Here is an 896,361-nt window from a genome sequence, read left to right on the forward strand (position 1 = left end):
ACGAACTGCCGTCGACGGCGGTAAAGCCGCCGTACTCCTTGCGGAGGTCGTCCACTTCGAGTATCGCCATTCGTTACTCGAGCGTCGAAGAGCCGTCAGTAAAGTGTAGCGGCTAGTGACGGTCACCGTCAGTAGCAGATACTGGATCGGTTATGTCGTTCGGGTGGCCTCTCGAGACGCTCGCTCAGTACCGGCGACGGAGCTTGCCACATCGCCCCGGTCGAACTCACCGATGTTTTCCGAACAGCTCTCCGAAACACGTCGCCCCTTCGAGCCGATCCTACCAAACCTCCATACCCGATGAAACCGTATTCTCGAGACAGATGACCCAACTCCGGACTGCACACACCCCGGACGGTCGCCGCCTCGAGGCCTCGCACGTCCTCGAAGCCCCCGCAGCGGACGCCTGGGAACTGCTCGTCGACACCGCCCGATGGCCCGAGTGGTCACCGCTCGTCAACGGCGTCGAGTCGACCGACCGGCGGGTTCGTTCGGGGACCACCGGTCGCGTACGGGTCTCGGGCGTCTGGGTCCCGTTTCGGATCACCGACTGCTCGGATCGGCGATGGAACTGGCGGATGTCGGGAGTGCCGATCGCGGCCCACCGGGTCGACGACCTCGGCGAGAGTCGGTGTCGGATCGTCTTCGAACTCCCGCTGCACGCCGTCGGCTCCGTCCCGATCTGTCTGCGCGCGCTCGAGCGACTCGAAGCGCTGCTCGTCGAGTAGGACGCGTCTCGGTCGTCGTTGTATTTCGGTGTCCGATTCGGTAGGCCTCTATGCGAGTACAACGACTGTTCAAGTTCGCGCGTGGTAGTTCACGTTAGGCCCCACATCACACCGAGAAAGATACCGAGAACCATACCAAATGTAATACCTATCGTAATATCACCCAGTGCGAGTCCAAGAGCGGCTCCTAGTAGCGGTCCGAACGCAATCCCCAGAGCCATCTTATTCAAATCTATCTGGTCGTCTTCTTCGTCAGACACGTGCTGTCTTTGGACTTCCGGTGAAATAAACCCAGAGATCTAATGGCATGTGAGTTCCTTACACTTGCCGCAAGGATTCAGATCGCTTCGAAGCGAGGGCGATTCGCTCCCGCTATCCGGCATCCATTACGGCGGTCGCTCGAGCCCGAACCGGTTGTCGGTCCGCGCGTACAGACTCCCCGCCAGCCGACCGACCGCGTCGACGTCGTTCACGTCGATTTTCCCGTCGGTGGTCACCGACTCGTCCAGGTGGACGTATCGGACGTCCCCCAGCACGAGCGTCGAGCCGCCAACGTCGAGATGATCCCGGAGGGTACACTCGAACGCGATCTTCGCGTCGGCGACTCGAGAAACGTCGACCACGGTCGAGGCGGCCCGGTCGATGTCCGCGTGATCGAACTCGCTCTCGCCCGCCGGCAAACTCGCGCTGGTCTCGTTCATCGCTTTCTCGAGACCGTCGGTGACGATATTGACGACGAACTCGCCCGATTCGCGGGCGTTTCGCGGGGTATCCTTGAGTCCCTCGGCGCCGTCGACGGGCGCGAACAGCAGGACGGGCGGCTCGACCGAGGCGACGGTGAAGAAGCTGTACGGCGCGAGGTTGTCGACGCCGTCGTCGCTGCGGGTGCTCACCCACGCGATAGGGCGTGGGACGACCGCACTCGAGAGCACGCGATAGAGCGATCCCGAGTGCGTTTTAGGGTCGATTTCGAGGCGAGCGTCGCGGTCGTTCGGTTCGGTCCCGCCGTCGATAGCGTCCGGGTCGGTCTCGTCTGTCGGAGGTGAGTCTGTCATGTGTGTGGGCGCGCGTTCGGTCCGTACCGAGGCCACTAACGCCGTGTTAGCTGGTTCGGACCCGAACTGCTAAAACGGTTCGTACCGTAGCCAGCGTAGATTCAGACGATGGCTTCCCAACAGCCCCAATCCCGCGACGAGCAGTCCGCCCCCCAGGACGATCAGCCCAACGCCTGCCCCGTCATCGAATCCCTCGAGCAGATCGGCTCCCAGTGGCGACTGGCTGTCCTCCACGAACTCCTCGAGGGCGAACAGCGGTTCAACGAACTCAAGCGCTCGACCGACGCGAACGCGCGCACCCTCTCGCGCGTGCTCGACGACCTCGGCGAAATGGGCTTTGTCGAACGCCGGATCGAGGAGGACGCCCCTATTGCAACGTACTACAGTCTCACAGACAAGGGCAGGTCCCTCGAGCCGGTCTTCGACGAGATCGAGTGCTGGGCCGGGAGCTGGCTCGAAGACTGCGACGTCTGAGCCCACCCCTCGTTTCTCTTTTTCTCTTTCTCTCGCGCGATAACTGAGGACGGCCAACCGTTCTCGAGCCAGCACATACTTGACCGCTGAACGCTTCTCTGTCGTATGTCCGATCGTCGCCCAACTGATCGAGGAAGCGGGACGCTTTCTCGGCGCACCTTCGTCGCTGGCGGCCTTCTCGTTGGCCTCGGTGGTGCGATGATCGTGGGCGATTCGTATGCGTTCTCCCGAACTCGAGCGGGCCGTGTGACCAGCGTCTCGACGGCGAACGACGAGGCGGCACTGCTCGGTGTCACTCGGGTTTCGAGCGTCGAAGCCGGGAGCAGTGACCAGCCACTCGCGACGGTGACCAACAATACGGCGACTGCGTTGACGGTCTCGGTAGCACTCGTCGACCCGTCTCAGGGAGCCGTTTCCCCGTCGACACACTCCCTCGCGAGTGGTGTCTCGAACACGGTCTCGGTATCAGTAGCGGAGGGGAGTGCGACCGGGACGAACGCACTTCCCTTCGAGATTACTGCAACCGATAACGACGGGATTTCGATCGCCCTGACTCGGGCAGTCGATGTCGATTCGGGGCCGGCGCTGGTTCGATCGATCAGCGACCGATCACGGAACAACAACGCCGAGTATCGGATCACCTATCAGGTCAGCGGCGTCAGCGATTTCGACAGTATCAGCGTCACGTTCGAAAATCTCGACCTCGGCTGGGTCGATACCGTTACCGAATCACGGACCGCGACTGAGGGAGTAATCGAGTACAATCAGGGTGGGGCCGGAAACAGCGAGTATCGGATTACGTTCGACGTGTACGATTCGACCGGGTCGGTCGTGCTCACAGAGACCGTTACGGACGTCGCCGACGGTAGCGAACCGCCGGGGAATCAACAGCCGACCGATCCGGACGGGCCACGACTCGAGTCGTTCACCGTCTCCGACGAGACCCTGAACAACAACACCGACTATACGGTCGCATACGAGGTATCCGGGCCGGACCGGTTCGAGGAGGTTCGCGTGACGTTTACGAACACCGAACCGAACAAGGGATGGGCGACGAGAGAGGAATCGACCGATGCGTTCCCGACGGGATCGGTCGCGTACAGACAGGGTGGGACGGAAGGTGACACGTACGAGATCACCGTCGATATCGTGAATACGAACGGGATCGCCGTCGACTCGGGGACGGTGACACACGTGGCAGGGACGGATGGAACCGTCTCGTTCCCGGAGTGAGTCCATTTTTGATCCGGCTATCGATTGTGGCCCCGTACTCTCCCTAAAGGATGCACGAACGTGCACATAGAAACCCCTTTACTACCCGACTTCCATCACCGACATGAATGAGTCTTGCCGATTCGGACCGCGAACTCGTCGTCGAAGAGTTGGAGCGAGAGCCGACTCCAGCGGAGGCGGCGCTGTTCGAGAACCTCTGGAGCGAACACTGCGCGTACCGCTCCTCGAGACCGCTGCTCTCGGCCTTCGACAGCGAGGGCGAGCAGGTCGTCATCGGGCCGGGTGACGACGCGGCGGTCGTCGCGCTGCCCGGAAGCGAGGACGGCGGCGACGAGGAGGGGTCGACCTACATCACGATGGGGATCGAGAGCCACAACCACCCGTCCTACGTCGACCCGTTCGACGGGGCCGCCACGGGCGTCGGCGGCATCGTTCGGGACACGCTCTCGATGGGAGCCTACCCGATCGCGCTGGCGGACTCGCTGTACTTCGGCGAGTTCGACGACGAGCACTCGAAGTACCTCTTCGAGGGTGTCGTCGAGGGGATCAGCCACTACGGAAACTGCATCGGCGTGCCGACGGTCGCCGGCAGCGTCGACTTCCACCCCGACTACGAGGGCAACCCCCTCGTGAACGTCGCCTGCGTCGGCCTGACGAACGCGGAGCGACTCGTCACGGCCGTCGCCCAGCAGCCAGGAAACAAACTCGTCCTCGTCGGCAACGGCACCGGACGCGACGGGCTGGGCGGCGCGAGCTTCGCCAGCGAAGACCTCGCGGAGGATGCCGAAACCGAGGATCGACCGGCCGTCCAGGTCGGCGACCCCTACGCCGAAAAGCTGCTCATCGAGGCCAACGAGCAACTCGTCGACGAGGGCCTGATCGAGTCCGCCCGCGACCTCGGCGCCGCCGGCCTCGGCGGTGCCTCGAGCGAACTCGTCGCCAAGGGCGGTCTCGGCGCCCACATCGAACTCGAGCGCGTCCACCAGCGCGAGCCGAACATGAACGCCTTGGAGATCCTGCTCGCCGAATCCCAGGAACGGATGTGTTACGAGGTCGAACCCGGCAACGTCGACCGCGTCGCGGAAATCGCCGAGCGATTCGATCTCGGCTGTTCGGTCATCGGCGAAGTCACCGAGCAGAACTACACCTGCACGTTCGAGGGAGAGACCGTCGTCGACGTCGACGCCTACTTCCTCGGCGAGGGCGCCCCGATGAACGACCTCGAGAGCGAGGAGCCGGCCCAACCCGAGACCAACCTCCCCGAGGTTGACCTCGAGGACGCTTTCGAGACGATCGTCTCGAGTCCGAACACCGCCTCGAAGCGGTGGGTCTACCGGCAGTACGACCACGAGGTCGGCGTCCGTACGAGCGTCGGGCCGGGCGACGACGCGGCGATTATCGCCGTTCGTGAAGCCGAGCAAGGACTCGCCATTTCGTCGGGTGCCGCCCCGGGCTGGACGAGTACCGCCCCCTTCGAAGGGGCCCGTGCCGTCGCCCTCGAGAACGCGACGAACATCGCCGCCAAGGGTGCCACCCCGCTGGCCGCCGTCGACTGCCTCAACGGCGGTAACCCCGAAAAGCCGGACGTCTACGGCGGCTTCAGGGGAATCGTCGACGGTCTCGCGGACATGTGCGAAGCACTGTCCGCGCCGGTCGTCGGCGGCAACGTCTCACTGTACAACGATTCCGTTACCGGGCCGATCCCGCCGACGCCGACGCTCGCGATGGTCGGCACCAAGGCGGGGTACGACGCCCCGCCGCTGTCGGTCGCGCCTGACTCTGACAGTACGCTCTTGCTCGTTGGCGATCTCGGCCTCGAGAGCGGTGAGGCCCGTCTCGGCGGCTCCGAGTACCTCGCTCGTCACGGCGGCAGCGACGTATTCCCCAAACTCCCCGCCGATCCCGCGGCCGTCGTCGAGACGCTCGCCGACGTGGCGACCGACGACGCGACGCTCGCGGTCCACGACGTCAGCCACGGCGGTCTCGCCGTCTCGCTGGCCGAGATGGTCACCGAGGACGCGGGACTCGAAGTCTCGCTCCCGGTCGCAGACGACGCGGACGACGAGGCGGTCGCTGCAGCCCTCTTCCACGAACAGCCCGGTCGCGCGTTGATCCAGACCGACGCTCCCGAGGCCGTCAGCGCGGCGTTCGACGGCGTCGCACCGGTCGTCGAACTCGGCTCGGCGACCGGCGACGGCACGCTCGCGCTTACCGTCGGCAATCGAACGATCGCAACGGATGCAGGCGAGATTCGAGAGCATCGAGCGACGATCGAGCGGGAACTCGAGTAGTCGACAGCTTCTCGGACGATCATCCATCGAATCGGCAATTATCTGGCGCCCGATATCTTGATATACCCGTGGTACGATTCCTCCAACGAACTGAGAGCCCGGAGGACACTGTTCGATGGCCACTACCACCCCGTCCGTCCTGATCGTCGAAGACGAACCGGACCTCGCGGATCTCTACGCCGCCTGGCTCGGGGAATCGTGCGACATCGAGACGGCCTACGACGGCGAGACGGCACTGAACGCCATCGACGACGGTATCGACATCGTCCTGCTCGATCGACGCATGCCCGGGCTCTCCGGGGATCGTATTCTCACGACCATTCGCGACCGCGGTCTCGACTGTCGGGTCGCGATGGTGACGGCCGTGGAACCGGACTTCGACATCATCGGCATGGGGTTCGACGACTACCTCGTCAAGCCGGTCTCGAAGGACGAGCTGGCCCGAATCGTCGAACAGTTACAGCTCCGATCGAGTTACGACGAACAGCTCCAGGAGTTCTTCGCGCTCGCCTCGAAGAAAGCCCTGCTCGACGCCGAGAAAACCGATGCCGAACTGAAGTCGAGCCAGGAGTACGCCCGACTGCAAGACCGGATCGCGGTGCTTCGGGTCGAGGTCGACGAGACGATGTCTGAACTGCTCGCGCAGGACGGCTACCGACAGCTCTGTCGGGACCTCACCCGGGACTCGATTCTACGGGAATCGAACTGACTCGTTAGCTGGAACCCGTTGACTCGCGCTCGAGCGTCGTCACGTCGCGGACCTCGAGTCGCGTGCCGCCGTTGGTTCCGTTGTCGACCGTCAACGACCAGTCGTGGGCTTCGGCGATCGCTCTGACGAGGGCCAGTCCCAGTCCGTCGATGTTCGTCTCGACGCCGGCACTCGCGTCGCCGTCGTCGGTCGTGATGTCGAGCACCCGGTCGTGAGCGGTCGGCGGAATTTCGGTCGCGTCGTCCAACAGGAAAAAGCCCCGCGAGCGATCGCTCGTGCCGAAGCCGACGAGCCCGACCTGAATCGTCACCTCGCCGTCGGCGCGGGCCGCGGCATCGTCGAACACCGTCTCGAGAAGGTGGACGAACCGATCGGCGTCGGCTCTGAGCGTCGCCGATTGCTCGACCACGACGCGTTCGCTGTCCAGTCGCGATCGCTCGAGGGCGTCCTCGATCGCCGACTCGAGGTCGATCCGGCTCCGGGGGCCGACGGCCGACGCGTTCCGGGCGAACTCACGGATATCGTCGACGAGCCGTTCGGTACGGTCCAGCGTCGCTTCGACCGAGTCCTCCGCGAGCGGGAACTCCCAGTTGTCGGGCGTCTCCCCGCGAGCGGCCGACATCTCGCCGCCCTCTGCCTCGAGCGCGTCCGCGAGCGACGACAGCTGCGCTTTCAGATCGCTCGAGAGGACGTCGGCGACGGATTCGAGTCGCTCGGTCTGGCGCTCGAGTTCGGCGGTCCGTTCCCGGAGCACCTGCTCGCGGTCGGCCCGGTCGAGCGCCGCCCGGGTGTTCTCGACCAGCGTCGAGATGAGGTCGACGTCGGTCTCGTCGAACTGGTGGGCGTCGAACGAGCCGGTCATGAGGACGCCGTGGGTGCCGATCGGAGCGATAATCTCCGACCGAATCGGCGTCTCGGGGTTGTAGACGTCGTCGACCGTCGCGAGGTCGTCGAACCGTTCGACGTCACCCGACTCGAACGTATCCCAGACGAGGCCTTCGCCGGGGTAGAATCGCGGGAGGCCGCCGAACTCGTCGTGTGCGCCGGCGGTTCCGGCGACCGGCTCGAGGTAGCCCTGTTCTTCCTCGAGCAGCCAGACCCCGCTGATCGGGAGATCGAGCAGGTCGCTGCCGGCGTGGACGGCGATCGCACAGATCTCTTCGGGATCGTCGGACTCGAGCAGCCAGCGAGTGATCTCGTGGAGCGACGTGACGACGCGCTCGTACTCGCGCTGGTCAGTTACGTCGCGGACGACGGCGGCGACGGTCGCGAGGTCGTCCTCGATCGGGACGAACCGGAACTCGCCGATTCGGTCGGTACCGCTGGCGTCGGTGAACGGTAACTCGAGCCGTCGCTCGGCGGCGTTGCCGACGTCGACGTCGGTGATCGCTCGCCCGATCTCGACGGCGTGCTCGTCGGAAATCCCGGCCCGGCTGGTGAGCACTTCGACGTGCTCGCCGACGAACTCTCGTCGGTCGGCGTCGAGTACGTCCTCGAGCGCGCCGTTGACGGTGACGATCTCCCGGTTTCGGTCGAGCGTGATCACGGCGTCCTGGACGGCTTCGACGACCGCCGCGTGCTGGGCGAGCGTCGTCTCCTGTGATTTTCGCTCGGTGACGTCGCGCATGTACACCGAGAGACCGCTTTCGGAGGGGTAGGCGCGGGCTTCGAACCAAGTCTCGAGATGGGCGTGGTACACCTCGAAGGAGACGGAGACCTGTTCATCCATGGCGCGGTGGAACCGGTCGGGGAACTGAGTTTCGACGGTCTGTGGGAACTCGTCCCACATGACGCGACCGATCAGCTCCGCTCGAGAGCGCTTCAGCAGGGTCTCTGCGCGCTCGTTGAGGTAGGTAAACCGGAAGTCCGGATCGAGCGCGAAGAAGGCGTCGGTGACCCGGTCGGCGATCGGGACGGATCGCAGCGTCACGGGTTCTCACCTCGCTCGTCACTCGCCGACGACGTCTCGAGTGGATCCTCCCGGAGCCGACTGACTCGCACTGTCGCTGTGTTCATCGAGAGATAGCTACGACGTACTTTGCAGGGCGGCTATTTCAGTGTCGTGGCTGATCGACCGACGAGGCCGGCCGTCGCCGCCTACAGCGCGGTCGTCGTCCCCCGCTCTCGATCGACGGCGCGGTCGAAGACGAACTCGGCCGCCGCAGCGTCGAGCACCGCCGTCCCGACGCTCTCGAGGACGACGATCTCGTCGGCGGACTCGCGGCCGTGAGTACCGGCAAGCACGTCGCCCAGCGAACACAACTCGAGGTCGTCGTGTCCTCGAAGATCGCCCGTCTCGGCGGCCTCGCTCGGGACGTCGGCGACCACGCGGGCCGCGCGCTCGATCGTCGTCTCGTCCAGTTCGCGCATCTCGGGCGTGTACGCGCCGACGGCGATCACGAGGGCGCCCGCCGCGAGCGCCTCCCCCGGAAACACCGGCTCGGTGCTCGTCGTCGTCGTGACGACGACCGACGCATCCTCGACTGCGTCCCGCGAACTCGAGACCGGCGTCGTCTCGACGCCGAGTTCGGACTCCAGCTCCTGTGCGCAGTCGATCCGGGAGTCGCTCGGCGAGTAGACTCGAATCGACTCGAGTCGGTCGACGCCGACGGCGGCGGCGATGGCTCGGGTCTGCCAGCGGGCCTGTGTCCCCGCGCCGATCACCGCCAGCTCTATCGGGCCCTCAGCCGCGAGTTCGCGAGCGGCGAGGCCGCCGATGCAGCCCGTCCGCGCGTTGGTGATTCGGTTGCCCGCGAGGTAGCCGACCGGCTGGCCGGTCTCGGCGTTCGTGAGCGAAATCTGGGCCGTGACGGTCGGCAGTCCGCGTTCGGGGTTGTCCTCGACGACGGTGACGAGCTTCGTCGCCGCGTAGTCGGCGCCGTGGACGTACGCCGGCATACAGAGTCCGGTCCCAGTTGGCTCGGAGGGTGCGTCGAGATCGAGCCCCGTTCCGATCGGGTAGTGTGGCCGCTCAGGTCGTTCGACGGCCCCTGTCCGTTGCTTCTCGAAGGCGTCCGCGACGACGGGCAACAGCGCCTCGAGGTCGAGCACCGACGCGATATCCTCGTGGGAGAGCACGCGAACCATACGCGAAACTCGTCGCAGGCCCACTTCAGTGGTGCCGTTGTTCGGGCCGCAGGAGCGGTCCCCGGTAGCCCCTCGGCGGAGCGCGTTTGTAGTTGGTCGTGGTACCATCCCGTATGAGAACCGTCATCGCCGGTGGAGGAATCGTCGGGTGTGCGGTCGCGGCGCGACTCGGCGAAACCGACCACGACGTTACGCTCCTCGAGCGTTCGCAAATCGGCAGCGAGACGACGGCGGCCTCGGCGGGCATCCTGATGGAGACCGTGATCGACCCGACGCCGTTCGACCTACGATTCCGGGCGCGCGCCCGGTCGGTCTACGACGGACTGTTCGATCGCGGCCCGCTCGAATCGACGCGAATCGGCGTCTGCTATCTCGCCGAAACGGACCAGTTCGCGGAGCGACTCGAGGAATCCGCGGCGACGCTCGACGAACACAACGTCGACGCGTCGTACCTGGGGGCGGACGAACTGTCCCGACTCGGCGTCGAGCCCGACGGATTCGTCGGCGGACTGCACACGCCGAACGACCGACTCTGCGATCCGGTCGCCGTCGCGAACTGGTTCGCCGACTGCGCCCGACGGATGGGTGTCGACGTTCGGACGGGAGCAACCGTCACCGACGTGCAGACGCGCGAGGGAGCCGTCTCGAGCGTCGAAACCGAAACGGGCAGTTTCGACGCCGACTACGTTATCAACGCGACCGGTCCGTGGGCCCCGGAGCTGAACGAGATGGTCGACGTGTCGCTCCCGCTCAGGCAGACGCTCGGACCGATGGCGGCCCTCGAGACCGACCACCCGCTCGAGAGTCCGGTGACGATTCTCGAGTCCAAACGCTACGTTCGCCCGACGGGCGGCGACGACGGACCGGGAGCGTGGGTCGGCGAGTACCGGACGGCGTACGCCGACGGTCAGCGGCACGATCCGGACGACTGTGCCGTCCCGGACGGATACGCGGACTCCGCCTCGGAACTCGCAGCCGTCGTTCCCGGACTCGAGGGCGCGACGGTCGTCGACGAGTGGCTCGGCTGTCGAACCGTCACGCCGGACGGGAGACCCATCGTCGGCGAGACGAACGTCGACGGGTTCGTCGTCGCCTGCGGACTGACTGGGCAGGGGATCACGCTCGCCCCGGCCGTCGCGGACGTGGTTCACGACGTACTCGAGGGAGATCCCGAGGACGAATATCTGGACCACCTCTCGCCGGATCGGTTCTGAGTGTCAGTCCGCTCCGTTCGAACGAATCTTTATCCCGGGAAATGTCGTTCGATACCGTATGACAGTCGTCGTGATCGGCGGGGGAATCGTCGGACTCTCGAGTGCGTACGAACTCGCCGCTCGCGGCGTCGACGTCGTCGTCTGTGAGCAGGGGTCGATTGGATCGGGGAGCACCGAGCGATCCGCGGGCGGCATCCGCGCGCAGTTCTCGACGCCGGTCAACGTCGACCTCTCGCTCGAGAGCATGCGCGTCTGGAACGCCTTCGAGGAACGGTTCGGGACCGACATCGACTACCGGCGGCCGGGATACCTCTTTCTCGCCCGAAGCGAGGAGACCGCGGCGGGGTTCGACGAGGCCGTCGCCATGCAGAACGACCGCGGCGTTCCGAGCGAACTTCTCACGCCCGACGAGGCGAGCGAGCACTGCCCGGGAATCGACTCCGAACAGTTCGTCGCGGCGACGTACTCCCCGGCGGACGGTTTCGCGGACCCGCACCTCGCCCTGCAGGGGTACGCGCGAGCGGCGGCCGACGCGGGGGTCGACGTCCGAACGAAGACACCCGTCGTGGACGTAATCCGGGAGGAGTCCAGCGCTCGAGACGACGAGGAATCGCGGCGGGTGGTCGGCGTCGAGACGTCCGAGGGCCGACTCGAGGCCGACTACGTCGTCAACGCCGCGGGCCCGTGGGCCGGCGAGGTCGCGGCGATGGCCGACGTGTCGCTCCCCATCACCCCGAAGCGCCGCCAGATCGCCGTCGTCCAACCCGAAACTCCCGTACCCGAGTCCGATCCGCTGACGATCGACCTCGAGAGCGGATCGTACTTTCGACCCGAGCGGGACGGCGACGCGCTGGTCGGCGGGCACTTTTCGGCGGTCGATCCGGCCAGTGACCCGGACCTGTACACCCGATCGATGGACTTCGAGTGGAGTATCGACGCCCTCGAGACCGTCTCGGAGTGGACGACCTACTTCGGCCCCGAGTCGGCGGTCAAACGCGGTTGGGCGGGGCTGTACGCCGTGACGCCGGATGACAGCGCCATCGTCGAGGAGACGGTTCCGGGGTTCGTCACCGCGGCGGGGTTCTCGGGCCACGGCTTCCAGCACGCGCCCGCGACGGGAACACTCGTCGCCGAACTCGTCGCAGACGGCGAGGCGTCGCTGGTCGATATCGAGGCGCTCTCGAGCGACCGATTCGACCGGAGCGTCGAGCGGACGGAGCGAAACGTCGTCTGAGAATCGAAACGCCGGCCCGCGGCCTCCCACGACGGGCCGATCGACGACGAGACGCGGTCACGGCTCGGCCGTCAGGAACGCCGAGAGGTGTTCACAGAGCGACCGCCGCGCACCCGGCGATAGGAAGTGCGACTCGCCGCGCAATCGGACGATCACCTCGAGGGTATCGATGGTCTCCTTGGCTCGCGGAACGACAACATCCGGCGGGAAGAAAACGTCCTCCTCGGCGACGGCGAGCAGCGTCGGCGCGTCGAAGCCCTCGAGCTCGGCCGCGGTCGCGGTCTTCGGAAGGCTCCGTTCCAACCGAACCTCTTCGAACACCGTCCCGATGAGCTCGAGCACCGTCTCGTCCACCGCCGACGTCGGGTCCGTGAACATCGGCTGGACGGCGCGCTCGAGGCGCGCGCGACTCGGCGCGAGCCGGTAGTACACCATCGGGAGGATTATCTCTCTGAGCAGTCGCCAGATCGATCCGGTCCCGAGACCGGCGGGGACCAGGAGTCCGGCGCGTTCGATCCGTTCCGGGGCGTACGCCGCCGTGCGAAGCAGGATTCCGGCGCCGTAGGATCCGCCGATCATCGGCGCGCGTTCGACGCCGAGCCCGTCGAGCACGTCCGTTACCCACGCGCCGTAGCTCTCGTCGCGCGGCGAGAGCCGCGTCTGTGCGCTGTAGCCGGGGTGGCCGACCGTATCCGGCGCGTAGAGCCGAAACTCGTCGGCGAGCGGAAGCACCCACTCCAGGCTCACGGGGTTCACGACGTTGCCGCCGTGGAAGACGACGAGCGGCGGTGCGTCGTCCGGACCTGTGACGAGCACGTGCGTCTCTCCGAATCGAGTATCGACCCACTCGCGGTCGAACTGGGTCTCGAGATTCGAGAGCAAGTGATCGTAGAAGCCTTTGATTCGTCGCTCCCCTCGCGCCGATCGATAGATCCCTTCGGGAGCCATAGTTCGGATAGCCTCCCCAACGGCATACGTGTACGTTTTGCAGCCGTTCGTCAGTACCGATCGCCGTGATAGGTCTCGGTCTCGGGGAAGAGCGTCGAGAGCGTCTCGAGGGCAGCTGAATCCGTCGCCTCGAGTCGCCCCGCTTGCTCGAGCGCCCGTGCGGATCGAAACCCGACGACGAGTTGCGAGAGCGCGCCGATATCGAGGCGAACGTCCGTATCGTCGGCGGTGACCGAGTCACACTCGCCCCGGCCGTTCGCGACCTCGAGTCGGAACGCGCGGTCGTTCCAGTCGGTCAGCGGGTCCTCGACGGCGACCGTCAGATCCGCCTCGCAGTCGGGATAGGAGAGTTCGGACAGCGTCTCCTCGACGTCGACGATCCGGACCATCGGTCCGTCCGTGACTTCGGTGTCGATCTCGTCGGGGTCGCAAGCGATGTCGCGAATTGGAACCTCCGCGGGCACCCGGAGTCGAACGCGCTGGACCTGCGAATCGTGGTCGTGGCAAAACGAGAGGAGGGCCAGCAGGGCGTCGTGATCGGTGGCGACGAGTTCGGAGACCGACAGCGTCCGGTCGCCCATGTCGCCGTCGATCGTGTAGACGAGGTATCCTACCACCCGGCCGTCGCGCTCGGCGGCGTAGACGAACGGATCGCGGTCGTGGCCGCCGAAGACGCGATGCCGCCACCAGGTCTCGTCGCGCTCGAGGGCGAGGCCGTAGCGCTCGCGGTGGGTCTCGTAGGCCGACTCGAGTCGATCGTAGTCGTCGGCCTCGAGTCGGCGGAAGACCGTGCTATCGGCGTCGGCACCGTCGGTCGCATCCGTCGCGAACGAGAGGACCGACGGCTCGCACTCGTGGGTCACGACCCGATTGCTGGTGTCCCAGCCGTACTGTCGGTAGAATCGATACTGGAACGGCCACAGCACCGAAAAGCGAACGTCGTGCTCGCGGTACTCCGCGAGCGAGCGGGCGAGCAACTGCCGGACGTGGCCCCGTCGGCGGTACTCCGGCGGCGTCGCGACCGACGCGAGCCCGGCCGTTCGGTGGGTGTCGCCGCGCACGCGGGCCTCGAGCCAGTAGTGTCGACAGACACACCGCGGATTCGCGTCGTCGGCCGCCGTCGTGGCGTAGAGGCCGCGACGGGAGCCGAGCGTGTCTCGCGGCTCCTCGTGTTCGCCGGGATCGTACGCTGGCACCCCCAACTCCGGTCGAAAGGCGTAGCTCCGGTACTCGTGAAATACGTCCCGCTCGTCCGGGATGGGGCGGTAGTCGGCCATGAGACGGAGAGTGTGGGCGACCGGGAAAACTGTTGATATCGCGGGCCGTTCGCGGGGCTGCCTCGAGAACGGCGTCGCGTTCGAACTGGTACAAAGACTAAACAGACACGTCCACTATCATTTCGCATGGTCGACAGAAATACGGTTCGTAAGGGATACGACGAACTGATGGGGGCGTACGATACGGAACGTGCGGAAGAGGACCGCGGAAACGCGATCCTCGACGAATTCCTCGATTCGATCGCGACTCCGGCACGAATCCTCGATGTCGGCTGCGGTCCGGGCATCCCAGTCCTTCGGAAATTGTGCACGGAAGCGACCGCCCTCGGAGTCGATCTCTCCCGCGAGCAACTCGATTTGGCCGCGACGAACGTTCCCGAAGCGGCGCACGTACAGGGGGAGATGACGAGACTGCCCTTCCGTGACGACGCGTGCGATGCCGTTACCGCCTTTCACTCGCTGATTCACGTGCCACTCGAGGACCACGGGACGGCTATCGACGAGTTCGCACGCGTCTTGCGTCCCGGCGGCCGCGTGCTCCTCTCCGAAGGCTCAGAAGAGTGGTGCGGGACGAATCCGGACTGGCTCGAGTGCGGCGTCGAAATGCAGTGGAACGTTGCCGGCGTGGACGCCACGCGGGACCAACTGCGGGACGCCGGGTTTACGATCACTGACGAGTGGGGCACCGCCGGTACGTTCGCCGACAACGACGAGCGCTGGCTATTCGTCGCCGCCACGCTCGAGGCGTAACCGGTCGACTGCGCCACCGCGTCGCCGCTCGTTCGGCCGAGACGAGACGACGATCGACCGCGAGTCGGACCGATTCGCAGGCTGTCCTCGGCGAACGCTTCGACAGGTAGTCCACCGAAATTCGAGTACCGAACGAGGCGAGAACCGTAACGTTCTGCAACGAGAACAGGTCCGGAGAACGAAACGACGTCGTTCCAAAGACGTATGACTCCCGTCACCAGACCAGTGGCAAGCGCGACGACACCTGACGGCGGACCACCGACGTCGTCTCCGTCCCCTGCGCGGACAGCGCACACACGACCTGCTACCCATGGATTCACTCTCCCGACTCTGGAAACGGTACGTTGCTCGCAACCCCGACCCGGACGCGTACCGCGTCTACGCATCGTTCCCGTCTCGGCCGTCCGACGACCCACCGCTCGGCGCGCTCCGCGATCGGATCGACGACCTCGAGTACGCCTTCGAGGGGCGACTCGACGTCACCGTCACGAGGAAACGAATGGTTGTTACGACGGATACGGTCGCGATCGAGCAGTTCGACCGGACCGCGTTCGAACAGTTCGTCGCGGGGATCGAGAACCTGTACGGCGATGTCTACGACGTCGTCCACTACACGAAATCCCGGCGGTCTACTCGCGGACTCGAAAAATCGCACGTTCTCGTCCCGGTCAAACCCCTCTTCTCGAAACCGGACGAGTCGACGGGGCTGGATCGGGTGGTTTCGGGGGACCAGTCCGGCTGAGCTGTCGTCAGTCGTCGTCGGTAGGACTCGCGCCGGTGCCTGACCCACGTTGCTGATCGGATTCCGAAAGCGACGGCGTGCGGCTCGCCCAGTCCCCGATGTTCTCCGAGACGTACTCGCGGCCACCGAGGCCGAACGAGACGCCGACCCCGATCGCGACGGCGGCGGCGAGTCCCCACGCGAGCGCTCGAGCGAACACGTAGAGAATCCCGACGTCGATTCCCATCGTGTCGAGACCGATCACGATCGCGGTGAAGTACAGGAAGATTCTGACGCCGCTGGCGAACAGTTTCGTGGCTCCCGAGCCCGTCGCTGCCTGGGTTCGTTCGATGACGTCGCCGATGAAATCGGCAACGACGAACCCGACGACGATGACGGCGATCCCGGCGATGAGCAGCGGCAGGTACGTAACCGCGGTGGCGACCCACGCCGACAGTTCCGGAATCGCGAGCACGTTCGACGCTGCGAGGATCGCGATGGCGTAGACGAACCACTTCGCGAGCGTCCCGAACGCGTTCGAAACCGCGCTCTCGGTTCCGCCGAGCATCCGTCCGAGCGGGGTCTCGAGAACCATTCGGTCGAGTTCGATTCCGTCGGCAATCCGCATGACGACGCCGGCCACGACGCGGCCAATGATCCATCCGATGAGGAGGATCAGGAGCGCACCGATCAATCGTGGCACGAATGCCACCATACTGGCGACGGTGTCTTGAAGGAATTCTGGCAGCTGTATCTGCTGCAGCGGCAGTTGTTGTACCATCGTCTCAGCGGACGCTCTGGACGCGCTTTGTAATGGAGCTGATACAAAACAGTCATAAAACTAACTTTTCTGTGGCGGGGTTGCCAGCTTCGAGGAACTGTTCGTTACCGCGACTTGCAGGGGAACGAACCGTAGCGCACGAGGCACGGCTCACGCCGCGCTCGAGTTCTCGTGTGACGCATATCTCCGACCCGCCCCTCCGCTGTCGTCGATAACAGGAAGTTGCCACCCGAACCGGTCTCGTGGTCTCTGACAATTCTGTTGTAACTCGTTCGACACCAATACGACGGCTGAAAACCTCTCTTCTGATTGCCAGTCCCTGCTCACTGACAGAGTCACAAAAATCGCGCGTACTCACGGCTGTGAACCCGATTTGCCGCCCTCGACCGCGGAACGTGGTGTCACTCACTCCGACTGCCAGTGAGTTCTCGATTTCGGCGACAACGGGGCCATAGAACCAGCGAAACAGCCGAACTGGCGAATATCGACTCGGTGCAGTGTCGGCGCCGGAGGTAATCCACTGTTACACGACGACCAGTATACGAGGGCGTCGAAGAGGGGTGAAAACTGGATGCTCTGCCACCGTAACACGTGTCGCGTTCCGACTGGGCGGCCGTTTCCGACGGTTACACGGTCGGAATCGAAAACTCAATACAGTGCCACTCAGGCGTGGTCGCCGACGAACGCTTCGATCCTCGCGAGGGCCTTCCGGAGGTCCTCGAGCCCCGTCGCGTACGAGATCCGCAGATGGCCCTCGCCGCCCTCGCCGAAGACGTCGCCGGGGACGACCGCGACGCCCTCCTCACGCAGAACTCCTTCGGCGAACTCCTCGGCGGTGAACCCCTCGGGCACCTCGGGGAAGCAGTAGAACGCCCCCTTGGCCTCGAAGACGTCCATTCCGATCTCGCGGAACCGCGAGAGGACGAACTGCCGACGACGGTCGTACTGGTTTACCATCTCCCGCACGTCGTTGTCGCAGGACTCGAGCGCCTCGAGGGCCGCATGTTGGGCCGTCGTCGGCGCCGAGAGCATCGTGTACTGGTGGATCTTGTTCATCGCGCCGATGGCCTCGGCGGGACCCAGCGCGTAGCCGAGTCGAAGCCCCGTCATCGCGTGGGCCTTCGAGAAACCGTTGAAGACGATGGTGCGTTCGCGCATGCCCTCGAGGCTCGCGATGGAGGTGTGCTCGTTTCCATCATACGTTAACTCGGCGTAGATCTCGTCCGAGAGAACCATCAGATCGTGCTCCCGGGCGAAGTCGGCGATCGGCTCGAGATCCGCTTCGGTCATGATCGCCCCCGTCGGGTTGTTGGGATAACAGAGGACGAGCATGTCGGCCTCGTCGGCACCGGCGTCCTCGAGTGCATCGACGGTGAGTCGGAAATCGTCTTCCTGTTTCGTCGGCACCGAGAGCACCTCGCCGCCGGCAAAGATGACGCCGGGTTCGTAGGAGATGTACGACGGCTGGGCGATGGCGACCGTGTCGCCGGGATCGACGAACGCTCTGAAGGCGAGATCGACCGCCTCGCTCGCGCCCGCGGTGACGATGATCTCCTCGTCCGGGCCGTAGCCGAGCTCGAACCGGTCGGCGACGTAGTCCGCGATGGCCTCGCGGAGTTCGCGTTTGCCACGGTTGGCCGTGTAGGACGTCTTCCCCTGTTCTAAGGACGCAATCGCGGCGTCTCGGGCTGCCCACGGCGTCGCGAAGTCCGGTTCGCCGACACCCAGCGAGATGACGTCGTCGCGCTCCTCGGCAATCTCGAAAAACCGCCGGATACCCGATGGCGGCACCGTCTGGACGCGATCGGCAAGTTCGAACGTCATGGTCAGGGTGAGAACGAGAGCCGTTCGTCGTCTTCGCCGTCGCCGAGTTCGATCCCGTTCTCCTTGTAGGAGGTCATCACGTAGTGGGTGACCGTCTGGGTGATCTCGGGGACGGGCGCGACCTTCTCGCTAATAAACTGCGAGACCTCGCGGATGGAATCGCCCTCGACTTCCATGTCGAAGTCGTAGTCGCCGCTGACCAGTCTGAGTGCGGTGACCTGCGGGAACCGTGCGAGGCGTTCTGCGATGTCGCCGTAACCCGTCTCGCGGTCGAGGTGGACGTTCAACTCGACTTCGGCACGGACGCGTTCGTCTTCCAGTTTGTCCCAGTCGACGACCGCCTGATAGCCACGGACGACGCCTGCTGCCTCGAGTTCCTCGATCGCCGCCTCGACTTCCTGCTCGTCGAGACCGGTCATTCGCGCGATATCGTCGGTCGAGTATCGGGCGTTCTCACGAAGCAACTCGAGCACCTCGCGTTCGCTCATACAAACGCGAAGCGCGAGCGCGAGTAAAGGTCTACCGTTGTTCGGTCGGCAACACGTCGCGTGCGGGTCCGCCCCGGCACCTAATGGAGCGACGATTCACAGCGGGGACAGATGCGTGACTGTATCGGGACGCTCCGCTGGCAATCCGGGCAGGTGATGTCCTCCTCCAGTTGAAATGGGTATGCTCGACTCATACGCTGTCTTCTGTTACGAATTTACCGGGTGGTAGTATAAAGTGCGTCGACAGACGACTGCACTGTCACGACCGGCGTTCAGTCCAGAATTTCGTAACAGCCGGCCGACGGACGTGAGGAGTTCGTGCGCGGATCGCGGACCGATCGGTTACGGATAGCTGTGGATCGATCGACCGCGACGACCACAGGCAGAGGTCGATCCGCAGGCGACCGCTGCGGGCCGAGTCGCCGATGCTACCGGTAGTTCTTGAACAGCAGCGCCCGAACGTCGTCTTTCGTCTGAACGTCCTCCGTCGTTCCGTCCGGCAGTTCGACGCTGTAGCGGTAGTCCGCGGAACTCGATTCCGACCACTTGTCGTCGTGGGTCTCGAGTAGGCTCATCATCTCGTCTAACATGTCGTCGTCGTCGGCCGACCCATCACCGCCGCTGTCGTCGCCGTCCGCGTCGGCCGTCGACTCGCCCGCTTCGGCAGTGTCCCCGCTTGAGTCGACATCGTCGTCGACCCCGCCGTCCTCGCTGTCGGCGTCGTCAGCATCCGCGTCGGACTCCGAATCGTCGTCTTCGTCGACCGAGTCGTCCTCGATGTAGGAGACCTCCTCGAGATCCTCCGGGGTCGACTCGCCGTCGATCGCGGCGCCGACGGAGGCGGCGACGTCATCGGTCGCCGAGGAGTCGAGGTCCGCGTCGAGTTCGATCTCGAGTGCGGTCTCGCCGTCGAGGTTGTCGATCAGGTACTGAACGGCGTCGCGTTCGCGGACGAAGCCGTACTTGCCGACAACCTGTTCGGAGATCTCTTCGCGGAGCTGTTGGATGACTGCGTACTGTTCGTCAGTGACCTCGAGCGTCTTCATACCACATCGATGTTGCGGGGGGTACAAATAGGTGGGTCGTGCTTTGCGTCTCACTTTGGGATCGGAATCTTCCTCGCGGTGCCGTGTGGTCACTTTGTGTGCGTACTGATCGCCTCCTTACGGAACGGCTCTACGAATAATAGCACAATTTAATACAGACATTGTATCTATTCTATGACCATGGTGTCTACACAATTTCAAGAAGATATTGGAAAGCCAGAGGGATTGATTGCTCTCGTGATCGCAGTATTAGGAGCCATTTTGGCCGTTAGACTTCCCGGAATTTCCGTAATTCTATCTGTTCTGATACTGCTCGTCAACCTGTGGTTGCTGTATCTTGTTTACAGACTGTTGATAGCAGTAGAGGAGATCGCATATCATTCCTAATCGTTCGATGTATCCTCTGTACTGAACAGGGCGGAATCAGCATTCACTCGTCCGAGCGATACGACGAACACGACGCTTAAGGGATTTCGTCCGGAACCGCCGGTATGGTACTGAAAGAGTCCGACACCGAACTGGACGCGGGCGACCCCGCCCCCGACTTTGAACTCGAGGGCGCGGACGGCGAGACGTACACGCTCGACTCGTTCGCGGACAACGAGGCGCTCTTGCTCGTCTTCACGTGCAACCACTGTCCGTACGCGAAGGCGAAGTTCGACCTGCTGAACGAGTTGGCCGCCGAGTACGACGACGTCGCGGTCGTCGGCATCAACCCTAACGACGCCGAGGAGTACCCCGACGACTCGCTCGAGGCGATGCGCGACTACATCCAGGACGGACGAATTCAGTACGACGCCTACCTGCGCGACGAGAGTCAGGCGGTCGCGAGGGAGTACGGCGCGGTCTGTACGCCGGATCCGTTCCTGTTCGCCTGGTCCGAGGCCGACGAGGCGTTCCAGTTGGTCTACCAGGGTCGTCTCGACGACGCGCTGAACCCCGACGACGAGCCCACGCGGTTCCACGTCCGCGAGGCCATCGACTCGGTGCTCGAGGGCGAGTCGGTGGACCTCGAGTGGCAGCCCTCCCAGGGCTGTTCGATCAAGTGGGTCGACGGGTGAGGAGTCCGTCTCCGCGCTAGAGTGTGGGTTCAGTACAGGTGGCACACTTATCGAAGTAGTCGCCAATCGCTTCGGTTGCTGTCAAAACCAGTGTGCTGAATACAGGGCGCGAATGTGGCACGAGTCAAGGGCCGACTATCGAGGAACAGTGATAACTCAGTACAGAACAAGCTGGTACCACGAGAACAATCCAATAGTATCGAACAGTATTCTATAATTACAACATTGAGTATAAACACCATAGGAGACCGCAGTTTGCAGACTAAGCCATTTCTCAAGTCAAATGTCATAAGTATGAAAACGAACAGTGAAGACGAGACGTAGATCGGTCTGCTTGAATGGAACCAGTTTAGGCGGGTGAAGTGCTTGCCTGCGCTTGGCGCGTAACCCAGAACCAAATGACCGATGTATGAATTGCCAGCAGGCCGATTATCCCTCCCTCAAGTTCCGAGAATCCTATCGAAGGTCCCAATAGATACCCTAATCCAAATCCGATTGGGGCAAAAATCACACCAATAAGTAGTATTTGTACTGCGTAGCTTTGGGACTTCAGTCTTTGTATGATACTTTCAGCCATGTTCTATTCCAATATTGTCTACCTAACATTAGTATTTCACCAGTATAGGTCTGCTGGAGGTTACTGATCCATCCGTACGATTATCTTTCGGGTGGTTCAGGTTTCATGAAGTGAAATAAAGCTAACTACCGTGCTGAACTCATGCTCTGTATTCAGCACGCCGTTTCTGGCAGCTATCGGAAAAGTAGACAGTTACTCCGGTAACGCCTTCACCTGTACTGAACGTTGACCTTCCACGTTGATCGCTCCCCAGTCCGTCCCACATTCGCGCTGTGTATCTCGCACGACTCGCTGGACCTCTCTGCTATATAACAAACACTCTGAACTTCAGTTCACCCACAAAGCGAGCGGAGTCGAGATGAATTCCACCCCTCGAGCCCACCCCCTGCGATGGTTGCGTCTGCCGGCTTTTCGCTGAAATGGACAGGTACGCTATCGATACTGTCGAATGAGTTGGTTCGTTTCGAACGCTCCGCTGCAGTCGTCCTCACTCCGACCGGACCCGATCCCGTGGCTCCAGGAGACGTATCTCGCCCCGCTCGAGATGCAACTCCTTGCGACAATCCTCCTCGCGGTCGTCGTGCTCCTCGGCTTCGGCGCGACGTCCCGATTTCAGGACGTCGCCCGCCGTCGGTCCGGCACCCAGATCGCCGAGGCCAGTTCCGTCCTCCTTCTCGGTGCCATCGTCGTCGTCGGCGTCTACGCGTTCAGCGTGATCTGGCACGTCACGTTCGTCCTCGAGTACACGCTTCGGACGATGGCGATCGATCGGTGGTTCGCCGCCCAGCAGCTGGTGACCGGCGCGATCATCCTGACTGCCTACCTCGCGATCCGGTTCGTCAACCGGTCGATCGACAAGCTCTCCCAGACGAGAGCGATCACGAGACACCAGAGTGAGGTCGCCTACCACGTCTCGGACGTCGCGATCGTCGCCCTCGCCGCCGCGATGATCCTGACGCTGTGGGGGATCGACCTGACGAACATCTTCATCGGCGCGGGAGCGATCACCGCGATCGTCGCGCTGACGGCTCGCGAGACGCTGACCGCGATGCTCGCCGGTTTCATCCTGCTGTTCTCGCGGCCGTTTCACGTCGGCGACTGGATCGAAATCAACGAGACGACCGGCATCGTCACCGACGTCACCATCTTCACCACCAAGATACAGACGTTCGACGACAAACACGTGCTGGTCCCCAACGACGAGGTGACGAACAGCCAGCTGACGAACTACTCCCAGAACGATCAGCTTCGCATCGCGGTCGACGTCGGCATCGATTACGACGACGATCCCGAACACGCCCGCTCGGTCATCGTCGACGCCGTCGAAGACCTCGAGTCGATCAAGAACGCCCCGAACCCGCAGGTGGTCGGCAAACGATTCGACGATTCGGCGATCGTCCTCGAGTGTCGCGCCTGGATCGCCGATCCGACGATGCGCCGGAAACACGACGCACAGACGGACGTGATGGACGCGATCGTGGCCGCGTTCGACCGGGAAGGGATCGAGATCCCCTACCCCCAGCGGATGCACGGGGCTCGAAACGACGGCTTCCGAATCGAAGAGCGTCGAGTACGAAAGGGTGCAGTGTCGTCGCTCGAGGATTGAAGCCCAGAGCGGGCGGATGAACGATCCCCGTCGAGTGATCAGCCCGCCGGACGGTCACTCGACGACGAGGTCGGCGTACTGCGAGCCGGAGTGGAGGCTGCAGACGTACGCCGCCATCTCGGACGACGCCGTGAAATCGAGCGAGGCGCTGTCGCCCTCGGCAGCGACCTCGTCGGTCGCCAACTCGTCGACGACGTCGCCGCCGTCGTCCCAGATCTGGAGGTCGTGTGCCATGTTGTCGGCGTTGACCCACTCAATTGTGTAGTCCTCGCCTTCCTCGAGGACGAGCGTCGGGTTCTCGACGCCGTCGATCGCGCTGGGTTCGACGCCTTCCCAGTGGGAGTTGTAGCCGTCGACGACGATATCGGTCCCGGGGTCGATTTCGTACGTGTCATCGCCGTTGTCGTCGCCGTTGTCATCGTCACCACCGAGACAGCCAGCGGCGACGGCCGCGATGGTCGTTGCCCCTGCAGCTTTCAGCACCGTTCGTCGGGTGTGTTCGGTCATGATAGTCGTCATCGAACAGTTGCGTTCGGTTCCCATTGAAGAACACACCTAATTCCCACGTAGTGGGAGGTCTGTCGACTATGTTCGGCCACAATTCGATATTCTCCGACAATTGGCGGTGAAAATAGAACTCGGCCGGAATCGATCGTCCGCTAGCGAACGCTGCGACGATACTGGACCGGCCAGCGAGACGCTGCGTCGTCCGTGAGCGCCCCGGCAGCGCGCAGCCCGAAGTACGGATCGCGGAGGAACTCCCGCCCGACGAGGACGAGGTCGGCCCGTCCGTTGCGAATCACGGCGTCGGCCTGCTCGGGTTCGGTGATTCCGCCGACGGCACCGGCAGCGATATCCGCTCCCTCGCTGACCGCCTGGGCCAGGGGCACCTGAAAGTTCGGTCCGCCGGGCACGTCCTGTTCGGGGTGGAGGCCGCCGGAACTGACGTCGATCAGATCGACGCCGCGGTCGGCGAGGTCGTCGGCCAGCCGGACGGACTGGGCGATATCCCACGACTCGCGGTCCTCGAGCCAGTCGGTGCCGGAGATGCGGACGAACACCGGTTTCTCATCCGGCCAGACGTCTCGGACGGCGTCGACGACCTCCCGGACGATTCGGGATCGGTTCTCGAAACTGCCGCCGTACTCGTCCTCGCGACGGTTCGTCACTGGTGAGAGGAACTCGTGAAGCAGGTAGCCGTGAGCCGCGTGGACTTCGGCGATGTCGAAGCCGGCGGCGAGCGATCGCTCGGCCGCGGCGCGGTAGGCCTCGACCACACCCCGAATGTCGTCCTGCGTCGCCTTCGTCATCGCCGGTCGATCGCCGTCGAACGGCGGGTAGGCGTCGGGCGACGGCGAGAGTACCTCCCAGCCGCCGTCCTCGGGCGCGATTGGGGTGTTGCCGTCCCACGGACGTTTCTTACTGGCCTTGTGGCCCGCGTGGGCGAGTTGGATCGCCGGCACCCCACCCTGGTCGCGGATGAACTGCGTGGTGGGCTCGAGCTCGCTCGCGTGCTCGTCGCTCCAGATCCCCAGATCGTGGGGCGTGATCCGTCCTCGTGGGCTCACTGCGGTGGCTTCGGTCATGACGATCCCGGCACCACCGACGGCGCGACTCCCGAGGTGGACGCGGTGCCACTCGGTCGGCAGTCCGTCGGGCTCACAGGAGTACTGGCACATCGGCGAGACGGCGAGCCGGTTGGGTATCTCGAGGTCGCGAATCGATAGCGGATCGAAGAGATCGGGCATCGCTCGAGTGTTACCATAGGCGAGGGAAAACCACGGTGAACGAGGGTGGCCTTGCCGGCTCGAGCACAGTCGTTCGGGTTGACTTATTAAATTCGAGCCCACAGCACCGCTATGTCACCGACACCGCTGCTGGATCGGTTCGACGCGACCCACCCCGTCGTCGGCATGGTTCACCTCCCGGCGCTGCCGGGCGCACCCGCTTCCGATGGCGACCGAGCCGCAATATCTGACCGCGCGCTCGAGGACGCCCGCCGACTCGAGGCCGGCGGCGTCGACGGCCTCATCGTCGAGAACTTCGGCGACGCGCCGTTCTATCCTGACGACGTTCCGAAACACGTCGTCGCGGAAATGACTGCCCTCGTGACCGAACTGACGACCGCCGTCGACGTCCCGGTCGGCGTCAACGTCCTCAGAAACGACGCCGACGCCGCGCTCTCGATCGCCGCGGCGGCGAACGCAGAGTTCGTCCGCATCAACGTCCACGTCGGGGCCGCGGCGACCGATCAGGGCGTCCTCGAGGGGCAGGCTCACGAAATCCTGCGGCTCCGGAGTCGAATCAATGCCGACGTCGCCATCCTCGCGGACGTCCACGTCAAGCACGCGACGCCCGTCGGCGAGACGGCTCTCGAACAGGCCACACTCGAGACGGCCGAGCGCGGGCGGGCCGACGGTGTCGTCGTCTCGGGAACCGGAACCGGCTCGAAAACGGCGCTCGAGGACGTCGAACGCGTCTCGAGCGTACTGCGAGAAACCGGTACCGACGGTGCCACCCCGATCTTCGTCGGCAGCGGCGTGACGAGCGAGACGATCGGCGAGACGCTCGAGGCGGGTGCCGACGGCGTTATCGTCGGCACGGCGACGAAGGAGGGTGGCGAGACGACGAACCCGGTCTCCCTCGAGCGGGTCGAGACCGTCGTCGCGGCGGCGCGGGATTCGAGTCAGTCGTAGTCCCGACGAACTATTCCCAGTTGTACAGCGCGTCTCGGAAGATGTCCGCAGCGTCGTCCTTCGTCACGGGCCGCGGATTACAGCGCAGCAGGCGCTGCTGGGTCTCGACGGTCTGGGTCGCCAGCCAGTCGATGTCTTCCTCGGTGACTCCGGCGAGTTCTTCGAGGCCGCTCGGGATCACGTTCAGATCCTGCTGGAGGCGAACGAACTCCTTTCGGGCCTGATCGGCGGCCTCGCGGGTTCCCATCCCGTCGGTGTCGGCCCCGAGCATATTCGCGACCTCGACGAACCGTTCGGGGTCGCTGGCGACGTTGTAGCCGAGCGTACTCGCCGGCGTCAAGACGGCGATGGTCTCGCCGTGGTAGGTGTGATAGCGGTTGCCGACGGGGTAGGCCATCGCGTGAGCGAGACTCGCCCCGGCCGTCAGTCCCGCGATCGCGCCGAACAAGGCCCCCTTGAGCATCGCCGCGCGGGCCTCGAGGTTGTCCCCGTTGTGGACCGCCGTCCGGACGTTTCCCGAGAGCAGTTCGATCGCCTTCTCCGAGAACATCTCGGTGAGTTCGGTTCGGCCGGCGTAAACGGGCCGAGACTCCGGGTTCGAGGCCCGGAGGAGCCCGTCGAAGGGGTGAGTCGTGTAGCCCTCGATGGCGTGGCCCAGCGCGTCCATCGCCGACTTGGCGGTGATCTCGGGCGGCAGCGTCGTCGTGAACGTCGGGTCGAGCACGGCCGCGTCGGCCCGAATGTGGTTGCTCGAGATCCCCTCCTTGATCTCCTTCTCCTCGACGGAGAGGATGGCAACGGGCGAAATTTCGGCCCCCGTCCCCGCCGTCGTCGGCATGAGCACGAGCGGCGGTCCCGAGTCGGTCAACGCCTCGCCTTCGCCCGTCGGTTCGGCGATGTAGTCGAGCACCTGCCCGCCGTTCGCGATCACCGCGCGGGTCGTCTTCGCCACGTCGATACAGCTTCCGCCGCCGAAGCCGACGTAGAAGTCGTAGCCGTCCTCGCCCTCGTTCTCGCGAACGAACTCGATGCAGCCGTCGACGTTCTCGATCGTCGGCTCGCGTTCCGCGCCGTCCCAGACCGTCACGTCGTAGCCCGCGTCCTCGAGGTGGTCCGTCACCCGACCGACGTGGCCGATGTCGACCAGTTCCTCGTCGGTGACGACGAGCCCGTGCGGATCGTCGTCGGCGCTGACGCCGAGGTCCGCAAGCTGGAACGCCAGCTCCTCGACGGCGTCGCGGCCGCACCGAATCTGGGGCATCTGCAGGTGCCAGACCGTCTCCGGCTGGAGTTCGTGTTCGGGCGCGGAGACGGAGCGTTCGTAGCTCATCTCACTGCCCCCAGCCGTCTCGGATCTCCTCGAACTGGTCACTGTCGTGGCCGTAGACGATCTGGGCGTCGTGGCGGCGCTCGAGTTCCTTGATTCGCTGGAGACTCTCGAACCACTCCGTCTTCCCCCAGAGAAGCAACGCGCCCAGCGGAATCTCGTCCTCGAAGTTCTCCGCTCGGTAGAGTTGGTCGCCGGTGATAACGACGGTTCCGTCGCCATCGAGGTGCATCACGGTCCCAGTCAGGCCCGGCGTGTGGCCGGGGAATCGGACGAACTCGATGTCTTCGAAGTGTTCCTCCCGGTCCTGGTGGAGCACCTGCCAGTTCAGATCGTGGTCGAAGTCGTCCAGGATGTACGCGCCGCTTCCCTTGTCGGTCTTCGCGCTGTAGTAGGCGTACTTGAGCTCCTTCTCGTGGACGAAAATCGGCACGTCGGTGCCGTCGAAGAACTCCAGACCGCCGGCGTGATCGAGGTGGAGGTGGGACTGGAACACGTAGTCGATGTCGTCGATGCTGTAGCCCGCCTTCTCGAGGTCGTCGTCGAGCCGGTGTTCGTCGGCGTCGTACGGATAGAACGCCTGCAACAGCCCCTCCGGCCAGTGGCCCTCGAGCGCCTCGTGGTGGTTGCCGGTGTCCCAGAGGATCGTTCCCTCCGGGTGATCGATGACGAGGCTCCAGACCGGGATCTCGTCGTAGTCCACGTCCGGGTTCGGTTCGTCGTGCGTGCCGAGGGTGTGGCCCTCGAGCATGTAGTTCTGGTCGCACTCGAGTCCCCCGCGATAGAGGACGTCGACTGTCGCGTTTACCATTGTATTGACACCTCGAGTCCCTACACCGGTTTCGATCAAAAGAGTTTGTCCGTCATTCACACACAGTCACAGCGGCGCGAACGTTCGAATTCCGATCGAGGAACGCCGCGGCGATCACTGCATCAACAGGAGCGGGCCGATTAGCACTCCCATCAGGTGCACGCGTCGCGCCCGAAACCGAATCGGGACCATCCCGACGGCGGCAGCGACGACGAAGACGAAAATCCCGACGAGACCCGTAAAGAGATACGAGAGGACACAGAGGAGGCCGAGGACGGCCACCGAAATCTTCCAGTACGCCATCGTCCCGACGATTTCGAGATAGGCGTCCCCGACGACGATGACGAGGACGAACCCGAACAGGCCGGCGAGGACGACGCCCGCGAGCAGGATCGGTAACTCGAGCGGCGCGTTCACGTTCTCGAAGGCGACCATCACGCCGGTTCGGGGCTGGCCGATGGCGACCAGCGCGAAGAGCGCGAAAATTGTATTCGCCGTGTCCACCCCGCTGGTCGCGACGATATAGCCTCGATCACCGGACTGTCCGGGAACGAGGACGAGAACCGCGACGGCGGCGATCGCGGCCGAGATACCCGGAATGTACCCCACCACGGCACCCGCGAGCGCGCCGGCGAGCGCCGTCGCGCCGACGAGCCAGCGGGGCATCGCGATCGGTTCGTCGTACTGCGGCGGCACGCCACCGCCGCGAATCGCGTCGATCAACACCGGCGCGCCGAAGAGGCCCGCAAAGAGCGGCGCGAGCATCCCGCCGGCCTCGAGGGGCGCGTCCGGCGAGAGATCAAGTGTGAGCACGCCCAGCGCGGCCGCGAGGAGAAAGGAGACGAAGCCACCGACGCGAGCGCGCCAGGTGTACTCCGAGGCGACAAGGGCGACGACGACCATTGCCAGCAGCAGTCCCAAATTGTCCCGAATCGTCGGATAAGCGGCCGTCACGCCCCACGTGATCGGCAAAGCCAACGGAACCGCTAACAGGACGGCGAGGATACTTCCGAGCGCGGAGAGCCGAATCGCTTCGTAGCCGCGGCCCTCGAGCACCATCCGGTGGCCCGGCAGCGCGGTCACGGCCATCTCGGCGTCGGGCACCCCGAGCGCCATCGCGGGGACGGCGTTGAGGAAGGTGTGGACGACGCCCGCGGCGAGCATCGCACAGCCGACGAACAGCGGCTCGCCGGGGATCGACGGCGCAAATCCCGCGAGCAAGAGTGCGAAGTTATTGGCGTGTAAGCCAGGAATCAGTCCGCTCACACTCCCGAGGGCCGCACCGCCGAGAATCCAGGCCAACAGATGAACCGTCGTAGCGGGGTTCGCGACGAACTCGACTCCGGGCGTGGCCATCGCTCGACCTGGCCGCCCGATCGGATTTAAACTTCAGTGAGCACGCACGTAGACCGGTCACTCCGCCCGTGGTGACCAGAGTCCCTGTTCTCGATCGAGCGCGGTGACCACGACCACGTGAGGGAGCGTCAGGATCGCGATCGTGACGAGATACAGCGCCACAATATCGGGCACCGTAGCGGGCGTTCGCGGAACCAGCAGCGCGACCCCCCCGAGGACGACGATCGCGCCGCCGGTCAGCGGGGCCGCGTCCCGCGCGAATCGGCGGCTTGCCTCACCCAGCGCACCTCGCGACAGCGCCGACGCAGCGCGGTCGTCGACGAGCATCGTCCGGAGGATGTGTCGGAGGCTATGCCAGAAGCAGAAGTAGAGGCCGATCGCGAGAACCGGCGGCACGAGGGCGAACAGGGCGACGAGGCCGAGCGTTTCGCCGGCGTCGATCAGCCACGGCCCCGTCGGCCCCGATCGGACGAGTCCGCGACCGAGCGTGGCGACGACGAGGACCCCGAATCCGATGCCGACGGCGAGGCGGACGCTCGGCTGGAACGCCGGCTCGAGGGCCGCTGCGGCGGCAGGGTCGAACAGCCCGACGAGTGTCCCCGCGACGAAGGCGTACTGCTCTGGAAACGCGACCAGCGGCACGAGCATCGGGAGACCACCACGGACAAAGAGAGTAAGCACGCGGGAACCTGCCCCCTCGAAGTAGTCCACGCCGGTTAGCTCGACGAGGGCGTAGACGTCTCCCTGGCCCCAGTGGAACAGCGTGACGAGGATGAAGAGGACGAACGCGGCCGCCGGAGCGAGCACCCAGAGTACGGCGTAGGCTGTGCTGATGGCGAAATAGAGCACTCCGATCGCTACGAGCGATCGGCGCGTAACCGCCTCCTCCCGGGCCCGCGGAAGCACGAGGTGATCGACCGCCCCGTGTGGGAGTCCCAGCACGAGAACGCTTACGAGAAGCGGAAGGTACTGCAGCGAGAGCGGGACCGACTCGGCGATCAGGACGATCGCAAGCCCGACGAGGATCGTCGTTGTGCCGGCCGCGAGACTCACGACGCTGGCCCAGCGTCGGGCACGATCCCACGTCTCAGCGCTGGCTCCCCGATCGATCGAAGTCGTGTTATCCGGCATCGCTTCGGTCTACGAGCCGGCTCCGGGCATTCTGGACCACCGGATGGCCCTCGAGTCGCTCGAGCGTCCACAGATACAGGATCAGCCCTTGCACGAGGAACACGTTCGTGACGAGAAAAAAGAGCGCTTCCTCGATCGGAAGCCCCAGTAGCGTCAGACCGATGGTGTGCGTGTCGGAGATGACCCAGACGCCGAGTCCGATTGCGATCCGATCGACGATCCAGAGGTACAGTGTCGGGGCGGCGACGGCGATCAGTATCGTTCGCCGAACAGTCCACAGCGCCGTACTCCCGAACGCCCACTGGATCCCGAGAATTGGGCCTGCCCAGAGCAAAATTGCGCCGAGATAGAACGTTGACGTCGTCCCGAGTAGGAGCCACCCGAGCCCGCCAAGCGCCACTCCCGCGAGCGCACCGACGAGACGGTGATTCCACGGGATCCACAGTTCCTGATCGGGTGTTTGGAACACGTGAAACAGCCAGAGCGCGGTCAGAATCGGCTGCAACACGAAAAAGAGGTACTCTTCGATCGGCGCGTGCCAGATTGTCGCCACGACAGTTCCCTCACCGTACCACCAGACCCCTTCTGCGATCAACAGGTTGTCCCAGGGCGTCGTGTAGGCGACGGCGAGGACGATCATAATCGCGAGTCCGCTGGCTGTTCGGCGATCCCACCAAAAATCGTCTCGTCGTCGGCCGAGCCAGGCGAGTACGAGTATCGGCGGGAAGACGAACAGCGCGTGAACGGCGAGGTAGGAGAGATCAACGCTCATGGCGAATAGCGATGGCCGGCAGTCATGCGGGTGCCACTCCGATCGGCGGTGGGTAGACCACCGGCGCGTCGGCACAGTTGATCGCAATCTCCCGTCGTTTCAGGCGGCCGACGACTCACGATCACACCTACGGGATGACGCCTAAACAACAGGATGCCAAACTAGGCAGGGTGGTTGCACCTAAACCGACCGGTGCCCTCGACGACAGCTGTAGCCGTTCTCTCTCGCGTAAACCTGTATTAATTTATACTGTTTTAAACGACATTCAGTATCGCCCTGATTACCCTTACTGGTATGGATTCACGGTTATTTGTTAGCCGCTCGTCCTATTTCTTGTACAATGGCTGAAACTATCGCATCAGAGATGGTAACGTTCGGACAGCTTGGCGTCCCACTCGAGATGACCCAGACGGAAGTCTACGAAGTGGTACAGGAGAATACGCTCCTGAACGCCTCGTTCTGGGCCAACATCGCTCTCGCGGGGGTGGCGATCCTCCTGTTCGTCTACATGGGACGTAACGTTGAGGATCCCCGGGCACAGCTCATCTGGGTTGCAACGCTGATGGTACCGCTGGTCTCGATCGCCAGCTACACTGGACTGGCCTCCGGACTGACCATAAGTTTCCTCGAGATGCCGAGTGGCCACGCCCTGGCGGGTGAAGAAGTCCTTACGATGTGGGGCCGGTATCTCACGTGGACGCTGTCGACCCCGATGATTCTGCTTGCACTCGGACTGCTTGCAGGAACGAATCTAACGAAGCTGTTCACGATTATCACCGCCGACATCGCGATGTGTGTGACGGGTCTCGCGGCCGCGCTGACCACGTCCTCCTACGGCCTGCGATGGTTCTGGTACTTCATCAGCTGCACGTTCTTCCTCGTCGTGCTCTACGTCCTGCTAGTCGAGTGGCCAAAGGACGCGGAAGCTGCTGACACCGCCGAGATCTTCAACCTGCTCAAGATCCTGACGGTCGTCCTCTGGTTCGGCTACCCGATCTTCTGGGCGCTCGGCGCGGAAGGGCTCGCCGTCCTCGACGTCGCGATCACGTCCTGGGCCTACAGCTTCCTCGACATCGGTGCGAAGTACGTCTTCGCCTTCCTGCTCCTGCGATGGGTCGCTGCGAACGAGCACGTGATCGCCAACCAACCGGCGATCATCGGCACTGGAAGCCCGCGCGATCCGGGAACCGGGACGCCTGCAGACGACTGACCATCTGAACGACGGCGGCCACCGCTGGGTCGCCCTGCGATACCGTCCTTGCGGATCTACCTATTTCAGCCGGGTAGAGAGCATGTCCCACGGTACCAATACAAAAGAGCTATGAGTGGAACCGGCATTGGGCCGCCCGAACGGTATGGACGACAAGTACACCGATCTCGTTCTCGAGGGACGGGAGTACGAGCTTCTGCGAGCGCGACGCGGACTGCTGAGTCGGTGGTCGATTCCACAGAAGGTCCGCGGCTGTAGCTACCTTCTGTTTGCGGCCTCGGCGATGCTCCCGCTGATGTACTTCCTTCCGGCGACAGTCAGGGAGGCGTACGTTGGCCTCGACCCGGCGAGTTCGCGGGTCGGGTTTACGATCCTGACGCTGCTCAGCGTCGGCTGTCTGCTCGTTGCGAGCTTCGGTCTCGTCGCGGTCGCGGTCTACAGGGACCGGCTCGACGAAATCTCCGAAGACCAGGCCTGGTCGCTCGTCGGCCTCGAGGGCATGTTCTCGGGCATCGGCTTTATTACGGGCTCACTTGGCGTCGCCGCGACGCTCCTCCTGTCGGGGGTCGGCCACGCGGGCGTCGATATGATCGATACCCTCGTCGCGACCGGCATCCATCCCTATCGTCCGGGCCCCGATATCGCTCTCACGGTGGTTACGGCCAGCGGGATCGCTTTCTGCTGTGCAATTACCGTCTTCGTGATGGGAAGCGTCGCAGAGTCCCTCGAGTAACAGTCGGTTCGAAGTCGAGTTCGCCAACCAGCAGCCGTCGATCGTCGACCCACCATCCGCTCTCCGTCCCTCTCGTCTGTACTGGCTGGGGCGAACGCCGCCGCCGAGTTGGGATACCGACTCGGTCGACTGCACCGCGGTGATGGTCCAGACTCGCGAGGGCCGAGAGGACGGCGTCCTCAAGCGACTGGTTATGGATCACCTGTTCGGCTAGGCGGTGCTACTGTTAGGCCGTCGCCGGTCTCACGTCTCTCAAACAGAGTCCGCTATCGGCTACGCGAGCGAGCGAACGCCTTCCGGCGCGACGATCTCCATCGGCAGGTCGTGGCGATCGATCGGGGGATCACGCGGCAACGAAACCGTCTCGCCGCGGGCCGTCACGGCAAGGACGAACGCGTCGAGCAGATCGTCCCGATTCGACGCGCGGAACCGCCGGGCGTACGTTGGCTGGTCGTCGATGTACTCGCGCTCGAACGACTCGAGGTCGCCGACTTCGTCGCGCTCGTCTCCGAGTGCGTCCTCGAGCAACTCGCGTCGACGCTCGAGACCCTCCTCGGTCGTCTTCCCCGGGAGTCCCGACTCGCCGGCGAGCGCGGCGAAACACACCTCGGGATGGGACTCACGGACGACGTCTCGAGCCGCCTCGATCTCGCGAAGGAAGCTGTCGACCTCCCGAATCGCTGGACAGATGTGGTACGCTTGGGTCGAGATTCGATTTCCGGTCGCGTCCTCGTGTACGTCGCCCGCTGTCTCGTAGCGATCCTCGTAAACGGCGTCGCGAACCGGCGTGTAGAAGACGCTGCTCCGGCTCTCGCCGAGCACCGCTCGAGCCTCCTCGTCGCACTGACGGCGGCCGTCGGTAAGCCCGATCGGCACGTCGACGAGAATCGTCTCCGCCTCGCGGTTATCTCGCCAGGCGTTCAGGATCGACGGGTAGAACGCGGCCGTGACCGACCGCTCGCGCTCGTCAGCGTCGTGATCAATGATCACCGCGATCCAGCCCTTTCCGCCCCAGTCGAGGCCGACGTAGCTGCTCATGGCAGTGACTCGAACAGTCCTCACGTAATGCTTCCGAAAGCCGAACGGCTCGGTCCTACGACGGACAGCAGTAGCTCTTGGATGGCAGCGCCGAAAGAAATCGGGATTGCGTGAGTCGTCGCGTCGCGACTTAGCCGAAGAGTTCGCCGAGGCCCTCGCCACCGGCGTCGTCGTCCTCGTCCTCGTCGTCGTCCGTCGTGTCCGGGACGTCGCTGGTCTCTTCGACCTCTTCGTCGTCGCCATCGTCGCCTGCGGCCGCGCCGGCCGCGGCGCCGCCTGCGGCGGCTCCGGCAGCGGGTGCGACGGCAGCCTCGGAGACTGCCTCGTCGATGTCGACGTCCTCGAGTGCGGCGACGAGCGCCTTGACTCGGGATTCTTCGACGTCGACGCCGGCAGCGTCGAGTACGTTCGTCAGGTTGTCTTCGTTGAGCTCTTCGTCCGCTTCGTTCAGGATGAGTGCAGCGTAAACGTATTCCATTGTTGTATCCTCCAGTTGTGATTAGCCGAACATTGCGCCGAGTCCTTCGCCGCCGCCAGCGTCATCGTCGTCATCGTCGTCTTCGTCGTCGGCGGCGTCGGCCTCAGCATCAGTGTCTTCGTCTGCCGATTCGTCGTCGGTCTCAGCGTCCGCTGCCGGTTCGGCGGCGGGCGCTTCGACACCCTGCAGCTCCTCGGGCAGGGCCTCCTCGTCGTCGATCTGAGCCGCGAGCGCACGCAGCTGTGCGTCGGCTTTGGAGACGAGGTCGGGCATCAGGTCTTCGTCCTCGATCGCGGCGTGCAAGCCGAGGCTCTTGGCCTCGCCCGTCGCCTTCGAGATGAGCGTCGGCGCGGTTGCCGCGGTCGGGTAGCTCGCGTTGATCGAGAGGTTGCGAGCGCGAGCGGCGGCCGTCGCCACGTCGCTCTCGTAGGCCTCGACGTCGATGTCGAGGTCCTCGGGGTCGAACAGCACGCCGTCGGCGATGACGGCGCGAAGGTCGAGACCGACCTCCTTGGGCTCGATCCCGAGTTCGTTGAGGACGTTCGAGAGGTCCGCGGAGACTTCCTCGCCGGCCTCGAGGACCGTCGAGTCCTCCATGACCTGAATCGAACCGTCCTCGATGCGCGCGTTCGCGCCGATGCTCTGCAGTTCGCCGACGAACGGCCCCGGATCGACACCCGTGTCACCCTCGGGGATGACGATGTCGTTCGGGGCAACCTCGCCCTCGTTGATGGGCGCGGGCGTCTTCGACGCCTCGAGCTCCTTGTAGAGCGAGAAGGGGTTCTCGTTCGTACCGACGAGACCGACCTGTCCCTCGATGTGAGAGACGAGTTCGTCGAGTCCGGCGTCTTCTAACGCGTGGACCTGCAGCGTGTTGCGGCTGACGCGCAACTCGGCGGTGCCGTACAGATCGCGACGCATGTCCTGGAGCTGTTTGCTCGGAATGCCGGTGATACCGACGATGCCGACGCTCTCGTAGCTCTCGATGAGCTCGGCGAGTTCGTCGACCTCCTCTTTCTTCCACTGCGGAAGGTTCTCGGTCTTGCGTTCAGCCTGTGCGCTCATGTTAGACTACCTCCTGAGACGGTCCCATCGTCGTCTTTACGTAGACGCCATCGATGTTCTGTGGACCTTTCTCGAGGTCGGCGTGCAGGCGTCGCAGGATGACGTCGATGTTGTCGGCGATATCTTCGGCATCCATGTCCTCGGCGCCGACGAGCGTGTGGAACGTTCGTCGGTCCCGGGAGCGAAGCTGCACGGTGTTCTTGAGTCTGTTGACGGTCTCGACGACGTCGTCGTCGGGGCCGAGCGGGTCCGGCATCTTCCCTCGGGGACCGAGAATGGTACCCAGGTGCCGGGCGATATCTTGCATCATCGCCTCTTCGGCGATGAAGAAGTCCGTCTCGTCCGCCATATCTTTGGCTTCGTCGTCGTCCAGATCGGCCACGTCGCTCTCCGAGAGAACCTCGTCCGCTGCCTCTTCGGCACGGACGGCGGTTTCCCCCTCGGCGATAACGACGATACGGGTTTCCTGGCCGGTTCCGGACGGCAGGACGATAGACTCGTCAACTCGATTCGACGGTTCGTTTAGGTCGAGATCGCGCAGATTGATTGCGAGGTCGACCGTCTCGGTAAAGTTCCGATCGGGTGCATCCTCGAGTGCGCGCGCGACTGCTGTTTCTATATCCGAATCTGCCATCGTTCACCTCCGTAGTACGCAGGAGTGCTCCTACGGGTCAGTGAAACAGGCAATGCCTGTCTCCCTTGAACGAAATGCCATGGCAAACTTAAACCCGTCGAACTGGCTTCCGCACAGCCTCCCACGACCGTTGAACCGGGCCACCCCTCGAGTTATTTTCGCGAGTGACACCTATTACCATTGATCGAAAACGTTATTGGAGATGAGAGTATATCGTTCGTACATGGGGCCAGTAGATTTATATGGTGTCGTTGGGGCGGTACTTGAGTCAATCGGCCATTTCGCCACGACCGATATTGGACTCGAAACGTATCAGGCGCTGAGCGCACTGGAGCGTGCGGGGGTTCACTTCGGTGTAACGCTCATCGTCGCGATGGTCGTCCTCGGATTGCTCCAGAACTTCGGCCCGCAGACGGTGACGAAGTGCCGTCGAAGCCCGGTGATCTCGATCTGTATCGGCATCCCGAGTCTCCTGGTTATCAGCGCCGTCGTGAGCGCGGGCTATCTGATCATCGGAACGAGCCTCGGAACCTTCTTCGGTATCATCTTTGTCGCCGTCGGGCTGACGATTATCCCCATACTGACGATCGCCGGCTTCGTCGCGATCGGCCAGTCCATTGCTGCCCGATTCGGTCGCGACCAGCTGTGGATCGGCGTCGTCGTCGCGAGCCTGCTCAGCGGCCTCGTCGGCCTTTCCGTGCTCGCGACCGTCGTCGCAGTCCTGTTCGCCGGCTCGCTCGGCACCGGTAGCGCCATCCGCGTCATGCGAGGCGCCGGCGGCTCGACCCACCCCAGCGAGCGAACCGTCCCGCCTGCGAACAAAATCTAAGCTCCCGCCTCGGTTAGGCACACGATACTCGAGCGATTCGGCACAAAGCGTTTTTCGACGCAGATCCAGATCGAGCGTATGGCACCCAGCAGCCGATCTTCTCTCGAGTCAGTTTCGACACCCCACTGGGTAGCCATCGCGCTGGCGCTCGTGACCGCCGTCATCCACCTGATACTCGGGGTCGACTTTCTCCCCCACTGGATGGGCGTCGCCTTCCTCGTCGCGACCGTCGGCTTCGCACTCGGTATCGCGCTCGTCCTGCTCGACTACCGGCGGCGACTCGTCTACCTCCTCGGAATCCCTTTTACCGCCGGGCAGGTGATCCTCTGGTACGCGGCCAATCAGCCGGCCGGACTCGGTGATCTCACGGTCGCCGGTGTCGTCGACAAAGTCGCACAGCTACTCCTGATCGTCGTCCTGGTGGTGCTCTACCGCCGTGAGTAACCCATGACCGACGACTCGACGCTGGCCGTTCGGCGACGAACGCTCCCGCAGTGGGGTCGTCTCACCGCCGGCAACGTGGCGACCATCGCCCTCGCGCTCGTCGTACTCGGGATCGGATGGACCGCCGGCCCGTCCGCCGGCTTTCTGGCCGCCGTCGGGCTGGTGGCGGTCCTCGAGTCGGCGCTCTTCCTCGCCGTCGTCGGCGAGCGCGGACGCCACCCCGTCACGCTCGCGACGTGGGTAACGGTGGCTCGCGGCGCGGCCGTCGCGGTGCTCGCCGGCTTCGCCGTTGCGGGACCGCCGGCCGGAACGGGAATCATCTCGTGGGTGCCGGCCGCGCTGTTCGCCGTCGCGGCGGCGCTGGATGCGATCGACGGGGTGCTCGCGCGGGCGACCGACAGCGTCACCGATCTCGGGGCGCGACTGGACATCGAGATCGACGCGCTCATCGTACTCGTGGGGACGATCGTCGCCGTCGTCGACGGCGCACTCCCGTCTGTTTTCCTCGCCGTCGGCGCTGCGCGGTACCTGTTCGTCGCCGGCCGGTGGTGGCGAACTCACCGCGCCCGTCCCGTTTCCGCGCTCCCGCCGAATCGATTCCGTCGGCTCCTCGGGGCGCTCGCAATGGTCGCGATCTGGCTCGCGCTGGTTCCGGTTCTCGCCGAGACGGTTACGCGCGCGTTCGCGGTCGCCGTGGCAGTCCCGTTCCTGGCGAACTTCTGTTGGGACTGGCTCGCCGTGTCCGACCGCATCGAGCCGTAACTGCTCGAGACGGACGTCGAAACGCCCACCTACAGCAGTCGGTCGGCCGGGCCGGGCGGTCCGTATCGGTCGTACGGACTCCATACCCCACGTCGTCAGTACAAACGACCAAGTGGCGGCCCGTGGAAGTCGCGCCAGCGTGACCGACCCCGACACACCCCGCGTGCAGCCGGAGGCCGACTCGAGGGCGCGATCTCTCTACTTCACGGGCCCGAGAGCCGTCGATGTCAGGTCCCATCCCCTCCCCGAGCCCGGTCCCGACGAAGTCCGCGTTCGGACCATCGCGTCGGCGATCAGTGCCGGTACGGAGGGGCTGCTCTACCGTGGTGAGGCCCCGACTGAGCTGCCGGCCGACGAGGAACTCGAGGCGTTTGACGGCGACCTCTCCTTTCCCCTCCAGTACGGCTACGCCGCGGTCGGCGAAGTCACCGCCGTCGGCGCGGACGTCGACGATGCGTGGATCGGCCGACCCGTCTTCGCGTACAACGCTCACGAAAGCCGGTTTCTCGCCGACCCCGAGACGCTCCTTCCGGTCCCAGACGGCGTCTCGCCGCGGGAAGCGACGCTCTTCGCGAACCTCGAGACGGCCGTCACCTTCCTACTCGACGGCGCTCCGCTGCTGGGTGAGCGCGTCGCCGTCTTCGGACAGGGAACCGTCGGCCTGTTGACGACGGCCCTGCTCGCTCGCACGCCCCTCGAGGCACTCGTTGTGTTCGAACCCACCGAGCAGCGCCGGCGGTGTGCCGAACGCTTCGGCGCGGATCGTGCGCTCGATCCGGCAGAGGGCGAGTTCCCCGACGTATTTCGGGAGATCGCCGGCGATCGAGCGGACCTCACTTACGAGCTCTCGGGCGATCCCGACGCGCTGGACGACGCCATCGCGACGACGGGCTTCGACGGGCGCGTGCTCGTCGGCTCGTGGTACGGCACGAAGCCCGCCACGCTGGATCTCGGCGGCCGCTTTCACCGCGACCGCATCGAGATCCGAAGCTCCCAGGTGAGCACGCTCGATCCGCGACTCTCCGGTCGCTGGTCCCGCGAGCGACGCCACGACCTCACCTGGGAGTGGCTAAAGCGACTCGAGGTCTCCGAACTACTCACGCACGACGTGCCGCTCGAGAACGCCGAGGAGGCGTACGAACTGCTCGAGGAGCGTCCCGGCGAGGCGATTCAGGTGCTGTTGACGTACGTGTAGCCGAACTCGAGGCTCCTGCCACCCAAGTCGTTACTACGTTGGGCCGACTACACGTCATATGGCTATCATCGCCGAGATTTCGATTCAGGGCGACGAGTTTCTGCTGGGACAGATCATCGCCGAGTATCCGGGTCTGTCGGTCGAAATCGAGCGCGTCGTCCCGGCCGACAAGCGAGTGATGCCGTACATTTGGGGGTACGGAACCGACCTAAAGGAGTTCGAAGCCGCGATGAACGAGAGCTCGAACGTCAGATCGATCACCGTACTCGACGAGTACGACGACCGGGCACTGTACAAGATCGAGTGGGAGGATCCGGCCGAGCAGCTGATCGCTGGGATCACCGAGACCGACGCGACGATTCTCGAGGCCCACAGCGACGACGAGTGGCTGTTCCGGATCCGATTCGAAGATCACTCCGGGCTCGCCCAGTTCAACGAGTACTGCCGAACGCACGACATCAGCTACCAACTCACTCGCGTCTCCTCGATGGCAGACGCGAACGCGACCGAGACGGACTTCGGTCTCACCGACGCACAGTACGAAGCGCTCTCGCTCGCCGTCGAACGCGGCTACTTCAAAGTCCCTCGAGACGTCGAGTACGACGAGCTCGCCGCAGAGCTGGACGTCTCGGTGCAGGCGCTCTCCGAGCGAATCCGCCGCGGAGCGGACAAAGTGCTCCACGATGCGTTGACCCAACCCGGCTCGCGAAACACGCAAAACTGACAGTCAGGAACCCCTGAGTACTACATAAAGGGCATGAGCAGCCATGAGTTCATGCTTTGGTAGTCATACTCTAGTCTCTGATATGGTCGAACAACTTCGTCTCGAACAGGTTGAAACGCCCGAGTTTCTCGACACGTTCTATACAGTGTTGTCGAACGCGATCAGACGGAACGCCCTCCAGTATCTGCTGACCAACCCGCGTCCGGTGTTAGTAGATCGATTAGCCCTCGAGCTCGCGGCGCTGGAACAGGGAGTGTCCCCCGAACACGTGACGAGCGAACAGCAACACGACCTCCAGATGCTTCTCACGCACGTCCACCTTCCCGCGCTCTCCGATGCGGGCGTCGTCGAGTGGGATCGAGAGTATGGACAAGTCACGCTGACGCCGCTGCTGGACCAGCTTTCGGTGACGGACTCATCGCTAAACGGGCTTCCCGAACTGTCGGTTTCGGCCCGATCGGAAACGAGTCACTAAGAGTTGCTGTTCACTGGCTGCAACGCACGGCGGGACATTTAGCCCCTCGACGACGTATCGTGGGCTATGTATTCGGTCTCCGTCTCCCGGTCCATTATCGCCCAACACTACCTGACAGTGCCCGAACCGGGTCCCGAAGGCGACCGTCACTCCCACCAGTTTACGATCGAGGCGACACTCCGCGGTCCGGAACTGAACGAGTACGAGTACCTCGTCGACATCGACGACCTCGTCGACGCGATGGACGCGTTGACCGCGTTCTACGGCGACCGCACGCTCAACGATCTCCCCGCGTTCGAGGGGGCGAACCCGAGTGCGGAACGATTCGCCCGCGTCTTCGGCGATCGGTTGCTCGAGCGACTCGAGACCGACGGCATCTCCGAACTCCGGATCGAGATCCAAGAAGACGACGTCGCTCGCGTGGCCCACGAGCGTTCGCTCTGACCATGCAGATCGGACTGGTCGTCGAAGGGGATCTCGAGCAAACGTCGGGCGGCTACCGCTACGATCGGAAACTCGTCTCGTTTCTCGAGACGCAAGGCGACGAGGTCGACGTAATCTCGCTCCCGGCGCGGTCGGACGACAACCGGGGACTCGAGACGGTTTCCGCCCCCTCCAATCCCTCCAATACCGACCGATCGATTCGCGACCGACTGGACCGCCCGTACGACGTCCTCCTGCAGGACGAACTCTGTCACCCGACGCTGGCCGAGCACAACCCGCGACTCGAGCAACCCGGCGCGATCGTTTCGCTCGTCCACCTCCTTCGGACGCCCGACCCGGCAGTGGACGACTCTCGCGTACGCGAACGCGAAAAACGGTACCTCGAGTCCGTCGACGCCGCGGTCTGTACCAGTTCGTACACCCGCGATCGGACGACCGACCTCGCCGAGGGCGATCTCCCGACGCTCGTCGCGCCCCCGGCGGGGCGTCACGAGGGGGCTGCACTGTCAGCCGATGCCGTCCGCGAGCGCGCACGAACCGACTCGCTTCGAATCGCGTTCGTCGGGAACGTCGTCCCGCGAAAGAACGTCACGACGCTGCTCGAGGCGCTGGCACGGATCGACGGGAGAAAACACGACTGGCGAGCGACCGTCGTCGGCTCCCTCGAGACCGATCCGGCGTACGCCCGCGCGGTCCGCAAGCGAGCGCGCTCGTTCGGCCTCGACGACCGGGTGACGTTCACCGGGAGCGTCGAGACGACCGTCCTCGAGTCGATCCTCGAGCGCTCGCACGTCCTCGCGGTGCCGGCTCGCTACGAGGGGTTCGGGATGGTCTACCTCGAGGCGATGGAGTACGGCGTCGTCCCGATCGCCAGCAGCGTCGGCGGCGCGAGCGAGTTCGTCGCGGACGGCCGAAACGGGTTCGTCGTCGATCCGACCGATCCGGACCGACTCGCGGATCGACTCGGCGCGCTCGCGGCCGAGCGTGACCGACTCGCGGCGCTTGGCACCGGAGCGCTCGAGACCGCCACAGCCCATCCCACGTGGGCCAAAACGCTGGAATCGGTTCGGACGTTTCTCCGGCAGTGTTGCGAGCGGGGGACGACCGGGGGTGACCCGACGTGACGAATTCGATGCAGCGGTACCTCGAGGCAAAACGATCCGTCGACGACCGCGCGCTGAATCGGCGCGTCCTCGAGCGGTTCACGGCGGAGCTCTCCGCGCGGCCGGAAACGAAACCGGTGCGGATCGTCGAACTCGGCTGCGGCGTCGGCACCATGATCGCCCGCTTGGTCGAGTGGAATTGCCTGCCAGCGCGGGTCTCCTACCGGGCCGTCGATCGGGACGCAGCGAGTATTCAGCGCGCGCGCGAATCGGTTCCCGCGCGGCTCCAGGCGGCCGGCTATACGGTCGACCCCCTCGAGTCGGGGGCCGACGGGACGGTCGAAGGCGGCGTTCCAAAGTCGACCACGCTCGTCGCTCGGCCCGACGAGACGAGCGACGGCGGAGGCACGCGACTCGAGATCACCCTCGAGGTCGCCGACGCGTTCGAACTCGAGGACGACGCCGACGCCGTCATCGCGGCGGCGCTGCTCGACATTGTCGACCTCGAGGACGCGACATCCGAGATTGCCGACCTCCTCGCGGGTGACGGGCTGTGTTACGCGCCGATCACGTACGACGGGGGGACGACGTACGCGCCGCGAGATCGGTTGGACGACCGAATCGAAGCGCAGTATCACCACCACATGGACGAGGTTCGGGACGACGGGAGCAGTCGGGCCGGGAGCGAACTCCTCGCGGTGCTCCCCCAACAGGGGTGGAACGTCCTCGCCGCTGGCGGCTCGGACTGGATCGTCCGACCGAGAGGGGGCGAGTATCCCGACGACGAGGCCGCGGTCGTCGCTCAGGTTCTCGAGACGATGGCCGACGCTCTTGAGGAGGTGCCGTCACCCGAACTCGGCGCCGACGCTCGTCGGCGATGGTTCGCTCGTCGGTGGCGCGAACTCGAGGCCGGCGACCTCGTCTACGTCGCGCACAATCTCGACGTGCTGGCGCGCGTTCCGTAACAGTCTCTCGACGGCCCGGCGGCTCTCGAACGCTGGGTTCGAAAAAGGGGTCTCGTCCGGCGTCGACGTTCGAACCGATTATGCGTCGGCTTCTGCAGCAAGAACGTCGTCGTACTCGCCGCCGTCGACCTTCTGCTTGAACTCTCGAGCGTCGTCGCCCTCGATGGTGACGCCCATCGAGGCGCAGGTGCCGACGACTTCCTTCGCGGCGTTGATCGTGTCGTAGGCGAGCAGGTCGGGGTGTTTCTGCTCGGCGATCTTCTTGACCTGTTCGACCGAGAGATCGGCGACGAAGTCCTTCTGGGGTTCGCCGCTCCCGGTGTCGAATCCGGCTTCGTCCTTGACGAGCGCCGCCGTCGGTGGGACACCGACGTCGATCTCGAACGAGCCGTCGTCGTCGTAATCGACGGTGACGGGCACTTCCGTGCCGTCGAACGCTGCCGTCTGGTCGTTGATCTGCTGTACGACTGCCTGCACGTCGACGGGGGTCGGTCCGAGCTCGGGACCGAGCGGTGGGCCAGGGTTGGCCTGGCCACCCGGAACGAGCACTTCGATGGTTCCAGCCATACCCATGGAAACCCGTGCGCGAGTTTTAAGGGTTGCTAATTCGCCCAATCAGGGCCTGTCACTGACTACCGTGCGTTCGTTGGTAGCCGTGACGGTTGCGCTACGCCCCGGTGGCGTCACCGTCGCTCCGCTACTCGACGGCTTCTGCCCGCCACGACGCGAACGAGTCGAGGACGTGACTCTCATCGAAGCGCTCGATGCAGGGGACGTCGTAGGGATGGATCTCCTCGAGTCGGTCGACGAGGTCGTCGGAGGCGTCGTCGGTGGTCTTCGCGAGCAGGACCACCTCGTCGTCGCGGTGAATCTCGCCCTCCCAGCGGTAGGTCGACGTCGTCGACAACTGGTTGACGCAGGCCGCGAGTCGCTCTTCGACCAGCCGTTCGGCGATCTCGTCGGCGTCGGACGGCGGCGCGGTGATGTAGACGGTCGGCATGGCTCGAGGCTACGGCAGACAGCGCAAAAAGCGCCGCGCACGTCGCTCGAGCGCGGCGCGAGAGAGGACCGTCACCAATCGAGGCGACGACTGGTACCGAACCGGTTGGTTAGCTTCTGTTCTCGACGACTGGTACCGAACCGGTTGGTTAGCTTCTGTTCTCGACGACTGGTACCGAACCGGTTGGTTAGCTTCTGTTCTCGACGACTGGATTGAACGTCCCGTTGATATCCCACTCGTGGAGACAGTGGGGGTTTCCGACTTGCTTTTCGCCGTCCTCGCGGACGAGTTGCCAGGCGTCGACGTCCGTATCCCAGTGTTCTGCTCGACCGCACCGTTCGCATACGCGGGCCGTTGGCGTCCGTACGTGTAGGCTCATTACCGCACTGTGAGAACCACACACACATAATCTTGTTCCCCGCCGGCAAGTGCTGCCGTCCGGCGATTGTGACTGTCTTTACGTCTAACAGATCGGTCTCTCGAGCGAACAGTCGACCACGAAACGGCGAAAAAACGGTGCGACGCAGAAAACGGCGCGACGCGGGGGCGATCAGTAGACGGCGTCTTTGATCTCCGCGCGCAGTTCGTCGAACTGCTCGAGGTAGGCGCGTCGGTCGGCCCGCAGATCGGCGACCGCCTCGTCGTAGTCGTCGACGTGGTCGGGAACGTAGTAGTCCTCGATCTCGAGGCCGGGAACGCTGTCGGGGATCGTCAGCCCGGTCCGATCGTCGTCGGTCCACTCGATCGTCCCGCGTGCGGTCTCAGTGAGAATCGTCACGGATTCTTCGACGCCGACGTCCGCGGACTTCGCGCCGAGATAGCCCGTGTTGATCACGTAACACTCGGCCTCGAGTTCGTCGATCAGGTCCCGGAAGATGTTCCCCTCCTCGCCCTCAGGGCCCATGATGAACGGGTTCGTGCCGACGACGCGGATCGACTCGCCCGCGCGGGAGGGATCGCCCGCGCTGGTCTCGATCGACTCCCCGAGCATGAAGGCGACGGCGGCCTGCTCGTCGGTGAGCTTTGCGACCGGCGGCATCAGTGGATTCCGAGTGATGAAGAAGACCTGATCCATCCGATCGAGGTCGATGTCTTCGGCCGCGCTCTCGAGGTGCTCGCGTTGGACGATCGCTCGGGAGTTCGCGGTGTAGCGGTCCTCGTCGAAGTGGACGGTGCCGTCGTCGTCGACGGCGACGTTCTCGAGGATCGCGTCCTCGTCCGTCGCGGCCTCGTAGAGTTCGGGCTGTTCGTCCTCGTCGAGACCGATGGTCTTGATGAACAGCCCCTCGCCCTCGCTGCCGGGGACGGAGCCGTCGGGGAGGATGCCACAGACGTCGTCCTGGAGCATGGCGGCGTCCTCGTCGTCCTCGAGCCAGCAGCCGTGGGAGGTCAGGGTCGACTTGCCGGTCGCCGAGAGACCCATGAACACCTGGCCGACGGTCTGCAGTTCGCCATCGTCGTCGCGAACGCGGACGCGCTTGCTGCCCGCGTGGAGCCCGAGTCCGCCCTGTTCTTTGATGCGGTACATGAATAGGCGGAGAAACGACTTCTTGGCTTCGCCGGTGTAGTCGCTGCCGAGCACGACCGTCACGTTCTCGTCGGGGAGTACGCGGATCGCCGTCTGGTCGTAGTCGGGATCCTGTACCGTGTAGAGATCGGGTTCGCGACCGTCGGTCGGCTCGAACAGGTTCGCCCACGCGAGGGCGATGCGGGCGTGTTCGACGGGAACGAAGAGGCGACAACAGTACGTCGCTTCGGCGTGGCGACCCATGAGGCGATCGACACAGAGCATCTCGCGGTCGCCGGCGATGTCGATCGCGTCGCCGATCAAGTCGCGATCGTCGTCGTCGAACTCGTGGTCGACGGTGTTTTTCGTCCGATCTGAACTCCGCGATCGATACTCGCTGACGTACGAGGGGGAACCGAATTCGGTCGTCGTCTCGTCGTCGGCCGCGAGTTCACGAAGCTCCTCGAGCGTTGGGTTGTACCGGACGTTCGACGCGGTCGTCGGATCGGGAAGCTGTCGGGCCAGCGGACGTGACTCCGCCCCGGTTTCGGACATATACGTAACCCACCAACAGCACGATGTATAAACATGGAGGATTTTGACCGGTGTGTGTCACATCCTACCCACCGATTACCTGTCGTATGGCTGTTCATACCCGCCAGCGGGCCGTTCGTAACCGGTTCGTTATACGGACAGTATTGTTTGGAATTGGACAGGTGTGAGAATATACTCGAGTCAGAAATAATTCTAATCGGCCGGCAACGGTTCGAGAGAGTCGGCCCGAACTCGCGGTTGGCGTCGCCGAGAACTTCCGACCGGCCGTGCGACACTGATGTCCGTTCGATACCGTCAGTCGGTACGCGCAGCGTCACCCGTGATCGGCGACTGGTACCGATCGTATAGGTCGACCCGAGAAGGAAGCGGTTACTCCGAGACAATGACCGTCCCGATCATGCCACCGTGGACGTGTGGTTCGCAGATGTAGCCGTACTCGCCGGGCACCTCGAAGGTGTGCTCGTACGTCTCTCGGATTTCGATCTTGCCACCCTCCTCTTCGTGCCAGGCGTCGACCGCGGTCTGTTGGTCCTCGTAGCCGCCGCTCGCGAAGTACTCGGCGTCATCCGGGATGCTGTTGTCGAGGGCGGTCACGGTGTGGCGGGCGTCGCTGGTGTTCTTCCAGACGACGGTCTCTCCGACGGTCGCCTCGTACTCCTCCGGAACGAACTCGTTTCTGGTCATTCCGATATCGCAGTCGTCGCCGCCACAGAGTTCGTCGTCGCCGAAGGCGCTCAGAACCGTCGAACAGCCCGCCAGACTGACGGAGACTGAAGAGCCGACGAGGGCGAGGTACGCGCGCCTGTTCATACGAACGCTTGGGATAGTTGTGATATAACCGCCCCGGTTCATTCTTCGAAAATGGGACCGACCGAACGGCCCGTCTCCGTCCTCGATGTCGACGACCACCGCCCGTCCTCATCCGTGTCGAAACGAAAACACGTAAGGTGGCTGCCCATCGATTCGGCGAGTATGCTTCCCCGGTTCGTCGGACGGCTCGGCGTCGCCGACGCGGTAACGATCGCCAACGCCGCCCTGGGGTTCGTCGCCATCGTCATCGCGTTCGTCGACATCGCACTCGCCGCCCGACTCATTCTGCTCGCAGCGATCGCGGACGGACTGGACGGCATCCTCGCGCGTCGCTACGGCGGCACCGACGCCGGCCCCTATCTGGACTCGTTAGCCGACGTCGCATCCTTCGCCGTCGCCCCCGCCGTCCTCGCGTTCGTCGTCGTCACCGACGGCCTCGAGATCGGCTTCGACGCGGTTACGGGCGAACTGCTTCTCGTCACGGCGATCTGTGCGCTGTTCGTCGCGGCAGCCGTCACCCGACTCGGGATGTACACGGCCTACGACATCTCCGGTAGCTACACCGAAGGCGTCCAGACGACGCTTGCGGCAACGGTTCTCGGCGCCGCCATCCTCGCCGGCGAGAGCGAGCCGTGGCTCGTCCTCGCAGTCACGGGCGCGTTCTGTTACCTGATGGTCTCTCGGATCCAGTACCCCGATCTGCTCGCCCGCGACGCCGCCATTATGGGCGTCGTCCACGTGCTCGCCATCCTCGTCCCCGACGTCGCCGGCCGAACGTTCCCCTACGCCCTGTTGACACTCGGCATCGCCTACATGCTGCTCAGCCCGTGGTTCTACTGGGGCGACCGGGAACGCCGCGCGGAGCCCGAACTGCATGGAAACGCTTAGGGCCCTCGTGGGACGACTGTAACGCATGTACACTGCCGCGCGTCGGCGTTATCTCCCGGTCCAACTCCAGGTGGTACCATGAGCGATGACGAGGCAGCCGAGAACGGAGCGGGCGCCGAGGAGGAATCGGTCGACGAGGAGCCGGAACCGATCGATCTCGAGGCCATCCGCGAAGCCCTCGTAGCCTTCGAGGACGACGTCGAATCGCTCGAGGGAGACCTCGAGGCCGCAGAGACGGAGGACGACCTCGACGTCGTCGAGGCCGATCTCGAGTCGTTCCGAAGCGAGCTCGAGGAGATCGAGATTCCGGACCCACCCGAAACCGAAGACGACGAGGATGAGGACGAAGACGAGGAAGAAGAGATCACGCCCGAAGAGGAACTCCAGGAGCGCTACGACGAGATCGAGGACGACCTTTCGGACCTCGAAGACGACCTCGAGGACCAGCGCGGTCCCTACGGCGAGGACGTCGTCGGCGAGATCGACGGCGCCAGCGGGACGATCACGGGCACCCGCTGGACGGAGGAGGGCAACGCCGAACTGATCGAGGCCGTCGACGACTTCCTCGACGACCTCAACGACCTGCTCGGCACCTCGGTCACGCTGGTCAATCAGGGCGAGACCGTCCCCGAACAGCTCGACGCGACGCTCGACAAAGCCGCAGCGGCCGTCGAGCAGGCCGCCCTCGACGCGGACGACGACGCCGAGACGATCGCGGGTCTGCTCGAGGCGACCGGCGACCTCGAGGAAGACGTCGACGACGCGACCGAGTGGACCGACCTCGAGATCCGCGAACAACTGCGACGGGAGGGGTTCTACGACGTGCTCGACCACGTCAAGGACTTCCCGCCGGAGTGGCACGCGATCAAAGTGCACGAGAAACAGGGCAACGTGGACATGATCCTGCTAGCCCTGGAGACCTTCGACTCGGACTTCATGGAGGAACACTGCATGGAGGCCCTCGAACGAATGGGGCCCGAGGAGGCCATCGACCCCATGCTCCAGAAGGCCAATCGCCGAGACACCGCAGCGATGCGGATCCTCGGGACCATCGGCGTCGCCAGCGACGACGTGGTCGAAACCTTGCTCGACTACGTCGACTCCAACCCGAACCTCCAGAAGCCCTCGTTCAGGGCGCTGGGCGAACTCGGCGCCGAGGAGGCGGTACAGCCGATCGCCAACCAGCTCGTCGAGGAGAATCCCGACGTTCGGAGCTGGGCCGCACGCGCCCTCGGCCTGATCGGCGACACGCGGGCCATCGACCCCCTCGCCGACGTCCTCGCGGATGACGAGGAAGACCGCGTCCGCGCCAGCGCCGCGTGGGCACTGAATCAGATCGGCACCGCCGAGGCACTCGAGATCGTCGCCGACTACGGCGACGATCGGGCCTATCTCGTCCAGGCCGAAGCCGAGAGGGCGAGCCTCGAGCCGGCGACCTGAGCAGTCACGGCCGACACCACCCGTTTTTCGTCCGACAGTTTATATACGAACGGGCGGCCAGATCGCCCGATGGATCGTCGTCGAGCGATGGTCGTCGCCCTCGTCGGAGTCGCTCTCGTTCTAGGGGGATTGAGTGGCGGGTTTTCGACGTCCGACGCGTCGACGACCGACGGCTCGGCGACGAACGGTGGCGATTTCGCCCCATCCTGCCCCGCTGGCGTCGTGGGTTCGACCGGCTCGACTGACTCGAACGTCACCGCTGCCGAGCCCGACGCCACCGACGGCAGCACGCCCCGAATCGTCGAACTCTATCCGAACCCGACGACCTACGGGAACGTCGGTGAGTACCTGGTCCTCGAGACGCCGCCCGACACCCGACTCGAGAACTTGACGCTCACCGACGGGCACACAACTGCCAAACTCCCGAACGAGACCGTCTCGGGACGCGTTGCGGTGAGCCTCGACCCGGAGGTCACCGCCGAGTTGACCGACACCGACGATCCGGTACTCGAACTCGAGGGCCACCTTCGACTCGCCGCGGCCGGCGACGACCTCGAACTGCGAAACGGCTCGACGACGGTCGATTCGGTCTCCTACGACCGAGCGCCGACGGCCGAGCGCTGGTACCGAAGCGAGGACGAATCGGAGACGGAGCGGGCGACCGCGTCACACCCCGCTGACGGCGACTGGCACCCGCGAGGCGCCACCTGCCTGCCGGTATCGAGTGCCGACATCGACGAGGCAACGGCGTTCGTCCTCCCCGACGAGACGGACCTCCCGCTCGAGACGATCCGCGAAGCTGACGACCGACTACTGCTCGCCGGCTACACCCTCACCTCGCAGAGTATCGCCGACGAACTCGTCGACGCGGCCGCTCGCGGGGTCGACGTCGCGGTCCTCCTCGAGTCCGGACCCGTCGGCGGAACGCCGGAAGCCACCGAACCCGCCCTCGAGACGCTCGAGGATGGTGACGTCGACGTTCGTGCGATCGGTGGGGAGGGCTCACGGTACCGGTACCACCATCCGAAGTACGCCGTCGCCGACGACCAGGTACTGGTCACCACCGAGAACTGGAAGCCGTCGGGGATCGGGGGTGACTCGAGTCGCGGCTGGGGCGTCCGCCTCGCGGACGACTCGCTCGCGGCCGACCTCGCGGCGGTGTTCCGGGCCGATCACGAGGGGTGGGACACCGTCTCCGGTAGCGAGTTCCGGGCGAACGCCTCGTTCGTCGACGACGAGAGCCGCGGGACGCCCTCGCACACGTTTCCGAGCGAGCACCAACCGGAGACGGTCCCGATCGATGGCGCCGAACTGCTCGTCGCACCGGACAACGCGGAGGGGCGACTGCTCGAGTTGCTGGGCGAGGCCGACGACGAGATCCTCGTCAAACAGGCCGCCGTCGCCGACGACGTTTCCATCCTCGAGGAAACGCTCGAGGCGGCCCGTAGCGGCGTCGACGTCGAGATCCTGCTCGACTCGAGCTGGTATCACGAAGACGAGAACGAGGCATTGGCACGGGAGTTGGAGGCGACGGCCACGGAGGAGTCGCTGTCGCTCGAGGTTCGGCTGCTCGAGGAGACGGATCGGTTCGAGAAGATCCACGCCAAAGGCGTCGTGATCGACCGAGAGATCGCCGTCGTCGGGAGCGCGAACTGGAACGAGAACGCCTTCGAGAACAACCGGGAGGTCCTGCTCGCGCTGCACGGCGAGGAGATCGCGAGGTACTATGCGGACGTGTTCGCGGACGACTGGGAGGGAGACGGCGGTCTCTGGGCGCTGCCGTTCGGACTCAGCGTGACTGTCGTCGTGGCGCTCGCGCTCGCGGCGCTGGTCGGACATCGATACGTTCGGTTCGGGAAACCGGAGTAAATCGGTGAGAGTCGCGCTCGCCGCGCGTTCGTCCGAACTGAGCTCCCGTTCGTGACAAAGAGGTTATCCGTTAGTACGACGGTTGTACTACCGGTATGAACAACCGATTCGGATCGCAAGACAGCATCACGAATCGCCTCTTCTGGTCGGGGCACGCCAACCCGGGGAGCGTCTGGACGTTCGTCGGTGCGTACCTGCTGCTCGTGCTGTCTCTCTATCGTCGAAACCGGCCGCTACTGGTTGGAACGCTCCTGTTCGTCGCGGTGAATCCGCTCGTATTTCCGTCACCGGAAACCGACGACGCGTGGGCGACTCGCGTCGTACTCGGCGAGCAAGTATGGCTCGAGCGAGGGCTTCGTCCGTCGAGCCACCTCCGGTTTACGCTCGTCTGCGTGCCGGTGTTCCTGTTCACGCTTCGATCGGCCGCAAAACGCTACCCTCTTAGGACGGGACTCGGGGCGATAGCTTCGGTCGTGCTTATGCTCCTCTTTTTCGATCGAATGGCCCGACTGTACGAAGCGACACTGCCGGAATAAGACGTCCACGACCGGTCATTCACAGCGTCGTTCGAGGGAAACGACGTGATTTAGTCCGCACAGCCGTCGGGACCGACCTCGAGGTGCTCACAGAAATCCCGCTCGGGATCGAAGCAGTCCGGACACTCGCTGGGTCGGTCGATAATGGTATCCAGGCGCTCGGCGACGGTGTCGTCGATGACGCTCTCTAAGGCGCGGGCCTCGTCGCGAAACTCCTCGACCTCGAGGACGTTTGCGAGGAATCGCTCGATGATACAGTAGGTCTGGAGCGAGTCGTGGGCGCGTTCGATACCCTCGCTGGTCAGGCTCGCTCCCTTGTACTTCTCGTGTTCGACGAGCCCTCGTTCCTCGAGCTTACCGATCATCTCGTTGACGCTGGCCGGACTGATTTCGAGCATGTCCGCCAGCGTGCCGGTCGATGCGGGGCCGTCCTCGATCCGTTGGGCGAGATAGATCGCCTTGAGGTATTGGTCTGCCGTGTTCATCGGATTCCTCCGTCAGTGCTGTCCGCGTGGTCGGTGACGCTCGCGGCGGGCCGGAGCGTCCCGATCATGCTCTGTGCTCCATAATCTCGGCCACTTCTTCGACTCCCTCCTTTTCCTCCTCCCGGATCTCGTACAGCGTCTCGAGCAGTCGGTCGCGATCGATGGCGAACTCGGCGTCGGAGGCTTCGACCGCGTCGATCAGATCGTCGTAGAACTTGTAGGCCGTCTCCTCGTTTGCGAGCTGATCGTAGAGCACCCCGTCGGTGTCCTCCGGCGGCCCGTACTGGGCGTCGACTAATGCATTTATTTCCTCGTACGCCACGGTTTCGGCCTCGAGATCGTCGATTAACGCCTCGAGCCGCTCGCGATGGTCGGCCGACTCCTCGGCGGCTTCCTCGAGCAACTCGCGGATCTCCTCGTCGATCGCCGTCCGTTCGGCTGGCGGGAGCGAGTCGAGGTGGTGGGCGGCGCGCGACTCGACGACCTCCTCTAAGACGACCCCGATCTGTAGTAATCGGGTGAGCTGGTGGTCGCTCGAGACACGCTGTCCCAGACTCATATCACGTTGTCCGGGCCGCTGATACTTAACCGTCCCTACTCGTGGGCTGTTCGCTCGCCGGTGAAGTACGGACGCTGTCGACGACCCTCGGTCTCGACGCTCGAGTCGATGCTACCGCCTCGAGAGCGAGCCACGCACGACGAGAGGCTTTTTGTCACTACTGGAGCACCGTCGGCACGAAATGATCGGTAACGTCGTCGGACTCGCCCTTCTCGTCGCGTTCGGATACACGATCGTTCGGTGGTATTGGAACGGCGACGATCACCTCAACAGCGAGTGGTTCGGCTAGCCGGTTCAGCCGCGATACCGCCAGACACGCGTCCCCTCGCCGCCCTCGACCGCCTCGACCTGTTTGAGCCCCTCCTTGATACACTCCCACCAGCTATCGGCCGTCTCGTAGCCGGCCGGACACTCCGCGTAGAGCGCGTCGACGAAATCCGAGCGCCGCGCTCGGTTCTCGTCCCGCAGATAGGCGAGTGCACGACCGACGGCGTGGCGTCGTTTCTCGAGGATCTCCGCCGAGCGGCCCGGAATCGACAGCGCGTCGAGGTCGGCAATATCTTCACCCGGGCGAACGCCCGCGCCGGCCAATCGGGTCGAGGAGGTGTACTCGAGGCCGGTCTGGACGTCCCGATTCAGCCGCTTTCGCGTGGTCGCGACCGCGCGCCGGGAGAGTTCGTCGAGCCGTTCGGATTCGACGTTACCGAGCATTCCGGCGTCCTCGTGGACCGGGTCCTCCGGAATCCGTGCGATTCGCTCGGGCGACAACCCGCCGGATTTCTCGGTCGTTGACGCGGTCGTCGGCTCCGACTCCGCGTTCGAACCCGAACTCGAGGCTCCATGGTCCGTCGACCGAGGCTGCTGAGCCTCTCGTTCGGGACTCGAGTGGTCGTCGTCCGAACGGACCGTCGAGTCGGGACCTTGCCGAACCGTGCGCGGCGAGCCGCGAACCTCGATCGGCGACTCGCCCTCCGGTGCGTCGCGACGAGGGTGCCGGCCGCGTGTTTTCGCTCTGTCGGCGGTGTCGTCGGTTACGTCGCCATCGTGAGCCGATTCGCCTCCGGTCCTGCTCGATGTGTCGTTCGTTTCCGCCGCGTTATCTACCGGCGCCGAGTCGTCGATCGATTGGGTGCCATCCCCGTCGCGGTCGACGCGAGCGGCGATCGTCGCGACTCGCTCCTCGAGTCTCGCCAGTCGTTGGCCGTGATCGGCCAGCAATCGATCCTGCGTGGTATCGAGATCGTATCCGTCGGCGTCGATCGAGCCGCGGTGTTCGATGATCCACCGGACGTACGCTTGCCGACTCTCGAAGCCGAACAGTTCCCGTTCGGCCTCGAGGGCGGCGACAGTGTCGTCCTCGAGTTCGACGGAGAGGGCCTGCATCGAGCGGGTGTTTTTCGTTCGAGTATAAAAAGGATCGTCAGACGTGGTGACGGCCTCGCGGCTGTATTCAACGGGGACAGTACCGACTCGAGTGGTGACTCACGGTCGAGTACCTGGTGGCGAAACCGAAACGAAAACCAAAATCGAACGTCGCTAGTCGCGCTGACGTAGTCGCGCGCCGATCAGTTCCACCAGATCGTCGCGCAGTTCGTCGACGTCGACTTCCTCGAGGACGGGAACGAAGAACCCTTCCACGAGCATGTTGCGTGCGGCACGCGGGTCGACACCGCGGGAGGTCATGTAGAACAGGTCCTCCGCGTCGATCTGGCCGACCGTCGCCGAGTGGCTGGCCTCGGTGTCGTGGTTGTTGATGATCAGCTTCGGGGAGGCGTCGGCCTCGCTCTCGTCGGAGAGCATCAGCGTGTTCTCGCGCTGGTAGGAGCTGGTGTCCCAGGCGTCGCGGCCGACGTCCTGGACGCCCTCGTAGACCGAGCGGGCGACGTCGTCGGTGACGCCACGAGTGACGAGGTCGGCCGTCGTGTGCTCGGCGCGGTGCCAGACTTTGACGTCGAGGTCGAAGTGCTGGTCGTTGTGTCCGTAGAAGGCACCGACGATCTGCGTCTCCGAGGAATCGCCCTCGAGCAGCGTCGAGACCTCCGTCTTGGTCAGCTGCGTCCCGATGTTGCCCTCGATCCAATCGATCGTGGCGTAGGTATCGGTGACGCCGCGTTTGAGCGTGAAGTTGTAGGCCTCCTCCGAGAGGTTCTGGAGGCTGCCGTACTGGACGTAGCTGTTCTCGCCGGCGGCGACCTCGACGATGCCGCTGTAGTACTGCTCCTCGGCCTCCTCGCCGGTGGACTGGCGCTCGAGGATCGTGACCGAGGACGACTCCTCGGTGACGACGAGCGTGTAGTTGAACAGCGAGCGGGAGTTCTGCTCGGTCCGGATGGTGACATCCTCGGCGTCGACGCCCTCGGGGACGTAGACGACCGTTCCAGTGCTAAACAGCGCCGTCGAGAGCGCCGTTAGGTAGTTCTCCTGGGGATCGACGATGGAGCCGAAGTGCTCTTTCAGGAGATCGTCGTGTTCCTGCACCGCGTCGGCCCACGAGAGCACGTCGACCTCGTCGGGGCCGACCTGATCCTTGTTCTCGGCCGCGTTCAGCGGGTCCACGAGCGACTCGAAGTCGAGTTCGTGGAGGTTCGTCCAGTCCCGACCCGGCGTCCGGATGACGTCGGGCATGTCGAGGGCCTCGAGGGCCTCAAGGGCGTCGAGACGGGTCTCTGTGAGCCAGTCGGGCTCGTTGAGCCCGTCGCTGATCTCGCGTACCTGTTCCTCCGTCAGATTAGCGTGTACCTGCGTTCCTGCGCTCATATTATCCGAGGCTCCCCTCCATCTCGAGTTCGATGAGACGGTTGAGTTCGACCGCGTACTCGATCGGCAGTTCCTCCGTGATCGGCTCGATGAAGCCGGCGACGATCATCTTCTTGGCGTCGTCGTCGTCCAGTCCGCGGGACTGGAGGTAGAAGATGTCCTCGTCGCCGATCTTGCCGACGGTCGCCTCGTGAGCGACATCGACCTTCGACTCCTCGATCTCCATGTACGGCATGGTGTCCGAGGTCGACTCGTTGTCGAACATCAGCGCGTCACACTCGACGGCGGTGCTCGAGTTCTCGGCGCCGTCGGCGATGTGGACGAGTCCACGGTAGTTGGTGCGGCCGCCGTCCTTGGAGATCGATTTCGACTCGATGGTCGAACTGGTGTCTGGCGCGTTGTGGTAGACCTTCGCGCCGGTGTCGATGTCCTGGCCCTCGCCCGCGAAGGCGATGGTGATGTGGGTGTCCGTCGAGCCGCGACCCTTGAGGATCGTACACGGGTAGAGCATGGTCGCTTTCGATCCCATGCTGCCCGAGACCCACTCCATCGTGCCGTTTTCCTCACAGATGGCGCGTTTGGTGTTCAGGTTGAACGTGTTCTTCGACCAGTTCTGGACGGTCGAGTACTGAACGTGAGCGTCTTCGCCGACGAAGACCTCGACGCCGCCGGAGTGGAGATTGTGGGTGCCGTACTTCGGTGCGGAACAGCCCTCGATGTAGTGGACCTCGGAGCCTTCCTCGGCGATGATGAGCGTGTGCTCGAACTGGCCCATCCCTTCCGAGTTCATCCGGAAGTAGGCCTGAACCGGCATCTCGACCGTCACGTCCTCGGGGACGTAGACGAAGGAGCCGCCGGACCAGACGGCGCCGTGGAGCGCCGCGAACTTGTTGTCGCTCGGCGGGACGCAGGTCGTCATGAAGTGCTCTTTGACGAGCTCTGGGTGGTCCTTGACGGCCTTGTCCATGTTGCAGAAGATGACGCCCTTCTCCTCCCACTGCTCCTGCATGTTCTGGTAGACGACCTCGGACTCGTACTGCGCGCCGACGCCGGAGAGGGCGTTCTTCTCGGCTTCCGGGATGCCAAGCTTGTCGAACGTGTCCTTGATCTCCTCGGGCAGCTCCGTCCAGTCGTCGACGCCTTCGCGCTTGTCGACGTCCGGGCGGATGTACGGAACGATCTCTTCGATATCGAGTTCGGAGAGATCCGGCATGCCGGGCCAGTCGGTCGGCATCGGCATGTTCTGGTACTGCTTGAGCGCGCGCAGGCGTCGCTCGAGCATCCAGTCGGGCTCGTCCTTGTCCTCGGAGATCATGCGGATGACCTCTTCGGTTAGGCCTTTGCCGGATCTAACTGCGGAGTTCTCCTCTTTTTTGAACTCGAACCGGGCTTCAGTGTCTGTCTCTTTTAGGTGGTCTTGATCGGAACTCATGATGTGTTGTGTTTATGGTTACGGCTGTAGCGTTATTACCGTTGTTCTAGCCGAATTCGGTTACGCCGTGCCGTAGACCTCGTCGCGGACCCAGTCGTACCCCTTGTCCTCGAGCTGCTCGGCGAGCTCCGGACCGCCGCTTTTGGCGATCTGGCCGTCGAGCATCACGTGGACGTGATCTGGTTCGACGTAGTCGAGGATGCGCTGGTAGTGGGTAATCTGGAGGACGCCGGTGCCCTCCTCGTCGCGCAGCGCGTTGATACCGTTCGAAACGTCCTGCAGGCGGTCGATGTCGAGCCCGGAGTCGATCTCGTCGAGGACGGCGATCGACGGCTCGAGGATGGCTGCCTGCAGGACCTCGTTCTGTTTCTTCTCTCCGCCGGAGAAGCCGGCGTTGAGGTAGCGCTGGGCGAACTTCTCGTCCATGTCCAGTGCTTCCATCTTCTCCTGGAGGATCTGCTGGAACTCGGCGACGCCGACGTCACCTTCGTCGACGTTGCCCTCCATCGGCGAGGTCTCGAAGCCTGCCTCCTCCTCTTCTTCTTCCTCGGCGTCATCGTCCTCGAAGAGCTCTTCTCGCTCTTCGATTTTCGCGTTGAGCGCCGTGCGAAGGAAGTTCGTCATCGTGACGCCGTCGATCTCGGCCGGATACTGGAAGCCGAGGAAGACGCCGAGCGCGGCCCGCTCGTTTGGCTCGAGGTCGAGCAGGTTCCAGGTTCGCTGGTCCTCGTCGATCTCGATCTCGTCGCCGAACTCGCCCTCCTCGAGATGGAGGAGGACCTCGCCTTCGGTGACCTCGTACTCCGGGTGGCCGGCGATGACCTTGGCGGTCGTCGACTTCCCGGAGCCGTTCGGCCCCATTAGGGCGTGAATCTCGCCCGACTTGACCTCGAGGTCGACGCCCTCGAGAATCTTCTCGTCGCCCTCAGCCACTTCCGCGTGCAGGTTGCGTAGTTCGAGACGTGCCATAGTACTCTGTCGTCTGAAGGGTGGGTCGTCTGACTGATAACGGTTTCGTATCCAATTGGATACGATCTCTCATCGCCAAAATAATTTTCTGAAAGGGAAACAACGGCGGGATCGATCCGAAGGAGCCGCAAGCGGAGAAGAGGGCGCTCTCGGGGCAGCCCAGGCTGTGTTTCGAGTCACGTACGCCTTCACCGACCGAACTCCTTAGACGATCTTAAACCGATTTAGATACTACATGAAGCTGTCTAGCCCTTTCTGCTCTTGGCCCGATTTTACTTCGTTCCACGAGACGCCCAGCGCCTCGAGGATGCGCTCGATCGGGCCCTGTAACGTCTTCTCGAGCATCTTGTCGTAGTCGACCTCGAACTCGTCGGGGATCTGATCGTCGTACTCGAAGCAGATCACGTCGGGGTCGCGCTTGAACGCGCCGTAGAGGGGGTCCGTCTGGGGGTTGAACCCTTCCTCGCTCTCCATGCGTCGGAAGAAGGCGGGGTCGACTCGGTCGAGGTAGAGCCGCTTGGGTTTGCTGCCGCGCTGGAAGTTGGTTCCCAACAGGAGGTTCGCGTACTTCGCGCCTCGAACCTGTGCCGTGTCGGTGTCGTAATTATCTAACCGCTTGCCGATGCCGCCGGGGATGGCGATCTCCTCGAGTGAGATATTCCCCGTCTGTACGTCTTCGATGATGCCGTTGACGTACTCCTTCGTGCCCTCGATGTCGCCGTCTCTGACGATCATCTCGATAACCTTGTGCTGAACTTCCTTCGTGATCGGTGCGATGTCCGAGCGCTGGTACTCGAAGCCAACGATGTCGATGGTGTCGACGTCTTTCCCCTCCTTCCAGGTGATGTGGCCCGCGTAGCGTTTCTTCTTGCCCGCCTGGAAAAAGCGCCGGTAGAGTTTTTCGAACTCGATCTGGAAGCGGTGGAATTCGGCATTGAGTTCGTCGCGCGCGAAGTCGTCGTACCGATCGTTGATGTACTCCTCGATCTCGAAGGACTGCTCGAGGGCGTCTTCTTTCGGGATATCAGGTCCGAGTTCGAGCATGACGCTGTCGGTGTCACCGTAGGCAACCGTATAATCAATCTCGTTTGCGGCGGTTTCCGTGAATTCGATTACTTCTCGGCCAGTTGCAGTAATCGCAGACGCTGCCTCTTTGTCGTAGAGTCGGAACTGCTCCCAGCCCGAGACGCCGTACAATGACTGGCCGACGAACTGGAACTTTCCGTTTCGTCCTGCAAGCAGCGTGTGATTGTCTTCGACGGTGACACAGTAGACGCCATCGTCGGCAGTACTTCGAGACGAACTCCGATGCATCCGAAGCGTGTTCTTCGACTCTTCAGTGACATAAATTCGCCACGAGCCGCTATCTCGGTTATAGTTCGCCGTGAGACCGAGATGTGCACAGAGACGGAGGACATCGTCTCGAAGCCGGTCGCTCGAGGTGGAGTAGCGCCACGAGTTTACCTGCCGATCGCCGTCTCCGTCGATGAGAACCTCGAGGAATCGTCGCTTCTGCCGGCGGCTACAGTCGAAGACGAAATCAGGGATTCGTTTCTCGAAGCTATCGTCGCCACAGATCGACGTTAGAAACTCCCCAAGCAACTTCGACGTGACAGTATAGGACCGATCGTCGACGTAGTAATCGAATCCCATACCGTCGAGCAGTTCACCGATCGTCGCGTGGTGATCGACGCCGCCGTCAGCGATCGGCAGTTTATCCTGGGCTAGTTTCACCGTTGTCGCTGATCCACGGAAGTTCTCGCCGAACTGCTTGTTTTCGGACGTGTAGACGTTCCCTTCAGTCACGAACCACGCGAGCACGTCGAGGAAGTCGTCCCCGTCGTAGGTCCGGGGGATCCATTTTCGGCCGGATTCGCGGTGGATGAAGCTCAGTTCGCAGACGTCCTCGATGTACTCGCGGTGTTCGTCGAACTCCTCGGCGGTGAAGACGTAGCCAACTTTGCCGACATCCGCCTTCGGGACTCGACGTGGTGTCCACCCTAACTCTGCGGTGAACGTCCGGCCGTGAACGGACGGTCGAACCCAAACTTCGTATTCGCCGTCAATCAGTTCCGTTAGGTCGACGCTCTGCAGTTCGTCACCGTCTGGCCCCTCCCAGTCGTGAGGGAGTTCGTAGTTCGTCGCTCGGTCGAGGTTTCCAGCCTCGACGAATCCGTATTCGTCTTCGGTAATGCCGTTCGTCTCGTTCTTCCGGACGAGCATCCGGTGATTCGGGGTGACGCTGAAATCGATCTTGTCCGTCTCGATGTCAATCAGCTCGTCGTCGTAGTCGGGATAGGCATGTGTCTCAACGACGGGTTTAACCTCCATTTCCTCCGTTTCCGGGTCGAGCGAGTATACATCGTCACCGATCTCGAGGTCCGTGATATCCCGGACGCCGTCGGGCGTCAGCACCTCCGTATCCGGCGTAAAGCAGTTCATGATGACCTTCACCGCGCCCTGCTGGCGGTCGTACTGCTCGTACTCGAGGCTCCCGGGTTCGTACTCGTTTCGCAGGGATTTCTTCTCCTCGCGCTCGGCGAGCAGTTCCGTGATCATCTCGCGCATGACGCCGTCGGGCTCCTTCCGGAAGTGAATCGGCTCCGGTTTGGTTGGCGCGACGTAGGTCTCCCCGTCGTAGGTCTCGGGATCGACCTTGGTCTCCGGCGACGCGTTCACCGTCGTCATGCACATCGGGTACAGCGACTTCAGGTCGAGCACGGTCACGTTCTCCTTGACGCCCGTGATCGGATCGAAGACGGCCCCGCCCTCGTACTCCTCGCCGGCCTCCTGCTGGCCCTTCGAGGGCAGCGAGAAGCGGCCGTGGGCCTCGTGGAGGACGTACATGTCCACCGCGTCGCCCGGCGTGGGGGCGTCCTCTAACTTACAGCCGACGAACGAGCGCACCTCGTCCCAGAAGGTGATGATCTCCTGTTGCCGGTCGAGTTCCACACAGAGTTCGACGTCACGGAGGTTGTACTCGAGCAGTTTCGTGGGATCGACCTCCCAGAGGTCGCCGATGTCGCCGGTATATCGCTCCTTTCCGACCCCTAACTCGGACTCGCCGACCGCATCCAGGCGGTAGGAATCGAGTTCGGAAAAGACCATCCGCTGGTAGCCGTAGAGCAGGTCGAAGACGACGCGACCCTTGATATCGGGACCGCCCCAGTTGCTGCGCCAGACTTCGTCGACTCGCGAGAGTCGGTCGATCGAGAGGTCGTAGTCGTGGTGGGAGCCGGCGAGTTCCTCGAGTCGGTCGAGGAAGTACGGCGCGTCGAAGTCCTCGAAGTTCCAGCCCGTGAGGACGTCGGGATCCGTTTCTCGGATGTAGTCGACGAACGCCTCGAGCATCGCTTCCTCCTCCTCGAATGCCCGCACTTCGTGGTCGATCTCGCCCTCGATCGGTTCGTACTCCTCGATTTCGGTCGGGATTTCGCCGTCGCCGACGGGAGCCTCGTAGAGCCACATGATGTACTCGTCGCGGTAGGAGTCGTGGCTGGTGAGACAGACGATCGGTTCCTCGCCGTCTTCGGGAAAGCCCGCGCGGTCGTTGACCTCGATGTCGAAGGTGTTGACGCGCGGGTCGGCGTCGACGTCGACCGCCTCGAGTTCGTCGTGGGGGACGATCAGCGAGTCGTCGTCGGCGCGCCGTTCCGGCACCCGAACGCCGCTGCGAATGTCCTTGTCGATCAGGAGCCGATTCGGAAAGAGGATGTCGGCCTCGAAGTGCTGAAACTCGTCGCGGACCTGCCCGACGTCGCGGGGCGTCTGGCCGAAGATTTTCGTCAGCTTCTCGCCGCGGATACTCTCGTAGGGCTCGCCGTTCTCGCCGACCTCGCGACTGCCGGTCAGCCGGTCGTACTGCTCCTCGGGCGGTCGCTCGAGGCTGTCCGTCGGTGCGTAGAAGTACGGCCGGAAGCCGACGACCTGGACGTGCTCGAGTTCGCCGTCGGCCGTTCGGCCGAAGACGTGCACGATCGGTCGCTCCTCGTCGCCGTAGCCGGCGATTGTGTAGTCGACCTGCATAACGGCGAGTTCGAGTTCGCCGTCGGCTTCGGGAACCGCCTCCTCGACGACGTCGATCACGTCGGCAGCGCTCGAGCCGCCGTTGCCGGCGATGGCTTTCGCTTCCTCCGCCGGTCGCTCGGCGGACTCGTCGGAGAATGCCTCGAGTCCAGTTTGGCCCGCCTCAGTCATGGTATCGGGGTTGGAAGCGGTCGAATAAAAACCCCCATACTTCGGTTGGTCGTCACGCTCGCCACGATCCGGTGGGTTCCCTCCGAGTTTTGCAGGGGCAACAAGACATATAATGTGGTAACACATACCATAGCATCAGGTGATGGAAGTGTCCACCGAAGTGAACGACGATACGACGGATCGAAGCGAGCCGCGTAGTGAACCCGAGGGCACCGCGACAGTCGAGTCCTACGAGACGGAGGACGGTGTCGTCTTCTACGACGCCGAGAACCCGCTCGCGTGGGTGGAGACCTCCCAGACGCTCACGCTTACCGAACTCGCCTGATCGATCTATCGACTGTACTGAACGCCGCCGAACGCGAACCGCCCCGAACGCGAACGTTTTTTGGCTTACTCGCCGACGATTCGACTGTGGGACTCGACCGGAGCGAACACGAACCCGACGAGTACGACCCCGAGGAGGAGTTCAGGGACCCGGAGAGCGACTCCCTGACGATTCCACAGGTCCCGACCGAGAACGCGGGGTCGGATTTACGATCCGATCTGAAATCGGAGTTCGAGGAGGACGCGATCCCGGACCCCGAGTTTTCGCCTGCGGAAACCGACGTCGACGGAGAGACGCTCAAGAACTTCTGGGCGCTTGTACTCGTCATCAACGCTGCCGTACTGGCGTACGCGCTCGGAGTGCTATTTCTGGTCTTCGAAGGGGCTACCACGTACGCCAGTTACCTGTTCGCCGCCGGACTCGTCCTCACCGGGTTCGGTATTCAGCGATATCGAACCTTTCGGCGCGACGTCGAGTCCGACTCGAGCACAACCGATCCAGCGGGCGACTCGGCCGAGGAATCGTCGAGGGACGACAGGACCGACGAGACGACGGCGAACAGTAGCGGAACGGACCCTACTGCGGCTTCCGACGATGATCAGACGGACGGCGACGGAGACCGGAAATAGTTGATCGCAGGCGAAACTACTTCAGGAGGAGTCACCCAACAACAGTCATCGGCCGATCACGACCGATCATGAAAACCGTCCAAGACGACACCGGCAAACGATATCTGCTTCTCAAACGGTCCGACCACGCGAGCCTCGTCCGCGACCCACAGAACGGCAACGAGTGTTACGTCCAGAACGACCGCCTCGAGGATCTCGAGAGCGAATCCGCACTCGAGACGGCCACAGGTTGCGTGAGCGATCCCGTCAAGACGCTCCTGACGAACGTCCATGACGAGGCGACGCTCGGACTGCTCGTCGAACTCGAGGAGCGCGGTCCGCTCGGCGTCCGCACCCTCCTCGACGCCTACGACTTCTGCGAGAGCGACCTCCACGGCCGGCTCACCGTGCTGACGGCGGCCGGGCTGCTCGAGGAGACCGAGGTCGCCGGCGAGCGCGGCTATCGGCTCACGGAGACGTGTCGTCGCGCACTCGAGGTGATCCGCGTCGACGAGGGCGACGAACAGACCGCCACAGCGGAGACGTCCGACGTCTCGGAGAGTGAACTGAACGAAAGCCAATCCTGACGCGTCCTACCACCCACGCCTCGCTTAGCGAAGACCAACTCTCGAGCAGCTCACTCTCAGTCGGAGGCGAGCAGTTCGATCTCCGGCGGCTCCCCGTGCTCGAGGCGCGAGCGGTTTGACGTCGCATCTTTCTCGACGCTGACCAGCGAATCGGCCGCGCCGACGAGCTCCTCGTCGTGGCTGACGACCACGATCTGTTCGACGCCCAAGTCGCGCATGGATTCGACCAGCGAGACGAGTTGCGTGACGTGGCCCGAGTCGAGGAAGACCGTCGGCTCGTCCAGAATCAACGGCGGCATCGGCGCCGCGCCCTCGACACCCTCGGCGAGTAACCGATAGATCGCACAGCGCAGGCTGAGGTTGAATAGCGCGCGTTCGCCGCCCGATAGCTGTTCGGGCTCGAGCGCTTCGCCGTCTTTCTGGTAGACGGTCAGCCGGTACTCGCCGTCCAGATCGATCGCCGCGTAGGAGTCGTTCTGGTAGACCAGATCGAACGTCTCGTTGAGCAACCGCTCGAGGGTCTCGACGTTGCGCTGGCGCAGCTCCGACCGCAGGTCGGCGTAGGTCGCCTGCAGCGTCTCGGCCTCGTCGTACAGCGACTCGAGGCGCTCGCAGCGCTCCTCGAGTCCAGCCAGTTCCTCGCGTCGTTCCTCGAGTTCCTCGAGTTCGCGTTCGACGGCCCCGATGGCGTTCTGGAGGTTCGTCCGCTTTTCCGCCAGTTCCTCGAGTTTCGCGTCGACCTTCTCGATGTAGTTCTCAGCGTTCTGCTTATCTTCGCGGGCGGTCGCGACCCGGTCCTCGTCGAACTCGGACTCGAGGTCGCGCTTGCGCTCGCGTTTGCTCGAGAGCGTCTCGCGGCGCTCGTCGTTCATCGTCTGCCAGTCCTGACGCCGTTCGCGGCGGTTCTCGACATCGGTCGCGAACTCTGCGCGCTCGGCGTCGATCTCGGCGACGCGGCGCAGCGACTCGAGGCTCCCCTTGATCTCGCCGCGCTCGGTGTTGATCGCACCGAGTTCGGATCGAACGTCGTCGACCTCGCTCTCGAGTTCGTCTGCTTTCGCGCGGTTCTCCTCCGCGTCGTCCTCGTAGCCCTCGGCATCCTCGCGCAGTCGATCGCGCTGCTCGCGTCGGTCCGCGAGGGTCTCGCGCTTTTCGGCGACCAGCGTCTCGATGTTGTCGCGGTTCTCCTCGAGACGGTCGACCTGCCGTTCGGCCTCGCGAAGTTCCTCGGTGCGCTCGATCCGCTCGTCGAGGTCGTCGCGGTCGTCTTCGAGATCGGCGAGTCGCCCCTCGAGATCGGCGAGCTCCTCCCGCTTCTCGTCGAGCACGTCGACGTGCGGCGAGTCCTCGACTGGCTGACCACACTCGGGACACTTGCCCTCCTCGAGCAGCCGTTCGCCCTCCTCGATCGCGTTCTCGACGGTTCGGATGTCTGCCGTGACGTCGCCGATTTCGTTCGTCAGTTCTTGGCGGTCGGTCTCGAGAGAGTCGATCCGGTCGGCCGCGTCGCCGAACTCGATCGGTGCGCTGTCGAACTGTTCGCGCGCGCTCTCGATCTGTTCCTCGAGGTCGTCCAGATCCGCTTCGCGGTCCTCGATCGCTTCCTCGTCGCTCTCGAGCGTCGCTTCCAGTTCGTCGGCCTCCTCGCGTGCGGCTTCGGCTTGTGACTCGAGGTCCGCTGCCTCCTCTCGAAGCCGTTCGATCTCCCCGTTGGTCTCCGTGATCGAAACCCGAACGTCCTCGAGGTCGTCCCGGAGTTCCTCGTCGCGAGCCTCGAGATCCGCGATGCGCCCGTCGACCGCGTCCGCTCGGTCGCCGCCCTCGGACGCGGTGTCGAGGTCGACGTCGGCGAGTAGGTCCTCGCGCTCCGCTGCGAGTTCCTCGCGTCGCTCCTCGAGGTCCCGAATCTCCGCTTTCGCCTCTTCGCGCTCGCGTTCGGTCTCCTCGATCTTCGATCGGAGGTCGTCGATATCGGTCTCGAGCGTCTCGATCTCCTCGCGCGTCTCCTCGTGGCGCTCGAGGACGTCCTCGGCGGTCTCGAGCGTTTTTCGGGCCTGCTCGCGCTGGTCTTCGAAGCGGTCGATCTCTTCGGCGACGTCGGCCTGATTGGACTCGAGGTTATTGAGACGCTCGTGGAGGTCTTTTCCTTCCAGCTGCTCGATCTGTTTCTCCTTGTCCTCGAGAACGCCCCGTTGCACGTCGAGCACCGTCTTGACGCCCAGCCGGGCGTCGCTGGCCCGTTCGCGGTAGTCCTCGAGCGCCCCCAGTTGGAGGAGGTCGTCGATCATGTCCTGGCGGTCGCTCGGCGAGGCGTGGATGAGTTTGTTGACCTCCCCCTGGCGGACGTACGCGCAGTTGACGAACGCCTCGGCGTCCATCCGCAGGAGTTCGGTGATCTCCCGGCGAACGTCGCGTGCGCCTTCGATCGTTTCGTCGGGCATCTCGAGGACGCATTTCGTCGTCGTCGCGCGGTCACCTCTGAGCTTGAGGTGGCGCTCGATGTGGTACTCGCGGCCGTCGTGGGTGAAGTGGAGTTCCACTTCGGCTTCCTCCTCGCCGGTCGTGATCACGTCGTCGAGCGTTCGGTCGTCCAGCGCCTTCGACCCGTAGAGGGCGAAGAAGACGGCCTCGAGCAGCGTCGACTTGCCGCTGCCGTTGACGCCGTGGACGACGGTGACGCCGTGCTCGAGACCGAGATCGGCCTCGCCGTAACACTTGAAGTTCAGCAGGCGGACGCGATCGACTTTCACGCGAAATCACCCAGCGAGGCGTCGGCATCGGCTGGACTATCGGTCTCGGAGTCGGCGTCCGACTCCGGGTTCTCCGCGGACGGTTCGTCGGTGTCTGTCTTCGGGTTCTCCGCGGATGGTTCGTCGGTATCCGTCTCCAAGCCGTTCGACGGCGGTTCGTGTTCGGAATTCGCCTCGGTCGTGTCCGCAGTCGGCTCGCCGCCGTCGGTGTCGGCGGTCGCCGCGTCGATCACTGCTTCGACCGCGCTCTCCTCGAGGTCATCGCTCTCCTCGACGGTATCGATCTCGGTCGCGGCCGGTTCTTCGGCCTCCGGACCGCCCTCGAGTTGGTCCGCGACCGTCGTCACGTCCGCGTCGTCGGGACTGCGTTCGGGTGCGGGGTCGAACGCCGAGGTGTCGTCCTCGAGCAAATCCCGAACGCGTCGTTCGACGGTCTCGCGGACGTTCGCGTCCACGAGGTCGTCGTCGCGGACCGTCTGGTCGATGTTTCGGGCCGCATCGCTCAGGCCGAGTTCGCGGACGCGTTCGCGAACTGCGGCGTCGGGGTCGGCGAAACTCACCGAGACCTCCTCGTCCTCATCGGGCAGTTCCCGGCGGTCGTTTACGCGAGCGACGAGCGCGCCGCGGTCGATGGCGCCCCCTTCGATCGTCGCCGGCGTGATCGGTTTTCCGTCGCCCTCGACCGTGACGACGACCACCGCGTCCTCAAGGTCGTACTCTCGAACCCGTTCCTGGATTCGGTCGACGCCCTCGCCGGCCTCGAGGTCGACGTCGACGAAGACGAACTCGCGGGTGTCGGTGAGGCCGCGGCGACTGATCCCGACGGCGTCGTCCTCGAAATCGACGAGGTTGTAGCCTCGGTTCTCGCGCTCGCTAGCGCTCGCGCGTTCCGTCGAACCGCAGTAGGTGACCCAGGTATCGAGTACTTCTGCTGTGTCCGGCTTGTGGTTGTCCCCGAGGAGGACAGCGTCGAAGTCGACCGTCGATTCCTCGAGTAATCGGTCGGTGTCCCAGTCGGCGTGAGCAAACGGTTCGAACAGGCCGTGGCTCACGAGGGTCGCGTGTTCGGCCTCGTCGGGGACGGGGGCAAAATCGTACTCGAGGTCGTCGCGTCTCGAGCGCGGGACGAAATCCAGGCCGTAGACGGCCACGTCGTCGATCAGCTCGGGTTCGGCTCCGAGTCGCGTCGCCAGTCCGAGATCGGCGAAGAGATCGAGCCACTGGGCGTCGCGTTTGGACTCGTGGTTGCCGACGACGGCGAGAAAGGGGATGTCGGCGTCGGCGAGCGTGCGGAGGATTTCGACGGTGCCCTGGAGGTCGATCAGTCCCGGTCGCCGGTCGTGAAAGAGGTCGCCGGCGTGGATCACCGCGTCGACGTCGTCCGCGACCGCATCGTCGACGACGGAGCGGAAGGCCTCGAGAAAGTCCTGTCGTCGCTCGGGCGCGTTGTACTGCTGGTAGCCGATGTGGGTGTCGCCCGTGTGGATAACCCGCGTCATTGTCGCCTCGTTGGCAGGCCCGCCCTAAAGGGGTTCCGCGACCGAAGTGAAAGTGAAACGAAGTTTGTGTAGCGAGGAGAGTATCGCGGCAGCGAGAAAAGAGCTCCATAACAGTCGGTTGGCATTACTTCGTGCAGTGGCGCGCGCCGAGTCGCGGCGAGTGGTAACGAGGCGCGACTCGACACTGTGCGAGGACGCCGTGAACGAAGTGAACGACGGCTTGAAAGACGCAAAGCGTCTTCCTGTGGATAAGCGAGCGACCAAAGGGAGCGAGTGAATCGGTTGGGGAGGACGTGGCAATCCTCGTTGCCAGTGTAAGAGCAGTATATGTCCCGTTTCCATACGTAATCGAGAACACGGAAAAACACAGATGAGCGTCCTGCTACCGTGGACACTATGATTTCCACGTCCTCCCCAACCGATTCGCTCAGTCGCGGTGCTCCTTCACTCATCCCTCGCACGGTGGTATCGTCCGCCCTCACTACCGTTCGGACGGACGACAGCGCGCGCCACCGCCTGACGCTAACTCGGCACTGCTACCCTCACCGTCTAAAAGCGGGTGTCGATAGACGGTAGCGACGACCGATAGTGGCGACCGCTCAGAGCGACGAACGGGAGAAAACGGTGGAGAAGATCGAATTGCTGGAGCGGCGGTCGTCCGAGTATCCGGTCAGGCTTCGATATCGAGACTGTACAGCCGTTTGCGCGCGTCCGAAAACGAAAAGCGCGAGTCGATCACGTGCTCGTCGTCGAGGCGGTTCAGCGCGTAGCGCACCGTCCGCGAGGGCAGCAGGGTCTCATCGGCAATCTGCTGTTGGGTCATCGTTTCGTTGTACTCGAGCACCTTCGCGACGAGTTTGGCGCTCGGTGGAAGCTCTTTGACGTCGTCCCACGTTCCCCGCGTTTCGGTCTCGTGTCGCAGCGACTCTGAAGCACTCATCAGTACACCGTAGCCGATACAGCGTGATAATATTTTCTGTTTCGAAAAATGCTCTCTAGTAATACGTCTGACGGGGGTGCACCGACCCGAAGTCTCTTATGAACCAACACCCAAAGGACGGGTGATGAGCGACACCGTGGACGACGTCGACCTCCCATACGACGAGGACGAGGCGTCCCAACAGGAGAAGATCCAGGCACTCGAGGACCGACTCGAGATCCTCGAGGCGCAAAACGAGGAGATGCGGGACAAGCTCCTCGACGCCAACGCCGAGAACAACAAGTACCAGCAGAAACTCGAGCGGCTGACCCACGAGAACAAGAAGCTCAAGCAGTCCCCGCTGTTCGTCGCCACCGTCCAGGAGATCACGGACGAAGGCGTCATCATCAAACAGCACGGGAACAACCAGGAGGCCCTCACCGAGGTCACCGACGAGATGCGCGACGACATCGACCCCGACGCCCGCGTCGCGGTCAACAACTCCCTTTCTATCGTCAAGACGCTCTCCAACGAAACTGACGTGCGCGCTCGCGTGATGGAAGTCACCGAGAGCCCCGAAGTCAGCTACGAGGACATCGGCGGCCTCGAAGAACAGATGCAGGAAGTTCGCGAGACCGTCGAGATGCCACTCGAGAAGCCCGACGCGTTCAAAGACGTCGGCATCGATCCGCCGAGCGGCGTCCTGCTCTACGGCCCGCCGGGGACCGGCAAGACGATGCTCGCCAAAGCGGTCGCCAACCAGACCGACGCCACCTTCATCAAGATGGCCGGCTCGGAGCTGGTCCACAAGTTCATCGGCGAGGGTGCCAAACTCGTCCGCGACCTGTTCAAGGTCGCCCGCGAGCACGAACCCGCCGTCATTTTCATCGACGAGATCGACGCCATCGCGGCCAAGCGAACCGAATCGAAGACCTCCGGCGACGCCGAGGTCCAGCGGACGATGATGCAACTGCTCTCCGAGATGGACGGCTTCGAGGACCGCGGCGAGATCCGCATTATCGCCGCCACGAACCGGTTCGACATGCTCGACCGCGCCATCCTCCGGCCCGGCCGATTCGACCGCCTCATCGAGGTGCCAAAGCCGAACGAGGAGGGTCGCGAGATCATCTTCCAGATCCACACCCGCGGCATGAACGTCGCCGACGATGTCGACTTCGCCGAGTTAGCCCTCGAAGCCGAGGAGGCCTCCGGAGCCGACGTCAAGGCCATCTGTACGGAAGCCGGGATGTTCGCCATCCGCGACGACCGGACCGAGATCCGTATGGAAGACTTCCGCAACGCCTGGGACAAGGTCCAGGCGGACTCCGAGACCAACGACGAAGTCTCGAAGACCTTCGCCTGAACGAGCCGGTTTCTCCTCCTGTTTCGCACAGCAGATCGCACCAGCGTCGGCTCAGCATCAGCCCAGCGTCAGCGCTCGACGCTCGAGACTGCGACAAAAATACCGGAAGTGCCAACTCAGCCTGTCGACGCTGTCGGATCAGGCCGGCGAGACGTACGAGACGAGCCCGTTCGAAGCCGATCGTCACCAGTGGCGACTCTGGCCCGCTACAGGGCCGCGAAGATCAGCCACGGGACGATGAACAGGGCGACGGTCAACACCGCGAGGATCAGTAGATAACCGATACCGGTTCCGACCGCGGTGAGCCACGCCGGATGCTCGAACTCGTTGAGATCGACTGCCATACTGCTACCGTCCGGTGAGACGAGTATAAACGTACCGAAAATTGGGACCGATCGCCGACTCCAGCGCGACGACGGCACTGACGACAGTTACCGCCATAGCCGGCACCGCGACGGCTACCGCCACGCCTCGAGCGAGGCGGCGTCTCGCTCGACCATCGAGAGCCACGTCTCGTCCCGCGCGATGTCGGCGATGACGAGGTGTGACTGTCCGTCGATCTCGTCGACTGCAGCGACGACGTCGCCGTCGTCTTCCAGCTGACTCCCGACTGCTTCGGCCTCGAGTGTCATAGTTCCTGATTGAACTCGAGTATGCATGAACGTTTTGGTATAGGCCCGAACAGTGGTTGAAGAATTCGGAAAAACCGATGGAATACCGTACAAACAAATCGAACGGACGAATCAATTGGAAGATGGGAACTAGCGATGGGGCGACCCTGCACGACGAACCGAGCCAAGTCCGTTTCGAGCCACGCCGACTCGAAAACGTGTTCCGGACCGTTTTTACCGGGTGACTGGCTAGGAGCAGTCAATGACGACGATCGTCGTGGTGGACAATCACGGACAGTTCACCCACCTCGAGCGCCGGGCGCTTCGCGACCTCGGCGTCGACACGGACCTGATCGACAACGAAACACCTCCCGAAGAGGTCGACGCGGACGGCATCGTCCTCTCCGGCGGTCCAGACATGGACCGAATCGGCCGATCCGCCGACTACCTCGAAGGCGACGTCCCCGTCCTCGGCATCTGTCTCGGTATGCAGCTGATCGCCGAGGAACTCGGCGGCCGCGTCGGCAGCGGCGAGTACGGCGGCTACGCCGACGTCACCGTCGATATCGTCGACGATGAGGACCCGCTGACCGGCTCGCTCCACCCCGAGACCCGCGTCTGGGCGAGCCACGCCGACGAGGTGAAGGAACTCCCGGAGGGGTTCGACCTCACCGCAAAAAGCGACGTCTGCGGCGTCGAGGCCATGAGCGACACCGACCGCGACCTCTACGGCGTCCAGTGGCACCCCGAGGTCGCCCACACCGAGGAGGGCGACGAAATCTTCGAGAACTTCCTCGAGATCTGCGAACAGTAGCGGGGCTCGAGACGGGAGTGATCGTCGACCCGGTTGGAATCTCCGCGGTGCGTTGTAACCGTCCGAACTAACCCACTGAATTTTCTGGTTCACGAGTTTCTTAACCGGACCCGTTCCATCTTCGATCATGGTCGAAGCGCAGGAAGAAACGACGGGACCGACCGACGTCTACCGGCAGTTCTTCTCGCTCGAGCGCGACGTGCTGGTCCTCTCGCTCGCAATGTTCGCGTTCAGTCTGGGCTTCCAGATGACCAATCGGTTCCTCCCGGACTATCTCGTCTTCCTCGGTGCGACGGGCCTCGTCGTCGGCCTCTACGCCACGCTCGGCAACGTGATCGGGGCCGTCTTCCCCTACTACGGCGGCGTCGTTTCCGATCGCTTCGGTTCTCGACTCTCGCTGACTCTTTTCGGACTGCTCTCGACGGTCGGCTTCGGTATCTGGCTGGCCGGCGCGTTCGTCCCGGCGATCGATCTCGGTGTGATCGTGCTCGAGCCCTGGATCTGGGTGTTCGTCGGCCTGCTCTTCGCCCAGGGCTGGAAGTCGTTCGGCGTCGGGGCGACGTACGCCATCGTCAAGCAAAGCGTCCCGCCGGACCGCCTGGCGCGCGGTTTTGCCAGCACGGAGACGTTCCGTCGGTCGGCGTTTCTGCTCGCGCCGCTGATCGTCGCGGTGCTCGTCGCCGACAGCCTCATGCCGGGTTTTCTGTTCGTGCTCGCGATTGCAGTCGCATTCGGCGCGCTCGGAACGCTCGCCCAGCACTTCCTCTACGAAGCCGAAGATACCATCGGCAAGGAGTTCGAGGGGTTCGGCCAGATCTTCTCTGATCTGCGCGCGATGCCGGAACCGCTCAAACCGCTGCTGGTCGCCGACACGTTCGTCCGCTTCGCCAACGGGATGGTCTACGTCTTCTTTATCCTCGTCATCACCCAGCTCATGGGGATCGGGCTCTCGCTCTCGCTCCCCGTCGTCGGCTCGATCTCGCTCTCGCCGGCGGCCTTCTTCGGCGTCCTGCTCGCTGTGGAGATGTTCGTCGCGCTGGTCACGATGGCACCCACGGCGAAGGTCGCCGAGTACACCGGGCTCAAGCCGGTCGTCGGACTCGGCTTTCTCGTCTACGCGATCTTCCCCGTCCTGCTAATCTTCGCGCCGGAGAACGTGACGGTGCTCGTCCTCCTGTTCGCGTTCTCCGGGCTTCGATTCGCCGGCCTCCCGGCACACAAGGCCCTCGTCGTCGGACCAGCGGAGCAGGACGCAGGCGGCCGTGTCACAGGCTCGTACTACTTCCTGCGGAACCTGATCGTCATCCCGAGTGGCGCGCTCGGTGGGCTCCTCTGGGAGTTCGCCAGCCCCGAACTCTCCTTCGTCGTCGCCTCGGCGATCGGGATGGTCGGCGTGGGCTACTTCGCCGTGTTCGGCCAGGAGTTCGAAGCCTACGCCTGAGGTCGGCGTGAGAGTCCAACTCGCCTGTTCGGTGAGCCGGTGTTTTTCGACGGATTCGCACTCTGCGAACTCGAGCCGTGCCGATACGAGACGGACGAGGGCTGGTGTCGCTCAGGACTGCGGTCGTCATCGCTACCGCGACTGACGGAGACGAAGAGCTATTTCTCCTCTCGACTCCGTTCGACGGTCTCTTCTAGCTCGTCGACGCGCTGCTCGAGTTCCGCGATCCGCCGAGACCGATTCGCTAACCGGCCTCCGAAGGCCGCTCCAGCGGTCAGTCCGAGGATGACTCCGAAAAACGCGCCGCCGGGTCCGAACACCGATCCGATCGCTATACCGAGTATCCCACCGAGAATGCCGACGTACGCAAACGTCATCTCTCCCATTTTTCTCTCACCCTCTCCAGTTCAATTCACTTCCTGTACAAAGGTATATAATACTTTCGTCACGCTGTTACGAACCAGCGGTGACACGAGGGCCGTCGTCCAACTCCCGGTTCGGAAACGAGTTTCACTTTCTCGTTCTCGAGACGAGTATTCGTTTGGAGATATCGGTAACACCGATGTAAGCTGGTATCGCTCGTGTCGCCAAGCGTATATGTAGTTCGCAGACGAATCAGGTAACGTGATGAAACCAGCTTCGAGCAGCGTTTCGAGCACGCCCGTATCGGCGACGACCACCCGGAAACTCACGACGGAGGTGAACTGAGATGACCGCGAGCGTCCTCGTCACCGGCGCGACCGGCAATCAGGGCGGGAGCGTCGTCGAACACCTTCTCGAGTCGAGCACCGAGTTCGACGTCTACGGACTCACGCGCGATGCGTCGGGCGACCGCGCACAGGAACTGTCCGAGCAGGGCGTCTCGATGGTCGAAGGGGACCTGAACGACAAAGATTCCCTCGCACCCCACGTCGCCGAAGTCGACGCGGTCTTCGCCGTCACCAACTTCTGGACGGAGGGCTACGAGCAGCAGGTCCAGCAGGGCAAGAACATCGCGGAGGTCGCAAGCGAGGAAGGCGTCGACCAGTTCGTCTTTAGCGGCGTCGGCAGCCACGAGAAGGATACCGGCGTGCCCCACTTCGACTCGGCCGAGGAGATCGACCAGCACGCACAGGAACTCGACCTCCCGCTGACCGTCCTCCAGCCCGTGTTCTTCTTCCAGAACTTCGAGGCGTTCGCCGAGGACGTTGTCGAAGACGGCCAGATCGCGCTGCCCCTCGAGGAGGGCGTCTCCCTCCAGATGATCGACGTCGACGACGTGGGCCACGCCGCCGCAGTCGCGTTCGAGAACCCCGACGAGTTCGTCGGCGAGCACGTCGAACTCGCGGGCGACGAGTTGACCCTCGCCGAGACGGCCGACGTGCTAAGCGAGGTCACCGGCCAGGACGTCGAGCCCGTCCACGTCCCCATCGAGGACGCCTACGAGAGCTTCGGCGAGGAGTTCACCGTCATGTGCGAGTGGTTCAACGAGGTCGGCTACAGCGCCGATATCCCCGCGCTCGAGGAGCAGTTCGGCTTCGAGTTCACGGACCTCGAGTCCTATCTCCGTGCGAACGGCTGGGAGGACAAGGAGGGGATGGCCTCGGTTCCCGGCTGGGTCAAGGCGATGCAGTAGGCGAGACGAATCCGTTGCCTTGGCTCGGTTCCGCTCGTCCGTTTCCGTTCCGGGCATCGTTTCCGGAAGGAATATTTTAACTGATCGGCTTATGAGTAGGACCAATGACGAATTGGTGCCGCCGGGGTGTTCTCTGTGGGACAACCGGTTTCCTCGCGAGCGTCGCGGGTTGTCAGGATCTGAACGCCGTCGATACCGAATCCGTGGATCGGGAGCCGAATTGCGACATCGATTGCAGCGAACACGACCCTGAGACGTACGCGGTTCGCGGTTCGGTACGCCCCGTCGAGATCGAGGATGCCGATCGGAGGGCGTACTGGGCCAGCGGTCCGAGTATCATTTCGTTTCTCCCCCGGCGGATGCTCGTCTGGAGCGAGTCGTCCGTCGACGAACTCGCGTTCGCGGACGGCAACGGCGCCGACGACGCGGAGTCGTTCCTTCGGGGGACGAACTACGACGAGTCGTCGGCCGTACTCCTGCAGTTCGAAACGGCGGCCTGTAACCGCGTCGAACTCGTCGCCGTTGAGTGGACCAGCGTCGGTATCACCGTCGAACTCTGTATCCAACTGTACGGCCACGACGTCGAGTGCGAGGTCGACCGCGAGGAGTGGGTTACGTTGCTCGCGCGGATCCCGGATACGTTGAATCCGACCGATATCGACGAGTTCGAGGTGACTGTCGATGACTGTCGAGAGAGTCGGGACAACGATTCGGACGCGAACGACGGCGAATCGGACGGCACCGAGACGGACGACGACGCGACGAGTGCCGGAAACGAGACATCTACCGGCGGTGACGACCGATGAGTCGGAGTAGCGATCCACTCGAGCGATCGGCTTCGACGAGGCGCGGTCTCCTCGCAGCGATCGGGTGTCTTCCGCTGGCTGGCTGTACCGAACTCTGGTCCCGGTCGTCGCCCTCGATCGACGGTGACCGGCTCGCGGCAATCGTTGACGACACCGACGTGCCGACTGTCGACCACGAGTACCCGCTTCCGGTATCGGACGACCACGTCGAAGCGAGCGTCCAGCAGGTCGGCGAACTGATCGAGTCGATCCCACAGCCTATCGACGCTGAGACGATTCCGAACGAAGCGGTTCGCGAGCGGATCGAACGGCGGCGAGAACGTGCCTCCGAGGACCTCGAGGCCGCTCCCGACGAACCGACGAGCCGCGACCTCCTCGAGCGGCTTCGAAACGCACACGGGAGCGGCGCGGAGGCTGCGGGTATCTGGGAGGCGATCGACGACGAGCAAACGCGAGACGACGTCTCCGAGTCGGTTGCCGATCTGCGGACAGCGCGACTGGAGTTCGATCAGGAGTGGGAGTATCACGTCGGCGACGATCCGCTCGAGGCGGTCTTTACCTACGCCGTCGTTAGTCGGCTGACCGACGAGTCGCTCGAGGAATTGCTAGCGGTCAACGATGTCGACGAGCCGGTCGAGTCACTGGCCGTCGGCGAGATGGCCGCTCATCGTGAGGAGGGACGGGTGGCCCTCGAGGACGCGATGCACGTGTACTCGAGGTACGTCGATTCGCTCGAGGAAACCGACACTACGGTCGTCGCCGGGGCTGCCGAGACGCTCGAAGCGGAACTGTCCGGCGAGTGGTGGATGCTGCAACCGGAGTACGACGCGCACGAACTCGTCGACCGTGATATCGACCCGGATTCGACGTCGGCGTCCGTCCTGTCCCTCGTGCACTATGATTTGCACGGCGAGAGACGGGGAGCACCCTCGATCGATTTCGAACCGGCGCGGTACGTCCGGTACGCCCACGGCGCACTCCTCGCCCTCGGCGGCTTCGAGCAGGTTCGATCTCGGATCGACGGGGGCGATTCGATCGAGATCGACGACGCCGACGACGTGGACGCCTACCGTACCGAGGCAATCGACGGGATCAAATCGCTGCTCGAGGGGGACTCGCGGCCGCTCGAGCGACAGACCGCGTTCGATCTGACAGCACGGTTCGATCAACCCGATCGGTCACTACGATCGGCTGCAGGCGAATCGATCGATTCCGAGTCGGTGATCTATCCGGTGGCTCAGTACTGCTGGATCGCTGGGATGGCCGAGGTGACACCCGAAGTAGTCGATACCGTTCACGAAGCGCTCGAGGCGTAACGCCACGTCGACACCCCAGTGCTACTCGCACCCGATCATCGCTTCGGCCTGACCTCGCAATCGTTTTCCGCGCGTTCGTCGACCGAAATCGACCGCCAGTATATTGACCGTCGCCGCAAATGCGATAGACGATGACAACCGACACAGTCGGCCGGTTCGAACGCGAACTCGAGGATCTCGAGGTCGGCCTCGAGCGCGTACCAGCCGCCGACGCGAGCGAGCGGATCGCATCGGTGATCGAGGCACCCGCGGTCGGAACGCCGCTCCCGTTCGATGGCGTCTCGCAGCCGGATTCAGTGACGACGGAACCGACCAACGGCGACGTCGCGAGTGCACGGACTGGTGTCACTCCCGCGACGTTCGCGATCGCCGAGTACGGGAGCCTCGCCATCGAGTCGCGGCCCGCGGGCGACGAACCGATCAGCGTCTACCCGGACCGACACGTCGCCGTCGTCGCCGCGAGCGACGTCCTCCCGGATCTCGAGGCCGGATTCGATCGGCTCGAGGCCCAGTTCGCCGAGCGCAACAGCGTCGTCTTCGCGACTGGCCGGAGCGCGACGGCGGACATGGGCGACCTCGTCCACGGCGTACACGGTCCGGGCGAGGTCCGCGTTATCGTTCTGGAGGATCGGTGAGCACGATGGCGGAGCGAATCCAGCCACCCGAGACGCGGACCGAGACGGCCGCGCGGCTTCGACACCTCCTCGAGACCGAAGGCGAGGCAGTTCACGCACACGTGAGCGTCTCGAACCTCCGTCGCGAACAGGCCTACGAGGCGACTGACGACATCGAGGCCCTGCGATCGGAAGCGCGGTCGATCAAGGAAGCGGCCATCGACCGGCTCCCGGAGTTGATCGAAACGGTCCGCGACGCGGTCGAAGAAAACGGCGGAACCGTCTACGTGGCCGACGACGCCGCGGACGCGAATCGGTACATCTCCGAAGTGGTCGACGGGAAGGCACCGGTGGACGCCAATCCCTCGGTCGTCAAATCCAAATCGATGACCACCGAGGAGATCGATCTCAACGACGCCTTGGAGCGCGAGGACATCGACGTCTACGAAACCGATCTCGGCGAGTGGGTGCTACAGGTGGCCGACGACACGCCCTCCCACATCGTCGGGCCGGCGATGCATCTCACTCGACAGGAGATCGCCGACCTGTTCAACGAGCGCTTCGAGCCCGACGAGCCGTTCGAGACGGCCGAAGAGCTCACCCGGTTCGCTCGGGACCACCTCGGCGAGCGTATCCGCGAGGCCGACGTGGGGATCACGGGCGCGAACTTTATTGCCGCCGAGAGCGGGACGATGACGCTCATCACGAACGAGGGCAACGCCCGGAAGTGCGCCGTCACGCCGGACACGCACGTCGCGGTCGCCGGCGTGGAGAAGCTGATTCCGACGGCTCGCGATCTCGAGCCGTTCGTCGACATTATCGCCAAGAGCGCGACCGGCCAGCCCATCTCCCAGTACGTGACGATGCTGACGCCGCCGACCGACTCGCCCACGCTAGACTTCGACGAGCCCGACGAACCGCTCGCGAGCGCCGATGCCGACGGCGAGTCGGCCGACTCGAGCGACACGAGCGACACCGACCGCGAATTCCACCTCGTTCTGCTCGACAACGGACGCCTAGACATGCGCGAGGATGAACAGCTCCGGGAGACGCTGTACTGCATTCGGTGTGGGGCCTGCTCGAACTCGTGTGCGAACTTCCAGGCCGTCGGCGGCCACGGCTTCGGCGGCGAGACCTACTCCGGCGGGATCGCGACCGGCTGGGAGGCCGGCGTCCACGACCAAGAGTCCGCGGCCGAGTTCAACGACCTCTGTACCGGCTGTACGCGCTGCGTCGACGCCTGTCCGGTGAAGATCGACATCCCGTGGATCAACACCGTCGTCAGGGATCGAGTCAATCGCGACACCGAGCCCGAGGCGTACGACTTCCTCGTCGACGGACTGACGCCGGACGCAGAGTCGAACGGGCTCGATCTCGGAAAGCGATTCTTCGGTAACGTCGGGACGGCCGCCAAACTCGGCTCGGCGACGGCCCCCGTCTCGAACTGGCTCGCGGAGACGGGTCCTGTCCGCGCGCTGCTCGAGCGAACCATCGGCATCGATCGGCGTCGCGATCTGCCGACCTTCCAGCGGGAATCCCTCGTCGACTGGTTCGAGAAGCGAGGCGGCGCGGACGCCTCGAGACGGCGAGCGGAACGGGCCACAGCCCGCACCAACGGAGCCGATATCGACCGCGAGGTCGTTCTCTATCCCGACGTCTACACGAACTACGTCGACACCGACCGCGGGAAGGCCGCCGTCAGGACGCTCGAGACTCTCGGTATCCCTGTCAGCGTGCCTGATCTTCCCGAGAGCGGGCGCGCACCGCTGTCACAGGGGATGGTCGCGACGGCGGACCGACAGGCCAGCCGCCTCTACGGCGCCGTCGCCGAGGACCTCGACGCCGGCCGCGATATCGTCGTCGTCGAACCCTCCGATCTGGCGGCGTTCCAGCGGGAGTACGAGCGACTCCTTCCCGAACGGTCGTTCGAGCGGCTTCGGGACAACAGCTACGAGATCTGCGAGTACGTCTACGGATTGGTCGAGAACGGCGCCGACGCGGAGCTCCTGTCACCCGGGAGCGACGCGAGAGACGATCACGCGGACGACGACCGCGGCGAACCGATCGCCTATCACTCCCACTGCCAGCAGCGCACGCTCGGCCTCGAGGCCCCGACGACGGCCCTGCTCGAGCGCTGTGGCTACGCGCCCCAGACCTCGAGCGTCGAGTGCTGCGGGATGGCCGGCTCCTTTGGCTACAAACAGGAGTATTACGAGGTGAGTATGAACGTCGGCGACCGGCTGGCACGGGAGTTCGAGGTGGCGGAGACGGTCGTCGCCTCGGGAACGTCATGCGGCGATCAACTCGAGACTTTACTCGAGCGGTCGGTTCCGCATCCGATCGAGATTCTGGCACCGGGCCCCCGAGACGGCGGCCGCTGAAACCGGCGTCTCGCGCTGCTGTCCGCGCACAACCCGCGTAATGAGTGCCCGTCGCTATGACCGCTCCCTCTCGAGTTCTTCAGCCCGACGTCGGAACCGCTCGAGCACCGACGGTCGACCGCGGCACTCGAGTCGCACCTCCTCGCCCTCGTAGTCGACCGTCTCCACGGACGTCCGATCGTACGCCCGCGAGACGAGCGCCATCGCCTCGTCGCAGTTGGGCAGTCGTATCGTCGCGGATTGCTCGGGGAGCCGATCCCGAATCGCCGTCCGAAGCGCCTCGAAGTTCGTCCCCTCGAGCACGCTCACCGGAATCGGCTCCGCCGTCGATTGGGGCAGCGATTCCGAGGCGATCTCGAGCCGGCACGCTCGCTCGCTCCTCGAGAGCTGATCGGTCTTGTTCAAAGCAGGGACGATCCGTTCGTTCGGGACGTCCTGTGCGGCGAGCACGTCGCACGATGCCTCGAGCCGTCGGCGAAATCGCGCGGGCGGATCGCTCGCATCGGCGACGAGGACGACGACGTCCGCCGTCGCGGCCTCCGAAAGCGTCGAACTGAACGACTCGACGAGGTCGTGTGGGAGGTCGTCGACGAAGCCGACCGTATCCGTCGCGAGCACGGGTCGGCCGTCGATCGTCGCCCGCCGCGTCGTCGTCTCGAGCGTCTTGAACAGCCGATCTTCGACCGCTGCAGTGGCGTTCTTCCTCGAGCCGTCCGGGTTCGAATTGTCGTCGACCTGCGCTTTCTCGAGCGAGAGGTCGTCGGCGAGCCGATGCAACAGCGTCGATTTCCCGGCGTTCGTGTAGCCGGCGATCGTGACGAGATCGAACCCCTCCTCGCGGCGGCGCTCGCGGAACTGTTCGGCCGGGTTCGGGAGGGAAGCGAGTTTGCCTTCGAGGCGGTCGATCCGGTCGCGAACGTCGTAGACGGGCGATCCCTTCTCGGTTTGTTTGTTCAGTGCGCCCTCGTCGGCGGACTCGATGATTCGTGGCAGGTCGTACCGAAGCCGTGCCAGTTCGACCTGCAGTTGGGCGCGTCGCGTGCCGGCCTGGACCTCGAATATCTCGAGCACGAGCCGGTATCTGTCGACGACGACCGTTTCGTCGGGCAACAGCGACTCGAGGGCGTGGTGCTGACTCGGCGTGAGTTCGCCGTCGACGACGACGCGGCGGGCGTCGTGGTCGACGACGGCTTCGGCGAGATCGTCGACTTTGCCGCGCCCGAGGTACGTGCCGGAATCCGCCGGGCCGGTCTGGGTTAGTTCGGCGACGACCTCGTCGCCGGCTGCGCGGACGAGTGCTCGTATCTCGCGGGTCTCGACGGGGGTGGTTGTCGATCGGTTCGCGACGACTGTACGACGGCCTGTACTGTGAGTTCGTGACATAGTTGTTGCGTTGGGTTCATGAGTGGTTGCGGTCGGTGCCGAGCCCCGGCGCTACGAACTGTAGACGGGGCTATCGAAGCGAATACGAACCGGCTGCTCACGCGCGTCGTGACTCGTCGACTCCGTCGACGGCCCGTCGGTTGAGCGGAATCCGGCTCAGTGGAAAGAACGGGTCTCCATCGGCCTACCTCGAACGTCCATCTTCGGCTACAAATCAGTTGTGGGTGACGTCCCAGGGAGCGCAATCCGGCTGGTCGACGGCCTCGCGCTCGGCGTTATCACTCTAACTCCGTGACGACTCCGTAAAAACTGCAGTCGCGAGCGTTACTCGCCGAACAGTTCGTCGACCGCGTTGCGAGCGGTGAGCGCCGCGTCGTCCGCGACCTGCTCGGCGTCGGGTCCGTCCTCGGTCTCGGGTGCGTTCAGATAGACGTCGACCTCGAGGACGCCCTCCTCGAAGCTGACGGTGACGTCGAGATCACGCACCGCGGACTGCTTGTACTGCGAGAAGACGTAGCCTTCCGCAGCGTCGGAGGCCGTCTGGACGACCTCCTCGTCAGTCGGCTCGCCGGTCGACATTTATGCGCCGCCTGCGCCCGGACCGCCTGGGCCTGCTGGGCCGCCCATGCCGCCGCCCGCGCCGCCGAGGAGCTCCTCGAGTTCGTCCTGAAGGCTCTCGAACTGCTCTTGGACTCGGTCTTCCTGCTTCTCGAGGGTCTCGAGGCGGATCTCGAGGGAGTCGACCTTGTCCTGGAGGTCTTCCTCGGCCGCGTCGTACTCGGTCTCGACGAGCAGCTCGCCGACCTTTCGGTACATGCCGGTCTCCTCGTCGATGTTCTCGAGTTCGTCGAGGGCGTTCTCGGCCTCGGAGAGGCTCGATTCGGCCTCCTGTTTCTGCATGGCGACGGTCTGGGCCGTCTCCTGAAGGTCCTGCAGTTGTTCGATTTTCTCCTGTGCTTCCGGTGGGAGATTGCCTTGCATATCTCGACCGTCGCCCTCCGCACTGATAAAGCCAAGCTTTGACGTCGGCGAGCGGATCCGGCGACGAGACGCCCCGGTCCCGTCGACGGCAGCCCGTACGTCTATCTAAGCGGCCGGTGTGGAGTGGACGATGCGACGACGCGAGCTCCTCGCTACCGGCGGCTGTCTGCTCGCGGCGGGATCAGCCGGCTGTCTCGAGACTCTCCGCCGGGAGGACGCCTGGCGGGAACTCGTCGTCGACCCGCCGGAAGGCATCTACGTCCCCCCGCACGCGGACGGGATGGTGACCTACGGGACGACGACGGCGGATGGCCGAGACATTTCGCTGCTGGCCAGCCGGCCGCACTCGTTCTGGACGGTCGCCGGCGCCGAGCGAAGCCGGGCCGACGTCCGGTCGCGACACGACCTCCACCTCATGGTCGACGTCAGAGACGTCGAGACGGGGACTATCGTCCCCGCGCCGGTAACGGCGAAAGTTCGACGGGCCGAGTCGAACGGCGGGGGAGACGACCGGATCGACGAGCGAAGCCTCTGGCCGATGCTCTCCCAGCGGATGGGACCGCACTACGGAGACAACGTTCCGCTTGAGAGCGAAGGCACCTACGCGGCGACGATCGAGGTCGGGCCGACGAGTGCCGACGCGATCGGTCCCCGTCTCGACGCACTCGAGGAGCCGACGTCCGTCGACGTCGAGTTCGAGTACGACGCGACCGAAATCGACGGACTCGAGCTCCGACTGATCGACGCGGACGAGGGCCGTGGCGAGCCGGGCGCGCTCGAGCCGATGGCGGACCACGCTGGTCACGACCACGACGAGCACAATGGTTACGACCACGACAACGAGCACAACCACGAACGTGGCCACGACGCGACCCTCGAATCCGCGTTCGACGGCCAGGCCGCGACTCGACTCGGGTCGAAAACGAGCAACGGTATCGGGTACACCACCGCACTCGTCGCGGCGGACGAGCAAGACGGAGCGGAGCGTCCCGTGCTCGCCGTGACGGCGCGGACGACACACAACCAGTATCCGCTTCCGTTCGCGTCCCTCGCCGCAGCGGTCCTTCGGGACGGCGAGCGACTCGCCGGCGGGTCGCTCCGGGAGACGGTCGGCTCGCGGATCGGCCACCAGTACCGAACGCCAGTGGATCCATCCGCGCTCGAGGAAGGCGACGAACTCGCGATCGGTCTCGAGACGCCGCCGCAGCTGGCACGCCACGAGGGGTACGAAACCGCGTTCCTCGAGACGGAGAGGGTGACGATAGCACTCAAATAACGACGGCGCAGTCAGGTCTCCGCAGGGGTGTCGGCGGCACGCAAAATCACCAGTCCGAGCGCGAGCATGAGCACGCTCACGACGAGCCAGGGTGGATTCCACGCCTCGGTGCCGTGGACGACGTTGTGCAGGTCGAACACGTAGTGGCTGACGACGCCGTCGATAACGTTGAAGACGCCCATCCCGACGACGACCGAGCCGACGAGGGACAGCGTCGAAAATCGGCGATCGGTCCCGTTGACGACTCGCCAGAGCAGTCCGAATCCGACGACCATGATCGAGAGCATAGCCAACAGGAACAGTCCGTCGAACATCACGTTCGTTCGCAGTCCGTCGAGGCTGTAGGGATCGTAGAACCCCGAAAAGAGGTGGTGCGCCTGGAGCGTCAGGTGGAAGATCACGACGTCGACGACGGCGCCGAATCCGAACCCGATCGTGCCGCCCGAGAGCAGGAGTCGACGTCGCGTCCGATCAGCCGTCGCCATACCCGCAGGTTGACGCCGAGGCTCAAAAGTCGAAAGCCGGCGACTGCTACGGCTCGAGCGCCGCGTCGCCGAGTTCGGCCGTCCGTTCGGCCACGTCGATCAGCGAGAACCAGGTGTTGAGCGCGGCTCGCAGGGCGATCACGTCCGCGGCGACGACGTCGACTCGAACGGTCGAACCGTCGCGGTCGATCTTCGTTCGCGAGCGGTCGTCGTCGATCTCACCGATCTCGCGGGCGACGCTCTCGGCGACGAGCGTCGCTCGAGTCGGCGACTCGTAGTCGAACTCGAGAGACGCATCGTGAGAAGACACGCGCGGTCGTTAGTTGACGCCGACTTCCTTGACGTCGCGGCTGCGCTCTTTCAGGAGCACGCGGTGGCCGCAGTACGGACAGCGGACGCCACCGTACTCGTCGATCTGGACGTCGCGTTTACAGCGGGAGCACTTGTAACTCATACAGGGTGAAGGGGATTATTCGCTGTCTTCGGCGAGTGCAGCGCGGATCGAGCGCTTGACGGTTCGGCCGGCAGGGGTCTCGGGGCGGTAGGCACCGCCGGTGAAAACCTCGCCGGTCTCCTCGTTCTTCCAGATACCGGTGCCGACGCGCTTGACGTCGTCGCCGTCGACCTGGGCGCTGTTCATGTCGTCTTCGATCTCGCTAACGCGGCGTCGGGCGACGCGACCGTAGCGCGCGCCGAAGCGGCCTGCACTCCCGACATCTCCTTTATCAGACATGGTGGTAGCTATCGTCAGCGGATTCTTAAACCTGTTGAGTTACGCCGATCCGTTCTCCGCCTGTTCGGCGACCGGACCGGTGAGCAGCTCCCGAAAGACCAGCGCGAGCGCCGCGAGGTAGCCGACGGGGGCTAACGGTGCGGCGAGCAGCCCCGTTCCGACACCCGTCACCGCGATGGCCGTACGGAGCGCGAGCCCACTCATGGCGAGCAGCGGAATCGCCGCTAGGACGGCGTCGGGTCGTTCGAACATGGCTAATTATATCTCATTACACCCGGTCGGAAAAGGGCCTGACAACCAGCAGCCAGTGTCACTTCCACGAGACCGTGACAGTTTTTGCGCGACGGGAATCGATGGAACGCCTATTGGAACTCCGCGTTGGACAGCACGTCGTTCAGATCCTCGCGAATCCGTTCGCCCATCTCCCGGTCTCGAGCCGTCGTCACGACACGGTTTTCCTGAACGCTCGAGCCGTCGCGAAGGAGCATGCGGACGTTGCCGCCGTCGTCGGCGCGGGTGACTTTCGCCCGCAGCCCCGACTGGGATCCTTTCCCGCCGGCGTCGATGGGTCCCGGGATGACCTTCTTGACGTGGGGGTGGTCCGCGACGGTGTGGATCGCCCGCATGCCCGTGCGCCCGCCGATGAGCGTCGTGTGACTGCCTCCGATCTTGTCGGCCGGCGGCGTCTCGACGACATCGAGTGCGGGTTCACCGCGACGCTCGATGACCGCCCGGACGGGGTCGTCGTCCGCGACGCGGTAGAACGGGTGGTGGATATCCTCGCGGACGGCCTGAATCACCGCCCGTTCGCCGCCGGCGTACACCTCCTCGGGGCGCTTGCGGCGGATTTCGTCGCCGATCAGCCCCGCAAAATTTCGTAGCTCGACGACCTCGTTCTCGCCCTCCTCGGGCGTCGTCGTAATCGTCGTCTCACCCAGTACCGGATCGGCAGGTTCGCTCGCCGTCTCCGTGTTCTCGTCGCCGTCGTCTGCAAGCATCGTCAGTGTCGTCCGTTCGCGCCCCGCCTCGAGAACGATCGCCGCGGTGTTTCGCTCCCGGCAGACCAGACAGAAATCGCCGGGTTTCTCGAGCGGCGAGGCGCAGTGACGACACTCCATAGCCGTGGTTCGAGGGACGCGTGTAAAATGGCCGTGTTTTCGATCGCGTCGCTCGGGACTGCCGGGCGCTACAGCAGTCGCTCGAGAATCGTCCGAACCTCCGGCGTCTCCACGACGTCGAAGGGAACCCGCATCGGGGAGACGGAGACCTTCCCCTCGAGTACAGCGTGGCGGTCGGTGTCCTCGGGGTCGGGAATGTCGCGGTTGGCCATCTGTTGCCAGAGCCGGTTGGTCAACTGGAAGCCGCCGTCCTCGACGGTGGCATCCATCTCGTAGACCTCGGTCGGCCGGGTGAGCGCGAAGCCGTCGGACGCCACGTCGGGCCGCGGAACGTTGACGTTCAGGTAGTCCACGCGGTCGAACAGCCCCGTCCCGGGCGCGCCGCTCGCAAGTTTCGCCGCGATCTCGCCCGCGCGCTCGAAGTCGGCGGGCTCGAGGTCGCGTTCGATGCCCAGCGTGTCCATCGAGATGGCAATCGAGGGCGTCCCGAGGAAGGCGGACTCCATCGCGGCGCTGACGGTGCCCGAGCGCGAGAAGACGTAGGTTCCGAGGTTCGCCCCCTCGTTACAGCCCGAGACGACGATATCCGGTTCGGGCTCGAGCGCGTTGACGCCGACGATGGCGCAGTCACAGGGCGTCCCGCGGACGGCGTAGCCGAGTTCGTGGTCGGCGTGTGGCACCGGCGAGGTGAACAGCCCGTCGGCCATGCTCGTCGTCAGTTCGGGATCGTCGGCGTCCGTCGCCGTCCGTCCGTAGGACAGCGATCGGCCGACGGCGCTCTGGTTGCGGTCGGGTGCGACGACGGTGACCGAGCCGACCTCAGTGAGCGCGTCGTACAGCGCTCGGATGCCCGGCGCGTCGATCCCGTCGTCGTTCGTCAGGAGAATTTCCGGTCGGTCGTCCTCGTCCATACCCTGACTTCGGATTCGGGCTGGATACGAGTACCTATTCGGCGCGCTCCGCCGCAGTGGCGTCAGCTCGAGGTCCCCAGCGTCGTCTCAGCTCGCAGTCCCCGACGCAGTATCAGCTCGAGGTCCCCATCGCGTCCGCCAGCTTCGTCCCGCAGGATCGGCAGTATCGCGAGCCTTCGGTGACGACCGCGTCACACTCCGGACAGGGCATCTTGTCTCCATCACCCACTTCCCGATCCACCCGAGTCTCGAGATCCTCGCCGCAGGAACGGCAGTACGCCGCGTCGACCGAGACGTCCGCCCCGCAGGCCGGACAACCCGTCGTCTCCTCCCAGAGAACCTGTCGCCTCGAGTTCGAGACGTAATTGTACGCCCCCCAGAGGACGTTACCGATCCCCATCGTCCACCAGACGGTCAGTATCGCGACGAGGATGTGTGAGCCGACTGAGCCGAACTCCCGATCGACCATCACGACGCGGTCGCGGTCCTCGTCCTCGATCTTCCAGCCCTGGGCGACGAGATCGTCGATCTGGCGTTGCAGCCGAGTGCTTCTCATGCTAGATGGGAGGACTCGAGCGGACAAAAGCCTATCAGCGCGGACGACACAGCGCAAAAGCGGTGTGTCGTTCCTCGTCTGAGACCGACAGACGACCAATGGGTCCGTTTATTTGGCTACAGCGGATCGTCAGTATCCGTGATAGAAACGATACAATCCGTACTAGCCGGGCTACTGGTCGCACAGATGGATCCGGGAATCGACATCGAAATCGGCGCGACTGACGGCCTCCTCGGCGGCGCCGTTAGCGCCTTCCTGACGACGCTGATCGTCGGTGCGATCATGGTCGCGGTCGCGCCCGCGTTCACCGAACGCATGATGGCCGATACGCTCGAGAATCCCGTCGGCTCGTTCGTCTACGGCATTCTCTCCATCGTGGGAATCGTTCTGCTGGCGTTTCTCCTGTTCATCACGATCATCGGAGTCCTCGTTGCCATCCCGCTACTGCTCGTCGCGTATCTGCTGTGGGCGATCGGAACGGTCGTCGGCTACCTCGCCATCGCCGACCGGCTGGTCGGACACGAGGACGGCTGGCTCAAGCCGTTACTCGTTGCGGCCGGGTTTAACGGCGCGCTCGCGCTCACCGGAATCGGCGGTCTCGTCTCGCTCTGTGTCGGCGCCGCCGGTTTCGGCGCGGTGCTCCGCGATGTTCTCGACTGAGTCGCTATCTCCGCAACTCAGCGCCCGACTCAGGCTCGAGTCCACCACGGCAGGTACTCCAGACACCGATCCAGCAGCGACGGCGACTCGTGGCGGACTCGAAGCGTGGTTCCCTCGGTCTCGTAGGTCAGTTCGGTCGCGGGAAGCCGTTCGCCATCGGGTAACTCGACGTACTGGTCGCCCGCCGGAACCGTCCCGCCGCTGCTCGCGCCGAACAGCGTCCGCGGCCGACCCGTCGGTGCCGAGACCGGACCGTCGTACTCGAGGATATACACCAGAACCCCGTCGTCGGTCGTCTTCTCCCAGTCGATCAACTCGGTGTGCTCGTCCGTTCCGATCATGTGTCTCTCGGTCCCTCTCGGCAATCCGTGTGTGGCCCACGGTGGCTCATAGCGCGGTTCTGCACTTCCGGGAAACTATTCTCGGTATCGACATGAATCTGCTGCTCGGTATGCGCTGGAGAGCTCCGACGGCCGTCGATCTCAGCCGAGATCCACGGGATCGACCTTCAGATACTCCCGAAGGACGACCGTTGCGTACGACCCCTTCGGCAGCGCAAAGGAGAGCATGAGCGGGTCGGTGTCGACTTCGAGGTCCGTTCGAACCAACATCGCTCGTCGGGTGCCAGTCGAATGGAACTCGCCGGGGAGGTCGAAGTCGCCGGGCTCGAGGTCGAGGTCGTCGAGCACCGCTCGCTCGATCTCGCCCTGCTCGCCGTCGGCGAGTTCGGTATCGGTTCCGACGAGCGGCGCGGTGACGAACGCCCGGCCGCGCTCGCAGTGGCGCGTCACGGACCGCACCCGTCGTTCGTCGACCCGCTGGAGGCGGTCGGTGTCGGGCAACTCGAGCCCCTCCGGCGCGTCGGTGTCCGCGAAGCAGACCACGTCGCCCTCGACGGGTTCGTCGAACGGCAGCCCGCGCTCGAGGCGCTCGGAGAGCATCAGGTTGAACGCGTACGACTGAGCGGCGTGGACGAACAGCCGCTGGAGATTCGAGGGGACGCGCTCGAGTGCGGCCCTGAAGTCCTCGGGACCCGGCTCGCCGTCGCAGTCGACGACCCCGTGGAGCATCGAGCGCTCGTAGCGCAAGCGATTGGGGAACCGCTCGAGGGCCTCCTGCCAGTCGCGGGTCTCCTGGACGAACGCGCGAGCCTCTTGTGTCCCCTCCGGCTCTTCGTCCGTCGGGTTCCCGAGGTAGGCCATCACGGCCCCCTCCCAGCTTCCGCGGGCGATCTCGAGGCCCACTTTGTGCGTAACCGGTCGTCGGCTGCCGAAGCGCTGCTGGCCGAAGAAGTTGGGGACCCCGATCGACACTCCCGCAGCGTCGGGGGACTCGAGCCCGCCGAATGCGTGCAGTTCGTCCGTTATCTCGCTCGCGTTCTCGGGTCGGTCGGGCTCGCTGACGACGAGTTCGAACGCGTTGCCCGCGAGGTCGCCGAACTCGAGGTTGCGCCCTGCCCGTCCGACGACCTCCACCTCCGCACCGTCGACATCTGGCAGGTCCTCGGGATCGGCGCCGTACACCGAAAACAGCTGCGTCGTCACCGCGTACTTGTCCTTCGTGCCGGCCCAGTTGACCCGCTCTCGAGACATCTCGAGTGCGTTAGAGAGCCGCGAGGCGAAGTCGTTCGTGTCCCAGCCCGACAGCGTCACTCGAAAGACGAGGTGAGGGTAGGCGTCCGTGGGCGCGTCGACCGGTTCGGTCGCGAAACGCTCGAGTTCCCGAACCCGAAAGTGGTCGTCGTCCTCGCGGAGGTGGCCGCCGACGCCGTCGGCGTCGCTGACGTAGTGGTCCATCCCGACGGCCTGCTCTGTGGGGTGTGCCGGACGCATGCTGATTGGCGACGCTTCGGCGGCCGGAGGTAAATCGGTTCGTTCTCGAGGTGACGACTCGGATCGACGCCGACAGGTGAGCGTATGCAGGCTGTTTCGGTTTGTCCGCCGAGTCTGAACAGTAACCCATGACGTTCCAGCTGCCGACCACGTGTCCGATCTGTCAGGAGACGCTGGCTCCCGACCGCAGTCTCGACGATCATCTCGTCGGGAGTCACACGCACCGCGAGGTCGTGAGCCACTTCGTTTCGGAGTACGACCTCACCGGCGAGCCGTCCGTCGCTGACTGACCAGTCTCTCGACTCTCGTTCGCGACGCCTCGGCCGCCGCGTCCGTTCGCTCGACTTTCACTCTCGAAACCGAACTCGTTTTCGACAGATCGATCGAACGGAGCGTATGGACCCAAAAGACGTCCGACAGGCGCTCGCGCTGACGGTCGGACTCGCCGTCGGCATCGGTCTCGTTTCGCTCGTGTCGGGTGGCGGTCTCAGACCGGGGTTCGTAGTCGGCACGCTGCTCGTTTTCCCCGTCGTGCTCGCGCTTTCGGCTATCGACGGCCCGCTCGAGGCGCGGACGGCTCGCGTGGGTGCCGTCGTGCTGTCGGCAGGACTGCTCGGGACGGTGTGGTGGCTGTACTGATCGCCATGGCCTCGGCGTTCGCGATCAGGCGTCGCTGCTGAGATCCGCATCGACGCGGACCTCCGAGTCCGTGATCGTCTCGATGTTGTCGCTCGGAATCTCGAGGTCGTCATCGCCGGCACCGCCGCGGCCGAGGCTCTGAATCCACGCGTTCGTGAGCGTCGGTTCGGGGTCGACGTAGGCGACCTGTTCGATCGGATCGACTTCGGTGACGATCCCGATCTGTTCGCCTCTGACGTCCATCAAAAACTTTCCTTCGTCTTCGGTCGAGAGGACAGACATTGTAACTGTCTCCTCGGAGACACAGATTATATGGTTTCTGTTCTGTCGAGAAGAAATCACGATCGGTACTCCGTCCTAACGGTGGCGAGCGAAGGAGACGAACGAGAACCGCCCACGGTTCGTGGGCGATCGGCTCAGTACAGCGACGAGTCGGCGATCAGCCGTCGAACTGTTCCTCGTGGAGCACTTCGCGCTCGCGGAAGACGATCATAACGAACCGAGGCTCGTCCTCGAGTTCGACCGTTCGGCTATCTCCCTCCTCGACGGTGCCGTCGTCGTCCCACACCACCGGATCGGTTCGAGCAGGCTGAGCATACAGTTGCACGTCGGCGGCCGCGAGTTCGTCGCCGCCCTCGTGGGTGACGGTCAGAACTTTATCCTCGTCGAAGGCGACATCGAAGGCAGCGTCGGGTGCGATAACATGGTCGCTCACCTCGACCGGGTCGTCCGGTACGGTCCACTCGACGATGAGTTCGGTCCCCGTCTCGAACGTACCGAGATCGATCTCGTCGCCGCCCTCGAGTTCGTCGTACTCGTCGGCCGGCTGCACGTCGGTCGCGTCGCCGTCCGCGAGAACGCGGAACGCGTCGGCGCTGCGGGCGACCTCGTCTCGGTAGACGGCCACGATGTCCCCCTCCCGAGACTCGAAGGAGAAGGCGAACCGAGGCTTCGGCGTGAACTGGAAGGCGTGGCGGCGGTAGCTCCCGTCGTCACTGCTGAGGACGATACTGATCCGCTCGTCGACTTCGACGTCCTCCAGCACGACCGCGTCGCCCGTCGTCAGCGCGTCGTACTCCTCGGCGAACAGCGGCTGTGGTTCGCTGGTGGTGGTGGCCCCCGAACTCGGGGCGTAGCGCTGGACCCCCAGCCCCTCTGGATCCGCCTGCTGCTCGCCGGTGTAGGCCAGTTCCACCTCGGCCGTGTCGGCATCGTACGCCGCCTCGAAGCTGTCCGCGGCGGTCACCGTCCGACCGAGCGTATACTCCCGGTCGACGTCCGCAGTGGTCCACGACAGGTCGACCTCCACGAACGGTTCGGCCTCGACCGTCAGTTCGTCGCCCGGCTCGAACCGATCGTACTCGTCGGCCGGCTGGACGGCCGTCGAGTCGCCACCGACGCGCAGCTCGAGGTCGTCGGCGTCGACGGCTTCGCCATCGTCGTGGGACACCGTCAACTCGCCGCTGTCGCCGTCGTATTCCATGTCGACCCGCACGTCCGGGCGCACGACCAGGTCGCCGATCTCCATCGGCTCGTCCGGCTCGGTCCACTCGACGGTGAGCGTCGTGCCGATGTCGTAGTCGCCGAGTTCGACGTCGTCGCCCTGATCGAGGGTGTCCGTGAGGTCTTCGAACTGCGTCTCGGCCTCCTGGTCGTCGACCAGCAGCCGGAACGCCCCGGCGTCGCGCTCGTGCTCGTCGTGGTACTGCGCGACGACGCCTCGCTCCCGATAGCGGTGAAGGAAGATTCGCGGCGGACGCACCCGGTAGCTGACCAACTGCGTCGGCGACTGACGAGGTTCGTTCGGTACGTCGAGTTCCAGCGTGACGCGGTCGTCGACGCCGACGCCATCGACGGTGATCGCGTCGCCCGCGGTCAGCGTGTCGTACTCGTCGGCGAAGCCGTCGAGCGTCTCGACGTCGACGCCGGAGTACGACTGGAGAGTCAGCTTCGACGGGTCGGCCTCCCGTTCGCCGACGTACTCGAGGGCCAGTCGCTCGTCGTCGAACTCGTGGTCGACTTCGAACGAGTCCCGTCCGACGAGGTAACTGGCGTACGTGTAGAAGGCGTTCGCGTCCTCGTCGAACCAGCGGAGGGTGACCGTGGCGAGCGGGTCGGTGGCGACGGTCAGCTCGTCGCCCTCTTCGAAGACGTCGAACGCGTCGGCCGGTCCGTCGTCGGAAAGTTCACCGTCGTGCCACAGTTCGAGATCGTCGGTATCGATCGCTTCACCGCCGCGATGGCGAAAGCTCACGACGCCCTCGTCGTGATCGACCTCGGCGACGATCTGTGCATCGGGTGCCGCCTCGCGGTCGCGTTCCGGCGGCGCCTCGGCGACCACCGTCGCGCGAACGAGGTCGTCCTCGCGGTCGATATCTATCTCGACGACGATGCCGGTCTCGAGTTCGGTGACGATCTCCTCGACCGCCTCGTCGTCGAGGTCGGCATCTGCGGCCGGGAACAGGACGTAGCGGTTCTCGACGGCTCCCTCGATCAGATTCGGATCGGCGGCGAAGCCCGCCGCGAACGCGTCGAGGGTCTCCGAACCGATGCCGGTGAAGCCCATCTGTTCGACGCTCGGTGCGAAGTAGACGAGCGACTTGTCGGCGAGCAGTTCGAACGCCGTCGCTGCGTTCTCGCGGCCCGCGAGGAACGATTCGGCGTCGCCGGCGGCGACGTCGACGGTTGCGTTCCGCAGCGTCGCAGCTTCCTCGCCGTGAGCGACCGCCGCGCGGTCGTCGGCAGTTGCGTAGGCGCGATTGCTGGCTTCCGCGAGGCGCCAGTCGTCCTCCTCGTCGGTCACCTCGCCCGGGGTCGGCTGGTCGAAGGAGCCGGCCGCGACACCGAGCCGTCCGTAGGGATCCATGCTGTGACCCGCGGCGACGTGGGAGACGTCGCCGACCTCGAGGTCGTCGAACGATCGAAGCACGTCTCGTACCTCGTAGCCGTACTCGTCCTCGTCGTCGACGTCTGTAACATCGGCGAGGATCACCATCCGGAAGTCGGTGTCCGCGGCCGACTCCGACGGGACCAGCGCGAGTGCGCTCGAAGCCCCGTCGGGGACGTCGATGTCGAGACGCTCGAGCTGTTGTGCGTACGATCCGCCTGTCATGCAGGCGAAGCCGACTGCCGTGACGGCGCTCCCGGCGAGGAAGCCCCGTCTGGAGGGACGTTTCACGGTTAGAAGATCTAAGCAATCCTGTATATATTTTTCTATGACATTCGAGGTCAGAAATAGCGGACGTGAAGCGTCCCGCAGACCGTCAATCACCATTGGCGATCGGTAGCGGGACGGTCCCATGGCTCCACGGCGGGGAAGCAATCATCGCAGCGGAGAACGATCGGCCTCGAGCGATTCGGAGACTGATTCCACCGCTGCCCAGCTCCCGCTGCTCAGTGCTCGTCGCTCAGAACAGCGACAGCTCGCCGGTCACGGCATCGACCCGGTCGTCCGCCGCCGGACCGACGGCCAGCGTGGTGACGGTGCCGGGCTCGAGTTGGGTGTGGCCCGCATCCCGAACGACCGCGTTCGGAATCCCCTCGCTGTCAGCGATCGCCGAGAGCTCGTGCAGTTGGCGTTCGCTCTCGCCCTTGAGGACGACTTTCTTCTGGCCACCCTGTTTCCACTGGCTCCGGAGCTGATCGTCCGCCTTCTCGTAGGCCGACAGCGACGCGTGAGCGACCTGTGCGGCGAGCTTTCCCTGTCCCATGCCGATGTCCGTGCGGGCGACGATGGCCTGTTTCATGGCTCTACTGTGTGTGTCGACCCCTATAGCCGCAGCGAAACCAGCAGCGCGGATCCGAACGGTTTTGGTGAACTAGTTTATGCGTTGAAATATGGCGACGACACCGCTCGTCGATCCCGACGGGTACTTCACCCGCGTGGACGCCGGCTCCCTCCCGCGTGCAATCGGCCTCGTGCTCGTCTACTGGGTCGGCTCGCTCGCCGTTGGACTCCTCTGGCGAGCCACGGCTGAGATCGACGTCGAGCCCGTGACGCTACTGTATCTGCTCCAGACCCTCGAGGCCACGCTCCTCTACTGGGTCGTCCCGACAGTGCTGCTGTACGGGCTCGGCTACGCACTCGGCGCCAGACTCGAGCCGGCCGACACCTTGGCGCTCGCGGCGTGGGGGCTCGTCCCCATGCTGGCCGGAGAGGCGGTTTCGAACCTGCTTCTCTATGCGCTTTCGGCGCTCGAAATCGATCCGACTATCGCTCCGCTCGAACCCGAGGTCTTGGTGTTCGTCCCGCTCACACTACTCGCCTGCGGCTGGGCCGCCGTCATCTGGCGAGGCGGACTCCAGTCTGGGTTCGGCCTCGAGCGCTCGACTGCGACGTCGACGGCGCTGCTCACGGCCGGGATCTGTGCGGGGCTGTTGCTGCTTCCAGTGGCGCTCACGTAACGTCGATCAGCACCGGAGTACCGTCTCTTAGACAACAGACTGCTGTGTTCGTCGACCGTCAGTAAACGATCTCGTCGTCGAGACCGAGCGCCCGTTCCGTTCGCCTCGCCTCTGGCCCCGCTTCGACGAGCGTCGGCTCGGTAGCTGGCTCCAAAAACCGGTCTGGATCGGGGTCGACGCGTTCGACCACCGTCGAGAAGACCGACCCACGTCGACCCTCCGCCGAGACGATTCCGCCGTAGTTCCGTTCCTCGAGGGGCGTCTCGTCCGGATCGGGAAACTCCTCACGGATCATCGCTGCGGCCTCTCTGACGTAGTCCGCCGCCTGTCGCTGTGAGTACTGGCTCTCCTCGTAGTAGGTCTCGACGTACTCGTCGGCTAGCCCCTCGGAAGCGTGTTCTGGGGACTCGTAGTGAATCGATTTCGGCGTGGTGTGTCCGCTGGCGAACCGAATATTCACCGTAAAGCAGTCTGGGTAGCGCACGAGCAGCGGGGTGTACACCATGTCGGTCACGGTGGTTCGCTGTTGGATTCGCCAGACGCCTTCGACGAAGTACGCGACGATCTCGGCGATTCGGTCGTCCCGCTCGCCCCGGGAGTACGCCATCGCGACCTCCTCGTAGTCGTCGCCCGCGATCTGCCGCAGTCGGCGCTCGAAGCTCTCCGCGGCGTGATCGAGCTCCGCCTCGTAAGCGGTGAGCAGCGGAACGTCCGGATCCGCGAGAAGATCGGCCTTTCGCTCTTTGGCCGCCGCGATCGTCATCATGTTCTCGTGAAACACCCGCTCGGCGTCCATGTCGGGAAGCGGTATCCTCACCGCTCGCTGGTGCAACAGCCGCGTATCGCCGTTGAACCGCTCTTGTTGCCCCGCCATAGAACGAGCCTTCGGGATCCGTCCTCCTAACAGATTCGGCCCGAACGCAAGAGAGTCCTGTTTTCCATCATATTGTACCATCGTCGGATCAGGTGCGCTGTCCCGTCGGACGGAACGATCCGAAGGCGATCGTTCGCCCGTTCGAGACCGCTGCTCGCCGACTCCGCTCCGACAGTATTAGGACCCCGTGTTCGCTCCTACTCGATATGATCCTCTCCGACGCGGACATCCTGCAGCGCTTGGAGGACGGCGACCTCGTCGTCGATCCCATAGACGACCTCGACCTCCAAATTCAGCCGGCGAGCGTCGACCTCCGACTCGGCAAGGAATTCCTCGAGTTCCAGCGGACGAACATCCCCTGCATTCACCCGAACTCCGAACAGGAAGTCGACGAGTACGTCACCGAGACCGTCGTCGAGGACGGCGACGACTTCATCCTCCATCCCGGGGACTTCGTACTGGGGACCACTTACGAGCGCGTCGAGATCCCCGCGGACCTCATCGCCCACGTCGAGGGCCGGTCCTCGCTGGGTCGGCTCGCCGTCGTGGTGCACGCGACGGCGGGGCTGTGTGATCCCGGCTATCGCGGCCAGATCACGCTCGAACTCTCGAATCTCGGAACGGCCCCCGTCGCGCTGACCCCCGGCATGCGGATCTCGCAACTGACGTTTACGGAACTGAAGACCGAAGCCGAACGGCCCTACGGCAGCGACCGCGGCTCGAAGTATCAGGATCAGGACGGCCCGCAGGCCTCCCGAATTCAGAGCGACGACGAGTTCGGCGGAGACCAACTCGAGCGCAAGTAATCGTTGCGAACGGTTTTTCGGTCTCAGCGGCAGCGACCTCGTTCGTCCCTCGTGCGGTTTCGAGTCCCAATTTGCGATGGCCCACGGGTTCTCTCTCCGCTCGCTTTTCGAGGCGTGAACGCTGCGAGCGCCTCGTACCGCGCACCCCGACTCAACGCACGCGACCGCAGGCATATCGTCCGAGACAACCGACACAAACGCCGCGTTCGAGACCCACAAGTTATTTCGACGGCGGCCGTAGCCGCCGGTAATGCAATTCGTCGAAGAAATCGTCGTCGATGAGTTTCTCCCGACGGTTCGGTCGCTCCTGGCCGGGGCACTCCGGGACCGCGGGCTCACTCAGAGCGAGGTCGCCGACGTCCTCGGGATCAGCCAGAGCGCCGTCTCGAAGTACGCCCACGGCGACGTCGCGACCAACGACCGAATCGCCGACGACAAGCGCGTCGAGGCCCTCGTCGACGAACTCGCCGACGGATTGGCAGCAGGTGACACCACCCCGGTACAGGCGCTGATCGAAATCGAGGTGCTCGTCCGGGAACTAGAGACCGGCGGCGACCTGCTGGCACAGCTCCACGAGGACACCGTCCCCGAACTCGCCGATCACGGCTCGAGTTTTCGCATCCACGACCCCGAGAGCGATCTGCGAACGAGCGAGCGCGTGCTCTCCTCGCTCCGCCGGGGGCTGCGCATCCTCGAGAACGCCAGCGGCTTCGCGACGCTGATCCCAGCCGTCGGCTCGAATCTGGTCGCCTGCATCCCTGACGCGGAAGATGTCGACGACGTCGCGGGCGTGCCGGGCCGCATCTTCGACGTCAAGGGGAAGGCGACGGTACCGTCCGACCCCGAGTTCGGCGTCTCCGAACACGTCGCCTCGGTGTTGCTCGCCGCTCGCGATCACGGCGCGGACGTTTCGGCGGCGGTCAACATCAAATACGATCCGACGCTGCTCGCCGAGTTGACCGAGACCGGTCACATCACTGCCGAGTTCGACGAGGGAAGCGACGTCGCCTCGAGCGTCGGGGCGGCGATCGAGGACGAACCCGAGGCGACGGTGCTCTACCAGACCGGCGCGATGGGGATCGAACCACTGATCTACGTCCTCGGATCGGACGCGGAATCGGTCGCCGACACGGTCCGGTCGCTGATCTGAGATGGCGGATCTCCGATCGAAACTCCCTCGGATGAAGCCGGAAACGGCACAGGAGTTCTACGGCCGCTGGGCGCGCCTCTACGACGTCATCGCGCGGCGAACGCCCGGCATCCCGGCGCTGCGCCGGCGGGCGGCCGCCGCCTGTCGACTCGAGCCCGGCGACACCGTCGTCGAGATGGGCTGTGGAACGGGCGCGAACCTGCCGTACCTGCGAGCCCGGGTCGGTCCCGAGGGGACCGTCGTCGGGATCGATTTCACGGGGCCGGTACTCGAGCGCGCTCGAGACCTGACGGCCGAGTACGACAACGTCCACGTCGTTCGTGCCGACGCGACACAGCCACCGCTCGACGTCGAAGGCGTCGACGCCCTCCTCGCGACGTTCGTCGTCGGCATGCTCGAGGATCCCGCGGGCGCGGTCGACGACTGGTGTGATCTCGTCGGTCCCGACGGGCACGTCGTCCTCGCGAACGCGGCCCGGAGCGACGAGTGGTACGCACCGCCGGTCAACGCGGTCTTCAAGGCGATCGTCGTCCTCTCGACGCCGCCGACGACGAAACTACGGTACGAGAACGAGCCGGATCTCCGACTCGACGCGAAGATCGATGCCGCACACAGGCGATTGCGGGAGCGCTCGGCCGCCGTCGCCGACGAGACGCACGTCTTCGGCGTCGTGCGGTTGACCGGCGGACGACTCGAGTGACGGCGTCCGAACCGGTCGAGGCCGACGGTCCCGAGACGATCGGCGGCTGAGAGCCGGCGAACGAACCCGGTATCGAGGCCTACGCCGGCGCTTCGAGACCCTCGAACGCCTCGATCGGCTCCCGAATCTCGTCGGGGAGCGGAGACGGCCGCCTCGAGTCGGGATCGATGTGGACCAACGTCGTTTCGGCCGTCGCGGCCACGTCGTCGTCGACACGAATCTCGTACTCCATAGTACAACTCGAGTCACCCAGTCGGGCGACCCGAAGCGAGACGACGGGATCGTCGCCCATGACGACCGGCCGTCGGTAGTCGATCTCGAGGTTCGCGATGACGAAGGAGATGTTTTCAGCGGCGATGCCGACGACCTCCTCGAGATAGTCGGTGCGTGCGATCTCGAGGTAGCTCGCGTAGACGGCGTGGTTGACGTGATTCAACGGATCGAGATCGCGATACCGGACGGGGACCGAAACGGTAAACGAGTTGTTCATTGCGTGTTCGTAGCCGACTGAGACAAAAGAGGGCTGTGGTTCTGTCAATCGGTCTGCCGTCGTGCGGAATAGGTGTGACTGGCGGCCAGTGCTGCTCCTCACTCGTACAGTCGCGCGTGGGCCGTACAAAACTGCGGATCGCGCAACTGGGCGTCGATTAGTTCCTCGTGGTAGTGGGCGTTGGAGAGTCGACACGGCTCCTGCTCGCAGAACGATTCGCCCGTCTCGAGATAGTGGTACGCCTGCAGGACGTAGCCACAGAGCGCGTCGGTCGTCCGGGGGTCGTCCTCGATCAGGAACTCGCCCTCGACCTGATTCTCGAGCACCTCTCGCGGCGGGGTATCCCCCGACAGGAGCGCGTGACGTTGCTGTTCCTTGTAGTACGCGTCGGGCTTCGCGGGGGCCTCGTAGAGTCCAGGCACCGAGACCAGCGCGGGCTGTCCGAGGACGTTCACGCGCTTGTGCCAGCGGCCGTCGTGGTCGCCCCAGGTACCGATCGCTCGATCCAGAATCGGCACGTGGAGCGTCTCGAGGCCGCGTTCGTCGGCCGGTAGTGCGCTGTTGAGCGCCCGCTGAACCTGCAGGCCGTCGTAGAGCACGCCGCCCTCGCGCTCGGGGTTCTCGAGGGCGCGTTCCTCGTAGCGGACGATCCCTAACATCGTGTTGCCGGTGTCGCGCTCGTAAGGGGAACTGACCCGTGCCTCGGCGAACCGTTCGGCGAGGGTTTCGGTTCGATGGACGTCGAGAAACCGGTCGCGAACCGTCACAGCGGCGTCGATTCGAGCCTCGAGCCAGTCGCCGATCTCGCCCACGTCTGCGACCGTCGAAGGGGCGCGATAGAGGATGACGTTATCGACCATATATGATCTAGTTGTACCACCCCGTGAAACGTTTGCGGTCGCGGATCGATCGGTCGTGTGCCGACCTCGAAACCGACAGCCTAGGGATCCAGAAACGCCGGTCCGTCGACGTCCTCGTTCTGCGCTTCGCGCCACGAGTAGGCTGGCTTCCAGTCCAGTTCCCGACGCGCTTTCGCCGTCGAGAACGCCGACTGTTCGCCCTCGAGGTCGCAGTCGTCGGGCAGACCACCGAAGGCGGCCTCGATGGCGTCCGCGGTCGGCCGGCCGAGGCCGTTATCGGGCGCAGCAGCCAGATACGGCTCGTGGCCGTCGATATCGGTCTCGAGCGCGGCGTCGACGATCGAGACCACGTCACGGATATCGACGTACGACCAGAAACAGCCGCTCCGATCGGCCGTCTCGGGATCGAACAGCGTCCACTCGTCGATCGCATAATAGTCGCCGGGGTACTGGATCCACGTCGGCCGGATCGAGGCGGCCGAAATCCCGTACTTCCGGACCGTCTTCGCGGCGAGTTCCTCGCCGACGAGTTTCGACGCGCCGTAGCCGTCTTCGGGCCGCTGTGGGTGGGTCTCGTCGATCGGCAGATAGTCCGGCAGGAACGGCTGCTGGGCGAAGGGCATTCCGTAGAGGCTCTCGCTCGAGGCCCAGATCACGTCCGCGTCGGCCCGCCCCGCGGCCTCGAAGACGTGGTAGGCGCTCGAGACGTTCGTCAGGAACGTCTCGGTGCCGGTCGTGATTCCCATGCGCGGAATCCCCGCGAAGTGGATCACCGCGTCCGGTTCGGGGTCGAGGATCGCCTCCAGTGCCTGACCCTGTTCGGTGAGGTCCGCCTCGAGGAAGGTCGCGTTCTCGCGCTCGCGCGGCGGGCGCTCGAGGTCGATTCCGACCACCTCGTGGCCGGCGTCCGCGAAGTGATCGACGATCCAGCTCCCCGCAGCGCCGGTCGCGCCGGTGACGACGAGTTTCATGGTCGAACGCTGCTCGCGGGTCGCGAAAACCGTGTGGGTTTCCGTTCGTCGCGAACGAATCAGCGCTCGACGGCCGCTGTAATTGGGTGACGATGCCGGGCTCCCCTCGTCGCTCTCGACCGAACGTCACACGTCAACAGTTATGTTTGTCGCCTCCGACCACCCGGTCGTGTCGACTCTGATGCACGAATTCCCGGCGCTCGTCTCGACCAGCACGCTGACGACGGTCCTCGTACTCGTCGCGTTCGGCGTGCTCTCTCTGGCCTACATCGTCATCAGCTTCGAGCGACTTCACGCGCTCCACGCGACCGACGAATCGTCGGCGACGGTCTCGGACGTCAACTGCCCGTCGTGCGGAGCCCGAACGGCCGACGACGGCGTCTGTGACTACTGCGAGGCGCCGCTCACCGACGAGTCCGCGGATTCGGACGACGACTGGGCGGACGAGACCGGTTGGTCGTGACGCGAGCGAAAAACGGGGAGGCCGGGTTCAGTCGTCGGCGGGCGCGGCGCGGCTGGTGAGTTGGACGGGTTCGGCGTCGACCTCGAGTTCGTCGAGTGCTACCTGGGCGGCGCGCTTGCCGGAGACGAGCATGGCACCGAAGGTCGGACCCATCCGCGGCAGGCCGTAGGTCGTCGCGGTGGCCATCCCGGTTGCGATGAGACCTTCGTGGACGAGTCCGGTGTGTTCGACGACGGCGTCCTCGGACTTGCCGACCCACATCGAGTCGTGGCCGGGCGAGTCGTGGCCGGGTGCGCCGTAGCTGTCGTCGCCGGTCTGGTCCATCCCCGTCGCGTTGGCCTCGGCGTCGGCGATGCCGGGGGCATCTAAGACGCCGCGCTCGTCGAGTTTCTTGATCGCCATCGCGTCGTGGCCCGTCGCGTCGATGACGAGGTCGGCCTCAACCGCGATGGGGTCGACGCAGGTAATCTCGCGGGGCAGCGCGTGGACCGGCGTCCAGTTCATGACGATACCGGACACCTTGTGATCCTCGCGGATGACGATGTCCGTGAACTCGGTCATGTTCTGCATCTTCGCGCCGGCGTCGCAGGCGGCCTTGATGAGCCCGGAACAGGCCTCGGGCCCGTTGGCGACGTACAGCCCTTCGCTGTCCTGGGACTGTTTGTAGGAGACGTCGAGTTCGTCGAGCACCTGCTGGGCGGGGTCCCGAACGGTGACCTTGTTCATCAGGAAGCCGCCGAGCCAGAAGCCGCCGCCGAGGTAGTTGTTCTTCTCGACGACCATCACCTTCACGCCGCGTTCTGCGAGTTCCTTCGCGGCCGTCAGCCCCGACGGGCCGCCGCCAACGATGATCACGTCCGAATCCGAGAAGTCCATGAACTCCTCGGTCCACTCCTGTCCGATTGCGCGCGTTACGTCGGCTTCGCCGACCTGACTGAACTGTTCGAATTCGCTCATACAACTAGGTGGTAACAGTTGGTGGTGAAAAGTCTGTCGGGACTCCCCGGTCGAGAACGAAACTCTCAGCGGTTGAACCGTTCGGATACACGATTTTTCGTGATGGACGGGATCGGTACGGAGACGGGGAACGATATCACCGATTCGACCCGATCCACCCGATATCGGGGCTCCAGAACGCTGAAGCCGCGCCGCCACATACGCAGTAGCGATGGACCGTCGTGCGTTTCTCGCGTGTGCCGCTCTCGTGCCGCTGTCGGGCTGTCTCGAGTTTCTCGAGGACAGCGGCGAGGATATTACCGAGCCCGGCGACGTCGAGATCGTCTGGCACGACCTCGTTCGCGACAATCCGGGGACCGACGATGAGCGGGTAGTCGTCTGGGGAGCAGTCAGGAACGTCGGCGACCGAACGCTCTCGTACCTCGAGGTTCGGGCCACGTTTTTCGACGAGGAGGGAGAGGAACTCGAGACCGTCATCGAGAACGTCGATGCCGACGTCTCCTCGGGCGAGGAGTGGCCGTTCGAGATCGAGTTTCCCAGATTCGGCGAGGACGCAGCGGCAGTCACGACGTACGAACTCGAGCCGGCAACGGGGGTCTGATGGTACCGCGCATGGAGTGGCTGCATCGAACGCGCTCGCTTGAGAAGCGCTCGAGTGAACCGTCGGGAGCCGAGGCCGCAACGACCGGACGGAGGGGAGCCGTGCCATGACCGACGGTGACTCGGGTTCCGACCGCGATTCCGATCCCGGCCGCGACGACGGTGTCGATTCCGATCGGGATTCGGACGCCGGACTCGGTCTCGGCCCGGACGCCGATGCCGAGACCGAGAGCGACCCGAACTCGGATCGCGACGAGGGGATCTCGACGCTCGCGAAACAGGGCAGCATCACGTTCGTCGGCAACCTCATCAACGGCGCGCTTGGCTTCGCGATCGTCATGCTGATGACCCGGTTCGTCAGCCCCTCTGTCTACGGACTGTTCGTGCTGGCGACGTCGGTCATCCTGTTCATGCAGGTGTTCGCGAACCTCGGTCTGCCGCTGGCGATCGACTACTTCGTGCCGCAGTATTTAGACGACGGCGAGCACGGGAAGGCCAAGGGCGTGATCGTGCAGGTGACTGCGACCGTGCTGATCACGTCCTCGCTGGTCGCCTTCGCCCTCGCCGTCAGCGCCACGTACATCGCCGAACTCTTCCAGGAGCCGGCGATGGGGATCGGGCTCCTCCTGCTCTCGGTGACGATCCCGATGCTCGCCATCTACAACGTGCTGTTGACCTCCTACTACAGCATCAAGAAGCTCCAGTACCGCGTCATCATGCGCGATATCGTGCGGCCGATCGTCCGCTTCGTCGTCACCGCGGGGCTCTTGCTCGTCGGCTACGGGCTGCTCGGCCTCATCGCCGGCTACGTCGTCGGCCTCTTCGTCGCGATCACGATCGGCGCGGCCGTCTTCGTCTACAAGGCCTGGGGCCTCCTGACGGCCGAGATCGAACTCGTCGCGCCGGCGCCGCTCGTCAAGTACTCCGTCCCGCTGGCGATGACCAGCGTCGTCTTCGTCCTGATGGGCCACGTCGACTACTTCGTCCTCGGCTTCTTCCTCGATGCCGACGACGTCGGCATCTACCGCGTCGGCTACATGCTCGGCTCGGGACTGATGATCATCTTCAACTCGCTGTCGCCCGTCTTCAAGCCGCTGATCGCCGAGACGCGGGACGACATCGATCTGGTCGAGGAGCGGTTTCGGATCATGGCCCGCTGGATCGCTGCAATTACGCTCCCCGTCGCCATCTTCCTCTCGCTCGGCGCGAGTTCGTACCTCGCCGTACTGTACACGCCCCAGTACGCCGAAGCGAACACCATCGTCGCGCTGCTCGCCGCTGCGTTCCTCTTCAACGTCACCTTCGGCGGTCCCGACGGCTCGCTGCTGCAGGGCCTGGGTTACTCGCGGGTCGTCTTTGGCAACACCCTCGTCCTGTTCGGGACGAACTTCCTCGTCTCGTTTACGCTCGTGCCCTTCATCGGGATCGAAGGGGCGGCGATCGGGTCGGCGGCCGCGCTCTTTCTCGTGGGCTGTCTGACCCTCGTCGAGATCTATTACTTCGACGGCATCCACCCCTTTACCCGGGACTTTGCCAAAGTCGTCGGCGCCGGCGTGCCCGCGGCCATTGCCGGCGCGCCGATCGTCTACTTCCTCGAGTCGGACACGATCATCGCCGGCCTGCTCCCCATCGTGGTCGTCGGCACCTACCTGCTCACGCTGATCGCAACGGACGCCTTCACCGACGCGGACGCCCAGATGGCCGCCGAGTTCAGTCCGACGCTCAGAAAGTGGCTGCCGAGCCGGTAGTCGGCCCTCGAGCGTCGAACACCCGTCTCAGGGCGTCAGCATTACCTTGATGCAGTCGTCGTCCTTGTCGTTGAACGTCTCGTAGAGCGCCGGCCCGTCCTCGAGCGACGCCTGATGGGTTACGACGAACGAGGGATCGATCTCGCCCGCCTCGATCTTCTCCATGAGCGGATCGAGGTAGCGCTGGACGTGGGTCTGGCCGGTCTTCACCGTCAGCGCCTTGTTCATCAGCGAGCCGAACGGGATCCCGTCGACGTCCCCGGTGTAGACGCCGGGGATCGAGAGCGTGCCCCCCTTCCGACAGGCCTTGATCGCCTCGCGGAGGACGTACGGCCGGTCGTCCTCGAGGCCGACGCCCTGTTTCAACCGATCCGAGACGCTTCCGACACCCGTGCCGTGAGCCTCCGTTCCGACGGCGTCGATACACCGATCCGGACCGCGACCCCCGGTCATCGCCATCAGCCGGTCGTAGACGTCCTCGTGTTCGAAGTTGATGGCCTCCGCGTCGCCGTGGCTGCTCGCCATGTCCAGCCGTTCCGACACGCGGTCGATCGCGACCACCTGGTTCGCGCCGAACATCCACGCGCTCTGGATGGCGAACTGGCCGACCGGGCCACAGCCCCAGACGGCGACGGTGTCGCCGTCCTCGATTTCCGCGTTCTCGGCGGCCATATACCCCGTCGGGAAGATATCCGAGAGGAACAACACCTGCTCGTCGGGGAGGTCGGAGTCGACCGTGATCGGGCTGACGTCGGCGTGGGGGACTCGCAGGTACTCCGCCTGCCCGCCGGCGTAGCCGCCGAGCATGTGCGAGAAGCCGAACAGGCCGGCCGGCGAGTGGCCCATCTCCTTGCGGATGAGCTCCGCGTTCGGGTTCGTGTTATCACACAGCGAGTACATGTCCTCCCCGCAGAACCAGCACGAACCGCAGCTGATCGTAAAGGGGACCACGACGCGGTCGCCGACCTCGAGCGTCTCGACCTCGTCGCCGACCTCGACGACCGTCCCCATCGGCTCGTGGCCGAGCACGTCGCCCTCCCGCATTCCGGGCATGATCCCGTTGTAGAGGTGGAGGTCGGAGCCGCAGATGGCGGTGGCCGTGATCTCGATTATCGCGTCCGTCGGATTGGCGATCTCGGGTCGGGGTACCTCGTCGATACGGACGTCCTGCTCGCCGTGCCAAGTGAGGGCTCTCATCGGTTCCGCCTCCGTTCGACGATTCGGATTTCGGTCCCCACCGGCCAATTTCGAACGGTACCCTCTCGCAGAGTGGCGTTGAGACTCCGACCTACGGAGTGCAGCGACGATCGTACTTCGAGTGTGTCCGTCATTGTGTAACCGTTGCAACGGACAGCCAAGCGCCGAGTAAAGCTGTCACCTGCCTCTGCAACGAGCGAGCCCGACTCGCGACGACCGTCCGATTGCCCTACGAGGCATCCCCGCTCGAGGACCGATCCCGAGCCCCGTCCATCCCATCGGCCGGCTCCTGATCCTCGCCGATGACGCCCTCCGTCCACGTCCCGAGTCGGAACCAGCCGACGGCGACGACGAACGAGGCGACCATCCCGAACGAGTAGGCCCACCAGATCCCCTCGATTCCCCACTCGAGGCCGCCGATCTCGAGGCCGACTATCGGCACCGTCGCCGTCCAGGCGAACGCGAGCACGAGCGCGACGGGGACCCGGAAAATCCACCGCGAGAGAAAGGAGAGCACCATCGCTTCACGGGTGTTGCCGGCGCCGCGAAACGCGCCCTGAATGACCATGACGCCCGCAAAGAGGGCCCAGAAGGGAGCCATGATCCGCAGGAAGACGACGCCCTCGGCGATCACGTCGGGATCGGCGACGAAAATCCGCATGGCCTGGGCGGGAAAGGCGATAAGCACGGTTGCGATGGCCGCGATCAGGACCATCGTCCCCGCGGTCGCCGTTCGCGCGACGGCTGCGGCTCTGTCGGGCGTTTTGGCACCGAGATTCTGGCCGACGCCGGTCGCCGTCGCGTTCCCCACCGCGCCCGAGACGGCCCACGTCACCGACATCAGCCGGACGCCGATCCCGTAGGCCGCCGTCGGGTTCGCCCCGAACCGGGCGACGAAGCCGGCCATCGCGACCGAGGCGAAACTGCGCGCCCAGCCGTCGATCGTCGAGGGGTAGCCGATGTCGACCAACTGCTTCAGGATGGCGACGTTGGGGGTAAGGTCCTCGAGTCGCAGCCGAACGCCGTACCGTCCGTCGAGCAGGATGTAGATCCCGGCGACGGTGGCGAACGCGCGAGCGATGAACGTCGCGACGGCGGCCCCGCGGGTCCCCATCTCCGGGAACGGTCCCCAGCCGAGGATGAAGAAGGGGTCGAGCACGACGTTGATCCCGGCGGAGATGAAGACCAACCACATCGCCGTCTTCGTGTCGCCGGCGCCCTGCAACGAGGATCGGAACGCGAAGAAGAGAAACGTCAGCGGTAAGGCGAGGAAGATCACTTCGATGTAGGCGAGCGCCTCGACGAACACCTGATCGCGGGCGCCGATCAGGGTCAACAAAGGTCGTCGGAAGTAGAGCCCGACGGCTGCGAGGACGCTCGAGACGGCCAGCGTGAGCAGGGTCGTCTGCCCGACCACCTTGTCGGCCATCCGGTCGTCGTCGGCGCCGACGTACTGGGAGACCAAGGCGATGGTTGCCGCGGTGATTCCCATCGCCGTCGAGACGAACATCCACGAGAGGGGAAACATGAGCGAGACGGCGGCGACGGACTCGCTGCTGACGCGGCCGACCCAGAACATGTCCGCGAGGTTGTAGAACGTCTGGAGGAGGTTCCCTAATACCAGGGGCCACGCGAGGTGCAACAGCTTCGGGGGAATCGCCCCCGTCGTCATATCGACGCGCTTGCGTTGTGAATCTGCCACGATCCCGTTTCGTTCGTCCCTCTCCCGGGTCCGTCAAAAGGGCTCGGCTCTCGGGGTGGGTTGCCGGCTCTGCCGGACACCGCGAACGTCCACGCTGTTCGTCTCCGGCGAATCGATCGGACTCGTCACCGCTTTCTTTTCGCCGTGGATCTTCAGCGTTCTCGTCCCGCTTACGGTGTATCGTGACTCGTCACGGCGGTCCCGCAACCGGAACGAACGGTGTACGTTGGTGGGAGACAGTACTCGAGACCGAGTCATTAATTCCTTTACCTTTTAGAGAGGGTTAATTCACAGACTTAAGTGCACGAAACACAGTTCCGGAACGTCCACATATACTAATAAAAACTTTCGAATCCTCCGTGGTAGGCACACCGGGGAACGATTGCTCAGCAATCGATTTCACACCGGAGGAGTCGTTCAAAACGTCATTTTAGTCTCACTCTCGACTGGAATATTACCCATCTATCGATAGCATTAGTGCCAACACGTCACAATTCAATACATTTATACTCGAGGGTATGGCATTCGTTCTCGTCGATGTTTGAGAAACAATTACAACAAACATACTCAGAATCGAGTCGGCGGCAGTTCCTCGGCGGCGTGACGGCGGCGATAGCCGCCGCAGCCTACACGCGGTCGGTGCCACAGGAGGTCGCGGCACAGGTGACGAACGGTGACGACGCTGGGACCCAGCAGGTCAGTTCGCCGGACGGGTCGATTTCGGTGACGGTGGACGTCTCGGACGGGACACCGAGCTACGACGTCGCGTTCGACGGGACGACCTACATCGAGTCGTCGACGGTCGGGTTCGACTTTCGGAACCAGCCGACGTTCGGAGCCGCGGCGGACGGCACTACGGGGAGCGAACTCGAGGTCACCGGAAGCGAACGAAGCTCCGAGACGGAGCAGTGGGATCCCGTCTGGGGCGCGTACGACAGCGTTTCGGCCGAGTACAATGCCCTCGTCCTCGGGCTCGAGGAGACGGACGAACCGGGCCGATCCGCTAATCTCGAACTTCGCGTGTTCGACGACGGACTGGGCTTTCGGATCGTCCTCGGCGACAGTTTCGCGAGCAACAGCGACAGAGCCGTCCTCACGTCCGAGAACACCGGGTTCGAGTTCGGTGGCGACTACACGTCGTGGTGGATCCCGAACGAAGTCACCAACCCGCGATTCGAACAGGAGTACGTCGAGACACCGCTCAGCGAGATTCCGGGGGGCTCGAGGGAGACCAGACCGACGGACACGCCGGTTCGGAACGGCGCGCACACGCCGTTGACGGTGCGTGCGGACGATGGCGACGCCTATCTGAGTATTCACGAGTCGGATCTGGAGGATTACGCGTCGGCGACCCTCGCCCCGCAGGACGACGAGGGCGGCACGGCGTTTACTACTGAACTGACGCCGCTGCCCGACGGGACGAAGGCGTCGCTCGAACTCCCGAACGCGACGCCGTGGCGGACGATTCAGATCGGCCGAGAGCCGGGCGACCTGATCGAGTCGCAGCTGATCCCGCTGTTGAGCTCCGAACTGAAGGAGTCGGCCCTCCCGACCGTCGACGGCGAACCCGACACGAACTGGATCGAGCCGCGGAAGTATATCGGCATCTGGTGGACGATGATCGCCGGCTCCGCGCACTGGGAGTACCGGCCCGACGATTCCTTCGACAGCCCAGAGGAGGCGGCGGGCTACATCCACGGGGCCCGAACCGAGCGCATGAAGCGGTACATGACGTTCGCCGACCGGAACGGCATCGACAGCGTGCTCGTGGAGGGCTGGAACCAGGGCTGGGATACCTACCCCGGCGACGGGACCGGACTCGAGTTCGGCGTCGACGACTCCTATCCGGACTTCGACGTACGCGAGGTCACCGACTTCGGACGGGACCTCGAGAACGACGTGGAGATGACGATGCACAACGAGACCGCCGGAGCGCTGCCGAACTACGAGGAGCAGATCCTCGAGGACGACATCTTCCAGCAGTACGAGGACGTCGGCATCCACTCCATCAAGAACGGCTACGTCTCCGATCCGGGGCTCGGAATCAACGGCGACGGCTCCGACGCGACGCACAACCAGCACAACCAGCTCGCGGTCAACCACCACCGGCTGGTCATCGAGGCCGCCGCGGGGAACCGACAGCTCCTCGAGATCCACGAGGGGATCAAACCGACCGGTGAGATCCGGACCTACCCCAACGTCGCGAACCGCGAGGTCGTCACCGCCCAGGAGTTCGACGGCTTCGACCAACTGAGTTCGAACGTCGGCCAGGAACACCACGTGACGATTCCGTTCACGCGCAATCTGGCCGGCCCAGTAAGCTACCAGCCCGGCATCTTCGACATCACGTTCACCGACGACCGTGGCGACCGGATCCAGACGACCCGAGCGAAACAGCTCGCGATGTACCCGAACTACCTGAGCGGGCTGCAGATGGCCGCCGACCGCCTCGAGGCTTACGTCGACGAGACGCTCGCGGTTGGCGAGTGCGTACAGGCCGCCTCCGGCGACATCGACGGCTTCGTCACGCTCGACGAGTGGCGCAACGCCTTCGGGACGAACTACGTCGCCGTCGATCCCAATCGGGTGCCGTCGGGATCGTCAGTCTCGTTCACCGTGACGGACGCCGATGCGGGCACGTACGACCTACACCTCCGCTACGCGGCCGCTCCCGAGGACAACGCGCCTCGAGTGATCGACGCCGGCGAGCCGCAGGCGAGCCTGCGGGTCAACGAGTCGACGACGACGATCAATCCCGAATTCACCGACTACTGGGATCAGTGGGAGGTATACACGACGACGGTCGACCTCGAGGACGGCGACAACGAGATTGCGATCGAACTCCAGTACAACGATTCCGGCGAGGAATTCGAGGGCGACGTCGGCGGCTTCAACCTCAACTCTGTCGGAATCAGCGAGGTCGACGCGCGGTCCCCGGTACCGGCCGAGTACGAGGGCTACACGCCCGACAACGAGAACTTCGACGCGAAACCCGAATTCGAGTTCATCGAGAACGTGCCGGCAGCCGGCTGGGACGAGACGACCGTCGTCGATTCGGCGATCGGCGACTACATCGTCACCGCGCGACAAGCGGGCGAGGAGTGGTACGTCGGTGCGATGACCGACGAGGGCGGGCGGGCGATCGACGTTCCGCTCGCGTTCCTCGCGCCGGGCGAGTCGGGTAACGCTGGTCGGGGCAACGGCCCTAAGGGACCCAAATACGTCGCCGAAATCTACAGCGACGGACTCGGCGGCGGCTACGAATCCGACCCCGAAACCGTCAGCATCGACGAGGCCATCGTCGACCCCAGTACGACGCTGCTCGCCTCGATGGCCCGCAGCGGCGGGACAGCAATCCGACTTCGGCCGGCGCGAGGCCGGGAACGCAGCGAACTGCCGACCTACGAGCGCCCGACGCAGGACCTCGAGTACAGCATCGACGAGGAGGCGGGACTCGGCACGCCGTTCATTTCGGCGACCGGGTCGAACGACGGCGCGTTCGTCGGCGGAACGACCGTCGCCATCGAGGTCGACGGCGACCGCGTGACGGTCGACAACGTCCGACTCTCGCCGAACGCGACCGACGAGCGGTTCGAATTCGGCTACACGATCACGTCGGTCGGCACGTACGATGTCGTCCTGCGCGATCCGGCGGACGGCACCGTCCTGGCTTCGGAAACGGTAACCGTTGCGCCCGGCGATCTCGTCGCCGAGTTCGACGACCCGCAGGGTGACGACCACGGCCCCGGCGAGTACACGTACCCAACCGACGGCGCGTTCCGGGACGGCGCGTTCGACCTGCGAACGTTCAGCGTCTACGAGACGGCGAGCGAGTACCTGTTCGCCTTCGAGGTCGAGAGCCTCTACGACGCCTTCGGCGGCGAGTTCTCGCCCCACTACTTTGCGGTCTACCTCCGCGATCCGTCCCTCGAGGGGGGCCGGACGACGGAAATCGGCGATCTGGCGATCACCGCCGGCTTCGAGTCCGAGTGGCACTACCGGCTCGACGCGAGCGGCTTCGGGTCGGGCCTGATCGACGCCGACGAAACCGACCTCGGCTCGCCGGAGACGCTCGTCGATCTCGACAGCGACACGGTGATCCTCTCGGTCGCGAAGGACGACCTGGACGTCGACATCGACGACACCGAGGTCGCTCCGGTGGTCGGTTCCGAGGACTTCGGCGCGTTCCGTCCCGTCGAGGTCGACGCGACCGGCTTCACGTTCGGCGGCGCACGCGAGGGGGCGGTCGAGAACGCCCCGCGGATCATCGACCTCCTGACGCCGGCGGGTGTCGAACAGTCCGACGCGCTCGCCTACGACGAGGAGACGCTCGCGACGATTCCGTTTACGCCGTTGTGAAACGCTGAACCGCAGGCGAGTCTCAGTCGAACGACGGCTCGCCGATCTACGCGACGGACTCGCCGTTCCACCCGACGGTCACAGTGCAGCGACACACCTCACGCACGCGCGACCGCTCGAGCGCACGTACACTCGCCCAGCGCACGCACACCCGCGCTGTCGGCGGGTTTTCGGCGAAAGCGTTATCAGATCCTCAGTCGTACCGGCCGACAATGCAGACCACTCGCCCGCACAGGCTGGCACCGACCGCTCGCGGAGGTGAGCCGTCGTGGAACTGATCATCACGGAGAAGGACAACGCCGCGCGACGGATCGCCGACATCCTGAGCGGTGGCACGTACGACTCGAGCCGCGAGAAGGGCGTCAACGTCTACGAGTGGGGCGGCAAGCGCTGCGTGGGCCTCTCGGGCCACGTCGTCGGCGTCGACTTCCCGTCGGAGTACTCGGACTGGCGGGACGTCGAACCGGTCGAACTCATCGACGCCTCGGTCGAGAAGACGGCCACGAAGGAGAACATCGTCGCGACGCTGCGGATCCTCTCGCGGAAGGCGACCCGCGTGACGATCGCGACGGACTACGACCGCGAAGGCGAGTTGATCGGCAAGGAGGCCTACGATATCGTCCGCGACGTCGACGAAGAGGTCCCGATCCGACGCGTTCGGTTCTCCTCGATCACCGAAAACGAGGTCCAGAGCGCGTTCGACGAACCCGACGACCTCGACTTCGACCTCGCAGCAGCCGGCGAGGCCCGCCAGATCATCGACCTCATCTGGGGGGCCGCGCTGACGCGATTCCTCTCGCTGTCGGCGGGCCAACTCGGAAACGACTTCATCTCCGTCGGCCGCGTGCAGTCGCCGACGCTCAAGCTGATCGTCGACCGCGAGCGCGAGATCGAAGCGTTCGATCCCGAGACGTACTGGGAGCTGTTCGCCGATCTCCAGAAGCGCGAGGGTGAAACGACACCGTTCGACGCGCAGTACTTCTACCGCGACGAGGACGACAACGAGGCCGAACGCGTCTGGGAGGAGGCGGCCGCAAGCGAAGTCTACGAGGTCCTCGCCGAGCGAGACAGCGTGACGGTCGTCGACGTCAACCGCCGAACGCGGACCGACACGCCACCGACGCCGTTCAATACGACCCAGTTCATCCGGGCGGCGAGCGCGATCGGCTACTCGGCGAAACGGGCGATGTCGATCGCCGAGGACCTCTACACGGCGGGGTACATCACCTACCCGCGGACCGACAACACCGTCTACCCCGACGATCTCGATCCCGAGGAACTGCTCGACGACTTCGTCGGCCACCCCACGCTGGGCGAGTCGGCCGAGAGCCTCCTCGAGGCCGACGAAATCGTCCCCACCGAGGGCGACGAGGAGACGACCGACCACCCCCCGATCCATCCGACGGGCGAGATCCCCTCCCGGGGCGGCGACGTGAGCGACGACGAGTGGGAGGTGTACGAACTCGTCGTGCGCCGGTTCTACGCGACGGTCGCCGAGGCGGCTATCTGGGAGCATCTCAAGGTCGTGACCGAGGTCGACGACTACCGACTCAAGTCCAACGGCAAGCGCCTCGTCGAAGCGGGCTACCACGACGTCTATCCCTACTTCAACTCCAGCGAGAACTTCGTCCCCGGCGTCGACGAGGGGGAGGTACTCGACCTCTCGGCGGTCGAACTCGAGGAAAAAGAGACCCAACCACCCCGCCGGTACGGCCAGTCGCGACTCATCGAGACGATGGAAGACCTGGGGATCGGGACGAAGTCGACCCGCCACAACACCCTCGAGAAGCTCTACGACCGGGGCTACATCGAGAGCGATCCGCCGCGACCGACGCGGCTCGCGATGGCCGTCGTCGACGCGGCCGAAGACTACGCCGACCGGGTCGTCAGCGAGGAGATGACCGCGCAACTGGAGCGAGACATGGACGCCATCGCCTCCGGCGAGGCGACGCTCGAGGACGTCACCGACGAGTCTCGCGAGATGCTCGAGGATATTTTCGCGAGTCTCGCCGAGTCGCGCGAGGAGATCGGCGACCAGCTTCGGAAGTCGCTCAAGGACGACAAGCGGCTGGGTCCGTGTCCCGAGTGCGGCGAGGATCTGCTGGTCCGGCGCAGTCGCCACGGCTCGTACTTCGTCGGCTGCGACGGCTATCCCGACTGCGAGAACACGCTCCCGCTGCCGTCGACCGGCAAGCCGCTGATCATGGAAGGCGAGTGCGAGGACCACGGCCTGAACGAGGTCAAGATGCTCGCCGGCCGCCAGACGTTCGTTCACGGCTGCCCGCTCTGTAAGGCCGAGGACGCCGGCGAGGGGCCGGTTTTGGGCGTCTGCCCGGACTGCGGAGACGAACACGACGGCGAATTAGCAATAAAAACGCTTCAGAGCGGCTCGAGACTCGTCGGCTGTACGCGCTATCCGGACTGCGAGTACTCGCTGCCATTGCCCCGGCGCGGCGATATCGAAGTCACCGACGAGTACTGCGAGGAACACGAACTCCCCGAACTCGTCGTCCACAGCGGCGACGAGCCCTGGGAACTCGGCTGTCCGATCTGTAACTACCAGGAGTTCCAGGCCCGCGAGAGCGAGACCGGCTCGGATCTCGAGGCCCTCGAGGGCGTCGGCGCGAAGACGGTCGAGAAACTGGCCAACGCGGGGATCGAGAGTCTCGACGATCTGACGGATGCCGATCCCGACAGCATCGCTGCGGACGTCGACGGCGTCAGCGCCGAACGCGTCCGGTCCTGGCAGGCCAAGGCCTGAGCCGCTCGCGACGAACTCGTTTTCGAGAGGCTAACCGACGGATTCCGTCCTGTAGGACGCTCCCAGCAGCGCTATCGCCGGTGTAGCGTCCCGTTGGAAACCAGTCACTCAGAGATAGAATTAACTTGGTGTGTCCGTATGCACAACTATCTACGCGACGACGTGTGGCTCGCTTACGCGCGTCGCGACACGGGTTGGATACATGACAGGGAACGACACGACGCCGACCGATCTCCAATTGGACGACCAGGGCGACGGAATCGAAGTGACCGTCGGAATCACGCAACTCGAGGCGTTTCTGACGGCCGACGATCCCGAGGTCAGGGAGTACGCCGCAAAGACGCTGGCGAACGAGGCTACGGAGCGACCGGACGACGTTCGCTCGGCCGTCGAGACGTTAACCGATCGCCTCGAGGACGACCCCGCGATCAGATCCCACGCGGCCGCGGCGCTGTCGGCCCTCAGTGCAACCCACCCCGCGGCGATCCGGGACTCGGTGCCGGCACTGACCGATCGACTCGAGGGCTCGACGGCGATCCGAGCGGACGCGGCCGACGCGCTCGCCGCCGTCGCGGCCGACGAGCCGCGGATCGTCACCGACTCGACCGATGCACTCGGCGCCTACGTGACCGACGAGAACGAACGCGTTCGCGTTCGAGCGACGGACGCCCTCGCCGCGATCGCCGACGCCGACCCCGAAACGGCCGCGGCGGTCGTCGACGACGTAGCCGAGGCGACCGACGACGAGACACCTGCCGTCCGCGAGAACGCGACGGCGATCCTCGCCGCGGTCGCAACGGACAGTCCCGGTGACGTCCTCGAGACGATTACGCCGCTCGTCGACCGTCTGGACGACGACGAACCAATCAGAGCGAACGCGGCGCGTGCGCTCCGAGCGATCGCCCTCGAGGCGCCGGTCGCGGTCGCAACCGAGGTCGATCCGCTCGCCGACAGACTCGCCGACCCGCGAGTGGGGATCCGAACCGACGCCGCGATCGCCATCGCCGCCGTCGCCGCGGAGCGCCCCGGCGCAGTGGGCGACGCCGTCGAACCGCTCGCGAACAGGCTCGACGACGTCTCCGAAGTTCGTAGCGAGAGCGTTCGAGCGCTCCGTGACGTCGCGGAGAACGATCCCGCTGCCGCCGTTCCGGCCGTCCAGGAACTCGTCGAACGGCTCGAGGACACCCGGGAGGACGTCCGAACTGACGCGGCCGGAGCGCTGTCGGCCGTCGCGTCGAAGCGACCCGCCGCGGTCACCGACGCCGTCACGCCGCTGGCCGACCGGCTCGAGGAGGGGACGTCGGAGATCCGAACGCACGGCGTCGCGGCTATCGCGGCCGTCGCGGAAGCTCGTCCCACCGCCGTCGAACCCGTGGTAACCGACGTTGCCGGCGTGCTCGACGACGAAGACGAGCTCGTCCGTCTCGACGCTGCTCGCGCCATCGCCGCCGTCTCCGAAGCCGCGCCCGATGCGGTCCGGCCGGTTGTCCCCGACCTCGCCGATCGACTCGACGATCGGCACGAACCGGTTCGCCACCGCGCGGCCGACGCCCTGAGCCCCATCGCGCTCGAGGCTGGCGAGGCACAGCGGGCCTCGGACCGTGCGAACGGGTCCTCGACCCGCGAGGCCGACGACGACCCCGACATCCCCGCGCTCGTCGATCGACTCGAGGACGGCGACGAGTGGGTCCGAGGCTACGCGGCCCGCGCGCTCGCAGAAGTGGCCAGCGCGCAGGTGGCCGACGCCCACCCGGCGATCCGGTCGCTGCGCCGGCGGCTCGAGGACGACGCGGCGCCGGTTCGCCGGGCCGCAACGCGCGATCTCGTCACCGTCGCGGCCGAGGAGCCGGACGACGTTCGCGTTGCCGTGGCCGCACTCGGCGACCGATTGAGCGACGACGACGCGACAGTCAGGAACAACGCGGCGATCGCGCTCGGTAAACTCGCGGAGCGCTATCCGGCCGACGTCCGCGAGGCCGACGTGCTGGTGTCGCTGTTCGGCGCGCTCGACGACGACGACCGAACGATCGCGGCGACCGTCCGTAACGTGCTCGCGACCATCGTTTCCGACGGGACGGACGACTATCGGCCGTCGGTCGTACTCGCGATCGAGGCGACGACCGCCGAGGAGGAACGGGTTCGCGTAGCCGCCTGCGAAGCGCTCGCGACCCTCGGTCCGGACACCGGCGAGGAGACCGCGGCCGTGATCGACGCGCTCGGCGAGTTGCTGGTCGATCCGACGCCAGCCGTTCGCACCGCGGCGCTGTCCGCGCTCGAGACGACGCTCTCGGCTGACGTCGACACCGAGCCGACGCCGACCGACGCCGTCCTCGAGGTTCTCGCGGCGGGCGACGAGCGCTCGGCCGCCGTCGCCGACGCACTGGCGGACGTTGCCCGAAGCGAGCCGGAACTCGTCGGCGACGACGCCACGCCACTGCTGGAGCGATTCGACGCGGCCGAGGGCCGCGAGCGACGGGCGCTCCTCTCAGTGCTGACGACGGTCGTCGAGGCCGGCGACGGCAACCCCGTGACGGGACTCCTGCTCGACCGACTCGAGAGCGACGGGGACCGACGCGCGATCGCCGGGGAGATCGCGCGACTGGCGGCGACGACGCCCGATGATGTCGTCGCCGAACGAGATCGATTGCAGGGTCTGCTCGCAGCCAGTGCGGCGGAAGACGACTCGAGTGGCTCGTCCCGGACCGGCCACGACGAGGCGATTCGCGGCTACGCCGCGCTCGCGCTCGGCACGCTCGCGGTCACGGACCACGACGACGGCGAGACGCTGGGATCGGCGCTCGAGCACGTCGACGATCGCCTGCTCGACGCCGCCTCGCTCGCGACCGGCGGCGAGACGCCGACCCACACCGACGGCATCAACAAGCAGCTCTCCGGGATGGGGCGGCGACTGGACGGCGATCCCTGGGCGGCCGGGCTCGCGCTGCTTGCACTCTCCGCTCTGGCCGACGAGTCCGACAGTCTCCGGCCGACCGGCGTCGCGAAGATCGCCGGCGGACTCGAGGCCGAGAGCCCGGTCGTCCGGGTCACCGCCGGACGCGTCCTCGAGACGATGGCGACCGACGATCCCGCGGGATTCGAGGAGGCGTTCCCGTCGTTGGTCGACGCGCTCTCCGACCCCGACGGCGACGTCCGAGCAACCGCGGCAGCCGCACTCGCCGCGTGCGCCGAAGCCGACGCCGGACCCGAACTCGAGGATGCCGGTACGGACCACCTCACACACCTTCGTCGGTCGCTCGCCGATCCCGATGGCCGCGTTCGTGCGCATGCAGTTCGGACGCTCGCGGCGCTCGAGGACACCGACTCGCTGCCCGCGATCGACGCGCTCGGCGACGATCCCGTGCCGAGCGTTTCGGAGGCGGCGTCGAACGCGACGACGCGTCTCGAGAGCGTACGGGAACGTGACACGGACACTGACGCGGACGACGAGATCGGCGAGTCCGACTGGCCGATGGTCCGCGGGGGGCCGATGCGTCCCGGCTACGTCGCCGGCGAGGCGCTCGACCGTCGAGCGAGCGAACGGTGGCACGTCGACTGCGAGGCCGACATCGACATCGAGAGCGCACCGGCACTCGTCGGCGAGACGGTCGTCGTCGGACGCGACGACGGCAGCGTGAGCGCGCTGGCGATCGAAGACGGCCACGAACACTGGCGGTTCGAGGCCGGCGGTCCGATCAGATCCGAGCCGGCGGTCGTCGACGGGACCGTGTACGTCGGCAGCGACGACGGCGCCGTCTACGCGCTCGACGCCGAAACCGGCGAGCGAGCCTGGCGCTACCAGACCGACGGTCGCGTCCGGACCGCACCGATCGCCGTCGACGGGACCGTGTACGTCGGCAGCGACGAACTCCACGCGATCGACGCCGAAACCGGCCAGCCCGTCTGGACCGTCGACCTCGAGGCCGAGACCGAAACCGACCGCGGAGTGATCGTGGGGCCAACGGTTGCGGACGAGACGGTGTACGTCGCCGCGGGCGATCGACTGTTCGCGGTCGCGGCCGCCGACGGGAGCCTCCGCTGGGAGACCGACCTCGAGGCACCCGTCGACACCCCACCGGCGGTCGCCGACGGGCGGGTGTACGTGGCCTGCGGCGAGACGCTGGTGGCGCTCTCGAGTACCGACGGCTCACCCGAGTGTCGGTTCGACACCGGCGGTCGGATCGAGACGTCGCCCGCCGTCGCCGAGGGAACGGCCTACGTCGCCAGTTCGGACGCCAGCGTCTACGCCGTCGACGCGGCGACGGGAACCGAACGCTGGCGTGTTCCCGTCGGGCGGGTCACGACCGGTCTCGCCGTGATCGACGGCGCCGTCTATCTGGGCACGGAGGACGAGAGCCTCGCCGCGCTAGGGACCGCGGACGGCACGCGACTGTGGCACCACCAGTCTGCGGGTTCCGTCTCGTCGCTCGCCGTCGCAAGCGGTCGGCTCTGCGTCGTCGGCGAGACCGGAATCACGACGATCGGGGACTCGAACGCGTCGCTGACGGACTCGATCTCCGGGCTGTTCACGCGCCTCGGCGGGGACCGATAGGACCGCTCACGGGGTCGGGAGGGGAACTGAACGATCAAGTAGCGCTCGCCCGTTTGGACGCCCATGAGCGACGAGCGCGAGCGGTGGAACGAGAAGTACAATCGCGTCGAATGGAGCCTGCCCGATACCCCCATCCCCGAACTCGAGCGACGGCTCGCGACCCTGCCGGACGGGCGCGCACTCGACGTGGCGACCGGCACCGGGCGGAACGCACGGTTTCTCGCCGCCAACGGCTACGACGTCGACGCCGTCGACATCTCCGACGTGGCGCTCGAGGACGCACGGGCACGCGCCGAGGAACGCGATCTCGAGGTGAACTGGATCAGAGCGGATCTGGCCGACATCGATCTGGAGGTCGACGCCTACGACGTGATCACGGTGAGTTTCTTCGCGGCGCTCGAGCACCTGCCCGCACTCAAGGAGGCGCTGGCACCCGACGGCGTGCTCGTCTACGAACACCACCTGCGCTCGAGCGACGCGGTCGAAGTCGGGCCCTCGAGCGAGCGGTTTCAGTACCGATCGAACGACCTCCTCCGGGCGTGTCTCGACCTGACGATCCTCTCCTACGAGGAGCGACGACGGCCAGTTTCGGGCGGTATCGCCGCGGTCGCGACGCTCGTGGCTCGGAACTCCAGTGGTGGCACTCAGTCGTACCCGAAGCTTCCGGCGCGCGACTAGTCCTGAGACTCGTCCGCTGCCTCTTCGCCGTCATTCGGTGGTTCCTCGTCGCCGTCTTCCGCCCCATCGTCCGTCGATTCGTCGTCCATCCCCTCGTTACCGTCGCCGTTCGTCCCCTCGTTATCGTCGTCCGTCGATTCGTCGCCCGCCGCCGACGCCTGTGCCTCGAGTGCGGTCTCGACGCCGGAGACGATATTCGACGCCGTCGTGCCGCCCTCGTTGCGCCAGTGGACTTCACCGTCGCCGTCGATGGCGACTAGTGTCGGGAAACTCCGAACGTCGTAGTAGTCGTTGAGCACGCCGCGTTCGTCGATACCGATCGTCCAGTTGCCGTCGTGTTCGTCCCACCAATCGGCTAACTCCGCCGGCGAGTTCGACGGGCCCGAGGAGTCGTCGAAAAGGGACACGACCTCGACGTTGGTCTCGGCCGCCTCGAGTTCGGCCCTCGCCTCGTCGATCGCGGGCAACAGCCCACGGCTGGTCGGGCAGTCCGTCCGGGTGAAGTTGATCAGCATGACCTGCCCTGCCCGCGGAATCGTGACGGTTCCCGCCTCGCTGCCGGGTGCGTCGAGGGTCTGGATCTCGAACGGCGGCGAGTCGTCGGTCGTTTCGGTCTCGCTTTCGTCGGCAGCGTCGTCGTCCCCGTCGTCGAGACAGCCCGCGCAGGCGATCGAAACGGCCCCCGCTCCGACGATCACGAACTCTCGCCGTCTCATCGCGACCACCGTTTACCGTCAGGTTCCGATTTCGTCGTGCGCTCGAATCGGGCAGCGAACTCGAGCCCGCTCCGGCGCCCGCGGTGTCCCACCATAGTTCGTTCTCGAACGCTGGTACCAAAGAATCGACGGTCCAGACCGACTCACCGAGCTGTGACGGTCCCCGTGTAGCGGTGTTCGGGTGGTGCCTGCTTCGAGCGCCGATTCTCACACGAAATCCAGAGTTTCTCTCAGTCGGATACGGTACCGAAACAACTATGCATATTTTCGCCTAGTAGATGGTTATACAATGACCAACTGCTCGAGTCGAGTGCTCCTCCGGGTCCTCGACGAGCGCGGGGCGGTCGAAACGACGTCGCTTGCGGACGCACTCGACGTCCATCCGGTGACGGTAAGCAAGGAGTGTCACGAACTGCAGTCCGACGGTCACATTCGCCAAATTTCGGGCGGCGTGTACACGATTACGGACACCGGCGAGCGACACCTCGAGACGCTTTCTGAATAGCGACAGTTCGGCCCGGCGATCAGGACTCCGGCCGCTGTCGCCGCTCTCGTTCGATCGTCGTCACGTAGATTCCCGCGAGGACGACCAGCCCGCCGACCACGGTCACCGCGTCGGGAACCTCCGAGAGCAACACCAGCGCGAGCAGCGTCGCCCCGACGGGTTCGCCGAGCCAGGCGACGCTCACCACGACCGACTCGAGGTGCTTCAACACCCAGTTGATGACGGTGTGTCCGAAGACGCCGGGACCGACGGCCATGCCGAGAAAGAGCAGCCACTCCCGCGGTGGATACGCGAGGAAGTCGTGGCCCTGCGCGCCGACGAGCAGACACAGCGTGAGCGCACAGGCGGTGTAGACGACGGTGACGTAGGGGAACAGCGAGACGCGCTGGCGGATCGACCGCCCGGCGAGCACGTAGCCCGCGACGGTGACCGCCCCGAGCAGCGCGAGGGAGTTTCCGTAGAGCGTCGCGTCGGAGACCGGCGCCTGCCCGGCGTCGCCGAACGACATGACGGCCGCGCCGACGATGGCGACGGTGATTCCCAGGACGGTCTCACGGCTGACTCGCTCCCCGAGAACGAGTGCTGCCCCCAGCGCGACGAAGATGGGCTGGCTCTGGACGATGGTCACGCTCGCCGCGACGCTCGTGTGGTTCAAACTCTCGAACCACGCCGCGAAGTGGATCGCGAGGGCGACCCCCGCGAGGATCGCGAAACCGAGGTCGCGACTCGAGAGCCGACCGAACTCCTCGCGGTAGCGAAGCAGGGCCACCGGGGCGATCAGCGCCGTCGTAAACAGCACCCGGTAGAAGGCCGCGACCGAACTCGGGGCCGTACTCCAGCGCACCAGGATGGCGCTGGTGCTCGCCGCGAACACCGCGAATGCCAGCGCGACGACCGGCGTCACCTCGAGATCGGAACTGCGCACAGTCCGAGACACTCGGAGGAATCTCAAACCCCTTCCGAAACGGGGCGGTTCGAGGCTTCCGACCGACCTCGAGCCACCCGCGTTTCGAGCGTGAGACGGTGGGACCGGATCGCCGCTGCTATAGGTCGGACTCTGGGAGTTTTCGTATGGACGAGCGGACAGTCGGCACCGCGTGCGTACTCGCATCTGCCGTCGGGTTCGGGGCCACCGGGATCTTCGGCACGCTCGCGAGCGATATCGGTCTCTCGATCCCGACCGTCCTCGTGTTCCGGTTTGCCATCGCGGCCGTCGTCCTCTGGCTGCTGCTCGCGGTTCGGGGCCGGCTCCGTCCCCTCTCCGGGCGAACGTTCGTCTACGCGATCGTCCTCGGCGTCGCCGGCTTCGGCGCGATGAGCGGTTTCTACTTCTGGGGGCTCGAGTATCTGACCGCAGGATTGGTCGCCATCGTCCTCTATACGTATCCCGCGATCATCGTCGTCGTGACGATAGCCACGAACCCGAACCGCGTCAGCCGCTCGCTCGTCGCGGCGCTCTGTCTCTCGCTCGGCGGCGTCGCGCTCATCGTCGGCGCGGATCCGACCGGCGCCGATCCGCGAGGCGTCCTCATCGTTTTCGCCGGTGCCGTGAGCTACGCCGGCTACGTGATCGGGAGCGAGCGCGTCCTCGAGTCGGTCGATCCGGAACTGCTGACGGCACATGTCCTGCCCGCGGCCGGCATCGCCTTCCTCGCGATCGGTCTCGCGATGGACGCGTTCACAGTGCCGGCAGCGACTGAGACGGCGGCCTGGGGCGTACTGGCCGGGCTGTCGATACTCTCGACTGCGGTACCGATTCTCCTGCTGTACGCCGGCCTGCCGCGGCTCGGCGCGAGCAGAGCGGGCATCGTCAGCACCGCCGAACCGGCCGTCGCCGTCGTTCTGGGCGCGGTGATACTCAGCGAGTCGGTAACGGTTGCAACGGTGCTCGGCGGCGGACTCGTCGTCGTCGGCGTCCTCCTGATTCACCGTCGAACGTGAGTGCAGAACAGATTTTGGTGGGTCGTCGTACGAACGGATCGAGCCCCTACAGTCGGCTCGCCCGGTAGATCATCGCGACGTCTCGATCGACGTCCTCGAGACCGATGACGTCGTCTTCCGTCAACTCCTCTGCGTCCCACTCCTCGACGAACTCGAGGGCGTCGGCTTCGTCGCCGAACGCGCGCGGGTTGATCGTCATCGGATCGTCGACCGCGTCCTCGTCGGTGATGAGGACGTAGTACGCCTCGGTCGCGTCGACGAGATCGCGCGTCTCGTAGTCCATCGTCCAGGCGTTTTCGATCGGCGAGTCGGACGCCGTCGCGGCGACGTATGCAAAGAGGCAGCCGGTCGTGTCGAAGATCGCTCCCGTCCCGTCCTCGTGGGCGAGTTGCGCGTTCCACCGGGAGTAGTTCGTCGGGGGCATCCCGCAGACCGGACAGTCCTGATCGCCCGTGAAGTCGACGGGGTCGTCACCCGGGTGCTCCATGTTGGGTTCGAACGTCCGCTCGTCGTCGCCGTTCTCGTCCCCAGTGTCGTCGGACTCGTCGTCGCCGCTACAGCCCGCAATCCCCGCAACCGCACCCGTTCCGAGGAGTCCGAGCAGCCGTCGGCGTTCGAGGAGGCGCCCGTCGCGTTCAGTCATACGTGTGGCTATCGGCCGAATCACCAAAACGCACGTGGTTCAGTTGCCGAACCGGCCGCCGCTCGGGGGAGGCGGTGTGGTCGGTCACTCGAGGCGCGCTTTCGTCAGCCGATGGCGCGTTCGAAACATCCCTTCGAAACCGACCTGCGAGAACGGCGTGACCGCACCGACGAGTCGGCCGATGGTGGGTTCCCCGCTGTACGGCAGTTCGTACTCGACGCGGTCCCGCAGAATCGTCTCCTCGCCGTCGGCGAAGAACGTGTGGGTGTGGAGCCAGTGATCGAACGGCCCACCGATCATCTCGTCGCGGAAGTAGGCGACGCCGTCCTCGCGCTCGCGCTCCGTAATCAGGGAGGTGACGTACTGGCGGGGACCGATGCCGAAGGGGCGCATCGACAGCGAAATCTCGGTCCCAGCCTCGAGAACGGCGGGGTCCGAGTCGCCGTCCGGTCCGATCATCGACTCGACGCGCAACCCCATCCAGTCGGGTGTGAGCGCCTCGAGCCCCTCGATTCGGGAGTGAAACTGCCAGACGTCCTCGAGCGGCGCGTCGATCGTACTCTGGCGTTCGTAGGTCGGCATAGCCGTACCCACGGCGGCCGGCGTGAAAACGAAACTGCCGAACAGTGTCTCGGCCGGACGCTCCGGACTACTTCAGCCGCTCCTGCAGGAACGACGGGTGCGCCGCGGTAACGCCGTCGATCTCGAGAATTCTTTCGGAGATGATCTCGCCCAGCGCGTCGCCGTCCGCGGCGCGAACCTCGGCCATCAGCATGTGATCCCCGCTGGAACTGTAGAGGGCTTCGATCTGCGCGAGATCCTTGAGAGCGTTCGTCGCCTCGACGTAGCGTTCGCTCGCGACGTCGATCCCCACCATGGCGATGGTCTTGCTCGAGAGCTTCTTTGGGTCGATGTCGGCCGAGTAGCCGACGATTACGCCCTCCTCCTCGAGCTTGTTGATGTACTTTCGAACCGTCGGCTTCGAGACGTCCGCGCGGTCGGCGATCTCGGCGTAGGACGCCTGAGCATCCTCTTCGAGAACGTCGAGGATGCGATCCTCCGTCGCCTGTGTGCTCATGAGATACTGTTTTGCTCGGACGGAAAAATATCTTTTGTATCCGAAAACGACCGGAATTCCGGGGACGACGCCGCTATCGGTCGGGTCAACCGCCGGTATTCGGACACGGAGTGAACCGACAACCTCGCCGAAGCTCGTCGCGTCATCCACCGGGACGGGACCGAGGGACTTATTCGCGTACTGACCCGAGTTTCGGCGGAACACATGGTCGACCCGAGCCTCATCAGCGGGACCGTCTGGCTGCTCTGTGGGATCGCGATCCTGTATCTCGGCTACCTCATCGCGATTCGCGGACGGGCGGACCTGCACGCGAACTACGACGAGTCGGTCGATCCGGCGTACGTCTCTCGGTGGGCCGGCGGGACCGCCCTGCTCATGGGCGCGCTCGTCGTCGCTTACGGGATCCGCGAGATACGCTACGGGTTCCAGCCCACCGCACTCGGCGGGCTACTCGTCGCCCTGCTCGTCCTGAGCTACCTCACGAAACTGTTCGCACGCGGGTTCGGCTACCGTGGCTGAGGGCACTCGTCGCGCGTCGACCCCACCCGGCGATGACCGGTGACATAATATGCCACGGGTGTCAACTTGCCGAACATGTCCCCCAGCGATGCCACTCATCAATCCGCCCTCCTCCTGGTGGTCGTCGCACTCGCCTGCCTGAGCGCCGGCTGTGTGGCCCTTCCCGACGAGGGCGTCTCGCAGGACCACCTCGAGGATCGATTCGCGGAGACGGAGCCGCCCGAGTCGGCCGCTGCGACGGTCGAAATCACCGAGACGGTCGACGGTGAAGTGACCACGCACACCGAAACCGTCTGGCTGCGTGCCGACGGCGCGAGTCGGATCGAGACGACCGAAGACGGCGCCGAAATGGTCATCGTCAACGACGGCAGTGAGCGCTACTTCCACGACCGCGAGGCGGATTCGGTGCGGAGTTACGAGATTGATTCGACCGCGACATCCTACCTCGAGGGGCTCTACGAACAGCCCGAACGGTACGTCGAGAGCTACGACGTAACCGAGATCGAGGAGACGACGGTCGACGGCCACGAGGTCTACCGCGTCGAGTTCGATCCGCCGGCGAACGAGACGATCGACCGCTCGATCAGCGTTCAGCTCGGCCCCGACGAGTACGTGTTGCCCCTCGAGACGAGCGAGGTGGATACCGCCGAGCGAAGCGCCGACCGGGTCGAACTCTGGCTCGATCGGGAGAGCATGTTCCCGGTCAAACACGCCATCGCCGGCGACGGGATCGAACTGGAGACGACGTATCGGTCCCTCTCGCTCGACGAGCCGCTCGAGGAGGGGCTGTTCGACCCGCCCGAAGCCGACGACGGAAGCGACGCCGAGGAGTTCGTGCTGCCGACGATTACTCACCACGAGTCGGTCGCCGAGGCCGACGCGGCGGCGCCGTTCTCGGTCGCCGAACCCGAGGCCGACGCGCTTCCCGACGGCGTCGAACTCGAGGAAATCAGTCAGTACGTGTTCCACGACGAGGACCGAACGCAGGTGACGCTGAGCTACCGGAACGGGGACGGCGATTCGATCGCGGTCACCACGAGCGACGGCCAGCGACAGTTCGCGACCGGTGGCGATCCGGTCGCCGTGGGGAACGCGACGGGAACGCTCGCCCACACCGACGAGGGAACCGAACTCCAGTGGTCGTGTGACGGCCTGTACTACTCGGTGTTCGCCGGCAGCGGGTACGAAAGCGAGACTGCCGTCTCGATTGGCGAGTCAGCGAAGCCGGTGTGTTAACGACCAGCGTCGGTGACCGTCGAAAACGAGACGGTTCGGACTGATTCACCGGCAGCGGTCGCTCGTCGAGGCTATTACGGTAAAAATCGAATCACGTCTCGAGCGGCGTCGAAACGCTGCGTCGACGGTTACTTGTGGCGGTCGAGCAGGTCGTAGCTGCGCTCCCACTCGCTGTCCTCGTCGAAGTAGCGCTCGGCGAGGGGCTGGTCGGGCATCTCGCCGACGGCCGACTTCTCCTGCTGGTAGGACGGCCGATCGTCGTCGATGTAGTATCGACCCGTCAGGACGGTCCCCTCTTTGAGGACGTCCTCGGTCTCGTACATCATCTCGGCGGCTTCGCGCCGGTCGTGGACGTCGAAGTCGTAGTCGTCGGACTCCTGGACGTCGATGTAGGGGACGTACTGGCGAGCGTCCTTGTTCCACGTCGGACACTGCGTCAGGAAGTCGACGTGGGCGAAGCCGTCGTGTTCGATGGCCTCCGCGATGATCTCCTTGGCCTGGTTCGGGTTGACCGCGGCCGTGCGAGCGACGTAGCTCGCGCCGGCGTTCAGCGACATCGACAGCGGACGCAGCGGCGTCTTCGCGCTCCCGGATGGCTGGGTCTTGGACTTGTGGCCCTTCGGACTCGTCGGCGAGGTCTGGCCCTTCGTCAGGCCGAAGATCTCGTTGTTGAAGACGATGTAGGTGATGTCGTGGTTCTCCCGGGCCGTGTGGATCCAGTGGTTGCCGCCGATCCCGTAGCCGTCGCCGTCACCGCCCGCGGCGATGACCTCGAGTTCGGGGTTGGCGAGCTTCGCGGCCCGAGCGACGGGCAGCGAGCGGCCGTGGATCGTGTGGAAGCCGTAGGTGTCGAGGTAGCTGTTCAGCTTGCCGGAACAGCCGATCCCGGTGACCGTCAGCACCTCTTCGGGCGTCCTGCCGACTTCGGGCAGGGCCTGTTTGAGCGACTTCAGGACGCCGAAGTCGCCACAGCCAGGACACCAGGTCGGCTGCGGTTCGACACCGGGCGTGAACTCGTCCCGGTCGATCTCTCGTTCCTCTCCGATGGCGTTGAATGCACTCATGATTAGTCACCTGCAGCGGGTTCGATTCGTACCTGTGCGGTCGGCTCGCGGTCCTCCTCGGCGAGGTTGACCTCGTAGCCTTCGACGACTTCCGCCGGTTCGAACGGGTTCCCGTTGTACTTGAGGAGACTGGTCATCTTCTCGCCGAAGAGACCCAGTTCCTTCTGGATCAGGCCGCGGAACTGTGCGGTAGCGTTCATCTCGACGACCATCGCCTCGTCGACGCTCTCGAGGAATTCGGTCATCTCCGCCTCGGGGAACGGCATCATGTCCGAGACGGTGACTCCTTTGACGGAGTGGCCGTCCTCGTTGAGCCGTTCGACGGCTTCGGCGACGGCACCGTGGCTCGATCCCCACGTGATGATGCCGTAGTCGGCGTCGTCGTCGCCGTAGTAGGTCTGGTTCGAGGGATGTTCCTCGTCGAGTTCGTCGCGAATGGTGTCGAGCTTCTCGATCCGGCGAGTCATCTGCGCGACTCGGTTGTCCGGGTCTTCCTCGATGTGTCCGACGGGGCTGTGTTCGTTCCCGGTCGCGAGGTAGCGGCCGCCCTTCTGGCCGGGCAGCGACCGCGGGACAACGTTGTTCTCGGCGTCCTCGTAGTTGAAGCGCTTGAACTTGCCGCTCGCGTCGTGAGCGGCCTCCTTGAGTTCTTCTTCGGTGAGCGTCGAGCCCAGGTCGGGCGCGGGCTCTCGGTCGAAGAACTCGACGTCGACGTTCTTGTTCTCGCCGGAGAGCTTCTGATCGTAGATGACGATCACCGGAAGCTGGTAGTCCCAGGCGATCTCGAAGGCGAGTCGGGTCTGTTCGTACGCCTCCTCGATGGTCCCCGGTGCGAAGACGACCCGCGAGGAGTCGCCCTGACTCGTATAGAGGACGAACTCGAGGTCGCCCTGCTCGGGTTTCGTCGGCAGGCCGGTCGACGGACCGGCGCGCATCGATTCGACGAGGACGAGCGGCGTCTCGGTCATTTCGGCGAGTCCGAGCGGTTCGCTCATCAGCGCGAAGCCACCGCCGGAGGAGCCAGACATGGCCTTCGCGCCGGCGTGGCTCGCACCGAGTGCGAGCGCCGCGGCGGCGATCTCGTCTTCGACCTGCTCGGAGATCCCTCCCATGTCGGGGAAGTTCTGGCTGAGGATGGTGAACACGTCCGTCCACGGCGTCATCGGGTAGCCAGCGATGAACCGACAGCCGGCGTCGATCGCGCCGTAGGCGATCGCGTTCGAACCCGACAGCAGCGCCTGCTCGGTGTCGTGTGAGCCCGTGGGCGCTCGAAGGTCGTGCTCGAACTCGTACTCCTCGTTGGTCATGTCGTAGGCCTCGTGGAGAATCTCGAGGTTCGCCTCGAGGATGTCCCCGCCCATGGCGTCGGACATCAGATCCTCGATGTGCTCGAGGTCCATGTCGAGCAGGGCCGCGGTGACACCGACACCGGCGGTGTTACGCATGACTTCGCGCCCGTGCTCTTTGGCGAGGCCGCGGAGGTCCATCGGGAAGACGTGCCAGTCGTTCTCCTCGGCGCGCTCCTCGAGGTTGATCTCCTCGACGTCCTCCTCGCTGACCAATCCCTCGTCGTAGACGATGATGCCGCCCTCACGCAACTCGTCTAAGTTCTCGGATAGGGGTTTGATCTCCTCGTTGCCGTAGTAGGCCTCTTCCTGCGGGTTGCGGGCGAAGGAGTCGCCCAGCGAGAGCAGGAAGTTGTAGCCGTCGCCCCGTGACTGTACCTCGTGGGCTGCGGCCCGGATTTCGACGTACGTGTGGCCGCCGCGAATCCGCGACGGATAGTGCCGATGGGTGAATACGTCGAGCCCCGAGCGCATCAGCGCTTTTGCGAAGTTCTGACTCGTCGAGTCGATCCCGTCTCCGGAACCGCCTGCAACTCGCCAGATAAGTTCGTCGTCGCTCATAGTAGATCAGTGGCCGGTATGGCCAACCGTACCCCGATTTTGATCTACGTAACCTAAAGCCTTTGCTATAGATTATCATGCATCTATCGTGAAGAATGAACAACCACACAATATACGCGATTATTGACCGTGAACGTTCGGTGTACTAGTGAATTTATCTATTGTTTGTGAACGATCGAACGACCGATTGCAGCGTCGGTGACGCCATACTTGCGCGAGCGGAAATGGTTATATACGGTTTCGCGGCGACGGTCTCGAATACGCACAGTCGTCGTCTCCGGTGTCGGACGACCTGACGTCGTCCGAAACGCGAGAGCGGTGGGTTCTGGCTTCCTCGAGCGAGAACTGAGCCGACTACCGCCTCGAGGGTGGCACTCGAGACCGTCGAGCCTCGAGTTTGGCACCAAAAAACCCGGAAACGTGAGAACGGTCGTTACCGGTTGTTCGGGTTGCTCGGGTGGTACTCGGTATCGTACTCGCCGGGCTGGTCGTCGACGCGGTCGGGGTTGAGTCGACCCGACAGCAGCATGAAGTCGACCAGCGTCAGCGCGAGCATGGCCTCGACGACGGGAACGCCACGTGGTGGGAGAACGGGATCGTGGCGACCGATGACCTTCTCCTCTTTGAGTTCACCCGTCTCCCAGTCGGCCGTCTGTTGGCTCTTCGGGATCGAGGTCGGCGCGTGGAGGGTAACCTCGCCGTAGATCGGCTCGCCGGACGAGATACCGCCCTGAATGCCGCCGTGGTCGTTCTCGACGGGTGTCGGGTTGCCCTCGTCATCAAATTCCCAGTCATCGTTTCGATCCTTCCCGGTCCACTCTGCGGCCTCGGTTCCGAGCCCGAACTCGAACGCCGAGGTTGCCGGAATCGCCATCATCGCCTGCCCGAGACGCGCGGAGAGCGAGTCGAACCGCGGCGCGCCGAGGCCGACCGGGACGCCCTGCGCCTCGAAGTAGATGCTGCCGCCGATAGAGTCGCCTTCTTCCTGGTAATCCGCGATCAGGTCCTGCATCTCGTCGGCGGTTTCGGGATGGGCACAACGGACGTCGTTCTCCTCGCTGTGCTCGAGCATCTCCTCGAAGCTGACCGCCGGGGCTTCGATGTCGCCGATCTGGTTTACGTGGGCCTTCAGTTCGATACCTTCGCGAGCGAGCAGCTTCTTCGCGATGGCGCCGGCGGCGACCCAGTTGACCGTCTCTCGCGCGGACGAGCGACCGCCGCCGCCCCAGTTTCGCGTGCCGAACTTCGCCGAGTAGGTGAAATCGCCGTGGCTCGGTCGCGGCGCGGTGATGAAGGGTTCGTACTTGCCCGAGCGGGCGTCCTTGTTCTGGATGACCATCCCGATCGGCGTGCCGGTGGTGTAGCCGTCCTGTACGCCCGATTTGATCGAAACTGCGTCGGGTTCGCCGCGGCTGGTCGTGATCATCGACTGGCCGGGTTTGCGTCGGTCGAGGTCGCCTTGAATGTCGTCTTCGGAAAGCTCGAGACCTGCGGGACAGCCCGAGACGGTACAGCCCATCGCCTCCCCGTGGCTCTCGCCGAACGTGGTCACCTGAAAGAGGCGACCGAAGCGGTTGCCGTTCATTACGCTCCTCTCGGGGACGGGGACACTTAGCGGTACGTGATTCCGCAACAGTCCGAAGTCGGGATGGGCTTCGGACGCAACGACCCCAAATCGGGGCTGCACATCCATCCCCAATGCTCTTCGTCTCGAACGATATCTGCTATAACATACCATGCAACGCCGTTCGTTGCTCGCCGGCGTCGCCGCCTCGAGCGTTGCGGTCGCGGGCTGTCTCTCGCTCGCCGAGTCGGCAGCCGCCCAGGACGGCTCCGATCCCGAGCCGCCGGCGGAGCCCGACGATCCGATCGCTCGAGCGACGATCGGCTCCCGGAGCGACGACGAGCCACCGCATCGCGTCCGACTCTGGAACCTCGACGGGGATCGGCGAGCCGTCTCCCTCGAGATCGAGTCGGCCGACGGTACCACCTCCTTCGACGGCAGCTACGATCTCGACTCCGAGGCCCACGTCGTCGTCTTCCTCCACGGGCGCGAGGACTACGAAATCACCGTCGGTATCGACGACGAGGAACCGAGCACGACCGATATCGAGGACTCGTCGTTCGACGATCCCTGTCCCGGGACCGAGCTATTCGTGCTCGAGGACGGGGAGTTCGAGACGACGACGGAGGAGGACGCCGATCACTGTTGAGGCGGTCGGCGACTCGAGCGATCAGGGCAGTTCGAACTCGATCGCCGCTCCCTGACGCGACCACCTTTTATCTCGGGTGCTCCGCTCACTACGTTCACGAGCACCCTCGCAAAATCTGGACCAAAAAGCCCAGAACAATCGTCTCAGGGGAGTTCGAACTCGATCGCCGCTCCCTGACCGAAGCCGACACACTCGGTCGCGATACCGCGCTCGACGCCCTCGCGGTTCATCTCGTGGACGAGCGTGACGGGCAGGCGCGCGCCGGAACAGCCCAGCGGGTGACCGATGGCGATGGCGCCGCCGTTGACGTTCAGCTGGTCGTCCGGAATCCCCAGTTCTCGCTGGGAGTACAGCGTCTGGCTCGCGAAGGCCTCGTTGATCTCGACGAGCCCGTAGTCGTCGATCTCGCGACCGGCGCGCTCGAGCAGCCCCTCGGTCGCCGGAACGGGTCCGACGCCCATCTCGGTCGGGTCGACGCCGGCGACGTAGCTGGTGCCGACTTCGGCGAGGACCTCGAGATCGTTCTCGTCGGCGAACTCCCGGCTGGTCAGCAGGACGCCGGCCGCGCCGTCGGCGATCTGGGAGGCGTTGCCGGGCGTGACGGTGCCGTCTTCCTTGAAGACGGTCGGCAACTCGGCGAGTTTCTCGGGGGTCGTGCCGGGACGCAGCCCCTCGTCCTCATCGTGGACTCCGTCCTCGGTCTCGAGCGGGACGATTTCGTCGTCGAACGTGCCTTCCTCGGTCGCCTCGACGGCACGCTGTTGGCTGCGCGCGCCGTACTCGTCCTGCTCCTCACGGGAGACGCCGTACTTCTCGGCGACCTTCTCCGCGGTCATCCCCATCATGAGGTTGGCCATTCCGTACTCCTCGTCGAGTTTCGGGTGCATGCTCCCGCTCTCGGCCGATCCCATCTTCACGCGGCTCATGCTCTCGACGCCGCCCGCGAACACCGCCTGTTGTCGGCCCGCGGCGATCGAATCCGCGGCGCTGATGATCGCTTGCGCGGACGAGGCACACTGTCGGTCGATGGTGGTCGCCGGAACCCCCTCGCCGAGGTCGGAGAAAAGGGCGATCTGTCGGGCGATGTTCGCTCGCTGTTCGTCGCGCTGCTGGGCACAGCCCCACATCAGGTCGTCGATATCGTCGCCGGAGAGGCCTGTCTCCGCGAGCATCTCGTTGACCAGCGGGATGGACATATCCTCGCTACGGAATTCGGACAGCGCGCCGTCTTCTCTTCCCTGTGCCGTTCGGACTGCACTAACGATTACCGGCGTGGTGTCTGCCATGGTTTATCACCATCTTTGTACGCACATATAGCTAGGTACATCGGTAAAATCTCCGACGGTATGCTATCCACCGTAAACGTCACGCGGTGGTTTGCTTATCTTCGTTACTCGGATCGCTCGAGCGCGACGCCGAGGTCCTCGAGCATCGCGAAGAAGCCGGGGAACGAGACGTCGACGTGGTCGGCTCCCTCGACGGTCGTCTCGCCGTCGGCGACCAGTCCCGCGAGCGCGAGCGACATGATGATCCGGTGGTCGCGACGGCCGGAGACCGTCGCCCCCACGAGGTCGGAGTCGTTGCCGTGAACCGTCAGCGAGTCGCGCTCCTCGGTCGTCTCGACGCCCATCTTCCCCAACTCCTCGGCCATCGCGCTCACGCGATCGGTCTCCTTGAACCGGACGTGCTCGGCGTTCGTGATGTGGGTGTCGCCCTCGGCGACGGCCCCGAGCGTCGCGATCGTCGGCAGCAGGTCCGGCGTGTCCTCGACGTCGACCTCGATGCCCGAGAGCGGGGCGCTCGAGACGTCGATCGTTCCCGCCTCGCGATCCCACTCGACGTCTGCTCCCATTCGGTCGACGACGTCGACGATGGCGGTGTCGCCCTGCGCGCTCGGGTTCGCTCCCTCGATGCGCACCGCTCCGCCGTCCGCGCCGGCGATGGCACCCGCCGCGAGCGGGTACGAGATCGACGAGAAGTCGCCCGGGACGGCGTACTCGCCGCCGACGGGTCGGTAGGACTGGCCGCCGTCGACCGCGAAGCCGTCCTCGGTCTGGCGCGCGTCGACTCCGAAGTCGGCAAGCACCTCGAGCGTGATGTCGACGTACGGCGCGGACTTGAGGTCGGTCTCGAGGACGACGTCGATCCCCTCGTCGGTGACCGCGCCGGCCATCAGGAGCGCGGTGATGTACTGCGAGGAGACGTCGCCCGGAATGGAGACCGTACGACCCGACAGCGGGCCGGTGACGACCAGCGGGGCCTGCCCGTTTCCGCGCGTGCTGAACGCCTCGGTTCCGAGGTCCTCGAGCGCCTCGAGCAGCGGACCCTGGGGTCGCGTGCGCAGCGATTCGTCTCCGGTGAGCACCGAGGTGCCGTCCGCGAGCGCGGCCGCGGCGGTCACGAGACGCATCGTCGTGCCGCTGTTGTCGCAGTCGATGACGTCGGCGGGGACGTCGGGTCGGCCGTTGAAACCGTCGATCTCGAGGGTCCCGTCCTCGCGTCGCTGCACGTCGCCGCCGAACAGGTCGACGGCGCGGGCGGTCGCTTGCGTGTCCGCGCTCCAGAGCGCGTCGCGAACCGTCGCGCGGTCTCCGTAGCCCGCGGCGAGAATCGCCCGATGGGTGTAGCTCTTCGACGGCGGTGCCCGCGCCGAGCCCTCGACCCTCGAGGGCGTGATACTGACGTTCATGGTCGGTCTGTGGAGTGGCCGCCGTATACCGATACCGATCCGCGAAGTCGAACGTCGGCCGTCACGAGGTGAACCGTCGATGCCGACCCCTGCGCACCCTGAATCGGTGGGAGGCTCAGTCTCCGGATCGACGTTCGCGCTCCCGCTCGAGCCGTTGACAGCCGAGGACTAGCGAATCGGGAATGTCGGTCGCCTCCGCCTGTAAGGCGTCGAAAACGACGGCAACCTCGTCGAATCGGGAACCGCGGGAGGCGACGAACGGCTCGAGCTCCCACTCGATAAACCCCATGTCCGCCAGCATCGGGAGGTGTCGGTGGAACAGTTCCTGCCGGAGGTCGTCCGGGTTCGGGGGGACGTTCGGGTTCACCGCGCTCTCCGGCAGCGGGACGGATTGATCGGTTGGACTGTCGAGCAGGGAGACAATGAGTTGCCGACGTGGCTCGGCCGAGGCGGCCCTAAAAACGGCGTCCCAGCCGTGAATGACGCGCTTTCCGTTCTCGAAACGTACTCCGGTCATACTCGTTCATTCGGGCGATAGGGCATAAATAATGGTGATGGTTAGGGATCGTTTACGTTCAGTTTTCGAATTCAAAACGGCCGCTTCGGACGGTTCAGTACGCCGGTCTCGAGTCGGGCCGGCGTCTCACGGACAGCCGATCGACGCCGCGATCTCGCGGATCGGCTCGTCGACCGTCAGACTCGAGACCTCGTAGTTCAGGTCGTCACACTCCCAGAAGATGCTCTGAATCCGGCCGTCGCGGTAGTAGGCCGTTCGACCGTCGATTTCGATCTCTTCGAGGACGTTCGAATTGAACCGTCTGACCTCCCGAACGACCACGAACAGTTCCCGAGCGACCGCGTTCGGATCATTGTACCACAGCGTCGTGGTCGTTCCGAATCGCTCGGCCTTCTCGACGACGGTCACCCGGTCCAGTCTGTACGCGTTCGGGACGTCGGGATTCGGCAGATCGTACGGGACGGCGTCCGCCGCTTCCGTTCGCGACTCGAAGACGCCGTCCGGTTCGGGACCGTCGGTGACGACTCGTGCATCCCTTGGCGGCTGAAACGTGAACGTCTCCGAGTCGGTTCCGTCGTCGATCGAGAGCCCCTCGTACGTGACCGAGACGCTGTACCGCGTCTCGCCGTCCTCTTCGACCGCGTTCCGCTCCCCGATCGGATACCGATACTCGTCGTCGATCCAGATCGTCCGAGCGACATCGAGTCCCTCGAGATCGGCCGCCGACAGCGGAACGACGTACGTCGTATCTCCGACGACGAGGTCGATCGAGCGACCGACGTCGTCGACCGGCGGACGGGTTTCGACGACGTGTGCCTCGCGTCCGTCGACGGTCGTCGTCCCGTCGTACCCCAGTCGGTACTCCTCGAGGAGGGTCTCGAGGACGCGTCTCGTCCCGTCGGTGTCGACCTTGTACGGATGGTGCTGCAGGTCGACGATTTCGGTCTCCGGATTGTACTCCCACGTCCGTTCCCGGTTCGTCACCGTAACGGAGCCGGCCGGCGCGTTCGGATCGGTCGACTCGACCACCTCGATCCGCTGTTTAGCAGGTGGCGCTCGCACGACGTCCTCGGTTCGTTCGACGGCCCCGTCGGGGGTCTCGACTGACATCGTTCGACGCGCCGTGAGATCGGTCATTCCGCGCCGCGTCGCGATCGCATCCTCGACGAGTTCCACGGCGAACGCCTCGCCAGTGGGTTCGTCCGTCTCGCTACCGGGATAACTAACGCAGCCGGCCAACGTGAGCGTGGCACCCGCCGCCAGAACCCGTCGACGGTTCATATACGGGTGGATGACTGTCGTCAAATCATAAGTCTGTGGATCCGACCCAGTCGCGATCGCTCGGTATCGACCGCGATCCGCGATATTATGTGCTCCCCGGCCACACTCCGACGTATGGAACTCGAGGTCGACCTCGCCCCCCTCCGGGAATCGCTCGAGGCGAACGGCGCTGACGGCTATATGATCGACGACGACGCGTCGGACTCCGACCACCGGTACGTCTCCGGCTTCACCGCGCCGGATCCGTACCAGACGCTCGTCACGCCCGAGGGCGTTCACCTGCTCGTCTCGGGGCTCGAGTACGGCCGCGCGAGCAAGGAAGCCAGCGCCGATTCGGTGACGCGTCGAGCCGACTACGACTACCAGCAACTCGTCGACGAACACGGCTCCTACGAGGCCAAGAGCCGACTGCTCGAGGCGTTTCTGGACGATCACGACGTCGACTCGCTGGCCGTGCCCCGGAACTTCCCGACCGGAACCGCGGACGGGTTGCGAGCGCGCGGCCTCGAGGTCACGGTCGAACCAGAGGGGATCGTCGAGGAGATCCGAGCGACGAAACACGAGTGGGAACTCGCACAGATCGACGCGACCCAGAACGCCAACGAGGCCGCGATGGCGACCGCCGAGGAGTTGCTCGCGAGCGCGGATATCGCCGACGACGGCACGCTCGTCCGCGACGGCGAGGCGCTCACGAGCGAACGGGTCAAAACGGAGATCGAGATCACCCTGCTTCGCCACGGCTGCGGTCTCGACGACACGATCGTCGCCTGCGGGGCCGACGGCGCGGACCCGCACAACCGCGGTAGCGGTCCCCTCGCGGCCGACGAACTGATCGTGATCGACATCTTCCCGCGGGACAAGGAGACGGGCTACTTCGCGGACATGACCCGCACCTTCGCTCGCGGCGACCCGGGCGAGGAGGCTCGGCGGCGGTACGACATTACCGAGGAAGCCTACGAGGCCGCCCTCGAGGCCGTCGAGGCCGGCGTCACGGGGGCCGACGTCCACGGCGTCGCCTGCGACGTCATCGAGGACGCCGGCTACGAGACCCTCCGCAGCGATCCGAGCACCGACACCGGCTTCATCCACAGCACGGGCCACGGCGTCGGGCTGGACATCCACGAACAGCCCAGCGTCTCGCCGTCCGGCGGCGAACTCGAGGCCGGCCACGTGATCTCGATCGAACCCGGCATCTACGATCCCGAGGTGGGTGGGGTACGAATCGAGGATCTGGTGGTCGTCACCGAGGACGGGTACGAGAACCTGACCGACTATCGCGTGGGACTCGAGCCGAAAAACGAGTGAAAGTCCGGCGGGTTGAGCCGAGCCGTGAGTGACGAACCGGTCGATCGAGCGTCACTCGGCCGCCGACTTGGGCGACGATTCCGCCCGCGGTTCGACCTCGAGCTCTTCCAGCTCTTCTAAGTCGCCCTCCGCCGTCGCTTGCTCGATCTTCGCGATCTCCTCCGCGTAGTGGAGGAAGGTGTCGACCGAAGCGATGACGACGCGGGCTTCGATCGTCAGGAGCTCGATCCCGACGACGGAGACGCGCGCCCAGACGTCGATGACGACGCCCTTGTCGAGGATGCGGTCAAGCACTTCGGCGAGACTCGAGGAGTCCGGTCGTCGTTGTGGTGATGCCATTGTGACCTCCATCTGAGCGTGCGCCTCGAGTTCGTTTCATCACACGGGCTGCATCGGCAAGCAAATATCCGGAACGTACTGCTGCAAAAGGAACGCGAGGATTCGGAACAACTGCCTACCGATCGGTGACGCACCTCGTGGCACCGATCTCGGCGAGCGAACGGTTCGGATCGATGTTCCGCCGTCGAATACCCGCTCTGTCTTCAGCACGACTCTCCCGATTCAGAGGCGTTCTCCGACCTCGAGTCCATCGCGGACGACGACGTGATATTACACCGTACACATGCCTATCGATACGGCGTTCGCGACGCCCGACTCGAGCCGATCGTATCGAACGGCTACCTTTTAAATATTGACAGGAAAAACGAAAATCAGACCGAGACGATGATCGACCTCGCAACGACGATCGCGATCAACGCCCTCGCGATCGGTGTCCTGTTTGCCGTCCACGAGATCGGACACTACCTCGCAGGGCTGTCGATCGGGATTCCGCGCGACCGACTGCGACTCGGTTTGCTGTCGATCCCGCCGCACGTCGCGCTCGTCGACGGCGATGGAACGCCCGTGAGCCCGTCGACGTTCGACCGCTATCTCGACCACCTCACAGCTCACACGACCGACGTACACCAGCAGTATCGGTTCGTCGCCGGCGGGCACGTCCTCGAGTGGCTGGTCGTCGTCGCGATGACGATCGTTGCACTCGGAAGCGGTACTGACCCCTTTACAACGGCTGCGTCGCTGCTCGTCTACTGGTCGCTCGTGATAACCGGGCTCTACCTCATCGTCGACGCCGTCGGAACGATCGCCCGCGGCTACCCACACGGTGATGCCTCCGGACAGTGGGCGCTGGCGCCGCTTCTCACGGTTGCGTTCTACCTCGGCTTCTTCGGGACGTACCTCTGGCTCGCACGCGGTCTCGGACTGTTGTAGGAGCGCTGTCGACTCGAGCCGCGATTCTACTCGCCGATCTGGACACGTTCGCCGACCTCGAGCCCACTCCGTAACGCGGCGTGTAACCGGCCCTCGCCGGCGACCCAGTCGCCGAGACAGTACAAGCCCGACTCCTCGGCGCGTCGAAGGGGGTCGCGGTCGACGCCATCCTCCGGCAGCGCGTAGCGCCAGCCCTGGTGGTCCGTCCAATCGGGCTCGAGCAGACGCTCGTCCTCGACGACGGCCGCAGTCAGCTCGGCGAGCGCCTCGAGATTCGCCGCCGGCTCTTCGTCGTACCGATCGGCGGACCACTCGGGACTCGCCTGCACGATCAGCAGCGACTCGCCCTCGGGGACGTGGCCGGATTTGCACTCCTCCCGTGAGATCCAGCCGATTTCGTGTTCCTTGTCCGTGTTGACTAGCGCGTAGTACGGCCGTTCGAGTTCGAACGGGTAATGAAAGACGCCGGTCCAGATCGTTCGATACGAAACGCCGTCGATAGCGTCGGCGAGTTCGTCGCGGATTTCGTCGTCCCACGCCGCCGTCCGCAGCAACTCGGCCGTCTGCGGCGCGGGCGGGTTCAGGAGAATTGCGTCGAACGGCCCCCAACGCTTTCCGTCCACATCCTCGAGCCGCCAGACGTCGCTTCCATCGTCTTCACCGTCCTGACGCAGCGTCTCCACGCGCGTCTCGCGGTGAACCGTCGCGTCGGTCCGCGAGAAGAGTCGCTTCGCGAGCTGGGTCAGCCCCGTCTCGTAGGTCCACTTGTGCTCGTCCGCGTCCCGACCCTCCGATACCTCGCCCGCGCCGTCGAAGGTCCAGACGGGATCAGTAACGTCGACCAGTCCGTCGGTGTCGAGCGTCTCCGTGAGCAACTCGACGACGCGCTCGTCGTCCGATTTGACGTAGTTCGCGCCGTAGTCGTAGATCACGTCGTCCCGGCGGCGGGTCGCCGCGCGCCCGCAGAGGCCGCGGGACTTCTCGAGGACCGTAATCTCGGAATCGCTGAGTTCGTCCTCGAGGGCGTACGCCGCGGCTGCGGCTGCCGCACCGGCACCGACGATACCGATCGTGGTCATACCGGTACTCCGGGCGCCTCGGGTATGTATTGCGGGCCTACAGCGACCCCGAACTCGCGACCACTTGCCGAGCGTCCGCAGTTACAGTTCGTAGGCCATCATCACCTCATCGACGCACTCGCCGTCGATTTCGTAGTGATCCCGCCGAATTGCCTCGGTGTCCCAGCCGTGGACGGTGAGGAACTCGAGCGCGCGCTCGTTGGTGATCGGCACGCTGTTGTACACCTTCCGGAAGCCGTTGGCTTCGGCCCACTCGACGCCGCGGGCGAGCAGTTTGGTACCGATGCCGTGACCCCGGTACTCCTCGCGGACGCCGACCGTCTGTTGGGCCGTGCCCTGGGCGTGCTCGATCTGGGGCAGATCGAGGTGCGTCCAGCCGACGACGTCGCCGTCGACCGTCGCGACGAAGAACATCCGAGAGCTGACGCTGTTGTGGCGACTGACGGCGTCCTCGTAGAGCAGTTCCTCCGCGATGGTCTCCGCGACGACGTACGTCTCCGCGGCGGTCACGTCCCGAATCGTGTCGATGAGCCCGTCGAAATCGGCCTGCCTGCCGGGGCGGACGAGGAACGTGCAGTCGTCGGTCTCGTACTCCGTGACCGCGCCGAACTCGAGGGCAATCTCGAGCGTTCCGTCCTCCTCTTGGAGATAGCCGTCCGATTTCAGTCCCTCGAGGTGTTCCCGAAACTCCTCGGAGGGGAGCGACACGACGTCCAGTAGCTTGTGTCGCTTGACGGTCCCGTTTCGTTCGACGTACTCGTAGAGCCGTTTGCGTGCGTCCGAGGAAAACGCCGGTCGCTCCATCGCTCCCATAGGGTCGGTACGACGACCTTGGATTTAGAGCTTGGGTAGTGTTGACACACTGCCGACGACTCACTGACTCGACGCTCGAGCCGATCTCACGTCGGTATCAACCCGGTGATCGGGCCGACTCCTCGCCAGTCCCGAACCGAGGTCGGGCCCACTGCCGCGTCGAACCGATGACCGACCCGCTGTGCGGACAGTCACTCGAGCGAATCGATCGAACGGCTTTTGCGATGCCGGGCGGTAGGAGCGAGCGATGGACGTACTGATCGTCGGCGCGGGCGCGATGGGGACGTGGTTCGGCCGCGCCACGGACGCCACCGTGACGTTCGCCGACGTGGACGCCGACGCCGCGGCCGCCGCAGCCGAACGGGTGGGAGGTGACGCCGAGACGACGGCGCTCGAGGGACCGGACAGCTACGACGTCGTCTGTCTCGCGGTGCCGATGACCCACGTCGTCGACGCGATCGCCGACCACGCCCACCGAGCGGAGCGGGCGATCCTCGACGTCTCGGGCGTGATGGGGCCGCCGCTCGAGACGATGGCCGAACACGCACCGGAACTCGAGCGAGCGAGTCTGCACCCGCTGTTCGCGCCCGAACGGGCTCCCGGTTCGATCGCGGTCGTTCGCGACGAGTCCGGGCCGACGATCGAGGGGCTCCTCGAGACCCTCGACGCGGGCGGCAACGATCTCATCGAGACGACGGCGACGGAACACGACGACGCGATGGAGACGGTCCAGGCGACGACCCACGCTGCCGTCCTCTCCTTCGCTCTCGCCGCCGACTCGGTGCCGGACGGGTTCGAGACGCCGATATACGAGGGGCTGCGAACGCTGACCGAACAGTTCACCGAGGGAACCCCGCGGGTCTACGCGGATATCCAGCAGACGTTCGACGGCGCCGACGCCGTCGCCGACGCGGCCGCGACCGTCGCCGACGCCGACGCCGAGGAACTCGAGTCGCTGTACCGCGAGGCCGCCAGCCAGTGGCAGCCCGATCCTCCCGCCGATGAGGCGGCGGCTCGGAGCGAGACGACCGACGACGCGACCAACGAGACACCCAAATGACCGACCAACGCGAGGCCGTCCGCTCGAACGCCAAGTATCTTCGCAACGTCAGACCGATCGATCCCGAAGAAATCTGTGACTACATCGACGGGAGTCCCCACCCGGCCGTCGTTCGCCAACTCCTCCGAGAGGAAGCCCCTGATCTCGGACTGCTCGAGAGCGACGACGGCACCTTCGTTCCCGTCGACGACGAGCCGGTTCGACCGAACCGGGGTCCCGTCGAGCGGTTTCCCGCCTCCTACGAACGCCGACTCGAGGATTTCCTGGTCGATCGCTACGGCGTCGACTGGCACGAGGACGCCACCGGCGACCTCCTGCGATCGACGGTTCGACGGTTCAAAGCCCGCTACCTCGAGCGCCAGCACGTCGAGTACGACGACGACGTCGCGGCGGGCTACGCGATCTACCACTTGCCGGGCTACTACGCCGCGGTGCAGTACGCGCTCGACGATCTCGCCGAAAGCGGGCTGTTGGGTCGCAATCTCCGCGTGCTCGACATCGGCGCGGGCGTCGGCGGCCCCGCACTGGGGCTGTGTGACTACCTCCCCGACGACGCCTTGGTCGAGTACCACGCGATCGAGCCCAGCGCAGCCGCGGACGTCCTCGAGGAACTGCTCGAAGAGACCGGGCGGAACGTTCACTCGACGATTCACCGGACGACGGTGGAAGCGTTCGATCCGAACGTCATCGCGAACGGCGCCGACGGCGAAACCGGCGGTGCCGACGACGGCCTAGACGACAACGCGAGCAGTGCCGACGGAACCGCCAGCGGCTTCGATCCGACGGCGCCCGACGACGGGTTCGACCTCGTGATCGCCGCGAACGTGCTGAGCGAACTCGAAGAGCCCGTCGCCGTCGCGCGCTCTGCACTCGAGTTGCTCGCCCCCGACGGGACGCTGCTCGCGATGTCCCCCGCGGACAAGAACACGAGCATCCAGTTACGCGAGATCGAGCGGGAACTCGAGGACGAGCGCCTGTGGACGCCCGAAGAGATGGGGGTCGGCGGGAGCGAGTCCGATGGGGATGTCGACGACGGCGACAACATCGACGGGAGCGACGACACAGCGGATCGCGACGACGCCGGCCGGCACGGACGGGTCACCGTCTACGGCCCCACCGTTCGGCTCTGGTCGGGCGCGCGGCCGACGGACCGCGGCTGGTCGTTCGACGCCAGACCCGATCTCGAGGTCCCCTCCTTCCAGCGAAAGTTCGACGAGGCGACGCCCGAACACGACGAGGAGCACGCACCGGGCGAGTTCGTCAACGTCGACGTCCAGTTCTCCTACTCGCTGTTGCGCCTCGACGGGCAGCGACGGATGAACGTCTCGCTCGAGGCCAGCGACTGGGCGCGCATGACCGACATGGACCGACATGTGACGAATCGGATCGATCTCGTCGCGGCGAAACTCAGTCGCTCGCTGAGCGGCGGCAGTGACGGCGACGGCGGATACGGTAACGATTCGGGCCGTTCGAATCCGCTGTTCAAGATCAGCGACGGGAGCGAGTCGATCGACCACTACGCCGTCCTCACCGGTGAAACCTCGCTCAATCGGCCGTTACTCGAGGCCGACTACGGCGAGATCTGCTCGTTCGAACAGATCCTCGCGCTCTGGAACGACGACGAAGGGGCGTACAACCTGGTCGTCGACGAGGAGACGATCGTGGATCGCATCGGCTGAGGTCGGTTCGCACCGCTTTTTGGTCCACGAATCACCTCGACTCGACGAGTAGTGCGCTCCCGATCCGCCGAAGCGGTGGGCTTTTCGCGCCGGCCTCCGACCCGACAGCTATGAGCGATCCCCTCGAGATCCTGTTGACCAACGACGACGGGATCCAGAGTACCGGTATCAGGGCGCTACACGACGCCCTCGCCGAACACGCCAACGTGACCGTCGTCGCTCCGGCAACTGACCAGAGCGCCTGCGGCCGCTCGATGTCACACGAAGTCGACGTCGAAGAGCGCGACCTCGGATACGCCGTCTACGGCACCCCCGCCGACTGCGTCGTCGCCGGGCTGGCCGAACTCGGTCCTGATCCGGATATCGTCGTCGCGGGCTGTAACAAGGGCGCGAATCTGGGCGAGTACGTCCTCGGTCGTTCGGGGACGATCAGCGCCGCAGTCGAGGCCGCGTTCTTCGACGTCCCCGCCATCGCGACGTCGATGTACGTCCCAGTCTCGGACACGCCGCTGTCCGAGATCGAGCTCGGTCCCGAGGAGTACGCCGAAGCGACCCGCGTGACGTCGTACCTGGTCGACAACGCACTCGAGGCCGGCGTCTTCGACCACGCCGCCTACCTCAACGTGAACGTCCCGGTCGCCAACGGCGATCCTGCACCGATCGAGATCACCAAGCCCTCGAAACGCTACGAAATGGACGCCGAACGCGACGGCACGCGCGTCCACATGCGAGACCGCATCTGGGAGCGGATGGATCCCGAGACGCTTCCCGACCCCGACGGAACGGACCGGCGAGCCGTCGTCGAGGGACGAATCAGCGTCTCACCGCTCACCGCGCCGCACTCGACGAACCACCACGAGGCGCTCAGCGCGCTCGCGGAGGCCTATCTCGAGACCGGAAACCTACCGGAGTAATAATTTATTGGATCATAGTCACAATCGGGACTGATACGCCAGCGGCGAGAATGCACTGGCTACCGAACTGATTTGTATCGGGATGGTGAATCGTCTCCTATGACGAGCGTCGAGATCGAATACTGCGTCCCCTGTGGGTTCCTCGGACGAGCCGAGAACCTCCAGCATGCGCTTCTGTCGACTTTCGGCGAGCAACTCGAGGCGGTGACGCTTGCGACGGGCGCGAACGGGGTCTTCGCCGTCCGTGTCGACGACGAACTCGTTTTCGAGAAGCACGAGGAGACGTACGACGTCGACGAGATCGTTCGTCGGGTGCGTGATCGCCTATGAGCACTGTGCACACACACCAAGTGTGTCGAGTCGTTGAAGTGATAACCGACTTGCGGGTCGCAAGGCCGTCGCTATTCGGCGACGGCGGTATTACGATAGTCATACCGTAACGAGCAGCGACAGGGATAGGTAACAAATGAAACAACAATACACTAACGATGCGCGTTGGAGCGGCGTTCGGTACCGAAACGGGTGATCGACAATGGTATTCAATACACTCTGGACCCGCCTCTCGTCGCTCTGGTCGACCGATGCGACCGACGAGACGGCGAACGGCGACGCGACGACAGACGAATCGGACGAGACGGACGACGAAACACTGAGTTACGCCGAGGAGATCGAGTACGGCGTCGACGAACGGGACCTCCCCGACGAGGACAAGATTCTCAGACTGCTCGTCAAGCGCGGCGGTCGCGTCGATCGGTCGACGGTTCGCAACGAGACCGGCTGGTCGGACGAGCACCTCGAGGAAGTCATCAGCAGCATGGAAGACGACGGCCAGGTCAGCGCGATCACCGTCGGCCGCAAGCGCGTCATCTGTCGGCGAGGGTTCGAACCGAAAGGCTATCGCTCGCATCTCAACGAGTAGCGGCCACCGTCGACGGAGTTCCGACCGGCGTTTCGACGGGATGGCGGCGACTGTCTATCGGTTATACCCTGGTGGCGATCGCTTCTATTTTTGATCCCGTTCTCGTCCGAACCACGGGTTATGCTGGACTAGCCAGTGTTCACTGTCGGGATGAACGCTGCTTCAGCGCGAGCGAGACGGAACAAGTTCGAAAACCGAGATACGGACCGTCTCGACGTCGACTGACGCGACGATATCACCGATACGGGAACGCATCTATGGCGTATTCAGGCCGAATTCATTTCCATCGAACTGACCTACGTAGAGGTATGTTAGAACTCGCACTGTTGTTCTTCGTGATCGCGATCATCGCCGGCGCACTCGGCGCGGGCGGCGTCGCAGGCATGTCCATGTCCATCGCAAAGTGGCTCGTACTGATCTTCCTCGTGCTCGCGATCATCTCGCTGCTGCTGTGAGCGAGACGGGGAGCAATCGAGGCGGAATAGAATAGCGTCCACCGCGGGCGCCCTCGCGGCGGTTCTCCTCGCGACGGCGGTCACTCCGTAGCGAATACGCCGGAAGCGCCGGCCCTTTGCGACGGACGCTCGAGACAAACGTTAGCACGTGCTTTGTGGGTGCTCTCGTCACACCGAACGTTGGCCGTGAGTCCCAGAACGTCTGCCGGTGATCGAGACGCGTGCCGAACGGTGTCAAGGACGTAAACGGTATCAGTGCGTTCCGATCGACAACGAACGCCCGCAGTTACGCAGTTGAGACTCACGGCCAACGTTCGGTGTCCTCATCGGGCATCGAATCGAGACTCTCGGTCGTGGTATGGGTTCGATTTCCGCGTTACCTGTAGGCGCAGGTCGACGACCGTTCTAATAGCAGGTCATCCCGACAGAGGATGCCGTCGACGAACAGCCGGCCATCGCTCGTCACCGTCACCTCGTGGTCGGCGATCTCGAACCGGAACGTCCACGTGCCGGTATCGTGGTTGGCTAACTCCGTCAGGACCATCGGATTGATGTACTCGTAGAGGGTGTACTCGACCTCCTCTAGCTCGAGTCGGTCGGCTTCGGCCAACGCCTCGACGACGTCGACGATAATCGCATCCGGCTGTGAGTCCGTCGGTCTGTCTCGCTTCGAATCGTAGTTGATCATCGGTTGGTCTGGATCTGCGTTCGCGTCGCGTTCGTCGGTCCGGCTACGCTCCCCGCACGATCCCACGTCTGCGTCGGTCGGCTCCCGTGTCGGCCGCGACCGGGACCGTACGTCGAGCGCACATCTCCGAATCCGAACGAATCGGTGGCGGTCTCGACCCGTATTTCTCGCCACCGCTGTCCCCGTCGTGTGCCGGTGTGATAGGTTACACTCCCCGAATCCCGGTGCACCGCCCGCACACGACCCCCAAACTGGTCGATCATCGCTACGGATTGGGCGTCGAGGGGACCGCTATTAAATAGGATGTCACTAAATCTAACAGAAACGGATCGTTCGCTCGAGTACGGCGATATTGACCGATCCGGTGGCTCGAAACATTATATCAGGGAGCGTATCGTGACCCCGCTAACGAACGTCGTGTACTGCGATACGTCTTCGAACGGATACTGAGACAGCCGACCGTTTTTCGATGGAAGCCAGTATTTTCACCGATCGCTGATTATAACCCAAACGTGGCAAAGATGTTGTACTGACAAGTATACTATTTGATTCGGCGTCTTCGAACTTCCAGTGGTGGTATCGAACATATCGGATTAGACAACAGTCCTGGTAAGGATTTCTCTTTTTCACCTGACGGTTTTTCGAGTAGAAAGTTTCATTCCAGCGATTCACCTCTTCATATCGTGGGGATGGCGCACAAAGACGACGTCACGCGGGTTCTCGCCGCGTGTGAGGACTGTGGTTCGGTTTACGCCGCACGAGAGTGGCCCGATGGGACCATTCGACTCATCGGACAGCAAGACTGTTCGTGTGGCGCGAGTACGTTCGTCGCGGTCGACGACGAGGGAGGGGAAACAGGCTCCGGAGCGAGTGCCGAGTAGCGTCGACTCGAGTATCGATCTCGATACCGGCTCTCCGTCCGGTCGTCTCTCGAGCGACAGCGACGCGACCGCTTCAGCCACTGTACATCGATACTGTGATCTCGGGTTCGCAGTCGCCGAGTGACCTGGGCCGACGAAGGACGGGAGACTTAGTGGTTCGGTCCCTACGTGCTCCCAACATGCGTCTCAACACCGACTCGAGGTGGTCCCGATGATCCTCGACGATTCCGAGCGTCCCGCCGCGGAGTACGAGTCCTTAGCCGACGCGCTCGAGGACCTGCGCGAGGAAGTGGCCGACGAACCGATCAAGGAGTCGCGACTCGAGGGGCTGTTCGACGAGGCGACGACGACCAATCCCAACATCTGGAACACCGTCACGGCGTTCATCGACGTCGAAGACGGCGAGGCGATCGTCACCGAGACGTCGAAACTCGCACAGGGGAGCTGGGCACCCGAGATCGTCGACGACTGTGACGCGATGGTGACCATGGATATCAGCTACGGACAGATGCCCGACGAGTTCAAATACACTGTGCTGAAGAAGTTGGAGGAAAAGATCGAGGCTGCGAGAGAAGCGGCTGAGCGGGCTCGAGAACAAGAGTAGTCGCGATGAGCAGTGATGGGGGGCAAACCTTCACATAGCTGACGTGGGGGACTGACGTGCGAGAGAAGTCGATTGACGCTCTCTCGTGGTCAGTCAGTTTTGCTTGGCCACTGCGACTCCCGCGTTCGTCCCGTCCTGCTGCTGCCTCGATGGTGGTATCCTCGAGCACCCAGTCGGGAGCGCTCGAGGAGATCGCGACCGTCTTGAGTCGGCGGTCGTCGTCGCTGCACAGGTGTGTCTCGCGTTCCTCGCGGAAGCTATCGACTACGGCTTTCGATCCGAACGACGCCTGAAAATAAAGGCGCAACCTGTGAGAAGTAGGTCAGACACCACCAGACTCGAGGACGTGACGGCCGATGAGATTCGCGAGCATATGCTTCGGTTCATCGTGAAACGAGATCTGGATCGTCACCGTACTATCTACGACGAGTTGGCTGGCGAGTAGTGCTGTGAGACAGCCGCCTCGTATTCACATCGTAGCGGGAGAATTCGTCGAAAAGGCTTAGATTCTGCATACACTCTGCATACATATGGGCACGTCAATCCGTGTCTCCGAAGAGACGAAAGCAAAACTCGATCGTCTCAAGCAGGACGACGAGAGTTTCGACGAGTTGCTCGAGCGATTAGCGGACGACGAAGAGCCAATTGCAATCGGGTCGTGGGATTCCGACACCGCTGCACGGGCTCGTGACGCTATCGGTCGATCACGTGAAAGTTTCGAGCGATGACGTTTCTCGACTCATCGGTTATTATATGCGGAGCAGGCGCAATACCACGGCGTTCACGCTGTGGATACGCGCCGTCACTTGATGACGCCAACTACCAAGAACAGCATCGCGGGATATTCCTCCGATCTCAATCCGAATTTTTACAATAAACGCGAGTATAAGTGATTATACAGGCGTTTCACGATGCTGGAACTCCACCGAACTCACCGAGCGAACATCCTCAACCACGCACAGGTAGAGGACTCGCTTGACCGTCACGGGTGGAGTGCCAGCAAATTGTGGAACGTTGCGAACTACCACTCCCGAGAAGTCTGGGAGGACACGGGGGAGATTCCCGACCACGGCGACCTCAAAGATGAGTTGAAGACTCACACCAAATACAAGGGACTACACTCACAGTCCAGTCAGCGCGTTCTGGAGGAACTCGCTGAAGCCTTCAACTCGTGGTACGGCAAGAGGAAGTCAGACAGCCGAGCGAATCCACCCGGCTACCGCAAGAAAAACTACTACGACCAACAGGGCCGTCGTGTCCACGAAGAACACCCGCGTAGCACGGTAACGTGGAAACAGAACGGCATTCGACACGATACCAAGAACAACCGCGTCCGCCTTTCGAAGGGAGCGAATCACAAGGAACACCCAAAAGCATGGGAATACATCCTTGTCGAATACGAAACACGTCCCGGTGTGACGGTCGAAAACCTGCAACAGGTTCGTGCTGTCTACGACAGAGCGAAGGGTCGATGGGAATTGCACCTCGTCTGCAAAGACGAAGTTGAAACGCCTACTGCACCCGGCAATGAGACGGCAGGCATCGACCTCGGAATCTGTAACTTCGCCGCCGTCGCGTACAGTACCGAGGAAGCCGACCTGTACCCCGGCAATCGCCTGAAACAGGACGGGTACTACTTCCCGAAAGAAATCGCTAACTGTGACGACAGCAGTGGTGAACGGGCCACGCGACTCCATCACAAGTGGTCGGAGCGCCGCACGCACTTCTTCCACTCCTTAGCGAAACACATCGTCGAACGATGCGTCGAGAAAGGCGTCTGTCGCATCAATATCGGGAAACTCGCTGGTATCAGAGAGGACGAAAATGGCGAGTCGAAGAACTGGGGTCGCCACGGGAACCTCGACTTGCACGGGTGGGCGTTCGACCGCTTCACGTCGATTCTCACCTACAAGGCGAAGGTTGAGGGTATCGAAGTCGTAGAAGTGTCCGAGCGAGACACGAGCAAGACGTGTTGTGTGTGCGGTAGAGAAGACGACAGTCAGCGTGTCGAACGCGGACTGTACGTGTGTGAAGAGTGTGACGCGGCGTTCAACGCTGATGTGAACGGGGCGGAGAACATTCGTCTCGAGTTGAACCGAAGTAACTCCGAGTCTGCACCCAGTTTGGGTGAGGATAGGAGTACCGGCTGGTTGGCACAGCCCGGAGTCTACCTTCATGACTTGTCCAGCGGATTCCAACCGCAGGCACAAGTGGTAGACTGCAAACCCTAATATCCCAAACGCGGTCGGGATTCCTCCGCGTGAACGCGGAGGAGGATGTCAACGACATGCTCGAGGGTGTTGACGAGACCGTTACCGACGTCGAATCTCGAGGCACACCATATCTTACCTCGTCAATCTGTGTCTACGAGGTTCTCGACGGCACACTCGGTCGTGGTGCGACGGACGTACGAACGGAACGACAGCGTTTTGGCGGCGTTCGCGCACTCGAGTTCAATGAGCAAATCGCACTCGAAGCCGCGCGACTCCAAGACGAACTGCTTGTCGACGGTGAACGGATGGCTGCCCGTGATCTCATGATCGCTGCAACAGCACGCACAACCGGTGACCAACTCGTCGTCGCTGACTCTGATTTTCAGACCGGCGTGCTCGAAGACAAAATGCAGGTCACGAATCTTCGGGACGATTGACCCTGTCCGCGAACCCCGTCCTCGAGGACATATTTTTATTAGCCACAGGTAGTCTGTCACAATCGCGACCGTCTTGAGTCGGCGGTCGTCGTCGCTGCAGAGGTGTGCCACGTGTTCCTCGCGGAAGCTATCGGCTGCGGCTTTCGACCCGAACTCGATACGCTCCGCCATCAGTAGGAACCAGTGATGGAGCGGGCGAATCGGCAGTTCTTCAGGGTCCGGTCGTGGCCGTCGTAGCCTCCTGCTGGGTCGATCTGCTGGAGTGACGACCGCTCGAGGACATTCTCGAGATCGGGCGTAACGTGCCAGGACTTCTGTCCCGCTGGCGTGTCAACCCAGATTACCGGCCAGTCCTTGTGCCAGTACCAGCCTGCGGTGTCCGATCCCCAGGTGAGACAGATTGCTCTCGCGAACGCAATCGCGAGCAAATTCCGGTCGTGATACACCTCGTCGATAGCTTTGCTGTTGTCAGGTGGCGGGTCAGTAGAACCCATATCAGGAGGGACTCGAGAAAGTATATAGCAGTCTGGAATATCATAGTCTCGTACTGGCGAGACCAATGTTTAAACAGATTCAGCGCTAGTTAAAAACGTAGCAATGCCGATCCATCAGTTGACACAAGTTGGTCGTACGTCGGGCGGAGTCGTGCTCCCGAAAAGCGAACTTCGGGCGCTTGGATTGGTTGATGAGAATGGGAACGTAAAATATCAGCCTGTTCGAGTGACCCAGACGGATACGGGAACGTGGGAGGTAGCAGTGATCGAACCGAGCGACTATCCGCAGACACAAGTCCAACACGATTCGTAGTTTTCAGGAGTAAACTAGATCCATTGTTAAATAACCTGTTTGAACCAGTCATCTTCAAACCTGCTCAAACAGTGACTACACATATGACGGCCACCCTCCACCTTCTTTTTCCATTCTTCTAAAGAATCGACATCCTCGGATTGGAATGGAATCGATCTTTGAGAGAGTTCACGGTCAGAATGCTCTTTCGTATGTCCACAATCTGGGTATAGGTGGTATGCGATCGTTCCTTCGGTATTAATATACCAGACAGGGAGTTCTTCAGCTTCAAAATTGGGCTGGTAACCATCTCGTCTACCCATAGGACAATGTTCAACCACAGAATAAATAAAGATACGTAATCGAACAGCCGTCGTAGCGGCGTTCGCAGTACTGACACGCCTTGCGGAAGCCGAAATATGGCAAATATAGAGAGAGGGCCGTTCAGTAGATCAATAAGTGGCTTTCTAGTATAGTATTGATAACTGATTACTACGGAAGATTGATGTAATTCGCATACATCACCCAGTGTAATGGGTTGGATTCGAGATCTCCTCTTATCAACGGGTAATACTGTTGAAGATGTACAGCCACAGCGTGAAGAACGCTTCCCGCTCCATACATACGGACCTGGGTACCCAATCGTTGTTACCCGTCAGGAACTCAATGACCTCACACATCTCTTGGAGATAGAAAGTAAAACGCCAGACGGTTGGGAGAATGCGTCGCTGTTGAGTCGGGAAGACTTCGAAGAGATTGTCGAAGACACAATTGGTGATATCGGTGAAGACTTGCCATCTCCTGAAGAGCGCCGCAGTGAAGTCAGCGAGATTCTCGAATCGTGGCAAGAGCATCTCACTGGTCCGAAAGATGCTGTCTGGACCACTACTGGTATTGGCTATCATTTCGATCTCTATATCAATTACTGCGAAACACGAGCAGAGTCGGAAGGTGATGAATTCAAAGAGCCAGATGAACTTGATACAGCACGCAAAATCCTTAGCCGAATACAGACCGCTCAGGATAGCGACGCCAAGCTTGCAGTTGTACACAAGCGTCATCTTCCTCTTGAAGAGCCGAAAGAAGACTCAGCAGAATCGAGTTAAGACCTCTCCTGTTTCATCTGCGAACTGGATGGGCTAGTTAGGTATGTCCGAGAAGCCTGTCCTCGAGGACATTGACTAACGGTAGGATTCGGAATCGGTATAGAATCACGTCCAACTCTTATTACTACTCTTCTGGAAGATTAAGACATGAATCGGTACTCGACGCGAAACGGTGATCAGATTAGAGTGATCGTTGAAGAAAGCAAAGAACTGTCTTTTTCAAGTGACATTGAGATAACTGCTGTCGGAAACCACGGGAATATCAATAGCACCAATCATGAACCAGAACTCCTCAAAATCTTCCAGAGCGATATCGTATTTGATATAGAAATAGAACCATCGGGCTCGAACAAGACCAATCGGTATGATGGCTGTATGTTAAAATCGCCAACGAAATGGCAGTCCGCCTCGCCACCGTGATGGTTGAATAAAGGCAATTATTTTGTGGTTAGATATTTCTCTGACTGCTGTCCGCGAACCCGGTCTTTAGGGCGCAAGGATGTCCGCGAAGCCCTGATTCGAGGGCATCTTGAGCGAAATTCGGCGTAGTTTCCGTACTGATATCCTGGTCCTTCATGTTCTGTAGGGACAAAACTGTGAATCGAGGACACCAAATGAGACTCAAGCCGTACCCTCATCGCGAGGGCAAGCGAGTATGGTTGGGCAACGATGAACTCGAGTCCGTTATCGACCAAGCGAAGAACACCAAGCAAACGATCGCTTTCTTACTTGCTGGACGATGTGGACTACGCCGCTGCGAAATCGTCCAGATAACGCCCGCTGACATCGTCGACACGCCGACCGGGACGCATCTGCGCGTATGGGAGGACGTTGCGAAACAAGAGCATTATCGCGAGCCGCCGGTTTCTGATCGGCTAGTGACTTACATTGACGCGCACACCGACGCGGCCGGGATCGAACCAGGAGAGTCAATCGTCGATGTCGCCGACAAGACGGTGTATCGCTGGGTGCGTCGGGCTGCCGAACGGCTCCAGGCCAAAACTGGAGATCGAGGTTGGTCGTTTCTCGATGTCCACGATCTACGGCGAACGTGGGGGACGAATTTGCTTGAGCAAGGTGTACTCCCGTCAGTTGTGATGGACTGGGGCGGCTGGGAGGACTGGGAAACGTTCCGACGTCACTATCTCGGTGAGTTCTCACCCGAAGCGATTCAACGAGAACGTGGGAAGGTTAGCTATCTAAAGGGAATAGAAGGCGATGATACAAAACAATTCTCTCGAGAGATGACGATAACGGGAGCAGCAAATATGTAATGATACTAGCTGTAGTGCGAGCTGGAAACTCTCTTACCATAGAACTATAATCTTATGACATTATTTTCATCTATGGCTAATGACCTTCAAATCTCAAAGGACGAGCGGCGACGGATCGCAGTCGGACAAGAACTCGAGTATCCAAGATACACGACGAAAATTATGAACCTCGCTTGCCATACAGCACAGGCAACAAGTCGTGGGTCTGTTGGGTCACTTGACGAAATTCTCAAAGAATTTGAAGCGGAATACCCTGACGGGACCTTTGAGGATTGGGTTGACTATTATGACGAGCGATATAATGGCGAGGTAAAGGTTCAGCGTGCGGCGAAGAAAACTCACGATATGGTCGAGAACATGCGCGAAGCGGTCGACCTAATTACATATGGGATGGTTGAACAGTGGGTTGAGGACCTCATTCTCTACAAATCATACATGGGTTTCGACGCACGAGAGGTGATTATTCCAAAACTTGGTAATGAGTTGCAAGTTGGTTCGAGACTTGCCAACCCAGAAGAAATGGCCGAGGGAATCAGTGGGTATTTAGGGGAACAACCGATCGCTTTGCGGTCAGCAAAACATGACGAGGGGCCAGCAATGTACAACGAGACAGATGTACCGGTAATATACTACGAAGAGACCAATTCAGGAGGATACCGAGTTGAAATGAAGGAATTGAGCCGGACCTTAGACGAATTTAACCGCGATTAAAATTCAGACGAATGGTGTAGGATCTCATCAGATATATATTGTAGAAATTGCTCTGTCTCAAGGTTAGAGGGTTGATACAAGTCAAGATATCCACTTTCAGTTACAGTCATTTTGGTTGTAAAGTCTTCATAGTCATATTCCAAACCTAGCTGGTTGAGTTTTGAGTGCGCCAATACTTCACCGACATCACCATCGTCAAGAACGTTCTCTCCGTACACGGTCCCTTTTTTAGCCTGTCCTTCATTTCCATAAAAACCAGCCTGCCACTGATTGGCGTCAGTATGCTCGTTCAAGAAGGAATAAAGATCGAAATTTGCACGTTCAATAGTAGCACCCGTCTGTTCATTTAAGAGATCGAAGAAGAACTCGCCAGAACCACTACTGATAATAGCAAATGAATCGGGAACGACTACAAACTCCGTATAGTAGGTGTTTTTTGAGCGCTCTTCTGTGGATATGATCTCTTCATTAGAAAACTCAAATGAATCGACCTCTTCTACTCTCTGGATAGCAGCGTACCCTTGGTAAGCCGTTGTACCATCTGGACCTCTAAGGGGTTTTCGAATGTCAAGGGCTCTATTTAATTCGAATTTTCCATCTTCCCTACTTCTTATGAACGACTCTGGCTCTTCGAAATGCCCATCAACCAAGCCAATTACTCCTGAGTCCATGCTACTATTCTATATACTACTGATACTTAATGTCTTAGAAACGCATAGTTTGAGATCCATCAGTCTATCTCGACATTTTCTGCAATAGCATAGAACCTTGCTGGCAATAAATATAGAGAGATTATATAATGGCCGATCAAAGAGTAGAGTATGAAAGAAGTGAACGTCCTAAATGGTAAATCAATTGGAATCAGTGTTTCTCCAGAAGTCACTAAGAAACCAACCACCAACACCAAAGTGGCCAGGCCAATAATAACAGCATACATCGTATGATTTCGTGTGTTCTTAATGAGTTTTTCTTCTCTATCTGTAGTTTCATCACTCACCCGTCCGATAAGCAATAGCATCGCATTGATTGAGAATCCAATTAGCACTGATATCGCTGGAATCAGAACCTCTGCTAAACTATTCGTGAGATTCATTCCGCGCAATATAAGTGTCAGTGATATTGCTATCGGTATAATCCCAAAAATAAATATTGTGCGTTTTTTAGATGAGTCACTGACTAATGACTTATAGTGCTCTCGAACTATCGGTAGAATACTAAATAGTCCCATTAGAATAATGGACTATCCGATATTTCATCTTCATTGTGGTCCTCCAAGATGTCATTAGCAAACTCTCTTGCAATACGTGATAGATCAGATGGGTCAGGATGGCCTTGATCATCCTTATCTATGTTGTCTTTTTCGAAGTCTAAAATCTGGTTCATATTGACTTCTTCCTGAAAGAGTGATAAAGTTCTTTGTGAACCACCATCCTCAATTCTCAGTTTCCCATCTGCAAATTCCTGATCTCGAATTGTAACCGCTGAGCGTTCCGAATTGAAAAACAGATCTTTCATTTCGTCAATATTCACGGGTATATTCGAACCGGCTGTTGAACTATCGAAGACCAGTTTTTCATCAGCTTGACCATAGCTCTTGAACGGTGAGCCAAGCTGATCATGGAGTGCCTGCGCTGAGCGTGTTTTGGTCAACTCCAGGGAAAGGATTCTATCTGCATTTTCTACCTTTTCATAAAGGTCTTCTGTGACCACTGGATCGTAATGAACTAAGCAATTTCCCCTCTTACCGACCCAGTCATTGAAAACCTCCTCAAGGGGCATCTTTGTGCCTAAATTGCCAATTTTCTCGAGGATCAGTAATGCCTGCTTCTTATTGTCTGATGGCAATACTAAGAGAAAATAATAGGGCAGTACAACAGCGTCGTCCGCTCCTCTAGCTCCCTCCTCTAGGGAATCATCGTTAACGTTCCTGTGGTCTGCTCCTGTACCATATCTACCCGTTCGAATAATTCCCTCTATAACATTATCATCTGGTTTCCTTTTTTTTATACTAAATGTTTTCTCCATCTTAGGCAAATTTTCGTACCCCGACTTATAATTTGAGCAAAAACCATCAACCACATTTATCAAATTGTTTACCGAAAAATCAGTCCCTTCGCCCATTAAATTGTCTAGCTGAATTGCATCCTCTGGGTGGTACTTTTTTGTCAAATGAATCCAGTAAGGAATGAGTTTATGAGTCGCCATCTTGTTGCTTACCTCAAGATATCAGGCTAACATAAAAGTTATTGCCAAAGTTATTTTCAGGTGAAAGGTTTGGCTATCTTCCTGAGTACTATACTACCACTGCTGTGACCTCTGATATATGCCTCAGAAGAAGACACTAAGATCAACCACGAAGTGTTTGAGGTGACGGGTTGGCCGATTCTCGACATCAAGATCGCCGTTGAGGTACTCTACTCCCTCACAAGTGATCTCGTACATGTTGCGATCTTCAGAGATTAGAGCAGCCAGTCCAACCTGGGTAAGCATCTGACAACGTTCTTCAACTCGTCCGCGCGAAGCGGTGAGTTTGACAGTTTGAGACATATGTCGTGGCGTAGACCACGAATCTTCAGATAGATGCTCAAGGATTCGTTCATCAAGCGTACACATCCATCGAGCAGGCTTTCGGTCCGTCACGATTCGGAAGTCTGACTCGCATTCGGACCATTTCTCGAACTGTTACCGTTGAGAAAGACCTCGTTTTCGGCATCGTACTCTTCATCGAGGTACGCTTTTCCTCGATCAGTAATTGTGTAGACGCCATTCCCGAGAGGGGCCAAAAGGCCATTCTCAGCGAGTTTGTTACATCGTCGTGAGACCGATGATTGACAAATTCTGATTTCGTCTCGTTCAGTAAGTTTCCCAACTGGCTTTGGTCCTTTCTCACGGATAATCTCGAGAATTCGATCATCCCAGATAGTCATCCAGGTACTCGACTGCCTCGTTAGTCCCCAATACAGTATGGAGGTACCTATTCTTCATCCTATACCCACAAAAGAATTCTCCAGATTGTAACAGGCTTCTGATTCATTTATGCACAATGGGTGTAACACGCAGGTAAGGAGCTACCAAGTTGGCTGAAGATAACTCTTGTTGGTATGTGAGACCGGGCGTCGGTGCAACGCCGCCCAGAAGGTAGCTCTGGTGATCCGGAATAAATCTCAGAACTTCCGTGGGGACTGTCCCCCACACACGGCAAGAGGAATCGCCAGCCAAAAGGTCTGACGCTCGCTGCAAGCAGCTATCAGCACTGTCGTATTGTTAGCCGTCAGAATCCCCTCAGGGAACGAAATCCAGGCGTTAGAAGGACTGAAACGCAAATTTCCGAGTGGGCTCACCGGGATTGAGCAAACCCGGAGGGTTTGCGATGTTCGGCGAGTCTACGACTGAACGAGCGAAGCGACGTGAAGAAGTGGACTCGCCGGGATTTGAACCCGGGGCCTCTCCCATGCCAAGGGAGTGATCTACCTCTGATCTACGAGCCCTCGTTCGCATTCCATCTTTTCCCACGGGAATAGATAAACCCCTCGAAATGCTCGAGCCACCCCTGAGCCTAACACGCACAGTCCCCGCGAACCCACATTCCAGTAGTTATAAGTTAATATCCAGACAAGACGTGTATGGAAGCTACGACTCCAATCCGCCGCAGGGGGCCTGCGCCGAAATGCCCCGGGTGCTGGAACACCCGAGACGTGGCTTCCAAGCGCTAGCTCGAAGCCATGATTACGTTCCGACCACGACGATATAAACGTCCCGCAAGTCAGCCGTATCGCACTCGGAGTACATCCTCACAGCCAACGCTGGGACGCCAGCATGAGTGAGGAAGAGCCTCACCAGTCAGTGTTGGGTCGGTGTCCCAGTTGTGACAGTCAACTCGCGTGGGTTACCACAATGGGTCCGCACACCCACAACGCACAGCCCTGTGGCTGTCGGCTCACCACCCGCCAGATCAGGGCGTTGCTGTAGCCACACGCGAGACAGGCCACCATTTCTTCAGCCCAAACCCACCAGAGCCACGACTTCCGAGTCGGTCCCGGTCTAGAAACCCTTTAGTCCGTCCGAGCGAAAGCCCCGGTGGGAAGCGCACGGCCGCAAATCTGACTGTGCCGTCCACTCTTTCGGACGGCTTGGGATTGCGGAAGTGCAACGGTAGTCGGATGACCGACTATCGCACAATCGAGCGGTCAGTGCGGTTCCTATCCTCACCAATGGCACGAATGCATACCCGCCGCCGAGGCTCGTCCGGATCGGACAAGCCAGCGGCAGACGAACCGCCGGAGTGGAGCGACGTCGACGCGGACAAGATCGAAGACCGCGTCGTCGAACTGGCAGAGCAGGGCTACGATCCCAGCCAGATCGGGATGAAGCTGCGTGACGAGGGTGTCACGGGCACGCCCATCCCGGACGTCAAGCTGGCGACCGGGAAGAAGCTCACCGCGATTCTCGAGGAGAACGACGCCAAGTCGGACCTCCCCGAGGATCTCGAGAACCTGATGGAACGCGCGATTCGCCTGCGCGAGCACATCCAGGAGAACCAGCAGGACTACCAGAACAAACGCGCGCTGCAGAACACGGAGTCGAAGGTCCGCCGTCTCGTCACCTACTACCGAGGGAACGAGCTCGAGCCGGACTTCACGTACTCCTACGAGGTCGCGAAGGACCTCCTCGAGGAGTAACCTCGCCTCACTAATGTCCACAGAGGGTCGTTCCGCCGAGCCGTCGTCCGCCCCCACCGCGAGCGTCCTCGAGAGTGCGGGCTTCGTCCACATCGTGGCACGAGCAGACGGCGACGCGCTCGCGGCGAGCGGCCTCCTCGCGAGGGCGCTCCGCGAACGCGACACGCCGTATCAGGTTAGCGTTGGACGGACCGTCGCGGACCGGACGGCACGCGTTCGGGATCGAGAGCCGGCGGCCGACGACGCCACGATTGGCGTCGGGGCCGTCGACGCGGATATCACGAGCCTCGAGACGGCCGATCGACCGGCCACGCTCGCGGCGCTCGACCTCGTCCGCGACCTCGACGCGACGCCGGATCCCGTCCTCGCACTCGCCGGCCTCGTCGCCGCCGACGTGGAGCCGGGTGCCGGCGAGAGCGAGTGGGTCCTCGAGACCGCCCGCGAACGCGGGCTCGTCGACCGTCGTCCCGGACTCGCGGTTCCGACCGCGGATCCGGTGGACGGACTCACCCACTCGACGCGGCTACACGCGCCGTGGTCGGGCGACACCGACGCGACGCGCGACGCACTCGCGGGACTCGATATCGACCTCGAGGCCCCCGAGACGTACGACGGCGACGACCATCGGGCGATCGGCTCGGCCGTCGCACTCGACGTGATCGGCGACGACAACGCGGCCCCAGTTGCCGCGGAGACGATCCAGCGCGCGCTCCGGCCGTACGCGACGCCCGACCACGGGTTCGCGACGGTCGGCGGCTACGCGGACGTCCTCGAGGCGACGGCGCGAACGGAGCCGGGAACGGGCGCGGCGCTCGCGATGGGCCACGACGCCCACGAGCCGGCGCTCGCGGCCTGGCGAGCCTACGGCCGCCGAGCCCACGCGGCACTCGAGAGCGCGTCGACCGGCCGCTACGACGGGCTGTTCGTCCTCGGAATCGACGATGGGCCAGTCGACGCGGTCGCTCGAATGGCCGTCGCGTTTCGATCGCCGGAGCCGTCGGTTCTCGCCGTCGGAAACGGCGAGGCCGCGGTCGCGACCCGGGGCGACGAGCGCCTCGGTGCGACCGTCGAGGCCGTCGCCCGCGAGTTCGAAGACGTCGGGATTCCCGACGTCGCCTACGACGGCGGCCGACGGCGCGGCTATCTCCGATACGACGCCGACGTGGACGAGTCGACGATCATCGCGACAGTGAGGGAGGTACTGTGAGCCGACGCGCGACTATTCGAACGACCCACGACGACCCGGAACTCGTCGCTCGGGCGCTGCGCCCGGACAACACCGACGAGATGGAGACCGAAGTCGAAAACGGCGCCGTCGTCACGCGAATCGAACGCGAGACGACCGGCGGACTCCACTCGAACGTCGACGACTACGTGGTCAATCTCGAGGTCGCAATCGACGTCGCTCGGACGGGACAGACCGGAGCCGAACAGCGCGACCGACCACAGGACACGGGGACCGTGTCCGACGCAGACAGCAACACCACACACGATACATCATGAGTGAACGATCAGTTTCACGAGCGAAACAGGAGAAGCGGTGGTACACCATCCTGGCACCGGAGCAGTTCGACCGCCAGGAACTCGGCGAGACCCCCGCTGACGAACCGGAGAAAGTATACGACCGAACAATCGTCACGACGCTCGGCGAGTTGACGAACAACGCCAGCGAGAACAACACGAAGCTGACCTTCAAGGTCACCGACGTCGGCAGCGACTCGGCGTACACGGAGTTCGTCGAGCACTCGCTGACGCGGGATTACCTGCGCTCGCTGGTTCGCCGCGGCGCCTCGAAGGTCGAGGCCTACGTCACCGTCCTCACGACGGACGACTACCGCGTCCAGATCCAGCCCGTCGCCTTCACGACCAAGAAGGCCGACGCGAGCCAGGAGAAGGCCATCCGCGAACAGATGGTCCAGATGATCGAAGAAGCCGCCGCCGAGCGCGACTTCGAGGAACTCGTCGACAGCGTCGTCGAGGGTCGCCTCTCCTCGGCGATCTACGGCGAGGCCAAGACGATCTACCCGCTGCGCCGCGTCGAGATCCAGAAGACGACCCTCGAGGCCCGCCCCGAGGAAGTCGCCGAAGAGGAAGCGACTGCAGTCGACGTCGACGAAGAAGACGTCGCAGCAGAGTAATCGGAAGTCGACGATCGCACGCCGATCGAGATTCGACAGCACACGTTTTTTGCGAAGCGACCGACGCGTTCTCGAGCCGCCGCGCTCGGTCGCTCCGCTGCAGGGAGCGGTGATCGGCTCGTCGATCGGGGCTATCAGTGTCCGCTCGAGCGAGTTCTCCGTCGATCGCCGCAGTTCTCGCTTTTAACACCGATCCGCCCGTACCGTCGCCTATGACACCGACTCACTCGAGCGACGATCGGCGGGACTCGACCGTCCGATTCGAGTACGATCCGGCGACGATTCGGTTCGGTTCCGGTTGCGTCGCGGAACTCGAGACCGAACTCGAAATACTGGGACTCGAGCGTGCCCTGCTCGTCTGTGGCTCGACCGTCGGGAGCGCGCCCGACGTGATCGACCCCGTCACGGAGGGTCTCGGCGACCGGCTCGCCCACATCTTCGACGAGACGACGCCGAAAAAGCGTCTGCAGACGGCCCTCGAGGGTCGTGATCGACTCGAAGATCACGACGCCGACGTCCTCGTGAGCCTCGGCGGCGGAAGCAGTCTCGACGTCGCGAAAGCCATCAGCGTCCTCGCGGCGACCGACCTCGGTCCGGCGGCCGCCGGTCGGGAGCTCGCCGAAACCGGTACGCTTCCGATCCCGGACGACGGGCTAATTCCGATCGTCGCAATTCCCACGACGCTTGCCGGGGCCGACCTCTCGATGGCCGGGGGGCTCACCGCCTCGCCCGACTCGGGACCGGTCGACGAGGAGATCAGCGGCGGGCTCTCGGCGCCGGGGCTGATGCCCGCCGCGGCGGTCTACGATCCGGAACTGGTCGCGACCACGCCCGACTCGATCCTCGCGGGCTCGGCGATGAACGGGTTCGACAAGGGGATCGAGGCCATCTACGCGGCCGACGCGACGCCGGTAACCGACGCGACGGCCAGACACGGCCTCGAGAAACTCGAGGACGGCCTCCGGGCGTTCGGCGACGGTGACCGCGATATCGATACGTTCGAGACGATTCTCGAGGGAATCGTGCTGGTCCAGTACGGCATCTCGCGGTCCAGTGGGTCGGTACTCTCGATCGTCCACGCCTTCGGTCACGGTCTGACTCACACCTACGACGTCCAGCAGGGGGCCGCCCACGCAGTCGTCGTCCCGTACGTCCTCGAGTACCTCTTCGAGCAGGAGGGAGTCGACACGCGAGAGGGGATGCTCGCGAACGCGCTGGGCGTCGACAACGCAGCGGATCACGGCGCTGCGGTCGTCGAAGCGGTCACCGAGATTCGAGACGGACTCGACCTCCCCTCGAAGCTACGTGACGTCGACGGGCCCGGGCCCGACGAGTTCACCGCGGTCGCCGAGTACGTGCTTGCCGACCGGCTTATGGCGAACGTACCGCCGGGACTGGATCCCTCCGTCGAGGATATCGAGGGGATTCTCGAAGAGGCGTGGTAGGCGTACGGAGGGCGCGTGGAGGGCGGTGGGAGGCGCTTGGCGGGAGTTTACCGGTGGTTCGCCGATCACCGATTCGACGGCGTCGATTCCACTGCCTGCGGCGGGCTGGCGCCTCGGCGTGGTGGCTGGAGTCCCTCCTCAATCGGGGAGAGCAGCCACGCGAAGTAGATCGCGAGGATCGCGCCGATCGCCGCCAGAACGAACAACACCGTCGGAGCGGCGAGGTCGACGACCTCGAGGAGCGAGAGCCCGAGACCACCGCTGAGAAGCGATCCCAGCACGAAGTTTCGGAGCCCTTCAGGGACGAGAGCGCAGAGCCGCCGGCGCCAGTACACCGCGTAGCAAAAGCCACAGACGGCCCCGAGGAGCACGGCGCCGGGGCTCTCGAAAGGGTTCGGGAGCCCCGTCTCGAGCGAGACGACGAAGCAGAATATCGGGAGCGCGATCACGAGAGCGACGAGTTCCCCGCGGCGACCGTCTGGGGTCGTCCACCCGTCGTCGTCGCGGAACCACTCGAGAAAGGAGACGGCCATTGCTATCGGATTGAACGTGTTGATCAATAATTATGTCGGTGGGGGTCGACTGCGACCTGTGGCTCAACGGCTCGGTCTACTACTCGCCGGCCTCCTCGAGGTACGACGGCCGCTCGGCGTACGCGATCGGATCCCGAACGCCGACGTTCTGAAACGCCTGTAGGCGGAACGCACACGAGTCACAGGTCCCACAGGCGGGTTCGTTCTCGCGGTAACAGCTCCAGGTGTGTTCGTAGGGGACCTCGAGAGTCACCCCTCGCTCGGCGATATCCGTCTTCGAATCCTCGACGAACGGGGCCTCGATCGATATCTCGGTGTCGGGTTTCGTCCCGACGTCGACGACCTGTTCGAAGGCCTCGAAGAACTCGGGCCGGCAGTCCGGATAGCCCGCGAAGTCCTCGCTGTGGGCGCCGATGAAGACGGCCTCGCAGTCGTTGGCCTCGGCGTAGGAGACGGCCATCGAGAGCAGGTTCGCGTTTCGGAAGGGGACGTACGACGAGGGGATCTCGTCGCTGTCCATATCCGCGTCTTCGACGGCCATCTCGTCGTCGGTGAGACTCGAGGCACCGATCTCGGCGAGGTGGCCGGTCTCGATCCGCAGGAAGTCGGCAGCGTCGAGTTCGTCGGCAAGTCGGCGAGCGCACTCGAGTTCGCGATCCTCCGTCCGCTGGCCGTATGAGGTATGGAGCGCGTATATCTCGTAGCCGCGGTCGCGGGCCTCGTAGGCGGCGGTGGCGCTGTCCATCCCGCCGGAGAGGAGGACGACGGCGCGTTTCGAGGTCGATTCGTCGGTCGCGGTAGCGTCGGTGGTGTCAGTCATTGCGAATTACGTCTCGGGGGCGTCGTTCCAGAGGTCGACGTGGAGTCGCGGCGTGTACCGGAAGCCATGGTCCATCGCCAACTGGGCGACTCGAGTGCGGGTCTCCTCGAGTCGCTCTCGCGTCGCGCCTTCGGGCATCAGGAGGACATCGTTGTCGCGAATCGGGACGGCCGCCGCGTCTCGCAGGGCCGCGAGCAACTCGAGAATCTCGGGCAGATCGTCGTCGTCGGTGACGACGAACTTGAGCTGAACGTCGTACGTCTCGACGAGGTCGGTGAGCGCCTCGAGATCGATCCGATCGTTCTCGTGGCGCTCCGCCCACTCTCCTTTCCCTTTTGGATCGCGTTCGGGCGTCGGCGTACTGCTCTCGAGTTTCGGGCTGATCGAGGCGAGATCGATCGGCGCGTCCCGGTAGATCGTCCCGTTGGTCTCGACGGTGGTGTGATAGCCGCGCTCGTCGAGCGCCTCGAGCAGGTCGACACAGCCCTCGTGGATCATGGGCTCGCCGCCCGTGAGGACGACGTGTTCGGCCCGTTCGTACGACTCGATCTCCTCGATGATCGCCTCGAGATCCAGCCAGGCGTGGGTCGGCTCCCAGGAGGTGTGGTAGGAGTCACAGAACCAACAACGGAGGTTACAGCCGCTCGTGCGGACGAACACCGACGGAACGCCGGCGAGCGTTCCCTCGCCTTGCAGGGAGTAGAACAGTTCGTTGATCGGGAGTCCGTCCGTCGGCTCGCGGTCGCCCGCGTCGCCGTCGGTGTCGGTGTCGCCGGTCGACGGTTCCTCCCGATCGACCGAGTTCGAGACCGGCATCTCAGAACCGGCTCCCGCCGCAGAGTTCGCTCGTTTCGTTGACCTGAACGCCGATTTCGGTGACGTTCTCGGGCAGCGCGGCCTCGAGTTTGCGCTCCAGAATGACGCTCATCACCTCCGCCGTTGGCGGATGCTCGAGGACGATCACCCCGTCGTCGTCGCCGGCTGCCTCGAAGGCGTCGACGAGGGGGTCGCCCGCCTCGAGGAGGAACATGTGATCCCACTCGTCGATGACGTCGGTAATATCACCTTTGTCGGCGACCCACCCCTCTTCGGTCAGTTCGCCGGCGACGGTGACGGCGACCTCGTAGTTGTGACCGTGGGGTCGCGAGCACTTCCCGTCGTGGTGGAGAATCCGGTGCCCGGTGCTGATTCTGATCGGTCGGTCCCGGCCGACGTGGAGAACGCGCTCGGTCCCGGTGATCGCATCCTCGCCGCCGTCGGCACCGAACTCGTCCCGTCGATCGGACGTCGTTGCTCGTCCAGTCATACCCGAGTATTCTCACAGGAACACTTAACTGTGGTCCACTCGGTGCGCTGTCACACGAACTCGGACGGACGGGGCCGCAGGTACACGAACGCGCACGGAAGGCTCGAGCGACGTACCGCACTCGCTAGCGAGCGGAATCGGAACACCTCAAAAAGTACCGAGATCCCCGTGAGACCGCGATCGGAAACGGCGAGCGGGGCGCAGCCGACTGTTCTCGACTCCGCCCCACCACCTTCCACCGCGTACTGCACCGACTGCGACCGTTCGCGAGCGACGCGTTCAGTCCTTGAGCTGGTCCTGAAGCCTGTTTTTGGCTTCAGTTCGTCGTTTCCGAGAGAACTGCGGGCGCTCGTCGGAGAAGTCGACTTCGATTTCGTCGAGCGTCCGCCGATAGATGTTCGTCCGCCGACCTTCTTCGGACAGCTGTCGGCCCTCGCAGGTCAACAGCCCCGCGTCGACGAGTTCTTCGATCCGACGGTAACACGTTGCGATCGGGATCTCGATATCGTTACTCAGTGCCTGTGCTGATTTCGGTGTGCCTGCAGCACAGAGAATCTCTGCGCTGTATTTGTTCCCGAGCGCTGAAAGGACCGTGGTCGAGTCCGCCTCGGGTCGTTCCCTCCGACTATGAGACATCGTTCACTGTGTAATGAATTATCAAGATTTAATCTTGTGGTTGCTTCGGGACCGGCTTTATAAGTTTGAGCGGCGATCGGCGAATAAGGTAGAAGACTGACACGATGGCGTCGAGCGCCAGCGCAGCGGCGACCGCGGGGCCGAACCGACGCCTCGATACTCGTTTCACTCCGCGGCCCGAACGAGGCGTCATGAACGTCGCGGTCGTCACCGTCGGAGACGAACTGCTCGCCGGACGGACGATAAACACCAACGCCACCTGGCTCTGTGACCGGCTCAGCGACCGCGGCGTTTCGGTCGAACGCGTCACCACGATCCCCGACCGAATCGGCGACATCGCCCGCGTCGTCAACGAGTACCGGGCCGAGTACGACGCCGTAATTGTCACCGGCGGCCTCGGACCGACGCACGACGACGTCACCGTGACGGGCGTCGCCGCTGCCGTCGGCCGCTCGCTCGAGGAACACGAGGGTGCGCTCGCCTGGCTCGAGGACGACGGCTACTCGCGTGCCGACCTGACCGAAGGAACGGCCGACCTGCCGAAGGGCGCACGCGCGCTGCACAACGAGGCGGGGGTCGCACCCGGGGCCGTCCTCGAGGGTATCTACGTGCTCCCGGGCGTCCCCTCGGAGATGAAGGCGATGTTCGAGTCGATCGAGTCCGAGTTTTCGGGGACCACGACGTACCGCGAGGAGGTCGTCGCCGACGAACCGGAGAGCGCACTCCTCGATCGAATTGCCGAAGTCCGAGAACGGTTCGACGTGACGGTCGGCAGCTATCCGGGTGGGACGGTTCGACTCTCCCTCACGGGGACCGACGAAGCGACGGTCGCGGCGGCCGCGGCATGGCTCCGCGAGCGCGTCGAGAGCCCGAACTAAGCGGCCGAGAGCGTCGGCCGGCGCCCTCAGCAGTACGGATTAGCGGTACAGGTAGGCGAGCCAGCCAATCGTCACGAGCAGACTCAGTGCCAGGACCCCCCAGCCGGCGATCTCCATCGGCAGTTCCGTCTCCGCCTCGAGCACGGCGAACGCGAGTTGGTTCATGTTCGGCGGTGTGTTCCCATCCCTCTTAATCTTTCAGAATCCCGATGGGGCAGTTCTCAACGTCGCTCCGCCGGAGAGACCCCGGCGTTCGTCGCTCGCTCTCGTCTGCGCCGAAAACACCACACGGCTTTTGCAACGGCTCCCCCTACCTCCGGTATGGAGTCTCTCGGTGTCGTCGTGAACCCGATCGCGGGGATGGGTGGTCGGGTCGGATTGAAGGGAACCGACGGCAAACTCGAGGAGGCGCGACGCCGCGGGGCCGAGCCGCGTGCGCCCGAACGGGCGCGAGAAGCACTGCAAGCGCTTCACCGGCGCGCGCCGGAGCTACCCGTCTACACGGCCGCGGACGTGATGGGCGAGCGCGCGGTTCGAGACGCCGGCTACGATCCCGTGGTCGTCTACGATCCGGCACCTGTGGCGGAGTCGAAGACGGCAGCGGAGCCGGCGACTGCGGAAGATTCGGGAACGAATCCGGCGACTGCAGAAGAGTCGAGGACGCCTCCGGAAACTGCCGAGACGACCGCGGCGGATACGCGAGCGGCGGTCGAGGCCGTTCTCGAGCACGGCGTCGATCTCGTCCTCTTCGTCGGGGGCGATGGGACGGCCGTCGACGTCGCTCGAGTTATCGAAGAAGCGAGCGATGACCCGACACCAATGCTGGGCGTTCCCGCCGGCGTCAAGATCTACTCCTCAGTGTTCGCGGTAACGCCCGCCGACGCCGGACGGATCGCCGCGGAGTTCGATCGCGTCGCCGACCGTGAAGTCAACGACATCGACGAGGAGGCCTACCGCGAGGGTGAGGTCCGGTCCGAACTACGGGCCGTCGTCCCGGTTCCCGTCGCGCCCGACGTCCAGTCGAGCAAGCAGGTCTCGAGCGGGAACGTCGACTCGCTGGCCGCGGGATTCGCCCGCGAAATCGACGCGGATCGGACGTACGTCTTCGCCCCCGGCGGCACCGTCGGGGCCATCGAACGAGAGTTGGAGATCGACCCCTCCCCGCTCGGCGTCGACGTCTGGCGCGACGGCGAACTGCTCGCCCGCGACGCCTCCGAGAGCGAGATTCTTGAGGTGCTCGAGGGACCGGTGACGATCGTCGTCTCACCGATCGGCGGACAGGGGTTTCTCTTCGGCCGCGGCAACCACCAGCTCTCGCCGGCAGTCATCCGGCGCGCTGACGAAATCGAGGTCGTCGCCTCGGGGACGAAACTGGACGGAATCGACGCACTGCGCGTCGATACCGACGACCGCGAACTCGACGACGAGCTTCGCGGCTGGATGCAGGTCCGAACGGGACGGTTTACGACCCGTCTCGTGAAGCTTGTTTAAGGTATCGATAGGGGCAGCCCTCACAACCAACCATATTACTATCCGATTCAGATATAAGGATGGTATAGTCAAGATTAAGGTGTCGTCGTTCCATAGATGTCCATATGGAAACGCGGAAAGTGCAGCGACTGGGTCCGTCGACGCTTGCCATGACCCTCCCCGCAGAATGGGCGTCCGAACACGATGTCGAGAAAGGCGACGAAGTCTCCCTGCGAACCAGCGGGAAAGGGACGCTCACCGTCATGCCCGAGTCGGCGAGCTCCGAGGAGACGGAGGCGATCATCCACGCCGACGATCTCGACGCCGACGCTGTCGAGCGCGCGATTGTCGCGCAGTACGTGCTCGGCCGGCGCGTCATCCGGATCGACACCGAAGACGGCGCGCTCGAGTCCGACCACATCAACGCCGTCTACCAGGCCGAAACCCAGCTGATGGGACTCGGCGTCATCGAGGAGACTCCCGAGAGCATCTCGATTCGCTGCTCGGTCGATCCCGAGGACTTCACGCTCGACAACCTCTTAGAGCGCCTCGAGCGAACCGGACAGACGATGCGCGGCGAGGGAATCAAAGCCCTGGCCCACGGCAACCCCGATCTCGCCCAGCGCGCCCTGAACCGGGAGCGACAGGCGAACAAGATCTTCGTCCTCCTGCTTCGATTGATCTTTACGGCCTACCAGAACCCGAACCTCGCGCGCGCGGTCGGTCTCAACACCGGGTTCCCGCTGATCGGCTACCGGTCGATCGCGAAGAACCTCGAGCTAACCGCCGACAACGGCGAGGACATCGCCGATATCGTCATCGAGACGGAGGGCCACAGCTTAAACGTCGATAGCTCGGTCATGCGCGACATCCGCGAACTGAACGAGTCGGTCGACGAGATCACGTCGCTCGCCGTCGAGGCGGCCGTCGAGCGCGACTACGACAAGTCCAACCAAGTTCGCACGCTCTTTCACGAGATCTCCGATCAGGAAAAGGAGATCCTCGCTGAACTCCCCGAGATGGACAACGAGGATCTGCTTCGTATCCGAGAGGTGCTCGTCAGCCTCCAGCAGACCGCCCAGTACGCGATGCGAAACGCCGAGATCGCGGCGAACCTCGCGCTGAACGAGGAGTCCGAACACACGACGATCAACTGACGACGCCGCGCGGGACGACCCGGTTGAGTCAGTCGTGCCCGCCAGTTTTGCGTTCCGCTACTCGAGGCGACGAGACATTACCGGCGAGTGCCGACGAACTGGCCCGCGGGTATTTCGGTTCGAAAGGATAATCGGACCGGCTATCGCAGCTATAGCCAATGCGGGACCTCGCTCGTCGGATCGTCGCGCAGTTCGCGGTCGACCGGCGAGTGCTCGCGCTGGCGTTCGCCCGGATGGCGGACGGCGTCGGCAACTCGTTTCTGATCATCGTCATCCCGCTGTACGTGGCGAGCGACATCGTCGGCGGGGCCACGTTCGGCCTCGAGGAGGCGATGGTCATCGGAATCATCCTCTCCCTGTTCGGGTTCCTGAACAGTAGCTTCCAGCCGTTTACCGGTCGCCTCTCCGACCGAGTGGGCCGTCGAAAGCCGTTCATCCTGATCGGGCTCGGCGGACTCGCCGTGACGAACCTCTCGTACATCTTCGCGGAATCGTACCTCTCGCTGCTAGTGATCCGCGGCTTACAGGGCGTCAGCGTCTCCTTCATCGTCCCGGCGTCGATCGCGCTCGTCAACGAACTCGCGACGACGCAGGATCGGGGCGGCAACATGGGCGTCTACAACACGTTTCGACTGATCGGGTTCGGTGCCGGTCCCATCGCCGCCGGGGCGGTCGTCAACCTCGGACCGTACACGATACCGACGGGCCTGGAAGTCACCGGTTTCGACGCGGTCTTCTACATCGCGACGGTGACGGCGCTAATCAGTTACTTGCTCGTCACCGTCCTCATCTCCGATCCCGACGCGACGAAGGCGAACGCGGGCGCGGACCTCTCGATCGCGATTCGCGACCCGTCCGGTAAACACCTGCTCGATCCGATCTTCACCCTCGGCGTCGCCTCGCTGTTCATGGCGGCCGCAATCGCCCTGTTCGCGACGATTCAACCGCAGGTCAACGCTCGCCTCGAGCAGGGATCGACCTGGTTCGGACTCCAGTTTGCGGCGTTCATCCTCGCGCAGGTCCTGTTGCAGACGCCGATCGGTCGAGCCAGCGACTACTACGGACGGCGGCCGTTCATCCTCGGCGGGATGATCCTCCTGATCCCGACGACGCTCGTCCAGGGCTTTATTTTCTCGTCCGAACTCATGTTCGCGGCCCGACTCGCACAGGGCATCGCGGGCGCGATGGTGTTCGCGCCATCGCTCGCGCTGGCGGGCGACCTCGCAGGCGAAGGGGAATCCGGCTCGAAGCTCTCGATTCTGACGATGGCGTTCGGCTACGGGATCGCCATCGGTCCGCTCTCCTCGGGCGCACTCGTTGGCTACGACTTCTACGTGCCGTTCGTCTTCGGCACCGTCCTCGCCGTCTTCGGCACGATTCTCGTCTACACGCAGATCGAGGAGACCCTCGAGAGCACGCGGCCGGTCCCGGTCGTCGGGAGCGATTGATCTGTCGGACGAAAGTCGATACGAAGTCGGTCGCGAATTCGCGGCCGTTGAGCAACCCCGTGGTTGCGATGCCCAGCAGAACGCATCCGTTCTGCGGACGTCGCCGTCGGAGACGGCCGCAGTAGAGCGACCGATCTTCACGTAGTTCTGCCCGACAGTATGACCGACCGAAAAGCGAGCGACGACCGGAGCCCGTACCCCTTTGACACACGATACCGTACCAGCTCGTATGACGACAGCCGACGAGTCGATCGAGCCCTTCGAACTGGCAGTCGATCGGGATGCAATCGACGACCTTCGAACCCGACTCGAGCGAGCGCGCTGGCCCGACCAACTGCCGGACGCGGGCTGGGCGTACGGAACCGAACGCGAGACGCTGCGGTCGCTCTGTGCGTACTGGCGCGAGGCGTTCGACTGGTCGGCCTTCGAGGAGCGCTGCAACGCGTTCGATCAGTACACGACCGTGGTCGACGGCCAGCGGATCCACTGCTATCACGTCCGATCGCCCGAGCCGTCGGCGACCCCGCTCCTGTTGAGCCACGGCTGGCCCGGCTCAGTCGCGGAGTTCTTCGACGTCCTCGGCCCGCTGACAGACCCGGCCGGCCACGGCGGCGACCCCGACGACGCGTTCCACGTCGTTGCGCCCTCACTGCCAGGCTTTGGCTTCTCCGGGCCGACCACCGAACCGGGCTGGGACGTCCCGCGGATGGCTGACGCTTTCGCGACGCTGATGGACCGACTCGGCTACGATCGGTTCGTCGCCCAGGGCGGCGACTGGGGCGCACTGATCACGGCGATTTTGGGAGCGAACTACCCCGATCGCGTCGACGCGATCCACACGAATATGCTCTTCCTGACGCCGTCAACGCTCGAGCAGCCGATGGACCTGCTGGACGAGCGGGGACGGGCCGACTACGAGGAGACGAAGGAGTTCCGAGAGACCGGGACCGGCTACCACGAGATTCAGGCGACGAAACCCCAGACGCTCGCCTACGGGCTCACCGACTCGCCGGTCGGGCTCGCAGGCTGGCTCACGGAGAAGTTTCGCGCCTGGAGCGACTGCGACGGCGACCTCGAGTCCTCGTTCGACCGCGACCGACTGCTCGACAACCTGAGCGTCTACTGGTTGACGGGGACGATCGGCTCCTCGATGCGCGTCTATTACGAGACCGACGTCGCGTCCGCGACGCCCGACTCGGTCGACGTGCCGACGGGCCACGCGCGATACCCCGCGGAGATCCACAAGACGCCACGCGTCTGGGCCGAAGCGGTCTACGACGTCGCCTACTGGTCCGAGATGCCCGAAGGCGGACACTTCGCGGCGATGGAAGTTCCGGAGCTGTTCGTCGAGGACGTGCGGACGTTCGTCCGCGAGGTCGACTGATAGCGACGATACCGGCGTGTGAAGCCGCGTCGAGGGGGTTCGGGCCACCGATCGCTCCGTTTGCGTGGGTGGCGTCGGGACGCAACGCAAAAGTAGCGGATGCGCATACGCTTCGACGATGACGCTCTCGGAGGAGGCCACAGAACGACTGGCGGACGTGGTGGAGCTACAGCCGACGAAGAACTCGGAGCTACAGGAGCGATGGGATATGGAAAGCGGCAGCGAGGTCCACCAGTACCTCGAGAACGAACTGGGCGACTACTACTTCCGGGACGACAACAGCCTGATCCGCGCGACGGCGGAGGCCAACGATCTCGTCGACGTCGAACCCGGAATCGAGAGCGATCCCGAAGATGAGGGGGTTCCGTCCCGAATCCGCGTGCCGGAACTCCACGCCCAGATCGTCGCGGTGCTGGCCGGTCCCGACGACGAATCCGAGAGCGTAGTCTCGGTCCTGCACAGCCTCCGCGACGAGTTCGACGTCGACCCCGACTCCGAAGACGTTCGCTCGGGGCTACAGAGTCTACGGCGCAAAGGTGTCGTCGAAGTCGAGTACCGCACCGTCCCCACGTTCCGGCTGGCCGTCGAGCGCGACGAACTCGAGGTCAGCGTCGCCGACTGAGTGACGCGAGACGCCGGCTTCCGACTGGGGAGGGCAACAGCGGCGTTTTCGGCGAAGCTACAGCCCGGGTCGCCGACGGCGGCGGCGATCCTCGAGCAGTTGCTGACAGCGTTTTCCCGGCCCGCCCTCGATCGGCCACCCCTGGGTTCGCCAGACCGGCGGTTCCGGTTCGAACGCGGGACAGTTTCCGGAACACTCGGCGGCCGTCTGGCAGCGGCCCTTGTCGGCGCAGTGCGGGCGCAGTTGGCTGTCGTCCGCCGCGCGCAACTCGAAGTGCCGACAGTCGGGACGCATGGTGTCGACGAACGAGCGCCAGCCGCGCTCGTAGGCTCGTTCGGCGATTGCGAGGCGTTTGTCGGCCTTTACCGCAGGATCGACGTACTCGAACCTCGCCGCCGAGCCGTCTCGCGTCCCGCCGTCGGGACGCTCGAGAATCCGCGTCCCCGGCTCGTCGACCGCGAGCGACCGCGGATACCACTCGATCTCGGCCGCGAGCGTTTCGGGCTCGAGCGTCAAAATACCCGCTTCGACCGGGAGCCGCTCGAACAGCGCGGGTTCGACGGCGTCACCCGTCTCGCGCGTGGCGACCCAGACCTCGTCGGCCAGCCCCATCGCGACGTCGTACTCGAGCTGTGAACCCAGCGCGCGCGCTGCGCTCGCGTCGAGGTCGGGTTTGTTCTCGATGGCGACGATTCGCTCGAGCCAGTCGGGGTAGGGCCACTTCCGACGGATCTCGATGCGGTTGCCGTTCTTTCTGGTCTCGAGGATGTCCCGGTCGTCGGCCTCGTGTATCGCCTCGCGGACGTATCGCCACGGGTAGCCGGGATGGGGCAGACAGTCGCGGTAGTAGGTCCACTCCGCGGGGGCGTTACGGACGACGTGGAGGAGGTTGCCGTCGAGTCGTTCTCGGCCGAAGTTCGCGCGCTCGCGGAGGGCTTCGAGGTTGCACTCGAGGACGATGGTGTCCCAGCGGCGGCGTTTCGTCCCGAGTTGCCGAGCGACGACGATTGCGCGGTCGTCGCTCGCGGAGTCGGGCGGCCAGACGCGTTCGGCCCACCGACAGGTCCGTAACTCGAAGCCGAACTCGGCAGTGTGACGAGCCACACCTGCCGTTCGGAGCGGAGAACGAAAAGCGCTACTCGATCCGCTCGCGGTGTCGATCGCGGTCGCTCACAGTCCGGATTTGGGTGAGCTCTGACGGAGAGACACACCTCGGGAACCCTCTTCCTCGGACGACAGTATTTAAATAAAAACTCTTATGAAATTTGACTGTAATCGGGAAGCGTATGGAAAAACATCCCGCACCGCAACTCGGCACGAACGGCGACGTGATCGGTCAGCGAATCCTCGCTTTCCTGCTCGACGGGCTCATTATGGCGCTGCTCTGGGCCGTCATTATCGGGCTCGGTGCCATCCTCGGTGACATAGCCTTTCTGCTCCTGTCGCTGATCGGCTTCGTCGGCGTTTTGGTTTACGCGTTCCTCCTCGAGGGACTCTACGGCTACACACCTGGCAAGTACATGCTCGGCTTGGTCGTCGTCAAATCCGACGGCTCCGACTGTACGATCGGGTCGTCGATCCTGCGCAACCTGCTCTAGCTGATCGACAGCCTGCCGACGCTCAATCTGGTCGCGATCGTACTGATACTGCTCACCGACGAGAACCAGCGCGTTGGAGACTTCGTGGCGGATACAGTCGTCGTCAAGCAGCAGTAATCGACTGCGATCGGCGAGCCAGCTACCGATGCTCCTCGCGACAGAACGCGTGCCGCGTCGAGTGCTCTTTCGAAACTGAGATCACCAAAACCGAGACTCGCAAATCAGTCGGCGCATGACCGATACTCGAACGGATCGACGAGCACAGGGCTCAGACCGGACGGCCGACTGACCCGACCGCGAGGATCGTGGCCCCTACTCTTCGTCTTCTTCCTCCCACTCGTCGAGGAACACGTGCGCGTCCTCTAAGATCTCCCGCGGCCCGTCCTGCGTGACGGTGTTGACCGCCTGCTCGTAGTCGCGCCACTGGAGGTCGCGGTGTTCGTTCGAAAGTTCCGCGCTCGCCTCGAAGGACTTCGCGATAAAGAGGTGAACGGTCTTGTGGATCGTCGTGCCGTTCGCCTCGAAGACGTAGTTGTAGTCCTGCCGGAAGCCGTCGAGTAGCCGGAACTGGTCGATACCTGCCTCTTCCTTTATTTCGCGGATCGCCGTCTGTTGTAGCTCTTCATCTCCTTCGACACCGCCCTTGGGGAACTCCCAATCGCCTGGGCGGCTCTTGAGTAGAAGATACTCGCGCCGGCCCCGCGTATCGCGGAAGAGGATCGCGCCTGCGCTCGTAGCTTCGACTGCCATTAAGTTGGCTAACAGGTGCGACGTTAAGAGAATATCGGACTGTTCGTCCGCCGTAACGGAATCTCAGCAGGTTTTTACGCGCCGACCGTTCACGTTTGTACGATACCCCACATGACCTTCGTCACCCGTCTCACGCTCCAGAGCGGCGATCGAGCCGCGCTCGACGGCATCGTCGAGGACATCAAAACCTCCGCCGAACGCAAGGGGGCCGCGCTGAAGGGACCCCACTCCCATCCGCCGGAGAAATTCTCGGTTCCCCAGCGGTGTCGGCTTCACGGCGACGACGACCGCCGGTTCGACTCGTGGAACTACACCGTCTTCACCCGCGAACTCGAGATCCACGGCCACGACAGTCTCGCGCGCAACATCGCCTCGCAGAACTTCCCCGATTCGGTCCACATCGAGGCCGAAGTCGAACAGATCCACGGCGCGGGCCGTGGAAACTGAGTCGTCCTCCTCGCAGTCGCCGCCGGTGATCGGATACGAGTGACCGAACCGTTGGCGACACCGTGCTCGAGTCGGATACCCAGTCCTTTCACTGACCGTTCCAGCGCCAAATATTCCGTTAGCCGACCAGATCTCCGCATAACTACGGATACGATCTGCGTGTTGGCGAATTAATGACACGAAATCAAAACGGAACCGCACGGCGACGATTCGTCCAACTACTCGGTGCGGGCGCCGTCATCGGTGCTGGCTCGGCAGCAGTCGCAGCCGATGACGACGCTACTGAAGCGGATTCGAACACGCAGACCGACGATTCTGGGCTCGTAACTCTCGAGAGCGACGCCGACTTCGAGACGACGCTGGCGCGCGTCGAACCCGCACTCGAGGCCCGCGACCTGATGCTCGTTACGACCGTCGATCACGCCGAAAACGCCGCCTCCGTCGACGAGGAGTTACCACCGACGACGCTGTTTCTCTTCGGGAACCCCGAAGTCGGCACGCCGCTCATGCGGGCGAGCCGATCGGTCGCGATCGATCTCCCACAGAAGCTGCTCGTGTGGGAGGTCGACGGTGCGGTCTTCGTAACGTACAACGATCCGCAGTATCTGGCCCGTCACCACGGTCTCGAGGGAGTCGACGAACAACTCGCAGGCATCGCGGACGCGCTCGAAGACCTCGCGATCGCCGTTGCTCACGGCGAGTAAGAGAGTCGAGTCGGTCGAACGGTCGTCCCGAGACGAGCTAAAGCACTTTTTACTGTTCCCGACGAGTGTAGGGTATGAGCACTGACGACCTCGTTTCCCTTCGCCGAGACCTGCATCGCAAACCCGAACCCGCCTGGTGTGAATTTTATACCACCGCACGAATCATCGCGGAACTCGAGTCGCGCGTCGACCTCGACGAACTCCACGTCGGACCCGACGCGATCGCGGGCGACCACCGGATGGCCGTCCCCGACGAGGCCGAACTGGCCGTCTGGCTCGAGCGCGCCCGCGAGGCCGGCGCCGACGAGGCCGTCCTCGAGCGACTCGAAGGGGGCCACACCGGCGCCGTCGCCGTCCTCGAGCGCGGCGAGGGGCCGACCGTTGGCCTCCGCGTCGACATCGACGCCCTCCCTCGACGGGAGAGCGACGACCCGGACCACGCACCCGCCGCGGAGGGCTTCCGGTCCGAACACGAGGGGGCGATGCACGCCTGCGGCCACGACGCCCACGCGACGATCGGCATCGGCGTGCTCGAGCGAATCGCGGAAAGCGATTTTCAGGGCACGCTGAAGGTGTTCTTCCAGCCCGCCGAGGAGGTCGTCGGCGGCGGAAAGTCGATGGCCGAAAGCGAACACATCCGGGACGTCGATTCGCTGCTCGCGATCCACATCGGACTCGACCACCCGACCGGCGAGATCGTCGCGGGCATCGACGGCTTCCTCGCGGTCAAACACCTCGAGATCGAGTTTTCGGGCGAGTCGGCCCACGCGGGCGGCCACCCAGAACAGGGTCGCAATGCGGTGCAGGCGATGGCGACGGCCGTCCAGAACCTCTACGGCATCCCGCGGCACAACGACGGTAAGACCCGAATCAACGCGGGCGTCGTCGACGGCGGCAGCGCCGCTAACATCATTCCGGACGAGGCGCGCATCCTCGCCGAGGTCCGAGGCGAGACGACCGAACTCATGAACTACATGGACCGGAAGGCCCGTCACATCGTCCGGAACGCCGCGAACATGCACGGCTGCGAGGTCGCGTTCTCGACGGGTGCCGAAGCGCCGAGCGCGACGAGCGACCAGGAACTCGTCGATATCGTCGCCGACGTGGCGGGCCGAACCGAGGGGGTTTCGAGCGTCCTCGAGCGCGACGAACTCGGCGGCAGCGAGGACGCGACGTTCCTGATGCAGGCAGTGCAAGACAACGGCGGGACGGCCTGCTACGTCGGCATCGGGACCGACCATCCCGGCGGCCACCACAGCGCGACGTTCGACGTCGACGAGGCGAGCCTCGCCCACGGGATCGACGTCGTAAGCGGCGCGATCGAGCAAATCAGCCGCGAACAGGCCTGATTGACGCTTCCGGTTATTTCGCATCGAGACCGCACTCCGACGACGTGGAACGCCGAATTTGCCGGGTCACGTGACAGCGAAGCAAATATGTATACTTCGTCAGAACGTATTCGGTAGCTAACGTATCGGTCGGAATCGAACCGACGCGTCTCGGCGCGTCGACTCGAACTCCACGGCGTCGGTCGAACAGTCCATGCGAGGAACCTCTCAACGCCGCGTCCGCGTCGGACTCTGGGCCCGAATGGTCGCCGCGAGTGCGTTCTTGCTCGTCGCGTTACTGGTACTGCTGGTCGCAGAGTTCCTGTTCGTGTTGCTTCTCGGCGGGGTAGTGTATTGGTTCGCCCTCGGAACGGTTCTTCCTGTCCTCGCGTCCGTACCGACGATCGCCGCCGTCGTCGGCGTCGGCTGCTATCTCGTGGTGGCCTTCGCGGGCTACCAATCGGTTCGGGTCGCGCGCACGGATGGCCTCGAGTACGATCCTCAGGTGATCGCCTCGGAGATGGGAGCAGCGCTCGAGTCCGTTCGGCGACGGATGAACTGGCAGGAGACCGTCGCTATCGTCGCCAGCGTACTGGCGCTCGTCGCCGCGAGTCGCTGGCTCGTCGAGCTGGTGGGTGCCGAACTGTTCTTCGTGCCCGTTCCGGTCGTCGTAGCACTGATCGTCGTCGGTTCCCATTTCGTCCACACCGTACGCGCCGAACTGTCGGGCGACGTCGCCGTTCTGCGAACGCTCGACGACTCGGTGCATCTCTTGACCGACCTCGAGCGCGATCCCGAACTCGAGGCCATCCGCCGGCGCGTCGATCGACTGGCCCGGCAAGCGGACGTTCCGACACCGACGGTTAAAATAGCCGTGACGCGAACGCCGACGGCGCTCACGGTCGGCTACCACCCCGCGGAGTCGACGATCGTCCTCTCGCGGGGGCTGGTCAAAGAGCTCGACGAGCGGGAACTCGAGGCCGTGTTAGCCCACGAACTCGCGCATATCGCGAACCGCGATGCGGCCATCATGTCGGTGATGACGATTCCGGCGGCGAAAGCCGAGGCGTTCCTCGAGCGCTACGACGGAGCCGGCTACCTCGGACTGCTCGCGCTCCTGTTGCAAGCGCTCTCCCGGTGGTGTGTCATCGCCGTCGCTCGCTATCGTGAGTACGTCGCCGACGACGGCGCGGTCGCCATTACGGGCGAGCCAGCAGCCCTCGCGAGCGCTCTCGAAACGCTCGATCGATCGGTCGCGCGGCGGCCGACGACCGACCTGCGACGCCATCGAACGGCGGCCGCGTTCTCGATCGTGCCGCCGCCGTGGGAGGAACACCGATTTTTCGACCGCTCGAGGCGATTCGTGGCTCGGCGACTGCTCGGAACGCATCCCCCAACAAAAAAGCGGATCGAACGGCTGCGATTCGAGACGCCTGATTCGGCGACCACCGGCGGTCAGTAGCCGTCGTCTTCGTCGTCGTGGTCGTCGCCGTCGTGATCGTCGTCCATCTCGTGGTCGTCATCTTCGTAGTCGTCGTCTATGTCGTCGTGGTGTTCATAATCGACGACGACCTCGAGGTCGAAGGGTTCGTCAGCGGGGGCCGCATCGGGCTCGAGGTAGCCGACCGCGAACGCGGAGTAGACGGTCCCGGCTTCGGGTTCGACGTCGAACGTCGCGACGACGTCGCCGTCGTTGTCCTCGGTCGCGGGGCGGACCTCGAGCGTGTACGCGTCGGGGGCGACTTCGACGGCCGCGGCGTCGCCGAACGCGGCGTCCTCGACCAGCACCGTCTCGCCGTCGCCCACCGTGACGTCGACGGCAGGGGCGTCGGGCGAGGCGTGGACGAGTCGGACCCGCGCGTCCTCGCCGGGATCGCTCAGGTCGTCCTCGAGGACGACCGGCTCGAAGGGCTGGTTCTCCTCGGCCAGTTCGCCGAGGGCGGCGATCGTGTAGTCTCCGTCACCGACCTCGACTTCGTCATCGAAGACGACGGTGTCGGCGTCTCCCGCGGCCGTAATCATCACGTCGTAGGTCTCGGGCGGGAGCTCGAGGTAGTCGCTGACCGCGCGGTAGGGCACGTCCTCGAGGACGGCGTCGCCGTCGACCCAGACGTCGACGTTCGGCGCGTCGGGCGAGAGGTGGGCGACGCGGACCCCGGCGTCGTGGTCGTCCATCTCGTCTGCGTGTTCGTCGTCGCTGTGTTCGTCATCGTCGTGTCCGTCGTCGGCGTGGTCGCCCGCGTCGTCGTCCGCCGCGTCGTCGCCGCCTAAGCAACCCGCAACTGCGATAACCCCGGTCGTGCCGATCAGTGACAGTGCACGTCGGCGTGTGTGGTTTTCTACCATCAGCACGATATAACCTGCCGACAGGAATAGCGAGATATCCTAACTAAGTAGGTTTTTGGCCAAATCGGATTTAAGTCATGAGCTGATTGAGATCGTCGAGAACCTACGACACCGGCCAGACAAATGCACAGTTGTTCGAAGTTTACAGGCCGGGAGCGGACTCCGAGCACTGCGAGGAGTCCGTGACCCTACGGAAGAGCACGCTCTTCCGAGCGGCGAGGGACCAGAGGTCCCTCGAGCAGTCGGCGCTTCGCGCCGACGACCTCGCGGACGCAAGCGTCCGCTCAGCGGGGGAGGGCAGGCGGTTCACCGGCAGTTACCGCGAGTGAGGCCGTGCGCGGCGCGCAGCGCCGCGAACAGTCGAACGGCGAAGCCGTAAGACCGGCCGAGCGAGTGGGCCGACGACTGCTGTGAGCGACTACCAGGAGCGAGCGGAAGGAGGAGTGTCCTCGTGAGTGAAACGAACGAGGGCTCGGAAGTCGCAGCCCACGGAGCGAACGAAGTGAGCGAGTCGGAACGTCTTCCGGTGCTTTTCATCGAAGCTAAGCGGGATCGAAGATTCGCTCAGTCACGAAAGGCGCGCAGCGCCTTTCGAACGACAGCGTAAAAGTTCGTTCTTTAGTATTTTGGCTCCGCCCCGGTCGTCTCGTAAACGTTCTCCATCAGTTCGTCGCGGCGGTCCTGCCAGCCGGCGAGTCCCTCCGGACTGGTCGGGTACTGCTCGTAGTGGGCCAGCAGGTCGTCGGCACAGCGTTTGGTCTGGTAGAGGTTCCAGATGGTGCCCCAGTGGCCGCGGCTCTTGATCAGGCTCTCGAGTTTGAGCTTCAGCCCGATATCCGTACTCCCCGAGTAGAGTGCCTCGGCGAGTTTGTCGCCGGGCATCGCGGCGAGCAGCCCCATCAGATCGTCGACGTCGATAGCCGTCGAGAGGATGTTGTAGACGTCGAGCGCGGCGTAGCGCGCGCCGAAGTGCTCCATGACGCGCTCGTTGTACTCCCAGAAGGTCGCCTCGCTGAAGTCGCCGGTCTCGAGCGCCTCGATCGCCTGGTCGGCGGCGTACTTGCCGCCGTAGGCCGCGCCGGCGATACCGCCGCCGGTGGTAGGGTTGACGTGACCCGCGGCGTCGCCGACGGCCATGTAGCCGGGGTGGACGGCCGAGTCGTAGGGCCGGCGGGTGGGGAGGGCGGCACCGAGTTTGTCCTCGACTTTCGCGCCCTCGAACTCCGCGCGATTCTCGAGGTCCTTCTTGAGGTCCGCGACGAGTTTCATGGGTTCCTCGGTCATCTGGAAGCCAAGGCCGGCATTGATCTCGGTGTCCGTGCGCGGGAAGTACCAGAGGTAGCCCGCGGCGCGCTCGGTCGGCTTGAACACGAGAGCGTCGTCCCATTCGACTGGCTCCTCGACGCGGACGATCTCGCGGTAGGCCGAGCAGAAGTGCGAGTAGTTGACGTTGGTATCGAAGGTGGAGTCGGAAAAGTCGACGTTGTCCTGTAACACCGACAGCGAACCGGCCGCGTCGATGACGATATCGGCTTCGTACGTCACTGGGTCGCCCTTTCGGATCGTGTCGACGCCCGTGACGCGGCCGTCGTCGGCCTGCCTGACGTTTTTTACGACGGTGTCGTACCGGAACTCGACTCCGGTGTCCTCGGCGCCCTCGATGATGCGCCGGCCGTACTCCCAGCGGTCGATAACCGCCAGTTCGCCGGGGACGGGGATCTCGAGGACGGTGTCCTCCTGGGGAATCTCGAAGCGTCCGTGGTCGACGCCGGTGTTCGTGAACGCGGGCTCGAGTTTCGACTTCGGGATCGCCTCGGGGAACGCGTCCGCACCCTTCAGTGCGTCCCCGCAGGCGATGTGGCCCGCCTCTGTCTCCGTCTTTCGCTCGAGAACGACGACGTCGTAGCCCTCGCGTGCGACGGTCGCTGCGGCGTAACATCCTGCAGTCCCGGCACCGACGACGACCACGTCCGGCGAGCGGGGCTCGGACGTGGCGGTGGCGGCGGACTGCTCCTGCGTGCTCATACCAACAGTGTCCACACCACGGGAAGAAAACGTTTTATGTGTTATTTGTCGACTCGTCGAGGTCGACGGCACTCGTGTCGGTCGATCTGGCGCCGAATCGTGGACTCGAGACGGAGACGGACGCCGAACGGCCACTGACGAGCGATTTTCGTTGTGCCAGAGACGACAGATAGTGAATAAAGAGTTTTAGTGGGGTCTTTCGTAGCAGCCTGTATGACAGAGTACACGATCGAGTTCGTCGGAACCGGCGAGACGATCACCTGCACGGACAAGCAGACGATTCTCAGTCGCTGTCTCGAGGAGGGTATCGCTCAGGAGTACTCCTGCCGCGTGGGGATGTGTCTGGCCTGTTCGGCCGAGATTCTCGAGGGCGAGGTTACCCAGCCCGCAGCCCGAGGCCTGACCGAGGAGGAAGCCGAGGACTACGCTCTCACCTGCATGGCGCGCCCGCAGTCGGATCTGAAACTCGACCGGGGCAAGTACCCGCCGAGCATCGAGGGCGACCTCGAGAGCGAGGCCGGCGAAACGGGCGGCGCTGCGGCCGCAGACGACTGACGGATCTCACGGCCCGTGGAATCTCTCCTCTCTCTGTAGCCCGACGGTATCACGCCACGCGGTTCAGTAGCGACTCGCCCGCCCGATACCGGCGAACGTTCTCGCGGACCAGTTCGGCGATATCGAGGTGGTAGCGGTTCGTCGCCGAGCCGCGGTGTGGCGTTACGATGACGTTCTCGAGGTCCCAGAGCGGCGATGACGGCGGCAGTGGCTCTGTCTCGAAGACATCTAGTGCGGCGCCGGCGATGGCGTCCGCTTCCAACGCTTCGACCAGCGCTGCCTCGTCGACGAGCGGCCCACGGGCCACGTTGATCAGGTAGGCGTCCGTCCGCATCGCGTCCAGCATCTCCGCATCGATCATCTCCTCAGTCTCCGGCGTGTGTGGGGCCGCGAGCGTGACGAACCGAGCGTCGGCGACGGCGTCCTCGAGCGCGGAGGGGGCGTAGATCTGCGAGACCGACGGTACGGACTCCTCGGAGCGGCGGACGCCGACGACCTCCATGCCGAGGGCGTCGGCTCGCTCCGCGATAGCAGTCCCGATCGTTCCGAGACCGACGACGCAGAGCCGTTCGCCCGAGAGCGTAAACGGGCGCTCGTAGGCCGGGTCGTGCCACTCCCGCTCTCCCTGGTGATCGCGGTACACGTGCAGCAGTCGCGCCAGCGACAGCATGTAGCCGACGGCGAGTTCGCCGACGGTCTCGCCGTGGATCCCGGTGCTGTTGGTGAGCGGGACTCCGGCCACCTCGTAGGCGTCGGTGTCGAACGCGTCGTACCCCGCGCGGATGCAGTGGACCCAGCCCGCCTCGAGAAATTCCGGGCGCGGTTCGAACGAAGCGACCGCATCCATCGAACTGTAAGACTCGTCGTCTCCGACGAGTTCGACCCGGACGTCGAGCCCGTCGAACGCATCGACGAACGCCGACTGCGGTATCTTCGTCCCGACCGATTCGTGCAGACAGAGCCGCTCGAGTGTCGCCATCTATCTCGACTGACTGGCGTCGTGTGCAAGAACGTTTTCGGGAGCCGTTCACCGACACGTCGGCTCCGCTGCGTGTACGAGGGTACGGTGTCGAATATCGCGACACGCTCGAGTGACGAAAATGGACTCCTCCCGGTCCTCTCCCGGCTCGCGAGCGGTGACTGCCGACTGATCAGTCGACGAAGTCGATGTCTTCGCCCTGTGCGGGCGCTTCGGGCTGGACGGCCTCGCCGTCGGGCTTGCCGTAGATCTGTGGCGACTCGACGCCGGTGACGACGATCATCGTCCGCATGCTGCCCTCGAGGGACTCGTCGATCGAGGTCCCCCAGATGATGCGCGCGTCGGGGTCGATCCGGTCGTAGATCTCCTCGACGACCCCTTCGGCCTCCTCGATGGCCATGTCGTTCCCACCGGTGACGTTGACGAGGGCGGAGCTCGCTCCCGAGATGTCGACGTCGAGCAGCGGCGAGCGGAGTGCGGTCTTAACCGAGTCCTCGGCTTTCGCTTCCGAATCGGACTCGCCCAGGCCGATCATCGCGACGCCACCGCGTTCCATGACGGTGCGAACGTCTGCGAAGTCCAGGTTGACGAGACCGGGTTTCGTGATGAGTTCCGTGATACCCTTGACCGAGCGCATCAGGACCTCGTCGCTCACCTTGAACGCCTGACGGACGGGGAGTTTGCCCACGGAGTCGAGCAGACGGTCGTTCGGAACGACGATCACCGTGTCGCTCACGTCGCGCAGACGCTCGAGGCCGGCTTCCGCGTTCGTGCGCCGAACTTCACCCTCCGCGGTGAACGGCGTCGTGACGATCGAGATCGTCAGCGCACCGGCCTCGCGGGCGGCTTTGGCGACGACCGGGGCGGAACCGGTTCCGGTTCCGCCGCCCAGACCCGCCGTAACGAAGACCATGTCGGAGCCGTCGATGGCGTCGTAGATGTCCTGCTGGCTCTCGAGGGCGGCCTCCTCGCCGACCTGTGGGAGCGAGCCGGCGCCGCGGCCGCTGGTCTTCTGTTTCCCCATCAGGATCTTGGTGTCGGCCTCGATCTCGACGAGGTGTTGGACGTCGGTGTTCGCGGCGACGAGTTTCGCGCCGTGAATCCCTTCCTCGTGCATTCGATTGATAGTGTTTCCGCCGGCGCCGCCGCAGCCGACGACGGTGATGTCGGTCTGAAGGTCCTGCAGGACGTCCTCCAGTTCGTCGTCGGTCATGGTTCCGGTCGGGTTCGATTCCGCTCCGGTCGGCGACTGCCCGTCCTGCGGTGGAGCATCGTCGGGGGCGCCTCCCGACTCCCCGTTTTCGGCCTCGTCGATGGCGTCGTCGATGATGGAGTCCATTCTTGACCCAGTCTAGAATATGGAGCATAATTACCTTTCCCCTACACGTCAGACGGATGTCTGACACAGTACGGAGAGATTACTGATCCACTGCTGACGGCTCAAATGCCGATACCGGGCCCGGTATGGGACCATTACCGCTCTATTCGGTCGGATTGGATCGGGAACTGAACAGTCTCCCTCGAGCGAACTCTCTCGGGCTTGATGGGTTCGCCATCGACGGTGACCGACTCGCCGCTCGCGAGCGCGCCGAACTTCGGCCCCTCCGGAACCCCGGCCTCGAGCGCCAGCGCCGGGTCGAAGGCGCTCCGCTCGGCGATCACGGCGTCGTCATCGCGCGTCACCGAGTCGTACTTCTCCTCGAGGACGGTCGCCAGTTCCGCGACGATCGTCTCGCGCGCGCCCCCCGAATCGGGGACCGAGTCGTCGGCCGAATCGCCAGCGCCGGCGTCGGGTATCGCGACTCGAGCGCCGACTCGACTACCGCCGTTTTCGGTCGTGAAGGCGACGGCGTTCGTCTCGACGATCTCCCGCACGCGGTCGGGATCGATCCCCTCTGCGGCGTCGATCAGTTCGGCCGGAAGGTCGACGACAGTGAACGCACCGTCCCGACGATCACCGAACCGGATTCCGTCGTCGACGGTTCCGAGTGCGGACTCGACGTCGGCGACCAGGTCGAGCGAGCGGTCCCCGACCTCGCGCAGCCAGGTCTCGGTCACGAGTCGGTAGTCCAGTTCCGCGAGCGTTTCCTCGAGCACTGGCCACTCGCCGTCGATCACGGCGACGTCGGTTCCGCTGGCGTCGAACGCCGCCTCGAGGACATCCCGATGGGCGCTCGGATGCCCCATCGCCTCGAGCGCCCAGTCGGCCGCGACGTGGCCGACGGCCCACGGCGTCTCGCGGACGATCCGCTCGAATCGCGGGACGTAGTGGTTGCCGCCGAAACCAACGATTTGCCTGTTGCGATGTGGTTCGACCCCCCGAAGCTCGAGGATCGCGCGGGCGACGGCGGCCGCGCCCTCTGGATCGTCCCACTGCTCGTCGTCGCTGCCGAGTTCGGCGAACAGCGATGGGCAGCCGACGTCGGTAGGGCCGTGGTGGGTACACTCCAGCCCGACGTCGTAGTTGTCGGGCGCGAGCTCGTCGAACGCCTCGAGCAGCCGGGCCAGCGCGTTCGGGGGCGCCTCAGCGACGGCGTCGTCCGCGCCGCCGAACTCGGCCGGACCGAAGTTCCCCGTGACGTGGCCCGTCAGCAGCGGCCCCGTGTCGCCGGAGTGACGCGACGCGAAGACGAGCAGGTCGGGGTCGCAGTCGAAGGCGTCGGCGGGGCGCTCGAGCTCGAGGTGAAGGGCCTCGAAGGAGCGCAGTTCGACGCCGTCCAGTCGGTAGACCGTTCCACCTCCTTCGGCCGCTGATCGGGAGTCGTCCGTCGCGGTTTCCCAGTCGGCGAGTTCGCGGAGCCGGTCGCAGATGTGGACCGACGCGCGATCGGCCCGGCTCTCGACGATAGCGAGTGCAGTCATACTCGAGTAGGCGACCCGGGCGCCGGTAACGTCGTCGGTTTTCGATCGTTGTTCGCCGGCGTTCCGGGTCGCTACCGCCGCTGTGGGATAAAACCGTGGCGATAGCTACCATCGGTTTTTCCCGTTCGGGAATGGTCGTTGGTAACCTACATCATCGTTGCTGATGATTGGCGATCCCCGACCGCGTACACCTACCTATGACTGATTCCCCGTCGAAGTGTGACGACTCAGCGACGGATTCCTCGTCGGAGAGCGACGACTCGACGAGCGAATCACTATCGGAGACCGGCGACGGCCCGGACGACGCCGATCCGCCGGAAGACGCCATGTTTCCGAACGGGATCGATCTCGACGTTCGTCAGCTAACCGCTCTGGTCAGCGACCACGCCGTCTGGTTGCTCGACGCCGACGGTCGCGTCGCCACGTGGAACGAACGGGCGGCGGCGCTGACGGGATACGACGAGAGCGAGATCGTCGGAACGCAGTATCGGATCTTCTTCCCGTCGGAGAGCCGTGAAACCGGACGGCCGGAGCAGCTCCTCGAGCGGGCTCGTATCGAGGGTCGGGCCGAAGACGACGGCTGGCGACGCCGAAACGACGGGGATCGACGCTGGGTCCGCGAGGTTATCGCTCCGGTTCGGGACGACGACGGGGATGGAAACGGAAACACAGCGGTCGATCGGGGCCGCGAGGGATCGTCGACCGTGTGCGTCGGTGTGGGAAGCGGTGAGGGGAGCGGCCAGCTTCTGGGCTATGCGATACTCGTCCACGACCGGACGACCGAGTACGAACGGGAACGAGAGCTTCGGGAGGAGAAAGCGTTCACGCAGAGCGTTTTCGAGGCCCAGCCCGACATCGTCTACGCGTTCGACGCCGACGGGAACTACGTCGAGTGGAACGATCGAATGCCGGAGGTGACGGGGTACGACGAGGCGGAACTCGCCGACATGGCACCCCTCGAGTTCGTCGCGGCCGAGCACCGAGAACGGATCACCGCCGCCATCACGCGCGTTCTCGAGGAGGACACCCACGTCACCGTCGAAGCGGATCTGCTGACGAAAGACGGTACCCGAATCCCGTACGAGTTCAACAGCGCGCGGATCACCGACGAAACCGGAACCGTCCTCGGCTTTACCGGTATCGGCCGAGACGTGAGCGATCGGAAAGCTCGCGAGCGAGAGCTGCGCGAGGAAAAAGCGCTCACGGAGAGCGTCTTCGAGGCCCAGCCGGATCTCCTCTACGCCTACGATACCGACCGCGGCCTGATTCACTGGAACGACCGGTTCGAGCAGCTCACCGGCTACGACACCGACGAGCTCGAGGGAATGAACCCGCTCGAGTTCATCGCGCCGCCGGACCGAGAGCACATCGGGCGCGCGATCGAACGGATCATGAAAGACGGCGAGCGCGTCACCGCCGAGGGGCGCGTGCTGACGAAAGACGGAACGACCGTTCCGTACGAGTTCAACAGCGCGCGGATCACCGACGAAACCGGGACCGTCCTCGGCTTTACCGGCGTCGGTCGGGATATCACCGACCGAAAGGTCCGGGAGCGCGAACTCGAACGCCTCGAGCGACTCAACGCGACGATTCGAACGATCGACGAGACGATGGTCGCGGCGGAGACCCGCGACGAAATCGAGTCGGCGATCGTCGAGGCGTTCGCCGCCGCCGACGCCTACCGGTTCGCCATCATCGGCCGGGTCGACACCGGTGTGGCGCCCGATCAGCTTCCGTGGGAGCCACAGGCGCGGGCCGGCATCGATGCGGACGGCGTAGAGAACGTCCGCTCGTTGTTCGTGGACGCGACCGACGATCCGGACGAATCGCCGTTCGAGATGGGAACCGTCCACTGCTATCGACACCTTCGCGAGAGCGACGTCGACGAGCGACGAACCGACGCTCGGGATCGCGATTACGGCTCGGTGGCGGTCGTGCCGATCGTCGCGAGCGGGCGTGCGTACGGCATGCTCGTCGTTGCGGCCCGCGAATCCGCCGCGTTCGCCGACCGCGAACGGGAGGTCCTCCAGGAGTTCGGCGGCACGATCGGGCACGCGATCAACGCGATGGCGGTCCGTCGACTCCTCTATCTGGACACCGTCGTCGAACTCGAGTTCGAGTCGACCGACCGGCAGGACGTCTGTATCGACCTCTCGGCTCGAACCGGCTGTCGCCTCTCCCTCGAGCACGTGTTGCCGCTGACCGACGAGCGGTACGTTTACTACGTCACGGTCGGCGACGCTGATCCGGAACGGATCCGCTCGATCGCGGGCGATCACGGGTCGATCACCGAGGTCCGACGCATCGATACCACCGGCGACGACAGCCACTGGGAGTTCGTCGTTCAGGGTCCGACGATCACCGGCTTGCTCGCGGATTACGGCGCCCGAATGCGTTCGGAAGTCGTCGAAGACGGCGTCGCGAGTTGTGTCGTCCAGGTCAGTCCGGACGTCGAGGTTCGCGACGTTGTCGAGACGATGACGTCGGCGTACCCCGAGATGCGACTCGTCTCGAAACGCACGGACGAGCAGGCGGTCGAGCCCCGCGGCGACTTCCGCCGACGGCTCGAGCGCGAGTTGACGACGAAACAGCGAACCGCGCTCGAGGCGGCCTACTACGGCGGCTACTTCGAGTGGCCGACGCGAAACAGTGACGCGAGCGAGATCGCCGATCGACTCGGTATCGCTCGGCAGACGTTCCACCAGCATCTCCGGGTCGCACAGGAGAAACTCCTCACGGCGTACCTCGACTCCGGCGAGACGAGTAACGGGTGACCGTCACGGTTCTCTAACGGTATCTTTCGGTCATACCAGAGCACGCTGGTACACACCTTTCCCGCACTCATCGTTTCTATCCGGCAATGAATTCGGACCTCGCTACCGAGCGAACGACTACTGCGTTCGACGTTCTCGCCGATTCCGGTCGCCGACGCGTACTTTCGACGCTTCTCGAACAGGATGGGGCGCTATCTCTGGAGACGCTCGCGACCGACGTCGCGGTCCGGGAGCACGGGTCGCCGATTGTCACCGAAGCCCAGTCCCGGACGGTACACATCGAGCTCGTCCACAATCACGTCCCGCGACTGCTCGACTGCGGTGTGCTTCGGGAGGTCGGCGACGACGAGACGCGCCGCGTCGCTCTCGCGGACCATCCGATTCTCGAGGCCGAGTGGGTCACCCGTCTCCTCGACCCCCCAACCAACGGACCGGAACACGACGAAGGGATGCTGGATCAGACACTCGAAGCGTTCCAACCTGCTCGTCGCCGAATCGCCTGTGCCGTCCTCTCGAGACACGACGAGTCGCTCCCGGTCGCCGACCTGGCTGCGATGCTCGTCGCTCGGGAGGAAGACACCCGACTCGTCGACGTCAGCGAGACGGACCGGGGTCCCGTCGAGACGACGCTCGCGCACAATCACCTGCCAGCCCTCGCCGACGTCGGCCTCGTCGAGTACGACGCCTCGAGTGAGACCGTCGCGCTCGCGACCGACGCCCCGCAGTGGCGAGCGAACTGGCTGACCGCGAGTCCGCTCGGGGAGATCACCGCGAGACTCGAGCCGGCCCGGAAACAGTTCGCCGACGGCTCGGTCGGGGCCGAATTCGATCCCGCGTCCGCGCTCGGTTCGTCGGAGGTGGGTGCGTGCTGGACTATCGAGGGGCGAGCGAACGTCGTGAGTCGAGCCCACGACATCGCCGACAGCGCCGAGGAGGAACTGTTCGTGACGGTTCCGGACGCGGGAATGATCCAGAACCGGTGTCTCGAGCGCTGGCGGGCCGCCGCCGAGCGCGGCGTCGACGTCTACATCGGATCGCGGTCACAGGAGGTCCGAGACGCCGTTCGCTCCGCCGTCCCCCAGGCGACGATCTGTAAGCCCCAATTCGACTGGCTGAACTACCCTCTCGACGGCGTCCACCACGGACGCGTCGTGTTCGCCGACCGCGAACGAGTGCTGCTCGTAACGATCGACGACTCGGGTACGACCGACAACCCGCACGTGACCGGGATCACCGGCGACGGGTCCGAGAACGCCCTCGCGATGCTCGTTCGCGAACACGTCGGGCCGCGACTGGACCGACTCGAGTCCCGATGTGCCGCCGGCGACTGGAACGGGCAGGCGACGCCGTTTCCGCTGTGAGGTCTCTGCCGAGCGGGTGAGTTCGACGGTCGATTCACCGAAACCACCAGTGCTTAACGGATGCCACCCACAGGTAGCGATATGATTCGAGGTGTGAGCTATGGTTAGCAGTGAAGGACTCGGTCGACTCCTGATCGTCGTGCTCGGCGCAGCGGTGTTCGCCGCCCTCGGGATCGCCCTGTTCGTCGTCGCACCGGCGAACATGACGGACCTCGTGGGAATCGTGCTCGCGCTCGCGCTCGTGCTCGTCGGGCTCCGCATCGCGGGCAATATCGCGAGCTCGCTGTTCCCGGGCTACGACGTCGCCGAGGTCGCCGTCGAGGGACCGATCACCCGCGACGGCGGCGGCGGACGGTTTCCCTCGAGTCCGGGCTCGACCCCGGCCGACGACATCGTCGACCAGATCGACCGCGCCGACGAGGACGAGACCGTCGACGCCTTGCTCTTGAAACTCAACACGCCGGGCGGCGAGGTCGTCCCGAGCGACGACATCCGGCTCGCGGCCGAACGCTTCGACGGCCCGACGGTCGCCTACACCACGGACGTCTGTGCCAGCGGCGGCTACTGGATCGCCAGCGGCTGCGACGAACTCTGGGCTCGAGACGGCAGCATCGTCGGCTCCATCGGCGTCATCGGCTCCCGGGTGAACGCGAGCGACCTCGCGGAGAAGGTCGGACTCTCCTACGAGCGGTTTGCGGCGGGTGAGTTCAAGGACGCCGGAACGCCGCTGAAGGACCTCGAGGAGAACGAACGCGAGTACCTCCAAGGACTGATCGACGACTACTACGAGACGTTCGTCGAGCGGGTCAGCGACGGCCGCAACCTCGACAGCGAGTTCGTTCGCGACACGGAGGCCCGCATCTACCTCGGCGAAGAGGCCTACGAGATGGACCTGGTCGACCACCTCGGGACGCGCCGAGAGATCGAGACCGAACTGGCGGATCGATTGGATCGAGACGAGGTCTCCATCGAGGAGTTCGAGCCCGATCGGCCGCTGATGGCCCGCGTCGGCACCGGTGCCCAGCAGATCGCCTACGCCTTTGGGGCCGGTATCTCCGGGCTCGCCGAGGACCGCGAGTTCCGGCTGCGGACCTGAGTCGACGCAGGCCGAACGCCGTCCGCCAACAATTCGAACGAGTAAGTGGTTTTATCGTCACACAGCATGGAACAGCAACCGTGACAACGCTGGTCGTCTGTCTCGACCGGACCGACGACGTGGGACGCAAGACCGGTCTTCGCTCGCCCGTCGTCGGCTGGGAGGCAGTCCGCGCGCTCGTAACCGACGTCGGACTCGCGGATCCGGAGGATTCGGGAGTTAACTCCCTGCTCGAGACGTTGCGCGTCGCCCAGGATCTCCGCGACGAGAACGAGGAGGTCGTCGTCGCAGTCGTCTCGGGGGACCGAGAGTCGATGGTCTCGGCGGACCGAGCCGTCGCCAAGCAGATCGACGAACTCGTGGCCACGTACGATCCGGACTCCGCGGTCGTCGTCATCGACAGCGCGGAGGACGAGCGACTGGTGCCGATCGTCGAGAGCCGCGTGCAGGTCGACTCGGTCGACCGCGTCGTCGTTCGACAGGCGCGGGACATCGAGTCGACGTACTACCTGCTCAAGCAGTTCCTCGCCGACGAAGAGCTCCGTCAGACCGTGCTCGTGCCGATCGGGCTGACGTTCCTGGTCTTCCCGATGCTCGCGACCTTCCTCGGGCCCGCACAGGGAGCGGCCGCGATCACGACCGTCATCGGCGTCTTCCTGCTCTACAAGGGGTTCAATATCGACGACTGGATCGCCAGAGTCGCCCACCAGGTTCGCGAGTCGCTGTACTCGGGGCAGGTCTCGGTCGTCACCTACGTCGTCGCCGCCGGCTTGACCCTCGTCGGTCTCTTCGCCGGCGTCCTCGGCGTCTCGAGTCTCGACGACCCGCCGGGCGTCGTGATCCCGGCGATGCAGTTCGTCTTCGACGCCGTCCCGTGGCTCGCGATGGCCGCCCTGACGGCCAGCGCCGGCCGACTGCTCGACGAAGCCATCAGCGACGAGCCGATCCGGACGTCCTTCCTCAACCTGCCCTTTATTGTCGTCTCCGTTTCGCTGGTGGTTCGCGGGTTCTCCGCGTACTTCCTCGAGCAACAGGGGGTCGAAGAGCCGTTCTCGGTGCCGGCCTACGAGTTCGGCGTGGTGTCGAACGAGAGCTTCGCGATCACGGCCGGCGAGCGACTCGCGCTGTTCGTCGTCGTCGCGATCGTGGTCAGTCTCGTCGGCGCGCGGGTCGCGTCGTACTTCAGTGGGACCCGAAACGAGGACGAGGCCGAGCTCGCGGACGGCTCCGGCTCGACGATCTCCGAATCGGATCGGGAGTCGAACGCAGACGTCACATCAGAACTCACAGACGGCGGGCCCTCGAGGGAGTCGACGCCGACGATCGATTCGGAGTCGGACGGCGACCCGGATTCGATGGAGTAACGCCCGCACAGGACGACTCGGTACCCATTTACTCCTGTACGCGTACTGACGACCATGAGCGATACAGACGGCACGTGGGTGAGTCTCTTTTCGGGCGGCAAGGATTCCTCCTGGGCGCTGTACCGGGCCCTCGAGGACGGACTCGAGGTTTCCCGTCTCGTCACCGTCCACCCGACGGGTGACTCCTACATGTATCACGTCCCCGCGACGGCTCTCGCCGCGCTCGCGGCCGAAAGCACTGGCATTCCGCTCGTCGACGTCGAGCCGGAAGACTTCGAGGCCGCCGATGCGGCCGACTCGGGTGCGCAGGGCGACGACGAACTCGAGCCGCTCGAGGCCGCCCTGACCGAACTCGATTCGGAACTCGAGGGCGGCATCGCCGGCGTCACCGCCGGAGCCGTCGAGAGCGAGTATCAGACGAGCCGCATTCAGGGGATGTGCGACCGACTCGGCTGCGAGCTGTACGCCCCGCTCTGGCAGGAAGAGCCACGGGAACTCGCGGACGCGATGCTCGAGGCCGGGTTCGAAATCAAAATCATCCAGGTCGCGGCGGAAGGGCTGGACGAGTCGTGGCTCGGCCGAACGCTCGACCGCGAGGCCATCGAGGAACTCGAGGCACTACACGAGGAGTACGGCGTCCACATCCTCGGAGAGGGCGGCGAGTTCGAGACCTTGGTGGTGGACGGGCCGCACATGGAGCGGCGGATCGACCTCGAGTATGAAATTGAGTGGGAGGGGACCCGTGGGCGGTTGCGGGTTACGGATGCACGGCTCGAGTGAAGACTGTCACGAGGAGTGATCAGGTGTCCGATTCGGAATCGCTCTCGCGGACCGGGAGCGGGTCGTCCGGAATCCGTAGCCCGCGGACTCGAGCGACCGTCGGGAGGAAAACACCCATCGCGGCCGCAACCGGCCTGCTGACCGGGGCCGCGATCATCGGGCCGTACGCCTTCGTGACGAGTCCGAAGTACGGCAGACTCAGCCCGCTCTCGGGGTAGCTGTCGGCGCTCAAGGCGTGCTCTGCGAGCACGAACTCCTTGAACGACAGCGCCGGCGTCATGCTCACCGCGAGGACGGCCTCCTCGTCGCTGACCACCTCGTAGCCGTGGGAAACGCCGGGTTCGATTCGGACGTGATCGCCACGCTCGAGGACGCGTGCGTCGCCGTCGATGGTCGCCCGGACGCGACCCGACTGGACGGTGATGGTTTCAGTCTGCTCGGGGTGGGTGTGCTCGCCGACTTCGTGGCCGGAGCCGAGGTAGAACTTCAACGTGAGCGGTCCCGACTCCGGGTCGGCGGGTTCGTTCAGGAACTCGACGCGCTCCGGACGGACCGGGTGGTCGGTGACGGTGACGTCTCGCCCGCCGCGAGATTCGATCCACTGGTTTTCGTTGCCGCGGCGAACGGCTCCCGAGACGGGCTTCGAAGACATGACATCTGTAGAGAACGGGCGAGATCATAAGCATATCGTCATGATCCGCATAGATCATTTTCGGCCTGATATGCGGGCGCTCCCGACAGCACACCCGTTCGAAGCGGTGACGACAAGCAACTGACGGCTGTACCACGTTCCGTCTCGGCGATGACTTACCGCCCGCATGATCGAATCAGAAGGCGACCTGTTCGTCCGAGAGCTTCGCGAACGCTATCACATCGAACGCGAACTCGAGGAGTTCCAGACCGAGTTAGCGGAGTCCGCGACCGACGAGGAACTCGAGGAGGACTACATGGCCCACAGCGAGACGACGACCGAGCAGATCGGTCGCCTCGAGCCGATCTTCGAGAGGCTGCAGGCCGAACCCGGTCCAATCGAGAGCTCGGCGCTCGAGGGGCTGCGAGCCGAACGCGAAAAGATCGTCGACGATCTGCAGGATCCCGTCCTGGGCGACCTCGTCGAGTCCGAACTCGGTCGGTCGATCGAACGCCTCGAGATCACGAAACTCGAGACACTGCTGACGCTGGCCGATCGGATGGATCTGCCCGAAGAGATCGTCGATCCGCTTGAAGAGGCGAAACGGGAGGCTGAGAACGGGCTCGAGCGGATGCAGAAGCACTAGTACAGTCTCACTAGGCGCCCTTCAACAACTCGAGCCGATCTGACCACTTTCACCACGGCCGGCAAGCGTCTACGGTGTCCGTTCTCGAACGATGAGCTATGGCGACGATCGATTCGCCCTAGTGTGGTTAATGTTTGATGAACCTTCTCTTTCCCATTTGATTCGGCTTAGTTACTTTATCTGCTATAATTAAATATAACTCTTGAAATTAAAATTCTATTCTAACATATTATTTCAATTCACATGCCTATCTCTAACTTCACAAATAAGCACCCAAAATACACATATATTTGTGTGATTGAGAATGAATATGAAACGCCGTGAAATAGCTACAGTCACAGGAATAGCCCTCAGTCAATGTCTTGTGGGTTGTTTGGATCGAGATGATGCAAGTAGTTCAAATGGGAGTGTTGCCCCATCTGAAATTGTGAATCAGGAACTGAAGATCATAAGTAGAGAAGAACTAGATAACTCGGGGCCCAGCGTAGATGAACCACCAGCAATTACGATCAATGAGACCGAATCGCAAATTGAAATTGTAGGTAGAATCTCATATGGGCAGAGCAATTGCAATGAGATTGGTTTCGGAGACGTAAATATAGACACTAGTAGTAATGATCTTATCATTGATGTGAATGTACAAGAAATAGATACTGATGATGACTGTCATTCAGACTTAAAAGAGGAGACATACCGAGGCAAAATTGAGTTGGATGAGGGAGTTCCAGATGTTATCACAGTAGGTGAATATGGGCCCAACTACAGTTTTGAAGAAACAAAGCCATAGGTAATACGATATTCATCCATAGTGGTACAATCTGGGAGGTTGAGAATTACCCACTTTTCTTGTTATCTCGTGTGTCCTGCGTGCGACACCTCTCGATTTCTGTGAGGTATCCGTACTCGCTTTCGAACGCGGCGTCTCCGATCGTCACCCTGTCTATCGCGTATTCCACCGTCTCTCGAGTCGCGATCAGCCGTGATCGACGGTCGATCCCGCCGCCTCGAGAACCGCCTCGCGGTCGTCCGCGTCGGTGAACGTCCACCACGCGAGGCGGTCGATATCGAGCATCGTGTACGACGATTCGAGCGCCAGCCACTCGCCGGAAGCGATGGTCCGCAGATCGGTCGCCGTATCGAGGGGAGACGACTTGAGGTCGTCGTCGATGGCGTCGATCAGCGCTACGACCGTCGAATCAGGTGTGATCGTCTCGATTCCCGCCAGTTGCCGGAGGGACTGAAAACTCGAGGGGCCGACGCCGGCGATCGACCCGATGGGATCCGCGTCGTAGCGGTAGGGGTCCGCCGCGCTCGCCCAGCCGACGAGCGCGGCCAGATCGTCGGTTTCCGGCCGATCCGCGAGCACGCGGGCAGCCTCGAGCAGGACGTGGCGTTTTCGCTGCGCGCCGAACGCGTCGATCAGGTCCTCGTCCTCGAGATCGAGCGCAGCCAGCGCGTCGAACGAATCGACGCGGCCGGTCGCGACGAACGACTCACGGAACCGTTCGACGGTCGGCTTGACGCCGCCGACGAACCCCTGGCCGGTCGTCGACGCAGCGGCCTCGGCCAGCAGGAGCCGTTGATCGTCGCCGCTCCAGCGGCGATGCTCGCGGAAGGCGGCTGCGAGGTCCTCGCAGGGAACGCCCTCGGCGTGCCGGTCGAGGATCGTCTGCACCCCCTCGGACATGTAGCTTGTCGACACACATCACACGGGGGACGTATAGCTGTATCGTCCAGCGACGCCGTCGGCCGCGCTCCGTCGGCGGTCGGTGGCGAGAACACCGACGGCCTGCTCACTGCGGCGAACCGTTCGTAATCGTCGTGTGGGCCCCGATGAGCGCGCCCGCGAGGTCAAGTTCCTCGAGATGGGTGCCCTCGTCGATGATCGAACGGCGGATGTCGCCGTTTCTGACGGTTGCTTTCGGGAATATCACCGCCTGATCGAGGTTCGTGTTCTCGAGGGTGACGTCGGCCATCACGTGGACGTTCTCGCCGATCGTGGCGTTCTCGAGGCTCGCCGAATCGTCGACCATCGACTCGCCGTCTAAGTGCCAGGCGACGGCGTCGAGATAGCTCTCGGGGGTGCCGATGTCGAACCACGCGTCCTCGAACGTGTAGGCGTAGGTCGCCTCGCGCTCTTGGAGCCACTGGACGAACCAGCCGGGTTCGTCGGGGTTGTTCCCGTCCTCGAGGTACGTCGAGAGCAGGGAGAGCGAGTCGGCGGGGAACGCGTAGCAGGCGATCGAGACGAGCGTGCTCTTGGGGTCGTCGGGTTTCTCCTGAAAGTTGACGACCCGCTCGCCGTCGAGTTCGACCAGTCCGTAGGATTTGGCCTTCTCGCGCGAGCCGACGTCGTAGGCGGCCAGCGTCGGTGCCCCTCGTTGCTCGAAGTCGTCGATAAAGTCGGCGACGTCGAAGCTGATCAGGTTGTCTCCCGCGATGACCAGCAGATCGTCGTCGACGTTCTCGCGGTCGATTAGCTGGGCGAGCGCGCCCACAACGCCGAACTTGTGGTCTTCCTCGCTCGTCTCCTCGATCGACAGCGTCGGTTTGTCGAACTCGCTGTCCGCGAGGTGGGCCTCGAAGTCGGGCGCAAATCGCTCGTTCGTGCTGACGTAGACCTCGTCGATTCGTCCGTCCGCCTCGAGTTCGGCGAAGATACGATCGATGACGGTCGACTCACCGATCGGGAGGAACATCTTCGGCCGATGCTTCGTGATCGGCCACATCCGGGTCGCGTATCCGCCGGCAAGGACGACGGCCTTCATGTCACGGTGTTCACCTGCGCGGGGTAAGTGGTTTGTCCTTTCATACGGTTTGCTGTACCGATGTACCGGTGGGACCCCAGGACTGATCGTGGTCCCACTGGAAATGGCTTACAACAGACAGTATCAGCGGGTATCGAGTCGCCGGACGTGAGCGGGAGATGTAAGGGGCCGACGACCGTGCATCGAGTATGCGCGAGGCCGACGAAACGACGCGACAGCGACTAGCAGACGCCCTCCGTGAAAACCCCGCAACGCCGAGCGAGCTCGCGGTCGAGCTCGATCTCACCCCCCACTCGGTACTCCGACACGCCGAACACGTCTTCCGGTCGGTGGATAGCGCGGAGACGGACGAACAACTCCTCGTCGCACCGCCGACGTGTCGCGACTGCGGCTTCGACGACTTCGACGACCTGTTGAACCTGCCGTCGCGATGTCCCAGTTGTAAGAGCGAGGCCGTCTCCGAGCCGACGCTGACGATCGAGTGAGACGTATCCCTCGTCTGGACAGTCTGTTTTGACTGACAACCTGAAACGGATTCGATACTAATATTTACTGTGGAGGCGAGAAATCGGTACGAACCCTCGAGCGACGGACGGTCGGCCCCGACGGTCCGACCGACCGCTCCCCCACCTCTCGTCTTCACGTCACGGGGCTCGTTCGTTCCGAGCGGTCGCACGGAATATACACATGACTGCCACACCCCCTACCGAGTCCGACTGTGTCGAGTTCGTGCTGGCGGTCCTCGACAACTTGGAATCCTGTGAGGCGTCGGCATCGACGGTCAACCGGGCGTTCGGGCTCCTCTCCGACCAGCGCAGACGGCTCCTCCTCGAGGTGATGCGCACGTACGGCGAATCGTTGACGCTGCCCGACGCCGCCGAGGAGGTCGCCGTTCGCGAAACCGGCTGCAAGGTGACGAACATCTCGGCCGAACGCGTCCACGAGGTCTACATCTCGCTCTATCACGACCATCTGCCCCGACTCATCGACGCCGGATTGCTCGAGTACGACCAGGAACGGGATCTGGTCTCTCCCGCCGCGCTCCGCTGACCGGGAACTAGATTTTGACGTTCGACGTCGAGGTGAGGTCGTCATCGTCGTCGATCGGCCCCTCGCCGACGAACGAGTAGTCGTCGTCGGTCAGATAGACGTCACCGCCGTCGACGGTGACCTCGAGGCCGTTCAGATACGCGCCCTCGCAGGGACCGTACGTACACTCGCCCGACTCGCTATCGAAGTAGGCGCCGTGGTTGGCACAGACGAGTTCGCCGTCTCGCATGGGAGCACCCGATCCTTTGTCGATTTTGATATGAGTGAGGTGTTGACAGTAGTTCAACCAGCAGGAGAGTTGTGGTCCGTCGGCGAGCTCTGCGGGCCGTTCGGCCTCACAGCCGTCGCGTGAACCGTCATCGCAGCCGCCAGACGGACCGTCGCTCGCGACGAGAATTGCCTCCCGCTCTTCGCCCTCGTCGTCCGTCACTCGAAAGAGCACCGTCGACTCCGACGGCACCTCCTCGAGCGCGGCAATCCGCTCTGAGACGTCCATTGGCCCCCGATTATCCACCCGAAATCCTGAACGTTTCGATATGGGACCCGTCTGACGCAACTTTAACACCCTGAGAACCAAACGACGGCCAATGGACTCCCTCCTCATCTACGGCTCGTACGGCTACACTGGTCGGCTGATCGCCCGCGAGGCCGTCTCTCGAGGAGGGTCGCCGGCCATCGCCGGTCGCGACGGTCGAGCCGTCGCGCGGCAAGCGGACGAGCTCGGCGTCGAAGGACGCACGTTCGGCCTCGGTGACGATGTCGCGTCCCACATCCGGAATTTCGACGCCGTCTTGAACTGTGCGGGCCCGTTCGTGAAGACGGTCGATCCGCTCGTCGAGGCCTGTCTCGAGACCGAAACCGACTACCTCGACATCACGGGGGAGTTCCGCGTCTTCGAGCGGTTGCGACGACGGGACGAGGCGGCTCGAGACGCGAACGTGACGCTGCTGCCCGGCGTCGGCTTCGAGGTCGTTCCTTCGGACTGTCTGGCGGCGTTTCTCCACGAGCAGCTTCCGTCGGCGACCGACCTCTCGTTGGGTGTCAAGGGGAACGGCCCCCTCTCGCGGGGGACCGCCCGGACGTTCGTCGAAGAGCTCGGAACCGACGGCGTCGTTCGCCGCAACGGCCGACTGATCAAAGTTCCCATCGCGTATCGGACGCGCGAGATCGATTTCGGTACCGGTCCCGAGCACGCGGTCTCGGTGCCGTGGGCCGACGTCGTCACCGCCGCACACAGTACCGGAATCGGCTCGATCGAGGTGTACGCGGCCGTGCCGTCGTGGGCGACCCGGGGGATGGCCGTCGTCGACTCCCTGGGCTGGCTGCTCGAGCGACGCCCGATCAAAGGCGGACTGAGGCGGCTGGTCGATTCGCAGGCCGACGGTCCCGACGAACGGGAACTCGCCACCGATACGGCGACGATCTGGGGAGAAGCGGTCGACGAATCGACCGGCCGTCGCGCACGCGCTCGAGTCCGCACGCCGAACCCGTACGCGCTCACGGCCGAGAGCGCGGTGACCGCCGCCGAACGGCTCCTCGACGGGCACGACCAGCCCCGGAAACGGATTCCGGCCGGCTTCCAGACACCGGCGTCAGCGTTCGGTAGCGATTTCGTCCTCGAACTGACGGGAACGGATCGCGAACTCCTCGCGGCGCCGAGCGAATCCGGAGAACCCGAACGGTCGCCGCTCGAGTCCGACGATTAACGGTCAATTCTCGCCGGGCGTGCTCCCACGCTCGTCCATCATCGTTTGCGTTCGCTCGATCCAGGCGCCGCGATAGAAGCCGATGGCGACGTAGACGGTCGCCCAGACGTAGTAGATCACGATCGAGGCGTAGATCGCTGGTACGCCATAACCCAGATAGATGCCACCGACGGCGGAGACGCCGAGCATGCCGACGAACATCCCGGAGACGCGGGCGATGAACGGCGTCTGCGTGTCGCTGCCGCTCGTGAGCGCGCCCGCAAGGACGATGTACAGCGCGGTGACGGGTGCCGCGAGCGCGTAGGCGCGGGCGAAGCCGCTCGCGTAGGACAGCGTCTCCGGATCGTCGGTGAACAGCGCGACCAGCGGTTCGGCGGCCGCAAAGAGGACCGCACCGAGCGAGCCGATGGTCACCACGGCGAGTGCGGCGGCGGCCCAACCGTTGTACCGCGCTCCGGCGGGGTCGCCGTCCCCTAGCGTCTGGCCGACGACGATGCTCGTTCCGGTGCGATACCCCCTCGAGAGCGGCCCCGTGAGTTGCTGGTAGACGCGGCGGCCGATCTGGTAGGCGGCGTTTACCTCCGTCCCGAAGTACAGCAGGATCGAGTTGAACGGGAACTCGATGATGGTCGTCGCCAACCCCTCCGCGATTCGCGGCGCGCTGATCGCGAACAGTTGCCTCGTGATCGTCCACTGACGCGGACGGACGAATCCCGCAGGCGTCCACGATTGCTGGATGGCCACGACGAGCACGACCGCAGAGAAGACGTTCCCGAAGGCGGTCGCGATGCCCACGCCGACGATCTGTAGCTCCGGGGCGGGCCCCAGCCCCAGTCCGAGCACGAGCGTTCCGACGATGTTGAGGGCGTTCGAAACGCCGTTGACGTACATCGGGGTCCGCGTGTCGCCGGCTCCCTGGATCGACCGCGCGGCGACCAGCGTGACGTGTCTGGCGGGGGTCGTCGCGAAGATGATCGCGAGGTAGAGCCCGCCCATGCGGGCGACCTCCGATTCGGCCCCCAGCACGTCGATCGCCCATCGGCCGAAGAGAAAGCCGAACAGGACGAACGGCACCCCGGTGAGCGCGCCGATCAGGATCGCCTGCGTGATCGCCTCGTCCCGATTCGTCGTTGCGCCGCTACCCGTATCCTGACTCGAGAGCGCGATGACGCCGCTGCCGAGCCCCAGCCCGATCCGGAGCGGCAATCGGGCGTAGAGATCCGCCAGCCCGACAGCTGCCACCGCCGCGGGGGAGAACAGCGCCGTCACGACGATGTCCGTCGTCCGCATCAGCGTCCGGAGGAACTGCTCGACCATCACCGGCCACGAGAGATCGAAGATGCGCCGCCAGACCGCGAACAGCCGTCGTCGTCCGCCGGGAAGCACACGAGTAGGTCGACTCCTTCGACGCTTGAACCTAGTGAAGGCGGCACTCGAGGTGAACCGTCGGCGCGGAACCGAATGTGGCGAACGGTTCTCGAGACGATTGCGGTCGCGTTCGGGGCGACGTTTCCGCGAACGACCGAGCCGCGCTCCCTTGACCGACAGTACTCACTCGTAACACGTCCGCTCGACTCGCTCGTCGTACAGCCGCGTGAGACGTTCCGTAATCGGGCCGCCACCGATCGCTCGTCCGTCGAGCGTCGCGATCGGCCGCAGTTCCCAGGTGCGGTTCGTCAGGAACGCCTCGTCGGCCGCGAGCACGTCCTCGAGTTCGTACCGACCGTCTCGAACCGGAATATCGGCTTCGGCGGCCAGCTCGAGCACGATCTCTCGCGTGATCCCCGGCAACACGTCGCCGTCGGCCGTCGGCGTCCGCAGGACGCCGTCCCGGACGAAAAACAGGTTACTCGTCGCGCCTTCGGCGACGCGGCCCTCGAGGTCGCACATGAGCGCCTCGTCCGTCTCGCCGGCTCCGTTCCCGTTCTCGGCCCGCAGTTCCGCCCGCGCCAGAATCCCGTTGAGATAGTTGTGCGTCTTCGCGGCGGCTGGAACCGCCTCGCCGGGGATTCGACGGGTTTCGACCGTCCGGACGGTCGCCACATCGTCCCAGACGGACTCGCCGTCGACTCCACCGCGCGGAAGCGGTTTGACGTAGATCACGACCGTCGGGTCGACCTCGGGCTGGGGCGTCAGTTTGCCCGGCTGTACGCCCCGCGTGATCGAGAGTCGGACGTAGGCGTCTTCGAGGTCGTTCGCCGCGAGCGTCTCGTCGATCCGCGCGCGGAGATCGTCGCCGGAGAGACCGTGTGCGAGCGAGAGCGCCTCGCAGGTGGCCTCGAGTCGCTCGAGGTGAGCCTCCCACTCGAATATCGTGCCGCCGTAGGCACGCAGGGTCTCGAAGGCGGCGTCGCCGTACCGAAAGCCGCGGTCGTCGACGCTGACGGTCGCCTCGCTCGCGGGGACGAGGTCGCCGTCGACGTGATAGATCGGGTCACGCTCGTCAGCCATGCCGTTCCTCCGCGGCGAACCGACAGAAGTTGGCGATCATTCGCTTGCCGACCTCGAGCGAGATGCCGTCCCCGTCCGCGACCTCGTCGTGACCACGCGTGAGGATGCTTTCAGGGTGGAACTGCACCCCGATGTGGGGCTTCTCGCGGTGGCGAACCGCCATCAACACGCCGCGTTCGTCGGTCGTCCGGGCCGTCTCGAGCAGTTCGTCGGGGAGGTCTGCCCTGTCGACCGCCAGCGAGTGGTAGCGTCCGACCTGGACGGTATCGGGCAATCCGTCGAAAACTCCCTTGCCGTCGTGATCCACCGCCGAGGGCTTGCCGTGGACGACGTGGGGCGCGTGGACCACCGGTGCGCCGTTAGCCGCACAGAGAGCTTGATGACCGAGACAAACCCCAAGGATCGGATACCCGGTCTCGGCGAACAACGGAATCGAAATCCCCGCTTCCTCCGGCGTCCCCGGACCCGGCGAGACGACGATACCGGTGGGATCGATCCGCTCGAGGTCCGAGAGATCGATTTCGTCGTTACGTCGAACCATGACCTCGTCCGCGACCTCGCCAACGTACTGAACGAGGTTGTACGCGAATGAATCGTAGTTGTCCACGACGAGCAACCGTTTGCTGCGGTCACTCGCTGACGCTCGTTCCCTGGCAAAACGTTGACGAAACCCCTGTCTCCCTCCCTCCGGTCGATCGTCGGGCCGCTCGCCGTTCGGCTCGCGGTTGCTATGCTCGTCACTCATGGTCCTCACCTCCATCGGTCTCGAGCGCCATCCCGGCCCGCTCGCCGAGCGCCTCGTCGACCGCCGTGATCAGCGCGCGAGCTTTGTCCAGCGTCTCGTCGTACTCGAGGTCGGGCTCCGAATCGTGGACGATGCCCGCGCCGACGCGCAGGTGATACTCCTCGCCGTGGCGGACCAGCGTCCGGATGACGATGTTGAGCGTCGCCCGCCCGTCGAAGCCGAAAATCCCCATACTCCCTGTGTAGGGGCCGCGCCGGGTCGCCTCGAGTTCCTCGATGATCTCCATCGTTCGGGGTTTCGGCGCGCCCGTGATTGTCCCGCCGGGAAACACCGCGCCGACCGCGTCGGCCAGTGTTTCGTCGGGTCGGAGACGTCCCGTCACGTTCGAAACGAGGTGCATCACCTCGGAGTAGCGGTCGATCCGGCGGTACTCGTCGACCTCGACGGAGCCGTACTCGCTGACCTTTCCGAGGTCGTTCCGCTCGAGATCGACCAGCATCGCGTGCTCGGCGCGCTCTTTCTCGTCGGTTCGCAGGTCCTCCTCGAGCGCCGCGTCTTCCGCGGCCGTCTCGCCGCGCGGTCGCGTGCCCGCGATCGGTTCCGTGCGGAGGAACTCGCCGCCGCGCGCTCGCGGGCCCTGAGCGGAATCCAGGGCGTGGGGCTCCCCGAGTTCGAGCAGCAGTTCGGGACTGGCGCTTACCAGATCGGCGGCGCGCAACTCGAGCAGTCCGGAGTACGGGGCCGGATTCACCCGCCGGAGGGCGTCGTAGGCCGCGACGGGGTGGACGGCGGCGGGGGCGACCAGCCGCTGAGAGATGTTCGCCTGGAAGGTGTCGCCGTCGCGAATGTACGCTTTGACCTGCCGGACGCGGTCCGCAAACGCCTCACGACCGCAGTCGCTTTCGAAGGTCGCTTTTGGGGTCTCGACCGGCGGCTCGCCGATGGACGAATCGCCCTCGAGTGCGGCCCGGGCGAGTTCGAGCGCGCGTTCGCGGCCGCGTTCGTATGCCGCTTCGACGGTGTCGGCGGCCGGAGCAGCCGCGTCGCCCTCCGCTCCGATCTCGAGTCGCGGACAGGCGGTCACCCGCAACGTCACCCCTTCGGCGGAGTCGTCGACGGGTTCCTCCCAGGCGGCCAGCCGGTCGTAGACGCCGACCTCGAGTCGCGGCAGATCGCGGTCGTCGGCGGCCGACTCGGGGAGTGTTTCGAGTTCTCGGACGACATCGTAGGAGAGCCAGCCGACCGCGCCACAGGGGTAGGGGACGTCGCAGTCGCCGCGAGCCAGTTCGTCCCGTTCGAGGAGTCCCTCGAGCGCCTCGAGCGTCGGCGAGCCGTCGCCAGTTCGCGGGTGGGTCACCGCGTCGGGACCGACCGTCAGTCGATCGACAGGGTCGACGCCGAAGTAGCCCCACCCTTGTTGACCGCCGGTTGTCTCGAGGAAGGCGCCGCCCGCTCCCTGGGGCGCACGGGCTCGACGGTAGGCGAGAAACGGATCGTCGACGGTGACCCGAAGTTCGACGGGAACGCGGATTCCACTGCTGTGCGTCGTCGCGTCAGGGGTTCCCCGAGTGTCGGTCTCGAGCCGGTCGGCGAGGGTGGCTCGAAACGACTCGAGCGAGGTGACGACGCGCGGATCGCTCATGTGCCTCGAGAGGGGGTGGGAGCCTAATCTTCTTGCGGTTCGGGCGCGGAATCCGCACGCTACAGGAACAGAAGTACTCGACCGTCCTCGTGACGGCCGGTAAATCGCTGAAGAATGGAAAGGAGAGCGGTGGGGCGACTCGAGACGCGGAAGGCGTTATCGGACTTCCGCGCGGTCGATCCAGCCCTGGAGGCGTTTCTCGGAGATATCGGTCTGTCCGGACAGTTCGGCAGCGTCCGCGCTGGCGAGGTCGGCGACGGTCTCGACGCCGGCACTCGCGAGGCGGTCGGCGTAGGCGGGTCCGATGCCCTTGATCGAGTCGACCGGCTCCTGACTGCCAGCGTCGTCCGCCGGCTCGTCCGGTTCCGCGTCGGATTCCGTCTCCGTTTCCTGCTCCGAGTCCGCGTCCACCTCGGCCGCGTCGTCGCCACTGGTCTCCGGTTCGGTCTCGTCGACGTCGGTCTCGCCTTCGTCCACGTCGGGCTCGGACTCGGCCTCGGTCTCCGGTTCGTCTTCGTCGTCCGATTCGATCTCGTCGGCCAGCGCTTCCGGCTCGGCCTCCTCGACCGGCACCTCCTCCTCGGAGATGTCGGGCGTCTTCTCGTCCGTCGGCGTCGCGTCCGTGGCGGACGGGCCGGTCGCCTCGGCGGGCTCGGCCGCCTCCTCGGGTTCGTCTGTCGGTTCCGTCATCGAGTCCGTCGACGCCGCAGCGGTCGTCTCGGCGGCTGCCGATTCGTCGGCGTCAGCCGCTGCGTCGCCATCGCCGTCGGATTCGGTCTCCGTAACGTCGGCGGGGCTCGACGGTGCTGCCGGCTCCGACTCCGGCTCGGTCGTCGTCGATTCGGGTCCGTCCTCCTGTGCCCCTTCCCGCTCGACCGTTACCCCGACCTCTCGACTGCGCCCTCGCTCCGGGTCCGAATCACCGAACCCCAGCAGCGATTTCAACTTCTGGAGGATTGCCATTGTGCCGATATAGTTGGTTCCATCACTTAAATTCGCCTGATACGATCGTCGACCGGGTCGATACCGGGTCGATTCGCCGGCTCAGAGGTGTGCGCGGAGCGTCTCGTTCATCGCGTCGACCGGCGCGTCCCGCCCCGTCCACAGCTCGAGCGCCTCGACGCCCTGGTAGAGCAACATCCACGCGCCGTCGACGGTCGTCGCGCCCGCGTCGGCCGCGTCCCGGAGCAGTCGCGTCTCGAGTGGGCGATAGACCGCGTCCAGAACCGCCAGCTCCCCGTGGAGCGCCTCCGCGGGCACCGGCGTCGCGTCCTCCTCCATCCCGACGCTGGTGGCGTTGACCAGCACGTCGGCGTCCGCGAGCAGGTCGGCAAGTTCGTCGGGCTCGAGCCCGTGTCCCGTCGCGTTCGGTACGTCGGCAGCCAGGTCGTGGGCCGTCGACTCGGTTCGGTTGGCGATCTCGACCGTCGCGCCCGCGTCGGCGAGGCCGAACGCGATCGCTCGGCCGGCACCACCCGCGCCGACGACGACCGCCCGGGCGTCCTCAACCGTCACGTCGTGGTCGCGAAGGGCGCGGAGCGCGCCGACCGCGTCGGTGTTGTGACCCGTCGGCGTCTCTCCCGTAAAGTCGATCGTGTTGACCGCGCCGATTCGGGTCGCGAGTTCGTCCGCGTCGACGCACTCGAGGACGTCCTGTTTAAAGGGGATCGTCACGTTCAGCCCCGTGATTCCGAGCGCCTCGGCCCCGTCGATCGCGGCCGCGATATCCGCGAGCTCGGGTTCGAAGGTAACGTACCGGGCCTCGAGACCGAGTTCGTCGTAGGCCGCTTCGTGCATCGGGGGCGACAGCGAGTGACCGACCGGATTGCCGAGCAACCCGAAGACGTCCATAGCCATACGGGACAGTCGATTCGGCGGGGATATAACGAGTGTGACTTCGCGGGCCCGACGGCACCCAGCACCTGGGAGTTCGTCCCGTCACTTAAGATAGCGTGAGCCGAACGGCCAGTATGAACCTCCTCGTTCCCATCGACAACTCGGAGCCAGCCCGCGCGGCGCTCGAACACGCGGTCCGCGAGTACCCGGACGCGACGATCACGGTGTTGCACGTCGTCGACGCGAACATGTCTCGGTACGGCGAGGGCGGGGTCTACGCCTACGAGTCGCTGATCGAGTCGGGCCAAGCGGCCGCCGAGGACCTGTTCGCGGACGCCGCCGAAGTCGCAGCGGCCCACGACGCGTCCATCACGACCGAGACCGTCGTCGGCCAGCCCGCTCGAGAGATCGTCGACTACGCCGACGAGCACGAGATCGATCACATCGTCATCGGCAGCCAGGGTCGAGACGGCGCGAGTCGCGTCCTGCTCGGCAGCGTCGCCGAGCTCGTCGTCCGTCGGGCGGCCGTTCCGGTGACGATCGTCCGGTGAGGGCGGGAATCGCCATCTACTCATCGGAGGAACGCACTCAGTTCCGGGCCGCTTTTACGCTGTTCGCGTGTAGCCGCGGCCATGCTCTCCGGTATTCCGCTCTATCTGGTGCTCCTCGCCGCCGGCGTCGTCGCGCTGTACGCCGGCGCCGAGTTGCTCGTCGCCGGAGCCGGACGACTCGCACTCGGAATCGGCCTTCGAGCGGCGACCGTCGGCGTGACCGTGATCGCGTTCGCGACGACCGCGCCCGAACTGTTCGTCGCGACCATCGGCGCCCTGGACGTCTCGACCGACATCGGTCTCGGCGCGGTGATCGGCTCGAACATCGCCAACATCGGGCTGGTGTTGGGTCTGGCCGCACTCATCAAACCGCTGCAAATCAGCTCGATCGTCATGCGTCGGCACGTCCCGTTTATGCTGTTTTCGGCCCTCTTGCTCGTCGGTCTCGGCGCCAACGGCACGATCGGACGGCTCGAGGGTGCGATACTCCTTCTCGTTCTCACCGGTTTCACGGGCTATCTGGTCTACTACGTCAGCGCGGATCCGGCACCGATGGTCGACGACCCGGAGGCCGGAGACGGGGTCGAACGCCGAGACGTCGCGCTCGTCCTCGGCGGCCTCGTCGCGCTCCTGATCGGATCGCGCTGGCTGGTCTCGGGCGGGACCGGCCTGCTCTCCGCGTTCGGCTTTTCGGATCTCTTCATCGGACTCACCGTGCTCGCACTCGGCACCTCGTTGCCGGAGCTGGCGGCCTCGGTCGTCGGCGCCCTCCGCGGCGAGACCGAGTTCGCCATCGGCAACGTCGTCGGCTCGAATATCTACAACATCCTCGCCGTCCTCGGCATCGTCGCCTTGATCACGCCGATCGAGATCGCGCCGAGTACGCTCAGACTCGAGCTCCCGGTGTTGGTCGTCTTTACGGTCGTCCTGGTCGCCATGATGGGCTACGGTCGCCGACTCACGCGCCTCGACGGGCTGGGGCTCGTCCTCGGCTACGCTATCTTTCTCTACATCCTGTATCCGTGACAACGGAACGCAAAACTGATCCGAACCGTCAGTCGTCGAGGTGCTGTGACGCCTGCGACGGCGGTGCGCCGTGGGGTTCTGCGGCGGGCTGGTCGGCTTGCGCTGGCGTGTCGCTCTCGATGACCGGTCGCGCGTCCTCGCTTTCGACGCCCTCGTCGTCGGCCGACGGCGTCGCTGATCTACTCGCTCGCCACGCCTGCACGAGGTTCAGTCCGTCCTGGAAGAACGGCGCCGGATCGTCGGCGACCGCGTAGTCGAATCGCGGCTCGCGAACGAGCGACGTCGCGACGTCGCGCAGCGCGCCGACGAACGACGGCCGTTCGACCATCGGATACTCCTCCGTCGCGACGCTGTGAAGGTAGCTCAGCTCGCCCCGAAGCAGGTGGCCGCCCGTCCCGGGCTCGTACGTCGCATCTGACTCGACCCGCTGGCCGATCGCCTGCTGCCAGTAGTAGTACGGAAAGTCCGCGCCCGCGGTGACGGAAAACGGGAGCGACGACCAGAAGCGCGGGTTGATCTCCATGAGTTTGTACTCCTCCGCGTCGGTGTCGCGCAGGAACTCGACCATCGCGAGCCCGTGCCACTCGAGTTCGTCGAGCAGGTCCCGGCCGGCGGTCTCGAGGTCGGGATCGTAGACGGCTTCCCGGTAGGCGCTCGGGCCACCGCAGTACTTCCAGCCGCGGCGCTGGCAGTGCTGGAAGGTAGCGACCGCCTCGCCCTCGTCGTAGAGGGCGAAGAAGGCGAACTCCCGCGAGTCGGGGATCCGCTCCTGGACGAGCGGCATGTGGCCGCGTCGTTCGACGGCGGCCTGCAAATCCGGCGGCGAGCCCGGCTTCTGGTACTCCGTCGAGCCGATCTCTACGTGCCCGGTGTCGGTGCCGAGATAGCCGGGTGCGGCGACCGTATATCGCGGCTTCACGATCGTCTCGCTGTCCCAGTCGTCCCACTGGTCGAGCAACGCCGTTTCGGGAACCGCCACGTCGGCCGCGTCGGCCGCGGCGAAGAGTTCGACGCGGTCCTGGACCTGTCGAAGCGTCTCGAAGTCGGGCCAGTTCGTGTCGACGACCTCGGCGAACGCGGCCTTGCGGTCGGCGAGGACGTAGACGTCCTCCTCGCGAACCGGGATGATCGTTCGAACGTCCGGCCGCTCGGCGAGTTCGAGCAACGCGTCACCGTATGCGGTGATATCGTCTGCCGGGTCCGGCACGCGGACGAACTCGTCACAGTACTTCGAGGCGGCCGCGGGCGTCGCCGGCGAGTCGGAGGCGACGACGGTGTGGACGCCGCGCGGCCGGAGCGACCGCAGACAGGCCACGGTGCTCGGCGCGTCGATGCCGGGGACGAGGACACCTGGGTCAGTTTTGTCTCGTTGCATGCTTGAAGAATGCTGATCGACTGTCATCGGTATGAGGTGGATACTTCGGATCGGTGGTCGGAAATCGAGTGCAGTGTCATGGACGTGGTGTTAGCGATCGAACGTCTCTCGTTCGAGTGCGGTGTCGGTGTATGCCCGACACCGCTGGATCGTTTCGTCGTCGAGTTCGTAGACGTGAACGAACGCGATATCGAACGGAGTGCCGTCAGCCGTCCCGACGTATGCTCCCTCTACTACGACGGTTTCACCCGCCTCCGTGAACCGCTCCGGAAGGGCTTGCAGGTGATCCGCCCCATCGCGGGGTCCCGCAGCGACGTTTTCGATAACGTCGTCGACACCCGTATAGGTTTGTTCCGTCTGCCCGCCGCTCGTCATCGTCGTCCAGGTGACGTCGGCAGCCAGCGCCGCGCCCACGTCCGCGCGCCCACCACGATTCGTGACGAAGTGGTTAAACCGGGCATAAAAGTCGGTGAGCAGTTCCCGGTTCGCCGTCCCCTCCGCCGAACGATGCGTATTCGTCTCCATGATCCTGATATATCACGTCGATAACGCGGGTGCACAAAATAGCTCACTCTATTCACACGGTGTGAAAATACGCAGTTCGGAGACAGTACGCTACGTACGTATCTGGCGGCGATTACCGGGCTCTCACTTCGTCCCGCGTCCCGATGTCCACGGCTGATCTCACCGACGATCGCTGTGCCCGGCGTCGAGAGCTACGTGCCACCGACGGTCGCTGCGCTCAACGTCCGTGTCGTCCGTCAGCGTCTACGATTCGGGGAAGCGATAGCTGCAGACGTTGTTTCGAGACGCTGTGCGGTCCAGAAACGAGAGAAAACTGCAACTGCGCCGGTAGACGAGATCGACCTAGAGCAGCCCCGTCTTCTGGAGCTTCATCAGGTCCTCGGTGTCGAGGGTTTCGCCTTCCTTGAACTTCTGATAAATCTCCTCGGCTTCCTCCTTGGCCTCCTCTTTCTTCTTGTCGCGCTCGGACTTGCGCTCTTGCTCTTCTTCCTTGTCCAGTTCGCGCAGACGCTTCTGGACGCGGACGAAATCCTCGTGGTGCTGGTCGGCGGCCTCCTGGGCCTCGACGAAGGACTCGTGCATGTCGTCGGCGTCGTCGCGGATGTCGTCGGCCTCGCGATAGGCCTCGATCATCTGGTTGTGGTGCTCCTGGGCCTTGTCAGCGAGCTCCGTCACCTTCTGGTGGTGCTGGGAGGCGTCCGATCGCACTTCCTCGGCTTCCTCGACGAGCTCCTCGAGATCTTCGTTCTGATCGAGTTTTCCCTTCCGGTCTTCGTACTCCTCGCGTTTGCCCTCGATCTTCTCGATGAGCTCCTTTTCCTCCTCGCTCGAGAGGACTTCGGTCTGCTGTTTGAACTCGAGTTGCTCGATCTCCTCTTTGAGCTTGTCGAGGTCCTTGCCCTCGTCGAGCTCCATGTCCGATTTGAGCTTCTCGACCTTGTCGAACAGCTCGTTGGCCTCGGCGTTGAGCTCGTTGCGCTTGTCCTTGTGCTCTTGGACCTTCTCGTTGAGCTCGTCGCGTTTCTCGCGGTGTTCCTGGGCTTCGTCGACTTTCTCGCGCGTCTTGGCGTTAAGATCGTCGCGTTTGGAAGCCCGGTCGGAGGCCATCTGGTTCAGCTCGTTTCGCCGGTCTCGCAGCTGTCCGGCCATCTTGATGAGCTGTCCTTTCGATTTGTTTGCTAGGTCGTCCTCTGTCAGTTCGATGTTTTTCGATTCGTCTACCATGTGTTAGTCAAACCTCTGTGCCATACCCGCACCGGAGCGCCGGTCACCCGCCTCGAGTACGACCCGTACCCGTCGGTCGGGTGCGTGTCGTAGGTGAGAGACGAGTGGCCGTGTACAGCGTTCGCTCAGGATCTGCGAAACCTCGGTGAATAAGTTTCCTGTCATCGATCGTCGAGCGATACGCGCCCCGGTGGCGTTCTGGTAGCTACACCTACTGTCGCCTTCGATTTAAATGTACCGGTACGGTAACCCCTGAAAACCGTTAGCAGGGGCCTCCACGGACTGTGTCGGCCTGTAACATGGTTTCCGAGATGCTTATAAACGATACCGGTTACGAACCTGCCGATCGCCGACCGCGACGGTCAGTTCGATTCGGGTCGCCGTCGGGGAAATTTGGGCCGTGCCAGCGGCCGCCGTCTCGAGGGGATCGACCGCGACCGTCGTCTCGCCCTCGTCGTCGTCGGCCACCCAGGAGACGGTCGCTTCGAGCGCGTCGTGCGTGTCGTTGCAGAGCGTGATCCCGACGGATCCGGGCGTCGCCGGGCCATCGAGGACCGCCTGCACCGGCTCGAGCGACTGAGCGAGTCCGCGATACGCCGGTTTCTCCTCGCCGTCGTGGCTCACGACACCCATCCCGCCGTCGGGAGCCGGGTCGCGGAGCGGCGGTCCCGTCAGCAGACCCGACCCGTGGCGACGGAGCGTCTCCGCGACCGTCTTCAGCGTCTCCGTCTGATAGCGCTGGGACTCCTCGAGACCCGCGTCGGTTCCGACGCGCCGCTCGAGAATCGCCGTATCCAACCCGGGAACCTCGGCGGGATCGGCGTCGTCCACGGCCAGCGATCCCGCATCGACGCCTGCGACGAGCCGTCCCAGCATGCGTTCGCGCTCGAGCAGCCACTCGAGGTCCGCGGCCGAGAGATACTCCCAGCCGAGTGAGAGCCGCGTCGCGTCGGGATCGGTTCCCGGCGGTCCGGTACTCGAGACGACAGCGGGAGAGCCCGACATCGACTCATCGGCGGCTTCGTCCGTGGATTCGGCGACCGTCTCCGTGACTCGCTGCGCAACCGCATCGGCGACCGATTCGGCTGCACCGTGATCCACGTCGGCCCGCCGCGCGCGATAGCGAAACCGAAGTTTCGTCAGGAACCCGCTCCCGTACAGTCCGTCAAAGGGGGCGGACGACTCGTCAGAAACGCCGTAGATCGAGGCACTCGGACGGTGGGCGTGCCGTTTCGCGAGCGTCGCTGCGAGCGCGCCGGCTTCGCCGGCCGACGGCTCGTCGTTCGATCCGACTCCCGCAACGTCCTGCCAGACGAGGAGTCCGGCCTCGTCGCAGGCTGCGTACAGCGACTCCGGGGGCACGTGGCCGTTCGCGCGCAGGAACGTCGCGTTCGCGGCGGCGGCGCGTTCGACGTCCGCGACCGGATCGCCGCCCGGGAGCCGCGCGAACCCGCGGAGCCGAACCGGCCGGCCGTTGACCCGGAACTCGTCACCCTCGCGGGAGACCTCGCAGAAGCCGACGGTCTTCGAAATCGCGTCGTCGCCGAGTTTCGCCCGCACCGTGTACCGATGCTGGGGACCGTACCCCCGCGGCCACCACGGCGACGGCTCTCGGATCTCGAGCGTGTCTGACACCGTCACCCGCTCGCCCGCGGCCGCCCGAACCGGCACCCGCTGCATCGCCGCGCTCCCGCGAAACCCCTCCGGTCGCAGCGAGAGCGTGATCGCGTCGTCGACCGCTTCGCCCGCGTCGACCTCGCACTCAAGGTCGATGACGCCGCCGTCCTCGGTGAATCGGGGACGGGCCTCGAGGCGGCGACAGAACGTCTGCGATCGAGCCTCGACGTCGACCTCCCACGGGACGCCGGACGTCGCGTGTTCGGTCGCACCGATGGTCTCCCCAGTGTCGACCACCGCGCCCGACCGCTCACAGACGACGATCAACTCGTTCTCCGGTTGCGGGTCGAATACGGTTCGAAACGGACCAACGAACGGTTCGCGGTGACCGACGCAGGTTCCGTTCAACCATATTTCGACTCGAGACGCGTTCCCACGAAGTTCCAGCAGTGCGCGCTCGCGCTCGTCCGCGCGCGGATCCGCGACCGTCGTTCGGTAGGCCACCGTTCGGTAGGCCACCGGCTCCGTCGCGTCCGCGAACGACGCCCGCGTTCCGGGGAGGGCGACCGACCGCCACTCCTCGACCGTCGGCGGGCTATCGTCAGTGTGTCCGTCGACGATTCCGCCGGTCCACTCGCCACTCATTGACACACCCACGGAACCCGAACGAAAAAGCCCTTCCGACGTATCGGCGGGAGCTAGAAGAGGTTCTCGAGGCGGTCGTCCGCGAACTGTTCTGCGGGGTCGGACCGCTCTTCTTCGCGTTCCTGTGCCCGGTTCGCCTCGCGTGCGCGATCCATGAACGCCTGTACGCGATCGGAGCGTTCGGCCCCGCCGAGCAGGACCAGCGCGCCGAGTCGGTCGCTGTCGAGCGGGAAATCGCCGCCGCGGACCTGCATGCTTCCGGTCTCGTCCTCGAGCCAGCGGCGCGCGCGTTCGACACCCTTACGGGGAATCCGGTCGGGTTCGCCGGCGATGACTAACAGCGCCGCTTCGGCCGTGGTCGCGTCCGGGAGACTCGTGCCCGTCAGGAGGGCCTGTCGCGAGACGCTCATCGCAGTGTTGATGTTCTCCGCGCTGTCCTCGCTCGCGAGTTCGGTCGCGTAGCCGAGCGCCGAGACGCCGCCTGCGCGGAGCGTGTTGATGACCTCGCTCGAGTCGACCACACTCTCACCGACGCCTTCGACGGCCTCGCCGGAGGCGAAGAGCAAGCCGACGCGCTGGGCGATCCTGCCGTTGATCGTCTCGAAGGCGCCGTCCATGCTCTCGCCCTGTTCGTGCCACGCGTCGTTATCGATGAGGAGGGTCGAGTCAGCCTCGCGGATGAGCGTCTTCAGGGATCGACCGGCGTTGGCCTGATAGAGCGCGCCCTCGTTCCGACCGGGGAGAACGCCGAGTGCGTACACCGGCACGTCGTAGACCTGCTGGAGGTGGTGGACGAGCACCGGCGCGCCGCCGCTGCCCGTTCCGCCGCCGAGACCCGCGACGACGAAAATAGCCTCGGCGCTCGAGGTGACGCGGCCGTCGAGCGCGCCGAGCACCTGCTGGATGTCCGACTGCATGACTTCGGTGCCGAGTTCGTTGTCGCCGCCGACGCCGTGTCCGTTGACGCGGTCCGCACCGATCAACAGCGTGTCGGCGAACTCGAGGGACTGGAGGTCCGCTTCCGCGGAGTTGACGGCCAGTGCGCCCTGGACGGCTCCGTAACCCATCTCCGCGTCGAAGCGGGTGAGCCGTTCAGCGACCTTGCCACCGGCCTGACCAACCCCGATCAGGGCAACTTTCATACGGATTTCATGTAAGCACGGGTAATTGAACGTTCCGGTGGACAATTACATCGAGGGTGGACGAACGTACTCGTTCGCGGACGAGGGGGTCAGTCAACGGGGGTGTCAGTGCCCGCGCATGGACGGCCCCAGCACTGCCAATATCGTACCAACTGAAACGATTTACACACTGATCGCACAGCTGTCTTGCGATCAGGTGCGCATTGACTTTCAGTGGCTACGATAACAATCCCTTTCAGCGAGATTCCCGTTTCGTCGCGTATGTTCTACGACCAGCGGATGACCGTCCCCGACTCGCCCGCCGACCTCCGCGCCGAGTACGAGGACGATCTACGGGCCGTCGTCGACCAGCACGGGATCGACACCGTCGCCGAGCAGACGGACGTCGACCGGGAGACCGCCGAGGCGCTCCTCGAGTCCGAGTCGCCCGACCTCACCATTGTGGAAGTCGCCCAGATTCAATCGCTCGAAGACGGCGAACCCGAGCCCGACGAGATGGTGACCATCGCCTGCGAGCACCTCTTGTTGGGGATGTCGACGGCCGTCCTCGACGTCGACTCGATCGAGAGCGAACTCGAGATCGAACTGGACGCCAAGGAGGTCCAGCAGAAACTCGAACAGCGCGCACCGATGTCGCTCGAGGAGTTCGTCCACATCCAGTACGTGATCGCCGACGGCGCCCCCTGAGAGCGTCGACGGCGGTATTGCGGTGCCAGACTCGTCGCCGGAACATTCTTCATAATCATTGTATATGTTTATGCTCTGATACGGTGTACTAGTGGTGATTACGATGAGATCACCACCAATTCTCGAGCAGCAGGTATCGGTAGCGAGCGGACGCGACGACGCGGTGGGACGATGAGCTTCGCGTCGACGACCAGCGGGGCCGGCAACCGAGTTCGGGGCACCGTCGAACACAGTGCGCACCGCGCGCGAAAGCCCGCCTTTTATTTCATCACAGCGGCGTTCCTCGCGTTCCTTCTGTTCGCGCTCCGGGAATCGATGGTCATGGTCGGAACCGCCTGGACCGACGGCTACGCGTTCCCAGTCCACCGCGTGCACCACATGATGATCGGCGGGATGCTGACGGTGTTCGCCGCGACGATCGCCGTCCAACTCTATCGCCCGGCGAAGCGAGTCGGCGCGCTCCAGGCCGCGATCGCCTTCGCGATTTCGGCGTTCGTCCTCACGGTCGTCGCCTCTGGCCTCGCGGCGGCCGGTGAGATCCTCGTCTTCGTGATTCCGGTCCTGGCTATTGCGGCGTTACACCCGGCTCGCCGGCAACTCGTCCCGAGCCTCGAGCGAGTGGACAGCCGGCTGATCGCACTCGCCGGGATCGGCGCGATCGCCATGGCGACCGTCGCCGTCGGCGAGTACGCGAGCCACGCGACGCTCACCAACGAGCACGTCACCTTCGGTCACTTCGAGTTCATGTTGTTCGCGACGGTCTCGATCGGTCTCTTCGCGCTACTGGGTGCCCTCCGGCCGACCGGCTGGCGCGCGCTCGTCTACGCGGCCGCCGCGATGGCCGTCCTCTTCGCCGCCGGTTCGCTCGCGTTCCCGGGAGTCGAACAGGGCTCGAGCCTCGGCACAGTCGGCGCGCTCGCCGCCGTCGCGTGGGCGATCATATTCGTCGGCCTCGCTGAGTACGTCGACCGGGTCGACTCGATTGGGGCGGAATCGGCCGACTCCGAGCCGACTCTCACGGAATCGGCTTGAGGCGCGTCGACCCGGCCCCTCCGACCGATTCCGGGCGACGACTACACAGTGAACGGCTAATTTTCGCTTCGAACCCTGAAATTATGTGCGCGCACCCCCGAGTCGACGTATGAACGTCGCAATTCTGGGCTGTGGCCACGTCGGCCTCGAGTTGGGCCGCCAACTCACCGAGCGCGGGCACGACGCGATCGGCGTGCGTCGCTCCGACGAGGGCGTCGCGGAAATCGAAGCAACCGGATTCGACGCCGTCCAAGCGGACGTCACCGACCGGGACGCGCTTGAGGCCGTTCCCGACGTCGACGCCATCGTCTTCGCGGCCAGCAGCGGCGGCCGCGGCGCGGACGCGGCCCGCGAGGTCTACGTCGAGGGCCTGCGGACGGCCATCCAGCAGTTCGGCGAGCGCGATCAGAGCCCCGACAGGCTGGTCTACACCTCTTCGACGGGTGTCCACGGCGACCACGACGGCGACTGGGTGGACGAGGAGACCGAGATCGATCCGACCACCGAAAAGACCGAGGTACTCGCCGAGGCCGAACGGATCGCCCTCGAGCTACCTCCCGAGTACGGCTTCGAGGGCACCGTCGCGCGCTACGCGGGCCTCTACGGCCCCGGTCGCTACCGCCTCGAGCGCTACCTCGAGGGACCGGTCACCGAGGGCTACCTGAACATGGTCCACCGCGACGATGCGGCCGGGGCCGTTCGCTATCTTCTGGAAGAGGACCTCGCACGGGGCGAAGTGGTGCAGGTCGTCGACGACGAACCCGCCTCCAAGTGGGTGTTCGCCGACTGGCTCGCAGAACAGTGCGACGTCGAGCAGCCGCCGAAGCAGACGAAAGCCGAGCGACTCGAGGCGGGAGACGTCTCCGAGGCCGGCAAGCGCCGCATTCTGACCAGTAAGCGCTGTTCTAACGACAAACTGCGGAACCTGGGCTACGAGTTCGCGTACCCGACGTATCGGGAGGGATACCGGGACGCGATCGATGACTATCGCGGTCGCTGACGGCGCTACTACGCCGATACGCGCAGATATTGACGATAAACTATCGCCAGAGGGAAAAATTTCTTAGGGATTCACTTTGATTGTCGGGTATGAGCGACCGGGACCTCTCGATCAGCAGCGTCTTTCTCGAGCCCGACGCCTTGCTGGTCGAGAGCGTCGTCGACGAACTCCAGGCCCTCGAGCCGCTGGTGCTCTCCCTGCTCGTCCTCGCGACCGTCGCCGTCGTCGTCGGCGGCTGGTGGGTCGTCCGCTGGTTTCGTCGACCACCCGGCGTCCGCATCCAGCGCTTGCTGGGGAACTACGACGAGATCGCGGTGTTGATGCACCCGAACCCGGACCCCGACGCCATGTCCTGTGCGATGGGGATCGCCCGAATCGCCGAGGCCGTCGACACCGAGGCGACGCTGCAGTACGCCGGCGAGATCCGCCACCAGGAGAATCGCGCGTTCCGAACCGTTCTCGATCTTGAACTCGAGTCGATCGAATCGAGCTCGCAGCTCGCCGCCGACGCCGTCGTCCTCGTCGATCACAACACGCCGCGGGGCTTCGCGGGGTCACAAACCGTCGAACCGATCGCGGTCGTCGACCACCACCCCGGCAACGGGGCCGGGACGGAGTTCACCGACGTTCGGACCGACTACGGCGCCGCGTCGACGATCCTCGTCGAGTATCTGGACGAACTCGGCGCGACGATGGCGGCGGAGGGTGGCAACGGGTTCGAGATCTCGGAGGAGCTCGCCACGGGGCTCCTGTACGGCATTCAGTCGGATACGAACCGGTTGACGAACGGCTGCTCGCGGGCCGAGTTCGACGCCTGCGCCTCGCTGTTTTCGGGTATCGACGAGGATCTCCTCGATCGGATCGCCAACCCGCAGGTCAGCGACGACGTGCTACGTGTCAAAGCGACGGCCATCACCGAAAAACGCGTCGAAGGTCCGTTCGCCGTCTGTGACGTGGGCACGCTCTCGAACACCGACGCGATTCCCCAAGCCGCGGACGAACTCATGCATCTCGAGGGCGTCACGGCGGTCGTCGTCTACGGCCAGAACGACAGCACGATCCACCTCTCGGGTCGCTCGCGGGACGACCGCGTCCACATGGGCGAGACCCTGCGCCACGCGATCAGCGACATTCCGATGGCCAACGCGGGCGGCCACGCCCGGATGGGCGGCGGGCAGGTCTCCGTCGATCACATGGAGGGGATCGGGCCCTCCGACGGCATCAGCAAACCCGAGTTCGAAGAACGGCTCTTTTCGGCGATGGCCGGCGAGCGGTAATCGACCGGTCCGAAGAATAAGACGGACACGAAGGACGGTGACCGCTCGAGCGTGTCGCTTCCGCCGAATCGAATCCGCGCGTTCGAGTCGGAAACCGGGCGCTACTCAGCGGACGGCGTTTCGGTGGTCCCGCGCGGTTCGCCTCCGTCGGTCGCCGCGAGGACGATCTCGCGAGCGTCTTCGAACAGCTCCTCGGCTCGCTCCGGATCGCGCGCCTCGGCCGTGATCCGAACGACCGATTCGGTCCCGCTCGGACGGACGAGCGTCCAGCCGTCGCCGTGGTCGATTCGAACGCCGTCGAGGGCGTCAACCTCGAGGTCGCGCTCCCGGACCGTCGCCTCGACGCGCTCCATGACGGCCGCCTTGTCCGTCACGTCGATCGAGGTCCGGCGGATCGGATACGTCTCGAGGTCGTCGACCAGCTCGGCAAGCGAGCCCGCGCGTTTGGTCATCGCGGCGAGTTTCGCGGCTGCGAGCGGGCCGTCCGGGCAGAGCGTCTCCTCGGGCCAGATCCACGCGCCGCTCGGTTCGCCGCCGAAGACGACGTCGGGTTCGGTCGCCCGCTCCGCGACGTAGACGTCGCCGACGGCCGTTCGCGTCACCGAGGCACCCGCGGCCGCTACCGCATCGTCGACCGCGAGGCTCGTATCCACCGGCGCGGCGATCCGGTCGCCGTCGCCGGCCATCTCCCGAGCGAACAGCGCGAGCAGGAGGTCTTTCGGAACGAACCGGCCGCGTTCGTCCACCGCCACCATGCGGTCGCCGTCGCCGTCGTGGGCGATTCCGAGGTCCGCATCCGTTGCGCCGACCAACCGCTGGAGATCCTCGAGCGTCTCCTCGTTCGGTTCGCTCGGCCGGCCCGGGAAGCGGCCGTCCTGCTGGGCGTTCAGCGTTCGCACCTCGCAGCCGAGGTCGACCAGCGCCTCCGCCGTCACGCTGCCCGCGCCGTTGCCGACGTCGATCACGACGTCGAGTCCGGAGAGGTCGTCGACGGTATTCATGATCGTTTCGGCGTGTCGCTCGAGCAGTCCCTCACGTCGTTTCCGGTCGCCGATCCCGTCCCAGGGCTCGAGGTCGTAGCGCTCGTTCTCGACCCGGTCCGTGATCGCCGCGCGGCGCTCGGTGTCGAACGCCTGGCCGGAGGGCGACCAGAGCTTGATTCCGTTGTCGGTCTTCGGGTTGTGCGAGGCAGTGATCACGACGCCCGCGTCCGCGTCGAGCCAGTCGACGCCGCGGGCGATGGTCGGGGTCGGCGCGATCCCGATCTCGAACACGTCGCCGCCACACTCCCGGATCCCGGCGCTGAGCGCATCGACCAGCATCGTCCCGCTCTCGCGGACGTCGCGGCCGACGACGACGCGTTCGTACCCCTCGGATGCCAGCGCACGGCCGACCGAGAGCGCCAGTTCGGCCGTTACCTCCTCGCCCACCGCCCCGCGAATTCCGCTCGTTCCGAACATAGCCGGGGCTACCACGACCGGGTATATAAAAATCGGATTTCCGTCCGGCGTTCTGAGAGCGGCTACCATGGGTTCGACGCCCGAGTGCCACAGTGAGTTCGCTCGCGTTCACGACTGCGAATTGCGATCATGTTCGCCCTCGATCGTGTTCGGATCGATTCCCCGATGGCTCCAAACGGGTCGCTTAAGTCTCTCGGCCGACGTAGGCCGGACACTAATGGAATTTTGCGACGAATGCGGTTCGATGATGAAAGCCGACGACGGGCTGTGGGAGTGTGGCAGCTGTGGCTTTACGAAGCCGAAAGGTGACGCGGACGAGTACATCGTGACGGACGACCAGGAGGCCGGCGAGATTATCGAGTCCTCCGGCGAGACCTCCCTGCCGGAGACCGACGCGCTCTGTCCCGAGTGCGGTCACGACCGGGCCTACTGGTACATGCAACAGATTCGATCGGCCGACGAGAGCGAGACGCGCTTTTTCATCTGTTCGGAGTGCGAGCACAAGTGGCGCGAAGACGATAACTAATCGTCTCACCTGTCCTCACTACCGGTCCGGAACAGTAGTATCGATCGAACGGCGATCCGATCGTCAGCCAGGCAGAATGTACCAGCCAAATTAATTTTGTCTGACGTACGTTTATGTGGCCGGACGGACCCCTAGGAGATATGTCGAAAAATCGCGTCGAGGAACTCGAATCGACGGTTGCGGAACTCGAGTCGACGGTAGAAGGGCTGACGGACGAACTCATTGAATCCAAGGAGCGAATTCGCGTGCTCGAGGCCGAACTCGACACCGAGTCGCCGACACGCGTACCCGAGCGACGCGGCGGCAAGGACGCGGAGTCGGCAGAGGACGTGACACAGGAAGCTGCACCGGACGAGGTCGCGGAAGCCGCGGCCGACGCCGACAGCGAAGAGGCGACGGCCCAGGACGAAGCGGAAGACTCAGGTAGCGACGACATTATTGTCGCATAACTGCGTGGCGACGGCGCGGCCCCGGTCGACCGTCGACGGTATCGACGGCAGCCGACCCCGCGACGAAACTCGTCACGATCCCCGGGAGAGACGGAGGGCTCGAGAAGAGAATGTATATCAAGGCACTCGTTCTGGACAATTTCAAGAGCTTCGGCCGAAAGACGAAGATCCCCTTTTACGAGGATTTCACGGTCGTCACGGGACCGAACGGTTCCGGGAAATCGAACATCATCGACGCCGTCCTCTTCGCGCTCGGACTGGCCCGCACGCGCGGGATCCGCGCGGAGAAGCTGACTGATCTCATCTACAACCCCGGTCACGAGGACGGCAACGACTCCGGCGGCCCGCGCGAGGCGACCGTCGAAGTGATTTTAGATAACTCCGATCACACCCTCGAGCGGACGCAGGTCGTCAACGCCGCCGGCAGCGACGACGTCGGCGACGTCGACGAGATTCGCATCCGCCGCCGGGTCAAGGAGACCGAGGACAACTACTACTCGTACTACTACCTCAACGACCGCTCGGTCAACCTTTCGGATATACAGGACTTACTCGCACAGGCCGGCGTCACGCCGGAGGGGTACAACGTCGTCATGCAGGGCGACGTGACCGAGATCATCAACATGACGCCCCACGCACGCCGGCAGATCATCGACGAGATCGCCGGCGTCGCCGAGTTCGACGCGAAAAAGGAGGACGCGTTCGGGGAACTCGAGGTCGTCGAGGAGCGAATCGACGAGGCCGAGTTGCGCATCGAGGAGAAGCGAGACCGACTCACCCAGCTCGAGGACGAACGCCAGGAAGCGCTTCGGTACCGCCGGCTCCGCCGCGAGAAGGAGGAGTACGAGGGGTACAAGAAGGCCAGCGAACTCGAGGAGAAGCGCGCGGACCTCGACGCTGCCCGGTCGAAAGCCGAGGGGCTCGCCGAAGATCTCGAAGAGCTCCAGCGGGAACTCGACGAGCGCGAAGGGACGGTGCTCCGCCTGCAGGAGGACCTCGAGGATTTGAACGCCGAGATCGAGCGCAAGGGCGAGGACGAGCAGCTGCGAATCAAAAGCGAGATCGAGGAGATCAAAGGCGAGATTTCCCGCTTCGAGGACAAGATCGAAGCCAGCGAGGAGGCGATCGAGGAGGCGGAATCCAACCGCCGCGAGGCGTTCGTCCAGATCGACCGCAAACAGGAGACGATCGAGGAGCTCGGCGACGAGATGCGCGAGCACAAACTCGAGAAGGCCTCGATCACGAGCGAGATTCAAGAGCGCGAGACCGAACGCGACGAGCTCGAGGCCGAGATCGACGCCGTCGACACCGAGTTCGACGAGCTCAAAGCGGATCTATCCGAGCGGAAGGACGATCTCGAGGAGGCCAAGACGACCAAAAACGACCTCCAGCGCGAGCAGGACCGCTTGTTGGACGAGGCGCGTCGACGGTCGAACGAAATCGGCGAGAAAGAGGAGACGATCGAAGAGCGCCGCGAGGAGATTCCCGAGATCGAGAGCAAGCGCTCCGAACTCGAGCGAGAACTCGAGAAGGCCGAAAAGAACCGCGCGAATATCGCGGGCGTCGTCGACGACCTCAAGGACGAAAAGCGACGCCTCCAGTCGGATGTCGACGACGTCGACGACGATATCCAGGCGAAACAACAGGAGTACGCCGAACTCGAGGCCAACGCGGGCGAGAGCGGCGACTCCTCCTTCGGTCGTGCGGTGACGACGATCCTCAACGCGGGGATCAACGGGGTCCACGGCGCGGTCGCCCAGTTGGGCACCGTTGCCGGCGAGTACGCCGTCGCCTGTGAGACCGCGGCGGGCGGTCGACTCGCGAACGTGGTCGTCGACGACGACGTCATCGGCCAGCAGTGTATCGACCACCTCAAGTCGCGCAACGCGGGTCGGGCGACGTTCCTGCCGATGACGGACATGAGCCAGCGTCGGCTGCCCAACGCGCCGAGCGATCCCGGGGTCGTCGACTTCGCGTACAACCTGGTCGACTTCGACGGGCAGTACAGCGGCGTCTTCTCGTACGTGCTCGGCGATACGCTCGTCGTCGAGGACTTAGAGACCGCCCGCTCGTACATGGGCGACTATCGCATGGTCACCCTCGACGGCGACTTAGTCGAGAAGAGCGGCGCGATGACCGGCGGTTCCGGCGGCGGTTCACGCTACTCCTTCACCGGCGGCGGCGAGGGCCAACTCGAGCGCGTCGCGAAACAGATCACCGAGTTGCAGGACGAACGCGAGGAACTACGCGAGGAGCTGCGCGGCGTCGAGGAGCGACTCGACAACGCCCGCGACCGCAAGACCGACGCGGCCGACGAGGTGCGTTCGATCGAGAGCAGCCTCGAGAGCCTCGCGGAGCGACGCGAGTCCGTCGAGGAGGAGATCGAGACGCTCGAGGACGACCTCGCGGAGCTCGAGGACGAACGCGAGTCCGTCGACGAACGGATGACCGAGATCTCGGGCGAGATCGAGGAAAAGACCGCCGCAGTCGAGGCGATCGAAGCGGATATCGACGAACTCGAGACCGAACTCGCGGACTCGAAGATTCCGGAACTCACCGCACAGATCGAAGAGTTAGAAGCCGAGATCGACGAGCGCGAGGACCGCATCTCGGACATCGACAGCAAGCTCAACGAACTGAGCTTGGAGAAGGAGTACGCCGAGGACGCCATCGAGGACCTCCACGACGACATCGAGACGGCCCAGAACCGCACGGCGGAGCACGAAGACCGGATCGAGGAGTACGAGGCGGAGATCGAGGACAAACGCGAGACGCTCGAGGACAAACACGAGGCCGTCGCGGACTTAGAGGACGAACTCGCGGAGTTGAAAGACGAGCGCGGCGACCTGAAGGAGGAGCTTTCCGAGGCTCGGACGAGTCGCGACCAGCAACAGGACCGGGTCAACGCCGTCGAGAGCAAGCTCGAAAACACCCGCAGCAAAGTCGGCGACCTCGAGTGGGAGATCGAGAGCCTCGAGAGCGAGGTCGGCGACTACGACCCCGAGGACGTGCCGGACCACGAGACGGTCCTCGAGATGATCGAGTACCTCACCGCCGACATGGAGGCGATGGAGCCCGTCAACATGCTCGCGATCGACGAGTACGACGACGTCCGGAGCGATCTCGAGGAACTCGAGGACGCGCGGGCGACGCTGGTCGAGGAGGCCGAGGGGATCCGCGATCGGATCGAACAGTACGAGACCCAGAAGAAGCGGACGTTCATGGACTCCTACGACGAGATCGCCGCCCAGTTCACGGAGATCTTCGAGAAGCTCTCGGAGGGAACCGGGACGCTGCACTTAGAGAACGAGGACGACCCGTTCGACGGCGGGTTGACGATGAAGGCCCAGCCGGGCGACAAGCCGATTCAGCGACTCGACGCGATGTCCGGCGGGGAGAAGTCCCTGACGGCGCTCGCCTTTATTTTCGCCATCCAGCGGCACAACCCGGCGCCGTTCTACGCGTTAGACGAGGTCGACGCCTTCCTCGACGCCGTCAACGCCGACCGGATCGGCGAGATGGTCGACGAACTCTCCGAGAAGGCCCAGTTCGTCGTCGTCTCCCACCGCAGCGCCATGCTCGACCGCTCCGAGCGAGCCATCGGCGTCACGATGCAACAGGACAACGTCAGCGCGGTGACGGGAATCGACCTGAGCGACGGGTCCGGCGAGGGTGAGGAGGTGCCGGCGAGTGACTAGCGAGGGGCCCGAGGAGCCTGAGGCGACGACGGGGTCCTCGGATACGCGAACGGAGAGCGGAGCGAACCGTGAGCAGAGCGAACGGCCCGAGGGGCCGAAAGCGACGACGGGGTCCTCGGATACGCGAACGGAGAGCGGAGCGAACCGTGAGCGAAGCGAACGGCCCGAGGAGCCAGAAACGACGGCGAGGTCCTCGACTATGCGAACAGAGGGCGACGCGAACGGAGAGCCGAGCGACCAGCCCGAGGACGAGTTCTATACGGACGGCGGGAAAGACGATATCCCGCTGAACATTGCGGGCCACGAGGATCGGGAGCCGCCGGGCGAGTCGTCGGACTCGAGCACCGATCACCGAGCACCGGACGCCGGCGAATCGGTCCTCGAGTTCTCCGAAGACGGCGAAATCGCCGCGAGCAGTGAGGACGAAATCGGCGAGGAGTCCGACGAGGGAGAGGAAGAGGTCGAACCCGTCGAGCTGCTGGTCCAGCTCGCCAAGGACGGCGAAATCGACCCCTGGGACATCGACATCGTCGCGGTGACGGATAAGTTCCTCGAGGCGATCGAGGACGCGGATCTCCGCACCTCGGGCCGAGCGCTGTTCTACGCGAGCGTCCTCCTGCGGATGAAAAGCGACGAGCTGTTCGCCCCGGACGAACCCGACGAGGAGGAGCTCCCACCGTGGGAGGCGCCGTTCGCCGACGAAGGACCGATGGACGGCGGCGAGGACGGCAGCGATGGCGGCCCGCCCGGCTTCGACCCCGTCGAGGGCCTCGAGGCGGAGATGGAGCGCCGCCTCGAGCGCAAGCAGGCCCGCGGGAAGCCCGAAACGCTCGACGAACTGGTGCGGGAACTGCGCGGGGCCGAACGCGGAACGTGGTGGAAGGAGTCCCGGACCTACGACACCAGCGACTCCCCGCGGGGCTACGACCGCGGAATGCAGGAGCTGAACTACCACTCGGGCGACGACTTCCGGGTGGACGACGAGCCGACGAGCGACGACGTCACGCACACGACCCACGAGGAGGACATCGAGGCCGTCATCGACGACGTCGAATCCGAACTCGAGTCCCAGTACGAGCAGGGCCGCGAGGAGGTTCTGTACGCCGAAATTGACGCCATCGGCGGCACGCGCGTGATGACCTACCTAGCGCTCCTCTTTCTTGCCCACCGGGGCCGGGTGCGTCTCGAGCAGGACGAACTGTTCGGCGACCTCTGGGTCCAGGACGCGACGGTCGAGACGGAAGCGACCGAAGCGATTGCGGACTGATCGCGGACGAAGACAGCGCAGATCGCACAGTGACGGATCGACTCGAGTGCGGAACTGCCACAAACGTTTACCGAGCACCGTTCGAACGTCGAGTCGATGTCCAGGCCAACCGACGAGCGACCGGACGACGCGGCGTTTCGCGTCCGCGTCGAGACGTTCGCGCTCCTGCGGCGAGTGCTCCCGGTCGGGGCCCTCGCGGGATCGCTCGTCGGCCCGTTCGTCTTCGTCGACTCGAGTACCGCGGTCTGGCTCTCGATGGCGTGCTTTTTCGGGACGCTGTTCGTCCTCTGGACGCTTCAGGGACTGCCGCTGTATCCAGCTCACACGTTCGGGATCGAGTACCGATTCGAAGACGAGCGCTTCGAGTCGGATCAGCGGCAGTGCGTTCGCTGTAAGGCGATGGTCGAGGACGGAACGCACCGTCGCTACGCGCGCCAGTTCGTCGTTCTCGGGGTACCGGTTCACACGCTCGCGTGGGGACACAACGAGTTCTGTCCGGACTGTCTCGACATCGATCCGCACGGGGCGAGTGGCTCCGAATCGCGAGAGACGCGTGAGTCCGCGCCCGGATCGACCGTCGACGGAGCGGGCGGGTCGGCGGACTCGAGGGACGGGGCAGAACGGGCAGACCCGGTCGGTGATACCGCATACAACCAGCAACCCGGTGACACACCCGGAACCGAGATCGTCCGTCGCGTCGACCTCCACGACGAGACGACGGCACTCGAGGTCGAGCGGGCCTTCGACGACGGCGACTCGTATTAGTGTGTGTGTACGATAGTGGTTGTCGATATCACACCTCACGAGAAAACAAGTAAGTCGAGCGATAGGCAGGTAGTATGTCCTCCGGTGAGTCGCCGGACGAGAGTGACCTCACGGAGGGGTCGCTCGTCCGGCCGATGTTCAAGCTGGCGTGGCCGCTCGTGGTCATCCAGCTCCTGCAGGTCGCCTACAACGTCGGCGACACCTTCTGGCTCGGCGCGCTCTCGCCCGACGCCGTGGGTGCGGTGAGCCTCGCCTTTCCGCTCCTCTTTCTGGTGATCGCAGTTGGAGCCGGCTTCACGACGGCCGGCGCGATCCTGATCGCCCAGCACACGGGTGCCGACAGCGGGAAGGGCGGCCTGATCGCCGGCCAGACCATCTCGTTCATCTCGATCATCGCGGTCGTCCTCGGCATTATCGGCTACTTCGCGACCCAGCCGATGCTCGACGTCCTCCCCGCCGACAGCGACACCCGGGAGGCGATCCTCCCGCTGGCGGCCGACTACCTCCAAATCTTCTTCCTCGGCGTGCCCTTCGTCTTCGGCTTCTTCGTCTTCGCCGCGCTCATGCGGGGCTACGGCAACACCCGCGCGCCGATGCGGGTGATGTTCATCAGCGTCGTCATCAACCTCGTGATCGACCCGCTGCTCATCTTCGGCGTCGGGCCGCTCCCCCGCCTCGAGATCGCCGGCGCCGCCGTCGCAACCGTGATCTCTCGAGGGATCGCGACGCTGATCGGGTTCTACCTGCTGTACTACACGGACGTCGGTCCCGACATCGAGTTCGGCCACCTTCGCCCGCGCCTCGAGTACGTCTCCGAAATCACCCGGCTAGGAGTCCCGACGGCGCTCGAGCAGTCGATGACGGCGCTGGCGCTGGTCGGTATGACCGCGATGGTCGTCACCTTCCCGCCGGCGGTCGTCGCGGCCTACGGGCTGGGCAACCGGCTGATCTCGCTCGCGTTCCTGCCGGCGATGGGGGTGGGACAGGCGACGGACTCGATCGTCGGCCAGAACCTGGGCGCTGGCAAGGCCGAGCGGGCCGAGAAGGCGACGTGGATCGCCTCGGGCGTCGTCGCGGGGATCATGTTCGTCGCCGGCGCGCTCGCCTTCCTCTTCCCGGAGCCGTTCGTCGCGGTGTTCCTCACGGCCGAGGAGGCCGGCCGCGCCGAGACGCTCGCATACGGCGTCACCTACCTCCAGTTTGCCGCGTTCGCGTTCGTCTTCATGGGCGTCATGCAGGTCATTCAGGGCGCGTTCCGGGGCGCTGGGAACACGAAGACGGCGCTCGCGTTCGCGGTCCTCGGTCTCTGGGTCGTTCGCGTGCCGGTCACGTACTACCTGATCTTCGTCGCCGGCTGGGGAACGACGGGGATCTGGACCGGCGTCATCATCGGTGATATTGTCGGCGCGATCGCCGCCGTCGCGTGGTTCACACGAGGCACGTGGAAGGAGTCGCTGCTCGACGATGGTGGCGACGACGGGACGGATTCGATGACGGGAGCGACCGACTCGAGCGACGCCGAATCCGTCGCCGAGTAACGAACGCGTTGGATTCGGTATCTATCCGTTCGAAACGGTGTCGAAACCGATAGCCGGAATCGATGCGATGGCACCACCTCTCAACTGCGAACACGTACTGCTTTTCCTTCAACCCTAATCTGTTTGGAAGATGCCTCAAGCAGGGTGGTGGTGTACGAGAGCGTATGCTCACGAACAGGGAGTCAACCGATGTGGACGACGGACCGAAGCAGTACCTCGTGACGTGCGAGAGCTGCTCGTTCGAACACGCGGCCGACGGTCGCGAGCGCGCGACGGCGATCGGCACCGATCACCACCTGGAGACGCGCCACGAAGTCGTCGCCTTCGAGGTTCCGCCCTCGCTCGGGTCGCCGTAAGCTCGTCCGGTCTCGAGTCGAACGCGGCCGTCTCGAGTCACGGCGCTACGGGCGCGTTCGGATCCAGTCGATCCGCCAGGCAATCCGCTCGGCGCGTAGACGCCGTCAGTCGTCGCCGAGCGTCCACTCGCCCGGTCCGGCGGACTCGAGGACGTCGCGTCGCTCCATCTCGTTTAGCACTTCCGGAACGCGATCCGGTTGAGCGATCTCCATCTCGATGCGATCGATGCCGTGGAACTCGGCGAGATAGTGGCGGATCTCTTCCTGCGTGAACGACTCCTGTTCGGCCTGATCCATCACGCCGGAGATGAGATCGATCATGTCTTCGATGAAATTCCAGGGGTAAACGATCCAGGTCCACTCGTCTAAGTGTTCGCCGACGTAGTCGGGTTCGAACTCGCTGGTTCCGAGCAACTGGAGCGTCGCGGTTCGAACCTCGCCGGCGCCCCGGTCGGTGACGTACTCGTGGGCGCGCTCGATGGAGCCGCCGGTGTCGGCGATATCGTCGATAATGAGGACGTCCTTCCCTTCGACGCTGCCCTCCGGCATGGGGTAGCGGACGGTCGGTTCGCCGCTCTTCTCGGCGGTCCCGACGTAGTGTTCCATCTTTAGGCTCGTCAGGTCGTCCAGTCCGAGGAAATCACAGAGACAACGGCCCGCGAACCAGCCCCCGCGGGCGAGCGCGACGACGACGTCGGGCTCGAACGCGTCGTCGCGAACCTCGTCGCTGACGTCGCGACAGAGGCCGTAGATGTACTCCCAGGTAGTGATCGTACAGTCGAAATCGTCCGGTAGATCGGACATCTGTTGGCACCTGTTCGGTCGCAGGGTGGCGATGCTCATAAGTGGGCTGAAACCCGCCGTCCTCACTGCGTGTCGTTCTCGGTTAAATTCAATACGCACTGGTTAGGATATTGTGTAGAACGGTGCAATAGCCCATGCCAACCACCCAGGACTACGAGTATCTCCTCGAGTGCAAGAACGTGATCGGCGTCGACTACGACGAGCGGGAGGACCGAGTGACCGTCTTCGTCACCCAGAAGGAGTCAGACGACTGTCTCGCCGACGAAGACCACGTCGCAAAGCGCGTGGCCGACGCGGGCGACGACGTGACCATCGACGTCGTCGATGCGGGCTACGGCGAGGAGCGCGAGGGGTTCGATGCGCTGTCGATGTACGAGACGGTCCCCGAAGCCGCACCCGGACGCGAAGGCCGCCACCGACCCGTCCCCGCGGGCGTCAGCGAGAGCAACGCGAACCTGACGGCGGGAACCGCCGGGCCGTATCCGGCTCGAGTGACCGATCCCGACGACGGGGACACCGTCTGGCGCGACGACATCGAGTCCGGCGATCTCGTTCGCCTCTCGAACAACCACGTCTACGCCCGATCGAACGAAGCGGACCCCGGCGCGCCGATCCGCCAGCCCTCGCCCCGCGACGGCGGCACCGAGGACGACGCCGTTGGCGAACTCGTCGGCTACGTCCCCATCGAGGAGGGCGTTCGGGTCGACGTCGCCGCCCGGTCGGCCGGCCCGGATCGGGACGCGGCCGACTACGTCGAACTCGAGGATGCGTGGCCGACCGGCGTTCGCCGCGAGGACTACGAGACACTGCGTGGCGAGACGGTGACGAAAACGGGCCGCACGACGGGCGTCACGAGCGCCGAAATCGAGGCGACAAGCGCCAGCGTCCGCGTGAACTTCGGCGAGGACCACGGCCCAGTACTGCTTCGCGAGCAGTTGGTCACCGGCCCGATGTCCGAGGGCGGCGATAGCGGGTCGCCGGTGTTCACACCGGACGGCGCGCTCGTCGGCCTGCTCTTCGCCGGCTCTGCCGAGCAAACGATCTGCAACCGGATCGGGCTGGTCGAGTCCGAACTCGGCGTCGAGATTCTGACGGCGGAGCCGGACGTGAACGGTGGTGACGGCGGAAGTGATGAGATCACCGTCCACACGACGACGCTCGATCACACCGTCTCCGTCGACCTCGAGCACTCGTCGCTCTCGCTCGAGTCGATTCGGTTCGAGGACCGGATTCGGCCCGGCGAGCGCGTCGAAGCCGTGGTCACCGTCGGTGCCGAGCCCGGGACGTACTGGCTCGCCATCGAGGACGAACGGACGACGGTTACGATCCCTGAGAACGGCGACGGCGGTGGGTCTCGAGGACGGGCGACGGCGAGTATTCTCGTCTCGGTTCCCGACGACGTCGACGACTCGCTGACGGTTCGTATTCGTGGTGGGCCCGTCGGGACGCTCGAGTAAGAAGTCAGACGCGTGCGACGGACCTCAGCAGTGTGTTAGGATGGTGCGACGAGGCGAAAACAGAGGAAGTTCGGACGAGTCGCCTCGTACGCGTACCGTTCCGGGTTCGCCTCGCGGTACGCTTCCGTCGGCGTCGGTTCGAGCAATCGGTCGAGCCGGAACCCGGCCTCGAGCGCGGGGGAAAGCATCGCGGAGAGCGGGCGGCGGTACGTCGGAACCTCCACCTCGGTACCGAACGAATCCCACGTCGCCGAGACCAGTTCCAGTTCGTGATAGTTCTCGGCGTCGTCGTACTCCTCGAAGTCCGCGTGGGGATGTTGCACCGAGCAAACGATCCAGCCGCCGGGAGTCAGTACCCGTCGGAGTTCACGAAACAGCGGTATCCACTCCTCTACGTAGTGCAACGCCAGCGAACTGGCGATGCCGTCGAACGCGTCGTCAGTGAACGGAAGCTCTCCCTCGAGATCAGCCCGAAGGTAGTCGGCGTCGGGGACCCGTTCTCGTGCGTACGCGAGCATCTCGCGGCTCGCGTCGAGACCGACGACGGCCGCACCGCGATCGGCGAGTTCGTCCGCGAGGTGACCGGCACCGCATCCGGCGTCGAGAACGCGTTTCCCCTCGGTCTCGGGGAGCAAGGAGAGCGTTGCCGGCCGTTCGAGATAGGCGTTCGACGGCTTCGTATCGCCCTCGCGGTCGTACCCCGCCGCGAGTTCCTCATAGGCGCGCTGGGCGACTGGCTGGTCCGGCGTCTCGGGCATTAGACGCACGGATACGCCGTTCGCATACAAATCTGTACATCTTCCGCGCTGAGTTTCGACAGCGTGCTGCCGGTGTTCGTTCACGCGATCTACGGCCAACGTCAGAGCTATATAACTCGATGATACAACCTAGTTATCGATGGCGCAAACACAGATCCAAGCCGCCTGCGAGGGGACGGTTACCGACGCGATGAAACGGGTCGCCGAACGCGAGAACCGAGAGCCGGAGTTCGTCCGGGAACAGGTCGCCGAGGGGCAGGCCGTGATTCCGGCGAACGTCAATCACGACGCGCTCGATCCGATGATCATCGGCCGCGAGTTCGCGACGAAAGTCAACGCGAACATCGGCAACAGCGAGACGACGAGCGACCTCGAGGAGGAGTTACGAAAGCTCCACACTGCGGTTCACTACGGCGCGGACACGGTGATGGATCTCGGCACGGGGAGCGATCTCGACGAGATCCGCGAAACGCACGTCGACCACTCGCCGGTGCCGATCGGCACGGTCCCGTTGTACGAGGCGGTAAAGCGGGCGGGAGGTCCCGAGGAACTCACGACGGAGTTGTTGCTCGAGGTCATCGAGAAACAGGCCGAACAGGGCGTCGACTACATGACGATCCACGCCGGAATCCTCGCGGAGCACTTGCCGCTGACCGACGGCCGGAAAACGGGAATCGTCTCCCGGGGCGGGTCGATTATGGCATCGTGGATGGAGAGCCACGGCGAGCAGAACCCGCTGTTTCAGGTGTACGACGACATCTGCGAGATCTTCGCCGAACACGACGTCACCTTCAGTTTGGGCGACAGTCTCCGGCCCGGCTGTCTGGCCGACGCCTGCGACGAGGCCCAGTACGCCGAGTTGGACACCTTGGGCGAACTGACCCGTCGCGCCTGGGAGCACGACGTGCAGGTGATGGTCGAAGGGCCGGGTCACGTTCCGATGCACAAGGTCGCCGAGAACGTCGAGCGCCAGCAGGCGGTCTGTGACGGCGCCCCGTTCTACGTCCTCGGCCCGCTCGTGACCGACATCGCGCCCGGCTACGACCACATCACGAGCGCCATCGGGGCTGCGATGGCGGCCGAGGCCGGCGCGGCGATGCTCTGCTACGTTACCCCGAAAGAGCACCTCGGGCTCCCCGACGAGGAGGACGTCCGTGACGGACTCGCGGCCTACCGAATCGCCGCCCACTCCGGCGACGTCGCGAACGAACGCCCCGGCGCGCGCGACTGGGACGACGCCCTTTCGGAGGCTCGCTATAATTTCGAGTGGCGCGAGCAGTTCGGCCTCGCGCTCGATCCCGACCGCGCCCGCGACTATCACGACCAGACGCTTCCCGAGGACAACTACAAGGAGGCCCGCTTCTGCTCGATGTGCGGCGTCGAGTTCTGTTCGATGCGGATCGACCAAGACGTTCGAGAATCGCGCCGCGATTCTCGAAGCAGTCAGAGCCCGGAGGGATCTGACCAGCCGCGCGAGGACGGGGAAATGGAGCGACTCGAGTCGACCACCGATCTCGAGGCCACCCCCGCAGCCGAGGTGAACCGTCCACCGGTCGGGACGCACGACTCGGACGGGCTGTCGACGATCGGGGACGAGAGTCGGTCCGTCGAGCAGGCCGGCGACGACTGAGAACCGTCGACGTACTGTGCAGTCCGAAGTCGACGGTCGCGGCGATACCGAGGACAGCAGATTGATACGTCGTTCGTCCCACGGAGGTGGTATGGACACGATTCGGATCTTGCAGGTCGACGCCTTTACCGACGAGCCGATGGCGGGGAATCCCGCCGGCGTCGTCCCCGAGGCCGACGGACTCTCAGACGACCAGATGCAGTCGATCGCCGCCGAGATGGCCGTCAGCGAGACGGCGTTTCTTCGCTCGAGCGAGACCGCCGACTACGGCATCCGCTACTTCACGCCGACACAGGAGGTCGACCTCTGCGGCCACGCGACGATCGGCAGCTTCGCCCACCTCCACGACGAGGGACTCGAGGCCGGCACGTACACCCTCGAGACGAACGTCGGGGAACTCGAGATCGAACTCGAGTCGGACGGCACGGTCTGGATGACACAGGACACCCCTCACATTCGCGAGGTCGACGTCGGCTACGACCGCGTCGCCGACGCGCTCGGTGTCGGTCAGGCGGCCCTCGAAGGGGCGAGTGACGACATTCCGCTCGCGGTGTCCTCGACGGGCCTTCCTTTCCTGATCGTCCCGATCACCTACCTCTCGGACCTCGGGAGCGCCGATCCCGATATGCACGCGATCGAGGAGTTGACCGAGGAGGTCGACGCCACCGGGATCTACCTCTTCACGTTCGACGCGCTCGACCGCGAGTCGACGCTCCACGGCCGAATGTTCGCCCCGGGAGCCGGCGTGCCCGAGGATCCGGTTACCGGCACCGCGAGCGGCTCCGTCAGCGCGTATCTCGACCGGTTCGGCGCGTTCGACGACGACTTCCCCGACGAACTCCGCCTCGAGCAGGGCCACTACGTCGACCGTCCGGGGCTGGTTCGGGCTCGCGTCGGGAGCGCAGTAGAAGTCGGCGGACGCGGCGTGACCGTCCTGGACGGCTCGCTGGTCGTCCCCGAGGACGACGAGGACGAGATTCTCGAAGCCTGATACGGTTTGCTGTAACGATGTACCGGTGGGACCGCAGGACGGATCGCGGTCCCACCGGAAGTGACTTACAGCAGACAGTATGGCGCGGTCGCGCGGTCTGACTACTCTCCCTCCTCGCGTTCGGCACCGTCGTCACGACTCGTATCGGATGCATCGCTCGAGGACCGAGGCGCCGAAACCGGCTCGGACGCGGATCGATCGCTCGAGTCGCCTGTCGATTCATCGCGTTTCTGCTCGGCTCTCGACGCATCGGGGACAGCGTTCGACTCGAGGTAGTCGTGTTCGTCGAACTGTGTGGTCGTCTCGCCGCGTTCTAACGCCTGTATCTCCCGTCTCGCTTCCGCGATTTCGGCCTCCATGCCGGCGAGTCGCTCGTCGAGTTTCCTGAGGGTCACGCGCGAACGTCCCTTGGAGCCGAGTCGCCGTGCAGCGGCTCGGCCGGATGCGCGCGGAAGCGTGAAAAAGAGCGCGTAGGCCGTTCCGAACCGCCAGACGACGAACCCGAGCAGGCAGAACAACAGCGTGATCGACGGATTTGCCTGTTCGATCGCAGGTCCCGGATTTAACGGATCTTCGAGGAGCAAGAGAAGTGCCGTTCGAAAGCCGGCGAGAAAACCGAATGCGACGACCGCCACGCCGGCCAGAAATGCACCGATCGTGAGCGCCCGGTAGATGATCGCCCACCGGACGGGATGACTGAGATCGAGATCCATACCGACGACAGTCACTAGATCGGCATAGTTTCTGCGACCGAGACGATGGTCGGGTGAGGGGGAGCGCTACGATTCGAGACGGTTCGGACGACGCGACGATGGCGGAAAATCACTGCGTTTCGCCGTCGTCGATGTTCTCGAGCGCCGTCAACGCCGCCTTCAGCACCTTTCGCTCGCTCCGGCGGAGATTCATCGAGACGGCGGTTTTCGAGATATCGAAGTGATCCGCCAGCTCCTCGAGTGTCGTCTCGCGAGGCGTCTCGTAGTAGCCGGCCCTCGAGGCAGCCTCGAACGTCGTGCGCTCGGTCTCGGTGAGGGATCGACAGCCATCGAGCAGCCGCATCGCGCTGTCGGAGTTCTCCAGTAAGTCGAACAGGGCTGTCGGGCCGAGCTGGTCGCGATCCTCGACGGTGAAGTCGTTGTGTCGCTCGAGTTCGGCGAGCGTGCGGTCTTCGTCCCCGTCGTCGTCGAAGCCGACGTGCCACCGTTCGCGGCCGTCTTCGATTCGGAACGGACCGGTGATGTAGCCGCCGTTCCGATCGATCGTTCGCATCGCGTTCGTCTCCTCGATCGTCGTGCCGATCTGGGCGACGGCGTCGCGCTTCGAGAGGATGTAACACTCCGTCATGTTCGGGTGCTCGCGAAGTTCGCGGAGTCCGGTCTCGAGCGCCCCCGTCGACTCCCCTTTCGCGATGAGACGCGTCTCGAGCGTCTCGTCGTCGGTGTCCAGTTGCCACTGGACGGCCGAGAAGGCGATATCGACGTCATCGGTCGTGTCGATGAACGGACAATCGTACTGTCGCATGTCGATATCAAGATCGATCATCACTAGGTGGAAAATCACATACAAGGTCTTAATATTTACCATCAGTAATCATATCCCTATGTCTCGAACGTACCAGTACCAATGACGGATCGGTGCGGCTTCGCTCGACCGTGAACCAAGAAGCCGATTTCGGGAATTGCACCACTGTACAGACACCGGCACGAAGGGCAAGCGAAAACGACCGTTGATATGTTAACGGACGGCTTTTAGCGCGTGCCAAGGTAACGTAGATCGAGCGAAAGTTATGTCTCAGGATCAGGTGACCCCGCCGACGGTGACGGAAGACGATATTCAATCGATCGACGACGACGCGTTCACGAGTCGGAACGTCTGTCTCGTCACGGGCGGCGGATCGGGGATCGGCAGAGCGACCGCCCTCGCCGCCGCCGGTAACGGACTCACGGTCGCCGCGACGGACATCGACGAGGACGGCCTTCAGGGGACGATCGAACGCGGCGAGGAACTCGGCCTCGAGGGCGAGATCGAGTCGATCGTCGGGGATCTGACCGACGACGACGATCTCGAGCGGATCGTCGAGGAGGCCACGCAGTACGGCGACCTCAAGTACCTCGCGAACGTCGCAGGGATGCAACACATCGATTCGATCGAGAACTTCCCGATGGACATGTACGATCGGATGCACGAGATCATGCTGCGAGCGCCGCTCTACCTCTCGAAGCTCTGCATGCCACACTTCCGGGAGACCGAGGACGGACGGGGCTGTATCGGCAACATGTGTTCGGTTCACGGCCACTACGTCACCAGCGACAAGGTGGGGTACAACGTCTCGAAGTTCGGGCTGCGGGGACTCACGCAGTCGATCGCCGCCGAAGGCGACGGCGACATTCGTGCGTTCTCGATCAGTACCGGCTACGTGAAGACCCCGCTCGTAACGGACCAGCTCGCGGACACCGCCGAGCAACGCGGCATCTCCGTCGACGAGGTAATCGAAGACGTGATGCTTGGCCAGTCCCGCGTCACGGAGATGATGGAACCGGTCGACGTCGCCAACCTCTACCTGATCGGCTTCTCCGATCTCGGCCGACACCTCGACGGCGGCGACCTATTGTTTGATGGCGGCATGACCCTAACCTACGAGTAACGATGACAGGGAACACTACCGACCCGAGCCTCGAGGACGTCGACACAATCGTTCACGAACCGAGCCAGGAGTTCGTTGAGTCGACCAACGTCTACGAATTCATGCAGACGTACGGGATCAACGACTACGACGACCTCATCGAGCGGACGACGAGCGAGGTCGACGGCGAACCCGCAAGCGGCGTCGACTGGTTCTGGGACGAACTCGTCGACTACCTCGATATCGAGTTCTACGAGGGCTACGACGAGGTTAGAGATAACAGCAAGGGGCCACAGTTCACCGACTGGTATCCCGGCGGAGAGCTCAACGTCGCCCACAACGTCGTGGATCGCCACGCCGCCGTCGACGAGGAACGGCGAAACAAGGTCGCGACGATCTGGGAGGGCGAAGACGGCGAGGTCCGGGAGGTAACGTACCACGAACTCCACCGACAGTCGAATCAGGTCGCGAACGCACTCGAGGAACGCGGCATCGAGACGGGCGACACGGTCGGTCTCTACATGCCGATGGTCCCGGAGGTCGTCTCGATCCTCTACGGTTGTTTCAAAGCCGGTGCGATCGCGGTCCCCATCTTCTCCGGCTTCGGCGTCGACGCGGCTGCAACCAGAATCGCGGACGCCGAATGTTCAGTGCTGTTCACGGGTGACGGCTTCTATCGACGCGGCAAGCCGGTCTTCCTCAAATCGGCGGCCGACGAGGCCATCGAGGAGGCCGGACACGTCGAGAACACGATCGTTTTCGACCGACTTGGCGCCGGTAATCCGGCCAGCGAGCACGAAATCCCGTGGGACGGCAGCCGCGACGAGTGGTGGACCGACGCCGTCGAAACGGCCGACGACGCCTACGAGTCGAAGTCGCTCGACTCGAGTCAGGAGTCGATGCTGCTGTACTCCTCGGGGACGACGGGCAAACCGAAGGGGATCGTCCACACCCACGCGGGCGTGCAGGTCCAGTGTGCCAAAGAGGTCTACTTCGGGATGGACCTCAAACCCTCGGACCGATTCTTCTGGGTCTCCGACATCGGCTGGATGATGGGCCCGTGGACCCTCATCGGCACCCACACCTTCGGCGGGACGGTCTTCATGTACGAGGGCGCGCCCGACCACCCCGAGCCGGATCGGTTCTGGGAGATGATCGACCGCCACAAGCTCACCCAGTTCGGCATCTCGCCAACGGCGATTCGAGCCCTCCGAAAACACGGAGACGACTGGCTTTCCGGCCACGACCTCTCCTCGGTTCGCCTGCTGGGCTCGACGGGTGAGCCCTGGGATCCCGAATCCTGGCTGTGGTTCTACGAGAACGTCGGCGGCGGCGAGGCGCCGATCATCAACATCTCCGGTGGGACGGAGATCTGTGGCTGTTTCTTGATGCCGATGCCGACCGAACCGCTCAAACCCTGTACGCTCGGCGGGCCGGGGATCGGGATGGACATCGACATCGTCGATCAGCAGGGGAATTCGGTGAAGGAAAATCACGAACGCGGCTTCCTCGTCGCGAGGGACTCCTGTCCGTCGATGACGAAGTCGCTCTGGTCGGGCGACGAGCGCTACCTGAACGAGTACTGGTCGACGTTCGAGGACATGTGGAACCACGGCGACTGGGCCCAGAAGGACGAAGACGGCTTCTGGTTCCTCCACGGCCGGGCCGACGACGCGCTCAACGTGGCGGGACGGAAGGTCGGCCCCGCGGAGGTCGAGGGGGCGCTCATCGACCACGAAGCCGTCAATCAGGCCGCGGCCATCGGGGCCCCGGACGAGACAACCGGGACGGCGGTCGTCGCCTACGTGATCCTCGAGGACGGCTTCGAGGAGACCGACGAGTTGCGCGAGGAACTGCGCGCACAGGTCGGCGAGGAACTCGGAAAGCCGTTCCGTCCGCGCGAGATTCTGTTCGTCGACCAGTTCCCCAAAACGCAGTCGGGGAAGATCATCCGCCGAGCCATCGAAGCCACGTACACGGGCGAGGATCTGGGCGATATGAGCAGCATCGAGAATCCGGAGGCGCTCGAGGAACTCGAGGACGCCAGATAAGCGACTCCGTCCCGTTACGTTTTACCCCCACGGGCCCGAATCGCCTCCAATGACTGCCCAGACCGTCCAGCAGGGCGACCTCGTCACCGTCATCGGCCTCGAGGTCCACGTCCAACTGGAGACCGACACGAAGATCTTCTGTGGCTGTTCGACCGACCAGACCGACGAGCCCAACGAGAACGTCTGTCCGGTCTGTCTCGGCCTGCCGGGCGCGCTCCCGGTACTGAACGAGGCCGCCGTCGAGGGGGCCGTGAAGATCGGGAAGGCGATCGACGCCGACATCCCCGAAGAGACCCGATTCCACCGGAAGAACTACTACTACCCCGACCTGCCCAAGAACTTCCAGATCACCCAGTACGACGAGCCGATCTGTCAGGCGGGCGAACTCGAGGTCTCCGTCGAGGGCGAGCGCCGGACGGTCACGATCGAACGCGCCCACTTGGAGGAGGACCCGGGCAGCCTCCAGCACGTCGGCGGCGGTGGCGGCATCGACTCGGCGGAGTACACGCTCGTCGACTACAACCGCGCGGGGACGCCGCTGATGGAGATCGTCACGGCCCCCGACTTCCGCAGTCCGAGCGAGGTTCGAGCCTTCCTCGCGAAACTCGAGGAGGTCCTCGAGTACCTGGGCGTCTTCGACGCCGAACGGGACGGCAGCCTGCGGATCGACGCCAACCTCTCGATCATTCCCGAAGACGAGATCGAGAGCGGCGACGTCACCGACATCGGCGCGGAGGCGCTCGCCGCCGCAAACCGTACCGAGGTCAAGAACATCTCGAGTCACAAGGGGGCCGAGAAGGCGTTAGCCTACGAGGAGACCCGCCAGAAGAACGCGATCCAGCGCGGCCGCGCGGTCGAACAGGAGACCCGCCACTGGGACGAGAGCCGCGGGATCACGGTCTCGATGCGGTCGAAAGAAGAGGAGAAAGACTACCGCTACTTCGAGGAGGCTGATCTACCGCCGCTGCAGGTCGCCCACTGGAAGGACGAGATCTCGATTCCGGAACTCCCCTCCGCGCGACGCGAGCGCTTCCAGGACGAGTACGGGCTCAACGAGGAGGCCGCCTCGAAACTGACCTCGACCAAACAGGTCGCGGACTTCTACGAGGACGTCGCGAGCGAGTTCGATCCCGATCTGGCTGCGACGTGGGTCGCGGACAACCTGCTGGGCGAACTCAACTACCGCGACATGGAAATTACGGATCTCGAGGGGCGCTTCGAGGAGGTGACGCGACTCGTCGAACTCGTCGCAGAGGAGGAGATCACGGCGAAAAACGCCCGCGAGACGGTGCTGCGTTCGATGCTCGACGACGAGAAGGCGCCGGACGAGATCGTCGAGGACGAAGGGCTCGGCAAGACCGACGAGGACGAAGTCCAGCAGGCCGTCGTCGCGGCCATCGACGAGAACCCCGACGCCGTCGACGACTACGCGTCGGGCGACGACGGAGCGATCAACTTCCTCGTCGGGCAGGTCATGCAGAAAACCGGCGGCAGCGCGGACCCCGGCGACGTGAACCAGTTGCTCCGGGCTGAACTCGAGGGTTGAACGTCGGCACGCACTGTATTTGACTGGGTAGCGAGGCCGTTCGATTTCTCTCAGCGATCGACGCTCCCTGAGTTCGGAGTCGGTGTTCCGCTACCAGTACAGTTACCAACGGACAACCTGTGCAGTGTCGACATGGACCGTATCACGCTGGGAAACGACGAGTTCGAGGGGCGTAACAACGCGTACGTCCTCGCCGACGAGACGACCGACGAACTCGCGCTCGTCGACACCGGACTCGCGACGGAAGGGATTCGAGCGGAACTGCGGGAGGGACTGGCCGAACGCGGCTACGCGTTTTCCGACATCGACGACATCGTTCTGACTCACTTTCACGTCGATCACGCGGGACTCGCCGGCGAAATTCAGGCCGAAAGCGGCGCGACGGTGTACGCTCACGAGGCCGACGCGCCGCTGATCGAGCAAGATCCCGACGCAGTGGCTGCCGTAGAGGAGCGGCGCCGGGAGTACCTCGAGCGGTGGGGCGTCCCCGACGACGCCCAGAAGACGTTGCTGGAGTTCTTCGAGCAGGCCGCCCACCTCGAGGGGGAACCGGCCGACGTGACGCCGATCGAAGACGGCGAGGTGCTCGAGGTCGGCGGTCGAACGCTCGAGGCGGTCCACGCACCGGGCCACGCAGCGGGGCTCAGCTGCTTGGAAATCGAAACGGAGGGCAGATCGGAAGCGTTCGTCGGCGACGCCGTCCTCCCCGTTTACACGCCGAACGTCGGGGGTGCGGACGTCCGCGTCGAGCGGCCGCTCGAGACATACCTCACGACACTTCGACGACTCGCCGACCGCGAGTACGACCGGCTCTGGCCCGGCCACCGCGATCCGGTCGACGATCCGCGGGACCGCGCGCTCGAGATCGTCGACCACCACCGCAAGCGAAGCGAAAAAATCCTCGGGATTCTCGAAGAGCACGGCCCGGCCGACGCGTGGGAGGTGAGCGCACACCTGTTCGGAGGGCTCGAGGGGATTCACATCGTCCACGGACCGGGCGAGGCGTTCGCGCATCTCGACCATCTCCACCACGAGGGGGTCGTCTCACTCGAGGGAGACACGTACCGACTGTGAACAATACAGGCACTTTCGTTGCAAACGAGCGCATCGTCCGGTAATTCGTCGGTATTTTCCGCTGTAAACAGATCGTTCAGCAACCGCTTCTATTTGTGCGTTGTTATCGTCAGACAATAGCTGTCTGTTAACTACCCTCATCTTTAATATAGCGTGATTGGAAAGGAAGGACGGAGAGCCAATAGTGGTGAACAATGGTTAACAATGGTCGAAAACGCGGTGGACGATCTGGGATTGGACGACGAACATTTATCGGCGCGGCCGGGGCCGGTGCAGTAGCGACGACGTTCGCCGGTTGTCTCGGCGAAGATGACGACGACATCATCCGTATCGGGCATCTCGGGCCGGTTCAGATGGATATGGGGGCAGGAGCGGAGAACAGTGCCCAACTCGCGGTCGATCAGGTCAACGAAGACGGTGGGATTCTCGACCAAGAGGTCGAACTGATCTCCGAGGACTCGCTCGGCGACCCCGGAGAGTCGATGACCGCGACCGAGCGCATGGTCGAACAGGAGAACATCGACGTTCTGATAGGGACGTTCGTGAGCGAGGTCACACAGGGAATCGTCGACTACGTCGGGGAAGTCGACATTCCGTTCTTGATCACCGGATCTGCGGATCCGATTACGCTCACCGATACGGTCGGTGAGGACTACGACCAGTTCAAGAACATCTTCCGGTCGGGCCCGATCAACTCCGACCTGCAGGCGCTCGGTATGGCCGATTACGCCGAGTTCCTCGCCGACGAACACGGCTGGACGGACTTCGCACATATCGCGGACGACGCCGCCTGGACGGTGCCGTTCTCCGAGAACCTCCCGGACGAACTCGAGGACCGCGGACTCAACGTCGTCCACGAGGATCGACTAGCGCCGGGAACCGACGACTTCTCACCAATGCTCAGCGACGTCAGCGACGCCGACGCCGACGCAATGCTGCGCTTTTTCGCACACAACGTCGGCACGGGGATGCTCGTCAACTGGCGGGAGAACGAGTATGAGTTCGGTATCGAAGGAATTCACGTTCCCGGGATGTCGCCCGAATTCTGGGACGACTCCGAAGGAGCCTGCCTCTACGAAACGACCTCGCAGTCGGGAGCCGCAGGCGCAGCAGAGATCACCGAGGAGACGGTCCCGTTCACCGAAGCCTACGTCGAAGAGTACGGCGACAGTCGACCGAGTCTCCCGATGTACATGGGGTACAACTCCTACGACGCCGTCTTCGTCTACAAGAACGCCGTCGAGCGCGCTGGCACGGCGGACTACCAGGCGGATATCGACACCATCGTCGACGAACTACTCGAGACCGACCACACCGGTGCAACGGGGGAGATCGAGTTCTACGGCCCCGACTCGGAGTACCCCCACGACGTCATGGAAACGGAAGTGGACGGAACCATTTCGAACTTCCCCGTCACGCAGTGGCAGGAAGACGGCGAGTTCGAGTGCGTCTTCCCGCGTGACTTCGCGAGCGCCGACCATCTCGCTCCCGACTGGATGTGAGACATGTTAGGTGCACTTATTTCGGTACTGGTAACGGGAGCGATGATCAGCGCCGTCTACGCGCTGATCGCGATCGGCTTTACGATGATCTTCGGCGTCGGCGGCGTGTTGAACCTCGCCCACGGCGCCTTGATCATGATCGGGGCGTACGGATTTCTCGTCGTCACGTCGGGATCGACGTTCGGCATACTGTCGCTTCCGACGGGGATCGGACTCATCGTCGCGATCGCCGTCGGCGCGGCCGCCTCGTACGTGCTCTACATCGGCCTCGTCAAGCATATCGAGGAGAATCCGGTGATCACGTTTCTCGCGACGCTCGTCGTCGCACTGATCCTCTCGGAACTGTTCGTGATGGGCTTTTCCTCGAGTCCGCGAACGCTGATTAACCTCGTTCCCGGAAGTGTCCCCGTCGACTTCGTTCGCGTCACGAACATCGAGGTCGTCGGCTTCGTCGTCTCCTGGATCGCGATCGGGTTGCTGTGGTACTACGTGACCCGAACCGACGAGGGGAGATCGATCCTCGCGACGTCGATGAGCGAACGCGGCGCACAGCTGACCGGCGTCGATCTTCCAAAAATCAAAGCGCGGACGTGGCTGATCGCGGGCGCGTTCGCCGGTCTCGCCGGCGTATTCATCGGAACGCTTCAGTCGACGAGTCCGGTCATGTGGCTCGATCCATTGGCGCTCGCGTTCATCATCGTCGTCATCGGCGGCATCGGCTCGATCAAGGGCTCGATCGTCGCGGCGTACCTGATCGGCTACCTCGAGACGCTGACCGTGGAGCTTCTCGGAGCCGGATTCAGGGGCACGTTCTCGCTGCTCGTGCTCGTCATCGTACTGCTCGTAATGCCACAGGGTCTGTTCGGGAGGGAGTGGGTTCATGAGTAGTGACACCGGCCGTCTCGGCGGCCCGCTCAACTCGATCGCCGACGGCTACAACGACCGGTTCGGGCAGGTGTTCGGCGAGTTGAACGGCCTACAGTTCGCGCTGATTCTCGGGTCGCTACTCGTCTTGCTGCTCGTTCCCGTCTGGGCACCGCTGCTCGGCATGAGTGGTCTCCTGCGGACGCTCGCGCTCGCGTCGATCTGGGCGATCCTGGCGATGGGGTGGGACATCCAGAGCGGCTATACGGGCTACATCAGCTTCGGTCACGCCGTTCTCTCCGGCGGAGCCGCGTACACCACTGCGTTGCTTATCGGGAACGTCAACCCAGATCTCTCGCTTGCAGTGACGCTGCCGCTATCGGTCCTCGCCGCGTTGACGATCGGCCTCGTGATCGCCGTTCCGTCGCTGCGGCTCAAGGGACCGTACTTCTCGCTGGTCACGTTCGTCGCCGGCCTGATATTTTACCAGCTCACCTACGCGTTCAGCGATTACACGGGTGGTGAACTCGGCGTCCGGGTCGGGCGGATCGACTTTACCGTCGGCGGAGTCGAAATCACAACCTTCGATCCGGTGATGCGGTACTACGTCATGCTGGTCCCGATGCTGTTGATCGCGGTCACGCTGCTGTACGTCGCTCGATCGAACGTCGGGATGATCTTCGTCGCGATCCGGGAGAACGAGACGGCCGTCTCCGCCGCCGGGATCGACACGACCAAATTCAAGATCTGGTCGTTCGTGCTGAGTTCGATCCCGATGGGAATCGGCGGCTGGCTGCTCGCGCACTTCTACGGCACCGTGAACCCGTTGAACTTCCTGCTGGTCGACCGGAGCATCGAACTGATCGCGATGGCCGTCGTCGGCGGGATGAGTTCGATCCTCGGACCGATCGGTGGCGCGTTCCTCGTGATCGTCCTCCGCGAGGAGGTGTTGCGAATCTTCGGTGCGACGGGCCGCTGGGTCATGCTCTGGACGCTGATTCTGCTCGTGCTCGTCTTCGCCCGCGACGGACTATTCCGAAAGCTCTGGCACTATCTCGGGCGGCTCGGCTCCCGAGACGGAGGTGAGAACTGATGAGTCTGTTCAGGTTAGACGGATTGACGAAACGATTCGGTGGACTGGTCGCCGTCGACGACCTCTCGTTCGAGGTCGACCGCGGTGAAATCGTCGGGCTGATCGGCCCGAACGGGTCGGGCAAGTCGACCGTGTTCAACTGTACGATGGGACGCTATCAGGTCAGCGACGGGGCGATTCACTTCGACGGTTCGGAGATCACCGACTACAGAACTCACGAAGTCGTCGAGAACGGTCTCTCGAGGGTGTCTCAGGAGTCCAATCCGATCACGGAGATGCCCGTCGCAGCCAACATCAAGCTGTTCACCCTTCCGAACAGCGTGCTGGCGTTCCGCGGCGGAGCCACCGACGAAGAGATCTACCAGTACGCGGCGCGAATCGATCTCGAGGACAAACTCGAGGAGATGCCCGACGAGTTGCCACACGCAGATATCCGGCGACTCGAGATCGCGAAGGCGCTCGCGACGGAGCCCGAGATGCTGTTGCTCGACGAGCCCTTCGCCGGGATGAACCAACAGGAGATCAACGATCTGGTCGACAAGTTCGAGGAGTTGCGGGAAGAGGGAATCACGATGATCGTCGTCGATCACAACATGGGCGGACTGATGAAGCTCGCAGATCGGATCGTCGTGATCCACAACGGCAGCAAGATCGCCGAGGGGTCGCCCGAGGAAATCGCCGAGGACGAGGCGGTCAAACAGGCGTACCTCGGCAGTACGGAGGCGATGTAGATGTCAGACAACACCACGCCACACCTCGAGATCGACGATCTCCACGTCTACTACGGTAAAGCGCACGCACTACAGGGCGTCTCGATCGACGTCGGCAAAGGAGAGATATTCGGCGTTATCGGCCCCAACGGAGCCGGGAAGACGACCATGCTGAACGCGATCGCCGGCTTCCTCGAGTACGACGGATCGATCCACTACGACGGTGTCGACCTCGCGACCGTTAGCCCTCGAGACATCGTCACTGACGGGCTCGTCTACTGTACGGAAGATCGGGACCTGTTTCCGTTCTTTACCGTCCACGAGAACCTGCAGATGGGCGCGCAGTTCCGGGACGACCGCGAGGCCGTCGAGGAGGACATGCGGATGGTCTACGACCTGTTCCCGCGACTCGACGAACGCCGCGATCAGGAGGCCGAAACGATGAGCGGTGGCGAACAACAGATGCTCGCCATCGGTCGCGCGCTGATGAGCGATCCCGATCTGTTGATGTTAGACGAGCCGACGCTCGGGTTGGCACCGATCATCATCGAGGACATCAACGACGCGATCGAGAAATTGAATCAGGAAGAGGGGCTCACCATCCTGCTGGCCGAGCAGAACTCGACGTTCGCGCTCCGCCACGCCGAACGCCTCGCACTGCTCGAGACCGGGAGTATCGAACTCGCGGGATCCGCGGCCGAGTTCCAGGACAACGAGTACATCCGCGAGGCGTACATCGGGATCCACTGAGGCGGTCGATTCACGGCTGACGTTTTTTAGAGTGCGTCGATAGTTCGAGTGACTTCCTCGAGCCGTCTCACTCCGGAAGGCCGCCCTGATACGCCGCGACGGCCTCCCGGAACGCGTCGGGGACGGCGATCGGCTCCTCGGTCTCGAGGTCGACGGCGACCTGCGTGACGGTGCCGTCGGCGAGCAGTTGGTCGTCGGATTCCCGTCTCACGCGGTACTCGAAGGTGATGCTCGCCGTGCCCGTCTCGGCGACGCGCAGTTCGTTGACGAGCACGTCACCGAACTCGGCCGCGTCGCGGTAGTTCAGTTCCGCGTTGACGACGTGGACCTGCCAGCCGTCGGTCTCCATCTGTTCGTAGCTGTAGTCGATCTCTCGAAAGAACTGGGAGACGGTCTCGTCCTGAAAGGTGAAGTACTCGCCGTAGAAGACGATTCCCTGCTGGTCGGTCTCGGCGAACCGGACGCGATTCTCGAACACGGGTTGGAAATCGGCCTCGCCGGCGTCATCGCTATTGTCAACAGTATCCATACCACCTACCGTAGTCGCGACGAGCAAAATCGTACCGGACTCGGCAACCGGCCGCCGCTACAGCGACTCGAGCGTCTCGAGGTCGTCACTATCGTGGCCACAGATAACGGTCGCGTCGTGCCGTCGCTCGAGGTCTTTGACCGTCCGGAGGCTCTCGAGCCAGTGACGTTTGCTCCAGAGTAACTGCCCGCCCATCGGCTGTTCGTCGTGATAGTTCGCCCGGGTATAGGCCTGGTCGCCAGCGAGGACGACGGTGCCGGCGTCGTCGAGTTCCAGTTGGACGCCGAGCAGACCGGGCGTGTGGCCCGGGAGGTGGACGAACTCGAGGTCCTCGACGAAGTACTCCCGGTCGCCGTGAACGATTTCCCAGTTCAGGTCGCGGTCGAAATCGCCCGCCACGTAGGCCTCGTCGCCCGCGTCGGTCTTGGCGCTGTAGTAGGCGAACTGCAGCTCCTCCTCGTGGACGTAGACCGGCGTGTCGGTCCCCTCGAACGCGTAGAGCCCGCCCGCGTGGTCGAGATGGAGATGGGTCTGGATCACGCAGTCGATATCGGAGACGGCGTAGCCCGCGTCGGCGAGGTCGTCCTCGAGCGGCCGCAGCCCGGTGTGTTCGAACGCGGCGTAGAGGTCGGCGGGCCAGTGGCCCGAATCGGCCTCCGGATGCGAGCCGGTGTCCCAGAGGATCGTCGCCTCGGGGTGGTCGATGACGAGGTTGTAGACGGGCCCGTCGCCCATCACCGTCTCCGGGTTCGGCTCGTCGTTCGTCCCCAGCGTCGCCCCCTCGATGATGTTGTTGACGTCGGTGGTAATCGTGCCGCGCTCGATCGGCGTCACGGTCGCAGAAACCATGGTTGACACTGTGGCCGGCCGATCATAATACCGGCGGCGAGAGCCCGTACCCGTGTGTCGGCTTCGGGTCGTTCGCTGTGCATGCCTGCCGCAGGTCTACCTGATAGTTCGTCGTAGCTGTCACATGGTTCGACTCTCGACGATTATGATCATCGCCGGCATCGTGCTCCTGCCAGTCCCGATCCCGCCGTTCGCGACCATCGCCGGACTCCTCCTGATCGTCGCGGGGATCGCCCTCCGGGTGGTGACGGATCTGTAGCGGCAGTTGAACGGCCCGCGAGCGACCGATGAGCCCAACGGCCCGGGAAGCAACTGCATGAGTAGGTCCACGATTTTACCTCCCCCGGCGTGACAGGTGGGGTATGCAGACGACTCCACGGGTGCTCGTCGTCGGCGGCGGACTCGCCGGTCTCGTCGCGGCGCGTCACCTCGCCGGCGGCGGGGCCGACGTGACGCTCCTCGAGCGAGACGAGACGGTCGGCGGCCGCGTCCGCACGCTCGAGCGGGACGGCTATCGATTCGATCGCGGCTTTCAGGTGCTCTTTCCCGCCTATCCCGCAGTGCGGCGGGAACTGGACCTCGAGGCGCTCGACCTTCGCCGATTCACCTCGGGCGCGACCATCGCGCGACCGGGTCGACGGTCGGTGCTCGCCGACCCGCGCCAGCGACCCGACGCTATTCCCGCGACGCTGCTCAACCGCGATATCACGATGGGCGACCGGCTGCGCGTCGCTCGCCTCTGGTGGGAGTTGCGGGGAACCGATCCGAATGACGTCTTCGGCGATGCTCGCGAGGAAGACGTCTCGATCGAACGCTACCTACGCGAACGCGGCTTCTCCGACGGCTTTGTCGATGAGTTCGTCGCGCCGTTCTACGGCGGGATCACCCTCGATCGGTCGCTCTCGACCTCGAGTCGGGTCTTCGAGTACACGTTCGCGACCCTCGCCGCTGGCGGGGCCGCAGTTCCGGCAAGAGGGATGGAAGCGATACCGGCACAGCTCGGGGATCGGGTTCGGGACGCGGGTGGCGCCCTCGAGACGGATGTCGAGGTCACGTCGGTTTCGCGGGACGAATCGACGGCGACCGTCGAAACGGCCGACGAAACGACGCGCGACGCGGACGCGGTCGTCGTCGCCACCGACCCACCGGCCGCACGAGAGCTGACCGGTCTCGAGTCGATCCCGACCGACGCGCGAGGTTGTGTTACCCAGTACTACGCGCTGCCGGACGAGACGGATCTCGAGACCGGCAAACGATTGGTGTTGAACGCGCTCGAGGACGAAGGACCGAACCACGTCGTTCCGCACAGCGCCGCAGCACCCGAGTACGCGCCCGCAGACGCGACTCTCATTAGCGCGACCTACCTCGGATGCGAGGTCCAGCGGACCTCGAAGCGAAGCGACACCAGCCGCGGAGCAGAGACGAGCGACGCAGAACTGGCCGAACGAACGCGACGGGCGCTCGAGTCGTGGTATCCGGAACGGCGGTTCGACGGCCTCGAGGCGCTGCACACCGATCGAATTCCGTTCGCCCAGTTCGACCAGCCGCCGGGGATCTACGACCGGTTACCGAACGCTCGCGATCCGGACGGCCCGATCTACCTGGCGGGCGACTACACCCGCTGGTCGTCGATTCAGGGCGCAATGGGCAGCGGACGGGACGCAGCGCAGGCGGTGCTCGAGGACCTGTCGAGGTAGCCCTGGTCTCGACGAGAACGCGCTACTTCGTTGCGTCACGGGTCGCGGAGTGCAGTGGCCCAACCGATCAGGGACGGTCACTATCCGTCAGCGGGTGGTAGCCTCGCGGAATGACGGGAAAGGGTACGGGACGACCCGAAGGGGTCGATCGACGGCTCGCCCGACTGTTCGTGATCGCGATGAGCATCTCGCTGACGGTCGCGTCCTTCGTCGTTCTGGTCGCTCACCGGTTCGGCGCTGTCCTGATCGAACGGCTGCGCCGGCGTCGATCAGAACCGTGACCAGTCAGAGGAGACGCCGACACTCCCCCAGCGGCGGAAACCACAGTGGCTCCCCGCTCGAGTCGTCCCAGACGACGGGATGAAACGAGTTCGGATCGGCAACCAGCGGCGACTGAAAATCCCGTGAACTCATGCCGTTGACGGTCGCGCCCGACGCCAGCCTCGTGAACGCCGGGCAGACGATCACGTCGGCTCCCTCGTAGACCTCCGGTCCGTAGAGGAAACACGGTAGTTTGCGGCCCTCGACGGAGAGCGCTGGATGATCGTGACCGACGACGTACCGGTCGGCCTCGAGGTCGGGTTCCTCGTGACCGTGACAGACGACCGTCTCGCCGTCCGCGAGACGATACTCGGGACTCGTGTCGCCGTCGAAGGCACCCTCGAGCATCGTGTCGTGGTTGCCGGGCGTGACGACGAGGGAGGCACCCGCATCGTCGACGACGGACTCGAGACCGGCCAGATCACGTTCGACGCCGCGCGGGAGCCGGTTGAAGGAGTGGAGGAGATCGCCCGCGACGACGACGGTTTCCGGCTCGGTGCGAGCGAGCAGAGACTCGAGTCGGTCGCGGACGTCCCGGCCGTCGTCGATTGGCGCGTCGACGTGCGAGTCGACGGCCTTACCGAGGTGGACGTCCGCGACGACGAGCGCGTCGGCGTCGGGGACGACGAGCGCGCGTCCGACGGGCGAAACGGGGAGGTCGACGGCGGTCACTGCTGCTCGGGGCCGCCGTCGGCGCGAACCTCGTCCTTGCCGAGCGCCTTGAACAGGTCGTACTCGTTGCCCGTGAGGACGAAGAGGACGTCCTCGAGCGGCTCCAAGATTTCGGGGAGGATCTTGACGAGCAGGTAGGTGATCCCGACGAGGGCGACGATCGACAGCGACTGGGCGATGTAGTTGTGCGCGACGAGGAAAGAGACCCGGCTCTCCTCGGCTCCCATGTACGTGACCATGAACGAGACGAGCCAGTCCTGCTGGAACCAGCCCCACGGGGAGGCCAGGCCGATGAAGACGTTGCGCACGAGGTTGAGGAACCAGATGACGCCGATGGCCATCGCGAAGGCGATCGCCTTCCGCTTGAACGGGGCCTTCACCGCGGCGACGAGGCCGCCGAAGATGGCCATGCTGCCGAGTCCGGTACAGGCGAGGATGATGTAGGTGGTCCGCCCGGTCACCGTCTCGTCGGAGTCGAAGTCGAACCGACTCTGGTAGCCGTTCGCTCCCTCGTTGATTCCGGGGCTGTGGCCGAACAGCTCCATCCCGTAGTGGGTCTGGACTGCAGTCGTCTCGATTAGCCACGTGCGAACGACGGGAATCGTCTCCGCGGGCAGGTAGATGAGCCCCATGAACGCGACGGCTTTCGTCAGGAGGAACAGCGAGTCGCGACCGTCCCAGAGGAGGTAGCCCGTGTACGCACACAGCGGGAGCGCCGCGAGGGCCAGCACCGTCTGGAGCGGGCTCTGAACGTCGTAGTAGTAGTACGGCACCATCGTCAGCCAGAAGACGCCGAAGGTGAGCCAGGCCCCCATCGCGAGGTGTCTGGCCGGCTCGGAAACGCCCTGCCATCGGAGAACCAAAGCCGCGAGAAACGCCGCGATCGCGACCCACGCGAGCAGATCCGTCAACCCCATCGAACCGATGACTGCCGGCGTCAGCGTCGCGCCTACGGCCTCGAGACCCGCGACCGATCCCGTCTCGGTCGCGGCGGAAGCGGGCGACATATTCATGGAAGACTGAAGGAGGGCGTCGTTATCAACCTGACGCCCTGTATCACCTCGTTCGGACGGGAGTCCAGTAGCCGCTGACCGTCATTTCACACCCGGTTGAACGACGGGAGCGCGGTTCGGAGCGGATGCGGTTCGGAGCAAACGAAGGGAGCGAGAACCGCGGGAATGCGAACGGCAAGCCCTGCGAGCCGTGAGCGAACGAAGTGAGCGAGAACCGCGACGCGAACGGGGAACGAATGTGACCCGTGAACTGAACAGACCGAGCGAAAACCGCGAACTGTGGGATCCGTACGGAACTCGATTCAGTTGTTACCAGCGGTTGGTCGCACGGTTTCTTTATCCAGAGTTGGGTGTGAAAATCGCGGCAAGTACAGTTGAAAGCGTTACCGGATCGGTCATCTGCCTCTCGGATAGACATCAGACATGGCCTACTGAATACAGAGCATGAGGACGATGCGTTCAGGAAATATACGATTCTATCGATGGGTATGAATAAGGAATCGCCATGGTCTCCCGCCACGTATCCACAGCCTCCTGAGAATACGGCGTTTCGGGGAACTAATCCTCGAAGCTGCCTTTCTGTTCGGGCACAGACCCGGGATTGTCCGTTGGTGCGTCTTCATCCTGCACCGAGATGGTCACTGCGGGGGCGTTCCGGATCTGAACGACGTAATTCAGGTACGTGAACTCAACCACTACCTGACTGGTGTTCGAGTCTGCATCCTCCTGAACGAGCGTGTCCAGCGCCTCCGGATCGACGACACTGAACAGTGGTGGGGATAACTCGCTCGGTGAGACTCCCTTCTTCTGGGCTACCGCTTCGATCACCCGATACGACGGGGCATGTGATACCATCACCTGTCGGTAGGCTGCGATAGTGTATATATGTTGTTTCGGAAATGCTTATTATGCAAATATCGGTCGCTAATGTGCGAAAATCACAGCCCCATTTTCAAAAAAGCAGTCTCAGTCCGTCCTCTCGCGGTGTGAGACACCACGGATGTGGATTCTCGCAAAATGGACGAAGATTCATGCAGACGGCGGCTCTGTTCAAAACCATGAGTGACGTCTCACTCGACAACACTGATCGCGGTATCCTGTTCATGCTCCAGAAGGACGCCCGGAACATCACGATTGCCGATATCGCAGAGGAAGTAGACGTCTCCGCCAGCACTGTCCGCAACCGCATTGAGGATATGGAAGAAGCGGGCATCATCGAGGGCTACTTCCCGAAGATCAACTACGAGCAGGCGAACTTCCCGCTCCACGTACTGTTCGTATGCAGCGCCTCCGCCGAGGAACGCGAAGAGCTGGCACGCCACGTATTAGAGCAGCGCGGGGTAGTTGACGTCCGTGAGATGCTTACCAGTAAACGCAATCTCTACGTCGAGGTTGTCGCGACGGACACCCGCGACCTGACCGAAATCACCAACGACCTCTCTTCGCAAGGCTTCGCCGTTGAATCCACTGAAATCATCACCAGCCACTACACACGTCCGTGGGAGGAGTTTTCATCCGGGCCAAGCGGAGAGTAATCCGACTGGTTGATTATCAACATCTCTGATTAGAGTGTGGAAATGGCAACTGTATGGTGGCAAAATGCGGAAAGTGCAGACCCAGTTCTGCGTTTGACGCAATCTTTTTACGCATTTGAGCAGACTACCAGAACGAAACAGATGGCTCGGGAGGTGATGCTCATCTGTTTCTTTACAACCCATGACTGACCATTCGCCACGCAATCGGTCTGCTCTACGAGACCGTGCCAGCCTCAACGAGCTATTTGAAGTACTCAGCAAGGCCGATCGACGGCGTATCCTGACAGCACTTGCCAACGCGAACCCAAGACACGAAGCCGAGTTCGCTCCACGGGACTTTACCAGCGACGAGCAAGGCAAGGACGCCCTAACGAGGCTACATCACGCTCACCTCCCGAAACTCGACGAAGCGGGGTTTATCGAATGGAACCGCAGTTCAAAGACGATTACGCGCGGGCCGCGCTTCGACAAGATCGCGCCGGTTATCGAGTTGATGACCACCCACGGGGACGAACTCCCGGTAAGCTGGCCGTAGATCGGAGTGACGTTCCGTTGTTGATTCCACTTTGCAGGTAGCAGTCAAGCTCTACTGGTGGAATCAGTGATTGTCCAAGACCAATAGATACGTCTTCTGTGCTACGATCACTGCCTTCGCAAATCGAGTTGAATCTCGTGATGCATTCGCGCATTTCGCCGTTCAGTTCGCATCTGTAATTACCGAACACCTCCGATCCAGTTTCAGACGTGAGATTGAGTAAAGAAACCGTGCTACTATCTACTGTTACTATAGACGGCTCCGGAATCGATCATCGTCCGCGCGTAGAGATCGAGCGTCGAGAGCGCGATGATCGTCAGTGGGAATGCCACGTCGGCGAAGCTGACCGCCTCGAGCCGAAGCGCGGTCACGACGATCGGTTCGGTGAGCGGCCCGGCAAAGAGGAGCGTGCCGGGGCTGAGAAACACGAGCGCGAGTCCACACAGTGCGGCCCAGCTGACACCGCGTTTCCACTGCCCGGTGTAGAGATGGCCGGTGCCCGGGAAGCAGACGGCCAGGAGGTACGCCGGCCACGCTCGCGCGCGATCGCCGAGTCGCCGCGGCAGGCGCATCGTCACCTGCAGAAGCGTCATCGGTGTCGCCTCCCGTAAGCCGCAGTTCGGTGTGCGACGAGGGTCGGTTCGAGCGTCCGTGGTGCATCCATACTAGCCGGCTCCACACTCTCCCTGAAAAACGTCAGTCAGACGGCCGTGTGACGCGACGGCGTCCTCCCGTCGAACGATACTGCCGACAGAAGCGACGGGGACGGCCCACACCCTACTTTCGTTCCGTCTCGAGTTTGGTGCTGGTGCTGACATGAATCGCCCGCGCTTACGATGGGACGGCGACGAACGGCGCAGGGCCTCCCCCGATCGCATATAATAGCCCACGGAATCCACCGTCCCGTTTTAGTAGACCGGTCACAGAACACGTCTATGGACGACCAGTACGGTGAACCGACTCGTCCATCGAGCCACCGTCGAGTCGACGAGCCGACCACGTGTTGTTCCTGCGGATCCGAAATCGGACCGCGCGAGCGACGCCTGACGTGGCGGGTTCGCGACGGCGACGACCGTTTTCGGTATCACTACTGCAGCGACGCCTGTCTCCCGAGCCCTGCGTTCGGATCGGATTGACGCCCCGCTGCAGACTCGAATTCCTCGAGTCGGTCGGCCACTTCTCGGAGCACCCGGGCTGGTAGTCGGCGTGGCACTCCTGCTGATCACCAGCGTGGGCGGCGCGTTCGGCTACCGAGCGATCGACGGTAACGGAAGACATTTGTCGCAGCTAACCGATCCACTCGAGGAACACGCATGTCCGAGCCGTACGGCCAGCGCGGTCGCGTCCTCGCCGGGCTCGTCCTTCTGGCGCTGCTCTTCGGTTGTCTGGTCTGGGCGGGCGCGACGACCGACGACCTGACGGAGAGTCGGTATCCGGACGAGGTCGAGGTCACGCCGGACCGCGAGTCGTACGTCGGCGACCGCGTCGTCCTCGGCGGGTTCGTCGTCGACACCGACCCGGTCGTCATCGCGACGCGTGCCAGCGGCTACGGCCGGTTTACGCTCGTGGGCGCTGACACACAGCTCAAAAACGATGGCGGGCCGCTCGAGGAGGGCGATCGAGTGACCGCGTTCGGAACGCTCGAGGACGAGTCCACTCTCGTCGTCGAACGCACGACGACTCGCGAGTCGTCCGAGACGAGCTACATGCTGCTCGTGTCCGCCCTGGGTGGGCTCGTGAGCGCGTGGTGGTTCGTCCGCCACTGGCGCTTCGACCGGGGCGCGCTCGCGTTCGTGCCGCGAGCGCGACCGCTCGGTCTCCCAACCGCTCGCGAGCGCAAAGCGAGCGGGGACCGTCGATCGACAGTCGAAACGGAGCGCCGGTCCAAAACGCCGCGGGAGGGTGACGATCAATCGTCCCAGGACGACGGTCGATCCGCAATCGAACACGCGGACCACCGCGGACGAGCCGCCTCGGGCGGAGGTGACCGACGTGCCTGACGTCCTGACGCACGTCCTCGTCGGCTACGTCATCGGCACGCTCCTCACCTTTCGAGAGGAGTCGCTGGGGCCGGCACACGTCGCGCTGGTCGTAATCGGCGCGCTCTCGCCGGACTTCATGAAGATTCAGCTCCTGTTTCCGGACGGCTTCGTCGCGTGGACGCTCGGCGTGCCGTTCTCCTGGAGTCCGCTGCACACCGTCGCGGGCTCCGTCCTCGTAATCGGACTGGGAAGCCTGCTCGTGGCACCGGCCCAGCGCAAACGGGCGCTCGCCCTGCTCGCGATCGGTGCGCTCTCACACCACGTCCTCGATCTCCTGCTGTTGACACCGACGGGGGAGTCCTACGCCGTCTTCTGGCCGCTGCTCGAGTACCGGTTCCCCTCGGCGGATCTGTACCTGAGCAGCGACCGCTGGCCGGCGGTCGTCGCCGGTTTCTGTGCCCTCGTCGTCTGGCTCGTCGACCGCTCTCGCACCGCCGCTCCGGAGACGGCACCCGAGTAATCTCACCATCATCCGCGACCGATCGCACCAGTTATATTTCGCCTCCACCTCGTCCCGGCCAGCATGTGGCCACTCGGACACGTCGCCGTCGCCTATCTCTGCTACGCGCTCGCGACCCGGGCTCGTTTCGACGCGCCGCCGGCGCACGTCCCCGTACTCGTGCTCGTCGTCGGGAGCCAGTTTCCGGATCTCGTGGACAAGCCGCTCGCGTGGTATCTGGGCGTTATCCCGACGGGACGGACGCTCGCACACTCACTGTTCCTCATCGTCCCGCTCTCGATCGCCGTCTACGCGCTCGCCAGCCACTACGACCGCAGCGAGTACGGCATTGCCTTCGCGATCGGCGCGCTCTCACACGTGCTCGTCGACGCCCTCCCCGTACTCTGGGGCGTCGAAGGGAGTGCGAACCATCTTCTCTGGCCGGCGATTCCCGTCGAGGAGTACGAACAGGGGCCGCCGACCGTCCTCGGTCTCCTGCGGGAGTCGATGGGCGACCCGTTCTTTCTGTCGGAGTTCCTCCTCGCCGCCATCGCCGTCGCGCTCTGGCGGCGTCACGGCTATCCCGGTCTCGAGCCGCTCTACACTGCTCTCGATCGAGTACGGCCGACTGCAGGATAGCAGCTTCCGACCGTCGGCAGCAGACGGCCGGTAGTGAGTGGCTAGCCGTTCTCGACGTCAAAAATGAGACGACTACCGAATTTCCTTCCACTCCGCGGCGCAGTCCGGACAGATCCGAACGGTTTTGATCTCGTTCGGGTCGTTCTCGGTCTTCAGAGGTTTTTCGCAGTCACCACAGACGAGCCGATCGTACGTGTCCTTCTCGAGTTCGCCTTCGCGGAGTGCCTTCCGGACTGATTTCATGTTCGCCCCCTACGAAGGTGGGGGAGAAAAAGACCGGTGCTTAGTTCGAGCTCGTGTCGTCACTGATCCAACAGTTTTCCTGCAGTGAGTGTCGGTTCGAAAGAAGCGATCGGGTTCACGACGATCAGACGAACGGGTCGATGGCAGTGTGCGATAGGCTCACAGCGTCTCGTGGCCCACCCGGGACCGACGGTCGACGACACGCCACAGTCGATGGGTTTCGCTCACTCGACTCTCCGACGGCACACCCGACTCCCCTCGCGGTCTATCTGGCCGGAGTCGTGGGCGTTTTACCAGTTCGGCCGAACACTCCACCGATGGAGTACGTACAGGAGCGGATCGCGACGCTCCACGCATTCGGTGGGAGTGGGGGGTCGGGTGGCAGTCTCGCCCGCGACGCCACCGAGGCGGTCGCCGAGACCACCGTCGTCGTTCCGATGACCGCTCGTGAACATGAGAACCCTGCCGCCGAGCGCGTCCTCTCGGAACTCGAGACCCTCGAGCCCGCCCCGGCCGCCGTTATCGTCCCCGTTCGAGCCGACGCCGACGAGATCGATCCGTTTCGGCGGTGGCTCGAGTCGTTCGCCCTGCCGATTCGGGTCTGTTGGTGTAACGCGCCCGCGGTGGAGACGTTGCTCGCGGACGCGGGGCTGGCGAACGGCTTCGGCAAGGGACGAGACGTCTGGCTCGCACTGGGCCCCGCCGCCGAGTTCGGCGAGTACGTCGTCGTCCACGATGCCGACGCTCGGAGCTACGAGGCCGCACACGTCCGTCGGCTGCTCGCCCCGCTCACCGCGGAGTTCGAGTTCTCGAAGGGGTACTACGCCCGCGTCGAAGACGAGCAGCTCTACGGGCGACTGTTCCGGCTGTTTTACGCGCCCCTCATCCGAACGCTATCGGCCGATCACGACGCGCCCGTCCTCGACTATCTCGAGGCGTTCCGGTACGCGCTAGCCGGGGAGTTCGCCGCCACCGCCGACCTCGCCCGAGCGCTTCGTGCGCCGCGCGCCTGGGGGCTCGAGGTCGGCACGCTCGGCGACGCCTTCGATCACGCCGGCTTCGACGGCACCGCGCAGGTCGATCTCGGCCGTCACGAACACGACCACCGTGCGGTCGCCGGCGACACCGGTCTGGAGGGGATGAGCCGCGAAGTCGCCGCAGAGCTACTGCGCGTCCTCGAGGAACGCGGCGTCGATCCCAACTACGAAACGCTCGGAGAGCGATATCTCGCGGCCGGCGATCGGCTCGTCCAGCAGTACGGCGCCGACGCGGCGTTCAACGGACTCTCGTACGACGCGGCGAACGAACGCGATCAACTCGCGCGCTACGCGAACTCGATCGCCCCACCCGGCCCCGACCGACGGCTGCCACGATGGCGCGACGCGCCGTTCGAACCGAACGAGGTGCTCGAGGCGGCCCAACCGTGGCAGGCGAGCGGACCGACCGGTCCGCGCCGATCCGAGCGGATCGACACCGGCGCACAAGACTAATCTGCCCACCCTTCGTTGTGGCGGGTATGAACGCGACCGCCGACGAACTGGCAGGGGTCGTCGACCTCTTCGGCGGGCTGACCCGACCGGAACTCGAGCGGGCGCTCTCGGAAGCCGCGTTCCGCGCTGACGGCCAGTCCGTCGACGAGTCGGCGCTCGAGGCGGCGATCGACGACGCCCTCGAGAGCTTCGCCCTCGTCGAGTACGAGCGGCGCGTCGACGACGAGCGACAGTCCCTGCTGGTCGCCGGCCCGACAGCGTTTCCGTCGGTACCCGACCACGCCGAAGACGTCCCGCACATCCTCGATATCGACCGCCGTCGACTCGACCGCGACGCCCTCGGCGAGCGAGTTTACGAACAGTTCGTCGACGCCACCGAGACGGCCGTCGATGCCGACGACGACGATCGAACCCGCCACCTGCTCGACGTCAGCTACGACGTCGAAGCGTGGGCACCGGTCGACCTCGCGAGCGAGCGCGACCAACTGGAGGCGAGCCTCGAGTGAGTCGCCGAGCACCCTGAACGCGGACGAACACCCAATGTCACAGAAGAGACTGACCCTGGAGCCGGTCGCGAGCCACGAACCGCTCGAGATCGACGACCAGGAATACGACGCGGCCGTCCTCGCGCCGGTCATCGAGCGCGACGGCGAGGATCACCTGCTGTTTACCCGGCGGGCCGACCACCTCGGCGAACACCCCGGCCAGATGAGTTTCCCCGGCGGCGGCGCCGAACCCGTCGACGAGACGATTCTGGATACCGCACTCCGGGAGTCGAACGAGGAGATCGGGCTCGAGCCCCGGGAAGTCGAGGTCGTCGGCCAACTGGACGACATTCGGACGATCACGGAGTACGCGGTCACGCCGTTCGTCGCCCGCGTCCCCGACCGCGAGTACGTCGGCGACGGTAACGAGGTCGCCGAGATCGTCGTCCTGCCGCTGTCGGGGCTGCTCGACCCCGACAACTACGAGTACGAACGGCGGGATCACCCCTACTACGGCGACGTCGTCATCCACTACTTCCACGTCGACGGCTACACCGTCTGGGGGGCGACGGGGCGAATCCTCGTCCAGTTGCTCGAGTTGACGACGCCTTTCGAAGCGCCCGAGGGACTCGACCGAACGCACTACTGATCAGTTCGGCCACTCGGGAGGAGTCGCCAGCCGTTTTCCGAGCCCGATTACTGCTGTGGCGGCTTCCCGTCCGACTGCATCTCGCCGACGACGGAGATCGACGCGTCGTCGAGATCATGCTCCGCGCGGTCCGCGTCGCCGAAGCCGGCGCTCACAACGCGCGTCAGCGCTTCCTCGACGCTCTCGTCGAGTTCGGTGATCTCTTCGGGTGCGACCTCGAGAACGAATCCAGTCGTGATGTTCGGCGACGTGGGCAAAAAGAGGAGGACCCGTCCGTCCGACGAGGTGCGGCCCGTCTTGAACGCCGTCATCCGCAGTCCGCCCCAGGTATCGATCTTGACCGGCGTCTGGAGGACGTCTCCCGTCCCGATCGTCGTCTCGGTGGCCGTCTTCGAGGCGTTGTAGACGACGCGGATGACGGGGACGCGGTTCGCCAGATAGTCGACGATTCCCTCGAACACCTCGCCGGTCGTCGTCTCGGTCGTCTGGCCGATGACGTACATCGCGAGCGCGAGGGTTGCGATGAACGCCAGCACGCGGAGGAAGCCGGCGAGTTGCTCGCGAGCGTACTCGCCGAGCCACGGGAGGAACACCTCGAGCGTCTCGGCGTTGAGCAGGATACCCGGGGTAAAGCCCGCGATGAACGAGTAGAGCGTGTAGACGATAAACAGCGTCACGAGGACGGGCCCGATAACGATGAGTCCGCGTCCGAAGTCCCCTTTCACCGAGTCCATTGCTCCGCTCACAGTCTGAGTCAGGGTCCCCTCCTACGAGTAGATTGTGGACTCGCGGCGACCGAAATCGAACCCGCGTCCGGAACGCCAGATTTTTGCGCGCCGGTCGCAGAAGACGTCTATAGTCGCGCAGACGCCGACACTCGCGAGCCGCCGATCGACGATGGTTCGGCGGTTCGCCGCTGCGTCGCGCGAGTACGCCACCGATGTTAACTACGAGCACCGTCTCCCGCGCCGGACTCGACGCGATCGCCCTGAAACCCGCCGAGTGTGACGTTTCGGCCGCCGAAGCGCTCCCGGTCGAGACGATCGCGATCGACTACGAAGGACGGGACCATCTGCCCACCCGCGAGACCCTGACGTCGCTCTCGAGCGACGTGAACGTGTTAGTCACGACGCCCGTCCGGGCCGACGGCTTCGACCCGCTGGGGGACGACTCGATCGCTGCGGGTCTCCCGGATGCAGTCGGCCGCGTTCTCGTCGCGGGCCACCCCGCCTACCTCACCGACGAGGAACGGGATCGGGCCGTCGCGCCCCGCCTCGGTGCTGCCCTCGAGACCACCCCCGACGCCTGGGTCGGCACCGAGAGCGTCGAGCGAATCGCGATGGCGACCGGCGCAACCCAGTACGACCTGCTCTCGCGAACGACACACCGAGAGCTCCGCGCGCTCCGATCGGCCGGGTTCGACGGCGATATCGCCGTCTACGCGCCGACGGTCCTGACCGACGACGAGGATCGCATCCTCGAAGCGGTCGGGGAGTACGTCTCTCGTCGACGGCCAGTCGCGCGGGCGCTGCCCGACGACGCCGCGACCGGTGCGAGCGCAACCGGACGCGCTCGAGAGATCCTGCTCGAGGCGGCCGACGACTACGCGCTCGCCGGGACACCCGACAACGTCTGCGCACAAACCGACGCACTCCGTGAGGCCGGCGCATCCACGGTCGTCGGCTACCCGGCGCAGGGCCTCGAACTGTTTCTCGAGTAAACCCCAGGACGACGGTCCTCGAGCCGTCCCACGCGTCGAATCACCAACAGTATAAGTAACGGGGACACCCAGCAGTGCGCATGTCACTGCTCGCCGAACACACCACGACGACCGCAGCCGAGGCGCTCGAGCGGGCCGAGGTCGCGGTGCTCCCGACGGGGAGTACCGAACAGCACGGCCCGGCGCTGGCGCTCGGCATGGACCACCTGGCCGCCGAAGCGTTCGCCCGGACGGCCGTCGATCGCGACGATGCGGTCGTCCTGCCGACGATTCCCGTCGGCGTCAGCGAACACCATCGCCAGTTCGATGGCACGCTGTACGTGACCGCGGAGACGTTCGAACGCTACGTCGAAGAAACGATCTCGAGTCTCGCCGCACACGGCGTCCAGAAGGCCGTCGTCGTCAACGGTCACGGCGGGAATTCGGATGCGTTGCGACGGGCCGCACGCACCCTGCGCGACGAGCGGACGGCGTTTGCGCCGCCGTGGAACTGGTGGGACAGCGTCGCAGACGTCGCCGACGACCTGTTCGACGAGGAAGGGGGTCACGCCGACGCGATGGAGTCGAGCCTGCTCTGGCACCTCCGCGAGGACCTCGTCGATCCGGACGCGCTCGAGGCCGCCGAGGCCGGCGCGAGCGAGGCGTGGGGCGAGTCCGTCCACGGCGCCGCGCTCGGCTTCGACACGATCGACTTCTCCGAGAGCGGGGCGGTCGGTCGGCCGACGCAAGCCGACCCGGAAGCGGGAGCGCAACTGTTCGATGCCGGCCGAGACCAGTTGCACGCGCTGCTCGACTGGCTCGTCGATCGACCGCTCGAAGACTGCTGGCCGCGTGATCACAAATGAGCGGGAATCGCAACGGCGAGGAACCCGAGCTCGCCGTCGGCGCGGACGCCTTCGTCCAGTCGGGTGCCGGCCTCGAGGTCGCCGTCGTCGGCGCGGGAGCCGTCGGCGCCACGACGGCCTACGACCTCGCACGGGAGGGTGCCGACGTCACGCTGTACGAGAAGGGGGCGATCGCGAGCGGCTCGAGCGGCCGCGCGGCGGGCGTCTGCTACGACGCCTTCGCGGACCCGCTCGACGCCGAGATCGGGACCGAGGCGATCGAACGGTTCCGCGACCTCTCGGGCGACGACACCTTCCCGTTCGTCGAGTGTCCGTACGTCTGGCTCGCCCGCGAGGGAGATTCGGAGCGCGCCGACGCGATCCGCGAGCAGGTCGGGCGGATGCAGGAGCACGGCATCGTCGCGCTCGAGGCCGACGCTGAGGCACTCGAGGACCGATTCCCGACACTGCGAACCGACGACGTGGCCGTCGCCGGCATCGCAGGCGGGGCGGGCTACACGGACCCCGCGACGTACACGGCCTGTCTCGCCGCCGCGGCGAACGGGGCCGGCGCGACCCTCGAGCCGGATACCCCGGTGCAGGTTCGCGCCGATCCCTCGCGAGTCGTCCTCGAGGACGGCACCGAACGCGAGGTCGACGCGGTGGTCGTCACCGCCGGCGCGCACACGAAACGGCTCCTCGCGGATGCCGGCGTCTCGATCGCGATGAAACCCTACCGGGTGCAGGCGCTCGTCGCGAGCGGCGACCTCGCGGAACCCATGTGTTACGACGCGACGGACTCGTTCTACCTGCGGCCACATCCCGACGGCTTGCTCGTCGGCAACGGGACGGAGTACGTTGAGGCCGATCCCGACGACTACGAGCGCGACGCCGATGCCGACTTCGCCGAGGGGCTGCTCGCACGCGTCGAACATCGACTCCCCGACGCGGATCTCGAACTCGAGCGGGCGTGGGCCGGCCTCTGTACGGCGACGCCGGATCGGGACCCGCTGGTCGGCGAGCTACGGGACGACCTCTACGTCGCGACCGGCTTCCAGGGCCACGGCTTCATGCGCGCGCCGGCGATCGGCGAGCGACTCGCGGAACAGGTACTCGGCGACGACGGAATCGATGCGTTCGATCCCACACGGTTCGACGGCGACGAGTCGTTCGAGATCGTCGACGGGATGTCGATCGAGTCGGAACCGTAATTCGAGGGCAAAACAGAGCGGAGACGACTCAGTCGTCGACGGCGATTTCGTCCGCCTCCGGCGTCGACGCGGGCTCGGCGTCGGCGTCGTGCTCCGATTCTTCCGTCTCGATCGAGGAATCCTTCGGAATGTCGATGCGCAGCGTGCCGGTTTCGGTCAGCGTGGCCTCGCCGGCGTCCGGATCGACGACGGCGTCGTTCGGCAGTTCGGCCTCGCCGTCGAGTTCCATCCCGCGGCCGGGAAAGCGCATCTCGTAGCCGTCGCGGAACTGGCGGAACCGCTCGATTCGAATCTTGACGTTTCCTTCCAGATAGCGGACCTGTACGTCGTCGGGTTCGGCACCCGGCGCGTCGAAGACGACCTGATAGCTCGTCTCGTTCTCGAGGACGTCGACGGGCAGCGAGCGGTGTTGCTGGACGCGGCCGTTCGCGCGGCCGACCTGTCGGTAGAGGGCGTTACCGATCGACTTGCGGAGGTTGCTGGGGCTCATGGGGCGTCACCTCTGAATGCGGGGCTGGAGACCGCAACGGAGACCGTGAGGAGGGTCGAGGACATGGCTTACCATCGGCTACACTAGCCCCATTCATATCTCTTTTGATAGAACAAAATAAACGTCTGACGAGTTCCGCGTTCACGAAACTCCGGCGGCGCCGTGAAGCTACAGTTCGACGCGCTCGAGAGAGTCGCTATCCCCGCAAACCGGACACGAGAGGTCGGTTACCTCGATGTCGTCCGGGACGTCGTACGTGTAGTGGTTCTCGAACAGGTCGAGAAAGCAGTCCTCCGCGGTACAGACGAGTTCCTCCGTCGGTGGCATACCCTCTCTTGGGTCACGACGACTATCAACGTCCGGGTTACGGAACCGTCGGTTCGACGCTACTGGCTTCGGCTACTCGCCGTACGAACTGCACCCGCGAGCGGGGAGCGGTTCATCAACGACGACCCTGAGGTGGACACGTTCGTTCGGTGTAGTCACCGTTTTACCACTCGAGGCGCTACCCGACGATATGACTGACCCCGAGACGCTGTCGGTGACGATCGTCGACGGCTACGTCGACGAGCCCGCCCACTTCGGGGTGCCGCCGTACATTTCGACGTACCCGCGATACGCGGCCGGCGCACTCGTCGACGCGGGAGTTCCGCGCGACCGGATCACCTACCACACGATCGATCGGCTCCGCGACGAGCCCGATTACTGGCGGGACGTCGACGAGGCCGACCTGCTGCTCTATTTGGGCGGGATGACCGTCCCCGGCAAGTACGTTGGCGGCACGCCCGCCGAACCGGACGAAGTGCGAAAGATGGCCTGGACGGCGAGTGGCACGACCCTGATGGGCGGTCCCGTCAAGTTCGGCGTCGGCGACGAGAACGCCGGCGCTACGGAGACCGAACGGGACGATCTTGACTTCGATTTCGTCGCCAAAGGCGACGTCGAGGCCGCCGTCTACGACCTCGTCGAGAGCGGTCTCGAGGGGTTCAACAACCGGATGCGCGACGTCGACGAGGTGTCGCGGTGGGCCCAGGAGGGGGCGTTCATCGTCGAGCAACACCCGAACCACCCGGACCACCTCATCGCGGAACTCGAGACCTCGAGAGGCTGTGCCTACCGCTGTTCGTTCTGTACGGAGCCGCTCTACGGCAATCCCACGTTCCGGCCGCCGCCGTCGGTCGTCGGCGAGGTCGACGCCCTCTCGGACTACGGCGTCAAACACTTCCGAATCGGCCGGCAGGCCGACATCCTCGCCTACGGCGGCGACGGCGAGGCGCCGAACCCCGACGCCCTCCGCCAATTGTACAGCGGCATCCGGGAGGTCGCGCCGGACCTCGAGACGCTCCACCTCGACAACATGAACCCGATCACGATCGTCGAGTGGCCCGAGGCGAGTCGCGAGGGGATCCGGATCATCGCCGAACACAATACGCCGGGGGATACGGCCGCGTTCGGGCTCGAGTCGGCTGATCCCATCGTGCAGGAGGAGAACAACCTGAACGTCACCGCCGAGGAGTGTTTCCAGGCGGTCAAAATCGTCAACGAAGAGGCGGGCTGGCGACCCGAGGACCGCTCGGAGACCGAGGGAGTGGACAACGGTCCGCCGACTCGGCTGCCGAAGCTCCTGCCCGGAATCAACCTCTTACACGGTCTCAAAGGCGAGCGCGAGGAGACCTACGAGCGAAATCGCGAGTTCCTCCAGCGCGTCTACGACGAGGGCTACATGCTCCGGCGGATCAACATCCGGCAAGTGATGGCCTTCGACGGCACCGAGATGAGCGATACGGGCGCCGCGATCGCAAACGAGCACAAACAGCTGTTCAAGCGGTACAAGACGCGGGTCCGCGAGGAGATCGACCAGCCGATGCTCGAGCGCGTCGCCCCGCCCGGCACCGTCCTCCCGAACGTCCACCTCGAGTATCACCAGGACGGGAAGACCTTCGGCCGCCAGCTCGGCACCTACCCGCTGCTCGTCGGCATCCCGGGCGAGCGCGAACTCGAGCGAACGATCGACATCGCCGTCGTCGATCACGGCTACCGCTCCGTCACCGGCGTCCCCTATCCGCTCGATCTCAACGACGCCTCGATGGACGAACTCACCGCCATCCCCGGAATCGGGGACCGAACCGCGGGCGACATCGTCGTCAATCGCCCCTACGAGACCGTCGCGGACGCCGACCTCGAGACCCAGTTCGATCTCTCGCAGTTCGTGACGGCGCGCGGGCTCGAGCACGCGCGGTGATCAACGCCTCGAACGACTCCGTTCGGCTCTCTCGAGCCGATTCAGTCCATTTCCCGGCCGTACGGTATCTGTTACCGTCCGACGTCCGTACTTTCTTTCAACTGTTCAGACGCCCGATCTGTCGGTAGTTCTATTACGTATGAGCATAAGAGGTGAAATCGAGGGTCTACTGTGGAAATATCTGAAAAACTCCTGTGTCTGTTCAGTGCGGACGTTTCAGCAGAGGAGGATCGTTACGTCATCGAAGTACCACGTCAAGAGGTCGAAACCGGCGACATCGACCCGGAAGAAGTGTATCGAGTCGCACTCATCTCACGGGAGGAGTCGACCGAGACCGAGGAGACGACGGCCCAGCCACAGACGGCACCGTCGGAACCGCAGCCACCGGTCGACGTCGGCGAAACGCGCTACGTCGAGATCGAAGACATCGGAAAGCAGGGGGACGGTATCGCTCGCGTCGAGCGCGGCTACGTCATCATCGTCCCCGGCGCCGACGTCGGCGAACGGGTCAAAGTCGAAGTCACCGAGGTCAAATCGAACTTCGCCGTCGGCGAGATTATCGAAGAAACGTTCTAGAAACCACCTTTTTTGCGCGATCGGTCGGCGAAGCCGACCAGAGCGCAAAAATCTGAACCAAAAAGCCGAGCGCTCCTCGCGAGGCGAGGGAGCGCTCGGAGTTCTCGTGAGCGCACCGCACGAAGGAGAGCCAGCGAGACGCTTCCCGACTCGCGTGAAACGGCGCGCAAAGTGCGACGTATGCTGGGCGCTCCACCATCTCGAGTCCTTCCCGAACGCCTTCGTTGACGTGTCCCGGTTTCCCGAGCCGTCACCTCGGAATCGTCTTCCGAAACGTCTCCGGATCGTCGTGGAAACAGTCGCCGACGACGACGGCGTCCGCGCCGGCCTCGAGGATCTCCATCGTCTTCGCCTGACTGTCGATGCCGCCGCCGTAGAGGAGCGTGGTGTCCTCGAGGTACCGCGCTGCGGCCGCGACGTCCTCGGGACCGCCGTAGCGACCGGAGTACTCGACGTAGAAGATCGGGAAGCCGTAGAACGCCTCCGTCGCGAGCGCAGCGCCGGCGACCTCGTCGGGCGTGTAGGTGGTCTCGACGCCGGAGGTGGTCGCCGCCGCGGAGTCGAGGTGCTGGACGACGTAGCCCTCGCCGATCAGACTCGTCGCGAGTTCGGCGACTGCGTCGACCCCTTTGGAGGCAACGAAGTCGCCGACGACCGGGAGCCCGGCCCCGAGGAGTTCCTCGGGGGTACGTCCGACCTCGGTGAAGAGATCGACGTGCTTGCCCACGAAGTGGTCCCGATCGCCGTTGTAGACCGCCGGAACGGCGACGAAGTCCGCAGCGTCGATCGTCTCTCGCGAGACGTGGGCCGAACTGTACGGCTCCTGAAAGACGGGTACCGACGGAAGCGCGTCGTCGATCGCTCGGATCGCCTCGAGCGTGTTCGTCTCCGTGACGTCGTCGGAGCCGCCGACGATCACCAGATCGGTGCCCTCGAGCACCCCGAGATCGGCCGGCAACGGCTTTGCGGGATCGACTTTCGTGATGTGGGTCACCCCGTCCCAGTCGAGTGTCATGCAGAGGCCTTCGAAGAACGGTCTCAACTCCCTGTCGGTTTCGCGGTCGGTCGGAGATCGATCCCTGTTGGATGACGATTCAGTCGTCGAGCGGCGTCCCGTCGATCCGTTTCGCCCCCTCGGAGTCGTGGACGACGACCTCACCAGGGGCCGGTGGGGCTGGCTCGTACGTATCTCGGACGGCGATGGCCTCCTCGAGTTCGCGTACGGCGCGCTCTTTCAGCGCGCGCGCGAGGTCTTCGGCGTCCTCGCGGGAGATGGCTCGACCGAGCCCCTCGCACTCGTGGGCGCGGACGACGCCTTCCGTCTCAACGGCTTCACCCATCGGTTGGCTGGTTCCCGCCAGTGCGACGCTGAACGGGTAGGTGCGACAGATCAGTGGTCGATCGTCGTGGGCAGCGCAGGCACCGGTCCCATCCTCATCCTCCTCGTAGAAGGTACAGTCCCCACAGCTGTCCGTCTGGAGCGCCCACTCGAAGGTCTCACCCTCGAAGCCACCGTCTTCGGTCTTCGACAGGCCGTACGGCATGGGGCGAGCGACGTCGCGCCAGTCGTACTCGCCCTCGTAACTCTCGCTTGCCTCGAGGTCGCGAACCTCGTCCGGAAACACCGTCGCAGTGTGTTCGTCCTCGCCGTGGCCCTTGCAGCAGGCCCCACAGCGGGTACATTCGAAGCCGATCGACTCGATGGCGTCCGCGAGGTCGTCGACGGCGAGCTGGCGGGCGTCTTCGAGTTCGGCCTCGAGCGATTGCACACCGAATACTACCCGCGAGGGCGGAAAAGTCAGTCGCTCCGCGGAGCCGGCGTCGCGCGCTCGCCATCCCATCGGACGCGACCCTCGACATCGAGTTTCTCGAGGTGGGCCACGACGGTCGCCCGCGCGAGATCGCGGACGCCCGAGAGGTCCTTCTCGTAGGCCGCGTTGAGGATCGCCTCAAGCGTGTCCGCACCAGCGTCGACGGCCTCGAGAATCTTCCCTTCCCGACGCTTCCGGTGGGTGAGCAGTCGCTCGAGGGTCTCTCGTGGCACGTCGATCTCAGGCCCGTGACCGGGATGGAGCGCCGGCGGGTTGGCCGCCCAGAGGCGACGGAGGGTCGTCACGTAGGCGCGCATATCGCCCTCTGGCGCACCGACGACGACGCTGCCCTCGCGGACGGCGCAGTCACCACACAGGATCGGTCCGTTGCGGCCGGCCTCGAGGGCGACGTGGTCGGGCGCGTGGCCGGGCGCGTCGAGGACGCGAACGCGGTCGTCACCGAGCGGAATCGTCGTCCCCGGGGAAAACGTTCGGTCGGGATCGACACCGGTCGCCTCGCGGAAGCGTTCCGCGCGGCCGTACCGCGCCCAGACGGTCGCGTCCGTTTGTGCGGCGTACGATTCGACGGCACCGACGTGATCGGGATGGGTGTGCGTGACGAGAATGTGCTCGATGTCGCGGTTACGGACCGCTCTATCGAGTTCGTCGGTTCGCGCCGCGGGGTCGACGAGCATCGCGGACTCGTCGCCGAGCAGATAGGCGTTGGTCGCCCCGCCCGGTGCGCGCGTCGCGACCGGAATCGCCAGTCGAGTGAGATGCATATCTCGAGCGTTGGGCCGGGCGAAAAAGTGTGTATCGGCGGGTCGGGTCGACCGACGCCGGCGGACCACCCCAATCCGTACCCCCGTACAGATGTGGACCGGGCTGCCAGGCGGTCAGTGTTTGAGGAAGTAAACCTGTTTGCGCGCGTCGCGGAAGCTGTATCGGGAGCCGACGAGACCGACGTCCTCGAGGCGGTTGAGCGCGTAGCGGACGGTTCGGTCGGGCAGGAGCGACTCCTCGGCGAGCTGGCCCTGCGAGAGCGGCGAGTCGGTCTCGAGCACTTTCGCGACCAGTTTCGCACTCGGCGGCAGGTCACGGAGGCGGTCGCGGTATTCGTCCGCTGAGAGGGTTTCTTCGGCAGCACCGGCACGGTCCTCGGCTGTACTCATGCTCATACCTACCACAGCGGAATGGCCAGTGGTAAAGCTTCCCTATATGTAGATACGAATAGTCCAGTTTGTATAAGGAGTATGAATGAGGTATTAACACAGAACGTGCATCCCATCGCAGTCTTCCGATTGTAGTTATATACTGGGTCGCTGGGAGTCGATTCCCCAGCGAGCGAACGTCCGTAGTCACCGTCGTCTGACTGTCAATTCGACGGATCAGTTTCGACGAATCGTTGGCACCGCTCGGCTTGATTCGGGCCACCACCCGCGTGTCCACTCGCCGATAGACTCCAGTATCGTTTTATCCTCCGGCTACTGTAGTTGCGCCCAGTGTGAAAGGACAGGAGTGGTACCAGGCCGACGACGTCGCCGAGGAGTACGACGACAAGCGATTCTCCCAGGGCGGACAGCTGATCGACCGCCGGGAGAAAGCAGCCGTCCTCGAGGCCATCATGCCCGTCGAGGACCGGAACATCCTCGAGATCGCCTGTGGTACCGGGCGGTTCTCGGTGATGCTCGCCGAGCAAGGCGCCGACGTCGTTGGACTCGATATTTCGGCGGCAATGTTACAGCAGGGCCGGAAGAAGGCCCAGAACGTCGAACTCGAGGGAAGCCTCGAGTTCTTGCGAGGTGACGCGGGACGGCTTCCGTTCCCGGACGACCACTTCGATACCGTCGTCGCGATGCGGTTTTTCCACCTCGCGGACGATCCGAAGGCGTTCTTAGCAGAGATGCGTCGCGTGTCGCGCGAGCAGATCGTCTTCGACACGTTCAATCGGTTCAGTTCGCGCAGTATCTACAACTGGGCGCTGCCGATGGGGTCGCGACTCTACTCGAAGAGCGAAGTCGCCGTCTTGCTGGCCAAGACGAACCTGACCCTGGTCGACGTCGAAGACGACTTCATCGTCCCCTACGGCTTCTACCGGTCGATTCCGAACGTGCTCGCCTCACCGATCCGGACGATCGACGAGACCATCGGAAAACTGCCGGTCACCGACCATCTGGCGTCGGTTTCCTACTGGAACACGCGGGTTCGCTGACGGCCGCCTGCGGTCGTCGGCAGCCCTGTCTCGGGTTTTCCTAGCCGTTGGGTTCTCTCTCGAAGCCACGTGTTTCTTGTTCGATACGTGTGAACGACTTGAGACGATGCAGTGATCGTCACTCGGCGGGAAACCCCCCTGTTTTTACTACCGACGAACGCTACCACAGAGTATGGAGCTCTCGGTGGTGGTATCGACGCTCAACGACCGGGAGCAGTTAGTATCGTCTCTCGACGCGCTCGCGGAGCGAGCACCGCCGTCGACGGAAGTCATCGTCGTCAACGGACCGTCCTCCGACGGGACGACCGGCGTCGTTCGCGACCGCACCGACGTGGACGTGCTCGTCGAAATCTCCGAGCGAAATCCCAACGTCTCGAGAAACGCGGGTCTCGGAACGGCAACCGGCGACGTCGTCGCCTTCCTCGACGGCGAGTACGCGATCGAACACAGCTGGTACGAGGCCGTCGAACGGTCGATCGCCGACGGCACGGACGTCGTCACCGGTCCCGTTACGGGTGGCGGCACCGATTACGAGCTTCGAAAGCCACGATCCATCAAGGGTCGCAGCGTCACGCACTTCGACGGCGACAACGTCGCGTTCGACCGGACCGTCCTCGAGGCGCTGGACGGATTCGACGAGTACCTCGAGGTCGACGGCGAGCGAGACTGCGCCCACCGCGTGGCGGGTCTCGGCTTCGACGTCGCCTGGGACGCGGAGATGGCCGCCAGATGCGAGGTCGGGACCGACGGCGGACGGACCGACCCCGACTGGGGAGGGACCTACCGCTCGCTGTCCTACCGACTCGCAAAGAACTACGGACCGCGACCGACGGTTCTCGGCCGAACCGTCGGGAGCGCGCTCCGCGACGGGTTCGCGAGCATTCGCGGCGTCGTCGCGGGAGAGGAGAAGCCGACCGGGTGGGTCTCCAACGGTACCGACGTCGTCAGCAACGCGGCCCGCGGGCTGGGAGACGGCCTCCGCGCTCGCTACGCCGACCGGTCGGCACAGCGAAATCCGAACGGGCTGTCAGTGCGTCACGACCGGGCGGTGCAGTTGTACGACCGTCGCGAAGAGTGAGCCACGCTGCCGCTGAGTTCTCACTCGCCGCGAAACGTCGGTTCTCGATCCTCGAGTCGCGCCTCGAATCCCTCGCGGTAGTCGTCGGTGTCGTCCAACTCGTACCCTAACTGCCGTTCGTAGGCCAGTCCCTGCTCGAGGGGCATCTCGAGGGCTGCGTTGAGCGCCTGCTTGGCGTTTCTGAGGCCGAGCGGCGCGTTTGCGCACAGTTCGTCGGCAAAGGCCTTCGCTCGCTCGTCGACGGCATCGGTGTCGACGATCTCGTGAACCAGTCCCATCTCGGCGGCGTCCTCGGGGTCGACGAACTCGCCCGTCATGACGATCTCCTTCGCGTTCGAGAGGCCGACCAGTCGCGGCAGACGCTGGGTCCCGCCGCCGTGAGGAAAGGTGCCGAGTTTGACCTCGAGCAATCCGTACGTCGCCTCGCAGCCGATGATCCGGAAGTCACAGGGGAGCGTGAGTTCGAACGCCCCCGCGGGCGCGGCGCGTTTGATTCCGGCGACGACCGGCTGACGCGTCTCCTCGATGGTCTCGAGAAGTTCGGGAAAGACGTCGCGATCGATCTCGGAGTCGGGTTCGACCCGGTCGCGCATCATCTCGAGGTCCATGCCGGCACAGAAGACGGGCCCCTCTCCGAGCAGCGTCGCCGCGCGGACGTCCTCGTTCGCGTCGACGCGTTCGAACGCCTCGGTCAGGTCGCACATGAGGTCGACCGACATCGCGTTTCGCTTGTCGGGACGGGAGAGGTAGACGTCCGCACGCGTGTCGTTCCAGTCGATCGCCGCGAGTCCGGTGCCGATGGATTCCATGTCCGTGCGGTCCACTGCCAGCACTATAACGTCGGTGACGCGTGACGTGTCTACCCGCGGCCGCCGACCGCGCTCAGGCCTCGAGCACTTCGTAGGAAACGTCCGCGTCTCGAAGCGTATCCGTGACCCGGCCGACTTCGTTGGTGGTGGCGACCGCGGCCACCTCGAGGCCGCGTTCGGCGCCCTCGGCGGCGACCTCGCCGGCCGCGAACGGGACGGTCGGATCGCTGCCGGCCTGTCGGCAGGCGACGACGGCCTCGACGCCGGCGGCGACGACGAGATCCGACTCCGCACAGTGTGCCGAGAGCGCCGCCGAGTCGACGGCGCGACTCCCGCCGGTGCGAACGGCGGGGATCTGCAGGACGGTGACGGAGCCCGGCTCGAGTTCCATGACGCCCTCGAAACTCGTGACGCCGACGTCGGTACCGGCCTCGGCGTCGGTCGTCGCGACGCCCGTCGCCGGCCCCTCGCTGCTGGGGGTCGCGTGGAGCAACCCGTCTCGAACCGAGAGCGTGACGGTGTCGCCCTCCGCGATGTCGTCGGTCGCGATGTAGGCCGCCTCGCTCATCGCCCCGAGCACGTCGCCCGTGACGTGGTCGGCGAACCGGCGCACGTCGTCGGCGGTCCGAAACAGTACGTCGACGCCTTCCGGCGTGACGCGGTAGCGCGAACGACCCTCCTTTTCGACGAGTCCGTCGTCGACGAGTTCGCGGATGTACTCGCTGACGGCCTGACTCGTCACGCCGACTTCCTCGGCGATCTCTCCCTGGCTGACGGCGGGCTGGCGCTCGGCGATCTGGACGAGGATCCGAAAGCGCGTTGCGGCCCGCTTGTTATCGAGGACGTCGACCATACGTCGATAGTTCGGCGAGGTCCCCAAAAAGGTACGCGGTCTCGGCGATCCGTTCTCGACGGGAGAATTCGGACCGCGAGGAGGCCCGGACCGCGAGAACGTCGAATCTGTCGGCGGATCACTCTCGCCCGAAGGAGGGTGTGATACTCTCGACTGGTGAACGGTGTGCAAGCGACGTTCATATGCGAGCGCGACCTCACAGAGAGATACGGAGTAGCGATCGATCCCCTCCACGGGACGGCGCTTCGATCCCCAACGGTCCCCCTCCCAGACGGGGAGACGGAGAGCAGACGAACGCATGCATCGACGAACAGCCCTCGCAGCGATCACCGGCGCTAGCCTGTCCCTCATAACGGGGGGCGCTACCGACTGGACTGCCACACCGCCCGCCACCGTCGGTGAACCCCTGACCGACGACACCATCGATCCGACCGATGCGACCGAACGGGCGGCGACTGATCTCGAGAGCGACGTTTCCTTCGAGGGAGAGGTCGTCGAGGTCGTCGAGTGCGGGCGGACCTGCCGGGAGGCCACCACGACCCTCACGAACACCGGCACCGACGATGCGACCGATGTTCAAGTCGCCGCCACCGTCACCGCCGGCGAGACGCTCGTCTGGGAGACCGACGAGGAGATCGGACGCCTCGAGGCCGGCGCAACCGTCACGCGGACCCAGCGGATCGATATCGACGTCGTGAGCGCTCTCGCGATCGAAAACAACGACCGAACGGTCACGATCACGACGACGGTCACCTCGGCACAGCGGACGGAACAGTTCGTCACCGAGACGACCGTGTAGTCCGGTGGCGACGCATCTCCAGTAGACTAATTACGCTCCACTCGAGCCAAGAGTACGTGGGCTGGGCTGCGGTTGACACACCATTATCACACACCACTGCGGTCCCAGCGCCCACACTGCGACTTCAATGCGGGAATCACGGCTAGCCGTCGGTATCGACCGAGCAGCGTTCCCGCTGTAGCGTAGTATATCGGTGTTGATGATAGTCTTTAACCCGATACGATTTGGCGGTGGCGGACGATCGAGCCACCGCTCCGTCCGGTGAAAATGGCGACAGTATCGCCGTCTTCGGTGACGAGCCCCGACACCTGTGCTAATCGGGCGGGATAACGAAGCTATTGTGTCGAACTCGAGGCCTGAAACTCAGTCTCGCCGGCCGTAATCGGTCTGAGAAGTCGACGAAGCAGCGAGTAGCAACAGCCGAAGACGAACCCGAAGACGAGCAGGCCGATCAGACTCTGCCAGTGAAGATACGGGAACGGCCGCGAGAGTTCGAAAAACCGCTGCATCCAGAGTGGGAGGGCGACGACGATTCCACACAGCCAGCCCACGACGGCGACCAGCATGCCGACCGAGATCCCGGCGACCGGATCGGTCGCCCGCATGGTTTCGTCCGCCAGCGCGATGATCGCCGCGATGCCCGCGCCGGTGACGATGCTCCACGCGAGCAGCAGCGTTGCCCCTTCACGGGCACTCTCGCGACCGTACAGCGTGGCGATGGACTCGAGCCGGTTCGTCGCGTACAGCCCGGCACCGAGGGCGGCCCCGGCGATCAGGGCCGCGAGCGCGACGCAGACGATGGCCGCGACGAACTGGGTGCCCCGCGACCCGCTCGCGGATCCGTTCCTACTCCCCGCGGCCGTAAACACGGTGATCGCGACCAAAAAGAGGAGTATCGAACCGACGATTAATTCGAGCGTCATCCCGGTCAGCGCCGGCTGATCGAGCGTATAGTGGAACGCGAACAGGTCGGCCCACCGCGAATCGTGGAGGGACTCGAGGGTACGATCGAGGACGGGGGCGACGTAGTGGACGTCCGGTGCGAGCCCCCAGAGACCGCCGGCGAGAATCAGCCACAACTGATACCGGCGAACGGTCTCGATTCGGAGCGCCACCGGCGCCGTCAGCAGGAGGAGGAGTGACGCGCCGACGAGAAAGTGGACGATAGCTGGGGCCATTGCAGTCGAAGTGAAGCGACCGTACGCCGGGGAACTCCTTTAGTAGCCTCGCCGTACAGCGCTCGAGCGGTGGTGGATTGTCGAGATGCGTGCTCGAATACAGCTCGACGAGTGATACGTCTCGTGTTCGGTTAGCGATCGCGATCGACCGTCTCACCGGGCAGCGTCGTCGCGCCGGTGTCGAGTTTCAGTCCGGGCGAGAGACTCGAGTTGATCCCCGTCTTCGCGCCGTCACCGGCGACGACGCCGAACTTCCGTCGACCGGTCGACACCCGCTCGCCCTTGACGGTGAACTCGATATTCCCGTCGTCGTGGCGGAGGTTCGCGACGTTCGTCCCGGCACCGAAGTTGACGTCGCGGCCGAGCACGCTGTCGCCGACGTAGGAGAGATGGCTGACCGACGCGTCTCGGGAGAGCACGCTGTTTTTCACCTCCGCAGCGTGGCCGACTTTCGCCCCCTCGTCGATCAGGGTCGCCCCGCGGACGTAGGCGTTCGGCCCGACGGTCGCGCCCGAACGGATCAGCGCCGGTCCCTCGACGACGACGCCCGGCTTCACCGTCGCGCCGTCCTCGACGACCACGTCGCCTTGCAGGTGGGCGTCCTCGCTCACGTCGCCGTCGATCCGGCGCTCGAGATCGCCGATCTTCCACTCGTTGGCCTCGAGCAGCTCCCAGGGTCGGCCGACGTCGAGCCAACGCTCGAGCGTGACGGGCGTGACGTCGAACTCGTCGATCACGCGAGCGACGACGTCGGTGATCTCGTGTTCGCCGCGCTCGCTTTCGGGGACCTCGAGCCATTTTTTGGCCTCCTCGGGGAAGGCGTAGGCCCCGGCGTTGGCGAGGTTCGTCGGCGGATCGGCGGGCTTCTCGACGATACCGGTGATCGAGTCGCCCTCGGTGCTGAGGACGCCGTAGTTGCGCGGCTCTGCGACTTCGATGGCACAGATAGCCGGACACTCGGTAAAGAGCCGATCGATCGCCGCGGGATCGTAGAGGTTGTCGCCGTTCAGGACGGCGAACGGACCCTCGATGTGCTCGCGGGCCGTGTTGACGGCGTGGGCTGTCCCGGCCTGTTCGGTCTGGACGGCGTAGCTGACGGGAACGCCGCGGTACTCCGCGCCGAAGTAGTCCCGAACCGTGTCGGCTTCGTAGCCGATCACGAGGACGATTTCGTCCGCTCCGGCGTCGACCGCGGCGTCGATAGTGTGGGCCACGAGCGGCCGGTCTGCCACCGGCAGCATCGGTTTCGGAACCGAATCCGAGAGTGGTCGAATGCGCGTGCCCTGACCCGCCGCGAGAACGACTGCTTTCATGTGTTTGGCTGTTCCACGAACCGTCGGATAAGCGATTCGCCTCCCGGAGGCGAGATTCCTTCCATTCCTGACAGCAATCGGCCGGGTGTTCCGGTCGAGAAAACGCGACTCCCGATTTATAAGGTCGGATTGCTGAAGTGAGACTGAGAACAATGAAGCGAGCACACGTTTCGACAGTAGTCGTCGCCCTTCTGTTGGTCACCGCCGGCTGTCTGGGCGCAGTGGGATCCGGAGACGACGACACGAGCGTCGACGACGATGTCGAAGAGGACCTGCCCGAAGAGAACCCGCCCGATGAGGAACTGCCAGATGCCGACGAGTTGCTCGAGGCCGCGCTCGACGCCGAATCGAACGTGGAGACCGTCCAGGGGATCCAGACGACGACGATAGACGACGGAACGGAGACCGTCACGACGACCCAGGAGGTCTGGGAACGAGGGCCGGATCAGTACCGGGCTGATATCGTCGAAACGAACGAGCCCGAACCGATCGACGTAGTGGTCGCCGACGGTTCGACGATCTGGATGTACGACGAGGCCGACAACGAGGCCGTCCGAATGGAGCTCGGATTCGACCTGGAGGACCAGGAGGCGCTGAACGACGGCTTCGTCGAGGCCTTCACGACCGATACGAACGCGTCGGTCGAGGGAACCGATACCGTCGCGGATCGCGACGTCTACGTCCTCGAACTCACCGGCGACGGCGACGACGCGCTCTACGAATCGGCGACGCTCTGGATCGACCAGGAGACCGACTACCCCGTGAAACAGGAGGTCACGCCCGCAGTCGGTGCGTCAGTGACGACGACCGTCGCGTTCGAGGAAGTCGCGTTCGACGAGGAGATCGACGACGAGGTCTTCGCGTTCGAACCGCCAGCGGACGCCGAGATCAGGGACTTCGACGAGCTCGTGCCCCAGCAGTACGCGGACGTCGACGCTGCCGATGCAGACGTCCCGTTCGATCTCCCTCGCCCGGACGTTCCCGATGAGTACACGCTCGAGAGCGTGTTAGCCGGAGAGAACATGGTGGGCTGGAGTGCGACGCTGCAGTACACGGACGAGGCGGGCTCGTTCCTGACCGTCGGCGTCGCCGACGAGGCTCAGGATCCCGTCTTCGAACCCGACAGCGACCCCGTCGAGATCGACGACGTCGACGCAACGATCCGAGAGGCCACCGAAACGAGGACGATCATCGAGTGGGAAGACGACGGACTCAGCTACACCGTCAGCGGGGAACTCACGGCAGACGAACTGATCGCCGTGGCCGAGTCGATCGTCGGCTGATCGCGCTCCTTGAAAACATCTTTTCGACGACACGGCGCCGATATCGGCAGCCGATAGCGAACCGAAACTGCCGCTGTGTGCCAGTTCTCGAGAGTCAGTACGCGATCAGCGAGAGGATCAACACGCCCTCGAAAACCAGGAAGGCGCCGATCGTTTTGAGCGTGCGCCGACCGAAGGCGCTCAGCTGCTCCTTCGCGAACATACCGAAGAGCGCCAGTCTGAACACCGTTCTGGGAAACAGGTAGACGAAGACGCCCACAATCGCTAACGCGACGCCGATTCCTTCGATAATCCCCATGGGACGGCTGATCACGCCTCGAGACTTTGGTTTTGCCCCGTTACGGCTGATAAGATGAGGCTACGTGGACGTTCGAACCGCGGTAGTGGTTGACTGAAGGCGGACCCGCCGCCCCGTTCGAAACGGACGACGGGAGCGTTCTGGATAGGGGTGGCGAACGGCGAGTCCGAACGGAGTCGCGGCTATCTGCTCAGTCCTCGCTCGTCGTGATATCGGCCGACAGCCCCTGGGCCATCTCGATCTCTTTGGAGTTGTTCAGCGTCCAGGCGGTGCGTTCGGTGACGGCTTCGATGGCTTCTCGCGCGCTTGGGTAGCCGTTGCCGGACTTCTTGACGCCGCCGAAGGGCAACTGGACCTCCGCGCCGATACACGGGAGGTTCGCGTACGCGAGCCCGAGGTCAGCCCTGTCTCGGAACCGGTTGAGCTGGCGGTAATCCTCCGAAATGATCGCTCCGGCGAGTCCGTACGGCGTGTCGTTGTGGATCTCGAGCGCCCGGTCGATATCCCCCTCGTACTCGACGAGGGCGACGTGCGGGCCGAAACACTCCTCTTGGAGACAGCGCAGGTCGGTGTCGTACTCGATTTCGTAGACGAAGGGGCCAACCCAGTGGCCCGCTTCGTGACCGTCTGGAATCTCTTCGGCTCCGAGTTCGAACCGGTCGACCAGTACCTCCGCGCCCTCCTGTTCGGCCAGTTCGTTGTGTTTGCGGATCTTCTCGACGTGGTCAGCTTCGATAGCTGGCCCCATGAACGTGTCATCCTCGAGCGGGTCGCCGACCGCGATATCCGCGGCGATATCGACGTACCGCGCTTTGAACTCGTCGTAGACGTCCGTGTGGACGATCAGCCGCTCGCTCGAGACACAGCGCTGGCCAGTCGTCTTGAACGACGACATGATCGCGGAGTGGACGGCGATGTCGAGATCAGCGTCTTCGGTGACGATGATCCCGTTCTTGCCGCCCATCTCGCAGGCCGCGAGTTTGCCGGGTTCGCCGCCAACCTTGCCCGAGATTTCGTGGCCGACCTCCGCGGAGCCGGTAAAGAGGACGGTGTCGACGCGCTCGTCGTCCGTGATCGCCGCGCCGGCGTCGCCGAAGCCCTGAACCATGTTGAAGACGCCCTCTGGAATTCCGGCGTCGTCCATCATCTCGGCGATGGTCTGGCCGCACCACGGCGTCTGCTCGGCGGGCTTCCAGACGACCGTGTTGCCCTCTACGAGGGCGATAGCCATGTGCCAGAACGGGATCGCGACCGGGAAGTTCCACGGCGTGATGCAGCCGATGACGCCGCGGGGTTTGCGGCGCATGTAGGCGTCTTTCGCCCCGACTTCGCTCGGAACGACGTCGCCGTGGGGATGTCGGGCGTTGCCCGCGGCCCACTCGACCATGTGCCAGGCTTCGGTGACGTCCGCCTTCCCTTCCGAAATCTCCTTGCCGCACTCCTTCGTGACGATCTCGGCCAGTTCCTCGTGGCGCTCGCGCAGTTCGTGGTAGATGTCCCAGAGGTACTCCGCGCGATCGATGTAAGAGAGTGATCGCCACTCGTCGAAGGCGTTTTCGGCGGCCTCGAGGGCGGCGTCGACGTCGTCGACCGTCCCACGCTGGAACGTCGCCAGCGTCTCGCCGGTGGCCGGGTTTCGGCTGTCGAACGTGTCTCCGTCTCCGTCTCCATCAGTCCACTCTCCGCCGATGTAGTGGCCGTACTCCTGCTCTGTGGCTTGCTGGCTCATACCGAAACGGACGACGAGCGACGTGAAAAACCTGGTTGTGATTCACACGCGGAGTGGTCGGCGCAGAACGGGGGTGGCGACGCAGGGTTCTGATCGGCCGCCGGGTCGATCCGCCGTCAGTTCGACCGCCTCGGATAGCGGACGCGACCGTACAGCTCCCGTGCCCGGTCCGAGTGCCGAGCGACTGGGACCACGAGGGCGAGCGCCGTGACGAGACCCACAACCCCGGCCGCGGTCGAGAGCGAGGCGAACGATCCGCCGCCGAGCGCGGCGACGAGCGGAATCGCACCGATCAGCGCCGCGCTGCCACGTACCAGTATCGGGCGAACCGAACGCGAGCGCGACGGGGCGACGGCGAGCCGTCGGCCGAGCATGACCAGTTGCCAGCCGCCGAAGGCCCCCAGCGATCCGGCGAGCAGGAACACCGCGCTCGGGGATCGATCGCTCATCACGAGGTAGAACGCGCTGAATCCGATACCCAGTGCGAACGTGATCGTCGCGCGGTCGGCGAACTCCCGCCGGAGGAGCGCTCGAGCGACGAACAGGAGGGCCAGTCCAACCGCAACTCCGACGACGACGTCGACGACGTAGTGGACGCCGAGCGCGACGCGCGTAAAACAGACCAGCGAGACGAGCGACGCGGCGACGCCGTATCGGAGCCGTCTCGAGCCGACCGAGAGAACGCTCGCCAGCCCGAAGTAGACGATCGTCGTGTTGACCGCGTGGCCGCTCGGGAAGCCGTAGCCGCCGGCGGTCGCCGTCGCCTCGTACAGCGGCTGGACGAGCCACGGCAACAGCGTCGGATCGAGCAGCGGCGCTTCAGGGCGCGGGAGACCAAATATCTCTTTGAGTCCCTTGTATAGCCCCATTCCGGCCAGCGTGACGCCCGCGACGGCGGCGATGTCGTCCCGATCCCTCGTGTCGATCCAGTACAGCACGGTGAGGACGAGCACCAGAAACCAGACGTCACCCAACTGGGTGAGCAGGGCGATGACGACGGCTACCCACTCGGGGATCGACTCCTGGACGAGATCGAATTCGCCGATACCACGGGACATTGGTTCGGATTACGGTCGGTGATCGGGATCGCCGTCTGTCGCGCGACCCGAAATCACTCGGATCGGCGCGCTCGAGATCGAGTCCTCGCTCATCGGTCCTCCTCCTCGCCGCGGTCTTTCGTCACCGTTCGATCACCCTCCGGCGGCTGGTCTTCGCTCTCGGGGTGGCGCTCAGCCCCCGATTCGGTCATCTCGTCCGTCTCGGGCTCCATCGCATCGCCCGAACGGCCCTCGCCCGCAGCGTCCGGCTCGTCGGGTTCCTCGCCGTCAGCTTCGTCGCGCTGGTCACCGGCGGCTCGTCGGTCGCGTTCCTCACCCTCGAGGCCGACGGACTCGTCGCGGTCGAAGACGGGCTCGGACTCTGTGTCGGTCATCCGCGCGTTCTTGCCCTCGAGTCGGACGACGTCCGCAGTCACTTCGCGGACGACGGCTCCGCCGATCGGGACGACGTTGTCGGTATCGGCGTTCCAGTCGAGGACGGCTTTGATCGAGTCCGTCGCACCCTCACTGAGTTCGACGTACGCCGTCTCGTCGCCGGTCATCGTGACGACCCCGATGGACTCGCCGGCGTCCGTCTCGACCCGTTTGCCGACATCGGCGTCAGTAAATCGAGCGCACATGCACACGGATAGTGTAATCTTCTCAAAACGTGTGGTGCCTGCACAGGCCAGCGACTCGAGCGTGACGCCCGGTCGCTGCGTATCGTACCCCGAGCGGAGGTACGGCAGGGTCTCGGCCCAGGACCGAGTTCGGCGACGATCCCCCGATAGCAGACGAAAACGCCGATTCGCCGTCTCTGGCGGAGCCGATCAGCGCTGTCCCTGATCGGCCGCCGCCTCGAGTTCGGTCCGTAACGTCGTCGAATCGAACTCGTGGTCGGGACGGAGGCGGACGAAATCGAGGAATCGGCGCGCCGAGAGGAGTTCTTCCGGCTCGTAGACCGTCGCGGCCGCCCGAACGGCGTCTCGGGCGCCGATCCGTGGCTCGAGGACGGCCAGCGCACAGGCTAAATCGTAGGCGGTGGTCTCGGCGACTCGGTCGTCGTGGACGTTGGTGGCGTCGATGAAGTAGAACTCGCCCTCACACAGCAGAATGTTCTCGGCGCGCAGATCGCCGTGGGCCATGCCGTGATCTCGGAGGGTGGCTAGCATGTCGAACAGGTCCGTCGCGCGCTCGGCGACGAGCCAGTCGGGCGCGTCGTCCAGCGATCGGAACTCCGGCAGATACTCGAGGACGAGCACGCCCAGCCCGTTGACCTCGAACGCTTCGATCGGTTGGGGTGCGTTGATGCCGATCTCGCGCATTCGCTCGGTCGCCTCGTACTCGTGTTCGACCATCTCCCGGGGCGTGTCGAATCGGCCGAAAAAGCCCCCAGTACCTGCAGAAACGGCACCGACGTTTCGCCCCGTCGTCAACACCGCGTGGACGAGCGCGTTCTGCCGCGAGACGATCTTGACGAACCATCGCTCGTCGATCACGCAAGGCGTCGACAGCCAGTTGTCGGCCTCGAGAAACTCCACGCGAACCTCCTCGCGGTCGTACCGATCCGCCAGCGTCCGGATCACGCGCTCGAGGCGATCCCACTCGACGTTTCCTCGGGCGAGCCGGCGGATATCCATATATCGGATGTGGGTGCTCGGGTGTTAAATGCGTCCCGAACTGTCGTCGACGAGACGTATCCACTAGTGGCGACTCTTCCGGGTCGCCGCCGTCCCCGCAGTGAACCACCGGGGCTGCCCAAGGATTAACCCAGCCAACCAGCGGCCTACCCGGTCGTCCGGAGGTTGATTCGGGCGAGGGGAGCGGAGCAGTATCATTATCAACAGCCGAATGAAATGTGTGGACAACATGGATGCGATCGACGATCTCAGCGACGCACTGGAGACAACTCGGAACTTCCTGACGCCGGTCAGTTTAGGGATGTGGGTCAAACTCGCGATTGTCGTCTTCTTCGTGAGTTCGCTCGGAATGGGCGGCCCGACGATCCCCGGCGGGGACGTCGGCACGTTCGCCGACGAACCGATATTCGAGGAAGAGACGCCCGGCGAGGTCGAAGAGTTCGAAGAGGAGTTCCCTGTCGAAGAACTCCTCGTTTTACTGTTGGTCGTCGTCGGGATCATCCTCTTCCTCTGGCTCCTGTACGCGATCATCAGCGCCGTGATGCAGTTCGTCTTCATCGAGTCGCTCCGGACGACCGAGGTCCACGTGAGACGATACTTCAGCGCGAACCTCGGGAACGGGCTTCGGCTGTTCCTGTTCAGAGTCGGCTTGCTGCTCGTCGCCGCGGTTCTCGGGAGTGCTCCGGCAGTGGCGATCTGGCTGCAGGGCGGGTTCGACGCCCTCTCGGGCGCTCTCGTCGCGCTGTACGCGCTGTACGGCATCGGACTGTATCTCGTCTACTCGCTCGCCCGACGGTTCACCGACGAGTTCGTCGCGCCCATCATGTTGCTCGAGGATCAGGGCGTCCTCGGCGGCTGGCGTCGGTTCTGGCCGACGCTGAAAGGGAACTGGACGGAGTATCTGGTCTACTTGATCCTCGTCTGGATACTTTCGCTCGCGATCACCATCGCCGTCTGGTTCGTGCTAGCGTTTGGGGTGCTCGCACTACTGATTCCGTTTGTCATCGTGATCGCCCTGCTGATACTCGCTGCCGGCGAAATAGGCGTATTTCTCTCGGTGCTGGTCGGCATCGTCGCGTTCCTGACGATCCTGCTGTTCGTCGCGCTCGTCTGGACGCCGATCGCGACCTACTTCCAGTACTACGCGCTGTTGTTGCTCGGCGATACCAACGCCGACCTCGATCTCATCCCCGAGCAGCGCGCCGCGGTGCGCGCTGACGGCGGCGAATCCGGCGAGCGAGGCGATACGTGGGACGACGACGCTCGAGACGACCGCGACCGGTTGGAGCAGGGTCGGACGAGCGACGACGACCGCGAGTGGGGCGACTCGGACCCATGGAGTGACGCTGACGGGACGGACGAGTCGGATCCGTGGAGTGACGCGGACGAAACAGACGACTCGAACGGGTCTGACGATCGCGACGACGACCGCGGCTGGTAACGCCCTGAGCGAATCCGCGCAGTTGACGCGGGTGCCGTTCTACTTTCGCGGTGATCGGATCGCAGAACGCACGATCACGACACGCTGTATCTGACGACGCGTGCGTAAGCCGGCCAAGACGGGCCGGTCGCTCTCGTATCATGGGACTGAACGGGAGCGAGACGAGTCGCTACGCGGATAATATATTGGTGGACAGAAACCGCGAGTACCCCTACCCGCTGTCCACCGTCCTACCAGAGTGGTTACCGGTTGGGGCAATATGCTTTGTGGTCCCGCGGGACTGAATCGGGTGGCGTAAAACCGACCCGACAGCGCTGTCGGACCAACGGTCGACGAACGCCGTCGGTGCGTTTATTCCGTCCCTCGGCAAGTATTGCGTATGGACACCGAGCTACCCGACGAGCACCGGATGGTCCGAGAGACCGTCAGGGACTTCTGTGACGCCGAAATCGAACCGATCGCCCAGGAGATCGAGGACGAACACCGGTTCCCCGCGGAGATCTTCGAGCAACTCGCCGAACTGGATATGATGGGCGTTCCGATCGACGAGACGTACGGCGGACTCGGTGGTGACACACTCATGTACGCGCTCGTCGCCGAGGAGCTCGGTCGGGTCTCCGGCTCGATCGGGCTCTCCTACGTCGCACACACGTCGCTCGCGTCGAAACCGATCGAACAGTTCGGCACCGACGCCCAGAAGGAACGCTGGCTGCGCCCGCTCGCCGAGGGCGAGTACCTCGGCGGCTGGGCGTTGACCGAACCCGAGAGCGGCTCCGACGCGTCGGATATGGACACCGTAGCGGAAAAGGAGGGCGAGGAGTGGGTGTTGAACGGCACTAAACAGTTCATCACCAACGCCTCGGAAGCCGGCTCGATTCTCGTCAAGGCCGTCACCGACCCCGACGCGGGCTACGACGGCATCTCGACGTTCATCGTCGATCCCACCGAGGACGACGGCTTCGAGGTGAGTACGATCTGGGAAAAGATGGGACTGAACGCCTCGCCGACCTGCGAGATTCGCTTCGAGGACGTTCGACTCCCCGAAGACCGGCTCCTCGGCGAGGAAGGCGAGGGCTGGAACCAGACGAAGAAGACGCTCGACGGCGGGCGAATCTCGATCGCCGCGCTCTCGACCGGGCTGGCCCAGGGGGCCTACGAGCACGCGAAGACCTACAGCAAGGAACGCGAGCAGTTCGGCCAGCCAATCTCGAAGTTCGACGCCATCCGCGACAAGGTCGTCGACATGCACCGCAAGACCGAGCGGGCACGACTGCTCACCCGCCGGGCCGCTCGCACCTACGACAAGGGCGAGCCGGTCACTCGCGAGTCGGCCCTCGCGAAACTCGACGCCAGCGAGGCCGCCCGCGAGGTCGCCGAGGACGCCGTTCAGGTGCTCGGCGGCTACGGCTACACCACCGACTTCGCCCCCCAGCGGTTCTACCGGGACGCGAAGCTGATGGAGATCGGCGAGGGAACGAGCGAGATCCAGCATCTCGTGATCGGTCGCGAGCTGGGGCTGTAGCTCCGTCTCCGAACCCGTGAGTCTCACACTGCTCGGTTTCGCGCTCGTCGCCCTCGGCCTCGCCGGCGTTCGGTACGCGCCCGCAATCGTCGCCGCTCAGCACCGGCAGGGGATGGCCCCGCTCGATGACGACGACGGCGCCACCCTCGAGGACGCGGACAGAGTTCGGGTGACGAAAGCTGCCGGCGTCGTGCTCGTCGCTGTAGGACTCGTCAGTGTCGCGTACGGATCCGGTCTCGTCTGAGCGACGAAGCGAGAATCAGTGGTGCGGCGGGTGTCGAACCGGGCGGCTACTCGAGGGTGCCGAGTATCCCATCGTCGTCGTCCTCGCTCTCATCGTCGTCGCCATCGCCGTCGCCGTTCTCGCCGCCTGCATCGTCGTCGGTTCCACCGTTTTCACTCTCGTCGCTTCCGTCGTCGTTCGTATCGATATCGGCAGTCACGCCCTCCATAAGTTCGAGGACGTTCGACTCTTCCTGCATGCGGAGATCCTGCGGATAGACCCCGATGGTCACGAGCAGATCGTCGTCTTCCGTTTCGACGGCCTCGCTGACGTGGAGATCGACCGCGAGGTCGTGGCCGTCGAACGTCGCGTCGGCGTCGAACCGAGACCGGGTTGTCTCCCCGCCGAGGATCGTGATTTCGTCGTCCTCGTCGTGGGAGATGTCGCCGATATCGTCGTAGTTGTCCTCGACTAACTCGATGATCTCCTGGGCGGACATATCTTCGACCGGATTGACGTTTCGCCCGGCGATGCTGATCTGTGGCGTCGTGAGGACGATGAAGACGGCCGCGCGCTGGCCGTCGAGCGGTCCGACGCTCACCGATTTCTCGTGTTCGGTCATGTAGTTCGTGACGGAGATCGTCTCCGTGGCGATGCTGGCACCGACCTCCTCCTCGACGACGATGTCGTCGATGTCGGTCTGAGCGTAGCCCGTCTCGTCGCGAACGCTCGCTTCGACGCCGACCGGCGACGACTCGTGTTCGTCCATGCCGACGATACCGAGACAGCCCGCCAAACTCGTGAGCCCCGCGATGGAGAGTCCGCCGAGTACGGTGCGTCGTTTCATTTTCCTCCCAATCGATAGTCCGTTCATATGAGTTTGTTGGATCCGAGACTGTGTGCATCAGGGGAAACAATTGTGCCAGAGACAATTCTCGCCGCTCGAAGCAGGTGCCGAGGGACGCTCGAGGTGGCCGAGCGAGCTACGGACGACGCGTTCGATCGACTACTTCCGTCGGAAGAAGCCGACCAGAATCGACAGCAGTGACGTTCCCGTTCGCCGTCTTGATCGCCGTCGGTGGGCCCGCGTCAAGTGCAAGACGGTAACGTATCCGATCGCCGAAAGGAACGTCGCGATGATGAGGTTTCCGAGGAGTAGCTGCTTGATCGCGACCCACGCCGATTCGGTGGCCGTCCCGTCGAGCGAGCCGACGGACTCCGAACCGAGCAGGAGTGCGCCGACCTGAAAACTCCCGAGATATACCAGCGGTTTCACAAACGGGTTGAGTACGGCGACGGAGGCGAATATCGCAGGTTTGCTGATCCACGACCAGATCGAGATGAGGATGAAAAACAATCCGATTCCGAGCCCCCCGGTCGGCATCGCCGTGATGAAGATGCCGATCGCGAAGCTCGCTGCAACTTGATTCGGGGTGTGCTCCTCGCGGAACGCCGCGAGGAGTTGGCCGCGAACGCGATCACGATAGTCGGCGAGCCGTTCGCGTACCATTCGCTCTGTGGGTCGGTCGCCAGCGACCGTCAAAAAGATACCGAGTCACGACGCGACGTATCAGTCCGGAAGTAGATGTGTGCGGACGAATTCGGCGTTCGGTCGTTCGGTTCGATCCCCGAGGCAGTTTACGGAAACGTTCCGGCTTCCTCGAACGAGTCGGCGACTCGCCGAATCGCCACGACGTACGCGGCGGTACGGGGGTTCTCGAGGTCGTACTCCTCGAGCGTCTCGACGAGGGCGTCGAAGGCGTCGACGATAATGTCCTCGAGTTCGCTGTTGACCTTCTCCTCGGTCCAGTAGAAGCGCTGGCGGTTCTGCACCCACTCGAAGTAACTGACCGTCACCCCGCCGGCGTTGGCGAGGATGTCCGGAATCACGAAGACGTCTCCTTCGAGGATCGCGTCTGCTTTGGGCGTCAGTGGTCCGTTCGCGGCCTCGGAGATGACGTCCGCCTGTACGTCTTCGGCGAGGTCGGCGTCGATAGCGTTCTCGAGCGCCGCGGGGATCAGCAGATCGACGTCCAGCGTCAGGACGTCCTCGTTCGTCAGTTCCTCCTCGCTCTCCTCGTAGCCGACGACGCTGCCGGTCTCGTTCTTGTGGTCTTTGGCCGCGACCGGATCGAGCCCGGAGTGGTTGTAAACGCCGCCGCTCGAGTCGCTAACGGCGACCACGGTCGCACCCATCCGATCGATCAGTTTCGCGGCGATCCAGCCGGCGTTACCGTAGCCCTGGACGGCGACCGTCGCTCCCTCGAGATCCTTATCGAGGTAGTCAAACGCCTCGCGAGCGGCGATCACCGTCGATCGGCCGGTGGCCTCGACGCGACCCTCGCTGCCGCCGCTGGCGATGTTCTTGCCCGTGATGACGCCCGGCTCGGTGGTGTTCTCTAAGGTCTCGTACGTGTCTTTGATCCAGTTCATCTCCCGCTGGCCCGTATTCACGTCGGGTGCAGGAATGTCGCGGTCCTCGCCGATCATGGGACGGAGTTCCGTCGCGAACGCGCGGGTGACGCGCTCGAGTTCGGCCTCCGAGTACTCGTCGGGGTCGATGATGATTCCGCCCTTACCACCGCCGTAGGGGATCCCGGCGGTTGCACACTTGTACACCATCCAGCCGGACAGCGCCTTCACCTCGTCGCGGGAGACCTGCGGGTGGTACCGAATGCCGCCCTTGTAGGGTCCGCGGTCGCCGTTGAACTGCGAACGAAAGGCTTTGAACCGCTCGAGCGAGCCGTCGTCGAGTTCGACCGTGAGATTGGTCTCGAGCACGCGCTCGGGATGTTTGAGCCGTTCGATGACGTCGTCACCGACCTCGAGATGAGTTGCAGCCTCGTCGATCTGTGACTGGAGGCTTTCGAATGGATTCGCGCCCTCGGTCATATTGGCCTCTTTTTCGGACGGGAGGATAAGCGTAGCGAATATCTATCATGGTGCACAGTATCCCGTTCACCCAAGATCTCGATATGAGCTAGTATACTGGTCGCTCGGTCACTTTTCAGTGGCCAATGCGGTCCGATCCTGGATGCGTCTCGCGCCGGCGATAAACGGGTCGTCGAGCCGCGAATGGAGGAGACCGTGACACTGGCGCCTGCCGTGCAACCGTCGTCGATCCGAGAGCGTTCGCCGACGGACACCCCTCGTTCAGAGTGAAACGACTCGAGCGAGTGTCCGTGTACGATTGCTGGCTCGAAATCGCCGTAGTACTCACCAGGGGGAGACCCGTCGTTCAGAGTGAAACGGGGACGATGCGACGGCTCGTTTTGTCGCAGTCCACACGGAGCGTTGAGCGGTGACAGACGACGCTAAACGGAACGAGGTGGGTGTCCGAACAGCACCGTCGATCGATTATCGATTCAGGACTCTTTCACTCTGAACGGGGAGAGAACCGAGGTGAACGGGGAGGCGGCTCGAGGCAAGTCAGTTGCGGACTGTCTCCCGGCAATCGATACGTCGGATCAGGACCCCCACACCCAATTCAGAGTGAAACGGGTAGCGGCTGCAGTGGAACGACGGTGGCCACTCCACGCTGGCGCTGAATTGGAGGCGGTTAGACGGGTCGTTTCGTGGGAACGATGCGATCTTCAAGACGACATATATGCATTCGGTAGTAGGACATTGTATCCACTATCGAAAGATATAATGCTACTATACTAGCTAGGTGGATACCGATAGAAGATAGAAAAAGCGGAAATCGAGGTTCTCGAGGTCCTGAAGACGGTTCTCCCATTTCTAATACGTTCACATATCTCGACAGCGCCCACACTCATCGACGGTGTCCACACTCATCGACGGTGTCCACACCATCGACGATGTCCATACCCATCAACGACGTCCACATCCGTCGACGCTGGTACGTCCAATCTGTACTGTCGCCGATCGACCGGTCCGCAGTTCAACGCTCTACCGCATCTCCGGTCTCTTGTGGCTCGTCCCACCCACAGCTGCACGCTGTTTTCACTCTGAACGGGGGGTGTGGGGGTCGTAATCACGGTCGACAGCGAGCGTCGATGCTCCTGTTGGTGTCCGAGTCGGTCTCGAGACTGGTTCAGTCTGAACTCGGGTTCTATCGCCCTCGAGTGATATCGGCCGAATTGACGCGAACTAACACAGCTACCCTCCGTTTATCAGTCTGAACTACCTTCCATAGATTTATTATGTCCGTCTTCGACGACCGAGGTATGGCTGACCAGGCTGGGGACCCGCTCTTCCACTCTCACGATCCCATCTTCAATCGGAAGGAACTCCTCCACGTCGGACACGTTCCCGACGAGGACCGTATCGTCGGTCGGGACGACGAGATCGAATCCGTCGCGGCCGAAGTCGGTGCGATCACGCGCGGCGATCCACCGAACAACGTGATGATCTACGGCAAAACCGGCACCGGAAAGAGTCTTATCTCCCGACACGTCGCGACGCGAGCACAGGACGCCGCCCGAACGAACGAGATCGACTGCGGCGTTCTCTACATCGATTGCTCCGAGGCAAACACGGAGACGCGTGCGACGCGACAGTTGGCGCTCAGTTTGAAAGAGCAGACCGACTATCAGGAGAACATTCCGGTCCGCGGCGTCGGCACCATGGAGTACTACCAGCACATCTGGCAGATCCTCGAGGCGTGTTTCGACGCGATCATCGTCATTTTGGACGAGATCGACAAACTGGACAACAGCAATATCCTAATGCAGCTCTCGCGCGCTCGAGAGGCCCAGAAGACGGACGCCTACATCGGCGTCATCGGCATCAGTAACAAGGTCAAGTATCGGGAGACGCTCGACGAACGCATCGACAGCAGCTTCGGCCACCGCGAGCTGTTCTTTCACCCCTACGACGCCTCCCAGCTCAGGGAGATCATGCGCAACCGCGAGGACGCCTTTCAGCCGGCGGTCTTAGAGGACGGGACGATCGAACTCTGTGCAGCACTCGCAGCCAAGAAACACGGCGACGCGCGGAAGGCGATCGAGATTCTCAAGGAAGCCGGCGAACTCGCTCGACGGACCGGTTCGGAGACGGTTTCGGAGGACCACATCCAGCAGGCCCAGGAGGTCGCCGAGATCAACCGAATCGAAGAACTCACGAGCGGCGCAACGGTGCACGCGAAACTCGCCCTCTACGCGCTGGCGAGTCGCATCATCACCGGCGACCGGGAGACCTACAAGACGCGAGAGGTCTACGAGCGCTACGTCGGCATCTGCGAACTGGTCGCCACGGATCCGATCACGGAGAACGGACTGTACCGACAGCTCAAGGAGCAAGCGTTCCTCGGCGTCATCGAATCCGAGAAGACCGGCGGCGGTCGGTCGCAGGGGAGCTACCTCCTCCACCGGCTCGTCACCGACCCGAAACACATCGTGAAGGCCGTGCGACGGGACTCCTCGCTCGAGGAGCTCCCGACGTACGACCGACTTTCGGGTACCGAGAGCCCGTCGAGAGCACACGACACCGACCTCTCCTCCTTTTCCTGAGTCGGTTACGCGCGGTTCCGGCCCGCTGACCTCCCTCGCCTCCGATCGCTCTTTCACTCTGAACGAGGGGTGTGGGTGCCGAAATGAAACGGGAAACACTGTGAGGACGACGGGGACGACCGCACGTCCGGTGGCTACGGCCAGAGTCCGCGCGTCTCGTGGACGTCGGCGACCCGCTCGAGCGCCACGATGTACGTCGCGTCGCGCCAGGTCACGTCCCGGGCCTCGTACTCCTTTCGAACGGCGTTCCAGGCCCGGAGCATCTCGGTCTCGAGTTCCTCGTTGACGCGCTCGAGCCGCCACTTCCGGCGGTTGATGTCCTGGAGCCACTCGAAGTAACTGACCGTCACCCCGCCGGCGTTGGCGATGATGTCCGGGATAACGTGGATGCCTCGCTCCTCGAAGATTTCGTCGGCGCTCGAGGTCGTCGGGCCGTTGGCCCCCTCCACGATAATGTCGGCGCTAACGTCGCGGGCGTTCTCGGCGGTTAGGACGTTCCCGATGGCGGCGGGGATGAGCACGTCGACGTCTAACTCGAGGAGTTCGTCGTTCGTGAGCGTCTCGGGTGCGTCGTAGCCCGAGACCATTCCCGGCGTCTCGTCGTGATCTTCGACGTCGTTGGTGTCGAGTCCGTCGGGATCGTAGATGGCTCCGTCGACGTCCGAAACGGCGACGACGGACGCACCGAGGTCGTCGAGGTATCGGGCGGCGTTGGCGCCGACGCTCCCGAATCCCTGCACGGCGACGGTCGTCTCCTCGCGATCCCACTCGTAGTAATCCATCGCCTCGCGCGTGACGATACCGACGCTTCGACCGGGCGCTTCCTCGCGGCCGTACGATCCGCCGATCACGGGCGGTTTACCGGTGACCACGCCCGGCGTCGTCTCGCCTTCCTGCATCGAGTAGGCGTCCATGAACCAGGCCATCGTCTGCGGGTCGGTTCCCATGTCGGGGGCAGGGATGTCCCGCATCGGTCCGATAACGGGGCGGAGTTCCTCCGCGAAGCGACGGGTGAGTCGCTCCCGTTCGTCCGCGCTGAGGTCCTTCGGATCGACGACGACGCCGCCCTTGCCGCCGCCGAAGGGGATGTCCATCACGGCGCACTTCCAGGTCATCCACATCGAGAGCCCGATACACTCCTCTTCGCTCACGTCGGGGTGGTAGCGCAACCCGCCCTTGTACGGTCCGCGACCGCTGTCGTGGTGGGCTCGATACCCCGTGTACATCTCCCTCGAGCCGTCGTCGTGCTCGAGGGGAACCGTCACCCGATAGACGCTCGTCGGGTGACGCAGCCGTTCGACGATCCCATCGTCGACGTCGAGATGGGTGGCCGCTCGCTCGAGTTGCCGACGGGCGGTTTCGACGGCGCTTTCCGGGTCCGCCGATTCCGCCGGTTTCGCCGTTGGATCTGAGACGGTCATCGTGCCTCGTCTACACCGTGGCCACGGAAGTACGTCGGCTTGCTAACGCACCGCCTCGCCGGTCGGGCGCTCCCGAGCGTCGCCAAGTACTCGCGTCGCCCTTCCATAGCCACCCCCGCGTTTGAAGCGCCTCCTCGTAGTCGGACCCTCCATGTCTATCGAGAGCCAAAATCCGGCGACCGGCGAGGTAGTCGACACCTTCGAGGAGACGTCCGCGGAGGACCGCGAGGATCACCTCGAGCGCGCGACCGAGACGTTCGAGGAGTGGCGCGAGACGCCCGTCGAGCACCGCCAGCAGTTGCTGTCGACGGCGGCCGACGTCCTCCGAGACGATGCCGAGGAATATGCAACGCTGATGACCGAGGAGATGGGCAAACCCATCGGGCAGGCCCGCGACGAGGTCGAGAAGTGCGCGTGGGTCTGTGAGTACTACGCCGAACACGCTGCCGAGTTCCTGTCGGACGACGTCGTCGCCGGCGAACCCGACGCACGCACGGTCGTCGCCTACCAACCGCTGGGACCGATTCTGGCCATCATGCCGTGGAACTTCCCGTTCTGGCAGGTGTTTCGCTTCGCCGCGCCCAACCTCGCGGCGGGCAACGTCGGCCTGCTGAAACACGCCTCGAACGTCCCCGGCTGTGCCAAGGCGATCGAGGATATCTTCCGCGAGGCCGGATTCCCGGAGGGTGCGTTCACCTCGCTACTCATCGGCTCCGACGAGATCGAGGACGTGATCGGAGACGATCGAATTCAGGGCGTCACCCTCACCGGCAGCGACGGCGCGGGCCGCGCGGTCGCCGAAACAGCCGGCAGCGAACTCAAAAAGAGCGTCCTCGAACTCGGCGGTAGCGACCCCTTCGTCGTCCTCGAGGACGCGCCGATGGAGAAAACTGTCGAGACGGCGGTTCAGGCCCGCCTGATTAACAACGGCCAGTCCTGTATCGCGGCAAAACGGTTTATCGTCGTCGACGACGTCTACGACGAGTTCCTCGAGCGATTCGTCGAGGAGATGGACGCCCAGACCGTCGGCGACCCCAGCGACGAAGAGACTGACATCGGCCCACAGGCTCGCGAGGACCTCATGGAAGAGCTTCACGGACAGGTCGAGGAAACGCTCGAGAAAGGCGGCGAGTGCCGACTCGGCGGCGAACCGATGGATCGCGACGGGGCGTTCTACCCGCCGACGGTGCTGACCGACGTCCCCGACGACGCTCCGGCCGACGACGAGGAACTGTTCGGCCCCGTCGCGTCGGTCTTTCGCGTGCCCGACGAGGAGGCCGCGATCGAGAAGGCCAACGCCACCCGCTTCGGTCTCGGGGCGAGCGTCTGGACGGACGACCTCGAACGCGGCGAACGGGTCGCCCGACGGTTCGAATCGGGGCTCGCGTTCGTCAACGAACTCGTCAAGTCCGATCCCCGGCTCCCCTTCGGCGGCGTGAAGGACTCGGGCTACGGCCGCGAACTCGCCCGGGACGGGATCCGGGAGTTCGTGAACGCGAAGACGATCTGGGTGCAACACGACGCCGGCGAAGAAACTGGGATGGTCGAGTGAGACATTCCTGAACCCGAGCGAAGACGTCGGGAGAAGTGACGGCAGGATGGCCGTTCACACCCACTTGTCGTCCCGCTACCGGGATCGATTCCGATAGAGACCGACCGTCGCGGCGGTGATCATCGTGGCGAGAAACGTCCCCGCCAAAATCAGTACCGTGAGAACCTGTTCGCGATTCGTGGTCGGCGACGAGTCGTCGCCTCGAGTGTCGCCGTCGACGCTCTCGTCGCTCGTCGAATCGTCGTGATCGACGTCGTTTTCGGTATCGTTCTCGCCTCTATCGCTGCGCTCATCGTGATCGTCTTCCTCGCTCTCTCCGTCGACACCGGTCTCATCGTCCGTCTCGCTTTCCTCGTCCGCATCATCATCCATCTCGCTTTCTTCGTCCGCATCATCGCCGCTTCGGCCGCCGTCGGACAACTGAACGTCCCGCGTCGTCACTTGGCTCTCCCTGACGGTGACGCTCGACCGCCGCGTATTGTAGCCGTTCGCACTCGTCTCGAGTGAGTAGCTCCCCGGATCGATCTCGAACGCGTAGCTGCCGTTCTCGTCGCTCGTCGCCTCGAGATCGGTGCCCGCGATCCGAACTGTCGCACCCGCCACCGGCTCGTCGTCTGGGTTCGTCACGATTCCCTCGAGTTCCGTCGGTTCGGCGGTGAGCGTCACGTCGGTCCGCGTCCAGCTTCCGTTCGAGATGCTCTCGGTCCACGTCTTCGGTTCGTGATCCTCCGCCTCGACGGTGACCTCGTGCTCGCCTCCCTCGAGTTCGAGACTGTAGAAGCCGTCGGCGTTGGTCCTCGACGTCTCGCTGGAGCCGTTGACGGTGACGTCCGCGCCGAAGATGGTCTCCCCGTCTTCGTCGGTGACGGTGCCGCTGAGCCGGGTGGTGTCGCTATCGATCGCCGCGCTCGAGAGTCCGACCCCGAACGCGAGGATGACCACGAGAACGAGACCGATCGCCGCAGCTGTTGTGACTGCTGTGGCGGCACTGGTATCGACCCCGCTCATTCGGATTCGACCAACTCGAGTACAGATTCCGTCGCTCGAGGCTATAGGGTATCGGACGACTCACCGCTCGATACGTAACTCACCGCTCGAGCGACGCCGAACGGCTCCCCCCGAATAGCGACGACCGTGGCCCACCTCGAGCGAGCACCACGCTTTTATCGGCGCTGTGCGACTCCGAACCTATGACCGGACTGTACTACGAGGAGTTCACCGTGGGTGAGACGATCGAGCACGAGCGCCGGCGGACGATCTCCGAGAGCGACAACCAGCGCTTCTGCGATATGACGATGAACCAGCAGCCGCTGCATCTGGACGCCGAGTTCGCGGGCGAGACCCAGTTTGACGAGCGACTGGTCAACGGCCTCTACACGATGTCGCTGGCCGTCGGCATCTCGATCCCGGAGACGACCGACGGGACGATCGTCGCGAACCTCTCCTACGACGACGTCGAGCATCCGACCCCCGTCTTTCACGGCGATACGATCCGCGTCCAGTCGACGGTGACGGACAAACGCGAGACCAGCGACGGCGAGCGCGGGATCGTCACCATGCACGTCGAAGTTCACAACCAGGACGACGACCTCGTCTGCGAGTTCGAACGTACCGTGCTCTCGCTGAAACGCGAGCACGCGGAGGCGTGACTGATGGCGAACGCTCCAGCCGTGACCGACGGCGACGACCACGATCTCGAGTGGCTCTCGCTGGACGACGACGAGTCCGTCCTCTGGTCCGGCGGCCCGGACCGCCGAACGATCGCGCCGACGGCGGCGCTACTTGTCCTCCCGGTACTCTCCCTACTCGTGGTCCCGTTCAACGCGGTCGCTGGGCTATCGCTTACGGCCGTGCTGGCGCTGGTCATCGGTCCGCTCGTCGCCTGGTCCGTGCTCTGGATCCGCCGGACGGATTACGTCGTGACCACCAGCGCCCTCTACGCGAAACGGGGTATCCTCTCGCGAGACGTCAAACGGATCGACTTCGAGAAGGTCCAGAACACCTCTTACAGCCAGAGCGCCATCGGCACGCGCGTCGGCTACGGCACGGTCGAGGTCAGCTCCGCCGGCGGCTCCGGCGTCGAGATGAGCTTCCGTTCCATTCCGGAGCCACGGGAGGTCCAACAGCTGATCAGCAGCCGCGTCTCGCCCGCTCGTTCGTCCCGCGACCGAGCGAACGCCGACTCCGACGCCGACTCGGACGACGTGCTCGAGGAGATCCTCGTCGAACTGCGGGCGATTCGAGCGGCGCTCGAGGACGGTGAGAGCACCCGGACACAACCACCCGAATCGCGGTCGACCGACGCTGAAACGGGGAGCGTCACGCTCGAGCACGATTCGACCGACTCACAGCGGTAGACCTGTAACAGCGTCCTCGCCGGTTCGTGGAAGGCGTGTCGCTCGATGTTCCCTCAGATCGTCGTCGAGATCATGTAGAGGTTGATGCAGACGGCGGCCGTCCAGGGAATCGCGAGTCCGGCGGGAACGATCGCTCGGTAGGCCTTCGGCAGCATCGGCCGACAGACCAGCCCGATCCCGACCGCGAGCGCTTTGAGCGCGAGCATACCGAGCAGTCCGTAGCCGTCGATTGCGCTTCGAGCGACGGGGTTCGATTCGGCCAGCCCCAGGTGGAGCCCGACGAACGTCGTCACGACGTCGCCGACGAGCGAGAGACCGACGAGGACCCAGAAGAACCGCTCGAGGGCGGCCGGCGAGACGTCGACCGGAAGTTGGTGGTGTAGGTGTGCAGCGTCGGAACTCATACTCTCCCCGCCGGAGTCGAACCGGGCGTCGACGCGTCGACCGTCGGGAGCGTGCCGTTCGCACGCCACGCTTCCACCAGATGGGGTATTGTTATGCTAAGCGTAGGCCGCGCCGGTCCGACGCTTTCGGTCAGTAACGACCCTCAAACGCCGTAATAACAGTCTCGAACGGTCCGCGATAGTGAACGGACGTGACCTGAAATCGTCTCGAGATCATACGATCCGCCGGCGACGTAATCGGGAGACTTGACGGGATGGGCGGCCGGAAAACGGTGAGGTGGAGCCGCGAGTAGCGGGCTGATCGGGCGAGAAATAGTACGCTACCGACGGATAGTTCCTCGCGTCAGAGCACGGTTCCGTGTTTCTTGTCCGGCAGCGACTTCTCGACGTCCTCGTAGAACTCGAACCGGGCGGCGAGTTCCGCGCGCAACTCGCTGGGGGGAACGATCTCGTCGATGACGACCTCGCTGGCCATTCGGTGGACATCGATGTCCTCGCGGTACTCCTCGCGGAGCTCCCGCTCCATGCGTTCGCGCTCCTCGGGGTCGTCGATCTCGGAGAGTTTGCGCGCGTAGACCGCGTTGATCGCCGCTTCGGGACCCATGATGGCGATCTCACCCGAGGGGAGTCCGATGACGCTCTCGGGATCGTAGGCGGGGCCGCCCATCGCGTAGATGCCCGCGCCGTAGGCTTTCCGGACGACGACGGTCTGTTTCGGCACCGTCGCCGACGACGTCGCGTAGATCATCTTTTTGCCCTGCTCTAAGATGCCCTCCTTCTCGACCTGCGAGCCGGCCATGAAGCCGGGCGTGTCACAGAGGTAGAGTAACGGAATGTTGAACGCGTCGGACTTCCAGACGAACTCCGCGGCCTTCTCGGCGGCGTCGGGGAAGATCGCCCCGGCCCGGTGGGCGGGCTGGTTGGCGACGATGCCGACGGGACGGCCGTCGATCCGAGCGTAGGCGGTGATTATCTCCGGGCCGTAATCGGGCCGTAACTCGAAGTAGGAGCCTGAATCCACGATCCGATCGATGACGTCGGTCATGTCGTAGCCCTTGTTCGGCGACTGCGGGACGACGGCGTCGATCCCCTCCGGCGACCGCGCCGGTGAGGTCGGCTCCTGCTGGGGCGGTTTCTCGTCCGAGTTGTCCGGCAGGTAGGTGATCAGCTTGGCGACGAGCTCCCGGGCGTGTTCCTCGTCCTCCGCGATCAGATCCGCGGAGCCGGACTCTCGAGCGTGGACCTGCGGGCCGCCGAGTTCCTCGAGATCGATCTCCTCGCCGGTGACCATCTGGACCATCCGCGGGCTCGCGATCGCCATCGCGGACATCCCCTCGACCATGATCGTGAAGTCGGCGAAGACGGGCGTGTACGCGGCCCCGGCGATACAGGGGCCGTAGAGGACACAGACCTGCGGCACTCGCCCTGAGAGCATCGAGTGGTTGTAGTAGTACTTCCCGATCCCCTCGCGGTTCGCGAAGAAGCCTGTCTGCTGGTCGATTCGACCGCCGGAGGAGTCCATCAGGTAGAACACCGGCCGGCCGGTCTTCAGCGCGCGCTGTTGCATCCGCAAGAACTTCTCAACGCCCTTCTTGGCCATGCTCCCGCGCTTGACGGTGTAGTCGTTGGCCATGAAGTGGACGTCCCGGCCCTCGAACGTCGCGCCGCCGGTGATGAGGCCGTCGGCCGGCAGCCGGTCGTCGGTCTCCTCGCCCGTCCCGTCGGGGTGCCAGTCGTCGAACGCCGCGAACCTGCCGTCTTCGAACAGGAACGCGTTCTCATCGTTCTCGCCGTCGTCGAACCACAACTCGAGGCGATCCCGGACGAACAGCTTGTCCGTCTCCGCGAGTTGGTCGCGGTACTTCTCGGGGCCGCCCTCGAGAATGTCCGCGATCTCCGCGCGAAGCCGTCGCTCGCGGTCGGTCGGCTCGAGGTTGTCTTGCCGGTCGGCTTCGGCGGAGTCGCGCTGCGGAGCGTCGGCGTTCGAAGCGGAATCGGCCTCCCGTTCCGCCGACTGTTCCGATTCGGGCGAGCCGTCGTGGCTCGCCAGCGGCTCGTCGTCGTCGCCGACGTACACCTCGACCGATTCGCCGACGTGTTCAGCCAGTGCGGCGGCGATAGCGGCCGCTTCCTCGTCAGACGCCCCTGCCGCGATACGAACGTGCATGATAGACGATGTGTGGGGGGACCAAAAACCGTTTTCGTCGTTGACTCGATCGCGCGACGATCCGGGAACGGAGCTGACGGCAACCCGAGTGCGTTCTCGTCGGCCGAAACCGACCGCTCATAGATGAGTGGCTTGGAGCGAGAAGGTACTGTAGCGCGGGACCTCGAAAGGGACGGCAGAGAGGAGAAAACGGTTCGCGTCCGAGCGCCACTGATCGTTCGGAGTTCGCCACGAGGGATGAGGAGGATCGCGTGTCGTGGACGCGAACCGATCGGGAGTGAGTCGTACCGTCGGGCACCTGGTGCCCGCCAGTAGCTGCCTTCGTGGTCACCAGCACGAAGACAGGTATTGCTGGACGGGGAACTGACACGAACGCTTGCGTTCAGTCGTACAGGTTTTATACCGGGTTGAGTTTGTGGTCGCCTACGACCGTTTCGGCGCGTCGCCGTTGGCGTGTCGCGGCCCACGAAACGGCCGATACAAAACGAGTAGCAGGTGCAGGCACAACCGCTATCGCCGATTTCGTCGTTACATTCGACCGTCATCGACCCTCCCGTGTACGTGAACATTAGCTTTGACGTCGTGAACTGAACGGACATTGCAGACACCAGAATCGCGGTATGGAAGGCACACACACTGAGCATCTCGTCCACCGGATCGCGACGATCCGTGATCGGATCGAGGCCGGCATGGACCGTCGCGAATTTCTTCGGACCCTCGTTACCGGCGGCTACGCACTCGGCGTCGCCGGGGCGCTCGGCGTCGACGATTTCCTCGCAGCCGACGACGGCGAGGTTCCCATCGTCACGGCACACGTTCGAGCCGATCCCGACGACCCGTGGTCGCTCGAGGAGCGAACGCGATACGTTCCCGCCGACTGGTACGCATCCGTCCAGAAAGCCCTCGAGTTGAACGAGTTGCTCGCACGAACGGCGTTGACCGGCTATCTCGGGAGCGCGGTCGTTCCCGGATCCTACGACAGCGGGACGGCCACCGTCTCCGTCGGTATCTCGAGCGATCCGAGCTCGCTCAGGGAATCGTTCGACGGGCTCTTGGACGGGATCTCGCTCGATATCGAGACGATCGGCGATATCGAAGACATCGAGCAGGGACCACAGAACATCGAGCCGCGAGTCGTCGACTCCGTCTCGAGCGACGACGTTCCGAGCGGCGTCGCCTGCGAGACGGCGGACAGCATCGCGACGCTCGGTCCCGTCATGTACGACCCCAGCAGCGAATCGGAGTTCTTCGTGACGGCCGAGCACGCGTTCGACGGCGGCGCCAATACGAACGGCGACTACCTCAGCCTCCCGGTCGACGGGAGCGACTCCGTCGAGCTGGGTCCGGTCTCACACGCCCATCCGGCGGAGGACGTCGCCGCGATCACGCCCGAAGGACGGGTTCGGCCCTCGAACGCGATCGACACGCCGTCGCCGTCGCGCGTTCGCGGCCAGCTCACCCGGCTCGGACTCGCGGACCTCATCGCCCGCGACGAACAACTCGAGAAGGTCGGCGCGGTGACCGGCCACACCACGGGCGCTATCCAGGGGATCGACGCGGTCACCTGCTTCACCGACAACTTCTGTCGGCACGGCCAGATCCGCTGGGGCGGCGAGATGGACCTGACCGACGGCGACAGCGGCTCGGTGAGCTACTACGCCGACCCCATGGGCGACGACGAGGACGTCCTCATCGCGGGCTTCAACAACGCTCGTACCTGGTGGCCAGGACAGAGCTACGTCTGGGGCGTCGGCGCCTACAGACTCACCGAGATGTACGGCTATCACTTCTAACTACCCCGAACTGGACTACACAGTCTCCACACCCACCTCCCTCCCAATCCATCTTCACCAACTCATGGCAACGGATACCCACACCGACTCCGATCGTTCCGACCAACCCGGGATCGTGAGATCCGTCGCCCGACTCGTCGGCGACCTGCTCATCGTCACCTGCTGGGTCGTGTTCCTGACGCTGGTGTTTCTCGGGACCGGGTGGTCCCAATGGGCGTTTTACCTGCTGTTGATACTCGGCGTCGGCCTGTACGTCACCGTCACGGCGACGTGGACGGGGTCCGGCAACTAGGAATCACGAGAGCCAAAACTCGGGCGAGCGAAGTCGATAAAAGCGGACCGCTGAATCTCGATTACGCGACTAGATCCTCGAGCCGATCGATCAGTTCCTCGTTGCCGACGTGAACCGGCGTTCGGTCGTGAAGATCGTCGGGATCGACGGCCAGCAGCGATCGCTCACCGTCCGACGAGCGACCGCCGGCGCGTTCGACGATGTAGCCGATGGGGTTGCCCTCGAACTGGAGGCGGAGTTTCCCCTCGGGACGGGAGTCGAGGCCGGGGTAGCCGAAGATCCCGCCGTAGGTGAGCACCTGGTTGACGTCGCCGATCATCGCGCCACCGTAGCGGAGTTTAAGCTCCTGTTCGATCTCGCGAGCGTACTCCCGAAAGTCGTCGGGCCAGTCGGGGACGCGCCCGCCGAAGCCGTAGACGACCGGCTCGTCGGGGAGCCGAACGTTCCGCTGAACGACGGTTCGTTCGCCGCCGGTCAGTTCATACTCCGTGACCGAGTCCTCGGTCGCAAGCACCATCGTCGTGATCGGGCCGTACAGGATGTAGCCGGCGGCGACGAGCGTCTCGCCTCGAGCGGGGAGCGCGGCGTCGTAGACGCCGAAAACCGTCCCCATCGCGTTGTTCGACTTGAGGTTCGAGGAGCCGTCCAGCGGATCGACGGCGACCGCGTAGACGCCCTCCATCGCCGGATCGCCGCCGCAGTCTTCGACCTCGGCTCGCTCCTCGCTCGCGTACTGTCCGACGCCGTCGATACCGGCGAGTCGGTCGCCGAGCAGTTCGTCCGCCCAGACGTCGGCTTCGACCTGCGTCTCGCCGCTGGGGTTCTCCTCGTCGACGGTGCCGCGACGCCCGATGAGCCCCTGTCTGATCTCGGTCGCCGAGCGGCTGATCGTCGCGATCACGCTCTCGACGACTGGATCGGACACCGTCATCCTACTCGGTCGCCTCGAGTGCGGCGTCGGCCGTCTCCTCCTCGTAGATGACTCGCTCGAGGGCGTCGAGGAGCTGGGTCGGGTCCTCGCGCTGCCAGACGTTGCGGCCGACGGCGAGACCCTTACAGCCCGCCTGGACGGCGGCCTCGACGGTCGAGAGGAACTCGTAGTCGGAGGTTTTCGAGCCGCCGCTCATAACGACCTTCATGTCGCCGGCGGCCTTGCAGGCGTGTTCCATCGCCTCGGGGCTGCCGGGGTACTTGACCTTCGCGATGTCGGCGCCGATCTCGAGGGCGATTCGGGTCGCATACGAGATCGTGCCGGGCTTGGTGTCGTTTTTCAGTCCCTGTCCGCGCGGATAGGACCACATGACCATCGGCAGGTCGTGCTCGCGGGCGCTCTCCTGGGCGTCGCGGAACTCCTCGTACATTTCGACCTCGTGGTTCGAGCCGCTGTAGACGGTAAAACCGACGGCGTCGGCGCCGAGTTCGGCGGCGTAGTCGACCGAGCAGTTGACCGGCGAGTCGGGTTCGCCCATCCAAAGGTTCGAGGTCCCGTTGAGCTTCAGCAGGAGGTTGACGTCGTCCTCGTAGCTGGGGTAGTAGCCCTCGGCGACCCCCTTCTGGACGGCCATCGCGGTGACGGCGTCGTGCGTCGCCGTCTCGAACACCGTCGACGGGTCGAGCTTTTCCGGCACGTCCTCGAAGTCGACTGGACCGTGCTCTAACCCGTGGTCCATCGCCAAAATCAGTGACTTGCCATCGCGGACGATCGGTGAATCGTCGATCGGAATCATCTGTAAGTGGGTCCAACAGGCCGCTATAAATCTCTGATGGTCCGGATTATCGAAATTACGTACAATCGTAGTTATCTCCGCCGAGATACGGTCGATTCTCCCTCATTTGTTGCAGTTTACCGAGCCACTCGTTGTCACTCGAGCAGTTCCCGCGCATTGTGTCGCCAGCTCCGAACGTGGATGACGTTCAGCTCGAGCACCCTGGCGACCTCGAACGCGCTGATCGTCGCCAGTCGCTCCGCCGATCGGACTCCGGCTTCGGCCAGCTGGTCGGCGTCGTCGGGACCGACGCCGGTCACCGCCGTCACGGGCGTCGGTTTCGGCCACGGCCGCTCCGACGGTCTCTCCCGGCCGACCGCCGCCACGGGAGACGTCTCGTACTCGAACGCCTGCCAGTCTTCGTCCGCACTGACGGCGATCCACTCCCGTTCGGCGGCGCCGAGTCCGCGAACCTCGTCCGACCGGCGGTCGAGGTCGCCGTCGCTCTCGAACGACCACGGGAGCGAGAACCGCCGTCGAAGCGTCCCCGCAGTCGTTTCGTCGAGTCCGGCATCCAGCAACATTCGATAAGAGTACTCCTTGTCCGGGATCGCGTCTGGGTCGATATCGGCCGCTTCCAGGGCCGTCCGTTCGTCGGGCTCGAGTCGCGACCGATCGTCGGTACCGGTCTCGAGTACCTGCCGTTCGTCAAACGCGAGTACGACACCGTCATCGCCGTCAGTTCCAGCGCTGGCAGCGATGACACCATCGTCATCGTCAGCAGTAGTGATACCGCCGTCGGCGTCAGCAGCGACAGCAGCGGGATCGACGTCGAGATCGACCGAAATACCGATTCCGAGATCGACAGTCTCCATGCGTTCGTTGTCGCTTCCCGTCTCCCGCTCCCTGACGACGTTGTTCTTGCTCACGCGACCCACCAGTTATCAGTAGCTCACACTGTCTTGCCTTGAAGGTTGTCCCCAGAGTGGAACTACAGAGCACCGTCCGGAGTACGGACCACCGGCCAGGGTAGCCGACTCGAGCCAGCACGCAGCCGTGACGATCCGGCCGCGACCTGATTGGCGGCTTCCTCTTTCACGCTCGATTTCGGCGGCTATCGATCCCGTGAGGTGGTGTCGCCGACTGATCTGTCACCCACAGCGACCAATCGTGTAGTTTCGGCAGAATCTATTTGTGAAAGACGTGCATACGTCGAAACAATGCGGCCCGCCCGACTCGCACTCGCCGTCCTCTGTTGTACCCTCCTCGCACTGGCCGGGGTCGCCGTCGTCGTCGGTGCACCCGCGCCGACGTCCCTCTGTGGCGTCTGTGGTCCCGGAGTCGTCGACGATTCCGAAATCGGCGGCGCGACCGGGGCCGGTACGCTCGACATCTACGTCGACGACACCGGGGACTCGCTCTGGAGCGCCCGCGTTCCCGTCACCGATTCGGCTGCCGATCGATACCGGACCAACGAAACTGCACTCGAGACCGCGGTCGACGACGCCTGGGTCTCGCCCCACGCGGCCAGCGGCGACGTTCGAGCCGTGGAGTCGATCATCGATGACGAGACCGTCGTCGTGAACTACACCGTCACCGACGTCGCGCGGTCGGGCGTTGGTGACGCCTGGCTCATCGATTACTTCGCCGACGTTCCGTCGAACACCCGCTACTCGGTGACCGCCGAGCGGGTGACGATCCACGCACCCGAGGGAACGGTCGTCACGAACGACCCAGCCCACGCCAGCGTCGAGGGGAATACCGCGACGTGGACCCGAAGCGACGAGTCCGCATCCGGCGGCGATTTCAACCGGCAGACGTACGTTACCTACGGCGAGAACAGCGTCCGCGCCACCGCGAGCGGCTACGCGACGATCGGTCTCGAACGCGGCCCGCCCGCGCTGGAACGCGGAGTTCTCGGCGGTCTCGTCCCCGGAACGCTGCTCCTGCTCGCGGGAGTTGCCGTCGGTCGCTACGACCCGGGCCGCGAAACGCTTACTCCGGCGACCCTCGAGCGGCTGTTCGTCGCGGTCGGAGCGATCGGTGCGATCGGATTCCTCGCCCTGAGCGTGGCGGCGACCGGTCGACCGCTCAGTCCCGGACTCGGCGCGCTGAGCGCACTCGGCATCGGGTACGCCTCGATCGGCATTGCGGCTCGTCGGAGCGATTTCCGACACAGCACTCGCGGATTAGCCGGCATTGGGGCGCTCGTGACTCTCGGGACCGGCGTGTTGCTGTGGCTCTTCGGCGGTTCGGTGGCCGTCGCCGTCCTCCCCTTCGCACTGGCTACCGCGTGCTTCTTGCCGCTTGGACACGCCTCAGCGACCCGCTCGAAGCCCCACGTTCCGCTTCTCTTCGCGATGCTCTCGGCGTTCGTACTGATCGCCGGAGCCGTCTTCCTGGCGTATCTTGCCACGCCGGTGGGATTCGGCGTGATCCTCTACTGGCTCGTGTTGGCGCTCTGGGCGGCCGCAATCGTCGTGTTCGGCTATCCGCTCGGGCTCATGGGCCGTCGGCTCGCCGAAAGATAAACACCGATCATCGCGCCGCCGAACGTCTCGAGGCAAAACGGATCAGTCCGCGAACGGTCGATGGCACCCACTACGTCGACGAGCGATCCGCTTCCGAATCGACGCTCACTCGGTCGTGAATGTGGCCCTCACGAGCGTTCAGATGCTGCGGCGTTCGATCGTTCGACACCGCCAGCACCTCCGCGACGATGCTGTGTGCGATCTGGTAGGGGGAGCCGCCGCCGAGATCGAGCCCGATCGGCGTGTACAGCGACGACAGCGCCGCGTCGTCGAACGTCGTCCCCTCGCTCTCGAACGCCTCGGTCATCTCCTCGAACCGTTTCTGGGGCCCCATCAACCCGACGTACGGGACGGGCGAGTCCAGCAATCGTTCGATCGTCAGCCGATCGTCGACGAAGTTGTGCGTCATGACGACCGCGTAGGTGCGGTCGTCGAGATCGATTGCGTCGTCGATCGACGCCGGCGACGTCGTCACCGTCTCGTCGGCGTCGGGGAACCGCTCCTCGAGATCGACGCTCCCGCGAAAACTGACCACCGTGACCCGAAAGTCGTTCTTCGCGGCCAGCTCCGTCACCGGCCCGACGTCGTGGCCGGAGCCGAAGACGACCAGCTCCGTCGGGGCCGCGAGCCCGTCGATGAATACCTCGAGTCGCTCCCCCTGAACCTCGAGTTCGACGGTATCGGCCCGGCCGCGCTCGGCAAGGTCGCTCGCGGGTTCTGCGAGGTCGTCGGGCCACGCCGTCGCCGGCTCGCCGTCCGGCGTCGAAAGGACTCCCTCCTCGGGGTGGTAGTACGCCCGATCGCCGCGAGCGAGGGACGCGTTTGCGTTTCCGTCGCCCGCTTTCTCCTCATCGCCTCCCCCCTCGAGCACCGTGAGAACGGCCACGCTTCGACCGTCGTCGAACGCTTCGACGGCCGGACGGTAGGCGTCGGTCAGCGGCTCGAGCAGGACGTCGATGATTCCGTTACAGCCGACGCCGAGCCCCCAGACGTCCTCGTCGTCCTCCATCAGGTCGTACGTCACCAGCTCCGGTCGGCCGCGGTCCCGTACCGATTCGGCCGCGACGAGGAGTTCGTCCTCGAGACAGCCGGCCGTGATACTCCCGACGCCCTCGCCCGCTTCGTCGAGCAGCATCTTCGCACCCGGCCGTCGGTAGGCGTTCCCCTCGACGTCGACGATCGTCGCGAGGACGTCCGTTCCGTCCCCGCCGAGCCGTTCGTGAATGCGCTGTACCACCTCAGTCTCCGGAACGCTCCAGTTGCTTCGTGTCATTGATTCGATCCCCTCGGGTCGTTCGTCTCGTTCCGCCCCTCGCCTCGATCCGTGCGTTCGTCCGCCGTCGTCGGTCCCCGTAACCCCCGGTCAAGGTCGGCGACGCCGTCGGCCATCGTGTACACTTTCCGTACGCCGGCGTCGTGCAAGTCAGTTCCGCACGCCCCACTCTGGACGGCCTCGCGAACCCGCTTCGGCGCGGCAACCTCGGCTCCCGCGACGACGTCGACGCCGGCCTCAAACATCGGCTCCGGAAGTCCCGACGCGGTCGCACCGATCAGGACGACCGTCGCGTCAGCCGGTGCGGCCTCGAGATAGCGCTCGAGACCGCCGTAGACGAACACGGAGCCGGTGACGAACACGACGTCCGCGTCGGTCATCGCCGCGCTCGCTTCGGCCGGCCGGAACGTCGTGACGCGCACGTCGTCGGGGGCCGACACGGGGCCGACGTCCCCGCGTTCGATCACCCGAACGTCGACATCCGAAAACTTCCGGAAGGCGGGTCTGAAGACGCCGACCGTCGCGATCACGTCCACGCTCGGATCCAGCAGCGCCATCGGATCGCCGGTCCGCCACTCGATCGAGGGGGCCGACAGTGCGTTGATGGCGGCGACGCCCAGCGCGATCCGAAGCGCGGCGTCTCCGTCCGCCGTCGCGTCGCTGCGAGCCGATTCACCCGCCTCGGTGACGTCACCGGCGCGATCTGATTCGCCCCCCGAATCGTCGAACTCCAGTGTCGCCCACTCCAAGAGCATCTCGAGGTCCACGTCGTCGGTCGACACCGGCTCCCCCGGCGGTCGGTGGGCGAGCCCGGCCGTCCGCGTTCCCTCGCCCGCAGCCGCGAGTTCGGGATCGGATCGATCCGCTGTGCGGACGCCGGCCAGTTCGACCAGCACCGCCGATTCACCGATCGTTACTCGTTCCACCGCGACGCCGTCCGTGATCTCGCGACTCCGAAGCCGGTCGACGATGGCCGGTCGAATGGGGTCGATCACTCACGATCACCCCCGCCGTCGGCGCTCTCGGCGGCGGATCGCCTGCGCCGAGGATCGTGTTCGAACCCGATCGGGCCGTCGATCCCGTAGCGCTCGAGTTGTCGCGCCGCCTCGTCGAGATCGGTCGGCGTCGCGAAGCCGAACAGCCCGTCCACGTAGGGGGAGGCGGTCTCCATCCCCCGCGAGCGCGGCTCGTACGCCGGCGACACCGCGAGCGGATTGAGCCAGACGATCGCGTCGGCCCGGCCCGCGAGCCAGGTGACGCTCTCCTCGAGGATCTCCTGGTCGCCGACGTCGAGCCCGTCACTGATGACGACGACGACGGTTCGCCGATCCACCGCGTAGGGGTGGCGCCGCCGGAGCGCGTCGAACGCGTCGCCGATCCGCGTCCCGCCGCCCCACTCGATTTCGGCGTCGCGCAGCGCCCCGGCGGGGTCGCCGTCCGCCCGCGCGAACTGCTCGGTCGCCTCGACGAGGTCGGTGTCGAACAGGAAGACGGACGACCGGCGCGCGGTGGCCTGCAGTCGGTCCGCGACCGCGAGGAGCGTATCGCGGTCGATCGTATCGAGGACAGAGCCGCTGACGTCGATCAGCAGACAGCAGTGGAGTTCGCTCGGCACTCGTTCGCGCGTCGGAAGGTCCACCGCGGTACCCCCGGTCCCCAGGCTGGCGCGGAGCGCTCGCCGGGCGTCGATCCGATCGCCGGTGGCAGCGAGGCGCGTTCGGCGGCCGGGGACCGTCGATAGCGCGTCGAGAAACCGATCCACTGCGGCGGTCTCGTCGGCGGTCAGCGGAGCCGGCGTCGCTTCGACGGGTTCGCGCCGCCCGACGGCGCTGTACAGCCGCGCATCGTCGCCGTCGTCGCCGTCGGACGCCGGCCGTTCGCCGGTTGCGTGCCTGCGTCCGGTTGCGAGACGAAGGTCGACGGTCTCGGGTCCGTCCTCAGATTCCGGCGGCGGCGGTTCCACCCCCGACGGCAGGTCCGCTCCCTCTAACGATGCCGCCTGCCGATCCGGCCCGTCGGTATCGTCGCCGTCTCGCGCAGGCGAGTCGTCGTGGGTCGAAATCCGGTCGATGCCGGTCCGCAAGCGGTGCCAGAACGTCGGAAACTCCGCGTCGAAAACGTCGATATCGTCGGATTCGGTAAGCAGGGACGCCCGGAGTGCGTCGGCGGCTGGATCGCGGTCGGCGAACCCGACCACGGCGAGCGCTCTCGCACCCTCGAGTGCCGCGCCCGCCGGGACGCTCGCCCCCTCGCGGCGGAGTCGACCGACGAAGCGAACGAGCTCCGTCAACACGTGTTTGCGGGCCGCCTCGAAGTCCGGGGCGGTGTGCCGGCTCGGTGCGCGGTCGAGACCGCCGCCGTCGGTCTCAGTTTCAGACTCGGAATCGGCCTCGGTCTCGAGCCCCTCGAATTTCCCCTCGGTCTCGGACGGGTTCCGACGCGGCGTCATGGGTCGGGCGCGTCGGTTCGCTCGCGGGCCGCGGCTGCGGCGTCGCGAAGTCGTTCCAGAAGCGACGCGTCGACACGTTCGACGTCCTCGACTTCCTTGAGCAGGCAGCCGATCGTCCGTTCGATCTCGTCCGCCGAGAGCGACCCGCTGTGGCCCTCGGCTCGCAACGCGGCGACCGCTCGAGCCCAGTCGAGCGTCTCGGCGACGCCGGGACGTTTGAGGAACGACTCCTCCCGCAGTCGCTCGACGACGGCACAGACTTCGGCCGCGATCGCGGCGTCGAGCTCCGGCACCTTTCGGGAAACGATTTCGTACTCCGTCTCGAACGACGGCGGCTCGACGTGCAGGTAGAGACACCGGCGTTTGAGCGCGTCGCTCAGCCCGCGGGTTCGGTTCGACGTGAGGACGACGATCGGCGGATTCTCCGCGCTGACCGTTCCCAGCTCCGGAATCGACACCTGATAATCCGAGAGCAGTTCGAGCAGGAAGGCCTCGAACGCCTCGTCGGCGCGGTCGATTTCGTCGATCAACAGGACCGGCGACCGATCCTCCCCCGCGGTGAGCGCGCGCAGGAGGGGACGCTCGAGGAGGAACTCGTCGTCGAACACGGAGCGCGGTCGGTCGGCGTCCGATCCGGAGCCGTCCGTCGAGTCCGGCGCGTTCGGAGTATTCGGCGCATCCGGAGCGCCCGAAACGGTCGCTCCGCCTTCGGCCGCCCTCGTAGTGCCGACGCGTCCCTCGTTCGACTGGACCGCGAGCAGCTGTTTCGTGTAGTTCCACTCGTAGAGCGCGTTCTCGGCGGTCAAGCCCTCGTAACACTGGAGCCGGATCAGCTCCGTTTCGAACCCCTCGGCGAGGACTTTCCCTAGTTCGGTCTTTCCGCTGCCGGGCGGTCCCTCGACGAGGAGCGGCCGCCCCAGCTGTAGTGCGAGGTAGACCGTCGTGACGAGGCGGTCGTCGGCGACGTAGTTCAGCTCCTCGAACCGCTCGCGGAGCGCGGACTCCGAGATCGTATCGAACGCGAGGGCCGGCGTCTCGTCGGTCATGGTGACATCAGTTCCCCGTCTTCGACCGTCTCGAGATAGTCGCCGGGATCGGCCCGGAAGCTATCGGCGCAGCCGTGACAGCAGAAGTGGTAGGTCGTCCCCTCGTGCGTGACGCTCGGCGAATCGTCGGGATCGACCGTCATGCCGCAGACGGGGTCGACGGCCGGCTCGTCGGTCACGTCGTTCGAGTCGTTCACGCTGTTCGAGTCGGTCGCATCGCTCGTCGCTGTTTCGGTCTCGCTGGCGCCACCGCCGCAGCAAGTGCCACCCCCGCCATCGCCGGCGTCGGTCGCCGTCGACGCGTCCTCGTGACTCTTGCTCCGACGCGAGGACGCCGGCACCGCTCCCGTGTTAGCCCGCACGTCGATCAGTTCGGCGAGCACGCTCGCCGCGATCTCCGCACCCGTTTTAGCCGAGATATCGACGCCCGCGGGGTTCGTGATCGCGTTCCGGACCGATTCGGGATCCCGATCGAGGAGTCCCGCGGCTCGCTCGACGACCGTCTCCGCCCGCGCGTCGCTCGCTACGAGCCCGATGTACGGCGCGTCCGCGAGGACGCCGGCAGCGACGGCACGAGCGTCGTACTCGCCCATCGAGGCCGCGACGACGAGCGGGGCGGGAGCGACGGCTTCGGCGATCGACTCGGGCTCGAGCGTCGAGAGCACCGTAACGCCGTCCGGAACGGTCGCTGCGTTCCCCTCGGGATCGACGGCGGTGACGTCGATTGCGAGTTCGCTCGCCAATCTGACGAGCGAGTTCGCGACGGGCGAGCCGCCCACGACGAGCAGCGTTGTCGTCGGAACCACCGGCTCGATGAACACCTCGAGGGTGCCCTCGCTCTGACACGTCATCGGAAACGCCTCGAGTCCGGGGCGATCGATCGCGGCGGGCTCCGGGGCGAGACCGATCAGCCGCGGCTCTCCCTCGTCGATGGCCGCGCGGGCCTCGCTTTCGACCCGCGACTGGGCGCAGGCCGCCCCGCCGACCCAGCCGACGAGATCGCCGTCGGTCGTGACGAGCGCACGGTCGCCGACGTTGGCCGACACCGGCGCTTCGCGGCGGACGACGGTGGCCCGTGCGTAGGGCGTCCCGCGCTCGGCGAGCGCTCGCTCTTGCTGTGCAAGTTCGCCGTCGCTCACGGCGTCGTCTCGGTCGGTGGCCGACTCGGCGTTCGTGGTCTCGTGTGGTGTGTCTTCGGTCATTTCGTGGTGTCGACGCCTCGTTCTCCGGCGTCACGAGGGATGGATGCAGGCGACTGTCGTCGTGGGACCGCTCGAATCCATCGGTGGCCGCGACGAGCGCTCGAGTGCCGGGACGTGATTCCGCTCATCGTGGCTGTCAGTCGTCCGCCGCTTCGTCGCTCGACTGGACGTCGAACTCGAGGGCGACGTTGTCGGCCGGGTCCATCGAGAGTCCGGCCTCCTCGAGTTTCTCCCAGACGACGTCGGGCGTCATCGGCATCTCGACGTGGCTGATTCCGCCGTGGGCCATCGCGTCGACGACGGCGTTGACGATGGCCGGCGGCGAGCCGACCGTCGGCGACTCGCCGACGCCTTTCGCCCCGATCGGATGGTGGGGCGACGGCGTGACGGTGTGGCCGGTCTCGAACTCCGGAATCTCCATCGACGTGGGGAGCAGGTAGTTCATGAAGTCGCCGCCGGTGACGTTGCCGTTGTCGTCGAAGGTGACGTGCTCCATCATCGCCGTCCCGATCCCCTGGGCGAGTCCGCCGTGGATCTGGCCCTCGATGATCATCGGGTTGATCCGGTTGCCGCAGTCGTCGACGGCGACGAACTTCTCGAACTGGACCTCGCCCGTCTCGCGATCGATCTCGACGATCACGATGTAGGAGCCAAAGGGATACGTCATCTCCGGCGGATCGTAGTAGTTGACCGCCTCGAGTCCGGGATCCTCGCCGGCCGGTTTGTTCATGTACGCGCCGGCGGCGATCTCGGTGATCGAGATCGATCGGTCCGGCGCGCCGGCGACGTGGAACTCGCCGCTCTCGCGATCCCACGTGATGTCCGCCTCGGCGGCCTCGAGTTCGTTGGCTGCGATGGCTTTCGCCTTCTCGCGAACCTTACGCGAGGCGACGGCCGCGGCCGCGCCCGCGACGGGCGTACTCCGCGAGCCGTAGGTTCCCAGGCCGTAGGGATCGGTGTCGGTGTCTCCGTGTTCGACGGTGATGTCGTCGACGTTCATGCCGAGTTCCTCGGCGACGATCTGGGCGAACGTGGTCTCGTGACCCTGGCCCTGCGTCTGGACGCCGACCCGAACCGTCGCGTTGCCGGTCGGGTGGACCCGGATCTCGGCGGAGTCGAACATCTCGACGCCCGCGATGTCGCAGGTCTTTCCGGGACCCGCGCCGACGACTTCGGTAAACGAGGAGATGCCGATCCCGAGCAGTTTGTCGGCGTCCTCCTCGATGCGCCGTTGCTGTTCCTCGCGGTAGTCGTCGTAGTCGGCCATCTCGAGGGCGAGGTCCAGGGCCTTCTCGTAGTCGCCCGAGTCGTAGTTCCACCCCGTCGGACTCTCGTAGGGGAACTGGTCGGGCTGGATGAAGTTCTTCCGCCGGATCTCCGCGGGGTCCATCTCGAGTTCGTCGGCCAGCACCTTCACCATCCGTTCGATGAGGTAGACGGCCTCCGTCACGCGGAACGAACACCGGTAGGCGACGCCGCCCGGCGCGGTGTTGGTGTAGGCCGCCGTCAGGGTGCCGTAGGCCGTGTCGACGTCGTACGATCCCGTGAAGATGTTGAAGAACCCGGCGGGGAACTTCGACGGCTGGGCCACGGCGTTGTACGCGCCGTGATCCGCGAGCACGTCGGTCCTGACCGCCAGGATCTCGCCGTCTTCGGTCGCGGCGAGTTCGCCCGTCATGTCGTAGTCGCGGGCGAACCCGGTCGACTGGATGTTCTCCGAGCGCTCCTCGACCCACTTTACTGGCTGCTCCAGAACGTACGACGCCGCGGCGGCGACGACGTAGCCGGGGTAGATCGGCACCTTGTTGCCGAACCCGCCACCCACGTCGGGGCTCACGATTCGAACCTTGTGTTCGGGGATTCCCGAGACCTGCGAGAACAGCGTTCGGTGGATGTGAGGCGCCTGCGAGGTCATGTGGACCGTCAGCTTGTCCTTGCCCGGATCGAAGTCACCGACGGCCCCGCAGGTCTCGATCGGCGCGGGGTGGAGTCGCTGGTAGAGCATCTGCTCTTTGACCGTGACCGGTGCCTCGTCGAACACCTCCGCGGTGGCCTCCTCGTCGCCGGTCTCCCAGTCCAGACAGTGGTTGTCCTCCTGGCCCTCGATGTCGTCCCTGATCAGGGGCGCGTCGTCCTCGAGCGCCTTCTCGGCGTCGACGACCGGATCGAGCACGTCGTAGTCGACGACCACCTTCTCCGCGCCGTCTTTCGCGGTGTACCGGTCGGTCGCGATGACCGCGGCGACCTCCTGGGACTGGAACTTCACTTTGTCGTTGACTAGGACGTCCTGCGTGTCGTCCATCAACGTCGGCATCGTCGCGAGGTCGTACTCGAGTAAGTCCTCCGCCGTCAGGACGGCGACGACGCCGTCGACGTCCAGCGCGCGCGATTTGTCGATGTTCTCGATCCGGGCGTGGGCGTGGGGACTGCGAACGATCTCGCAGTGGAGCATCCCCGGTTTCTTGATGTCGTCGACGTAGTTGCCGCGACCGGTGATGAAGCGCTGGTCCTCCTTCCGTTTGACCTCCTCGCCCATCCCGCCGCGGCCGTGGCCGCAGTGTTTCTCGGGCTGCGGACCGCCGTCCTCCGCTTCCGCGAACCGCTCGGAGTCGCTACTCATCGCGAATCACCGCCTGACTCGCCACTGTGCTCGCGGTCCGTCGTCGGCCCGCCACAGCAGTTCTCCGCGCCGCAATCGAACTCGCCGTCCGAGACGTCGTAGTCGACCGAGGCGGACGCGTCCATCGACCCGTCGTCGACGCTCACGCCGCCGTCGGCGGCTGCGATCTCCCCCTCCTCGAGTTCCTCGGCGGCGTACTCGATCGAGCGAACGATGTTCTGGTAGCCGGTACACCGACAGAGGTTGCCGCTGATCGCCTCCCGGATCTCGTCTTCGCTCGGGTTCGGATTCTCGTCGAGCAAGGCCTTCCCGGACATGAGCATCCCCGGCGTGCAGTAGCCACACTGCAGGCCGTGTTCCTCGCGAAAGCCCTCCTGTAGCGGGTGTAACTCGCCGCGGGCCTCCGGGAGTTCCTCCATGCCCTCGACGGTCGCGAGTTCGCTCCCAGCGGCCTGCGTCGCGAACATGAGACAGGACTTGATCGGCTCGCCGTCCTTGAGGACGGTACAGGCCCCGCAGTTTCCGGTGTCGCAGCCGATGTGCGTGCCGGTCAGGTCCAGCTCCTCCCTGATCGCGTGGACGAGCAGCTGCCGCGGTTCGACGTCGATCGTGTGTTCGGTTCCGTTGACCGTCAGCGTAATCTCTCGTGTGTCTGTCACTGTGATACCCTCCGTTTGACGACCCCGGCGCGTTCGGCTGCGTCGCCGAGCGCGCGCTGGGTGAGGACGTTCACCATTCGTTCCTTGTAGCCGGCGTCGCCGTGTTCGTCCGACTCGGGATTCGACTGCTCGGCCGCCAGTTCGCCGGCCCGTTTGAACAGGTCGCTGTCGGGACGTTCGCCCTCGAGGTGGTCTTCGGCGTCGGTCGCGCGGACGTTCGTGATGTCGACCGCGGTGAGACCGATCCCCGCCCGCTCGATCCGGCCGTCCTCGTCGAAGACGAGTCGCGCGGCCGAGCCGACCATCGCGTAGTCGCCGACCTTCCGCTTTAATTTGTGGTAGGCGCTCCCCTCGCGCGGCTCCGGCGTCGGCACGCGAATCTCGGTGACGAGTTCGTTCTCGTCGAGGGTCGTGTCGTACGGCAGCAGGAAGAAGTCCTTCGCCGGGATGACCCGCTCGCCGTCCGGCCCGTGGGCGACGACCTCACCCTCGTGGGCGAGCAGGACGCTGCCCCAGTCGCCCTTCGGATCCGCCTGGGCGACGCCGCCGACGACCGTTCCGCGATTGCGGATCTGCGGATCCGCGACCAGCGGCGCTGCGTCGGCGAAGCTGCCGTAGTGCTCGTCGATCAGGTCGGAGTGCTCGACGTCGGCGTGGCGCGCGAGCGCGCCGATCGTGAGCCAGCCGTCTTCCTCCTCGAGGTAGTCGAGGCTGTCGATGCGGTTGATATCGATGACCGTCTCCGGGACCGCGAGTCGGAATCGGAGCATCGGGACCATGCTCTGTCCGCCCGAGAGGATCGCTCGATCGTCCAGACTCTCGAGCAAGCTTACGGCCTCCTCGACGGTCTGGGGCTCGTGCTGTTCGAACTGCGCCGGCTTCATAACATCCCGCGGATCCGGTCTGTGATACCCGAATCCGTCTCCTCGTCGACGTCGCTCATCTGCTGTTCGATATCGCTGAAGAAGTTGCCGACGATCTTGTTGGCGACGGGCTTGATCACGCGCGAGCCGAGTTGCGCGATCCGGCCCGAGATGTCGGCCTCGGTCCACCACTCGATTCGCGAGCCCTCGCCGCCCTCGAGCGGGTAGATCTGCATTCCCGAGTCCATGCTGAAGCTGCTCCCGCTCGCGGTTCCGCTCCCGGTGGCGGTCATGATGAAGTCCTCTTCGTCGCGCTCCGTGATCGTCACGGAGGTCTCGAAGCGCGGCTTGACGCTGCCGACGCCGACCTGCATCAACGCGGCGTACTCCCGGCCCTCGACGAACGCGCGTTCGGCGACGTCCTCCGGATCGGCCTCGGGCAGCGTCTCGAGGTCCTCGTCGGGCTCGTAGTCATCGAAGCTGAAGTCGTCGTCCATCGGGGTGATGTACTTACAGCCCTTCAGGGAGTTCCGGACTGCGACCGGGTCCGAGAGGACGATCCACGCCTTCTCGGGGGGAACGTCCTCGAGTACGAATTCGCCGTCGAACTCCATCAGGACCACCCGCCCCGCAGTCGTGTCTGTGATTCTCTACCACCCATCATCTTTTATAACCCTGCACTATGTGCATACTATTTACCACAGTATATGGTATACCGTACCACTCCAATAAACGTTAGTGTTAGTCTCGGATCAGACCGATCCGGAAAGTTACGAGTATGAGGGGGGAGATATCGCACGACGGCGACGATTTAATCGACCTCGACGACGCGGTCGACCGAATGCGGACGCTCCGTTCGACGTGGCTGGCCGACCGGCCGACCGAGCGCGTGTCGCTCGAGCGATCCGCCGGACGGGTGCTCGCGGAGCCGATTCGCGCGCCGGTGGACGTTCCCGCGCGGAGTCACGCAACGATGGACGGCTTCGCGTTCGACGCGACCGACGACTATCCGCTCGAGGTGGTCGACCGGTCGGTGTTTCCGGAGGACGACCCAGAGCCACTCGCCGACGGCACGGCGGTTCGAATCGCAACCGGGTCACCGCTTCCGCCGTCGGCCAACGCGGTACTGAAACGGGAGGAGGCGACCGTCGACGACGGCTGGCTTTCGGGACCGACGCTCGAGCCGGGTACCTACGTCTACGAGCGCGGGAGCAACGTCGCGGAGGGGGAGCAACTGTTCGAGGCGGGCGAACGGCTCGGGCCGAAGGATGCGCTGTTGCTCGGGGACCTCGAAATCGACGAGGTGACGGTTTTCGAGCGGCTCTCCGTCGGATTGCTCGCGACCGGAACGGAGATCCACGAGGGCCGCCACCGGGACCTCGACTCGCCGATGCTGGCCGGACTCGTCCGTTCGTGGGGCCACGAGCCGACCTACGAGGGCTCGGTACCCGACGAGAGCGATCGGGTCGAGTCGCGAATCGACGAACTGGCTCGCGAGCACGACGTCGTGCTCACGACCGGCGGCACCAGCGTCGGAAAGAAGGACTACGTCGTTCGCTCGCTCGCCGCCCTTGGCGACGTGCTTTTTCACCGCGTTCGGCTCCGCCCGGGCAAACCGATCGCCGTCGCGCGCCTCCCCGACCACGACGCGGTGGCGATCGCCATTCCGGGGAAACCCGTCGGCGCGCACCTGGTGACGGCGCTCGTCGCTCGACCCTTTTTTACCGGCGACGACGCACTACCGACGGTGTCCGCGCGGCTGGCTCGAGCCGTCGACATCGCGACGCCCGGTTTCACGTACGCCATTCCGGTCACGCTCGAGGACGGGGTCGCGATGCCGCTCGGCCACGTCGACTCGGCGCTTCCGATCTACGACGAGACGTTCGATCCGAGCGTCCTCTCCTCGAGTACGCGCGCGAGTCGGGCCGACGGAATCGTCCTGACAGAGGTGGGTCTCGACGCTGACGAACGGGTCGCGGTCGTTCCCCACACCGTCCTCGAGCGATGAGTGAGGTGAAGCGATGACGAAGATGACCGAGAACACACCCGACGCGGAGCGGGAGTCGCCACTGTCAGAGAATCTTCCGGTGGTCGACGTGGAGCAGCGCTCGGAGGTATCGAGTCAGAAACCCGAGCGCGAGGACCCCGACGGTCGTTCCCGCGACAAACCGGCGGTCGCCGGAGTGCTCCTCGCTGCCGGAACGAGCAGTCGGTTCGGAAGCGAGAACAAGCTTCTGGCGACGATCGAGGGCGAGGCTATCGTCCGTCGCGCCGCGCGAACGCTCCTCGAGAGCGACGTCGACCCGGTCGTCGCGGTCCTCGGCCACGAGACCGATCGGGTTCGGGCCGCACTCGAGGGACTCCCGATCGAAACCGTCGTCAACGAGGCGTACGACACCGGGCAGGCCTCGTCGCTGCGGACGGGGATTCGAGCGATCCGAGACCGCGAGGAAGAGTGTGAGGCGGCGGTCGTCGGGCTCGGCGACATGCCGTTCGTCGCGCCGGCGACCGTGAACGCCCTGCTGACGGCCTACGCCGAAAACGCCGGCGACGCGATCGCACCGGCGTTCGAGGGCGTCCGCGGCAATCCGGTGCTGTTCGACGAGCAGTTCTTCGACGCGCTCGGGGACGTCGACGGCGATGTCGGCGGACGCGAGATCCTGCTCGAGAGCGACGCGAGCGTGCTCGTGGCCGTCGACGATCCCGGTGTGCGCCGTGATATCGATCGTCCCGACGAACTGTAGACGCAGCCGTGCCGGGCCAACCGATCGCTCCCCACAGCACCTCGATCGCTTGACAGCGCTACTCGGACTCGAGTTTTTTCACGACGATCTGACCGTCCTCGACGTGCCACTCGACTCGGTCTCCGGCGCCGACGTCCAGAAAGTTGCGGACCGGTTTCGGCACCGTCGTCAGGTTCTTCTCGGAAATTTTCGTATCCGTAAGGGTTCCCATCGGCGTAGGGTAGCGCCGTAGTCGATACATAGTTTACGCTATACCCACGGACGGAGGGACGGATTAGCCGCTCGAGCGCCACCGATGAGCACCGCCGTCGGAGGCCTTCGAGAAGTCGAGGTCGTACCGGTCGGATTCGATGAGGACTTTTCCGGGCACGTACCGGTCTTCGGCCCCGTCGACCGGCTCGAGGAGGTTTCGGTCCGCCATCGTCTCCAGCACGTCTCGAACCGTTCCCTCGCGGCCGGGAATCAGATTCGCTTCTTCCATCACGCCGTCGACATCGACCTGCCCCCGGAGGAACGCCAGCCGGATCGCCGACACCCACGCCGGTTCGCGCTTCGTTTCCCGACACATGAAGGGATAGTTGTGAGGGATGCTGTTATAGTTTCTGACGGGACTGTGCAAGCGATTGGTCGGTGACGACCCGAGCCACGCCCGCGATTTGGCGACCTCCACGCGCACGACTCGTCCGAACGCGACACGCACTTCGCACTCGCCCGCTCGATGTCGTCACCGAGTCCGACGAGTCCGTCACGGTCGAACTGACCCTCACCGAGGAGGCTGCTCATCGCGAGGGGAACCGAACGGTACGGTTGGGGCCTGCCGGCGGACTCGGGAGCCGCGTGGAACCGTCCGACGGGTGTTGAATCAGTCGTTACCGTACCGTCTCGAGCGAGTATCCGCGAAGAATAATCGACGGACCGTTCTCGTCGGGCCAGCGAGAGAACGAGCTACTGGTGGAGCGGTTTCTCGGCCATCTCCTGGCGGAGTTCGGCCAGCGCGGCTCGGGAGACGTTCCCCTCGAACGTCTGGAGGAGCGCGTACACCTCCGCTCGAGAGACCTTGACGTCGCCATCGCGGACGACGTCCTCCGGGCGCTCGCGGAGTTCGCGCATCGTGCCGACGGCGAGCAGGTAGGGAATTGCCCACGCCGACAGCCGGTTGCCGTGGGTTTCGGGGACGACCTCGAGGTAGCGGTGAGCGTCGTCGAGGTAGGTTTCGGCCCGACCGGTGACGCGCTTGATGACGTTCGTGACGCCGCGCTGGTTGGACTCGTCGGTCACCGCCTCGAGGTCGACGTTTTCCTCCTCGAGCCACTCGGCGGGGAGGTAGACGTTGTTCTCCTCGTGGTAGTCCGACTCGACGTCCTTGGCGATGTTGACCAACTGCAGGAGGAGCGCGAACGAACGGGCGTTGTTCCGCATCTCCTCGGCGCGGTCGGGCGACGCCCCACGGGCGACCAGTCCGGTGATGAGCGTGCCGACGGTGCCGGCGGCGTACCAGCAGTACTCCTCGAGTTCCTCGAGCGTCTGCAGGCGGAGTCCGCCCTCGTCGGCGTACCGGCTCGTGAACATCGCCATCCCGTCGACGAGTTCGCGGACGGGTTCGCGCATGATCTCGCGAGGTTCTTCGTCGAGGGATTCGAACGTTCGTAAGATACGCGGCGTCTCGGCGACGACCTCCCAGTCGTCGGTTCGGTCCTCCGGAATCCAGGGCTCGACCTCGTTCATAAACGCCGAGACGGTCTGGTCGGCGTCCGGATCGAGCAACTCGTCGTACGCCGTCAGCAGGTTGCTCTGGGCGTCCGGGGGAATGTGACCTGCGTCTTCGATCGTATCCGCGACGCGACAGAGGAGGTAGCCGAGACAGATATGCTTCGCCATCGGCTCCTCGAGCCGATCAATAGTGATCGAAAAAGTCCGCGAAACGTCGTGAACCGCGTCGTAACACCACTCCAGGTCGGCGTCAGTCGGCGGTTCGGGCTGGCCCGTGGTCATCTACTCTGTGAGAGTTTGTTCCCACCCCGGAAAAACACCGCGGTCTCGGCGGAATGTTCCGTTCGATACTCGTAGCACCGATCCTGTGTGCCCGATCGACGTCCGTGCTGGCGATCTGCATCGCCGTCAGCCGAAACCGTCAGCAATTACGATCGGATACCTGTCCGGTCCGGTGAACGTCCGTCCAGCATCCGTGAGACGATCATCTCCCGTGGGATTCGACACGACGACTGCGACCGGCCGCGTGTTCCATACGACAACCGCCCGGCGTATTCCGACCCGACGGCTATCCCGACCGCCGGCGAAAGGCGAGCGTGACTCAGACCGTACTCATCGCGGGCGCTCACGGACAGGTCGGACAGCACGTGACAGCCATACTCGGCGAGAGCGATCACGAGGGCAGGGCGATAGTCCGAGACGACGACCAGGTCGCGGAGATGGAGGCTCAGGGGGCCGACGAGACGGTCGTCGCGGATCTGACGGAGACCGTCTCCCACGCGCTCGAGGGCTGTGACTCGATCATCTTCGCGGCCGGCTCCGGCGGTAACGACGTCTACGGCGTCGACCGCGACGGCGCGATCAACCTGATCGAGACCGCCGAGGAGGCGGGCGTCGACCGGTTCGTCATGCTCAGTTCGATGGGAGCCGACGATCCCGAGTCGGGCCCCGACGCGCTCGAGGACTACCTGACGGCGAAGGCCGAAGCCGACGAGTACCTCCGCCAGAGCGGCCTCGAGTACACGATCGTTCGGCCGGGCGAACTGACGAACGACTCCGGGGTCGGAACGATCGAGGTCGGGGACGACATCGGGCTGGACGCCGGCGATATCCCCCGCGAAGACGTGGCGCGGACGCTCGTGATCGCGCTCGAGCACGACGAACTCGTCGGGGAGACGTTCGAGATCCTCTCGGGCGACGAGCCGATCGAGGAGGCCCTCGAGACGATCGCCGCGAACTGATCGTCACTCGGCATCTGCACCCAGTTCGAGGTCCCTCAAGCACTCGGTTCGGCCGGTCAGGCGGTGACACGACCGCGCGCAGCAACAATAATAACAACACGTCGCCCCGAATACTCGCGCATGGACTTCGCACTCTCGGCCGAGCAACAGCAGATCCGAGATATGGTTTCCGAGTTCGTCGACGAGGAGGTCGTCCCCGTCGCGGACGAGATCGATCACGAGGACGAGTATCCCGCCGATCTCGTGAGCGAGATGGCCGAACTGGGACTGATGGGGATGCCGTTCCCCGAGGAGTACGGCGGTGCCGGACTCGACTACCACTCCTACGCGATCGGCCTCGAGGAGATTTCGCGCGGTTCGGGCGGCCTCGGAACGATCGTCGCCGCTCACACCTCGCTCGCGGGCAACATGCTCTACGAGTTCGGCGACGAGTCACAGAAAGAGGAGTATCTGACGCCGCTCGCGGAGGGACGCAACATCGGCGCGTTCGCGCTCTCCGAGGCCGGCGCGGGGAGCGACGTGCCGGCGATGGAAACCACCGCCGAAAAGGACGGAGATGAGTACGTGATCAACGGCGGCAAGCTCTGGATCTCGAACGGCTCCGTCGCGGATACGGTCACGCTGTTCGCCAAGACCGACACCGAGGCGGGCAACAAGGGCATTTCCTCGTTCGTCGTCAAACCCGAGACGGACGACGGCTTCATCGTCGAAGGGACGGAGGACAAACTCGGCGACAAGGGCTGTCCGACGGCCGAACTTCGGTTCGACGACCTGCGTATCCCCGAAGATCGACTGCTCGGCGAGGAGGGCGACGGCTTCGTTCACGCGCTGAAAACGCTCAATGGCGGCCGCATCACGATCGCCGCACGCGGCGTCGGCATCGCCCGCGCGGCCTTCGAGGAGGCCCGTGACTACGCGAACGAGCGCGAGCAGTTCGGCCAGCCGATCGGCGAGTTCCAGTCGATCAAGCACAAGCTGGCGGATATGGACACGAAGATCCAGGCCGCCAGCATGCTGATGCACAAGGCCGCCGACAAGAAAATCCGCGGCGAGAACTACATCAAGGACGCCTCGCAGGCCAAACTCTACGCCTCCGAGGTGAGCCGCGAGGTCGCAAACGAGGGCATTCAGATCCACGGCGGCTACGGCTACACCAAGGACTTCGCCGCCCAGCGCTTCTATCGAGACGCCAAACTCAACGAAATCTACGAGGGTACGAGCGAAGTGCTGCGGAACACGATCGGGGATCAACTGCTCGACGAGGCCTGAACGACCACTACCGTTCGTCGTCCGGCCTCCGCTATTTCCACCACAGAACGTACACCGTGATCGCGATCCCGCCGACGATGCTCAACGTCACGGCCGCGATCAGTCCCAGGACGACGTCGACCTGCAACAGACCGATCACGAGCGCGAGAAACGCCAGTTGAAGGATCGCAAGGACGACGCCGAACCTGAACCAGCCGGTTTCGACTGCTACCGCCGGTCCGTCGCCCGGATCGCTCGCGTCTGGTGCGGACATCGCTTCGGTGATCGTACGCGATGGAGCGGTATAGTTCTCCGCTCCGAACCGAACAGCGGACGACTTAGTCGTCGTCTCGCTCCTCCTCGAGGCACTCCTGGACCCAGTCGTAGTGCTCGCGCACTCGCCGCCTGCCACCGTCGGTGAGCGCGTAGACGTCGTAGATCCCCTCCGTTCGCTTCTCGACGAATCCCGCGTCCACCAGCGCCGCCAGCGAGCCGTAGAACGCCTTCGGCTCGAGGTGGTCGTCGTAGTGGGACTCGAGACGCGATTTCAGCTGCTGGCCGCGCAGTTCGCCCTCGTCCGCGGCGGCGAGCAGGAAACAGATGTCCCGGCGGCGGCCGCTCCGGAGCCACTTGGTCATACCCAGCCTCGACGCGGCAGGCGTTCGAGCGTTACGGTTTCGGGCTCGTCGCCGGAACCGGCTACGCGGAGCCGAGCGACCGGTAGCAGCCGACGGCGACCGCCCAGCAGAGCCCGCCGAGCGCCCCGACGGCGAGCCACAGCGCGGCACCGATCTCGAGGGAAACAGTTCCAGCGTGCGGATCGAGTTCGTGCCGGAAGAGCTGCCACTGACCATCGCTACCGCCGAGTACCACGGTTCCAGAGCCGGCGGCGAGCGAGAGAAACACCACACCGACCAGCGCGATCGAACACGCCGCGAGGGTCCCCACTGCGCCTGTGGCGACCGTCGAGAGCAGCCGCACCCCGGTTCCTCGCTCGAGGGCACGGCCGCTCGAGCCGTAGATCCCGAACCCCTGCGTGTCGCCGTCGGCGAGCGGGGCGACGCGGACGTCCGCGGGGTACTGCAACAGGACGGCGGCCATCCAGAGATCGCCGATCGAACCCGAAGCGTTCGCCGCCAGCGGCACGACCAGCAGTGAGGACGGGTGAACGGTCATCGCGGCGAGACCGACGGTTGTAATTCCGACGAAGGGGGCAAGCAAGACGACGAGCAACTGATTTCGGGTGTAGTTCGTCCCCGCCGTCTCCGCGTAGGCATAGGGAAGCAAAAAGTGCGAGACGCCGACGCCGTAGGTTGGTCGTCCCCCGTAGCGAGCCATGAACGCGCCGTGGAGGAGTTCGTGGGGAACGACGACGAGCGCGACCAGCCCCACCGAGAGGGCGATCCAGACGAGGGCGTCCGACGGCGCGAACGCCGGGATGACGATCGGCTCGAGCGAACTTCCCCGAATTGCGGCGAGCACGTGCGCGAAGCCGTAGGCGAAGCCGAAGAAGCCGACCGCAGAAACGACCGCCCACTGGATCGCGACCGACCGCGTCTTGCGAAACGTCGCGATCGGTCGCGGTGACTCGCGGGACTCCGTTCGACTCACGACCACATCCTGTCGGCGGTCGAAAATATCGGTGTCGATTCCTCGCCGCCGTTGTACGCTTCGAGTCCGCTTTCCTCCGGGCCGGTGGGGACTCGCCGGAACCGATAGCTTCCCGGTCTTCCGTCCGCGAGTGTCGACCATGACCGACGACCGAACGGCCGAGGCCAACGGCATCACGGCGACCTACGACGAGACCGAGACCGAACGCGTCCTCGAGTTCGCGGTAACCGGCGACGGGACGGATTCCCAGGCTCGAACCGGTTCGAGCGCCGCAATCGCCCAGAACCGCGAGGGCTACGCCATGCTGAAGGTGCGACCGACGGCCGACGGCGACGAACTCGAGCGCTACTACGGGTTCGACATGGCGCTCGACCACGCCGGGGAGTTGCTGGGCGTCTCCCCGCACGATCTTCCGATTCCGACGGCGGCCGAAGATATGGGGATGTAGGACCGATTGCGGGCGTACCAGAAGCCGCCACCTCGCACTTCACGTAACGACCGCGTACAGAAACAGCATGCAGAAGTAGAGGAGGAGGAGCGTCCCGAGCGCCTGCAGCCGGAACCAGCGAATGTCCGTCCCTTCGTCGGCGTACGCGCGTTCGAACGCGGCCCGTTCGCGGTCGGAGAGCCTCGAGGGGTGCTCGAGTCCGCGGTGCAATGTCTCGAACCGCTCGTCGTGGAACGGCTGGTGACAGTACGGACAGCGCGCGGCCGGCTCGTCGCCGCGGACGGCTGTCTCCGGACCGGTATCGCGGATCGTCGGCCCCGGATCATCATCACCGCTGCACCCGGGAGCGTTCGTCGCGCGAGAGGCATCGGACGGAGACACCGTCTCGGACGGTACGTGACCATCCATTATCGTTGCTCGCCCTCGTTTCATCGATCGTGATTACCGGCCTGGAGAGACGTCGGACCGAACCGATTCGGTCCTACTGCCGGTCGAGACCGACCGGAGAGCGGGAAAAAGCGGGACTCATAAATACGCAGAGTCGAACGATTCAGACGAGAACAGTCGTGGCAACCACATCGTCGCCGTTTCCCCGGCCGATCGGCAGCCGACAACGCTTTTCCGCGCTCCTCGCAGCGACCGCGCTCGGGGTCTACCTCCTGTTGATCATCGGCGCAACGACCTCGCTGACGAACGCGGCGTCGGCGTGTTCGACCTGGCCGACCTGCCACGCGCCGGCTGATCCGCTGAGTCAGACCGAACTCCTCGTCGCCTGGGGCCACCGCCTCGCGGCGGTCGTCGTCGGGCTACTCGTCGCCGCCACGGCCGTCACGGCGGTCCTCGGCGACGTTTCGAGTCGCGTCCGATGGACGATCATCGCCGCTGCCGTCCTCTACGTGATTCAGGTCGGCGTCGGCGCCGCGACCGCCATCTTCGGACCCGCGGCGATCGTTCCAGGACTCCACCTCACGCTCGGGCTCGTGATCTTCACGGGCATCGTGCTCGCGCTCGCCTGGGACCTCGAACTCGCGACCGGCGAGGCAGACGACGCGATCGATCAACCCGAGCCGCTCGAGTCCGTAACCGCCGAGGGAGAGACTCCCGCGTCACGTCCGCTTCCCACCGGACGGCTCGCTCGAGCGCGGCTCACCGCCTTCGCCTACTTCAAGATGATGAAGCCGCGGCTGATGTGGCTGCTCTGTCTCGTCGCCGCCGCGGGGATGGCGCTCGCAGCCGGTCCCGCGCTGACCGTCTCGACGATCGTCGCCACGCTCGGCGGCGGCGTCCTCGCTATCGGCGCGAGCGGGACGTTCAACCACGTGCTCGAGCGCGACCTCGACCAGAAGATGTCCCGAACCGCCGACCGACCGCTGGCGACCGAGCTGATTCCGGTCCGGAACGCGATGGCTTTCGGCGTGTTGCTGACGATCGCCTCGCTGGCGACCTTCCTGACGATCAATCTCCTCGCGGCCGCGCTCGGACTCGCCGCGATCGTCTTCTACAGCGTCGTCTACACGCTCGTGCTCAAACCCAACACGGTCCAGAACACGGTCATCGGCGGCGCCGCCGGCGCGCTCCCGGCGCTCATCGGCTGGGCCGCCGTGACGAACGAGATCGGCTGGCCGGCGCTCGCGCTCGCGGGCGTGATCTTCCTCTGGACGCCGGCGCACTTCTACAACCTCGCGCTGGCGTACAAGGACGACTACGCTCGCGGCGGCTTCCCGATGATGCCCGTCGTGCGCGGCGAGACCGAGACCCGAAAGCACATCGTCTACTACATCGCGGCGACGCTCGTCTCGACGATTGCACTCGCCTGGATCACCGATCTCGGCGCGCTGTACGCGGCGACGGTCGCGATATTCGGCGGGATCTTCCTCTGGTTCGCCATCCGGCTCCACTTCGAGCAGACCGAGGCCGCGGCGTTCCGGTCGTTCCACGCCTCGAACGCCTTCCTCGGCGCCGTCCTCATCGCGGTGCTGATCGACGCGCTCGTGATCTGAGACGAACGTCCCATGGCGTTCCGACATTCCTAACCGCGCCCCGTTCCTACCGACAGCCAATGCACCGCCGATCGTTTCTCGCCGTCACCGTCGGCACCGCCCTGACTGCCGGACTGGCCGGCTGTACGTCGCTGCTCGGTGAACAGTATCCGGAGGAGTTGGAGGACGTCGAACCCGACCGAGAGCTTCCGGAACCGACGCTCGGCGACGGTGACGTGACCGTCGAGGTCTACACCGATTTCACCTGCCCGTCCTGTCACAGCTTTCAGGCGGACGTCTTCCCGACGCTCGAATCGGAGCTGATCGAACCCGACGAGATCACGTACCGTCACACCGACTTCCCGATCCCCGTCGAGGACGAGGCCGTCTCGATGGCGAACGCCGCTCGAGCGGTCCAGAGCGAAACCATGACCGACGACGAGCCGGCCGGAGAATTCTTCGCGTACAAGCGGGTGCTGTACGAGAACGACTATACGAGCGACGAGGACCTCGCGACGGCCGCGGCAGACGTCGGCGTCGACGCCGACGTCGTCACCGAGGCGCTCGAGAACGGAACGTACTACCCGACGATCGCCGCCGACCGAGAACGCGGCGAGGACGCCGGCATCGAGGGAACGCCGTCGGTCGTCGTCGACGGCGAGGAGGTCGACCCCGACGCTGACGACATTCTCGCGGCTGTCAACGACGCTGCGTAGCGTCCGCAGTCGGGCGGAGTCGAACGCGAGTCAAGGGTAGTCCGAGCGACGGTCCCGCCGAACAACCGGGCGATTGCGCCCGTCAGCTCGGGTCGACCGCGACTCGAGTGCGTCGATCACCTCGTCGTACCCTGCGACGGCAGGCCGTCGTTCGCTTTGACCGTGTATTCCGCACGACACGACGACGGTGACTAAGTCCTGCCACACCGTTCGATGGCTCACGAAACGCCGCCGTCGGCTCCCGACCACCTCACCGGGAAGCGGCGATGAATCGATTGACAGTCTCGTCGCTGCCGGCGACGATGACGCTGTCGTCTCGCTGGATCGTAAACTCGGGGCCGAGATCGGTTAGCAACTCGCCGTCCCGTTCGGCCGCGACGACCGTACACCCCAGCCGTGCGCGGATGTCGAGGTCGCCCAGCGTTTGGCCGGCGAACTCGGGTGCGGTCGTCCGGACGATCTCGAACTGCGTTTCCGGCGTCAGCACCTCCTCGTCCTCGAGCAGGATCGAGGAGAGTATCCGTCCCGTCACCGTCGACAGGGCGAGGACGTACTCGGCGCCCGCCCGGTAGAGCTTTCGGACGGTTTCGGTCTCGTTGGCTCGCGCGATCACCTCGGTTTCGGGAGCCACGTTCTCGAGGATGAGCGTCGCGTAGATGGCGGCCGTATCGTCGTCGAGTGAGAGGACGATCGACCGGGCGCTCCCGATATCCGCAGCCTCGAGCGTGTCTTCGTCGGTCACGTCTCCGACGACATCGATGCCGAGGTCTTCGCGTCTGTCGATAACCGTCTGGGAGATCCCTTCCGCCTCGAGCGTGTCGCTGACTGTCCGGCCGACTTCTCCGTAGCCGCCGATGACGACCCGGAAGGTGCGTTCTTCCGCGGGCGAGAGCGTTCGTGCGGTCAGTTCCGTAAGCATCTCGTGAGAGCCGGCGACGAGCAGAATCGTGTGCTCGGTGATCGTCATCTCGGGATCCGGTGCGGGAACGAATTCGCCGTTGAACCACGCGCCGATCACGTTGATGCCCATGCGGTTGCGTATGCCTGACTCGGCGATCGTTCGACCGGCGAGATCACTGTCGCGCTCGACGAGGAACTCGGTGATCTCGAACTGTTCGTCGAGTTCGATCGTCTCCTGAAGTTCGGTGGTGACCGACATCGCAGCCTTCGCTGCGAGGCTGTGGCCGAGGACCTGTCGCGGCCGAACGACGACGTCCGCACCCGCGTAGCGATGGTAGGTCTCGGCGGCTTCGTCCTCGGCGACGCTTACGATCTGGATCTCGTCGGTGAGTTCCCTCGCGGTGAGGATCACCTCGGGATTGGCCTCGTCGGAGATGTCGACCACGAGCGCACGGGCGTCGTCGATGTTCGCCGCCCGAAGCGTTTGTTCTTGCTCCGGATCACCCACCATCGCCTCGATGCCGGCGGCGGTGAGGGCCGTGACGGTTTCCGGGTCGTCGTCGACGAAGATGGACGGAACGCCCGCGGCCTCGAGTTCGTCCCTGAGAACGTCTTCGCGTTCCCTGTGCGAACAGATGATGACGTGGTCGGTGAGATCCGTCGACTCCGCCGGCTGCGTCGCAAGCGCCCGCTGAAAGAGCGGCACGACGAACAGTGGCAGCGCGAGAAAGACGAGTAACACGCCGCTTAAGTTCATTCCGATAACGATGAGATTCATCGGGGCGCTGTTCCAGGCGTCCGTGTCGCCGCCGAACCCGGCGGTCGTCAGCGACTCGATAACGACCTGAATCGACTCGTAGATCGTTCGCTCCTCGCCCTCGAACGTCTGCATTCCCCACTGATAGATGAAACCGTAGGCGATTACGATCCCGAAAACAGCGACGAGCGACAGCGCGATTCGTCGCCACCACGTGTTCATCGGGGTAACTATTACTGTTAGCGGTATGAAACCTACTGCTTTCCTGGTTCGCTATCCGGGCATTGGGACAGCAATACGTGCTCGATGGCCCGCTCGAGCTCTCACTTTACTCGTCGTCGTTTCGGGCCGCGTCGATCCGCTCGAACTGCTCGTCTGTGAGGTCGATCTCGACCGCACCAACGTTCTCTGCGAGTTGGTCGGGCGTGCGCGCACCGACGATCGGCGTGCAGGTGAACCGATCCTGGTCCATCAGCCACCGCAGGGAGACCTGCGCCGGCGTGGCGTCGACCTCGCTCGCGACTGACTCGACGGCCTCGAGGACGTCCCAGGCGCGGTCCGTCGCGTAGCGGTCCTCGAACAGGTCGTCCAGGCTGGCGCGGGAGCCGTCCGGCGCTTCGACGGAGCCGTCTTCGGCCTGCTCGTACTTCCCCGTCAGGAAACCGCCGCCGAGCGGCGAGTACGGACAGACCGAGAGGTCCTGGTCGGCGCAGACGTCGAGATAGTCGCCGACGACGTCGTAGTGGGCCGCGTTGACCATCGGCTGCGTGACGTCGAAGCGCTCGAGACCCTCGACGTCGCTGGTCCACAGCGCCTTGGTGAGCTGCCAGGCGGCCATCGTACTCGCGCCGAGGTGGTTGACTTTGCCCTCGCGGACGAGGTCCGAAAGGACCGACATCGTCTCCTCGATCGGCGTCTCTTCGTCCCAGCGGTGGATGTAGTACAGGTCGAGGTAGTCGGTGCCGAGTCGCTCGAGGGTGCCCTCGATCTGGGCGCGAATGTGCTTGCGCCCGAGTCCGGAGTCGTTGGGTCCGGGGTCGCCCCAGCCGTTGAACGGGAAGTAGACCTTCGAGGCGATGACGAGGTCCTCGCGGTCGATGTCGTCGCGCGCTTCGAGCCACTCGCCGATCCACTCCTCGCTGGTGCCGTCCGGGTCGCCGTAGACGTTGGCGGTGTCGATGAAGTTGATGCCGTGATCCCAGGCCGCATCGAGCAGTTCGTGGGCCTCTTCGCGGTCGGTCTCGACGACGCCACCGGTCTCGCGTCCGAATCGCCAGGTACCGTAACAGAGTCTCGAGACGGTCGTCCCCGTGTTGCCGAGCGTGGTGTACTCCATGGAGAGGCGTTTCGTCCGCCAGCGGGAAAACGGTAGGGAAGCGGCGAATCGCTCCCGATCGTCGCGTGTGTTGATCGGGGTGCTTGCAGGTCCATGGCGAGGCGTCTTATTCGTGCCACCAGCTACGTCCGACGATGGAACCGAACGAGTCGGCCGTCCGCGAACTCGGATCGGCGGAGTCACCGGAACCGATTGTCCACGAGTACGACGCCGAGACGCCGGCCAGCACGGCCGTTGTTCACGCGATCTGTGCCGTCACGAACGTCGACCCGCACGATGCCCCGACCGAACTCGGATTCGTCCTCTACGAACACGTCGATCCGGGGGCGCTCGATACGCTCCTCGGCGACGGAACCGGCGACGGCGAGACGGTCGTCTCGTTCGAGATCGCGGGCGAGCAGACGTACGCGGTCGATATTTCCGACGACGGCCGTATCGAAGTCCGGCGGTCGCGCTCGTCGGGCTGACCCTCCGAACACCGTCACAAATTCGATCGGACTGATTCACACGTGTCGTTCGCGATCTACCGGGTTCGGGTCCGATAACTGGTTCCTCGGTCCAGTGTCGGTCGATCCGACTAGCGATGGACGGTGGGGACCGAGAACTCGAACGATACTGTGTCGTCCGTCCGGGCGACCTCGAGTACGCGTTCGACGAACGCGGTCTTCCCCGTCGAGTAGGCGACGAGGTCGTCGTGCTCGGCCGCCAGATCTCGTTTCAGCGCCTCGTACTCCGAACGGAGTTCGGGGCGTGCAACGAGAACGTCCCGCGTAACCACGCTGACCTTCCAGCCGTCGTCCGACGCCGCGAAGACGTGGTCGTTGAACCGTCGGCCGTTCTCGCGTCGAAAGACGGGATGCCACTCGTCGCTGTTCTCGTGCCTGTCGCCGCCGAGTTCGGACTCGAGCGTTCGGGAGATCGCATCCACAGCGTCGTCCGCGACGACGATGTCGAGATCGACGATATCCTTCGCGGCGAGGCCCGGTACGGCGGTCGAGCCGACGTGTTCGATTCGGTCGACGGCGGACTCGAGCGCCGCGTCGCGGAGCGCGTCGGTCACGCGCTCGCGTTCGGCATCGAAGCGCTCGCGCCACGCGTCGTGTCTGGACGGAACGAGTTCGATCGGATCCTCGTTCGGACTGACCATTGTTTCGCAGACACGTGTCCAGTACTTGAACGTTTGGCTCGAGCGGTGACCGAGCCGATGACGAAGCGCAGAAAGCGGCTGAAATTGACCCTACTGGACCGACGGCAGAACCTCGTCCTCGTAAAATTCGATCGCCAGCTCCTGGTCGGGTCCGATCTGGTGGAAGTAGACGTGATCGTAGCCGGCGTCGATCGCCTGCTCGATGCTATCGATGTGATCCTGCGGGTCCGGACTGGTCGTCGTGCCGGATTCCGCAATATCCTCCTTTTCGACCAGCTGTGCGGCCTGCTCGAAGTGGGCCGGCGTGGGCAGTACCTGTGAGAGTTCGCCCGGCATGGAGCCGTTGGGCCAGTACTCGTAGACGGTGTCGACGGCCTCGTCTTCCGTTTCGGCGTAACAGCCGTGGAGTTGCGTGTATTTGGGGCCGTCGCCGCCGCCGTCCTCGTACGCTTCGACCGGCGCTTCCTTCGGGCCGGAACACCAGAGGCCGTCGGTGTTCTCGGCGACCCACTCGGCCGTCTGCGGGCCGAACGCGCTCCCGATCGTCGTCGGCTGCTCGTCGGGACAGGTGTAGAGGCGAGCGTTCTCGACCGTGAAGTGCTCGCCGTGGTGGCTGACAGTCTCGCCCGTCCAGAGTGTCCGCATTACGTCCATCGCCTCGTCCAGCATCTCGAGGCGGACGTCGTGTTCGGGCCAGCGCTCGCCCGTGACGTGTTCGTTCAGGTTCTCACCGGTGCCGACGCCGAACGTGAACCGGTCGCCGAACATCTCGTCGACGGTCGCCACGGCGTGGGCGACGTTGATCGGATGAATTCGGATCGTCGGACAGGTGACGCCGACGCCGACCTCGATGTCGTCGGTCGCTTCGGCGATACCACCCAGCGTCGACCAGACGAACGGGGACTCGCCCTGTGCGGAAACCCACGGGTGGAAGTGGTCCGAAATCGAGAGGAAGTCGAACCCGGCGTCCTCGGCGCGCCGGGCGATATCGACTAGTTCGCTCGGGCCGTGCTCCTCGCTTGAGAGGGTGTAGCCGATCTGGGTCATTCCCGCGTCGCTACCACGAATCGGCGCGTAATGGTTCGGCTTGCGAGGGCTACGGGGATCAGTCCCCCGTTCTGGAGCCGACAGTGGCGGCGAAGACCCCGACCCGCGATCGAGGCGAGCGACGACCGTTTTACGTCGATCGGGGCCCTACGGACGGTATGGAACCGAACCGCCAGCCGACGGATCCCGAACGCCCTCGAGGTCGTGCATGATCGAGCGGTCGCTGACCGTCGTCCCGGAGAACGGACTGCACGCGCGCCCGGCAGCGCGGTTCGTCTCGACGGCGAGCCAGTTCGACAGCGCGATCGAGGTGTCGACGGCGGACGGCGATCCCGTCGACGCGAGCAGCATGCTCGCCGTCACCGGGCTGAACGTCCGCGGCGGCGAGCAGGTCCGCCTCACCGTCGACGGCCCGGACGAGGACGCCGCGTTCGAGGCGCTCGAGGAGATCCTGACGACCCCGGAGGAGGAGTGAGGTGAGCGGAACGAACGGCGAGCGACTACTCGAGGGAACCGGCGTGACGCCGGCCACCGGCGTGGGCCCCGTCCACTGGCTCGCGGCGGACCTCGAGTTGCCGGAGCCGCCCGATGCCGACGCCGTCGATCGGTCGAGCGAGCGCGAACGGGTCGCCGACGCTCGCGAGCGCGCGCTCGAAGCGCTCGAACGCGAACGGGCGGCGGCCGCCGAGCGCGTCGGCGAGAGCGAGGCGGAGATCTTCGACGCGCACGCGGCGTTCCTGACCGATCCCCAACTCGAGGACGGCATCGACGAGGCGGTCGACGACGGGCTTCCGGCCGAACACGCCGTGCGGGCGGCGTTCGAGGATCCGATCGCGCAGTTCGAGGCGATGGAAGGGCCGATGGCCGACCGCGCAGACGACCTTCGGGACGTTCGCGACCGGCTCGTTCGCGAACTTCTCGGACGAGAGACGGCGGCGATTCCGGCCGGAAGCGTCCTCCTCGCCGAGCGACTGACGCCGAGCGACACGGCCGGACTCGACCCCGATTCCGTCGCCGGCGTCGCGACGGTCACCGGCGGGCGGACCGCCCACGCGGCGATCCTCGCGCGAGCGCTCGGTCTCCCCGCCGTCGTCGGCGTCGGCGAGGCGTTACGCGCGCTCGAGGCGGGAACCCCGGTGGTCGTCGACGGCGAGCGGGGTCTCGTGATCGCCGATCCCGACCCCGAAACGCGGGATCGAGCGGGACGCGACCGACGCGTCGAACCGATCGCAGAGCCCGTCGAAACCGCCGACGGCCGGCCGATCGAGGTCGCGGCGAACGTCGGCGGCGACGATTTCGCGGCCGCCGCGACCCAGGGTGCCGACGGGATCGGACTCTTTCGAACGGAGTTCCTCTTCCTCGATCGCGACGAGCCGCCGACCGAGGACGAACAGTACGAGGCCTACGCTGACGCACTCGAGACGTTTCCCGACGGACGGGTGATCGTCCGCACCCTCGACGTCGGCGGGGACAAGCCGCTGCCCTACCGCGAGGGCGCGTCCGAGCGGAATCCGTTTCTGGGCGCGCGGGGGATTCGGGTCGCCCTCGAGGAGCTGTCGGATCTCTTCGAGACGCAGCTGCGGGCGATCTGCCGGGCGGCCGCGACCGAAAGCGGGGGCGAACTCGCAGTGATGTTTCCGATGATCACGACGGTCGAAGAACTCGAGGAAGCGCAGGCCCGGCTCGAGGCCGCCGCGTCGGCGTTGGCCGACGAGGGCATCGAGTACGAACGCCCAACTACCGGCGTGATGATCGAGACGCCGTCAGCCGTCTTTATCGCCGACGAACTCGCCGCGCGCGTCGACTTCCTGAGCATCGGGACGAACGACCTCACCCAGTACGTGATGGCCGCCGATCGGGAGAACGAGCGCGTCGCCGACCTGCAAGATCCGTTGCACCCCGCGGTGCTCCGGGCGATCGACCGGACGACGAGCCACGGCGACGACGCGTGGGTCGGCGTCTGCGGTGAACTGGCCGGCGATTCGGCGGTAACCGAGCTCCTGATCGGCCTCGGCGTCGAAGAGCTGAGCACGAGTCCGATCGCGATCCCGGCGGTCAAACGCCGGGTTCGGGAGGTCGAGTCGGCGGAGGCGCGGACGCTCGCCGACCGCGCGCTCGAGGCGGAGACGCGCGACGCGGTCGCGACGCTGCTGGACGACGAGTAGTTCAGTTCTCAGGCCTCAGACCTTCGAGACGTCGCGGGCCTCCTCGGCGGCCTCACGAACGCTCTCGACGGTGGCCGAGGGCGATGTCGCGGCGACCGCCGCGTTGAGCGCCCCCTCGAGGACCGGTGCGTCGGCGATGACGACGTCGTCGACGTCGGCCATCTCGATCGCGAGTTCGGCGTTCATCACGGCGCTCCCAAGATCGACGAGGACGACCACGCCGTCGCCGTCGGACGCGGCCTCGATCGCCTCCCTGATAGGGTCCGGGCTGGTGCCGATCCCGCCGTCGGGATCGCCGCCGGCGTACTCGAGGGCGCCGTCGCCGCTCATCTCGCGGGCGATCTCGCAGATTCCCTCGGCGGCGTTGGCGCTGTGGGAGACGACGACGATGCCGACCATCAGTCGTCACCCTCGCCCGGACTCTCGGCCTCGAGTTCCGCGGGATCGACGTCCGCTTCGGCGTCGATCTCGCGTTCGATCTCGCCGTCGAGCTCTTCGGCTGCGACTGCGAGTAGCTCCTCCAGAATCACGAGCGTGCTCGTCGCGCCGGGGTCCTGATGGCCGACTGAGCGCCAGCCCAGGTAGGAAGCCCGCCCTTTCTTCGCGCGGATCGGCGTCGTGAACTCGACGCCGCGTTGGGCAGCGTCGACCGCCTTGGCCAACGCCTCGAGCGGGTCGAGATCGTCGACTTCGATCGATTTCTTGTAGGTGTGGACGGCGGGAGTGAGCGCGTCGACCATCGTCTTGTCGCCCACCGACGCCTTCCCGCGGCTCTCGACGGTCTCGAGGTAGGCCTCGGCGAAAGCGACGCTGGAATCGGCCGTGATCCCGCCCTCGAGTTCCTGGCTCGCGCTCATGATCGAGCCGCCGTAGAGCGGACCGGACGCGCCGCCGATCGTCGAGACGAGGGTGACGCCGATCGTCTTGACGACGTCGGCCGGATCGTCGGCGTCGTTCTCAGACACCTTCTCGAGGGCCGCCTGAAAGCCGCGGTTCATGTTCGCGCCGTGGTCGGCGTCGCCGATCGCCGAGTCCAGTTCGGTGAGCGTCTCTTTCTCTTCGGCAAGCCGATCGGCGACGGCCTCGAGTGCAGTGACGACGAGGTCACACTGTCGCTCGAACTCCTCCGGCATGCTTATTCCCCGCCGGTGACCGTCAGTCCGGGGGTTTCGACCGGGTAGGCGAGCAGCTCTTTGAGCTCGTCGTCGAGTTCGAGCAGCGTGATCGAACAGCCCTCCATATCCAGCGACGTCATGTAGTCGCCGACCCGGGCGTTCCAGGTCTCGATGCCCGCCTCGCCGAGCAGTTCCTGCAGCCGACGGTTGACGACGTAGAGCTCCATCAGCGGCGTCCCGCCCATGCCGTTGACGATCGTGGCGACCTCCGCGCCCTCCTCGAGGTCGAGGTCATCGAGGACGGCCTCGGTGAGGTGATCGGTAATCTCGTCGGCGCTCATGGTGTCGGTTCGCTCGGTGCCGGGTTCGCCGTGGATGCCGATGCCGAGTTCGATCTCGTCTTCGCCCAGGTCGAACGTCGGCTCGCCCTTTTCGGGCGTGACACACGAGGTCAGGGCCATCCCCATCGTCCCGACGCGATCGTTGGTCTTCTCGGCGAGGCGTTTGACCTCCTCGAGGTCGTCACCACGGTGGGCGGCCGCGCCGGCGACCTTGTGGACGAAGATCGTTCCGCAGACGCCGCGTCGACCCGACGTGTACAGCGAGTCCTCGACGGCGACGTCGTCGTCGACGACGACGGTCTCGACTTCGACGTCCGACTCCATCCCGGCCATCTCGACGGCGGTTTCGAAGTTCATCACGTCGCCCTCGTAGTTTTTGATGACGCAGAAAACGCCCTCGCCACCGTCGCAGGCCTGGATCATCTCGCTCAACTGGTCGGCCGTCGGCGAGGTGAACACCGCGCCGGCCGCCGCGCCGTCGAGCATCCCGTCACCGATGTAGCCGGCGTGGGTCGGCTCGTGGCCGCTCCCACCGCCGGAGACGATGCCGACTTTTCCCTCGACCGGCGCATCTTCGCGGACGACGACCTCCGTCTCCTCGAGTCGCCGCAGGTCGTGAGCGGCAACCATTCCCTCGAGCATTTCGTCGACGACATCGTCGGACTCGTTGATGAGTTTCTTCATGAAAGACCTTTATGTACATATGGATACAAACGCTGATAAACGTTCTCGTGATTTCTCCTTCGGTCGAGACGACGTCTTCATCTGCGAGCGTCGTTCTGCACCGCATCGAGCGCGGAGCCGAGCCGCAACACGGACGGCGTGACGAATCGAACTTCTTACCCGCAACCGACCGATACCGGCCCGTATGGAAGCCGAAGCCGTGGTCGAAGCGACGGACCTCGAGAAAACCTACGGCGAGACGGTGGCGCTATCGGGGGCATCGCTCTCCGTCGCGGGCGGCGAGGTCTTCGCACTGATCGGCCCGAACGGGGCCGGGAAGACGACGCTCGTTCGCGCGCTGACGGGAACGACGGATCCCGACTCGGGATCGGCTCGAGTGCTCGGCGACGCGCCGGCGGACATCGACCGGGACCGCCTCGGGGTCCTCCCGCAGGAGTTCTCTCCGCCGGATCGTCTGAGCGCGCGCGAGCTGCTCTCGTACTACGCCGGCCTGTACGACGACCCACGGGATCCCGACGAAGTGCTCGCCGACGTCGGCCTCGCGGATACCGGTGACACCTGGTACGAAGAGCTCTCGGGCGGCCAGCAACGCCGCGTCTGCGTCGGCTCGACGCTGGTCAACGACCCCGACGTGCTCTTTCTCGACGAACCGACGACGGGGATCGACCCGGCCGGCCGGCGGACGGTCTGGCGGCTGATCGAGGACCTCGCGGCGGGCGGGACGACCGTCGTCCTCACCACCCACGACATGGCCGAAGCCGAGCGGCTGGCCGACCGCGTCGGCCTGCTCGCCGACGGCTCGCTCGTCGCTCGCGGGACGCCAGATGCGCTGATCAGCGAGTACGGCGGCTCGAGTCGCCTCACCATCGAGACGGTCGCAACTCTCGACGCGTTCGCCGACCTCGAGTTTCCCGTCGACCGACCGGAACCGGGTCGACGTCGGGATCGAAATTCGGAGGGGGCGATCATCGTCCGCGATATCGAACCGGCGGCGATCGGTACGGTCGTCGACTACCTCGAGGATCGCGGCCTCGAGTACACCGGCCTCTCGTGGGCCGAACCCGACCTCGAGGACGTCTACCTCGCGCTCGCGGATCGGACGGAACTCGAGCGAACTGCTAGCGCTGGCGGCGAGGCTGCCGACGAGGCCGGCGCCGACGACATCGCTCACGCGGGTGAGACGGCGTGAGCCGACTGCGTCGCATTCGGGCCGAGACCAGCGCGGGCTGGCGCTCGTTCGTCCGTCGCCGAACCGCGGTCTTCTTCACCTTCTTCTTCCCGGTGATTCTGATCGTCATCTTCGGCGCGCTCGTGCGAACTGATCCGACCGGCGAGGGGTTGTTCACGGAGCCGCCGGCGTACTACGTGCCGGCGTATCTCGCCGTCGTCGTCCTTTTCACGCCACTCTCACGGATGGGCAGCGAGGTCGCGCGCCACCGCGAGGGGAACCGCTTCGAGAAACTCGCGACGACGCCGGTGACTCGCGGCGAGTGGCTGCTCGCCCAGACGCTGGTCAACGCCGTCATCATCGGCCTCGCGAGCGTGCTCATCCTCGCGCTCGTGGTCGTCCTGACCGGCGCCGAGATCGCGTTCTCGCCGTGGCTCGTTCCGTACATCCTCGTCGGTGTCGTCTGTTTCTGCGGCATCGGCGCGATGCTCGGCAGCTACACCGACTCCCAGGACGGCGCTATCGCCGCGAGCAACGCCATCGGCCTCCCGCTACTGTTCCTCTCGGAGACGTTCATCTCGCTCGAGCAACTCCCCGGCTGGTTCGAACCGCTCGTGAACGTCTCGCCGCTGACGTACTTCGCTCGCGGCGTTCGGGCGGCAACCTTCCCCGAGGCCGGGACTGCTGACGTAGCGGGTCTCGAGCCCGTAGTGGCGAACTTCGCTATTTTGGCTGTGCTGGCCGTCGTCGCCTTCGGTCTCGGCGCACGGTCGATCCCGCGGACGGACTGAGGGCGGTCGTTCTCGAGTGGTGGGTATCGTTCGGGGAACTGGCCGACGGCGGGGCTGACTCGAGCCGAAAAGTAACACTATTGTGCGGGCATCTCATATCCCGCAACTGGAGTCCCCAAGTGAACGCAGTTCTGCTGGAACTGCGAGTACTCGAGGATGAACGAGGAGTCCCGTGGTGGTGAGCAAATCCGGACGGATTTGCGAGCTACGCGGGGCTTCGAACGAAGTGAGAAGTCCCGTGGTGTAGTGGCCAATCATATGGGCCTTTGGAGCCTATGACGGCGGTTCGAATCCGCCCGGGACTATCCTGCTGCGAACAACGTCGTGAGCAGCAGGTATCCTCGGCGGTTCGAACCCAGAGGACGAGAGGATTCGAGTCCTCGCGGTTCGAATCCGCCCGGGACTATTTTCGCGCGAACAACGTCGTGAGCGCGAAATACGTCCAGCGGATTCGAAGCAGGGAGCAGCTCCGCTGCGACCGTGGTTCGAATCCGCCCACCCGATTCTATTGCGGACCGTTTCGCGAGCACCACGCATCCTCGAGGACCGTGCCACTGTGACCGAGAAGGCGTGTCCCGTCGTTCCATCTCCCATCAGCCGGGAATGCGGGTGACGCTTAGAACCGTCCGCCTTCGAGTGTTCAACATGCCTCCGTCCTCCGACCAGCGGTCACCGTTCCAGCCCCCGCCGACGACGGTCACCGATCGCGAGGGGCGAACGAGTACCGTCGAGACCTATTCGGGCGATGTCGAGCCGTTGGTAGCGATGTACACCCAGTTCGATGCCGACTCGAGGTCACAGGGTGTCCCGCCGCGAGACGAGTCCCGGATGCGCGAGTGGATCGACGGGCTCCTCGAGGACGGGCTGAACACCGTCGTTCGCCACCGGGACGACGTGGTCGGACACGCCGTCCTGATCCCGTACGACGACACGGCCGAACTGGCGATCTTCGTCCGCCCAGCCTATCAAGCGGCGGGAGTCGGCACGCACCTCATTCGCGGCCTGCTCGGACACGGCGCGGCGAACGGGATCGACCACGTCTGGCTGACCGTCTCTCGAACGAACCGTATCGCGATGAATCTCTACCGGTCGGCCGGGTTCGAGACGACGGCCCACGACCGCGGCGAACACGAGATGGAACGCAGCCTGTAGCTCCGACAAAGCCCGCTCGCGTGCGTGCTTACCCGACTCCGGTGACAGGATTCTCCGTCGTGCGTAGCAGCTTTCGGTGACTCGAGCCCGGTGACAGAAATCGGTCGACTGTGGATGTCTGGGAATCTCACGCGGTCCAAATTACGTTGGTAGTACGCTTTTCCTTAGTCGGTTGCATTCTCAATGTAGTACTTGAAAGAGCAATACGACGAGTCGATCTGCCACGCCGCGTCCTGTCGCTATCGCGGTCTTTGTCGGTCGTTTTAGATCGGATACAGCGCAAGCTACCTTATTTCTTTATTATCGGCCAAAATATATCCAGCCGGTGGCTAGAACAAAAACTTTACAACGATCTACGAACCTGTTTTGGATGCAGACCATGACCTCCACATCGAACCAACACCGCTGCCGCTCTGACGAACCCGCAGAGACGATCGAGTCTGATCGATCGTCGCCCCTCTCCCGAGACGATATCTTCCACGTGCTACAGACGAACCGCCGGCGGGACGCGATCGCGTACCTGTTGAACAGGGACGGTCCCGTCAAAATGAGTGACGTCGCCGAGTACGTCGCTGCGAAAGAGAACGATACGACCGTCGCGAATCTGACCTCCGCACAACGCCAGCGCGTCTATATCCCGCTCTACCAGTCCCACCTCCCGAAACTCGACAAGAAGGGGATCGTCGAGTACAACCAATCCCGCGGGATCGTTCGGTCGACGGATCGCATCGAGACCTTCCGTCCGTACCTCGAGGAGACCACAGACAGTGCCGATAGCTCGACCCGTGGCTCACCTCGGTCGATCGTGGCGAGCGCTATCGGTGACTATCACGTGACGTCCGCGTGTGCGAGCACCGGACTGCTGGTCGCGACGATGGCCGGATTGTTGCAACTCCCCGAGTTGACGCTCGCCGTGCTCATCGTCGGCCTCTTTACGCTGGCGACGGTCGTGACGACGATCACCGACTCGCTCGCGTCGAACGACACCATCGACGGCCGTTCGGTCCACTGATTCGAAGGGCGGTTTCACACGTCGGGCCGGTGCCCGCGAGCCGCGTTCGAACGAAGTCTGCACGGTTTCTGTTCTGTGTTCGGTGACGACCGCGAGTCGCTGCCCGTAGCAAGACATCGGCACTCGTTCGTCCTCGTATTAGCACGACGGACTGAGTACCTAGCTGTCTCTTAACGGTCGCATAGTAATCGGCACGTCGGCGGTCGGTCGCGTATGTTCGGAACCAGCGGTATTCGAGGAACCGTCGGCGACGACGTGACGACGGCGCTCGCACTCTCCGTCGGACGGGCCGTCGCGTCCGAGGGCTACGATCGCGTCGTCGTCGGGCGCGACGTTCGGGGGAGCGGCGACGCGCTACTCGACGCACTGACCGCCGGTCTCCGGGAGTGTGGCGCGGACGTGCTCGAGGCGGGCGTCGTTCCGACGCCGACGGTTGCGAGAGCCGTCCCGTGGACGAACGCGGACGCAGGAGTCGTCGTGACGGCCTCGCACAATCCCGCGCCGGACAACGGTTTCAAACTCTGGTCCGCAACTGGACAGGCGTTCGGCCCCGAGCAGTGCGAGACGATCGCGACGCGAATCGAGCGAGACGAGTACGATCTCGGCGCCTGGAACGAGTACGGGTCGATCGAGTCCCTCGACGATGCACCTGATCGACACGCGACTGCACTGCGAGACGCCGTCTCGATCGACGATCCGCCGACCGTCGCTCTCGACGTCGGAAACGGGACGGGTGGGATCACCGCCCGCGTGCTCGCCGACCTCGGCTGTGACGTCGTCACGGTGAACGGCCACCGAGATGGACGGTTCCCAGGTCGGCCGAGCGCCACCGACGATCAATCGACTCGAGAGACCCTCTCGGCGCTCTCGTCGCTCGTGGAGGCGACCGATGCGGACGTCGGAATCGCCCACGATGGCGACGCAGACCGAACCCTGGCTGTCGACGACACCGGGACGTTCGTGCCGAAAGACGCGCTCATGGCGCTGTTCGCATGCGACGTCGCGACCGACGGCGACGTCGTTGCGGCACCGGTGGATACCAGTATGGTCGTCGACGACGCGCTCGCGGCGGTCGGTGCGTCCGTGAGTCGATCGCGAGTCGGCGACGTTTTCGTCGCCGACCGTGCGAGGCGTCCGGACGTCGTCTTCGGCGGCGAGCCCAGCGGCGCGTGGATCTGGCCGACGGAGACGCTGTGCCCGGACGGCCCGCTGGCCGCGTGCAAACTCGTCGAACTCGTGGCCGACCGTGGACCGCTCTCCTCGCTCGTCGCGGACGTCGAAACGTACCCCATCCACCGACGATCGGTCGAAGTCACGGCGAAAGCGGCCGTGATGGATCGAGTTCGGGAGCGGGTCTGCGATCGGTACACGGACATCAGCACGATCGACGGCGTCTACGCCGACGTCGGCGACGGCTGGATCCTGCTGCGAGCGAGCGGCACCCAGCCGGTCGTCCGGATCACGGTCGAAGCGCGAGCGGAATCTCGAGCCGAGCAGTTGACTACTGACGCCGTGGCGATCCTCGAGGACGCGATTGCAGCATCTCCGTGATCCGGACGGGATCGAACCGTGTAGACCAGACGTCGCCTTCCGTGTCAGCAATCAGGTTCTGGGCCGCACGACGGCTACGAGTTCCGCTGCGACGAGGGCTACCTGAACTGACGCTACACTCCGCTCGTGAACAGTTTCAACCGCTGCAACGGGTAGTTACACGCTCTATAAGTATGGGTCGTCCGTCGAATCGCAGATGATACGGCTAGTATGGGATTTATCGCCGAAGTCCACCTCGTTCACGACGACCTCGCGTTGGCCCCGACGATAGCGCACTATCCCGACGTAACGATCAGATACGAGTACGAGGCGACGACTGCTGATCGAACACTGCAGTTCTTCTCCGTCTTTAGCGACGAGTATGGACCCCTCGAGCGAGCGATGGACGAAGATCCCACGGTCTCGAACCCGGTGCGAGTCGCGACGTTCGAGAATCGGTCGATCTACCGTGTGACGGTCGAGACCGACGTCGAAATCGTTCCCGACCGGTGTGCGGAGAGCGGGCTCTTCGTGTTTACGATGACGAGCGCCGAACGGGGCTGGATCGCACGGGTGCATCTACCGGACCGTGACGCGCTGACCGCGTTCCGAACGTGGAGTCGCGACCGCGGCGTTTCGTTTCGGGTCACGCAGCTGTACGACCTCTCGGTCTCCGACAATGGGACCTACTTCCTGACCGAGCAACAACACGAAATTCTCCTCATGGCGTACTACGCCGGCTACTACGACATTCCACGCGGAATCACCCAGGACGGACTCGCCGAACGACTCGAGATTTCGGACTCGGCGGTCTCCCAACGACTCCGACGCGCCGTTTCCGAGTTGATCGCCGCTACGCTCGAGAACGATCGGACACCGACCAACTGGGCCTGACGGCTTCCCACGGCTACCGCTGCGGAACGCGTCGATTTTCGAAGCCACTACTCCTGTCCGTTGCCGTATAGGCCGTACACTGGGGACACCCGAAGTCTGCGTCACATCGAGACTCTCACAGCCCAGCGGTAGCACGACGTTCGACGTGTCGTACTCCTCGACCGATCGAACGTCGATATCTGCCTCGGAGGCGTTGTGCTCGAGGTGGCTACGCAGACCGACGAACGGCGTTCTGTGGGTCGTGTCGCTGACGTACCGCCTCTCGTCGGTGTCCGTGCAGATCCCATCGAGAGTAGCCGCGACGATGACTACGACGCGTTCACCGACCTGCTGGCCCCGTCGGTTTCGACCGTGCCGATAGGGTTCCATCCTACTGGGTAACTCCGTTCGTCGGTCGTCGGCCGACCACGAACGTATCCCATAGGGTGGGCCCGTACCCATATTCGTACCGGCGACCAACAACTGTACTCTTAGCTAGGTGATAAATCAGCACCCGTATACGCACGAATTCGAGTGCTTCCGGATCTGTATCCGCCACTTGTGCGAGGTGAAATCGTCTGTAGTAGTTGTTAATGTCTCACGGATGATAAACTCGAGATTCGATTTCGAACTTAAAAGCTTGCTATCCGAATCCATAGATACTGGACCCCGTCATTACTCAAAACGAATGACTATCAATGTCGGAACGAAGTGGTATGCAGCGTTCGAATCGGAAGGATTCTCTGCGAACTCGGTTTGCCCGTTGGGATGACGGTCACGAATCGAGAGATTCCCGAACACGACGAACGTTTTTACGTGGTGTTGCGGCCACCGGGGCCGCTGGAATCGGTTTGACGTCGACCGCCGGAGCGACCGCTGAACCGTACGGTCAGTACGAGGACGACTACCGGAACGTCGTCGACGTCGTCGACGCAGGTGCAGACAACACTGGCGAGGAATCGATCACCCCCGTCCTCGAGGACCTACGAGCGGACGACACGCTGCTCGTGTTCCCGGAGGGGCGGTACTACATGGACAAACAGTTCCGGTTCACCGGGTTCGACAACTTCGGAGTCGTGGGCGACAATGCGACGCTGGTCCCGGCGAACTATCACGACTTCGCCGGCCCGCGGTACAGACTGTTTCGACTCGGCGTTTCCTACAGACCCGGCGGTCACCTCAGGTTCGAGGGGTTCGACGTCGATCAGCGCGCTCCTGACACGGGGATCAGAGTCATCGAGGCTAACGCCGACCGACTCGAGGTGCGCGACGTGACCGTCTACGGCGAACACGACAGCGGAACGTGGGGTCCCGGACTGTTCAACGTCACCGATCCCGACGGCTGGGGCATCGTCGAACGGTTCCGTGCGCCGGACGGCGCCGCCTGGGTCAACAATACGCCCAACGCCGGCAACCGCTGGCGCGGTCCCATCGGTATCGAGGCCAATCAGAACGCGGGCACGCTCGAGTTCAGACGCTGCTGGCTCGGTCCCTTCCCGAACAACGGCCTGTACGCGGCGGGCGGTGACGGAACGATCATCGTCCACGGTGGGCTCTACGAGAACAGTAACGGCGCGAACGTCCGCGTCGGCGGACAGGGCAGCGAGATTCGGTGGCCGACAGTCAACGTCGACGACACGCGTCCGGAAGACAAAACGCAGCGCGGAATTCGGGTCGAGAACGGGAAGAACGTGAAGATTCACGGCGCCGCCGTCGAAATCTCCTCGCCGAAACCGACCAGTCACGCGATTTCGGTGATGAACTCCTGTGAGAGCGCCCGGATCGAGAACACGAGAGTCGAACTGCGCGGTTCGGACGTCAATCACGGCATCGTCCTCTCGCCGGACTGCGGAGAGACCGTGATCGCGTCCACCGAGATCAGTCACGACACGGCGGGCGGCTATCCGCTGTGGATCCGCAACAGCGACAGAACCGAACCGGTAGTCGCCGAACAGCTCTCGATTTCGGGGGCGGCGGGCGACGACGGCGGCTTCCGAGATGGCATTCGCTGCGAGCGAGACAACTGCCGGTTCAGCCACGTCGACATCAGCCAGCCCGGTCGCGACGGCGTCGATCGGAACGCGATCGTCAACACGGGCAGCGACCTGACCGTCTACCGGAGTACCCTGCGCGCCAGCCAGTATCCCTACGTCGGCCTCGGCAGCGACACGCTCGTGCGCGACTCCGTCCTCGAGTCGTCGGGCGACAACGAGGCCGTCTGCCTCTACGCGTCCGCGGAGAACCCGACGTTCAAGAAGAATCGTCTGGCCGACGGCATCCGTAACCTCGGCGCGAACGGCGTCACGACCTGGGAAAACAACCACGCCTAACTCGATACTGATCGGCCGGGATCGCTCGTAACGGTCTCGAGAGGGCTTTTAACACCCGTATAATAACGCCTCGCAGTCGCCACCGTTCTGACACTGTGAGCACGGTGGACGCAGAACGACCGTCGGCGAGGGGGGCCGCCGACTCTCGGTCCGAACGCTCCCGGGGGAACGCGTGAACCGAAGCATCGCGAGCGGCGTCTTCTCGGTCGTCAGCGCGAAGGTCGTCGTACTCGTCCTCACCGCACTCTCGACGCCGCTGCTGTACCGGTTTCTCGGTGCGTCGGGCTACGGCGACTACGCCTTCTTGATGTCCGTCTTCGCGATCTACATGATCTTCGTCAGTTCCGGAATTACCGACGGCGTCCGGAAGTTCCTCGCCGAGGACCGCAACGCGACGAACTGGAGCGAGCACGTCGTCGGCTTCTACTTCCGGCTGGCGGTCGGTCTCGCCGCCGTCGGTGCTGTGTTGCTGGTCCTCGCCGCGCAGTTCAACGTCGTCAGCTTCGCCTTCGGTGAGGAGTTCACGATCTACTTCTACGTCCTCGCCGTCCTCGTCGTGACGGCGCAGTTTCGCGACTATGCCCGAAAGACGCTCATGGGGTTCGGTCTCGAGCGATACTCCGAGCCGCTGAAGATTCTCGACAAGGTCGGGTTCGTCGCCGTCGCGCTTCCGCTGGCGTACGTGTTCGGCGTGATGGGTGCGCTCGCGGGCCACCTGGCCGCGAGCCTGCTCGTCGCCGTCGCCGGACTGATCATCGTCCATCGTCGGATCTCGCTGTCGTGCATCTACAGCAAACCGACGGAACGGTTCCCGCGCACGGAGATGCTCACGTTCAACTCGATGAGCATTATCCTCGTCTTCCTGCTGATGTCGCTCTATCACATCGATATCGTGATGCTCCAGCACTTCCGGGAGAGCGCGGACGTGGGGAACTACCGGGCGGCGCTGGTGCTCGCCGAGTTCCTCTGGTTCGTTCCGCTGGCGATCCAAACCGTCTTCGTCCACTCGACCTCCGAACTCTGGTCGCAGAACCGCCATCGGAAGATTTCGGAACTCGCGTCGAAGGCGACGCGGTACACGTTCCTGTTGACGGCCGTCATGGCGGTCGGGCTCGCGGCGCTGGCCGACGTGGCCGTGCCGATCTACTTCGGTTCGGAGGCGACGCCGGCGATCGCTCCGCTCCTATTGTTGCTCCCCGGTGCGCTCGGCTTCGCGCTCGCACGGCCGATTCTGGCGATTTCACAGGGAGAGGGAACGCTTCGGTACCCGGTCGCGGCCACCGGCGCGGCGGCCCTGATCAACGTCGTCCTCAACGTCGCGCTCATCCCGCGCTACGGGATGCACGGCGCGGCCGTCGCAACTAGCGTCGGGTACGGGACGATGTTCGTCTTCCACTGCTGGAGCGCCCGAATCGTCGGCTTCGATCCGCTCGCGGACGCCCGAATCGGTCGGGTGGCGTTGACGACCGTCCTCGCTGGCGCCCCCATCGTCGCCCTCGCGACGGCGATCTCGAGTCCATGGCTCGCCCTCGCGATCGTCCCGCCCGTCGGCTTTGCCATCTTCGTCGCCTTCGCGCTCCTCGTCGGCGCGCTTGACCCGGCGGAGCCGTTCGAGGTGCTCTCGATCTTCCCCGATCCGCTCGGCTCGAGAGCCGCGTCGGTCCAGGAGCGACTCGAGAGCGACGGCGACGGCCAGCCGCGGAGTTGGTACCAGCACCTGCTGTTTCTCGCCGGGCTGTCGCTGCTCGTCTCGGGGCTCGCGCTGGGGGTGCTGGAAGCGGACGCGCTGTTAGTCGTGCCCTGAAGGAGGGAGGTTTTCTCGAGAAGGTGTTCGGCCGTCCGTCGACGGTCGAGAGTGTCACGCAGATCGTTCCGACTCGAGAGTTGCGAGCAATCGACTCGAGGATGGCGGTTCGGGCGGCTCATCCGCGACCCTCACGCGGTTACGTGTTCGTTCCACGTAGCGAACCTGTTGACATCCTCCCCGCTCTAACGGACGGGTCTTTCTCCTCGCACCCACGGCACACTCCTGTCGCCCTATCAATAGTTAGAAGTCAGGATCGGCGCCGGAAGCCAGCGTTTTTCGTGCGCTACACCACGGTGGCGACTTCCTAGTGGCCGTCGAATTCACGACGGCTGGGACGGCATCCATCTCGAGGGAGCTGTCATCGAAGAGCTGTTTGGCGCACCGAATCGTCGCGTGGTGGACGTCGGCCGCCCCATCAGCGGCCTGGAAGACGGTGTTCGTACCCGACCGTTGAACGGGTACCGGTACGCGTTTTCGCTGCCGAACTAGTCGGGAGACACGTCGCTCGAGAACCCGATCTTCCCGTGCGTACCGTCACAGTCTGGTTTCTCCTGTGAACCCCCACACCGGCACAGTGAGGCACCGCTATCGCACGATTTCGCCCCGCCGTCCTGCCCCCGCATTTCGAATCGTCCTTCGATACGAAGTGGTCCATCGGGTACCGGCGTCACCCGTACGGTCCCATCTGCGTCGGGATGGTCCGCAGTCGGTTCGTCGCCCGAGACCGTTCCAGCCGCTTCGAAGTCGACTTCCTCGTGGCTATTATCACAGAGGGGTTTGTTCGAGGATGCGCCACAGCGACAGAGTGCAACTCGCGTATCCTCGAGTAAAACCGTCTCGTCGGGGGCGGTGATCTCGACGTCGCCCGACAGGTACAGCGGTCCGTCCGGAACGACCGTGACTGTGTTCCGCTCCGGAACCGGTTCCTCGTACTCGGCGTCAGGATGGTCGAACTGCAGGGCGCCCGTCGGACACGCCATGATCACGGACATAAGCTCCTCGACGGCAGCCTCGTCGGGCTCGATCCACGGTCGCTTGTCGGGATCGAACACCGCTGGCAGTCCGCGTACGCACTCCTTGGCATGAATGCAGCGATTGACGTCGTACTCGACGACGATGTCCTCGCCGGAGTACTGGTGAATGTCTTCTTCCATTGTGTTCGCTACGGGGATCGACGCTTTCGCGAGATACAAGGGTTGCGGCGTGTTAACAAATATTGTGTAGTTGCCTGCGTAACACTGATTCTCGGCGTTGCACTACACTACGTATGCCAGTCGAAACCCCGGACGAGCTCCGCCGAATCCTCGAATACGACCGCGTCGCAGTCGTCGGGGCCTCGACGTCGCACGAAAAGGCCGCACACATCGTACCGGCGTATCTCCAGCGCCACGGTTACGAAATACGACCGATCAATCCGACTGCGACCGAGATTTTCGGCGAACAGGCCGCCGACTCATTACCCGACGTCGCGTCCCCCATCGACATCGTCGAGATCTTTCGGCCGAGCGAGGAAGTCCCGGAGATCGTCGCGGAGGCGCTGGATCGTGACGACGTCAAAGCGATATGGATGCAGGCAGGAATTCGGAACGACGAGGCGGCACGAGCGGCCGAAGCCGCTGGCGTCGATGTTGTTCAGGACCGCTGCATGAAGGTCGAGCACGGTCAGCTAATCCGCAACCCGATGGACTAAATTGGGGGCGCAGACTGTCAGCTCCTGTCTCCGAGAATCTGGTTGGGTGCGTTCGCCACCGAGAACGTCAGCAACGAACTGGCAGTCCACGATTCCCCTTCGCTTCACGATAGTACGTGCCCGTCAGTGCGTTCGGATGCGTTCTAAAACGAAACTCCAGCCGACTGCGACCCGCTGGTTCGCTACTGTACCTGCGTCTCGAGGTGCTCGCTCTCGGCCATGTCGAACACCATCGCGAACAGCAGGAACGCGACCCCGGCGACGAGCAGGAGCACGGTCGTCGATCCCCCAACCAGCGTACCGAGACTCGAGACCGCGGCGAGTAGCGCCGTGCCGACGGCGAGGACCCCCGCGCCGGCCAGTCCGGCGCCCACGAGGTAGAACAACGCAAGCGGGTGGAAATCCAGCACGAGGTACTTCGTCTGCAGCCGCCAGAAGAAGTTCTGGAGCAGCATCGTCGAGACCTTCGGGATGTAGCTGGAGTACTGGATGCTCGACTCCTCGTCGCCGTAGACGGCCGGCATCGCGACGTCGGCGACGCGCATGTCGTGGACGTTTAACTTCACCAGCAGGTCGTTGCAGTAGCCGTAGTACTCGTAGAGGTTCTCGAGATCGACCGCTTCGAGCGCGTCGTTCGAGATGGCCGTGTAGCCGTTCTGGGGGTCCATCGTCTTCCAGTAGCCGGAGGCGATCTTCGTCAGAAAGGTGAGAATCGCGTTGCCGACGAACCGAAATCGCGGCATCGCGGCCCGATACTCCGCCGAGAGGAGTCGGTTCCCCTTCGCGTAGTCGGCTCTGCCCTCGACGAGCGGATCGAGGAGCCGGGTCATCTGGGAGAGATCCATCTGTCCGTCCGCGTCGACGGTGACCGTCGCGTCCACGGCGTCCTCGAGGGCCGCGAGGTAGCCGGTCTTGATCGCCCCGCCGGCACCGAGGTTCTCGCGGTGTTGAATCGGGACGACGCGACCGATCGGATCGCGTACCGACGCCCGTTTGGCGAGCGCGGAGACGCCGCCGTCGTGGGCCGCTCGGTCTCCCGCGAATCCGCCGTCGGCGACGAGTTGTGCGTCCTCCCTGGATTCGGATGCCCCGTCGGAACCCGCGTCCGCTCGGGCCGCCTCGAGGATCTCGTCCCAGGTGCCGTCGGTCGACTGATCGTCGATGGCGTAGATCCGGTCGACGTAGTCGGGCATCTCGCGAATCACGTCGCCGACGAACCCCTCCTCGTTGTAGGCGGGCATCACGACGCCGACGCTCGCGTCTCGGTACATCAGCTCCCCTCCAGCAGCTCCGAGGCGGTTACGACCTCGACGTCGGCGTCGTCGATGTGCTCGAGGAGATCCTCGAAGTCGTCCGTCGACAGTCCGTCCTCACCGATGTGTTCGAAATGCAAGACGGCAAGCTGGCCGTACTCGGCGGCCCGATCGACGTACCGTTTCGTCGTCTCGCCGTCGGCCCCGGAGAAGACGCCGACGTTATGTGGGTCCGTCAGCGGGAGGGCGTTCGGGCCGCCGCCGTAGCGGAACGCCTGCTCGTGGTACTCCCGAACGAGGTCGATCGTCTCCGGACCGAGGACGTTCCGCGGCGTGACGAAGTGTCTCGCGCCGTCCTCGAAGCCGCGACTCTCGAGGAACGCCTTCGTTCGCCGGATCGCGCCCTCCTGTTCCTCCGGCGAGTAGTCGTGGAGGAACTGCGCGCCGGTTCGCGGTCGCGCCGCCATGTCCCAGCCGGCGTCGTCTAACTCCTCGAGCTGGCCGACCGTGAGCCGGTCGGACTCGCCCAGCGCCTCGTAGATTACGGCCTCGACGCCGGCGAAGTCGTAGTCCGACATCGGCTCGAGCGCGTGCTCGTAGTGGCTCTCGAGCGTGCCGTCGAACAGCAACATTACGTTCCCCGTCTCGGGTCGATCGACGGCCCGGAGGTCGTCGATCCGACAGTCGATCGAGCCGGACTGATCGCCCCGTCGGCGAGCCGTCAGGCGGATCTCGCGGACGTCCGTGAGATCCGGATCGCCATCGATCTCGCTGGTACCGAAGTCGACGCGCACCCAGCGGTCGGTCGGCCCGGTGAGGGTACGATCCATCGCGTACGCGTTCCGCGAGTTCGGCGCGCGCAACTCGAGGGTGAGGTGAAGCTGATCGCGGCCGGTGAAGTTGACGGCCAGCGAGAGGTTGCGTTCGGACAGATCCGTGCCGCCGGAGCGCACCTGATAGATGGCCGCTCGGTCGGTTCCGTCGGCCGCCGTGAGGCGAGCCGACTGCGACCCTGCGTAGGGGTCGTCCGTCTCGGCCTCGAGGTCGCCGGCGTCGATCATCGCCGCCCAACCGTCGAGATCCTCGAAGTCCTCGATCGTCTCACCCGGGAGGTCGAGGGCGTCGTCACCGTCGTCCTCGTCGGGAGTCCGTGCTTCGGCTGACGGCTCGCCGCCATCGTCGCGCCACTCGCGGACGGTCGAGAGACAGCCGGCGAGACCGATTGCCCCGGCCGTGCCGACGGCAGTCACGAACGATCGTCGGTTTCGATTCGTCATTGATCCGGTCGACGAACCGTTCGGTCTTTCTTATAGAGTTGTTAGACCCGCAACGCGCCGGTCCGCGTCGTTCGGACAGTCTCGCCACACGTCCGTTGCGATAATCGGTCGGCTCGTGAGATCGACCGAAACTCCGTCGCGGCGTTTATCGACTCGATAATAATGCGACGCGAACGGCTAGAACCGGAAAATGACTCGCGTTAGCGTCATCATCCCGACGTACAACAGAGCACGGACGCTTCCACGGGCGATCGACAGCGCGCTCGCACAGACGGTCGACGACCTCGAGGTCGTCGTCGTCGACGACGGTTCGACGGACGACACCGCCTCGGTGCTCGCCGAGTACGACGATCCGCGGGTTCGGCCGGTCGTCCACGCGACCAACCAGGGGGCGAACGTCGCCAGGAATACGGGGATCGACCACGCCCGCGGCGAGTACGTCGCCTTCCTCGACTCCGACGACGAGTGGCGCTCCGAGAAACTCGAGCGACAGCTCGAGACCCTCGAGGACCGCTCGGACGACTGGGTCGGCGTCTACTGCGACGCGGCGTTCGAGCTGTCGGGAACGGACGGCTGGTTCCGATCGACGGCCGCAACCGTCCTCGCCCGCGGGGACGACCGGCCAGCGATGGAAGGCGGCGAGGAGCTGATCGGCGAAATCCTGGCGGACAACGTCCAGCCGGGCGCCGGCTCGACGCTGCTCGTTCGAACCGACGTCGCCCGCGAGATCGGCGGGTTCGACGAACAGCTCGATCGGTTTCAGGACCCCGAGTTCTGTCTCCGGGTGCTCGAGGTGGGCAACCTCGCGTACGTCGACGAAGAACTGGTCATCCGCGAGGAGACGGCGATCCCGCCGGCGGACGTCATCAAAAACGCCGACGAACAGTATCTGTCGATGTACGACGAGACGGTCGAGCGCTTCGAGAGCGAGGGGTACGAGATTCGCTCGAGCCACCAGCTGATCCTCGCGAAGTGTTACTTCTCGGAGGGGCGACTCCTCCGCGGCCTCTGGCACCTCCGACAGGCTGCGCCGTCGCGGCGGCAGTATCCGGGACTTTGCTGGACCGCCGGCGTCGGCGTTCGACGTCGGCCGGTGCCGATCGTTGCGACGGTCGCATTCGTTCTGATTGCGATCGTCCTGACGCAGGGTGCGATCGCTCGCCGTGTCTTCACCGACTAACGTTCGTCTTACCGATGCGAGTACGTACAGGAACGAGAGAATGACGTAGTATCCGTTGTTTTGCTGACTGAAACGATACGGCGTTCGCTCTCGAGCCTGCAACGGTCTTGCCGAATCGATAACTAACTCCGTCTCTCTGGCAGGACGAGTCGTGAACGTTAGAACACTCTACCACACGGCCAGGGGGCTGCAAGACCTCGCTGCGACCGAACGCGAGTCGGCCGCCTCGCCGTCGATTCGGCGTCGGCTCTGGCTCTGGCGGCGGGGCTTTCTGAGCCGCTCCGACGCCGTCTACGACCTCGACGAGTCGACGTATCGGGACTACCTGAACGACTATCGGCGATTCGTCCGTACGAAACAGATCAACGGAACGTGGTCGGTCGCGCTGTCGAACAAACTCCTCTTCCACCGCGTGATGCAGCCGTTCGACGACCACCGAATGGGCGTCTACGGCATGATCCGCAACGGTTCGTTCCACAGCGTCGACGGGAGCGATAGCCGACGCGAGGTGACCGACGGTGGCGCGGTCGTCCCGACCGAAAGCGAGGGAGAGGGCGAAACCGATTCACGAGGGGCTGCCGAGCGTCGGAATGCCGGCGATACCGAGCGGCAGGACTCGAACCGTCCTGATCTGCACTCGTCCGCGGAACCCCGCAACGCCGCCCAGCGCGTCGTCGAACGGCTCGAGCGCGACGACCGACTGGTGCTCAAGTGGGTCCGCGGCGGTGGCGGGAACAACGTCCTCCTGTGTGAGCGCACGGACGACGGTTACCGGGTGAACGGCGACCGCTACGCCGAGGCCGAGTTCAGATCGCTGGTCTCGGACCTCGAGGAGTACCTCGTCTGTGAGTACGTCGAACAGGGCTCGTTTGCGGACGGCCTCTACGCGGAGACGCCGAACACCATCCGGATCATCACGATGTACGACGAGGAGCGGAACGAGCCGTTCATCGCCGCGGCGATCCAGCGGATCGGGACGGCAGCGTCCGCGCCGCTGGACAACTTCACGCAGGGTGGTCTCTCCGCGGAGATCGACCTCGAGACGGGCGAACTCGGCCCCGGTGTGCAACCTCCCGGCGACGGCGACCTCGAGTGGCACGCGGTCCATCCCGAGACGAAAACGCCCGTCGAGGGCGCCCACATTCCCGGCTGGAGCGAGATCCGCGAGCGAGTTCTCGAGATGGCGGACGCCTGTTCGTTCGTTCCCTACGTCGGCTGGGACGTCATCGTCACGGGCGACGACGGCGAGTTCTCGGTGATCGAAGCGAACAGCTACCCCGGGCTCAAGTCGATTCAGGTCCACGGTCCGCTGCTGGCGGACAACCGAGTCAGGCGGTTCTACGAGCGACACGGCGTCCGGTGAATGGCCTCGACCTGCGCCGCCTGTAGACCGGCCGATAGCGTGTCGGTTGCCGGACCGTTTACTGCTCCGGAACGATGGATCGCGTCGTCGCGACAACCATTGCGAGCGCGATAATAGATGTATTCGTGAGTTAGTCTCGCGATAGTAAATATCGGTTCTCTCGAAGGGGAGATCGGATGCAACGGAACTCACTCTCACGACGAACAGCACTGTCACTTACGGCCGGTGCCGTCCTCGCGGGTATCGGCGCCACCACGGCGAGCAGCGAGACCGACGAGGGGGTCTCACGGGAGTCGTTCGAACTACTCGAGGGGACGGCCCACGAGACGACGGTACACGTCACGACCGCGCAAGCGGACGGACCCACGGTCGTCGTCGTCGGCGGCGTTCACGGCAACGAGGTCGCCGGCTACGTCGCCGCGGACGAGATCGCCGACTGGACGATCGACGCCGGGACGCTCGTCACGGTTCCGGAGGCGAACGCCGTCGCGGTCGATCGCGGAACGCGGACGGGCGAGGAGGGTATCGACCTGAATCGGCAGTTCCACGAAGGCACCGAGCCGGAGACGGAACTCGCGCGGGCGCTCTGGGACGTCATCGCCGAGTCTGACCCCGACGTGGTCCTCGATCTCCACGAGTCGACGGGTATCTACGCCGGCGACCCCGTCGACGGCGTCGGACAGGCGATTTTCCACTCGGACGGCGACGCCACCTCGGCCGAAGCGGCTGACGCCGCCGACTACGTCACGCAGAACCACGTTGATGATCCCGACCTCGCGTTCCAGACCGGTCGGTTCTCCGGGCCCAACAACGATCCGCAGGGGCTTCTCGTCCACAAGGCGGCTCGAGACCTGGACGCCGACGCGTACCTCGTCGAGACGCTGTCGACCGATATCGACCTCGAGGCCCGCGTTCGGTGGCACTCGGTGATCGCCGAGCGACTCGTCGAAGACGAGTTGTTCCCCGAGGAGGTGCCCGACAACGGCCACGTTCCTGACGATCCCGCCGAGGAGCCGGCGGACGACGCGGACGGCGAGTCCCCGGACGAAGCGGACGACTCGGACGAAACGATCGAAGAACAGCCCGACGACGAAACGCCGGACGAAGCGGACGACGCGCCGGACGACGAGACCGACACGCCGGACCGTGACTCGCTAACCGCGACGATCACGACCGATCCGAGCGACGCCGACGAACTGTCCCTCGAGTCCGGCCAGACGATCGTCCTCGACGGCTCGCATTCGTGCGTGCCGGACGGTGAAATCGCCTGCTACGAGTGGGACGTCGGCAACGATGGCTGCTTCGACGCGACCGGTGAGACGCTCGAGGTGACGATCAGTGCGAACGGCGACCACTCGGTCGTCTTGCGCGTAACCGACGATACAGGGGCGACTGCTACGGAGGAGATTACGCTCTCGGCGAGTTGATCGGTCGTCCGCACCTGGCTATGTCCCATGGTCGCTGCGCTGTCGACGAAACGGGACGAAAGGAGACGAACGGTACTTTCGGGACGACGACTGCGGTAGCAGCGAATCGGTGGCACGCGAAGAACGGATCAGATTCGGTACTGAGCGACGGGACGCACGCTACGGCTTCGGCTGACGTGGAGCGCTATTCGTAGTGCTGTTCGGTCCGCAGCTCCCACAGGTCGTCGAACGTGATGACCTCGACGTCCGCGTCGTCGATGTACTCGAGGAGGTCCGCGTAGTCGTCTTCCGGCATCGTGTTGTTCGCCTCGAACTCGTGGAAGTTGAGGATCGTACACTGGTTGTGTTCGGCGGCGAGATCGACACAGCGCTTCGAGATGTCGATGTCGTGGCCGATGGTTCGGGGTAGCGCCAGCGGATCGAAGCCGTAGACGCTCGTCGTGTTGACGTTGCCCGCCTGGTTGAAGCCGCCGCAGTATTGGTACTTGGTCTTCTGCTCGAGGCTCGAGCGGTCGTAGCTGTTGTGCGGGTAGACGATGTAGTCGGCGCCCTCGAACTCGTTGTTAATGAACCACTGTTTGTCGTTTCGGAGCCGGTTCTCGATCTCCTCGTCGTCGTCGTACTCGTGAATGGGCGTGTGCGTCCCGTGGACGACGATCTGGTCGCCCTCCTCCTGGCGCTCCTGGAGCTCCGAGACCGACATGACGCCGTCGCGGCCCTGTTCGGTCCACCGCGGAACCGGCGCCTGAACGGTTCGGAACCCGTACTCGTCGTGCAGCGGCGAGGCCGTCTCGTAGTAGTCGTTAGTGCCGTCGTCCCAGACCAGCATGACGTAGCCCTGATCGGGCTTCTCGTGAGTACGGAGGTCGTCGATCCAGACCTCCGCCTCGTCCATCGAGTGGAGGACCTGAATCTCGAGTCGGTCGAGCGAATCCATCGCGGGCTCGTACTCGCTCTGCTGGAAGACGCCGGGGCTCGTGCGGAACCAGCCGACGTCTGGCTCGCGGTACGTGATTTCGCGGAGCGAGTACACGCGCTCGCTACCGAACTGGTCGACGAGACGCAGATTGATCGTGATGTTCTGTGGCGTCGTCGTCCGGATCGCAAAGGAGAGGTCCGTCTCGGAGAGGTCCTCGCCGCTGAGATCTCGTTGGGCGACGACGTTCTCGCTGCCGTCGGACTCCAGTTTGAAGCTCTGATCGCCGTCGAAGACGACCTCCTCGTCCGCCTCCCCGGAGCCCTGGACGACCTCCCACTCGTCGAGGTCCTCGAAGTCATCGAAGGACGCTCCCGGCTGCCGGTACTGTTCGCGGCTGTTGTACTCGGTCTCGAGCGACGGAACGCCGTCCGCGAGCGCCGCCGCACGCTCGGTGGTTTCTCCCTCCTCCGAGGAGTCGTCACCGTCGGAGCTGCCAGTGAGCGACTCGAGGCGATCGGTACACCCCGCGAGACCAGCGGCCGCGGTTGCACCGGACAGTGCGAGGATTCGTCGCCGCGTCGGTCGGTCGGATGTCATAGACGAGTCGAAGGTATCGACAGTGATCCCATTATTATAGAGACGATAGTCCCAATCACCCATCGTTCAGATCACCGCCGTGCGACCGTCTCGAGGCTTAACAATGGCATAGTTAACGACCGCAGGGCCGGAGGTGGGACCAATCAGGCGTACGTGCGTGACGACCAGTTCGTTCGATCGGTCGTCTTTCGTGCGTCGACAATACAGTGATCTTCGACGATGAATAGGGAGCTCTTCGGCGTGTTCGGGAGTATCGAGACGTTCGACCGATTCAGATCCAGCGACGAGTTCGACGAGGTGCTCGCTGGCTCGACTATTACGGTCGGGATCAGGGACTCCGACCTCGGAACTCACGGCTGGAGCGCGCGATACGCCGGCGACGACGGCTACTGCGTCATCTGGGGAGAAGTGTACGTCCCCGGCGACGCCTCGAACGCCGCACAGTGGCTCCTCGAGCGCTACGAGGCGGACGGCCGCGAGGCGCTCTCGGAACTCAACGGCTCGTACGTCGCCGTGCTCGACTCCGCGGCCGCCGACGAAGCGATCGTCGCGACCGACGTGGTCCGCTCCCGGGAGTGTTTCTACACCGACGATCCCGGCGTTCGCGTCTTCGGCACCGACCCCGCCGAGGTCAGCCGTCCCGTCGCGGACCCGACGCTCGACCGAAACGGCATCCTCGAGTTCTTACATCTTGGCGTGACTCTCGGGGAGAAAACCGGCGTGGGCGAACTGAGCCGGCTCCCGATAGACAGTGCGCTGACGGTTGATTCGGTCGACTCGCTCGACCGGTTCGTCTATCAGCCACAAGAGTTCGACTACGCGACCGAACTCGCCGAGCGTCTCGAGCGCGCGCTTCGACGGCGGTCGGCGCTTCCGGGGGAAAAAGGGGTGCTCCTCTCGGCGGGGTACGATTCGCGGATCATCCTCTCGCAGGTGGCCGATATCGACCACAGCTATACGGTCGGCTCGCCGGACGCACAGGAGGTACAGGGAGCGAAACGACTCGCCGAGCAGTACGGCGCGAGCCACACCGCGTTTCCGCCGGACGAGCGCTATCTTCGCGCCGACGAGTCGAAGATCCGGTACTCGCAGGGGATCAAGGAATCGTTGCACATCCATCACGCGGGCTACACCGACGAGATGGACGTCGACACGATGTATCACGGACTCCTCTGTGATACGTTCTTCCGAGGTCACTTCACCGCACAAGACAGCGTCGACGTCTTCGGCAAACGCGTCCCGGTCTCCCGACTCGACCCCGATCCGGACCCGATCGAGTCGCTGCTCGGAAAGTTCGGCTACAGCCGCGATGCCAGCCTCGAACTCGCCGAGCGAACGTCGTTCGACGTGGAGCCGGAGTCGTTCGTCAGGGAGGCGATCGACGCCGAGTTCGACGCGAGGGGGGATCGCGCGCGGACGGTACAGAACACGCTCACCTGCGTCGGCATCGCCAACCAGCCGTCGATTCCGTTCCACAACCACCTCTCGGATCAGTTCCTGACGTCGTTTCTGGCGACCGACCGCGAACTCGTCGACTGGCACCTCCGGACGCCACCGGAACACCGGACGACCGAGACCTTTCTCCAGGCGTGCAAACAGCTCGACGGCGACGTGCTGCGACACAGGCCACCGGATCGGCCGTACGATACGATGCTGTTCAACGAGATCGAACGATTCGTCCGTCGGAAGACGCCGTTGCTCTCGTCGTTCCAACCGCCTTGGCCCGACCGCAAGACCCTCTTCGAACGCCACGACTTCGACCGGCGGCTGCTCGCCGACGCCGAACACGTTCACGACCTCCCCGCCAGACACAAGCTTCGGCTCATCGACCTTCGCGGGTGGCTCGAATGCTGGACGGACTCGAGAGACCGATCCATTCCGTGGCTCTCGCCACCGCAGTCAACGATCGGATAACGCATTCGATGCCAATCGCCCGCCGTGAATACGGTTCGACGAGATAGAACACCGGCCGAAACCCGTCTAATGACGGGATAGATCTGTTGCAGCCGCCAAACCGAGACAATACTTATATGTCACGCAGTTTTAGCGCGAGACATGCGTTTGACGCCGCCTTGGTTTCGGTCCTCGTCGGAAGACCCTCCCGGAGAGGAATCCGACGGCGATCCGGACACCAGCGCCGGAGTGACGATCTATCACTCCCCGCCGAGCGATCTTTCAGAGGAGCCGTCCGTGTCCAGCCGACGAGCAGCGCACTTCGTCCCAGAGTCCGATACCGCGCTGATAGTCGAACTCGACGAGATGAGTACGCCGGTGACCGTCGACGAGGTCGCCGATAAGCTGATCGCCCCCGCGGACCCGCCGGTCGAAACTTGGGCGGCCGTCCACGAACAGTTACATCAGGATCGGCTTCCGGCACTCGACGCCTCGAACGACATCGTGTTCGACGAGTCCCAGGGGGTCGTCGAGCGGCCACCACAGGTTCGACCCGGAACACAGAACGGCATCGCAACGGCGTCAGCCGTCTCGAGAACACCACCGATTACGGCGTCCGGCGTGGTTCTCACACTTCTTTCGCTCGCGGTGTTGGGTGCAGCTATTTTCGTCGTACTAACGGTTGTCGTATAACAGTTACACTGCGGCGATCAGCCGTTATCGGTTGATGAGTCGGCTAACGGTCAGCACCGAAAACAGGAGGAGAATCAGCGCGCTCAACGCGATCCCCGAGAGGAACGAGGTGAACGGCAGCTCGACGACGGCACCGACCAGGAGGACGTAACAGAGGACCGTCGCGCCGATGTAGTAGTCGTCCCAGTTCTCGTCGGTCGCTTGCGCGGGCATGGATTCGTCGGCCGGCTCGATCTGGAGGTACTGATCGACCTGGTTGGCGAGTGGCTTCCGTTCGACGATACCGCGGTTTTTCTGGTAGTCGATAATACCCGCCTCGTCGAGTTTCGACAGGTGAGACTGGTAGAGCGGGATGTAGACGCGCTGGCGTTGCGTGGACGTGAGTTGTTCGACCGTCGTATCGTGTTCCCACGCCGCGACCTGCTCTGCAATATCGCGCATACGTACCGGTCCTTCGGTGCCACGAAGGTATCGAAGAACCATTCGGCGGCGTTCGTTCTGCAGCAGGTGGAAGATTTCGTCCTTCGAAAACGCAGACGTTTCCGATGGCTGGTCGACGTCACCATCCACAGGCGCTTCCGATGGCTGATCGACGTCACCGTCCGTCTCCTGCTCACCGTGTTCTTTTTCGCTGATATATGTCGCGTTCATCGCACCAATATCCCGTAAACAGAAGGGGGTAATAAAGCATTGGAACTGTAAATTGTCGATGTCCACGATTTAGATAGATTCACGAACATTGCTCGCTTTTCTAGTGTTTTTATATCTGCCTTATAGTGCCCCTTATGCGCATCTATTGGCGTATTCGAATCTGGAGCAGGTTTTTAATTTCCTGGGCCATATCGGAAAAATTGCGGACCGTCTATCCGAATGAGGGACTGTTGTACTCCGTGGGATCGTTCAGAACCGGCGAAAGAGACTTACGTAGAATCAGTATACAATTTTTGATATGTGTGTGTCAGGCAGCCGGCAGACACCCCCTTCAGTAGGCTGCTTACCGTGCCGATAATAAACCAGCTATCGCCCCAACGACTCCCTCATGAGCGACAATCACTGGTGGTTTTTCGACCTCGCAGCCGTCATCGCGATCACTGGCGCAGTGACGTTCGGGATATTTTCCGGCGTCGACGGCGTCGTCCGAACGGTGCTTCTTATTCCGCTCATCTGCTTCCTACCGGGCTATGCGTTCGTTTCTGCACTGTTTCCAGATCAGCCAACCGACGAGTATCAGCCGTTCGACAACGAGGAGACCGCGCTCGGAAATCCACTCGTCATCACCGGCGGACTCGAGTCGGTCGAGCGAGCGATACTGTCAGTCGTCTTTAGCGTTGCGACCGTTCCGATGATTGCCCTTCTCGCGTCTGCAACCCCTAGGGGTTTGACGCTCGAAACGGTGCTCTCCGGGATTGCGGTGTTCACGGTTGTGCTTTCGGTACTCGCGATCGGTTCTCGCTATCGGTGTCCAGCCGACCGCCGCTTCGCACCATCGCTCTCGTCTGTGTCACTATTTCGCACGCCATCACGACCGAACGCGTACTCGCGAACGAATACCCGACCGTACAACGTGGCGATCGTCGTCGCGTTGGTCCTGCTGGTCGCGAGTGCCGGCTTCGCGATCGCGAATCCACCCCAAGGCGACGGCTTTACCGAGTTCGCCGTCGAAACCGAGACCGTAAGTGGGGATATCGACACGATGTATCAATCGACGTACACCGCCGGTGAGACCGACGAACTCGCGGTGTCGATCACCAATCAGGAACACGAGGAACGCAGCTACACGACCGTGGCGTTGCTCGAGCGAGTCGACGACGGCGACGCCAACGATAGCGATGCGACCGTCACCGAAGCGGCCGAACTCGACAGGCAATCGGCGACGGTCGCCCATGGCGACGCACACGAGCAACCGCTCGAGATCACGCCGTCGATGCAGGGGGAGGATCTCCGGCTGACGCTGTTGCTCTACGACGACGAGCCGCCGTCGGAGCCGACGACCGAGAACGCCTATCGAGCGATCCACCTTCCGATCGAGACCGAATAGATGTTTCCGTGGGAGCACCTCGCCTTCGCGTACGTTCTGTACTCACTGTTCGCGAACGTGGTCCTCAGACGGGCACCCACGAGCCGTGAGACGGTCGCTGTCGTCATCGGCTCACAGCTCCCGGATCTCGTCGACAAACCCCTCGCCTGGACGTTCGGGATCACGGAAACCGGCTACTCGATCGGGCACTCGATCTTCGTCGCTCCGATCGTCTGTCTCGCGGTGTACGCGGTGGCCGCCAGACACGGCGACCGACTCCTCGCTGGCGCGTTTGCACTCGCGTACGGCTCACACCTCGTGACCGACGTCTACGACCCGTTGCGGGAAGGGTCGCGATTCGAATCAGGGGTCGTCCTTTGGCCGCTCGAGTCGCCGGCGGCGGGCGACCACGGCGGGTTCATCGACCACTTCGCCCTGTACTTCGTCCGGTACGTAAACGAGTTGCTCGCCGGCGGCGTGACGCCGTCGGTTGCTCTCCAGCTCGGGCTCGGCGTCGCCGTCGTGACGCTCTGGCTGATCGACGGAGCGCCGATCGCTGCCGACGGCTACCGGTGGCTTCGGGGCCGTCTGCGGGCGTAAGTCGGCGTTGATCACGCGACGTGCCTTTGCCGAAAGTGATCGATCGGACTCGGACGGACGCTGACACGGTTCTCGTCGAGCGGACGCTGACACGGTTCCGTCGAGCAGTCGATGCGCTACCGCTCGACGGGGCCTCCGAAAATTCGAACGAATCGGTGATCGCGACGATCGCTGCTCACCTCGTCGGCTACTCCCAATCGAGGATATCGGGGAGATCAGCGAATCCGTCGCCCGAGTATCGGCACGCAGTCCAGCCGGCGTTCGTCGCGCCGTCGACGTCCGAATCGTCGTCGCCCACCATCGCGTAGGCTCGCGCCGGGAGCCGCGCTTCGGCGAGTCGGTAAGGAGCTTCACACGGCTTGTGCGCGCCGGCCTGATAGGAGGTGATGACCGTCTCGAAGTGCTGCTCGAGATCGTGTTCGCGAAGTTTGTGCCGCTGCCAGCCCTCGAAGCCGTTGGTCAGCACGCCGAGCCGATAGCCGTCCGACAGGCGGTCCAGATCCTCGTAGACGGCGTCGGGTGGTTCACAGGCCGCCGTCTCCCGTCTACGGAGTTCGTCCGCCAGCAGCTCCGGTTCCGAGCAGGCGTCGATACTGGCGAACGCCCGCCGGACCGGATCCGGCTCGCACGCCTCGAACAACTCGTAGAAAGCATCGATGTACCGTTCGATCCACTTCTCCCTGGCCTCCCCTTCGACCGTTCTGAAGGTCGCCGTCAGTATCTCGGTGTACGCCTGCCCATGCTCGAGCAGCGTTCCGTCCAGGTCGAAAAAGATCGCCTTCGCGTTCGTCATTGTCTCGCAGGGTACGGGAACCGAAGCCAAAGGTGTTCCTCCGGACTGAACCAACGGGACCGCCAAACGGGTCACCGAGGTCGAATCGAAAAGGAGTGTTCCGGCGACGAGTGAGCGACGATTAACCGGACCCGGGCCCGGCCGCACACATCGTCACTTCACCGTTCGTGTAGACCGTGGCCTGATCCGGTCGACAGAGTTGCGGCTGGTCGATCTGCTCGATCCGTCCGTTGCCGTCGGCGTCGGTGAAGTAGACCGCATCGGTCGACTGCGTCGAGCGGTAGACCGTGTACTCGTGGTCGGCGACGCCGCCGTCCGGTACGGTCGCGGTGCCTATTCCCGACCGGGGATAGGCGCCGGTACGCCAGAACAGCGTCTGGTACGGATGATCCGTGTGGATTCGCTGATCTTCGCGAATCTCGCTTCCAGTTTGGGAGCCGGTTAGCTCGCCGATCGAGTCGACCGCGGCGAGCTCCGCTTCGTTGTACGCCAGCTGCTCGTGGTGATCGTCGAAGACCGGGTTCTCGGAGTTGCTCTCGACCGCCAGTATCATCGCACCCGGATAGACGAGGACGAAGATCAGGAGTACGGAGACGACGATCCGAGGCTCGAGTCCCTGAACCATCGTTCGCAGGCCGATGGCACCGAGGACAGCCATCGGCGCGAAGAGGAACGCGAACCACCGAGTCGGAATGAAGTTCCGGATACCGAACATCGGCAGCCCGAGGACGAAGACGAGCATGAACGCCGCCGCTAACAGGAGCGTGAACACCGACTGTTCGGCGCGTCGGCGGTGGACGACGTACAGACAGCCGACGAACGTGACGCCGAGCAGGAACAGGAATCCGAGGGCGTCCACGTAGGGGACGACCTGGTCGAGCAGCGTCGTCGCCGCTTGGGCCGCTTCGTCGGGATCGGCGTCGCCCGTGTCGCTCGCGATGTTGAGGAAGCCGGCGCTCTCCTCTATCGTCTGGCTGAAGAAGCTCATCACGGTCGCGAGGAACGACTGGTTGCCGTACGGCGTCAGCGACCAGACGAAGATCGTCAGCCCGAAGTTGAAGACGACGAGTCCGATGAGGTTGACCGGCTTCTTCGACCGGAAGACGCTCGTGTCGACGCGTGTCAGCCCGAGCGGGTCGATCTCGAAGACGATCTGGGCGAGAAACGCCGCCAACAACAACACCAGCATGATGAACGTCGACACCTGGTGGGTGAGGATGACGGCGACGCTGAACAGGACCAGCAACGCGAAGTCACGGATCGTGTACTCGATACGCATGACGCGGAGCAGCGAGTACAGCATCGCGAGGAAGAAGACCAGCCCGAGGCTGGTCGGAATGAGGTGCATGCCCCACATCGAGACGTGGCTGGCGAGGGCGAAGAGGGCGGTCGCCAACGTCGCCCACCGCGCGGAGACGAGCAGGTTCGCCGTGGCGTAGACGAGCAGGACCGACAGCGGCATCGCGATGCCGACGGAGAGATACAGCGCCGTCCGCAGCGACACGTCGTACAGCACTGACGACGACGCGACTAACAGGTGGTAAAACGGCGACGCGTAGTGTTTGTCGTGGGAGATGCCGCCGACGGAGCCCTCGTCGAGGATCGCCTGCGTGAGCTCCGCGTGGGTCCAGATGTCGATCCCGATGTATCCCGGCGTCGCGTAGAGGGCGGTAAACCGGAAGACGAACGCGAAGGCGACGATCTGGAGCAGCAAGATTCCGGGATGCAACTCGCGGTCGTTCACGAAGAGGATCTGTCCGATCACGAGCGTTCCGACGACGCTCGCCACCCCGAAAAAGAGCGGCGTCCGCGCGCCTTGCATCACCGTCAGTACCACGAGCGCCGAGAGTCCGGCCAGAACGATGCTCGGAAGCGCCATCGCCACTCCCGCCGGAAGCGTCGGAAGGCTCGTCGAGTTCGTCCCCTGATAGAGGGAGACGAGATACAGGACGCAGGCCGTCCCGAGGATCAACGGGACGGTCTCGAGATACAGCTGCGAGGCGAAGAATCGAAGCGGCAGCAACGCCAGCGCGAGCGCGAGACCGACGATCGCCGCGACGGTATCGAGCCGTAACGGTCGCAGCTCCGAAAGCCTGCTATACACCGTGGCCCACCTCCGTTCGTCGGCCCGACGGCCCGTCTCGCTCGAGCACGTCACGGTAGACGCCGAGGAGACGGTCGCCCAGCGCGTCGAGACTCAGCCCGTCGATCGTCTCGCGGCCGTCGGATCGGTGCCGAACGTCGGCGACGTACTCGAGCCCGTCGATCAGCGCCGTGTCGTCGTCGCTGACGACGCAGTCGGTCACGTCCGCGACGGTCTCGCGGACGAAGCCGACGTCGGTCGAGACGACCGGCAGGTTGCAGGCGGCGGCCTCCTTGACGACCATCGGGCCGCTCTCTCGCTTCGAGGTCACGAGAAGGACGTCGCTCGCGTTCATGTAGTGTGGGATCTCCTCGTGGTCGACGCCGGTGACCGTCCGCAGTTCGAGGTCGGCGTCGGCGCGCTCGACCAGCCGTCGCGCTCGCGAATAGTCCTTGACGGCTCGCGTGCGATCGTACGGAAAGAGCGCGATCGGTCGGTCGGTCTCCCAGCCGACGCGTTCGCGTGCGTCCGCCTGCGACATCGGTCTGAACAGGTCGGTGTCGACGCCGAACGGGATCAGTTCGTGGTCGGTCTCGAGGACGCTCGACATGGCTCGACTCGGGACGATTGCCGCGTTCGCACGGCGGGCGCCGAACCGGCTGAGCGAGCGGAGCCAGTCGTGGTCGCTCATCAAATCAGTCCCCCACAGGGTCACAACGACCGGCCGGGTCGGCTGAGCGAGCGCGAACGGTGCGACGAGTCCGTAGTTCGCGTGGATCAGGTCGTAGTCGCCCGACCGGAGTTCCGAGAGGATCCGCGGATAGTATCGCACGTAGTCCGTCGGCGACCGGCCGGAGTCGCCGCGGTGTGCGCCGGGGACGGGACAGACGGTACAGTCGACGCCCCGATCCTCGAGCACCGACACCTGCTGGTCGAAAAACGGTCGCGGGGACGTGACCAACTGAAGTACGTTCATGAGTAGGTTAGCGTGGATTGGTCGCCGGCGTCGGTTTCGCACCTCGCGTGCGCGCGTGTAATTTGATTTGTTCGACGACGAACGCCGTCACGTCGATCCGTTCCTCGAGCAGGCGTTGCCGTCGCTCGGCCCACGTTTCAGCGGGCGCTGCGAGGACGTCGTCGATCGTCTCGAGCGCTCGAGCGTGGCGATCGTCGCCGTTGCAGCCGAACAGCAGTCCGTACTCGGCGTCGAGTTCGGCGGTGTAGCCGAGCGAGAGCGGGTTGACGTAGACGGCCGGCGTGCCGAGCACCGCGGCTTCGGTCGCGGTCGTCGCGCCCTCGCTGACGACGATATCGGCGTGGGCGAGCAGATCGTGCAACCGTTCGGGTCGCGTCGAGAACTGATAGGACTCGAGGTCGGCCGGTGGCTCACCTTCCGCGGTGAGCAACACCTCGAGACCGGCGTCCTCGAGCCGATCGATCGCCTCTCGCGGATCGTCGAACCCCCCGTGGCCGACGTCGTGGGAAGCCTCCCAGCTACTGAGACGAACGACGGCGAACGAATCGTTGGGCTCCAGTCCGACCGATTCGAGGACGGCCGGATCGGGATCGAACCGGTTCGGATGGAGGTAGGCGAGTTCGTGATACCCCGGGTAGCGCACCTGGCTCGAGCCGACGTCGTCGCGGTAGCACGCCGGCGTACAGATGGCGTCCGCGAACGGGTAGGCGAGTTTCGTGATGAGCGTCGCGTGTTCGGTGTCGTAGAAGACGACGCTCTTCGTTCGCAAGACGGACGCGACGTGGGCGGCGGCGACGCCGCCGATGGCCGTGATGACGTCCGGATCGATCCGTCGCGCCCGGGCCAGCAGTCGCGTCTCGTAGGTCGCCTGCACGGTAGCTAGCGAGAGCAGCGAGTCGGATTCGCCAGCGAGCACCTCGTGGTCGATGTCGTACGCCTCGAGCAGCGCGATGGCCACGTCGCTCTCGCGAGCGAAGACGTGAACCTCGTGTCCCCGGGCTTTCAGTTCCTCGATCGGGTTCCGAAAGAAGTGGACGTGTCCGGGGTGTTGAATCGTAATCACGACTCGCATTGGCGATCACAACCTCCGGTAGACGAATCCCGCGTCGTGGGCCGTGTCCTCGTCGAACGTTCCCGTGATGTCGACCAACGCGGGATTCTCGCCCAGTTCGGCCGCGACGGCCTCGAGATCCATGCGTTCGAACTCGGCGTGTGGCGTCGCGAGGAGCACGGCGTCGAAGCCGTCGAACGAAAGCGTCTCCTGGACTTCGAGATCGAACGCGTCCTCTACCGCATCGGCGTCCGCGAACGGATCGAAGCCCTCGATGTCGATATCGTACTCCCGAAGCGAGTCGACGACGTTCGCGACTTTCGAACTCCGAATGTCGCCGACATCCGCTTTGTACGACAGTCCGAGAACCAGCACACGACTCTCGCGAAGGGTTTTGTGACACTGGTTGAGCGCCTTGATCGTCAGATCGGCGATGTGGTCCGGCACCGATTCGTTGACGTCGCGACCGGCCCGGATGAGTTCGGGCTCGTACCCTTCCTGAGCCGACCGGTGAGCGAGGAAGTAGGGATCGACCGGAATGCAGTGGCCGCCGACCAGCCCCGGGCGGTAGTCGTGGAAGTTCCACTTCGTGCCCGCCGCCTCGAGGACCGCCTGCGTGTCGACGTCCATCCGCTCTAGGGCCATCGAGAGCTCGTTGACGAACGCGATGTTGAGGTCGCGCTGGGTGTTCTCGACGACCTTGCACGCCTCGGCGACTTCGATCGAGGGGGCGCGGTGGACGCCCGCGTCGACGACCGACTCGTAGAGCGTCGCCACGTCCTCGAGCACCGGCTCGGTCTGTGCACCGACGACTTTGACGACGTGTGCGAGCCCGTGTTCGTCGTCTCCGGGCGTCGCGCGCTCCGGCGAGTAGCCGACGAAGAAGTCCTCGCCCGCGGCGAGGTCGGACGCGGACTCGAGGGCCGGAATCAGCACGTCCTGGGTCGTCCCCGGGTAGACGGTCGACTCGAGGACGACCGTCGTGCCTGCGGTCAGTTTCGAGCCGACGGTGGTCGCCGCGCTCTCGACGAAGCGAAGGTCCGGCCGGTCGTCGTCGTCGATCGGCGTCGGTACGGCGATGATGACGTAGTCGGCCTCGCCGATCTCGGCCGCGTCGGTCGTGTAGGAGATGTCGCCGTCCAGGATCGCTTCGTCGGAGAGGTCGCCGGTGGTGTCGACGCCGTCCTGAAGACGTTCGACCGTCGATTCGTCGATATCGTAGCCGATGACGCGGTAGTCCGACTGCGCGAAGCCGACCGCAAGCGGCAGGCCGACGTAGCCGAGCCCGACGACGCAGATCGTCGCCTCTCGGGCGGACTGTTCGTCGACGTGCTCGAGGGTGGTCCCCTCGTCGCCCGATCGAAGGGGTAGTCGGTCGCGCTCTCGGTCGTCCGCTCGGTTCTCGGTGTCGCTGATTGTCGTGGTCATAGATGATACGTGGTCGCTGGGCCGTCACACCCGCTCGTGTGACGGTTTCGTCCGGCTCGGTGCCGTCGCGTTCCTCATCCATCCAGAGACAGTTCGGGTGGTTTACTATAGCCAGAATAAACGGTTGCACAACGACCATCCGCTCGTGAGGCGATCTGCTGGGGGTGAGTCGGCGGCTCAGATGGTCCGCGTCAATATCGGCCTCAGCGGCTTATACTGGTGTTAAACGGGCCTATACGGATTCATAATGAAGGGGGCGTCGGTCCGATGATTCATGCGGTCAGTTCGATCACGAACGTCGTGATCCGGACCCACCGACCGCGTCAGAACCGTGAAACACATGGTTTCAACTTCCCAGATCGAACTCGGACCCGCGTTCGCCTCGATACACAGCAGCGTGTCCTCGAGTACGGGTTCGGTGCCGATTCGTCGACTCGACGTCCAGACGTTCGCATCGGTAGCTCCCAGCGATAGCGATCAGTTGGGTGGACCGGTATCCTGGCTGTCGATGCTACGCGGCGCATCGATCTGGGAAGCGGCGATGATCGCGGTTCTGTTCCTACTGATCTGCGGACTCGTCGGCATCCGCCTGCGAGAACTGCTGTCGAACCGGGAGGTCGAACTCGCTACGCACCCGCTGTTGTCACAGTCAGCGGACGAGTCGGGTGAGATAACCGACACACCAACCGACGATCACCGACCCTACGAACAGTATCTCTCACCCGAGACACCGACCGAACTCTTGAGCGACAAGGGAGAGGTGGTTCGATTGCTCGTCGCAAATCACGGCCGCATTCGCCAACACCAGATCGCCGACGAAACCGGTTGGTCGAAGTCGAAAGTGAGCCGGATCTGCTCGCAGATGCACACCGACGGCACGATCGAGAAGACCTCGGTCGGCCGAGAGAATCTCATCACCCTGTCCGACCGAGAGCCGGAGACGGAAACGCAGTGTACCGACACCGGAAAACCAATTCAGTGAGTACGCACCACACTCTCGCACCACTCTCGTACTGACTGAAACGGTTCAGTACCGATCGCACGACAACCGTGCGATCGGGCGTCTCTCGGTTCGACGGAGACGATCGGTCGGATTCCGCCACGCACACCACGGTCTTCCAACCGATCGCATTCGTTCCGTCGCTTCTTCTCCCACACGACCACGCCAGCCCAGCGTGCAGCTGCCGTCGCCGTCGTGATCGGCCAGACGTCGCCATCGTGACCGTCCGAAGCGGAGTATCGTCTGAGTCGAGGACGAGGCGGACTGAACTCGACCTAATCGGTCACCGGAGCCGCCGCTACTCAAAGCCGGCACCTGTCGGCTACCGACATCCCCGTTACCGGCGGAATCGGCGACTTCTCATCAGTTTCACGCCTCGTTTGCACGAACTGCAAACGAATTTCGCGTTATACAGACGATAGCGCTCAGCTTATCCGTGGTATAGTAATGGCCGCTGTCGGTCTTGACGATTGTAACGACCCGCCCCGTCTCGCAGTCGACGGGCGTGGGTAGGTGATATCAATGACACACAATCGCACTGTCCGTCAGGCAGCTCCCACGCACCGACCGGGTACGACCGTTCCGAACGCGGCACCCGTTGCAGACCGTCTGACAAGCGCGACGAATCCGACGATCGCCGCTCGAGCGGAGGTGAGCGGCTGATGTGCGGTATCATCGCGCGTATCGGTCACGGTGACGCCGCGGAGACGCTCCTGTCGGGACTCGAGAACCTCGAGTACCGCGGCTACGACTCGGCGGGGATCGCCGTCCAGAACGGCTCCGGCGTCAAGGTACACAAGTGCTCGGGCGAGGTCGACGACCTCAAGTCCTCGCTCGAGAGCCAGCCCCACGGCAACATGGGGATCGGCCACACGCGCTGGAGTACCCACGGCCCGCCGACCGACGCGAACGCGCATCCGCATACGGACACGGCTGGTGACGTCGCGGTCGTCCACAACGGCGTCATCGACAACTACGACGAGCTTCGGGCAGAGCTGCAAGCGAAGGGCCACGAGTTCGAGAGCGACACCGACACGGAAGTCATCCCCCACCTCATCGACGAGTACCGGACGGAAACCGGCGACAGCGAGGAGGCGGTCCGCCGCGCCGTCGAGACGCTCGAGGGCAGCTACGCGATCGCCGCGATCGTCGACGGCGAGGAGGCGGTGTACGCCGCGCGCAAGGGCTCGCCGCTCGTCCTCGGACTCGACGACGAGGAGTGGTTCCTCGCAAGCGACGTGCCGGCCTTCCTCGACCACACCGACGAAGTGATCTACCTCGAGGACGGCGATATCGTCGTTCTCGACCCCGACTCCTACCGAATCACCGATCTCGAGGGCACTCCTCTCGATCGATCGACCGACACCGTCGATTGGGACCCGGAGGACGCTGGGAAAGGCGAGTACGACCACTACATGCTCAAGGAGATCAACAACCAGCCGACGTCGCTCTCGAACACGATCGAAGGCCGGATCGACGACGGCGACGTCGCGCTCGAGGAACTGCCGGCCGGCACGTTCGAAGACGTCGAGACCGTCCAGTTCGTCGCCTGCGGGACGTCCTATCACGCGGCGATGTACGGCGCTAACCTGCTTCGTTCGGCGGGGATCAGCACGGAAGTCGTCCGTGCGAGCGAGTATACGTCGATGTCGGGACCCGTAGACGAGGGGACGCTCGTCGTCGCGGTCACCCAGAGCGGTGAGACCGCCGACACGCTCGAAGCCGTCCGCGAGGCGACTGCGCGCGGTGCCCGATCGCTCGCCGTCACCAACGTCGTGGGATCGACGGCCGCACGCGAGGCGGACGACGCGATCTACATCCGCGCCGGCCCGGAGGTCGGCGTCGCCGCGACGAAGACCTTCTCGTCGCAGGCGGTCACGCTCGCGTTGCTCACCCAGCGGCTCGCGGCCGACGTTCCGACGGCGACCCCCGCCGAGGACCGCGAGACGATGCTCGAGGAGCTGAAAGAGCTCCCGGAACACGTGGAGCGAGTCCTCGAAACGACCGACGCGGAGTCGCTCGCCCGGGACACCGTCGACAGCAAGTCGTACTTCTTCATCGGCAACGGCCTCGGCCACTCGGTGGCGCTCGAGGGCGCGCTGAAGTTCAAGGAGATCACGTACGAGCACGCCGAAGGGTTCGCCGCCGGGGAGCTCAAACACGGCCCGCTCGCGCTCGTGACCGACGAGACGCCGGTGTTTGCGGTCGCAACCGGCAGCGGCGACGGGAAGACGAAGACGAACGCGATCGAAGCCCAGACCCGCGGCGCGCCGATCGTCGCCGTCAGTCCGGACGATCACCCGCTGACCGACGTCGCCGAGGTTCACCTGTCGATTCCCGACACCCACCCCGTCTGGGCCGGCCTGCTCGCGAACGTCCAGCTCCAGCTGGTCTCTTACCACGCCGCGGACCTACTCGAGCGACCGATCGACAAGCCGCGTAACTTGGCGAAGAGCGTGACGGTCGAGTGATCGAAACGCCGCGGTACTGACGACTTTTCACTGACGCCGTTCGGACGGTACCCGCGTTTGTGTCTCGAGGGACAGCTATTCGTCCAGCATCGATAGCAACCTGCCGACCAGCGGCGCGTCTAGGGCCTCGAGTCGATCGTGCCTGGAAGACGGATCCGTTCGAACACGGCAAAGCGCGACGTGGACGACAGAGGCGGCCGCCTGCCGATCGATGTCCGTCCCCGCGAGCGTAGTCGTAACCGCTCACAGTCGCACGTGAAACGGAAAATCAAACAGCGGAAGTTCGGCCGAGTCGCTTCCTAATCGTACCGTTTCGGGTCCCGCCGATACGCATCCGTGAATCAGTTCGAGAAGCCGCTCGAGTCGGACGTCGGCCTTCAGTACCGGTGAGACCATCGCAGAGAGGGGGCGGGGATACGCTGAAACGTCTACGGATCCCCGAGCGGGTCCCACGCCGCCGATACCCGCTCCGTTTCGTGGGAGTTCCGGGCGTCATCGTACTCCTCGAAGTCCGCGCGTAGATGCTGGACCGACAGGATCAGCCAGCCATCGGACCGGAGAACGTGACGAAGGCACAAAACCCGGCCCCACACTCGAACGGAGTGAAATCCCAGCGAACTGATGACGCCGTCGAACGCACCGTCCGCGAACGGAAGATCGCGACCGAGGTCCACTCGAAGGAAGTCGGCATCGAGCGCCCGCTCGCCTCCGCGAGCAGTCGACGGCGACCGCACCGCGATCCTCGAGTTCGCGGGCGAGGTGACCGGTGCCACAGACGGCGTCGAAGATGCGAGTTCCGGTCACGTCGGGAAGCAACGAGTAAGTCGCCGGTCGCTCGAGGACGCGTTTACGGGTTTGTATCGTCCTCACGATCGTAGCCAGCTGCCAGCCTATCGTACGCCTGATAGGCGATCTGGTGGTTCGGATCGTCTGGCAGCAACTCTTCGAAGCGCCGGAAACCGTACACATACCGACCAAAATCAGTCGAAATTAGCGTCGGAAACCACCTATTCGAGCGCCGTTCCGAGGCTCAGCGACCGGTTAGTCCTCTTCGAGCACCAGCGTGACCGTCTCGTCGTCGCCGTCGATCTCGACGTCTACTTCGTCTTCCTCGTAGTCGTCCGCGCTCGCGACGACCGTGTAGTCGCCGTCCTCGACCTCGAACTCGGCCTCGCCGTCGTCAGTGTCTTGCTCCTCGCTCGAGCCGAAGAACCCGCCCTCCTCGAGTTCGACCGTGGCGTCGTCGATCTCGTCGCCGTCCTCGTCCTCGACGATCGCCGTGAGTGTGTGGGTCTCGTCGTCATCGTCGTCTTCCTCGAGTTCCAGCGTGACCGTCTCGTCGTCGCCGTCGATCTCGACGTCCGTTTCGGCGTCTTCGTAGCCATCCGCGCTCGCGGTGACCGTATAATCGCCGTCCTCGAGTTCGAACTCGGCCTCGCCGTCGTCGGCCGCTTGCTCCTCGCTCGAGGCGATATCGCCGTCGACCTCGACGGTGGCGTCGTCGATCTCGTCGCCGTCGTCGTCCTCGACGATCGCGGTCAGGGTGTGGGTCTCGTCGTCCTGATCGTCGTCGCCACTCTGATCGTCACCGTCGTCCTGGTCATCGTTGTCACCGTCGTCCTGGTCGTCGCCGTCGCCTCCGTCACCGCTATCGGAGTCCCCATCGTCTGTGTCGGAGCCGTCGTCACCGTCTCCGCCGTTCTCGTCTTCGCCGCCGTTTTCGTCGTCGGACCCCGAGTCGTCGTCCGAGCCGACGTCGTCAGCCGATCCATCAGTGTCTCCCCAGTCGTCGTTGACCGCACCGAGCGCGCTCCCGAGGGAAGCGCCGCTGGCGGCGAGTGCGAGCCCGGCCACCAGGAAGACGATTCCGCTGACGGTGAGCAGTACCTGTACGCCGCGCTGGGCGGACCGCGTCCGTGTCGGTTGCTGGTTGACGTTGGGGCACATTGGTAAGAGTTGAATGACAGTCTGAGTTACGTACTCGCTGCGTCGTCCGTTCGTGACGTCTCCGACTGCTTCGCAGCCGGTCGTCGTCGGCTCGCAGTCCGGCTGAGCGCCGCGCCTGCGAACTGATTCGGTTGCGTAGCTGCGGGTCGGTTCGCCGGAAATCGAACCGGAGGATCGGTCTGTGTACGCTGGCGAGCGAAATACCCACCGCGTACGAGAGAGATGACGTTCACTACCCGTTCGTTTCGTCTTTCGGCGGTTCACTATACCGCAGATAAGACCGTTTCGCCCGGTGAAACAGTCGCAACGATACTGAAGCGACCGGACCGACGCAGGACGATCCCGCCGTTTTGACGGTATTCGAGGGCCGATACGCCGGCGACGGTCCCCGTCTGTAGCGTCCGGAGGCTGGACCGACGGAAGATCACACCGAACGTGGCGACACGTTGTCGTCGGGTATATCCGTTACACGTCCGACTCGAGTCTGGACGACTGTCGCTCCGCCCCGCACAGCTCTCGAGCGAATTACGGTCGGTCGGGCCGAGGGATTCGAGTTCGAATCCGGGGCCGCTCGAGGGCGATTATCCGGATACTAACGGCCGCGAGCGGACCCGACGTGTCGTGCAGATGGGACACGGAACGCATTCTTATTTCGCGGGTCGGACGTCGTTCGACCGGTCGAACTGGGTGTGAGCGACCGTGTCGCGAGCCGATCGGACGACGTCGAGTGCCGACGAGCCGAGAACGGCGAAACAACAGATCGCGAGGCTGGCTGGCGATGGACGATGTTTCGTCGCCTCCCACCCGTATCGGAGCGCCCGCCGTCGGTTGCCCCGCTCGATCTCCGTCCATCCCCAGGAGAGGTGTCGGTCGTACTGCAGTCGCCGTTCGATCTGGGGATGTCGCTCGATCTCCTCGCGATACTTCGACCAGATCTGCCCGAAGATATCAGCGGTCCCGTCGAGTTCGAGTTGCAGGTGATCCGTCCGCTCGATCGCGGCCGCCGCCGACACGTTCGAGTCGTGGAAATGCCGAACGATCAGCGACTCGTCCACGTACTCGTACTCGTACTCGCGGGCGATTCGAATCGCGTGATCCCAGTCTTCCCCGCAATCGAAATTCGTATCGTAGTCACCGACCGTCCTGAAGCACTCGGCGCGGATCATGTGACTCGAGTAGGGTTTGAGATCGAACTGGGCGAGGATCTCCGGATAGATCTCGCCGCGGATCGACGGCGTGTAGGTGCTGACCGTTCGGCCGTTCTGTCGGACGAGACCGCCGGTGTAGACGACCCCGCAGTCCGGGTTCGCCTCCATGACGGCGAGCTGTTTTTCGACCTTCTCGGGGTCCCACCGATCGTCGTCGTCCAGAATACAGACGTACTCGCCGCGAGCCCGCGCTATCGCCACGTTTCTGCTCGCTGCGATTCCGAGTCGCTCGTCGTTGTAGAACGGCCGAACGCGCTCGTCGTCCTCGTACCGCTCGAGGACGGCCCGCGTCTCTTCGACCGGCGGATCGCAGACGATCACAACTTCGATCTCGTCGTGCGTCTGCTCGAGTGCCGTTTCGACCGCGCCCTCGACGAACGATGGCCGGTCGTAGGTGGGGATAATCACGCTGACGAGCGTCACGACCGTGACTCACCCGTCGAGCAATGCTGGTGGAGAGTAGTGAGCCTACGCACAACTGAACACATATCGTGAACGATCTTCCAGAGACACTTATCCGTGGACTGGATTCTCAGGTCTTGATGAGTTCTTGCTGCGAGTATCGTCTGACTTCTGTTGAAACTCCGGTTAATCGACGGTACTCCGAACGGGGATAGGACGGCCGTTCGTAGCAGGTCTGTAAACCGTCTCGCACCGGCTACTGGCAGTATTTCGTGACACTCGTCTGTGGAATGCTGTCGCTACTTTTTACGCTTCATCGTGACTGACTGGACAACGATCGAGGCGGACGCATTTCGTGTCACTATGAACGGACACAGCACACGCGACGAGTCGCGAAGGAGTAGCGCGGAGAGCGAGGAGCGGGACGTGAAAGCGGACGAGTGCCCGCAGGTGTCGGTCGTCGTCCCCGTCTACAACGATCCGGCGGGGCTCCGAGACACGCTCGACTCGCTCACGACGCAAACCTACCCGACCGACGCCTACGAGGTGCTCGTCGTCGACAACGGTTCGACGGACGAAACGCCGGCCGTCGCGAGGGAGTTCGCGGACGATCACGACCGGATAACCGTCCTCGTCGAGGACGAGGTCCAGAGCTCTTACGCGGCGCGAAACAGGGGCATCGAGCACGCGAACGGTGAGATCCTCGCGTTCGTCGATGCAGACATGATCGCCGAAGAGGAGTGGCTCGTCGACGCCGTCGGCGCGTTCGAACGGACCGACGCCGAGTACGTAGGCTGTAACGTCGAGATGGTCCCCTCCGAGGACGGCGACTCGCTGGCGGAACGGTACAACTTGCGGACCGGATTCCCCATCGATCACTTCGTCGAGAATCTCGGGTTCGCACCGACGTGTTGCCTGCTCGTCCACCGATCCGTGATCGACGACGTCGGATCGTTCGACTCGCGACTGATCTCCGGCGGAGACCGGGAGTTCGGTCACCGGGTTCGCGACTCCGGCCGAGAGCTGCAGTTCGCGCCGGACGCGACGATATACCATCCGACGCGGTCGACGGCCGACGCAATTTTGCGAAAGTCGCGACGCGTCGGCCGCGGCGTCTACCAGCTTCGCGCGTTTCACCCCACCCGTTACGACAGTACGATTCCGGTCGCGCTCAACCCAGTGCCGTACCTCCCGCCTCGCCCCCAACAAGTCCGCAGCGTCGACGGCTGGAGCGAACTCTCTCGGCGCGAGAAGGCGGGGTTCTACCTGCTGTCCTACGCGCGCGGGATCTGCAACGGACTGGGTCGGCTCGAGGAGACAATCCGGATGCGCGCGAGCACGTCTCGGTGAGGTCGAGTCGACGAGCGAACGCCGCTCACGTCGACCGCTAGGTGTCGGCCGCCCCGGAGCGATGCTCGCGGGTGGCCGGGAGCGCGACCGAGAACGTCGCCCCCTCGCCGGGTACGGAGTCGACCCGGATCTCGCCGCCGTGGCGCTCGGCGATCCGCTCACAGAGCGCGAGTCCGATTCCAGTTCCCTCGTGCTCCTCGTGGCTGTGCAGCCGCTGAAAGATGCGGAAGATACGCTCCTGGTCGTCGGGTTCGATGCCGATCCCCTCGTCGCTGACCGAGATGACCCACATAGAACCGTCGGTGGCCGCCGCCGCGCCGTCCTCTCGCGGGCGTAGTCCAGTGGGACGGTCCGCAGAACGGCGTTCCGCGCTCCCCAGTCCCGAGGCGCTCGGTACCTCGCGCCGTTCGGCCGAGACGGTGACTCGCGGCGGTCCCTCGCCGCTGTACTCGACGGCGTTGGCGATGAGGTTCTGGAACAGCTGTCGTAACTGGGTCTCATCACCCTCGATGCCGGGTAGTTCCTCGACCGCGATGTCGGCACCGGTCTCTTCGAGTCGGAGTTCGAGGTTCTTTCGAACGTCGCGGATCACCGCCTCGAGATCGACCGGTTCGAACGGCTCGCCCCGCGTCTCGACGCGCGAGTACTCGAGGAGGTCGTCGATCATCTCGCGCATGCGTTCCGCACCGTCGACGGCGTACTCGAGGAACTCCTCGCCCTCCTCGTCGAGTTCGTCCGCGTACCGACTGTCGACGAGTTGGAGGTAGCTCGAGACCATCCGCAGCGGCTCTTTCAAGTCGTGGCTGGCGACGTACGCGAACTGTTCGAGGCGCTCGTTGGACTCCTCGAGTTGGGTTTGGACGCGCTCGAGCGTCCGATTTTGCTGCTGGAGTTTGCGCGTGGCCGTTTTCGCTCGCGCGTCGTACGTTCCGACGCCGAACCCGGCGACGGAGGCGAACGCCGTGAGTATCGGGATCGATCGCTCGGGTTCGGTCAGCCCGGTGTCCGGTTGGACGTGATAGAGCGCGAGCATCCCGAGAATGGCACCGATACCGCCCAGACACCACCAGGCGATCGTCGAGTAGAACCGCGGATGGATCTCGTCGTCCGGCAGTCGATACCCGCCGACGACGAGGACGGCTCCCGAGCCGGCGATAAAGGCGAAGACGATCGCGACCGACGCGATCGATCGCTCTAACGGTAGTTGCGTGAGCGCCCGCACGCTACCGAGTGCGACGTACAGGCCGCCGATGCCGATGACGACGTGTCGCCCATCGATCGGCGATGCGACGTCCGTCGAACGAGCCATTAGCGTTTCAGGGGTCAGCGCGGCAATAAAAGTTCAGGTTGTCCGTTCGAGGCTGTCGCGACGGATTTCGGAACTTACTTCCGCGCGATCAGTTCGATCGAGTGATCGCTCTCGGCCATCGCCCGCCGGAGGTCGTCGAACTCTTCGACGTCGCACTCGAGGCCGTGCCAGCGTCGCGCGTCAGGCACACCGGCGGCGGCGTCCGTTCGCACCGCCGAGACGATTTCGAACCCGTTCGTCGCAAAACAGTCGACGACCGCCACCTTCGCGGACGGCGAGAGATCGAGCGGGTGGAGTTCGACGTAGGCGACCGTCGGTCCCGGCGCTTCGAGGACGTCCGTCAGCCCCTCGAGCACCGCAGACTCGTAGCCTTCGACGTCGAACCGGACGACGTTGATGGAGGCGGGATCGACGTCCCGATCCGCGAGGTACCGATTTCCGGTGGTCTGCTCGACCGCGACGGTCTCGCTCTCGCCGTCTTCGAGCGTCGCTGTCGACGAGGCGCTGTCCGCTGCCGACGAGGCGCCGTCCGCCGCCGAAACGCTATCCGCCGCTGCGGAGCCCGCGCGAACCTGGTGTTGGTTCGAGTGCGTACTCAACTGCATCTCGACCGTCCGCTCCTCGTCGCCGAACGCGAGTCGCTCGACGTCCGCGAGGTCGGCGTAGCCGTTGCGCTCGAGATTGTGCTCGAGGAGGGCGACGTTCGACGGGATCGGTTCGACCGCGTGGATCCGCGCTCGGTCGCCGAGGATTCCGGCTTCGATGGTACAGAAGTAGCCGATGTTCGCGCCGACCTCGAGGACGTGAATGGGACCGTCGACGGTCGCCGCGAGGCGCTCGAGTTCGCGCTCGAAGGCCGTCGACGAGCGGTACTCGTGGACGCCGTAGGCGAGCAGCGTCCGCGAGATGCCGGCGTCGGTGGTGTCGACGACCAGTTCGTGGTCGCCGACGGAAACGGGCTGATAGCGTCGGTCCTCGAGTCGGAAGGCGTAGTAGGGATTTCGACCGGTCGCCAGTTCTGCGACCGAGCCGACGGCTGCACCGGGCCGACCGGTGCGGAGGAGTCGAGCCAGCTTTCGGGCTTCCAGCCCCAGATACTGTGCGATCTGCGGTGCGTCGTCGAGCACCGACCGGACGCGTCTCGCAGGCGTTCGTGTCGCAGTCATCGATCCAGTGGGGCGGGTTGCCGCGTCGGTCGAGCACCCGTTCCTGAGTCACCCATCGCTAGCTCGAGCTAATTCACGAGCGCGGATAAGTCTCGAGGCGTCTTTCGGTTCGTGAGAGTGGCTCTCGACGGGACTCGAGGGTTGGCACAGCGACGGCTCGGACACACAACTCGGAGCGGAGAACAGCCACGCGGACGGCGGCGATAGTCTGTCGGGTCCGATCGCTTATCAGTCGTCGAACGGTCCGCCATCGTCGAACGGACTGTCTGGTCCGTCACCATCGAACGGCCCACCGTCGTCAAACGGACTCCCGGGACCGTCATCGTCGAACGGGCCGCCGTCGAACGGTCCACCGTCGTCATCGTCGGGAGCGTCGTCTCCACCATCGTCATCGGCATCGTCGGGAGCGTCGTCTCCACCGTCCCCACTATCGGCATCATCGCCACCGGTGTCGTCGACACCGTTTCCGGCACCAGCGTCGTCCTCACTCTCGGCGTCGTCGAACGGAGTATCGGGTTCGTCGGGCCCGTCATCGTCGTCCTGTCCGGTCGGGTCGTCACCGTCGTCGAACGGATCTCCTGGCGGGCCGTCGTTGTCCTGTCCAGGCGGCCCGTCACCGTCCGGCCCCGGTGGACCGTCATCGTCGTCCAAATTGTCTGGCGACTCGGTCTCGTTCGGTTCGTCCGCATTCGACTCGTCGTCGGATTCGAGGTTCGCATCGGCCGACTCGTTGTCGGTCGATTCGTTATCGTCGGAGTCGTTGTCGGGATCGAGGTCGGTCGACGGCGTCTCGGTAGCCGAGTCGTTCGCCGACGAGTTCTCCGACGATTCTTCACCCGGGCCGAGCATCCCCGGCCCCATACCGGGGATGAATACCATCGCGAGCGCTCCGAACGTGAGTAAGACGATGAGCACGGTCACGAGCAACGTCGACGCTGCCGGTATCGAATCATCGTCCGGGGCCGGATCGTCTGAACGAGCCATTCGAGCGTATCGTTTGGGCCCGACAGGCTTTGTTAAGCCCAGCCCACATCGATCGTCAGCAGTCCGTGGGATCGGTATCGACGGGATTCGATCCCCGCGAGAGCGCGACAGCGGGCGCCGTCGAGAAGGTCACACCGCCGCGCGGGTGGACGATCCGTCGCGATGGCCGAACAATGATATAGCCGGCTCACCCACTATTCGCCAGGAACGCCCGCTACAATGACGAAACACTACGATCACGCGCAGGTCCAGGAGTTCTGGCAGTACGTCTGGGAGCGCGACGACGTCTACACGTTGGCAGCGGACGCCGAGGACCCGACCTACGTTCTCGGGATGTTTCCGTACACCTCCGGGACGCTCCACATGGGGCACGTCCGCAATTACGCGATCACCGACGCCTACGCTCGGTATCGCCGGATGCAGGGCGACGACGTCCTCCACCCGATGGGCTGGGACGCGTTCGGACTCCCCGCAGAAAACGCCGCGTTCGAGCGCAAGACCGACCCCCGATCGTGGACGGAGGCGTGTATTCGCCGCATGCGCGAGGAACTCGAGACCATGGGCTTTGGCTACGACTGGTCCCGAGAGATCACCACCTGCGAGCCGGACTACTACCGGTGGAACCAGTGGCTGTTCAAGCGCCTCTACGAGGCGGGCCTCGTCGAGTACGAGGCCGCGTCGGTCAACTGGTGTCCCGACTGCGAGACGGTGCTTGCGGCGGCGCAGGTGGAGGAACGCGAGGTCAAACGCAGTGAGACCTCGCATGTAGCGAGCGACGAAGCCGCGAGCCACGATCACGAACGGGTCTGCTGGCGCTGTGAGACTCCCGTCGGTCGGCGCGAACTCGATCAGTGGTTTTTCACGATCACCGACTACGCGGAGGAGCTCCACGACGATCTCGAGGCACTCGAGGGGTGGCCCGACGGCGTCCGCGAGATTCAGCGCAACTGGATCGGTCGGCAGGAAGGGACGCGCATCGCGTTCGAAGTCGCGGACTACAGCGAGGGCTCGGTCGACGTCTTCAGCACTCGTCCGGAGACGGTTTACGGTGCCACGTACCTCGCCGTCTCGCCGGGCCACGATCTCGCGCGGGAACTCGCCGACGCGAACGACGACGTCGCGGCGTACGTCGACGCGGTTCGCGAGCAGGACCCGAGCGAGGTCGGGTTCGCGGGCGTCGAGACGGACGCGACGGCGACCCATCCGCTCACCGACGAGGAACTGCCGGTTTACGTCGCCGGCTACGTCTTAGAGGACGTCGGCACCGGGGCCGTCATGGGCGTCCCGGCGCACAACGAGCGCGATCACGCGTTCGCCGCGGAGCACGATCTGCTGATCGAACAGGTCGTCATTCCCAGTACCCCGGACAAACGTACCAGCCTCGAGGACGGCCCCTACACCGACGACGGCATTCTCGAGCACAGCGGCGAGTACGACGGGCTCGAGAGCGACGTCGCCCGCGAACGGGTCGTCGCGGACCACGACGCGCTCGAAGAAGACGTCACCTACCGCCTGCGCGACTGGCTGATATCCCGGCAGCGCTACTGGGGGACGCCGATCCCGGTCGTCCACTGCGAGGACTGCGGACACGTCCTCGTGCCCGACGAGGAACTGCCGGTCGAACTGCCCGAGTTCGTCCGGACGACGGGGAACCCGCTCGAGGCCCACGACTCCTTCCGCGAAACGGAGTGTCCCGACTGCGGCGGGCCGGCCCGGCGGGAGACGGACACGATGGACACGTTCGTCGACTCCTCGTGGTACTTCCTGCGATTCCTCTCGCCGCATCTGGAAGACGCACCCTTCGACACCGAATTGGCCGACGAGTGGCTGCCGGTCGATGTCTACGTGGGCGGCGAGGAACACGCCATCCTCCACCTGCTCTACACACGATTCTTCACGAAGGCGCTGGCCGATCTGGACCTGCTCGATCGGCGCGAACCGATCACGGAGCTCAAGAGTCAGGGGACGGTGCTGTACGACGGCGAAAAGATGTCCAGTTCGAAGGGGAACGTCGTCGCCCCACAGGAGTACGGCGCGGAGACGACGCGGTTGTTCGTCCTCTCGGCAGCCCATCCCGAACAGGACTTCGAGTGGACCGCGAACAACGTCCGCGGCGCCTACGATCTTCAGCAGACGCTGTACGGGATGGCTACCGCGTTCGTCGCGGAAGGCGATACGCGGGTCGAGCGGTTGGATCACGACGAGTACATCGCCCGCGAGATCGACCGAACGATCGCCGCGGCCACCGAGGAGTACGACCGGTTCCGGTTCCATCGGGCGGCCACGGAGATTCAGGAACTGGCACGAGTGCTTCGACGCTACCGCGAGTACGACAGGCCACACGGCGAGGTCTACCGCCGCGGGCTGTTAGCGCTGGCCGCGCTGATCGCGCCGATGGCACCCCACCTCGGTGAGGAGTGCTGGAACAAACTCCGGGGCGACGGCCTGGTCGTCGAAGCCGACTGGCCCGAACCCGAGAACGAACTCGAGGACTACCGACGCGAGCGCCAACTCGTCGAGACCACCCTCGCGGACGTCCGGGATATCGTCGATACCGCCGCGATCGACGATCCGGAACGGATCGAACTCGTCGTCGCTCCGGCGTGGAAGTACGACGTGCTCCGGATCGCAGCCGACTACGCCGACAAGGAGCTCGCGGACGGCGATCCCGGTTCGCTCGTCGATCGGGTCCTCGAGACCGACGCCGTGGCCGAACTCGCGGTCGGCCGCGAACCCGTCGCGACGTTCGTCACCGATCTAGCCGGTCGGGACGACCGCGCGGATTTCGAGTCCGTGCTCGCAGCAGCCGACGAACTGGCGATCTTAGAGCGCAGTAGCTGGCTCGTCACCGACGAGTTCGACGCCGACGTCGTCGTCCGCAGTGCGAGCGACGACGACGAACTGGCAGCGCGGGCACGACCGGGAAAACCCGCGATCCGGATTCGATAACGATCGATTACACTGTCAAATCGTCAATATCAACTGGAGACTTCCGACGGTAGCGATTCTCTCACTCGATCAAAATCGCCAGGGGATAGTTTCGTCGCTATTCCTTCGATATCGAAGGTGACTAGCCGTATTTTTGTCAGAATCGAGATCAAGAAGGACAGTTTTATTCCATCGGATTCGGTAGGGTACCAGTATGACGGAGGGGGATGGCGACAGTGTCGATACGTCGTGTGACCAAGTGCCAAGCCAGAAGGTTATTAGGGCTATCGCTGCGGCCGAAGGAATTCCACCCGAGCAGTTGCACCCACCGACGTACGAATCGCTACACACGGTCGTCGATCCGGAAGCACTCGATGCGCTCTTTGCGCGCCGCTCCGACGGCGCACCCCGGCCCGGCGGTGAAGTGACGTTTCCGTTCTGTGACTACGATGTAACCATCGAACGAGACGGTTCGGTCGTCCTCGAGGAGCGGGCTGACTCGTCGGAGTAGCGATAGTTGACGCGCTAGTCACGTATTACGGACGTCGAATCACGGTGCTCGCTACCCAGGATCGACGTGACGCTCGCCGGACGGAAAGACTCTTTTCGTCGAAGGGGCGTAGTACGGAACGATGGAGAGCCACTACGAGGCCCTTGGGCTACCGCCGACCGCCGACGAGCGGGCGGTTCGGCAAGCCTACCGGACCTTGTTGAAAGAACATCATCCGGACCAGGGTGGCTCTCGAAAACGCTTTCTCCGGATCAAGACCGCCTACGAAGCGATTGTCGGGGAACAGCCACCCGACGATCCCGAAACCGATGGGGGCGCGATTCCACACCTTCGCGACGGCGCAAGCGATCCCCGACAAACCCCGCCGACGTACGATCCCGACGCGCGTTCGGCCGACGAGTCGCCCGTCGATAGTCACGAGACGCTGACGGTCGGCGGCCAGTATCTCACCCTCACTCTCTCGGCGTTGGTCCACGATATCTCCCTCGCCGACCTCGTCGACGAACACGTCCCCGCTGCGACCGATCGAACGGTCGCCTTCTTCCGCGTTCACAACACGAGTTCCCAGCCCCGTTGCTGGCGAGGCAAGGCAAACACGAGTTTCATCGGCGACGACGGCTTTCTGTACGAGGGCTCGAGTATCGTCACGCCACACGCCGAGCAGTTGCCCGAGCGGTGGTGTGGAACCGACGTCGAGATCCAGCCCGGGCAGGCGCTCGATGCGGTCGTCATCGCCCAGGAGATGCCAGCCGACGTCGCCGTCGAAAAGGTGCTGTACACCCAGCGTGCGAACGAAACTAGCGACAACGAACTCGGAGACGATGACGAGACCGTCGGAGACACCGAACGATACCTCTTCGAACTCCGGCCGCTCGTCCGCGAACGGCTCGATAGGCTCCCGTTTCGGACGTAACGAATGCCGCTGTCTGACGGCCGAGACGGGTTCGTCGGCCTCCGCGACCGTCGTAGATCCGGAACAGCAAGACAAATACGGAGCCTATCCTAACCCTCGATAATGGCAACCGCCGACGCGAAACGACGGCTCCGGAAGCGGCCGATGGGTGTTACGATCCTCCTCTCGATCGTCGGCTACGCGCTCGTCATCGGCACGTTCGTGCTCGACCTGCCGATCTATCCGGATCTCACGCTCTCCCAGGTCAACTTCCTCACGCACGCGATCGCCGTCATCAACGCGGCCACGACGGTGTTGCTCGTTTCCGGCTGGTACTGGATCCGCGTCGACGAGGTCGAGAAACACCGGAAGGCGATGATCGGCGCGTTCGTGTTGATCCTGGTCTTTCTCGTCACCTACCTGACCCGCGTCGGCGGCGGCGACGGCGAGAAGCTGTTCGTCGGCCCCGACTCGGTCTACTACGCCTACCTGCTCATGCTGGCGATTCATATCTTCCTCTCGATCGTGGCCGTCCCGGTCGTGCTCTACGCGCTGATCCTCGGCTTGACGCACACGCCCGCGGAGCTTCGGCGGACTTCCCACGCCAAAGTCGGACGCATCGCCGCCGCCTCGTGGGTCCTGAGCCTCGTCCTCGGCGTCGTCACCTACCTGTTGCTCAACCACATCTACAGTTACGAGTTCGGGATCGTGATCGCGCCGCTGTTCTGACCCGCACCGATACACGGAGGAATCTCGTCGCCAACGGCAGCGACACACGAGTTCCGGTTCCGCCTCGAGGATCTATCCCGTTTCGTTCACGTCTCCGTCGACCTCCGCAGAATCGGCGACGTCGACGGACTGGCCGGTAACGTCGCCGTCGACCTCGGCATCGTCCTCGAGCACAACGTCCCCGTCGGCGTCGACGTTCCCGCCGACTTCAGCGTCCTCCTGAAGCAAGACGTCGCCGCCGGCTTCGACGTCCCCGTCGACTTCCGCGTCGGGACCGAGAACGACGTGTCCGCCCGCAGCTACGTCCTCGGCTTCCGTGTCGTCTTCGAAGCGGACGTGTTCGCCGGCGTCGACGGCGCCATCGACTTCTGCGTCGTCTTCGAGCACGACCGAACCGCCGGCGATAACGCTTCCATCGAGGAGGAACTCCTCGGGGACGACGACGTCGTCACCCGTCTCCACGTCTCCGATCTCCTCCTCGACGGTCACGGCGTCGCGATCCTCGATCGGCCACGACTCGTCGATCTCGCCGTCGGCCTCGAGCGGGCTGTAGTCGTCGTCGACGGCTTCGTCTTCGTCGTCTTCCTGTGCACTCACTGCGCTAGCCGTCGCGCCGACGACGAGGGTTCCGCCCGTTACCTGCAGAATACGTCGTCGGGTCGTCTCTCGTGTCATCACTGGTTGCTGGCTACCGGGAGAGAAATAAAAGGCACACCAGCAGTTCCACACTATCATCGACGGCAACACGACGTGATGTGGCCGTCTCGTCGGGCAAGACGGGTGTTACAGGTAGCCTTCCTCGGCCAGTCGCTCGATTCCTTCCTCGAGTCGCTCCTCGCTCGCGGCGTAGGAGATTCGCGCGTAGCCGGGCGTCCCGAACGCGCTGCCGGGAACGGTAGCGACGTGGGCGTCCTCGATCGCCCCCTCACACCAGGCCTGATCGTCTTCGTCGACGGGCAGCATCATGTAGAACGCGCCGTCGGGGACGGCGACGTCGACGTCGTGTTCCTCGAGCAGGTCGACGACGAGCTCGCGGCGTTCCTCGAACGCATCGGTCATCTCCGAGACGGCCTCGTCGGTGTTCTCGAGTGCCTCGATGCCGGCGTGCTGGACGAAGTTCACGGCCGAGGAGACGGAGTGGCTGTGGAGTTTGCCGGCCTGATCGATCAGCTCCTCGGGGCCGGCGAAGTAGCCGAGTCGCCAGCCGGTCATCGAGTAGGCCTTCGAGAAGCCGTTGACGGTGATCGTGCGCTCGGCCATCCCCTCGAGCGTGCCGAGGCTCGTCGGCTCGACGCCGTAGGTAATCTCCTTGTAGATCTCGTCGGAGATGACGGTGATATCGTGTTCGACGGCCAGATCACGGACGCCCTCGAGGGCGGCGTCGGAGTAGACCGCGCCGGTCGGGTTCGACGGCGAGTTGACGATCAGCAGCTCGGTGTCGTCCGACACTGCGGCCTCGAGGTCGTCGAGTGCGGGCTCGAGCTGGAAGTCGGCGTCGGAGAGGTCGACGCGGGTCAGGTCGCCGCCGGCCATCTTGACCATCGCCTCGTAGGAGACCCAGGCGGGGTCGAGCAGGGCGACTTCGTCTCCGTCCTGAATCAGCGCCTGGACGATTTCGTAGAGCGCCTGTTTCGCGCCGGGGGTGACGATGATCTCTTCGGGGCCGTGATCGAGTCCGTCGGCGGCGAGCTTTTCCGAAATGGCCTCGCGGAGGTCGATGATCCCCGCGGAGGTGGTGTAGCCGGTGTGGCCGGCGTCCATCGCGTCCTGGCCGGCGTCGACGATGTTCTGGGGCGTCGGGAAGTCGGGCTCGCCGACGGAGAGGTCGACGACATCGGCGCCGTCGTTCTCGAGTTCGGTGGCGAGCGCGGAGATGGCCAGCGTTGCGGACGGTTCGACTCGGGTCAAGCGGTCGGTGAATTCCATAGACATTGTGCTGAAGTGGTGCTGTTACGCTGAGTCTGCGTCGGGGTCGGGAAGTTCGTCCACGAGGTCGAGCGCGCCGTCGACGGCTTTCGCCGCGTTCTCGACGCGTTCGCGGGACTCGGCGGCGGACATTCCGGGCCCCGTCACGCCGAGTGTGACCGGGGTGTCACGCTCGAGGCTCACGTCGGCGAGCCGCTGGGCGGCCGCGTCCGTGATCACCTGATCGTGATCGGTGTCGCCGGTGATGACCGTCCCGATGACGGCGACGGCGTCGACGGTCTCGAGGCGGGCGAGTCGGTCCGCCGCGAGGGGCGCGTCGTACACGCCCGGAACGGTGACGGTCTCGTACACCTCGGCGCCCGCGGATTGGGCCGCCTCGAGTGCCTCCTGCTCCATCTGCTCGGTGATCGGACGGTTGAACTCCGCGACCACCAGTCCGAGCGTGGTCATATGCCTGCGGTGGAGAGGCTGCGTAAAAGAGGTACCGTTCTCGGCGGACGAATCGGGCCGTGGTGGGCGAATCGAACGCGGGGTATCGACGCGACCACTCTCTCAGTTTCCGAACGATCAGGAAGTGCTGGACGAGGGTTTACGAGCGAACGCGAAGTAGTTACTAGCCGATCACATATGAGCGCAGACAGCCAACACCAGAACCTGGCCATCATCGGCCACGTCGACCACGGGAAGAGTACGCTCGTCGGACGGCTCCTCTACGAGACGGGGAGCATCCCCGAACACGTCATCGAGCAGCACCGCGAGGAGGCCGAAGAGAAGGGCAAGGGCGGATTCGAGTTCGCCTACGTCATGGACAACCTCGCAGAAGAGCGAGAGCGCGGTGTCACTATCGACATCGCTCACCAGGAGTTCTCGACCGACGAGTACGATTTCACCATCGTCGACACGCCCGGTCACCGCGACTTCGTCAAGAACATGATCACCGGTGCGAGTCAGGCCGACCACGCCGTCCTCGTCGTCGCGGCCGACGACGGCGTCGCACCGCAGACCCAGGAGCACGTCTTCCTGGCCCGAACCCTCGGTATCGACGAACTCATCGTCGCGGTCAACAAGATGGACGTCGTCGACTACGAGGAATCGACGTACGACGAGGTCGTCGGCGAAGTCGAGCAGTTGCTCGAGCAGGTTAGATTCCAGACCGACGACGCCTCGTTCATCCCGATTTCGGCGTTCGAGGGCGACAATATCGCCGACGCCTCCGACAACACGCCGTGGTACGACGGCCGTACGATACTCGAGGCGCTCAACGACCTCCCCGAACCCCAGCCGCCGACGGACGCGCCGCTCCGTCTTCCGATTCAGGACGTCTACACCATCTCGGGGATCGGTACGGTCCCGGTCGGGCGAATCGAGACGGGCATCATGAACGTCGGCGACAGCGTCTCCTTCCAGCCCAGCGACGTGGGCGGCGAAGTGAAGACGATCGAGATGCACCACGAGGAAGTCCCGGAAGCGCGACCCGGCGACAACGTCGGCTTCAACGTCCGCGGCATCGGCAAGGACGACATTCGCCGCGGTGACGTCTGCGGTCCCGCAGACGACCCGCCGAGCGTCGCCGAGACGTTCCAGGCCCAGATCGTCGTCATGCAACATCCCTCGGTCATCACGGCCGGCTACACGCCGGTCTTCCACGCCCACACGGCCCAGGTCGCGTGTACGATCGAGTCCATCGACAAGAAGATGGACCCAGCAAGCGGCGAGGTTGCCGAGGAGAACCCCGACTTCATCCAGTCGGGTGACGCCGCTGTGGTTACCATCCGACCACAAAAACCACTCAGCATCGAGCCGTCGAGCGAGATCCCGGAACTCGGGAGCTTCGCCATCCGCGACATGGGTCAGACCATCGCGGCCGGGAAGGTTCTCGAGGTCCACGAACGGGAGTGACGCTCGCCCGGCTGAGCAGTCCGACGCGATCGATTCGAGGACCGCGTCAGCCACGGGCGGAACGCCCGCGGAACTGAGCGGAGATCGCTCCGACGAGGTGACCGGTCGCGGATTGCCAATTCTTAAGCACAATCGCAGTCAACCGCCGCGCAATGACAACGCTACGGACGCCAGGCCCGACGATCGGGGTCGTCGGCGGGGGACAGCTCGGTCGGATGCTCGCCGAGGCGGCGTCGCCGCTCGGCGTCGAGGTCGTCGTGCTCGACCCGACGCCGGACTGCCCGGCCGCACCCGTCGTCCGCGATCAGATTGTCGCCGACTTCGACGACGAGGCGGGGATCCGCGAACTCGCCGCCCGCGCGGACGTGCTCACCTTCGAGATCGAACTCGCCGACCAGGACGTCTTAGAGCGCGTCAGCGAGGACTCGGGAACGCCCGTCCACCCGAAGCCGTCGACGCTGCGGACGATCCACGACAAACTCGTCCAGAAACGGGAACTCGAGGACGCCGGCATTCCCGTCCCGCCGTTCCGCGCGGTCGACGACGCCGACGATATCCGCGACGCCATCGACGACTACGGCGCGCCGGTGATGCTCAAGGCCCGCACGGGCGGCTACGACGGCCGCGGAAACGTCCCCGTCGAGTCGAAAGGGGACGCCGAAGAGGCTCTCGAGTCCGTCGCCGGCCCCGCGATGGTCGAAGCCTTCGTCGAGTTCGAGCGCGAGGTGTCCGTCATCGCGGTGAAGGGAGACGACGAGGTCGCGACGTTCCCGCTCGGGGAGAACATCCACGTCGACGAGATCCTTCGGGAGACGATCGTCCCCGCGCGCTCGAGCGAAGCCGGGACGGAACGAGCCTACGAGGTCGCGCGGGACGTGCTCGAAGTCATGGACGGACGCGGCGTCTACGGAATCGAGCTATTTGAAGCGCCAGATGGCGAAATCCTGCTCAACGAGATCGCTCCGCGCCCGCACAACTCCGGCCACTGGACCATCGAGGGCGCACACAGTTCGCAGTTCGAACAGCACGCGCGCGCGGTTCTCGGCTGGCCGCTCGGGTCGACCGAACTCCGCTCGCCGACCGCGCTCGCGAATCTGCTGGCCGACGTCGAGGAGAACCGTGACGCGCAGTTGCGACACGTTGACCGCGTGCTCGAGACCCCCGGCGCGAACCTCCATTGGTACGGCAAGCGCCAGGCCCGACCGGGGCGGAAGATGGGGCACGTGACGGTTTCGGGGCGCGACGAGGACGCGGCCGTCGAAGAGCTGCTCGAGACCGCACGGCAACTCGAGGATGCGGTAACGTTCCGTTCCGAGTGAGTGCCACGCGGTGACGTTCCGATCGGCGTGAGCGCCGGCACGCCGTAACGGTCTCGGCGGTTTGAAGTCCTCTGCCCGACCACTGACAATCATGAGCGACAGCGTTGCCGAGCTAATCGACAGGCTACACCGCGAGGCCGAACAGGACCGCCCGACCGAAGAAACCCCCGACGTTGGGATCGTTATGGGGAGCGACTCGGATCTCGAGGTCATGATGACCGGCGGGAAACGTCGCGGGGCCTACGACGCGTTCGTCGACGAACTCGGCTTCGCCGAGCAGACCAATTTCGAGAACCCGCCCGCAGAGCGCTTTACTTTCGAGACGTACGTCACCTCGGCCCACCGAACGCCGGACTTAATGACGGCTTACGCCGAAACGGCGGAGGATCGCGGTCTCGAGGTGATCATCGCCGGTGCGGGCGGCAAGTCCGCGGACCTGCCGAACATGACCGCCTCGATCGCCTACCCGCTGCCCGTGATCGGCGTCCCCGTCCAGGAGAAGTCCGTCGACAGCGTCATCGGGATGCCCACCGGCGCGCCGCTCGTGGCGGTCGACGCTGGAAAATCGTTCAACGCGGCGCTTTCCGCGGCCCAGATTCTCGCGCGCCAGTCCGACGAGGTTCGCGACCGACTCGTCGCCTACCACGAAGGGCTCCGCGAGGGGGTCGGGTCGGTCTCTCGAGCGCTGCACGACGAGGGAACGGTCGACTTTGCGAACCGGTAAATTTCGCCCCGCTCGCGGGTTCGAACAACCGACCGAGAAGTGAGAGGGACTCCCACAAAAATTGAACGTTTGTCCGCTTTCCGTCGGTTCAGGGCGCGACGTCCGAACGGGCACCCCTCTTGCCTTCTTGCGTTTTCATCGATCGAGTAATCTCGGGATACCGATTCGTTCGGTAATGAAATGTGCATATATAGTTTACAGTGATTATTCGAGAAGGTTTGATACCGCGAAGTAGACGGTATGGCCCGTCTGCGGCCGAAAAACGAACAATCAACCCTTATATGCGTGGGGTATGAATCTCCGAACGTTACGGAGATGAACGACTGGATCGCTATCGGGATGCTGGCGCTCGTGGGGTTATCGATACCACTCGGTATGATGGTGGTCTCCTACCTCATTCGACCGTCGGTTCCCGAAACGAGTAAACGTGCCACCTACGAGAGTGGCGAGATCCCGACCGGCGGAACGCGTATCCGCTTTAACATTCAGTACTACATGGTCGCGCTTCTGTTCGTGGTCTTCGATATCGAGACCGTCCTCCTGTTTCCGTGGGCGGTCGTCTATCAGGATGCGCTGGCCTCGCCGGAGTACGGGCTTCTCGAGGCGCTCGGTCCAATGTTGCTGTTCGTCGCCATCCTCATGATTGGACTCGCGTGGGCGTGGCGCACTGGTGCAGTACAATGGGCACAGACACGAACGCAAGCAGCGTCCGACACTGACCGACAATGAGTAGTGACAATCCACGGCAATCGATCTACGACAGCACCGCACCGTCGACGGACACCCGCGACTCGCGGATCGGCGAGGGTCCCGACGACCGGTTCAACTCCAAACTGCGGGAGGCGTTCGGTTCGACGCCGTTCATCCTCACGAAGTTCGACAAGTTCATGAACTGGGTGCGGGGGAACTCGATGTTCATGCTGCAGTTCGGAATCGCCTGTTGCAGCATCGAGATGATTCACACGTACGCGATCAAACACGACCTCGATCGCTTCGGTGCCGGGGTTCCGCGCGCTTCGCCGCGACAGGCCGACGTGATGATCGTTCCCGGAACGATCGTCTCGAAGTTCGGCCCCCGCATGAAGCGCGTCTACGATCAGATGCCCGAACCCAAGTTCGTCGTCGGGATGGGATCGTGTACGATCTCCGGCGGTCCGTTTCAGGAAGGGTACAACGTCGTCAAAGGCGCCGAGGAGATCATCCCGATCGACATCCACGTTCCCGGCTGCCCGCCGCGGCCGGAGGCGCTGGTCTACGGCGTCGCCAAACTCCAGGAGCGAATTCGCAACGGCGAGTCCTCGCCCGTCGTCGTCAAACCCTACGAACTCGAGCAGTTCGGCGACTTAGAGAAGGACGAACTCGTCCAGAAACTCGCGAGCGAGATCGACGAGGACGACCTCGTCATGCGCTACAACTGGGCTGATTCACCATGAGTTCGGGACTCGAGCGAACGCGACCGGTGGAGACCACCGAGGACGACCTCGAGGCGCTGTTGGGCGATCGCGCACTCGCGCGTGACGACCACCTGAACGCGCCGGGCTTCGTCATCCGACCGGACGACGTTCAGAACGTCCTCTCGGATCTGCGCGACGAGGCGGGGTTCGATCACCTCTCCTGTCTCACCGCACAGCAGTACGAGGATCGGTACGAGTCGATCTACCACATGAAGAAGTACGCCGATCCGACCCAGGAGGTCTCGATCGTCGTGCCGACGGCGACCGACGACCCCGTCAGCGAGTCCGCCGCGCCGGTGTTTCGGACGGCGGACTGGCACGAGCGCGAGGCGTTCGACCTCGTCGGGATCGACTACGAGGGCCACCCCGATCCGCGACGGATCCTTCTGCCCGAAACCTGGCAGGGCCACCCGCTCTCGCTGGATTACGATCAGGAGAAGCCACAGCTCGTCACCCTGTCCGAACACGCCAACCCGATTCAGCCGGACCACCACGACGCCGAGTCGGACACGATGTTCTTGAACATCGGTCCACACCACCCGGCGACTCACGGCGTGCTCCACGTCAAGACCGTGTTGGACGGCGAGACGGTCGTCGACGTCGACCCCGACGTCGGCTACCTGCACCGCTGTGAGGAGCAGATGTGCCAGCAGGGAACCTACCGTCACCAGATCATGCCCTACCCCGACCGCTGGGACTACGTCTCGGCCGGGCTGTTGAACGAGTGGGCGTACGCCCGCGCGGCCGAGGATCTGGCCGACATCGAGGTCCCCGAGTACGCCCAGATCATCCGAACCATGGGTTCGGAGCTGTGTCGGATCGCCTCCCACATGCTCGCGCTCGGAACCTTCTGTCTGGACGTCTACGGCGACTTCACCGCCGTCTTCCAGTACGCGTTCCGCGACCGGGAGGTCGTCCAGGACATTCTCGAGGACCTCACCGGCCAGCGGCTGATGTTCAACTACTTCCGCCTCGGCGGGGTCGCCTGGGACCTGCCCGAACCCCGCGAGGAGTTCATCGCAAAGACGCGGGACTTCCTCGACGAACTCCCGGCGAAAGTCGACGAGTACAACGACATGGTCACCTCGAACGAAATCTTCCAGGTTCGGTGTATCGACACCGGAATCTTAGAGCCCGAGGTCGCCAAGGACTACGGCTGTACCGGGCCCGTCGCCCGCGGTTCGGGCGTCGACTACGACATTCGACGCGACGACCCCTACGGCTACTACCCCGAACTCGACTGGGACGTCATCACCGACGACGGCTGTGACAACTACAGCCGCGTCCTCTGTCGGATGCGGGAGGTCGAGGAGTCCGCGAAGATCATCGAGCAGTGTCTCGACTTACTCGAGGACTGGCCCGAAGACGAGCGGGAGATTCAGGCCAACGTCCCGCGGACGCTGAAGCCGGACGCGGATACGGAGGTCTACCGCGCGGTCGAAGGTGCGAAGGGCGAACTCGGCATCTACATCCGATCCGACGGCACCGACAAACCGGGTCGGTTCAAGATTCGCAGCCCGTGTTACCACAACCTCTCGGCGCTCGGTGAGATGACCCAAGGGGAGTACATCCCCGATCTGATCGCCTCGCTCGGCAGTCTCGACATCGTTCTCGGGGAGGTGGATCGGTAACTATGGTCGGCGCAATCACACGGACGCCGCTCCAGAACGACGACACCATCCTGCTTCCCGAACGGATCGGGGACCTAACGGGGCTCGACGCGTACGGAACCGGCGGCGAACTGCTCGCCATCTTCCTCGGAGCCTTCCTCATCGGCAATTTGATGCTCGCGATGACCGGCGTCGCCGGCCCGTGGGCGAAACGAAAGATCACCGCCGCCTTCACCGACCGGATCGCGGTCAACCGGCTCGGACCGGCCGGCATCCTGATCATCGTCGCCGACGCCGTGCGACTGCTCTCGAAGGAACTGATTATCCCCGAGAACGCCGATCGACCGGCCTACGACCTCGCGCCGATCGTCATCGCCTCCTCTGCCCTGCTGGGATTCGCCGTCATCCCGATGGGAAGCGGGATCCATCTCGCCGACCCCGAAGTCGGGCTGGCGTACGTCTTCGCGGTGGCCGGCATCGCGAGTATCGGGCTGGTGATGGCCGGCTACGCGTCGTCGAACAAGTACTCGATGCTCGGCGGCCTGCGGGCGGTGGCACAGAACGTCGCCTACGAGATCCCGCTGGTCGTCACCGGGATGTCGGTCGTCATCTTCGCCGGCTCCTTACAGATGAGTACGATCGTCGAGGCCCAGGCGGCGACGTTCGATCTCGGCATCGTCTCGATTCCGGCGTGGTACGCGCTCGTTAACCCGTTCGCGTTCGTCCTCTTCCTGGTGGCGAACTTCGCGGAGGTCGGTCGGAATCCCTTCGACACGCCCGAAGCGCCGACCGAGATCGTCGCCGGCTACCAGACCGAGTACTCCTCGGTCTACTTCGTCCTGATCTACCTCGGGGAGTTCCTCCACATCTTCCTCGGCGGAGCGATCATCGCGACGATTTTCCTCGGCGGTCCGGCGGGGCCGGGCCCGGCCGAACTCGGCATCGTCTGGTTCCTCATCAAGATCTGGGCGGTGTTCCTGCTGACCCAGTGGCTCCGATCGGCGGTGCCCCGGGTCAGAATCGACCAACTGATCGAGATCGGCTGGAAGGGACTGCTCGTCCTCTCCTTTGCGAATCTCGTACTCACCGCGGTAATTGTGGGGCTGATAGCATGATCGGGTTACTCAAATCGATGGCGACGACGATGAAGCACGCACTGGACGGCTCGACCTTCACGGTCGAGTACCCCGAGACAGCTCCGGACGTCTCCCCGCGGTTCAGGGGCGTCCACAAGTTCAGCCAGGAGCGCTGTATCTGGTGTCGCCAGTGTGAAAACGTCTGTCCGAACGACACGATTCAGATCGTGATGGACGACCAGCGCAACGGCGAACAGTACAACCTCCACATCGGCCAGTGTATTTACTGCCGGCTCTGTGAGGAGGTCTGTCCGGTCGACGCCATCCTGCTCACGCAGAACTTCGAGTTCACGGCGGATACGAAACACGACTTCGTCTACAACAAAGAGCAGCTGAAAGCCGTACCGTGGTACAAGGATATCGACCCGCTCGAGTCGCGCGAACCCGACCGGAGCGCGTGGATCGGCGAGGGGGAGGGGGACGTCGATTACCAGTAACAATGTTGGAAACGATTGCGTTCGTGGCGTTTGCGTTCGTGACGCTCGCCAGCGCGCTGGCTGTGGTCCTGCTGAAGGATCCGTGGCACTCGGCGCTCATGCTCGGCGTGGCGCTGACGAGTATCGCGGTGCACTTCGTGATGCTGGCGGCCGAGTTCGTCGCCATGATGCAGGTTCTCGTCTACGTCGGCGGGGTGTTGGTGCTCATCACGTTCGCCGTGATGCTCACCCAGCGTGACGACGAGGCGTCCGACGAGGTGGTACAGGCATGACGAACGGACCGAAACTCAGACTCGGGAGCTCGCTCGCTCCCGGACTGTTGGCGGTCGCGTTATTCGGCCTGATGGCGCTGATCGTCCTCAACACGTCGTTCCAGCCGATGGCCGACGGCGGCTTCGAGGCGGAGTCGATCACCGCCGCGATCGGCTACGCGATGTTCGATTTCGCGACGCTCCAGGAGTCCGACGGCGTGACGGGCACCGAACCGTTCCTCGCCGCGTTCCTGCTGATCGCGCTCACACTCGATGCGGCGCTCGACGCTTCGCTCGTCCTCGCAAAGCGCGAGGAAGACGGCGAGCCGGTGTCGGCGCTCGGAAGCACGGGTCCAAGCGACGCCGCACCCGGAACCGGTTCCGGCGACTCGAGCGGCTTTGGTCGCTCCGAGCCGACCGCGACGGACGGCGGTCCAGCCGACGATCAGACGAGTTCCGAGGACGGGACGACCGACGTCGACGCGGAGTCGGCGGGGGGTGACGACCGATGACGGTCGGCATCGAGTACTACGTCCTCCTGTCGATGGCCCTGTTCACTATCGGGCTGTTCGGCGTGTTGACGCGTCGTAACGCACTGATGTTCCTGATGTCCGTCGAACTGATGCTGAACGCGGCGAACATCAACCTGATCGCGTTCGCGTTCTATCACGGCAACCTCACGGGGCAGGTCTTCGCGCTGTTCGCGATGGCGCTCGCCGCCGCCGAGGTCGCCGTCGGTCTCGGGATCATCCTGGTGCTGTACCGCAACTTCCGTGACGTCGACGTCACGGTTCCGACGACGATGAGGTGGTAAGATGGAAGGTGCATTCTCCTACGCGCCGGCGATAGCGGCGTTCCCCCTCGCGGCCTTCGTGGTCGCGCTCACCTTCGGCAAGTGGATGCCGAGGAAGGGCGCGATCGCGGGTATCGCGGCGACGGCAGGCTCCCTGCTGTTCTCGCTGTGGATGCTGGCGGCGGTCGCGAGCGGCGAAGTGTATCACGAGACGCTCTACGAGTGGACGGCCGGCGATGCCGCCGGCGCAACGGGCACAGAGGGGATCGCGTTCACGTTCGGGATCCTGATCGACCCGCTCTCGGCACTGATGCTGGTCATCGTCTCGCTCGTGGCGTTCCTCGTCCACGTGTTCAGCCTCGGTTACATGAACGCCGAGGGCGAGACCGGCCTCCCGCGATACTACGCCGGACTCGGGCTCTTTACGTTCAGCATGCTCGCGTTCGTCTACGCGGACAACCTGCTGATGGCGTTCATGTTCTTCGAACTGGTGGGTCTCTGTTCGTACCTGCTGATCGGCTTCTGGTTCCGAACGCGATCCGCACCCTCGGCCGCGAAGAAGGCGTTCCTGGTCACCCGATTCGGTGACTACTTCTTCCTGATCGGGGTCGTCGCCATCGCCGCAACCTTCGGCACGGTCGCGTTCGCGGGCGACGACTCGTTCGTCGCGGCCGCCGAAACTGCGATCGCCGACGGCGACACGCTGTTCGGCTTCGACGCCCAGACCTGGGTGACGATCACCGGACTGCTCGTACTGGGCGGCGTGCTGGGTAAATCCGCCCAGTTCCCGTTCCACACCTGGCTGCCGGACGCCATGGAAGGCCCGACGACCGTCTCCGCGCTCATCCACGCGGCGACGATGGTCGCGGCCGGCGTCTACCTCGTCGCCCGGATGTTCGGCTACTACGCGCTCTCGCCGACCGCGCTGGCGATCATCGCCTTCGTGGGCGGCTTTACGGCACTGTTCGCCGCCACGATGGGCGTCGTCAAAGACGACATCAAGCAGGTGCTGGCGTACTCGACGATCAGCCAGTACGGCTACATGATGCTCGGACTCGGCGTCGGCGGCTACGTCGCCGGGGTCTTCCACCTCATGAACCACGCCTTCTTCAAGGCGCTGCTGTTCCTGGGTGCCGGCGCCGTCATCATCCTCATGCACCACGAACAGGACATGTGGAAGATGGGCGGCCTCAAGGACAAGGCACCGGTCACCTACTACACGTTCCTCGCGGGCGCGCTCGCACTCGCGGGCATCATCCCGTTCTCGGGCTTCTGGTCCAAAGACGAGATCCTGTACGACGCGCTCATCGTCGGCCTCGAGGAGCCGATCATCCTCGCCGCGTACGCGATGGGGCTCGTGGCCGTCTTCTTCACCGGCTTCTACACCTTCCGGATGGTCTTCCTGACCTTCCACGGCGAGCCGCGTTCGGAGGCTGCCGAGGACCCACACCCGGTCGGCTGGGCCGTCAAGGTCCCGCTGCTCACGCTGGGCGTCCTCGCGCTGGTCGCGGGTATCGCGAACCTCGCCCCCGTCGCGAAGATCCTGGGCGTGGACATCGTCTTCCTCGAGCACTGGCTCGACGGCGAGTACGGTGCCGTCGAGGGGCTGACCTACAGCGCCTACGGCGAGCTGTTGGCCTACGAGACTGGCGTCATCGGCTCCGAACAGCTGACGATCCTGGTCGCGGCCGGGCTCTCGCTCCTGCTCGCGTTCTCCGGGGCCGGACTGGCCTGGAAACTGTACAACGTTCCAGAGCCCGTCGCCCACAAGGAACGGCTGGGCAGCGCCCGCCGGACCATCGAGAACAACTACTACCAGGACGAGTACCAGGTCTGGCTCGCACGCGGCTTCACGCTGCCGCTCTCTCGAGCGGCCGACCGCTTCGACCAGACCGTCATCGACGGCTCGGTCAACGGCATCTCGACCGCCAGCCTCTTCGGCAGTAGCTGGGTGAAACGACTGCAGACCGGTATCGTGACGAACTACGCGGCGTTGATCGTCGCCGGCTTCATCGCCTTACTGGTCTTCCTCGGCGTCTACGGAGGGTGGTTCTGATGATGATCGAAGCACTAATCGCTGTCGCACTGATCGGCGCGCTCGTCACGTTTATGGCGCCGAATCGCATCGCGGGCAAGCTGGCGTTCGCCATCAGTCTGGTGCCCGCCGCGCTCAGCATCTGGATGTTCACGGCGTTCGACGGCAGCGGTAACGCCTTACTCGACGGCACGCTCGCCTTCGAATCCCACCTCGAGTGGATCCAGCTGGGCGAGTACTCGATTTCGTGGTTCGTCGGTCTCGACGGCATCAGCCTGCCGCTCGTCGTGTTGACGACGATCCTGACGTCGCTGGCGATCATGAGCTCGTGGACGCCGATCGACGACCGCGAGTCCCAGTTCTACGGGCTCGTCCTCTTCATCGAGGCCAACCTGATCGGCGTCTTCACCGCGCTGGATTTCTTCCTCTGGTTCATCTTCTGGGAGGCCGTGTTGATCCCGATGTACCTGCTGATCGGCATCTGGGGCGGCCCGCGCCGCAAGTACGCCGCGATCAAGTTCTTCGTCTACACGAACGTGGCGTCGCTCGTGATGTTCGGTGCGTTCATCGCGCTGATCTTCGGTCTCGGCGACGGCGTGACGAGTTTCGCGCTCCCCGAGATCGCGAACGCGATGCTCAACGGTGGTCCCGAGGGACTGTTCGGCCTCGAGGGAACCACCCTCGCCTCCGTCGTGTTCGTCGCGATGTTCCTCGGCTTTGCGGTGAAAGTCCCGGTCGTCCCGTTCCACACGTGGCTCCCGGACGCTCACGTGCAAGCACCGACGCCCGCATCCGTGTTGCTGGCCGGCGTCCTCCTGAAGATGGGGACCTACGCACTGCTGCGGTTCAACTTCACGATGTTCCCCGACCAGGTCGAGACGTACGCCGTGCCGATCGCCGCCATCGCCGTGATCAGCGTGATCTACGGCGCGATGTTGGCGCTGGCCCAGACTGACCTGAAACGGATCGTCGCCTACTCCTCGGTGTCCTCGATGGGCTACGTCATCCTCGGACTCGTCGCCTACACCCAGTTCGGGGTCGGCGGCGCGACGTTCCAGATGGTCAGCCACGGTCTCATCTCGGGGCTGATGTTCATGGCCGTCGGCGTCATCTACAACGCCACCCACACCCGGCTCGTCACCGACATGTCCGGGATGGCCGACCGAATGCCGGTCGCCGTCGGCATCCTCGTCGCCGGCGCCTTCGGCTACATGGGGCTGCCGCTCATGTCCGGCTTCGCCGCGGAGTACTTCATCTTCTTCGGCGCGTTCGGGGCCGACTTCCCGTACGCCCCGCTGTTCACGTCACTGGCGATGTTCGGCATCGTCATCGTCGCTGGCTACCTGCTCTTTGCGCTCCAGCGTGCCGTCTTCGGACCGTACGAACTCGAGACCGACTACGAGGTGAGTCGCGCCCCGCTGCACGACATCGCGCCGATGTTCGTGCTGCTCGGGCTCATCATCGCCCTGGGCGTGGCTCCCGACCTGATCTTCCAGATGATAACCGACGCAGTCGATCCGATCCTGAGCGGAGGTGACCTGTGATGGCAGTGTTCCAACTCGCGGAGTGGACCGCGATGGCGCCGGCGTTGATCCTGGCGGGGACGGCGCTCGCGCTGTTCGTCTTCGACAGCATCTCGCCGCACTCGACCAACCGCTCGCTGCTCGCGGGCACCGCGGCCGGCGGCGCGCTCGCATCGCTTGCCGTCGCGGTCTGGTTCATCGTCGCCGGCGTCGGTACGCCGACGGTCGACGGTGGACTCGGCGAGATCGAACCGATCCACGGCTTCGTCGTCGACCAGATGGCGCTGTACTTCATGATCATCGTGGCCATCGTCACGGCCCTGATCGTGGTGGCCAGCTACGATTATCTGGTCGGTCACGCCTATCAGGCCGAGTACTACTCGCTGGTCGTCCTCGCGGCGACCGGCATGTCGATGATGGCCGCCGCCGACAGCCTCGTGACGATCTTCATCGCCCTCGAGCTGGCGAGTCTGCCCTCGTACGCGCTCGTGGCGATCCTGAAGGACAATCGCGGCAGCGTCGAAGCGGGACTGAAGTACTTCCTGATCGGCGCGCTCTCGTCGGCGATCTTCCTCTACGGAATCTCGCTCGTCTACGGTGCGACGGGACACCTGGAGCTGTCCGCCATCGCGGAGGTCATCGCTGCGGGCGAGGCTGACGACTACGGCGGCCTGCTCGGACTCGGCATCCTCATGCTGATCGGCGGCTTCGCGTTCAAGACGGCCAGCGTCCCCTTCCACTTCTGGGCGCCGGACGCCTACGAGGGCGCGCCCGCACCGATTAGCGCGTTCCTCTCCTCGGCGTCGAAGGCCGCCGGCTTCGTCATCCTCTTTCGCGTCTTTACGGAGGCCTTCCCGCTCGGCGAGCAGATGAACGCCCTGATCGGCTTCGACTGGACGGTCGCGTTCATTATCCTCGCGATCGTCACGATGACGGTCGGGAACTTCGCCGCGGCGACCCAGAACAACGTCAAGCGGATGCTCGCGTACTCCTCGATCGGCCACGCCGGCTACGCGCTGATCGGCGTCGCTGGGCTCTCCGCCGACGGCGGCGAACTCGTCATGGGCGCGGCGATGATGCACCTGCTCGTCTACGGCTTCATGAACACGGGTGCGTTCCTGTTCGTCGCCCTGGCCGAACACTGGGGCGTCGGCCGCACCTTCGAGGACTACAACGGGCTCTCGACGCAGGCGCCGATCGCCTGCGCCGCGATGGCCGTCTTCATGTTCAGTCTCGCTGGAATCCCGCCGTTCGGCGGCTTCTTCAGCAAGTTCTTCCTGTTCATGGGGGCGCTCGAGGCCTCGGCCGCCAACACGGCGATGCTCGCGGTGGCTGCCGCGCTCGTCGTCAACAGCGCGCTCTCGCTGTACTACTACTCGCGGCTGGTCAAGGCGCTCTGGATCGAAGAGCCCGCGACTACCCGCGACCGACTCGCCCGACCGACGGGGCTCTACGCGGCGATCGTCGTCGCCGCCGTGATGACGGTCCTCATCCTCCCCGGCTTCGGTCCGGTCGTCGACGCGGCGCTCGACGCCGCGGTGGCCGCCCTCGGCTGAGGCGGCCTGCCGTACCGATCTGATAGCGCGACAACAGACGGTTCGCGGTTGCGTCGAAACTGACTGCTTGCAGTCGCCGAGCGCCGACCCGGTAGCTTTTCCCGCACGGGGTTGCAAACCGGCACGTATGGTTTTCCGGCTCGTGCTCGGGTGCGGAACGGTGGGCCGCCAGGTGGTCGAACAGATACCCGAGCGCACCGGTGACGCCCGCGACCGACTGCTCGTCGTCACCGAGGACGAGAGCGTCGTCGAAACGCTTCGCGACGAAAGTATTCCGGCCCGGTGTGCCGACCCGACCGATCCGGCCGCGATCGCGAACGTCGATCAGCCGGACGTGATCTTCGTCGCCAGCGACCGCACTGACGTCAATCGGGCCGCCCTCGAGCGAGCGCGCGAGCGATTTCCGACGGCGTCGATCGTGGCCTACCTCGGCGGCAACGCGACGTCGGCGGATCGGCCGCGGTTCGAGGAACTCGCGGATCACGTCGTCGACGCAAAACGCGCGATGGTCGATCACATCATCGACGGCGTCGCGCGACCCTCGGCCGGTGCGGCGATCGGCCTCCGAAAACAGCTCTCGACGATCGATGGCCGGCTCGCCGTCGTCATGCACGACAACCCGGATCCGGACGCGATCGCGAGCGCCGTCGCGCTGGTCGAGATCGCCGCGGAGGTCGGCGTCGACGCCGACGCCTGCTACTTCGGCGATATCTCCCACCAGGAGAATCGCGCGATGGTCAACTTGCTCGATCTCCGGCTCCGTAATCTCTCGCCCGATGACTCACTCGAGGAGTACGACGCGTTCGCGCTGGTCGACCACTCCCGGCCCGGGGTCAACGATCAGCTTCCCGAGGACCTCCACGTCGATATCGTCATCGACCACCACCCGCCCCGCGGTCCCGTCCCCGGCGAGTTCGTCGACCTGCGCGAACACGCCGGCGCGACCAGCACCGTCATGACCGATTACCTCGATCGGTTCGGTCTCGAGCCCCGACGAGCGACCGCCACGGCATTGCTCTACGGCATCCGGATCGATACGAACGACTTCACGCGGGAGGTCTCGCCCGCCGATTTCGAGGCCGCGTCGATCCTGTGGCCCCACGTCGAGACGTCCGTTCTGCGCCAGATCGAGCAGCCGACGGTCGAAGGGGAGACCCTGGATACGATCGCTCGAGCGATCAAGAACCGCATCCAGCACGACTCGGTCGCCGTCGCGAGCGTCGGCCGACTCGCCAACCGCGACGCCTTGCCACAGGCGGCCGACCAGTTGCTGTCGATCGAAGGCGTCGAGACGACGCTCGTCTTCGGGTTCAGAGACGAGATGGTGTTTCTCTCCGCTCGATCGCGGGCGAGCGACGTCGACCTCGGCGAGACGCTCCGAGACGCGTTCGACCGGATCGGCAGCGCCGGCGGTCACGCCGACATGGCCGGTGCCCAACTCGAGATCGGCATTCTGGGGAGCGCCGACGACGAAGACGAGATCGAGTCGATCGTCAGCGTCGTCGAGGAGGTGATCACGAATCGGTTTTTCGAAGCGATCGAAAGCCGACCGGGGGTCTCCGTCGGGGCCTACACCCAGACCAGCGAGTGGCTGTTTTCGGTCGACGAGGACGGAGTGAGCGAGCCGACACAGTCCGAGGACGAGGGTGAACTGGAAGGCGGGGAGTCGGCGTAACGCGACGGGGGAGAGAACGACGACCGTCGAAAATCGAGGCTATCCGAGACCGGGAACGGACAGCCTCCGCAGTCACCAACGGGAGGACACGCTTTTGCGCGCGGAGTCCCTTGACTGACGTATGGAGGTCGCGTCGGACAGAAGCAAACCCCAGGTCCACGAGTACATGACGCGCGACGTGGTGACGGTCGCCCCCGACGAGACCGTCGGCAACGTCGCGGCGCGGATCGCCGAGAGCGACGAGCACAGCGGCTTTCCCGTCTGCGAACGGCGACGCGTGGAGGGGTTCGTCAGCGCCCGTGACCTGTTGCTGGCCGATGACGACGAGCCGATTTTCAAGGTGATGACGACGGACCTGCTGGTCGCCCACCCCGACATGAAAGTGACCGACGCCGCCCGCGTCATCCTCCGGTCGGGCATCCAGAAGCTTCCCGTCGTCGACGACGCCGGAAACCTCGTCGGAATCATCTCTAACGCCGACGTCATCCGTAGTCAGATCGAACGCGCCACGCCGGAGAAGGTGGGGAAACTGATGCGAACGCTCGAGCAGATCCACGACACCCAACTCGAGCAGGAACGACGAACGGTCTCGCTCGCGGCACTCACGCCGACGCAGGGCCGGGTCTACGCCGACGAACTCGAGGGACGACGGTACGAACTCGAGCACGGGCTGGCCGAGCCGCTGGTAGTTATCGACAACGGCGGCACGCTGTTGCTCGCCGACGGCCACCACCGCGTCATGGCGTCGGATCGACTGGGTATCGACGAGATGGACGCCTACGTCATCGTCGTCGATCAGGCGATCGAACTCGGGATGGCTGCCACCGCGGAGAAAGAGGAACTCGAGGGAATCGACGACATCGAGGTCGTCGACTACGCCCGCCACCCGCTCGTCGAGACGACGAAACGGTTGCAGTCCGGGAAGTAGCCGACTCCTGTTCTTCGGCCGGAGATTGTCACCCAGTATAACCGATACGACAGATCTTCGAACACGACTGTCGGGCTGGCTGTCTACTGGTGAAGGTTATCCGTCCCCGGACAGTAGCCCGGTCGATGGCAGGTACCCCATCCGGACTGACGGCTGCCGACCGCGTTCTCGTCGCCGGTGCGAGCGGAGAGACTGGCCACGAACTCCTCTCAGTGCTCCGGCCGACCGATCTCACCGTCCGCGCGACGACGCAGTCGTACGCGAACGTCGATACGCTCGAGCGACTCGGCGCGGACGAGGTGATCGTCGCCGACTTCTTCCAGTCGGCGGACGCCGTCGCCGCGGTCGAAGACTGCGACGTCGTTTACTGCGCGCTCGGCACGCCGGCGGGCGTGCGCCACACGCTCGGCGGAAAGCTGGTCGATCGGACCGGCGTTATCAACCTTATTACGGCCGCAATGGGGGCTGACGTCGACTACTTCGTCCACGAGAGTGCGATCGGCGTGGGCAGTTCGAAGACGGGGATGGCGCTCCCCGCGAGACTTCTGATTCGCGGCTCGCTCCGTGCCAAGCAAGACGCGGAGACGGCGCTGCGTCGGTCGGGGCTGGGACACACGATTATTCGCCCCGGCAAACTCACCAACGCACCGCCCAGCGACGACCCCGTCGTCGGCGAGGGTGGCGACTCGGTGTCGGGATCGATCCCGCGGGCCGACGTCGCCCGACTGATGGCCGCGGCACCGTTTACGCCCGACGCACGGGATCGCACGCTCGAGGTCGTCTGTCGCCGCGGCCTGAACGAATCGCCCCGGAACCTCGTCGACATCGACTGGGCGTTCGACCGACTCGAGGAGGAAGAGCGGGAGCAAACTGAGGGTGATCAAACGCGACGCTGAGTGCCACTACAGGCCAATTACCGGTGGCTGACGGCAACCGTCCCCTCGTCGAGCCGAACGGTGTACTCCTCGAGCGCGAACGAGATTTCGATATCGGCCGAGGTCGCGAGCAGCGTATCGAGCGCTTCAGGGTCGACGTGATCGAAGAGTGTGGTCTCGAGTTGTTCCGAAAGTGCAACGGGGTCGATGTCTTCGATGGCAGCGATGACATTGATGGCGGTCGTACTTGGTGTTGCGGTCGACCAATCGCACTGCCGCTGAACCGATGTCTCGTTGTCGTCAGAGCCACCCATGACATGGTGTGACAGTAGCCATGGCCATACCTGTTGTCATTGATAGGGTGACAGTGGTTTCAGTCAATCGCTCGCTGCGCCGTGGCTCACAGTTCTTCGGCCGTTTACAGCACCAACGTGGTGACCAGGCCGACGATTCCCGCGAGCGTAAACCCCACGCCCGGGACGGCGATCAGCCCGCCGAAGATGAGATAGAGCGAGCCGGACCGGCGGTTATCCGAGAGCACCGTTTGCTGTCCGCCGGCCGAGATTTCGAACCAGTCGCCGCCGCTAACGGTAATCGAACGGTCTGACGCCCGCTCGTTACGGCTCGAGTCGACGACGGTCCCGCCGAAGACGTGGACGTCGTCCCCCGCCTCGAGGCGCAGTTCGCGGTACTGGCGGCGAGCGAAACCGCGCTCGTCGGTCCCGTCGTCGGCATCGGACAGGCCGACGGCACGCAGCCGATCTAGTGCGTCGCGCTCGAGCCCCGAACCGTCAGTCCACGCGGTCTCGGTCGCCCAGTCCTCCAGCGAGAGGACGGCGTTCGTGGGGTCGACCGCGATACGATCGGTGCCGTCTTCGACCGCGAAGGGAACGCTGGCCGACGCACCGCCGTCGAACGACCAGCGATCGTCATCGGTGACGTTGTCGGCGGTTTCGGTCGTTTCGACCGCCCCGGTGTCGGCGTCGGGAGTCGTGCCAGTTTCGGCGTTCGCGTCGGTAGCCGCGCCAGCCCCGCCGTCCGCGTCGTCGCTATCGCTCCGGCCAGTCTCGGCCGCTCGAGACCGAGCCTGAACCGTGTACGCCAGACACGGCATGCCGGTGACGGGGGCCTCGAGAGTCTCGTCGTCGCCCTCGCGTACGGTCCCTTCGAACGCGACGAGTCCGGTTTCCCCGGCAACATCGCACAGCGCCGTCGGACCGGTTTCGCGGAGCGCTCGAGCGGTCCGGATCCGACCGGCACCGATCGAAGCGATGTAGAGCCCGACGCCGAGGATCGCGAGTCCGACCAGCGCGACGGCCCCGACGACGAAGACCTCCGTCGACAACATACCGGTCGATTACGGTCCGGGAAGGATAACTCCCGCGACACCGACCGGAGACGCCGCGGTTGCCCCGCTCGCCTCGCTGGCCGAACGGTTCGGGAACGGGTGCCGTCTCGCGGCGCTCATACCGCGTTCTCGTCGAACCGCGAGATTAGCTGGACGACCACCAGCAGCGTCACCAGAAAGACGCCGATCGTCACACCGCCGTAGAGCCCGAACGTCACCGGCGAGACGGGAACGGTCATCTCGAGGACGGTGAACTCCTCGAGCCCGGTCCACGCGGGGAGCACGAAGCCCAGTAGGGCGCCGAAGGCGGCGGTGACGGCGGTCAGCGCGGCGACGAGACCGACGACGACGCGCCGGCCGCCGAGTTCTCGATCGTCAGTCACGCGTGACCGTTCATCGGGTGGGACCGAGGGTGTTGCGTTTTTGTCGCGAGTTCGGGAGTCGGTACTCGAGTTGCCACGCGATCGTGTTCGACAGCTGAGATACCAAAACCGTTTGGAACCACTGGTATTTCCGGTGTCCGTATACGTACGCACACGGCAGTTCGTGGGCACGAACCGTGCCCCGCCCCTGCCGTCGCACTCCCACTCCACTCCCACCCCCACCCCCATCCGCCGGGCACTGCCCGGTTCGTGTCTGTGGGAGTGTCGACCGACGGCGCTCGGGTACGATATCTGTCGCGTTCGAGTGTCCGTCACACCGTTTTTTGACCGTCGCCCCCGTAGCTTCGCGGAGAGCATTCGTGGACTCCGATCCGACCGATTCAGACGACTCGAGGAGCCGACGAGGACTCGCCGAGAAGGAGCTGTTCCTCTTGCTTCTCGTCGGAATTGCCCTCCTGATGGGACTGACCGGGTTCGTCCTCATCGTCAACTGACGCCCGATCTCGAACGCGACCCACGACGCACGTCGCGTTCGCTTCGCACGCCGATTCGCCGTCGTCTACCGACGCGACCGCGACTGCACCGCCGTCACTCGCGCCTCGTGTGTTCGTCGCCCTCGATCGCGCGCGCCGCGATGAGGGTGACGAGCGCCAGCAATCCCGCCGTGAGCAGCAGGATGGCGAACTGGAGCGTCGACTCCAGCAGCGAGAACCCCCACGGGTTGAACGCCGCGAAGAGGACGACGAAAAAGAGGATGATCAGGAACGGGATCAGGTTCACTGCCAGGTCGAGGGCGACTTCCGCGTCGAATGCGCGTCGGCTCATGGGTTGGAGTGGGCTGTGTCAATCAGTGGGTTCGGCTTCGAGAGCGGAGGATCGCGCTTCCGACGACGATCACGACGCCGGCGACGGCGATGGCGAGGCCGCGACTCGCGAGTCCAACGAGTCCGTCTGCCGCGGGGACGGCGACCGCGCCGGTTCCCAGGGCGTAGAGCGCCGATCCTGCGACGACGAACAACACGCCGAACCCGATCGCGAGCGGCCACGGACTCGAGACGTGGCTCGATTCGGCCAGTATGCCGGCGACGCTTGCGGCGAACAGCACGAGTCCGCCGACGGCGATCGGAAAGAGATCGACGATAATGCCGACCTCCGAGAGCACGAGTCCGATCGCGATGAGGACGGGCCACGGGCTCGCCGTCGTCCGTTCCCGGTCGTTCGCACTCGTGTGGTCGGCCGTCACTGGCGACGGCTACCACGTCCGACAAGTAGTAGCTAGGGCTCTGCGTCGGATCCCGTGACTGTGATCGACCCGTGACGGTTCGTCGACGCTGCAGCGGTTTATCGAGGACAGCGGTCTCATCGACGACCGCCGTCAGTCCTCGCGGTCGACGACGAACTCGGTGAACTCGTGGAGCTTTCGGGTCGTCTCCTCGTCGAACTCGAGGCCGTCGATCCGCTCGCGAGCCTGCGCCGCGAGCTCGAGGGCGTGCTCGCGGGCGTACTCGAGGCTGCCGGCGTCCTCGATGATCTCGAGGGCTTCGGTGATCTCCTCGTCGGTGTTCTCGTCGGCGCTGAGAATGTCTTGGAGTCGTTGGGCTTGTTCGGGGTCGCTCTCTTGGATCGCGTGGATGACCAGCAGCGTCTGCTTGCCCTCGCGGATGTCGTTGCCGAACTCCTTGCCGAAGTCGCCGGCCCGACCCAGCGAGTGCTCGACGTCCAAAATGTCGTCGCCGATCTGGAAGGCGACAGCGGTCAGTTCGGCGTACGCCGCGACGGCTTCTTCGACCTCCTCGGGCTGGTCGGTGACGATCGCCGCGAGTCGGGCGACGATCCGGGCGAGACAGCCGGTCTTACACGCACACATCTCGAGGTACTGCTCGGGCGTGATCCGAACGTCGCGTTCGTTGTGCCAGCAGATGTCCATCCCCTGGCCGAGGTGGGTCCGGTTGAGCTCGCACATCAGCATCTCGTAGGCCGCGAGGCGTTGCTCCGCCGAGAGGTCGGCGGGGTTTTCGGTCAACACCTTCAGCGGCAGGAAGTACAGCGCGTTGCCGGCGTTGAGCGCGATGTCCTGCCCGTAGAGGTGATGCAGCGCGCGTTCGCCGCGGCGAATCGTGGCTCCGTCCTCGACGTCGTCGACGATGATCGTCCCGTTGTGGAGGATCTCCGGGATGCAAGCGTAGTGGATATACTCCGCTGGATCCTCGCCGAAGCCCTCGACGAAGACGAGAAAGAGCACCGCGCGCCAGCGTTTTCCGCCACGATCGAGCAGCTCCCACAGCGGCGTCGAGAGGGCCCGCTGGATGCCGGTCGGATCGTACTCGTAGGTGGGGGCGCCGAAGAACGACTCGAGGTAGTCGGCGTCGATTTCCCGTGGGACCAGGTCGGCGATCGCCTCGTCGATAGCCGGCCGCCAGTCGGCAAGCGTCTCCCGCATACTCGACTCGAGAGGGAGGGGGATAAAAAAGATTCCCAGTTCCACCTGTCAGTACCGAAAGCATGTCAACACGGAACGTTCTCTCGATCGAACGGTTCCGCGAACGGTACAGTTACCCACGCGTACGTTCACCGCTCGAGTATGAGCAACTGGATCGGCGACGTCTTCACGAGCGACGTCGGCTGGGACCACCTCGAACGACTGGTCGATATCGGCAACCGAATGGCCGGCAGCGACGGCGAACGCGAGGCCGCCGAACTGACGCGCGACGCGTTAGTCGAGGCCGGGGCGCGAAACGTCCGCCTCGAATCGTTCGACGTTCAGGGCTGGACGCGCGGCGAGAGTTCGATCACCGCCCGCGAGACGACCCAGGAGTGTATCGCGCTGCCGCGCAGCCCGGCCGACCGCGTTACCGCACCGCTGGTCGACCTCGGCTACGGCCTGCCCGAGGATTTCGAGGAGCGCGACCTCGAGGGGAGCGTCGTCATGGTCCGCAGCGACATCCCGGACCACTACGATCGGTACCTCCACCGGCGGGAAAAGTACTACCACGCCGTCGAGAACGGAGCCGTCGGCTTCGTCTACCGCAACCACGTCGCGGGCTGTCTGCCGCCGACTGGAAGCGTCGGAACGGACGACGAACCGATCGGGGAGATTCCGGCCGTCGGCGTCTCGAGCGAGGTTGGCGCGCGACTGGCTCGGCGCTTCGACGGCGAGGATATCGAACTCGCCGTCGAGGCCGATATCCATCCGGCGGAGAGCCAGAACGTCCACGCCGAACTCGGCCCCGACACCGACGAGCGCGTGCTCGTGACGAGCCACGTCGACGCCCACGACATCGCGGAGGGCGCACTCGACAACGGGGCCGGCACCGCGATGGTCGTGGAACTCGCGAACGCGCTCGCAAATCGGGAGGACGAGCTCGAGACGCGCGTCGAGTTCGTCGCCTACGGCGCGGAGGAGGTCGGGCTCGTCGGCTCCTCGTACCACGCCGAGACGACCGACCACGACACCATTACGGCGATCGTCAACAGCGACGGCGTGGTCCGCGATCGAACGCTTTCCGTGACGACCCACGGCTTCGACGAACTCGAGGCCGCGGCTGACGAGATCGCCGAGCGCTACGGCCACCCGATCGAGACGGTGCCGAAGATGGGCCCCCACAGCGACCACTGGCCGTTCGTCCGGTGGGGCGTCCCCGGCTACCACGTCAAATCGACCTCCGACGACGTCGGCCGCGGCTGGGGTCACACCTTCGCCGACACGTTCGAGAAACTCGAGCAGCGGACGTTCCGGGAGCAAGCTATCCTCCTGAGCGACCTCGTCGTCCACCTCGCGCGCGAAAACGTGACCGTCGAGCACCGAGCACCCGAGGCGATCGCGGCGGCCCTCGAGGACCAGGGGCTCGCGGAGGGGATCCGAATCACGGGCGACTGGCCGTACGACGAGTAGGGAGGCGGTCGAGGAGGAGGAGGGCAACACGGACAGCTAACCCCACGTTTTTCTCCGATCCGCGCCAACGCCACGGCATGGACGCCGCGTGGTCGGGGGCCGAGCAGCCGCTCGTCGGTATCGTCGACTCGAGGACAGCGACGTCGTCGGACGTCAAATCGGCCGCGAGCGACCGCGGCGCGACGACCGTCCGCGGCGACCTCGAGTCCGTCCTCGCCGCCGAGCCGTCCCTGCTGGTGACCGCGGGCGAAGACGGTCTCTCAGCCGTCGCTCGCGCCCAACCCGGCGTTCCCGTCCTCCCGATCGGCGACGTGGACGGAATCGACACCGTCTCCGCGGCGCGGGCTCCGGCCGCGCTCGAGGCCGTCCTCGAGGGAGATGCCACCGTTCGTCGCCATTCGGTGCTGGGTCTCGAGGTCGAAGACGACGGGAGCGCAGACGACACCCGGAGCGCGGACGACGACAGGAGTAACCGCACCCGCGAGCGCGCGCTGTTCGACGCGACGCTCGTCACCGACGAGCCGGCGCGGATCTCCGAGTACGGCGTCGCGAGTCGCGGCGAGTCCGTCTCGACGTTTCGTGCCGACGGCGTCGTCGTCGCGACGCCGGCGGGCAGTTACGGCTATAGCAGCGCGCTCGAGGCCCCCCACCTCGCGTCGAGTATCGACGCCGTCGCCGTCTCGCCGATCGCCCCGTTCGCGACGCGGACGCGGCGGTGGGTACTCCCCGACGACGAGATCGCGCTCACGGTCGAGCGCGACGAGGGTGACGTGACGCTGGTAGTCGACGATCGATCCGTCCGAGCGGTCGGCGTCGGCTCGCGGGTTCGCCTCGGCGTCGACGGCGCGCTTTCGACGGTCGTTGTCTCGGATGACGGTGTGAGTACGAACGGGGAGTAGTGCTCGAGCGCACCAGTTCCGAAAAGACCTATCCGGGTTCACCCCGAAGCCGCGGCTATGTCACTCGAGGGACGGCTCGAAGCGGACGTCTCGGGACCGGACGGCGAATCTGAACTGGTAACGTTCGCGTTTACCGTTATCAACAGGGGGTCGGAGTCGGTCGATCTGCAGTTCTCGGACGCCTGCAAGGCGGAGTTCGTCGTGGAAGAGGACGGCCGCGAAGTCTGGCGATTCAGCGAGGGCCGAATGTTCGCACAGATGCTCAGCACGGATCGACTCGAACCGGGAGCGACGGAGACCTACGAGGCCGAGTGGACGGCTCCCCAGCCGGGCGGCTACATCGTTCGCGCGGAGTTGCAGGCCCAGGAGCAGGTGTGTGCGGCGCGAACCGACTTTGCCGTACAAGGGTGAGCCGAGCGCGCCGGCGAGTCGCACAGTACGCGGGGAAGGGCGATTCGAGGAGGCGGCGACGAGGGCCGACAGCGAAGTTCCTAAACCGTCCCCATCCTAACGGGCGACCATGCAAGCGCTGGTTATCGCGGCGCACGGCTCGCACCTGAATCCGGACGCCTCCGACCCTACCTACGCCCACGCGGACACCATCCGTGAGACGGGCGCGTTCGACGAGGTGCGCGAGGCCTTCTGGAAGGAAGAACCGCACTTTCGCGAGGTAATTCGAACCCTCGAGTCCGACGAGGTGTTCGTCGTTCCCCTCTTCATCAGCGAGGGCTACTTCACCGAGCAGGTCATCCCCCGCGAACTCCGTCTCGAGGAGTGGGATCCGGACCGCTGGGACTCCGACGGGACGGACGCCTCGCAGGCGACGCTCGAGGCCGACGACGTCGGGAAGACGATCCACTACTGCGGCCCGGCCGGCACGCACGACGCGATGACGGACGTCATCGTCCAGCGCGCCGAGACCGTCACCGGAAACCCGGACGTCGGCGAGGGCGTCGGTCTGGCGGTCGTCGGCCACGGCACCGAGCGCAACGAGAACTCGGCGAAAGCCGTCGAGTACCACGCCGACCGAATCCGCGAGATGGATCGATTCGACGAAGTCGAGGCGCTGTTCATGGACGAAGAGCCCGAGGTCGACGACGTCACTGACTTTTTCGAGAGCGAGGATATCGTCGTCGTCCCACTCTTCATCGCCGACGGCTACCACACTCAGGAGGACATCCCCGAGGATATGGGACTGACCGAGGATTACCGCCTCGGCTGGGACGTCCCCGCGGACGTCGACGGCCACCATATCTGGTACGCCGGCGCGGTCGGCACCGAGGGCCTGATGGCCGACGTCCTCTTAGAGCGCGCGGCGGACGCCGGGGCCGACATCGGCGACGCACTCGAGGCCGTTCGCGACGAGGTGACGCTCTCGAGCGAGACGGACCCCGACGCCGGCCCGGAGCCGGGTGCAGAGGCGGGGGACTGACGCGTGACGATGGCGACCACCGATTTCGAATCGCTGGTGAGGGCGGTCGAATCCGAGGCACCGATCGAGTTCGACGGCCTCCGAATCGATCGCGAGGACGACGCCTACACCGTCGAGACGCCCGAAGGAGCGCAAGCAGGGCTCGAGGCGGACGATCTCCAGCAGGCGCTCGAGCCGATCGCCGAGTACGTCACGAACTGGGACTACTGGCAGCGCTCCGTCGCCGGCGAGGGGACCGCTCGCCGCGCGTTCCTCCGGTGGTGCGAACGAGCGCCACTCGAGGACGACGACCGCGAGAACGGAGCCGAACCCGACCGGCCGACGGACGAGAAGACGCTCGCCGTCCCGGCGCGGTACGAGTCCCTGCGCGACGGGATCGACCGCGAGTGGGGACAGCTGGCTATCACGACCAGATTCGTCGACGTCGACGAACCCGGCGGCGAACGGGTCTACGACTGCTGGCACGTCGACGACGCTGACACCGATCTCACCGAACTCGAGGTCTACGACGACCCTCTCGACGCCCGCGAAATCGCAACCTACGACGAGGACGGTCGCTACCGGCCACTGAAGACCGCGCCCACACTCGTCTCGGGCTGGGCCTTCACCGGACTCTCGGGGTCGGAACTCGTCGAGACGGTCGAGTTCTTCTACCCCGCGACGGTCGCCAACTGGAACCGGGAGCAGCGGGACGCGCTGGACGTCGACCACTGGCTCGAGACCGCCGAGCGCCAGACGGGCATCTACGACGTGATCGACGAACTCCCCCGCGAGGCCGTCGACTGGATGGCCGAGGCCTGCTGCGTCGACTCGCAGTGTCTTCGCCGCCGGGAGTGGCAGTACGAGGAGGGCGACGACCTCGACGTCGACGGCGGCGACGGGACTTTCCCCTGCCGAGAGCCCTGCTCGCTCGTCGTCGCCGCCGCCCGTAAGTGGACCATCCTCGAGTCCGAACAGGAGCACAGCTACGAACTCGAGTTGACCACCAGCGAGTTCAACCAACTCGCAGAGCTGATCGACGCCGTCGCGGAGGGTCGCACCGACGAGATCCGCGAAGCGGACGTCAACGACGGTGCGAACCGTTTCCGCGCGCGATACCTCCGAGCGAAGCGATTCGACGAGGAGGGGAGCCTCGAAGCTCGAGAACGACGGGACGACTAACCCGACTCGAGCCGCGTCAGAGAACCAGTAAGGCGACCGCGACGCAGAACCCGATCGCAACGATTCCGACGCCGGCCATGGCGAGCGGCCCACCGATCGCGGCTGCCGTCGTCGTCGCGATCGCGACGGCGATGATGCCGAGTGCGACGACGACGAGTGTCGCCGGCTCGAGACCGGTCGCGGCGACCGCGCGCTCGAGGGCGTTCGGCTCCGGCTCCCGCTGGGCGGGTTTGGCGAGCGAGTCGTCGACGTCGACTTCGGCCGGCGCCGGTTTCGCGACGACGGGGATCGACAGCGACTCCGAGCCGTAGCCGGTCAGCACTTCGAGGGTTCCCTCCACCGGGCGATCGATCGACTCGGTGGCGACGTGGACGGGAACGTACGTCTCGCCCTCCGATTCGACGTAGTAGTTCGAGGTCTCGAGCGACGCGATTCGTTCGAGGTCGCCGCCGAGCCGACAGTGGACGTGCGCGGGCGGGCCGTGGCTCTCGAGGAGCAGACCGAACGACTCTCGCGTCTCGAGGGTACCGACGGCTGTCTCGAGCGAATCTGCGGACCCGCGATTAACGTGGACGGTAACCTCTCGAGACATCGTGAATCGGGCCGCTCAGGCCGGGGTCTCCTCGCGCATATCCGGCGGCAGCAGGTTCGGGATTCCGTCCTCGATCGGGTACCGTTCGCCACACTCGCTACAGACGAGGACGCCGGCGACGATTTCGTCGGTCTCGTCGCCGTCGTCGTCGGTCGCGTATTCGGCGTCCTCGAGTTCCAGATCGTGTTTGTCGAGCGGACAGCAGAGAATCTCCAGCAGCGACTCCTTCATAGTACGTAGGCTGGCCGCATGCAGCAAAAGGTTTCGGGAACGCGTCGGAGTGCGAGTGGCGGTCGCGACTCCGGGGCGTTAGGCTGATTCGTACGGATTCTCGACGATGACGGTCTCCTCGCGGCCGGGACCGACGCCGATCGCGTAGATCGGCGTGTCGAGTTCGTCGCTGACGTACTCGAGGTAGGTTCGAGCGTTCTCGGGCACGGCGTCGTACCCCTCCGCGGCGACCTCGGCCCAGTCGACTTCCGGCCAGCCGTCGAACGTTCGGAACGTGGCCTCACAGCGGCCCCACTGCTCGGTGGTGGGAGGCATCGTGAAGATCTCCTCACCGTCGAACTCGTAGGAGTGGCCGACTTTCACCTCGTCCAGTCCAGCCAAGACGTCGATGTGATTGATCGCGAGTCCGGTAAAGCCGTTCGCACGGGCCGCGTGGCGGAGCATCGGCATGTCGAGCCACCCGACGCGGCGCGGGCGACCGGTGACCGTACCGTACTCGCCGCCCTCGTCGCGAATGTAGGTCGCGAGTTCCTCTTCAGCGTCGTCCGCTCCCTCCGCACCATCGTAGTTCGGCGTCTGATCCTCGACGCCGCCGAGTTCGGTCGGGAGCGGTCCCGTGCCGACCCGCGAGAGGTAGGCTTTGACGATGCCGACGACCTCTCCCTTTCCGACGACGGTTGGGCCGAGGCCGGTGCCGACGGTCGCACCGCCCGACGTCGGGTTCGAGGAGGTGACGTAGGGGTAGACCCCGTGGTCGATGTCGAGCGAGGTCCCCTGTGCGCCCTCGAGCATGACGTTGTCGCCGTCGTCGATGTGCTCCTGGAGGAAGGTCCCGCAGTCGACGGTCATGTTCTCCTCGGCGAGTCGCTCGCCGTACTCGCGGTAGGTCTCGTAGAGGTGGTCGATGTCGAACGCCTCGCCGGTCTCCTTGCCGAAGACGTCCTCGGCGAGGGCCTTCTTCTGGGGCACGACGTACTCGAGGCGCTCGCGCAGGACCTCGGGGTCGAGTAGGTCGCCGATCCGGACGCCGCGGCGGCCGGCTTTGTCCTCGTAGGTCGGGCCGATACCGCGTTTGGTCGTTCCGGCCGCGAGGTCTTCCTTTTCTTCTTCCTCGATGCCGTCGAGGGCCCGGTGGTAAGGGAGGATGACGTGTGCGCGTTCGGCCACGCGCACGTCGGGTTCGAGTCCCCGGTCGCGGAGCGTGTCGATCTCGTCGAACAGCGTCTCGGGGTTGACGACGCAGCCGTTCCCGAGGACGCCGACCTTCCCCCGGACGGCGCCCGACGGCACGAGCGATAGTTTGTACTTCTCACCGTCGTCCACGACGGTATGTCCAGCGTTGTCGCCGCCCTGATACCGGGCGACGACGTCGGCGGCGTCGCCGTAGAGGTCGACGACTCCACCCTTGCCTTCGTCGCCGAGTTGCGACCCGACGATTGTGACGGTCATAACAGCGACGGGTTCTTGCCGGGCCGATAAACAGATTACGGTATGGACGGGTCGAACGCGTCGAGATATACACGGTCGTGGATACGTTCCCCCCTCGAGACTGACGATACCCTCGTCTCGATGCCGACCGATTCGGTGACCACTTCCCCCGAACGACCCGAACCAATCGGCAGAAATGCGGCCGCGCTCGAGCGACCTCCGAGCCGACCATCTCCCAAACAGTCCGTCGCCGAACATCATCGGTCCCGACGGCGGGTGGCGATTCGACCACGAATCGTGCGGCCAGTCTCTCCGTGAACGGAAGCGTTAACTACTGACAGGAACGAACATCGAGTTGACAGTGGGCCGCCGAATCGGCAGGAGTAACTTTTAAAAGGCCCAACGACAAGTTAACAAATGCCATGATAGACCGACTTGAGAAAGAAGTCGATATGTTGGAACGACATCTGCAGGTCCTGAAGATGGTTATCGAAAACGAACCGATCGGGATCGTCAAGATGTCGAACGAGACTGGCTACCCCCACCACAAGGTCCGCTACTCGCTGCGCGTCCTCGAGGAGGAGAACCTCATCGAGCCCTCCAGCCAGGGTGCGATCAAGACCGAGCGAACGGCGGAGTTCGTCGACGAGCTCGACGGCAAGCTCGACGACATTACGGACAAACTCGACGGCATGAAGATCGAAGACGTCGCCGAGATCGAAGGCTAACCTCCCCCACTCGCCTGACTCGAGACCGACAGTCGCTCTCGAGCCGTCCTGGGGTACGGGGGACCAGTCCCCGCTGAATCGAATCGCAGACTATCGCCGCTGCCGCCCGTCCTCGTTCGACCGACGTCGGTCGACAGCCGGCGGATAACTGCTGTTCTGGCGCTTTTGTGTTCCTGCAGCCGTCGCTCGGACTGCCGTTCTATAGACGCCACAGCCGCAGGTCCGAAACCAAGCAATAACGCTTCGACTCCGCCTGGAGAACGCCTCAACCCCGTCCGCGGAACGTCGAGGAAAAACGAAAATCCCGATTAGAGTTCGGGAACGTTCATGTGGAACCCTTCGGAGCGCGACTCGACCAGACAGAGGTGATACCCCTCCTTTCGCGAGAGGTTGACGTAGCTCAGCTTCGAGCCGCGACTGAGGAACCCGCCGCTCGTCGCCTGTTCTGTAACCTCGAGCGCGCCGGGTTCGAAGTAACTCGAGGTGACGACGACCGACGCCGCGAGGTCCGGATAGTTGGCCTTGACCGCCGAGGCGGCTTCCTCCATCTCCTCGAGCATCCCCTGCGACGCGGGGTCACGCGAGTCGTTCAGGTTCGCGACGACGAGCGGGTTCCCCATCTTGTCGAACGCGACGACGTCGAACGTTACCTCGTCGGGGACGTCCTCGGTCTCGTCGTCCGCGAGCGAGATCGACGCGCCCAGTTCGGCGCGGTCGATACGCGGAATAGCGTCGTAGAGGTCGCCCAGCGCGTCGCCGTTGCCCGTATCCCGGATCTCGTAGAGGACGGTCTCGGTCAGCCAATCGACGAACCGGTACTCCATGGTGGACGATAGGAACTCCTCGTAGGGATCGCCGTCGACGGCCACGTCGGCCGCGTCGAAGCTGGTGTGGTGCTCGAGTTGCAGGTTCGAGGCCACCTCGTTTTTGTCCGCGTCGCCGTCGTGAGCCGTCTCCAGCGTCGGCTGGCTCTTCGAGCCGTACCTGACGAAGAGGTTCGTCTCGGCTAACGCCCGTTGGGGTGGGAGCTGCGTGCTCGCTGCCGGCGTTTCCGATCCCGTGCCGGTGTTCGCCGCCGACTCGCGAGCGCGTTGCAGTTCGGCTTCGAGCTCCGTGATCCGGCTCTGGAGTCGATCGACCGTCGAGGTCAGTTCCTGGTTCTCCGACCGAAGCTGATCGCGTTCGGTCTCGAGCTCCTCGGCTTTCGTCACGACCGCGTCGCGTTGCTCCTGCAGCGTCTCGAGTTGTTGGGTGAGCGTGGCGATTCGCTGTTGCTGTTCGGTGCCGGTAGCGCTCGTGATTCCGCGGTTCGAGCCGGACTCGGTACTCGTTTGCCCTGACTGTCGCTGCTGAGCGCCGTGTTGTTGGTTCGATCCGCTCGATGTCGAGCGCGAGGATGCGCTTGCACTCGAGTCGTCCGCCGGTGTGGACGCATCGCGAGCACTGCTGTCGGATTCGCTGGCCGTCGACTCCGTCTGTCGGCGCGCGCTCGGTCGTCGTGTCGCCTCCCCGCTGGCAGCCGACTCCCGTTTCGAGTCGGTCGACTGGCTGTTGTCGGGGTCGATCGACGGAATACTGCGCGTTTCGCGCCACTGCGCTTCCTCCTCGAAGCGTTCGTCCTCCGGATCCGCCTGCTGTTTCGATTCGCCAGCAGGCTCGTCCGTCGACTCGGTTGGCTCAGCCGGTTCCGATTCCTCGGACGCGTCGTCGGCCGAGTCGACGTCGTCCTCGGTCCAGGAGATATCGTTCTGATCCAGTTGTTCCGCGGCCGCCTCCACCTCCGCGAGGTCGGGGCTGGTGCGCTCGGTGGTGTCCGACTCGGCCGACGACGGCTGTTCGTCGGCGTCCGTCTGCTCGTCGGTCGACTCCGACGGTGCATCCGGCACGGCGGTCCGGTCCGCCGCTGTCGCCTCTCCCGCCGGCGCTGACGGTACCGACTCCGTCGACGAGTCGACGGCTGCCGAGTCGGTCTCCGGCGACTCCGTCGCGGTTTCGTCGAACGAGGTCGACACCGACTCGTCGGGTGCGGTTCCGCTCGAGTCGAACTCGGCTCTCGGTTCGGTCTCCACACTCGAGTCGGTTCCCGCGTTGAGGGAGTCTTCGTTCGACGCGTCGGATTCGGACTCCGGCGCGGTGATGCCGCTCGAGGATGCGTCCAGCGCCGGCTCGTCGGCCGTAGTGATTCCCGACGCCTCCTCGGTCTCGTCGGGAGCCGACGACTCGCCCGTCACGTCGTCGAACGCAACGTCGTCGATCAGCGAGTTAGTGGCCGTCTCGTCGGCCGACGTGGTCGGCTCCGATCCCGAGATGTCGATCGATTCGATGGCGGACTCCGTCGGGTCCGTCGACGGTTCGGCGTGGGTGTCGGGGCCCGTACCGGGTTCGGTACCCGGTAGCGTTTCCGAAGCGGAGTCGGCATCCGGAGCTGTTTCTGGTACGGGATCAACGCCCGAGACGTCCGTCGATCCGGAGCCGGCGTCGGCGGGAGCTGCGTTAGTAGTCGTCCCGGCACTCTCGTCGGCGTCGGCACCAGCCGTTCCCGGCACGTCCGTCACGTCGATATCGACGTCGCGGACCTCGTAGATTCCGACCTCGTCGTCGGCTCTGTCGAACGCCTCGTCGCCGGTGAGTAGCCGTTCGGCGTTGCCGATGTAGGCGGCTGCCATCCGACGGCCGCCGTAGTAGACCGCGTAGTAGTCGCCGCTGAGCACGTTCTCGCTCAGTTCGACGTAGCCGGTGAACGAACCCTCCTGGAGCGTCCCGTCGACCTCCCGGAGCGGCGTCTCGTTGGTGTAGTACTTCGCTCTCGTCTCGCCGCCCTGTGCTTCCATCGCACAGAGTAGGGGGAGAGAGGGGTGTGGGGCCTCGTAAACGGTACCGGAGGCGTTCTCGAAGTTCTCGATCGTGCCGTCGACGACGCCGACGATGCGGCCGTTGAGCATGAACAGCCACGTTCCGGCGGCAGCGACGGCTCCCGAGAACTCAGAAGCAGCGAGATCAGTAAGACCGTCGTAACCGCCACTGAACGGGCGAGAGTCCCATTGTTCGGCGCGCTCTTGCGTGCGCGAGTCCATACGTCAACAAGCGAGAACCGCACTAAATACGTTTCGCCTAGATACTCTCTCTATTTTTTATACGGAGACTGCCGTCCGCTCACGACGAGGCGACCGTCAGATCTTCGACTCCGCGTCCTCGGCGAGCTCTTTCATCCGCTTGCCGATCCGGCCCGCACTCGAGAACTCGTCTTCACTCATCCCCTTCGCGAGGGCGTTGCCCAGCACGAAGACCGCGTGTTTGTGTTCGCTTTTGGACTTGTGGACGTGCGAAGGGTCGACGTCGAGCTGGTGGTACGGCTCGAAGAGCGCCTCGTCGACGTCCTCCCGCTGGGAGAAGTACTCCATAATGACGACGAGTTCTTCGTGGAGCTCGAGGAGTTCGTCTTTATGCATGGACGCCCGTACGAACGGTTTCGGCATAAACGTTGTGTGCAACCCGGAACCAAGACCGCTCGAGCGAACTCAGCGTGCCGGTTTCGTGCGGTCTCGACTGTCCCGTCGGTACTGACCGAACGCGAGAACGAGAATCCAGCAGCCGAAGGCGAGGGCGGCGACCATCTCTGGGACGGCAAACCACGCCATCGGGTCGCTCGCGCCGATCCGGGAGAGCAGCCACCCGAGCCACGCGAGTGGGTGGACGATTCCGAGCCAGATGGAGACGACTCCCAACCGCCGCTCGTCGGCGAGGATCTGCCCGGTGCCGTAGACCCACTGGGCGAACGGCGCGAGCCCGAAATACACCAGCGCGGCCGGCGCGTGCAGATCGGTGCCGAGGTAGAACTCGGTGTGGCCGATGAAGAAGACGCCGACGCCGACCAGTCCGACGGTCGCGATCCAGAGCAGGACGACCCCGAGGCGCTCGAGGGAGCTTCGGCTCGCGATCCAGAGCCGCCAGGCGAAGGGAATTCCGAGCAGCCCGCCGAGAATCAGTCCGCCGTTGAACAGGCGGAACGTCCGGGCCTCGTAGCGACCCATATCCGAGAGCGCTCGGCCGCGCCAGGTAAACGTCTCCGGCGCGGCGAGCAGCGTCGCGAGGACGATCGCGCCGAGCGCGACGACCGGTGCGGCGAGTCCGCAGGTCACTGCGATTCGTCTCCAGTTCCTGACGGTCATTATCGAACGGAGGACAGTCCCGTTCATCAACCCATTCATCGAGCGTCACCGCTCCTCCGTCGCTCTCGAGGCGAGCCGGTATCGTCACGGCTCGCGAAGCGAGAGAAAGGTGGACTCGAGACGGCGTTCGAGCGTCATCGAGGGTCGAACGGAGTCGTGAGGAGATCAGTCGGCAGCGACCTGCGTCGTTCCGTCGCGCTGGCCGGCCGGGAACCACGCGAGTTCGTGGTCGGCGGTGACGCGGACGGCGACGCGCTCGTCGAGATCGATCCGGTCGGAGTGGTTGTGCATGCACTCGATGGTCTCGCCGGAGTCGAGTTCGACGCGGTAGAGAACAGTGGGGCCGAGATAACGGCGATAGACCACGGAGCCGTTGGCCTCCTCCCCGTTCGCCGGGAAGGCCGTCACGTCGTCGGGGCGGACAAGCAGGTCGATGTTGGTCCCGTCGTACTGGTGGGCGAGGCCGTTGACGTCGTCCCGGAGGACGCGGCCGAGTGCGGTGTCGACGCTGTCGCCGTGAACCTCCGCCGAGAGGAAGCTGGCGTGACCGAGAAAGCCCGCGACGAATCGGGATTCGGGCTGCTGAAAGACCTGCTGGGGCGTGTCGATCTGCTCGATGTCGCCCTCGTTCATCACGGCGACACGATCGGAGATCGACAGCGCCTCCTCCTGATCGTGGGTGACGGAGACCGCGGTGACGCCCGCTTCCTTGATGATTCGGCGGACCTCCTCGCGCATCTCGACGCGCAGGTCGACGTCTAAGTTCGAGAAGGGTTCGTCGAGCAACAGCATCTCCGGCTCGGGGGCGAGCGAGCGGGCGAGCGCGATCCGCTGTTGTTGCCCGCCGGAGAGCTCCTCCGGATAGCTGTCGCCCTGGTCCTCGAGCCCGACGAGTTCGAGTAGTTCGTCGACCCGGTGGTCGCGTTCCTCGTCGGCCCACTCCTGTAAGCCGAAGGCGACGTTCTCGTGGGCGGTCAGGTGTGGAAAGAGGGCGAACTCCTGAAAAACGACGCCGACGCCCCGTTCCTCCGGCGGAACGAATCGGCCGTCGCCCGCGACGGCGTCGTCTCGGAGTCTGATCTGGCCGCCGTTCGGTTTCTCGAGTCCGGCGATCAGACGCAGCGTCGTCGTCTTACCACAGCCAGAGGGGCCGAGTAACGTGAGAATCTCGCCGTCACAGACCGACAGCGAGAGGTCTGGAATGACCTCCTCGGTGCCGTACCGTTTCGCGACGCTCTCGAGTTCGAGTACCACGCTCTCCGCGTTTGGCTCCGATGGTTGTTCCTCGGCCGCCGTCGTGAGTAGTTGTCCGTTCCCCATCGATCGACCCTCCGGCGTCTGCCGGCGTTCGTTTGGTTTAGGCGTCCCTAAAACACTTATAGCTACCGGTCGGTTCCAGCGGAGTGGGAAGACCGATGGCGGGGTAGAGACGGTCGATGCCCAAGCGGTGGTCGAACGCGGCCTACAGTTCGACGCCGCTCGGGATTAGACTGTGCTGGCGAAGCAGGTTCCCTTCGTCGTCGTAGACCAGAAACGTCCGTTTGTCGTAGGTAACGTAGTGCTCGCCGTCGAGGGTAATTTCGACCTCGTAGCGGCCCTCGTCCTCGGTGGCGTCCTCGCCGTAGCCGCGGGCCGCCCGGATAAAGGTGAGAACGTCGTCGGCCGCCTCGTTGAGTTCGAGGATGAACTCGCCGGTGACCCGGTTCGTGACGCTGACGACACCCGCGGCGTCGCTGCCGAGCGGTTCCTGGAGTCGAAGCGCGACGTCCGTTTCGCTCGCTTCGAGTACGTCTCCGTCGGAGCCGGTCAGGCGCTCGCGGAGCATCGTCGCCGGGCCGGTAAAGTTAATCGATACCGAGGGTTTGCTCGGTTCGCCGTCGGTCTCGACCCAGTCGACATTGCAGACATCTAGTGTGAAATGCTCGCGCCTCATTCCGTACCCGAGGGTTCGCACTCATACCGTATCAACGTGACGCACCCCGCGGCGGTGTTCGTCCAGTTTGCATACCAGTTCGTGACCGATCGTTCGGCCATCTCACTTATCAGGGTTCGCGCCCGACTTGCCAGCGACCCGCCGCTCTGCGAGTCGACCGTTCACGTACCCGCCGAACGCTGCACCGCTCGCGGGGCAACTCCACAGATGGTAGATCAAACCGACCCAGCCGCGACCGACCGCGCAGATTCCGACGGTGACGACAGCCGTCCCGAGTCGACCTTCGAGACGGCCCGCCGGACGATCCGCCGCGTCCTCGAGACGCTCCGAGGGTCGGAGATCGATGTCTTCAACTACGACCCCGCAGTCCACGGCCCGCTGCTCGAGTTCGACGGGATCAACGGTCTCGAGGAAGTCGAACGCTACTGGGTGAATGCCCCCTTCTCGTTCGTCACGATCGGTCACGATCCGGAGACGAACCAGTATCGGTACCACTCCGTCGAGCCGACGCTCCGCGAGGACGAGCGGGTGTTACTCGAGACGCTGTTCGAGGATATTCGCGATCCCCTCCTGTACCGCGAGGACGACGGCACCGACGTCGAGGCGCTCCTGCGCGAGACGGTTCACGACTACCTCGAGCGCTACGGCGCGGACGTCGAGATGGCGACGTTCTACCGCCTCTTTTATTATGTGCACCGGAACTTCCGGGGCTACGGCCGCCTCGATCCGATCATGCACGATCCGCACGTCGAGGACATCTCCTGTGACGGCTACGAGCTGCCGATTTTCGTCTACCACGACGAGTACACCGACATCGAGACGAACGTCTCCTTCGCGAAAGACGACCTCGACGGCTTCGTCGTCCGACTCGCCCAGCACTCGGGCCGGCACATCTCCATCGGCGACCCGATGGTCGAGACGACCCTGCCAGACGGCTCGCGCGCGGAACTCGCCCTCGGCGAGGAGGTGACCCCGCGCGGCTCCGCCTTTACCATCCGCAAGTACGCCGACGAGCCGTTTACGCCCGTCGACCTGCTCGAGTACGGCACGTTCAGCGTCGAGCAGATGGCTTACCTCTGGCTGGCGATCGAGCACAACAAGAGCCTCGTCTTCGCGGGCGGCACCGCGTCGGGAAAGACGACCAGCATGAACGCGATTTCGATGTTCATCCCGCCGCGCGCGAAGGTGTTGACCATCGAGGACACCCGCGAGCTGCAGCTGTACCACGACAACTGGCTCTCCTCGGTCACCCGCGAGCGCATCCACGAGGGGACGGACGTCACGATGTACGACCTGCTGCGCTCCGCGCTGCGCCACCGCCCCGAGTACATCGTCGTCGGCGAGGTCCGCGGCGAGGAGGCCATGACGCTCTTTCAGGCGATGAACACCGGCCACACGACCTACTCGACGATGCACGCTGACTCGGTCCAGACGGCGATCAATCGCTTAGAGAACGAGCCCATCAACGTCCCTCGGCCGATGGTCCAGAGTCTGGACATTCTCTCGGTCCAGACGCTCACGCGACTCGAGGACGGCCGCGTCCGGCGGAACAAGGTGCTCGCCGAAATCGAGGGCATCGACCAGCGCACGGGCGAACTCGACTACTCGACGGCCTTTACCTGGGATGGCGACACCGACAGCTTCCGATCCAGCGGGAGCCAAGTGCTCGAGGCCGTTCGCGACGACCGGGGCTGGAGTCAGGCGGAGCTGCTGGCCGAACTCGAGAACCGCGAGCGCTTTCTCGAGTACCTGCAGCGAAACGACATTGCCGACTACCGGCGCTTTACCGCGCTGGTCAACGAGTACTACGCGGATTCGGATGGCATCCTCGAGACGATCGCGGCCGCCAACGACGACGTTACCCACTCGACTGGCGGTGGTGACATGAGGGTCTCGTTTACCGAGGGTGACGTGGACGACATGGACGACATCGAGACCGATGCGAACGACACCGAGGACGGTACAAGCAAGAACGAGGGCACGGGCGAGAACGAGCGTCGCAACGGCCGCGAGCACACGCACGTGGATGGGGACGATCACCACTAATACCCATCATGTCCCTCTCGAACTTCCTCCCGCTGTTCGTCGCCGTGCTCTGTTGTTCGCCCGTAGTGGTCGCCAGATATTCGAGTCGAGTCGATCGCGTCCTCATCCGCACATCGATTCGGCTTTTCGGCGACTACGTCGACGAGTTCCGCAGCGAACATCCCGGGAGGCAGTCGGCGCTCCGGGCCGCGCAGTTTCCGGTAACGTACCGCGAGTACGGTGCGACGACCCTGCTGTACACCGGGCTGTTCGCGATCCTCGGCTCGGTGCTCGGAATCTACGTCATCTGGGGCGTGCTGCTCGTGCTCTCGATCGATCCCGCGACGTTGCGCGAGGCGTTACCGGGTGCCCTCGAGTTCCTCGCGAATCTCGGCGGCGTTCCGGCGCTGGCACCCCTCGAACTGTTCGGCCTGCTGTTCACCTCGTGTCTCACCCTCGGAGCGATCACGGGCGGCGGCGCGTACTGGCTGCGCTGGTGGTATCCCGGCTACGTCGCCGACAACCGCGCCCGACGGATCGAAGCAGCGCTCCCCTCGACGGTCGCGTTCGTCTACGCGCTCTCGCGGAGCGGGATGGCGTTCCCGAAGGTGATTCGGATCGTCGCCGCACAAGAAGACACCTACGGCGAGGCCGCCGCGGAGTTCGAGGTCGCGGTGCGCAACATGGACACCTTCGGAATGGACGTCGTCACGGCGCTGCAGACGATGGGGCGGCGGTCCCCGAGTCCGCAGTTCGCCGAGTTCTCGCAGAACCTCGTCAGCGTCCTCCAGAGCGGGCACAGCCTCTCGGCGTTTCTCGAGCGTCAGTATCACGACTACCAGGAGGAAGCCGAATCCCAGCAGGAGCGAACCCTCGACCTGCTGGCGACGCTCGCCGAGGCCTACGTGACGGTGCTCGTCGCCGGGCCCCTCTTTCTCATCACGATCCTCGTCGTCATCGGCATCGCCGTCGGCGACACGCTCGATCCGCTGCAGGCGCTCGTCTACCTGATCCTCCCCTTCGGGAATCTCGCGTTCATGATCTACCTGAGCGTCGTGACGGACAAGATCACGCCCGGAACGGCGGCCGAGGGGTCGACGGACACCGCTGACGGCATCTCCGGCGCGGATGCGGCTACTCGCACCCCCCTCGCCGACGGTGGTGAGCCGAGCGCTGCGGTCGCTGCCCCTGACTCGAGAGCGCACCCGAACGTCGAGCGCGTTCGCTACTACCGACGGATCGAGGGACTCCGCGAACGATTCGGCAACCCGACGCGGGCGCTCCTCGAGCGCCCGTCCCTGTCGCTGGCGATCACCGTGCCGATCGCCCTCGCGGGAATCGGCTGGCAGCTTCCGGGAGCGCTCGAGGGGAGTTTCGACGTCGCCGCGATCGACGACGCCGTCGCGCTCGGGCTGTTGCTCGTCGTCTCGGTGTTCGCGATCTGTCACGAGGGCCACCGGCGTCGGATCGATGCCATCGAGGCGGCGATCCCCGACCTGCTCGATCGACTCGCGAGCGTCAACGAGGCGGGGATGCCGCTGGTCTCCGCGTTCGACCACGTCCGCGGCTCGGATCTCGGCCCGCTCGGCGTCGAACTCGATCGCGTCTGGGCCGACGTCCAGTGGGGGGCCGACTTACAGACCGCCCTCGGCCGCTTCGAGACGCGAGTCCGCACGCGGTCGACCTCCCGGGTCGTCACCCTGCTCACCGAGGCGATGAACGCCAGCGGAACTCTCTCGACCGTCCTCCGGATCGCGGCGCGACAGGCCGCGGCCGACCGCCGCCTCGAGCGCGAGCGCCGGGAGCGGATGATCGAGTACCTGATCGTCGTCTACGTCTCGTTTCTCGTCTTCCTGTTCATCATCACCGTGCTCGCGGCGTACCTCCTACCGAATCTGCCGACGGGAGGCGCCGATATCGCGACCGATACCGGTGGCAGTGCCGCCGTCGACGGACTCGGTGGCTTCTCGGAGGGCGAGGGTCTGGCTTACGGCACGCTGTTCTACCACGCGACGCTCATCCAGGGGCTGCTCTCCGGACTGATCGCCGGTCAGTTGAGCACGGGTGACGTTCGCGGCGGCGCGAAACACGCGGCCGTCATGATCGGGCTGACGATCCTCCTCTTCGCGATTATCGTCTGAGCCGGTTGCGAACGCTTTTTGCACGTTCCCCGAGGAGAGCCGACGATGGCCGACCAGCAGGATCGACCCGACGCGCGCGACGTGAACCGACGGGTCGCCGTCCGCGACACCTACGACCGGATCGCCACGCACTTCGCCTCGACCAGGGAGTACGCCTGGCCCGAAGTCGAGGCGTTCGTCGAGACGCACGCGGACGGGACGTACGCGGTCTCGCGCGAGGACGCCGTCGGACTCGATCTCGGCTGCGGCAACTGCCGCCACGCCGAACTGTTGGCCCCCCACTGCGAGCGCGTCGTTGGACTCGACGTCAGCCGCGGGCTGCTCGAGACGGGCCGCGAGCGCGCGCTCGAGCGCGGATTCGACGTCGCGCTCTGTCAGGGGGACGCCGCACGGCTGCCGATTTCGTCCGACGCCGTCGATATCGCCGTCTACGTCGCGACGCTTCATCACCTCCCGACCCAGCGAGCGCGTCGGGACAGCCTCGACGAACTCGCGCGCGTGCTCGCCCCCGACGGCCGCGCGGTCGTCAGCGCGTGGTCGACCGCCCACGAGACGTTCGACGAAACCGAGGGCTTCGATACGACCGTTGACTGGACGCTGCCGGGCGGAGAGACCGTCGACCGATTCTACCACATCTACGCCCCCGACGAGTTCGAGGCCGAACTCGCGGCGAGCGCGCTCGAGGTGGTCGACTGGGAGGTCTCGAGCGGGAACTGCTACGCGACGGTAGCCGGGTCGAACGAGTGAGCTTGCTCCGGTGCCGTGAGGGACGGGGAGAAGTGGCCGACTCGAGCGGGTTGACCGAAAACGGAAGGCCCTTAAACACCGAGGAAGAATCGGAGAATGCGCGCGGGTGGTCTAGTGGCAGGACCTGAGCCTTCCAAGCTCATGGCCCGGGTTCAAGTCCCGGTCCGCGCACTTCTGTCGCGAGCAAACTCGCGAGCGACAGCAATCGTATGAGGGACTTGAAGTAGAGAAGTCGCAGCGCGTGAGCGAAGCGAACGCGACCGTCTTCGCGTGGTTCAAGTCCCGGTCCGCGCATACGCAACTCCGTTGTACCTTGCACTTTTCGTGGACTAAATTTCAAGTACGACGAGACAACGAATGACGGTTAGTCGCTCGAGTCCGTTTCGATACGCCGTAACTGCTCGGCGTCGGTGAAGACGTATTTACCGATCAGCAGGCTGCTAGTCATACTCGTCAGCCCGCCGGCAGCGAAGATCATCGCCATGATGACGAACTGGTAGAGCGCCGCGTAGATGGGATTCTCGCCAGCGAGAATCATCCCGGCCATAATTCCCGGAATCCAGACCCACCCCAGGCTTTTCAGCGAGTCGATGACCGGGATGAGTGACGCTTGGACGCCAGTCTCGACGTGACGAGAGATGACGGCGGTCGGCGGCGCTCCGAGCGCCAGTCCGGCCTCGATCTCGGCCCGGTTCGACGCGATCTCGCTCTTGAACCGATCCAGCGCCAGCGAGTTGATCTGCATCGCGTTCGCGATGATCATACTCCCGACTGGGACCAGATTCCGAACGGTCGCCTCGATCGCGCCAGCGAGCGTCATCGTGACGATCACCAATCCGGAGCCGAAGACGATCGCGAAGAACGAAACCCGGACCACACCTGGCAGCCCTTCGCCTCGATTCTTCGAGATCCACGTCGCCCCGATCATCATACACAGCAGGATGACGCCGCTCCAGACGAAATCCACCGTCAGCAGCACGCCGACGATCGACCCCATCGCGACGATCTGGATCAGTCCTCGGATGAGGGCGACGCCGAGTTCTCGTTCGAGTGTCAGCCCTCGAAGGTGGGAGATTCCGACGACGAGCGCGGCGAGAACGGCCGCAACCGCGACCTGTGCGAGACCGGTGAGGAGAACGGGATCGGCGAACTGCTCGAGGAACTCCTCGAGTACGGTCTCCATCAGGCTAACACCTCCTCGACCGGTCCGAGTCGGTCGGTCTTCCCGTCCCGAAGTATCAGCACGCGATCACCGAGGCGCCGCGCCTGTTCCTCGTCGTGAGTGACCATCACGACGGTAAGATCGAGGTCGCGAATAAGATCATCGAGAAGCGCCTCGACGCGCTCTTCGGCGGCGGAATCGAGATGAGAGGTCGGTTCGTCGAGCAACAGCACGTCCGGCTCGTTCAACAGGGTCCGAGCGATCGCGACGCGCTGTTTCTCCCCACCGGAGAGTTCTTCGACGTCTCGGTCCTCGTAGCCGGCGAGTCCGAGGCGCTCGAGCAACTCCTCGAGGCGCGTCTCATCAACGGGTTCGTCTCGGAGTATCGGTCCGCGAGCGACGTTCTCGAAGACGGTCCCGGGAACGAGCGCGGGGTCCTGCGGAATCAAGCCGACGCGCCTGCGGAGTTCTCTCGGCGGGATCTCGCGGTAGTCTTCGCCGTCGAGACTCACGGTTCCGTCGGTGGGTTCGTCCAGTCGATTGAGGAGCCTGAGAAACGACGATTTGCCTGCCCCGGACGGACCGACGACGACGAGGACCTCCGATTCGGGGACTGAAACTGAAACGTCCTCGAGAATGCGATCCCCGTCGACGGTCCGCCCGAGAGTACGGGTCTCGAGTTTTTGGTTCGGCGTCATTATGGATATGGAGTACTGGTTGGTTCGAGACGGAAGTACGGGTGGTGCGCACACAGCGCTGGCGAAATCGGTTCTAACTCGGTTCGACGCCGTACGGAGGGTTCCGACGATTCACTCGGCGCTCTCGAGAACGGCCCGCTCGAGCGCCGCAACCCGTCGCGTGTCGTCGACCCAGAGGCCGTCGAACGCGCCGGGATCGGTTTCGGTCGCCAAGAGGGCGCTGTTCCAGAGTTCGTCGCCGTCGCCGTCGAAGACGAGAAACCAGCACGACCCGATCTCGTCGCCCGAGTCGGGGTGGACCGTGACGCCCGGGATCGACGGGTGGTCCCACTCGTCGTCAATGTAGACGTGGATCTCGAGGGCCGACTCGGCGGCGAGGCGATTGTATACCGGGACCATCTTCTCGAGTGCGTCAGCGCGCTGAAAGCCGACTCGGAGGGTGCCGCTGCCGACTCGCCACGCGCGATTTTCGATCTCGCGACTGACCGCGAGCAGCCGTCGGCGGTCGAGGTCGTGCCACACCGTCGACTCGAAGATATCGATCACGCGGCGGTAGGTCGTCTCGTCTAAGCGCTCGTCCCACGGGTCGTAGACCGGCGGCTCGAGGAACTCCCGGACGGCGTCGAGATCGACCGCCGCGACGAACGTTGCATCCTCGCGAACGACGAGGAAGGCCTGGCTAGCCGCCGTCACGCTCGGAAGGGGTCGGTGCTCGACGTCCTCGGCACCGATTTCCGCCTCGAGTCGGTCGACGATCGCCGGTCGCGGTGGCGGCGCGTAGACGACGATCGACCGATTCGAACGGGTGTATCGGTCGACGTAGGCGGAGAGTAACATCTGAGAGTTCGTGTGTCGGTAATCGTCGAGTGGGTTCCAGTATCACATACCGGTTTCGGCCTCGCAGGCGCGAGCGACTACGTCGCGAACCGGTTCGGGACAGGGGTCCAGCGAGAGGGTCTCCGCCTCCGCATCGTGTCGTACCACGCCGGTTTCGACGAGCCGCGGCACGTGGGTGTGTACGAGGTTCGAGTACTGGTTGGTCCGACACTGCGGTTCGACGATCCCGCCCTCCGTCGCGTAGATCCAACCGGTGACGACGTCGGCGATTTCCGACAACGAGGCCGTCTCGTGCTCGAGCAGGAAGTAACAGACGTACCGACGCGTCCGGTCTCGAAGCGCCAGAAACGCGTTGTCGAGCACGTCCGGGCTCGTTTCCGGCCCGGTCGACGGCGGCTGTAGGGGATCCATCCTCGCCGCTAGTAGTACCGATAGCGACGGGAGTCTTTCGCCTTCACTCGCCGGTCAGAACAGGCCGCTGCGTCGCGGCAATCGATCGAGCACCGACCGTCGGTTCGAACGGAGATCGAACGGTGGACGATTTGAACGGGAGGTAGTCGACTCGATTATCAGAACCCCCATCGGCTGAACCGTGCCGCGTCAGTCCTCGAGCGGCCGGTCGGAGGAGCGACCGTGTAAATCGACGGTCGCGGCGAAGACCGCGCCGAGGACGGTTCCGAACAGGAGGTGCCCGAGGAGACTCTCGATCGCGGCCGTCGGAAAGTCGCCGATCGCGCCGCCACCGCCCGCGGCGTCGGCCCAGACGGGGAGGACGAGGAGCGGGAGTATCGCCCAGAGGGCAAGTCCGAAGACGAACCCCGCGCCGACGATCCGGGCCATCGCGCCGACCCCGGAGACGGCGTCCGTTTCGACGTCCGTCAACAGGATTCCGAGGATCGGATCACGGGTGACGAGGAGGCCGAACACCAGTCCGAGACCGATTCCGTGAACAACGTGGACTCCCCAGCCGACGAGTCCGACGGGTTCGAGCCCGTAGATCGAGGGGATCGCGACCTCGACGATCGCGGGGTCGAGAACCCACATGAGGACCCCGAACGCGGCGGCACCGATCGCGCCGCCGAGTGCGCCACCGACCAACCAGCCGCTGGCCCCGCTAATACCAAATGCCGTCGCGTTATCGGACTCTGTACTCACACCCCCGGATACCACGAGCGTCTGGAAAAGGGTTCGACTGGCAACTACAACCTCCGGGGCACCACCTCGATCACGGCCGGGGAATTCGGGTGGTTCGAGGCGACGACCGCGAGTGCAACGCCGAGGCCGACCGCTCGAGTATCGGGACGACAGTCGCTCGAACGCGGGTCAATACCCCCGATCTTAGTGTGTTGCGCGCGAACGGTCACAGTGTGGAGTACGAACTACTCGGTTGGCCGCCCGACGGTCCCAAACTTCGGCTCGACTACGAGCGCTTCAGCTACGCTGGGAAGTTCGTCATGACGAACACCGGGAAGGCCGTGGCTTGGGATCCGAACGCCGCTCTCGACGAAACCGCAACGGCTGCCGAAATCGACGGCTCCGTCGTCGACACGCCGATCGTCGCGGCCGTCGCGTTTAACGAGGACCGCACCGACGAACGGACCCTCTGGCTGCGCTACGTGACCGTCGAGCGCAACCGGCGCGGCGAGGGGATCGGTCCGGAACTCCTCGCGCTCGTCCGCGACCGTGCGCTCGAGCGCGGCTACGAGCGACTCCGGATCGCGGTCAACAACCCCTTCGCATACGAGGCGCTCTACCGAACCGGGTTCGCGTACACGGGAAAGACGACCGGTATCGCTGAACTGGTCCTCGAGTATCCCATCCCGAGCGACGAATCGAGCGAGTTCGAACGGTATCAGGCCGGTCTCGAGGAGTTCCGAAACCGCGATCTGAGTGACGCCGAAGGGCAGTTCCTCGAGTCTCGGCGTGACAGTGAGCCACCCGGCCTCGAGTCCCGCGGCTAAGCGCGGTTCGATCGGTCGTCGGCGCGCGTCGGCGCGGCGAGCGAGGAGCGAGACGCGCCGAAACTCGCGAGGGATGAGCGAACGGCCCGCGGCCGTGAGCGAGTCGGTTGGGGAGGACGTGGCACTCACCGTTGCCACGATCGCTGTCTCCGGGCGGCACCCTTCCGCCAGGTCGGTCTCGAGGAGCGACGACTGGAAGCCAATGATACAAATCCCAGTCCGCCCAAGGAACCGCTAATGGGAAACGCTGCACTTCGGGATATCGCCGTCATCGAGGAAATCCCCTTCGACGATATCGAGGGTGTCGTCGCCGTCGACGCGCACAACTGGCTCTACCGATACCTGACGACGACCGTCAAGTGGACCAACAGCGGGAAGTACACGACCGCAGACGGCACCGAGGTCGCCAACCTCATCGGCATCGTCCAGGGCCTGCCCAAGTTCTTCGAGAACGATATCGTCCCGGTGATGGTGTTCGACGGCGGTCCCTCGGAGCTCAAAGACGACGAGATCGAGTCGCGTCGCGAACAACGCCGAACGTACGAAGAGCAACTCGAGACCGCCCGCGAGGAGGGCGACCAGGTTGCGATCGCCCAACTCGAGTCCCGCACCCAACGGCTGACGCCGACGATTCAGGAGACCAGTCGCGAACTCCTTCGACTGCTCGACGTCCCGATCGTCGAAGCCCCTGCGGAGGGCGAGGCGCAAGCGGCGCACATGGTCAAACGTGGCGACGCTGACTACGTCGGTTCGGAGGACTACGACGCCCTGCTCTTCGGCTCGCCGCTCACGTTGCGTCAACTCACGAGCAAGGGCGATCCGGAACTGATGGATCTCGAGGCCACGCTCGCCCACCACGAGCTGACCCTCGAGCAGCTCATCGATGCAGCGATCCTCATCGGGACGGACTTCAACGAGGGCGTCTCGGGGATCGGTCCCAAGACGGCGATCAAGGCGATCACCGAGCACGGGGATCTCTGGAGCGTCCTCGAGGCCCGCGGAGCACACGTCGAATACGGCGACCGCGTCCGCCAGCTGTTTCGCGACCCGAACGTGACCGACGACTACGAGTTCGAGACGTCGCTCGATCCGGACCTCGAGGCCGCGAGGGCCTACGTCTGCGAGGAGTGGGCGGTCGACGCCGACGAGGTTGCACGCGGGTTCGAGCGGATCGAGGAGGGAGTCACGCAGACGGGGCTGGACCGCTGGACGTGATCCGACATCGGTTCGGCTCGAGCAAAAAACGGTCCGAAGATGACCGTCCGCGAACCGCGTTGCTACGTGTCTTCGGCGAGGTAATCCCGAACCCGACGGGCCTGCGGGTAGGTGAACGTGACCGTTCCGTGTAACACCGACGGTGTCGACAGCGGTTCGACCGGGGCAAACTGCTGGTACCGCGATCCCTCGGGGAAGTCGAACTCGACTGCCTCGACCTCGGCCTCGTACAGTTCGCTGACGAACGGCAGCGGGAACTCGAGGAGTTCGCTGATCTGCGCCCGTCCACCCGCCGGCTCCGGGAGCTGGCGGTGGGCGTAGTAGTGGAGGTGGCCGGTGAGCGTGTCGATCTGATCGTCACCGACGGTGGCTTCGGCTTCGATGACGGGGTCGCCGTCGACGGACAGCGTCGAGACCAACTCGCCGTCGTCCTCCTCCCACGCACACGTGCCGGCCTGCGTCGGAATCCCGCTACGCTCTCGGGTGTACGCCTGCATCTGCGGCGAATCGTTCCAGTACCCGACCCAGAAGCGGCCGGGGACCGGCATCTCTCCCTGTGCTTCGCTGATCGCGGTGCTGTCGCGATCCGCTATCTCGACCGTCAGGTAGGTCAGCGTGTACGGCTCGAGGTGGCTCGTCTGGGTCGTCGACGGCACCCGGTACATGTTCATCTGGACGAGGTTGTTCGGGTGGCGCTCGAGTCCGGGCGGCAGAACGGAGTCGAGCACCTCGGGGTCGGCCTCGTAGCCGATGATGAGCATTCGCGCGTTCTTGATTAACTGCGGCGACGGAACGGCAGTTCCGGGCGGCATGCCGGCGTACGTCTCGGGGTCGAATCGATTGTCGGTCATGAATATCGATCGGGAGTCACTTGTTCGCCTCGACGCCGACGTCCTCGGGTGCGAGGACGTCGGGAAGCGGGTCATCTCGGACGCCGCGAATATCCTCGAGCACCGGCTTCAGATAGGCGCGGAACAGTTCGGGTCGCTCGCTCATCGGGAAGTGGCCGGTGGCTTTCATCTCGTGAGCCGTCGCCCCCTCGCCGATCGCGTCGGCGGCTTCTCGGGCGTCGTCGGGGTTCGTCAGGTAATCGTACTCGCCGTTGAGCAGGTACATGCGAACCTGCTCGGCGTCGATATCGTCGGCGGAATCACTGTAGTCGTGATCCGCGGAGTAGTAGTGGAGATCCCCCTTGAGGACGCCGTTGGCGCCCTGCTCGTACAGATAGAGCGTTTCTCGCCGAGCCCACTCCGGGCCGTGGGGCGCCATCAGTCCCCACGTCGCGTGCGAGTTGACGTCGTTCGCATTGACGTGTGGGTGGTCGAGCCACTGGATGTAGAATCCGGGCGTAAACAGCCCAACCTCGAGCCCGATGAGGGCCCGGAACCGCTCCGGATACCAGTCCCCGAGTTCGAGCGTGATCGTTCCGCCCATACTCGACCCGATGAACACGGGGTCCTCGAGGTCGAGCGCGTCGGCGATAGAGACGATCGTCTCCGCGAATCGCTCGCCGGTGAGATCGTACTGCTCGGTCCACCACGATTCGCCCGACGGTGGAACCGATTTTCCGTGTCGCGGTAAGTCGTAGGCGATCACGCGGAACTGTTCAGTGATCTCGTCGTCGTTCAACACGTGCCGCCACTGTTGATTGTTACACCCAGCCGTGTGCTGACAGAGCAGGGGAATCCCGTCTTCGGGCCCGGCCGCCTCGTAGTAAATACGGTGATCTACACCCTCGAGATCGACGGTGACGTACTGTCCGTCGATCGGTTCGTCCGTCGCCTCAGCGGGGCGATTGGTGCCTTCCGTCCGCGGCTCTTCGCCGTTGTGAGCCGTCCGCATCAAATCCAGCGCGCGCTGGAACGGCCGGAAGTTCTGAAAGATGGCTTTGTGATTCCCGACGAGGTCGAAGTACCCCTCCTCGCCCTTGACCGCGGTCCGGTAGAAGGAGGCGAACACCTCGTTGTGGTGTGGCTGTGGCACCTCGCTGACGAACTCCTCCCACGCCTCGCGCGGACCAACGACGCCGAACGACCACGCGTCGTCCAGCCCCGGCGTTCGAACGTCCTGGACTTCTCCACTCTGCATCTCGACGAGGAAGTGCTCCTCGCCGATGCCGATCAAAAAATCGTCGTCGAATGCGTCCCGGCCGTGCAGTTTCATCTCCGGATCGGCGTTGACGACGGTCCGGTACTCGTTCCACCATTCCTCGCTAGCTAGTGTTTCGGTTGTCATTCGTGTACTCCCCCTACGCCGGTACCGTCAGTTGCTCCCGCGGCCAGCGTCAGGGATGGTAACTACCCACATGGGGCCTGATAAACCCACAGTCCGGTATCGAACCCGATCAAATCGAACGGCCCGCGGCGCGATTAGAACAGGTGCTTCTCTTCGTCGAGCAGTTTCGCGGGCCCGCCGACGTTCCAGACGGTGGTCGAGACGCCGCAGTCCGAGATTTCCTCTTCGACGCGCTCTGCGTGCTCGTCGGTGGTGTTGACGTAGACGCTGGCGCCGGTGTCCGTCGAGAAGTAGACCGGGATATCCTCTTCCTCGCGGAGCTGACGGACGCGGTTGAAGATTTCGAGGGTCGCGGGCTGCCAGTAGACCCAGCCCGAGGGACCGGTCATCGTGGTCGCGGCGAGCGAGAGCGAGTCGTGTTCGGCCATCTCGAAGGCGTTCTCGAAGTCGTTGTTCCGGAGGTAATCGCGCATTTTGGCGATCTGGCCGTGAATGTGGGCGTTGCGGGCCTGGAACATGTGGCTGTCTGCGGCCTCGTTGTGGGCGTCTTCGGTCTCCTTGTGGTACGGAACGAGTCCCACGATGATCTTGAGGTTCTCGTGGAGATCCGTCGGAATCCGTCGGGAGCGACAGTCTTCGTCGTTCATCCCCGTGTGAAGCTGGGAGAACGCGCCGGTGACGGCGCGCGCGGCCGAGGCCGACCCGACGCGGGCGATGGTCGAAATCTCCTGGCGCGAGGCGTCGAGTTCGGCCGCTTCGGCGAGTGCCATCGCGGCGGCCGCGAAACCGGAAGACGAGGAGCCGAGACCGACGTTAGAGGGGAAACTGTTCTCGCTCTCGAGGCGGACCGGGTAGACGGTGTGGGCGGCGTCGGACTTCGAGCGAGCCTTCTCGACGACGGCTTCGACCCGTTCGGCGGCCCGGCCGTCGAGTTCCTCGCCGTCGACGACGAACGTGTCCTCGTCGTAGTCCATCGAGAACTCGACCGTCGTGCGCGTGTGGCTCGGGGCCGTACAGAGGCTGATGCTGTCGTGGTACGGAAGCCGCTCGATATCGTCGCGCATTCCGTGATACTTGACCAACCCCTGAATCGGGTGGGCCATGGCGGTGGCTTTCATACCCAGATACGCGGATGACGCCCGCTTAAAGTTCACGGCATCCGATCGATCACCGACAGATCGGGACGGCTGCGTTATCGGGTGCGCTCCGCGACGGACCGACGCCACGCTTCGAGTCTCTCGAGATCCGCCTCGAGCGCCTCGAGTCGGGCATCGACGTCGTCCGGCACCGACTCGTCGAGCGCCTCGAGATCCTCGCTCACGTCGCCGATCCGTGTCGACAGTTCGGACCGGAGCAACACTACTTCGCGCTCGAGTCTCGCTTTGAGGTCGTCGATTCGCTTCGATTGCTCGTCCGTTCGCGCGTCGAGAGCCGCTTCGTGGGCCTCGAGACGCGTCTCGAGTTCGTCTTTCGTCGCCTCGAGGTCGGTCCGGAGGCCGCTCACCTCGGAGCGGCGATCGACCTGCTGGGAATCGAGAGCCGCGAGCCGACGGGAAACCTCCTCGAGTCGGGGCTCGAGCGTCGACTCGAGGCGACCGCGGAGGACGTCGTCGGTCGCTCTCAGGTCCTCGATATCCGACCGTACCGCCTCGAGTTCGTCCCTCGTGGCCTCGAGGTCGGCGTGCAGCTCCGCGAGTGTGGTGTCGACGGCTTCGTCGTGTACGCTCCCGTCGGTACCGACGCCGTCAGTCTCGCTCCCGTCGTCAGCGGAATCCGTGTCGTCGAACGCGAGTGCGCGACGAAGCGCCGCTCGATCGGCGTCGGTTCCCGCCCGGAGTTCTGACAGTAGCGGCTCGAGTACGTCACCGCCATTCGGATTCGGTGGTTCGTCCGGCGGCATAGAATCGTTCTCTGATGGCATCGTCGTTGGGTCGGTCGCTCACGGATCACTGCACGGCCCGGTGACGGACCGGTATCGAGTCCATCGGTGTCAGTGTAACGCCTACAGCTGTTACTTGAAACAGTCACTGAATAGTAATAATACTGGTTATCTCTCGGAATACGCACCTATCGAGTCGAGTGGCGGGGAGGACACCCACGGACGACCGGGGAAGCCATCAAGAGAATTGGTACCGATGAGTTCGTATGGACGTTGGGCTCACCGTCGGAGACTCGCTCGAGCGACTGGAGGCGACGATCGACGGATTCGATTTCGCCGAGCTATCGATCGGCGAAGGAACCGATACCGACGAAATCGAGACGGACCGACTCGAGGATGCACTGTTAGCCGCCGACGCGGACCTCTGCGTCCACCTCCCCTACCAGCAAGTTGTCGTGACGCCGGTTCCCGAGATCAACGACGCGATCGTCGACTATCTGACCCGACTCCTCTCGTGGGCCGGGTCGGTCGGTGCCGAAAAGGCAGTCCTTCACGGAACCGCTCGAAACCCACACGATACCGATCTTCGACCGGTCTTCGCCGAGCAGTTGCGCGCCGTCGGGACGGCTGCAGCTGACGCCGGCGTCGAACTCGTCCTCGAGAACGTCGGCCATCAGAAGCGCGGGTTGCCGCTGACAGTCCTCGGCGATCTCGCTCGCGAGACGGAAACGGCCGTCTGTTTCGACGTGGGACACGCGTACATGGAAGACGGCGACGACGGCGTCGATCGATTCCTCTCGCAGTACGGCGATCTCGTCTCGCACCTGCACGTCCACGACGCTCGAAGCCGCGGCGACACGCACCTCCCGATCGGCGCCGGCGAGATCGATTACGACATCGTCGCGACGCATCTCGAGGGGGTCGACGGAACCGTGGCGGTCGAGGTCTTCACCGATGACGTCCCGTTACTGTGCGACAGCGCACGGCGCGTAACGGACGTGTTGGAGACCGATTCGTGACCACGGCCGGTCGAGCCCGTCAGTCCACATCTCGATGCAATACCGACGTGAACTATTGGTTCTCCGACCGTCTGCTCCGATATGACGACACACGTTCTGGTCCCACTCGACGGGTCGGATCTCGCATGGCAGGCGCTGGAATACACACTCGAGTGGTACGACAGCGAGCACGTGTCCGTGCTGTACGTCGTCGATCCAGCCGACGGTATCTACACGGGGCCCGAAGCTGCTCACTACGAAGGAGGGTCGTTCGATCGGGCGCTCGAGCGTGGTGAAGCCGTCTGTGACCGGGCCCGGAACCGCTTCGAGGAGCACGACGAGACTACTGAAACCGGCCTCGGGACGGCAGTCGAGACTGGACAGCCGGCGCGAACGATCGTCCGGTACGCCGAGGAACACGACGCCGATCAGATCGTCATGGGAAGCCACGGCCGAGGCGGCGTGTCGCGACTCCTGCTCGGGAGCGTCGCGGAGACGGTTACTCGTCGAGCGTCGGTTCCGGTCACGATCGTCCGATAACGGCGGTGGTTACCCGTGTCTGCAGGAACGCGCTGTTCGGTTCGCGATCGAACTCGTGACGAGTGCGTGGACTCCGCGTGGAGAACACACCGCTAGCCGAGACAACGGTGAGAGGGGTGAAGACCGATCGCCGAGAGCGAGGAGGAGAGTTGTATTTGAACGGTGCGTTTCGCTGAACGGTCGCCAGCATTGCCTAATAGTCTTTTGAGACGCCGCGGGGAAGGAACGATCGATGTCTCGTCAACTACTCGTTCCGGTCGACGGATCGCCGATGTCCAGACGCGCACTCGAGTACGCGCTCGAGGAGTATCCCGATGCACCGATCGTCGCGATTCACGTGCTCGATCCGATGGATCCAGGGTACAGTTCGGCGATCGATGTCGACGTTCGGAATGAACCGCCACGCGGCTCCGACGAGTGGTACGAGCGAGCGCGCGAGGAAGAGGAGCGAATCTTCGACGAGGTTCGCGAGCTGGCCGCCGAGTACGACGCGGAGGTGTCGACCGAGACCGCGAGCGGCGAACCCGCGCGCGAGATCGTCGATTACGCCGACGAAAACGAGATCGGCGGCATCGTCATCGGTAGCCACGGCAGAACGGGTCCGACCCGACTGTTGCTCGGGAGCGTCGCCGAAATGGTCGTCCGTCGATCGCCGGTCACCGTCACCGTCGTGCGCGACGAGTCCGCTCGATAGTCGTCGAATCAGGGACAGGGTCACCGAACGACGGTGACCGGAACGTCCGCGCGTCTGACGACGAGTTCCGCGGTACTTCCGAGCCGTAGTTGGGGGACGCTGCTCCGTCCGCGGTTCCCCATGACGATCCCATCGAAATCGCCGTCCGCGGCGTAGGCGACGATCGTCTGTGCCGGCGAGCCGAACGCGGTGTCGGTTTCGACCGCGGTAGTCCCTTCGTCGGTCCCAGCGCGCGCGTCGTCGAACAGTTCGGTCGCTTCGGACCGCTGTTCGTCGAGCCAGGCTTCGGACAACGGCGGCAGTTGGTCCTCCGCGTTGGGTTTCAGTTCGAACGGGTCGATCGCGTGAAAGAGGACGATCCGCGCGTCCGGGAAGGTCTCGAGTGCGTACTGGAATGCCGTCTGTGCGTGCGCCGAGCCGTCGTGGGGGACGAGAATCGATCTGGACATCCTGATCGCTCGTAGTTGGTCGAAGAGCGTTGTAAACCCACGCGACGGAGTCCGACTTGCCGAGCGGGAACGTCTTGCTTCGGCGATCGAGCTACTCGGTTCCGCCGTCGGTGTCGCCAGCCGGAACGACGACGACCGGAACCGATGTCTCTCGAACCAACCGATCGGTCGTGCTCCCGAGGAGCATATCGGCGACTCGGCTCCGTCCCGTCCGGCCGACGACGAGCATGTCGACCGCATGTTCGTCCGCGTACGCGAGGATCGCTTTGGCGGGGCGGCCGCGACGGATCGCGCCCTGAATCTCGACGTCGCGCTCCCCGACGGTCGCGACGAGATCGTCGACGAGTCGTTGCTTCGTCCGCTGAAGTTCGTCCACGTCGTCGACACCGAAGTGCATCGGATTCGTCGTCGTATCGACGACAGCAAGCACGTGAACCGATGCACCGGTTTGCTCGGCGAGTTGTACTGCGCGGCCGAGCGCCTGCCCAGCTGTGGCGCTGCCGTCGGTCGCGACGAGAATCGATCGGATCGGCGCAACGTGGTCGTCTACGGACATCAGTAGTCGTAGCTCAAACGTGTGGTCGATAGTAAATAACGGTTCGCGTCCGATCGGTCGGTGCAACGGTCGCTCGAGACGGCGGTCGCCACTCGCCGTCGACCCGTGGTTACTCGCGGCCGGCTGATGCCTCTTCGCCGGCATCGATGTCCGCCCGCCGTCGACGACGCCGATTACCGAACGACGACGACGGGAACCGTCGCCCGACGGACGACGTTTTCCGCGACGCTCCCAAGGAGGAGTCGTGAGACGCCCGCCCGACCGTGACTGCCGATGACGATGGTATCGTACTCCTCGTTCTCCGCGCGTTCGACGATCACGTGATTCGGTTCGCCGGTGTCGAGTTCGGTCGTCAGTTCGCGGCCCCTCTCCGTGGCGATGTCCGCGGCTTCCTCCAGAATCGTTCGCCCGCCCTCTTCGTCTGCAATGGGGACCCTGTCATCGGTCTCCACGAACGCCTCCCGATAGCCGTCCGGAACCGGGACGACGTAGAGGGCGGTGACGTCGGGATCGGTGAATTTCTCGAACGCGTACTCGAGTGCCTTCTTGGCCGGTGGTGAGCCGTCGTACGGCACCAGGATTCGATCGCTCATGGCCGTTTCTACGGCCGCATCGGGTATAATACTCTCATCTCGACGAATCCCATACCGTCACCGGAACCGACGGAAACTCGAACTGTCGGGCTGGACAACGGTGCCCGCAGAGACACGGATGGACGCCGGCGTCAAACGAAGCAACGAAACCCGTACGCGCCGCGGACTCGCTTCTCGTCTTCGAACCACGACCGTTCGACGAATCGGTTCGACGGTGGTTTGCGATCTCCATTAGGGCGCGAAGGTCCGACCGACTTCCCTGGACTGAACTCGAGTGTCTCGACCCGACTGACGGCAGCGATCCCGCGAACCGACCCGTTTCACGCCGAGTCCCCCCTCGAAGTTATTTGGCAGGGAGTGGAGCGACACGTATGACGTTCGTCGTTCCGTTCGATGGGTCGGCACTCGCGGAAGCCGCCCTCGTCAGAGCATCGGAGTACGGAACCGCGCTGGACGAAGGCGTCACGGCCGTCACCGTCGTCCCCGAGCGAAAACGATACGCGCGGGAGAAGGGGTGGATCGACGCCGACGAATCGTTCGACGTCGATGCGACCGTCGAGCGACTTCGGAAGCGAGTCGAGGAACTCGTACCGGACGCGTCGTTCGAGTACGACCGAATTCGCGAGTTTCCGCCCGAACGACGGATCGCAGACTACATCGAACGACTGGCGCTGGCACAGGATCCGAGCGTCGTCTTCCTCGGGAGCGATAACGTCGGCCGCGTCGTCACCCCGCTGACGAGCGTCGGCGTTCACATCGCCGCGGAGGAATCCTACGACGTGTTCGTCGTTCGCCACCGGACACCCCCGAAACTCGAGACCGTTGAGCCGCACGACGAGTTCTATCGGGAGACCGGATCGGACGAGTAAACGACGCCGTTCCGCCCCACCGAAACCCGGCACTCGATCGCCTTCGTCGATGCGTCCGGGTCCGACGCCCCCGTGATTTAACACGACATTCCGAAAAGTGACACCCGATGTACGACCGAATTCTCCTTCCAACCGACATGAGCCCCGGCGTCGATCGGGCCATCGACCACGCCATCGACGCGGCGACTCGATACGATGCCGAACTGCACGTGCTGTACGTCGTCGACGCCGACGCGTACAGCTCCTATCCCGGTGACGAGTACGTCCACGAGTTCGAAGGACTCGAACGGGCACTCGAACAGGCCGGTCGCGACGCGGTCGATGAAATCGCCGATCGGACCGGCGAAGCAGCCGTTCCGACCGAAACCGAGATCCGCCACGGCGTCCCCCACGAAGAGATTCTCGCGTACGCCGACGAGGCGGACGTCGGACTCACGGTTCTGGGATCGAAACACCGATCCGGCGAGTACCGTCGATTGCTCGGAAGCGTGGCCGAGCGGGTCGCACACATGACCGAGCGTCCGGTGACGATCGTCAAAACGCCAGTCTCCGAGGAGTGATCCCCGGGGAGGAGGCGAACGGATCTATGGATCGCGGAGTCGACGATCACACCAGCCGCGTTCGACAGTCTCAGTTGGACTCGCCTCCGGCTTCGAACGCGGGCGGCAGCCCCTGGTGTTTGACGCCCGTTTGCTCGCGGATCCGAAACTCGTAGAGTGCGACGTCCCCTGACAGCGACGCCGTTTCGAAGAGATTCGGCCGCCACACGTCGCGCATCGTCTCCTCGAGGTCGTCCCACTCCGTCTCGGGAACGTCGGTGAGCGACCCCGTCAGGAGGACGCTCTGCCAGTTGTACATCGTATCGACCGTATAGACGAGGAAACTCGCGGTGTCCGTCTTCTCGCTCATCGTCGCTTTTCGGCTACTGGACCCGACCAGATACGTGAAATAGAGTCGCTCCTCACCATCGTACCCGAACGAGAGCGGGAGCAAGTACGGCTCGCTCGCGTTCGGAAGGCCGAGAACGCCGACCTTCTGACTCGAGAGAAACTGCCGGATCTCCCGATCGTCCATCTCGCTCAGCCCGTACTCTTGTAGTTCGTCGATCGACATCTTCGGATACCGTCTTCGAGTACACAGAAAAAACCCCACCCCACTCAGCCGACGAGCGTGGCGCGACCGCGTACGTTCGTCGACCGGGTCTCCATCCTACCGGACGACGACGACGGGCATCGGTGCTCGGCGAACGACCGACTCGGCGACCGTGCCGAGTAGCAGTCGCGAGACACCGTCCCGACCGTGGCTTCCGACGACGATCGAGTCATAGCCCTCGTCGACCGCGTGCTCGACGAGTCGGTGGTCGGGTTTCCCGGTCGCGATCTCCGTCTCGAGATCCCGGCCTTGTTCGGTCGCACGCTCTACTGCGCCCTCGAGGACGCCCGCAGCGTGTTCGCGTCCTCGCTCGCTCAGCGGGAGCTGCAGCTCCGGTCCCTCGAGCGCCGCAACCCTTCCCGCCGGAATCTGTACGACGTATAGCGCCGTTATCGTCGCCTCGGGAAAGGTTTCGAGGGCGTACTCGAGCGCCGCCGCCGACGGGTCGGAGCCGTCGTACCCGACGAGGATTCGGTCGGCCATAGTCGTCCTACTCGGTCTCGAGGTATAGTTCTCCCTCCGAGAGTGGACTTCGTCCGTGGCCGTGACAAACCGTGCGGCGAGCCACCCGTTACGGGAGTAGCCGCCGCAGGCGAGAGGGAACGGGATCGTACCGCTTTGCCAGGATCACCGTGCCGGCGGCGTGTCTGCCGACCGCTTCGGAGACGGTTCCCAGGAGCGCACGCTGGATGAGACCGCCTCTCGAGACGCCGAGAACGGTCACGTCGTGTCGGGTCGTCCAATCGGTGATCGTCCCCGCGACGGTTTCGCTCTCGACGAGTGCGCGCTCGACCGACTGGTCGTCGTCGAATTCGGCCGCCGTTTCGGCGAGCAGCGCTTGTGCGTCCTCGCGCGACCGGTCGGGGTCGTCCGACTCGCGAAGGTGTAACAGGGTGATCGACGCGTCGTGTCGCCGAGCGATCGAGGCGGCGGTCTCCGCGGCGAAGCCGCTGTGCGGACCGCCGGCGATCGGAACGAGAATCGAATCGATGTCGTCCGGCCTCGGCGTCTTGATCCGCTGGACGAGGACGTCACAGTCGGCGTCGCGCAGCACTCTGTCGACGTGAGATCCCAAGATGACGTCCTGTCGGGGCGGGCGGCCGCGCCAGCCCATCAGAATCGCCTCGATGTCGTACTTCTCGACGGCGCCGACGATCCCCGCCGAGACGCCGCGAGCCAGACGAATCCGTTTGTCGACCGGGATTCCACGGGACTCGACGCGCGCCGCCGCCTCGGCGAGCATGTCCTCGACGTCGTCCTCGAGCAGGTATCGTCGGCCGTCATGCAGCGATAGTTGTGACGGAACGTCGAGAACGTACACGAGTAGGATGCGGTACGACCGATCCGCCGCGATATCGATCGCCGTCTCCAGCTGGCGGTCGGCGGTTTCCGCGTTCGCGATCGGAACCAGCAACGTGCCGTCGGTATCCACTGTCTCGTCTGGCATAGTCTTCAGCGTGTCATTCGTATCCCATCATTATAGTATTCAGTCGCGTACGGAGTGGGAGACTGCGGCGGTGGGCGCTCGGTCGCGATCGAATTTCGAGGGTCTCGAACCGCCGACTTCAGGTGTCAGGTATCCGAATCTGTCGCCGGTTCCTGGTGGCCCTCGATCACTCGCTCAGCCACCAGCCGTACACGTTCGCCGCCTCCTCGGGATCGGCCGGCTTCTTGCTTCGGCCGTGGGTCTTCCCTTCCAGTATCTGGCGTTCGATCGCGTTCAGCGCGAGCGAGAACGCGTGTTTGTCGCCGTAGCCTTCGTCCGAGGCGATGAACAGTCCCTTGTCCGTGTAGAGTCGGACTCGGGCCGACACGAGCGGAATGCCCCGAAGTCGCTCCTTGTGCGCTTTGAAGTGCACTTTCGCCTCGAGCACGCGCAGCTGTCGGTACTTGCGGGTCACTGATTCGATCCGCTCGGCGAGTCCCTCCCGAGTCGTATCCGTCATCAGCTCGCTGCCGAACACCTGGACCGAGAGCCGTCGGTCCTCGGACCAGGTCAACGACTCGAGCAGATCCGTCTTCGTGACGATGCCCACCAGCGAGCCGTTGTCGTCAGTGACGATCGACGAGGAGGCGCCGAACTCGAGCATCGTCTCGAGTACGTCGTCGAGCGTTTCGTCGAGCCTCGACGTCCCGAGCGTGTCGACCATCACGTTCCGCACCGGTAACTCGAGGAGGTCGGCGCTCTCGCCCTCGCGAGCGCCGAAGCCGCCGTGGTGGCCGCCCGCGCTCGCGTCCATGTGTCCGTCGGGGTCGCCACCCTGCGAGCGTTGCAGTTCCCTCGTGACGAACTCGAGGACGTCGTAGAGGCTCACAATTCCGACGACCTCGTCGGTGGTCCCTTCGGCGACGACGGGCAGGTGCTCGATGCGTTCGGTTCTGAACGTCGCGAGCGCCTTTCCCAGCGAGGTCGTCGCTTCGATCGTCACGATCTCCGTCGTCGCGACGTCTACCGTCTCGAGTACGGAGAGAAACGGCTGGACCGTCCGAAGGAGGTCGTCGGTCCGAACGACGCCGACGAGCGCTTCATCCTCGAAAACCGGCAACAGTCTGGTGTCGCCCGCGATCATGAGCCGTGCGGCCTCGCGAACGTCGTCGGCGGCGGTAACCGAGGGGACGGCTCGGACGAGCGAACGAGCCTTCCGCGATGTCTTCTCGTGTGAGGAGAGCACGTCTCGGCGCGTGACGACGCCCTCCAACTCGCCGTCGCGGGTGACGAGCAGCGCCTTTCGGTCCGCATCTTCGAACGAGCCGCGAAGCTTCGAGACCGGCGTCGTTTCGTCGTACGTGTCGAACTCCCGGTCGACGATATCCGCTAAGTCCATGCTCGAGAGACGGGGCGAAGGGAGATATCTGTTGTCGACAGTTCCCGCGCCCGTGTTGTATACGCAACACTCAACAGTCGACGATCACCGGCGCACGCTCTACGACCGCTGACCGATACGCTCAAATGGCCGCTCTCGCAACGAACCGCTCATGGGAACCCCGCTCGAGAGCCGCACGGAGCAGGCCGAGGAAGTCGTCGACCGCCTCGAGGAGGCGTATCCGGATTCGACCATCTCGCTTCGGTACTCGAACCGACTGGAGCTGTTGATCGCCGTGATCCTCTCCGCGCAGTGTACCGACGAGCGCGTGAACAAGGAGACGAAGAAACTCTTCGAGAAGTACGACGGGGCCGAAGACTACGCCAACGCGCCCCAGGAGGAACTCGCCGAGGACCTGAACTCGATCACCTACTACAACAGCAAGGCCGAGTACATTCGAACCTCCTGTGAGATCATCCTCGAGGAGCACGACGGAGAAGTGCCGGATACGATGGACGAACTGACGGAGCTGTCGGGCGTCGGCCGAAAGACGGCCAACGTCGTCCTCCAGCACGGCCACGACGTCGTCGAGGGGATCGTCGTCGACACGCATGTCCAGCGGCTCTCGCGTCGACTCGGGCTGACCGAGGCAAAGCGCCCGGAGGCGATCGAACAAGAGCTGATGGAGATCGTCCCCGAGGGCTACTGGCAGCAGTTCACCCATCTCTGTATCGACCACGGGCGCGCGATCTGTGACGCGCGAAACCCCGACTGTGCCGACTGCGTGCTGGCCGATATCTGTCCCTCGGAGAAGGGGGACAGCGAGATCGATCTCGCCTCGGGCGAGCCCTGGTAGTCGGTCGAACGGGGTGCCGTCCGACGCACATCCCCCCATATCACGCCGCCGACCTGTGCAAGCCCAACGCCTTTTCAGGGACCGACGGTACTCCCATCCGGGATCAGCATGTCCGATAGCACTGACGAGACCGGCAAAGACGAGCACGGGCGGGACGTCGAACTGGCACACGAAGACACCGAGGACGACGAGGAGGGACTCACCGAAGAAGAGATGGAGGCCCGCAAGCGCCAGGACGAAGAGGAGATACGCCAGGACATCGAGCATCGGTCCGACGACCGGGTCGGCGACGCTCGCGAACAGGAGAACCCGGACAATCACCGCGACGAGGAGCCGCACAACAGCTAATCGCGGCTCGAGTCGCGCTCGTCGTTGCGACGCTCGCAAGCCGACGACCCGCCGATGCCGGCGCTCGCGTTTTTTCTCGCTACCGATGCCTCGAGGGAGTCAGCCGTCGCTGTCGAACCCGGATAGCCGTGGCTAGATCTTAAACCGCGAGATCTCGAGAAGGCGAACGGTATATCCCGAATCGCCCCCTACCCCGACGCGTGCAACTGGTCGGCTACGAACCGAGTGGCCGCGGCGCCGCGCTCTTGTGCAGCGACGGCGACTCCCTCGAGCGACGCCGCCTCGAGCCCGGCGACACCCTCTCCTATTCGCTCGAGGGGCGCCACTGCGCCGGAACCATCGACTGGAGCGCGGACGAGGCCGAACACGTCGCCTGCGACCGGCCGTCGACGCCCTACTGCGAGTACCACACCAGCACCTGGATCTGCGCGCGCTGTACGGGCACCTGCCTGAAAGACGAGATGGACTGTTACGAGGAACACGCCGTCTACATCGCCGCTTTCGCCCCCGACACGTTCAAAGTCGGCGTCACCAAATCTCGGCGGCTCGAGACCCGCCTCCGGGAGCAGGGGGCCGACCGCGGGGCCCATATTCACACCGTCTCGAACGGCCGAATCGCCCGCGAGATCGAGGCCGAGATCGCCGAGCGGCTGGTCGATCGCGTCCGGACGCCGACGAAAGTCGGCTCGCTCGCCTCGAGCGTCGACCGCGAGGCCTGGGAGGCGGCCCTCGCCGAGTTCGACGTCTGCGAGCGATTCGTGTTCGACTACGATCTCGGCCTCGAGAGCCAGCCGGTTCCCGAAACGATCGCGTCGGGAACCGTCGTCGGCGTGAAGGGACGACTGCTCGTCCTCGAGAACGGCGGGACGACCTACGCCGTCGATATGCGCGACCTCGTCGGCTACGACGTCACCGAGGGGACGACGAGCCGCGATCTCCAGTCGTCGCTCGGCTCGTTCGGCTGAGCGACGGCACCGATAGACCGCTGTCGAAATCACAGCAGGGAGGAGATACCGCGACGGTACGGCTTTCTGTCAGGTCACCGTAACACCGAGAACAGCTATACCGCTGGTATGCATACGACTAGCATGGCTCTGAGTGACAAGAAAACCGGCACGATGGGGTCGCCGATCGACGACATCGCGTACCTCGCGCGGTCCGAACACCGCGTTCGGACGCTTGTCGCTCTGCGCGACCGCCCGCGAACTCGATCCGACCTCTGGGAGCTGACCGGCGTTTCGTCGTCGACGATGCGACGGACGGTCAGGGCGTTCGAAGAGCGCAACTGGATTCGACGCGAGGGCCACCGCTACGAGACGACGCAACTGGGCGCGTTCATCGCGTCCGCGATGGAGGAGCTGATCGGCCGGATCGAAACCGAGCGATCCCTCCGCGACGTCTGGCACTGGCTGCCGGGCGACGAAAGCGGGTTCACGCTCGAGGTCTGTGCCGACGCCGTCGTGACGGTCGCCGAACCCGACGCGCCCTACGGACCCGTCAATCGGTTCGCAGCGCTGCTCGACGAGACGGAGACCTTTCGGTTCGTCGGCTCAGATATCGCCGTGCTCGAGCCGTCCAAGGACGTGCTCCGACGCCGGATCGTCGACGGCATGCAGACGGAGATCATCGACCCGCCGGCGGTCGCGCGCCGGATCCTCTCGACGTACCCGGACCACTGTTCGGAACCCCTCGAGAGCGGCAATTTCGCGGTTCTGTTGCACGACGAGCTACCGCCGTACGGCGTGGGGCTGTTCGACGATCGAATCGCCGTCAGCTGTTACGATCAGGCCACCGGATCGGTCCGGGTGCTGATCGACACCGACGTCCCGGCGGCCTGGGAGTGGGCTGAGTCGGTGTACTCGGCTTACCGACGCGACGCGAGCCCGCTCGCGGAGGAGTCACTTCTCGAGTAAGCGCCTGCCGTCTCGGGCGAGGAACTGAGTACGACGATCGGAGCGGCAGGTAGCGAACGCCGCCACGCCGTTGGTCGATACCGTCGATAGGAACACCGTTACGGCACTGGTCGATTCCGGGTCAACCGAAGCAAGAGACGGTACACCGGATCCCGATCTGCGACGGTCACCGACTGCACGCCGGGCAGTGACTGCCCAGTGGGCAACAGATGCCTATCTCCTCTCGGTCGTCGTAGCCCGTTCCGGCGGAGAGACATCATGGTATCAACGCAAACCCAACAGGAGATCGAACAGACGCTCGGACAGGTACCGAGCTGGATGAATCAGCTCGCGGAGCCGGCGAGCGACCACAGCTGGGGGATCTTTCGGGACCTCACGCTTGGGGAGACCGAACTGACCCCGCGGGAGAAGGCCCTCGTCGGCGTCGGCGTCGCGGCGGCGGTCGGCTGTCCCTACTGCTCTCACTTCCACCGGGAGGAGGCGCGTCTCGCGGAGGTCTCGGACGACGAACTCGAGGAGACGGTCACTATTGCGGGAACGACCCGGTACTTCTCGACGGTGCTTCACGGCAGCGAAATCGAGCTCGACGACTTCGTCGACGAGACGGACGAAATCGTCGACTACCTCAAAGAACAGGAGGCCGCAGCTGCCGGTGCCGACGACTGAACCGGCCACCCTCGGCCGGTCTCGAATCCGCGTTCCCGACTATTTGGCGAGGAGCGTCTGCCCCGTTCAGTACTCGAGTTTTACATCGCCCGTCTCGCCCCACGCCTCGCGTCGCCCGTCGCTAACTCCGTAGTCGATGCTGTAGGGTGTCCGTCGGTCCCAGCCGTCCCCACCCAGGTGGTCCACGACCTCCTCTGCCGCGTCGTCGTAGTGATCGCCCCGGTGGAGGTGTGTGGAGGTGAGATCGACCACATCCAGGTGGGCGTGGATCGCGGCCCGATCCTCGTCGACCGCCCAGACGTGGACGTGGTTCCACCCGTCGCCCAGCCGAGGCCGCCGAAAGGAGTGATCCGGCGGGACGAGTGTCCCTTCCTCGCCGTTCCACGCTTTGGCCGTCGCGTCCGGAAAGACGCGGGTCCACTCGAGGTACGAGAGTCCGGAAAAACCGTCTTCGACGGCGTCGACCGCCGATACGTCGCCCGTCGCCCGCGCGTTGACGTTAATCGGCATCACGGGGTTCCACTCGCCGTCGGCGTCAGGCTTGTAGAGACAACGTGGGTAGTCGGCATCGCCGCTTCGGTCGATATCGACAACCGCGTCTTCGGGCTGCTCGCTCGCACCGGCGACGCCCGCGCTCCCGGCGACCGCCAGCGTACTCCCGACTCCCGCGATCGCCTGCCGTCTAGTGAGTGTCCGAGCCACGCGGGATCACTCGCGGCTCGAGTCGACAGTATCGACGCCGTCCATCACGCTGCTTGCCGTCGGTTTTGGTGTCATGATCTCGGCTTAGTCGACGCTCGGTACAAGGGTTCGGCCTGAGTGCTCGTGGTCGCCTCGCGGCCGACGCGGACCCGGTGACCGCACGACCGCCGTCAGGGACCGATCCCCGCTACGGGGACTTCGGTCTCGCAGTTCGGACAAGCCGCGTGCTCCTCGGACCCCGTGTAGGTCCACGTCTTCCCGCACTCGTGGCAGTCCAGTTCGACCGAATCCGACGTCTCCGTTTCGGTGCTTCCGGAATCGTGATGTGCATTTCGAAAGCGCGAGACGACGGTCTCGAGGTCGTCTAGCTCCCCCTCGGGGAGCGGGAGACCGCCCTCGTGGCCCTCGACGACGAGTCGGTACTCGGCGTCCGCGTCGTCGGCGACGACCGCGTACCGTCCCTCGCTCACGATCGGTTCTCGATCAGCGTGTTCGTCTGCCATGCGAAGGAGTATCGCGCCGAGTCGGTTCGTTCTTGTGCCGGCAACAGCCTCGTGCCGACGACGGCCCCCCCGGCAACTGGACGGCCCGCAGGACTGTCGCGCCGTCCGAGACATGGCAATCCTTTTCCGCGGCGGTACAGAATCCGAGGGTATGTCCGACGAAAACGAAGCCAATAACGGTAGCGACGACGGCGAGGAGAAGTCCTTCCGCGAGCGAGTCGAGGAGATTCGCGAAAAGCGCGCCGAAGAGGGTGAAGGCGAGGGTGAACCGCCGGAGAGCCCGTTCGGCGGCGGTGGCGGCGGCCCCGGCGGCATGGGCGGTGGCGGCAACCCGTTCGCACAGATGATGGGCGGCATGATGGGTGGCGGACCAGGCGGCCCCGGCGGGATGGGCGGCGGCCCGGGCGGTCCCGGCGGCCGCGGCGAAGAGGTCGGCAACGAGGAACTCGTCCAGGAGGTCCGACAACTGCGCGACGAGATGCGCGACCAGACGCGCGCGCTCAAGCGGATCGCCGACGCGCTCGAGGACAACTAACGCCGCTACTCCTGCGACTTTCGTTTCGATGGGCCGACAGCCGCTGCGCTCGCGTTATCCTCCACTCACAGCACTCGCCTCGTCGCACAGCCACAGCAACGGCTCACCGACCGCTCACCGACGCGTAGGCGTCCCGAAGCCGGTCGACCGATCGCTCGAGACCGACCGACTCCCGACGCTCGAGACACTGGGACGCGAGTTTGGAGCGCTCGTCTAGCGCTCGCTCGAGCGCGCGTCGAAACGCTGCCAAATCGCCGACCGGGTAGTGGTAACCGGTTTCGCCGGCCGAAACCGTCTCGGCGAGCGCGCCCGCGTCGACGCCGACGACCGGCGTCCCGCAGGCGATCGCTTCGAGCGCGACCAGCCCCTGGGTCTCGACGGGGCTGGGGAAGGCGAAGACGTCGAGCGCCGAGTAGAGCGCCGGCAGTTCGTCCCGATCGAGGAAGCCGAGGAATCGGACGTCGAAATCGAGCGCAGCGGCCCGCCGCTCGAGCGACGGGCGGGCGGGACCGTCGCCGGCCAGTACGAAGGTAGCGGACTCGAGGGGAGTGTCAGTGCGATCGGCTGCTCCGGCGACGGCGTCGAGCAGATCCTCGAGCCGTTTCTCGTGACCGTGACGGCCCGTGTAGCCGATGAGCGGTGCGTCTCGCTCGAGTCCGTGACGCTCCCGAAACGCGGCGGTGTCGACCGGTTCGAATCGCTCGAGGTCGACGCCCATCGGGACGACGCGAACCGGCGTCGAGATGCCGACCGACTCGCGGACGTAGCGACGGGTCGTCTCCGACGGCGCGAGAACCACATCCGCGCGGTCGTAGAACCGACGTTCGTATGCGAGCGCACCGCGTCGCGCAAGCCCTTCGACGCTCCGGAGACGATCCGACGGCAGGAGATACCGCGCGTACTCGGCCGTCGGCGTGTGATAGGAGGCGACGAGCGGCACGTCGGCGCGGCGCGCGAGTCGCTGGGCTGCGAGCCCGAGACCGAATGGGGTGTGAGTGTGAACGACGTCCGCCCGCGAGAGGTCGTGGCTGGCGGGAACTCGCGGCCAGCCGAGCCGATAGCCGTCGTACCACGGAAACGGCAAGCTCCGGACGGCGTGTTCTCCCACCCGGGGATCGTAGCCGGGCGCGTTCGGGAAGACGACGGCCATCCGGCCGCCGCGCTCGAGCCACCGGTCGCGCCAGTTGCGGACGGTGTACGTCACCCCGTTGATCGTCGGCAGATAGCTATCCGTGAAGACGGCGATCTGTGGGTACGTCACGAGTCGCGGTTGCGGAGGCCGCCGATCGAGGGAACGCGGCCGTCGACCCAGTCAGAAAGCGACCAGCGCCCGACGAGAAGGTGTGCGAGCTCGACGCTGACGTACGCGAGCACGATCCCGGCGACGACGTCGATCGCCCAGTGGATGCCGAGGTACATCGTCGAAATCGCGACCGAGACCCCGAGGAGGATCGCGACGACGTTCCACTTCGGATAGACGTCCCGCGTGCGGTAGGCCAGGAAGGTGACGGTCGCCGCGAGCGAGGTGTGCAGCGACGGGAAGACGTTGGTGTTCCGGTTGACCTGACGCGTGAGGTGTTGATACTGCGGGTACGTGTCGTACAGCAGCGCCTCGACGAGTTCGGGCATCATGTTCCGCGGCCCGTAGGCGATGACGAAGATGTAAAGCACCAGCCCGAGCGTGTAGTTCAGCGTGTACGCGGCCAACAGCTCCCGCAGCGGCCGCGTGTTCGACAGCGCGAAGTAGGCGACGACGGGAAACACCAGCAAGAAGACGTAGCCGTAGATGTAGATAAACGAGAAGTACGCCGTCAGCCACGGCGTCGCCTGATCCTGCAGCCAGAGGATGAACTGGCCCTCGATGTCGTAGATCGCCCACGTCAGGTTCCAGCCAATCATCCAGGAGAGGTCGGGAACGATCTGTCTGGCGACGCTGTTGAACAGTAACACGACGGCGAGCACGACCGTGATCGGTGCGGCAGCCCGAATCCGCCCTCGCCACTCAGTTCGCGTTTCGCGGAGCCGGTAGCGGCCGACGAAGAGCCCGATCGAGACGATCACCAGCAGCGTCACGACCACGGCCAACTGTATCAGCACCTGTACCAACATCAGTGTCTCACCCGGAGGTTGCCGTCTGAATCGTACCGAAATCCGGCGTCTTCGAACGCCGCCCGCGCGGCCTCGACGTCGAGGTCGCCGTCCGAGCCGAGAAACGGCAGCTCGGGGTCATCGCCGTCCCACTCGAGTCCGTCGGGAACCCACTCCTCGGTGACGGGCGTCGCGATCGGGCTCGCGTGGCCGTCGAACACCTCCTCGACCAGCCACGCCTTGTCGAGCAGCCGGGCGACGACCTGGCGGAATCGCGGGTTGCTAAAGGGTGCCTTGCGCGCGTTGAACCCGAGGTGGTAGAACGTCCACGACGGCGACTCGACGAGTTCGACGTCCTCGCTCACCTCGATGTCGTCGACGACGTAGGTCTCGAGGGCCGAACTCGTAACGTCGGCGGCGTCGTCCTCGAGCAGCTGGATCGCCGACGTGCTCCGCGGATCGATCTGGACGCGGAGTTCGTCCACGGTCGGCTCGGGGCGGTCGACGTCCTCGCGCAGCGTGAAGTGGTCGTCGAACCGTTCGAACGTGACGTGCTCCCGTTCGGAACGATCGGCGTACTGAAACGGTCCGCTGCCGATCGGCGGGAAGTTGTTCGTCACCACCGCCTCGGTCGTCCCCTGTGCGACGCGAACGCCGCGAACGGATGCCTCGCCCGTGCGGTCGCGCCAGATGTGCTCGGGAAGGATCGGTACCGTCAACGCCCGTTCGCCGACCGCCTGGCCCGCGTTAACTGCGAACTCGAGGGTGGACTCGCCCGTCGCCTCGACGTCGTCGATCGCCGCGACCCGGCCCCGAAACCGCGGTGACGGCGCGGGCGAGCCGTCGCCCCCGAGCGCGGTGTCCGCGAGAAGGCGATAGCTGAACGCGACGTCGCTCGCGGTGAGCGACTCGCCGTCGTGGAACGTACAGTCGGGCTGGAGTTCGACGACGAGCGTCGACTCGTCGACCCACTCCACGTCCTCGGCGAGCCACGGTTCGAGCGAACTGTCGCCGTCAGCGGTGACGGTCTCGGTCGCAAGCGAGTCGTACAGCAGATCGGTGATCGTTCCCCGGTCGCGATACTCGGCGGTCAGCGGGTTGAGGTTCTGTGACGGTCGAGCGTCCATGTGGACGGTCCGAAGCTGCTCGCCGCTTTCCTCCGTCAGCGGCTCGAGGCCGAGATAGCCTCCTCGCGTCGCAAGGTGGCCGTCCGCCCAGCCCTCGAACCGGTCGGCTCGCACGAGTCGGTGTTCGGTCGGCGTACAGACGGGGATGAACGGCTGTTCGACGGCGAGCGCCTCGAGCATCGTCTCGACGGCGTCGCGGCGTTCCTCGCCGTCGGCCGCTCGCTGTTCCTCGAGCAGGTCGTCGACCAGCAGGTTCGTAAAGCCGAAGGGGTTCTGCCAGCCGGATTCGTCGGCGTACAGCGAGTGCAGCGACTCGTAGAGAAAGTCCGGATCGATGCCGCCCGGATGCTGGCCGACGTAGACGTCGAAGTCGTGGTTGATCAGGATCGCCCGCAGGAACTCCTCGTTCGAGCGCATCTCGATGGCCGTATCGACGCCGGCGGTCTCGAGCACGGTGGCGATCTCTCGAGCCAGCCGGATGCTCTCCCGGTCGCCGTCGGCGGGAAGCGTCGTGATAGTCAGCGAGAGCTGGTCGATATCGTCACGGTTGACGATGCTTCGGAACCGGCTGAGACAGCCGCTCGTCGCCATCGTGAGACCGGCGGCGCCAGCCAGTGCGGCCCGACGGCTGATGGCGGGCGACCGACCGCCACGCCGTCTCTCGCCTTCGGTGTCGACCGACGCAGCTCCACGCTCACTCATTCGAATCGTTTGTCACAGTTCGCCGGTGGTGGTATAACAGTATTGCGTTGGCGGGCGGCGAGACGCGCCGCGAACGAGTTAGTCCGAGTCGACCCCATCGGACCCGTCGGCCTCGTCGGAGCCGGTCAGCCGACCGAACGCCGACGACAACGACCACCGACCCACGATGACGTCCGAGAGCCAGACGCAGAGCGCCGCGAGCGCGAGTCCGGCGACGACGTCGATCGCCCAGTGGATGCCAAGGTACATCGTCGAGATGATAACGCTGACCGCGAGCACGACGGCGACGGGGAACCACTTCAGGTATTCGTCGCGGGAGAGGTACGCGAAGATGCCGACCGTGGCCGCGAGCGACGTGTGCAGCGACGGGAAGACGTTGGTGTTCCGATTGACTTCCCGCGTGAGGTGCTGGTACTCGGGGTTGTGGTCGTAGAGGACCGTCTCGAGTTCGCCCGCCAAGATGTTTCGCGGCCCGTAGGCGATGACCAGGAGATACAGGACGAGCCCGAGCCCGTAGTTGAGCGTGTAGGCCGTCAACAGCCGACGGAACATGCGGGTGTCCGAGAGCACGAAGTACGCCACGGCCGGGAAGATCAGCAGGTAGGTGTAGCCGTAGACGTAGATCCACGCGAAGTACTCCGTCAGATAGGAGTTGGCGACCCGCTGAAAGATCAGGATGAACTCGCCCTCGATGTCCCGGATCGCCGAGGTCATGTGGAAGCCAATATCCGGGTCGCTCCGTCGCATCATCCGGTTGAGAACCAACGCGATTCCCAACACGACGAGCACCGGGCCGGAGATCCGTAGGCGGTCGCGCCACTCGGTGAACGTGGTCTCGAGCCGTTCGCGACCGATAAACAGCGCGATCGAGATCGGGAGCATGATCCCGACGACGACCGCGACTCGCGTCAATACCTCAGTGAGCATCAGTTGTGCCTCAGTCGCCCGGCGTCCTCGTCGTATCGGTAGCCGATCTCCTCGAACATGTCGTGTGCGAGCGTGACGTTCGGCTCGCCGTCGCTGCCGAGGAATCGGGTGACGAGGTCGTCGTCGCTATCCCACTCGAGGTTGTCCGGAGTCCAGTCGTCGGTGACCGGCGTCGCCAGCGGCTCCGCGTGGGCCTCGTCGAAGAACACTTCGTCGATGACCCACTCCTTGTCGATCAGCTGTGCGACCGCCTGTCGGAAGCGGAAGTCACCACACGGCATCCGCCGCGTGTTGAAGCCGAGGTGGTAGAACGTCCACGAGTCGTCGTCGTAGCGTTCGATCCCGTCGTCTTCGGGGATGTCGGCCAGCGAGAACGCCTCGAGCATCGACTCCGTTAGATCGGCGCCGCCGCTCGCGACGCGCTCGATGGAGGAGACGCTCCCGGGGTCGACGGTGAACCGAATCTCGTCGACGGTCGGCTCGAGGTGGACGTCCGCGTCGAGCGTGTCGTCGTCCTCGTCGAGCGTGAAGTGGTCGTCGAAGCGCTCGAGGGTCAGGTGGTCGCGCTCGGACTGACTCTCGAACTGGTAGGGACCGCTGCCGATCGGATCGATCGCGTCGCTGGTGACGATTCCCCAGCGCCCCTGCGGGGCGGAGAAGTCGTCGATGTCGCCGATGCGGTCGTTGAGCTCCGCTAACCAGACGTGCTCCGGTAGGATCGGAACCGTCAGCGCTCGCTCGGCGACCTCTCGACCGGCGTCGAACGAGATCCGGAGCGTGTACTCGTCTTCGTCGTCGGTCTCGATCTCGTCGATCGCGCTCACGTGACCCCGGTAGCGCGGCGCCGGCGAGGGATGCGTGGCGCTCGTGTACGACGTGTCCTCGAGGAACGCGTAGGTGAACGCGACGTCCGCGGCGGTGACCGGCTCACCGTCGTGGAACGTACAGTCTTCCCGGAGCGTGACGGTTGCGGCCGTCCCGTCGTCCTCGGTCTCGTCGTCCCACTCCCAGCCCTCGGCGAGCCACGGTCGGATCTCGTCACCGACGAGGGTTCCGAGCGAGTCGTAGAGGAGGTCGACGACGGTTCCTCGCTCGCGAACCGTCGCCGAGAGCGGGTTGACGTTACGGGAGGGTCGCGCGTCGGTCACGAGGGCGTTCAGTCGTTCGACGTCGTCGTCCGGCTCGAGCCCGAGGTAGCCGCGTCGGGTCGCGAGGTGGCTGTCGTCCCAGCCCTCGAACCGATCGCTGGCCACCCGGTACTCGGTGGGCCGACAGATCGGCTCGAACGGTTTTTCGACGGCGATCTCTTCTAAGAGCGGTTCGATCGTCGCTTTCCGGTCGTCGGGGTCCGCCAGCCGCTGCTCTTCGAGGAGGCGGTCGATCTCCCTGACGGTTAACCCGAAGGGGTTCTGCCAGCCGGATTCGTCGGCGTACGTGGAGTGGAGGGCCTCGTACAGAAAGTCCGGGTCGAAATCCGCGGGGTGGCGACCGACGTAGAGATCGAAGTCGTGATCGATCAGGGTCATCTCGAGAAACTCGGAGCGAGAGCGCACCGTGAGATCCGCGTCGATGCCGACTGCCTGGAGGTTCGACTCGAGATGGCGGGCGATCTGGACGGTTTCTCGGTTGTCGTCGCGGGGGACCGTGACGATGGAGAGCGAGAGTTGGTCGTCTTCCTCACCGGTGACGACGCTGCGAACGCTGTCGATACAGCCGCTCAGGGAGAGCGAGAGCCCCGCTGCACCTGCAGCGAGGACGGAGCGTCGATCGACGCCGTCGACCGGATCAGTTGTAGTACGGTTCATTCAGTCTATTACACCCATTTGCTGTTGATATATAACAATATTGCGCACTACGATCGACTATGGTGAGTCGTCAAAAACTTTTTCAATCGTCGTTCTTTTCGCAGAGATTCGCGCCACCTATGTTGTTTGGTGCCGCATAACTCGACAATAGATCGGAAGCAAACGCTCACCAACGCGCTCGAGTGCGTGCCTGTGAGCCGTCTGGCGGGCGTTCGCTCCGAGACGAGCCCGGAGGTCGGGATCGGCGACGAGTCGCTCGATCGCCTCCCGAAATTCCCGCTCGGTCTGACACTTGAGACAGTCGACGCCGTGAGTGTAGAACTCCTCGAAGACCGGTAGATCCCGGAGGACGACGGGTTTGCCACAGGCCATCGCCTCGAGGACGGCGATCCCTTGATTTTCGGCGTGGGTCGGAAAACAGAACACGTCCCCGGCGCCGAACGCGCGTCGTTTGTCCTCGATCCAGCCGGTGAACGTGACGTTTTCCGGCGGGTTGGCCGTCCAATACTCGACCGTCCGACTCGCACGGATGCCGTCGTCGTAAGGACCGAACCAGACGAACTCGTAGGGGGTTTGCCGTGCCAGTCGACAGAACGTCGACAGCCCCTTGCGCTCGAAGACGTTGCCGAGCGCGAAGACGACCGGTCCCTCGAGATCGTAGCGCTTGCGGGCGGGATCGCGAAACCGCTCGTGGCCCGCCAGCGAGTCGCGGTCGACGCCGTTCGTGAGCGACTCGATCGGCGCGTCGACGGGATAGGCCTCGAGATGACGTTTCGTCTGCTCGCTCGGACACAGCACGAGGTCGGCCTGCGAGTAGAATCGTCGCAGATAGCGACCGAGCGGTCTCGAAAGCGCGTTCGAGAGGCGAAAGCTCTCCCGGAAGTCCTCGCGGGTGACGTGGGCGTGGAGAATCAGCGGCCGGCCGGTTCGCGTTGCGTGTCTGGCGACCGCGACCGATCCCGGACCGATCGCGTGGCAGTGAGCGACGTCGTAGTCGATGACCGGAGACTCCCCGCGACGGAGCCGCGACAGCAGCGACCGCGGCGATCCGTCCCACGGATCGGTTACCAGTTCGATCGTCGGTCTCGAGTCGGATTCGGGACCCGGATCGGCCCCATCGCGCCCGCCGTCGGACTCGGATTCGGACCCGCCAGCGACTCGTTCGACGGCCGTTCGCTGCTGTTCGGCGGCCGTGCTGATTCCGCTGCGCTCGAGTAGCGAGGCACACTCGAGGTAGTGCAACACGCGCAGGCTCACGGATCGGTACATTCGAGGTGCCGACGAAAACCCTCCCGGTCTCTGCCGTGACGGTCGCCCGACGCTCGTCGCCGACACCGACGCGAGGTGAGCGCTCGGAGCGGAGAGCACAACACCGATATGTGAACCGCCGAAAGACGGGGTATGGACATCGCCGCCGAACGGATCGAGCGCCTCCACGAGTTGGCTCGAGCGGCGGCGGCGAATCGAAACGACGACCGAGCGCGCTACTACGTCCGACTCGCCCGGCGCGTCGCGGAACGGAACCGGCTGACGCTCCCCCGAGAGTTTCGGCGGTTCACCTGTGATCGCTGCGACGCGTACCTGCGTCCGGGGGTGAACGCCCGCGTTCGACTCCAAGACGGCCACGTCGTAATCACCTGCGACTGCGGGGCTCACGCTCGGTATCCGTACGAGGATTGAGTGCGGACGAGCGGTGGGAACGCCCGGAGCGAACCCCGCTTGAACGGCCAGTGTGCGGTCTGATCAACCGGGGAACCGGGTCGATCTACCGACGGAGACGGACCAACCGATCGACGCGATCGGATTGTTACGCCTCTTGGCGACGGTTGTTCTATGACCGTGTGTACACGGAACGTCGACATTCCGATTCGAGAAGATTCAAACGGCTCGGTTCGTTAGGCTATTCCATGGATAAACAGACGCTCAAGCAGGAAGCGCACGACCTCGACGTCACCGTCTGGGTCGGCAAGAGCGGCCTCGAGTCGGTCGTCGACGAACTCGACGATCAGCTCTCGAACGAGAACCTGGTCAAAGTCAAATTCCTCCGTGCGGCCCGTGCGGGCAGTTCGACCGAGGAGAAAGCAGCTGACCTCGCCGACCGCGTCAACGCCGAACTGATCGACACGCGCGGGCACACGGCGGTGGTCCATCGATGAGTATCGGTGCTGGATCTCTCCTCCAAGCTGACGGACTCGGACCGATCGGTCGCGGACTCGAGCAGCTGGGGCTCCCGTACGTCGACTCGGCCGTCGCCGCGAGCGCGGCGAGTATCATTCGGTTCATCCTCGCCCTCACCGTAATCTGGTTCGTCGGCCGCCTCCTCGTCATCCCCCTCATCCGCCGAGCCCTCGACAGGCGAGAGCTGGACGAACACGCCCAGAATCCCCTGCTGATGCTTACTCGCTTCGGCATCCTCTTTTTCGGGATTGCCGTCGCGTTCGGCTTCGCCGGCTTCGGGAACTTCCTCGTCTCCATGGCCGGGATCGCCGCGGCCGGCGCGCTCGCGATTGGGCTGGCGATGCAGAACGTCATCGCGAACTTCGTCGCCGGCGTGTTCATCTACACCGACAAACCGTTCCGCATCGGCGACTGGATCGAGTGGGACGACGGCACCTACTCGGGCACCGTCGAGGACATCAGCCTGCGCGTGACGCGAGTTCGAACGTTCGATAACGAACTGCTGACGGTTCCGAACTCCAACCTCACCGACAGCGTGCTCAAAAACCCCGTCGACGGCGGGAAGCTCCGCCTGAAGTTCGTCTTCGGCATCGGCTACGGCGACGACATCGAGGAGGCGACCGAGATCATCGTCGACGAAGCCGAGCGCCACCCCGACATCATGGACGATCCCGCCCCCTCCGTCCGGCTAACCGAACTCGGCGACTCCGACGTCGGCCTCCAGTCGCGGTTCTGGATCGAAAACCCCTCGCGAGCCGACTTCGTCCGCACCCGCGGCGAGTACGTCACGGCCGTCAAGGAACGCTTCGACGAGGAAGGGATCGACATCCCCTACCCCGTCCGCACGCTCGAGGGCGGACTGCAACTCGAGAACAGACAACGGATCGGCCAGACGGCCGAGTGAGCCACCGGCCGTAGCGATACGTTTTCTTGTCGTCTTCGGCTACCGCGATTCGATCGTGGCGTTTTCCGGCGGCTCGAACTCGAACGTCTCGTCGGCGAGCCCCTCGTTGAACGAGACCGTGTCGAACTCCTCGGTCATCTCGTACCGTTCACCGCCGATCTCGAAGACCATCCGTTCTTTTACCGGGTAGTCGTACTCGTCGTCGACCCAGACCGTCTGCTCGACGACGTTGAGTTCGTCGGGCGCCTCGACCGTCTCGAGTGCGTAGACGTACTCGGTGCTCCCGATGAGGACCGAAATGCCGTCCGCGACCGCCTCCTCGTTCAGATCGACGTCGAGCACGTGCGTCTCTCGATCGGCGATCGTCTCGACGCCCAGATACTCGAGGTCGTACCACTCGAGGTGCATCTGGGCCATCTCGGCGCGATCCGACCGCACGGCGTCGCTCTCGAACGGTTCGTCGGCCTCGTGGTGCTGGGCGAGCGACGACTCGGGATAGTACCACCACGCTCCCGACGCGTTCGAGGCGAAGATGGCGCCGTCCTGATCGGCTTCCGTCGTTTCGAGCACCTCCTCGTAGTAATCGACGTACGGTCGCTCGTGGACGCGAACGGTTTCGGAAACCGTCTCGTTACCGCCGGTGATCTCGATCGTCATCTCGCCGGAAACATCCTCGAGAGTATCGCCGTAAACGTACGTGCTCTCGAATAGCGCCTCCGGGTCGGGATCGTCCGGTTCGGGGTCGTCGTTTGCGGACGGAGAGAACGCGATGCAGCCCCCGATGAGAACGAGAATCACGAGCGCTCCGAGAACAGCGTTGAATCGACGAGACGCCATAGAACGGGTAATACGAGAGAGTAGTCCTAAGCTTTGTTATTTCGTGGACGAACGAAAATCGGCTACCCTGCGAATCAGGTCGAACGGGCACCGGGTACGAACCGGAGACGAACGCCCGGGTGCGTCGGGTACCGACGGTCTGTGACTGCCGTTCTCTGGTCGAGAGTGCACGCCGAACGCTGTGAGTGGTATGCGATCCTTCGGAAGAGTCTGTCTCCGAGCAGTACCGTCTCCGCGTTCTCGATCGACGCGGTCGCTCACGGAGATCAACTGTATGAAGTATGAGTGTGGAAGCCGCGGTTGCCCGGCGTTCCGGCCGGGGGAATCCCGGTTGCCTTCTCCACCCCGCGACCCGTCGAGCGACAGGTGTCCGGCGGTCCACTGCTCGCTTCCGCGCCTGATGGGCTGTCGCCGGCTAACCACGATGGGACGTCCCTGCGGACGGCCACCGTAGACCGCTGTCCCCGACGGACGAGGCTTCTCTGTTGGCTCCCGGGGCCCCGGCCGGTCTGACCGGACGCCCGCGGTGTTTGGTCCCCGCTAATGACCATAGCGCGGGTAACGAGCAGGGCCAAACTGCCCGACCTATCCATCCCTACGTAGGGGGGTGGAACTTAAGGACCTTTCGCCTCCCGAATCGCCGGCGGGCGCGGTGGTGTGTCCGATACGGAGACCGAACGCAACGCTCGTCCGCTCGAATCGCGGTGTCGGAACACCCAACGTGCTTTGGCAACGGTTGAAAGACGATAGCGAACGAACACCTCTCGTGATCCGTCCCGACGTTCCGAACGGTTCGCGATCCGCTGCACTCGAGCACTCATGAGTAGTAATTGTCCGGAGTCCGATGCGACCGATGCCGGGGTACCGCCGAACGAACACTGGTCGAGCGTGTCGAAACACGTCGCCAACAGCTACGTCGAAGCCAACAACGCCCTCCTCGCCGCGATGGGCTTTTCGCCGTCGTCCGGCGGGCCTACCGGGACGCTCACCGCACGGCAGCAACCCGAGACGGTCGACGCTCCGGTCACCGAAGTCGCCTTCGGCGACGAGTCCTGGCTGATGGAGCGCTCGACCGACGAGTACGAGGACCTCGCAGTCGGCGACTACGTCCGGTTTACGAAACCGATCGAGGAGACCGACGTCTCCGCGTTCGCGCAGGTCTCCGGCGACACCAACCAACTCCACCTCGCAGAGTCGTTCGCCGAAAAGACTCAGTTCGGCGGCCGAATCGCCCACGGCACGCTCGTCGCCGGGACGATCAGCGCCGCACTCGCCAGGTTTCCCGGCCTGACGATCTACCTCTCACAGGACCTCGAGTTCCACGCGCCCGTCGAAATCGGCGAGACCGTCACGGCCGACTGCGAGATCGTCGAACTGCTCGGCGACACCCGCTACCGACTTCATACGACGGTCGAGACCGCGGACGAGGAGACGGTGATCGACGGCGAAGCGATCGTCGTCATCCAAGAGTCGCCCGACGCGTGATCGGGAGTCGGGAGTATCGCCTCCGATTTCTTCGCTCTGCCGTCGATTCGATAGCTGTGGGTCGGGACGTTCCGTTTCGGCCGTTTCGTCGTTTTCGAAGCTGATAGCGGTGAACGCGTCCGTTTCGCCCTCGTGTCGCCTTCGCACAGCCAAAATACCTTGGAGCAATGGTGATACCCCTCCGTGTCCTTTTCGTACGTAATGAGTAGGTCAGAATCGGTGTCGCGGATCGTCGCCGTGTGTCGCTCCTGTGAGTCGGTGTTCGTCTCCGAGCAGAAGCCGGACGGGACGATCAGGCCCATCGGCGTCTCCCAGGAGTGTACCTGTGGCGACGGCGATTTCGAGCGGATCACGCCCTCGGGTAACAGCGAGCCGACGAACGACGGTGGCCCGGCGGTGCCACGGCCGTCGGACTAAGGCCTGAAGCGAGTATCAGACGAGAGCGGCTAATTCGCTACCCGCGGGCCCGAACGTTTTCGCGCGAGCGACCCGCGCCGATTTCCGGCACCCGACCGTTTTTGCAACGCATCGGTCTGCGTAGCGTATGCCCAGACCGACGAAACGGGTCCGCCGAGCCGAGCGCTCGAGCATCCGCGTCATGTTCGATCTCGCGGAGCGCCACGACGGTGACCTCGTCCGGCTCGAGGTCGGCGAACCCGACTTCGACACGCCCGAACACGTTATCGACGCCGCCGCGCGCGCCGCTCGAGTAGGAGAAACGCATTACACGTCGAACGCGGGACTGCCGGCGTGTCGGCGCGCCATCGGTGATATGCTCGCCCACGATCACGGCGTCGAGCACGATCCCGACGAGATCGTCGTCACGGTCGGCGGGATGGAGGCGCTGCATCTGGCGATCATGGCGACGGTCGGTCCCGGCGAGGAGCTCCTCGCTCCCGGACCGACGTGGCCGAACTACGAGATCCAGGCGCACCTCGCGGACGGCTCGTTCCGCGAGGTCCCGATGCCGGCCGAATCGGGGTTCGATCTCGAGGCCGACCGCGTCCTCGAGGCGATGAGCGACGACACCGCCGCGGTCGTGCTCACGACGCCCTCGAATCCGACCGGGCGCGTCTACGATCCGGCCGAGTGTCGAGCGGTCGTCGAAGCGGCCGCCGACCACGACGCCTACGTCATCGCCGACGAGGTGTACCTCGGGCTGACCTACGACGGCGAACCGGAGGGGATCGCCGCCCACACCGGCCACCCCGACCACGTTATCACCATCGGCTCCTGCTCGAAGACGTACGCGATGACCGGCTGGCGACTCGGCTGGCTCGCGGCCGACGACCACCTCGTCGATCGCGTAGTTACGGTTCGCGAGGCGACGACCGCCTGCGCCTCGAGCGTCTCCCAACACGCCGCAATTGCGGCGCTCACGGGACCGCAGGAGCCGTTCCGGAAGATGTATCGCGCGTTTCGGGAACGGCGTGATCTGGTCGTCGACCGTATCGCGGGGATCGAGGGTGCCTCCTGTCCTCGGCCGGAGGGGGCGTTCTACGCGTACCTCGACCCGGGCATCGACGACGACAGCCTCTCGATCGCGAAACACTTGCTCGAGGAACACGGGGTCGTCCTCGCTCCGGGAGACGGCTTCGGCGAGTCCGAACCGGGACGACTGCGGCTCTCGTTTGCGAACTCCATGGAGCGGTTGGACGAGGGGTTCGACCGACTCGAGGCCGGGTTGGAGACGTACTGAGCGACGGTTTGGTGAATCAGTCGATAACGGTCGGACACGTGACGACCCGGGAGGCGATCCCCGTCACCGAGATAGTGGAAGCCACCCGTCTCCGGACGATTCGTCAACGGCGTGTTATCGTCGCCGGCTCGCGATGAATTCGAGGTTATTCGGTTCCGGTGTGTGAGATCGTTACTCCCTCGACCCCGACCGAACGGCAACGCCATACGGGCGAAACAGGATCAAGCGGCCGTTTCGTCGCCGTCCCAGCGACGCCCCGTCGACCGACGAGTCACCGCTCGAGGCGGAAACGTTCGCGTACTGTGACGACTCCGATCGAACACGGCTCCGCGTTCGCTAACTAACATCTCTGCGCTACGAGTTACTACAACGCAACCGACGGTCGAATGAAGGCGCGGATTACAAAGCGGGGCGCAGCCGTTCCCGACATCGAGACTCTCACCCCGATGAGCGACGAACTACGCGTGCCCCAACCGACCGACGAATCGATCCGTTCGATGCTGGTAACGCTCGAACGAGACGCCGATCTCACCCTCTCGCCGATCGAACGGCTGTTTCTCGCGACCGACGGGACCGTCACCCACATGCTCGAGGCGCTGACGAGGGGCGACGTCTCGGTTAGCATCCTCGACCGCGCGGTGGCCGACAACCGGCTGTTTCGAACGGTCGCGCTCGTGCCGGACGCCGAGCGAAACCCGTTGGTCTGGGCACGGTCGACCGTTCGGCTCTCGCCGCTTGCGGACACCGTCGCCGACGAACTCGTCGACGGCGAGATCGGTATCGGAGACGTGCTTCGCGAGGAGTGTACGGAGACGAGACGCGAAATCGTCGAGATGAACGTCCATTCGACCGCCAACCGCTTCCCGTCGTTCGTCGAGAGCGACGCGGCGTGTCTCCTCGAGCGGACGTATCAGATCTACACCGCGGACACTCGTATCATGACCATTACCGAGTACTTCCCGAAGGATCGACTCAGCACGTATCGAACGCAGTAGCCTGTGGCCACGAGTTGGTCGCCGTAGCATATGGACGCGAGCTGGTCGCCGGAACGAGAACTGGCCCCTCGATCGTTCAAAACCGATCCTTGACATCCTCCCCGCCCTGAAGGGCGAGGATTCCCGAGCGTTGGGATATTAAGGTTCGCAACCCACCTGTTCACTCGGATGGAACGATCCCGAGGTTTGATTGAACAGGTAAGCTACTGGCCGTGCCAAACGACCGTTACTCATATCCTCGGTTGGAGGATTCTGAGTTATCTTTCTGCGGATGTTCACCGCACCATTCACGTCTGCGTTCATCGTCGCTCCACATGACTCGCAGACGTACAAGCCACGTTCCACGCGGTTCGCGTCATATTTTCGCCCACAACACGAACACGTCTTCGACGTGTCCCGCTCGCTCTTGCGGTCTACGAGGATGCCGTGTTCCTCGGCCTTGTATTCGAGCAACGTGGTGAACCGATCAAACTCCCAACCGTGGAGTTTCTTGTTCCCCATTCGACCCCAATTCCGCGAGTCACCGTTCTCGTCTTCACGAATTTCGCTCAAGTCACCGATGGCGATACGACCAACCTTGTGGTTGATGCACCGCTCTACGATGTGTTTAGCGAGCGCGTGCAAGAAGTGGTCTTTCCGACGGGACAACTTCTGTCGGGCGCGAAGCGCACGGCGTGACGGGCCGTTTTCGCCTTCTGTGTTGTACTCGTCCCGGGTGAAGTAGTGCTTGTCCTGTTTCAGCACGTTTCCCGGATACAACTCGGCGTCACCGTCGTCGTAGGCGATGGCGAGGTAGTTGTTGATGCCGAGGTCGATTCCAGCGGTGTTGTCGCCGGGTGCGTCCTCGACGGGGATTTCGACCTTGCAGACGAGGTGAAGTTCCCATTCGTCGCCGTTCCACACAGCACGGACTTGCTGGATGTTCTCCACAACCACATCAGGCCGTGTTTCGTACTCGCAGAGGATGAAGTCTGAGCGGTTGTTCTTCAGGTTGAAGCCCTTGCTCAGACGAAGTTGGTTGTGCTTGGAGTCGTGCTTGATGCCTTTCTGTTTCCACGTCACGGTGGAACGTGGGTGTTCGTCGCCGTGTTTGCGATAGCCCGGTGGGTTGGCGTCTTCGTCTCCGCGTTGGCGTGCTTTGTACCAACTGGTGAACGACTCAGCAAGCTCTTCGAGAACTCGCTGACTTGACTGAGAATGTAGGTCACTGTATCGTTCGTGTTCCTTGAGCTCGGATTTGAGTTCGCCATCGTCGGGGATTTCCCCATCTTCGTCCCATCGGCCTTGCGTGTAATATCGGGCGACGTTCCACAGTTTCGACGCGGAGAACCCGCACTGGTCGAGACCGTCACTCACTTGAGAGTGATTGACGATTTTCGCTCGATAGGTGCGGGTTGTCTCCAACATCGTACTGTATTCATAACCCGTTATAGAAGACTAAATATTAAAAGTAACGACTGGGCGTGGAATATCCAGCAGTGCCATCGAACGTGGTTAGTGGAGGATTTGTCGGCTGTATCCCCGCCCTGAATGGCGGGGTTTTAGCCTTGTAACTTCCATAACAAAGTCCGGACAGTCGCTACCCTCGAGCGAGACTATGGCCGAAATGTGGAACCCGTTACTCGAGAGGATGCCGCGCGAGCGACTCGAGCGCCGGCAGATCCGGAAGTTCAGGGAGCAAGCCGTCTACGTCTACGAAAACGTCCCCGTGTTTCGCCGAAAGCTCGATCGAGCCGGCATCGTTCCCGAAGAGATCGACTCGTTCGAGGCTATCCGCGCCGTTCCGACGACGACGAAAGACGAACTGCGGCAGGCACAGGAGACGGGGGCCGAAGACTCGGAGGGACCGCCGGGGCAGACCGAGCGAGCGACGGAGGCGGAATCGACGCCGTACGGAGAGCTTCTCGCCGTCGAGCCGGCGGCGGTTCGCGAGTACCACCAGACCTCCGGGACCAGCGGCACGCCGCTCCGACAGGCGGATTCGGGCCGGGACTGGGAGTGGTGGAGCGACTGCTGGGCGACGGTCCTCTGGTCGCAGGGAATTCGGCCGGACGACCGCGTCTTCTTCCCGTTTTCCTACAACGTGTTCGTCGCGTTCTGGGCCGCACACTACGCCTGCGAGCGGATCGGTGCCGAGGTGGTCCCCGGCGGCAACCTCTCGTCCGTCGAACGCGTCGAGCTGATGGACGACCTCGAAGCTACGGTCTTCATGACCACGCCGACGTACGCGCTTCGGCTCGGTGAGGTCGCCGAACAGGAGGGGATCGATCCCGCGGCGACCAGCATCGAACGGATCGTCTGTGCGGGCGAACCCGGCGCGAGCGTTCCGGGGACGAAAGCGAAACTCGAGGACCGCTGGGGGGCGACGGTCTACGACCACGCCGGCGCGACCGAAACCGGCGCGTGGGGGTACAGCTGCGAGGGCGACTCACTCGGCCTCCACTTCAACGAGGCCCAGTTCCTGATCGAGGTGGTCGACGACGACGGCGTCCCGGTCGAGCCGGGCGAAACGGGAACGCTGATCGTGACGCCGCTCGACCGGCACGCCCAGCCGTATCTCCGGTTCGAACAGCGCGATCGAGTGCGACTCGAGGAGCCGAGCGCCTGCGACTGCGGCCGGACGTTTCGCCTCGCCGACGGCGGCGTTCTCGGCAGAGACGACGATTTCACGACGGTCAACGGCGTGTTGCTCTCGCCGACGGCGGTCGAAGACGTCGTCCGCCAGCACGACGACGTGGCCGACGAGTACAAGATCGTCATCGACCACCACGACGAGAAGGAATCGGACGTCGTCACCCTGATCACCGAGGCGAACACGCAGGACGTAGAGACGGTCAGAACCGAACTTCGCCACCGGCTCAAACAGGCCTGTGGCCTCTCGTTTCGAATCACGCTGCGCGAGCGGGGTGCCCTCGAGCGACCCGAACTCAAAGCTGATCGCGTCGTCGACCAGCGGGTGAACCATGTCTGAGAACGACGACGGTGGGCACCACGACGGCGACTCGCAGCCGCACCGATCGCAGGCGGCCGGCGACCGAGCCAATCGCGGCGCCGGCCGCGGCGACGAACGAACTGCGGTGGACCTCGACGAACTCGCTGGGCTCGTCGACGACCTCGAGGAGGCGTCGACGACCCTGATCGAACGCGGGCAAGAACACGACGTTCCCGCGATCGAACACAACGCCCAACGGATCCGCGACGTCGTCCACGTTCTCGAGCAACACGTCCCGGAGCAGGGTGGCGACGACTGAGACGGTTTGCTGTACCGATGTATCGGTGGGACCGCAGGACAAATCGCGGTCCCGACGGAGCTGACTTCCAGGAGATAGTATGGAGAGAAGGCACCGGATGACAACCGATCGAACGGTCAAATCACGCTCGAAACCGATCCGAACGTGGGTTAGCCCGTATCGTACTCGCTGAACGTCGTCTGCCAGGCGTCGGGATCCGTCACTCGTTTTCCGTCGACGACCCATCGGTCGCCGTCCGCTTCGTCGTCGTCCCGCAGCGCGTAGACGCCGTGGATCGTCGGCGTCGAGACCAGCGAGAACGGTACGGTCTGATCGCTTCGAAAGCCGTACGCGGAGAGTACGGGGTCCGGAATCACGCCGGACGGCGCGACCACGAGCGCCGCCTCCTCGTTCGCCTCGAGGATCGCCTCGAGAACGGAGACCAGGACGGCCGTACGGGGTCGGCTCGAGACGAGCGGGACGATATCGGTGAGATGGACGATAGTCGTCCCGTCGTCGACTTTCGTTCCGGTGGTGACCGCAGCGACCGGCGAGCCGTCGTAGCGCCCGACGTAGGTCGTGTACTCCCAGTGGGGGTTGCCGAACCGCCACTCGTAGAACGTCTCGTCGCGGACGAGGTGGAGTTTGTCGGGGATGTCGTGTCGGTAGAGGGCTGCGAGTATCTGGCTTGGAATCGTCTCACTTCTGTCGACGTCGATCTTCGGGTGGTCGGCGACCGATGGCCGTTGCCGGGATTTCGCCGCGAGATAGCCACGGGAGAGTACTCGAGCGCCGCCTCGAGCCAACGCGGAGAGCGGACCGACCGACTCACCGTCGACCATCGCGTCGGGCTGTTGGACCCGGAAGTACGTCTCTTGGCGTTCGACGAGCTGCCAGCCGTACTTTTCGAACGTCGCTTTGCTCAACTGATTCGGGAAATCGAACACGATCTCGAAGCCGTCGGCGGCGAATCGATCGAGCCCGATTCTGAACAGCTCGGTAAAGAGTCCTTCCCGCCGGTGTTCGGCTCGAACCGCGCCGTCACAGGACTGAACGGCGGGAATCCGCCGCGAACCGGTGTGTAACTCGAGGACCCAGAAGCCGACCGCGCCGACGATGTCGCCGTCGAACTCGGCGACGTAAACCGGGATCTCCTCGGTGTACGGGTTGGTTTCGTACTTCCACGCGAACCAGTCACTGGAGAGCGTCGGATCCAGCACCTCCTGGTACACCGCGAGCAGGCCGTCGCGATCTCCCTCGCGGTACTGCCGGATGGTGTACTCGCGGTCGCCGCTGACGTACTGTCGCTCCAACGAATCCATCCGATCCCGTCCGAACATACCCTGTCCAACGACCGATCGGCCATAGTAATAGATCCGGTATTTTGGCTCTCGAGCGGGCTAGTATCGTGCTGACAGCAGTATCGACGTACTAGTGATCACCGTGTTGATAGCTAGTTGCTCGACCGAGTGACGGTCTCGAGAGCACACCGTCCGTACAGTTACGGTCGCACTACTGGGCTCTCGAACCGGCGTCGGACTGTCCGGGATGGGCTCGAGTCGGGATTCCCGTTCGGGTGCTGTCCGATCAGTGTTGGTACTCGAGGGAATCGATACGCGCCTCTCCCTCGTTTCGAACCGGGACGTTCCGTTCTCTAGAAAAGTCTATCTGATCGTACTAGTTGGGTACTGTATGCCCTATTTCGAAATACGGAGGCAGGTCTTCGGTGTGTAGGCTACAGGATTTTAACCACGCCGTCGGCTCGCTTCGCTCGCCGCCGTCTAATTCATTTCCTTCGCGATTCCATTGCTGACGCTCACGAAGTGGTTTGCGTCAGAAACATGGGCGCTACAGGGGCGATTTCACCCATATTGGGGTGGCAAAAAGATATCATGAGACCATATCATGATATCTATCGCACTATACACGGGGGTCACAAAGCGATGATGAGTACAAAGCGAAAATTACTGCGGATCGGACTTACGCTTCTACACCGCTACCTTCTTCTTCCTCCTCATCGCTGCCCAACAGTTCCACGAATTCTCGCCGTCGTTCCGCCTTCTCGTCTTCGTCAGCGACATCGTAGTGTTTTTTGATCACTTCAGCAGTGTTATCTGCTCGATCCGCAACCATATCAATCAGCCAGCCCCGATTAAGGTGGTATGTGATTGATGCCGACCGGATTGTGTGCGGCGAGTGTGAATCCTCGCACCGATATGCCTCGTTCGCACACCCGATATTACAATCAGGACTGCAGCAACACTCCTCCCTGCGAAACGCTGGCCGAGTGACGTTGTATATGTCTGACGAGATAGTTGTCAAGTGTGCACGCCCGTGTTTAGTGGCGATTAGTGGTTTACGTCCATAATCGTCTGTGACCCGGGGACGCTGATCGTCGACCCAATCCGTGATGATCTCGGTAACATCATCAGAGATGTTAATCACTCGTTCTGACCGCTTCTTATTCTTCAGCACGGTCCCATTCTCGGGGCGGTGTCGGAATCTCAACGTATTCTCTTTCGGGTCGAAATCGTCCACATCCAATGAATGAACGCCCCCTCGTCGAATTGTCCCATGCCAGATCAATTCGAACACGACGTGCTGTCGTGTTGCGTAGTGATACTTACGCAGTCGGTCCCTGATCTCGAGACAAGCGTCCGTCGATATCGATGCATCCCGTACGTTATCTCCCTTGCTCAACGACGGTGAGCGAGCAGATTTGGAAAAGTCTGTTGGAACGTGTCCATAGTCCTCACACCACGTCAAGAACACTCTCAGAGTGTCCATTTGTGTTTTCAGCGTTACCTTCTTGATCTCGTTCTTTTCTCGACGCCACGACTTGTACTCTCGAATATCGGTCGTCGACAGTTCGGATACCGACCCAATTCCATTCAGCTGACACCATTCAACGAAATGTCCAAGTCGGGATCGATGCGACCTCACAGTTGATTCTGATGCGCCATCCGCCTGTTTTTCATCCAAGTACTCTTCGACGGCAATCTTTGGGGTAATTGGTTCTAAACTCATTGTCGTGCTGGAACGCTGATGCGTTCACAACCAGATTAGTGCCCCACACTTAAAATCTATACGGTGGCAAGATGCCGACGTATACTATACACGAGGACACAATCTATTTCTAGAAGTCGTCGATTGTGTTGCTTGGTTTGAGCTTTTGCGTGTAATCTAATCGCCTGTATAAGTGGCACCACGTGTACAATTCGTATGCAATGTCGCACCCGAACCAGAATCAGCAAGCGACGTACACGGCCGAGGACGTACCACCGGAGTATCTCCAGTCACACGGTGCCCGGTGTACGATCACAGCAACCACCGACACGCTCCAAGTCGAGGTCCAAGGAAGACCCTGCGACGACGTAAAAGATATTGTTAGCGCTTCACACCAAGAATTTCAGCACTTCAACGAGAATTGGACGGCGCTGGACTATACTGAATTTCGATCCATGCGGTGATCTCGCATGACTCAAGACATATCTCGCCGCTGGCCCGACGAACCAGAACCCAAGCAAATCACCAACTATCCCGACCCTGAACGCATCCCCCAACCGATCAAAGATCGGCTGGCAATGGAGCTACTCGTCGAGGTCGTATGTCCGGGTTGCACGGCCGAGAGTTTCTACTATTCTTCGAATTCGCAGCAGACTGTAGAATGCGATGCTGACGACTGCGATTGCGAATTCTTGCTACCGTAACTCGAGCGCATGTCTTTGGCCGCACTGGTCGCTCTCGCACTCCTGCTCGTGATCCTCTTCCCCCGGTTGCTGGGAGTCACGCTCAAACTGGTGTTTTATTCCGTTATTTTGCTGTTGTTCGGGGCAGTAGCCGTTGCTATATATACTATTTAATAGGTCCGTATTTGGGCTGATATCGACCCAAACCCCATCTATTGCTCTGCAAAAAGAGGACTATCGGCGCTGAAAATGTTCGTAAACTCGTTCTGTCGTCAATACAGACTGATGACGGAGCCTGTTTCTGACCTCCCATAGATTAGAATCGGCGGCGAGCATGTAGTTAGCAACTGAGTGACGGAATGCGTGGGGGTGGGCTTCCTCTGGGTCGGCAGGCTGGCCGTCCGTCCTCCGGGGCGCAACGTCGCCCTCGACGGCCAGTTCCGTTACAATGTCCCGCACGGTTTGCGTACTCATTTGATCGTTCAAACGGCTCGGGAACAGGTGCTCTTGGTCGTCCTCGAGCGTGCGGAAGTATTGGCGGAGCAGTCGAACCGTATTGAATTGATCATACGGGTCGAGTCGGAGGGTTGCGGCGCTCGGGCTCTTGTTTTCGATTGGGTAGTCCTTCTGAATTCCAGCAGGCAACATTACTTCCTCGTTGTCGAGGTCGAACATGGAGCGTGTGAGTTGCACTGTCTCGTTGGGACGGGTTCCCAAGTCTGCTGAGACTACTATGAGGGCTTCGTCACGCAATGCGTGATCGTATCGACGGTCGATGCTATGTGCAGCGTCTCTCAAATCTTCGATTTGATCCAAATTGAAATAGCGGTGGATCGGCTCCCGGAGTCGCTCACCGCACTCGGGACACTTTACGGGGCCGTCTCCAGCGAATTCGTACCCACACTCGCAAGCGTCGGCTTCTGTGGTTTCACTCATCGGAATCACCTTGCTGGTTGCTTCCATCCTCGTCGTCTTGTACGCCTGATTTGTTTTCATCAGCGGGGGTGTCGAATACGTCGCTGTCTACTCGCTCGTCCCGGATGAGCAGCTTAAGCTGCTCATCGTCGTCTGGGACAATTTCGTGGGCTGGGGGTATGTCTTCGTACAATTCCCGCACACACTCTCTGAACTGCTCGAGTATACAGTCTCGACAGTGCGGGGAGTTGGAGAGGTGATTTGCCCCTCCGCACGACGTGCATTCTGGAACGTTCACGTCGCTCTGGATCTCCCGGAGTTTGCGTCGGAGGCGCTCAGGGTCCTCGAGCCCGACTGCGACAATAGCACTGTGTAGTTCTTCTTTGCTGGCGTCGATGGCCCAGTCGTATTGGATTTCAAGCCGTTTGATCGCATCTCGGAACGCTTGTCGGTCGGCGAGCAGGAGCGTGGTGCGATCACTCATCGGAATCACCTCGATGGGATGGTGGGAGTGCTGGACCTCCTTTTCGGGACTGCTGAACCATCTTGATGATCTCTGCTTTCTTTTCTTCTGTCGACTTGTTCGCCATCTCTTGTAACTCGGCTTGTGTGTAGGATTGGCCCGGTGTCTCCTGTGACTCGTATTCGGAATGGTCGAATCGGTCTTCCATGCAGGAGAGGCAGATATCGCTGCTGTCGGGGATGTACCTGTAGCGTTTCCCCGGGGGACACTCGTCGCACTTGCCCCAGTACATATCGTCTACCATGCTCCACCTCGCAGGGCTTGCTCGAAGCGGTCCTCTCGCTCGCTGATGCACGTAGTGCATCGTGCGGTGTCGGACTGGTCTCCACAGTCCACGCACGGTTGTGGTGTAGTGTGCGTCATTGGCCGTCCACCTCGTTGGATCGGCGGTGGAGCCCGTATACTATAGCGAGCAGCATGATGGTCGCCCCGGTGACGATGCCTGCCGCAGCCGCCGTGTTGGTGTCATTGGTTGCGAGCCCGTAGGCCAGCAGGGCGACTCCGACGACTAATATCAATCCGCCTTCGGCGAATTGCTTGTTGTGGTTCATCGGTCGCTCACCTCCTCCATTAACTTCTCGATCAGCTTCTGACGGATGGGTTCAAACGGGTCCCATGATTCGTCGCACCCTGAGCAATACGCATATCTAAATGCTCGTTCGGATGTTTCAGATCCACATTTAGGGCAGAGTTCGTCCGTCATCGCTCATCACCTCCTTCTTGATCTGCGTCTCGAATCTCTCGACTGACCTCAGCGTACCCTTTCAGGCTGTCGTAGAGCGTCAGCTTCAGGAATTTATACATGCATTCTCACCTTTGTTGCTGGTATTAACCATATGTATAATGATGGTATTGGATAGTATAGGTTTTTGGTGAGTCGGGGAGTCTGCAAAAGTCGGGGTTTTGGACGTGAAATCGGGGGGTCGATTGGGTTGAAATTGGAGTGAGTCGGGGATTCTGTTTGGAAGACTCCCAGAGTGAGCATACCGCCAAAAGTATCGCTCGAAAACCAGTTACTCGTGGAAATACAAACGCATCCCGCCATCAACGTCCTCGACACAAATGCGGGACACATCTATGTCCTTCTCTATCGATCCGGAGTCTGCTGGTCCATCAAAGCGGATCGCAGCCCGATACTTCTCATCGCATATCGAGCAGGGAGTCATTCCTGACCACCACTTTCGAACCATCCAAGCGTTTTCAACGCTTGCTTTAGGTTCTCACGAGCCTTCTCTGGCTTTTTATATCGTTCCTCCAAGTGCCGCTCAAGCGTGTTCAACGTGATCCCCATCTCGTCCGCAGCTTCCTCATACGTCATCTCCCGTGTCTTCATCCACGCTTCTTCTTCCCGGGGGGCGTACAGCGTGTCCACGTCCTCGAGATCATCGGCAGCCGACAACACCTGTTCCAGACCCTGCGCAATCTCGACCGACTCGGCCTCGAGCCCGTTATGTTCGAACAACGTCTCGCCGGATGCGTGCGTGGCCGTCACGGTTCCATCGTCCTCGATATCAATGACTACGCTAATTGTGATCACCACACGATCCGACGCACTATTTCAACAGTATCGTCGAAATTGTCGAGACTGTTAGTTTCTTCGGTCCCCTGCATGTATGAATTGACGTAGTACCAGTTGTTATCCCAGTAGTCAGTCTCTGCACGAACCTCAACCCAGTCGCCATTCTGCTCCGCACGCACTTCCCATTCTTCATCTGGTAGGGCCTTCCACACATCCGTGATCCGGTACCCTCCATCCTTCAATTTCCCCCGAACTTCCTTCAGTTCCTGTTCTGCGTTGTTCTCCTCGCTCGATTCATCGTCGTCAGTTGTTTGCGTGTTTCGTCCCATTGCAATTATACAATAGAGGGGGTAGTGCATAAGCCTGTCCCCCAACCAAACGTTGGGGTATAACTCTAGTATAGTAACTTGAGTCGGAACCAGATTGTCTATCAAGCACCAACTGCTAAAATAGGTCTAATTTGGCGTGAAATCTCTCGGGCGCACATTATGCCCGCTCGAAGAATCGTTATCTGCAACTGCGGATCATTAACCCACGTGTGAGACTAGATAATCAAATTCACATAGCCCTTACAGTCGAAATGAGGTACTTTAGCAACGGAAACACACTTTTTGTGTAGAGAATCGGAAGTACGAAGACTACAAATAGGAATACTATTTCCAAATCTGCCCAGTATGATAATAAAACTAATCCTAGTGTAGATGATGAGAGATACATTGAGAACTTCAAAAAATCCATTTTCAGATCATTCACGAGTTTATTACTATCTATTGAAACAATATATGCGAGGAGGACTTCGTCATGGAATACATCCCGGTCTAATCGAGCATAATTATACAATCGACCTTCGCTGATTGGACTGTTGTATGACTTTGGGAAAATAATTCCTAATCCGATGATTGTAGACACAATTGATGGGAATACCGCTGCGAGAGCTTGTGATCCCTCAAGAATAAGAATTCCAACAGAGATGAAAATTGTATTGGCTGTTAGAACTAGTCGGATTTTCGTTTCAATGTTCTCTCGTCTTCTCTCTTCTTCGTCATACCTGCGCCGAGCTTCGTCAAGAGATAAATCTCCACTAGGGTATTTGGGAGAATCTGTGTGGATCTCTTCTGCTTCACCCATCTAGAGGTTTATTGCAACGGTCGCAAGTCGGATTTGGTTGGTAGGTGAGTTGTTCGTTTAATCTTGTCTCCATACTTTTCTTACCTTTTTTACGGCACTCTCGACAGAGTGGCATTAGTATAAGTCACCGCACCTCTGACAGACCTTCATTCCCTTTTCGACTTTTTTAGTATCTGCTTCCCCACGGCAGTCTGAACATAGGTTTTTGCTCATTTTATTACCAGTCCGTATCTCTCGTTCACGGCTGTCAGACATTAAATCTGTTGTACCTTTAGATGCGATTTCCCCAACGACGATTCTGTACTCGGGTATTTGAATTGTTAAAATAGAATTGTCCAACTTCAGCCATCTATAGTTTTATCACATCTATCACAAGTATTTTTTCGGCTGAAGCTAAGCCAGTGATTTGCTCTAGTCACATTACGACGCCTACCTTCAGTCCGGCATTCTCGGCATAAGGTCATTAATATTTCACACCACACTTCTGGCAAATTTGAACCTCTTTCTGGATCAACTGCGTGTCTGCATCATCACGACAGTCGGGACAAAGATTCCGACTCATACTATTACCAGATATCACTCGTACCTATTAGATATTAAAACTGTTTGTGTAGGCGTTAGGAACGATCCATCGCTTATTCAGAGGACATAGAATAAATCTATTACTGGTTACCTCTTTTTGGTGCGTCCTCCATCTCATCCTTTACCCTCTCGACCATTGCTGTGACTTCCTCTGGTGTCACTGGCATATCAACAAGAAAGCCACCTAATTTTCTCGCCTGTTCGTCGTCCGGCCACGTTGAATCAGAACCACCGTCATATGAATGATATAATTCAAGTAAATACCATATCACATGCTCCTTCATGTTCTCCTGCACATGTTCAAGTAGATCCATTGTATCATTGATTTCTTCCCGGTATTCTGCGATATCTCCTGTATGGTGGACAATCTTCACCTCCAGCTTGTCTGATTGAATTTCAGATGTTTCAGCGACTCGGATTTGCCGACCAACCTCGCTGAGTGACAGTTTAGTTGTCACAAACGAAAGATTCAGTCCATCTGGCCGTATATCTTCAGCATTCCCCTCCTCCATATTTAACCGGACGACAGTGATCCATTTCCCCTGTGTAACAGCAGAAGCTCGTTCGAGAACTGTGGAGCGTTCTCGCTCCTTCTCAAGTTCAGTAAAGTAAGATTCCGCCTCCGCTTCTAGAATTCCACCATGTAACTTCTTTGGCCAATACATTGGTCGAACTGCGATTGACTCTACCTCTAATTTGATGGGTTTCCCCTCATAGCTAGTGATCCTTTTTTCCCACCCGTTAAAATGGTCATTAAGTTCTTTTTCGATTTTACTGCCTGTCTGCCGATTTAAGATCGTGTCGGCAACGACTTTTGAAGTGAGAAGCAGAGATTCAAACGACATGGGTGATTCTCCTCACTCTGTCAGAATACAAATATCATTCGAAGTGATAGGACCTGCACTGGACTCGATATAATATTACGCACCATCAGGGGGTAGAACGCTGAGAATCCGAAGGCTGAGAATCACTCCACTGGTCGGATATCGTCAAGAGTGAAGTGGGGTCGATTCGTTGACCGCAGTATGACTGGTGGCGATATCCCACGGGAAGACGTTGAGGGTGTCAGACGAGTGTTCGAGCTTATGCACGGTTCAGAGGTGAGACACTGTTTTGAGCATGATAAAGAATTCACAGAGGAAGATAAAATTAAGGCAACGGTGTGGGAGTTGGCTATCGAAGAATTAGATGAGTTGCTTGATCCCGAGGCAGAGAATCCGGGGCTATCTGAGGAGGATGTTCAGGAGTCCGATGTGGTTGAGAAGTCACGTCGATGGCGGGATATAGAATAGAACCGTCTGAGGAAGAACATCTACTGCGTAGTCACGAGGTCTGGTCAGCTCTCTTGGCTCCTATCCCCGTTCCTCGTTGTGTGGTTTCTTCAGCCCGAGAAATTATCGCTTCCAGCAACTCTATATCGGTTTCGTCATATTCGTTGTATTTGGCTTTTTTATCGATTCGGTCCAAAATATTGAGTAATTGTTCTCGGCGTTCTGTGGTGAGCCTCAGGGGTTCGGAATCGGCCGTGAGCATTCCGTGCATTAAGAACCAATGCGGGTCGCCATCTCGATTCAATACTGCTTCAGTTCGGTCAACTAACGCTTCTTTGCGACCAGAATTTATCGCCTCTGCATTTTCCAGATTTTCAAGCACAACTGGCATCCGCTCCATTAGAGCCTCAGCTTGATCGATAGCCAACTGTGCTTTCTTCGTGCCAAGAACATACATCATACCAACTAGAAATACAATGAAGGATACCATCACCAAAGCCATAGCAATCTCACTAGTATTTGTAACTTCAATATTTAGCTCGCTAGCTACAACTACTGTAATAAAGACTCCTGCAAACAGGACTATCGAGATAACATAGAGTCCGGAGAAGAGTGCGTCTATTTTCGGAATAGCATCACGATCCACAAACGGAATGGGACTATTTACTATCAGCTTATACATCAAAAACACGAAACTGCTCCCCCCTATAAGTTGAATAACTGCATTTAGAGTCCAAGAAAAGTCCATCTCAGTAGAGATTATTGTAATATAGGCACCAAGGATACCGATTGCGGCTAGGAATTGGATATTTTCCTTGTGACGTTGTTCACGTGTTTCCTCCAGATCCCGGAGATAGACAACGGCAGATGAATCAAGGTCGTTCTCATCAGGCATGCTCTCTGAATGTAACCCACTGGTAAAGAAACCTATTGTTCATCCTTCAGATTGGTGCCGTCGCTGGATTTCCTCTCATTTCTACCTCACTTCCGAACGCTCAACTACTCGTCAAAAGGACAAAACTCGCACACGACGACGAGAATTTAAATCTCAAAATAAATTGCTACAGCTAGCAGAAGTGTCCCCGTGAGTATTCCCAATACGTACACCAATTCACGACGGAACAGTTTGCGCTGGTGACGATTATATAGGATTTGCACGCTCCCAAATACAAACATGAAATTCCACAATCCTATCGTCATTGGAATGAGGACCGCACCAAGGAATACGTATTCTATAGGATGTACGATTGAAAATGTATCTGATACAAATCCAACATCCGATAGAATCGGCAATCCAGATAGTAGCGAGATAATCGGGTCGATAATAGGCAAATCTGGATATTCTCTCACAAAGGATGCCTTTGATGGCCGGACATAGGTCCCGGTTCCTGCAATGACATAGCCTATGAGAAGTCCTCCAGAGAACCACATGGTTCCCTTCTGTCTCGACTTTTCAACTAAATTTTCTGTCGGCTCTACATGACCTTCCTGCTCGGGTGGACTGAAATCAGCAGTTTGGGTCCCTACAAGCCACCATATGGCACGTTTAGCAACGAATAATATTTTAAGGAGAATGACTGCTGTTGCAGCAGTCAGTATGAAGTTAAAAATCGTCCAGTTTACCATGAATAAGAATCTAAAGTCGGGGAAGAGGAACAAAAAAGCTGTAGTGACAAGTAAATGGAGGCCAATGATTGTCACAATACCACAGAGACCGCAGTAGAATCGCCCCAGTCTGCTTAGATAATCCATCTTGTTAGATTTCTGATTCTTCTCTCCAGTCATGCTCTCTGAATGTAATCCGCTGGTGAAGAAACCTATTGTTCACCCTTCAGATTGGTGGCGTCACTGGGTTTTCCTCCATCTCTCGCTTGCTCCCGAACGCTCACACGCTCGTCAAACGAGTAGATCGAACAAGCCAAAAATAGTAATCGCCATACTGCGTCGAGTTGTTCGCCGTTCGATGTTCGGGAGCCCCCCTCTCCAAATACGTGCGCTCACGTGTGCGTGCGAGGCTCCAGCCAGATTTTCAGGCATATTTCTCGAACTGTTTTTGCTTATCCTCGTCCATCAAGTCGGAATACTCGTCCAATATGCTGTCTGCATGGTTGACGATCTTCTTCTGGACCGTGGATTTGCTCTGATAATCGGACAACGCAACCATATCCTTCATCGAACGATCTGTTAGTGCATATACGGCCGCCAGCTTCTCGTCCTCTTTCTTCATCTTGAAGTTCTCCCACTCTTCTTCCGTCACGAAGTCGTCTTCCCCTACCTTGTCGTTATCAAATATGAATTTGCCCTCGTCATAGGTGTTGAAATCGATATCTGTGGGCGGAACCCCGTCTAGTCGGAGCATCAGGTCCTCGCCCTGTCGTTCTTTAACCGTCTTGAACATCCTCGCCTCTGTGAGGGCGGATTTGTGGATAAATACGGTACAGAGAGCACGCAATGCCTTGTCGATATCCTTACCGTCCTGCCCGATCAGCAGCATGTGCGCATTGGACTTACGAGCGAGCTTGAGCAACTTAGCCAGTTGCTTCCCTCTGTGCTGGTCTGCCCCAATGCCGGTAAAAATCTGGGCGGCTTCGTCGATCAACATGACGAACGGAGCAAGCTCCTCTCCATTCTGGGTCTTCTCCCGCCGTTCTTCGAGGATTTCGACTAGTCGAGAGTATCGGGTAATCTCTAGATCGATATCGTCCGACTGCACGTTAGCCGCCGTGATCACGTCTTGATCCCGGTAGACAAACTGGAATACCTCGAGCATCAGTGCGGAGAAGTCAGTCTTCCCGTGGCCCATGAAGCCAAAAATGTAGGCGAGAAACACGGGCTGGGATTCAATCGACTTCACGAGCTTCATCAGCGCTTTGAACCCACTTGCGTCCCGCTCATATCCCACAATCCCCGACTGATAGGACAGGTGCGACATGTTCCCTCGGAGGATCGAGGCGGTGGAACTCTTCGTCGCATGTTTCCCCACGACGTACTGGCAGTATGGTGTCTCGTCGAAGCTCGAGTACTCGTCGCACGGCTCGAAGAGCCGTTTACAGTAATTTAGGTGGTGCAGCGTTCGTTCGTCGTCTACAAAGCCAGTCCACCAGTAGTGTGGACTCTCATCCTGATTGGGCAGGTTCCCGTCGACGAATTCACGGAACTCTGCTTCTATCGGACGTTCACGCCCGTCGGCGCTCATGCGTCATCACCTCCGTCGCCCCCATCAGCATCGTCGTCGGGGATCTGGTACTGCTCTTTTCGAAGGCTGTGGTCCTCTTCTTCCCGTTCTTCCTCAACCTGATCGATGTGCTCACGCACTGGACTGTTGGGGAGTTCCCCTGTTGGTAAACTCTCTCGTTCGAAGTCTCGAGTGACTCGATTGACTTCCCGAGCAGCGTCCTCAGTAGCGTATTCTTGGCGTCGAGAGTCTGTCTCGATTCCAGATTGGAACTTATCACGCATGCTGGTCATGAGGCGGAGGAGTCGATCCTCATGCATGCGCATCTCGTACATTGACTTCTCGCCAACCCCGCTTGCTACTGCAATATTGTCGTCTGGATAGTAGGCCACAGCCTCGTGGAATTCCCCGTTATAGGTGAGTGCGTTCTTCGTCGTCTTCTCACCCATATACCGGTCTGCATCCTCATCGTAGAGGTGTACCTCGAGATCGTCCCAGTCATGGTTCGATAATTCGTATCCGCCGCCATTGCCCCCATTTGGGGCGTCACACGTCCGGAGCTTTTTATCAGTTGTCCGATAGTATAAGAACGCAGTGATAAGCCCGGGCACAATCGCTCCTGTGATGAACCAGAATGCGATGTTGAAGTGTCCTTCGTGCTCCGTCTCGAACAACGGCACGTAGTCGAATATCCCGATATTGAGATTCAGCACGACGATAAAGCCGACAAGCCAGATGCCGAGGAGAGTCAGCATTGGCACCGCACCAATAACTACAATTTTCACCAGATAGAGTGCGTACTTTATGCCATCACCAATATATTGTATATTGGACTTCTGTGGCTCATCGGTGTCCTGTTCCACGCCATCAGCCTGTTGTGTATTATCTTCCGACATGGTTAGAACACCTTTTTACCTCCAGTGATCTTGTCAATGAGATTGAACAGCAACAGGGACGATGCGAGGATCGAGCCGAAAGAGAACAACAGGCCGAAGATGATGTAAATTGGGCTCCACTCCTCACCTGCTGGTGGTCCTTGAATGCCACCAGTGCCCGCACTGGGGTTGCCATCCATGAACGGCGTGTTGCCCTCGATGATCTGGACGCCCAGCCCATCCGGGGGCGCAAACTCTACTGTTGTGGTGCCGTCAGGCTGGATCGTAAACTGTTCTCCGTATGGCTCTCCGCCCTCGAAGTCGCTGATATCGGGCACTTCATAGACTGTGACTGTGGTTTGCGTCTCAGCCTCGAACTCGGCGATGAAAACCCCGTCCTCCCACTCCCAATCTACGATCCGGAGTGAATCCGAGAACTCGTGAGCGGTCTGGTGTTCTGGGGGTGCTGCGTCTTCATCAGCGTCGTCATCCTGCGCTGCTGCAGTGCCAACCAATGCAGGGATGCTGATCCCGCCACTCACCACGTCGATCTCTGCAGCCCCGCCAACGTCCGTGTCGGAGTCTGCATCGGTCGTGGCGTCTACGGGGAGCATCCCGTACACTGTGATTGCGCCGATCACCATCAGCGCCACGAGCACTATTTTGACTATCCATCGTATCATATAGGATAAATGAAGGTTTCAAACTGCAAAAGTGTAGGGTCGAACGGCATGGAAAAATCAGCAGATAGGAGTATGATTGATCAGCTGAAGAAGAACATCAATTTAAAAACGTCTCCCCCTACCACCCGTCTCCTTCTCCCAGTCATTCAAATCGTCTTTCAAATCTTCTATCTCTTCCTCAATTTCGTCAATTCTGCTCTCCATAGTATCTCGTCCCCCGTATCCCCTAGATCGAGAATAGAGGTTGTCCTTCAAATCGTCCGCATCCTCGTTCAAATCTTCTAACCGCTCTTCCATCTCGTCAACCCTGCTTTCGAGACTATATCGTCCACGATATTTGCCAAACTTATCATATAGGTCGTCTTTCATACCGTCGATTTCTTCTTTCGTCTTCGAAATTTCCTCTTGGGCCGTATCGATCTCGCCCTTGGTGGCATCCACTTCATCTTTTGTGTCGTCCACTTCTTCCCGAGTATCATTTATTTCACTCTGGGCATCCTCGACCTCGTTTTGTATAATACTTACCTCAATTTTGAAAAGCCAAAGCACGCCAACATCGAACAAGATGCCTACGACAATTGCCATGCCACCGATCAAAGGATTAGCAGAAAATAGGAGAGAGCCACTAACAATAAAAACAGCACCGAGAAACAGTAGCCCGAGCCGGAGTTCAAACCCCCTCTCCCTCACGAGATTATGTGTGCGAGATGACTGATGTATCTGCATAGTTGCTGTCCCTCACTATGTCCAAAATAAACTTCCGATAATTGGGGTGTTGGTAAACTCAGTCCCGGACAACGAGTGCGACGACTCCGACAAGCGCACCGAGGATCGTGATCAGCGCAGCGACAAGCATGATCTGCTCGGTACTGATACCGTCACCGTCAGCACCTACACCGAACCATGATTCATCGTCCGACTCAACCTGTTCAACGGTAAGTTCACCGCCCTCGTAGTCAGCGTGTTCGACACTTACGTCAGCATCCTCATCAACTGCGTCGGCGTCGAACGTTGCAATACCGTCCTCGTCAGTCTCGGCCGTCTCTTCGCCAACAGTCACCGTAGCGCCCTCGACGGGCTCACTGTCTTCGTCAGTGACTTTGTACTCTACTTCATCTGATTCTTCGTCACCATCAGAGTCAGTCTCGAAGACCGGCTCGCCGTTACTCAGCTCGCTGAACTCCTCGTCGACAACGTATGGGGTTGCAGTGACGTCGACGTATTCGTCGGCATCATACGTTCCAGTCTCGTAATCACCCTCGTCTTCCGAGGGCTCGACAACATCCCCGTCGGCATCAATCCACAGGTTCTTCGCCATATCCACGACGAGTTCGTTATCCTCCTCGCCGTACAGCTCGACGCTCACCGTGTACTCGCCATCCGTTGACTCAAACGTATTGTGATAGGCGATGACCTCATCAGTGTCGTTCTGGGCGGACCATGTGTAGTCATGTTGGAGGTGGAGTCCATACATCTCGATAGTTCCAGCCCCATTGATATCAAATACATTAGTCTCCGACTCATCGACCGTCAGTACGTGTCGGTCCTCCCCGGGGTCTGCGCCAGCGATGGTCAGGTCCATATCATCATCAATGCGGGCACTTTCGTCCAGATGGAGATCCGACTGGATGTCAATGATGTCGCCAGACTCGGCCACATCCAGCGCAGCTCCAATCGTATCATGGTCGGCGTCGGTCTCAGCATACACGTGCACGGTAACATCCTGCGCCGTCTCGAGCGTCCCGCCCACAGTGATCGTCATATCGGACACGCCATCGAAGTCATCGAGCGTGTAATAGTCGTCGCTACCACTGACGGTCGTTTGAGTGTGCGAATCAAGAGTTTCGCCGCCTTCGTCCTCAACATACACCTCATTGCCACTGTCAGTGGTCTCGAGCGTGAACTCGATGCGGTCGAGGGTCTCGCCATCCAGCTCGACCTCAGACTCGAACGTGTCCGTGTCCTCGTGCTCCTCGGAGACGATATGCCCCGAGTCAACAGTATGCGTCTCCCCGTCGTTCTCTTCCTCTTCAGCTGCTACTGTACCTACGCCCATGGCAACCATGGACGTGACCATGAGCACGGCCATGACGAGCGTGAGCCCGGTCCGGATCGTGCCTGAGTATTGTATTTTACTAGACATTCTAAATTAGATGAAGGCATATGGGAATAAATATATACTGCCGAGTTGACACTCGAGAAAAGTCGTATGGGATCAAAGACGATCAAACGGCCCTGTTGAAACCCTCCGGTAGTGATAGGTTCAAGAGCTTCTGCGGTAAGTACAGGTCAAAGAGCTATCGCCAGTAACTGTAGATGACGGATTGACTAAAAGACTATTACCTTCCGAATTTAACATAATACTATGCCGTCGTTAGAAGGCCTAAAGACGTGGTTTGACTATGAACTCCTCCTCATAGGTCTCGCCATCTCACTCCTTGTTGCTATATGGGGATTTAGTCAGATAACTGAATATTTGGGAGAGCTTCCGCTTACAAGTCCCAAATTTGCCCTCGGTATCACTGCTATCGGTTTTGGCACGATTCTTGTTCTGATTTGGTTGGCGGGACGATTTAACTGAACAATGCGCACGTGTAGTGTTCGTGTGTTTCACGCAAAAGCACACCTGAATAATAGAATTTCAACAGAGCCGACCAAACGGCCGCCGTCCGAGCCATAATATTATCTGTTCTGAAACTCTCATTCGATAATATGTCCAGTGCAACGGTCAAGTCAGTGTTAGTCAAGACGGCTGCTTCATCCAGCGGTAATGACGAAAATCTCGGATATGAGCTACAGATGACCAAGGATGATTACGATAGTTCAATCATCATTCAAGAAACACCAGATCCGAATATGACTGGGTCTCGGTATACGTTAGTGAGTAGTGGTAGGGTTTTCCCGGACGATGTGCAGGCGACGATGAAGCCATATTTTGACCGAGCAGGGTTTAATCATCACCTCAATCCGGGAACGACGAAGACGGTCGAAGAGACGGAAGTGCGAGTGATGATTGAAGCACCGAATGGGGAGGACTATCACATCCAAAAACTCGACACTGATCGGTATTATGTATCGAACGATAACAAACCGGTGAAACCCCCACAATCTGTTGAACAAAAAGCGAAAACCGTGTTCCCCGATTTCCAATCCATGTTGTGAAACAACGGATTACGTCGCAGGGTGCGCTTGCGACACCGCCCAGAGGACAAAGAGCACGACGAAGAACAATCCGAACGTCCCAACTCCAAGGAGGAGAAGCGTGCTCGTGTCAAAGTCGCCGAACGTCCCGATGATGCTGTCAAAGTCAAACTCGGGGTTCTGTGTTGCATCCTCTCGAGCGTCATTAGCGTCGGCCACGTCCTCCTCGTAGCGGTTTGGATCTCGTGGCGAGAAGTTGTACGACTGGGCGGTGAATGAGTCCTGCTGGACTTGCTCACCATCCTCGTAGCTCCGGATCTCGTCGACGGTGAACGCATACTCGAGTTCCACAGTGTCGCCCGACGGGCGAGTGAGCAAGAGTTGTCCGTCATCTCCCTCTCCCACGACGTCATCGATAGTATAGGACTCTCCTGCGTCAAGGCTGATCTCCCCGTCGTCCGCATGATCGGCCATCAGGTAGCCGTCCATCGTCTCGATGTCCTCGTACTCACTGTTATCGTCGTAATCGTCGGTCTCTTCGGGGATTTCCTCGCTATCATCGTAGTACGAGATCGAGATCGTGCCCTTGAGATCCGTTTCAAACCCAAGTTGAGAGCCATAGAGCGCTGTGATAGACGCATTGCCTTCCTCGTATCCGTACTCTTCACGGAGTCGGGAAGCAGACACGACATCGGACTCGGGCAGCTCGCCTCGAGCATATTCATTGGCAATAGCGTCAACCCAGTCGCTCACTTCGCTCGCTAGGGATTCTGCCTCGCTACGGATTGTTTCAACTGCGTTGCCACGTCGCCGGGCGTCAGCGAAAATATACCCGTCTTCATAATCAGATCCACCCATGTCGTTGGGGACACCCATACCACGTGGACTATCGACCGATTCTATTACGATGTCTGTTATTCCGTCTTCATCATCATAATAATAAAATTCGCCATTGCTTTCGAGGCCGTTAGTGTCCGAGTCTGGTGCGAACATGGATACCGCTCCCCACCCAAATGCTGCCTCAAACGTGGTCCCGTCCACTCGCTCGTAGTCGACATAAATAATATCATCAGTATCTGTCTGATTCTCCTCGTAATACTCGCTAAACGGATTCACAAGGGTTTCACTACCATCTAAATCATAACCCTCGTCCTCGGCTGGCGTAACATTGCTCATCGCCGTGAGATTATTGGGTCGTCCAGACTGATACACCCGGATGATATCGTCCGCATCATCTTCGTGCCCGTACGCCTCAAGATGGGAGAACATCTCGATCAGCTGTACCAGTTCAGTTGAGTGGTTGTCGACGATGGTTTGCTCGAGGTCACCCCAATCGGACAGTATGGACGACTCCATCTGATCTTTCAGATCAGCGATTTCCATATCGAGGGAGTGGTTAAAGTCCTGTGCGAACTCAAGTGCTGCGTCCTGCCAAACCCAGTTTTCAGACCGCTCGGCGACAAGATTCTCGAACTCCTTCTCGCCGTCGGAAGCGGTATCCATACCACGGGCAGTGGATCGCAGGTTGCGATGGGCTTGCGTGGCCGTCTCTGATTCTCCGCTATCCCGTTGTCGCCAATATGTGACCCCTGCTCCGACACCTGCCGCAATCGCATATCCGACGAGCGGTACTGCTGCGTCAGCTGTACCTACAGGAGACACGTCGTAGCCTGCTTTGTGTGCTCCTGCCCCACCGAGGCCAAGCGCTCCTCCTGCCGCCGCTGTGGACGCCATGAAGCCCCGTCGGGATCGTCCTGTGTTCTGTTCTTCTCGGTCGTGATCGTGAGATTGTGCTTTAGACATGATATCAGTATATCTATGTATGACTGATGGTGTTAAATAATAAAGATGTTTGGTGAACGATACTATCCTCTATTTTCGGCACTGCTTAGAGGAATTTATTGATGCCGAGGTAAGCTGTAATTCCGGAGACCGCAAAGACGGCCATACCGATGAGTTGTGTCGCTGGGTCGCCAGCATGGGCGAGCGTGTCAATCTCGGCAACTAGTTCAGCACTATACAGCACGCCGAGGAATCCGGCGAGCGTTGTCATAATCGCTGTTTCGATATCTCCTGACATGATACAATAGTATCAGATGGTATATGGGAATAAATATCTACGGTCGCTCGAGGAGAATTAACGCCCGGAGTGTGATCGAGTTTCGAAATCACACGCAAGCACTGTACTCCGGGCGTCGAGATCGGGCGTGACTGTAGCATGCACGATGGATCACATTGAGTCGCTCACGCCCATTCTAATATGATGGTTCTGATGAGTAAAGGGCTAACGCAAACCAGAACCGCTCGACTCTTCGAAGTAGACTCTCACAAGGCGCTGAACTAGATTTTTGATAGTCGACAGACAAATGGTTGATAGCACATGTCGTATCCCTCGGATTGGGATAGCCGTCGAAAGCGAGTCTATGAGCGTGATAACCACACCTGTCAAAATTGCGGGGCACAGGGCGGTCCACGTGGAGATGCAGAACTGCACGCACACCACAGTGTCCCGGTATCAAAAGGGGGCTCTCACGAGATGTCGAATCTGATTACGCATTGCAAATCGTGTCACGATGCGATCCACACAGACCGGATGGCTCCCTCTGCAACATTATCCAATCGTGACAGTGGATTAAATCCAGATACTAGCATGGCTCGAGGTGCGAAGGTGATGATGTGGTGGGGACTGTTTTTGCTCGCCCTCACAATAAGTCTCCCCGCTGCATTGCTTGTTGTACCAGTGTATCTATATCTCAAAATATATGATGAGGAAGATATAGAAAGGCACCTCAGTATTGCGTGGGACTATATCCGCAAGATACTGAGTTGGGTTCGAGACTACAACAAAGATGACTTGAAGCGACATCTCTATCTGTTCCAATATTATTACTTCTACATTCCAAGGAAATTGTACCAGTATATCATCAATAGCGACAAAACCCGGTTTCAGCAGTATTCGGAGTCCGAGGACCACCAGCCCAAATATGGCCAACCGCCGGATCAAATTGCTGAAAATGTCAAAAGAAAGATCTCTGAATGGGCTGATCACTGCAGCTCGCAAAACACTAATGCAGACAAAGATGTAGAGTCCCCAGTCCATATTGATGTGAAAAATTCAGCCAATACCGACGAAGATACTCCTCCATTTGATTGGCATGGGGACGATGAAGTCCCTGTTGAAATTGTACTCGACCATATCGACACAGACCTTGATCAAGACACTCGAGACGATATCAAACAAAGCGTACAGAATCATCGTGCGAGAGGAGATGCCGTTGATGCTGCGGATATCCGCTGGGTAGCCGAAGCATCTGAGAAAATGGATCTTGAGGAAGATCACCCATTCTGACGATTTGAGCAGGTGCCTCTATGAATAGGGTGTCGAACTGGGTTAGATACACTCTCAGAGTGTATATCAGAGTCTCTCAGCATACACTCTCACACACTCTCAGAGGGTGTTTCATACATGGGGTGTTGGTAAATTGAATTGGCGGAAAAAGAGGCTCAAATGAGATCACCAATATCTCGCAAGTGACTGTGCATGACTATTTTCGACGGATGTGTCTGTGCCAGATCAAATCCTCGAGCATCCTGAACTTCAAAATTCAGCGCCCATCCGGAGACAAGCGCTTTCGAATAGTCTTCGGACAGTAGGACTTGCACGTAGATTTCCGCTTGTATATCCCGCTCATCGCCCCGAGAGCGCATCCCAACCAGCAGATCCATGTGTCCATCGTCATTGCGAACTCGACTCTTTATATCGGCTCTCAGACCGTCTATAACAAGGTCGCCTTCTTCATACCCATCATACCACTCCCACTCCGCTCCAGCCGTGTCAGCGGCAACTGCGGCGGCAAACTCGCCGCATTTTCCACGGTGCGCATGGTCGCTTGACTCTGTCTCGCCCCGATCATCCCGCTCGTCGACTTCCTCGGCGGCTTCCATCTTGGCCCACGCCCGGATTTCCTCAGGGATTTGCACCACCCAGTAATCTCGCTCATCATCGCCGACCCGGTACGCTGCAGACGATTCTATCCAATCATCTACTGACGACAAATATTCATGTTCGAACTGTGCGTCGTTTTGTTGGTTTTGTACAGACATGCATGATCACTCCGTACAGAAGTTGTTGCCGTGACCGCTCTGTTCGTCGATCCGCTCTAACTCGTCCTCGCTGTACACCCCATGCCGGGCACGCTCTTCGAGCGTGCACATCTCATGAACGTCAAATGCGTTCTGCACTTTGTCATCAACCCCGCTACCAAGGGCTTCGGACATGATTTCGACCACACCTGACTCGCTAATACCAGCATCCTCGCTCGAGTCGTATGTTTCAACACCGTGATCTCGCCATCGGGTACGCCCCCCATCGTCGTCGGCCGGGGGGAGCTGTGGCAAGTCGATCTCCACGGGGGACTCGTTGTCCCCGCTGTAATCATCGAGCGTGGTTTGATCAACGCTCATCGGTCGGACACCTCGCTTTCATCGTATTCTAGCACTACCACTCCGCCAGCCGGATTCGGATGGCAATCGTTGCACAGCCAGACCGATGAGGCTTCGACGTGTCGCCATCGTCCATGATCAACTGCCCCGCAGCGGTCGCACGGGTTGCGATCAGAGGTTACCATGTAGTCTCACCCCATTCCCGCTCGGCGATGGTTGCCAGTTGTTCACGTCGCTGGACTGCATTTTGCACCTGCTCTCGAATCTCGACGATACGGGCATAGTCCTCGCCCGTAGTCCGATCCAGATCCTCCGTGCGCTCCATCAGCTTCTGTCGTTGCCACGCTATGCGTGTGTCCAGATATCGGATGCGGACACGATATGAAGCCCGTGCAACGGCAGCATCGAACGTGCGGACTACCATGATCGACCACCCAGACTAGCGGCTTCGGCGTATTCGTCGGCGAGCGACTCGGCTCGAGCCTTGGCCCGTGCTCGTTGTCGTCGTTGGAGTTCAAGAGCGGTCTCGAACTCGAGCGAGTGTTCGGAGTCGTTCATAACGCATCACCGTCGGTGAGACATCCCTCGTACGACTCGAGATATCCCTCGTCCGTCGCACGGACAGTGAGCGTACCTTGTCGGTTGCAGTTCGTGCAGACGTAATTCTCGGTGATTACGCCGTCATGTTCGTTTCCACTCTGTACCTCAAGGCAGTCACCAGATCCACAGTGCTTGCAGTTCATTGGTTTTGACACCTATACTACATGTCGGACTAAGGGTATTTAGGTTTAATTCCGATCCGACACAAATGTGTTTAGGATTAAGTGAGGATTGTGGAAAATTAGGGTTTTAGTGCTTCTATTCGGGTTTCACGCATACTCCAGAGAGTCGGTCTGTGGGATACCATGTTTGGGATTGCTTGCTTTCTTTTGTCACTAATCCCATGCTTTCCATACTGCGTAGGACTCTGAGGGCTGTTCTCTGTTTTTCGTCTTCGAGATCGAGATCCGTTGACTTGATGGATTTATTATCGTCTATATGTGAAAGTACTGCGTGCCATGCTTCGTCTCGTGCGGTTGTCATAGTATATTATACTGCTTTGGCTAGTAAATATCTATCGCTGTCTTGATAAATTATGCCTATGAGTAATTCCGACTAACAAATCGATACTAACAGGTTTGTTAGTTGCTCGCTGTCTTGCGATTCTGGTGCTTAAATAAGGAGATTTGTCAGAATTTGGGTCGACGCCCTCTGTCGATTATGATTTTGTGATCCTAACAGTGTTGTTAGTCCTGTTCGAAGGGGTGTGGTGTAATATTGGATTGGTCTGCTTGCTGGTCGATGTGTATAATACCGTGCGCAAATGTAACTTGACGATCTCAAAAATCGAATTTGGGGCAACGTAGCCCCTACGGGGCTACTGGCAGTGCAGCGAAGCTGCACAACAACGTAGCCATAGTGGAGGGGTCTATGTTGTAAGAGGTGCCCTATGTATATATATCTAACTCCGACAGGATTTGGTTTTATCATTGTTTGTAATTAAGTTAATAGTGTTGTAGGTAGTATATACTTGCATGATGATATCTTACGAGGGAGATGTGAATGGTGCGTTGGCTCGGTATGTGTTGGTGTCGGGTGAGGTGTATCGGTGTGGGGAGTGTGGTGTGTTGGTTGATTTGAGTGATGGGGAGGAGTTTTTTGATCATGAGCGTATTTATCATTGATGTGATTTGTTGTCTCCCTCATGCCATTATTCTTCCATGCTTTATTTTACTCTATGGAAGAGAGAGAAAGAAAAGATCAACTGAAACAGGATATCATCGCTCGGTATTATACGCAAGTTGGGGATCGAGAGTTCGAGTGCGACCGGTGTGGAACACAGGTGCACGTCGGAGAGACTCGGCACGGCCAAGAAGAGTGGCTCCTGCATGAGACGGAACACAATCTATCGTGTGATCTGTGCGGGCAATTGCTATGCAATTGCCAGTGACCTGTTTTAATTGTGCCGCAATTGCTGGATATATTGGTAATTGTCCGATGTTGCTCTTGTTCTGCTATTTCACAGGAGGCAGGTGGGCTGTGTCGAGCCAGAAGGCTTCGATTGCGGTGACGACTTTCTCAAATTCGTCTGGATTATCGGGTTTTCGGAGATGAGCGTTTGCGTGAAGGGTGTATGATTCAATGATATCGTCTTCTACTTCGGAATCAGAGAGGACGATAACGGGTACGAGCTTGAAGACAGGCTCGTTTTTGATCTCATTTAGAAGCTCATATCCATCCATTTGGGGGAGATGAGGGTTCAGAATCACGAGGTTTGGAGAGGGGACATCTGAGTATTCCCCACGTTTGTTGAGATAGTCAAGAGCGTCTTCTCCGGTGTTGACTATTCGGACTGTGCTGGATCGGTCGGTTTCTTCAAACAGAGTTTTAAAGTGGTGTGCGTCATCTGTGGGATCGACCAGCAGAACAGTAGTAGGCATCAGGGTAATCGATGTGTGTAATGATCTCATAGGGCTTAAAAAAGCTGGTTGCCAAGTGTGTTGGTATTTCCGTTAGATATTCTCGAGGTAGAAGTGCGTTGCTTCGTTTCCGCCATCTCAGCGGGGTTGGTGGTATATCAGATTTGGTGATAAATCGCTGTGTGGGGTATCAACCGGATAGCGTTTAAATGCTATAAGTATATAGTCGTAGTATGGATGATGACGACAGGACGACCAACGGGGATTCAGAGGATGTCGACAACGATCATTATACGGTCGATACGGGGGAGATCGTTGACTTGGAAGCCGCATTAGATGGTGACGAGATGCGCATTCCTAGTCTGAATCAGGCAGACTATACGATACTTGTCTATCTGTACCATCATACTGCAGACGTCCCGGCCAACATCGCTAACTCAACAGACTACAACCGTACGTATATCCAACAACGATGTAACCGTCTTCAGGAGTGGGATTTACTCCATAACCGTGGACACGGGGTCTACGAGTTATCTGACTCGACTCGGAATGTTGTCGATGTAACGCTGACTAACTGATTGGCTTTTTCGAATCGCAAGATGGCGTGGGGCACCGAGTGGGTATATCATGATATCTATGTCGTATACCCCCTGTATGCTTATTTAAAGACTCCACGCCGTCCTGTGGATTCTAAGGATGATGAAAACGGATGGGCGCTACAGGATTTGAACCCGTGGCAACTTGGTCCGAAGCCAAGCACTCTGTCCAGACTGAGCTAAGCGCCCTCACTTCAGCATTTTCCGGCGACCCCGTATAAGTCGCTCGGTTTGGAGGCATTTCGACAGCCACCACCACGCACACTACCGGAACTTCTCAGCCGGTGAAAAGTGCCGCCCAGGGTCTTTGTCCTGCACCCGGAACACCTAGCTATTCATGACGGTGAACGAGGCCCCAGTTCCCGACGACGGCCGGTCCAGCGACGCACCGCTCGAGTTACTCACCGACGACGAGGACGTCTGGACCGCCGTCCCCGCCGATGCGACGGGTGACGACCGTGTCTGCAAGTGGCTCTCAATCGACGCTGACGCGCTCTGCGATCTCGAGGAGTGGCGGTAACCGCCGCGCTCGAGTGAAATCGATCGCCGACTGTCCCCGATCACGCTGTCCGCTCCGGTGTGCGCCCGATCGAGTCCGGACCGTACCGTTTAACCACCAGCGCTGAGCACTCCCGGCAATGACAGCGGGGGAGACGATCCGCGGGGTGCTCGAGTTGACGCGGCCGGTGAACGTGATTGCGGCGAGCGCGCTGCCGTTCATCGGGGCGTTCGTCGCCGGTGGCGTCGGCGACCATTCGTTCGCGGTGGCGGCTGCGGTCGCGGCGACCGGACTGGCGGTCGGGGCCGGGAACGCGATCAACGACTACTTCGACCGGGAGATCGACCGGATCAACCAGCCCGACAGGGCGATTCCTCGTGGGGCGGTGAGTCCACGGGGGGCGCTCGCGTTCAGTCTCGTCCTCTTTGCGGGTGCAGTTGCGCTCGCGCTCACGCTCCCGACAGCAGCGCTCGCGATCGCGGGAATCAACCTCGTCGCGCTGGTGGCTTACACCGAACTCTTCAAGGGATTGCCGGGGATCGGCAACGCGCTGGTCGCCTATCTGGTCGGGAGTACGTTCCTCTTCGGTGCCGCGGCGGTCGGCGATATGGGGCCAGCCGTGGTGCTGTTCGTCCTCGCGGCGATTGCGACGCTAACTCGAGAGATCGTCAAGGACGTCGAGGACATCGACGGCGATCGCGAGGAAGGGTTGAACACGCTCCCGATCGCGGTCGGGGAAACGCGCGCGCTGCAGATCGCCGCCGCCCTGATCGTCGTCGGCGTCGTCGCGAGTCCGATTCCTTTCCTGCTCGGCCACTTCGGCGTCGCGTACCTGCTCGTGGTGATCCCGGCGGACGCGATCATGTGCTACGCAGCCTACGAGAGTTTCGAGGATCCGACGGCCGGACAGTCACACCTCAAATACGGGATGTTTCTCGCCGCGCTGGCGTTCGTCGTCGGCCGAGCGGCGGTGGCGATGCCGGCCGGACTCTGAGCTGAATCGCGATATAATTCACCGGCGAAAGCGGACATAATCAGCATAAATTAGCAATGGTTGTGCTCCTACAATCAAAAGTAATATAAGCTGGATCACGCATTCTCATAGCAACGCCGGAGTAGTCAGCGGACCCAGCAATGGACGTCACTACGGCTGATGGATGTGAGTATCTGGTATGTATGACCTTGCCGATGTCATTCCGGACGCCGAAATCGAATCGGGGACGAACCTGCTCGTCGCGGGCCCGCCACTGACGGGAAAGCGACAGATCGCGTTCGATATCCTCGCGAGCGGTGCTGATCGGGGCGACGGATCGATCGTCGTCACGACCAAGGATAGCGCCGACAAAGTGCTCGAGACGTTCACCGCCTCCGTCGACGCCAGTACCGACGCCAACGTCGGCGTCGTCGACTGCGTCACGAAACAGCGCGGGATCGGCACGGTCGACGACGACCCGCGGATCAAGTACGCCTCCTCGCCCGTCGATATGACCGGCATCGGGATCAAGCTCTCCGAGTTCCTCCAGGAGTTCTACGAGGACCGCGGGCTGACCGAGAACCGCGTGCTACTCCATTCGGTCTCGACGCTGCTTATGTACTCGAACCTCCAGACGGTGTTTCGCTTCCTCCACGTCTTCACCGGTCGCATCCAGAGCGCCGACGCCATGGGCGTCTACGTCATCGACTCGACGGCCCACGACGACCAGACGATGAACACGCTCAAGCAGCTGTTCGACGCCGTCATCGAACTCGAGGAGCCGGCTGACGGCGAGGAGCCGGAGATTCGGACGGCCGGGCTCTCGACCTGAGGCGTCCGCGCCACCGCCCCGAGAGGTCCGTCACTTCTTCCGTGACCCCGAAACGTTTCACTCGCGAGCCCCTACGCTCGCGTATGCCCGTCGACGCCATCGACGACCTCGCGGACGTGTTCGAGTACGAGACCATCGCCGTCGTCGGCTGCTCGAGTACGCCCGGAAAGGCGGCCCACGATGTCCCGAACTACCTTCGCGAGCAGGGCTACGACGTGATCCCGGTCAACCCCTTCGCGGACGAGATTTTCGGCCGGTCGGCGTACGACTCGCTCGCAGACGTCGAGGAGGCGATCGACGTCGTCTGTATCTTCCGCCCTAGCGAGGAAGTGAGCGGGATCGTCGACGCGGCGCTCGAGCGCGACGACGTCGAGGTCGTCTGGACCCAGCAGGGAATCCGCGACGACGAGGCGGCGGCTCGCGTCGAAGACGACGGGCGGGTGGCTGTCCAGAGTCGGTGTATGATGGTCGAGCATCGCCGGCTCTCGGCCTGACTGGTTGCATACTACCACGGAAGGATGATGTATCAGGTAGTCGACGCAGCACGTCGCTCGAGCGTCGCGAGCGCCTCCTCGAGCGAGGTGCTCATGACGCCGTCGGCGACCGTCGCGACGTGCGTGAGCGCGACGAGCACGTCCGCGAGCGGGTCGGCCGGAAGATCGGCGACTGCCTCGGCCAGTATCTCAGGGTCGACGACAGCCACGGTCTCGGAATCGGCGGCTGCACCGAACGGAAAGTCGGCGACGACCGTTTCGGCGACACGCCGCCTCGTCCGCTCGTCACCGGCCACCTGCGTGCTGATCTCGCGTTGCCGGGCCGGCGGCACGGTCTCCGCCACCGGAATCGAGCAGGCCGACTCGCAGTACCACGTCAGCGCCCGAGCCACCGCGTCGAGGATCGCTGCGTTCGGTCGATCCATGGTTTCCGCGAGGTCTCGAACGCCGGTCTCGAGGGCGGCCCGTCGGTCGGCGAACAGCGCCCCGAGCCGTCGGGGCGCGTCGGACGCGAGAAACGAGTTGGCGATCGCCGCCGGCGAGTCGCATGCCGAGAGATCGCCGTCGTAGAGTGCGGTCGGAACGCTCGCGACGCCGTTGGCCACGTCTTCCGGAAGATCCTCCACATCGTCGACGACCGTGAGGACGAACATGGCGTGTCTCGTGACCGTTCGAAGTCGCTCGAGTTGATCCTCCGAGTAGCCGTCGACCGCGCCGACCAGCGAGACGGCGAGGTCGGCCCAGACGGCGCCGCGCTCGTCGACGCGAGCGACGGCATCCTCGAGGGTCGCCGTAGTCGGCTCGAGCGCTTCCTCCCCGAGTTGCCCCCGTCCGATCTGCCGGACCGTCTCCAGGACGGGCGATAGATCGATCTCGTCGGGGAGCGAGTTTGCGGCCTCGAGAACGCTCGTAAACGCGAGATCGCCGAGCGTGACGTGTTCATTCAGTCGCCGCTTGCGATTCCCCGTCCAGTCGTCGGACTCGTCGATCGCGTCGTCGTGGAGGCTGCTCGTGACGAACAGAGCGGTTGGGATCGAAGCCAGCGTCGCCGCGAGGCCATCGTCGTCAGTCTCGAGGACGACGGCGGCGTACGTGAACGCGCCGAGGAGCCCGCCCTGGGCGGTGTACGCCTCGTACTTCGTCCGCACGGCGGGGGAGAGCTCCCGTTCGACGGGGAGGGCGAAAAGCGGCTGATCCATACGCCCACCTGTCAGCAGTACGTAATCAATGTACTGGTCACCGAGCCGGTGGTGTTCGGTACGAAAAAACGGACAGCCGACGACCGACTCGAGCTACTCGTCCCACTCCTCGAACGAGCGGTAGATCCCCTTCGAGAGGTAGCGCTCGCTCGAGTCCGGAAACACCGTCACCACCGTCTCATGTGGCGCGTCGATCTCGCCCTCCGAAATGCCGCGAGCGACCCGTTTCGTCGCGACGCTGGCGGCTCCGGCGCTCGAGGCGACGAGATGGCTTTCCTCGCGAGCCAGCCGTTTGAGTTCCTCGTGAGCCTCGCGATCGGGGACGGCGTGGACGGCGTCGACGAGATCCGGTTCGAACAGTTCGTTGGTCTCGATGTTGTGCGTGCCGATCCCCTCGGTCTTGTACTCGCCCTCCTCGCGCTCTTCGTCGAGAAATTTCCCGTACAGCGAGCCCTCGGGTTCGACGGCCGCGACGTAGGTGTTCGGGTCCTGCTCGCGCGCGTACCGCGCGATCCCCATGAGCGTCCCCGCGGTGCCACAGCCGGCGACGACGGCGCCGACCTCGTCCTCGAGCGCCTCGTAGATCTCGGGGCCGGTCGTCGCGTAGTGAGCTTCCGTGTTGAGCGGATTCGAGAACTGCTGGGGAACGACGGCGTCGTCGAGTTCGGCGGCCAGTTCGTGGGCGCGCTCGATCGCGCCGCCCATGCCCGCGTCCGTCGGCGTGTTGATGACCTCGGCGCCCAGCGCGGCCATCAACTGCTGTTTCTCCAGGCTGAAACGCTCGGGAACGACGAAGATTGCCTCGAGACCCAGCTGTTTGGCGGCGATCGCGAGCCCGATACCCGTGTTCCCCGCGGTCGGTTCGACGATCGTCCCGCCCTCGCTCACGTCGCCTCGCTCGAGCATCTCTCGGAGCATGTAGCGGCCGATCCGGTCTTTCACGCTCGCTCCGGGGTTGAACGACTCGAGTTTCGCGTAACACTGGACGTCCTCGGGACCGTCCTGAAGGGCGACGAGTGGCGTCCGACCGATCGTCTCGAGGACCGAGTCCACCGGCTGCTCGTGGGTCGTCATCGTGCTGGCAAAAGTTGCCCCTGCTGTTAGGTTTTACTCATCGAACGGAACGCGTGACTCGGTACCGAACGACCTACTCGGCGGTCGCGTCGGCCGCTTTGGCGTCGCCGACGTCGTCGTTGCCGTCGGTCCCAGTGTCGGTGCTGTCCTCGACGTCGTCACCGTCGCCTGCGGCTTCGGCCTCGTCGATGGCCGCCTCGGCGAGAATCTGTTCGCCGTCGATCCCCTGCTCTTCGGCCAACGCGAGCAACAGCGCGCGCTGTTCGGTTAGCTGGTGGTCGATGCTCTTGACCGTGTCGTGCGTGTCGTCGACCTCTTCCTCGAGGCCGATGATGCGCTGTTGAAGCTCCTGTACCTGCTTGTACATCGCTTCGGCGCGGTCCGACAAACTCTGGATCTTCTTTGCAGTGCTGCCAAGTCCCATGTCTATCCGATGTGTCGGGTAACTAATGGGCCTTTTCCTCCGGCGCTCGCTCGGCGGCGACCGCCAACACGGTTTTGACTGTCACAGAAGCCGTTCGACGACGCTCTCGAGAGGGCCAGGGAGGCGCGAGAACGACAACCCTATGCCGCGCTGCCGGTCTCGAGGAACGCCTCGCTCGCGGAATTGAACGCGTCGGGTCGGTCCTGATTGACGAGGTGGCCCGACTCTGAGAGCTCTAAGCGCTCGCCGGTCGCGACCTCCGAGACGAGTTGCGCGCCCTGCTGTTTGACCAGCGGGGCCTCCTGCTCGCCGTGGACGACGAGCGTCGGCGTCTCGACGTGCGAGAGGTTCGCGGGCTCGTACCGGTAGAGCGCGTCGAACACCTTCCGGAACTCGCTGCGGGAGATGTCGCCGACGGCGTCCATCGCTTCCGAGCGGACGTCGGGGTTCACCGACAGCCAGCGCTCGCCGGTCGTCGCCTGAATGGAGTACAGCATCGATCGGAACGTCGTCTGCGGGCCGGTCATCGACAGCGAGGTCGACAGCGCCGGCAGCGGCGACATGAGGGGTTTCATCATCGGCGGCATGTCCATCGGCGGCATCGACCGCACCGCGCCGCCGAGGATCGCGCCTGCCGCGCGGTCGGGGTGGCGGTCCATGTACTCCTGGACGACCATCGAGCCGAGCGAGAGGCCACAGAGGATCGGGTTCTCGAGATCGAGTTCCGAGAGCAGGGCCTCGAGATCGTCGGCGAAGAGTTCGATCGAGTACCGGTTGGGCTCGGTCGCGCCCGTCTGCCCGTGGCCGCGGACGTCCATCGTGACCGCCTGATACTCGTCGGCAAAACGGTCGACCTGTGGCTTCCAGGCCTGCCCGTTCATCCAGCCGCCGTGGATGAAGACCAGTGGTTGCCCGTCGCCGCGCGTTTCGTACCAGAGCGTGCCGTCCTCGAGAGCGAGTTCTGCCATTGACAGCTAGTCGGCCGCCGCACGTATAGGTCGCGGGGTTGCAAAAGTGCGAATTGAGACGGGTGCCTTTCGGACGAACGTGCCAGCCTAGTTTCGGAAGCACTCAAGTAAAAACGAGTGTACTGCTATCGCTGGCGGCGATGATTTCCACGTCCTCCCCAGCCGATTCGCTCGCACCGCTCGCTCATCCCTCGCACGGTGTCGGCGACGCACCCTCGCTATACTCGGGCACGCCGCCAGCGCGCGCCACCGCACGTGGTTCGGCCGGCCCGAAACGACGCGTTGGACTGAAACCAGCGTTACTCGAGGAAGTCCGTTACTGCTCCCGATCGGAGCCGACCCAGCGATCCCAGAAGCTCTCGAACTCGGACTCGTCCTCGGTGATCCGCTCCCACTGAGCGAGGCCGCGCTCCTCGCGGGTGCCCGGAATCGTGTTGTCGAGAACGAGGGCCGCGAGTCCGCCGACGGCCATCCCCGTCGAACCGATGATGAAGACGGTGTCGACGACGGCCTCCGCAGCCGTCTCGAGCGGGGCCGGATAGCCGGCGAGTGCGGCCTCGAGCCCAACGGCGTCGCGGAACGCGAGCGTGGACTCGAAGTTGCCCATGTAGGCCGGCATCGCCAGCCCGATGAAGAGGGCGAAGCCGACGACGAAGAGGTTTCTCGAGGAGTCTAAGTCGACGTGTTTGAGGTTCCCGATACCGACGGCGACGATCTGGGCGAACATGGCGATGAACAGCCCGCCGATGATGGGGTCCGGAATCGTCGCGATGAGCTGGCCGAAGTAGCCGATGAAGCCGAAGAACAGCATGACGACGGCGCCGATCTGGACGACGTAGCGGGAGGCGACACCGGTCAGCCCGATCGCGCCGATGTTCTCGGAGTAGGAGGTCGAACCGCCGGTGCCCATCACGCCGGAGAAGACGTTCATGAGCCCCTCCATCCCGATCCCGTGATTGATGCGCTTCTCGCTGGGTGCTGCGGAGCCAGTCAGGTTGGCCACGGCGTAGTAGTCGCCGATACTCTCGACGATCGAGGCGAGCACGCCCGCGAACATGCCGATGATAAAGGCGGTCGTGAACTCCGGAATCCCCCACTGGAACGGGTATATCGGGAGGATGAACGTCGTGTCGGTGACCTCACCGAGCGGAACGTGGCCCGGGTGGTCGGTGCCGAACACGTTCGCAACCGACAGTCCCGCGGCGACGAACCAGGCGATGCCGATCGCCAGAATCACGGGATACAAGCGGAACGCCTTGTGTTTGATGTCGAGATACTGCGAGAACAACAGGATGAGACCGAGCGCCAGTCCGAGCAGCAGCCAGCTCTGCTCTTGCTCCGGGGTCGTAATTTGGGGCGCGTCGAACAGCGCCAGTCCGATCAGGGCAATCGTCGGCGCGATGACGACGGGCGAGAGGAAGCGTCGGAGTTTCCCGACGAGGCCGAAGTACCCCATCGCGACTTGAACCGCTGCGGCGACGATGATCGCTCCCTGTAGCTGCAGGAGAGCGGCCTGCCAGTTGTCCCCAGTTCCGACGCCGCCCGCCGTGACGACGGCCACGATGGCGAGCGCGGGTGCGAGCATCGAGAACGGCGCGCCCTGGACGATCGGGTACCGGTTCCCGAACGTCGTCTGGGCCAGCGTCGCGATTCCCGAGACGACGAAGAAGGTGCCGACGAACTGCGCCGTCACGTCGCCGGGCATCCCCATCGTATCGGCCAAAATCAGCGGCACCGCGATGTTCGCCCCGACCATCGTCAGGTAGTGCTGGATGCCGAGCACCGCCGATTCGCCGATCGGCGGCCGGTCGTCGATGCCGTACTCGATATCGTCGCTGACGTCGCGACCGTCTGGATCACCGCCGGTGTCAGCGCCTCCGTCTGCCGATTCGTCCCCCGTTTCAGTCATTTCTCGTCGGATAACGAGCGACCGGGGTCAAATGGATGTTGATCCGTCGGGCGTAATGCTCCGACGGAATCGAGTCCGGCGTACGCTCACCGAACGCGCCGCCAAACGTGTCCGCAGTCGTCGCACTCGAGTCGTTGTTCGACCCCCTCGTCGAGGACGCGTCGCTCGAGTTCGGTTCCGGCGTTGGACAGACACGACGGACAGTCGTGTCGCTCGCTGACGTTCACGAAATACGAGTATCGGGCCGCGATCCTGTGCGATGCGCCTACTTAGTTGGGGATCCGTCCGCCGCAGCCCGATCGGCCGCGGCACGAACCGTCTCGGCGGACAGCGACGAGAGGCTGACCAGTTCACCGTCGGCTTCGGCCGCGACCAGTTCCGACAGTCCGGCCCGGGAGTTGTCGCCGGCGTCCACGACGATCACCGTCGCGTCCTCGGCCGCGAGCCCGCGTGCGGCTCGTCGGGTCGCCTCAGTCGGACTGCCGTCGGCGACGTTCGCCCGACCGTCCGTCACGCAGACGACGACCGAGGCGTCGGTCTCCGCGCGCTCGAGTACCCGTCTCGAGGTCTCGAGCCCCGCCGGAAGCGGCGTTCGATCGCCCGAGGGTAACTCCTTTAGGTGCCGCGCGGCCAGCGAGACGCTGTCGGTGGGCGGCAAGAGGACCTCGGCATTTTCGCCCGCGAATGCGACGAAGGCGACCTGATCGCGGTGTTCGTAGCTGTCGCGCAGGAGTTCGAGGACGACCCCCTTCGCGGTGCGCATCGCGGGTCGCATCGAGGCGCTGGCGTCGACCGCGAAGACGATCGTCACCGACGTCTCGCCCGCACGGACCGACTGACGGAGGTCCCGTTTTTCGACCTTCGAGTCCCCTCGAGCCGCGGCGGATCGAACCGACGCCGCCGCGTCGATCGGGCCGTCCCCCGACGCGGGTTCCGTTCGGACTCGAGCGCCGCGGTTGTCGACGCTGGGGGTCGTACTCGCTCGAGCGCCACCGTTCCCCGTCGCCCGTCGGCTTTCGACGGCCGGCGAGTCGAGGTCGGGCGCCCGTGCATCGCCGACGTCGGCAACCTCGCCGCGTCGCTGGCCGGGGACGAGCGGTTGGGCTTCGCCCTCCTCGCCACCATCGCCGTCTTCACCGTCAGTATCGTCCGAATCTCGTTTGTCCGAGTCGTCGCGCTCGCTGTCCGCGTCGGAGTCTGCGTGGGAGGGTGTGGGACTGTCCCCTGCAGGCTCGGTGCCGTCGTCGGGTTGGCGTTCGGATCCTGAGTCGTCCGTCTTCGGGGCGCCGTTCCCGTCCGAGTCGTCGGCCCCGTCGTCACCACCTTCCGAATCCGACTCGGCGTGGTCCTCACCCCCCTCGCCGCCGGACTCGTTTCCCGTCTCACCGGCGTCCTCTCCGTCGCCACCTTCGCTCTCGTTCTCACCCGACTCCCCCTCACCGTCCTCGCGATCCTCGGGTGAGTCCTCCTCGAATCGGTCCTCGAGTATATCCTCCAAATCCGGTTCGTCCTCGAACGGCGTGCTCCGGAGTCGGTGGGGCAGTGCGTAGCGCGCGGCCTCGTGGACGTCCGACTCGATGACCGTCGTCCGGCCCTCGAGTGCCGCGATGGTCATCGCGGTCCGGGCCGTCGCCATGTCGCCGCGGTGGCCGTCGACGCCGGCCTCGAGACAGAGGTGGGCGATCTCCTCCTTGAAATCCGCGGGGAGGGCGACGCTCGAGAGCCGCTCGCGGGCCGATACGAGCTCTTCTCGCAAGGCTGCCGTCTCGTCGGCGTGCTCGGCCCACGGATCCGATTCGTCGGTCCCGTCGTCGGTTCCCGACCCGTCGGCCTCGAGCGCTCGATCGATGATTTCGACGCGATCGTCGACCTCACGACAGCCCTCGACGGTGGCCTGGAGAGCGAACCGATCCCGCAACTGCGGCCGGAGGTCGCCCTCCTCGGGGTTCATGGTCCCGATCAGGGTGAACCCGGCGGGATGTGAGACGCTGATCCCGTCGCGCTCGACGGTGTTGACGCCGCTTGCGGCCGAGTCGAGGATGACGTCGACGAGGTGGTCGTCGAGCAGGTTGACCTCGTCGACGTAAAGAATTCCCCGGTGGGCGCGAGCGAGCAGCCCCGGATCGAAGTCGGCCGCGCCGGCGAGGGCATCTTCGACCGAGAGGGTGCCGACGACGCGGTCGCGAGTCGCCCCTAACGGAAGCGTCACGAGTGGAACGGGCCGAGTCTCGATCGGGAACTCCTCGCCGTCGCGTTCGCGGCAGTCGGCACACTGGAGACTCGAGTCGTCGGGCGAACAGCCGTACGGACAGTCGGCGACGGCTCGCTGGTCGGGGAGGAGGTCCACGAGTCCCCGGACGGCGGTCGACTTCGCGGTGCCTTTCTCGCCGACGATCAGGGCACCGTCGAGACCGTCGTTGGCCGCGACGGCGCACAGCACGCGCTTTAACTCGTCCTGCCCGACGATCGCCGGAAAGGGGAGTGACGACAGCTTTTTGCCCCCAGCGTCTGCAACCATAGTTGAGCTAATACAACAGAGGTTTAAAAACACGATGACACGGATCGGGATCTACACCGCGACGGAGAACGAACTCGGCTCGATCGGCCAGGCCGCCGAGCGCCTCGAGGACGTCGAGCTGGTCGTTCGCTCGGAGAGCGACCTCGAGGACGAGGCCGACATCGAGGAGTTCGTCGAGGAATTGACCGACGCCGCCGCGGCCATCTTCTGGCTGCACGGCGCCGAAGACAGCATGCCGGGCTACGACTACGCGACGGGCGCGCTCGAGGAGGCGGGCGTCCCGCTGATCGTGAAGGCGACCGGCGACGCCTTCGCGTTCGAGGATACGACGGTCTCGGAGGGTCATCGTGACCTCGTCTACGACTATCTGGAGAAGGGCGGGACGATCAACGTCGAAAACTGCTGTCGGTTCCTCGTCGCCGAGTACGAGGGCCGAGACGTCGAGTACGACGAACCCGCCGAACTCCCCACGGAGGGCGTCTACCACCCCGACTATCCGGGCGCCGAGTACGAGGATCTGCTCGAGACTCACGATCCCGAGAAGCCGACGGTCGCGGTCTGGTTCTACGAATCTCACTGGACCCACGAGAATACGCGATACGTGGATGCGCAGGTTCGAGCGCTCGAGGAGCAGGGCGCGAACGCCCTGCCAATCTTCTGTAATCCGGCGACCGATACGGACGAGCAAGAGGATGCGGAGTGGGTCACGGACAACTGGCTCATCGACGACGCTGGTAATTCCGTTGTGGATACCGTCCTCTCCTCGTTCATGTTCTCACTCTCCATGGACGAACGCGGCCGCAGCGCCAGCGACGAGGGCTCGAGCGCCGAGGACGTCTTCCTCGACCGGCTCGGGGTGCCCGTGCTGCAGACGATCACCACGATGCGATCCCGGTCGCGGTACGAATCCAGCGATACGGGTGTGATGGGGTTCGAACTCGCGCTCTCGGTCGCCCTGCCCGAGTTCGACGGCAACGTCATCACCCACCCGATCTCGGGGAAAGAACGAACCGACGACGAGGCCGGCATCGGCAGCGCGCCGAAACACCACTACCCGATCGAGGAACGAGTCGATCACGCGACACGGCTCGCGGTCAACTGGGCGCAACTCCGTCACACGCCCAACGAGGACAAACGAATCGCCGTCGTCCTGCACAACTACCCGCCGAGCGACGACGGCATCGGGACCGCGTTCGGGCTCGATTCGCCGGAGTCGACCGTGAATCTGCTCGAGGAGCTTGACGCTCGAGGGTACGACCTCAACGATGAGATGCCCGACGACGGCCAGACACTCGTCGAGAAACTCACCTCGCAGCTGACTCTCGAGGACCGCTGGGTCGCCCCCGAGGACGTTCGCGACCTCTCGGTCGATGTCGTCTCCACCGACACCTACGCGGACTGGTTCGCCGACGCCGACGAGCGGTTTCAGGAGAACATCATCGACGAATGGGGCGACGTGCCGGACCGGCCGTTCGCGATTCCGGGCGTCGAGTTCGGTAACGTCCTCGTCACGGTCCAGCCCCCGCGCGGGTTCGGCATGGACCCCTCGAAAGTCTACCACGATTCCGACCTGCAGCCGCCACACGACTACTACGCCTTCTACGGCTGGCTCAAGAATACGTTCGAGGCCGACGGCGTCGTTCACCTCGGTACCCACGGCAGCCTCGAGTGGCTCCCCGGCAAGACCGTCGGGCTGAACGGCGAGAGCGCGCCGGACCAGTTGATCGACGACATCCCGAACGTCTATCCCTACATCGTCAACAACCCCGGCGAGGGGACCCAGGCCAAACGCCGGTCCTACGCTGCTATCGTCGACTACCTGACGCCGGTTATGCGGAACGCGGGCACGTACGACGAGTTGTCCGAACTCGAGGAACTCGCAAACCAGTACCGCGAAGCCGGGATGGAAGACGCCCGCGCCGACGATGGGCAACACCTCGAGGACCTCATGCGCGAGAAGGTCGAGGAACTCGATCTCGCCGTAGAGTTGGGTATCAAAGGCACGATCGACGAGAAGGCCGACGTCCGCGGTCCGGACGAGGCAGGTTCGACCTTGGCTGAGGGCGACGTCGACGGTGAGGACCTCGAAATCGACGACCTCGTCGAACGCATCCACGAGTACCTTACGGACGTCAAAACGACCCAGATTCGGCTGGGACTGCACACGATGTCCGAACCGCCGGCGGACGAGCGCCTCGTGGAGTATCTCGTCGCGCTGACGCGCCTCGAGAATCCCGGCGCGCCGAGCCTGCGCGAGAGCGTGGCCGGCGCGCTCGGCGTCGACTACGAGAAAATGCTGAACTCGCCCGGCGAGTACGACGAGGCGCTGGGGATGACCTACGCCGAGGCCGCGGACGTGGTCTACGAGACCAGCGTCGATCTGATCGAGACGCTCGCCGAGCACGAGTTCGACGTTCCCGTGTCGGAACTCGAGGGTGGCCCCGACGATGAGGTCAACATGAACCTGCTCGTCGTCGACCTCGAGACGATCGGCGACGGCCGCGCGAAGTCACGCGCCCACGACAACCTGCGGAAGGCCCTCGCGTACATCTGCGAGGAGGCCCAGCCCCGCGTTCAGGGGGCCGAAGACGAGATTCCGCGCACCGTCGACGCGCTCTCGGGCGAGTACGTGCCGCCGGGTGGCTCCGGCGCCCCGACCCGCGGCGGCGTCGACCTGTTGCCGACGGCGCGCAACTTCTACACGCTCGACCCCCGCAAGGTGCCCGCGAAGGCAGCCTGGCAGGTCGGCAGCGAAGTTGCGGAGGGCGTGCTCGAGCGCCACCACGCCGAACACGACGGGTATCCCGAAGAGATCGGGGTCGTCGCGTGGGGGACACCGACCGTCCGCACCCGCGGCGAAACGATCGCGCAGGTGCTCGCCACGATGGGCGTCGAGCCACAGTGGACCGACGCCGGTCGAATCGACGACGTCGAGCCGATTCCGCTCGAGGACCTTGACAGACCCAGAATCGACGTCACGACCCGCGTCTCCGGGCTGTTTCGGGACGCGTTCCCTGCAGCCGCGGGCGTCATCCACGACGCCGTCGACGCCGTGGTCGACCTCGACGAGCCCCACGAAATGAACTACGTCAAAAAGCACGTCGAGGAGGAGGCCGAGCAACTGCAGGATGAGGACGGTCTCGACGAATCTGACGCCCGAAAAGCGGCCCTCCACCGCGTCTTCACCACCAAGCCCGGCGGCTACGGCGCGGGGACGAACAAGGCCGTCGACGAAGGGAACTGGGAGGATCGGTCCGACCTCGCCAACGTCTACGTCCAGTGGGGCGGCTACGCGATGGGATCGAGAGGGCGGGTTTCGGACGCTCACGACGCCTTCGAGCGCCGGCTTTCCAGTGTGGACGCCACCGTCAAGATCGAGGACACGATGGAACAGGACGAGTTCGACTCCTCGGACTGGTACGCCTTCCACGGCGGCTTCATCTCCGCGGTGTCCGAAATCTCGGGCGAGGAGCCCGCCTCCTACGTCGGCGACTCCTCCGACCCCGACAACGTCGACATCTACACGAACGAGGAGAAGGTCCGCAAAGCGATGCGTGCTCGCGTGCTGAACCCCGACTGGCTCGAGTCCATGGAAGAGCACGGCTACAAGGGCGCCGGCGACCTCTCGACGACGGTCGACGTGACCCTCGGCTGGGACGCGACGACGGGTGTCATCTCGGATACCCTGTGGGCCGACGTCGCCGCAAAGTTCGCTTTCGACGAGGACCGACAGGAGTGGATGCGCGACGTGAACCCGTGGGCCCTCGAGTCCATCACGGACACCCTTCTCGAGGCCGTCGAGCGCGACCTCTGGGACGCCGACGACGAGACCGTCGACCGGCTTCGGGATCTGAACCTCGAGGTCGAGGGCGACCTCGAGGCGCGGACGACAAACGATGCTGTGGGGGTGGCGAACGATGACTAATGAACGTGTTCGGCTGCGAGCCGATACTTGCGGCCCGGAGAGTGATACCCGATGACCGATAGCGACCAGGAGTTCGAGAATGAGTACGCCGATCTCGGCGCGACGACACAGAACGCGATGGACATCGCGGAGACGAGCATGGATATCGTCCGGCAGTTCGTCCCGGACGAAACGCTTGCGGACCGAATCCGCCAGAAATCGGTCCACTCGATGGGTGACATCGAGTTCCAGCACCTGATCGAATTTTCGGGGAGCGACGAACTCGGCGACGACGAGGACGCCCCAATCCGCGCCGGTGCACGAGCCGTCCTCGAGGAATCGACCATCGTCACCGATATCACGATGTCCAAGGCCGGTATCACCGGCCGCGGCCACAACTGCGAGAAGCGCAAGGCGATCGGCAACGGGGCGGAACTGGCGAAGGAGACGGGGATGACCCGGACCGCCGCCTCGGTGCTCGAACTCGACAAGCAGGGCGTCTACGACGGCGCGATCGCGACGATCGGGAACGCTCCGACGGCCGCGTTCGCACTCGCGGACTGCATCGAGAACGGTACCCGGCCAGCAGCGATCGTCGCGACTCCCGTCGGATTCGTCAAGGCCGAGGAGAGCCGCCAGCGAATCCGCGAGGTCAGCGAGGACTACGACATCCCGGCGATTACGAACGTCGGCCGCCGCGGCGGGAGCGGGCTGGCCGCCGCGCTGACGAACGAACTGATCCACGTCGCGAAAGACGTTCGAACGGACGGGCTCGAGTTGGAGCTGACGGCCGACGAGCGGGCCGCACGGACCACCACGGATTTCGAGGAGGGCAAATGAGCGGCGAGTACGACCTCGAGGCGGGGCCGGATCCGGCGACGTTCGCCGCGGCTACGGCGGAGTCGGATATCGATGAAGCGACGGACGACCCCGTCTACGCCGTTGGCGTCGGCCCTGGCAATCAGGAGTTCCTGACGCCCCGTGGCCGGCGGGCGATTGAGGAAGCGGATGTCGTCGTCGGATTCACGACCGTCGTCGAGTTCGTCGAGGATCTGACCGACGCTGACCTGCTGACCTGTGGCTACAAGGACGAGGCCGAGGCGCTCGAGGAATTCGGTGAGCGCATCGCGGCCGGCGAGTCCGGCACGGCGGTCGCGATGGGCGATCCGAACCACTCTGGCTACCAGTTCGTCGGGAAAGTGCAAGATGCGGTCGAACGCACGGTCCCGGACCGGCCGGTTCGCGTCGTTCCCGGCATCTCCTCGCTTCAGATGGCCGCGAGTCGCGCCCGGACGCCGATGGAGGATACCGAGTTCGTCACGCTTCACAAGAGCGGCGACCTCGAGGCCGACATGGACCGCCTCGCGACTGCGGTGACGGTGGACGAACGACACCTGCTCGTGTTGCCCCGGCCCTACGATCGGATGCCCGGCGATCTCGCCCAGTTTCTGCTCGAGGAGGGAGCCGAGCCCGATCTCGAGGCGTTAGTGCTCGAAAAACTAACGCACGACGACGAGCAGATCCACCGCTTCACGCTGTCCGAGTTGGCCGAACACGCCGGTGGAAGCGGGACGGAGGACACGCCGTTCTCCGATCTGGTCGTGCTCGCGGTCAGACAGCCCGTGTCGTAACCCGACTCGAGTCGCGTTTGGACGGCCGCCTCGCCGTCCCGTAACTGTTCGAGGATGCGTACCGTCGCCGCTCGAGAAAATCGCGACGACGCGTAACAGAACGAACTACTCGGGCACGTCGCCGACCATAATGTACTTCTCGTAATTCGGCTCCTGTCCCCAGAGCGCAGACTCCGCCAGGGGGTCGTACTCGACGTTCTCGAGGCCCTGCTCTCTGAGGAACGCAGCCAGCTCTTCGGGCGGCCGACCGTCGTACAACGGCAGGTCGTCGTGAATCTCCTCGTAGCCCTCGAACGTCTCGTCGAAGTCCCAGTGCCCCTCAATCAGGACGATGCGACCGCCGGGGTGGACGACGCGCTGCCACTCGTCGATCGCGTTCTCCGGGGCCGGCAGCGTCCAGATGAGGTGGCGTGCCGTTACCAGATCGTAGGTGTCCTCACGCTGTGCCAAGTTCTCCGCGTCGCCGTGCTGAAACTCGGCGGACAGTTCCGACTGTTCGACTTTCGCTCGCGCCTGCTCGAGCATTTCCGGCGCGAAGTCGACGCCTGTGACGTCGTGGCCGAGCTCCGCCAGCAGCAAGGAGATCACGCCGGTGCCACAGCCGACGTCGAGGACCTGCTGTGGGGTGTCGCCCGTCCACGGACGCAGCACCGACAGCCACGCTTCGCGTTGTTCCTCGCTGTGAATGCCGTGTTGACTGTCGTCATCGAACGAATCGGCGCGGCCGCCCCAGTACTGCTGGACAGTCGCCTTGACCTCCTCGTCGGACTGGGTCGGTTGAGTCATCGTTCACCCCCGCTACTGCGGTCAGTGTACTGTGCCGACAGACAGTGTTCGAACGGCTCGTGCGGGACAGTTCGGGCACGTGCCTCCGTTCCGAATACTCGCCGTCTCGAGTCGTGTGCTGATTGCATAGGTGTAGTCGACTGGCCGTTCCCGTTCGCAGTAGGTTGATACCCAGTCACGAAACGGCAATACATCCGCAAACGAGGTTATTACAAATAAGTCTGCCTCTAGGTGTCTGTGCTAAGTGAGGTTGGGTAGGATATGTACGGATGAATACAGCGACGAAACGCCGGCCGGAATCCGTCACTCGTCCTGCTCGTGCTCCCGCAGCACCGACGACAGGGTGTTCGAAACCTTCTCGAGTGCGACGGCGTTCGTCTTGCGGAGGTCACCCTGCTGTGCTTCGCCGAGGTGGTGCAGTGCTTCCCGAAGGTGATACTCGGTCTCGTGTTCGGTTTCGTCGGTCATGGGAGGGAGACGGTGGTAACCGACTCGAGGGCTTAAGTTCGTCGGCGGACCCACTCTCACTCGAGCGCGTCCCGAACCGCCGCCCGACGTTCGGCGAACGTCGGCTCGTCGAGTACCGGCGTCGTCGACTCGAGATCGATTTCGACGTCGTCTGCGAGGTCGATCCACGCGCGACAGCCCCGATAGCTTCCCCGTTCCTCGATAATCCGGGGCGAGTCGAGTTCGCTCACTCGAAGTAACAGCACGCGCAGGTCGCCGTCCGGATCGTACTTATCGCGCAGTCCCTCGGGAGTGTAGACGTAGTGGCGGGCGAGCGACGCGAGGTCGTCGCTCGAGGCGGTGTACTCCCCGCGGACGTCAGCAACAGCACGGATCGGCACCCCCTCTTCCGGCTTGGCACTGGCTCGATAGTAGTAGTCCTCGTACCGGGGTTGATAGCGATCCGGCACCTGGTGAGTGTACGCGGGATAGAGCACGAACGGACCGTCGATCGTGCCCGGATCGAGTGTGGGGTGTCGAACGAGGACCGTTTGGGTGCCCTCGAGTACGGCGTTGACCACGCCGGCGCGCTCTTTCAGTGCGGGAATCGCCGCCGTCTTGGCTTCGCTCATTGGTCTCGCTCGATCGAACGGAGACGAGTCCCAATTCGGTTTCGGTTACTCGAGTGACCCGCCTGCACCGACGCATTCAAGTTCAGTTGTGCGAACGCAACTACAATGATGAACGGATTCGTCCTCGGCGGCGTCAGTTCCGGCGTCGGGAAGACGGTCGCGACGCTGTCGATTATCCAGGCGCTCGAGGACGCGGGCTACTCGGTCCAGCCCGCCAAAGCCGGGCCGGACTTCATCGATCCCAGTCACCACGAAGCCATCGCGGGCCGTCCCTCCCGCACGCTCGACCTGTGGCTCTGCGGCGAGGACGGCCTCCGACGAAATTACCAGCGCGGCGAGGGGGACATCTGCGTCGTCGAGGGCGTTATGGGCCTCTACGACGGCGACGGCTCGAGCACCGCGATGGTCGCCGAAGCGCTCGACGTGCCCGTCGTCCTCGTCGTCGACGCGAAAGCGGGCATGGAAAGCGTCGCGGCGACGGCGCTCGGCTTTCAGCAGTACGCGAAGACGATCGGCCGCGACGTCGAGGTTGCCGGAATCGTCGCCCAGCGCGCCCACGGCGGTCGCCACGAGCAGGGCATTCGCGACGCACTGCCTGACGACCTCGATTTCTTCGGCCGAATTCCGCCGAATCCGGGCCTCGAGATCCCGGATCGACACCTCGGCCTCGAGATGGGTGAGGAGGCCGCGCTGCCGAGGGAGGCGCTCCGGGAGGCTGCGGAGTCGCTCGAGGCCGAGCGTCTGGCAGAGGTGGCGAGCGAACCGCCCGCGCCCGAGGGAGCCGATCCGTCTACCGGACCCGCTCAGTCCGGCGAGCCGATCGACGCCACCATCGCCGTCGCCGACGACGCGGCGTTCTGTTTCCGCTATCCCGCAACCATCGAACGGTTCCGCGAGCGAGCCGATCTGGTCACGTTCTCGCCCGTCGCGGGCGACCCCGTCCCCGACTGCGACGGCGTCTACCTGCCCGGTGGCTACCCCGAACTTCACGCCGCGGAACTCGAGTCGTCGGGCACCCTTTCGGAACTCGGCGAGTTGGCCAGCGACGGACTGCCAGTCCTCGGCGAGTGTGGCGGCCTGATGGCGATGAGCCGGTCGCTGACGACAGCGAAAGGCGACCGCCACGAGATGGCCGGCATCCTCCCGGCGGACGTCACGATGCACGACCGCTATCAGGCGCTGGATCACGTCGAACTCGAGGCGAGCGAGGGGACGCTCACCGCGAACGCCGGCGAGACGATTCGCGGCCACGAGTTCCACTACTCGAGCGCGGACGTCGACGGCGACGCCCGCTTCGCCTTCGAGACGGTGCGAGGGGACGGCATCGACGGCGACCACGACGGCCTGACGGAGTACGAGTCGCTGGGGACGTACGTCCACGTCCACGCCGAGAGTGGGGCGTTCGACCGGTTCCTCGAGACGATTGCGGCCAGCCGCTAGCCGGATACGTCGTCAGGACCGCGGAAACTCAGTCTGCGCACGACCCGTGTCACGACAATAACGAGTCTCTGGCGCGAGACGGCTTGCGTTCGTTGCGTTCGGTGAGTCCCACCCGACGGTCTCGATTCGCGTTCCGCTGATCGGACCGTTTATGATAGCACTTTTACAACAGTTGCGTATGACTCCGCTCAGAAACGCGCTCCGAGTGACGGGTTCTTCGGATCGGCTCTTCGCCACCGCAATCGTTGTCGTGTTGCTCGAGACGGTGGTGCGCTTCGCCCTCGCAGTGACGGTGTCTCCGGTTGCCGGCGTACTCTGGCCGCCGGTCGTCGCCGTCGTCGGTCTCGCCTCGGTCGGACCCACAGTCCGGGATCGACTGGTCGACGGTTCCGATGGGACAACGACCTCGGATGGGACGGTCGGTGGCCGACTTCCGTCCCTCGTCGTCGTCGCTCTCGGGGGCCACGCACTTGCGGTCGCGGGCGGCGTGGCTCTCTTTTTGCTGGTCGACACGCCGGTTCGGTACGGTCTCTACTGGCTCGGTCGAGGCGACCTGCTCAGTCCGCTAGTGATCCAACTCTCACCGTTCGTCGGCGTCACGGTCGGGACGCTCCTCGCGTGGATCGTCCCGGCGATCGCCGTCGTACGCGTTGTCGACGGAGCGACTGGAGTCGAAGCGCTTCGAGAGGCGCTCGTCGAAGCGGTGACACAGCCTCGAGCAGTCGGGGGCCTCGTCGTCGTCCAACTCGTCCTCGCCGTGGTGTTCGAGGTCGCTGTGGGTCTCGCAAGCTGGGCCAGCGTCGGATTCGATTCGGGACCGCAACACGGTTTCATCGATCACCTCTTCGTCCCACTCGCTGTCGTGGTTGGGGGCACCGTCCCGACCTTTTCGATCGCTCTCGGCGGGCTGGTCTGGGTTCTCGGGGGGACGATATGGTTCGCCCTCGTGTTCGTACTGACGGTCGATCGGTTCTCTCGACCGCGCGGTCCGTCACCCGAGCGAAAATCACAGGAGACCACGGTCTCGGTAACACGTCTTGCAATTCTCGTACTGCTACTCACGGCACTCGTTGCAACGGCCGGTGCCGTCCGAATGGGTGAGGTTCGCCCGATGGACACGTCCCCGGATCCGTTACCCGACGATCCCGACGAACTGTACGCAACGGCCTTCGAGAACACCGATCGCTCGAGTCACGAGTATCGGTACTATATAGACGACGATCAAAGCGGCGAACCTGACGAGCACGTACTGACGGTGCGGATCGACAGGGAGGATCGCCAACACGTTGCCGTTTCCGAGTTAGCGCGGGTGTATCGATCGACTGCAACCATCGAGATGGAAGGTACGTCGGGCTACCCACACGCTGAAAACCGGGAATATAAAACAGGCGAGCCCGCCGCAGCGATCACGAACTGGACGATACGCGAGGAGCGCGACGACGAGATTGTCCTCGAGCTCACCGACCCCGACGACGTCTTCTACGCACTAACGGGTAACGAGTTGTCCGATCGGTTCGACGATCCCAAGGTAGTGGAGTCGCGCGGATCAGTAACGGTTGACGCGGACAGAAAAACGATCTCTAGTGGAGAGTTTCGACTCAACGTTACGGACGGAGCGCCAGACTCGGAGCAACGGTACGATACTCACGTTGCATTCGAGTACGACGTCGACATCGACGTGGAGCGGCCAGCCGAACTCGGCGAGCCGAGTGTCAGTGAACGGCTCTGGAAGCTGTTTGCGTACTGATTACCACCGGTCAACCCGTCGTCCCGTCGAGACGAATTGTTTCGGCGCAAGTACCGAATCTGCGGTCGAAACGCAACGCTGCTATGACGATACGGCGATTCCAGTTCCTCCCGTCGACCACGCTGTGAGTGAGTCCCTCGATCAGTCCACCGCGGAATTGCACGCCAACGTGCCAGCGGAGAGTCATTCACCGATGTTGATATACGGTCAAATAGTTAACACCAATGCCGATGTAGGCACAATCGTATGTCCGAATCAGTCCAGCGACTCGAGCCGCTAGAACAGCGACCGTTGACCGACCGAACCTGTCTCGTCACCGGCTCCTCGCGCGGTATCGGCCGCGATATCGCGTTCGAACTCGCCCGCTGTGGGGCCGACGTGGCGGTGAACTACCGATCGGCCGAGGAGAAGGCCCGGGAGGTAACGGAGACTATCGAGGCTAACGACGAGACGGCCGTTCCCGTGCAGGCGGATATCTCCGAGCCAGCAGAGGTCGAAGCGATGGCCGAGACGGTCCGCGACGAACTGGGCGGGATCGACGTGCTCGTCAACAACGCCGGGATCACCATCGATCGGAAGTTCGAAGACATGACCCACGAGGACTGGCAGACGGTCATCGACGTCAACCTGAACGGGACGTTCAACTGCACGAAGGCCTTCTTCGACGACATCAAGGCCTCCGACAACGGCCGACTCATCAACATCTCGAGCGTCGTGGGCCAGCAGGGCAACTACGGGCAGGCCAACTACGCGACATCGAAAGGTGGCCTGTTCGCGTTCACCCGGACGCTGGCGCTAGAACTCGCCGCGCACAACTCGACGGCGAACTGCGTCGCGCCCGGTTTCACCGAGACGGATATGCTCGAGAAGGTTCCCGAACGGGTCCAGGACAAGATTCGGGAGGATATCCCGCTGAACCGGTTCGCCCAGACCGAGGATATCGTCGGCATGATCCGGTTTCTCACCAGCGACTACGCGGAGTACATGACGGGGCAGGTGATCGGCATCAACGGCGGGATGGAGTGGTAACGAGAGTTGTCTGACGGAGCTTTTGGCTCGAACGGCGAACTCGCGTCCGGATCATCCCCGCAGCGGACAGTCTGGATAACCGACGTTGAACCGCGGACCTATGTTTCCCACGAACATTCATTTCGGGGGACGTGATCTAGCGACCGTATGCCAATCGAGTACAGTAACCGTGAGAAATCATACCAACTGTATCGGAAGGGGAAGCGGGAAGGGACGTGGGACCCGGACGACTACGACTTCGCGGCCGACAGGGCTGACTGGGAACGGTTCTCCGACGCGGAGCAACAGCGATTCCTCGCCTCGTGTGCGGCCTTTTACGACGGCGAGGAGGACGTGACGCGGACGCTCGCGCCGTATATGATGGCCCTCGACGCGCTCGAGAACGACCAGATGCCGTTCGATACCGTCCAGGAGGAGATCTACCTGGCCCAGCAGGTCTACGAGGAAGCCAAGCACACCGATCTCTTCAGTCGGTACTTCGAGGAGGTGTTCGAGACCCAGGACACCGAACCGCACCGCGTCGGCGGCTACCAGGAGCAGGGGTACAGCACGGACGATCTGTACGATACCGCGGACACCCTCCTGGCCGCGATCAACGGGGGCGACCAACAAGAACTCGTCTACGCGCTCGGCGAGGCCTACCTGAACTACATGGGGATCGTCGAGGCCCAACTCGCCCGCGGCGGCTATCTGAGCTTCGACCAGATGATCGAGCTGAAAGCCGAGGAGATGGGACGAGAGATCGTCCTCGGGTCGTTCCAGACGGCCATCGGGAAGGTCCGACAGGACGAAACCCGCCACATCGAGAACGGCCGCTGGGTCATGCGGAAGCTGGCCGAGGCCGAACCCGACATCGTACAGGACGTCTACGAACCCCGAATCGAGGAGTACGTCGAGAACCGCCTGCTCGGTGCACCGCCGGAAGAGATGCCGTTCGAGGGCTACGATCAGGGGAAGATCGGCAAGCAGACGACCCAGTACCTGCAGGACACCGTCGATTACATTGGCGCCGAGCGATTCGAGGAGTTCGGCGACGTCCGAGGCGTCGTGCGGGCCCGACGTGCCGCTGACTGAGTCCTTCGTTGCTCGTCTGCCTTCTGCCTCGTTGCTCGTCTGCCTTCTGCCGATCGCTCACTCTAGTCGACGGTATCGACAGTCATGAGTCTGCGAACAAGTTGCATTGTTCTATCCCAACTCCATATGGGCAACCGTAGTTTCTCTACTCCAAACAAAATTGTTTTAGGCACGGACTCTGTTGCCACAGGGTGATGCCACCCATCGCGCTTCCACACGATGCGAAGGCCGGACCGACCAAGTCCGAGGTCCGCGCCGTCGTCCACTCGAAGCTCGCACTCGAGGACGACGACCACTTCGCGGAGGTCGGCTCCTGTACGGGAGCCATCACGATCGAAGCCGCACAGCGAGCCGGACGGGTGACCGCTCTCGAGCGGAAACCGGAGCGACTCGAGACGACTGAAAAGAACCTCGCGGCCAACGCGGAGTCGGTCCAAGCCGACGTCGAACTGCGGAACGAGGAAGCGCCCGAGGGACTGCCCGACGACGCCGACGCGCTCTTTCTGGGCGGAAGTCGGAACTTCGAGGCCGTCCTCGACCACGCCGTCGAGACCGAAATCGACCGGATCGTGATGAACGTCTCGCGACTCGAGGTCGCGGGGAAGGCCACGGAAGCTTTCCGGGATCGGGATATCTTAGCGGAGGTCGTCCAGTTCCAGGTGAGCCACGGCTACGAACTCGCCGGGGCGACGAGTTTCAACTCGGACAACCCGGTCTACATGCTGGTCGGAAGCGCGACGCTGGAGTCGGATGACGAAGACGACGATGGGAAGAAGATTGCTGCGGATGGACGCGGAGGATCTCGATGACGCTCTTCGGTGTCGGACTCGGTCCCGGCGAGGCCGACCTCGTGACCGTCCGCGGGAAACAGGTTCTCGAGGAGGCGGACGTGGTCTACTCGCCGGGCCGACTCTCGCGAAGCGTCGCCCTGAAGCACGTCGACGAGTCGAAGATCGGTGATCTGGACTTCCCGATGACGAAAGACGAGGAGAAGCTTCGGTCGGCGTGGAAAGAGGCTGCAGCGGAGATCGCGCCGAACGCACGCGAGGGCGACGTCGCCTTCGTCACGCTCGGCGATCCGAACGTCTACTCGACCTTCGGCCACCTGCGCCGGACGATCGACGCCTTTCATCCCGACGTGGAACTCGAGATCGTCCCCGGCGTGAGCGCCGTGACCGCGTTCGCGACCGCGATGGGCGTCGAGATCGAAGCCGGTGCGGGCCTCTCGCTTCGCGAGGCCGCAAACGGCCACAGCCCGACCGGCCCGGATCGGATGATCCTGTTCAAGGTCACCGACGCGCCGGCGACCCACGAGGGCCTCCTCGAGGCGGGCTACGACGTGACCTACGGCCGCCGGCTGTTCATGGAACAGGGCGAGACGCTGGTGACGGACGACCCCGCGGAGATCGACGAGCGCGACTACTACACGCTGGCGTACGCCGTCAAGGAGGATCTCGAGATCGAGCAAGCGACGGCTGCGTTCGAACACGACGGGGAGGAGTCCGGCACCGCCTCGAGCGAGGACGACTCGACGACGAGCGGCGAACCAGTCGCAGACGGCGGGAAGACGATTGAACTCGAGCGGGCCGAAGGCTGTGCACACGGCGATTGTGGAGGCCACTGAACATGACGGAGACAACTACGAACGACGATCCTGATGCAAGCGGCGGCGATCCCCAGGAAGCGATCGACGCCCAGGGGGCACTTCGCCGCGAGGAACTGGACGACCGAATTTTCGACCACAACGCCGGCGACGAACAAGAGGGGATCCCCTTCGTCGGCGCCGGCCCCGGCAACCCGCGACTGCTGACGGTGGCTGGGAAGGAACTGCTCGAGGAAGCCGACCTCGTCGTTCACGCCGGGTCGTTGGTCAACAGCGAACTCTTGGACGAGTACTGCGCCCACGCCGAATTGGTCAATTCGGTGGGCAAGGATCTCGAGGAACTGATCCCCCTGATGCGGGATGCCTACGAGGACGGCGACAACGTGGTTCGGCTCCACAGCGGCGATCCCGCGATCTACGGGGCCGCACTCGAGCAGATGGACGCCCTGGAACACGAGGGGGTTCCGACCTACTTCGTTCCGGGCGTCACCTCGGCGTTCGCCGCGAGTGCGACCCTTCGGACCCAACTGACGCTCAACGAGGTCTCGAACCACGTCGCGTTCACCCGCCCGCAGGGCAAGACCCTGACCGAGGAGGAAGACCACATCTCCGAGTTCGTCGGCATGGGCGACGTGACGAGCTGTATCTACCTCGGCACCCACGCGGTTCGGGATACGATGGAGCGACTGCTCGAGGACGGCCACGACCCCGAAACGCCTGTCGGCGTGATCTACCACGCCTCCTGGCCGGACGAGGACGTCATCATCGGGACGGTCGAGACTATTGCGGACAAGGTCGAGGAGGCCGGCTACCGTGCCTCTGCGATGGTCGTTATCGGCGACGCAGTGACGGGGGCCGGTTACGAACGGTCCTTCCTCTACGGTGACTGGGCGAATCGGGGCTCTTCTGGAAGTTCGGGAGAGACGGAGGCGAGCGATGACTGAACTGCAATGTACTGACCGCGAACACAGTGAAAGCCCCTGCCTCGCTCGGCGGCTGCGACTCGCTGTGCTCCTCGCTCCCGTCGGTCGCTGCGGTGCTTTCGTCGTCTCGCTCGGCGAGCGAGACAGCCCCTTTCAGTCCCACCCCCGCGGTGGCCTGGACGGGTCGATAGCGCGTGGAATGGACGGGTTTGCGACGATGGAGGTTTCACAATGAGTTCAGGAACGGAGACTGACGACACGGACGACTCGAGTACCGACTCCGGCGGCCACTGTTCGACGGCGGATTCGGACGGCGAAGTCGCCGAAGAGATCGCGATCATCTCCTTCGGGCGGAAGATGGACACCGCCGAGGAGATCAAGGACGAAATCGGCGACCGGTACGAGACGATCGACATCATCGAGTATCACGGCGATGTCTTCGAGGAGCACTGGGGCGAGTACGACTGCTTCATCGGCCTGATGGCCTCAGGGATCGCGATGCGGAAGACGGCCCACCTGCTCGACGACAAGTGGGACGATCCCGCGATCTGCGTGGTCGACGAGGAACTGACGTGGGCCATCCCGATCACTGGCGGCCACCACGGCGCGAACCAGGTCGCACAGGATCTGGCGACGATGGGTGCCGTTCCGGCGATGACCACCGCGAGCGAGGCCGCCGGCAAGCAGGGCGTCGAGTCCCGCGCGAAGGCGATGGACACCCACGTCGTCAACGGCGATTCGACGGTGAAGACGAACCTCGCCGTGCTGGACGATAATCTGGGGCCCGTGGTGCGACTCGAGGGCCCGAAAGCCGTCCTCGTCGGCGACGACGTGACGGTTCTCAAGCGAAACAAAGCGGACGGCGTCGTCATCGGCACCGGCAGCGTCTCGGGTGCGAGCAAGGAGTCGTTTATTTCGGCTTGGAAGGAGGCGCTCGACCAAACCCCCCACGACCTCTCGGACGTGGAGTTCGTCGGCACCGCGACCCGGAAGGAGGACGAGGAAGGGTTACTCGAGGCCGCCCAGGAACTCGATCTCGGCGTCGTCGCCTTCGACAAGGAGACGCTGCTCAAGCACGAGGGGCCGACACCCTCCAAATCGAAGGAGCTGATCGGCTGGCCCGGCGTCTCGGAGGCGAGTGCGATTGCGGGGAGTGCCGAACAGGAACTGGTCCTCGAGAAGATCGGCTACGAAAACGAGGTTACGGTGGCGATCGGTCGATGAGCACCGAAGAGTCGGCTGCCGATACTGACAGCGGGACCCCCGACGACCACGGCACCCTCTACGTCGTCGGTATCGGCCCCGGCCTGCCGGATCACATGACGGCGAAGGCCAAACGCGTCATCGAGTCCTCGGAGGTCGTCATCGCCTCGAGTCTCTACCAGGAGTTCCTGCGCGACGACGGCACGCTGCCGCCGGAAGACGCCGTCGACGACGAGGGATTCGCGACTCGAGACGACGGCTTCGAACAGGAGATCGTCCGCTCGACGATGGGCCGGCAGATCGAACTCGCTCGCGCAGCGTTCGACTACGTCCGCGAGGGGAAGGACGTCGCTCACGTCTCGGGCGGCGACCCCTCGGTCTACGGCAAGTCCGACCTCATCTTCAAGATGGCCGAGGAGGAGGACGCGACGGACGTGCCGATCGAGATCGTCCCCGGCTTGACCGCCGCACTCGGCGGCTCCGCCAACGTCGGCGCGCCGCTGTGTAACGACTTCTGTACGATCTCGCTGTCGGACAAGTGGCGCGGCTGGGACGAGATCGAGGAGAAACTGCGCGCCGCGGCCATCTCGGGCTTCGTGATCGTCCTCTACAACTGCTGGCGCAACTACGAGCAGGCCGTCGAGATCGTCCGCGAGGAGCGGACCGACGACGCCCTCGTGGCCATCGTCAACGACGCCGGCCGGGAAGACGCGGGCCGGAACGGCGAGAGCGAGTTCGTCACGACGCTCGGCGAGGCCGCCGATCACGACGACAAGGTCTCCGGGATGGGCACCTCGCTGATCATCGGCACCCACGAGACCGAAACCTGGCGCAACGACGATCGAACGTACCTCGTCACCCCCCGCGGCGGGCGTGACGTCGACGACTTCTGAGAGACCAACACGACACACGATACCCAACCATGAGCACGGACACCAACGCAGACGCCGACGACGAATCGACATCGAAGTGCGGTGCCTCGATCACCACCGAAACGAAGACTGAGACCTCGAGCGGCTCGAAGTGCGGTGCCTCCTCGAGCGACTCGAGCAACGACTCGGATTCCAAGTGCGGGGCCTCGAGTTCCAGTTCCTCGTCTTCGTCCTCCGGCTCGAAGTGCGGCGCCTCGAGTTCGGACGACGACTCGAGCAGCAACGAGCAGGAGGTCGGCGCGAAAGTCGACGATTTCGACGCCGACCCCGGCCAGCTAACCGCCGTCGGTCTCGGCCCCGGCCACGCGGAGGGGATGACCGAGCGCGCGAAGAACGCGCTACTGGATGCCGATCACATCGTCGGCTACACGACCTACATCGAACTCATTCCGGACGAGATCACCGAGCAGGCCGACGACATCTACGACACGCCAATGTGCGGCGAGGTCTCGCGAACCGAGGAATCCATCGACCGCACGCTCGCGGGCAACGACGTCGCCATCGTCGGCAGCGGCGATCCGAACGTCTACGCGCTCGCGGGACTGGCGCTCGAGATTCTCGAGTCCAAGGGCGCGACGGCCTCGATGGTCGACTTCGAGGTGATTCCGGGTGTCCCCGCAGCCCAGTCCTGTGCGGCCCGTCTCGGCGCGCCGCTGGTGAACGACACCGTCTCGGTCTCGCTGTCGGACCACCTCGTTCCGATGCCCGAGATCGAGTCCCGTCTGCACTCGGTCGCCAGCGAGAACTTCACGATCACGATCTACAACCCCTGGAGCCGCAAGCGCCGGGAGAACTTCCAGAAGTGCTGTGAGATTCTGCTGACACACCGCGACAAAGAGACGCCGGTCGGCATCGTTCACGGCGCAGGCCGCGAGGACGAGCAGGTGATGATCACCGAACTCGCCGAACTCGAGGAGTTAGGCGAGAGCGAGATCATCGACATGACGACGACGATCGTCGTCGGCACCGAGGACACCTACGTCTGGGACGACCGGATGGTCACGCCGCGCGGCTACGAGACGAAGTACGACTACTGAGCGAGCGACCCGACCAGCGACTACACCACCACAATGCCACGATACGAAGTCACCATCGAGAAAGACGCCTGCGACGGCATCTTCGCCTGTCTAACCCGCGATCCGCGGTTCGTCGAGGGCGAGGACGGCCTCGCGACGATCGATCCGAGCGCGGACCCCGTCTACGACTGCGAGGGCGAGGTCACCGACACCGACGAGCGCGTCGTCGCGACGTTCGACGACGACCGCATCGACGAAGCCAAACAGGCCGCGGCGGCCTGTCCGACGGACGCCATCATCGTCGAGGAGGTGGCCGAATGAGCGAGACCGAAACCGCAACCGAGATCGACGTTCCGTCCGATCCGCTCGCAGGACACCCCGCGACGGCATACCTCTGGGGCCACGTCGCCGGGAGCGGCGACGTTTCGAATGAGGGGATCGAGGTCGTCACCAACGACGAGGAGTCAGCACAGGTACTCGCTGCGGTCGCCGGCGGCAGCCTCGAACACGAGACGACCAGTCGCGAGTACGCCCACGATACGTCGATCACCCGTACCGAGGACGAGTACACGCTCTCGATCGGCGGAGACGAAGGCGACGACGGGGACACGAGCCTACTCGGCCGAAGCGGCGCGCTCGGCCTCCCCGTCGACGGCCGCGGAAACTACCGATTCGGGGCGTTTGCGAGTCACGACCGCGAACTCCTTCGGGGCCTCCTCGAGGGCTGTGGCACCATCTGCTTCAAGTCGAAGAGCGGTACCGTCGGCATCTCGTTCGTTCACGACGATCGGGACCTTCTCGAACTCACGCGGGAGCTGATCGCCGACTGCCCGGTAGACGCACCGATGGGCGACCTCGGCGAGACCTCCTCCGGCGGCTACTGGTTCGGCGTCGACGACGACGCCGCGCCCGCCTTCGGCACGTGGCTCTATGAGAACTGCGAGGAGACGGGGCTCTTCGCCCCGAGTCGCCGCCGAAAACTCGAGCGCAGTCTCGAGCAGGCCGACGCGTACGACGAGTAGCCGACCGAGAATCCACCGACGAACAGCGATCGAACCGGACACGATCCGATACCCCACAATGAGTACACCCGACAACGCCGACGAGATCACGTCCGCTCGCGCCACGGCCTTCGACGACGAAGCCATCCTGCTGATCGGCCACGGCTCCCGCCGGGAGAAATCCAACGAACAGGTTCGCGAACTGGCTGCCGCCCTCGAGTCGCGACTCGGCATCCCGGTCGACGCCGCGTTCCTCGAACTCGCGGAGCCGGCGATCGACGAGGCCATCGCGGAACTCGCGGCCCTCACCTCGCAGGTGACGGTCGTCCACTGCTCGCTGTTCGCGGCGAGCCACGTCAAGAACGACGTCCCGCTGGCGATCGAACAGGCTCGCGCGACCCACGATGTCACGATCGACAACGGCGCGCATCTGGGGATCCACCCCGCAATCTTAGACCTGCTGGACGATCGGGCCGCCGCGGTCGAGGCGGAACTCGGCGTCGACCGCACCGAAGATGACGTCGCCGTCGTCCTCTGTGGCCGGGGCTCGAGCGATCCGGACGCCAACGGCGACGTGCATAAGCTGGCCCGACTGCTGTACGAGGGCCGGGCGTTCGACCGCGTCGAGGCGTCGTTTATCGGCGTCACGGAGCCGACGCTTGAGGAGAGCCTCCACGGGCTCTCGAAACACCGGCCCGATGCGGTTGTCGTCCTACCCTACATGCTTGGCGACGGCGTCCTCACCCAGCGCGTTCGGGACTGGACGGCGGAGTTCGACGACGAGTATCCGTACGTCGACGCGCTGGCGGGCGATCCGCTCGGCACGGACTCGAGACTGCTTGACGTCTTCGCCGACCGCTGGCAAGAGGCACGCACTGACAGCGTCGACATGTCCTGTGACACCTGTAAGTACAAGGTCGATCTCGAGGGGTACGAGGAGGACGTCGGCGGCGCGCGAGCGATGCTGCGCGCGCTGGCCCACCAGCAATCCCACGCGGACCGCGAGAACGTCGACGAGGAACCGCACACCCACGACGCACCGGAAAAGCACGTCGCGGTCTGTACCAACCAAACCTGTGCGAAGATGGGGTCGCCAGCGGTCCTCGAGCGGCTTCGACAGGAAGCCCGCGACTCCGAACACTGCGACGCCCGCATTACGCGGTCGTCCTGTCTCGGGCGTTGCGGCGACGGACCGATGGTCGCCGTCTACCCGGACGGAATCTGGTACGGCGACGTCGCGAGCGAGGACGCCGAGCGGATCGTCGGCGATCACCTGGATCGCGATCGGATCGTCAGCGATCTGGTCGATCAGACGCTCTGAGAGTGGAATCGCAGCGAACCAACCGATCACGAATACCACACTGAAAACAGACATGAGCTGTCACGAAATCGAAGCGCTACAACTCGGACTGATGAACGTCCTCGGCGTCGGGGACCAGAGTACCCGCGACCACGCCGAGAAGGAACTCGAGGGCCACCTCGAGGGCCCCATCGAGGCCCTCGTCGAGGCCGAGAACCTCACGGCGATCGAACGCCACCTCGACGCCGCACTGGTCGACCTGGAAGAGGAGGTCGCCGGAATGGACACCGACGATCCCGAGTACGACTACACGCGGGGCCGGTTGCTCGAGGTCCGCAACGCCGAACGGACGATTCAGCGACTGACCACGCAAGGCGAGAGCATCGTCGACGGACTCGGTGAATCCCACGATATGCTTCACGAGACCTTCCCGGTGGAGGACTGACCATGGCCGAGACCGCGGATGCCGAACGCGACGACGAACGGACACAGTCGCTCGAGTTCCAGTCGATCCCGCTCGGTGAGATCGAGACGGCCCGAAGTCGTCACATGTGGACTCGATCTGCGGTCCACGTCGCTTCGGGTGGCGATCTCGTCGTCACGGGCGAGTGGGACGGGACCGTGACCGCTCGCGAGATCGGATCTGACTCGGAGTCACTCGAGGTCCGCTGGACCGTCGATCATCCGGACCACGCTGTTGGGATCAAAACGCTCGGCGAGACGACCAACGGCGACGGAACCGTCGTCGTTGCCGGTCGCGGCGAAACCGGGACCATCGCGGCCTACGACGCCGCGACGGGCGAGCAACAGTGGCGCTACGACACGGTCGACGACCTCGGCGAGGCCGTCAAAGAGACCGTCTTCTACCTCCCGTACGTCGTGGCTTGCGAGACTGATGCCGCCGGCGAGACGCTCTACGCCGCCGCGCGACGCTACGAGCGCGACGGCGAGACTCGACAGTGGCACAGCACCGTCTACGCGTTCGAGCCCGACGGATCGGTCCGCTGGACCTACGAAACCGACGCCTCGCCGATCACGATCGAACTGGACGACGCGGGCGAGCGTCTCGCGGTCGGCTACAACCGCTGTATGGGCGACCACGACACCGGACTCGTCGTCCTCGAGACCGAGACGGGCGACCTCGAGTGGACCTGGGACCCCGGCACGGAGGGAGACCGACGCGTCGGCGACGTGTCCTTCGACGGCGACTCGATCGCGGTCTCGAGCCACGGCGACAAGCGCGGCTATCTGCTCGGTCCCGGCGGGGCCGAGCGATGGCGCGTGGATCTGGCGGTCGAGACCGACCTCGACGACGAGACGCTCTACGCGTATCCGAACCACGCTACTGCGAACGACGGTCGCGTGACGTTCGTGACCGGCAACACCTACGCCGTCGAGAGCCGCGAGACCGAGCGTCGCCATCCCAACGAGCACCGAATTGCGACGTTCGACGTCGATGGCGAGTTGTGCTGGGACAACGAGGTTCGCGGGTTCGTTCACGGTCTGGACGGTGACGGCAACACGGTCGTCGCGCCCTGCGCGCAGAACTTCCGCGTCCGCGACCCCGAGACGCACGCCGTCCGCTGGTTCGACCGCGAGTCCGGTCCGATCGGAATCGAACGGCTCGAGGGAATTGCCACCGCTGCCGCCGCGGCCGACGGGACCCTCGCGGCCATCGAGGAACCGGTCGAATATCACGACGAAGGGCAGACGCGAGGCGAGTACGCCCTGCACGTCACCTCGCTCGAATAACACGACATTGGTGTCGGTTTATAGATTGATTCGAGCGATCCACGTCTCGCTTCCGTAGCCTGTCTGACTCGTGAGCGTTCTGTACGACTAACAGTCGCACACGCAAGGCCAATTACCACAACGCCAACTCGCGTCTGTTTGCCCGTATAATGACAACGGGCCTAGAAGATGTTGGCTCCGAGGAGTGTTCCGATCCGAAGGAGGTCGGAGACTCCTCGAGCCACTGTCACGGCGGTGAGCAAGCGAAGCTGACGGATCGCAGAGTGATGACCGACGGCGGTCAGGCGGAGATGGCAGACGAAGGCGACGAAGACGAGGAGTCGATAGCAGATAGTGACGAAGCGTCCGCAGACGATTCAGAAGAAGAAGCTGAAGCGGAGGAGGAGGAAGCCGAGGAAGAGGAGGCCGAGGAGGAATCTGAAGAGGAAGAAGCTGAAGACGAGGAAGAAGCAGAGGAGGAGGAAGCCGAGGAAGAGGAGGCCGAGGAGGAATCTGAAGAGGAAGAAGCTGAAGACGAGGAAGAAGCAGAGGAGGAGGAATCTGAAGAGGAAGAGGAAGCCGAGGAAGAGGAGGCCGAGGAGGAATCTGAAGAGGAAGACGAGGACGCATTGGACGATACCGGCGACCTCGTCGAAGACGACCGCGAGGAGGGCCACGCCGACGATGCCGAAGTGGTGTACGAGGGCGACGACGCCTCCGGCGTCCTGCACCTCGATCTCGACGGACTGTTTCTCGACGTACTCGGTCTCGAGGTCAACCTGAACCCGGTTACGCTCGATATCTCGGCTCGTCCGGGCGGGAACAACCTGCTCGGAAACCTCCTCTCTGCGGTCACGGGTCTGCTGGATGGACCCGGTGCGATGTTGGACAAGGCGAAGTCGCTGCTGAAGAAGCCGCTGGAACTGCTCAAGAAAGTTCCGGGGAAGGCAAAGGAGCTCCTCAGCGGACTACTCGAGAAGCCGAAGGAACTGCTCAGCGGGCTGCTGGAGAAGCCGAAGAAGTTCCTCAGTGGATTGCTGAGCAAACCGAAGGAACTGCTGAACAAGCTCCTCGGCATCGGTGGTGAGGAGGCAGCAGACGAGGACGCTGCGGCGGACGAAGAAGCTGAGGAGGAGGCCGAATCCGGCGGCCGGCTCTCCTCGCTCGCGAGTTGGCTGAAGGGAATCGCCAGCAAGCCGATCGAGTGGCTCCGCGGGCTCTTCGGCGGTGCAGACGAGGAGCCGGCCGCCGAGGATGACGCCGAAGAAGCGGCCGACGAGGGCGAAGAAAGCGACGCCGAGCCGGCGGAGGAAGAAGAGACTGCAGAAGAGGAGTCTGCCGGACGGATCTCCGCGGCGACGAGTTGGCTGAAGGAGAAGCTACTCGGACTCATCCCCGGGTTCCCGATCGAAGACCTCGTGGCGATGATCGTGAGCCAGGTAATCGAACAAGTGATCGAGCAGTTGGAACCGGACGACGAACAGGAGGAATCGGGTGACCAGCCCGGTGCAGCATCACAGGAGGCAGCCTAATCATGAGCGAAGAATCCGAATCACCGTCGATAGCGCAGCGCATCGATTTCGAAAAAGTCACCGAGAACGTCAACGTCAACGAACTGATCGAGGGTACCCAGTGGGAGGACGAGATCGACGAAGATCAGCCGCTAGGGGAGGCCATCGGCGGACAGATCGGTGCGCTCGTCGGCCGAAAGGTCGGCGAATCCATCGGACGGACGATCGGCGATATGGTCGTCGACGAACTCCTCAGCCCCGACGAGGAGGACGACGAAGCGGACGAGCAAGAGGCAGAGGATGAGGACGAAGACGACGAAGCGGACAGCGACGACGAGGAAGCCGAGTCTGACGACGAAACTGAAGAGGAGGAGGAAGAAGCCGACGAATCCGATGCGGAAGAGACGGACGAGTCCGAGGACGAAGACGCTGAGGCGGACGATGAATCATCGGCAGACGAGAGTGAAGCGGAGGGGTCCGACGAGGAAGGTTCGAGCGACGAGACGGAGGCCGGAGACGACTCAGAGGAGGAGGACGAGGAGGAGTAACCATGGCGACGAACCACCCCTTCGACGCGGGAACGAGTGCCTGTCGAGGTGTCTCCCATGAGTGACGGCGGCCTCAAGGAGATGGTCGCCCAGGAGGTAAGCAACCAGATCGACGTGGCCGACCTGCTCGGCGACGGGAGCCTCGAGGACAACATCGACGGCGGCGACATCGGCGCCGCGGTGGGTCGCGAGTTCGGCGAACGCGTCGGTCGCGAACTCGGCGCCTCGATCGGTCGCGGGATCCACGAATCGATCGCCGCGGGGATCGACGAGGAGAAAGACCGTAAGGAGGTGCAGTCGGACCTCAAGTCGGCGATCCGCGACGGCATCGCGGAAACGGTCGAGCAGAACGAGGCCAAGGAGTCGGTCAAGTCGCTAGCCCAGAGTGCGACCGAGGGAAGCGATCTCGAGGGGCTCCTGGAGACCGACTCCGACGCGGAATCGGAGTCCGAGAGCGACGACGACTCCGAGGAGACGGACTCCGATGCCGCGGACTCGATCGAGTCGGTCGTCGAGGAGGTCAGCGAAAGCAGCGGCCTCGACGAGTTCCTTGAGGCCGACGAGGCGTCCGAAGGGGAAGAGGCTGGATCCGAAGACGAAGAGTCGGACGCAGAGGAGGAAGACGTCGACTCCGAAGACGAAGAGTCGGATGCCGACCAGATGGACGACGAAGCGGCGGAGGAAACCGACGCTGAAGACGAAGAGACGGATGCGACGGAAGAGGAAGCTGACACCGAAGACGAAGCGGCGGAGTCCGAAAGCGAGGACGAGGACGCGGAGGAATCCGAATCGACGGACGAGGATGCCGACGAGAGCGCCGGCGAGGACTCCGACGCCTCCGTCGAGGACATCGAAGATCTCAGACGGGACACCCTCGAGGACTTCCTCGGTGTCATGTCTTACGAGGATCTGCAGTCGGTGGCTAAAGACGTCGACGTGAAGGCGAACCTCAGCCGCGAGAAGATGACCGAGGAGATCATTGCGGCGGTGACGGACGAGGGCGACGAGTCGAACGACGAGAACTCGGAAGCGGAAGCCGAAGCCGAGTAACCGATCGCCGTCCCTCGGGCGTTCATCGGCCGAGATCACCGTACTGCGAACCGACGCCCGAACGCCGATCGACAGCGACAGAGAGACACTATGAGCCAGGACCTCCACGAACAGGTGAGCGAGATACTGCACGACGCCGAGACAGCGAGCGGGTCGATGATCGCCGACGACGAGTCTGACGGCCCCGACTTGCTCGAGACCGCCGAGCGGGCGAGCGACCTCCTCGAATCGTCCGACCCGGACGACCTCCTCGAGGCGGTCGGGCTGGACGAACTGCCGGACGGCAGCGAACCCGATTCGCTTCCGGCGGCCATCGCACAGGGTGACCCCGAACAGGTCGAAGAACTACAGCGGCTGCTCCACCTCGGGAACCTCTCCGACGGGGACGACGACGGTGCGCTCGAGGGGGCCGTCGGAGCGATACAGCAGTCGATCGACGACGGAGCGGGCGAGGAGGCGGACGAGTCCGAGACGGCGGACGACGAGGGTGGCGAACCCGACGATGCGGCTGCGGCTGACGACGACGCGGACGCCGACGAAGAGGGGGACGAGTCCGAGAGCGAAGGTGGAATCGTCCAGAAGGCGGTCGAGTCGGTCACCGGCGACGGTGACAGCGACGCATCGGCCGACGGCGAGGAGGAACCCGAGTCCGAAAGTGGGGGTGGTGTCGTTCAGGAGGCAGTCGGGTCGGTCACCGGCGATGGGGACAAAGACGAGTCCGAAAGCGAGAGCGGTGGGGCTCGAGAAGCCGTCGAATCGGTCGCCGAAGGTGCTAGTGAGGCGCTCGGAGGGGAAGGTGGGGACGAGTCCGAAAGCGGAGGCGAGGACGAGGGTGGTGTTCGAGAGACGGTCGAGTCGGTCGCCGACGGTGCCAGTGAGGCCCTCGGAAGCGAGGACGAAGCGGAGACGGAATCAGACGACGCCGATACGGGCGATTCCATCGGCGACAAGCTTCGGTCGACGATGGAGTCGACGTTCTCGGACGTCGGCGACGACCTCGAGGGGCTGCAGGACCGACTGCAGGAACGGTCTGCCAGCTCCGTCGGAAGCGAAACTGACGACGAAGACGATGCGGAAGCCGACGAGGAGGACGAAGACGACGGGCTGCTCGGATCGGGACTCGGCTCGGATCAGGACCGCGGGACGTCGTCCGGCGGGGCGACGCGCCACTCCACGATGGCACCACCGCCCTCGGAGCGCGCCGATATGAAAGCGCCTGCCCGTCACTCGACGATGCCCGACAAACACTGATCGTCGCCTCGAGCCACACCGCACACCGCGTGTAGCCGGCACAGGACCGCTGAACCCTTATCCGCCGTCCCGGCGTTCGACCCGCATATGAGACACGTTAGCGAGACGCAGGTCCGCGAGTGGCTGGACGAGACGGCGATTCGCGACGTAACCGCCCACACCGACGAGGAGACGGCGTTCAACCTACAGGTCGAACTCTCACAGCTGCCGGTCCACGTCATCAAAGAAGGTGAGTGGGATCCGGTCAGAATCGTCGGTCGGAGCGGCTTCGATACCGAGCGGACGAAAGACCTCCTCCGGGACGATCAGCGACGAAGCGAACTCCTCGAGTACGTCGGACCGATGTTGGCGGCGACGCCGGGGTTCTATACGTTTCTCGACTCGGCGGGAGAGTCCTGCCAGCTTCGACGCGCCGAGACCGTTCAGGTCGAGTATCGGCTCTACCCCGACGGGGCCAGCCAGCAGGCCCTGATGGACGCCGTGATGGCGATCGCGACGAGCATGCGTTACGTCAGAAACGTCGTCGCGGTGGTCGGCGCTCGAGCGCCGGCCGACGACGAGTGACTGGGGCAACGTGAGTCTCGGCGGGTCGGATCACTCGTCTTGCTTCCAATCGTCGACGAAGAGTCGGATTCCCATGATGGGGATGAACAGGAAGAACGCGAGCATCACTGCGCCGACGAACACGGCGTTGACGAACCGTGGAGTGAGTTCGAGCGAGACCGTGCCCCACGCGATGAGAAATCCGCCACCAAGCGAGACGGCCACGAGGACGAGCAGATCCGTCCGAGTTACCGGGACTTCCTCGGTCATACCCGGGCCTACGTCCCGCGGCATATATAGTAGCCGCTGAAAGTCGATGCACACCCGATCGCAAGACGGCGTTGCGATCGGTGTGTAAATCGTTTCAGTTGTTACTATAGTGCTACGAGGTTTCGGCCGAACCCGCGCGGTCGCGCCGTTCTGCTCGAATCGGGCGTAGGGCTTTGGTTCAGCGGGGCAAACGAGAGGGCATGTACGACGCGATCCTCGTCGCGACGGACGGGAGCGAGACGGCGGCCGAGGCCGTCGAACACGCGATCGAACTCGCCCGACAGGTCGACGCCACGCTGAGTGCGATCGCCGTCCTCGAGAGCCGGACCGAGTACGACAACGCCATCGTCGACCCGGCCGAGGTCGATCGACGACGCCGGGAGCAGGCCACGGCGACGCTCGAGGATATCGCGGAATCGGCTGCCGATGCCGACGTCCCGGTCGAGACGGAGATCCGAACCGGCGTGCCGTCCGAGGAAATCGTCGCGTACGCCGACGAGCGAGGTATTGATGCGATCGTTATCGGAGCGCGCGGCCGCTCGTCGCTCCGCGGCGCGCTCCTCGGAAGCACCGTCGACCGGGTCGTCAGAACCGCGGCGCGGCCGGTCCTGGTAGTCGGCGGAGCCGAACCCAGCCAGTAACGCCTCGACTCGTTGTCGGAGGCCGAACATTTACCTCGAGTGTCGTCGCAGATAGTGGCATGACGTTACTCGTCCCCTTCGATGCATCGCCGCTCGCGAGCAAAGCGCTCGAGAAAGCCTCGACGTTCGGCGACCTCCTCGACGAGGAACTCGTCGTGCTGACGGTGATCCCCGACGACGCGGAGTACGCGAGAGATCGAGGGTGGATTACGGAGGGAGAGCCGTTCAACCCCGACGCCATCGAAACGGGCATTCAGAACCGAGCGAGCGAGATCGCACCGGAAGCGACCTACCGGACGGAGCGCGTCAGCTCCGACGAACCCACGGCGACGTCGACGACGAACGTCGTCCGAGAGATCCGGCGTCTCGCCGCCGAAATCGGTGCCTCGGTGGTGTTCATCGGCTCGGAGAACGCCGGCTCGGTGATCGCCCCGCAGTCGAGCGTCGGCAACCCCGTCGCCAGCGACCACCGATACGACGTCTACGTCGTCCGCGAACCCGGCGGAGAGATCGATCCGTCGGAGCTAGCCGACATCGACTCGACGATCGAGTGACCGCTCGGACGACCGGCGCATCCATCGAGATCCGTCCTCGGTCGAAGCGAGAACGGGGGGTTAGAAACCCCGGGCTGCCAGCCGAGATCCACGGACGGGAGGAACGTTTATTCCCCTGACTATCCACGGTTCGAACGTACTATGGTCGATCGGAACGGGTGGGGAGGCGACCGTCCCGTCCTCACCGGATCCCGCCGCAGCCCGCCACCGTCGTTCGTCGAACAGGCGAACGTTACGGATCCGGGCATCTACGACGAGTTCGACGCCAACTGGCCCGACTGCTGGGAACGTGCAGCCGACTTGCTCTCCTGGAACCGGCCGTACGAGACCGTCCTCGAGGACGAAGACGCTCCTTTCTACCGGTGGTTCACCGGCGGGCAACTGAACGCGGCCGAAAACTGCGTCGACCGCCACCTCGAGGCGGGCCGCAAGACCCACACCGCAATTCGCTGGGAGGGAAAACACGGCGACCGGAAGACGTACACCTACCGGGATCTGTACGTCGCGATCAACGAGTTCGCCGCGGCCCTCCGGGAGTTAGGCGTCGAGGAGGACGACGTGGTGACGATCTATCTCCCGATGATCCCGGAGCTCCCGATCGCGATGCTCGCGTGCGCTCGGATCGGCGCCCCACACAGCGTCGTCTTCGCCGGGCTGTCGGCGGACGCGCTCGCGACGCGGATGGACGCCAGCGAGAGCGAGTATCTCGTCACCTGCGACGGCTACTACCGTCGCGGCGACGCCTTTAACCAGAAGAGCAAGGCCGACAACGCCCGGCTCAAACTCGCACAGGACGTTCGAACGGTCGTCGTCGACCGACTCGGCGAGGACCTCCCGCACGTCCTCGGGGACGACGAGTTCGACTACCACGACCTCCGCGAGGAGTTCGCGGGCGAAACAGTCGACCCCGTCCCGAGAGACGCCGAGGATATGCTGTTCCTGATGTACACCTCGGGGACGACGGGCGAGCCGAAAGGCGTCGTCCACACGACGGGGGGCTACCTCTCCCACGTCGCGTGGACGAGCCACGCGGTCCTGGACGTCAAACCCGAGGATACCTACTGGTGTGCGGCCGATATCGGTTGGATTACGGGCCACTCCTACATCGTCTACGGACCCCTCGCGCTGGGGACGACGACGGTGATGTACGAGGGGACCCCGGACTACCCCGACCGGGATCGGCTCTGGGAGATCGTCGATCGGAACGCCGTCGACATCTTCTACACCGCGCCGACGGCGATTCGGGCGTTCATGAAGTGGGGTGAGGACTATCCCGACCGCCACGACCTCTCATCGCTGCGGCTACTCGGCACCGTCGGCGAACCGATCAGCCCCCGCCCGTGGAACTGGTACTACGAACACGTCGGCGACGGCGAGTGCCCGGTCGTCGACACGTGGTGGCAGACCGAGACCGGAGCGGTGACGATCTCGACGCTACCGGGCGTCGACGAGATGAAACCCGGCGCTGCCGGGCCGCCGCTACCGGGAATCGACGTTCGCGTCGTCGACGAATCGGGCGACCCGGTCGATCCCGGCGAGTCCGGCTACCTCACCATCGCCAAACCGTGGCCGGGGATGGTCCGAACGCTCTACGACGGCGACGACCGGTTCCGCACGGAGTACTGGGACCAGTTTTCGGCCCCCGACCGCGGGGAGTGGTGGTACGGCAGCGGCGACGCCGCTCGCATCGACGAGGACGGCTACATCACCGTCCTCGGCCGGGTCGACGACGTGATCAACGTCTCCGGCCGCCGCCTGAGCACGATGGAGATCGAGAGCGCGATCACCGGCGTCGAGGGCGTCGCCGAAGCCGCCGTCGTCGGCCGCTCGAGCGAGACGAACGGAACCGACGTTCAAGCGTACGTCAGCACCGAAAGCGGCTACGGCGACCAGGACGAGGTCCGCGACGCGATAGTCGACAGCATCGAGGCGGCGATCGGACCGATCGCTCGCCCGACGGACGTCCTCTTCACGCCCGAACTCCCGAAGACGCGTTCGGGGAAGATCATGCGACGGCTACTCGAGGACGTTGCGAACGACGAGGAACTCGGCGACACCAGCGCGCTCCGGAACCCGGAGATCGTCGGCGAAATTCAGGCCGAGATTCGCGAGGAGTGAGCCGATTTGGAACCTGTTTCGGTGATTCAAATGAGGCGAAACGGAATAGCGAGCCGGTGGCGGTGGAAGAATCGCGTTCCGAGTTGTAATCGGCGGGAACGTCGATAGAATTATATTCGCGCCACTTGAACGAGCGAACAATGAGTCTCGAGGAGCCGGACTCGGCGACGCTCTCACGGAGTCAGTACGAGTCGCTCCTCGACGCCGCCGAAACCTACCGCGAGGCGCTCGTCGTCCGCCTCTGTGGCGACGTCGGGCTTCGACCGACGGAGCTCACCGAACTCACCGTCGACGACGTCGAACAGGTCCGCATCGATCCACCGAGGTACCTCGTTCGGGTGCCGGCCGTCGACGACGGCTCGGGACGAACCGCCTACCTGCCAACCCACGTCGAGCGAGAACTGCGCCGGTACGCCAGAAGCAACGGGCTGTCGACCGACGACCGGATCTTTCCCGTCACGGCGCGCCGACTCCAGATGCTGGTATCGGAGGTCGCCGATCGGGCCGCCGAGTTCCTCGACCAGCCGACGCTCGCCGACGCCTCGACGAGCGATCTCCGGCAGTACTTCGCTCGAACCGCGCTCGTCGATCACGCAGTCAACCCGCGCGTCGTCAAGACCGTCGGCGGCTGGCGGAGCTTCGAGGCCCTCGAGCCCTACCTCCCCGAGCCGACCGACGCGGAGATCGTCGACGCCTTCGACGCCGCGGAACGGCCGTCTGGCCCCGGTCGCGGCGGATCGGGAGCCGGAACTGGGCCGATGGTGAGCGACGACAGCGTCATCCGCCTACTGCTCGCCGCGAGCGACCGGTACGCTCTGTTGCGACTCGACGCCGACGGCTACGTCGAACGCTGGAACCGAAGTGCGGCCGCCATGTTCGGCTACCGGGCCGGCGAGATCGTCGGCACGCATATTTCGACGTTCTACACCGACGACGCCGTCGACGACGGCGTTCCCGAGCGGACGCTCGCGGCGGCCCTCGAGGACTCCGGAACCGAGACCGACGGCTGGCGCATTCACGAGGACGGCACGCGGTTCCGGGCGACCGAAGTCGTCTCGCCGCTGCGAGACGAGCAGGGCCGCCACCGCGGGTTCGCCGTCTTCGTCCGCGACGCCTCGGCCGTCCACGAAGAGGTCGAGTCGGTCCGAGCGCGCCGGGACGAACTCGAGGATCGATACGCGGTCGCGACGGCCCACCGCGCGGTCACTCGATCGCTGTTCGAATCGACCGACCACGAGGAGATCGAGACCGATACCTGCGCCGCGCTGGCGGACGGCCGAGCCTACGAGTGCGCCTGGATCGACCGGGCGACGCACTCGAACCAGCGGCGGGAGTGGCGGGTCTCGAGCGGGATCGACCCCGACGCCGTCACCCACCTGGTTCCGGAGCAGTGGCGCGAGGAGACGGTGTCGACGACCGATCTCGCGGACGGCGAGTGGACGGCGACCGATCCCGACGGGCCGGGAGCGGAGGCCGAACGGACGGGTAACGAACGCGAGACGACGGTCTCAGTCGCGACCGACGTCCCCCTTATGACGGACCGGGACGAGGGCGGCGAATCGAACGACGGGACGGGCGCCGTCGCACGCGTTCCGCTAACCTACGGCGACACGGTGTACGGCACCCTCTCCGTCGCGACCGAGCGTGCGGGGGCGTTCGATCCGGACGAGCGACGGTGGCTCGAGACCATCGGCCGGCAGGTCGGCTACGCGATCGCCGCGATCCGACGGCGGAACCTCCTGCTGTCGGACAACGTCGTCGAACTCGAGTTCGACTGTCGCGACGCCGACTCGATCTTCGTCAACGCCTCGCGGCGGTTCGGCTGTCGGTTCGAACTCGACTCGCTCGTCCCGGTCTCGGAGTCGACGCAGCTGTACTACCTGCGTCTCGAGGGTGCGTCGCCGGCCGACGTCTTCGAACTCGCCGCGGACGATCCCGGCGTCGCCGACTGTCGGCTGGTCGAAACCGACGAGGACGGCTGGCGCGTCGAGTTCGTCGTCTGTGGCTCGTCCCCAGCGCTGACGCTCACAGAGTACGGCGTCACCGTTCTCGAGGCCGTCACCGAAGGTGGCGTGACGACGCTGACCGCCGAGTGTGCGGCCGACGCGGACGTCCGGACCATCGTCACCGGGCTTCGGGCCGCGTTCCCCGACTCCGAACTGGTCGGCAAACGCGAGGTCGAACGGACGGTCCAGACCGCCCGCGAGTTCCGCGAGGGGCTCGAGGATCGACTGACCGATCGGCAGGCGGCGTCGCTTCGGGCGGCGTACTCCGGCGGCTACTACGACTGGCCGCGGGAGAGTACGGCCGAGGAGATCGCCGACGCGATGGGAATCTCCTCGCCGACGCTCCACAACCACCTGCGAAAGGGCCAACACGAACTCCTGCGAACGTTCTTGGACGACCCGGACGAAGATAACGGATCGGCAGAGTCCACATAACGGGCCGGCGTCGACTGCCGCCGAATCGACACTACACCTCTAGAGCGGCGGCCTTGTGTCTACGTAGCCACCTATGTCGTTCACCTGATTGTTTCGCGGACGGTCCGCGCTGCCGCGTCGCGCGGGCGCTCAGCGGGGTAACCCTCCCCCATATAACCGACTATAGTATCCTAATACAGTCAATATCCCCTAGGTATTCGGCCCGATTTTGCACAACTAGATGCCGACTTTACTATACCGGTTGTGTATTGAGTTGGTGTATCATGTCACAGGAGGATGCCAACCTCGAGGCCCGTCTCGAGGAACAGGAGACGTTCGAGCCCCCCGAGTCGTTCGTCGAACAGGCGAACGTCACGGACCCGGGAATCTACGATGAGTTCGAGGAGAACTGGCCCGACTGCTGGGAGCGGGCCGCCGATCTGTTGTCGTGGGAAGAGGAGTACGACACCGTCCTCGACGACGATAACGCGCCGTTCTACGAGTGGTTCACGAACGGGACGCTGAACGCCTCGTACAACTGTATCGACCGCCACGTCGAAGGCGACCGCGCCGACGACGTCGCGATCGAGTGGGAGGGTGAACTCGGCGAGACGCGCAGCTACACCTACAGCGAACTGCTTGAGGAGGTCGAGGAGTTCGCCGCGACGCTTCGCGAGCTCGGCGTCGAGGAGGACGACGTCGTCACCCTCTACCTGCCGATGATCCCGGAGCTCCCGATCGCGATGCTCGCGTGTGCCCGAATCGGCGCCCCACACGCGGTCGTCTTCGCTGGGTTCTCCGCGGACGCGCTCGCGACGCGGATGAACGCCGGCGAGAGCGAGTATCTCGTCACCTGCGACGGCTACTACCGTCGCGGCGACGCGCTCGATCACATCTCCAAGGCCAACGAGGGGCTCGAAGGCGTCGAGCACGAGGTCTCCGACGTCGTGGTCGTCGACCGACTGGGCGACGACTTAGAACACGACCTCGCGGAGAACCAGCACGACTACGACGACCTCGTCGCCGAACAGGCGGGCGCGAGCGTCGATCCGGTCTCGAGGGACGCCGAGGACATGCTGTTCCTGATGTACACCTCGGGGACGACCGGCAAGCCGAAGGGCGTCAAACACACCACGGGCGGCTATCTGGCCTACAGCGCGTGGACGAGCCACGCCGTCCTCGACGTCAAGCCCGACGACACCTACTGGTGTGCGGCCGACATCGGCTGGATCACGGGCCACTCCTACATCGTCTACGGCCCGCTCGCGCTCGGGACCACGACGATGATGTACGAGGGGACGCCGGACTACCCCGAGAAGGACCGAATGTGGGAACTCGTCGAGAAGAACGAGGTCGACATCTTCTACACCGCGCCGACGGCGATTCGGGCCTTTATGAAGTGGGGCGAGCAGTACCCCGCCGAACACGACCTGTCGTCGCTCCGCTTGCTCGGCACCGTGGGTGAGCCGATCAACCCGCGGGCGTGGAAGTGGTACTACAAGCACATCGGCGGCGAGAACTGCCCCATCGTCGACACGTGGTGGCAGACCGAAACCGGCGGCATGATGATCACGACGCTCCCGGGAATCAGCAAGATGAAACCCGGCTCCGCCGGGCCGCCGCTACCGGGAATCGACGCCCGAATCGTCGATGCGGAAGGGAACGAAATATCGGCCGGCGAGGCCGGCTACGTCACGATCAACAACCCGTGGCCCGGGATGCTTCGGACGTTGTACAACAACGACGAGCGGTTCATCAGCGAGTACTGGGCCGAGTACTCCGACGAGGAGGCCGACGAGTGGGTCTACTTCCCCGAGGACGGGGCGAAGATCGACGAAGACGGCTTCATCACCGTCCTCGGCCGGGTCGACGACGTGATCAACGTCTCCGGACACCGACTCGGGACGATGGAGATCGAGTCGGCCGTCGTCGGCGTCGAAGGCATCGCCGAAGCCGCCGTCGTCGGCGGCGACCACGAGGTCAAAGGCGAAGCCGTCTACGTCTACGCCATCCCCGAAGACGGCTACGAAACCGGCGACGAACTCGAGGAGCGCGTCGTCCAGGGCGTCCTCGATTCGATCGGCCCGATCGCGAAACCGGAAGAGGTCATCTTCACGCCGGAACTGCCGAAGACGCGCTCGGGCAAAATCATGCGGCGCTTGCTGGAGAACATCGCGAGCGGCGACGAGTTGGGTAACACCTCCACGCTGCGGAATCCGGAGGTCGTCGACGAGATCGCAGAACAGGTCGACCTCGACTAAGTCGACCGGCTTCTTTCACACGAAATCACAGTCACGAAAATACAGACAGCAACACACACGGACAACACTACATGTCAGACAATAGCTCTCAAGGTTCGGAGCCGACCGCCGAAACGGACGGCGGTGTCACGACGGAAGCGTACCTCGATAAGGAGATAAACATATTCAAGCCGGCGACGCCGTTCATGCGGGATCACCTGCGGGTGATCTGGCTCTCGTTCATCGCGTGGATCATCGTCGTCTTCGGGCCGACGACGGCGACGCTGTTCGCGCCGGAGCTCATGACCGAGACGACCGTCCTGAACGGGTTCCCGCTCCACTTCGTCATGACGGCGATCTTCACGCCGCTTGCGGCCTTGCTGCTCTCGGTCGCCTACGCCATGCAGCGCGACCGCCTCGACAGCAAGTACGATATCTCTCACGACGAGGAAACCGAGTCCGGCAGCGCCGTCGCCGCGGACGGAGGTGAGTCCGAATGATCGAGGCCGTCGATCCGGTGATCCTGCAGGAAACCGCCCTCGACGTAGGCGAGTTCAAACTGGTGCCGGCGCTGACGGTTGCCGCGATGCTGGCGCTGTTCCTCGGCGTCGGCTACTTCTTCCGCGTCGCCGCGGTCGACGAGCTGTGGGTCGCGGGACGATCCATCGGCTCGATCGAGAACGGGATGGCGATCGGCGCCAACTGGATGAGCGCCGCGTCGTACCTCGGCGTGGCGGCGCTCGTCGCGACGGCGGGCTACTTCGGGCTGGCGTACGTCGTCGGCTGGACGACGGGATACTTCATCCTGCTCATCTTCCTGGCCGCCCAGTTCCGCCGGTTCGGGAAGTACACGGCCCCCGACTTCGTCGGTGACCGGTTCTACTCCGACTGGGCGCGCGGGATCGCCGCGTTCACCACGCTCGCGATTGCGTTCACCTACGCGATCGGACAGGCAAGCGGGATGGGACTGATGGCTCAGTACATCTTCGGCATCTCCTACGAGGCCGGCGTCATCCTGCTGATGGCCGTCACCATCGGCTACGTCGCCCTCTCGGGCATGCTGGGGACGACGAAGAACATGGCCATCCAGTACGTCATCCTCATCATCGCGTTCACTCTCGGTCTGTACGCCACCGGCTGGACACAGGGTTGGTCCACCGCGCTGCCGTACTTAGAGGCCGGGCCGCAGGTCGCCGAAGCGGCGAGCATCGAGGCCCAGTTCGTCGAGCCGTTCGCGAACGCGAGCTACTACGCCTGGATCGCCCTGGCGTTCAGTCTGATCGTGGGGACTTGCGGGCTCCCGCACGTCCTCGTGCGGTTCTACACGGTCGACAACGAGCGTACCGCTCGCTGGTCGACCGTCTGGGGCCTGTTCTTCATCTGCCTGCTGTACTGGGGAACGGCCACCTACGCCGCGTTCGGCGGACTCCTCTACGACAGTGAGGTCAGCGGCGGCGAGGGCTTCACCGACATGGCCGGCTCCGAGGCCGACGCGCTGGTCGTGTTGACCGCCCAACTCGCCGACCTGCCAACGTGGCTCGTCGGACTTGTCGCGGCCGGTGCGGTCGCCGCCGCGCTCGCGACGACGGCCGGGCTGTTCATCACCGCCTCCTCGGCGGCGGCCCACGACATCTACACCAACCTGTACAAGGAAGACGCGACCCAGCGCGAGCAGATGATCGTCGGCCGCGCGACGATCGTCGGGATCGGTATCCTCGTCGCGCTCATCGGGCTGAATCCGCCGGCGCTGATCGGCGAACTCGTCGCGATGTCGTTCGCGATCGCCGGCACCGTCTTCTTCCCCGTGTTCTTCCTCGGACTCTGGTGGGAGAACACGACTCGAGAGGGCGCCCTCTCGGGGATGATCGTCGGCATCCTGATCTCGTTCGGCGCGATCCTGAACGACACCGCGATTCCGATGTACACCGGCGTCGAAGAGGCGGTCCTTCCCGGGGTCGCGACCTATCTTCCGGGCACCTCGTCGGCGCTGATCGGCGTGCCGGTCGTCTTCGCGACCATCATCGTCGTCTCGGTGCTCACGGACGAGCCCCCAGAAGACATCAAACGCCTCGTTCGACAGTGTCACAGCCCAGAACCGATGAGCCAGATGGAATCGGCCGAAGACGCCGCCGCTAACGGCGGCACCCCAGCAGACGACTAACAATGTACGATACGATACTCGTTCCCACTGACGGTAGCGACGTAGCAACGAACGCAGTCCACCACGCGATCGATCTGGCCGAGAAGTACGACGCCGCCGTCCACGCGCTGTACGTCGTCGACACCAGCGCGATGGACATCAGCCTCGGCACCGAACAGGTCGACCGCATCCGACAGGGCAGGTACGACGAGATGCCCGAAGTACAAGAGCGAGCCAACAAAGCGACCGGGAGCGTCGCCAGCCAGGCGCGCGAACGCGGCCTCGAGGTGACCGAATCCGTCGTCGCCGGCCAGCCACACGCCCGCATAGCGGACTACGCCGACAACCACGACGTCGACCTCATCGTCATGGGGTCGGCCGGCCGCGGCGGCGTCAAACGCGTCCTGCTCGGCAGCGTCGCCGAGCGAACGCTGCGGACGACGGACATTCCGGTCCTCGTGGTCGACATCCGAAAGGACTGACGCCGCGACTCGAGTCGAGTTACCTCCTGTGACCGCTCGACTCGCTTTTTTTGCGATGCGCTCAGTTCGAGACGCGAGCGGTGAGTCCGCCGCGATCAGCGCTCCGACGTCGCCAACTCGAGGCTCATAAAAAAGAGGAAGTAGGCGGCGATCCCCGCAAGCATGAACAGGTAGTACGCCCAGTCGGGGCCCTCGAGGACGCGAAAGATGAGATCGACGACCGTCACCCAGACGATCGCGAACACCAGATCGACCAGCAGTCCCCAGCGGTCCTCCCGGGCCTCCCGGATCCACTCGCGAACGCTCGTCATCGCCCGGTCACCCACCGGTGTGCGAGGTCGGTCATTGCGTGATCCTTTCGCAGGGGATCGAAAAAGCTTATCGACGACCGGAGTGCCGGTTACTCTTCCCAGTAGTCTACGTCGTCGCCGATTCGATAGTAGCCGTCGAACGTCCGTTCGTCGCGGCCACCCGGCGGCGAGCCGACGAAGACGCCGAACTTCTCCATCTCGGGGTAGACGGTGACGTCAGGTTCGTTCATCGTCGAGAGCATCAGGTATCGGAGCGACTCCTCGCCGTCATTGACGATTCGATGACCGCCGCTTTCGTCCGCCGGAAGGGTGACGAAGTCGCCGGCCGTCAGCGGCACCTCGCCGTCCACGGTTCGAAGGAGCCCCGACCCCGAAAGGACGTACAGCGCCTCCTCGTTCGCCGTGTGGTAGTGGTAGGGCCACGAGCGCATCCCCGGCGGGAGTTCGTACAGGCTACAGCCGAGATCATCGGCGTCGACGGCGCTCGAGAGTTCCTTGCGCCGAAATGCCGTTTCCCCGTGATCGTACTCCCGCCAGTCGACGGCCGCCTCGTTTACCTTTTCCATACTGGAATACGACAAGAGTTCAGATATATAAGAGTTCGCCGGCACCGGCGCGAACGGCCCGAAAGCGAAACCCCCTAACCCCGTCCGGGAGTCCACTCGAGCATGCACGACGAACCCGACGTCGCCGTCCTTCGACTCGGCCATCGCCCCGGCCGAGACGAGCGGATGACGACCCACGTCGGCCTGACCGCGCGAGCGCTGGGTGCCGACCGCGTCTGGGTGCCCGACAACGCCGGCCAGTCGAGAGACACCGTCGCGGACATCACCGACCGGTTCGGCGGCCCCTTCGAAGTCGACTGCACCGACTCGCCGCAGGGAATCATCCGCAACTGGGAGGGACGGGTCGTCCACCTCACGATGTACGGCGAGCAGGTACAGGACGTCGAGTGCGACATTCGAGCGGCCCACCGAGAGGACGGTAACCCAATTCTCGTCGTCGTCGGGGCCGAGAAGGTCCCGTTCGACGTCTACGAGGAAGCCGACTGGAACGTCGGCGTCACCAACCAGCCCCACTCCGAGGTCGCCGGCCTGGCCGTCTTTCTCGACCGGTTGTTCGAGGGCCGCGAACTCGAGCGCGAGTGGGAGAACGCCGACCGAGAAGTCATTCCGATGGAGACCGGCAAGCGCGTCGAGTCGACGGACGAGGAGTAGCTACCGGCGCGGAACAAGCACCGAAAACGGCCGACAGAATCGGTAGAGAGTGTCTCGAACGAGCCCGTTGAGCCCCATTTTCCGCTCGTCGACGGTGTAACGGTCGGCGCCGACGCGCTCGATTACGCTCTCGTCCTCGAGGTCTGTAAGCATCGACTCGACCTCCGCGTCCGAGAATGACGTCCGGTCGGCGACCTGTGCGGGTGTCAGGGCGACCGGTGACTCGCGGAGTTCCTCGACGACCACTCGCGCGTCGGTCACGTACTGCATCCCCTCGCGCATCGTGTAGTCGGCTATCGGATCGTCGGTCCGTCGCGGGCGTTCGATGCCGTGTCGACGGTCGTAGAGGGAGTCGAGACAGAGCCAGCCGCCGGCGAGCGCGAGGAGTCCGAGCGCGACCGATCCCTCGAGGACGGCCGCGGCGCCACAGACGGCGGCGACGATGGCCCCGACGACGATTCCGGAGGCGTACCGCGGGGCACCCGCCGACGTCAGTCCGGCCCGGAGGACAGCTAGACCGACCAGCGTGATCGGAATCGCGGCGATCGTCGTCAACGTCGCGTCCGTTACGACGAACAGTAATGCGAGGACGACCGCGAACGCGATCGGATTCTCGAAGCTGAGTTCCGATCGAAGTGACTGCGCGAACGACTCCGTCATGTCAATATAAACGACACACCGGTACATAGCACTAGTGTTTCGAGTGAGACGATCGGGAGCGACGAGGCCGTCGCGAGTAGTCCCCGAGGAGCACTCGTCCGCGCGGTTCGCCGTCGGCCTCGTCGCGAAACCGATCTGCGAACTGTCGGTGCATTTGTATCACCGTAGATAATATCGCAGGCAACAGTATCGAGGACTCGCGGCTGCACGCGAGAATCGCTACTCGAGCGGGCCTCGAGTCGTCGAGCGGCGATCGAACTCGAGTTACTGTACGCGATGCGGGAAGCGCCCGGCGAGCGGACGAGGCGTCGAAGCGTCAGGGGGCAACCGGGACGCCGTCACACGACTCGGGGGGCGAGGGGATTCGACCCGACCGACGAAGGGCTAGTTTTTCACCGTCTGCGAACGCAGCAGGCGTATGGACTCAGATTCGCCGCTGCCCCGGACCCCGATCGAGTGGTTCATGCTCGCCCCGGCGCTCGCCGTCCTCAACGGAATCGTCCTGCTGGCGACCGGTCACACGCTCTTCGAGGCGATCGCCATGGGCGTCTTCTACGGGTTCGCGATGGCGTTCGTCGCCCTGCTCCTCGCCGTCACCTGGAACGTGCTCCGGAACAGGGGTAACGCGTCGGATGCGGACTCGACGGAGTAAGCGTTCAGTCGTCCGAGATCGGACGGCGAGAGTTCTCGCTCACTGCGTTCGATAGTATCGCACGCCGTCCTCGAGGTCGTACGTGACGGCGTCCCGATTCTCGAGCGCGCCGAGCGCCCCCATCGTATCCAACACGGGCGCCATGTAGCGAACGCTGCCGGCGCGCTCCTCGGCGACCGACAGGGGCGTCGCGGGTTTGACCGCGTTGAGCGCTCGTTCGGTCTCTGCGACCAAGCTATCGAGTCGGTCGCGCGTGAGTCCGACGACCCGGTGGGGGTCCTCGAACGTTGGCCCGTGGCCGGGGAAGGCGTGGGTTGCCGTCGTCTCCAGGAGCCGATCCATCGCGTCGTAGTAGCGATCGACGCCCTCGTAGGTCTCTCGAGTCATACCGGCGTGGAACGTCCCGGCGCGGAAGCTCTCGATCAGCGCATCGCCGGAGAAGAGGACGGTCGCCCCCTCGAGTTCCGTCTCGAAACTCAGGTGGTTCAGTTCGTGGCCCGGCGTCAACAGCGAGCGGAACTCGCGGCCACCGATCGAAAACGCGGCGTTCGGGTCGATCGGTTCGGTCGTCGCCGGATCGAGCAGTTCGACGTCGCGTCGCAGCGACTCGAGTTCCTCGTCGACGATCGCCTCACTCTTTTCCTCGCCATACCCCACTGACCGCGCGGTTTCACGCACCGTCTCGCGGACCGTTTCGGGATTTCGCTCGAGTCGCTCGAGGGCCGCCCGCGGCGCGTGAATCGTCGCGCCGGCGTCCCGCAGCGTGCCGGCCTGTCCGAGGTGGTCGCTGTGGGCGTGCGTGACGAGCACGTGGTCGATGTCGTCGATCGCGTAGTCGAACTGCTCGAGGCCGGCCGTGAGCTCCGCCTCGCCCGCATCGGTCGGCGTGCCGGCGTCGATCAGGATCGGTTCAGGACCGTCGATCACGTACGCGGCGACGTGTTTCGGGGGCCACGGCACGTCGAACTCGAGGCGATGGATCGTCGAGAAGAGACGACCGCCTCGGCAGGCGCCTTCGGCGTCGGTATCCATTGACTCGAAGACGGCGGTCCGGAAAGGTGAATGTTACTCTCTATCGCAAGACGACACGTCGGCTCGAATCGGACGCTGTGTGCGGAGCAGTTGACAAGCTTTAATGGCTCCATGCCGTTACACGTAGGTAATGGCTTTTGAGGACCTGCTCGAGGATCCAGTCATCCAGAAGTACTTGCACGAGCTGGTCGGTCCCAAGGGGATGCCCGTCGCGGCCGCGCCGCCTGACGGGGAAGTGACCGACGAGGAGCTTGCGGAGGATCTGGATCTCGAGTTGAACGACGTGCGGCGGGCGCTGTTTATCCTGTACGAAAACGATCTGGCCACCTACCGGCGGCTGCGCGACGAGGATTCGGGGTGGCTCACCTATCTCTGGACGTTCGAGTACGGCAACATCCCGGAGAATCTCGAGGAGGAGATGTATCGGCTTCACGACGCCTTAGAAGACCGTCGGGAGTACGAGCGCAACCACGAGTTCTACCTCTGTGAGATCTGTTCCATCCGCTTCGAGTTCGGCGAAGCGATGGACTTCGGCTTCGAGTGCCCCGAGTGTGGCTCGCCGCTGGAATCGATGGACAACGACCGCCTCGTCAACTCGATGGACGACCGCCTCGACTCGCTCGAGGACGAACTCAACATCGACGCGGACGCCTAATGGTAGTTCTCGCAACCAAACTCTATATCGAAGGCGACGCTCGCGACCGCGCGCTGGACTCGCTGCGCTCGCTCGTGAACAACGAGATCGGCGATCTCGACGTCGAGTTCGAGATCGGTATCCGCCACGACGACTTCCCGAGCGTAACAATCGAAGGCGAGGACGCCACCGTCGCGCGCAACGTCCTCCGCGAGGAGTTCGGCGAGATCGTTCCCGACCTCGAGGTCGGCGAAACCTACGTCGGCACGCTCGAGTCCTGGGACGAGGACGGCTTCGTGCTCGACGCCGGACAGGGCGAGGGCGTCCGGATTCCGGCCGCCGAACTCGGCCTCGGGCCGGGCTCCCCGATCCAGATTCGTGAGCGATACGGCTTAGTCCAGCATCTGCCACTGACGTTCGTCTACGGCACCGGTAACGGCGACGACGGCGGCGACCCGCCGCGACTCGCCGAGGAAGAACAGGACCGCCTCTACGAGTGGACTCGCGGCAACGGCCGACTCAACGTCAACAGCGCGACTCGCGCAGAGGTTCGGGCGACGCTCAACCGCGCGGGCCACGCCCAGGACTACGTCACGGTCGAGCGACTCGGACTCCTCGAGCAGAGTGTAATCTGCCCCGAGGACACCGACCCGCCTGGCCTGCTGGCGAGCGTCGGCGAGTACCTCCCGGCGGAACTCCGCTGTGTCGTTCCATAACATGAATCGACGGCTCGTTTTCGCGGTGCTCGCGGTCGGCTTGCTCGTCGGCCTAGCCGGCTGTTCGATGATCTTCGGCGGCATCTCCGACGAGGACCTCGATCGGGAACAGGAGTACGACGACTTACGAGACAGTGACGCCGACGTCGCCATCGATCTCGAGAGCGGGAGCCTGATCAGCAGCGGCGAGTTCCGCGCGGTCTACGAACTGGAGGACAGGGAGTCGCTCTCGCTGTACCGATCCAACATCTACAGCGACCGGGCGCTCGACATCCACAGCGTCCGCTACTGGTATCCGAACGGCACTGAGGTGACGGGCTCGGAGCTAGACGTCGATCAGAGCCAGACGAGTACCGACGTCCGGGTTCCGGACGGCAACGGCACGCTCGCGTTCTCGGGTGACGCCGACCGCAAGTCGTTCACGCTGCCGGCCTACGTCGAGGGCTCCTACGAGGTGACGATTCCCGAAGGGCACCGAACGACCGCCTTCCTGTTCGGCGACGTCAATCCCAGCGGCTACGAACGGGAAGTCGTCGACGACCGGGAACGACTCACCTGGGACGAGATGGATAGCACGCTCAACTTACAGTACTACCTCACTCGCGACATCCCGCTGTTCATCGGTCTGGTGGCGGTCGTCACCACCGTCGGCGGCATCGGGATCGCCTACTACTACCGGAAGGTCAAGCGACTCCGGGAACAGCGCGAGGAGCTGGGGTTAGACGTCGATATCGACGACGATTCTAACGACGGGCCGCCGCCGGGCATGAAGTGAGGTCGGCGACCCGCTCGTCACTTCTTCGGTACCGACGGAGAACAGCACCGATACGGAGCGTTAGCTGTGAATCGCCTGTTCGTCGAGCCACACAACGTCCTCGCCGTCGATCTCGAGTCGGCCCTTGACGTGGAGCATGTGTCGACCCATTCGCGTCTTCTCGAGATCGCTCGGCCGGATCGTCCGCGTGACGTCGACGTCGTCGACGAGCCAGCCGTAGTAGGCGTCGTCGGCGTCGGTGACGCGGAAGACGAGGAGTTTCGGCTCCTCGACACGGGCCGTCGTTCGAACCGACGACGTAAACGCCCGCGGAAGGTCGACGACCCGCACTCGTTCGCCCCCGACCGAGACCGAGCCAGCGTTCCACGGATCGTCCGCCGTGGCGATCCGCTCGTCGTCGGTCACGCCGAAGACGGACGCGACGGCGTCAGCTCTGACGCAGTATCGGTCGTCCTCGAGATCGAAGGTGAGGACGGTAACGGGGTCGTCGGAATCGTCGGGCGTTGTCGCCGATGCCATGCTGCTACGAAATTTAGCAGCGGGAAAATAAACAGTTCGGGTTCGCTGGTCCGGACCGATCAGTCGTGTGGTGACTGCGGCCAGCGCAGTGTGACGCGCCGTGGGAGTCAACGTTTTAGTGTTGGAATGTGATGGACGAGCAAGAACATGGTACCGGATCTCTCCGAAAAACTTCTCGGAATCGATATCGACGATGCCGACGACCCCGATCGTCGGAACGCGGACGGCCCGGACGAGGACGAAGAGGAACTCGAACAGTTCGTCTACTTCGGGCTGGGCGACAACCGATTCGCGCTGCCGGTCGACGCGATTCAAACGCTCGCCGAGGTCTCCGAACAGGTAACGCGAGTCCCGCGATCCCCCGACGCAATCGAGGGCATGGTCGACCTTCGGGGAGAGATCACCGCCGTGATCGACCCGCACGTTCACTTTCCGGGCCTCGCAACCCACGAGCAGGTCGGACGGGAACGGCTATTGGTGCTCGACAGGCCGGCCGACCAGCAGTCGGTAGCCATTCGCGTCGACGACGTGATGGGCGTCGAAACGGTTCCCGTGAGCGACGTCCACGACGAAGCGTCGCTGGAGGAGTCCCCACTTTCCGGCGATGCACTCGCCCACCCGCTCGTGGTCGCCCTCATCGAACAGGAACGCGAGGCGACCCCCGACGTCGATCGGCTCGTCTCCTCGAGTCAGCCGGAGACATCTATTGCGTCCGAAACCGGCAGCAAGACCGATTTTGGCGGTGCCACCGCACCGTCGCCACCGGCAGGAGAGTCACCGGACGGTCCCGGAACCGTCGTCGGGAAACCCTTCGAACTCGAGACCGACGAGTCGGCCGAGCCGGGGCCCGCCGAGGTCGACGACGAACGGACCAGGGAACTCGTCGTCGACGGCACGCCGCTGCTCGACGTCGAGAATCTACTGTTGGCATCCGGACAGCAAGCGTAGCTGACTGGGTCGAAACCGAGTTTTCAGATGTCGTCGTCTGAACGGGCTCTTTGCCCCGTATTCGACACTTATCACGACTGATAATCGAGAGACAGCATTTATGGTAGTTGTATTTCTATCAGCGTTTGGTGTACTACTGAATGTCGACAGGGGTGCTCATCGTGGACGATTCTCATTTTATGCGGAATCTACTGCGCCAAATTTTGGAACAGGATTACCGCATTCTCGGAGAAGCGTCCAACGGCGCCGAAGCAGTCAAACTGTACAAAGAACACGACCCCGATATCGTGATGATGGACATCGTGATGCCCAAGTGCAACGGCATCAAGGCGACCGCCGCGATCAAGAAGATCGATCCGGACGCCCGAGTCATCATGTGTACGAGCGTCGGGCAGCGTGAGAAAATGAAACTTGCCGTGAAAGCTGGTGCGGACGGCTACGTGACGAAACCGTTCGAAGAACCCAGCGTCAGAAAGGCTCTCACAGACGTCGCGACTGCATGACGCGAGTACTCGTTGTCGACGACTCACAGTTCATGCGGACAGTCGTCGACAACGCACTCACGGAGGCTGGCTACGACGTCGAGACCGCGACGAACGGGTCGGAAGCGATCGAAACGGCCGCCGCGTACGATCCGGATATCGTCACGATGGACGTCGAGATGCCCGAACTGGGAGGCATCGACGCCCTCGAGCGAATTATGGCGACGAACCCGACGCTAATCTTGATGCTGAGCGTTCATACTGAGCAGGGAACGGAGACGACGCTCGACGCCCTCGAGCGCGGCGCGATCGATTTCCTTCATAAACCCGACGGCTCGGACGGACGAACGCTCGCCGACCTCAGCAGCGAAGTCGTCGCGAAAGTCGACGAACTCGCGAACGCGAATGTCTCCTCGATCGCTCTCGCTCGCGCTTCAGCGTCCGCGTACGCGACGCGGTCGTCCCGGGCGAACCGCGACGTGGTCACGGGACGGGCAGTCGCCGGAGCCGGAGCCGACCCGCGAGGCTCCCTCGAAGTCAGCGGCGGATCGACGACGAATCGACCGGCTGGCCCCGACGCCCAACGAACGTTCAGCCCGGGATCCGGAGCCGGCAGCAAGAGCGAATCAGACGACGATCCGGGACCGATCGAACTCGAGGGCGATCACGCGGACGATCCGACCGTCGTCCTCGGCGCCTCGACCGGCGGCCCGAAGATCGTCGAGGCGCTGTTCGAACGGCTCCCGGCCGACCTCGGTGCCAAGGTGCTGGTCGTCCAGCACATGCCCGAGGGCTTTACCGAACGGTTCGCCGAGCGGCTCGACCGCCTCAGCGAGTACGACGTTCGCGAAGCGAGCGACGGCGAACTGGTTCGCGCCGGCGAGGCGGCGATCGCTCCCGGCGACGCCCACCTCGAGGTCGCGAACAACGTCGGCGGCCGCCTTCGCGTTCGACTCGACGACGGCGAGCGGATCCACGGCGTGCGGCCGGCGATCGACGTGACGATGCAGTCGGCGGCCGAGACGGCCGTCGACCCGCTCTGTGGCGTCGTGCTGACCGGGATGGGCCGTGACGGAGCTGCGGGAATCGAATCTATCAAGCGTGCCGGCGGGCACACCATCGCACAGGACGAAGCGACGAGTCCGGTCTTTGGCATCCCCTGTCAGGCTATTCAGACGGGCTGCGTCGACGATATCGCACCCGCGACCGAACTCGTCGAGACGATCGTCGACGCGTTCGACACGGACGGTGAGACCGATGAGTGACTATTTAACCGACTTCGTTCAGGAGAGCGAAGAACGAATTACGGAGCTGAACAACGCGTTGCTCACGCTCGAGCGTGATCCGACCGACGACGACGCGATGGAGAACATCTTCCGCGTCGCACACACGCTCAAGGGCAACTGTGGCGCGATGGGACTCGAGTCGGCGAGCGATCTCGCACACGCGATCGAGGACCTCCTCGACGCCGTCCGGCAGGACGAACTCGAGGTGACGCCCGAACTGATGGACGTCATCTTCGACGCCGTCGACGAACTCGAGACGATGGTCGACGAAGTCTCGACCGACGGCGAGATCGACACCGATCCGACGGCGACGATCGAGGCGCTCCGCGAGCACCTCGACGACGACATCGATTCAACCGGGATCGGCGTCCCGACGACGGGCGAAATCGAGTCCGTCCTCGAGCGGTTCGAGCCGCCCGCGGACGACGAACACAACGCGTATCTGGTCCGACTCGATATCGCGGACCGTCCGAACGTCAACAACGGTGAACTCGTCGTCGACGCGCTGATCGACGCGTTCGATCTCATCGGCACCGAGCCGCCGCGAGCGGAGATCGAAGCCGACGCCTACGGCGGACAGTTCGACGCCGTGTTCGGCAGCGCCGTCGGCGAGACCGCGATTACGTCGGGTCTCGAGCCGGTCGAGGAGGTCGACGAGTTCGAACTCGTCAACGTGACCGAGCAGTTCGAACGCGTCGCCGCCGCGGCTAGCGAGGGCAACGCGGAGTCGGGCGGCGACACACCGGCGGCCCAGCCGGGTGACGCGATCTCTTCGGAAGAAGCGCAGGATCTCGAGGTCGACGAACTTCTCGACGAGTTCGACGAGTTCGACGACTTAGACGAGATGGTCGAGGACGTCGGCGACGACGAACTCGACGCGTTCGACGATATGGGCGACGCCGGGACGTTCGACGACCTCCTCGAGGACGACGAACTGGCCGACGAATCGGGCGCCGACGCCGAGACGGACGCTGATACAGGCTCCGAACCCGACGAGGCCACACCCGCGGACGATGAAGGGGACGTCGACGACGCGAACGCCGTCTTCAACGAACTCAAAAGCGAGGTCGAGATGGTCGGCTTCGACGAACTGCAGGACGAACTCGACGAGCTCGAGTTCGACGAGTTCGACGATGACGACGAGGTTGGGATGGACGAACTCATCGGCGACGAGGTCGACATCGACGACAGCTCGTTCCTCGACGACGAGGAGCCGACCGAGGCGGCCATCGACGATATGCTGGTCGAGTCGGGCGAGGAGTCCGAGTCGACAGCTGTGACGGCGGACGCGACAACGGCGCAAGACGAGGCCGATTCGTCGCCAGCGGACGAGGCGACGGAAACCGACCTCGGGAGCGAAACGAGTCTCGAGTCCGACGACAGCGATATCGCGGTCGATGACGGGTCGACACCGGATGTAGAGACGGCGGATTCGGAGCCAACGGATTCGGAGCCGCCAGTCGAAACCGAACCGGCGACCGACCTCGAGGCGGACGCCGCCGCTGAACCCGAGATCGATTCCGATTCGGATACCGAATCCACGGACGAGGAACTCGAGGCGGATACCGACGTTGAATCGGGGATCGAAGCTGAATCCGACATCGGTGCGGACTCCGAGTCGGATACCGAAGCCGATCCGGATACCGAATCCACGGACGAGGAACTCGAGGCGGATACCGAATCCGAACCGGACATCGAGTCCGAGACCGCTGTCGGTTCCGAACCGGACGCCGCGTTCGACGAGGGAGACGAGAGCGAATCCGACGTAACTACCGAACCAGACTCACCGCTGACGGAGTCGGAAGCAGTCGATGCAGCCGATGACGATAATCCCGTATCGGCGGCGGACGCCGAAGACGGCGTCTCCGAGTCGGTCGAACCGGACGACTCCCCGTACTCGGTCGAGACGGACGACGAAGAACCGGTCGGTGCAGCGGACGACGGTGACGCAATCACCGCCGACGCTGCGGACGGACTCGACGACGCGGACAGTACAACCGAATCGGACGACGAGACCGAGTTCGAAGACGGGTTCGGCACGGCTCTCGAGGACGAGTTCGACTCGACGATGTCGTTCGAAGACGGCTCCGACGCGGAGTCGTTCGCCGACGACGATGACACGGACGTGGAGGACGTGGATCCGTTCGCCGACGATACCTTCGACGACGAGTTGGACGGCGACCTGTTCGCCGACGATTCGTTTACCGACGACGCCTTCGGGGACGACACGGCCTTCGCCGATGCGGACGACGGTGACGCGTTCGGTGACGTCTCAGCGACACCGGACGACGAGACGTTCGGCATCGACGACGACGGATTCGATGCGACAACGTCGAGTTCGTCGGAGAGCGAGACGACGGCCGCCTCGTTCGACGACGCTGCTGCCGAGACTGGCGGCGATGCAGACGAGGACGTCGTCCGCCGGATCGACGAACCGACGCTCGAGGTGCCGGACATCTCGATCCCGGAGACGGACGAGCGACCCGACGCCGACCAGCAGACCGACGAGATCCAGTCCGTCCGCGTCGACGTCGAACAGATCGACTCGCTGCTCACGCTCGTCGAAGGGCTGGTCACGAGTCGCGTTCGGCTCCGGCACGCGGTGACCGAAAGCGAGGATACCGGGGCGCTCGAGACGGAACTCGACGACCTGGAGGATCTGACGACGGAACTGCAAGAGACCGTGATGGACGTTCGACTCGTCCCGCTCCAGACGGTGACGAACCGTCTACCGCGGGTCGTCCGCGACATCGCGCGCGATCAGGACAAGGAGGTCGCGTTCGAGATCTCCGGCGAGGACGTCGAACTCGACCGGAGTATCCTCGACCGGATCGGCGATCCGCTGATCCACCTGGTTCGAAACGCCGTCGATCACGGCATCGAACCGCCCGAAGAGCGCGAGGCCGCGGAGAAGCCTCGTGACGGCGCCGTCGAGGTACACGCCGATCGCTCGCGCGACCGCGTGACGATCACGGTCGAAGACGACGGGAGCGGCCTCGACCCCGACCGCCTCCGCTCGGAGGCCGTCGAGGCCGAGATTCTCACCGAGGACGAGGCCGCCGACTTGCCGGACCAAGCGGCCTACGAACTGATCTTCCACCCCGGTCTCTCGACGGCCGACGAGGTGACGGACGTCAGCGGCCGCGGCGTCGGGATGGACGTCGTCAAACGAACGATCGAGGACCTCGAGGGAACCGTCGCGATCGACAGCGAGGCCGGCGAGGGGACGACCGTCACGATGACGCTTCCCGTGTCGGTCGCGATCGACGACATCCTGTTCGTCGAGTGCGGCGGCGAGGAGTTCGGCGTCCCGACGAAAACGGTTCTGGACATCGAACCCGCAGACCGACTGGAGACGGTCGACGGCGAACCCGTTCTGGCCGACGGTACCGACGAGTATCCCGTCGTTCGCCTCGACGAGACCCTCGAGACGCCTCGAGCCGGTGCGAACGGGGACGGCATGCTCGTCCGTATTCGCAACGACGTTCGGCCGGTAGCCCTCCACTGTGACCACGTCCACGGTCAACAGGAAGTCGTCGTTAAGCCCTTCGAGGGCTTCATGAGCGACATTCCGGGGCTCAGCGGAGCGACGGTACGGGGGCGGGGGGAAGTAGTCAACATTCTTGACGTGACGACACTATGATAATGAACGAATACCCACACCCACGGAGGAACCCATGACGCTAATGGTTGACATTCGAAAGCTGAGTTTCATCAACGAAATGGCAAAGGTCGGGACGAACGGCGTCGCCGACAACATGAGCAAACTGACCGGCGAGAACGCCCAGATGGAGGTGACGAAGACGAACTTCGTCGACGTCGACGACATCGAGTCACAGCTTGACGCCGGCAAGCGCGTTGGCGTTCGAGTTCGATTACTCGACCCACCGCACGGGCACATCCTCATCCTCTTCCCAGAAGCGAGCGCGAAGAAGATCACCGCGATCATGCTTCGCGATGTCGTCGACGATATGGGCGACGTCTCGGGGAAGATGGCCCGAAGCGCCGTCGAGGAGATGGGGAACATGATGGCGAGTGGCTTCATCGACGGCTGGGCGGACGTCCTCGGGCGCGCGATCGATATCGCGGCCCCACAGCTCGTCTACGCACCGACAGGAGACATCGTCACCCGGACGGCCGGGCTCGGCGGCGACGATCTCGCACTGTTCTTCGACTCGGATCTGACCGTTCCGAGCTACCAGATCGAGGCCGAGATTTACGCCTTCCCCGATCTCGAGGAGTTCGTCGAAATGGTCAACGGCATCGAAGTCCAACCCGCATGAAACTCGACGTCAACGCACTTGGAACGTTCTATCGAATGGCCCGGGAAGGTGCCGGGCTCGCCGCGGGTCGACTGACCCACATGACGGAGGTCGAGACACAGGTCGGCGTCACGAAACTCAACTTCATGCGCGGCCGCGAAATTCGGCGCGATTTCGAGGATGCAAACGAGAAAGTCGCCGTCCGCGTCAAACTCACCGGCGCCATCGAGGGCTACTCGATGGTCGTCTTCGAGCGCGAGAACGCGCTTCGAGTCGTCGAAACGCTGCTCGCAGACTCCGACTCGGAGACCGATATCGACGTCGACGCGGGCGAGTTCGACGAGATGACCCAGAGCGCCGTAACCGAAGTCGGCCACATCATGAACAGCGGGTTCATCGACGGTTGGGCCGACGTCTTAGAGACCGTCATCGACGTCTCGACGCCCGAGTTCGTCGAGGGCGTAACGGCCGAGCCCTTCTTCGGTGAGGTCGACGAGACCCCGGACGAGGACGATCTCGCCTTGCTCTTCCAGAGCAGCATCGAGACCGTCGGCACCGAAATCGGCTTCAGCCACTACCTCTTCCCGAAGCGAGAGTCGATGGCCGCACTCCTCGATCGCCTGCGGACCAGCGGCGGCATCGAGTACGACAAACTCGACGGCTTCGATCGGATGGCCGAACGCGGCGCCGAGGAGGTTGCCAAGACGGCGACGACGCTGACCGGCATCGACACCAGCGTCGAGATTCGCCGGCTGAACTTCGTCTCGCTCGAGGCGATCCCCGAGCAGGTTGCCGACGAGACGCTCGTCGGCGTCGCCTTCGAGTTCGACGGGATGCCGAGCGGCTATCTGCTCTTCCTGTTCGACGAGGAGTCCGCCCACGAGATCGTCGATGCGATGGTTCCCATGGAAGTCGACGAGGACGGCTTCGGCGAGATGGGGACGAGCGCAATCAAGGAACTGGGCAACATCATGGCGAGTGGCTTCCTCGACGGCTGGGCGAACGTCCTCGATACGACGATCGACCACTCGACGCCGGAGTTCATCCACGATATGGGTGCCGCAGCGGTCGATCCCGTGATCATCCAACTCGGCGAGAATCAGGAGTTCGCGTTCGTCTTCGACACGGTCGTGATGGCCGACGGTCGGGAGTTCGACTGTGAGGTGTACGCGATCCCCGACGAAAACGACCTCGAACGCGCGCTGAACAACCTCGACGTCGATCGGATCGAAGAGACGCCGACGACGGCGGAATTCCAGGAACTCGAGAACTCATGAAGACGTACGGATCCGAACCGGGCGCGCCAACGCCGGTCCAGGTCGGCATCTCCGAACTGGTCGTCAGCGAGGGCGACGATACACTGAAATCCTACGGGTTGGGCTCGTGTCTTGCGATCGCGCTGTACGATCCGGAGAGCGACATCGGTGGGCTAGCTCACGTGATGCTGCCGGACGGCGACGCTGCCGATAACAGCGACCGAAAACCCGGCAAGTACGCCGATACGGCGATCCGTGCGCTGTTGCGACGGATGGTCGAACAGGGTGCCAGCTACACCACCGTCGAGTCCAAAATCGCAGGTGGCAGCGATATGTTCGAATTCGAGAGCTTCGGCGACGGCGTCGGACAGCGAAACATCGTCGCCGCGAAAGCAGAACTCGAGAAACTCGGGGTTCCCCTGGTCGCCGAAGACGTCGGCGGTGAGTACGGCCGAACCGTCGAGTTTACCCCTGGAACGGGGTCCCTCGTCGTCAAGACGGCCGACGAACGCGCCGAGAACGGAGTGACGGAACTGTGACCGACGACGCGTTCGACGCCCTCCTCACGTTCGTCGAGGACGAACTGGCGTTCGCGACGAGCCACTACAACGACAGCTACCTCGATCGACGCGTCTCCTCGCGCATGCGCCGGACCCGAAGCGACACCTACGCCGACTACCTCGAATTGCTGCGAGCCGATGCCGACGAACAGCAGGCCCTGCTCGAGGCGATGAGCATCAACGTCACCGGCTTCTTTAGAAACCCGGACGTCTGGGCCGGGATCCGTGAGGTTATCCGATCGCTCACTGCAGCCAACGAGACGGTCCGCGTCTGGAGTGCGGCCTGTGCCGACGGTCGCGAACCCTTCTCCGTCTCGATGCTCGCACACGACGACCCCGACATCGACGAGTCATCCGTCCGAGTCCTCGGCACCGACATCAGCGAACCGGCGCTCGAGACGGCACGAAACGGCGTCTACGAGGAGTCCCGAACCGTCGACTTCCACGATCAGCTCTCCTTTCTCGACGATTACACGGATTACGTCGAACAGGACGATCGAATCTACCGGATCGCAGACGACGTCAAACGGACCGTCACCTTCGAGCGACACGATCTGATCAACGACGATCCGAAAACGGGGTTCGATCTCGTCATCTGTCGGAACCTGTTCATCTACATCGACAACGAGTACAAAGAGCCGATGCTCCGAACGATCGCCAGATCGCTTCGGAAGGACGGCTACCTCGTTATCGGCAAGGCGGAGACGATCCCACCGACCCTGAAGTCCGCCTTTTCCGTTCGCGACGCCCGGCTTCGAATCTACCACCGAGAGCCTCTGGAGACGAATCGGCTCTCGAGGGAGCAATCGCAGTCCAATACGTAACTGTCGACTACAGCACCTGACCAACTCGACCGCGTTTCGGGCGCTCGTGTTGGACAGCGTTCCGGCCGCTGAAAGACACACGGATGCTTACATACCGGTACATCGAATACCACCGTAGATGAGTGTACTCGACCTCGACGCGTACGTCACCCGTTCCCGGGCGCTCGTCGACGCCACCCCGCCATCGACGCGTCGGGAAACGCGTACCTGGCTCGTCGATCCCCTCCTCGAGACGCTGGGCTGGGACGTCCACGCTGATTCCTGTTTGACCGATCCGATCATCGACGGGACCCGTCTCGAGTACGTCTGTTCTGTCGACGGCGTGCCCGCGTTACTCGTCGCCGTCGACCCCTTCGGCGACTCGCTCGAGAAGTCACGCGCCGTCGCCTTACTTGAGACGATGGCGTGGACGGGGATCGACCGCGCAATCTACACCGACGGCCGCGACTACCTCCTGCTCGCGGGGACGACCGACGTCGAACGACTGGCCTGTCGACTCACCTCACTCTCCGATCACGAATCGGCTATCGCCCACTACACGCGCGACGCCGTCGGTCGGTCCCTCGAGCGCCACTCCCGCGAGTTCGTCGCTCGCCAACTCGCCATCGAACGACCGAATCTTGCCGAGGCGATCGTCGACGAGTTGACGGACGCTACCGAACAGGGCGACGCCTACGCGAGCGAGTTCGAGTCTGCGACGGATCGCTTTCTCGAGCAACTCGTCGCCTCGTTCGCCGACGGGGGGTCCGGCGGTGCCGTCGCGGAACTCGAGTCCGCCGGTAGCGACGACATCTCGGTCGAGTTCTCCGATCCATCGGCTTCGGGCGGCGAGACGGACGGGTCGAGCGGCGAACGCTCGACATCGCTGGGCGAGGGATACATACAGCGCGAACGGACCGAGGAATCGACGACGGTGGACGAATCCGGCGGCTCACAGTCCGACGGGAGGGACTCGAGTGCAGCCGATGCGAGCGAGTCCGACTCCGTAGCCGACGCCGGAGCCAGCACGGAGCCGGACGCCGTCGACTCGGATGCGGCGCAGCCGTCCGACGATACGGACGGCGGAACCGACTCCGAGGGCGATGGCGAGTACGTCGTCCGATTCTTCAACGACCGCGGCTCGGTCGGCGCGATCGGTCACGCGAGTGCGGACCAGGCGCTCGTCGCCACCGCGGAGTACCTCTTCGAGCGGGGGCTTTCGGGTGTCACCGTTCCCTGGCATCCTGACGACGACGAAGACGACCACGCCGTCCTGCACGAGTCACCGACTCATCCCGATGGAACGCCTATGTCCGAGCCACAGCAGCTATCGAACGGACTCTACCTCGAGACGGCCGGCGACACGGACGAGCGGGCGGCGCGCGTCGACGCACTGGTGGCTCGAGCCGGATTACGGGCGATGTTGACCGGTGATTGGGAGGAGTGACTGGCTCGAGAGTCTGAAAGCGGTCGCCGAGATCAGAACGTAATTTCGGTTTCGACGATCGTTACGACGAGTCGGTCGGGACTGCACTCACCGTCGTCCCATCCGTTACTATCGAGTGCAGTTCCCCAGGCAGTGTCGTACTGACCGTCCGTACTGCTGGCCTCGATCGAGATCGTTTCATCGTCCTCTACGTCAATGACGGTAGAATATCGATCGTCGACGCTCATCGTCACGCCGAGTCCCTCGCCACTCCGTATCGATTGGTCCCCACCGGTGATGCTAACCAGCGAAATGATCGCCGTCTCTTCCTTGCAGGTGATTCGTGGCTGTTTGAGGACGGCGCTCCCGCTCTCGTCCGCGCGGACGAGTCCGCCACCCTCGTAGGCAATCGATTCGCCGCCGTCGTGGTATCTGAACTCGCCCAGATTGATCAGATCATTGTCAGGGTTGTACTCATCTAATTGGTCCACGACCGGATCGTCGTCAATTGTTATATCGAGCGTCGTCCCGTCACCACTCGTCGTCACCGTCCCCTCGCGCATCGAAATCTCGCCGTAGCGCTGATCGACGCCGCTGTAGCGCAGCACGTCGTTGAAGTTGTCCGAGAGGGCGTCCATCGCTCGCTCGGCATTTGTGAGCTGTTCGTTCTCCTGATAGTCATGCATCGCCTGGAAGCCGACGGTGTACAACAGCCCGACCGAGACGAGGATCATGCCGAAGACGAGCACGAACGCGACAACCTCGGAAACCGCACGGTCGTCGAACCGCGTCTTCGAACTCGAGTCGTCCTGCCGATCGATCATCTATCGGCCCCCGCGATCGAAATCTCTCCATCGTCGTTCGTGATTTCGATCGGTCCACCCGTTGCCGAATTACCTTCGAGACTCCCCTCGACTGCGAGTGGGACGTGAACCGTCACGTCGACGTTGTGTGACGACAACTCGAGGCAAGGCCTATCGCCGTCGATGAGTGGTGCCTCGTCGTCGCGACACTCCTCGAGTAACTCGACGGTATACTGGGAGTTCGAAATCGTCCGCGGATGATCTGCGGTGATCGTCGCGGTATCGCTCTCACTTTCGTCCTCGTCTACGATCCGGTCGACGTTGTCAATCTCGCCGGCGAGTCGTTCGCCGACGGTCTCGAGCGAAGTCTCGGTCGAGCGCTCCGTTTGCGAATCCAGCATCGCATTCCCCGCCATCAACAACATCGCGATAAGGATCGTCGTGATCGCGATGGTCAGGACGTGTGTAAGCGCAACGGACATCCCGCGGTCGGTCTCCCGTGCTGGACCGATCATGATGGACACCCGGCTTCGATCGTCCGTTCCTGTTCGTAACTGAGATCAGTTGAGTCGTACGTTATATCGACCGTCGCATTTTCTCCGGGATAAATATCACCTTCGGTGACATCGATATGTACTGCTGTTGGACTCGAATGGGCTGTCGAATTCTGGTACGTTCCCGCAAATGCCGTAATGTTCTCTTGGACTTGGCTACTGTCCCCTTCTGTCTTCTCGAGAAGACAACCGATTCCCTGGGTAATCTCGAGTTCGGTCTTCTCTGCCGTAGTCGCACTTTGACCCGTATCGGCCGACGAGAGCGTCTCAGTGTAGAGGACGCCGTTGAAGATGACGACGACGCCGAGGATGATGAACGCGAGTGTGATGGCACCGATGAGGATTACTTGGCCGCGGTCCGGTGTGTCGGCTGTTTGCTGATCCTCACCGCGTCGCTGCGTGAACGAATTGTCACTTACCATATGGATATTCGAACCTCCACGACGTTGTACACTTCAGAATCCTCTTCTGTGGCTGGCGGGATCGGATAGTTATCATCATACGCTTCTCGAAGTTCGTCGTCTTCATCAGGTGCAGTTAGAGTATCGCTCTCGTACAACGTGACGGTATAACTCGCCGTGACGGACTCAGATTCTCCCTGATAGACGAGGTATGTGCTGTTCTCGTCGTCGAATTCGCCGCTTTCGTTCTGGGCGACAAGTTCGATGTTGTAACTCATGCCACTGCTCGTAAACCGATCGACCATGATGTTACCAAGTACGAACTCGTCATAGAACGCTGAATCATTGGACGATTGATAGTAACCTTGGCCGCTGTCATCCGAATCCCGAAACTCACCGTCACCGATATCCCAGTAGCGAATCATCTTCGACAGGTTGCTCCCATCCTCCTCATCCGCCGTCGCGGCAATCATCAGCGCATCCTGCGTCTCCTGTTGTACCTGAGCTTCGACCGTCCGATCCGCCAGTCCGCCGGTCGTCGGCGTGATGACGACCGACTGCAACGCGAACAGGAGTGCCATCAGGACGATCATCGCGCTGATGAACCCCTCGAGGGTGTAGGCCTGTCCACGATCGGTTGTAGTGTTGTCTCGCATGGTGTCACCAGATCCTCACGACGAGTCGGCACGCCGGCTCACACTCGTCGTCATCGTCAATACTACCACTCTCGACCGTCACGATCCGAGCCGAACTGGCCGCCGACTGATCGTTGTACTCGGGCCCGAAGCCCTCGACTGTCGTACTCTCGTTGAGCGATTGCAAACTCACGTTCACCCGTTCGATGGGATCGTCGTCGTTGTTCGTTCGGAGACCGAGCTCGTCGACCGTCTCGTCATCGCTCATTTCGTCCCAGCTAATCTCGTTTGGACTCTCAGACTCTGTTGAAAGTTCGTCAACGACCTTATCCGCAATTCGATCCGCCTGCGCCGTCTGGCCGCCGCTGGTCGACGAATCGAACGGCGTCAGCATCGTCGGGAGAAACGAGAACACGAACGCGACGGCGAGGATGAACACGCCGATTCCGACGATGAAATCCTGCGTGGTCTGGCCGCGATCACGCAGCGAGAGCGACACCGTCCGCGGGCGGGAATCTCGAGTTCGGGTCCGAGTGCGTCGTCGATCTCGAGTCATCTATGCCACCAGTGTCCAGCCGACGAGGGCGATCGTCGCCAGTCCGACGGCGTATTTCAGGCCACTCAGGATGTCGGCGTCCCGGATGTAGCCGCAGATGAACCCGGAGATGATCGCCTGCATGGTGACGGCGTGGAAGAACAACACCGCCAGCATATCGACCTGAATGTTCTCGCTCAGGTCGGCATCCGCGAGTTCACCTCCGCCAGCACCACCAGCATCTGCGGCGTCGGCATCACCGCTGCCGGCTTCCAGTCCCGCCATCGTATCGATGAACTGCGTCTTGAGGATCGCGATCACCGCGAGGACGGTCAGGAACGTCATGATGATGATCACGACCTGCATTCGGGTGCGGGACTTGCGTTCCCGTTCGATATCGTCGTGATTCTCACTTGCGCGTGCGGCCGTTCGGAGCACGTCCGAGATCTGGTTCGACGCCTCCTGTGCTTCGGTGATCAGGCGAGTCGTCCGGGCAAGTCGGGGGATGTGGTACTTGTTGTTGAACTCGAGAAGTGCGTCCTTCAGGCTCGTCCCGTAGTTGACCTTCGTGTGCATCATCTCGAACTCGCGAGCCAGTTTGCCGCTTGTCGTGTCGGAGACGGCCTTGAGCGACTCGAGCAGCGTCAGTCCGGTGTCGTTCGAACTCGAGAGCTTGCGCAGGTCCTCGGACAGCTGACTGACGACGGCGTTTCGGTGGCGAACGTTCCACTCGCGGAAGACCGCAAGCGGAATCGCCATGACGTACAGCGGGAGGTAGATGTAGAGGAACGTCCCCCAGATGGGGTTGTCGAGGAGTTGGTCCCACGAGAGCGGTGCCGAGCCGTTCATCATGGCGGTCGCGATGATCACGAGCGACGCCGGCAGTGTCAACGCGAGCGTGAACAGCGGGTTGTCCCGGAAGAAGATATGTGGCTTCTGCAGGACTTCCATCGTCTCGTACGTCCCTTCGCGGTTTTTGATGCGGTCGAAGACGCTGTGTTCGCCCGTGAACTGCTCGACGAGACCGAGGTTGAGCAGTCCCTGATCGCGCGCGGTCTCGATACGTCGGTCGTTACCGCCCATCGAGAGGTAGCCGTCACCCGGCTCGTCGTGTTTGACCGTCGAAACCAGCACCAGAAACCCGATCCCGGTCAGCGGAATCAGACCGTAGACGGTCATATACAGCATCTGGTTCGAGACCTCCGCGTCCGGGATCATCTGCATGACGACCATGATGATGATCAGGAGTAGCGGGAACAGCGAGAGCGTCATGTACATCTCGCCGAACAGTTCGAGGGTCTCGAGCGTGAGCTCCTGTTCCTGTTTGGCGGTTCGCATGTGCTTTTCCTTTTTGTCCTCGAGGAAGCTTTCCATGTCACCACCGCTGTTGACGATCGAGAGCATGTCCGTCAGGAACTGGGAGAGTTCGTCGCTCGGCGTCTCGAGCGCTTGCGTTCGGATCGCGGTTCGGTAGTCGACGTCGAAGTACTCGGTCTCCTTGACGATGCTCTGGAACTCCTTTGCGACTTCGCCGTAGGTGTCGTCGGCCTCGGCCATCGCCTCGATGATCTCGAGTTGGTTGAGTCCGCCGACCGACAGCGCGTACATGAACGAGACCGAGTCGGTCATCAGCATGTTGATCTCGCGCTTGCGGGCAGACGCGCGGGAGTACGGAATCGCAACCAACGAGCCAAAACCGAGGGCGAAGCCGATCGAGCCGAAGACGAGTCCGGTGACGAAGACGAGCGCCGGCACCCGAAGCAGTTCGATGAGTTCGAGGAGCGCCTCGCTGCTGACTGGGAATCCGAGAATGTTATCCACCTGGATGAGACCGGTCGCGAAGAGGGCGTATCCGAGGAGCAGTCCGAGCAGCCACAGTGCCAGCCCACTAATGAAGCCGATTCCGAGCGCTCGAGAGAGGTACAGTTCGACCGTATCGGTCATCCGGGCCTGTGCGAGCTTCGTCTCGACGTCGGTGACGAACTCGCTGTCCTCGCTGAACAGCCAGTCGTACAGGGGATAGAACGTATCACCCAGAATATCGGAGCTACCCGATACGCCACCGGAGCCCGCGCCGCCGGTTTGGAGGCTCATGAGTCGGTCTCCTCGCTATCGTCGAACAGCGATCCATCGTCGCCGTCGTCCTCGTTCTCGTCCCCATCGGTGTCGTTGGGGCCCTTGAAGATCGAATCGCCCGTCTCAGTTTTCCCAGTGTCGCCGAACAGCGATCCATCGTCGCCGTCGTCCGGCACGTCGTCATCGTCGTCGGCAAAAATCGGATCGGCGTCGTTTCCGAAGATCGATCCCGATTGCTCGATGTCGTCGTCTTCTGACGTCGCTGCGTTTGACTCGCTGTCGACGATACTTTGCGGACCGTCACCGGTGTCACCAGCGGACTCGGTCTCGTCGCGCCCCGTCTCGCTGACGCTCGCTCCCTGCTCGTCTACCACCGGCTCGTCACTGCGGCTGCGATTATCGGCCCCTACCGTGTCGGGTTCGTTCGACTCTTCGGACTCGTCTGTCCGTTCCGGCGTTTCGTCCGCCGACGGCGCGTCCAGTTCGATCGTCGGTGCCTCGACGCTCTCGGTGTCTTCCGGTACTGACTCCGAGTCGTCGCTCACCGCCAGCGTCGAGTTGTCGCCCGTTTCTGCTGCTGTGGGGTCGTCAGCGGTCTCGATCTGGTCGCTGAAGTCGCCTGCTACTTCGTCGGCCGCCTCGGGATCGAAGATCGACTCGAGATCGCCCTCGGGGAACATCGAATCGAAGTCGGAGGTATCGGGTGTCGCCTCCGACACGGGTTCGGTCGCTGCCGGCGACGTCTCACCGGTGTCGAGCCGATCGATCGTCTCATCCATATCGTCGAACAGACCCCCCATGTCACCGTCTTCCGGGTCGTCCGTGGGGAGGACTGTCGCCTCCTCGCCGGACTGTGACGCGGCCGGCGCCGATTCGGCTCCGGCACTCGTCGCCGGGGCGGGTGGCGATTCGGTTTCGGTCGGCGCTTGGCTAGCCGTGTCGATCCCGCCCGTTTTGGCACGCTGGTCGACGGTACTCGCGGACGAACTTCCACCGGAATCGGCGGCCGTCGCTTCGGTGGCCGTCCCGCCGGTGGCACTCGCGCCTCCGTCGTCCGACCCGATATCGAAGCCGGTGTCGTCGCTGAGCCACGCCGGTTCGGTCTCTCCCTCCTGCGATCCGGCTCCGAACCCGCTCGAGCCGTCGCCGAGTTCCCACTCGTCGTCCTCGATGGTCTCGTCGACCTCGCCGGCGAACTCGAACTCGTCGGCGTCGGCGCGGTCGACTTCGATCGGGTCCGCCTCCTCGACCTCGCCGAGCGAACTCGCGAGTCCGCTCGGCACCTTGCCGCGATACTCCTCGAACAGCGACTCCTCCGCGCGCTCGAGAATGTCCATCGAGAGGTTGTACGTCTCGTCGCTCGCGTCCGGGCGGGGAACGAGTTCTTCCTTTTCGGGGTCGACGTCGATCAGGACGCTCTCCATCTCCCGAAGGTCCTCGAGGCTGTCCTCGAGCTGGCCGTTCGCGATGAGTGTCAGGATCGTGTCCGGGTCGTTGATAAACGCCTGGGCGGTCGCTGCGACCTCCGCGTACGTGTTCAACCCGTTCTTGATGAGATAGGCGAGGATGACCTCGCGTTTGAACAGTTCCTCTTCGAGTTTTTCGTTGCTCCAGCCGCGGTCGAACTGGATCTCGTCTAAGGTGTTCGAGTCCCCCATCTTGAGGTACTCGTCGGTCTCGGCCTGCCACTGGTAGACGTCCTGGACGTTGATCTCGTCGTGTTCGGCCTCGTAGTGGTTGATCTCCGTGAGGGATTTGTTTCGTCGAACCTTCCGGCCCTGCACGCGGGTCTGGGTCTGGATCGACACCAGGTCCAGCGCGGTGAACATCGTTTTCGAGACGTTAATCGGGTCCGTCGTGAACCGCTTCAAGACCTCGTCGACGGAATCCGCGTGGAAGGTGGTGTAGGTGGTGTGGCCGGTCGACATGACCTGGAAGAGGGTTCGACCCTCCTCACCACGGATCTCACCCATCACGATGTAGTCGGGCCGCTGACGTAGTGCGGCTTCCAGCAGGTCGAACTCGTCGACGTCACCCTGCTCGTCGTCGGCGAACGAGGGCCGAGTGACGCTCGCGATCCAGTTCCGCTGGGGAAGCTCGACCTCGCGGGTGTCCTCGATGGAGACGATTTTCGCGCTCGAGGGGATAAACAGCGAGACCGCGTTCAACGAGGTGGTCTTCCCGGACGCAGTACCGCCGGCGAAGATCAGGCTCTTGTGGTTCTCGATACAGAGCCAGAGGAACGCCATCTCGTCCAACGAAAAGGTGTTCCAGTTGATGAGGTCGATCGGCGTGAACGGAACGTCCTTGAACTGACGGATGGTGTAGTTGGTCCCGTGGTCGGAGACCTCCTTGCCCAGGGTCAACTGCGCACGCGAGCCATCGGGTAACGTCGCGTCGACCTGCGGAAGTCGCTTACTGATACCCTTGCCCGAGCGCTGGGCGAGTTTGACGACGAAGTCGTCGAGTTCGTCCTCGCCGTGGTAGATATTCGAGATGATCTGCTCGTACTCGGAGTGGTAGACGAAGACCGGGGAGTTGTAGCCGTCGACGGAGATGTCCTCCACGTTGATGTCGTGTTTGATGCCGTCGATGCGCTCGTAGCCGATGAAGTTCCGTTTGAGCTGGTAGAGCAGCTTCTCGACCTGGTACTCGTTTAACGTGTCCGGATCGTCCGCGAGAATAGCCGGCTCCGGTCGAACCTCGATCCCCTCGAGCTGTGTCGGCCCCGACGCTTCCTCATCTTCCTCGTCGCTGTCGAGTAAGTTTTGGAGCGTCTCGAGGATGCCCTCCTGTGTGCTCCCGGAAGTCTTCTCGAAGAGGTCGTACCGTTTCAGCAGGCGTCGCGTCTCGTCTTCGATGACGACCCGTCGGCCATCCTCGGTCGCTTTCTCCTTGATTCCATCTTCGGAGTACTTGATCGCCGTCCTGAGTTTGCCCGAGAGGAACTCCTGCAGTTCGATCTCGATCTCGTTCAGGTACGGTTCGATCATGTAGTACTTCTTCTCGTTTTCCTTCTCCGAGTGGAAGATGACGACGTACGCGTAGGGCTTGTTGACCCAGTAGCGTTCGACCTCGCGGAAGTGAGTCTTCTTGTCCATCGGAACCGCCTTCTCGAGGTCGTAGCGGTTCGAGACGGTGGTGTTGCCGTCGGCCGTCGAGAAGAACTCGTCTTCCTCGATATCGTCCTGAATGTTGACGGTCCGCTCCTCGATGAGTTCGTCCAACTCCATCGCAACTTCGTCGCCGGCGAACAATCGCTGCTCTAACGTGTCTGGGTCGAACCCGAGCGCCTCCTCCTCATCGTGACGGACGATCTCGCCGTCGCTGTCACGCGGCCGGGAGCCGTCGTCTTCGTAGTAGTACTCCCACTTGTAGTGCTCCCACGTCCAGACGTCTTTGGTGACTGGCGTCGTCTCCGGATCGACGTAGTCGAGAAACGTTTCCTGAAGTACGTCGGCGTTGTCGCCGGCGATCGGCAGCAGATTCGATCGGAGATCGTCCGGGTGAAAACCGAGATAGGTCGCGGGATCGAACTCGACCCGATCCCAGTCGTCCCCGGTCGGGACCGAGTGTCGTGCCGATTCGTCGGTGTCGAGCCCCAGTTGGTCGTCACCCGTCGGTTCGTTGGGATACAGCGTCGAAATCTCGTCGCCGTACCCGTACTCGTCCATGAACGCTTCCCACGTGTACTCGCCGACGCGAGCGCCGGGACTCGAATCCGAGTCCGCGCCCGACGCGTGAGACCGGTTGTCCGCCGACCCGGGGTCGGATGCCTCCTCATCAGAAAAGTCCCCGGCATCCGACTGGTCGGCCTCGTCAATAGCCATTGTCGTCACCCAAACGCTTACCCTTCAAAAAATTCATCCACACATTACCACTTCTGATAACTCCGCGCACAGGGCTGCGTACCCGTCGTATTGCCACGTGTTTATTTGTTGCCATTATTACGGTCACAGTCCGATCACTCCGGTTGATTACCTCTACTTGTCTAACGATACTATTTATAATATTGGTCGAAATTATCGGTCGAGTCGATCCGAGCGTGCGACCGAGCCATCCCTGACTGGTACAACGAGTGCGCCGGGGAGAACACATATGCGGTCAGCACCAGTATCGATCGACCGATGAATACCACGCCGCAACAGGCTCGATCGACCGAGGACTCCCGTCGAAGCGCGTCCACCCAACGCAACGGAGCGGATTCGTCGTCCGAACGGGTGATCTCGCGATGACCGAGCAGTTCAGCCTCGAAGGGCAGGTTGCGATCGTCACCGGCGGTGGTCGCGGTATCGGTCGAGCTATTGCACTCGGTCTCGCCGATGCCGGTGCTGCGGTGGTCCCATCGGCGCGCTCGGCCGACGAAATCGAGGGCGTTGCTGACGAAATCGAAGCCAACGGCGGCGATGCACTGGCCGTTCCCGCGGACGTAACCGACTCGGACGCAGTTGCCAACGTGATCGAGCGGGCCGACGACGCGTTCGGCGGCATCGACGTCGTCGTCAACAATGCCGGATTCAACCCCGACGACGCGCTCGGCCGGCCCGAGGGCGTCGCCACAGAAAGCCTCGACCGCGTTCTCGACGTCAACCTCAACGGCGCCTACGAGGTGACCGCCGCGGCGGCCAACCACCTCCACGAGAGCGGCGGCTCGGTGATCAACGTCGCGAGCGTTGGCGGTCTCGTCGGTCTCCCCCGACAGCATCCTTACGTCGCATCGAAACACGGACTCGTCGGACTCACGAAGAGCATGTCGCTCGACTGGGCGCCCGACGTCAGGGTCAACGCCGTCGCACCGGGGTACGTCTCGACGGAGCTGACCGAAGAGCTCGAGTCGAACGACCGACTCCGACAGTCGATTATCGATCGGACGCCGCTAAACCGGTTCGCCGAGCCCGACGAGATCGCAGGGCCAGTCGTCTTCCTCGCCAGCGACGCGGCGAGCTACGTGACGGGCTCGTGTCTCGCGGTAGACGGCGGCTGGACGTCGCGGTAGTCTGCAGACCAGCCCCTATACGGGCACTCTCTTCCATCAGTAGACGTCACAGCAGTATCTGCAACCAATGTGTTTTTTCACACGGTATCGGGGAATCGTTGTAAATACCTTTGGGAGTCTTCCACACGCCCGGGAATTCTCTCCCGCGCCTATCGTACGGCCGCGCGAAGGACCCGTATGCAGTACTCCGACTCGAAGCAGGCACAGGAACTCGCCGACCGCGCCCACGAACTGATGGAGGAGGTCGTCCTCCCGCTCGAGCGCGACCGACCGGGCGGGATGGCCGTCTCGAGCGGCACCGTCGCGGATCTCCGCGAATCGGCTCGCGAGTACGGCGTCTACGCACCCCAGATCCCCGAGGAGTACGGCGGGATGGGGATGAGCTTTCGCGACGCGTTGCCCGTCTTCGAAGAGGCCGGCCGCAGCCTGCTCGGCGCCGCCGCGATGCGCGTCGACGCCCCCGACGAGGGCAATATGCACCTCTTAGAACTCGCGGGCGACGACCTCCAGAAGGAGACCTATCTCGAGCCCCTCGTGCAGGGAGAGATCGCGTCCGGCTTCTCGATGACCGAACCGCTGCAGGGGGCCGGCTCGGACCCGAAAATGATCCAGACTACCGCCGAAAAAGACTCCGCCGAGGAAACCTCGGCTGATCCTCGAGAAGTTGAGGCTTCTCGAGACGGAGACGAGTGGGTCATCAACGGCCACAAGTGGTGGACGTCGAACGGCGTCGAAGCCGACGTTCTGATCGTCCTCGCACGAACCGATCCGGACGCCCACCCTTACGAAGGCTGTTCGCTGTTTCTCGTCCCGGCCGATGCCGACGGTGTCGACGTCGTTCGCGACGTTCCACACATGGGCGGCGGGCCCCGCGGTGCCTCCCACGCCGAAATCGTCTACGAAAACGTTCGCGTCCCCGAGGAACACCTACTCGGCGAACTGAATCAGGGCTTCACTCACGCTCAGGAACGACTCGGCCCCGCTCGTCTCACCCACTGCATGCGCTTTTCGGGCATGGCCCAGCGCTCCCTCGAGATCGCGAAAGCATACATCAGCGAGCGCGAGGGCTTCGGGTCGACGCTCTCGGAGAAGCAGTCACTGCGCTACCGGATCGCCGACGCCGAAACCCGACTGCACGTGGCCCGAACCGCGATCCGCGACGCGGCCGACCGGATCGACGCGGGCGAGGAAGCGCGCATCCCCGTCTCGATGTGCAAGGTCTTCACCGCGAACGTCACGCAGGAGGCGATCGACCTCGCCGTGCAGTGCTGTGGCGCCAACGGTATCGGGAAAGACCTCCCGCTCGCTGACTTCTACGAAGCCGTCCGCAAGTTCCGGATCGTCGACGGCGCCGACGAAGTCCACCGACGCGTCATCGCTCGCGACGCGTTCGAAGACACGCACGACGAGGAACTCGAGCCCTTGACCCGCTTCGGCAAGCCGAACACGCGGGGCGCCGGCGGGCACTGACTCGGAGCTCACGGTCAACGCGGCCCGACGCCGCTCGTTTCTCTCGACCCTCGTTTTTGCCGGAGCGCTCGAGTCGATCGATATCTGTCGACTCGAGTAGTTGCCCGCTAGTCAGTTTGGAGGGTGAGTGGCTCGAGCGGTCGCTCGCAACAGGTTACGAGTGTGGGTGTGGTGGGATTCGAACCACGGTCGGACGTGCTCGCTCCGCTGCGCGCGACCTCCCTGATTCGAATCCCGTCATGCCGGTTCGCTCGGCGACTCGCTCCGCTCGTCGCCTCGCTGCACGGGCGTGACGGGATTCGAACCCGCGATCAGAAGGTTAGGAACCTCCTGCCCTCTCCGCTAGGCCACACGCCCCGTCAGAAAAGCGTTAGTTCGATTCCGTTTCGGTCTCTTCCTCGGTGACCGGTTCCGTGTCGACGAAGTCGTCGTCGGAATCGGTGTCGAGTTCGCCTTCGGCCTTGGCGGCGGCGAACTCCTCCTCTTCACCCTCTTCGAACCCTGCTTCGCGCATCTCCTCGAGTTCGGTTTCAACCTTTTCACGACCCTTCTGGAACTCGCCCATGGCCTCACCGGTCGACCGGGCCAGCTTCGGGATCTTGTTCGCCCCGAAGAGCAGAATGGCGATGAAAAGGATGATCAGTAGTTCCGGACCCCCTGGAATAGGGGCAAACAGCGGTGCGATTTCGACTACCATCTCTATGCGTGGCTAGTCCGCTGGCAATTATAACCTTTTTGGACCACTTAGAAAAACAAGTATCGGCGAAAGTCCGTTTGAGAGCCGTTTTCGAGCTAATTGTACGATCTCAATGCGGTAATTTAGATTCGATTTTCGAACTGTCCCAACACGTCGGCCGGCCGCCGAACGGAGCGACACACCGCAACATCGGCTGTGACACGACAGATTCGGTCGACTCGAGGGCGGACGATCGGGACCGAGGTCGCGCCCGCGCCCACCAGTGATCCGTTCCGCGAACGAAACTGACTTTCCGAGTTATCGTCAATCTACGGGTGATGCCAGAAACCGGAGATGCTGCGCCCGACTTCACTGCACCGCTCGCAAACGGCGACGTCGACTCCTTCACCCTCTCGGAGCGCCTCGAGAACGAGGCCCCGATCGTCCTCGCCTTCTTCCCCGGCGCGTTCACCAGCGTCTGTACGACCGAGATGTGTGCGTTCCAGGACCGACTCGCCTCGTTCAACGACCTCGACGCCAGCGTCTACGGCGTCAGCCGCGACTCGCCGTTCACGCTCAACGAGTTCCGCGACCAGAACGACCTCGAGTTCGGGCTCATCAGCGACTACAACAAGGAGATCATCGACGACTACGGCGTCGCGATGGACTTCGCCGACCTCGGCGTCTACGGCGTCGCCAAGCGCTCGGTGTTCGTCGTCGACGCCGACGGCGAGATCACCTACGCGTGGGTCAGCGACGACCCCGGCGTCGAACCCGACTACGACGAAGTCGAGGCCGCCGTCGAAGACGCGGCCTGAGCGGATCGGTCGATCAGATCCGAAGGCACCGTATCGATCATCGAACGCCCTTGCCGCAGGGCTTTTTTAGTCGGCAGCCGACGTTCGCGTATGAGCGATTCTGCAGGCGACGCCGGTCGACGTGTCTATCATCCTGATGCCGACCATCACTTCCCCGACGAGAAACTGAACCGCGTCCTCGAGTTCGTCCTCGAGGACGAGGAGATCCAGACCTATCTCGAGGCCCAAAACGTCAACGCGGTCGACCGGATGCAGTACAACGACCACGGCGCGAAGCACATCGAGATCGTCCGCAATCGCGCGCTCTGTCTCTACGACCTCCTCAAAGCTGGCAACGTCGATTTCAACGGCGCGCGCCAGCAGGGACTCGAGGAGGAAGACGAGTCGGTGATCATCGCGCTCGCGGCGACGCTTCACGACATCGGCCACGTCGTCCACCGCGACGAGCACGCCTACTACTCGATCCCCCTCGCGGCGGACGTTCTCGATCGCGTCCTCCCCGAGTTCTACGGCGTGGGCGAAACCGTCCGGATGAAAGGCGAGGTGCTCCACGCAATCCTCTGTCACCACCGAACCGAGACGCCGCTAACGACCGAGGCCGGCGTCATCCGCGTCGCCGACGCCCTGGATATGGAACGCGGCCGCTCGCGGATCCCCTACGAACACGGCGGTCGCGGGATCAACACGCTCTCGAGTCAAGCCATCAGCCACGTCTCCCTGCAGGAAGGCGACAGCAGCCCCGTCATGGTCGAGATCGCCATGACCAACGCCGCCGGCGTCTACCAGGTCGACAACCTGCTCAAAGCGAAGCTCCAGGGCTCCGGCCTCGAGGATCAGATCCGAATCGTCGCGGTCAATACGAACGAGAACCGCGAGCAGTTGGTCGAGCGGATCGAGCTCTAGAAACGAAGTTTTGCGCTGCGTTCTGGTGAGACGTGCGCCATGTTCTGGCGCACGTCTCACCGACACTCGGCAAAAATTCGATTAAAAGCAACGGAAGACGATCCTGCTCGCTATCGCTCGCAGGCTGCGACTTCCGAGCCTTCGTTCGATAAACTCACGAAGACACTCCTCCTTCCGTTCGTCCACTCCTTGCAGTCGTTCTCTCACATCAGTCGTCGGCCCGCTCGTTCGCCCTACGGGCTCACTCGCGGTAGCTATCGTTGGATCACCTGCCCTCCCCCGGATCGCGGAAGCGCCGCAAATCGCGGCGCTTCCGCTCACGGCCGTCGAAACCGGATAACGGACGGGGTCGTCGTTCGAAACTCGAGTCAGACGAGTTCGAATCCGGAATCCGTCCGCTCGAGGTAGCCTCGCTCCCGAAGCGTGCCGGTGATCGAGAGCACGGTGCCCTTCTTGACGTCGAGATCGTCACAGAGGCGCTCGGTCGTCGCGCCGTCGGTCGCCGCAACGTACAGATAGACCAGTTTCGCCCGTGGTGACTCGAGGTCGTCTGGAACCGGTACCGTCGACTTGAGTTGTCCGTCTGAGTGCATACGCCAGCGTCTATTTTCGACGATATTAAAATTGAGTATCGTCATCTGTCGAATACCGGGCGGCTGAAAACGTCAAACCGGAAGCGAAGCGGCGGGGGCGAGTCAGAGCGCTTTTTGGTATCGACCGTCTCCTCAACGCTCATGAATCTCCAACTCGTCGTTTTGGGATTGCTGACCGGCCTGCTCACCGGTGCGTTTTTCGCCGTTTTCGACGTTCCGATCCCGGCACCGCCGGAGCTCCCGGGACTCATGGGCATCGTCGGAATCTATCTCGGCTACAAACTCGTCCAGCACCTGGGGGTCAGCGTCGACGTCTTCGAGTCGGTCGGCTTCTGACGAGAAGAGTCACGTCGGTTGTCGAACAGGTTGTGGCGTGTGGTATCAGGGCGCAGCGTCGAGGTCCGCAGCGAACTCGCGGGCCCGCGCTCTGATCGCCGCAGCGTCCGCGACGCACACGTCGCCATCTCGCATCAGGACGTCGCCGTCGACCATCGTGAACTGCACGTCGTCGCCGTGAGCGGCGAACACCAGATGCGAGAGCACGTCGTGAATCGGCGTGGCGCGGGTGATGTCAGTCTCGAGGCCAACGATATCGGCCTTCCACCCCTCGCGAAGCGCTCCGACCCGGTCGAACCCCGCCGCGCGCGCCCCGTTGATCGTCGCCATCTCGAACACCGTCTGCGCGGGAAGCGCCTGGGGCTCGAGTCGATCCACCTTCTGGAGTAGGCTGGCCTGACGCATCTCGGTAAAGGGATCGAGCGTGTTGTTACACGGCGGGCCGTCGTTGCCCAGACCGACGTTGATTCCCCGATCCAGATAGTCGAGCACCGGCGCCACGCCGCTCGCGAGTTTCATGTTCGAGGATGGGCAGTATGTGACGTGCGTTCCCGTCTCCGCGAGCAGTTCGCGCTCCGATTTGTCCGTCCAGACGCAGTGGGCGAGCACGACGTCCTCGCCGGTCAGCCCGACCTCGTGGAGCCAGTGAATGTTCCGCCGGCCGGTCTCGTCCTCGACCGTCCGGATCTCGCCACGGTTCTCGCTCGCGTGCGTGTGAATGCGTACGCCGTCGTAGGCGTCCGCGAGGTCCCGACTACCTCGCAGGCACGCCTCCGTACAGCTCACGGCGAACCGCGGCGTCACGGCGTACTGAATGCGGCCGTCGTCGACGCCGTGATACTGCTGTATCAGTCGCTCGCTCTCGGCGAGGGCCTCGTCGGTGTCCTCGAGCAGCCCCGGCGGCGCTTCCTTGTCCATCATCACCTTCCCGAGTCGGCCGCGGATTCCCAACTCTCGAGCAGCCTCGAACGCCTCCTCGGCGTGGGCGACCGAGAGGTGGTCGACGCAGCCCGTCGTCCCGCTCTCGATCATCTCGAGGTAGCCGAGTTCGGCCGCGGCTCTCATCGCGTCCGGCGACAGCGACGCCTCCATCGGGAGGACGTACTCGAAGAGCCAGTCGAGGAGTTCGGTATCGTCGGCGATGCCGCGGCCGAGACTCTGGACCGAGTGGACGTGCGCGCCGACGGTCCCCGGCGCGAGGAGGTCGTACGACTCGCGCTCGTGGTCCGGATACCGCTCGAGACAGGTCGACCGGTCGCCGACGGCGACGATGCGATCGTCCGCAACGACGACCGCCCCGTCGTGAATCACGGTCTCGGCGTCGACGACGACGGTTCCCGACAACAACATATCGAGACTCGATACCCGGCGGTGGCCCTTATCTCTGTGGATCTCAGGACGATCTGAACGACATCGACAGCTGCGAGAGGCCCCACGCGAGCGAGATGAGGACGGCGAACGTGAGGTAGCCGACGCCGAGCGGCAGGAGAATCAACGGTAGGTAGTCGGCGAAGAGGTAGAACGTGACTGCGAGCACCGGAACGAGAACGAGATTCAGCCGGACGAATCGCTCGATACCCATTACGTGAGGAAAGCTGGACTGGACATTTAGCACTGCTGGTGTCGGTCGAGCGCGTGGTCGTCGGTAGCTAGCCGTCGAAAAAAGATCCGAGATAAGCCGTCAGTAGCTGCGATCCTTCGGCTCGTAGGTCTTGTCCTCGCCCTCGAGGATGACCGGCCGGTAGAAGATCTTCGGCTCGCCTTCCTCCCAGGAGATGAGCGTGTGTTTGAGCCAGTTCTCGTCGTCGCGGATCTGGTTCTCCTGGCGCCAGTGGGCGCCGCGGAACTCGTTTCGCACGAGCGCGCCGAGCGCGATGGTCTCGGCGACGTCGATCAGGTTGCGCGTCTCGATGGTCTGCTGGAGGTCAGTGTTGAACGTGCGCGAGGGGTCGTCGACGTAGACGTCCTGATACTCCTCGCGGCACTCGCGGATGAGTTTCAGCGCCTTCTTGACGCCCTCCTCGGTTCGGAAGACGTTCACGTAGTCCGTCATCGCGTTCTGGAGCTTCTGTCGGATCTCGGCGTGCTGGACGCCGGTATCCTTCTCCATCAGGTAGTCGACGTGCTCGCGGGCGCTTTCGACCTGACGCTCGAGAACGCCGTCGACGTCCGCCGCGACTCCGCCGTCCGCGGCGACGCCACCGCTGCTGTCGAGACCGGCGCTACCGGGCTGGACCGGCAGCTCGGTCTCGGTCTCGTCCTCGACGTCGTCGCCGTAGCCGGTCCGGATCTGGGGCTCGCCGAGGTCGTCGCCGGCGGCGTGGCGTCCGGCGCGCTTGCCGAAGACGATCAGTTCCGGCAGGGCGTTCCCGCCGAGTCGGTTGCCGCCGTGAACGGAGACGCAGGCGCACTCGCCGGCCGCGTAGAGCCCGTCGATGCAGGTCTGGCCGTTCTCGTCGACCTCGATGCCGCCCATCGCGTAGTGCTGGCCGGGCTTGACCGGCATCGGCTCGATGAGGCCGTCGACGCCCTCGAAGTCCTCCGCGAGGTGAAGGATGTTCTCGAGGCGGTCCAGAATGCGCTCCTCGCCGAGGTGGCGCATGTCGAGGTGGACGTACTCGTCGTTGACGCCGCGACCCTCCTGGACCTCGGTCAGTTCGGCGCGGGCGACGACGTCGCGGGAGGCGAGTTCGCCGTCGTTGTTCGCGTACCCGTGCTCGAACATGAACCGCTCGCCATCGTTGTTGTAGAGGATACCACCCTCACCGCGGACACCTTCGGAGATGAGAACGCCCGTGGAGGGGAGGGAGGTCGGGTGGAACTGGATGAACTCCATGTCCTCGAGCGGCGCGCCCGCGCGATAGGCCATCGCGTGGCCGTCGCCGGTACAGGAGACGGCGTTCGTGGTGTGGTCGAAGGCCTGCCCAGGTCCGCCGGTCGCGAGGATGACGCCGTCGTTCGCTTTGAACCCTTCAACCTTCCCGGACTGGACGTCGTAGGCGACGACCCCGTGGCACTCGCGCTCGTTGGGGTCGTCCTCGTCGGTCGTCGCCAGATCCATGACGTACCACTCGTCGTAGACCTGAATGCCGCGTTTGACGACTTGCTCGTACATCACGTGCAGCAGGTGGTGACCCGTCTCCGCGCCCGCGTAGGTGGTTCGCGGGAACGAAAGGCCGCCGAAGGGACGCTGGGAGACGCGGCCGTCCTCCTCGCGGGAGAAGGGCATTCCCCAGTGCTCTAAGGTGATGGTGTCCTCGGGGGAGTCCTGCGTGAGGGTCTCGACGGCCGGCGCGTCGGCCAGGTAGTCCGACCCCTTCATCGTGTCGTAGGCGTGGAGTTCCCAGTCGTCGCCCTCGCGGAGCGCGGCGTTGATTCCGCCCTCCGCTGCACCCGTGTGACTGCGAACCGGGTGGAGTTTCGAAACGAGTGCGACGTCCGCACCCGCCTCGTCCGCTGCGACCGCAGCACGGAGACCGGCGCCGCCGGCGCCGACCACGATAACGTCGTGTTCGTACATGTTACCAGAATTTCAGGTTTTTCTTGACCGCTTCCCGCTTGAGCTCCTGAATGTGCTCGGTGAGCGGAATGTCTTTCGGACACACCTCGGTACAGGAGAACTGGGTCTGGCAGCGCCAGACGCCGTGTTCCTGTTCGATGATGCGAAGTCGGTGCTCTTTGACCTCCTCGTCCTCGCGGTCGTCCATCGCGAAGCGGTAGGCCTTGTTGATCGCGGCCGGGCCGAGATACTCGTTGTCGCCCGCGGCGATGTTACACGAGGACATACATGCGCCACACCAGATACAGCGCGTGGACATCTTGATCTTCTCGCGGTTTTCGCGCGACTGGCGCTGTTCCTCTAAGTCGCCCGTCGGGAGGTCGTCCTGCTGGAGATACGGCTCGACGGTGTGCATCTGGTCGTAGAAGTGGTCCATGTCGACGACCAGATCCTTGACGACCTCCTGGTGGGGCAGCGGCTCGATCCGAACCGGGTGCTCGAGGTCGGCCATCTGCGTCTTGCAGCCGAGACGCTGCTTACCGTTGACGAAGAAGGCGTCGGAGCCACAGACGGCCTGCCGACAGGAGTGTCGGAACGTCAGCGAGGAGTCGTAGTGGTCTCGCGCGTACATTACGGCGTCGAGGACGGTCATCCCTTTCTCGAAGGGAACGTGGAACTCGTCGAAGCGCGGCTCCTGTTTGTCCGCGACCTCGGGATCGTAGCGGAAGACCTTGATGAGGACCGTCTCCCCCTCGAGTTCGGATCGATCGGCCGTCGTCTGATCGATCTCGCCGCCTTCTTTCTCCTTCTCGTCGACCGGCGACTCGGCCCCTCGCATTTCGGGGTCTTCCGGTGCTTCCTGACTCTCCGGCTGTTCGGGTTCCTGTTGTTGAGTGCTCATACGATCACCACCCCGGCCATAGCCATTGCAACGTAGATTCCCTGCACGATGAGTGCCACGCTCGCGATGACAAGCACGGCGAGCACGACCTTCTTCTGCGTTCCCTTCAGGCCCTGGTTGACCAACGCGTTGTAGACGCCGTTGACGCCGTGGAACGTCCCGGCGATGAGAAACAGCACCATCGTCAGGAAGTAGCCGACGTTCTCCATGCGGGCCTGCGTGCCCGCGAACGTGATGTCGGCCGCGTGATTCACGAAGTGTAGCTGGAAGAAGTGGAAGGCGAGAACGACGACCAGAAACGCCGCCGTGATCCGCTGGAGCAGCCAGCCGGTGCCGCCGGGCGTGAACGAGGAGTATCGTTCCGCCATTAGAGGGCCACCCCGTCCATGAAGGTTGGAACGCTCGCGACGGTGATGATCGCCGTCAGCACCAGCGAGGCGTAGAAACTCTTGTCCTGTGCGTCCAGCCCGACGCCGAGATCGACCATCAGCAGTCGGAGCCCGTTCAGGATGTGGAACACGGCTACGGCGAGGAGACCGACCTCGAGCACGCGGACGATGAACAGCGACTCGAGTCCCTGAAGCGTCGTCGTGTAGATGTCATCGCCCGATGCAACCAGCGAGGCGTCGCCGCTCGCTGCGCCGACAGCTGTACTCAGCACGGCGATATGGGTGAACAGATAACCGATTAGCATCCACCCGGTGAACTTGTGGAAGATCCACGCCCACATGCCGGCCGAGAACTCCTTCCATCGGCCGAAGTCCTCGATGAGACCGCGATTGTAAGACTGACTCATACGCTCATGTGCACCGTTAGACCGCGGGGGTATAGAAGTTACTTTTATCGCTCCTGTCTTGTCTTCCGCGCGAACACGAGTGGGCAGAAACAAACCAGGTTCGGCGACCGGTCCCGAACGGGTTCGTGACTCGAGTGCCGAGCTGTCAAACAAAATATGCCAGCAGACTACTCAGTCTGGCCGGCCGGCCGGAGATCCGACTGCGAACTCTCCGTCGTTCGCTCGCGTTCTAAGGCCGTTCGGGTGTCCGCCGAGAGCCCGACGAGATGGCACAGCGGGTTCCCCGGGTAGACCACCGGGTTCTCGAGGACGCCAACGATGAGGCCGGTGAAGGGTGCTTCGACGGTGACGATGTCGTCTTCCTCCTTGAACGGGTTCGTGATCGCGCAGATCACCTCGCCCTCGCGGACGAACTCCCCGCGACCGCGTTTCATATCGACGATTCCGCCGGCGTCGGCGCGAATCCAGGTCTTCTCGTTGTCGTCGTCGATGACGGTCCGCCACCCGGGCCAGTGGACGGAAGAATCCGGGTGAAGCCCGAACTCGGCGAGGACGCTCGCCACGCCGGTCAGCGCGCGATCGATCAGGCGGCGCTGGAACCGGTGGGCTTCGCCCATCTCCACGGTGATCGTCGGGACGTCGGCCTGCGTCGCCTCCCGTCGGAGCGTTCCGGCGGGCCCTTCGCCGGCGATGATGACGTTCGAACTGAACGACTTCGCGAGGCGCTCGACGCTCGGCTTCTCGATGTTAGCTCGCACGTGCAGCATGTTGGTTCGCCCGCGAGTGGACGTATGAAAGTCGATTCCGAGATCGCAGGGCTCGATGAAGTTCGTGAAAATGCGGTGGGCCATCCGTCGGGCGCTGGTCGATCCCTCGCGGCCGGGGAACGACCGATTCAGGTCCCGGTCGTAGATCGGCAGGTAGCGTTCCTGGGCGAGAAAGCCCGGCACGTTCATCACCGGGAGACAGACCAGCGTGCCGTGGAGCATCGAGTGGTCCCAGTCGTGTGCGACCTCGCGGACGACCTCGATCCCGTTGAGTTCGTCCCCGTGGGCCGCCGCCGAGAGACAGACCGTCGGGCCGGGATGTTTGCCGTTGATGACCGTTACGGGGATCCGTACCGGATCGCCGAGGTACGTCTCACTAATTCCGTACCGGATGTTGGCCGACTCGCCGGGATCGACCCGGCCACCGTTGTACGTAAACGCCTCGGCTGGGTCGGACGAACCGTCGTCGGGCGGTTCGTCTCTCTCGTCGCTCATAGTAGTGTCTCCGCGGGAAGCAATGTGAATGTTCTCTTGTAGACCCGAGAGCCCCGTCGGACACCGGCAGGTCCCCGCCGATCGGAGCCCGCCACCGGTATCGATCCTACCGAAACTACCTGCCCCGCCGTAGGGTCGGGCAGAGATAACTGATTCTGTGGGCATACGTTTTGTACGAGGGCATGGTACTGTCGGCTATGGAGATTCGTGAAGCGACCGACGACGACATCGACGCCATCCGATCGATCGCCCACCGCTCACTCGAGTCGACCTACACCGATTTCCTCGACGAGGAAACCGTCGACGACGCTATCGACCAGTGGTACGGCGAGTCGTTCGCCGACGAACTCGCGGACGACCACTCGCTCGTCCTCGTGATTGAACGCGACGGTGAGGTCGTCGGCTTCTCTCAAAACGACCTGATCGGCCAGCGCTACGAGACCGGACGAATCCTGTGGCTCCACATCGACCCCGACGCCCGCGGCGGTGGGACGGGTGTCCGTCTGCTCGTTCGGACCCGCGAGAAACTACTGGAGAAGGGTGCCGACCACGTCCAGGCACTCGTCCTCGAGGACAACGAGGGCGGTAACGAGTTCTACCAGGACCACGGCTTCGAACGGGCCGGCCAACGCGATGTCGAGATCGGCGACGAAACGTACACGGAGAACGTCTACGCGGAAGGCAAGATCGGCGACGAGGGCTGGGGAGCCGTCGACGAACTCGAGGTCGACGGCGAAATCGTCTACGTGAGCTACGGCGAGGCCGCTCGCGGCGAGAAGTCGCCGTTCTACGGCGCCTACGAGACCGAAGAGCAGGAGGAGCTCTACGCCTGGTTCTGTGGCAACTGCGACTCGCTGGACAACACGATGGACACGATGGGACGAATCGAGTGTAACGTCTGTGGCAACCGACGGAAAGCGACGCGCTGGGACGCGTCGTACCTCTAACCTGCCAGCGACGCGACTGTTCGGGTAAGAACGGTCTCCGAACCGGTCGATCGCGTCTGATCCGATACGCGCACGATCGAAGTACGGCGGGCTTACCGAATCGTTCACGCGTCCGCTTCCCTCCTCGAGCGGGAAACCGGGCCGGGCGGCACATCGCCGGCGTGTCAGGCGGTTGGTACTGTAGCTGAACGTTTCAGCGCTGGTATCGCGACCGTACGCTGTTTGTCTCCGCATTACAATTGCGGGATCAGTCCACCGAACAACTACGTCGGACTCGCCGGTCGCCGAAGCCACCACGTCGTTCAACGGATTTCGAATGAGTAGACAGGAGCACATCGTTCACGGGTTCAAGGCAACGCTCGTCGCTCGAGCAGTCTACATGCTCTCGAGCGCGCTGTTGATGTTCGTTCTGGCGCGGTATCTCCTCGATACCGACGGCTACGGAACGCTGTACTGGGTGATCGGCATTCTGGCGATGGTACAGTTAGTCGCGGACCTCGGGATCGGGAAATCCGCCGCCCGGTACATCTCGGAGTACAGCGAGAAGGATCCGGGACAGATTCCCTACCTGATCACGTCGACGATCACGATCAAAATTATCGCGATCACGTTCGTCGTCTACCTTCTCTTGCTGTTTCACGAGCAGATCGCGACCGTGTTGGGCAACCCCGAAGCCGCGCCGTTTCTCGCGGCCGGTGTGATCTACATCGCCGTCTTCTCCTTTAGCACCTTCACGCAGGTCGCCTTTCAGGGGTTCAACAATCTCACCTACAGCGCCGGCGTGCAGGCACTTAGCGGATTCGCGCGGCTCATCTTCGCCGTCGGATTCGCCCTGATGGGACTGGGTGCGCTCGGCGCCTTCTTCGGCTACATCGTCGGCTACGCGATTTCGGCCGCCGTCGGGTTAGCACTGCTTTACTATACGTACTACGCGCCGTACGACTCCGCCGAGTCGTACGAGGACGGCCTGTCGCGACGGCTCCTCGAGTACAGCGTGCCGCTGACGGCGACGCGCAGCGCGAACGTCGTCGACAAACAGATCGACACCGTCCTCGTCGGCGTCTTCCTGACGCCCACCGCGGTCGCGTTCTACACGATCGCCAAGCAGATCACCGACTTCGTGCTCTCGCCCGCGGAGGCGCTCGGCTTTACGATCTCGCCGAACTTCGGCGAGCAGAAGGCGTCCGGACAGCTCGCGGAGGCCCGTCAGATCTACGAGACGGCGCTGACGAATACGATGTTGCTGTACATCCCCGCGGCCGCCGGGCTGGCGATCGTCGCGGGTCCGTTCATCACGATGATTATCGGGGATAACTACGCGGGTGCGGTGCCCGTCCTCCAGATCCTCGCCGGCTTCGTCGTGTTGCAGGCGATTACGAACCTGACCAGCGACAGCCTGGACTACCTCGGCCGCGCCCGTCACCGAGCGATCGCGAAGGGCGGGACGGCCGCGGCCAACTTCGGGCTGAACATCGTCCTCATCCCGACGATGGGCGTGGTCGGCGCCGCGGCGGCCACGGTCGCCACGCACACGGTGTACGTCGCGGTGAATCTCTACATCGTCCACCTGGAGCTCGATCTCAATCTGTTGCGCCTCGGTCGGTCGATCGGGTTGATCTGTGCCATCACGGGCGTGATGGCCCTCGCCGTGTTGGTCGTGATGCCGATGGTCTCGAGCATCGCGGTCCTGTTCGGCGCGATCGCACTCGGCGCGGCCACGTGGGCCGTCCTCGCCGTCGCGAGTGGACTGGTCGATCCGGGGGAGGTTCGGGCAGCGATTTCGTGATAAAATCTCGGAAAGTCGAACAGAAACCGGTTGTATCAGCCACCTGCCGTCGTTCGATGACAGTATACTTTTCCCGGACCTCATCATCTACAGTAGTATGGCTGTCGACGATCCTGTCACCGTTGGAGTATTAAGTCTACACACGAGCAAGGAGACGAAGGCGATTTTGAACGCCGTCGAAGGACTCGGTCACGAGACCGAGTGGCTCCGTTCCGAAAATACGTCGATCAGCGTGACCGACGGCAGCGTCGTCTTAGAACCCGACGTCGACGTCATCGCGAATCGAATGCTCCTGTCGAACACCGAACAGCCCGCCGAAGAGCTCGGGCTGGCGAACACCTTCGCACAGCTGGTTCCGACGCTGAACGAACCGTCGACGGTGCTGACGGCGATCCACAAGCTCGCGACGGCGACGACGCTCGCGGCCAACGACGTCCGAACGCCCGACGTCACCCTCGCCCTGAGCAGCGAGAAGTTGAACGCAGCGCGGAAGCAGTACGGCGAGGAGGCCGTCTACAAGACGGCGATCGGAACCCACGGCGGCGGGACGTGGAAGGTCAGCGGTGACGATCCGGTCAACGCCAAAGTCGGCAACCGATACGCCTTCCTGCAGGAACTCATCGACCGAGACGACGACCGCCACTTCGACGCTCGCGTCTACGTCGTCGACGGAGAGATCATCAGCGCGATGTACCGCTACGCGCCGGACAACGACTGGCGAACGAACGTCGCCCTCGGTGGCGACGTCGAGGATGCGACCGACGACCTCCCAGAGGAAGCGCGGGATATGGCCCGTCGAGCGTCCACCGCGATCGGCCTCGACTACGCCGGCGTCGACCTCGTCGAAGGCGACGAGGGCTGGTTCGTTCTCGAGGTCAACCCGACGGCCGGATTCAAAGGACTCTACGAGGCGACGCACGTGAGTCCGGCGCCGTACATCGCCAAACTCGCGATCGAACAGGCCGGCGGAGAGGTCGACGAGGACCGCGTCCGCGATCTCGCGAACGTCCTCGACGACTCCCGACCGACGGCCCAGCCCGTCGAGGCGACGGCGCCGGATACGGAGTCCGCCATCATCGGCTACACCGAAGAGATCGTCCTGTCGGGAACCAGCGGCTCGAAATCCGTTCTCGCGAAGTCCGACACCGGCGCGACGCGGACGAGCATCGACACGAGTCTCGCGGCCGACATCGGGGCCGGTCCGATCAAATCCATCACGCGAATCCGCTCGGGCAGCAGCAAGACGGCCAAGAGCCGGCCCGTCGTCGACGTCGTCGTCGGCGTCGGCGGCAACCAGCACACCGTCACCGCGAGCGTCGAAGACCGCAGTCACATGGACTACCCCGTCATCCTCGGCAGAGATATCCTCGGCAACTACCAGGTCGACGTCGGTCGACGAGCGGACAAGGACGTTCCCGACACACCCGAAGAAGAGGAGTAACTCCCCTCTCGCGACGAGCACCGATCGACCGGGGCGATGTGGAGAACACGATTTCCGACGCCAAGGTACCTACCCGCGGCTCGGATTGCGCGTCGAAGACCGGGACGAGCTCGAGGATTTGTGAAATAAAAATATTATTTCCTTTGTCGAAAAGTCACCCGTCAGTTTAGGAAATCTTAATAGGAGAAAGTAGCAATCATTCAGTGATGACTAGGTCCAACCAAGACTGGTGGCCGAATCAGTTGAACCTGAAAATCCTCGACCAGAACGCACAGCAAGCGTCCCCGCTGGGCGAGGAGTTCGACTACGCCGAGGAGTTCGAGAAACTCGACCTCGACGAGGTGAAAGCGGACATCGAAGACGTGATGACGACCTCCCAAGAGTGGTGGCCGGCGGACTACGGCCACTACGGGCCGCTTTTCATCCGAATGGCGTGGCACAGCGCCGGCACGTACCGCACCAGCGACGGGCGCGGCGGCGCGGCCGGCGGTCGACAGCGGTTTGCGCCCCTCAACAGCTGGCCCGACAACGCGAACCTGGACAAGGCTCGCCGGCTGCTCTGGCCGGTCAAACAGAAGTACGGCCGCAAGCTCTCCTGGGCCGACCTGATGGTCCTGTCCGGAAACGTCGCCCTCGAGTCGATGGGGTTCGAGACGTTCGGCTTCGCCGGCGGGCGCGAGGACGAGTACCAGCCCGACGAGGCCGTCGACTGGGGGCCCGAAGACGAGTGGGAAGCGTCCGAACGATTCGACGAGGAAGATACCCTCGAAGGAGGGCTCGCCGCCACCGTGATGGGCCTCATCTACGTGAATCCGGAGGGGCCAAACGGGGAGCCGGATCCGGAGTGGTCGGCGGAACGGATCCGACACTCGTTCGGTCAGATGGCGATGAACGACGAGGAGACGGCCGCGCTCATCGCCGGCGGCCACACCTTCGGGAAGGTCCACGGCGCCGACGACCCCGAGGAGCACGTCGGCCCGGAGCCTGAGGCAGCACCGATCGACCAGCAGGGTCTCGGCTGGGAGAGCAAGCACGGCTCCGGGAAGGGAGCCGACACGATCACCAGCGGGATCGAAGGACCGTGGAACACCACGCCGACCCAGTGGGACACCAGCTACCTCGATAACCTGCTGAACTACAAGTGGTGGCCCGAGAAGGGGCCTGGCGGTGCCTGGCAGTGGACCACGCAGAACGGCGAACTCGACGAGGCCGCACCGGGCGCCGAAGATCCGTCGGAGAAAGAGGACGTGATGATGCTGACGACGGACATCGCCCTGAAGCGAGATCCCGAGTATCGGGAAATCATCGAGCGCTTCCAGGAGAACCCAATGGAGTTCGGGATGGCCTTCGCGAAAGCGTGGTACAAGCTGATCCACCGCGACATGGGGCCGAAAGAGCGGTTCCTCGGTCCGGAGGTTCCCGAGGAGGAGATGCTGTGGCAAGACCCCATCCCCGACGCCGACTACGACCTGATCGGCGACGAGGAAATCGACGAACTCAAGGCCGAACTTCTCGACTCGGAGCTCTCGACCACCCAGCTCGTCAAGACGGCCTGGGCGGCGGCGTCGACGTACCGCGACAGCGACAAGCGCGGCGGTGCCAACGGCGCTCGCATCCGCCTCGAGCCCCAGCGGAGCTGGGAAGTCAACGAGCCCGAGACGCTGGAGACGGTGCTGTCGACCTACGAATCGATTCAGGAGGAGTTCAACGGCTCGCGATCCGACGACGTGCGAGTCTCGCTGGCCGACCTGATCGTGCTGGGCGGCAACGCGGCCGTCGAGCAGGCCGCGGCCGATGCGGGCTACGACGTCGAGGTGCCGTTCGAACCGGGCCGTACCGACGCCTCTCAGGAACAGACCGACGTCGACTCCTTCGGGGCGCTCAAGCCCGAGGCCGACGGGTTCCGTAACTACCTCTCGGACGAGGCCGACCGATCTCAGGAGGAGCTGTTGGTCGACAAGGCCGACCTGCTCGATCTGACGGCACCCGAGATGACGGTGCTGGTCGGCGGTATGCGAGCGCTCGGCGCGACCTACCAGGACACCGACCTCGGCGTCCTCACCGACCGGCCGGGGACGCTGACCAACGACTTCTTCGTGAACCTGCTCGACATGGGCTACGAGTGGGAAGCCTCCGACGGCTCCCACGACGTCATGGGTTGGGAAGCGGCCTCGGACACCGAAGAGGATCAAGGCCAGGTCTTCGATATTCGCGACCGCGAGACGGGTGAGGTCGAATGGACGGCGACCCGCGCGGACCTCATCTTCGGGTCGAACTCCCGACTTCGAGCCATCGCGGACGTCTACGCGTCCTCAGACGCGGAGGAGAAGTTCGTCCGCGACTTCGCAGACACGTGGAGCAAGGTCATGAAACTCGACCGCTTCGACCTCGAGTAACGACTCGAGTCGTCGACACCGGTCTCTCTGTCACCTCTTCTTTGCGGACGTCGTGTCATGCAGTCGTGATCGCCCAGCGTCGTCACTCGACGTGCTCGTCGTCGCCTCGGTGCTGGATGATAACCTCGTCGTCGGTGATCTCGTTGATCTCGGAGCTCTCGACGGGGTAGTCGTCGTCGCCGTGGCCGCCCCAGTTCAGTCGTGCTTTGAGCCGATCCGTCAGCCCCGGCTCGGGGTCGATGTAGGCGGTCTGGCCCTCGATCTCCGCGACGATGCCGATCTGTTCGCCCCGCTCGTCGACGACGTCTTTTCCTCGATCGTCTTCCGAAAGTTCGACCGGACCAGTGTCGACGGTCGGCGTGTCGGTCCCGGCGTCGGCTTCGGTGCCGTCGCCCATCGCCGCGTCACCGCTCGCGCCGGCAGCGCCGCTCTCGGCCGTCGTCTCCATCTCACTGTACTCATCGACGTCGATGATCTCGCCCTCGATGAGGTCGCTACCGATAACCTCCGACTCGAGTAACTCGGTCTCCTCGAGCGCAAAGCGCATCCGGCTTCGCTCGTCGATCTGTTCCTCGATGGTGCGGCGCTCGAGCAGTTCGCTCCGGACGGTGTCGCCCTCGCCGCGCTTGCTCTGGATGACCTCTCGGTCGACGACCTCGTCGGCGGCGACGTCCGTACGCACGACGTCGCTGTCGAGGATCGATCGCTGGACGCTCTCGAGTTCGATGTTCGTCTTGACCTCGTCTCGTTCGAGGTGATCGTGCTGTTCGACGTCGACGTCGACTACCCGACTCTCGATCGTGTAGCGTTCGACCTCTTCGATCGTCTCGATGCGGGACTCGTCGGTCGTCACCTCGATGAGGTCGGCGTTGACGAACTCAGTGTCGACGATCTCGCGGGAGAGGAGTTCGGAGTCGACGACCGTGCGTTCGACGAGTTCGGTGTCGACGACCTCGCTCTCGATCGTGTCGCGTTCGACGACTTCGGTCTCGACGACCTGCGTCTCGACGATTTCGGTCGTCACCGTCTCCCCCTCTCGAAGCTGGTCCTCGAGTTCGCTCCGGCCGAGATCGGCGCGCTCGAACGCCACCTCGCGCTCGACGAGTTCGAAATGGCCGAGTCCCTCGCCGCTGGGTTCGTCCTCGTGGTAGACGAACACCAGATTCTCGTCGTCGAACGTCTCCGTGAACTCGTCCCAGGTGTACTCCTCGTGACCCTCCTCGAGGTGGCCCTGCCGGGCGAACGAGTGGCCGTGATCGTCGCTGTCACGAACCGTGACGGGGACGGCGTCGCGGGCCTCCGCCCACTCGCGGATCCGTTCGGGATCGGTGGTCATTCGTCGCTGTTCGGGGCCGTCGTCTACGGGTGGTTCGTTTGCCATCTCGTTTCCGAACCCACCCGGATCGTACTTGAGTCGGTATGGCCGTCTCGTCGGTCAGTATCTCGTTTCTCGAGACGCCCCGTTCAGACTGTATCGTCGGGGACGTAATCGTCCGTTGTCCACCCGAGATGTCCGAACCTCGGTCAGGGATCGGTGCCAGTAGCAGATTACCGCAGCCGACTCGACCGAAACCGTCGTGACCGGCGACCGTTTCACTCCGTTTCCCCGCGGAAACTCGCGTTTGTACGTCGATCGCTGGGGCTTCGCGACCCGCCCCGGAGCCCGCTACGCCGATTCGTACTCGGCCCAGATGTACCGCGTCGCGACGCTTCGGTACGGCCGCCACGCCTCGGCGATCTCGCGCATCTCCGCCCGCGTCAGCTCCTCGTCGCCGTTCCCGTACAGCTGTTCGATGCCGCGGCGAACGGCGAGATCGCCGAGGGGGAGGACGTCCGGTCGCTCGAGAACGAACAGGAGGTACATGCGGGCCGTCCAGTCGCCGATCCCCTTGATCTCGGTGAGCAGGTCCATCACGTCGTCGTTCGAGTGGTCAGCCAGCCCCTCTCTGGTGTAGTCGCCCTCCTGAAACGCGCGGGCCGCGTTTCGCACGTACTCGATTTTCTGTCGCGAGAGTCCGGCCGACCGCAGGGCGTCGTCCTCCGCTGCGAGGACGGTTTCGGGCGTTACGTCGCCGTCTAACAGCTCGAAGAATCGCTCTCGAACGGCGGTCGCGCTCGCCGTCGACAGCTGCTGGTTGATGATCGAGATACAGAGCCGTTCGAACTCGCTCCAGCTCGGTTCGACGTACGGATCGTGTCGCTCGACGAGCTCCGCCATCACGGGGTCCTGCCGGAGAACCGGCTCGGCGTCTGCTAACATCTGCGTTGATCGAAAGGGAGGTGGTCGAGCGCCAAAGGCGTCTCGGTGACGATCACCGATGGGGAGAACCCGATCGACGGTCGCCCCGTTATTCGAGGTGGTGATAGTCGAGTTCGTGATCCTCGTCGAGGGCCGCTCGGACCGCATCCGACGGGTCGGCGACGCCGCGTCGCCGGATTCTAAGGCCGCCCTCGTCAGTCGAGAGGACGAGCGTCACTCGCCAGTCCGGTTCGGTCTCGGGGAAGTCGGTTCGGTAGTGGGCCCCCCGAGATTCGGTTCGCTCGAGTGCGGTCCGGAGCATCGTCTCCGCGACGGTGAGGCTGAACGAGAGGTCGACGGCGTACTCGAACGAGCAGGACGTCCGGTCCCCGTCGACGCGGAGATCGGCGGTCCGCGCTCGGAGTTCGGCGACGGCAGCCAGCCCCTCGCGAAGCGACTCCTCGTCGCGAAGAATGCCGGCGGTCTCCCACAGCACGTCGCCGAGTTCCTCGAGGAGTTCGACCGGACGAACGCTGCCCTCGGCCGCGGCGAGGTCGTCGAGCGCCCGAAACTCCCGTTCGGCGAGGGCCTGTTGGGCGCTAGTCACGGTAGGCACGCGATCCCTGCTGGAAACCGCGTTCGTGACGTGCTCGCCGACGAGTTTCCCAATGGCGACGGTCTCCGCCAGGGAGTTGCCGCCGAGACGGTTCGCGCCGTGGACGCCCGCGACGGTCTCACCGACGGCGTACAGTCCCTCGACGCCCGTCTCGCCGGTTCGGAAGTCGATGTCGACGCCGCCCATCGTGTAGTGGGCGGTCGGGGCGACTTCCATCGGCTCGCTGGTGATATCGACGCCAAGGCCCTCGAACCGCTCGACCATCGTCGGCAGTCGGTCGCGAATGTAGTCGGGGTCGCGATGGGAGATATCGAGGTAGACGCCGCCGTGGTCCGTGCCGCGACCTTCCCGAACTTCCTGTGCGATCGCTCGCGCGACGACGTCCCTCGCGTCGAGTTCCATCTGGGTCGGCGAGTAGCGTTCCATGAACCGTTCGCCAACGGAAGAGCGACGCTCTTCCGAGCCTCCGCTCGCACCGCTCGCGGAGACGTCTGCGTTGTACAGCCGTCCGCCTTCGCCGCGAACCGCCTCGGTCACGAGTCTGCCGTCCCACTCTTCGCCGTATCGCTCGCCGACCATTCCCGTGGGATGGAACTGAACGAACTCGAGGTCGACCAGTCGCGCGCCCGCCTCGAGGGCCAGCGCCTGTCCGTCGCCGTTGTTCTCGTCGGCTCGCGAGGAGTGGCGGTGGTACAGCGCCGAGAACCCGCCCGCGGCGAGCACGACGTGGTTCGTTCGGAACAGCAGCCCCTCGCCGGTCTCCATGTCGAACCCCACGGCGCCGTCGACACGGGTGCCGTCCGAGAGTAGCCTGGTGATCATCACGTTGTCGCGGTAGGGAATCTCGAGCGCCTGCGCTCGGTCGATCAGCGTCTCGAGCATGGCCTCTCCCGTCCGGTCGCCGACGAAGCAGGTTCGGCGCGAGGACTGGGCGCCGAAGTAGCGCTGGTTGATCGCGCCGTCCTCGGTTCGATCGAACGGCATCCCCCACTCTGCGAGTTCGTGGATGCGGTCCGGCATGTGCTTCGCGGTCAGTTCGACGGCTTCGGGGTCGTTCAGGTGGTGGCCCTCGTTCAGCGTGTCCGCGGCGTGGATCGTCCAGTCGTCTTCGTCGAGCGAGCCGAGTGCGGCGTTGATCCCGCCCGCAGCCCACGTGGTGTGAGCGTCGCCGTGGTCTCGCTTCCCGATGACGAGCGGCTCGAGCCCCGATTCGGCGAGTTCGATCGCGACTCGCGCGCCGGCGGCACCCGCGCCGACGACGAGGACGGGGGTCGTGACGGTGTCGTACTCGATCTCGCGATCGGAGTCACCGCCGTCGCGGGTGGTGATTCGACCGTCGACGCCGGCGTCGTCGGTCGTCGGTACACCGTGGTCGGTCGGCGGTATTTTTGTCATCAATATAAGAGAAGAGGCGACGGGGAATAAGCCGACCACCCAACCATGCAACCCCCCGAAAGCGGTCGAGCGCGCGCTCAGTCCGGGGATTTAGTAACCCGCGTCGGCTATATTCTGACGGATGCAACCGGTCGTCCATCTCGCCGTCGGCTACTGCTGTTATGCAGCCTACACGCGATGGCAACACGGACGCGAGCCAGCCGATCTACCCGCGCTCGTCGCGGTCTTCGGGGCCGGACTCGCGGACTTCATCGACAAGCCGCTCCACGCGGCCGACATCGTGCCAGTCGGCCGAACGATCGGTCACTCGCTACTGTTCGCGGTTCCGCTGATTCTCCTCGTCTGGATCGTCGCGAGCCGGCGGAACCGACGAACCCTTGGCGTGGCCTTCGCGATCGGCTACCTCTCGCACGTCGCGACGGACGTGCCGTGGCACGTTCTCTCCGGTGACTTCGACGAGCTCGGCTTTCTGCTCTGGCCGGTGACGGAGATGCCCGCATACACGGGCGTCAAGCCCCTCGGCACCGTCGCCGGGGTCGAGATTACGACGCTGTGGCTCGAGGCTGTAATCCTCGCCGCCGCCGTGGTTCTGTGGTGGATGGACGGGCGACCCGGGGTCGATCTGTTCCGTCCCAGCCCCAGAACGTGACAAACGGTGAAACTGACCGCTCCGTTGGGGAAATATCATAACTGCCGCGTCCGTTGGTTGTGGTATGAGTCCCGAAGAGAGACAAACCGTCGAAGACGTCATGTCAACCCCATTAGAGACCGTTTCGAAGGACGCGACGGTCGTGGAGGCCGTCCAGCAGATGCGAGCGAAGAATATCAACGCGTTGGTCGTCCCGACGACGCCACGGGCGATCATCAGCAGTACGGACGTGCTCGACGCCGTCGCCGACGGTCAGGACATCACGGACCTGACGGTCGCAGACGTGATGACGACCGACGTTGAAACGGTCGCGCCGGACCTCTACATGGAGGAAGTCGCCGCGATGATGACCACGTACGGTATCAAACATCTCCCCGTCGTCGACGACGACTACGTCGGGATGGTGTCGTCGACAGACGTCACAGCGCACCTCTCGTAAGTCGGCCGTCCGCTCGATTCGCGCGCCGGAACGCTTTTCAGCAAATTCAGTCGATTAGTGCCCACCGTCGCCGCGCCCCTCGAGTCCTTCGGGCGTCTCGGGTTCGACGTTCGCCAACCGCATCGCGTTGCCCGTCACGCCGAGGCTCATCCCCATGTCGCCGATGACGACCGCGTGGATCACCGTGACGATCCCGAACGGAGCACCAACCGCGAGGACGGCCTTGACGGCCAGACTCGACCAGACGTTCTGGCGGATCACGCCGTTGGCCGTTCCGGAGAGTTCGAAGAGATAGGGAAGCCGAGTGAGATCGTCGCCCATCAGCGCCACGTCGGCGGTCTCGAGGGCCGTGTCGGTCCCCGCCGCACCCATCGCGATGCCGACGCTGGCGGTCGCGAGCGCCGGCGCGTCGTTGATACCGTCGCCGACCATGGCGACGTGGCCGTCGCCGCCGTTGCCCACACCCGCCTCGTCCTCTAGCTGTCGGATCCACTCGAGTTTCTCGTCGGGCAGAAGTTCGGCGTGGTACTCGTCGATCCCGACCTCGCTCGCGATTGCGCGAGCAGTCCCCTCGTTGTCGCCGGTGAGCATGACGACGCGAACGCCCTGGTCCTGGAGCTGTGAGACGGCCCACTTCGCTTCGGGCCGAACCCTATCCGCGACGCCGATGACACCGATCGGTCGCTCCTCGGTGCCGACGATCACCACGGTCTTCCCCTCGGACTGGAGGTCGGGGACGACCTCACTGAGCACGTCCAGACAGCCCTCCCGGTCGCACCGGGACGAACCACTGTAACCCATCTCCGCGAGTGCCACGCCGCCGTCGGTCGTCGCGTGGACGTGCTCGAGATCCGCGAGTCCGTCGAACAGGCCCGGTTTGCCGACGTAGTGTGTCGTCCCGTCGATCTCGGCCCGGACGCCCTTGCCCGTCAGCGCCTCGAAGTTCGAGACCTCGGATTCCTCACCGTCGGCCGTGATGCCCTGCTCGTCGGCGTAGCCGACGATCGCCTGCCCGATCGGGTGTTCGCTCCGTCGCTCGAGCGCACTCGCTCGGCGGAGCAGATCGTCCTCATCGGCGCCCTCGAGCGGGATCACGTCGGTGACCGTCAGATCGCCCTCGGTCAGCGTCCCCGTCTTGTCCACCGCGAGGACGTCGCTGTCGCCGACGGCCTCGAGGTGTTTGCCGCCCTTGATCAGGACGCCGTTGCGCGCGGCGCTCGTGATCCCCGAGACGACGCTGACGGGCGTCGAGATGACCAGCGCACAGGGACAGGAGATCACGAGCAGCGTTAGGCCGACAACGAACCAGTAGCTCCAGGACGCGCCGAACAGCAGGGGCGGCACGACCACAGCTGCCACTGCGAGCGCGACGACGATCGGCGTGTAGACGCTCGCGAATCGGTCGATGAACTGCTCGCGTTCGGTCTTCTCCCGCTCGGCGTCTTCGACCATGCGGACGATCCGCGCGATGGTGGAGTCGTCGGCCTCGCTTTCGACCTCGACCTCGAGATAGCCCGACTCGGGGATCGTTCCGGCGAAGACCTCGTCCCCTGCGGCTTTGTCAACGGGCACGCTCTCGCCCGTGATCGGCGACTGATCGATCGCGCTCTCGCCTTCCAACACGACGCCGTCGGCCGGAATCTTCTCGCCGGGCCGGACGACGACCACGTCGCCGATCTCGAGTTCGTCGGCCGGTACCGTCTCCTCCGTGCCGTCCTCGCGACGGACGGTCGCGGTATCCGGGGAGAGATCCATCAGCTCCCGCAGCGAGTCGCGTGCGCGGTCCATCGAGAACCGCTCGAGCAGTTCCGCGACGCTGAACAGGACCGCGAGTATGGCCCCCTCGAAGGGGTGGTGTGCTGCCACGCTGGCGACGATCCCGAGGCTCATCAGGAAGTCGATGTCGAGACTCCGATTGCGCGCCGAGTAGTAGCCGTTGCGGAGGATCGGCGTCCCCGCGACGACCACGGCCGCGATGAACAGCAGGTGCGAGAGTTCGTAAGTTCGGCCCGCGACGGCCCCCAGCGCTGGATCGAGGGCCGGGAAGACGAACTCGAGGGCCATCCCGACCGTCACGAGCACGGCGCCGATCGCGGTCCCGACGGCGCGACGGCTCTTCCAGACGGCCGCTCGATCGTCGAGCGGGTCGCCGTCGTCGTCGATCGGCGACGCGTCGTAACCGGCGCTCTCGATTGCGTCGGTGACGGACATCGAATCGAGATCATCGTCGACCGTCACGGTCACGCGACCCGAGGCGGGGCGCGTCTCGACGTCGCTGACGCCGTCGGTTCGCTCGAGCGCGTTCTCGACCTTGCTCGCACAGGAGGCACAGTCCATGTCGGGGACCGAAAACGTCCGTTCGTCGGACGCAGATTCGATATCGTAGCCTGCAGCCCGCACGCGTCCGCGGATCTCGGACTCGCCGGTCAGCGTCGGATCGTAGTCGACGACGAGGCGGCCGCTGGTCACCCGCGGATCGATGTCGTCGATTCCGTCGAGTCGTCCGACGCTGTTCTCGACCTTGCCGGCACAGGTAGGACAGTCCATGTCGGGAACGCGTAGCTCGAGGGTTCGACTCGAGTCCGGCGGCGTAGATGGGGAGGGAGTATCGCTCATTATCTGCTCATAGTCGCCGGGCCAACATACGGGTTATTTGGCGTGCGCCAACTCGGGACTCGTTCCGAGACAGTTCCGACGCTCGTATCGCCGTCTCAGCGTCCGGATCAGCGAACTATCGAGGGCCCCAGGCGTTATTTGCCCCTGACGGTCGTACCCTCCTCGATGGCAACACGCGTTCGGCTCGACGATTGGGAAGCGGCGGTCGACGAACTGCGCCGGTTCGGTACCACCGGAGACGTGACGACCGGCGACGACTGGATTCGGCTCGACTTCGGCTCCGCACAGGTCGAGGTGACGCAAACGGGGCGCGTCAGCACGGGTATGGCACTCCACGAGTTCGAACGGGAGGGAGAGGTCGAGATTCTGGTGGACCACGACGAAGGAACGCTCGCGGTCGAGACCGACGACGTGAGCTACACGTTCAGAAGACCTGGCGGGTGAGGTTCCGTGAGCGACGAGCTATTCTCCGGCCGACTGTTAGCGGTCCGCAGCTAGCGTCTCGAGGGAGTCGTCCTCGTCGACGAACGTCGTCGCGAGGCTGGCTTCGGCCCGGCGAAGTCGGTAGGAGAGCGTCGACCGAGGAATCTCGAGCCGTTCGGCGAGGTCGGAGAGTTCGATCCGGCGCGGCGTCTCGTAGTAGCCGTGGTCGACGGCCGCCCGCAGCGCCTCGCGCTGTTCGTCCGGCAACTCGTCTGCGGGTTCGGTATGGCTGCGGTCCGGGTCGAGTTCGGTCAGTCGCAGCATCTCCATTCCCGTACACTCGCCGACCTCCTCGCCCAGCGCGTCGAAAAAGTCGTGAATCGGCGCGTCGCTCGCAAGGACGATCCGCCACCGGTAGCGCCGACCCTCGCGGTAGGTCTCGAAGAGGAGCCCCTCGCCGAGGTACTCGAGGGCGACGTGGGGAACCGACGTACAGACCTCCGTACGGTCCCAGTAGGTGTAGACGACCAACGTGTCGTTCGATCGGTCGAGCACCTGCACCTCACAGTCGGCCCCGCAGTCGTCCTTGACCAGACAGTCCGCGAAGAAGTCGGCCGTTTTGTAGGCCTCTTCGAGGGCCTCGAGCGCTTCCGGCGATCCCTCCGCGTGGTCGACCCGCCAGAGGCTGTCGCTCGTGACGTGACACGACAGCGAGCGGATCGACGCGTCGGGGTAGTCGGCGAGCACGTCGGCGACCGGGTTCGTCCCCGGTTCGTACTCGAGGGCGAAGACGAATTCTCTCATTAGCCCCATAGAGGCGCTCGCACGCCAAAGGGGTTTCTCGATGGCTGCCGTAGGAGGAGGCGATGGTGACGGTATCGACGGTCGTGCTCTCGAGCGTCACGCACTGGGTTCAGGACTTCTGGGTGTTCTATCGTCGCTATACGGACACGACGGTCCACACGGCGTCGACGGCAGCACTCGCCATCTTCGGGATCCTCGTGTTCATCGACCCCTGGTTCGCGGTCGCCGCTATCGCTTGTTACGTCATCCCGCCCGTCGCCTTGTACATGCTCGCGGACGATCCGGTTCCCGGCCCGGAGCGCCCCGTCGAACAGCGTGGTTCCGAGGCACAGGCGACGGAGACACGCGGTCGAGCCGTCGAATCAGTGGCCGCGCGGACGGAGACGGCTCGCTCGAGTGCAAATGATGGTGACTCGAGATCGAACCCGAACGCCGGTACTGGAAACGCTGAGAGCGATGCCGACACTGACGCTGACGGCGGCGACACCGACTCAGACACCGACGGCACGGACGCCGATTCAGACAGTGACTCAGATAGCGACAACATGGACACGGATTCAGACAGTGATTCCGTCGACAGCGATAGCGATTCGGATTCCGATAGCGATTCCGACGATGGCGATACTGACTCGGACTCTGACAGCGATTCCGACGATGGCGACACCGACTCGGATTCTGACAGCGATTCTGACGATGGCGATACTGACTCGGACTCTGACAGCGATTCTGACGATGGCGATACTGACTCGGACTCTGACAGCGATTCTGACGATGGCGATACTGACTCGGACTCTGACAGCGATTCCGACGATGGCGACACCGACTCGGATTCTGACAACTGATCGAACCGCTCGAGATCGCCACCCGAATCGCCGTCAGCAACGCGGTTGGCGGGCTGGCATTCGACTGGTTGTGCTGGAAGCGGAGTCTCGAGGCGGCTACGCTCGCCCACGTGGTGTTCGTCGCGCTGTCGCTGGTGATCGTGGCATTTGAACGAAACAGGTGGAGAGTACTGGCCGGGAGCGCGACTCGAGCAGACGCGAGAGTCGCGCAACCCGGGGGAGGGCAGGCTCTCGACAGTCACTCACCGCGAGCGAAGCCGAAGGCTGAGCGAGCGGGCCGACGACTGATGTGACCGAACGACTGAAAGGAGTGAGAGAACGGAAGGAGGAGTGCTTTTGATCGAAATTTTACCGAAGGACATCGCGGTCGCGGCATCGCCGCGACCGCGATAGACTGCAGCGTAAAATTTCGCAGGTGAAACTTCGTCTCTAGAACCCCTTGCCGAGCAGTTCGCGCGCGATGACGTTCTTCTGGATCTCGCTGGTTCCCTCGTAGATCTGGGTGATCTTCGAGTCGCGGTAGAAGCGCTCGACGGGGAAGTCGTTGACGTAGCCCGAGCCGCCGTGGATCTGGACGGCCTCGTTGGAGACGTCGACAGCGACGCGGGAGGTGTACTCCTTGGCCATCGAGGCGAGTTTCGTGATGTCGTTGCCCTGGTCGACGTTCCAGGCGGCCTTGTAGGTCAGGTTGCGGGCGGCCTCGGTCTGGGTCGCCATGTCGGCGAGCTTGTGCTGGATGGCCTGGAACTCGCTGATGGGCTGGCCGAACTGCTCGCGGTCCTGAGCGTACTCGAGGGCCGCGCGAAGCGCCCCTTTCGCGATCCCGACGCCCTGTGCGGCGACGCCGGTTCGGGTGGCGTCGAAGAACTGCATCTGCTGCATGAAGGCGGCGTCCTGGGTGCCGATGAGGTTCTCCTCGGGGACGCGGACGTCGTCGAAGATGAGTTCGGCGGTGTCCGACGCTCGAATGCCGAGTTTACCGGTGATCTTGTCCGAACTGAAGCCGTCGCGGTCGGACTCGACGACGATCTGGCTGAAGCCGTTGTACCGACCCTCGGCGTCGGGGTTGGTCTTACAGAGGACGACGAAGAAGTCGCCGACGGTGCCGTTGGTGATCCACATCTTGTTGCCGTTGACGACCCACTCGTCGCCGTCCTTCTCGGCGCGCGTCGAGACGGAGGAGACGTCGGAGCCGGTGTCGGGTTCCGAAATCGCGGCCCCCGAAATCTTCTCGCCCATCGCGACGGGCTCGAGGAAGCGCTCCTTCTGGTCTTCGTTCCCGAACTCCCGAATGGCTTCGGTCCCGAACGAACAGGCCATGATCGAGAGCGCGATGCCGGGATCCCAGGAGAACAGCTCCTCGGCGATGAGCACCGACTCGAGCGTCGAGTAGCCCGCGCCGCCGTACTCGATCGGGATCGACGAGCCGACCAGACCCATGTCGGCGGCCTTGTCGACGATCTCGTGAGGGAACGTCTCTTCGACGTCGTACTTCTCGGCTTCGGGGACGATTTCGTTCTTGGCGAACCGCTCGACTTCCTCGCGAATCTGTTCCTGCTCTTCGGAGAGACCGAATTCCATGTGAACGTGTTCCTAGGCCAGCGGTAAAGAACTTTGTAACCGGGAGTAAACTGAACTACAGTTTTCGTCGGGCGGAGGGAAACGTTGAAACACGTGCCGATTGCATGTGTACCCATGGAGTTAGAAGATATCAACACCGTCGCAGTTCTCGGTGCAGGGAATATGGGCCACGGCATCGCGGAAGTCGTCGCGATGGCTGGCTACGACGTCAACATGCGTGACATCAAAGAGGAGTTCGTCCAGAACGGCTACGACCAGATCGAGTGGTCGCTCGGAAAGCTGGCCGAGAACGACCAGCTTAGCGAGGAGGAAGCCGACGCCGCCTTGGAACGAGTTACCCCACTCGTCGACATGGCAGAGGCCTGCGGCGACGCCGATGTCGTCATCGAGGCCGTGCCGGAGCAGATGGGGATCAAAGAGGACGTCTACACCGAACTCGAGGAGGTCGCCCCCGACCGCGCGATTTTCGCGACGAACACCTCGAGTCTCTCGATCACGAAACTCGCCGAGTTCACCGAGCGGCCCGGACAGTTCTGCGGGATGCACTTTTTCAACCCGCCGGTCCGGATGGACCTCGTCGAGGTCATTTCGGGGGCCGAAAGCGACGAGGAGACCCTCGACGTAATCGAGGAGCTGGCCGACGACATCGGGAAGTCGCCCGTGCGCGTGCACAAAGACTCGCCCGGATTCATCGTCAACCGCGTGCTCGTTCCCCTGATGAACGAGGCCTGCTGGCTCGTGAGCGAGGACGAGGCCACCATCGCGGAGGTCGACTCGACGACGAAGTACGACATGGGGCTCCCGATGGGGTCGTTCGAACTCGCCGACCTCACCGGGATCGACGTCGGCTATCACGTCCTCGACTACATGCACGAGGTGCTGGGCGAGGCCTACGAGCCGAGCCCGCTGTTCGTCGAAAAGGTCGAAAAGGAGGAGCTCGGCAAGAAGACCGGTAAGGGCTTCTACGACTACGAGGACGGTCCGGGCGCCGAGATCCCGACCGACGAGCAGTCCGACCTCGTCAAGGCGCGACTGGTCGCCTCGATGGCCAACGAAGTCGCCAAACTGATCGGTAACGACGTCGCACCGCCGGCGTCCATCGACGAGGCGACCAAACTCGGCGCCGGGTTCCCCGACGGCCCCGTGAAGATGGTCGACCAGTTCGGCGTCGAAAAGGCCCTCGAGACACTCGAGGAGGCCTACGAGAAGACGGGCCACGCGCGTTACGAGCCCGCCGACTACCTCGAGGAACGCGCCGGCGAGGGCGGCTTCTACGAGCAGGAGGGAGACGACGGGCGGACCGACTTCGACGCCATCCGCGTCGAGTACCCCGGGAACATGGTCGGCCACATCGTCCTCGACCGACCCCACCGAATGAACACGATCAGCGACGAACTGCTCGAGGAGCTATCCGAGGCGATCGACCTGCTCGAGGGTGACGACGAGGTTCGCTCGATCCTCATCACCGGCGAGGGCGAGAAGGCCTTCTCCGCGGGCGCGGACGTCCAGAGCATGGCCGCGGGCGGCGCGGATCCGATTCAGGCCCAGGAGCTCTCGAAGAAGGGCCAGTCCACGTTCGGCAAACTCGAGGCCTGCGACATGCCCGTCGTCGCCGGCGTCGACGGCTTCTGTCTCGGCGGCGGGATGGAGCTGGCGACCTGTGCCGACATGCGCGTCGCGAGCGAGCGATCGTCGTTCGGCCAGCCCGAACTCGATCTCGGGCTGCTCCCCGGCTGGGGCGGCACCCAACGACTCAAACATATCGTCGGTGAGGGCCGCGCGAAGGAGATCATCCTCACGGCCGAGCGCTACGAGGCCGAGACGATGGCAGACTACGGCTTCGTCAACGACGTCGTCGACAACGACGAACTCGAGGACGCGGCACTCGACCTGGCGGCCGACCTCGCGGGCGGGCCGCCGATCGCCCAGAAGTTCACTAAGCGCGCGATGCTCGCCGGTCGCGACGACACGGACGCCGGCCTCGAGTACGAGGCCTCCGCCTTCGGCCATCTGATGGCGACCGACGACCTCATGGAGGGGATGACCGCCTTCATGGGCGACGGTGAGCCGAACTTCGAGGGGAAATAACGCGAGCGTCGAACGGCTCACAGCGCGAGTCGTTCGGACGGGAACCCGAGTCCGCTGTAGCCGCGTCTCTCGGAACGACTATGATTTTGAGACGGTCACTACTCCGTAGTTGTGTCTCCCGGTTATCGAGTACGCCGCGTCAGGTTCAGCCCAAAAAGATGCGAATTTTGACAACTGGTCGCGAGATTTATCACCAAGAGGTACCTTTGGTGGCCCGTGGCAGTATTCGATGATGAGAACCGAGGGGGCAACCAATGAGTGAGAATCTCGAAGTACTCGTCGTAGACGACGAGTCTCGACTCGCCGACCTGTTCGCCGCGTGGCTGCAGGGCGAGTGGCGCGTCGATACGGCCTACGACGGCGAAGAGGCGCTCGAAAAGATGGCCGACTCCGTCGAGGTCGTGCTGCTTGACCGCCGCATGCCGGGGCTTTCCGGTGACGAAGTGCTGGCGGAGATCAGGGACGCCGGCTACGACTCGCGGGTGGTAATGGTCACGGCGGTCGATCCCGACTTCGACATCATCGAGATGGGCTTCGACGACTATCTGGTCAAGCCGGTCTCGAAGGACGAACTCGTCGATATCGTCGACAACGTCGCCGATCGATCGGAGTACGAGTCGGACATCCAGGAGTACTACGCGCTCGTCTCGAAGAAAGCGCTGCTGGAGTCCGAGAAGGCCGACCGCGAACTCGCGGACAACGAGGAGTATCAGGAGCTCCGCGAGCGCGTCGCGGAACTCGAGAAACGGGTCGACGAGACGGTCTCCGGGATGACCTCCCACGACGACTTCGTCGGCGCGTTTCAGGACCTCCAGTCCGAGAATTAACGCCGGTCGTCCGGCTCGGCGTCGAACGCGAATTCGAACCGGGCCCCTCCGGTTTCGCTCTCCGCTGCGGTAACCGACCAGCCGTGTCCGGTAGCGACTTCTCTGACGACCCACAGCCCGATTCCGAGCCCGTCCGACGACGACGACGAGACGGACGGATCGAACAACTCGTGGCGCATATTCTCAGGTAACCCCGCACCATCGTCCTCGACGAAGAAGCCGCGCGGCTCGGCGTCCGTCCCATCGCTCGACTCGAGGAGCCCGATTCGAACTGAGAGCGCTGTGTCACCGTCGTTGCCCGTTTCTCCCCGAGCCTGCGACGCAGGGCTCGTCGAGCCGTGTTCCACTGCATTTCGAAACAGATTCTCGAGCAACCGCAACAGCCGCGACCGATCGGCTTCGATGGCGGTCGTTTCCGCGACGGAGAGCGACGCGTCGGCTGTAGAAACGTACTCCCAGGCGTCGCGTGCGACCGATTCGAGATCGACGGGTTCGGTGTCGGTCGCCCACTGGCCGTCGCGGGCGATCGCCAGGACGTCCTCGACGATCGACTCCATTCGGTCGAGGCCGTCGCGGACGTTTTCGGCGTGCTCGAGCGATTCGGTCTCCTCGAGGAGGTCAAGATAGCCCTGGGCGACGCTCAGCGGGTTTCGGAGGTCGTGGCTGACGATTCGCGCGAAGGCGTCGAGGCGTTCGTTCTGCTCGCGGAGTTTCCGCTCGCTGCGCTTGCGTTCGGTGATGTCGCGGATGACGGCGACCGAGCCCAGATACTCCCCGTCGTGGACGAGCACGGCGATCTGGACCTCACAGGGGACCCGGTCGCCGGTTTTCGTCTCGAGGTACAGTTCGAGGGTGTCGGTGCTGGTTTCGCTGGCAAGCAGCGAGCGAATTTTCGCCTCGCCGGCTTCGATATCGTCCGGATCGAAGACCAGCGAGGCGTGTTCGCCGAGTAATCCCTCGCGGCTGTAGCCAGTCATCTCCGTGAGGGCGTCGTTGACCGTCATGAAGTGGCCGTGTTCGTCGAGGACGTACATGCCGTCGCCGGCGGTCTCGACGAGGCGTTCGTATCGCCGGAGACTGCGCTCCTGTTGTGCGAGGGCTCCGCGGGCAACGATCGTCTCGAGGACGTGCGAACTCGCGTCGGCGGCGGCGCGAATTGCCGTCCGTTCGGCCTCGGCAAACGGCTCAGGCGCGTAGACCACGAACACGCCGTAGACGTCGTCGCTCGAAGAGAGCGGGGCGACGGCGACAGCGTGAACGCCCCGATCGAACGCGTGGTCACCGAACGGAACGCCGTCGCGATTGTTCGCGATGTGTTGGAGCGTCTGCAGTTTGCCCGTTCGCAGTGCGCGTTCGAGCAGCGGTTGCTCGCCGTCGCCGATGGGAAAGGTACGTTGCATCGGCCACTCCATACTGTCCGGATCGGTCAGCCATGGGACGACCTCGCGCTCACCGCGATCGTACTCGCCGACCCAGGCGAACCCGAACCGGTCGGTAGCCGTGAACTCCTCGCGGAGGATTCGTTCGACGGCGACGGGCGACGTTACGTCGACGAGGCGTCGCCTGACGCCGCTGACGACGGCCTCGAGATCGGCCGGGAGGCCGGGGATACGCTGGTTGTCGTCCGTCTCGAGGGGGCGATCCGTCCCACTCGAGTCGCTACGCGCGTCGTTTGTCGTGGCACTCGAGTCAGCGTTGACACGTCCCGTGACGGCGTCGGCCAGCCGATCCGGTGACTCGGTGTCCTCGGTGCGCGCGACTACTTCGCTGAGGACGGCGACGGATCCCGCGTCCGTTTCGGTGTCGCCCCAGTGAACGAACGTCGGCGTCTCCGGCGACTCGGATTCGACGGTGTCGACGAGCGCCGGCACGTTCGCGACCGTGCTCGCGTCGATGACGATCGCGTCGATCGATTGCTGTGCGAGTCGCTCGACGGCGTCGGAAGTACACTGAGCGACGACGACGTTGACCGGGGTGTCGGTCAACGCGAGCGTCACGGACGCCCGCGTCGAGCGGTCGCTACTCACACAGAGGACGCGTGGTCGACTCATCTCAGCTGAACTCCGTCGGGGTATCCATCTCCATCACGGGCAATCGTCGGTGCTAGCTGATCGGAGGCGAGCGCAACAGATTGTTCTTTCGACACAAAATTTGCACTAATCGGCCCGCGGGGAATCACTACTGTTCGTCCGCAGTCCGACGTGTTGGTGGTTTCGGCCGAGGTCGCGGTCACGTTCGAGAGACGAGAACGGACCTGTGGAGGCGAGAGCGTGCGATTCCGTGATCGGCGGCGTCGGAGTAGATGCTCGCTAGGACGGCGCCTGACCGTAGATCAGGTTCCGCTGGATCTCGTTCGCCCCCTCGTAGATGACGGGGATGCGGACGTCGCGATAGACGCGAGCGATCCGTCGTTCGTCGAGCACCGATCGACCGCCGTGGAACTGCATCCCTCGCTCGGCGACGTCGACGGCCGTCTCCGTCGCGCTCGTCTTCGACAGCGCCGCCCAGTACCCCTCGTTCTCGCCGTTTTCGACCTTCTCACAGGCTCGCCAGGCGAGCGACCGGGCACGCTCGAAGCCCATCAGCATGTCCGCGAGCCCGTGTTGGACCGCCTGAAAGTCGCTGATCGTCCGGCCGAACTGCTCGCGGTCGTGGACGAACTCCCAGGTCTCCTCGATGGCGGCCGCCGCGAGACCCAGTCCGTGGCCGGAGACGGCGATCCGTCCGTGGTTGAAGAAGTCCGCGAGCATCCAGAACCCCGCACCTTCCGAGCCGATGAGGTTCTCCTCGGGGATGCGACAGTCCTCGAGTTCGATGTGAGCCTGCTTCGAGGCGCGCATCGCCATCTTCTCGGGGATGTGTTCGGCCTCGTAGCCGTCGGTGTCGGTCGGGACAATAAAGAGCGAGTGGTTGCCGTACCGGTTGGTCTCGTCGTCGTCAGTCCGCGCGTAGAGGGTGATCCAGTCCGCCTCGACGCCGTTCCCGATCCAGTACTTTTCGCCGTTGATGACGTACTCGTCCCCGTCCTTTTCGGCCGTCGTCTCCATCCCCGTGAGGTCGCTGCCGGTGTCGGGTTCCGAGACCGCGAGCCCCGAACGCTGCTCGCCGTCCGCGACCGGACGGATATACTCCTCGCACTGCTCGTCGGTCCCGTAGTTGTAGGTCATCTTGCAGCCGAAACTCGCCAGCTGGAGCGTTAGGGCGATGCCCGCGTCCGCACGGTAGAACTCCTCGGTGAGCGCGAGCAACTGCGGGAGGTCGAGCCCGCGACCGCCCCACTCCTCCGGAATGTCCTGGGCAACGAGGTTCGCCTCCTGACCGGCCTCGAGAATCTCCTCAGGGTAGGTCCCCTCCTGATAGTGTTCCTGTGCGTTCGGTTCGATGTGTTCGCGAGCGAACTCGCGAGCCTCGGCCTTGATCTCGTGGGCGTGATCCGGAACGATACTCTCCTCGAGTAGATCCATATCCTGTCACACGACAGCGAGGTGGATATATCCGCGGGGCAACAGTGCAAGCCTCACTACCTCACGGCTGAACGCGGCCGGTTGGCGAATCCACGTTCATCGAAGCGCTCGGACCAGTTCGTCCGCAGTCGCGGTCTCGTCGGCCTGCTGTTCCAGGCGCCAGCGGTCCCAGAGCACGTCACTGAGGATGTGGACGTAGAGCACGGTACCGGTCAGAATCGCGAGAGGGACACTCGAAACGGCGAGCAGCGGGACGACGACGCCGACGATGAGGAGGTGGCTCGCCAGCCGCGAGAGGAGTCCGACGTCACCCGCGTCGAAGATCCGCTGCTGGTCGGCGACGGCCGCAGTGGGGTTCGCGAGACAGAACCGAACGGCGCTCCAACGCCCCGTCTTGAGCCGAGCGATGAGGAAGTGATCGAGGTCGACGAGCACGCCCACCGCGGTGCCGTAGCCGACGAGAATCGGCATCGGAATCGAATAGCCGAAGACCGCGACCGGTGACAGCGCGTAGGCGAGGACGCTGGCGACGGCGAACGAGACGAGCGTGTGGTGTTTCGAGTAGATCGATCGTCACCCGGCCGTTCCGACGGCCGCATCCCACTAAACCGTCCCGCCGAATTGTAGAGATCGTTCGGGCCGGGTTCGAAGCACGTTGGAAACCGTACCGATCGACGACTCAGCCGGCGAACCCGGAGAGCAGCCACTCGTCGTCGTCGTCGTCGCCGATGCTCGGTGCGCTGACGAGGACGAACGCGCTCTCCTCGTCGCCGTTGCGGATCTGTCGCGTCGACGCCGGCGGGATCCAGAGGGCATCGCCGGTCTCCATCTCGACCGGTTCGTCGTCGATGACGACGGTCGCCGCCCCCTCGATCAGCACGTAGACCTCCTCGTGCTCGTTGTCCGTGTGATCGTGTGGCTTGCTGTTCCAGCCCGGATCGCAGCGTGCGACCGTCACGCCGACGTGTTCGGTCTCGAGCGGATCGCTCAGGAAGTGCATCGCACTCGAGACCTGATCGACGTCCTCGTAGTTTACCTTCCGATAGCTCATGGCTCTCCATTGGACGGGAAACCAGTAAAACTACGCGTTCCGCGACGGACGGCGAGAAATCGTTCGACCGGGACGGTGCCTCGAGCGTGGCGTAACGGCTAGCAGTCGTCGCAACTACAGTCGTCGCCACACGTACAGACGGGCTCACAGGCGCAGTCGGGTTCACAACAAGCGGACATTGGTACAGTGTGTCACTGGGGAGGGGACGAGCATAACTGTTGTGGGTATTCCGGAGGGGGTACGACGTCGATGCAAGCCGCTCGACTCCGTTCCGGCCAGCGCATATCGGCGGCGATTCCGATCGTGACGGGTGAGTCACGCTATCGCTGTGGCTCGAAGACGGATGAAGAAGACAACCTTTTTTGTTGGGTAGCCGGAGTTGAGGAAGATAATGGCCTCCGGCTCCGGTGATCCGGTCTACTACGTCATTAGTGACCTTCACATCGGCGGCGACGAACAGCTCGAGGAAGTCGAGTTTCTCGACGAGTTGTACGAGTTTCTCGAGCGACTGGAAGCGACCGACGAGAACGCCGAACTGATCATCAACGGCGACGCGTTCGGTCTGTGGGAGTTTACGACGGTCGAGGGGATCGAAAAGTTCGACGTGCTCGAAGCAACGTACCCGCAACTCTTCGAGCAGTTGCGTGCGACCGGCGAGAACGTTCCGATCACGCTCCTGCCGGGGAATCACGACCACGAACTCGCCGCGTACGACGAGTACGTTGAGCGCCTCGCTGCGTACAACGTGACGCTCGTTCAGGATCAATCGATTACGCGGTCGGTTGGTGAGCAGGCGATTCACTTCGAGCACGGCCACCAACAGGATCCGAACAATCGAATCGACGACTGGGGGAATCCCCACTCGACGCCGCTTGGCTACTTCTACAACACGCTCGTCACGAGCCGGGCCGGACAGCTCTCTGATCGCGGACGGTACAACTGGCTGAAGGACGTCCAGGCGGTGACGCCGACCGAACGAATGCCGGTGTGGCTCCTCTCGAAGTACTTCTATCGGGAGATGAACCCGCTGTTGCGGTACTCGCTGGTTCCGTTCCTGTTGCTGTTCAATATCAGCGCGATCATCGCTGTGCTCGCGGGGCTGGATCTCGCTGGGATCTGGTCGATGCCGGTCGATCGGACGGAGGCGTTCCTCGGGCAGTTCGGTACGGCCGGCACGGTGGCTTGGTTCTTCCTCGCGCTCAACGCGACCGTCGCCGGCTTGCTGTTGCTCGTCGGAATCCCGCTGCACTTCATCCGACGCGACATCAGAAAGACCGTCGACCGGTTCGGGGTGTTCGAGACCGAGATGACCGTCGATCCCGAAACGCCGTACGAGGAGGCCGCCGCCGACGTCTTCGCCGAGCAACCGGAGACGACGATCTTTTGCTACGGCCACACGCACCGACCGACGATCAAGGAAATCGACGGCGGAATCCTCGTCAACAGCGGGACGTGGCTCAAGCGTCTCCACCGGAAAGACGGGATCATCGGGATTCTTCCGCCGGTCTTCCACCCCTCCTATCAGCTTGCTGCCGTCCGTATCGCTCCCGAATCATCGGGTGTAGCCGTCGAATTCGAAGAGATCACGAAGCCCAGCCCCGCGCCGGAAGAACTGACGCGCACTGAGCGGTTTTTCACCGTCGGCAGAGAGCCCCGTCCCGAACTGCCAGACCGGTACGTCGTGGACGAAGAGACGGCAGAGACCTCGCAAAAGGTGGCTCCGTGAACTGGAAGTTAGATGGGCTATTCTCGCACAGCAGTAGAGTACTGTTCTCGCAGACGTAGGAGATACGAAGCCGTATGCGTCGTCTAGTTGTCCTGTGAGATCGGATCGAAGCTGTCGACGGGGATCACGGAGTAGTCGACTGTCAGCGCGTCCTTCGTCGCGCGAATCTTTCCGACGAACGTGGAGATGTCCTCGAGTTCGCCCTCGAGGACGAACAGTTCCATGCAGTAGTGGTCGCCGACGTGGCTGTGGAAGTTCGAGGCCACGAGATCCTCGTGTTCGTGGCGCAGGTGCATCATGCGCTCTTCGACGCTGGTCGTCTCGTAGTCGAAGAGGACGGTAACGATCCCCATCAGTTCTCGTTCTTCGAGGCGGGTGTCCTCGAACTCGCCGAGGAGGTTACGGGAGGCCTCTCGGACGACTTCGCTGCGGCCGGTGTAGCCGTGTTCGTCCGCAAACTGGTCGAGTCGCTCGAGGAGTTCGTCCGGCATGGAGACGCTTACGACTGCCATATAATAACTCGAGGGGCAAAAACTATTAAGCCTTATCATATATTCGGCGCTCGACCCGGTCGGATGCTATCCAGTCCGCCGGTTCGTCGGCACACACTGTTTTCCGACTCGACCGTGAGCAGCGTGTATGTACCTTCCAAACCGAACCTGGCCGGAGGTCGGCGAGTACGTCGCGGACGAATCGCTCGCGGTCGTCCCGCTCGGCTCGACCGAACAGCACGGCCCCCATCTTCCGGAGGGGACCGACCACCTGATCGCCGAGGCGCTCGCCCGCGAGGCGACCGATCGGACGGGCTATCTCTGTACGCCACCGGTGCGGATCGGCGTCAGCTCCCACCACCGGCAGTTCCCCGGCACGATGTGGGTCGACGCGCCCGTCTTCCGGGACTACGTCGAGAGCTTCTCGAGAAACCTCACCGCTCACGGCATCGATCGGATCGTCTACGTCAACGCCCACGGGGGCAACGTCGCCCACCTCCGAGAGGTCGGCCGACGACTCCACGACGACGGGACGGCGTACGCCATCGAGTGGATGTGGGACGAGTCGATCCCCGGGCTGATCGAGGAGGTCTTCGAGACGCCGGGCCCTCACGGCGGTCCCAAGGAGACCGCGATGATCATGCACATCGCGAGCGAGCTCGTCCGGGAAGAGCGACTCGAGGAGGCCCGCGACGGCGGCGCAGTCTTCGATTACGACGCCGAGCGAGTCCACGGGGCGACCACCTTCTACGACTGTATCGAGAACAGTCCGAACGGCGTCTTCGGCGACCAGACGGACGCGACGCCCGAAATCGGCGAGGAGCTGTTCGAGGCCGCGACGGATCAACTCGTCTCGCTGCTCGAGTGGCTCGACGCGCGGCCGGTCGACGATCTCATGCCCGAGCCGCACCTCGAGCCGTAGCCGCCGTCGGGAAACCGGCGTTACGCCGCGTCGAATCACGCCTACTCGAGCGTCGTTTGGCCCGTGTCGTACCCATTTCGGTCAGGTGATAGGGGACGCCGAAGGACGGGTCGACGACGCTACGAACCGGCTTTCGCGTCTCGCTGGACTTATGCGCTCGAGACGCCTGACACAGATAATGAGCGACCGAACGGAGTCGTCGGGAACGAGTTTCTGGACGGCCGGCGACGACCGGGCGACGATGGCGTGTTGCCAGGCACTCGTCGACACGGTCGAAGACGGCGTCTTCCGGCTTGATGCCGACGACCAGTTCCTCGCGATCGACGACGCACTTCTCGAGACGACGGGCTACGCGCGCGACGCCGTCCTCGGCGAACACGTCTCGCTCCTGTTTTCGAGGTCGAACGCCGAGGCCCTCGAAGGAGCCGTTCGAAACGACGCCGACGGCGTCACGTCCCTCGAGTTCCCGATCCGAACGAGCGACGGCACCACGATACCCTGTGAATGCCGAGCGAACGGCGTCAGAGTTGGCGGCCGATTTCGGGGATCGATCGTGACCGTTCGGGAACGCGAGGAGTCCGTCACCGAGAGCGACGGCGTGTCCGAACGAACGAGCGCCCCCTCACAGTCTGCCACGTTCGAAGCGGCGACGACGGTCCTCGAGGCGGCCGACGTCGGCGTCTTCGTTCTCAACGACGAGTTCGACGTCGCGTGGATCAACGAGGCGACCGAGCGATACTTCGGTCTCGACCGGGAGTCGGTCCTCGGCCGGGACAAACACCGGCTGATCGACGAGACGATTGCCGATCGGCTCGCCGATCCGGACGCGTTCACCGAGACCGTCACCGCAACCTACGCGGACAACAGCGCCGTCGAGCGCTTCGAATGTCACGTCACCGCGAGCGGCGAGTGCGAGGAGCGCTGGCTCGAACACCGGAGCAAACCGATCGACACCGGACGATACGCCGGCGGACGAATCGAACTGTACTACGACGTCACCGCACAGCACGACCGGGCGAGCCAGCTTCGACGGCTGAACGAGGCCGTCCGCGAGTGGCTCGCCGAAGACTCGCGCGAGCGGGTCGCCGACCTGGCGAGCCGTCACGTTCGCGAGATCCTCGGCCTCGAGATCAACGGCGTGTTCTGCTACGACGACGACACGCAGCTGCTTCGCCCCGCCGGCTGGTCCGAACCGGCGGAGGCGCTGCTCGGCGACATCCCGTCGTTCGCACCGGGAGAGGGCATCGCCTGGCGCGTCTTCGAGACCGGCGAGCCGGTCATCTACGACGACGTCACGACCGACTCGGACGTCTACAACCCCGACACGCCGATTCGCAGCGAGATCTGCCTGCCGATCGCCGACCACGGCGTCCTCATCATCGGCTCCGAACAGCCGACCGAGTTCGACGACGGCGACCTCTCGCTGGCGAAGATCGTCGCCTCGAGCCTCGAAGTGATCTTCGACCGGATCCGTCACGAGCGCCACCTCGAGCGCGAGCGCACCCAGACGGAGAAGCTGCTCCAGACGGCTCCGATCGGCATCTCCGTCGAGGACGCCGACGGGGAGACTGTGCTCGCGAACCAGCGGGTACAGGAGCGCGTGGATTCGATGGCGGAGGTGGCGCTCGGCGAGACGGAGATGGTACGGGAGTGGTCCGTCCGCAACGCCTCGGGCGAGCCAGTCGGGCCCGGATCGAACCCGTCGGCTCGCGTCAGGGAGACCGGCGAACCGGTGCTCGACGAAGAGCTCGTGGTGGAGGGACCGACGGGCGAACGCCGGTGGCTCTCGGTCAACGCCGCCCCGGTGTTCGACGGCGACGGCGGTCTCGAGCGCGTGATCTCCAGCGCGGAGGATATCACGGCGCTCAAAGAGCGCAAGCGTCGCCTCGAGCGCCGGAAGAGCGAACTCGAGACGGAGCTGAGCGAGATTTTCGGTCGCATCTCGGACGGCTTCTACGCGCTCGACGAGGAGTTCCGGTTCACGCACGTCAACGAGACCGCCGAACGGCTACTGGACCGGTCGCGGACGGAGCTGCTGGGGACCTCGGTGTGGGACGTCTACCCCGAGGCCGCGGGATCCGAACTCGAGGAGCGGTACGGAGAGGCGCTGACCACGCAGGAACCGGTCTCGTTCGAGCAGTACGTCGAACCGATGGAGATCTGGGCGCAGGTGCAGGTCTACCCCTCCGAAACCGGGCTCTCAATCTACTTCCGCGACATCACCGAGGAGAAAGCCCGCGAGCGGGAGCTGATCACCTACGAAACGATCTTCGAGACGGTCGAGGACGGCATTTACGTCATCGACGGCGAGGGTCGGTTCACGGCCGTCAACGAGGCCTACGCCGCCATGACCGGCTACGATCGCGACGAACTGATCGGGACCCACGCCTCGATCGTCGTCGACGAATCGGTGATGGATCTCGCGCGCGAGATCGCCGCCGAGGAGAGCGACGTGCCGACGATCGAAGCCGAACTCGAGACGAAAACCGGGGACCGGGTACCGATCGAAGCGACGGTGACCGCGCTCTCCGTGGCCGATTCCGATCGCGAACGCGTCGGCGTCGTCCGGGACGTCACCGACCGCAAGGAACGCCAACGAAAACTCGTGGCGAGCGAACAGCGCTACCGAACCCTCGCTGAGAACTTCCCGAACGGGACCGTTGGCCTGTACAACGAGAACCTTCGGTATACGGCCGCCGGCGGGCAACTGCTCGACGAACTCGGGATCGACCGCGACGACGTGATCGGCCAGACGGTCGCCGACCGCTATCCCGAGGCGATTTTCGAGGCAGTCGAACCCCACTTCCGAGCCGCACTCGATGGGGAGGAGCGGTCGTTCGATCTGCGCCATCACGGCCGGGAGCTACTGGCCCACACCCTCCCGGTTCACACCGACGGCACCGTTCGTCGGGGGATGCTCGTCGTGCAGGACATCACCGAGCGGAAAGCCTACGAGCGGAAACTCGAGGAGTCGAACGAGCGACTCGAGCAGTTCGCCTACGCCGCCAGCCACGATCTCCAAGAGCCGCTGCGGATGATCACGAGCTATCTCCAACTGATCGAGGGGCGCTACGCCGACGAACTCGACGACGACGCCGAGGAGTTCATCGAGTTCGCGGTCGACGGCGCCGACCGGATGCGCGAGATGATCGACGGGCTGCTCGAGTACTCCCGTGTCGAGACACGAGGCGATCCGTTCGAGCCGGTCGATCTCGACGAGGTGCTCGAAGACGTGCGCCACGACCTCGAGCTCCAGGTCGACGAGAGCGGGGCCGAAATCGAGACGACTGACTCGCTGCCCGCGGTCCGCGGCGACAGAAGTCAGCTTCGGCAGGTGTTCCAGAACCTGCTCGCTAACGCGATCGAGTATAGCGACGACGAGCCGTGCGTCACCGTCTCGGCCGAACGCGACGGGCGACGGTGGACCGTCTCGGTCAGCGACGAGGGGATCGGTATCGACCCGGACGACGCCGATCGGGTCTTCGAGATCTTCCAGCGACTCCACAGCCACGAGGAACACGATGGCACCGGAATCGGGCTCGCGCTCTGTCAGCGCATCGTCGAACGTCACGGCGGCCAGATCTGGGTCGACTCCGAACCCGGGGAGGGGTCGACGTTCTCGATGACGCTGCCGGCGACCGAGTGAGTCTCACCGGATCTCGGACCTCCGGATTGGAGCCCCCTACCGCGGGCAGCGGTCGGAACCGCGGGCTGGCGACTGTCGGTCAGTTTTCCGGGAACCTGTCGAGTTCGAAGGGACGACTCGCGCGCTGACGCGTCGTTCCCAACGGCGAAGGCGACGGTCAGGAGGCGAACGCTGAGACGGAAATCAGTCCCTACCGAGTTTCAATCAGGTGTGTTTTGTGTTGAATGTGTGAAAGTCACCCGAACGTTTACTATTGTCTACCACACTTGATCCACCATGTCCACCGACCAGGCAGGCCTGTCGCTCCGATTCGGTGCGGGACGGTTCGAAGAACAGTTGCTCTCCCTGATTCTGATTCTGCAACTGACGCTGGGGGCGATGCTCGTCGTCGTCGCGGTCGGGTGGCTGTTCTTCTCGTTCAATCACCTCTCGTACTCGGCGCAATCGGTCCTCTACCTGTTCGGAGTGATTCCGATACTGATCGGGTTAGCGGCGCCGCTTTACGTTCTTACGTATCTGTACGAATGAGATCCGGCCAGCGTGAGTGACGCGATTTCGACGGACGTGATGGTTCTTGGTGGTGTGTCGAACGCCCGTCCACGACTCGAGTCCGACGCCGCGAGCGTCTCGCGATCGGTTCTCGAGCGGGAGATGACTCGAGCGGGAGATGACTCGAGCAGGTTTCGTGAGTATCGTTCGACTCCGTCAGTCGCTCGGGTGAGAGGTCTCGTGTGAGGTAGGCCAGAAACGACAGCCACAGGGGTGGGCCGTCCCCTCGGTCGGTCCGCGGACGGTCACGGCCGTGATCAGATTGCCGCAGGTCGGACACTCGGGCAGCGTGGGTCGGTCGTTCGTCGATTGTTCGTCCGTCGCCTGCGACGACGTGTCGCTCATCGTGCCTCCCGGTCGGGCGCTCGAGGCGGGCGGTTCGTCGGTCGTGCGGGACGTTTATACCCCGTCGAAAGAGACGTAATCATGGCTTCGAATCCCCGGTGAGGGATTTGGAAGCCACGTCTCGGGTGTCTCAGCACCCGGGACATTTCGGCGCATGCCCCCGGCGACTGGTGTGGAGAGTGGCTTCCGTTCTAATTGTTGAACTATTGTGCCTTATATCTACTGCTAATGAGTGGCAATGAGAACGTGGGCTCGAGGGTTCGAGACTAAATCAGATGGGGTATTGTTTGGAACCCAAAAAAAGACAACAAAATGTGTCTGCTGGAGTGAATACGCTCGAGGTCAGAGTATATCACTTCTTGCTCCGCAACCCTACACCAAGCCAACAGCTATATATTCGACCGCCTGTTCGTCCCAGCAAAGCGGTGCACGACGTGATTTCGATACCTACTCGATCGAATCGGCTGTTACTCGCCGTATCGTTCGCCTGCTTCGCCGTTGCCGGTCTTCTCAGCAGTGCCGTCGACACACTCGTGCCGACCCTCGTGGCCACCGCCGTCGCCATCGCGGGCGTCTACTGTGTCGCCCGCTACGCGACCCACGTCTCCCGGCGAACGCTCGCCAACCTCGCGCTCGCGTTCTGGGTCGCTTTCCTCGCCGTCGCCAGCGTTCACGCGATCGGCCTCGAGACAGTCGGCGCTGCCATCCCCGGCGACGCGTCGACCCACGTTCACTCGCTAACCGCGATCACCTGGGGGACGCTGCTCACCGCCGCCGCAGCGACGGTCTTCCTCGGCTTCCGCGAGTACGGCGCGACCTCCAGCGCCGACGCTCCCGAAGAGCAGATCCTCGAGGGCGAATCCGACTACTCGACCCGGTGATCGGCGTCGAACGGCGGTGTCGTCGTCCACAACAGTTATTTCTCGCGGAACGTTCTGTCGGTCGTGAGCTTCCGATCTCGCCGAGAAATCCTGTCGAGCAGATCGTTCGTCGTCGCGATCCTCGCGACGTTCGTCCTCGCTGGTATCTTCGGTCCCGCGCTCGCGGGCTGGACGGTGAGTTCGGTCCTCGGACGCGAGGATGACGTTCACTCCTGGCTGGTGCTGACGGCCGCGTACGCGCTCTTTTTCGTGGCGCTGGGCGGACTGTGTGGCTACCACCTCGCCGCGACGGTGCGCGAGCGCAGCTGAGACGTCCGAGCCCGACGCTTCGGCATCGAACGATCCTCGAGTCGCTCTTAGCCGACCCGGTAGCTCACCGCGATCCCTTCGCCCAGCGGGAGCACGATCGTTTCGAAATCGGGATCGTCGGTCACGCGCTCGAGGTAGTCCGCGATTCCCCGCGTGTGTTCGTTCACGTCGTCGGGCGCTTCGCCCTCCGCGATTGACAGCAACGCCTCGAAATCGATCGGCCCCGCGGTGATCGCGTTGTCAGCGATCACGACGCCACCCACGGGAACCGTCGAGCGGACGGCCTCGAACGCGTCCACGTACCGGTGTTTCTGGTGGTCGATCAACACCACGTCGAACGGGCCGTCGTACTCGTCGATGGTCGCCATCGCATCGCCCAGTTCGTACCGTGCGAGGTCGTCGTATCCGCCTGCACGCATGTACTCTCGAGCGAGCTCGAGTTCGTCCTCGTCGACCTCCGTGAGCACGAGTTCGCCGTCGTCGGGCAGCGCCGCTGCCATCCAGTACGCCGAGTAGCCGTAGCCGGAGCCGAACTCGAAAATTCGCTCGGCGTCGGCCATCCGAGCGACGAACCGCAAGAACGCGCCGACCTCGGGACCGACGTGGGGGAACCCCTCCCGTTCGGCGTAGTCGTCCATCTCGCGCAACGTCTCGTCGGGTTCGGGTCCGACCGCGCGTACGAAGCGAGCGATCTCGTCCGAGAGAACGTCGACCATACGGAACCCTACGGCCGCACTGGTATCAAAGCCAGTGGCCTTTTCACGACCCGCTGCGGACTCGAGACCGAGAACCAGTGACGCTGACGACGGCCCTCGCAGGAGTGATCTTCGGACTCGCCCTCGCGGCACCGCCGGGACCCATGAACGCCATTATCGCCGAGGAAAGCGTTGTCCGGGGCTGGACGGCCGGCTTTCGGGCCGGACTGGGCGCGATGTCGGCCGACGTGCTCTTTTTCGTGCTCACGCTCGCCGGCGCGGTCGCCGTCATCGATCAGTTCCCGGCGGCCCGGCCGCTCCTCTATCTCGTCGGCGGCGTCCTCATGCTGTACTTCGCGGTCGGCGCGGTCGAAGAGGCCAGAGCCGCGGCCACGTTCACCGCCGACGGCGACCACGCCGTCTCGACGGGGTTCCGGAAGACGTTCGCGCTCTCGCTGACCAACCCCTACCAGATCGGCTTCTGGCTCACCGTCGGCGTCGGTTTGCTCGAGTCCGGAACCCTCGACGTGCTCTCGCACCTCCCGGGCGCCGGCGCGGCGCTCGAGGGCGCGCTGACCGTCCAGACCGGCTCGCCGACGCTACTCGTCGGCTTCTTCGCCGGTATCGCGATCTGGATCGTCGTCTACCCCGCCGCGCTGGTCGCGGCGGGCCGGCGCGTCGACGCCTTCGCCCCAGTCGTCGCCGCGCTGAGTGCCGTTGTTCTGGTCGGTTTCGGACTCCTCTTTCTCGCGATTGGGGCGCTACGCATCGTCTGAGACGGGGCAACGATACCCCCTCAGCAGAAACTCCAGATGACCGTGTTCGGAACCATCGAACCGGTCCACCGAAGCGTTCGACTACTCCCGATCGCCACCATCGTCCGAATCGCCGGCCTCCTCACCACCGTTCGAGCCCTCAGCGTCGTTCGAATCGACGGTGTCGTCGGTCTCCGTCGACCCGGTACCGGCGTCGTCGACGCCATCGGCGTCCGTCTCCGTGTCCCAGCCCGACCACGGTCTCGAGTCGCCGTCGCTCGAGTCGGTATCCGATCCTATCGAACCGTCTCGATACGACTCGTCGGCCCAGCCGTCCAGTTCGTCCCACGCGGTCGAGCCCTCCCAGGTGGGTTCGTCTCGTGCTGCGTCGTGTCGGTCGCTCGAGGGAGCCTCTCCACCTCGATCGACTCCGTCGGCGTCGGTCCCCCGCTCCCAGTCGATCGTCTCACGGGCATCGCCTCCGACTGATCGATCAGCAGCCGTCCCCTCGTCGGCTCGAACCGCAGTCCGCTGTTCCGGGATGAGGTCGAGCGCGTCGTATCGCACGAAGCTCCGAACGGGTGCCTCGATCGCCGCGACGACGTACTGGTAGCCCAGATAGGCGAGGAGCAACAGGACGACCGCAACCCAGAGGAGGTTCGGATGGATCGCTTCGAACAGCAGCGCCACGAGGATGAACGCGATGATCCCGAAGAACGTGAGGAAGAATCCGATCATCGCGAACAGCATCCAGAAGGTGAACCCGATCAGCCAGGCGATCAGGAGGTAGCCGACCGTCCCGGTCCAGTTCGACGCCAGCGTCGGGGCGAACCGTCGCCAGGCGGCGATCGGGCCACACGCCTGCTGCAGCATGATCGGAACCACGAACGCCGTCGTGAGCGTGTAGACCGCGTACCAGCCGACGAAGATGCCGAGCGCGGAGAGGACGAAAAGGGCGATCTGGCCGTCCGAAAGATCGGCAACCTCGGTGACGTCGCCGCCGACGATCACAGCTCCGACGAGGAGCGCGAGCGCGACGATCAGTCCGAGCCACAGCAGGGCCCGGAACGCCAGCAGCCACAAGGCGCGGCCGAGGTTCGCACGACCGTACCGCCGGAGGTGGATCGCCTCGGAGCGAAGCGACTCGACGAAGACGAACTCGAGGAGCGCGGCGAGATACCTGAACGCGCCGTAGACGGTGAGGACGAGGACGAGCACCGCTGCTGCGAGCCACCGGACGTCGGGATCGTCGATCCCCTCCGCGACCGCATCCAGCGGGACGTTGACGAACTGTGTCGTGAAACTGATCCCGCCGAGAAAGAGGACGACGAGCGCGAGTTTGAGCCAGCCGACGTAGCCCAGCGCGCCGAAATAGCGTTTCGTGACCGCAATGGCGTCACGCAGGGTGCCGATCGCATACATGTTGTGTGTAAAACCATTCCCGACTATCAAATAGATGCTGATACGTTCCGCACGAAACGATAGTCGGCGCTCCCTCCGATACTCAGCCGTGAGGATACGGACCTACGCGCGGGCTCACGTGTGTCGGGTGGTTATCCCATCGCCGCGATCTCGTCCTCGAGCCACTCGCTGAACCACTTCACGCGCTTGAGTCGCTGGTGGGCGATACTCTCGGCGGTGTCGCTCCGGACGCGCGAGGCGGCGTCGTAGCCGCGCTCTAAGACCCGTTCGACCATCTCGTCGGAGTCCATGTGCGTCCGAGCCTCGTAGCCCATCCGCAACAGCATGAGCGCGGTGCCGTTCGCGCCGACTTTGTCGAGTAGATCGGCCTCGATGAGACACTGGGTCTCGAGTGCGAGGTCGGTCAACTCGCCCTGATAGGAGTGGTGTTCGATCGCGCGACACACCTGTTCGATGAAGGATTCGGGGTACTCCGCGCGGGACTCGAGGTACTCGCGGGCGACGCGAGCCCCGGCCTCGGCGTGGAGCTCCTGATCGGTCTCGAGTTTGGCGACGTCGTGAAAGAGCGCGGCGACGCGGGTGACGTCGGGGTCCGCACCCTCTTCGTGGGCGATCTCTTCGGCGAGTTCGACCACGTTGAGGATGTGGTTGTGCCGATACTCCGCGGAGTGCCACGGATACCAGCGCATGCGGCCGCCTTCCTCCTCCTTTTCGACGCTGGCCGAGAGGTACTCGAAGACGAAGCCCTTCATCTCCTCGAACTCGGCGTCGGACACCCTGGTTTCTTTTATTTCGACGCCCACGAGAGATCCCTCCGCAGTAAACGAACGATAGTCATTACCGGAATGTTAGGTCGTTTCGCTCTTTAGCCTTTGGTTCAGTTCAGATCCGTCTCGCCGTGAGACGGACACGAATTCAGGTGGGTGCTGCCTGCCGGTATCGTCGGTTCGGATCAGTCGCTCGCGGACGGATGACGGTACCGCTCGATGATGAGGCCAGCAAATCACAGGGCTGACGACGTTCGGTCCGAGCAACGTTCCGCGCGACCGTTCCACGGGCCACGTTCCGGCGAAATATGCACGAACTTCCGTTAAAGTCAAACAGGCGGCTAGGAAAGTGGGGGTATGAGCAGCGAACAGGAGCAGGAGTCGATTCGGTGTCTCGTCGCCAAGGTCGGTCTCGACGGTCACGATCGCGGCGCCCACGTCATCGCTCGAGCCTTCCGCGACGCCGGCTTCGAAGTTATCTACTCCGGACTGCACAAGGCCCCCGAAGAGATCGTTCAGGCGACCGTCCAGGAGGACGTCGACGTCCTCGGCATTTCTATCCTCTCGGGCGCACACGACACGCTCGTCCCGAAGATCATGGACGGCCTCGAGGAGTACGGGGCCAAAGAGGACACGCTCGTGCTGGCCGGCGGCGTCATCCCCGACGAGGATCGCGCGGAACTCGAGGCACAGGGCGTCTCGGCGATCTTCGGGCCCGGAACGTCGATCGAGGAGACGATCGAGTTCGTCCGCGAGAACGCCCCCGAGCGATGAGTTCCGACGAGGAACTGCTCGAGGCGCTGCTCGCGGGCGAACACCGCGCGCTGGCTCGAGTGATCTCGAAGATCGAGAACCGCTCGCCGGGCTACCGGAATCTCGTCTCCGAACTGTATGCCCACACGGGCGAGGCAGACGTCATCGGCATCACGGGCAGTCCCGGTGCGGGGAAATCGACGCTGGTCGACAAACTCGCCGAAACCTACCGCGACCGCGGCGAGACGGTCGGCGTCATCGCGATCGACCCCTCCTCGCCCTTCACGGGTGGTGCCGTCCTCGGCGACCGAATTCGAATGGCCTCCACCGTGGGGGATATGGACGTCTTCGTCAGATCGATGAGCGCCCGCGGCACCCTCGGCGGGCTCTCGACAGCTACCGCGGACGCGGTCAAGGCGATGGACGCCTTCGGCAAGGACAAGATCATCATCGAGACCGTCGGCGCCGGCCAAAACGAGATCGACATCGTTCGAACTGCGGACACCGTCGCCGTCCTCGTCCCGCCGGGGTCGGGCGACGACATCCAGACCTTGAAGGCCGGAATCCTCGAGATTGCGGACGTTTTCGTGGTCAACAAGGCCGACCGTCCCGGCTCGGATCGGACGGTCCAGGAACTCCGTGACATGATTCAACTTGGCGACGGTGGCGGCGGAATCGGTGGTGACGGCGGCCACCACAGCCAGGAGATCATCGACGCCCACGACGACTGGGATGGTGAGACCGACGACGAGGGCGAGACGGCGGGCTGGACGACGCCCATCGTCGAAACCGTCGCCACGAAGGGCGAGGGCATCGACGACCTCATCGACGAGTTCGCCAATCACCGCACCTACCTCGTCGACTCCGGCGAACACGCCGAGCAGGTCCGCGGCCGGTACGCCGAGGAAATTCGGACACTCCTGCGCGAGGACGTCCACGCCCTGCTCGAGGACCGACTCGCCGAACGCGGCGGGATCGACGACCTCGCGGAGTCCGTCCGCCAGGGCGAGACCGACCCTTACTCGATCGCCGGCGAGTTGCTCGACCCCGTCGAGGACTGTCTCGACGAACTCGAGACGACCAGCGAAAACGGATAGCTGAGGCCGACGGGGTTGGAATCGGCGAGTTGGGGCCGGCCGGAAGCGATTCCGAAACCCGGTACAGATTGTGAACGCCGACCGCAGGCCTAAGGCCGTCGACGGCATACGCCCCAGTATGAAACTCCGCACAGTTCTCGGTGCCGCGGTCGGTACCGTCGGCGCAGCCGTACTCGGCAACCGACTCCTCGCGAAGCGAGCCGGAGAACTCGAGAACCCGCTCGTCGGGGTCGAACGGACGTACCGCTGGCGCGGAATCGAGACGAAGTACACCGTCGCCGGTGATCCCAACGACCCGGATATGATCCTCTGTCACGGGATCCACGCAGGAGCGAGCAGCCGCGAGTTCGAACCGATCATCGAGCGACTGGCGGAAGAGTACCACGTAATCGCGGTCGATCTTCCCGGGTTCGGTCGATCGAACCGGCCGCCGCTGATCTACTCGTCGACCCTCTACGCGGAGTTCATCCGCGACTTCGCGGCCGACGTCGCCGACAAGCCGATCGTCGTCACCTCCTCGCTGACCGGTTCGTTCGCCGCCGAAGCCGCCCAGGAGAGTGATTTCGACCAGCTCGTCTTAATCTGCCCGACCGACGAGACGACCGACGAACGCCCCTGGGTGCGGACCCTCGTTCGGACGCCGATCGTCGGTTCGACGCTGTTCAACCTGCTCGCCACCAAACCCGGAATCCGCTACTTCTACGATCGGGACGGCTACTACGACAGCGACCGGATCGACGACGCGGAGATCGAGTACGCCTGGCGGAGCGCCCACCAGCCCGGCGCTCGCTACGCCCCCGCGTCCTTTAGCTCGGGCACCCTCGATCCCGAGTTCGATCTGGCGACGGAGCTGGCGGCGCTCGAGACCCCGACCACGCTCGTCTGGGGTCGCGACGCGGAACTCGTCCCGTTGCGTGAGGGCCGAGACCTCGCCGACGCGGCCGATCTCGAACTCGTCGTCATCGACTACGCGACGCAACTGCCCCACGCCGAACACCCCGACAAGTTCGTCGAGTATTTGAGCGCCGAGTTGCCACACGCCGACATCGATCTCGAGTAGCCCGATCGTCGAATACTGACAGATCCGTCCGTTCGCTGCGCGGCGGACGATCGGAATTCAATCGCCCGACGAGACGACGCCGTTCGGCTCTTCGGACTCGTCCGCGAGCGGACGAGCGACTCGGAAACCGCGCCGGCGCGAAGTCGAGATCGAACCGGTGATCGGTGAGAAGGGTACTTTCGGGAATTACTGCGGCGAGAACGCGATCACGCGCTCGCCCGTCGTCTCCGAGACCGTGATCTCGGGTTCGACCTCGAGTCCGTTCTCGATCGCTTCGAGGTCCACGCCGACGATCTGTCCCGTGATCCGGACCGGCCCGAAGTCGACGACGGCCGTCGCGTACGGCGCGTCCTCCTCGAACGCCGGCGTCGGCACGTGCGTGACGGTGAACGTCGCGACCTCGCCGAATTCGGGGAGTGCGGTTTCCTCGAGGTCGGTCGAGCCGCAGTCGGGACAGACCCGCCGCGGCGGCAGCGAGCCGTGACCGTTCGCACACTCGAGGTAGTAGGCCTCGCCCGTTTCGGCGGCGTCGAGCCACTCGTCGAAGCCGGCGTCTCTGGTCCGGGAGTCGTTCTCGCTCATCAGTTATCGACCTCCAAAACGTGAACCGTCGCACTCGCGACCGTACCACCCGCGTTGTGGGCGACGGCGGTCGTCCCGCTCTCGACGAACTCGCTGTTCGGGTGGTCGCCGGCGAGGAGCGTCGCGACCTCCGCGATCTGTGAGGCGCCGGTCGCGCCGACCGGATGGCCTTTGGCCTTCAGGCCGCCGGAGAGGTTGATCGGCGTCTCGCCGTCGGCAGTGGTCCGACCGTCGCGGGCTGCCGAGATGCCCTCGCCGATCGGGAAGAGATCCAGCGATTCGATCGCCAGCACTTCCGCGATGGTAAAGCAGTCGTGGACCTCCGCGAAGTCCACGTCCGCGGCGTCGATGCCGGCGTCGGCGTAGGCCTGCTCGCCGGCCTCGCGGGCCGCTGGCGAGCGCGCGAGGTGGTCGCGGTCGTGGAGCGCCATGCGATCGCCGCCCTGACCGGTCCCCGTGATGGAGACCGGCGCGTCGAGACCGTGTTCTTCCGCGTACTCCTCGCTCGTGAGGACCACGGCGGCGGCACCGTCGGAGAGCGGACAGGAGTCGTAGAGGCCGAGCGGCGAGGAGACCTGCGGGGCCTCGAGCACGTCGTCCACTTCGATGGCGCTCTGGTACTGAGCCTTGTCGTTGTTCAGTGCGTTCTCGTGGTTCTTGACGGCGATGTGGGCCAGATCCTCGTGTTCGCCGCCGTACTCGGTGAAGTAGGCTTGGGCCATCAACGCGTACGCGCCCGGGAAGGTCACTCCGGCGCGCACCTCCCAGAGGTCGTCGGCGGCGATGGCGAGCGCTTCCGTCGCGCCCGCGGTGCCGAGGTTAGTCATTCGTTCGGCGCCGCCGACGAGGAGCACGTCGTCCTCGCCGTTTCGGATCCGCATGACGGCGTCTCGAACGGCCGCTCCGCTCGAGGCACACGCGGATTCGTAGCGGGTTGCAGGGGCCTGCACGCCCGCGGCTTCGGCCATCAGCGGGCCGTGGTGGCCCTGATGTTCGGACAGTTCGCCCATGAAATTACCGTAGAGGAGGGCATCGACGTCGTCGCGGGGAACACCACTGTCTTCGAAGGCCGTGATGCTCGCTTCCGCGAAGAGGTCCCGGCTCGTTCGCTCGGGCGCGTTCCCGAACGGGGTCAGACCGACACCTGCGACACGTACGTTACTCATGTACACGCGTTTAGCAGGTCGCTCCGTTAATACTCGGCGGTTGCTCTCGCGCCGAAACCTCCCGGTTACTAGTCGTACAGCAATGATCACGCGAGAACGCCGTCGGATCTCCGTAGCCCGTACGTTTATCACGGATTCACGGTCAGATTGTGTATGGAAACCGTTCCGTTCGATGGCGACCTTTTGACGACACTGACAGAGACGAGTGGCGTTCCCGGCTACGAGGACCGAATTCGGGACCTCGTGATCGACGAGTTCGAAGACAGCGTCGATCGGGTTCGCACCGACGCGATGGGGAACGTCGTCGGCACGCTCGAGGGCGACTCGGAGTACTCCGTGGCCGTCGCTGCCCACATGGACGAGATCGGCTTTATGGTACGCCATTGCAAGGGTGACGACGACGGCTTCGGCTTCCTCGAACTCGACGCGCTCGGCGGCTGGGACGCCCGAATTCTCAAGGCCCAGCGCGTGACGATCCACACCGACGACGGCGACCTCCCGGGCGTCATCGGCTCCCCGCCGCCACACACCCTGACCGACGAGGAACGCGAGAAGACGCCCAAAGTCGAGGACGTCGTCGTCGACGTCGGGCTCCCCTACGAGGACCTCGAGGAGCGCGTCTCGGTCGGCGACCTCGTCACGATGGACCAGACCACCGAGCGCGTCGGCGAGACGATCACCGGCAAAGCCCTGGACGACCGCGTCTGCCTGTTCGCGATGCTCGAGGCGGCCCGCCGACTCGAATCACCCGACGTGACGATCCACTTCTGTGCGACGGTCCAGGAGGAGGTCGGCCTGCGCGGCGCACGCGCGCTCGGCGTCGACGTCGATCCGGACCTGGCGATCGCGCTGGACGTCACTGTGGCCAACGACGTCCCCGGCTTCGACGCCGGCAAACACGTCACCGAACTCGGTGACGGCGCGGCGATCAAGCTCAAAGACGGGAGCGTCATCACGAACCCGAAGGTCCACAAACGGCTGCAGGCGGTCGCCGAAGACGAGGGGGTCGAGTTCCAACACGAGATTCTCCCCGCGGGCGGCACCGACACGGCCGGCTTCCAGTTCTCGGGCGGGGCGAAACCCGTCGGCGCGATCTCGATCCCGACGCGCTACCTCCACACGCCGACCGAGGCGGCCCACGTCGACGATATTTCGGCGACGATCGATCTCCTCGCGGCGTTCCTCGAGAGCGAAAACGGGGACCACGAGTATACGCTCTGAGCGGAAACGACGGACGTTTTACCGCGGTCCAGCGCGTTTATCGCCCCGTCAAGGCATCTCGTGAACCGTCAGCTCCACGTCTCGGCGTTGGCCCTCGATATCCGCGACGAGCCGTTCGACGACCGACTCGGCTTCGCTCAGCAGTTTCGGTTGCACCTTCGTGACGACCCAGTCCAGCGAGACGAATCGCGGCAGCGAGAGCGCGCTCTTGTCCGCCGAGTAGGGGTCGTACTGGGCCTCAAAGTAGATTCGACTCGCCGTCTCGACTCCCTCGGGTGCCGACTCGGGCTCCGGTTCGACGCGCCACTCGCCGCGGGCGTCGAGATCGTTGACCAGTTGCCACTCGAGCGAATCTGGTTCAGTGATGGCGATCACCTTCGAGCGCGCCGTGTAGCTGAGCTTCCACCAGCCCAGCTCGAGGTCGTAGACGGAGCCGACGTTGCCGTCTCCGTGCACGCGGACCGCTTTCAGGTGGTCGGAGTACCGCGGGTAGTTAGTGAACGCTCGCACGTACGGAAAGACCTCCTCTGGCGAGCGGTAAGCGACGGTGCTGAGGAGAATTCTGTCCACATCGGCGTTACAACGCGTCCGAAAGTAAGGATTGTCATCGTGACGGTCGACCCGAGACGGATCGTCCCATCTAGCGTCGGCCGCAAGTACGAACCTTTGATATTCACGGCGGCTTACGACGATCCATGCGAGACGTCTGTATCGTCGGCGGAGGGGTCTCCGGCCTCGCCGCGTCGATCTTCACCGCACGCGCGGGACTGGATAGCCTCGTCGTCGACGGCGGCGAGTCCATCCTCGCGCGCAACGCCAGCCTCGAGAACTACCCCGGTTTTCCCGACGGGATCGACGCCCGCCGGTACCTGCAACTGACCCGCGAGCAGGCTCGAAACGCGGGCGCGGCGTTCGAACTCGGGTACGTTACACGTGTCGAACCCCGCGACGAGTCGGATCTCGAGGCCGGCTTCGTCCTCGAGACTGAAGGCGGCGACCCGCTCGAGGCCCGCCGGGTGATCGCGGCCTCTTGGTCGAACAGCGACTACCTCGTCCCGCTCGACGTGGGACGGATCCAACGCGGGAGTAAACACTACGTAAGCGTCGACGAAGCCGGACGGACGGCCGTCGACGGCGTCTACGCCGCGGGTCGGATCGCCAACGAACCGCACCAGTCGATCGTCGCGGCCGGCCACGGGGCGAAGGTTGGTCTGGCCGCGATCCACGACTCGAATGCGAACTTCTACCACGACTGGGTCGTTCCCGAGGGCTACTTTACCGGCCGAGACCGCGAGGTGCCCCCTGGCTGTGAGGAGATCGACGACGCGGAACGTCGCGCCCGCGACGAGCGCGCGCGAGAAACGATTCGCGAGGCGTTCGCCGATCCGCTCGAGGAGCAGCCGACGATGCATCCGAGCGTCGAGCTCGACGAGGAGTGACAGTCGTCCAAACGAAAGCAAGTGGAAGCGACGAGAGCGGGTCTCTCTTCCGCAGTCGTTCCGTTCGGCTCGCTCGGTTGCCCTCCTCACCGTTCGCCGAGCCTCGCTACGCTTAACACTCCCCGAGAGAGACTAGCAGACGAATGCTCGAGGGAGTCAACGTCGCGCTCGGGGTGACGGGATCGATCGCGGCCGTCAAGACGGTCGAACTGGCCCACGAGTTGCGACGCCAGGGAGCCGAGGTGCGAGGCGTGATGACCGGCAGTTCCCAGGGGATTATCCACCCGTGGGCGGTCGAGTTCGCCACCGAGAACGACGTGGTGACGGAGATTACGGGACGCGTCGAGCACGTCGAACTGTGCGGCTACGACGGCTGGGCCGACGTGCTCCTGATCGCGCCCGCGACGGCGAACACGGTCGGCAAGATCGCCGGCGCGGTCGACGACACGCCCGTCACGACGTGTGCAACGACCGCACTCGGAGCCGGAACACCCGTCGTGATCGCCCCCGCGATGCACGAACCGATGTACGACCACCCCGGCGTCCTCGAGGCCATCGACACCGTCGCCGACTGGGGCGTCGACTTCGTCGACCCGCGTATCGAGGAGGGGAAGGCCAAGGTCGCCAGTGAGGCGGCCATCGTCACCGACGTCGCGCGTGCTGCGCGCGAGGGCTCGCTCGAGGGCGAACACGTCGTCGTCACCAGCGGCGCGACGGGTGAGTCGATCGATCCCGTCCGCGTGCTCACGAACCGCTCGTCCGGAAAGATGGGGCGAGCTGTCGCGAGAGCCTGCTACGCGCGTGGTGCCGACGTCACCCTCATCCACGGCTTCGTCGGTCCGCAGCCGTTGGCACAGGACGCGGATCTGCCAGAGACCGACGACGACGGTGACGTCCCCTACGCCACCGTCGAACACGTCGAGAGTGCGAGCGAGATGCTCGAGGCCACCCGAGAGGCCTGCACGGACGCGGACACCCTCGTCTCGGCGGCCGCGATCGGCGACTACGCCACCGAGACGAGCGCCGAAAAGATTCGATCCGGTCAGGAGCTCACGCTCTCGCTCGAGCCGACCCCGAAGCTCATCGACGAGGTCCGCGACGAGCGGCCGGAGTTGCCGATCGTCGGCTTCAAAACGGAGACGTCGGGCAACGAGACGGCGATGATCGAGCAGGCGCGAGGGACGCTCGAGCGCGCGGGGCTGGCGTTCGTCGTCGCCAACGACGCGAGCGTGATGGGCGCGGACCGAACGAGAGCGCTCTTGGTCCACGACGCGGACGTCGCCCGCTACGAGGGGACGAAGGCGGGACTGGCCGCAGAGATCGCCGATTCGATCGCGGCGATCATCGCCCCGTAGACGTATGATACAGTAGACACGTTGAACGTTCTTTCCTTCGGTCGCCGTCCGTCAGGAGAGTTATATAGGTGGGGTTCCTGCCACGAATTAACAGGTATGCGACCGGTTTCAGCGGCGGACTCGGCTTCGGTATCGGACTCTCTTCCCGGCCCCGATAGCTTCGATCCGACCCCAACTGGCGCAACGAGGTGATCCGTGGTGGCTCAACAACAACGAACTGACAATATCGACGACAGCGGTCCGCTATCGAAAGGCGAAATATTCGAAGTGTTACGCAACCAGCGACGGCGCTACGTCCTCCAGTATCTCAAACAGGATACCCGGCCCGTCGAACTCGGTGACCTCGCCCAGCAGGTCGCCGCCTGGGAATACGAGACGACTCTCGACGAGGTCACTCCCGAACAGCGAAAGCGCGTCTACACGACGCTCCAGCAGACACACCTGCCGAAGATGGATCAGTCGGGGATCCTTCTGTTCGATTCCGACGACGGCGTGATCGAAGCCACCGACCGAACGCGGGACATCAGCATCTACCTCGAGATCGTCCCCGGCCACGAGTTCGCGTGGCGCGAGCTCTACCTCTCGCTCGGGGCGATCAGCTCCGCGCTGGTTGCCGCGCTGTGGCTCGAGATCTACCCGCTGACGATGCTTTCGGATCTCACCTGGACCGGGATTGTCGCCGTGACGTTCACCCTGACCGCCGTGGTTCACATCTACTACGAGCGCAACATGCGCCTCGGTCACGGCGAACAACCGCCGGAACTCAGCTACGGGAGCGACGACTGATACTGCCGGACAGAACTACGTGAAGATCGGTCGCTCTACTGCGGCCGTCGCCGTCTGAGACGGCCGCAGAACGGATGCGTTCTGCTGGACATTGCAACCCACGGGGTTGCTCAACGGCCGCGAATTCGCGACCGACTTCGTATTGACTTCTGGCCGACAGTACGACTGCCGCGTCGCGGATCGACGCGAAACGCACCGTCGAGTTTCGGCGGTCGGTATCCCTCCCGACCCTCGAGCGGTGCTCACGCCGAATTCGAGCGATACGCCCGAACGTGACAGAGAGTCACCCATGCCTCGAGTGGATCGTCAACTTTTACTCCGAGACCACCAGACCCACGACATGGATCAGTTGAAACAGTCGCTTCTCGACGCGCCGATCATCGAGAAAAACGGCTACCACTACTTCGTCCACCCAATCAGTGACGGCGTTCCGAAGCTCGACCCGGGCCTGCTCCGGGAGATCGTCATCCGCATTATTCGGAAAGCGAAACTCGAGGAGGTCGACCGAATCGTGACCCCGGCAGCGATGGGCATCCACATCTCCACCGCCGTCTCGCTGATGACCGACATTCCGTTGACCGTCATCCGGAAGCGACAGTACGGCCTCGACGACGAGGTCGCCATCTCCCAGCAGACGGGCTACTCGGAGAACGAGATGTACATCAACGACGTCCGCGAGGGCGAGCGCGTGCTGGTGCTCGACGACGTCCTCTCGACGGGCGGGACCCTCGCTGCGGTGCTCGATGCCCTCAACGAGATCGGTGCGGAGGTCGTCGACACCGTCGCCGTCATCAAGAAAGTCGGTGGCGAGAACAAGGCCAGAGATGCCGGCTACGACATCAAGACGCTGATCAACGTCGACGTCGTCGACGGCGAGGTCGTCATCGTCGACGAAAGCGGCGACTGACGACTCGAGTCGACGTTCGGGGGCGGTTGATACGTCGGCATCGAACACCAGTCGGAGCAGTGATGCCAACAGTCCCGGTTCGAATCCTGCATCCCGCCCGATCAGCGATTCGCTCTCAGTTCGCCCGACTTGGCGTATTCTGCCGGTTTCGCCACCCCAGACGGACGTATCTCGAATTTGCTGTTGGTCGTCCAACAATTCATTAATTCACGCCACAGTATTGTATTAAAGGTCCGGGCGTGTTCGACTGATACAATTTACAAATCTTTGTTTGTTTCTTCCACCAATAGTGGACCTTGTCCGACAAACGTGTCCACAGATGCGTTCTTTTTGCACTATAGGAGCCTTAAAGTGTGCACTACTGCACACGGTATTACTTGCCTAAGCGTAAAACCATACATATTTATGTCTTCGAACTACACCAAATATCCATGGTCAGGAATACCAAACAATCACGGTCATCGATTAAGCGGCGACGAGTTCTTCAAGGGATTGGTGCAGCAGGTGCAATCAGTATCGCTGGATGTCTCGGCGACAGCGACGGTGATGCGCCGTTCGACATTCGACTCGAGGTAAACTCCGACAACGACGACCGCGTGCAGATGGTCGAACTGATCGCCTCGTCGCTCGAAGACACCGGCTATTTCAATACCGAAATCGAGGATTACGAGTGGAACGATTACGTCGCTCGGGTCATGGATCCCGCGTACGCAGAGGACGGCTTCGTGCCGTGTATCGGTCTCTCCGGAACCTTCAACCCGGAGAGTTTCTGTCAGGCCCTCCATCACAGCGAGAACCACGGCCAGTGTTGTAACCTCAACGGGATCAACGACTCCGAACTCGACGACATGCTGGACGACGCCCGATACGGTGTCGACGTCGTCGAAGATCCCGACCTCCGCCGCGAACGGTACGACGAGATCTGGGAGTACCTCGCCGAGGAGCGATACAGCTCCATCACGCACTTCGACCTCGACGCGGCCGTCATGAACACCGACGTTCACGGGTTCAGCATGTTCCCGTTCAGCGAGAGCATCTTCGACTACGGGCTGTACTCCCCGCAGGACGAACAGGTCATGTGGATGGACGAGGACGCCCACCCGGACGACACCGAGCTGTCGGACCTCCAGGAAGGCGGCACGCTCCGCATCGGTGCCGCAGAGAACCCCGACTCGTTCGACCCGCCGTACAGCACGGACACTACCTCGACGATGGCACAGGAGTTCGTTTTCGAACAGCTGCTCGCGAACGACCGCGACGGCAACCTCTACCCGTGGCTCGCCGAGAGCTACGAACTCGTCGAGACCCAGAACATCGATCGGACCGACTACGAGGAGTACATGACCGAAGTCGACGTCGACGACGAAGGTGCCCTCGACACCGACGAGCAGGTCATCGTCCGACACCCAGAGGACGATCCAGCGGACGGTTCAGTCCGCGTGCTGACACCCGCCGAGGCCGCAGACGCCGTCGACAACGACGTCTTCGGAATGCAGTTCCGCTACGAAATCCGCGAAGGCGTCGAGTTCCACAACGGCGAGGAGCTGACGGCCGAGCACGTCGTCGCGACCGTCGAGCGCTACGAGAACTCGGACCTCTCCGCACAGACGTTCGACTCGCTGCTCCACGCACGGGAAGTCGACGAGTACACCGTCGACCTGTACGCACAGGTCCCCGACGCGGAGGCAGAACGCGAACTGCCGGGACTGTACATCCACTCGCTGGAACAGGCGGACCTCGAGGGCAACGATCTCGACCCACGCGAGGGTAACGATCCGATCGGTACCGGTCCGTACGTGTTCGACGAGATGTCCGACGAACAGTACGTCGAGTACTCCCTCAACGAGAACTACTGGGTCTCCGAGCTGGGCGTCGACGGAATCGACTGGTTCGACGGCTCGTCCGAGTTCCCGGACGGCCCCGTGATCGACGAGCTCGAAGTGGAGATCGTTCCGGACAACTCGACCCGATCCGCCGCTCTCCAGAGCGACGAGATCGACATCACCTACGGACTGACGACCGACGACCTGGACGGCTACGACGAGTCGAACGACTACGTCGTCAGTTCCATCGAGGCGGGTGGCTACGAGTACATCCAGTACCCCGCGAACGTCGAACCGTGGGACGACGAGCGACTCCGACGCGCCGTCAACCTCCTCGTTCCGCGAGAATCGATCGTCGAAAACGTCCTCAACGGCTGGGCACGTCCAGCGTGGACGGACATTCCCGAACTCGCCGAAGAGAACGGAACCGTAGACGCCGCCGCCCTCGAGGACAAAATCCGACCGTACAACGAGTACGACCCCGAACGCGCCGAAGAGCTGCTCGAGGAAGTTATCGAAGACCACGACCTCGACTAGGTCGAAGACGATAGCTTTCTAACGTTTGCCTGTTCAAACCGATACACAGAGGAGTCGTCAATTACCATGATGCTATACGATTTGACATTCGCATGAGCTTACGACGTTTCATACTGAAGCGGATACTATCGATCATCCCGATCCTGTTCGGTGTCTCGCTGATCACGTTTGCACTGGTTCATCTCACACCCGGTGATCCGATCGACCAGATGGTCGGGGTAAACCCGCACGTGACGGCGAGCGACGAGGCACAGCTCCGTGATCGCTACGGGCTAAACCGACCACTGTGGGAGCAGTACGGTGTCTGGATGGGGAACGTACTAACGGGGGATTTCGGTCAGGTTTACAGCAACGGCCGAGACGTCTCGGCCGTCATCATGATGCGCCTCCCTGAAACGATCGCGCTCGGCATCTTCGGCTGGGTCTTCGGTCTCGCAATCGCGATTCCGACCGGGATTTACGCGGCCGTCAAGAAGGGCCAGCTCGCCGACGACGCGAGCCGATTCATCGCCCTCTCGGGGATCTCGATCCCGAACTTCTGGCTCGGTCTGATGCTGATTCTGATCGGCGCGGTCACGCTCAGCCTCTGGCCCGTGCTTCCGCCCTCCCGACAGCCGCTGTATCACCCCTACATGTTGTGGTATCTGGTGTTACCAGGGATCACGATCGGGACGGCAGCGGCGGCCAGTATCATGCGCGTCATGCGCACCTCCATGGCCGAAGAGCTGAACAAGGAGTACGTGACTGCCGCTCGAGCGAAGGGCCTTCCCGAGCGAACGGTTATTCTCAAGCACGTCCTTCGTAACTCCCTCATCTCGGTGGTGACGCTCGCGGCCACCCTGACCGCGAGTATCGTCGCCGGATCGGTCGTCGTCGAGGTCGTGTTCAACTGGCCGGGACTCGGGAGAGAGCTAATCAACGCGATCAACGGGAGAGAGATCAACCTCATCATGGCGATCACGCTCTTTACGGGCGTCTTCATCATTATCGCCAACCTGATCGCCGACATCCTGTACGCGGTACTCGATCCGAGGATCAGATATGACTAACGAGAGAGCAACATCTACGGAACGTGGACGAATACGGATCTCCGGATTCGATCCCGAGCGTGTAACCGAACGAGAGCCGCTGTCGGGCTGGAGCGAAGAGACCGGTGGCGAGACGCAGAGTCGATGGAAACGGGCGTTCACCCGGTTCAAGCGGAACCGAACGGCATTGATCGGTCTCTCCGTCGTCACCATACTGACGCTGCTGACGGTGTTCGCTCGGCCGATCGTGGTCATGGGAGTCACGATACAACCGTTCGGACTCGCACCGCACGATCCCGGAACGATCCTGTACATGCAGGATCCGTCGATCAGTACCTGGGACGCGCCGTCGTGGGCCCACCCAATGGGTGTCGACGGCAACGGCCGTGATATGTTCTCCCGCGTGCTCTACGGCGGCCGATACAGCATTTCGATCGGCTTCGTCGTGGTCGCACTAACCGCGAGCTTCGGTCTCATCTACGGCGCCATCTCGGGCTACTACGGCGGCTGGACCGACGAGATCATGATGCGGGTCGTCGACACGATCTACGCGTTCCCCGGCCTCATCCTCGCCCTGATCGTCATCGCGACGCTCGGCCGTGGCTACTGGCAGCTCGTGCTCGCGTTCTCGCTGTTCGGTTGGGTTACCTACGGTCGTCTCATTCGCGGCGAGGTGCTGAAGATCAAAGAAAACGAGTACGTACTGGCGGCGAAAGCTCTCGGAGCGCGAGATCGATCGATCATCTTCAGACACATCGCACCGAACGCGATGCCGCCGCTGATCGTCCTCGCATCGCTCAATATCGGCACCGTCGTCATCGGTGTCGCCGCGCTCGGGTTCCTCGGACTCGGTATGCCGCCCGGATCCGCTGAGTGGGGGACGATGCTCGATCAGACTCGCGACACACTCATCCAGCCCCCCGGCGGATCGATCCCCTGGTGGGCTACGGTGTACCCCGGTGCAGCGATCTTCCTGTTCGTGATGGCCATGAACATGATCGGTGACGGGATCAACGACGCACTCGACGCACAGGAAACCGGAGTCGAACAGCAGGGAGGTGGATAATGACGCTACTCGAAGTAAACGATCTCACGGTCAAGTTCTACACGCAGGAGGGAGTCGTCACCGCGGTTGACGACCTCTCCTACAGCATCGAACGCGGCGAAAAGTTCGGCGTCGTCGGCGAGAGCGGGGCCGGAAAGAGCGTCACCGCACTCTCGCTGATGCGTCTCATCGATAGTCCCGGCCGGATCGAAAGCGGCGAGATCCTGTTCAAGGGCGAAAACCTCCTCGAGATGGACGAATCGGAGATGCAGCGCATCCGAGGTAACGAGGTCGCGATGGTCTTCCAGGACGCCCAGACCGCGCTGAACCCGGTTTATCCCGTCGGCGAACAGATCGCCGAGGCGATCAGACATCATCTCGACTACGACGATCAGGAGGCTCGCGAACGGACCATTCAGCTGCTGGACAAAGTTGGGATCCCGGAGGCCGAAGCCCGGTACGACGACTATCCCCACGAGTTCTCCGGCGGCATGCAACAGCGCGCGATCATCGCGATGGCGCTGTCGTGCGATCCCGATCTGTTGCTCTGTGACGAGCCGACGACAGCACTCGACGTGACGATCGAAGCCCAGATCCTGGACGAACTCAAGGCGCTGGCCGACGACTTCGACACGGCGATCCAACTCATCACCCACGACCTCGGCGTCGTCGCCCAGGTCTGCGATCGCGTGATGGTCATGTACGCGGGAACGCCGGTCGAAAAAGCACCCGTCGAAGAACTCTACTACGACCCGAAACACCCCTACACCGTCGGACTGATGAGTTCGATTCCGCGGGTCGGCGACGACCGGGAGCGGCTCCAGACGATTCCCGGAACGATGCCCGACCTCGTGGAGCTGCCACCCGGCTGTAGCTTCCACCCGCGCTGTCCGTACGCTGAAGAGTGTTGCGCCCGAAAGGAGCCGGCGTTACTCGATCCGGAAACCGGAGTCGCCGCGACCGGCGACACGGAACACGCGGCCGCGTGTCTCGAGTACACCGGCGATCTCACCGGCGGTCTCGACTACGAGGTCACGGTCGACGACGCCGCGGCCGAAGACGAAGCGCAGTACGCGGGGCGTGATCACAATGTCTAGACGAAACGAGCCGATTCTGCGAACGGAAGGGCTGACGAAGTACTACGACACGAGCGGCGGCTTCATCGACAGTCTGCTCGGCCACGGCCAGCAGGTGAAGGCGGTCGACGGTATCGACCTCGAACTGCGCGAGGGCGAGACCCTCGGCGTCGTCGGCGAGAGCGGCTGTGGGAAAACCACGCTCGGTCGAACCCTGCTGCAACTGATCGAACCGACCGACGGATCGGTCTACTACCGAGGGCGAACCGACTCGGGCGCCGACGAAATCGACCTGACCGAGTGTTCGAGCTCGGAACTCCGCGACCTTCGCACCGACCTCCAGTACATCTTCCAGGATCCGTTCTCGAGTCTCAACCCGCGGCTGACCGTCGGTGACATCATCCGCGAACCACTCGACATTCACGACATCGCCGAGGGCGAGGAACGGACGGAGCGCATCTACGAACTCCTCGAGACCGTTGGCCTGAATCCGAGCCACACCCACCGATACCCACACGAGTTCTCCGGCGGCCAGCGCCAACGGATCGGGATCGCACGTGCGCTCGCGGTCGATCCGGAAATCATCGTCTGCGACGAACCGGTCAGTGCACTCGACGTGTCGGTCCAGGCCCAGATCCTCAACCTGCTCGAGGACTTACAGGAGGAGTTCGGCCTGTCGTACATCTTCATCGCCCACGATCTGAGCGTCGTCGAACACATCTCCGACCGGATCGCCGTCATGTATCTCGGCGAGTTCGCCGAGGTCGGCACCACCGAAGAGGTGTTCTCGCCGCCCCATCATCCGTACACGGAGGCGCTGCTCTCGGCGATTCCCGAACCGGACCCGCTCTGGGAGGGCGACCAGATCTTCCTCTCGGGGACGGTGCCCTCGCCGATCGACCCGCCATCGGGATGTCGATTCCACACTCGGTGTCCCCGCGTTATCCAGCCGGCGGAGTACAATCTCGAGCAGTCGGTCTGGCGATCGATCATGGATCTGAAACTGCGGGTCAGGGATGCCGAGTCGGTCAACTCGATCGTCGTCCTGGAGAACGACGGCGGAACCGACGACGAACCGGTTGCGGTGAGCGACCTGACTCGAGACGAGTTCGGCGCCCAGCTCAGGGCGGAGTTCGATCTGCCGCGGCCGATCGCGGATCCCGACGCCGAGCAAACCATCTCGGCGGTAATCGACGAGCTCGTGAGCGAGAATCTTGAGGACGCCCGAGAGCGCCTCGAGGACGCGTTCACCTCTCCCTGTGAGGTTCACGACCCAGAACAGGTCCCGACCGGGGAGACCCACCGAATCTCGTGTCTGCTCTACGACGAGGGTTACGACACCGAACGGCCGAGATCCGGTGGCCCGAGCGATGCTGTCGCCGACGACTGATCGGCTCGACAACCGGCCCGCGAACTGAACGTTTTAGTTCTCTCAATGCGATGACCAGCCAATGCGCCGGATCTACGAGTCTGGAGCCATTCGCCGCGACGAAGGCCCCTTCAGTCCCTCCGAAAAAGACACCGAACGCCGTATCGAAGCGATGCGGTCGATAAACTCGAGCAAACTGAGTCGACTCCTCTTGCCGAACGGGCTGAGTCGTCGTGCGATCTCGATCGACGTCTCAACGCCTCGAGACGAGTACCCGCTCGACGCCGCGATCCCGTTTCGGGTGACGATGCGAAACTCGATGCCGTTTCCGATCACGATTCCGACGCGGTCGCCGCTGTTGTGGACGTGGGATGTCGACGGCGTGACGGATGCGTCACACGTCACCCTCCACGATCCGCCGGACGAACCCGACTCGCTGGTGTTCGATCGCGGCGAACGAAAGCAGTTCACGAAACAGTGGCAGCAACTGTTTCGCGTCTCCGACAGCGAGTGGGAGCCCGCCGAACCCGGCGAGTACACGATCGGTGCCGAACTCAACGTCGAGAACGCAGTCGAGAAGGGGCTTCGCGGCGAGACGACGGTTCGTCTCGATCCGGACACGGAAGCGTAAGAAGGCGAGGTGCAGATCGGCCGTTCGCGACGCTATCGTTCCCAGGATCGAGGCTCGGCTTCGACCGTCGAATCGTACCGGTGACAGCACACCGAGTGACCCGCTTCGTGTTCCGTAGCTGTCGGTACCCGTTGCTCGCAGACGGTCGGAACCGCCTCACTGAGACGATCGCGAGCGGTCTGTAGATCCCCCGCGATCAGCGCCGAAATGGCTTCATCGACGCCCGTATCGACGGCGTCGTCCTGCAGCGTCGCCGGGAGATCGAACCGGTCTCGAACCGTCGCGGCGTTGAGTTTGCCGTCGGCCGTTTCGACGGCGATCGACTCGGGCAGCTCGCCAGCCTGAAGGGTAAAGCGAAACGCGACGACCGCCCGCCACTGCTCCCAGGGGAGTTCCACGTCCTCCGGCGGAACGATCTCCGAACAGCGCGTGTGAAACCGACAGCCCGACGGCGGATCGGCGGGGTCTGGAACGGTGTCGGTCAGCGGCCGTTCGAACTGCTGGTCCGTCGGGTCGAGACTCGGGACGGAGCCGAGCAGCAGGCGCGTGTAGGGGTGTGCGGGGAACTCGAGGACGTTCTCGATCGGTCCCAGTTCGACGATCTCGCCGAGATACATCACGGCGACGCGGTCACAGAACCGGCGGACGACGTCGATATCGTGACTGATGAACAGAATCGAGATGTTAAACTCGCGCCGAACGTCGTCGAGCAGCGCGAGGACGTCAGACTGGACTCGGCCGTCGAGTGCGCTCGTCGGCTCGTCTGCGACGATCAGATCCGGGTTGAGAACGAGCGCCCGCGCGATCGAGAGCCGCTGTTTTTCGCCGCCGGAGAACTCGTGGGGATAGCGATCCGCGTCCGCCGCTGACAGCCCGACCCGCTCAAGGAGATCCTCGACGATCGCTCGGCGACGGTCTGCATCCTCCATCCCGTGGAGTACGAGCGGCTCGGCGACCGCCTCGCCCATCGTCATTCGCGGGTTGAACGCCTCGTTCGGGTCTTGGACGACAAGCTGGGCCCGACGGCGGAAAGCGCGGAGCGCCGCGCCAGAGAGCTCGTTTACGGACTGCCCGTCGAACCGGACTTCGCCACCGGTCGGCTCCTCGAGCCCGAGAACGGAGTGGGCAGCCGTGGTCTTGCCGCTGCCCGATTCGCCGACGAGGCCGAACGTTTCACCTCGTTCGATATCGAAACTCACACCGTCGACCGCTCGGACGCGACCGACCTCTCGTCTGAGCAGCCCCTTCGTGATCGGGTAGTGGACATCGAGGTCTTCGACCTCGAGCAACGGCGAGGCGGCCGACTCCGGATCCGTTCCGCGCTCGCGATTCGCTTCCTCGTCGGAGTCGGTCTCCGGTCCGATCACTGTTGTCCCTCCGATATCGGCCGCATCTCCCGCCAGTCGTCCAGAATCGGTTCCGGGTCGCCCTCTGGCCCGAAGTGAACGCACGAGACGGCGTGATGTTCTCGATCGGCGACGCCGGTGAACGTCGGCTGGTCGGGGCCAGCACAGGCGTCGACGGCGTGTCGACACTCGGCTCTGAATCGGCAGCCGTCGGGCGGAATCTCCCCTCGAGCCGAGCGGTCCGCCCGTCGTGAGAGCCCGTCGTAGCTATCGAGCAGCGCCTGCGTGTAGGGGTGAGACGGCTGAGTGAGGAGCTGTTCGGTCGTGGCACGTTCGACGATCGTGCCGCCGAACATCACCAGTACCCGATCGGCGAGCGCGGCGACGACACGCAGGTCGTGCGTGATACAGAGGATCGACATGCCGCCGTCGGTCAGCCCCTGGAGCAGTTCGATCAACCGCGCCTGAACGGTGACGTCGACGGCCGTCGTCGGTTCGTCGGCGATCAACAGGTCGGGGTCGGCCGCCAGTGCGATCGCGATCGCGATCCGCTGGCGCTGGCCGCCGGAGAACTCGTGGGGATAGTCGTCGATCCGTGCGGACGCTCGCGGGATGCCGACCGCACGGAACCGCTCGATCGCGCGCTCGCGGGCGGCCGCGGGAGGGATCTCTTCGTGGATCGTAATCGCTTCGACGAACTGGTCGCCGACCGTACAGACGGGATCAAGTGCGCTCTGTGGGTTCTGAAAGACGTGTGCGATGCGACTGCCGCGAATCGTACGGAGCTCTGACTCGGTCGCCTCGAGGAGCCGGCGACCGTCGAACTCGACCGTGCCGTCGACGATCTCGGCCGGCGGTTGAGGGACGATTCCGGTCAGCGATTCGCACGTGACGCTCTTTCCGCTGCCGGATTCGCCGACGAGACACACCGTCTCGCCGCGGCCGACGGTGAAACTCACGCCGTCGACGGCGTAGATGGTCTCGCGTTCGGTTCGAATACGGGTTCGGAGGTTCTCGACGGTCAAAAGCGGCGTCGCTCCGGACCGATCGTCTGCCGTCGTTGTGGTGTCGTGTTCTGTCGTCATCGATTGTGTTCAGTGGTTGCGGCGCGGGTCGAGCGCATCTCGGAGCCCGTCACCGACGAGTTTGAGCGAGACGAGCGTCAGCGTGAGTGCGATCGCGGGGAACGTCGAGACCCACCAGACTTCGTGGGGTTCCATCACGAGGCCGACGCCGGTCATCGATGGGTCGAGGCCTTCTTGAATCGTCGACCCCCACGAGTAGAGCTCGAGGTGGTGAAAGCCGAGGAAGGCGACGCCGGCTTCGACGAGGACCAGCAGCGCGAGGAGGTGGAAGATCGCGGGGACGAGCGTATTCGTAATGTTCGGGACGATGTGGCGTTTCGCGACGTAAAACGGTGAGGCGCCGAGGCTTCGAGCGACGAGTACGTGGCCGTCTTCCCGTCGCTGGAGCGTCTCGCTTCTGACCAGGCGAGCGATACCACCCCAGCTGAGCAGCCCGAACATAACCAGCAACAACAGCAACGAGACGTTCCAGTACATGTAGCCGATGAAAAAGACCACGATCGCGGGAATACAGAGCTGCACGTCGACGTAGCTCATCAACAGATCGTCGATGCGCCCGCCCCGGAACCCAGCAACGATTCCGACGGCTGCAGCGAGCGGGACGACGAACGCGGCGGTAAAGACGAGCACGTACAGCGTCGTGCGTGCGCCTTCGACGACGAGGTGTCCCATCGGGTGCCCGCGGTGGTTCGTTCCGAGCGGGTACGTCATCGTTCCGTCACAGTAGCGAGTGATTCCCTCGCCGTCGGTTACCTCGCCGAGACACTCGGCGCTCCACGACGCCTCTCCGGTAAATCCGTACGGTGCGTGAAACCGGTGTTGAAACATGAGATCCGGAGACCCGAAGACGGCCGGCCCGACAACGGCGACGAGTGAGAGAACGCCGAGAAAGACGGCACCGGCAGCGTGGATTGGCCGGGAGACGAGACGGCCCAGCACACGTCGGGTCAGCTCGCGCCGTCGGACGGCGGGAACGATCACACCCGACGTTAGCACGACGGTGCCGAGCAAGATCACCCAGTCGATACGCTCGAGGTAAACGCCGAGCGAAACCGTATCGACCCGCTGGAGAACGTAGAGACCGACGAGAAGCACTACTCCTGCGAAGAACACCGCTCTGGCCGGCGTAACGAACCGCCTCGAGTGACCGACTTCGTCCCAGTCGACCTGCTCGAAGCGGTGGGGATCGGGAGATGCTCCCATAGGGGACGACCGAAATATAGACTATCGTGTAATAAATCTATCCATAGCGTGAACGACCGTCGCTCACTAAATCGAAGCGATACGTTTTTTATCTGACCGTTGGTACCAGTTGGCAATGCCCGGGACCCCCCGTTGCGGTACAGTACGCACTCGAGGCCGGACAGGGGACTATCCTCGGTTGCGATCGCGTACGACGCGGAATCAGCGTACGCGTTCCCTCCTGACACCGACGCCGCAGGTGACCGATTCGAGCGGGGAAACTGCCGTAGTGTGGTGGTCGACGTGAATTTCCTTCGAATCATCGCCAAACGACTCGTCATGGGGCTCGTCGCTGCGTGGGCGGTGTTGACCACAGTGTTCGTAGTGTTTACGACGAGTCGCGACTGGGTCGAAGAGACGATCGAGGGGGCGATGCGATACAGCGGAGCCGACGAACGGGAGATCGAACGTTCGATCGACGAGTATCTGGCGACACACGGGTTCGATCGGCCGCTCTGGCAACAGTATCTCGACTGGATGGGGAACATGCTCACACTCGAGTGGGGAGATTCGTTTTTCATCGCGGCGGGCGACGGCACGGAAGCGTCGTTCTACACGACCGGCGAACCGGTCTTTCCGATGGTCATGGATTCCGTCGTTCGGACGGCGATGTACGTTCTCCCCGCGATCGTGATCGCGATCGTGCTCGGAATTTGCATCGGTCTCTACGCGGCCATGAATCCCGACAGTCGGCTCGCCGAATCGGGACTGAACACGGCGTACCTCTGCTTTGCACTGCCGAACTTCTGGATCGGCGGAATGTTGCTCTCGTTCGCCGCGGGCGGCGTGATCCCCGACTCCGCGTTGCTGTTCGATCACATTCTCCCCATTACACTGACCGCAACGACGCTGCTGGGCGGCTACGTGAGCTACTCGCGTGCACACTCGCTCGAATACACCTCTGCGGAGTTCGTGACGCTCGTCAAGGCGAAGGGGGCAAGCAGAGTGCGGATCGCGAGACACATCGTTCGGAACTCGGCGATCCCGCTGTTCTCGATGCTGTTTACCGAAGCGTTGGCGTTGCTCGTCCTCGCGGTGTTCGTGATCGAGTCGCTGTTTCGAATCGACGGCTTCGGCGCGCTCCTGTTCAGTGCAGTCCACATGCGCGACCTGCCCGTCGTCCTCGGCTGTACGCTCGTCATCATCGCAGTCGGGATCGTCGGAAACATCGTTCAGGACTTGGCTTACAACAGTCTCGACCCCCGTGTCGATACTGGTCGCCGGTGAATCACCCCGCCCTCAAGGGGCGGGGCTTCCCGTTTCTACGACGTGACTTGCAGACACTCGCTGGAAATCAGCGGTGTCCGTAGCGGTCACAGTCTCCACGGGCGTTGATTCGGGCCATCCCAGCCCTAATTCAGCAAAACCGCGCTTCAATACGTTCATTGCCGCGTTCGCATCCCTATCCGTCTCAAATCCACACGATGGACATGAGTGTTCACGAACCCAGATTGGCTTCGCTGTCTCCACACCACAACACGCACACTCCTTCGTTGTTCCACGAGCAGGCGCTTGCACGACGTGTGTACCGTACAAGTCGCCCTTGTATTTGAGCAAAGTGATGAACTGTCGCCACGCCACATCCTGCTTGTTCCGAGCATTCTCGTCCCCTTGAAGCATACCAGCGACGTTGAGGTCTTCCACGAACACGGCGTCGTACTCTGTGACGAGCCACGTCGTCAACTTGTGCTGGTAGTCAAGTACCTTCCGGCGAATCTTCCGCTTTACCTTGGCAACTGTTCGGCGTTGTTTCTCGTAGTTGTTCGACCCGTGTTGCTTCCGGGAGAGTTTGCGTTGTTCGCGGCGGAGTCGTTCGTATTCGTCTTCGAGGTCAAGCCAATCCACTGTCTTGCCGTCACTCGTGTGGATGTAGTTGAGGATCCCAAGGTCGATTCCCACGCTGTTGCTCGCGTCGAGTGAGTCTAACGCGGGTTTCTCGGGAACGTATTCGTCGTCGGTTTCGAGGCTGAATGAGACGAACCACTCGCCAGTCGTCTCCTTTTTCAGCGTGACTTCTTTGATAGTAGCGTGGTCAGGGAGTGGTCGGTGGTAGCGAATCTTCACCCAGCCGACTTTACTGAATCGCACGTAGGCGTACCCGTCGCGCCCCCTCTTGTTATCGAGGTCGAAGCCTGACTGGTTGTACGTGACACTTCGGTACTCGCTGGGTGATTGCCGTTTGAGCCACCCGACTTTCTGTCCCTTCTTTTTCTTTTTTCGAAGGTTCGAGAGGTTTCGGTGGAAGCGTGCGACGGTGGCTTGAGCAGCTTTTGAGTGTAACTCGCTGAACACGGGTCACTGTCGCTTCCACTCGGGAAGCTTGTTGTTCTGGGCGTATTCGCTTGGTTTGTCGTCGTCGGGACTGTTCGTGTAGTCCCATTTGACGTGGTTGTAGAGTTGGCGATGAACGTTGATGTGATGTTCAGCAGCCATCGCTACCTCGTTGCTTGGGTAAGCGCGGTAACGGTGGCTGTGTTCCATCGCTGTCTACGTGTTTGACCCGTTTTTACTTATTAGTGTATCTGGGGCTTCCTATCGGATTCATCCCCGAGGTCAAGCCTCGTGGTATTCTCCTGTACCGCTGATAAACGGTACCCATTGTTTGGCCGTCAAGGCTAGATACCGCCGTCCTCTCGCGAATCGCACTCGATCGCGAGTGCCTCACAGTCGGCGCACTCGAGTGCGAGCACCGCGTACGATCGACAGCACGAGCGGACCGTCTCGTCGGTCAGCGCCACCGCGTCGCCGAGGACGGTGCTCGAAAACGTACGCGCAGCAAAAGTGTAGCGGGAGGTAGATTTGAACCACGCCGACTTCGGTCGCTTCGCTCCCTCGTCATCTACTTCAAATCTACTCAGCGTATTTTCGACGCTCACGTCACTCATCACTTCGTTCTTCGTTATTGTTCGCGTCGAAAAGTAGTGGGAAGTAGATTTGAACCACGCCGTCACCCTCGCTACACTCGGGTGCCGTCTGATTCAAACTCCCACCGTGCTATGGATGGCGCTCACGAATTTATTCGCGCCAAAACATAGCGGGAGGTAGATTTGAACCACGTCGAGACGTGCTCGCTTACGCTGCGCGCGTCTCGTCTGGTTCAAACTACCACCGTGCTATACTTGCTGCTCGCGAATTTGCTCGCAGCAAAAGTATAGCGGGAGGTAGATTTGAACTACCGGTCTGCGGGTTATGAGCCCGCCGGAATCTCCTGGCTATCCCATCCCGCTATCACATCATAACCGAGTGCACTAGTTAAGGGTTGTGATTCGGGTGCCGTATGCGGGTTTCTACCGTCAGTCCCGGTGGACCTTCCACGTGTAGAGGCTCTCACAAGTGTAGTTGACGAAGAACCCGATTCCGGTTCCGATCAGGTTCGCCGCCAGATACCAGACGCCGAACCAGGTGGTCAGAACGGCGAGCACCGACAACGTCACCAGAAAGCCGGCGAACCGAACCGCGTTCGAGCGAGCGAACCGTTTGCTGAGCGCTCGAGGCGTCATCGCGCCGTACTCCGAGAAGGTCCACCGTTCGTTGACCGCGAAGATGACTACGATCGATAGCTCCCAAGAGAGTATCTTCGCGCCCACGGGCCCGAGGCTGGTCAGCTCGACGAGCAGGACGAGGACGAGATTGTCGACGGCCGCGCCGACCAGTCCGACGCCGGCAAACTGACTAAACCGTGCGGTCGAGCACAGGGCTCGAAAGCGCGTTCGGACGGCCTCTGACAGCGATCCACTCATCGTACGCACCGTCGGTCGATCGCTCGTCGTCTCCAGCGAGCGTGCATGCGAACGTATGTTCAGTGGCTCCGGCTTCGGTATCCGTGTTGTGATTCGGGCGTAGATGCATTGAGTGTTGAGTGCGGTCACGCGGGCACGCGCGAAGAAAAATTGATAATCGAGTCGGAGACCCCGAGCGAGACGCAGCGAGATAGACACCGTAACGAACGAGACGGGGAGTTCGATCCGAGAGCGCTCCCATCGGGTTGTGACTCGAGGCGATTCGAAAGCCGGCCCGTCAAACAGTTCCTCGAATTCAGATCGCGAGGTCGGCTTTCGGGCGGACGACGTCGACGTCTTCGGCATCGACGCGGTCCACGTCGAGGAAGTGGGGCGTGTAGTTTCGTTTCTCGTAGTCCTCGTACTCGTCGTCGGTGCCGACCGTACACCACAGCTGGACCCGGTCCGGGCCGTGCCACTCGCCGTTTCGGTTGATCCCGAAACAGACCAGCTCCATCCCGTCGTAGTTGATGATGGCCCCCTTCCGGATCCCGGGATCGCCGTGGATGATGACCTGCCTCATACGCCAGCCTACTCGTGACGGTGGATTAAGCCCTTCGGAGTTCCCGCCGTCGAGGGCGGAAACGTGAGCGCCGAGGGCTAACCGTTCGAAAACCGGTGCCGTCGTGCGGCTTGGAGATGGCGTATCGAGCCGATGGTGAACGCGAGCGCCCCGAGGATCATCGGGGTATCGCCGAGCGTCCGCGCCCACAGCAGCGTCTGGACGGTGTCTCGCTCGTAGAACTCGAGGCTCCGCGCCGCGGCGTACCCGTCCCGGTACGAGGTCCGAAGCTGCAGGAATCCGATCGGGAGCAGCGAAGCGACGGACATGACGACGAGTCCGATGTTGGTCAGCCAGAACGCGCCGCGGAACCAGGACGGATCCCACGCCGCCTCGGGGGTGACGACGCGCAAGATGTACGTCCCGAGGCCGAGTGCAAGCAGTCCGAACGCCCCGAACATCGACGTGTGAGCGTGGGCGACGGTCAGGTAGGTTCCGTGCTCGTAGTAGTTGATCAGCGGCAGGTTGATGAAGAAGCCGAGCACGCCGCCGCCGACGAAGTTCCAGATACTGCTGCCGACGATGAACAACAGCGCCAGCGTGTAGGGAAACTCCCTGCCTTGAGCCCTCAGCGACTGGTACTCGCCGAAACTCCGGTAGAGGACGAAGACGAGGGGGACGAACTCGAGCGTCGAGAACGTCGTCCCGATAGGCACCCAGATATCGGGGAGCCCGACCCACCAGTAGTGGTGGGAGACGCCGACGATGCCGGCCGCCATGATCGCGAACACCTCGAAGAGGATCGCCTTCTCCGCGTCGGCCTTGTCGATGAGTTCCATCGACACTAACGCGGCGGAGATCACGGCCGTGACGAAGAACTCGAAGACGCCCTCGACCCACATGTGGACGACCCACCAGCGCCAGAACTCCGTTACCGCGATATTGGTTTCGGGCGTGTAGAGCATGCTCGCGCCGAACATGAGCGCGATAGAGCCGCCAGCGTAGGTCATGAAGTGGCCCAGCCCGGTCGGCGACTCCTCGAGTTGGCGGACGCCGCGCAGCACCAGCCCCGTCCAGGTGACGAAACCGGCCAGCAGTCCCAGTTTCCAGACGCGGCCAACCTCGAGGTACTCGAGACCCTCGTTCCCGAGCCACCACCAGAGATCGCCGTCCTCGTTACCGCCGGTACCGGGCGATCCGAACGCCCCGCGCGATCCGAGCCAGACGCCGGCGAACGCCCCGACCGTGATAGCAACGAGCGCTCCGAGCAGTGCGGTCGCGCCTTCGGCCTGCCAGGGCGGATCCTCCTCGCTGAACAGTCCGGGCAGGAAGAGCCCGCCGGCGAGCCACAGCGTCGTGATCCAGAGGATGCCGAGGTTGAGGTGCCAGGTGCGACCCACCGAGAACGGCAGCAGGGAGACGAGATCGATCCCCAGCGCGTCCCCGACACCGTAGAACCCGGTCCGCTCGACGTAGTAGTGAGCTAGATACGCACCGACGAGGACCTGCGCGACGAACAGCGCGCTGGCGACCGGAACGTACCACGCCGCGGCGTACTGGGTTGGCGTGACCGACACCGAATCGGGAGCGGGCACGTCGACGAGTTCGGTCGCCGGTTCGGCGACGTCGAACGAGTGGTAGGCCCAGACGCCGACGCCGCCGCCGGCGATGAGCAAGAAGACGCTGATGGTGCTCCAGACGACCACCTGGCCGGTCGGTCGATTGTCGGCCGCGGGCACGTACGGCCAGTCGTTCGTGTAGGAGTGATCCGAGTTCGGACGATTCGTGTGGGCCATCCAGGCCGTCCAGCACGCGAAGTCGGCGATCCGTTCGGCCTGTTCGGGGGAGTCGACGTAGCCCTGCGGAATTCCGCGGTCAGGGGAACCCCCGTAGTAGCGGTCGATGTACCGTTCTCGAATCCGCTCGTGAGCGTAGACCGCCGCCGCTGAGTACCGAGCGACGTCGCCCTCGGGTGCGGCGGCGTCTAGTTCGTCCTCGACGCGTTGTGAGACGGCCGCCCGGTCGGCGTCCTCGAGCGAGTCGAACGAGTCGACGCCGTGCTCTCGAGCGTAGTACTCGCGCATGTAGTCCGCTTTCAACTCGAGGGCGTCCGCCGTCAGATCGACGCCGAAGTACGAGCCGTTGCCCAGCACCGAGCCGTGGTTCATGAGGCCGTTGGCCTGGAACGCTTTTTTCCCCAGTCGAACCTGCTCGTCCGTCACGACCGTCTCTCCGTCGGGACCCCGAATCTCGTCGGGGATCGGCGGTGCCTTCTTCCGAGACACCCAGGCCCCGAGACTCATCGCGGCGAGGTTGGCGACGAACAGTCCCACCAGCGCGAGCGAGCCGGTCGACTTCGAGCGCAGCGTCTCGAGGTCGAGGCCGAGGTCGCTCCCGGCCCCCGTTCGTATCAGCAACGGCACGAGTTCGTCAAGAATGCGCTCGGTCGGCACGCCGCCACCGCCGTCGTCGGCCTGAAGCAGCGACGTCGCCAGGTTCGAGACGGCCGGATCGACGCCCTCGCCGTCGGAAACCAACGTTGTCGCCGCGGCCGCCATCGCCACGGCCGGCCGGAGGCTCGTGGCTCGGCTCCCGTTCGCAGTCGAATCGGACGGTTCCGTTCTCGATTCCGCACCACCGGGCGGTTCCATCCTCGCCTCCGTCTCCGCCAGGAGCGACGGGAGCACCTCGACGAGGATTCGTTCGACGTCGTGTCCGATCGCTATGGCGTCGCGCTCGAGGAACTCCTCGAGCAGACTGTCGATCGGCTGATCCGCCGTCCCGTCCAGTTGCGCGCGCAGTCGGGAACACGTCTCGACGAGCGGTTCGTCGGTGCCCGGACCGTCGATCGAACGGTCCCCGTCCAAGTCCGACGAGCGATCCGACAGAGCTCGCTCGAGCAACTCCTCCGCGTCGACGTCGAAGCCGGCGGTCGCCAGCCGGGTTCGGATCGCTTCCAGCGTGTGTTCGTCCAGTCGATCCACATCGAGGTCGTAGCGGCGCAGGAAGTTCTCGAGGGCGCGGTCGAGCGGGTCAGTCGGGGCGGAATCGGGATCGTTTGCACCGTCTTCGAGTCTCGGTTCCTCGAATAACTCGTCGAAACCCCGACCGACCGATCGCTCGAGCAGTTCGTCGGCGACCCGCTCGACGACGTCGGTCGCTCGGTCGCCGGCCGCAACGCGGATACGAGTCGAGGCCCCGTTGCGGGCGTCGCTCGAAGCGACGTCACGGATTCGCGTCGAGACATCGCTGACGGTTTCCGCCCCTGACTCGAGTCGGGTCACGACGGAGTCGGTCGGCGGACGATCACGATCGTCGAGGAGGTCGGTCTCCGGCAGAATTTTCGAAAGTTCCATCGTTGTGTTTCGTGCCCCGTTCGGCGTGCTAACTGTGAACAGAGACCTGGATAAGTACACACACGTCAATGGCCTGCGATTTATTTCCGGGCGAGCGTGTCCGACAGCAATCGACCGACGGCGACGAACCAAACGGGTTTTAAACGGCGCTGTCTTAGCCCACGCCAAGTGAGATAACCATGCAGATACCACGCCGATTCAATACGTACTGCCCGCACTGTAACGCACACCACGAACACGAAGTCGAGAAGGCACGTTCCGGTCGTTCCTCGGGTATGAAGTGGGACGCTCGCCGCACCCGGCGAAACTCCTCGTCGATCGGTAACTCCGGTCGCTTCTCGAAGGTGCCAGCCGGCGAAAAGCCTACCAAGAAGACCAATCTCAAGTACCGCTGCAGCGACTGCGGCAAGGCCCACCTCCGTCAGGGATGGCGCGCCGGCCGACTCGAGTTCCAGGAGTGATTACAATGGCAGGAAATTTCTACAGCGTCCGATGCAGTGATTGCGAGAACGAACAGACCGTCTTCGGCAAAGCCTCGAGCGAGGTCGCCTGTGCCGTCTGTGGCACGACGCTCGCCCGACCGACGGGTGGCAAAGCCGAGATCGACCACGAGATCTTAGAAACAGTCGAGTCACGATGAAGTACAGCGGCTGGCCCGATCCCGGCGAACTGGTCGTCGGCAAGATCGACGAGATCGAAGATTTCGGTGTCTTCGTCGATCTCGAGGAGTATCAGGACAAACGCGGCCTGATCCACATCTCGGAGGTCGCGAGCGGCTGGATCAAAAACGTCCGCGATCACGTCCGTGAAGGCCAGATCGTCGTCTGCAAGGTCCTCGAGATCGACGAGAGCTCCCAGCAGATCGACCTCTCGCTCAAAGACGTCAACGACCACCAGCGCTCGGACAAGATCCAGGACTGGAAGAACGAGCAAAAGGCCGATAACTGGATGGGCATCGCCCTCGGCGAGGACGCCGACGACGAGAGCTACACCGCGGTCGCCAACGAACTGATCGGCATCCACGGCAGCCTCTACGACGGCTTCAAGCAGGCCGCAATCCACGGCGAAGAAGCCCTCGAGGACACCGATCTCTCCGACGACGAGATCGACGCACTCGTCGAGACGGCCCGCGAGAACGTCTCGGTGCCGTACGTCAACGTCACCGGCTACGTCGACTTGGAGAACGCCTCGCCGAGCGGCGTCGACGGCATCCGCGAGGCACTGCAGGCCGCCGAAGGGAACGGCGAAGTGCCCGACGAGGTCGACCTCGAGGTCACCTACGTCGGCGCTCCGGAGTACCGCATCAAGGTGAAAGCGCCCAACTACAAGACCGCCGAGTCCCAGCTCGAGGAGAGCGCTCGGCGCGCGGTCGCCGCGATCGAATCCGAGGGCGGCGAGGGCGAGTACCACCGCGAGCGACGAACCGACGACGAGTAACGTATGAAGTCGGATATCCGGGTGTGTTCGGCGTGGCGCGACGCACACGACCGCCCGGTGTACACGCTTTCTGCGAGCTGTCCGGAGTGCGGTGCCGACGCCGAAAACAGCGCCCCCGCGCCGTTCGATCCGAACGACCCACACGGCGAGTACCGACGGTCTCTTAAACGTCGCAATCGCTGATAGCGTATGGACGAACTCGAGATCGACGCAGTCGCCGAGGTCGAACTGGACGACCCCGTCCTCGTCGAGGGGCTGCCGGGTGTCGGTCACGTCGGAAGTCTCGCCGTTGAGCACTTACTCGAGGAACTCGAGGGCGACAGTACGCTCGTACGCCGGATCTACTCCCACGAGTTCCCGCCGCAGGTAAGCGTCGAGGACGGCGTCTCGGAGCTCACCTGTGCGAAACTGCACGCCGTCACCGTCCCCGACGGCCGTGATCTACTGTTGTTGAGCGGCGACCATCAGGCACAGACCAACGAGGGCCACTACGTGCTGACCGACGCCTTTCTCGACATCGCCGAGGAGTTCGGTGCGAGCGAGGTGTACGCCCTCGGCGGCGTCCCGACCGGCGAACTCATCGACGAGTACGCCGTCGTCGGCGCCGTCAGCGACGAATCGATGCTCGAGGCGCTCGAGGACGTCGGCGTCGAGTTCCGCGAGGACGAACCCGCGGGCGGCATCGTCGGCGTCTCGGGGCTCATGCTGGGACTGGGCGAGCGCCGCGGCTTCGAGGCCGCCTGTCTGATGGGCGAGACCAGCGGCTATCTGGTCGATCCCAAAAGTGCACGGGCGGTACTCGAGGTGTTAGCGGAGCGACTCGGCTTCGACCTCGAGTACGAGTCGCTGGACGAGCGCGCCGACGAGATGGAGGACGTCATCGGCAAGATCCAGGAGATGGAGCAACAACAGCAGATGGACGTCCCGACGGACGACGATCTGCGCTACATCGGCTAGGTCGACGGGTTACGACTTCGACTCGTTTCGGCGATTACGATTCCGATCCTCGCGTCGTCTGTGGGCGAAACAGCGCGCAGTTCGGGCACCAGACGGTGCCGTCGGTTCGGGCGATCTTCTTTCCGCTACAGTCGGAACAGCGCTCCGCCGAATACTGAGTCATACGATCTCGAGAATGAATTGCCCCGGGTGTTCATCTACCTTTCGGTGAAATTAACGTTCAATTCGAGTGACAGTCGCCGGCTGACGACGGATCGACGGTAGCCCCGAACGTCGACCGTAACGGTCCGGGTGTCGGCAGATCACGCGTCACCGTTCGGTGCGAGCCCCTCGAATACGCGACAGGCATTTTTCGAAAAGGCTCGCCACAGTTTGTCCTCCGAGACGTCGAGTGTGAGGATTTCCATAACCGCGACGTCGGGATGGCAGGCCGGCGCGCCGCTGCCGAACAGCACCCGATCGGGATGCTCGAGCAGGGCCCGCTCGAGCAGGTCGCGATACCGGACGAAACTCGTCTCGAGGTAACAGTCGTCGTACGTATCGAGCAGGTCTACCATCTCGTGCATGCGCGAGCGCTCGAGTGGATGGCCACCGAAATGGGCGACGACGACGGGGAAGGAGCGCTCGAGCAGCGTCGTCGCGAGGGTCTCGGGCGGGGCGTCGACTCCGCCGCGAACGATCACGGGGAGGCCGACGTCCTCGAGGGTGGCCAGGACGTCCTCGTCGGGGTAGCCGTCGACGGCGGCATCGATGACGAAGCCGTGAAAGCGGTCGTCGTAGGCGTACTTTTCGACGTCTTCGGGGGTCGTGTGGAACTCTCGACGGCTACTGATCGCGTTTCGGAACCGTCCCGTTACGGAGGTGTTCGCCCCTTCGGTCCCGTTTATCCGGGCGACGGCGACGAACGGCCGATCGACGCTGCGGCGGGCGACGCCGTTGTTCGGGGCGACGTAGCTCGTCTCCGCGCTGGCGGGTGGGAAGACGATCGATCTGGTGATGCCCGCCTGGTGCATCTCCCGCTCGAGTCGATCGGGCGTGATCGTCCGTCCCTCGAACTCCGCCGTCGAGCCGTCCGGCGCCAGTCGCGCGTAGACGTCGACGATGCGAAATCCGTGCTCCAGTTCCAGCATTCCGTACGCACTCTTTTCAGTCGAGACATATTTCCCTACCGGCCCCGTGACTGTCACGAACGGAGCCGTTCGGGCGGCTGTCGGGCGTGCAATCGCCAGACGGAGCCGGGGCGGGAGCAAAACACTTATATAGAAGTGCTGACGACATAGTTAGTGAGGATTCAACTATGGCACAACAGCGACGCATGGGCGGGCAGCCTATGTTCATTATGAGCGAGGATAGCCAGCGAACGCAGGGTCGCGACGCCCAGTCGTCGAACATTATGGCCGGCAAGGCGGTTGCCGAAGCCGTACGGACGACGCTCGGACCCCGCGGTATGGACAAGATGCTCGTCGACTCCGCCGGCGAGGTCGTCATCACCAACGACGGGGCGACGATTCTCAACGAGATGGACATCGAGCATCCCGCGGCCCAGATGATCGTCGAGGTTGCCGACTCCCAGGAAGAGGAGGTCGGCGACGGGACGACGACCGCGGCCGTGGTCGCTGGCAACCTGCTCGGCGAGGCAGAAGATCTCATCGAACAGGACGTCCACGCGACGACGATCGTCGAAGGCTACCACGAAGCCTCCGAGATCGCTCTCGAGGCCATCGCCGAACAGATCAGCGAAGACACCGTCGACGACGAGGTGCTCAAGCAGGTCGGCGAATCCAGCATGACAGGCAAAGGGACCGGCGGTCTCACCGCCGAGTCGCTGGCCGAGACGGTCGTCGAAGCGATCCGCCACGTCGAAACCGACGACGGCGTCGCTCGCGACAACGTCACCGTCCACACGCAGGTCGGAGCCTCCTCGAACGCGACGGAGCTCGTTCCCGGCATCGTCATCGACGAGGAGCCCGCCCACGAGGGCATGCCCAGCGAGGTCGAGGACGCCTCGATCGCCGTCCTCGACGTCGAACTCGGCGTCCGCACGGGCGATATCGACGCCGAGTACGCCATCGACTCGATCGATCAGCTCAACACGGCCATCGACGCCGAGGAGAGCGAAGTTCGCGGCTACGCCGAAGCCGTCGCCGAAAGCGGGGCCGACGTCGTCTTCACGACCGACGACGTCGACGACCGCGTCAGCAACTACCTCGCCAACGAGGGCGTCCTCGTCTTCGAGAACATCGGTAACAGCGACGCCCGCGACATCGTCTCCGCAACGGGCGCTCGCCGCGTCGGTGCGCTCGACGACCTCGAAGAGTCCGACTTCGGCCACGCCGATCGCATCCGGAGCGAGAACTTCGGCGACGACGACCTCGCGTTCATCGAGGGCGGCGCGGCGGCCGAGACCGTCACCGTCTTCGTCCGCGGCGGTACCGAACACGTCGTCGACGAACTCGAGCGCGCCATCGGCGACGCACTCGACGTCGTCGCAACGGCACTTGCCTCCGGCGAGGTCGTCCCCGGCGCCGGCGCGACCGAGATCGCCATCGCGGACAAGATCCGTCAGGAAGCCGCGGGTATCGAGGGCCGCAAACAGCTCGCCGTGACGGCCTTCGCCGACGCGCTCGACGTGATCCCGCGAACGCTCGCCGCCAACACCGGCCAGGACCCCATCGACGCACTCGTGGACCTTCGTGCCGCCCACGAATCCGAGGGCCGCGCCGGCCTGATCACCGACGGCGAGACCGTCACCATCGACGACCCGTTCGAGTACGGCGTCGTCGACCCCGCCGACGTCAAGCGTGAAGCCATCGAGAGCGCGACCGAGGCCGCGACGATGATCGTCCGCATCGACGACGTCATCGCCGCCGAGTAACGCCGTCGCTCACCGTTTTTCGTTTTCCGTCGAGTTCAGTGACAGTCGTGCGGCCAGCAATGTTATATGTTGACATAGCGAACTACACACCGTATCATGTCAGGAACGACTCGAGATCGGCTGAGGCCGGTCAGTAAGACGGTCGACCGTCAGCTCTACTACGACGAGGGTCACGGAACGTACCACGCGTGGTGTGCCGACGCGGACTACGAGCCGGTGAGCACGGGTCTCGTGATGGCCGTTTCGTCGATCCTCGAGGCCGATCCGGCCGATCTCGAGTCACTCTCGGACTCCATCGATCCCGACGCGCTGAACGCGCTCGTCGGCCACTGGGGCGAACGCGAGTCACAGGGTGGGCGAAACTCGATCGCGTTTTCGTTCGCTGACTGCCTGATCACGGTCTACGCCGACGGCGAGATCGTGATCGATCCCGACCACCCCGTCGACGGACCGATCGGTGCGTAATCAGTCGCACACCGACTGCGACCGTCGTCGGTCGGCTCCGTTCGTACCGTCCGTTCACTCGCCATCAGTGAGATCGCTACCGCAGTCGGCGGTAGCCGCGGTCTCGAGAACCACCCGATCGCCGGCCGCGAGATCGAACGCCTCGTCGCCCCGTCCCTGATTCACGTCGAGTTCGACGTAGCCGTGGCTGCCGACCGTTGCCAGACGTTCGCCGGTGGGAACGGCGGCGAACGTCTCGCCGACGGGGACCGACTCGGCGTTCGCGACGATCCGTTCTCGCCCGTCGAGAAATGCTCCCGGAACGTTCGTGACGACGTTCCCGAAGTCGTCGACGACCAGCACCTCGCCCGTCGCGCGCTCGCCAGTGAGGGACGCTCGCGGGAGAACGAGATCGACAGGGTCGTCCTCGAGCGGCGAGAGCCACTCCAGATCGACGAGATTCTCGAGTGCGGTGTCGTGAACCGCCGCCGCGGCGGGTGCAAAGACGTCTCGGCCGTGGAAGGTGTTGCTCGCGGGCCCTGCGCGTTCGCCCCCGGATTCGGCGGAAATCGCCGCGGGTGTTCGCTGTACTCCGGTGGGCTCGACGGGCTCGAGACGACGCTCGTCGATCACGTAGTACTTGAAGTCGGCGTCGCCCGCGAGTCGTCGTGCGGCGGGGAGCAGGACGCCGTTGTCGGGACCGACGAGCGCGTGCTCGCCCGCGCGGACGACGATCGCGTTGCGGTCGGTGCCGACGCCGGGGTCGACGACGACGAGGTGGGTCGCCGGGGGGAAGTACGGGAGCGTTTCGCGGAGCCAGAACGCGGCCGCGCGAACGTCTTGCCGAGGGAAATCGTGGGCGACGTCGACCAGTCTGGCGTCCGTCCGCCGACAGAGCACTCCCTTCATCGCCGCGGGGTACGGCGTGCCGAAATCAGACGCGAGCGTGATCATGTGCCGTCGTAGCGTTCGATCGGAGAAAGGCGATTCGGAACGAGCGTTCGGAGCGGCTACGGGCGGACAGTGCTTCGCAACGATGCGAGACCCCACGCTCCGATCCACAGGCAAACCGACGTGAAAAAGAGGACGAACGCCGCGTGCCCATCCAGTCCGGCTACCGACTCGAGATCGAACATCCTGGCGAACGAGAGCGACGAGAAGCCACCTCCCAGGAACTCACCGAACAGGACGACGACGGGAAAGCTCACCGCGGCGAGAACGATCGCACCGCACTCGAGACAGCAGACGAGGATCGTTTCGACGTTGATCGAGACGTCGTCGTTCGATCGCGTCGAATCGACGAGGGTCCGGATCCCGACGAATCCCGGCGGCAAACCGGCGCTCAGCAGCGTCAGCAGGACCAGATACATCGTGAGACTCTGCATCAACTCGCTGAGCCAACCGAACCCTCGGGCCGGCGTTGTCACCTCGAGCGCCACGGCGATCAGCGTTAGACTCCCGCCAAGGATCGGAAGGCCGACGAGCAGCATCGCCGTCAAGACCCATCCCGAGAGGAACCGTGACCGGTCCCGCCCTCGAGAGCCGTCCGGGACCGGGGCCGAGTGCATCTCACTCGCCGTTCGAGTCCGAGCCGCTGATCATCTGGATGCGTTCGATGCCGTCGATTTCGCCGACGACATCGACGACGGCTTCGGGAACCAGCCTCTCCCAGTCGCCGCCGTGGATCATCCGCTGGCGGACTTCGCTCCCCTCGAGCACCTCGCGGTTGAACATCGGCGACTGGCGGATCTCGATGTCGGCCTCGCGAAACAGCTGGATGACCAACGGGTTGTTCGAGTAGGCGACGTCGAAGTCGGGACTCATACTTTGGACGTGACTCACCCAGACCGAGTTTCGCTCCAAGTCCTCGATCGGGACGGCGTAGGTAACGAGATCGTGGTCGACAAGCGACTTCGTGATCATCATGATCCGTTCGCCGGCCGTGAACGGGTTTCGGATCGTGTGTGAGTCGTCGGCGCTCCCGATGCCGAGTACGAGTTCGTCGACGTCGTCGGCGATCTGCTCGACCATGCTGAGGTGGCCGTTGTGGAACGGCTGAAAGCGGCCGATGTAGAACCCCCGGGTCATGCCGGACACTGTTCGGGCCGCGTGCTTAAGCGTGGCGAGTTTTCCAGCGGCTGAACGGCCGTCTTTGCCGGCGTCTCGAGCGACCGCGAGACTGTGGATTGTTCACACACATCTTGTGGGCTCGACACGACCGGATGAAAACGACGCGGGAAACACTAATCACGCTTTTCGACGCCTGAGAGTGCCAGTTTCAGGCACTGTCACCATACTCCGCATGGAGAAAGTATATCAGTCCCAATCCCTTCGAATCAGGTACTGAACAGAGTTCTATGAGTAACGATACGAACGTTGACGACCCTCCCGAAGACGCCCCCTCCACTGAGCCTGACGAGGAGCAGGCACAGCCTCGGTCCCAGGACCAGGAGTCGGTGCGTCAGGGAGAACGGCCGCCGCCTGAGGAGGACGGCGACCGGCGCGACGACGTCGACAACGGTGACCAACAGGAGGAGTTCGACGACCCGATCGACGAGTTCGATCGGGAGTCGACCGACGAGGACGACGATATCGAAACCGTCGAAGATCTCGGGAGTACGGTCGACGTCGATCCGGGCGTCGAGATCGACGAGGAAAACGCCGAGGACGATCTGCTCGGCGGTCTCAAAGTCGACTCGACGGCAGATATCGAGGTTCCGGATCGGCTCGTCGACCAGGTCATCGGTCAGGACGAAGCACGGGATATCATCATCAAGGCGGCCAAGCAACGCCGCCACGTGATGATGATCGGCTCCCCGGGTACCGGGAAATCGATGCTGGCGAAAGCGATGAGCCAGTTGCTCCCGAAAGAGGATCTCCAGGACGTCTTAGTCTACCACAACCCAGACGACGGCAACGAGCCGAAGGTCCGAACCGTCCCCGCCGGCAAAGGCGAACAGATTATTGACGCCCACAAGGAGGAAGCTCGCAAGCGCAACCAGATGCGCTCGATCCTGATGTGGGTCATCATCGCGATCATCATCGGCTACGCGATTCTCAGCCCCGCCAGCATTCTGCTCGGCATTCTCGCGGCGGGTATCGTCTGGCTGATCTTCCGCTACACGTCCCGCGGCACGGACGCCATGGTGCCGAACATGATCGTCAACAACGGCGATCAGCGCACCGCGCCGTTCGAGGACGCGACCGGCGCTCACGCCGGCGCACTGCTGGGCGACGTTCGTCACGACCCCTTCCAGTCCGGTGGGATGGAAACCCCGAGCCACGACCGCGTCGAACCCGGCTCGATCCACCAGGCTAACAAGGGCGTGCTGTTCGTCGACGAGATGAACACGCTCGACATCCGCACTCAACAGAAGCTGATGACCGCGATTCAGGAGGGCGAGTTCGCCATCACGGGCCAGTCCGAGCGCTCCTCGGGTGCGATGGTCCAGACCGAACCCGTCCCCTGTGACTTCATCATGATCGCGGCGGGGAACTTAGACGCGATGGAGAACATGCACCCCGCGCTTCGCTCGCGGATCAAGGGCTACGGCTACGAAGTCTACATGGAGGACACCATCGAGGACACCCCCGAGATGCGTCGGAAGTACGCCCGCTTCATCGCCCAGGAAGTCGAACGCGACGGCCGACTTCCCCACTTCACCCGCGAGGCCGTCGAGGAGCTCATCCTCGAGGCCAAACGCCGCGCCGGCCGGAAGGAACACCTCACGCTGCACTTCCGGAACCTCGGCGGACTGGTCCGCGTCGCTGGCGACATCGCCCGCGCCGAGGATCGGGAACACACCACTCGAGAGGACGTGCTGCAGGCCAAGCGACGCTCCCGGTCGATCGAGCAACAGCTCGCCGACGACTACATCGAGCGCCGCAAGGACTACGAACTGCAGGTCACCGACGACGGCGTCGAGGGCCGCGTCAACGGACTCGCCGTCATGGGCGAGGACTCCGGGATCATGCTCCCCGTTATGGCCGAAATCGCGCCCGCACAGGGTGGCGGACAGGTCATCGCGACGGGACAGTTAAAGGAGATGGCCGAGGAATCCGTCCAGAACGTCTCGGCGATCATCAAGAAGTTCTCCGACGTGGACCTCTCGGAGAAGGACATCCACATCCAGTTCGTTCAGGCCGGTGAAGGCGGCGTCGACGGCGACTCCGCCTCGATCACGGTGGCGACGGCCGTCATCAGCGCCTTGGAGGATATCCCGGTCGATCAGTCGATCGCGATGACCGGCTCGCTGTCGGTCCGGGGCGACGTGCTCCCCGTCGGCGGCGTCACCCACAAGATCGAAGCCGCCGCGAAAGCGGGCTGTAGCAAGGTCATTATTCCCGCCGCGAACGAGCAGGACGTGATGATCGAAGACGAGTACAAGGAGATGATCGAGATCATCCCGTGTTCGAACATCAGCGAAGTGTTGGACGTCGCGCTGATGGGCGAACCCAAGAAGGACTCGCTGGTCGACCGCCTCAAGTCGATCACTGGCTCCGCCTTCGACGGCAGCCAGAGCGGCGTCGGCTCCGCCAGCGGCTCGAACCCGAGTCCGCAATAGATGGCCGACTGGGCGACGTTCGTCGGTATTACGGGCGTCGTCCTCGCGCTGTTGCTGGTTTTATCGCACCTAACCCAATCCGCGTTCGACGACAGCTCCGAACCGGATAGTGACCGTGACTCGAGCGAGGGTTCCGACTCGAGTGCCATCGCCGAGACGAACGCCGAACTCGACTCGTCGACGCACACCAACCAAACAGACCCCCGTTCGAGCATCGGGATCGACGAATCGGTTGCGACCAATCGTGATGGAACGCTCGAGCGCGATTCGAATCCTTCACTCGAGGCCGAGACCGGCGAGCGGACCGATACCGTCACGGTCGATTCAGAGCACCGTTCCCGTCCCGAGACCGGACAGCGTACCGACCGACCGAACGAGGTCGACCCGCGGTCGCTGTCGACGGGGGCGCTGCTGGCGAACGTCGCCCTCTCGCAGGGCCTGTTCGCCCTCGTCCTGCTCGGCGCCGTAATCTACACGGGGATCCCGGCCGACGCGCTGGGCATCGAGTTCTCGACTGGCTACCTCGAGCAGGGGCTGTTGCTGGGAACGGCGTTCGGTCTCGTCCTCTACGTCGCAAACGAGATCGGCGCCGCGGCGGCGACCCGACTCGGCTTCGATCACGACGAGGAGCTTCGAGAACTGCTCGCGCCGGATTCGGCGCGGGGCTGGTCGGCCCTGTTGCTGGTCGTTCTGCCCATTATCGCCGTCTTCGAGGAATTGCTGTTCCGGGCGGCGCTGATCGGGGTCATCGCAGCCGGCTTCGGCGTCTCGCCGTGGCTACTGGCCGTCGTCTCCTCGGTCGCGTTCGCCATCGGTCACGGCATGCAGGGATCCGTCGGCGTCGTCGTCACCGGACTGCTCGGGTTCGTCCTCGCGGCGATCTTCATCGTCACCGGTAGCTTCCTCGCAGTTGTCGTCGCACACTACCTGGTCAACGCCCTCGAGTTCGTCGTCCACGAGGGGCTTGGCTTCGAGTGGGCACAAACCCTCGAAAGCTAAGGGTTGTGACCTGCTGGGTGTGGGTATGAACGGGCTCGACGACGTTCCGGACACGGTCTATCGGGCGATCTTCTCCGGGATCGTCCTTTACTTCGCACTGCTGTTGTACGCACAGGCGACGGGCGACTCACTGGCGGCGTTCGCCTCGGAGTTCGTCTTCGGCGTGATCGCTATCGGCGTGGGAACGATTCTGTATCTGCAGGCCGAGACGGATCGTGGCTCGTGGGTGATTCCGGCTGCGGCCGTCTGTCTCGTCCTCGGCGGGATGTTTCAATTCGCGTTCCTGTTTACCCGCATCCCGGTGCTCGACCAGGTGTCATCGATCGTCGTCTTCGTCGGGATCGGGCTCTACATCTACGTAGTCTGGTACACCGACTAACGCGTAGCTGTGGAGTAACACGCGTCCGCCTGTGCTCGGCGATGTAACACGCGCGCTATCGATTTTCGAGCACTGTGTGTCCGACTGTCCTCGAGTCGAGACTACAGCCCCTCGAGCGACCGGAGCTTCTGTTCGACGGCCGGCGGCGCGGCGCTCGGGCCGTCGCGCACGCGGTGGTCGGGAATCAAAAGTGGTGTCGGGTTCTCGTCCAGCGCGGTCCGAACGAGGATGAGGTCGTCCTCGTCCTCCGGGTCGAGTTCGGGCGTCATCCGCGCGAGGGCGTCGACGCTGACCTGCTCGCCGTAGGGAATGCTGCGGACCTGCTCTAAGACGGCACGCTGGTCGGTCGGCACGGTCAGGGCCACCTGGAGTTCGTCGAAGTGGACCTCCTCTAACCCGTCGAGATACTCGAAGATTTGCTCGAGGACGGGGTGGTCGTCCTGGGCCTCTTCGTCCGGCAGGTCGGGAAACGAGACGCTCAGGACGCGGCCGCTCGCGGCCCCGAGCTGAACGTATCGATCGAGATACGACGATTCTCGCGCGTAGATTCCGGCGTCCGTGACGTCCTCCATATTCCTGCGTAGGTGGTAGGGCCTTGAATAATCGCCGGTCGCCGTTTTCGAACACGTCGGTCGGTCGCGGAGACACGAACCAGTTGGCCGACCACTGACTCCGACCGAGTTCCATCGATCCCGACGAACCACGTGAGCCCTGCCGATGCTGGCACCGATGACGGCCACACCCTCCCCAGCCGCCTGCGGTCCTCGCTCCGTCCGTCGCTGCGGTCCTCGTCCCTCGCACGCCGTCGGCGACGGACCCTCGCTCACTTTTCGAGGTGCTCGCACGGCTCACACCTCGCAACGCTCGGCTCCGTCGACAGCGCGCGCCACCGCACGCCGGGGGTAGATCGGCCGAAATCTCGGTAGTTGCCCGGGTTCGACTCGTTCCGATGGCGCAAAGCTTTTGTACATATGAGTACGTCGATGTACAACAATGAACTCTCGAACAGAGCTCGCGCCCGCGGTGGCGTCGATCCTCGAGGCCGCCCGGGAGCGGCCGGGAGGCGACGGCGTCGTGGACGTCGACGCGCGGTCGTTACCCGACGCGCTCGTGCGTGCGGAGGCCGACGGTCGCGTCCCGGTGATCGCGGAAGTAAAGCCCACGAGCCCGACCGCCGACGGGACGCGAGACGACGATCCCGTCGAACTGGCCGAGGCGATGGTCGAGGGCGGCGCGGCGGCGATTTCGGTGCTCACCGAGCCGAGTCACTTCGGCGGCTCTCCCGAGTCGCTGACTCGCATTCGCGAGGCCGTCGACGTTCCCGTGCTCCGGAAGGATTTCGTACTCGAGGAAGCGCAGATGGACGTCGTCGAAGCTGATCTCCTCCTGTTGATCGTCCGGTTCGTCGACGATCTGGAGGGACTCATCGCAGCCGCGCGCGAGCGTGGCTTCCAACCGCTGGTCGAAGTCCACGACCGTGCGGAGCTCGAGACCGCCCTCGAGGCCGGTGCCGAAATCATCGGCGTAAACAACCGAGATCTGGCGCGACTCGAGGTGGACCTCGATACCTTCGAGTCCGTCGCCCCCGACGCCCCGGAAGAGGTAACGCTGATCGCCGAGAGCGGCGTGTCGACGCCCGCCGACGTTCGACGGATGCGGGAGGCGGGCGCCGACGCCCTCCTGATCGGCAGCGCGATCATGGACCACGGTTCGGGCGACAGTGACGTAACCGAGAACACCCGACGGTTGGTTCACGCGGAAAACGAGGCGGACGGAGCACACACATGAGCACGAACGATCACGACGACCGCACCCGAGAGCGCGACAGCCAGGCAACGTTCGGCGACTACGGCGGCCAGTACGTCCCCGAGGCCCTGATGCCGGCGGTTCAGGAACTCGAGAATGCCTACGAACGCTACGTCCTCGAGAACGAGGACGGCTTCATGGACGAGTTCCGCGACCGAATGCGGGATTTCGGGGGTCGACCGACGCCCCTGCAGTACGCGGAACGACTCAGCGAGCGCTACGACCGCGAGATCTACCTCAAGCGCGAGGATCTGGTCCACGGCGGCGCGCACAAGCTGAACAACGCGCTCGGACAGGTCCTGCTGGCCAAGTATATGGGCAAAGAGCGGATCATCGCCGAGACCGGCGCCGGCCAACACGGCACGGCGACCGCGATGGCGGCGGCCCACCTCGATATGCCCTGCGAGATCTACATGGGTCGCACCGATATCAACCGCCAGCGACCGAACGTCTACCGGATGCGGATGAACGGCGCCGAGGTGAACCCGGTCACGGCGGGCAGCGGAACCCTAAAGGAGGCGATCAACGAGACGATGCGCGACTGGGCGACGACCGTCGAACGGACTCACTACGTCATCGGTAGCGTGGTCGGCCCGCACCCGTTCCCGAAACTGGTCCGAGACTTCCAGTCCGTTATCAGCCAGGAGGCTCGGAAACAGATTCAGGAGAAGGCGGGCCGACTCCCCGACAGCGTCGTCGCCTGCGCGGGCGGCGGCTCGAACACGATGGGGACGTTCCACGAGTTCGTACCCGACGAGGACGTGGCTCTCTACGCCGTCGAGGCCGGCGGCTCGAGCCTCGAGATCGACGAGGAAAACGCGCTGGCGCCGAACTCGGCGACGCTCTCGACGGGCACCGACGGCGTGCTCCACGGGGCGATGACGAAACTCCTCCAGAGCGAGGACGGCCAGATCATGGAGTCACACAGCGTGAGCGCCGGGCTGGACTACGCCGGCGTCGGTCCCGAACTCTCGTATCTCGTCGACACCGGTCGCGTCACCCCCGCGAGCGTCGACGACGAGGCCGCGCTCAACGGCTTTCATCGCCTGTCGCGACTCGAGGGGATCATCCCCGCGCTCGAGTCGAGTCACGCGCTGGGCTATCTCGAAGAGAATCACGACGAGCTGGGCGAGGTCGTCGTCGTCAACGTCTCCGGCCGCGGCGACAAGGACTTAGAGACGGTGCTCGAGGAGACCGAGAAGCGCGATCTCGAGGCCGCGCCGGACGTGGAGGTGTTCGACGCATGAGTGGCGAGGATCGACGACCGGAGGGAGGAGAACCTCGAGAAACGCGAGCGGGGAGCGATGGTGGGAGGCGACCCGCGAGCACCGAGTACAACAGCGACGTCGAGGCCGCCATCCGCGAGAACCATCCCGCACTCATCACCTATCTCGCCGTCGGCGATCCGTCGATCGAGGAGACGAAGGCGTACGTCGAAGCGCTCGACCGCGGCGGCTCGGACCTGATCGAACTCGGCCTGCCGTTCTCGGAGCCGATCGCCGAGGGCCCGACGATTCAGGCGTCGATCAACCGGGCACTCGAGGCCGGAACGACGTCCGAGGCGTTCTTCGAGTTGGTCGAAGACCTCGAGACGGATGCGACGCTGCTGGTGATGACGTATTATAACAAAATCCTCCAGTATGGAACTGAACCCGACGTCCGGCCGTTCGTCGAGCGGGCCGCCGAGGTCGGTCTCTCGGGGATTATCGTCCCCGATCTTCCCGCCGAGGAGGCCGATCCACTGCGCGAGGCCTGCGACCAACACGGTCTCGATCTGATCTTCATCATCGCGCCGACAACCGAGGGCGAGCGCCTCGAGACGATCATGTCTCAGGTGTCCGGCTTCGCCTACGTCCAGGCCCGACTCGGGACGACCGGCGCCCGCGGCGACGTCTCGTCGGCGACCCACGACAGCCTCGCGCGTCTGTCCGACTACGAGGTCCCCAAGGCCGTCGGGTTCGGCGTCAGCGAGGGCGACCACGCGGCCGAGATCGTCGAAGCCGGCGCCGACGGCGTTATCGTCGGCAGCGCGCTGGTCGACATCGTCGCCTCGAGCGACGACCCCGCGGCCGACCTCGAGGCCAAAGCCGAGGAACTCAAACGCGGCGCCGTTCGCGGGTCGGAGACCGTCACGAACGATACGGAAGATGCACCGGAACCAGAACAGCCATAACTGCAAGCTTGCTACACTCCCGCAATGACTACCACAGGCATCGACGCACGACTCGACAGAATCGGTACAGACAACTCGTACGTGATCATTCCGATGGATCACGGCATCACGATGGGGGCGGTTCAGGGGCTGAAAGACATCGAATCGACGATCGACGGCGTCACCAGCGGCGGTGCGGACGCGGTCCTTACGCAGAAAGGAATCGCCCCTCGCGTCCACGAACACAAGAATGGGAAGGGGTACATCGTCCACCTCAACGGCTCGACGACGATCGGCCCAGACGAGGACGATAAGCGGCTGACGGGCACGGTCGAAGAGGCCGTCCGTGTCGGCGCCGACGCCGTCTCCTTCCATATCAACGTCGGCTCCGACCACGAACCCGAACAGCTCTCTCAGCTCTCCGAGGTCACGGCGAGCGCCGAGCGACTCGGCATGCCGGTGCTGGCGATGGCCTACGCCCGCGGCCCGGGCGTCGACTCCGAGGATCCCGAAGCGCTCGGCCACGCCGTCCGTCTCGCGGAGGAACTCGGCGCCGACCTCGTCAAGACGGGCTACAGCGGCGACGCCGAGAGCTTCCAGCACGTCGTCGAATCGACGCGGCTGCCGGTCGTTATCGCCGGCGGCTCGAAAGGAACTGACCGCGAGACCGTCGAGATGGTCCGCGGCGTGATGGACGCCGGTGGCTCCGGCGTCTCGATGGGGCGATCGATCTTCCAGCACGAGAACCCGGAGGCCATCACGACGGCCGTCGCCGGCGTCGTCCACCACGACCTCTCGACCGACGACGCGCTCGCGAAGGCCGGACTCGCGCTCGAGGCCTGAGCACCGCGTCCCTTACTCTCTGTGGCCAACCCTACCGATGGAACGAGCCACTCGGTAGCGGTTCGCAACTGGCCTGTGCGTGACCACCAATTATTACGGCCACTCGCCTATCCGACAGTCGTGACGCCAGCGTCGTTTCGGACCCATCGGCTCGAGGAAACCGACACCGGCCACTACACCGAACTGCTGTACGACGACGGGGAGAGCGACGAGGTGCTGGTCTGTGCCGCCCACGGCGGGCACGTCGAGCCCGGCACCGCCGAGCAGGCGCTCGATCTGGCTGCTCGAGTTCCCGAAGCAAGCTGCTGGGCCTGTCTGGGCTACGACGAGCAGCGAAGCCCGTTCGAACTGTGGCATCCGCCCTCGAGCGCTTTCTCGCCCGACGACTACCCCCTGCTCGCCGAAATTTCGGATCGTGGGTTCGAGACCGTCGTGAGTTTTCACGGGCTCGGCGACGACCGTGTCCTCGTCGGCGGCGGAATCGACGCCGATACGAAACGCGCCGTCAGCGATCGACTCGCGGACGCGGTAACGCCACCCGTCGAACCGGTCTCGACGGGCCCGTACGCCGGCGTCAGCCCGGACAACTTCGTCAACTGGCTCGCTCGAGACGGCGGCGGGCTCCAACTCGAGCAGAGCCGTACCGTCCGCATCGACGAGCGCGAGGCCGTCACTTCCGTGCTCGAGGGACTGTTCGCCGAGGACGTGTTTTAAGCGGCCTGGACGACCGACCGGTCTGGCCGAGTTTGAATCCGCTGGATCCGAGCGGGTCACTCAGTCGACGTCGCCGGCCCCGATCTCGAGCGGGTCTGCCGCGACGAGCGTCTCGACCACCGCATCGCCGACGCGCGCGGCATTCTCGATGCCCAGCGCGAGACTGGCGGGGTTCCCGTCGAAGCTCTCTTCGACCGACTGGCCGGGTGCCGCCCGATCGTAGTTCGAGACGGCGCGGACGCTCAGGTACCGCTCCCGCAGGCCGAACCGCTCGAGGGCCGTTGCCGTCGCGGCATCTTCCATCTGGGTCGTCACGTAGGGGCCAACTCCGTACTGCTCGCAGAGCCACTGGACCTCCCGCGCGTAGCGCGGCCCGTGCCAGAACTCGTCGCCGCAGACGGTCGTTCCCCGTTCGATCGTCGGCCCCGAACCGGGGGCGTTCGGGTACGATCGTTGGTAGTCCCGAGCGGCGGCGTCCTCGCGCAGGTCGACGTCTCGGGCGGCCTCGATCGCGCAGTCGACGACGGCCTCCTCGAGCCGGTGAACGTAGTCTCGTGGCCGGTACGCGAGAAGATCGATGGGGCGGCGCTCGTCGTCGGGTTTTGCCGACTCAGGGGCCGGCACAGCGGCGTCCGATCGGCGGTCCCACCGATGCTTTCGGTCCCAGTCGACGACGGCATCCGCTATCGCGACCGAGCCGAGCGCCGTCGTCTCCGGCGACGAGCCGGCGATTCCGCAGGAGACGATGTAGGCGGACTCGAGGTCGATTCCCGGACTCGACAGGATAGCAGTGACGGTCGTCGCCGCGTCGCTCTTACCGATACCGGTGGTCGTGACGGCGATTCCGGAGTCGGTCACGTAGACGGGCGTCTCCGCGCCCGGCACCTCGAGGGCGTCGACGAGGTCAGCGCGCTCGAGCCACGGTCGACGTTCGTCGAGCGGGTCCTCGAACGCGGCGGTGAGGACCAGTGCGTCGGGAGCGATCGGGTCGTCCGGATCGGGATCTTGTGGTTCGGGGACCGAACTATCGGTCGGGATCATCGCTCACCCTCGCAGAGGCAGTCCCGGGTTCGAGTCAGTTGAACGACTTCCGCGTGGAGCGTCTCCGCGAGCCGGTAGATCGTTTCGGCTCTGTACTCACCCGCGATACCGGTCCGATAGTACGATTCGGATCGGTTCTCGAGCCAGAGTCGTTCGAGTCGATCCGCAATCTCGTCCGAAAAGAGTCCAGCCCGTACGCCTAGCTCGTACACCTCCGTATGCCGTTGAGCGGCGACGTCGTACCCCTTCTCTTCGACGTAAAACTGGATCGAACGCTCGACAGCGACGAACGAACTCTCGATGATGACCGTAAAGTGACCGTTGCGCGCGAGCAAGAACCCTGCTGCATCGAGAAGGCGACACGCTTTCCGTAACTGGAGAACTGCTGGATCCGTAACGTACTCCAACCCGACCTCCGGATTCTCTGGCGTCCGTTGGAACGCGTCTTCCGCGTTTCCGAGTGCCGCCTCGAGGTCGTTCGACGTCATTTGGAATCGCCTCCGAACACGTCGCGTTTCACTTGTCTGAGTGTCTCCGTTTCGTAGAGAGTGATCCCTTCTTGAAAGATTGGCTGAAGGTCTCTTCCCCGTCTACGGCTGCTTTCGCCCGACTCGACGAAGATTTCGAATTCGTAGCGTTGTCCGTCGAACGGCTCCGCTTCGAGATCGCGTTTGATATCCGACACGGCTCGCCGTATCCGTACTAATTCGTCGTCAGTGTCGGCGAGAACGAACAGATCGATGTCGCTTATCCGATCAGCCTCCCCACGCGCCACACTGCCAAAACAGACGACGCCGGCAAGTGTCGATAGTTCCGTTTCGACTCGTTCGACGAACGACCGAAGCGGGGTCCGAAACTCCGCCTGTGGGATCGACAGAAACGGATCGTCCGTGCTGTGCAGTCGCCGTTCGTCGATCCGGTAGAGCGTTCTCTTCCCAACATCCCGGCGGTCGATCAATTCCAGCTGTCCGAGCAGCGACAGCGCTTTCGAGACGCTCGGGCCGCCGAATCCAGTCAATTCCTGCAACTCCCGATTCGAAAACTCGGTAGACGGGTTCTGAGCCGTAATTTCGAGGATATTGTCCATCGCCTCGTATCTGAAGACCTGCTCTGCCGGAAGCGGTAATCGAATGTCGACGCGCATCTGTTACATGTGATGTAACGTGTTACATGACACATAACGGTTGCCCCGGGTTCCGTGCGCGGATCGACCGGAACACCTTCTAAATCCGCCTTCGTTCTCCGAGTGTGACCGACGAGGACCTCACGATCGACGACGAGATCGTCGCTCGAGCCCGGATTCACGCCCGTGAGGTGCTTCGCGATTACGACCTCGAGATCGACCGTTCGTCCCTCGAGTGGGAGGTCACCACGCGCGCCCGTCGCCGCGCAGGGGCCTGTCGATGGAACGCGAGCCGCGAGGTGGCGACGATCGTCCTCGCGCGTCAGGCGTACGAACGCTACGAGTGGGAGACGTTCGCGGGCGTCGTCAGACACGAACTCGTCCACGCCTGGGAGTTTCAGCGCTACGGCGAGTCGGGCCACGGCTCGCGGTTTCGCGAGCAGGCGGCGCGACTCGAGGCGCCGAGACACTGCGAGACGTTTTCGGACCCGCGGTACGTTCTCCGGTGTCTCGCGGGCGACTGCGACTGGTCGGCGAGACGCCATCAGGCGTCGAAACCGGTGAAATCGCCCGACCAGTATCGCTGTGGGACCTGCGGCAGCGACATCGAGGTTGAACACGCCGACAGCGGACGAACGTGGACGTCCGCGAGCGGGTTCGGCGGGACGAAGGCAGCGCTCGGTGACGACTGGTGAGTAACGAGATTCGAGCGGAGCGAGAATCTCGAAACGGCGAACGGTGAACGAAGTGAACCGTGAGTAACGAGGTTCGAGCGACGCGAGAACCTCGGAATGGCGAACGGGGAGCGGAACGAGGTCTGAGCGGAGTGAAGACCTCGATGCGAACGGAGAGCGAGAGCGAGAGCGATCCGTGAGCGGAGCGACCCGCGAGCAGCGAGATTCGAACCGAGTGAGAATCTCGAAATGGCGAACGGTGAACGGAATGAACCGTGAGTAACGAGGTTCGAGCGAAGCGAGAATCTCGGAGTGGCGAGCGGGGAGCGAAGCGACCCGCGAGCAGCGAGGGACAACCAGCGGGAACCCCTCAGAACGGCGAGTCGTCCGCGGAACACTTATTCGAGTGCCCCTGTCTGTTTCAGCTATGGGAATACTCGAGTTGATGCTGGGCCAGTCGGGACCCGGCGAACAGGGAGTCGAGGGACGGTCGTATAAACTGCCGAAAGAGACCCACGACTTCGTCTACCCCGTCGCCGTGCGCCCGCGGGAGCTCGAGGCCTTCGTCGAACTCCTCGAGACCGAGCGCGACGCGCCGTCGCTCGAGGACAACACCGACGAACTACAGGACGTCTTTGACGACGTGCTCGGCGACGTCGAGATCGACGCCTCGGAACTGGCCGAACGACAGCGAAAGCCGCGACTCGAGACCGAAGCGATCGTCGACCACTGGAGCGGACAGGTCACGGATGACGTCGGCGTCGTCTACGCTCGCGTAGACACCTATCCGACGCTGCTTTCGTTCGTCAAACGCTGTAAACAGCGCGACGAGCAGGCCGACGATCCGTTCGAACTCCCAGAGAACTTCAGCGACGGAGCCGCGTTACTGGGGCGACTCGAGACCGCGACGAACGATCAGTATCGTGCGGTGGTCCACACGGATCTGCTCCCGCCCGAGAAGTAAGGCGACGGTCGCACACTCGCATCGGTCAGTCGGCCGTCGTCCCCCGTCCTGAAGTCGCGCGGCGAGCCCACCGCCATCGATGCGCGGCGTAGACCGTCGCCACCGCCAACGTGCCGACGAACCCGAGTAACCACGCGAGCGCACCGTAGCCGACGTAGACGCTCTCGTACGGGCCGAGAATGTCCTGTGGTGGTTCCATCGCCCACGGACCGAAGTGGACGGCGGTGACGACGAGACAAAGCGTCCCCAGCAGGACGGCCCAGTACCCCGCCCCGACCCGCTCGGTGAGCGTCAGATAGAGCCCGACCGCGATGAGCGGGTAGACCGCGAGGGTGTATGTGAACACGGTGACCTCGGGAATCAGCGGCCAGCCAACGTGATTTCCTCGAACGACGTGATCGACGTGGTGTCCGATACCGAAGGCCGTCGCGAGGGCGATCAGCGTATAGAGCCGCGTATCGACGCTGGCCGGGCCCGACTGTTCACTCTCGCGGCGAGGATGCGCGTTACTGGAGGTCTCGAACATAGCGAAAATCAATCGATCGGGATGTGAGTATATTACCCCAACATGTTAGTCGGTACTGTGTCGAATCACCCCAACGATCGACTACGATTCGAGACCGGACGCTAACGACCACGTATCCCTTTCCGCTCCGGGCCGGTCAAAAACCACTTGACGAGCGCCGCTTCACCCCGGCGAAGCGTCGTGCTCGCCGTCGCCTTGTCGATCCCGAGCGTCTCGGCGAGCTCCGCGAGCGTACACTCCCTCGGGACTTCGAAGTAGCCTTTCCGCACTGCAGCCTCGAGGAGCTCTCGCTGGCGGTCGGTCAGTAACGTGCCCGAGTCAGTCGTGCTGACTACTGACTGCAGTTCGAACGCGACGGCCGCTTCTTCGAGCGTCGTCCGGAGTTGCTCGAGTTCGGCACGCGTACCAGTGAGGTCGAACTCGAACCAGCCGTTCCGGGCGACGACGGGGAACTCGACGGGCAACGACGACAGCTCGACGAACTCGTAGAGATCCGTGTCGGTCGTCTCGTACTTGCTGAGGGCGCGTCCGTCGGCCGACTCTAACAGCTCGAACTGCGTGATCGAGGGGTGCGTACGCAGCGCGTCGACAGGCGCGTCCGGCTCGTCAGCGTGTATCTCCCCGAGTTCGATAGCGGTCTCGCCCGCGCTGTAGCCCGCGAGGAGTGAAAACGTCGCGTCGGGAAACGTCTGCGAGACGTCCGTCAGCCACAGGCCTTCGGGGAGACGGATCAGCAACTGCGCACGGATCATGGGTCGAAGGGAGCGACGTTCGAGCATCCGTCGGCAGCGAGTCTGTTGCGGTTTTCGCCGGACGAGGATCGGCCGATCGAGTGTGGAACCAACATGTTGGGGTCATCGACAAGCTCTCGCGCCACCACTATGAGCGTAATGCAAGCGCAGGATCACAGCACCGACGGGGTGACCGAACGACGAGTGACCGCCGAACGCGAGGGAGCCTTCGTGGTGTTCCACATCGGCATGCGGATCAACGTCCTCTGGAAGCTTCACCGGTGGCTCCCGCTGGTGCTCGTCGCGCCGCGGATGGTACGCGAACTGGTCGCCGATCCGCAGTCGGGGCTGCTCGGCAGCCGAACAGTGGTCGGACCCGGCATCCGCAATATCGGGTTCATCCAGTACTGGGAGTCGTTCGACGCGCTCGAAGCGTACGCCCGCGACGGCGACCGGTTACACCGCCCGGCGTGGCAGGCGTACTACGGTGATGGAACCGGAACGGACACTGCGGTTGGTATCTGGCACGAAACCTATCTCGTCGATACGGACGAGTACGAAACCGTCTACAACCACATGCCGGCGCACGGACTCGCGGCGTGTGACGGGACGGAGATCGTATCTGCGACGGAGCAACGGACGACAGCCGCCGGCCGATTGGACCAGCCGGACGAGACGGATACTCCTGCAGACGCGGGCAAATCGTCTCGAACGGCCAGTTAGTAGAGAATCGTGTCGAAGGCCTCGAGCGACGACAGTTCGTACGTCGGTTCGTGCTCGACGCCGTCGCGGTCGTCGCGACCGAGGTCGATCCAGGCCGAATCGATCCCCATCGCGTTCGCACCCGCGATATCGGCGTGTAGGGAGTCGCCGACGTGAATCGCGGCGTCGGGTTCGACCTCGAGTTCACCCAGCGCGTACTCGAACGGGGCCGCGTTCGGCTTCGGGTGGATCCCTGCGCTCGGTTCGGTGAAGACGCGGACGTCGAAGGCGTCCGCGATGTCGAGCGCCTCCAGCTTCTGCGTCTGCGTCGGTCGGCCGCCGTTGGTGATCAGGCCGACCGGACCGCACTCGCGGGCGCGCTCGAGCGCCGTCTCCGCGCCGGGTCGAAATCGGACGGCGGTCGGGTCCTGTAGCTCGAGATACTGCGCGGCGAGCGCGGGAGCGATCCCGGTATCGAGATCGGTTTCCGCACGGTCGACGGCCGCGCCGAACAGGTTCTCGTAGAACTCGCGATCCGTCTCGGCCGTTGGCAGCGACGGCACGGCCGCTCGCAGGTCCGCCGGCGTACAGAACGGCTCGCAGCCGACTCGGTCGAACGCGGACTCGAGCAGCGTCGCGGCGTCCTGCGTGGGTTCACAGAGCGTCTGATCGAGATCGAAACAGATCGCATCGTACGCAGCCATATCCCGGGAATAGGACGGCGAGCGTTCTCAACGTTTCGGGGCGTGCACATCCGACACATGCCGTGCTGGCGAACCCACCGACGGTCCGTCGGTGGCAGTCTCGGAGCCGAGCACGGGGAGAGTCGACTACCGACCGATCCGCAGCCGTTATTTTCGCGGCGGTTCCTGTCAACGTATGAATGTCGTCAAACGAGTCCACATCGTCCCCCTCGGCTACGAGTACGACCGAATCGTCGAGCCGATCCGGGCACAACGGGCCGACCTCGTCTACCTGCTTGCGGACGACCGAACCGACGATGACGGGAGCTCCGTCGACAGCGACCCCGCCGATGGTGACGCCGCGGTCACCGCCGACTACCACGACGACCTCCGGGCCGAACTCGAGTCGACCGTCCCCGAAGTCGAGACGCGACGCTGTGATCTGGGTGACGTCTACGCCGTCCTCGGCGAAGTGACGACGATCGCCGCGGAACACGCGGAGGACACGGTCTCGGTCAACGTCTCCGGCGCGGGGACGATCCCCGCGATCGGCGCGACGATGGCCTGCATGGACGTCTCGACGGACGCACACGCCTACTACGTCCAGCCCTCGGACTACGCCCACGAGGGTGAACGAGAGCCGATCTCGACCGGCGTCGCGGAGACCGAACGCCTCCCGACGTATCCGATCGACTCGCCGACGCCGGACCAGGTCGCGATCATGGGCTTTCTCGCCGATCCCGACGCGTGGGACGGGTACCACGAGGAACGGACCAGCCCGCCGAAGAAGAAAGACCTGATCGCGTACGCTCGAGATCGGAATCTCTCGTTCATGGCCGATCGTCGACCGCCGGAAGAGCGCGGCGGCGAGGATAAGGGTGCCTTCCGCGTGCTCGATACGCACGTTCTGGACCCGCTCGAGGCCGACGGCTACGTGACGATCGAATCGGTCGGTCGCCGCCGCGTGGTCGAACTCACCGAACAGGGAGCCAACGCCTACCGCGCGTTCAAGCACAAACTCGCCGACGACGACTGAGTCGGGAGTCGAACGGAACGGAGAGCCCAGTCGAAGATGGCGACGGGCCGAGGGGCGAACGGCAGTGCGGATCTGGAGGGCGGGACCGTCAGCGGGGGATGGAGACGAGTGGAGGGTCGAACCGTCAGTGGGGATGGAAACGAGTAGCCGACCGATGGCACCGGAATCGGCCGAGTGGAGGGCCGCCGTCAGCGGGGGATCGGTGCCTTACGAGTCCTACTCGTCGCCCTCGACGCGGGCGTCGAGGAGCGTTCCCAGCCGGGCGAACTCGAGGTCGGCCTCGAGCCGTTCGGCGTGGGTCCGAAGCGCGGCTTCGTCGAACCCTCCCGCGTCGTTACGACCGAGATCGGTCGCTCGAGCGAGCAGGAAGGGGGCCGCGTCGGCGAGCGACGAGCCGGGAAGCTCGGGGCCGACGACACTCCCGCGTTCGGCCGCGGCGAGGAGTTCGCGGACGACGATTAGTCGCCGTCGTAGCGATCGAATCTCCTCGGGAGCCGCCGGCGAACCCACCTGGTCCGCCAGCAACTCGTCGGCCGCGATCACGCAGTCCGGATCGACGTCGAACGCCGTCTCGAGGCGTTCGCGATCGAGCGCTCGAGCGTCGGTCCGACGGCAGGTGAGTCGAACGGCACCCAGGACGGCTGCCGTTCGGCCGTACCGTCGCGACGCGAGGTCGCCCGCATGGTCGAACGCCGCACGAGCGACGGGGGCGACCATGCCGACCTCGAGTCGACGGGTTGCCTGGTCTACCGTCAGTCCGTCGCGTGCAGGGGAGTGTCGCTGACCCATAGTCGAACAGTCACGCGAGAGTATATTATCCACTTCTAAGAAAGTGCCATGACAATCGAAACTATCGATACTAACGTTACTATCGTACTATGGCGCTCGATCGTCCGAAACCCGTGACGTTCGAGAGAGACGCCTGCTGCTCGAGACCGAACACGGACGAGCCTCTCTCCGGGCCTCGAATCGGCCGCTACAACCGATGGCCCTGTTTCGAAAGAACAGCGCTCCAGTCGACCGATTTCAGCACGATCATCGCGACGGAGGTCGATTGGGTGTGCCGGTTCCGGCTGCGGCATTCGCCACGTTCAAGCCGGTGCCCTCCGACGGTCGATTTATGACGCGATCTGTCTGGGTAAAAGCCGACGACACGGTTGGCGATTGGGACGCCCGCCGTAGCCGGATCACTGCCGCACTCGAGTCGGGTGTGGACTGGGTACTGGTCGACGAGGACGACGTCGCCCGCGTGCGCGAACTCGGCGACATCAACGTCGCGGCGTTCCGAACCGACGGCGACGTGACGCTGGTCGACGATATCGACGACGCGGAAGCCGACAGCGAGGAGACCGAACCGGCCGCGCGGCCCGACGCCGTCGTCGTCGGGAAAGAGGGCGAGGGCGACGCGACGATCGACCTTCCCGAGGACTTCTCCGGTTCGGCGGATCTCTCGACGCTTCGTCGACGCGACGGCGATCTCGCACGCGGCGCGTACGTCCGCATCCTGGGTCAGGAGTACGAACAGTTCGCCGAGACCGCCGCCGACGAGGCCGACTACACCATCGTCGTCGGCGAGGACTGGACGATCATCCCCCTCGAGAACCTGATCGCCCGTATCGGCGAGGAGACCGACCTCGTCGCGGGCGTCACCAACGCCGAGGAGGCCAAGACGGCGTTCGAGACGCTCGAGATCGGCGCCGATTCGGTCCTGCTGGACTCGGACGATCCGGACCAGATCCGCGAGACCGTCGAGGTCCGCGACGAGGCCGAGCGCGAGTCGCTCGACCTTCAGTACGCCGACGTGCTCGACGTCGAACAGATCGGCAGCGCCGACCGGGTCTGCGTTGATACGGGCAGCCTGCTGGAACACGACGAGGGGATGCTCGTCGGCTCGATGGCCCGCGGGCTCGTCTTCGTCCACGCCGAGACGGCCGAATCGCCCTACGTCGCCTCCCGACCGTTCCGGGTCAACGCGGGGGCCGTCCACGCCTACGTGCGCACGCCCGACGGCGGCACGAAGTACCTCTCGGAGCTCCAGAGCGGCGACGAGGTGCAGATCGTCGACACCGCCGGCAACACCCGCGAGGCCATCGTCGGCCGCGTCAAAATCGAAAAGCGGCCGATGTTCCGCGTCGCCCTCGAGACCGAGGACGGCGACCACATCGAGACCCTCCTGCAGAACGCGGAGACGATCAAGGTCCCGACCCGGGACGGCCGGACGGCGGTCACCGATCTCGAGGCCGGCGACGAACTGCTGCTCCACTACGAGGATACGGCGCGACACTTCGGGGAGGCCGTCGAAGAGAGCATCATCGAGAAGTAGCGGTACTAGCCGCTAGTACCGGGATCGCCTACAGTAACCGATAGAAACAACAATTCTGATACGCAGACCGAGTCCGGTTACGGACGAGGCGGCGTTTCCTGCTCGGAATCTTCGGCGTCGGCAGGCAGTTCGTCGTCCTCCGGCTCGATCGGCTCGAGTCGGGTCGTACACCAGTGACAGAACGTGAGGTCCTGGTCGAGTTCCTTCCCGCACTGCGGGCAGGACGGGCCGTCGCTCGAGTCGGAGCCGTTCGGCGGAAAGCCGACCGCTCTGAAGGTGGCGTCGATGGCCGCGAAGAGGGCGATAAACATGATGAAGAACTGCGCCATCGTATCGGTCTGTGTGTTTGCGATGTCCATTCCTTCCGAAAACGACGCCGCGTCGACCATCTGATCGATCGGGAAGAAAAACCAGATCGCCGAAAAGTAGAGCCCGGCGAACACCAGGGCACGGAGCCAGTCCCGAATCAAGGCGTGGCCTGCACCGGGGAGGAAGATCGAGAGGCCGCCGGCGAACAGCGCGCGAAGCCATGTCATCGTACGTGGTGCTAGGGGACCCCGCCCCTTAACATTCCGATTTTCTCCGCGGCGTGACTGATCGGCTACGACGATAATTCCGAAACGAGGGACGACAGCGTCTCGAGGTCGTACTGCCCCGGCGCGGTCGCCTCCGACGGATCCACGGGTGCGTAGCCGATTTTCGAGCCGTACACGGGCGCAACCGCACGCGTATGGCTTCCCACGTCACCCATCGCCATCGTCGCCACGGTATCACCGTGGGCAGTCACCTGCTCCGTCGCGGCAAGCAACGCGAGGGTGTCTTTCTTCGTCTCCGCAGTCACGGCCATCTTCGACACGTCGGCGTGTTTGGCTGCCTCCGTCAGAGTCGAGGCAATCTCGCCTCGAGAGGGCGTCCCCTCGAAATCGTGGGCCGACGCGACCACGGAGACACCACGATCACGCGCGATTTCCAGCACCTCCTCTGCGTCACCGTCGAGAATCGCCTCGAGTTCGACATCGATCGCCTGCACCGCGTCGAACGCGATCGCCTCCGCGAGCGTTCCGAGTCGTCGACCGTCCTCCCCGTCCCACTCGCCGCCCTCCCAGGCGGCCCGGTTCGTCGCGAGGATCGGCAACTCGCCGTCGCCGTCGTCATACGCCTCGAGCGCCGATAGCGGTTTTTCGGCGAGATCCATTCGAAACTCGATCGCGTCCGCGTGCTCTCGGGCCGCGGGTTCTTCGGAGAGATCAGCGGTCGACGCGGTGAGGACGAACGAGTCGAAGTCGAGTGACATTGTGACTGTAGTGTGCGAACGGAGAGAAAAACGAACCGGTGTCGATCCGTGTGGTTAGGCCAGTCCGAGCGTCTCCTCGGCCTCGAGGAGCTCGTGGTACCGGTTCCGGATCGTCACTTCGGAGATGTCGGCGACGTCGCTGACGGCGGCCTGCGTGGTCTTCTCGTTGGTCAACAGTGCAGCGGCGTAGACCGCGGCGGCAGCGAGGCCGACCGGCGATTTTCCGCTGTGGACGCCCTTTTCCTTGGCGTTCTGGAGGAGGCCGCGGGCGCGGTGTTCGGCCTCGTCGGAGAGGTCGAGCCCCGAGGCGAAGCGGGGGACGTAGCTCTCTGGGTCGGCCGGCTGGACCTCGAGGCCCAGTTCGCGGACGACGTAGCGGTAGGTGCGAGCGATCTCGTTTTTCTCGACGCGGGAGACGTCGGCGATCTCGTCGAGGCTCCGGGGGACGCCGGCCTGACGAGCGGCGGCGTAGACACAGGAGGTCGAGACGCCCTCGATGGAGCGGCCGGGGAGCAGATCCTCGTCGAGCGCGCGACGGTAGATGACGGACGCGGTCTCGCGGACGTTCGTCGGCAGTCCGAGCGCACTCGCCATTCGGTCGATCTCGCCCAGCGCCTGTTTCAGGTTGCGCTCCTTCGAGTCGCGGGTGCGGAAGCGCTCGTTCCACTTGCGCAGGCGCTGCATCTTCTCGCGCTGCCGGGAGCCAAGCGAGTTGCCGTAGGCGTCCTTGTTCCGCCAGTCGATGTTCGTCGACAGCCCCTTGTCGTGCATCGTGTTCGTCGTGGGCGCACCCACGCGGGACTTCTCGTTCTTCTCGGCGGCGTCGAACGCACGCCACTCGGGTCCGCGATCGACCGAGTCCTCTTCGACGACCAGCCCACAGTCCTCACAGACGGTTTCGCCGTGTTCGTCGTCGACGACCAACTGCCCCGTACATTCGGGGCAAGCGAGGTCGCTCTGTTCCGATTCGTTCGTCTCTTCGTTCGATTCTCGTTCGGTACGCCGTACTCTGGTGCTCGATGGTGTGTTAGTCATACGATGGCGAGTGCTGACCGGCCGAACTGACTGCAAAAGCCCGGACGGGTTCGTTACCTACCCCGTTCTGATACTCGAAGGTTAAGGGTTTCGGAATCGCGGGCCGACACCTCTCGAAAGCGGATAATTCGGGGGAACTAGCATGACAGATCGGAACAGTTACGCTGAGAAGTGGATCCGAACCGGCACTGCCAAATTCGAACCGTTCGAACGACGGATATGGACGTCGCAGTCGGGAGCACGAACCCGGTCAAGGTGGACGCAGTCGAACGGACGCTCGAGCGATATCAGCCGTCGGTGTCCGCAGTCGCCGTCGACTCGGGCGTCCCCGAGCAGCCGTGGTCGGTCGAGGAAACCGTGACGGGCGCCGAAAACCGCGCCCGACGAGCGCTCGCCGCGACCGGCGCCGACTACGGAGTCGGTCTCGAGGGCGGCGTCGCCCGAATCGAGGGCGTTCCCGGCCTCTCGTTGATCATGTGGGCCGCCGCGACCGACGGCGACCGACTGGAACGCGGCGGCGGTCCCACGTTTTCGCTCCCCGACGACGTCGCTCGTCGACTCGAGGACGGAGCCGAGTTGGGACCGGTGATGGACGACCGGCACGGAACCAACGGAATCGCCGAACGCGACGGTGCGGCCGGCATCCTGACGGACGGGCTAACGAACCGTTCGCAAGCACTGAGTGAAGCGGTCGCGTGTGCCGTCGGTCCGTTCGTTACCGACGACTCGGTTACTAGCCAACTGTAACGCGTCGACGGCGTTTTCAGTCGACAGGCTGTCAGTAGTCTCGGCGAGACCCGTTCGGCTGTCGGCACCGTCAAGAACTGACGATAGTACGGAAAAATTGATGTTCTTGTAATATAGAGGTTCGCTAGAAGGGATATATTAACCGAACGTACCAACGAAAGCTTTCTGCCCCGTTATGCATCCATTACTCACTGAGAAAACCGCATGCAGGCGAGGGGTTAACCGCACGTACCAAACCCCCTAAGGGCATTCTCGGCATTGAGTAGTGTATGAGCACTGCACTAACCGCGGACCTCACGAGTAAACAGCGCCAGATCCTCCAGTATCTCCGCAATAACGCCGGAACGAAGACGTACTTTAAATCCCGTCTCATCGGCAAAGAACTCGGTATGACGGCCAAGGAGGTCGGCTCGAATATCACCGCCCTGCAGGACGGCAACTACGACATCGAGATCGAGAAGTGGGGCTACTCCTCGAGTACAACGTGGAAAGTCAACGCGTAACGGATCACGGCCGGCCAGTTGCGCACTCTGGCCTGCATACGACGGTTCTCCGCGTGTTACATCGGACTCCTCGTTCGTCGGCCGCTTTTTGACGGCTCGCTGCGTACCCTCGAGCGACAGATGTCGCCGCCGATACTGTTCGACATGGATGGAGTCATCCTCGAGGATCCCGGCACCGATCCGCAGGTGTACGCCGACGCGGCCGACACGGCCCTCGACACGCTCGGCGCCGAGCCGACGCCGGCACAGCGAGACGATCTCAGACGGCACGACCTCGAGAACATCGCCGACCACTGCGCCGCACTGGAAATCGACGCCGCGGCGTTCTGGAAGCTGAAAGACGAGTACGCGTCGAAGACGAGCCACGACCTGATTCGGTCGGGCGAGCGCGGCCTGTACGATGATATCGATGCGATCGCCGATCTAGCCGATCGGACCACGGTCGGACTCGTCACGAACAACCGCCACGCGACCGCCGAGTTCGTCGCCGACTACGTCCCCGTCGAGTTCGACGTCGTCCGCGGTCGTCGGCCCACGTTCGACGACTTTCGGAGAAAGAAGCCCGAACCCGATTTCATCGACGACGCGCTCTCGGAACTCGATGCCGACAACGGGTTCTACGTCGGCGACTCGCACAAAGACGTCACGGCCGGGCGAGCGGCGGGTCTCAAGCCGATCTACCTCCGTCGCCCACACAACCGCGACGTCGACCGACCGACGGAGGCCGCCGCGGTCGTCGACTCGCTGGCGGCGCTCCCGGCGGTCGTCGAAACGATCTGAACGGCGTGAACAGCGTCACGTTCGAACAGTAATACGCCTTTACCGGCGGTATTAGCTCCTTACCCGTCGTAGACGACGAACTGATCGGCGTTTCGTGCGAGCTGTCGCGCCGCCTCTCCGAAGGAGTCGGCGTGGCGGACGACCAGAATCAGGACCGTTTCGGGGCGTTCGACGGCGTAACCGTCCTCGCGCGAGAGCAGGCCGGCCTCCTCGAGTTCCCCGGCGTACTTGCTCACCGTCGGCGGCGAGACGTCGAGTGCCGTCGCGAGGTCGCCGGCCGTCGCGTCCGATGTCGAGAGGAGTTCGATCAACATCCCGCGCGGCGTGTCTCGGCGGAGATAGCCCAGCGTCTGCTTTTCGAACTCGTCGAACCGATCCGCGAGGACGAACCGCTTGTAATCGCCGTCGCGGAAGCGTTCGATCGCGTCGAGTTCCTCGAGCCGACGCAGGTGGTGTTGGGTCTCGCCGGTGCCGAGCTGGAGATCGTCCCGAATCTTCGAGAAGTGGGCGCCGGGCGTCGTGGATAGATAGCCGGCGATCGCGTCGCGGGCGTCGCTTTCGCCCGTATCGGCTGCTGCAGAATCGGAAAGGCCGGCCAGCGGTGCCGCAGCACCGAGCGCTGCGAACCGGCGCAGGGTCGCTCGTTTGTCGTCGTCGACCCCATCGGAACTCGTCATGTAATACCTATTGATCGAAACGTGGCGGGACGTAAAACAGGTTTCGCTCCGCCTTCTTCACCGAGAACGGAGTGTCTGGAATCTATGAACTCTTGCCGGGGTCGGCGTCGCCGGCGAACTCCTGATCCATCTCCTCGATGACGTCGTCGGGGTCGGAGATGGTTCCGGCGTCTTTGCCCTCTTTGATCGCCTGGGCCTCCTGCTCCATCGCTTCGAGGTCCATTTCGGCTTCCTCGTCGATCTCGCCGATGATTTCGGCGATGTCGTCCAGCCCGATCAGTTCGCGGGTTTCCTCGTCGAACTCGAGACTCTCGAGTGAGTCGCCGTCTTCCTTGACGTCGCTACCAGAGAGGTGTTTGCCGTAGCGGCCGACCATCGAGGTGAGCTCTTGGGGCATCACGAACGTCGTCGAGTCGCTCTGGCCGATCTCGGCGAGCGTCTCCATCCCCTGATCGATGATGGCGCGTTCGCCCATCGATTCGGCGGATTTCGCGCGCAGCACGGTCGAGATCGAGTCACCCTGTGCCTCGAGGATCTGGCTCTGCTTTTCACCCTGTGCACGGATGATCTCGCTCTGTTTGTCACCTTCTGCCTTCTCGACGGCACTGCGGCGTTCACCCTGTGCCTCGAGAATCATGGCGCGGCGTTTGCGCTCCGCGGAGGTCTGTTGCTCCATCGCGCGCTGGACGTCCTTCGAGGGGTTGACCTCGCGGACCTCCACCGACTCGACGCGAATACCCCACTCGTCGGTGGGTTCGTCGAGCTCCTGACGGATGCGCGCGTTGATCTCCTGGCGCTTGTTGAGCGTGTCGTCCAGCTCCATGTCGCCCAGCACGGCACGCAGGGTGGTCTGGGCGAGGTTCGACGTCGCTTTCTTGTAGTCGTCGACCTGCAGGAACGCCTTCTTGGCGTCCATGACTTTGATGTAGACGACCGCGTCGGCGGTCACGGGCGAGTTGTCTCGCGTGATCGCTTCTTGTCGAGGGACGTCCAGCGTCTGCGTTCGCATGTCGAACCGATACGTGTTCGAGACGAACGGCGGGACGAAGTTGATACCCGGCTCGAGGAGTTTTCTGTACTCCCCGAAGACAGTGAGCGCACGTTTCTCGTACGCGTCGACGATCTCGATCGCACTGAGCAGTGCGGCGATGACGACGAGGAGGACGAGTGCACCGAGGAATAGCAGTGCACCGCCGGTCTGCAATGGGAGTAGTTCTACGACCATAGTTCCGTCTTACGGGGGGGACGGGAAAAACGTTCCCTTATTTCAGTAACATATCGGCCTCCGTGACCGACTCGATTCGAGGTCCAAACCGACTCAAACCGAGCCGCAATCGGCTCGAGCCCAACCGTCTGCGTCTCAGTTCGATTTTTCCGTTTCGGTTTCGGCTTCCGGTTCGGCGTCCGACTCCACGTCGGCCGGAGGCTGGGAGTCGTCGGCTTCCGCCGCAGAATCCGAGTCCACGGCACCCTCCGCGAGCGCGCGATCGATCTCGTCCTCGCCGATCGCGCCGAGCGATTCGACCGTGAGCACGTTTCCGCCGCCGGGATCGAGGACGATCACTTCTTCGCCCTCCTCGATCGTTCCGCTCGTCGTCCGCGCGCTGTAGAAGGGCGCGAACCCGCCTTCGTCGAGTTTGACCTCGCCGTCGCGAGTCGTGACGGTCTCGGTGACGTAGCCCGTCGTCCCCGCCAACGTACTCGAGTCCGAGGTCTGGGCGGTACCTTTCCCGCCGTAGAAGTCGAACTCGTTGTAGACGTAGGCCGCGGCGAGGCCGATCACGAGCGTCAACCCTGCCAGTATGAATGGACTCAGCGGTGACGGAAAGATGAGTCCGATGAGCCCCGCACCGACCAGTGCGACGCCGATGACGATGAGGTGTGCACCCGGCGAGAGGGCCTCAAGCGCCATCAGGATGAGCCCCACCGAGAGGAGCGCGAGCGGCATGTTCGCGAAGAGGAGTTCGAGCATACGTCGAGCTAAGTTCTCACCCAAATTAAAGGTTGCCGAGGCGGTCCGCGAGTCGTTTTGAGTGGAAGCGGACAGCGATGGTACCTTTGTCGGTTCTCAGCCGCGCTCAGAGCATAACCGACGCGAGCTGGAACATCACGAGAACCATCGCGACCGCACCGAGAACCACGAAGAGAATGTTCTCGAGCGTCGGCTCGCCGGGTTCGATCGGCGTCGAGCTGGGTTCCGGTGCGTACGGATCGTCTTCATCGGCGTCCTCGCCCTCGTCTGCGGCCGGTTCGTCCTCGTCGGGTCCGCCGGAGAGATCCAGTGGAACCCGGTACTCGTCTTCCGTCTGGTCACCCCATCCGGCGCCGTCGTCGTCGCTCGCGTGACCGTCGCCCTCGAGTCGGTCGTCACCGCCCGTAGACGCGGTGATATCCTGGTCGGCCGTAGACCACGCTGATTCCGTCTCCCCGTCCGAGCGCTGGCCGTCCGGAGCTGCCGGTGGCTCACGTCGGTCGTTCTTACCGTCGCTTCCGGACGCGTCGTCTGCCATGGTCGGTCCTAACAGGTCCGTCGTCAAAAATCCGCGGTCCGCGTTCGGGCGGGTGTCACGTTGGCCTGCCTGCAGCTTCAGGCCAGGTCAACTTGCTCGCTCCGATCCGTTCGATCGCTGAGGTCGCCGCCGTAGATGACCCCGCGTTCGGCGTCGAGCGTCACGACGCTGCCCTCTTCGGCCTCCGAGACGTCGGCCCCGCTGATCATCGGGATGTTCATCTCGCGTGCGACCAGCGCCGGGTAGCCGGTCAGTCCGCGCTGGGCGTCGACGATCCCGCCGATCGTCGTCAGATCGCCCTCGAACTCCTCGTCGAAGTCGGCCGAAAGCGAGATGATTGCTCCCTCCGGGATCTCCGAGAGGTCGCCGTCCGTCATCCGCACGAGCGGGCCGGTCGTCCGGCCTTCGACGACGACGCGACCGGTCGTCAGCGCTTCCGCGGCGACGTGGACTTTCAGCATGTTCGTGGTGTTCGAGCCCTCGAGTTCGGTCATCATGCCACAGAGGACGACGACGGTGTCGCCGCTGTCGGCGACGCCGGCATCGAGTGCGGCCTGAACCGCCTTCTCGACGACGGCGTCGGCCCCCTGATCCGACACGCGAGCGTACAGCGGCGTCACGCCCCACGAAAGGGCCAGTCGCCGCCGGACTTCGTGACTCGGCGTGGAAGCGACGACCGGGACGCCGGGGCGGTACTTCGCCGTTTTCAGCGCCGTGTAGCCGGATTCGGTCGCGGCCACGACCGCGTCCGCCCCGATGTCGCGGGCGAGGAATCGCGCCGAGCGAGCCAGCGCGTCCGTCCGCGCCGGCCCCGCCGCGGGGACGCGTTGCTCGAGCATCTCGGCGTACTCCGTCGAATTTTCGACCTCGCGGACGATGCTGTCCATCGCGTCGACGACCGCGACGGGGTGGTCGCCGATGGCGGTCTCGCCCGACAACATCACGCCGTCGGTGCCGTCGAGAACGGCGTTCGCGACGTCCGACGCCTCGGCCCGCGTGGGACGGCGAGCGTGGACCATCGAATCGAGCATCTCCGTCGCCGTGATCACCGGCGATCCCTCGTTACGGCACTTGCGGATGATCCGCTTTTGGATCATCGGAACGTCCTCCATCGGACACTCGACGCCCAGATCGCCGCGGGCGACCATGATCCCGTAGGCGGCTTCGATGATCTCGTCGAGGTTGTCGACCGCCCCCGCGCGCTCGATCTTCGCGATCAGCGGGATTTCGGCGCCCAGCTCCTCGAGCACCTCGCTGACCGCGTAGACGTCCTCGGCGTCGCGGACGAAACTCGCGGCGACGAAGTCGACCCCCTTCTCGGCGGCCAGTTCGAGGTCCTTGCGGTCGGACTCGGTGACGATATCGAGGTCCAGTTCGACGCCGGGAACGTTGACACCCTTTCGGCCGCCCAGTTCGCCACCGGTGTCGACGCGGGCACGGACCGACTGGTCGTCGTGCCCTCGCGAATCCGCATCCTCGCGCTCGAGGACGGTCGTCTCGATCAGTCCGTCGTCGAGCAGAATTCGATCGCCCGGCTCGACGGCCCCGATCGGCAGTGAGAGACCGACGGTATCGGAAGACACCTCGTCGCCTTCGACGAACCGGATCTCCGAACCGGTCTCGAGCGTCACCGACTCCCCCTCCGGAAGCGGCGCGGTCCGGATCTCGGGACCTTGCATATCGAGCATCACCGCGACGGGTGCCTCACGGGACTCGTCGACGGTACGAACTCGGTCGATCAGCTCGGCGCGATCCTCGCGGCTCCCGTGGCTCGCGTTCAGACGGGCGACCGACATCCCGGCGTCGGCGAGCTCCCGAATTGTCTCACGGTCGCTCGAGGCCGGCCCCAGCGTACAGACGATTTTCGCGTTTCTCATAGCTCGACGTAGCGGGAGTACGGCCAAAAAGATAGGTGGTTTACTCGCCTCCGAGTTGTCTTTCGCCCCGTCCTGTGCCACGCGAACGGTTTTCCCACGGACGACCCACCCGTCGAACATGGCCGCGTACGCATCACTCATGGACATCGATGACCGGAACGTCCAGAACGCCCAGGAGCTCGCGTCGATCTGGGGTGAGGTCAAAACCGAGTTCGAGGAGCACAACGCTGAGGTGCTCGACTCGTACGCGATCCTCGGCGAATACGACTTCCTCGTCGTGTTCGACGCGGCCGACCGAGAGGCCGCGTTCAAATCCGCGCTGACGTTGCGCCGCCACGGGCTGTCGGCCCAGACGATGGGGATCGTCGATACCGACGACTTCGCGACCCTCGTCGACGAGGTCTGAACCGGCGTGAGTGAAGGTGGGGCGCGGGCGGGTCCGAACGGCTACCGGTAAAACTTGAACTCCCGCTCGGGGACGCCGTCGACGAAAATGCGCTCGAGGTCGAGCGCCCAACCCGGTCGGTAGTTACGCCGGTCCAGCCCCTCGGTCCACTCGAGGCCGCCGCCCGTGTCGTACCCGCTCGTGTCGTCACCCTCTTTGGGCATGCTCATCGGCGAGTAGAAGTGGGTAGCGCCGTCGCTGTTGTCCGCGACGGCACACTGCAGGATGTCGTCCGCGAGCGCCGTGATCTCCGCCGTGGGCGACTGATTCCTCGCGTACGCGTCCCACACGTCGCGGACGCTGGAGACGCCCTGTTGTTCCATCCGTGTCGGGACGGTGAATCCGACGGCCGTCCGGGCCGGCGTGTCGCTGATCGAGGCCTCCGACATGATGACACGCGCGAGGTCCTCGACGTTCTGGGTCGTGTAATACTGGTCGGTGCAGCCGCCGGGCGAACCGCCGTCGGAGTCGCTCGTCAGGTAGTCGCCGGCACACCAGACCCACTCGCCGTAACTCGGAACGTGGAGCCCCCACCAGGTGTGGCCGTCGCTTTCCTCGGGGCCGTTCATGATTTCGCCCTCCGTTCCCGCCGGGTACGTCCGCACGACGTCGTAGTGCAGGCCGGGACCCTCACGGCCGTTGAGATCGGCCGTCATCTGGACCGCCTCGCCGTCGGCGAAGGACGCGGTCGCAGTCGACATCGATGCACCGATGGCAGCGCCGCCGATCGCCGCGCCGGTCAGTCGTATCATCGTCCGTCGAGTTCGCTTCATTACGACCGCATCGTTGCGGGACGTCACGATACGCAATTTGACGGAAACTTCATGAAAACGTATATATGTGTGATCCCGACGAGGCGTCGAGGCACGGACTCCCGTCGCGAATCCGGAGATCTACTCCGCACCGTAGACGGAAAGCGCATAGCCGACGTCCGCAGGCGAGTAGCCGGTCTCGGCGGCGACGTCGCGAACGTGCGCTAACAGCCCGCAGTACTCGCGGGCCTCGACTCGCCCGTTCGATCCGCGAACGCGACCGAGGCGGGCCAGCGCGGCCCGGACGTTCTCGTCTCCGACCGCGTACCGCTGCGGATCGAACCCCGCCAGCACGCACGACGCGGTCAGCGTCTCGAGTCCGCACAGTCCCGTGAGCAGCGTGATCCGCGAGAGGTCGTCCGTGATGGCGACGGCGTTGGCCGTGATGGTCTCGCACTCCTTCCGCGAGTTGCGCATGACGCGGTGAGCGTTTCGCGTCGAGACGGCGTAAGAGAGGGCGTACAACTGTCGCCGCGTCAGGTATCCCTGTTCGCTGTACCGTTCGCCGCACGCCTCGATCGCGCCTCGGGGAATCGAACCGGTCTCGGCGTACTCGTCGAGGTGTTCGCCGATCAACTGATTCACGATCGGACGGTACTACACAAATATTTATAATTCAATCGTCTAGAAAACTAGTTTCACGCATTTGAGCGTCGGATGGGGTGCAGGTCGGACGGACGAGGCCTCAGCCAGCGCGTCCGCCGGGTTCGAATCCGTTCGATCGGTGCCTTAACGCACCTTCTCGCCGATTTCGGCGTCGCCGTGGGTCGTCAGCAGGTCGGCCTCCTCGCCCGCGGCGAGGATCATCCCGTTGGACTCCACGCCGAACAGCTCCGCTGGTTCCATGTTCGCGAGGAGCACGCAGTTCGTCCCCGGCAACTCGTCGAGATCGTGTAGCTGCTTGATCCCCGCGACGACCTGTCGCGTCTCGAAGCCGATATCGACCTCGAGTTTGGCGAGGTCGTCAGCGCCGTCGATCCCCTCGGCCGACTCGATCCGGCCGACGCGGATGTCCAGTTCCTGGAAGTCCTCGAATCCGATCCGGTCCTCGAGGAGCGGCTCGAGGCCGTCAGTGTCTGTCATATCACCGGATTCGTCTGCGCCGGTGTCGTCAGTTTCGGTTTCTCCCTCGTCGGACTCGTTCTCGTCGCTCGAGGCCGCTTCGACTCGCTCCTCGAGCTTTGCGGTGAGTTCCTCGACGCGATCGTCCTCGATCTTCTCGAAGAGTTCGCCGGGTTCGTCGAAGCTCCGCGGCGGGGCCTCGAGTGCGTCCTCGAGGTGAGCGTCCGCGACCTCGCCGTCCTCGCCGATCTGTTCCCAGAGCAGTTGGGATTTATCGGGTGTGATCGGCTCTATGAGGACGCCGACGGCCTTGGCGAGTTGGACGCAGTCGCGGATGACCTGCGCCGCCCGCTCCGGTTCTTCGTCCGTGAGCTTCCAGGGCTCGTTGCCCTGGATGTATTCGTTGCCGAACTGCGCGAGTCGCGTCGCGGCGTGGCCGACGCCGCGGAGATCGTAGTCGTTGACCGCCTCGCGGGTCTCGCCGATCGCGCCCTCGATACGCTCGCGGACTTCCTCGGAGACGTCGGCGTCCGGCGTCCCTTCGTAGTTCCGATAGGCGAACAGGAGCGAGCGGTACCAGAAGTTGCCGACGGTGCCCACCAGTTCGCCGTTGACCTTCTCCTGGAACGCCTCCCAGGAGAAGTCGACGTCCTGCTGGAGGCCGCCCGTGGTCGTCAGGTAGTAGCGCAGGAGGTCAGGGTGGAACCCCTCGTCTAGATACTCCTTCGCCCAGATTGCCCTGTTTCGACTCGTGGAGAGCCCCTTCCCGTTGATCGTGATGAAGCCGGTCGCGGCGATTCCGCGAGGGGCATTGTAGCCGCATCCCTCGAGCATCGCCGGCCAGAAGATGGCGTGGTGCTGGATGATGTCCCGGCCGATGATGTGGACGATGTCGCCGTCTTCCTTCCAGACGCGCTCCCAGTCGTACTCGTCAGTGCCGACGCGCTCGGAGTACTGCTTGGTCGAGGCGATGTACTCGATCGGGGCGTCGACCCAGACGTAGAGGACGAGATCGTCGCCGTCACTGTCCGCTCCGGCGGTTTCGTCGTCTCCCGCATCCGGATAATCGATCCCCCAGTCCATGTCCCGCGTGATACACCAATCCTGCAGGCCGTCTTCGATCCACTGTCGGGGCTGGTTTCGGGCGTTCGAGGTTCCCTCGAGGCCGTCTAAGAACTCCGTCAGGTAGTCGGTGAACGCCGAGACCTCGAAGAACTTGTGCGCTCGCTGTCGGTACTCGGCCGGATTGCCGGTGATCGTGCTCTCCGGGTTCTCGACCTCGCCGGGCTCTAAGTGGCGCTGACAGCCCTCGTCGCACTCGTCGCCGCGGGCCTTCGCGCCGCAGTAGGGACAGGTCCCGACGACGTAGCGGTCGGGGAGGTACTGGTCGGCGTCGGGATCGTAGGCGACCTGAATCTCCTTCTCGTAGATGTGGCCCGCCTCGTCCAGCGTGCGGACGATCTCCTGGGTCAGTTCCGTGTTCGTCTCGTCGTGGGTGTGGCCGTAGTTGTCGAACTCGACGTTGAACTTCGGGAACGTCTCCTCGTACTGTTCGTGCCACTCGAGCGCGAAATCCGCGGGATCGACGCCCTGCTGCTCGGCGTTGACGGCCACCGGGGTGCCGTGCATGTCGGAGCCACAGACGTAGGCCGTCTCCTGACCCAGCGTCTCGAGCGAGCGGTTGAACGCGTCGGCGCCGATGTACCCCCGCAGGTGACCGATGTGCAGGTCGCCGTTGGCGTACGGCAACCCGCAGGTCACGACCGCGGGTCTGTCCGTCGGAAAGTCGTCGTTGCTCATATCTGTGTGGTGTCGGTGGCGGGCGTAAAACCCGCCGGTTTTCGGTCGTCGGTCGGTTCGCGTGCGATACCGGTCGCTTTCGAGCGAGCGGTCGGGACTGACTCGAGTTTCGACGCCACGCGACCGTCGTCTGAGCGACGTGTTCGCAGCGTTCCACTCGGTTCGGTACCGTCGCTAGAGTCGCATCAGAAAAGCGTCGCGGACGGGACGCGTCGTCATCAGTTTCGAGTTGTTCGTAAATCTACCTAAATGTTTGGTTCGGTAACTCGAGGACCGTCTTTCGCTACGTTCCGCACGAATGCTCGCGTTTCACGGACGGGCTGTTCGTCTTTCAACGTCGATGAATTCGAGGGTAGTGTTGATATACGGACCACAAAGCCCGGGTTTCCGGGCTCGACGATCCCGTACCGTTTTGACATATACGATAGCACGACCCACGTATGAGCTCCGTCGATATCCCGCGCGAACAGTGGGCGACTCGGGTCGGATTCATTTTCGCGGCCGTCGGCAGCGCCGTCGGCCTCGGGAACATCTGGCGGTTCCCGTTTCAGGTGGGACAGGAAGGCGGTGCCGGCTTTCTGCTGATGTACCTGCTGTTTATCGTCGTGATCGGCTTCCCGGCGATGCTCGTCGAGTTCGTCGTCGGTCGCCGCACCGAACGCAACCCCGTCGGCGCGCTCAAAGAGATCGGCTCCGGCATCTGGCAGTACGTCGGTTGGATCTTCATCGCGACTGGCTTCGTCATCCTGTCGTACTACAGCGTCGTCGCCGGCTGGACGATCCGCTACACGATCCTCGGCCTGCAGGACGGCTACATCGCCGACGCTGCCGAGGCCGAAGGGCAGTTCGTCACGCTCGCGAGCGGCCTCGACGCCATCCTCTTTCACGCCATCTTCATGGCCGCCGTGATCGCCATCGTCGCCGTCGGGATCGAACGCGGGATCGAACTCGCCGTGAAGGTGATGGTTCCCGCGATCATCATCATCACGATCGGACTCGCGATCTACGCCGCCACGCTCCCGGGCGCGGGCGAGGCCTACAGCTACTACCTCTCCCCCGAGTGGGGCGTCATCGCCGACAACTGGCAGAGCATCGTCCCCGCCGCGGCCGGTCAGGCCTTCTTCACCCTCTCGCTCGGCATGGGGGTGATGATCACCTACGCGTCCTACCTCGGCGAGGACCGAAACCTCGCGGAGGACGGCGCGATCATCATCGGCTTCGACACCTCGATCGCCTTTATTACCGGCCTGATCGTCTTCCCCATCCTCTTCACCGCGGGCGTCGATCCGGCCGACCCCGGCGCGGGTGCGATCTTCGTCTCGCTGGCTGCCGCGTTCGGCGATCTCACGCTCGGCTGGCTGATCGGAGCCGTCTTCTTCGGCACCGTCGCCATCGCCGCGCTCTCGAGTGCGATCAGTCTCATGGAGGTCGTCGTCTCTTACATCATCGACGAGCGCGGTATCAGCCGACCCACGGCCGCGATCGGCATCGGCGGCGCGATGTTCCTGCTCGGCGTTCCGTCGGCCTACGATCTTGTCTTGCTCGATCTCTTCGACCTCTTCGCCGACCAGATCCTCCTGGTGCTCGGCGGACTCCTGCTCATGATCCTCGTCGGCTGGTCGCTCCCCGATCTCGCGGTCGACGAACTACAACGCGGGATCGGTGATCTCGGCTCGCTCGGCCCGGCCTGGATCTGGGCCGTCAGGATCCCCGTCATCCTCGTGTTGCTCGTTGCGCTCGTACTCGGGATCCTCGACTACTACGAGTTCCTCACCGGTCCCTTCGCCGAGTGGGTCGGCGACCAGTAGTCGCTCGCGTTAGCCGCCCCTCCGCCCTTCCACACCCTCGACGCCCGTCTCGTTCCAGATCGACGGAAGCAGGTCCAGTCGGTCTGCGAACAACAGCCCTATTCCGAGAAGCAACGAGCCGAAGAACGCGACGACGAAGGCGCCACCGCCGGGAACGATCACGAGCACAACGGCGGCACCGACCCACGACAGCCAGGCCAGCGCCTCCCAGGGCCGGCCGCCGTAGAGCCGCCAACTCGAGAGCGAGAGCGCGAAGCCGCCGAGTGCGGCTGCAACGGCGATCCCCTCGAGGACCGTCGACGCCGCAATGATAGCGGCGAAGCCGACGATCGCGACGCCGTCGATTCGATCCATTGCCATACTCGAGTCTCACAGTGGCATGGCAAACGGGTATCGATTACGCCTCGAGTCGATCGATCCACGCACGACGTATCGACCTCGAGAACAATCGACCCGGCAAACCCCACTCACACAGATTCGAAGAGACGGACCGAACAGCCCACTGAAACGGCTAGTCGTCACTCACAATCGGGACGCTTGCACGCACCTCGAGTCGGTCCAGATCCCCGATAAACGACGCCAGCATCTCCCGAGTCACGTGGGGCATACAGACCACGCGCAACTCGCCGGTGCCGGTCCGGGAGATCCGCCACCCCTCGTCCCGCAGCGCCTCGAACGTCGACCGCGGCAAGTCGGCCGCGACAAGCGGAAGCGTCGGATCGACGACGTCGTAGCCCCGTTTCTCGAGGGCGTCCGCGAGCCACTCGGCGTTGCGCTGGGATCGGACGTACTGGCGACGGTAGCCGTCGGGCCACAGCTCCGCCAGCGCCGCCACGGCGCTGGCGACCCCCGCTCCGGACCGCGTTCCGGTCAGCGTCGCCTGCGAGGTCGACTCGAGGTAGGGCGTGTCGACGGCGAGTTCGTCGAGCAGGTCGTCCGAACGAACCAACAACCCGCCGGCGGGGACCGCGGCCTGGCCCATCTTGTGGGGATCGATCGCCATCGTGTCGACCGCGGCGTGACCGAAGTGCCACTCGTGGTCGGTAAACGGCAGGACGAACCCGCCCCAGGCGGCGTCGACGTGCAACAGCGCTCCGACCGAGCGGGCGATCTCGCCGAGTTCGGGGATGGGATCGACGCGGCCGTACTCGGTCGTCCCCGCGACGCCGACGACCATGGCCGTCTCCGCATCGACGCAGGAGCGGACCGCCTCGAGATCGGCCCGGAAGTCGTCGTCCGTGGGGACGATCCGCAGGTCGACGCCGAGAACGTCGGCGGCCTTCTGGAAGCTGAAGTGGCCGGACTCGGGCATGACGACGTTCGGCGTCCGCGCCTCCACACGGTCGCGAGCGATCCGGACCGCCTGAATGTTCGCCTCCGTCCCCCCGCTGGCGACGTAGCCGGATGGGTCCTCGAGCCCGGCGATTTCGCCTAACGTAGCGATTGCGTCCTCCTCGAGGGCCGTCACGTTCGGGTAGGTACCGGGATCGCCGGGGTTCGTCGCGAGAAACCGTTCGGCCGCCTCGCGTGCGACCGGGTGGGGCGCCGTACACATCGACGAGAGCACCCGATCGAACGACTGCGGCTCGATTTGCATATCACGCACAAGAACGTTCACCGGTTTCAACGTTGCGTTTAGCGCTGACACGTCCGTTTTCATACACTCTGAGGAACCGAACCAGAGTTGTCGTTGGACTCGAGCGTCGCCGCGGCTGTGTCGAGCAGTCTACAGGCTCGAAAAATCGTTCGACGGCGACCGCTGCGTCAGCGAACCGAATCGAGCAACAGCTTCTGCTCGGTCCGTTTGACTTCGTGCTGAACGTCGCGAACGGCGTCGATGTTCGCCGAGATCGAACTCACGCCCTCGTCGACGAGGAACTGGACCATCTCCGGTTTGGAACCGGCCTGCCCGCAGATGCTCGTCTCGACGTCGTGCTCGCGACAGGTCTCGATGACGGTCCCGATCAGCTTCAGAATGGACGGATGGAGTTCGTCGAAGCGGTCGGCGACGTGCTCGTTGTTCCGATCCACGGCGAGCGTGTACTGAGTGAGGTCGTTCGTCCCGAAAGAGGCGAAGTCGATGCCCGCCTCGGCCATCCCTTCGATCGACAGCGCGGAGGCCGGCGTCTCGATCATCGCACCCCACTTGCGCTTCTTGTGGTCGATCCCAGCCTCTTCCATCTGCTGTTTGGCCTGATAGATGTCCTCGGCGTCGTTGACCAGCGGGAACATGATCTCGACGTTGTCGTAGCCCATCTCGAACAATCGCCGAAACGCCTCGAGTTCGTGGGCGAAGACGTCGGGTCGGTCGAGCGAGCGTCGAATCCCGCGATAGCCGAGCATCGGGTTGTGCTCTTTCGGCTCGTTCTCGCCGCCCTCGAGCTGGCGGAACTCGTCGGTGGGCGCGTCGAGCGTGCGAACGCGGACGGGGCGGGGATAGAACTCGTCGGCGACGCCGCGGATACCCTCGACGAGCTCCGTAATGTAGGCGTCCTCGCCGTTTTCCTCGATGTACTTGGCGGGCGTCTGGTTCAGCGAGAGGATCATGTGCTCCGTGCGGAGCAGGCCGACGCCGTCGGCGCCCGTCGCGGCCGCGCGTTCGGCGGCCTCGGGGATCGAGACGTTGACCTTCACCTCGGTCGCGGTCATCGGTTTGACCGGCGACTGCGGACGCACCTCCTCGACCGGTTCGGTCTCCTCGTCCGGTTCGACCTTCTGGCCCTCGAGTACGGCACCCTTGTCACCGTCGAGTGTGACGAGTTGGCCGTCCTCGAGGACGGTCGTTGCGTTCGTCGTGCCGACGATGGCCGGCACGCCCAGTTCGCGGGAGACGATGGCGGCGTGGCTGGTCATGCCGCCCTCGTCCGTGATGATCCCCGAGGCACGTTTCATGGCGGGGACCATATCCGGCATCGTCATCTCGGTGACGATGATGTCGCCCTCCTTGACCTTGTCCAGATCGTCGAGTTTCAGGACGATCTGTGCGGCCCCGCTGACGGTGCCCGGACTCGAGCCGAGTCCGTCGACGATGACGTCCCCGGAACTGGCGCTCGAGCCGCCGTCACCGCCGGATTCGGCCTGCATGCCGCCGCTGCCACTGCCGTCGGTGACTCCCTTCGCAGCGTCGACGACGCCGCTCGCGTCGGGCGCCTTGGCTCCGTTTCCGCTCTCGTCGATGGTGGTGATCGGTCTGGACTGCAGCATGTAGACGTCTCCGTCGACGATGGCCCACTCGACGTCCTGTGGGGTGTCGTAGTGGTCCTCGACGCGCTCACCGAGTTCGACAAGTGTGGCGATCTCGTCGTCGCTGAGCACGCGCGCGTTTCGTTTGTCCTCGGGCACCTCTCGCTCGACGGTCTCGCCCGTCTCTTCGTCCTTTTCGTGCATCACCTTCTTTTCGGCGACGGTGACGTCGATCTCGTCGTCGTTACGCGGGACGACGTAGTTGTCCGGCGAGACGGCGCCGGAGACGACGGCTTCGCCGAGTCCCCACGCGGCCTCGATGATCATCGTCGGGTCACCCGTCGAGGGGTGGCTCGTGAACATCACGCCCGACTTCTGGGCGTCGACCATCTGCTGGACGACGACCGCGATGTTGACCGCCGAGTGGTCGAAGCCCTGCTCTTGACGGTAGTAGATCGCCCGCTGGGTAAACAGCGACGCCCAGCACTCACGAACGCGGTCGAGAAGCGCCTCCTCGGTCACGTTCAGGAAGGTTTCCTGCTGGCCCGCAAAGGAGGCGTCGGGCAGGTCCTCGGCCGTCGCCGAGGATCGAACCGCGACGAACGCCTCGCCGTCGCCGACCTCGCGATAGGATGCGAGGATCTCCTCGCGGAGGTCGTCGGGGAACGGCGTCTCGAGAATGAGTTCTTGTGCGCGGTCGGCCGCGGTTGCGAGCGCGCTCGAGTCGTCGACATCGACCTCGACGGCTTCGAACAGCTCCTCGTCGATTTCGGCGTCTTCGATAAACGATCGATAGGTTCCGGCGGTTACTACGAATCCCGGCGGCACGGGCAGCCCAGCACCCGTAAGCTCGCCTAAGGAGGCGCCTTTGCCGCCGACCTTCTCGAGGTCGCCGGCACTGATCTCGTCCAGCCAGAGTACAGCCATCTCTAGTGGCGTGGACACCCGAGCGAATAAAAAGGGTTGCGAACAGTCGCGCCAATTCGCAACTCGGGACCGAATGAGTTTCGACGGTAGGCGCCGGTTTATCGCCGGTTCCGGCAATTTTTCCGGATCGACGTATGGCCGGCAGAGCGGTCGGGTGCCTACACGTTTCTGGCGATCGTCAGGTAGCCCGTGTGGCCGACCGGTGCGGTCGACGGTCGCGAGCCCCGGTCGTCGAACTGCATCTCCCGCTGGATGGTCTCCCGAGTGCGGACCTCCGACAGGCCGGCCTCGCGGGCCGTCTCGACGACCGCACGAGTCGACTCGATGAAGGGGCTGTAGACCGCAACGAACCCACCGTCGACCAGCAGCTCCGGGGCGTGTCCGACCAGCTCCGCGGCGTCGCCGGTATCGAGCGTCATCACGTCGAACGACGAATGCTCGAGTTCTCCAATTTCCTCGGTCAGGTCGCCCGTCCGGATGTCGACGGCATCGGCGACCCCACCCAACTTCATGTTCTCGCGTGCGACGTCGGCGAACTCCGGGTCGCGCTCGTAGGTCACGACCGACGCCCCGGCGCGGGCCATCGACGCCGAGAGCACGCCCGTTCCGGTGCCGGTGTCGAGCACCCGGTCACCCTGTGCGATCCCCGTCTCGCCGATGATCAGGCCGATGTCGCGGGGGACCATCGGCGCACCCGTGCGCTCGAAGTGGTGAAAGAGATCCGGGCCGCGAAGTCTGCGGACCCGAAACTCGTCGCCCAGATGGGTCTCGATCGTGTCGCCCGGCTGTACGTCTTCGGGCACCTCGAGGACGCCCAGATCGGTTCCCTGCTCCGCGCCGGGTTCGACGAGGTAGTTCCGGTCCTCGCGGACCAACAGGACGGGAACGCGGTCGCTCCCGGCATCGGGTTCGGTCTCGTCGCCGGCTCCGGTTTCCACATCTGCTTCCGCTTCACCGTCGCTCGTAGCGTCGTCGTCGACGTCGGAATCGCGCTCGCTCACGCCGGTCACTCGAGGGATTCGACTGCTGCGGCGAGGTCGCCGTCGACGTCCTCGAGCGCCGCACGGGCCTCGTCCTCGCTGACGCCGGTGCGGGCCGCGACGAGTTCGACGTCGTCATCAGGAATCGCACTGCCGGCGTCCGCGTCGGCCCCGGTATCGGCGCTTCCGCCTGCGGCACCGGACTCGACCTGTTCCGGCGAGCCGATGACCTGGTAGGTCTCCTGACCGCGGGCGTCCATCTTCGTGACTTCGGCGTCGTTGAAGACGAGGTCGTACTCGTCGGTGCGGATGATGACCTCTTCGGCGTCGATATCCTCGACGTCGATGCCCATCTGTTCCATCATCTGTTCCATCTTACGCGGGTTCAGTCCGCCGCCTCCTCCAAACATACCCGACACGTCGGCGCGGGCGACCTTTTACCCTGCGGTCTAGGGCGCCCAGCGGTGGCCGATCCTCTCATACGGTTTGCTGTAACGATTTACCGGTGGGACCGCAGGACGGATCGCGGTCCCACCGAAAATGACTTACAGCAGACAGTATCACGCGATCGCGGCGAGTCCGAGCAGCGGGAGCGCGACGTAGACGGAGTGATACAGGAGCGTCGACGCGCTGACGTGGACGAGGTACCGACGCCGCGGGTACGAACTGACACCGGCGGGAATCGCGATCAATCCGCGACTCCACGGGATCACGTTCGTCCCGAAGACGGCGACATCGCCGTAGCGGTCGAACCAGTCCCCGACCCGGCGGAACCGGTCCGACGAGGGATCGAAATTGAGGTAGGGGACTGCCGAGACGATCTCCTCGCCGTATCGTCTGCTCCCGGTGTAGACGGCGAACTGGCCGATCACGTGCGCGACCGTCACGAGGATGACGATCGTCGCGGCACCCACGTGGGTCGGTGTGGTGAGCACCACGTACCCCGAGAGGAACACGCTCGTCGGAAAGATCTTCCCGATAAGGGCGCCTTTCAAGACGAAGACGACGAACAGCGCCGGAAATCCGGCGACGCTGATCGCGGCGAGGGCGTACTCGAGCGAGAGCGTGACGGACGACATGGGTGGGGCGGGTGCCAACGCGGGAACGGCGCGACACCGAACGTACGCGGTTAGTCGAACGGAAAGAAGATAAACGGGTGACTGTATTTTCCGATCCAGAAACTCGTCCGATCGTCGGCTCGGTCGGACCGTCTCGGATTCGCTCAGTCGGATCGTCTCGGATACGCTTAGTCGGTCGCAGGCGCACCCTCGCGCACGTTCACCGCCATCCCGGTCTCGAAGTCCTCGATAGCCTCGGCGCCGAGTCGTGCCGTCCCGACCGCGATGACCTCGCCGCGCTCGTGGACGACCACGACCTCGTCGCCCGGCCGGATTTCCGGGCCGACCTCGAGGACGAACTTCGTAAAGACGTTCTTCTCGTCGCGGACGAACGGTTCGCTCTCGTCGTCGACGACGACGCGGTAGGCCGGATGCTCGAGTGCCGCGTGGAGCCGACGACCACCCTCGAGTCCGAGTGTAAATCGACCGTCGGTACCGAAGGAAACGAGACGGCCGGCATCGGCGTGGACCTGCTGGGGGCGACCCGAGGTCGTCCGTTTGACGGTCACCGATTCGTCGGGCGGAAACAGCGCGTTCCCCGCCCCCGCGCCGAACTGGTAGTCCGCGATCGTGCGGAGGTTCGAAAGCCCCGCCAGCCCGTTGTCGTCGGCTGTATCACTCATTGCGTGGCGTTTCGTGCGGGCGGTCGAAAGCCCTTCGACCTCGAGCGCCGCACGATCGGCGAGCGGACCGGGTCGTAGCCGACACCTATCTACGAAACACACATATCAAAATTAGCAACAAAAACGAGATAGAGAACGTTATACTACTCGAATCTGTAGTACCGTTATCCAATGGACGTCACGCAAATCGGCCTCGGGGCTGCCCTCCTCGTCCTCGGCACCCTGACGCTGGCCGGCCCGGCCTCGTTCGTCTCGGGTCCGACGACCTATCTTCTGGCGGGTGTGACGCTGCTCGTTACCGGTTACGCGCTGTTGATCGGTCTCTGGCGGAGTGAGTACCCACACCGATCCTGATCGGCCGACACGGGTCGCACGCGAGTCCGAAGGCGACACGCGGAACGCACCTACAGCAGAAACGTCTCGTGGCGCTCGCCGAGGTCGAGGAACGAATCCGCCGCGTCGATGAGCTCTTCGGCCGTCGAGGACTCGAACGCCATCACTTCCACGCGGACGCCCTCGTGGCGCAGGTGCGAGCAGAGCCGCGAGAAGTCGCCGTCGCCGGTACAGAGGACGAGCGTGTCGATATGGTTCGCGAGCGTCACCGCGTCGAGGCTCATCCCGACGTCCCAGTCGGCCTTCTTCGTGCCGTCCGAGAACGTCTTGATGTCCTTGATCTTCGGCTCGAAGCCGATATCGACCAGCGCCTCGAAGAAGCTCTCTTCCTCCGGCGAGTCCGCGCGGATCACGTACGCGATGGCGCGAGTCAGTTGGCGATCCTGTACGGCCTTATCGAGGAGCGCGGAGTAGTCGATATTTCGACTGTGAAGGCTCTGTGCCGTGTGATAGAGGTTCTGTGCGTCGACCAGGACGGCGACACGCTGGCCGGGATGAATTTCGGTCATAGGCTACATTGTATCGGCAATCGTTAAAAAGGCGCGTCGTTGGGTCCGTATTTGCGGGCCTCGACCTCGGCCTCTTGGGGCACGTAGCCGATATCACTCGCGATCGAGTGACCGTCGTCGTTCGAGTCGGCGGCCGACCGGCGCGGTCGCTCCAGCCACTAACGAACAGCGGCCAAAATATCGTCGACTGTAGCCGATCGTCAGCCGTTAGCTACGGAGTTTCTCGATGCGCTTTTCCGTCGGCGGGTGAGTCGCGAACAGCTGCGCCATGAGGCTCTTGTCGGAGTTGAAGATACAGAGCGCGTTCATGCTGTCTTCGACCTGGGACTCTTGGCCCTGGGAGCCGCTCGAGATCTTCTCGAGCGCGCGGGCGAGCGGGTCGCCGCTGCCGATGTACTGGCGGGCGTCGTCGTCGGCGACGTACTCGCGGTACCGCGAGATGGCGAGGACGAAGACCATCACGAGCATGTTCGCGAGCGTCGAGGCGATCATGGCGACGATGTAGGTGCCGATGTTGCGCTCGCCGCCCATCAGGACCGCGAAGTAGGCGACGTAGCCGACCATCATCCCGATGGACTGGCCGATGACCATCGTAATGACGTCGCGGTTCTTGATGTGGGCGATCTCGTGGGCGATGACACCCTCGAGTTCGTCGCGCTCGAGCAACCGCATGAGCTCCGTCGAGACGCAGACGACGCCGGCACCCTTTCGGCCGACGGCGAAGGCGTTGGGGACGCCCATATCCATCACCATCAGCTTCGGCTTCTTGACGCCCATGTCGCGGGAGAGGGACTCGGTCATCTGGTGAATTTCCCGATACTGGCCCTCGTTGGGCATCTCCTCGGCTTTTCTGGTCGCCAGCCACTTTCCGAGTTTGTACTGGAACGCGGGAAGGATGATGATACCGGCGGGCAGTATCAACAGCGGATCGACGCCGAACATCAGCGCGAGCACCGTCGCTGCACCGACGTAGAAGGCGAACAGGATGGCCCCGACGACGACCATCCGTACTTTTAGTCCGAAGTCTGTCATACCCGGCCGTACGTACTACTCCGGGATAAATTACGCGAAACGTCATGTCAGTTAGTGGCACAACCCGGACGAGCCGACGGATCGAAGTCACAACGGATAAGGTCGTCCGTTCCGACCGTTCGCACATGCGTCACGTCGCTCACCCGACCGCCGGCCCCGTCGTGAGCGACGCCGCCGTTCGTTTTTCGAAACGTAAACGTCCGTGAGATGTGCTCGAGGCGGGCGTAGCACCCCCGTCCCGGGCGCGACCTCGACGCGGTCAGGTTGAGCGCAATTTCACGCCTGACTCACGACGCGCGAATCACCAATACCCAAGTACCCAGCAGCCGACTCAGATAGCAACACCCACCCATGACATCCGATATCGACTTCACCGGCGTCTTCCCGGCCATGTGTACGCCGTTCGACGAGGACGAACGCATCGACTTCGAAACGCTCCAGACCGACGCCCAGCGACTCGAGAGCGCGGGCGTCGACGGGCTCGTTCCCGTCGGTTCGACCGGCGAATCCGCGACGCTGACCCACGACGAACACGTCCGCGTCGTCGAGGCCGTCATCGAGGCCGTCGACGACGTCCCCGTCATCGCGGGCACGGGATCGAACAACACCCGCGAGGCGCTCGAACTCTCCGAGCGCGCCGCCGAGGCCGATGCGGACGGCCTGCTCCTGATCTCGCCGTACTACAACAAGCCCGAGCAGCGCGGACTCGTCGACCACTTCCGGACGATCGCCGACGCAGTCGATCTCCCGCAGATCGTCTACAACGTGCCCTCCCGTACGGGCCAGAACATCGAACCCGACACCGCGGTCGAACTCGCCAGCCACGAGAACATCGCGGGCTACAAGGCCGCAAGCGGCGACCTGGGCCAGATCGGCGAGATCGCCGAACGCACGATGGACGAGGACTTTGCCGTCCTCTCGGGCGACGACGCGCTCACCCTGCCGACGATCGCGGTCGGCGGCACCGGCACGATCAGCGTCGCCGGCAACATCGAACCCGAACTCACCTGCGCGATGGTCGGCGCCGCACTCGACGGCGACTACGCGCGCGCCCAGCAACTACACCACGAACTCGGCCCGCTGTTCCGCGAACTGTTCGTCGAGACCAACCCGATCCCCGTCAAGGAGGCCATGGAGATCCGCGGCTACGGACCCGCCCGGATGCGGCCGCCGCTGACCCGGCTCTCCGAGGAGTACCGCGACGATCTCGAGGCCGTCCTCGCGGACCTCGAGAACGAATCACCGGCGTCGGCCGACGACAGCAGCACGGAGCCGGCGGCGGAGGGTGATCGATGACGGTACGGGTCGGCGTCACTGGCGCGACGGGCCGAATGGGCCGAGAAGTGATCGCCGCCGCAGCGGACCACGCCGACTGCGAGGTCGTCTTCGCGGTCACCCGCGAGCCCGAGGGCGAGACGGTCGACGGTATCGAGATCGAATCCGCCGGCGAGTTCGACGCGCTGGTCGTCGAGCGCGAGCCCACCGTCGTGATCGACTTCACCGGTCCCGAGTCGGCGGTCGACTACGCCGAAACCTGCGCCGACGCCGGCGTCGCCTTCGTCACGGGAACCACCGGCTTCGATGACGGGCAACGCAAGGCGCTCGAGTCCGCGAGCGAGGAGGTCGCCGTCCTCCACGCGCCGAACTTCGCCCGCGGGGTGCAAGCCCTGCTGAACGTCGTCGGCGAAGCCGTGCAGAATCTGCCCGGCTACGACGTCGAACTCGTCGAGACCCACCACAACGCGAAACGCGACGCGCCGAGTGGCACCGCGAACCGGCTGCTCGAGGAGATCGAAGCAAACGGTAACTTCAGCGGACGCACGCACGGCCGCGAGGGCGAGGACCCGCGCGAAGAAAGCGAGATCGGCGTCCACGCGCTCCGCGCGGGCAACGTCACGGGCGAACACGAAGTGATCCTCGCGGGCAACCACGAGGAGGTTCGACTCACCCACCGCGCCGAGGACCGCGGGGTCTTCGCCGCGGGCGCGGTCGACGCGGCGGTCTGGATCGCTGGACAGAAGGCGGGCGACTACGACTTCGCGGACGTGATCAGCGAATGAGCACGCTCGAGACCGAAATCGACGAGCTGTGGGAGCGCAAACAGAACGACGACGTCAGCGTCGAGACCGCCGGCGAGGACGAGAAAGCGACGCTCGACGCCTTCCTCGATGCGCTCGAGGACGGCGAGATCCGCGCCGCGGAGAAACGCGGCGACGAGTGGACGGCCAACGAGTGGGTCAAGCAGGGCATCCTGCTCAACTTCGGCCTGCGCGAGACTGTCCCCCGCGAGTACGGCGGCGTCACGTACAACGACGTCCTCCCGCTCGCGGACTCGAGCGACTACGGCGACCGCGGCAGTCGCAACACGCCCGACGGCACCGTCGTCCGCAAGGGCGCTCACATCGGCTCGGACTGCATCCTGATGAGTCCGGCGTTCGTCAACATCGGCGCCCACGTCGGCGACGGCACGCTCGTCGACTCCTGTGACACGGTCGGCTCCTGCGCGCAGATCGGTACGAACGTCAAACTCGGCGCGAACACCCTCATCGGCGGCGTTCTCGAGCCGGTCGAGGACGCGCCGGTGATCGTCGAGGACAACGTCTCGCTCGGCGCGGGCTGTCGCGTCACGAGCGGCTTCGTCGTCGGCGAGAACAGCGTCGTCGGCGAGAACACGCTGCTGACGCCGCGCATTCCCGTCTACGACCTCGTCGAGGACGAAGTGCTGTACGGCGAACTGCCCGCCGACCGCCGCGCGTTCACCCGCTTCGTCGAGTCCTCGGTCAGCGAGCACGCGCTCTTCGACGGCGGCGCCTACAAGCCGGCCGTCGTCGCGACGGATCTGGAGACGGAGACGCTCGAGGCGACCGAGCGCGAGGACGCGCTTCGAGAGTAGCCGGACGCCGAACCCAAACGTTTGAATTCTCACGCTCACTTGAACTGAACAATGACTACGCCTGCAGCGTCCCCGGCCGTCCGCCGCCTCGACGACTGGGACGCCGTCGACCTGTCCGCGCTTCTCGACGACTACGGCTCGCCGCTGTACGTCCTCGATCTCGAGCGCGTCCGCGAGAACTGCCACCGAATCCAGTCCGCGTTTCCGGACGCGGAGATCCTCTACGCCGTGAAGGCGAACGCGCTGGGAGACGTCCTCGAGACCCTGCACACGGAGGGCGTCGGCCTCGAGTGCGCCTCCGCGGGCGAGGTCGAGCGCGCGCTGGCGGCAATCGAGTCGAGCACCGAGGGCGATAGCTCGGGCGCGGACGTCCACTACACGGCCGTCAACCCGCCCGCGCGGGACCTCGACTGGGTCGTCGACGCCTGGGAGGACCACCCCGAGCTGACGATCACCGTGGGGGCCGAGGACACCCTCGACCGACTCGAGGAGCGCGGCTACGACGGCCGCCTCTGTCTTCGCGTGAATCCCGGAATCGGCGCGGGCCACCACGAGAAGGTCCAGACCGGCGCCAACGCGAAGTTCGGCGTCCCGGCGGAACGCGCGGTCGACGTGCTCACCGACGCCGCAGAGCGCGGCTTCGACGTCGTCGGCATCCACGCCCACGTGGGATCGGGCGTCTCGAGCGACCAACTCGACGACCACCGGGAGTTCGTCTCGCGGATGGGCGATCTAGCGCGAGACGTGAGCGACGCGATCGCGGCCGTCGACGGCGACGGCCTCGAGTTCGTCGACGTCGGCGGCGGCTTCGGCGTTCCCTACCGCGAGGAGGAGGAGCCCCTCGATCTCGAGGCGGTCGCCGAGGCGACGCGCGAGGCGATCGGCGAGATCGACGCGACGCTAACGATCGAACCCGGCCGCTACTTCGTGGCCGACGCGGGCGTCCTCCTGACGGAAGTCAACACCGTCAAGGAGGCCCGCGACACGCTCGCCGTCGGCATCGACGCCGGGATGACGACCCTGCTCCGGCCCGCGATGTACGACGCCTACCACCCGATCCGAAATCTGACGGCGGACTCGAGCGGCACCGATGCGAACGACAGCCACACCAGCCGCGAGATGCGGCCACAGACCATCACCGGCCCGATCTGTGAGAGCGGGGACGTGTTCTGTACCGACCGACAACTCCCAGCGAGCGAGCGCGGCGACGTCCTCGCGATCGGCAACGCGGGGGCCTACGGCTACGAGATGGCCAATCAGTACAATTCTCGTCCCCGACCCGCTTCGGTCGTCCTCGAAGGCGACGAGGTCCGACTCGCACGCCGCCGCGAGACGGTCGACGATGTGACTCGGCTCGAGACCCGGCGCTCCGACCCGACAAACGAAGCCGGCGGCGCCGGATCAAACGGGAACGCTGATACCGACGCAGACCGAGAAGCAGATAACGGCCACGATACTCGATAGCACGATGACCATTCCATTTCAGAAGTACCACGGCACCGGCAACGACTTTCTAATTATCCACGCGGACGAGTACGTCCCCGATCGGGGGGCACTCGCCGCTCGCGAGTGCGATCGCGACGCCGGCGTCGGTGCCGACGGAATCCTCTATCTCGCCCTCGAAGAGAAGTTCAGGCCCCCACGCGTCGTGATGACGCTGGTCCAGCCCGACGGATCGACGGCTCCGATGTGCGGCAACGGCGCGCGCTGTGCCGCCGAGTGGGCCATGGATCGTACCGACACCGACAGCGTCATGATCGACACGCAGTCGGGCACCCTGCGCGCGGATCGGACCGACGGCGTGATCACCATCGAGATGGGAACGCCCACGTTCGACCCCGCCGACGTCCCAGTGCGGGCGGACGAACCGGTCTTCGAGGAGGAGATCGACGGCCTCGAGGTGACGATGGTCAACACCGGCGTCCCCCACGCCGTCGCGTTCGTCGACGACGTGGACGACGTCGACCTCGAGACGGTCGCACCGCCGGTGCGCCACGGCGACGCGTTCCCGAAGGGGACGAACGTCACGATCGCCAGCCCCGACGGTGACGGTGGCTTCGACCAGCGGACCTACGAACGCGGCGTCGAGGCCGAGACGGACTCCTGTGGCACCGGCGCGGTCGCCATCGCCGTCGTCGCCCGTCGTCTCGGACGCACGGATGCCGACCCGGTCGAGGTACGACCGCCGGGTGGCGACCTGCAGGTCAGCTTCAACGACCGCGGGAACGCGACGCTCACCGGCCCCGTCGAACACGAGTTCGACGGCGAAGTCACGCCCGAATCGCCGGCCGAACTGTGAGCGGGGAGAGGATGGGCGAGAGCAAGAGCGGGCGACGACCGGGAACGACTGGAAGCGGGGCCGAACGATGAGCGAGGATCGAGCACGGACGACGAACCGAGCGGCCGACGACCCGTTCGATCCCGTCGCCTTTCTGGAGACGGCCGTCCAGTTCCCCTCGCACGAGGACGTCGGTCCGATGCGGACGTTTCTCTGTGAGACGCTCGAGGAGCGAGGCGTCACCCCCCGGGTCGACGAGCACGGAAACGTGATCGCGACCCGCGGGCCGGCCGACGCCGACACCCACCTCGTGTTGAACACGCACATCGACACCGTCTCGCCGCACGTGCCGTTCGAACGCGACGCGACCGGCGTCGAGGGTCGCGGCGAAACGGAGACCGGCGACGTGATCAGAGGCCGCGGGTCCTGTGACGCGAAGGGGCCGCTCGCCGCGTTGCTGTCGGCGTTTTTCGCCGTCGATCCCGCGCACGCGACCGGCCGCGTCACGCTCGCGATCACGCCCGACGAGGAGGTGCTCTCGATCGGCGCGTACGAACTGGTGTCCGGCGCGGAGTCGCCGACGCGAGACGCCGACGCGGTGATCGTCGGCGAGCCGACGAATCTCGACGTCTGTACGGCCGCCAAAGGGCGATTTCAGGGGACGATTCACCTGACGGGCGCGAACGCCCACGCCGCCGAACCCGAGACGGGAGTCAACGCCGTCGCCGCGCTCGAGTCCACTCTCGCAACGATCCGAACGTTCGACGACCGGGACGATGCGCCGCCGGTGCACCCACAGCTCGGCGAGGCGACGCTCACGCCCACCGTCGTCGAGGGCGGCGCGGCCACGAATCAGGTGCCGGCCGACTGCGCGCTGACGGTCGACCGCCGGAGCGTGCCGCCCGAGACGGCCGACGGGTTCCACGCGGCGCTCACCGAGCAGTTGCAGGCCGCCGTCCCCGACGACGTGGGACTCGAGTTTCGCTTCACGGACCGGTCCACGCCGTTCCTCGAGGCCTGGGACACCGATCCCAACGAACGAATCGTCGAGGTCCTCGCGTCCGCTTCGGGCGGGGACGTCCGGCCTTTCGCCGCCGCGACCGAAGCCTCCTACTTCGCGGCGGACGCGCCGACGGTCGTCTTCGGCCCCGGCGTCCTCGCGGACGACGAGGGAGCCGTCGCGCACGCGCCGCGGGAGTACGTCCGGGTCGACGCGGTCCGCGAGGCGGCGCGAGCGCTCGAGGAAACGGTGCTGACGATCGTCGAGTGAGAGTCGGTCGCGTTCGCAGAGCGACGAGGACGCTTCGTTGTGAGAACAGCTACTTCGTCGCGAGCGGCTGCGTCGTCACCACTTGATCGAGATATAGAGGAGGGCGATCATGCCGAGAATTGCCACGACGAAGAGGGCGACGGTCGCGATTTCCGGGAAGAGATACTCGACTATCGCATCGCTCATACCGGCCGTTCGGAACAGTCGGCCAAAGCCGTGTTGATCTCGGCCCGTCGACGACTGTGCCCGAAGGCACCGGACCGGACTCGACGCGAACGGTTCTCGACCGATCCGACCGGACGATTTTTACCGACGCTGTCTAATGTAGACAGCAACACGTGTCCCCCGCCGTCGCCGCTGCCCTATCCTCCCTCGCGATCGTCGGGGGAGACTCGACGCTCGTCACGGCCCAGTCGATCGGCGGCGTCGATCTCCGCCGACCGCTCGGCGTCGCCGTCGGCTGGACGGTCCTCACGCTCGTCGTCGGCGGGATACTGCTGGCCGGATTTGCGTCACCGATTCGAGCGATTCGGGACGACGCCCTCGAGCGGCCGGACCTGACGTTCGCGACCGGCTTTCTCGTCTTCTTCTCGCCGCTCGTCGTCGCCTCGATACCGCTGTTCGTCCTCACCTACGTCGCCGACCACCCGGCGGTGCTCGGGGCCGGCGCGCTCGTCTCGCTGCCGGCGCTGATCGTCGCCGGTGGGTTGTTGGTCGTCGGCGGCACGATCGGTTCCGTCGTCATCGGCGATCGGATCGCCGGCAGTTTCGGGACCGAGGCGCCGTCGCTCGGGCGATCGCTCGCGGTCGGATCGGTCGTCCTCGGCTCGAGTCAACTCGTTCCCGTCGTCGGAACGCTGGTCGCGATCGTATTCGCGGCCGTCGGCACCGGCGCGTTCGCGCGACGACGGTTCGACCCCTGGAATGACGACGAGGAACGCAAGCGCGTCCGCGACGGACCGGCGCGACCGGACCGTCCGACCGTCCGCTCGACCGAACGGTGGGAGGGGGGCGACTCGGACGGAACTGCCGTCTGGCGCTCGACGGAAATCGAAGGCAACGGGACCGAGACCGAGCCGGAGACACCGTCTGGCGTGGTCGGACGGGTCGATGACGAGACGGAGGACTCGAACCGTCTCGCGCGACGGCGGACCGATGGTGCCCGCTCGTCGACGGCTGATGGGAAAGAGCAGTCAACCGATGAGTGGACCGTCGACGACTGGGCGTGGGAGATCGGTGCCGACCGCGGAGACGAAACCGAAGGCGCGTCGAAGTCCGATCGGTGACACGGCCCCAAATCGACGGTTCAGCGCACCGAGTCGGCGGTTTCAGACGTACTCGAGGAAGTTCACGAGGTAGACGACCGCGTTGAACAGGCCGTGGACCAGCGCGGGAACGACCAGATTGTCGGAGAGTTCGTAGAGGACCCCAAGATAGAGCCCGAGCGTCGTGACCGTCCCGAGGCTCACGAGGACCGCCCCGAGATCCTCGCCCAAATAGGCGGGGAAGTGGACGATTCCGAAGACGAACGACGCGAGGATCACGGCGACCACCGTGGGAAACGTCTCGCCGAGGCGCGACTGGATAACGCCCCGGTAGAGTAACTCTTCGCCGGGACCGGTGAGGAAGATCGCGATCGGAATCCCGAGCAACAGCAAGAGCGGGTACTCCCGGCCCCGCTCGATGCCGGAGTGGGTCGTCCCCTCCCCGCCCGTTCCGAACGGATCGAACAGCTCGATGACCAGCTGGTAGCCCATGGCGACGGTGAACGCACCGATTAGCCCGATTGCGATCCAGCTCAGGTCCCGGAGCGTGGGGGTGCGAAGCCGGAGGAACTCGAGGACGAACGCCGGGTCGAACCCCCGACGACGAACGATCAGATACGTCAGGGCGAGTCCGCCGGCGCCGACGACGTTGAACGCGACCGAGGATGCGAGCTGGTGGATCGTCGCATCGTCGTAGCCGAGCACGAGCAGCTGCACCTCGACCCCGACCGTCGCGGAGAGTCCGGTGAACCAGCCACCGATCGCGAGCGCGAGACAGAGGACGACGGCTCGGACGCTCGCCGGAACGGGGACTCGAAACCGCCGTCTCGTGGACACAGATGCCCGTAGTCACCAGCGATAAAAATAGGTACTGACCGTCGGCGAGTCGCGAGGAGGCGGGGTAGTCGACGATCCGCTCGTAAAATGCGCGTGGAAATGTCTGACACAGTATAAAAAGAATAATACCTCGTTTGCGTATCTCAACGAATGGACATGCCTGCTGGAACAGATCAGACCCTTCGACCGTTTCTGTGGCGTGCAGCCAACCTGTATTCCGACACGGAGATCGTCTCCCGAAACCACGACGGAATGCAGCGATACACCTACGGCGAGTACGAGGACCGAACGAGCCAGCTTGCGAACGCCCTCGACGAACACGGGATCGAGGAGGGCGACCGCGTCGGGACGTTCTGCTGGAACCACTCCCGACACTTCGAGACGTACTTCGCCGTCCCGTCGATCGGAGCCCAACTGCATACGATCAACCCACTGCTTCCTGACGCACACATCCAGTACATCGTCGACAACGCCGACGATCAGCTGATCTTCGTCGATCAGTCGCTCGCACCGAAACTCGCGAGCGCGGTCGCCGATGCCGACGGCGACGAGTTCGCGGACGTCGACTTCGTCGTCATGGGGAGCGAGGAGTCCGAACACCTCGAGACGACGCCGTACGAGTCGTTCATCGACGGCCAGGACACCGACTACGAGTGGCCCGACGTCGACGAGGAACAGCCGGCGGGAATGTGTTACACCTCGGGAACCACCGGGAACCCGAAGGGCGTCGAGTACACCCAGCAAATGCTCTGGAGCCACACGATGGCGACGCTGACGCCACAGGGGATTCCGATGGCCGACGACGACGTCGTGATGCCCGTCGTGCCGATGTTCCACGTCAACGCCTGGGGAATGCCGTTCTCGGCGACTGCGGGCGGCTCGAAACACGTCTATCCGGGCCCCTCGCCGGAGCCCGAAGACATCGCGAGCCTCATCGAGAACGAGGGCGTGACGATCAGCGCCGGCGTCCCCACCGTCTGGCTCGGCCTGATGGAGTACTGCTCGGAACACGACGTCGACCTCTCGACGCTCGAAACCGTGATCGTCGGCGGCTCGGCGGCGCCGAAATCGATGATCGAGTGGTTCGACGACCAGGGCGTCGAAGTACTCCACGCCTGGGGGATGACCGAGATGTCCCCGATCGGCTCGGTCTCCCACCTCAAATCCGATCTGCAGGACGCCGACTACGACACCCAACTCGAGAAACGCGGCAAGCAGGGGCTGATGGTCCCCGGCCTCGAGTTTAAAGTGATCGACGAGAACGACGACGAGATCGCCTGGGACGGCGAGGAGTTCGGCGAGCTGTGGGTTCGCGGGCCGTGGGTTACGAAGGAGTACTTCAAGCGACCCGAGGCCAACGAGGAGGACTTCGAGGACGGGTGGCTCAAAACCGGCGACGTCGTCACCGTCGACGAGGACGGCTACATCCAGATCGTCGACCGAGAGAAGGACGTGATCAAATCCGGCGGCGAGTGGATCTCGTCGGTCGAACTCGAGAACGCGATCATGGCCCACGACGATGTCGCCGAGGCGGCCGTCGTCGGCGTCCCCCACGAGCGCTGGCAGGAGCGACCGGTCGCGTTCGTCGTTCCCGACGACGGCGTCGACCGCGAGACGCTCGTCCCCGAGATCAACGAGATGCTCGCCGACGAGTACCCCAAGTGGTGGCTGCCGGACGAGGTCGAGTTCATCGAGGAGGTGCCGAAGACGGCGACGGGCAAGTTCTCGAAGAAGGACATCCGCGAGGAGTACGCGGATCAGTCCCTCGTCGAGGGACAGGTGCCGGAAGACGCCGCGCCGGATCGGAACTGACCGTCCCGCCGGACTATTTTTCGGTGACGATAGAACGGCCGGGCGCCGAGCGCCGGCCGAACCGTCGCTGAGGACCCCGAAGCGCGCTCGACGTGGCTCGTCACTCGCGCTCGAGGACGATCACGCCGGCGAGGATCAACGCGCCGCCGACGACGGTCGCGACGGTGACCGGTTCGGCGAACAGCGCAGCACCGAGGACGACCGTGACGGGTGGCTCGGCGGTGCTGACGATACTCGCTCGGCTGGCGCCGATGTACCGCAGGCCGGCGAAAAACGCCACGACTGGAACCGCGGTCGCGACGATAGCGATACTGAGCAGAATCGCCCACGCCGACGGCGCCGTCGGGATCGCGAGTTGGCCGGTGGCCGTCCCGATACCGACGAACGACGCGGCGGCGGCGGGCAACACGTACGCGGTCAACACCAGCGGATCGACCGTCTCGAGCACCGCCCGCGAGCCGGTGATGTAGCAGGCGTAGGCCAGCGCGGCGCCGAGGACGACGACCACGCCGACGAGCGACGCGCCCGCCGGGTTCGCGCCGGTGACGAGGACGATGCCGCCGAAGGCCAGACACAGCGCCACCAGCATGGCTCGGCTGATTCGCTCGCCGATCGTGAGGACCGCGAGAATCACGACGAACGCGGGATAGGTGTAGAGGACGATCGCGACCAGCCCGGCCGTCATGTACTCGAGCCCGAGGAAGTAGAGCCCGCTCTGTGCCGTGTAGCCGAGGCCGCCGAGCGCAAGCGCGATCGCCAGCGGTCGCCCGCGGAGGATCGTCGTCTCCCCTCGCCACGCGAGAAAGGCCCAGATCACCAGCCCGGCGAGCAGGAACCGAAAGACGAGCACCGTCGGAATTGACAGCCCCGCGCGCTGGGCGTAGATTCCGAAAATCCCGAGCGTCCCGAACCCGATCGCTGAGACGAGAATCAGCGCGATACCGAGGTGTTCGGGCTCGAGCGTTCGGTGAGAAAGATATTCAGACATACCAGATCGAGTCGCTGACTCGCAGTACCGCGTATCGGCTTACAAAAACTCCGGTACGCACATCTTGCGGGCCGTGGCGAGTCGGACCGCAAACGTGGCAGCTCGAGACCGCACGACGACTACTCGAGGTCGTCAACTAACTCGCTCGCGACGCCGGTGTAGCCCGCCGGCGTCAGCGAATGTAGTTCCTCGCGGACGTCTTCGTCGACCTCGAGGTCGTCGAACATCTCGCGGAAGTCCTCGAGCGTGACGTCCTTCCCGCGCGTGACGGCCTTGACGCGCTCGTAGGCGTCCTCCTGGCCCTCGCGGCGGAGGATCGTCTGGACGGCCTCGCCGATGATTTCGGGGGTGGACTCGAGTTCCTCGCGCATGACCTGCTCCGTGGGGACGACCTTCGAGAGCCCTGACGCGGTCTTGCCGTAGCCGATCAGACAGTGAGCGAAGGCGGCGCCGATGTTGCGCTTGACGGTCGAATCGGAGAGGTCTCGCTGGAGCCTCGAGGTGGTGATGTAGTCGGCGAGGAAGGTGAGATCCGAGTTGGCCTTCGAGAGGTTCCCCTCGCTGTTCTCGAAGTCGATCGGGTTGACCTTGTGGGGCATCGTCGAGGAGCCGGTTTCGCCCTCGACGGCCTCCTGGCCGAGATACCGGTCGGAGACGTAGAGCCACATATCGAGATCGAGGTCCAGCAGGACCTCGTTCGCCCCGCGGAAGGCGTCGAAGACGCTCGCGAGGTCGTCACAGGGGTTGACCTGGGTGGTCAGCGGTTCGAAGCCGAGGCCCAGCTCGGTGACGAACGCCTCCGCGAACGCCGGCCAGTCGACGTCGGGGTAGGCCGCGTGGTGGGCCGCGTACGTTCCCGACGCGCCGCCGAGTTTGCCCCGAAGTTCGTCGGTCGCGTGCCGAATGCGGCCCGTTGCGCGACCGAGACGGGCCGCGTAGACGGCCATCTCCTTGCCGAACGTCGTCGGCGTCGCGGGCTGGCCGTGGGTCCGGGCGAGCATCGGGAGGTCGCGATAGTCGCGAGCCATCTCGGCGAGCGTCTCGCGGACCTCGTACAGCTCCGGCAGGAGCACCTCGTCGACGGCGTCGCGGACGAGCAGCCGGTGGGCGAGGTTGTTCACGTCTTCGCTGGTCAGCCCGAAGTGGATCCAGGCCGAGGCGTCGCTGCCCTCGGGCAGCCGGTGGCGAACGAAGTACTCGACGGCCTTGACGTCGTGGTTGGTCGCCTCGAACTCGGCGTAGCCCTCCGTCTCGAGGGTCTTGATCAGTCGCGCGTCCTCCTCGGCGAAGTGTTGATAGAGGCCGCGAAGCGCCTCGCGCTCGTCGGCGTCGATCTCGAGCGGCGTCGCCTCGAGATCGGCCAGCGCGAGCAGGTATTCGACTTCGACGCGGACGCGAGCCCGCATGAGCGCGGCCTCGCTGGCGTAGGGCGACAGCGGCGCGGTCCGGCTGCCGTAGCGGCCGTCCAGCGGCGAGACGGCGTACAAAGCGTTCGTGTCGGTCATTGGACGAGCCTTCCCGCACGCGGTCCAAAAGCGTGTCGAAACGCGGCCCCTTCGGGGCCACGAGTATGCATATCTCGGAGAGACCGTACGGAAATACTGCCGTTATAATACACGACTATGCATATTTCGGTGGCCGAGACCGCAACCACTTTGCCCCTCGCGGGCGCGGGTTCGACCATGACGCGAATCGCCGGGATGGCCGGCAACCGAGGGCGTAACCTGTTGAACATCGCCGACCGCGCGCCGGGCGCGGCCGAACTCGCGGTCGTACTGACGAACAACGCCGACGCGCCGGTGCTCGAGGCCGCCGCCGAGCGCGGGATTCCGACGGAGGTCGTCCCGCTCGAGGACGGAATGAGTCGAGCGGACCACGAGGAAGCGGTGCTCGAGGCCCTCTCGGGCTACGAGTTCGATCTCGTCTGTCTGGACGGCTACATGCGCATCCTCTCGGATACCTTCCTCAACGAAGCGCCGACGACGCTGAACGTCCACCCTTCCCTGCTGCCCGCGTTCCCGGGAATGGACGCCTGGGGCGACGCGCTCGAGGCGAACGTCTCGGTCACGGGCTGTACGGTCCACGTCGTCACCGACGCGACGGACGAGGATGGCGAAGTCGTCGGCGAGGAGGTCGACGGCGGTCCGATCGTCACTCAGGAGCCGATCCCGGTCTACGCGGGCGACGACGAGGAAAGCCTCAAAGAGCGCGTCCTCTACGAGGGCGAGTTCCGCGCGTACCCGCGTGCGGTGAAGTGGTTCGCCGAGGGAGCCGTGGATGTTGACCTCGAGACGGGCGAGGTTTCGGTTGAGAGCGACGTCGCCAGTACCGATGCAGACGACCATAACGGACTGCCGGGCCGACGACTCGTCTCCGACGACCGGGCCGACACCCTCCGCTACGGGGAGAACCCCCACCAGGACGCTGCCGTCTACGTCGACTACACCGCGGACGAGGCCAGCGTCGTCCACGCCGACCAGTTGAACGAGGGCGCGAAGGCGCTGTCCTACAACAACTATAACGACGCCGACGGCGCGCTGAATCTCATCAAGGAGTTCGACGAACCCGCCGCCGCGGTGATCAAACACACCAACCCGGCGGGCTGTGCAACCGCAGACGACCTGACCGAGGCCTACGAGAAGGCCCTCTCGACGGACCCGATGAGCGCCTTTGGCGGCATCGTCGCCCTGAACCGGGAGTGTGACGCCGAGACCGCCGAGCAGATCATCGACTCGTTCAAGGAGGTCGTCGTCGCGCCCGGCTACACCGACGACGCCCTCGAGGTACTCTTCGAAAAAGACAACCTCCGTGTGCTCGATGTCGGCGAGTTAGGTGAACGAACGGAGCGCTTCACCGAGAAGCCACTCGTCGGCGGCCGGCTCGTTCAGGAACGCGACCTGCAGTCGATCTCGGTTGACGACCTCGAGATCGTCACCGAACGCGAGCCGAGCGACGAGGAACTCGAGTCGATGGTGTTCGCCTGGCAGACGCTCAAACACGTCAAATCGAACGGGATCCTCTTCACGAAGGGGACCGAGACGGTCGGCGTCGGCATGGGACAGGTCTCCCGCGTCGACGCGGTTCGACTCGCGGCGATGAAAGCCGACGAGCACGCGGAGGGGAAAGATGCCGAGGGCGCGGTCATGGCCTCGGACGCCTTCTTCCCGTTCCCGGACGGCATCGAGGAGGCCGCGAAAGCGGGTATCGAGGCGGTCGTCCAGCCCGGCGGCTCGGTCAACGACGACGACGTAATCGAGGCGGCGGACGAACACGGGATTGCGATGGCGTTTACCGGACAGCGGTCTTTCAGACACGATTGAGCGGTGGCGAGATCGCATCTGAAACTCGAAAGGCGAACGAAGCGAGTCTTTCGTTGGTTTCGGCACGACTGAGTGAAAGGCGCGTTTGAGCTAGACGAGGTGTTTTTTCGCTGCCACGTGTGCGGACGGATATGGATCGACGACAGTTCCTCGCGGCGTCGAGTATCGGCGTGGCGGCGGCGATGGCCGGCTGTACCGGCAGTGCCCTCAGCAGCGACGAGGGCGGCGAAACGACCGGCGAGACGACCGAAAACGAAATCACCGTCAGTGCCGACGGCGAGGTCGAGGCGGAGCCGGACCAAGCGACGGTCAGCGTCGGGATCGAAGCGAGCGGCGACACGGCCGACGAGGTCCGGGACGAACTCGCCTCGAGATCCGATCCGCTTCGGGAGGCGTTCGACGACCTCGGACTCCCCGACGAGAACGTCGAGGAAGGGCGGTTTCGAATCCATCCCGAGCGGGACGGCGACGGGTTCGAAGGATCGCGGTCGTTCCACCTCACGATCGACGACGTAGAGGAGGCCGGCGTCGTAATCGACGAGTCGATCGACGCCGGTGCGGACGACATCGGTCGGGTGAACTTCGCCCTGCGGGAGGAAACGCGCGAAGAACTCCGCAACGACGCACTCGACGAAGCGCTCGCGAACGCAGATAGCGAGGCCGAACACGTCGCGGCCAACCGGGGCGTCGAGATCACCGGAACGAACTCCGTGACGACGAGCGACGTCAGCTACGGGACGACCCGGTACGCGGCGGACGACGTCGCGGAGACCGACGACGCCGCCCCGCCGGAGACGGAGTTCGACGCCGACCCCGTCAGCGTGAGCGCGTCGGTGACGGTGACGTACGGGTTTGAGGATGCGGCGTAGGGCGTAGCGACGGCCCGCTCCTGCGTTCACCGGCTGGCGTCGTACTGCCGGTGGACCAGACGCACGCCTCGAACGAGTACGTAACTGAGACAGTAGTAAAATCCCAGGAGCGTGACGACGATCAGCGTCTGTTCGAGTCCCGGAATCGAGAACAGCACCTCGAGTCCGAACGGCTCGAACAGGACCGACCTGATCCCGGAGACGGGAGCGTAGACGAGCAGCCAGAACAGGATCTCGAGTTCGGAGAGAATCGCGTCCGGGATCGGGATCGGTTGTCGAAACGAGAAGACGGCGAGTGCGGTGGGAACGGCTGCGAGGACCAGAAAAATTGTTGCTACGGGGTGGGTGGACGACCAGTCCCGGAGACGTTCGCGTCGGCTCACGAGAGAAGATAGGATTTCTGACAGCGAAATGATTTCGATTCGGTGAACCGTCGGACTCACGGCGTGCGTTCGGGACCACCCTGTGGTTCGATCGGTCGACGACAGTCAGTTTCGTTCCGACACACCAGTTCGGAGTAGAAAATTCATATAGCTTCGCCAACGAGTAGTAGGCATGCCTTCGCCCTCCCACCCGACCCTCTCCCGGAGACGTCTGCTCGCGGGAGCGGGAGCCGGTCTCTCGGCGCTGGCTGTGTGGGGTCTCTCGCCGCTCGTCACGAGCGGATCGCTCCCGGACGAACCGCCAGAGATCGTCGGCCATCGCGGTGCGGAGGGACTCGGGCCGCCGAACACGATGGCCGCGATCCAGCGCGCGCTCGAGGTCGGCGTCGACGGGATCGAACTCGACGTTCGCCGGACCAGCGACGGCAAACTCCTCCTCTTTCACGACCCCGTTCTGGACTGGGACTCGGACGGACACGGCTGGATTCGGAACACGCCGTGGGCGGACGTTCGGGGAGCGGAGATCGACGGCGAACCGCTTATCAGGCTCGAGCCGGCGCTCGAGCGACTCGCCGAGACGGACGTCTCGATCTACCTCGAGGTGAAGGAGACGGGAGACACCGACGCGATCCTCGAGACGGTCGACGACTACGGACTGCTCGATCGAACGACGATCATCGGCTTCGACGCGGCCGCGCTCGAACCGGCGCGGAGTCGCGGCGTCTCGACGGGACTGGTCGGTTCGACGCCGACGTCACAGTTGGCGACCGCGGCCGCCGAATGCGGCGCCGACGTCGCGTTTTGTCACTACGCGCCGCACCTCGCGTCGACGTTCGTCGACGAGGTTCGCGCCGACGGTCGCACTACGGGCATCTGGAAGCTGGTCGATACGGAGGGAACCGTCCGCGACGCCTTAGAGGTCGGCCCGGACGTGCTGGTGACGAACCGCCCCGACTACGCGCTCGAGATACTGGGCTCCACCGAGCGAGACGAGTAGCGGGCGACCGCCCTTGGCGACTACGACTGGTCGGACGACTGGGGCGTCCTGGACTACGAGGCGATGGCCGGGGCCGATCCCGATACTGTTCTGCGCCGCTGGGGGATCACCCCGAAATACGACATCGAGTCCGTGCGCGACCGACTCGAGGCCACCCCATCGAGAGCGATCTGACCGTGGTCGAGAACGACCGTGTCGTCGCCGGCGGAATGCGCTATCAGGGGCCGCTGATGAACCTGTTCCAACTCGAAATACCGGCCGACGAGCGGCTGTTCGACCGGTGGCGCGTCGCCGACATCGTCACCGAATCCTCCTGAATCGGCTGGCACCTCAGGCGGACCGAACTACTCGTACTCTTCGGCGACGAACGCGTCGTAGAACGCAGCGGAGAGATGGCGACGTTCCCACTCACGCCGGCGTTCCTCGGCGATGCTGGTCGACCAGACGGTCAACACGGCGAGAAACGCGGCAACGCCCGGGAGCACGACGAGCAGCGTCGTGGCCAGGGGCTCGATGAGGACCAATCCGACGAACCGCGAGACGAGTCCGCTCACGTCGGGACCGAACAGGGCCCAGCGAGCGACGAACGGCGCGACGACGACGATCGCGATCGGATAGACGAGATTCAGGACCGGGCCGCCGTAGCCGCGCACGAACGCGAGCCCGAAGTACGTCCAGACGGCGACCGCCGCGACGGCGCCGCCGACGCGCTGTTCGGTAATGCTCGATTCGGTCGCCAGCGCCTCGAGACTGCCGAAAACGGCCGCGACGGTTCCGAAGTAGACGACGAGGCAGAGCGCCAGCCCGCCGACCACCGTCAACGCGTGCTGGACACGGCTCTGGGTGGCGAAACTCGAGAGGGCGAGCGGACGCTCCATCGTCCGATTCGACGAGCGAGGGGCTGTTGAAGCTTGTGAGTCGTCTCGAGAACGGGGGAGTGGAAAACGGAATACGAACTTCGAAAGCGCTGATCAGTCGTCGGCGGGGACGGCTGCCGTCGATCGCGCGTCGGCCATCGCGAGGACGTCGTCGAAGAAGTCGAGGGTGTCCTCCGGGCCGGGGTTGGCTTCGGGGTGGTACTGACGGGTGATGACGTCGTACTCGATGCCGTCGATCCCCTCCGGCGTGTCGTCGTTGACGTTGACCTGGGTGACCTCGAGGTGCTCGCCGGGGTCGGCGACGGTGTAGCCGTGGTTCTGGGTCGTCATGACGACCTGGCCGGACTCAAGGTCGAGGACCGGCTGGTTGACGCCGCGGTGACCGAAGGTCATCTTCTCGGTGGTGCCGCCGAGGGCTTCGGCGACGATCTGCTGGCCGAGACAGATGCCGGCGACCGGCGTGTCCTCGACGAACGTCTCGACGAGCGAGATCGCGTTCTCGTAGTTCGCGGGGTCGCCGGGACCGTTCGAGATGAACAGGATGTCGGGGTCGACGGCTTCGACGTCCGCAACGCTCGCGTCGTGTGGCAGGACGTGGACCGTCGCGTCGCGGGCGACCAGCGAGTCGACGATCGACCCCTTCGCGCCACAGTCGACCAGCGCGACGGTTTCGCCGTCGTTGTCCGCGCCGTGGACTTCGGCTTCGTCGACGCTGACCTGCGCGCCGATCTCGGTGTGCTCGCTCATGCCCTTGCACTGTTCGAGTTCCGCCAGCGCGTCTTCCTCGGTGACGTCGTCACCGACGGCGATCCCGCACTTCATGGCGCCGCCGTCTCGAATGTCAGTGACGACTTCGCGGGTGTCGAGGTGGTCGACTGCGGGGACGCCCTCGCTTGCGAGCCACTCGGCGACGTCTTCGGTGAGTTCCTTCGCGAGGACGGCGCGTGGGTGGATGCGATCGGACTCGAACCGCTCTTCTCGGACGCCGTAGTTTCCGATCAGCGGGTACGAGAAGGTCAGGATCTGTTCCTCGTAGGACGGATCCGTAAGACTTTCCTCGTATCCGGTGTACGCCGTCGTGAAAACGAGTTCGCCACGAGCCGTTCCCGGAGCGCGACCACGTCCCTCGATCACGTGGCCACCCTCCAGTGCAACGTAGGCAGCTGTCATTACGATCTACGTATTGGAGCGACCGTCATAAGTGTTGTCTTCGAAGCTGAGTTACGAAATTCGTAATCGGTAAGTGCAGGTCGCGCGTAGTCACAGATCTCCATGGACGACCTTGACCGCCAGATCCTCGATATGCTCCGGCGAGACGCCCGAACACCGTACACGGAGATCGCCGACGAGGTCGGGACGAGCGAGGGGACCGTCCGCAACCGCGTCGAACGGATGATGGACGACGAGGTTATCGAACGATTCACTATTTCGACCCGGACGGGCAACGTCAAGGCGATGCTCGAGGTCGGCGTCGCCGTCGACGTCGATACCAAGGCCGTCTCTGAGCGGATCGCCGAGTGGGAAGAAGTCGACTTCGTCTGGATGGTCTCGGGCGAACAGGACATCGTCCTCGTGGTCGACGCCGCGGACACGCGCGGCGTGAACGACCTCATCACGAAAGCCCGCGATCAGGAAGAGGTCGTGAGCACGAAAACGCGACTGATTCTCGACGAGGAACTCGGCTAGATCCGAACGCACGGCTCTTGGACTCGTCGAAACGCGACTCAAATCAGTTCCCGTACCGCCAGTAGAGCGACCGTCCCCGCTTGACGAGCGGCCAGACGGGGCTGATTCCCCGTTCCCAGTAGAGGTTCGGGACGAGCCGGCCGCCGAACTGCTCTTTGAACGTGAACCCCCCGTCCTCGAAGTCCGCGCCCCCGCCGCCGAAGTCGTAGTACTCGTAGCCCTCGTCGATCGCCCGCCGGAAGAGGTAGTCGTAGACGAGTTCGGAGGCATGATACTCGAAGTACTCGGAGGGAACGGCGGCAAAGAACCCGTGAAGGATACCTCGTTCGTCGTTTCGAAGGGCGAGAAAGCCACCGGCGTACTCCCCTTCGACGGAGAGTGAAACGAGGAGCAACCGTTCGTCCATTGCTCGCAGTCGGTCGAAGAACGCGAACGGATAGACCGTCCCGTCGATGCTCTCCATCCGCGTTCGGTACGCCTCGTAAAATGTGGTCAGATTCTCCCGGGAGGGCTCGACGTCGTCGATCTCGTGGTCGGTATCTCGACCTCGTCGAACGGCTCGGCGTTTGGAGCTATCCATTCCGTCGAAGACCGCGTCGTACCCGCTGGCGAGATTCAACAGAAATCGACCGTCGACGCGGCTCGAGTCGTAGCCCTCGGCGTCGAGGTGGTCGTCGTACCGGTGGAAGTTCGTGTTCGACGCGCGAATCTCGTGAACGATCGTTCGGTGATCACACAGTCGCGGTATCGCGTCGGAGACGTGCGAGAGCGACTCGGGGACGTCGTCCGTCAACAACGGGCCACCGAACCCCGGGTAGATCGACGTCAGTCGATCGAACGGCGTTTTCGGAATCGGGACGACGAAGTTTGGAAACAGTCCCACCAGATCGGCACGGTTCTCGACCACGAGATGTCTGGCCGGGTACTCGAGCCCTCGTTCGATCGCCTCGAGCCACTCGTATCGGTGAAAGACGGTGCCGAGCGGGGATCGGTCGACGGCCTCGTTCCACCGCGTGCGGTCGAACGCCTGGATCGTATCGACGGCGGTTACCTCGAGGTCGGATTCGGGCCCGGCCATCGTCCGAGCGTACCCGACGTCCCGACTCGACCCGACGTTCGAAGTGGCGTACTGGGACATTTGTACTCTGGCACTAGGAACTCGGGCTACCAGTTAAGCCATTTTACTATCAGAAAGTACGTTCACATAACTAAATAGCAAGTGAGGAGAAATAGTCGGCGACTGCCAGGCTTTCCGCTCGGTTGTGGGCTCGATACCCACCGACCGTCGTCCGAACGGTCACGACGATTTCACCGGCGTCCGGGCAGTTCTGACGGGCACGCCGCTGTCGTTGTTAGACCGGATCGGGTCAGGCCGACTCGGTCTCGCGATTGTACCGATTGTACAGCGTCCGGCCGGTCTCGACCAGTTTCCAGGTCGGTCCGGTGCCACGCTCCCAGTAGATGTTGGGGAGCAGTTGTCCGCCGAACTCCTCTTTGAACGAGAAGCCGCCGTCCTCGAAGTCCGCGCCCCCACCCCCGAAGTCGTAGGTCTCGTAGCCCTCGTCGATGGCCCACTGGAACAGGTAGTCGTAGAGCCGTTCCGACGCGTGATACTCGAAGTACTCGGAGGGAACGGCGGCGAAAAAGCCGTGAACGGTGTTCTGCTCGTCGTTGAGCAGTTCCATGAACCCGCCGGCGTACTCGCCCTCGATGTAGAGTTCCAGCAGGAGGATACGGTCTTCCATGTTCGCTAACTGCTCGAAGAACTCGAACGGGTAGACCGTGCCGCCGACGCTCTCCATGTGCCGTTCGTACTTCTCGTGGAAGCGCTTCAGCGTCGACTGCGTGAGCTCCGCTTCGACGATCTCGTGGTCGGTCTCGCGGCCGCGCCGGATGGCCCGACGTTTCGAACTGTCCATCTCCTCGAAGATGTCGTCGTACCCTTTCTCGAGGTTCATCACGAACCGACCGCCGACGCGACTGGAGTCGTACCCCTCGGCCTCCATGAAGTCGTTGTACCGGAGGAAGTTCGTATTCGAGGCCCGAATCTCGTGGACGATCGTTCGATTGTCGCAGAGTTCGGGCACCACCTCGAGAATCTTCGACAGCGATTCCGAGACCTCAGTCGTCAGGAGTGGCCCGCCGAATCCGGGATAGATCGACGTCAGCTTGTAGAACGGCGTCTTCGGAATCTCGACGACGAAGTTCGGGAACACCCCGATCGGATTCGTGTCTTTCTCTACGACGATGTGTCTGGCCGGATACTCGAGACCCGTTTCGATCGCCTCGATCCACTCGTAGCGATGAAAGACCGTGCCGAGCTCGGCGCGTTCGACGACGTCGTTCCATCGGTCGCGGTCCATCACTCGAACCGTGTCGATGACGTTTACAGTAAGGCCCGATTGGTCGTCCGACATCGTCTGGACGGTCCCCGTGGTAGTTTCGTCGCGGTTCGATTCCGTACGATCTGTGAGTTGCTGGGCCATCTGTCGTTTAGACGCCCGTTCAGGAGCTGGTTAAGTTATTTTAGCCTACAGGCATACATTATGGAACGTGAGCGTCTGTATTCCGCCCGTAATTAGGCCGTGTAAACCGCGATCGTAGACTCCGTTAGTGACATATTTCGTCTGCAGGCGAAAGAGTTTTATTCGTCTGGGAGACTCTCGACGACGACCGAGACGATAACGGCACACACCGCATCCACATCGCCGCCGTACGGCTCTTCCGTGCAGATCGACGTGAAATAACACGGTGGTACTATTTCACTAGTCAGAACGCACACCAGTTCACGGATCGGTGAGTCGGTCGATAGCGGCCGCCGATTTCGCCAGTACCCCGTTCGGGTGTTTTCGCCTGTGAACCCCCCGATAGCCGCGCCGAAGCAGTTCGTCGACCGCACCATCGGCGACGCGCGGTTCGACGCGTCCGTCACGAATGGCGTCGACGACCGATTCGGGGGTGAGGGCGTCCGCGTCGACCAGCGTGTAAGCCCGGCCTACTTCGAACGGAAAGTGGGCGTCACTGCCCGCGACAACCGGTAGCTCTCGCGTCGTGGCGATCGCTTCGACGAGCGGACGCGTCCGCGGATGCTTGCCGTTGATCTCGATCGCATCGAACGGGACGCCCGCGAAGCGATCGCTCAGGACGTCGCTTCCCCGATAGGGGTGGGCGACGATCGCCGCACAGCCGCGTTCGTGTGCCATTTCGACGACTTCGGCCGGCGTGTACTCGAGTGGAACCGTCTCGGTCGGCGGATCGGGACCGACGACGAGGACGTGCCCGTGGGTCGTCGACACCTCGATACCGGGAATCAGCGTCACGTCGTCCGACGAAAACGGCGTGTAGTAGTCGTGGTTCGTCGTCGCGACGCCGTCGAGCCCTCGCCGTCGGCCGGCGCGAGCGAGGACTCGAACGCCGACGGGATCGAACCGGTCGCCGAGTCGACGCCGCCCGTGAAAGAATCGCGTGTGCGCGTGGAGGTCGACGGCGAACATATCTAGCGAAACGAGAACGGGCGGTTTTGTTCTTGCTGAACTAAGTGAGCGTATGAGTCGGAGTAGCGACGAGGAACGCGTCCTGATCTGCAACCCGGTGAGCGGCGGCGAGGACCACGTCGACCGAATCACGACGCTCGCACGCGACCGCGGCTTCAGGGTAGAGCTGACCGAGAACGCGGGCGATGCGACGCGGTCCGCCCGGAAAGCTGCAGCGGGCGGCGCGCGTCTCGTCGCCGCCGCGGGTGGTGACGGCACGATCAACGAAGTCGTCAACGGCCTCGTCGACGCAGATGCTCTCGAAGGAACGACCCTCGCCGTCGTTCCGGCGGGGACGGGCAACAACTTCGCGTCGAATATCGGCGTCGGGAGCATCGACGACGCCTTCGAGGTGATCGAGACAGGACGGCGACGTCGGATCGACCTCGGTGTCGCGAACGGACGGGCGTTCGTCAACTCCTGTGTCGGCGGTATTACGGCGGAGGCGAGCGGCGTGACGAGTTCCGAGGAGAAGCGAACGTGGGGCGTCCTCGCGTACGTCGGAAAGACGCTCGAGACGGTGTCCTCGTTCGAATCGCTTCCACTTCGAGCGGTACTCGAAAACGGGTCGGCGACGGGGCCTAACGGCCATCCGACGTCGGAGAGCGAGACGGATCGAACGCAGGTCTGGACCGGCGACGCGATGTTCGTGCTCGTGGGCAACTGCCGTCGATTTACGAGCGCGCGCCGCGCGCAGGCAAACGTCGAAGACGGACTGTTCGAGGTGACGATCGTCGAAAACGCGTCGCCGATCGAGCTCCTGACCGAGGCGGCACTCGGCAGTTTCTTCGATCGACAGCAGGCGCACATCGTCCGCCAACGAGTGCCGTCGGTGACCGTCGAGAGCCGACGCTCCGAACCGATCGAGTACAGTCTCGACGGGGAGTTACTCGAGGCGGAGACGCTCGAGGTCACGACGCACGCGGGTGCACTCGAGGTCGCCGTGGGCGCGGACTATCGGATCGATCCGGACGGCAACGCGGTCGACGACTCGGAATCCGCGTGACCCACCCACGGCCCGGAGAGGGGCTTCGAACGGGCCACGGACCACGAGACGAGACGATACTGGTTTCAAGACCCTCTACAATTGTGGACGTATGAGCGCGCCACGCGACGAACTCCCCCACGAGAACGCCGAACAGGACGTGATCGCCGTCGATGCGGACGACACCGAACTCGAACTCGTCAACCGACTCGACGCCCACACCGGCGACGGAATTCGCCATCGGGCGTTCACCTCGCTCGTCTTCGACGGCGACGGGAACGTGTTGCTCGCCCAGCGCGCTCCCGACAAGCGCCTCTGGGGCACCTACTGGGACGGCACCGTCGCCTCTCACCCCGTCGAGGGCCAAAGCCAGGAGGAAGCCACCCGCGAACGACTCGAGGAGGAGCTCGGAATCGCTCCCGACCAGTACGACGACCTGCGACTCACCGACCGCTTCGAGTACAAGCGCTACTTCGAGAACGCGGGCGTCGAACACGAGGTCTGTGCCGTTCTGAAGCTGACGCTGTCAGATCGCAGCCTCGAGCCGAACGAGGAGGAGGTCGCGGGACTCATGTGGGTGCCCTACGAGCGCCTCCACTCGAACCCCGAGTGGTACCGCCAGCTTCGACTCTGCCCGTGGTTCGAGATCGCGATGCGGCGGGATATACGGTCGGAGTGAGCCCGGCCGGGCGACGTGTCACCGTCAGCCGCACGTCCGACGCGTGATAACAAGCAACAAGGCTTATACGACCCCACTTCGTAGCGTCGGCTGAGGACCGACGAAATCGGTCCGTGTGACGCAATGACCTCCCCACAACCGGAAACAGAGACGTACGAAGTCACGCTCTCCAGCGACGAGCAGTGGGTCGTCCACGCGCTCCTCGCGAGCGAAATCGACGGCGCTATCGACGACGACGAGACACCGCCCGAGTGGGCGCTCGAGCTGTTCGACGCGCTCGAGGATGGCGACGGGACGACGGTACTCACGAGCTATCAGGCGCGACGGCTCGTCGACGCGATGACTGCGTACGTCGACGGTTCGGACGCTCCCGATGGGGACGTCGTCCACGGATCGGCCGTCGTCGAGCGACTCGAGGACCGCCTCGAGTCACGAGAGTCGATTCAGTAACCCACGGCCCGGGCCCCCTGTAGAAGACCACTGAACTACCGACTCGATTTTTCGGCGGACTACGGACGCGTCGTCGCCCAGACGGCTGTAACCGCGAGGAAGAAGGCTGGAAACAGCGGAAGGGTCAAGAGCGCGAAGCGGTAGCCAACGTCCGGCGGCCACAGGAGGATCGCCGCCGGAGCGATAATGAAGGCGACGACGATCATGCCGACGACCGTCCAGCCCCGCCAGTCGAACTCGCGGTCGGTCGTCTCGGGATGAGCCGGATTGACGAGCCAGTCGTCGTCGGCCGACTCCGTCGGCTCTCCGTCCTCGTCGAACGCTGCGGGGTCGTGAACGTAGCCGCCGTCGTCGCTCGAACTCACACGTGGGACTTTCGAGTCCGTGGTGAAAGCCCTCACGGTTCCGGTGGCTCTCGAGTCGGCGGTCGGAGTCGGCGGAAATTCTGGTCGATTCGACCCGATCACTCGCTGGGCGTAGTGAACGCTCGTGTTGCGAAACGAGGCTAATGGAAACGAGTGTTCCGCAGTTGCTGGCAGCGATGAGTGCCACACCCTCCCCAACCGATTCACTCGTTCACGATGTTCACTCGCTCATCCCTCGCACGTTTTCGTCGCCCGACCTCACTTTCGTTCGGCCGACCGACAGCGCGCGCCACCGCACGGAGCCTGATCGGTCCGGCTGGCAACGCTTTCACCGATACCGAGCGTTGTTCACGAATCGATCCCGACCGGGAAATCCGCACGACTGGCTGCCGGTGGCGACTACAGTTCGCTGTCGGGCCGGACGACGACCTTCCCGAACCCTTCTCGGTTTTCGATGATCTCGTGGGCGCGCGCAGACTCGCTCATCGGCAGTTCCTCGCGGATCGCGGGCTCGAAGGTTCCATCCCAGACGAGTTCCATCACGTCGTCGACCTGGTCGGGGGTCGCCATCGTCGAGCCGATGATCTCGAGTTGGTTCCAGAAGATCCGTGGAATGTCGGTCTCGGGGTTGCCACCGGCAGTGCCGCCGCAGGTAACGAGTCGACCACCCTTGGTGAGGCTCTTGATCGAGTCCTGCCACGTGGGCGCGCCGACGTGCTCGACGACGACGTCGACGCCGCGACCGCCGGTCTCCTCGCGGACCCAGTCCGCGAAGTCCTCCTCCTCGTAGTTACAGACGTAGTCTGCGCCATGTTCTTCGGCGTAGTCGAGTTTCTCCTCAGTGCTTCCGGTCGCGTACACCTCCGCGCCCGCGTAGTCCGCGATCTGGAGTGCGGCGTGGCCGACCCCGCCGCTCGCACCGAGGACGAGCACTTTCTCGCCGGCCTCGAGGTCGGCCCGTTCGATCAGCATCCGCCAGGCGGTCTGGAAGACGAGACAGCTCGAGCCGGCGACCTCCCAATCGACGTGCTCGGGGACGGGAATCAGGTTGTCCTCGGGGATCGCGGCGTACTCGGAGTGGATCCCCGGAACGTGCTCGCCGATGATGTGATAGCGGGGATCGAGCGTCGGGTCGTCCATCCGCAGGTCGCCGACGCCCGCCGAGAGCGCGACGCGGTCGCCCTCCTCGAATCGGGTGACGTCCTGGCCGACTTCCTCGACGATACCGGCCCCGTCGCTGCCCGGGATGTGGGGCATCTCGAGATCCAGCCCGGGCATCCCTCGCCGCGTCCAGATGTCGAGATGGTTGAGCGCCGCGGCCTTCACGTCGACTAACACCTCGTCGCGGTCGACCTCGGGATCGGGATACTCCCCGTACTCGATGACGTCGGTGTCGCCGTGTTCGGTGATTTTGACTGCCTGCATACACCCAATGCAACGGAAACGTCGTCCATAACAGTTGGGCTCCCAGCACCGGCGGACCGCTTTCAGGGCACCATTGACGACCTCGAGAGCGACAGCAGTTCGTACTGCCGCGAACCGAGGGTGGACGGACAGTGCCAGTGTTTTACCCATCGGCGCTCGAACGAGGCGGTATGACCGCGGATCCGAGCCGGAACACGTCGCCGGAGGGGGAAGAAACTGCAATCGAAGACCCGGAAACTGACGAGAACGGGGACGACGACCGGGCCACCGAGGAGGCCGAGCGCGAGCCGCTCGGCGTCAGCGTCGTCACGATCTCGGCCGACCGGAAACTCGAGTCGGACCCCGCCGGCAACGTCATCGTCACGGCGCTCGAGGAGGCGGGCCACGACGTTGCGACGCGGGAACACATCGACGCCGACCACGACCGAGTCCAGTCGATCGTCGCCCGGATGATCGACCGCGGCGACGTCGACGTCGTGGTGACCAGCGGCGCGACCAGCGTCGAACCGAGCGACGTCGCCATCGAAGCCGTCGAACCGTTACTCGAGAAGGAACTCACCGCGTTCAGCGAGCTGTTCACCGCGCTCGGCTACGAGGCGGTCGGGAGTCAGATCGTCGCCGCCCGGACGATCGCGGGCATCGCCGACGACGTTCCGATATTCTGTCTGCCCGGCAAAGCGCCCGCGGCTCGGCTCGGCATCGAGGAGATCATCCTGCCCGAGATGCGCCACCTCGTCGGGGTCGCTCGTGCACACCGAGACGAGAGCGAGCGAGGCGAAGCCGGAAGTGAGGGGGATACGGACGAGAGCAAGCGGGACGACGACGAAAGCGACCGAGACGACGAGACGACGAACGACACCGATGGCGAATCCACGGTCGGAGACGCAAATGAGTGACGGCGATCGGAACCGAGACGACCGAACCGGCGACGTCGACAAGGAGTCCGTCCGCGAACGCATCTGGGACGATCTCGAAGAGAGCGGCGAGGCCAGATTCCCCTTCCCACCGCACGGCCGGATCCCGAACTTCGCCGGGGCCGACGAGGCTGCAGACCGACTCGCAGCCACACCCGAATGGAAGTCGGCGTCGACGATCAAGGCCAACCCCGACGCGCCGCAGTTGCCCGTCCGGCGACGCGCCCTCCGCGAGGGGAAGACGGTCTACATGGCCGTCCCGCGACTCGCGGACGAAGACTGCTTTCTCGAACTGGATCCCGACGTACTCGAGGACTACGACGCGGCGACGACGGTGTCGGGGTCGTCGAAACACGGCGAACAGGTCGGCCCCGACGCGGTCGAACCGATCGACCTGATCGTCTCGGGCAGCGTTGCGGTGACGGATACAGGCGATCGGATCGGCAAGGGTGAGGGCTACAGCGACCTCGAGTACGCGATCCTCTACGATCTCGGACTCGTCGATTCGTCGACGACGGTCGCGACGACCGTCCACGAACGACAGGTGATCGACGAAGCGGTCGCGATCGACGACCACGACGTCTCGATGGACCTGCTCGTCACGCCCGAGCGAACGCTGCGTCCGGACGGACGACCGCAGCCGACCGGAATCGACTGGTCGGCACTCGACGACGAGCGACTCGAGGAGATTCCCGTACTGAAACGGCTTCGTGAGGACTGAGTACGAAACGGGCGGTGCTGCTTATCGACGATGGACGTCGGCTAGAACCCAACTCGAGGCGCGAAGAAGACGCGCCTCGACTGCCAACCGCAGGTGACCCGGGCTGGTGCAAGAGCCCGCGTCGAAACCGGGGAAACGGTACGGTGTGGCAATGGTGGGGGGAAGGGTGCTGTGGTGGGGTTGCTGGAAGTCACGGGTACAGGCGGTGGATGCCTTGGTGGGGTCTGCCCGTCGACCTCCATCTGTCAGTATCGGTGGGAGCCACTTGAACGGCGGCGATGGTATTAGAATCTTACACCGGATTCCGTCGAATTCAATCCGAGTTTACCCGGCCGAAAACGGGCTTACGAACGTTTATACTCCCAATATCACTCACAATAACGATTTTATCGAGACAGTACCAGGATCCGTCTCTTTCGAGCCACGCGTTCGGTTAAAAGAAACCGGCCGTCGTCCCGATTCAACCGGTCAGCTCTTCGGCGACCATCGCGGCGTCCATCAGCTTCGGATCGACGGCGAGGTCGAGCTGTCCCTTGACGAACTCCGGGACGGTGTCGCGCGCGTAGACGACGGTCCGGATGTCGTCGGTGAGATCGCAGACGACCGGAATCGTCGTCGCCTGCCCGACGTCGGTCAGCACGTACAGGTCGGCGTCGACGATTCCGGCCTCCTCGAGTGCGGGTCGGGAGACGACGCCGTTGAGACGGGTGACGCTCGCGCCCTCGGCCTCGAGGGCGTCGCCGATCGCGTCCTCGTCAGGGCCGGCGACGACTACGTTTAGCTCCGTCATTCGTACTCGATTGTCGCTGGCGGTTTGTGGGTAACATCGTAGACGACGCGGGCGACGTTCTCGTGACCACCGGTGATTCGGGACTGGATGCGCTGGAGCGTCTCCCAGTCGATCTCCTGGGCGCGAGCGGTCATCCCGTCGCGGGATTCGACGGACCGGACGGAGACGACCCAGCCGTGGACGCGGTTGTCGCCTTTGACGCCCGTCGCCTTGCCGATGACGGCCGCGAGGGCCTGCCACGGCTCGTACTCCTCGAGTTCCTCCTCGACGACGTGACAGGCGAGGCGGGCAACCTCGAGTTTCTCGTCGGTCACTTCCCCGATGACGCGGACGGCGAGTCCGGGACCCGGGAACGGCATCCGTTCGGCGACGATCTCGTCGAGTCCGAGGTGGCGTGCGACCTCCCGGACCTCGTCCTTGTAGAGGTCGCGAACGGGTTCGACGATGCCCTCGAAGTCGACGACGTCGGGCAGTCCGCCGACGTTGTGGTGGGACTTGATCCCGCCCTCGCTCTCGATGCGGTCGGGGTAGATCGTCCCCTGGACGAGGTAGTCCGCCTCGGTGTCTTTCGCCTCGCGCTCGAACTCGCGGATGAACTGCTCGCCGATGACTTTGCGCTTCTCCTCGGGATCGGTGACGCCGGCGAGGGCGTCGAGGAACCGATCTTTCGCGTCGACGATCCGCAGCGACTCCATGTAGTCGAACGTCTCGCGGATCTGGTCGGTCTCGCCTTTGCGCATCAGGCCGGTGTCGACGTAGACCGGAGTCAACTGGTCGCCGATGGCCTCGTAGGCCAAAGCGGCGGCGACCGATGAGTCGACCCCGCCGGACAGGGCGATAACGGCGTTGGCGTCGCCGATTTCGTCGCCGATCTCTGCTACTGCCTCTGGAACGAACGTTGCTGTCTCTACCATCAGTGGGTTACCTCAGTTTCGGTGTCGCTCGTCGATTCCTTCTCGATCTCTGTGCCCTCGTCAGCTCCGGACTCCTCGAGAATGCCCTCGACGAGTCCCAAAAACGGCGGGCTCGGCTGACCGGGCCGAGAGGTGTACTCGGGGTGGAACTGGGTTCCGAAGAAGAACGGGTGGTCCTCGAGTTCGAGGATCTCCATCCGATTTCCGGCCGTACCCGAAAACGTCAGCGGCTCGTCCGCGAAGTCGTCGAAGTACTCGGGGTTGACCTCGTAGCGGTGGCGGTGGCGCTCCGTACAGGACGTGTCGTCGTAGAGCTCGTACGCGAGCGTCTCCGGTTCGATGACGGTCGTGTGCTCGCCGAGTCGCATCGTTCCGCCCATGTCCTCGACTTCGTACTGCTCGGGCAGGATGTCGATGACGGGGTGGGGCGTGTCCTCGAGCATCTCCGCGGAATGGGCGTCCTCGAGGCCCAGCACGTTCCGGGCGTACTCGACGACGGCCATCTGGAAGCCCAGACAGAGCCCCAGGAAGGGAATCCCGTTCTCGCGGGCGTAGCGAACGGCCTCGATCTTGCCCTCCGAACCGCGCATGCCGAAGCCGCCGGGGACGATGACGCCGTCGACATCCTCGAGTTGCCCATCGTGGCCGTCGGCCATCTCGTCGGCCGGCACCCAGTGGACGTTGACGTCGACGCCGACCTCGAAGCCGGCGTGTTTCAGCGACTCGTGGATCGACATGTAGGCGTCCTCGAGGTCGTACTTCCCGACCAGCGCGATGTCGATCTCGCCTTCCTTTTCGGTGGTGACGATCTTGCGCCAGTCGTTCGTGCGCTCCGCGGCCGGCAGGGCGTCTTCGGCGAGTCCGAAGTGCTCCAAGACGTACTGGTCGAGCCCCTCCTCTTCGACCATCAGCGGGACGTGATAGACGTCCTCGACGTCCGGATTCGAGAACACCGCGTCGGTGGGAATGTCACAGAAGAGCGCGATCTTCTCTTTCGTTTCGGGATCGAGTCGGTCCTCGCAGCGACCGACGATGACGTCGGGCTGAAGGCCGATCGACCGCACTTCCTTGACGGAGTGCTGGGTCGGCTTCGTCTTCTGCTCGCCGTTTTTCGAGTACGGGACGAGCGTGACGTGGGTAAAGAGGACGTTCTCCTCGGGTTCCTCGTGGGCGAACTGGCGTAAGGCCTCGAGGTAGGGCATCCCCTCGATGTCGCCGACGGTCCCGCCGACTTCGATGATACAGACGTCGGTGCCTTCGGCGGCCTCCCGAATCCGACGCTTGATGTCGTCGGTGATGTGCGGGATGATCTGGACCGTCTTCCCGAGGTAGTCGCCCGCGCGCTCCTTCTCGATGACGTGCTGGTAGGTCTTCCCGGTGGTGATGTTGTGGTCCGAGGTCATGTCGATATCGAGGAACCGTTCGTAGTTCCCTAAATCGAGGTCGACCTCGCCGCCGTCCTCCAGAACGTAGACTTCCCCGTGCTGGTATGGGTTCATCGTCCCCGCGTCGACGTTGAGATACGGGTCGATCTTGACCGCCGTGACGTCGAACCCGGCGTTTTTGAGGAGCCGGCCGGTGCTCGCGGCCGTGATCCCCTTGCCGAGTCCCGACATCACGCCGCCGGTGACGAAGATGAACTTGTTCCCCAGGGAAGGGTCATAATGAGTGTCCGATTCCGTCGGCATACCGACTGTCCGCGTGAGCGGTTGAAAACGATTTCGGGACCGGCCCGCCAGCGAGAGCCACTGTCATACTCGAGCGTGACAAGATTGGCGATCGGCCGATCGTCCGTAGCTCCGAAGACAGGGAGCCGTCCCCGGTTTTCTCGCCCGCTACTGGGGATTTTCGTCCTGTACTTCGACGATCGCGGCGTGCTCTATGGACTCCATTTCACCACCCGTACGGAACTGGATCGTGTATCCGGGAAGGCCCGGATCGGTCTCGTCGGTCGGCTCCTGCGGAACGGATATCGCCGTGATCCCGTCGAGCGTAACGGATCGGCGCTGGATCGGATCGCCCTCGTACTCGACCGTCTCCCAGATTTCGCCGTCGAACTCCTCGATATCCGCGCCGAAGTACTCCTCGGAATCCGGATTGACCGAATCTTCGGTCTGGGACTCGCCGGTCGTCCGGTTGTCGTCGAACTGGACCTCCTCGTGTTTGTACTGGTACAGCTGCGCGAGCATACGACGATCCACCACGAACAGCGTGTTAATCCTTACAGGGATGTACGGATCGTCGGCCGAACTCCGCGATCCGTGTCCGAATTATTTTATAGCAAACCGACAACTAGTGAGACACTGTGGCGTCCCACGAACGACGTTCGATCCCCAAACAGACCGGCGAGGAGCTCGATATCGGCTTCAAGGCCGCAATCGGCTTCTATCTCGGAATTATCGTCGCCGGGCTGGCGACGGTCGCCGGAATCGTCGCCGACGCGTCGATGGCAGCGATCCTCGCGACCGCACCCAGTACGGTGACAGCCGTCCTGGTCCTCGCCTTAATTTTCGGCGATCGACTCCGCGGCCTGCCGGAACGGATCGGCCTGAGCCGGAGTCGACGGCTCGGCTGTTATCTCCCCGCAGTTGCCTTCGCCTCGATGCTCGTCGTGCCCGCGTTCGCCCCGCTCGAGTACTCCGCGCGGCTGACCACTGTTACGATTGCTTTCACCGTGCTCACCGCCACCGTCGCCGTCGGCGTGGCCCGAATGACTCGCAACAGATACGTGGCCGCCGCGACCGCGGACGAACCGACGGCCACCTGGTCGTGGCAAAACGCCCGGTTCCACAGCGGCGTCTGGGACATTCTCACCACCGTCGGCGCGCTCCTATTGGTCGCCGGCGGCCTCGTCGGCATCTATACGGGACACACCAACGGAATGTGGTTTCTGCTCTACGGCGGGTTCTGGCTGTTCATGCAGTGGAGCGAAACGAACGGCTGGTTCGATCCGCACGACGAGGACGGCTCCAAACGGTGGGGTGAGAGCGACCTCCGCGCTCACGAGGCCGGGATCGTTCTCGACCGGGCCCACCAGCAAAAACTCGTGCCGTGGGACGCGATCGACGACGTTCGGCTGACCGACGACGAACTCGTCATAGAGCGCGGCCGCTGGCTCGATATCCGCTGCGATCGATCGGCTATCGACGATCCCGAGAACGTTCTCGAGGGAATCCAACGCGCACGCGAGCGAGCCGAACGCTCCCGAACGGCGGAGTTTACACACTGAAGTGGGAGGGGCATCTGCTCTCGCGTATGGCCGGTCTGACCGTGACCGTCGACGACCGCTCGCTCGAGGCGACCTGGACCGACGAGGCACCCGAAACGAGGGCGGCGCTCGAGTCGGCGCTCCCCGTCGCCGGCGACGGGATTCGCTGGGGCGACGAACTGTACTTCGATCTCGCGCTCGACGCGCCGCCGGAAAACGCTCGGGAGGTGGTCCCCGAAGGCGCGATCACCTACTGGCCATCAGGTGACAAGCTGTGTCTGTTTTGGGGGGAAACACCGGCGAGTCACGAAGGTGAACCGCGGGCCGCTGCACCCGTCACCGTCGTCGCGCTGCTCGAGGACGTATCGCCGTTGGGTGATCTCGAGGGAGGGGCTCGAGTGCGACTCGAGCGAGCGGAGTAAAGCCGGATTCAGGTTCGGTCACGTGGGACCGGCCCCGGGGTGTGCGTTCGGCCATCGGCTCTGGAGAGGACGATCCACTGGGGAACGGCGAGTACCGCGAGCAGTCCACCGGCGGCGAGAGCGAGCGTCCCCGAACCGATCGCCAGCCCGTAGAAGAGCCCGGCTCCGAGGACGACGTACAACACGGCAAGAACCCAAACTAACTGATTCATGTGAGTTATAAGCCGGACGATACGATAAGGATAGCGGCGATTCGGCGGTGGCGTTGTAGGATCAGTGATCTGTGGTCACTCAGGAACCGTTCAACGGGAATAAGTTAAGACGGATAACTGATTACCGGACGGTATGTCAGCCGAAGACGAGGACGAGATCGATCAGGTCGCACAGCTTCGCCGGCTCGGAATCGGGCTCGTCGTCGGTGGACTGCTGTTCGGTGCGCTCTCCGTCGTCGGTCCGGTGGCCGCCGTCGGCGGCGCGTTACTTGGGCTCGGAATCGTCGTCTGGTACGAGGAGTACACTACTCAGCGGACCGTCGGCATCGGTCCCGGGATCGGTCTCGTCGGCCTGTTCGGCGCGTTGAACGCACCACTCTCGCTCGGGTTCGGCTCGCTCGAGATCGCTGCCTTCGCCGTCGTCGGTGGAGTCGCCGACTACCTGCTGGCACCCGCCTACGAGCGGGTTCGAGCGTCGGGTGAGCGAGCGGGCGGGCGGTGAGAACGCCGACGAGACGTTCCGATGGCGACCGGCGGTACGGCTCTCGAGGCACCACTTTTGTGTTCGAACGTCAAGACAAGACGTATGGAGACGAAATCGATCCGGATTAGAGAAGACGTCTACGAACGTCTCCACGCGAGAAGACGGGACGACGAGAGCGTGTCGGAGCTCATAGATCGGCTGCTCGAGGAGTCGACACCGAACTGGCGCAGGGGGTTCGGGACGCTCCCAGAGGAAACCTGCGACGAACTCGAAACGATCGCCGTCGAGTCCCGGAGCGAGTTGAGTCAAGGGCTCTCGAGCCGGCAGAACAGTGTTGTGGACGACGAAGACCTGACTACGTATAGTAACAACTGAAACGATTCACATACCGATCGCAACGCCGTCCTGCGATCGGATGTACAGTGACGTTCAGTGGCTACTATAGCTACTTGCCCCAGAACGGGTCCCGACTGCGCTGCTTGTCGAGGTACATGTTCAGCGCCTCGAGTTCGTCGCCGGGAATCTCGCTCGCGAGTTCCTGTTCTAAGATCTTCGCGTGCTTCTCGGGAATCTGGATCCAGAGTTCATCGTCCTCTTCGATCTGACGGCCGACGGTCGGGCCGTCGATGGCGACCGAGACGCGGTTGCCCGCGCGGGCTTCGTCGACGTCCTCGCCCTGTTCTTGAATCCCTTTGACCTGCCCGACGCGGTTGGGTTCGTTGTTCTCGAACTTGACGACGTTCGCGTTGTTCTGTATCGTCCCCGAGTTCACCTCGACGCCGACGACCGCGGGGTCGTTCTGGCGGAAGGTGTGATCCGGCAGAATCCGGAATCGGGCCGGTCGAATCACGTTCTCGAGGATCGTATCCTGCTGAGCGCGCTCGAGTTCGTCGACGAACTCCTCGTACTCCTCGATGAGCTGGTAGATTACTTCGTCCGTAAAGATCCGCACGTCGTCGTTTTCGGCGCGCTGTTCGGCGTCGCCGAGGACGTCGACGTTGAAGCCGAGGATGACGCGCTGTTTCGGCTCCTCGGCCGTCGAGGCCACCGAAACGTCCCGGGGCGCGATGTCACCGACTTCCGCCCGGACGATAGGAAGCTCCACCTCGTCGAGTGCGTCGGCCATCGCCTCGAGGCTGCCCAGGGTGTCGGCCTTGACGACGACGCCCTGCTCTTCGGTGTCGACGGCGATGTCCGCGAGTTCGGCACGTACCTCGCCGACGACGTCCTCGAGCGGCCGGTCGCGAACGACGCGAACGGGCGCGCCGGCCATCGCGTCCTCGAGATCGGGCGCGGCGACCTTGATCCCCGAAGCGGCCGACACCTCGTCGACTTTTTCGAACCGACTCTCGGTCCGGATTTCGGCGAGCGGGCGGGGCTGGAGCAGGGCCCGAACGTCGGTGACGATCGGTTCGTTCTTCCCGCCGATGACGATCTGATCGTCGGCCCTGATCGTCCCGTCGTAGAGGACGGTGTCGATGGTCGTGCCGAACCCTTTCTCGTCTTTGACCTCGAGGACGGTGCCGACACCGGGGCCGGTGACGTCGATCTCCATCTCCTCTTTCATGTAGCGCTGGGAGAGCCCCATCATCACCGTCAGGAGGTCGGGAACGCCCTCGCCGGTCATCGCCGAGACGGGGACGACGCCGACGTTGCGCTGGAAGTTCTGCACCCGCCAGTAGAGGTCGGCCGAGAACCCTTCGTCGCTTAAGTTCCCGATGATCTCGTAGAGCTTTTCGTCGAGTCGCTTGCGGACGCGGTCCGACTGGGCCTCGTAGGTGTCGTTGATCGGCGAGTCCTCGTTGACGTTCCAGCCGGGAACGGTGTCGATCTTGTTCGCCGCGACGATAAACGGCGTCTGGGAGCGACTGAGGATTTCTAAGGCCTCGAGCGTCTGGGGCTGGAACCCGTCGTTGACGTCGACGACGAGGATGGCGATATCCGCCAGCGCACCGCCGCGAGAGCGCAGCGTGGTAAAGGAGTGATGGCCCGGCGTATCGATAAAGAGGAGGCCGGGGAGATCGAAATCGTCCGGATCGACGAGATCGCCCGCGATCGTGGAGATGATGTCCAGCGGGACGGCTGTCGCGCCGATGTGCTGGGTAATCGCCCCTGCTTCGCCCTCGATGACCGCAGAGCCGCGTATCTTATCGAGGAGACTGGTCTTGCCGTGATCGACGTGTCCGAGGACGGCGACGATCGGTGTTCTGAGAGATGTTGGGTCGCGCGTATCCGTATTCGACATGGTGAACCACCCGAGAAGGTCTTATCTAACGCGTCGGTAGAGCGGTAGTTAAACCCATCGTCATCCGCGGCCGCGTTGACGGCGATGGCGAGGGGTTCGTCATACTGTCGGGCAGAACTATTGTGGAAACTCGCCGCTTCCGTCCGGCGAATTCTCTTCATTGACTTCTGCCCGACAGTATCACCGCGAGTCGTGGGTCGGGAGGACTGCGAACCGTTGCCGATATCGTTCGTTGCGACCGACGTCCGTCTGACGACGCCGTGGTTTTTAATACCGATTAGTAAGAACGGGTATGCATGAGCGATATACTCGCTGAAAATCTCTCGGGGAAGTCCGTCATGGGTTCCGACGGCACTGAACTGGGACTGCTCTACAACATCACGATGGATCTCAAGTCCGGCAAACTGCACAACCTCGTCATCGAACCCGACGAAGAGCTGCCGTCCCGGTCGGTCGACTTCGACCGCGACGACGGCGGCCGGTTCCTCGTTCCCGTCAACCGCGTCCAAGCGGTGAAAGACTACATCGTCGTCCAGCGCTAACGGAATGTACATTCTCGACTCCTCGGCGTTTATCCACGACTTTCACACGACAGAACAGACTGCGACTATTCCGCTCGTCCGCGAGGAACTCGAGGACGAGTCCGCCTATCGCTACGACGCGATGGAAGGCTCGGGGATGCACATCCACATCCCCAACGAGGACACGACCGAGAAAGTTAAGCGTGCGGCCAAAGAGTCCGGTGATCTGGACGTCCTCTCGGAGACGGACATCCGACTCGTCGCGGCGAGTTTCGAACTCGACGGAACGCTCGTGACCGACGACTACGCGATGCAGAACGTCGCCGAAAAGCTCAACGTCGCCGTCGAAGTGATCGCCCGAGAAGGGATCGACGAACAGCGCCACTGGCACTACCAGTGTCAGGGCTGTGGCCGCGAGTTCGACGAACAGAAGGATCGCTGTCCGATCTGTGGCTCGGAACTGGCGCGCAAGAACCCGTCGTAACCGGCCGTCGTCGCGATTCTACCGGTCCCAGGACTCCGTAACTACAGCAACAGCGTCGCGAAGACGACCGCGTTGTAACAACCGTGAACGAGCGCCGGCACGACCAGATTCTCGGTTCGTTCGTAGAGCACGCCGAGTATCAGCGAGAGCACGAACAACAGCGAGAGGCTCGCGAGAAGCTCGCCCGCCCCGGCGGTTGCGTACGCCAGAATGTGGACCAGCGTAAAGACGACGCTCGCGACGACGACGGCACCGTACCGCGAGAACGTCTCGTAGAGGGATTTCTGGACGATATTCCGGTAGAGGAGCTCCTCGAACGGACCGACGACCAACACCATCGCGGGGATGATGACGTACAGCAGATCGGGGTTCTCGACCACTCGCTGTGTCGTCGTGTGCTCGGAGGACTCGATGCCGAGTGCTCCCATGAGCGCGGAGATGCCGAGGTTCGCTCCGAGTATCAGGATCAGGCCGACGACGATCCAACCGACCGTCCGAAGTGTCGGTCGCTCGAGGTCGATAAACGACAGGTCGCGTTCGCGAAGGGCGAGGTAGCCGACCGCGACGCCGCCGAGTCCGATCGCGAACGCGAGGTACTCGATCACCGTCCACGCCAGTTCCGGGCCCTCACCCCCTGTTAGCTGCACCGGAATCGAGAGGAAGATCGACGCGACCGTGATACCGACCAGCCCGGCGACACCGAGCACCGTCATCTCGACCGTCTGTCCGAGTCGGTGGAACAGTCCCTGGCCCGAAACACCGGTGCGGTCGGCGACGCCGACGCCGACGGCGGCCGTCGCCAGGAAAAACGCGACGAACAGCAGCGAGATCGACCACTCGAGGCCCGGGACGGCGACCGAGCCGAGCACGCCCTGGGTGATCACGTAGCCGGAGCAGACGACGGTGAGGAGGCTCGATCCGGCGGCGACCGAGCCGGCGAGGCGGCGTTCGAGGAACCCGTGCCGGCGGGCGAAAAAGGCGCCGGTAGCCACGAATGCGGCGGCCGCCGCGGCCCAGAGTGCAGGGTCGGCGACTCCGCGGCGAACGGGGCCGAGGAGCGCGACGAGCGCGACGGCCGAGAGGACGGTTCCGGCGGTCGGCACGACTGCCGTCGACGAACGCTGGACGCCGTCGCCGTCGGCCGCCCGTGCGGTGTCGCTCATACGTGGGTGTTCGCGTGCGCGCTCTTAGGCGAACCGGAACGGAGCGAAACCGATCGGACAGGCCGTCGGTCCGCTCGAGGATGACTCAGGCCTTCGGAACCAGACGGGCGAACGGGCCAGTGTTGGCGTACTTGCGGGACCAGTACCAGATGAGTGGCACCCCGATCGCGGTCGGCCAGAGCCAGCTCAGGACGGGCGAGACCGAAGTGAAGTTGACGACGGACACGGCGGTGACGGTGGCGATGTACGCGCCCATCATTCGCCCGAGGTGGTCGTTCAGCCACGGCTCTCGACGATCCGAATCGCGGAACGCCAGGAGATCCGAGACGCCGACGACGAGGCCGATCAGCCCGAAAACGATCATCACGGTTCCGAACGAATTGCCCCCGACGAGAAAGCCGACGCCCCAACCGCCGAGGAAGAGACACGCGCCGACGACGAGTACCGCGGCCGCCCAGTCGACCGGCTCCGCCTCGTCCGCCGGTCGCTTTCGAGCGAGCACTCGGTAGCCGGTGAACGCGAAGTAGCCGCTGAAGACGGCGACAAGGGTGAGAAACACGCGATTCGACGACGGCTCGAGCGCGAGCAGGGGGAATACCGTTACGACGACGACACCCATCGAGGCAACGTAGACGCGTCCGGCACGTCGATGCCGTCGGCCGCCTTTCACCGTCACGACGGCGACGAGTCCCGCCAGTAGGGCGACGACGCCGGCTGCGATATGTGTCCAGAGCGTCGCGCTCTCGAGTGTTGCCATAGGGAACGTGTCGTCTACGACACGATAACTGTGCCTACGAGCCCGTTAGCAGCCTCACCCGCGCTACTACTCACGGATGTATCCGTCCGACAGGTCGTCGAGCGGATTCCGGGGAACCGCCAGTGTCGGCTGCTATCGTTCGATTCGAAGCTCCGTTTTCTCGGCGACGGCCTCGGCCTCTTCGAACTCGCCGCCGCCGAGCAGCCCTCGAGTCGCCTTCTTCGCCCACTCGACGGCCGGCTGTTCGAACGTGTTGACGGCGTAGAGTTCGCCCGCGAGCACGCAGGCGGCCTCCAGTCCGTACAGCAGGCCGCCGAGTTCGTACTCGTCGACGCGCTCGAGTTCGAGCCGGACGTTCGGCCGGCCGGCCGCCGCCAGGCTGGCCTCGGTGGCCTCGAACTCGGCCTCGAGCAGTTCGCCGAGCGTCGCGTCGCCGAGGTACGCCAGATCGTCGACGTCGGTGTCGGGAATCGGACGATCGTCCGTCTCGCCGGGCGAGACGAACGTGACGAGTTTGTCCCGCGGTCCCGCCCGATAGAGCTGCAGTTGTGAGTGCTGGTCGGTGACGCCGAGTGCGCGCACCGGCGTCTGCCCGAGGTCGTCTTTCCCCAGACTCTCGGCCCAGAGCTGGGCGAACCACTCGGCGGAGGTCTCGAGGGACTCCGCGTAGGGAACCATCGCGTTGATCCCGGCCCCGCGCTGGTCCAGCGCGTAGCTCACCGCGCCGTAGGCGTAGGCTGGGCAGTCGAACAGCGATCCCGAGAGGGTCTCGCGCTCGGCGGCCGCCCCCGCGAGCAGTGCGTCGAGATCGTGCCCGCAGACTTCGGCCGCGACCATGCCGACAGCAGAGAGCGCGGAGAAGCGACCCGGAACGCCGTCGGGGACCTTCAGCGACGGGAGATTGTGGCGGTCCGAGAGGTCCCGGAGGGGACCCGACTCGCCGGTCGTGACGATGGTCCGCTCCGTCCAGTCGACGTCCGCGTCCTCGAAGGCCTCGCGCACGACCAGAAAGTTGGCCAGCGTCTCCGCCGTCGTTCCGGAGCGGGAGACCACGTTGACCGCTGCGTTCTCGAGATCGAGTCGCTCGAGGTGGCTCGACACCCACTCGGGGTCGACGTTGTCGAGGTAGACGGCCTCCGTGTCGCTCTCGTCGGCGAGCGCGTCGGTGATCGTCGCCGCACCCAGTGCGCTGCCGCCGATGCCGACCGTGATCAGCGCGTCGGCGTCGGCGACCGGTTCGACGGCCGTTCTGATCTCGTCCGGATCGGTCCGTACGGGGAGGTTCAACGCTTCGTAGCCGTGTTCGTGGGCGTCCATCCCCCGTTCGATTCGGTCGTGGGCGTCCGCGACCTGCTCGTCCAGTCGTTCGAGAGACTCCCTCGAGACGCCCGGCGAGGCGACGGACGCGAGCGCGTTACCGATATCGACGTTCATAGGAAAGCAGGCGACCGCCGGGGTAAAAGCCGTTCCGTGATACGCACGGTCGACTCGCGTTCGGCCCGTTGCGACGGGCGAAACCGGAACACCACATGTGTAGGGGCCACCTTTAGGCGCCCGACGCCACTAGGTGTCTTCGAGTACAATGCCCAGTCATACCCCTACCGAGCCGGTGGACATCCTGCTCGTCGAAGACAACCCGGGTGACGTCCGGCTGACCCAAGAAGCGTTCAAGTCGATCGACAGCGAGATCGAGTTCCACATCGTCACCGACGGCGAAGAGGCGACGAGATACTTCGACGTCTGCGGGACGGACACCTCGAGTACCGACCCCGATCTGGTGCTCCTCGATCTGAACCTCCCGCGGATAGACGGCTTCAGGATTCTCGAGATCCTCAAGGACGAACTGGACTACCCGCCGCCGCCGATTCTCGTCCTCTCGAGTTCGGAGACCGAAGAAGACATCGTCGAAAGTTACGAGCGAGCGGCGAACGCGTACCTCACGAAACCGGACACGCCCGACGAGTTCGATACGCTCGCACAGGCGATCGAAGACTTCTGGTTCGATTCCGCACGGCACCCGCCGGCACCATCATAACGCGCCCGATACGGCACCCACCGACGGTATCGGGTCCGGCACCGCCCTCCCGCATCGGAGTCGGTACCGGCGGTTTCTGGTCATCGGTTTCGAAGCGTCAGTCGGCTGGATCTCGAATCTCGGGCAGTCCCGCCGTCACTAACCGGCGTAACAACACCACGACACCGTTCTGGAGCCCTTTGGCGAAGATAGCCTGCTCGCCGGTTTCGTCGCCATCCGGGTAGTACGAACCGATCAGCAGCGTCTCGCGATCGACGAGCAGGATCCGGCTGATCGCTACCTCGCTGTCGCCCTCGATGCCGGTGAGCCAGTGGAGTCCGGTTTCGAACACCTGGGTTGACGGAAGCCGCGACTCGAGCACTTCCGCCGTCGCCTCCGTCTGTCCACCGAGGACGAGCGAGAGGTCGCGATCGATCGCCTCCTCGAGTCCGTCGAACAGCGCGTCGGACATGATCCCCTCGTCGACGACGAGAAGCGCGATCTCAGACTCCGCGTTCTCGATGAGGTCGAGGGTCCGCGACTCGATCGCGTGGTGACCGGTCAACGACCAGATTTCCTGGACGTGATCGTCGTCGTCCAGATTCTGAACGTCCGTGTTCTCGAGATACGTCTCGAGCGTGTCGATCCGACTGGCGTACTTCTGCCGGAGAATCTGCGTCGCCTCGGAGATGGCGACGGCGCGATACAGCTGTGGACTCGAGTGTTGTACCTCCACTAATCCCTGGGACTCGAGGATGCGAATCGCGTCGTACACCCTCGTGCGCGGGACGTCCGAGATTTCGTGGATCTCTTTGGCCGTTCCGTTAGGCAATTTGTTCAATGCGACGAAGCAGCGCGCCTCGTACTCCTGTAGTCCGAGGTCCTGCAGTAGACTAATCGCTTCCGTTGTAGTTTCGTTCTGTGTCATGGCCCAACCACGAATTCGGATACCCGAACACACAGATTACGGCGCGCGCATGGAAAAGAATTCGTGTTTCAGCGTCGCTCGAAACGAGCAGTCGACGGTCGGGCGGAGCGTAACAGTCGATTCACTCGGATTATCACACAAGCTACTTGAGGGTGCGCTTGCTACGCGTTAGTGACAGGCTTCGTTTGGCCCAACCACGACGAAGCCTGTCAGTTTCTCATTCGCTCGAGCGCCTCGCTACTCGATCGACCGACTATCACTCCGTACGACAGGCGGTAAAAAAACCCCATTGTCCGTACATTTCGACGTGGTATCCGTTCGAGCGGTTCCCCGAGTGCGAATCTCGGAATCGGTCGCGATGGAAAACCGCGGTCCGGTTACGGCAACGTCGTCGAGAACGTTTCGTGGTGTTCGGCCAGCACCTTCAGAACGGGCCTGATTTCGTCGAATCGAGGACCTGCTTCGATAGCGTTCGCGTTCGGATACCAGTCGATAAACCCGTACTCGTCGAGCATGGGGAGATGAACGTGCTGTCGTTTGATGCGTACGTCACCGCCGTCCCCGACGATGTCGGGCGGCGAGTCAATATCGATCAAATCGGGTCCGTTCGCCAGGTCGAACAAAATCTGCCGTCGTTCCGCGTCCGCTAACGCGGTGAATAAATTATCGTATATGGGTGCCATTCGCGGGTGCAGAGTAGGCACGCACACTGTTCATACCCCCACATTTTCACATCTATGTGAGTTTTGAATAACTGGGTGAATGCTTCGTCGAGTCCGGTTCCAAGCGACGAAGGCTCTCCTGTCGACCGAAAGCCGAAACCCGGAAACCGGTACCCGCCGTACGACCGTTCATGACCGAAACGACCGGTACGTTCGTCGTCACCCACGCGGAAGCCGAATCGGCCGTCGTCCGCGACGTCGAAACCGCACAGGTCCACACCCTCGCGTCGAACCCCGGCCTCGAGGTCCACGACGTCCTCGAGGCGACCGTCGCCCCTGACCCGCCGCTCGAGGTGACGTGGCAGGTCGTCGAGGTCGACGACCGGCGCTCGATCGACCTGGTCGACAGCGATCTCGAACCGACGCAGCTGGAAAAAGAACTGGCTGCCGACGCTGACGTCGGCGATCTAATTCAGGAGGAACGCGCCGGCACCGGCGAGATTCACGTCTTCCGCGTCCCCGAGGACGAGGTCGAGGCGGCGGCCCAAGACGTCCTCGACGACGAGGAGACGATCGCCCGTGCGGCACGGCTCGAGGCGGTCCGCGTCGAGGTTCGACGGTCTCCCGAGGACGGCGTGTTGAGCGTTCGATACCTGCCGGATTAGTTCCCTAACTGGGCCGCGCCCGCTCTGGTGTCGTCAGTCGGGGAACGACGCCGCTGAATCCAAGCGAACCGATATCCACTGGATGGGAGAACCGACGGATCACTGGACGGGCGAATTTCCCGGTCTGAACCGACCGTGCACTCAATCGTGACGGTGCTCTTTGGCGACGCTCTCGAGGTCTTGGGCCTGCAGACTGTTGAACGGAACGTCCTCCTCGACCGTGAACTCGGCCACGTGGCCGCAATCGTAGCACTCGAGGACGAGGTCAGTTCCGTGGACGAGGATGCCGACGTCGTCGCCGTCGGTACAGGACGGACACGTGAGCCACTCCCGGAATCGATCGGACATACCAGCACCTACGAGCGAGCGAAAATAGCGTTCGACGGTGTATATACCACGACTCAGTCCCGCGACGCTGGATCGACGACGGAGACCCGCTAGCTGGGACGGCTCACTCGTCGTCCGGATGGCTGATCGTCAACGTACTCCTGATGAGATTCTTGTGGCCGCCGTGGAACCGCTTCGAAAGCGCCTGTTGGGAGACGCCGAAGCGGTCCGCCAGTTCGCTCATCGTCACTTCCTGTGGAACGTCGTAGTATCCTTCCTCGAGCGCGGTCAACAGCGTTTCGCGCTGTTTCGGCGTGAGGTCGTACTGCGCGCTGGCCATCGGCTGCTCCTGCTCTTTGAGTTGGGTGAGTTCGAACGCAATCTCGTTCTCGGCACAGTAGCGCTGGAACTGGGAGAGCGAGTCGCGGTCGTCGAACCGCATCCGGAGCTCCCAGAACTTCGCTCGGCCGATCGCGTGGAGAATCGTCGCGCCGAGTTCGACGTACGCGTAGACGATGCTCTCGACGTTCCGGGTCCACTCGGCGCGGTACAGTCTGGCCCCCTCGACTTCGTCGATCTCGGCGATGTTCCTGACGGACTCGTCCTCGCGAAAGGCGGTCTCGAACTCCGCGTGATCGCCCCCGCTGACCCAGAAGTACGGCATCACCCGATCTTCCATCGTCGCGACCACGCGCTCGATCTCGACGATCATCTTCGGGGCGGCCGTCAGCGCGTGGTACAACGCGAAGTCGTCGGACCTAACGGAGAACTCCGCGACGATGCTCATACCGCGGGTTAGCTGCCAGTGGACATAAACCACCCTACGTGACGTGATCGGCCCCGTCGCCGTGGTGCATCACTGCGAACGACCGTTCGGCGGCCGCTGCGAGCCGTCTTCAGGCCCGACTCGGGCCGCCCTCGCTCTGGACGCGCCAACTGCCCTCGAGCCCGCAGGCCTCTCGCACCTCGTAACTGATCTCGGTCTCGCCGTCGACTCGAGCGCCGCCGTCGACGCGTTCGACCCGCAGCGGCACGTCCAGGGTGTTGCCACAGCAGCCGACGCCGACGAACTCCTCCCAGACGTCGCCCGCTCGAGCCTCGTCTCGAGTCTTGCGCAGGAACGCCCGAAACGACGGCTTCTCGACCTGAAACCGTCCCCAGTCCGAGAGGTCGGCCGGATAGGAAACCACGACGCGCTCTGCGGTCCTCGCGCTCGGCTGATCGGTCGGTTCGATCGATCCTCCCGAATTCTGACCTGATTCAGGCGTCATAACTGATGAGACGGTCTCGAGCGGCTTCAGCTCACCGCCCCGAGAGTAACGTTCTTCGAAAAACATGCTGTAGAAATTGAGAAGGCTTACTTTTGCTGACCCCCAGTGGTCGCGTACATGGGGTATTTCGACGTACCGGAGTTCGACTACACCCGGTACAGCAACCGCCAACTCGCGGCGGTGCCGCTAGCCGTTCTCGCGGTTGCATTGCTCGTCCTCACTGGCTCGTTTCTCGCGACCGGCGCGCCGGTCCAGCTGGGGATGGACTTCGCCGGCGGCTCCGAGCTAACCATCCAGACGACCTCCTCAGAGGAGGAGATCGCACAGGCGTTCGACGAGGAGCCCGAGTCGGTGCAGGCAGTCACCGCCCCCGACACGGAGAATCAGTACATCATCCAGTTCACCTCGACCGATCTCTCGTCGCTGACCGAGCAAGCCGAGGCGAACCTAGAGCAGGATGGTGACGCGGCCATCGTCCAAGAGGAGCGGACGGTCTCGGAGACCTTCGGCGAACAGACCCAGCAGACCGCCCTCCTGGGTATCGCTGTCGCGTTCCTCGGGATGAGCGTGCTCGCGTTCTTGCTCTTTCGGACGTTCGTCCCGTCGATTGCGATCGTCCTCTCGGCGTTTTCGGACATCGTGATCCCGCTCGCGTTCATGACGATCACCGGCATCTCGCTCTCGCTGGGGACCGTCGCCGCGCTGTTGATGCTAATCGGCTACTCGGTCGACTCGGACATCCTGTTGAACAACCAGATCCTGCGCCGGCAGGGTGACTTCTACGAGAGTACCCTTCAGGCGACGCGGACCGGCGTCACGATGACGGTCACGTCGATGGCCGCGATGCTCGTGATGGGCGTCTCCGCGTGGCTGTTCGGCGTCGAACTGCTGGCGTCGATCGGGATCATCCTCTTCGTCGGTCTCGCGGCCGACCTGATGAATACATACATGCTAAACCTGAGCCTGCTTCGCTGGTACAAGTTCCACGGGGTGAGATCGTAATGGGGCCGATCAGTTTCGTCAAGGAGTACTGGCGGCTGATGCTGTTGCTCATCTTCGTCAGCTTCGCGCTCGTCGCCCTCTTTATTCCCGGCGGCATCATGGCCGACGACAGCTACGTCGACGGCGAGAGCGTCAACGACAACCCGACGAACCTCGAGTACGGACTCGGCCTCGACGGCGGGACTCGAATTAGCGCGCCGGTCATCGGCATGACCGCCGAGAATATCGACGCTGGGGCCGTCGACGAGGAAACGGGGACCGTCGATAACGAACGGCTCACCGAGATCGAGAACACGCTGTACAGCAACGACGAGTTCGACCTCGATACCGGCGACGCACGCGTCAGCGTCGACGACAACGGCGAGGTGCACGCCGAGGTCTTCACTGACGAGGTGACCGAAGAACAGTTCGCCGCAGCGCTCGCCGAGGCCGGCGTCGAGGTCGACCCGGACGAGGGCATCCGCGACGGCGTGACCGCCGAGACGCGCGCACAGATGATAACAACGATCCAGCAGAAGATCAACGCGGCCGGACTCGACGGCGGCGACGCCTACGAGTCCGAACAGCTCGGCGGCCAGCACTACATCGTCACCGAAGTGCCTGACATGGACCCCGACGAGCTCCGCGAACTGCTCTCCGAACGCGGTATCGTCGAGGTCGTCGCCTACTACCCCGAAGACGACGCGGGGAACCACACGAACGAGACGGTGCTCGAGGGCAGCGATATCGCAACGGTTGACCCACCACGGGCCTCCGAGCGCGGCAGCGGATACGAAGTCCCGGTCGAAGTCTACAGCAACGCCGCGCCCGAGTTCCAGAGCCGGATGAACGATATCGGGTTCACCGGTGAAGGACAGCAGATGTGTCAACTCAGCGGGGGCGATGACGGGGTCAACTTCAACCACGACGGGCCGCAGTACTGTCTGTTGACGGTCGTCGACGGTGAGGTCATCGACGCCCACTCGATGGGACAGAACCTCGCTGAACCGATGGCGGCCGGGACCTGGGCGAGCGATCCGTCGTTCGTCATGGGTGCGCCAAACCAGCAGCAGGCACAGAGCCTCTCGGTGAGCCTCCAGTCCGGCGCGCTGGCTGCGCCGCTGGACTTCAGTCAGGAGCAGACGTACTCGCTGTCGCCCGCGCTCGCCGACCAGTTCAAGCTCTACTCGCTGCTCATCGGCGGCCTGTCGGTGCTGACCGTCAGCGGGATGGTCTTCCTGCGCTACCGCGACGTCCGCGTCGCCTCGCCGATGATCCTCACCGCGATGGCGGAGGTGGTCATTCTGCTCGGCTTCGCGGCGCTGATACGCATGCCGCTGGATCTCTCTCACGTGGCCGGCTTCATCGCCGTCGTCGGGACGGGGGTGGACGACCTCATCATCATCGCCGACGAGGTGATGGACGAAGGTGACGTCAGCTCCCAACGAGTGTTCGAGTCGCGGTTCCGCAAAGCGTTCTGGATCATCGGGGCCGCCGCCGCGACGACGATCATCGCGATGTCGCCGCTGGCCGTGTTAAGCCTCGGCGACCTCCGCGGGTTCGCGATCATCACCATCCTCGGCGTGCTGATCGGGGTTCTGATCACCCGTCCAGCCTACGGGGACATCCTCCAGCGGCTGCTGACGGACAAATAAACGGCGCGTACTCGTTCGATTTCGATTCTCCTCGCTTCCTCGCTCACTCGTTTCGACAGCGCGGACACCAGTCGACGGCTCCGTCGTGGCCGTACGCACGTACAAAGTCGAGAGAGACGGGGTCGTTGCAGTTGGTACAGATCGGCATCTCGAACACAGCAATTGGACGGCGCAACGGCAATGAGCGGTCAGCCTGCGATCGCAGCCCGCTCGAGTCGGTCGCGAGACGAGCCAACAGTTCGCGTGAATCGAGGTGAGAGCCGGGACGTCCGCGATCAGAACTGCTCGAGGCCCGTCTGTTCGGCCTCGGCGAGCACGTTCTCGCAGGTCGACCACGACTCGCGGGCGAACGGCGGGAGAGCAGCGTGCTCGTCGACGTAGGACTCGAGGAACTCGCGCGTGTTCGGGTCGCTCGGATAGCCGCTGCCGACGGGGCCGTACTCCTCGGCGATGGCGGCGACGTGGGCGTCGCGTTCGACCTTGGCGACGATGCTGGCCGCGCCGACGAGCTTCGAGTCGTCGTCGGCTCCGTGGCGAGCGTCGATCTCGAGGGCGTCCGCGGACGCCTCGAGGGACGAAACAGCAGCGCAGGCCTCGCTCACCCGACGAGCGAAGCGATCGGCGTCGGTGTCACAGGCGTCACAGAGTCCCGTAATCGAGTCGGACTCGAGTGTATCCTCGTCGAGTCCCTCGAGGGCGCCGTCGATCGCCTCGGCGTGTGCGGTCACGGCCAGCGAGTTCATGTCCGTTTCCGGATCGTCGATCCGGGCCGTCGTGATCTCGGCGACGCCGACGCGGATTCGATCGTCCTCGCGGATGGTGGCCGCCAGTCCCTCGCGGCGCTCGGGTGCGAGTCGCTTCGAGTCCGCGATGCCGTCGGGGAGGACTGCGGGGTCCTCGAGTGCGACGCTCGCGGCGAACATCGACCCGAACACCGGCCCCTTCCCGGCTTCGTCGACGCCGAATTGCATATCACGTGGATCAGTGGCCGACCGCTAAACCGTTGCGTTGTTTGATCGTCGGTCAGTCAATCACACACTACTATTGAGTTAGACGGAAGATTGTCAGATAATGAGTTCGAACACGAATCGGGTTCAGTTTCGCGCACCCGACGAACTCGTCGAGCGGGCGGATATTCTGGCGACGGCCCTCGAGACGGATCGTGAGGACATCCTTGCCACTGCACTCAGAGAGTATATGGACGAAGCGGTATGCGACGACGAGATCGAGCAGGAGATCGCCGGTGCGTACTACGATGCGACGATCACGGACGAGCAACTGGTGTCACTCGTGGGCCGTTCGAGAGCGACGGGTTTTCGCGTCCTTAAACGGCAGCTCGAGCCGTCATACGTCGACGAAATCGCCGATTTGTAGCACCGCTGCTAGTTAGTGAGATCGAGATGACCCGCTCTCGGTACGGAAGAACGAATTACGCGTCTACCGACGCCCTCTCTCCGTCATCACGCGGCTCGTCCCGGAAATACGCCTCGAGTTCGAACGGTTCCTCCTCACCCTCGACGCTGAGCACGTCCAGTGCGGTCACCTCGGCGTCGGTCTCGAGCACTCCCGCCAGACTCGGCACCGTCCGGCCGTCGTCGCTGCTGACGAGTTCCTTGACGTAGAGCCCACCTTCGCCGTGAATCGTGACTTCGGCCTGCGTCGGCTCGAGGAGTTCTCCGCCCATCTCGTAGACCGTTCGTTCGCGCGTCAGCGCCGCTCGTCGGTGATCGACCCGCTGTGGCGTGTCCTGCTCGACGGTGGCGCCGGTGAGTTCCTCGAGTGCGGCCTCGAAGTCGCCTTCCTCGACGGGGTCGGCGAACTCGACGTCCGCGCGATACTGCTTGCTCGCGTCGTGTTCCTTGACGCGCTCGACCATATCGTAGGTCGCGAGTCGGAGGCCGTCGACCTCGACCGCTCCCGCCGCGGCCTCGTTGATCTCGCGCTCGAGCGCTGCGACGTCGACTTCGCGCGTGCTCGGCCGTTTGACCTCGAGGACGAACGGGCGGCCGCCCTCGAGCATCCGGGCGTCGACGTCCTCGCGGCCCGCGCCGTGGAAGGTGCCTTCGTCGCCGTCCATCGCGTCGACGACGTGAGGACGGACGACCTGTTCGACGCTCGTATCGTACAGGTAGCCCGAACCGCCGCAGTAGTCACAGGGCTCCTCGCCCGTGTCGGCTAACTGGATCCCGCTGCCGCCACACTCCCGGCAGGGCCACTCGGTCTGGGGGATGTCCCGCTCGAGTTTGCGGTAGCGGCCGTAGACGAACGCGGGGTTGACCTGCACGTCGACCGCGTGGCTCGTGACGGACTCGGAATCGAGGGCCTCGAAGGGGTCGAACCCCTCGAGATCGACGATGGCGAGGACGTCCGGGCGGTCGAAATCCACGTCGGTCTCGGTCATATCCCCGATGCGAATGCCCACCTCGCGGTTGACTTCTCGTTTGAGCGACTCGCCGACGTCGGGTTCGAGGCCGGCGTCCTCGCGAAGGAGTCGCTCGTTCTCCTCGACCAGCGGCGGGACGCGGGAACCGACTTGATAGGTGTCGAACTCGACGGTTTCGAGGGCGTCGACGATCGTTTCGGCGATCGCATCGAACGTGCCGCAGTAGCCCTCGCAGACCCAGCAGTCGGCGGGGGGAACGGGATCGTAATCCTCGTCGTCGTCCAACGCGATCGTCGTGCGCAGCGCCCGGCCGCGCTCGTCGTTCGTCAGTCCGAAACTCCGTGCGGCGAAGGGGCGACCGAGACAGGAGTCGCAGATGGCCCCCGTCTCGAGTAACGCGCGGGCGTCGTCCGTGATCATATCCGAAATCGGGGGGCCGCGGGTAACACGTTTTCCCTTCGGGGATTCCGTCACGCTCGATGATCTCGTCGGCAGATGACTGGTTTCCTCTCACGACATACCAACACACGTGAGCCCGGACGTTCAAATGGGTAGGGTGCTATCACCGGAACATGAACGATTCCGGACTGGATCGCCGCGGCTTTCTCTCACTCGCTGCCGCGGGATTCGGCGGCGCGCTCGCAGGGTGTGCGGAACCCCGGACTGAGAGTTCGATCGAGGGGAACTCCTCGAGCCAGATCGACCGGGACAATCTCGCCGAGGGGTCGACCTACACCGACGTCTACGAAGCCGTCATCGACTCGGTCACGCAGGTCCAGGTCTTCGGCATCGAAGACCCGCTCACCGGCGAGGAAGGACAGGGACAGGGCTCCGGGTTTCTCTTCGACGGCTCCTACGTGGTGACGAACGAGCACGTCGTCTCTGACGACGCCGAAATCGATCTGCAGTACATCAACGGCGACTGGACGAGTACGCGACTGGTCGGCACCGACTTCTACACCGATCTGGCCGTCCTCGAGGCCGACCACGTCCCCGAGGCGGCGACGCCGCTGTCGCTCTCCGAGGCGTACCCGGTCGTCGGCCAGGAGGTGCTCGCGATCGGCAACCCCTTCGGTCTCGAGGGGACGATGACGAAGGGAATCGTCAGCGGCGTCGACCGAACGCTCGACACGCGCGATCGGGACTTCTCCTACTCGAACGTGGTGCAGACCGACGCCGCGGTCAACCCCGGAAACAGCGGCGGTCCGCTCGTCGATCTCGACGGGAACGTCGTCGGCGTCATCAACGCCGGCGGCGGCGACAACATCGGCTTCGCGATCTCGGCGGCGATGACGAGCCGCGTCGTGCCGTCGCTCATCGAGACCGGCGAGTACGAACACCCCTACATGGGTATCGGACTCGCGACCGTCGACCGCCACATCGCCGAGGCGAACGACCTCCCCGAAGCGACCGGCATCATCGTCACCCACGTCGAACCCGGCGAGGCCGCCGACGGCGTGCTCGAGGAAGCCACAATGGGCGGGGAAAGTGACCCGGTTCCCGTCGGCGGCGACGTCATCTTCGAGATCGACGGCGAACCGATCCCCGACCGCCACGCGCTCTCGACGTATCTCGAACTCGAGACCAGTCCGGGCGAGACGATCGAGGTCGACTGCTGGCGGGACGGAACGGAAACCGCGGAATCGCTGACGCTCGGCAGCCGTCCGTCGGCCCAGTGAGATCCGCTTTGCTGTGATATAGTAACAACGGCAACGATTTACACACTGATCGCCGAACCGTCTGGCGATCAGGTGTGCACTGACTTGCAGTGGCTACTATAGTTCGGCGACGATTCGCCTCGAGTTCGCCCAGGTTGCGGCGCTTGATTGTCGTGAGACGGTTCGAAAGCACCCCCTACACCGGCGGCTGTGCCGGCAACAACTGACTGGATGGTCGTAATCCCGCCGTACACGTTAGCGACGGTTTCGGTCTCGGTTTCGTGAGTGAACGATCTGAACTGGTACGGAACTGAACGCTATCGTCACTGTTCAACCGGTTAGCAGGTCGATAACAATAGGACACTCTCGGGTAGTCGTGACCAGAGCGATTCCCCCATCGCCTGCCACACATGAACACGGACATCAACACTGACGGCGACACGCAGTCACCGCCCGACGAACCGACGACGGAACTGGATCACGTGACCGTCGAGAACGACGACGCGCCGAACGAGTGTGCGATCTTTCCCCGAGAGGCGAGCGAAGAGGCCCTGATGACCAACTGGATCTCCGCCCACGAAGACTCGTTCGTCGCACTCGAGTCGATGCGCTAAGGCCATGAGCGTTCATCTGGGCCACGCGATCACCGCTGCCGGCTTCTGGCTCGGCACGCTCCTGCCGGTCGCCTATCTCCCGGTCTTTCTCGCCGGAATCGACTCGGTCGCCACGCTGTCGATCCTCGTCGGACTCCTCACGATCCACGCGCTCGCCCTGATCGTCGGCCACGAGTATCCCGCCTCCCGAACCCGCTGACGGCCTCCCGTTCCGACGGCGAGGCGTCGTTTCGGCCCTCCCACCCGTTCGAGCCGTGTACTCGGCTCGCTGTCGCCGCGACGACGAGCCGTTCGACGCCGACGAACGCAGACGGCATCCCGTCTCACGGACTGGTCAGCGAATCCGATGAAAGAAATACCCTACTCGGCGTGGGAGCGACGCGTATGCGTACCCGCTGTCCGCTCTGTACCCGAGACGTCCCGCGCGAAAAGCAAGTCTGGTGTACGTGTGGGTCCGCGATGGATCCCGGCTGTTACGACGCACACGAGGACTGGTGTGCCAGGCGGGGGACCGACGCCTGGATCGGTGCGCTCGAGTTATAGTGACAACTGAAACGATTCACACCGATCGCAATGCTGTTCTGCGATCGGGTGTGCCTTGTTTTCAGTGGCTACGATATAAGTCAGCCGTCTACCACAGCTGGGCACGCGGGGTGTCGCAGCTGTTACAGACCACCGCTCGGTTCTCCTTGTAGGTGTCGCGCTCGAGTTCGCCGTCGTCGCAGTCCGGACAGGGACGCCCCTCGAGAATCGCGAGTAACTTCGGGTCGTCGTTGCTCGTCCGTGAGGACTGTGATTTCGCCATATACGCAGTACAACGCCGAGACAGTGGAAACGGTTGGCCATGCCTATGCAATGTCAACTACCCCAAAATCGAGACGTGAGGTGGATCGAAAACCGGCCGAATAACCTCGCCTTCCACTCGATTCCGTGGTATGGCTTCCCTAGACGCCACCGGGAGATCGGCCGCGAGAAACCGTGGCGGCTATCCCGTCGGTCGTCGTCCCTCCGGTATGCGCCAATTCGTACTGCTCGGTCACGAGGTGCCGACCGAGCCCGAGTTCTCGCTCGACGACCTCGCCGGCGGGGCCGGTCGCCTCGACGCCCTCTGTCGCTCGATCACCGCCTCGTTCGTCACCTCCCACGGGATCCGCGAGGACGTCCGCACGCATCTCGTGATTCAGGACGAACTCACGATTACCTTCGACGGGAGCGAGCTTCGCCGGCTGAACCCCGACGAACGGAGTACTGCGGCACTGGTTCGGAACGCGCTGGACCACCGCGACGAGGCCATCGGCGCGCTGCCCGCCGAACCCAGCCCAGGGGTCGAGGTGTATCGGCGCGGGTTCGAAGGCACGCTCGAGACGGTTGCGACGGAGGGACCCGTCGTCCAGCTCCACGAGGACGGTGAGGCGATGGTCGACGTGGGCGGACTCGAGGATCCGGTGTTCGTGCTCTCCGATCATCAGGACTTTACCGACGACGAAGAGCGGGTGCTCGAGGGCGTCGTCGACCAGCGACTTCGACTCGGACCGGAGCTGTTGCACGCGGATCAGGCGATCACGGTGGCCCATCACTATCTGGACACGGCCGGCTACGAACAGTTCTGAGCGGGGGTACTAATCGCCACCCGGTAGCCCGATCGGCGGTTTCGGAACCGTTAAACGATTCGCCGTTCACAATTGTAGATGCGGGCCGGTGGGGTAGCTTGGTATCCTTCGGCCTTCGGGTGGCCGTAACCGCAGTTCGAATCTGCGCCGGCCCACTGGATATAAACCCCTTTTCCCGCATCTCCTGACAGTTAGCGGCCGGTTTGGGGGGTGGTCGGCATGACGGTCGCTCCGTGGCCGTCGACTGACACTTCGACGACGTGCGAACACTGCGGTGCGTACGTTTCGGACCGCTTCTGCCGCGTCTACGGTGACAACGACGATCGCGCCCACCGCTGCGGAGACTGTGACTCATACCGCCGACTGACTCGCGGGTCCGCAGCTGGTGTCGACGTCGGGATTCCCGATCCGGAAACGGCCGTCGGTCACCACGGAGGTGAGGCCGATGTCTGAACGCCTCGAGTGGCCGGACGGCTTCGAGCGGACATCGGCCGACGACCGCGAGTCCTATCCGCACGGGTTCCGCGTTTCTCGGAAGCGAGCGTTCTACAACATCCTTGAGGAGCTGCGGAAGATGAACGCTCGGAACGTACAGGTGAAGACGGCCGCGCCGCACACGCAGGCGGAGCCGAACCGGCCGTACGCCGACCGAGACCCTGACGATTCGGGCGTCGTGGTCTACTTCGAGCGAGACGGCCAGCAGTTTGCCGTGCCGTGCGATCGGTGGAACAACCTGCGAGACAACGCGCAGTCGATCGCGAAGTATCTCAACGCGAAGCGAGCGCTCGAGCGCTACGGTGTTCAGACCGTCGAGTCGGAGTTCTCGACGCAGGCGCTCCCGAGTGCCGACGAGGACGTTGTAGCGCCACCGGAGCCGCACCACGACGTTCTCGAGGTGGCTCCTGACGCTGCTGACGACGACGTGACGGCCGCCGCTCGAGCGAAGAAGAAAAAACATCACCCAGACCTGGGTGGCGATCGCGAGCGCTTTCAGCGCGTCGTCAAGGCCGAGGAGGCGATGCTCGATGAGTGAATTCGTCCGGGCGAGTCAGCTGTATATCGTCGAGAGTCGGACGCCCATACCCCATCCAGCCCATCAAGCGACTGACGCCGACGTTCGTCGCGCACTCGAGGAGCGAGAGATTCGGGCCGATGGCGGTAACGTCTCGAGCGGTACTGAGCAGTCGCTGGTAGTTACAGACGATCCGTTTCACCGTTCGAATCTTCGTCTCTACCCACGGGTTCGCCCGTTCGTGGATCGTAGTATTCTCTCCCAAAAAATCCACGGAGAGCGATCATTGCACCAATATAGGTGGCAGTTACGAGCAGGACGAATTCGACTATCAGATCCAACACCATGTGATAGACTTCTGAACAGACTGTATAGATCTATTCGTTCCACACTCACGGGAATAGAGCTGTCCGAGGGGGCCGATCAAGATGTCTGAGGGCGTTAGTAAGCGAATCTGTAGAGGGGAGGTCCCGCTGCTTATCATCCTTCTTGGATGGTTCCCCGTGACGATTCTCGCCAGCAAGCTCGCAGGCAATCAGGTAGCGCTCTACGCGGGGCTTGGATACTTTGCCGCAGTCTTCTACTTTACCAACCGTTCACGCGGTGCGGGAATGAGCAGTCCGAGGAGCCCGATCGGGATGTCTGAAGGCGGAACTGAACGATTCGAGGCGTCGTCGGTCCTGTTCGATTGTTGGATGGACAAGGCGTCAGCGAACATCGAGAAGTGGGGTCTACAGGACGAGGAGACGCTACTGCTGGCGATTCAGGAAGAACTCGGAGAACTCACGCAGGCACATCTCGAAGCCCGTGACGAAGGCGGTGATCCGGGCCGTGTCGACGAAGAGTTAGACGACCTCGGTGCGCTCCTCTTACAGCTCCACGAGTCACGAAACAACCGGTCACCACAGGCGGCTACTGGGCAGAAGGACGGTGGTTCTCGATGAGGTCGCGAACGTCCGAACTCGAGAGTTCGAAGGCCAGCGGTGACTTCCTCGAGGCAGAGATCGTGCAGGTGATCGACGGCCTGGAGTACGTCGGTGACCGTACCGCGACCTGGCACGACGCGCGAACCACAGCCGTCCTCGAGGCAAGTCGGTCGCTCCCGTTCTACGGCATCGTTCTCGTCGAGCCCGATACGCCGATCGAGATCAAGGGCTGTCAGATCGAGACGAGCAACGGCAGCCGATCGACTCGAGGCCGGTTCTACGTCAAACGGAGTGCTCACGAGCAGTTGCTCGAGGCGGGCGGGATGTACCTGCTCGTGGTCTATCTGCCGCGACCGGGACTTCCGCAGGTCGCCCGCGCGATCGTCCCGGCGACGCTCGTCGACGAGCTGCTGTCCGGTCGGTGGTACGACGTCGGCGGGTCGCGCTCTGAACAGGAAGTCGCGAAACTCGCGTGGTCGCACGTGATCGATCCGGCGGGCGTCGATCCGTCGGTGACCGTGGGGTGTTCGCGATGACAGAAAACGGACGTTCGCAGGACGACCACGTCGACCGTCACGGTCGCGTCGCAAACCATCCTGACGAGTTCCGGGCCGCTACTGGTGAGCTTGAGATTTTCGACGATGGGCTGGCTCTCGGTTACCTCCGACGGCTCGAGGTCTTACTCAAGGCGTGTCCGCTCAAGGTCTACGCCGCTAGTAGCCTCAAGCACCCGTGGCCGTACCGGCTTCAGAACGCCGCAGAATGCTACCCAGCATCGTTCTGGCGATCACAGGACCGTATCCTTGATTCCGCGATTGGAGAGAATCTGAGTAACGGCGATGTCCTTCGGCACGCACTCGAGCGCCACGCGACCGCGGTCGTCGCGAAGGACTACCTCCATGATCAGACACAGACGACTGAGAGCATCCGCGAGTTCGTCAGGTTGCACGATCCGGATGTCCATCCACGAGCGTACATCCCGCTTCAGCCGCCCTACGACGAACACGTCGCGGAGGTTTACCCGATTATCGACGAGTCCCACTTAGAGCATCGGTACATGCTCGGTGGGCTGGCAACAGCCGCTCCTGAGGAACGTATCGATGGTCTGCTCGAGTTTCGATCTGAGATCGGCGGAGACCCAACCGCACACGGTCTCGGCTGGGGACTCGACGATGAGTTGGTCGCGACCCTCCGCGAGGAGCCAACGCTGTTGGATTCGGTCGATAACTCGAGTCCGTCACAGGCGATCCAGAACGACCAGGTTCTCGATAAGCACTGGCGGGCGAAAGCCTGTCGGCATGTCGACGGTCAGTATCAGAATACGGTCGGTGGAACCTTCGAGTTCGCGATGCTCGTGCAGGCAACGCACCGTCTGACCAAGTTTAACACCGATTTCGAGGCGTTGAGTGAACAGCGGAATCTCGCCGAGTTTGGAGGTGCTACCGCCGATGACTGAGATAATTCTCGTCGGCTGTTCAAAATCCAAGAAAGAGGGGACTCACTTAGCTCGAGACCTCTACGAGCCGAGTCCAATCTTTCGGAAACGCCGTCGGCTGGCGCTCCAGCGCGCCGATCACTGGGGTGTGTTGTCCGCGAAGTTCGGCTATCTTCGGCCTTGGGACGTGACGCCGTCTTACGATACGCATATCAGCGAACGATCACCGGTTTGGGCGGCGTACGTCCTCGAGGATCTGCTTCGAGATCTCGAGTTCTACGATGCCGATCAAGTGACGATCCTCGCCGGAAAGCGGTATATCGAACCGCTCGTGACGCCGCTCGAGGCACACGGGTATAAGATCGCTGACCCTCATCGTGGGCTTCGGCCCGGCGAGCGGATGTCCTCGCTCGACGAGGCGGTCACGCCCGGTAAGCAAGTGACGCTTACAGGTGGTGGTCTGAGATGACGGTCCGCACATCGTACTTCGGTGGACTCTCGAGTCATGACCCTGCCGACGAGGATGCCGTCTTCGGTGTCGTCCGCTACCCGCAGGATTTCGTGGAGCGGCTGACCGATCGGAATATCCCGGCGGTAGCGCCGCCCGAAGGCCTGCTGAATGCATACAAGGCCGTCGAAACGGCCGCGGAAAGTGACGGCGAGGCGAATCCCGCTGCGGTCGCGTGGAACTCCGTCAAGTACGAACGTCGATATCGGAAACACCTCGCCGATCCCGGCCCGCAGAACGTAATCGACGAGCTGGCCGACCGCGCTCGCGAGCGCGATATTTGGCTCGTCTGTTGGGAAAAGGATGCCCGCTGGTGTCACCGACGACTGCTCGCGAACGCTGTCGTTGCCCAGCTCGAAGACGTCGAGGTCGTTCATCACCCGGATCCGTCGACGATCCCCGTCGGCAACGGTCGCGACGAGAGCGATGACAGCGGCGAGCCTGGTGCGACGCTCGAAGACTTCGCCGAAGGAGGTGCGTGATGGCGGACCTGACCGCCTTCGGCCTCGAGCCGCAGGACCCGAGTGACGACGATCGCGAGGAATCCGATACCGATTCCGAACCGGTTTGGTCGGAGTGCGTCGACTGCGGGTACGCTGGATATGAGGTTGAGGCTCGGCTACAGTACCCGGTACCGTTGTGTACGGCGTGTTTCGCTGAACGGGAGGGATTACTGTGAGCGCGCGGAAGTTCCTCCGGTTCCAGTGCCACGAGTTCGACGCGCACTTTCATCTCGTGCGTGATGGGCTGACGCCGTACTACGCGCTGACGGACGTTCGGAAGGACCATGACTGGAGCGCGAACGGGAAGCCGACCGGCACCTTCGAAGCTGGGGGCGAGACCTGGCGGGTCTGTCTCGACTACGATCCGCAGCCGATTCTCCCGTGGTCGGACGCGTCGTACAGCCTCGAGACGGCGTATCTCTACCGGATCTATTTCGTCTGTGAGGATGCGACGTACGACGGCGAACGCGCCGACCAGAGTCAGCGAGTGAAGGGCGGAACGATCACGATTCGGCCGCGCTGGCCGGATATGAAACGTCAAGAGAAAACCGACGCTGACGGCGACGGCGAATGGAGCGGCCCGGTCAAGGACGTTGACGGCTACATGGATCTCGGCGTTCCGTACCTGGATGCACAGGTGCAGGGCTCGAATATCGACTTCGACCGCTATCCCCAGCTGCTCGCCGAGGCCGCGGCGACGTTCGGCGTCCCGCGCCGGTACTTCCACGACTTCCACCACACGAGCAACATCATCGACGCTGCGGTCTACGTCCGCCTATTGCGGTCGGAGTCCGGCCCGATCTACGCGGCGGACGGCCCGATCGCCCGCATGCATTCGCTACTCGAGTCGGATCGATCCGGGTATCGGAAACACGTCGAAGACAACCGCGAGCGACCCGGGGACTACGTGACGACCGTCGTCGACGACGGTCGCGCCGGGAAGGTGATTCGAGCCCACGAGATCGGGAAGGAAGCCAAGCACTACTACATGAAGGATCCCGACAACTACGATCCCGACGAGTTCGGCTGGCATCCGAAGCTCGAGGTCGGCTACCAGACGAGCGTCACTGAGAAGACGGTCTACTGGGACCGCGACGACGACGAACTCGACCGTCACAATCTTCGGCGCGAACTCGAGGAGCTACTGGTGAACTTGCTCGACTGGGGCGGCTTGGACGTCACCGGCGGCGAGCAGTATCAGGAGGATGCCTACTTTGATCCTGACGACCGCGAACGCCGGTCGCTGAAGTTGGTCGACTGTCCGCTACCGGAAATCGAGAGCGAGCAGGAACAGGCGATTATGCGCCTGTGGGGCGATATGAATCCGTCCGACGAGGCACTTGTCGGGACGTTACTCACGGATGGCGGTGAGGTTTCCCCGCAGGACGCAGCTGACGAAACCGGGTACTGCTACGATACGATTCTTCGGGCCGTCGATCGCCTCGAGGGATTCGTCGAGCACACCTACGGTGAGCTGGCGATCGAGAGCGATTACGCGGCGCAATCGATGCTCAAGCGCGTGCGCTCTGCCGAGGAACAGTTCCGCCGATCGATTGGGTCGGCAGTCATGCAGGTGGCCGACGACGCCCAGGGCGTCGAGACGGACGCGCTCGACGAGTTCGTTCGGAACTACGACATTGGGATCAACGAGAGCCGCGACTACTGCCGTGCGCTCCTGAAGCCTCGCTACGTTGCTGCCGATAGAGACGACGCGAAGTGTCTCGCTCGAGAGGCGTACACCGCCGTCTGTGAGCGCTACGGGAACGCTCGCGGGATCCACATGAAGGTGGAACTCGCCGATGGGTCGGTCAAACACTTCCGAGATCTCAATCAGGGATGGGCTGGAGCCGATTGGGATCACGACGAGGCCCGCCGGAAGCGCGAGCGCCAGCTCGAGGAGCAGGCCGCCCTCGATGATCACGACGTTGACCCCGAGGAGATCGATCTCGAGGAAGCGTGGACAGCATTTGCCGATCGCGACGAGTGGGTCAACTACTCGCATCTCCGAACGATCGTCTCGTCGGTTGCCCACGATGTCGACGAGGCTCTGGATGTGCTCCAGGAGCGCGGCGAGATCGTCACCGAGGAGGGCCGCGGATTCGGGCTCGCTGCCCGGTAGCGCGGTCCTCGTGAGTGGCAACACTATCGTTATTACTTATTTTCACAGAATTTTATACGTATCATCCCGGTTCGGGGGTCTCGGCGAGCGCGGCGACGGCCGACCCGCTTCGCTCCCGCCGTCGGCCGTCGCCGCACCCATCCCGGAATCCGACCCTGCGGGTCGAATTCCGGGTTAGGGGGTGTGGCTAAGGCCAAGGTCACAAATTAACCGCCCTGCCTCCGCACAGCCGCCGCAGGTGGTGCGCGAAAATTCGCGGGTCAGCAAACATTGATGGGGTAGACATGAGTTTGATGAGATCGAGAGATTATAGAATGGAAGAAGCAACACAAGAAGGAAAGTTGAACCAGATGACTTTAGCACGATCGTGAGTACCTGTTGGGGTAAATCTAATGTCTCAACAGAAAAAATCTGAAATAGATGGGTCATTCGAACACCACATATTATTACATTTTTTTGCTTATCCCATTGAGTATTATATGGGAAAGGCAAGAGAGAAACCACCAACACCTATTGCGAGGTTTTTCGAGCAAAATTCTGAATTACTTTTAATTTCTGGTGTGTTTGCGGCATTACTCATGTATTTATCACAGCTAACTATTTCGCCAAATCGCCCAATTATTGTTGGAATGATAGGCAGTGCGTTGATGTTCGGAATTGCATTTGTCTCAGTACTTCACCAAGCACTTATTGATTTTTCTAGAGCTGCTGAAAGTAACTCCATCCCCTATATGATAATATATTTAAATATTATTCTGTCGCTCATATTCATCACTATATCTGTGGGTTTATTCTTTAGTCAATATTCTACGACAGTATTCGACGTTATTGAAAGTATGGCCGCTATCATACTCTTATCTATTATTGTGGTTGTTGGGTGGAACAGAACAATCACTATTCCAACCCCGATCAATCTTGGGCCTGTCACGGGATATCTTGTTCAAAAGTCGTGGACGATTGTCTCGTTATCTTTGGTGATAATTCTAATAGCAAGCCAATTATCTGTTATCGATCTTGATCAGGTGGTTTTGGGAAGCTACTTTGAATATGTCGATAACACTAATAGTACCCTCTTGATGCTAATTTCTGTGTTTTTTCTTTTATTATTCAGCATGATTACACTAGTGGTGTCCGTCATAGTAATCCGGTTAATTGTTCTTACAGTGATTAGATTTACGGGAAAATTCACTGGTTGAACGCTCCCCGCCCCCTACCCTTGGGATTGTACGTCGACAGATTCGGTTTCCCGAATATGCACACGAGATGCGAATACTCGTGTGTACGATGACGCAGCTCCGAAGGAGAAACCGTTTCGGAATTCCGGAAACTGCACTCCATTGCTTATCCGTTGTGCGCTCGCTTTGGGCTACATGGGCAAGACAAACCCTACCTACCGCGATACGCTCCATGAATTCGAAAATGAGTGGTCACCGTACCACAGAGCACTTCGGCTCGAGTATCAAGATCACTTCGAGCGGCTATTCGTCCAGGCGCGGAACTTCGCCGACGCTGGTGGGATTCAGAATCACACCGATCCGACGACCACACACCTCATTTCGATGCTGCTCGCTCAGGAGTGCCGGATCGCCAACCTCGAAGAGCAACTTGAAACCGTGGATGAACTCAGTAATTCCAGCGAAGACCTCTCCAACGAGTCTGCCGACGGCCAATAGACATAATCCACGCTGCTTGCATGCCTTTAAAGGGCAGGGTACGTGGATTGTCGGATGTGCCTACGGGGTATATCCTTCAAGTCGGAGCCAGACCTACTAATTGACTTCATTACTTAGATTTCCCTCTCATATAAAATTCTTTGAATAACATTTCCACATAGAGGTAGGGGGATGCTTTCAAAAACTGCGTAATTAAAAACACAATCGTTAGCAAAATTGTAGCAGAGATTATAAACATCCACATTTCCGTATCAGGATATTGGATTCCTATATAATAGGTATAAAGTGGAAGTGAGAGAATTGTCGCCACCTTCAGGTTGGTATTGAAAACATATAGATTAAAATAATTTCTAGTACGTGAGCTTAAATCATCTCCGAGATATAAGAGAAGGCTATCATAGAAATCTCGGGGCAATGCAGAGTCTGGATTCAACTCAAATTTTTCTTCCATTTCGTTTTGTAAATCAAAATTGAAACGTTCTCCAAGGAGATCTTCATCATTAGATTCTTTAATGGATCCAACTATATCCGGAAACCGTTCGTCAATTTTCTTTAAATATTGGTACCAGGTTGGTAGATGAGATTCGTCACCTGTAGCTGTATAAATAGAATGAGTAAAAGGCAAAGGAACCCGAAATAAACCCGATCTTAGTTGCTCAATCAATTCTCCAAAAATAAGAGCCATTAGAGATACTAAAAGAAGATTAGTATTAGACGGATTGATTTCTATCGGAGAAGTCAAAAATAAGGCCAATAATACCGGTGACATCAGCACTAACCCTGGAACAACTCGCGTCAAAAAGGCCTCAAAAGAGAAGCCTACAGGAGTTTGTGTTGGCATACTATATGTTTACCTCTTTTAACATATACGGTGTGTGATTCATCACCCTTAAAATGCTGGTAGATGTTGGAGGAAGTCGAATTGGTGGATATCAATTGACCCCCACCGTGCCCTGCGGTCAGACGTCGCGAAGAACGGTTTCCCCAATATGAACACGAACCGAGCACCGGCCGTGTTCATATTCGGCCCATAGCCCACGAGATCGTGTCGGCCGTCGCGCCGATCACGACGGGTGTCACCCCCTGTTTATAAATCGAGGCCGTTTGAGTGAACCGAAAAAACTAGGATAGGCGGGTTGTGTTCACGGCCATGTCTCACAATGAGACGCCCGGATCGGTTCGAATCCGGACAGACGACGGTAACGAATGGCGATTCGACGCTATCCAGAAAGCTTCCCGGTTCTACGACTGCAACCGGAGCAACGCGGTTGCGTTCGCCTGCGAAGACGTCGACCAACTCGTCGCCGCAGCTGCGCGCGTCCTCGAGCGCGACGATCTCACTCGCGAACAGCGCCGGGAGATCGCCGAGACGCTGAGTACTCGAGCCGTCGACTTTGAGGTTCAGACGGAGGTTTCAGTGACGACGAAAGGAAAGATGTGAGTCGGCGAATCTGACGATCAGGTACTGTGGTCACATTTCTCCAAGAAGCTTCTTACACCGAACGGAAGTCAGTCCCATTGGAACGCCTTCTTCAGAGAGGAAAACGTAATCACCGTTTGGATCCTCGAGTAAGGTCTCAATCAGTTCGGATTCCGCATCTGAGGAGACAAGAACGGCAGGCTGGTTTGGATGGGAACTCCGAAAATGGTCGTAGATCTCCTGTGTTGGTAGGCCTATTCCATCATCGATTGTAATTACGCAACAGGTCCCAGTGAAATCACGTTTGTCAATGTCCGAGGGCGAAACGATTTCTTCGACCGTAAGTTGTACTTCTGATTGGGTAATCTCTGCGAGTAACTGTTCACCCCTCGACTCTTCTGCGATGATCGTTACTTTGGAACCCTCTGACATACATAAATTATTTGTCACCGGGCGTTGTCAATAGATTGCTTTCATAAATAGAGGGTTCATATTGACGCCCATTTGAGAGTCGTCCAAAATCCATTGTAGCAGATTAGAAATCAGAATACGTCGGCGATAGCTATTTTCGCCTGCTCGGTTCCACGATGATTGCCACCTCCGTGCCAGCGGAGTAGCGGCAGATCGCTCGAGCGAACCATCTTGTCTTTCAGAATCGTACAGCCAGAACGGCCGTGTGGCCGGTAGACGACGAAACAGTACCAGCCGTCCGCTCGCCGGAGCGTTTCGTGATACTCCCGGTAGACCTTGAAATTCCCCGGCTGGCCGTTACTGTGTTCGATCATCGTCGATTTGATCTCGACAGGCGTTCCGTTCTGAAACCGAGCGTCGTGCCAGCTGGCTCGCTCGAGCGTGAACCGTCGTTTCTTCGCCATCCGTTTCTCGCAGGCCGTCCCGAAGTGATTCGCTCGTTTACTCCGGTTCATGTCTCTCCTCGATAGGGTGGGCCTCCGTCCCGATCGGGAACGAAGACGGCAGCCATTCTTGTACCTGTTCGATCGTTTCGGGAATGTCGGTTCCCGCGTAGTACAGCAGTTGGGACGACCACATGAGGGAAATTACGTACCACGTCCACAGCGGAAAGCCGAAAACACCGGCCAGCGCCAGCGGGATTGCGAAGACGTTCAGTTTGATCGCGAGCAGGATCGCAGGTAGCTCCCACAGCCCGCCCGCGACGGTCGCGAGCAGCACGCCGATCACGACGTCTGCCGAGTGACGCGACAGTCGACGACGGAGCTTCATGGGTCGTCCCTCCGTTCGTCACGCCAGCGCCGGTCGGCTCGAGCCGTCGACCACGTGAAGAATGCGGCGAATAGCAGACTCATCACTCCGAGTCCGTACCCGCCGGTCGAGATCGCCAGCGCCGCGACCGCGATCGCGCCGCCGATCATGGCGAGAGTCTGTCTCGAGAACACGCCGCGTTCGTAATCTCGCCGTAGTTCGTGGGCTGCCGTCACGACAGCGAACCGAACGACCGAGGCGAGCCCGGCGAAGTTGTCGAAGACACTCACGGTGATCGAACCCCATCACGCGCGACGCGATTTTTTCGAAATCGACATTCAAAAAATGTCGCATTTCTTATGGTATGCACGCGCTCCACGCGTGGTAATATATATTCCTCCGCTGGTTGCGAGACGCTTCGCCCATCGCTCGCTCCGCTCCCTCCCCGGAGGGAGCGCGGTGGGCTTTGGGCTGCACCTATTCTAAAGGGGGCTCGGTTGCGCTTGACAGCTTGACACCCCGACGCCGTCATGCGATCACCTGCTCGACGGTGTTAACCCAGTCTCGCTTTTCGCCGCCTTCATCGATGTCCTTCCACCAATTCGAGACGGTAGCGTGGCTGTAGGGGACGAAATCAGCGGTTTCGCGGGCCGACATTCCCTCTTCTCGGCAGGCTTCCATCGTCCAGGCGGCGACCTGTTTCACCTCGTCTTCAGCGATCGCCGGGCCGTCGTCGTCGCCCGCGGGAGCGTTCCACGACCAATTCGCTTCGTCGTTCGTATGCGGCTCCCAGTCCGCCGGTGGGATTCCCGTGAACGGCCGCGGGTCGACGTCCTGTAGCTTCCCGCCGCTGATTCGCTCCGCTTTGATCGCCTTCCCCTTGTCGTTCCGGTCTGGCTTTTTGAGAATCGTCCCGACACGCCACAACAGCGGATGGATCGAACTCTCGTCGTGGCCGATGTAGATCAGCGCGCCGTTGTACTTGCGGATCTTGAACACCAGCGGTCCCATCAGCTTGCGGACTTTCTGGCCGTCTTCGCCGGTTCCCGAGGCGTTTGTCGAGAACTCGTCGCCGATGAACAGCTTCGGCTGCTGTGCGTTCTCGACCGGATCGCCGTCTTTCTCCACCCACTCCTCCAGGAGCGGATAGTGCGGAATCCAGCCGTCCTCGACATGGCCCGAGTCCGTCACCCAGTCGTCGTTACGCGGAAGCGTGCGGATATTCGAGGCGACTTTGAGGTTCCCGTCGACCCATCGATCACGCAGCTGCGCAATCAGGCAGGCGAGGTTCGTTTTCCCAGCTCCCATTTCGCCCAGGATCACGATCACTGGCGCGGGTCCGGCGACGATCTCCTGTAGCCGAGTGATCGCCTTGATACCCGACAGACTCGCCTCCTGCGACGGGTCGCCGATGTAGTGTTTCAGCGTCAGCGTATCGCCGTTGTCGAGCGCGTCACGCGCCGTGTGGCTGCCTTCGCCCTGTACGATTCGTCGATTCTTTCCGACGTCCATGTACGTCGCTGCGGCCTTCCCCTGCCAGCGGTCCGGGTCGTGATGCAACGCGCGCACGGTCATCTGACGGTCGATCTGCTCGTCACGGACGAATCCCGTGTGCTCGAGGACCTTGTCGGGTTCTTTCGCGAGGTTGCCGCGCTGGTACTCGGTGAAGCCGCCGACGGTGTAGTTGTCTTGCTCGTCGCTCATTCTGCTCCTCGCTCGAGTTCTCGAATGACTTGCTGTGCGTCGACATCTGCGTCATCGATCATGTGCTCTATCTCCTCCCGCTGCCGCTGCCGGATCGCACCGACAAGAAGCCGGTTCCGCCGCGCCTCGAGTTCGTTCATCGTCTCTCGGCATTCTTTCGCGAGAAGCCGCTTTTCCGGCCGCTTGGCGTAGTATTCGAGGTCTCGCGTCTTCTCTCGATACCGATCGAGTTCGCTGTTCGTCAGTTCGTACAGTTCCGACTGTCCGTAGAATTTCATTGATCCGTTCCTCCATCGGTTGCAGCGGCTTGTTCTGCGGCCTGTGCGCGCGTCTGCGGTGGTCCGCCGACCGTATCGATTCCGTGCTCGTCGCTGTAGTCCTCGACGTACTCAGTCACGTCCTTAATCTGGTCCTTGTCGGCGTCCTCGGCGTCGCTCTTCGCCGATTCAAACCGATCCTTGACGGACGTTCGCGGGTTCATCAGACCGCGCTCATCGGCTTCTGCTTCCTCGTTGATCACGTCGCCCTGAATCTGGAGCCCCATCTTCGAGATTCGTCCTCGAGTCCGGTTGAACTCGAGCCACGCCTCGATAAGATCGCCGTGGATGTCCTCGAGCATGGCCTTGGTCGTGACGAGTTTCGAGTCGGCCATCTGGCTGAAGTAGCAGCCGCGGACGACGAGATCGCCGGTGTCCTCGTGGTAGGTGAACTCGCGGACTTCGAACGACTCGTCGTCGTTGCAGCGGTACGGCGACGGTCCCTCAACGGTCTTCTCGGCCCAGACTTCCGGCGAGACGTAGTACTTCTTTCTCACGTCGGTCACGCCGTTGATGTGGTAGACGTCCTCCATTCGGCGCTGCCGGAGCTTCCGCGCACCCGTCACGAACAGCGCGAGTAGCGGCGGCCCCAGGAGCAACGACGCGGCGAACATCCCTCGAGCGACCGGTGGCATACCGGGGATCGACGGCCGGAACCAGATCAGCAGGGCACCGAGCGAGACCGCGGCTCCCGCCACGATCAGCTGGCCCTCTGCGAGCAGGTAGGTCAGTCGATCGCCCCAGCTGTTGAACGTCGCGCTGGTGTCGCTCACGCTTCGATCACCCCGCTTTCCTCCTGGCGGAGTACGATGACCGTGCCGAGTCCGGCCAATCCGACCGACATGAACACGCCGAAGAACAGCCCGCTCTCACCGCCGAACGTTTCGAACGGGTTGTCATCTGCGTCGCTCGGTTCCTCCATCTCAGTCGAAAGTCGAGCGGTCGACCCATCAACCGTGACGCCGACCGTCGACGCGCCGCGGAACTCGCGGACGTCCATCGAGATCGTCGTCTCGCCACCGCTCAGGTTGTACTCCCGACTGTACGGCTCAACGATGCCGTCCTGACCGATTCCGTCCATCGCGTCCTCGACGTCGACCGTTCGCTCCTGGTCGGCGACGAACGTGATCCGCGCCTCGCCATCCTCGAGCTCGTACTCAGTGATCCACGTGCCACCGTCGCCGAACGCAACTTCGTACTCGTCCGGCTCGGCACTCTCGAGTTCGGGGGCGTCCTCGAGCCACGTTTCGACGCGCTCGTGTTCGGAGTCGTTCAGCGCCTCGAGTTGCTCGTCGGTCGCCCAGTTCTGGACGGTCTCGACCTGCGATTCACTCGCGTTCTCGGCGTCGGTTCGGTCAAGAATCGAGTGCGTGTCGTCGCCCGGTTCGTCGGCTGCGGCCAGCCCAACGCCCATGCCCATCGCTGCGAGCACGGCTGCCAGCGTCACAAAAACGTAAACTCGTTTCATGGCTCAGTTGTTCAGGATCGGAATGGCGTCGGTTACGATGCTGACGACGGTGAGGATGACCATCACGATCACGGCGAGTCCGACCCAGACCGCGCCGTCTCCGAAGTCATCGAGCGGGTTGTCGATCCCAACGCTGACGTTCGTCTCGTCGTCTTCCTCCTCGAGCGAGTCCTGGTAGTCCTCGAGTTCGTTCAGGAACGCGGCGAAGTCTTCGGAGTCGAAGGTGTCGTACTCCGGGCTCTCGTAATCCGTTTCGTTCCTGTGGATGTTCTCGAGTTCGTCCTCGGCTCCGTAGTGCTCGAGGATGTTCATCACGTCCCGCGTGTACTGGATGTCGCTCTCGTCGTCGTAGCCGTCGACCTCCTCGAGGATCGTGTCGATGTCCTCGCCAGTCGCCTCCTCCAGGTCGTCGATCGTCTCGTCGTCGACGTGGGTGATCGTCGCGCCGTCGGCGTCGTACATCTCGTGGACCTCGAGCACGCCGTTCCAGAGGTCCACCTGCCCATCGTCGAAGATCATCGCTCGAGAGGCCATGCCGTCGACTTGTTCGCCGGGGTCGAAGATCGGCACGTCCTGCACGGCGTTTATGGGGGCATCGAAGGTCCATTCGATGGTTCCGTCTTCGGGGTCGAACGCAGCCATCAAGTCGTCATCAGACGCGAGATACATCGTCCGTCCGCCGGGTGCAGTGCTTAGGCCAGTGACGCGGGGGAAATCGTCATCGGACCATAGTTCCTCGCCACTTTCCGTGTCAACGCCGACGATCTCTCCGCCCCACTCTCCGAACGCTACAACGTCGTTGCTTGCCGTGAGGGCGTCAGGGCTGAAAGAGAAGTCGCCGAACGACCACTGTTCGTCGCCCGTTTCCGGGTCTAACGCCATGAGTGTCCCGTCATCAGCGGCGAAGGCGGTTTGTCCGTCGGGGGTGAACCCGACGACCTCAGCATAGCCGCCGTTGTCGACTGTCCATTCCGTGCTTCCGTCCGTGGTGTCGATCGCCACTATGTCGTCGAAGTTGCCGACGGTGAGCAGCAGGTCGTCTGTCGGAGACGCCGCTAAGTCGTTCGGGCTTCCCGAAACCGGGCTTTCAGTCCAGTTAGAGCTCCCGGAGTCAGCATCAATCGCATGGATGTCGTCGGCGCTGTCGACAGCGTACAGCGTGTCGCCATCGTGGGAGATGGCAAGCGATCCGACCCGATCAGAGTGGTCGTCGTAAGTCCAGTTGACAGAGCCATCAGAGGCGTCCAGCGATACGGTGGTGTCTTCGTCGCCTCCGATGAAGATTGAGTCCCCGTCACGGGAGATGGCAGCAGCACGGCCAGTGTCGTCGTACACCTCTTTTTCCCACAGGAGCGAGCCGTCGTTTTGGTTGACTGCGTAGAGGTTACCGCCTTGGTCGAATCCGTACAGAGGCGGGCCAATGACGTATTTCTCGCCGCTTTGGAATCCTTCCTCTGGCAGAGCGTCTCCGAAGACGACGCCCTCGTACTGCTCATCGTCGACGAACCCGTCCGGGTAGACGTGACGGTCGTCGAGATCGGGGTCGACGTCGACGGCCGTATCCGTCGCGCCGGACCACGTTACCTCCATTCCCGAGACCATGGAGAAGTCCGGTTGCTCCATCCCGAACTGCTGCATCATCGCAACCTGAAACCGTTCGTTTGTCGGGTCGTCCGTGCCGCTCAGGAAGTGAACCATCCCCTCCGGCGAGCGGACCTGCTCGGGCGTGATGTTCCCGGCATCGAGTTCGGCATAGATGTCCTCGACGAACGACTGTGAGTAGTTGGCCGTCACCGTGTCGCTGTCGTCCCAGATCCGTTGCAGGATCTTGCAGAACTCCCGGCCGTCGAAGACGCCCATCGGCGCGGAATCGACGTCCTCCTCTGATTCCTCATCCTCGTGGAATCCGGCGCTGGTGAACCGGTAGTCCCATTCCAGTTCGGTCCCGTCGTCGGTCTCGACCGTGACGACCTCCTCTTCATCGTCCCACGTGTCGACGATCTCGCCGGAGATCATGGGGAACGATCCGATCGGGTCGTCGCTGTCGACCTCGCCCTCCTCGCCGATCTCGAAGATCTCGACGACCGGCGTCTCGAGAGCGGCCGATTCGTACTCGTCGCCGAGCACGTCCTCGAGTTCGTCCTCGCTGACGTCCTCGATCGAGGTACCGTCGTGCAGCTCATACGCTGCCTCGGTCCGATCGTTGGTGAGCTGCAGCTGGTACGACTCGTCGTCGTTCTCGGGATCGGACGCGAGTGCGGTAAAGTAGGCGTCGAAGCCCTCCATCTCCCCGCCGTCCTCGACGAGTTCCTCCGCAGCACCGGCGACGTAGCTGTACTGGAGCGCGCTCTTGTTCGTCGTGTGGACGTGGTTGAACTCCGGCGTTTCGTAGTGCTGCCGGATGCGCTGGAGGGAGATGTCGTATCCCGTCAACGCGTTCTCGCCGTCCTCCCACGAGAGCGCGATACCGTGACGCGCCTCGAGGTTCGCGACCGGGCGAGCGTCGTTTAGCCGGTTGTTGAAATTGACCTCGTGAGCCGCGAGCGACTCGACCTCCGAGCGACAGATGTTATGGAGAATCACCGGGTCGCTCGACGGCGACTCGTTGATCGAACTGCGCAGCGCCTGGTAGGACGCGACCGCGACGAATCCACCGACGCCCATCGAGGCGACGGCGTATTCAGCACCGCTTGCGCTCGCAGCTCCACTAATTGCCGACTTCACGCCCGCCACAATCCCGTATGGTGTTGGATTGTCGACCGTCGCCGCTGTGCTCGAGGCCATCCCGCCCGCCGCGATCGCCGCGGCCGACGCGCCCGTCCCCTGGAGGAACGTTCGCCGGTCGAGCGAGCAGCCGGGGAAGATGTCGTGGGCCGTGGGCGTGGGCTGTGGGCTGTCGTCGGCCGACATTCAGACCACCCCCGAAGCCATCACCGCGGTCAGGCCGATCGAGACGGCCGACGCCGTGACGATGTAGCCCGTCATCACCGAACTGTACCACTCCGCCGACTCGCCGCTGAAAACGTTGGAACTCATGTCTGGAACCTCAGGGTTACTTGTAGGCGATCACGTAGAACGCCGCGCCGTTCAGGAACACCGTGAACCAGCCGACGTACCACATGCTCTCGAGGGTGACCGTCATCGCCGGGACGAGCGCCCCGAGGATGTTCAGTATCACCGCCAGGAGCACGACGACGGTCTCGACGTCGGTCCAGTCCTCCGGCGTGCTTTCGTTCGTCAGCCACCCGATCAGCAGGATTCCGATCGAGAGGATGAACGCGTACGTGATCTCCGTCCCGTGGGCCGCGTACAGCGCGTCCGTGAGCGAGACGTTCAGTGGTTCGTTGAACTCGAGCGTGCCGACCGCGCCGATCGAGAACGACGCGAGCACGAACAAGGGTGCGAGAATGCTGTCTGTCAGATCGATACCGTCTTCCTGACGAATCGAGTCAGGAACGTACTTCTGCGGTAGGCTGAGTGCCATACGCAAGCCCGCTTTCCCCGTTCTGACAAAATCGTTAGGAATACCACCGGAATCCCTTGGTTATCCCGAGGTTCACCAAGTTTTATGAGAAGTGGGGTTGCGCGCCGAGGTATGGCGCTAAATAAAATTCGTCAGTTGGACAGGGATTCGGTCGGGATCACGCTTCCGAAAGACGACATGCGCGTTGAGGGTTTGATCGACAAAAACGGCGAACTCAAGGGTGATCACCACGTTCACATCCGTCACATCGGAGAAGGAGAATGGGCGATTGAATTGATAACAGAAATCGATATGTATCAGAAGTAGAACCTGTTATCTATTAATCTTCACTATAGTCCCAGTCGACAGAGCCGATTACGCTTTCTGAGGATCCATCGATCGCGATGATGTTGACTTCACCAGTTTTCCCAAGAATATTATCTTCATCCTCATCACCCCAATCAGACTCACCAGGATTATGTTCTAGAGTGTGGGTTGCTCCTGTGCTGACGTCATTGAAGTCCAATCTGACTTCATTAGCATCATTATCAGGGTCATGATCTTCAATGACGAGATCGCCGTCTTCAGTACCATGATCATCAGAATCTGTGTATGTGTCAACTACATCACCGCGGATGACGAATCGTTCCGCGTCACCAGTTTCAGTCAGCGTAAATGTGGTGGTGTTGTCATTTTGGCTTACATCTGTGCTGACAACTGCGTTTACCGACCCTTGACCCATATCATCTCCAATGTCCAGTACGAACGCTGCGATTACGGCCGCGAGGATCACAGTTATTGCAACCATGAGAATAACCCCAATCACTGGGGACACTGCTCGCTCATCCTCCGAACCTACCAGCTTATTCCGAATTATCTTTCCATCCATGTTAATTAATCAAAGTCCCATTCAACACTACCAACTACGCTTTCTGAGTTCCCGTCAATTGCAATAATGTTGAGTTCTCCTGAATTTTCGATGTCATTATCACTTACTGACAATGTGTCTGTTGCGCCGACAGTTCCATCGTCAAAATCAAGTGGAGCTTCAGTATCAGTACCGTCAAGATGAGCACTACCGTCCTCACTACCACGGACAGCGAATTCTTCTGCACTACCTGCATCTTCGAGAGTAAAAGTGACTGAGTTGTCGTTTTGACTGACATCAGTGTTGACGGCTGCGTTCACAGAGCCTTCACCCATGTCATCACCGATATCCAGCACGAATGCCGCGATCACAGCTGCGAGAATAACAGTTATCGCAACCATGAGGATTACACCGATAACCGGACTCACTGCCCGTTCGTCTTCGCTTCCGATCAGCTTCTGTCTGTATTTGGTCAAATCCATTGTTGTCACGCACCGCGAGAACGGTCGGAAAGCTTATTCTCGGCGGTGTGATACCACCGTGTGACGCTCAGGGGGATTGGGTTTGCACAACCATCCCGTGCGTCATCCTTCCTGCCGTTCGGTTTTGGTGCTGATAGCAACCAGCCCACTGTTCCCATATATACCTAGAGGATAGTGAATCTCTCAGCGGCTGACAACGGTTTCATCAATGATAATCAGCGCCTGATAGAATCGCTCCAACGTGGCCTTGAAACCGCTGAGATACGCGATATCGGTCGTCTCAGATATGGGTAATAATGCTTTTGTCTGGGTAGCAACACCACGGCAGTATGACCGAATCGGCACTCGTCTCCGAGCGCGACCTCGCGCGCACCTACGACGGCGGGGCATACAGCGACCCGTGGGCGGCCGTTCTAGACTACCAGGCCGTCATGCGATATGCGAGCCACCACCCGAACAAGGGCTCCGGCGCGATCTCGAGCGCACTGGAGATGCCTCGAGGCCGCATTCGCGGCTGGGTCGACGGAAACGGAAAGCCAGACGCCGTTCGCGGGATCGAAGCCGCCCGCGAGTACGGGTGGCTCGATGCAACCTACGGCGATCGGGAGTTCATGGCGCTGAACACGCTCGTCGCGAACGTCTTTTCGGGCGGATCGATCGCGACGGAGAATTTCGTTCCGTCGTTCGCGCTGAACCACGCCGACCACCGCTCGCACGTGATCGACGCGCTCGAGAGCGCCGGTATCGAGTTCGACTTCTTCCACGAGGAGGACGACTCAAGGGCGACCGAGGTACGACCGACGAAAGACGCGCCCGTTCTCGGTCGGACGCTGGCCGTGCTCGGTGCGCCGGTCGGTCCGAAAGCCGAACTCGAGGACTTCTCGCTCCCCTGGTATCTCGACGACGCGCCGTTCGAAACCCGCGAGATATTCGTGCTCGCGTATCTCGCGAATCGAGCGATTCACCAGCGGACGAAAGACACGGTCCAGATTCAGGAACAGCGCTCGAAAGCGTACCGCGACGAGCTGGCCGCACTGATCGAAGACGTCGCGGGCGAATCGGTGACCTCCGGCGATCGAATGGTGACGATCTCGGCCGACGCTGCGCGGTCGCTTCGATTACAGCCACGGTATCGAAAACGGGTCGAGCCGCAGGACTGAATCAGTTTTCCGAAACTACTCCTCGTTCTCTAATTCTTCGGCATCAAGTTCGCCCTCGAGGTAGGCGAGCCCACGGTCCGAGATCACATACAGCCCTTCGTCGACGCGATCGACGAGTTCGGCGTCTCGAAGTTCGCCGAGGCGGGCGCTGATGTAGTGACGCGAATAGTCCGTGTTGGCCGCGAGAACGCGAGGTGAGAGCGTGAGACTGCTATCCGCGAGGGTCTCGAGAATGCGATCGTCGGCTTGTGTCATCCACGACACCCTCGGTCGTCGCATACAGGTACGTGCCATAGCGGCATTTTAGCAATACTGGTTGGATTGTCTGAGAGTAACATTTGATATTCTGTAGAATAACGTACGGTAAGTTAAATATAAGTAAGTGGGATGTTTCGGTCTGCCCAACGGAGGCCAGACGGACCCGCCGCTACTCGGTCGGGTCCTCGTCAGAAACGCGGACCCGGTGTAGTAGCACCGGCCCGCCTGGCTTCCGTAATCAGGGTACGGAAGCATGTATTCGCACACCACTACGGGGCAAAAAGTCCCCGATCGACCGCAGCGCGCGGGCTGTCGCCCACGGCCCACGCTCACGTTGAATCGTTTCGGAAATAGCCGATACTCGCGGAATCGTTCTCGAGAGCACGTTAGTCACCGAAACTGTACTTATCGGAATAACGGAATCCGGGTTCCGACTACTAAGAGGGCGGGGTACAGTCGTCACAAACAGCCGACGGACAGCGACCGCACGCGCCCCCAGTTCCACTTGATGGCGCGTGCGGTTCGTCCGCGGTCCCATAACAGTGAGACCATGAGCGAAATAGCACGCATCCACGGTAAGAGTACCGGATACTGTAACTACACCAGCCTGCTCAAGGTGGGCCGATGACGAGTGACGAGTTCCAGGCCCTCGAGCGACAGGCCAACGCGATGGAACAGCAGGCCGCCGCCCTCGAGGCGATCGCGACGGAGCTACGCTACCAGAACGCGACGCTCGTCGAGACGATCGACTCGATTGATCAGTTGGCCGCGCACGTCGACGACCACCACGTTTCGGAAACCGAGCCGCGGAGCCGCTCGGGCGCTGCGCTCCAGACGGCGATCGCGGACCGACTGTACGAACGCGACGACCGCGAGGGCGAGCTGATGAATGGGCTGGATCTCGCGAAGAACTGGGCGGGCGGTGATGACCGATGAGCCTGTACGGCCTCTGCTACGACTGCGGCGCACAGGCGACGCTTCGGTACAAGCCCGACGTCGCGCTCGACGATCAGCCGCGACAGTCGGTCTGTAACGGCTGTCGGATGCGTCGCGAAGAGCGGATGGTCGAGCAGTTCCGCTCGGAACGATCAGTCCCGCCGGTTCCCGGTCGCCGTGATGACTGTGAGTAGGGAACGCCGCCGCCCCGATCCGGGCGAGTTCACGCCTCGAGAGGCGGTCCGTCGCTACCTCCGCCGTCGCGAAGCCGATTCGACCGAGGGGAGCCTGCACGGGTGGGAGTACCGACTGAAGCTGTGGGTCGAGTGGTGCGAGTCCGTCGGTATCGAGACCGTCGGCGAGCTGCGTCCGTTCGATATGGACGAGTACTACGAGATTCGAGCCTCCGACGTCGCCCCGGCTACCCTCGAGGGCGAGATGTGGACGCTGACGAAACTCGCCGAGTTCCTCGAGGACCTCGGTGCCGCCGAGGATGGGCTGGCCGACGCGGTCCGGATTCCGGATCTCGACCCGGAAGACCGGTCGAACGATACGAAGCTGCACACCAACGACGCGCTCGCGCTGCTCGAGTTCTATCGAAACAGCGAGACCAACTACGGAACGCGCGCACACGCATTCCTCGAACTCGCTTGGTTCACCGGCGCGAGACAGGGCGGGCTCCGCGCGCTCGACCTCCGCGATACCGAGCTGGGCGAGAATCCGTACGTCGACTTCCGACACCGACCCGACACGGGAACGCCGCTGAAGAACAAGCTCGGTGGCGAACGACCGGTTGCGCTGAAGCGAGAGACGGCCGACGTCCTTCGCGAGTACCTGCGGAACTACCGGTACGACGTCCACGACGACCACGGTAGACAGCCCTTACTCGCGAGCGCGCAGGGCCGTCCGGGGAAAAACACGCTCCGCGTCTGGAGCTACCTCGCCACGTTACCATGCCATTACGGGCCGTGTCCCCACGGGAAAGAGCGCGAGACGTGCGAGTTCACCGAGTACGCACACGCGAGCAAGTGTCCCTCGAGCCGGTCTCCCCACCAGATTCGAACCGGGACAGTCACGTGGCTACTGAACCGCGGATGGCCCCCGGAGGACGTTGCGGAGCGGGTCAACGCGACGGTGAAGACGATCGAACAGCACTACGACAAAGCCGATCCCGAGCAACGACGACAGCGGCTCCGTGATCGCATGGAGAAACGCCGTCGATCGCTCGTCGATCAACTCGATTTCGAACGATGACACAGACACGCCCAGTTACGACGATTCCGAACAGCGAGCCAACCGAGAGTACGCCGTACGCGGGTAGTTCCCCGCTGCGCCGGCCCATTTTCACCCCATTTTAAACCGACGAGCGTAGCGAGGAGTCCGGAGTGGGATGAAATGCAACCGTGCAGATTCGAACCACGGTCGCAGCAAAGCTGCTCCCTGATTCGAATCTGCGCCGACCATCTCTCCCGCATCCCAAACCTCGAGCGACAGCCAACGGGCTACAGTGTGGAGAGTGTGACCCGCATCGACGACTGACCCGCGGGTCCGCTGCTGAGTCGATGTCGAAATTCCTGATTCGGAGACGGCCGTCACCAACGGGAGACGGCCAATGTCTACGTTCGTCCCGGCGAGCAGGCGACGACGTCGAGCGTCGAACGACCACAGCACAGCCAATTCAGCAGGTGACCGATACCGACGTTCACCGTGCCTCGAGGAGGGACGGTCGAACCGACAGCAGTGTCAGTAGCGGTACTGAGGTCAGGAGTGCCAGGGTAGAAAACCCTGACACGGAGCAGATAATCAAACTGCTCTGTGGAATTCGGACTCAGTTGGTGATTCTGGTGGTTGTGGTAGCTTCGAGTGCCTCTGAGTCCAGTTCACGCCACTCTGTAAACAGTAATAAATCTGCTAGGGGTTGGCAACAATCTCCGGAAGTTGTGTGCGAGAGCAGTGGGTTTCGATGTGCTAACTAGTCGACCGATTGAGCAAGACTGTCGAGGCGGCTACGTGGGTTATCGAGACCGCCCTCGACGCCGGTCCGCGCGACCTCGAGTAACACTGACCAGTCAGCCTCCGGAACTACTGTAACTGCCGACAGTCAGTCAGCAGCCGAGTCGAACAATACGTTGTCAGAGGCACGCACCGGCCCGGCTACCGATTCGGATCCGTCGGACCTCGCCGTCCACGGATTCGAGGCTGACGGCGGGCGGTCACGAACACGAACCGACTGCGAGCGCGCTATTCTCGATACGCTCGCGGACGGCTGCACTGAGCGCCGCCCAAACCCGCCAATTGCCATCTACAACCGGGTTGACACCTCTCGCGGCTACCAGAAGAGTCTTTGCGGACTCATGGAATTATCTCGAGTATGGCTGCCGACGGACTCGACGAGATCGACTATGGAATCCTTCATCTTCTTCAACAGAACGCCCGAGCCACGACGCCGGTCGATATGGCCGATCAGCTGCCAGTAACTGATACGACGATTCGAAATCGGATCGAGCGGTTGGAAGAGAAGGGGGTAATCGAGGGCTATGTACCGATCATCGACTACGAAGCGGCGGGCTTTCCGATGCGGCTCCAGTTTTCCTGTACCGCAGCGACGAACAAGCGCGAGGAGATCGCTACACGAGTACTCGAACTCCCCAACGTCGTCAAGGTGGACGAGATGTTGAGCGCGCGGGAGAACATTCGCGCGCTCGCCGTCGCGAGTACCACCGAGGAGGTCAACGATATCGCCGCTCGACTAGATGAACTGCCGTTAACGATCGAACGAGAGAGTTTGCTCCGGAAGGAGCGCATTCGACCGTTCAACCACTTCGGTGAGCACGTCGTCTCAAAGGAGTGATGGTCGTGAAATAAGATACAGGCATCTTTCTTCGAAAATTCAAGCATTTATAAGTTGTCGGTTTGGTTCCAAATAGGTTTGGGGGAAGCGTTTTTGTATCGGCGAATAAGTTGCGGACGATGACTGTCGTAGCGGAGCGAAGTGTCGACATCGATTCCGAAAACTCGGCTCGAACCCGTGCCTCGCCGAACCGACGAACCGACGCCCGCAAATATCCTCGTTGGCCGTCGAATACCGAATCGGTAGCATGCAGCTGTCAATACAACGCGCGGCAATCACCGCGCCAAGTGACGCCTTCGCCGGAATCACGGTTGAGTGACCGATCGACGATCACCGACCGATGAGTGAGGAACTGTATCGGTGCATCTGTCATACGTGCGAAACGGAGCGACTGATCGAAGGTCTCGAGAACGCACAGGAAGTGTTCAACGAACACGCCAGTATGGCTCACGAAGTTGAACTGCTAAATCGCAAGTCGCGCTGTCGCTATTCGAACCGGCCAATCGAAACCGAATGCGAGAACGACCAGTCGACGACTGACGGATAGTGTTGCCGCCCTCAAACAGTACAGAACCACTCGGCAGCGGGTTGGTCACGGCGAACGCGTACTAACTGGTGTCCCGTGCGTCGACGACTTCGTCGACGCGGATCCGCAAGATGACGCGCTCCGTTTCGATTTCCATCGGGTACTCGTCTTCGTCCATATATCGCCGCGTGAGTTCGTCGATGTGAGCTCGCGCACCCTCGGTCGTCATCTCGTCGACCTCGCCGCGTATCGACAGTCGCCGATAGGGGTTGTCGGGATCGATCATACTGACGCCGACGGACGGATCCGCCTCGAGATTGCGCACTTTTTGCCGACCGCGTTCGCTGTTGATCAGGAGCCGCTCGTCGTCGCCGTCGTAATCGATCCAGACCGGTGTGACGTGTGGGTCCTGCTCGTCGCCCAGCGTCGCGATGTGGGCGTACGTTTGCTTCTCGAACAGGTCCTGAAACGAGTCGGGAATGGGTACCATAGGTGCAATTCAGCCGTCGGTGGCTTTTCTCTGGTGCCTACACTGGGAGGTGACTGCGGACTCGAGGAATACGGATCGACGGCCAAACCGCCCATCGGCGGTGGAACAGTGTGGGAGGCATCGACAGCGACCACGTAGCACCTTCGCTCGTAACCCCGACGCGGCGCGATCTGAAACGGAGTCCTCGAGACGGTGATCACCGACGGATGAGGCACTACGACGAACGTGGTGATGTCTTCGAGCCCGGACGCGAAATCGATCGATTCGGCAGGAGCGAACAGTCGCCCACCGACGGCATCTGCGCTGAAACTGCAGGGCGCGACCAACGGTCTCTGCCGGTCGACCACGCGAATGTCGGCTATCGGCTTATCCCCGTCGAGAGAGTGGCTGTTTCTGTGACACGATCGAAACGGACACGGCGGCGGATGCTACAGCTGACGGGTGCCGCGGCGTCGGCAGCGTTGCTGGCCGGCTGCGGTGGACCTGGCGAAGAGGAAGAGGGAGACGAAACCGGCGCCGAAGAGGGTACTGGAAACGGGCAGGATCTGGAAGACGAAGAGGAAACGGACGAGGAAGACGAGGACGACCTCGCCGGTGAGAACGGGGAGGATGTCCCGGATCAGGACGACGAGGACGAAGCGTAACGACGGTCCACGGATTCAGCAAACACGGACAGTCAACATACCCTTGGTATCGTTCTGCGCCGATCACAGTACAGATTACAGAAACGGTGAATAGTCCCGATTTCCCACGAGAGGGCGAGCGAGGTTCTGGTTCTCGAACACCCTGTATTTCCCCCCTAAACGTCACGATAGCGGGGCTGTTCGGTGGATAACAATCCCCCGTCCGCACTAACCGTATCCGCATGAAACGCCGGACCTATCTCGCGACGGCAACGGGGGCGACTGCAGCGACCGTAGCAGGCTGCATCGGACTCGGTGGTTCCGACACCGACGAGGAGGCGGACGACGACGATGAGACCACCGACGACGGGCCGCTGGAACTCGAGGGGCCCGACGAGGACGGGACGCTCGACGATTTCGACGATCTCGACGCGTGGACGGTGGTCAGCGGCTCTATGACCGCCGAATCGGATCAGGCCGTCGCAGGAGAGCAGTCCGTGCTGCTCGAGGCCGACGCCGACGACCAGCAAGCCCGGATGGTCCGCGAACTTCCCGAACCCGTCAACTGCTCGACCGTGAATCTCGGCCTAGCCGTCGCGAGCGAGGAGACGATTACGCCGATAATCCAGCTGTTCGACGACGACGGTAACGTGATCGACTACCGCGCGACGATCCATCCCGGCGGCCTGCAGCGCTGTAACTTCGGCGTCGCGAGGATGGACAGCGGCGTCGAGCTAACCGAGATCACCGACATTCACATCGCGTTTCTCTCCGCTGAGGACTCCGAAGACAGACTGTTGCTCGACGATCTCTACGCGGTCCCCAGACCCGAGGACGGGCAGGTGATGCTCCAGTTCGACGGCGGCCACGAGTCGATCGAGTCGGAGGGGCTGCCGATTCTCGAGGCGTACGACTACCCCGCCACGGTGTTCGTTCCGACGGATCTGGTCCGCGAGGACGACGACGCGGAAGGCGACTATCTCACTGAGGACCAGGTCGAGGAACTCGACGACGCCGGCTGCATGATCGCGAGCTACGCGGCGAACGGACAGATACTCGACAACTACGACGAAGACGATCAGGCCGATCAGCTCGTCGATGCACAGGAGTGGCTCGAGGACGAGGGCTACGAGAACGGAGCCCGCTACTTCTCGTATCCGGCCGGGCAGTACGACGAAGACACCCTCGAACTCGTCGCGGACACTTACGACGTCGGGTTTGCCGGACACCATCCCGTGCAGGGCCACGTCGTCAACGCGGCTCGCTATCCCCGCCTCCTCAACCCGGACGTCGAAGACGTCGAGGAAGATCTCGAGCGAACGGCGAAACTTGGCGGGATCACCACGCTCTGTTACTACTCGCTCGAAGACGACGACACGGTCGAGCGACTCGAGGAGACGATGGGTCTCCTCGAGGACTACGTCGACGAGGATGAACTCGAGGTCATCATGCCGGACGACCTCGAGACCGAGTACGTGTTCGACGGCGAGTAGCCGGGGTTCATCGCCGACGGACTCCCGGTCCGCAAGCGCTCACATCGGCGAACGATCCATCGGGAACGGGTCCACAGACGAGGCACATCTGACCGTGGTTTTTCGGTCTCGAGAGTCGCGAGGCGCAACGGGTATTGACGTCCAGCACCAGCTTCGAGTAATGACCGAGGGACTCGATGCGGACGTCGACGGCATGGACGAGGTCGCCGAACGGCGCGACGAACTGGCTGCTCGCGTCCGGACGCACGCCGGCCAGATCGCGCGCGAACTCGCCGTCTTACAGGGTGGCGACTACGGCCAGGAGGAGTTCGACACGGACGGCGGTAGCTGGACGGTCAAGTACGAAGCCGGCGACGTCCAGTACCTGCGATTCGACCCCAAATCGGGGTCCGAGACGTACGTCGTCTCGAGCAAGCAGCCGCCCGAACCCGGCGCGCTCGAGACGGCGATGGCCGACTACGGGAACTTCGTCGCGGCCTACAACGAGTACGTTCGGTCGTTCGACGGCCTGCTCGCGGACGTGCCCGACGAGTTTCCCGAGGTCGAGTCGACGGCGGAGCTGGTCGCCGAGCGTGATCGAATCGTCCAGCAGATCCGCGAGGTTGGGACCGCGATGGCGGGCGAGCTGTACCGGTACAACGGCGAGTACGGCACCTACTCCACGACGGTGTCGGGAACGCGTTGGGAACTCAAGTGGGACGGCGACGCGGTCTCCTATCTGCGAGTCGGCGGCTCGGACGGGACGTACCTTCTCTCGCAGTACGGTCCACCGTCCGCACCCGAAGTCCGTCGGCTGGCAGACGACGTCGGTGCGTTCGTCGAGGCGTTCAACGAGCACGTCGACGATCTCGAGGCGGATCTGTCGCAGGTATCGCTCGGCGAAGACTGAAAAGCGTCTCGGTGTTCGGAGTCGCTACTTGCGCTGTAGGAGGACGTTTCGATCCGTTACGAGCGTTCTACACCGACCGCCGTGGAGTAAACGCGTCGACAATCAGGGTAACTGACTGACTGGTTTTTCCCCATTTCGCCCGCCGTTTGAGCTGTAGTATGACTCTATCACGACGTTCGACAATCAAGGCGATCGGTATAGTTGGCGGCGGTTCGGCACTGAGCGGAACTGCACTTGCGATCAACGAGCACGAAGACGACGAGCGAGACGCCGACGAGGTACCGGACGACGAAGAGGTGGGAGCGATTCGCGTCGGTCACTTCTCACCGGACGCCCCAAACGTCGACGTCTACGTCGACGACGAGCAGATCCTCACGGACCTCGCGTACGACGAACTCTCGCCGTATCTGGAGATCGCGCCGGGAACCTACAACCTGACGATCACGGCTGCCGGCGACGATGAACCAGTCTACGAGGAGACGCTCCCGGTCGACACGGATTACTACACGGCCGCGGCGATCGGCGAAATCGAAGGTGACGACACCGACGACGAGCTGGAAGGGCCGGAAACCGCCTCGTCGATCCAGGACGACGAGTTCGATGACAATGACGACGACGTCGGGCCGGACGACGACGAAGACGCCCTCGACGACGAGGCAGTTGCCGAGGAAGACGACGCGGCTGCCGAGGAAGACGACGCGGCTGCTGAGGAAGACGATGCAGTTGTCGAGGAAGACGACGAAGGCGGACCCGGGACGTTCGACGTCCTCCTGCTGCTCGACCGAGAAGAGGTCGAGCAGGAGGGCACGTCACAGCTTCGACTGGTCCACGCCTCCCCCGACGCGCCCGCGCTCGACATCACGGACGACCAGGGACTCCCGCTCTACGAGGACGTCGGCTTCGGTGAGCCGTCGGGCTACGTTTCGTTCGAGCCCGGAGAGCAGACGCTCGAGTTGTTCGAAGCCGGCGAGAACGAGTTCGACGCGGAGTTCGACGAAGACGACGAGGAAACCGAACAACCGGACACCGCAGCGTCCATCCAGGACGACGAGGACGATGGCCCCGACCTGGACGACGGGGACGACGAAGACGAGGACGATGACCTCGAACTGGACGACGAGGATGATCTCGACGAGGACGACGAAGACGAAGTCATCGATCAGGCCGACCCCCTCGTCTCCATCGACGTCGACCTCGAGGACGACACGGTGTACACGGCGTTTGCAATCGGCTACTTCGAGAGCGAGGACGACGATGACGACCGACCCTTCGAGCTGCGCGTCGCCGTCGACGGTCGCGAAGAAGAAGACACCGACCACGACGAGGCGCCCGACGAAGCGGAACCGGACGAAGAAGAAGTCGAAAACGGCGAGTACGACGATGACGACGAGTACGGCGACGATGACGACGACTACGACGACGGCGACGACGAGTACGGCGACGATGATGACGGGTACGACGACTACGACGATGACGACGAGCACGAGGAAGAAGAGCCGATGACGGCCGACGACTGATCACGGACGATCTCTCCGGGGAACCCCGGTTCGAGCGGTCATTTTTGGAGCGCGATTCGCCGTTTGAGGTCGGCCATTGCACGCACGAACAGCCACTGTTCAGACTCCTGTACCCGGTGACAGCGGATCGTTCGTCGCACCACTCCGCCGGGAGCACGCTCCTGGCGTAGTAGTTCGCTGTGCGGGCGCAAACAACGCGTTCGACAGACGGGCGGTTGGGAAGCGACACGGACCGTTATGGAGCCGTGACCGGAACGGCCGGCAGACTGGCTTCTTGCCGCCGGCCGCGGGCCGCCGATCGATACGAGATCGCGGACTCGGCGAGTACGACGTAGCCGTGGCTCGTCGGGCAGCAGCACACGATACGCTCGAGAAGAGCCAGGAGTGTTAGACGTCGACGTACTGGTCGACCCACTCCTGACGGCGCTGCAGGACACGTCGCCCCTTCGGGGTCAGTGCGTAGTAGTTCGTCCGCCGATCGAGTTGGCCTTTCTCGACGAGTTCCTTCTCGACCAGCGTGTCGAGATTGGGATACAGCCGGCCGTGGGTGACCGGCTGATCGATGTACCGATTGATGTCGTCGAGTATCTCCTGTCCGGACGGACGGTCTTTACCTGCGATCACGTACAGCAAGTCACGTTGGAAGCCAGTTAACTGATCCATGGATCACCCTCTGAATGACGACGTTCACCGATCTGTGGCTTTGTTATAGAGCAGGTACGATCGTCGGAGCGGCCGGAACGCACCGCGTAGGACCGCTGCTGTGTGTCGCGCCGCACGCAGCGTCGACGATACCAGCGTGACGCGGCGTTTTTGACGGTTACCGCCGTACAGCCCGGTATGCCTCCGGATCCGATCGCGTGGGAGACCCGAGATCGCCAGGTAGCCTATTCCTGCCCGGGCTTCGACGTCGTTAACGAGACCGTTCAGCTGCCCGACGGCACCGAAACCGAGTTCGACCACCTCTCCGAGCCCGCGAGCGTCTGCGTGCTCCCGTTCACCCCCGACGGCGACGTCGTCTGCATCGAGGAGTGGCGTCAGGCCGTCTCCCGAATCAACCGCGGTCTTCCCGTGGGCGGCACCGAACCGGACGACGACGACCTCGAGGCGGCGGCCCGCCGCGAACTCGCCGAAGAGACCGGCCACGAGGCTGAGCGTCTCGAGCCGCTGGTGACCGTCGAGCCGGCAAACGGCATCGCGGATTCGGTATTGCACTTCTTCGTCGCCCGCGGCTGTCGGCCGACGGCCGAACAACGGCTCGACCACAACGAGAGTATCCGAGTGATCCGACGGCCCTACGAGGCGTTGCTCGAGGCTGTCCGCGACGGCGAGATCCGCGACGGGCGGGCGGTGCTCGCCGTTTCGTACTATCAGCTGTTCGAGGTGGTGCCCTAAAAAATCGCAACGGGGTGCGATCGGTCAGTCGACCGATCGGCGGCCACAGTCGGTCCTCAGTTCAGTACTGCGATCGAGGGCTGTTCGTCGTTCTCGTCTTCGTCAGCATCGTTATCAGTGTCCGCGTCCGCTTCGTCGTCCTCCATTTCGTCGTCCTCGTCGTCAGCGACGTCCTCGAGATCGGCCGTGTCGCCGAGGGTGACGGTATCGGCGTTCATCGTGTCGATCGACATCGCCGACGCGGAGGCCTCGGAGACGACGACCTCGTCGTCTTCATCAGTCGCGTCGTCGTCGGTGAGACCGTCGTCTTCGTCGTCAGCATCGTCGTCACCGTCGTCCTGGATGGCTGCGTCGGTCGCTGCCTCGTCGTTCTCGTCGTCGGCAGCGCCGTTCTCGTCGTCAGCCGCGTCGTCTTCGTCGTCAGCTTCCTCGAGCGAGTCGATCGTCATCGTGTCGATCGAGACGCTTTCGACGTCGAACTGCTCGATGGTGAGGGATTCGACTTCGTCGCCGTTCGCGTCGTCAGTTTCCTCGTCGTCTTCGTCGTTGGCGTCGGTCTCGTCTTCGTCATCGGCATCGGTCTCGTCTTCGTCAGCCTCATCGTCCTCCTCGTCGCCGTTGAACAGACCGCCGAAGAAATCGCTGACCTGATCGAGGATGCCGTCGTCTTCCTCGATCTCGAGGTCGTCGACCGTCATCTGTTCGACGTCCATGGACTCGATTGTGAGCTCCTGGACGGTGAGTGCGTCAGTGTCCTCATCGAGGAAGTCGGCCTCGCCGTTCTCGTCAGTTTCGTCGTCTTCCTCGTCGACGCCGGTATCGTCCTCGTCGGTCTCGGCTTCATCGTCCTGGACGGCAGCAGCGGTTTCCGCCTCGTCGTCCTCGTCAGCGTTCGCGTCGTCCTCAGCCTCGTCTTCGTCAGCCGCTTCGTCCTCGTCGGCATCCGCAACCGGCTCGCCGTCGAGTTCGAGATCGGTGAACGAAACGTTCTCGAGTTCGAGTTGCTCGATCTCGATATCGGAGATCGTCACCTGCTCTTCGGTGTCGGCGTCGTCATCCACCTCTTCGTCCTGCTGGATGGCTGCGCCGGTCTCCGTGTCTTCGTCGTTAGCACCGTTCTCCTCCCCCTCGTCCGCCTCGTTTTCGTCGTCAGCCTCGTCGATCTCCTCCTCGAGTGCCTCGTCGTCGACGTCGAACTGATCGACGTTCAGCTCTTCGATCGTCGCGTTCTCGACGGTGACGTCCTCGAGGTCGAGGGTTTCGACCTGTACGTTTTCGAGTGATGCGCTCGCGTCTCCACCGGTAGTGTCTCCTGCGTCGTTCGCCCCTGCGGATGCGCCAGCAAGGGCGGGACCCCCCGAGAAGGCAACCAGCAGTGCCACGAACACCACACCGACAGTCTGCAATCGTGAATTCATGCACTCGCTGTTACCATCCAGTGACGGCTAAAACGAGCCGACTGTTACGGCGTTGTCTCGGAGAAACGCACAGTTAGAAATCACGACGAGAGCGCTAATCTCGCGTTCATCGTCATCGGTTCGATGACGGCCTTCAGCGGGCGTCAATCGGCCGAAATCGGCCTTATGCCTGCGATCGCCACCGACTTATTGTAATCGGCGAAGAACGAACCGTTACCCGGTCCGGTCGGCGGCTCGAATCGCTGAAGCGGGTATAGAACGCCCTCTCGGGCGAACGCGGTCACAAAAAGAACGGCAACCGATAACGCGGTCAGCACCGCGCTGACCGGCGTGTTACGTCGCGTCGATCAGTTCAGGACGCCGAGGATTCCGTTGTCATCCTCCTCTTCGTCGTTCTCATCGCCTTCGTCGTCAGCGTCGTCCATCTCGTCGTCATCGGCTTCCTCGTCATCGATGTCCTCGAGGTCGGCAGCGTCGCCGAGCGTCAGGGTCTCGGCGGTTGCGTCACCGACGTCGACCGTGGATGCGGAGACGTGTGCGATGGTCTCCTCGTCAGCGTCGTCGTCCTCGTCGAGTGCGTCGTCATCAGCCTCGTCATCTTCGTCGTCGAGGCCGACGTCGTCGTCATCGTCGTCCTGGATTGCAGCGTCGGTCGCTGTCTCGTTGTCCTCATCGTCAGCTTCGGCGTCGTCAGCCTCATCGTCTGCCTCCTCGTCGTCAGCTTCCTCGACCGTCTCGACCGTCATCGAGTCAACGGTGATCTCGTCAACGTCAAACTGCTCGATGGTGAGAGATTCGACTTCGTCACCGTTCGCGTCGTCAGCGTCGTCCATCTCGTCGTCGTCGTCGACGCCGACATCGTCGTCATCGTCGTCCTGGATGGCGGCGTTAGTTTCTGCCTCGTCTTCGTCGTCAGCGTCGGCATCGTCAGCATCAGCGTCGTCCATCTCGTCGTCTTCGTCCATGGCATCGTCAGCGTCCTCACCGACGGTCAGCTCGTCGATGGTCAGCGTTTCGACGTCCATGGTTTCGATGGTGAGTTCTTCGACGGTGACCTCGTCAGCGTCCTCGTCGATGAAGTCGAGTTCGTCGTCGGCCTCATCGTCCATCTCGTCTTCGTCGTCGACGCCGACGTCATCGTCCTCGTCCATCTCGTCGTCCGCGTCATCCTGAACGAGGGCGTTCGTTTCCGTCTCGTCAGCGTCGTCGTCGAGGGCGTCATCCTCGTCGTCCGCGTCAGCGTCCTCGAGTTCCTCGTCCTCACCGACTTCGAGGTCCTCGATGGAGACGTCCTCGAGTTCGAGGTGTTCGATCTCGATGTCCGAGATCGTCACTGCTTCCTCGTCAGCGTCGTCGACGCCGACGTCATCCGCTTCGTCGTCGTCAGCCGCGGCGTCGTCATCGTCCTGAATTGCAGCATCGGTCGCTGCCTCGTCAGTGTCGTTGTCTTCGTCGTCAGCCGCGTCGTCGTCAGCTTCGTCGAGTTCGTCCTCGAGCGCTTGCGTGTCAGCGTCGAGTTCCTCGACGTTCAGCTCTTCGATCGTCGCATTCTCGATGGTAACGTTGTCGAGTTCGAGCGTTTCGACCTCAGTATCCTGAAGCGTTACACTCATTTCTGCGCCGTCGTCGGTCGCTCCTGATGTTGCGCCCGCGAGGGCGGGGCCCCCTGAAAGGGCGACCATCAGCGCGACGAACACTACACCGAGTTTCTGCGATCGTGAATCCATGCACTCGATGCTACTGGCGGATAACGGCTAAAACGAGGCGACTGTTACGAGATTGTCTCGGGTAAAGTCACAGTTTGAAACCGTGCAACAGTCCCTAATCCGTGGTTCATCCTGTCGTCTGAAAGGACAGTATTGATGCGGGTCTGGCTACCGGTTGCTGAGAGATTTCCCTTGTGCCTGCGCTCGCCACCATCTTATCGTAACCGACCGTGAGACGCCTTCTCCCTGTCCGTTCGTATGTCAGGGGACGATCGAATTGCAGTTCCCCGACAGCCGGCCGTCGAAAACCGTCATGACTTACGTCGGACGGTCCAACAGCCGACCAATGCGCGAGTGCTTCGAAGTCCGGGACACCGACGCCGCCGGGCGGATCGGCGAACTCACCGTCCCGAGAGCAGACGTCACCGTCGAGACACCGGCGCTCTTGCCGGTGATCAATCCGAATCTGGATACGATCGCCCCCCGTCGACTCGCCACGGAGTTCGGGGCCGAAATTCTCATCACGAACTCGTATATCATCCACGAGACCGAGCACGTCCGCGAGCGAGCCCTCGAGGACGGCCTCCACGACTTACTCGAGTTCCCCGGCGCGATCATGACCGACTCGGGCTCCTTTCAGCTCTCCGAGTACGGCGACATCGGCGTGACGACCGAAGAGATCCTCGAGTTCCAGCGCGAGATCGGCTCCGACATCGCCACGCCCGTCGACATCCCGACCCCGCCGGACGTCGATCGCGAGCGCGCCGAGACCGAACTCGAGACGACCCAGGAACGCCTCGAGATCGCCGAAGGCGTCGAGACCGGCGACATGCTCGTGTCGGCGCCGGTCCAGGGCTCGACGTATCCGGACCTCCGCGAGGCAGCCGGTCGCCACGCCGATTCCACCTCGCTCGACGTCTTCCCCGTCGGCGCGGTCGTTCCGCTGATGAACGACTACCGCTACGACGACATGATCGACGTCGTTGCCGCCGCCAAGCGCGGCCTGGGTGCCGACGCGCCGGTTCACCTCTTCGGCGCCGGCCACCCCATGATGTTCGCACTCGCGGCCGCGATGGGCTGTGACCTGTTCGACTCCGCCGCCTACGCGCTGTACGCCCGCGACGACCGCTACCTCACGGTTCGAGGCACTCGTCACCTCGACGACCTCGACTACCTACCCTGTTCGTGTCCCGTCTGTACCGAACACTCGCCCGACGACCTCCGCGCGCTCCCCGACGACGAGCGTGAGTCCGAACTCGGCGCGCACAACCTCCACGTCACCTTCGAGGAGATCCGCCGGATCAAGCAGGCCATCCGCGCCGGCAACCTGCTCGAACTCGTCGAGCAGCGCGCTCGCGCCCACCCGACGATGCTCGACGGCTACCGCACCCTGCTCGATCACGCCGCTCAACTCGAGCGGAGCGATCCCGTCTCCAAGGGCTCCTTTTTTTACACCTCCGCCGAGAGCGCCCGGCGGCCCGAAGTCCTGCGCCACCACCGGCGCCTCGAGCGACTCGCCGTCCCCGACACGCTGCTCGTCACCGAGGGGGGTCCCCCGCGCGGCGACGAGTACGACGACTCCTGGCGCGTCGAGCCGCCGTTCGGCCCGTTCCCGCGATCGCTCTCGAAGAGCTACCCGCTCACCGCCGAAGTTCCCGACCGAACGGATCGCGCGGCGCTCGAGGCCGCAGCAGACGGCGTCGCTCGACTCGCGGCGGCGAATCCGGACGCCGACATCACGCTCGGCCATCGCGGCTGGCCTGACGGCGTCCTCGAGCGAGTCACGGACGCCGTCGATGTCGTCGATCTGAATCGAGAGTAGCCGCCTGCGCGTCGCTAACGGATGGAATCGAAGAGGAAAATCGGTCAAGCCGCCAACTGACACGAGTTCGCGGGCACAGCGCTGGACGTGACGGTCCGATTCGGCCGTCGGTTATCGGGTCGCCTGTCGGCCCGACGTCTGGGCAGCCATCGGTTCCGCCACCGGCGTTCCGTCGACCGTGATCTCGAGACCGTCGCCGCACTCGATTGCGATGTCGTGACCATCGTAGGTGAACTCGAGTTCGCCACGTCGCGGGCCGCCGCGTCGCGTCGGCTTGAACAGCGCGTCCAGTGCATCGGGATCGATCCACTCGTACAGCGGCGGGAGTTCGGTCGGCGAGACGCCGCGTTGCGTCGAAACCGCGGTGACGACGGCGATACTCACGGACTCGTCGAACCCGTTGTCAGTGGAACCGATGAATGTGTTGTTCACGCCGTACTCCAACGGGCGGGCGGATAAAAGGGTAGCGTCGGTACGGCGACACTGACTGAATTATTCGAGGGATAGTTCCGCACTTCAAACAATCGTGGCCAGTAAGGAGTTGTATCTGGACATTCATCCGTTCTAAATTGCCGTTGCGACGATCTCGGCTGGCCGAACGAGCGTCACAGCGATGTCGCGAACGTCGCCTGCCGAGGCGGCTACGTCGGCCCGAGACGACGATCGCCCGTCGGTACCGATCGACCGAACATCAGAACAGCAAAGGTGTCGGCGGCGTCTGGTTCGCGTATGCTCGGGGTTACGTCGCTCGTGCTCGGTCTGATCGTCGTCGTGCTGTTCGGCTCGTGGCTGGTCAGGCGGTTCCGGGGCGGGAGTCAGTCGACAGCGCAACGGGAGTCGTACGAACGCCACAAGGACGCCCAGCAGCGCGAGCCCCCGGTCGATATCGGTGACGTCCGAGAGGTCGGCGTCCAGGAGTTCTCCGAACACCACTCCGGCGAGCGACAGGCCGTCTGCAAGATCGAAGGGTTCGTCGTCTTCGTCGAGGACCTCCCGAACGACGTCACGGTCGGCGACGTCCTCGAGATCAAGATCCTCTCGTTCAACCGCGGCCACACCTCCGCGACGGCGACGTTCGTCGCTCGAGCCTGACCGACGACGCGATGTGACCCACTTTTAGCGGATACTTTCCCCCGTCTCAGCCCGACAGCGAGACGAGCGTCGCGCCGACCACGACGACCAGCGCCGCGACGACGACCGGCCAGGTGACGCGCTCGAGTCGCCGCGGCAGGAACAGAACCGAGAGAACCACCACGAGCAGCGGCGTCAGCTGTAGTAAGGGCATGACGACGACCACGGGGGCGATCTCGAGGGCCGCGAAGTAGGCGACGAAGCCGACGGTCGTCGAGACGCCGCCCGCGACGAACCAGCCGGTAGAGGCGGCGCGGATCGGAACCCGCCGCAAGGAGTCGGTCAAGCGGAGGTAGCCGACGAAGCCGACCGTCGCGACGCCCGCCATGACCACGATTCCGGGTAGCGTCGGCGTCCCCGCGGCGAGCCCCATCGAGATGAAAATCGGCTCGATTCCGATGCAGGCGGCGGCGACCAGCGGGACGACGAGCGTCGCGCCGGTCTCCCGGATCGACTGCTCGGGGCCCGTGGCCGCCGCGGTTTCCCACGAGACGACGGCGATGCCCGCGACGATCAGCACGATTCCCGCGAAGTGGACGGCCGTCAGTCGCTCCTCGAGGAAGACCACGGCGAACACCGTCGCGAAGAAGACGTTCGAGGCGATCACGGGCGAGGTGAGGTTCGCGCCGATGGCCTGAATGCTCTTGAACGTCAGTAAGCGGGCGACGAACATCCCTGCGAGGCCGGCCGCGCCGAACGAGACGACCGAGTAGGGCGTGAACAGATCGACGTAGGGCGGCGAGTACAGCACCAGTACCGGCGGCGTGAGCAGTGCGATGTTACAGCCTAAGACGATGAGCACTCCGTCGGTGACCTCGCCGGACTCCGTCCCGAGCCGTGCGAAGAGAAACTGCCCCGCAAAGCCCGCGGCGGCGACGCTCGCCAACAGCACGCCCAGCAGCGAGTCCGACACCTCGAGGACCATACGCCTCGCTTTCGCCGGCGACTGGATAACGGCACCGAACCACCGATTCGGCTCGCACGCTCGGTCCGCCGGTCGCTCGGACCACCTGCGCCGTCGTTCGGAACGCGTACTCGAACGAACGGGACGAACCGCGACCGACAGCCTCTTTCACCCTCCCGCTCGCAGGTTCAGGTATGACCGATTACTTCGAAGTCCACGAGCGCGACGGGGCCGCTCGCGTGGGCGAACTCCGCCTCGAGTCGCCCGTGACGACCCCAGCGCTCGTCGACCACGTCCTCGAGGACGCGGGATCGCTCTGGAGCGCCGACCGGGCCGTCCCCGAGGGCGACGAGTCGACGCTGACCGTCCTCCCCCACCGGGCGTTCCCCGGGGGCACCGCCGCGGAAGTCCAGGATTCGTTCGCCGTCGACTCGCCCGACGTCGACTATCCGAGCGTCGCCGTCGTCTCGAGCGAGAGCGCGACGGACCAGGGAACTGACGCCTACGCCGTCTCCGACGTCCAGTCGATCACGGGCCACGGTGCGGCGCTCGTCGAGGCCGTCGTGACCGTTCGCGAGGCGATCCCGGCAGACACCGCGCTGTACTTCTCCGGCGTCGCCACGCCGCGCAACGTCGCCGTGCTCGCCTACGCCGGCGTCGACCTCTTCGACGAGACCGCGGCCGTCGTGAAGGGAACCGAAGGGCGGTACCTCACGACCGACGAGGCGTACTTCCTCGAGGACTTAGCGGAACTCCCCTGCTCGTGTCCGGCCTGCCAGCAGCCTCGCGAGGAGTTCACCCGCGAGGACTGCGCCGAGCACAACGCCAACGCCCTCAGGGCGGAACTCGGCATCGTCCGCCGTCGCATTCGGGACGGCCGGCTCCGAGATTACGTCGAGGGACAGGCCCGCCAGAATCAGTGGCTCACCGCTGCAATGCGCGAACTCGACTCGCAGTGGGGCTACCTCGAGGAGCGCACGCCCATCCTGCGCGACGCGCAGATCAACGCGTCGACCTCGGATACGATCCGGCGCGTCGAGATCCAGCGCTACGCGGACCGGGTGACCTCGCGCTACCGAAACCGGTTCAAGAACCCGCTCGTGCTGGTGCCCTGCTCAGCGGCGAAACCCTACAGCGAGTCCCAGAGCCACCGCCAGTTCCACGACGCCATCCAGTGGCGCGGCCACCTCGTCTCGATGACGAGTCCGATCGGCGTCGTCCCGCAGGAACTCGAGACGACCTACCCGGCCCAACACTACGACACCGTCGTCACGGGCCGCTGGTCCGAAGAGGAGAAGCGATTCGTGAGCGACGTCTTACAGCGGTACCTCGAGCGCAACGACTACCCTGAAATCATCGCCCACGTCCCCGACGAGGGCTACCGCGACATCGTCGGCCGCGTCGAGGAGGAACTGGGTCTCGAGGTCACCTACACCGTCCCCGAAGGCGGACACCCCACCGACGAGGAGTCGCTTGCGAACCTCTCGAGTGCGTTGTCGGGCCAACTGAAGTACTCCAAGCGGGAGCGCGAGCACAACACCGTCCGCGCCATCGCGGACTACCTGCTCGGCGACGGCGCGGGCGACGACCTCTTCGTCGACATGCAGACGACGAGTCGCTACCCGAAGATTCAGGTTCGCGACGAGGAGGACACACAACTCGCGACGATGGTCCCCCAGTACGGAACGCTTTCGTTCACCCTCGAGGGGGCGAAACGGTGGGTTGACAGCGACGTGCCGACGAAGCGAGTCGAAATCGACGGCTTCGTTCCGCACGGAAGCGTCCTCGCGCCGGGGATCGTCGACGCCGACGAGGAGATCCGCGTCGGCGACGAGGTCGTCGTCGAGGGGCCGAAGGCGTTCGGTATCGGTCGCGCGGAGATGTTCGGCCGCGAGATGCGCGAAAGTAGCCGCGGGATCGCCGCCGAAATTCGCCACGTCGAAGAGAAATAACGGTGCTGCGGCGACTACTGCCCCGCTCGGGGATCACCTGCCAGGACACGATTTGAGCAGGTGTTCGCGATAGACGGCCGCGGGAACGATCTCGCCGCAGAGTTCGCACTCGTGGTGGGCGTACGGATCGCCGACTGGTTCGTCGGCCTCGTGGTCTTCGGACCGGCGTTCGTCGGTCACGGCGATGCGTTCAGCTGGCACGTCCCTGACGGTTTCGGGTGCGGACCACGGTCGGTGTCGTACTAGTTGAAGAGTACGTGAACGAATACGGCACCAATCACGGATTATTCGAACATAAATCCGTTCTATCGAGCTGTTTTCCGTTGCATATCCGCCGATCATGGTGCTGGTAACTAAAGCCCCAAGTGTGGATCCATTGTCAAATGTCCTCGTCAGTGACGGTCGGTATTCTGGCCGAACCCTTTCTTTATCAGTGGCACGTCCGCGCGATCGAACGGCTCGAGCGGGAGTGCGACGTGACGGTGGCGCTGGTCGTCTCCAACGCGAGCAACACGAACGACGAAGCTGAGTCGTGGAACAGGAAAGCGCGAATCGAACTCGAGGACGTCGTCCAGTTCGCCGACGTCATCCAGCGGGAGCGAGCGTGGACGTTCGTCCTCGCCGAACGGACGCTCGGTCGAACACTCGGCGACGAACACCGGCTCTGGCACCGCCACTCCCTCGAAAACGTCGACTGTCTCGGCGACGCCGAGTTCGTCCCCTGTGAACCGCGAACCGAGGACGGCTGGAGCGAACTCCCCGACGACGTCGTCTCGCGACTCGCCGCCGACTGCGACCTCGCGATCCGCTTCGGGTTCGGACTCATCCGCGGTGACGTGCTGACCGCACCGGAACACGGCGTCCTGAGCTTCCATCCCGCGGATATCCGGCGCTATCGAGGCATGGGTCCCCCAGTACTCTACCGCGACGGACGGAGTCGTGCCGGCGCGACGCTCCAGCGACTCGACGAATCGATCGACGGGGGCGAGATCGTCGCGTACGACGAGGTCTCGCTCGACGGCTGTTACACGCTCTGGGACGTCTTCGATCGGCTGGCGGAGCTTCAAATTCGCCTCCTGGCCGATGGGGTTTCGAACGTGTGCGATCCCGAATTCGAACCGGAGACCGTCCCCGACGATCACCTCGGCGAGTTCTACGCCCGCGACCAGCGACGGACGCTCGGCTTTTCGGGCCGGGTGCTGGCGAAGAACATTATCGGGCGCTTTCGACAGCGACTCGAGCGCGCGCGATCCTCGAGGCAACCCGTCGATTCGCCGGCAGGATCGTCTAACTGAGTACCCGAGTCACTCCCCGAGCACCGAATCGAAGAACTTCCGTTCGGCCGTTCGGAGGTGCTGGTTGAAGGTCGCGGGCGCGATGCCGAGTCGCTCCGAGATCTCCTCGCCGGTACTCTCGCGGGGCCAATCGAAGTAGCCCGCGAAGTAGGCCGTCTCGAGGGCCGCACGTTGTTTTTCGGTGAGATCGTCCTCGAGCACCGAGTTCGATCCCGACTCGCTGCGCTCGCTGCGTTCGCTAGTGCGCTGGGCGAGGTAGGTGACGTCGTCGCGCTGTTCTTTGATGAGTTCGATCATCTGGCGGGTGTCCCGGCCGCGCGAGAGTTCGACGACGAAGCGGAACTCGCCGTCGTCGATCGTCGCGGACTGCACCCGGCCCCCGTGGGTCGCGATCGTCTCGAACAGCGAGACGGCGGCCGGCGCAACGAGTTCGAACTGGAACTCGTCGCGTCTGGCGGCGAGGAAGCGAACGTCGCTGAACCCCTCGGTCTCGGCGATCGTCTCCTCGAACGTCTCCTGATCGACGCCGTGGGCCGAGCCGTAGGCCAGCAGCGTCTCGTCGCCCCGGATCAACTGCTCGAGTTCGATCCGACAGGAATCCTCGGTCGAGAGCTGGATCAGCGGTTTGGCGAGTTCGTCGACGCGGAACTCGAGTTCGATGACGGCGTCGCTGACGAGCGCGTCCTTGCGCTCGATGGCCGTGATCGCGTGGGCGACGACGTCGCCGATCCGGGCGAGAATCGTCGTCTCCGGCCCCTCGAACGCGCGCGGCGACGACGAGTAGACGTTCAACACGCCGTAGACGAGGTCCTCGTGGGTGATCGGAATCGCGGCCGAGGACTGGTAGCCGCGTTCGAGCGCCGCTTCGCGCCACGGCGCAAACGAGGGATCGTCCGGTACGTTGTTCGCGACCTGGACCGAGCCGGATCGGATAGCCATTCCGGACGGTCCCTGTCCGGTTTCGTCGTCCTCGTCGACGCTGATCTCGACTGAATCGAGGTAGCCGTCTTCGACGCCGGCCGCCGCCTTCGGAACCACTTCGTCGCTGCCCGGGTTGACGCCGCCGATCCACGCGAATCGGTAGGCGTCGGACTCGGCGAGTCGGTCGCAGACGCGCTGTTCGAGATCCGCTCGGGTCTCGGTCGTGATCACCGCGTGAGTGATGTCGTGACCGATCCGGTTGAGCCGGTTGAGCGACTCGAGTTGCTCGCGCTGGCGCTGGCGTTCGTGTTCCTGTCGGGCGCGCTCGATCGCGTGATGGATCGTCCGGACGAGGAGCTCGCTCGTCACCTCGTCTTTGACGAGGAAGTCCTGTGCGCCCCGTTGGATCGCCTGCACGCCGACCTGTTGGTCGCGGACGCCGGTCAGTACGACGATCGGCGTCTCCGCGGTCGCCGCGTGGACCGACTCGAGCGTCTGGAGCCCTTCGCTGTCGGGGAGGTTCAAGTCGAGCAGGACGACATCGGTGTCCAGCCCTTCGAGGGTCTCGAGACCGTCCTCGAGTCGCGTCTCGCGAGTGATCTCCGGCGTTCGGCCCGCCGATTCGTCCGGACTGACGCGCTGGGCGAGCTCTTCGGTGCCCCGCAGCATCTCCTGGATCAGTCGCGCGTCGCCGGGATTGTCCTCGATCAGGAGGACCTCCAACGTCTCGGTTTCGGTCTCGGCGTCGGTTTCGGTCTGCGTGTTCGTCTCGCTCACGCCTGATCACCCTCCGGCGGCAATCGAACGACCGAGAACCAGAACTTCTCGAAGGCGCGGACGGTCTCGATGAAGTCGTCCGGATCGACCGGCTTCGTGAGGTAGGCGTTAGCGTGGAGTTCGTAGGATCTGACGACGTCCTCTTCGGCTCGGGAACTCGTCAGGACGATTACTGGAATCGACCGCAGCTCCGAATCCCCCTTGAGCTCCTCGAGGACCTCCTCGCCGTCCTTTCGGGGCAGGTTGAGGTCCAGCAGGATGAGATCCGGCCGCGGCGCGTCGTCGTACTCGCCGCGCTGGTAGAGAAACTCGAGGGCCTCGTTCCCGTCAGAGACGACGTGAAGATCGTTTTCGATACGGCCCTGCTTGAACGCCTCCTCGGTCAGTCGAACGTCCCCCGGGTTGTCCTCTACGAGGAGGATCTGTGCCGGTTCCGGTTTGAATGATCTCGAATTACTCATTGGTGGTAGATGTGCCCGTCGGTTCAGCCGTCGCGTCGGCGTCCGGCGGTTCCGGAAGCGTTGTCGTAAACGTCGCCCCCTCGCCGGGCGTCGAAGCGACGCGAATGTCGCCATCGTGTCGCTCGACGATGCGCTGACAGAGTGCGAGTCCGATCCCGGTTCCAGCGTACTCCTCGACGCTGTGCAGCCGATCGAACACCTGGAAGATACGCTCCGTATCGGCCGGGTCGATCCCGATCCCCCGATCGCGAACTGAAAGACGCCACTCTTGTCCGTCCTTCTCGGCGAACACGGATATACGTGGGGCCTCATCGCCGGAATATGTGATCGCATTGTCCAGTAGGTTCTGGAACACCTGTCGAAGCTGGCCGGGATCGCCGTACACCTCGGGAAGCGACTCCACCGTGATGTCGGCGTCGGTCTCCTCGATCCGCACCTCGAGGTCCGTCAGCACGTCCTCGAGGACGGCCTCGCAGTCGACGACCTCGAAGGGGTCGCCCTGCGTGTCGACCCGCGAATAGGCGAGCAGACCGTCGATCATCTCCTGCATCCGTCTCGCGCCGTCGACGGCGTACTCGATGAACTCCTCCGCGTCCGAATCGAGCTCGTCGGCGTAGCGCTGATCGACGAGCGTGAGATAGCTCGCGACCATCCGCAGCGGCTCCTGGAGGTCGTGGCTGGCCGCGTAGGCGAACTGCTCTAACCGTTCGTTGGACGCCTCGAGTTCGTCGACGAGCTCCTCGAGCCTGCGCTGGTCCGCCCGTCGGTCGGAGATATCGCGACCGACCCCGGTCAGGACTGGCTGTCCGGCGGGGTTCTCGAGCGTGCTCGCGGCAAACTCGTAGGGGATCGTCTCGCCCTCTTTCGTGACGACGTCGGCTTCGACGCGAGCGTGTCCGGTTTCGAACACCCCCTCGATGGCGTTCCCGACCCGTTGCCGGTCGTCGCCGTCGAAGAAGTCGAGCGGTGTCATCGAGTCGACCTCGTCATCCGAGTAGCCCGTCACGGCACACAGTGTCTCGTTCCAGCGCTGGAACGAGCCGTCCTCGCCGACGACGTAGAAGACGTCGTCGACCGCGTCCAAGATGTCGTCGGTGTACGCCTTGAACCGCTCGAGTCGAGCCTCTCGCTCGCGGAGTTCCCGCTGTTGCTCGTTGCGCTCGGTGACGTCCTGGACCATGATCATCCCGGCGAACACCTCGCCGCGGTCGTCTTCGACCGGCACCGTGTGGGCGAGCCACTCGCGGCCGTGAATGTCGTACTCGAAGCTGGTCCGCTCACCCGACAGTGCGGCCTGAAAGTTCGACTCGAACGTTTCCAACGTCTCGCCGTCGTACCGATCGTAAATCGTCTGTCCGACGAAGTCGTCGATCGAGATGTCGATCTCCTCGAGGATCTGCCCGCCACCGAGCGTGTATCGAAGCTCCTCGTCGAACAGCGCCACGATCCCGTTGGGGAACTGTTCGACCAGCGTTCGGTAACGCCGTTCGCTCTCCTCGAGTTCGCGCTGGTGGTGCTGGCGCTCGAGTTCGTAGCTGAGCCACTGGGTGAGCAGTTCGACGAAGCTCCGTTCGGCGGGCGTAAACGAGGTCGAACGGGGGGCGTCGTCGGCGAAACACAGCGTGCCGTACGGTTCACCGTCGACGCGAAGCTGTCCGCCCAGATAGCTGTCGAACTCCCACTTCTCGTAGGCGTGATCGTCGCCCCACCCCTCGACGGGCGCGTTGGTGAGCACGAGCAGTTCGTCTTCCTCGATCGTCCGCCGACAGTAGGTGTCGGATAGCTGCGTCACCGATCCAGGCCGTAACCGCTCGTCGTCGCCGCTGGAGTGGACGACCTCGAATCGGTCGTTACGCTCGTCGATATCTGCCATGAACCCGACCTCGAGCCCGAGCCGTTCGCGGCCGAGATCGAGCAGTTCCCGCGTTTTCTCGTCGAAACTCAGCTCGCGATCGGCCGTGATCGCGTACAGTCGCTGGAGCGTGCGGTTGTTCGCTTGCAGTTCTCGCTGTGTGGCCTCGCGATCGCTGACGTCCCGAAAGGAGATCGACAGCCCCGTCTCGGCGGGGAAGGCGGTGACCTCAAACCAGGTCTCGAGCGGCGGGTAGTACTCCTCGAAGACCGCCGGCTCCTGCGTCGCCATCGCCCGGCGGTACTCCCGTTCGAACGCCGATTCGACGGTCGCGGGGAACGCCTTCCAGAGGGTCGAACCGATCAGTTCGTCGTCCTCGCGGTCGGTCAGCTCTCGCGCCCGATCGTTGACGTAGGTGACTCGCCAATCGGAATCGACACCGATGAACGCGTCCGTGAACCGGTCGATCGTCGTCTCGAGTCCGGTCTCGAGGCCCCGACGCATCCGCAGGTTCTCGATCGCGGACGTGAAGACGTCCGCGACGTTCCGGACGAACGACAGCTCGTGGTCGGCAAACTCCCGGCGCTCGGTCGTATATACGCTGAGGACGAGTCGTGGGGCGTCCTCGTCCCTGTTGGCGTCGATACCGACGCTAACGGCGCTCGTGACGTCGTGGCTGGCGAACAACGTTGGCGTCGAGAACCGATCGCTCGCCTCGACGTCGGTGGCGACGACCACCTCGTCGGTCTCGAGCGCACATCCCACCGAGTTGGTCGAACGGGCGGGGACCGTCGCCGAACCGATCGTGCCGTCTCGCCAGCCGACGCCGTATCCGAGCGCGACCGCGTCGCTATCGGGGATCACCTCGAAAATCCCGCAGCAATCCGCCCCGAGCGCCTCCCGGACGGCGGCGGCGCCGTCTGCGAGAAACCGGTCGAGATCGGACGACTCGAGCGCTCGTTTCCCGAGTTCAGCGACGACCTCCTGTTGCCGAATACGCGATTGAACTGTCCCTGTCGGCGGGTCGGAGGTTGCCATAATCGATTGCCATGCACAAGTCGGCTGACGTGTATAAATGTAGTGCTCAAACTCATCGTCTGCCATCAAAGTCATCGATCCAGGATGGTCTCGAGCAGCGACGGCTGCAACGGAACCGATGGCCGGACCCACAGAGCCGTCTCGGTTAGTCGACGAAGGCGGACAGTTCCAGAAGCCGGCCGTCGCGTAGGGCGCGTCGAATCCGCGACCGGTCCCAGCCGAGCGGCGAGAGGACGCTCTCGCAGGCCCGGACGAGTTGGGTCGCATAGTAGTCGGTATCGTATTCGTCGCCCGCTTCGAAGGGGAGCCGAACCCGCTCGGGACCGCGGGCGTCGTCGTCCGCGACGACGTACCGGACCGACTGGCCGGGCTGGCGGTCGATTCCGCGGCGCTCGTATCGCTCGAGCGCCGCCACGGTCCGCGTCCGTTTTCGGTACGCCGGCAGCGGCTTCGACACCCGAGTCGTGATCTCGAGGGCGCTCGGATCGACGTCGCCGCGTCGAAGCGAGCCGAGCCGACGCTCGAGGACGTCACAGACGGCTTCCGGATCGCGCTCGCGGTCGAGCGTCTCGACGAACGCGCGCTGGCTCTCGGCGACGAACGCCGGGGTGCTCCGCTGGCGGAGCTCGATGCCGCGGAACTTGTACGCGCCGGCCTCTCGCTTGCCGAAGTACTTCGTAAGCGCCCCCGCCGATCCGGATTCGAACGCCTCGGTCCCCTCATTTTCCCCATCCGGAATCGAATCGCGCAGCGGGACGAAACAGACCCACTCGTAGCTGCCGTCGTGCTCGAGCGGGATTCCGACCTCCGCGGAGATTTCGTCGATGACGGCCTCGATCGGCTCCGGCTCGACACCCTCGCGCGGCGTCACCCAGAGACTGTCGACGATCCCGTGGACGATCCGCCAGCCCGCGTCCTCGAGTCGGCGTTTGGCCGTCAGCGCGACGTCGCGGGCGTAGGCGTTGATAGCCTCGTGGCACTCGATTCGACCGTACTTGGCGTTTCGATAGCCCTGGTAGCCGAAACAGGAGACGAGCACCCACTTGATCGCGCCCGATTCGGCCCGGAGACGGCTGGCCTCCGGTTCGGCGGGATCGTCGGCGAGTCGGTCCTTGATCGCCGCACGGTCCGAAAGCAGGGGCTCGAGGACGGCGGGGAGAAAGGCCGTGTCGTCGTCGACGGCGTCGGGGACGGCCTCGCAGACCTCGTATCCGAGCTCCGGCACGCGGTGGCTGTCGTGGACGAAATCGCCCGCGTCGTGGGCGCAGTCGACCGTCTCCGGGCTGATTCCGTGCTCGCAGATGATTCGCGGGTAGAGCGACGCGAAGTCGATTTCGCGGACGTCCTCGTGGAAGCCGACTTCGGGTTCGAACGCAAAGCCCCCGCGATCTGCCGTATGCAACGTCTGCACGTCCGAGAACCGTTCGGGCTCCCACTTGTTCTGGGGCGCGAGGACAGCCCACTCGCCGCGAGCGAGCCGAATCTGGCGCGAGGTCAACAGCGTGCCGATACTCCCCCAGGCGGCCTCCTGCAGGGGACGGCCCGTTTGCTCGACCATATACTCGAGCCCCGCCAGTCCCGACTGGTTCCAGAGGAAGCTGTTCGAGGCGTCGACGATCGCCCGGCCCGGAATCCGATACCGCGCCGGCGAGTGACCGACCCGGCCGTAGCTCTCGTAGGTGTTCTCGCCCGCCAACTGCGTCCACCCCGGCGCTCGGCCGAGGTGGAAGGCGTCGTCCCCGAACCCCAGTTTCGTCGCACGTTCGGAAAGCAACGGAATCAGCTCGCCGTGGCTGACGACGAGCACGTCCGGGTCCTCGCGCTCGAGGCGGTCTCGGAGCGTCTCGAGTACCGATCGCGGATCATCGCCGTCCGTACCAGCGGCCGGCTCACCCTCGATTCGGAGCCCGGAAACGTCACCGTCGGCCAGCTCGTGATCCTCGAGTTCGAGCCGGAGCGTCCGCAACTCCCGCGTCGGCGTGGGGTCGGTGCCGCGGTCGAGACAGTACCGAAAGCCGGGCTCGAGATCGACGTCGAACAGCCGGAACGTACCCGGTGCGTGGGTGCCCGACTCGTGGATGCCGCGGATCTCGCGGGCGAGTTGGCGAACGTCGTCGACGCGCTCGCAGTCGATCCGCAGCAACTCGCTTCGCTCGCCGACGTGGGCCTCGTGGAGGTCCGTCGCCCACCGCTCGAGTCGCGTCTCGACGGCCTTGGGATCGGACTCGAGGCGCACCCGAAGGTCCGCGAGCGCGTCGTCCGGTCCCGAGACGAACAGCGAGGGCGTGTAGTCCTCGACGAACGTCGGCTCGGCACCTGAATCGGTCAGTCTCCACTCCCGGACGGTGCCGTCTTCGAACTCGAACGCGTACGGATCCGGTCGGCTCATTCGGAGTCGTCACCCCCGTCCGCCGTCCGTCCGTCTCTCCCCTCGGGTGCTGTCCGATCGTCTCTCGCCTCGGGTGCTGCCCGGTCGTCGCGCTGCTCGCGTTCCTCGAGTTCCTCGAGTTCGGCCCGAAGCCGCCGCAACTCGACCTCGTGGGCCAACGCCAGCGACAGCAACAGCGCCCGCTCGGGATCCGTCGGGTTCGCGTAGCCCGCCGCATCCGCGAACGTGCGGCCCCGGTCGAACAGCCGATCGAAGTCGGCCTGGTACTCCCGACGGAGCGCGCGACGCATCGGTTTCCACTCGGACTCGAGTCCCCGAAGCGCGTCGCGGTAGGTCGGATTCGTTCGGCCCATCAGGGCGTCACCTCGAGGATCCCACGGTCGTGGGCCTCGACGACCGACTGTCCCTCCGCGACGGCGCCGTAGAGATCGACCCAGTAGGGGATCGTCGTCTGCCAGTGGGTTCCGTGCCAGTAGCCCGCCGTGTCGTCGATTGCGGTTCCCATTTCGCCGTCGTCGTCCGTCGGTTCCTCGCCCGAGCGCACGAGTCGAATCCCCTCACGCGTGCGAACGCACTCGAGAGTCGTTGCTGCGTACGCCGAAATCGTCGCTGCACGGTCGTCATCGGCGCTCGTCGCTACTACCGGGCAGTCGAGCACGCGGCCCAGTTCGGCGAGCGTCTCGAGGGCGGCCGCGAGCAGGTCGTCGCGCTCCCAGTCGGGCAGGTCGGCGTCGTGATAGAGACTGGCGACGTTCGGCGCGACGATCAGCTCCGTCTCCGGCCCCGCTCGACGGGTAACCCGCCGAACCAGCGAGTGGTGCTGGTAGGCCGTAAACGCCCGAGCGATCCGCAAGGACTCGAGCGTTCGGTCGCTCGGGACGCAGTCGTAGAGCACCTGCGTCGCGGCCGTGTTCCGAGCGTCGATCCAGTACGCCGTGGCGTTCGTCTCGGCGTTGCGCTCGGTCGCGGCTTCGGTCAGTCGAGCGCCGACGAGTCGGTGGAGGATCGTCGATCTGGCTGACGGCACCTCGAGCAGCGTTAGTCCCGGCTCGAACTCGAGTCCGAACGCGGACGTGTGAGTGTCCATGGATGGAGACTCGAGCGAGAGGCGGATAAGCGACGGAGCACCGTTTCCGTAATTCCGAAAGCGAGTAGGAATCGGTTAGCCGGTCCGAGCGTACCGTTTCGAGCGGTGTAACGTCAATCGGAGACGATTCCGATTTCCGAAACGGTTGTCGGTTCGGCGACGCTGTGTTGTTTTCGTCACTATACTCTTTACCGGTAGCGTGGGTGAGAGGAGTGCCTGCGGAGCGTCGGTCGAAGCCCAACCACCACCATACACTTCGTGGGCGCTGTTCGAGTACAGACCGGGTTCCGTGAGAACCAACACGCTACTGAACGCAGTCGTCGAGAGTTCTCACTCGCGGTCGACCGCGTCATCGTCAATGATCCGGTAGGTCCGTCCGCGGCGTTCGCCGACCGCCTCGATCAGGTCGTAGTGGACCATCTTCGTCAGGTAATTCCGTAGCGTCCGGTTCGTCTTCGGGTCGTCGACCCGCCGCTCGTACTCGTCGTAGAGGTCGCCGGGTTCGATCTCGCCGACCTCCGCGACGATATCGTACAGCACCCGCTGGTGTTCGATCAACCCCTCGACGGTCTTTCGCCGGATCGCCGTCCGCGCGTCCGGAATCGCCGACTCGAGTACGTCGTCGGTCACGCGCTCGCGGCCCTGCTGGGCCGCTCGCCGGGCGGCCGACCGCAGGATCCCGATCCCGACCCTGGCGTCCCCCGACGCGGCGTCGGCGATCGTCCCCAACTGCTCGTCGCTCACGCATCCCGGCTCGAGCGCTTTGTCCGCGCGTTCCGCGAGAATAGCCGCGAGTTCGTCGGTGCCGTAGCGATCGAACCGAACGCGGGTCCCGGCACGGAGCCGCGACCGAACCCGATCGTCGAAGCTCGCGAACAGCTCCTCCTCGCGGTTGGCGATCAACACGAGCGAGACGTGTCCCAGCCGGTGGAGATCGTACAGCGCCGCGGTCTCCTCCAACTGGTCGACCTCGTCCAGAATAACGACGACCGGGCGGTCGTCAGTCTCGCGCAGTCGGCCGAACAGTTCGTCCTTCGGCGTCGATCGATGGATGTCGAACGTTCGCCCGACGGCCTCGAGAACGCTGTAGAGGACCCGAAACCGGGTGTACTCCTGCCAGCAGTTGACGTAGGCGACCTCGACCCCGGGCTCCTGTTCGCGGAGCTGGGCGAGCGTGTAGCGGGCGATGCAGGTCTTTCCGACGCCCGTCGGTCCGAAGCAGAAGGCCGGGTCAGCTCGCCGGCCGTACAGCAGCGGCTCGAGGGATTCCGAGAGGAGGTTCACCTCGTCGTGGCGGTGGACCACTTCGCTGGGCACGAAATCCTCGCGCAGGACCCGGTCGTCGACGATCACAGCCGCTCTGTTCGCCGTCGACCGTTGTAAACGGTGGCGTCCCGCTTCCGAAAGTTCCGAAAGTAATTCTGTATCGCGATATGAGATTTATCATCCGGTATTCGGCCCGATTCGGATCGAAGTTCGACCCGAGACCGCTGGGTTTCGCAAGGCGATCGAACTGGCGTTCGGCGAACGCAGCCTCGAGGACGCTGTTCGTAGCGGGGTTGGGAGAACGGAGACGCGACGATGGGGCTCCGTCGACATCGGTGGGGAGGCTCGCGAGCGACGACTCCGCGACCGAACCCGGATGAGAGAGATTTCTCGAGTCGGAACCGACGGGAGCCGGCGCTCGCGAATCCATCACAGCGATCAGTACCGGTACCCCGACCGAGCCGAAACTCCCGCGCCGAAAATGGAGCATCGTGTCGCCCTGATTCGAGTCGTCTGCCTTGATAGGCGACAGCGGAGTGCCCAACACACCCCTCGAACCCCCGGAGCCGAGGCGTTCGAACGGGTATCGAGAAGCGTCGAGATCCGAGACCGGCTACCGATTTCGACCAGCTGCTTGGGTTCGAGTCCACGACTCACGCGCGTATGAAACATGTAACGGTGAATACCCCATTGGGTTAGCACGAGTTCTACCGGCGGACGACCACCGGGTCGCTCGAGTCTCGATCCGGCTCCGAGAAGACGAATAGAGCTGTGACTCTCGCAAACAGCAAGGGCCGTTCCGGCTTCCGGAGTCGTTCGAGTGCTTCGAGCATTTTGCGGGTTGGAGGGGGCGACCGAGCGCAACTCGCGGGGCAAGTCGATTGACCGGCGGCCGATTCCGAGACGTTCGTCCGGCTGCAGTCGTGTGTACTCCACTCGAGATGGCTCGCCGTCCTCTCGCGAGTTACACCACGATTGGAGGGCCGGGGCGACTGATACGACCGAACTCGAGGGAGCGTTCTTCGTGAACGAGGGTACCAACCCACCTTATAAATTGGATAGTGCTATACTAAATGTGGCGTGCTGACGATCAGCAATTTCACGAGACAGAGAGAAAAACGTCCAATACAGCATTTTCTAACATCATTTATTGGGTGAAATTATATCTGATAGAATCTCGCCACTACCAGTCGGTAGTGCAGAGAAGAAAACCCGGAAAACAGGGACTACACAGCAGTGTCGCCACTCACGAGCGGGAAACCCGGAAACGAAAACGTCAGTCAGGGGGATCTAACCCGACGTAATCCTTCGCAATCGTCAGGAATAGATCTGCCGTCACGAGTGGTTCATATCGGAACTCGGACTCAGCCCGTAGCTCCAACTTCACCAGTAGATCGGTGAGTCGCCAAACATTGTACATCGTACACGCGTACAGGAAGTTGAAGAACCGGTACTCGTGGTCCATCGACGTGGTACGGACACGGAAGCTCTTGATCTGCTTGAATCCGTTCTCAATCCCCCATCGATGCTTGTACTTCCTGATCACCCGCGCCACCATGTGTACCTTCTCCATCTCGGACATCTCGTCACTGTCCTCACCAGCACCACCCGGGAGTTCGAGATCAGGGTGATTCGTCTCAAACAACATATACAGCTCCTTGTCTTCCTCACTTCCCGGCAGTTCTTGTTCGTCTTCCTCTTCACGAACCTCTTCAATCACGTCACCGAACATCTGTCCAACATCTTCTGTATCCGCATCAGTCGCTTCTGCGAAATCACGGAGTAACTCCTGACGAAGCACATCCTCTCCATCTGACTCCTCATCCGCTTCGTCGCTCTCGTCATCCTCTATTCCATCATTCGTCCGCTCAGCATTCATTGCTGGCACATACACACGCTTCCGTTCAACCTCATCATCGTCATCTTCGTCAGTTGTCTCGTCAGCTGTGAAGTCACCAAGCGTTGTTCCCACGTCAGCGTCATCGGTACTGGCCTCATCACTCTCGATGTGGACGAGCTTCCCTTGGCGGCGAAGACGCGTACACGTCGCCCGCTCACTCGTCCGCATAATGCCCGGATTCAAATACCACACACCGTGATCCTCACAAACCTCTTTCACCGGATCGTGGGCAAACTCCCGATCCATCATCAGCAACTCGACATCTACCATGTCTGTCGCAGTCTCCAAGAGCTGGTCAACGATAGCGACACGTGAAAGCCCACGATGCACGGGAATCGCATCCAATACGAGTGGAATATCTAATCCGACAATTTGGATGCTCGCCCACTGAAAGTAGAACTCCGCAGACTCGTCTTCACCATCGTTCTTGTACCCGAGCAACCACGTGTTCGTCACGTTCCCGTCCTCGTCAGACTCGATTTTCCGCTTCGTTCGGTACGGGTTCGACTTCGTGATGTCAATGCTCACGAGGACACCGTCAACGAGTTCCGAGTCACGTCGAGCCCGCTCGAACAACTCACGTGTCGTGTCACGATGCATTTTCCGAGCGGCATCCGGCCCGATCTTCTGTAAATGGTGGCGGTGAGTACTGCCCGTCTGAACGCGATCACGCGTTGTCTCTGCCGCGAAATTCCACGTACCGTTCTCCGCGTACATCTCTTCGCGTGAATCTATGAACGCGTGCACTTCGAGGAATGCGTTGTCGTGAACCTCTGTGTTCTTGCCACGCGGGAGCTCATAGTTCTCCGTCACCATCGGCTTGGCTTGCTGCCATATTTCCCGTGTTTTCGCAATCGTCCGGTCTCGAACTGTTGAATCATCCTGTTCGACACCGTCAGGTGTATCAACGCTCGGATCAGGGTGGAAGACCTCGTCCGGCGCGGGCACGTCGTGTTCGCGTGCGACATCAACCAGCACCTGCCCGATAGTCCGCACGACCTGTTTGTGTTCGTTTGAGAGACGATCTTCATTCCATACTCGTCAGAGCGTGGTTTTCGATGCGATCCCATCCTCGAACCCGAGTTCAGCAACCAGCTCAGGGTTATCATCAAGATAGTCGTGAAGGGCAGTCTCGCCGCTCCATCCTTTGACGATACGGAGCAGATGTGCTTTCAGCAGCGATGCTGGTGGCTGTTTGAAATGCCAGTCAGCCACGTCATACCCGAATTTCGATGGGACGAGCTCGACGAAACAGATCGCTTCTTCTACGTCGTTGTGGTCTGGGTGTGCGAACCATTCTTCGATGAATGCGGCGGCATCCCACGCGAGCGGCCATGGATCTTCGTTGACCGTGTCGTGGGCTTCCGAGTATGGCCACTCCCGGTGAGACTCATGTAAGGAGTCAAGGACCGTTTGTTTCGTGTTGGGAGTGGCCGTCATAGATTGGTAGGCGGTTGTACTTCGAATCGAAGTGTAAGGTTCGGGGTGTTGTTTCCGGAAACCTGTCTTATCCTACGCTATAGGTGGTTAAACGCGGTTCCCGTACAGGACAATTCGATTTCCGAATTGTTCTAAATCAAACTCTATTTTGGAGCGAAGCGGGGTTCAGAGTAGAAGAAAGTTTGACTACGGATGCCAACAGGGTATAGCGTGTAAGACATGGCAGACACGCTTAGGGAGTTCTTTGAGCTGCGTGCTGACCGGATTACCCATCCCATCATAAGTTTTATTATTGTTACTACTCCCTATCCGTAAGTATGAGTACACTTACTGATCGACGGTTCCTCGTATTCTGTGCTATTTCTGCTTTTATTGGCGTTCCTGCTGCGGTTTGGCAATTTCCTAACGACGGGATACTGATGCTCATCGTTCCAATTGTCATATTAACCATCTTGATGTTTGCCGATGGATATGCCACTTCAACTTGAGTCCCCTGTACTGATTAGATTGGCACTATAGGCTAGATCATCTTGGTGGGAGGGCATCATCATATTCGCCGTCAAGGATTTCGGAACAATCAACGGGAATACTAGTCCACGCGTTCTTCACAACCTCGTACCCAGTCCACCCTTCCGTCCGAATCATCCCCACGGTTGCCTCGCAGAATTCAGGCTTTTCGATGAGGTCGTTGTCAAGCAGGATATAAAGGATATATGGTGGTCCCACAACGTCAATGTCGTACCCGTTGTCCTCGATGAGACGCCGAATAGACCGTCTCGCAGCTGAGTCAAGAATCGATACGATCTGATACGACGAACCGTGTTCAGAAAGTTCCTGCTTGAGCGATTGCTCGCCTGCATCTGGTCCATGAGGCGGGGAACGACAGTTACGCACGACCACGGCGACGAATCCTCGTCTAGATGTTCAAGAACACGTTGGCTCCCTCGTTTCAAGTAGTGCTCACGGCTGCCCTTAGGCGGGTATTTGTTCGAGTTGATGTGGTTTTGAAGTTCGTGCTTGCAGACGTTTGTCGTTGTAAGGTGGATCGCGTCTTTCAGTCGTTCCCACTGAGTGGTGTTCGCAACCGCGATCAAGGAACTCGTATCAGCCAGTATCGGATAGCGAGCCTCAGTCGCCATCGCTGCCCGTCAAGAATTCGGACGTGTCTCGTTCCAAAGCCGCCTCGAACGACTCTTTCTCCTCTTCCATCCTATCGAGTTTCTCACCGAGAAGGACACGGGCCACGTCCTCACCGATCTCACCACGACTGTATCGTTCGTACACCGCAATCTTGTCTTGTTCATCTAATGACTGTCGGAGCATTTCGACTAGGCCGACGCGGGCGAGTTCGCTCACGTTGACGCCACCGATGTGGATCTCATCGAGGAGCTCCGCTGCCTCTTTTTCGGCTCCGGCACGGAACTGAATCGTCTTGTCGTAGCTTGATCCGCTCATACATTGACGTTCGACGTGGAGAGGCATGTGTTATGACGCGTACTTACTTGTCATTACAAGTAGCCAAGAACGTAGCACTACCAGACAGGTCACCCTCTCTCAAAGGGTGCGATATGAGTTAGGAACCGTGAAGAACCAGTATGATCTAATGAAATGAGCGAAAGCTAGTGAACTCGTCTGGCGTGAGCGGCCACGACGGTCAGTGCAGAGAAGGCCACTACTGTGGCTGTCTCGTCGGAAATCGAGCGCGGCGCGCGATACGACGCCGTGCGCGTGAGTCTGGTCGGCCGTTCGGCAGGCGAGACGGCCGGTCGACGGACGCGACGAGCCCGGCTTTCGAGTCGGTCACCGACCGCTGCCGGACGATACAGGCACCATACTAATACGGTCGCTCGGCGGTCATCACCGTATGAGCGTCCACCCGACGTTTTCGTTCGACGACGAGATCCAGCGAACCGTCTACGAGTACGTCGAGCGAAACGGTGCCGTCGACCCCAACGAGCTAGCCCGATCGATTCGCGTCGATTCGGGAACCACGCACTCCAAGCCAGCCCGATCCGGAACGTACACGGAATCCGTCTGTCCCCCGACGGCGGACCTCGAGGCCTGTCTCGAGTCGCTGAAAGATCGGGGCTACCTGACCGAGTCGAACGGGAAGGTCCGCGTCGACTTCTCGGCGACGCCGACCGAATTCGAGTGCGAGGCCGGAACCGTGACCCTCAGACTGGCCCGGGAGGAAGACCGCGCCGGCATCGTCGAAACGATGCGCGAGGTCGCCGACGGTGGAACGTACATCGTCGCCGAAAACGTCGCGACGCAACTCGAGCGCGAGTCCGCCCTCGTCCGCGCGAACGAGGAACGGTCGCGGGTGTTCTTCGTCGCGGTCCTCGAACCCGATCGCGACGGCGACGAGTCCGACGGCGGCGACGAATCGGCGACCGACGCCAGGGACGAGTCGCAGGTGATCGGTTGGCTCCACGTCGACGCCCACGAACTGCCCTCGCTGCGTCACACCGCCGAACTGACCGTCGGCGTCGACCCCGAGTTCCGCCGCGCGGGCGTCGGCACGAATCTTCTCGACTACGGCCTCGAGTGGGCCGGCGAAGCCGACTACCACAAGATCTACCAGAACATCCCCGCGACGAACGAGGCGGCGATCGAGTTCCTGGAGGACAACGGCTGGCAACGCGAGGGCGAACACGTCGACCAGTACCGAATCGACGGCGCCTACGTCGACGAAGTGATGCTGGCGACGTGGCCCTGACTCGTCGCCGAACTGGAGCGGGCCGTAGTTTCTTGCCAGCCCGTTGTGTACGTCCGGTATGGACGAACTCTCACTCGGCGTCCCGAAACCGGTACTGGAGCGACTCCCCAATGACGACGAGACCGCCGCCGCGGACATGCAGGAAGCGGTCGCCGGCTGGGAGCAGCGACTGAACCGCGCGATCGAAGACGCGGAAGACGATCGCGAGGCCGCGGCTCGCGTCCTCGAGGCGATCGATCGCTTCGAACAGCGCCACGAGACCTACGACGACCTCGTGCCGGAGCTGCGAGCGTGGGGCCAGTCGCCGATCTACGCGATCGCGTGGCGCACGCTCTACGCGGACGTGATCGCACAACTGCACGCACACGAGGAGCTCGGCGAGCACCTGGATCGGGAGCGAAACGCCCGTCTGGTCGAGGACGGAATCCGATTGCAGGATCTGTAGCGATCGACTTGGAGCGAGTGGAACGTTCCGGGAGCGGAAGCCACAATGGCTATGCCGTCGTACTCGAATACGAACTCCAGTGGCATCGATCGACGATTCACCGACTGACGACCGTGACGGCGGAGCCGACGTCGAGTGCGGGGCTGCGATAGACCTGACGACGCGCGTTCGCCGTCGCGTCCTGCCGACGCTCCACCGAATCAAGGAGCCCCTCGGTGGCTTCGCGCAGTGCGTCCAACATCCCGACGAGTACGTGGGGACGGTCCAGTACGGGCTCTCCGAGTTTCGTTCGGACCTCGAGGCGATGTCGTTCGCCCCGGAGCCGGTCGCCTCCCTGAAGGTCCACCGGGACGGCCGGCTCTCGGCGGGCAGTTGGGCCCGACGACCGTCGCCGCTTTCGACCTGGCAACTACACGTAGCCCTCTTCGTGGACGGTACCGACGCTGTCGACATCTTCGCTCACCGGGAGTACTCGTGGCTCCGCCACCCCTACAAACACTACACCGCCGAGGGCTGGGACACGACCGGCGGCGTCGACCGGATGCGATCGTTGCTCTCGAGACACGACGTCGCGTTTCGAATCGATCGGCCGGACCGGTGAGGTCGACAGCACAGTCGGGCGAGCAGACCTGTCGACGTTCGGAACAGATTTGATCGTGGCCGATGGATCGTCGATCAATGGTCGATACGGACGACGTCGCCGCGTTCACCGATCTCTACCTCCCGACGGTCAACGGGGTCACCTACACGATCGTGCTCTGGCGCGACCGATGGCAGCGCTACCGAGGCGGGACGATGAATATCGTCTTCGCCGAGATGGACGGCTACGAAGCCTGCGATGGCGAGTTCTCGCTTCCGAGCGTCGGCGCGCCGCTGTACCCGCGCTACCGGCTGGGGCTGCCGGCGATCCCCGACGGCCTCGAGACGCCCGACGTCGTCCACGTTCACACGCCCTTCACCGTCGGCGCGGCGGGCGTCCGGTTCGCCCGCAAGCGGGACGTTCCCGTCGTCGCCTCCTACCACACCCTGCTCGAGGATCGCGTCCACCAGCACGTTCCAGAGTCGCTCGTTCCGAGCTTCAAACGGACGTGCAGGGCGTACGAACAGGCCTTTTTCGAGCGCGTCGATCACGTCACCGCGCCGACCTCGTTCGCCCGCCGGCACCTCCTGGAGCACATCGGCGCGGACGTCGAGGCGACGGTCGTCTCGAACGGCATCGATACCGAGTTCTTCCGACCGGTCGATCCGGAACCGTTCCGAAATCGCTACGACCTTCCCGACGGCCCACTGCTCGGCTACACCGGCCGTCACGGTCCCGAAAAGAACCTCGAGGAGGCGATCGACGCCGTCGCCGGCACCGACTACGTGCTCGTCCTCGCGGGCGACGGTCCCGCGCGGGAATCGCTCGAGGCCCGCGCCGAGGCGGTCGACGCCGACGTTCGGTTCCTGGGCTTTCTCGAGCGCGAGGAGCTGCCCGACTTCTACTCGGCGCTCGACGCGTTCGTCTTCCCGAGCCCGGTCGAAACCCAGGGGCTGGTCGCGCTCGAGGCGACCGCCTGCGGGACGCCGGTCGTCGCGGTCGACGCGGGGGCGCTCGTCGATAGCGTCATCGAAGGCGAGACGGGCTACCGCTACGATTCCGGCGACCTCGAGGAGTTCCGCTGGGCGATCCGGCGGACGCTGGCCGAAGGCGACCGACTCGCGGATCTCTGTCGCAGACGGCGGCGCATGCTCTCGGTCGACCACTCGCTCGAACAGTTGGGACGGATCTACGACGACCTCGAGCGGTAACCGTCGCGTTCGTCGGGGACGAGTCGCCGGATCCGAGCGGCAGCGTGTGCGTACAGACCAAGCGTTCAAACCCTCGCGGTCGGTAGAGGGCGTATGGAGTTTGCAGTCTCGCGGACGGGAACGACGCTCGTGACCCTCCACGGTGGAAGCGACACGACCGCCTGCGCCGGAGCGACCGAGGAGCTCGCATCGACGCTCGAGGCGCTCGACGCCGACGGAACGATCGCGGACTGGACGGTCGACGACGCCGACGTCTACGAACACCCCACCGGTCCGTTCGACCCGTACACGGTCAGCGTCGAGTTTGCCGTCACCGTCGTCGTCGAGGCGGACGATAGCGACGCGGCGGCGGGGGTGGGTGCCGGTGCGATCGACGAGGCCCTCGAGCGCGGGGACGTCGACTCCGTCACGTACACGTCCTCGCCGGCGGCATCTCCCGCCTGATCTCCTCCGTCGTTCTGCCGACGGACCCGCGACGATTTCGTCGGTTTCGTCGATCTCGGTGGCCATCTCGCGCGCGAACCGGACAGTCGGCCCCGGACGGACGACCGGCTGGCACCCGGACTTATGGCGGGCGCACACGACCATCCGCTATGGAGATCGAACTGCGGTTTTTCGCCACCTTTCGGGAGGCCGTTGGACAGAAAGAGCGAGTGGAGCCGTTCGACGACGGCGCCTCGGTCGGCGACGTGCTGGCCAGCCTCGAATCGTCGTACGACGGGCTCGAGGGACAGCTACTCGAGGACGGCGACGACGGCGTCGAGATCAGACCGCAGCTGAGCGTGCTCAAAAACGGCCGCGACGTGACCCACATGGCGGGCGTCGAGACGGAACTCGAGGACGGCGACCGATTGTCGGTGTTTCCGCCGGTCGCCGGTGGTTGAGGGAAACCCGACTGGAAGCTCCCACCGGATGGAGACACCCTACGATGGCGTGTTCGCGCCCGCGCAGGCGAGGAAGCCGTGGCAACTGATTCCGCGAGCGCTCCGAACCGAATCGACGCAGCCGAGCGGACCGGTAACAAAATGGTATGTTTGCAGTTTCATGCCGATTCGATATGATGCGAGCCGATGAAGAATGGCATCAGTTCCTGAAATATATGTTCGAAATAGATGATCTCTATCCGAGTGACAGCGGCGGCACAGACGGATCGGTCGTCATCCCGGCCGTTTCCGTCCCGAGTACCGACGCCTGTCTCCGCTCGCTGTCCCGGCGCGATATCCACACGATCGTCGTCTCCGAGGATCCAACCGCGAAGTCGTTCTGCTCGAGACACTGCGACGAAGCCGTCCTGGTTCCCGACCCGACGAGAAACCTCGAAACGTACGCCGACGCGCTGCTCGCCCTCGCCCGACGCGACGACGTCCGGACGATCGTCCCGGTGCGCGAGCCGGATATCTACGTCCTCTCGACGTACCGGGAGGCGTTCGCCGAACACATCGCAACACCGTGGCCGACGCTCGAGACGTTGCGGCGCGTCCACGACCGAGTACGACTGGCGGAGGCTGCAGACGCAGCTGGCGTTCCAGTCCCCAGAACGCGGCCACTCGAGGACGTCGGGACGATCGAGACGCCGTCCGTCGTCAAATCCCGGTACAACCTCCTCGTCGACGAGTACATCGACTCGGTGCCGCCGGATCAGGTACGACAGAGCAAGACCGTCGAGCACCTCGAGGCGGGAACGACGCCGAACGTCGCGCAACTCCGGGAGACGTTCGGCCACGACCCCATCGTTCAGGAGTTCGTTCCGATCGAGGAGGAGTACATGGTTGGCGCGCTCTACGATCACGGCGAGCTGCTGGCGTCGGTCCAGCACAGACAGCTCCGGGGGGCGTCGTACACCGGCGGCGGCGGCGTCTACCGGGAGTCCGTCTACGACGACGACCTCCAGAAGGCCGCACAGGCGTTGCTCGAGGAACTCGAGTGGCACGGGCTCGCCTGCATCGAGTACATGCGCCACCCCGAGACGGGCGAGTTCTACCTGACCGAGATCAACCCGCGGATGTGGACCTCGCTTTCGGCGAACGTCCAGATGGGCGCGGACTTCCCCCGCTACTACTGGCAGCTGGCGACCGGTCGCGCCGACGAAATCGAAGCCGGCTACGACCTCGGTGTCGGCTGTCACTACCTGAAAGGCGAGCTGACCTACCTCCTCAGTCTCCTGCGCGAAGAGTCGAACCTCGTCGACCGACCGTCGCTCCCGAACACGATTCGAGAGATCGCTCGCTCCTGTTACGAACAGCCCAACTTCGACGTGCTGAGTCGCGACGATCCCTGGCCGTTCCTGCAGGACGCGCTCACCACGCTCGACAGGGGCGTACTCGAGGGACGGGGGCTGTCCGAGTTCGGCCGGCGAGCCAGCGGTACGGCGCGACCCGTCGACTGGCGTGAGGCCGCAGACGTCGCTGAGACTCGAAGCGGGCGGTCGCAGCCGGTCGAACAGTAGCCGGTCGGCCGGACCGGTCGAACTGGGACGTACCTGACGAGTGATAGCACCGACCGTTCCGATTCCGAGAACGCTTTACGCGCCGGCGGTCGCAGAGTGAGATACGCAATGGCGATGGATTCGGAGTCGAGCACGGACGCCCCTCGAGAGTCGAATCCATCCGTCGACGACGCGGGGCCGGAACGAACGCCGGATACCGACGAGGTCACGTTCGGCTGGGAGGGGATCCGCGCCGGCTTTCTCACCGGCATCCCGATCGCGATCGGCGTCGGCGGCTACGGTATCGCCTTCGGCGTCCTCGCCAATCAGGCCGGGCTGAGCGTCGCGGAAGCGGCCCTGATGAGCGCGACGGTGCTGGCCGGGGCCTCCCAGATCATCGCCGTCGAACTCTGGGCGGACCCGATTCCGATCGCCGCGATCGTCGCTACGACGTTCGCGGTCAACCTCCGGTACTCACTGATGGGCGCGGCGCTCCAGCCCTGGTTTCGTCACCTCTCGCCGACCCAGATCTATGGGAGTCTCGTGATGATGGCCGACGAGAACTGGGCGCTGACGATGCGCGATCTCAAATCGGGCAGCGGCCGCGGCGCGTTCCTGCTCGGAAGCGGGATCGTGCTCTGGTTTTTTTGGGTCGGTTCGACGATTCTGGGCGTCCTCGCCGGTGAATCCGTCGGCGACCCGGACCAGTACGGCTTCGACTTCATCCTCGCCGCGGTGTTCGTCGCCCTCGCGGCCGAACTGTGGGAGGGACGGTCGACGCTGGTACCGTGGCTCGTCGCACTCGGAACGAGCGTCGTCGCCGCGAACGTGCTCCCGGGCCGGTGGTACATCCTGATCGGCGGACTGGCCGCCGCTGCAGTCGAGGTGATGCGACACGATGGGTGAGGTACTGTCGCTCGACCCGCTCGTCGTCGGGGTTATTCTCGCGATGACCGTCGTCACGGTGGTCGCGAAAGTCGGTGGCATCTGGCTCGTCCGTCGATTCGACGTGAGCGAGCGAGTCGAGGCCGGACTCGATATCCTGCCGGGTGCGATCGTGATCGCCGTCCTGGGCCCGGAGCTCGCGGCCGGCGGTCCCGCCGAGTGGGCCGCCGCGGGGGTCGTCCTCGCCGTGATGTGGCGAACCGAGAACATCCTGCTGGCACTGTGTGCGGGCGTCCTCGCCGTGGTGGCGTTCAGGGCGGTCGTCTGAATGCGCGCGACCGCTCGTCGTCCCGCGTCTCGCCGAGTGTCGCCGCCGGGTCGGATTTATCTGGATCGCTCTCGAAAGACGGCTATGGGAACGCAGGTCGAACGATCTTTTCGCGGCATCTCCGAACGGCTCGCCGTTCGGTATCTGACGAATTTGGGCGGCGAGCAAGTCGCCGACGATACCGTCGCGGGCGACGACTGGACGGCGACGCTCTCCTCGGAAACGGTCGGCATCGGCCCGTCGTTGACGCTCACCGAAGTGACGGTCGTCTTCGAGGGGCCGGAGAACCGGAGCGATGGTAACAGCGAGAGCGACGGAGCCAAAGCGGATCCCCTCGAGCCGCTGATCGAGGAGTTCGCCCAGAAGGCGATGCGAGCGGGGGGCTGATGCCCGGCGACCCGATCGAGGGACAGGTGCTCGTACTGACGGCCGCGAAGGCGAGCGTGCCGCCGGAGCGACTGCCGACGCTCGTCCATCAGGCACAGGCGCTGCTGGGGCCGGCCCTCGAGCGGTACCGTCGCGAGTACGAACGCTGCTACGCCGACGAGGAGCTCGAGGTGTTTCTGGTGGAGTGGGGCCACTGGGAGGAACTGGCCACCGATCTCGACCTGAGCGAACGCGAGCGGTCGGCGGTCCGCCGCGCACACGAGGAACAACTGCTGCGGATCGGCCGTCGAACCGACCGCGAGGGCGCGTTCGAGACGGCACTCGAGATCAGAGAGCCGGTCTGTATCGGAACGGGCGACGTTCGCGACGGTCGGGTAGAAAACTAATCACGGACGAGAGGGCGAGCGCGGTTCGACGACGATGGCAACTATAAAGACCGTGTTCCTCCTTGCTCGAGACACTGAGACGATGGCTATCGATCAGGAGACCGAAATGAGCGACGCGGAGATCGACGACTTCCTCGGTCAGCACGAGACGGGGGTGCTCTCGCTCGCGCGCACCGACGATCCGTACGCGATCCCGATTTCGTACGGGTACGACGAGGACGAGCGCGAGTTCTATATGCGGCTGGTGTCGACGCCGGAGAGCGAGAAACGCGAGTTTCTCGAGTCCTCGCCGGGGGCACGACTCGTCGTCTACGACGAGGTAGCGTCGACCTACCGGAGCGTCATCGCCACGGGGAGCTTAGAGAACATCCCGCCGGCGGAGCTGACGCCCGAACAGATCGCCCAGTACGGCGACGCGAAGCGTCCGCTGTTCGAAATCTGGGCACAGGGGAAGAAAGACCTCGATATCGAACTCTACCGACTCGAGCCGGAGTCGCTCAGCGGGCGGCGGACCGACGTCGATCGCGAGGAGTAGGTGAGATCCGTAGCCATCGGGGGTCGACCGGTCAGTTCGACTGTTGTTCGGGGGCGAAATCCGCGGCCGCGACGTCGCTCCCACAGACCGGACAGCCGTGTTCTAACGTGGCCTCGCGCATCTCCTCGTTGACCTCGATCGCTTGGCCGCAGTCGGGACAGGTAAATTCGTATCTGCTCATGTAGGGGTCAGTAGTCGTCTGAGACGTGCGTTGTCTACGTTCATAGCTGTGCGTCCACTATATATAGGGTTGCGGTTCACCGCCGAATTGCAGTAGGTTCCGAAGGATTCTTGATCGATGCGGACGCCGGCAGATCGGCGTTCAGTCATCGTACTCGAGGATCGCGTCGAGGAGTTTCGTCTGTGCGGCCGCGAGGTGTTCGGTGAACGTCGTGCTCGTGATCTCGAGCGCCTCGGCGACCTCGCCGGCGTTGGCCCGTTTGGGGTGTTCGAAGTAGCCCATTCGGTGGGCCGTCTCGAGGACCTCTAACTGCCGCGCGGTCAGCGTGCTCCGGTCGACGAAGACGAGGTTCGTCTCGGCGTGGTCCTGCTGGGACTGGAGCAGTCGCTGGACGTCGAGGTTCGAAAACTGCGCCTTGAGGTCGCCGATGATCGCCTGCAGCCCCTCCATATCCGGCGCGTGGAAGGTGAGGAAGAGTGCGGATCCACGCGTTCGGACGTCGACGACGGGCGAGTCGTGGCGCTCGATCCACTCGCAGGGACAACCGCGACCGAGCTCGCGAGTGAATCGGTACACCTCGCTCGTGCCGTAGGAGAAGATCGACGTCAGCTCGACGTCGGTGTCGAACGCGTCGGGGTACTCCTCGGCCTCGAGCATGAACTCCTCGGAGACGCGTTCCGGCGCGTCCGGGTTGGTGCTCTTCGAGACGGACTGAACGTTGCCGCTCGCCGCCCCGGCGGCCTGCGTGACGACGCAGCCGGCCGGATCGTCGATCTTGATCTCCGCGCGAATCCCCGAGGGCATCGAGTGCAGATGTGGCTGGAAGCCTCCTAAACCCTGCGTCCGTGCCCGTTCGTTGGGAACCCACCATTCGACCCCCGAGCGAACGGACTCGAGACCGACTCGAGCGTCCGATTTTCGCCACCCCATATAAAGCACCCTGTATTTAGTGGGACTCAATTGGAGGTGGACCGGTCGGTAGTACGAACTGAAGACAATGTCCGCTACGAACCCCACCACGAAGCGAGGATGGCCAGCAACCGACGACGCGGTCGACGCCGGCGCGGTACTCGGCGCGCTGGACGACGACGCCTGCCGAGCCATCCTCGAGGCGACGGACGACGAGTCGTTGACCGCAACTGAGCTCTCCGAGCAGTGCGAGATTCCGATGTCGACGGCCTACCGAAAGGTCGAGAAGCTGACCGAAGCCGACCTCGTCGAGGAGCGGGTTCGCATCAACACCTCCGGCAAGCACGCGACGGAGTACCGCAAGTGCTTCGACGACGTCCTCGTCTCGGTCGACGACGGCGACATCGCGATCGAGATGACGAAACCCGACGCCGATACCGACGCCAGCGCGCCGTTCGCCGTCGCCGACGACTGATCGTCTCGACGCATCCCCGCTCGCGGGTCGTAGCGGACGGCGAACCGGTTGTCAGTCCGATCCGCTCGAGCACCACTTCTGTTCGTTTTTCTTCGTCTCCAGTACGCCGCAACCGCTCGGTCTCGACAGTCGGCGGGAGAGCGACGGCGCCGCGTCAGTCGACGCGCCCGTCGTACTCCTCGTCGATCATCGCGAGAAACCGCTCCGGCGTGGCCGAGACGACGGCATCGGGAGCCCGGTCGAGGAGCCACTCTCCGGCGCTTGCGAGCGGTTTTCTGATCAGCGTGTAGCCGACCGACACCGCGAGCAACGCGGCCGCGACCGTCCGAATCGTGCCGTCGAAGACGACCAGTGCGGGGAGGGCCAGCACGGCCGCGAGCGCGAGGTCCTCCGGCGCGCCGTCGTAGCGGATCCAGCGTCGCGGCGCGAGCCAGCGGCCGTGATAGTGGCTGTAGACGGCCCGCTCGGAGGTGGCCAGCCAGGGTTTCGGCTCGAGGCCGCCGCCGGCCTGATCCGAAAGCGAGTGGAAGGCGGCGGCGAGGAGGAAGACGGCGAGGCCGACGGTGGCCGCCGTCGGAACGGCGAGGGCGACGACGCTCGCGGGCGCGGCGACGAGCCAGTAGTAGACCGGAAAGTGGAGCGTCCGTCGGTGGGCCCCAACGAGGTCGAGATCCGGGAAGACCCCGCCGAGGATCGCCGCGACCGCGACGACGACCGCGAACTGCGGCGCGACGAGGGCGACGAGGGCGGCGAGAACGAGTCCCGCGAAGGCGTGTGTCGTGGCCATCATGGGGACTCGAGTACGGGCGACGCGGGGATACGTTCGGCGGCAGCATACGACGGTCGGCTGGAGACCTCCGTGCGCCCGTCGACTCGCATCGCGGGGACACAAACGCCACGCGACGGGCGCTGCAAGCCCCGCGTTTTAGCGAGGGTCTGTCGTACGTGACGACGAACGATTTCTCGTGCCGACACGCGCATTTCACGGCCAGCGAACGAACGCCCTCCTCTCGTGGCTCGCCGTCGCCGTCGTGCTCGCCATCGGGGGCTGGGCGCTCCTCGAGGGACTCGTCCACGCGACGCTGTTCGCTGCGACCGTCGTGGCGATCGCTCTCGTCCCGGTGGCCGTGCTCGGGTCGAAACGCGCCGCGCTCCCCTGGGAGGTAACGGTCGCGGCGGTCGTGCCGCTGCTTGCGGCGACCGTCGCACCGGACCTCTGGACCCGGCAAATCATCCTGTACGCCGGCGCGGCCGCGCTCGCGCTGGCGCTCACGCTCGAGATCCACGGCCTGACCGAGGTGCAGTTCGAGCGGTGGCTCGCCGTCGCGTTCGTCACGATGCTCGCGGCCGCCATCGCGGCGACGTGGGCGACGCTCACCTGGGCGCAGGATCTCGTCGCGGGAACGAGCGTCATCGCGAGCAACACGGAGGTGATGTGGCTGCTGATCGCCGCGACCGGCGCGGGACTGTTCGCGGGGGTCTGCTTCGATCTCTACTATCGTGGGTTCCCCGGCGAGGAACTCGTGTCGGCGCCGGTCGACGGGATCGACGAGGAACGGTTCGCGATCCGATCGGATATCGACGGCTATCCCTCGCTCGAGGAGCGACTCCCGGTTTCCGCGACGGTTCAGTGGTGGTTCGTCCAGACGCTCCGGGTGGGACTGGCGGCGATGGTCGTCTACGGACTGGTCACGTTCGATACCGGGACGGTGACCAACGTGGCGACGATGCTCGCGATCACGTTCGTCCCGACGCTGCTGCGTCGACGGTACGGACTGCCGTTCGACGCCGGACTCGTGCTCTGGATCACGCTGGTCGTCTTCCTCCACGCCGCAGGCTCGTTCTACATCTACGAGCGCTCGTTCTGGTGGCACAACGTCACCCACCCGCTCTCGGCCACGCTCGTCGGCGCGGTGGGCTACGTCGTGATCCGATCGCTCGACGAACACCGCGAGGAGATCCACCTCCCGCCGGTGCTCGTTCCGAGTTTCGTCGTGCTCTTCGTGCTCTCGTTCGGCGTCTTCTGGGAGATCGGGGAGTTCGCCCAGGACATCGTCGCGGATTACGCCGGCGTCCAGATGCCCCTCGCCCAGCACGGGCTCGACGACACGATGACCGACATCGTCTTCAACACGATCGGCGCCATCATCGTCGCAGCGTGGGGGCTGCCGTACCTCACGGACCTCACCGACGCCGTGACGGATCGACTCGAGGGCTGGCGCGGGCTCGTGGACGAGCGCTAGCGCTGGCCGCTACGACGCGAGGGAGAGCCAGACCAGGGCGAGGCCGCCGCCGAGCAAGGAGAGTCCGAGTAGCGCCAGCGCGATCCCGTTTCGGACCTGCGATCGCGCGGCGGCCGACGCGTCGCCGATCGTGATCGCGTACCGACTCAAGCCGTCGGGCGCGCCGACGGAAACGTCCGTTTCCGATCCCCACTCGTCGGCTCCCGTCGCGGCCCGAGCGCCGTAGACGTGAACGGCGTCGCCCGGTTCGAGCCGGCGCTCTTGCATCCGAAGCCGGTGCTTGATATCGACGGACGCGGGTCGAGCCGACGACGCCTCGTCGTCACCGCTTTCGGCCGCGTCGGCTTCGTCCCGCAGCAACAGCCACCACCCCGGTCCGAGCACCGCCGCCAACGCGGGCGCGTGATCGAACGATCGCGGCTCGATCTCGTCGCACTCGGTCGCCACGGTTCGCCACTCGCCGAACCGGAGCGTCGCACCCTCGGGATCGACCGCGGCGCGTGCGGTGCCGAGATCGACGACGAACGGCCGTCGCGACTCGTCCGCGTCGACGGTCTCCCAGCGGCCTCCCCGTCCGGAATTGCCCTGATTCGCCCGAAACCGCTGTACGCGGACCGACCAGCACAGCGACGGCGTGTCCGAGAACGGGGCGTCGTCGAGACCGGCCTCGCTCGAGGCGCGGGCGGTTCCCTCGAATTCGACCGGTTCGGTCGCCTCGAGCAGCTCCCGCCCGTCGATCGGATCGTTCGCGACGATCAGGGCGACGTCTCGAAGGTCGGCCGCGCTTCGAACCGCCGCGTAGAGGCCGGCGGCCGCGAGCGCGACGCCGAGTACGAGGAGCATGACTTATCGAAATATGTGAGAAACGACAGGTAGCGATTTCGATCGGTTTCGCGAGCGGTCGCTCGAGATCGAGCAAGACGACGACAAAATCGGAGGCGACGCTACCATCGCGTCGATCGATGGGTCCTCGATCAGTGTTCGACCGCCTCAGTCGTCCGCCGGTGCCGCCGAGTCGCCCGCGGAGACGCCCGTTCCGGGACCGAGATCGATCTCGAGTTCCTCGAGTTTCTCGTCCGGCACGACGCCGTCGACCCAGCCGCGGTGGTCGTAGTACTCTTCTTTCATCTCCTCGAGTTCGCAGTACTCGCCCTCGCTGGCGCCCTGTCCGGGGATGCCGTCCTCGAGGAATCGCGCGGGCAGCGAGTCGTCGTCGCCGTCGAAGCCGACGAGGTTGTTGTAGTACCGTTCGAGGTTGTAGATCCGCTCGCCGGCCTCGAGCAGGTCCTCCTCGCCGACGTCCAGTCCGGTCATCCCGTTGTACTGGAGGACGTACTCCTCGATGCCCTCCGCGAAGGCGTTGAACTTGCAGATGTCGAACGAGTCGCTGATGGCGTGGAGGTCCTGGAAGGCGGCGGTGAGTTCGCCCTTGCCCTCGTACTCGTAGGGATCGACCTTCTCCGGAATGCCCAGGATTTCGGCGGCGGGGGTGTAGCCCCGCAGGTGGCAGGCCCCGCGGTTCGAGGTGGCGTAGCCGATGCCCATTCCCTTCATGCAGCGGGGGTCGTAAGCCGCGATGGTCTGGCCCTTGACCGCCAGCGAGTTCTCGTGGGCGTCTTTCGCCTCGGAGACGCGGCGCGGCCCTTCGGCCAGCAGATCCGCGAGGTCGTTCTCGCGGTGGGCGATCTGTTCGATCATGTCGATCATCGTTTCGGTGTCGCCCCAGTCGAGTTCGCCGACGCCCTCGAGTTTCCCCTCCTCGGTCATCTCCATCGCCATCGCCATCATGTTGCCCGCCTCGATGGTGTCGAGACCCATGTCGTTACAGCGGTCGAGCATGAGCGCGATGGCGTCGCGGTCGGTGTGCCCGGAGTTCGGTCCGAGCGCGTACGCCGACTCGTACTCGTAGGACTCCGTGCGGACGTTCATCTCCTCGCCCTTGTGCATCGCCGTCACTTCGACTTCCTTCTTGCAGGCGACGGGACAGGAGTGACAGGTCGGTTCGTCGACGAGGATATTCTCGCGGACGTTCTCCCCGGAGACGCGCTCGGCGTCGATGTCGGCACCCTCCGCATCACGCATGGCTTCGGTCGAGGTGTACCGACCGTTTTTCGTCGGCAGGCCGTCCATCTCCTCGCCGATGTTCATCAAGACGTTCGTCCCGTACATCGAGAGCCCGCCCTCGTTCGGCGCGGTGACGTCGGATTCCGTGATGGCCTGCATGGCCTGCTGGTGGCCCTGCTTGAACGTCTCCGGATCCGCAGGCTGGGGCATTCGAGTGGTGGATTTGACGACGATGGCCTTGAGGTTCTTCGAGCCCATCACACAGCCCGTGCCGCCGCGACCGGAGGCCCGGTCGTCCTCGTTCATGATACAGGCGTACTTGACGCCGTTCTCGCCGCCGGGGCCGATCCCCATAACGCTGAGGTTCTTCCCGTATGATCCGTCTACTTCCTCCTCGAGCGCGTCGCGGGTCTCGTGGAACCCCTCGCCCCAGAGGTGGGAGGCGTCTCGCAGTTCGATCTCGCCGTCCTCGACGACGGCGTACACCGGCTCGTCGGCTTCACCCTCGAAGAGGAGGCCGTCGAAGCCGGCCCACTTGAGCCGTGCGCCGGACCAGCCGCCGTGGTGACTGTCGGTGACAGTACCGGTCAGCGGCGACTTGGTACAGACCGCGATCCGGCCGCTCATCGTCACCTGCGTGCCCGACAGCGGCCCGTTCATAAAGGCGAGCAGGTTGTCGGGACCGAGCGGGTCGACGTCTACCCCTTGTTCGAAGACGTACTTTACGCCGAGCCCCCGTGCGCCGATATACTTCTTCGCGTCCTCCTCGTCGATCGATTCGTAGGCGACCTCCCCGTCCGAAAGATCCACACGGGCGACCCTATCTTGAAATCCGCCGAGTTCAGTCATGATAACTCCTCACCGTTCACTTCGACGCCTATGCTGTTAGTCGTTCTCACCCAAGCGTAACCAAAGTACATTACGTTCCGTATTCGATCCGATCACGGCTAGGTGAGAGAGTCAGTCAACACGTGCTGAATGAGTGGCTAACTGCTGGCTAGCAAATACTGCCAGATCGTAACTGCTGGTGGTCTCGAGTCGATGTTGAAATCCGAACGAAACTGGGGTCTCGAGACGGCGACCGCTACAGGAGGAGCGCGACGATCGCGAGGATGATGAAGATCAGCACGAAGATGCGGGCGATCTCCATCGAGATGCCGGCGACGCCGCGGGCGCCGACCGCCGCGGCGACGATCGCGAGCACGAAGAAGATTAGCGCCCAGTACAGGAAGCCGCCGCCGCCCATCTGCAGTGGTACCGACGTTGCGATATCGAGCATAGCCCGAGCTATCACGACCTGATAGATAAACCTCGGCGACCGTCCAGATTCCTAAGTCCCGACTATAATCGGGTAAGCCTGGCATTCAGTCGTCGGTGTCAGCCCGAGAGTGTTTCCTCGTCGAAGAGCGCGCGGCAGAGTTTCGCTTCGGCCGTTCGCAGGTGTTCGTGGAACGTCGGCCGCGAGACGCCCATCGTCTGGGCGAGTTCCTCGCCGGTCGTCGGCCGGGGCCACTCGAAGTAGCCGCTGAGATACGCGCGCTGCAACGCGGCGAACTGCCGATCGGTGAGGTCGCGCTCGAGTCGCGCCGCGAACTCCTGGCGCGTCTCCGGGTCGCGGTCGCGCTGCTGGAACGAGACGACGTCCGTCCCCTCGTACCGATCTTCGACGGCTTCGACGATCGAACGGACGTTCGCCGAGCGAGGGATCTCGAGCGTGAGGCTGGCGCGTCCGTCCTCGCTCTCGATCGCGCCGGTGCGGACGCCTCTTTCGGAGAGCCAGCCGACGAGGTCGTCCCCGCCGGCGAGTTCGATCAGACACTCCGACTCGCGCTCGACGACGATCCGACAGTCGAGGCCGGCGTCGGCCGCGGCCGCCTCGAGGGCCTCCGCGGTCGCGTCGGGGCCGGTGACGGTGAACAGCGACATCGTCTCGTCGTCGGTGCGGTGCACCGAGCGACGGTACTCGAGCCGACAGTCCGCCGCCGCGGAGATGGCGACGGGAGCGACGGCCGTGTCGGCGAGCGTGAGTTCGACGGCGACGACGGCGTCGGTTTCGAGGACGCGGCTGGTTTCTCTGGCGTTGACACCGCTCGCGACCGCGCGAGCCAGCGCGGAGAGAATCACCGTCTCCCGGTCGTCGATCGGTCGGTCGCGATCAGTTCGAACGGTGAGGACGCCGTACTCGATCCCGTTGTACGACAGCGGGAACGACGCGTGGGTCGTTCCCTCGAGCGTTCCGGTAGCCGCCTCGGTCTCGGCGAGTGCGGTGGCCGCGGGGTGGTCGCCGTCGGTAGCGATGCCGTCCGTCGTGTCGCCGCAGTCGCCGGCGCTCGCTCGGACGTCGATCGTCCCCGTCGCGGGATTTCGCTCGCCGATCCACGCGCCGTCGTAGCCCGTCTCCGCGGCGATCCGCTCGCAGACGTCGGTCTCGAGGCCGGAGCGATCGGTTGCACCGGCGACGACGTCCGTGACGTCCTGAATCAACCCCTCGATTCGCTCGAGGAGGTACTCGAGTTCCTCGGTCCGGGTTTCGAGCGCGAGTTCGGCTTCCTTGCGAGCCGTGATGTTGTTCTGGAATCCGACGTAGTTGGTGACCGTTCCCGCCTCGTTGCGGACGGGAGCGATCGTCACCTCGTTCCAGAACTCGGTCCCGTCCTTGCGGTAGTTCTTCAGTTCGACCGTAACCGGCCGATCCTCGTCGATCGCGGCCGCCATCTCCGCGATCGCGTCCTCGCTCGAGTCCTCACCCTGCAGGAATCGGCAGTTGCGGCCGATGACGTCGTCGTAGTCGTAGCCGGTCATCTCCTGATAAGCGTCGTTGACGTAGACGAGCGGGTTGTCCTCGCGGTCCGGATCGGAGATCGTGATCCCGACCGGTGCCTCGTTGATTGCCCGGTCTTTGATCGCGCGGTCGCTGTCGGCCGGCGACGGAGTCTCGTCGGTCTCCTCGGCCGCTCGATCGAAGGTGATCGTCGCGCTGTCGGTCGACCGATGGATCCGGGCGTCGTACCGATCGCCAGCGATCTCGTCACCGCTGTCGCCGGCGATTTCGAGCGTCACGCGACGAACCGTGCCGGCCGTCGTCTCGTGGATCTCGTCCTCGAGTCGCGGCCACGACGCGAACACGGTCGCCGCCTCCCACTCGCCCGCGCCGGTTTCGTGTCCGTCAGCGTCCAGTCCGAACGTGTTCCGCGCCGCGCCGTTCGCGTACGTGATCGTCCCACTCGTGACGGCAACGACGGGATCAACGACGGCCTCGAGCGCTACGGCCGCCGATGTGGCCCGTCCCCCGCCACCGTACTCCGCGTCGGCGTTCTCCATACACGTCCTTGGAGGGGGAACTCCTAAGAACCTCGGTGATGGGACGAACGGGTTACTCGGCGAACAGGTACCCCCGAATGTTATGGTTCCTCATGACATAGTGTGACACATGTCTGCGTACAGATCACCGTTCGAACAACTCCGAGCGAAATTCGACAAGTCGGAACCAGAGTGCCCGGCGTGTGGGTACCACGACAGCGACGGCAGCTGGCGTGTTACGACCACTGGAAGTCGCGTTACGTACCAGTTCGTCTGTCCCACCTGCGACGCGATCGAGACGCGGGAGATGCGTTTGTAACGAGCCCGGTTCCAACTCTGTGAGCGTCACCTGATTCGATGGGACAGCGTTTCATCGCCGAGTTGGTCGTTTCGCACGACGATCTCCCGCTGACGCCGACCGTTCGGGACGTCTCCGGGACGACGATCGCGGTCGAGTCACAGCCGCTCTCGTACCCGGAGCGACCCGGACCGATCATCTTCTACTCGGTATCCGATACCGACTTCTCGGCGTTCGAGTCCCTGCTCGAGACCGATCACACCGTAGCCGAGTGGGAGGTAACGATGGATTTCACGGACTGTCGCATCTATCAGATCTACGTGGCTTCGGACGCCAAGTTCACGACTCCCGAAATAGCCGACCTCGGACTACAGGTGCTCTCGATTCGGAACACGGATCGCGGGTGGCAGTTCCGGCTGCTAGCCCCGAACAGGGAGCGCCTCGGCGACTACTGGAAATACTGTCGCGACGAAGGCGTGGAGTTCCACCTCGAGAAACTGTACAGCACCGGTCCTCAAGCAGGGCCCGCGACCGGCGACGGGCTCGAGGCAGCCCTCACCGACCGCCAGCGCGAGGTTGCCCGCACCGCAGCTCGAATGGGCTACTTCGAACCCGACGGCGCCGACGCGGCGGCAGTCGCCGACGAACTCGGGATCTCACCCTCCACGCTGTCGACGCATCTGCGGCGAATTATGGCCAAAGTGCTCCGCCACACGTTCGACGACTAACTCGCTTCTCGAGAGGGACTGTGGAGGGTGTATCCGCCCCCATATAATACGAAGAAGAGTACGACAGTAGATACGAGGGTGCCACCGGCGGACGGAACGGTATGACAGAAGAGATGCTTTCGTTCGCTCCGGAGTCGACGGACAGCACAGCTAGCCTCTCCATCGTCGAGCGGATCGCCGCCCTCGAGGAAACGGATCCGGTAACGCTTCCGCCCCTGTACGACGCCATCGATCCCGAAGCGCTGAATTCGCTCGTGGACGCCTCGACGGCACGTAACTCGCGGTCGCCGGCGACGGTTCGGTTCACCTACTGCGGCTACGACGTGGCCGTTCGACGCGACGGCGAGATTACGATAGCGGCCGCGTGATAGCCGACCGACTCGTTTACGGCACCGAGTTCGGTTCGGAGCCGGATCGGACGGTCTCGAGTCAGTCGCTCGAGAACGGGACGGCCGACGACCCCAGACGAAGGCGCTTTAGGCGCTGGGCTGCTTGCCCCTGATAATGAGTAAACCCACGCCCGACGTCTACGAGCAGGGCAAGGGCATGGACGCCCACAACCAGGTGATGCGGGAGATTCGCTCGCGCAAGGAGGCGAGCTACGACCCCCACGAGCCGACCCGCGTCTGGCTCGACGAGGACAACACCCCCGGCGGCGTTAAGACGAGTCTGACGATCATCCTCAATACGGGCGGCTGTCGCTGGGCCCGCGCCGGCGGCTGTACCATGTGTGGCTACGTCGCCGAGAGCGTCGACGGCGGCAGCGTGAGCCACGAGGCGCTGATGGACCAGATCGACGTCTGTCTCGCACACGAGGCGGAGAACGCCGACGAACCCGCCGAGCTTATCAAGATCTACACCTCCGGCTCGTTCTTAGACGAGCGCGAGGTCGGTGCCGAGACCCGGAAAGCGATCGGCGAGACGTTCGCGGATCGGGAGCGCATCGTCCTCGAGTCCCTCCCCGACTTCGTCGACCGTGAGAAGATCGCCGACTTCGCGGGCCACGGCATCGACACCGACATCGCGATCGGTCTCGAGACGGCGACCGACCGCGTTCGCCACGACTGCGTGAACAAGTATTTCGACTTCGCGGACTTCGAGGACGCCTGCGCGGAAGCCGCCGCGGCCGACGCCGAAGCGGGCGACGTCGCGGACGCTGGGATCAAGGCCTACCTGCTGATGAAGCCGCCGTTCCTCACGGAGTCCGAAGCCGTCGCCGACATGATCTCCTCGATCGAGCGCTGTGCCGACGTCTCCGGCTGCCACACCGTCTCGATGAACCCGTGTAACGTCCAGCGGTACACGATGGTCGACGAACTCTACTTCAACGACGGCTACCGCCCGCCGTGGCTCTGGTCGGTGGCCCACGTCCTCGAGGAGACGGCCGACGTCGATGCCATCGTCGTCTCCGACCCCGTCGGTCACGGCTCCGATCGCGGGCCGCACAACTGCACGGAGTGTGACGATCTCGTCCAGAAGGCCATCAAGGACTTCGACCTCCGACAGGATCCCAGCGTCTTCGAGCAGGTTTCCTGTGAGTGTGAACTGACCTGGGACACCGTTATGGAGCGCGAACGGAGTTTCAATCAGCCGCTGACGCGATGACATCCACCCCGTGGTGAACGACGGGACACATCTCGTTTCTCCTGCAATCCATTAATCGCCGGTCGCCGTACTGTCACCCGTCGACTGGACGAGTTCGGTGTCGGCCTGTGGAATCTCGATCGTGACGACCGTTCCCCGCGGCTCGTTCGACTCGAAGGTGAGTTGACCGCCCGACTGGGTGACGACGAGGTTGACCAGCCAGAGACCGAGCCCGCTCGTGTGGCGGAGCTGCGTGATCTCCCGGTCGCCCTGCAACAGTTCGCGCTCTTCGTCGGGCATCCCGGGGCCGTCGTCGGCGACGGAGATCGCCAGCATCCCGTTGTCCGTCCGATCGCAGACCGAGATATCGATCGTCGGCGACGACGAATCGTTGTGTTCGACGGCGTTCTCGAGGATCTGGAACAGCGCCGTCTGGAGCGACTCGTTGGTCCGCGCGAACGTTCGCTCGGGGATCGAACTGGTGAGTTCGACGTCGGGATAGCTGCTCTCGAGTCGCGCGGTCGCCTCGGCGATAGCGTCTGCGACGTCGATCGGTCCCGCGGTTGTCGACTCGCGCTCGAGGACGCGTTCGACGGCGCGAGTTTGCTCGGCGAGTCCGATGAGTTCGCCCGCTCGCTCCTGGATCGTCGTCGCGTACTCGACGTCGTCGTCGTCGACGGCCTCGGCGAGCATCTCCGCACAGCCGTCGATGATGTTCATCCCGTTTCGCATGTCGTGTCGCAGCACGCGATTCAGGATTTCGACGCGTTTCTGGCGCTGTTTCCGGTCGGTGATGTCGGTGTAGACGCCGAACGTACCGCTCGAAGACTCGTTCATCTCGACGGGTACGGCTCGGAGCATGAAATCGCGCAAGCCGTCGGCGGTTCGGCGTTTGACCTCCGCCTCGACGATTTCACCCCGACTGCTGCGTTGTGTGATCGCTTCGGCCTCGGATTCCTCGTCGGCAGGGACGATAAACTGGTGGAGCGGTTCGTCGACGAGCGACGACTCCTCGTACCCGAAGAGGCGTTCGAACGCCGGGTTGACCGATTCGGCGATCGTGTCACCGTCGGTCTGGCGCGCGCTGACGACGGCGTCGGGGACGTTCTCGAACAGTGCGGCGAATCGGTCGCGTTCGGTCCGCAGCTGTTCCTCGAACGTGAGTCGCTCGAGCGCGTCGGTCACGTGAGAGAGCAGCAGCTCCGCCAGATCCTCGTCCTCTTGCGTGAACGCACCGACCTCGGTCGAGACCGTCTGGAAGACGCCCCAGCCGTTGATCGGCACCGACAGCACCGAGCGAAACTCCTCGGCCCCCGGCTCGGCGACAGGCACCGTTCGAATATCGTCGAACCGGTTGGTCTCCCCGGTTCGGTACGTCATGCCGGCGATCCCCTCGTCCACGCCGATACGCCGGTGAAAGTCGCCGTCGAGCGACGCCGAAACAGCTTCCTTGACGAGATGCTCGCCCTCGGCGCGGTCGACGACGCAGACGTCGAACTCGAGGACGTCCGCGGCCGCCTCGACGGTGAGCTCGGCGATCTCCACCGTGCTCTCGCAGTCGTCGAGCTGTGAGGCGACTTCGTGCAGTCGCTCGATCTTCGCCTTGTGGTCGACGAGTTCCCGCTCCATCCGTTTGCGGTCGCTGACGTCGCGGACGACCCCGGCAGAGCCCTCGAGCGCGCCGTCGCCCCGCAACAGCGTCGTGTTGACCTCACACGGAACGCGGTCGCCGTCGCGCGTCACCAGCGTGATCTCGTAGGTCGCGACTCGATCCTCGTCGGCCGAGACGAGCGCGCGAACCCGTTTGCGACCGCGTTCGACGCTCTCGTCGGTGAGGACCGTCGAGGCGTGTCCGCCGACGAGTTCGTCGCGGTCGTAGCCCGTCGCCTCGGTCAATCTGTCGTTGACCGTGATGAAAACGCCGTCTCGGTCGAGGGCGTAGACGCTGTCGCCGATCGTTTCGACGATCGTCTTCGTCTGTTCGAGCTCCCGATCACGCGCCGCTCGATCGAGCGCCGCTTCGGCCGTCGCGGCGAGTACGTGAACGAGGTGAATCTCGGCGAGCTCGAGCTCGTCGTCGCCCGAGGCAGCGACGGACAAGAGCCCGTGGTCGCCGAGCGGGTGGACGACGGCGGTACCGAACTCGATATCGATGTCGTAGGGGACCATCTCTCGCGAAGCGTCGTCGAGAATGACCGGGTCGCCGTCGCTGTAGGTCCGCCAGAGAATGTCGTTTCCGGGTCCGATCCTGGTGATGTCACCGGTGTTCGCCTCGAGCGCCGACGTCCCCGCGACGAGTTCGAGCGTTTCTGTCTCGTCGTCGTAGAATCGGAGTGCAGCGAGCGACCGATCGAGGATGTGTTCGGTCGCGTCGGTGACGATCGAGGCGATTTCGTCGACCGACTCGGCGCGCATCAGCTCGTGTGTCGTCTCTTGAAGTGCCTCGAGGGCGTTCGCGCGTTTGCGCTCGGCCGTGACGTCCTGGACGAACGAGCGGACCCCAACGACGTCCCCGTCGTCGAAGGTCGGCGTGTTGTACCACTCACAGGAGAGTACCGAGCCGTCTTTGGAGACGTTCTGTGAGGTCTGCCAGCCGGCGTTGGCGGGGCCGTCCCCGACGAGCAACTGATTCCAGTGATTGATCACCGACTCCCGTGCCGACTCGGGAACGAGCAACTCGATCCCGTGTTCGCCGTGCGCTTCCGTCGCGGTGTAGCCGAACAGCTCCGTTGCAGCGGGGTTCCAGGACGCAACCTCGAACTCGAGGGTCCACTCGATGATCGCGAACGGCGATCGGTCGACGAGCATCGCGAGCCGATCCGCGGAGTCCGTCTCCGGGCCGTCCTCGGGGGTGATCGCCGGTGTTCCAGGTTTGCCATCCGTCTCGAGCGTGGCGCAACCGTCGGGGCGGGCGTAGCTGTCGGCGTCCGAACGACCGTGGCTGTCGGCGTTGGAACGAGCGCGGCTGTCGGCGTCAGGACGGGTGGAGGAAGCGGCGTCCGCGTCGGTCGTGGTACTCGAGCGCTCGAGCAGATCGTCGACTCGCGCGGCGAGGAGATCGACTCCCTCAGATTGCGGGACGTAGCCGTCCGCACCGGCGGCGATCAGTTCGCCGGCGAGCGCTTCGCTCCCGTCGGCGGGAAAGACCACGATAGGAACGCCGGGACTGTGCTCTCTGAGTCGCACACAGCCCTCGACGAGGTCGGTATCGGGCACGTTCGACGTCAGAACGACACAGTCGGCACTCGAGAGCTGTGCAAAACAGCCGGCCGCGGTTCCGACGACGGTGACGCTCTTCGAGACGTTGCGGAGCCCCTGAACGACCTCGTCGCTCGCGTCGGCGTCGGCGTACACGAGACGCGTATCTGGTTCCATACACCCATCCCCTCCAGCAGGGTTCGTGCTCGTCAAGGAACCGCCACGTAATTACTCTTCGACTCGACTCAGAAACTGAGTCGTCGAACAGCCCGTCCGACTCATCTCGAGAGTTCGCAAGAGAGAACGCCTCAGTCGGCTATTCGACGCCGGTTGCGGCCGTTTCGAAGCCGCGGAGGATCCCCTGTCCGTCGGTCCCGCCGACGTCGGGCAGCGTCGCTCGTTCAGGATGGGGCATCAAGACGGCGACGTGCTCGCGCTCGCCGAGGACGCCCGCGACGTTGTGTTTCGAGCCGTTCGGATTCGCGTCCGGCCCGGTCTCGCCGTCCTCGTCGCAGTAGCGAAAGAGGACCCGCCCCTCGTCCTCGAGTTCGTCCAGTCGATCGTCGTCGACCTCGTAGCGACCCTCGCCGTGGGCGATGGGGACTTCGATAACGTCGCCCTCCTCGTACGCCGCCGTCCAGGGCGTATCGTCGCGCTCGATGCGGAGGTAGACGTGCTCGCACTGGAAGCGGGCGCTCTCGTTCGTCGTGAACGCCCCCTCGGTGAGCCCCGACTCGCAGCCGACCTGCGCGCCGTTGCAGACGCCGAGGACGGGCGTGCCATCGGCCGCCGCCTCGCGGACCTCGTTCATGATCGGCGAGCGCGCCGCCATCGCGCCGGCGCGCAGGTAGTCGCCGTAGGAGAACCCGCCCGGCAGGACGATTCCGGACGTTTCCGCCGGCAGGCCGTCCTCGTGCCAGACGATCTCGGCGTCGATCTCGAGGTGTGCGAGGGCGCGCTCGGCGTCTCGGTCGCAGTTCGAGCCGCCGAATCTGATGATCGAAACCGTCACAGTCGCCACCCCCGGGTGTTGCGACCGACGGTTTCGATCAGTGTGATCGAGACGGTCATCTACCGCTCGTCGACCTCCACGTCGTAGTCGTGGATGGTCGGGTTCGCCAGCAGGCGTTCGGCCATCTCGCTCGCGCGCTCGCTCGCGGCGTCGGCCGACTCGGCCTCGAGGTCGACCTCGAAACGGTCCGCCGAGCGAAGCCCCTCGAGATCGAAGCCCAGGCGCTCGAGGGCCTGTTTCGTGGTTTCGGCCTCGGGGTCGAGCACGCCGTGTTTGAGTCGAACGGTCACCGTCGCGGTGTAGGCGGTCATCACCTGAAACCCCGTAACCGTGCTCAAAAACGCTTTCGGGTTTACGCTGTGATACACGTTCGTGAATATCTCTGCGAAACGGGCCGACGGCGGCGCGGTTCGACGGTCGAAAGATAGTCAGACGTCCGGCCGAGCGACTCTGACCGCGAGAAAGAGCGCGGCGGAGACTAATCCGACGACGGCGGCGCCGACGAACGGTACCGCGTAGCCACCGAACTGGTCGATACCCATACCGACGCCGTACGGCACGAGGGTTCCGGCGATGGCGAACCCGATAGCCGTCACGCCGAACAGCGTGCTGAGGTTCCCCGTCCCGAAGAGGTTCGCGAGCAGCGGCGACATGAGCGTGGCGGTCCCGCCGTAGCCGAAGCCGAAGACCCCAGAGAGGACGAGCACGGACGTCGACGTTGGAACGACGACGAGCAGTAGTATCGGCACGCACATCAGGACGACGCAGACGGCCATCATTCGATCCGTTCCGATCACGTCGGCGGCCCAGCCGGCGGTAAACTTGGCGACGACGTTCATCCCGCCGATGATGCTGAGCGCGATGACGCCGATTCGGCGGGTCACGCCGGCGGCATCGGCGAAGTCGACGAGGTAGACCAAGATTGCGTTCGCCGGAACGAACATCAACAGCATGGCGGCGAACACGACGGCGAACAGCGGCGTCTTCACCGTCGACAGCGCCGTCTCGATCTGTGCACGCATCGAGCGCAGTTCGCCGCCGTCGGCCGTCGGGGGCACCTCGAACTCGCCGGTCGTATCGGCGCCGACCGCGGACGGTCGGTCCGCGAGCAGGACGATGGCGACGACGAGCGCGACGAAAAACATGGCCGCGAGGGCGAGGTAGGTTCCCTGCCAGCCGAGCGCGCCGATGAGCACCTCCACGAACGGCGGCATCGCGAGGATGCCGACGCCCCATCCCGACACGGCGACGCCGGTTGCCAGGCTTCGACGTCGCTCGAACCACCGCGGCGGCGTCGTGTACGCGACGACGAACGTGATCCCCATCCCCGCCGCAGCGACGACGCTGTAGGAGGCGAGAACCCAGTAAAACGACGGCGACTGACTCGCGCCGAGCAATCCGACACAGATCAACGCCGCGGCGAGAACCAGCAACCGCTGCAGACCGTACCGATCGATCGCGAATCCGAGTACGGCGGCGCCGCTGAACGTGACGAGCGATTGGATGCTGAACACCAGCGAGGTGTTCGCGTAGCTCTGGTCGAACTCCTCGAGAACCGGACCGAGAAAGACGCTGAAAGAGAACATCGTCCCGGCAGTCATCAGCGACAGGGCGAAACAGCCGACGGCGACGAACCACCCGTAATAGACGCCGGACTCGAGGAGCCGAGCCTGTAGTGGGTTGGCACCCGACATACGCTACGGTACCGGGTTCGGACAATAGTCGTCCACGAACCGTACGATTTTGCCGCTTTTTGATACGGGACGGTTCAGACGGCGCTCGACAGGAAACGGACGGGCCGCTAGCGAACAGTACTCGAACGAGCAGCGGCCGCCCGAACACTCACCGGAACAGTCGAGCGAGTGTCGACGACAGGCGGTAGCCGATCGAACCGTTCCGGTAGCCGTTCCAGCCTCGCATGCCGCCGGCGAGGGTGACGGCGTCGTAGCCTTCCTCCTCGAGGACCGCAGTTGCTTTTTTTGCGACGATTCCCGCTTTACAGACCGTGACGACCGTCTTTCCATCGGGAATAGCGGCGAACGACTGCCGGAGTGCGGTGTCGTCGCCGCGTCGAAGATCGTCGTAGACCGGGACGTTCCGGCTGCCGTCGATGTTGCCGCGCTGGTAGCTCTCACGCGGGCGGATATCGAGGACGTACGGTTCCACCCCGTTCGACAGTCTATCGTCCAGCTCCGGCGGCCTTATCTTGTCCATGAGTCCCAATACTCTACAGCCATACAAAACGATACGGATGCCGTCTTCGGTTGAGGGGGTGGGCTCGAATTCGGACTCGAGTCACCGCAGACAGCCAAAAAGCGTCCGATCGAACGGGACGGGGGCTCAATCCGCCGAAAGCGGCAGGCGCTCACGCTTTGCGATCTCCGTCGTCAGACGATCCGCCCCTCGCCGCGCTCCGGCGATATTCCCCGCGAGGGGACCGACAGAACCCGTCGCTAATGCGCCAGTGACGAACACCGACGATTCGCTTCCGTCCGTCTTGGACCACGCCAGCGTCTCGTCGTCGAGGACCGGCATTCCCCGATGGCCGCGCTCGAGGTCGAGTGCCCCGGCGACGCGGTCGACGAACGGGTGCTCGAAGACCGGGGCAAAGCCCGTCGCCAACACGCCGCGCTCCGCGGAGAGACAGCCGCCGTCCTCGAGCAGGAGTCGAACCCGGCCGTCGACCTCGCGGGCGGAGCGAACGTCGCCGTAGCGGATCGACAGCGAGCCGTCGTCGACCGCCGTCTCGAGGCGCTCGAGCAGCGTCCGCGGAACCGTCGCGTCGTTGCGCGCCTCGCGGACGGTTTCGTACCGCTCGCGCGAGCCGGGCGGGTGTCGATGGAGGTGGCGACTGATGTGGTTCCAGTTGATCCAGCGCGGATCGGCCTCGGTGGTCGCCGTCTCGAGGTCGCGTCTCGCACAGAGCGTGACCGGTTCGCGCTCGCGTTCGGCGAGACAGGTCGCGAGCTGGGCGGCCGTGATCCCGCCGCCGACGACGACGGTCTCGTCGGCGGGCGTCTCGGGGTCGAAGCCGTCCCAGACGTGAGTGACCGAGTCGATACCGGCGGCCCACGGCGGCGTCCGGTACCGGCCACCGTGGCCGATCGCCAGCACACAGGTTCGGGTCCGAATGCGAGAATCGGACGTCTCGAGGACGAGCGAGTCCGTCCCGTCCGCCGACCGTCGAATCGACTCGACGGTCGTCTGTCGGTGAAGTGTCTCGAGGTCGGCGCGGTCGATCACGTACTCCGCGTAGTCGAGAAACAGCGACAGCGTCGGCCGACGGGGATAGCCGGGCGTCGGTCGGAGTTCGTCCGTCCGGTCGCGTCCCTCGGCGAAGTTCTCGAGACCGAACGGCTCGGTGCCGACGTGGTGGACGAACGTCGACCGCAGTTCGTCCATCTCGCACGCGCGGGCCTTCTGCCGGAACGACTCGAGCAGTCGATCGTGCGGATCGACGATCAGGAGGTCGTCGCGCTCGAGGTCGGTCTCCTCGAGCAGTCGCTGACAGCAGTACGTGCCGTGGATCCCTCCGCCGACGATGACACACTCGAGCATCGAGATACGGTATGCCGAGTTATTACTTTACACCTTCGGATTATTAATAGCTGGTATCGATGGTTGGCGTATTACTACTCTCGAGACGACTGCGAGGATCGGTTCCGGGGGCTGGATTCGGCATCTCGTCCCTGGAGAGGGGCTTTTTGTGTTCTCTCACGAACACGATAGTATGAGTGAAAACCGGCCACTCGTTCGGGGGGTGACACCGTCGGTAGCCGTCGTCATCGTCGCCGTACTGGCAACGTTCGTCGCGCTCACGGTGATCAACTCCTCGGTCGCGATCATTCTGGCCATCTTCGGCCTGCTGTTCGGGGGCGACCTGCTCAGGGAACTCGCCGAGGCGCTCGACGGCGAAACCGACCCGGCGGCCGACGACGAACCGACGACCGATCACGACGCCGAAGACGCCCTCGAGCGGTTGCGCGTTCGCTACGCCGACGGCGAGCTATCGGACGCGGAGTTCGAGCGTCGGCTCGCAGTGCTCCTCGAGACGGAGACCGTCGCGGACGTCGAACGCTACCTCGAGGAAGACGCCACGACGCCATCCGTGCAGGGAGCCGAGACCGAGGTCGACCGCGAGTTCGAGCGGTCGTCGGGGTCGTAATCGCGATCAGAACAGCAGCCGCCCACCCCAGGCGATGACGAGTGCGAACCCGATCGCCGCGGCGGCCTGTCGGGCGAGCATCGTCGCGACGAACCGGGTCGAGACCTCCCGTGCAATCGTGAACGCGGTGACGAGACAGGGCAACAGGACGCCGGCGAGGTAGACGGCGACCAGCACCTCGACGGGCGAGAGCGCGGCGACGCCGGCCGACTCCGCCGTGAGGAGCGCGATGCCGTCCTTTCGAATCGCGGCGAAGACCACCGGCAGGGCCGTTTCCGCGGGAAGGGCGAAGAGGGCCATCGCCGGCTCGAGGACGACGCCGAGTCGCTCGAGCGCCCCGAGATACTCGAGCAACGCGGCGGCGACGCAGATCACGGCGAAGACGGGGAGCGCCGTCGTGATGAACCCCTCGAGCGACCGACGGGCCTCGCGCCAGATCGCGCGGGGACGGGGCCACTCGAGGAAGGTTCGGCGGTCGACCGCGAGGGAGGTAGTGCGGGCCTCGAGCGGGGCGATCAACCGGACGTAGAGCAGCGTCGTCACGACGAGAACGAAGAGGTAGGGGCCGACGAGCCACGGCATCCCCACGGCGGCGAAGACGGCGAGCGTGGCGGGGAACTGGTAGGAGCACGCCGAGCCGAAGGAAATCGCGGAGATGGTCGTACAGCGGGTGCAGTCCGAACAGCCTCGGGTGCTCGTGACCGCGGGCACGTTGCAGCCGAATCCCATGACGACGCGGACGAGGTCCCGGCCGGTGAGCCCGACCCGGCGCATGACCGGGTGGAGCGCGGTCGTCACCCGCATCGTGAGCCCGCTGGCCGAGTACGCGCCCATAAAGAGCGCGAAGATGAGCATCGTCGGCAGCGCCCAGACGAACAGGAACGGCCCCATCGAGAGCAGGCCGTAGTCCCCGCCCAGCACGGCCGCGAGCGGCCCCGGTAGCGTTTCCGCCCAGCCGATCGCGGGCTCGAGTGCGCTCCCCACGATCGGGTCGAGTTCGCCCGCGACGGTGTTTGCGAACCAGACGGCGACGGCGGCGGGAGCCAGGAGCACGAGCGCGCTCACGACCGGGCCGAGAACCGGCCGCTCGAAGATCCGTGCAGGTGGCTCGAGCTGCCAGCCCGTTCGGACGCCGGTTTCGCCGGGCAGTTCGCTGCCAGCAAAAGGAGCAGAAGGACCACTCGTGTGTCGAATCGCGGCCAGCACGTCGCGGCCGTCGGCCGCCAGCGCCGAGTAGTCGATCCCTCTACCGTCGGTCTCCGTTCGGATTCCGCCGTCCGCCGCGACGCGGTCGAGGGCTCGCGCGTCGACGGGCATCACGGGGACGGCGAGGTCGGACTCGAGGTCCGCGATCACCCCCCGGGCCTCGTCGACCGCCTCGATCCGATCCCAGTGCGTGACGACCACCGCACCCACTCGTCCCTCCACGAGCGGCAGGAGATCGTCGAGATCCCGGTCGAGATCGGTCGCCGGGACGACGACCGCGACCGTTTCAGCTCGCTCGAGGCTGTTCAACGCCTCCCGCGTCGTCTCGGTATCCGCCTCGAGCGTGATCCCGGGGGTGTCGACGATCTCGAGGTCGTCGGTTCGGTAGACCTCGCTCGAGACTGTCGACCCGGCCACGTTCTCGTCGGCCGGGGCTGCGCCCGTAAGCCCCGCCGCGAGCGCCGATTTCCCGACGCTCTCCTTGCCGATCAACACGACCCGTTCGCGGTCCGTGTCAGTCATTCAGCGCTGCTCCCCGTTTCCAACGGCGACGCATGACTCTCGGTGCATTCTCGCCCGGGTATCACCGCGCCGGTTTAATAATTCTATCGAATGGAATAATAACTACTATTAGATTGGAAAGGTATTTGTTAACTGAATGCCCGACAACTCGATTCCCGTTACGGTACTGTCCGGGATCCTCGGCGCCGGCAAGACGACCGTGCTGAACCACGTGCTCCGCGAAAGCGGCGATCGAGAGCTCGCCGTACTCGTCAACGATATGGGCGAAGTAAACGTGGACGCCGAGCTCGTCGCCGAGTCCTCGGACATCGCCGACGAAGACGAAGAGCTGATCGAACTCTCGAACGGCTGTATCTGCTGTGAACTGCGCGGAGACCTGCTCGACGCTATCGGCGAACTCTCCCGCGAGCGCGAGTTCGACGGCATCATCGTCGAGTCGACCGGCGTCGCGGAGCCGTTGCCCGTCGCACAGACCCTAACGCTGGGCTTCGACCAGGCCGATCTCGACCCGACGGAGTTCTACGAGGAGACCGGTATCGAACCGCTCGAGGGCTGTCACCTCGATACGACGGTCACGGTCGTCGACGCCCATCAGTTTCAGGCGGCGATGCAGTCCGACGAACTGCTCGACGACGACGGCACCGAGAAACACCTCGGAGATCTCGTCGTCGAACAAGTGGAGTTCTGCGACGTCCTCCTGTTGAACAAATGCGACCTCGTCGACGACGACACGCTCGAGGAGATCGAAGCGACGCTTGAGGTGCTCCAGCCTCGCGCCGAGATCGTCCGCACCGAACACGGCCGAATCGATCCCGACCGCATCGTCGATACCGGCCGGTTCGACTTCGAGGCCGCGAGCCAGTCCGCCGGCTGGATCCGAGAACTCGAGCAGCCCCACGCCTCGGCCGAGGAGGAACACGGCGTCACCTCGTTCGTCTTCGAGGCCCGACGGCCGTTCCACCCGGAGCGGTTCGCCGACCTGCTCGACGAGTTCCCCGACGCGGTCGTGCGCGCGAAGGGTCACTTCTGGATCGCCAGCCGCGAAGACGACGCGTTCACGCTCAACGTCGCCGGCCAGTCGATTTGCGTCGGTCCCGGCGGCCGGTGGATCGACTCGCTCCCGACCGAGGAGCGCCGCGAGCAACTCGAGGACAGTCCCGAACTCGAGGAGAGCTGGCACGACGAGTGGGGTGACCGCAATACCAGACTCGTCGTAATTGGCACCGAAATGGATCACGAGTCGTTACGGAGCGATCTCGTCGATTGCCTGGTCACCGAGGCGGAACTCGACGCCGATCCGTCGACGCTCGAAGACCGATTCCCGACGTTCGAGCCGCCGGAGGAAGCGGCGGCGGACGACGCAGTGGAGGGGCCAGAGGCGGACGGCGAGCACGAACACGACCACGACCACGAGGCGACGGAGGAACTGGGAATTGCGGACTGAGACGCCCCCATCATGAGCGACGGGAACACGAACTCGGACACCGACTCGAGTGCAGATACCAGCACGACGCCGCTCGGTCCGCAGTCGGACGACGGCGACGTCTCCCCGTGCTATCGGGCCTACGTCGAGCGCAACGATCATCGGCCGGACGTCTGCACCATCTACTCGGCGGTAACGGCCGGTTCGATCGAGGAGACGTGGATCAGGGCGTATGGCTCGGCGTTCGTCTCTCGAGACGACGTCCGATGACCGACCGAAGCCGCGATCGGACTGCAACCGAGCGGTTCGAGATTCGATTCGAACCGACCACTGACCGACCCAACAACGACAACACGAAACCCATGTCAAACGCGTTCCAGACAGCTGTCAAACCGGCCGTCCACCACACCGAACGACACGACGCGATCGACCGACTGATCGAGGAGGACGAACGGACGAATCTCTCGATCATCGTCCAGATGAGCGGTCTCCGCGCCAGCTTCCGGCGACAGGCGCTCGAGGGACTCGCGGAGTGCAACGCGACCGACGAACTCGAGGAACTGGCCGAAGAGACGGCGATCGACCCGTCACTGCGCCGCCGAGCAGCCGCCCTCCGTTGAGAGAGGCGTTTGAAGGCTGTCCCACCGGCAGATGCCGACGGAGTGGCGATCCGCGTTGCCGGACCGCCTTCGACGACTGCCGGCAATAGACCGCTCGTGCTTTTTGTACCTATGCGTCGTAAGTCGACACTGGTCATGTCTTACACCTGCTCGACCTGCGACGACTCGTTCCAGTCCGCGGCCGGCGTCACCCAGCACGTCGCGCTGCACCACAACACCTGCGCCGTCTGCGATGATTCGTTCGACGAGACCGACGAGCTACGCGAGCACATTCACGAGACGCACTGACGGTCGAGTGAAACATCGACGACCGTTGACGACCGGCTGCGGAACGACTCTCCCGTCGATTTTTCTGCGGACGCAAAACCGCCAGGGGAGCACATCGACCGTCTCGGTGTTATCTTCGCTCTCTCAACAGTCGCAGTACTCCGGCTCGCAGCACTCGAGGTCCTCGAGGAGCATCCGCTTCTCGCGATAAGCCTCGAGCGGGTCGGTGTCGACGCCGAGTCGATCACCGACGGTTTCGGCGACGACGGCGAATCGCTGGCGGAACTTGTAGATGAAGCAGAACTGCTGGCCGTTGTGAGCGACCTGCGGCCCGACGAGAAACAGCCCCGGCGTCTCGGTCGATTCGTCGCGACCGGTGAGTTCGGGGAATCCGCGGTCGTCGAACGCGAACCGGTCGTCGACGAGCGTGAGACTCCCCTCGAATCCCGTTGCAAGGATCGGCGGCGTACTCGAGTGAATCCGATCGCCGTCCTCGGTGACGACGGCGTACCCGTCGCTATCGAGATCGATATCGGCTTCCCTCGCCGACTCCCGTTCGATTCGCGCGACGCGCGCGTCGGTAACGAGATCGATCAGTCGGCCGGCCTCGAGCGCAGCCTCGAGTCGTTCCGTCGTCCGGGGCGATAACACCTCGCTGGGGTCGGGGCTCCGATACTGCCACGGGCCGTCGTCGTCCAGCACGGTGACGGAGAGCCCGGCCTCGGCCAATCCCAGTGCGGCATCGATGCCGCTCTCCGCCCCGCCAACGATCACGGCGTCGTCCGCGGCGGGGATCGCGACGCCGGCACCGTCGGCCGCGACCGGTGTCGACGACGGTTCCTCCGGTTCCGGCTCCGTCTCGGTGTCAGTAGTCGGGTTTTTGGTGGCAGAGTCGGTCGAGTGCCGATCGGCGTGGGCCGACCACGAGTCGATGGTCGAGACGTGAACCGCGTGGGACGCGCCCGGTATCGACCCGCCCGAGGGGTACTGGTACTGCCCCGCGGCCCAGACGACGTACTGTGCGGTGATGGTTCCCTCGCTGGTCTCGAGCGTGAACCCGCCTCGGTCCGCGTCGCCTTCCTCCTCGCTCCGTTCGTCGATCGGTTGGTCGCCGTCGGGGACGACGGCTTCGACGTCGACGCCGGTTTCGATCGGGAGGTCGTGAAACTCCGCGACCGCCTCGAGGTAGTCGGCGTACTGGTCGCCGGTCGGGTGCTCGCGGTCCAGCGCGAGCGCGGGCGAGGTGTCGAGCGTAATCGCGTTCAGATCGCGCACGCCGAAGGCGTTGGCCGGGAACGACGGCGTCAGGAGTCGCATCTCGTCGGGCCACCGTCGAAACGAGGCGCCGATTCGGTCGCGCTCGAGGACGGCGTACTCGAGATCGAGCCGCTCGAGTGCCACTGCAGTCCCGATTCCTGCGGGCCCGGCACCGACGATTACAACGTCGATCGGTCGTGAGAGCGTCATTCGGTACTAGCAACAGTCCCGGCATTATTAACAACTTTGGTCCAGGATTTGTTAATCGTGGGTAAGAATAGGGGACAATATAGTACCGTTCCGTTCTCAGGAACATCTACGGAAAGCAGGACTTTTGACTACAGGTAGACTCAAACTCGTACTGATGACTCGCTATTCGCCCGAGCGGAGGTGGCTGCGATGACGACCGACATCACCGAAATCACCGTGATCGGGGACGACGACACCGGGCTCATCGCCCGGGTGACGAGCCTCCTGTTCGAGCGCGGAATCAACATCGAGGATCTCGATCAGGCCGTCCGTGACGGCGTCTTCCGCATGTACCTCGCCGTCGACACCTCCGAGATGGTCTGTACCGAAGAGACGCTCCGGGAGGACCTCTCCGACCTCGGCGACGACCTCGGACTCGACGTCCAGGTTCGGTTCCCCGCCGACCGCGACAGTCAGCAGATCGCCGTCCTCGTCACGAAGGAGAGCCACTGCCTCGAGGCGATGTTCGAGGCGTGGGCCAACGACGAACTCGGCGCGGATATCGGCGTCGTCATCGGGAATCACGACGACCTCCAGCCGCTGGCCGAACACTACGACGTCCCCTTCCACGACATCGGCGACGAGGGCGGCCAGCAGAACGAGGACGAACTCCTCGAACTTCTCGCCGAGTACGACGTCGACCTGATCGTCCTCGCGCGGTACATGCGCATCCTCTCTCCCAACGTGGTCTTCCGCTACGAAGACCGTATCATCAACGTCCACCCGTCGCTACTGCCCGCGTTCCCCGGCGCGGAGGCGTACCGACAGGCCATCGAGGAGGGCGTCCGCGTGGCCGGCGTCACCGCCCACTACGTGACGACCGACCTCGATCAGGGGCCGATCATCACCCAGCGCGCGTTCGACGTCCCCGACGACGCCGAGCTAGACGACATGAAACACCGGGGCCAGCCCCTCGAGGCGGACGCCCTGCTCGAGGCCGTCAAACTCCACCTGAACGGCGACGTCTCGGTCCACCGCGGTCGGACGTCGGTCCGAGAGAACGGCGACGAGTACCAGCTCGGCCTACCCGACGAGGTCGACGAATTCACGCCGGACCGGCCGGTCGACGGTATCGGGAGCGTCGTCGCGAACAACCAGTAACCGGTCTCTTCCACTGGATTCGACGGGGGAGTACCCCACCTCGCTATTCGGTCGCTCGCTTCGGTCGACCTACGATTCCCAACTCTCGAGGCAGTCGTCGCTACAGAAGTGCTGGTAGACCGTCTCACTGTCCTCGAGCGTCGTGACGACGCGTTGCTCGGTAGACGATGCTACGAGATCGCCACACGCTCGGCACTCGGGTGAATCCTCGTCCGTCGAATCAGCCATTAGCTATTCGAAGGGACAAGAGCCACTTGAACGAACCTGTTGCGGCGGAATCGGCCACGGCCGACAAATCACCGCGCCTGGAGTGTCTGGCGGAGCAGTAGCGGCTTCGATCGACGGCGCCGCACGGTCGATCGGGTGTGCTTCGAATCGACCGTCACGTCCTCCAACGGCTGGCGGTCTTTATCGAGCCGTCTACTCAGATTCTCGACCCCTCACGCCGTTGATCGTTGGCTCCGGGAGCAGTAGCCTTATCGCCGATTCGACCGTATCTTGGTACGTTATGGCACAACAAGAAGTCCAACAGGAGTTGTACGTCGATCAGTACACGCTCGGACTCGTGGGTCCCGACCAGGAGTGGGCGGGGACCGTCGCGGACGGCGGAACGATCCAAACGTACACGCCGCCGGGCTGTTGGGGACCGATGGTCACCCCCGAGTTCCGCGGGGGCCACGAGGTCACCCGACCGATTCGCGTCGAGGGGGCGTCGGTCGGAGACGCGGTCGCGCTCCGCATTCGGGACGTCGAGGTGACGAGCATGGCGACGAGTACGGGCTCGATGGCCGAACGGGAGGACGCATTCGGCGACGATCCGTTCGTCGACCACCGCTGTCCGGAGTGTGGCACCGAGTGGCCCGAAACTGTCGTCGAGGGAACCGGTGAGGAGTCGATCAAATGTGTCGAGTGCGGCGCGAACGCCTCCTCCTTCGGCTTCGAGTACGGCTACACCGTCGCGTTCGACGACGATCGAACGGTGGGAATCACCCTCGACGAGGACGGCGCGCACGAACTCGCCGAAGACGCCGACGAGGTGATGGACATCCCCGAGAACTCCCGGCAGCACCCGATCCTGCTGTACGAACCCGGCGAGATGCCCGGCACGCTCGGCCGCCTGCGTCCGTTCATCGGCAACGTCGGCACCACGCCACCGGTTACGATGCCAGACTCGCACAACGCGGGCGACTTCGGCCAGTTCCTCATCGGCGCCGAACACGACTACGGCGTCGAGACCGAAGCGGATCTCGAGGACCGAACCGACGGCCACATGGACATCCCACAGGTCCGGCCGGGAGCAACCCTGCTCTGTCCCGTCAAGGTAGACGGCGCCGGCGTCTACGTCGGCGACCTCCACGCGAATCAGGGCGACGGCGAACTCTCGCTGCACACGACCGACGTCAGCGGCACCGTCACGATGGACGTCGAGGTCATCGAGGGACTCGATATCGACGGCCCCCTCCTTCTGCCGCCCGAAGAAGACCTCCCGTTCATCAGCAAACCCTACAGCGAGGAAGAGCGCGAGGCCGGCCGAGAACTCGGCGCACAGCACGGCGTCGACGTCGAGGACGATATGGGGCCGATCCAAGTGATCGGCTCCGGCGCAACGGTCAACGACGCCACGCAGAACGCCTTCGATCGGGCGACGAAACTGCTCGAGATGAGTGAGGGCGAGGTTCGCTCGCGGTGTACGTTCACCGGCGGCGTCCAGATCGGGCGGCTCCCCGGCGTCGTCCAACTCGACCTGCTCGCCCCGATGGATGTGCTCGAAGAGCGCGGTATCGACCACCTCGTACGCGAGCAGTACGGGCTGTAGCGGGAGATCGATAGAGCGGCCCGTCTCTCACTGCGGTGGCGCGCGCTGTACCACGGCGAGCGATCAGCGAGACGTGGGTCGAAGTCGTGTGAGCCAATCGGTTGGGGAGGGTGTGGCCCGCCTATAGTAACAACTGAAACGATTTACATACCGATCGCATAGCTGTCCTGCGATCGGGTGTGCATTGACTTTCAGTGGCTACTATAGCTGCCAGCACGAGCAGAACGCTCTTTCGACCGCCTCTCCCGTTCGGGAGACGTAACAGTCGGCATCGAACGGCTGGTCGTTAGTTTCGAGACCCACCCTGAACGGCAGGCGTCAGCGACAGCGAGGCGTCGTCCGAAACCGGGTCCTCGAGTCCGACGCGCTCACCATCAACCGAGACTCTGACGCTCGGTCGCAGTTCGTCCCCGTCGTAGAGGTACTGGGCCGCTCGCGGATACGCATCGGCAACGTCGTCGATAGCATCCCCAACGGTATCGCCGGCGAACTCGAGCGACACCGTCTTTTCCCCGGTCGCGCTTCGCAACGGTCCGTACACCGTGATCTCCATGGTCGTACGCGAGACTGGCTCCGGAGGACCATAACGTCGGTCCCCGATTCGATCCACTCCGAACGGCTGTCGGACTCCCTCGAGACCCGATCCTACCGAGGACGAAAACACCACAAAAGACGAACCGCGAACCTCAGTCGTCGCTCGGCTCGGCCGTAGGCGTGGCGGACGACTCCGTCGCACTCGAGGTGCCGGACCGGTACGAGGAGACGACCGGACCGAGGGCGAACGCCACCATCGCGCAGACGATCACGGCGAGCATGACGCTCGCGACGATCGTGATACCGTACGTTGGGTCAAACGGGACGATGCTCGTGACGATTCCACTGGCAGCGAGGGACATCGGTACTCGAGTATATGGTTTTGGGGCGTTCGATATGAGGATTACCTTTCAAACAGCGGATGGCAATAGATAGCGAACTGCACAGCGACGTGACGAAACCGCCGGAGTGCGCTTCGGCGTGACCCGGAGCTGCAATCGAACCATCGTGACAGTGTCTGGAGCGAACGTCGCTCGGGACGGCCGCTCGTAGTCGAAACGTACTACCTGAACCGCGACGGACGACGGGTTCCGGTATCGATCCCTACAGCCGCTGGACGGCCCCGATCGCACTCGAGAGCGGCGGCGCGTCGAACAGTTCTTGGCCGGTGTAGGCGTTCGCGCCGGCACAGTACAGATCCCGCGCCGTCTCGAGGACGCCCTCCTCGAGCGGCTCCGGCGTCTCCTCACAGAGGGACTTCCAGTCTGCGACGTCCTCCTGCTTCGCTTCGGCCTTTGCGGCCTCGACGGCCTGAACCCACTCGGGCTGGGTGCGCTTGTGGTGCTGGCGGAGAACTTCCTTCGAGAGCTGGGTACCCTCGTAGCTGAAGCGGTTCTCGTCGAACGTGCCGACGACGTCCGCGACGCGGATCTCGCCCTGGTAGTAGAGACACTCGATCTTGCCGTCTTCGTGGACCAGCCCGGCCGATTCGGCCTGCTCGGTGACGATCCGGTTGACCTCGCGAGCGACGGACTCGAGGTCGTCGATGTCGGCGACGCCCGCGATCGCGTCGGCCTCCTCGCGATCGAGCTGTCGGTCGCCCTCCTCGTACTTCGTCGTGAACTCGACGATCGGCTCCGCGAGGTCGACGGCCTCCTCGGGCCAGCTCTCGAACTCGAGGCCGTGGTCCGCGGGATCGGTTCGCCGCCGGAGGCTCGAGCCGACCGGCACGCGATTGCGGAAGACGACCTCGAGCGGGATCAGGTAGTTCTCGCCGGCCGCGTCGTGGTAGTGGTCGTAGTCGTACTCTCGACCCTCGTTGGGCAGGTCGGGGACCTGCGTGAGGTCGATGGCCATCTCCCACGGCGGGCGCGACGACTCGGCGAGGGGGACGACGTCGCCGTCTTCGACAACACCACGGTAGTGGGTCGGGACGCCTTCAGACTCGAGCAGTTCGAAGTTGAACGCGCCCATCGCACAGAGACTCGCGCCCTTCTCGGGGATCTGATCTGGCATCTGCCCCCAGTCAAACACCGAGTAGGCGTCGGTGAAGACGAACGACCCCTCCCCAAGGTCGTCGTTGGTTGCTGCCTCCTCGATGCGGAACTCTTTGACACTCGTCATACGAGACACCTCAGGACGTAGCCGCCGCCGCAGTTCATACCCCAGTTGCCGTGGCCGGACCCTAAGAAGGTTTCAGTATCCGGCGGCGTCTCGAGTCCACCGAAATTCGCCTTCCGGTCCGCTGAATTGGCGTCGCTCGGCGAGCGAGACGCCGACGATCACCGACGCGACGACGAGCAGGATGCCGGCGATGACGAGAAACGCGGCGCCGACCGACAGCTCGTCGATAGCGACGCCCAATAACCCCGGGCTGATCGCTCGATTGGTCGAATCCGTCGACAATCCACACGCTTTTCTCGCTGTGCTGGTATTGATACGCCGATGGAGCGACCGGTGACCGAGGCAGACCTCGCGTTCGAGCACGTTCCCGAGACCGACCAGTCGTTCGAGAACGCACTCGAGAAAGCACGCGCCGGCGACCGACTCACGGTCGACGACGCCATCGAGTTACTCACGACCGGGACGGACGTCGAGGGAATCGATCGGACGCGAAAGGAACAGGTGCTCGAGGCGGCCGATCGACGCCGCGCCGAGGTCGTCGGCGACGAGGTCACCTTCGTCGCGAATATCAACAACAACGTCACGACGGCCTGCAACGTGGGCTGTCTGTTCTGTAACTTCAAGGACGCCGCACACACGTTCGAACGGGACAGCGAGGTCGAGACGGCGGGCTTTACGAAAACGCCCGCCGAATCTCGCGAGATCGTCGCGGACGCCGTCGAACGCGGCGTCTACGAGGTCACCTCGGTCTCCGGTCTCCACCCCGCGTTCGCACTCGACGAAGAACACCGCGAGATCCTCGAGTCCCACCCCGAGCCGAAGGAAGTCAACTACAAACCGCCCGAACGGTACGCGACCGATCCCGGCACCTACGTCGAGCAGATGGCGGCCATGAGCGTCGACGACGTCCACGTCCACTCGATGACGCCCGAGGAGGGCTACCACGCCCGACGGGGCACCGACTGGTCCTACGAGGAGGTGTACGGCCGTCTCAGGGAGGCCGGACTCGACACGGTTCCCGGCACGGCCGCCGAAATCCTCGTCGACGAGGTCAGAGACGTCATCTGTCCCGGCAAGATCGGCACCGACGACTGGCTCGAGGCGATGGAAGCCGCCGCGAACGTCGGACTGGGGCTGACGGCGACGATCATGTACGGCCACGTCGACAACGAGGCCCACCGCGCGATCCACCTGAAACGGGTTCGCGACCTTCAGGACCGGGTCGACGGCGCGATCACGGAGTTCGTGCCGCTTTCGTTCGTCCACCAGAACACGCCGCTTTTCGAGCACGACGTCGTCTCCGGGGGGGCGAGCATCGACGAGGACGAACTCATGATCGCCGTCGCTCGCCTCTTTCTCGACAACATCGACCACGTCCAGTCGTCGTGGGTCAAGTACGGCGACGAACAGGGGCTGAAGATGCTCGCCTGCGGCGCCGACGACTACATGGGGACGATCCTTTCAGAAGAGATCACGACCCGCGCCGGCGGCGAACACGGCGAGTTCCGCTCGTTCGAGGACTACGTCGAGATGATCACCTCGATCGGTCGAATCCCCGTCGAACGCTCGACCGACTACGAAACGCGCCGCGTCATCGACCCCGACGATCCGCCGTTCGGCCCGCAACTGGGGCCGAAAGCGGACGGGACGCCGCTGCTCAACGCCGAAGAGCGCGCAGAGCGAACGGTTCCGGCCGACGACTGACAGGCCGTCGACTCCGACCGGCGGCGGGCGTCGACGCCGACCGACGAACTGGGGGCGGTTTTTTGCGAATTCCGGTCGTGACGTACGGTGTGAACCACCTCGTTCCGATCGACGACGGAAACTGGCGGCTGCCGAACCACGCCCACGTCGTCGTCTACGACCGCGAGCCGAGAGACGGCGGCCTGCTGACGATTTACGACTGCGGAGCCGCCCAGAAACCGCCGAAAGCCCAGTTGCTCGGTACCCTCGAGTCGGTCAACGCCGACGCCACGGTCGAGTCGACGCCGACGGGCCAGGTTGTGACGCTGCACGAGTCGGCGACGCTCACGGAGACCGGTTCGAAGCGGTTCCGTATTCAATAAGCCGACCGAGTCGAGAGGTCGGCTCGGGCCCGGTCGGTGATTCGTTCCGCTCGAGTCGGCAGCCCAGTGTCGCGGAGCGATGCTTTATGATGGTTCTCGGAAACGTGTGCGTATGCGACTCGAAGGCAAGACAGCGTTCATCACGGGAGCCGGATCGGGACTGGGCCGCGAAGCCGCGCAACTGTTCGCCGAGGAGGGGGCGACGGTCGTCGGGGCCGATATCGATCTCGAGGGCGCCGAAGAGACGATCGACCGCGTCGAGGAGGCGGGACAGGAGGGAACCGCACTCGAACTCGACGTCACCGACGCGGACGCGGTCCACGCGGCCGTCGACGAGACAGGTTCGGAGTACGGACTCGATATCATGGTGAACAACGCGGGCGTTAGCCACCAGCGCGCGAACGTCGAGGAGATCGACGAGGACGAACGCGACCGGATCATCGACGTCAACGTCAAGGGCGTCTGGAACGGCTGTCACGCCGCCATCCCCTACTTCAAAGAGCAGGGATCGGGAGCGATCGTCAACACGGCCTCGCTCGCGGGCGTCATCGGCGCGCCACAGCTCGGGGCCTACTCGCTGACCAAGGGGGCCGTCGTCAACTTCACGCGGACGGTCGCCGCGGAGGTCGGACCACACGGCGTGCGCGCGAACGCGGTCTGTCCGGGCGTGACGGATACGGCGATGCCTCGAGAGAATCGCACCGAAGCGGAGTGGGAGGCGACCAAGGCGGAGATGTCGAAGTACTACCCGCTGAAGCGACTCGGTCGGCCGGAGGACGTCGCCAACGCGATGCTGTTCCTCGCGAGCGACGAGGCCGACTGGATCACCGGCCAGGCGCTCGTCGTCGACGGCGGCTTCTCCTGTACCTAATCGCCGCGGTGGAGACAGGCGTTTCACTACTGGCGACGAAGAGCGACCCATGTCCACCGACGAGTCCTACATCCGAGACGCGATCGACCTCGCTCGAGCGGCGGTCGACAACGGCAACACCCCGTTCGGATCACTCCTCGTCGTCGACGACGCGGTCGTCCGGACGGCCGAAAACACGACCCGAACCGACGACGATATTTCCGCTCACCCGGAGTTCAAACTGGCTTGTTGGGCCGCCCGCGAACTCGAGCCGGCCGAGCGCGAGGCGTGTACGATGTACACCAGCACGGAGCCGTGTCCGATGTGTGCGAGCGCGATCGTCTACGCGGGGCTCGGTCGGGTCATCTACAGCGTCTCCGTCGACTCGCTCGCGGGAATTCGCGACGATTCGGTGATCGAAATTCCCTTCGAAGAAGTGATCGATCGGGGTGGTGGGTCAACGACGGTCGAGGGGCCAGTTCTCGAGAGCGAAGGGCTTGCGGTTCACGAAGCGTTCTTTTGACGACTGTTTCGGCGTCGGTCGCAAAATCGAGGGACGGGTGGACGAGAGGACTACAGCGGATGCTCAGTGTGGCCGATACTGCAGCGATCCGGTCGAAAACGATTTGATGGTTGACACCAGCGAGCTAGTATGATAAAAAGACTGTTCAGAGAGCCCGACGGATGGCAGTCCGGAGGGGTGTTTATCGCCGTCGGTCTCTTTTTCCTCGGACTGTACGCGTTCTACGGCCTTGTCGGCGCGGTAGGAACATCGTCAGCGCTCCACTTCGGCGTCCTGTGGCTGTTGCTGGGGATTCCGGAACTCCTGCCGAAAGAGCGCACGCACATCGCCGGCGGACTACGAATTCTCGGACTGGTGTTTGCCGTCGCGTTGGCCGTTTTCTACCTCTCGCGGCTGTCGATCTTCCAGTAGCTCGGTGAGGTGACGGTCATCGCTCGAGACGCGTTCGTACCCCGAATCGGACGCTCGCTACCGAGAGACGGCGCTCGTCTCGCTTCGAAGCACGGACCGGTACCGTTCGCCGGCGTCGCCGTCGGCCTCGAGCGCCTCGCGAATCGTCGGCGAGATCCACTCTCGCTTGGCGTCCGCTGCTCGAGGCCCCGACGCACCGGCCGTTCCGTCAGCGGCAACGCCGTCGAAGCCGTCGGTTCGAAGGTCATCCGGCAGAAACCGCTCGTAGACCGGTAATCGCTCGCCGAGCGGCAGGTCTGCGGAGGCAGCGATCTCCTCGAGTTCGCGCAGGGCGGGCCACGCGTAGTCGGGATTGATGTGGTCGTCCGTGATCGGCGACACCCCGCCGAGGTCGTCGACGCCGCAGTCGATCAGGTCGCGGGCGGGCGCGAGGTTCGGCGGGACCTGCACCGAAATCTCCTCGGGGAGCGCGACGCGAGCCATCGCCGTCACGCGGCGCATCGTCTCGAGGTCGGGGGAGCCGTCGGACCAGCGCTCGTTGTTCGAAACCGGCTGGACGATCACCTCCTGAACGTGATCGTAGCGCTCGTGCATCTCGCGAATCGCGAGCAGACTTTCGGCCCTGTCACGCCACGTCTCACCGATGCCGACCAGAATTCCCGTCGTGAAGGCGACATCGAGTTCGCCAGCGTTTTTGATCGTTCGGAGGCGCTGGCCAGGCTCTTTCTTCCGAGGGCCGGCATGAGCCCCGACCTCGGCCGTCGTCTCGAGCATCACGCCCATGCTGGCGTTGACATCCGCCACTTCGGCCATCTGCTCGAGCGTTTGATCGCCCGGATTGGAGTGTGGAAGCAGCCCTTCCTCGAGGGCGACCTCGCAGGCCGCCCGCAGGTAGGTGTGAATGGAGTCGTGACCCCACTCTTCGAGTTGCTCGTGGATCTCGGTGTAACGGTCGTCGGGATCGTCGCCGAACGTAAAGAGGGCCTCCGTACAGCCCGCATCGGCCCCGCGGGCGCAGATGTCGCGGACCTCCTCGAGCGTGAGCAAAGAAGCCTGACCCGGCGGATCGAAGTACGTACAGTAGGTGCAGGTGTAGCGACACGCCGTCGTCAGCGGGACGAAGACGTTTCGCGCGAAGGTCAACGCCGGCGGCGCTTCGACGTCGTCGGGCGTGACTGAGAGGAGATCGTCGACCGCCGCGTCGTCGACCACGATGTCGACGCCGTACTCGCTCGCCCCGGGGAACATTACTGCAGAGTGGCGTCGCTCGACACATAAGGCTTCACTTCTCCCGAACGCCCGCCCCACTTTCGCGGCTATCGGTCCCGTTCTGCGGGGTCGCGTCTGACGACGCCGACCCGACCGTCCCGTCGTTCGAGTTCGAATCCGATATCGCGGAGCGTCGCGGGTGCGCGAGCGCGCTCGTCGCCGTGGACGAGCACCTCGACGAGGTCGTCGGGTTCGTCGATGTCAGTCCCCAGCCGGAGCGAGTCGATCGTCTCGAGGCTCACACCCATCTCCTCGGCGATCTCGCAGTGGTCCAGATAGGACGCCCCGTGGTAGTCGACCCGAAACGCGGGATCGCGAACGACGAGCGCGTTCGTGCCGCCGCCGCGGCCGGGCGCGATGGCGACGTCGGCGTCGGCCGCAAAGAGGTCCTCGAGCGCGTCGGTCGTCGCGAGTGCGAGATCCGCCATGACGACGGCGACGCCGTCGTCCGTGTCACCGCCGTCGCCGCCGCTGTCGGTCTGTCCCGGCAGGCGCGCGTTGACCGCGTCGGTGAGCGGGCGGTCGTCCACCGCGACCGACACCGACTCGAGCACGTCCGTCGGAAGGTCGAGTTCGGCGGGATCGATCGGCGCAGTCGCCACCACCGTCGGCTCCCGGTCCGCCTCGACGATCACACACAGGACGTCCGCGAGCATGGCCCGCGCGAACGCCGACCGCTCCGTGGGGGAGAGCACCGACTCGAGGCGCGTCTTCGGGTCGGTCGCGGCGAACGGGACGACGACGTGCATCTATCGACGGTTGTCCGGACGCGGGCAAAAACACGTCGAAGCCGAGACCGAGGCGGGACGAGAGACCGCCGTTCGTCGACACCAGACACCACCGTCGTGCCCCCCGACACGAGCGCGGCCGCTGGGGTCGTCGAGTCGCGAAAGAACTGAGCGCCTAGAACAGCGGCTCGAGTTCGTCCTCGTCGTCTTCGACGAGCTCTTCTAAGTTCTCCTCGCTCTCCTGCTGGATGTCGTCCATGTTCTCCTGGGCCTCGATGGCGACCTGCTGGAGACGCTTGATTCGCGGAACGTTCGTCACGCCCGAGAGCAGGAGTGCTGCGGCCACCTCCGGCTCCTCTCGCGGGAAGTCGCCACCGCGGACTTCCATGCTTCCCGTTTCCTCCTCGAGCCACTTCCGCCCGCGTTCGATGCCTTTTCGGTTGAGATACTCCGACGGACCGGAGACGACGAGCAGCGCACGCTCGGTGCCTTCGATCTCACACGGGAGCGTCAGTCGACCGAGTGCGGCCTTCCGGACGAGGCTCGTGATGCGGTTGGTCGTGTTCGCGGCGTCCAGATCGTCGGTGCTGCCGCCACCGTCGCCGGTAAAGCGCGAGAGCAGACCGCCGCTCGTGTTCAGGTCGACTTCCTCGCTGGCGAAGCCGACGGTCGAGACGCCACCGCCCGAGAGCGTGTTGATGATCTCCGACGAGTCGACGACGCTCTCGGCGACTTCCTGTCCGTCGCCGACCTCACCCGCACCGAAGAGAATGCCGAATCGTCGGACGATCTCCTCGTTGATCTGATCGTAGCCGCCTTCGACGGACTCGCCGGTCTGTCGCCAGGAGTCGTTGTCGAAGACCATCAGATTGTCCACTTCGCGGACGAAGGTCTGGAACGATCTGGCCGCGTTGAGGGTGTAGATCCCACCCTCGTCCGTGCCCGGGAGCACGCCGAGACCGTAGACAGGAATCGTGTAGATACGCTTCAAGTGTTTGGCGAGGACAGGTGCACCGCCGGATCCGGTTCCGCCGCCCATACCGGCGACGACCAGGAACGCGTCGACCTCGTGGGTCGGGATCGCGTCGATGGCGTTTTGCACCTCGTCGATGTCCTCCTCGGCGACTTCCGCGCCGAGTTCGTTGTCTGCACCCACGCCGTGGCCCTTTACGCGGGCCTGGCCGATGAGTACGCGGTTCTCCTCCGGAATATTATCGAGACCGATGAGGTCCGCTTTCGCGGAGTTGACGGCTATCGCCGCGCGGACGATTCCGCTACCCGTCCGATCGTCGTAATCGAGGAATCGATCGACGATCTTCCCACCAGCCTGTCCGAATCCGATCATCGCCAGCTTCATAATTTGTCAGGGGGCTCCGTTGAATTGGTACAGAGTGATCAAGGGCATAAGTCTTTTGTTGAATTGAATGTCTCTTCTTCTTTTGTGTTCCGGGAAATCGGATGCCGGCAGCCGATTTTGGCTCGAAAAAACTCACGAGAAACGAGTCGGTTTCGACGTCAGATCTGTTCTTTATACTAAATCTTTGGGCCGATCTGTCCACCCTTGAGTTCCCCGTACAGAACCGCAAGCCGCCGATACGGCGACCGACCGATCTCAGACCGACGTCGAACGTGTCCGTCGCCTCGAGATCGTGTCAGTCAGTGATTGAATACGTCAAGCAAACGCTGAACGCGTCGAGCGACCGCTGACCGTCTCAGGCGGATTCGCGCTGTGGCTCGCGAGGCTCGTGGATACCGACCTCGAGATACGCGCCGAGCGTCGTCAGTTCGTCCTCCGAGACGCCGAACGCGCTCACGTCGTTGGTGACGACGGTGTTGTTCATTTCGAGCGAGCGCGCCTGATCCGGGCCGAACGGAACGAGTGGGACCACGCCGGCCGCGGTCAACCCGAGTTTCGTCAGGGAGAGGGGAACCGAGAGGATCCTGACGGACTTCCCCTCGGCCGCGTAGGCCAGCCGCGTCGCGTCCGCGAGCGTAACGATCTGCGGGCCGGCGATCTCGTAGGTTTCGCCGACGTGGCTGTGATCCTCGACGGCGTCCGCGAGCATGGGGACCAGATCGCCGACCCAGATCGGCTGGAATCGCGTCTGGCCACCGTTCGGCAGCCCCGTCACGTACGGCGTCGTGACCTGCTTGGTGAACTCGAGGAACTCCGCGCCGTCGCCGAAGACGACGGAGGGGCGGAAGATCGTCCAGGCGAGGTGTGAGTCTCGGACGACGTCCTCGGCTTTCCCCTTCGCCCGAAGGAAGTCGGTCGGCGCGTCCGGATCCGCGCCGAGGCCGCTCATCTGGATGAATCGATCAACGCCGCCCGCTTCGGCAGCCCGGACCAGATTTGCCGTGCCGCCGAGGTGGACGGTTTCGTGGTCGAGGTCGCCCGGCGGCTTGTACAGCGGCGAGAGCGAGACGAGATTGACGACGGCGTCGTGGCCCGCGACGGTGTCGACGATGGAGTCGTAGGCGCTGACGTCGCCCATCGCGCGGTCGACCCCCGCGGGGAGATCGCCGTCGCTGGGATCGCGAGACAGCGCCGTCACGTCGTGGCCGCGGTCGTCGAGTTCCGTACAGAGAGTCGTCCCGATGAACCCAGTACCGCCGGCAACGAGCACCTTCATACACCGAATATCCCCACGCAGCGATAAATAGCTGGTCGCCTCCGTGGTTTGGGTTCCGACGCTCAATAGCGGCTACTAAATAGTTCTCGCCACGAGGTGCGAGCATGCTGGTCACGCTCGAGGGATTGGACGGCAGCGGCAAGACGACGGTCTGGGAGGCCCTGCGGGAGTCCTATCCCGACGCGACGTTCACTCGCGAACCGACGAACGACTCCTGGTACGGCGACGCCGTCTACCGATCGATCGACGACGACGAGGCAGACTCGCTCGCGGAACTGTTTCTCTACACTGCCGACCACGCCGACCACCTCTCGCGCGTGATCGAACCGGCGCTCGAGCGCGGCGACCTCGTCGTCTCCGATCGCTACTCGGACTCCCGCTACGCCTACCAGGGCGCGACCCTCGAGTCGTACGACCGCCTCGAGGCCGACCCCCTCGAGTACGTCGTCGACGTCCACGAGCCGTTCACCATCGACCCCGACCTGACGATCTACCTCGATCTCGACCCCGAGACGGCCGCGGAGCGCGCGGGCGCGACGAACAAGTTCGAGCACGCCGACTACCTCGAGTCGGTGCGCGCGAACTACGAACGGGTGCTCGAGCGCGACCCCGACCGGTTCGTTCGGGTGGATGCGATGCAGAAGCCGGAACGAGTGCTTGAGGAAGTGCGGGACGTGCTGGCCGATGTCGTTGGTGACGAGTAGCGGAACTGCGCCCCATAGAGAACGGGTTTGCTATCGACCGATAAGTACGGAGAAGGCAGTTACCGGCAGAGCCGTTGGGCTATCTGTTGACTGCCAAGAACCGCGTGCTGAATACAGAGGGAGAGTTCAGCACTTGAATTGCATCAAGTCGGACTGGGGACGGTTATCCTGAGAGAGCCTCTCAGCAGATGCGTCGTTGCAAACTTCGGAGTGTTCAGTTGACTGACTTCGACAGTTCCGCACCGGCTTTGAACTTCACGTCGTTGCTCGTAGTTCCTGCGTTGGCGAGGTGGACGAGCGGGGCATCTAGCGCCGCCACAGCCGACCATGGTTGGAGGTCGCTTTCGGACCCCGATCCGCTTATTTCACCGGCAACCTTGACGTTCACTGCGTTGAGCCCCTTTCGCCCCTGCTCTGTCATGAGACCCGCTGGAATACCACCAGTGTCGGCGTCGAACTCGCCGCTGAGTACTGCCGAACCCTGCTGACTTCGGTCGCGGGAGAACTGCTCGACGATGCGGTCGTCGTAATCGTCGCTCTCGACATCCTCTGAGGTCACGCTCGCAATCTCGGTCGGCCCTTCGTCGAACAAGAGTGTTGCCGAATCCTCGTAGAGTGCGCCCTCGTCGAGTATCCAGCCGCCGGCGAAGATGACCTGCTCGTCGTGGATGTACCGCCTGACATAGAATATCCCGGGTAGTGGGCATGGGCAGTCTTCTGGCGTCACGCTCACGGGACAGACCAGCGTCTCCGAGGCCGAAACGTCGCCCGCGGCACGATTCGAGCCCCAACAGTAGAGCGAATTATCGTCCCCGGAACGCCGCTGCCCCCAACATTGCACTTCCCCATCGTTCAGGCTCGCCACTTCGCGGAGCGTGCCGTCTGGTGCGACGAAAACGCACTTTCCGTCGATTTCGTCCTCCTCAGCGGTGGTCTGTATTTCTTCCCCAGTCTGTGGATTGCGTCCTGTACGAGCACTGACGACAGCGCCGCCCTCGGTGCTGTAACCGACGATTCCCCGGTTTGTAGTGCGGTAGGTATCGAGCTCCGCCGAGAGAATCGATCCACAGGAGATGTCTCGGTGAAGCGACACAGGCCCGTCGAGCTGGATACAACCCTCGTCGTCGTACGAAACCCCTTGGCTACCGTATCGGTCGTGGAATGGTGTCCGGAGCCCGTCCGGTTCGTGTGAGGCTGCGAAATACGCAAGGACCCGTTCGGGCGTGAGTTCCTCGGCTAGCGAACCGAGGTCACCCGGAAGGCTGGCGTCGGGGAGACAGACGGTAAACTGCTCCCCGATGGTCGGCTCGTCTCGTAGATACAGGATGATGTCGGTGAACCTCGGTCTACCGGGACGACGCTCGACGAGTTCGTCGTCGAGTCTTTCGACATCCCGGAGGACGAGCTCCTCAACGTGCTCCAGGCGTTCAGCCGCTTCCGCCCAGTTCTCCGCCTCGACAGCGTCCGCTGCCTCCTCAACGGTCTTCGTTCTTCCATCGGAGCTCTCTCGAATGGGTTCACAGACGCTGATTCCACATCTATCGAGTGCCGGTCTGAGCGTTTCCACCGTAGTGTCGAGGAATGCATCGAGAGCACGGGTAGCTTCGGATTGTGATTGCCGGTCTACGGCTTCCAAGCCGGTCGTTACGTCTTTTAACAACTCGAGTTCGATGTCGAGGATGTCCGCGAGGATGTCTCCTTCTTCGTCATCGTCGTGGTCGTCGGGACCGCCCCACCACTCGCTCCGCCGTTTGTTCGACCGGACGGAGTTGTAGTCGTTGGCTTGCGTTCCGGTGCTAATAGCCCAGCCCTCGAGTTCGAGAAGTCTGCCCTGATGCGTGAGCGTCGGCGGCACCGAGCGTACCGTGGCTTCACCAGCGCGACTCACCCGGGGCCGAGATGGGTCTGCGGCCCTACCGTCGGCATCGCTACTAACGCTGGCGTCACCGCCCGATAGTAATGTGAAATTGCTGTTATTATCCGGTATCGACCCTCCGGCGTAGAACGCGGCTGGCGAAGAAACTCTCGTCCCAACCAACTGTTCGCTCCCCCTGTCGAACAGGCCATCGATGGTAGAACACCCCGCCAAGCCACTGAGTACGGCCGCTCCCCCGGCGGCGAGAACCGACCGTCGCGTCGTTCCGAGGTCGGTGGTACCACGCGCGGTCCGGGTTTCCGCCTCGTTCGATCTGCTATCCATACCACTTATAAACGTCGTACAACAGCATAAACATTCACAAATTTATGAGTTATAAGCAACACTTCAACTCATATATAATGAATCCTCTCTCAGCGAGTGGTCGAAGACGGTGGGTGGGCGAGGATGGTTCGATCTGAAGTCCTCCCGTGCGAGATACGCGCCCTGTATCCAGCACGACGCTACGAACATCATATGATTCAGACAGAGTGATCGATGTCAATTAGCAATGGTAGTGAACGATCGTTCGATCTCTGAATGGATTCTATGGCCGGGAGCGCAACTCGAGTAACACGAGAGTCGTGTGACCCAGACGGAAGAGCATGCTCTTTCGAGCATCGCGAACCCGACGGGTTCGCTCGACGGGGGAGGGCAGGCCGTTCACCGTTTCTTACCGCGAGTGAGCCCGCAGGGCGAACGAAGGCTCGGCAGTCACAGCCCGCAAACGAAGTGAGCAGGAACGTCTTCCGTTGCTTTTGGTCCAGGTTTTACCGAGGGACACCGCGCTGTGCGTCAGCTTTGCTGCCGTCAGCGCGGCAGACCGTAGCGTAAAAGCTGGGTTCCTCTAGTCCATCGCGATGTACGTCTGCGTGTTCTCGACGCCCTCGACACCCTGAATCTGGGTGGCGGCGATCTCCTTGACCGCCGCGGGCGTCTCGACATTGGCTTTCGCGATGATGTCGACGTCGCCGGCGACGATGTGGGCTGACTGTACGCCGTCGATCGATTCGATGCTGTCTCGGAGTCGATCCGCCTCGCCGGTGTTCGCCTTGACCATAATGAATGCTGTAACCATCAGTTGACACCTCCAGTACCCGACGTCGCGTCCGAACCCGTGTTCGCGGCCGCCTGTGCTTCCGACTCGCCGACGAGGAGTTGGCGAACCTCGCTCAACACGCCGTAGTCCGCGAGTACGACGAGTCGGTCGCCGTCCTCGAGCGAGAGGTCTTCGTCCGGCAGCCCGAGGTCCTGGTCGTGCTTGCCGAAGGCGAGCACGGTCGCGTTGGCGGGCAGTTGCAGTTCGCTGATCGTGTAGCCGTTGACCGGGGCCTCCGTGGTAATCGTGAGTTCGACGACCTGCAGGTGTGGCGCGATATCCGCGATGGCGCGGATGGTGCCGCCCAGTAGGGCGTTTTTCGCGCCGATCGCACCGAGCCGTTCGGGGTAGATCACTTCGTCGACCTCGTGGGCGTACTTGCGGTAAATCCCCTCGCGGTAGGCCTCGTCGATACGCATGATCGTCCGACAACCGTAGTGGTTGGCGATCATACACGCGGTGAAGTTGACGTTCAGGTCGCCGGTCAGCGCGCCCAGCGCGTCGGCGTCGGCGATGCCGGCCTCCTCGAGGACGTCCTCCCGGGAGCCGTCACCCTCGACGACGGTGAACTCCTGGTTGCGGGCCCGACGAATCATCGCCTCGTCTCGTTCGATTACCGACACCTCGTGGCCCTCTTCTCGAAGAACGCGCGCCGTGCGCAGGCCAACTCGTCCTGCCCCGATGATCACGAACCGCATGCACTGGGCTACGCTTCCCCCCGGCAATAAGCTTGCGCTGATATACCATACCAACCGGTCGAACCGTGTCGGGAATCGGGCAAAGGTTTTAGTCATGCGAAGATGTACCACACCGTCGAGAATGGTTCACGCGTTTATTATGATCAAGACGGCCGCCGGGAAGTCCGAGGGACTTCTCGAGTCGATCCGGGACGTCGAGTCGGTCTCCGACGCCCACATCGTCGCGGGCACGTACGACATCATCGCGGAGATCGACGCCCCCGAGGTGTACAACGTCCTCGAGGCCGTCTCCTCGGGCGTACAGGCGCTCGAGGGCGTCACGGATACGAAGACGTACATCGCGATGGACTAAAGCGAACTTTTCTGCTGTCGTTCGGAAGACGCGGAGCGTCTTCCGTGATCAAGCGAACCCTTCGGGTTCGCGGACCTCGCGGGATCTTCGATCCCGCTCAGTGACGAAAGGCGCAAAACTTCGTTCTACATCGGCATGCCGCCGCTCTCGCCCTCGCTGGCCTGCTGACCGCGGCTCTGTGCGTTCTCGAGCAGCGTCGCCGCCGCCCCCTGATACTCGTAGCCTGGGATGATTCCCTGCGCGTAGGTGCCCTCGACATACTCGATCAAGGCCTTGGCGTCGTCGACGCCCTCGCCGGCGTCCCAGGCGACGTACTCGAGGGCGACGGTGACGTCGGTCGCATCGCGCTCGACGACCGGCTCGTCGTGCGTGCTCGTGTGCGCGACGGTGAAGACGTCCTCAAGGCGGCGCTCGAGCGTCTCGAACCAGCCGTCTTCGACGACGGGAGCGACGGCTTCGCCCGCGACGGCGGCGTCGAGCGTCGGGAGCGTGACGGTCACGTAAAACGCGTCGTCTCGCTTTCCCTCCGCATCGCTGGCGGTGACGGCCGCGTCGAAGACGGTCGTCGTAAGTTCGTAGCTGCCGTCGTCGGTAGTCGGTTCGAACGCGTCGTGTGACTCGAGTTCGCGGGCAACGGGCTCGGGAAGGGCGGTCATTACCGAACACACGGGCGTCACGAAAAAGGGTGTTACGTTCCGACCCCAGATCGGGCAACCGTTTCATCCTATTACACAGTTAAAACGGGAAAAACGCCAGACTGAAGCGGGATCGTTTCACCATCGTAGCCGACTGTTTCTGCGCAAAATGGGCTACATAACTACAACGGATATTGCCGTTTTTTGTCGGCATGAGTCTCGATAGACACGCCGCCGAACGACGCCGGTTCGCCCGCCTCCTCGGTATCGATGGCGAACTCGGGAGTGGGCTGCCGATCGGCACCCACTCGAGTGGAACCGCCGAGGGGGATCGCAACTGCGACCATCGCCGCGAGGCAGAACAGACCCGACGGAGCGACCGGCTCGAGCGCTAGTCGAGCGCCCGCTCGCCGAGAAACGAGTTGAGCGCCGTCGCAACTTCTTCGAAATCCTTGACCGTAAGTCCGTCAGTGGTGACCAACACGCCCTCCCTGTCGTTGGTCACGCGGATCAGGAAGCCGTTGTCGAAGACCCGAATCGTGTAGTTGTAGTCGCCGAGCTCCGACCCTTCGTAGGCGGTCTGGGCCGTTTTGAAGCCGCGCCACTCGTGGCCGATAAAGGTTGACAGGTCAGCGTCGCGTTCCAGATCCTCACGAAGGTAGAGCTGCTGGTAATCGTCGCGGGTGAAATACGTCGCCGAGCGGAGGCTGTCACCGATGGCCGTCCGACAGGTCGTGACGATCTGGTCTGACGCGTCGTCGGTAAGTAATCCAGTAGGCATAACTGATGGATCGAACCCCCGAGACCTTAACCGCAGGGGCAATTGTCGATCAGTTGAGACGGAATCGCCCGCGCCGGCGTCGGTCTCAGACGGCGTCGATCGCTCGCTCGAGGTCCGCGATCACGTCCTCGACGTCCTCGATCCCGACCGAGAGCCGCACGAGGTCGTCGGTGGTGCCGCTCGCCAGTTTCTCCTCCTCGGTGAGCTGCTGGTGGGTCGTGCTCGCGGGGTGGATGATCAGCGTCTTCGCGTCGCCGACGTTGGCAAGCAGGCTCGCGAGGTCGACCTCGTTGCAGACCGTCTCGGCGGCCTCGTAGCCGCCCTCGAGGCCGAACGTGATCATGCCGCCGTATCCTCCTTCGAGGTACTCGCTCGCGTTCTCGTGAGTCTCGTGGCTCTCGAGGCCGGGATAGTTCACCCAGTCGACCGCGTCGTGGTCCTCGAGGAACTCCGCGACGGCCATCGCGTTCTCGCAGTGTTTTTCCATCCGCAGCGGGAGCGACTCGAGTTTCTGCAGCGTCGTCCAGGCGTCGAAGGGCGACTGCTGGTTACCCAGATCGCGCAGGCCGCGAGTTCGCGCGACGATGGAGAAGGCCTGCTCGCCGAAGGTTTCGTGGAAGTTGACGCCGTGGTAGGCCGGGTTCGGTTCCGTGATTTCGGGGTAGTCGCCCTCGTCCCACGGGAACGAGCCGCCGTCGACGAGCACGCCGCCGACCGTTGACCCCGCGCCGTGGAGCCACTTCGTCGTCGAGTTCCAGACGAGGTCCGCGCCGTGCTCGAGCGGCCGGCAGAGGTAGGGCGTCGCGAACGTGTTGTCGACGAACAGCGGGACGTTGTGCTCGTGTGCGATATCCGCGATGCGTTCGATGTCCGGGGTGACGAGGGCGGGGTTGCCGATCGTCTCGAGGTGCACGAACGCGGTGTCGTCGTCGATGGCCTCCGCGTAGGCGTCGTAATCGAGCGTGTCGACGAATTTCGTCTCGATCCCGCGCTTCGCGACGGTGTGGGTGAGGTAGGTGTAGGTTCCGCCGTAGAGCGAGGAGGCGCTCACGATGTTGTCGCCGACGTCCGCGAGGATGAACGTCGCCAGATCGAACGCGGCCATCCCCGAGGCCGTCGCGAGCGCGCCGACGCCGCCCTCGAGCGTTGCGATGCGCTCCTCTAGCATCGCGTTCGTCGGGTTCATAATCCGCGAGTAGATGTTCCCGAACTCCTCTAAGCCGAACAGCGCCGCGGCGTGATCGGTGTCGTCGAACTCGTAGGACGTGGTCTGGTAGATCGGTGGGGCGCGCGCTCCCGTCGTCGGATCGGGCTCCTGGCCGGCGTGGATGCTGTTCGTTGCGAAGCGGCGGTCGGTGTCGTCGGAATCCTCACTCATGTGACTACACACCACACTGCGAGTAGCAAAAGCCTTGGCGAAAATTGCCACGAGGGAGGAGTAGTGAGTCGGGTTTTCCGATTCCGTTCGGCAAATGAGCGGGCGGGCTCTTGAACTGCTACTCGAGCAACGGCTCGCCGGTCATCTCGGGTGGCTGCCGGATGCCGATTAACTCGAGCATCGTCGGCGCGATGTCAGCGAGCGTACCGCCCTCGCGGATCGTTCGGCCCCCGGCCGTGCCGTCCGAAGCACGGTAGATCAGCGGAACGAGGTTGTACGTGTGTGCCGTGTGGGGATCCTCCTCGGTCCCCATATCGTCCGCGTTGCCGTGATCCGCCGTTATGAGGACGTGGGAACCCGCCGCTCGGAGCGCGTCCGTCAGCCGACCGAGTTCCGTGTCGACGGCCTCGACGGCCTCGATGGCCGCCTCGTAGTCGCCCGTGTGGCCGACCATGTCGGGGTTGGCGTAGTTGAGCACGAGCACGTCCGGATCGTCGGATTCGATGGTAGAAATCGCCGTATCGGTCACCTCGGGCGCGCTCATCTCGGGTTGCAGGTCGTAGGTCGGCACGTCGGGACTCTCGACGATCTTCCGAATTTCGCCGTCGAACTCGACCTCGCGGCCGCCGTTCAGGAAGTAGGTGACGTGGGCGTACTTCTCGGATTCGGCGATCCGGACCTGCGTCTTGCCCGCGTCGGCGAGCACCTCGCCGAGCACCTGACTTGGCTGGTTGGGCGGGTAGGCGACCGGGAGGTCGAACGTCTTGTCGTACTGGGTCAGCATGACGACCTCCGTCTCCGGGGGATCGGTCTCGAACTCGTCGGCCCAGTCCTCGGGGCGGATGTCCGCGAGCATTCGCGTGAGCTGGCGGGCGCGGTCGGAACGGAAGTTGAACCAGACCACCGAGTCGCCATCTTGCAGCGCAAGATGGCTGCCAGCTGAGCTCTGCTCAGCGCTGTCGCCGTCCTCGAGCGCCGGCTGATCCGCTATCACGGTCGGCTCGACGAACTCGTCCATCTCGTCGCGGTCATAAGACGCCTCGACGGCGTCGACCGCCGAGTCGGCGGTCCACTCGGCCTCGCGCTCGACGATGGCGTCGTAGGCGCGTTTCGTTCGATCCCAGTTCTGGTCACGGTCCATCGCGTAGTATCGACCCGAAACGGTGGCCACGTCTCCCGTGCCGTGTTCGTCGACGACGTCCTCGAGCGTCGAAAGGTACTCCCGCCCACCCGTGGGCGACGTGTCTCGGCCGTCGGTGAAGGCGTGGGTGACGGCCTCGACGTCGCGGTCGGCGGCGAGTTCGATCAGCGCGTGGAGGTGCTCCTGATCGGCGTGGACCCCGCCGTCGCTGACGAGTCCGAGGAAGTGCACGCGGCCCCCGTTCTCGCGAGCGTGATCGAACGCCGCGTTGATCGCGTCGTTCTCCCGGAAGGAGCCGTCCGCGATCGAGTCCGAGATGCGCGTGTACTCCTGGTGGACCACCCGTCCAGCCCCGATGTTCAGGTGGCCGACCTCGCTGTTGCCCATCTGGCCGTCGGGGAGCCCGACCCGTCGACCCGCGACCTCGAGCGAGCCGTACGCGCCCTCGTCTGCCAGTCGGTCGAAATTCGGCGTTGCGGCCGCCTCGACCGCGTCCCTGCTCGTTCCGTCGCCGAGTCCCCACCCGTCGAGGATGATCAGCGCTGCGTCCATGTGCGACGGGTCACCTGCGGTCCGTAATTAGCTGTCGTTGTCGCGCGAACGGGCGCGGCGAGACAAACGAACCCACTCCCGGCTCAAATCGGGGACAACCGGAACGCTGAATTGTCGCTCCCCCCAACCGTCTCGTATCCGATGGGCACGGACATCCCGGAGGGCGCCCCGATCGTCCTCTTCGACGGCGTCTGCAACCTCTGTCACGGCTTCGTGCAGTTCATCGTTCCCCGAGACACGGAGGGACAGTTCCACTTCGCGTCCCTGCAGTCCGACGTCGGACAGCAGTTGCTCGCCGACCACGGACTCGAGGACCACGACCTCGACTCCGTCGTCCTGATCGAGGGCGACGACGCCTACGTCAAGTCCGACGCGGTGATTCGCATCGCCCGGAAACTCGGCGGAATCTACCGCTTGCTCGGCCCCGCCCGATACCTCCCGCGGCGACTTCGCGACTGGGCGTACGACCTCGTCGCCGAGCACCGCTACCGGATCTTCGGCCAGAAAGAGCAGTGCATGATGCCGACCGGGAACGTCCAGGAGCGGTTTCTCGAGTGAGTCGATACTGTCGGTCGGTGGCCCACGGGACCAGTAGCCACTGAAACGCGTCGTTCCGTTTCAGATACCGGTCTCACTCGTCGGGCGTTATCACCGTTTTCTCCCACTCTCCGTCCGGAATGACGGCTTCGACCTCGATTTCGAGAGCGGCGTCCTCGTCGACGAGTCGAGAGACACCGATCATTGTCGCCGCCGGGAAATCCGGGTAATCGAACAGATCACGTCTCAGTTCGTGGAGCTGTTGGCGAAGCTCCGTGGTGAGTGCGTCGTCCCGAACGTAGAAACGGAGGAGCGTGATGTCGGTCAAATCGCCGTCCAGGTCGTCTTCGATTATCTCTTCGATGATCTCGAAGATCCGTCGGGCCTGTTCGATCGGACTCCCATCCGGATGGATGAGACCCGACAACGAGACGTCGAGTCCGGCGGCGCACTCGGTGGCAACGCCGACGGACATCGCCGGTTCGGTCCCGTCGTCGAGTTCGCCCATCGCGGGACCGAGTACGATCTTTTCCATACTGCTGCCGATCAAGTCGGATACAATAATAGTTTGCCACGTTCTCGACGCAGCAACCACTGCGCGTACACCTCGAGCACCCGAGCAAACAAACCGAGTTAGTCGCGTCGATGCTCGAACGTCGCGCCGCAGTCGCCACAGATCGTGCTGTGGCCGGGCGCGGTCCGCTGGGCGAAGACGGCCCCGCAGTCGTCACAGATCATGAAGAGTCGGTGTTCCGGCCGGACGCCAGCCTCAAACGTCATGCGGACCCAGGCGCCGGGGTTGGTTTCGTCGTAGAGCGTGACGCCGTCGCCCGTTTGCCGCCAATTGATCGGTTGTCCGTCAGTTTCGACCGTCTGCCTTCCTCGCTTGGACATCGGGATAAACGGGTCCACACCGTCGGTACATATAATTTTTCTGATGGTAATTTACACGGCCTCGAGTTAACGACAAACGAGACTCGAGCCACCCCCGACCGCTGACTTTTTGCGGGTGGACTGTGCGCGACAGGATATGACGCTCGATCCGGTCCACTACGACGGCATCGCGCGCCTCGCGAGGCGGATCGACCACGGCGCGGACGAGCGCGACCGTCGCGCGTTCGCCGAGACGGTCTGGGCGGAGTTTCTGGATCCGCTGCTCGACGACGGCCGGACCGTCGTCGACCCGGTCGGCGAGCAGCGCCGCCGGTACGTCGACTGCGAGGACGTCGCCCTCCACGACCGACCGTTCCCGACCGAACACGGCCTCGACGCGGGGACGATCAACCCGACGACGTTCAAAAACGGCCTGGTCATCGATATCGCGCAGGCGGCGATGAGCGCGACGCCGAGCGACCTCGACCTCCACCGCTCGCGAACCACCGTGATGACGGTCCACTCGAACGACGAGACGATGACCGTCGACGAGACCTGGGGGAAGTTCGACGAGGGCTACAGCCGGAGCCGCGCCGTGAAGATCCCGCCGCTCCCGCGGTTCGCCGAGGGCGTCGTCCACGCGCTCGCGCTCTACCTCGCGGAGAGCAAACACGCCTGCGACCACGCCGAGGACGTCGAAGACCTGCTCGTTCTGGACGGCCCGCTCTACCCGCGCGGACTGCTCCGCTGGGCCGACCAGCACCCCGATCTGGCTGACTTCCTGCTCGAGGATCCCCGGCCGACGACGGTGCTCGAGAACTACGTCCGACTGGTCGAGCGCTTCGTCGACCGGGAAGTGCCCCTCGTCGGCTTCGTCAAGAACCCGGCGACGCGGGTCATCACGCGGACGCTGAAGTCCCGTCGGGACGTCGACATCAGCGCCCCGTGGAACGACGATTCGGCGCTGTTCACCCGACTGCTCGAGCGCGGCGAGTACGTCGACGACGTCGAGGGCGAGCGCTGGGAGCGAGACACGTCGGCGCTGACCTACACCAACTGGTTCCGCTCGCGAGGGGGCGTCGACCGTCCGCTCTCGGTCGACGGCGACGCCCTCGGAGTCGAGCGCGAACTGCCACACGAGACCTACGAAGTGACGTTTTTCGTCGTCTACGATCCGCGAGACGATCTCGTCTACCGGATCGAGGCCCCCTACGCGTTCACGCGGGATCCCGAACTTCGCGAGCGGCTGACGCTCCAGCTGTTACAGAACGTCGCGGTCGCCCACGGGCCACCAACGATCGTCCAGAAGGCCGACGAACTCGCCCGCATCAGCCGCACCGAGAAACGGTCGCTCCGCGAGACGCTCGAGGCGCAGTTCGACACGTCCCAGGCCCGGACCTACGACGACCACCGGTGGGACGAGGAGTACTAGCCCGGTACGTGTGAGTACGTCGCCCATTCGAGCGCAGATGTGGAAAAAGTATCCGCAGCGCTAGTCGGATGTAAATCTATTAGTGGCTGCTATCGATGAGTGTTACCATGACACGACACTCTGGTGAGAGCAATAGTCACGAAGACAAATCTACCGTCGACTCGAGCCGACGTCGATTTCTCGGGACGACCGCCGGCGTGTCGGCCGCGGCGCTCCTGCCGACCACGGCGAGCGCGGCAGCACAGTCCAACGACGAGACGGTGACGCTCGTCCACGACACGCACTTTCACGGTCGGTTCGAGGACGCCCAGGAGTTGGAACTGAACATCGCGCGGTACTACACGGTCGTCCAAGAGGCACTCGAGGAAGCGGAGCAGTCGATGTTCGTCGGGAACGGCGACGAGATCGCGCCCTCGGTGCTCGGACTCGAGTTCGAGGGCGAGCACATGATCGAGGCGCTGAACTACATGGATATCGACGTCGTCGGCGCCGGCAACCACGAGTACGACTTCGGCGCCGACGTCGCGACCGAGCGATTCGAGGAGAGCGAGTTCCCCTGGGTCGTTGCGAACTTGCTCGACGACGAGGGCGAGCCGGTGCCGGGCACGGAGCGCTGGCGGACGTTCGAGCAGGGGGGCCTGACCGTCGGCGTCTTCGGCCTCGTCTCCGAGGGCTTTCACTCGCTGACCGACTATCCCGAGGAGTGGGAGGTACTCGGCTACGTCGAGGGCTCCCAGGAGGCGGTCGACGCGCTTCGGGATGAAGGCGCGGACGTCGTCGTCTGCGCCTCGCACGTCTCGACGGGCGTCCACTACACGCTCGCCGAGGAGGTCGAGGGCCTCGACGCCATCGTCGGCTCTCACTCCGGCGTCGTCTTCGACGAACCGGAGATCGTCGACGGGACGATCATCAGCGAGTTCGGCGACGAGTTCGACCACGTGGGCTCGATCACGCTCGACGCGAATGGCGACCTCGCTGACTGGCAGCGGACCGACCTGCTGCTCCCCGAGTGGGAGCCCTCGTCGGCGGCCGAGGAGTACGACGAGATCAGCGTCCGCTACACCGACGAGATCGAGGAGGACGAGTACCTCGCCGACCTGACCGACGAGTGGACCGGCGAACTCGAGGACGAACTCGGTCAGCCGGTCGTCGAGAGCGAGGTCGAATTGAACGCCACGTTCGACAACTACGCCGTCGAGACGAACTGGGGGAACTTCATGACCGACGTGATGCGCACCGTCGGCGACACGGCCGATATCGACGTCGACATCGCCGCACAGAACGGCGGCGGCATCCGCGGCGACTCGACGCACGGACCGGGCGAGATCACGGGCATGGCCATCATGGACATCCTCCCGTTCCCGAACGAGATCGAGGTGCTCGAGGTGACCGGCGAGGACGTCGTCGCCTATCTCGAGGAAGAGCTGCGCTCCCATCCGGACGACGCCTTCGGCGCACAGCCCGCGATCCAGGTCTCGGGCGTCTCCTACGAGTGGAAGGGCCACGAGGACGACAGCTGGGTCGACAACGTCTTCGTCGGCGGCGAGCCCGTCGACGAGGACGAGACGTACTACTTCGCGCACAACGACTACTCGATCGGAAACTCGCCCACCCTCTCGGCGGCCGAGCAGATCTTCGCGTCCGGCCAGTTCCAGGGGCCGCTGCTCCTCGAGTACCTCGAGGACGTCGACACCATCGCGCCCGAGCGCGAAAACCGAATGCTCCGCGTCGACGAGACGGTCGACGAGGCGACGGTGTCCGACAACGGCGACGAACGGACGCTCACTATCGACGTGCCCGATGGCGCCGCGGAGATCCAGCCCGACTCGTTCCGCGCGGTGATCCGCACCGGCGACGACCTCGAGGCCGAGTCGGCGGCCGTCGACGGCGACAGCGTCGCGGTCGCGTTCGACGCGGACGACCTGCTCGCGCTCATCGAGGACGTCGACGACCCAGCACTCCGACTCTTCGGGGAGTACGAACCGGATCAAGACCACTGGCCCTACGAGTTCGACGTGCCGACGTCCGACGGCTACGACCACTTCAAACTGCGTGCGGACGTCGACGCCGCGGCGGTCGAGGACCCGAGCGACGACGATTCCGGCGTCGACGGCGATCCGGACAACCACGCCGACGATGACGACTCAGACGACGGCGACGGCATGCCCGGCTTCGGGCCGCTCGGCGCGGTCGCCGGCGGCGGTGCCGGCGCGTACCTCTACGCGCGCAGTCGCTCGAGCGGTGACGACGGCGAACGGACGGAAACCACCGAACGCCCATCCGGCGATGACGACCGCTAACTGACCGGTCGTGATCGTAAACAGCACATGATGACCCCGAACCCTCCCCGACGAACGTGATTCCGAACCCCATCCGCCGACCGAACCTCGCCCCCCGATCGATCGCCGTCGGTGCCGGCACCGTACTCGTCGCGACAGCGCTCGCGCTCCTCGTCGTCGCGACGCTGGGACTCGCCGCCGGAACGGCCGTCGCCGGCGATCAGTCGGCGGTCCTTCGACCGTCGCCGTACGCGATCGACGCGGATCCCGGCGAGGAGTTCACCGTCGAGATCACCATGCAGAGTCAGGGCGGTCACGGCGGTGAGGGCGTCGAATCGGTCGCGCTCGTCGCGCAGTACCACCCCGACTACCTCGAGATCACCGATATCGAGCGGGGGCCGTGGCTCGAGCAGGGGACGGAGACCGACGTCGAAGCCGAACGAGTGCTCGCCCACGACGAGGGCACCGCCGTTCTCGAGCAGTGGCGAGACCCGGTCGAAAACGGCGCAACGGGCAACGCCGAACTCGCGACGATCACCGTCGAAGTGGCAGACGACACGCCTCCGTCCGAGGCGACGATCAGCGTCGGTGAGAGTCGCGTCGAGGTCCTTCGGCAGATGCCGTTACCGATCTTCGATCAGGACGCCACCGTCACCATCGACGGCGGTGGCGAGGCGGCCCCGGCGTTCGACCACCCGGATCCACACGACCTCGAAACGGACGCCGTTGACGACGGAGAGAGCGACGGTGCATCCGGAGCGGATTCAACGACGACTGATGACGGGGACGAAACAGACGATGGCGATGCGGTCTCCGGTCTCTCGGCACCGGCAACGGCGGTGATCGTCGTCGGGACGGTTCTGGCGTTCGTCGGCCGACGGTTGGTCGGAAACGTGTAGTACCGGCGAGAACGGACGCAAAGCTGGAATGAGGGGCTCAGCGTCGGGGTCGCGCGATTACGTGTCGGCGGCGTCGCCGTCGCGCTTCTCGACCTCGAGTTCGACGTCGACCGGATCGATACCGATCCGGGCGAACTGCGTTCGAACGTGTTCTTTGGCCCCCTCGAGGGCCTGATCTCGAGTATCGAAGCCGCGTGGCATGGGCGACTCGAACGCGAGGTTCACCTCGCGCCCGTCGACCAGCTGTGTCGACCCGCCGCTATCGACCTCGTAGAACTCGTCACAGACCCAGACGTACGCGGCGTCTTCGTCGGGCGCGCCGCGAAACGAGGGCGCTCGTTCACCTCGTTCGTACAGCGTGCCAGTCAGTTCGGTGCCGCCGGCACGACCGCGTACCAGGATCATAGCCCGAATACGGCTCGCGACTGCAAAAAGACAGTGGCGGGCTGACAATCGTGTAGTCGACCGGTCGACGGTCTCGGCCCGTCGGCGATGTAATCCGGCGACCGATAGTACCGACCCGTGGCTTTTCGGACCCACGCCGTCCGTATCCGGTACCAAAACAAGTTAGCGAACCGCATTATACGGCGTATAGTACTGTTTCTCTCAGCCGTATCGTTGCCACTACACCGGTATTTCGGGCCGCTATACGTGTTATCCAACTCTTACGAAAGTAATCGCAGATTCTCGAGCCAAATCGTTTTGGAAACGGGCTTATCCCCCCTGCAGCAGTGGGTGTTAGTAATGAGTTCGGAAGCATCCTTCGGCGGCGGAAGCGAGCGGGACCCGTTGGCAGACGTTCCGACGGAGTGTTACGACGTCCTCCGGCACCCACGACGGCTTCGTCTCCTCGAGGTACTCGGCACCTACCGGACGCGACTCACTCTCGAGGAGCTCACGACGGAGCTCGTCGAACGCGAGTCCCTCGAGGTCTCGACGGGACAGGCGCGACACGACGTTCGCGTCAGCCTCGTCCACAACCACCTCCCGCGACTGGCCGAGTACGATATCCTCGAGTGGGACGCCGAAACCGGGGCCGAACTGGTCGACGAGCCACCAGTCCACCCCGCGGACCTCGCGGGACTGCTCGCGCTCTGTGATGGCGACCGCGGACAGGAACTGCTCGACGCGCTCGTCCACCCCGTCCGGATGCCGGTCGTCTCGGTCCTCTCGGACCACAAACGACCGCTTTCCGTCGAACAGCTCGCGTCTGAACTCGTCGCACACGGCGTCGATATCGATCCCGAGCAGGCGAGGGTCTCGCTCTACCACTCGCACCTCCCGACGCTCGCCGACATCGGCGTGCTCGAGTTCGATCACGACTCCGGACTGGTCGTCCGACACGAACAGGAGCTGTCGACAATTCAGTAACCGCCTCGCCGGAACCCACCATCTCCGTCCACCTGACGGAGTTAACCGGTCTCAGCCGCACCCTGCTTCCGACGCGTTTTGCCGATTCGCCGATCACCGCTTTTTGTCAAGATCGTCGTTCGAACGAGCGACTATCCCGAAATTACCACCATAAGGGACCCCGTAGTTCCGGTTTACCGACTCTCGTTCTCGCGTAGGTTCGCGTTACCGGATCGCTGTTTCAGCCGAGGCGGAGGGAAACGGGTTTGAGGACTCGGCCAGATGGAGTTGCTATGACCGATCTGGGTGACTTCGGTGAGTTCAGCGCCGACGCTGACACCGATTCGTCCGCTTCAGGCGACGTCGAAGCCGATTCGACTGGATCCGACTCGGCGGCCTCGAGTGCCGACGGATCGACAGGAACGAGCACGGAACCGACCGACGACTTCGAAGCGACGAGCGTCGAGCCCCGCGGCGAGGACGTCGGTATCGGTGCTCTCTGTGTTTCCCAGGGGCTGCGCGTCGCGGAGGACGAAGAGGAGACCTCGCTGCGCGCGTACGTCACCCACGGCAACCGCTCGTCGATCCGCATCGGCAGCTATCTGCTCGCGCCCTACCCCGACGGCGAGACGCTGTTCTGTCGGATCACCGGCCTCGAGTACGCCCAGCAGTACCACGCCGATGACGCCACGGAGATCCACGCCCGGCGCGCGATGCGAACCGACGAGGTCGACGAGTCGGATTACAAGTTCGTCGCCGAACTCGAGCCGGTCGCCGTGCTCTACGACGACGACGGAGAGTTGAAACGGCGGATGACCGACCGCGTCCCGAAACCGCAGACGGTGATCGCGATGGCCGACGACACCGAGCAGATCAAGACGGGGCTCAAGATGCCCGAAGACGGTGTCTTCCTGGGCCATCTCTCGGTCGGCGGCGAGAAGGTCAGGACCGCGGCGTCGCCGCCGACGATCGACTACCGGATCAAGGACGACTACGAGGCGGGCGATCCGCTGATCTTCCGGCACACCCTGATCGCCGGCGGCACGGGGTCGGGGAAGACCCACGGCGCGAAGAATATCCTCCGACAGTTCCTCGCCGAAGAGCGGACCTACCCGATGGACGACGGCCGCGAGGTCAGCCCCGCCGTCGTCCAGTTCGACCCGCAAGACGAGTACGCCCAGATGCACGACGACAACCCCGACCTAGACGACGAGTTCGCACGCCGTCTCGAGCGCGAGGGCGTCGCCTACGGCGGCCACGACGAGACGACGGCGTTCGTCCCCAAAGTCGGCGACGCATCGTACGCCGCGGGCCACCACAGCGCCCAGCAAGTCGAGTTCACGATTCCGTTCACGATGTGTCGAACGCGGCCGTGGCTCGTCTCGGGCGGCTCGCTCAACGACAACCAGTACGGCGCGCTCACCTATCTCATCGACCGGTTCTTCGACGATTACGGGGACGACGGCACCTACGCGGAGTTCAAATCCTTCCTCGACGACCCCGCCCTCCGCGAGGAGCTCGACGAGTCCGGGCGCGTCCACGAGGCCACCTACGACGCCGTCCGCCGGCGCGTCTTCGGCTTCGACGACGTCTTCGACCAGGACGCCCGCCCGATCACCGAACTGATCCACCAGTTCGTCCGCCCCGGTGGACTCTCGGTCGTCCCGACCTACCACGTCAACGATACCCGGGCGACGGAGGCGGTCGTCCTCGCACTCTCCTCGCTGCTGATCGACGAAAAGCTCTCGAACGATCCGTTCTTCGACCGGATCAAGGAGACGCCGCTCGTGCTGGGGATGGACGAGGCCCACAACTTCCTCACCGACGCCGACAGCGTCCAGGCCCGGAAGGTCATCTCCAAGTTCACGGAAGCCGCCAAGCAGGGCCGCAAGGAACGCCTCGGTCTCTTTCTCATCACCCAGGACCCACAGGACATCGACGACGCCGTCTTCAAGCAGATCAACACCACCGTCGTCCTGAACCTGGGCGACGAGGACGCGATCAAGAGCGTGAACATCCCGAGCACGCTCGAGTCGAAAGTGCCCTACATGGAGAAAGGGCAGATGGTCGTCTACTCGCCGGACAACTCCGAGCCGGTCGAGTTAGTCGGTCTGCCGAAGTGTCTGACCAGACACGGCCGCGATTGAGACGGCTGCAGAGATTTCGCAACCCGGTCACTCACTCGAGTAGCGTCCGCTCGAAGAAGTCGCCGACGGCGTCGGTGATCGCCGCGTTCTGCCCGACGAAGAAGTGATCGGCCGAGAGCGCGACGACCTCGTCGCCGCGCGCTTTCGCGCGCTCGACCACGGGCTCCCAGTCGACGGTTGAGTCCCGCTCGCCGTAACAGATCTGGACGGGACACTCGAGCGACTCAAGCGACGCGCAGGCGTCGAGGTCGTCGGCCAACTGCGCGGTCGGCGCGAGCGCGGAAGCGGCGTCTGCGTCGACGTCGGCCGCGGCGAGCAGCGCCTGACTCGCGCCGAAGCTGTAGCCGAAGACGCCGATTGGGATGGTACCACCGTGCTCCCGATCGAACCGATCGTCGTCGCGAGCCCACCGGATCGCGTTGCGCACGTCCTCGCGCTCGCCGTAGCCGTCGTCCCACGGGCCGTAATCGAATCGCAGGCAGGCGATCCCCGACTCGCGAAGGGTCTCCGCGACCGCGACGAGCCGCGAATCGGTGCGCGAGCCCCCGTGCTGGGGATGGGGCGGGCAGGCGACGACGATAGCGTTCGTCTCGCCGTCAGGCTCCTCGAGCGTCCCGCGGACGTCGCGGCCGCCGGGAACGAGCACGTCGGTCATGGGTGGACTGACGACTTGCCGCTTATAGTAGCCATTGAAAGTCGGTACACACGCGATCGCCGACGGCCGTGCGATCGGCGCGTAACCCGTTTCAGTTACGACGAGAATCAACGCGGCGAGAATCGTCCCGAATACCGTCGCTATCATCATCGTCTGTCGCTGATGTGATGTTTTTAAGGGCGACGAGCGATACGTAGGAGTATGGGCATCCTCTCTCGGACCTCCTACGTCATCCGGTCGAAAATCAACTCGGTGCTCAACCGGGCTGAGGATCCGACGCAGACGCTCGATTACTCCTACGAGCAGATGCGCGACCAGCTCCAGCAGGTCAAACGGGGCATCGCGGACCTCACGACACAGAAAAAGCGCCTCGAGATGCAGAAGCGGCGTCTCGAGGAGAACGTCGACAAACACAACGATCAGGCCCGCACCGCGGTCCAGCAGGGGCGCGAAGATCTGGCGCGACGCGCCCTGGAGAAGAAGAAGACGAAGATGAACCAGATCGAAGATCTGGAGCGTCAGATCTCCCAGCTCCAGAGCCAGCAGGACAGCCTGATCGACCAGAAAGACGAACTCCAGAACCGCATCGAGGAGTTCCGCACGAAGAAAGAGACGATGAAAGCGCGCCACGAGGCCGCGAAGGCGAGCTCCACCGTCTCGGAAGCGATGACGGCCACGGGCGAGGAGTTCGAGGACGTCGGCCGTGCCATCGAGCGCGCCGAAGAGCAGACCGAGGATATGGAGGCGCGGGCCGCCGCACTGGACGAACTCCACGAGTCCGGGGCGTTCGACGACGTGCTCTCGGACAAGGACAACATCGACCGCGAACTCGAGGCTCTCGAGACCGGCAGCGGGGTCGACGCCGAACTCGAGACGCTCAAATCCGAAATGGGCGAGGGCGAGACGGAGGCGTCCGAGCCAGCCGCCGACGTCGACGAGGAAGCGCTCGACGACATCGAAAGCGAGGTCGACGAAGAGGTCGAGGCCGAGCTCGCGGAGTTACAGGACGAGGAGAACGCCTGATCGCGATCCGCGGGCAGTAATCGAACGGCGTAACGACTCGGCACTCGTTTTCGTGACGATCTGTGCGGCGCGGATGCAAGAGCAACGACTACCACGGTCGACGCAAAAGGGACCGTATGGGCACGGAACAGGCGTTCGAGGTGCTGTCACTCACTAATCAAGTCGTCCTTCTCGGGGTCGCCGAACTACATCGAGACGGCGAGACACCAGTCCAGACGCACAAACTTCGCCACGTATGCACAGACCAGCTCGAGTACGTCGACACGGAAGTCGTCGGCACGATCACCGAGGCGGACGTCATGCGGTCGCTCTACCGACTCGAGGACGAAGGGTTCGTCGAGGAGGTCGAGATCGACGGAACGTCGCCGACGGGGAAGGGGCGGCCGGCGTACGCGCTCGCGCTCACGTCGGAGGAGGTGCGCGAGGGGGTCGACGACACCCTCCTCGAGGACGAGTAACGACTCGAGGCGCTCCGTCCGGGATCCTCTCGGCTCGAACTCGAACCGTCACTCTCGCGCATCTCGCGGTTTGAACCCGAACCACTCGGCGAGCGTCGAGATCACGCGATCGTGGAGATACCAGAGGATAGCGACGGCCACGACGATGATGACGCCGTCCTCGAGTCCACCCATCAGTCCGAGCGCGACGATCAGCGTCGTCGCACACGCGGCCGCGTGATTCGTCTTCGTCAACAGCATCGTCGTCGTCGTCAGCATCATCGCGAGCGTCGCGCTCGCCATCAGGTAAACGAGTTCCCATGAGAACGCGATGTTTGGTCGGTCGAATACCACGTACGCGCTGACCTCGTTGCCGACCAGCGCGTAGGCGATCAGCCCGCAGACGACGGCGACCGCGTGACCGCCGATGACGTGGTAGCCACCCTCCGCCCGCGGCTGCTCGCCGGTCGCCATTAGGTACGCCGACGGGCCGAGGCTCGGAAACAGGAACGGCCGACCGGTGACCAGCGTGATCGCACCGAGGACCATAAAGTGGAGAAAGACGTTGACCGTCGCGCTGTACTCATCTTTCAGGTCGAAATCGGTCTCCGGCTCGTCGACCTCGAGATCGGCGTCGGGCACGTGGTTCGGAGTAACGACGCGTATCGTCAAAAGCGCTCGCGCTGCAGGTCCGCTCATCGATACCGCCGCGGACGCGGCGAGCCGACGGGGTGGAGGGAAGCGACGTCCCGTAGTGACCGCGTTCTTATTCCGGTCGCCAGCCAACTCACCGCTCGTGAGCGGACGACGAACCCGACGACGACTGCTGTCGGCGAGCGCCGCATCTGTCGTGGCCGGATTCGCCGGCTGTCTTAAGGAGGAAGTGGGTGCGGACGACCCGCTGTTGGGCGATCCCAAAGCATACGCCGAGGCCGAACTCTCGAACGGAGACGCCGACAATCAGATCGAGCCGCCGGTCGTCCACCTTGTCGAGGGCGGAACGGTCGAGTGGGTCGTCGACGGCGGCGACCACGAGGTAGTCGCGTACCACCCCGATACGCACGGCGATCAGCGACGAATTCCCGACGCCGCGGAGCCGTGGTCGAGCGGCGAGCTGGGCCCCGGGGACGCCTTCGACCGCGTCCTCGACGAGGAGGGCGTGTACGATTACGTCTCCGTCCCGTACGAATCGGACGGCGCGGTCGGCAGTATCGTCGTCGGCTGGCCGGACCTGGACGAAGAGCCGGGGCTCGATCCGCCCTCCGAGGCGTATCCGGATGCTGCGAGAGACGCCCTCGAGCGGCGCAACGATCGGGTTCGGGACCTGCTCGAGGACGTTTACGAGTAAGAGCGCGCTCTCGCGTCCCGGTCCGCCGTTCGATCCGCCACGGTACGGACGTTCGAATTAGGTCGGCGTCCCGAGCGCGGTGATATCGTACTCGGCGAGATCGTCGGGGGGCTCGAGAATAATGACCTGAAACTCCCAGATCACGTCGGCGTCCAGATCGCCAGTCGAGGCGAGGTAGCGACCGATCTGCTCGCCGTCGTCGTTGTAGACTCGGACACGGACCTCGACGAGTTCGATCCGATCGCCGCCCGTGTTTTCGACGGTTCCCTGGACGGTCGAGCCGCGGTAGTCGTCCTCGAAAACGAACTCGTGGTCGGTGAGCGAGATTTCCTCGAGCGGCGTGACGCCCTCGTCGATCTCCTGTTCGGCGAGGGCCTCGGCGGCGACCAGTTCGTCTTCCGTGCGCGGTTCGCCGTCGACATCGCCGATCTCGCCAGCCTCGTACTCCGGATCGCCGCCGATTCCGGGACCGCCGTCGCCGGTGCAGCCGGCGAGTGCGGCCGCGGAGCCGACGCCGAGTGCGGCGAGCACGCGCCGACGACTCAGTGCCGAGTTCGTCATCGGTGTCGCCTCCTCGCGAGTCCCGTTGGACGTGGAAAATCCGCGTGACTGAACATAGTGAAATCGTCAGCCTGAACGCATTTGAGTGTAGGCCCTGAACCGGCAGCGTCCGGATTCGTTCGTCGAAATCGGTCCAAACTCGTCACAGGACCCAGAGACGCACGGATTTAGTATGTGCAACGCAGGCCCTTATTATCGCCTCGGCTGATCGTAAGAGTATGGGGTCTTCTGAGACCGACGAGACGCTCGAGTCCCACGGAACGGAGATCGGGAAACGGACTAATTCGCTGACCCGACTCCAAGAGTGGTTTCTGGTCGATGGGGACCGTCTGTTCATCGCGGCACTCGTCTCTGTCGCCGTCTTCTCGTTGTTTCTCGTCATGAACGAGGTCGGATTCATCGCCTTCAGTAACGACGACTCGATCACGCGGCTCGCGGGCGGGATGATCGCCGGAACTTTCTCGCTGGTCACGCTCGTCGTCTCGATCAACCAGCTGATTCTCTCCCAGGAGTTCGCCTCCGCCGGCGGCGCGCGCGAGCAACTCGAGGGCGTGATGAGCTTTCGGGACGACGTCGCGGAAACGGCGGACGTGCCGGCGAGTCCGGCCTCACCGACCCGGTTACTCGAGCTGGTCGTCGAATCGATCAACCACCACGCCACAACGCTCGACGATGCCGTTTCGAGGTACGACGACGACGAGGTCAGAGAGCTGATCGATAAGTACACGAACAGCATCGAGGAGAGTACCGAGCGGATCGACGACACCCTCGAGCACACGAGCTTCGGCACGTTCAGGGCGGTTTCTGCGGCGGTGGGCTACGACGCCGCCTGGCAGCTCTACGTCGCCAAACACCTTCGGGGACGACACGGCGACTCGCTACCCGACGACGCAGTCGACGCGCTGGACGACCTGATCGGGACGCTGGAACTGTTCAACACGACTCGCGAACACTTCAAGACGACCTACCTGCAGCGAGAACTCACCCGGTTCTCGCAGTTGACGATCTACTTCGGCGTGCCGGCGATTCTGGCGGCGATGACGATCGGTTTCATGTACGCGGACCTCACCGGACCCACGATCAGCGCCGTCTACCTTCCCTTCGTCGTGAGTGCACTCATCGCGGTCGTCATTACGCCGCTGTCCCTGCTGGTTTCCTATATCCTCAGGACGGCGACTGTTACCCGTCGGACGGCCTCCGTCGGACCGATGTTGCCACAAAAGGATCCGGACGCAGGACCGTTCAGCGTGTCGTACGACGACGAGTGAGTCCGAGCGCGAGTCGGACGCTACTCCCACTCGATATCGGAGCCGCGGTCGGTCTCCCTGAGGATGAACGGGCCGATCGCGAGCGTCCACTTCGCCACGGTAACGATCCGGAGGATGTACGAAAGGAAGATCGAGAACGGTGTCACCCCGATCGCGAAGGCCAGTCCGATCACCAACAATCCGTGATCGATCCCTGCCGTCGTCCCGGCGATATCTCCGGTCTCGAAGATCAGGAGCATGTAGGCGGCGACCGCCAGCGCGGGCAACGACACGGCCACCAGCGCCCGCGAGAGGTCGATCATCTCCCACCGGAATACAGCGTCTTGAAGTGCTCGCGAGCCGGTCCGAAGAACTCCAGATCGGCGAGCAGTTCGTCGAACGTCTCGAGCGTCTCGGCCGAGAGCTCGTCGGCGTGGCGATTTCGCACCCGTCGGCCGGTGTAGATCTTCCAGGAGTAGTTGTACTCGAGGGCCGCCGCCACGACCTCGAACGTCCCGAACTGCCGTCCCTCGAGGTCGGGTGCGACGCGATCCGCGTCCGCGGCGATTCCCTCGGCGTACTCGCGAACGTCTTCGCGTACTGCCTCGTCGAGGTCGGATTCGGCCTCGAGGCACTCGAGGATCGTCCGCGCGTGTTCCCCGGTCGTTTCCACGAGTCCGCGCAGAAACGTGGAGGGCTCCGGTGGGCTGGTCTCCCGACCGACGGCGTCCTCGACGTCCCGGCGGAACGCCATCGCGTTGTCCATGCGCTCGCGCTGCTCGCCGACGGGGCCCGGCGACCTCGAGGACCGGTTCGAGTCGATGGCGTCGTTCCGCCGCGAGGTCGAGGAGTTAACGGGCGAACCCGTCAGTCCGGCCGCGCCCGCCGACTACCTCCAACTGATCGTCGAGACTGCCGCCGAGCGCGCGGAGACGCTACGGCCGCTCATCGACCGAATCGACGATCCCACGTTCGCAACTCACCTCGAGGAGTTCGTCGACGCGGTCGTCGACGAAGGGGAGGATCGTCTCCGACTCGCTCGAGGGTGCCGATTTCGGCACGTTCGAGACGCTGTCTGCGGTGCTCGGTCACTTCAACGGAGCCCACCTCTACGTGGCTCGAAGCATTCGAACACACCACGCCGACGAACTGCCCGACGAGGCCCTCGAGACGCTCGATTTCCTCGTCGAGTTGCTCGGCCACGTCGCCATCGCTCGTCAAACGTTCAAGACGCTGGACATGCAGTACGAACTCGCGCACCTTTCGAAACTGCTGTTAGTCGTCGGCTTTCCGACGCTGCTCGGCGGCGGAATCTTCATGATAACCTACGGAACGATCATCGAAATCGTCGGCGATCCGACCGCGCTCGTCCTGATCGTCAGCTTCGTCGTCACGTTCGTTTTTCTGCCGTTCATCGTATTGTTGGTCTACACGTTCCGGATCGCATCGATCGCGAGTCGAACGGCCGACTTCGGCCCGTTCGTTCCGCGTGTCGACTTCGAAGAGTAGCGGCGTTGAGCGGTTCCGAACGATCGGTTGCTCGACTGTGATGTCGACTCGTCGGCCTCGTCGAACGGACGTCGGACGTCACCGGACGAACCCCGTCGTATTATTGTGGGAACACGTCGCAGTGCCGTCGCTTCCCGGGCCGGGTATTTTGACCGCCACCATGGTTGGTTGGAGCAGTCGATGAGCGACGATGATTCGGGCGACGACTCCGGCGGGCAGGAGCGACTGGGCGGGACCCGGCTGTGGATCCTGCTGCAGGTGAATCGGTGGGCGTTCACGGGGGCGATCCTCCTGATCGTCTACGTCGTGCTCGTCGCCACGAGCCTGCTCGATCTCACGCCGTTGCGAACGATCGTCGAGAACCAGGACGGGATCGAGTTCCTCTTCTCGGCCTTTATCGGGGCGATCATCACGGGCACCTCGATCGTCGTCACGATCAACCAGCTCGTGCTCTCCCAGGAACTCGGCGCGGTCGGCGACCAGCGCGAGCGCATGGGCGAGGCGATGGACTTCCGACAGACCGTCGAGGACACGATTTCCGAGGACGCGAGTCCCCCCGAACCCGGTGCGTTCCTCTTCGAACTCGTCGACGGCGTCTCCGAGCGGGCGAAGGAACTCGAGGAGGTCGTGGAAGACGAACGCGACGAAGAGCTGCGGGAGAAGATTTCCGATTACGTCGACGACGCGACGGAGAACGCCGAGAGCGTCAAAAGTGACCTCGACGGTGCCCAGTTCGGGACGTTCCAGGTTATTTGGAACGCGCTCAAATTCAATTATTCCCGGAAGATCTACGACGCCCGCAAGATCCGTGACGATCACGCGGACTCGCTTTCGGACGACGCCGACGAGAAAATCGACCACATGATCGACACGCTGAAACTGTTCGGGCCGGCCCGCGAGCACTTCAAGACGCTGTACTTCCAGTGGGAGCTGATCAACCTCTCGCGGGCGCTGCTGTACATCTCGGTGCCCGCGCTGACGATCATGGGGATCATGATCATGTACGTCGACGGGAACACCTTGCTCGGCACGACGCTGGGTATCGACAATCTCGTCTGGATTACCAGCGCCGGCTTCGTCGTCGGCATCTCGCCGTTCGTCGTCTTCATCACGTACATCCTCCGGATCGCGACCGTCGCGAAGCGAACGCTGGCGATGGGGCCGTTCATTCTCCGGGAGTCAGAGCGGGACGAGGATCTGGGGTAAGCTGCGTTCCCAGCTTCCGAACTGGGTGGGTTCCCGTCGCTGACTGCAGTGTTTCCGTAGCTATTTCCACCCCATCGTGGTACCCCCGTGACGATGAGCGGCGACGGCTCACAGCCCAGCGACACGATGGCCGAGCGAAGCGCTGACCCCACCTGGAAACACCAGCTCCTGCTGAACGCGAACCGGTGGCTGGTCACGGCCGGACTGATGGCCTTCGTCTTCGTCGGTCTGCTCGTCGTCAGCGAACTGAGCCCGATCTCGCTGCGGGCGCTGATGGGCGAGAAAGAGCCCGTCCACACGCTCTTTCAGGCGCTCGTCACCGCGCTGATCACCGGCGTCACGCTGGTCGTCACGATCAATTCGCTGGTTCTCTCACAGGAGCTCGGTGCCGTCGAGGACCAACGCGGACGGCTCGACGGGGCCCTCGAGTTCCGCGAGGACGTCGAGAGTTCGATCGACGCGCCGATCAGCCCGCCGGAGCCGGCGTCGTTCGTCCAGGCGATCATCGCCGCCTCCGAGGAGCGCGCGACCGACTTTCGTGACGCCGTCTCCGACAGCCGCGACGAGGAACTCAGAGAGCGCGTCGACGACTTCGTCGACAACCTGACGACCCACGCCGACTCGATCCGGGACGACCTCGAGGACGCCCAGTTCGGCACCTACGACGTCGTCAAGGCCGCACTGGACTACAACTACTCCTGGAAGATCTTCCGCGCCCGCCGGATCAAGAACTCTCACGTCGACTCCTTCGACGAGGAAGCCGAGGAGGCCTACGACGAGTTGCTCGAATCGCTGAAGCTGTTCGGCCTCGCCCGGGAGCACTTCAAAACGCTGTACTTCCAGTGGGAGCTGATCAACCTCTCGCGGGCGATGATGTACGTCGCCGTTCCCGCGCTGGTCGTCGCGATGTCGATGCTGCTGTTTTTCGACGCCGACGCCGTGACCGGAACGATACTGGGAATCGACGCCATCGTCTGGATCGTCGTCGCCACCTCGACCGTCGCCGTCACGCCCTTCCTCCTGTTGATCGCCTTCATCCTCCGGATCGCGACGATGGCCAAACGGACGTTGGCGATCGGACCGTTCATCCTGCGGGACTCGAGTCGCGGCGAGGAGATCGACTGGGAGTCGGAGTGACGACGCCAAGAAGCGCCGAAATCGACGCCGCCCCCGAGCTACTTCTCGTTCGGGGACCAGTAGTGAGACATGGCCAGCACCGCTTCCGACACCGTCCGCGTCTGGTTGGTCGAACGAACGTATTCCGACGACGAACAAAACCTGATCATCCTCACCTACGCGACCACTGAGGGAGACCAATACTTCCGCAAAGAGCGGGCGCTGACGTCGTTTACGGACGTTCGAGACACGACCGCGGCGATCGACGCCGATCCCGGCAACCTCGGTGCCGTCGACGACGACGACCTGCGAGAGCAGTACGCCGCCGAAGCCCGGCGGATGGCCGACGTTCACGATCCCGACGACGTTATCTGACCACCGCTACCGACCAGAACCGATCCGACCACGTGCGGTGGCGCGCGCTGGGCCGGAGTTCGCTCTTCGGAGCGAACTCCGGATCGACTTTGCGCGAGGGATGAGTGACCGACTGAAAGGAGGGAACGAATCGGTTGGGGAGGACGTGGAAACCCTAGCCGCCAGCGTCAGCAGGACACTCGCATTCGATCCACCGATTCCACGCGTTCATCGTCGTCACTCGTCTCCGTCGAGTCCGTCAGGGTCTCAGACGGTCTGTTGTAACGATTTGTCGGAGCAACCGCAGGACACTCGTGGTTTCTCCGGAATGACTTACAGCAGTCCGTATCAAAGCGGTGCGCCGACGAGCACGAGTTTGACGCGCTCGTCACCACGATTGAAGATCTGGCGGGACTCTTCGGAATCGAGGCGAATCAGCTCGTCTGCTGCGAGCGTCACCGTCTCGTCGCGATCGGTCAATTCAATCTCGGCTGTTCCCTCGACCACGTAGTAGATCTCCTCCTGATCCGTGTGGGTCTCGTCGTGTTCTTTGCCCTTGCCGCCGGGCTCGAGTTCGAGGATCGAGAAGCCGACGTGGTCGGACTCGAGTTCCTCCTTGAGGAACCACATGCCGCCGAACTCCTCGGGGACAACTGACTCCGGATCGGTCTTGGACGCCGTATCGTAGCCCATACGCAGACGGTCGATCGGCGTGGCTAAATCGGTGGGGAAAGCGGAAATCGCACTGGTCGGTTCGGACGGGAAGATCAGTCGGACTTCAACCGAACTTCGATTGAACTTCAACCGGACTCCGATCACTGCCGTCGAACACGCCGTCACGGCCGTCTTCCCTCGCCTCCGAAAGCGATGTCTGATGAATGACTCACACGGCCCCGGTTACGCTGGCTCGTGCTATCACGATTCCCGCAAATCGTTTACTTGGGCCGCTAATAGTTCCTCTATCAACTTCGAACCAGCCACACACAACGATGATATGACATGAGTGATTCGAGAGATGTACTGCTGTTCGGTGCGCTTGCACTCGTCTGGGGGACGGCCTTCACGGCGATCGAAATCGGGCTCGAGACCCTGCCACCGCTCCTGTTCGCTGCGGCCCGGTTGGACATCGCTGCGGCCGTCTTCGTCGGCGTCGTTCTCCTCCGCCGTCTCGAGTGGCGACCCCGGACGAAGGGGGATCTGGCGCTCGTGCTCTCGAACGGACTCCTCGTCATCGGCGCGCACTTCGCGTTCTCCTTCGTCGGCCAGAGCTACGTCTCGAGTAGCGTCGCCGCGATCGTGCTCAGTTTCACGCCGATCATCACCCCGCTCATCGCGATTCGCCTCCTCGCAACGGAACGGATCGTCGTCACCGACGTCGTCGGTCTGGGCGCCGGGCTCGCCGGCGTGATCGCGATCGCCGTCGCCGGAGGTACCTTCGACGGACAGCTCCTCGGCATCGGACTGCTCCTGGCGTCCGCGGTCGTCTTCGCGCTCGGCTCCGTGCTGACGGAACGCTGGACGCCGGTTCTCCCGACGATGTCGCTCCACGCGTGGTCGATGGGTATCGGCGCGGTGTTCCTCCACACTACGGCCTACGCACGTTCGGGGGCGACGATCCAAAGCGTGACGTGGACGCCGTCGGCAGTCGCGGCGCTCGCGTACCTCGGTATCGTCGCCACCGCGGGCGGGTTCCTCCTCTATTTCGCCCTCCTGAGCCGGATCGGCGCGACGAACGTCAGCCTCATCAACTACGCGTCACCCGTCGTCGCGACGATTTTCGGGGCGACTCTCCTCGGCGAGCAGATCACCGCGGCGACCGTCGCCGGGTTCGCGCTCATCGTCATCGGATTCGCGCTCTGCAATATCCGTCCGCTCTGGCGGCTCACCCAGTCCACTCGGAACACAAACGGGAGCAATCGGCCGCTCGAGGGCGGCGAGATTCGCGTCCGCGGGAACGTGTATACGGCGACACACGATTCCCAGACCCGCCTGCAACCGAGCGATTAACGCCGCTCGCTCGTTATCCGCGATTCACAGCTAGCAGTACCGTTCTATCGGTGATTGGGAGTACGATTTCGTTAGCAACGCTGGCCGTGAAAATCGCGCTCAGTAGAGGTCAAAGAGTTCTCGCCAGTAACTGTAGATGGCAGATTGACTAAAAGACAATAACCTTCCCAATCAAATCTGTTACTATGCCGTTGTTGGAAGGTCTAAAGACGTGGTTTGACTATGAACTCCTCTTCATAGGCCTCGCCATCTCACTTCTTGTTGCTATTTGGGTAATAAACCAGACAACTGGTTATTTGGGAGAACTTCCGCTTACAAGTCCCGAATTTGCCATCGGTATCACAGCTATCGGTTTTGGAACAATTATTTTTATGATTTGGCTGGCGGGACGATATAACTGAACAATATGTGGGTCTATTGATCGGCAGACTCACCGCAGTCCGATTGAAAGAAACAAAGCCCTCGTGGTGAACTCATCCGCTGAGAGTATAGAAATGACTTGCCACTCCCCATCAGGAGGACGATTCCACCGATTAATGTCAAGTACATACCAGTCCCTGCAATAAACATTCCTGTCACTCCGTACTGAGTGAAAAAGAACCCTGACGAGAGAACGACCGAGACGGTTCCGACAACCGTTCTAAACGCTTCGCTGCTAATCCACCGAATTTCGATCAGTATCCCGAGCGCAGCAATGACTGCAAGTACAAGCGTTACAAGTCCATACGTTTCCGTTCCTGATCCCATACCCGCGATCTTGACTAGATGAATGTACTCATACGCCGGATTCGTGATGACCCACGGAAAGTACGCACCGAGACCGAGCAAGCAGAGCCCCGCCCATACTATGATTTTCGAAGACACGACCATATCATCATTTGACATCTATAAAACATAACCTTTTCGTGTAATTAGGAAGGTATCTGTACCGACCGTTGCACTCCTCCACTCACTGCACGAACTCGCTGCCTGTACAGTGATGAACGGCTACTGAATACGTTTTCATTATTTGGATTACGTAACGGTGTCTGTGACTGGTAGAGTGTCAACTGATCAGTTCGCAGTTGTAGGTACCGAATCGGATGACCCAGTGGTATACTCAATTCCGAACCGAGAAGCCGTATTGCTCTCCACGTAGTACGACTCCGAGTACCCGCTACAGCCCCGGCACCAGCGCCGCGAGGTCATCCGGGAGGTGCTGGGGGACGAGATCCTCCGGAAGTGTCTCCCAGCTCAGTTCGTCGGTGCCGGGTTCGGCGTCGGTCTCGAGGTCGGCGTTCTCCGCCGGCGCTTGCTCGCGGTACTCCGGCGGCGGCGCGCCATGGGCGTAGACGCCCTCGGGGTGGTCGACGGTCCAGACGTGCATCATACATGGCGTTCGGCAGGGTAGCTCGAGCCCTGCAAGCCCATCCTGAGCGAAGTCCTGCTCGTAGGCCTGCCGGTAGTACCACCACCCGAACCGGCCGGGGAGGCCGGCGTGGTAGTGCCAGGGCGAACAGCGACCGGGCGTCCCGTCGTGATCACCGTGGCCGTCGTGGTTGTCGTGACCCTCATCGTGGTCGCCGTGATCCTCGTCGTGTTCATCGTGGCCGTCACCGTCCCCATCGTGATCTTCGTCAGCCGCCGCCTCACCGTCAATCACATCGTGCTCCGCGTTCCCGTCAGCGTCGCCATCGTCGTACACCGCCGGCGGCGGATCGACGGGCTCGCCGCCTCGAGTCGCGATGAACATCACGCCGATCGAGCGCCAGGAGTCGTTGTCCACCAGCACGGACTCCGGCCGCTCGGGGTTCAGGATCTCGTCGTCGCCGACGTACTCGGGGTTGATCCAGTGGGACCAGCCGTCGTCGTCCCGGTTGAGCGTATCAAAATAGGGTTTGAACCCCGCGTCGACTAACGCGGCGACGTCGGGATACTGCTCCTCGAGGGACTCTCGAACGGCCGTCTGCAGCGCGACCGTCTCCGGGTGGTCGTCGTCACAGCCGTCCATACTCGACCCCTCGCAGTGCCCCATACTCGGCTCGATCGTCGCATCGGGACAAGAACCGTCGAACCAGGACTGCGCCCCACCAGGGGTACTCGCACTCGCTTGCCCTGCACCGAATACCGAGATCGCGCCGACACCCGCCGACGCGCGCAAAAGTGTCCGACGGGATAGGTTTCGACTGCCGTCATCGTCGTACATACCCGCATTTCCACACCGAGAACCGGCATAAATCCCTGTTGACGATTCGGCTGACACTCGTTCCGTGAAACTACTCGCGGAGCGAACGTTGATTGCCCGAGGACCAGTCCGGCGCCGATTACCGCAACATGGCACCGGTTCCTGCCCGCTCGAGACCGGCCAGCTCGATCCGGCCGTCGGGCATCGGAACGCCGTCGTAGGGATCGTCGGCGAGCAACAGCGAGCCGTCGAGGTCGGCGTAGTCGAGCAGCGGCGCGAGGTGGCAGGCCGCCGCGATCGAGGCGTTGGATTCGGACATACAGCCGCACATAACCTCCAGACCGTGCGCGCGAGCCGTGTGGATCATCCGCTTGGCTTCCCGCAGGCCGCCACACTTCATCAGTTTCAGGTTCGCGATATCACAGCGGTCGGCGATTCGGGGAATGTCCTCGAGCGTGATACAGGATTCGTCGGCGGCGATCGGCAGCGAAGAGCGCTCGTAGACGAACCGTAATCCCTCGGGGTTCTCGGCCGGAACGGGCTGTTCGACGAACTCGAGCTCGAACTCGGCGAGTCGGTCGATCTTCGAAACCGCCTCGCGGGGCGTCCAGGCCTCGTTCGCGTCGACGTAGAGACGGACGTCGGGTGCGACGGATCGAATCGTTCGGATGATCTCGATATCGCGCTCCGTTCCGAGCTTGACCTTGAGGACGCCGTGACCGCGCTCGAGGGCTTCCTCCGTCTTCGCGCGCATCGTTTCCGTGTCGTCGAGCCCGATGGTGTAGGAGGTCTCGAGGGTCCGCTCCGGATCGAGCCCCCAGTACCGATAGAGGGGGATCTCGAGCCGTTTCGCCGCCAGATCGTGCAGCGCAATGCTGACCGCACAGCGGGCCGCCGGGTTCCGGTTGACGGTCTCGCGCATCCGGCGTTCGATTCGCTCGAGCTGGTGGACGTCGCCACAGTCCTCGACGACGGCGAGCAAGTCGGGAAGGACCGTCGTCACCGTGTCGACGGTCTCGCCGTAGTGGGGGGACGGGCCGGCACCGCCGACGCCGACCGTCCCGTTCTCGTCCTCGATCCGAACCGTCACCACCTCGGCCTCGGTCGCCGTCCCGCGGGCGATCGTGAACGGGTACTCGAGCGGCAGCGCGTGTCGTTCGAATGCGGTCTCGAGCGCCATTTATATCAACTCCTCGAGCAGGGCGTCGCTTCCGAAGCGGATGACGTCCGACGCAGGCATGCCGAGGTCGCTCGCGTACTCGTCGACGGCCTCGCGTGCGGCCGCATCGTCGTCGATGTTCGACGTGTTCAGGGCGCCGGCGACGACCTCGCTGTCCGCGACCGATGTGGCGAGGTCTTCGTAGAGATCGACGTACGCCGAGAGTTCGGGGAGCGCGAACGATTCGTAGCCGTGGATTACCTCCCGACCGGCGTCGTGACAGAGCACGAGTTTGTCGGCCATCGCGCCGTGGAGGATGCCGCAGGTAACCGCGGAGTACGCGGGATGAACGATGCTGCCCTGGCCCTCGACGAAGAGGTAGTCGTGCTCGTCGCCTTTCTCGAGAATCATCTCTTCGACGGCGCCGGCGGTGAAGTCCGACACCACGCGGTCGATCGGGTTCCCCCAGCCCTCGATCATGATCCCCGTCTGGCCGGTCGGGATCACTTCGGCGTCGTAGCCGGCCTCGCGAGCGTCGCGAGCGAGTTCCATCGAGACGGTCATCTTGCCGACCGAGCAGTCGGTGCCGACCGTGAGAATAACCTCGGCGTCGACCTGATCTGCGATACCCTGACTGACCGTCAGGTCCTCGGGCGGCTTGCGTACGTCCCAGAGTTCGCAGTCGTTCTCGGCCGCGAGCGCCGCGAACTCCTCGTCCTCCTCGAGGAAGTAGTGCAGCCCCGAGACGACGTCGCAGCCGTACTCGAGTGCGGTTCGAACGTCCTCTCGCCAGCTTTCCTCGAAGCCGCCGCCGATGGGCGCGATACCGATTAGCAGCGCGTCGACGTCATCGGCCGCGAGATCGGCCATCCCCTCGCGGATCGGGGCGTCCTGGACGTCGGGAACGAAATCGGAGACCCGTTTCCCGGCGTTGTCCCGGTCGAGAACGGCGACAACTTCGTCGTCGGAGTATCGCAACACGCCGAGAGCGGTCTTGGCACGCCCGGGAAACTCTTCGTGGGCAAGGATTGCAATTCGCATATCCGATCATGAACGAGGGCCTACTTAACGATAGATATTCACGACATCCGCCGCGTTTCGAGTACTCGTCGGCGCAAACGGGGCGGGTGCTGCCCACAGCTCGGCTTCGACGTCCGCGAGTTCAACCGCTGCCGGCGTTCGAGGGTCGCCCCCTCGAGATCGAAATCGCCGATTACTCGAGCGCACACGCGGGGGAACAGAACCCGCGATCCGCCGCGTTGGAGCCGGGGTGGGCCGTGAACTGTTCGCCACACTGTTCGCACGAGACGGAGACGAAGTCGGAAATGGCGTCCGGTCGACAGTACGGTCGCATCGATCGAAACGGCTTGGGTTCAGTTCACCGACTGTCAGGGCTGAA

Annotated in this window: 908 protein-coding genes, 7 tRNA genes, 1 other RNA gene and 7 pseudogenes (1 of these 923 only partly in view); 468 read left to right on the plus strand and 455 right to left on the minus strand. The window is 63.7% G+C overall.

The features are described 5' to 3' along the window. A protein-coding gene (locus ACSFDB_RS01120) for an ABC transporter ATP-binding protein (RefSeq protein WP_440769219.1) crosses the window boundary here: on the minus strand, positions 1–70 show its start. Its footprint begins 923 nt before the window's first position; only the first 70 of its 993 coding nucleotides appear in the window; its start codon is at positions 68–70; its stop codon lies beyond the left edge, outside the window. A gap of 253 nt (positions 71–323) precedes the next feature. Between ACSFDB_RS01120 and ACSFDB_RS01125 the strand changes: the two genes are divergently transcribed. Beyond that, positions 324–728: an SRPBCC family protein gene (locus tag ACSFDB_RS01125; RefSeq protein WP_440765363.1), complete on the plus strand. Its 405-nt coding sequence runs from the start codon at positions 324–326 to the stop codon at positions 726–728. An 89-nt stretch (positions 729–817) separates the two neighbouring features. Here ACSFDB_RS01125 and ACSFDB_RS01130 read toward each other — a convergent pair whose 3' ends face one another. Then, complete coding sequence (locus ACSFDB_RS01130) at positions 818–988, minus strand: glycine zipper domain-containing protein (protein WP_440765364.1); 171 nt, start codon at positions 986–988, stop codon at positions 818–820. A gap of 126 nt (positions 989–1,114) precedes the next feature. Beyond that, positions 1,115–1,783, minus strand: a complete 669-nt coding sequence (locus tag ACSFDB_RS01135; RefSeq protein ID WP_440769220.1) for a flavin reductase family protein — start codon at positions 1,781–1,783, stop codon at positions 1,115–1,117. 108 nt (positions 1,784–1,891) lie between these two features. Between ACSFDB_RS01135 and ACSFDB_RS01140 the strand changes: the two genes are divergently transcribed. From ACSFDB_RS01140 to ACSFDB_RS01155, 4 genes are all read left to right on the plus strand, one after another. Further along, positions 1,892–2,257, plus strand: a complete 366-nt coding sequence (locus ACSFDB_RS01140) for a winged helix-turn-helix transcriptional regulator (RefSeq protein WP_440769221.1) — start codon at positions 1,892–1,894, stop codon at positions 2,255–2,257. Positions 2,258–2,362: 105 nt separating this feature from the next. Further along, positions 2,363–3,490 (plus strand): hypothetical protein, encoded by a 1,128-nt coding sequence (locus ACSFDB_RS01145; RefSeq protein WP_440769222.1) that lies wholly within the window; start codon positions 2,363–2,365, stop codon positions 3,488–3,490. 107 nt (positions 3,491–3,597) lie between these two features. Then, a complete protein-coding gene (purL, locus tag ACSFDB_RS01150) occupies positions 3,598–5,781 on the plus strand; it encodes a phosphoribosylformylglycinamidine synthase subunit PurL (RefSeq protein WP_440769223.1) in 2,184 nt (727 codons plus the stop codon). Positions 5,782–5,896: 115 nt separating this feature from the next. Beyond that, positions 5,897–6,490: a HalX domain-containing protein gene (locus ACSFDB_RS01155; protein WP_440769224.1), complete on the plus strand. Its 594-nt coding sequence runs from the start codon at positions 5,897–5,899 to the stop codon at positions 6,488–6,490. A gap of 4 nt (positions 6,491–6,494) precedes the next feature. Here ACSFDB_RS01155 and ACSFDB_RS01160 read toward each other — a convergent pair whose 3' ends face one another. Continuing rightward, the gene (locus ACSFDB_RS01160) at positions 6,495–8,420 is read right to left on the minus strand and encodes a sensor histidine kinase (protein WP_440769225.1); all 1,926 of its coding nucleotides are present in this window, start codon (positions 8,418–8,420) and stop codon (positions 6,495–6,497) included. Between the two features lie 167 nt (positions 8,421–8,587). Then, the gene (locus ACSFDB_RS01165; protein ID WP_440769226.1) at positions 8,588–9,577 is read right to left on the minus strand and encodes an ornithine cyclodeaminase family protein; all 990 of its coding nucleotides are present in this window, start codon (positions 9,575–9,577) and stop codon (positions 8,588–8,590) included. A gap of 113 nt (positions 9,578–9,690) precedes the next feature. Between ACSFDB_RS01165 and ACSFDB_RS01170 the strand changes: the two genes are divergently transcribed. Then, positions 9,691–10,791 (plus strand): NAD(P)/FAD-dependent oxidoreductase, encoded by a 1,101-nt coding sequence (locus ACSFDB_RS01170; protein ID WP_440769227.1) that lies wholly within the window; start codon positions 9,691–9,693, stop codon positions 10,789–10,791. A 58-nt stretch (positions 10,792–10,849) separates the two neighbouring features. Next, entirely contained in the window at positions 10,850–12,025 is a 1,176-nt protein-coding gene (locus tag ACSFDB_RS01175) for an NAD(P)/FAD-dependent oxidoreductase (protein WP_440769228.1), read from the plus strand. 57 nt (positions 12,026–12,082) lie between these two features. Here ACSFDB_RS01175 and ACSFDB_RS01180 read toward each other — a convergent pair whose 3' ends face one another. Both ACSFDB_RS01180 and ACSFDB_RS01185 read right to left on the minus strand, forming a co-directional pair. Beyond that, the gene (locus tag ACSFDB_RS01180; protein WP_440769229.1) at positions 12,083–12,973 is read right to left on the minus strand and encodes an alpha/beta fold hydrolase; all 891 of its coding nucleotides are present in this window, start codon (positions 12,971–12,973) and stop codon (positions 12,083–12,085) included. 50 nt (positions 12,974–13,023) lie between these two features. Further along, positions 13,024–14,250, minus strand: a complete 1,227-nt coding sequence (locus tag ACSFDB_RS01185) for a GNAT family N-acetyltransferase (protein WP_440769230.1) — start codon at positions 14,248–14,250, stop codon at positions 13,024–13,026. Positions 14,251–14,376: 126 nt separating this feature from the next. Here ACSFDB_RS01185 and ACSFDB_RS01190 point away from each other — a divergent pair, with 126 nt between their 5' ends. Together ACSFDB_RS01190 and ACSFDB_RS01195 are read left to right on the plus strand one after the other, a co-directional pair. Continuing rightward, positions 14,377–15,000, plus strand: coding sequence for a class I SAM-dependent methyltransferase (locus tag ACSFDB_RS01190; RefSeq protein ID WP_440769231.1), 624 nt, complete (start codon positions 14,377–14,379; stop codon positions 14,998–15,000). Between the two features lie 310 nt (positions 15,001–15,310). Then, entirely contained in the window at positions 15,311–15,742 is a 432-nt protein-coding gene (locus ACSFDB_RS01195) for a hypothetical protein (protein WP_440769232.1), read from the plus strand. Between the two features lie 7 nt (positions 15,743–15,749). On the opposite strand, the gene ACSFDB_RS01200 is transcribed toward ACSFDB_RS01195, so the two are convergent. From ACSFDB_RS01200 to ACSFDB_RS01215, 4 genes are all read right to left on the minus strand, one after another. Further along, positions 15,750–16,502, minus strand: coding sequence for a mechanosensitive ion channel family protein (locus ACSFDB_RS01200; protein ID WP_440769233.1), 753 nt, complete (start codon positions 16,500–16,502; stop codon positions 15,750–15,752). A gap of 663 nt (positions 16,503–17,165) precedes the next feature. After that, entirely contained in the window at positions 17,166–18,326 is a 1,161-nt protein-coding gene (locus ACSFDB_RS01205; protein ID WP_440769234.1) for a pyridoxal phosphate-dependent aminotransferase, read from the minus strand. A 2-nt stretch (positions 18,327–18,328) separates the two neighbouring features. Beyond that, complete coding sequence (locus ACSFDB_RS01210) at positions 18,329–18,814, minus strand: Lrp/AsnC family transcriptional regulator (RefSeq protein ID WP_006091802.1); 486 nt, start codon at positions 18,812–18,814, stop codon at positions 18,329–18,331. A 428-nt stretch (positions 18,815–19,242) separates the two neighbouring features. Then, entirely contained in the window at positions 19,243–19,860 is a 618-nt protein-coding gene (locus ACSFDB_RS01215; protein WP_440769235.1) for a hypothetical protein, read from the minus strand. A 491-nt stretch (positions 19,861–20,351) separates the two neighbouring features. Here ACSFDB_RS01215 and ACSFDB_RS01220 point away from each other — a divergent pair, with 491 nt between their 5' ends. Then, on the plus strand, positions 20,352–20,921 hold the full coding sequence (locus ACSFDB_RS01220; protein WP_440769236.1) for a thioredoxin family protein: 570 nt from the start codon (positions 20,352–20,354) through the stop codon (positions 20,919–20,921). Between the two features lie 349 nt (positions 20,922–21,270). On the opposite strand, the gene ACSFDB_RS21010 is transcribed toward ACSFDB_RS01220, so the two are convergent. After that, positions 21,271–21,498, minus strand: coding sequence for a DUF8141 family membrane protein (locus ACSFDB_RS21010; RefSeq protein ID WP_502260878.1), 228 nt, complete (start codon positions 21,496–21,498; stop codon positions 21,271–21,273). Between the two features lie 448 nt (positions 21,499–21,946). Between ACSFDB_RS21010 and ACSFDB_RS01225 the strand changes: the two genes are divergently transcribed. After that, positions 21,947–23,104, plus strand: a complete 1,158-nt coding sequence (locus tag ACSFDB_RS01225) for a mechanosensitive ion channel family protein (protein WP_440769237.1) — start codon at positions 21,947–21,949, stop codon at positions 23,102–23,104. Positions 23,105–23,158: 54 nt separating this feature from the next. On the opposite strand, the gene ACSFDB_RS01230 is transcribed toward ACSFDB_RS01225, so the two are convergent. Together ACSFDB_RS01230 and ACSFDB_RS01235 are read right to left on the minus strand one after the other, a co-directional pair. Then, entirely contained in the window at positions 23,159–23,611 is a 453-nt protein-coding gene (locus ACSFDB_RS01230) for a plastocyanin/azurin family copper-binding protein (RefSeq protein WP_440769238.1), read from the minus strand. Between the two features lie 152 nt (positions 23,612–23,763). Next, positions 23,764–24,852, minus strand: a complete 1,089-nt coding sequence (locus ACSFDB_RS01235) for an NADH:flavin oxidoreductase/NADH oxidase (protein WP_440769239.1) — start codon at positions 24,850–24,852, stop codon at positions 23,764–23,766. A 111-nt stretch (positions 24,853–24,963) separates the two neighbouring features. On the opposite strand from ACSFDB_RS01235, the gene ACSFDB_RS01240 reads away from it, so the two are divergent. Next, the gene (locus tag ACSFDB_RS01240; protein ID WP_440769240.1) at positions 24,964–25,800 is read left to right on the plus strand and encodes a BtpA/SgcQ family protein; all 837 of its coding nucleotides are present in this window, start codon (positions 24,964–24,966) and stop codon (positions 25,798–25,800) included. 10 nt (positions 25,801–25,810) lie between these two features. Here the strand turns inward: ACSFDB_RS01240 and ACSFDB_RS01245 are convergent, their stop codons facing one another. The 5 genes from ACSFDB_RS01245 to ACSFDB_RS01265 form a co-directional block, all read right to left on the minus strand. Continuing rightward, positions 25,811–27,130, minus strand: a complete 1,320-nt coding sequence (locus tag ACSFDB_RS01245; protein ID WP_440769241.1) for a hydroxyacid-oxoacid transhydrogenase — start codon at positions 27,128–27,130, stop codon at positions 25,811–25,813. 1 nt (position 27,131) lies between these two features. Next, positions 27,132–27,938 (minus strand): N-acyl homoserine lactonase family protein, encoded by an 807-nt coding sequence (locus tag ACSFDB_RS01250; RefSeq protein WP_440769242.1) that lies wholly within the window; start codon positions 27,936–27,938, stop codon positions 27,132–27,134. Positions 27,939–28,052: 114 nt separating this feature from the next. Next, positions 28,053–29,294 (minus strand): tripartite tricarboxylate transporter permease, encoded by a 1,242-nt coding sequence (locus tag ACSFDB_RS01255; protein WP_440769243.1) that lies wholly within the window; start codon positions 29,292–29,294, stop codon positions 28,053–28,055. A gap of 57 nt (positions 29,295–29,351) precedes the next feature. Then, positions 29,352–30,425: a Brp/Blh family beta-carotene 15,15'-dioxygenase gene (locus ACSFDB_RS01260; protein WP_440769244.1), complete on the minus strand. Its 1,074-nt coding sequence runs from the start codon at positions 30,423–30,425 to the stop codon at positions 29,352–29,354. Further along, the gene (locus ACSFDB_RS01265; protein WP_440769245.1) at positions 30,415–31,197 is read right to left on the minus strand and encodes a lycopene cyclase domain-containing protein; all 783 of its coding nucleotides are present in this window, start codon (positions 31,195–31,197) and stop codon (positions 30,415–30,417) included. Before ACSFDB_RS01265 ends, ACSFDB_RS01260 begins: the two co-directional genes overlap by 11 nt. Before the next feature lie 400 nt (positions 31,198–31,597). On the opposite strand from ACSFDB_RS01265, the gene ACSFDB_RS01270 reads away from it, so the two are divergent. Together ACSFDB_RS01270 and ACSFDB_RS01275 are read left to right on the plus strand one after the other, a co-directional pair. Further along, the gene (locus tag ACSFDB_RS01270; RefSeq protein ID WP_440770166.1) at positions 31,598–32,407 is read left to right on the plus strand and encodes a bacteriorhodopsin; all 810 of its coding nucleotides are present in this window, start codon (positions 31,598–31,600) and stop codon (positions 32,405–32,407) included. Between the two features lie 145 nt (positions 32,408–32,552). Then, the gene (locus tag ACSFDB_RS01275; protein WP_440769246.1) at positions 32,553–33,140 is read left to right on the plus strand and encodes a hypothetical protein; all 588 of its coding nucleotides are present in this window, start codon (positions 32,553–32,555) and stop codon (positions 33,138–33,140) included. Positions 33,141–33,413: 273 nt separating this feature from the next. On the opposite strand, the gene ACSFDB_RS01280 is transcribed toward ACSFDB_RS01275, so the two are convergent. The 4 genes from ACSFDB_RS01280 to ACSFDB_RS01295 all read right to left on the minus strand — a co-directional run bounded on the left by ACSFDB_RS01280 (position 33,414) and on the right by ACSFDB_RS01295 (position 36,355). Continuing rightward, positions 33,414–34,178, minus strand: coding sequence for a DUF429 domain-containing protein (locus ACSFDB_RS01280; protein ID WP_440769247.1), 765 nt, complete (start codon positions 34,176–34,178; stop codon positions 33,414–33,416). Between the two features lie 130 nt (positions 34,179–34,308). Beyond that, on the minus strand, positions 34,309–34,656 hold the full coding sequence (rpl12p, locus tag ACSFDB_RS01285) for a 50S ribosomal protein P1 (RefSeq protein ID WP_090307330.1): 348 nt from the start codon (positions 34,654–34,656) through the stop codon (positions 34,309–34,311). 21 nt (positions 34,657–34,677) lie between these two features. Then, complete coding sequence (locus tag ACSFDB_RS01290) at positions 34,678–35,721, minus strand: 50S ribosomal protein L10 (protein WP_440769248.1); 1,044 nt, start codon at positions 35,719–35,721, stop codon at positions 34,678–34,680. Between the two features lies 1 nt (position 35,722). Beyond that, a complete protein-coding gene (locus tag ACSFDB_RS01295) occupies positions 35,723–36,355 on the minus strand; it encodes a 50S ribosomal protein L1 (protein WP_440769249.1) in 633 nt (210 codons plus the stop codon). A 223-nt stretch (positions 36,356–36,578) separates the two neighbouring features. Here ACSFDB_RS01295 and ACSFDB_RS01300 point away from each other — a divergent pair, with 223 nt between their 5' ends. The 9 genes from ACSFDB_RS01300 (at position 36,579) to ACSFDB_RS01340 (ending at position 43,296) form a co-directional block, all read left to right on the plus strand. Next, positions 36,579–37,184, plus strand: a complete 606-nt coding sequence (locus tag ACSFDB_RS01300; RefSeq protein WP_440769250.1) for a hypothetical protein — start codon at positions 36,579–36,581, stop codon at positions 37,182–37,184. A 78-nt stretch (positions 37,185–37,262) separates the two neighbouring features. Continuing rightward, on the plus strand, positions 37,263–37,628 hold the full coding sequence (locus tag ACSFDB_RS01305) for a DUF7475 family protein (RefSeq protein WP_440769251.1): 366 nt from the start codon (positions 37,263–37,265) through the stop codon (positions 37,626–37,628). A 3-nt stretch (positions 37,629–37,631) separates the two neighbouring features. Further along, positions 37,632–38,390 carry a CDP-alcohol phosphatidyltransferase family protein gene (locus tag ACSFDB_RS01310; RefSeq protein ID WP_440769252.1) on the plus strand — a complete coding sequence of 253 codons (759 nt, stop codon included), beginning with the start codon at positions 37,632–37,634 and terminating at the stop codon, positions 38,388–38,390. A 139-nt stretch (positions 38,391–38,529) separates the two neighbouring features. Then, complete coding sequence (locus tag ACSFDB_RS01315) at positions 38,530–39,585, plus strand: zinc-dependent alcohol dehydrogenase (protein ID WP_440769253.1); 1,056 nt, start codon at positions 38,530–38,532, stop codon at positions 39,583–39,585. Positions 39,586–39,643: 58 nt separating this feature from the next. Next, complete coding sequence (locus tag ACSFDB_RS01320) at positions 39,644–40,309, plus strand: helix-turn-helix domain-containing protein (RefSeq protein WP_440769254.1); 666 nt, start codon at positions 39,644–39,646, stop codon at positions 40,307–40,309. An 82-nt stretch (positions 40,310–40,391) separates the two neighbouring features. Then, positions 40,392–40,784, plus strand: a complete 393-nt coding sequence (locus tag ACSFDB_RS01325; protein WP_440769255.1) for a DUF7344 domain-containing protein — start codon at positions 40,392–40,394, stop codon at positions 40,782–40,784. Between the two features lie 66 nt (positions 40,785–40,850). Beyond that, the gene (locus ACSFDB_RS01330) at positions 40,851–41,228 is read left to right on the plus strand and encodes a 6-pyruvoyl trahydropterin synthase family protein (protein ID WP_440769256.1); all 378 of its coding nucleotides are present in this window, start codon (positions 40,851–40,853) and stop codon (positions 41,226–41,228) included. Positions 41,229–41,230: 2 nt separating this feature from the next. Then, entirely contained in the window at positions 41,231–42,352 is a 1,122-nt protein-coding gene (locus ACSFDB_RS01335) for a glycosyltransferase family 4 protein (protein WP_440769257.1), read from the plus strand. Further along, the gene (locus tag ACSFDB_RS01340; protein WP_440769258.1) at positions 42,349–43,296 is read left to right on the plus strand and encodes a class I SAM-dependent methyltransferase; all 948 of its coding nucleotides are present in this window, start codon (positions 42,349–42,351) and stop codon (positions 43,294–43,296) included. The genes ACSFDB_RS01335 and ACSFDB_RS01340 overlap by 4 nt, the downstream gene beginning before the upstream one ends. A gap of 78 nt (positions 43,297–43,374) precedes the next feature. Here the strand turns inward: ACSFDB_RS01340 and ACSFDB_RS01345 are convergent, their stop codons facing one another. The 5 genes from ACSFDB_RS01345 to ACSFDB_RS01365 all read right to left on the minus strand — a co-directional run bounded on the left by ACSFDB_RS01345 (position 43,375) and on the right by ACSFDB_RS01365 (position 47,168). Next, positions 43,375–43,863 carry a 50S ribosomal protein L11 gene (locus tag ACSFDB_RS01345; RefSeq protein ID WP_440769259.1) on the minus strand — a complete coding sequence of 163 codons (489 nt, stop codon included), beginning with the start codon at positions 43,861–43,863 and terminating at the stop codon, positions 43,375–43,377. A gap of 130 nt (positions 43,864–43,993) precedes the next feature. After that, a complete protein-coding gene (cutA, locus tag ACSFDB_RS01350) occupies positions 43,994–44,296 on the minus strand; it encodes a divalent-cation tolerance protein CutA (protein WP_440769260.1) in 303 nt (100 codons plus the stop codon). A gap of 187 nt (positions 44,297–44,483) precedes the next feature. Continuing rightward, on the minus strand, positions 44,484–44,675 hold the full coding sequence (locus ACSFDB_RS01355; protein WP_440765413.1) for an HEWD family protein: 192 nt from the start codon (positions 44,673–44,675) through the stop codon (positions 44,484–44,486). Between the two features lie 171 nt (positions 44,676–44,846). Further along, positions 44,847–46,358: a phosphoenolpyruvate carboxykinase (ATP) gene (locus ACSFDB_RS01360; protein ID WP_440769261.1), complete on the minus strand. Its 1,512-nt coding sequence runs from the start codon at positions 46,356–46,358 to the stop codon at positions 44,847–44,849. A 369-nt stretch (positions 46,359–46,727) separates the two neighbouring features. After that, entirely contained in the window at positions 46,728–47,168 is a 441-nt protein-coding gene (locus ACSFDB_RS01365) for a cupredoxin domain-containing protein (protein WP_440769262.1), read from the minus strand. A gap of 162 nt (positions 47,169–47,330) precedes the next feature. On the opposite strand from ACSFDB_RS01365, the gene ACSFDB_RS01370 reads away from it, so the two are divergent. From ACSFDB_RS01370 to ACSFDB_RS01385, 4 genes are all read left to right on the plus strand, one after another. Further along, positions 47,331–48,056: a protein sorting system archaetidylserine synthase gene (locus tag ACSFDB_RS01370; protein ID WP_440769263.1), complete on the plus strand. Its 726-nt coding sequence runs from the start codon at positions 47,331–47,333 to the stop codon at positions 48,054–48,056. A 78-nt stretch (positions 48,057–48,134) separates the two neighbouring features. Beyond that, on the plus strand, positions 48,135–49,496 hold the full coding sequence (locus ACSFDB_RS01375; RefSeq protein ID WP_440769264.1) for a HEAT repeat domain-containing protein: 1,362 nt from the start codon (positions 48,135–48,137) through the stop codon (positions 49,494–49,496). A gap of 69 nt (positions 49,497–49,565) precedes the next feature. After that, positions 49,566–51,365, plus strand: a complete 1,800-nt coding sequence (locus ACSFDB_RS01380; protein ID WP_440769265.1) for a phospholipase D-like domain-containing protein — start codon at positions 49,566–49,568, stop codon at positions 51,363–51,365. A 95-nt stretch (positions 51,366–51,460) separates the two neighbouring features. Then, positions 51,461–51,901 (plus strand): DUF6653 family protein, encoded by a 441-nt coding sequence (locus ACSFDB_RS01385; protein ID WP_440769266.1) that lies wholly within the window; start codon positions 51,461–51,463, stop codon positions 51,899–51,901. A 50-nt stretch (positions 51,902–51,951) separates the two neighbouring features. Here the strand turns inward: ACSFDB_RS01385 and ACSFDB_RS01390 are convergent, their stop codons facing one another. From ACSFDB_RS01390 to ACSFDB_RS01420, 7 genes are all read right to left on the minus strand, one after another. Further along, positions 51,952–52,386, minus strand: a complete 435-nt coding sequence (locus ACSFDB_RS01390; RefSeq protein WP_090307398.1) for a metal-dependent transcriptional regulator — start codon at positions 52,384–52,386, stop codon at positions 51,952–51,954. Between the two features lie 64 nt (positions 52,387–52,450). Next, positions 52,451–52,945 (minus strand): ferritin-like domain-containing protein, encoded by a 495-nt coding sequence (locus ACSFDB_RS01395; protein WP_440769267.1) that lies wholly within the window; start codon positions 52,943–52,945, stop codon positions 52,451–52,453. Positions 52,946–53,239: 294 nt separating this feature from the next. Further along, entirely contained in the window at positions 53,240–54,328 is a 1,089-nt protein-coding gene (locus ACSFDB_RS01400) for a hypothetical protein (RefSeq protein WP_440769268.1), read from the minus strand. Positions 54,329–54,481: 153 nt separating this feature from the next. Then, positions 54,482–55,702 (minus strand): Fe-S cluster assembly protein SufD, encoded by a 1,221-nt coding sequence (gene sufD / locus ACSFDB_RS01405; RefSeq protein WP_440769269.1) that lies wholly within the window; start codon positions 55,700–55,702, stop codon positions 54,482–54,484. 1 nt (position 55,703) lies between these two features. After that, positions 55,704–57,134, minus strand: coding sequence for a Fe-S cluster assembly protein SufB (sufB, locus tag ACSFDB_RS01410; RefSeq protein ID WP_440769270.1), 1,431 nt, complete (start codon positions 57,132–57,134; stop codon positions 55,704–55,706). A 60-nt stretch (positions 57,135–57,194) separates the two neighbouring features. Continuing rightward, positions 57,195–58,103, minus strand: coding sequence for an ABC transporter ATP-binding protein (locus tag ACSFDB_RS01415; protein WP_440769271.1), 909 nt, complete (start codon positions 58,101–58,103; stop codon positions 57,195–57,197). Positions 58,104–58,334: 231 nt separating this feature from the next. After that, positions 58,335–62,300: a DNA polymerase domain-containing protein gene (locus ACSFDB_RS01420; protein ID WP_440769272.1), complete on the minus strand. Its 3,966-nt coding sequence runs from the start codon at positions 62,298–62,300 to the stop codon at positions 58,335–58,337. A 142-nt stretch (positions 62,301–62,442) separates the two neighbouring features. Here ACSFDB_RS01420 and ACSFDB_RS01425 point away from each other — a divergent pair, with 142 nt between their 5' ends. The 3 genes from ACSFDB_RS01425 to ACSFDB_RS01435 all read left to right on the plus strand — a co-directional run bounded on the left by ACSFDB_RS01425 (position 62,443) and on the right by ACSFDB_RS01435 (position 63,820). Continuing rightward, the gene (locus tag ACSFDB_RS01425; RefSeq protein WP_090307426.1) at positions 62,443–62,625 is read left to right on the plus strand and encodes a DUF7331 family protein; all 183 of its coding nucleotides are present in this window, start codon (positions 62,443–62,445) and stop codon (positions 62,623–62,625) included. An 86-nt stretch (positions 62,626–62,711) separates the two neighbouring features. Then, entirely contained in the window at positions 62,712–63,254 is a 543-nt protein-coding gene (locus tag ACSFDB_RS01430) for a DUF7322 domain-containing protein (protein WP_440769273.1), read from the plus strand. A gap of 68 nt (positions 63,255–63,322) precedes the next feature. Then, positions 63,323–63,820 carry a DUF7346 family protein gene (locus ACSFDB_RS01435; protein WP_440769274.1) on the plus strand — a complete coding sequence of 166 codons (498 nt, stop codon included), beginning with the start codon at positions 63,323–63,325 and terminating at the stop codon, positions 63,818–63,820. Positions 63,821–63,876: 56 nt separating this feature from the next. Here the strand turns inward: ACSFDB_RS01435 and rad50 are convergent, their stop codons facing one another. The 3 genes from rad50 to ACSFDB_RS01450 form a co-directional block, all read right to left on the minus strand. Then, positions 63,877–66,570 carry a DNA double-strand break repair ATPase Rad50 gene (rad50, locus tag ACSFDB_RS01440; protein ID WP_440769275.1) on the minus strand — a complete coding sequence of 898 codons (2,694 nt, stop codon included), beginning with the start codon at positions 66,568–66,570 and terminating at the stop codon, positions 63,877–63,879. Then, positions 66,567–68,069 (minus strand): DNA double-strand break repair protein Mre11, encoded by a 1,503-nt coding sequence (gene mre11 / locus ACSFDB_RS01445; RefSeq protein WP_440769276.1) that lies wholly within the window; start codon positions 68,067–68,069, stop codon positions 66,567–66,569. The genes rad50 and mre11 overlap by 4 nt, the downstream gene beginning before the upstream one ends. 670 nt (positions 68,070–68,739) lie before the next feature. Further along, positions 68,740–69,009, minus strand: a complete 270-nt coding sequence (locus ACSFDB_RS01450) for a MarR family transcriptional regulator (protein ID WP_090307445.1) — start codon at positions 69,007–69,009, stop codon at positions 68,740–68,742. Between the two features lie 124 nt (positions 69,010–69,133). On the opposite strand from ACSFDB_RS01450, the gene pan1 reads away from it, so the two are divergent. Beyond that, positions 69,134–70,351, plus strand: coding sequence for a proteasome-activating nucleotidase Pan1 (gene pan1, locus ACSFDB_RS01455; RefSeq protein WP_090307446.1), 1,218 nt, complete (start codon positions 69,134–69,136; stop codon positions 70,349–70,351). Between the two features lie 206 nt (positions 70,352–70,557). Here pan1 and ACSFDB_RS01460 read toward each other — a convergent pair whose 3' ends face one another. Beyond that, positions 70,558–70,695 (minus strand): hypothetical protein, encoded by a 138-nt coding sequence (locus tag ACSFDB_RS01460; protein WP_006091856.1) that lies wholly within the window; start codon positions 70,693–70,695, stop codon positions 70,558–70,560. A gap of 114 nt (positions 70,696–70,809) precedes the next feature. Then, a complete protein-coding gene (locus ACSFDB_RS01465; protein ID WP_175529301.1) occupies positions 70,810–70,983 on the minus strand; it encodes a DUF7556 family protein in 174 nt (57 codons plus the stop codon). Between the two features lie 241 nt (positions 70,984–71,224). Between ACSFDB_RS01465 and ACSFDB_RS01470 the strand changes: the two genes are divergently transcribed. Beyond that, positions 71,225–71,776, plus strand: coding sequence for a GMP synthase subunit A (locus ACSFDB_RS01470; protein WP_440769277.1), 552 nt, complete (start codon positions 71,225–71,227; stop codon positions 71,774–71,776). A gap of 127 nt (positions 71,777–71,903) precedes the next feature. Then, positions 71,904–73,217 (plus strand): MFS transporter, encoded by a 1,314-nt coding sequence (locus tag ACSFDB_RS01475; protein ID WP_440769278.1) that lies wholly within the window; start codon positions 71,904–71,906, stop codon positions 73,215–73,217. A 158-nt stretch (positions 73,218–73,375) separates the two neighbouring features. Here the strand turns inward: ACSFDB_RS01475 and ACSFDB_RS01480 are convergent, their stop codons facing one another. Next, complete coding sequence (locus tag ACSFDB_RS01480) at positions 73,376–73,603, minus strand: hypothetical protein (protein ID WP_440769279.1); 228 nt, start codon at positions 73,601–73,603, stop codon at positions 73,376–73,378. Between the two features lie 323 nt (positions 73,604–73,926). Here ACSFDB_RS01480 and ACSFDB_RS01485 point away from each other — a divergent pair, with 323 nt between their 5' ends. The 5 genes from ACSFDB_RS01485 (at position 73,927) to ACSFDB_RS01505 (ending at position 79,949) form a co-directional block, all read left to right on the plus strand. Continuing rightward, on the plus strand, positions 73,927–74,832 hold the full coding sequence (locus ACSFDB_RS01485) for an NmrA/HSCARG family protein (RefSeq protein WP_440769280.1): 906 nt from the start codon (positions 73,927–73,929) through the stop codon (positions 74,830–74,832). Between the two features lie 104 nt (positions 74,833–74,936). After that, on the plus strand, positions 74,937–75,638 hold the full coding sequence (locus tag ACSFDB_RS01490) for a hypothetical protein (protein ID WP_440769281.1): 702 nt from the start codon (positions 74,937–74,939) through the stop codon (positions 75,636–75,638). Next, positions 75,635–76,954: a hypothetical protein gene (locus ACSFDB_RS01495; RefSeq protein WP_440769282.1), complete on the plus strand. Its 1,320-nt coding sequence runs from the start codon at positions 75,635–75,637 to the stop codon at positions 76,952–76,954. The genes ACSFDB_RS01490 and ACSFDB_RS01495 overlap by 4 nt, the downstream gene beginning before the upstream one ends. A 131-nt stretch (positions 76,955–77,085) precedes the next feature. Further along, the gene (locus tag ACSFDB_RS01500; protein ID WP_440769283.1) at positions 77,086–77,589 is read left to right on the plus strand and encodes an LUD domain-containing protein; all 504 of its coding nucleotides are present in this window, start codon (positions 77,086–77,088) and stop codon (positions 77,587–77,589) included. A gap of 5 nt (positions 77,590–77,594) precedes the next feature. Further along, positions 77,595–79,949 carry an LUD domain-containing protein gene (locus ACSFDB_RS01505; protein ID WP_440769284.1) on the plus strand — a complete coding sequence of 785 codons (2,355 nt, stop codon included), beginning with the start codon at positions 77,595–77,597 and terminating at the stop codon, positions 79,947–79,949. Between the two features lie 54 nt (positions 79,950–80,003). Here ACSFDB_RS01505 and hflX read toward each other — a convergent pair whose 3' ends face one another. The 3 genes from hflX to ACSFDB_RS01520 form a co-directional block, all read right to left on the minus strand. Beyond that, complete coding sequence (gene hflX, locus ACSFDB_RS01510) at positions 80,004–81,332, minus strand: GTPase HflX (protein WP_440769285.1); 1,329 nt, start codon at positions 81,330–81,332, stop codon at positions 80,004–80,006. A gap of 324 nt (positions 81,333–81,656) precedes the next feature. After that, complete coding sequence (locus ACSFDB_RS01515) at positions 81,657–81,911, minus strand: DUF3194 domain-containing protein (protein WP_440769286.1); 255 nt, start codon at positions 81,909–81,911, stop codon at positions 81,657–81,659. Beyond that, positions 81,912–82,313: a prefoldin subunit beta gene (locus tag ACSFDB_RS01520; RefSeq protein WP_006091866.1), complete on the minus strand. Its 402-nt coding sequence runs from the start codon at positions 82,311–82,313 to the stop codon at positions 81,912–81,914. Positions 82,314–82,443: 130 nt separating this feature from the next. Here ACSFDB_RS01520 and ACSFDB_RS01525 point away from each other — a divergent pair, with 130 nt between their 5' ends. Further along, positions 82,444–83,589: an iron transporter gene (locus ACSFDB_RS01525; RefSeq protein WP_440769287.1), complete on the plus strand. Its 1,146-nt coding sequence runs from the start codon at positions 82,444–82,446 to the stop codon at positions 83,587–83,589. Positions 83,590–83,600: 11 nt separating this feature from the next. On the opposite strand, the gene ACSFDB_RS01530 is transcribed toward ACSFDB_RS01525, so the two are convergent. The 8 genes from ACSFDB_RS01530 to ACSFDB_RS01565 form a co-directional block, all read right to left on the minus strand. Then, the gene (locus ACSFDB_RS01530; protein ID WP_440769288.1) at positions 83,601–84,074 is read right to left on the minus strand and encodes a DUF2243 domain-containing protein; all 474 of its coding nucleotides are present in this window, start codon (positions 84,072–84,074) and stop codon (positions 83,601–83,603) included. 46 nt (positions 84,075–84,120) lie between these two features. Beyond that, entirely contained in the window at positions 84,121–84,384 is a 264-nt protein-coding gene (locus ACSFDB_RS01535; RefSeq protein ID WP_440769289.1) for a KEOPS complex subunit Pcc1, read from the minus strand. 9 nt (positions 84,385–84,393) lie between these two features. Beyond that, complete coding sequence (locus ACSFDB_RS01540) at positions 84,394–84,528, minus strand: DNA-directed RNA polymerase subunit P (protein ID WP_006091868.1); 135 nt, start codon at positions 84,526–84,528, stop codon at positions 84,394–84,396. A gap of 15 nt (positions 84,529–84,543) precedes the next feature. Further along, positions 84,544–84,807, minus strand: a complete 264-nt coding sequence (locus ACSFDB_RS01545) for a 50S ribosomal protein L37ae (protein WP_436343237.1) — start codon at positions 84,805–84,807, stop codon at positions 84,544–84,546. Positions 84,808–84,846: 39 nt separating this feature from the next. Beyond that, entirely contained in the window at positions 84,847–85,059 is a 213-nt protein-coding gene (locus ACSFDB_RS01550; protein ID WP_440769290.1) for a hypothetical protein, read from the minus strand. A 110-nt stretch (positions 85,060–85,169) separates the two neighbouring features. Further along, positions 85,170–85,925, minus strand: coding sequence for a DUF2103 domain-containing protein (locus ACSFDB_RS01555; protein ID WP_440769291.1), 756 nt, complete (start codon positions 85,923–85,925; stop codon positions 85,170–85,172). A gap of 68 nt (positions 85,926–85,993) precedes the next feature. Further along, on the minus strand, positions 85,994–86,836 hold the full coding sequence (gene surE / locus ACSFDB_RS01560) for a 5'/3'-nucleotidase SurE (protein WP_440769292.1): 843 nt from the start codon (positions 86,834–86,836) through the stop codon (positions 85,994–85,996). A 112-nt stretch (positions 86,837–86,948) separates the two neighbouring features. Then, positions 86,949–87,392 (minus strand): zinc ribbon domain-containing protein, encoded by a 444-nt coding sequence (locus tag ACSFDB_RS01565; RefSeq protein ID WP_440769293.1) that lies wholly within the window; start codon positions 87,390–87,392, stop codon positions 86,949–86,951. A 138-nt stretch (positions 87,393–87,530) separates the two neighbouring features. Between ACSFDB_RS01565 and ACSFDB_RS01570 the strand changes: the two genes are divergently transcribed. Beyond that, a complete protein-coding gene (locus tag ACSFDB_RS01570; protein WP_440769294.1) occupies positions 87,531–88,052 on the plus strand; it encodes a DUF8173 domain-containing protein in 522 nt (173 codons plus the stop codon). 29 nt (positions 88,053–88,081) lie between these two features. On the opposite strand, the gene ACSFDB_RS01575 is transcribed toward ACSFDB_RS01570, so the two are convergent. Together ACSFDB_RS01575 and truD are read right to left on the minus strand one after the other, a co-directional pair. Continuing rightward, positions 88,082–88,393 carry a hypothetical protein gene (locus ACSFDB_RS01575; protein WP_440769295.1) on the minus strand — a complete coding sequence of 104 codons (312 nt, stop codon included), beginning with the start codon at positions 88,391–88,393 and terminating at the stop codon, positions 88,082–88,084. Between the two features lie 141 nt (positions 88,394–88,534). Continuing rightward, positions 88,535–89,884, minus strand: coding sequence for a tRNA pseudouridine(13) synthase TruD (gene truD / locus ACSFDB_RS01580; protein WP_440769296.1), 1,350 nt, complete (start codon positions 89,882–89,884; stop codon positions 88,535–88,537). A gap of 128 nt (positions 89,885–90,012) precedes the next feature. Between truD and ACSFDB_RS01585 the strand changes: the two genes are divergently transcribed. Together ACSFDB_RS01585 and ACSFDB_RS01590 are read left to right on the plus strand one after the other, a co-directional pair. Next, positions 90,013–90,174, plus strand: coding sequence for a hypothetical protein (locus ACSFDB_RS01585; RefSeq protein ID WP_440769297.1), 162 nt, complete (start codon positions 90,013–90,015; stop codon positions 90,172–90,174). 106 nt (positions 90,175–90,280) lie between these two features. After that, entirely contained in the window at positions 90,281–90,523 is a 243-nt protein-coding gene (locus ACSFDB_RS01590; RefSeq protein WP_440769298.1) for a hypothetical protein, read from the plus strand. 24 nt (positions 90,524–90,547) lie between these two features. On the opposite strand, the gene ACSFDB_RS01595 is transcribed toward ACSFDB_RS01590, so the two are convergent. The 3 genes from ACSFDB_RS01595 to pth2 form a co-directional block, all read right to left on the minus strand. Then, positions 90,548–90,805 (minus strand): DUF8593 domain-containing protein, encoded by a 258-nt coding sequence (locus ACSFDB_RS01595; protein ID WP_440769299.1) that lies wholly within the window; start codon positions 90,803–90,805, stop codon positions 90,548–90,550. A gap of 157 nt (positions 90,806–90,962) precedes the next feature. Continuing rightward, the gene (locus ACSFDB_RS01600) at positions 90,963–93,701 is read right to left on the minus strand and encodes a hypothetical protein (RefSeq protein WP_440769300.1); all 2,739 of its coding nucleotides are present in this window, start codon (positions 93,699–93,701) and stop codon (positions 90,963–90,965) included. 229 nt (positions 93,702–93,930) lie between these two features. Continuing rightward, the gene (gene pth2, locus ACSFDB_RS01605) at positions 93,931–94,269 is read right to left on the minus strand and encodes a peptidyl-tRNA hydrolase Pth2 (protein ID WP_006091881.1); all 339 of its coding nucleotides are present in this window, start codon (positions 94,267–94,269) and stop codon (positions 93,931–93,933) included. Between the two features lie 91 nt (positions 94,270–94,360). On the opposite strand from pth2, the gene ACSFDB_RS01610 reads away from it, so the two are divergent. Continuing rightward, on the plus strand, positions 94,361–94,927 hold the full coding sequence (locus tag ACSFDB_RS01610; RefSeq protein ID WP_440769301.1) for a YIP1 family protein: 567 nt from the start codon (positions 94,361–94,363) through the stop codon (positions 94,925–94,927). A 58-nt stretch (positions 94,928–94,985) separates the two neighbouring features. Here the strand turns inward: ACSFDB_RS01610 and ACSFDB_RS01615 are convergent, their stop codons facing one another. Continuing rightward, positions 94,986–95,801 (minus strand): hypothetical protein, encoded by an 816-nt coding sequence (locus ACSFDB_RS01615; protein ID WP_440769302.1) that lies wholly within the window; start codon positions 95,799–95,801, stop codon positions 94,986–94,988. Between the two features lie 206 nt (positions 95,802–96,007). Between ACSFDB_RS01615 and dcd the strand changes: the two genes are divergently transcribed. The 3 genes from dcd (at position 96,008) to ACSFDB_RS01630 (ending at position 98,457) form a co-directional block, all read left to right on the plus strand. Then, positions 96,008–96,607 carry a dCTP deaminase gene (gene dcd / locus ACSFDB_RS01620; protein WP_090307529.1) on the plus strand — a complete coding sequence of 200 codons (600 nt, stop codon included), beginning with the start codon at positions 96,008–96,010 and terminating at the stop codon, positions 96,605–96,607. Positions 96,608–96,857: 250 nt separating this feature from the next. After that, a complete protein-coding gene (locus tag ACSFDB_RS01625) occupies positions 96,858–97,757 on the plus strand; it encodes a thiamine-phosphate synthase family protein (RefSeq protein ID WP_440769303.1) in 900 nt (299 codons plus the stop codon). A gap of 1 nt (position 97,758) precedes the next feature. Beyond that, positions 97,759–98,457 carry a class I SAM-dependent methyltransferase gene (locus ACSFDB_RS01630; protein ID WP_440769304.1) on the plus strand — a complete coding sequence of 233 codons (699 nt, stop codon included), beginning with the start codon at positions 97,759–97,761 and terminating at the stop codon, positions 98,455–98,457. A gap of 79 nt (positions 98,458–98,536) precedes the next feature. Here ACSFDB_RS01630 and ACSFDB_RS01635 read toward each other — a convergent pair whose 3' ends face one another. From ACSFDB_RS01635 to ACSFDB_RS01645, 3 genes are all read right to left on the minus strand, one after another. Then, positions 98,537–98,947, minus strand: a complete 411-nt coding sequence (locus ACSFDB_RS01635; RefSeq protein WP_440769305.1) for an acyl-CoA thioesterase — start codon at positions 98,945–98,947, stop codon at positions 98,537–98,539. A gap of 98 nt (positions 98,948–99,045) precedes the next feature. Next, a complete protein-coding gene (locus ACSFDB_RS01640; protein WP_440769306.1) occupies positions 99,046–99,807 on the minus strand; it encodes a DUF7001 family protein in 762 nt (253 codons plus the stop codon). 80 nt (positions 99,808–99,887) lie between these two features. Next, entirely contained in the window at positions 99,888–100,778 is an 891-nt protein-coding gene (locus tag ACSFDB_RS01645) for an NAD-dependent epimerase/dehydratase family protein (RefSeq protein WP_440769307.1), read from the minus strand. Between the two features lie 181 nt (positions 100,779–100,959). Here ACSFDB_RS01645 and ACSFDB_RS01650 point away from each other — a divergent pair, with 181 nt between their 5' ends. Further along, positions 100,960–101,241: a hypothetical protein gene (locus ACSFDB_RS01650; protein WP_440769308.1), complete on the plus strand. Its 282-nt coding sequence runs from the start codon at positions 100,960–100,962 to the stop codon at positions 101,239–101,241. Between the two features lie 27 nt (positions 101,242–101,268). Here ACSFDB_RS01650 and ACSFDB_RS01655 read toward each other — a convergent pair whose 3' ends face one another. Next, positions 101,269–102,198: a sulfide-dependent adenosine diphosphate thiazole synthase gene (locus ACSFDB_RS01655; protein WP_090307563.1), complete on the minus strand. Its 930-nt coding sequence runs from the start codon at positions 102,196–102,198 to the stop codon at positions 101,269–101,271. 211 nt (positions 102,199–102,409) lie between these two features. Between ACSFDB_RS01655 and ACSFDB_RS01660 the strand changes: the two genes are divergently transcribed. Both ACSFDB_RS01660 and ACSFDB_RS01665 read left to right on the plus strand, forming a co-directional pair. Further along, the gene (locus ACSFDB_RS01660; protein WP_440769309.1) at positions 102,410–102,799 is read left to right on the plus strand and encodes an FxLYD domain-containing protein; all 390 of its coding nucleotides are present in this window, start codon (positions 102,410–102,412) and stop codon (positions 102,797–102,799) included. A gap of 106 nt (positions 102,800–102,905) precedes the next feature. Further along, positions 102,906–104,546: a flippase gene (locus tag ACSFDB_RS01665; RefSeq protein WP_440769310.1), complete on the plus strand. Its 1,641-nt coding sequence runs from the start codon at positions 102,906–102,908 to the stop codon at positions 104,544–104,546. Between the two features lie 27 nt (positions 104,547–104,573). Here the strand turns inward: ACSFDB_RS01665 and ACSFDB_RS01670 are convergent, their stop codons facing one another. Both ACSFDB_RS01670 and ACSFDB_RS01675 read right to left on the minus strand, forming a co-directional pair. Next, entirely contained in the window at positions 104,574–105,743 is a 1,170-nt protein-coding gene (locus ACSFDB_RS01670) for a zinc-dependent alcohol dehydrogenase (protein WP_440769311.1), read from the minus strand. Between the two features lie 229 nt (positions 105,744–105,972). Continuing rightward, entirely contained in the window at positions 105,973–107,415 is a 1,443-nt protein-coding gene (locus ACSFDB_RS01675; protein ID WP_440770167.1) for an MATE family efflux transporter, read from the minus strand. A gap of 567 nt (positions 107,416–107,982) precedes the next feature. On the opposite strand from ACSFDB_RS01675, the gene ACSFDB_RS01685 reads away from it, so the two are divergent. The 4 genes from ACSFDB_RS01685 to ACSFDB_RS01700 all read left to right on the plus strand — a co-directional run bounded on the left by ACSFDB_RS01685 (position 107,983) and on the right by ACSFDB_RS01700 (position 119,792). Next, positions 107,983–111,804, plus strand: a complete 3,822-nt coding sequence (locus tag ACSFDB_RS01685) for a glycoside hydrolase family 97 N-terminal domain-containing protein (RefSeq protein WP_440769313.1) — start codon at positions 107,983–107,985, stop codon at positions 111,802–111,804. A gap of 268 nt (positions 111,805–112,072) precedes the next feature. Beyond that, positions 112,073–114,565 carry a DNA topoisomerase I gene (locus ACSFDB_RS01690; RefSeq protein WP_440769314.1) on the plus strand — a complete coding sequence of 831 codons (2,493 nt, stop codon included), beginning with the start codon at positions 112,073–112,075 and terminating at the stop codon, positions 114,563–114,565. A gap of 202 nt (positions 114,566–114,767) precedes the next feature. Beyond that, complete coding sequence (locus ACSFDB_RS01695; RefSeq protein ID WP_440769315.1) at positions 114,768–119,114, plus strand: outer membrane protein assembly factor BamB family protein; 4,347 nt, start codon at positions 114,768–114,770, stop codon at positions 119,112–119,114. Between the two features lie 63 nt (positions 119,115–119,177). Then, positions 119,178–119,792, plus strand: coding sequence for a class I SAM-dependent methyltransferase (locus tag ACSFDB_RS01700; protein ID WP_440769316.1), 615 nt, complete (start codon positions 119,178–119,180; stop codon positions 119,790–119,792). On the opposite strand, the gene ACSFDB_RS01705 is transcribed toward ACSFDB_RS01700, so the two are convergent. Then, entirely contained in the window at positions 119,789–120,508 is a 720-nt protein-coding gene (locus ACSFDB_RS01705; RefSeq protein ID WP_440769317.1) for a TlpA family protein disulfide reductase, read from the minus strand. The genes ACSFDB_RS01700 and ACSFDB_RS01705 overlap by 4 nt on opposite strands. 289 nt (positions 120,509–120,797) lie before the next feature. Here ACSFDB_RS01705 and ACSFDB_RS01710 point away from each other — a divergent pair, with 289 nt between their 5' ends. After that, positions 120,798–121,013 carry a DeoR family transcriptional regulator gene (locus tag ACSFDB_RS01710; protein WP_245724210.1) on the plus strand — a complete coding sequence of 72 codons (216 nt, stop codon included), beginning with the start codon at positions 120,798–120,800 and terminating at the stop codon, positions 121,011–121,013. Between the two features lie 19 nt (positions 121,014–121,032). Here ACSFDB_RS01710 and ACSFDB_RS01715 read toward each other — a convergent pair whose 3' ends face one another. Beyond that, positions 121,033–121,938 (minus strand): DMT family transporter, encoded by a 906-nt coding sequence (locus ACSFDB_RS01715; RefSeq protein WP_440769318.1) that lies wholly within the window; start codon positions 121,936–121,938, stop codon positions 121,033–121,035. A 146-nt stretch (positions 121,939–122,084) separates the two neighbouring features. Between ACSFDB_RS01715 and ACSFDB_RS01720 the strand changes: the two genes are divergently transcribed. Beyond that, positions 122,085–122,954 (plus strand): DMT family transporter, encoded by an 870-nt coding sequence (locus tag ACSFDB_RS01720; RefSeq protein ID WP_440769319.1) that lies wholly within the window; start codon positions 122,085–122,087, stop codon positions 122,952–122,954. A 46-nt stretch (positions 122,955–123,000) separates the two neighbouring features. Here the strand turns inward: ACSFDB_RS01720 and ACSFDB_RS01725 are convergent, their stop codons facing one another. The 3 genes from ACSFDB_RS01725 to lrpA1 form a co-directional block, all read right to left on the minus strand. Next, positions 123,001–123,597 carry a nitrous oxide reductase accessory protein NosL gene (locus tag ACSFDB_RS01725; RefSeq protein WP_440769320.1) on the minus strand — a complete coding sequence of 199 codons (597 nt, stop codon included), beginning with the start codon at positions 123,595–123,597 and terminating at the stop codon, positions 123,001–123,003. 84 nt (positions 123,598–123,681) lie between these two features. Further along, positions 123,682–124,179: an SRPBCC family protein gene (locus ACSFDB_RS01730; RefSeq protein ID WP_440769321.1), complete on the minus strand. Its 498-nt coding sequence runs from the start codon at positions 124,177–124,179 to the stop codon at positions 123,682–123,684. A gap of 67 nt (positions 124,180–124,246) precedes the next feature. Next, the gene (gene lrpA1, locus ACSFDB_RS01735; RefSeq protein WP_440769322.1) at positions 124,247–124,675 is read right to left on the minus strand and encodes an HTH-type transcriptional regulator LrpA1; all 429 of its coding nucleotides are present in this window, start codon (positions 124,673–124,675) and stop codon (positions 124,247–124,249) included. A gap of 204 nt (positions 124,676–124,879) precedes the next feature. Here lrpA1 and ACSFDB_RS01740 point away from each other — a divergent pair, with 204 nt between their 5' ends. Together ACSFDB_RS01740 and ACSFDB_RS01745 are read left to right on the plus strand one after the other, a co-directional pair. Further along, positions 124,880–125,194 (plus strand): hypothetical protein, encoded by a 315-nt coding sequence (locus ACSFDB_RS01740; protein WP_440769323.1) that lies wholly within the window; start codon positions 124,880–124,882, stop codon positions 125,192–125,194. 75 nt (positions 125,195–125,269) lie between these two features. After that, positions 125,270–126,430 (plus strand): LolA family protein, encoded by a 1,161-nt coding sequence (locus ACSFDB_RS01745; protein WP_440769324.1) that lies wholly within the window; start codon positions 125,270–125,272, stop codon positions 126,428–126,430. Positions 126,431–126,558: 128 nt separating this feature from the next. Here ACSFDB_RS01745 and ACSFDB_RS01750 read toward each other — a convergent pair whose 3' ends face one another. The 3 genes from ACSFDB_RS01750 to aroC all read right to left on the minus strand — a co-directional run bounded on the left by ACSFDB_RS01750 (position 126,559) and on the right by aroC (position 130,986). Beyond that, positions 126,559–127,494 (minus strand): thiamine pyrophosphate-dependent enzyme, encoded by a 936-nt coding sequence (locus ACSFDB_RS01750; RefSeq protein WP_440769325.1) that lies wholly within the window; start codon positions 127,492–127,494, stop codon positions 126,559–126,561. A 2-nt stretch (positions 127,495–127,496) separates the two neighbouring features. Next, entirely contained in the window at positions 127,497–129,401 is a 1,905-nt protein-coding gene (locus ACSFDB_RS01755; RefSeq protein ID WP_440769326.1) for a 2-oxoacid:acceptor oxidoreductase subunit alpha, read from the minus strand. Between the two features lie 433 nt (positions 129,402–129,834). After that, a complete protein-coding gene (gene aroC / locus ACSFDB_RS01760) occupies positions 129,835–130,986 on the minus strand; it encodes a chorismate synthase (RefSeq protein WP_440769327.1) in 1,152 nt (383 codons plus the stop codon). 151 nt (positions 130,987–131,137) lie between these two features. On the opposite strand from aroC, the gene ACSFDB_RS01765 reads away from it, so the two are divergent. Continuing rightward, complete coding sequence (locus ACSFDB_RS01765) at positions 131,138–131,614, plus strand: hypothetical protein (RefSeq protein WP_440769328.1); 477 nt, start codon at positions 131,138–131,140, stop codon at positions 131,612–131,614. A 143-nt stretch (positions 131,615–131,757) separates the two neighbouring features. Here ACSFDB_RS01765 and ACSFDB_RS01770 read toward each other — a convergent pair whose 3' ends face one another. The 4 genes from ACSFDB_RS01770 to ACSFDB_RS01785 all read right to left on the minus strand — a co-directional run bounded on the left by ACSFDB_RS01770 (position 131,758) and on the right by ACSFDB_RS01785 (position 136,101). Beyond that, positions 131,758–132,900, minus strand: coding sequence for a thiolase family protein (locus ACSFDB_RS01770; protein WP_440769329.1), 1,143 nt, complete (start codon positions 132,898–132,900; stop codon positions 131,758–131,760). A gap of 104 nt (positions 132,901–133,004) precedes the next feature. Further along, complete coding sequence (gene aroA / locus ACSFDB_RS01775) at positions 133,005–134,303, minus strand: 3-phosphoshikimate 1-carboxyvinyltransferase (RefSeq protein ID WP_440769330.1); 1,299 nt, start codon at positions 134,301–134,303, stop codon at positions 133,005–133,007. A gap of 115 nt (positions 134,304–134,418) precedes the next feature. Next, positions 134,419–134,820: a hypothetical protein gene (locus ACSFDB_RS01780; RefSeq protein ID WP_440769331.1), complete on the minus strand. Its 402-nt coding sequence runs from the start codon at positions 134,818–134,820 to the stop codon at positions 134,419–134,421. Positions 134,821–134,946: 126 nt separating this feature from the next. After that, a complete protein-coding gene (locus ACSFDB_RS01785; RefSeq protein ID WP_440769332.1) occupies positions 134,947–136,101 on the minus strand; it encodes a LolA family protein in 1,155 nt (384 codons plus the stop codon). Positions 136,102–136,215: 114 nt separating this feature from the next. Between ACSFDB_RS01785 and ACSFDB_RS01790 the strand changes: the two genes are divergently transcribed. Next, the gene (locus ACSFDB_RS01790; protein ID WP_440769333.1) at positions 136,216–137,406 is read left to right on the plus strand and encodes a M24 family metallopeptidase; all 1,191 of its coding nucleotides are present in this window, start codon (positions 136,216–136,218) and stop codon (positions 137,404–137,406) included. A gap of 51 nt (positions 137,407–137,457) precedes the next feature. On the opposite strand, the gene gvpA is transcribed toward ACSFDB_RS01790, so the two are convergent. Beyond that, positions 137,458–137,745: a gas vesicle protein GvpA gene (gene gvpA / locus ACSFDB_RS01795; protein WP_440769334.1), complete on the minus strand. Its 288-nt coding sequence runs from the start codon at positions 137,743–137,745 to the stop codon at positions 137,458–137,460. 384 nt (positions 137,746–138,129) lie between these two features. Here gvpA and ACSFDB_RS01800 point away from each other — a divergent pair, with 384 nt between their 5' ends. Continuing rightward, positions 138,130–138,675, plus strand: a complete 546-nt coding sequence (locus tag ACSFDB_RS01800) for a hypothetical protein (protein WP_440769335.1) — start codon at positions 138,130–138,132, stop codon at positions 138,673–138,675. A 26-nt stretch (positions 138,676–138,701) separates the two neighbouring features. Here the strand turns inward: ACSFDB_RS01800 and ACSFDB_RS01805 are convergent, their stop codons facing one another. Together ACSFDB_RS01805 and ACSFDB_RS01810 are read right to left on the minus strand one after the other, a co-directional pair. Beyond that, on the minus strand, positions 138,702–139,754 hold the full coding sequence (locus tag ACSFDB_RS01805) for an NAD(P)/FAD-dependent oxidoreductase (protein ID WP_440769336.1): 1,053 nt from the start codon (positions 139,752–139,754) through the stop codon (positions 138,702–138,704). An 81-nt stretch (positions 139,755–139,835) separates the two neighbouring features. Continuing rightward, positions 139,836–140,567 carry a GNAT family N-acetyltransferase gene (locus ACSFDB_RS01810; protein WP_440769337.1) on the minus strand — a complete coding sequence of 244 codons (732 nt, stop codon included), beginning with the start codon at positions 140,565–140,567 and terminating at the stop codon, positions 139,836–139,838. 247 nt (positions 140,568–140,814) lie between these two features. On the opposite strand from ACSFDB_RS01810, the gene ACSFDB_RS01815 reads away from it, so the two are divergent. The 6 genes from ACSFDB_RS01815 to ACSFDB_RS01840 all read left to right on the plus strand — a co-directional run bounded on the left by ACSFDB_RS01815 (position 140,815) and on the right by ACSFDB_RS01840 (position 145,594). Beyond that, a complete protein-coding gene (locus ACSFDB_RS01815) occupies positions 140,815–141,627 on the plus strand; it encodes a prephenate dehydrogenase/arogenate dehydrogenase family protein (protein ID WP_440769338.1) in 813 nt (270 codons plus the stop codon). Then, complete coding sequence (locus ACSFDB_RS01820; RefSeq protein ID WP_440769339.1) at positions 141,624–143,306, plus strand: small ribosomal subunit Rsm22 family protein; 1,683 nt, start codon at positions 141,624–141,626, stop codon at positions 143,304–143,306. The genes ACSFDB_RS01815 and ACSFDB_RS01820 overlap by 4 nt, the downstream gene beginning before the upstream one ends. A gap of 110 nt (positions 143,307–143,416) precedes the next feature. Further along, complete coding sequence (gene surE / locus ACSFDB_RS01825) at positions 143,417–144,220, plus strand: 5'/3'-nucleotidase SurE (protein WP_440769340.1); 804 nt, start codon at positions 143,417–143,419, stop codon at positions 144,218–144,220. A gap of 99 nt (positions 144,221–144,319) precedes the next feature. Next, positions 144,320–144,550 (plus strand): Rdx family protein, encoded by a 231-nt coding sequence (locus ACSFDB_RS01830; protein WP_440769341.1) that lies wholly within the window; start codon positions 144,320–144,322, stop codon positions 144,548–144,550. Positions 144,551–144,752: 202 nt separating this feature from the next. After that, complete coding sequence (locus ACSFDB_RS01835) at positions 144,753–145,139, plus strand: helix-turn-helix transcriptional regulator (RefSeq protein ID WP_440769342.1); 387 nt, start codon at positions 144,753–144,755, stop codon at positions 145,137–145,139. Between the two features lie 308 nt (positions 145,140–145,447). Next, a complete protein-coding gene (locus tag ACSFDB_RS01840; protein ID WP_090304030.1) occupies positions 145,448–145,594 on the plus strand; it encodes a DUF1328 family protein in 147 nt (48 codons plus the stop codon). A gap of 376 nt (positions 145,595–145,970) precedes the next feature. On the opposite strand, the gene ACSFDB_RS01845 is transcribed toward ACSFDB_RS01840, so the two are convergent. Continuing rightward, positions 145,971–146,282, minus strand: a complete 312-nt coding sequence (locus ACSFDB_RS01845; RefSeq protein WP_440769343.1) for a HalOD1 output domain-containing protein — start codon at positions 146,280–146,282, stop codon at positions 145,971–145,973. 1,092 nt (positions 146,283–147,374) lie between these two features. On the opposite strand from ACSFDB_RS01845, the gene ACSFDB_RS01850 reads away from it, so the two are divergent. The 4 genes from ACSFDB_RS01850 (at position 147,375) to ACSFDB_RS01865 (ending at position 150,417) form a co-directional block, all read left to right on the plus strand. Then, positions 147,375–147,767, plus strand: coding sequence for a hypothetical protein (locus tag ACSFDB_RS01850; RefSeq protein ID WP_440769344.1), 393 nt, complete (start codon positions 147,375–147,377; stop codon positions 147,765–147,767). A 530-nt stretch (positions 147,768–148,297) separates the two neighbouring features. After that, complete coding sequence (locus tag ACSFDB_RS01855; protein WP_440769345.1) at positions 148,298–148,495, plus strand: DUF7557 family protein; 198 nt, start codon at positions 148,298–148,300, stop codon at positions 148,493–148,495. 183 nt (positions 148,496–148,678) lie between these two features. Continuing rightward, a complete protein-coding gene (locus tag ACSFDB_RS01860; RefSeq protein WP_440769346.1) occupies positions 148,679–149,998 on the plus strand; it encodes an RNA-guided endonuclease InsQ/TnpB family protein in 1,320 nt (439 codons plus the stop codon). Positions 149,999–150,054: 56 nt separating this feature from the next. Then, on the plus strand, positions 150,055–150,417 hold the full coding sequence (locus ACSFDB_RS01865; RefSeq protein ID WP_440770168.1) for a PIN domain-containing protein: 363 nt from the start codon (positions 150,055–150,057) through the stop codon (positions 150,415–150,417). Between the two features lie 170 nt (positions 150,418–150,587). Here ACSFDB_RS01865 and ACSFDB_RS01870 read toward each other — a convergent pair whose 3' ends face one another. Next, complete coding sequence (locus tag ACSFDB_RS01870; protein ID WP_440769347.1) at positions 150,588–150,911, minus strand: WDGH domain-containing protein; 324 nt, start codon at positions 150,909–150,911, stop codon at positions 150,588–150,590. 103 nt (positions 150,912–151,014) lie between these two features. Here ACSFDB_RS01870 and ACSFDB_RS21015 point away from each other — a divergent pair, with 103 nt between their 5' ends. Then, positions 151,015–151,224, plus strand: a complete 210-nt coding sequence (locus ACSFDB_RS21015) for a DUF8053 family protein (RefSeq protein WP_502260879.1) — start codon at positions 151,015–151,017, stop codon at positions 151,222–151,224. 26 nt (positions 151,225–151,250) lie between these two features. Here ACSFDB_RS21015 and ACSFDB_RS01875 read toward each other — a convergent pair whose 3' ends face one another. After that, positions 151,251–151,526 carry a hypothetical protein gene (locus tag ACSFDB_RS01875; RefSeq protein WP_440769348.1) on the minus strand — a complete coding sequence of 92 codons (276 nt, stop codon included), beginning with the start codon at positions 151,524–151,526 and terminating at the stop codon, positions 151,251–151,253. Positions 151,527–151,736: 210 nt separating this feature from the next. Here ACSFDB_RS01875 and ACSFDB_RS01880 point away from each other — a divergent pair, with 210 nt between their 5' ends. The 4 genes from ACSFDB_RS01880 (at position 151,737) to ACSFDB_RS01895 (ending at position 154,294) form a co-directional block, all read left to right on the plus strand. Beyond that, positions 151,737–152,309 carry a hypothetical protein gene (locus ACSFDB_RS01880; protein ID WP_440769349.1) on the plus strand — a complete coding sequence of 191 codons (573 nt, stop codon included), beginning with the start codon at positions 151,737–151,739 and terminating at the stop codon, positions 152,307–152,309. A 186-nt stretch (positions 152,310–152,495) separates the two neighbouring features. Further along, positions 152,496–152,729 carry a hypothetical protein gene (locus ACSFDB_RS01885; protein ID WP_440769350.1) on the plus strand — a complete coding sequence of 78 codons (234 nt, stop codon included), beginning with the start codon at positions 152,496–152,498 and terminating at the stop codon, positions 152,727–152,729. Positions 152,730–152,923: 194 nt separating this feature from the next. Continuing rightward, a complete protein-coding gene (locus tag ACSFDB_RS01890) occupies positions 152,924–153,583 on the plus strand; it encodes a site-specific integrase (RefSeq protein WP_440769351.1) in 660 nt (219 codons plus the stop codon). A 72-nt stretch (positions 153,584–153,655) separates the two neighbouring features. Continuing rightward, positions 153,656–154,294 (plus strand): MjaI family restriction endonuclease, encoded by a 639-nt coding sequence (locus ACSFDB_RS01895; RefSeq protein ID WP_440769352.1) that lies wholly within the window; start codon positions 153,656–153,658, stop codon positions 154,292–154,294. Here the strand turns inward: ACSFDB_RS01895 and ACSFDB_RS01900 are convergent. The 6 genes from ACSFDB_RS01900 to ACSFDB_RS01920 all read right to left on the minus strand — a co-directional run bounded on the left by ACSFDB_RS01900 (position 154,291) and on the right by ACSFDB_RS01920 (position 157,782). Next, entirely contained in the window at positions 154,291–154,965 is a 675-nt protein-coding gene (locus ACSFDB_RS01900) for a hypothetical protein (RefSeq protein ID WP_440769353.1), read from the minus strand. The genes ACSFDB_RS01895 and ACSFDB_RS01900 overlap by 4 nt on opposite strands. A gap of 59 nt (positions 154,966–155,024) precedes the next feature. Further along, positions 155,025–155,387, minus strand: coding sequence for a hypothetical protein (locus ACSFDB_RS01905; RefSeq protein ID WP_440769354.1), 363 nt, complete (start codon positions 155,385–155,387; stop codon positions 155,025–155,027). A 134-nt stretch (positions 155,388–155,521) separates the two neighbouring features. Continuing rightward, complete coding sequence (locus tag ACSFDB_RS01910; protein WP_440769355.1) at positions 155,522–156,499, minus strand: hypothetical protein; 978 nt, start codon at positions 156,497–156,499, stop codon at positions 155,522–155,524. A 123-nt stretch (positions 156,500–156,622) separates the two neighbouring features. Beyond that, positions 156,623–156,907 carry a winged helix-turn-helix domain-containing protein gene (locus tag ACSFDB_RS21020; protein ID WP_502260880.1) on the minus strand — a complete coding sequence of 95 codons (285 nt, stop codon included), beginning with the start codon at positions 156,905–156,907 and terminating at the stop codon, positions 156,623–156,625. A 23-nt stretch (positions 156,908–156,930) separates the two neighbouring features. Then, positions 156,931–157,221 carry a winged helix-turn-helix domain-containing protein gene (locus tag ACSFDB_RS01915; RefSeq protein WP_440769356.1) on the minus strand — a complete coding sequence of 97 codons (291 nt, stop codon included), beginning with the start codon at positions 157,219–157,221 and terminating at the stop codon, positions 156,931–156,933. 489 nt (positions 157,222–157,710) lie between these two features. Beyond that, positions 157,711–157,782 (minus strand) — tRNA-Ala (locus ACSFDB_RS01920). A gap of 723 nt (positions 157,783–158,505) precedes the next feature. Between ACSFDB_RS01920 and ACSFDB_RS01925 the strand changes: the two genes are divergently transcribed. The 5 genes from ACSFDB_RS01925 to ACSFDB_RS01945 all read left to right on the plus strand — a co-directional run bounded on the left by ACSFDB_RS01925 (position 158,506) and on the right by ACSFDB_RS01945 (position 162,556). After that, a complete protein-coding gene (locus tag ACSFDB_RS01925; protein WP_440769357.1) occupies positions 158,506–158,973 on the plus strand; it encodes a 30S ribosomal protein S15 in 468 nt (155 codons plus the stop codon). Positions 158,974–158,986: 13 nt separating this feature from the next. After that, positions 158,987–160,180, plus strand: coding sequence for an exonuclease (locus tag ACSFDB_RS01930; RefSeq protein ID WP_440769358.1), 1,194 nt, complete (start codon positions 158,987–158,989; stop codon positions 160,178–160,180). Then, positions 160,177–160,476 carry a KEOPS complex subunit Pcc1 gene (locus ACSFDB_RS01935; protein WP_440769359.1) on the plus strand — a complete coding sequence of 100 codons (300 nt, stop codon included), beginning with the start codon at positions 160,177–160,179 and terminating at the stop codon, positions 160,474–160,476. The genes ACSFDB_RS01930 and ACSFDB_RS01935 overlap by 4 nt, the downstream gene beginning before the upstream one ends. Beyond that, on the plus strand, positions 160,473–161,111 hold the full coding sequence (locus tag ACSFDB_RS01940) for a 30S ribosomal protein S3ae (protein WP_440769360.1): 639 nt from the start codon (positions 160,473–160,475) through the stop codon (positions 161,109–161,111). The genes ACSFDB_RS01935 and ACSFDB_RS01940 overlap by 4 nt, the downstream gene beginning before the upstream one ends. Before the next feature lie 212 nt (positions 161,112–161,323). After that, entirely contained in the window at positions 161,324–162,556 is a 1,233-nt protein-coding gene (locus ACSFDB_RS01945) for an iron-containing alcohol dehydrogenase family protein (RefSeq protein ID WP_440769361.1), read from the plus strand. Between the two features lie 65 nt (positions 162,557–162,621). Here the strand turns inward: ACSFDB_RS01945 and ACSFDB_RS01950 are convergent, their stop codons facing one another. The 5 genes from ACSFDB_RS01950 to ACSFDB_RS01970 form a co-directional block, all read right to left on the minus strand. Beyond that, positions 162,622–163,089: a hypothetical protein gene (locus tag ACSFDB_RS01950; protein ID WP_440769362.1), complete on the minus strand. Its 468-nt coding sequence runs from the start codon at positions 163,087–163,089 to the stop codon at positions 162,622–162,624. 79 nt (positions 163,090–163,168) lie between these two features. Continuing rightward, positions 163,169–163,909, minus strand: coding sequence for a 7-cyano-7-deazaguanine synthase QueC (gene queC, locus ACSFDB_RS01955; RefSeq protein WP_440769363.1), 741 nt, complete (start codon positions 163,907–163,909; stop codon positions 163,169–163,171). A 6-nt stretch (positions 163,910–163,915) separates the two neighbouring features. Continuing rightward, positions 163,916–164,725 (minus strand): 7-carboxy-7-deazaguanine synthase QueE, encoded by an 810-nt coding sequence (locus tag ACSFDB_RS01960; protein WP_440769364.1) that lies wholly within the window; start codon positions 164,723–164,725, stop codon positions 163,916–163,918. Between the two features lies 1 nt (position 164,726). Further along, the gene (locus ACSFDB_RS01965) at positions 164,727–165,215 is read right to left on the minus strand and encodes a 6-pyruvoyl trahydropterin synthase family protein (RefSeq protein ID WP_440769365.1); all 489 of its coding nucleotides are present in this window, start codon (positions 165,213–165,215) and stop codon (positions 164,727–164,729) included. A gap of 279 nt (positions 165,216–165,494) precedes the next feature. Further along, complete coding sequence (locus tag ACSFDB_RS01970; protein ID WP_090304066.1) at positions 165,495–165,851, minus strand: winged helix-turn-helix domain-containing protein; 357 nt, start codon at positions 165,849–165,851, stop codon at positions 165,495–165,497. A 191-nt stretch (positions 165,852–166,042) separates the two neighbouring features. Between ACSFDB_RS01970 and ACSFDB_RS01975 the strand changes: the two genes are divergently transcribed. After that, complete coding sequence (locus ACSFDB_RS01975; RefSeq protein ID WP_440769366.1) at positions 166,043–166,729, plus strand: competence/damage-inducible protein A; 687 nt, start codon at positions 166,043–166,045, stop codon at positions 166,727–166,729. A gap of 39 nt (positions 166,730–166,768) precedes the next feature. Here ACSFDB_RS01975 and ACSFDB_RS01980 read toward each other — a convergent pair whose 3' ends face one another. Beyond that, positions 166,769–166,894 carry a hypothetical protein gene (locus ACSFDB_RS01980; RefSeq protein ID WP_006091941.1) on the minus strand — a complete coding sequence of 42 codons (126 nt, stop codon included), beginning with the start codon at positions 166,892–166,894 and terminating at the stop codon, positions 166,769–166,771. A 156-nt stretch (positions 166,895–167,050) separates the two neighbouring features. On the opposite strand from ACSFDB_RS01980, the gene ACSFDB_RS01985 reads away from it, so the two are divergent. The 5 genes from ACSFDB_RS01985 (at position 167,051) to ACSFDB_RS02005 (ending at position 172,810) form a co-directional block, all read left to right on the plus strand. Then, a complete protein-coding gene (locus ACSFDB_RS01985) occupies positions 167,051–168,220 on the plus strand; it encodes an ATP-NAD kinase family protein (protein WP_440769367.1) in 1,170 nt (389 codons plus the stop codon). A 104-nt stretch (positions 168,221–168,324) separates the two neighbouring features. Beyond that, positions 168,325–169,356, plus strand: coding sequence for a PhoU domain-containing protein (locus ACSFDB_RS01990; RefSeq protein ID WP_440765545.1), 1,032 nt, complete (start codon positions 168,325–168,327; stop codon positions 169,354–169,356). A 158-nt stretch (positions 169,357–169,514) separates the two neighbouring features. Beyond that, complete coding sequence (locus ACSFDB_RS01995) at positions 169,515–170,804, plus strand: MFS transporter (protein WP_440769368.1); 1,290 nt, start codon at positions 169,515–169,517, stop codon at positions 170,802–170,804. Between the two features lie 229 nt (positions 170,805–171,033). Then, positions 171,034–172,188: an epoxide hydrolase family protein gene (locus ACSFDB_RS02000; protein ID WP_440769369.1), complete on the plus strand. Its 1,155-nt coding sequence runs from the start codon at positions 171,034–171,036 to the stop codon at positions 172,186–172,188. Between the two features lie 118 nt (positions 172,189–172,306). After that, positions 172,307–172,810: a DUF5797 family protein gene (locus ACSFDB_RS02005; protein WP_440769370.1), complete on the plus strand. Its 504-nt coding sequence runs from the start codon at positions 172,307–172,309 to the stop codon at positions 172,808–172,810. A 57-nt stretch (positions 172,811–172,867) separates the two neighbouring features. On the opposite strand, the gene ACSFDB_RS02010 is transcribed toward ACSFDB_RS02005, so the two are convergent. Then, positions 172,868–173,914: a DUF5787 family protein gene (locus ACSFDB_RS02010; protein ID WP_440769371.1), complete on the minus strand. Its 1,047-nt coding sequence runs from the start codon at positions 173,912–173,914 to the stop codon at positions 172,868–172,870. A 182-nt stretch (positions 173,915–174,096) separates the two neighbouring features. On the opposite strand from ACSFDB_RS02010, the gene ACSFDB_RS02015 reads away from it, so the two are divergent. Next, the gene (locus ACSFDB_RS02015) at positions 174,097–174,408 is read left to right on the plus strand and encodes an RDD family protein (protein ID WP_440769372.1); all 312 of its coding nucleotides are present in this window, start codon (positions 174,097–174,099) and stop codon (positions 174,406–174,408) included. A 312-nt stretch (positions 174,409–174,720) separates the two neighbouring features. On the opposite strand, the gene ACSFDB_RS02020 is transcribed toward ACSFDB_RS02015, so the two are convergent. Continuing rightward, complete coding sequence (locus ACSFDB_RS02020; RefSeq protein ID WP_440769373.1) at positions 174,721–175,158, minus strand: bis(5'-nucleosyl)-tetraphosphatase; 438 nt, start codon at positions 175,156–175,158, stop codon at positions 174,721–174,723. Positions 175,159–175,269: 111 nt separating this feature from the next. On the opposite strand from ACSFDB_RS02020, the gene ACSFDB_RS02025 reads away from it, so the two are divergent. The 4 genes from ACSFDB_RS02025 (at position 175,270) to ACSFDB_RS02040 (ending at position 179,099) form a co-directional block, all read left to right on the plus strand. Further along, positions 175,270–175,605: a 30S ribosomal protein S10 gene (locus ACSFDB_RS02025; protein ID WP_440769374.1), complete on the plus strand. Its 336-nt coding sequence runs from the start codon at positions 175,270–175,272 to the stop codon at positions 175,603–175,605. A gap of 173 nt (positions 175,606–175,778) precedes the next feature. Continuing rightward, positions 175,779–176,309, plus strand: a complete 531-nt coding sequence (locus tag ACSFDB_RS02030; RefSeq protein WP_440769375.1) for a DUF302 domain-containing protein — start codon at positions 175,779–175,781, stop codon at positions 176,307–176,309. A gap of 74 nt (positions 176,310–176,383) precedes the next feature. Further along, complete coding sequence (locus ACSFDB_RS02035; RefSeq protein ID WP_440769376.1) at positions 176,384–177,658, plus strand: amidohydrolase; 1,275 nt, start codon at positions 176,384–176,386, stop codon at positions 177,656–177,658. A 193-nt stretch (positions 177,659–177,851) separates the two neighbouring features. Continuing rightward, on the plus strand, positions 177,852–179,099 hold the full coding sequence (locus tag ACSFDB_RS02040) for a M48 family metallopeptidase (protein WP_440769377.1): 1,248 nt from the start codon (positions 177,852–177,854) through the stop codon (positions 179,097–179,099). Here ACSFDB_RS02040 and ACSFDB_RS02045 read toward each other — a convergent pair. Together ACSFDB_RS02045 and ACSFDB_RS02050 are read right to left on the minus strand one after the other, a co-directional pair. Then, positions 179,093–179,983 (minus strand): DUF4397 domain-containing protein, encoded by an 891-nt coding sequence (locus ACSFDB_RS02045; RefSeq protein WP_440769378.1) that lies wholly within the window; start codon positions 179,981–179,983, stop codon positions 179,093–179,095. The genes ACSFDB_RS02040 and ACSFDB_RS02045 overlap by 7 nt on opposite strands. 618 nt (positions 179,984–180,601) lie before the next feature. Next, positions 180,602–182,008 (minus strand): geranylgeranyl reductase family protein, encoded by a 1,407-nt coding sequence (locus ACSFDB_RS02050; RefSeq protein ID WP_440769379.1) that lies wholly within the window; start codon positions 182,006–182,008, stop codon positions 180,602–180,604. 213 nt (positions 182,009–182,221) lie between these two features. Here ACSFDB_RS02050 and ACSFDB_RS02055 point away from each other — a divergent pair, with 213 nt between their 5' ends. Beyond that, on the plus strand, positions 182,222–182,563 hold the full coding sequence (locus ACSFDB_RS02055; protein ID WP_440769380.1) for a 2Fe-2S iron-sulfur cluster-binding protein: 342 nt from the start codon (positions 182,222–182,224) through the stop codon (positions 182,561–182,563). A 49-nt stretch (positions 182,564–182,612) separates the two neighbouring features. Here ACSFDB_RS02055 and ddh read toward each other — a convergent pair whose 3' ends face one another. The 3 genes from ddh to ACSFDB_RS02070 all read right to left on the minus strand — a co-directional run bounded on the left by ddh (position 182,613) and on the right by ACSFDB_RS02070 (position 186,404). Then, complete coding sequence (gene ddh, locus ACSFDB_RS02060) at positions 182,613–183,542, minus strand: D-2-hydroxyacid dehydrogenase (protein ID WP_440769381.1); 930 nt, start codon at positions 183,540–183,542, stop codon at positions 182,613–182,615. Between the two features lie 172 nt (positions 183,543–183,714). After that, on the minus strand, positions 183,715–184,881 hold the full coding sequence (gene ftsZ, locus ACSFDB_RS02065) for a cell division protein FtsZ (protein WP_440769382.1): 1,167 nt from the start codon (positions 184,879–184,881) through the stop codon (positions 183,715–183,717). A gap of 134 nt (positions 184,882–185,015) precedes the next feature. Next, positions 185,016–186,404: a D-aminoacyl-tRNA deacylase gene (locus tag ACSFDB_RS02070; RefSeq protein WP_440769383.1), complete on the minus strand. Its 1,389-nt coding sequence runs from the start codon at positions 186,402–186,404 to the stop codon at positions 185,016–185,018. Positions 186,405–186,601: 197 nt separating this feature from the next. Here ACSFDB_RS02070 and ACSFDB_RS02075 point away from each other — a divergent pair, with 197 nt between their 5' ends. The 5 genes from ACSFDB_RS02075 (at position 186,602) to ACSFDB_RS02095 (ending at position 193,779) form a co-directional block, all read left to right on the plus strand. After that, positions 186,602–189,178: a PAS domain S-box protein gene (locus tag ACSFDB_RS02075; protein ID WP_440769384.1), complete on the plus strand. Its 2,577-nt coding sequence runs from the start codon at positions 186,602–186,604 to the stop codon at positions 189,176–189,178. Positions 189,179–189,264: 86 nt separating this feature from the next. Then, complete coding sequence (locus ACSFDB_RS02080) at positions 189,265–190,539, plus strand: DUF7344 domain-containing protein (RefSeq protein WP_440769385.1); 1,275 nt, start codon at positions 189,265–189,267, stop codon at positions 190,537–190,539. Between the two features lie 100 nt (positions 190,540–190,639). Continuing rightward, on the plus strand, positions 190,640–191,635 hold the full coding sequence (sppA, locus tag ACSFDB_RS02085) for a signal peptide peptidase SppA (RefSeq protein WP_440769386.1): 996 nt from the start codon (positions 190,640–190,642) through the stop codon (positions 191,633–191,635). 80 nt (positions 191,636–191,715) lie between these two features. Further along, positions 191,716–192,999 (plus strand): DUF373 family protein, encoded by a 1,284-nt coding sequence (locus ACSFDB_RS02090; protein WP_440769387.1) that lies wholly within the window; start codon positions 191,716–191,718, stop codon positions 192,997–192,999. A gap of 54 nt (positions 193,000–193,053) precedes the next feature. After that, the gene (locus ACSFDB_RS02095; RefSeq protein ID WP_440769388.1) at positions 193,054–193,779 is read left to right on the plus strand and encodes a diphthine--ammonia ligase; all 726 of its coding nucleotides are present in this window, start codon (positions 193,054–193,056) and stop codon (positions 193,777–193,779) included. A 19-nt stretch (positions 193,780–193,798) separates the two neighbouring features. Here the strand turns inward: ACSFDB_RS02095 and ACSFDB_RS02100 are convergent, their stop codons facing one another. Further along, positions 193,799–194,431, minus strand: coding sequence for a cupin domain-containing protein (locus ACSFDB_RS02100; protein ID WP_440769389.1), 633 nt, complete (start codon positions 194,429–194,431; stop codon positions 193,799–193,801). Positions 194,432–194,597: 166 nt separating this feature from the next. Here ACSFDB_RS02100 and ACSFDB_RS02105 point away from each other — a divergent pair, with 166 nt between their 5' ends. Beyond that, a complete protein-coding gene (locus ACSFDB_RS02105; RefSeq protein ID WP_440769390.1) occupies positions 194,598–195,056 on the plus strand; it encodes a DUF892 family protein in 459 nt (152 codons plus the stop codon). A gap of 310 nt (positions 195,057–195,366) precedes the next feature. Further along, complete coding sequence (locus ACSFDB_RS02110; RefSeq protein ID WP_440769391.1) at positions 195,367–195,843, plus strand: hypothetical protein; 477 nt, start codon at positions 195,367–195,369, stop codon at positions 195,841–195,843. A gap of 186 nt (positions 195,844–196,029) precedes the next feature. Here the strand turns inward: ACSFDB_RS02110 and ACSFDB_RS02115 are convergent, their stop codons facing one another. Further along, positions 196,030–196,743, minus strand: a complete 714-nt coding sequence (locus ACSFDB_RS02115) for a hypothetical protein (protein ID WP_440769392.1) — start codon at positions 196,741–196,743, stop codon at positions 196,030–196,032. A 106-nt stretch (positions 196,744–196,849) separates the two neighbouring features. Further along, on the minus strand, positions 196,850–197,824 hold the full coding sequence (locus ACSFDB_RS02120) for a nucleotidyltransferase family protein (protein ID WP_440769393.1): 975 nt from the start codon (positions 197,822–197,824) through the stop codon (positions 196,850–196,852). A 188-nt stretch (positions 197,825–198,012) separates the two neighbouring features. On the opposite strand from ACSFDB_RS02120, the gene ACSFDB_RS02125 reads away from it, so the two are divergent. Continuing rightward, a complete protein-coding gene (locus ACSFDB_RS02125; RefSeq protein WP_440769394.1) occupies positions 198,013–198,309 on the plus strand; it encodes a transcriptional regulator in 297 nt (98 codons plus the stop codon). 202 nt (positions 198,310–198,511) lie between these two features. After that, positions 198,512–198,874 (plus strand): DUF7344 domain-containing protein, encoded by a 363-nt coding sequence (locus ACSFDB_RS02130; RefSeq protein ID WP_440769395.1) that lies wholly within the window; start codon positions 198,512–198,514, stop codon positions 198,872–198,874. Positions 198,875–198,881: 7 nt separating this feature from the next. On the opposite strand, the gene ACSFDB_RS02135 is transcribed toward ACSFDB_RS02130, so the two are convergent. Then, entirely contained in the window at positions 198,882–199,370 is a 489-nt protein-coding gene (locus tag ACSFDB_RS02135) for a Rieske (2Fe-2S) protein (RefSeq protein ID WP_440769396.1), read from the minus strand. A gap of 91 nt (positions 199,371–199,461) precedes the next feature. Here ACSFDB_RS02135 and ACSFDB_RS02140 point away from each other — a divergent pair, with 91 nt between their 5' ends. Then, positions 199,462–200,580, plus strand: coding sequence for a saccharopine dehydrogenase family protein (locus tag ACSFDB_RS02140; RefSeq protein WP_440769397.1), 1,119 nt, complete (start codon positions 199,462–199,464; stop codon positions 200,578–200,580). Between the two features lie 3 nt (positions 200,581–200,583). Here ACSFDB_RS02140 and ACSFDB_RS02145 read toward each other — a convergent pair whose 3' ends face one another. The 6 genes from ACSFDB_RS02145 to ACSFDB_RS02170 all read right to left on the minus strand — a co-directional run bounded on the left by ACSFDB_RS02145 (position 200,584) and on the right by ACSFDB_RS02170 (position 207,269). Then, the gene (locus ACSFDB_RS02145; protein WP_440770169.1) at positions 200,584–201,897 is read right to left on the minus strand and encodes an MATE family efflux transporter; all 1,314 of its coding nucleotides are present in this window, start codon (positions 201,895–201,897) and stop codon (positions 200,584–200,586) included. A gap of 234 nt (positions 201,898–202,131) precedes the next feature. Beyond that, positions 202,132–203,031: an aminotransferase class IV gene (locus ACSFDB_RS02150; protein ID WP_440769398.1), complete on the minus strand. Its 900-nt coding sequence runs from the start codon at positions 203,029–203,031 to the stop codon at positions 202,132–202,134. Continuing rightward, entirely contained in the window at positions 203,024–203,776 is a 753-nt protein-coding gene (locus tag ACSFDB_RS02155; RefSeq protein WP_440769399.1) for an anthranilate synthase component II, read from the minus strand. The genes ACSFDB_RS02150 and ACSFDB_RS02155 overlap by 8 nt, the downstream gene beginning before the upstream one ends. Then, positions 203,769–205,418, minus strand: coding sequence for an anthranilate synthase component I family protein (locus ACSFDB_RS02160; protein ID WP_440769400.1), 1,650 nt, complete (start codon positions 205,416–205,418; stop codon positions 203,769–203,771). The genes ACSFDB_RS02155 and ACSFDB_RS02160 overlap by 8 nt, the downstream gene beginning before the upstream one ends. Before the next feature lie 156 nt (positions 205,419–205,574). Next, positions 205,575–206,381: a helix-hairpin-helix domain-containing protein gene (locus ACSFDB_RS02165; RefSeq protein WP_440769401.1), complete on the minus strand. Its 807-nt coding sequence runs from the start codon at positions 206,379–206,381 to the stop codon at positions 205,575–205,577. Between the two features lie 81 nt (positions 206,382–206,462). Continuing rightward, positions 206,463–207,269, minus strand: a complete 807-nt coding sequence (locus tag ACSFDB_RS02170; protein WP_440770170.1) for a shikimate dehydrogenase — start codon at positions 207,267–207,269, stop codon at positions 206,463–206,465. Positions 207,270–207,388: 119 nt separating this feature from the next. On the opposite strand from ACSFDB_RS02170, the gene ACSFDB_RS02175 reads away from it, so the two are divergent. After that, positions 207,389–207,805 (plus strand): universal stress protein, encoded by a 417-nt coding sequence (locus ACSFDB_RS02175; RefSeq protein ID WP_440769402.1) that lies wholly within the window; start codon positions 207,389–207,391, stop codon positions 207,803–207,805. 81 nt (positions 207,806–207,886) lie between these two features. Continuing rightward, complete coding sequence (locus tag ACSFDB_RS02180; RefSeq protein ID WP_440769403.1) at positions 207,887–208,831, plus strand: calcium/sodium antiporter; 945 nt, start codon at positions 207,887–207,889, stop codon at positions 208,829–208,831. A gap of 28 nt (positions 208,832–208,859) precedes the next feature. On the opposite strand, the gene ACSFDB_RS02185 is transcribed toward ACSFDB_RS02180, so the two are convergent. The 5 genes from ACSFDB_RS02185 to ACSFDB_RS02205 all read right to left on the minus strand — a co-directional run bounded on the left by ACSFDB_RS02185 (position 208,860) and on the right by ACSFDB_RS02205 (position 215,359). Next, the gene (locus ACSFDB_RS02185; RefSeq protein WP_440769404.1) at positions 208,860–210,206 is read right to left on the minus strand and encodes a carboxylate--amine ligase; all 1,347 of its coding nucleotides are present in this window, start codon (positions 210,204–210,206) and stop codon (positions 208,860–208,862) included. Between the two features lie 90 nt (positions 210,207–210,296). Further along, positions 210,297–210,731 carry a nuclear transport factor 2 family protein gene (locus ACSFDB_RS02190; protein WP_440769405.1) on the minus strand — a complete coding sequence of 145 codons (435 nt, stop codon included), beginning with the start codon at positions 210,729–210,731 and terminating at the stop codon, positions 210,297–210,299. 342 nt (positions 210,732–211,073) lie between these two features. Further along, positions 211,074–211,955: a coiled-coil protein gene (locus ACSFDB_RS02195; protein ID WP_006092173.1), complete on the minus strand. Its 882-nt coding sequence runs from the start codon at positions 211,953–211,955 to the stop codon at positions 211,074–211,076. Between the two features lie 315 nt (positions 211,956–212,270). Continuing rightward, entirely contained in the window at positions 212,271–214,217 is a 1,947-nt protein-coding gene (locus tag ACSFDB_RS02200; protein WP_440769406.1) for a glycoside hydrolase family 2 protein, read from the minus strand. 53 nt (positions 214,218–214,270) lie between these two features. Next, the gene (locus ACSFDB_RS02205) at positions 214,271–215,359 is read right to left on the minus strand and encodes a tubulin/FtsZ family protein (RefSeq protein WP_440769407.1); all 1,089 of its coding nucleotides are present in this window, start codon (positions 215,357–215,359) and stop codon (positions 214,271–214,273) included. A gap of 261 nt (positions 215,360–215,620) precedes the next feature. Here ACSFDB_RS02205 and ACSFDB_RS02210 point away from each other — a divergent pair, with 261 nt between their 5' ends. The 4 genes from ACSFDB_RS02210 (at position 215,621) to ACSFDB_RS02225 (ending at position 219,355) form a co-directional block, all read left to right on the plus strand. After that, a complete protein-coding gene (locus ACSFDB_RS02210; protein WP_440769408.1) occupies positions 215,621–216,046 on the plus strand; it encodes a DUF5791 family protein in 426 nt (141 codons plus the stop codon). Between the two features lie 171 nt (positions 216,047–216,217). After that, positions 216,218–217,078, plus strand: a complete 861-nt coding sequence (locus ACSFDB_RS02215) for a hypothetical protein (RefSeq protein WP_440769409.1) — start codon at positions 216,218–216,220, stop codon at positions 217,076–217,078. 109 nt (positions 217,079–217,187) lie between these two features. Continuing rightward, positions 217,188–218,078 carry an SDR family oxidoreductase gene (locus ACSFDB_RS02220; protein ID WP_440769410.1) on the plus strand — a complete coding sequence of 297 codons (891 nt, stop codon included), beginning with the start codon at positions 217,188–217,190 and terminating at the stop codon, positions 218,076–218,078. Positions 218,079–218,167: 89 nt separating this feature from the next. Next, the gene (locus ACSFDB_RS02225; RefSeq protein ID WP_440769411.1) at positions 218,168–219,355 is read left to right on the plus strand and encodes a DHH family phosphoesterase; all 1,188 of its coding nucleotides are present in this window, start codon (positions 218,168–218,170) and stop codon (positions 219,353–219,355) included. Between the two features lie 101 nt (positions 219,356–219,456). On the opposite strand, the gene glmM (ACSFDB_RS02230) is transcribed toward ACSFDB_RS02225, so the two are convergent. Beyond that, positions 219,457–220,815 carry a phosphoglucosamine mutase gene (gene glmM / locus ACSFDB_RS02230; RefSeq protein WP_440769412.1) on the minus strand — a complete coding sequence of 453 codons (1,359 nt, stop codon included), beginning with the start codon at positions 220,813–220,815 and terminating at the stop codon, positions 219,457–219,459. Positions 220,816–221,032: 217 nt separating this feature from the next. Here glmM (ACSFDB_RS02230) and ACSFDB_RS02235 point away from each other — a divergent pair, with 217 nt between their 5' ends. The 7 genes from ACSFDB_RS02235 to ACSFDB_RS02265 all read left to right on the plus strand — a co-directional run bounded on the left by ACSFDB_RS02235 (position 221,033) and on the right by ACSFDB_RS02265 (position 229,414). Continuing rightward, complete coding sequence (locus ACSFDB_RS02235) at positions 221,033–221,341, plus strand: transcription factor S (protein WP_440769413.1); 309 nt, start codon at positions 221,033–221,035, stop codon at positions 221,339–221,341. A 140-nt stretch (positions 221,342–221,481) separates the two neighbouring features. Further along, positions 221,482–221,790, plus strand: coding sequence for a DUF7518 family protein (locus ACSFDB_RS02240; RefSeq protein ID WP_440769414.1), 309 nt, complete (start codon positions 221,482–221,484; stop codon positions 221,788–221,790). 110 nt (positions 221,791–221,900) lie between these two features. After that, positions 221,901–225,488 (plus strand): chromosome segregation protein SMC, encoded by a 3,588-nt coding sequence (gene smc, locus ACSFDB_RS02245; protein ID WP_440769415.1) that lies wholly within the window; start codon positions 221,901–221,903, stop codon positions 225,486–225,488. 199 nt (positions 225,489–225,687) lie between these two features. Further along, positions 225,688–226,755, plus strand: a complete 1,068-nt coding sequence (locus ACSFDB_RS02250; RefSeq protein ID WP_440769416.1) for a segregation/condensation protein A — start codon at positions 225,688–225,690, stop codon at positions 226,753–226,755. A 96-nt stretch (positions 226,756–226,851) separates the two neighbouring features. Next, complete coding sequence (locus ACSFDB_RS02255; RefSeq protein WP_440769417.1) at positions 226,852–227,520, plus strand: DUF8108 domain-containing protein; 669 nt, start codon at positions 226,852–226,854, stop codon at positions 227,518–227,520. Between the two features lie 74 nt (positions 227,521–227,594). Then, positions 227,595–229,058, plus strand: a complete 1,464-nt coding sequence (locus ACSFDB_RS02260; protein WP_440769418.1) for an MATE family efflux transporter — start codon at positions 227,595–227,597, stop codon at positions 229,056–229,058. A 164-nt stretch (positions 229,059–229,222) separates the two neighbouring features. Continuing rightward, complete coding sequence (locus tag ACSFDB_RS02265; RefSeq protein WP_440769419.1) at positions 229,223–229,414, plus strand: hypothetical protein; 192 nt, start codon at positions 229,223–229,225, stop codon at positions 229,412–229,414. Between the two features lie 105 nt (positions 229,415–229,519). Here the strand turns inward: ACSFDB_RS02265 and ACSFDB_RS02270 are convergent, their stop codons facing one another. Continuing rightward, positions 229,520–230,218 carry a phosphoribosyltransferase gene (locus ACSFDB_RS02270; protein WP_440769420.1) on the minus strand — a complete coding sequence of 233 codons (699 nt, stop codon included), beginning with the start codon at positions 230,216–230,218 and terminating at the stop codon, positions 229,520–229,522. A gap of 134 nt (positions 230,219–230,352) precedes the next feature. Between ACSFDB_RS02270 and ACSFDB_RS02275 the strand changes: the two genes are divergently transcribed. After that, positions 230,353–231,675: a chymotrypsin family serine protease gene (locus ACSFDB_RS02275; protein ID WP_440769421.1), complete on the plus strand. Its 1,323-nt coding sequence runs from the start codon at positions 230,353–230,355 to the stop codon at positions 231,673–231,675. Positions 231,676–231,710: 35 nt separating this feature from the next. On the opposite strand, the gene ACSFDB_RS02280 is transcribed toward ACSFDB_RS02275, so the two are convergent. Beyond that, positions 231,711–232,433, minus strand: coding sequence for a class I SAM-dependent methyltransferase (locus ACSFDB_RS02280; protein WP_440769422.1), 723 nt, complete (start codon positions 232,431–232,433; stop codon positions 231,711–231,713). A gap of 139 nt (positions 232,434–232,572) precedes the next feature. Here ACSFDB_RS02280 and thiC point away from each other — a divergent pair, with 139 nt between their 5' ends. Then, positions 232,573–234,063, plus strand: a complete 1,491-nt coding sequence (gene thiC / locus ACSFDB_RS02285) for a phosphomethylpyrimidine synthase ThiC (RefSeq protein ID WP_440769423.1) — start codon at positions 232,573–232,575, stop codon at positions 234,061–234,063. Positions 234,064–234,154: 91 nt separating this feature from the next. Beyond that, positions 234,155–235,054, plus strand: coding sequence for a PhzF family phenazine biosynthesis protein (locus ACSFDB_RS02290; RefSeq protein ID WP_440769424.1), 900 nt, complete (start codon positions 234,155–234,157; stop codon positions 235,052–235,054). A 101-nt stretch (positions 235,055–235,155) separates the two neighbouring features. On the opposite strand, the gene ACSFDB_RS02295 is transcribed toward ACSFDB_RS02290, so the two are convergent. Both ACSFDB_RS02295 and ACSFDB_RS02300 read right to left on the minus strand, forming a co-directional pair. Beyond that, positions 235,156–235,767 carry a hypothetical protein gene (locus tag ACSFDB_RS02295; RefSeq protein WP_440769425.1) on the minus strand — a complete coding sequence of 204 codons (612 nt, stop codon included), beginning with the start codon at positions 235,765–235,767 and terminating at the stop codon, positions 235,156–235,158. A gap of 109 nt (positions 235,768–235,876) precedes the next feature. Further along, a complete protein-coding gene (locus tag ACSFDB_RS02300; protein ID WP_440769426.1) occupies positions 235,877–236,593 on the minus strand; it encodes a helix-turn-helix domain-containing protein in 717 nt (238 codons plus the stop codon). A gap of 244 nt (positions 236,594–236,837) precedes the next feature. On the opposite strand from ACSFDB_RS02300, the gene ACSFDB_RS02305 reads away from it, so the two are divergent. The 9 genes from ACSFDB_RS02305 to ACSFDB_RS02345 all read left to right on the plus strand — a co-directional run bounded on the left by ACSFDB_RS02305 (position 236,838) and on the right by ACSFDB_RS02345 (position 247,264). After that, complete coding sequence (locus ACSFDB_RS02305) at positions 236,838–237,695, plus strand: SDR family NAD(P)-dependent oxidoreductase (protein WP_440769427.1); 858 nt, start codon at positions 236,838–236,840, stop codon at positions 237,693–237,695. Between the two features lie 2 nt (positions 237,696–237,697). Next, entirely contained in the window at positions 237,698–239,725 is a 2,028-nt protein-coding gene (locus ACSFDB_RS02310; RefSeq protein WP_440769428.1) for an AMP-binding protein, read from the plus strand. Between the two features lie 49 nt (positions 239,726–239,774). After that, positions 239,775–241,271, plus strand: a complete 1,497-nt coding sequence (gene gatB, locus ACSFDB_RS02315; protein WP_440769429.1) for an Asp-tRNA(Asn)/Glu-tRNA(Gln) amidotransferase subunit GatB — start codon at positions 239,775–239,777, stop codon at positions 241,269–241,271. Between the two features lie 132 nt (positions 241,272–241,403). Further along, positions 241,404–242,345 (plus strand): MBL fold metallo-hydrolase, encoded by a 942-nt coding sequence (locus ACSFDB_RS02320; RefSeq protein WP_440769430.1) that lies wholly within the window; start codon positions 241,404–241,406, stop codon positions 242,343–242,345. A gap of 194 nt (positions 242,346–242,539) precedes the next feature. Beyond that, a complete protein-coding gene (locus ACSFDB_RS02325; protein WP_440769431.1) occupies positions 242,540–243,847 on the plus strand; it encodes an ABC transporter substrate-binding protein in 1,308 nt (435 codons plus the stop codon). 3 nt (positions 243,848–243,850) lie between these two features. Next, positions 243,851–244,735: a branched-chain amino acid ABC transporter permease gene (locus ACSFDB_RS02330; RefSeq protein ID WP_440769432.1), complete on the plus strand. Its 885-nt coding sequence runs from the start codon at positions 243,851–243,853 to the stop codon at positions 244,733–244,735. After that, a complete protein-coding gene (locus ACSFDB_RS02335; RefSeq protein ID WP_440769433.1) occupies positions 244,728–245,804 on the plus strand; it encodes a branched-chain amino acid ABC transporter permease in 1,077 nt (358 codons plus the stop codon). Before ACSFDB_RS02330 ends, ACSFDB_RS02335 begins: the two co-directional genes overlap by 8 nt. Next, positions 245,804–246,535, plus strand: a complete 732-nt coding sequence (locus ACSFDB_RS02340; RefSeq protein WP_440769434.1) for an ABC transporter ATP-binding protein — start codon at positions 245,804–245,806, stop codon at positions 246,533–246,535. Before ACSFDB_RS02335 ends, ACSFDB_RS02340 begins: the two co-directional genes overlap by 1 nt. Continuing rightward, positions 246,536–247,264, plus strand: a complete 729-nt coding sequence (locus ACSFDB_RS02345; protein WP_440769435.1) for an ABC transporter ATP-binding protein — start codon at positions 246,536–246,538, stop codon at positions 247,262–247,264. It abuts the gene before it with no gap. 67 nt (positions 247,265–247,331) lie between these two features. On the opposite strand, the gene ACSFDB_RS02350 is transcribed toward ACSFDB_RS02345, so the two are convergent. Then, positions 247,332–247,793: an acyl-CoA thioesterase gene (locus tag ACSFDB_RS02350; protein ID WP_440769436.1), complete on the minus strand. Its 462-nt coding sequence runs from the start codon at positions 247,791–247,793 to the stop codon at positions 247,332–247,334. A 57-nt stretch (positions 247,794–247,850) separates the two neighbouring features. Next, the gene (locus tag ACSFDB_RS02355) at positions 247,851–248,642 is read right to left on the minus strand and encodes an N-acyl homoserine lactonase family protein (RefSeq protein WP_440769437.1); all 792 of its coding nucleotides are present in this window, start codon (positions 248,640–248,642) and stop codon (positions 247,851–247,853) included. A gap of 124 nt (positions 248,643–248,766) precedes the next feature. Here ACSFDB_RS02355 and ACSFDB_RS02360 point away from each other — a divergent pair, with 124 nt between their 5' ends. From ACSFDB_RS02360 to ACSFDB_RS02370, 3 genes are all read left to right on the plus strand, one after another. Next, the gene (locus ACSFDB_RS02360; protein ID WP_440769438.1) at positions 248,767–248,901 is read left to right on the plus strand and encodes a transporter; all 135 of its coding nucleotides are present in this window, start codon (positions 248,767–248,769) and stop codon (positions 248,899–248,901) included. Between the two features lie 103 nt (positions 248,902–249,004). Further along, on the plus strand, positions 249,005–250,339 hold the full coding sequence (locus ACSFDB_RS02365) for an NAD(P)/FAD-dependent oxidoreductase (RefSeq protein ID WP_440769439.1): 1,335 nt from the start codon (positions 249,005–249,007) through the stop codon (positions 250,337–250,339). 110 nt (positions 250,340–250,449) lie between these two features. Further along, a complete protein-coding gene (locus ACSFDB_RS02370) occupies positions 250,450–250,620 on the plus strand; it encodes a hypothetical protein (protein ID WP_440769440.1) in 171 nt (56 codons plus the stop codon). Between the two features lie 4 nt (positions 250,621–250,624). Here the strand turns inward: ACSFDB_RS02370 and ACSFDB_RS02375 are convergent, their stop codons facing one another. The 3 genes from ACSFDB_RS02375 to ACSFDB_RS02385 form a co-directional block, all read right to left on the minus strand. Continuing rightward, positions 250,625–251,332 carry a metallophosphoesterase gene (locus ACSFDB_RS02375; RefSeq protein ID WP_440769441.1) on the minus strand — a complete coding sequence of 236 codons (708 nt, stop codon included), beginning with the start codon at positions 251,330–251,332 and terminating at the stop codon, positions 250,625–250,627. After that, a complete protein-coding gene (artA, locus tag ACSFDB_RS02380) occupies positions 251,329–252,339 on the minus strand; it encodes an archaeosortase A (protein WP_440769442.1) in 1,011 nt (336 codons plus the stop codon). Before artA ends, ACSFDB_RS02375 begins: the two co-directional genes overlap by 4 nt. A gap of 564 nt (positions 252,340–252,903) precedes the next feature. Further along, positions 252,904–253,200, minus strand: coding sequence for a HalOD1 output domain-containing protein (locus ACSFDB_RS02385; RefSeq protein ID WP_440769443.1), 297 nt, complete (start codon positions 253,198–253,200; stop codon positions 252,904–252,906). A gap of 203 nt (positions 253,201–253,403) precedes the next feature. On the opposite strand from ACSFDB_RS02385, the gene ACSFDB_RS02390 reads away from it, so the two are divergent. Together ACSFDB_RS02390 and ACSFDB_RS02395 are read left to right on the plus strand one after the other, a co-directional pair. Continuing rightward, on the plus strand, positions 253,404–253,880 hold the full coding sequence (locus ACSFDB_RS02390; RefSeq protein ID WP_440769444.1) for an Lrp/AsnC family transcriptional regulator: 477 nt from the start codon (positions 253,404–253,406) through the stop codon (positions 253,878–253,880). A 181-nt stretch (positions 253,881–254,061) separates the two neighbouring features. Continuing rightward, positions 254,062–254,415, plus strand: a complete 354-nt coding sequence (locus ACSFDB_RS02395; RefSeq protein ID WP_440769445.1) for a DUF7344 domain-containing protein — start codon at positions 254,062–254,064, stop codon at positions 254,413–254,415. A gap of 236 nt (positions 254,416–254,651) precedes the next feature. Here the strand turns inward: ACSFDB_RS02395 and ACSFDB_RS02400 are convergent, their stop codons facing one another. Further along, complete coding sequence (locus ACSFDB_RS02400; RefSeq protein ID WP_440769446.1) at positions 254,652–255,008, minus strand: hypothetical protein; 357 nt, start codon at positions 255,006–255,008, stop codon at positions 254,652–254,654. A 342-nt stretch (positions 255,009–255,350) separates the two neighbouring features. On the opposite strand from ACSFDB_RS02400, the gene ACSFDB_RS02405 reads away from it, so the two are divergent. The 4 genes from ACSFDB_RS02405 (at position 255,351) to ACSFDB_RS02420 (ending at position 257,535) form a co-directional block, all read left to right on the plus strand. After that, positions 255,351–255,551, plus strand: coding sequence for a DUF7576 family protein (locus ACSFDB_RS02405; protein ID WP_440769447.1), 201 nt, complete (start codon positions 255,351–255,353; stop codon positions 255,549–255,551). Positions 255,552–255,728: 177 nt separating this feature from the next. Further along, a complete protein-coding gene (locus ACSFDB_RS02410) occupies positions 255,729–256,415 on the plus strand; it encodes an OB-like fold-containing membrane protein (protein WP_440769448.1) in 687 nt (228 codons plus the stop codon). Next, positions 256,399–256,917 carry a metal-dependent hydrolase gene (locus ACSFDB_RS02415; RefSeq protein ID WP_440769449.1) on the plus strand — a complete coding sequence of 173 codons (519 nt, stop codon included), beginning with the start codon at positions 256,399–256,401 and terminating at the stop codon, positions 256,915–256,917. The genes ACSFDB_RS02410 and ACSFDB_RS02415 overlap by 17 nt, the downstream gene beginning before the upstream one ends. 63 nt (positions 256,918–256,980) lie before the next feature. Beyond that, positions 256,981–257,535: a metal-dependent hydrolase gene (locus ACSFDB_RS02420; protein WP_440769450.1), complete on the plus strand. Its 555-nt coding sequence runs from the start codon at positions 256,981–256,983 to the stop codon at positions 257,533–257,535. A 72-nt stretch (positions 257,536–257,607) separates the two neighbouring features. On the opposite strand, the gene ACSFDB_RS02425 is transcribed toward ACSFDB_RS02420, so the two are convergent. After that, positions 257,608–257,778 (minus strand): HVO_0758 family zinc finger protein, encoded by a 171-nt coding sequence (locus tag ACSFDB_RS02425; protein WP_175529254.1) that lies wholly within the window; start codon positions 257,776–257,778, stop codon positions 257,608–257,610. 317 nt (positions 257,779–258,095) lie between these two features. Here ACSFDB_RS02425 and ACSFDB_RS02430 point away from each other — a divergent pair, with 317 nt between their 5' ends. The 3 genes from ACSFDB_RS02430 to ACSFDB_RS02440 are packed head-to-tail and all read left to right on the plus strand — an operon-like array spanning position 258,096 to position 260,402. Then, positions 258,096–259,268: a glycosyltransferase family protein gene (locus ACSFDB_RS02430; RefSeq protein WP_440769451.1), complete on the plus strand. Its 1,173-nt coding sequence runs from the start codon at positions 258,096–258,098 to the stop codon at positions 259,266–259,268. 26 nt (positions 259,269–259,294) lie between these two features. Then, the gene (locus tag ACSFDB_RS02435; protein WP_440769452.1) at positions 259,295–259,774 is read left to right on the plus strand and encodes a DUF7109 family protein; all 480 of its coding nucleotides are present in this window, start codon (positions 259,295–259,297) and stop codon (positions 259,772–259,774) included. 34 nt (positions 259,775–259,808) lie between these two features. After that, positions 259,809–260,402 (plus strand): NUDIX hydrolase, encoded by a 594-nt coding sequence (locus ACSFDB_RS02440; RefSeq protein WP_440769453.1) that lies wholly within the window; start codon positions 259,809–259,811, stop codon positions 260,400–260,402. A gap of 47 nt (positions 260,403–260,449) precedes the next feature. Here ACSFDB_RS02440 and ACSFDB_RS02445 read toward each other — a convergent pair whose 3' ends face one another. Further along, on the minus strand, positions 260,450–261,136 hold the full coding sequence (locus ACSFDB_RS02445) for a DUF502 domain-containing protein (RefSeq protein WP_440770171.1): 687 nt from the start codon (positions 261,134–261,136) through the stop codon (positions 260,450–260,452). 206 nt (positions 261,137–261,342) lie between these two features. Between ACSFDB_RS02445 and ACSFDB_RS02450 the strand changes: the two genes are divergently transcribed. From ACSFDB_RS02450 to ACSFDB_RS02460, 3 genes are all read left to right on the plus strand, one after another. Continuing rightward, positions 261,343–262,122: a DUF7388 family protein gene (locus tag ACSFDB_RS02450; protein WP_440769454.1), complete on the plus strand. Its 780-nt coding sequence runs from the start codon at positions 261,343–261,345 to the stop codon at positions 262,120–262,122. 80 nt (positions 262,123–262,202) lie between these two features. Then, entirely contained in the window at positions 262,203–262,967 is a 765-nt protein-coding gene (locus ACSFDB_RS02455) for a creatininase family protein (RefSeq protein WP_440769455.1), read from the plus strand. After that, entirely contained in the window at positions 262,964–264,157 is a 1,194-nt protein-coding gene (locus tag ACSFDB_RS02460; RefSeq protein WP_440769456.1) for an NAD(P)/FAD-dependent oxidoreductase, read from the plus strand. The genes ACSFDB_RS02455 and ACSFDB_RS02460 overlap by 4 nt, the downstream gene beginning before the upstream one ends. A gap of 28 nt (positions 264,158–264,185) precedes the next feature. Here ACSFDB_RS02460 and ACSFDB_RS02465 read toward each other — a convergent pair whose 3' ends face one another. Together ACSFDB_RS02465 and ACSFDB_RS02470 are read right to left on the minus strand one after the other, a co-directional pair. Beyond that, positions 264,186–264,647, minus strand: a complete 462-nt coding sequence (locus ACSFDB_RS02465) for an Hsp20/alpha crystallin family protein (RefSeq protein WP_440769457.1) — start codon at positions 264,645–264,647, stop codon at positions 264,186–264,188. Positions 264,648–264,815: 168 nt separating this feature from the next. Then, the gene (locus tag ACSFDB_RS02470) at positions 264,816–264,974 is read right to left on the minus strand and encodes a DUF7559 family protein (RefSeq protein ID WP_440769458.1); all 159 of its coding nucleotides are present in this window, start codon (positions 264,972–264,974) and stop codon (positions 264,816–264,818) included. Positions 264,975–265,164: 190 nt separating this feature from the next. Here ACSFDB_RS02470 and ACSFDB_RS02475 point away from each other — a divergent pair, with 190 nt between their 5' ends. Next, on the plus strand, positions 265,165–266,889 hold the full coding sequence (locus tag ACSFDB_RS02475; RefSeq protein ID WP_440769459.1) for a radical SAM protein: 1,725 nt from the start codon (positions 265,165–265,167) through the stop codon (positions 266,887–266,889). Positions 266,890–267,060: 171 nt separating this feature from the next. After that, positions 267,061–267,465 (plus strand): TRAM domain-containing protein, encoded by a 405-nt coding sequence (locus tag ACSFDB_RS02480; RefSeq protein ID WP_006092272.1) that lies wholly within the window; start codon positions 267,061–267,063, stop codon positions 267,463–267,465. Between the two features lie 250 nt (positions 267,466–267,715). Here ACSFDB_RS02480 and ACSFDB_RS02485 read toward each other — a convergent pair whose 3' ends face one another. From ACSFDB_RS02485 to ACSFDB_RS02500, 4 genes are all read right to left on the minus strand, one after another. Further along, positions 267,716–268,480, minus strand: a complete 765-nt coding sequence (locus ACSFDB_RS02485; RefSeq protein ID WP_440769460.1) for a geranylgeranylglyceryl/heptaprenylglyceryl phosphate synthase — start codon at positions 268,478–268,480, stop codon at positions 267,716–267,718. A gap of 79 nt (positions 268,481–268,559) precedes the next feature. Then, the gene (locus ACSFDB_RS02490) at positions 268,560–269,234 is read right to left on the minus strand and encodes a YkgJ family cysteine cluster protein (protein ID WP_440769461.1); all 675 of its coding nucleotides are present in this window, start codon (positions 269,232–269,234) and stop codon (positions 268,560–268,562) included. 29 nt (positions 269,235–269,263) lie between these two features. Continuing rightward, entirely contained in the window at positions 269,264–270,058 is a 795-nt protein-coding gene (locus tag ACSFDB_RS02495; RefSeq protein WP_440769462.1) for an MBL fold metallo-hydrolase, read from the minus strand. 114 nt (positions 270,059–270,172) lie between these two features. After that, positions 270,173–270,454 carry a MarR family transcriptional regulator gene (locus tag ACSFDB_RS02500; protein ID WP_440765647.1) on the minus strand — a complete coding sequence of 94 codons (282 nt, stop codon included), beginning with the start codon at positions 270,452–270,454 and terminating at the stop codon, positions 270,173–270,175. Positions 270,455–270,780: 326 nt separating this feature from the next. On the opposite strand from ACSFDB_RS02500, the gene ACSFDB_RS02505 reads away from it, so the two are divergent. Together ACSFDB_RS02505 and ACSFDB_RS02510 are read left to right on the plus strand one after the other, a co-directional pair. Next, complete coding sequence (locus ACSFDB_RS02505) at positions 270,781–271,488, plus strand: class I SAM-dependent methyltransferase (RefSeq protein ID WP_440769463.1); 708 nt, start codon at positions 270,781–270,783, stop codon at positions 271,486–271,488. A 172-nt stretch (positions 271,489–271,660) separates the two neighbouring features. Then, complete coding sequence (locus ACSFDB_RS02510) at positions 271,661–272,566, plus strand: glycosyltransferase family 2 protein (RefSeq protein WP_440769464.1); 906 nt, start codon at positions 271,661–271,663, stop codon at positions 272,564–272,566. A 20-nt stretch (positions 272,567–272,586) separates the two neighbouring features. On the opposite strand, the gene ACSFDB_RS02515 is transcribed toward ACSFDB_RS02510, so the two are convergent. Beyond that, on the minus strand, positions 272,587–273,375 hold the full coding sequence (locus ACSFDB_RS02515) for an enoyl-CoA hydratase/isomerase family protein (RefSeq protein WP_440769465.1): 789 nt from the start codon (positions 273,373–273,375) through the stop codon (positions 272,587–272,589). A 73-nt stretch (positions 273,376–273,448) separates the two neighbouring features. Then, positions 273,449–274,228 (minus strand): DUF7839 domain-containing protein, encoded by a 780-nt coding sequence (locus ACSFDB_RS02520; RefSeq protein ID WP_440769466.1) that lies wholly within the window; start codon positions 274,226–274,228, stop codon positions 273,449–273,451. 298 nt (positions 274,229–274,526) lie between these two features. On the opposite strand from ACSFDB_RS02520, the gene ACSFDB_RS02525 reads away from it, so the two are divergent. After that, positions 274,527–275,027 carry a hypothetical protein gene (locus ACSFDB_RS02525; RefSeq protein WP_440769467.1) on the plus strand — a complete coding sequence of 167 codons (501 nt, stop codon included), beginning with the start codon at positions 274,527–274,529 and terminating at the stop codon, positions 275,025–275,027. A 335-nt stretch (positions 275,028–275,362) separates the two neighbouring features. Here ACSFDB_RS02525 and ACSFDB_RS02530 read toward each other — a convergent pair whose 3' ends face one another. Together ACSFDB_RS02530 and glmU are read right to left on the minus strand one after the other, a co-directional pair. Beyond that, entirely contained in the window at positions 275,363–276,205 is an 843-nt protein-coding gene (locus ACSFDB_RS02530) for a hypothetical protein (RefSeq protein WP_440769468.1), read from the minus strand. Positions 276,206–276,336: 131 nt separating this feature from the next. Continuing rightward, on the minus strand, positions 276,337–277,518 hold the full coding sequence (gene glmU, locus ACSFDB_RS02535) for a bifunctional sugar-1-phosphate nucleotidylyltransferase/acetyltransferase (protein ID WP_440769469.1): 1,182 nt from the start codon (positions 277,516–277,518) through the stop codon (positions 276,337–276,339). Positions 277,519–277,670: 152 nt separating this feature from the next. Here glmU and ACSFDB_RS02540 point away from each other — a divergent pair, with 152 nt between their 5' ends. After that, positions 277,671–278,801 carry an outer membrane lipoprotein-sorting protein gene (locus ACSFDB_RS02540; RefSeq protein WP_440769470.1) on the plus strand — a complete coding sequence of 377 codons (1,131 nt, stop codon included), beginning with the start codon at positions 277,671–277,673 and terminating at the stop codon, positions 278,799–278,801. A 94-nt stretch (positions 278,802–278,895) separates the two neighbouring features. On the opposite strand, the gene ACSFDB_RS02545 is transcribed toward ACSFDB_RS02540, so the two are convergent. The 5 genes from ACSFDB_RS02545 to ACSFDB_RS02565 all read right to left on the minus strand — a co-directional run bounded on the left by ACSFDB_RS02545 (position 278,896) and on the right by ACSFDB_RS02565 (position 283,505). After that, positions 278,896–279,099, minus strand: a complete 204-nt coding sequence (locus tag ACSFDB_RS02545; RefSeq protein WP_440769471.1) for a hypothetical protein — start codon at positions 279,097–279,099, stop codon at positions 278,896–278,898. Positions 279,100–279,289: 190 nt separating this feature from the next. Beyond that, a complete protein-coding gene (locus ACSFDB_RS02550; protein ID WP_440769472.1) occupies positions 279,290–280,828 on the minus strand; it encodes an aldehyde dehydrogenase family protein in 1,539 nt (512 codons plus the stop codon). 116 nt (positions 280,829–280,944) lie between these two features. After that, entirely contained in the window at positions 280,945–281,886 is a 942-nt protein-coding gene (locus ACSFDB_RS02555; protein WP_440769473.1) for a phosphatase PAP2 family protein, read from the minus strand. 89 nt (positions 281,887–281,975) lie between these two features. Then, positions 281,976–282,506: a DUF8593 domain-containing protein gene (locus tag ACSFDB_RS02560; protein ID WP_440769474.1), complete on the minus strand. Its 531-nt coding sequence runs from the start codon at positions 282,504–282,506 to the stop codon at positions 281,976–281,978. Between the two features lie 189 nt (positions 282,507–282,695). After that, positions 282,696–283,505: an RIO1 family regulatory kinase/ATPase domain-containing protein gene (locus ACSFDB_RS02565; RefSeq protein ID WP_440769475.1), complete on the minus strand. Its 810-nt coding sequence runs from the start codon at positions 283,503–283,505 to the stop codon at positions 282,696–282,698. 229 nt (positions 283,506–283,734) lie between these two features. On the opposite strand from ACSFDB_RS02565, the gene ACSFDB_RS02570 reads away from it, so the two are divergent. From ACSFDB_RS02570 to ACSFDB_RS02580, 3 genes are all read left to right on the plus strand, one after another. Continuing rightward, the gene (locus ACSFDB_RS02570; protein WP_440769476.1) at positions 283,735–284,946 is read left to right on the plus strand and encodes a DUF7544 domain-containing protein; all 1,212 of its coding nucleotides are present in this window, start codon (positions 283,735–283,737) and stop codon (positions 284,944–284,946) included. Positions 284,947–285,325: 379 nt separating this feature from the next. Beyond that, positions 285,326–286,468, plus strand: a complete 1,143-nt coding sequence (locus ACSFDB_RS02575; RefSeq protein WP_440769477.1) for an acyl-CoA dehydrogenase family protein — start codon at positions 285,326–285,328, stop codon at positions 286,466–286,468. Positions 286,469–286,484: 16 nt separating this feature from the next. Continuing rightward, positions 286,485–286,712, plus strand: a complete 228-nt coding sequence (locus tag ACSFDB_RS02580) for a hypothetical protein (RefSeq protein WP_440769478.1) — start codon at positions 286,485–286,487, stop codon at positions 286,710–286,712. Between the two features lie 46 nt (positions 286,713–286,758). On the opposite strand, the gene ACSFDB_RS02585 is transcribed toward ACSFDB_RS02580, so the two are convergent. The 3 genes from ACSFDB_RS02585 to ACSFDB_RS02595 all read right to left on the minus strand — a co-directional run bounded on the left by ACSFDB_RS02585 (position 286,759) and on the right by ACSFDB_RS02595 (position 289,583). Continuing rightward, complete coding sequence (locus ACSFDB_RS02585; protein WP_440769479.1) at positions 286,759–287,538, minus strand: DUF6517 family protein; 780 nt, start codon at positions 287,536–287,538, stop codon at positions 286,759–286,761. Between the two features lie 159 nt (positions 287,539–287,697). Continuing rightward, the gene (locus ACSFDB_RS02590; RefSeq protein ID WP_440769480.1) at positions 287,698–288,201 is read right to left on the minus strand and encodes a DUF2062 domain-containing protein; all 504 of its coding nucleotides are present in this window, start codon (positions 288,199–288,201) and stop codon (positions 287,698–287,700) included. Between the two features lie 128 nt (positions 288,202–288,329). Next, positions 288,330–289,583: a Glu/Leu/Phe/Val family dehydrogenase gene (locus tag ACSFDB_RS02595; protein ID WP_440769481.1), complete on the minus strand. Its 1,254-nt coding sequence runs from the start codon at positions 289,581–289,583 to the stop codon at positions 288,330–288,332. Between the two features lie 1,298 nt (positions 289,584–290,881). Here ACSFDB_RS02595 and ACSFDB_RS02600 point away from each other — a divergent pair. Continuing rightward, the gene (locus ACSFDB_RS02600) at positions 290,882–292,165 is read left to right on the plus strand and encodes a Cdc6/Cdc18 family protein (protein WP_440769482.1); all 1,284 of its coding nucleotides are present in this window, start codon (positions 290,882–290,884) and stop codon (positions 292,163–292,165) included. A 134-nt stretch (positions 292,166–292,299) separates the two neighbouring features. Here the strand turns inward: ACSFDB_RS02600 and gdhB are convergent, their stop codons facing one another. Then, positions 292,300–293,586 carry a glutamate dehydrogenase GdhB gene (gene gdhB / locus ACSFDB_RS02605; protein WP_440769483.1) on the minus strand — a complete coding sequence of 429 codons (1,287 nt, stop codon included), beginning with the start codon at positions 293,584–293,586 and terminating at the stop codon, positions 292,300–292,302. A 151-nt stretch (positions 293,587–293,737) separates the two neighbouring features. Here gdhB and ACSFDB_RS02610 point away from each other — a divergent pair, with 151 nt between their 5' ends. Beyond that, positions 293,738–295,138: an NAD-dependent succinate-semialdehyde dehydrogenase gene (locus ACSFDB_RS02610; protein WP_440769484.1), complete on the plus strand. Its 1,401-nt coding sequence runs from the start codon at positions 293,738–293,740 to the stop codon at positions 295,136–295,138. Positions 295,139–295,213: 75 nt separating this feature from the next. On the opposite strand, the gene ACSFDB_RS02615 is transcribed toward ACSFDB_RS02610, so the two are convergent. After that, the gene (locus ACSFDB_RS02615; protein WP_440769485.1) at positions 295,214–296,146 is read right to left on the minus strand and encodes a carboxypeptidase-like regulatory domain-containing protein; all 933 of its coding nucleotides are present in this window, start codon (positions 296,144–296,146) and stop codon (positions 295,214–295,216) included. A gap of 182 nt (positions 296,147–296,328) precedes the next feature. Here ACSFDB_RS02615 and ACSFDB_RS02620 point away from each other — a divergent pair, with 182 nt between their 5' ends. Both ACSFDB_RS02620 and ACSFDB_RS02625 read left to right on the plus strand, forming a co-directional pair. Next, complete coding sequence (locus ACSFDB_RS02620; protein ID WP_440769486.1) at positions 296,329–296,787, plus strand: MaoC family dehydratase; 459 nt, start codon at positions 296,329–296,331, stop codon at positions 296,785–296,787. A gap of 3 nt (positions 296,788–296,790) precedes the next feature. Then, the gene (locus ACSFDB_RS02625) at positions 296,791–297,495 is read left to right on the plus strand and encodes a PH domain-containing protein (RefSeq protein ID WP_440769487.1); all 705 of its coding nucleotides are present in this window, start codon (positions 296,791–296,793) and stop codon (positions 297,493–297,495) included. Positions 297,496–297,548: 53 nt separating this feature from the next. Here ACSFDB_RS02625 and ACSFDB_RS02630 read toward each other — a convergent pair whose 3' ends face one another. Both ACSFDB_RS02630 and ACSFDB_RS02635 read right to left on the minus strand, forming a co-directional pair. Then, complete coding sequence (locus ACSFDB_RS02630; protein ID WP_440769488.1) at positions 297,549–297,899, minus strand: DUF5658 family protein; 351 nt, start codon at positions 297,897–297,899, stop codon at positions 297,549–297,551. Positions 297,900–298,242: 343 nt separating this feature from the next. Beyond that, positions 298,243–300,066, minus strand: a complete 1,824-nt coding sequence (locus tag ACSFDB_RS02635) for an acyl-CoA carboxylase subunit beta (RefSeq protein ID WP_440769489.1) — start codon at positions 300,064–300,066, stop codon at positions 298,243–298,245. Positions 300,067–300,686: 620 nt separating this feature from the next. Between ACSFDB_RS02635 and ACSFDB_RS02640 the strand changes: the two genes are divergently transcribed. Both ACSFDB_RS02640 and ACSFDB_RS02645 read left to right on the plus strand, forming a co-directional pair. Continuing rightward, positions 300,687–301,859 carry a hypothetical protein gene (locus ACSFDB_RS02640; RefSeq protein ID WP_440769490.1) on the plus strand — a complete coding sequence of 391 codons (1,173 nt, stop codon included), beginning with the start codon at positions 300,687–300,689 and terminating at the stop codon, positions 301,857–301,859. Between the two features lie 64 nt (positions 301,860–301,923). Further along, on the plus strand, positions 301,924–302,151 hold the full coding sequence (locus ACSFDB_RS02645; RefSeq protein ID WP_440769491.1) for a DUF8119 family protein: 228 nt from the start codon (positions 301,924–301,926) through the stop codon (positions 302,149–302,151). A gap of 61 nt (positions 302,152–302,212) precedes the next feature. On the opposite strand, the gene ACSFDB_RS02650 is transcribed toward ACSFDB_RS02645, so the two are convergent. The 3 genes from ACSFDB_RS02650 to ACSFDB_RS02660 form a co-directional block, all read right to left on the minus strand. Next, entirely contained in the window at positions 302,213–303,082 is an 870-nt protein-coding gene (locus ACSFDB_RS02650) for a class 1 fructose-bisphosphatase (protein ID WP_440769492.1), read from the minus strand. Between the two features lies 1 nt (position 303,083). Next, on the minus strand, positions 303,084–303,878 hold the full coding sequence (locus tag ACSFDB_RS02655; protein ID WP_440769493.1) for a class I fructose-bisphosphate aldolase: 795 nt from the start codon (positions 303,876–303,878) through the stop codon (positions 303,084–303,086). 134 nt (positions 303,879–304,012) lie between these two features. Then, positions 304,013–304,786 (minus strand): DUF7409 domain-containing protein, encoded by a 774-nt coding sequence (locus tag ACSFDB_RS02660; protein WP_440769494.1) that lies wholly within the window; start codon positions 304,784–304,786, stop codon positions 304,013–304,015. Positions 304,787–305,077: 291 nt separating this feature from the next. Between ACSFDB_RS02660 and ACSFDB_RS02665 the strand changes: the two genes are divergently transcribed. Beyond that, the gene (locus ACSFDB_RS02665) at positions 305,078–306,388 is read left to right on the plus strand and encodes a hypothetical protein (RefSeq protein ID WP_440769495.1); all 1,311 of its coding nucleotides are present in this window, start codon (positions 305,078–305,080) and stop codon (positions 306,386–306,388) included. Between the two features lie 70 nt (positions 306,389–306,458). Here the strand turns inward: ACSFDB_RS02665 and ACSFDB_RS02670 are convergent, their stop codons facing one another. The 9 genes from ACSFDB_RS02670 to ACSFDB_RS02710 form a co-directional block, all read right to left on the minus strand. Continuing rightward, positions 306,459–307,661, minus strand: coding sequence for an XdhC family protein (locus ACSFDB_RS02670; RefSeq protein WP_440769496.1), 1,203 nt, complete (start codon positions 307,659–307,661; stop codon positions 306,459–306,461). Continuing rightward, positions 307,658–308,656: a Rossmann-like domain-containing protein gene (locus tag ACSFDB_RS02675; RefSeq protein ID WP_440769497.1), complete on the minus strand. Its 999-nt coding sequence runs from the start codon at positions 308,654–308,656 to the stop codon at positions 307,658–307,660. Before ACSFDB_RS02675 ends, ACSFDB_RS02670 begins: the two co-directional genes overlap by 4 nt. Further along, positions 308,653–310,110, minus strand: coding sequence for a VWA domain-containing protein (locus tag ACSFDB_RS02680; RefSeq protein WP_440769498.1), 1,458 nt, complete (start codon positions 310,108–310,110; stop codon positions 308,653–308,655). Before ACSFDB_RS02680 ends, ACSFDB_RS02675 begins: the two co-directional genes overlap by 4 nt. Next, the gene (locus ACSFDB_RS02685; RefSeq protein WP_440769499.1) at positions 310,107–311,156 is read right to left on the minus strand and encodes an AAA family ATPase; all 1,050 of its coding nucleotides are present in this window, start codon (positions 311,154–311,156) and stop codon (positions 310,107–310,109) included. The genes ACSFDB_RS02680 and ACSFDB_RS02685 overlap by 4 nt, the downstream gene beginning before the upstream one ends. Beyond that, complete coding sequence (locus ACSFDB_RS02690) at positions 311,153–312,358, minus strand: XdhC family protein (RefSeq protein ID WP_440769500.1); 1,206 nt, start codon at positions 312,356–312,358, stop codon at positions 311,153–311,155. The genes ACSFDB_RS02685 and ACSFDB_RS02690 overlap by 4 nt, the downstream gene beginning before the upstream one ends. Positions 312,359–312,494: 136 nt before the next feature. After that, entirely contained in the window at positions 312,495–314,978 is a 2,484-nt protein-coding gene (locus ACSFDB_RS02695) for an aerobic carbon-monoxide dehydrogenase large subunit (RefSeq protein WP_440769501.1), read from the minus strand. Beyond that, positions 314,975–315,637: a (2Fe-2S)-binding protein gene (locus tag ACSFDB_RS02700; protein WP_440769502.1), complete on the minus strand. Its 663-nt coding sequence runs from the start codon at positions 315,635–315,637 to the stop codon at positions 314,975–314,977. The genes ACSFDB_RS02695 and ACSFDB_RS02700 overlap by 4 nt, the downstream gene beginning before the upstream one ends. Next, a complete protein-coding gene (locus ACSFDB_RS02705; protein WP_440769503.1) occupies positions 315,634–316,521 on the minus strand; it encodes an FAD binding domain-containing protein in 888 nt (295 codons plus the stop codon). The genes ACSFDB_RS02700 and ACSFDB_RS02705 overlap by 4 nt, the downstream gene beginning before the upstream one ends. Further along, the gene (locus ACSFDB_RS02710) at positions 316,518–317,114 is read right to left on the minus strand and encodes an SRPBCC family protein (RefSeq protein ID WP_440769504.1); all 597 of its coding nucleotides are present in this window, start codon (positions 317,112–317,114) and stop codon (positions 316,518–316,520) included. Before ACSFDB_RS02710 ends, ACSFDB_RS02705 begins: the two co-directional genes overlap by 4 nt. Before the next feature lie 164 nt (positions 317,115–317,278). Here ACSFDB_RS02710 and ACSFDB_RS02715 point away from each other — a divergent pair, with 164 nt between their 5' ends. Both ACSFDB_RS02715 and ACSFDB_RS02720 read left to right on the plus strand, forming a co-directional pair. Beyond that, on the plus strand, positions 317,279–318,508 hold the full coding sequence (locus tag ACSFDB_RS02715; RefSeq protein WP_440769505.1) for a molybdopterin molybdotransferase MoeA: 1,230 nt from the start codon (positions 317,279–317,281) through the stop codon (positions 318,506–318,508). A 13-nt stretch (positions 318,509–318,521) separates the two neighbouring features. After that, entirely contained in the window at positions 318,522–319,244 is a 723-nt protein-coding gene (locus ACSFDB_RS02720; RefSeq protein WP_440769506.1) for a nucleotidyltransferase family protein, read from the plus strand. A 58-nt stretch (positions 319,245–319,302) separates the two neighbouring features. Here the strand turns inward: ACSFDB_RS02720 and ACSFDB_RS02725 are convergent, their stop codons facing one another. From ACSFDB_RS02725 to ACSFDB_RS02735, 3 genes are all read right to left on the minus strand, one after another. Continuing rightward, positions 319,303–319,455 (minus strand): AbrB/MazE/SpoVT family DNA-binding domain-containing protein, encoded by a 153-nt coding sequence (locus ACSFDB_RS02725; RefSeq protein ID WP_440769507.1) that lies wholly within the window; start codon positions 319,453–319,455, stop codon positions 319,303–319,305. A 63-nt stretch (positions 319,456–319,518) separates the two neighbouring features. Beyond that, a complete protein-coding gene (locus tag ACSFDB_RS02730) occupies positions 319,519–319,812 on the minus strand; it encodes a hypothetical protein (RefSeq protein WP_440769508.1) in 294 nt (97 codons plus the stop codon). 377 nt (positions 319,813–320,189) lie between these two features. Next, the gene (locus ACSFDB_RS02735) at positions 320,190–321,236 is read right to left on the minus strand and encodes a phytoene/squalene synthase family protein (protein WP_440769509.1); all 1,047 of its coding nucleotides are present in this window, start codon (positions 321,234–321,236) and stop codon (positions 320,190–320,192) included. Positions 321,237–321,550: 314 nt separating this feature from the next. Between ACSFDB_RS02735 and ACSFDB_RS02740 the strand changes: the two genes are divergently transcribed. After that, complete coding sequence (locus ACSFDB_RS02740) at positions 321,551–322,195, plus strand: SDR family oxidoreductase (protein WP_440769510.1); 645 nt, start codon at positions 321,551–321,553, stop codon at positions 322,193–322,195. A gap of 120 nt (positions 322,196–322,315) precedes the next feature. Beyond that, complete coding sequence (locus tag ACSFDB_RS02745; RefSeq protein WP_440769511.1) at positions 322,316–323,464, plus strand: acyl-CoA dehydrogenase; 1,149 nt, start codon at positions 322,316–322,318, stop codon at positions 323,462–323,464. A gap of 31 nt (positions 323,465–323,495) precedes the next feature. Here ACSFDB_RS02745 and ACSFDB_RS02750 read toward each other — a convergent pair whose 3' ends face one another. The 3 genes from ACSFDB_RS02750 to ACSFDB_RS02760 all read right to left on the minus strand — a co-directional run bounded on the left by ACSFDB_RS02750 (position 323,496) and on the right by ACSFDB_RS02760 (position 325,054). Then, entirely contained in the window at positions 323,496–323,717 is a 222-nt protein-coding gene (locus ACSFDB_RS02750; protein ID WP_440769512.1) for a hypothetical protein, read from the minus strand. 64 nt (positions 323,718–323,781) lie between these two features. Then, on the minus strand, positions 323,782–324,081 hold the full coding sequence (locus ACSFDB_RS02755; RefSeq protein ID WP_440769513.1) for a helix-turn-helix transcriptional regulator: 300 nt from the start codon (positions 324,079–324,081) through the stop codon (positions 323,782–323,784). Between the two features lie 61 nt (positions 324,082–324,142). Next, entirely contained in the window at positions 324,143–325,054 is a 912-nt protein-coding gene (locus ACSFDB_RS02760; RefSeq protein WP_440769514.1) for a DUF3267 domain-containing protein, read from the minus strand. Positions 325,055–325,193: 139 nt separating this feature from the next. Between ACSFDB_RS02760 and ACSFDB_RS02765 the strand changes: the two genes are divergently transcribed. Then, positions 325,194–325,502 (plus strand): DUF7111 family protein, encoded by a 309-nt coding sequence (locus tag ACSFDB_RS02765; protein WP_440769515.1) that lies wholly within the window; start codon positions 325,194–325,196, stop codon positions 325,500–325,502. 39 nt (positions 325,503–325,541) lie between these two features. Here the strand turns inward: ACSFDB_RS02765 and ACSFDB_RS02770 are convergent, their stop codons facing one another. Next, complete coding sequence (locus ACSFDB_RS02770; RefSeq protein ID WP_245724173.1) at positions 325,542–325,910, minus strand: DUF7410 domain-containing protein; 369 nt, start codon at positions 325,908–325,910, stop codon at positions 325,542–325,544. Between the two features lie 158 nt (positions 325,911–326,068). Here ACSFDB_RS02770 and ACSFDB_RS02775 point away from each other — a divergent pair, with 158 nt between their 5' ends. Both ACSFDB_RS02775 and ACSFDB_RS02780 read left to right on the plus strand, forming a co-directional pair. Beyond that, positions 326,069–327,502: a heme o synthase gene (locus ACSFDB_RS02775; protein ID WP_440769516.1), complete on the plus strand. Its 1,434-nt coding sequence runs from the start codon at positions 326,069–326,071 to the stop codon at positions 327,500–327,502. 59 nt (positions 327,503–327,561) lie between these two features. Continuing rightward, positions 327,562–328,197, plus strand: a complete 636-nt coding sequence (locus tag ACSFDB_RS02780) for a DsbA family protein (RefSeq protein ID WP_440769517.1) — start codon at positions 327,562–327,564, stop codon at positions 328,195–328,197. Between the two features lie 250 nt (positions 328,198–328,447). On the opposite strand, the gene ACSFDB_RS02785 is transcribed toward ACSFDB_RS02780, so the two are convergent. Both ACSFDB_RS02785 and ACSFDB_RS02790 read right to left on the minus strand, forming a co-directional pair. Next, on the minus strand, positions 328,448–330,076 hold the full coding sequence (locus ACSFDB_RS02785) for a potassium channel family protein (RefSeq protein ID WP_440769518.1): 1,629 nt from the start codon (positions 330,074–330,076) through the stop codon (positions 328,448–328,450). A 106-nt stretch (positions 330,077–330,182) separates the two neighbouring features. Further along, complete coding sequence (locus ACSFDB_RS02790; RefSeq protein WP_440769519.1) at positions 330,183–331,190, minus strand: aldo/keto reductase; 1,008 nt, start codon at positions 331,188–331,190, stop codon at positions 330,183–330,185. Between the two features lie 134 nt (positions 331,191–331,324). Here ACSFDB_RS02790 and ACSFDB_RS02795 point away from each other — a divergent pair, with 134 nt between their 5' ends. Beyond that, positions 331,325–331,657, plus strand: a complete 333-nt coding sequence (locus tag ACSFDB_RS02795; RefSeq protein ID WP_440769520.1) for a HalOD1 output domain-containing protein — start codon at positions 331,325–331,327, stop codon at positions 331,655–331,657. 110 nt (positions 331,658–331,767) lie between these two features. On the opposite strand, the gene ACSFDB_RS02800 is transcribed toward ACSFDB_RS02795, so the two are convergent. After that, a complete protein-coding gene (locus tag ACSFDB_RS02800) occupies positions 331,768–332,337 on the minus strand; it encodes a GrpB family protein (protein ID WP_440769521.1) in 570 nt (189 codons plus the stop codon). A gap of 90 nt (positions 332,338–332,427) precedes the next feature. Further along, on the minus strand, positions 332,428–333,384 hold the full coding sequence (locus tag ACSFDB_RS02805) for a TIGR03557 family F420-dependent LLM class oxidoreductase (protein WP_440769522.1): 957 nt from the start codon (positions 333,382–333,384) through the stop codon (positions 332,428–332,430). Positions 333,385–333,592: 208 nt separating this feature from the next. Here ACSFDB_RS02805 and ACSFDB_RS02810 point away from each other — a divergent pair, with 208 nt between their 5' ends. Continuing rightward, positions 333,593–333,859, plus strand: coding sequence for an HPr family phosphocarrier protein (locus ACSFDB_RS02810; protein ID WP_440769523.1), 267 nt, complete (start codon positions 333,593–333,595; stop codon positions 333,857–333,859). 1 nt (position 333,860) lies between these two features. Beyond that, the gene (gene ptsP / locus ACSFDB_RS02815) at positions 333,861–335,549 is read left to right on the plus strand and encodes a phosphoenolpyruvate--protein phosphotransferase (protein ID WP_440769524.1); all 1,689 of its coding nucleotides are present in this window, start codon (positions 333,861–333,863) and stop codon (positions 335,547–335,549) included. A gap of 15 nt (positions 335,550–335,564) precedes the next feature. Here the strand turns inward: ptsP and dhaM are convergent, their stop codons facing one another. From dhaM to dhaK, 3 genes are read right to left on the minus strand one after another with little or no spacing between them, the layout of a single operon-like run. After that, on the minus strand, positions 335,565–335,948 hold the full coding sequence (gene dhaM / locus ACSFDB_RS02820; RefSeq protein WP_440769525.1) for a dihydroxyacetone kinase phosphoryl donor subunit DhaM: 384 nt from the start codon (positions 335,946–335,948) through the stop codon (positions 335,565–335,567). Further along, on the minus strand, positions 335,948–336,682 hold the full coding sequence (gene dhaL, locus ACSFDB_RS02825; protein WP_440769526.1) for a dihydroxyacetone kinase subunit DhaL: 735 nt from the start codon (positions 336,680–336,682) through the stop codon (positions 335,948–335,950). The genes dhaM and dhaL overlap by 1 nt, the downstream gene beginning before the upstream one ends. Positions 336,683–336,684: 2 nt before the next feature. Further along, positions 336,685–337,689: a dihydroxyacetone kinase subunit DhaK gene (gene dhaK, locus ACSFDB_RS02830; protein ID WP_440769527.1), complete on the minus strand. Its 1,005-nt coding sequence runs from the start codon at positions 337,687–337,689 to the stop codon at positions 336,685–336,687. Positions 337,690–337,873: 184 nt separating this feature from the next. On the opposite strand from dhaK, the gene ACSFDB_RS02835 reads away from it, so the two are divergent. From ACSFDB_RS02835 to ACSFDB_RS02875, 9 genes are all read left to right on the plus strand, one after another. Beyond that, positions 337,874–338,878 carry an ABC transporter ATP-binding protein gene (locus ACSFDB_RS02835; protein WP_440769528.1) on the plus strand — a complete coding sequence of 335 codons (1,005 nt, stop codon included), beginning with the start codon at positions 337,874–337,876 and terminating at the stop codon, positions 338,876–338,878. Continuing rightward, on the plus strand, positions 338,875–339,648 hold the full coding sequence (locus tag ACSFDB_RS02840) for an ABC transporter permease (RefSeq protein WP_440769529.1): 774 nt from the start codon (positions 338,875–338,877) through the stop codon (positions 339,646–339,648). Before ACSFDB_RS02835 ends, ACSFDB_RS02840 begins: the two co-directional genes overlap by 4 nt. 232 nt (positions 339,649–339,880) lie before the next feature. Further along, positions 339,881–339,953 (plus strand) — tRNA-Gln (locus ACSFDB_RS02845). Positions 339,954–340,293: 340 nt separating this feature from the next. Continuing rightward, entirely contained in the window at positions 340,294–340,800 is a 507-nt protein-coding gene (locus tag ACSFDB_RS02850; RefSeq protein ID WP_440769530.1) for a GNAT family N-acetyltransferase, read from the plus strand. A gap of 379 nt (positions 340,801–341,179) precedes the next feature. Continuing rightward, positions 341,180–341,812 carry a DUF7344 domain-containing protein gene (locus tag ACSFDB_RS02855; protein WP_440769531.1) on the plus strand — a complete coding sequence of 211 codons (633 nt, stop codon included), beginning with the start codon at positions 341,180–341,182 and terminating at the stop codon, positions 341,810–341,812. Between the two features lie 213 nt (positions 341,813–342,025). Beyond that, entirely contained in the window at positions 342,026–343,363 is a 1,338-nt protein-coding gene (gene glmM / locus ACSFDB_RS02860) for a phosphoglucosamine mutase (protein ID WP_440769532.1), read from the plus strand. Between the two features lie 210 nt (positions 343,364–343,573). Beyond that, positions 343,574–344,236 (plus strand): helix-turn-helix domain-containing protein, encoded by a 663-nt coding sequence (locus tag ACSFDB_RS02865; RefSeq protein WP_440769533.1) that lies wholly within the window; start codon positions 343,574–343,576, stop codon positions 344,234–344,236. 695 nt (positions 344,237–344,931) lie between these two features. Next, entirely contained in the window at positions 344,932–346,545 is a 1,614-nt protein-coding gene (locus ACSFDB_RS02870) for a right-handed parallel beta-helix repeat-containing protein (RefSeq protein ID WP_440769534.1), read from the plus strand. Positions 346,546–346,717: 172 nt separating this feature from the next. Continuing rightward, complete coding sequence (locus ACSFDB_RS02875) at positions 346,718–348,349, plus strand: flippase (protein ID WP_440769535.1); 1,632 nt, start codon at positions 346,718–346,720, stop codon at positions 348,347–348,349. Positions 348,350–348,837: 488 nt separating this feature from the next. Here ACSFDB_RS02875 and ACSFDB_RS02880 read toward each other — a convergent pair whose 3' ends face one another. Next, positions 348,838–349,506 (minus strand): CDGSH iron-sulfur domain-containing protein, encoded by a 669-nt coding sequence (locus ACSFDB_RS02880; protein WP_440769536.1) that lies wholly within the window; start codon positions 349,504–349,506, stop codon positions 348,838–348,840. A gap of 113 nt (positions 349,507–349,619) precedes the next feature. Here ACSFDB_RS02880 and ACSFDB_RS02885 point away from each other — a divergent pair, with 113 nt between their 5' ends. After that, complete coding sequence (locus ACSFDB_RS02885) at positions 349,620–350,042, plus strand: CoA-binding protein (RefSeq protein WP_440769537.1); 423 nt, start codon at positions 349,620–349,622, stop codon at positions 350,040–350,042. A 182-nt stretch (positions 350,043–350,224) separates the two neighbouring features. On the opposite strand, the gene ACSFDB_RS02890 is transcribed toward ACSFDB_RS02885, so the two are convergent. Both ACSFDB_RS02890 and ACSFDB_RS02895 read right to left on the minus strand, forming a co-directional pair. Next, entirely contained in the window at positions 350,225–351,313 is a 1,089-nt protein-coding gene (locus tag ACSFDB_RS02890) for a glycosyltransferase family 2 protein (RefSeq protein WP_440769538.1), read from the minus strand. Next, entirely contained in the window at positions 351,313–352,572 is a 1,260-nt protein-coding gene (locus tag ACSFDB_RS02895; RefSeq protein ID WP_440769539.1) for a polysaccharide deacetylase family protein, read from the minus strand. Before ACSFDB_RS02895 ends, ACSFDB_RS02890 begins: the two co-directional genes overlap by 1 nt. A 190-nt stretch (positions 352,573–352,762) precedes the next feature. Between ACSFDB_RS02895 and ACSFDB_RS02900 the strand changes: the two genes are divergently transcribed. The 3 genes from ACSFDB_RS02900 (at position 352,763) to ACSFDB_RS02910 (ending at position 356,542) form a co-directional block, all read left to right on the plus strand. Next, entirely contained in the window at positions 352,763–353,752 is a 990-nt protein-coding gene (locus ACSFDB_RS02900) for a glycosyltransferase family 2 protein (RefSeq protein ID WP_440769540.1), read from the plus strand. Positions 353,753–353,903: 151 nt separating this feature from the next. Beyond that, positions 353,904–355,115, plus strand: a complete 1,212-nt coding sequence (locus ACSFDB_RS02905) for a sugar-transfer associated ATP-grasp domain-containing protein (protein WP_440769541.1) — start codon at positions 353,904–353,906, stop codon at positions 355,113–355,115. Between the two features lie 176 nt (positions 355,116–355,291). After that, on the plus strand, positions 355,292–356,542 hold the full coding sequence (locus tag ACSFDB_RS02910) for a PKD domain-containing protein (RefSeq protein WP_440769542.1): 1,251 nt from the start codon (positions 355,292–355,294) through the stop codon (positions 356,540–356,542). 184 nt (positions 356,543–356,726) lie between these two features. Here ACSFDB_RS02910 and ACSFDB_RS02915 read toward each other — a convergent pair whose 3' ends face one another. After that, a complete protein-coding gene (locus ACSFDB_RS02915) occupies positions 356,727–358,058 on the minus strand; it encodes a polysaccharide deacetylase family protein (RefSeq protein WP_440769543.1) in 1,332 nt (443 codons plus the stop codon). Between the two features lie 219 nt (positions 358,059–358,277). Between ACSFDB_RS02915 and ACSFDB_RS02920 the strand changes: the two genes are divergently transcribed. Both ACSFDB_RS02920 and ACSFDB_RS02925 read left to right on the plus strand, forming a co-directional pair. Then, positions 358,278–359,972 carry an asparagine synthase-related protein gene (locus ACSFDB_RS02920; RefSeq protein WP_440769544.1) on the plus strand — a complete coding sequence of 565 codons (1,695 nt, stop codon included), beginning with the start codon at positions 358,278–358,280 and terminating at the stop codon, positions 359,970–359,972. Positions 359,973–360,248: 276 nt separating this feature from the next. Beyond that, entirely contained in the window at positions 360,249–360,644 is a 396-nt protein-coding gene (locus ACSFDB_RS02925) for a hypothetical protein (protein WP_440769545.1), read from the plus strand. Between the two features lie 24 nt (positions 360,645–360,668). On the opposite strand, the gene ACSFDB_RS02930 is transcribed toward ACSFDB_RS02925, so the two are convergent. Beyond that, complete coding sequence (locus ACSFDB_RS02930) at positions 360,669–361,295, minus strand: DUF7344 domain-containing protein (protein ID WP_440769546.1); 627 nt, start codon at positions 361,293–361,295, stop codon at positions 360,669–360,671. Positions 361,296–361,683: 388 nt separating this feature from the next. Here ACSFDB_RS02930 and ACSFDB_RS02935 point away from each other — a divergent pair, with 388 nt between their 5' ends. Then, positions 361,684–362,682, plus strand: coding sequence for a DUF1616 domain-containing protein (locus ACSFDB_RS02935; RefSeq protein ID WP_440769547.1), 999 nt, complete (start codon positions 361,684–361,686; stop codon positions 362,680–362,682). Beyond that, positions 362,683–363,261: a metal-dependent hydrolase gene (locus tag ACSFDB_RS02940; RefSeq protein WP_440769548.1), complete on the plus strand. Its 579-nt coding sequence runs from the start codon at positions 362,683–362,685 to the stop codon at positions 363,259–363,261. Between the two features lie 187 nt (positions 363,262–363,448). Here the strand turns inward: ACSFDB_RS02940 and ACSFDB_RS02945 are convergent, their stop codons facing one another. From ACSFDB_RS02945 to ACSFDB_RS02965, 5 genes are all read right to left on the minus strand, one after another. After that, a complete protein-coding gene (locus tag ACSFDB_RS02945; RefSeq protein WP_440769549.1) occupies positions 363,449–364,054 on the minus strand; it encodes an HAD family hydrolase in 606 nt (201 codons plus the stop codon). A 121-nt stretch (positions 364,055–364,175) separates the two neighbouring features. Beyond that, a complete protein-coding gene (locus ACSFDB_RS02950) occupies positions 364,176–366,158 on the minus strand; it encodes a putative glycosyltransferase family protein (protein WP_440769550.1) in 1,983 nt (660 codons plus the stop codon). Further along, positions 366,151–367,113, minus strand: a complete 963-nt coding sequence (locus tag ACSFDB_RS02955; RefSeq protein WP_440769551.1) for a glycosyltransferase — start codon at positions 367,111–367,113, stop codon at positions 366,151–366,153. Before ACSFDB_RS02955 ends, ACSFDB_RS02950 begins: the two co-directional genes overlap by 8 nt. A gap of 7 nt (positions 367,114–367,120) precedes the next feature. Continuing rightward, a complete protein-coding gene (locus ACSFDB_RS02960) occupies positions 367,121–368,185 on the minus strand; it encodes a DUF354 domain-containing protein (RefSeq protein ID WP_440769552.1) in 1,065 nt (354 codons plus the stop codon). A 6-nt stretch (positions 368,186–368,191) separates the two neighbouring features. Then, positions 368,192–369,592: a nucleotide sugar dehydrogenase gene (locus ACSFDB_RS02965; protein WP_440769553.1), complete on the minus strand. Its 1,401-nt coding sequence runs from the start codon at positions 369,590–369,592 to the stop codon at positions 368,192–368,194. A gap of 340 nt (positions 369,593–369,932) precedes the next feature. Here ACSFDB_RS02965 and ACSFDB_RS02970 point away from each other — a divergent pair, with 340 nt between their 5' ends. Next, positions 369,933–370,574, plus strand: a complete 642-nt coding sequence (locus tag ACSFDB_RS02970) for a helix-turn-helix transcriptional regulator (RefSeq protein WP_440769554.1) — start codon at positions 369,933–369,935, stop codon at positions 370,572–370,574. 680 nt (positions 370,575–371,254) lie between these two features. Then, positions 371,255–373,063 (plus strand): glutamine--fructose-6-phosphate transaminase (isomerizing), encoded by a 1,809-nt coding sequence (gene glmS, locus ACSFDB_RS02975; RefSeq protein ID WP_440769555.1) that lies wholly within the window; start codon positions 371,255–371,257, stop codon positions 373,061–373,063. A 428-nt stretch (positions 373,064–373,491) separates the two neighbouring features. Here the strand turns inward: glmS and ACSFDB_RS02980 are convergent, their stop codons facing one another. The 3 genes from ACSFDB_RS02980 to ACSFDB_RS02990 all read right to left on the minus strand — a co-directional run bounded on the left by ACSFDB_RS02980 (position 373,492) and on the right by ACSFDB_RS02990 (position 376,641). Further along, a complete protein-coding gene (locus ACSFDB_RS02980) occupies positions 373,492–373,836 on the minus strand; it encodes a class I SAM-dependent methyltransferase (RefSeq protein ID WP_440769556.1) in 345 nt (114 codons plus the stop codon). A 268-nt stretch (positions 373,837–374,104) separates the two neighbouring features. Further along, positions 374,105–375,010: a carboxypeptidase regulatory-like domain-containing protein gene (locus ACSFDB_RS02985; protein WP_440769557.1), complete on the minus strand. Its 906-nt coding sequence runs from the start codon at positions 375,008–375,010 to the stop codon at positions 374,105–374,107. Between the two features lie 647 nt (positions 375,011–375,657). Next, a complete protein-coding gene (locus tag ACSFDB_RS02990; RefSeq protein ID WP_440769558.1) occupies positions 375,658–376,641 on the minus strand; it encodes a glycosyltransferase family 2 protein in 984 nt (327 codons plus the stop codon). Between the two features lie 342 nt (positions 376,642–376,983). On the opposite strand from ACSFDB_RS02990, the gene ACSFDB_RS02995 reads away from it, so the two are divergent. Then, on the plus strand, positions 376,984–377,970 hold the full coding sequence (locus ACSFDB_RS02995; RefSeq protein ID WP_440769559.1) for a glycosyltransferase family 2 protein: 987 nt from the start codon (positions 376,984–376,986) through the stop codon (positions 377,968–377,970). A 37-nt stretch (positions 377,971–378,007) separates the two neighbouring features. Here the strand turns inward: ACSFDB_RS02995 and ACSFDB_RS03000 are convergent, their stop codons facing one another. The 3 genes from ACSFDB_RS03000 to ACSFDB_RS03010 form a co-directional block, all read right to left on the minus strand. Continuing rightward, positions 378,008–379,279, minus strand: a complete 1,272-nt coding sequence (locus ACSFDB_RS03000; protein WP_440769560.1) for a sensor histidine kinase — start codon at positions 379,277–379,279, stop codon at positions 378,008–378,010. Positions 379,280–379,353: 74 nt separating this feature from the next. After that, positions 379,354–380,445, minus strand: a complete 1,092-nt coding sequence (locus ACSFDB_RS03005) for an FkbM family methyltransferase (RefSeq protein WP_440769561.1) — start codon at positions 380,443–380,445, stop codon at positions 379,354–379,356. A 228-nt stretch (positions 380,446–380,673) separates the two neighbouring features. Continuing rightward, positions 380,674–381,429, minus strand: a complete 756-nt coding sequence (locus ACSFDB_RS03010; protein WP_440769562.1) for a hypothetical protein — start codon at positions 381,427–381,429, stop codon at positions 380,674–380,676. A gap of 219 nt (positions 381,430–381,648) precedes the next feature. Here ACSFDB_RS03010 and leuS point away from each other — a divergent pair, with 219 nt between their 5' ends. From leuS to ACSFDB_RS03030, 4 genes are all read left to right on the plus strand, one after another. Beyond that, complete coding sequence (gene leuS, locus ACSFDB_RS03015) at positions 381,649–384,378, plus strand: leucine--tRNA ligase (protein ID WP_440769563.1); 2,730 nt, start codon at positions 381,649–381,651, stop codon at positions 384,376–384,378. 193 nt (positions 384,379–384,571) lie between these two features. Further along, positions 384,572–384,868, plus strand: a complete 297-nt coding sequence (ddfA, locus tag ACSFDB_RS03020; RefSeq protein WP_440769564.1) for a DdfA family disk-determining factor — start codon at positions 384,572–384,574, stop codon at positions 384,866–384,868. Between the two features lie 121 nt (positions 384,869–384,989). Beyond that, positions 384,990–385,781, plus strand: coding sequence for a J domain-containing protein (locus ACSFDB_RS03025; protein WP_440769565.1), 792 nt, complete (start codon positions 384,990–384,992; stop codon positions 385,779–385,781). A gap of 102 nt (positions 385,782–385,883) precedes the next feature. After that, the gene (locus tag ACSFDB_RS03030; RefSeq protein WP_440769566.1) at positions 385,884–386,489 is read left to right on the plus strand and encodes a DUF420 domain-containing protein; all 606 of its coding nucleotides are present in this window, start codon (positions 385,884–385,886) and stop codon (positions 386,487–386,489) included. A gap of 72 nt (positions 386,490–386,561) precedes the next feature. Here ACSFDB_RS03030 and ACSFDB_RS03035 read toward each other — a convergent pair whose 3' ends face one another. From ACSFDB_RS03035 to ribH, 3 genes are all read right to left on the minus strand, one after another. Further along, entirely contained in the window at positions 386,562–387,164 is a 603-nt protein-coding gene (locus ACSFDB_RS03035; protein ID WP_440769567.1) for a polymer-forming cytoskeletal protein, read from the minus strand. Positions 387,165–387,272: 108 nt separating this feature from the next. Further along, positions 387,273–388,421: a pyridoxal phosphate-dependent aminotransferase gene (locus ACSFDB_RS03040; protein ID WP_440769568.1), complete on the minus strand. Its 1,149-nt coding sequence runs from the start codon at positions 388,419–388,421 to the stop codon at positions 387,273–387,275. 18 nt (positions 388,422–388,439) lie between these two features. After that, entirely contained in the window at positions 388,440–388,865 is a 426-nt protein-coding gene (gene ribH / locus ACSFDB_RS03045; RefSeq protein WP_090304547.1) for a 6,7-dimethyl-8-ribityllumazine synthase, read from the minus strand. Between the two features lie 177 nt (positions 388,866–389,042). Between ribH and tuf the strand changes: the two genes are divergently transcribed. The 17 genes from tuf (at position 389,043) to ACSFDB_RS03130 (ending at position 406,651) form a co-directional block, all read left to right on the plus strand. Further along, positions 389,043–390,314 (plus strand): translation elongation factor EF-1 subunit alpha, encoded by a 1,272-nt coding sequence (gene tuf, locus ACSFDB_RS03050; protein WP_440769569.1) that lies wholly within the window; start codon positions 389,043–389,045, stop codon positions 390,312–390,314. 152 nt (positions 390,315–390,466) lie between these two features. Continuing rightward, positions 390,467–391,633 carry a 5-(carboxyamino)imidazole ribonucleotide synthase gene (locus ACSFDB_RS03055; protein ID WP_440769570.1) on the plus strand — a complete coding sequence of 389 codons (1,167 nt, stop codon included), beginning with the start codon at positions 390,467–390,469 and terminating at the stop codon, positions 391,631–391,633. Positions 391,634–391,724: 91 nt separating this feature from the next. Next, the gene (locus ACSFDB_RS03060) at positions 391,725–392,357 is read left to right on the plus strand and encodes an AIR carboxylase family protein (protein ID WP_440769571.1); all 633 of its coding nucleotides are present in this window, start codon (positions 391,725–391,727) and stop codon (positions 392,355–392,357) included. Positions 392,358–392,672: 315 nt separating this feature from the next. Next, complete coding sequence (locus ACSFDB_RS03065; RefSeq protein ID WP_090304557.1) at positions 392,673–393,086, plus strand: NADH-quinone oxidoreductase subunit A; 414 nt, start codon at positions 392,673–392,675, stop codon at positions 393,084–393,086. Beyond that, on the plus strand, positions 393,083–393,790 hold the full coding sequence (locus ACSFDB_RS03070) for an NADH-quinone oxidoreductase subunit B (RefSeq protein WP_006089403.1): 708 nt from the start codon (positions 393,083–393,085) through the stop codon (positions 393,788–393,790). The genes ACSFDB_RS03065 and ACSFDB_RS03070 overlap by 4 nt, the downstream gene beginning before the upstream one ends. After that, entirely contained in the window at positions 393,787–395,442 is a 1,656-nt protein-coding gene (locus ACSFDB_RS03075; RefSeq protein WP_440769572.1) for an NADH-quinone oxidoreductase subunit D, read from the plus strand. The genes ACSFDB_RS03070 and ACSFDB_RS03075 overlap by 4 nt, the downstream gene beginning before the upstream one ends. Before the next feature lie 2 nt (positions 395,443–395,444). Further along, positions 395,445–396,536, plus strand: coding sequence for a complex I subunit 1/NuoH family protein (locus ACSFDB_RS03080; protein ID WP_440769573.1), 1,092 nt, complete (start codon positions 395,445–395,447; stop codon positions 396,534–396,536). After that, positions 396,533–396,994 (plus strand): NuoI/complex I 23 kDa subunit family protein, encoded by a 462-nt coding sequence (locus ACSFDB_RS03085; protein WP_006089400.1) that lies wholly within the window; start codon positions 396,533–396,535, stop codon positions 396,992–396,994. The genes ACSFDB_RS03080 and ACSFDB_RS03085 overlap by 4 nt, the downstream gene beginning before the upstream one ends. A gap of 2 nt (positions 396,995–396,996) precedes the next feature. Beyond that, entirely contained in the window at positions 396,997–397,266 is a 270-nt protein-coding gene (locus ACSFDB_RS03090) for an NADH-quinone oxidoreductase subunit J (protein WP_440769574.1), read from the plus strand. Then, positions 397,263–397,757 (plus strand): hypothetical protein, encoded by a 495-nt coding sequence (locus ACSFDB_RS03095; protein WP_440769575.1) that lies wholly within the window; start codon positions 397,263–397,265, stop codon positions 397,755–397,757. Before ACSFDB_RS03090 ends, ACSFDB_RS03095 begins: the two co-directional genes overlap by 4 nt. Then, positions 397,754–398,059 (plus strand): NADH-quinone oxidoreductase subunit NuoK, encoded by a 306-nt coding sequence (gene nuoK, locus ACSFDB_RS03100; protein ID WP_440769576.1) that lies wholly within the window; start codon positions 397,754–397,756, stop codon positions 398,057–398,059. The genes ACSFDB_RS03095 and nuoK overlap by 4 nt, the downstream gene beginning before the upstream one ends. 1 nt (position 398,060) lies before the next feature. Continuing rightward, positions 398,061–400,094: an NADH-quinone oxidoreductase subunit L gene (gene nuoL, locus ACSFDB_RS03105; protein ID WP_440769577.1), complete on the plus strand. Its 2,034-nt coding sequence runs from the start codon at positions 398,061–398,063 to the stop codon at positions 400,092–400,094. Then, positions 400,094–401,617 (plus strand): complex I subunit 4 family protein, encoded by a 1,524-nt coding sequence (locus ACSFDB_RS03110; protein WP_440769578.1) that lies wholly within the window; start codon positions 400,094–400,096, stop codon positions 401,615–401,617. Before nuoL ends, ACSFDB_RS03110 begins: the two co-directional genes overlap by 1 nt. After that, positions 401,617–403,152 carry an NADH-quinone oxidoreductase subunit N gene (locus ACSFDB_RS03115; RefSeq protein ID WP_440769579.1) on the plus strand — a complete coding sequence of 512 codons (1,536 nt, stop codon included), beginning with the start codon at positions 401,617–401,619 and terminating at the stop codon, positions 403,150–403,152. The genes ACSFDB_RS03110 and ACSFDB_RS03115 overlap by 1 nt, the downstream gene beginning before the upstream one ends. 127 nt (positions 403,153–403,279) lie before the next feature. After that, positions 403,280–404,827, plus strand: coding sequence for a DHH family phosphoesterase (locus ACSFDB_RS03120; RefSeq protein ID WP_440769580.1), 1,548 nt, complete (start codon positions 403,280–403,282; stop codon positions 404,825–404,827). A 121-nt stretch (positions 404,828–404,948) separates the two neighbouring features. Next, positions 404,949–405,755, plus strand: coding sequence for a CBS pair associated ParBc domain-containing protein (locus ACSFDB_RS03125; protein WP_440769581.1), 807 nt, complete (start codon positions 404,949–404,951; stop codon positions 405,753–405,755). 125 nt (positions 405,756–405,880) lie between these two features. Continuing rightward, complete coding sequence (locus tag ACSFDB_RS03130) at positions 405,881–406,651, plus strand: SDR family oxidoreductase (RefSeq protein ID WP_440769582.1); 771 nt, start codon at positions 405,881–405,883, stop codon at positions 406,649–406,651. Between the two features lie 17 nt (positions 406,652–406,668). Here the strand turns inward: ACSFDB_RS03130 and ACSFDB_RS03135 are convergent, their stop codons facing one another. From ACSFDB_RS03135 to ACSFDB_RS03145, 3 genes are all read right to left on the minus strand, one after another. Next, complete coding sequence (locus tag ACSFDB_RS03135) at positions 406,669–406,944, minus strand: HalOD1 output domain-containing protein (protein ID WP_440769583.1); 276 nt, start codon at positions 406,942–406,944, stop codon at positions 406,669–406,671. A 104-nt stretch (positions 406,945–407,048) separates the two neighbouring features. Continuing rightward, positions 407,049–407,978 carry a hypothetical protein gene (locus tag ACSFDB_RS03140; protein WP_440769584.1) on the minus strand — a complete coding sequence of 310 codons (930 nt, stop codon included), beginning with the start codon at positions 407,976–407,978 and terminating at the stop codon, positions 407,049–407,051. Positions 407,979–408,094: 116 nt separating this feature from the next. Beyond that, positions 408,095–408,361: a DUF7520 family protein gene (locus tag ACSFDB_RS03145; RefSeq protein WP_440769585.1), complete on the minus strand. Its 267-nt coding sequence runs from the start codon at positions 408,359–408,361 to the stop codon at positions 408,095–408,097. 359 nt (positions 408,362–408,720) lie between these two features. Here ACSFDB_RS03145 and ACSFDB_RS03150 point away from each other — a divergent pair, with 359 nt between their 5' ends. After that, positions 408,721–408,855 (plus strand): hypothetical protein, encoded by a 135-nt coding sequence (locus ACSFDB_RS03150; RefSeq protein WP_281245258.1) that lies wholly within the window; start codon positions 408,721–408,723, stop codon positions 408,853–408,855. Positions 408,856–408,949: 94 nt separating this feature from the next. Here the strand turns inward: ACSFDB_RS03150 and ACSFDB_RS03155 are convergent, their stop codons facing one another. From ACSFDB_RS03155 to ACSFDB_RS03165, 3 genes are all read right to left on the minus strand, one after another. Next, positions 408,950–409,186 carry a DUF6684 family protein gene (locus tag ACSFDB_RS03155; protein WP_440769586.1) on the minus strand — a complete coding sequence of 79 codons (237 nt, stop codon included), beginning with the start codon at positions 409,184–409,186 and terminating at the stop codon, positions 408,950–408,952. A 22-nt stretch (positions 409,187–409,208) separates the two neighbouring features. Further along, complete coding sequence (locus ACSFDB_RS03160; RefSeq protein WP_440769587.1) at positions 409,209–409,604, minus strand: DUF7541 family protein; 396 nt, start codon at positions 409,602–409,604, stop codon at positions 409,209–409,211. 132 nt (positions 409,605–409,736) lie between these two features. Further along, positions 409,737–410,801 carry a polyprenyl synthetase family protein gene (locus ACSFDB_RS03165; RefSeq protein ID WP_440769588.1) on the minus strand — a complete coding sequence of 355 codons (1,065 nt, stop codon included), beginning with the start codon at positions 410,799–410,801 and terminating at the stop codon, positions 409,737–409,739. A 141-nt stretch (positions 410,802–410,942) separates the two neighbouring features. On the opposite strand from ACSFDB_RS03165, the gene ACSFDB_RS03170 reads away from it, so the two are divergent. The 5 genes from ACSFDB_RS03170 to ACSFDB_RS03190 all read left to right on the plus strand — a co-directional run bounded on the left by ACSFDB_RS03170 (position 410,943) and on the right by ACSFDB_RS03190 (position 415,745). Then, complete coding sequence (locus ACSFDB_RS03170; RefSeq protein WP_440769589.1) at positions 410,943–412,253, plus strand: M28 family peptidase; 1,311 nt, start codon at positions 410,943–410,945, stop codon at positions 412,251–412,253. Positions 412,254–412,330: 77 nt separating this feature from the next. Continuing rightward, positions 412,331–413,152: an NAD(+)/NADH kinase gene (locus ACSFDB_RS03175; RefSeq protein WP_440769590.1), complete on the plus strand. Its 822-nt coding sequence runs from the start codon at positions 412,331–412,333 to the stop codon at positions 413,150–413,152. A gap of 57 nt (positions 413,153–413,209) precedes the next feature. Further along, on the plus strand, positions 413,210–413,563 hold the full coding sequence (locus ACSFDB_RS03180; RefSeq protein ID WP_440769591.1) for a BsuPI-related putative proteinase inhibitor: 354 nt from the start codon (positions 413,210–413,212) through the stop codon (positions 413,561–413,563). A gap of 109 nt (positions 413,564–413,672) precedes the next feature. After that, the gene (locus tag ACSFDB_RS03185; protein ID WP_440769592.1) at positions 413,673–414,584 is read left to right on the plus strand and encodes a CbiX/SirB N-terminal domain-containing protein; all 912 of its coding nucleotides are present in this window, start codon (positions 413,673–413,675) and stop codon (positions 414,582–414,584) included. A gap of 9 nt (positions 414,585–414,593) precedes the next feature. Continuing rightward, a complete protein-coding gene (locus ACSFDB_RS03190) occupies positions 414,594–415,745 on the plus strand; it encodes a DR2241 family protein (protein WP_440769593.1) in 1,152 nt (383 codons plus the stop codon). Between the two features lie 16 nt (positions 415,746–415,761). On the opposite strand, the gene ACSFDB_RS03195 is transcribed toward ACSFDB_RS03190, so the two are convergent. From ACSFDB_RS03195 to ACSFDB_RS03205, 3 genes are all read right to left on the minus strand, one after another. Then, positions 415,762–416,337 carry a DUF7524 family protein gene (locus ACSFDB_RS03195; RefSeq protein ID WP_440769594.1) on the minus strand — a complete coding sequence of 192 codons (576 nt, stop codon included), beginning with the start codon at positions 416,335–416,337 and terminating at the stop codon, positions 415,762–415,764. A gap of 15 nt (positions 416,338–416,352) precedes the next feature. Continuing rightward, positions 416,353–416,568 (minus strand): methytransferase partner Trm112, encoded by a 216-nt coding sequence (locus tag ACSFDB_RS03200; protein WP_090304605.1) that lies wholly within the window; start codon positions 416,566–416,568, stop codon positions 416,353–416,355. A 78-nt stretch (positions 416,569–416,646) separates the two neighbouring features. Further along, positions 416,647–418,017 (minus strand): adenylosuccinate synthase, encoded by a 1,371-nt coding sequence (locus tag ACSFDB_RS03205; RefSeq protein WP_440769595.1) that lies wholly within the window; start codon positions 418,015–418,017, stop codon positions 416,647–416,649. Between the two features lie 401 nt (positions 418,018–418,418). Between ACSFDB_RS03205 and ACSFDB_RS03210 the strand changes: the two genes are divergently transcribed. Further along, positions 418,419–418,724 carry a hypothetical protein gene (locus tag ACSFDB_RS03210; RefSeq protein WP_019991613.1) on the plus strand — a complete coding sequence of 102 codons (306 nt, stop codon included), beginning with the start codon at positions 418,419–418,421 and terminating at the stop codon, positions 418,722–418,724. Positions 418,725–419,032: 308 nt separating this feature from the next. Here the strand turns inward: ACSFDB_RS03210 and ACSFDB_RS03215 are convergent, their stop codons facing one another. The 5 genes from ACSFDB_RS03215 to ACSFDB_RS03235 all read right to left on the minus strand — a co-directional run bounded on the left by ACSFDB_RS03215 (position 419,033) and on the right by ACSFDB_RS03235 (position 424,826). Then, complete coding sequence (locus ACSFDB_RS03215) at positions 419,033–421,798, minus strand: DUF7527 domain-containing protein (RefSeq protein ID WP_440769596.1); 2,766 nt, start codon at positions 421,796–421,798, stop codon at positions 419,033–419,035. Between the two features lie 96 nt (positions 421,799–421,894). Continuing rightward, a complete protein-coding gene (locus ACSFDB_RS03220) occupies positions 421,895–422,173 on the minus strand; it encodes a UPF0058 family protein (RefSeq protein WP_006089374.1) in 279 nt (92 codons plus the stop codon). A 69-nt stretch (positions 422,174–422,242) separates the two neighbouring features. Continuing rightward, positions 422,243–422,893, minus strand: coding sequence for a DUF998 domain-containing protein (locus ACSFDB_RS03225; protein WP_440769597.1), 651 nt, complete (start codon positions 422,891–422,893; stop codon positions 422,243–422,245). A gap of 165 nt (positions 422,894–423,058) precedes the next feature. Then, positions 423,059–424,213 carry an ABC transporter ATP-binding protein gene (locus ACSFDB_RS03230; protein ID WP_440769598.1) on the minus strand — a complete coding sequence of 385 codons (1,155 nt, stop codon included), beginning with the start codon at positions 424,211–424,213 and terminating at the stop codon, positions 423,059–423,061. Between the two features lie 142 nt (positions 424,214–424,355). Further along, positions 424,356–424,826 (minus strand): DUF5793 family protein, encoded by a 471-nt coding sequence (locus ACSFDB_RS03235; RefSeq protein WP_440769599.1) that lies wholly within the window; start codon positions 424,824–424,826, stop codon positions 424,356–424,358. 207 nt (positions 424,827–425,033) lie between these two features. Here ACSFDB_RS03235 and ACSFDB_RS03240 point away from each other — a divergent pair, with 207 nt between their 5' ends. From ACSFDB_RS03240 to ACSFDB_RS03255, 4 genes are all read left to right on the plus strand, one after another. Further along, the gene (locus ACSFDB_RS03240) at positions 425,034–426,872 is read left to right on the plus strand and encodes a type II/IV secretion system ATPase subunit (RefSeq protein ID WP_440769600.1); all 1,839 of its coding nucleotides are present in this window, start codon (positions 425,034–425,036) and stop codon (positions 426,870–426,872) included. Positions 426,873–426,880: 8 nt separating this feature from the next. After that, a complete protein-coding gene (locus tag ACSFDB_RS03245; protein WP_440769601.1) occupies positions 426,881–428,992 on the plus strand; it encodes a type II secretion system F family protein in 2,112 nt (703 codons plus the stop codon). A 45-nt stretch (positions 428,993–429,037) separates the two neighbouring features. Continuing rightward, complete coding sequence (locus ACSFDB_RS03250) at positions 429,038–429,739, plus strand: class I SAM-dependent methyltransferase (protein WP_440769602.1); 702 nt, start codon at positions 429,038–429,040, stop codon at positions 429,737–429,739. A gap of 100 nt (positions 429,740–429,839) precedes the next feature. Continuing rightward, positions 429,840–429,910, plus strand: a tRNA-Gly gene (locus tag ACSFDB_RS03255). Between the two features lie 193 nt (positions 429,911–430,103). Here ACSFDB_RS03255 and ACSFDB_RS03260 read toward each other — a convergent pair. The 5 genes from ACSFDB_RS03260 to ACSFDB_RS03280 all read right to left on the minus strand — a co-directional run bounded on the left by ACSFDB_RS03260 (position 430,104) and on the right by ACSFDB_RS03280 (position 433,591). Beyond that, on the minus strand, positions 430,104–430,922 hold the full coding sequence (locus ACSFDB_RS03260) for an ABC transporter permease (RefSeq protein ID WP_440765799.1): 819 nt from the start codon (positions 430,920–430,922) through the stop codon (positions 430,104–430,106). Next, positions 430,922–431,599: an ABC transporter ATP-binding protein gene (locus ACSFDB_RS03265; RefSeq protein ID WP_440769603.1), complete on the minus strand. Its 678-nt coding sequence runs from the start codon at positions 431,597–431,599 to the stop codon at positions 430,922–430,924. Before ACSFDB_RS03265 ends, ACSFDB_RS03260 begins: the two co-directional genes overlap by 1 nt. Positions 431,600–431,710: 111 nt before the next feature. Further along, positions 431,711–432,436, minus strand: a complete 726-nt coding sequence (locus ACSFDB_RS03270) for a DICT sensory domain-containing protein (protein WP_440769604.1) — start codon at positions 432,434–432,436, stop codon at positions 431,711–431,713. 42 nt (positions 432,437–432,478) lie between these two features. Beyond that, positions 432,479–432,847: a DUF7344 domain-containing protein gene (locus ACSFDB_RS03275; protein ID WP_440769605.1), complete on the minus strand. Its 369-nt coding sequence runs from the start codon at positions 432,845–432,847 to the stop codon at positions 432,479–432,481. 189 nt (positions 432,848–433,036) lie between these two features. Further along, positions 433,037–433,591, minus strand: coding sequence for a hypothetical protein (locus tag ACSFDB_RS03280; RefSeq protein ID WP_440769606.1), 555 nt, complete (start codon positions 433,589–433,591; stop codon positions 433,037–433,039). Positions 433,592–433,803: 212 nt separating this feature from the next. On the opposite strand from ACSFDB_RS03280, the gene ACSFDB_RS03285 reads away from it, so the two are divergent. Both ACSFDB_RS03285 and fen read left to right on the plus strand, forming a co-directional pair. Then, positions 433,804–434,397, plus strand: coding sequence for a GNAT family N-acetyltransferase (locus ACSFDB_RS03285; protein ID WP_440769607.1), 594 nt, complete (start codon positions 433,804–433,806; stop codon positions 434,395–434,397). 237 nt (positions 434,398–434,634) lie between these two features. Further along, entirely contained in the window at positions 434,635–435,612 is a 978-nt protein-coding gene (gene fen, locus ACSFDB_RS03290) for a flap endonuclease-1 (protein WP_440769608.1), read from the plus strand. Positions 435,613–435,674: 62 nt separating this feature from the next. Here fen and ACSFDB_RS03295 read toward each other — a convergent pair whose 3' ends face one another. The 4 genes from ACSFDB_RS03295 to ACSFDB_RS03310 all read right to left on the minus strand — a co-directional run bounded on the left by ACSFDB_RS03295 (position 435,675) and on the right by ACSFDB_RS03310 (position 439,768). Beyond that, the gene (locus ACSFDB_RS03295) at positions 435,675–436,463 is read right to left on the minus strand and encodes an acetoacetate decarboxylase family protein (RefSeq protein ID WP_440769609.1); all 789 of its coding nucleotides are present in this window, start codon (positions 436,461–436,463) and stop codon (positions 435,675–435,677) included. Positions 436,464–436,479: 16 nt separating this feature from the next. Continuing rightward, on the minus strand, positions 436,480–437,847 hold the full coding sequence (locus tag ACSFDB_RS03300) for an alpha/beta fold hydrolase (RefSeq protein WP_440769610.1): 1,368 nt from the start codon (positions 437,845–437,847) through the stop codon (positions 436,480–436,482). 134 nt (positions 437,848–437,981) lie between these two features. Further along, positions 437,982–438,965 (minus strand): phosphomevalonate decarboxylase MvaD, encoded by a 984-nt coding sequence (mvaD, locus tag ACSFDB_RS03305; RefSeq protein ID WP_440769611.1) that lies wholly within the window; start codon positions 438,963–438,965, stop codon positions 437,982–437,984. Positions 438,966–439,039: 74 nt separating this feature from the next. Next, a complete protein-coding gene (locus tag ACSFDB_RS03310; protein ID WP_440769612.1) occupies positions 439,040–439,768 on the minus strand; it encodes a hypothetical protein in 729 nt (242 codons plus the stop codon). A 224-nt stretch (positions 439,769–439,992) separates the two neighbouring features. On the opposite strand from ACSFDB_RS03310, the gene ACSFDB_RS03315 reads away from it, so the two are divergent. The 3 genes from ACSFDB_RS03315 (at position 439,993) to ACSFDB_RS03325 (ending at position 441,958) form a co-directional block, all read left to right on the plus strand. Then, on the plus strand, positions 439,993–440,745 hold the full coding sequence (locus ACSFDB_RS03315; protein ID WP_440769613.1) for a sugar phosphate isomerase/epimerase family protein: 753 nt from the start codon (positions 439,993–439,995) through the stop codon (positions 440,743–440,745). Between the two features lie 81 nt (positions 440,746–440,826). After that, complete coding sequence (locus ACSFDB_RS03320; RefSeq protein ID WP_440769614.1) at positions 440,827–441,264, plus strand: universal stress protein; 438 nt, start codon at positions 440,827–440,829, stop codon at positions 441,262–441,264. Between the two features lie 232 nt (positions 441,265–441,496). Then, positions 441,497–441,958, plus strand: coding sequence for a universal stress protein (locus ACSFDB_RS03325; RefSeq protein WP_440769615.1), 462 nt, complete (start codon positions 441,497–441,499; stop codon positions 441,956–441,958). 20 nt (positions 441,959–441,978) lie between these two features. Here ACSFDB_RS03325 and ACSFDB_RS03330 read toward each other — a convergent pair whose 3' ends face one another. From ACSFDB_RS03330 to ACSFDB_RS03340, 3 genes are all read right to left on the minus strand, one after another. Then, complete coding sequence (locus ACSFDB_RS03330; protein ID WP_440769616.1) at positions 441,979–442,407, minus strand: universal stress protein; 429 nt, start codon at positions 442,405–442,407, stop codon at positions 441,979–441,981. A gap of 91 nt (positions 442,408–442,498) precedes the next feature. Then, entirely contained in the window at positions 442,499–442,963 is a 465-nt protein-coding gene (locus tag ACSFDB_RS03335; protein WP_440769617.1) for a universal stress protein, read from the minus strand. Between the two features lie 173 nt (positions 442,964–443,136). After that, positions 443,137–443,556: a universal stress protein gene (locus ACSFDB_RS03340; protein WP_440769618.1), complete on the minus strand. Its 420-nt coding sequence runs from the start codon at positions 443,554–443,556 to the stop codon at positions 443,137–443,139. Between the two features lie 371 nt (positions 443,557–443,927). On the opposite strand from ACSFDB_RS03340, the gene ACSFDB_RS03345 reads away from it, so the two are divergent. Both ACSFDB_RS03345 and ACSFDB_RS03350 read left to right on the plus strand, forming a co-directional pair. Next, positions 443,928–444,425 carry a universal stress protein gene (locus tag ACSFDB_RS03345; RefSeq protein ID WP_440769619.1) on the plus strand — a complete coding sequence of 166 codons (498 nt, stop codon included), beginning with the start codon at positions 443,928–443,930 and terminating at the stop codon, positions 444,423–444,425. Between the two features lie 107 nt (positions 444,426–444,532). Beyond that, positions 444,533–444,985 carry a universal stress protein gene (locus tag ACSFDB_RS03350; RefSeq protein WP_440769620.1) on the plus strand — a complete coding sequence of 151 codons (453 nt, stop codon included), beginning with the start codon at positions 444,533–444,535 and terminating at the stop codon, positions 444,983–444,985. A 70-nt stretch (positions 444,986–445,055) separates the two neighbouring features. Here the strand turns inward: ACSFDB_RS03350 and ACSFDB_RS03355 are convergent, their stop codons facing one another. From ACSFDB_RS03355 to ACSFDB_RS03370, 4 genes are all read right to left on the minus strand, one after another. After that, on the minus strand, positions 445,056–445,538 hold the full coding sequence (locus ACSFDB_RS03355; RefSeq protein WP_440769621.1) for a pyridoxamine 5'-phosphate oxidase family protein: 483 nt from the start codon (positions 445,536–445,538) through the stop codon (positions 445,056–445,058). A gap of 96 nt (positions 445,539–445,634) precedes the next feature. After that, positions 445,635–446,060, minus strand: coding sequence for a universal stress protein (locus ACSFDB_RS03360; protein WP_440769622.1), 426 nt, complete (start codon positions 446,058–446,060; stop codon positions 445,635–445,637). An 88-nt stretch (positions 446,061–446,148) separates the two neighbouring features. Beyond that, the gene (locus tag ACSFDB_RS03365) at positions 446,149–447,024 is read right to left on the minus strand and encodes a universal stress protein (protein ID WP_440769623.1); all 876 of its coding nucleotides are present in this window, start codon (positions 447,022–447,024) and stop codon (positions 446,149–446,151) included. Between the two features lie 166 nt (positions 447,025–447,190). Further along, positions 447,191–448,402, minus strand: coding sequence for a CBS domain-containing protein (locus ACSFDB_RS03370; protein WP_440769624.1), 1,212 nt, complete (start codon positions 448,400–448,402; stop codon positions 447,191–447,193). Between the two features lie 151 nt (positions 448,403–448,553). Here ACSFDB_RS03370 and nth point away from each other — a divergent pair, with 151 nt between their 5' ends. From nth to ACSFDB_RS03395, 5 genes are all read left to right on the plus strand, one after another. Beyond that, positions 448,554–449,237 (plus strand): endonuclease III, encoded by a 684-nt coding sequence (gene nth / locus ACSFDB_RS03375; protein ID WP_440769625.1) that lies wholly within the window; start codon positions 448,554–448,556, stop codon positions 449,235–449,237. Between the two features lie 108 nt (positions 449,238–449,345). Beyond that, positions 449,346–449,585 (plus strand): hypothetical protein, encoded by a 240-nt coding sequence (locus ACSFDB_RS03380; protein ID WP_440769626.1) that lies wholly within the window; start codon positions 449,346–449,348, stop codon positions 449,583–449,585. A 200-nt stretch (positions 449,586–449,785) separates the two neighbouring features. After that, entirely contained in the window at positions 449,786–450,550 is a 765-nt protein-coding gene (locus tag ACSFDB_RS03385) for a DUF2797 domain-containing protein (protein ID WP_440769627.1), read from the plus strand. Between the two features lie 123 nt (positions 450,551–450,673). Next, positions 450,674–451,498 (plus strand): helix-turn-helix transcriptional regulator, encoded by an 825-nt coding sequence (locus ACSFDB_RS03390; RefSeq protein ID WP_440769628.1) that lies wholly within the window; start codon positions 450,674–450,676, stop codon positions 451,496–451,498. Positions 451,499–451,756: 258 nt separating this feature from the next. Continuing rightward, positions 451,757–452,164, plus strand: a complete 408-nt coding sequence (locus ACSFDB_RS03395) for a carboxymuconolactone decarboxylase family protein (protein WP_440769629.1) — start codon at positions 451,757–451,759, stop codon at positions 452,162–452,164. Between the two features lie 66 nt (positions 452,165–452,230). Here the strand turns inward: ACSFDB_RS03395 and ACSFDB_RS03400 are convergent, their stop codons facing one another. Both ACSFDB_RS03400 and ACSFDB_RS03405 read right to left on the minus strand, forming a co-directional pair. Next, on the minus strand, positions 452,231–452,866 hold the full coding sequence (locus ACSFDB_RS03400; RefSeq protein ID WP_440769630.1) for a hypothetical protein: 636 nt from the start codon (positions 452,864–452,866) through the stop codon (positions 452,231–452,233). Between the two features lie 170 nt (positions 452,867–453,036). Further along, a complete protein-coding gene (locus ACSFDB_RS03405; RefSeq protein WP_440769631.1) occupies positions 453,037–453,369 on the minus strand; it encodes a hypothetical protein in 333 nt (110 codons plus the stop codon). Between the two features lie 112 nt (positions 453,370–453,481). On the opposite strand from ACSFDB_RS03405, the gene ACSFDB_RS03410 reads away from it, so the two are divergent. After that, positions 453,482–453,904 (plus strand): hypothetical protein, encoded by a 423-nt coding sequence (locus tag ACSFDB_RS03410; protein ID WP_440769632.1) that lies wholly within the window; start codon positions 453,482–453,484, stop codon positions 453,902–453,904. Positions 453,905–454,007: 103 nt separating this feature from the next. Here ACSFDB_RS03410 and ACSFDB_RS03415 read toward each other — a convergent pair whose 3' ends face one another. The 6 genes from ACSFDB_RS03415 to ACSFDB_RS03440 all read right to left on the minus strand — a co-directional run bounded on the left by ACSFDB_RS03415 (position 454,008) and on the right by ACSFDB_RS03440 (position 461,804). Beyond that, entirely contained in the window at positions 454,008–455,165 is a 1,158-nt protein-coding gene (locus ACSFDB_RS03415; RefSeq protein WP_440769633.1) for a glycosyltransferase family 4 protein, read from the minus strand. Continuing rightward, positions 455,162–456,013 (minus strand): phosphatase PAP2 family protein, encoded by an 852-nt coding sequence (locus tag ACSFDB_RS03420; protein ID WP_440769634.1) that lies wholly within the window; start codon positions 456,011–456,013, stop codon positions 455,162–455,164. The genes ACSFDB_RS03415 and ACSFDB_RS03420 overlap by 4 nt, the downstream gene beginning before the upstream one ends. Beyond that, positions 456,013–457,821: an ABC transporter substrate-binding protein gene (locus tag ACSFDB_RS03425; RefSeq protein ID WP_440769635.1), complete on the minus strand. Its 1,809-nt coding sequence runs from the start codon at positions 457,819–457,821 to the stop codon at positions 456,013–456,015. The genes ACSFDB_RS03420 and ACSFDB_RS03425 overlap by 1 nt, the downstream gene beginning before the upstream one ends. Positions 457,822–457,899: 78 nt before the next feature. Then, positions 457,900–458,748, minus strand: coding sequence for a phosphatase PAP2 family protein (locus ACSFDB_RS03430; RefSeq protein WP_440769636.1), 849 nt, complete (start codon positions 458,746–458,748; stop codon positions 457,900–457,902). Further along, complete coding sequence (locus tag ACSFDB_RS03435) at positions 458,748–460,553, minus strand: ABC transporter substrate-binding protein (protein WP_440769637.1); 1,806 nt, start codon at positions 460,551–460,553, stop codon at positions 458,748–458,750. The genes ACSFDB_RS03430 and ACSFDB_RS03435 overlap by 1 nt, the downstream gene beginning before the upstream one ends. A gap of 117 nt (positions 460,554–460,670) precedes the next feature. Continuing rightward, positions 460,671–461,804, minus strand: coding sequence for a glycosyltransferase family 4 protein (locus ACSFDB_RS03440; protein WP_440770172.1), 1,134 nt, complete (start codon positions 461,802–461,804; stop codon positions 460,671–460,673). Positions 461,805–461,954: 150 nt separating this feature from the next. On the opposite strand from ACSFDB_RS03440, the gene ACSFDB_RS03445 reads away from it, so the two are divergent. The 3 genes from ACSFDB_RS03445 (at position 461,955) to ACSFDB_RS03455 (ending at position 463,635) form a co-directional block, all read left to right on the plus strand. Further along, the gene (locus ACSFDB_RS03445; RefSeq protein ID WP_440769638.1) at positions 461,955–462,233 is read left to right on the plus strand and encodes a ribonuclease P protein component 4; all 279 of its coding nucleotides are present in this window, start codon (positions 461,955–461,957) and stop codon (positions 462,231–462,233) included. A gap of 227 nt (positions 462,234–462,460) precedes the next feature. Beyond that, entirely contained in the window at positions 462,461–462,709 is a 249-nt protein-coding gene (locus ACSFDB_RS03450; RefSeq protein WP_440769639.1) for a YhbY family RNA-binding protein, read from the plus strand. After that, positions 462,706–463,635, plus strand: coding sequence for a mechanosensitive ion channel family protein (locus ACSFDB_RS03455; RefSeq protein WP_440769640.1), 930 nt, complete (start codon positions 462,706–462,708; stop codon positions 463,633–463,635). Before ACSFDB_RS03450 ends, ACSFDB_RS03455 begins: the two co-directional genes overlap by 4 nt. 39 nt (positions 463,636–463,674) lie before the next feature. On the opposite strand, the gene ACSFDB_RS03460 is transcribed toward ACSFDB_RS03455, so the two are convergent. Both ACSFDB_RS03460 and ffs read right to left on the minus strand, forming a co-directional pair. After that, complete coding sequence (locus ACSFDB_RS03460; RefSeq protein ID WP_440769641.1) at positions 463,675–464,472, minus strand: LolA family protein; 798 nt, start codon at positions 464,470–464,472, stop codon at positions 463,675–463,677. 284 nt (positions 464,473–464,756) lie between these two features. Next, positions 464,757–465,068, minus strand: an RNA gene (gene ffs, locus ACSFDB_RS03465) — signal recognition particle sRNA. Positions 465,069–465,291: 223 nt separating this feature from the next. On the opposite strand from ffs, the gene ACSFDB_RS03470 reads away from it, so the two are divergent. The 4 genes from ACSFDB_RS03470 (at position 465,292) to ACSFDB_RS03485 (ending at position 468,651) form a co-directional block, all read left to right on the plus strand. Continuing rightward, on the plus strand, positions 465,292–465,957 hold the full coding sequence (locus ACSFDB_RS03470; RefSeq protein ID WP_440769642.1) for a MaoC family dehydratase: 666 nt from the start codon (positions 465,292–465,294) through the stop codon (positions 465,955–465,957). Positions 465,958–466,158: 201 nt separating this feature from the next. Continuing rightward, positions 466,159–466,374 (plus strand): hypothetical protein, encoded by a 216-nt coding sequence (locus ACSFDB_RS03475; RefSeq protein WP_440769643.1) that lies wholly within the window; start codon positions 466,159–466,161, stop codon positions 466,372–466,374. 127 nt (positions 466,375–466,501) lie between these two features. After that, complete coding sequence (locus ACSFDB_RS03480; RefSeq protein WP_440769644.1) at positions 466,502–467,656, plus strand: pyridoxal phosphate-dependent aminotransferase; 1,155 nt, start codon at positions 466,502–466,504, stop codon at positions 467,654–467,656. A gap of 446 nt (positions 467,657–468,102) precedes the next feature. After that, a complete protein-coding gene (locus ACSFDB_RS03485) occupies positions 468,103–468,651 on the plus strand; it encodes a chorismate--pyruvate lyase family protein (RefSeq protein ID WP_440769645.1) in 549 nt (182 codons plus the stop codon). Positions 468,652–468,789: 138 nt separating this feature from the next. Here ACSFDB_RS03485 and ACSFDB_RS03490 read toward each other — a convergent pair whose 3' ends face one another. Beyond that, positions 468,790–470,058, minus strand: a complete 1,269-nt coding sequence (locus ACSFDB_RS03490) for an RNA-guided endonuclease InsQ/TnpB family protein (protein WP_440769646.1) — start codon at positions 470,056–470,058, stop codon at positions 468,790–468,792. Between the two features lie 190 nt (positions 470,059–470,248). Between ACSFDB_RS03490 and ACSFDB_RS03495 the strand changes: the two genes are divergently transcribed. Together ACSFDB_RS03495 and ACSFDB_RS03500 are read left to right on the plus strand one after the other, a co-directional pair. Beyond that, complete coding sequence (locus tag ACSFDB_RS03495) at positions 470,249–471,622, plus strand: phenylacetate--CoA ligase family protein (RefSeq protein WP_440769647.1); 1,374 nt, start codon at positions 470,249–470,251, stop codon at positions 471,620–471,622. After that, positions 471,615–471,902, plus strand: coding sequence for a hypothetical protein (locus tag ACSFDB_RS03500; RefSeq protein WP_440769648.1), 288 nt, complete (start codon positions 471,615–471,617; stop codon positions 471,900–471,902). Before ACSFDB_RS03495 ends, ACSFDB_RS03500 begins: the two co-directional genes overlap by 8 nt. Before the next feature lie 149 nt (positions 471,903–472,051). Here ACSFDB_RS03500 and ACSFDB_RS03505 read toward each other — a convergent pair whose 3' ends face one another. From ACSFDB_RS03505 to ACSFDB_RS03555, 11 genes and pseudogenes are all read right to left on the minus strand, one after another. Further along, complete coding sequence (locus ACSFDB_RS03505) at positions 472,052–473,221, minus strand: GNAT family N-acetyltransferase (RefSeq protein WP_440769649.1); 1,170 nt, start codon at positions 473,219–473,221, stop codon at positions 472,052–472,054. 640 nt (positions 473,222–473,861) lie between these two features. Beyond that, positions 473,862–474,014, minus strand: coding sequence for a hypothetical protein (locus ACSFDB_RS03510; RefSeq protein WP_440770180.1), 153 nt, complete (start codon positions 474,012–474,014; stop codon positions 473,862–473,864). Between the two features lie 633 nt (positions 474,015–474,647). Further along, positions 474,648–474,908 (minus strand): annotated as a pseudogene (locus ACSFDB_RS03515) (site-specific integrase); the annotation flags it as partial. A gap of 896 nt (positions 474,909–475,804) precedes the next feature. Then, positions 475,805–476,506 carry a tyrosine-type recombinase/integrase gene (locus ACSFDB_RS03520; RefSeq protein ID WP_440769650.1) on the minus strand — a complete coding sequence of 234 codons (702 nt, stop codon included), beginning with the start codon at positions 476,504–476,506 and terminating at the stop codon, positions 475,805–475,807. Continuing rightward, positions 476,499–476,969, minus strand: a complete 471-nt coding sequence (locus ACSFDB_RS03525) for a hypothetical protein (RefSeq protein ID WP_440769651.1) — start codon at positions 476,967–476,969, stop codon at positions 476,499–476,501. The genes ACSFDB_RS03520 and ACSFDB_RS03525 overlap by 8 nt, the downstream gene beginning before the upstream one ends. Then, positions 476,962–477,252: a hypothetical protein gene (locus ACSFDB_RS03530; protein WP_440769652.1), complete on the minus strand. Its 291-nt coding sequence runs from the start codon at positions 477,250–477,252 to the stop codon at positions 476,962–476,964. The genes ACSFDB_RS03525 and ACSFDB_RS03530 overlap by 8 nt, the downstream gene beginning before the upstream one ends. A 115-nt stretch (positions 477,253–477,367) precedes the next feature. After that, entirely contained in the window at positions 477,368–477,559 is a 192-nt protein-coding gene (locus tag ACSFDB_RS03535; RefSeq protein WP_440769653.1) for a hypothetical protein, read from the minus strand. A gap of 611 nt (positions 477,560–478,170) precedes the next feature. Beyond that, positions 478,171–478,545, minus strand: coding sequence for an RNA polymerase sigma factor (locus tag ACSFDB_RS03540; protein ID WP_440769654.1), 375 nt, complete (start codon positions 478,543–478,545; stop codon positions 478,171–478,173). Beyond that, positions 478,542–478,856: a hypothetical protein gene (locus ACSFDB_RS03545; protein WP_440769655.1), complete on the minus strand. Its 315-nt coding sequence runs from the start codon at positions 478,854–478,856 to the stop codon at positions 478,542–478,544. Before ACSFDB_RS03545 ends, ACSFDB_RS03540 begins: the two co-directional genes overlap by 4 nt. A 229-nt stretch (positions 478,857–479,085) precedes the next feature. Then, entirely contained in the window at positions 479,086–479,655 is a 570-nt protein-coding gene (locus tag ACSFDB_RS03550; protein ID WP_440769656.1) for a hypothetical protein, read from the minus strand. A 662-nt stretch (positions 479,656–480,317) separates the two neighbouring features. Next, positions 480,318–481,082, minus strand: a complete 765-nt coding sequence (locus ACSFDB_RS03555) for a hypothetical protein (RefSeq protein WP_440769657.1) — start codon at positions 481,080–481,082, stop codon at positions 480,318–480,320. Between the two features lie 180 nt (positions 481,083–481,262). Here ACSFDB_RS03555 and ACSFDB_RS03560 point away from each other — a divergent pair, with 180 nt between their 5' ends. Further along, complete coding sequence (locus ACSFDB_RS03560; RefSeq protein ID WP_440769658.1) at positions 481,263–481,529, plus strand: hypothetical protein; 267 nt, start codon at positions 481,263–481,265, stop codon at positions 481,527–481,529. Between the two features lie 31 nt (positions 481,530–481,560). On the opposite strand, the gene ACSFDB_RS03565 is transcribed toward ACSFDB_RS03560, so the two are convergent. From ACSFDB_RS03565 to ACSFDB_RS03595, 7 genes are all read right to left on the minus strand, one after another. Further along, positions 481,561–482,403, minus strand: a complete 843-nt coding sequence (locus ACSFDB_RS03565) for a hypothetical protein (protein ID WP_440769659.1) — start codon at positions 482,401–482,403, stop codon at positions 481,561–481,563. Between the two features lie 146 nt (positions 482,404–482,549). Further along, a complete protein-coding gene (locus tag ACSFDB_RS03570) occupies positions 482,550–483,293 on the minus strand; it encodes a hypothetical protein (RefSeq protein WP_440769660.1) in 744 nt (247 codons plus the stop codon). 244 nt (positions 483,294–483,537) lie between these two features. Continuing rightward, on the minus strand, positions 483,538–484,704 hold the full coding sequence (locus tag ACSFDB_RS03575; RefSeq protein ID WP_440769661.1) for a zonular occludens toxin domain-containing protein: 1,167 nt from the start codon (positions 484,702–484,704) through the stop codon (positions 483,538–483,540). Next, complete coding sequence (locus ACSFDB_RS03580; protein ID WP_440769662.1) at positions 484,701–485,579, minus strand: ABC transporter permease; 879 nt, start codon at positions 485,577–485,579, stop codon at positions 484,701–484,703. The genes ACSFDB_RS03575 and ACSFDB_RS03580 overlap by 4 nt, the downstream gene beginning before the upstream one ends. 2 nt (positions 485,580–485,581) lie before the next feature. Beyond that, entirely contained in the window at positions 485,582–486,241 is a 660-nt protein-coding gene (locus ACSFDB_RS03585) for a DUF8063 family protein (protein WP_440769663.1), read from the minus strand. Between the two features lie 102 nt (positions 486,242–486,343). Continuing rightward, entirely contained in the window at positions 486,344–486,967 is a 624-nt protein-coding gene (locus ACSFDB_RS03590) for a coiled-coil domain-containing protein (RefSeq protein ID WP_440769664.1), read from the minus strand. A 58-nt stretch (positions 486,968–487,025) separates the two neighbouring features. Continuing rightward, positions 487,026–488,384: a hypothetical protein gene (locus ACSFDB_RS03595; protein ID WP_440769665.1), complete on the minus strand. Its 1,359-nt coding sequence runs from the start codon at positions 488,382–488,384 to the stop codon at positions 487,026–487,028. Positions 488,385–488,953: 569 nt separating this feature from the next. Here ACSFDB_RS03595 and ACSFDB_RS03600 point away from each other — a divergent pair. Next, positions 488,954–489,403: a hypothetical protein gene (locus ACSFDB_RS03600; protein ID WP_440769666.1), complete on the plus strand. Its 450-nt coding sequence runs from the start codon at positions 488,954–488,956 to the stop codon at positions 489,401–489,403. Positions 489,404–489,412: 9 nt separating this feature from the next. Here ACSFDB_RS03600 and ACSFDB_RS03605 read toward each other — a convergent pair whose 3' ends face one another. Together ACSFDB_RS03605 and ACSFDB_RS03610 are read right to left on the minus strand one after the other, a co-directional pair. Further along, positions 489,413–491,185 carry an Env/VP5 family phage fusion protein gene (locus ACSFDB_RS03605; protein ID WP_502260882.1) on the minus strand — a complete coding sequence of 591 codons (1,773 nt, stop codon included), beginning with the start codon at positions 491,183–491,185 and terminating at the stop codon, positions 489,413–489,415. 85 nt (positions 491,186–491,270) lie between these two features. Further along, entirely contained in the window at positions 491,271–491,462 is a 192-nt protein-coding gene (locus ACSFDB_RS03610; RefSeq protein ID WP_440769668.1) for a hypothetical protein, read from the minus strand. Between the two features lie 300 nt (positions 491,463–491,762). Between ACSFDB_RS03610 and ACSFDB_RS03615 the strand changes: the two are divergent. Continuing rightward, positions 491,763–491,957, plus strand: a pseudogene (locus ACSFDB_RS03615) (HNH endonuclease); the annotation flags it as partial. A 96-nt stretch (positions 491,958–492,053) separates the two neighbouring features. Beyond that, positions 492,054–492,731, plus strand: coding sequence for a hypothetical protein (locus tag ACSFDB_RS03620; RefSeq protein ID WP_440770181.1), 678 nt, complete (start codon positions 492,054–492,056; stop codon positions 492,729–492,731). Positions 492,732–492,886: 155 nt separating this feature from the next. Here the strand turns inward: ACSFDB_RS03620 and ACSFDB_RS03625 are convergent, their stop codons facing one another. The 3 genes from ACSFDB_RS03625 to ACSFDB_RS03635 form a co-directional block, all read right to left on the minus strand. Beyond that, the gene (locus ACSFDB_RS03625) at positions 492,887–493,486 is read right to left on the minus strand and encodes a hypothetical protein (protein WP_440769669.1); all 600 of its coding nucleotides are present in this window, start codon (positions 493,484–493,486) and stop codon (positions 492,887–492,889) included. A gap of 6 nt (positions 493,487–493,492) precedes the next feature. Continuing rightward, positions 493,493–493,846 carry a hypothetical protein gene (locus tag ACSFDB_RS03630; RefSeq protein WP_440769670.1) on the minus strand — a complete coding sequence of 118 codons (354 nt, stop codon included), beginning with the start codon at positions 493,844–493,846 and terminating at the stop codon, positions 493,493–493,495. Between the two features lie 2,033 nt (positions 493,847–495,879). Continuing rightward, entirely contained in the window at positions 495,880–496,305 is a 426-nt protein-coding gene (locus ACSFDB_RS03635) for a response regulator (RefSeq protein ID WP_440769671.1), read from the minus strand. 212 nt (positions 496,306–496,517) lie between these two features. Between ACSFDB_RS03635 and ACSFDB_RS03640 the strand changes: the two genes are divergently transcribed. Then, a complete protein-coding gene (locus ACSFDB_RS03640) occupies positions 496,518–496,862 on the plus strand; it encodes a winged helix-turn-helix domain-containing protein (RefSeq protein WP_440769672.1) in 345 nt (114 codons plus the stop codon). 132 nt (positions 496,863–496,994) lie between these two features. On the opposite strand, the gene ACSFDB_RS03645 is transcribed toward ACSFDB_RS03640, so the two are convergent. Continuing rightward, a tRNA-Arg gene (locus ACSFDB_RS03645) sits at positions 496,995–497,069 on the minus strand. 148 nt (positions 497,070–497,217) lie between these two features. Between ACSFDB_RS03645 and ACSFDB_RS03650 the strand changes: the two genes are divergently transcribed. The 4 genes from ACSFDB_RS03650 (at position 497,218) to ACSFDB_RS03665 (ending at position 499,678) form a co-directional block, all read left to right on the plus strand. Further along, positions 497,218–497,400, plus strand: a complete 183-nt coding sequence (locus ACSFDB_RS03650; RefSeq protein ID WP_090304723.1) for a DUF7511 domain-containing protein — start codon at positions 497,218–497,220, stop codon at positions 497,398–497,400. A gap of 118 nt (positions 497,401–497,518) precedes the next feature. Beyond that, the gene (locus ACSFDB_RS03655; protein ID WP_440769673.1) at positions 497,519–498,373 is read left to right on the plus strand and encodes a geranylgeranylglycerol-phosphate geranylgeranyltransferase; all 855 of its coding nucleotides are present in this window, start codon (positions 497,519–497,521) and stop codon (positions 498,371–498,373) included. Positions 498,374–498,551: 178 nt separating this feature from the next. Continuing rightward, positions 498,552–499,184 carry an RAD55 family ATPase gene (locus ACSFDB_RS03660; protein ID WP_440769674.1) on the plus strand — a complete coding sequence of 211 codons (633 nt, stop codon included), beginning with the start codon at positions 498,552–498,554 and terminating at the stop codon, positions 499,182–499,184. Positions 499,185–499,267: 83 nt separating this feature from the next. Next, positions 499,268–499,678, plus strand: coding sequence for a CoA-binding protein (locus tag ACSFDB_RS03665; RefSeq protein ID WP_440769675.1), 411 nt, complete (start codon positions 499,268–499,270; stop codon positions 499,676–499,678). Between the two features lie 32 nt (positions 499,679–499,710). Here ACSFDB_RS03665 and ACSFDB_RS03670 read toward each other — a convergent pair whose 3' ends face one another. The 6 genes from ACSFDB_RS03670 to ACSFDB_RS03695 all read right to left on the minus strand — a co-directional run bounded on the left by ACSFDB_RS03670 (position 499,711) and on the right by ACSFDB_RS03695 (position 507,770). Further along, positions 499,711–500,877, minus strand: coding sequence for a hypothetical protein (locus ACSFDB_RS03670; RefSeq protein ID WP_440769676.1), 1,167 nt, complete (start codon positions 500,875–500,877; stop codon positions 499,711–499,713). A gap of 93 nt (positions 500,878–500,970) precedes the next feature. Beyond that, positions 500,971–501,951 carry a PLP-dependent cysteine synthase family protein gene (locus ACSFDB_RS03675; protein WP_440769677.1) on the minus strand — a complete coding sequence of 327 codons (981 nt, stop codon included), beginning with the start codon at positions 501,949–501,951 and terminating at the stop codon, positions 500,971–500,973. 73 nt (positions 501,952–502,024) lie between these two features. After that, positions 502,025–502,375: a DUF5798 family protein gene (locus ACSFDB_RS03680; RefSeq protein ID WP_440769678.1), complete on the minus strand. Its 351-nt coding sequence runs from the start codon at positions 502,373–502,375 to the stop codon at positions 502,025–502,027. Positions 502,376–502,515: 140 nt separating this feature from the next. After that, the gene (locus ACSFDB_RS03685; RefSeq protein ID WP_440769679.1) at positions 502,516–503,343 is read right to left on the minus strand and encodes an alpha/beta fold hydrolase; all 828 of its coding nucleotides are present in this window, start codon (positions 503,341–503,343) and stop codon (positions 502,516–502,518) included. A 316-nt stretch (positions 503,344–503,659) separates the two neighbouring features. Continuing rightward, positions 503,660–505,252: a uracil-xanthine permease family protein gene (locus ACSFDB_RS03690; protein ID WP_440769680.1), complete on the minus strand. Its 1,593-nt coding sequence runs from the start codon at positions 505,250–505,252 to the stop codon at positions 503,660–503,662. A gap of 265 nt (positions 505,253–505,517) precedes the next feature. Continuing rightward, on the minus strand, positions 505,518–507,770 hold the full coding sequence (locus ACSFDB_RS03695; RefSeq protein WP_440769681.1) for a VWA domain-containing protein: 2,253 nt from the start codon (positions 507,768–507,770) through the stop codon (positions 505,518–505,520). Positions 507,771–507,804: 34 nt separating this feature from the next. Between ACSFDB_RS03695 and cobN the strand changes: the two genes are divergently transcribed. From cobN to ACSFDB_RS03710, 3 genes are read left to right on the plus strand one after another with little or no spacing between them, the layout of a single operon-like run. Then, entirely contained in the window at positions 507,805–511,695 is a 3,891-nt protein-coding gene (gene cobN, locus ACSFDB_RS03700) for a cobaltochelatase subunit CobN (RefSeq protein WP_440769682.1), read from the plus strand. A 51-nt stretch (positions 511,696–511,746) separates the two neighbouring features. After that, a complete protein-coding gene (locus tag ACSFDB_RS03705; RefSeq protein ID WP_440769683.1) occupies positions 511,747–512,514 on the plus strand; it encodes a precorrin-8X methylmutase in 768 nt (255 codons plus the stop codon). Further along, positions 512,511–513,305, plus strand: a complete 795-nt coding sequence (locus ACSFDB_RS03710; protein WP_440769684.1) for a cobalt-precorrin-7 (C(5))-methyltransferase — start codon at positions 512,511–512,513, stop codon at positions 513,303–513,305. Before ACSFDB_RS03705 ends, ACSFDB_RS03710 begins: the two co-directional genes overlap by 4 nt. A 105-nt stretch (positions 513,306–513,410) precedes the next feature. On the opposite strand, the gene ACSFDB_RS03715 is transcribed toward ACSFDB_RS03710, so the two are convergent. The 3 genes from ACSFDB_RS03715 to ACSFDB_RS03725 all read right to left on the minus strand — a co-directional run bounded on the left by ACSFDB_RS03715 (position 513,411) and on the right by ACSFDB_RS03725 (position 515,170). Then, positions 513,411–514,091: a class I SAM-dependent methyltransferase gene (locus tag ACSFDB_RS03715; RefSeq protein WP_440769685.1), complete on the minus strand. Its 681-nt coding sequence runs from the start codon at positions 514,089–514,091 to the stop codon at positions 513,411–513,413. Between the two features lie 303 nt (positions 514,092–514,394). Further along, the gene (locus tag ACSFDB_RS03720; RefSeq protein WP_440769686.1) at positions 514,395–514,559 is read right to left on the minus strand and encodes a hypothetical protein; all 165 of its coding nucleotides are present in this window, start codon (positions 514,557–514,559) and stop codon (positions 514,395–514,397) included. Positions 514,560–514,615: 56 nt separating this feature from the next. Next, positions 514,616–515,170: a DUF1802 family protein gene (locus ACSFDB_RS03725; protein ID WP_440769687.1), complete on the minus strand. Its 555-nt coding sequence runs from the start codon at positions 515,168–515,170 to the stop codon at positions 514,616–514,618. A gap of 108 nt (positions 515,171–515,278) precedes the next feature. Here ACSFDB_RS03725 and ACSFDB_RS03730 point away from each other — a divergent pair, with 108 nt between their 5' ends. The 20 genes from ACSFDB_RS03730 (at position 515,279) to ACSFDB_RS03825 (ending at position 535,093) form a co-directional block, all read left to right on the plus strand. Then, complete coding sequence (locus ACSFDB_RS03730; protein ID WP_440770173.1) at positions 515,279–516,610, plus strand: cobyrinic acid a,c-diamide synthase; 1,332 nt, start codon at positions 515,279–515,281, stop codon at positions 516,608–516,610. A gap of 178 nt (positions 516,611–516,788) precedes the next feature. Further along, on the plus strand, positions 516,789–518,357 hold the full coding sequence (locus ACSFDB_RS03735) for a hypothetical protein (RefSeq protein ID WP_440769688.1): 1,569 nt from the start codon (positions 516,789–516,791) through the stop codon (positions 518,355–518,357). A gap of 246 nt (positions 518,358–518,603) precedes the next feature. Continuing rightward, the gene (locus ACSFDB_RS03740; RefSeq protein ID WP_440769689.1) at positions 518,604–519,386 is read left to right on the plus strand and encodes a 3-oxoacyl-ACP reductase family protein; all 783 of its coding nucleotides are present in this window, start codon (positions 518,604–518,606) and stop codon (positions 519,384–519,386) included. Positions 519,387–519,533: 147 nt separating this feature from the next. Next, positions 519,534–520,460: a ferritin family protein gene (locus ACSFDB_RS03745; RefSeq protein ID WP_440769690.1), complete on the plus strand. Its 927-nt coding sequence runs from the start codon at positions 519,534–519,536 to the stop codon at positions 520,458–520,460. A 194-nt stretch (positions 520,461–520,654) separates the two neighbouring features. Continuing rightward, a complete protein-coding gene (gene cbiT / locus ACSFDB_RS03750) occupies positions 520,655–521,269 on the plus strand; it encodes a precorrin-6Y C5,15-methyltransferase (decarboxylating) subunit CbiT (protein WP_440769691.1) in 615 nt (204 codons plus the stop codon). Continuing rightward, entirely contained in the window at positions 521,266–522,084 is an 819-nt protein-coding gene (locus ACSFDB_RS03755; RefSeq protein WP_440769692.1) for a cobalt-factor II C(20)-methyltransferase, read from the plus strand. Before cbiT ends, ACSFDB_RS03755 begins: the two co-directional genes overlap by 4 nt. Positions 522,085–522,086: 2 nt before the next feature. Further along, a complete protein-coding gene (locus ACSFDB_RS03760; RefSeq protein ID WP_440769693.1) occupies positions 522,087–523,007 on the plus strand; it encodes a cobalt-precorrin-4/precorrin-4 C(11)-methyltransferase in 921 nt (306 codons plus the stop codon). A 210-nt stretch (positions 523,008–523,217) separates the two neighbouring features. After that, on the plus strand, positions 523,218–524,210 hold the full coding sequence (cbiG, locus tag ACSFDB_RS03765) for a cobalt-precorrin 5A hydrolase (protein ID WP_440769694.1): 993 nt from the start codon (positions 523,218–523,220) through the stop codon (positions 524,208–524,210). Beyond that, positions 524,207–525,082 carry a precorrin-3B C(17)-methyltransferase gene (locus ACSFDB_RS03770; protein WP_440769695.1) on the plus strand — a complete coding sequence of 292 codons (876 nt, stop codon included), beginning with the start codon at positions 524,207–524,209 and terminating at the stop codon, positions 525,080–525,082. Before cbiG ends, ACSFDB_RS03770 begins: the two co-directional genes overlap by 4 nt. Positions 525,083–525,111: 29 nt before the next feature. Then, positions 525,112–526,158 (plus strand): precorrin-3B C(17)-methyltransferase, encoded by a 1,047-nt coding sequence (gene cobJ, locus ACSFDB_RS03775; RefSeq protein ID WP_440769696.1) that lies wholly within the window; start codon positions 525,112–525,114, stop codon positions 526,156–526,158. A 33-nt stretch (positions 526,159–526,191) separates the two neighbouring features. After that, complete coding sequence (locus tag ACSFDB_RS03780; RefSeq protein ID WP_440765870.1) at positions 526,192–526,458, plus strand: ferredoxin; 267 nt, start codon at positions 526,192–526,194, stop codon at positions 526,456–526,458. Beyond that, on the plus strand, positions 526,455–527,159 hold the full coding sequence (locus ACSFDB_RS03785) for a cobalamin biosynthesis protein (protein WP_440769697.1): 705 nt from the start codon (positions 526,455–526,457) through the stop codon (positions 527,157–527,159). Before ACSFDB_RS03780 ends, ACSFDB_RS03785 begins: the two co-directional genes overlap by 4 nt. A 58-nt stretch (positions 527,160–527,217) precedes the next feature. Next, the gene (locus ACSFDB_RS03790; protein ID WP_440769698.1) at positions 527,218–528,459 is read left to right on the plus strand and encodes a CbiX/SirB N-terminal domain-containing protein; all 1,242 of its coding nucleotides are present in this window, start codon (positions 527,218–527,220) and stop codon (positions 528,457–528,459) included. Between the two features lie 52 nt (positions 528,460–528,511). Continuing rightward, a complete protein-coding gene (locus ACSFDB_RS03795; protein ID WP_440769699.1) occupies positions 528,512–528,883 on the plus strand; it encodes a DUF3209 family protein in 372 nt (123 codons plus the stop codon). Positions 528,884–528,885: 2 nt separating this feature from the next. Continuing rightward, complete coding sequence (locus ACSFDB_RS03800; protein WP_440769700.1) at positions 528,886–530,190, plus strand: outer membrane protein assembly factor BamB family protein; 1,305 nt, start codon at positions 528,886–528,888, stop codon at positions 530,188–530,190. 149 nt (positions 530,191–530,339) lie between these two features. Beyond that, on the plus strand, positions 530,340–531,701 hold the full coding sequence (locus ACSFDB_RS03805; protein ID WP_440769701.1) for a DNA primase: 1,362 nt from the start codon (positions 530,340–530,342) through the stop codon (positions 531,699–531,701). Positions 531,702–531,703: 2 nt separating this feature from the next. Next, entirely contained in the window at positions 531,704–532,228 is a 525-nt protein-coding gene (locus tag ACSFDB_RS03810) for a hypothetical protein (RefSeq protein ID WP_440769702.1), read from the plus strand. A 57-nt stretch (positions 532,229–532,285) separates the two neighbouring features. Continuing rightward, entirely contained in the window at positions 532,286–533,278 is a 993-nt protein-coding gene (locus ACSFDB_RS03815; RefSeq protein ID WP_440769703.1) for a hypothetical protein, read from the plus strand. Positions 533,279–533,368: 90 nt separating this feature from the next. Further along, on the plus strand, positions 533,369–534,529 hold the full coding sequence (locus tag ACSFDB_RS03820; RefSeq protein ID WP_440769704.1) for a putative sodium/potassium/calcium exchanger: 1,161 nt from the start codon (positions 533,369–533,371) through the stop codon (positions 534,527–534,529). 87 nt (positions 534,530–534,616) lie between these two features. Beyond that, a complete protein-coding gene (locus ACSFDB_RS03825) occupies positions 534,617–535,093 on the plus strand; it encodes a DUF2299 family protein (RefSeq protein ID WP_440769705.1) in 477 nt (158 codons plus the stop codon). A 30-nt stretch (positions 535,094–535,123) separates the two neighbouring features. Here ACSFDB_RS03825 and ACSFDB_RS03830 read toward each other — a convergent pair whose 3' ends face one another. Beyond that, positions 535,124–535,342, minus strand: a complete 219-nt coding sequence (locus ACSFDB_RS03830) for a hypothetical protein (protein WP_440769706.1) — start codon at positions 535,340–535,342, stop codon at positions 535,124–535,126. A gap of 200 nt (positions 535,343–535,542) precedes the next feature. Between ACSFDB_RS03830 and ACSFDB_RS03835 the strand changes: the two genes are divergently transcribed. The 8 genes from ACSFDB_RS03835 to ACSFDB_RS03870 all read left to right on the plus strand — a co-directional run bounded on the left by ACSFDB_RS03835 (position 535,543) and on the right by ACSFDB_RS03870 (position 545,937). Next, the gene (locus ACSFDB_RS03835; RefSeq protein WP_440769707.1) at positions 535,543–535,983 is read left to right on the plus strand and encodes a universal stress protein; all 441 of its coding nucleotides are present in this window, start codon (positions 535,543–535,545) and stop codon (positions 535,981–535,983) included. A gap of 59 nt (positions 535,984–536,042) precedes the next feature. Next, entirely contained in the window at positions 536,043–536,537 is a 495-nt protein-coding gene (locus ACSFDB_RS03840) for a universal stress protein (RefSeq protein WP_440769708.1), read from the plus strand. A 141-nt stretch (positions 536,538–536,678) separates the two neighbouring features. Next, positions 536,679–538,655, plus strand: coding sequence for an acetate--CoA ligase (acs, locus tag ACSFDB_RS03845; RefSeq protein WP_440769709.1), 1,977 nt, complete (start codon positions 536,679–536,681; stop codon positions 538,653–538,655). A gap of 140 nt (positions 538,656–538,795) precedes the next feature. Continuing rightward, positions 538,796–541,096: a bacterio-opsin activator domain-containing protein gene (locus tag ACSFDB_RS03850; RefSeq protein ID WP_440769710.1), complete on the plus strand. Its 2,301-nt coding sequence runs from the start codon at positions 538,796–538,798 to the stop codon at positions 541,094–541,096. A gap of 263 nt (positions 541,097–541,359) precedes the next feature. After that, positions 541,360–543,336, plus strand: coding sequence for an acetate--CoA ligase (acs, locus tag ACSFDB_RS03855; RefSeq protein WP_440769711.1), 1,977 nt, complete (start codon positions 541,360–541,362; stop codon positions 543,334–543,336). Between the two features lie 71 nt (positions 543,337–543,407). Further along, positions 543,408–543,815: a DUF4212 domain-containing protein gene (locus tag ACSFDB_RS03860; protein WP_440769712.1), complete on the plus strand. Its 408-nt coding sequence runs from the start codon at positions 543,408–543,410 to the stop codon at positions 543,813–543,815. Further along, positions 543,812–545,476, plus strand: a complete 1,665-nt coding sequence (locus ACSFDB_RS03865; RefSeq protein ID WP_440769713.1) for a solute symporter family protein — start codon at positions 543,812–543,814, stop codon at positions 545,474–545,476. Before ACSFDB_RS03860 ends, ACSFDB_RS03865 begins: the two co-directional genes overlap by 4 nt. A gap of 2 nt (positions 545,477–545,478) precedes the next feature. After that, on the plus strand, positions 545,479–545,937 hold the full coding sequence (locus ACSFDB_RS03870) for a universal stress protein (RefSeq protein WP_440769714.1): 459 nt from the start codon (positions 545,479–545,481) through the stop codon (positions 545,935–545,937). A gap of 95 nt (positions 545,938–546,032) precedes the next feature. Here ACSFDB_RS03870 and ACSFDB_RS03875 read toward each other — a convergent pair whose 3' ends face one another. Continuing rightward, positions 546,033–546,248: a DUF8119 family protein gene (locus ACSFDB_RS03875; protein ID WP_090304815.1), complete on the minus strand. Its 216-nt coding sequence runs from the start codon at positions 546,246–546,248 to the stop codon at positions 546,033–546,035. An 89-nt stretch (positions 546,249–546,337) separates the two neighbouring features. After that, positions 546,338–546,814 carry a cupin domain-containing protein gene (locus tag ACSFDB_RS03880; RefSeq protein ID WP_440769715.1) on the minus strand — a complete coding sequence of 159 codons (477 nt, stop codon included), beginning with the start codon at positions 546,812–546,814 and terminating at the stop codon, positions 546,338–546,340. A gap of 102 nt (positions 546,815–546,916) precedes the next feature. Between ACSFDB_RS03880 and ACSFDB_RS03885 the strand changes: the two genes are divergently transcribed. Next, positions 546,917–547,465, plus strand: coding sequence for a tRNA (cytidine(56)-2'-O)-methyltransferase (locus ACSFDB_RS03885; RefSeq protein WP_440769716.1), 549 nt, complete (start codon positions 546,917–546,919; stop codon positions 547,463–547,465). Here ACSFDB_RS03885 and ACSFDB_RS03890 read toward each other — a convergent pair whose 3' ends face one another. Beyond that, positions 547,466–548,125 carry a hypothetical protein gene (locus ACSFDB_RS03890; RefSeq protein WP_440769717.1) on the minus strand — a complete coding sequence of 220 codons (660 nt, stop codon included), beginning with the start codon at positions 548,123–548,125 and terminating at the stop codon, positions 547,466–547,468. 418 nt (positions 548,126–548,543) lie between these two features. Here ACSFDB_RS03890 and ACSFDB_RS03895 point away from each other — a divergent pair, with 418 nt between their 5' ends. After that, the gene (locus ACSFDB_RS03895; protein WP_440769718.1) at positions 548,544–548,777 is read left to right on the plus strand and encodes a hypothetical protein; all 234 of its coding nucleotides are present in this window, start codon (positions 548,544–548,546) and stop codon (positions 548,775–548,777) included. Positions 548,778–548,816: 39 nt separating this feature from the next. Here the strand turns inward: ACSFDB_RS03895 and ACSFDB_RS03900 are convergent, their stop codons facing one another. Continuing rightward, on the minus strand, positions 548,817–549,809 hold the full coding sequence (locus ACSFDB_RS03900; RefSeq protein ID WP_440769719.1) for an MBL fold metallo-hydrolase: 993 nt from the start codon (positions 549,807–549,809) through the stop codon (positions 548,817–548,819). Positions 549,810–549,939: 130 nt separating this feature from the next. Between ACSFDB_RS03900 and ACSFDB_RS03905 the strand changes: the two genes are divergently transcribed. The 3 genes from ACSFDB_RS03905 to ACSFDB_RS03915 are packed head-to-tail and all read left to right on the plus strand — an operon-like array spanning position 549,940 to position 551,934. Then, on the plus strand, positions 549,940–550,464 hold the full coding sequence (locus ACSFDB_RS03905) for a transcription factor TFIIE subunit alpha (protein WP_006089263.1): 525 nt from the start codon (positions 549,940–549,942) through the stop codon (positions 550,462–550,464). Then, positions 550,464–551,159, plus strand: a complete 696-nt coding sequence (locus tag ACSFDB_RS03910; protein WP_440769720.1) for a DUF2110 family protein — start codon at positions 550,464–550,466, stop codon at positions 551,157–551,159. The genes ACSFDB_RS03905 and ACSFDB_RS03910 overlap by 1 nt, the downstream gene beginning before the upstream one ends. A gap of 1 nt (position 551,160) precedes the next feature. Further along, positions 551,161–551,934 carry a DUF5803 family protein gene (locus ACSFDB_RS03915; protein ID WP_440769721.1) on the plus strand — a complete coding sequence of 258 codons (774 nt, stop codon included), beginning with the start codon at positions 551,161–551,163 and terminating at the stop codon, positions 551,932–551,934. 60 nt (positions 551,935–551,994) lie between these two features. On the opposite strand, the gene ACSFDB_RS03920 is transcribed toward ACSFDB_RS03915, so the two are convergent. After that, complete coding sequence (locus ACSFDB_RS03920) at positions 551,995–552,453, minus strand: chemotaxis protein CheW (RefSeq protein WP_440769722.1); 459 nt, start codon at positions 552,451–552,453, stop codon at positions 551,995–551,997. 147 nt (positions 552,454–552,600) lie between these two features. Between ACSFDB_RS03920 and ACSFDB_RS03925 the strand changes: the two genes are divergently transcribed. From ACSFDB_RS03925 to ACSFDB_RS03965, 9 genes are all read left to right on the plus strand, one after another. Next, entirely contained in the window at positions 552,601–553,401 is an 801-nt protein-coding gene (locus ACSFDB_RS03925; protein ID WP_440769723.1) for a chemotaxis protein CheW, read from the plus strand. Between the two features lie 140 nt (positions 553,402–553,541). Beyond that, positions 553,542–553,904 carry a chemotaxis protein CheY gene (gene cheY / locus ACSFDB_RS03930; protein WP_090304838.1) on the plus strand — a complete coding sequence of 121 codons (363 nt, stop codon included), beginning with the start codon at positions 553,542–553,544 and terminating at the stop codon, positions 553,902–553,904. Beyond that, complete coding sequence (gene cheB, locus ACSFDB_RS03935) at positions 553,901–555,148, plus strand: chemotaxis-specific protein-glutamate methyltransferase CheB (protein WP_440769724.1); 1,248 nt, start codon at positions 553,901–553,903, stop codon at positions 555,146–555,148. The genes cheY and cheB overlap by 4 nt, the downstream gene beginning before the upstream one ends. Beyond that, positions 555,141–558,812 carry a chemotaxis protein CheA gene (locus ACSFDB_RS03940; RefSeq protein WP_440769725.1) on the plus strand — a complete coding sequence of 1,224 codons (3,672 nt, stop codon included), beginning with the start codon at positions 555,141–555,143 and terminating at the stop codon, positions 558,810–558,812. Before cheB ends, ACSFDB_RS03940 begins: the two co-directional genes overlap by 8 nt. A gap of 34 nt (positions 558,813–558,846) precedes the next feature. Further along, a complete protein-coding gene (locus tag ACSFDB_RS03945) occupies positions 558,847–559,452 on the plus strand; it encodes a chemotaxis protein CheC (RefSeq protein ID WP_090304844.1) in 606 nt (201 codons plus the stop codon). Continuing rightward, positions 559,449–560,708, plus strand: coding sequence for a chemotaxis protein CheC (locus ACSFDB_RS03950; RefSeq protein ID WP_440769726.1), 1,260 nt, complete (start codon positions 559,449–559,451; stop codon positions 560,706–560,708). The genes ACSFDB_RS03945 and ACSFDB_RS03950 overlap by 4 nt, the downstream gene beginning before the upstream one ends. After that, positions 560,705–561,226 (plus strand): chemotaxis protein CheD, encoded by a 522-nt coding sequence (locus ACSFDB_RS03955; protein ID WP_090304848.1) that lies wholly within the window; start codon positions 560,705–560,707, stop codon positions 561,224–561,226. Before ACSFDB_RS03950 ends, ACSFDB_RS03955 begins: the two co-directional genes overlap by 4 nt. Further along, complete coding sequence (locus ACSFDB_RS03960; protein WP_440769727.1) at positions 561,223–562,071, plus strand: CheR family methyltransferase; 849 nt, start codon at positions 561,223–561,225, stop codon at positions 562,069–562,071. Before ACSFDB_RS03955 ends, ACSFDB_RS03960 begins: the two co-directional genes overlap by 4 nt. Positions 562,072–562,189: 118 nt before the next feature. Continuing rightward, positions 562,190–563,497, plus strand: a complete 1,308-nt coding sequence (locus ACSFDB_RS03965) for a hypothetical protein (RefSeq protein ID WP_440769728.1) — start codon at positions 562,190–562,192, stop codon at positions 563,495–563,497. Positions 563,498–563,529: 32 nt separating this feature from the next. Here the strand turns inward: ACSFDB_RS03965 and ACSFDB_RS03970 are convergent, their stop codons facing one another. The 7 genes from ACSFDB_RS03970 to ACSFDB_RS04000 are packed head-to-tail and all read right to left on the minus strand — an operon-like array spanning position 563,530 to position 572,310. Then, positions 563,530–564,300, minus strand: a complete 771-nt coding sequence (locus ACSFDB_RS03970; RefSeq protein ID WP_440769729.1) for a DUF7289 family protein — start codon at positions 564,298–564,300, stop codon at positions 563,530–563,532. Then, positions 564,297–564,794, minus strand: coding sequence for a DUF7266 family protein (locus ACSFDB_RS03975; protein WP_440769730.1), 498 nt, complete (start codon positions 564,792–564,794; stop codon positions 564,297–564,299). Before ACSFDB_RS03975 ends, ACSFDB_RS03970 begins: the two co-directional genes overlap by 4 nt. Beyond that, positions 564,791–565,255 (minus strand): hypothetical protein, encoded by a 465-nt coding sequence (locus tag ACSFDB_RS03980; protein ID WP_440769731.1) that lies wholly within the window; start codon positions 565,253–565,255, stop codon positions 564,791–564,793. Before ACSFDB_RS03980 ends, ACSFDB_RS03975 begins: the two co-directional genes overlap by 4 nt. Beyond that, a complete protein-coding gene (locus ACSFDB_RS03985; RefSeq protein WP_440769732.1) occupies positions 565,249–565,890 on the minus strand; it encodes a DUF7288 family protein in 642 nt (213 codons plus the stop codon). The genes ACSFDB_RS03980 and ACSFDB_RS03985 overlap by 7 nt, the downstream gene beginning before the upstream one ends. Positions 565,891–565,894: 4 nt before the next feature. Then, the gene (locus tag ACSFDB_RS03990) at positions 565,895–566,425 is read right to left on the minus strand and encodes a DUF7287 family protein (RefSeq protein WP_440769733.1); all 531 of its coding nucleotides are present in this window, start codon (positions 566,423–566,425) and stop codon (positions 565,895–565,897) included. After that, positions 566,426–568,498 carry a type II secretion system F family protein gene (locus ACSFDB_RS03995; RefSeq protein WP_440769734.1) on the minus strand — a complete coding sequence of 691 codons (2,073 nt, stop codon included), beginning with the start codon at positions 568,496–568,498 and terminating at the stop codon, positions 566,426–566,428. Beyond that, positions 568,495–572,310 carry a type II/IV secretion system ATPase subunit gene (locus ACSFDB_RS04000; protein WP_440769735.1) on the minus strand — a complete coding sequence of 1,272 codons (3,816 nt, stop codon included), beginning with the start codon at positions 572,308–572,310 and terminating at the stop codon, positions 568,495–568,497. Before ACSFDB_RS04000 ends, ACSFDB_RS03995 begins: the two co-directional genes overlap by 4 nt. A gap of 401 nt (positions 572,311–572,711) precedes the next feature. Here ACSFDB_RS04000 and ACSFDB_RS04005 point away from each other — a divergent pair, with 401 nt between their 5' ends. Together ACSFDB_RS04005 and ACSFDB_RS04010 are read left to right on the plus strand one after the other, a co-directional pair. Then, positions 572,712–573,476: an SDR family NAD(P)-dependent oxidoreductase gene (locus tag ACSFDB_RS04005; protein WP_440769736.1), complete on the plus strand. Its 765-nt coding sequence runs from the start codon at positions 572,712–572,714 to the stop codon at positions 573,474–573,476. A gap of 177 nt (positions 573,477–573,653) precedes the next feature. After that, a complete protein-coding gene (locus ACSFDB_RS04010; protein ID WP_440769737.1) occupies positions 573,654–574,946 on the plus strand; it encodes an acyl-CoA dehydrogenase family protein in 1,293 nt (430 codons plus the stop codon). Between the two features lie 284 nt (positions 574,947–575,230). Here ACSFDB_RS04010 and ACSFDB_RS04015 read toward each other — a convergent pair. Further along, positions 575,231–575,303, minus strand: a tRNA-Arg gene (locus tag ACSFDB_RS04015). 13 nt (positions 575,304–575,316) lie between these two features. Beyond that, a complete protein-coding gene (gene tatA, locus ACSFDB_RS04020) occupies positions 575,317–575,643 on the minus strand; it encodes a twin-arginine translocase TatA/TatE family subunit (RefSeq protein WP_006089241.1) in 327 nt (108 codons plus the stop codon). A 317-nt stretch (positions 575,644–575,960) separates the two neighbouring features. Between tatA and ACSFDB_RS04025 the strand changes: the two genes are divergently transcribed. After that, positions 575,961–576,440 (plus strand): redoxin domain-containing protein, encoded by a 480-nt coding sequence (locus tag ACSFDB_RS04025; RefSeq protein WP_440769738.1) that lies wholly within the window; start codon positions 575,961–575,963, stop codon positions 576,438–576,440. Between the two features lie 90 nt (positions 576,441–576,530). Then, complete coding sequence (locus ACSFDB_RS04030; protein ID WP_440769739.1) at positions 576,531–577,343, plus strand: HD domain-containing protein; 813 nt, start codon at positions 576,531–576,533, stop codon at positions 577,341–577,343. Positions 577,344–577,711: 368 nt separating this feature from the next. Here the strand turns inward: ACSFDB_RS04030 and ACSFDB_RS04035 are convergent, their stop codons facing one another. Next, complete coding sequence (locus ACSFDB_RS04035; RefSeq protein ID WP_440769740.1) at positions 577,712–577,936, minus strand: MarR family transcriptional regulator; 225 nt, start codon at positions 577,934–577,936, stop codon at positions 577,712–577,714. A 141-nt stretch (positions 577,937–578,077) separates the two neighbouring features. Here ACSFDB_RS04035 and ACSFDB_RS04040 point away from each other — a divergent pair, with 141 nt between their 5' ends. Then, positions 578,078–578,272 carry a XapX domain-containing protein gene (locus ACSFDB_RS04040; RefSeq protein ID WP_440769741.1) on the plus strand — a complete coding sequence of 65 codons (195 nt, stop codon included), beginning with the start codon at positions 578,078–578,080 and terminating at the stop codon, positions 578,270–578,272. 45 nt (positions 578,273–578,317) lie between these two features. On the opposite strand, the gene ACSFDB_RS04045 is transcribed toward ACSFDB_RS04040, so the two are convergent. The 7 genes from ACSFDB_RS04045 to ACSFDB_RS04075 form a co-directional block, all read right to left on the minus strand. Beyond that, positions 578,318–579,622, minus strand: coding sequence for a 5'-deoxyadenosine deaminase (locus tag ACSFDB_RS04045; protein ID WP_440769742.1), 1,305 nt, complete (start codon positions 579,620–579,622; stop codon positions 578,318–578,320). Positions 579,623–579,665: 43 nt separating this feature from the next. Further along, a complete protein-coding gene (locus ACSFDB_RS04050) occupies positions 579,666–579,854 on the minus strand; it encodes a hypothetical protein (RefSeq protein ID WP_440769743.1) in 189 nt (62 codons plus the stop codon). A 99-nt stretch (positions 579,855–579,953) separates the two neighbouring features. Continuing rightward, positions 579,954–581,792 (minus strand): FAD-binding protein, encoded by a 1,839-nt coding sequence (locus tag ACSFDB_RS04055; RefSeq protein ID WP_440769744.1) that lies wholly within the window; start codon positions 581,790–581,792, stop codon positions 579,954–579,956. Position 581,793: 1 nt separating this feature from the next. Beyond that, positions 581,794–582,672, minus strand: a complete 879-nt coding sequence (locus ACSFDB_RS04060) for a succinate dehydrogenase/fumarate reductase iron-sulfur subunit (protein ID WP_440769745.1) — start codon at positions 582,670–582,672, stop codon at positions 581,794–581,796. Beyond that, positions 582,669–583,040: a succinate dehydrogenase hydrophobic membrane anchor subunit gene (locus ACSFDB_RS04065; RefSeq protein WP_440769746.1), complete on the minus strand. Its 372-nt coding sequence runs from the start codon at positions 583,038–583,040 to the stop codon at positions 582,669–582,671. Before ACSFDB_RS04065 ends, ACSFDB_RS04060 begins: the two co-directional genes overlap by 4 nt. Continuing rightward, on the minus strand, positions 583,040–583,468 hold the full coding sequence (sdhC, locus tag ACSFDB_RS04070; RefSeq protein ID WP_440769747.1) for a succinate dehydrogenase, cytochrome b556 subunit: 429 nt from the start codon (positions 583,466–583,468) through the stop codon (positions 583,040–583,042). The genes ACSFDB_RS04065 and sdhC overlap by 1 nt, the downstream gene beginning before the upstream one ends. Positions 583,469–583,635: 167 nt before the next feature. Continuing rightward, positions 583,636–584,730 (minus strand): succinylglutamate desuccinylase/aspartoacylase family protein, encoded by a 1,095-nt coding sequence (locus ACSFDB_RS04075; protein ID WP_090304893.1) that lies wholly within the window; start codon positions 584,728–584,730, stop codon positions 583,636–583,638. A 197-nt stretch (positions 584,731–584,927) separates the two neighbouring features. Here ACSFDB_RS04075 and ACSFDB_RS04080 point away from each other — a divergent pair, with 197 nt between their 5' ends. From ACSFDB_RS04080 to katG, 4 genes are all read left to right on the plus strand, one after another. After that, positions 584,928–585,677, plus strand: coding sequence for a GNAT family N-acetyltransferase (locus tag ACSFDB_RS04080; protein WP_440769748.1), 750 nt, complete (start codon positions 584,928–584,930; stop codon positions 585,675–585,677). Positions 585,678–585,993: 316 nt separating this feature from the next. After that, positions 585,994–587,463 (plus strand): oligosaccharide flippase family protein, encoded by a 1,470-nt coding sequence (locus ACSFDB_RS04085; protein WP_440769749.1) that lies wholly within the window; start codon positions 585,994–585,996, stop codon positions 587,461–587,463. A gap of 97 nt (positions 587,464–587,560) precedes the next feature. Continuing rightward, positions 587,561–588,904: a RimK family alpha-L-glutamate ligase gene (locus tag ACSFDB_RS04090; RefSeq protein ID WP_440769750.1), complete on the plus strand. Its 1,344-nt coding sequence runs from the start codon at positions 587,561–587,563 to the stop codon at positions 588,902–588,904. Between the two features lie 206 nt (positions 588,905–589,110). After that, positions 589,111–591,300 carry a catalase/peroxidase HPI gene (gene katG, locus ACSFDB_RS04095; RefSeq protein WP_440769751.1) on the plus strand — a complete coding sequence of 730 codons (2,190 nt, stop codon included), beginning with the start codon at positions 589,111–589,113 and terminating at the stop codon, positions 591,298–591,300. An 82-nt stretch (positions 591,301–591,382) separates the two neighbouring features. Here the strand turns inward: katG and ACSFDB_RS04100 are convergent, their stop codons facing one another. The 3 genes from ACSFDB_RS04100 to ACSFDB_RS04110 all read right to left on the minus strand — a co-directional run bounded on the left by ACSFDB_RS04100 (position 591,383) and on the right by ACSFDB_RS04110 (position 595,550). Next, on the minus strand, positions 591,383–592,681 hold the full coding sequence (locus ACSFDB_RS04100) for a DUF8593 domain-containing protein (protein WP_440769752.1): 1,299 nt from the start codon (positions 592,679–592,681) through the stop codon (positions 591,383–591,385). A gap of 285 nt (positions 592,682–592,966) precedes the next feature. Continuing rightward, positions 592,967–593,560, minus strand: coding sequence for a DNA-3-methyladenine glycosylase family protein (locus ACSFDB_RS04105; RefSeq protein WP_440769753.1), 594 nt, complete (start codon positions 593,558–593,560; stop codon positions 592,967–592,969). A gap of 88 nt (positions 593,561–593,648) precedes the next feature. After that, positions 593,649–595,550: an L-aspartate oxidase gene (locus ACSFDB_RS04110; RefSeq protein ID WP_440769754.1), complete on the minus strand. Its 1,902-nt coding sequence runs from the start codon at positions 595,548–595,550 to the stop codon at positions 593,649–593,651. A gap of 121 nt (positions 595,551–595,671) precedes the next feature. Here ACSFDB_RS04110 and ACSFDB_RS04115 point away from each other — a divergent pair, with 121 nt between their 5' ends. Then, entirely contained in the window at positions 595,672–596,199 is a 528-nt protein-coding gene (locus ACSFDB_RS04115) for a metal-dependent hydrolase (RefSeq protein WP_440769755.1), read from the plus strand. A 64-nt stretch (positions 596,200–596,263) separates the two neighbouring features. Further along, complete coding sequence (locus tag ACSFDB_RS04120; RefSeq protein WP_440769756.1) at positions 596,264–596,638, plus strand: CBS domain-containing protein; 375 nt, start codon at positions 596,264–596,266, stop codon at positions 596,636–596,638. Between the two features lie 54 nt (positions 596,639–596,692). On the opposite strand, the gene ACSFDB_RS04125 is transcribed toward ACSFDB_RS04120, so the two are convergent. Next, positions 596,693–599,254 carry a heavy metal translocating P-type ATPase gene (locus ACSFDB_RS04125; RefSeq protein ID WP_440769757.1) on the minus strand — a complete coding sequence of 854 codons (2,562 nt, stop codon included), beginning with the start codon at positions 599,252–599,254 and terminating at the stop codon, positions 596,693–596,695. A gap of 165 nt (positions 599,255–599,419) precedes the next feature. On the opposite strand from ACSFDB_RS04125, the gene ACSFDB_RS04130 reads away from it, so the two are divergent. Next, positions 599,420–599,698, plus strand: coding sequence for a hypothetical protein (locus ACSFDB_RS04130; protein ID WP_440769758.1), 279 nt, complete (start codon positions 599,420–599,422; stop codon positions 599,696–599,698). Between the two features lie 36 nt (positions 599,699–599,734). Here the strand turns inward: ACSFDB_RS04130 and ACSFDB_RS04135 are convergent, their stop codons facing one another. Next, complete coding sequence (locus ACSFDB_RS04135) at positions 599,735–600,481, minus strand: helix-turn-helix domain-containing protein (RefSeq protein ID WP_440769759.1); 747 nt, start codon at positions 600,479–600,481, stop codon at positions 599,735–599,737. Between the two features lie 62 nt (positions 600,482–600,543). Here ACSFDB_RS04135 and ACSFDB_RS04140 point away from each other — a divergent pair, with 62 nt between their 5' ends. Further along, positions 600,544–601,323 (plus strand): hypothetical protein, encoded by a 780-nt coding sequence (locus tag ACSFDB_RS04140; RefSeq protein ID WP_440769760.1) that lies wholly within the window; start codon positions 600,544–600,546, stop codon positions 601,321–601,323. A 429-nt stretch (positions 601,324–601,752) separates the two neighbouring features. Here ACSFDB_RS04140 and ACSFDB_RS04145 read toward each other — a convergent pair whose 3' ends face one another. Next, a complete protein-coding gene (locus ACSFDB_RS04145) occupies positions 601,753–602,904 on the minus strand; it encodes an acyl-CoA dehydrogenase family protein (protein WP_090304934.1) in 1,152 nt (383 codons plus the stop codon). 114 nt (positions 602,905–603,018) lie between these two features. On the opposite strand from ACSFDB_RS04145, the gene ACSFDB_RS04150 reads away from it, so the two are divergent. Both ACSFDB_RS04150 and ACSFDB_RS04155 read left to right on the plus strand, forming a co-directional pair. Beyond that, the gene (locus ACSFDB_RS04150) at positions 603,019–604,992 is read left to right on the plus strand and encodes a 3-hydroxyacyl-CoA dehydrogenase/enoyl-CoA hydratase family protein (RefSeq protein WP_440769761.1); all 1,974 of its coding nucleotides are present in this window, start codon (positions 603,019–603,021) and stop codon (positions 604,990–604,992) included. 254 nt (positions 604,993–605,246) lie between these two features. Then, positions 605,247–605,819 carry a HalX domain-containing protein gene (locus tag ACSFDB_RS04155; RefSeq protein WP_440769762.1) on the plus strand — a complete coding sequence of 191 codons (573 nt, stop codon included), beginning with the start codon at positions 605,247–605,249 and terminating at the stop codon, positions 605,817–605,819. On the opposite strand, the gene ACSFDB_RS04160 is transcribed toward ACSFDB_RS04155, so the two are convergent. From ACSFDB_RS04160 to ACSFDB_RS04175, 4 genes are all read right to left on the minus strand, one after another. Continuing rightward, positions 605,816–607,870 (minus strand): PAS domain S-box protein, encoded by a 2,055-nt coding sequence (locus ACSFDB_RS04160; RefSeq protein WP_440769763.1) that lies wholly within the window; start codon positions 607,868–607,870, stop codon positions 605,816–605,818. The two genes, ACSFDB_RS04155 and ACSFDB_RS04160, sit on opposite strands and share 4 nt — an antisense overlap. 258 nt (positions 607,871–608,128) lie before the next feature. Next, the gene (locus ACSFDB_RS04165) at positions 608,129–609,283 is read right to left on the minus strand and encodes an acyl-CoA dehydrogenase family protein (protein WP_440769764.1); all 1,155 of its coding nucleotides are present in this window, start codon (positions 609,281–609,283) and stop codon (positions 608,129–608,131) included. A 96-nt stretch (positions 609,284–609,379) separates the two neighbouring features. After that, positions 609,380–609,754 (minus strand): hypothetical protein, encoded by a 375-nt coding sequence (locus ACSFDB_RS04170; protein WP_440769765.1) that lies wholly within the window; start codon positions 609,752–609,754, stop codon positions 609,380–609,382. Between the two features lie 208 nt (positions 609,755–609,962). Continuing rightward, positions 609,963–610,334, minus strand: coding sequence for a cupin domain-containing protein (locus tag ACSFDB_RS04175; RefSeq protein ID WP_090304944.1), 372 nt, complete (start codon positions 610,332–610,334; stop codon positions 609,963–609,965). A gap of 391 nt (positions 610,335–610,725) precedes the next feature. Between ACSFDB_RS04175 and ACSFDB_RS04180 the strand changes: the two genes are divergently transcribed. Continuing rightward, a complete protein-coding gene (locus ACSFDB_RS04180) occupies positions 610,726–612,060 on the plus strand; it encodes a metallophosphoesterase (protein WP_440769766.1) in 1,335 nt (444 codons plus the stop codon). 83 nt (positions 612,061–612,143) lie between these two features. On the opposite strand, the gene nikR is transcribed toward ACSFDB_RS04180, so the two are convergent. Further along, complete coding sequence (gene nikR, locus ACSFDB_RS04185) at positions 612,144–612,572, minus strand: nickel-responsive transcriptional regulator NikR (RefSeq protein WP_090304946.1); 429 nt, start codon at positions 612,570–612,572, stop codon at positions 612,144–612,146. Between the two features lie 127 nt (positions 612,573–612,699). On the opposite strand from nikR, the gene ACSFDB_RS04190 reads away from it, so the two are divergent. From ACSFDB_RS04190 to ACSFDB_RS04200, 3 genes are all read left to right on the plus strand, one after another. Next, complete coding sequence (locus ACSFDB_RS04190; RefSeq protein ID WP_440769767.1) at positions 612,700–613,473, plus strand: creatininase family protein; 774 nt, start codon at positions 612,700–612,702, stop codon at positions 613,471–613,473. Between the two features lie 178 nt (positions 613,474–613,651). Next, positions 613,652–617,119, plus strand: a complete 3,468-nt coding sequence (locus ACSFDB_RS04195) for a PAS domain S-box protein (protein ID WP_440769768.1) — start codon at positions 613,652–613,654, stop codon at positions 617,117–617,119. A gap of 276 nt (positions 617,120–617,395) precedes the next feature. Further along, entirely contained in the window at positions 617,396–617,647 is a 252-nt protein-coding gene (locus ACSFDB_RS04200) for a hypothetical protein (protein WP_440769769.1), read from the plus strand. A gap of 177 nt (positions 617,648–617,824) precedes the next feature. On the opposite strand, the gene ACSFDB_RS04205 is transcribed toward ACSFDB_RS04200, so the two are convergent. Further along, complete coding sequence (locus tag ACSFDB_RS04205; protein WP_440769770.1) at positions 617,825–618,013, minus strand: hypothetical protein; 189 nt, start codon at positions 618,011–618,013, stop codon at positions 617,825–617,827. A 425-nt stretch (positions 618,014–618,438) separates the two neighbouring features. On the opposite strand from ACSFDB_RS04205, the gene ACSFDB_RS04210 reads away from it, so the two are divergent. Continuing rightward, entirely contained in the window at positions 618,439–618,894 is a 456-nt protein-coding gene (locus tag ACSFDB_RS04210; RefSeq protein ID WP_440769771.1) for a hypothetical protein, read from the plus strand. 63 nt (positions 618,895–618,957) lie between these two features. Further along, entirely contained in the window at positions 618,958–619,203 is a 246-nt protein-coding gene (locus ACSFDB_RS04215) for a hypothetical protein (RefSeq protein ID WP_440769772.1), read from the plus strand. A 47-nt stretch (positions 619,204–619,250) separates the two neighbouring features. Here the strand turns inward: ACSFDB_RS04215 and ACSFDB_RS04220 are convergent, their stop codons facing one another. Then, positions 619,251–619,919 (minus strand): O-methyltransferase, encoded by a 669-nt coding sequence (locus ACSFDB_RS04220; protein ID WP_440769773.1) that lies wholly within the window; start codon positions 619,917–619,919, stop codon positions 619,251–619,253. Positions 619,920–619,996: 77 nt separating this feature from the next. Here ACSFDB_RS04220 and ACSFDB_RS04225 point away from each other — a divergent pair, with 77 nt between their 5' ends. Next, positions 619,997–620,674 carry a LysE family translocator gene (locus tag ACSFDB_RS04225; protein ID WP_440769774.1) on the plus strand — a complete coding sequence of 226 codons (678 nt, stop codon included), beginning with the start codon at positions 619,997–619,999 and terminating at the stop codon, positions 620,672–620,674. An 81-nt stretch (positions 620,675–620,755) separates the two neighbouring features. Here the strand turns inward: ACSFDB_RS04225 and ACSFDB_RS04230 are convergent, their stop codons facing one another. After that, positions 620,756–622,075, minus strand: a complete 1,320-nt coding sequence (locus ACSFDB_RS04230; RefSeq protein WP_440769775.1) for a DUF7544 domain-containing protein — start codon at positions 622,073–622,075, stop codon at positions 620,756–620,758. Positions 622,076–622,206: 131 nt separating this feature from the next. Continuing rightward, on the minus strand, positions 622,207–622,878 hold the full coding sequence (locus ACSFDB_RS04235; RefSeq protein ID WP_090304963.1) for an HD domain-containing protein: 672 nt from the start codon (positions 622,876–622,878) through the stop codon (positions 622,207–622,209). 321 nt (positions 622,879–623,199) lie between these two features. Here ACSFDB_RS04235 and ACSFDB_RS04240 point away from each other — a divergent pair, with 321 nt between their 5' ends. From ACSFDB_RS04240 to ACSFDB_RS04250, 3 genes are all read left to right on the plus strand, one after another. Further along, positions 623,200–623,616, plus strand: coding sequence for a cobalamin B12-binding domain-containing protein (locus tag ACSFDB_RS04240; protein ID WP_006089193.1), 417 nt, complete (start codon positions 623,200–623,202; stop codon positions 623,614–623,616). After that, a complete protein-coding gene (meaB, locus tag ACSFDB_RS04245) occupies positions 623,613–624,692 on the plus strand; it encodes a methylmalonyl Co-A mutase-associated GTPase MeaB (protein ID WP_440769776.1) in 1,080 nt (359 codons plus the stop codon). The genes ACSFDB_RS04240 and meaB overlap by 4 nt, the downstream gene beginning before the upstream one ends. 118 nt (positions 624,693–624,810) lie before the next feature. Continuing rightward, complete coding sequence (locus ACSFDB_RS04250) at positions 624,811–625,752, plus strand: alpha/beta fold hydrolase (RefSeq protein WP_440769777.1); 942 nt, start codon at positions 624,811–624,813, stop codon at positions 625,750–625,752. Between the two features lie 186 nt (positions 625,753–625,938). Here ACSFDB_RS04250 and ACSFDB_RS04255 read toward each other — a convergent pair whose 3' ends face one another. Next, entirely contained in the window at positions 625,939–626,334 is a 396-nt protein-coding gene (locus ACSFDB_RS04255) for a Zn-ribbon domain-containing OB-fold protein (protein ID WP_440769778.1), read from the minus strand. Beyond that, positions 626,334–627,500, minus strand: a complete 1,167-nt coding sequence (locus ACSFDB_RS04260) for a thiolase domain-containing protein (protein ID WP_440769779.1) — start codon at positions 627,498–627,500, stop codon at positions 626,334–626,336. The genes ACSFDB_RS04255 and ACSFDB_RS04260 overlap by 1 nt, the downstream gene beginning before the upstream one ends. 153 nt (positions 627,501–627,653) lie before the next feature. On the opposite strand from ACSFDB_RS04260, the gene ACSFDB_RS04265 reads away from it, so the two are divergent. After that, positions 627,654–628,721 (plus strand): M42 family metallopeptidase, encoded by a 1,068-nt coding sequence (locus tag ACSFDB_RS04265; RefSeq protein WP_440769780.1) that lies wholly within the window; start codon positions 627,654–627,656, stop codon positions 628,719–628,721. 48 nt (positions 628,722–628,769) lie between these two features. Here ACSFDB_RS04265 and ACSFDB_RS04270 read toward each other — a convergent pair whose 3' ends face one another. Then, a complete protein-coding gene (locus tag ACSFDB_RS04270; RefSeq protein WP_440769781.1) occupies positions 628,770–629,291 on the minus strand; it encodes an SRPBCC family protein in 522 nt (173 codons plus the stop codon). A 101-nt stretch (positions 629,292–629,392) separates the two neighbouring features. Between ACSFDB_RS04270 and ACSFDB_RS04275 the strand changes: the two genes are divergently transcribed. The 10 genes from ACSFDB_RS04275 (at position 629,393) to ACSFDB_RS04320 (ending at position 640,717) form a co-directional block, all read left to right on the plus strand. After that, positions 629,393–630,160, plus strand: a complete 768-nt coding sequence (locus tag ACSFDB_RS04275) for an NAD(P)/FAD-dependent oxidoreductase (protein WP_440770174.1) — start codon at positions 629,393–629,395, stop codon at positions 630,158–630,160. Positions 630,161–630,303: 143 nt separating this feature from the next. Beyond that, positions 630,304–631,515, plus strand: coding sequence for a bifunctional phosphopantothenoylcysteine decarboxylase/phosphopantothenate--cysteine ligase CoaBC (coaBC, locus tag ACSFDB_RS04280; protein ID WP_440769782.1), 1,212 nt, complete (start codon positions 630,304–630,306; stop codon positions 631,513–631,515). Positions 631,516–631,713: 198 nt separating this feature from the next. After that, entirely contained in the window at positions 631,714–632,301 is a 588-nt protein-coding gene (locus tag ACSFDB_RS04285; protein WP_440769783.1) for a DUF7344 domain-containing protein, read from the plus strand. A 340-nt stretch (positions 632,302–632,641) separates the two neighbouring features. Continuing rightward, the gene (gene hpt / locus ACSFDB_RS04290; protein WP_090305009.1) at positions 632,642–633,208 is read left to right on the plus strand and encodes a hypoxanthine/guanine phosphoribosyltransferase; all 567 of its coding nucleotides are present in this window, start codon (positions 632,642–632,644) and stop codon (positions 633,206–633,208) included. 431 nt (positions 633,209–633,639) lie between these two features. Then, on the plus strand, positions 633,640–635,568 hold the full coding sequence (locus tag ACSFDB_RS04295) for an ABC transporter substrate-binding protein (RefSeq protein ID WP_440769784.1): 1,929 nt from the start codon (positions 633,640–633,642) through the stop codon (positions 635,566–635,568). A 92-nt stretch (positions 635,569–635,660) separates the two neighbouring features. Beyond that, complete coding sequence (locus tag ACSFDB_RS04300; RefSeq protein WP_440769785.1) at positions 635,661–636,617, plus strand: ABC transporter permease; 957 nt, start codon at positions 635,661–635,663, stop codon at positions 636,615–636,617. Continuing rightward, on the plus strand, positions 636,610–637,662 hold the full coding sequence (locus ACSFDB_RS04305; RefSeq protein ID WP_440769786.1) for an ABC transporter permease: 1,053 nt from the start codon (positions 636,610–636,612) through the stop codon (positions 637,660–637,662). The genes ACSFDB_RS04300 and ACSFDB_RS04305 overlap by 8 nt, the downstream gene beginning before the upstream one ends. Beyond that, complete coding sequence (locus ACSFDB_RS04310; RefSeq protein WP_440769787.1) at positions 637,662–638,738, plus strand: ABC transporter ATP-binding protein; 1,077 nt, start codon at positions 637,662–637,664, stop codon at positions 638,736–638,738. The genes ACSFDB_RS04305 and ACSFDB_RS04310 overlap by 1 nt, the downstream gene beginning before the upstream one ends. Then, entirely contained in the window at positions 638,731–640,107 is a 1,377-nt protein-coding gene (locus ACSFDB_RS04315) for an ABC transporter ATP-binding protein (protein ID WP_440769788.1), read from the plus strand. Before ACSFDB_RS04310 ends, ACSFDB_RS04315 begins: the two co-directional genes overlap by 8 nt. 61 nt (positions 640,108–640,168) lie before the next feature. Then, positions 640,169–640,717, plus strand: coding sequence for a DUF7974 family protein (locus ACSFDB_RS04320; protein WP_440769789.1), 549 nt, complete (start codon positions 640,169–640,171; stop codon positions 640,715–640,717). Between the two features lie 32 nt (positions 640,718–640,749). On the opposite strand, the gene ACSFDB_RS04325 is transcribed toward ACSFDB_RS04320, so the two are convergent. From ACSFDB_RS04325 to ACSFDB_RS04335, 3 genes are read right to left on the minus strand one after another with little or no spacing between them, the layout of a single operon-like run. Continuing rightward, positions 640,750–642,084 (minus strand): ABC transporter ATP-binding protein, encoded by a 1,335-nt coding sequence (locus ACSFDB_RS04325; RefSeq protein ID WP_440769790.1) that lies wholly within the window; start codon positions 642,082–642,084, stop codon positions 640,750–640,752. Continuing rightward, positions 642,081–643,148, minus strand: a complete 1,068-nt coding sequence (locus ACSFDB_RS04330; RefSeq protein WP_440769791.1) for an ABC transporter ATP-binding protein — start codon at positions 643,146–643,148, stop codon at positions 642,081–642,083. Before ACSFDB_RS04330 ends, ACSFDB_RS04325 begins: the two co-directional genes overlap by 4 nt. Before the next feature lie 9 nt (positions 643,149–643,157). Beyond that, on the minus strand, positions 643,158–644,351 hold the full coding sequence (locus ACSFDB_RS04335; RefSeq protein ID WP_440769792.1) for an ABC transporter permease: 1,194 nt from the start codon (positions 644,349–644,351) through the stop codon (positions 643,158–643,160). Between the two features lie 273 nt (positions 644,352–644,624). Between ACSFDB_RS04335 and ACSFDB_RS04340 the strand changes: the two genes are divergently transcribed. Further along, positions 644,625–645,617, plus strand: coding sequence for an ABC transporter permease (locus ACSFDB_RS04340; RefSeq protein WP_440769793.1), 993 nt, complete (start codon positions 644,625–644,627; stop codon positions 645,615–645,617). Positions 645,618–645,629: 12 nt separating this feature from the next. Here ACSFDB_RS04340 and ACSFDB_RS04345 read toward each other — a convergent pair. The 6 genes and pseudogenes from ACSFDB_RS04345 to ACSFDB_RS04370 form a co-directional block, all read right to left on the minus strand. Continuing rightward, positions 645,630–646,871 (minus strand): annotated as a pseudogene (locus ACSFDB_RS04345) (RNA-guided endonuclease InsQ/TnpB family protein). 134 nt (positions 646,872–647,005) lie between these two features. Further along, positions 647,006–647,275: a DUF8054 domain-containing protein gene (locus ACSFDB_RS04350; protein WP_440769794.1), complete on the minus strand. Its 270-nt coding sequence runs from the start codon at positions 647,273–647,275 to the stop codon at positions 647,006–647,008. A 267-nt stretch (positions 647,276–647,542) separates the two neighbouring features. Continuing rightward, a tRNA-Met gene (locus ACSFDB_RS04355) sits at positions 647,543–647,617 on the minus strand. 66 nt (positions 647,618–647,683) lie between these two features. Further along, positions 647,684–648,130: a GtrA family protein gene (locus ACSFDB_RS04360; protein ID WP_440769795.1), complete on the minus strand. Its 447-nt coding sequence runs from the start codon at positions 648,128–648,130 to the stop codon at positions 647,684–647,686. 295 nt (positions 648,131–648,425) lie between these two features. After that, positions 648,426–648,692 carry an HAH_0734 family protein gene (locus tag ACSFDB_RS04365; RefSeq protein ID WP_440769796.1) on the minus strand — a complete coding sequence of 89 codons (267 nt, stop codon included), beginning with the start codon at positions 648,690–648,692 and terminating at the stop codon, positions 648,426–648,428. Between the two features lie 77 nt (positions 648,693–648,769). After that, entirely contained in the window at positions 648,770–652,027 is a 3,258-nt protein-coding gene (locus ACSFDB_RS04370) for a nitric-oxide reductase large subunit (protein WP_440769797.1), read from the minus strand. 179 nt (positions 652,028–652,206) lie between these two features. Here ACSFDB_RS04370 and ACSFDB_RS04375 point away from each other — a divergent pair, with 179 nt between their 5' ends. Genes ACSFDB_RS04375 through ACSFDB_RS04395 form a run of 5 tightly spaced genes read left to right on the plus strand, consistent with a single transcriptional unit; the run spans position 652,207 to position 654,421 of the window. Continuing rightward, positions 652,207–652,488: a 50S ribosomal protein L44e gene (locus ACSFDB_RS04375; RefSeq protein WP_440769798.1), complete on the plus strand. Its 282-nt coding sequence runs from the start codon at positions 652,207–652,209 to the stop codon at positions 652,486–652,488. Positions 652,489–652,493: 5 nt separating this feature from the next. Further along, complete coding sequence (locus ACSFDB_RS04380; RefSeq protein ID WP_006089161.1) at positions 652,494–652,667, plus strand: 30S ribosomal protein S27e; 174 nt, start codon at positions 652,494–652,496, stop codon at positions 652,665–652,667. Then, positions 652,664–653,464, plus strand: a complete 801-nt coding sequence (locus tag ACSFDB_RS04385; protein WP_440769799.1) for a translation initiation factor IF-2 subunit alpha — start codon at positions 652,664–652,666, stop codon at positions 653,462–653,464. Before ACSFDB_RS04380 ends, ACSFDB_RS04385 begins: the two co-directional genes overlap by 4 nt. 3 nt (positions 653,465–653,467) lie before the next feature. Continuing rightward, positions 653,468–653,647 (plus strand): RNA-protein complex protein Nop10, encoded by a 180-nt coding sequence (locus tag ACSFDB_RS04390; RefSeq protein WP_006089159.1) that lies wholly within the window; start codon positions 653,468–653,470, stop codon positions 653,645–653,647. Positions 653,648–653,653: 6 nt separating this feature from the next. Next, positions 653,654–654,421: a proteasome assembly chaperone family protein gene (locus tag ACSFDB_RS04395; protein WP_440769800.1), complete on the plus strand. Its 768-nt coding sequence runs from the start codon at positions 653,654–653,656 to the stop codon at positions 654,419–654,421. Positions 654,422–654,723: 302 nt separating this feature from the next. On the opposite strand, the gene ACSFDB_RS04400 is transcribed toward ACSFDB_RS04395, so the two are convergent. After that, entirely contained in the window at positions 654,724–655,551 is an 828-nt protein-coding gene (locus ACSFDB_RS04400) for an amidohydrolase family protein (protein WP_440769801.1), read from the minus strand. 200 nt (positions 655,552–655,751) lie between these two features. Here ACSFDB_RS04400 and thsA point away from each other — a divergent pair, with 200 nt between their 5' ends. Both thsA and ACSFDB_RS04410 read left to right on the plus strand, forming a co-directional pair. Next, positions 655,752–657,296, plus strand: a complete 1,545-nt coding sequence (gene thsA, locus ACSFDB_RS04405) for a thermosome subunit alpha (RefSeq protein ID WP_440770175.1) — start codon at positions 655,752–655,754, stop codon at positions 657,294–657,296. 96 nt (positions 657,297–657,392) lie between these two features. Further along, a complete protein-coding gene (locus ACSFDB_RS04410) occupies positions 657,393–657,761 on the plus strand; it encodes a HalOD1 output domain-containing protein (protein ID WP_440769802.1) in 369 nt (122 codons plus the stop codon). A 54-nt stretch (positions 657,762–657,815) separates the two neighbouring features. On the opposite strand, the gene ACSFDB_RS04415 is transcribed toward ACSFDB_RS04410, so the two are convergent. Genes ACSFDB_RS04415 through ACSFDB_RS04425 form a run of 3 tightly spaced genes read right to left on the minus strand, consistent with a single transcriptional unit; the run spans position 657,816 to position 659,828 of the window. Continuing rightward, complete coding sequence (locus ACSFDB_RS04415; RefSeq protein WP_440769803.1) at positions 657,816–658,694, minus strand: SAM hydrolase/SAM-dependent halogenase family protein; 879 nt, start codon at positions 658,692–658,694, stop codon at positions 657,816–657,818. Between the two features lie 56 nt (positions 658,695–658,750). Then, positions 658,751–659,308, minus strand: a complete 558-nt coding sequence (locus tag ACSFDB_RS04420) for a hypothetical protein (RefSeq protein WP_440769804.1) — start codon at positions 659,306–659,308, stop codon at positions 658,751–658,753. A gap of 1 nt (position 659,309) precedes the next feature. After that, the gene (locus ACSFDB_RS04425; RefSeq protein ID WP_440769805.1) at positions 659,310–659,828 is read right to left on the minus strand and encodes a nicotinamide-nucleotide adenylyltransferase; all 519 of its coding nucleotides are present in this window, start codon (positions 659,826–659,828) and stop codon (positions 659,310–659,312) included. A gap of 269 nt (positions 659,829–660,097) precedes the next feature. Here ACSFDB_RS04425 and lonB point away from each other — a divergent pair, with 269 nt between their 5' ends. The 3 genes from lonB to ACSFDB_RS04440 are packed head-to-tail and all read left to right on the plus strand — an operon-like array spanning position 660,098 to position 663,683. Then, the gene (lonB, locus tag ACSFDB_RS04430; protein WP_440769806.1) at positions 660,098–662,305 is read left to right on the plus strand and encodes an ATP-dependent protease LonB; all 2,208 of its coding nucleotides are present in this window, start codon (positions 660,098–660,100) and stop codon (positions 662,303–662,305) included. Beyond that, on the plus strand, positions 662,306–663,304 hold the full coding sequence (locus ACSFDB_RS04435; protein ID WP_440769807.1) for a CPBP family intramembrane glutamic endopeptidase: 999 nt from the start codon (positions 662,306–662,308) through the stop codon (positions 663,302–663,304). It abuts the gene before it with no gap. Positions 663,305–663,329: 25 nt separating this feature from the next. Next, positions 663,330–663,683, plus strand: coding sequence for a hypothetical protein (locus ACSFDB_RS04440; RefSeq protein ID WP_440769808.1), 354 nt, complete (start codon positions 663,330–663,332; stop codon positions 663,681–663,683). A 101-nt stretch (positions 663,684–663,784) separates the two neighbouring features. Here the strand turns inward: ACSFDB_RS04440 and ACSFDB_RS04445 are convergent, their stop codons facing one another. Further along, a complete protein-coding gene (locus tag ACSFDB_RS04445; protein WP_440769809.1) occupies positions 663,785–664,255 on the minus strand; it encodes an MGMT family protein in 471 nt (156 codons plus the stop codon). 421 nt (positions 664,256–664,676) lie between these two features. Between ACSFDB_RS04445 and trpC the strand changes: the two genes are divergently transcribed. The 5 genes from trpC to ACSFDB_RS04470 all read left to right on the plus strand — a co-directional run bounded on the left by trpC (position 664,677) and on the right by ACSFDB_RS04470 (position 669,198). Then, positions 664,677–665,471: an indole-3-glycerol phosphate synthase gene (trpC, locus tag ACSFDB_RS04450; RefSeq protein ID WP_440769810.1), complete on the plus strand. Its 795-nt coding sequence runs from the start codon at positions 664,677–664,679 to the stop codon at positions 665,469–665,471. Next, entirely contained in the window at positions 665,468–666,736 is a 1,269-nt protein-coding gene (gene trpB / locus ACSFDB_RS04455) for a tryptophan synthase subunit beta (protein ID WP_440769811.1), read from the plus strand. The genes trpC and trpB overlap by 4 nt, the downstream gene beginning before the upstream one ends. After that, positions 666,733–667,662 carry a tryptophan synthase subunit alpha gene (trpA, locus tag ACSFDB_RS04460; protein WP_440769812.1) on the plus strand — a complete coding sequence of 310 codons (930 nt, stop codon included), beginning with the start codon at positions 666,733–666,735 and terminating at the stop codon, positions 667,660–667,662. Before trpB ends, trpA begins: the two co-directional genes overlap by 4 nt. A gap of 24 nt (positions 667,663–667,686) precedes the next feature. Next, the gene (locus tag ACSFDB_RS04465; protein WP_440769813.1) at positions 667,687–668,484 is read left to right on the plus strand and encodes a 2-amino-3,7-dideoxy-D-threo-hept-6-ulosonate synthase; all 798 of its coding nucleotides are present in this window, start codon (positions 667,687–667,689) and stop codon (positions 668,482–668,484) included. A gap of 120 nt (positions 668,485–668,604) precedes the next feature. Continuing rightward, the gene (locus ACSFDB_RS04470; RefSeq protein WP_440769814.1) at positions 668,605–669,198 is read left to right on the plus strand and encodes a poly-gamma-glutamate hydrolase family protein; all 594 of its coding nucleotides are present in this window, start codon (positions 668,605–668,607) and stop codon (positions 669,196–669,198) included. Between the two features lie 60 nt (positions 669,199–669,258). Here ACSFDB_RS04470 and ACSFDB_RS04475 read toward each other — a convergent pair whose 3' ends face one another. The 3 genes from ACSFDB_RS04475 to ACSFDB_RS04485 are packed head-to-tail and all read right to left on the minus strand — an operon-like array spanning position 669,259 to position 671,383. Continuing rightward, complete coding sequence (locus tag ACSFDB_RS04475) at positions 669,259–670,239, minus strand: phosphorylase family protein (RefSeq protein ID WP_440769815.1); 981 nt, start codon at positions 670,237–670,239, stop codon at positions 669,259–669,261. Beyond that, a complete protein-coding gene (locus ACSFDB_RS04480) occupies positions 670,236–670,727 on the minus strand; it encodes a DUF8154 family protein (RefSeq protein ID WP_440769816.1) in 492 nt (163 codons plus the stop codon). The genes ACSFDB_RS04475 and ACSFDB_RS04480 overlap by 4 nt, the downstream gene beginning before the upstream one ends. Beyond that, positions 670,724–671,383 (minus strand): nucleotidyltransferase domain-containing protein, encoded by a 660-nt coding sequence (locus tag ACSFDB_RS04485; RefSeq protein ID WP_440769817.1) that lies wholly within the window; start codon positions 671,381–671,383, stop codon positions 670,724–670,726. The genes ACSFDB_RS04480 and ACSFDB_RS04485 overlap by 4 nt, the downstream gene beginning before the upstream one ends. Positions 671,384–671,487: 104 nt before the next feature. Here ACSFDB_RS04485 and ACSFDB_RS04490 point away from each other — a divergent pair, with 104 nt between their 5' ends. Beyond that, the gene (locus tag ACSFDB_RS04490) at positions 671,488–672,057 is read left to right on the plus strand and encodes a SprT family zinc-dependent metalloprotease (protein WP_440769818.1); all 570 of its coding nucleotides are present in this window, start codon (positions 671,488–671,490) and stop codon (positions 672,055–672,057) included. 406 nt (positions 672,058–672,463) lie between these two features. Next, a complete protein-coding gene (locus tag ACSFDB_RS04495) occupies positions 672,464–673,000 on the plus strand; it encodes a hypothetical protein (RefSeq protein ID WP_440769819.1) in 537 nt (178 codons plus the stop codon). Positions 673,001–673,025: 25 nt separating this feature from the next. On the opposite strand, the gene ACSFDB_RS04500 is transcribed toward ACSFDB_RS04495, so the two are convergent. Further along, a complete protein-coding gene (locus ACSFDB_RS04500; protein ID WP_440769820.1) occupies positions 673,026–673,526 on the minus strand; it encodes a hypothetical protein in 501 nt (166 codons plus the stop codon). 101 nt (positions 673,527–673,627) lie between these two features. Further along, positions 673,628–674,278, minus strand: a complete 651-nt coding sequence (locus ACSFDB_RS04505) for a helix-turn-helix domain-containing protein (RefSeq protein WP_440769821.1) — start codon at positions 674,276–674,278, stop codon at positions 673,628–673,630. A gap of 129 nt (positions 674,279–674,407) precedes the next feature. Here ACSFDB_RS04505 and ACSFDB_RS04510 point away from each other — a divergent pair, with 129 nt between their 5' ends. Then, positions 674,408–674,980 carry a DUF4188 domain-containing protein gene (locus tag ACSFDB_RS04510; RefSeq protein ID WP_440769822.1) on the plus strand — a complete coding sequence of 191 codons (573 nt, stop codon included), beginning with the start codon at positions 674,408–674,410 and terminating at the stop codon, positions 674,978–674,980. Here ACSFDB_RS04510 and ACSFDB_RS04515 read toward each other — a convergent pair. Beyond that, complete coding sequence (locus ACSFDB_RS04515; protein ID WP_440769823.1) at positions 674,977–675,663, minus strand: HAD family hydrolase; 687 nt, start codon at positions 675,661–675,663, stop codon at positions 674,977–674,979. The two genes, ACSFDB_RS04510 and ACSFDB_RS04515, sit on opposite strands and share 4 nt — an antisense overlap. Before the next feature lie 175 nt (positions 675,664–675,838). Here ACSFDB_RS04515 and ACSFDB_RS04520 point away from each other — a divergent pair, with 175 nt between their 5' ends. Further along, the gene (locus ACSFDB_RS04520; RefSeq protein WP_440769824.1) at positions 675,839–676,678 is read left to right on the plus strand and encodes an HFX_2341 family transcriptional regulator domain-containing protein; all 840 of its coding nucleotides are present in this window, start codon (positions 675,839–675,841) and stop codon (positions 676,676–676,678) included. Positions 676,679–676,894: 216 nt separating this feature from the next. Here ACSFDB_RS04520 and ACSFDB_RS04525 read toward each other — a convergent pair whose 3' ends face one another. After that, entirely contained in the window at positions 676,895–677,467 is a 573-nt protein-coding gene (locus ACSFDB_RS04525; RefSeq protein ID WP_440769825.1) for a hypothetical protein, read from the minus strand. Between the two features lie 331 nt (positions 677,468–677,798). Between ACSFDB_RS04525 and ACSFDB_RS04530 the strand changes: the two genes are divergently transcribed. Further along, the gene (locus tag ACSFDB_RS04530; RefSeq protein ID WP_440769826.1) at positions 677,799–679,001 is read left to right on the plus strand and encodes a 3-dehydroquinate synthase II; all 1,203 of its coding nucleotides are present in this window, start codon (positions 677,799–677,801) and stop codon (positions 678,999–679,001) included. A 77-nt stretch (positions 679,002–679,078) separates the two neighbouring features. Here ACSFDB_RS04530 and ACSFDB_RS04535 read toward each other — a convergent pair whose 3' ends face one another. The 3 genes from ACSFDB_RS04535 to ACSFDB_RS04545 form a co-directional block, all read right to left on the minus strand. After that, on the minus strand, positions 679,079–679,537 hold the full coding sequence (locus ACSFDB_RS04535) for a DUF7575 domain-containing protein (RefSeq protein WP_440769827.1): 459 nt from the start codon (positions 679,535–679,537) through the stop codon (positions 679,079–679,081). A 65-nt stretch (positions 679,538–679,602) separates the two neighbouring features. Then, the gene (locus tag ACSFDB_RS04540; protein WP_440769828.1) at positions 679,603–680,295 is read right to left on the minus strand and encodes a type I 3-dehydroquinate dehydratase; all 693 of its coding nucleotides are present in this window, start codon (positions 680,293–680,295) and stop codon (positions 679,603–679,605) included. Positions 680,296–680,349: 54 nt separating this feature from the next. Then, positions 680,350–681,330 (minus strand): transcription initiation factor IIB, encoded by a 981-nt coding sequence (locus ACSFDB_RS04545; protein WP_090305143.1) that lies wholly within the window; start codon positions 681,328–681,330, stop codon positions 680,350–680,352. Positions 681,331–681,549: 219 nt separating this feature from the next. On the opposite strand from ACSFDB_RS04545, the gene yjjX reads away from it, so the two are divergent. The 3 genes from yjjX to ACSFDB_RS04560 all read left to right on the plus strand — a co-directional run bounded on the left by yjjX (position 681,550) and on the right by ACSFDB_RS04560 (position 683,360). Further along, entirely contained in the window at positions 681,550–682,077 is a 528-nt protein-coding gene (gene yjjX / locus ACSFDB_RS04550; protein ID WP_440769829.1) for an inosine/xanthosine triphosphatase, read from the plus strand. Between the two features lie 269 nt (positions 682,078–682,346). Next, positions 682,347–682,580: a DUF7123 family protein gene (locus tag ACSFDB_RS04555; protein WP_090305149.1), complete on the plus strand. Its 234-nt coding sequence runs from the start codon at positions 682,347–682,349 to the stop codon at positions 682,578–682,580. Between the two features lie 120 nt (positions 682,581–682,700). After that, a complete protein-coding gene (locus ACSFDB_RS04560) occupies positions 682,701–683,360 on the plus strand; it encodes an HAD family hydrolase (RefSeq protein ID WP_440769830.1) in 660 nt (219 codons plus the stop codon). Between the two features lie 59 nt (positions 683,361–683,419). Here ACSFDB_RS04560 and ACSFDB_RS04565 read toward each other — a convergent pair whose 3' ends face one another. The 5 genes from ACSFDB_RS04565 to pyk form a co-directional block, all read right to left on the minus strand. Further along, on the minus strand, positions 683,420–684,037 hold the full coding sequence (locus ACSFDB_RS04565) for a winged helix-turn-helix transcriptional regulator (RefSeq protein ID WP_440769831.1): 618 nt from the start codon (positions 684,035–684,037) through the stop codon (positions 683,420–683,422). An 82-nt stretch (positions 684,038–684,119) separates the two neighbouring features. Beyond that, positions 684,120–685,262, minus strand: coding sequence for an SPFH domain-containing protein (locus ACSFDB_RS04570; RefSeq protein ID WP_440769832.1), 1,143 nt, complete (start codon positions 685,260–685,262; stop codon positions 684,120–684,122). Between the two features lie 135 nt (positions 685,263–685,397). Beyond that, complete coding sequence (locus ACSFDB_RS04575) at positions 685,398–686,009, minus strand: NfeD family protein (protein WP_440769833.1); 612 nt, start codon at positions 686,007–686,009, stop codon at positions 685,398–685,400. A 106-nt stretch (positions 686,010–686,115) separates the two neighbouring features. Further along, positions 686,116–686,547: a DUF7312 domain-containing protein gene (locus ACSFDB_RS04580; RefSeq protein ID WP_440769834.1), complete on the minus strand. Its 432-nt coding sequence runs from the start codon at positions 686,545–686,547 to the stop codon at positions 686,116–686,118. A gap of 77 nt (positions 686,548–686,624) precedes the next feature. Further along, complete coding sequence (gene pyk, locus ACSFDB_RS04585; RefSeq protein ID WP_440769835.1) at positions 686,625–688,424, minus strand: pyruvate kinase; 1,800 nt, start codon at positions 688,422–688,424, stop codon at positions 686,625–686,627. A 118-nt stretch (positions 688,425–688,542) separates the two neighbouring features. Here pyk and ACSFDB_RS04590 point away from each other — a divergent pair, with 118 nt between their 5' ends. Continuing rightward, positions 688,543–688,830 (plus strand): GYD domain-containing protein, encoded by a 288-nt coding sequence (locus tag ACSFDB_RS04590; protein ID WP_440769836.1) that lies wholly within the window; start codon positions 688,543–688,545, stop codon positions 688,828–688,830. 41 nt (positions 688,831–688,871) lie between these two features. Here the strand turns inward: ACSFDB_RS04590 and ACSFDB_RS04595 are convergent, their stop codons facing one another. From ACSFDB_RS04595 to metG, 3 genes are all read right to left on the minus strand, one after another. Further along, positions 688,872–689,621, minus strand: coding sequence for an SH3 domain-containing protein (locus tag ACSFDB_RS04595; protein ID WP_440769837.1), 750 nt, complete (start codon positions 689,619–689,621; stop codon positions 688,872–688,874). Between the two features lie 141 nt (positions 689,622–689,762). Next, positions 689,763–690,266 (minus strand): hypothetical protein, encoded by a 504-nt coding sequence (locus ACSFDB_RS04600; protein ID WP_440769838.1) that lies wholly within the window; start codon positions 690,264–690,266, stop codon positions 689,763–689,765. Between the two features lie 144 nt (positions 690,267–690,410). After that, the gene (gene metG, locus ACSFDB_RS04605; protein ID WP_440769839.1) at positions 690,411–692,543 is read right to left on the minus strand and encodes a methionine--tRNA ligase; all 2,133 of its coding nucleotides are present in this window, start codon (positions 692,541–692,543) and stop codon (positions 690,411–690,413) included. 440 nt (positions 692,544–692,983) lie between these two features. On the opposite strand from metG, the gene ACSFDB_RS04610 reads away from it, so the two are divergent. Further along, the gene (locus ACSFDB_RS04610) at positions 692,984–694,351 is read left to right on the plus strand and encodes a sodium-dependent transporter (protein WP_440769840.1); all 1,368 of its coding nucleotides are present in this window, start codon (positions 692,984–692,986) and stop codon (positions 694,349–694,351) included. A 9-nt stretch (positions 694,352–694,360) separates the two neighbouring features. Here the strand turns inward: ACSFDB_RS04610 and ACSFDB_RS04615 are convergent, their stop codons facing one another. The 7 genes from ACSFDB_RS04615 to ACSFDB_RS04645 form a co-directional block, all read right to left on the minus strand. Continuing rightward, positions 694,361–694,711 carry a hypothetical protein gene (locus tag ACSFDB_RS04615; protein WP_440769841.1) on the minus strand — a complete coding sequence of 117 codons (351 nt, stop codon included), beginning with the start codon at positions 694,709–694,711 and terminating at the stop codon, positions 694,361–694,363. A 151-nt stretch (positions 694,712–694,862) separates the two neighbouring features. Then, positions 694,863–695,948 (minus strand): tyrosine decarboxylase MfnA, encoded by a 1,086-nt coding sequence (gene mfnA, locus ACSFDB_RS04620; RefSeq protein WP_440769842.1) that lies wholly within the window; start codon positions 695,946–695,948, stop codon positions 694,863–694,865. Between the two features lie 167 nt (positions 695,949–696,115). Next, positions 696,116–698,461 (minus strand): phosphoenolpyruvate synthase, encoded by a 2,346-nt coding sequence (gene ppsA / locus ACSFDB_RS04625; RefSeq protein ID WP_440769843.1) that lies wholly within the window; start codon positions 698,459–698,461, stop codon positions 696,116–696,118. A 158-nt stretch (positions 698,462–698,619) separates the two neighbouring features. Next, on the minus strand, positions 698,620–699,471 hold the full coding sequence (locus tag ACSFDB_RS04630; protein ID WP_440769844.1) for a methyltransferase domain-containing protein: 852 nt from the start codon (positions 699,469–699,471) through the stop codon (positions 698,620–698,622). After that, a complete protein-coding gene (locus tag ACSFDB_RS04635) occupies positions 699,468–699,851 on the minus strand; it encodes a nascent polypeptide-associated complex protein (protein ID WP_440769845.1) in 384 nt (127 codons plus the stop codon). The genes ACSFDB_RS04630 and ACSFDB_RS04635 overlap by 4 nt, the downstream gene beginning before the upstream one ends. A gap of 150 nt (positions 699,852–700,001) precedes the next feature. Continuing rightward, positions 700,002–700,520, minus strand: coding sequence for a DedA family protein (locus tag ACSFDB_RS04640; RefSeq protein WP_440769846.1), 519 nt, complete (start codon positions 700,518–700,520; stop codon positions 700,002–700,004). A 167-nt stretch (positions 700,521–700,687) separates the two neighbouring features. Then, positions 700,688–701,182 (minus strand): PUA domain-containing protein, encoded by a 495-nt coding sequence (locus tag ACSFDB_RS04645; RefSeq protein ID WP_440769847.1) that lies wholly within the window; start codon positions 701,180–701,182, stop codon positions 700,688–700,690. 171 nt (positions 701,183–701,353) lie between these two features. Between ACSFDB_RS04645 and ACSFDB_RS04650 the strand changes: the two genes are divergently transcribed. Further along, positions 701,354–701,536, plus strand: coding sequence for a hypothetical protein (locus ACSFDB_RS04650; protein WP_440769848.1), 183 nt, complete (start codon positions 701,354–701,356; stop codon positions 701,534–701,536). A gap of 50 nt (positions 701,537–701,586) precedes the next feature. Here ACSFDB_RS04650 and ACSFDB_RS04655 read toward each other — a convergent pair whose 3' ends face one another. Both ACSFDB_RS04655 and ACSFDB_RS04660 read right to left on the minus strand, forming a co-directional pair. Then, positions 701,587–702,084 (minus strand): LabA-like NYN domain-containing protein, encoded by a 498-nt coding sequence (locus tag ACSFDB_RS04655; protein ID WP_090305199.1) that lies wholly within the window; start codon positions 702,082–702,084, stop codon positions 701,587–701,589. Between the two features lie 207 nt (positions 702,085–702,291). Continuing rightward, positions 702,292–703,116, minus strand: a complete 825-nt coding sequence (locus tag ACSFDB_RS04660) for a M48 family metallopeptidase (protein ID WP_440769849.1) — start codon at positions 703,114–703,116, stop codon at positions 702,292–702,294. 351 nt (positions 703,117–703,467) lie between these two features. Between ACSFDB_RS04660 and dapA the strand changes: the two genes are divergently transcribed. The 7 genes from dapA to ACSFDB_RS04695 all read left to right on the plus strand — a co-directional run bounded on the left by dapA (position 703,468) and on the right by ACSFDB_RS04695 (position 710,843). Next, positions 703,468–704,412, plus strand: coding sequence for a 4-hydroxy-tetrahydrodipicolinate synthase (gene dapA / locus ACSFDB_RS04665; protein ID WP_440769850.1), 945 nt, complete (start codon positions 703,468–703,470; stop codon positions 704,410–704,412). Continuing rightward, positions 704,409–705,176, plus strand: coding sequence for a 4-hydroxy-tetrahydrodipicolinate reductase (gene dapB / locus ACSFDB_RS04670; protein WP_440769851.1), 768 nt, complete (start codon positions 704,409–704,411; stop codon positions 705,174–705,176). Before dapA ends, dapB begins: the two co-directional genes overlap by 4 nt. Continuing rightward, positions 705,173–706,009: a 2,3,4,5-tetrahydropyridine-2,6-dicarboxylate N-succinyltransferase gene (locus ACSFDB_RS04675; RefSeq protein WP_440769852.1), complete on the plus strand. Its 837-nt coding sequence runs from the start codon at positions 705,173–705,175 to the stop codon at positions 706,007–706,009. Before dapB ends, ACSFDB_RS04675 begins: the two co-directional genes overlap by 4 nt. Before the next feature lie 51 nt (positions 706,010–706,060). Next, a complete protein-coding gene (lysA, locus tag ACSFDB_RS04680) occupies positions 706,061–707,473 on the plus strand; it encodes a diaminopimelate decarboxylase (RefSeq protein ID WP_440769853.1) in 1,413 nt (470 codons plus the stop codon). 4 nt (positions 707,474–707,477) lie between these two features. Next, positions 707,478–708,308, plus strand: coding sequence for a diaminopimelate epimerase (gene dapF, locus ACSFDB_RS04685; RefSeq protein WP_440769854.1), 831 nt, complete (start codon positions 707,478–707,480; stop codon positions 708,306–708,308). A gap of 67 nt (positions 708,309–708,375) precedes the next feature. Continuing rightward, positions 708,376–709,557 carry a M20 family metallopeptidase gene (locus tag ACSFDB_RS04690; RefSeq protein ID WP_440769855.1) on the plus strand — a complete coding sequence of 394 codons (1,182 nt, stop codon included), beginning with the start codon at positions 708,376–708,378 and terminating at the stop codon, positions 709,555–709,557. Positions 709,558–709,895: 338 nt separating this feature from the next. Then, positions 709,896–710,843: a DUF8173 domain-containing protein gene (locus ACSFDB_RS04695; protein ID WP_440769856.1), complete on the plus strand. Its 948-nt coding sequence runs from the start codon at positions 709,896–709,898 to the stop codon at positions 710,841–710,843. Positions 710,844–710,885: 42 nt separating this feature from the next. Here ACSFDB_RS04695 and ACSFDB_RS04700 read toward each other — a convergent pair whose 3' ends face one another. Then, a complete protein-coding gene (locus ACSFDB_RS04700) occupies positions 710,886–711,659 on the minus strand; it encodes a CPBP family intramembrane glutamic endopeptidase (protein WP_440769857.1) in 774 nt (257 codons plus the stop codon). A 156-nt stretch (positions 711,660–711,815) separates the two neighbouring features. Here ACSFDB_RS04700 and ACSFDB_RS04705 point away from each other — a divergent pair, with 156 nt between their 5' ends. After that, complete coding sequence (locus tag ACSFDB_RS04705; RefSeq protein WP_440769858.1) at positions 711,816–713,471, plus strand: long-chain fatty acid--CoA ligase; 1,656 nt, start codon at positions 711,816–711,818, stop codon at positions 713,469–713,471. A 100-nt stretch (positions 713,472–713,571) separates the two neighbouring features. On the opposite strand, the gene ACSFDB_RS04710 is transcribed toward ACSFDB_RS04705, so the two are convergent. Next, positions 713,572–714,459 (minus strand): DMT family transporter, encoded by an 888-nt coding sequence (locus tag ACSFDB_RS04710; RefSeq protein ID WP_440769859.1) that lies wholly within the window; start codon positions 714,457–714,459, stop codon positions 713,572–713,574. Between the two features lie 119 nt (positions 714,460–714,578). Then, entirely contained in the window at positions 714,579–715,964 is a 1,386-nt protein-coding gene (purB, locus tag ACSFDB_RS04715) for an adenylosuccinate lyase (protein ID WP_440769860.1), read from the minus strand. A gap of 177 nt (positions 715,965–716,141) precedes the next feature. On the opposite strand from purB, the gene purH reads away from it, so the two are divergent. Further along, the gene (gene purH / locus ACSFDB_RS04720; protein WP_440769861.1) at positions 716,142–717,779 is read left to right on the plus strand and encodes a bifunctional phosphoribosylaminoimidazolecarboxamide formyltransferase/IMP cyclohydrolase; all 1,638 of its coding nucleotides are present in this window, start codon (positions 716,142–716,144) and stop codon (positions 717,777–717,779) included. 131 nt (positions 717,780–717,910) lie between these two features. After that, positions 717,911–718,648, plus strand: a complete 738-nt coding sequence (locus tag ACSFDB_RS04725) for an SIMPL domain-containing protein (RefSeq protein WP_440769862.1) — start codon at positions 717,911–717,913, stop codon at positions 718,646–718,648. A gap of 26 nt (positions 718,649–718,674) precedes the next feature. Here the strand turns inward: ACSFDB_RS04725 and ACSFDB_RS04730 are convergent, their stop codons facing one another. After that, complete coding sequence (locus tag ACSFDB_RS04730) at positions 718,675–719,031, minus strand: hypothetical protein (RefSeq protein ID WP_440769863.1); 357 nt, start codon at positions 719,029–719,031, stop codon at positions 718,675–718,677. A 172-nt stretch (positions 719,032–719,203) separates the two neighbouring features. On the opposite strand from ACSFDB_RS04730, the gene ACSFDB_RS04735 reads away from it, so the two are divergent. After that, on the plus strand, positions 719,204–720,028 hold the full coding sequence (locus ACSFDB_RS04735) for a glycerophosphodiester phosphodiesterase (protein WP_440769864.1): 825 nt from the start codon (positions 719,204–719,206) through the stop codon (positions 720,026–720,028). A gap of 9 nt (positions 720,029–720,037) precedes the next feature. Continuing rightward, positions 720,038–720,345: pseudogene (locus ACSFDB_RS04740) on the plus strand (ABC transporter substrate-binding protein); the annotation flags it as partial. Positions 720,346–720,372: 27 nt separating this feature from the next. Here ACSFDB_RS04740 and ACSFDB_RS04745 read toward each other — a convergent pair. Both ACSFDB_RS04745 and carA read right to left on the minus strand, forming a co-directional pair. Then, on the minus strand, positions 720,373–720,906 hold the full coding sequence (locus tag ACSFDB_RS04745) for a hypothetical protein (protein ID WP_440769865.1): 534 nt from the start codon (positions 720,904–720,906) through the stop codon (positions 720,373–720,375). 93 nt (positions 720,907–720,999) lie between these two features. After that, the gene (gene carA / locus ACSFDB_RS04750; protein WP_440769866.1) at positions 721,000–722,076 is read right to left on the minus strand and encodes a glutamine-hydrolyzing carbamoyl-phosphate synthase small subunit; all 1,077 of its coding nucleotides are present in this window, start codon (positions 722,074–722,076) and stop codon (positions 721,000–721,002) included. Positions 722,077–722,178: 102 nt separating this feature from the next. Here carA and ACSFDB_RS04755 point away from each other — a divergent pair, with 102 nt between their 5' ends. After that, the gene (locus ACSFDB_RS04755; RefSeq protein WP_090305247.1) at positions 722,179–722,592 is read left to right on the plus strand and encodes an Lrp/AsnC family transcriptional regulator; all 414 of its coding nucleotides are present in this window, start codon (positions 722,179–722,181) and stop codon (positions 722,590–722,592) included. Positions 722,593–722,635: 43 nt separating this feature from the next. Here the strand turns inward: ACSFDB_RS04755 and ACSFDB_RS04760 are convergent, their stop codons facing one another. From ACSFDB_RS04760 to ACSFDB_RS04770, 3 genes are all read right to left on the minus strand, one after another. Then, complete coding sequence (locus ACSFDB_RS04760; protein WP_440769867.1) at positions 722,636–723,730, minus strand: GNAT family N-acetyltransferase; 1,095 nt, start codon at positions 723,728–723,730, stop codon at positions 722,636–722,638. A 229-nt stretch (positions 723,731–723,959) separates the two neighbouring features. After that, on the minus strand, positions 723,960–725,078 hold the full coding sequence (locus ACSFDB_RS04765; protein ID WP_440769868.1) for a GNAT family N-acetyltransferase: 1,119 nt from the start codon (positions 725,076–725,078) through the stop codon (positions 723,960–723,962). A 300-nt stretch (positions 725,079–725,378) separates the two neighbouring features. Next, entirely contained in the window at positions 725,379–726,086 is a 708-nt protein-coding gene (locus tag ACSFDB_RS04770) for a PHP-associated domain-containing protein (protein WP_440769869.1), read from the minus strand. Positions 726,087–726,138: 52 nt separating this feature from the next. Between ACSFDB_RS04770 and ACSFDB_RS04775 the strand changes: the two genes are divergently transcribed. From ACSFDB_RS04775 to ACSFDB_RS04785, 3 genes are all read left to right on the plus strand, one after another. Next, a complete protein-coding gene (locus ACSFDB_RS04775) occupies positions 726,139–727,131 on the plus strand; it encodes a diacylglycerol/lipid kinase family protein (RefSeq protein WP_440769870.1) in 993 nt (330 codons plus the stop codon). Between the two features lie 91 nt (positions 727,132–727,222). Continuing rightward, on the plus strand, positions 727,223–727,789 hold the full coding sequence (locus ACSFDB_RS04780) for an NUDIX hydrolase (protein ID WP_440769871.1): 567 nt from the start codon (positions 727,223–727,225) through the stop codon (positions 727,787–727,789). Positions 727,790–727,912: 123 nt separating this feature from the next. After that, positions 727,913–728,239, plus strand: coding sequence for a DUF7853 family protein (locus ACSFDB_RS04785; protein WP_440769872.1), 327 nt, complete (start codon positions 727,913–727,915; stop codon positions 728,237–728,239). A gap of 59 nt (positions 728,240–728,298) precedes the next feature. On the opposite strand, the gene ACSFDB_RS04790 is transcribed toward ACSFDB_RS04785, so the two are convergent. Both ACSFDB_RS04790 and ACSFDB_RS04795 read right to left on the minus strand, forming a co-directional pair. Then, positions 728,299–728,604: a DUF7977 family protein gene (locus ACSFDB_RS04790; RefSeq protein WP_440769873.1), complete on the minus strand. Its 306-nt coding sequence runs from the start codon at positions 728,602–728,604 to the stop codon at positions 728,299–728,301. Positions 728,605–729,003: 399 nt separating this feature from the next. Beyond that, positions 729,004–730,029, minus strand: coding sequence for a zinc-binding dehydrogenase (locus ACSFDB_RS04795; RefSeq protein WP_440769874.1), 1,026 nt, complete (start codon positions 730,027–730,029; stop codon positions 729,004–729,006). A gap of 170 nt (positions 730,030–730,199) precedes the next feature. Here ACSFDB_RS04795 and ACSFDB_RS04800 point away from each other — a divergent pair, with 170 nt between their 5' ends. Both ACSFDB_RS04800 and ACSFDB_RS04805 read left to right on the plus strand, forming a co-directional pair. Beyond that, complete coding sequence (locus ACSFDB_RS04800; RefSeq protein WP_440769875.1) at positions 730,200–730,925, plus strand: MogA/MoaB family molybdenum cofactor biosynthesis protein; 726 nt, start codon at positions 730,200–730,202, stop codon at positions 730,923–730,925. Then, positions 730,918–731,664: a 5-formyltetrahydrofolate cyclo-ligase gene (locus ACSFDB_RS04805; RefSeq protein ID WP_440769876.1), complete on the plus strand. Its 747-nt coding sequence runs from the start codon at positions 730,918–730,920 to the stop codon at positions 731,662–731,664. Before ACSFDB_RS04800 ends, ACSFDB_RS04805 begins: the two co-directional genes overlap by 8 nt. A gap of 460 nt (positions 731,665–732,124) precedes the next feature. On the opposite strand, the gene ACSFDB_RS04810 is transcribed toward ACSFDB_RS04805, so the two are convergent. From ACSFDB_RS04810 to ACSFDB_RS04825, 4 genes are all read right to left on the minus strand, one after another. Then, positions 732,125–732,454 carry a DUF7126 family protein gene (locus ACSFDB_RS04810; protein ID WP_440769877.1) on the minus strand — a complete coding sequence of 110 codons (330 nt, stop codon included), beginning with the start codon at positions 732,452–732,454 and terminating at the stop codon, positions 732,125–732,127. Then, positions 732,451–733,368 carry a glutamine-hydrolyzing GMP synthase gene (gene guaA, locus ACSFDB_RS04815; protein ID WP_440769878.1) on the minus strand — a complete coding sequence of 306 codons (918 nt, stop codon included), beginning with the start codon at positions 733,366–733,368 and terminating at the stop codon, positions 732,451–732,453. Before guaA ends, ACSFDB_RS04810 begins: the two co-directional genes overlap by 4 nt. Further along, the gene (gene pyrG, locus ACSFDB_RS04820; protein ID WP_440769879.1) at positions 733,368–735,056 is read right to left on the minus strand and encodes a glutamine hydrolyzing CTP synthase; all 1,689 of its coding nucleotides are present in this window, start codon (positions 735,054–735,056) and stop codon (positions 733,368–733,370) included. The genes guaA and pyrG overlap by 1 nt, the downstream gene beginning before the upstream one ends. Positions 735,057–735,203: 147 nt before the next feature. Further along, entirely contained in the window at positions 735,204–735,557 is a 354-nt protein-coding gene (locus ACSFDB_RS04825) for a hypothetical protein (RefSeq protein WP_440769880.1), read from the minus strand. Between the two features lie 116 nt (positions 735,558–735,673). Here ACSFDB_RS04825 and ACSFDB_RS04830 point away from each other — a divergent pair, with 116 nt between their 5' ends. Further along, positions 735,674–736,597, plus strand: coding sequence for a hypothetical protein (locus ACSFDB_RS04830; RefSeq protein ID WP_440769881.1), 924 nt, complete (start codon positions 735,674–735,676; stop codon positions 736,595–736,597). Between the two features lie 26 nt (positions 736,598–736,623). Next, entirely contained in the window at positions 736,624–736,998 is a 375-nt protein-coding gene (locus tag ACSFDB_RS04835; RefSeq protein WP_440769882.1) for a cyclophilin-like family protein, read from the plus strand. Positions 736,999–737,006: 8 nt separating this feature from the next. Here ACSFDB_RS04835 and ACSFDB_RS04840 read toward each other — a convergent pair whose 3' ends face one another. Then, complete coding sequence (locus ACSFDB_RS04840) at positions 737,007–737,210, minus strand: hypothetical protein (protein ID WP_440769883.1); 204 nt, start codon at positions 737,208–737,210, stop codon at positions 737,007–737,009. Positions 737,211–737,343: 133 nt separating this feature from the next. Between ACSFDB_RS04840 and ACSFDB_RS04845 the strand changes: the two genes are divergently transcribed. Both ACSFDB_RS04845 and ACSFDB_RS04850 read left to right on the plus strand, forming a co-directional pair. Next, positions 737,344–737,712 carry a hypothetical protein gene (locus tag ACSFDB_RS04845; RefSeq protein WP_440769884.1) on the plus strand — a complete coding sequence of 123 codons (369 nt, stop codon included), beginning with the start codon at positions 737,344–737,346 and terminating at the stop codon, positions 737,710–737,712. Positions 737,713–737,796: 84 nt separating this feature from the next. Beyond that, complete coding sequence (locus tag ACSFDB_RS04850; RefSeq protein ID WP_440769885.1) at positions 737,797–738,069, plus strand: antitoxin VapB family protein; 273 nt, start codon at positions 737,797–737,799, stop codon at positions 738,067–738,069. A 70-nt stretch (positions 738,070–738,139) separates the two neighbouring features. Here ACSFDB_RS04850 and infB read toward each other — a convergent pair whose 3' ends face one another. Continuing rightward, a complete protein-coding gene (infB, locus tag ACSFDB_RS04855) occupies positions 738,140–739,939 on the minus strand; it encodes a translation initiation factor IF-2 (protein ID WP_440769886.1) in 1,800 nt (599 codons plus the stop codon). Positions 739,940–740,235: 296 nt separating this feature from the next. Between infB and ACSFDB_RS04860 the strand changes: the two genes are divergently transcribed. Both ACSFDB_RS04860 and ACSFDB_RS04865 read left to right on the plus strand, forming a co-directional pair. Then, positions 740,236–740,481, plus strand: coding sequence for a PRC-barrel domain-containing protein (locus tag ACSFDB_RS04860; RefSeq protein WP_006089064.1), 246 nt, complete (start codon positions 740,236–740,238; stop codon positions 740,479–740,481). A 4-nt stretch (positions 740,482–740,485) separates the two neighbouring features. Beyond that, on the plus strand, positions 740,486–740,944 hold the full coding sequence (locus ACSFDB_RS04865; RefSeq protein ID WP_440769887.1) for an NOB1 family endonuclease: 459 nt from the start codon (positions 740,486–740,488) through the stop codon (positions 740,942–740,944). A gap of 41 nt (positions 740,945–740,985) precedes the next feature. Here ACSFDB_RS04865 and ACSFDB_RS04870 read toward each other — a convergent pair whose 3' ends face one another. From ACSFDB_RS04870 to ACSFDB_RS04880, 3 genes are all read right to left on the minus strand, one after another. Further along, complete coding sequence (locus ACSFDB_RS04870) at positions 740,986–742,107, minus strand: CPBP family intramembrane glutamic endopeptidase (protein WP_440769888.1); 1,122 nt, start codon at positions 742,105–742,107, stop codon at positions 740,986–740,988. Between the two features lie 85 nt (positions 742,108–742,192). Next, complete coding sequence (locus ACSFDB_RS04875) at positions 742,193–742,864, minus strand: DUF2306 domain-containing protein (RefSeq protein WP_440769889.1); 672 nt, start codon at positions 742,862–742,864, stop codon at positions 742,193–742,195. Between the two features lie 132 nt (positions 742,865–742,996). Further along, complete coding sequence (locus ACSFDB_RS04880) at positions 742,997–744,298, minus strand: phosphoglucose isomerase-related protein (protein WP_440769890.1); 1,302 nt, start codon at positions 744,296–744,298, stop codon at positions 742,997–742,999. 148 nt (positions 744,299–744,446) lie between these two features. On the opposite strand from ACSFDB_RS04880, the gene ACSFDB_RS04885 reads away from it, so the two are divergent. Beyond that, on the plus strand, positions 744,447–744,899 hold the full coding sequence (locus ACSFDB_RS04885; protein ID WP_440769891.1) for a response regulator: 453 nt from the start codon (positions 744,447–744,449) through the stop codon (positions 744,897–744,899). Positions 744,900–744,996: 97 nt separating this feature from the next. Here the strand turns inward: ACSFDB_RS04885 and ACSFDB_RS04890 are convergent, their stop codons facing one another. Together ACSFDB_RS04890 and ACSFDB_RS04895 are read right to left on the minus strand one after the other, a co-directional pair. Continuing rightward, on the minus strand, positions 744,997–745,806 hold the full coding sequence (locus ACSFDB_RS04890) for a TrmB family transcriptional regulator (protein ID WP_440769892.1): 810 nt from the start codon (positions 745,804–745,806) through the stop codon (positions 744,997–744,999). Between the two features lie 377 nt (positions 745,807–746,183). Further along, complete coding sequence (locus ACSFDB_RS04895; RefSeq protein WP_440769893.1) at positions 746,184–746,402, minus strand: hypothetical protein; 219 nt, start codon at positions 746,400–746,402, stop codon at positions 746,184–746,186. 257 nt (positions 746,403–746,659) lie between these two features. On the opposite strand from ACSFDB_RS04895, the gene ACSFDB_RS04900 reads away from it, so the two are divergent. Continuing rightward, a complete protein-coding gene (locus tag ACSFDB_RS04900; RefSeq protein ID WP_440769894.1) occupies positions 746,660–747,133 on the plus strand; it encodes a DUF5812 family protein in 474 nt (157 codons plus the stop codon). Positions 747,134–747,274: 141 nt separating this feature from the next. On the opposite strand, the gene ACSFDB_RS04905 is transcribed toward ACSFDB_RS04900, so the two are convergent. The 3 genes from ACSFDB_RS04905 to ACSFDB_RS04915 all read right to left on the minus strand — a co-directional run bounded on the left by ACSFDB_RS04905 (position 747,275) and on the right by ACSFDB_RS04915 (position 748,731). After that, complete coding sequence (locus tag ACSFDB_RS04905) at positions 747,275–747,481, minus strand: hypothetical protein (protein ID WP_440769895.1); 207 nt, start codon at positions 747,479–747,481, stop codon at positions 747,275–747,277. Positions 747,482–747,584: 103 nt separating this feature from the next. Further along, complete coding sequence (locus ACSFDB_RS04910) at positions 747,585–748,247, minus strand: helix-turn-helix domain-containing protein (protein WP_440769896.1); 663 nt, start codon at positions 748,245–748,247, stop codon at positions 747,585–747,587. A 109-nt stretch (positions 748,248–748,356) separates the two neighbouring features. Beyond that, positions 748,357–748,731, minus strand: a complete 375-nt coding sequence (locus ACSFDB_RS04915; protein WP_440769897.1) for a DUF7968 family protein — start codon at positions 748,729–748,731, stop codon at positions 748,357–748,359. Positions 748,732–748,848: 117 nt separating this feature from the next. On the opposite strand from ACSFDB_RS04915, the gene secF reads away from it, so the two are divergent. Further along, positions 748,849–749,733 carry a protein translocase subunit SecF gene (gene secF / locus ACSFDB_RS04920; protein WP_440769898.1) on the plus strand — a complete coding sequence of 295 codons (885 nt, stop codon included), beginning with the start codon at positions 748,849–748,851 and terminating at the stop codon, positions 749,731–749,733. Beyond that, positions 749,733–751,367, plus strand: coding sequence for a preprotein translocase subunit SecD (locus ACSFDB_RS04925; RefSeq protein WP_440769899.1), 1,635 nt, complete (start codon positions 749,733–749,735; stop codon positions 751,365–751,367). Before secF ends, ACSFDB_RS04925 begins: the two co-directional genes overlap by 1 nt. A gap of 275 nt (positions 751,368–751,642) precedes the next feature. Here ACSFDB_RS04925 and rnhB read toward each other — a convergent pair whose 3' ends face one another. Next, positions 751,643–752,338, minus strand: a complete 696-nt coding sequence (gene rnhB, locus ACSFDB_RS04930) for a ribonuclease HII (RefSeq protein WP_440769900.1) — start codon at positions 752,336–752,338, stop codon at positions 751,643–751,645. A 100-nt stretch (positions 752,339–752,438) separates the two neighbouring features. On the opposite strand from rnhB, the gene ACSFDB_RS04935 reads away from it, so the two are divergent. Further along, complete coding sequence (locus ACSFDB_RS04935) at positions 752,439–752,741, plus strand: hypothetical protein (protein ID WP_440769901.1); 303 nt, start codon at positions 752,439–752,441, stop codon at positions 752,739–752,741. A gap of 55 nt (positions 752,742–752,796) precedes the next feature. On the opposite strand, the gene ACSFDB_RS04940 is transcribed toward ACSFDB_RS04935, so the two are convergent. Continuing rightward, positions 752,797–754,170 carry a tRNA pseudouridine(54/55) synthase Pus10 gene (locus ACSFDB_RS04940; protein ID WP_440769902.1) on the minus strand — a complete coding sequence of 458 codons (1,374 nt, stop codon included), beginning with the start codon at positions 754,168–754,170 and terminating at the stop codon, positions 752,797–752,799. A gap of 152 nt (positions 754,171–754,322) precedes the next feature. Here ACSFDB_RS04940 and ACSFDB_RS04945 point away from each other — a divergent pair, with 152 nt between their 5' ends. The 4 genes from ACSFDB_RS04945 to ACSFDB_RS04960 all read left to right on the plus strand — a co-directional run bounded on the left by ACSFDB_RS04945 (position 754,323) and on the right by ACSFDB_RS04960 (position 756,565). After that, complete coding sequence (locus tag ACSFDB_RS04945) at positions 754,323–755,429, plus strand: S1C family serine protease (protein ID WP_440769903.1); 1,107 nt, start codon at positions 754,323–754,325, stop codon at positions 755,427–755,429. A gap of 389 nt (positions 755,430–755,818) precedes the next feature. Then, a complete protein-coding gene (locus tag ACSFDB_RS04950) occupies positions 755,819–756,022 on the plus strand; it encodes a DUF7511 domain-containing protein (protein WP_090305372.1) in 204 nt (67 codons plus the stop codon). Between the two features lie 4 nt (positions 756,023–756,026). Then, positions 756,027–756,221: a DUF8028 family protein gene (locus ACSFDB_RS04955; protein WP_440769904.1), complete on the plus strand. Its 195-nt coding sequence runs from the start codon at positions 756,027–756,029 to the stop codon at positions 756,219–756,221. 185 nt (positions 756,222–756,406) lie between these two features. After that, complete coding sequence (locus ACSFDB_RS04960; protein ID WP_440769905.1) at positions 756,407–756,565, plus strand: hypothetical protein; 159 nt, start codon at positions 756,407–756,409, stop codon at positions 756,563–756,565. Positions 756,566–756,653: 88 nt separating this feature from the next. Here ACSFDB_RS04960 and ACSFDB_RS04965 read toward each other — a convergent pair whose 3' ends face one another. Continuing rightward, positions 756,654–756,827, minus strand: coding sequence for an HVO_A0556 family zinc finger protein (locus ACSFDB_RS04965; protein WP_440769906.1), 174 nt, complete (start codon positions 756,825–756,827; stop codon positions 756,654–756,656). A 208-nt stretch (positions 756,828–757,035) separates the two neighbouring features. Here ACSFDB_RS04965 and trmY point away from each other — a divergent pair, with 208 nt between their 5' ends. From trmY to ACSFDB_RS05025, 12 genes are all read left to right on the plus strand, one after another. Beyond that, positions 757,036–757,632, plus strand: coding sequence for a tRNA (pseudouridine(54)-N(1))-methyltransferase TrmY (trmY, locus tag ACSFDB_RS04970; RefSeq protein ID WP_440769907.1), 597 nt, complete (start codon positions 757,036–757,038; stop codon positions 757,630–757,632). A gap of 82 nt (positions 757,633–757,714) precedes the next feature. Beyond that, positions 757,715–757,787 (plus strand) — tRNA-Pro (locus ACSFDB_RS04975). A gap of 55 nt (positions 757,788–757,842) precedes the next feature. Next, the gene (locus ACSFDB_RS04980) at positions 757,843–758,085 is read left to right on the plus strand and encodes a DUF7563 family protein (protein WP_440769908.1); all 243 of its coding nucleotides are present in this window, start codon (positions 757,843–757,845) and stop codon (positions 758,083–758,085) included. Continuing rightward, entirely contained in the window at positions 758,078–758,665 is a 588-nt protein-coding gene (locus tag ACSFDB_RS04985) for a J domain-containing protein (protein WP_440769909.1), read from the plus strand. Before ACSFDB_RS04980 ends, ACSFDB_RS04985 begins: the two co-directional genes overlap by 8 nt. 407 nt (positions 758,666–759,072) lie before the next feature. Beyond that, positions 759,073–759,588, plus strand: coding sequence for a nucleoside triphosphate pyrophosphohydrolase family protein (locus ACSFDB_RS04990; protein ID WP_440769910.1), 516 nt, complete (start codon positions 759,073–759,075; stop codon positions 759,586–759,588). Further along, positions 759,585–760,106, plus strand: a complete 522-nt coding sequence (locus ACSFDB_RS04995) for a PD-(D/E)XK family putative nuclease (RefSeq protein WP_440769911.1) — start codon at positions 759,585–759,587, stop codon at positions 760,104–760,106. Before ACSFDB_RS04990 ends, ACSFDB_RS04995 begins: the two co-directional genes overlap by 4 nt. After that, positions 760,103–761,026 (plus strand): hypothetical protein, encoded by a 924-nt coding sequence (locus tag ACSFDB_RS05000; RefSeq protein ID WP_440769912.1) that lies wholly within the window; start codon positions 760,103–760,105, stop codon positions 761,024–761,026. The genes ACSFDB_RS04995 and ACSFDB_RS05000 overlap by 4 nt, the downstream gene beginning before the upstream one ends. After that, a complete protein-coding gene (locus ACSFDB_RS05005) occupies positions 761,019–761,474 on the plus strand; it encodes a DUF6884 domain-containing protein (protein WP_440769913.1) in 456 nt (151 codons plus the stop codon). Before ACSFDB_RS05000 ends, ACSFDB_RS05005 begins: the two co-directional genes overlap by 8 nt. Continuing rightward, entirely contained in the window at positions 761,471–761,995 is a 525-nt protein-coding gene (locus tag ACSFDB_RS05010; RefSeq protein ID WP_440769914.1) for a DUF488 family protein, N3 subclade, read from the plus strand. The genes ACSFDB_RS05005 and ACSFDB_RS05010 overlap by 4 nt, the downstream gene beginning before the upstream one ends. Positions 761,996–762,188: 193 nt before the next feature. Continuing rightward, complete coding sequence (locus tag ACSFDB_RS05015) at positions 762,189–764,135, plus strand: DUF7845 domain-containing protein (RefSeq protein ID WP_440769915.1); 1,947 nt, start codon at positions 762,189–762,191, stop codon at positions 764,133–764,135. Positions 764,136–764,527: 392 nt separating this feature from the next. Further along, on the plus strand, positions 764,528–765,331 hold the full coding sequence (locus tag ACSFDB_RS05020; RefSeq protein ID WP_440769916.1) for a hypothetical protein: 804 nt from the start codon (positions 764,528–764,530) through the stop codon (positions 765,329–765,331). Between the two features lie 174 nt (positions 765,332–765,505). Next, the gene (locus tag ACSFDB_RS05025; protein ID WP_440769917.1) at positions 765,506–765,808 is read left to right on the plus strand and encodes a DUF8156 family protein; all 303 of its coding nucleotides are present in this window, start codon (positions 765,506–765,508) and stop codon (positions 765,806–765,808) included. A 109-nt stretch (positions 765,809–765,917) separates the two neighbouring features. Here the strand turns inward: ACSFDB_RS05025 and ACSFDB_RS05030 are convergent, their stop codons facing one another. Then, entirely contained in the window at positions 765,918–766,649 is a 732-nt protein-coding gene (locus ACSFDB_RS05030; protein ID WP_440769918.1) for a hypothetical protein, read from the minus strand. A 309-nt stretch (positions 766,650–766,958) separates the two neighbouring features. Between ACSFDB_RS05030 and ACSFDB_RS05035 the strand changes: the two genes are divergently transcribed. Next, positions 766,959–767,249 carry a DUF7692 domain-containing protein gene (locus ACSFDB_RS05035; RefSeq protein ID WP_440769919.1) on the plus strand — a complete coding sequence of 97 codons (291 nt, stop codon included), beginning with the start codon at positions 766,959–766,961 and terminating at the stop codon, positions 767,247–767,249. Positions 767,250–767,279: 30 nt separating this feature from the next. Here ACSFDB_RS05035 and ACSFDB_RS05040 read toward each other — a convergent pair whose 3' ends face one another. The 11 genes from ACSFDB_RS05040 to ACSFDB_RS05090 all read right to left on the minus strand — a co-directional run bounded on the left by ACSFDB_RS05040 (position 767,280) and on the right by ACSFDB_RS05090 (position 775,422). Beyond that, a complete protein-coding gene (locus tag ACSFDB_RS05040) occupies positions 767,280–767,660 on the minus strand; it encodes a hypothetical protein (RefSeq protein WP_440769920.1) in 381 nt (126 codons plus the stop codon). A 110-nt stretch (positions 767,661–767,770) separates the two neighbouring features. Further along, complete coding sequence (locus ACSFDB_RS05045) at positions 767,771–768,154, minus strand: PD-(D/E)XK family putative nuclease (protein ID WP_440769921.1); 384 nt, start codon at positions 768,152–768,154, stop codon at positions 767,771–767,773. After that, positions 768,141–768,470, minus strand: a complete 330-nt coding sequence (locus tag ACSFDB_RS05050; RefSeq protein WP_440769922.1) for a hypothetical protein — start codon at positions 768,468–768,470, stop codon at positions 768,141–768,143. The genes ACSFDB_RS05045 and ACSFDB_RS05050 overlap by 14 nt, the downstream gene beginning before the upstream one ends. Beyond that, positions 768,467–768,739, minus strand: coding sequence for a hypothetical protein (locus ACSFDB_RS05055; RefSeq protein WP_440769923.1), 273 nt, complete (start codon positions 768,737–768,739; stop codon positions 768,467–768,469). Before ACSFDB_RS05055 ends, ACSFDB_RS05050 begins: the two co-directional genes overlap by 4 nt. A gap of 238 nt (positions 768,740–768,977) precedes the next feature. Beyond that, positions 768,978–770,153 (minus strand): hypothetical protein, encoded by a 1,176-nt coding sequence (locus tag ACSFDB_RS05060; RefSeq protein ID WP_440769924.1) that lies wholly within the window; start codon positions 770,151–770,153, stop codon positions 768,978–768,980. Continuing rightward, positions 770,150–770,431 (minus strand): hypothetical protein, encoded by a 282-nt coding sequence (locus tag ACSFDB_RS05065; protein ID WP_440769925.1) that lies wholly within the window; start codon positions 770,429–770,431, stop codon positions 770,150–770,152. The genes ACSFDB_RS05060 and ACSFDB_RS05065 overlap by 4 nt, the downstream gene beginning before the upstream one ends. Beyond that, entirely contained in the window at positions 770,428–771,243 is an 816-nt protein-coding gene (locus ACSFDB_RS05070) for a hypothetical protein (protein WP_440769926.1), read from the minus strand. Before ACSFDB_RS05070 ends, ACSFDB_RS05065 begins: the two co-directional genes overlap by 4 nt. Further along, entirely contained in the window at positions 771,240–771,938 is a 699-nt protein-coding gene (locus ACSFDB_RS05075; protein ID WP_440769927.1) for a DUF8063 family protein, read from the minus strand. The genes ACSFDB_RS05070 and ACSFDB_RS05075 overlap by 4 nt, the downstream gene beginning before the upstream one ends. 3 nt (positions 771,939–771,941) lie before the next feature. Beyond that, positions 771,942–774,848, minus strand: a complete 2,907-nt coding sequence (locus tag ACSFDB_RS05080; protein WP_440769928.1) for a WD40 repeat domain-containing protein — start codon at positions 774,846–774,848, stop codon at positions 771,942–771,944. Beyond that, complete coding sequence (locus tag ACSFDB_RS05085) at positions 774,849–774,974, minus strand: hypothetical protein (RefSeq protein WP_440769929.1); 126 nt, start codon at positions 774,972–774,974, stop codon at positions 774,849–774,851. Between the two features lie 16 nt (positions 774,975–774,990). Continuing rightward, a complete protein-coding gene (locus tag ACSFDB_RS05090; protein ID WP_006087947.1) occupies positions 774,991–775,422 on the minus strand; it encodes a DUF8023 family protein in 432 nt (143 codons plus the stop codon). Positions 775,423–775,533: 111 nt separating this feature from the next. Between ACSFDB_RS05090 and ACSFDB_RS05095 the strand changes: the two genes are divergently transcribed. Continuing rightward, a complete protein-coding gene (locus ACSFDB_RS05095; protein ID WP_440769930.1) occupies positions 775,534–775,728 on the plus strand; it encodes a DUF8053 family protein in 195 nt (64 codons plus the stop codon). Between the two features lie 13 nt (positions 775,729–775,741). Here the strand turns inward: ACSFDB_RS05095 and ACSFDB_RS05100 are convergent, their stop codons facing one another. Both ACSFDB_RS05100 and ACSFDB_RS05105 read right to left on the minus strand, forming a co-directional pair. Next, a complete protein-coding gene (locus tag ACSFDB_RS05100; protein ID WP_440769931.1) occupies positions 775,742–776,290 on the minus strand; it encodes a type IV pilin domain-containing protein in 549 nt (182 codons plus the stop codon). A 5-nt stretch (positions 776,291–776,295) separates the two neighbouring features. Further along, positions 776,296–776,751, minus strand: a complete 456-nt coding sequence (locus ACSFDB_RS05105; protein WP_440769932.1) for a type IV pilin domain-containing protein — start codon at positions 776,749–776,751, stop codon at positions 776,296–776,298. A 329-nt stretch (positions 776,752–777,080) separates the two neighbouring features. Between ACSFDB_RS05105 and ACSFDB_RS05110 the strand changes: the two genes are divergently transcribed. After that, positions 777,081–777,911, plus strand: a complete 831-nt coding sequence (locus ACSFDB_RS05110) for a hypothetical protein (RefSeq protein ID WP_440769933.1) — start codon at positions 777,081–777,083, stop codon at positions 777,909–777,911. Positions 777,912–777,926: 15 nt separating this feature from the next. On the opposite strand, the gene ACSFDB_RS05115 is transcribed toward ACSFDB_RS05110, so the two are convergent. Continuing rightward, positions 777,927–778,190, minus strand: coding sequence for a winged helix-turn-helix domain-containing protein (locus ACSFDB_RS05115; protein WP_502260883.1), 264 nt, complete (start codon positions 778,188–778,190; stop codon positions 777,927–777,929). 603 nt (positions 778,191–778,793) lie between these two features. On the opposite strand from ACSFDB_RS05115, the gene ACSFDB_RS05120 reads away from it, so the two are divergent. The 4 genes from ACSFDB_RS05120 (at position 778,794) to ACSFDB_RS05135 (ending at position 781,956) form a co-directional block, all read left to right on the plus strand. Beyond that, entirely contained in the window at positions 778,794–779,105 is a 312-nt protein-coding gene (locus tag ACSFDB_RS05120; protein ID WP_440769935.1) for a hypothetical protein, read from the plus strand. Beyond that, the gene (locus ACSFDB_RS05125) at positions 779,102–779,299 is read left to right on the plus strand and encodes a hypothetical protein (protein ID WP_440769936.1); all 198 of its coding nucleotides are present in this window, start codon (positions 779,102–779,104) and stop codon (positions 779,297–779,299) included. The genes ACSFDB_RS05120 and ACSFDB_RS05125 overlap by 4 nt, the downstream gene beginning before the upstream one ends. Continuing rightward, complete coding sequence (locus tag ACSFDB_RS05130; protein WP_440770176.1) at positions 779,292–780,359, plus strand: tyrosine-type recombinase/integrase; 1,068 nt, start codon at positions 779,292–779,294, stop codon at positions 780,357–780,359. The genes ACSFDB_RS05125 and ACSFDB_RS05130 overlap by 8 nt, the downstream gene beginning before the upstream one ends. Positions 780,360–781,476: 1,117 nt before the next feature. After that, the gene (locus ACSFDB_RS05135; RefSeq protein ID WP_440769937.1) at positions 781,477–781,956 is read left to right on the plus strand and encodes an Lrp/AsnC family transcriptional regulator; all 480 of its coding nucleotides are present in this window, start codon (positions 781,477–781,479) and stop codon (positions 781,954–781,956) included. A gap of 608 nt (positions 781,957–782,564) precedes the next feature. Here the strand turns inward: ACSFDB_RS05135 and ACSFDB_RS05140 are convergent. Continuing rightward, a complete protein-coding gene (locus tag ACSFDB_RS05140) occupies positions 782,565–782,972 on the minus strand; it encodes a PPOX class F420-dependent oxidoreductase (RefSeq protein WP_440769938.1) in 408 nt (135 codons plus the stop codon). A gap of 425 nt (positions 782,973–783,397) precedes the next feature. Here ACSFDB_RS05140 and ACSFDB_RS05145 point away from each other — a divergent pair, with 425 nt between their 5' ends. The 4 genes from ACSFDB_RS05145 (at position 783,398) to ACSFDB_RS05160 (ending at position 787,494) form a co-directional block, all read left to right on the plus strand. Then, entirely contained in the window at positions 783,398–783,616 is a 219-nt protein-coding gene (locus tag ACSFDB_RS05145; protein WP_440770177.1) for a hypothetical protein, read from the plus strand. A 221-nt stretch (positions 783,617–783,837) separates the two neighbouring features. Beyond that, positions 783,838–785,088, plus strand: a complete 1,251-nt coding sequence (locus ACSFDB_RS05150; RefSeq protein WP_440769939.1) for a polysaccharide deacetylase family protein — start codon at positions 783,838–783,840, stop codon at positions 785,086–785,088. Positions 785,089–785,248: 160 nt separating this feature from the next. Further along, positions 785,249–785,977 carry a profilin-fold protein gene (locus ACSFDB_RS05155; RefSeq protein WP_440769940.1) on the plus strand — a complete coding sequence of 243 codons (729 nt, stop codon included), beginning with the start codon at positions 785,249–785,251 and terminating at the stop codon, positions 785,975–785,977. A gap of 158 nt (positions 785,978–786,135) precedes the next feature. After that, the gene (locus ACSFDB_RS05160) at positions 786,136–787,494 is read left to right on the plus strand and encodes a DUF4397 domain-containing protein (RefSeq protein ID WP_440769941.1); all 1,359 of its coding nucleotides are present in this window, start codon (positions 786,136–786,138) and stop codon (positions 787,492–787,494) included. A 387-nt stretch (positions 787,495–787,881) separates the two neighbouring features. Here the strand turns inward: ACSFDB_RS05160 and ACSFDB_RS05165 are convergent, their stop codons facing one another. Then, positions 787,882–788,157, minus strand: a complete 276-nt coding sequence (locus ACSFDB_RS05165) for a PadR family transcriptional regulator (protein WP_006089028.1) — start codon at positions 788,155–788,157, stop codon at positions 787,882–787,884. Positions 788,158–788,334: 177 nt separating this feature from the next. Between ACSFDB_RS05165 and ACSFDB_RS05170 the strand changes: the two genes are divergently transcribed. Continuing rightward, positions 788,335–788,889 carry an NUDIX hydrolase gene (locus ACSFDB_RS05170; protein WP_440769942.1) on the plus strand — a complete coding sequence of 185 codons (555 nt, stop codon included), beginning with the start codon at positions 788,335–788,337 and terminating at the stop codon, positions 788,887–788,889. A 56-nt stretch (positions 788,890–788,945) separates the two neighbouring features. On the opposite strand, the gene ACSFDB_RS05175 is transcribed toward ACSFDB_RS05170, so the two are convergent. Together ACSFDB_RS05175 and ACSFDB_RS05180 are read right to left on the minus strand one after the other, a co-directional pair. Then, positions 788,946–790,307, minus strand: a complete 1,362-nt coding sequence (locus ACSFDB_RS05175) for a hypothetical protein (RefSeq protein ID WP_440769943.1) — start codon at positions 790,305–790,307, stop codon at positions 788,946–788,948. A gap of 347 nt (positions 790,308–790,654) precedes the next feature. Next, positions 790,655–792,034 (minus strand): hypothetical protein, encoded by a 1,380-nt coding sequence (locus ACSFDB_RS05180; protein WP_440769944.1) that lies wholly within the window; start codon positions 792,032–792,034, stop codon positions 790,655–790,657. A gap of 325 nt (positions 792,035–792,359) precedes the next feature. On the opposite strand from ACSFDB_RS05180, the gene tgtA reads away from it, so the two are divergent. Then, on the plus strand, positions 792,360–793,835 hold the full coding sequence (gene tgtA / locus ACSFDB_RS05185; RefSeq protein ID WP_440769945.1) for a tRNA guanosine(15) transglycosylase TgtA: 1,476 nt from the start codon (positions 792,360–792,362) through the stop codon (positions 793,833–793,835). 111 nt (positions 793,836–793,946) lie between these two features. On the opposite strand, the gene ddfA (ACSFDB_RS05190) is transcribed toward tgtA, so the two are convergent. Beyond that, complete coding sequence (gene ddfA, locus ACSFDB_RS05190) at positions 793,947–794,267, minus strand: DdfA family disk-determining factor (RefSeq protein WP_440769946.1); 321 nt, start codon at positions 794,265–794,267, stop codon at positions 793,947–793,949. 297 nt (positions 794,268–794,564) lie between these two features. On the opposite strand from ddfA (ACSFDB_RS05190), the gene ACSFDB_RS05195 reads away from it, so the two are divergent. Beyond that, positions 794,565–794,927: a TRAM domain-containing protein gene (locus ACSFDB_RS05195; RefSeq protein WP_440769947.1), complete on the plus strand. Its 363-nt coding sequence runs from the start codon at positions 794,565–794,567 to the stop codon at positions 794,925–794,927. A 46-nt stretch (positions 794,928–794,973) separates the two neighbouring features. On the opposite strand, the gene ACSFDB_RS05200 is transcribed toward ACSFDB_RS05195, so the two are convergent. Continuing rightward, positions 794,974–795,891, minus strand: a complete 918-nt coding sequence (locus tag ACSFDB_RS05200; RefSeq protein WP_440769948.1) for an EamA family transporter — start codon at positions 795,889–795,891, stop codon at positions 794,974–794,976. A gap of 173 nt (positions 795,892–796,064) precedes the next feature. Between ACSFDB_RS05200 and arcS the strand changes: the two genes are divergently transcribed. Beyond that, positions 796,065–797,822: an archaeosine synthase subunit alpha gene (gene arcS / locus ACSFDB_RS05205; RefSeq protein WP_440769949.1), complete on the plus strand. Its 1,758-nt coding sequence runs from the start codon at positions 796,065–796,067 to the stop codon at positions 797,820–797,822. Between the two features lie 33 nt (positions 797,823–797,855). On the opposite strand, the gene ACSFDB_RS05210 is transcribed toward arcS, so the two are convergent. After that, complete coding sequence (locus tag ACSFDB_RS05210) at positions 797,856–798,002, minus strand: hypothetical protein (RefSeq protein WP_440769950.1); 147 nt, start codon at positions 798,000–798,002, stop codon at positions 797,856–797,858. Positions 798,003–798,205: 203 nt separating this feature from the next. Between ACSFDB_RS05210 and ACSFDB_RS05215 the strand changes: the two genes are divergently transcribed. After that, on the plus strand, positions 798,206–799,117 hold the full coding sequence (locus tag ACSFDB_RS05215) for a formyltransferase family protein (RefSeq protein WP_440769951.1): 912 nt from the start codon (positions 798,206–798,208) through the stop codon (positions 799,115–799,117). A 9-nt stretch (positions 799,118–799,126) separates the two neighbouring features. On the opposite strand, the gene ACSFDB_RS05220 is transcribed toward ACSFDB_RS05215, so the two are convergent. The 11 genes and pseudogenes from ACSFDB_RS05220 to ACSFDB_RS05270 all read right to left on the minus strand — a co-directional run bounded on the left by ACSFDB_RS05220 (position 799,127) and on the right by ACSFDB_RS05270 (position 813,703). Beyond that, positions 799,127–800,815, minus strand: coding sequence for a bacterio-opsin activator domain-containing protein (locus tag ACSFDB_RS05220; RefSeq protein ID WP_440769952.1), 1,689 nt, complete (start codon positions 800,813–800,815; stop codon positions 799,127–799,129). Further along, positions 800,812–801,276, minus strand: a complete 465-nt coding sequence (locus ACSFDB_RS05225) for a response regulator (RefSeq protein WP_440769953.1) — start codon at positions 801,274–801,276, stop codon at positions 800,812–800,814. The genes ACSFDB_RS05220 and ACSFDB_RS05225 overlap by 4 nt, the downstream gene beginning before the upstream one ends. After that, positions 801,269–804,166 (minus strand): PAS domain-containing protein, encoded by a 2,898-nt coding sequence (locus tag ACSFDB_RS05230; RefSeq protein ID WP_440769954.1) that lies wholly within the window; start codon positions 804,164–804,166, stop codon positions 801,269–801,271. Before ACSFDB_RS05230 ends, ACSFDB_RS05225 begins: the two co-directional genes overlap by 8 nt. Before the next feature lie 145 nt (positions 804,167–804,311). Next, complete coding sequence (locus tag ACSFDB_RS05235) at positions 804,312–806,555, minus strand: type B DNA-directed DNA polymerase (RefSeq protein ID WP_440769955.1); 2,244 nt, start codon at positions 806,553–806,555, stop codon at positions 804,312–804,314. Then, a complete protein-coding gene (locus ACSFDB_RS05240; RefSeq protein ID WP_440769956.1) occupies positions 806,552–806,908 on the minus strand; it encodes a DUF8156 family protein in 357 nt (118 codons plus the stop codon). The genes ACSFDB_RS05235 and ACSFDB_RS05240 overlap by 4 nt, the downstream gene beginning before the upstream one ends. Beyond that, positions 806,908–807,642 (minus strand): hypothetical protein, encoded by a 735-nt coding sequence (locus tag ACSFDB_RS05245; RefSeq protein ID WP_440769957.1) that lies wholly within the window; start codon positions 807,640–807,642, stop codon positions 806,908–806,910. Before ACSFDB_RS05245 ends, ACSFDB_RS05240 begins: the two co-directional genes overlap by 1 nt. Before the next feature lie 330 nt (positions 807,643–807,972). Next, the gene (locus ACSFDB_RS05250) at positions 807,973–808,995 is read right to left on the minus strand and encodes a Cdc6/Cdc18 family protein (RefSeq protein ID WP_440769958.1); all 1,023 of its coding nucleotides are present in this window, start codon (positions 808,993–808,995) and stop codon (positions 807,973–807,975) included. A gap of 1,189 nt (positions 808,996–810,184) precedes the next feature. After that, complete coding sequence (locus ACSFDB_RS05255; RefSeq protein ID WP_440769959.1) at positions 810,185–811,786, minus strand: transposase; 1,602 nt, start codon at positions 811,784–811,786, stop codon at positions 810,185–810,187. Positions 811,787–811,849: 63 nt separating this feature from the next. After that, positions 811,850–812,248 carry a hypothetical protein gene (locus ACSFDB_RS05260; protein ID WP_440769960.1) on the minus strand — a complete coding sequence of 133 codons (399 nt, stop codon included), beginning with the start codon at positions 812,246–812,248 and terminating at the stop codon, positions 811,850–811,852. A 525-nt stretch (positions 812,249–812,773) separates the two neighbouring features. Beyond that, a pseudogene (locus ACSFDB_RS21025) lies at positions 812,774–813,387 on the minus strand (hypothetical protein). Then, entirely contained in the window at positions 813,377–813,703 is a 327-nt protein-coding gene (locus ACSFDB_RS05270) for a DUF8065 family protein (protein ID WP_440769962.1), read from the minus strand. The pseudogene ACSFDB_RS21025 and the gene ACSFDB_RS05270 overlap by 11 nt, the downstream one beginning before the upstream one ends. A 409-nt stretch (positions 813,704–814,112) precedes the next feature. Here ACSFDB_RS05270 and ACSFDB_RS05275 point away from each other — a divergent pair, with 409 nt between their 5' ends. The 12 genes from ACSFDB_RS05275 to ACSFDB_RS05330 all read left to right on the plus strand — a co-directional run bounded on the left by ACSFDB_RS05275 (position 814,113) and on the right by ACSFDB_RS05330 (position 822,149). After that, positions 814,113–814,967, plus strand: a complete 855-nt coding sequence (locus ACSFDB_RS05275) for a GNAT family N-acetyltransferase (protein ID WP_440769963.1) — start codon at positions 814,113–814,115, stop codon at positions 814,965–814,967. Between the two features lie 58 nt (positions 814,968–815,025). Continuing rightward, entirely contained in the window at positions 815,026–815,412 is a 387-nt protein-coding gene (locus ACSFDB_RS05280) for a DUF7971 family protein (RefSeq protein WP_440769964.1), read from the plus strand. Between the two features lie 88 nt (positions 815,413–815,500). Next, positions 815,501–816,013, plus strand: coding sequence for a hypothetical protein (locus ACSFDB_RS05285; RefSeq protein ID WP_440770178.1), 513 nt, complete (start codon positions 815,501–815,503; stop codon positions 816,011–816,013). A gap of 77 nt (positions 816,014–816,090) precedes the next feature. Beyond that, positions 816,091–817,203 (plus strand): glycosyltransferase, encoded by a 1,113-nt coding sequence (locus ACSFDB_RS05290; protein ID WP_440769965.1) that lies wholly within the window; start codon positions 816,091–816,093, stop codon positions 817,201–817,203. A gap of 93 nt (positions 817,204–817,296) precedes the next feature. Beyond that, positions 817,297–817,647, plus strand: a complete 351-nt coding sequence (locus ACSFDB_RS05295) for a hypothetical protein (protein WP_440769966.1) — start codon at positions 817,297–817,299, stop codon at positions 817,645–817,647. 149 nt (positions 817,648–817,796) lie between these two features. Continuing rightward, positions 817,797–818,087 (plus strand): ubiquitin-like small modifier protein 1, encoded by a 291-nt coding sequence (locus ACSFDB_RS05300; protein WP_440769967.1) that lies wholly within the window; start codon positions 817,797–817,799, stop codon positions 818,085–818,087. A gap of 215 nt (positions 818,088–818,302) precedes the next feature. After that, positions 818,303–819,649, plus strand: a complete 1,347-nt coding sequence (locus tag ACSFDB_RS05305; protein ID WP_440769968.1) for a carboxylate--amine ligase — start codon at positions 818,303–818,305, stop codon at positions 819,647–819,649. A gap of 108 nt (positions 819,650–819,757) precedes the next feature. After that, positions 819,758–820,534 (plus strand): AzlC family ABC transporter permease, encoded by a 777-nt coding sequence (locus tag ACSFDB_RS05310; protein WP_440769969.1) that lies wholly within the window; start codon positions 819,758–819,760, stop codon positions 820,532–820,534. Next, the gene (locus tag ACSFDB_RS05315) at positions 820,527–820,841 is read left to right on the plus strand and encodes an AzlD family protein (RefSeq protein ID WP_440769970.1); all 315 of its coding nucleotides are present in this window, start codon (positions 820,527–820,529) and stop codon (positions 820,839–820,841) included. The genes ACSFDB_RS05310 and ACSFDB_RS05315 overlap by 8 nt, the downstream gene beginning before the upstream one ends. Before the next feature lie 84 nt (positions 820,842–820,925). Continuing rightward, complete coding sequence (locus ACSFDB_RS05320) at positions 820,926–821,228, plus strand: MoaD-like domain-containing protein (RefSeq protein ID WP_440769971.1); 303 nt, start codon at positions 820,926–820,928, stop codon at positions 821,226–821,228. After that, positions 821,228–821,614 (plus strand): DUF8048 family protein, encoded by a 387-nt coding sequence (locus ACSFDB_RS05325; protein ID WP_440769972.1) that lies wholly within the window; start codon positions 821,228–821,230, stop codon positions 821,612–821,614. Before ACSFDB_RS05320 ends, ACSFDB_RS05325 begins: the two co-directional genes overlap by 1 nt. Positions 821,615–821,696: 82 nt before the next feature. Next, positions 821,697–822,149 carry a pyridoxamine 5'-phosphate oxidase family protein gene (locus tag ACSFDB_RS05330; protein WP_440770179.1) on the plus strand — a complete coding sequence of 151 codons (453 nt, stop codon included), beginning with the start codon at positions 821,697–821,699 and terminating at the stop codon, positions 822,147–822,149. 31 nt (positions 822,150–822,180) lie between these two features. Here ACSFDB_RS05330 and ACSFDB_RS05335 read toward each other — a convergent pair whose 3' ends face one another. Both ACSFDB_RS05335 and ACSFDB_RS05340 read right to left on the minus strand, forming a co-directional pair. Beyond that, positions 822,181–822,330 carry a DUF7560 family zinc ribbon protein gene (locus ACSFDB_RS05335; protein ID WP_440769973.1) on the minus strand — a complete coding sequence of 50 codons (150 nt, stop codon included), beginning with the start codon at positions 822,328–822,330 and terminating at the stop codon, positions 822,181–822,183. Between the two features lie 141 nt (positions 822,331–822,471). Continuing rightward, positions 822,472–823,134, minus strand: a complete 663-nt coding sequence (locus ACSFDB_RS05340) for a helix-turn-helix domain-containing protein (protein WP_440769974.1) — start codon at positions 823,132–823,134, stop codon at positions 822,472–822,474. 193 nt (positions 823,135–823,327) lie between these two features. Between ACSFDB_RS05340 and ACSFDB_RS05345 the strand changes: the two genes are divergently transcribed. After that, positions 823,328–823,714: a helix-turn-helix domain-containing protein gene (locus ACSFDB_RS05345; protein WP_440769975.1), complete on the plus strand. Its 387-nt coding sequence runs from the start codon at positions 823,328–823,330 to the stop codon at positions 823,712–823,714. 154 nt (positions 823,715–823,868) lie between these two features. Here the strand turns inward: ACSFDB_RS05345 and ACSFDB_RS05350 are convergent, their stop codons facing one another. Then, positions 823,869–824,504, minus strand: a complete 636-nt coding sequence (locus tag ACSFDB_RS05350) for a metal-dependent hydrolase (protein WP_440769976.1) — start codon at positions 824,502–824,504, stop codon at positions 823,869–823,871. Positions 824,505–824,679: 175 nt separating this feature from the next. Here ACSFDB_RS05350 and ACSFDB_RS05355 point away from each other — a divergent pair, with 175 nt between their 5' ends. Then, positions 824,680–825,957: a DUF2238 domain-containing protein gene (locus tag ACSFDB_RS05355; protein ID WP_440769977.1), complete on the plus strand. Its 1,278-nt coding sequence runs from the start codon at positions 824,680–824,682 to the stop codon at positions 825,955–825,957. A gap of 9 nt (positions 825,958–825,966) precedes the next feature. Here the strand turns inward: ACSFDB_RS05355 and ACSFDB_RS05360 are convergent, their stop codons facing one another. The 4 genes from ACSFDB_RS05360 to ACSFDB_RS05375 all read right to left on the minus strand — a co-directional run bounded on the left by ACSFDB_RS05360 (position 825,967) and on the right by ACSFDB_RS05375 (position 831,342). Continuing rightward, on the minus strand, positions 825,967–826,800 hold the full coding sequence (locus ACSFDB_RS05360) for a hypothetical protein (RefSeq protein ID WP_440769978.1): 834 nt from the start codon (positions 826,798–826,800) through the stop codon (positions 825,967–825,969). A gap of 147 nt (positions 826,801–826,947) precedes the next feature. Continuing rightward, positions 826,948–828,870, minus strand: coding sequence for an aldehyde ferredoxin oxidoreductase family protein (locus tag ACSFDB_RS05365; RefSeq protein WP_440769979.1), 1,923 nt, complete (start codon positions 828,868–828,870; stop codon positions 826,948–826,950). A gap of 235 nt (positions 828,871–829,105) precedes the next feature. Further along, positions 829,106–829,300, minus strand: a complete 195-nt coding sequence (locus ACSFDB_RS05370; RefSeq protein WP_006088979.1) for a DUF1328 family protein — start codon at positions 829,298–829,300, stop codon at positions 829,106–829,108. A 98-nt stretch (positions 829,301–829,398) separates the two neighbouring features. After that, positions 829,399–831,342: a bacterio-opsin activator domain-containing protein gene (locus ACSFDB_RS05375; protein WP_440769980.1), complete on the minus strand. Its 1,944-nt coding sequence runs from the start codon at positions 831,340–831,342 to the stop codon at positions 829,399–829,401. A 109-nt stretch (positions 831,343–831,451) separates the two neighbouring features. Here ACSFDB_RS05375 and ACSFDB_RS05380 point away from each other — a divergent pair, with 109 nt between their 5' ends. The 4 genes from ACSFDB_RS05380 to ACSFDB_RS05395 all read left to right on the plus strand — a co-directional run bounded on the left by ACSFDB_RS05380 (position 831,452) and on the right by ACSFDB_RS05395 (position 833,952). Continuing rightward, positions 831,452–831,640 (plus strand): HVO_0649 family zinc finger protein, encoded by a 189-nt coding sequence (locus tag ACSFDB_RS05380; RefSeq protein ID WP_440769981.1) that lies wholly within the window; start codon positions 831,452–831,454, stop codon positions 831,638–831,640. A 38-nt stretch (positions 831,641–831,678) separates the two neighbouring features. Further along, positions 831,679–832,347, plus strand: coding sequence for a helix-turn-helix domain-containing protein (locus ACSFDB_RS05385; RefSeq protein ID WP_440769982.1), 669 nt, complete (start codon positions 831,679–831,681; stop codon positions 832,345–832,347). 101 nt (positions 832,348–832,448) lie between these two features. Further along, positions 832,449–832,715 carry a DdfA family disk-determining factor gene (ddfA, locus tag ACSFDB_RS05390; protein ID WP_440769983.1) on the plus strand — a complete coding sequence of 89 codons (267 nt, stop codon included), beginning with the start codon at positions 832,449–832,451 and terminating at the stop codon, positions 832,713–832,715. A 136-nt stretch (positions 832,716–832,851) separates the two neighbouring features. Further along, entirely contained in the window at positions 832,852–833,952 is a 1,101-nt protein-coding gene (locus ACSFDB_RS05395; protein WP_440769984.1) for an archaeosine biosynthesis radical SAM protein RaSEA, read from the plus strand. Positions 833,953–834,003: 51 nt separating this feature from the next. Here ACSFDB_RS05395 and ACSFDB_RS05400 read toward each other — a convergent pair whose 3' ends face one another. From ACSFDB_RS05400 to ACSFDB_RS05425, 6 genes are all read right to left on the minus strand, one after another. Next, entirely contained in the window at positions 834,004–837,306 is a 3,303-nt protein-coding gene (locus tag ACSFDB_RS05400; RefSeq protein WP_440769985.1) for a PAS domain S-box protein, read from the minus strand. Between the two features lie 139 nt (positions 837,307–837,445). Continuing rightward, a complete protein-coding gene (gene purQ, locus ACSFDB_RS05405; RefSeq protein WP_440769986.1) occupies positions 837,446–838,141 on the minus strand; it encodes a phosphoribosylformylglycinamidine synthase I in 696 nt (231 codons plus the stop codon). A gap of 59 nt (positions 838,142–838,200) precedes the next feature. Further along, positions 838,201–838,452: a phosphoribosylformylglycinamidine synthase subunit PurS gene (purS, locus tag ACSFDB_RS05410; protein ID WP_006088971.1), complete on the minus strand. Its 252-nt coding sequence runs from the start codon at positions 838,450–838,452 to the stop codon at positions 838,201–838,203. A gap of 117 nt (positions 838,453–838,569) precedes the next feature. Next, on the minus strand, positions 838,570–839,835 hold the full coding sequence (locus tag ACSFDB_RS05415; RefSeq protein WP_440769987.1) for an MFS transporter: 1,266 nt from the start codon (positions 839,833–839,835) through the stop codon (positions 838,570–838,572). Between the two features lie 148 nt (positions 839,836–839,983). Beyond that, positions 839,984–840,355: a rhodanese-like domain-containing protein gene (locus tag ACSFDB_RS05420; protein ID WP_440769988.1), complete on the minus strand. Its 372-nt coding sequence runs from the start codon at positions 840,353–840,355 to the stop codon at positions 839,984–839,986. Positions 840,356–840,481: 126 nt separating this feature from the next. Next, positions 840,482–841,699 carry an FAD/NAD(P)-binding protein gene (locus ACSFDB_RS05425; RefSeq protein WP_440769989.1) on the minus strand — a complete coding sequence of 406 codons (1,218 nt, stop codon included), beginning with the start codon at positions 841,697–841,699 and terminating at the stop codon, positions 840,482–840,484. Between the two features lie 172 nt (positions 841,700–841,871). Between ACSFDB_RS05425 and ACSFDB_RS05430 the strand changes: the two genes are divergently transcribed. After that, positions 841,872–842,306 carry an SHOCT domain-containing protein gene (locus tag ACSFDB_RS05430; RefSeq protein ID WP_440769990.1) on the plus strand — a complete coding sequence of 145 codons (435 nt, stop codon included), beginning with the start codon at positions 841,872–841,874 and terminating at the stop codon, positions 842,304–842,306. Between the two features lie 6 nt (positions 842,307–842,312). On the opposite strand, the gene ACSFDB_RS05435 is transcribed toward ACSFDB_RS05430, so the two are convergent. After that, complete coding sequence (locus ACSFDB_RS05435; protein WP_440769991.1) at positions 842,313–844,034, minus strand: nucleoside recognition domain-containing protein; 1,722 nt, start codon at positions 844,032–844,034, stop codon at positions 842,313–842,315. Between the two features lie 136 nt (positions 844,035–844,170). On the opposite strand from ACSFDB_RS05435, the gene ACSFDB_RS05440 reads away from it, so the two are divergent. The 4 genes from ACSFDB_RS05440 to ACSFDB_RS05455 all read left to right on the plus strand — a co-directional run bounded on the left by ACSFDB_RS05440 (position 844,171) and on the right by ACSFDB_RS05455 (position 846,365). Then, positions 844,171–845,478 carry a GTP-binding protein gene (locus ACSFDB_RS05440; protein WP_440769992.1) on the plus strand — a complete coding sequence of 436 codons (1,308 nt, stop codon included), beginning with the start codon at positions 844,171–844,173 and terminating at the stop codon, positions 845,476–845,478. A gap of 12 nt (positions 845,479–845,490) precedes the next feature. Then, positions 845,491–845,727, plus strand: coding sequence for a DUF7511 domain-containing protein (locus ACSFDB_RS05445; protein WP_440769993.1), 237 nt, complete (start codon positions 845,491–845,493; stop codon positions 845,725–845,727). Next, positions 845,724–846,077 (plus strand): hypothetical protein, encoded by a 354-nt coding sequence (locus tag ACSFDB_RS05450; protein ID WP_440769994.1) that lies wholly within the window; start codon positions 845,724–845,726, stop codon positions 846,075–846,077. Before ACSFDB_RS05445 ends, ACSFDB_RS05450 begins: the two co-directional genes overlap by 4 nt. Before the next feature lie 135 nt (positions 846,078–846,212). Further along, positions 846,213–846,365: a C2H2-type zinc finger protein gene (locus ACSFDB_RS05455; protein ID WP_440769995.1), complete on the plus strand. Its 153-nt coding sequence runs from the start codon at positions 846,213–846,215 to the stop codon at positions 846,363–846,365. A 123-nt stretch (positions 846,366–846,488) separates the two neighbouring features. On the opposite strand, the gene ACSFDB_RS05460 is transcribed toward ACSFDB_RS05455, so the two are convergent. Further along, positions 846,489–847,811, minus strand: a complete 1,323-nt coding sequence (locus ACSFDB_RS05460; protein WP_440769996.1) for an NAD(P)/FAD-dependent oxidoreductase — start codon at positions 847,809–847,811, stop codon at positions 846,489–846,491. 189 nt (positions 847,812–848,000) lie between these two features. Here ACSFDB_RS05460 and ACSFDB_RS05465 point away from each other — a divergent pair, with 189 nt between their 5' ends. Beyond that, on the plus strand, positions 848,001–848,951 hold the full coding sequence (locus ACSFDB_RS05465; RefSeq protein ID WP_440769997.1) for a formyltetrahydrofolate deformylase: 951 nt from the start codon (positions 848,001–848,003) through the stop codon (positions 848,949–848,951). 69 nt (positions 848,952–849,020) lie between these two features. Here the strand turns inward: ACSFDB_RS05465 and ACSFDB_RS05470 are convergent, their stop codons facing one another. Continuing rightward, positions 849,021–849,179: a DUF7576 family protein gene (locus ACSFDB_RS05470; RefSeq protein ID WP_440769998.1), complete on the minus strand. Its 159-nt coding sequence runs from the start codon at positions 849,177–849,179 to the stop codon at positions 849,021–849,023. Positions 849,180–849,459: 280 nt separating this feature from the next. Between ACSFDB_RS05470 and ACSFDB_RS05475 the strand changes: the two genes are divergently transcribed. After that, a complete protein-coding gene (locus tag ACSFDB_RS05475) occupies positions 849,460–850,767 on the plus strand; it encodes an acetamidase/formamidase family protein (RefSeq protein ID WP_440769999.1) in 1,308 nt (435 codons plus the stop codon). Positions 850,768–851,053: 286 nt separating this feature from the next. Here ACSFDB_RS05475 and ACSFDB_RS05480 read toward each other — a convergent pair whose 3' ends face one another. The 4 genes from ACSFDB_RS05480 to ACSFDB_RS05495 form a co-directional block, all read right to left on the minus strand. Continuing rightward, positions 851,054–851,320 (minus strand): ubiquitin-like small modifier protein 1, encoded by a 267-nt coding sequence (locus tag ACSFDB_RS05480; RefSeq protein WP_440770000.1) that lies wholly within the window; start codon positions 851,318–851,320, stop codon positions 851,054–851,056. Positions 851,321–851,453: 133 nt separating this feature from the next. Next, positions 851,454–851,663, minus strand: coding sequence for a hypothetical protein (locus ACSFDB_RS05485; protein WP_440770001.1), 210 nt, complete (start codon positions 851,661–851,663; stop codon positions 851,454–851,456). 241 nt (positions 851,664–851,904) lie between these two features. Beyond that, positions 851,905–852,924, minus strand: a complete 1,020-nt coding sequence (locus tag ACSFDB_RS05490; RefSeq protein WP_440770002.1) for a phosphoribosylaminoimidazolesuccinocarboxamide synthase — start codon at positions 852,922–852,924, stop codon at positions 851,905–851,907. A 72-nt stretch (positions 852,925–852,996) separates the two neighbouring features. Beyond that, positions 852,997–853,164, minus strand: coding sequence for a hypothetical protein (locus ACSFDB_RS05495; protein ID WP_440770003.1), 168 nt, complete (start codon positions 853,162–853,164; stop codon positions 852,997–852,999). Between the two features lie 81 nt (positions 853,165–853,245). On the opposite strand from ACSFDB_RS05495, the gene cofH reads away from it, so the two are divergent. The 5 genes from cofH (at position 853,246) to ACSFDB_RS05520 (ending at position 856,774) form a co-directional block, all read left to right on the plus strand. Beyond that, the gene (cofH, locus tag ACSFDB_RS05500) at positions 853,246–854,628 is read left to right on the plus strand and encodes a 7,8-didemethyl-8-hydroxy-5-deazariboflavin synthase subunit CofH (protein ID WP_440770004.1); all 1,383 of its coding nucleotides are present in this window, start codon (positions 853,246–853,248) and stop codon (positions 854,626–854,628) included. A gap of 89 nt (positions 854,629–854,717) precedes the next feature. Then, a complete protein-coding gene (locus tag ACSFDB_RS05505; RefSeq protein ID WP_440770005.1) occupies positions 854,718–854,990 on the plus strand; it encodes a hypothetical protein in 273 nt (90 codons plus the stop codon). A gap of 112 nt (positions 854,991–855,102) precedes the next feature. Further along, positions 855,103–855,861 (plus strand): SDR family NAD(P)-dependent oxidoreductase, encoded by a 759-nt coding sequence (locus ACSFDB_RS05510; protein ID WP_440770006.1) that lies wholly within the window; start codon positions 855,103–855,105, stop codon positions 855,859–855,861. A gap of 49 nt (positions 855,862–855,910) precedes the next feature. Beyond that, positions 855,911–856,363, plus strand: a complete 453-nt coding sequence (locus tag ACSFDB_RS05515) for a nucleoside deaminase (RefSeq protein ID WP_440770007.1) — start codon at positions 855,911–855,913, stop codon at positions 856,361–856,363. A gap of 129 nt (positions 856,364–856,492) precedes the next feature. Further along, complete coding sequence (locus ACSFDB_RS05520) at positions 856,493–856,774, plus strand: DUF8011 family protein (RefSeq protein ID WP_440770008.1); 282 nt, start codon at positions 856,493–856,495, stop codon at positions 856,772–856,774. 57 nt (positions 856,775–856,831) lie between these two features. Here ACSFDB_RS05520 and cofG read toward each other — a convergent pair whose 3' ends face one another. From cofG to ACSFDB_RS05540, 4 genes are all read right to left on the minus strand, one after another. Beyond that, a complete protein-coding gene (cofG, locus tag ACSFDB_RS05525) occupies positions 856,832–858,022 on the minus strand; it encodes a 7,8-didemethyl-8-hydroxy-5-deazariboflavin synthase subunit CofG (protein WP_440770009.1) in 1,191 nt (396 codons plus the stop codon). 68 nt (positions 858,023–858,090) lie between these two features. Continuing rightward, a complete protein-coding gene (gene cofC / locus ACSFDB_RS05530) occupies positions 858,091–858,792 on the minus strand; it encodes a 2-phospho-L-lactate guanylyltransferase (RefSeq protein WP_440770010.1) in 702 nt (233 codons plus the stop codon). Between the two features lie 154 nt (positions 858,793–858,946). Further along, the gene (locus ACSFDB_RS05535) at positions 858,947–860,128 is read right to left on the minus strand and encodes a tubulin/FtsZ family protein (RefSeq protein WP_006088947.1); all 1,182 of its coding nucleotides are present in this window, start codon (positions 860,126–860,128) and stop codon (positions 858,947–858,949) included. A 355-nt stretch (positions 860,129–860,483) separates the two neighbouring features. Further along, positions 860,484–861,404, minus strand: coding sequence for a complex I NDUFA9 subunit family protein (locus tag ACSFDB_RS05540; protein WP_440770011.1), 921 nt, complete (start codon positions 861,402–861,404; stop codon positions 860,484–860,486). Positions 861,405–861,508: 104 nt separating this feature from the next. Between ACSFDB_RS05540 and tmk the strand changes: the two genes are divergently transcribed. Further along, complete coding sequence (gene tmk / locus ACSFDB_RS05545) at positions 861,509–862,108, plus strand: dTMP kinase (protein WP_440770012.1); 600 nt, start codon at positions 861,509–861,511, stop codon at positions 862,106–862,108. Positions 862,109–862,322: 214 nt separating this feature from the next. On the opposite strand, the gene ACSFDB_RS05550 is transcribed toward tmk, so the two are convergent. The 3 genes from ACSFDB_RS05550 to ACSFDB_RS05560 form a co-directional block, all read right to left on the minus strand. Continuing rightward, the gene (locus ACSFDB_RS05550; RefSeq protein ID WP_440770013.1) at positions 862,323–864,308 is read right to left on the minus strand and encodes an HU family DNA-binding protein; all 1,986 of its coding nucleotides are present in this window, start codon (positions 864,306–864,308) and stop codon (positions 862,323–862,325) included. Between the two features lie 562 nt (positions 864,309–864,870). Beyond that, complete coding sequence (locus ACSFDB_RS05555; RefSeq protein WP_440770014.1) at positions 864,871–865,101, minus strand: Lrp/AsnC family transcriptional regulator; 231 nt, start codon at positions 865,099–865,101, stop codon at positions 864,871–864,873. Next, on the minus strand, positions 865,101–865,820 hold the full coding sequence (locus ACSFDB_RS05560) for a potassium channel family protein (protein ID WP_440770015.1): 720 nt from the start codon (positions 865,818–865,820) through the stop codon (positions 865,101–865,103). Before ACSFDB_RS05560 ends, ACSFDB_RS05555 begins: the two co-directional genes overlap by 1 nt. Positions 865,821–865,941: 121 nt before the next feature. Here ACSFDB_RS05560 and ACSFDB_RS05565 point away from each other — a divergent pair, with 121 nt between their 5' ends. Further along, entirely contained in the window at positions 865,942–866,172 is a 231-nt protein-coding gene (locus tag ACSFDB_RS05565; protein ID WP_440766158.1) for an Lrp/AsnC ligand binding domain-containing protein, read from the plus strand. A 125-nt stretch (positions 866,173–866,297) separates the two neighbouring features. Here ACSFDB_RS05565 and ACSFDB_RS05570 read toward each other — a convergent pair whose 3' ends face one another. Beyond that, positions 866,298–866,828 (minus strand): DUF5813 family protein, encoded by a 531-nt coding sequence (locus ACSFDB_RS05570; protein WP_440770016.1) that lies wholly within the window; start codon positions 866,826–866,828, stop codon positions 866,298–866,300. A gap of 191 nt (positions 866,829–867,019) precedes the next feature. On the opposite strand from ACSFDB_RS05570, the gene ACSFDB_RS05575 reads away from it, so the two are divergent. Beyond that, positions 867,020–867,202, plus strand: a complete 183-nt coding sequence (locus ACSFDB_RS05575; protein ID WP_440770017.1) for a hypothetical protein — start codon at positions 867,020–867,022, stop codon at positions 867,200–867,202. On the opposite strand, the gene ACSFDB_RS05580 is transcribed toward ACSFDB_RS05575, so the two are convergent. From ACSFDB_RS05580 to gpmI, 3 genes are all read right to left on the minus strand, one after another. Continuing rightward, entirely contained in the window at positions 867,199–867,588 is a 390-nt protein-coding gene (locus ACSFDB_RS05580; RefSeq protein ID WP_090305620.1) for a DUF7522 family protein, read from the minus strand. The two genes, ACSFDB_RS05575 and ACSFDB_RS05580, sit on opposite strands and share 4 nt — an antisense overlap. 85 nt (positions 867,589–867,673) lie before the next feature. Next, positions 867,674–868,966 carry an O-acetylhomoserine aminocarboxypropyltransferase/cysteine synthase family protein gene (locus tag ACSFDB_RS05585; RefSeq protein ID WP_440770018.1) on the minus strand — a complete coding sequence of 431 codons (1,293 nt, stop codon included), beginning with the start codon at positions 868,964–868,966 and terminating at the stop codon, positions 867,674–867,676. A gap of 118 nt (positions 868,967–869,084) precedes the next feature. Further along, positions 869,085–870,659 carry a 2,3-bisphosphoglycerate-independent phosphoglycerate mutase gene (gpmI, locus tag ACSFDB_RS05590; RefSeq protein ID WP_440770019.1) on the minus strand — a complete coding sequence of 525 codons (1,575 nt, stop codon included), beginning with the start codon at positions 870,657–870,659 and terminating at the stop codon, positions 869,085–869,087. A gap of 141 nt (positions 870,660–870,800) precedes the next feature. Between gpmI and ACSFDB_RS05595 the strand changes: the two genes are divergently transcribed. Beyond that, the gene (locus ACSFDB_RS05595) at positions 870,801–871,217 is read left to right on the plus strand and encodes a thiol-disulfide oxidoreductase DCC family protein (RefSeq protein ID WP_440770020.1); all 417 of its coding nucleotides are present in this window, start codon (positions 870,801–870,803) and stop codon (positions 871,215–871,217) included. A gap of 73 nt (positions 871,218–871,290) precedes the next feature. On the opposite strand, the gene ACSFDB_RS05600 is transcribed toward ACSFDB_RS05595, so the two are convergent. Both ACSFDB_RS05600 and ACSFDB_RS05605 read right to left on the minus strand, forming a co-directional pair. After that, positions 871,291–871,731, minus strand: coding sequence for a Rid family hydrolase (locus ACSFDB_RS05600; RefSeq protein WP_440770021.1), 441 nt, complete (start codon positions 871,729–871,731; stop codon positions 871,291–871,293). Positions 871,732–871,829: 98 nt separating this feature from the next. After that, on the minus strand, positions 871,830–872,090 hold the full coding sequence (locus ACSFDB_RS05605; protein ID WP_440770022.1) for a hypothetical protein: 261 nt from the start codon (positions 872,088–872,090) through the stop codon (positions 871,830–871,832). Between the two features lie 136 nt (positions 872,091–872,226). Between ACSFDB_RS05605 and ACSFDB_RS05610 the strand changes: the two genes are divergently transcribed. From ACSFDB_RS05610 to ACSFDB_RS05620, 3 genes are all read left to right on the plus strand, one after another. Then, positions 872,227–873,501, plus strand: coding sequence for a DNA double-strand break repair nuclease NurA (locus ACSFDB_RS05610; protein ID WP_440770023.1), 1,275 nt, complete (start codon positions 872,227–872,229; stop codon positions 873,499–873,501). A gap of 107 nt (positions 873,502–873,608) precedes the next feature. Continuing rightward, a complete protein-coding gene (locus ACSFDB_RS05615; protein ID WP_440770024.1) occupies positions 873,609–875,801 on the plus strand; it encodes a 5'-nucleotidase C-terminal domain-containing protein in 2,193 nt (730 codons plus the stop codon). A 56-nt stretch (positions 875,802–875,857) separates the two neighbouring features. Continuing rightward, positions 875,858–876,679: a hypothetical protein gene (locus ACSFDB_RS05620; RefSeq protein WP_440770025.1), complete on the plus strand. Its 822-nt coding sequence runs from the start codon at positions 875,858–875,860 to the stop codon at positions 876,677–876,679. 57 nt (positions 876,680–876,736) lie between these two features. On the opposite strand, the gene ACSFDB_RS05625 is transcribed toward ACSFDB_RS05620, so the two are convergent. After that, entirely contained in the window at positions 876,737–877,084 is a 348-nt protein-coding gene (locus ACSFDB_RS05625; RefSeq protein ID WP_440770026.1) for a DUF7113 family protein, read from the minus strand. A gap of 339 nt (positions 877,085–877,423) precedes the next feature. On the opposite strand from ACSFDB_RS05625, the gene ACSFDB_RS05630 reads away from it, so the two are divergent. Then, on the plus strand, positions 877,424–878,050 hold the full coding sequence (locus ACSFDB_RS05630) for a DUF7344 domain-containing protein (RefSeq protein WP_440770027.1): 627 nt from the start codon (positions 877,424–877,426) through the stop codon (positions 878,048–878,050). A gap of 272 nt (positions 878,051–878,322) precedes the next feature. Then, on the plus strand, positions 878,323–880,176 hold the full coding sequence (locus ACSFDB_RS05635; RefSeq protein WP_440770028.1) for an ATP-binding protein: 1,854 nt from the start codon (positions 878,323–878,325) through the stop codon (positions 880,174–880,176). A gap of 31 nt (positions 880,177–880,207) precedes the next feature. Here ACSFDB_RS05635 and ACSFDB_RS05640 read toward each other — a convergent pair whose 3' ends face one another. Next, the gene (locus ACSFDB_RS05640; RefSeq protein WP_440770029.1) at positions 880,208–880,831 is read right to left on the minus strand and encodes an alpha/beta hydrolase; all 624 of its coding nucleotides are present in this window, start codon (positions 880,829–880,831) and stop codon (positions 880,208–880,210) included. Between the two features lie 201 nt (positions 880,832–881,032). Between ACSFDB_RS05640 and ACSFDB_RS05645 the strand changes: the two genes are divergently transcribed. Both ACSFDB_RS05645 and ACSFDB_RS05650 read left to right on the plus strand, forming a co-directional pair. After that, positions 881,033–881,854 (plus strand): PspA/IM30 family protein, encoded by an 822-nt coding sequence (locus tag ACSFDB_RS05645; RefSeq protein WP_440770030.1) that lies wholly within the window; start codon positions 881,033–881,035, stop codon positions 881,852–881,854. A gap of 116 nt (positions 881,855–881,970) precedes the next feature. Continuing rightward, on the plus strand, positions 881,971–882,312 hold the full coding sequence (locus ACSFDB_RS05650; RefSeq protein WP_440770031.1) for a hypothetical protein: 342 nt from the start codon (positions 881,971–881,973) through the stop codon (positions 882,310–882,312). A 48-nt stretch (positions 882,313–882,360) separates the two neighbouring features. Here the strand turns inward: ACSFDB_RS05650 and ACSFDB_RS05655 are convergent, their stop codons facing one another. Continuing rightward, positions 882,361–882,933 (minus strand): HPP family protein, encoded by a 573-nt coding sequence (locus ACSFDB_RS05655; protein ID WP_440770032.1) that lies wholly within the window; start codon positions 882,931–882,933, stop codon positions 882,361–882,363. Positions 882,934–883,087: 154 nt separating this feature from the next. Here ACSFDB_RS05655 and ACSFDB_RS05660 point away from each other — a divergent pair, with 154 nt between their 5' ends. Next, complete coding sequence (locus tag ACSFDB_RS05660) at positions 883,088–883,639, plus strand: cupredoxin domain-containing protein (protein WP_440770033.1); 552 nt, start codon at positions 883,088–883,090, stop codon at positions 883,637–883,639. Positions 883,640–883,696: 57 nt separating this feature from the next. On the opposite strand, the gene ACSFDB_RS05665 is transcribed toward ACSFDB_RS05660, so the two are convergent. Next, entirely contained in the window at positions 883,697–884,200 is a 504-nt protein-coding gene (locus ACSFDB_RS05665; protein ID WP_440770034.1) for an FxLYD domain-containing protein, read from the minus strand. Positions 884,201–884,418: 218 nt separating this feature from the next. Here ACSFDB_RS05665 and ACSFDB_RS05670 point away from each other — a divergent pair, with 218 nt between their 5' ends. Next, the gene (locus ACSFDB_RS05670) at positions 884,419–885,468 is read left to right on the plus strand and encodes a DUF7972 family membrane protein (protein WP_440770035.1); all 1,050 of its coding nucleotides are present in this window, start codon (positions 884,419–884,421) and stop codon (positions 885,466–885,468) included. Between the two features lie 20 nt (positions 885,469–885,488). On the opposite strand, the pseudogene ACSFDB_RS21030 reads toward ACSFDB_RS05670, so the two are convergent. Further along, a pseudogene (locus tag ACSFDB_RS21030) lies at positions 885,489–886,213 on the minus strand (DUF7972 family membrane protein). A 25-nt stretch (positions 886,214–886,238) separates the two neighbouring features. Here ACSFDB_RS21030 and ACSFDB_RS05685 point away from each other — a divergent pair. The 4 genes and pseudogenes from ACSFDB_RS05685 to ACSFDB_RS05700 form a co-directional block, all read left to right on the plus strand. Then, positions 886,239–886,956, plus strand: a pseudogene (locus tag ACSFDB_RS05685) (DUF7972 family membrane protein); the annotation flags it as partial. 180 nt (positions 886,957–887,136) lie between these two features. Beyond that, complete coding sequence (locus tag ACSFDB_RS05690) at positions 887,137–888,162, plus strand: DUF7972 family membrane protein (RefSeq protein WP_440770038.1); 1,026 nt, start codon at positions 887,137–887,139, stop codon at positions 888,160–888,162. A gap of 93 nt (positions 888,163–888,255) precedes the next feature. Beyond that, on the plus strand, positions 888,256–889,299 hold the full coding sequence (locus ACSFDB_RS05695) for a DUF7972 family membrane protein (protein WP_440770039.1): 1,044 nt from the start codon (positions 888,256–888,258) through the stop codon (positions 889,297–889,299). Between the two features lie 69 nt (positions 889,300–889,368). Then, entirely contained in the window at positions 889,369–889,653 is a 285-nt protein-coding gene (locus ACSFDB_RS05700) for a DUF7967 family protein (protein WP_440770040.1), read from the plus strand. Positions 889,654–889,980: 327 nt separating this feature from the next. On the opposite strand, the gene ACSFDB_RS05705 is transcribed toward ACSFDB_RS05700, so the two are convergent. After that, the gene (locus tag ACSFDB_RS05705) at positions 889,981–890,325 is read right to left on the minus strand and encodes a cupin domain-containing protein (RefSeq protein ID WP_440770041.1); all 345 of its coding nucleotides are present in this window, start codon (positions 890,323–890,325) and stop codon (positions 889,981–889,983) included. 306 nt (positions 890,326–890,631) lie between these two features. On the opposite strand from ACSFDB_RS05705, the gene ACSFDB_RS05710 reads away from it, so the two are divergent. Further along, positions 890,632–891,639, plus strand: a complete 1,008-nt coding sequence (locus ACSFDB_RS05710; RefSeq protein WP_440770042.1) for a DMT family transporter — start codon at positions 890,632–890,634, stop codon at positions 891,637–891,639. Positions 891,640–892,795: 1,156 nt separating this feature from the next. Here ACSFDB_RS05710 and ACSFDB_RS05715 read toward each other — a convergent pair. The 3 genes from ACSFDB_RS05715 to ACSFDB_RS05725 form a co-directional block, all read right to left on the minus strand. After that, the gene (locus tag ACSFDB_RS05715; RefSeq protein WP_440770043.1) at positions 892,796–893,824 is read right to left on the minus strand and encodes a hypothetical protein; all 1,029 of its coding nucleotides are present in this window, start codon (positions 893,822–893,824) and stop codon (positions 892,796–892,798) included. A gap of 118 nt (positions 893,825–893,942) precedes the next feature. After that, entirely contained in the window at positions 893,943–894,983 is a 1,041-nt protein-coding gene (locus ACSFDB_RS05720; RefSeq protein ID WP_440770044.1) for a dipeptide epimerase, read from the minus strand. After that, the gene (locus tag ACSFDB_RS05725) at positions 894,984–896,003 is read right to left on the minus strand and encodes an N-acetyltransferase DgcN family protein (protein ID WP_440770045.1); all 1,020 of its coding nucleotides are present in this window, start codon (positions 896,001–896,003) and stop codon (positions 894,984–894,986) included. Between the last annotated feature and the right edge of the window lie 358 nt (positions 896,004–896,361).

This window comes from Natronorubrum amylolyticum (assembly GCF_052040145.1).
In the GTDB taxonomy this organism is placed as follows: domain Archaea; phylum Halobacteriota; class Halobacteria; order Halobacteriales; family Natrialbaceae; genus Natronorubrum.

Coding starts and splice junctions, on each gene's coding strand:
- ACSFDB_RS03825 (WP_440769705.1), top strand. CDS start 534,617: ATGAGACACGTTAGCGAGACGCAGGTCCGCGAGTGGCTGGACGAGACG.
- ACSFDB_RS01565 (WP_440769293.1), bottom strand. CDS start 87,392: ATGAGAAGCACTCGGCTGCAACGCCAGATCGACGATCTCGTCGCCCAG.
- thiC (WP_440769423.1), top strand. CDS start 232,573: ATGGCGCAAACACAGATCCAAGCCGCCTGCGAGGGGACGGTTACCGAC.
- ACSFDB_RS01305 (WP_440769251.1), top strand. CDS start 37,263: ATGGCACCCAGCAGCCGATCTTCTCTCGAGTCAGTTTCGACACCCCAC.
- ACSFDB_RS02755 (WP_440769513.1), bottom strand. CDS start 324,081: ATGACCAAGTGGCTCCGGAGCGGCCGCCGCCGGGACATCTGTTTCCTG.
- ACSFDB_RS02430 (WP_440769451.1), top strand. CDS start 258,096: ATGGAGTACGTACAGGAGCGGATCGCGACGCTCCACGCATTCGGTGGG.
- ACSFDB_RS05320 (WP_440769971.1), top strand. CDS start 820,926: ATGGGAACGCAGGTCGAACGATCTTTTCGCGGCATCTCCGAACGGCTC.
- ACSFDB_RS05175 (WP_440769943.1), bottom strand. CDS start 790,307: ATGAATTCACGATTGCAGACTGTCGGTGTGGTGTTCGTGGCACTGCTG.
- ACSFDB_RS01540 (WP_006091868.1), bottom strand. CDS start 84,528: ATGAGTTACAAGTGCTCCCGCTGTAAACGCGACGTCCAGATCGACGAG.
- ACSFDB_RS03435 (WP_440769637.1), bottom strand. CDS start 460,553: ATGAACCGTACTACAACTGATCCGGTCGACGGCGTCGATCGACGCTCC.
- ACSFDB_RS03625 (WP_440769669.1), bottom strand. CDS start 493,486: ATGTCTGTACAAAACCAACAAAACGACGCACAGTTCGAACATGAATAT.
- ACSFDB_RS02705 (WP_440769503.1), bottom strand. CDS start 316,521: ATGAAGCCGGCGCAGTTCGAACAGCACGAGCCCCAGACCGTCGAGGAG.
- ACSFDB_RS01545 (WP_436343237.1), bottom strand. CDS start 84,807: ATGTCTGATAAAGGAGATGTCGGGAGTGCAGGCCGCTTCGGCGCGCGC.
- ACSFDB_RS02055 (WP_440769380.1), top strand. CDS start 182,222: ATGACAGAGTACACGATCGAGTTCGTCGGAACCGGCGAGACGATCACC.
- ACSFDB_RS03035 (WP_440769567.1), bottom strand. CDS start 387,164: ATGACACGAGAGACGACCCGACGACGTATTCTGCAGGTAACGGGCGGA.
- ACSFDB_RS04180 (WP_440769766.1), top strand. CDS start 610,726: ATGGCCTCCGGCTCCGGTGATCCGGTCTACTACGTCATTAGTGACCTT.
- carA (WP_440769866.1), bottom strand. CDS start 722,076: ATGACAGCTGCCTACGTTGCACTGGAGGGTGGCCACGTGATCGAGGGA.
- ACSFDB_RS05575 (WP_440770017.1), top strand. CDS start 867,020: ATGAGTCTCGATAGACACGCCGCCGAACGACGCCGGTTCGCCCGCCTC.
- ACSFDB_RS02620 (WP_440769486.1), top strand. CDS start 296,329: ATGACCGGACTGTACTACGAGGAGTTCACCGTGGGTGAGACGATCGAG.
- surE (WP_440769292.1), bottom strand. CDS start 86,836: ATGGACGAGGACGACCGACCGGAAATTCTCCTGACGAACGACGACGGG.
- ACSFDB_RS03785 (WP_440769697.1), top strand. CDS start 526,455: ATGAGCGAGACCGAAACCGCAACCGAGATCGACGTTCCGTCCGATCCG.
- dapF (WP_440769854.1), top strand. CDS start 707,478: ATGACCATTCCATTTCAGAAGTACCACGGCACCGGCAACGACTTTCTA.
- ACSFDB_RS02205 (WP_440769407.1), bottom strand. CDS start 215,359: ATGAAAGTTGCCCTGATCGGGGTTGGTCAGGCCGGTGGCAAGGTCGCT.
- ACSFDB_RS04385 (WP_440769799.1), top strand. CDS start 652,664: ATGAAGTACAGCGGCTGGCCCGATCCCGGCGAACTGGTCGTCGGCAAG.
- ACSFDB_RS05460 (WP_440769996.1), bottom strand. CDS start 847,811: ATGACGCTCTCACGACCGATCGACGTTGTAATCGTCGGTGCCGGGCCC.
- ACSFDB_RS01730 (WP_440769321.1), bottom strand. CDS start 124,179: ATGCCGACCTACGAACGCCAGAGTACGATCGACGCGCCGCTCGAGGAC.
- purH (WP_440769861.1), top strand. CDS start 716,142: ATGACGCGAATCGCCGGGATGGCCGGCAACCGAGGGCGTAACCTGTTG.
- ACSFDB_RS05100 (WP_440769931.1), bottom strand. CDS start 776,290: ATGGATGGAAAGATAATTCGGAATAAGCTGGTAGGTTCGGAGGATGAG.
- ACSFDB_RS01650 (WP_440769308.1), top strand. CDS start 100,960: ATGCACGAATTCCCGGCGCTCGTCTCGACCAGCACGCTGACGACGGTC.
- ACSFDB_RS01220 (WP_440769236.1), top strand. CDS start 20,352: ATGGTACTGAAAGAGTCCGACACCGAACTGGACGCGGGCGACCCCGCC.
- ACSFDB_RS03025 (WP_440769565.1), top strand. CDS start 384,990: ATGGAGAGCCACTACGAGGCCCTTGGGCTACCGCCGACCGCCGACGAG.
- ACSFDB_RS03650 (WP_090304723.1), top strand. CDS start 497,218: ATGACGGTGAACGAGGCCCCAGTTCCCGACGACGGCCGGTCCAGCGAC.
- ACSFDB_RS05045 (WP_440769921.1), bottom strand. CDS start 768,154: ATGAACCGGAGTAAACGAGCGAATCACTTCGGGACGGCCTGCGAGAAA.
- ACSFDB_RS01870 (WP_440769347.1), bottom strand. CDS start 150,911: ATGGGTTCTACTGACCCGCCACCTGACAACAGCAAAGCTATCGACGAG.
- ACSFDB_RS01895 (WP_440769352.1), top strand. CDS start 153,656: ATGGCTAATGACCTTCAAATCTCAAAGGACGAGCGGCGACGGATCGCA.
- ACSFDB_RS04110 (WP_440769754.1), bottom strand. CDS start 595,550: ATGACAAAAATACCGCCGACCGACCACGGTGTACCGACGACCGACGAC.
- ACSFDB_RS03405 (WP_440769631.1), bottom strand. CDS start 453,369: ATGGCAGACGAACACGCTGATCGAGAACCGATCGTGAGCGAGGGACGG.
- pyrG (WP_440769879.1), bottom strand. CDS start 735,056: ATGCCGACGGAATCGGACACTCATTATGACCCTTCCCTGGGGAACAAG.
- ACSFDB_RS02460 (WP_440769456.1), top strand. CDS start 262,964: ATGAGCGGGAATCGCAACGGCGAGGAACCCGAGCTCGCCGTCGGCGCG.
- hflX (WP_440769285.1), bottom strand. CDS start 81,332: ATGTCACGAACTCACAGTACAGGCCGTCGTACAGTCGTCGCGAACCGA.
- ACSFDB_RS04555 (WP_090305149.1), top strand. CDS start 682,347: ATGAGCACTGCACTAACCGCGGACCTCACGAGTAAACAGCGCCAGATC.
- cobJ (WP_440769696.1), top strand. CDS start 525,112: ATGAGCACGGACACCAACGCAGACGCCGACGACGAATCGACATCGAAG.
- ACSFDB_RS03080 (WP_440769573.1), top strand. CDS start 395,445: ATGGTCGGCGCAATCACACGGACGCCGCTCCAGAACGACGACACCATC.
- ACSFDB_RS05640 (WP_440770029.1), bottom strand. CDS start 880,831: ATGACCGACGTGCTCGTTCCCGGCGGCCGCGACGTCCGCGGGACGCTC.
- ACSFDB_RS02595 (WP_440769481.1), bottom strand. CDS start 289,583: ATGACCGAGGGCGCGAATCCATTCGAAAGCCTCCAGTCACAGATCGAC.
- ACSFDB_RS02445 (WP_440770171.1), bottom strand. CDS start 261,136: ATGGACTCGGTGAAAGGGGACTTCGGACGCGGACTCATCGTTATCGGG.
- ACSFDB_RS04010 (WP_440769737.1), top strand. CDS start 573,654: ATGCAGTACTCCGACTCGAAGCAGGCACAGGAACTCGCCGACCGCGCC.
- ACSFDB_RS02295 (WP_440769425.1), bottom strand. CDS start 235,767: ATGGATCTCGATCTCAGTCATCCCGTCCGGTGGGCGATCATCTACCGG.
- ACSFDB_RS01850 (WP_440769344.1), top strand. CDS start 147,375: ATGATCCTCGACGATTCCGAGCGTCCCGCCGCGGAGTACGAGTCCTTA.
- ACSFDB_RS02095 (WP_440769388.1), top strand. CDS start 193,054: ATGAGCGATACAGACGGCACGTGGGTGAGTCTCTTTTCGGGCGGCAAG.
- ACSFDB_RS05000 (WP_440769912.1), top strand. CDS start 760,103: ATGACAGAAAACGGACGTTCGCAGGACGACCACGTCGACCGTCACGGT.
- ACSFDB_RS03120 (WP_440769580.1), top strand. CDS start 403,280: ATGGTTTTCCGGCTCGTGCTCGGGTGCGGAACGGTGGGCCGCCAGGTG.
- ACSFDB_RS01125 (WP_440765363.1), top strand. CDS start 324: ATGACCCAACTCCGGACTGCACACACCCCGGACGGTCGCCGCCTCGAG.
- ACSFDB_RS01425 (WP_090307426.1), top strand. CDS start 62,443: ATGGAAGTGTCCACCGAAGTGAACGACGATACGACGGATCGAAGCGAG.
- ACSFDB_RS02310 (WP_440769428.1), top strand. CDS start 237,698: ATGACAGGGAACACTACCGACCCGAGCCTCGAGGACGTCGACACAATC.
- ACSFDB_RS04230 (WP_440769775.1), bottom strand. CDS start 622,075: ATGTATGCGATCGGCACCCTGCGTGACGCCATTGCGGTCACGAAACGC.
- ACSFDB_RS03875 (WP_090304815.1), bottom strand. CDS start 546,248: ATGACGAGCGTTCGCGAGTGGATCCGGGAGGCCCGGGAGGACCGCTGG.
- ACSFDB_RS03575 (WP_440769661.1), bottom strand. CDS start 484,704: ATGAGCGCCGACGGGCGTGAACGTCCGATAGAAGCAGAGTTCCGTGAA.
- ACSFDB_RS01575 (WP_440769295.1), bottom strand. CDS start 88,393: ATGATCGGAACGGACGAGCACACCGAGTTGATCGACTGGGAGAAGACG.
- ACSFDB_RS03245 (WP_440769601.1), top strand. CDS start 426,881: ATGTCCCTCTCGAACTTCCTCCCGCTGTTCGTCGCCGTGCTCTGTTGT.
- ACSFDB_RS02015 (WP_440769372.1), top strand. CDS start 174,097: ATGGAAAAACATCCCGCACCGCAACTCGGCACGAACGGCGACGTGATC.
- ACSFDB_RS03985 (WP_440769732.1), bottom strand. CDS start 565,890: ATGCGAGACAACACTACAACCGATCGTGGACAGGCCTACACCCTCGAG.
- ACSFDB_RS01235 (WP_440769239.1), bottom strand. CDS start 24,852: ATGCCCGATCTCTTCGATCCGCTATCGATTCGCGACCTCGAGATACCC.
- ACSFDB_RS03295 (WP_440769609.1), bottom strand. CDS start 436,463: ATGACCGACAATCGATTCGACCCCGAGACGTACGCCGGCATGCCGCCC.
- rpl12p (WP_090307330.1), bottom strand. CDS start 34,656: ATGGAATACGTTTACGCTGCACTCATCCTGAACGAAGCGGACGAAGAG.
- ACSFDB_RS02500 (WP_440765647.1), bottom strand. CDS start 270,454: ATGAGCATGAGTACAGCCGAGGACCGTGCCGGTGCTGCCGAAGAAACC.
- ACSFDB_RS01660 (WP_440769309.1), top strand. CDS start 102,410: ATGGACCGTCGTGCGTTTCTCGCGTGTGCCGCTCTCGTGCCGCTGTCG.
- ACSFDB_RS02140 (WP_440769397.1), top strand. CDS start 199,462: ATGGACTCCCTCCTCATCTACGGCTCGTACGGCTACACTGGTCGGCTG.
- ACSFDB_RS02735 (WP_440769509.1), bottom strand. CDS start 321,236: ATGACCACGGGCCAGCCCGAACCGCCGACTGACGCCGACCTGGAGTGG.
- ACSFDB_RS02785 (WP_440769518.1), bottom strand. CDS start 330,076: ATGAACACGTGGTGGCGACGAATCGCGCTGTCGCTCGTCGCTGTTTTC.
- glmU (WP_440769469.1), bottom strand. CDS start 277,518: ATGAAAGCAGTCGTTCTCGCGGCGGGTCAGGGCACGCGCATTCGACCA.
- ACSFDB_RS02005 (WP_440769370.1), top strand. CDS start 172,307: ATGACGCTCTCGGAGGAGGCCACAGAACGACTGGCGGACGTGGTGGAG.
- ACSFDB_RS03990 (WP_440769733.1), bottom strand. CDS start 566,425: ATGACTCGAGATCGACGACGCACTCGGACCCGAACTCGAGATTCCCGC.
- ACSFDB_RS02720 (WP_440769506.1), top strand. CDS start 318,522: ATGACGAAGATGACCGAGAACACACCCGACGCGGAGCGGGAGTCGCCA.
- ACSFDB_RS02340 (WP_440769434.1), top strand. CDS start 245,804: ATGAGTCTGTTCAGGTTAGACGGATTGACGAAACGATTCGGTGGACTG.
- ACSFDB_RS05360 (WP_440769978.1), bottom strand. CDS start 826,800: ATGCTCCTCGTACTCGGCGTCGCGCTCGCGGCCGCCGGCCTCTACGCG.
- ACSFDB_RS03495 (WP_440769647.1), top strand. CDS start 470,249: ATGGCCGAAATGTGGAACCCGTTACTCGAGAGGATGCCGCGCGAGCGA.
- dapB (WP_440769851.1), top strand. CDS start 704,409: ATGACGGTACGGGTCGGCGTCACTGGCGCGACGGGCCGAATGGGCCGA.
- ACSFDB_RS01625 (WP_440769303.1), top strand. CDS start 96,858: ATGCAATTCGTCGAAGAAATCGTCGTCGATGAGTTTCTCCCGACGGTT.
- ACSFDB_RS02670 (WP_440769496.1), bottom strand. CDS start 307,661: ATGACACGAAGCAACTGGAGCGTTCCGGAGACTGAGGTGGTACAGCGC.
- ACSFDB_RS02435 (WP_440769452.1), top strand. CDS start 259,295: ATGAACGCGACCGCCGACGAACTGGCAGGGGTCGTCGACCTCTTCGGC.
- ACSFDB_RS01480 (WP_440769279.1), bottom strand. CDS start 73,603: ATGGGAGAGATGACGTTTGCGTACGTCGGCATTCTCGGTGGGATACTC.
- ACSFDB_RS04130 (WP_440769758.1), top strand. CDS start 599,420: ATGGCAACACGCGTTCGGCTCGACGATTGGGAAGCGGCGGTCGACGAA.
- ACSFDB_RS03140 (WP_440769584.1), bottom strand. CDS start 407,978: ATGTTGTCGACGGAGGTCTTCGTCGTCGGGGCCGTCGCGCTGGTCGGA.
- ACSFDB_RS03530 (WP_440769652.1), bottom strand. CDS start 477,252: ATGGTAGACGATATGTACTGGGGCAAGTGCGACGAGTGTCCCCCGGGG.
- ACSFDB_RS03330 (WP_440769616.1), bottom strand. CDS start 442,407: ATGTCCAGATCGATTCTCGTCCCCCACGACGGCTCGGCGCACGCACAG.
- ACSFDB_RS05315 (WP_440769970.1), top strand. CDS start 820,527: ATGGGTGAGGTACTGTCGCTCGACCCGCTCGTCGTCGGGGTTATTCTC.
- ACSFDB_RS05715 (WP_440770043.1), bottom strand. CDS start 893,824: ATGTACGACGATGACGGCAGTCGAAACCTATCCCGTCGGACACTTTTG.
- ACSFDB_RS03075 (WP_440769572.1), top strand. CDS start 393,787: ATGAGTTCGGGACTCGAGCGAACGCGACCGGTGGAGACCACCGAGGAC.
- ACSFDB_RS02805 (WP_440769522.1), bottom strand. CDS start 333,384: ATGACCCAGATCGGCTACACCCTCTCAAGCGAGGAGCACGGCCCGAGC.
- ACSFDB_RS03820 (WP_440769704.1), top strand. CDS start 533,369: ATGAGCCAGGACCTCCACGAACAGGTGAGCGAGATACTGCACGACGCC.
- ACSFDB_RS01740 (WP_440769323.1), top strand. CDS start 124,880: ATGGTCGACCCGAGCCTCATCAGCGGGACCGTCTGGCTGCTCTGTGGG.
- ACSFDB_RS05060 (WP_440769924.1), bottom strand. CDS start 770,153: ATGAGCGACGAGCAAGACAACTACACCGTCGGCGGCTTCACCGAGTAC.
- pth2 (WP_006091881.1), bottom strand. CDS start 94,269: ATGAAACAGGCCATCGTCGCCCGCACGGACATCGGCATGGGACAGGGA.
- ACSFDB_RS04645 (WP_440769847.1), bottom strand. CDS start 701,182: ATGAGTGATACAGCCGACGACAACGGGCTGGCGGGGCTTTCGAACCTC.
- ACSFDB_RS05520 (WP_440770008.1), top strand. CDS start 856,493: ATGATAAAAAGACTGTTCAGAGAGCCCGACGGATGGCAGTCCGGAGGG.
- ACSFDB_RS03680 (WP_440769678.1), bottom strand. CDS start 502,375: ATGGGACTTGGCAGCACTGCAAAGAAGATCCAGAGTTTGTCGGACCGC.
- ACSFDB_RS21010 (WP_502260878.1), bottom strand. CDS start 21,498: ATGGCTGAAAGTATCATACAAAGACTGAAGTCCCAAAGCTACGCAGTA.
- ACSFDB_RS01835 (WP_440769342.1), top strand. CDS start 144,753: ATGGTATTCAATACACTCTGGACCCGCCTCTCGTCGCTCTGGTCGACC.
- ACSFDB_RS04875 (WP_440769889.1), bottom strand. CDS start 742,864: ATGGCAACACTCGAGAGCGCGACGCTCTGGACACATATCGCAGCCGGC.
- ACSFDB_RS01380 (WP_440769265.1), top strand. CDS start 49,566: ATGGATCGTCGTCGAGCGATGGTCGTCGCCCTCGTCGGAGTCGCTCTC.
- ACSFDB_RS04835 (WP_440769882.1), top strand. CDS start 736,624: ATGGCCGGTCTGACCGTGACCGTCGACGACCGCTCGCTCGAGGCGACC.
- ACSFDB_RS01375 (WP_440769264.1), top strand. CDS start 48,135: ATGAGCGATGACGAGGCAGCCGAGAACGGAGCGGGCGCCGAGGAGGAA.
- ACSFDB_RS02025 (WP_440769374.1), top strand. CDS start 175,270: ATGACCTTCGTCACCCGTCTCACGCTCCAGAGCGGCGATCGAGCCGCG.
- ACSFDB_RS04250 (WP_440769777.1), top strand. CDS start 624,811: ATGAAACTCCGCACAGTTCTCGGTGCCGCGGTCGGTACCGTCGGCGCA.
- ACSFDB_RS01910 (WP_440769355.1), bottom strand. CDS start 156,499: ATGGCGACTCATAAACTCATTCCTTACTGGATTCATTTGACAAAAAAG.
- ACSFDB_RS04655 (WP_090305199.1), bottom strand. CDS start 702,084: ATGACCGAAATTCATCCCGGCCAGCGTGTCGCCGTCCTGGTCGACGCA.
- ftsZ (WP_440769382.1), bottom strand. CDS start 184,881: ATGGACTCCATCATCGACGACGCCATCGACGAGGCCGAAAACGGGGAG.
- ACSFDB_RS02355 (WP_440769437.1), bottom strand. CDS start 248,642: ATGGTTTCTGCGACCGTGACGCCGATCGAGCGCGGCACGATTACCACC.
- ACSFDB_RS02865 (WP_440769533.1), top strand. CDS start 343,574: ATGGGATTTATCGCCGAAGTCCACCTCGTTCACGACGACCTCGCGTTG.
- ACSFDB_RS04965 (WP_440769906.1), bottom strand. CDS start 756,827: ATGGCGAAATCACAGTCCTCACGGACGAGCAACGACGACCCGAAGTTA.
- ACSFDB_RS02790 (WP_440769519.1), bottom strand. CDS start 331,190: ATGGAGTACACCACGCTCGGCAACACGGGGACGACCGTCTCGAGACTC.
- ACSFDB_RS03345 (WP_440769619.1), top strand. CDS start 443,928: ATGACGTTCGTCGTTCCGTTCGATGGGTCGGCACTCGCGGAAGCCGCC.
- gdhB (WP_440769483.1), bottom strand. CDS start 293,586: ATGACCGTCTCAGATCCAACGGCGAAACCGGCGGAATCGGCGGACCCG.
- ACSFDB_RS03570 (WP_440769660.1), bottom strand. CDS start 483,293: ATGACTGGAGAGAAGAATCAGAAATCTAACAAGATGGATTATCTAAGC.
- ACSFDB_RS05710 (WP_440770042.1), top strand. CDS start 890,632: ATGAGTGATTCGAGAGATGTACTGCTGTTCGGTGCGCTTGCACTCGTC.
- ACSFDB_RS02455 (WP_440769455.1), top strand. CDS start 262,203: ATGTCACTGCTCGCCGAACACACCACGACGACCGCAGCCGAGGCGCTC.
- ACSFDB_RS05325 (WP_440769972.1), top strand. CDS start 821,228: ATGCCCGGCGACCCGATCGAGGGACAGGTGCTCGTACTGACGGCCGCG.
- ACSFDB_RS02810 (WP_440769523.1), top strand. CDS start 333,593: ATGATCGAGCGGTCGCTGACCGTCGTCCCGGAGAACGGACTGCACGCG.
- ACSFDB_RS01925 (WP_440769357.1), top strand. CDS start 158,506: ATGGCACGAATGCATACCCGCCGCCGAGGCTCGTCCGGATCGGACAAG.
- ACSFDB_RS05170 (WP_440769942.1), top strand. CDS start 788,335: ATGCCTCCGGATCCGATCGCGTGGGAGACCCGAGATCGCCAGGTAGCC.
- ACSFDB_RS01555 (WP_440769291.1), bottom strand. CDS start 85,925: ATGGAGTGTCGTCACTGCGCCTCGCCGCTCGAGAAACCCGGCGATTTC.
- ACSFDB_RS04860 (WP_006089064.1), top strand. CDS start 740,236: ATGAGCGATATACTCGCTGAAAATCTCTCGGGGAAGTCCGTCATGGGT.
- ACSFDB_RS02400 (WP_440769446.1), bottom strand. CDS start 255,008: ATGACGCTTCTGCAGGTGACGATGCGCCTGCCGCGGCGACTCGGCGAT.
- ACSFDB_RS04565 (WP_440769831.1), bottom strand. CDS start 684,037: ATGACGAGTTCCGATGGGGTCGACGACGACAAACGAGCGACCCTGCGC.
- ACSFDB_RS03300 (WP_440769610.1), bottom strand. CDS start 437,847: ATGACAACCGAAACACTAGCTAGCGAGGAATGGTGGAACGAGTACCGG.
- ACSFDB_RS03265 (WP_440769603.1), bottom strand. CDS start 431,599: ATGACGCCGAACCAAAAACTCGAGACCCGTACTCTCGGGCGGACCGTC.
- ACSFDB_RS04005 (WP_440769736.1), top strand. CDS start 572,712: ATGACCGAGCAGTTCAGCCTCGAAGGGCAGGTTGCGATCGTCACCGGC.
- ACSFDB_RS02485 (WP_440769460.1), bottom strand. CDS start 268,480: ATGACACTCGACTGGGACGGGGTGACCCACATCACGAAAGTCGATCCC.
- ACSFDB_RS03860 (WP_440769712.1), top strand. CDS start 543,408: ATGTCAGACAATAGCTCTCAAGGTTCGGAGCCGACCGCCGAAACGGAC.
- ACSFDB_RS03320 (WP_440769614.1), top strand. CDS start 440,827: ATGACGACACACGTTCTGGTCCCACTCGACGGGTCGGATCTCGCATGG.
- purL (WP_440769223.1), top strand. CDS start 3,598: ATGAGTCTTGCCGATTCGGACCGCGAACTCGTCGTCGAAGAGTTGGAG.
- ACSFDB_RS03895 (WP_440769718.1), top strand. CDS start 548,544: ATGGACTCAGATTCGCCGCTGCCCCGGACCCCGATCGAGTGGTTCATG.
- ACSFDB_RS03805 (WP_440769701.1), top strand. CDS start 530,340: ATGACAACGGGCCTAGAAGATGTTGGCTCCGAGGAGTGTTCCGATCCG.
- ACSFDB_RS04260 (WP_440769779.1), bottom strand. CDS start 627,500: ATGAGTAACGTACGTGTCGCAGGTGTCGGTCTGACCCCGTTCGGGAAC.
- ACSFDB_RS04190 (WP_440769767.1), top strand. CDS start 612,700: ATGTACCTTCCAAACCGAACCTGGCCGGAGGTCGGCGAGTACGTCGCG.
- ACSFDB_RS04060 (WP_440769745.1), bottom strand. CDS start 582,672: ATGAGCACTCAACAACAGGAACCCGAACAGCCGGAGAGTCAGGAAGCA.
- ACSFDB_RS04650 (WP_440769848.1), top strand. CDS start 701,354: ATGGACGTCACGCAAATCGGCCTCGGGGCTGCCCTCCTCGTCCTCGGC.
- ACSFDB_RS03980 (WP_440769731.1), bottom strand. CDS start 565,255: ATGGTAAGTGACAATTCGTTCACGCAGCGACGCGGTGAGGATCAGCAA.
- ACSFDB_RS04360 (WP_440769795.1), bottom strand. CDS start 648,130: ATGAGTGGATCGCTGTCAGAGGCCGTCCGAACGCGCTTTCGAGCCCTG.
- ACSFDB_RS02920 (WP_440769544.1), top strand. CDS start 358,278: ATGAATAGGGAGCTCTTCGGCGTGTTCGGGAGTATCGAGACGTTCGAC.
- ACSFDB_RS02685 (WP_440769499.1), bottom strand. CDS start 311,156: ATGACCGACGAGACGCCGGCCCTCGCGTTCGATACGATCTCGGAGTCC.
- ACSFDB_RS04380 (WP_006089161.1), top strand. CDS start 652,494: ATGGCAGGAAATTTCTACAGCGTCCGATGCAGTGATTGCGAGAACGAA.
- ACSFDB_RS01485 (WP_440769280.1), top strand. CDS start 73,927: ATGACCGCGAGCGTCCTCGTCACCGGCGCGACCGGCAATCAGGGCGGG.
- ACSFDB_RS01685 (WP_440769313.1), top strand. CDS start 107,983: ATGTTTGAGAAACAATTACAACAAACATACTCAGAATCGAGTCGGCGG.
- ACSFDB_RS05365 (WP_440769979.1), bottom strand. CDS start 828,870: ATGACTGAACTCGGCGGATTTCAAGATAGGGTCGCCCGTGTGGATCTT.
- ACSFDB_RS04025 (WP_440769738.1), top strand. CDS start 575,961: ATGCCAGAAACCGGAGATGCTGCGCCCGACTTCACTGCACCGCTCGCA.
- ACSFDB_RS03780 (WP_440765870.1), top strand. CDS start 526,192: ATGCCACGATACGAAGTCACCATCGAGAAAGACGCCTGCGACGGCATC.
- ACSFDB_RS05510 (WP_440770006.1), top strand. CDS start 855,103: ATGCGACTCGAAGGCAAGACAGCGTTCATCACGGGAGCCGGATCGGGA.
- ACSFDB_RS03390 (WP_440769628.1), top strand. CDS start 450,674: ATGGCTCTGAGTGACAAGAAAACCGGCACGATGGGGTCGCCGATCGAC.
- ACSFDB_RS01325 (WP_440769255.1), top strand. CDS start 40,392: ATGGTCGAACAACTTCGTCTCGAACAGGTTGAAACGCCCGAGTTTCTC.
- ACSFDB_RS04030 (WP_440769739.1), top strand. CDS start 576,531: ATGAGCGATTCTGCAGGCGACGCCGGTCGACGTGTCTATCATCCTGAT.
- ACSFDB_RS02335 (WP_440769433.1), top strand. CDS start 244,728: ATGAGTAGTGACACCGGCCGTCTCGGCGGCCCGCTCAACTCGATCGCC.
- ACSFDB_RS03055 (WP_440769570.1), top strand. CDS start 390,467: ATGACAACGCTACGGACGCCAGGCCCGACGATCGGGGTCGTCGGCGGG.
- ACSFDB_RS03360 (WP_440769622.1), bottom strand. CDS start 446,060: ATGGCCGACCGAATCCTCGTCGGGTACGACGGCTCCGACCCGTCGGCG.
- dhaK (WP_440769527.1), bottom strand. CDS start 337,689: ATGAAGAAACTCATCAACGAGTCCGACGATGTCGTCGACGAAATGCTC.
- ACSFDB_RS04780 (WP_440769871.1), top strand. CDS start 727,223: ATGAGCGCGCCACGCGACGAACTCCCCCACGAGAACGCCGAACAGGAC.
- ACSFDB_RS05295 (WP_440769966.1), top strand. CDS start 817,297: ATGGAGTTTGCAGTCTCGCGGACGGGAACGACGCTCGTGACCCTCCAC.
- ACSFDB_RS01310 (WP_440769252.1), top strand. CDS start 37,632: ATGACCGACGACTCGACGCTGGCCGTTCGGCGACGAACGCTCCCGCAG.
- ACSFDB_RS05280 (WP_440769964.1), top strand. CDS start 815,026: ATGGACGAACTCTCACTCGGCGTCCCGAAACCGGTACTGGAGCGACTC.
- ACSFDB_RS03900 (WP_440769719.1), bottom strand. CDS start 549,809: ATGGATACCGACGCCGAAGGCGCCTGCCGAGGCGGTCGTCTCTTCTCG.
- ACSFDB_RS05115 (WP_502260883.1), bottom strand. CDS start 778,190: ATGCGACGACCGAGGGTGTCGTGGATGACACAAGCCGACGATCGCATT.
- sppA (WP_440769386.1), top strand. CDS start 190,640: ATGGTTAGCAGTGAAGGACTCGGTCGACTCCTGATCGTCGTGCTCGGC.
- ACSFDB_RS03240 (WP_440769600.1), top strand. CDS start 425,034: ATGGTAGATCAAACCGACCCAGCCGCGACCGACCGCGCAGATTCCGAC.
- ACSFDB_RS01400 (WP_440769268.1), bottom strand. CDS start 54,328: ATGCAGGCCCTCTCCGTCGAACTCGAGGACGACACTGTCGCCGCCCTC.
- ACSFDB_RS02575 (WP_440769477.1), top strand. CDS start 285,326: ATGGACACCGAGCTACCCGACGAGCACCGGATGGTCCGAGAGACCGTC.
- ACSFDB_RS04045 (WP_440769742.1), bottom strand. CDS start 579,622: ATGTTGTTGTCGGGAACCGTCGTCGTCGACGCCGAGACCGTGATTCAC.
- ACSFDB_RS01530 (WP_440769288.1), bottom strand. CDS start 84,074: ATGGCGACGGCTGATCGGACGCGACGTCGACTCCTGCTCTCGGGCGGC.
- ACSFDB_RS05180 (WP_440769944.1), bottom strand. CDS start 792,034: ATGGATTCACGATCGCAGAAACTCGGTGTAGTGTTCGTCGCGCTGATG.
- ACSFDB_RS03795 (WP_440769699.1), top strand. CDS start 528,512: ATGAGCTGTCACGAAATCGAAGCGCTACAACTCGGACTGATGAACGTC.
- ACSFDB_RS05690 (WP_440770038.1), top strand. CDS start 887,137: ATGAGCGACGATGATTCGGGCGACGACTCCGGCGGGCAGGAGCGACTG.
- ddh (WP_440769381.1), bottom strand. CDS start 183,542: ATGGCGACACTCGAGCGGCTCTGTCTGCACGAATCGGTCGGGACGAAG.
- ACSFDB_RS02960 (WP_440769552.1), bottom strand. CDS start 368,185: ATGCGAGTCGTGATTACGATTCAACACCCCGGACACGTCCACTTCTTT.
- ACSFDB_RS03190 (WP_440769593.1), top strand. CDS start 414,594: ATGGCGACCACCGATTTCGAATCGCTGGTGAGGGCGGTCGAATCCGAG.
- ACSFDB_RS01275 (WP_440769246.1), top strand. CDS start 32,553: ATGGACGACAAGTACACCGATCTCGTTCTCGAGGGACGGGAGTACGAG.
- ACSFDB_RS01805 (WP_440769336.1), bottom strand. CDS start 139,754: ATGACCACGATCGGTATCGTCGGTGCCGGTGCGGCAGCCGCAGCCGCG.
- nikR (WP_090304946.1), bottom strand. CDS start 612,572: ATGGCAGTCGTAAGCGTCTCCATGCCGGACGAACTCCTCGAGCGACTC.
- nuoK (WP_440769576.1), top strand. CDS start 397,754: ATGACGGTCGGCATCGAGTACTACGTCCTCCTGTCGATGGCCCTGTTC.
- ACSFDB_RS04040 (WP_440769741.1), top strand. CDS start 578,078: ATGAATCTCCAACTCGTCGTTTTGGGATTGCTGACCGGCCTGCTCACC.
- ACSFDB_RS01185 (WP_440769230.1), bottom strand. CDS start 14,250: ATGGCCGACTACCGCCCCATCCCGGACGAGCGGGACGTATTTCACGAG.
- ACSFDB_RS04175 (WP_090304944.1), bottom strand. CDS start 610,334: ATGAGCTATCGGAAGGTAAACTACGAGGACGTCGATCAGGTCTCGAGT.
- ACSFDB_RS05610 (WP_440770023.1), top strand. CDS start 872,227: ATGACGCTCGATCCGGTCCACTACGACGGCATCGCGCGCCTCGCGAGG.
- ACSFDB_RS04370 (WP_440769797.1), bottom strand. CDS start 652,027: ATGGAACTTTCGAAAATTCTGCCGGAGACCGACCTCCTCGACGATCGT.
- ACSFDB_RS02370 (WP_440769440.1), top strand. CDS start 250,450: ATGACGGGAAAGGGTACGGGACGACCCGAAGGGGTCGATCGACGGCTC.
- ACSFDB_RS01260 (WP_440769244.1), bottom strand. CDS start 30,425: ATGCCGGATAACACGACTTCGATCGATCGGGGAGCCAGCGCTGAGACG.
- ACSFDB_RS03235 (WP_440769599.1), bottom strand. CDS start 424,826: ATGAGGCGCGAGCATTTCACACTAGATGTCTGCAATGTCGACTGGGTC.
- meaB (WP_440769776.1), top strand. CDS start 623,613: ATGAGTTCCGACGAGGAACTGCTCGAGGCGCTGCTCGCGGGCGAACAC.
- ACSFDB_RS02515 (WP_440769465.1), bottom strand. CDS start 273,375: ATGGAATCCATCGGCACCGGACTCGCGGCGATCGACTGGAACGACACG.
- ACSFDB_RS01215 (WP_440769235.1), bottom strand. CDS start 19,860: ATGAAGACGCTCGAGGTCACTGACGAACAGTACGCAGTCATCCAACAG.
- ACSFDB_RS02745 (WP_440769511.1), top strand. CDS start 322,316: ATGGACTTCGCACTCTCGGCCGAGCAACAGCAGATCCGAGATATGGTT.
- ACSFDB_RS01830 (WP_440769341.1), top strand. CDS start 144,320: ATGACGAGCGTCGAGATCGAATACTGCGTCCCCTGTGGGTTCCTCGGA.
- ACSFDB_RS04735 (WP_440769864.1), top strand. CDS start 719,204: ATGCCTTCGCCCTCCCACCCGACCCTCTCCCGGAGACGTCTGCTCGCG.
- ACSFDB_RS04870 (WP_440769888.1), bottom strand. CDS start 742,107: ATGAGCGACACCGCACGGGCGGCCGACGGCGACGGCGTCCAGCGTTCG.
- ACSFDB_RS05430 (WP_440769990.1), top strand. CDS start 841,872: ATGAGTGAAAACCGGCCACTCGTTCGGGGGGTGACACCGTCGGTAGCC.
- ACSFDB_RS04125 (WP_440769757.1), bottom strand. CDS start 599,254: ATGAGCGATACTCCCTCCCCATCTACGCCGCCGGACTCGAGTCGAACC.
- ACSFDB_RS01355 (WP_440765413.1), bottom strand. CDS start 44,675: ATGAGCCTACACGTACGGACGCCAACGGCCCGCGTATGCGAACGGTGC.
- ACSFDB_RS05380 (WP_440769981.1), top strand. CDS start 831,452: ATGTCTGCGTACAGATCACCGTTCGAACAACTCCGAGCGAAATTCGAC.
- trmY (WP_440769907.1), top strand. CDS start 757,036: ATGCGCCAATTCGTACTGCTCGGTCACGAGGTGCCGACCGAGCCCGAG.
- ACSFDB_RS02835 (WP_440769528.1), top strand. CDS start 337,874: ATGGAAGCCGAAGCCGTGGTCGAAGCGACGGACCTCGAGAAAACCTAC.
- ACSFDB_RS03620 (WP_440770181.1), top strand. CDS start 492,054: ATGATGTGGTGGGGACTGTTTTTGCTCGCCCTCACAATAAGTCTCCCC.
- ACSFDB_RS01985 (WP_440769367.1), top strand. CDS start 167,051: ATGGAGTCTCTCGGTGTCGTCGTGAACCCGATCGCGGGGATGGGTGGT.
- ACSFDB_RS02690 (WP_440769500.1), bottom strand. CDS start 312,358: ATGACCGAAGACACACCACACGAGACCACGAACGCCGAGTCGGCCACC.
- ACSFDB_RS02890 (WP_440769538.1), bottom strand. CDS start 351,313: ATGTACCGAGACGCGAGCGTCGGCGTCGTGATGCCCGCCTACAACGAG.
- ACSFDB_RS03905 (WP_006089263.1), top strand. CDS start 549,940: ATGGCTTTTGAGGACCTGCTCGAGGATCCAGTCATCCAGAAGTACTTG.
- ACSFDB_RS01295 (WP_440769249.1), bottom strand. CDS start 36,355: ATGGCAGATTCGGATATAGAAACAGCAGTCGCGCGCGCACTCGAGGAT.
- ACSFDB_RS02765 (WP_440769515.1), top strand. CDS start 325,194: ATGACCGACGACCGAACGGCCGAGGCCAACGGCATCACGGCGACCTAC.
- ACSFDB_RS01705 (WP_440769317.1), bottom strand. CDS start 120,508: ATGAGACGGCGAGAGTTCGTGATCGTCGGAGCGGGGGCCGTTTCGATC.
- ACSFDB_RS01845 (WP_440769343.1), bottom strand. CDS start 146,282: ATGATCAACTACGATTCGAAGCGAGACAGACCGACGGACTCACAGCCG.
- ACSFDB_RS03490 (WP_440769646.1), bottom strand. CDS start 470,058: ATGTTGGAGACAACCCGCACCTATCGAGCGAAAATCGTCAATCACTCT.
- ACSFDB_RS02425 (WP_175529254.1), bottom strand. CDS start 257,778: ATGAAATCAGTCCGGAAGGCACTCCGCGAAGGCGAACTCGAGAAGGAC.
- ACSFDB_RS05065 (WP_440769925.1), bottom strand. CDS start 770,431: ATGAAATTCTACGGACAGTCGGAACTGTACGAACTGACGAACAGCGAA.
- ACSFDB_RS04445 (WP_440769809.1), bottom strand. CDS start 664,255: ATGGAGGACGTCACGGACGCCGGAATCTACGCGCGAGAATCGTCGTAT.
- ACSFDB_RS05465 (WP_440769997.1), top strand. CDS start 848,001: ATGACGACCGACATCACCGAAATCACCGTGATCGGGGACGACGACACC.
- ACSFDB_RS04690 (WP_440769855.1), top strand. CDS start 708,376: ATGAGCGAGGATCGAGCACGGACGACGAACCGAGCGGCCGACGACCCG.
- ACSFDB_RS02665 (WP_440769495.1), top strand. CDS start 305,078: ATGCGGCCCGCCCGACTCGCACTCGCCGTCCTCTGTTGTACCCTCCTC.
- ACSFDB_RS01975 (WP_440769366.1), top strand. CDS start 166,043: ATGAACGTCGCGGTCGTCACCGTCGGAGACGAACTGCTCGCCGGACGG.
- ACSFDB_RS02590 (WP_440769480.1), bottom strand. CDS start 288,201: ATGGTACGCGAACGGCTCGCCGACTATCGTGATCGCGTTCGCGGCCAA.
- ACSFDB_RS05580 (WP_090305620.1), bottom strand. CDS start 867,588: ATGCCTACTGGATTACTTACCGACGACGCGTCAGACCAGATCGTCACG.
- ACSFDB_RS04140 (WP_440769760.1), top strand. CDS start 600,544: ATGGTGACGGTATCGACGGTCGTGCTCTCGAGCGTCACGCACTGGGTT.
- ACSFDB_RS03455 (WP_440769640.1), top strand. CDS start 462,706: ATGAGTATCGGTGCTGGATCTCTCCTCCAAGCTGACGGACTCGGACCG.
- rnhB (WP_440769900.1), bottom strand. CDS start 752,338: ATGCAATTCGGCGTCGACGAAGCCGGGAAGGGGCCGGTGTTCGGGTCG.
- ACSFDB_RS01645 (WP_440769307.1), bottom strand. CDS start 100,778: ATGAAACTCGTCGTCACCGGCGCGACCGGCGCTGCGGGGAGCTGGATC.
- ACSFDB_RS01175 (WP_440769228.1), top strand. CDS start 10,850: ATGACAGTCGTCGTGATCGGCGGGGGAATCGTCGGACTCTCGAGTGCG.
- ACSFDB_RS05125 (WP_440769936.1), top strand. CDS start 779,102: ATGAGCCTGTACGGCCTCTGCTACGACTGCGGCGCACAGGCGACGCTT.
- ACSFDB_RS02730 (WP_440769508.1), bottom strand. CDS start 319,812: ATGTGTCGGGAAACGAAGCGCGAACCGGCGTGGGTGTCGGCGATCCGG.
- ACSFDB_RS05375 (WP_440769980.1), bottom strand. CDS start 831,342: ATGGAGAACGCCGACGCGGAGTACGGTGGCGGGGGACGGGCCACATCG.
- ACSFDB_RS05605 (WP_440770022.1), bottom strand. CDS start 872,090: ATGTCCAAGCGAGGAAGGCAGACGGTCGAAACTGACGGACAACCGATC.
- ACSFDB_RS02280 (WP_440769422.1), bottom strand. CDS start 232,433: ATGCCCGAGACGCCGGACCAGCCAGTCGCCCAGCGCGCCTATGAGGAA.
- ACSFDB_RS04800 (WP_440769875.1), top strand. CDS start 730,200: ATGACCGCGGATCCGAGCCGGAACACGTCGCCGGAGGGGGAAGAAACT.
- gpmI (WP_440770019.1), bottom strand. CDS start 870,659: ATGGACGCAGCGCTGATCATCCTCGACGGGTGGGGACTCGGCGACGGA.
- ACSFDB_RS03735 (WP_440769688.1), top strand. CDS start 516,789: ATGACTCCGCTCAGAAACGCGCTCCGAGTGACGGGTTCTTCGGATCGG.
- ACSFDB_RS01615 (WP_440769302.1), bottom strand. CDS start 95,801: ATGGCGGGGCAACAAGAGCGGTTCAACGGCGATACGCGGCTGTTGCAC.
- ACSFDB_RS02135 (WP_440769396.1), bottom strand. CDS start 199,370: ATGGACGTCTCAGAGCGGATTGCCGCGCTCGAGGAGGTGCCGTCGGAG.
- ACSFDB_RS04950 (WP_090305372.1), top strand. CDS start 755,819: ATGAACACGGACATCAACACTGACGGCGACACGCAGTCACCGCCCGAC.
- aroA (WP_440769330.1), bottom strand. CDS start 134,303: ATGAACGTCAGTATCACGCCCTCGAGGGTCGAGGGCTCGGCGCGGGCA.
- ACSFDB_RS04160 (WP_440769763.1), bottom strand. CDS start 607,870: ATGAGTCGACCACGCGTCCTCTGTGTGAGTAGCGACCGCTCGACGCGG.
- ACSFDB_RS04145 (WP_090304934.1), bottom strand. CDS start 602,904: ATGGAATTCGGTCTCTCCGAAGAGCAGGAACAGATTCGCGAGGAAGTC.
- ACSFDB_RS04080 (WP_440769748.1), top strand. CDS start 584,928: ATGGAGATTCGTGAAGCGACCGACGACGACATCGACGCCATCCGATCG.
- ACSFDB_RS02195 (WP_006092173.1), bottom strand. CDS start 211,955: ATGGTAGACGAATCGAAAAACATCGAACTGACAGAGGACGACCTAGCA.
- ACSFDB_RS03065 (WP_090304557.1), top strand. CDS start 392,673: ATGAACGACTGGATCGCTATCGGGATGCTGGCGCTCGTGGGGTTATCG.
- ACSFDB_RS02780 (WP_440769517.1), top strand. CDS start 327,562: ATGCACCGCCGATCGTTTCTCGCCGTCACCGTCGGCACCGCCCTGACT.
- ribH (WP_090304547.1), bottom strand. CDS start 388,865: ATGACCACGCTCGGACTGGTGGTCGCGGAGTTCAACCGTCCGATCACC.
- ACSFDB_RS02640 (WP_440769490.1), top strand. CDS start 300,687: ATGGAAGGCACACACACTGAGCATCTCGTCCACCGGATCGCGACGATC.
- ACSFDB_RS01320 (WP_440769254.1), top strand. CDS start 39,644: ATGGCTATCATCGCCGAGATTTCGATTCAGGGCGACGAGTTTCTGCTG.
- ACSFDB_RS04150 (WP_440769761.1), top strand. CDS start 603,019: ATGGAGTTAGAAGATATCAACACCGTCGCAGTTCTCGGTGCAGGGAAT.
- ACSFDB_RS02045 (WP_440769378.1), bottom strand. CDS start 179,983: ATGGTAGAAAACCACACACGCCGACGTGCACTGTCACTGATCGGCACG.
- ACSFDB_RS03730 (WP_440770173.1), top strand. CDS start 515,279: ATGAACGGATTCGTCCTCGGCGGCGTCAGTTCCGGCGTCGGGAAGACG.
- ACSFDB_RS03745 (WP_440769690.1), top strand. CDS start 519,534: ATGCCAATCGAGTACAGTAACCGTGAGAAATCATACCAACTGTATCGG.
- ACSFDB_RS05595 (WP_440770020.1), top strand. CDS start 870,801: ATGGGCACGGACATCCCGGAGGGCGCCCCGATCGTCCTCTTCGACGGC.
- ACSFDB_RS01505 (WP_440769284.1), top strand. CDS start 77,595: ATGGCGGAGCGAATCCAGCCACCCGAGACGCGGACCGAGACGGCCGCG.
- ACSFDB_RS01635 (WP_440769305.1), bottom strand. CDS start 98,947: ATGAACAACTCGTTTACCGTTTCGGTCCCCGTCCGGTATCGCGATCTC.
- ACSFDB_RS01335 (WP_440769257.1), top strand. CDS start 41,231: ATGCAGATCGGACTGGTCGTCGAAGGGGATCTCGAGCAAACGTCGGGC.
- ACSFDB_RS03690 (WP_440769680.1), bottom strand. CDS start 505,252: ATGACTGAAACGGGGGACGAATCGGCAGACGGAGGCGCTGACACCGGC.
- ACSFDB_RS02540 (WP_440769470.1), top strand. CDS start 277,671: ATGAAGCGAGCACACGTTTCGACAGTAGTCGTCGCCCTTCTGTTGGTC.
- ACSFDB_RS04195 (WP_440769768.1), top strand. CDS start 613,652: ATGAGCGACCGAACGGAGTCGTCGGGAACGAGTTTCTGGACGGCCGGC.
- acs (WP_440769711.1), top strand. CDS start 541,360: ATGTCACAGGAGGATGCCAACCTCGAGGCCCGTCTCGAGGAACAGGAG.
- ACSFDB_RS05090 (WP_006087947.1), bottom strand. CDS start 775,422: ATGGCACTCAGCCTACCGCAGAAGTACGTTCCTGACTCGATTCGTCAG.
- ACSFDB_RS05725 (WP_440770045.1), bottom strand. CDS start 896,003: ATGCGAATTGCAATCCTTGCCCACGAAGAGTTTCCCGGGCGTGCCAAG.
- ACSFDB_RS02930 (WP_440769546.1), bottom strand. CDS start 361,295: ATGAACGCGACATATATCAGCGAAAAAGAACACGGTGAGCAGGAGACG.
- ACSFDB_RS04905 (WP_440769895.1), bottom strand. CDS start 747,481: ATGTCCGATCGATTCCGGGAGTGGCTCACGTGTCCGTCCTGTACCGAC.
- ACSFDB_RS03665 (WP_440769675.1), top strand. CDS start 499,268: ATGCCCGTCGACGCCATCGACGACCTCGCGGACGTGTTCGAGTACGAG.
- ACSFDB_RS03970 (WP_440769729.1), bottom strand. CDS start 564,300: ATGATCGATCGGCAGGACGACTCGAGTTCGAAGACGCGGTTCGACGAC.
- ACSFDB_RS04395 (WP_440769800.1), top strand. CDS start 653,654: ATGGACGAACTCGAGATCGACGCAGTCGCCGAGGTCGAACTGGACGAC.
- ACSFDB_RS05260 (WP_440769960.1), bottom strand. CDS start 812,248: ATGACGGCCACTCCCAACACGAAACAAACGGTCCTTGACTCCTTACAT.
- ACSFDB_RS03910 (WP_440769720.1), top strand. CDS start 550,464: ATGGTAGTTCTCGCAACCAAACTCTATATCGAAGGCGACGCTCGCGAC.
- ACSFDB_RS05400 (WP_440769985.1), bottom strand. CDS start 837,306: ATGGAACCAGATACGCGTCTCGTGTACGCCGACGCCGACGCGAGCGAC.
- ACSFDB_RS05275 (WP_440769963.1), top strand. CDS start 814,113: ATGAGCGTCCACCCGACGTTTTCGTTCGACGACGAGATCCAGCGAACC.
- ACSFDB_RS21015 (WP_502260879.1), top strand. CDS start 151,015: ATGCCGATCCATCAGTTGACACAAGTTGGTCGTACGTCGGGCGGAGTC.
- ACSFDB_RS02855 (WP_440769531.1), top strand. CDS start 341,180: ATGACCTCCACATCGAACCAACACCGCTGCCGCTCTGACGAACCCGCA.
- ACSFDB_RS02130 (WP_440769395.1), top strand. CDS start 198,512: ATGACTGCCACACCCCCTACCGAGTCCGACTGTGTCGAGTTCGTGCTG.
- ACSFDB_RS05135 (WP_440769937.1), top strand. CDS start 781,477: ATGGCTGCCGACGGACTCGACGAGATCGACTATGGAATCCTTCATCTT.
- ACSFDB_RS04985 (WP_440769909.1), top strand. CDS start 758,078: ATGTCTGAACGCCTCGAGTGGCCGGACGGCTTCGAGCGGACATCGGCC.
- ACSFDB_RS03940 (WP_440769725.1), top strand. CDS start 555,141: ATGAGTGACTATTTAACCGACTTCGTTCAGGAGAGCGAAGAACGAATT.
- ACSFDB_RS04770 (WP_440769869.1), bottom strand. CDS start 726,086: ATGTTCGCCGTCGACCTCCACGCGCACACGCGATTCTTTCACGGGCGG.
- ACSFDB_RS05385 (WP_440769982.1), top strand. CDS start 831,679: ATGGGACAGCGTTTCATCGCCGAGTTGGTCGTTTCGCACGACGATCTC.
- ACSFDB_RS03215 (WP_440769596.1), bottom strand. CDS start 421,798: ATGGACTCGCGCACGCAAGAGCGCGCCGAACAATGGGACTCTCGCCCG.
- ACSFDB_RS01970 (WP_090304066.1), bottom strand. CDS start 165,851: ATGTCTCATAGTCGGAGGGAACGACCCGAGGCGGACTCGACCACGGTC.
- ACSFDB_RS01500 (WP_440769283.1), top strand. CDS start 77,086: ATGACAACCGACACAGTCGGCCGGTTCGAACGCGAACTCGAGGATCTC.
- ACSFDB_RS03220 (WP_006089374.1), bottom strand. CDS start 422,173: ATGCATAAAGACGAACTCCTCGAGCTCCACGAAGAACTCGTCGTCATT.
- ACSFDB_RS04825 (WP_440769880.1), bottom strand. CDS start 735,557: ATGCTCGCGCAGCTGTACCAGTACAAACACGAGGAGGTCCAGTTCGAC.
- ACSFDB_RS03640 (WP_440769672.1), top strand. CDS start 496,518: ATGGATGATGACGACAGGACGACCAACGGGGATTCAGAGGATGTCGAC.
- ACSFDB_RS05050 (WP_440769922.1), bottom strand. CDS start 768,470: ATGAAGCTCCGTCGTCGACTGTCGCGTCACTCGGCAGACGTCGTGATC.
- ACSFDB_RS05025 (WP_440769917.1), top strand. CDS start 765,506: ATGGGCAAGACAAACCCTACCTACCGCGATACGCTCCATGAATTCGAA.
- ACSFDB_RS01675 (WP_440770167.1), bottom strand. CDS start 107,415: ATGACGACGGGGGCGATTCCCCCGAAGCTGTTGCACCTCGCGTGGCCC.
- ACSFDB_RS02110 (WP_440769391.1), top strand. CDS start 195,367: ATGAAACGCCGTGAAATAGCTACAGTCACAGGAATAGCCCTCAGTCAA.
- ACSFDB_RS02405 (WP_440769447.1), top strand. CDS start 255,351: ATGGACGACCAGTACGGTGAACCGACTCGTCCATCGAGCCACCGTCGA.
- ACSFDB_RS05270 (WP_440769962.1), bottom strand. CDS start 813,703: ATGAGCGGATCAAGCTACGACAAGACGATTCAGTTCCGTGCCGGAGCC.
- ACSFDB_RS02570 (WP_440769476.1), top strand. CDS start 283,735: ATGGATGCGATCGACGATCTCAGCGACGCACTGGAGACAACTCGGAAC.
- ACSFDB_RS01820 (WP_440769339.1), top strand. CDS start 141,624: ATGACCGACCAACGCGAGGCCGTCCGCTCGAACGCCAAGTATCTTCGC.
- ACSFDB_RS05560 (WP_440770015.1), bottom strand. CDS start 865,820: ATGCGGTTCGTGATCATCGGGGCAGGACGAGTTGGCCTGCGCACGGCG.
- ACSFDB_RS02635 (WP_440769489.1), bottom strand. CDS start 300,066: ATGCACGTTCGTATCGCGGCAGGGGCGTCTGACGAGGAAGCGGCCGCT.
- ACSFDB_RS03090 (WP_440769574.1), top strand. CDS start 396,997: ATGTTGGAAACGATTGCGTTCGTGGCGTTTGCGTTCGTGACGCTCGCC.
- ACSFDB_RS04795 (WP_440769874.1), bottom strand. CDS start 730,029: ATGCAGGCAGTCAAAATCACCGAACACGGCGACACCGACGTCATCGAG.
- ACSFDB_RS01595 (WP_440769299.1), bottom strand. CDS start 90,805: ATGTCTGTCCTCTCGACCGAAGACGAAGGAAAGTTTTTGATGGACGTC.
- guaA (WP_440769878.1), bottom strand. CDS start 733,368: ATGGTAGAGACAGCAACGTTCGTTCCAGAGGCAGTAGCAGAGATCGGC.
- ACSFDB_RS03655 (WP_440769673.1), top strand. CDS start 497,519: ATGACAGCGGGGGAGACGATCCGCGGGGTGCTCGAGTTGACGCGGCCG.
- ACSFDB_RS01420 (WP_440769272.1), bottom strand. CDS start 62,300: ATGACTGAGGCGGGCCAAACTGGACTCGAGGCATTCTCCGACGAGTCC.
- ACSFDB_RS02030 (WP_440769375.1), top strand. CDS start 175,779: ATGACACGAAATCAAAACGGAACCGCACGGCGACGATTCGTCCAACTA.
- nth (WP_440769625.1), top strand. CDS start 448,554: ATGGGAACCCCGCTCGAGAGCCGCACGGAGCAGGCCGAGGAAGTCGTC.
- ACSFDB_RS01980 (WP_006091941.1), bottom strand. CDS start 166,894: ATGAACCAACTCGCGTTCGCCGTGCTCGAGGCGGAGACGGAACTGCCG.
- ACSFDB_RS02565 (WP_440769475.1), bottom strand. CDS start 283,505: ATGGATATCCGCCGGCTCGCCCGAGGAAACGTCGAGTGGGATCGCCTC.
- ACSFDB_RS02190 (WP_440769405.1), bottom strand. CDS start 210,731: ATGGAGACGAATACGCATCGTTCGGCGGAGGGGACGGCGAACCGGGAA.
- ACSFDB_RS03060 (WP_440769571.1), top strand. CDS start 391,725: ATGAGCGACAGCGTTGCCGAGCTAATCGACAGGCTACACCGCGAGGCC.
- ACSFDB_RS05160 (WP_440769941.1), top strand. CDS start 786,136: ATGACTCTATCACGACGTTCGACAATCAAGGCGATCGGTATAGTTGGC.
- ACSFDB_RS03260 (WP_440765799.1), bottom strand. CDS start 430,922: ATGGAGACCGTACTCGAGGAGTTCCTCGAGCAGTTCGCCGATCCCGTT.
- ACSFDB_RS04400 (WP_440769801.1), bottom strand. CDS start 655,551: ATGCTGGAACTGGAGCACGGATTTCGCATCGTCGACGTCTACGCGCGA.
- ACSFDB_RS05010 (WP_440769914.1), top strand. CDS start 761,471: ATGACGGTCCGCACATCGTACTTCGGTGGACTCTCGAGTCATGACCCT.
- ACSFDB_RS05330 (WP_440770179.1), top strand. CDS start 821,697: ATGGCTATCGATCAGGAGACCGAAATGAGCGACGCGGAGATCGACGAC.
- ACSFDB_RS02225 (WP_440769411.1), top strand. CDS start 218,168: ATGAGCGACCGGGACCTCTCGATCAGCAGCGTCTTTCTCGAGCCCGAC.
- ACSFDB_RS01815 (WP_440769338.1), top strand. CDS start 140,815: ATGGACGTACTGATCGTCGGCGCGGGCGCGATGGGGACGTGGTTCGGC.
- ACSFDB_RS05245 (WP_440769957.1), bottom strand. CDS start 807,642: ATGGACACTCACACGTCCGCGTTCGGACTCGAGTTCGAGCCGGGACTA.
- ACSFDB_RS04220 (WP_440769773.1), bottom strand. CDS start 619,919: ATGGTCGACGTTCTCTCGGACGAGATCGCTCGCTTCGTACGCGCGGTC.
- ACSFDB_RS03200 (WP_090304605.1), bottom strand. CDS start 416,568: ATGAAGGAGTCGCTGCTGGAGATTCTCTGCTGTCCGCTCGACAAACAC.
- nuoL (WP_440769577.1), top strand. CDS start 398,061: ATGGAAGGTGCATTCTCCTACGCGCCGGCGATAGCGGCGTTCCCCCTC.
- ACSFDB_RS02420 (WP_440769450.1), top strand. CDS start 256,981: ATGTGGCCACTCGGACACGTCGCCGTCGCCTATCTCTGCTACGCGCTC.
- ACSFDB_RS01520 (WP_006091866.1), bottom strand. CDS start 82,313: ATGCAAGGCAATCTCCCACCGGAAGCACAGGAGAAAATCGAACAACTG.
- ACSFDB_RS04425 (WP_440769805.1), bottom strand. CDS start 659,828: ATGACCCGGGGGTTCTACATCGGCCGCTTTCAGCCGTTCCACAACGGC.
- ACSFDB_RS02910 (WP_440769542.1), top strand. CDS start 355,292: ATGCAACGGAACTCACTCTCACGACGAACAGCACTGTCACTTACGGCC.
- ACSFDB_RS03740 (WP_440769689.1), top strand. CDS start 518,604: ATGTCCGAATCAGTCCAGCGACTCGAGCCGCTAGAACAGCGACCGTTG.
- ACSFDB_RS03225 (WP_440769597.1), bottom strand. CDS start 422,893: ATGACCGTCAGGAACTGGAGACGAATCGCAGTGACCTGCGGACTCGCC.
- ACSFDB_RS02625 (WP_440769487.1), top strand. CDS start 296,791: ATGGCGAACGCTCCAGCCGTGACCGACGGCGACGACCACGATCTCGAG.
- ACSFDB_RS03195 (WP_440769594.1), bottom strand. CDS start 416,337: ATGTCTCGAGAGGTTACCGTCCACGTTAATCGCGGGTCCGCAGATTCG.
- ACSFDB_RS01960 (WP_440769364.1), bottom strand. CDS start 164,725: ATGCCGGTCTCGAACTCGGTCGATCGGGAGGAACCGTCGACCGGCGAC.
- ACSFDB_RS01470 (WP_440769277.1), top strand. CDS start 71,225: ATGACGACGATCGTCGTGGTGGACAATCACGGACAGTTCACCCACCTC.
- ACSFDB_RS01230 (WP_440769238.1), bottom strand. CDS start 23,611: ATGACCGAACACACCCGACGAACGGTGCTGAAAGCTGCAGGGGCAACG.
- ACSFDB_RS02360 (WP_440769438.1), top strand. CDS start 248,767: ATGGTTCGACTCTCGACGATTATGATCATCGCCGGCATCGTGCTCCTG.
- glmS (WP_440769555.1), top strand. CDS start 371,255: ATGTGCGGTATCATCGCGCGTATCGGTCACGGTGACGCCGCGGAGACG.
- ppsA (WP_440769843.1), bottom strand. CDS start 698,461: ATGGCTGTACTCTGGCTGGACGAGATCAGTGCCGGCGACCTCGAGAAG.
- ACSFDB_RS01290 (WP_440769248.1), bottom strand. CDS start 35,721: ATGAGCGCACAGGCTGAACGCAAGACCGAGAACCTTCCGCAGTGGAAG.
- ACSFDB_RS05335 (WP_440769973.1), bottom strand. CDS start 822,330: ATGAGCAGATACGAATTTACCTGTCCCGACTGCGGCCAAGCGATCGAG.
- secF (WP_440769898.1), top strand. CDS start 748,849: ATGGGGTATTTCGACGTACCGGAGTTCGACTACACCCGGTACAGCAAC.
- ACSFDB_RS04840 (WP_440769883.1), bottom strand. CDS start 737,210: ATGAATCAGTTAGTTTGGGTTCTTGCCGTGTTGTACGTCGTCCTCGGA.
- mfnA (WP_440769842.1), bottom strand. CDS start 695,948: ATGCAAATCGAGCCGCAGTCGTTCGATCGGGTGCTCTCGTCGATGTGT.
- ACSFDB_RS05490 (WP_440770002.1), bottom strand. CDS start 852,924: ATGACGAGTGTCAAAGAGTTCCGCATCGAGGAGGCAGCAACCAACGAC.
- ACSFDB_RS02000 (WP_440769369.1), top strand. CDS start 171,034: ATGACGACAGCCGACGAGTCGATCGAGCCCTTCGAACTGGCAGTCGAT.
- ACSFDB_RS05435 (WP_440769991.1), bottom strand. CDS start 844,034: ATGACTGACACGGACCGCGAACGGGTCGTGTTGATCGGCAAGGAGAGC.
- ACSFDB_RS04505 (WP_440769821.1), bottom strand. CDS start 674,278: ATGATCCGTGCGCAGTTGCTGATCCGTCTCCCCGAAGGCCTGTGGCTG.
- ACSFDB_RS02105 (WP_440769390.1), top strand. CDS start 194,598: ATGATCGAATCAGAAGGCGACCTGTTCGTCCGAGAGCTTCGCGAACGC.
- ACSFDB_RS05195 (WP_440769947.1), top strand. CDS start 794,565: ATGCTCGGGGTTACGTCGCTCGTGCTCGGTCTGATCGTCGTCGTGCTG.
- ACSFDB_RS01135 (WP_440769220.1), bottom strand. CDS start 1,783: ATGACAGACTCACCTCCGACAGACGAGACCGACCCGGACGCTATCGAC.
- ACSFDB_RS03660 (WP_440769674.1), top strand. CDS start 498,552: ATGTATGACCTTGCCGATGTCATTCCGGACGCCGAAATCGAATCGGGG.
- ACSFDB_RS01495 (WP_440769282.1), top strand. CDS start 75,635: ATGAGTCGGAGTAGCGATCCACTCGAGCGATCGGCTTCGACGAGGCGC.
- ACSFDB_RS02475 (WP_440769459.1), top strand. CDS start 265,165: ATGACTGACCCCGAGACGCTGTCGGTGACGATCGTCGACGGCTACGTC.
- ACSFDB_RS03470 (WP_440769642.1), top strand. CDS start 465,292: ATGAGTAGTAATTGTCCGGAGTCCGATGCGACCGATGCCGGGGTACCG.
- surE (WP_440769340.1), top strand. CDS start 143,417: ATGAGCGATCCCCTCGAGATCCTGTTGACCAACGACGACGGGATCCAG.
- ACSFDB_RS03370 (WP_440769624.1), bottom strand. CDS start 448,402: ATGGACTTAGCGGATATCGTCGACCGGGAGTTCGACACGTACGACGAA.
- ACSFDB_RS05230 (WP_440769954.1), bottom strand. CDS start 804,166: ATGGCAACCTCCGACCCGCCGACAGGGACAGTTCAATCGCGTATTCGG.
- ACSFDB_RS05150 (WP_440769939.1), top strand. CDS start 783,838: ATGAAACGCCGGACCTATCTCGCGACGGCAACGGGGGCGACTGCAGCG.
- ACSFDB_RS01205 (WP_440769234.1), bottom strand. CDS start 18,326: ATGACGTTCGAACTTGCCGATCGCGTCCAGACGGTGCCGCCATCGGGT.
- cofG (WP_440770009.1), bottom strand. CDS start 858,022: ATGTTCCCCGGGGCGAGCGAGTACGGCGTCGACATCGTGGTCGACGAC.
- ACSFDB_RS01360 (WP_440769261.1), bottom strand. CDS start 46,358: ATGTCCGAAACCGGGGCGGAGTCACGTCCGCTGGCCCGACAGCTTCCC.
- ACSFDB_RS04375 (WP_440769798.1), top strand. CDS start 652,207: ATGCAGATACCACGCCGATTCAATACGTACTGCCCGCACTGTAACGCA.
- ACSFDB_RS01370 (WP_440769263.1), top strand. CDS start 47,331: ATGCTTCCCCGGTTCGTCGGACGGCTCGGCGTCGCCGACGCGGTAACG.
- ACSFDB_RS03450 (WP_440769639.1), top strand. CDS start 462,461: ATGGATAAACAGACGCTCAAGCAGGAAGCGCACGACCTCGACGTCACC.
- ACSFDB_RS05080 (WP_440769928.1), bottom strand. CDS start 774,848: ATGTCGGCCGACGACAGCCCACAGCCCACGCCCACGGCCCACGACATC.
- ACSFDB_RS04880 (WP_440769890.1), bottom strand. CDS start 744,298: ATGAACGTCGATATCGGTAACGCGCTCGCGTCCGTCGCCTCGCCGGGC.
- ACSFDB_RS02115 (WP_440769392.1), bottom strand. CDS start 196,743: ATGTCCGAGGGGGTGCAGACGATCCTCGACCGGCACGCCGAGGGCGTT.
- ACSFDB_RS04765 (WP_440769868.1), bottom strand. CDS start 725,078: ATGGCCCAGCAACTCACAGATCGTACGGAATCGAACCGCGACGAAACT.
- ACSFDB_RS01900 (WP_440769353.1), bottom strand. CDS start 154,965: ATGGACTCAGGAGTAATTGGCTTGGTTGATGGGCATTTCGAAGAGCCA.
- ACSFDB_RS03925 (WP_440769723.1), top strand. CDS start 552,601: ATGGTACCGGATCTCTCCGAAAAACTTCTCGGAATCGATATCGACGAT.
- ACSFDB_RS02180 (WP_440769403.1), top strand. CDS start 207,887: ATGCTCTCCGGTATTCCGCTCTATCTGGTGCTCCTCGCCGCCGGCGTC.
- ACSFDB_RS02120 (WP_440769393.1), bottom strand. CDS start 197,824: ATGAAGGCCGTCGTCCTTGCCGGCGGATACGCGACCCGGATGTGGCCG.
- ACSFDB_RS03205 (WP_440769595.1), bottom strand. CDS start 418,017: ATGACCGTCACAATCGTCGGGTCGCAACTCGGCGACGAAGGCAAGGGT.
- ACSFDB_RS05720 (WP_440770044.1), bottom strand. CDS start 894,983: ATGGCGCTCGAGACCGCATTCGAACGACACGCGCTGCCGCTCGAGTAC.
- ACSFDB_RS01550 (WP_440769290.1), bottom strand. CDS start 85,059: ATGTTCGAACGACCCGACGCCGTCCTAGCGGCGATTCCGCTGCTCGCC.
- ACSFDB_RS01245 (WP_440769241.1), bottom strand. CDS start 27,130: ATGAGCTACGAACGCTCCGTCTCCGCGCCCGAACACGAACTCCAGCCG.
- ACSFDB_RS03545 (WP_440769655.1), bottom strand. CDS start 478,856: ATGGGACGAAACACGCAAACAACTGACGACGATGAATCGAGCGAGGAG.
- ACSFDB_RS02510 (WP_440769464.1), top strand. CDS start 271,661: ATGGAGCTCTCGGTGGTGGTATCGACGCTCAACGACCGGGAGCAGTTA.
- ACSFDB_RS02155 (WP_440769399.1), bottom strand. CDS start 203,776: ATGAGTGACGAGCATAGCAACCGCGAGCCGAACGGCGAGCGGCCCGAC.
- ACSFDB_RS01665 (WP_440769310.1), top strand. CDS start 102,906: ATGACCGACGGTGACTCGGGTTCCGACCGCGATTCCGATCCCGGCCGC.
- ACSFDB_RS05550 (WP_440770013.1), bottom strand. CDS start 864,308: ATGGATAGCAGATCGAACGAGGCGGAAACCCGGACCGCGCGTGGTACC.
- ACSFDB_RS03835 (WP_440769707.1), top strand. CDS start 535,543: ATGTACGACGCGATCCTCGTCGCGACGGACGGGAGCGAGACGGCGGCC.
- ACSFDB_RS05455 (WP_440769995.1), top strand. CDS start 846,213: ATGTCTTACACCTGCTCGACCTGCGACGACTCGTTCCAGTCCGCGGCC.
- ACSFDB_RS03010 (WP_440769562.1), bottom strand. CDS start 381,429: ATGGCTCGTTCAGACGATCCGGCCCCGGACGATGATTCGATACCGGCA.
- ACSFDB_RS03355 (WP_440769621.1), bottom strand. CDS start 445,538: ATGTCGATCGACGAACTACAAGAGTACGGGCTGAGCGAGATGGACGAT.
- ACSFDB_RS01995 (WP_440769368.1), top strand. CDS start 169,515: ATGCGGGACCTCGCTCGTCGGATCGTCGCGCAGTTCGCGGTCGACCGG.
- ACSFDB_RS03830 (WP_440769706.1), bottom strand. CDS start 535,342: ATGACCGAGGAAGTCCCGGTAACTCGGACGGATCTGCTCGTCCTCGTG.
- ACSFDB_RS04100 (WP_440769752.1), bottom strand. CDS start 592,681: ATGGCAAACGAACCACCCGTAGACGACGGCCCCGAACAGCGACGAATG.
- ACSFDB_RS04440 (WP_440769808.1), top strand. CDS start 663,330: ATGAACGGGCTCGACGACGTTCCGGACACGGTCTATCGGGCGATCTTC.
- ACSFDB_RS04310 (WP_440769787.1), top strand. CDS start 637,662: ATGACGCTACTCGAAGTAAACGATCTCACGGTCAAGTTCTACACGCAG.
- ACSFDB_RS03920 (WP_440769722.1), bottom strand. CDS start 552,453: ATGGCATCGGCGACAACGCCCGACGATTCCGACGACCCCGTTACCGTC.
- glmM (WP_440769412.1), bottom strand. CDS start 220,815: ATGTTCGGAACGAGCGGAATTCGCGGGGCGGTGGGCGAGGAGGTAACG.
- ACSFDB_RS04335 (WP_440769792.1), bottom strand. CDS start 644,351: ATGGGAGCATCTCCCGATCCCCACCGCTTCGAGCAGGTCGACTGGGAC.
- smc (WP_440769415.1), top strand. CDS start 221,901: ATGTATATCAAGGCACTCGTTCTGGACAATTTCAAGAGCTTCGGCCGA.
- ACSFDB_RS03685 (WP_440769679.1), bottom strand. CDS start 503,343: ATGGCAGAACTCGCTCTCGAGGACGGCACGCTCTGGTACGAAACGCGC.
- ACSFDB_RS05645 (WP_440770030.1), top strand. CDS start 881,033: ATGGGCATCCTCTCTCGGACCTCCTACGTCATCCGGTCGAAAATCAAC.
- ACSFDB_RS21020 (WP_502260880.1), bottom strand. CDS start 156,907: ATGTGTACGCTTGATGAACGAATCCTTGAGCATCTATCTGAAGATTCG.
- ACSFDB_RS03520 (WP_440769650.1), bottom strand. CDS start 476,506: ATGAGTGAAACCACAGAAGCCGACGCTTGCGAGTGTGGGTACGAATTC.
- ACSFDB_RS03365 (WP_440769623.1), bottom strand. CDS start 447,024: ATGCCAGACGAGACAGTGGATACCGACGGCACGTTGCTGGTTCCGATC.
- ACSFDB_RS02145 (WP_440770169.1), bottom strand. CDS start 201,897: ATGGTCGAGCAGTTCCTCCGGACGCTGATGCGGACGACGGACATCGTC.
- ACSFDB_RS02330 (WP_440769432.1), top strand. CDS start 243,851: ATGTTAGGTGCACTTATTTCGGTACTGGTAACGGGAGCGATGATCAGC.
- ACSFDB_RS02525 (WP_440769467.1), top strand. CDS start 274,527: ATGCATCGACGAACAGCCCTCGCAGCGATCACCGGCGCTAGCCTGTCC.
- ACSFDB_RS05440 (WP_440769992.1), top strand. CDS start 844,171: ATGCCCGACAACTCGATTCCCGTTACGGTACTGTCCGGGATCCTCGGC.
- ACSFDB_RS02695 (WP_440769501.1), bottom strand. CDS start 314,978: ATGAGTAGCGACTCCGAGCGGTTCGCGGAAGCGGAGGACGGCGGTCCG.
- ACSFDB_RS05290 (WP_440769965.1), top strand. CDS start 816,091: ATGGTCGATACGGACGACGTCGCCGCGTTCACCGATCTCTACCTCCCG.
- ACSFDB_RS04635 (WP_440769845.1), bottom strand. CDS start 699,851: ATGTTTGGAGGAGGCGGCGGACTGAACCCGCGTAAGATGGAACAGATG.
- ACSFDB_RS05110 (WP_440769933.1), top strand. CDS start 777,081: ATGACCGAATCGGCACTCGTCTCCGAGCGCGACCTCGCGCGCACCTAC.
- ACSFDB_RS05695 (WP_440770039.1), top strand. CDS start 888,256: ATGAGCGGCGACGGCTCACAGCCCAGCGACACGATGGCCGAGCGAAGC.
- ACSFDB_RS01210 (WP_006091802.1), bottom strand. CDS start 18,814: ATGAGCGAACGCGAGGTGCTCGAGTTGCTTCGTGAGAACGCCCGATAC.
- ACSFDB_RS02995 (WP_440769559.1), top strand. CDS start 376,984: ATGAACGGACACAGCACACGCGACGAGTCGCGAAGGAGTAGCGCGGAG.
- cbiT (WP_440769691.1), top strand. CDS start 520,655: ATGCCACCCATCGCGCTTCCACACGATGCGAAGGCCGGACCGACCAAG.
- ACSFDB_RS01460 (WP_006091856.1), bottom strand. CDS start 70,695: ATGGCAGTCGATCTCAACGAGTTCGAGCATCCGGCGTGGCTCACCGCG.
- ACSFDB_RS01800 (WP_440769335.1), top strand. CDS start 138,130: ATGATCGACCTCGCAACGACGATCGCGATCAACGCCCTCGCGATCGGT.
- ACSFDB_RS01395 (WP_440769267.1), bottom strand. CDS start 52,945: ATGAGTCTGGGACAGCGTGTCTCGAGCGACCACCAGCTCACCCGATTA.
- ACSFDB_RS03565 (WP_440769659.1), bottom strand. CDS start 482,403: ATGCCTGATGAGAACGACCTTGATTCATCTGCCGTTGTCTATCTCCGG.
- ACSFDB_RS02070 (WP_440769383.1), bottom strand. CDS start 186,404: ATGACTGCACTCGCTATCGTCGAGAGCCGGGCCGATCGCGCGTCGGTC.
- ACSFDB_RS04560 (WP_440769830.1), top strand. CDS start 682,701: ATGTCGCCGCCGATACTGTTCGACATGGATGGAGTCATCCTCGAGGAT.
- ACSFDB_RS03165 (WP_440769588.1), bottom strand. CDS start 410,801: ATGCGGGAGACGCTTGCCGACTGGCGGCCGGCTATCGACGAGGCGATC.
- ACSFDB_RS03670 (WP_440769676.1), bottom strand. CDS start 500,877: ATGGATCAGCCGCTTTTCGCCCTCCCCGTCGAACGGGAGCTCTCCCCC.
- ACSFDB_RS01170 (WP_440769227.1), top strand. CDS start 9,691: ATGAGAACCGTCATCGCCGGTGGAGGAATCGTCGGGTGTGCGGTCGCG.
- ACSFDB_RS02970 (WP_440769554.1), top strand. CDS start 369,933: ATGGTTTCAACTTCCCAGATCGAACTCGGACCCGCGTTCGCCTCGATA.
- ACSFDB_RS04960 (WP_440769905.1), top strand. CDS start 756,407: ATGCGTACCCGCTGTCCGCTCTGTACCCGAGACGTCCCGCGCGAAAAG.
- ACSFDB_RS04890 (WP_440769892.1), bottom strand. CDS start 745,806: ATGACACAGAACGAAACTACAACGGAAGCGATTAGTCTACTGCAGGAC.
- ACSFDB_RS04955 (WP_440769904.1), top strand. CDS start 756,027: ATGAGCGTTCATCTGGGCCACGCGATCACCGCTGCCGGCTTCTGGCTC.
- ACSFDB_RS03350 (WP_440769620.1), top strand. CDS start 444,533: ATGTACGACCGAATTCTCCTTCCAACCGACATGAGCCCCGGCGTCGAT.
- ACSFDB_RS01875 (WP_440769348.1), bottom strand. CDS start 151,526: ATGGGTAGACGAGATGGTTACCAGCCCAATTTTGAAGCTGAAGAACTC.
- dapA (WP_440769850.1), top strand. CDS start 703,468: ATGACATCCGATATCGACTTCACCGGCGTCTTCCCGGCCATGTGTACG.
- ACSFDB_RS01240 (WP_440769240.1), top strand. CDS start 24,964: ATGTCACCGACACCGCTGCTGGATCGGTTCGACGCGACCCACCCCGTC.
- ACSFDB_RS04500 (WP_440769820.1), bottom strand. CDS start 673,526: ATGTTCGAGACCTCCAGTAACGCGCATCCTCGCCGCGAGAGTGAACAG.
- lonB (WP_440769806.1), top strand. CDS start 660,098: ATGAGTAACGATACGAACGTTGACGACCCTCCCGAAGACGCCCCCTCC.
- dcd (WP_090307529.1), top strand. CDS start 96,008: ATGATCCTCTCCGACGCGGACATCCTGCAGCGCTTGGAGGACGGCGAC.
- ACSFDB_RS02020 (WP_440769373.1), bottom strand. CDS start 175,158: ATGGCAGTCGAAGCTACGAGCGCAGGCGCGATCCTCTTCCGCGATACG.
- ACSFDB_RS03480 (WP_440769644.1), top strand. CDS start 466,502: ATGCCCAGACCGACGAAACGGGTCCGCCGAGCCGAGCGCTCGAGCATC.
- ACSFDB_RS01385 (WP_440769266.1), top strand. CDS start 51,461: ATGAACAACCGATTCGGATCGCAAGACAGCATCACGAATCGCCTCTTC.
- ACSFDB_RS01140 (WP_440769221.1), top strand. CDS start 1,892: ATGGCTTCCCAACAGCCCCAATCCCGCGACGAGCAGTCCGCCCCCCAG.
- coaBC (WP_440769782.1), top strand. CDS start 630,304: ATGCTCGAGGGAGTCAACGTCGCGCTCGGGGTGACGGGATCGATCGCG.
- lrpA1 (WP_440769322.1), bottom strand. CDS start 124,675: ATGAGCACACAGGCGACGGAGGATCGCATCCTCGACGTTCTCGAAGAG.
- yjjX (WP_440769829.1), top strand. CDS start 681,550: ATGGACGTCGCAGTCGGGAGCACGAACCCGGTCAAGGTGGACGCAGTC.
- ACSFDB_RS04515 (WP_440769823.1), bottom strand. CDS start 675,663: ATGGCTGCGTACGATGCGATCTGTTTCGATCTCGATCAGACGCTCTGT.
- ACSFDB_RS01700 (WP_440769316.1), top strand. CDS start 119,178: ATGAGCGACGAGCGCGAGCGGTGGAACGAGAAGTACAATCGCGTCGAA.
- ACSFDB_RS05470 (WP_440769998.1), bottom strand. CDS start 849,179: ATGGCTGATTCGACGGACGAGGATTCACCCGAGTGCCGAGCGTGTGGC.
- ACSFDB_RS02650 (WP_440769492.1), bottom strand. CDS start 303,082: ATGACGGTGTCCGATCCAGTCGTCGAGAGCGTGATCGCGACGATCAGC.
- ACSFDB_RS05585 (WP_440770018.1), bottom strand. CDS start 868,966: ATGAGTGAGGATTCCGACGACACCGACCGCCGCTTCGCAACGAACAGC.
- ACSFDB_RS03915 (WP_440769721.1), top strand. CDS start 551,161: ATGAATCGACGGCTCGTTTTCGCGGTGCTCGCGGTCGGCTTGCTCGTC.
- ACSFDB_RS04535 (WP_440769827.1), bottom strand. CDS start 679,537: ATGACATGGCTTCGCGCGCTGTTCGCCGGCGGCCTCTCGATCTTCCTC.
- ACSFDB_RS02610 (WP_440769484.1), top strand. CDS start 293,738: ATGTCTATCGAGAGCCAAAATCCGGCGACCGGCGAGGTAGTCGACACC.
- ACSFDB_RS01770 (WP_440769329.1), bottom strand. CDS start 132,900: ATGGCAGACACCACGCCGGTAATCGTTAGTGCAGTCCGAACGGCACAG.
- ACSFDB_RS04580 (WP_440769834.1), bottom strand. CDS start 686,547: ATGGCAGACGACGCGTCCGGAAGCGACGGTAAGAACGACCGACGTGAG.
- ACSFDB_RS03550 (WP_440769656.1), bottom strand. CDS start 479,655: ATGGGTGAAGCAGAAGAGATCCACACAGATTCTCCCAAATACCCTAGT.
- ACSFDB_RS03130 (WP_440769582.1), top strand. CDS start 405,881: ATGGCAGGTACCCCATCCGGACTGACGGCTGCCGACCGCGTTCTCGTC.
- ACSFDB_RS04990 (WP_440769910.1), top strand. CDS start 759,073: ATGTCTGAGGGCGTTAGTAAGCGAATCTGTAGAGGGGAGGTCCCGCTG.
- ACSFDB_RS01725 (WP_440769320.1), bottom strand. CDS start 123,597: ATGACTGAACGCGACGGGCGCCTCCTCGAACGCCGACGGCTGCTCGGA.
- ACSFDB_RS03850 (WP_440769710.1), top strand. CDS start 538,796: ATGAGTCTCGAGGAGCCGGACTCGGCGACGCTCTCACGGAGTCAGTAC.
- ACSFDB_RS03270 (WP_440769604.1), bottom strand. CDS start 432,436: ATGTTACTCTCCGCCTACGTCGACCGATACACCCGTTCGAATCGGTCG.
- ACSFDB_RS01390 (WP_090307398.1), bottom strand. CDS start 52,386: ATGAACACGGCAGACCAATACCTCAAGGCGATCTATCTCGCCCAACGG.
- ACSFDB_RS02895 (WP_440769539.1), bottom strand. CDS start 352,572: ATGACGAATCGAAACCGACGATCGTTCGTGACTGCCGTCGGCACGGCC.
- ACSFDB_RS05145 (WP_440770177.1), top strand. CDS start 783,398: ATGCTACAGCTGACGGGTGCCGCGGCGTCGGCAGCGTTGCTGGCCGGC.
- ACSFDB_RS01255 (WP_440769243.1), bottom strand. CDS start 29,294: ATGGCCACGCCCGGAGTCGAGTTCGTCGCGAACCCCGCTACGACGGTT.
- ACSFDB_RS04710 (WP_440769859.1), bottom strand. CDS start 714,459: ATGTCTGAATATCTTTCTCACCGAACGCTCGAGCCCGAACACCTCGGT.
- ACSFDB_RS03335 (WP_440769617.1), bottom strand. CDS start 442,963: ATGTCCGTAGACGACCACGTTGCGCCGATCCGATCGATTCTCGTCGCG.
- purS (WP_006088971.1), bottom strand. CDS start 838,452: ATGACCGCCTACACCGCGACGGTGACCGTTCGACTCAAACACGGCGTG.
- ACSFDB_RS02850 (WP_440769530.1), top strand. CDS start 340,294: ATGCCTCCGTCCTCCGACCAGCGGTCACCGTTCCAGCCCCCGCCGACG.
- ACSFDB_RS05030 (WP_440769918.1), bottom strand. CDS start 766,649: ATGCCAACACAAACTCCTGTAGGCTTCTCTTTTGAGGCCTTTTTGACG.
- ddfA (WP_440769564.1), top strand. CDS start 384,572: ATGACGGAGGGGGATGGCGACAGTGTCGATACGTCGTGTGACCAAGTG.
- ACSFDB_RS02390 (WP_440769444.1), top strand. CDS start 253,404: ATGAGTGACGTCTCACTCGACAACACTGATCGCGGTATCCTGTTCATG.
- ACSFDB_RS03800 (WP_440769700.1), top strand. CDS start 528,886: ATGGCCGAGACCGCGGATGCCGAACGCGACGACGAACGGACACAGTCG.
- ACSFDB_RS02050 (WP_440769379.1), bottom strand. CDS start 182,008: ATGAGCACGCAGGAGCAGTCCGCCGCCACCGCCACGTCCGAGCCCCGC.
- ACSFDB_RS02365 (WP_440769439.1), top strand. CDS start 249,005: ATGCAGACGACTCCACGGGTGCTCGTCGTCGGCGGCGGACTCGCCGGT.
- ACSFDB_RS05635 (WP_440770028.1), top strand. CDS start 878,323: ATGACCGATCTGGGTGACTTCGGTGAGTTCAGCGCCGACGCTGACACC.
- ACSFDB_RS04390 (WP_006089159.1), top strand. CDS start 653,468: ATGAAGTCGGATATCCGGGTGTGTTCGGCGTGGCGCGACGCACACGAC.
- ACSFDB_RS04940 (WP_440769902.1), bottom strand. CDS start 754,170: ATGATCACGGACGACGCCCGCGCGTTACTCGAGACGGGGGCCATCTGC.
- ACSFDB_RS01855 (WP_440769345.1), top strand. CDS start 148,298: ATGGGCACGTCAATCCGTGTCTCCGAAGAGACGAAAGCAAAACTCGAT.
- ACSFDB_RS04995 (WP_440769911.1), top strand. CDS start 759,585: ATGAGGTCGCGAACGTCCGAACTCGAGAGTTCGAAGGCCAGCGGTGAC.
- ACSFDB_RS05120 (WP_440769935.1), top strand. CDS start 778,794: ATGACGAGTGACGAGTTCCAGGCCCTCGAGCGACAGGCCAACGCGATG.
- sdhC (WP_440769747.1), bottom strand. CDS start 583,468: ATGAGTCAGTCTTACAATCGCGGTCTCATCGAGGACTTCGGCCGATGG.
- dhaL (WP_440769526.1), bottom strand. CDS start 336,682: ATGCCGGAGGAGTTCGAGCGACAGTGTGACCTCGTCGTCACTGCACTC.
- ACSFDB_RS02395 (WP_440769445.1), top strand. CDS start 254,062: ATGACTGACCATTCGCCACGCAATCGGTCTGCTCTACGAGACCGTGCC.
- ACSFDB_RS03880 (WP_440769715.1), bottom strand. CDS start 546,814: ATGGAAAAGGTAAACGAGGCGGCCGTCGACTGGCGGGAGTACGATCAC.
- ACSFDB_RS02220 (WP_440769410.1), top strand. CDS start 217,188: ATGAACGTCGCAATTCTGGGCTGTGGCCACGTCGGCCTCGAGTTGGGC.
- ACSFDB_RS03840 (WP_440769708.1), top strand. CDS start 536,043: ATGACGTTACTCGTCCCCTTCGATGCATCGCCGCTCGCGAGCAAAGCG.
- ACSFDB_RS05480 (WP_440770000.1), bottom strand. CDS start 851,320: ATGGAGATCACGGTGTACGGACCGTTGCGAAGCGCGACCGGGGAAAAG.
- ACSFDB_RS02275 (WP_440769421.1), top strand. CDS start 230,353: ATGCCAACCACCCAGGACTACGAGTATCTCCTCGAGTGCAAGAACGTG.
- ACSFDB_RS04485 (WP_440769817.1), bottom strand. CDS start 671,383: ATGCGCGTCGACATTCGATTACCGCTTCCGGCAGAGCAGGTCTTCAGA.
- ACSFDB_RS03950 (WP_440769726.1), top strand. CDS start 559,449: ATGAAACTCGACGTCAACGCACTTGGAACGTTCTATCGAATGGCCCGG.
- ACSFDB_RS02290 (WP_440769424.1), top strand. CDS start 234,155: ATGGACACGATTCGGATCTTGCAGGTCGACGCCTTTACCGACGAGCCG.
- ACSFDB_RS03275 (WP_440769605.1), bottom strand. CDS start 432,847: ATGGATCCCCTACAGCCGCCGTCGACCGGGCCGGAAACGAGCCCGGAC.
- ACSFDB_RS03760 (WP_440769693.1), top strand. CDS start 522,087: ATGACGGAGACAACTACGAACGACGATCCTGATGCAAGCGGCGGCGAT.
- ACSFDB_RS03505 (WP_440769649.1), bottom strand. CDS start 473,221: ATGTTCGGACGGGATCGGATGGATTCGTTGGAGCGACAGTACGTCAGC.
- ACSFDB_RS02800 (WP_440769521.1), bottom strand. CDS start 332,337: ATGGTCAGTCCGAACGAGGATCCGATCGAACTCGTTCCGTCCAGACAC.
- ACSFDB_RS03425 (WP_440769635.1), bottom strand. CDS start 457,821: ATGAGTGAGCGTGGAGCTGCGTCGGTCGACACCGAAGGCGAGAGACGG.
- ACSFDB_RS01610 (WP_440769301.1), top strand. CDS start 94,361: ATGGCGACGACACCGCTCGTCGATCCCGACGGGTACTTCACCCGCGTG.
- ACSFDB_RS04805 (WP_440769876.1), top strand. CDS start 730,918: ATGAGTGACGGCGATCGGAACCGAGACGACCGAACCGGCGACGTCGAC.
- purB (WP_440769860.1), bottom strand. CDS start 715,964: ATGACCGACACGAACGCTTTGTACGCCGTCTCGCCGCTGGACGGCCGC.
- ACSFDB_RS01755 (WP_440769326.1), bottom strand. CDS start 129,401: ATGAGCGACGACGAACTTATCTGGCGAGTTGCAGGCGGTTCCGGAGAC.
- ACSFDB_RS04410 (WP_440769802.1), top strand. CDS start 657,393: ATGTCAGGAACGACTCGAGATCGGCTGAGGCCGGTCAGTAAGACGGTC.
- ACSFDB_RS03340 (WP_440769618.1), bottom strand. CDS start 443,556: ATGAGCGATCGAATCCTGGTGCCGTACGACGGCTCACCACCGGCCAAG.
- ACSFDB_RS02440 (WP_440769453.1), top strand. CDS start 259,809: ATGTCACAGAAGAGACTGACCCTGGAGCCGGTCGCGAGCCACGAACCG.
- ACSFDB_RS04760 (WP_440769867.1), bottom strand. CDS start 723,730: ATGTCCCAGTACGCCACTTCGAACGTCGGGTCGAGTCGGGACGTCGGG.
- ACSFDB_RS04570 (WP_440769832.1), bottom strand. CDS start 685,262: ATGGTCGTAGAACTACTCCCATTGCAGACCGGCGGTGCACTGCTATTC.
- ACSFDB_RS01905 (WP_440769354.1), bottom strand. CDS start 155,387: ATGAATCTCACGAATAGTTTAGCAGAGGTTCTGATTCCAGCGATATCA.
- ACSFDB_RS05240 (WP_440769956.1), bottom strand. CDS start 806,908: ATGGGCCGAACGAATCCGACCTACCGCGACGCGCTTCGGGGACTCGAG.
- ACSFDB_RS02550 (WP_440769472.1), bottom strand. CDS start 280,828: ATGAGCCAGCAAGCCACAGAGCAGGAGTACGGCCACTACATCGGCGGA.
- ACSFDB_RS03115 (WP_440769579.1), top strand. CDS start 401,617: ATGGCAGTGTTCCAACTCGCGGAGTGGACCGCGATGGCGCCGGCGTTG.
- ACSFDB_RS02385 (WP_440769443.1), bottom strand. CDS start 253,200: ATGGTATCACATGCCCCGTCGTATCGGGTGATCGAAGCGGTAGCCCAG.
- ACSFDB_RS05705 (WP_440770041.1), bottom strand. CDS start 890,325: ATGGGCTACGATACGGCGTCCAAGACCGATCCGGAGTCAGTTGTCCCC.
- ACSFDB_RS03870 (WP_440769714.1), top strand. CDS start 545,479: ATGTACGATACGATACTCGTTCCCACTGACGGTAGCGACGTAGCAACG.
- ACSFDB_RS04075 (WP_090304893.1), bottom strand. CDS start 584,730: ATGAGCGACGAGAGAGACGAACCGCCCGACGACGGTTCGTCCGACCCA.
- ACSFDB_RS02770 (WP_245724173.1), bottom strand. CDS start 325,910: ATGGATGGTCACGTACCGTCCGAGACGGTGTCTCCGTCCGATGCCTCT.
- ACSFDB_RS05445 (WP_440769993.1), top strand. CDS start 845,491: ATGAGCGACGGGAACACGAACTCGGACACCGACTCGAGTGCAGATACC.
- acs (WP_440769709.1), top strand. CDS start 536,679: ATGGTCGATCGGAACGGGTGGGGAGGCGACCGTCCCGTCCTCACCGGA.
- ACSFDB_RS03510 (WP_440770180.1), bottom strand. CDS start 474,014: ATGGTTGCGGATCGAGCAGATAACACTGCTGAAGTGATCAAAAAACAC.
- ACSFDB_RS02680 (WP_440769498.1), bottom strand. CDS start 310,110: ATGACGCCGCGTCGGAACCCGTCCGAGACCGAGGGGAAATTCGAGGGG.
- ACSFDB_RS03945 (WP_090304844.1), top strand. CDS start 558,847: ATGACGCTAATGGTTGACATTCGAAAGCTGAGTTTCATCAACGAAATG.
- ACSFDB_RS03175 (WP_440769590.1), top strand. CDS start 412,331: ATGGACGCCGCGTGGTCGGGGGCCGAGCAGCCGCTCGTCGGTATCGTC.
- gvpA (WP_440769334.1), bottom strand. CDS start 137,745: ATGGCATCACCACAACGACGACCGGACTCCTCGAGTCTCGCCGAAGTG.
- ACSFDB_RS01590 (WP_440769298.1), top strand. CDS start 90,281: ATGGACCCAAAAGACGTCCGACAGGCGCTCGCGCTGACGGTCGGACTC.
- ACSFDB_RS02465 (WP_440769457.1), bottom strand. CDS start 264,647: ATGAGCCCCAGCAACCTCCGCAAGTCGATCGGTAACGCCCTCTACCGA.
- ACSFDB_RS02265 (WP_440769419.1), top strand. CDS start 229,223: ATGCTCACGAACAGGGAGTCAACCGATGTGGACGACGGACCGAAGCAG.
- ACSFDB_RS02450 (WP_440769454.1), top strand. CDS start 261,343: ATGTTAACTACGAGCACCGTCTCCCGCGCCGGACTCGACGCGATCGCC.
- ACSFDB_RS04575 (WP_440769833.1), bottom strand. CDS start 686,009: ATGCTCGAACTCCTCTTCGCGAACATGCCGCTCGCGCTCCTCTCGGTG.
- ACSFDB_RS04135 (WP_440769759.1), bottom strand. CDS start 600,481: ATGAGAGAATTCGTCTTCGCCCTCGAGTACGAACCGGGGACGAACCCG.
- ACSFDB_RS01640 (WP_440769306.1), bottom strand. CDS start 99,807: ATGGTCGATAACGTCATCCTCTATCGCGCCCCTTCGACGGTCGCAGAC.
- ACSFDB_RS01990 (WP_440765545.1), top strand. CDS start 168,325: ATGGAAACGCGGAAAGTGCAGCGACTGGGTCCGTCGACGCTTGCCATG.
- ACSFDB_RS04725 (WP_440769862.1), top strand. CDS start 717,911: ATGGATCGACGACAGTTCCTCGCGGCGTCGAGTATCGGCGTGGCGGCG.
- ACSFDB_RS04850 (WP_440769885.1), top strand. CDS start 737,797: ATGGAGACGAAATCGATCCGGATTAGAGAAGACGTCTACGAACGTCTC.
- ACSFDB_RS05535 (WP_006088947.1), bottom strand. CDS start 860,128: ATGAAGCTGGCGATGATCGGATTCGGACAGGCTGGTGGGAAGATCGTC.
- cofH (WP_440770004.1), top strand. CDS start 853,246: ATGGAGCGACCGGTGACCGAGGCAGACCTCGCGTTCGAGCACGTTCCC.
- ACSFDB_RS03705 (WP_440769683.1), top strand. CDS start 511,747: ATGACCGATAGCGACCAGGAGTTCGAGAATGAGTACGCCGATCTCGGC.
- ACSFDB_RS05425 (WP_440769989.1), bottom strand. CDS start 841,699: ATGCTCGAGTGTGTCATCGTCGGCGGAGGGATCCACGGCACGTACTGC.
- ACSFDB_RS05020 (WP_440769916.1), top strand. CDS start 764,528: ATGTCTCAACAGAAAAAATCTGAAATAGATGGGTCATTCGAACACCAC.
- ACSFDB_RS05565 (WP_440766158.1), top strand. CDS start 865,942: ATGGTTCACGCGTTTATTATGATCAAGACGGCCGCCGGGAAGTCCGAG.
- ACSFDB_RS04615 (WP_440769841.1), bottom strand. CDS start 694,711: ATGGCAATGGATCGAATCGACGGCGTCGCGATCGTCGGCTTCGCCGCT.
- thsA (WP_440770175.1), top strand. CDS start 655,752: ATGTTCATTATGAGCGAGGATAGCCAGCGAACGCAGGGTCGCGACGCC.
- ACSFDB_RS04590 (WP_440769836.1), top strand. CDS start 688,543: ATGGCCGCGTACGCATCACTCATGGACATCGATGACCGGAACGTCCAG.
- ACSFDB_RS05095 (WP_440769930.1), top strand. CDS start 775,534: ATGGCGCTAAATAAAATTCGTCAGTTGGACAGGGATTCGGTCGGGATC.
- ACSFDB_RS02235 (WP_440769413.1), top strand. CDS start 221,033: ATGGAATTTTGCGACGAATGCGGTTCGATGATGAAAGCCGACGACGGG.
- tuf (WP_440769569.1), top strand. CDS start 389,043: ATGAGCGCAGACAGCCAACACCAGAACCTGGCCATCATCGGCCACGTC.
- ACSFDB_RS01630 (WP_440769304.1), top strand. CDS start 97,759: ATGGCGGATCTCCGATCGAAACTCCCTCGGATGAAGCCGGAAACGGCA.
- ACSFDB_RS02185 (WP_440769404.1), bottom strand. CDS start 210,206: ATGCAACGAGACAAAACTGACCCAGGTGTCCTCGTCCCCGGCATCGAC.
- ACSFDB_RS02530 (WP_440769468.1), bottom strand. CDS start 276,205: ATGGCCCCAGCTATCGTCCACTTTCTCGTCGGCGCGTCACTCCTCCTC.
- ACSFDB_RS02305 (WP_440769427.1), top strand. CDS start 236,838: ATGTCTCAGGATCAGGTGACCCCGCCGACGGTGACGGAAGACGATATT.
- ACSFDB_RS02880 (WP_440769536.1), bottom strand. CDS start 349,506: ATGGAAGAAGACATTCACCAGTACTCCGGCGAGGACATCGTCGTCGAG.
- ACSFDB_RS05035 (WP_440769919.1), top strand. CDS start 766,959: ATGTCTCACAATGAGACGCCCGGATCGGTTCGAATCCGGACAGACGAC.
- ACSFDB_RS03040 (WP_440769568.1), bottom strand. CDS start 388,421: ATGTCTATGGAATTCACCGACCGCTTGACCCGAGTCGAACCGTCCGCA.
- ACSFDB_RS02200 (WP_440769406.1), bottom strand. CDS start 214,217: ATGAGTGGCGAGTGGACCGGCGGAATCGTCGACGGACACACTGACGAT.
- pyk (WP_440769835.1), bottom strand. CDS start 688,424: ATGAGAAACGCGAAAATCGTCTGTACGCTGGGGCCGGCCTCGAGCGAC.
- ACSFDB_RS03430 (WP_440769636.1), bottom strand. CDS start 458,748: ATGCTCACTGAGGTATTGACGCGAGTCGCGGTCGTCGTCGGGATCATG.
- ACSFDB_RS01225 (WP_440769237.1), top strand. CDS start 21,947: ATGAGTTGGTTCGTTTCGAACGCTCCGCTGCAGTCGTCCTCACTCCGA.
- ACSFDB_RS03460 (WP_440769641.1), bottom strand. CDS start 464,472: ATGGCGTCTCGTCGATTCAACGCTGTTCTCGGAGCGCTCGTGATTCTC.
- ACSFDB_RS02035 (WP_440769376.1), top strand. CDS start 176,384: ATGAGCACTGACGACCTCGTTTCCCTTCGCCGAGACCTGCATCGCAAA.
- ACSFDB_RS04810 (WP_440769877.1), bottom strand. CDS start 732,454: ATGACGGAGCTAAACGTAGTCGTCGCCGGCCCTGACGAGGACGCGATC.
- ACSFDB_RS02795 (WP_440769520.1), top strand. CDS start 331,325: ATGGAACCGAACGAGTCGGCCGTCCGCGAACTCGGATCGGCGGAGTCA.
- ACSFDB_RS03610 (WP_440769668.1), bottom strand. CDS start 491,462: ATGTCAGGAGATATCGAAACAGCGATTATGACAACGCTCGCCGGATTC.
- ACSFDB_RS03210 (WP_019991613.1), top strand. CDS start 418,419: ATGATAGACCGACTTGAGAAAGAAGTCGATATGTTGGAACGACATCTG.
- ACSFDB_RS05310 (WP_440769969.1), top strand. CDS start 819,758: ATGGCGATGGATTCGGAGTCGAGCACGGACGCCCCTCGAGAGTCGAAT.
- ACSFDB_RS04545 (WP_090305143.1), bottom strand. CDS start 681,330: ATGACTAACACACCATCGAGCACCAGAGTACGGCGTACCGAACGAGAA.
- ACSFDB_RS03720 (WP_440769686.1), bottom strand. CDS start 514,559: ATGACCGACGAAACCGAACACGAGACCGAGTATCACCTTCGGGAAGCA.
- ACSFDB_RS02160 (WP_440769400.1), bottom strand. CDS start 205,418: ATGAGCGATCCGCGCGTCGTCACCTCGCTCGAGTCGTTTCGAGCCACC.
- ACSFDB_RS04105 (WP_440769753.1), bottom strand. CDS start 593,560: ATGTTAGCAGACGCCGAGCCGGTTCTCCGGCAGGACCCCGTGATGGCG.
- ACSFDB_RS01450 (WP_090307445.1), bottom strand. CDS start 69,009: ATGAGTGCTTCAGAGTCGCTGCGACACGAGACCGAAACGCGGGGAACG.
- ACSFDB_RS03770 (WP_440769695.1), top strand. CDS start 524,207: ATGAGCACCGAAGAGTCGGCTGCCGATACTGACAGCGGGACCCCCGAC.
- ACSFDB_RS03675 (WP_440769677.1), bottom strand. CDS start 501,951: ATGACGACCCACGAGCAGCCGGTGGACTCGGTCCTCGAGACGATCGGT.
- ACSFDB_RS05300 (WP_440769967.1), top strand. CDS start 817,797: ATGGAGATCGAACTGCGGTTTTTCGCCACCTTTCGGGAGGCCGTTGGA.
- ACSFDB_RS01915 (WP_440769356.1), bottom strand. CDS start 157,221: ATGACTATCTGGGATGATCGAATTCTCGAGATTATCCGTGAGAAAGGA.
- ACSFDB_RS04330 (WP_440769791.1), bottom strand. CDS start 643,148: ATGACGACAGAACACGACACCACAACGACGGCAGACGATCGGTCCGGA.
- ACSFDB_RS02495 (WP_440769462.1), bottom strand. CDS start 270,058: ATGCATCTCACTCGACTGGCGATTCCGGTCGCGACGCGCGCACCGGGC.
- ACSFDB_RS01180 (WP_440769229.1), bottom strand. CDS start 12,973: ATGGCTCCCGAAGGGATCTATCGATCGGCGCGAGGGGAGCGACGAATC.
- ACSFDB_RS01695 (WP_440769315.1), top strand. CDS start 114,768: ATGACAGGGAACGACACGACGCCGACCGATCTCCAATTGGACGACCAG.
- ACSFDB_RS04435 (WP_440769807.1), top strand. CDS start 662,306: ATGGCCGACTGGGCGACGTTCGTCGGTATTACGGGCGTCGTCCTCGCG.
- ACSFDB_RS04350 (WP_440769794.1), bottom strand. CDS start 647,275: ATGAGTGACGTGAGCGTCGAAAATACGCTGAGTAGATTTGAAGTAGAT.
- ACSFDB_RS01710 (WP_245724210.1), top strand. CDS start 120,798: ATGACCAACTGCTCGAGTCGAGTGCTCCTCCGGGTCCTCGACGAGCGC.
- ACSFDB_RS05665 (WP_440770034.1), bottom strand. CDS start 884,200: ATGACGAACTCGGCACTGAGTCGTCGGCGCGTGCTCGCCGCACTCGGC.
- ACSFDB_RS04640 (WP_440769846.1), bottom strand. CDS start 700,520: ATGTCGTCCGTCACGCTCTCGCTCGAGTACGCCCTCGCCGCGATCAGC.
- ACSFDB_RS04675 (WP_440769852.1), top strand. CDS start 705,173: ATGAGCACGCTCGAGACCGAAATCGACGAGCTGTGGGAGCGCAAACAG.
- ACSFDB_RS03975 (WP_440769730.1), bottom strand. CDS start 564,794: ATGATCGGTCCAGCACGGGAGACCGACCGCGGGATGTCCGTTGCGCTT.
- ACSFDB_RS03230 (WP_440769598.1), bottom strand. CDS start 424,213: ATGGGGAACGGACAACTACTCACGACGGCGGCCGAGGAACAACCATCG.
- ACSFDB_RS05155 (WP_440769940.1), top strand. CDS start 785,249: ATGACCGAGGGACTCGATGCGGACGTCGACGGCATGGACGAGGTCGCC.
- ACSFDB_RS02600 (WP_440769482.1), top strand. CDS start 290,882: ATGGCTGACCAGGCTGGGGACCCGCTCTTCCACTCTCACGATCCCATC.
- ACSFDB_RS04530 (WP_440769826.1), top strand. CDS start 677,799: ATGACGCGATCTGTCTGGGTAAAAGCCGACGACACGGTTGGCGATTGG.
- ACSFDB_RS02210 (WP_440769408.1), top strand. CDS start 215,621: ATGTTCTACGACCAGCGGATGACCGTCCCCGACTCGCCCGCCGACCTC.
- ACSFDB_RS05235 (WP_440769955.1), bottom strand. CDS start 806,555: ATGAGCCGACCGGATCCGTACGCGTTCGAGTTCGAAGACGGCACCGTC.
- ACSFDB_RS01655 (WP_090307563.1), bottom strand. CDS start 102,198: ATGAGCGAATTCGAACAGTTCAGTCAGGTCGGCGAAGCCGACGTAACG.
- ACSFDB_RS04420 (WP_440769804.1), bottom strand. CDS start 659,308: ATGCACTCGGCCCCGGTCCCGGACGGCTCTCGAGGGCGGGACCGGTCA.
- ACSFDB_RS04660 (WP_440769849.1), bottom strand. CDS start 703,116: ATGACAGACTTCGGACTAAAAGTACGGATGGTCGTCGTCGGGGCCATC.
- ACSFDB_RS04035 (WP_440769740.1), bottom strand. CDS start 577,936: ATGCACTCAGACGGACAACTCAAGTCGACGGTACCGGTTCCAGACGAC.
- ACSFDB_RS03185 (WP_440769592.1), top strand. CDS start 413,673: ATGCAAGCGCTGGTTATCGCGGCGCACGGCTCGCACCTGAATCCGGAC.
- ACSFDB_RS04315 (WP_440769788.1), top strand. CDS start 638,731: ATGTCTAGACGAAACGAGCCGATTCTGCGAACGGAAGGGCTGACGAAG.
- ACSFDB_RS05005 (WP_440769913.1), top strand. CDS start 761,019: ATGACTGAGATAATTCTCGTCGGCTGTTCAAAATCCAAGAAAGAGGGG.
- ACSFDB_RS04000 (WP_440769735.1), bottom strand. CDS start 572,310: ATGGCTATTGACGAGGCCGACCAGTCGGATGCCGGGGACTTTTCTGAT.
- ACSFDB_RS02955 (WP_440769551.1), bottom strand. CDS start 367,113: ATGAACGTACTTCAGTTGGTCACGTCCCCGCGACCGTTTTTCGACCAG.
- ACSFDB_RS05475 (WP_440769999.1), top strand. CDS start 849,460: ATGGCACAACAAGAAGTCCAACAGGAGTTGTACGTCGATCAGTACACG.
- ACSFDB_RS03710 (WP_440769684.1), top strand. CDS start 512,511: ATGAGCGGCGAGTACGACCTCGAGGCGGGGCCGGATCCGGCGACGTTC.
- artA (WP_440769442.1), bottom strand. CDS start 252,339: ATGTCGCCCGCTTCCGCCGCGACCGAGACGGGATCGGTCGCGGGTCTC.
- ACSFDB_RS01435 (WP_440769274.1), top strand. CDS start 63,323: ATGAAAACCGTCCAAGACGACACCGGCAAACGATATCTGCTTCTCAAA.
- ACSFDB_RS05040 (WP_440769920.1), bottom strand. CDS start 767,660: ATGTCAGAGGGTTCCAAAGTAACGATCATCGCAGAAGAGTCGAGGGGT.
- ACSFDB_RS05555 (WP_440770014.1), bottom strand. CDS start 865,101: ATGGTTACAGCATTCATTATGGTCAAGGCGAACACCGGCGAGGCGGAT.
- ACSFDB_RS02560 (WP_440769474.1), bottom strand. CDS start 282,506: ATGTGCGCTCGATTTACTGACGCCGATGTCGGCAAACGGGTCGAGACG.
- ACSFDB_RS03600 (WP_440769666.1), top strand. CDS start 488,954: ATGTCCAGTGCAACGGTCAAGTCAGTGTTAGTCAAGACGGCTGCTTCA.
- ACSFDB_RS04155 (WP_440769762.1), top strand. CDS start 605,247: ATGAGTGAGAATCTCGAAGTACTCGTCGTAGACGACGAGTCTCGACTC.
- ACSFDB_RS05615 (WP_440770024.1), top strand. CDS start 873,609: ATGACACGACACTCTGGTGAGAGCAATAGTCACGAAGACAAATCTACC.
- ACSFDB_RS01965 (WP_440769365.1), bottom strand. CDS start 165,215: ATGACTGGACGAGCAACGACGTCCGATCGACGGGACGAGTTCGGTGCC.
- ACSFDB_RS04465 (WP_440769813.1), top strand. CDS start 667,687: ATGACTACCACAGGCATCGACGCACGACTCGACAGAATCGGTACAGAC.
- cheY (WP_090304838.1), top strand. CDS start 553,542: ATGTCGACAGGGGTGCTCATCGTGGACGATTCTCATTTTATGCGGAAT.
- ACSFDB_RS05485 (WP_440770001.1), bottom strand. CDS start 851,663: ATGTCCCTCGCTGCCAGTGGAATCGTCACGAGCATCGTCCCGTTTGAC.
- ACSFDB_RS05340 (WP_440769974.1), bottom strand. CDS start 823,134: ATGCCCTCGGGGATTCGCGCGGAGATCAAGATCGACGATCCGGCCGGC.
- ACSFDB_RS02545 (WP_440769471.1), bottom strand. CDS start 279,099: ATGGGGATTATCGAAGGAATCGGCGTCGCGTTAGCGATTGTGGGCGTC.
- ACSFDB_RS01155 (WP_440769224.1), top strand. CDS start 5,897: ATGGCCACTACCACCCCGTCCGTCCTGATCGTCGAAGACGAACCGGAC.
- ACSFDB_RS05540 (WP_440770011.1), bottom strand. CDS start 861,404: ATGAAGGTGCTCGTTGCCGGCGGTACTGGGTTCATCGGGACGACTCTC.
- aroC (WP_440769327.1), bottom strand. CDS start 130,986: ATGAACGGCAACCGCTTCGGTCGCCTCTTTCAGGTGACCACGTTCGGC.
- trpA (WP_440769812.1), top strand. CDS start 666,733: ATGAGTGGCGAGGATCGACGACCGGAGGGAGGAGAACCTCGAGAAACG.
- ACSFDB_RS02240 (WP_440769414.1), top strand. CDS start 221,482: ATGTCGAAAAATCGCGTCGAGGAACTCGAATCGACGGTTGCGGAACTC.
- ACSFDB_RS02940 (WP_440769548.1), top strand. CDS start 362,683: ATGTTTCCGTGGGAGCACCTCGCCTTCGCGTACGTTCTGTACTCACTG.
- ACSFDB_RS03590 (WP_440769664.1), bottom strand. CDS start 486,967: ATGCAGATACATCAGTCATCTCGCACACATAATCTCGTGAGGGAGAGG.
- ACSFDB_RS03310 (WP_440769612.1), bottom strand. CDS start 439,768: ATGCCATCAGAGAACGATTCTATGCCGCCGGACGAACCACCGAATCCG.
- sufD (WP_440769269.1), bottom strand. CDS start 55,702: ATGAGCGCAGGAACGCAGGTACACGCTAATCTGACGGAGGAACAGGTA.
- ACSFDB_RS03965 (WP_440769728.1), top strand. CDS start 562,190: ATGAGTGTACTCGACCTCGACGCGTACGTCACCCGTTCCCGGGCGCTC.
- ACSFDB_RS02555 (WP_440769473.1), bottom strand. CDS start 281,886: ATGTCCCGTGGTATCGGCGAATTCGATCTCGTCCAGGAGTCGATCCCC.
- ACSFDB_RS03110 (WP_440769578.1), top strand. CDS start 400,094: ATGATGATCGAAGCACTAATCGCTGTCGCACTGATCGGCGCGCTCGTC.
- ACSFDB_RS03000 (WP_440769560.1), bottom strand. CDS start 379,279: ATGGCTCGTTCGACGGACGTCGCATCGCCGATCGATGGGCGACACGTC.
- ACSFDB_RS02710 (WP_440769504.1), bottom strand. CDS start 317,114: ATGGAGTTCGACGGCGAATTCGTACTCGAGGACGTTCCCCCCGAGAAG.
- ACSFDB_RS01940 (WP_440769360.1), top strand. CDS start 160,473: ATGAGTGAACGATCAGTTTCACGAGCGAAACAGGAGAAGCGGTGGTAC.
- ACSFDB_RS04705 (WP_440769858.1), top strand. CDS start 711,816: ATGCCTGCTGGAACAGATCAGACCCTTCGACCGTTTCTGTGGCGTGCA.
- ACSFDB_RS02715 (WP_440769505.1), top strand. CDS start 317,279: ATGAGGGGGGAGATATCGCACGACGGCGACGATTTAATCGACCTCGAC.
- ACSFDB_RS02520 (WP_440769466.1), bottom strand. CDS start 274,228: ATGGTCGACGTCCTCGATAACAAGCGGGCCGCAACGCGCTTTCGGATC.
- ACSFDB_RS05345 (WP_440769975.1), top strand. CDS start 823,328: ATGTCCGCTACGAACCCCACCACGAAGCGAGGATGGCCAGCAACCGAC.
- ACSFDB_RS02470 (WP_440769458.1), bottom strand. CDS start 264,974: ATGCCACCGACGGAGGAACTCGTCTGTACCGCGGAGGACTGCTTTCTC.
- ACSFDB_RS01265 (WP_440769245.1), bottom strand. CDS start 31,197: ATGAGCGTTGATCTCTCCTACCTCGCCGTTCACGCGCTGTTCGTCTTC.
- ACSFDB_RS04520 (WP_440769824.1), top strand. CDS start 675,839: ATGAATGTCGTCAAACGAGTCCACATCGTCCCCCTCGGCTACGAGTAC.
- ACSFDB_RS04755 (WP_090305247.1), top strand. CDS start 722,179: ATGGACGACCTTGACCGCCAGATCCTCGATATGCTCCGGCGAGACGCC.
- ACSFDB_RS05200 (WP_440769948.1), bottom strand. CDS start 795,891: ATGGTCCTCGAGGTGTCGGACTCGCTGCTGGGCGTGCTGTTGGCGAGC.
- mvaD (WP_440769611.1), bottom strand. CDS start 438,965: ATGAAAGCCACCGCCATGGCCCACCCGATTCAGGGGTTGGTCAAGTAT.
- ACSFDB_RS04915 (WP_440769897.1), bottom strand. CDS start 748,731: ATGACGCCTGAATCAGGTCAGAATTCGGGAGGATCGATCGAACCGACC.
- cheB (WP_440769724.1), top strand. CDS start 553,901: ATGACGCGAGTACTCGTTGTCGACGACTCACAGTTCATGCGGACAGTC.
- ACSFDB_RS04845 (WP_440769884.1), top strand. CDS start 737,344: ATGTCAGCCGAAGACGAGGACGAGATCGATCAGGTCGCACAGCTTCGC.
- ACSFDB_RS03125 (WP_440769581.1), top strand. CDS start 404,949: ATGGAGGTCGCGTCGGACAGAAGCAAACCCCAGGTCCACGAGTACATG.
- ACSFDB_RS01475 (WP_440769278.1), top strand. CDS start 71,904: ATGGTCGAAGCGCAGGAAGAAACGACGGGACCGACCGACGTCTACCGG.
- ACSFDB_RS01950 (WP_440769362.1), bottom strand. CDS start 163,089: ATGGCCGTCTCCTTTCTCGAGTGGTTCCGCGACGACGACGGGTGGACG.
- ACSFDB_RS04055 (WP_440769744.1), bottom strand. CDS start 581,792: ATGTACGAACACGACGTTATCGTGGTCGGCGCCGGCGGCGCCGGTCTC.
- ACSFDB_RS04265 (WP_440769780.1), top strand. CDS start 627,654: ATGGAAACCGTTCCGTTCGATGGCGACCTTTTGACGACACTGACAGAG.
- ACSFDB_RS04300 (WP_440769785.1), top strand. CDS start 635,661: ATGAGCTTACGACGTTTCATACTGAAGCGGATACTATCGATCATCCCG.
- ACSFDB_RS04475 (WP_440769815.1), bottom strand. CDS start 670,239: ATGATCCCGACCGATAGTTCGGTCCCCGAACCACAAGATCCCGATCCG.
- ACSFDB_RS03445 (WP_440769638.1), top strand. CDS start 461,955: ATGGACATCGCCGCCGAACGGATCGAGCGCCTCCACGAGTTGGCTCGA.
- cobN (WP_440769682.1), top strand. CDS start 507,805: ATGACACGGATCGGGATCTACACCGCGACGGAGAACGAACTCGGCTCG.
- sufB (WP_440769270.1), bottom strand. CDS start 57,134: ATGAGTTCCGATCAAGACCACCTAAAAGAGACAGACACTGAAGCCCGG.
- ACSFDB_RS05350 (WP_440769976.1), bottom strand. CDS start 824,504: ATGATGGCCACGACACACGCCTTCGCGGGACTCGTTCTCGCCGCCCTC.
- ACSFDB_RS04255 (WP_440769778.1), bottom strand. CDS start 626,334: ATGAGCGAGAACGACTCCCGGACCAGAGACGCCGGCTTCGACGAGTGG.
- ACSFDB_RS02900 (WP_440769540.1), top strand. CDS start 352,763: ATGACTCGCGTTAGCGTCATCATCCCGACGTACAACAGAGCACGGACG.
- ACSFDB_RS02935 (WP_440769547.1), top strand. CDS start 361,684: ATGAGCGACAATCACTGGTGGTTTTTCGACCTCGCAGCCGTCATCGCG.
- fen (WP_440769608.1), top strand. CDS start 434,635: ATGGGAAACGCTGCACTTCGGGATATCGCCGTCATCGAGGAAATCCCC.
- ACSFDB_RS01720 (WP_440769319.1), top strand. CDS start 122,085: ATGGACGAGCGGACAGTCGGCACCGCGTGCGTACTCGCATCTGCCGTC.
- ACSFDB_RS03555 (WP_440769657.1), bottom strand. CDS start 481,082: ATGTCGTTTGAATCTCTGCTTCTCACTTCAAAAGTCGTTGCCGACACG.
- ACSFDB_RS01670 (WP_440769311.1), bottom strand. CDS start 105,743: ATGAGAGCCCTCACTTGGCACGGCGAGCAGGACGTCCGTATCGACGAG.
- ACSFDB_RS02725 (WP_440769507.1), bottom strand. CDS start 319,455: ATGGGAACCCTTACGGATACGAAAATTTCCGAGAAGAACCTGACGACG.
- ACSFDB_RS01270 (WP_440770166.1), top strand. CDS start 31,598: ATGACCCAGACGGAAGTCTACGAAGTGGTACAGGAGAATACGCTCCTG.
- ACSFDB_RS03250 (WP_440769602.1), top strand. CDS start 429,038: ATGGCCGACCAGCAGGATCGACCCGACGCGCGCGACGTGAACCGACGG.
- ACSFDB_RS02885 (WP_440769537.1), top strand. CDS start 349,620: ATGCCAGTCGAAACCCCGGACGAGCTCCGCCGAATCCTCGAATACGAC.
- metG (WP_440769839.1), bottom strand. CDS start 692,543: ATGAGCAACGACGACTTTCCGACGGACAGACCCGCGGTCGTGACCTGC.
- ACSFDB_RS02410 (WP_440769448.1), top strand. CDS start 255,729: ATGTCCGAGCCGTACGGCCAGCGCGGTCGCGTCCTCGCCGGGCTCGTC.
- ACSFDB_RS01165 (WP_440769226.1), bottom strand. CDS start 9,577: ATGGTTCGCGTGCTCTCCCACGAGGATATCGCGTCGGTGCTCGACCTC.
- ACSFDB_RS02350 (WP_440769436.1), bottom strand. CDS start 247,793: ATGGATACTGTTGACAATAGCGATGACGCCGGCGAGGCCGATTTCCAA.
- ACSFDB_RS03030 (WP_440769566.1), top strand. CDS start 385,884: ATGGCAACCGCCGACGCGAAACGACGGCTCCGGAAGCGGCCGATGGGT.
- ACSFDB_RS05450 (WP_440769994.1), top strand. CDS start 845,724: ATGACCGACCGAAGCCGCGATCGGACTGCAACCGAGCGGTTCGAGATT.
- ACSFDB_RS01890 (WP_440769351.1), top strand. CDS start 152,924: ATGAGACTCAAGCCGTACCCTCATCGCGAGGGCAAGCGAGTATGGTTG.
- ACSFDB_RS05630 (WP_440770027.1), top strand. CDS start 877,424: ATGAGTTCGGAAGCATCCTTCGGCGGCGGAAGCGAGCGGGACCCGTTG.
- ACSFDB_RS04085 (WP_440769749.1), top strand. CDS start 585,994: ATGAGTAGACAGGAGCACATCGTTCACGGGTTCAAGGCAACGCTCGTC.
- ACSFDB_RS04090 (WP_440769750.1), top strand. CDS start 587,561: ATGGCTGTCGACGATCCTGTCACCGTTGGAGTATTAAGTCTACACACG.
- cbiG (WP_440769694.1), top strand. CDS start 523,218: ATGAGTTCAGGAACGGAGACTGACGACACGGACGACTCGAGTACCGAC.
- ACSFDB_RS04510 (WP_440769822.1), top strand. CDS start 674,408: ATGAGCGTAATGCAAGCGCAGGATCACAGCACCGACGGGGTGACCGAA.
- ACSFDB_RS03500 (WP_440769648.1), top strand. CDS start 471,615: ATGTCTGAGAACGACGACGGTGGGCACCACGACGGCGACTCGCAGCCG.
- ACSFDB_RS04525 (WP_440769825.1), bottom strand. CDS start 677,467: ATGGGTCAGCGACACTCCCCTGCACGCGACGGACTGACGGTAGACCAG.
- ACSFDB_RS03885 (WP_440769716.1), top strand. CDS start 546,917: ATGCACGACGAACCCGACGTCGCCGTCCTTCGACTCGGCCATCGCCCC.
- ACSFDB_RS04205 (WP_440769770.1), bottom strand. CDS start 618,013: ATGAGCGACACGTCGTCGCAGGCGACGGACGAACAATCGACGAACGAC.
- katG (WP_440769751.1), top strand. CDS start 589,111: ATGACTAGGTCCAACCAAGACTGGTGGCCGAATCAGTTGAACCTGAAA.
- ACSFDB_RS04200 (WP_440769769.1), top strand. CDS start 617,396: ATGTCCACCGACCAGGCAGGCCTGTCGCTCCGATTCGGTGCGGGACGG.
- queC (WP_440769363.1), bottom strand. CDS start 163,909: ATGACTGACACCACCGACGCTACCGCGACCGACGAATCGACCTCGAAA.
- ACSFDB_RS01145 (WP_440769222.1), top strand. CDS start 2,363: ATGTCCGATCGTCGCCCAACTGATCGAGGAAGCGGGACGCTTTCTCGG.
- ACSFDB_RS02165 (WP_440769401.1), bottom strand. CDS start 206,381: ATGGCAATCCTCCAGAAGTTGAAATCGCTGCTGGGGTTCGGTGATTCG.
- ACSFDB_RS03955 (WP_090304848.1), top strand. CDS start 560,705: ATGAAGACGTACGGATCCGAACCGGGCGCGCCAACGCCGGTCCAGGTC.
- mre11 (WP_440769276.1), bottom strand. CDS start 68,069: ATGACGCGGGTTATCCACACGGGCGACACCCACATCGGCTACCAGCAG.
- ACSFDB_RS01365 (WP_440769262.1), bottom strand. CDS start 47,168: ATGAACAGGCGCGCGTACCTCGCCCTCGTCGGCTCTTCAGTCTCCGTC.
- ACSFDB_RS03410 (WP_440769632.1), top strand. CDS start 453,482: ATGGCAATCCTTTTCCGCGGCGGTACAGAATCCGAGGGTATGTCCGAC.
- ACSFDB_RS04610 (WP_440769840.1), top strand. CDS start 692,984: ATGAGCTCCGTCGATATCCCGCGCGAACAGTGGGCGACTCGGGTCGGA.
- ACSFDB_RS02250 (WP_440769416.1), top strand. CDS start 225,688: ATGCGAACAGAGGGCGACGCGAACGGAGAGCCGAGCGACCAGCCCGAG.
- ACSFDB_RS03605 (WP_502260882.1), bottom strand. CDS start 491,185: ATGTCTAAAGCACAATCTCACGATCACGACCGAGAAGAACAGAACACA.
- ACSFDB_RS01190 (WP_440769231.1), top strand. CDS start 14,377: ATGGTCGACAGAAATACGGTTCGTAAGGGATACGACGAACTGATGGGG.
- ACSFDB_RS03815 (WP_440769703.1), top strand. CDS start 532,286: ATGAGTGACGGCGGCCTCAAGGAGATGGTCGCCCAGGAGGTAAGCAAC.
- ACSFDB_RS03715 (WP_440769685.1), bottom strand. CDS start 514,091: ATGACTCAACCGACCCAGTCCGACGAGGAGGTCAAGGCGACTGTCCAG.
- ACSFDB_RS04785 (WP_440769872.1), top strand. CDS start 727,913: ATGACCTCCCCACAACCGGAAACAGAGACGTACGAAGTCACGCTCTCC.
- ACSFDB_RS04480 (WP_440769816.1), bottom strand. CDS start 670,727: ATGACGTCGAACGACCTCGAGGCGGCACTCGGAAACGCGGAAGACGCG.
- ACSFDB_RS05075 (WP_440769927.1), bottom strand. CDS start 771,938: ATGAAACGAGTTTACGTTTTTGTGACGCTGGCAGCCGTGCTCGCAGCG.
- ACSFDB_RS05165 (WP_006089028.1), bottom strand. CDS start 788,157: ATGGATCAGTTAACTGGCTTCCAACGTGACTTGCTGTACGTGATCGCA.
- ACSFDB_RS03095 (WP_440769575.1), top strand. CDS start 397,263: ATGACGAACGGACCGAAACTCAGACTCGGGAGCTCGCTCGCTCCCGGA.
- dhaM (WP_440769525.1), bottom strand. CDS start 335,948: ATGGTCGGCATCGTCGTCGTCTCCCACAGCGCCAACGCCGCCGAGGGA.
- ACSFDB_RS02215 (WP_440769409.1), top strand. CDS start 216,218: ATGAGCTTCGCGTCGACGACCAGCGGGGCCGGCAACCGAGTTCGGGGC.
- truD (WP_440769296.1), bottom strand. CDS start 89,884: ATGCGTCCGGCACACCCCACAGAGCAGGCCGTCGGGATGGACCACTAC.
- ACSFDB_RS03475 (WP_440769643.1), top strand. CDS start 466,159: ATGAGTAGGTCAGAATCGGTGTCGCGGATCGTCGCCGTGTGTCGCTCC.
- ACSFDB_RS02100 (WP_440769389.1), bottom strand. CDS start 194,431: ATGTCTTCGAAGCCCGTCTCGGGAGCCGTTCGCCGCGGCAACGAAAAC.
- ACSFDB_RS01200 (WP_440769233.1), bottom strand. CDS start 16,502: ATGGTACAACAACTGCCGCTGCAGCAGATACAGCTGCCAGAATTCCTT.
- ACSFDB_RS01300 (WP_440769250.1), top strand. CDS start 36,579: ATGGGGCCAGTAGATTTATATGGTGTCGTTGGGGCGGTACTTGAGTCA.
- ACSFDB_RS03810 (WP_440769702.1), top strand. CDS start 531,704: ATGAGCGAAGAATCCGAATCACCGTCGATAGCGCAGCGCATCGATTTC.
- ACSFDB_RS02750 (WP_440769512.1), bottom strand. CDS start 323,717: ATGTCCGCACCAGACGCGAGCGATCCGGGCGACGGACCGGCGGTAGCA.
- ACSFDB_RS05415 (WP_440769987.1), bottom strand. CDS start 839,835: ATGTCGGGTGCCAACCCACTACAGGCTCGGCTCCTCGAGTCCGGCGTC.
- ACSFDB_RS05105 (WP_440769932.1), bottom strand. CDS start 776,751: ATGGATTTGACCAAATACAGACAGAAGCTGATCGGAAGCGAAGACGAA.
- ACSFDB_RS02630 (WP_440769488.1), bottom strand. CDS start 297,899: ATGAGTTCCGACGCTGCACACCTACACCACCAACTTCCGGTCGACGTC.
- ACSFDB_RS03755 (WP_440769692.1), top strand. CDS start 521,266: ATGACGCTCTTCGGTGTCGGACTCGGTCCCGGCGAGGCCGACCTCGTG.
- ACSFDB_RS04415 (WP_440769803.1), bottom strand. CDS start 658,694: ATGATCACGCTCGCGTCTGATTTCGGCACGCCGTACCCCGCGGCGATG.
- ACSFDB_RS03395 (WP_440769629.1), top strand. CDS start 451,757: ATGGTATCAACGCAAACCCAACAGGAGATCGAACAGACGCTCGGACAG.
- ACSFDB_RS01280 (WP_440769247.1), bottom strand. CDS start 34,178: ATGAGCAGCTACGTCGGCCTCGACTGGGGCGGAAAGGGCTGGATCGCG.
- gatB (WP_440769429.1), top strand. CDS start 239,775: ATGACTGCCCAGACCGTCCAGCAGGGCGACCTCGTCACCGTCATCGGC.
- ACSFDB_RS04305 (WP_440769786.1), top strand. CDS start 636,610: ATGACTAACGAGAGAGCAACATCTACGGAACGTGGACGAATACGGATC.
- ACSFDB_RS04120 (WP_440769756.1), top strand. CDS start 596,264: ATGAGTCCCGAAGAGAGACAAACCGTCGAAGACGTCATGTCAACCCCA.
- ACSFDB_RS04865 (WP_440769887.1), top strand. CDS start 740,486: ATGTACATTCTCGACTCCTCGGCGTTTATCCACGACTTTCACACGACA.
- ACSFDB_RS01490 (WP_440769281.1), top strand. CDS start 74,937: ATGACGAATTGGTGCCGCCGGGGTGTTCTCTGTGGGACAACCGGTTTC.
- ACSFDB_RS02075 (WP_440769384.1), top strand. CDS start 186,602: ATGACTGATTCCCCGTCGAAGTGTGACGACTCAGCGACGGATTCCTCG.
- hpt (WP_090305009.1), top strand. CDS start 632,642: ATGGATCAGTTGAAACAGTCGCTTCTCGACGCGCCGATCATCGAGAAA.
- ACSFDB_RS05305 (WP_440769968.1), top strand. CDS start 818,303: ATGTTCGAAATAGATGATCTCTATCCGAGTGACAGCGGCGGCACAGAC.
- ACSFDB_RS05140 (WP_440769938.1), bottom strand. CDS start 782,972: ATGGTACCCATTCCCGACTCGTTTCAGGACCTGTTCGAGAAGCAAACG.
- ACSFDB_RS02985 (WP_440769557.1), bottom strand. CDS start 375,010: ATGTGCCCCAACGTCAACCAGCAACCGACACGGACGCGGTCCGCCCAG.
- trpB (WP_440769811.1), top strand. CDS start 665,468: ATGAGCACGAACGATCACGACGACCGCACCCGAGAGCGCGACAGCCAG.
- ACSFDB_RS03005 (WP_440769561.1), bottom strand. CDS start 380,445: ATGACTGCGACACGAACGCCTGCGAGACGCGTCCGGTCGGTGCTCGAC.
- ACSFDB_RS02645 (WP_440769491.1), top strand. CDS start 301,924: ATGGCAACGGATACCCACACCGACTCCGATCGTTCCGACCAACCCGGG.
- ACSFDB_RS04540 (WP_440769828.1), bottom strand. CDS start 680,295: ATGTCACTCGACTTCGACTCGTTCGTCCTCACCGCGTCGACCGCTGAT.
- ACSFDB_RS03595 (WP_440769665.1), bottom strand. CDS start 488,384: ATGTCTAGTAAAATACAATACTCAGGCACGATCCGGACCGGGCTCACG.
- ACSFDB_RS01465 (WP_175529301.1), bottom strand. CDS start 70,983: ATGACACTCGAGGCCGAAGCAGTCGGGAGTCAGCTGGAAGACGACGGC.
- ACSFDB_RS01945 (WP_440769361.1), top strand. CDS start 161,324: ATGACACCGACTCACTCGAGCGACGATCGGCGGGACTCGACCGTCCGA.
- ACSFDB_RS04240 (WP_006089193.1), top strand. CDS start 623,200: ATGAGCAGCGAACAGGAGCAGGAGTCGATTCGGTGTCTCGTCGCCAAG.
- ACSFDB_RS04910 (WP_440769896.1), bottom strand. CDS start 748,247: ATGAGCATCGTCGCGGAGTTCTCCGTTAGGTCCGACGACTTCGCGTTG.
- ACSFDB_RS02255 (WP_440769417.1), top strand. CDS start 226,852: ATGTCCAGGCCAACCGACGAGCGACCGGACGACGCGGCGTTTCGCGTC.
- tatA (WP_006089241.1), bottom strand. CDS start 575,643: ATGGTAGTCGAAATCGCACCGCTGTTTGCCCCTATTCCAGGGGGTCCG.
- ACSFDB_RS03630 (WP_440769670.1), bottom strand. CDS start 493,846: ATGAGCGTTGATCAAACCACGCTCGATGATTACAGCGGGGACAACGAG.
- ACSFDB_RS02175 (WP_440769402.1), top strand. CDS start 207,389: ATGAACCTCCTCGTTCCCATCGACAACTCGGAGCCAGCCCGCGCGGCG.
- ACSFDB_RS01750 (WP_440769325.1), bottom strand. CDS start 127,494: ATGAGTGCATTCAACGCCATCGGAGAGGAACGAGAGATCGACCGGGAC.
- ACSFDB_RS04170 (WP_440769765.1), bottom strand. CDS start 609,754: ATGCCGATTCTCGTCGGCTACGGCACCGCGGTGGGCGTGCTCGTCGAC.
- infB (WP_440769886.1), bottom strand. CDS start 739,939: ATGTCGAATACGGATACGCGCGACCCAACATCTCTCAGAACACCGATC.
- ACSFDB_RS01865 (WP_440770168.1), top strand. CDS start 150,055: ATGCTCGAGGGTGTTGACGAGACCGTTACCGACGTCGAATCTCGAGGC.
- ACSFDB_RS05420 (WP_440769988.1), bottom strand. CDS start 840,355: ATGGACAAGATAAGGCCGCCGGAGCTGGACGATAGACTGTCGAACGGG.
- ACSFDB_RS03635 (WP_440769671.1), bottom strand. CDS start 496,305: ATGCCTACTACTGTTCTGCTGGTCGATCCCACAGATGACGCACACCAC.
- ACSFDB_RS03585 (WP_440769663.1), bottom strand. CDS start 486,241: ATGATACGATGGATAGTCAAAATAGTGCTCGTGGCGCTGATGGTGATC.
- ACSFDB_RS01785 (WP_440769332.1), bottom strand. CDS start 136,101: ATGAACCGTCGACGGGTTCTGGCGGCGGGTGCCACGCTCACGTTGGCC.
- ACSFDB_RS03325 (WP_440769615.1), top strand. CDS start 441,497: ATGTCTCGTCAACTACTCGTTCCGGTCGACGGATCGCCGATGTCCAGA.
- ACSFDB_RS04925 (WP_440769899.1), top strand. CDS start 749,733: ATGGGGCCGATCAGTTTCGTCAAGGAGTACTGGCGGCTGATGCTGTTG.
- ACSFDB_RS04495 (WP_440769819.1), top strand. CDS start 672,464: ATGGGAATACTCGAGTTGATGCTGGGCCAGTCGGGACCCGGCGAACAG.
- ACSFDB_RS02125 (WP_440769394.1), top strand. CDS start 198,013: ATGCGCGAGGCCGACGAAACGACGCGACAGCGACTAGCAGACGCCCTC.
- ACSFDB_RS04165 (WP_440769764.1), bottom strand. CDS start 609,283: ATGGATCTACTCGAGGAGAGTATCGTTCCGGATCACGCCCACGAGATC.
- ACSFDB_RS02915 (WP_440769543.1), bottom strand. CDS start 358,058: ATGACATCCGACCGACCGACGCGGCGACGAATCCTCGCACTGTCCGGT.
- ACSFDB_RS05570 (WP_440770016.1), bottom strand. CDS start 866,828: ATGACCGCCCTTCCCGAGCCCGTTGCCCGCGAACTCGAGTCACACGAC.
- ACSFDB_RS02270 (WP_440769420.1), bottom strand. CDS start 230,218: ATGTCCGATCTACCGGACGATTTCGACTGTACGATCACTACCTGGGAG.
- ACSFDB_RS02170 (WP_440770170.1), bottom strand. CDS start 207,269: ATGGACGTCTTCGGGTTGCTCGGCAATCCGGTCGGTCACTCGCTGTCG.
- ACSFDB_RS01790 (WP_440769333.1), top strand. CDS start 136,216: ATGGAACTCGAGGTCGACCTCGCCCCCCTCCGGGAATCGCTCGAGGCG.
- glmM (WP_440769532.1), top strand. CDS start 342,026: ATGTTCGGAACCAGCGGTATTCGAGGAACCGTCGGCGACGACGTGACG.
- ACSFDB_RS04365 (WP_440769796.1), bottom strand. CDS start 648,692: ATGAGGCAGGTCATCATCCACGGCGATCCCGGGATCCGGAAGGGGGCC.
- ACSFDB_RS01780 (WP_440769331.1), bottom strand. CDS start 134,820: ATGACCGGAGTACGTTTCGAGAACGGAAAGCGCGTCATTCACGGCTGG.
- ACSFDB_RS01930 (WP_440769358.1), top strand. CDS start 158,987: ATGTCCACAGAGGGTCGTTCCGCCGAGCCGTCGTCCGCCCCCACCGCG.
- ACSFDB_RS02325 (WP_440769431.1), top strand. CDS start 242,540: ATGGTTAACAATGGTCGAAAACGCGGTGGACGATCTGGGATTGGACGA.
- trpC (WP_440769810.1), top strand. CDS start 664,677: ATGAACTCTCGAACAGAGCTCGCGCCCGCGGTGGCGTCGATCCTCGAG.
- ACSFDB_RS03695 (WP_440769681.1), bottom strand. CDS start 507,770: ATGGTTGCAGACGCTGGGGGCAAAAAGCTGTCGTCACTCCCCTTTCCG.
- ACSFDB_RS02040 (WP_440769377.1), top strand. CDS start 177,852: ATGCGAGGAACCTCTCAACGCCGCGTCCGCGTCGGACTCTGGGCCCGA.
- ddfA (WP_440769983.1), top strand. CDS start 832,449: ATGACAGAAGAGATGCTTTCGTTCGCTCCGGAGTCGACGGACAGCACA.
- ACSFDB_RS05700 (WP_440770040.1), top strand. CDS start 889,369: ATGGCCAGCACCGCTTCCGACACCGTCCGCGTCTGGTTGGTCGAACGA.
- ACSFDB_RS04885 (WP_440769891.1), top strand. CDS start 744,447: ATGCCCAGTCATACCCCTACCGAGCCGGTGGACATCCTGCTCGTCGAA.
- ACSFDB_RS04065 (WP_440769746.1), bottom strand. CDS start 583,040: ATGGCGGAACGATACTCCTCGTTCACGCCCGGCGGCACCGGCTGGCTG.
- pan1 (WP_090307446.1), top strand. CDS start 69,134: ATGAGCGACACCGTGGACGACGTCGACCTCCCATACGACGAGGACGAG.
- ACSFDB_RS05215 (WP_440769951.1), top strand. CDS start 798,206: ATGTCCTCGTCAGTGACGGTCGGTATTCTGGCCGAACCCTTTCTTTAT.
- ACSFDB_RS01330 (WP_440769256.1), top strand. CDS start 40,851: ATGTATTCGGTCTCCGTCTCCCGGTCCATTATCGCCCAACACTACCTG.
- ACSFDB_RS02320 (WP_440769430.1), top strand. CDS start 241,404: ATGGACCGTATCACGCTGGGAAACGACGAGTTCGAGGGGCGTAACAAC.
- ACSFDB_RS03890 (WP_440769717.1), bottom strand. CDS start 548,125: ATGACGGAGTCGTTCGCGCAGTCACTTCGATCGGAACTCAGCTTCGAG.
- ACSFDB_RS02345 (WP_440769435.1), top strand. CDS start 246,536: ATGTCAGACAACACCACGCCACACCTCGAGATCGACGATCTCCACGTC.
- ACSFDB_RS05395 (WP_440769984.1), top strand. CDS start 832,852: ATGAGTAAACCCACGCCCGACGTCTACGAGCAGGGCAAGGGCATGGAC.
- ACSFDB_RS05515 (WP_440770007.1), top strand. CDS start 855,911: ATGTCCACCGACGAGTCCTACATCCGAGACGCGATCGACCTCGCTCGA.
- ACSFDB_RS04050 (WP_440769743.1), bottom strand. CDS start 579,854: ATGGGTATCGAGCGATTCGTCCGGCTGAATCTCGTTCTCGTTCCGGTG.
- ACSFDB_RS03180 (WP_440769591.1), top strand. CDS start 413,210: ATGTCACTCGAGGGACGGCTCGAAGCGGACGTCTCGGGACCGGACGGC.
- ACSFDB_RS01250 (WP_440769242.1), bottom strand. CDS start 27,938: ATGGTAAACGCGACAGTCGACGTCCTCTATCGCGGGGGACTCGAGTGC.
- ACSFDB_RS01525 (WP_440769287.1), top strand. CDS start 82,444: ATGCGACGACGCGAGCTCCTCGCTACCGGCGGCTGTCTGCTCGCGGCG.
- ACSFDB_RS01880 (WP_440769349.1), top strand. CDS start 151,737: ATGGGTTGGATTCGAGATCTCCTCTTATCAACGGGTAATACTGTTGAA.
- ACSFDB_RS04115 (WP_440769755.1), top strand. CDS start 595,672: ATGCAACCGGTCGTCCATCTCGCCGTCGGCTACTGCTGTTATGCAGCC.
- ACSFDB_RS03560 (WP_440769658.1), top strand. CDS start 481,263: ATGACTGGTGGCGATATCCCACGGGAAGACGTTGAGGGTGTCAGACGA.
- ACSFDB_RS02615 (WP_440769485.1), bottom strand. CDS start 296,146: ATGAGCGGGGTCGATACCAGTGCCGCCACAGCAGTCACAACAGCTGCG.
- tmk (WP_440770012.1), top strand. CDS start 861,509: ATGCTGGTCACGCTCGAGGGATTGGACGGCAGCGGCAAGACGACGGTC.
- ACSFDB_RS05625 (WP_440770026.1), bottom strand. CDS start 877,084: ATGATCCTGGTACGCGGTCGTGCCGGCGGCACCGAACTGACTGGCACG.
- ACSFDB_RS03995 (WP_440769734.1), bottom strand. CDS start 568,498: ATGAGCCTCCAAACCGGCGGCGCGGGCTCCGGTGGCGTATCGGGTAGC.
- ACSFDB_RS04745 (WP_440769865.1), bottom strand. CDS start 720,906: ATGGAGCGTCCGCTCGCCCTCTCGAGTTTCGCCACCCAGAGCCGTGTC.
- ACSFDB_RS03790 (WP_440769698.1), top strand. CDS start 527,218: ATGAGTACACCCGACAACGCCGACGAGATCACGTCCGCTCGCGCCACG.
- ACSFDB_RS05600 (WP_440770021.1), bottom strand. CDS start 871,731: ATGGAAAAGATCGTACTCGGTCCCGCGATGGGCGAACTCGACGACGGG.
- ACSFDB_RS02965 (WP_440769553.1), bottom strand. CDS start 369,592: ATGACCACGACAATCAGCGACACCGAGAACCGAGCGGACGACCGAGAG.
- ACSFDB_RS05085 (WP_440769929.1), bottom strand. CDS start 774,974: ATGAGTTCCAACGTTTTCAGCGGCGAGTCGGCGGAGTGGTACAGTTCG.
- ACSFDB_RS01195 (WP_440769232.1), top strand. CDS start 15,311: ATGGATTCACTCTCCCGACTCTGGAAACGGTACGTTGCTCGCAACCCC.
- ACSFDB_RS01345 (WP_440769259.1), bottom strand. CDS start 43,863: ATGGCTGGAACCATCGAAGTGCTCGTTCCGGGTGGCCAGGCCAACCCT.
- ACSFDB_RS03580 (WP_440769662.1), bottom strand. CDS start 485,579: ATGTCGGAAGATAATACACAACAGGCTGATGGCGTGGAACAGGACACC.
- ACSFDB_RS01745 (WP_440769324.1), top strand. CDS start 125,270: ATGTCCCCCAGCGATGCCACTCATCAATCCGCCCTCCTCCTGGTGGTC.
- ACSFDB_RS04595 (WP_440769837.1), bottom strand. CDS start 689,621: ATGATACGACTGACCGGCGCGGCGATCGGCGGCGCTGCCATCGGTGCA.
- leuS (WP_440769563.1), top strand. CDS start 381,649: ATGACGAAACACTACGATCACGCGCAGGTCCAGGAGTTCTGGCAGTAC.
- ACSFDB_RS05650 (WP_440770031.1), top strand. CDS start 881,971: ATGGGCACGGAACAGGCGTTCGAGGTGCTGTCACTCACTAATCAAGTC.
- cofC (WP_440770010.1), bottom strand. CDS start 858,792: ATGCACGTCGTCGTCCCGTTCGCCGCGACCGACCCGAAGACGCGCCTC.
- ACSFDB_RS05225 (WP_440769953.1), bottom strand. CDS start 801,276: ATGAGTAATTCGAGATCATTCAAACCGGAACCGGCACAGATCCTCCTC.
- ACSFDB_RS02080 (WP_440769385.1), top strand. CDS start 189,265: ATGAATTCGGACCTCGCTACCGAGCGAACGACTACTGCGTTCGACGTT.
- lysA (WP_440769853.1), top strand. CDS start 706,061: ATGACTACGCCTGCAGCGTCCCCGGCCGTCCGCCGCCTCGACGACTGG.
- ACSFDB_RS03420 (WP_440769634.1), bottom strand. CDS start 456,013: ATGTTGGTACAGGTGCTGATACAGTTGGCCGTGGTCGTGACGCTGCTG.
- ACSFDB_RS03070 (WP_006089403.1), top strand. CDS start 393,083: ATGAGTAGTGACAATCCACGGCAATCGATCTACGACAGCACCGCACCG.
- ACSFDB_RS03155 (WP_440769586.1), bottom strand. CDS start 409,186: ATGAGCCGACGCGCATTCGACGCGGAAGTCGCCCTCGACCTGGCAGTG.
- ACSFDB_RS01585 (WP_440769297.1), top strand. CDS start 90,013: ATGACGTTCCAGCTGCCGACCACGTGTCCGATCTGTCAGGAGACGCTG.
- cutA (WP_440769260.1), bottom strand. CDS start 44,296: ATGCCGACCGTCTACATCACCGCGCCGCCGTCCGACGCCGACGAGATC.
- ACSFDB_RS03170 (WP_440769589.1), top strand. CDS start 410,943: ATGAGCAACTGGATCGGCGACGTCTTCACGAGCGACGTCGGCTGGGAC.
- ACSFDB_RS03485 (WP_440769645.1), top strand. CDS start 468,103: ATGAGCGACGAACTACGCGTGCCCCAACCGACCGACGAATCGATCCGT.
- ACSFDB_RS03135 (WP_440769583.1), bottom strand. CDS start 406,944: ATGGGTGGCTCTGACGACAACGAGACATCGGTTCAGCGGCAGTGCGAT.
- arcS (WP_440769949.1), top strand. CDS start 796,065: ATGACCGATTACTTCGAAGTCCACGAGCGCGACGGGGCCGCTCGCGTG.
- ACSFDB_RS01810 (WP_440769337.1), bottom strand. CDS start 140,567: ATGGGAGCGATGGAGCGACCGGCGTTTTCCTCGGACGCACGCAAACGG.
- ACSFDB_RS03380 (WP_440769626.1), top strand. CDS start 449,346: ATGTCCGATAGCACTGACGAGACCGGCAAAGACGAGCACGGGCGGGAC.
- ACSFDB_RS03725 (WP_440769687.1), bottom strand. CDS start 515,170: ATGAGCGAAGCCAAGACGGCGGCGATTCCCGCACTGAAAGAGCGCGCC.
- ACSFDB_RS03315 (WP_440769613.1), top strand. CDS start 439,993: ATGGACGTTGGGCTCACCGTCGGAGACTCGCTCGAGCGACTGGAGGCG.
- ACSFDB_RS04945 (WP_440769903.1), top strand. CDS start 754,323: ATGAACGATTCCGGACTGGATCGCCGCGGCTTTCTCTCACTCGCTGCC.
- ACSFDB_RS03535 (WP_440769653.1), bottom strand. CDS start 477,559: ATGAACCACAACAAGCAATTCGCCGAAGGCGGATTGATATTAGTCGTC.
- ACSFDB_RS04900 (WP_440769894.1), top strand. CDS start 746,660: ATGACCGAAACGACCGGTACGTTCGTCGTCACCCACGCGGAAGCCGAA.
- ACSFDB_RS04295 (WP_440769784.1), top strand. CDS start 633,640: ATGGTCAGGAATACCAAACAATCACGGTCATCGATTAAGCGGCGACGA.
- ACSFDB_RS01840 (WP_090304030.1), top strand. CDS start 145,448: ATGTTAGAACTCGCACTGTTGTTCTTCGTGATCGCGATCATCGCCGGC.
- ACSFDB_RS01765 (WP_440769328.1), top strand. CDS start 131,138: ATGCAACGCCGTTCGTTGCTCGCCGGCGTCGCCGCCTCGAGCGTTGCG.
- ACSFDB_RS02300 (WP_440769426.1), bottom strand. CDS start 236,593: ATGATCGATCTTGATATCGACATGCGACAGTACGATTGTCCGTTCATC.
- ACSFDB_RS01860 (WP_440769346.1), top strand. CDS start 148,679: ATGCTGGAACTCCACCGAACTCACCGAGCGAACATCCTCAACCACGCA.
- ACSFDB_RS05670 (WP_440770035.1), top strand. CDS start 884,419: ATGGGGTCTTCTGAGACCGACGAGACGCTCGAGTCCCACGGAACGGAG.
- ACSFDB_RS02260 (WP_440769418.1), top strand. CDS start 227,595: ATGTCCTCCGGTGAGTCGCCGGACGAGAGTGACCTCACGGAGGGGTCG.
- ACSFDB_RS02870 (WP_440769534.1), top strand. CDS start 344,932: ATGCAGCGTTCGAATCGGAAGGATTCTCTGCGAACTCGGTTTGCCCGT.
- ACSFDB_RS01515 (WP_440769286.1), bottom strand. CDS start 81,911: ATGTCGACCGGCGAGCCGACTGACGAGGAGGTCGTCCAGACGGCCTCC.
- ACSFDB_RS05370 (WP_006088979.1), bottom strand. CDS start 829,300: ATGCTCGATATCGCAACGTCGGTACCACTGCAGATGGGCGGCGGCGGC.
- ACSFDB_RS02150 (WP_440769398.1), bottom strand. CDS start 203,031: ATGGCTGACGAGCGTGACCCGATCTATCACGTCGACGGCGACCTCGTC.
- ACSFDB_RS02945 (WP_440769549.1), bottom strand. CDS start 364,054: ATGACGAACGCGAAGGCGATCTTTTTCGACCTGGACGGAACGCTGCTC.
- tgtA (WP_440769945.1), top strand. CDS start 792,360: ATGCGCGAGTGCTTCGAAGTCCGGGACACCGACGCCGCCGGGCGGATC.
- ACSFDB_RS04320 (WP_440769789.1), top strand. CDS start 640,169: ATGCGCCGGATCTACGAGTCTGGAGCCATTCGCCGCGACGAAGGCCCC.
- ACSFDB_RS03085 (WP_006089400.1), top strand. CDS start 396,533: ATGATCGGGTTACTCAAATCGATGGCGACGACGATGAAGCACGCACTG.
- ACSFDB_RS02655 (WP_440769493.1), bottom strand. CDS start 303,878: ATGATTCCGATCGACGATTCACCGATCGTCCGCGATGGCAAGTCACTG.
- ACSFDB_RS02585 (WP_440769479.1), bottom strand. CDS start 287,538: ATGAAACGACGCACCGTACTCGGCGGACTCTCCATCGCGGGGCTCACG.
- ACSFDB_RS03525 (WP_440769651.1), bottom strand. CDS start 476,969: ATGAGTGATCGCACCACGCTCCTGCTCGCCGACCGACAAGCGTTCCGA.
- ACSFDB_RS01415 (WP_440769271.1), bottom strand. CDS start 58,103: ATGGCACGTCTCGAACTACGCAACCTGCACGCGGAAGTGGCTGAGGGC.
- ACSFDB_RS04775 (WP_440769870.1), top strand. CDS start 726,139: ATGAGTCGGAGTAGCGACGAGGAACGCGTCCTGATCTGCAACCCGGTG.
- ACSFDB_RS03865 (WP_440769713.1), top strand. CDS start 543,812: ATGATCGAGGCCGTCGATCCGGTGATCCTGCAGGAAACCGCCCTCGAC.
- ACSFDB_RS04935 (WP_440769901.1), top strand. CDS start 752,439: ATGAGTTCGAACACGAATCGGGTTCAGTTTCGCGCACCCGACGAACTC.